General features: G+C 66.6%; 744 protein-coding genes, 1 tRNA gene, 22 pseudogenes and 1 riboswitch (2 of these 768 cut by a window edge). Of the genes and pseudogenes, 434 read left to right on the top strand and 333 right to left on the bottom strand.

What is annotated here, in order from left to right; genetic code table 11:
* Positions 1 to 157 carry the 3' portion of a hypothetical protein gene (locus OG405_RS15030; protein ID WP_327147124.1) on the top strand. The gene continues 344 nt to the left of window position 1, outside the view, so only the last 157 of its 501 coding nucleotides appear in the window; its start codon lies beyond the left edge, outside the window; it ends in the stop codon at positions 155 to 157.
* 126 nt (positions 158 to 283) lie between these two features.
* Here OG405_RS15030 and OG405_RS15025 read toward each other — a convergent pair.
* From OG405_RS15025 to OG405_RS15000, 6 genes are all read right to left on the bottom strand, one after another.
* Positions 284 to 1,446 (bottom strand): IS3 family transposase gene (locus tag OG405_RS15025; protein ID WP_442790558.1). Its coding sequence is split into 2 segments (ribosomal slippage): positions 284 to 1,173 and positions 1,173 to 1,446, totalling 1,164 coding nucleotides; the frame shifts between segments, so codons are not numbered across the junction.
* Between the two features lie 235 nt (positions 1,447 to 1,681).
* Positions 1,682 to 2,359, bottom strand: a complete 678-nt coding sequence (locus tag OG405_RS15020) for a pentapeptide repeat-containing protein (RefSeq protein WP_327147123.1) — start codon at positions 2,357 to 2,359, stop codon at positions 1,682 to 1,684.
* Positions 2,360 to 2,361: 2 nt separating this feature from the next.
* Complete coding sequence (locus OG405_RS15015) at positions 2,362 to 2,775, bottom strand: hypothetical protein (protein ID WP_327147122.1); 414 nt, start codon at positions 2,773 to 2,775, stop codon at positions 2,362 to 2,364.
* Positions 2,776 to 3,793: 1,018 nt separating this feature from the next.
* Complete coding sequence (locus OG405_RS15010) at positions 3,794 to 4,117, bottom strand: hypothetical protein (protein ID WP_327147121.1); 324 nt, start codon at positions 4,115 to 4,117, stop codon at positions 3,794 to 3,796.
* Positions 4,118 to 4,267: 150 nt separating this feature from the next.
* Positions 4,268 to 4,924: a CoA transferase subunit B gene (locus OG405_RS15005; protein ID WP_327147120.1), complete on the bottom strand. Its 657-nt coding sequence runs from the start codon at positions 4,922 to 4,924 to the stop codon at positions 4,268 to 4,270.
* On the bottom strand, positions 4,921 to 5,667 hold the full coding sequence (locus OG405_RS15000) for a CoA transferase subunit A (protein ID WP_327152344.1): 747 nt from the start codon (positions 5,665 to 5,667) through the stop codon (positions 4,921 to 4,923). The genes OG405_RS15005 and OG405_RS15000 overlap by 4 nt, the downstream gene beginning before the upstream one ends.
* A gap of 122 nt (positions 5,668 to 5,789) precedes the next feature.
* On the opposite strand from OG405_RS15000, the pseudogene OG405_RS14995 reads away from it, so the two are divergent.
* The 5 genes and pseudogenes from OG405_RS14995 to OG405_RS14975 all read left to right on the top strand — a co-directional run.
* Positions 5,790 to 6,275: pseudogene (locus OG405_RS14995) on the top strand (dioxygenase family protein); the annotation flags it as partial.
* Between the two features lie 93 nt (positions 6,276 to 6,368).
* On the top strand, positions 6,369 to 6,491 hold the full coding sequence (locus tag OG405_RS14990; RefSeq protein WP_327152627.1) for a hypothetical protein: 123 nt from the start codon (positions 6,369 to 6,371) through the stop codon (positions 6,489 to 6,491).
* A 46-nt stretch (positions 6,492 to 6,537) separates the two neighbouring features.
* Positions 6,538 to 7,770 (top strand): bifunctional 3-oxoadipate enol-lactonase/4-carboxymuconolactone decarboxylase PcaDC, encoded by a 1,233-nt coding sequence (gene pcaDC, locus OG405_RS14985; RefSeq protein ID WP_327147119.1) that lies wholly within the window; start codon positions 6,538 to 6,540, stop codon positions 7,768 to 7,770.
* Entirely contained in the window at positions 7,767 to 8,546 is a 780-nt protein-coding gene (locus tag OG405_RS14980) for an IclR family transcriptional regulator domain-containing protein (protein ID WP_327147118.1), read from the top strand. The genes pcaDC and OG405_RS14980 overlap by 4 nt, the downstream gene beginning before the upstream one ends.
* Positions 8,547 to 8,566: 20 nt before the next feature.
* Positions 8,567 to 9,799 carry an acetyl-CoA C-acetyltransferase gene (locus OG405_RS14975; protein ID WP_327147117.1) on the top strand — a complete coding sequence of 411 codons (1,233 nt, stop codon included), beginning with the start codon at positions 8,567 to 8,569 and terminating at the stop codon, positions 9,797 to 9,799.
* 176 nt (positions 9,800 to 9,975) lie between these two features.
* Here OG405_RS14975 and catC read toward each other — a convergent pair whose 3' ends face one another.
* Genes catC through catA form a run of 3 tightly spaced genes read right to left on the bottom strand, consistent with a single transcriptional unit; the run spans position 9,976 to position 12,278 of the window.
* Positions 9,976 to 10,266, bottom strand: a complete 291-nt coding sequence (gene catC, locus OG405_RS14970) for a muconolactone Delta-isomerase (protein WP_327147116.1) — start codon at positions 10,264 to 10,266, stop codon at positions 9,976 to 9,978.
* A gap of 11 nt (positions 10,267 to 10,277) precedes the next feature.
* On the bottom strand, positions 10,278 to 11,399 hold the full coding sequence (locus tag OG405_RS14965; RefSeq protein ID WP_327147115.1) for a muconate/chloromuconate family cycloisomerase: 1,122 nt from the start codon (positions 11,397 to 11,399) through the stop codon (positions 10,278 to 10,280).
* Positions 11,400 to 11,429: 30 nt separating this feature from the next.
* A complete protein-coding gene (catA, locus tag OG405_RS14960; RefSeq protein ID WP_327147114.1) occupies positions 11,430 to 12,278 on the bottom strand; it encodes a catechol 1,2-dioxygenase in 849 nt (282 codons plus the stop codon).
* Positions 12,279 to 12,404: 126 nt separating this feature from the next.
* Here catA and OG405_RS14955 point away from each other — a divergent pair, with 126 nt between their 5' ends.
* Positions 12,405 to 13,175, top strand: coding sequence for an IclR family transcriptional regulator domain-containing protein (locus tag OG405_RS14955; protein WP_327147113.1), 771 nt, complete (start codon positions 12,405 to 12,407; stop codon positions 13,173 to 13,175).
* A gap of 6 nt (positions 13,176 to 13,181) precedes the next feature.
* Here the strand turns inward: OG405_RS14955 and OG405_RS14950 are convergent, their stop codons facing one another.
* The 6 genes from OG405_RS14950 to OG405_RS14925 form a co-directional block, all read right to left on the bottom strand.
* A complete protein-coding gene (locus OG405_RS14950) occupies positions 13,182 to 13,802 on the bottom strand; it encodes a response regulator transcription factor (RefSeq protein WP_327147112.1) in 621 nt (206 codons plus the stop codon).
* A 152-nt stretch (positions 13,803 to 13,954) separates the two neighbouring features.
* On the bottom strand, positions 13,955 to 14,512 hold the full coding sequence (locus tag OG405_RS14945) for a nuclear transport factor 2 family protein (protein ID WP_327147111.1): 558 nt from the start codon (positions 14,510 to 14,512) through the stop codon (positions 13,955 to 13,957).
* Positions 14,509 to 15,795, bottom strand: coding sequence for an amidase (locus tag OG405_RS14940; protein ID WP_327147110.1), 1,287 nt, complete (start codon positions 15,793 to 15,795; stop codon positions 14,509 to 14,511). The genes OG405_RS14945 and OG405_RS14940 overlap by 4 nt, the downstream gene beginning before the upstream one ends.
* Positions 15,792 to 16,061 (bottom strand): hypothetical protein, encoded by a 270-nt coding sequence (locus OG405_RS14935; RefSeq protein ID WP_327147109.1) that lies wholly within the window; start codon positions 16,059 to 16,061, stop codon positions 15,792 to 15,794. The genes OG405_RS14940 and OG405_RS14935 overlap by 4 nt, the downstream gene beginning before the upstream one ends.
* On the bottom strand, positions 16,037 to 16,594 hold the full coding sequence (locus OG405_RS14930; protein WP_327147108.1) for a flavin reductase: 558 nt from the start codon (positions 16,592 to 16,594) through the stop codon (positions 16,037 to 16,039). Before OG405_RS14930 ends, OG405_RS14935 begins: the two co-directional genes overlap by 25 nt.
* 66 nt (positions 16,595 to 16,660) lie before the next feature.
* Entirely contained in the window at positions 16,661 to 18,154 is a 1,494-nt protein-coding gene (locus tag OG405_RS14925) for a PAS domain-containing sensor histidine kinase (protein ID WP_327147107.1), read from the bottom strand.
* Positions 18,155 to 18,324: 170 nt separating this feature from the next.
* Between OG405_RS14925 and OG405_RS14920 the strand changes: the two genes are divergently transcribed.
* From OG405_RS14920 to OG405_RS14885, 8 genes are all read left to right on the top strand, one after another.
* Entirely contained in the window at positions 18,325 to 19,485 is a 1,161-nt protein-coding gene (locus OG405_RS14920; RefSeq protein WP_327147105.1) for an acyl-CoA dehydrogenase family protein, read from the top strand.
* A 31-nt stretch (positions 19,486 to 19,516) separates the two neighbouring features.
* The gene (locus OG405_RS14915; RefSeq protein WP_327147104.1) at positions 19,517 to 19,882 is read left to right on the top strand and encodes a hypothetical protein; all 366 of its coding nucleotides are present in this window, start codon (positions 19,517 to 19,519) and stop codon (positions 19,880 to 19,882) included.
* 20 nt (positions 19,883 to 19,902) lie between these two features.
* Complete coding sequence (locus tag OG405_RS14910) at positions 19,903 to 21,195, top strand: aromatic ring-hydroxylating oxygenase subunit alpha (protein WP_327147103.1); 1,293 nt, start codon at positions 19,903 to 19,905, stop codon at positions 21,193 to 21,195.
* Positions 21,188 to 21,700: an aromatic-ring-hydroxylating dioxygenase subunit beta gene (locus OG405_RS14905; RefSeq protein WP_327147102.1), complete on the top strand. Its 513-nt coding sequence runs from the start codon at positions 21,188 to 21,190 to the stop codon at positions 21,698 to 21,700. Before OG405_RS14910 ends, OG405_RS14905 begins: the two co-directional genes overlap by 8 nt.
* Positions 21,697 to 22,437 (top strand): SDR family NAD(P)-dependent oxidoreductase, encoded by a 741-nt coding sequence (locus tag OG405_RS14900; RefSeq protein ID WP_327147101.1) that lies wholly within the window; start codon positions 21,697 to 21,699, stop codon positions 22,435 to 22,437. Before OG405_RS14905 ends, OG405_RS14900 begins: the two co-directional genes overlap by 4 nt.
* A 9-nt stretch (positions 22,438 to 22,446) precedes the next feature.
* Positions 22,447 to 23,403: a PDR/VanB family oxidoreductase gene (locus tag OG405_RS14895; protein ID WP_327147100.1), complete on the top strand. Its 957-nt coding sequence runs from the start codon at positions 22,447 to 22,449 to the stop codon at positions 23,401 to 23,403.
* A gap of 115 nt (positions 23,404 to 23,518) precedes the next feature.
* Positions 23,519 to 23,818: a DUF485 domain-containing protein gene (locus tag OG405_RS14890; protein WP_327147099.1), complete on the top strand. Its 300-nt coding sequence runs from the start codon at positions 23,519 to 23,521 to the stop codon at positions 23,816 to 23,818.
* Positions 23,815 to 25,362 (top strand): solute symporter family protein, encoded by a 1,548-nt coding sequence (locus OG405_RS14885; RefSeq protein ID WP_327147098.1) that lies wholly within the window; start codon positions 23,815 to 23,817, stop codon positions 25,360 to 25,362. Before OG405_RS14890 ends, OG405_RS14885 begins: the two co-directional genes overlap by 4 nt.
* A 67-nt stretch (positions 25,363 to 25,429) precedes the next feature.
* Here the strand turns inward: OG405_RS14885 and OG405_RS14880 are convergent, their stop codons facing one another.
* Genes OG405_RS14880 through OG405_RS14870 form a run of 3 tightly spaced genes read right to left on the bottom strand, consistent with a single transcriptional unit; the run spans position 25,430 to position 28,996 of the window.
* Entirely contained in the window at positions 25,430 to 26,845 is a 1,416-nt protein-coding gene (locus OG405_RS14880) for an MFS transporter (protein WP_327147097.1), read from the bottom strand.
* A 13-nt stretch (positions 26,846 to 26,858) separates the two neighbouring features.
* A complete protein-coding gene (locus tag OG405_RS14875) occupies positions 26,859 to 27,899 on the bottom strand; it encodes a 3-hydroxybutyryl-CoA dehydrogenase (protein WP_327147096.1) in 1,041 nt (346 codons plus the stop codon).
* Complete coding sequence (locus OG405_RS14870) at positions 27,896 to 28,996, bottom strand: NAD/NADP-dependent octopine/nopaline dehydrogenase family protein (protein WP_327147095.1); 1,101 nt, start codon at positions 28,994 to 28,996, stop codon at positions 27,896 to 27,898. Before OG405_RS14870 ends, OG405_RS14875 begins: the two co-directional genes overlap by 4 nt.
* Positions 28,997 to 29,132: 136 nt before the next feature.
* On the opposite strand from OG405_RS14870, the gene OG405_RS14865 reads away from it, so the two are divergent.
* The 3 genes from OG405_RS14865 (at position 29,133) to OG405_RS14855 (ending at position 31,226) form a co-directional block, all read left to right on the top strand.
* Positions 29,133 to 30,146: an Lrp/AsnC family transcriptional regulator gene (locus OG405_RS14865; RefSeq protein ID WP_327147094.1), complete on the top strand. Its 1,014-nt coding sequence runs from the start codon at positions 29,133 to 29,135 to the stop codon at positions 30,144 to 30,146.
* Positions 30,147 to 30,554: 408 nt separating this feature from the next.
* Positions 30,555 to 30,848 carry a carboxymuconolactone decarboxylase family protein gene (locus tag OG405_RS14860; RefSeq protein WP_327147093.1) on the top strand — a complete coding sequence of 98 codons (294 nt, stop codon included), beginning with the start codon at positions 30,555 to 30,557 and terminating at the stop codon, positions 30,846 to 30,848.
* Between the two features lie 30 nt (positions 30,849 to 30,878).
* Entirely contained in the window at positions 30,879 to 31,226 is a 348-nt protein-coding gene (locus OG405_RS14855; protein ID WP_327147092.1) for a sigma factor-like helix-turn-helix DNA-binding protein, read from the top strand.
* Between the two features lie 53 nt (positions 31,227 to 31,279).
* On the opposite strand, the gene OG405_RS14850 is transcribed toward OG405_RS14855, so the two are convergent.
* On the bottom strand, positions 31,280 to 31,894 hold the full coding sequence (locus tag OG405_RS14850) for a GNAT family N-acetyltransferase (protein WP_327147091.1): 615 nt from the start codon (positions 31,892 to 31,894) through the stop codon (positions 31,280 to 31,282).
* 554 nt (positions 31,895 to 32,448) lie between these two features.
* Between OG405_RS14850 and OG405_RS14845 the strand changes: the two are divergent.
* Positions 32,449 to 33,618 (top strand): annotated as a pseudogene (locus OG405_RS14845) (IS3 family transposase).
* 166 nt (positions 33,619 to 33,784) lie between these two features.
* Here OG405_RS14845 and OG405_RS29240 read toward each other — a convergent pair.
* On the bottom strand, positions 33,785 to 33,988 hold the full coding sequence (locus OG405_RS29240; RefSeq protein ID WP_442790557.1) for a DUF6301 family protein: 204 nt from the start codon (positions 33,986 to 33,988) through the stop codon (positions 33,785 to 33,787).
* 35 nt (positions 33,989 to 34,023) lie between these two features.
* Here OG405_RS29240 and OG405_RS29235 point away from each other — a divergent pair, with 35 nt between their 5' ends.
* The gene (locus OG405_RS29235; protein ID WP_442790556.1) at positions 34,024 to 34,503 is read left to right on the top strand and encodes a TY-Chap domain-containing protein; all 480 of its coding nucleotides are present in this window, start codon (positions 34,024 to 34,026) and stop codon (positions 34,501 to 34,503) included.
* A gap of 122 nt (positions 34,504 to 34,625) precedes the next feature.
* Complete coding sequence (locus OG405_RS14840) at positions 34,626 to 35,321, top strand: hypothetical protein (RefSeq protein ID WP_327147090.1); 696 nt, start codon at positions 34,626 to 34,628, stop codon at positions 35,319 to 35,321.
* A 148-nt stretch (positions 35,322 to 35,469) separates the two neighbouring features.
* On the opposite strand, the gene OG405_RS14835 is transcribed toward OG405_RS14840, so the two are convergent.
* Together OG405_RS14835 and OG405_RS14830 are read right to left on the bottom strand one after the other, a co-directional pair.
* On the bottom strand, positions 35,470 to 36,429 hold the full coding sequence (locus OG405_RS14835) for a nucleoside hydrolase (protein WP_327147089.1): 960 nt from the start codon (positions 36,427 to 36,429) through the stop codon (positions 35,470 to 35,472).
* The gene (locus OG405_RS14830; RefSeq protein ID WP_327147088.1) at positions 36,426 to 37,268 is read right to left on the bottom strand and encodes a hypothetical protein; all 843 of its coding nucleotides are present in this window, start codon (positions 37,266 to 37,268) and stop codon (positions 36,426 to 36,428) included. Before OG405_RS14830 ends, OG405_RS14835 begins: the two co-directional genes overlap by 4 nt.
* A gap of 677 nt (positions 37,269 to 37,945) precedes the next feature.
* Between OG405_RS14830 and OG405_RS14825 the strand changes: the two genes are divergently transcribed.
* The 7 genes from OG405_RS14825 (at position 37,946) to OG405_RS14795 (ending at position 88,365) form a co-directional block, all read left to right on the top strand.
* Complete coding sequence (locus OG405_RS14825; RefSeq protein ID WP_327147087.1) at positions 37,946 to 39,454, top strand: hypothetical protein; 1,509 nt, start codon at positions 37,946 to 37,948, stop codon at positions 39,452 to 39,454.
* Between the two features lie 15 nt (positions 39,455 to 39,469).
* Complete coding sequence (locus tag OG405_RS14820) at positions 39,470 to 39,739, top strand: hypothetical protein (protein ID WP_327147086.1); 270 nt, start codon at positions 39,470 to 39,472, stop codon at positions 39,737 to 39,739.
* Between the two features lie 4 nt (positions 39,740 to 39,743).
* The gene (locus OG405_RS14815; protein ID WP_327147085.1) at positions 39,744 to 40,265 is read left to right on the top strand and encodes a YbaB/EbfC family nucleoid-associated protein; all 522 of its coding nucleotides are present in this window, start codon (positions 39,744 to 39,746) and stop codon (positions 40,263 to 40,265) included.
* 101 nt (positions 40,266 to 40,366) lie between these two features.
* Positions 40,367 to 85,483 (top strand): GNAT family N-acetyltransferase, encoded by a 45,117-nt coding sequence (locus tag OG405_RS14810; protein WP_327147084.1) that lies wholly within the window; start codon positions 40,367 to 40,369, stop codon positions 85,481 to 85,483.
* Positions 85,484 to 85,700: 217 nt separating this feature from the next.
* Complete coding sequence (locus OG405_RS14805; protein ID WP_327147083.1) at positions 85,701 to 86,255, top strand: hypothetical protein; 555 nt, start codon at positions 85,701 to 85,703, stop codon at positions 86,253 to 86,255.
* 32 nt (positions 86,256 to 86,287) lie between these two features.
* Positions 86,288 to 87,097 (top strand): aldo/keto reductase, encoded by an 810-nt coding sequence (locus OG405_RS14800; protein WP_327147082.1) that lies wholly within the window; start codon positions 86,288 to 86,290, stop codon positions 87,095 to 87,097.
* Positions 87,098 to 87,501: 404 nt separating this feature from the next.
* The gene (locus OG405_RS14795; RefSeq protein ID WP_327147081.1) at positions 87,502 to 88,365 is read left to right on the top strand and encodes an aminotransferase class IV family protein; all 864 of its coding nucleotides are present in this window, start codon (positions 87,502 to 87,504) and stop codon (positions 88,363 to 88,365) included.
* Here OG405_RS14795 and OG405_RS14790 read toward each other — a convergent pair.
* Entirely contained in the window at positions 88,335 to 89,246 is a 912-nt protein-coding gene (locus OG405_RS14790) for a LysR family transcriptional regulator (protein WP_327147080.1), read from the bottom strand. The two genes, OG405_RS14795 and OG405_RS14790, sit on opposite strands and share 31 nt — an antisense overlap.
* Before the next feature lie 200 nt (positions 89,247 to 89,446).
* Here OG405_RS14790 and OG405_RS14785 point away from each other — a divergent pair, with 200 nt between their 5' ends.
* From OG405_RS14785 to OG405_RS14710, 16 genes are all read left to right on the top strand, one after another.
* Positions 89,447 to 90,241 (top strand): hypothetical protein, encoded by a 795-nt coding sequence (locus OG405_RS14785; protein ID WP_327147079.1) that lies wholly within the window; start codon positions 89,447 to 89,449, stop codon positions 90,239 to 90,241.
* Between the two features lie 119 nt (positions 90,242 to 90,360).
* The gene (locus OG405_RS14780; protein ID WP_327152343.1) at positions 90,361 to 90,552 is read left to right on the top strand and encodes a transposase; all 192 of its coding nucleotides are present in this window, start codon (positions 90,361 to 90,363) and stop codon (positions 90,550 to 90,552) included.
* 213 nt (positions 90,553 to 90,765) lie between these two features.
* Positions 90,766 to 91,002, top strand: coding sequence for a hypothetical protein (locus OG405_RS14775; RefSeq protein ID WP_327147078.1), 237 nt, complete (start codon positions 90,766 to 90,768; stop codon positions 91,000 to 91,002).
* Positions 91,003 to 91,689: 687 nt separating this feature from the next.
* Positions 91,690 to 92,829, top strand: coding sequence for a glutathione-independent formaldehyde dehydrogenase (locus tag OG405_RS14770; protein ID WP_327147077.1), 1,140 nt, complete (start codon positions 91,690 to 91,692; stop codon positions 92,827 to 92,829).
* Positions 92,830 to 92,857: 28 nt separating this feature from the next.
* A complete protein-coding gene (locus OG405_RS14765; RefSeq protein ID WP_327147076.1) occupies positions 92,858 to 93,151 on the top strand; it encodes a hypothetical protein in 294 nt (97 codons plus the stop codon).
* Complete coding sequence (locus tag OG405_RS14760) at positions 93,148 to 93,561, top strand: GlcG/HbpS family heme-binding protein (RefSeq protein WP_327147075.1); 414 nt, start codon at positions 93,148 to 93,150, stop codon at positions 93,559 to 93,561. The genes OG405_RS14765 and OG405_RS14760 overlap by 4 nt, the downstream gene beginning before the upstream one ends.
* Positions 93,562 to 94,815: 1,254 nt before the next feature.
* Positions 94,816 to 94,989: a hypothetical protein gene (locus OG405_RS14755; protein ID WP_327147074.1), complete on the top strand. Its 174-nt coding sequence runs from the start codon at positions 94,816 to 94,818 to the stop codon at positions 94,987 to 94,989.
* A 3-nt stretch (positions 94,990 to 94,992) separates the two neighbouring features.
* Complete coding sequence (gene dnaK / locus OG405_RS14750; RefSeq protein WP_327147073.1) at positions 94,993 to 96,873, top strand: molecular chaperone DnaK; 1,881 nt, start codon at positions 94,993 to 94,995, stop codon at positions 96,871 to 96,873.
* Between the two features lie 8 nt (positions 96,874 to 96,881).
* Positions 96,882 to 97,406 carry a nucleotide exchange factor GrpE gene (locus OG405_RS14745; RefSeq protein WP_327147072.1) on the top strand — a complete coding sequence of 175 codons (525 nt, stop codon included), beginning with the start codon at positions 96,882 to 96,884 and terminating at the stop codon, positions 97,404 to 97,406.
* Between the two features lie 6 nt (positions 97,407 to 97,412).
* Complete coding sequence (locus OG405_RS14740; RefSeq protein WP_327147071.1) at positions 97,413 to 98,333, top strand: J domain-containing protein; 921 nt, start codon at positions 97,413 to 97,415, stop codon at positions 98,331 to 98,333.
* A complete protein-coding gene (locus tag OG405_RS14735; protein ID WP_327147070.1) occupies positions 98,330 to 98,659 on the top strand; it encodes a chaperone modulator CbpM in 330 nt (109 codons plus the stop codon). Before OG405_RS14740 ends, OG405_RS14735 begins: the two co-directional genes overlap by 4 nt.
* Entirely contained in the window at positions 98,641 to 101,274 is a 2,634-nt protein-coding gene (gene clpB, locus OG405_RS14730; protein ID WP_327147069.1) for an ATP-dependent chaperone ClpB, read from the top strand. The genes OG405_RS14735 and clpB overlap by 19 nt, the downstream gene beginning before the upstream one ends.
* Before the next feature lie 14 nt (positions 101,275 to 101,288).
* Positions 101,289 to 101,741 (top strand): thioredoxin, encoded by a 453-nt coding sequence (gene trxA, locus OG405_RS14725; RefSeq protein ID WP_327147068.1) that lies wholly within the window; start codon positions 101,289 to 101,291, stop codon positions 101,739 to 101,741.
* A complete protein-coding gene (locus tag OG405_RS14720; RefSeq protein ID WP_327147067.1) occupies positions 101,738 to 102,004 on the top strand; it encodes a UBP-type zinc finger domain-containing protein in 267 nt (88 codons plus the stop codon). Before trxA ends, OG405_RS14720 begins: the two co-directional genes overlap by 4 nt.
* The gene (locus tag OG405_RS14715; RefSeq protein WP_327147066.1) at positions 101,982 to 103,709 is read left to right on the top strand and encodes an FAD-dependent oxidoreductase; all 1,728 of its coding nucleotides are present in this window, start codon (positions 101,982 to 101,984) and stop codon (positions 103,707 to 103,709) included. The genes OG405_RS14720 and OG405_RS14715 overlap by 23 nt, the downstream gene beginning before the upstream one ends.
* Positions 103,710 to 103,722: 13 nt before the next feature.
* Entirely contained in the window at positions 103,723 to 104,163 is a 441-nt protein-coding gene (locus tag OG405_RS14710; protein WP_327152342.1) for a DUF1931 family protein, read from the top strand.
* Between the two features lie 590 nt (positions 104,164 to 104,753).
* On the opposite strand, the gene OG405_RS14705 is transcribed toward OG405_RS14710, so the two are convergent.
* The 5 genes and pseudogenes from OG405_RS14705 to OG405_RS14685 all read right to left on the bottom strand — a co-directional run bounded on the left by OG405_RS14705 (position 104,754) and on the right by OG405_RS14685 (position 110,369).
* Positions 104,754 to 105,446 (bottom strand): hypothetical protein, encoded by a 693-nt coding sequence (locus tag OG405_RS14705; RefSeq protein ID WP_327147065.1) that lies wholly within the window; start codon positions 105,444 to 105,446, stop codon positions 104,754 to 104,756.
* A gap of 375 nt (positions 105,447 to 105,821) precedes the next feature.
* Positions 105,822 to 106,003 (bottom strand): annotated as a pseudogene (locus tag OG405_RS14700) (winged helix-turn-helix domain-containing protein); the annotation flags it as partial.
* Positions 106,004 to 106,066: 63 nt separating this feature from the next.
* Positions 106,067 to 106,972 (bottom strand): formylglycine-generating enzyme family protein, encoded by a 906-nt coding sequence (locus OG405_RS14695; protein WP_327152341.1) that lies wholly within the window; start codon positions 106,970 to 106,972, stop codon positions 106,067 to 106,069.
* A gap of 29 nt (positions 106,973 to 107,001) precedes the next feature.
* A complete protein-coding gene (locus tag OG405_RS14690; RefSeq protein ID WP_327152340.1) occupies positions 107,002 to 109,353 on the bottom strand; it encodes an arylsulfatase in 2,352 nt (783 codons plus the stop codon).
* Positions 109,354 to 109,739: 386 nt separating this feature from the next.
* Entirely contained in the window at positions 109,740 to 110,369 is a 630-nt protein-coding gene (locus OG405_RS14685; protein WP_327147064.1) for a lipocalin family protein, read from the bottom strand.
* A gap of 343 nt (positions 110,370 to 110,712) precedes the next feature.
* On the opposite strand from OG405_RS14685, the gene OG405_RS14680 reads away from it, so the two are divergent.
* From OG405_RS14680 to OG405_RS14670, 3 genes are read left to right on the top strand one after another with little or no spacing between them, the layout of a single operon-like run.
* Complete coding sequence (locus OG405_RS14680; RefSeq protein WP_327147063.1) at positions 110,713 to 111,306, top strand: hypothetical protein; 594 nt, start codon at positions 110,713 to 110,715, stop codon at positions 111,304 to 111,306.
* Complete coding sequence (locus OG405_RS14675; RefSeq protein WP_327147062.1) at positions 111,299 to 112,243, top strand: ABC transporter ATP-binding protein; 945 nt, start codon at positions 111,299 to 111,301, stop codon at positions 112,241 to 112,243. The genes OG405_RS14680 and OG405_RS14675 overlap by 8 nt, the downstream gene beginning before the upstream one ends.
* Before the next feature lie 5 nt (positions 112,244 to 112,248).
* Positions 112,249 to 113,043 (top strand): ABC transporter permease, encoded by a 795-nt coding sequence (locus tag OG405_RS14670; RefSeq protein WP_327147061.1) that lies wholly within the window; start codon positions 112,249 to 112,251, stop codon positions 113,041 to 113,043.
* 37 nt (positions 113,044 to 113,080) lie between these two features.
* Here OG405_RS14670 and OG405_RS14665 read toward each other — a convergent pair whose 3' ends face one another.
* Entirely contained in the window at positions 113,081 to 113,461 is a 381-nt protein-coding gene (locus OG405_RS14665) for a sporulation protein (RefSeq protein WP_327147060.1), read from the bottom strand.
* Between the two features lie 29 nt (positions 113,462 to 113,490).
* Positions 113,491 to 114,420, bottom strand: coding sequence for a universal stress protein (locus OG405_RS14660; RefSeq protein WP_327147059.1), 930 nt, complete (start codon positions 114,418 to 114,420; stop codon positions 113,491 to 113,493).
* Positions 114,421 to 114,767: 347 nt separating this feature from the next.
* Between OG405_RS14660 and OG405_RS14655 the strand changes: the two genes are divergently transcribed.
* From OG405_RS14655 to OG405_RS14625, 7 genes are read left to right on the top strand one after another with little or no spacing between them, the layout of a single operon-like run.
* Complete coding sequence (locus OG405_RS14655; protein ID WP_327147058.1) at positions 114,768 to 115,895, top strand: 4Fe-4S dicluster domain-containing protein; 1,128 nt, start codon at positions 114,768 to 114,770, stop codon at positions 115,893 to 115,895.
* Positions 115,882 to 116,391 (top strand): Crp/Fnr family transcriptional regulator, encoded by a 510-nt coding sequence (locus OG405_RS14650; protein ID WP_327147057.1) that lies wholly within the window; start codon positions 115,882 to 115,884, stop codon positions 116,389 to 116,391. The genes OG405_RS14655 and OG405_RS14650 overlap by 14 nt, the downstream gene beginning before the upstream one ends.
* The gene (locus OG405_RS14645; RefSeq protein WP_327147056.1) at positions 116,388 to 117,242 is read left to right on the top strand and encodes an FAD/NAD(P)-binding protein; all 855 of its coding nucleotides are present in this window, start codon (positions 116,388 to 116,390) and stop codon (positions 117,240 to 117,242) included. The genes OG405_RS14650 and OG405_RS14645 overlap by 4 nt, the downstream gene beginning before the upstream one ends.
* Complete coding sequence (locus tag OG405_RS14640; protein WP_327147055.1) at positions 117,239 to 118,009, top strand: oxidoreductase; 771 nt, start codon at positions 117,239 to 117,241, stop codon at positions 118,007 to 118,009. Before OG405_RS14645 ends, OG405_RS14640 begins: the two co-directional genes overlap by 4 nt.
* The gene (locus OG405_RS14635) at positions 117,996 to 119,288 is read left to right on the top strand and encodes a Ni/Fe hydrogenase subunit alpha (protein WP_327147054.1); all 1,293 of its coding nucleotides are present in this window, start codon (positions 117,996 to 117,998) and stop codon (positions 119,286 to 119,288) included. Before OG405_RS14640 ends, OG405_RS14635 begins: the two co-directional genes overlap by 14 nt.
* On the top strand, positions 119,285 to 119,845 hold the full coding sequence (locus OG405_RS14630; RefSeq protein ID WP_327147053.1) for a hydrogenase maturation protease: 561 nt from the start codon (positions 119,285 to 119,287) through the stop codon (positions 119,843 to 119,845). The genes OG405_RS14635 and OG405_RS14630 overlap by 4 nt, the downstream gene beginning before the upstream one ends.
* 34 nt (positions 119,846 to 119,879) lie before the next feature.
* Positions 119,880 to 120,026, top strand: coding sequence for a hypothetical protein (locus OG405_RS14625; protein WP_327147052.1), 147 nt, complete (start codon positions 119,880 to 119,882; stop codon positions 120,024 to 120,026).
* 34 nt (positions 120,027 to 120,060) lie between these two features.
* Here the strand turns inward: OG405_RS14625 and OG405_RS14620 are convergent, their stop codons facing one another.
* Together OG405_RS14620 and nhaA are read right to left on the bottom strand one after the other, a co-directional pair.
* Positions 120,061 to 120,924, bottom strand: coding sequence for an alpha/beta fold hydrolase (locus OG405_RS14620; RefSeq protein WP_327147051.1), 864 nt, complete (start codon positions 120,922 to 120,924; stop codon positions 120,061 to 120,063).
* Between the two features lie 53 nt (positions 120,925 to 120,977).
* Entirely contained in the window at positions 120,978 to 122,282 is a 1,305-nt protein-coding gene (gene nhaA / locus OG405_RS14615) for a Na+/H+ antiporter NhaA (protein WP_327147050.1), read from the bottom strand.
* Between the two features lie 479 nt (positions 122,283 to 122,761).
* On the opposite strand from nhaA, the gene OG405_RS14610 reads away from it, so the two are divergent.
* The 3 genes from OG405_RS14610 (at position 122,762) to OG405_RS14600 (ending at position 125,712) form a co-directional block, all read left to right on the top strand.
* Entirely contained in the window at positions 122,762 to 123,358 is a 597-nt protein-coding gene (locus tag OG405_RS14610) for an Rv1733c family protein (RefSeq protein WP_327147049.1), read from the top strand.
* A 652-nt stretch (positions 123,359 to 124,010) separates the two neighbouring features.
* Entirely contained in the window at positions 124,011 to 124,907 is an 897-nt protein-coding gene (locus tag OG405_RS14605; RefSeq protein WP_327152179.1) for a hypothetical protein, read from the top strand.
* Positions 124,908 to 125,142: 235 nt separating this feature from the next.
* Complete coding sequence (locus OG405_RS14600; protein WP_327152178.1) at positions 125,143 to 125,712, top strand: CBS domain-containing protein; 570 nt, start codon at positions 125,143 to 125,145, stop codon at positions 125,710 to 125,712.
* A 68-nt stretch (positions 125,713 to 125,780) separates the two neighbouring features.
* Here the strand turns inward: OG405_RS14600 and OG405_RS14595 are convergent, their stop codons facing one another.
* The gene (locus OG405_RS14595) at positions 125,781 to 128,363 is read right to left on the bottom strand and encodes a cation-translocating P-type ATPase (protein ID WP_327152177.1); all 2,583 of its coding nucleotides are present in this window, start codon (positions 128,361 to 128,363) and stop codon (positions 125,781 to 125,783) included.
* 419 nt (positions 128,364 to 128,782) lie between these two features.
* Between OG405_RS14595 and OG405_RS14590 the strand changes: the two genes are divergently transcribed.
* Positions 128,783 to 129,772, top strand: a complete 990-nt coding sequence (locus tag OG405_RS14590; RefSeq protein WP_327152176.1) for an Acg family FMN-binding oxidoreductase — start codon at positions 128,783 to 128,785, stop codon at positions 129,770 to 129,772.
* Here OG405_RS14590 and OG405_RS14585 read toward each other — a convergent pair.
* The 6 genes from OG405_RS14585 to OG405_RS14560 all read right to left on the bottom strand — a co-directional run bounded on the left by OG405_RS14585 (position 129,665) and on the right by OG405_RS14560 (position 137,600).
* Complete coding sequence (locus OG405_RS14585; protein ID WP_327152175.1) at positions 129,665 to 132,496, bottom strand: cation-translocating P-type ATPase; 2,832 nt, start codon at positions 132,494 to 132,496, stop codon at positions 129,665 to 129,667. The genes OG405_RS14590 and OG405_RS14585 overlap by 108 nt on opposite strands.
* A 9-nt stretch (positions 132,497 to 132,505) precedes the next feature.
* The gene (locus OG405_RS14580) at positions 132,506 to 132,715 is read right to left on the bottom strand and encodes a hypothetical protein (RefSeq protein ID WP_327152174.1); all 210 of its coding nucleotides are present in this window, start codon (positions 132,713 to 132,715) and stop codon (positions 132,506 to 132,508) included.
* Positions 132,712 to 133,803 carry an Acg family FMN-binding oxidoreductase gene (locus OG405_RS14575; protein ID WP_327152173.1) on the bottom strand — a complete coding sequence of 364 codons (1,092 nt, stop codon included), beginning with the start codon at positions 133,801 to 133,803 and terminating at the stop codon, positions 132,712 to 132,714. Before OG405_RS14575 ends, OG405_RS14580 begins: the two co-directional genes overlap by 4 nt.
* 175 nt (positions 133,804 to 133,978) lie before the next feature.
* The gene (locus OG405_RS14570; RefSeq protein WP_327152172.1) at positions 133,979 to 135,727 is read right to left on the bottom strand and encodes a GAF domain-containing sensor histidine kinase; all 1,749 of its coding nucleotides are present in this window, start codon (positions 135,725 to 135,727) and stop codon (positions 133,979 to 133,981) included.
* 67 nt (positions 135,728 to 135,794) lie between these two features.
* On the bottom strand, positions 135,795 to 136,442 hold the full coding sequence (locus OG405_RS14565) for a response regulator transcription factor (RefSeq protein WP_327152171.1): 648 nt from the start codon (positions 136,440 to 136,442) through the stop codon (positions 135,795 to 135,797).
* A gap of 216 nt (positions 136,443 to 136,658) precedes the next feature.
* On the bottom strand, positions 136,659 to 137,600 hold the full coding sequence (locus tag OG405_RS14560; protein WP_327152170.1) for a GyrI-like domain-containing protein: 942 nt from the start codon (positions 137,598 to 137,600) through the stop codon (positions 136,659 to 136,661).
* A 200-nt stretch (positions 137,601 to 137,800) separates the two neighbouring features.
* Between OG405_RS14560 and OG405_RS14555 the strand changes: the two genes are divergently transcribed.
* Together OG405_RS14555 and OG405_RS14550 are read left to right on the top strand one after the other, a co-directional pair.
* A complete protein-coding gene (locus OG405_RS14555; RefSeq protein WP_327152169.1) occupies positions 137,801 to 138,364 on the top strand; it encodes a pyridoxamine 5'-phosphate oxidase family protein in 564 nt (187 codons plus the stop codon).
* Between the two features lie 26 nt (positions 138,365 to 138,390).
* Complete coding sequence (locus OG405_RS14550; protein ID WP_327152339.1) at positions 138,391 to 139,392, top strand: zinc-binding alcohol dehydrogenase family protein; 1,002 nt, start codon at positions 138,391 to 138,393, stop codon at positions 139,390 to 139,392.
* Positions 139,393 to 139,478: 86 nt separating this feature from the next.
* Here OG405_RS14550 and OG405_RS14545 read toward each other — a convergent pair whose 3' ends face one another.
* On the bottom strand, positions 139,479 to 140,348 hold the full coding sequence (locus OG405_RS14545; RefSeq protein WP_327152168.1) for a universal stress protein: 870 nt from the start codon (positions 140,346 to 140,348) through the stop codon (positions 139,479 to 139,481).
* A 337-nt stretch (positions 140,349 to 140,685) separates the two neighbouring features.
* On the opposite strand from OG405_RS14545, the gene otsB reads away from it, so the two are divergent.
* Positions 140,686 to 144,693 carry a trehalose-phosphatase gene (gene otsB / locus OG405_RS14540; protein WP_327152167.1) on the top strand — a complete coding sequence of 1,336 codons (4,008 nt, stop codon included), beginning with the start codon at positions 140,686 to 140,688 and terminating at the stop codon, positions 144,691 to 144,693.
* Between the two features lie 32 nt (positions 144,694 to 144,725).
* Here otsB and OG405_RS14535 read toward each other — a convergent pair whose 3' ends face one another.
* A complete protein-coding gene (locus OG405_RS14535) occupies positions 144,726 to 144,983 on the bottom strand; it encodes a DUF1918 domain-containing protein (RefSeq protein WP_327152166.1) in 258 nt (85 codons plus the stop codon).
* Positions 144,984 to 145,376: 393 nt separating this feature from the next.
* On the opposite strand from OG405_RS14535, the gene OG405_RS14530 reads away from it, so the two are divergent.
* Positions 145,377 to 145,799, top strand: a complete 423-nt coding sequence (locus tag OG405_RS14530) for an Hsp20/alpha crystallin family protein (RefSeq protein WP_327152165.1) — start codon at positions 145,377 to 145,379, stop codon at positions 145,797 to 145,799.
* 45 nt (positions 145,800 to 145,844) lie between these two features.
* Here the strand turns inward: OG405_RS14530 and OG405_RS14525 are convergent, their stop codons facing one another.
* Positions 145,845 to 146,093, bottom strand: a complete 249-nt coding sequence (locus OG405_RS14525; RefSeq protein ID WP_327152164.1) for a hypothetical protein — start codon at positions 146,091 to 146,093, stop codon at positions 145,845 to 145,847.
* 188 nt (positions 146,094 to 146,281) lie between these two features.
* On the opposite strand from OG405_RS14525, the gene OG405_RS14520 reads away from it, so the two are divergent.
* Positions 146,282 to 146,752 (top strand): winged helix-turn-helix transcriptional regulator, encoded by a 471-nt coding sequence (locus OG405_RS14520; protein ID WP_327152338.1) that lies wholly within the window; start codon positions 146,282 to 146,284, stop codon positions 146,750 to 146,752.
* Here the strand turns inward: OG405_RS14520 and OG405_RS14515 are convergent.
* Complete coding sequence (locus OG405_RS14515) at positions 146,734 to 148,788, bottom strand: erythromycin esterase family protein (protein ID WP_327152163.1); 2,055 nt, start codon at positions 148,786 to 148,788, stop codon at positions 146,734 to 146,736. The two genes, OG405_RS14520 and OG405_RS14515, sit on opposite strands and share 19 nt — an antisense overlap.
* A gap of 169 nt (positions 148,789 to 148,957) precedes the next feature.
* Entirely contained in the window at positions 148,958 to 149,629 is a 672-nt protein-coding gene (locus tag OG405_RS14510) for a DUF2267 domain-containing protein (RefSeq protein ID WP_327152162.1), read from the bottom strand.
* A 222-nt stretch (positions 149,630 to 149,851) separates the two neighbouring features.
* On the opposite strand from OG405_RS14510, the gene OG405_RS14505 reads away from it, so the two are divergent.
* Positions 149,852 to 150,403 (top strand): flavodoxin domain-containing protein, encoded by a 552-nt coding sequence (locus tag OG405_RS14505; RefSeq protein ID WP_327152161.1) that lies wholly within the window; start codon positions 149,852 to 149,854, stop codon positions 150,401 to 150,403.
* A 22-nt stretch (positions 150,404 to 150,425) separates the two neighbouring features.
* On the opposite strand, the gene OG405_RS14500 is transcribed toward OG405_RS14505, so the two are convergent.
* From OG405_RS14500 to OG405_RS14465, 8 genes are all read right to left on the bottom strand, one after another.
* Positions 150,426 to 150,683, bottom strand: coding sequence for a hypothetical protein (locus OG405_RS14500; RefSeq protein ID WP_327152160.1), 258 nt, complete (start codon positions 150,681 to 150,683; stop codon positions 150,426 to 150,428).
* The gene (locus OG405_RS14495; protein WP_327152159.1) at positions 150,680 to 152,248 is read right to left on the bottom strand and encodes a dihydrolipoamide acetyltransferase family protein; all 1,569 of its coding nucleotides are present in this window, start codon (positions 152,246 to 152,248) and stop codon (positions 150,680 to 150,682) included. Before OG405_RS14495 ends, OG405_RS14500 begins: the two co-directional genes overlap by 4 nt.
* A gap of 1 nt (position 152,249) precedes the next feature.
* Entirely contained in the window at positions 152,250 to 153,221 is a 972-nt protein-coding gene (locus OG405_RS14490; RefSeq protein ID WP_327152158.1) for an alpha-ketoacid dehydrogenase subunit beta, read from the bottom strand.
* On the bottom strand, positions 153,218 to 154,216 hold the full coding sequence (gene pdhA / locus OG405_RS14485) for a pyruvate dehydrogenase (acetyl-transferring) E1 component subunit alpha (RefSeq protein ID WP_442790756.1): 999 nt from the start codon (positions 154,214 to 154,216) through the stop codon (positions 153,218 to 153,220). Before pdhA ends, OG405_RS14490 begins: the two co-directional genes overlap by 4 nt.
* A gap of 2 nt (positions 154,217 to 154,218) precedes the next feature.
* Positions 154,219 to 156,009, bottom strand: coding sequence for an acetate--CoA ligase (gene acsA / locus OG405_RS14480; protein WP_327152156.1), 1,791 nt, complete (start codon positions 156,007 to 156,009; stop codon positions 154,219 to 154,221).
* Positions 156,006 to 157,079: a CBS domain-containing protein gene (locus OG405_RS14475; RefSeq protein ID WP_327152155.1), complete on the bottom strand. Its 1,074-nt coding sequence runs from the start codon at positions 157,077 to 157,079 to the stop codon at positions 156,006 to 156,008. The genes acsA and OG405_RS14475 overlap by 4 nt, the downstream gene beginning before the upstream one ends.
* A 13-nt stretch (positions 157,080 to 157,092) precedes the next feature.
* A complete protein-coding gene (locus OG405_RS14470; protein ID WP_327152154.1) occupies positions 157,093 to 157,782 on the bottom strand; it encodes a hypothetical protein in 690 nt (229 codons plus the stop codon).
* A gap of 110 nt (positions 157,783 to 157,892) precedes the next feature.
* The gene (locus tag OG405_RS14465) at positions 157,893 to 158,846 is read right to left on the bottom strand and encodes a 1-phosphofructokinase family hexose kinase (protein ID WP_327152153.1); all 954 of its coding nucleotides are present in this window, start codon (positions 158,844 to 158,846) and stop codon (positions 157,893 to 157,895) included.
* Between the two features lie 511 nt (positions 158,847 to 159,357).
* On the opposite strand from OG405_RS14465, the gene OG405_RS14460 reads away from it, so the two are divergent.
* Genes OG405_RS14460 through OG405_RS14450 form a run of 3 tightly spaced genes read left to right on the top strand, consistent with a single transcriptional unit; the run spans position 159,358 to position 163,660 of the window.
* On the top strand, positions 159,358 to 159,831 hold the full coding sequence (locus OG405_RS14460; RefSeq protein WP_327152152.1) for a DUF2267 domain-containing protein: 474 nt from the start codon (positions 159,358 to 159,360) through the stop codon (positions 159,829 to 159,831).
* The gene (gene ppsA / locus OG405_RS14455) at positions 159,831 to 162,131 is read left to right on the top strand and encodes a phosphoenolpyruvate synthase (RefSeq protein ID WP_327152337.1); all 2,301 of its coding nucleotides are present in this window, start codon (positions 159,831 to 159,833) and stop codon (positions 162,129 to 162,131) included. The genes OG405_RS14460 and ppsA overlap by 1 nt, the downstream gene beginning before the upstream one ends.
* Positions 162,128 to 163,660 carry a bifunctional aminoglycoside phosphotransferase/ATP-binding protein gene (locus OG405_RS14450; RefSeq protein ID WP_327152151.1) on the top strand — a complete coding sequence of 511 codons (1,533 nt, stop codon included), beginning with the start codon at positions 162,128 to 162,130 and terminating at the stop codon, positions 163,658 to 163,660. Before ppsA ends, OG405_RS14450 begins: the two co-directional genes overlap by 4 nt.
* 13 nt (positions 163,661 to 163,673) lie before the next feature.
* Here the strand turns inward: OG405_RS14450 and OG405_RS14445 are convergent, their stop codons facing one another.
* Complete coding sequence (locus tag OG405_RS14445) at positions 163,674 to 164,126, bottom strand: CBS domain-containing protein (protein ID WP_327152150.1); 453 nt, start codon at positions 164,124 to 164,126, stop codon at positions 163,674 to 163,676.
* 330 nt (positions 164,127 to 164,456) lie between these two features.
* Between OG405_RS14445 and OG405_RS14440 the strand changes: the two genes are divergently transcribed.
* The 5 genes from OG405_RS14440 to OG405_RS14420 all read left to right on the top strand — a co-directional run bounded on the left by OG405_RS14440 (position 164,457) and on the right by OG405_RS14420 (position 168,802).
* Positions 164,457 to 164,993 (top strand): flavodoxin family protein, encoded by a 537-nt coding sequence (locus tag OG405_RS14440; protein WP_327152149.1) that lies wholly within the window; start codon positions 164,457 to 164,459, stop codon positions 164,991 to 164,993.
* Between the two features lie 137 nt (positions 164,994 to 165,130).
* On the top strand, positions 165,131 to 165,880 hold the full coding sequence (locus OG405_RS14435; RefSeq protein WP_327152148.1) for an SDR family NAD(P)-dependent oxidoreductase: 750 nt from the start codon (positions 165,131 to 165,133) through the stop codon (positions 165,878 to 165,880).
* 69 nt (positions 165,881 to 165,949) lie between these two features.
* Positions 165,950 to 166,927: an Acg family FMN-binding oxidoreductase gene (locus OG405_RS14430; protein ID WP_327152147.1), complete on the top strand. Its 978-nt coding sequence runs from the start codon at positions 165,950 to 165,952 to the stop codon at positions 166,925 to 166,927.
* A gap of 59 nt (positions 166,928 to 166,986) precedes the next feature.
* Complete coding sequence (locus tag OG405_RS14425; RefSeq protein WP_327152146.1) at positions 166,987 to 167,874, top strand: universal stress protein; 888 nt, start codon at positions 166,987 to 166,989, stop codon at positions 167,872 to 167,874.
* A gap of 16 nt (positions 167,875 to 167,890) precedes the next feature.
* Positions 167,891 to 168,802, top strand: coding sequence for a universal stress protein (locus OG405_RS14420; RefSeq protein ID WP_327152145.1), 912 nt, complete (start codon positions 167,891 to 167,893; stop codon positions 168,800 to 168,802).
* Positions 168,803 to 168,841: 39 nt separating this feature from the next.
* Here the strand turns inward: OG405_RS14420 and OG405_RS14415 are convergent, their stop codons facing one another.
* Entirely contained in the window at positions 168,842 to 169,768 is a 927-nt protein-coding gene (locus OG405_RS14415) for a universal stress protein (protein ID WP_327152144.1), read from the bottom strand.
* Between the two features lie 264 nt (positions 169,769 to 170,032).
* On the opposite strand from OG405_RS14415, the gene OG405_RS14410 reads away from it, so the two are divergent.
* Both OG405_RS14410 and OG405_RS14405 read left to right on the top strand, forming a co-directional pair.
* Entirely contained in the window at positions 170,033 to 171,415 is a 1,383-nt protein-coding gene (locus OG405_RS14410) for a wax ester/triacylglycerol synthase domain-containing protein (RefSeq protein ID WP_327152143.1), read from the top strand.
* A gap of 90 nt (positions 171,416 to 171,505) precedes the next feature.
* The gene (locus OG405_RS14405; RefSeq protein WP_327152142.1) at positions 171,506 to 172,873 is read left to right on the top strand and encodes a wax ester/triacylglycerol synthase family O-acyltransferase; all 1,368 of its coding nucleotides are present in this window, start codon (positions 171,506 to 171,508) and stop codon (positions 172,871 to 172,873) included.
* Between the two features lie 5 nt (positions 172,874 to 172,878).
* Here the strand turns inward: OG405_RS14405 and OG405_RS14400 are convergent, their stop codons facing one another.
* The gene (locus OG405_RS14400; protein WP_327152141.1) at positions 172,879 to 173,487 is read right to left on the bottom strand and encodes a mycothiol-dependent nitroreductase Rv2466c family protein; all 609 of its coding nucleotides are present in this window, start codon (positions 173,485 to 173,487) and stop codon (positions 172,879 to 172,881) included.
* 143 nt (positions 173,488 to 173,630) lie between these two features.
* Here OG405_RS14400 and OG405_RS14395 point away from each other — a divergent pair, with 143 nt between their 5' ends.
* The 4 genes from OG405_RS14395 to OG405_RS14380 all read left to right on the top strand — a co-directional run bounded on the left by OG405_RS14395 (position 173,631) and on the right by OG405_RS14380 (position 177,017).
* Complete coding sequence (locus OG405_RS14395) at positions 173,631 to 175,820, top strand: MMPL family transporter (protein WP_442790716.1); 2,190 nt, start codon at positions 173,631 to 173,633, stop codon at positions 175,818 to 175,820.
* A 176-nt stretch (positions 175,821 to 175,996) separates the two neighbouring features.
* Entirely contained in the window at positions 175,997 to 176,263 is a 267-nt protein-coding gene (locus OG405_RS14390; protein ID WP_327152140.1) for a metal-sensitive transcriptional regulator, read from the top strand.
* Between the two features lie 36 nt (positions 176,264 to 176,299).
* A complete protein-coding gene (locus OG405_RS14385) occupies positions 176,300 to 176,551 on the top strand; it encodes a YgaP family membrane protein (protein ID WP_327152139.1) in 252 nt (83 codons plus the stop codon).
* A gap of 43 nt (positions 176,552 to 176,594) precedes the next feature.
* Positions 176,595 to 177,017, top strand: a complete 423-nt coding sequence (locus OG405_RS14380) for a DUF302 domain-containing protein (RefSeq protein WP_327152138.1) — start codon at positions 176,595 to 176,597, stop codon at positions 177,015 to 177,017.
* Between the two features lie 208 nt (positions 177,018 to 177,225).
* Here the strand turns inward: OG405_RS14380 and OG405_RS14375 are convergent, their stop codons facing one another.
* Together OG405_RS14375 and OG405_RS14370 are read right to left on the bottom strand one after the other, a co-directional pair.
* Positions 177,226 to 177,738, bottom strand: a complete 513-nt coding sequence (locus tag OG405_RS14375) for a DoxX family protein (RefSeq protein ID WP_327152137.1) — start codon at positions 177,736 to 177,738, stop codon at positions 177,226 to 177,228.
* A gap of 36 nt (positions 177,739 to 177,774) precedes the next feature.
* A complete protein-coding gene (locus OG405_RS14370; RefSeq protein ID WP_327152335.1) occupies positions 177,775 to 179,049 on the bottom strand; it encodes an APC family permease in 1,275 nt (424 codons plus the stop codon).
* A 215-nt stretch (positions 179,050 to 179,264) separates the two neighbouring features.
* On the opposite strand from OG405_RS14370, the gene OG405_RS14365 reads away from it, so the two are divergent.
* The 8 genes and pseudogenes from OG405_RS14365 (at position 179,265) to OG405_RS14335 (ending at position 184,403) form a co-directional block, all read left to right on the top strand.
* Complete coding sequence (locus tag OG405_RS14365; protein ID WP_327152136.1) at positions 179,265 to 180,053, top strand: arsenate reductase/protein-tyrosine-phosphatase family protein; 789 nt, start codon at positions 179,265 to 179,267, stop codon at positions 180,051 to 180,053.
* Positions 180,034 to 180,240, top strand: a complete 207-nt coding sequence (locus OG405_RS14360) for a VOC family protein (protein WP_327152135.1) — start codon at positions 180,034 to 180,036, stop codon at positions 180,238 to 180,240. The genes OG405_RS14365 and OG405_RS14360 overlap by 20 nt, the downstream gene beginning before the upstream one ends.
* Positions 180,241 to 180,313: 73 nt before the next feature.
* Positions 180,314 to 180,442: pseudogene (locus OG405_RS29230) on the top strand (IS256 family transposase); the annotation flags it as partial.
* Positions 180,443 to 180,568: 126 nt separating this feature from the next.
* A complete protein-coding gene (locus tag OG405_RS14350; RefSeq protein WP_327152134.1) occupies positions 180,569 to 182,092 on the top strand; it encodes a HEAT repeat domain-containing protein in 1,524 nt (507 codons plus the stop codon).
* 156 nt (positions 182,093 to 182,248) lie between these two features.
* Positions 182,249 to 182,509 carry a hypothetical protein gene (locus tag OG405_RS14345; RefSeq protein WP_327152133.1) on the top strand — a complete coding sequence of 87 codons (261 nt, stop codon included), beginning with the start codon at positions 182,249 to 182,251 and terminating at the stop codon, positions 182,507 to 182,509.
* On the top strand, positions 182,485 to 183,279 hold the full coding sequence (locus OG405_RS14340) for a hypothetical protein (protein ID WP_327152132.1): 795 nt from the start codon (positions 182,485 to 182,487) through the stop codon (positions 183,277 to 183,279). The genes OG405_RS14345 and OG405_RS14340 overlap by 25 nt, the downstream gene beginning before the upstream one ends.
* Complete coding sequence (locus tag OG405_RS29225) at positions 183,216 to 183,410, top strand: PfkB family carbohydrate kinase (RefSeq protein WP_442790715.1); 195 nt, start codon at positions 183,216 to 183,218, stop codon at positions 183,408 to 183,410. Before OG405_RS14340 ends, OG405_RS29225 begins: the two co-directional genes overlap by 64 nt.
* A 480-nt stretch (positions 183,411 to 183,890) precedes the next feature.
* A complete protein-coding gene (locus OG405_RS14335; RefSeq protein ID WP_327152131.1) occupies positions 183,891 to 184,403 on the top strand; it encodes an Imm21 family immunity protein in 513 nt (170 codons plus the stop codon).
* Positions 184,404 to 184,647: 244 nt separating this feature from the next.
* Here the strand turns inward: OG405_RS14335 and OG405_RS14330 are convergent, their stop codons facing one another.
* Positions 184,648 to 185,547, bottom strand: a complete 900-nt coding sequence (locus OG405_RS14330) for a LysR family transcriptional regulator (protein ID WP_327152130.1) — start codon at positions 185,545 to 185,547, stop codon at positions 184,648 to 184,650.
* Between the two features lie 102 nt (positions 185,548 to 185,649).
* Between OG405_RS14330 and OG405_RS14325 the strand changes: the two genes are divergently transcribed.
* The 4 genes from OG405_RS14325 (at position 185,650) to OG405_RS14310 (ending at position 188,237) form a co-directional block, all read left to right on the top strand.
* Positions 185,650 to 186,717, top strand: a complete 1,068-nt coding sequence (locus OG405_RS14325) for a YeiH family protein (RefSeq protein ID WP_442790714.1) — start codon at positions 185,650 to 185,652, stop codon at positions 186,715 to 186,717.
* 271 nt (positions 186,718 to 186,988) lie between these two features.
* Positions 186,989 to 187,420, top strand: a complete 432-nt coding sequence (locus OG405_RS14320) for a DUF7144 family membrane protein (protein WP_327152129.1) — start codon at positions 186,989 to 186,991, stop codon at positions 187,418 to 187,420.
* Between the two features lie 109 nt (positions 187,421 to 187,529).
* Positions 187,530 to 187,805 (top strand): three-helix bundle dimerization domain-containing protein, encoded by a 276-nt coding sequence (locus OG405_RS14315; protein WP_327152128.1) that lies wholly within the window; start codon positions 187,530 to 187,532, stop codon positions 187,803 to 187,805.
* Between the two features lie 141 nt (positions 187,806 to 187,946).
* Positions 187,947 to 188,237 (top strand): hypothetical protein, encoded by a 291-nt coding sequence (locus OG405_RS14310; protein WP_327152127.1) that lies wholly within the window; start codon positions 187,947 to 187,949, stop codon positions 188,235 to 188,237.
* Between the two features lie 139 nt (positions 188,238 to 188,376).
* On the opposite strand, the gene OG405_RS14305 is transcribed toward OG405_RS14310, so the two are convergent.
* Positions 188,377 to 189,678 carry an amidase gene (locus OG405_RS14305; protein ID WP_327152126.1) on the bottom strand — a complete coding sequence of 434 codons (1,302 nt, stop codon included), beginning with the start codon at positions 189,676 to 189,678 and terminating at the stop codon, positions 188,377 to 188,379.
* A gap of 235 nt (positions 189,679 to 189,913) precedes the next feature.
* On the opposite strand from OG405_RS14305, the gene OG405_RS14300 reads away from it, so the two are divergent.
* The 3 genes from OG405_RS14300 (at position 189,914) to OG405_RS14290 (ending at position 191,948) form a co-directional block, all read left to right on the top strand.
* Positions 189,914 to 190,381 (top strand): NUDIX domain-containing protein, encoded by a 468-nt coding sequence (locus OG405_RS14300; protein ID WP_327152125.1) that lies wholly within the window; start codon positions 189,914 to 189,916, stop codon positions 190,379 to 190,381.
* Between the two features lie 53 nt (positions 190,382 to 190,434).
* A complete protein-coding gene (locus OG405_RS14295; RefSeq protein WP_327152124.1) occupies positions 190,435 to 190,752 on the top strand; it encodes a DUF222 domain-containing protein in 318 nt (105 codons plus the stop codon).
* Positions 190,753 to 191,141: 389 nt separating this feature from the next.
* A complete protein-coding gene (locus tag OG405_RS14290; protein ID WP_327152123.1) occupies positions 191,142 to 191,948 on the top strand; it encodes a DUF3048 domain-containing protein in 807 nt (268 codons plus the stop codon).
* 150 nt (positions 191,949 to 192,098) lie between these two features.
* On the opposite strand, the gene OG405_RS14285 is transcribed toward OG405_RS14290, so the two are convergent.
* Complete coding sequence (locus OG405_RS14285; protein ID WP_327152122.1) at positions 192,099 to 192,578, bottom strand: pyridoxamine 5'-phosphate oxidase family protein; 480 nt, start codon at positions 192,576 to 192,578, stop codon at positions 192,099 to 192,101.
* Positions 192,579 to 192,871: 293 nt separating this feature from the next.
* Here OG405_RS14285 and OG405_RS14280 point away from each other — a divergent pair, with 293 nt between their 5' ends.
* Positions 192,872 to 193,336: a winged helix-turn-helix transcriptional regulator gene (locus tag OG405_RS14280; RefSeq protein ID WP_442790713.1), complete on the top strand. Its 465-nt coding sequence runs from the start codon at positions 192,872 to 192,874 to the stop codon at positions 193,334 to 193,336.
* On the opposite strand, the gene OG405_RS14275 is transcribed toward OG405_RS14280, so the two are convergent.
* The gene (locus OG405_RS14275; RefSeq protein WP_327152121.1) at positions 193,311 to 193,856 is read right to left on the bottom strand and encodes a hypothetical protein; all 546 of its coding nucleotides are present in this window, start codon (positions 193,854 to 193,856) and stop codon (positions 193,311 to 193,313) included. The genes OG405_RS14280 and OG405_RS14275 overlap by 26 nt on opposite strands.
* Positions 193,857 to 194,270: 414 nt before the next feature.
* On the opposite strand from OG405_RS14275, the gene OG405_RS14270 reads away from it, so the two are divergent.
* Entirely contained in the window at positions 194,271 to 195,044 is a 774-nt protein-coding gene (locus tag OG405_RS14270; protein ID WP_327152120.1) for an SDR family NAD(P)-dependent oxidoreductase, read from the top strand.
* A gap of 55 nt (positions 195,045 to 195,099) precedes the next feature.
* Here OG405_RS14270 and OG405_RS14265 read toward each other — a convergent pair whose 3' ends face one another.
* Positions 195,100 to 196,479, bottom strand: coding sequence for a flavin monoamine oxidase family protein (locus tag OG405_RS14265; RefSeq protein ID WP_327152119.1), 1,380 nt, complete (start codon positions 196,477 to 196,479; stop codon positions 195,100 to 195,102).
* Between the two features lie 63 nt (positions 196,480 to 196,542).
* On the opposite strand from OG405_RS14265, the gene OG405_RS14260 reads away from it, so the two are divergent.
* From OG405_RS14260 to OG405_RS14210, 11 genes are all read left to right on the top strand, one after another.
* Complete coding sequence (locus OG405_RS14260; protein WP_327152118.1) at positions 196,543 to 197,145, top strand: TetR/AcrR family transcriptional regulator; 603 nt, start codon at positions 196,543 to 196,545, stop codon at positions 197,143 to 197,145.
* A gap of 1,153 nt (positions 197,146 to 198,298) precedes the next feature.
* Complete coding sequence (locus tag OG405_RS14255; protein ID WP_327152117.1) at positions 198,299 to 199,492, top strand: amidohydrolase family protein; 1,194 nt, start codon at positions 198,299 to 198,301, stop codon at positions 199,490 to 199,492.
* Positions 199,493 to 199,624: 132 nt separating this feature from the next.
* Positions 199,625 to 200,362 (top strand): hypothetical protein, encoded by a 738-nt coding sequence (locus OG405_RS14250; protein ID WP_327152116.1) that lies wholly within the window; start codon positions 199,625 to 199,627, stop codon positions 200,360 to 200,362.
* A 112-nt stretch (positions 200,363 to 200,474) separates the two neighbouring features.
* A complete protein-coding gene (locus OG405_RS14245) occupies positions 200,475 to 200,888 on the top strand; it encodes a nuclear transport factor 2 family protein (protein ID WP_327152115.1) in 414 nt (137 codons plus the stop codon).
* 154 nt (positions 200,889 to 201,042) lie between these two features.
* Positions 201,043 to 201,894 carry an ABC transporter ATP-binding protein gene (locus OG405_RS14240; protein ID WP_327152114.1) on the top strand — a complete coding sequence of 284 codons (852 nt, stop codon included), beginning with the start codon at positions 201,043 to 201,045 and terminating at the stop codon, positions 201,892 to 201,894.
* Entirely contained in the window at positions 201,881 to 202,759 is an 879-nt protein-coding gene (locus OG405_RS14235; RefSeq protein WP_327152113.1) for an ABC transporter permease, read from the top strand. The genes OG405_RS14240 and OG405_RS14235 overlap by 14 nt, the downstream gene beginning before the upstream one ends.
* Positions 202,760 to 202,798: 39 nt before the next feature.
* The gene (locus OG405_RS14230) at positions 202,799 to 203,953 is read left to right on the top strand and encodes an ABC transporter substrate-binding protein (protein ID WP_327152112.1); all 1,155 of its coding nucleotides are present in this window, start codon (positions 202,799 to 202,801) and stop codon (positions 203,951 to 203,953) included.
* A gap of 147 nt (positions 203,954 to 204,100) precedes the next feature.
* Positions 204,101 to 206,119 carry an acetate--CoA ligase family protein gene (locus OG405_RS14225; RefSeq protein WP_327152111.1) on the top strand — a complete coding sequence of 673 codons (2,019 nt, stop codon included), beginning with the start codon at positions 204,101 to 204,103 and terminating at the stop codon, positions 206,117 to 206,119.
* Entirely contained in the window at positions 206,116 to 207,282 is a 1,167-nt protein-coding gene (locus OG405_RS14220; protein WP_327152110.1) for a thiolase C-terminal domain-containing protein, read from the top strand. Before OG405_RS14225 ends, OG405_RS14220 begins: the two co-directional genes overlap by 4 nt.
* Positions 207,207 to 207,713, top strand: a complete 507-nt coding sequence (locus OG405_RS14215; RefSeq protein WP_442790712.1) for a Zn-ribbon domain-containing OB-fold protein — start codon at positions 207,207 to 207,209, stop codon at positions 207,711 to 207,713. Before OG405_RS14220 ends, OG405_RS14215 begins: the two co-directional genes overlap by 76 nt.
* Before the next feature lie 151 nt (positions 207,714 to 207,864).
* Entirely contained in the window at positions 207,865 to 208,401 is a 537-nt protein-coding gene (locus tag OG405_RS14210; RefSeq protein ID WP_327152108.1) for a TetR family transcriptional regulator, read from the top strand.
* Between the two features lie 70 nt (positions 208,402 to 208,471).
* On the opposite strand, the gene OG405_RS14205 is transcribed toward OG405_RS14210, so the two are convergent.
* Positions 208,472 to 208,930 (bottom strand): winged helix-turn-helix domain-containing protein, encoded by a 459-nt coding sequence (locus OG405_RS14205; protein WP_327152107.1) that lies wholly within the window; start codon positions 208,928 to 208,930, stop codon positions 208,472 to 208,474.
* Positions 208,927 to 209,955, bottom strand: a complete 1,029-nt coding sequence (locus OG405_RS14200; protein WP_327152106.1) for a serine hydrolase — start codon at positions 209,953 to 209,955, stop codon at positions 208,927 to 208,929. Before OG405_RS14200 ends, OG405_RS14205 begins: the two co-directional genes overlap by 4 nt.
* Before the next feature lie 476 nt (positions 209,956 to 210,431).
* On the opposite strand from OG405_RS14200, the gene OG405_RS14195 reads away from it, so the two are divergent.
* Complete coding sequence (locus OG405_RS14195; RefSeq protein ID WP_327152105.1) at positions 210,432 to 212,054, top strand: outer membrane protein assembly factor BamB family protein; 1,623 nt, start codon at positions 210,432 to 210,434, stop codon at positions 212,052 to 212,054.
* 110 nt (positions 212,055 to 212,164) lie between these two features.
* On the opposite strand, the gene OG405_RS14190 is transcribed toward OG405_RS14195, so the two are convergent.
* Genes OG405_RS14190 through OG405_RS14180 form a run of 3 tightly spaced genes read right to left on the bottom strand, consistent with a single transcriptional unit; the run spans position 212,165 to position 213,148 of the window.
* Complete coding sequence (locus tag OG405_RS14190; protein ID WP_327152104.1) at positions 212,165 to 212,485, bottom strand: DUF1048 domain-containing protein; 321 nt, start codon at positions 212,483 to 212,485, stop codon at positions 212,165 to 212,167.
* 1 nt (position 212,486) lies between these two features.
* Positions 212,487 to 212,843 (bottom strand): DUF1048 domain-containing protein, encoded by a 357-nt coding sequence (locus tag OG405_RS14185; protein WP_327152103.1) that lies wholly within the window; start codon positions 212,841 to 212,843, stop codon positions 212,487 to 212,489.
* Positions 212,840 to 213,148, bottom strand: a complete 309-nt coding sequence (locus OG405_RS14180; protein WP_327152102.1) for a PadR family transcriptional regulator — start codon at positions 213,146 to 213,148, stop codon at positions 212,840 to 212,842. The genes OG405_RS14185 and OG405_RS14180 overlap by 4 nt, the downstream gene beginning before the upstream one ends.
* Positions 213,149 to 213,452: 304 nt before the next feature.
* Here OG405_RS14180 and OG405_RS14175 point away from each other — a divergent pair, with 304 nt between their 5' ends.
* Positions 213,453 to 214,376: a cytochrome P450 gene (locus OG405_RS14175; protein WP_327152101.1), complete on the top strand. Its 924-nt coding sequence runs from the start codon at positions 213,453 to 213,455 to the stop codon at positions 214,374 to 214,376.
* A 179-nt stretch (positions 214,377 to 214,555) separates the two neighbouring features.
* Here the strand turns inward: OG405_RS14175 and OG405_RS14170 are convergent, their stop codons facing one another.
* Entirely contained in the window at positions 214,556 to 214,759 is a 204-nt protein-coding gene (locus OG405_RS14170; RefSeq protein WP_327152100.1) for a hypothetical protein, read from the bottom strand.
* 254 nt (positions 214,760 to 215,013) lie between these two features.
* Here OG405_RS14170 and OG405_RS14165 point away from each other — a divergent pair.
* Positions 215,014 to 216,361, top strand: a pseudogene (locus tag OG405_RS14165) (KUP/HAK/KT family potassium transporter); the annotation flags it as partial.
* 175 nt (positions 216,362 to 216,536) lie between these two features.
* Entirely contained in the window at positions 216,537 to 217,427 is an 891-nt protein-coding gene (locus tag OG405_RS14160) for a class I SAM-dependent methyltransferase (RefSeq protein ID WP_327152099.1), read from the top strand.
* 103 nt (positions 217,428 to 217,530) lie between these two features.
* Here the strand turns inward: OG405_RS14160 and OG405_RS14155 are convergent, their stop codons facing one another.
* Complete coding sequence (locus OG405_RS14155; RefSeq protein WP_327152098.1) at positions 217,531 to 218,394, bottom strand: LysR family transcriptional regulator; 864 nt, start codon at positions 218,392 to 218,394, stop codon at positions 217,531 to 217,533.
* Positions 218,395 to 218,518: 124 nt separating this feature from the next.
* On the opposite strand from OG405_RS14155, the gene OG405_RS14150 reads away from it, so the two are divergent.
* From OG405_RS14150 to OG405_RS14135, 4 genes are read left to right on the top strand one after another with little or no spacing between them, the layout of a single operon-like run.
* A complete protein-coding gene (locus OG405_RS14150; protein WP_327152097.1) occupies positions 218,519 to 219,946 on the top strand; it encodes a Na+/H+ antiporter NhaC family protein in 1,428 nt (475 codons plus the stop codon).
* 11 nt (positions 219,947 to 219,957) lie between these two features.
* Positions 219,958 to 221,535 carry an N-acyl-D-amino-acid deacylase family protein gene (locus OG405_RS14145; RefSeq protein ID WP_327152096.1) on the top strand — a complete coding sequence of 526 codons (1,578 nt, stop codon included), beginning with the start codon at positions 219,958 to 219,960 and terminating at the stop codon, positions 221,533 to 221,535.
* Positions 221,536 to 221,539: 4 nt separating this feature from the next.
* Entirely contained in the window at positions 221,540 to 222,925 is a 1,386-nt protein-coding gene (locus OG405_RS14140) for an FAD-binding oxidoreductase (protein WP_327152095.1), read from the top strand.
* A 25-nt stretch (positions 222,926 to 222,950) separates the two neighbouring features.
* Positions 222,951 to 223,412 (top strand): RidA family protein, encoded by a 462-nt coding sequence (locus OG405_RS14135; RefSeq protein WP_327152094.1) that lies wholly within the window; start codon positions 222,951 to 222,953, stop codon positions 223,410 to 223,412.
* An 88-nt stretch (positions 223,413 to 223,500) separates the two neighbouring features.
* Here OG405_RS14135 and OG405_RS14130 read toward each other — a convergent pair whose 3' ends face one another.
* Positions 223,501 to 223,908 carry a hypothetical protein gene (locus OG405_RS14130; RefSeq protein WP_327152093.1) on the bottom strand — a complete coding sequence of 136 codons (408 nt, stop codon included), beginning with the start codon at positions 223,906 to 223,908 and terminating at the stop codon, positions 223,501 to 223,503.
* A 3-nt stretch (positions 223,909 to 223,911) separates the two neighbouring features.
* Positions 223,912 to 224,565: a hypothetical protein gene (locus tag OG405_RS14125; protein ID WP_327152092.1), complete on the bottom strand. Its 654-nt coding sequence runs from the start codon at positions 224,563 to 224,565 to the stop codon at positions 223,912 to 223,914.
* Positions 224,566 to 224,958: 393 nt separating this feature from the next.
* Between OG405_RS14125 and OG405_RS14120 the strand changes: the two genes are divergently transcribed.
* The 4 genes from OG405_RS14120 (at position 224,959) to ctaD (ending at position 228,883) form a co-directional block, all read left to right on the top strand.
* Positions 224,959 to 225,315, top strand: a complete 357-nt coding sequence (locus OG405_RS14120) for an RlpA-like double-psi beta-barrel domain-containing protein (RefSeq protein ID WP_327152091.1) — start codon at positions 224,959 to 224,961, stop codon at positions 225,313 to 225,315.
* A gap of 222 nt (positions 225,316 to 225,537) precedes the next feature.
* Positions 225,538 to 225,846 (top strand): DUF6802 family protein, encoded by a 309-nt coding sequence (locus OG405_RS14115; RefSeq protein ID WP_327152090.1) that lies wholly within the window; start codon positions 225,538 to 225,540, stop codon positions 225,844 to 225,846.
* A 255-nt stretch (positions 225,847 to 226,101) separates the two neighbouring features.
* Entirely contained in the window at positions 226,102 to 226,905 is an 804-nt protein-coding gene (locus tag OG405_RS14110; RefSeq protein ID WP_327152089.1) for a HEAT repeat domain-containing protein, read from the top strand.
* A 208-nt stretch (positions 226,906 to 227,113) separates the two neighbouring features.
* Entirely contained in the window at positions 227,114 to 228,883 is a 1,770-nt protein-coding gene (gene ctaD, locus OG405_RS14105; RefSeq protein ID WP_327152088.1) for an aa3-type cytochrome oxidase subunit I, read from the top strand.
* A gap of 221 nt (positions 228,884 to 229,104) precedes the next feature.
* Here ctaD and OG405_RS14100 read toward each other — a convergent pair whose 3' ends face one another.
* The 4 genes from OG405_RS14100 to OG405_RS14085 all read right to left on the bottom strand — a co-directional run bounded on the left by OG405_RS14100 (position 229,105) and on the right by OG405_RS14085 (position 243,723).
* Positions 229,105 to 239,955, bottom strand: coding sequence for a non-ribosomal peptide synthetase (locus OG405_RS14100; RefSeq protein ID WP_327152087.1), 10,851 nt, complete (start codon positions 239,953 to 239,955; stop codon positions 229,105 to 229,107).
* Between the two features lie 247 nt (positions 239,956 to 240,202).
* On the bottom strand, positions 240,203 to 241,330 hold the full coding sequence (locus OG405_RS14095) for a serine hydrolase domain-containing protein (RefSeq protein ID WP_327152086.1): 1,128 nt from the start codon (positions 241,328 to 241,330) through the stop codon (positions 240,203 to 240,205).
* A 142-nt stretch (positions 241,331 to 241,472) separates the two neighbouring features.
* Entirely contained in the window at positions 241,473 to 241,919 is a 447-nt protein-coding gene (locus OG405_RS14090; RefSeq protein WP_327152085.1) for a nitroreductase family deazaflavin-dependent oxidoreductase, read from the bottom strand.
* Between the two features lie 292 nt (positions 241,920 to 242,211).
* The gene (locus OG405_RS14085; protein ID WP_327152084.1) at positions 242,212 to 243,723 is read right to left on the bottom strand and encodes an alpha/beta hydrolase; all 1,512 of its coding nucleotides are present in this window, start codon (positions 243,721 to 243,723) and stop codon (positions 242,212 to 242,214) included.
* Positions 243,724 to 243,893: 170 nt separating this feature from the next.
* On the opposite strand from OG405_RS14085, the gene OG405_RS14080 reads away from it, so the two are divergent.
* The gene (locus tag OG405_RS14080; RefSeq protein ID WP_327152083.1) at positions 243,894 to 244,100 is read left to right on the top strand and encodes a hypothetical protein; all 207 of its coding nucleotides are present in this window, start codon (positions 243,894 to 243,896) and stop codon (positions 244,098 to 244,100) included.
* A gap of 89 nt (positions 244,101 to 244,189) precedes the next feature.
* Here OG405_RS14080 and OG405_RS14075 read toward each other — a convergent pair whose 3' ends face one another.
* The 4 genes from OG405_RS14075 to OG405_RS14060 all read right to left on the bottom strand — a co-directional run bounded on the left by OG405_RS14075 (position 244,190) and on the right by OG405_RS14060 (position 246,059).
* Positions 244,190 to 244,858, bottom strand: coding sequence for a cysteine hydrolase family protein (locus tag OG405_RS14075; protein ID WP_327152082.1), 669 nt, complete (start codon positions 244,856 to 244,858; stop codon positions 244,190 to 244,192).
* Between the two features lie 163 nt (positions 244,859 to 245,021).
* On the bottom strand, positions 245,022 to 245,231 hold the full coding sequence (locus OG405_RS14070; RefSeq protein WP_327152081.1) for a hypothetical protein: 210 nt from the start codon (positions 245,229 to 245,231) through the stop codon (positions 245,022 to 245,024).
* Between the two features lie 64 nt (positions 245,232 to 245,295).
* Entirely contained in the window at positions 245,296 to 245,511 is a 216-nt protein-coding gene (locus OG405_RS14065) for a hypothetical protein (protein ID WP_327152080.1), read from the bottom strand.
* A gap of 125 nt (positions 245,512 to 245,636) precedes the next feature.
* Positions 245,637 to 246,059: an Hsp20/alpha crystallin family protein gene (locus tag OG405_RS14060; protein ID WP_327152332.1), complete on the bottom strand. Its 423-nt coding sequence runs from the start codon at positions 246,057 to 246,059 to the stop codon at positions 245,637 to 245,639.
* Between the two features lie 128 nt (positions 246,060 to 246,187).
* On the opposite strand from OG405_RS14060, the gene OG405_RS14055 reads away from it, so the two are divergent.
* On the top strand, positions 246,188 to 246,547 hold the full coding sequence (locus OG405_RS14055) for a MerR family transcriptional regulator (RefSeq protein ID WP_327152079.1): 360 nt from the start codon (positions 246,188 to 246,190) through the stop codon (positions 246,545 to 246,547).
* 196 nt (positions 246,548 to 246,743) lie between these two features.
* Here OG405_RS14055 and OG405_RS14050 read toward each other — a convergent pair whose 3' ends face one another.
* The 3 genes from OG405_RS14050 to OG405_RS14040 all read right to left on the bottom strand — a co-directional run bounded on the left by OG405_RS14050 (position 246,744) and on the right by OG405_RS14040 (position 248,342).
* Positions 246,744 to 246,899: a hypothetical protein gene (locus OG405_RS14050; protein WP_327152078.1), complete on the bottom strand. Its 156-nt coding sequence runs from the start codon at positions 246,897 to 246,899 to the stop codon at positions 246,744 to 246,746.
* A 163-nt stretch (positions 246,900 to 247,062) separates the two neighbouring features.
* Positions 247,063 to 247,710 carry an enoyl-CoA hydratase-related protein gene (locus OG405_RS14045; protein ID WP_327152077.1) on the bottom strand — a complete coding sequence of 216 codons (648 nt, stop codon included), beginning with the start codon at positions 247,708 to 247,710 and terminating at the stop codon, positions 247,063 to 247,065.
* Between the two features lie 11 nt (positions 247,711 to 247,721).
* The gene (locus tag OG405_RS14040) at positions 247,722 to 248,342 is read right to left on the bottom strand and encodes a TetR/AcrR family transcriptional regulator (protein WP_327152076.1); all 621 of its coding nucleotides are present in this window, start codon (positions 248,340 to 248,342) and stop codon (positions 247,722 to 247,724) included.
* Between the two features lie 104 nt (positions 248,343 to 248,446).
* Here OG405_RS14040 and OG405_RS14035 point away from each other — a divergent pair, with 104 nt between their 5' ends.
* The 3 genes and pseudogenes from OG405_RS14035 to OG405_RS14030 all read left to right on the top strand — a co-directional run bounded on the left by OG405_RS14035 (position 248,447) and on the right by OG405_RS14030 (position 250,587).
* Complete coding sequence (locus tag OG405_RS14035; protein WP_327152075.1) at positions 248,447 to 250,033, top strand: FAD-dependent monooxygenase; 1,587 nt, start codon at positions 248,447 to 248,449, stop codon at positions 250,031 to 250,033.
* A pseudogene (locus OG405_RS29220) lies at positions 250,030 to 250,131 on the top strand (TetR/AcrR family transcriptional regulator); the annotation flags it as partial. The gene OG405_RS14035 and the pseudogene OG405_RS29220, both read left to right, overlap by 4 nt.
* Before the next feature lie 12 nt (positions 250,132 to 250,143).
* Entirely contained in the window at positions 250,144 to 250,587 is a 444-nt protein-coding gene (locus tag OG405_RS14030; RefSeq protein WP_327152074.1) for a TetR/AcrR family transcriptional regulator, read from the top strand.
* A gap of 115 nt (positions 250,588 to 250,702) precedes the next feature.
* Here OG405_RS14030 and OG405_RS14025 read toward each other — a convergent pair whose 3' ends face one another.
* The 3 genes from OG405_RS14025 to OG405_RS14015 all read right to left on the bottom strand — a co-directional run bounded on the left by OG405_RS14025 (position 250,703) and on the right by OG405_RS14015 (position 253,457).
* Positions 250,703 to 251,557, bottom strand: coding sequence for a SigB/SigF/SigG family RNA polymerase sigma factor (locus OG405_RS14025; protein WP_327152073.1), 855 nt, complete (start codon positions 251,555 to 251,557; stop codon positions 250,703 to 250,705).
* 223 nt (positions 251,558 to 251,780) lie between these two features.
* Positions 251,781 to 251,930, bottom strand: coding sequence for a hypothetical protein (locus tag OG405_RS14020; RefSeq protein ID WP_327152072.1), 150 nt, complete (start codon positions 251,928 to 251,930; stop codon positions 251,781 to 251,783).
* Positions 251,931 to 252,659: 729 nt separating this feature from the next.
* Positions 252,660 to 253,457 (bottom strand): 2-keto-4-pentenoate hydratase, encoded by a 798-nt coding sequence (locus OG405_RS14015; RefSeq protein ID WP_327152071.1) that lies wholly within the window; start codon positions 253,455 to 253,457, stop codon positions 252,660 to 252,662.
* 181 nt (positions 253,458 to 253,638) lie between these two features.
* Between OG405_RS14015 and OG405_RS14010 the strand changes: the two genes are divergently transcribed.
* The 14 genes from OG405_RS14010 (at position 253,639) to OG405_RS13945 (ending at position 264,386) form a co-directional block, all read left to right on the top strand.
* Positions 253,639 to 254,604: an ABC transporter substrate-binding protein gene (locus OG405_RS14010; RefSeq protein ID WP_327152070.1), complete on the top strand. Its 966-nt coding sequence runs from the start codon at positions 253,639 to 253,641 to the stop codon at positions 254,602 to 254,604.
* Positions 254,605 to 254,666: 62 nt separating this feature from the next.
* A complete protein-coding gene (locus OG405_RS14005; RefSeq protein WP_327152069.1) occupies positions 254,667 to 255,551 on the top strand; it encodes an ABC transporter permease in 885 nt (294 codons plus the stop codon).
* Positions 255,548 to 256,339: an ABC transporter permease gene (locus tag OG405_RS14000; protein ID WP_327152068.1), complete on the top strand. Its 792-nt coding sequence runs from the start codon at positions 255,548 to 255,550 to the stop codon at positions 256,337 to 256,339. The genes OG405_RS14005 and OG405_RS14000 overlap by 4 nt, the downstream gene beginning before the upstream one ends.
* 2 nt (positions 256,340 to 256,341) lie before the next feature.
* Complete coding sequence (locus tag OG405_RS13995; protein WP_327152067.1) at positions 256,342 to 257,178, top strand: ABC transporter ATP-binding protein; 837 nt, start codon at positions 256,342 to 256,344, stop codon at positions 257,176 to 257,178.
* Positions 257,179 to 257,183: 5 nt separating this feature from the next.
* Positions 257,184 to 258,038, top strand: coding sequence for a creatininase family protein (locus OG405_RS13990; protein ID WP_327152066.1), 855 nt, complete (start codon positions 257,184 to 257,186; stop codon positions 258,036 to 258,038).
* A gap of 75 nt (positions 258,039 to 258,113) precedes the next feature.
* Positions 258,114 to 258,959 (top strand): hypothetical protein, encoded by an 846-nt coding sequence (locus tag OG405_RS13985; RefSeq protein WP_327152065.1) that lies wholly within the window; start codon positions 258,114 to 258,116, stop codon positions 258,957 to 258,959.
* A gap of 30 nt (positions 258,960 to 258,989) precedes the next feature.
* Positions 258,990 to 259,319 carry a hypothetical protein gene (locus OG405_RS13980; RefSeq protein WP_327152064.1) on the top strand — a complete coding sequence of 110 codons (330 nt, stop codon included), beginning with the start codon at positions 258,990 to 258,992 and terminating at the stop codon, positions 259,317 to 259,319.
* Entirely contained in the window at positions 259,279 to 260,400 is a 1,122-nt protein-coding gene (locus tag OG405_RS13975; RefSeq protein WP_327152063.1) for an amidohydrolase family protein, read from the top strand. The genes OG405_RS13980 and OG405_RS13975 overlap by 41 nt, the downstream gene beginning before the upstream one ends.
* Positions 260,397 to 261,104, top strand: a complete 708-nt coding sequence (locus OG405_RS13970; protein ID WP_327152062.1) for a FadR/GntR family transcriptional regulator — start codon at positions 260,397 to 260,399, stop codon at positions 261,102 to 261,104. Before OG405_RS13975 ends, OG405_RS13970 begins: the two co-directional genes overlap by 4 nt.
* A 5-nt stretch (positions 261,105 to 261,109) precedes the next feature.
* Positions 261,110 to 261,712 carry a cysteine hydrolase family protein gene (locus OG405_RS13965; protein ID WP_327152061.1) on the top strand — a complete coding sequence of 201 codons (603 nt, stop codon included), beginning with the start codon at positions 261,110 to 261,112 and terminating at the stop codon, positions 261,710 to 261,712.
* On the top strand, positions 261,712 to 261,903 hold the full coding sequence (locus tag OG405_RS13960; protein ID WP_327152060.1) for a tautomerase family protein: 192 nt from the start codon (positions 261,712 to 261,714) through the stop codon (positions 261,901 to 261,903). Before OG405_RS13965 ends, OG405_RS13960 begins: the two co-directional genes overlap by 1 nt.
* On the top strand, positions 261,900 to 263,339 hold the full coding sequence (locus OG405_RS13955) for an aldehyde dehydrogenase (RefSeq protein WP_327152059.1): 1,440 nt from the start codon (positions 261,900 to 261,902) through the stop codon (positions 263,337 to 263,339). Before OG405_RS13960 ends, OG405_RS13955 begins: the two co-directional genes overlap by 4 nt.
* Before the next feature lie 327 nt (positions 263,340 to 263,666).
* Positions 263,667 to 263,807, top strand: a complete 141-nt coding sequence (locus OG405_RS13950) for a hypothetical protein (protein WP_327152058.1) — start codon at positions 263,667 to 263,669, stop codon at positions 263,805 to 263,807.
* 102 nt (positions 263,808 to 263,909) lie between these two features.
* Positions 263,910 to 264,386 (top strand): DUF4254 domain-containing protein, encoded by a 477-nt coding sequence (locus OG405_RS13945; RefSeq protein ID WP_327152057.1) that lies wholly within the window; start codon positions 263,910 to 263,912, stop codon positions 264,384 to 264,386.
* 945 nt (positions 264,387 to 265,331) lie between these two features.
* Here OG405_RS13945 and OG405_RS13940 read toward each other — a convergent pair.
* The 6 genes from OG405_RS13940 to OG405_RS13915 form a co-directional block, all read right to left on the bottom strand.
* A protein-coding gene (locus tag OG405_RS13940; RefSeq protein ID WP_327152331.1) for an IS3 family transposase occupies positions 265,332 to 266,449 on the bottom strand; the annotation gives its coding sequence in 2 pieces (ribosomal slippage) (positions 265,332 to 266,248 and positions 266,248 to 266,449; 1,119 coding nt in all).
* 240 nt (positions 266,450 to 266,689) lie between these two features.
* On the bottom strand, positions 266,690 to 267,604 hold the full coding sequence (locus OG405_RS13935; RefSeq protein WP_327152056.1) for an ISL3 family transposase: 915 nt from the start codon (positions 267,602 to 267,604) through the stop codon (positions 266,690 to 266,692).
* Between the two features lie 345 nt (positions 267,605 to 267,949).
* Positions 267,950 to 268,444 (bottom strand): SMI1/KNR4 family protein, encoded by a 495-nt coding sequence (locus OG405_RS13930; protein ID WP_327152055.1) that lies wholly within the window; start codon positions 268,442 to 268,444, stop codon positions 267,950 to 267,952.
* A gap of 145 nt (positions 268,445 to 268,589) precedes the next feature.
* A complete protein-coding gene (locus tag OG405_RS13925; protein WP_327152054.1) occupies positions 268,590 to 269,930 on the bottom strand; it encodes an MFS transporter in 1,341 nt (446 codons plus the stop codon).
* Positions 269,931 to 270,929: 999 nt separating this feature from the next.
* Positions 270,930 to 271,547, bottom strand: coding sequence for a hypothetical protein (locus OG405_RS13920; protein ID WP_327152053.1), 618 nt, complete (start codon positions 271,545 to 271,547; stop codon positions 270,930 to 270,932).
* 278 nt (positions 271,548 to 271,825) lie between these two features.
* Positions 271,826 to 272,320 carry an HAD domain-containing protein gene (locus tag OG405_RS13915; RefSeq protein ID WP_327152052.1) on the bottom strand — a complete coding sequence of 165 codons (495 nt, stop codon included), beginning with the start codon at positions 272,318 to 272,320 and terminating at the stop codon, positions 271,826 to 271,828.
* 308 nt (positions 272,321 to 272,628) lie between these two features.
* On the opposite strand from OG405_RS13915, the gene OG405_RS13910 reads away from it, so the two are divergent.
* Genes OG405_RS13910 through OG405_RS13890 form a run of 5 tightly spaced genes read left to right on the top strand, consistent with a single transcriptional unit; the run spans position 272,629 to position 278,830 of the window.
* Entirely contained in the window at positions 272,629 to 273,858 is a 1,230-nt protein-coding gene (locus tag OG405_RS13910; protein ID WP_327152051.1) for an ABC transporter substrate-binding protein, read from the top strand.
* Positions 273,859 to 273,866: 8 nt separating this feature from the next.
* Positions 273,867 to 274,742, top strand: a complete 876-nt coding sequence (locus OG405_RS13905) for a branched-chain amino acid ABC transporter permease (RefSeq protein WP_327152050.1) — start codon at positions 273,867 to 273,869, stop codon at positions 274,740 to 274,742.
* Positions 274,735 to 276,501: a branched-chain amino acid ABC transporter ATP-binding protein/permease gene (locus OG405_RS13900; protein ID WP_327152049.1), complete on the top strand. Its 1,767-nt coding sequence runs from the start codon at positions 274,735 to 274,737 to the stop codon at positions 276,499 to 276,501. Before OG405_RS13905 ends, OG405_RS13900 begins: the two co-directional genes overlap by 8 nt.
* Complete coding sequence (locus OG405_RS13895; RefSeq protein WP_327152048.1) at positions 276,498 to 277,232, top strand: ABC transporter ATP-binding protein; 735 nt, start codon at positions 276,498 to 276,500, stop codon at positions 277,230 to 277,232. Before OG405_RS13900 ends, OG405_RS13895 begins: the two co-directional genes overlap by 4 nt.
* Positions 277,229 to 278,830: an AMP-binding protein gene (locus OG405_RS13890; RefSeq protein ID WP_327152047.1), complete on the top strand. Its 1,602-nt coding sequence runs from the start codon at positions 277,229 to 277,231 to the stop codon at positions 278,828 to 278,830. The genes OG405_RS13895 and OG405_RS13890 overlap by 4 nt, the downstream gene beginning before the upstream one ends.
* On the opposite strand, the gene OG405_RS13885 is transcribed toward OG405_RS13890, so the two are convergent.
* On the bottom strand, positions 278,831 to 279,448 hold the full coding sequence (locus OG405_RS13885) for a TetR/AcrR family transcriptional regulator (RefSeq protein WP_327152046.1): 618 nt from the start codon (positions 279,446 to 279,448) through the stop codon (positions 278,831 to 278,833).
* Between the two features lie 91 nt (positions 279,449 to 279,539).
* Here OG405_RS13885 and OG405_RS13880 point away from each other — a divergent pair, with 91 nt between their 5' ends.
* The 10 genes from OG405_RS13880 to OG405_RS13835 all read left to right on the top strand — a co-directional run bounded on the left by OG405_RS13880 (position 279,540) and on the right by OG405_RS13835 (position 290,671).
* A complete protein-coding gene (locus OG405_RS13880) occupies positions 279,540 to 280,505 on the top strand; it encodes an amidohydrolase family protein (protein ID WP_327152045.1) in 966 nt (321 codons plus the stop codon).
* Positions 280,502 to 281,221 (top strand): SDR family NAD(P)-dependent oxidoreductase, encoded by a 720-nt coding sequence (locus OG405_RS13875; RefSeq protein ID WP_327152044.1) that lies wholly within the window; start codon positions 280,502 to 280,504, stop codon positions 281,219 to 281,221. Before OG405_RS13880 ends, OG405_RS13875 begins: the two co-directional genes overlap by 4 nt.
* On the top strand, positions 281,218 to 282,039 hold the full coding sequence (locus OG405_RS13870; RefSeq protein ID WP_327152043.1) for an enoyl-CoA hydratase/isomerase family protein: 822 nt from the start codon (positions 281,218 to 281,220) through the stop codon (positions 282,037 to 282,039). The genes OG405_RS13875 and OG405_RS13870 overlap by 4 nt, the downstream gene beginning before the upstream one ends.
* Positions 282,040 to 282,052: 13 nt before the next feature.
* Positions 282,053 to 282,811, top strand: a complete 759-nt coding sequence (locus tag OG405_RS13865; RefSeq protein WP_327152042.1) for an SDR family NAD(P)-dependent oxidoreductase — start codon at positions 282,053 to 282,055, stop codon at positions 282,809 to 282,811.
* Complete coding sequence (locus tag OG405_RS13860) at positions 282,808 to 284,487, top strand: CocE/NonD family hydrolase (RefSeq protein WP_327152041.1); 1,680 nt, start codon at positions 282,808 to 282,810, stop codon at positions 284,485 to 284,487. The genes OG405_RS13865 and OG405_RS13860 overlap by 4 nt, the downstream gene beginning before the upstream one ends.
* The gene (locus OG405_RS13855) at positions 284,484 to 285,290 is read left to right on the top strand and encodes an enoyl-CoA hydratase/isomerase family protein (protein ID WP_327152040.1); all 807 of its coding nucleotides are present in this window, start codon (positions 284,484 to 284,486) and stop codon (positions 285,288 to 285,290) included. The genes OG405_RS13860 and OG405_RS13855 overlap by 4 nt, the downstream gene beginning before the upstream one ends.
* A gap of 1 nt (position 285,291) precedes the next feature.
* The gene (locus OG405_RS13850; protein WP_327152039.1) at positions 285,292 to 286,044 is read left to right on the top strand and encodes an SDR family oxidoreductase; all 753 of its coding nucleotides are present in this window, start codon (positions 285,292 to 285,294) and stop codon (positions 286,042 to 286,044) included.
* A 933-nt stretch (positions 286,045 to 286,977) separates the two neighbouring features.
* A complete protein-coding gene (locus OG405_RS13845; protein ID WP_327152038.1) occupies positions 286,978 to 288,096 on the top strand; it encodes a sugar ABC transporter substrate-binding protein in 1,119 nt (372 codons plus the stop codon).
* Positions 288,093 to 289,619 (top strand): sugar ABC transporter ATP-binding protein, encoded by a 1,527-nt coding sequence (locus OG405_RS13840; protein ID WP_327152037.1) that lies wholly within the window; start codon positions 288,093 to 288,095, stop codon positions 289,617 to 289,619. Before OG405_RS13845 ends, OG405_RS13840 begins: the two co-directional genes overlap by 4 nt.
* Positions 289,616 to 290,671: an ABC transporter permease gene (locus OG405_RS13835; RefSeq protein ID WP_327152036.1), complete on the top strand. Its 1,056-nt coding sequence runs from the start codon at positions 289,616 to 289,618 to the stop codon at positions 290,669 to 290,671. Before OG405_RS13840 ends, OG405_RS13835 begins: the two co-directional genes overlap by 4 nt.
* 115 nt (positions 290,672 to 290,786) lie before the next feature.
* Here OG405_RS13835 and OG405_RS13830 read toward each other — a convergent pair whose 3' ends face one another.
* Both OG405_RS13830 and OG405_RS13825 read right to left on the bottom strand, forming a co-directional pair.
* Positions 290,787 to 291,959, bottom strand: a complete 1,173-nt coding sequence (locus OG405_RS13830; RefSeq protein ID WP_327152035.1) for an MFS transporter — start codon at positions 291,957 to 291,959, stop codon at positions 290,787 to 290,789.
* A gap of 284 nt (positions 291,960 to 292,243) precedes the next feature.
* Entirely contained in the window at positions 292,244 to 293,062 is an 819-nt protein-coding gene (locus tag OG405_RS13825; protein ID WP_327152034.1) for an enoyl-CoA hydratase/isomerase family protein, read from the bottom strand.
* 485 nt (positions 293,063 to 293,547) lie between these two features.
* On the opposite strand from OG405_RS13825, the gene OG405_RS13820 reads away from it, so the two are divergent.
* The 5 genes and pseudogenes from OG405_RS13820 to OG405_RS13800 all read left to right on the top strand — a co-directional run bounded on the left by OG405_RS13820 (position 293,548) and on the right by OG405_RS13800 (position 296,366).
* Positions 293,548 to 294,210 carry an alpha/beta fold hydrolase gene (locus OG405_RS13820; protein WP_327152033.1) on the top strand — a complete coding sequence of 221 codons (663 nt, stop codon included), beginning with the start codon at positions 293,548 to 293,550 and terminating at the stop codon, positions 294,208 to 294,210.
* Positions 294,211 to 294,583: 373 nt separating this feature from the next.
* Positions 294,584 to 294,774 (top strand): annotated as a pseudogene (locus OG405_RS13815) (DUF3703 domain-containing protein); the annotation flags it as partial.
* A 317-nt stretch (positions 294,775 to 295,091) separates the two neighbouring features.
* Positions 295,092 to 295,361 (top strand): hypothetical protein, encoded by a 270-nt coding sequence (locus OG405_RS13810; protein ID WP_327152032.1) that lies wholly within the window; start codon positions 295,092 to 295,094, stop codon positions 295,359 to 295,361.
* Positions 295,358 to 295,549 (top strand): hypothetical protein, encoded by a 192-nt coding sequence (locus OG405_RS13805; protein ID WP_327152031.1) that lies wholly within the window; start codon positions 295,358 to 295,360, stop codon positions 295,547 to 295,549. The genes OG405_RS13810 and OG405_RS13805 overlap by 4 nt, the downstream gene beginning before the upstream one ends.
* 193 nt (positions 295,550 to 295,742) lie before the next feature.
* Positions 295,743 to 296,366 carry a TetR/AcrR family transcriptional regulator gene (locus OG405_RS13800; RefSeq protein ID WP_327152030.1) on the top strand — a complete coding sequence of 208 codons (624 nt, stop codon included), beginning with the start codon at positions 295,743 to 295,745 and terminating at the stop codon, positions 296,364 to 296,366.
* 101 nt (positions 296,367 to 296,467) lie between these two features.
* On the opposite strand, the gene OG405_RS13795 is transcribed toward OG405_RS13800, so the two are convergent.
* Positions 296,468 to 297,196, bottom strand: a complete 729-nt coding sequence (locus OG405_RS13795; protein WP_327152029.1) for a hypothetical protein — start codon at positions 297,194 to 297,196, stop codon at positions 296,468 to 296,470.
* Positions 297,197 to 297,528: 332 nt separating this feature from the next.
* Entirely contained in the window at positions 297,529 to 298,290 is a 762-nt protein-coding gene (locus OG405_RS13790) for a crotonase/enoyl-CoA hydratase family protein (protein WP_327152028.1), read from the bottom strand.
* Between the two features lie 543 nt (positions 298,291 to 298,833).
* On the opposite strand from OG405_RS13790, the gene fabG reads away from it, so the two are divergent.
* Positions 298,834 to 299,592 (top strand): 3-oxoacyl-ACP reductase FabG, encoded by a 759-nt coding sequence (gene fabG, locus OG405_RS13785; protein ID WP_327152027.1) that lies wholly within the window; start codon positions 298,834 to 298,836, stop codon positions 299,590 to 299,592.
* The gene (locus OG405_RS13780) at positions 299,592 to 300,053 is read left to right on the top strand and encodes a MaoC family dehydratase (protein ID WP_327152330.1); all 462 of its coding nucleotides are present in this window, start codon (positions 299,592 to 299,594) and stop codon (positions 300,051 to 300,053) included. Before fabG ends, OG405_RS13780 begins: the two co-directional genes overlap by 1 nt.
* A 124-nt stretch (positions 300,054 to 300,177) precedes the next feature.
* Here the strand turns inward: OG405_RS13780 and OG405_RS13775 are convergent, their stop codons facing one another.
* The 4 genes from OG405_RS13775 to OG405_RS13760 are packed head-to-tail and all read right to left on the bottom strand — an operon-like array spanning position 300,178 to position 304,041.
* A complete protein-coding gene (locus OG405_RS13775; RefSeq protein WP_327152026.1) occupies positions 300,178 to 301,254 on the bottom strand; it encodes an acyl-CoA dehydrogenase family protein in 1,077 nt (358 codons plus the stop codon).
* A complete protein-coding gene (locus OG405_RS13770; protein ID WP_327152025.1) occupies positions 301,251 to 302,402 on the bottom strand; it encodes an acyl-CoA dehydrogenase family protein in 1,152 nt (383 codons plus the stop codon). Before OG405_RS13770 ends, OG405_RS13775 begins: the two co-directional genes overlap by 4 nt.
* A gap of 23 nt (positions 302,403 to 302,425) precedes the next feature.
* Positions 302,426 to 303,241, bottom strand: coding sequence for an enoyl-CoA hydratase/isomerase family protein (locus OG405_RS13765; protein WP_327152024.1), 816 nt, complete (start codon positions 303,239 to 303,241; stop codon positions 302,426 to 302,428).
* A 17-nt stretch (positions 303,242 to 303,258) separates the two neighbouring features.
* A complete protein-coding gene (locus tag OG405_RS13760) occupies positions 303,259 to 304,041 on the bottom strand; it encodes an enoyl-CoA hydratase/isomerase family protein (RefSeq protein ID WP_327152023.1) in 783 nt (260 codons plus the stop codon).
* Between the two features lie 565 nt (positions 304,042 to 304,606).
* Between OG405_RS13760 and OG405_RS13755 the strand changes: the two genes are divergently transcribed.
* A complete protein-coding gene (locus tag OG405_RS13755) occupies positions 304,607 to 305,413 on the top strand; it encodes an aminoglycoside 3'-phosphotransferase (RefSeq protein ID WP_327152022.1) in 807 nt (268 codons plus the stop codon).
* Positions 305,414 to 305,536: 123 nt separating this feature from the next.
* On the opposite strand, the gene OG405_RS13750 is transcribed toward OG405_RS13755, so the two are convergent.
* A complete protein-coding gene (locus OG405_RS13750; RefSeq protein WP_327152021.1) occupies positions 305,537 to 306,172 on the bottom strand; it encodes a nitroreductase family protein in 636 nt (211 codons plus the stop codon).
* A gap of 268 nt (positions 306,173 to 306,440) precedes the next feature.
* On the opposite strand from OG405_RS13750, the gene OG405_RS13745 reads away from it, so the two are divergent.
* The 12 genes from OG405_RS13745 to OG405_RS13690 all read left to right on the top strand — a co-directional run bounded on the left by OG405_RS13745 (position 306,441) and on the right by OG405_RS13690 (position 322,081).
* Positions 306,441 to 307,637, top strand: a complete 1,197-nt coding sequence (locus OG405_RS13745) for an acetyl-CoA C-acyltransferase (protein ID WP_327152020.1) — start codon at positions 306,441 to 306,443, stop codon at positions 307,635 to 307,637.
* 103 nt (positions 307,638 to 307,740) lie between these two features.
* A complete protein-coding gene (locus tag OG405_RS13740) occupies positions 307,741 to 308,889 on the top strand; it encodes an acyl-CoA dehydrogenase family protein (protein ID WP_327152019.1) in 1,149 nt (382 codons plus the stop codon).
* Positions 308,890 to 309,095: 206 nt separating this feature from the next.
* Positions 309,096 to 310,292: a CaiB/BaiF CoA transferase family protein gene (locus OG405_RS13735; protein WP_327152018.1), complete on the top strand. Its 1,197-nt coding sequence runs from the start codon at positions 309,096 to 309,098 to the stop codon at positions 310,290 to 310,292.
* 8 nt (positions 310,293 to 310,300) lie between these two features.
* A complete protein-coding gene (locus OG405_RS13730) occupies positions 310,301 to 310,804 on the top strand; it encodes a MaoC family dehydratase (protein ID WP_327152017.1) in 504 nt (167 codons plus the stop codon).
* Entirely contained in the window at positions 310,801 to 311,259 is a 459-nt protein-coding gene (locus OG405_RS13725; protein ID WP_327152016.1) for an acyl dehydratase, read from the top strand. The genes OG405_RS13730 and OG405_RS13725 overlap by 4 nt, the downstream gene beginning before the upstream one ends.
* A gap of 22 nt (positions 311,260 to 311,281) precedes the next feature.
* Entirely contained in the window at positions 311,282 to 313,099 is a 1,818-nt protein-coding gene (locus OG405_RS13720; protein WP_327152015.1) for an acyclic terpene utilization AtuA family protein, read from the top strand.
* An 8-nt stretch (positions 313,100 to 313,107) separates the two neighbouring features.
* Complete coding sequence (locus tag OG405_RS13715; RefSeq protein ID WP_327152014.1) at positions 313,108 to 313,428, top strand: DUF7508 domain-containing protein; 321 nt, start codon at positions 313,108 to 313,110, stop codon at positions 313,426 to 313,428.
* Between the two features lie 10 nt (positions 313,429 to 313,438).
* Positions 313,439 to 314,623 (top strand): acyl-CoA dehydrogenase family protein, encoded by a 1,185-nt coding sequence (locus OG405_RS13710; RefSeq protein WP_327152013.1) that lies wholly within the window; start codon positions 313,439 to 313,441, stop codon positions 314,621 to 314,623.
* A 13-nt stretch (positions 314,624 to 314,636) separates the two neighbouring features.
* Positions 314,637 to 316,247 (top strand): amidase, encoded by a 1,611-nt coding sequence (locus OG405_RS13705; RefSeq protein ID WP_327152012.1) that lies wholly within the window; start codon positions 314,637 to 314,639, stop codon positions 316,245 to 316,247.
* A gap of 17 nt (positions 316,248 to 316,264) precedes the next feature.
* Entirely contained in the window at positions 316,265 to 317,269 is a 1,005-nt protein-coding gene (locus tag OG405_RS13700; protein WP_327152011.1) for a cyclase family protein, read from the top strand.
* A gap of 87 nt (positions 317,270 to 317,356) precedes the next feature.
* A complete protein-coding gene (locus tag OG405_RS13695; RefSeq protein WP_327152010.1) occupies positions 317,357 to 318,502 on the top strand; it encodes a thiolase family protein in 1,146 nt (381 codons plus the stop codon).
* A 273-nt stretch (positions 318,503 to 318,775) separates the two neighbouring features.
* Positions 318,776 to 322,081, top strand: coding sequence for a protein kinase domain-containing protein (locus OG405_RS13690; protein ID WP_327152009.1), 3,306 nt, complete (start codon positions 318,776 to 318,778; stop codon positions 322,079 to 322,081).
* Positions 322,082 to 322,100: 19 nt separating this feature from the next.
* Here OG405_RS13690 and OG405_RS13685 read toward each other — a convergent pair whose 3' ends face one another.
* Both OG405_RS13685 and OG405_RS13680 read right to left on the bottom strand, forming a co-directional pair.
* Entirely contained in the window at positions 322,101 to 322,556 is a 456-nt protein-coding gene (locus OG405_RS13685) for a Zn-ribbon domain-containing OB-fold protein (protein ID WP_327152008.1), read from the bottom strand.
* Positions 322,557 to 322,652: 96 nt separating this feature from the next.
* Complete coding sequence (locus OG405_RS13680) at positions 322,653 to 323,882, bottom strand: MFS transporter (RefSeq protein WP_327152007.1); 1,230 nt, start codon at positions 323,880 to 323,882, stop codon at positions 322,653 to 322,655.
* Between the two features lie 71 nt (positions 323,883 to 323,953).
* Between OG405_RS13680 and OG405_RS13675 the strand changes: the two genes are divergently transcribed.
* Positions 323,954 to 324,538, top strand: a complete 585-nt coding sequence (locus OG405_RS13675) for a TetR/AcrR family transcriptional regulator (RefSeq protein WP_327152006.1) — start codon at positions 323,954 to 323,956, stop codon at positions 324,536 to 324,538.
* A gap of 141 nt (positions 324,539 to 324,679) precedes the next feature.
* Here OG405_RS13675 and OG405_RS13670 read toward each other — a convergent pair whose 3' ends face one another.
* Complete coding sequence (locus tag OG405_RS13670) at positions 324,680 to 325,615, bottom strand: LysR family transcriptional regulator (RefSeq protein ID WP_327152005.1); 936 nt, start codon at positions 325,613 to 325,615, stop codon at positions 324,680 to 324,682.
* A gap of 60 nt (positions 325,616 to 325,675) precedes the next feature.
* On the opposite strand from OG405_RS13670, the gene OG405_RS13665 reads away from it, so the two are divergent.
* The 5 genes from OG405_RS13665 to OG405_RS13645 all read left to right on the top strand — a co-directional run bounded on the left by OG405_RS13665 (position 325,676) and on the right by OG405_RS13645 (position 329,161).
* On the top strand, positions 325,676 to 326,086 hold the full coding sequence (locus OG405_RS13665) for a DUF5997 family protein (RefSeq protein WP_327152004.1): 411 nt from the start codon (positions 325,676 to 325,678) through the stop codon (positions 326,084 to 326,086).
* A gap of 151 nt (positions 326,087 to 326,237) precedes the next feature.
* The gene (locus OG405_RS13660) at positions 326,238 to 326,723 is read left to right on the top strand and encodes a hypothetical protein (RefSeq protein ID WP_327152003.1); all 486 of its coding nucleotides are present in this window, start codon (positions 326,238 to 326,240) and stop codon (positions 326,721 to 326,723) included.
* A 135-nt stretch (positions 326,724 to 326,858) separates the two neighbouring features.
* A complete protein-coding gene (locus OG405_RS13655) occupies positions 326,859 to 328,097 on the top strand; it encodes an MFS transporter (protein ID WP_327152002.1) in 1,239 nt (412 codons plus the stop codon).
* Positions 328,094 to 328,480 carry an ArsR/SmtB family transcription factor gene (locus OG405_RS13650; RefSeq protein ID WP_327152001.1) on the top strand — a complete coding sequence of 129 codons (387 nt, stop codon included), beginning with the start codon at positions 328,094 to 328,096 and terminating at the stop codon, positions 328,478 to 328,480. Before OG405_RS13655 ends, OG405_RS13650 begins: the two co-directional genes overlap by 4 nt.
* Before the next feature lie 141 nt (positions 328,481 to 328,621).
* Positions 328,622 to 329,161 carry a hypothetical protein gene (locus OG405_RS13645; protein WP_327152000.1) on the top strand — a complete coding sequence of 180 codons (540 nt, stop codon included), beginning with the start codon at positions 328,622 to 328,624 and terminating at the stop codon, positions 329,159 to 329,161.
* A 126-nt stretch (positions 329,162 to 329,287) separates the two neighbouring features.
* Here OG405_RS13645 and OG405_RS13640 read toward each other — a convergent pair whose 3' ends face one another.
* A complete protein-coding gene (locus OG405_RS13640) occupies positions 329,288 to 330,241 on the bottom strand; it encodes a phosphotransferase (RefSeq protein WP_327151999.1) in 954 nt (317 codons plus the stop codon).
* 34 nt (positions 330,242 to 330,275) lie between these two features.
* Positions 330,276 to 331,016: a class I SAM-dependent methyltransferase gene (locus tag OG405_RS13635; protein ID WP_327151998.1), complete on the bottom strand. Its 741-nt coding sequence runs from the start codon at positions 331,014 to 331,016 to the stop codon at positions 330,276 to 330,278.
* Between the two features lie 327 nt (positions 331,017 to 331,343).
* Between OG405_RS13635 and OG405_RS13630 the strand changes: the two genes are divergently transcribed.
* A complete protein-coding gene (locus tag OG405_RS13630; RefSeq protein WP_327151997.1) occupies positions 331,344 to 332,003 on the top strand; it encodes an LLM class flavin-dependent oxidoreductase in 660 nt (219 codons plus the stop codon).
* Here the strand turns inward: OG405_RS13630 and OG405_RS13625 are convergent.
* Positions 331,966 to 332,619: pseudogene (locus tag OG405_RS13625) on the bottom strand (hypothetical protein). The gene OG405_RS13630 and the pseudogene OG405_RS13625 sit on opposite strands and share 38 nt — an antisense overlap.
* Before the next feature lie 528 nt (positions 332,620 to 333,147).
* Between OG405_RS13625 and OG405_RS13620 the strand changes: the two are divergent.
* Positions 333,148 to 334,245 (top strand): lipase family protein, encoded by a 1,098-nt coding sequence (locus OG405_RS13620; protein WP_327151996.1) that lies wholly within the window; start codon positions 333,148 to 333,150, stop codon positions 334,243 to 334,245.
* 404 nt (positions 334,246 to 334,649) lie between these two features.
* Positions 334,650 to 335,768 (top strand): alkane 1-monooxygenase, encoded by a 1,119-nt coding sequence (locus tag OG405_RS13615; protein WP_327151995.1) that lies wholly within the window; start codon positions 334,650 to 334,652, stop codon positions 335,766 to 335,768.
* A gap of 35 nt (positions 335,769 to 335,803) precedes the next feature.
* Here the strand turns inward: OG405_RS13615 and OG405_RS13610 are convergent, their stop codons facing one another.
* The 4 genes from OG405_RS13610 to OG405_RS13595 all read right to left on the bottom strand — a co-directional run bounded on the left by OG405_RS13610 (position 335,804) and on the right by OG405_RS13595 (position 340,379).
* Positions 335,804 to 337,087, bottom strand: coding sequence for a cyclopropane-fatty-acyl-phospholipid synthase family protein (locus tag OG405_RS13610; RefSeq protein ID WP_327151994.1), 1,284 nt, complete (start codon positions 337,085 to 337,087; stop codon positions 335,804 to 335,806).
* A gap of 72 nt (positions 337,088 to 337,159) precedes the next feature.
* Positions 337,160 to 338,032, bottom strand: a complete 873-nt coding sequence (locus tag OG405_RS13605; RefSeq protein WP_327151993.1) for a sugar phosphate isomerase/epimerase family protein — start codon at positions 338,030 to 338,032, stop codon at positions 337,160 to 337,162.
* Positions 338,029 to 339,219, bottom strand: a complete 1,191-nt coding sequence (locus tag OG405_RS13600) for a dihydrodipicolinate synthase family protein (RefSeq protein ID WP_327151992.1) — start codon at positions 339,217 to 339,219, stop codon at positions 338,029 to 338,031. The genes OG405_RS13605 and OG405_RS13600 overlap by 4 nt, the downstream gene beginning before the upstream one ends.
* Entirely contained in the window at positions 339,216 to 340,379 is a 1,164-nt protein-coding gene (locus tag OG405_RS13595) for a Gfo/Idh/MocA family protein (RefSeq protein WP_327151991.1), read from the bottom strand. Before OG405_RS13595 ends, OG405_RS13600 begins: the two co-directional genes overlap by 4 nt.
* 175 nt (positions 340,380 to 340,554) lie before the next feature.
* On the opposite strand from OG405_RS13595, the gene OG405_RS13590 reads away from it, so the two are divergent.
* The 5 genes from OG405_RS13590 to OG405_RS13570 all read left to right on the top strand — a co-directional run bounded on the left by OG405_RS13590 (position 340,555) and on the right by OG405_RS13570 (position 345,658).
* Positions 340,555 to 341,595 (top strand): LacI family DNA-binding transcriptional regulator, encoded by a 1,041-nt coding sequence (locus OG405_RS13590; RefSeq protein ID WP_327151990.1) that lies wholly within the window; start codon positions 340,555 to 340,557, stop codon positions 341,593 to 341,595.
* 221 nt (positions 341,596 to 341,816) lie between these two features.
* Positions 341,817 to 342,593 carry an ABC transporter permease gene (locus tag OG405_RS13585; protein WP_327151989.1) on the top strand — a complete coding sequence of 259 codons (777 nt, stop codon included), beginning with the start codon at positions 341,817 to 341,819 and terminating at the stop codon, positions 342,591 to 342,593.
* Between the two features lie 44 nt (positions 342,594 to 342,637).
* Entirely contained in the window at positions 342,638 to 343,678 is a 1,041-nt protein-coding gene (locus OG405_RS13580; protein WP_327151988.1) for an ABC transporter substrate-binding protein, read from the top strand.
* A gap of 17 nt (positions 343,679 to 343,695) precedes the next feature.
* Entirely contained in the window at positions 343,696 to 344,499 is an 804-nt protein-coding gene (locus OG405_RS13575) for an ABC transporter ATP-binding protein (protein ID WP_327151987.1), read from the top strand.
* Positions 344,500 to 344,539: 40 nt separating this feature from the next.
* Positions 344,540 to 345,658 carry a glycerate kinase gene (locus OG405_RS13570; protein ID WP_327151986.1) on the top strand — a complete coding sequence of 373 codons (1,119 nt, stop codon included), beginning with the start codon at positions 344,540 to 344,542 and terminating at the stop codon, positions 345,656 to 345,658.
* A gap of 55 nt (positions 345,659 to 345,713) precedes the next feature.
* Here the strand turns inward: OG405_RS13570 and OG405_RS13565 are convergent, their stop codons facing one another.
* Together OG405_RS13565 and OG405_RS13560 are read right to left on the bottom strand one after the other, a co-directional pair.
* On the bottom strand, positions 345,714 to 346,184 hold the full coding sequence (locus OG405_RS13565; RefSeq protein ID WP_327151985.1) for a hypothetical protein: 471 nt from the start codon (positions 346,182 to 346,184) through the stop codon (positions 345,714 to 345,716).
* Between the two features lie 67 nt (positions 346,185 to 346,251).
* Positions 346,252 to 346,824, bottom strand: coding sequence for a winged helix-turn-helix transcriptional regulator (locus OG405_RS13560; RefSeq protein WP_327151984.1), 573 nt, complete (start codon positions 346,822 to 346,824; stop codon positions 346,252 to 346,254).
* Between the two features lie 93 nt (positions 346,825 to 346,917).
* Between OG405_RS13560 and OG405_RS13555 the strand changes: the two genes are divergently transcribed.
* Both OG405_RS13555 and OG405_RS13550 read left to right on the top strand, forming a co-directional pair.
* Positions 346,918 to 348,129, top strand: a complete 1,212-nt coding sequence (locus OG405_RS13555) for a pyridoxal phosphate-dependent aminotransferase (RefSeq protein ID WP_327151983.1) — start codon at positions 346,918 to 346,920, stop codon at positions 348,127 to 348,129.
* A gap of 162 nt (positions 348,130 to 348,291) precedes the next feature.
* On the top strand, positions 348,292 to 349,203 hold the full coding sequence (locus OG405_RS13550) for an NAD(P)-dependent oxidoreductase (protein ID WP_327151982.1): 912 nt from the start codon (positions 348,292 to 348,294) through the stop codon (positions 349,201 to 349,203).
* A gap of 568 nt (positions 349,204 to 349,771) precedes the next feature.
* Here the strand turns inward: OG405_RS13550 and OG405_RS13545 are convergent.
* The gene (locus OG405_RS13545) at positions 349,772 to 350,620 is read right to left on the bottom strand and encodes a TetR family transcriptional regulator (protein ID WP_327151981.1); all 849 of its coding nucleotides are present in this window, start codon (positions 350,618 to 350,620) and stop codon (positions 349,772 to 349,774) included.
* Between the two features lie 117 nt (positions 350,621 to 350,737).
* Between OG405_RS13545 and OG405_RS13540 the strand changes: the two genes are divergently transcribed.
* Entirely contained in the window at positions 350,738 to 351,775 is a 1,038-nt protein-coding gene (locus OG405_RS13540) for a phosphotransferase family protein (protein WP_327151980.1), read from the top strand.
* A 54-nt stretch (positions 351,776 to 351,829) separates the two neighbouring features.
* On the opposite strand, the gene OG405_RS13535 is transcribed toward OG405_RS13540, so the two are convergent.
* The gene (locus OG405_RS13535; protein ID WP_327151979.1) at positions 351,830 to 352,408 is read right to left on the bottom strand and encodes a TetR/AcrR family transcriptional regulator; all 579 of its coding nucleotides are present in this window, start codon (positions 352,406 to 352,408) and stop codon (positions 351,830 to 351,832) included.
* A 99-nt stretch (positions 352,409 to 352,507) separates the two neighbouring features.
* Between OG405_RS13535 and OG405_RS13530 the strand changes: the two genes are divergently transcribed.
* Complete coding sequence (locus OG405_RS13530) at positions 352,508 to 353,647, top strand: acyl-CoA dehydrogenase family protein (RefSeq protein ID WP_327151978.1); 1,140 nt, start codon at positions 352,508 to 352,510, stop codon at positions 353,645 to 353,647.
* A gap of 290 nt (positions 353,648 to 353,937) precedes the next feature.
* On the opposite strand, the gene tcuA is transcribed toward OG405_RS13530, so the two are convergent.
* Positions 353,938 to 355,416 carry an FAD-dependent tricarballylate dehydrogenase TcuA gene (gene tcuA, locus OG405_RS13525; protein ID WP_327151977.1) on the bottom strand — a complete coding sequence of 493 codons (1,479 nt, stop codon included), beginning with the start codon at positions 355,414 to 355,416 and terminating at the stop codon, positions 353,938 to 353,940.
* Between the two features lie 245 nt (positions 355,417 to 355,661).
* On the opposite strand from tcuA, the gene OG405_RS13520 reads away from it, so the two are divergent.
* From OG405_RS13520 to OG405_RS13495, 6 genes are all read left to right on the top strand, one after another.
* Entirely contained in the window at positions 355,662 to 357,002 is a 1,341-nt protein-coding gene (locus OG405_RS13520) for an MFS transporter (RefSeq protein ID WP_327151976.1), read from the top strand.
* Entirely contained in the window at positions 356,999 to 358,330 is a 1,332-nt protein-coding gene (locus OG405_RS13515) for an MmgE/PrpD family protein (RefSeq protein WP_327151975.1), read from the top strand. Before OG405_RS13520 ends, OG405_RS13515 begins: the two co-directional genes overlap by 4 nt.
* 4 nt (positions 358,331 to 358,334) lie before the next feature.
* Complete coding sequence (locus OG405_RS13510) at positions 358,335 to 359,312, top strand: asparaginase (RefSeq protein ID WP_327151974.1); 978 nt, start codon at positions 358,335 to 358,337, stop codon at positions 359,310 to 359,312.
* Positions 359,309 to 360,199 (top strand): polysaccharide deacetylase family protein, encoded by an 891-nt coding sequence (locus OG405_RS13505; RefSeq protein ID WP_327151973.1) that lies wholly within the window; start codon positions 359,309 to 359,311, stop codon positions 360,197 to 360,199. Before OG405_RS13510 ends, OG405_RS13505 begins: the two co-directional genes overlap by 4 nt.
* A gap of 191 nt (positions 360,200 to 360,390) precedes the next feature.
* A complete protein-coding gene (locus OG405_RS13500) occupies positions 360,391 to 361,026 on the top strand; it encodes a GntR family transcriptional regulator (RefSeq protein WP_327151972.1) in 636 nt (211 codons plus the stop codon).
* Between the two features lie 26 nt (positions 361,027 to 361,052).
* Entirely contained in the window at positions 361,053 to 361,808 is a 756-nt protein-coding gene (locus OG405_RS13495; protein ID WP_327151971.1) for a MerR family transcriptional regulator, read from the top strand.
* A 672-nt stretch (positions 361,809 to 362,480) separates the two neighbouring features.
* On the opposite strand, the gene OG405_RS13490 is transcribed toward OG405_RS13495, so the two are convergent.
* The 4 genes from OG405_RS13490 to OG405_RS13475 form a co-directional block, all read right to left on the bottom strand.
* A complete protein-coding gene (locus OG405_RS13490; protein WP_327151970.1) occupies positions 362,481 to 363,701 on the bottom strand; it encodes a cytochrome P450 in 1,221 nt (406 codons plus the stop codon).
* Positions 363,698 to 365,461, bottom strand: a complete 1,764-nt coding sequence (locus OG405_RS13485; RefSeq protein WP_327151969.1) for a non-ribosomal peptide synthetase — start codon at positions 365,459 to 365,461, stop codon at positions 363,698 to 363,700. The genes OG405_RS13490 and OG405_RS13485 overlap by 4 nt, the downstream gene beginning before the upstream one ends.
* Before the next feature lie 84 nt (positions 365,462 to 365,545).
* Positions 365,546 to 366,352, bottom strand: a complete 807-nt coding sequence (locus OG405_RS13480) for an alpha/beta fold hydrolase (RefSeq protein WP_442790711.1) — start codon at positions 366,350 to 366,352, stop codon at positions 365,546 to 365,548.
* A 193-nt stretch (positions 366,353 to 366,545) separates the two neighbouring features.
* Entirely contained in the window at positions 366,546 to 368,006 is a 1,461-nt protein-coding gene (locus OG405_RS13475; protein ID WP_327151968.1) for a DHA2 family efflux MFS transporter permease subunit, read from the bottom strand.
* A 420-nt stretch (positions 368,007 to 368,426) separates the two neighbouring features.
* Here OG405_RS13475 and OG405_RS13470 point away from each other — a divergent pair, with 420 nt between their 5' ends.
* Positions 368,427 to 368,972 (top strand): DUF2510 domain-containing protein, encoded by a 546-nt coding sequence (locus tag OG405_RS13470; protein ID WP_327151967.1) that lies wholly within the window; start codon positions 368,427 to 368,429, stop codon positions 368,970 to 368,972.
* Between the two features lie 48 nt (positions 368,973 to 369,020).
* Here the strand turns inward: OG405_RS13470 and OG405_RS13465 are convergent, their stop codons facing one another.
* Together OG405_RS13465 and OG405_RS13460 are read right to left on the bottom strand one after the other, a co-directional pair.
* Positions 369,021 to 369,656 carry a hypothetical protein gene (locus OG405_RS13465; RefSeq protein ID WP_327151966.1) on the bottom strand — a complete coding sequence of 212 codons (636 nt, stop codon included), beginning with the start codon at positions 369,654 to 369,656 and terminating at the stop codon, positions 369,021 to 369,023.
* Complete coding sequence (locus OG405_RS13460) at positions 369,653 to 370,048, bottom strand: hypothetical protein (RefSeq protein WP_327151965.1); 396 nt, start codon at positions 370,046 to 370,048, stop codon at positions 369,653 to 369,655. Before OG405_RS13460 ends, OG405_RS13465 begins: the two co-directional genes overlap by 4 nt.
* Positions 370,049 to 370,120: 72 nt before the next feature.
* Here OG405_RS13460 and OG405_RS13455 point away from each other — a divergent pair, with 72 nt between their 5' ends.
* Both OG405_RS13455 and OG405_RS13450 read left to right on the top strand, forming a co-directional pair.
* Positions 370,121 to 371,317, top strand: a complete 1,197-nt coding sequence (locus tag OG405_RS13455; RefSeq protein WP_327151964.1) for a PEP/pyruvate-binding domain-containing protein — start codon at positions 370,121 to 370,123, stop codon at positions 371,315 to 371,317.
* A gap of 69 nt (positions 371,318 to 371,386) precedes the next feature.
* Positions 371,387 to 371,998: a histidine phosphatase family protein gene (locus OG405_RS13450; RefSeq protein WP_327151963.1), complete on the top strand. Its 612-nt coding sequence runs from the start codon at positions 371,387 to 371,389 to the stop codon at positions 371,996 to 371,998.
* Positions 371,999 to 372,099: 101 nt separating this feature from the next.
* Here the strand turns inward: OG405_RS13450 and OG405_RS13445 are convergent, their stop codons facing one another.
* The gene (locus OG405_RS13445; protein ID WP_327151962.1) at positions 372,100 to 372,495 is read right to left on the bottom strand and encodes a hypothetical protein; all 396 of its coding nucleotides are present in this window, start codon (positions 372,493 to 372,495) and stop codon (positions 372,100 to 372,102) included.
* Positions 372,496 to 372,592: 97 nt separating this feature from the next.
* Here OG405_RS13445 and OG405_RS13440 point away from each other — a divergent pair, with 97 nt between their 5' ends.
* Complete coding sequence (locus tag OG405_RS13440; protein ID WP_327151961.1) at positions 372,593 to 372,802, top strand: hypothetical protein; 210 nt, start codon at positions 372,593 to 372,595, stop codon at positions 372,800 to 372,802.
* Positions 372,803 to 372,881: 79 nt separating this feature from the next.
* Complete coding sequence (locus tag OG405_RS13435) at positions 372,882 to 373,232, top strand: hypothetical protein (protein ID WP_327151960.1); 351 nt, start codon at positions 372,882 to 372,884, stop codon at positions 373,230 to 373,232.
* Between the two features lie 17 nt (positions 373,233 to 373,249).
* Here the strand turns inward: OG405_RS13435 and OG405_RS13430 are convergent, their stop codons facing one another.
* Both OG405_RS13430 and OG405_RS13425 read right to left on the bottom strand, forming a co-directional pair.
* Complete coding sequence (locus OG405_RS13430) at positions 373,250 to 374,164, bottom strand: IS982 family transposase (RefSeq protein WP_327151959.1); 915 nt, start codon at positions 374,162 to 374,164, stop codon at positions 373,250 to 373,252.
* Positions 374,165 to 374,258: 94 nt separating this feature from the next.
* Positions 374,259 to 374,540, bottom strand: a complete 282-nt coding sequence (locus OG405_RS13425) for a hypothetical protein (RefSeq protein WP_327151958.1) — start codon at positions 374,538 to 374,540, stop codon at positions 374,259 to 374,261.
* Between the two features lie 222 nt (positions 374,541 to 374,762).
* Here OG405_RS13425 and OG405_RS13420 point away from each other — a divergent pair, with 222 nt between their 5' ends.
* Positions 374,763 to 375,146, top strand: coding sequence for an Imm32 family immunity protein (locus OG405_RS13420; RefSeq protein ID WP_327151957.1), 384 nt, complete (start codon positions 374,763 to 374,765; stop codon positions 375,144 to 375,146).
* Positions 375,147 to 375,174: 28 nt separating this feature from the next.
* On the opposite strand, the pseudogene OG405_RS13415 reads toward OG405_RS13420, so the two are convergent.
* Positions 375,175 to 375,441, bottom strand: a pseudogene (locus OG405_RS13415) (IS982 family transposase); the annotation flags it as partial.
* Positions 375,442 to 375,483: 42 nt separating this feature from the next.
* Positions 375,484 to 376,533 carry a LacI family DNA-binding transcriptional regulator gene (locus OG405_RS13410; RefSeq protein ID WP_327151956.1) on the bottom strand — a complete coding sequence of 350 codons (1,050 nt, stop codon included), beginning with the start codon at positions 376,531 to 376,533 and terminating at the stop codon, positions 375,484 to 375,486.
* A gap of 209 nt (positions 376,534 to 376,742) precedes the next feature.
* Between OG405_RS13410 and OG405_RS13405 the strand changes: the two genes are divergently transcribed.
* The 6 genes from OG405_RS13405 to OG405_RS13380 are packed head-to-tail and all read left to right on the top strand — an operon-like array spanning position 376,743 to position 383,480.
* Entirely contained in the window at positions 376,743 to 377,957 is a 1,215-nt protein-coding gene (locus OG405_RS13405; protein ID WP_327151955.1) for a CaiB/BaiF CoA transferase family protein, read from the top strand.
* Positions 377,958 to 377,982: 25 nt separating this feature from the next.
* Positions 377,983 to 379,332, top strand: a complete 1,350-nt coding sequence (locus tag OG405_RS13400; RefSeq protein ID WP_327151954.1) for an MFS transporter — start codon at positions 377,983 to 377,985, stop codon at positions 379,330 to 379,332.
* A complete protein-coding gene (locus tag OG405_RS13395; RefSeq protein ID WP_327151953.1) occupies positions 379,329 to 379,799 on the top strand; it encodes a MaoC family dehydratase in 471 nt (156 codons plus the stop codon). The genes OG405_RS13400 and OG405_RS13395 overlap by 4 nt, the downstream gene beginning before the upstream one ends.
* Positions 379,796 to 381,184 (top strand): aldehyde dehydrogenase (NADP(+)), encoded by a 1,389-nt coding sequence (locus OG405_RS13390; protein WP_327151952.1) that lies wholly within the window; start codon positions 379,796 to 379,798, stop codon positions 381,182 to 381,184. Before OG405_RS13395 ends, OG405_RS13390 begins: the two co-directional genes overlap by 4 nt.
* On the top strand, positions 381,181 to 382,308 hold the full coding sequence (locus tag OG405_RS13385; RefSeq protein WP_327151951.1) for an extracellular solute-binding protein: 1,128 nt from the start codon (positions 381,181 to 381,183) through the stop codon (positions 382,306 to 382,308). Before OG405_RS13390 ends, OG405_RS13385 begins: the two co-directional genes overlap by 4 nt.
* Complete coding sequence (locus OG405_RS13380) at positions 382,305 to 383,480, top strand: fumarylacetoacetate hydrolase family protein (RefSeq protein ID WP_327151950.1); 1,176 nt, start codon at positions 382,305 to 382,307, stop codon at positions 383,478 to 383,480. The genes OG405_RS13385 and OG405_RS13380 overlap by 4 nt, the downstream gene beginning before the upstream one ends.
* 28 nt (positions 383,481 to 383,508) lie before the next feature.
* On the opposite strand, the gene OG405_RS13375 is transcribed toward OG405_RS13380, so the two are convergent.
* Both OG405_RS13375 and OG405_RS13370 read right to left on the bottom strand, forming a co-directional pair.
* Positions 383,509 to 384,270 carry a GTP pyrophosphokinase gene (locus tag OG405_RS13375; protein ID WP_442790710.1) on the bottom strand — a complete coding sequence of 254 codons (762 nt, stop codon included), beginning with the start codon at positions 384,268 to 384,270 and terminating at the stop codon, positions 383,509 to 383,511.
* 111 nt (positions 384,271 to 384,381) lie between these two features.
* On the bottom strand, positions 384,382 to 385,407 hold the full coding sequence (locus OG405_RS13370; RefSeq protein WP_327151949.1) for an AraC family transcriptional regulator: 1,026 nt from the start codon (positions 385,405 to 385,407) through the stop codon (positions 384,382 to 384,384).
* Between the two features lie 307 nt (positions 385,408 to 385,714).
* Between OG405_RS13370 and OG405_RS13365 the strand changes: the two genes are divergently transcribed.
* From OG405_RS13365 to OG405_RS13345, 5 genes are all read left to right on the top strand, one after another.
* Positions 385,715 to 386,689, top strand: a complete 975-nt coding sequence (locus OG405_RS13365) for a quinone oxidoreductase family protein (protein ID WP_327152327.1) — start codon at positions 385,715 to 385,717, stop codon at positions 386,687 to 386,689.
* A gap of 48 nt (positions 386,690 to 386,737) precedes the next feature.
* Positions 386,738 to 387,628 (top strand): TauD/TfdA dioxygenase family protein, encoded by an 891-nt coding sequence (locus OG405_RS13360; RefSeq protein ID WP_327151948.1) that lies wholly within the window; start codon positions 386,738 to 386,740, stop codon positions 387,626 to 387,628.
* Positions 387,629 to 387,668: 40 nt separating this feature from the next.
* Positions 387,669 to 388,721 (top strand): 3-keto-5-aminohexanoate cleavage protein, encoded by a 1,053-nt coding sequence (locus OG405_RS13355; protein WP_327151947.1) that lies wholly within the window; start codon positions 387,669 to 387,671, stop codon positions 388,719 to 388,721.
* A gap of 121 nt (positions 388,722 to 388,842) precedes the next feature.
* Positions 388,843 to 390,186 (top strand): MFS transporter, encoded by a 1,344-nt coding sequence (locus OG405_RS13350; protein ID WP_327151946.1) that lies wholly within the window; start codon positions 388,843 to 388,845, stop codon positions 390,184 to 390,186.
* A 22-nt stretch (positions 390,187 to 390,208) separates the two neighbouring features.
* Positions 390,209 to 390,805, top strand: coding sequence for an RBBP9/YdeN family alpha/beta hydrolase (locus OG405_RS13345; RefSeq protein WP_327151945.1), 597 nt, complete (start codon positions 390,209 to 390,211; stop codon positions 390,803 to 390,805).
* A gap of 326 nt (positions 390,806 to 391,131) precedes the next feature.
* Here the strand turns inward: OG405_RS13345 and OG405_RS13340 are convergent, their stop codons facing one another.
* The 4 genes from OG405_RS13340 to OG405_RS13325 all read right to left on the bottom strand — a co-directional run bounded on the left by OG405_RS13340 (position 391,132) and on the right by OG405_RS13325 (position 394,734).
* Positions 391,132 to 391,881: an amino acid ABC transporter ATP-binding protein gene (locus OG405_RS13340; protein ID WP_327152326.1), complete on the bottom strand. Its 750-nt coding sequence runs from the start codon at positions 391,879 to 391,881 to the stop codon at positions 391,132 to 391,134.
* Positions 391,882 to 391,907: 26 nt separating this feature from the next.
* On the bottom strand, positions 391,908 to 392,648 hold the full coding sequence (locus tag OG405_RS13335) for an amino acid ABC transporter permease (RefSeq protein WP_327151944.1): 741 nt from the start codon (positions 392,646 to 392,648) through the stop codon (positions 391,908 to 391,910).
* Between the two features lie 27 nt (positions 392,649 to 392,675).
* A complete protein-coding gene (locus OG405_RS13330) occupies positions 392,676 to 393,533 on the bottom strand; it encodes an ABC transporter substrate-binding protein (protein WP_327151943.1) in 858 nt (285 codons plus the stop codon).
* A 154-nt stretch (positions 393,534 to 393,687) separates the two neighbouring features.
* Complete coding sequence (locus OG405_RS13325) at positions 393,688 to 394,734, bottom strand: LacI family DNA-binding transcriptional regulator (RefSeq protein ID WP_327151942.1); 1,047 nt, start codon at positions 394,732 to 394,734, stop codon at positions 393,688 to 393,690.
* Between the two features lie 134 nt (positions 394,735 to 394,868).
* Here OG405_RS13325 and OG405_RS13320 point away from each other — a divergent pair, with 134 nt between their 5' ends.
* The 5 genes from OG405_RS13320 (at position 394,869) to OG405_RS13300 (ending at position 399,919) form a co-directional block, all read left to right on the top strand.
* Positions 394,869 to 395,876 (top strand): dihydrodipicolinate synthase family protein, encoded by a 1,008-nt coding sequence (locus tag OG405_RS13320; RefSeq protein ID WP_327151941.1) that lies wholly within the window; start codon positions 394,869 to 394,871, stop codon positions 395,874 to 395,876.
* Entirely contained in the window at positions 395,866 to 397,014 is a 1,149-nt protein-coding gene (locus tag OG405_RS13315; protein WP_327151940.1) for an NAD(P)/FAD-dependent oxidoreductase, read from the top strand. Before OG405_RS13320 ends, OG405_RS13315 begins: the two co-directional genes overlap by 11 nt.
* A 12-nt stretch (positions 397,015 to 397,026) precedes the next feature.
* Complete coding sequence (locus tag OG405_RS13310; protein ID WP_327151939.1) at positions 397,027 to 397,413, top strand: allophanate hydrolase-related protein; 387 nt, start codon at positions 397,027 to 397,029, stop codon at positions 397,411 to 397,413.
* Positions 397,410 to 398,798 carry a dihydropyrimidinase gene (gene hydA / locus OG405_RS13305; RefSeq protein ID WP_327151938.1) on the top strand — a complete coding sequence of 463 codons (1,389 nt, stop codon included), beginning with the start codon at positions 397,410 to 397,412 and terminating at the stop codon, positions 398,796 to 398,798. Before OG405_RS13310 ends, hydA begins: the two co-directional genes overlap by 4 nt.
* Before the next feature lie 158 nt (positions 398,799 to 398,956).
* On the top strand, positions 398,957 to 399,919 hold the full coding sequence (locus OG405_RS13300; protein ID WP_327151937.1) for a hypothetical protein: 963 nt from the start codon (positions 398,957 to 398,959) through the stop codon (positions 399,917 to 399,919).
* Positions 399,920 to 400,075: 156 nt separating this feature from the next.
* On the opposite strand, the gene OG405_RS13295 is transcribed toward OG405_RS13300, so the two are convergent.
* On the bottom strand, positions 400,076 to 400,675 hold the full coding sequence (locus OG405_RS13295) for a hypothetical protein (protein WP_327151936.1): 600 nt from the start codon (positions 400,673 to 400,675) through the stop codon (positions 400,076 to 400,078).
* 217 nt (positions 400,676 to 400,892) lie between these two features.
* Positions 400,893 to 401,357 carry a GNAT family N-acetyltransferase gene (locus OG405_RS13290; protein ID WP_327151935.1) on the bottom strand — a complete coding sequence of 155 codons (465 nt, stop codon included), beginning with the start codon at positions 401,355 to 401,357 and terminating at the stop codon, positions 400,893 to 400,895.
* A 187-nt stretch (positions 401,358 to 401,544) separates the two neighbouring features.
* On the opposite strand from OG405_RS13290, the gene OG405_RS13285 reads away from it, so the two are divergent.
* Entirely contained in the window at positions 401,545 to 402,264 is a 720-nt protein-coding gene (locus OG405_RS13285; RefSeq protein WP_327151934.1) for an SDR family NAD(P)-dependent oxidoreductase, read from the top strand.
* Positions 402,265 to 402,344: 80 nt separating this feature from the next.
* On the top strand, positions 402,345 to 402,749 hold the full coding sequence (locus OG405_RS13280) for a hypothetical protein (RefSeq protein ID WP_327151933.1): 405 nt from the start codon (positions 402,345 to 402,347) through the stop codon (positions 402,747 to 402,749).
* A 60-nt stretch (positions 402,750 to 402,809) separates the two neighbouring features.
* Here the strand turns inward: OG405_RS13280 and OG405_RS13275 are convergent, their stop codons facing one another.
* From OG405_RS13275 to OG405_RS13265, 3 genes are all read right to left on the bottom strand, one after another.
* Positions 402,810 to 404,171 (bottom strand): diacylglycerol/lipid kinase family protein, encoded by a 1,362-nt coding sequence (locus OG405_RS13275; RefSeq protein ID WP_327152325.1) that lies wholly within the window; start codon positions 404,169 to 404,171, stop codon positions 402,810 to 402,812.
* Between the two features lie 88 nt (positions 404,172 to 404,259).
* The gene (locus OG405_RS13270; protein WP_327151932.1) at positions 404,260 to 404,586 is read right to left on the bottom strand and encodes an amphi-Trp domain-containing protein; all 327 of its coding nucleotides are present in this window, start codon (positions 404,584 to 404,586) and stop codon (positions 404,260 to 404,262) included.
* 73 nt (positions 404,587 to 404,659) lie between these two features.
* A complete protein-coding gene (locus tag OG405_RS13265) occupies positions 404,660 to 405,040 on the bottom strand; it encodes an SHOCT domain-containing protein (protein ID WP_327151931.1) in 381 nt (126 codons plus the stop codon).
* A gap of 499 nt (positions 405,041 to 405,539) precedes the next feature.
* Between OG405_RS13265 and OG405_RS13260 the strand changes: the two genes are divergently transcribed.
* Positions 405,540 to 407,537: a neutral/alkaline ceramidase gene (locus OG405_RS13260; RefSeq protein ID WP_327151930.1), complete on the top strand. Its 1,998-nt coding sequence runs from the start codon at positions 405,540 to 405,542 to the stop codon at positions 407,535 to 407,537.
* A gap of 205 nt (positions 407,538 to 407,742) precedes the next feature.
* Here the strand turns inward: OG405_RS13260 and OG405_RS13255 are convergent, their stop codons facing one another.
* Entirely contained in the window at positions 407,743 to 409,326 is a 1,584-nt protein-coding gene (locus OG405_RS13255) for an alpha/beta fold hydrolase (protein ID WP_327151929.1), read from the bottom strand.
* 306 nt (positions 409,327 to 409,632) lie between these two features.
* Here OG405_RS13255 and OG405_RS13250 point away from each other — a divergent pair.
* The 4 genes and pseudogenes from OG405_RS13250 to OG405_RS13230 all read left to right on the top strand — a co-directional run bounded on the left by OG405_RS13250 (position 409,633) and on the right by OG405_RS13230 (position 411,115).
* Positions 409,633 to 409,706 (top strand) — tRNA-Pro (locus OG405_RS13250).
* A gap of 370 nt (positions 409,707 to 410,076) precedes the next feature.
* Positions 410,077 to 410,250: pseudogene (locus tag OG405_RS13245) on the top strand (transposase); the annotation flags it as partial.
* Between the two features lie 70 nt (positions 410,251 to 410,320).
* Entirely contained in the window at positions 410,321 to 410,563 is a 243-nt protein-coding gene (locus tag OG405_RS13240) for a hypothetical protein (protein WP_327152635.1), read from the top strand.
* Positions 410,564 to 410,770: 207 nt separating this feature from the next.
* Positions 410,771 to 411,115: a type II toxin-antitoxin system HicB family antitoxin gene (locus tag OG405_RS13230; protein ID WP_327151928.1), complete on the top strand. Its 345-nt coding sequence runs from the start codon at positions 410,771 to 410,773 to the stop codon at positions 411,113 to 411,115.
* A 107-nt stretch (positions 411,116 to 411,222) separates the two neighbouring features.
* On the opposite strand, the pseudogene OG405_RS13225 reads toward OG405_RS13230, so the two are convergent.
* Positions 411,223 to 412,514, bottom strand: a pseudogene (locus OG405_RS13225) (IS1380 family transposase).
* Positions 412,515 to 412,952: 438 nt separating this feature from the next.
* Between OG405_RS13225 and OG405_RS13220 the strand changes: the two are divergent.
* Positions 412,953 to 413,783 carry a hypothetical protein gene (locus OG405_RS13220; protein WP_327151927.1) on the top strand — a complete coding sequence of 277 codons (831 nt, stop codon included), beginning with the start codon at positions 412,953 to 412,955 and terminating at the stop codon, positions 413,781 to 413,783.
* A 173-nt stretch (positions 413,784 to 413,956) separates the two neighbouring features.
* Here OG405_RS13220 and OG405_RS13215 read toward each other — a convergent pair whose 3' ends face one another.
* On the bottom strand, positions 413,957 to 414,694 hold the full coding sequence (locus OG405_RS13215) for a hypothetical protein (protein ID WP_327151926.1): 738 nt from the start codon (positions 414,692 to 414,694) through the stop codon (positions 413,957 to 413,959).
* Between the two features lie 148 nt (positions 414,695 to 414,842).
* On the opposite strand from OG405_RS13215, the gene OG405_RS29215 reads away from it, so the two are divergent.
* The 5 genes from OG405_RS29215 (at position 414,843) to OG405_RS13190 (ending at position 417,683) form a co-directional block, all read left to right on the top strand.
* On the top strand, positions 414,843 to 415,820 hold the full coding sequence (locus OG405_RS29215) for a barstar family protein (RefSeq protein WP_442790709.1): 978 nt from the start codon (positions 414,843 to 414,845) through the stop codon (positions 415,818 to 415,820).
* Entirely contained in the window at positions 415,811 to 416,254 is a 444-nt protein-coding gene (locus OG405_RS13205; RefSeq protein ID WP_327151925.1) for a hypothetical protein, read from the top strand. Before OG405_RS29215 ends, OG405_RS13205 begins: the two co-directional genes overlap by 10 nt.
* Positions 416,255 to 416,521: 267 nt before the next feature.
* Positions 416,522 to 416,770: a microaggregate-binding protein 1 gene (gene mbp1, locus OG405_RS13200; protein WP_327151924.1), complete on the top strand. Its 249-nt coding sequence runs from the start codon at positions 416,522 to 416,524 to the stop codon at positions 416,768 to 416,770.
* 296 nt (positions 416,771 to 417,066) lie between these two features.
* Positions 417,067 to 417,222, top strand: a complete 156-nt coding sequence (locus OG405_RS13195; protein ID WP_327151923.1) for a DUF6131 family protein — start codon at positions 417,067 to 417,069, stop codon at positions 417,220 to 417,222.
* A 98-nt stretch (positions 417,223 to 417,320) separates the two neighbouring features.
* Positions 417,321 to 417,683, top strand: a complete 363-nt coding sequence (locus OG405_RS13190) for a hypothetical protein (RefSeq protein ID WP_327151922.1) — start codon at positions 417,321 to 417,323, stop codon at positions 417,681 to 417,683.
* 78 nt (positions 417,684 to 417,761) lie between these two features.
* On the opposite strand, the gene OG405_RS13185 is transcribed toward OG405_RS13190, so the two are convergent.
* Entirely contained in the window at positions 417,762 to 418,238 is a 477-nt protein-coding gene (locus OG405_RS13185) for a DUF6194 family protein (protein WP_327151921.1), read from the bottom strand.
* Between the two features lie 81 nt (positions 418,239 to 418,319).
* Between OG405_RS13185 and OG405_RS13180 the strand changes: the two genes are divergently transcribed.
* Positions 418,320 to 419,012: a MerR family transcriptional regulator gene (locus OG405_RS13180; RefSeq protein ID WP_327151920.1), complete on the top strand. Its 693-nt coding sequence runs from the start codon at positions 418,320 to 418,322 to the stop codon at positions 419,010 to 419,012.
* Between the two features lie 472 nt (positions 419,013 to 419,484).
* On the opposite strand, the gene OG405_RS13175 is transcribed toward OG405_RS13180, so the two are convergent.
* Positions 419,485 to 420,063, bottom strand: coding sequence for a CGNR zinc finger domain-containing protein (locus OG405_RS13175; RefSeq protein ID WP_327151919.1), 579 nt, complete (start codon positions 420,061 to 420,063; stop codon positions 419,485 to 419,487).
* Positions 420,064 to 420,150: 87 nt separating this feature from the next.
* Here OG405_RS13175 and OG405_RS13170 point away from each other — a divergent pair, with 87 nt between their 5' ends.
* The 3 genes from OG405_RS13170 to OG405_RS13160 all read left to right on the top strand — a co-directional run bounded on the left by OG405_RS13170 (position 420,151) and on the right by OG405_RS13160 (position 422,515).
* Positions 420,151 to 421,026 carry an alpha/beta fold hydrolase gene (locus tag OG405_RS13170; protein WP_327151918.1) on the top strand — a complete coding sequence of 292 codons (876 nt, stop codon included), beginning with the start codon at positions 420,151 to 420,153 and terminating at the stop codon, positions 421,024 to 421,026.
* A 94-nt stretch (positions 421,027 to 421,120) separates the two neighbouring features.
* Positions 421,121 to 421,789: a hypothetical protein gene (locus OG405_RS13165; RefSeq protein ID WP_327151917.1), complete on the top strand. Its 669-nt coding sequence runs from the start codon at positions 421,121 to 421,123 to the stop codon at positions 421,787 to 421,789.
* 102 nt (positions 421,790 to 421,891) lie between these two features.
* On the top strand, positions 421,892 to 422,515 hold the full coding sequence (locus OG405_RS13160; protein ID WP_327151916.1) for a TetR family transcriptional regulator: 624 nt from the start codon (positions 421,892 to 421,894) through the stop codon (positions 422,513 to 422,515).
* An 11-nt stretch (positions 422,516 to 422,526) separates the two neighbouring features.
* Here OG405_RS13160 and OG405_RS13155 read toward each other — a convergent pair whose 3' ends face one another.
* Positions 422,527 to 424,191, bottom strand: a complete 1,665-nt coding sequence (locus tag OG405_RS13155) for a class I adenylate-forming enzyme family protein (protein WP_327151915.1) — start codon at positions 424,189 to 424,191, stop codon at positions 422,527 to 422,529.
* A 228-nt stretch (positions 424,192 to 424,419) separates the two neighbouring features.
* Here OG405_RS13155 and OG405_RS13150 point away from each other — a divergent pair, with 228 nt between their 5' ends.
* From OG405_RS13150 to OG405_RS13140, 3 genes are all read left to right on the top strand, one after another.
* On the top strand, positions 424,420 to 425,268 hold the full coding sequence (locus OG405_RS13150) for an IclR family transcriptional regulator (RefSeq protein ID WP_327151914.1): 849 nt from the start codon (positions 424,420 to 424,422) through the stop codon (positions 425,266 to 425,268).
* A gap of 124 nt (positions 425,269 to 425,392) precedes the next feature.
* A complete protein-coding gene (locus tag OG405_RS13145) occupies positions 425,393 to 426,571 on the top strand; it encodes a hydroxylase (protein ID WP_327151913.1) in 1,179 nt (392 codons plus the stop codon).
* Positions 426,572 to 426,648: 77 nt separating this feature from the next.
* Positions 426,649 to 426,852 (top strand): hypothetical protein, encoded by a 204-nt coding sequence (locus OG405_RS13140; protein WP_327151912.1) that lies wholly within the window; start codon positions 426,649 to 426,651, stop codon positions 426,850 to 426,852.
* Between the two features lie 143 nt (positions 426,853 to 426,995).
* Here the strand turns inward: OG405_RS13140 and OG405_RS13135 are convergent, their stop codons facing one another.
* Positions 426,996 to 427,820: a helix-turn-helix domain-containing protein gene (locus tag OG405_RS13135; RefSeq protein ID WP_327151911.1), complete on the bottom strand. Its 825-nt coding sequence runs from the start codon at positions 427,818 to 427,820 to the stop codon at positions 426,996 to 426,998.
* Positions 427,821 to 427,898: 78 nt separating this feature from the next.
* On the opposite strand from OG405_RS13135, the gene OG405_RS13130 reads away from it, so the two are divergent.
* Together OG405_RS13130 and OG405_RS13125 are read left to right on the top strand one after the other, a co-directional pair.
* On the top strand, positions 427,899 to 428,717 hold the full coding sequence (locus OG405_RS13130) for an alpha/beta fold hydrolase (RefSeq protein ID WP_327151910.1): 819 nt from the start codon (positions 427,899 to 427,901) through the stop codon (positions 428,715 to 428,717).
* 59 nt (positions 428,718 to 428,776) lie between these two features.
* Complete coding sequence (locus OG405_RS13125) at positions 428,777 to 429,373, top strand: HD domain-containing protein (RefSeq protein ID WP_327151909.1); 597 nt, start codon at positions 428,777 to 428,779, stop codon at positions 429,371 to 429,373.
* A 105-nt stretch (positions 429,374 to 429,478) separates the two neighbouring features.
* On the opposite strand, the gene OG405_RS13120 is transcribed toward OG405_RS13125, so the two are convergent.
* Positions 429,479 to 430,255: a hypothetical protein gene (locus OG405_RS13120; protein ID WP_327151908.1), complete on the bottom strand. Its 777-nt coding sequence runs from the start codon at positions 430,253 to 430,255 to the stop codon at positions 429,479 to 429,481.
* Between the two features lie 262 nt (positions 430,256 to 430,517).
* Between OG405_RS13120 and OG405_RS13115 the strand changes: the two genes are divergently transcribed.
* Positions 430,518 to 431,006: a transposase gene (locus tag OG405_RS13115; protein ID WP_327151907.1), complete on the top strand. Its 489-nt coding sequence runs from the start codon at positions 430,518 to 430,520 to the stop codon at positions 431,004 to 431,006.
* Between the two features lie 238 nt (positions 431,007 to 431,244).
* On the opposite strand, the gene OG405_RS29210 is transcribed toward OG405_RS13115, so the two are convergent.
* On the bottom strand, positions 431,245 to 431,649 hold the full coding sequence (locus OG405_RS29210) for a transposase (RefSeq protein ID WP_442790755.1): 405 nt from the start codon (positions 431,647 to 431,649) through the stop codon (positions 431,245 to 431,247).
* 95 nt (positions 431,650 to 431,744) lie between these two features.
* On the opposite strand from OG405_RS29210, the gene OG405_RS13105 reads away from it, so the two are divergent.
* From OG405_RS13105 to OG405_RS13075, 7 genes and pseudogenes are all read left to right on the top strand, one after another.
* Complete coding sequence (locus OG405_RS13105) at positions 431,745 to 432,365, top strand: integrase core domain-containing protein (RefSeq protein WP_442790708.1); 621 nt, start codon at positions 431,745 to 431,747, stop codon at positions 432,363 to 432,365.
* Between the two features lie 247 nt (positions 432,366 to 432,612).
* Complete coding sequence (locus OG405_RS13100) at positions 432,613 to 432,765, top strand: hypothetical protein (RefSeq protein WP_327151906.1); 153 nt, start codon at positions 432,613 to 432,615, stop codon at positions 432,763 to 432,765.
* 188 nt (positions 432,766 to 432,953) lie between these two features.
* Positions 432,954 to 434,033, top strand: a complete 1,080-nt coding sequence (locus OG405_RS13095) for a hypothetical protein (protein ID WP_327151905.1) — start codon at positions 432,954 to 432,956, stop codon at positions 434,031 to 434,033.
* Positions 434,034 to 434,346: 313 nt separating this feature from the next.
* Entirely contained in the window at positions 434,347 to 435,801 is a 1,455-nt protein-coding gene (locus OG405_RS13090; RefSeq protein WP_327151904.1) for an FxsB family cyclophane-forming radical SAM/SPASM peptide maturase, read from the top strand.
* 46 nt (positions 435,802 to 435,847) lie between these two features.
* The gene (locus OG405_RS13085; RefSeq protein WP_327151903.1) at positions 435,848 to 437,086 is read left to right on the top strand and encodes an MFS transporter; all 1,239 of its coding nucleotides are present in this window, start codon (positions 435,848 to 435,850) and stop codon (positions 437,084 to 437,086) included.
* 406 nt (positions 437,087 to 437,492) lie between these two features.
* Positions 437,493 to 438,300, top strand: a pseudogene (locus tag OG405_RS13080) (IS5 family transposase).
* 15 nt (positions 438,301 to 438,315) lie between these two features.
* Positions 438,316 to 438,444: a hypothetical protein gene (locus OG405_RS13075; protein ID WP_442790707.1), complete on the top strand. Its 129-nt coding sequence runs from the start codon at positions 438,316 to 438,318 to the stop codon at positions 438,442 to 438,444.
* 106 nt (positions 438,445 to 438,550) lie between these two features.
* Here OG405_RS13075 and OG405_RS13070 read toward each other — a convergent pair whose 3' ends face one another.
* On the bottom strand, positions 438,551 to 439,372 hold the full coding sequence (locus OG405_RS13070) for an RNA polymerase sigma factor SigF (protein WP_327151902.1): 822 nt from the start codon (positions 439,370 to 439,372) through the stop codon (positions 438,551 to 438,553).
* 335 nt (positions 439,373 to 439,707) lie between these two features.
* Here OG405_RS13070 and OG405_RS13065 point away from each other — a divergent pair, with 335 nt between their 5' ends.
* Complete coding sequence (locus OG405_RS13065; protein ID WP_327151901.1) at positions 439,708 to 440,655, top strand: helix-turn-helix transcriptional regulator; 948 nt, start codon at positions 439,708 to 439,710, stop codon at positions 440,653 to 440,655.
* A gap of 370 nt (positions 440,656 to 441,025) precedes the next feature.
* Entirely contained in the window at positions 441,026 to 441,379 is a 354-nt protein-coding gene (locus tag OG405_RS13060) for a UBP-type zinc finger domain-containing protein (protein ID WP_327152324.1), read from the top strand.
* A gap of 83 nt (positions 441,380 to 441,462) precedes the next feature.
* Here OG405_RS13060 and OG405_RS13055 read toward each other — a convergent pair whose 3' ends face one another.
* Positions 441,463 to 442,425 (bottom strand): ADP-ribosylglycohydrolase family protein, encoded by a 963-nt coding sequence (locus tag OG405_RS13055; RefSeq protein WP_327151900.1) that lies wholly within the window; start codon positions 442,423 to 442,425, stop codon positions 441,463 to 441,465.
* Between the two features lie 63 nt (positions 442,426 to 442,488).
* Between OG405_RS13055 and OG405_RS13050 the strand changes: the two genes are divergently transcribed.
* Both OG405_RS13050 and OG405_RS13045 read left to right on the top strand, forming a co-directional pair.
* On the top strand, positions 442,489 to 442,863 hold the full coding sequence (locus OG405_RS13050; protein ID WP_327151899.1) for a WDGH domain-containing protein: 375 nt from the start codon (positions 442,489 to 442,491) through the stop codon (positions 442,861 to 442,863).
* 383 nt (positions 442,864 to 443,246) lie between these two features.
* The gene (locus tag OG405_RS13045; RefSeq protein WP_327151898.1) at positions 443,247 to 443,573 is read left to right on the top strand and encodes a histone-like nucleoid-structuring protein Lsr2; all 327 of its coding nucleotides are present in this window, start codon (positions 443,247 to 443,249) and stop codon (positions 443,571 to 443,573) included.
* 42 nt (positions 443,574 to 443,615) lie between these two features.
* On the opposite strand, the gene OG405_RS13040 is transcribed toward OG405_RS13045, so the two are convergent.
* The gene (locus OG405_RS13040) at positions 443,616 to 444,272 is read right to left on the bottom strand and encodes a hypothetical protein (protein WP_327151897.1); all 657 of its coding nucleotides are present in this window, start codon (positions 444,270 to 444,272) and stop codon (positions 443,616 to 443,618) included.
* A 17-nt stretch (positions 444,273 to 444,289) separates the two neighbouring features.
* On the opposite strand from OG405_RS13040, the gene OG405_RS13035 reads away from it, so the two are divergent.
* Positions 444,290 to 444,523 (top strand): hypothetical protein, encoded by a 234-nt coding sequence (locus OG405_RS13035; protein ID WP_442790706.1) that lies wholly within the window; start codon positions 444,290 to 444,292, stop codon positions 444,521 to 444,523.
* Between the two features lie 87 nt (positions 444,524 to 444,610).
* Here OG405_RS13035 and OG405_RS13030 read toward each other — a convergent pair whose 3' ends face one another.
* From OG405_RS13030 to OG405_RS12985, 10 genes are all read right to left on the bottom strand, one after another.
* Entirely contained in the window at positions 444,611 to 445,054 is a 444-nt protein-coding gene (locus OG405_RS13030; protein WP_327151895.1) for a MarR family winged helix-turn-helix transcriptional regulator, read from the bottom strand.
* Positions 445,055 to 445,543: 489 nt separating this feature from the next.
* Complete coding sequence (locus tag OG405_RS13025; RefSeq protein WP_327151894.1) at positions 445,544 to 446,212, bottom strand: hypothetical protein; 669 nt, start codon at positions 446,210 to 446,212, stop codon at positions 445,544 to 445,546.
* 200 nt (positions 446,213 to 446,412) lie between these two features.
* Positions 446,413 to 447,264, bottom strand: a complete 852-nt coding sequence (locus OG405_RS13020) for a mycofactocin-coupled SDR family oxidoreductase (RefSeq protein WP_327151893.1) — start codon at positions 447,262 to 447,264, stop codon at positions 446,413 to 446,415.
* On the bottom strand, positions 447,257 to 448,888 hold the full coding sequence (locus OG405_RS13015; RefSeq protein WP_327151892.1) for a class I adenylate-forming enzyme family protein: 1,632 nt from the start codon (positions 448,886 to 448,888) through the stop codon (positions 447,257 to 447,259). The genes OG405_RS13020 and OG405_RS13015 overlap by 8 nt, the downstream gene beginning before the upstream one ends.
* A complete protein-coding gene (locus tag OG405_RS13010; protein ID WP_327151891.1) occupies positions 448,888 to 449,589 on the bottom strand; it encodes an ATP-binding cassette domain-containing protein in 702 nt (233 codons plus the stop codon). Before OG405_RS13010 ends, OG405_RS13015 begins: the two co-directional genes overlap by 1 nt.
* Positions 449,590 to 449,653: 64 nt before the next feature.
* Positions 449,654 to 450,445, bottom strand: a complete 792-nt coding sequence (locus OG405_RS13005; RefSeq protein ID WP_327151890.1) for an ABC transporter ATP-binding protein — start codon at positions 450,443 to 450,445, stop codon at positions 449,654 to 449,656.
* A gap of 5 nt (positions 450,446 to 450,450) precedes the next feature.
* On the bottom strand, positions 450,451 to 451,443 hold the full coding sequence (locus OG405_RS13000) for a branched-chain amino acid ABC transporter permease (protein ID WP_327151889.1): 993 nt from the start codon (positions 451,441 to 451,443) through the stop codon (positions 450,451 to 450,453).
* The gene (locus OG405_RS12995; protein ID WP_327151888.1) at positions 451,443 to 452,318 is read right to left on the bottom strand and encodes a branched-chain amino acid ABC transporter permease; all 876 of its coding nucleotides are present in this window, start codon (positions 452,316 to 452,318) and stop codon (positions 451,443 to 451,445) included. The genes OG405_RS13000 and OG405_RS12995 overlap by 1 nt, the downstream gene beginning before the upstream one ends.
* Entirely contained in the window at positions 452,315 to 453,517 is a 1,203-nt protein-coding gene (locus OG405_RS12990) for an ABC transporter substrate-binding protein (protein ID WP_327151887.1), read from the bottom strand. Before OG405_RS12990 ends, OG405_RS12995 begins: the two co-directional genes overlap by 4 nt.
* 138 nt (positions 453,518 to 453,655) lie before the next feature.
* A complete protein-coding gene (locus tag OG405_RS12985; protein ID WP_327151886.1) occupies positions 453,656 to 454,339 on the bottom strand; it encodes a TetR/AcrR family transcriptional regulator in 684 nt (227 codons plus the stop codon).
* A gap of 295 nt (positions 454,340 to 454,634) precedes the next feature.
* Between OG405_RS12985 and OG405_RS12980 the strand changes: the two genes are divergently transcribed.
* The gene (locus OG405_RS12980; protein WP_327151885.1) at positions 454,635 to 455,939 is read left to right on the top strand and encodes a cytochrome P450; all 1,305 of its coding nucleotides are present in this window, start codon (positions 454,635 to 454,637) and stop codon (positions 455,937 to 455,939) included.
* A gap of 323 nt (positions 455,940 to 456,262) precedes the next feature.
* On the opposite strand, the gene OG405_RS12975 is transcribed toward OG405_RS12980, so the two are convergent.
* The 3 genes from OG405_RS12975 to mbp1 (OG405_RS12965) all read right to left on the bottom strand — a co-directional run bounded on the left by OG405_RS12975 (position 456,263) and on the right by mbp1 (OG405_RS12965) (position 458,585).
* Positions 456,263 to 457,336: a transglycosylase SLT domain-containing protein gene (locus OG405_RS12975; protein WP_327151884.1), complete on the bottom strand. Its 1,074-nt coding sequence runs from the start codon at positions 457,334 to 457,336 to the stop codon at positions 456,263 to 456,265.
* Between the two features lie 140 nt (positions 457,337 to 457,476).
* Positions 457,477 to 458,169, bottom strand: coding sequence for a PhzF family phenazine biosynthesis protein (locus tag OG405_RS12970; protein ID WP_327151883.1), 693 nt, complete (start codon positions 458,167 to 458,169; stop codon positions 457,477 to 457,479).
* A gap of 173 nt (positions 458,170 to 458,342) precedes the next feature.
* The gene (mbp1, locus tag OG405_RS12965) at positions 458,343 to 458,585 is read right to left on the bottom strand and encodes a microaggregate-binding protein 1 (protein WP_327151882.1); all 243 of its coding nucleotides are present in this window, start codon (positions 458,583 to 458,585) and stop codon (positions 458,343 to 458,345) included.
* 152 nt (positions 458,586 to 458,737) lie between these two features.
* Between mbp1 (OG405_RS12965) and OG405_RS12960 the strand changes: the two genes are divergently transcribed.
* Complete coding sequence (locus OG405_RS12960) at positions 458,738 to 459,433, top strand: DUF3159 domain-containing protein (RefSeq protein WP_327151881.1); 696 nt, start codon at positions 458,738 to 458,740, stop codon at positions 459,431 to 459,433.
* Positions 459,434 to 459,468: 35 nt separating this feature from the next.
* Here OG405_RS12960 and OG405_RS12955 read toward each other — a convergent pair whose 3' ends face one another.
* A complete protein-coding gene (locus tag OG405_RS12955; RefSeq protein ID WP_327151880.1) occupies positions 459,469 to 460,482 on the bottom strand; it encodes a HEAT repeat domain-containing protein in 1,014 nt (337 codons plus the stop codon).
* Positions 460,476 to 461,159: a HEAT repeat domain-containing protein gene (locus OG405_RS12950; protein WP_442790754.1), complete on the bottom strand. Its 684-nt coding sequence runs from the start codon at positions 461,157 to 461,159 to the stop codon at positions 460,476 to 460,478. The genes OG405_RS12955 and OG405_RS12950 overlap by 7 nt, the downstream gene beginning before the upstream one ends.
* A gap of 242 nt (positions 461,160 to 461,401) precedes the next feature.
* On the opposite strand from OG405_RS12950, the gene OG405_RS12945 reads away from it, so the two are divergent.
* Complete coding sequence (locus OG405_RS12945) at positions 461,402 to 462,217, top strand: SAM-dependent methyltransferase (protein WP_327151878.1); 816 nt, start codon at positions 461,402 to 461,404, stop codon at positions 462,215 to 462,217.
* A gap of 27 nt (positions 462,218 to 462,244) precedes the next feature.
* Here OG405_RS12945 and OG405_RS12940 read toward each other — a convergent pair whose 3' ends face one another.
* The 5 genes from OG405_RS12940 to OG405_RS12920 all read right to left on the bottom strand — a co-directional run bounded on the left by OG405_RS12940 (position 462,245) and on the right by OG405_RS12920 (position 467,671).
* Positions 462,245 to 463,891: a DUF4153 domain-containing protein gene (locus tag OG405_RS12940; protein ID WP_327151877.1), complete on the bottom strand. Its 1,647-nt coding sequence runs from the start codon at positions 463,889 to 463,891 to the stop codon at positions 462,245 to 462,247.
* Positions 463,892 to 463,960: 69 nt separating this feature from the next.
* The gene (locus tag OG405_RS12935; protein WP_327151876.1) at positions 463,961 to 465,061 is read right to left on the bottom strand and encodes a HAMP domain-containing sensor histidine kinase; all 1,101 of its coding nucleotides are present in this window, start codon (positions 465,059 to 465,061) and stop codon (positions 463,961 to 463,963) included.
* The gene (locus tag OG405_RS12930; RefSeq protein ID WP_327151875.1) at positions 465,058 to 465,762 is read right to left on the bottom strand and encodes a response regulator transcription factor; all 705 of its coding nucleotides are present in this window, start codon (positions 465,760 to 465,762) and stop codon (positions 465,058 to 465,060) included. Before OG405_RS12930 ends, OG405_RS12935 begins: the two co-directional genes overlap by 4 nt.
* A 15-nt stretch (positions 465,763 to 465,777) precedes the next feature.
* Entirely contained in the window at positions 465,778 to 466,779 is a 1,002-nt protein-coding gene (locus tag OG405_RS12925) for a YihY/virulence factor BrkB family protein (protein WP_327151874.1), read from the bottom strand.
* Between the two features lie 85 nt (positions 466,780 to 466,864).
* Positions 466,865 to 467,671, bottom strand: coding sequence for an SDR family NAD(P)-dependent oxidoreductase (locus OG405_RS12920; RefSeq protein WP_327151873.1), 807 nt, complete (start codon positions 467,669 to 467,671; stop codon positions 466,865 to 466,867).
* A 150-nt stretch (positions 467,672 to 467,821) separates the two neighbouring features.
* Between OG405_RS12920 and OG405_RS12915 the strand changes: the two genes are divergently transcribed.
* Positions 467,822 to 468,325 (top strand): thioesterase family protein, encoded by a 504-nt coding sequence (locus OG405_RS12915; RefSeq protein WP_327151872.1) that lies wholly within the window; start codon positions 467,822 to 467,824, stop codon positions 468,323 to 468,325.
* A gap of 22 nt (positions 468,326 to 468,347) precedes the next feature.
* Here the strand turns inward: OG405_RS12915 and OG405_RS12910 are convergent, their stop codons facing one another.
* Both OG405_RS12910 and OG405_RS12905 read right to left on the bottom strand, forming a co-directional pair.
* Positions 468,348 to 469,643 (bottom strand): PP2C family protein-serine/threonine phosphatase, encoded by a 1,296-nt coding sequence (locus tag OG405_RS12910; protein WP_442790705.1) that lies wholly within the window; start codon positions 469,641 to 469,643, stop codon positions 468,348 to 468,350.
* Positions 469,644 to 469,654: 11 nt separating this feature from the next.
* Positions 469,655 to 470,467, bottom strand: coding sequence for an alpha/beta fold hydrolase (locus tag OG405_RS12905; protein WP_327151871.1), 813 nt, complete (start codon positions 470,465 to 470,467; stop codon positions 469,655 to 469,657).
* A gap of 1,087 nt (positions 470,468 to 471,554) precedes the next feature.
* Between OG405_RS12905 and OG405_RS12900 the strand changes: the two genes are divergently transcribed.
* Entirely contained in the window at positions 471,555 to 473,396 is a 1,842-nt protein-coding gene (locus OG405_RS12900; protein WP_327151870.1) for a hypothetical protein, read from the top strand.
* Here the strand turns inward: OG405_RS12900 and OG405_RS12895 are convergent.
* Entirely contained in the window at positions 473,366 to 474,745 is a 1,380-nt protein-coding gene (locus tag OG405_RS12895) for an NtaA/DmoA family FMN-dependent monooxygenase (protein ID WP_327151869.1), read from the bottom strand. The genes OG405_RS12900 and OG405_RS12895 overlap by 31 nt on opposite strands.
* Positions 474,746 to 474,756: 11 nt before the next feature.
* A complete protein-coding gene (locus OG405_RS12890; RefSeq protein ID WP_327151868.1) occupies positions 474,757 to 475,968 on the bottom strand; it encodes an LLM class flavin-dependent oxidoreductase in 1,212 nt (403 codons plus the stop codon).
* Between the two features lie 424 nt (positions 475,969 to 476,392).
* Here OG405_RS12890 and OG405_RS12885 point away from each other — a divergent pair, with 424 nt between their 5' ends.
* Positions 476,393 to 477,097 (top strand): DUF1275 family protein, encoded by a 705-nt coding sequence (locus OG405_RS12885; protein ID WP_327151867.1) that lies wholly within the window; start codon positions 476,393 to 476,395, stop codon positions 477,095 to 477,097.
* Positions 477,098 to 477,994: 897 nt separating this feature from the next.
* Here the strand turns inward: OG405_RS12885 and OG405_RS12880 are convergent.
* Positions 477,995 to 478,270, bottom strand: coding sequence for a helix-turn-helix domain-containing protein (locus OG405_RS12880; RefSeq protein WP_327151866.1), 276 nt, complete (start codon positions 478,268 to 478,270; stop codon positions 477,995 to 477,997).
* A gap of 260 nt (positions 478,271 to 478,530) precedes the next feature.
* Here OG405_RS12880 and OG405_RS12875 point away from each other — a divergent pair, with 260 nt between their 5' ends.
* The 3 genes from OG405_RS12875 (at position 478,531) to OG405_RS12865 (ending at position 480,267) form a co-directional block, all read left to right on the top strand.
* Positions 478,531 to 479,334, top strand: coding sequence for a peptidoglycan recognition protein family protein (locus tag OG405_RS12875; RefSeq protein ID WP_327151865.1), 804 nt, complete (start codon positions 478,531 to 478,533; stop codon positions 479,332 to 479,334).
* A 40-nt stretch (positions 479,335 to 479,374) separates the two neighbouring features.
* Entirely contained in the window at positions 479,375 to 479,731 is a 357-nt protein-coding gene (locus OG405_RS12870; protein WP_327151864.1) for a hypothetical protein, read from the top strand.
* 170 nt (positions 479,732 to 479,901) lie between these two features.
* Positions 479,902 to 480,267 (top strand): HPF/RaiA family ribosome-associated protein, encoded by a 366-nt coding sequence (locus OG405_RS12865; protein ID WP_327151863.1) that lies wholly within the window; start codon positions 479,902 to 479,904, stop codon positions 480,265 to 480,267.
* A 59-nt stretch (positions 480,268 to 480,326) separates the two neighbouring features.
* Here OG405_RS12865 and OG405_RS12860 read toward each other — a convergent pair whose 3' ends face one another.
* Both OG405_RS12860 and OG405_RS12855 read right to left on the bottom strand, forming a co-directional pair.
* Entirely contained in the window at positions 480,327 to 481,520 is a 1,194-nt protein-coding gene (locus OG405_RS12860; RefSeq protein WP_327152322.1) for an MFS transporter, read from the bottom strand.
* 77 nt (positions 481,521 to 481,597) lie between these two features.
* Positions 481,598 to 482,212, bottom strand: a complete 615-nt coding sequence (locus OG405_RS12855; protein ID WP_327151862.1) for a TetR/AcrR family transcriptional regulator — start codon at positions 482,210 to 482,212, stop codon at positions 481,598 to 481,600.
* 115 nt (positions 482,213 to 482,327) lie between these two features.
* Here OG405_RS12855 and car point away from each other — a divergent pair, with 115 nt between their 5' ends.
* Together car and mug are read left to right on the top strand one after the other, a co-directional pair.
* Positions 482,328 to 485,834, top strand: a complete 3,507-nt coding sequence (car, locus tag OG405_RS12850; RefSeq protein ID WP_327151861.1) for a carboxylic acid reductase — start codon at positions 482,328 to 482,330, stop codon at positions 485,832 to 485,834.
* A 95-nt stretch (positions 485,835 to 485,929) separates the two neighbouring features.
* On the top strand, positions 485,930 to 486,520 hold the full coding sequence (mug, locus tag OG405_RS12845; RefSeq protein WP_327151860.1) for a G/U mismatch-specific DNA glycosylase: 591 nt from the start codon (positions 485,930 to 485,932) through the stop codon (positions 486,518 to 486,520).
* A gap of 30 nt (positions 486,521 to 486,550) precedes the next feature.
* Here the strand turns inward: mug and OG405_RS12840 are convergent, their stop codons facing one another.
* The 3 genes from OG405_RS12840 to OG405_RS12830 all read right to left on the bottom strand — a co-directional run bounded on the left by OG405_RS12840 (position 486,551) and on the right by OG405_RS12830 (position 489,045).
* A complete protein-coding gene (locus OG405_RS12840) occupies positions 486,551 to 486,814 on the bottom strand; it encodes a MoaD/ThiS family protein (protein ID WP_327151859.1) in 264 nt (87 codons plus the stop codon).
* Between the two features lie 13 nt (positions 486,815 to 486,827).
* Positions 486,828 to 487,925, bottom strand: a complete 1,098-nt coding sequence (locus OG405_RS12835; RefSeq protein WP_327151858.1) for a WD40/YVTN/BNR-like repeat-containing protein — start codon at positions 487,923 to 487,925, stop codon at positions 486,828 to 486,830.
* A gap of 121 nt (positions 487,926 to 488,046) precedes the next feature.
* Complete coding sequence (locus OG405_RS12830; protein WP_327151857.1) at positions 488,047 to 489,045, bottom strand: LysR family transcriptional regulator; 999 nt, start codon at positions 489,043 to 489,045, stop codon at positions 488,047 to 488,049.
* A 366-nt stretch (positions 489,046 to 489,411) separates the two neighbouring features.
* On the opposite strand from OG405_RS12830, the gene OG405_RS12825 reads away from it, so the two are divergent.
* Positions 489,412 to 490,554 (top strand): Glu/Leu/Phe/Val dehydrogenase dimerization domain-containing protein, encoded by a 1,143-nt coding sequence (locus OG405_RS12825; RefSeq protein ID WP_327152321.1) that lies wholly within the window; start codon positions 489,412 to 489,414, stop codon positions 490,552 to 490,554.
* Between the two features lie 144 nt (positions 490,555 to 490,698).
* Here OG405_RS12825 and OG405_RS12820 read toward each other — a convergent pair whose 3' ends face one another.
* The 4 genes from OG405_RS12820 to OG405_RS12805 all read right to left on the bottom strand — a co-directional run bounded on the left by OG405_RS12820 (position 490,699) and on the right by OG405_RS12805 (position 494,583).
* Entirely contained in the window at positions 490,699 to 491,736 is a 1,038-nt protein-coding gene (locus tag OG405_RS12820; RefSeq protein ID WP_327151856.1) for a hemolysin family protein, read from the bottom strand.
* Positions 491,729 to 493,153 (bottom strand): hemolysin family protein, encoded by a 1,425-nt coding sequence (locus tag OG405_RS12815; RefSeq protein WP_327151855.1) that lies wholly within the window; start codon positions 493,151 to 493,153, stop codon positions 491,729 to 491,731. Before OG405_RS12815 ends, OG405_RS12820 begins: the two co-directional genes overlap by 8 nt.
* A 149-nt stretch (positions 493,154 to 493,302) precedes the next feature.
* Positions 493,303 to 493,992, bottom strand: coding sequence for a TerD family protein (locus OG405_RS12810; protein WP_327151854.1), 690 nt, complete (start codon positions 493,990 to 493,992; stop codon positions 493,303 to 493,305).
* Positions 493,993 to 494,007: 15 nt separating this feature from the next.
* Positions 494,008 to 494,583: a TerD family protein gene (locus OG405_RS12805; protein WP_327151853.1), complete on the bottom strand. Its 576-nt coding sequence runs from the start codon at positions 494,581 to 494,583 to the stop codon at positions 494,008 to 494,010.
* Between the two features lie 299 nt (positions 494,584 to 494,882).
* On the opposite strand from OG405_RS12805, the gene OG405_RS12800 reads away from it, so the two are divergent.
* Positions 494,883 to 495,281 (top strand): helix-turn-helix domain-containing protein, encoded by a 399-nt coding sequence (locus OG405_RS12800; RefSeq protein ID WP_327151852.1) that lies wholly within the window; start codon positions 494,883 to 494,885, stop codon positions 495,279 to 495,281.
* 374 nt (positions 495,282 to 495,655) lie between these two features.
* Here the strand turns inward: OG405_RS12800 and OG405_RS12795 are convergent, their stop codons facing one another.
* Positions 495,656 to 496,033, bottom strand: coding sequence for an MmcQ/YjbR family DNA-binding protein (locus OG405_RS12795; protein WP_327152320.1), 378 nt, complete (start codon positions 496,031 to 496,033; stop codon positions 495,656 to 495,658).
* Positions 496,034 to 496,508: 475 nt separating this feature from the next.
* Between OG405_RS12795 and OG405_RS12790 the strand changes: the two genes are divergently transcribed.
* Positions 496,509 to 497,036, top strand: coding sequence for a ferredoxin (locus OG405_RS12790; protein WP_327151851.1), 528 nt, complete (start codon positions 496,509 to 496,511; stop codon positions 497,034 to 497,036).
* 152 nt (positions 497,037 to 497,188) lie between these two features.
* Here the strand turns inward: OG405_RS12790 and OG405_RS12785 are convergent, their stop codons facing one another.
* The 3 genes from OG405_RS12785 to OG405_RS12775 form a co-directional block, all read right to left on the bottom strand.
* Positions 497,189 to 498,064, bottom strand: coding sequence for a sulfurtransferase (locus tag OG405_RS12785; RefSeq protein ID WP_327151850.1), 876 nt, complete (start codon positions 498,062 to 498,064; stop codon positions 497,189 to 497,191).
* Positions 498,065 to 498,433: 369 nt separating this feature from the next.
* On the bottom strand, positions 498,434 to 499,393 hold the full coding sequence (locus tag OG405_RS12780) for an endonuclease/exonuclease/phosphatase family protein (RefSeq protein ID WP_327151849.1): 960 nt from the start codon (positions 499,391 to 499,393) through the stop codon (positions 498,434 to 498,436).
* 96 nt (positions 499,394 to 499,489) lie between these two features.
* Entirely contained in the window at positions 499,490 to 500,083 is a 594-nt protein-coding gene (locus tag OG405_RS12775) for a TetR/AcrR family transcriptional regulator (RefSeq protein ID WP_327151848.1), read from the bottom strand.
* Between the two features lie 56 nt (positions 500,084 to 500,139).
* Here OG405_RS12775 and OG405_RS29205 point away from each other — a divergent pair, with 56 nt between their 5' ends.
* The 6 genes from OG405_RS29205 to OG405_RS12750 all read left to right on the top strand — a co-directional run bounded on the left by OG405_RS29205 (position 500,140) and on the right by OG405_RS12750 (position 504,498).
* A complete protein-coding gene (locus OG405_RS29205) occupies positions 500,140 to 500,226 on the top strand; it encodes a putative leader peptide (RefSeq protein WP_442790753.1) in 87 nt (28 codons plus the stop codon).
* A 100-nt stretch (positions 500,227 to 500,326) separates the two neighbouring features.
* On the top strand, positions 500,327 to 500,848 hold the full coding sequence (locus tag OG405_RS12770; protein ID WP_327151847.1) for a DUF4242 domain-containing protein: 522 nt from the start codon (positions 500,327 to 500,329) through the stop codon (positions 500,846 to 500,848).
* On the top strand, positions 500,845 to 501,882 hold the full coding sequence (locus OG405_RS12765) for an acyl-CoA dehydrogenase family protein (protein WP_327151846.1): 1,038 nt from the start codon (positions 500,845 to 500,847) through the stop codon (positions 501,880 to 501,882). The genes OG405_RS12770 and OG405_RS12765 overlap by 4 nt, the downstream gene beginning before the upstream one ends.
* On the top strand, positions 501,858 to 502,589 hold the full coding sequence (locus OG405_RS12760; protein WP_327151845.1) for an ABC transporter ATP-binding protein: 732 nt from the start codon (positions 501,858 to 501,860) through the stop codon (positions 502,587 to 502,589). Before OG405_RS12765 ends, OG405_RS12760 begins: the two co-directional genes overlap by 25 nt.
* The gene (locus tag OG405_RS12755; RefSeq protein WP_327151844.1) at positions 502,586 to 503,740 is read left to right on the top strand and encodes an ABC transporter substrate-binding protein; all 1,155 of its coding nucleotides are present in this window, start codon (positions 502,586 to 502,588) and stop codon (positions 503,738 to 503,740) included. Before OG405_RS12760 ends, OG405_RS12755 begins: the two co-directional genes overlap by 4 nt.
* Positions 503,737 to 504,498 carry an ABC transporter permease gene (locus tag OG405_RS12750; protein WP_327151843.1) on the top strand — a complete coding sequence of 254 codons (762 nt, stop codon included), beginning with the start codon at positions 503,737 to 503,739 and terminating at the stop codon, positions 504,496 to 504,498. The genes OG405_RS12755 and OG405_RS12750 overlap by 4 nt, the downstream gene beginning before the upstream one ends.
* Before the next feature lie 28 nt (positions 504,499 to 504,526).
* On the opposite strand, the gene OG405_RS12745 is transcribed toward OG405_RS12750, so the two are convergent.
* Positions 504,527 to 505,120: a TetR family transcriptional regulator gene (locus OG405_RS12745; RefSeq protein WP_327151842.1), complete on the bottom strand. Its 594-nt coding sequence runs from the start codon at positions 505,118 to 505,120 to the stop codon at positions 504,527 to 504,529.
* A gap of 97 nt (positions 505,121 to 505,217) precedes the next feature.
* On the opposite strand from OG405_RS12745, the gene OG405_RS12740 reads away from it, so the two are divergent.
* Positions 505,218 to 506,219, top strand: a complete 1,002-nt coding sequence (locus OG405_RS12740) for an SDR family NAD(P)-dependent oxidoreductase (RefSeq protein ID WP_327151841.1) — start codon at positions 505,218 to 505,220, stop codon at positions 506,217 to 506,219.
* A 111-nt stretch (positions 506,220 to 506,330) separates the two neighbouring features.
* Here the strand turns inward: OG405_RS12740 and OG405_RS12735 are convergent, their stop codons facing one another.
* The gene (locus tag OG405_RS12735; protein ID WP_327151840.1) at positions 506,331 to 506,942 is read right to left on the bottom strand and encodes a TetR/AcrR family transcriptional regulator; all 612 of its coding nucleotides are present in this window, start codon (positions 506,940 to 506,942) and stop codon (positions 506,331 to 506,333) included.
* A gap of 100 nt (positions 506,943 to 507,042) precedes the next feature.
* Between OG405_RS12735 and OG405_RS12730 the strand changes: the two genes are divergently transcribed.
* The 11 genes from OG405_RS12730 (at position 507,043) to OG405_RS12680 (ending at position 513,938) form a co-directional block, all read left to right on the top strand.
* On the top strand, positions 507,043 to 508,422 hold the full coding sequence (locus OG405_RS12730; RefSeq protein WP_327151839.1) for a cytochrome P450: 1,380 nt from the start codon (positions 507,043 to 507,045) through the stop codon (positions 508,420 to 508,422).
* Between the two features lie 326 nt (positions 508,423 to 508,748).
* Positions 508,749 to 509,234 carry a hypothetical protein gene (locus tag OG405_RS12725; RefSeq protein WP_327151838.1) on the top strand — a complete coding sequence of 162 codons (486 nt, stop codon included), beginning with the start codon at positions 508,749 to 508,751 and terminating at the stop codon, positions 509,232 to 509,234.
* Positions 509,235 to 509,239: 5 nt separating this feature from the next.
* Positions 509,240 to 510,442, top strand: a complete 1,203-nt coding sequence (locus tag OG405_RS12720; protein ID WP_327151837.1) for an SRPBCC family protein — start codon at positions 509,240 to 509,242, stop codon at positions 510,440 to 510,442.
* Positions 510,439 to 510,840: a gas vesicle protein GvpJ gene (gene gvpJ, locus OG405_RS12715; protein ID WP_327151836.1), complete on the top strand. Its 402-nt coding sequence runs from the start codon at positions 510,439 to 510,441 to the stop codon at positions 510,838 to 510,840. The genes OG405_RS12720 and gvpJ overlap by 4 nt, the downstream gene beginning before the upstream one ends.
* Positions 510,840 to 511,631 (top strand): GvpL/GvpF family gas vesicle protein, encoded by a 792-nt coding sequence (locus tag OG405_RS12710; RefSeq protein WP_327151835.1) that lies wholly within the window; start codon positions 510,840 to 510,842, stop codon positions 511,629 to 511,631. Before gvpJ ends, OG405_RS12710 begins: the two co-directional genes overlap by 1 nt.
* Positions 511,632 to 511,635: 4 nt before the next feature.
* Positions 511,636 to 511,893 (top strand): gas vesicle protein GvpG, encoded by a 258-nt coding sequence (locus tag OG405_RS12705; protein ID WP_327151834.1) that lies wholly within the window; start codon positions 511,636 to 511,638, stop codon positions 511,891 to 511,893.
* A gap of 6 nt (positions 511,894 to 511,899) precedes the next feature.
* The gene (gvpO, locus tag OG405_RS12700; RefSeq protein ID WP_327151833.1) at positions 511,900 to 512,235 is read left to right on the top strand and encodes a gas vesicle protein GvpO; all 336 of its coding nucleotides are present in this window, start codon (positions 511,900 to 511,902) and stop codon (positions 512,233 to 512,235) included.
* Positions 512,232 to 512,666 carry a gas vesicle protein gene (locus OG405_RS12695; RefSeq protein WP_327151832.1) on the top strand — a complete coding sequence of 145 codons (435 nt, stop codon included), beginning with the start codon at positions 512,232 to 512,234 and terminating at the stop codon, positions 512,664 to 512,666. Before gvpO ends, OG405_RS12695 begins: the two co-directional genes overlap by 4 nt.
* Positions 512,663 to 513,451: a GvpL/GvpF family gas vesicle protein gene (locus OG405_RS12690; RefSeq protein ID WP_327151831.1), complete on the top strand. Its 789-nt coding sequence runs from the start codon at positions 512,663 to 512,665 to the stop codon at positions 513,449 to 513,451. The genes OG405_RS12695 and OG405_RS12690 overlap by 4 nt, the downstream gene beginning before the upstream one ends.
* The gene (locus OG405_RS12685; protein WP_327151830.1) at positions 513,448 to 513,639 is read left to right on the top strand and encodes a gas vesicle protein; all 192 of its coding nucleotides are present in this window, start codon (positions 513,448 to 513,450) and stop codon (positions 513,637 to 513,639) included. Before OG405_RS12690 ends, OG405_RS12685 begins: the two co-directional genes overlap by 4 nt.
* Positions 513,636 to 513,938: a gas vesicle protein K gene (locus tag OG405_RS12680; protein WP_327151829.1), complete on the top strand. Its 303-nt coding sequence runs from the start codon at positions 513,636 to 513,638 to the stop codon at positions 513,936 to 513,938. The genes OG405_RS12685 and OG405_RS12680 overlap by 4 nt, the downstream gene beginning before the upstream one ends.
* A gap of 41 nt (positions 513,939 to 513,979) precedes the next feature.
* Here the strand turns inward: OG405_RS12680 and OG405_RS12675 are convergent, their stop codons facing one another.
* Together OG405_RS12675 and OG405_RS12670 are read right to left on the bottom strand one after the other, a co-directional pair.
* The gene (locus tag OG405_RS12675) at positions 513,980 to 514,825 is read right to left on the bottom strand and encodes an aldo/keto reductase (RefSeq protein WP_327152319.1); all 846 of its coding nucleotides are present in this window, start codon (positions 514,823 to 514,825) and stop codon (positions 513,980 to 513,982) included.
* A 322-nt stretch (positions 514,826 to 515,147) separates the two neighbouring features.
* The gene (locus OG405_RS12670) at positions 515,148 to 515,513 is read right to left on the bottom strand and encodes a DUF2255 family protein (protein ID WP_327151828.1); all 366 of its coding nucleotides are present in this window, start codon (positions 515,511 to 515,513) and stop codon (positions 515,148 to 515,150) included.
* Between the two features lie 1,043 nt (positions 515,514 to 516,556).
* Here OG405_RS12670 and OG405_RS12665 point away from each other — a divergent pair.
* Positions 516,557 to 516,703: pseudogene (locus OG405_RS12665) on the top strand (MmyB family transcriptional regulator); the annotation flags it as partial.
* Between the two features lie 37 nt (positions 516,704 to 516,740).
* Here the strand turns inward: OG405_RS12665 and OG405_RS12660 are convergent.
* Positions 516,741 to 517,373: a hypothetical protein gene (locus tag OG405_RS12660; RefSeq protein ID WP_327151827.1), complete on the bottom strand. Its 633-nt coding sequence runs from the start codon at positions 517,371 to 517,373 to the stop codon at positions 516,741 to 516,743.
* Between the two features lie 255 nt (positions 517,374 to 517,628).
* On the opposite strand from OG405_RS12660, the gene OG405_RS12655 reads away from it, so the two are divergent.
* The 5 genes from OG405_RS12655 (at position 517,629) to OG405_RS12635 (ending at position 522,737) form a co-directional block, all read left to right on the top strand.
* Positions 517,629 to 518,339: a TenA family protein gene (locus OG405_RS12655; RefSeq protein ID WP_327151826.1), complete on the top strand. Its 711-nt coding sequence runs from the start codon at positions 517,629 to 517,631 to the stop codon at positions 518,337 to 518,339.
* A complete protein-coding gene (locus OG405_RS12650) occupies positions 518,336 to 519,358 on the top strand; it encodes an ABC transporter substrate-binding protein (RefSeq protein ID WP_327151825.1) in 1,023 nt (340 codons plus the stop codon). Before OG405_RS12655 ends, OG405_RS12650 begins: the two co-directional genes overlap by 4 nt.
* Complete coding sequence (locus OG405_RS12645) at positions 519,336 to 520,175, top strand: ABC transporter permease (protein ID WP_327151824.1); 840 nt, start codon at positions 519,336 to 519,338, stop codon at positions 520,173 to 520,175. The genes OG405_RS12650 and OG405_RS12645 overlap by 23 nt, the downstream gene beginning before the upstream one ends.
* Positions 520,168 to 520,977 carry an ABC transporter ATP-binding protein gene (locus tag OG405_RS12640; RefSeq protein WP_327151823.1) on the top strand — a complete coding sequence of 270 codons (810 nt, stop codon included), beginning with the start codon at positions 520,168 to 520,170 and terminating at the stop codon, positions 520,975 to 520,977. Before OG405_RS12645 ends, OG405_RS12640 begins: the two co-directional genes overlap by 8 nt.
* A gap of 206 nt (positions 520,978 to 521,183) precedes the next feature.
* Positions 521,184 to 522,737 carry an AMP-binding protein gene (locus OG405_RS12635; protein WP_327151822.1) on the top strand — a complete coding sequence of 518 codons (1,554 nt, stop codon included), beginning with the start codon at positions 521,184 to 521,186 and terminating at the stop codon, positions 522,735 to 522,737.
* Positions 522,738 to 522,794: 57 nt separating this feature from the next.
* Here OG405_RS12635 and OG405_RS12630 read toward each other — a convergent pair whose 3' ends face one another.
* The 6 genes from OG405_RS12630 to OG405_RS12605 all read right to left on the bottom strand — a co-directional run bounded on the left by OG405_RS12630 (position 522,795) and on the right by OG405_RS12605 (position 528,904).
* Complete coding sequence (locus tag OG405_RS12630; protein ID WP_327151821.1) at positions 522,795 to 523,157, bottom strand: cupin domain-containing protein; 363 nt, start codon at positions 523,155 to 523,157, stop codon at positions 522,795 to 522,797.
* A 239-nt stretch (positions 523,158 to 523,396) separates the two neighbouring features.
* Positions 523,397 to 524,644 carry an FAD-dependent oxidoreductase gene (locus tag OG405_RS12625; protein ID WP_327151820.1) on the bottom strand — a complete coding sequence of 416 codons (1,248 nt, stop codon included), beginning with the start codon at positions 524,642 to 524,644 and terminating at the stop codon, positions 523,397 to 523,399.
* A gap of 12 nt (positions 524,645 to 524,656) precedes the next feature.
* Positions 524,657 to 525,283 carry a maleylpyruvate isomerase family mycothiol-dependent enzyme gene (locus tag OG405_RS12620; protein ID WP_327151819.1) on the bottom strand — a complete coding sequence of 209 codons (627 nt, stop codon included), beginning with the start codon at positions 525,281 to 525,283 and terminating at the stop codon, positions 524,657 to 524,659.
* The gene (locus OG405_RS12615) at positions 525,280 to 526,110 is read right to left on the bottom strand and encodes a fumarylacetoacetate hydrolase family protein (RefSeq protein WP_327151818.1); all 831 of its coding nucleotides are present in this window, start codon (positions 526,108 to 526,110) and stop codon (positions 525,280 to 525,282) included. The genes OG405_RS12620 and OG405_RS12615 overlap by 4 nt, the downstream gene beginning before the upstream one ends.
* Positions 526,107 to 527,264 (bottom strand): cupin domain-containing protein, encoded by a 1,158-nt coding sequence (locus OG405_RS12610; protein WP_327151817.1) that lies wholly within the window; start codon positions 527,262 to 527,264, stop codon positions 526,107 to 526,109. Before OG405_RS12610 ends, OG405_RS12615 begins: the two co-directional genes overlap by 4 nt.
* 239 nt (positions 527,265 to 527,503) lie before the next feature.
* Positions 527,504 to 528,904, bottom strand: coding sequence for an alpha/beta hydrolase-fold protein (locus tag OG405_RS12605; RefSeq protein ID WP_327151816.1), 1,401 nt, complete (start codon positions 528,902 to 528,904; stop codon positions 527,504 to 527,506).
* 216 nt (positions 528,905 to 529,120) lie between these two features.
* Between OG405_RS12605 and OG405_RS12600 the strand changes: the two genes are divergently transcribed.
* Together OG405_RS12600 and OG405_RS12595 are read left to right on the top strand one after the other, a co-directional pair.
* Positions 529,121 to 529,765 carry an ABC transporter ATP-binding protein gene (locus OG405_RS12600; RefSeq protein WP_327151815.1) on the top strand — a complete coding sequence of 215 codons (645 nt, stop codon included), beginning with the start codon at positions 529,121 to 529,123 and terminating at the stop codon, positions 529,763 to 529,765.
* The gene (locus OG405_RS12595; protein WP_327151814.1) at positions 529,762 to 530,610 is read left to right on the top strand and encodes an ABC transporter permease; all 849 of its coding nucleotides are present in this window, start codon (positions 529,762 to 529,764) and stop codon (positions 530,608 to 530,610) included. Before OG405_RS12600 ends, OG405_RS12595 begins: the two co-directional genes overlap by 4 nt.
* Before the next feature lie 56 nt (positions 530,611 to 530,666).
* Here the strand turns inward: OG405_RS12595 and OG405_RS12590 are convergent, their stop codons facing one another.
* Positions 530,667 to 532,676, bottom strand: coding sequence for a polyprenyl synthetase family protein (locus OG405_RS12590; RefSeq protein ID WP_327151813.1), 2,010 nt, complete (start codon positions 532,674 to 532,676; stop codon positions 530,667 to 530,669).
* Between the two features lie 535 nt (positions 532,677 to 533,211).
* Positions 533,212 to 534,171: an alpha/beta hydrolase gene (locus OG405_RS12585; protein ID WP_442790752.1), complete on the bottom strand. Its 960-nt coding sequence runs from the start codon at positions 534,169 to 534,171 to the stop codon at positions 533,212 to 533,214.
* A 238-nt stretch (positions 534,172 to 534,409) separates the two neighbouring features.
* Between OG405_RS12585 and OG405_RS12580 the strand changes: the two genes are divergently transcribed.
* Positions 534,410 to 534,979 (top strand): TetR/AcrR family transcriptional regulator, encoded by a 570-nt coding sequence (locus OG405_RS12580; RefSeq protein WP_327151811.1) that lies wholly within the window; start codon positions 534,410 to 534,412, stop codon positions 534,977 to 534,979.
* Complete coding sequence (locus tag OG405_RS12575; RefSeq protein WP_327151810.1) at positions 534,976 to 535,521, top strand: hypothetical protein; 546 nt, start codon at positions 534,976 to 534,978, stop codon at positions 535,519 to 535,521. The genes OG405_RS12580 and OG405_RS12575 overlap by 4 nt, the downstream gene beginning before the upstream one ends.
* On the opposite strand, the gene OG405_RS12570 is transcribed toward OG405_RS12575, so the two are convergent.
* The 3 genes from OG405_RS12570 to OG405_RS12560 form a co-directional block, all read right to left on the bottom strand.
* Positions 535,507 to 536,013: a hypothetical protein gene (locus tag OG405_RS12570; protein ID WP_327151809.1), complete on the bottom strand. Its 507-nt coding sequence runs from the start codon at positions 536,011 to 536,013 to the stop codon at positions 535,507 to 535,509. The two genes, OG405_RS12575 and OG405_RS12570, sit on opposite strands and share 15 nt — an antisense overlap.
* On the bottom strand, positions 536,013 to 536,486 hold the full coding sequence (locus OG405_RS12565; RefSeq protein WP_327151808.1) for a GreA/GreB family elongation factor: 474 nt from the start codon (positions 536,484 to 536,486) through the stop codon (positions 536,013 to 536,015). The genes OG405_RS12570 and OG405_RS12565 overlap by 1 nt, the downstream gene beginning before the upstream one ends.
* Positions 536,487 to 536,820: 334 nt before the next feature.
* Positions 536,821 to 538,356, bottom strand: a complete 1,536-nt coding sequence (locus tag OG405_RS12560; protein WP_327151807.1) for a PucR family transcriptional regulator — start codon at positions 538,354 to 538,356, stop codon at positions 536,821 to 536,823.
* A 243-nt stretch (positions 538,357 to 538,599) separates the two neighbouring features.
* On the opposite strand from OG405_RS12560, the gene OG405_RS12555 reads away from it, so the two are divergent.
* From OG405_RS12555 to OG405_RS12540, 4 genes are read left to right on the top strand one after another with little or no spacing between them, the layout of a single operon-like run.
* On the top strand, positions 538,600 to 539,556 hold the full coding sequence (locus OG405_RS12555) for an ABC transporter ATP-binding protein (RefSeq protein WP_327152318.1): 957 nt from the start codon (positions 538,600 to 538,602) through the stop codon (positions 539,554 to 539,556).
* Positions 539,553 to 540,362 (top strand): ABC transporter permease, encoded by an 810-nt coding sequence (locus OG405_RS12550; protein ID WP_327151806.1) that lies wholly within the window; start codon positions 539,553 to 539,555, stop codon positions 540,360 to 540,362. Before OG405_RS12555 ends, OG405_RS12550 begins: the two co-directional genes overlap by 4 nt.
* Complete coding sequence (locus OG405_RS12545) at positions 540,359 to 541,501, top strand: sensor histidine kinase (protein ID WP_327151805.1); 1,143 nt, start codon at positions 540,359 to 540,361, stop codon at positions 541,499 to 541,501. The genes OG405_RS12550 and OG405_RS12545 overlap by 4 nt, the downstream gene beginning before the upstream one ends.
* A complete protein-coding gene (locus OG405_RS12540) occupies positions 541,498 to 542,118 on the top strand; it encodes a response regulator transcription factor (RefSeq protein WP_327151804.1) in 621 nt (206 codons plus the stop codon). Before OG405_RS12545 ends, OG405_RS12540 begins: the two co-directional genes overlap by 4 nt.
* Here the strand turns inward: OG405_RS12540 and OG405_RS12535 are convergent.
* On the bottom strand, positions 542,090 to 543,088 hold the full coding sequence (locus OG405_RS12535; RefSeq protein ID WP_327151803.1) for an NAD(P)H-dependent flavin oxidoreductase: 999 nt from the start codon (positions 543,086 to 543,088) through the stop codon (positions 542,090 to 542,092). The genes OG405_RS12540 and OG405_RS12535 overlap by 29 nt on opposite strands.
* A 51-nt stretch (positions 543,089 to 543,139) precedes the next feature.
* The gene (locus OG405_RS12530; RefSeq protein ID WP_327151802.1) at positions 543,140 to 543,889 is read right to left on the bottom strand and encodes a class I SAM-dependent methyltransferase; all 750 of its coding nucleotides are present in this window, start codon (positions 543,887 to 543,889) and stop codon (positions 543,140 to 543,142) included.
* A 94-nt stretch (positions 543,890 to 543,983) separates the two neighbouring features.
* On the opposite strand from OG405_RS12530, the gene OG405_RS12525 reads away from it, so the two are divergent.
* The 4 genes from OG405_RS12525 to crcB all read left to right on the top strand — a co-directional run bounded on the left by OG405_RS12525 (position 543,984) and on the right by crcB (position 546,311).
* On the top strand, positions 543,984 to 544,649 hold the full coding sequence (locus OG405_RS12525; RefSeq protein WP_327151801.1) for a hypothetical protein: 666 nt from the start codon (positions 543,984 to 543,986) through the stop codon (positions 544,647 to 544,649).
* 254 nt (positions 544,650 to 544,903) lie between these two features.
* A complete protein-coding gene (locus OG405_RS12520; RefSeq protein ID WP_327151800.1) occupies positions 544,904 to 545,413 on the top strand; it encodes a nuclear transport factor 2 family protein in 510 nt (169 codons plus the stop codon).
* 47 nt (positions 545,414 to 545,460) lie between these two features.
* Positions 545,461 to 545,952, top strand: a complete 492-nt coding sequence (locus tag OG405_RS12515) for a fluoride efflux transporter FluC (protein WP_327151799.1) — start codon at positions 545,461 to 545,463, stop codon at positions 545,950 to 545,952.
* A complete protein-coding gene (gene crcB, locus OG405_RS12510; RefSeq protein ID WP_327151798.1) occupies positions 545,949 to 546,311 on the top strand; it encodes a fluoride efflux transporter CrcB in 363 nt (120 codons plus the stop codon). The genes OG405_RS12515 and crcB overlap by 4 nt, the downstream gene beginning before the upstream one ends.
* Before the next feature lie 153 nt (positions 546,312 to 546,464).
* Here the strand turns inward: crcB and OG405_RS12505 are convergent, their stop codons facing one another.
* Positions 546,465 to 547,550, bottom strand: coding sequence for an NAD(P)H-dependent amine dehydrogenase family protein (locus OG405_RS12505; protein ID WP_327151797.1), 1,086 nt, complete (start codon positions 547,548 to 547,550; stop codon positions 546,465 to 546,467).
* Entirely contained in the window at positions 547,547 to 548,578 is a 1,032-nt protein-coding gene (locus tag OG405_RS12500) for a Rieske 2Fe-2S domain-containing protein (protein ID WP_327151796.1), read from the bottom strand. Before OG405_RS12500 ends, OG405_RS12505 begins: the two co-directional genes overlap by 4 nt.
* Before the next feature lie 229 nt (positions 548,579 to 548,807).
* Here OG405_RS12500 and OG405_RS12495 point away from each other — a divergent pair, with 229 nt between their 5' ends.
* A complete protein-coding gene (locus tag OG405_RS12495) occupies positions 548,808 to 549,407 on the top strand; it encodes a TetR/AcrR family transcriptional regulator (protein WP_442790751.1) in 600 nt (199 codons plus the stop codon).
* Positions 549,408 to 549,431: 24 nt separating this feature from the next.
* Here OG405_RS12495 and OG405_RS12490 read toward each other — a convergent pair.
* Positions 549,432 to 549,734: pseudogene (locus OG405_RS12490) on the bottom strand (heat-shock protein HtpX); the annotation flags it as partial.
* A 203-nt stretch (positions 549,735 to 549,937) separates the two neighbouring features.
* Here OG405_RS12490 and OG405_RS12485 point away from each other — a divergent pair.
* Together OG405_RS12485 and OG405_RS12480 are read left to right on the top strand one after the other, a co-directional pair.
* Entirely contained in the window at positions 549,938 to 550,780 is an 843-nt protein-coding gene (locus tag OG405_RS12485) for a metalloregulator ArsR/SmtB family transcription factor (protein WP_327151794.1), read from the top strand.
* Positions 550,777 to 551,376 (top strand): dihydrofolate reductase family protein, encoded by a 600-nt coding sequence (locus OG405_RS12480; RefSeq protein ID WP_327151793.1) that lies wholly within the window; start codon positions 550,777 to 550,779, stop codon positions 551,374 to 551,376. The genes OG405_RS12485 and OG405_RS12480 overlap by 4 nt, the downstream gene beginning before the upstream one ends.
* Here the strand turns inward: OG405_RS12480 and OG405_RS12475 are convergent.
* The 11 genes from OG405_RS12475 to OG405_RS29200 form a co-directional block, all read right to left on the bottom strand.
* Positions 551,358 to 552,251, bottom strand: a complete 894-nt coding sequence (locus tag OG405_RS12475) for a MerR family transcriptional regulator (protein WP_327151792.1) — start codon at positions 552,249 to 552,251, stop codon at positions 551,358 to 551,360. The genes OG405_RS12480 and OG405_RS12475 overlap by 19 nt on opposite strands.
* Before the next feature lie 102 nt (positions 552,252 to 552,353).
* Entirely contained in the window at positions 552,354 to 552,851 is a 498-nt protein-coding gene (locus tag OG405_RS12470) for a DUF6764 family protein (protein WP_327151791.1), read from the bottom strand.
* A gap of 149 nt (positions 552,852 to 553,000) precedes the next feature.
* Entirely contained in the window at positions 553,001 to 553,225 is a 225-nt protein-coding gene (locus tag OG405_RS12465) for a hypothetical protein (RefSeq protein WP_327151790.1), read from the bottom strand.
* Positions 553,226 to 553,495: 270 nt separating this feature from the next.
* Positions 553,496 to 553,987, bottom strand: a complete 492-nt coding sequence (locus tag OG405_RS12460; RefSeq protein ID WP_327151789.1) for a YybH family protein — start codon at positions 553,985 to 553,987, stop codon at positions 553,496 to 553,498.
* Positions 553,988 to 554,197: 210 nt separating this feature from the next.
* Positions 554,198 to 554,524, bottom strand: coding sequence for a hypothetical protein (locus tag OG405_RS12455; protein WP_327151788.1), 327 nt, complete (start codon positions 554,522 to 554,524; stop codon positions 554,198 to 554,200).
* A gap of 325 nt (positions 554,525 to 554,849) precedes the next feature.
* Complete coding sequence (locus OG405_RS12450; protein WP_327151787.1) at positions 554,850 to 555,596, bottom strand: sterol desaturase family protein; 747 nt, start codon at positions 555,594 to 555,596, stop codon at positions 554,850 to 554,852.
* Positions 555,593 to 556,318, bottom strand: coding sequence for a FadR/GntR family transcriptional regulator (locus OG405_RS12445; protein WP_327151786.1), 726 nt, complete (start codon positions 556,316 to 556,318; stop codon positions 555,593 to 555,595). Before OG405_RS12445 ends, OG405_RS12450 begins: the two co-directional genes overlap by 4 nt.
* Before the next feature lie 114 nt (positions 556,319 to 556,432).
* Positions 556,433 to 556,906: a hypothetical protein gene (locus OG405_RS12440; RefSeq protein WP_327151785.1), complete on the bottom strand. Its 474-nt coding sequence runs from the start codon at positions 556,904 to 556,906 to the stop codon at positions 556,433 to 556,435.
* Positions 556,879 to 557,496 carry an LLM class flavin-dependent oxidoreductase gene (locus OG405_RS12435; protein ID WP_327151784.1) on the bottom strand — a complete coding sequence of 206 codons (618 nt, stop codon included), beginning with the start codon at positions 557,494 to 557,496 and terminating at the stop codon, positions 556,879 to 556,881. Before OG405_RS12435 ends, OG405_RS12440 begins: the two co-directional genes overlap by 28 nt.
* A gap of 4 nt (positions 557,497 to 557,500) precedes the next feature.
* A complete protein-coding gene (locus OG405_RS12430) occupies positions 557,501 to 558,322 on the bottom strand; it encodes a DUF1684 domain-containing protein (protein WP_327151783.1) in 822 nt (273 codons plus the stop codon).
* A 351-nt stretch (positions 558,323 to 558,673) separates the two neighbouring features.
* On the bottom strand, positions 558,674 to 558,853 hold the full coding sequence (locus OG405_RS29200; protein ID WP_442790704.1) for a hypothetical protein: 180 nt from the start codon (positions 558,851 to 558,853) through the stop codon (positions 558,674 to 558,676).
* 829 nt (positions 558,854 to 559,682) lie between these two features.
* On the opposite strand from OG405_RS29200, the gene OG405_RS12420 reads away from it, so the two are divergent.
* The 5 genes from OG405_RS12420 (at position 559,683) to katG (ending at position 565,516) form a co-directional block, all read left to right on the top strand.
* Positions 559,683 to 560,501, top strand: a complete 819-nt coding sequence (locus OG405_RS12420; RefSeq protein ID WP_327151782.1) for a DUF1206 domain-containing protein — start codon at positions 559,683 to 559,685, stop codon at positions 560,499 to 560,501.
* A 159-nt stretch (positions 560,502 to 560,660) separates the two neighbouring features.
* Entirely contained in the window at positions 560,661 to 562,112 is a 1,452-nt protein-coding gene (locus OG405_RS12415; protein ID WP_327151781.1) for an MFS transporter, read from the top strand.
* Between the two features lie 266 nt (positions 562,113 to 562,378).
* Positions 562,379 to 562,741: a cold shock domain-containing protein gene (locus OG405_RS29195; protein ID WP_442790703.1), complete on the top strand. Its 363-nt coding sequence runs from the start codon at positions 562,379 to 562,381 to the stop codon at positions 562,739 to 562,741.
* A 103-nt stretch (positions 562,742 to 562,844) separates the two neighbouring features.
* Positions 562,845 to 563,249 (top strand): Fur family transcriptional regulator, encoded by a 405-nt coding sequence (locus tag OG405_RS12405; RefSeq protein WP_327152316.1) that lies wholly within the window; start codon positions 562,845 to 562,847, stop codon positions 563,247 to 563,249.
* A 35-nt stretch (positions 563,250 to 563,284) separates the two neighbouring features.
* Positions 563,285 to 565,516 carry a catalase/peroxidase HPI gene (gene katG, locus OG405_RS12400; protein WP_327151780.1) on the top strand — a complete coding sequence of 744 codons (2,232 nt, stop codon included), beginning with the start codon at positions 563,285 to 563,287 and terminating at the stop codon, positions 565,514 to 565,516.
* A gap of 241 nt (positions 565,517 to 565,757) precedes the next feature.
* Here the strand turns inward: katG and OG405_RS12395 are convergent, their stop codons facing one another.
* The gene (locus OG405_RS12395; RefSeq protein WP_327151779.1) at positions 565,758 to 569,024 is read right to left on the bottom strand and encodes a protein kinase domain-containing protein; all 3,267 of its coding nucleotides are present in this window, start codon (positions 569,022 to 569,024) and stop codon (positions 565,758 to 565,760) included.
* Between the two features lie 136 nt (positions 569,025 to 569,160).
* Entirely contained in the window at positions 569,161 to 569,574 is a 414-nt protein-coding gene (locus OG405_RS12390; protein WP_327151778.1) for a Zn-ribbon domain-containing OB-fold protein, read from the bottom strand.
* A gap of 260 nt (positions 569,575 to 569,834) precedes the next feature.
* Between OG405_RS12390 and OG405_RS12385 the strand changes: the two genes are divergently transcribed.
* Positions 569,835 to 570,062: a hypothetical protein gene (locus OG405_RS12385; RefSeq protein ID WP_327151777.1), complete on the top strand. Its 228-nt coding sequence runs from the start codon at positions 569,835 to 569,837 to the stop codon at positions 570,060 to 570,062.
* A 746-nt stretch (positions 570,063 to 570,808) separates the two neighbouring features.
* Here the strand turns inward: OG405_RS12385 and OG405_RS12380 are convergent.
* Positions 570,809 to 571,579, bottom strand: a complete 771-nt coding sequence (locus OG405_RS12380) for an IclR family transcriptional regulator (protein ID WP_442790702.1) — start codon at positions 571,577 to 571,579, stop codon at positions 570,809 to 570,811.
* Positions 571,580 to 571,646: 67 nt separating this feature from the next.
* On the opposite strand from OG405_RS12380, the gene OG405_RS12375 reads away from it, so the two are divergent.
* The 5 genes from OG405_RS12375 (at position 571,647) to OG405_RS12355 (ending at position 577,035) form a co-directional block, all read left to right on the top strand.
* Positions 571,647 to 572,702, top strand: a complete 1,056-nt coding sequence (locus tag OG405_RS12375; protein WP_327151776.1) for a 2-dehydro-3-deoxygalactonokinase — start codon at positions 571,647 to 571,649, stop codon at positions 572,700 to 572,702.
* Positions 572,690 to 573,313, top strand: coding sequence for a 2-dehydro-3-deoxy-6-phosphogalactonate aldolase (locus tag OG405_RS12370; RefSeq protein ID WP_327151775.1), 624 nt, complete (start codon positions 572,690 to 572,692; stop codon positions 573,311 to 573,313). The genes OG405_RS12375 and OG405_RS12370 overlap by 13 nt, the downstream gene beginning before the upstream one ends.
* 48 nt (positions 573,314 to 573,361) lie before the next feature.
* A complete protein-coding gene (gene dgoD / locus OG405_RS12365; protein ID WP_327151774.1) occupies positions 573,362 to 574,510 on the top strand; it encodes a galactonate dehydratase in 1,149 nt (382 codons plus the stop codon).
* A 1-nt stretch (position 574,511) separates the two neighbouring features.
* Positions 574,512 to 575,852 carry an MFS transporter gene (locus tag OG405_RS12360; protein WP_327151773.1) on the top strand — a complete coding sequence of 447 codons (1,341 nt, stop codon included), beginning with the start codon at positions 574,512 to 574,514 and terminating at the stop codon, positions 575,850 to 575,852.
* Positions 575,853 to 575,946: 94 nt separating this feature from the next.
* Complete coding sequence (locus OG405_RS12355; RefSeq protein WP_327151772.1) at positions 575,947 to 577,035, top strand: methyltransferase; 1,089 nt, start codon at positions 575,947 to 575,949, stop codon at positions 577,033 to 577,035.
* Positions 577,036 to 577,060: 25 nt separating this feature from the next.
* Here the strand turns inward: OG405_RS12355 and OG405_RS12350 are convergent, their stop codons facing one another.
* Complete coding sequence (locus OG405_RS12350; protein ID WP_327151771.1) at positions 577,061 to 577,570, bottom strand: CGNR zinc finger domain-containing protein; 510 nt, start codon at positions 577,568 to 577,570, stop codon at positions 577,061 to 577,063.
* A gap of 26 nt (positions 577,571 to 577,596) precedes the next feature.
* On the opposite strand from OG405_RS12350, the gene OG405_RS12345 reads away from it, so the two are divergent.
* The 3 genes from OG405_RS12345 (at position 577,597) to OG405_RS12335 (ending at position 579,456) form a co-directional block, all read left to right on the top strand.
* Positions 577,597 to 577,761, top strand: coding sequence for a hypothetical protein (locus OG405_RS12345; RefSeq protein WP_327151770.1), 165 nt, complete (start codon positions 577,597 to 577,599; stop codon positions 577,759 to 577,761).
* An 85-nt stretch (positions 577,762 to 577,846) separates the two neighbouring features.
* Positions 577,847 to 578,491: an endonuclease gene (locus tag OG405_RS12340; RefSeq protein WP_327151769.1), complete on the top strand. Its 645-nt coding sequence runs from the start codon at positions 577,847 to 577,849 to the stop codon at positions 578,489 to 578,491.
* Positions 578,492 to 578,715: 224 nt separating this feature from the next.
* Complete coding sequence (locus OG405_RS12335; protein ID WP_327151768.1) at positions 578,716 to 579,456, top strand: SCO6745 family protein; 741 nt, start codon at positions 578,716 to 578,718, stop codon at positions 579,454 to 579,456.
* Between the two features lie 355 nt (positions 579,457 to 579,811).
* Here OG405_RS12335 and OG405_RS12330 read toward each other — a convergent pair whose 3' ends face one another.
* From OG405_RS12330 to OG405_RS12320, 3 genes are all read right to left on the bottom strand, one after another.
* Positions 579,812 to 580,441: a glyoxalase gene (locus OG405_RS12330; protein ID WP_327151767.1), complete on the bottom strand. Its 630-nt coding sequence runs from the start codon at positions 580,439 to 580,441 to the stop codon at positions 579,812 to 579,814.
* Between the two features lie 99 nt (positions 580,442 to 580,540).
* Complete coding sequence (locus OG405_RS12325; RefSeq protein WP_327151766.1) at positions 580,541 to 581,053, bottom strand: OsmC family protein; 513 nt, start codon at positions 581,051 to 581,053, stop codon at positions 580,541 to 580,543.
* 219 nt (positions 581,054 to 581,272) lie between these two features.
* Positions 581,273 to 586,741, bottom strand: a complete 5,469-nt coding sequence (locus OG405_RS12320) for an ATP-binding protein (RefSeq protein ID WP_327151765.1) — start codon at positions 586,739 to 586,741, stop codon at positions 581,273 to 581,275.
* 553 nt (positions 586,742 to 587,294) lie between these two features.
* Between OG405_RS12320 and OG405_RS12315 the strand changes: the two genes are divergently transcribed.
* The 19 genes from OG405_RS12315 (at position 587,295) to OG405_RS12230 (ending at position 603,637) form a co-directional block, all read left to right on the top strand.
* The gene (locus OG405_RS12315; protein WP_327152314.1) at positions 587,295 to 587,663 is read left to right on the top strand and encodes a hydrogenase maturation nickel metallochaperone HypA/HybF; all 369 of its coding nucleotides are present in this window, start codon (positions 587,295 to 587,297) and stop codon (positions 587,661 to 587,663) included.
* Positions 587,627 to 588,493, top strand: coding sequence for a hydrogenase nickel incorporation protein HypB (gene hypB, locus OG405_RS12310; RefSeq protein WP_327151764.1), 867 nt, complete (start codon positions 587,627 to 587,629; stop codon positions 588,491 to 588,493). The genes OG405_RS12315 and hypB overlap by 37 nt, the downstream gene beginning before the upstream one ends.
* A gap of 81 nt (positions 588,494 to 588,574) precedes the next feature.
* Positions 588,575 to 589,630, top strand: a complete 1,056-nt coding sequence (locus OG405_RS12305; protein ID WP_327151763.1) for a hydrogenase expression protein HypE — start codon at positions 588,575 to 588,577, stop codon at positions 589,628 to 589,630.
* 12 nt (positions 589,631 to 589,642) lie between these two features.
* Complete coding sequence (locus tag OG405_RS12300) at positions 589,643 to 591,439, top strand: nickel-dependent hydrogenase large subunit (protein WP_327151762.1); 1,797 nt, start codon at positions 589,643 to 589,645, stop codon at positions 591,437 to 591,439.
* 33 nt (positions 591,440 to 591,472) lie between these two features.
* Positions 591,473 to 592,387 carry a NifU family protein gene (locus tag OG405_RS12295; protein WP_327151761.1) on the top strand — a complete coding sequence of 305 codons (915 nt, stop codon included), beginning with the start codon at positions 591,473 to 591,475 and terminating at the stop codon, positions 592,385 to 592,387.
* A complete protein-coding gene (locus OG405_RS12290; protein WP_327151760.1) occupies positions 592,384 to 593,013 on the top strand; it encodes a DUF5947 family protein in 630 nt (209 codons plus the stop codon). Before OG405_RS12295 ends, OG405_RS12290 begins: the two co-directional genes overlap by 4 nt.
* Positions 593,010 to 593,657 carry a DUF6084 family protein gene (locus OG405_RS12285; protein ID WP_327151759.1) on the top strand — a complete coding sequence of 216 codons (648 nt, stop codon included), beginning with the start codon at positions 593,010 to 593,012 and terminating at the stop codon, positions 593,655 to 593,657. The genes OG405_RS12290 and OG405_RS12285 overlap by 4 nt, the downstream gene beginning before the upstream one ends.
* Positions 593,654 to 594,982 carry a hypothetical protein gene (locus OG405_RS12280; RefSeq protein WP_327151758.1) on the top strand — a complete coding sequence of 443 codons (1,329 nt, stop codon included), beginning with the start codon at positions 593,654 to 593,656 and terminating at the stop codon, positions 594,980 to 594,982. Before OG405_RS12285 ends, OG405_RS12280 begins: the two co-directional genes overlap by 4 nt.
* Before the next feature lie 13 nt (positions 594,983 to 594,995).
* Entirely contained in the window at positions 594,996 to 595,115 is a 120-nt protein-coding gene (locus tag OG405_RS29190) for a DUF6893 family small protein (protein ID WP_442790701.1), read from the top strand.
* A 19-nt stretch (positions 595,116 to 595,134) separates the two neighbouring features.
* The gene (locus OG405_RS12275) at positions 595,135 to 595,455 is read left to right on the top strand and encodes a hypothetical protein (RefSeq protein ID WP_327151757.1); all 321 of its coding nucleotides are present in this window, start codon (positions 595,135 to 595,137) and stop codon (positions 595,453 to 595,455) included.
* Between the two features lie 13 nt (positions 595,456 to 595,468).
* Positions 595,469 to 595,933: a hydrogenase maturation protease gene (locus OG405_RS12270; RefSeq protein WP_327151756.1), complete on the top strand. Its 465-nt coding sequence runs from the start codon at positions 595,469 to 595,471 to the stop codon at positions 595,931 to 595,933.
* A 2-nt stretch (positions 595,934 to 595,935) separates the two neighbouring features.
* Complete coding sequence (locus OG405_RS12265; RefSeq protein ID WP_327152313.1) at positions 595,936 to 596,178, top strand: HypC/HybG/HupF family hydrogenase formation chaperone; 243 nt, start codon at positions 595,936 to 595,938, stop codon at positions 596,176 to 596,178.
* On the top strand, positions 596,175 to 598,445 hold the full coding sequence (hypF, locus tag OG405_RS12260) for a carbamoyltransferase HypF (RefSeq protein WP_327151755.1): 2,271 nt from the start codon (positions 596,175 to 596,177) through the stop codon (positions 598,443 to 598,445). The genes OG405_RS12265 and hypF overlap by 4 nt, the downstream gene beginning before the upstream one ends.
* A gap of 19 nt (positions 598,446 to 598,464) precedes the next feature.
* A complete protein-coding gene (locus OG405_RS12255; RefSeq protein ID WP_327151754.1) occupies positions 598,465 to 598,788 on the top strand; it encodes a HypC/HybG/HupF family hydrogenase formation chaperone in 324 nt (107 codons plus the stop codon).
* Positions 598,785 to 599,897 carry a hydrogenase formation protein HypD gene (hypD, locus tag OG405_RS12250; protein WP_327151753.1) on the top strand — a complete coding sequence of 371 codons (1,113 nt, stop codon included), beginning with the start codon at positions 598,785 to 598,787 and terminating at the stop codon, positions 599,895 to 599,897. The genes OG405_RS12255 and hypD overlap by 4 nt, the downstream gene beginning before the upstream one ends.
* 10 nt (positions 599,898 to 599,907) lie before the next feature.
* Positions 599,908 to 600,972, top strand: coding sequence for a hydrogenase expression/formation protein HypE (hypE, locus tag OG405_RS12245; RefSeq protein WP_327151752.1), 1,065 nt, complete (start codon positions 599,908 to 599,910; stop codon positions 600,970 to 600,972).
* Positions 600,973 to 601,078: 106 nt separating this feature from the next.
* Positions 601,079 to 602,140, top strand: coding sequence for a HoxN/HupN/NixA family nickel/cobalt transporter (locus tag OG405_RS12240; RefSeq protein WP_327152312.1), 1,062 nt, complete (start codon positions 601,079 to 601,081; stop codon positions 602,138 to 602,140).
* A gap of 32 nt (positions 602,141 to 602,172) precedes the next feature.
* Positions 602,173 to 602,880: a DUF6390 family protein gene (locus OG405_RS12235; RefSeq protein ID WP_327152311.1), complete on the top strand. Its 708-nt coding sequence runs from the start codon at positions 602,173 to 602,175 to the stop codon at positions 602,878 to 602,880.
* Between the two features lie 88 nt (positions 602,881 to 602,968).
* Entirely contained in the window at positions 602,969 to 603,637 is a 669-nt protein-coding gene (locus tag OG405_RS12230; RefSeq protein WP_327151751.1) for a TetR/AcrR family transcriptional regulator, read from the top strand.
* A gap of 232 nt (positions 603,638 to 603,869) precedes the next feature.
* Here OG405_RS12230 and OG405_RS12225 read toward each other — a convergent pair whose 3' ends face one another.
* On the bottom strand, positions 603,870 to 604,961 hold the full coding sequence (locus tag OG405_RS12225; RefSeq protein ID WP_327151750.1) for an acyl-CoA thioesterase: 1,092 nt from the start codon (positions 604,959 to 604,961) through the stop codon (positions 603,870 to 603,872).
* A 218-nt stretch (positions 604,962 to 605,179) separates the two neighbouring features.
* Between OG405_RS12225 and OG405_RS12220 the strand changes: the two genes are divergently transcribed.
* Positions 605,180 to 605,353, top strand: a complete 174-nt coding sequence (locus OG405_RS12220) for a CsbD family protein (RefSeq protein ID WP_327151749.1) — start codon at positions 605,180 to 605,182, stop codon at positions 605,351 to 605,353.
* Positions 605,354 to 605,449: 96 nt separating this feature from the next.
* Here OG405_RS12220 and yczE (OG405_RS12215) read toward each other — a convergent pair whose 3' ends face one another.
* Entirely contained in the window at positions 605,450 to 606,115 is a 666-nt protein-coding gene (yczE, locus tag OG405_RS12215; protein ID WP_327151748.1) for a membrane protein YczE, read from the bottom strand.
* 448 nt (positions 606,116 to 606,563) lie between these two features.
* Here yczE (OG405_RS12215) and OG405_RS12210 point away from each other — a divergent pair, with 448 nt between their 5' ends.
* From OG405_RS12210 to OG405_RS12200, 3 genes are read left to right on the top strand one after another with little or no spacing between them, the layout of a single operon-like run.
* Positions 606,564 to 631,022: a non-ribosomal peptide synthetase gene (locus OG405_RS12210; protein WP_327151747.1), complete on the top strand. Its 24,459-nt coding sequence runs from the start codon at positions 606,564 to 606,566 to the stop codon at positions 631,020 to 631,022.
* On the top strand, positions 631,016 to 631,798 hold the full coding sequence (locus OG405_RS12205) for an FkbM family methyltransferase (RefSeq protein WP_327151746.1): 783 nt from the start codon (positions 631,016 to 631,018) through the stop codon (positions 631,796 to 631,798). Before OG405_RS12210 ends, OG405_RS12205 begins: the two co-directional genes overlap by 7 nt.
* 60 nt (positions 631,799 to 631,858) lie before the next feature.
* The gene (locus OG405_RS12200) at positions 631,859 to 632,074 is read left to right on the top strand and encodes an MbtH family protein (protein WP_327151745.1); all 216 of its coding nucleotides are present in this window, start codon (positions 631,859 to 631,861) and stop codon (positions 632,072 to 632,074) included.
* Positions 632,075 to 632,199: 125 nt separating this feature from the next.
* Here OG405_RS12200 and OG405_RS12195 read toward each other — a convergent pair whose 3' ends face one another.
* The 6 genes from OG405_RS12195 to OG405_RS12170 form a co-directional block, all read right to left on the bottom strand.
* Complete coding sequence (locus OG405_RS12195; RefSeq protein WP_442790700.1) at positions 632,200 to 633,378, bottom strand: lipase family protein; 1,179 nt, start codon at positions 633,376 to 633,378, stop codon at positions 632,200 to 632,202.
* Between the two features lie 209 nt (positions 633,379 to 633,587).
* Positions 633,588 to 635,432 (bottom strand): arabinosyltransferase C-terminal domain-containing protein, encoded by a 1,845-nt coding sequence (locus OG405_RS12190; protein ID WP_327151743.1) that lies wholly within the window; start codon positions 635,430 to 635,432, stop codon positions 633,588 to 633,590.
* A gap of 179 nt (positions 635,433 to 635,611) precedes the next feature.
* A complete protein-coding gene (locus OG405_RS12185; protein WP_327151742.1) occupies positions 635,612 to 636,556 on the bottom strand; it encodes an RNA polymerase sigma-70 factor in 945 nt (314 codons plus the stop codon).
* Positions 636,557 to 636,663: 107 nt separating this feature from the next.
* Positions 636,664 to 637,857 carry an NAD(P)/FAD-dependent oxidoreductase gene (locus OG405_RS12180; RefSeq protein ID WP_327151741.1) on the bottom strand — a complete coding sequence of 398 codons (1,194 nt, stop codon included), beginning with the start codon at positions 637,855 to 637,857 and terminating at the stop codon, positions 636,664 to 636,666.
* Between the two features lie 167 nt (positions 637,858 to 638,024).
* The gene (gene helR, locus OG405_RS12175; protein ID WP_327151740.1) at positions 638,025 to 640,229 is read right to left on the bottom strand and encodes an RNA polymerase recycling motor ATPase HelR; all 2,205 of its coding nucleotides are present in this window, start codon (positions 640,227 to 640,229) and stop codon (positions 638,025 to 638,027) included.
* Positions 640,230 to 640,389: 160 nt separating this feature from the next.
* Complete coding sequence (locus OG405_RS12170) at positions 640,390 to 641,241, bottom strand: helix-turn-helix transcriptional regulator (RefSeq protein ID WP_327151739.1); 852 nt, start codon at positions 641,239 to 641,241, stop codon at positions 640,390 to 640,392.
* A gap of 100 nt (positions 641,242 to 641,341) precedes the next feature.
* Here OG405_RS12170 and OG405_RS12165 point away from each other — a divergent pair, with 100 nt between their 5' ends.
* The gene (locus OG405_RS12165) at positions 641,342 to 641,893 is read left to right on the top strand and encodes a YceI family protein (protein ID WP_327151738.1); all 552 of its coding nucleotides are present in this window, start codon (positions 641,342 to 641,344) and stop codon (positions 641,891 to 641,893) included.
* 72 nt (positions 641,894 to 641,965) lie between these two features.
* Here OG405_RS12165 and OG405_RS12160 read toward each other — a convergent pair whose 3' ends face one another.
* The gene (locus tag OG405_RS12160; protein WP_327151737.1) at positions 641,966 to 642,565 is read right to left on the bottom strand and encodes a chloramphenicol phosphotransferase CPT family protein; all 600 of its coding nucleotides are present in this window, start codon (positions 642,563 to 642,565) and stop codon (positions 641,966 to 641,968) included.
* Between the two features lie 256 nt (positions 642,566 to 642,821).
* Positions 642,822 to 643,004 (bottom strand): hypothetical protein, encoded by a 183-nt coding sequence (locus OG405_RS12155; protein ID WP_327151736.1) that lies wholly within the window; start codon positions 643,002 to 643,004, stop codon positions 642,822 to 642,824.
* Positions 643,005 to 643,205: 201 nt separating this feature from the next.
* On the opposite strand from OG405_RS12155, the gene ilvD reads away from it, so the two are divergent.
* A complete protein-coding gene (ilvD, locus tag OG405_RS12150) occupies positions 643,206 to 644,885 on the top strand; it encodes a dihydroxy-acid dehydratase (protein ID WP_327152310.1) in 1,680 nt (559 codons plus the stop codon).
* Positions 644,886 to 645,030: 145 nt separating this feature from the next.
* Here the strand turns inward: ilvD and OG405_RS12145 are convergent, their stop codons facing one another.
* Entirely contained in the window at positions 645,031 to 646,281 is a 1,251-nt protein-coding gene (locus OG405_RS12145; RefSeq protein WP_327151735.1) for a hypothetical protein, read from the bottom strand.
* A complete protein-coding gene (locus OG405_RS12140) occupies positions 646,265 to 647,623 on the bottom strand; it encodes an L-serine ammonia-lyase (protein ID WP_327151734.1) in 1,359 nt (452 codons plus the stop codon). The genes OG405_RS12145 and OG405_RS12140 overlap by 17 nt, the downstream gene beginning before the upstream one ends.
* 92 nt (positions 647,624 to 647,715) lie before the next feature.
* Between OG405_RS12140 and OG405_RS12135 the strand changes: the two genes are divergently transcribed.
* From OG405_RS12135 to OG405_RS12120, 4 genes are read left to right on the top strand one after another with little or no spacing between them, the layout of a single operon-like run.
* A complete protein-coding gene (locus tag OG405_RS12135) occupies positions 647,716 to 648,738 on the top strand; it encodes an NAD-dependent epimerase/dehydratase family protein (protein ID WP_327151733.1) in 1,023 nt (340 codons plus the stop codon).
* Positions 648,738 to 649,805: a dihydrodipicolinate synthase family protein gene (locus OG405_RS12130; RefSeq protein ID WP_327151732.1), complete on the top strand. Its 1,068-nt coding sequence runs from the start codon at positions 648,738 to 648,740 to the stop codon at positions 649,803 to 649,805. The genes OG405_RS12135 and OG405_RS12130 overlap by 1 nt, the downstream gene beginning before the upstream one ends.
* Positions 649,802 to 651,127 (top strand): MFS transporter, encoded by a 1,326-nt coding sequence (locus tag OG405_RS12125; RefSeq protein WP_327151731.1) that lies wholly within the window; start codon positions 649,802 to 649,804, stop codon positions 651,125 to 651,127. The genes OG405_RS12130 and OG405_RS12125 overlap by 4 nt, the downstream gene beginning before the upstream one ends.
* 10 nt (positions 651,128 to 651,137) lie before the next feature.
* On the top strand, positions 651,138 to 652,040 hold the full coding sequence (locus OG405_RS12120) for a hypothetical protein (protein ID WP_327151730.1): 903 nt from the start codon (positions 651,138 to 651,140) through the stop codon (positions 652,038 to 652,040).
* On the opposite strand, the gene OG405_RS12115 is transcribed toward OG405_RS12120, so the two are convergent.
* Positions 652,016 to 652,927: a dihydrodipicolinate synthase family protein gene (locus OG405_RS12115; RefSeq protein WP_327151729.1), complete on the bottom strand. Its 912-nt coding sequence runs from the start codon at positions 652,925 to 652,927 to the stop codon at positions 652,016 to 652,018. The genes OG405_RS12120 and OG405_RS12115 overlap by 25 nt on opposite strands.
* A gap of 122 nt (positions 652,928 to 653,049) precedes the next feature.
* Between OG405_RS12115 and OG405_RS12110 the strand changes: the two genes are divergently transcribed.
* Positions 653,050 to 653,421 (top strand): hypothetical protein, encoded by a 372-nt coding sequence (locus OG405_RS12110; protein WP_327151728.1) that lies wholly within the window; start codon positions 653,050 to 653,052, stop codon positions 653,419 to 653,421.
* Between the two features lie 90 nt (positions 653,422 to 653,511).
* Here the strand turns inward: OG405_RS12110 and OG405_RS12105 are convergent, their stop codons facing one another.
* Positions 653,512 to 654,627 carry a fatty acid desaturase family protein gene (locus OG405_RS12105; protein ID WP_327151727.1) on the bottom strand — a complete coding sequence of 372 codons (1,116 nt, stop codon included), beginning with the start codon at positions 654,625 to 654,627 and terminating at the stop codon, positions 653,512 to 653,514.
* Between the two features lie 279 nt (positions 654,628 to 654,906).
* Between OG405_RS12105 and OG405_RS12100 the strand changes: the two genes are divergently transcribed.
* Complete coding sequence (locus OG405_RS12100) at positions 654,907 to 655,206, top strand: hypothetical protein (protein WP_327151726.1); 300 nt, start codon at positions 654,907 to 654,909, stop codon at positions 655,204 to 655,206.
* A gap of 61 nt (positions 655,207 to 655,267) precedes the next feature.
* The gene (locus OG405_RS12095; protein ID WP_327151725.1) at positions 655,268 to 656,149 is read left to right on the top strand and encodes an LLM class flavin-dependent oxidoreductase; all 882 of its coding nucleotides are present in this window, start codon (positions 655,268 to 655,270) and stop codon (positions 656,147 to 656,149) included.
* 10 nt (positions 656,150 to 656,159) lie between these two features.
* Here OG405_RS12095 and OG405_RS12090 read toward each other — a convergent pair whose 3' ends face one another.
* A complete protein-coding gene (locus OG405_RS12090) occupies positions 656,160 to 656,510 on the bottom strand; it encodes a cupin domain-containing protein (protein ID WP_327151724.1) in 351 nt (116 codons plus the stop codon).
* Between OG405_RS12090 and OG405_RS12085 the strand changes: the two genes are divergently transcribed.
* Both OG405_RS12085 and OG405_RS12080 read left to right on the top strand, forming a co-directional pair.
* A complete protein-coding gene (locus OG405_RS12085; protein ID WP_327151723.1) occupies positions 656,509 to 656,631 on the top strand; it encodes a hypothetical protein in 123 nt (40 codons plus the stop codon). The genes OG405_RS12090 and OG405_RS12085 overlap by 2 nt on opposite strands.
* Positions 656,632 to 656,954: 323 nt before the next feature.
* Entirely contained in the window at positions 656,955 to 657,875 is a 921-nt protein-coding gene (locus tag OG405_RS12080) for a DUF5995 family protein (RefSeq protein WP_327151722.1), read from the top strand.
* Between the two features lie 58 nt (positions 657,876 to 657,933).
* On the opposite strand, the gene OG405_RS12075 is transcribed toward OG405_RS12080, so the two are convergent.
* Positions 657,934 to 658,425, bottom strand: a complete 492-nt coding sequence (locus OG405_RS12075) for a beta-class carbonic anhydrase (protein ID WP_327151721.1) — start codon at positions 658,423 to 658,425, stop codon at positions 657,934 to 657,936.
* Between the two features lie 525 nt (positions 658,426 to 658,950).
* Positions 658,951 to 659,835: an LLM class flavin-dependent oxidoreductase gene (locus tag OG405_RS12070; RefSeq protein ID WP_327151720.1), complete on the bottom strand. Its 885-nt coding sequence runs from the start codon at positions 659,833 to 659,835 to the stop codon at positions 658,951 to 658,953.
* Positions 659,836 to 660,192: 357 nt separating this feature from the next.
* Here OG405_RS12070 and OG405_RS12065 point away from each other — a divergent pair, with 357 nt between their 5' ends.
* The 3 genes from OG405_RS12065 (at position 660,193) to OG405_RS12055 (ending at position 663,520) form a co-directional block, all read left to right on the top strand.
* The gene (locus tag OG405_RS12065; RefSeq protein ID WP_442790750.1) at positions 660,193 to 661,416 is read left to right on the top strand and encodes a PP2C family protein-serine/threonine phosphatase; all 1,224 of its coding nucleotides are present in this window, start codon (positions 660,193 to 660,195) and stop codon (positions 661,414 to 661,416) included.
* Between the two features lie 68 nt (positions 661,417 to 661,484).
* The gene (locus tag OG405_RS12060) at positions 661,485 to 663,080 is read left to right on the top strand and encodes a sensor histidine kinase (protein ID WP_442790749.1); all 1,596 of its coding nucleotides are present in this window, start codon (positions 661,485 to 661,487) and stop codon (positions 663,078 to 663,080) included.
* Positions 663,077 to 663,520, top strand: a complete 444-nt coding sequence (locus tag OG405_RS12055) for a response regulator (RefSeq protein ID WP_327151717.1) — start codon at positions 663,077 to 663,079, stop codon at positions 663,518 to 663,520. The genes OG405_RS12060 and OG405_RS12055 overlap by 4 nt, the downstream gene beginning before the upstream one ends.
* An 18-nt stretch (positions 663,521 to 663,538) precedes the next feature.
* On the opposite strand, the gene OG405_RS12050 is transcribed toward OG405_RS12055, so the two are convergent.
* Positions 663,539 to 663,907 (bottom strand): STAS domain-containing protein, encoded by a 369-nt coding sequence (locus OG405_RS12050; protein ID WP_327151716.1) that lies wholly within the window; start codon positions 663,905 to 663,907, stop codon positions 663,539 to 663,541.
* 388 nt (positions 663,908 to 664,295) lie between these two features.
* Here OG405_RS12050 and OG405_RS12045 point away from each other — a divergent pair, with 388 nt between their 5' ends.
* On the top strand, positions 664,296 to 664,715 hold the full coding sequence (locus OG405_RS12045; protein WP_327151715.1) for an ATP-binding protein: 420 nt from the start codon (positions 664,296 to 664,298) through the stop codon (positions 664,713 to 664,715).
* Between the two features lie 38 nt (positions 664,716 to 664,753).
* Here the strand turns inward: OG405_RS12045 and OG405_RS12040 are convergent, their stop codons facing one another.
* A complete protein-coding gene (locus OG405_RS12040) occupies positions 664,754 to 665,824 on the bottom strand; it encodes a class I SAM-dependent methyltransferase (RefSeq protein WP_327151714.1) in 1,071 nt (356 codons plus the stop codon).
* Positions 665,825 to 666,025: 201 nt separating this feature from the next.
* On the opposite strand from OG405_RS12040, the gene OG405_RS12035 reads away from it, so the two are divergent.
* Positions 666,026 to 666,553 (top strand): AAA family ATPase, encoded by a 528-nt coding sequence (locus tag OG405_RS12035; protein ID WP_327151713.1) that lies wholly within the window; start codon positions 666,026 to 666,028, stop codon positions 666,551 to 666,553.
* Between the two features lie 14 nt (positions 666,554 to 666,567).
* Here the strand turns inward: OG405_RS12035 and OG405_RS12030 are convergent, their stop codons facing one another.
* From OG405_RS12030 to OG405_RS12020, 3 genes are read right to left on the bottom strand one after another with little or no spacing between them, the layout of a single operon-like run.
* A complete protein-coding gene (locus OG405_RS12030; protein ID WP_327151712.1) occupies positions 666,568 to 667,230 on the bottom strand; it encodes a methionine ABC transporter permease in 663 nt (220 codons plus the stop codon).
* 10 nt (positions 667,231 to 667,240) lie between these two features.
* Positions 667,241 to 668,269 (bottom strand): methionine ABC transporter ATP-binding protein, encoded by a 1,029-nt coding sequence (locus OG405_RS12025; RefSeq protein WP_327151711.1) that lies wholly within the window; start codon positions 668,267 to 668,269, stop codon positions 667,241 to 667,243.
* Positions 668,266 to 669,138 (bottom strand): MetQ/NlpA family ABC transporter substrate-binding protein, encoded by an 873-nt coding sequence (locus tag OG405_RS12020; protein WP_442790699.1) that lies wholly within the window; start codon positions 669,136 to 669,138, stop codon positions 668,266 to 668,268. The genes OG405_RS12025 and OG405_RS12020 overlap by 4 nt, the downstream gene beginning before the upstream one ends.
* Positions 669,139 to 669,280: 142 nt before the next feature.
* Between OG405_RS12020 and OG405_RS12015 the strand changes: the two genes are divergently transcribed.
* The 5 genes from OG405_RS12015 (at position 669,281) to OG405_RS11995 (ending at position 673,113) form a co-directional block, all read left to right on the top strand.
* A complete protein-coding gene (locus OG405_RS12015; protein WP_327151710.1) occupies positions 669,281 to 670,153 on the top strand; it encodes a MetQ/NlpA family ABC transporter substrate-binding protein in 873 nt (290 codons plus the stop codon).
* Between the two features lie 245 nt (positions 670,154 to 670,398).
* Positions 670,399 to 671,541: a lipase family protein gene (locus tag OG405_RS12010; RefSeq protein WP_327151709.1), complete on the top strand. Its 1,143-nt coding sequence runs from the start codon at positions 670,399 to 670,401 to the stop codon at positions 671,539 to 671,541.
* A 44-nt stretch (positions 671,542 to 671,585) separates the two neighbouring features.
* Positions 671,586 to 672,089 (top strand): hypothetical protein, encoded by a 504-nt coding sequence (locus OG405_RS12005; RefSeq protein WP_327151708.1) that lies wholly within the window; start codon positions 671,586 to 671,588, stop codon positions 672,087 to 672,089.
* 49 nt (positions 672,090 to 672,138) lie between these two features.
* Positions 672,139 to 672,294, top strand: coding sequence for a DUF6131 family protein (locus tag OG405_RS12000; protein ID WP_189094088.1), 156 nt, complete (start codon positions 672,139 to 672,141; stop codon positions 672,292 to 672,294).
* A 321-nt stretch (positions 672,295 to 672,615) separates the two neighbouring features.
* Positions 672,616 to 673,113 (top strand): hypothetical protein, encoded by a 498-nt coding sequence (locus OG405_RS11995; RefSeq protein WP_327151707.1) that lies wholly within the window; start codon positions 672,616 to 672,618, stop codon positions 673,111 to 673,113.
* Here the strand turns inward: OG405_RS11995 and OG405_RS11990 are convergent.
* From OG405_RS11990 to OG405_RS11950, 9 genes are all read right to left on the bottom strand, one after another.
* Complete coding sequence (locus OG405_RS11990; RefSeq protein WP_327151706.1) at positions 673,004 to 673,783, bottom strand: MHYT domain-containing protein; 780 nt, start codon at positions 673,781 to 673,783, stop codon at positions 673,004 to 673,006. The genes OG405_RS11995 and OG405_RS11990 overlap by 110 nt on opposite strands.
* 395 nt (positions 673,784 to 674,178) lie before the next feature.
* On the bottom strand, positions 674,179 to 674,373 hold the full coding sequence (locus OG405_RS11985; protein WP_327151705.1) for a hypothetical protein: 195 nt from the start codon (positions 674,371 to 674,373) through the stop codon (positions 674,179 to 674,181).
* Positions 674,374 to 674,629: 256 nt separating this feature from the next.
* Positions 674,630 to 675,370, bottom strand: a complete 741-nt coding sequence (locus OG405_RS11980; protein WP_327151704.1) for an SDR family oxidoreductase — start codon at positions 675,368 to 675,370, stop codon at positions 674,630 to 674,632.
* Positions 675,371 to 675,758: 388 nt separating this feature from the next.
* Positions 675,759 to 676,682, bottom strand: coding sequence for a hypothetical protein (locus OG405_RS11975; RefSeq protein ID WP_327151703.1), 924 nt, complete (start codon positions 676,680 to 676,682; stop codon positions 675,759 to 675,761).
* A gap of 607 nt (positions 676,683 to 677,289) precedes the next feature.
* Entirely contained in the window at positions 677,290 to 677,928 is a 639-nt protein-coding gene (locus OG405_RS11970) for a class I SAM-dependent methyltransferase (RefSeq protein WP_327151702.1), read from the bottom strand.
* Positions 677,929 to 677,986: 58 nt separating this feature from the next.
* The gene (locus tag OG405_RS11965; protein ID WP_327151701.1) at positions 677,987 to 678,703 is read right to left on the bottom strand and encodes an MBL fold metallo-hydrolase; all 717 of its coding nucleotides are present in this window, start codon (positions 678,701 to 678,703) and stop codon (positions 677,987 to 677,989) included.
* A 207-nt stretch (positions 678,704 to 678,910) separates the two neighbouring features.
* Positions 678,911 to 679,501 carry an LppU family putative lipoprotein gene (gene lppU / locus OG405_RS11960; protein ID WP_327151700.1) on the bottom strand — a complete coding sequence of 197 codons (591 nt, stop codon included), beginning with the start codon at positions 679,499 to 679,501 and terminating at the stop codon, positions 678,911 to 678,913.
* A gap of 531 nt (positions 679,502 to 680,032) precedes the next feature.
* Positions 680,033 to 680,740, bottom strand: a complete 708-nt coding sequence (locus OG405_RS11955) for an SGNH/GDSL hydrolase family protein (RefSeq protein WP_327151699.1) — start codon at positions 680,738 to 680,740, stop codon at positions 680,033 to 680,035.
* Complete coding sequence (locus OG405_RS11950) at positions 680,737 to 682,137, bottom strand: MFS transporter (protein ID WP_327151698.1); 1,401 nt, start codon at positions 682,135 to 682,137, stop codon at positions 680,737 to 680,739. Before OG405_RS11950 ends, OG405_RS11955 begins: the two co-directional genes overlap by 4 nt.
* A gap of 90 nt (positions 682,138 to 682,227) precedes the next feature.
* On the opposite strand from OG405_RS11950, the gene OG405_RS11945 reads away from it, so the two are divergent.
* The gene (locus OG405_RS11945) at positions 682,228 to 682,836 is read left to right on the top strand and encodes a TetR/AcrR family transcriptional regulator (RefSeq protein WP_442790698.1); all 609 of its coding nucleotides are present in this window, start codon (positions 682,228 to 682,230) and stop codon (positions 682,834 to 682,836) included.
* 33 nt (positions 682,837 to 682,869) lie between these two features.
* On the opposite strand, the gene OG405_RS11940 is transcribed toward OG405_RS11945, so the two are convergent.
* From OG405_RS11940 to OG405_RS11930, 3 genes are read right to left on the bottom strand one after another with little or no spacing between them, the layout of a single operon-like run.
* The gene (locus OG405_RS11940) at positions 682,870 to 684,015 is read right to left on the bottom strand and encodes an NAD(P)-binding domain-containing protein (protein ID WP_327151696.1); all 1,146 of its coding nucleotides are present in this window, start codon (positions 684,013 to 684,015) and stop codon (positions 682,870 to 682,872) included.
* Positions 684,012 to 685,661 carry an ATP-binding protein gene (locus OG405_RS11935; RefSeq protein WP_327151695.1) on the bottom strand — a complete coding sequence of 550 codons (1,650 nt, stop codon included), beginning with the start codon at positions 685,659 to 685,661 and terminating at the stop codon, positions 684,012 to 684,014. The genes OG405_RS11940 and OG405_RS11935 overlap by 4 nt, the downstream gene beginning before the upstream one ends.
* Complete coding sequence (locus OG405_RS11930) at positions 685,654 to 686,328, bottom strand: response regulator transcription factor (protein ID WP_327151694.1); 675 nt, start codon at positions 686,326 to 686,328, stop codon at positions 685,654 to 685,656. The genes OG405_RS11935 and OG405_RS11930 overlap by 8 nt, the downstream gene beginning before the upstream one ends.
* Before the next feature lie 120 nt (positions 686,329 to 686,448).
* Here OG405_RS11930 and OG405_RS11925 point away from each other — a divergent pair, with 120 nt between their 5' ends.
* Positions 686,449 to 686,826, top strand: coding sequence for a PepSY domain-containing protein (locus OG405_RS11925; RefSeq protein WP_327151693.1), 378 nt, complete (start codon positions 686,449 to 686,451; stop codon positions 686,824 to 686,826).
* A 188-nt stretch (positions 686,827 to 687,014) separates the two neighbouring features.
* Positions 687,015 to 687,716 carry a dienelactone hydrolase family protein gene (locus tag OG405_RS11920; protein ID WP_327151692.1) on the top strand — a complete coding sequence of 234 codons (702 nt, stop codon included), beginning with the start codon at positions 687,015 to 687,017 and terminating at the stop codon, positions 687,714 to 687,716.
* 435 nt (positions 687,717 to 688,151) lie between these two features.
* Here OG405_RS11920 and OG405_RS11915 read toward each other — a convergent pair whose 3' ends face one another.
* The 3 genes from OG405_RS11915 to OG405_RS11905 form a co-directional block, all read right to left on the bottom strand.
* Positions 688,152 to 688,319 (bottom strand): hypothetical protein, encoded by a 168-nt coding sequence (locus tag OG405_RS11915; protein WP_327151691.1) that lies wholly within the window; start codon positions 688,317 to 688,319, stop codon positions 688,152 to 688,154.
* A 396-nt stretch (positions 688,320 to 688,715) separates the two neighbouring features.
* Positions 688,716 to 691,325 carry an MFS transporter gene (locus OG405_RS11910; RefSeq protein WP_327151690.1) on the bottom strand — a complete coding sequence of 870 codons (2,610 nt, stop codon included), beginning with the start codon at positions 691,323 to 691,325 and terminating at the stop codon, positions 688,716 to 688,718.
* The gene (locus OG405_RS11905; protein ID WP_327151689.1) at positions 691,318 to 691,809 is read right to left on the bottom strand and encodes a MarR family winged helix-turn-helix transcriptional regulator; all 492 of its coding nucleotides are present in this window, start codon (positions 691,807 to 691,809) and stop codon (positions 691,318 to 691,320) included. Before OG405_RS11905 ends, OG405_RS11910 begins: the two co-directional genes overlap by 8 nt.
* Positions 691,810 to 692,020: 211 nt before the next feature.
* Here OG405_RS11905 and OG405_RS11900 point away from each other — a divergent pair, with 211 nt between their 5' ends.
* The 3 genes from OG405_RS11900 to OG405_RS11890 all read left to right on the top strand — a co-directional run bounded on the left by OG405_RS11900 (position 692,021) and on the right by OG405_RS11890 (position 694,964).
* Entirely contained in the window at positions 692,021 to 692,671 is a 651-nt protein-coding gene (locus tag OG405_RS11900; protein WP_327152308.1) for a nitroreductase family protein, read from the top strand.
* A gap of 233 nt (positions 692,672 to 692,904) precedes the next feature.
* Positions 692,905 to 693,729 (top strand): NADPH-dependent oxidoreductase, encoded by an 825-nt coding sequence (locus OG405_RS11895; RefSeq protein ID WP_327151688.1) that lies wholly within the window; start codon positions 692,905 to 692,907, stop codon positions 693,727 to 693,729.
* Between the two features lie 203 nt (positions 693,730 to 693,932).
* Entirely contained in the window at positions 693,933 to 694,964 is a 1,032-nt protein-coding gene (locus OG405_RS11890) for an aldo/keto reductase (protein ID WP_327151687.1), read from the top strand.
* An 11-nt stretch (positions 694,965 to 694,975) separates the two neighbouring features.
* Here the strand turns inward: OG405_RS11890 and OG405_RS11885 are convergent, their stop codons facing one another.
* Positions 694,976 to 696,028, bottom strand: coding sequence for an LLM class flavin-dependent oxidoreductase (locus tag OG405_RS11885; protein ID WP_327151686.1), 1,053 nt, complete (start codon positions 696,026 to 696,028; stop codon positions 694,976 to 694,978).
* A 735-nt stretch (positions 696,029 to 696,763) separates the two neighbouring features.
* A riboswitch (SAM riboswitch) is annotated at positions 696,764 to 696,877 on the top strand.
* 44 nt (positions 696,878 to 696,921) lie between these two features.
* On the opposite strand from OG405_RS11885, the gene OG405_RS11880 reads away from it, so the two are divergent.
* The gene (locus tag OG405_RS11880; RefSeq protein WP_327151685.1) at positions 696,922 to 698,235 is read left to right on the top strand and encodes an aminotransferase class V-fold PLP-dependent enzyme; all 1,314 of its coding nucleotides are present in this window, start codon (positions 696,922 to 696,924) and stop codon (positions 698,233 to 698,235) included.
* Between the two features lie 162 nt (positions 698,236 to 698,397).
* Positions 698,398 to 698,589 (top strand): sterol carrier protein domain-containing protein, encoded by a 192-nt coding sequence (locus tag OG405_RS11875; RefSeq protein ID WP_327151684.1) that lies wholly within the window; start codon positions 698,398 to 698,400, stop codon positions 698,587 to 698,589.
* Here OG405_RS11875 and OG405_RS11870 read toward each other — a convergent pair.
* Positions 698,570 to 699,457, bottom strand: a complete 888-nt coding sequence (locus OG405_RS11870) for a polysaccharide deacetylase family protein (RefSeq protein WP_327151683.1) — start codon at positions 699,455 to 699,457, stop codon at positions 698,570 to 698,572. The genes OG405_RS11875 and OG405_RS11870 overlap by 20 nt on opposite strands.
* Before the next feature lie 61 nt (positions 699,458 to 699,518).
* Here OG405_RS11870 and OG405_RS11865 point away from each other — a divergent pair, with 61 nt between their 5' ends.
* The 3 genes from OG405_RS11865 to OG405_RS11855 all read left to right on the top strand — a co-directional run bounded on the left by OG405_RS11865 (position 699,519) and on the right by OG405_RS11855 (position 701,443).
* Complete coding sequence (locus tag OG405_RS11865) at positions 699,519 to 699,893, top strand: MerR family transcriptional regulator (RefSeq protein WP_327151682.1); 375 nt, start codon at positions 699,519 to 699,521, stop codon at positions 699,891 to 699,893.
* Between the two features lie 144 nt (positions 699,894 to 700,037).
* On the top strand, positions 700,038 to 700,751 hold the full coding sequence (gene yczE, locus OG405_RS11860; RefSeq protein WP_327151681.1) for a membrane protein YczE: 714 nt from the start codon (positions 700,038 to 700,040) through the stop codon (positions 700,749 to 700,751).
* A 119-nt stretch (positions 700,752 to 700,870) separates the two neighbouring features.
* Positions 700,871 to 701,443, top strand: coding sequence for a YdcF family protein (locus OG405_RS11855; protein WP_327151680.1), 573 nt, complete (start codon positions 700,871 to 700,873; stop codon positions 701,441 to 701,443).
* Between the two features lie 169 nt (positions 701,444 to 701,612).
* Here the strand turns inward: OG405_RS11855 and OG405_RS11850 are convergent.
* From OG405_RS11850 to OG405_RS11835, 4 genes and pseudogenes are all read right to left on the bottom strand, one after another.
* Positions 701,613 to 701,774: pseudogene (locus OG405_RS11850) on the bottom strand (nuclear transport factor 2 family protein); the annotation flags it as partial.
* Positions 701,775 to 701,845: 71 nt separating this feature from the next.
* Positions 701,846 to 702,859 (bottom strand): hypothetical protein, encoded by a 1,014-nt coding sequence (locus tag OG405_RS11845; RefSeq protein WP_327151679.1) that lies wholly within the window; start codon positions 702,857 to 702,859, stop codon positions 701,846 to 701,848.
* A 304-nt stretch (positions 702,860 to 703,163) separates the two neighbouring features.
* The gene (locus OG405_RS11840) at positions 703,164 to 703,706 is read right to left on the bottom strand and encodes a hypothetical protein (RefSeq protein WP_327151678.1); all 543 of its coding nucleotides are present in this window, start codon (positions 703,704 to 703,706) and stop codon (positions 703,164 to 703,166) included.
* Between the two features lie 193 nt (positions 703,707 to 703,899).
* Positions 703,900 to 704,061, bottom strand: coding sequence for a hypothetical protein (locus tag OG405_RS11835; protein WP_327151677.1), 162 nt, complete (start codon positions 704,059 to 704,061; stop codon positions 703,900 to 703,902).
* A gap of 269 nt (positions 704,062 to 704,330) precedes the next feature.
* On the opposite strand from OG405_RS11835, the gene OG405_RS11830 reads away from it, so the two are divergent.
* Genes OG405_RS11830 through OG405_RS11815 form a run of 4 tightly spaced genes read left to right on the top strand, consistent with a single transcriptional unit; the run spans position 704,331 to position 706,365 of the window.
* Positions 704,331 to 704,723, top strand: coding sequence for a hypothetical protein (locus OG405_RS11830; protein ID WP_327151676.1), 393 nt, complete (start codon positions 704,331 to 704,333; stop codon positions 704,721 to 704,723).
* Positions 704,713 to 705,501, top strand: coding sequence for a hypothetical protein (locus OG405_RS11825; RefSeq protein WP_327151675.1), 789 nt, complete (start codon positions 704,713 to 704,715; stop codon positions 705,499 to 705,501). Before OG405_RS11830 ends, OG405_RS11825 begins: the two co-directional genes overlap by 11 nt.
* Positions 705,498 to 705,968: a roadblock/LC7 domain-containing protein gene (locus OG405_RS11820; RefSeq protein WP_327151674.1), complete on the top strand. Its 471-nt coding sequence runs from the start codon at positions 705,498 to 705,500 to the stop codon at positions 705,966 to 705,968. The genes OG405_RS11825 and OG405_RS11820 overlap by 4 nt, the downstream gene beginning before the upstream one ends.
* A 25-nt stretch (positions 705,969 to 705,993) precedes the next feature.
* Entirely contained in the window at positions 705,994 to 706,365 is a 372-nt protein-coding gene (locus tag OG405_RS11815; RefSeq protein WP_327151673.1) for a hypothetical protein, read from the top strand.
* Positions 706,366 to 706,390: 25 nt separating this feature from the next.
* Here the strand turns inward: OG405_RS11815 and fadD11 are convergent, their stop codons facing one another.
* From fadD11 to OG405_RS11785, 6 genes are all read right to left on the bottom strand, one after another.
* Entirely contained in the window at positions 706,391 to 708,217 is a 1,827-nt protein-coding gene (gene fadD11, locus OG405_RS11810) for a fatty acid--CoA ligase FadD11 (RefSeq protein WP_327151672.1), read from the bottom strand.
* Between the two features lie 103 nt (positions 708,218 to 708,320).
* Positions 708,321 to 709,199, bottom strand: coding sequence for a short-chain dehydrogenase/reductase (locus OG405_RS11805; protein ID WP_327151671.1), 879 nt, complete (start codon positions 709,197 to 709,199; stop codon positions 708,321 to 708,323).
* On the bottom strand, positions 709,196 to 710,662 hold the full coding sequence (locus OG405_RS11800) for a flavin-containing monooxygenase (protein WP_327151670.1): 1,467 nt from the start codon (positions 710,660 to 710,662) through the stop codon (positions 709,196 to 709,198). Before OG405_RS11800 ends, OG405_RS11805 begins: the two co-directional genes overlap by 4 nt.
* Complete coding sequence (locus OG405_RS11795) at positions 710,659 to 711,165, bottom strand: SRPBCC family protein (protein ID WP_327151669.1); 507 nt, start codon at positions 711,163 to 711,165, stop codon at positions 710,659 to 710,661. The genes OG405_RS11800 and OG405_RS11795 overlap by 4 nt, the downstream gene beginning before the upstream one ends.
* A gap of 21 nt (positions 711,166 to 711,186) precedes the next feature.
* The gene (locus OG405_RS11790) at positions 711,187 to 712,218 is read right to left on the bottom strand and encodes a PDR/VanB family oxidoreductase (protein ID WP_442790697.1); all 1,032 of its coding nucleotides are present in this window, start codon (positions 712,216 to 712,218) and stop codon (positions 711,187 to 711,189) included.
* Positions 712,215 to 713,096, bottom strand: coding sequence for a metal-dependent hydrolase (locus OG405_RS11785; RefSeq protein ID WP_327151668.1), 882 nt, complete (start codon positions 713,094 to 713,096; stop codon positions 712,215 to 712,217). Before OG405_RS11785 ends, OG405_RS11790 begins: the two co-directional genes overlap by 4 nt.
* 97 nt (positions 713,097 to 713,193) lie before the next feature.
* On the opposite strand from OG405_RS11785, the gene OG405_RS11780 reads away from it, so the two are divergent.
* The 3 genes and pseudogenes from OG405_RS11780 to OG405_RS11775 all read left to right on the top strand — a co-directional run bounded on the left by OG405_RS11780 (position 713,194) and on the right by OG405_RS11775 (position 714,825).
* Positions 713,194 to 713,805, top strand: a complete 612-nt coding sequence (locus OG405_RS11780; RefSeq protein ID WP_327151667.1) for a TetR/AcrR family transcriptional regulator — start codon at positions 713,194 to 713,196, stop codon at positions 713,803 to 713,805.
* A gap of 317 nt (positions 713,806 to 714,122) precedes the next feature.
* Positions 714,123 to 714,197, top strand: a pseudogene (locus OG405_RS29185) (hypothetical protein); the annotation flags it as partial.
* Positions 714,198 to 714,243: 46 nt separating this feature from the next.
* The gene (locus OG405_RS11775; protein WP_327151666.1) at positions 714,244 to 714,825 is read left to right on the top strand and encodes an ABC transporter ATP-binding protein; all 582 of its coding nucleotides are present in this window, start codon (positions 714,244 to 714,246) and stop codon (positions 714,823 to 714,825) included.
* A 129-nt stretch (positions 714,826 to 714,954) separates the two neighbouring features.
* Here the strand turns inward: OG405_RS11775 and OG405_RS11770 are convergent, their stop codons facing one another.
* The gene (locus OG405_RS11770; RefSeq protein WP_327151665.1) at positions 714,955 to 715,692 is read right to left on the bottom strand and encodes a 3-oxoacyl-ACP reductase family protein; all 738 of its coding nucleotides are present in this window, start codon (positions 715,690 to 715,692) and stop codon (positions 714,955 to 714,957) included.
* Positions 715,693 to 715,747: 55 nt separating this feature from the next.
* Here OG405_RS11770 and OG405_RS11765 point away from each other — a divergent pair, with 55 nt between their 5' ends.
* On the top strand, positions 715,748 to 716,401 hold the full coding sequence (locus tag OG405_RS11765) for a TetR/AcrR family transcriptional regulator (RefSeq protein ID WP_327151664.1): 654 nt from the start codon (positions 715,748 to 715,750) through the stop codon (positions 716,399 to 716,401).
* Positions 716,402 to 716,850: 449 nt separating this feature from the next.
* Here OG405_RS11765 and OG405_RS11755 read toward each other — a convergent pair whose 3' ends face one another.
* Positions 716,851 to 717,390: a hypothetical protein gene (locus OG405_RS11755; RefSeq protein ID WP_327151663.1), complete on the bottom strand. Its 540-nt coding sequence runs from the start codon at positions 717,388 to 717,390 to the stop codon at positions 716,851 to 716,853.
* A gap of 492 nt (positions 717,391 to 717,882) precedes the next feature.
* On the opposite strand from OG405_RS11755, the gene OG405_RS11750 reads away from it, so the two are divergent.
* The 3 genes from OG405_RS11750 to OG405_RS11740 all read left to right on the top strand — a co-directional run bounded on the left by OG405_RS11750 (position 717,883) and on the right by OG405_RS11740 (position 719,124).
* Positions 717,883 to 718,446 carry a gluconokinase gene (locus tag OG405_RS11750; protein WP_327151662.1) on the top strand — a complete coding sequence of 188 codons (564 nt, stop codon included), beginning with the start codon at positions 717,883 to 717,885 and terminating at the stop codon, positions 718,444 to 718,446.
* A 123-nt stretch (positions 718,447 to 718,569) separates the two neighbouring features.
* Positions 718,570 to 718,860 (top strand): hypothetical protein, encoded by a 291-nt coding sequence (locus OG405_RS11745; protein WP_327151661.1) that lies wholly within the window; start codon positions 718,570 to 718,572, stop codon positions 718,858 to 718,860.
* A gap of 9 nt (positions 718,861 to 718,869) precedes the next feature.
* Complete coding sequence (locus OG405_RS11740) at positions 718,870 to 719,124, top strand: hypothetical protein (RefSeq protein WP_327151660.1); 255 nt, start codon at positions 718,870 to 718,872, stop codon at positions 719,122 to 719,124.
* An 85-nt stretch (positions 719,125 to 719,209) separates the two neighbouring features.
* Here OG405_RS11740 and OG405_RS11735 read toward each other — a convergent pair whose 3' ends face one another.
* Positions 719,210 to 720,397, bottom strand: coding sequence for a lipase family protein (locus tag OG405_RS11735; RefSeq protein ID WP_442790696.1), 1,188 nt, complete (start codon positions 720,395 to 720,397; stop codon positions 719,210 to 719,212).
* A 955-nt stretch (positions 720,398 to 721,352) separates the two neighbouring features.
* Here OG405_RS11735 and OG405_RS11730 point away from each other — a divergent pair.
* From OG405_RS11730 to OG405_RS11715, 4 genes are all read left to right on the top strand, one after another.
* Positions 721,353 to 721,676, top strand: coding sequence for a hypothetical protein (locus OG405_RS11730; RefSeq protein ID WP_327151659.1), 324 nt, complete (start codon positions 721,353 to 721,355; stop codon positions 721,674 to 721,676).
* A 185-nt stretch (positions 721,677 to 721,861) separates the two neighbouring features.
* On the top strand, positions 721,862 to 723,394 hold the full coding sequence (locus OG405_RS11725; protein WP_327151658.1) for a hypothetical protein: 1,533 nt from the start codon (positions 721,862 to 721,864) through the stop codon (positions 723,392 to 723,394).
* A gap of 62 nt (positions 723,395 to 723,456) precedes the next feature.
* The gene (locus tag OG405_RS11720) at positions 723,457 to 723,978 is read left to right on the top strand and encodes a YbaB/EbfC family nucleoid-associated protein (protein WP_327151657.1); all 522 of its coding nucleotides are present in this window, start codon (positions 723,457 to 723,459) and stop codon (positions 723,976 to 723,978) included.
* A gap of 102 nt (positions 723,979 to 724,080) precedes the next feature.
* Complete coding sequence (locus OG405_RS11715; protein ID WP_327151656.1) at positions 724,081 to 824,616, top strand: LuxR C-terminal-related transcriptional regulator; 100,536 nt, start codon at positions 724,081 to 724,083, stop codon at positions 824,614 to 824,616.
* A gap of 972 nt (positions 824,617 to 825,588) precedes the next feature.
* On the opposite strand, the gene OG405_RS11710 is transcribed toward OG405_RS11715, so the two are convergent.
* On the bottom strand, positions 825,589 to 826,371 hold the full coding sequence (locus OG405_RS11710) for an ESX secretion-associated protein EspG (RefSeq protein WP_327151655.1): 783 nt from the start codon (positions 826,369 to 826,371) through the stop codon (positions 825,589 to 825,591).
* Positions 826,368 to 828,416, bottom strand: a complete 2,049-nt coding sequence (locus OG405_RS11705) for a hypothetical protein (RefSeq protein WP_327151654.1) — start codon at positions 828,414 to 828,416, stop codon at positions 826,368 to 826,370. The genes OG405_RS11710 and OG405_RS11705 overlap by 4 nt, the downstream gene beginning before the upstream one ends.
* Before the next feature lie 268 nt (positions 828,417 to 828,684).
* Between OG405_RS11705 and OG405_RS11700 the strand changes: the two genes are divergently transcribed.
* From OG405_RS11700 to OG405_RS11660, 9 genes are all read left to right on the top strand, one after another.
* Positions 828,685 to 828,999, top strand: coding sequence for a hypothetical protein (locus OG405_RS11700; protein WP_327151653.1), 315 nt, complete (start codon positions 828,685 to 828,687; stop codon positions 828,997 to 828,999).
* Positions 828,996 to 829,322 (top strand): YbaB/EbfC family nucleoid-associated protein, encoded by a 327-nt coding sequence (locus tag OG405_RS11695; RefSeq protein ID WP_327151652.1) that lies wholly within the window; start codon positions 828,996 to 828,998, stop codon positions 829,320 to 829,322. Before OG405_RS11700 ends, OG405_RS11695 begins: the two co-directional genes overlap by 4 nt.
* A 182-nt stretch (positions 829,323 to 829,504) precedes the next feature.
* The gene (locus OG405_RS11690; protein WP_442790748.1) at positions 829,505 to 829,762 is read left to right on the top strand and encodes a hypothetical protein; all 258 of its coding nucleotides are present in this window, start codon (positions 829,505 to 829,507) and stop codon (positions 829,760 to 829,762) included.
* Positions 829,759 to 831,021 carry a hypothetical protein gene (locus OG405_RS11685; RefSeq protein ID WP_327151650.1) on the top strand — a complete coding sequence of 421 codons (1,263 nt, stop codon included), beginning with the start codon at positions 829,759 to 829,761 and terminating at the stop codon, positions 831,019 to 831,021. Before OG405_RS11690 ends, OG405_RS11685 begins: the two co-directional genes overlap by 4 nt.
* A gap of 12 nt (positions 831,022 to 831,033) precedes the next feature.
* The gene (locus tag OG405_RS11680) at positions 831,034 to 831,330 is read left to right on the top strand and encodes a PE family protein (RefSeq protein ID WP_327151649.1); all 297 of its coding nucleotides are present in this window, start codon (positions 831,034 to 831,036) and stop codon (positions 831,328 to 831,330) included.
* A 16-nt stretch (positions 831,331 to 831,346) separates the two neighbouring features.
* Positions 831,347 to 832,303, top strand: coding sequence for a PPE domain-containing protein (locus OG405_RS11675; protein ID WP_327151648.1), 957 nt, complete (start codon positions 831,347 to 831,349; stop codon positions 832,301 to 832,303).
* 25 nt (positions 832,304 to 832,328) lie between these two features.
* Positions 832,329 to 833,117: an ESX secretion-associated protein EspG gene (locus tag OG405_RS11670; RefSeq protein ID WP_327151647.1), complete on the top strand. Its 789-nt coding sequence runs from the start codon at positions 832,329 to 832,331 to the stop codon at positions 833,115 to 833,117.
* 85 nt (positions 833,118 to 833,202) lie between these two features.
* Positions 833,203 to 833,502, top strand: a complete 300-nt coding sequence (locus OG405_RS11665) for a WXG100 family type VII secretion target (RefSeq protein ID WP_327151646.1) — start codon at positions 833,203 to 833,205, stop codon at positions 833,500 to 833,502.
* Positions 833,503 to 833,527: 25 nt separating this feature from the next.
* Positions 833,528 to 833,848: a hypothetical protein gene (locus OG405_RS11660; protein ID WP_327151645.1), complete on the top strand. Its 321-nt coding sequence runs from the start codon at positions 833,528 to 833,530 to the stop codon at positions 833,846 to 833,848.
* A gap of 88 nt (positions 833,849 to 833,936) precedes the next feature.
* On the opposite strand, the gene OG405_RS11655 is transcribed toward OG405_RS11660, so the two are convergent.
* Positions 833,937 to 835,427 (bottom strand): flavin-containing monooxygenase, encoded by a 1,491-nt coding sequence (locus OG405_RS11655; RefSeq protein WP_327151644.1) that lies wholly within the window; start codon positions 835,425 to 835,427, stop codon positions 833,937 to 833,939.
* Positions 835,428 to 835,467: 40 nt separating this feature from the next.
* On the opposite strand from OG405_RS11655, the gene OG405_RS11650 reads away from it, so the two are divergent.
* Positions 835,468 to 836,133, top strand: a complete 666-nt coding sequence (locus tag OG405_RS11650; protein ID WP_327151643.1) for a TetR/AcrR family transcriptional regulator — start codon at positions 835,468 to 835,470, stop codon at positions 836,131 to 836,133.
* A gap of 73 nt (positions 836,134 to 836,206) precedes the next feature.
* Entirely contained in the window at positions 836,207 to 837,460 is a 1,254-nt protein-coding gene (locus tag OG405_RS11645) for an alpha/beta hydrolase (protein ID WP_327151642.1), read from the top strand.
* Here OG405_RS11645 and OG405_RS11640 read toward each other — a convergent pair.
* On the bottom strand, positions 837,423 to 837,995 hold the full coding sequence (locus OG405_RS11640) for a TetR/AcrR family transcriptional regulator (RefSeq protein ID WP_327151641.1): 573 nt from the start codon (positions 837,993 to 837,995) through the stop codon (positions 837,423 to 837,425). The two genes, OG405_RS11645 and OG405_RS11640, sit on opposite strands and share 38 nt — an antisense overlap.
* 96 nt (positions 837,996 to 838,091) lie before the next feature.
* Between OG405_RS11640 and OG405_RS11635 the strand changes: the two genes are divergently transcribed.
* Complete coding sequence (locus OG405_RS11635) at positions 838,092 to 839,237, top strand: FAD-dependent oxidoreductase (protein WP_327151640.1); 1,146 nt, start codon at positions 838,092 to 838,094, stop codon at positions 839,235 to 839,237.
* Between the two features lie 73 nt (positions 839,238 to 839,310).
* Here OG405_RS11635 and OG405_RS11630 read toward each other — a convergent pair whose 3' ends face one another.
* Entirely contained in the window at positions 839,311 to 840,747 is a 1,437-nt protein-coding gene (locus OG405_RS11630; protein WP_327151639.1) for an ATP-binding protein, read from the bottom strand.
* 11 nt (positions 840,748 to 840,758) lie between these two features.
* Positions 840,759 to 842,426: an FAD-dependent oxidoreductase gene (locus OG405_RS11625; protein ID WP_327151638.1), complete on the bottom strand. Its 1,668-nt coding sequence runs from the start codon at positions 842,424 to 842,426 to the stop codon at positions 840,759 to 840,761.
* 411 nt (positions 842,427 to 842,837) lie between these two features.
* Here OG405_RS11625 and OG405_RS11620 point away from each other — a divergent pair, with 411 nt between their 5' ends.
* The gene (locus OG405_RS11620; protein ID WP_327151637.1) at positions 842,838 to 843,653 is read left to right on the top strand and encodes a PRC and DUF2382 domain-containing protein; all 816 of its coding nucleotides are present in this window, start codon (positions 842,838 to 842,840) and stop codon (positions 843,651 to 843,653) included.
* Between the two features lie 112 nt (positions 843,654 to 843,765).
* On the opposite strand, the gene OG405_RS11615 is transcribed toward OG405_RS11620, so the two are convergent.
* Entirely contained in the window at positions 843,766 to 848,394 is a 4,629-nt protein-coding gene (locus OG405_RS11615) for a cation-translocating P-type ATPase (protein WP_327151636.1), read from the bottom strand.
* Between the two features lie 289 nt (positions 848,395 to 848,683).
* Here OG405_RS11615 and OG405_RS11610 point away from each other — a divergent pair, with 289 nt between their 5' ends.
* Complete coding sequence (locus OG405_RS11610) at positions 848,684 to 850,207, top strand: SDR family oxidoreductase (RefSeq protein ID WP_327151635.1); 1,524 nt, start codon at positions 848,684 to 848,686, stop codon at positions 850,205 to 850,207.
* An 84-nt stretch (positions 850,208 to 850,291) separates the two neighbouring features.
* Positions 850,292 to 851,362 (top strand): DNA glycosylase AlkZ-like family protein, encoded by a 1,071-nt coding sequence (locus tag OG405_RS11605; RefSeq protein WP_327151634.1) that lies wholly within the window; start codon positions 850,292 to 850,294, stop codon positions 851,360 to 851,362.
* A 62-nt stretch (positions 851,363 to 851,424) separates the two neighbouring features.
* Here OG405_RS11605 and OG405_RS11600 read toward each other — a convergent pair whose 3' ends face one another.
* Positions 851,425 to 852,162: a sulfite exporter TauE/SafE family protein gene (locus OG405_RS11600; RefSeq protein ID WP_327151633.1), complete on the bottom strand. Its 738-nt coding sequence runs from the start codon at positions 852,160 to 852,162 to the stop codon at positions 851,425 to 851,427.
* 319 nt (positions 852,163 to 852,481) lie between these two features.
* Between OG405_RS11600 and OG405_RS11595 the strand changes: the two genes are divergently transcribed.
* Positions 852,482 to 852,940 (top strand): MaoC family dehydratase, encoded by a 459-nt coding sequence (locus OG405_RS11595; protein WP_327151632.1) that lies wholly within the window; start codon positions 852,482 to 852,484, stop codon positions 852,938 to 852,940.
* A gap of 17 nt (positions 852,941 to 852,957) precedes the next feature.
* Here the strand turns inward: OG405_RS11595 and OG405_RS11590 are convergent, their stop codons facing one another.
* The 4 genes from OG405_RS11590 to OG405_RS11575 form a co-directional block, all read right to left on the bottom strand.
* Entirely contained in the window at positions 852,958 to 853,266 is a 309-nt protein-coding gene (locus OG405_RS11590) for a hypothetical protein (RefSeq protein WP_442790695.1), read from the bottom strand.
* A gap of 54 nt (positions 853,267 to 853,320) precedes the next feature.
* Positions 853,321 to 854,142, bottom strand: coding sequence for a mycofactocin-coupled SDR family oxidoreductase (locus tag OG405_RS11585; RefSeq protein WP_327151631.1), 822 nt, complete (start codon positions 854,140 to 854,142; stop codon positions 853,321 to 853,323).
* Positions 854,143 to 854,258: 116 nt separating this feature from the next.
* Positions 854,259 to 854,972, bottom strand: a complete 714-nt coding sequence (locus tag OG405_RS11580; protein WP_327151630.1) for a 3'(2'),5'-bisphosphate nucleotidase CysQ — start codon at positions 854,970 to 854,972, stop codon at positions 854,259 to 854,261.
* Positions 854,973 to 855,088: 116 nt separating this feature from the next.
* Entirely contained in the window at positions 855,089 to 855,235 is a 147-nt protein-coding gene (locus OG405_RS11575) for a hypothetical protein (protein WP_063916227.1), read from the bottom strand.
* 523 nt (positions 855,236 to 855,758) lie between these two features.
* On the opposite strand from OG405_RS11575, the gene OG405_RS11570 reads away from it, so the two are divergent.
* Positions 855,759 to 856,580 carry an SAM-dependent methyltransferase gene (locus tag OG405_RS11570; RefSeq protein WP_327151629.1) on the top strand — a complete coding sequence of 274 codons (822 nt, stop codon included), beginning with the start codon at positions 855,759 to 855,761 and terminating at the stop codon, positions 856,578 to 856,580.
* Positions 856,581 to 856,783: 203 nt separating this feature from the next.
* Here OG405_RS11570 and OG405_RS11565 read toward each other — a convergent pair whose 3' ends face one another.
* From OG405_RS11565 to OG405_RS11555, 3 genes and pseudogenes are all read right to left on the bottom strand, one after another.
* Positions 856,784 to 857,665 carry an acyl-CoA thioesterase gene (locus OG405_RS11565; protein WP_327151628.1) on the bottom strand — a complete coding sequence of 294 codons (882 nt, stop codon included), beginning with the start codon at positions 857,663 to 857,665 and terminating at the stop codon, positions 856,784 to 856,786.
* Between the two features lie 159 nt (positions 857,666 to 857,824).
* A pseudogene (locus OG405_RS11560) lies at positions 857,825 to 858,184 on the bottom strand (SDR family oxidoreductase); the annotation flags it as partial.
* A gap of 43 nt (positions 858,185 to 858,227) precedes the next feature.
* Complete coding sequence (locus OG405_RS11555; protein ID WP_327151627.1) at positions 858,228 to 859,454, bottom strand: oxygenase MpaB family protein; 1,227 nt, start codon at positions 859,452 to 859,454, stop codon at positions 858,228 to 858,230.
* A gap of 234 nt (positions 859,455 to 859,688) precedes the next feature.
* Here OG405_RS11555 and OG405_RS11550 point away from each other — a divergent pair, with 234 nt between their 5' ends.
* From OG405_RS11550 to OG405_RS11540, 3 genes are all read left to right on the top strand, one after another.
* Positions 859,689 to 860,342, top strand: coding sequence for a TetR/AcrR family transcriptional regulator (locus OG405_RS11550; protein ID WP_327151626.1), 654 nt, complete (start codon positions 859,689 to 859,691; stop codon positions 860,340 to 860,342).
* Between the two features lie 123 nt (positions 860,343 to 860,465).
* A complete protein-coding gene (locus OG405_RS11545) occupies positions 860,466 to 860,984 on the top strand; it encodes an SRPBCC family protein (RefSeq protein ID WP_327151625.1) in 519 nt (172 codons plus the stop codon).
* Positions 860,985 to 861,279: 295 nt separating this feature from the next.
* Complete coding sequence (locus tag OG405_RS11540) at positions 861,280 to 863,505, top strand: acyl-CoA dehydrogenase (protein ID WP_442790694.1); 2,226 nt, start codon at positions 861,280 to 861,282, stop codon at positions 863,503 to 863,505.
* Between the two features lie 69 nt (positions 863,506 to 863,574).
* On the opposite strand, the pseudogene OG405_RS29180 reads toward OG405_RS11540, so the two are convergent.
* A pseudogene (locus tag OG405_RS29180) lies at positions 863,575 to 863,697 on the bottom strand (DUF6980 family protein); the annotation flags it as partial.
* Between the two features lie 228 nt (positions 863,698 to 863,925).
* Positions 863,926 to 866,187, bottom strand: a pseudogene (locus OG405_RS11535) (glycoside hydrolase family 3 C-terminal domain-containing protein).
* Positions 866,188 to 866,416: 229 nt separating this feature from the next.
* Here OG405_RS11535 and OG405_RS11530 point away from each other — a divergent pair.
* The 3 genes from OG405_RS11530 (at position 866,417) to OG405_RS11520 (ending at position 868,798) form a co-directional block, all read left to right on the top strand.
* Positions 866,417 to 867,412 carry a transglycosylase SLT domain-containing protein gene (locus OG405_RS11530; protein ID WP_327151623.1) on the top strand — a complete coding sequence of 332 codons (996 nt, stop codon included), beginning with the start codon at positions 866,417 to 866,419 and terminating at the stop codon, positions 867,410 to 867,412.
* A gap of 374 nt (positions 867,413 to 867,786) precedes the next feature.
* Positions 867,787 to 868,209, top strand: a complete 423-nt coding sequence (locus OG405_RS11525) for a hypothetical protein (protein ID WP_327151622.1) — start codon at positions 867,787 to 867,789, stop codon at positions 868,207 to 868,209.
* Between the two features lie 256 nt (positions 868,210 to 868,465).
* The gene (locus OG405_RS11520) at positions 868,466 to 868,798 is read left to right on the top strand and encodes a hypothetical protein (RefSeq protein ID WP_327151621.1); all 333 of its coding nucleotides are present in this window, start codon (positions 868,466 to 868,468) and stop codon (positions 868,796 to 868,798) included.
* Between the two features lie 659 nt (positions 868,799 to 869,457).
* Here OG405_RS11520 and OG405_RS11515 read toward each other — a convergent pair.
* Positions 869,458 to 869,841, bottom strand: coding sequence for a DUF2784 domain-containing protein (locus OG405_RS11515; RefSeq protein WP_327151620.1), 384 nt, complete (start codon positions 869,839 to 869,841; stop codon positions 869,458 to 869,460).
* A 40-nt stretch (positions 869,842 to 869,881) separates the two neighbouring features.
* A complete protein-coding gene (locus OG405_RS11510; protein ID WP_327151619.1) occupies positions 869,882 to 871,312 on the bottom strand; it encodes an SDR family NAD(P)-dependent oxidoreductase in 1,431 nt (476 codons plus the stop codon).
* Between the two features lie 227 nt (positions 871,313 to 871,539).
* On the opposite strand from OG405_RS11510, the gene OG405_RS11505 reads away from it, so the two are divergent.
* Positions 871,540 to 872,685 carry an acyl-CoA dehydrogenase family protein gene (locus OG405_RS11505; protein ID WP_327151618.1) on the top strand — a complete coding sequence of 382 codons (1,146 nt, stop codon included), beginning with the start codon at positions 871,540 to 871,542 and terminating at the stop codon, positions 872,683 to 872,685.
* Positions 872,686 to 872,758: 73 nt separating this feature from the next.
* A complete protein-coding gene (locus tag OG405_RS11500) occupies positions 872,759 to 873,376 on the top strand; it encodes a TetR/AcrR family transcriptional regulator (RefSeq protein WP_327152305.1) in 618 nt (205 codons plus the stop codon).
* A 34-nt stretch (positions 873,377 to 873,410) separates the two neighbouring features.
* Here the strand turns inward: OG405_RS11500 and ligD are convergent, their stop codons facing one another.
* The 6 genes from ligD to OG405_RS11470 form a co-directional block, all read right to left on the bottom strand.
* The gene (gene ligD, locus OG405_RS11495) at positions 873,411 to 874,421 is read right to left on the bottom strand and encodes a non-homologous end-joining DNA ligase (RefSeq protein ID WP_327151617.1); all 1,011 of its coding nucleotides are present in this window, start codon (positions 874,419 to 874,421) and stop codon (positions 873,411 to 873,413) included.
* The gene (locus OG405_RS11490) at positions 874,418 to 875,503 is read right to left on the bottom strand and encodes an ATP-dependent DNA ligase (RefSeq protein WP_327151616.1); all 1,086 of its coding nucleotides are present in this window, start codon (positions 875,501 to 875,503) and stop codon (positions 874,418 to 874,420) included. The genes ligD and OG405_RS11490 overlap by 4 nt, the downstream gene beginning before the upstream one ends.
* A gap of 104 nt (positions 875,504 to 875,607) precedes the next feature.
* Positions 875,608 to 875,988: a cold-shock protein gene (locus tag OG405_RS11485; RefSeq protein ID WP_327151615.1), complete on the bottom strand. Its 381-nt coding sequence runs from the start codon at positions 875,986 to 875,988 to the stop codon at positions 875,608 to 875,610.
* A 29-nt stretch (positions 875,989 to 876,017) separates the two neighbouring features.
* The gene (locus tag OG405_RS11480; protein WP_327151614.1) at positions 876,018 to 877,124 is read right to left on the bottom strand and encodes an SPFH domain-containing protein; all 1,107 of its coding nucleotides are present in this window, start codon (positions 877,122 to 877,124) and stop codon (positions 876,018 to 876,020) included.
* Between the two features lie 23 nt (positions 877,125 to 877,147).
* The gene (locus OG405_RS11475; RefSeq protein ID WP_327151613.1) at positions 877,148 to 877,375 is read right to left on the bottom strand and encodes an NfeD family protein; all 228 of its coding nucleotides are present in this window, start codon (positions 877,373 to 877,375) and stop codon (positions 877,148 to 877,150) included.
* Positions 877,376 to 877,427: 52 nt separating this feature from the next.
* Complete coding sequence (locus OG405_RS11470; RefSeq protein ID WP_327151612.1) at positions 877,428 to 878,051, bottom strand: TetR/AcrR family transcriptional regulator; 624 nt, start codon at positions 878,049 to 878,051, stop codon at positions 877,428 to 877,430.
* Between the two features lie 219 nt (positions 878,052 to 878,270).
* Between OG405_RS11470 and OG405_RS11465 the strand changes: the two genes are divergently transcribed.
* On the top strand, positions 878,271 to 878,939 hold the full coding sequence (locus OG405_RS11465; RefSeq protein WP_327151611.1) for a phosphatase PAP2 family protein: 669 nt from the start codon (positions 878,271 to 878,273) through the stop codon (positions 878,937 to 878,939).
* A gap of 99 nt (positions 878,940 to 879,038) precedes the next feature.
* On the opposite strand, the gene OG405_RS11460 is transcribed toward OG405_RS11465, so the two are convergent.
* Genes OG405_RS11460 through OG405_RS11445 form a run of 4 tightly spaced genes read right to left on the bottom strand, consistent with a single transcriptional unit; the run spans position 879,039 to position 884,417 of the window.
* Positions 879,039 to 880,358, bottom strand: coding sequence for a pyridoxal-phosphate dependent enzyme (locus OG405_RS11460; RefSeq protein ID WP_327151610.1), 1,320 nt, complete (start codon positions 880,356 to 880,358; stop codon positions 879,039 to 879,041).
* Positions 880,355 to 881,854, bottom strand: coding sequence for a decarboxylase (locus tag OG405_RS11455; protein ID WP_327151609.1), 1,500 nt, complete (start codon positions 881,852 to 881,854; stop codon positions 880,355 to 880,357). The genes OG405_RS11460 and OG405_RS11455 overlap by 4 nt, the downstream gene beginning before the upstream one ends.
* A complete protein-coding gene (locus tag OG405_RS11450) occupies positions 881,851 to 883,128 on the bottom strand; it encodes a heavy-metal-associated domain-containing protein (RefSeq protein ID WP_327151608.1) in 1,278 nt (425 codons plus the stop codon). Before OG405_RS11450 ends, OG405_RS11455 begins: the two co-directional genes overlap by 4 nt.
* Positions 883,125 to 884,417, bottom strand: coding sequence for an aminotransferase class V-fold PLP-dependent enzyme (locus OG405_RS11445; RefSeq protein ID WP_327151607.1), 1,293 nt, complete (start codon positions 884,415 to 884,417; stop codon positions 883,125 to 883,127). Before OG405_RS11445 ends, OG405_RS11450 begins: the two co-directional genes overlap by 4 nt.
* A 158-nt stretch (positions 884,418 to 884,575) precedes the next feature.
* Here OG405_RS11445 and OG405_RS11440 point away from each other — a divergent pair, with 158 nt between their 5' ends.
* Entirely contained in the window at positions 884,576 to 884,995 is a 420-nt protein-coding gene (locus tag OG405_RS11440) for a pyridoxamine 5'-phosphate oxidase family protein (protein ID WP_327151606.1), read from the top strand.
* 4 nt (positions 884,996 to 884,999) lie between these two features.
* Here OG405_RS11440 and OG405_RS11435 read toward each other — a convergent pair whose 3' ends face one another.
* From OG405_RS11435 to OG405_RS11425, 3 genes are all read right to left on the bottom strand, one after another.
* Positions 885,000 to 885,434, bottom strand: a complete 435-nt coding sequence (locus OG405_RS11435; protein WP_327151605.1) for a CBS domain-containing protein — start codon at positions 885,432 to 885,434, stop codon at positions 885,000 to 885,002.
* Between the two features lie 122 nt (positions 885,435 to 885,556).
* Entirely contained in the window at positions 885,557 to 885,811 is a 255-nt protein-coding gene (locus tag OG405_RS11430; RefSeq protein WP_327151603.1) for a hypothetical protein, read from the bottom strand.
* A 357-nt stretch (positions 885,812 to 886,168) separates the two neighbouring features.
* Positions 886,169 to 886,423, bottom strand: a complete 255-nt coding sequence (locus OG405_RS11425) for a hypothetical protein (RefSeq protein WP_327151602.1) — start codon at positions 886,421 to 886,423, stop codon at positions 886,169 to 886,171.
* A 210-nt stretch (positions 886,424 to 886,633) separates the two neighbouring features.
* Between OG405_RS11425 and OG405_RS11420 the strand changes: the two genes are divergently transcribed.
* Both OG405_RS11420 and OG405_RS11415 read left to right on the top strand, forming a co-directional pair.
* Entirely contained in the window at positions 886,634 to 886,852 is a 219-nt protein-coding gene (locus tag OG405_RS11420) for a DUF397 domain-containing protein (protein ID WP_327151601.1), read from the top strand.
* An 82-nt stretch (positions 886,853 to 886,934) separates the two neighbouring features.
* The gene (locus OG405_RS11415) at positions 886,935 to 887,822 is read left to right on the top strand and encodes a helix-turn-helix domain-containing protein (RefSeq protein ID WP_327151600.1); all 888 of its coding nucleotides are present in this window, start codon (positions 886,935 to 886,937) and stop codon (positions 887,820 to 887,822) included.
* A 73-nt stretch (positions 887,823 to 887,895) separates the two neighbouring features.
* On the opposite strand, the gene OG405_RS11410 is transcribed toward OG405_RS11415, so the two are convergent.
* From OG405_RS11410 to OG405_RS11395, 4 genes are all read right to left on the bottom strand, one after another.
* Positions 887,896 to 888,261, bottom strand: a complete 366-nt coding sequence (locus tag OG405_RS11410; protein WP_327151599.1) for a hypothetical protein — start codon at positions 888,259 to 888,261, stop codon at positions 887,896 to 887,898.
* A gap of 121 nt (positions 888,262 to 888,382) precedes the next feature.
* Positions 888,383 to 889,042 carry an SDR family oxidoreductase gene (locus OG405_RS11405; protein WP_327151598.1) on the bottom strand — a complete coding sequence of 220 codons (660 nt, stop codon included), beginning with the start codon at positions 889,040 to 889,042 and terminating at the stop codon, positions 888,383 to 888,385.
* Between the two features lie 16 nt (positions 889,043 to 889,058).
* Positions 889,059 to 889,565, bottom strand: coding sequence for a DUF2599 domain-containing protein (locus OG405_RS11400; protein ID WP_327151597.1), 507 nt, complete (start codon positions 889,563 to 889,565; stop codon positions 889,059 to 889,061).
* Between the two features lie 112 nt (positions 889,566 to 889,677).
* Entirely contained in the window at positions 889,678 to 889,971 is a 294-nt protein-coding gene (locus OG405_RS11395) for a hypothetical protein (RefSeq protein WP_327151596.1), read from the bottom strand.
* Positions 889,972 to 890,326: 355 nt separating this feature from the next.
* Here OG405_RS11395 and OG405_RS11390 point away from each other — a divergent pair, with 355 nt between their 5' ends.
* The 3 genes from OG405_RS11390 to OG405_RS11380 all read left to right on the top strand — a co-directional run bounded on the left by OG405_RS11390 (position 890,327) and on the right by OG405_RS11380 (position 893,491).
* Positions 890,327 to 891,202, top strand: a complete 876-nt coding sequence (locus tag OG405_RS11390) for a helix-turn-helix domain-containing protein (RefSeq protein ID WP_327152304.1) — start codon at positions 890,327 to 890,329, stop codon at positions 891,200 to 891,202.
* A gap of 192 nt (positions 891,203 to 891,394) precedes the next feature.
* Positions 891,395 to 892,417: a transcriptional regulator gene (locus OG405_RS11385; protein WP_327151595.1), complete on the top strand. Its 1,023-nt coding sequence runs from the start codon at positions 891,395 to 891,397 to the stop codon at positions 892,415 to 892,417.
* Between the two features lie 39 nt (positions 892,418 to 892,456).
* Positions 892,457 to 893,491, top strand: a complete 1,035-nt coding sequence (locus OG405_RS11380; protein ID WP_327151594.1) for an alpha/beta hydrolase — start codon at positions 892,457 to 892,459, stop codon at positions 893,489 to 893,491.
* Positions 893,492 to 893,576: 85 nt separating this feature from the next.
* On the opposite strand, the gene OG405_RS29175 is transcribed toward OG405_RS11380, so the two are convergent.
* Positions 893,577 to 893,720, bottom strand: a complete 144-nt coding sequence (locus OG405_RS29175) for a hypothetical protein (protein ID WP_442790693.1) — start codon at positions 893,718 to 893,720, stop codon at positions 893,577 to 893,579.
* Positions 893,717 to 894,280 carry a CGNR zinc finger domain-containing protein gene (locus OG405_RS11375; protein WP_327151593.1) on the bottom strand — a complete coding sequence of 188 codons (564 nt, stop codon included), beginning with the start codon at positions 894,278 to 894,280 and terminating at the stop codon, positions 893,717 to 893,719. Before OG405_RS11375 ends, OG405_RS29175 begins: the two co-directional genes overlap by 4 nt.
* A 102-nt stretch (positions 894,281 to 894,382) precedes the next feature.
* On the opposite strand from OG405_RS11375, the gene OG405_RS11370 reads away from it, so the two are divergent.
* Positions 894,383 to 895,570, top strand: a complete 1,188-nt coding sequence (locus OG405_RS11370) for an epoxide hydrolase family protein (protein WP_327151592.1) — start codon at positions 894,383 to 894,385, stop codon at positions 895,568 to 895,570.
* A 121-nt stretch (positions 895,571 to 895,691) separates the two neighbouring features.
* Here the strand turns inward: OG405_RS11370 and OG405_RS11365 are convergent, their stop codons facing one another.
* Complete coding sequence (locus tag OG405_RS11365) at positions 895,692 to 897,278, bottom strand: GMC family oxidoreductase (protein ID WP_327151591.1); 1,587 nt, start codon at positions 897,276 to 897,278, stop codon at positions 895,692 to 895,694.
* 218 nt (positions 897,279 to 897,496) lie between these two features.
* Here OG405_RS11365 and OG405_RS11360 point away from each other — a divergent pair, with 218 nt between their 5' ends.
* A complete protein-coding gene (locus OG405_RS11360; protein WP_327151590.1) occupies positions 897,497 to 898,138 on the top strand; it encodes a hypothetical protein in 642 nt (213 codons plus the stop codon).
* An 11-nt stretch (positions 898,139 to 898,149) separates the two neighbouring features.
* Here the strand turns inward: OG405_RS11360 and OG405_RS11355 are convergent, their stop codons facing one another.
* Positions 898,150 to 898,731 carry a TetR/AcrR family transcriptional regulator gene (locus OG405_RS11355; RefSeq protein WP_327151589.1) on the bottom strand — a complete coding sequence of 194 codons (582 nt, stop codon included), beginning with the start codon at positions 898,729 to 898,731 and terminating at the stop codon, positions 898,150 to 898,152.
* Positions 898,732 to 898,821: 90 nt separating this feature from the next.
* Between OG405_RS11355 and OG405_RS11350 the strand changes: the two genes are divergently transcribed.
* The gene (locus OG405_RS11350) at positions 898,822 to 899,655 is read left to right on the top strand and encodes an acyl-CoA thioesterase (protein ID WP_327151588.1); all 834 of its coding nucleotides are present in this window, start codon (positions 898,822 to 898,824) and stop codon (positions 899,653 to 899,655) included.
* Between the two features lie 9 nt (positions 899,656 to 899,664).
* Here the strand turns inward: OG405_RS11350 and OG405_RS11345 are convergent, their stop codons facing one another.
* Complete coding sequence (locus OG405_RS11345; protein WP_327151587.1) at positions 899,665 to 901,383, bottom strand: GMC family oxidoreductase; 1,719 nt, start codon at positions 901,381 to 901,383, stop codon at positions 899,665 to 899,667.
* Between the two features lie 116 nt (positions 901,384 to 901,499).
* Here OG405_RS11345 and OG405_RS11340 point away from each other — a divergent pair, with 116 nt between their 5' ends.
* Positions 901,500 to 902,195 (top strand): TetR/AcrR family transcriptional regulator, encoded by a 696-nt coding sequence (locus OG405_RS11340; RefSeq protein WP_327151586.1) that lies wholly within the window; start codon positions 901,500 to 901,502, stop codon positions 902,193 to 902,195.
* A gap of 20 nt (positions 902,196 to 902,215) precedes the next feature.
* Here OG405_RS11340 and OG405_RS11335 read toward each other — a convergent pair whose 3' ends face one another.
* The 3 genes from OG405_RS11335 to OG405_RS11330 all read right to left on the bottom strand — a co-directional run bounded on the left by OG405_RS11335 (position 902,216) and on the right by OG405_RS11330 (position 905,087).
* Positions 902,216 to 903,418 (bottom strand): AI-2E family transporter, encoded by a 1,203-nt coding sequence (locus tag OG405_RS11335; protein ID WP_327151585.1) that lies wholly within the window; start codon positions 903,416 to 903,418, stop codon positions 902,216 to 902,218.
* A 58-nt stretch (positions 903,419 to 903,476) separates the two neighbouring features.
* Positions 903,477 to 903,554: an FAD-linked oxidase C-terminal domain-containing protein gene (locus tag OG405_RS29170; protein WP_442790747.1), complete on the bottom strand. Its 78-nt coding sequence runs from the start codon at positions 903,552 to 903,554 to the stop codon at positions 903,477 to 903,479.
* A gap of 207 nt (positions 903,555 to 903,761) precedes the next feature.
* A complete protein-coding gene (locus tag OG405_RS11330; RefSeq protein ID WP_327151584.1) occupies positions 903,762 to 905,087 on the bottom strand; it encodes a family 1 glycosylhydrolase in 1,326 nt (441 codons plus the stop codon).
* Positions 905,088 to 905,857: 770 nt separating this feature from the next.
* Here OG405_RS11330 and OG405_RS11325 point away from each other — a divergent pair.
* Positions 905,858 to 906,415, top strand: a complete 558-nt coding sequence (locus tag OG405_RS11325; protein ID WP_327151583.1) for a hypothetical protein — start codon at positions 905,858 to 905,860, stop codon at positions 906,413 to 906,415.
* A 217-nt stretch (positions 906,416 to 906,632) separates the two neighbouring features.
* On the opposite strand, the gene OG405_RS11320 is transcribed toward OG405_RS11325, so the two are convergent.
* The 4 genes from OG405_RS11320 to OG405_RS11305 form a co-directional block, all read right to left on the bottom strand.
* Complete coding sequence (locus OG405_RS11320; protein ID WP_327151582.1) at positions 906,633 to 907,019, bottom strand: hypothetical protein; 387 nt, start codon at positions 907,017 to 907,019, stop codon at positions 906,633 to 906,635.
* Complete coding sequence (locus OG405_RS11315; protein WP_327151581.1) at positions 907,016 to 907,414, bottom strand: MmyB family transcriptional regulator; 399 nt, start codon at positions 907,412 to 907,414, stop codon at positions 907,016 to 907,018. Before OG405_RS11315 ends, OG405_RS11320 begins: the two co-directional genes overlap by 4 nt.
* Positions 907,411 to 907,638 (bottom strand): helix-turn-helix domain-containing protein, encoded by a 228-nt coding sequence (locus OG405_RS11310; protein WP_327151580.1) that lies wholly within the window; start codon positions 907,636 to 907,638, stop codon positions 907,411 to 907,413. Before OG405_RS11310 ends, OG405_RS11315 begins: the two co-directional genes overlap by 4 nt.
* 213 nt (positions 907,639 to 907,851) lie before the next feature.
* Positions 907,852 to 908,223 (bottom strand): MerR family transcriptional regulator, encoded by a 372-nt coding sequence (locus OG405_RS11305; RefSeq protein WP_327151579.1) that lies wholly within the window; start codon positions 908,221 to 908,223, stop codon positions 907,852 to 907,854.
* 39 nt (positions 908,224 to 908,262) lie between these two features.
* On the opposite strand from OG405_RS11305, the gene OG405_RS11300 reads away from it, so the two are divergent.
* Positions 908,263 to 909,543, top strand: coding sequence for an MFS transporter (locus tag OG405_RS11300; RefSeq protein ID WP_327151578.1), 1,281 nt, complete (start codon positions 908,263 to 908,265; stop codon positions 909,541 to 909,543).
* Positions 909,544 to 910,088: 545 nt separating this feature from the next.
* Here OG405_RS11300 and OG405_RS11295 read toward each other — a convergent pair.
* The 3 genes and pseudogenes from OG405_RS11295 to OG405_RS11285 form a co-directional block, all read right to left on the bottom strand.
* Positions 910,089 to 910,873, bottom strand: a pseudogene (locus OG405_RS11295) (DUF4158 domain-containing protein); the annotation flags it as partial.
* 704 nt (positions 910,874 to 911,577) lie between these two features.
* Positions 911,578 to 911,712, bottom strand: a pseudogene (locus tag OG405_RS29165) (DUF4158 domain-containing protein); the annotation flags it as partial.
* A gap of 129 nt (positions 911,713 to 911,841) precedes the next feature.
* Positions 911,842 to 912,288, bottom strand: coding sequence for a MarR family winged helix-turn-helix transcriptional regulator (locus tag OG405_RS11285; protein WP_327151576.1), 447 nt, complete (start codon positions 912,286 to 912,288; stop codon positions 911,842 to 911,844).
* Between the two features lie 60 nt (positions 912,289 to 912,348).
* On the opposite strand from OG405_RS11285, the gene OG405_RS11280 reads away from it, so the two are divergent.
* A complete protein-coding gene (locus OG405_RS11280; protein ID WP_327151575.1) occupies positions 912,349 to 913,017 on the top strand; it encodes an FMN-dependent NADH-azoreductase in 669 nt (222 codons plus the stop codon).
* Between the two features lie 79 nt (positions 913,018 to 913,096).
* The gene (locus OG405_RS11275) at positions 913,097 to 913,432 is read left to right on the top strand and encodes an SDR family NAD(P)-dependent oxidoreductase (RefSeq protein WP_327151574.1); all 336 of its coding nucleotides are present in this window, start codon (positions 913,097 to 913,099) and stop codon (positions 913,430 to 913,432) included.
* A gap of 543 nt (positions 913,433 to 913,975) precedes the next feature.
* Here OG405_RS11275 and OG405_RS11270 read toward each other — a convergent pair.
* The gene (locus OG405_RS11270; RefSeq protein WP_327151573.1) at positions 913,976 to 915,046 is read right to left on the bottom strand and encodes an SDR family NAD(P)-dependent oxidoreductase; all 1,071 of its coding nucleotides are present in this window, start codon (positions 915,044 to 915,046) and stop codon (positions 913,976 to 913,978) included.
* Here OG405_RS11270 and OG405_RS11265 point away from each other — a divergent pair.
* The 3 genes from OG405_RS11265 to OG405_RS11255 all read left to right on the top strand — a co-directional run bounded on the left by OG405_RS11265 (position 914,936) and on the right by OG405_RS11255 (position 917,861).
* A complete protein-coding gene (locus tag OG405_RS11265; RefSeq protein WP_327151572.1) occupies positions 914,936 to 916,000 on the top strand; it encodes an IS630 family transposase in 1,065 nt (354 codons plus the stop codon). The genes OG405_RS11270 and OG405_RS11265 overlap by 111 nt on opposite strands.
* Before the next feature lie 90 nt (positions 916,001 to 916,090).
* Positions 916,091 to 916,948, top strand: a complete 858-nt coding sequence (gene vph, locus OG405_RS11260; RefSeq protein WP_327151571.1) for a viomycin phosphotransferase — start codon at positions 916,091 to 916,093, stop codon at positions 916,946 to 916,948.
* A 196-nt stretch (positions 916,949 to 917,144) separates the two neighbouring features.
* Positions 917,145 to 917,861, top strand: a complete 717-nt coding sequence (locus OG405_RS11255) for a hypothetical protein (RefSeq protein WP_327151570.1) — start codon at positions 917,145 to 917,147, stop codon at positions 917,859 to 917,861.
* A 1,265-nt stretch (positions 917,862 to 919,126) separates the two neighbouring features.
* On the opposite strand, the gene OG405_RS11250 is transcribed toward OG405_RS11255, so the two are convergent.
* Positions 919,127 to 920,137: a tyrosine-type recombinase/integrase gene (locus OG405_RS11250; protein WP_327151569.1), complete on the bottom strand. Its 1,011-nt coding sequence runs from the start codon at positions 920,135 to 920,137 to the stop codon at positions 919,127 to 919,129.
* Between the two features lie 340 nt (positions 920,138 to 920,477).
* Here OG405_RS11250 and OG405_RS11245 point away from each other — a divergent pair, with 340 nt between their 5' ends.
* The gene (locus OG405_RS11245) at positions 920,478 to 921,122 is read left to right on the top strand and encodes a class I SAM-dependent DNA methyltransferase (protein ID WP_327151568.1); all 645 of its coding nucleotides are present in this window, start codon (positions 920,478 to 920,480) and stop codon (positions 921,120 to 921,122) included.
* Between the two features lie 280 nt (positions 921,123 to 921,402).
* Here OG405_RS11245 and OG405_RS11240 read toward each other — a convergent pair.
* A pseudogene (locus OG405_RS11240) lies at positions 921,403 to 922,746 on the bottom strand (Tn3 family transposase) (it continues 1,674 nt past the right edge of the window).

Raw genomic sequence — 922,746 nt, 5'->3', positions numbered from 1 at the left:
ACCCTCGTTCAGTGAAATCGAGACCAGCGATGGAAAGGTACGGTCCGCAGGCAAAGCACGCGTTGATGCGACCCGCCAATCGTCCGGGCGTAAGAAGTACGAGGCCTCGTCCATTGCGGCCGGGGCACGGCGTCAGGCCAAGAAGGATGGCCGGTAGCCCCGACGGTGACAACGGACATGCCGGGATCGACGTCCAGGCCCGCGCACGGAGGGCATCACGCGACGACAATCCTCACCGGATGACGCATGACCTGCCCCATGTTTTGGGTTCCAGTCTCGGTGGCTAACTGGCAGCGGTGATGGGTGTCTTCTCGGAGAGTAGCTCGAACTCGATCGGGGTGTGGTAGCCCAGGGCCGAGTGGCGGCGTTGGCGGTTATAGAAGATTTCGATGTAGTCGAAAATCGCGTTCGCGAGTTCGATGCGGGTCTTCCACTTCTTGCGGTCGAGTAGTTCGATCTGCATCGAGGACCAGAACGATTCGATCATGGCGTTGTCGAGTCCGTCGCCGACGGTCCCAAATGACGGCAGCAGTCCGGCCGATCGGATCTTCTCGCCGAAAACCCACGAGGTGAACTGACTTCCGTGGTCGGCATGGACGATCCCGCCCGGTGCGGGCCGGCGGTTCCGGATCGCCATGTCCAGGGCATTGACCACGAGAGTCGAGTCTTGGCGGGAGTCGATGGACCAGCCCACGATCCGGCGGCTGAAAGCGTCCAGGACTGCGGCGCAGTAGACCCGGCCTTCCCTCGTGCGGTGCACGGTGATGTCGGTAACCCACAACTCGTTCGGCTTCAGCCTGCGGAATTTGCGGTTCACCAGATCGTCTGCAGTGACCACGCCGCGCAGGCTCTTGACCCGCGCTGAGGCCGGTAACCCGCGGATGCCAGCCAACGTCATGAGGACCGATACCGTGCGGGGGCAGACCTTGATGCCCATCGCCATTGTCAGTTCGGCGTGGATCCTGCGGTAGCCGTAGGTGCCGCGGGACGCGACGTGGACCTCACGGATCAGCCCGGTCAACCATTGGCGCCGTAATTGTGTCGGCGGGGTCGGGCGCCGTTTGGCCTTGTAGTAGTTCTGCCGGGCCACCCCCAGCACTCGACAGCATCGGTCTACCGGTGCCCCGGAGGCGACGAGGCTGTCGATCACCGGGTAGAACCGTCTTTTGGGCCGGAAGTGTCCTCCCCGAGGAACTTCGCGGCGTGGCGGATGATCGCCAGCTCGGTTTCGAGTTCTCGTATCCGGCGGCGAGCAGCACGCAATTCCGCCGACTCCGCTGATGGTTTGCCCGGACGCAGTCCGTGGTCGATGTCGTCCTGGCGCAACCATTTCGACAAAGTGACCGGATGGATGCCCAGTTCGACTGCGGTCTGCTTAGCGGGTTTGCCTGCCCGGACCAAAGCGATCGCTCGGGTCCGGAACTCGGTGGGATAAGCGTGTGGCACGCGGATCAGCCTTTCGGTAAGGCTGCCAGTTAGCAACCCGAGCTGGAACCCAACCGGTGGGGCAGGTCAGGTCCGGGTGGCGCGTGCGATCGGAGCCATCGCCGGTGTTTCTGCCGGGTGTGCTCTTCGCGGAGATGGATTCAAGTGAGCGTATCGGCGATGAGTTCCCCGGCCCGGGGCCGGTGGTTGATCCGTGGGATCCCGCACGGGTCGATATGTTGCGGCACGATCCAACCTATCGAGGATCACCGCCAGGATGGACTCGGACGTTCGTGGCTCCGTTGGAGTGGAACCATTCCTGCAGTTCGAGCCCGTCCAGCACTATCGGCGCGCCCTCGCCTATATCTACGGGGCCTATGACCAGGCCTTCGGCTTCCTCGACGTGAGCGCCGTGGATCCGTGCGCGGGACAGCCTGGTGCGTTCGAATGTGCAACCGCTGAAGTTCGCTCTGCGAAGGTCTGCCCCTGAAAACGTGACTCGCTGTAGCCGGGCTCCGTGGAAATCCGCGCCCGCCAATTCGGCGACCGAAAAGTCGGCGCGCTGCAGGTCCGCACCGCGGAAAACTGCCTGCTGGGCATGGCAGCCGCGTCCTTGGACCTTGCGGAGGTCTGCGCGACTGAGGTCCGCCCGGCTGATGTCGGCGGCTGTCAGCCATGCTGTATACAGGTCGGATCCGACCAGTTTCACATCGGTCAGGATCGCTTCGCTGAGTTCCGCCCCGAGTAGATCCAGGCCGGACAGGTCCGCTCCGGTGAAATCGAGCCCGGATCCACTGAGCAGTGTCGATGGGTTGCTCTCGGTCGCGGGGTCGGCAGGCAGGGCTGAGAGATAGTCGGCCAGGGCTCGGTGAGCTATTGGGTTCACGGGCCAGTTGCGGACCTCTGCAACGGTGCGGCCGTTTGTGGTCGCCATTTCTACCAGAGCACCTTTCCTTGCCATTCGGGATGGCTTTCCACAAGCTGCCTGAGATGAGCTTTCCGGGACTCGGTCATGCCACTTTGGTCGACCATTACACCTTCTCCGTCCGCAAGCGAGTCCTCGATCATTTCGACAAACTCCTCGTCGGTTTGCGGATTGGGTATCGGCTTACCCGCGACATAGGCCGGCCGATAATCGGGAATGACATCCGGCGAGCTCTTGACATCCCAGTGCAGGCCCGTCTCCTTGTCGACGAACTCGCCGGTGTCCTCTCCGTTGGGACCTGGTTGTGCTCGCTCGAGCGGCCCGACTCTACCCGCATTCTCATTGGTCAAGCCAACCTCTGCCTCGCGCCTCGACTGTGGACTGACCTTCCCGTTCTTCGCCGGATCCTGCGCAAGTTCCTCCACACGTGTCGCATATTCGGGACACTTTTTCTCAGCATTTCTGCCCTGGCAACCGTGTCTTTGCACAGGTATTTACACCACCGCCACCATCACCGGAACCGCCTTCGCTGTCGCGCAATCGCCGGTGAAATCCCACCCACTGGCCACCGATGCCCCGATCATCGCGGCCTTCGCAGGGCCCGGCGCGGCGCGAGCAGGAGATCTGAGCCGGGTCGTTTCCGGTGAGTCGGGATGAGCTACGAGATCAGGATGTGTCGGTCGCTGGAACGCGAAATACTTTCTCAGATCAGACCGGAGGGGACGTTCTGCGTTCTCGATCGGGTTACCGTCGCCGCCCTGTGGTTTCCTTGATGACCGTGGGGGCGTCAGCACGCGGGCCTATCCCCACCTCATCGGCTCTTGAGAAGATGGGGACGGGCGACGGGCGCCAGGGACTGCCGGTTTCGTCCGGGGGAGGGGCCGCCCCTACCTATCCGAGTTCCCGTTGCACCTTCCGTCGGCTCTGTACTCGACTCTGGCCCGAAATCAGTTGTACCGATCCGCAACGTTCGGTGGCTCGCTGACGATTGGATTGGCATGCAACCAGATTCGGTAGTGGCGGCGGTGGCTTCTGGGGCCGGGTTCGGGCGGCACTGAACCGGCTGTTTCCCGATCGCCTCGTGACACCGACCGTCGTCGCCACGTGCGCGTTCACTGCGCCCGGCTCCGCGCACGCCGGCACGATCCGGCACCGCAGCGCATACGCCTGCATCGAGGTCGCCGCCCGCGCACCCCGCACCAACTCCCGACGCTGCGCCTCGGTCACCACCAATTCCGGACCCGACCTCGGGCGCCCAGTCCTTGCCAGCGCCGAATCCTACAATTAGCCAACGTATTCAGGCGCGGAACACTGGAGACGGTGGCACCGACCTCACGAGGTAGCGCAGCCGACTATCGTATGCGGCGCAACGAAACTCGGATCACAGTTGCCGCCGATTCAGGCTCCGACCAGCGCACGTGGGATCTCGTGAATGGGCGAGAGTCAACTGTCCGGATCACGCTCGATCGGGTCCGGCCGGTCACCCCGCAGACCAAACCGTACAGCGGCGAGTTGTCGAGGCTGTCTTGGTGTCCAGGCCTCACACCACAGATCTTTCGGCGAGGTCGCACCGCAGGTCTGCAGCGCTGCGATGGTGGCGTCTGCCGCCGATTTCCCTGTCTCGGGTTCGGGGAGGAAGGCGCGGGTTCGCACTTCTCCGTCCTCAACGCTGTACATCTCACTGGCTGTCGCACCGAACAATCCGTGCACGATGGTGCCTGGCTGGTCGTAGATGCCAATAGCCCAACCGATTTCGGCGATGTCCACGTCCAGTCGAAACTCGCCGCCGCACACGCGACAGCGACCGCGCCAGCCAGGTCCATCGGAGAAGCATCGATCACACCGGGAACATAGCAACGGCGATGGGCAACCTGCCGGCTCTCTAGGTCGGTGAGCGCACGGCGCGGCACGCTGTCCTCAGCCGACACGTTCCAGCAATTCGGGTGCGACCCCGATATCGGCGCCGGTGGCGGCGCGCACCTCCGCGATACTCACCCCGGGGGCGGTCTCCGCCAGGACGAGCCCGGTCTCGGTGACATCCAGGACCGCCATATCGGTGATGATCCGATTCACGCAGCCCATCCCGGTCAGCGGCAGGGTGCACTCCGTGACGATTTTCGGCTCCCCCGCCCGGGAGACATGGTCCATCATGACGATCACCCGGCGGGCTCCGTGCACCAGATCCATGGCGCCGCCCATCCCCTTGACCATCTTCCCGGGGATCATCCAGTTGGCCAGATCGCCCCGGGCGCTCACCTGCATCGCCCCCAGGACAGCGACGTCGACCTGCCCGCCGCGGATCATGCCGAACGACTGCGCGGAATCGAAGAACGAAGCGCCGGGCAGCACGGTGATGGTTTCTTTTCCGGCGTTGATCAGCTCGGGGTCCAGTTCGTCCTCGGTGGGATACGGGCCGACGCCGAGGACGCCGTTCTCCGAATGCAGGACGACGGTGATGTCGTCGGGCAGATAGTTGGGCACCAGGGTGGGCATACCGATCCCGAGGTTGACGTACTGGCCGTCGGTGAGTTCGGCGGCGACTCGGGCCGCCATCTGTTCGCGGGTCAGTGTCATGCGCGGAGCGTCCTGTTCTCGATTCCTACCTCGACCTTGCCGACGTGCAGCACCCGCTGGACCTGGATCCCGGGGGTATGCACTTCGTCCGGATCCAGCTCGCCCGGTTCCACCAGATGCTCCACCTGGGCGATCGTGATCCGTCCCGCCGCCGCGGCGGGCGGGTTGAAGTTGCGGGCGCTGGCGCGATAGACGAGGTTGCCGTGCCGATCGCCTTTCCAGGCGTGGACCAGCGCATAGTCGGTCACGATGCCGCGCTCCATGACGTAGGTGACGCCGTCGAACTCCCGCGTCTCCTTCGGTGGGCTCGCCACGGCGATCCCCCCGGCGCCGGCGTAGCGCAGCGGTAGACCGCCCTCGGCCACCTGGGTGCCGACTCCGGCGGGAGTGAAGAACGCCGGAATGCCGGCACCTCCGGCGCGCATCCGTTCGGCGAGGGTGCCCTGCGGGGTCAGTTCCACCTCGAGTTCACCGGAGAGATACTGGCGGGCGAATTCCTCGTTCGCGCCGACGTAGGAGCTTACGGTGCGGCGGATACGGTGCGCCGCGAGCAGGACACCCAGGCCGAACCCGTTGGTGCCGCAGTTGTTGCTGACGACTTCCAGATCGCCGGCACCTTGGTCGAGTAATGCGTTGATCAGCACTTCGGGTATGCCGACCAGCCCGAACCCTCCGACTGCGAGCGACGCGCCGTCGGGGATATCGGCGACCGCTTCGGCGGCTGTGGCAATGACTTTGTCCATCACGCGGTCCACTGTAACCGCCAATGTACGTATTGTGAACCTATGTCCGCACTGCGAACAACTTTACCTGTCAGGCTTGTATCGAGCCACCCGGCGTCCTATGCTGTTCGCATACCGAAACAATGTCCACATTACGAACACGGATCGTGTGTATGCTCCAGCTGCCACCGCGCTACCGCGGTATCGACAAGGGCGAGGAAGCTCCTCTCGACTTCGCCGATTACCGCACCACCGCACTCCGCCACCCCCGACAGCCGCTGGTCCTGCTGCCGCAGCGCCTCGGCGAGCTCACCGGGCCGGTCCTCGGCGAAGACCGGATCACCGCGGCCGGCGCCGATCTCACGTTGGCCCGCGGCGGCGAAGCGATCGGGCAGCGGATCGTCGTGCACGGGCGGGTCCTCGACAGTGACAGCACACCGGTACCGAACACGCTGGTCGAGATCTGGCAGGCCAATGCCGCCGGTCGCTACCGGCGCCAGGGCGCGACCCGATGTTCTTCCAGAATCCGATCTACAACTCGGTGCCCGACGGCGCCCGCCAGCGCATGGTCAGCGTGTTCGACTACACCTGTTACTCGCGGAGCGCGTCACCGCGGCATTGTCCGAGCACACCGACCGGGCCCGCGAGATCGTCACCACCACCACGGACCCTCCGGCGCTGGCCACCGACCCCACCACATCGGCTACCTCGGAGCGGAACGGGTGCGCGAGTTACTCGATCCCGCAAGCTATCTGGGGCACGCGGCCGACCTCGTGACCCGAGCCCTGGCGCAGCGCGGCGACGAGCACCAGCCGGGCACGTCCGCGGCCGACGGGCCATCGTGACCGGTGCCGCCACACAGACTTTTCCAGATCGATCGGAGCAGGTGAGATGAGCGCAGACACCGTGGATTCGACGACCATCGTCGAACTCTCCTACCAGGCCTCCGGCACCGCGAACGGCGCACCCGCTGTCGTCCTGCTCGGATCGCTCGGTTCCGACAGATCGATGTGGGCCCCGCAGGTGGCCGCACTGGCCGGCGACCACGAGGTCGTCACCGTCGATCTGCGCGGCCACGGCGAGTCTCCCGCACCCCCCGGCGATTACACCGTCGCCGGACTCGCGGCCGATGTGCTCGCCCTGTTGGATGGGCTCGGGCACGATGCCGTGCACCTGGTCGGATTATCGCTGGGCGGCGCGGTCGCTCAGCATGTCGCGGCCTATACGCCGTCCCGAGTCCGCACGCTGACCCTGCTGTGCACCGCCGCGAAGTTCGGCAGCCCCCAGAGCTGGCTGGACCGGGCCGCCACCGTGCGCGCCGAGGGCACCACCGCCATCGCCGACGCCGTGGTCGACCGCTGGTTCACCGCCGGACTGGCCGAACGCGACCCCGGACTCATCGCCCACAGCCGTGCGATGGTCACGGCCACACCGGACGACGGCTACGCCGCCTGCTGCACCGCGCTCGCGCATTGGGACGGCCGGCCCGATCTCGCCCGTATCACCGCCCCCACACTGGTGATCGCCGGCGCCCAGGATCCGGCGACCACGCCCGGCGATATGCGCAGCCTCGCTGATGGAATCGCGAACTCCGTTCTGCACGTGCTCGATCCGGCCGCGCATCTGGCCAGCGTCGAACAGGCGGGCCCGGTCTCGTCGCTGATCACCGCGCACCTCGCGGGCAAGGGCGAGCGCACCGCGGCGTTCGAGCAGGGGATGCGCGTGCGCCGGGCGGTCCTCGGCGACGCGCACGTCGACCGGGCGGTCGCCGGCACCACCGCGTTCACCGAGCCGTTCCAGGATTTCATCACCCGCACCGCATGGGGCGATATCTGGAGCCGGCCCGGCCTGGACCGGCACGCCCGGCGGCTGCTCACTCTGGCCGTGCTCACCGCGGTCGGCAATACCCACGAACTCGATATACACATCCGCGCGGCCCTGCGGGCCGGCGTCGACCCGGACGAACTCGCGGAGGTCTTCCTGCACACTGCGGTCTACGCGGGTGTACCGAACAGTAACCTCGCTTTCGGGCTCGGCAAAGCGGCGATCGCCGAAGGCGTCGGATCCCGCCCGGCCGACGACACCGCGGCCGGCCCCACCGACGAGGAACCACAACGACCATGACCGATCCTTCACCGGATTACGTGCAATCACTGGGTCGCGGCCTAGCCGTGATCCGCGCCTTCGACGCCGACCATCCCCGGCGAACCCTCAGCGATGTCGCCAAAGCCACCGAACTGACCCGCGCGACCGCGCGCCGTTTCCTGCTGACCCTGATGGAACTCGGTTATGTCCGCACCGACGGCTCGCTGTTCTGGCTCACACCCCGTGTCCTGGAACTCGGCTACAGCTATCTGTCCAGCCTGAGCCTGCCCGAGGTCGCGGGCCCGCACCTGGAAACATTGGCCACCCGGGTGCACGAATCGACGTCGGTGTCCATCCTCGACGGTGCGGATATCGTCTATGTCGCCCGTGTCCCGGTCAGTCGGATCATGACCGTATCGATCACCATCGGTACCCGCTTCCCCGCATTCGGCACCTCGATGGGCCGTGTCCTGTTGGCCGGGCTATCCGAATCGGCGTTCGAGAAGTACCTGGCCGAGGTCACCCTGTCTCCGCTCACCGACCGCACCGTCCTCACCACCGAGCAGCTCCGCGAACAAGTACGCAGGACCCGCGACAACGGGTACTGCCTCGTGGATCAGGAACTCGAGGAGGGGCTGCGGTCGATCGCCGCGCCGATCCGCGACCACACCGGGACAGTGTGCGCCGCGGTGAACATCTCCACCCACGCCGCCCGATACACCGCGGACAGCGTCAGCGTCGACCTGTTACCCCCTTTGCTGACCACCGCCGCAGCCATCGGAAACGACCTCGCGCGCGTCCACAACCGCGCCTGATACCGCACGAAGGAATCACCATGCCCGACGCCGTCATCTGCGAACCCCTGCGCACACCGGTGGGCCGCTTCGGCGGAGCACTCGCGGATATCGCGCCGGAAACCCTGGCCGCGACCCTGATCATCGAACTACTCGACCGCACCGGCCTGTCCGCCGAGCAGATCGACGACGTCATCCTCGGCCAGGCCTCTCCCAACGGAGAGGCCCCGGCCATCGGCCGTGTCGCCGCCCTCGACGCCGGCCTGGGTGTCGAGGTACCCGGGATGCAGGTCGACCGACGCTGCGGATCGGGGCTGCAGGCCGTCCTTCAGGCCTGCATGCAGGTCGTCACCGGCGCCAGTGATCTGGTATTGGCGGGCGGTGTGGAATCCATGAGCCGGGCCGAGTTCTACGCCACCGGGATGCGCTGGGGTGTCGAGGGCGAGGGCATCGCCTTGAACGACCGTCTCGCCCGGGCTCGGGTCAGTGCCGGCGGTAAGAACTTCCCCGTACCGGGCGGCATGATCGAAACCGCCGAGAACCTGCGCGCCGAGTACTCCATCAGCCGCGCCGACCAGGACGCCCTCGCGGTGCAGTCGCATCGGCGCGCGGTCGCCGCACAGCTGTCCGGCCGGTTCGCCGAGGAGATCGTCGGAGTCGCCGTGCCGCAGCGCAGAGCCGACCCGATCGTGGTCGACACCGACGAACACCCCCGCGCCGACACCACCGTGGAGGCACTCGGGCGCCTGCGCCCGATCCGCGGGAACGTCGATTCCGAGGCCACCGTCACCGCCGGCAACGCCAGCGGCCAGAATGACGGCGCCGCGCTCTGCGTTGTCACCACGCCCGAAAGAGCCCGTGCCCTCGGTCTGCGGCCGTTGGCCCGTCTCGCGTCCTGGGCGGTCGCCGGAGTGCCCCCGCGCACCATGGGCATCGGACCGGTCCCGGCGAGCGAAAAAGCGCTGGCACGTATAGGTCTGACACTCGACGATATGTCGGTCGTCGAACTCAACGAGGCCTTCGCCGCCCAGACCCTGGCCGTCCTACGTGAGTGGAAGCTCGAACCCGATGACGAGCGCCTCAACCCCAACGGCTCCGGAATTTCACTGGGACATCCCGTCGGCGCCACCGGGGCGCGTATCCTTGCGACCCTGCTTCGGGAACTGGACCGCCGCGAGGGCCGCTACGGTCTGGAGACCATGTGCATCGGCGGTGGACAGGGACTCGCCGCCGTTTTCGAACGCTTCCCCACGACCGGTGGCCGCCGTTGTTAACCGGGCAAGAGGTCCACTTCGTCATTCGCGACTGGTCCAACCGTCCCGAGCCCGGCCCGCGCCCCGGCGACATGCACAGTGGCATCCCGGTGCCCGCCGGTGCCGACCGGCTCGGCGGGGTGAACCCGAGCCACCCCGCCGGCCACGAGCCGTCGCAATCGGTACGGGGCCGGTGGTCAGGCCGCCGGTTCGATCGCGGAGGGGTGGGTGGTGAGCGGCATGATATCGATCGTCATGTAGGGGAAAAGCGGGAGGTTCCACAGGATTTCGTGGAGTTCGTCGGGGGAGTCGACGGCGAAGACGCTGATGTTGCTGTACTGGCCGACGATGCGCCAGATATGCACCCACTTCCCGGCCCGCTGGAGCTCTTGTGAGTACTTCTTCTCGCGGGTGACGATGTCGGTGCGGACAGCCTCGTCGAGGTCGCGGGGGATATCGACGTCCATCCGGACGTGGTAGAGGTTCATACGTTCCGTTCCTAGGTCCGGGTCCACCGTTTGACGGCGTCCATGTTCAGTTCCACCCCGAGCCCGGGGCCGGACGGCAGGTGGACCTGCCCGTCGCTGTAGTGCAGCGGTTGCTGTAGCAGTTCCTCGCTGAACAGCAGCGGTCCGAAGAGTTCGGTGCCGAAATCGATTCCGGGTTCGGCGCAGGCGAAATGGATGGAGGCGGCGGTGCCGATCGGGCCCTCGATCGACGTGGCCCCGTGGCAGGCAAGGCCCGCGGCGCGGGCGACGGCGACGACCTCGCGGCTGCGGCGCAGGCCGCCGCATTTGGTGGTTTTGACCGCGATCACGTCGGCGGCGCCGCGGCGGGCGACCTCCAGGGCGTCGTGCGGGGTGTGCACGCTTTCGTCGGCCATCACCGGGATCGGCAGCAGCGCGTTCAGTTCCGCCAGTACTTCCAGTTGCTCACCGGGGGTGGGCTGTTCGATCAGCTGGATACCGCCGTCGGCCAGCCAGGGTAGATAACGCAGGGCGGTGAGCCGGTCCCAGCGTGCGTTGACGTCTACCCGAACTCCGGCCTGTCCGGAGAGGGCCTCGGTCACCCGCAGCACGCGGTCGGTATCGGTGGCCGGGTCGAGTGCGCCCATTTTGAGTTTGAAGCTGAAGTGCCGGCGGTTCTCGATCTTGTCCTGGGCTTCGGCGATGATCTCCTCGACCGGCGCCGACCCCAGCGCCCAGGTGACGTCCACGCTGGAGCGGAATGCCCCGCCCAGCAGCGTGTGTACCGGGACGTCGAGGCAGCGGGCCCAAGCGTCGTGCAGGGCGACGTCGACGGCGGCCTTGGCGAAGCGGGCCGCGGCCACGACCCGCTCGATATCGGCCATGATGCCGGTGATCTCGTCGACCCGGCGACCCAGCAGCACCGGGACCATGTACCGCTCGACGATGGCCTGCATGGTCTCGACCGATTCACCGCCCCACCAGGGGCCGCCGGGGACCACGCCCTCGCCGTAGCCGGTGACGCCACCGCTGGTGGTGATCCCGACCAGCAGGAGGGGCTGGGCGTCCATCGAGGTGGTGGCGAATTTGTGTGGGCGCACCAGCGGCACATCCAGGATGCTGGTCTCGACCGAGACGATCGACAGGTCTGACATCGAAACTCTTTCTCGCGGCGGCGAAATGATTCAGGCGGGGTCCAGCGCGAAGTCGTAGGTGACGCGGTTGACGCCGTCGTCGCCGGTAACCGGGTCGAGAATCAGTTCCGGTTTGGTGGCAGACGCGACATCGCTGTCGATCCATTCGCCGCCGCGGAAATAGAGCTGGGTGGTCACCGGTTCCCGGCCGGGGGCCGAGACGATGAGGTGCAGATGCGCCGGCCGCCACGGGTGGCCGTTCTGCGCGGTGATGAACGCGCCGGTGGGGCCGTCGGTCGGGATTCGGTAGGGCGCCGGCTGGATGGTGCGGATCGAATACCGGCCCTCGGTGTCGGCGATGATGATTCCGCGCAGGTTCCATTCCGGCAGGTGGGGGGCGAACTGCGAGTAGAAGCCCTCGGCGTCGGCGTGCCACAGTTCGATCTTCGCGCCGCCGAGGCCGTTGCCGTCGAGATCGGTGATCTGGCCGGAGAAGACCAACGGTGTCTGCTCGCGGTCCTCGGTGCGCATCGGCAACTCGCATTCGGCCGGCAGTTCCGGTGCGTCCGGGACGTAGTAGGGCCCCTCGATACTGCCCTTGGTGCCTTTGCGGCTGCTCGCCAGCACTTCCTCTACCGCGTGTTCGATGAAGACGTCGAGGAACAGCGGCCATTCGCCGCCCTCGCCCACGTCGATCAGCCACTGCTTGAACACGCGGTACTCGGGATAGGTGACACCGTGCTCGAGGATCACGGCGTGCAGCGCGCTCAGCGCGTCGCGGGCGATGGCCGCCAGGCGCTCCGGGGAGGTATCGGATGTGGCCCGCTCGCCTTTGAACTTGTCGGTGGCGGCGGTACCCGAGCCGAGCGCGGTGGGGGAAACGGATTCGGTGGTGGTCATATCGAACTCCTCGGAGGAACCGGGGGAAGAGTGCAGTACGCTATGCGTACTGACTTGACGCAATGCGTACCGATTACTGTGCGCGTGGTCACTTGGTTTGTCAAGAAGGGAACGGGATCGGGTCGTATGAGCGAGAACGAGCGCGATTACATCCAGAGCATCGAGCGGGGTTTCGCCGTGCTGACCGCGTTCGACAGCGACCGGCCGAATCCCACACTGGCCGAGCTCGCACACGCCACCGGGCTGGCCAAACCGGTGGTCCGCCGTATCCTGCTGACCCTGCAGCGGCTCGGTTACGTGGCCGGCTCCGGTCCGCGCTGGACGCTCACGCCCCGCGTACTGAGCATCGGGCAGCACTACTCGGCGACCCACGCGCTGCTCGAACAAGCCATGCCACATCTGCTCGCGGTGGCCGACGAGCTGCATGAATCCGCCTCGCTCGGCGTCCTCGACGGCGCTGAGGTGGTGTATGCCGCGCGGGTACCGGTGCGCCGGATCATGAGCATCAATGTCTCGGTCGGCACCCGCGTACCGGCCTATGCGACCTCCATGGGCCGTGCGCTGCTGGCGTGGGCGCCACCGGCGACGCTCGACGAGGTGATCGCCCGCACCGAGTTCCGCCCGCTGACCACCACGACGATCACCGACGCCGGACAGCTCGAGCGCGAACTCGCTCTCGTCCGGGAGAAAGGCTATGCGCTCACCTCCGAAGAGCTGGAGAAAGGACTGATTTCGATCGCCGTTCCGGTGCGGGACCAGTCCGGCGGGGTGGTCGCGGTGATCGCCTGCTCTACGTCCACCGGCCGGACGACGGCCGAGGATTTCGAGCGCACCGCGGGTCCCTGTGTGTCCGCGGCGGCCGGTGAACTCAGCCGCAGTCTCGGGTGGACGCCCTGACCCGGATCAGACCGTGACCCGGTAGGCGAGGATGTCGCGGACCAGCGTGCCCAGGCTCTCGGCGCCGGTTTTCGCCTTTATCCGGGCCCGGTGCACATCGACGGTTTTGACGCTGGTCCCGAGCCGGCTGGCGATCTGCTGGCTGGACCTACCCTCGATGACCAGGTGCAGCACTTCCCGTTCGCGTGGGGTGAGACCGGCCAGCCGTCGCTGGACCCGCAGGCGTTCGGCGCGCTCCGCGAAGGCCCGGCCGGCGGCCAGTAGCTGCTCCTGCACCACCTCGAGCATGCGCTGCGGCTCGTAGGGTTTCTCCAGGAAATCGACTGCCCCGGCGCGTAAGGCACGCACCGACATCGGAATGTCCCCGTGTGCGGAGCAGAAGATAACTGGCGCGGGGTAGTCGCGCCGGTTGAGTTCCTCCTGCAACTGGAATCCGCTCAAACCGGGCATCCGGACATCGACGATGACGACACCGGCCTCGTCCAAATCGGCCTCCTCGAGGAAGGAGGCCGCCGTGGCGTAGGTCAGCGCGTCGATCCCGACGCTCTGCAGCAGGAACGCCAGGGATTGGCGCAGGTCCTCGTCGTCGTCGACGATATGGACGACGGGGGAGGGCCTATCATTCATGCCCTGTCCATGAGGCATGGGCGGGGGCCCCGCGTGGTAACGCTTGGCTGACGCCTCCGGGCCGGACCCGCTCATGCCTGTCGATTCTACTGGGGCGCAGGTCGGCGGTGCGCTTGCGTAATCGCCGGGCGCATACCTGGTTGGCAACTGGATCACGGCTTCATCAGTACCGAACCGGCCGGGAAACTGTCCGCGAAGGCGTGCGGCAGCGGGGCGACGAAGACGTTCTCGGTGCGCGTGCGGGTGATCTTCCAGGAGCCGTCCACCCGGCGGAAAGTATTGTTGAGCCGGCTCGAACGCAGAAGTCCGGTGCCGTCGGAATACAGCCACGGTTGCATGTGGATCCATTGCCCGGCAGCCGAATCGCCGTCCACTTGAATCTGTTCGGCGGTGAGGTAGTGCGCGTTGAGCACCAGGACGGGATCGCGGTCCGGATCCCAGAATTTCTCGAAATGGGCGCGGATGGCGTCGCGCCCGGCGAGTCGGCCGAACTGGCCGTCGTAGTACTCGCCGACGCCCTCCCAGACCGCGTCCTCGGCGTAGAGCTCGATGATGAGGTCGATCCGGTGCGCATCATCGGTGACCCCGAACTCGGGGCAGGGGGTATCGCACAGGAACATGTAGCGGGCCTGCACCCGCCGTATCTCGGCCTCGCCCTCCAGGGTCTCGATCCGGCGGGTCAACCGCTCGATGGTTTCGCTCTCGGTCATGACGTCCTCCCGTCGACGATGGGGGTGGTGCGGGCCTGGATCCACGAAGCTGTCCGGAGCAGCGCCGCCTCCGACTGCGGTGGGCCGATCACCTGGACGCCGAGTGGCAGGCCCTGCGGTGTGCGCAGGCCGGGGACGGTGACCACGGGCAAACCGAGTGCTTGCCAGGCGCGGCTGAGGACGGGATCGCCGGTGGCGGCCAGACCGGCTGGCGCGGGGCCGGGAGCTGCGGGTCCGATCACGGCGTCGTAACCGGCGAACAGATCCAGCACCTCGCGCCGGGTGCGGGCGACGATCTCGCAGGCTTGGTCGTAGTCGCGGCGGTCGGTGGCGGCACCGGTGCGCAGCAGTTCGGCCAGCGGTGCGCTCAACGCGTCGGCGTGCGCGAGTTCGGTGGCGCGGGTGCGCGCGGCCTCATAGGCCATGACCACCCGGTGCGCGGCGGTGGTATCGGCGACGGCCTGTTCGGCAGCGAAATCGGTGACGGTGGCGCCGTCCGCGCGCAACCGTTCTCGCAGCGCCGCGATCGCGTCGGCCATGACGGGCTGCACAGCGTCCAGCGGTGCCGCAGCCCAGAACGCCACCCGGGGCGGCCGCGAGGAGGTGGCCGACGAGTCGGGCACCCCGCGCAGCGCCGCCCAGGCGCACGCCAGGTCGCGGACCTGCGCGGCGTAGTAGCCGTGGCTGTCGAGGCTGTGCGCAAGCCCGGTCACACCGGTCGTGGGCAGGAGGTCCCGTGTCATGACCAAGGCCGCGACCCCGCAGTAGGCGGCGGGGCGGGTTACCGAGGCCGCGGTCTGCGAACCGAGTGCCAGCGGCACCTGACCCGCGGCGACCGCGGCGGCCGATCCGCTCGACGAACCACCGGGTGTATGGTCCGGCGCGGCCGGGTTGCGGGTGGGACCCGGAGCGAAATACGCGAATTCGGTAGTGACCGTTTTGCCGGCGGGAAGAGCCCCCGCGGCCCGCCACAGCCGGACTATCTCCGCATCCTGAGCTACCGGTTCGCTGTCCCCGCGCAGCGCCGAACCGCACCGGGTGGGGTATCCGGCGACATCGATGATGTCTTTCACACCGAGCGGAACTCCGCCCAACGGTCCACTCGGCGTAGGGAACTCGGGCCGTGGGCCACGGGTGACCCAGGCGGCGAGGGTGTCCTCGGTAGCGGTGATCCGGGCGGCCGAGCGTTCCCATGCTGCCGCGGAGTCGGTGCGCCCGGCGGCGATGTCGTCGACCAGATCGCGTAAAGACCATGGGGCAGAAAAAGATTCGGAGAAGGTCATGATTCCACCCACATCGCATCGGCCGTCCAGTAGTCCATGCCCGCGGCGCTCACCGCGTGCCGCCACTCGGAGGTGCGGCGCAGGCCGGGTTCCGCCACCGCGGTGATCCGGTCGGCGGCGTCCGGGCCGTCTTCTGGGACCTGCCAGTGCACCCAGTTGAGTTCGCGCCCCTCGGCGTCGTGCAAGAACAGGTCGACGTGGCGCCAGCCGTAGCCGTGGGTGTCGCGGTAACACATCAGCGTCATACGGTGGTTCGCGTCGTCCATCCGGTGTTCTCCTGCTCGGGGTGCGATCGATGGTCGAGGCCGATGCTGTGGAAGCGCCGCTGGAAATAGACGAGCGCGCCGGTGTTCTCGCGGACATCGACGCGCTCCACACTCACCAGGAAGATCGAGTGCGAACCCTGGACGTGATCGCTGATGATCCGGCCGACGACCCGTGCCGCCGCGGTCTTCAACATCGGGATGTCCTCGGTATCGTGGTCCCACACCGGCCATTCGAATCGTTCGGCCATGGGAACCCCGGTGGCACCGGCGAAATGCCCGGCCAATTCCTCATCGGAAGAACTCAGAATGTTTACGCAGAGCCGCTGATTCCGGCGGAAGATCGCGTGGGTGTAGCTGGACTGGTTGACGCACACGATCATCGTGGGCGGTGCGTCGGTCACCGAGCACACCGCACTGACCGTGATGCCCGCGCGACCACTCGGTCCGTTGGTGGTGACAACGTTGACTGCCGCCGAAAGATTCGACATCGCAGCCCGGAAGTCACGCTGCTCGCCGGTCAATTGCTTGGTCATGCCATCGACGCTACGAGTGATCTACGCCTCGAGGTATCGAGATTTCCTTCGGGTGCGCTGAAGGTTTTACTTATTCGCGCCGGGCCTGGGCAGCACGAAACCGAATACGGATCCGCCGCCGTCCGCGGGCCGGCACCAGATGCTTCCGTGCTGGCGGGTGATGATCCGATAACTCAAGGCCAGCCCGATTCCACTGCCGTGGGATTTCGAGGTGAACGACTCCAGGAACGGATCCTGGGGCACGCCGCGGCCGTGATCGCGGACGGTGAAACATCCCTCCCCGTTTCGAGCCGCGGTGCTGAGCACGATACGCCGGGAATCGGGCGGGCACTGTGCCATTTCGTCGATGGCGTTGGCGCACAGATTGACGATGACCTGCCCGGTGAGCACCCGCTCGCACCGTATTTCGACCGGATCGGCGGAGAGCTCCAACTCGACAAGTACCCCGTTCTGCTCCGCGCGTAACCGCACGAAGTACAGGCATTCGGCGACGATCTCGTTCAGGTCGGCTACTTGGTCGACCTGCTCCAGATGGCCGACGAACGCACGCAAGGTGGAGACGATGGTCGCGGCTCGGTCGATCTGTTTGCGAGCCGCGTCCAGCCCGAACGCGACGCGGTGGTCGAGGCCCGCACCGGCGGGCAGATGTGAACGGATTCCCGCGATGTAGTTACCGGCGGCCGCCAGCGGCTGGCCCAGTTCATGGGCGATCGCCATCGCCATATCGCCCATGGCGTTGTAGCGGGCCAGATAGTTCTCGCGCCGGAGTTCGAGCCCGCGTTTCTCCTCGTCGCGGACCCGCTCGGAAACGTCGTGCACGAGCATGAGATAAGCGGGCACCCCGGCTTCGTCCAGTCGTTCCAGGCTGCCGTCCAGCCAGGACGTGGACCCGTCGGGCCGGTCGATCTCGAGCCGCACCGAGGCGACCGGTTCGGCGTCGGCGGCCACCACTGCCCATTCGGTGCGCCGCCCGTCGCGGTGCAGATGCGCATACCGGCTGAGCCGCGGCCCGGCCGGCAGTTCGACGGCCGGGTCCAGCCCGAGGCGGGTGAGTGCGGTATCGGTGGCGAAGCGGATCTCGCCGGCCTCGTCCAGGACGAACGCCATGGTGGACGTGTGCCGGGCCAGAGCGTCCACATAGGTGGTGGTCAGCCGCAGCGCGCGTTCGGTGCGTTGCTCGCGTTCGATATCGCGGAATTGCACCATCACCGCGGGGCCCTGCGCGAGTTCGAGCCGGGTGGCCACCGCGTCGGTCGGGATGATCCGCCCCGATTTGGACCGGTAGTGCCATTCGATCCGCCTGGTGCCGTGCTCGACGGCGTCCTGGAGCCAGGCGCGCCCGATCACGCGGTCGTACTGCTGGGCGGAACTACTCATATCGTGGGCCTTCAACGGCCGAATCTCGGCGAGATCGAAACCGAGCATCGCGCACGCCGCCGGGTTCGCCCAGAGAATGTTCTTGGTCGCGGCGTCGTGCACCAGTACGCACACCTCGGTGGCATTCATCATGGTGACGAAATCCGAGACGACCAGTTCGGGAGCTCGCGGATCGACGGACATCGCGCCAGCGTAGCTTTTCCGAACTGTCGGTCCGCGATCGTCGCGGGGGCCGCTGAAGGTTTTCCTTACAGAGGTGGTGGTTCACACTCGCTCGGGCGCGGGCATTACCGATGTTCGTGTGATCGCGATCTCCTTACCGTCGAAGAACAGCCCATCGACGACAGGAGCAGGTGATCGTGACCACCTCGCAAGCAACGGTCCGGTCCGCGACCGGCGCGGCGAACCTCGACGATATCCTCGCCGAGCTCGCCGTGCGGCGACAGGAGTTCGGCGAGCAGAAATACGTGCCGCGGGATTTCGTCGCGCGGCTCAAAGAAGCCGGCGTCTATCGGGCCGCGACACCGCGCCGCTTCGGCGGTGAACCACTGGCGCCCGCCGAGTTCCTGCGCATCGTCGAACGCATCTCCGTCGTGGACGGCTCCACCGGCTGGGTGGCCAGCTTCGGCTCGGCACTGGTCTATCTCGCGGCGCTGCCGCTGGACACCCAGGCCGCCCTGTACGCGGACAGCCCCGACGTGGTGTTCGCCGGCGGGCTGTTCCCCATCCAGCCGGCCCCCGAGGCCGAGGGCGGCTTCCGGATCGACGGCCGGTGGAAATTCGCCAGCGGATGCATGGGCGCCGATGTGCTCGGCGTCGGCATACCCGGCGACGCGAGCACCGACGGCAAGCCGCGCACCGCGATACTGCGGCCCGAGCAGGTGGAGATCGTCCAGGACTGGGACGTGATCGGCATGCTCGGCACCGGCTCGTTCGATCTGGTAGTGCGAGATGTGGTGGTACCGCGGGAGTGGACTTTCATTCGCGGCGGCGAACCGACCGTGGACGAGCCGCTGTACCGGTATCCGGCCATCGCCTATGCCGCCCAGGTGCTGGCAGTGGTCGGCGCCGGAGTGGCCCGGGCAGCCCTCGACTACGCCGTCGAGATCGGGGCCGGCCGGGCGGGGATCACCGGTGCGCCCAAGCTCGCCGACCGCCCCTACTACCGGACCGCAGTCGCCCAGGCCGAAGCCGATCTGCGCTCCGCTCGCGCCTACTTCTACGAGATCACCGAAGAGGTGTGGGAGACGGTGCTGCGCGGTGATCCGGCCACCGCCGAGCAGAACGCCCACCTGCGGCTCGCGGCGAATCATATCGCCGCCACTGCCGCTTCGGTGGTGAACCGGCTCGTCGAGATCTCCGGTACCGCCGCCATCTTCCACGGCCACCCCCTCCAGCAGTGGGCCGGCGATGCGCTGGTCCCGCAGCAGCACGCCTTTCTGGGACCGGGCATGGTCGACGCCGCCGGCGCCGTCCTGATGGGGCAGCCCCCCACCGTGCCCGGATTCCGCTGACCGACAGCCATTTTCGACGACAGGAACTCCCGTGACCGACAGTCCGCTGCGCGTTCTCTTCTGTATCGGCATCAACCAGAACTTCTTCGACCTCCCCGAGGGCGGTGTCACCACCGGCGACGTGTGGACCGCCTTCGTCGCCCTGATGGACGGCATCAAAGCCCTCGACGGTATCGACTTCATCGGCGATATCGACGACGACTCCACCATGGTCGGGCCGTCCGACAGCTGGCCGTGGACCTGCTATCTGCTCGCCGACGCCGACAGCCACGACACCGTCAAGGCCGCCTGCAACCTGGTCCGCACCATACCGGTCGGCACGAGCGACTGGAAGCTCTGGAAGTTCGTGAAGATCGAAGCCCGGATCGGGCGCGCGCTCACCCCACGCCAGTACTGACCAACCCGCCAGGAGGCATCATGACCGCGGACAGCGCAGCGCTCCCGCACCGGGCACCCGCCGATCTGGTCCGCGAGGACCGGGTGGCGGCCCGGATGTACACCGACCCGGAGATCTTCGAGCAGGAAATCACCAGGATCTTCGAGAGCACGTGGATCTGGGTCGCCCACGAATCCGAACTTCCGACACCCGGCAGTTTCAAATCCACTCATGTGGGCCGCCAGCCGGTGATCGTGACCCGCAATCGCAAAGGACAGCTCAATACCCTGCTCAATCGCTGTCGGCATCGCGGCGCCAGCATCTGCGAGCAGAAGCAGGGCGTCGCCAACGGCTTCACCTGCCCCTATCACGCCTGGTCCTACAGCTTGGACGGCCAGCTGCGCGGGATCCCGTATCCCGACGGCTACGAGGGGGTGATGGAGAAGGGTGATCTGTCGCTGAAGAAACTGCGCACGGAATCCTACGGCGGCATGGTGTTCGCCACCTTCAACGCCGATATCGAACCGCTCGCGGACTTCCTGGGCGATGCGAAGCTCTGGATCGACCGGTTCATGAAACAGGGCGGCGGCTATCCGATCAAGGTGTTGGGCACCCACCGGTTCTCTTTCCACGGAAACTGGAAGATCCAGCTGGAGAACACCACCGACGGCTACCACTTCCCGATCGTGCACCGCTCCTGGATGGCCTCGGTCGACGCCGAAACCGCCGACATGATGTCGTTCATGACCGACCCGGCGGCGGTCACCCACGACCTCGGCAACGGGCACAGCGTCATGCAGATGGTGCCCGAACACGCCGATCTGGACGCCGACGACGGCAACGAACCGTTGCAGGCCCGCTTCGACGACCTGATCGCCGAGCTGAAGGCCACCGGCCTCGACGACGCCGCCGTCCGGAAACTGGTGCGCGCCATGCACGGCACCGGATTCAACCTCAACCTGTTCCCGAACGTGTCCATGTCCGCGGCCTTCTTCCGCGTCCTGCGCCCGATCTCGGCCGACGAGACCACGATCGAGCATGTGGCCATCGGCCCCGATGGTCCCGCCGAGATCGTGAATCCGGTCAACCGGGCCCGGCTGCGGGTGCACGAACACTTCCAGGGCCCCTTCGGCTTCGGCACCCCTGACGATGCCGAGGGCTGGGACCGGGTACAGCGCGGCGCCCGGGCCGACCCCGATATGCCGATCCTGGTCAACCGCGGCCTCGCCCGCGAGAAGCCGAGCCCCGAGGGCTGGCCCACCTCCCATGTCACCGACGAGACCGGAATGCGCGCCGCGTATCAGCAGTGGAAGCAGATGATGAGCGATGACTGACACTCGCACCGCGCCGGCGGTGTTCACCGACAGCCGGGTCGCGCGGGCGATCGAGCTGATCTGGCGCGAAGCCGAACTGCTCGACGGCAAGGACTATCACGCCTGGCAGGAGCTCTACACCGCTGACGCCCACTACGTGGTACCGATCGATCGCGGCACCGACGATTTCGACGACAGCCTGAACATGATCTACGACGACGCCCGCATGCGCGGCATGCGCGTCGTGCGGATGACCGAGGGTTATGCCATCGCCGCCGTCGACTCCGCCGTCACCACCCGCACCGTCTCCCGCTTCGTCCCGGCGAACGTCACCGACGACGAGGTACAGCTGCGGGCCGCCCAGATCCTCATCGCCTACAAACGGGGCCGCCACGATATCTGGGCAGGCGACGTCGAGTACCGCATCCGGCTCGGTGCGACGCCGGCCGACGACCGGATCACTCTCAAGGTGATCCGGCTGGTCGACAGCGAAGACGCGGTGCCCGCCGCGGGATTCCTGCTGTGACCGCGCCGGTAGCCGTGGTGACCGGCGGCGCGGGCGGTCTCGGCGCGCATATCGTCCGCCGGCTGCACGCCGGTGGGCATACCGTCGCGATCGCCGACCTGGACGGAACCGCCGCCGCCGCGCTGGCCGCCGAACTCGACGGCGCGGTCGGCGCACGAGGCTACGCCGCCGATGTCGCGGACAAGGGCTCGCTGGAGAAGCTGCTCGCCACCGTGGTCGCGGACTTCGGCGGAGTGCAAGTGCTGGTGAACAATGCCGCGCGCACCCAGGCCCGGCCGCTGCTGGAGATCACCCCCGACGAACTCGACAGCGTGATGGCCGTCGGGTTCCGTGGCACGTTCCAGGCCTGCCAGCTGTTCGGCACGCATATGGCCGCCCAGGGGTACGGCCGGATCGTGAATATGGCCTCGCTCGCCGGGCAGAACGGCGGCACCGCCACCGGCGGGCACTATGCCTCCGCCAAGGGGGCGGTCATCTCACTGACCAAGGTGTTCGCCCGCGAGCTGGCCGCCTCCGGGGTCACGGTGAACGCCGTATCGCCCGGCCCGCAGGATTCGCCGGTGGTGCACGACATCGTCGGCGCGGACAACCTCGAAACTTTCGCCCGATCCATTCCCGTCGGGCGTCTCGGCGATCCGGCCTTCATCGCCGAGATGGTCGCCCTGCTCGCGTCACCGGCCGCCGCGTCGGTCACCGGGGCATGCTGGGACGCCAACGGCGGTCTCTACATGCGTTAGGAGCTCCCCGTGGCCGATATCAAAGTGATCGTCGCCGAAATCGTTGCGGAAACAGCGGATATCCGCTCGCTGCGCCTGGTACAGGAGAACGGTGCGCCCCTGGGCCCCTATCGTGCCGGCGCGCATATCGATGTCACCGGACCGACCGGCATACTCCGGCAGTATTCGCTGTGCGGACCGCCCGCGGAGGCCGCATCGCTGACGATCGCGGTGAAACGGGAGCCGGAATCTCGTGGCGGCTCGGCGGCGCTGCACGAGCTGGGTGAAGGCGACATCATCGAGATCGGGGAACCGCGCAATATTCTCACCGTCGCACCGGACGCCGACCGACATGTGCTGATCGCCGCCGGTATCGGCGTCACCCCGCTGCTGAGCATGGCCTACGAATTGCATTCCGCCGGTGCGGAGTTCACGCTGGCCTATTTCACCCGCAGCCGGGCCGAAACCGCCTTCCTCGACTTTCTGGAAAACCGCGCAGAGTTCTGTGACCGGGTGCAGCTGCACATCGGGTGCACCCGCAACGAACAGCGCACCGCGCTGGCAGGGGTGGCCGCCGGCCTGACCGGTGGAAGCGCGGTATACACCTGCGGGCCCGCCGGGTTCATGGACACGGTCGCCGAGTTCGTGACACCGGTGGTCGGCGACGGCAATATCCACATCGAACATTTCGAGGCGGCCGAGGTCGACACGTCCGGAGATACCGCTTTCACCGTCGAGCTGGATACCGGTGAGAGTTTCGAAATCCCCGCGAACCGGTCGATCCTTTCGGTACTCGAAGAAAACGGTATCGATGTCTTCAAATCCTGTGAGGAAGGAATCTGTGGTTCCTGCGTTTCGAACGTCCTCGAAGGTGAGCCGGAGCATCGCGACAACTGCCTGTCCGCCGCGGACAAGGCCGCCGGTGACCAGATGGCGCTCTGCGTCTCTCGGGCGAAAACCCGTAAACTGCTGATCGAATTGATCTGACGCGCTCGGCCGGAATAAAGGTATTCCGTATTCGTACGGGGAATTCTTCCGATGTTCCACCTCACATCGCCGCCTTTAGCGTGTAGTAAATCACACAGCCGAAAGACGATGCCCAATGGAACATTCTCACTCCGATCCCGCCGCGCCCGAAGGGAATTCCGGTCTCGAAAAGCTTGCCCGGGAACGCGCCCGTCTGGTGTTCCGGCTCAGCGCGGTGGTCCTTCTCCTGTTCTTCCCACTGCCCATCCTGGGCGGATTCACCTCCCTCCTGGACACGGTGGTGGCCGGCGGCGTGACCGTCGCCTGGCTCTATGCCTTCTTCCAGTTCGCCGTGGCCATCGTGGTGGCCCGCTACTACATGGCTCGGGCCGCTGAGCTCGAGGCCCGCGTCGCACAGGAAGGCGCCCGCACATGAACCTCGTCTCCGCCTCGCTGTTCGCGGCCCTGGTCGCGGTGACCCTGCTGATCACCGCCTGGGCCGCCAGGCAGAACAAATCCGCCGCCGACCACTATGTCGCCGGGGGCGCGCTCACCGGCCGGCAGAACGGTGTCGCCATCGCCGGAGATTTCATCTCCGCCGCATCGTTCCTCGGTGTCACCGGAGCCATCGCGCTCACCGGGTTCAACGGCTTCTACCTTGCTGTATTCGTCCCCATCGCGTTCGTGCTGGCGCTGCTGCTCATCGCCGAACCGCTGCGTAATCTCGGCCGCTTCACTCTGGCCGATGTGCTGGCCACCCGATTCCCGGGTAAGGACGTCCGCTCGCTGATGGCGGTCAGCACTGTCGTGATCAGCGTGGTCTACCTGGTTTCCCAGCTGGTGGGCGCGGCGCTGCTGGTCTCGTTGTTGTTCGACCTAGACTACGCGGTCGCGGTGCTGATCATCGGCGCGCTCACCACCGCCTACACCCTGGTCGGCGGCATGCTGGCGACCAGCTGGATCCAGATCATCAAGACCGGTCTGCTGCTCGTCTGTGCGGTGGTGCTGTTCGTCCTCGTGCTGCTGCGTTTCGACTTCAACCCGTTCGGTCCGTTCAGTACCGCGCTCGCCGAGTTCGGTCAGCAGTTCGTCGCCCCGCAGCGCTCCGGTGACGCGGCGTCGTTCGACCAGTTGTCGCAGACTGTCGGGCTGGTGCTCGGCGTCCTCGGCCTGCCGCATGTGATGATCCGGTTCCTCACCGTGCCGAACGCGCAGCAGGCCCGCACGTCGGCCTACACCTCCATCTGGATCTTCTTCGGTTTCTACCTGATGATCCCGGTACTCGGTTACGGCGCCGCCGTGCTCGTCGGCCCCGACGAGATCACCGCGGAGAACAAGGGCGGCAACCTCGCCGTCGCGCAGCTCGCCGAAACCCTGGGCGGCGGGGTACTGCTCGCCTTCGTAGCGGCGGTCGCGTTCGTGACCATTCTGGCCGCGCTGTCGGGGCTGGTCATCGCGACCTCCGGCGCCATCGCGCACGACCTGTACGGCCAGGTGCTGCGCAACGGGAAGGTATCGCCCACCGCTCAGCATCGCGCGGCCCGGATCGCCACGGTCGCCACCTGCCTGGTCGGTGTCGGGATCGCCTTCGCCGCGCAACGGCAGAATGTGGCGTTCCTCGCCTCGCTCGGTATGTCCATCGCTGCCTGCGCCAACCTGCCGGCGCTGCTGCTGACGCTGTACTGGCGCCGGATGACCGCTCGCGCGGTGATCTCCGGCATCGTGACCGGCCTGGTCCTGTCCGTCGCGGTGATCCTGCTCAGCCCCGCTGTGCAGGGCGCGGATTCGCTCCTGCCGTTCTCCAACCCGGCGCTGGCGGTGGCGCCGGTCTCCTTCCTGGTCTCCATCCTGGTGGCGCTTGCCGGTGCCCCGAGGGGCGACGAGGCCGCGGCGGCCGCCACCGTGTTCCGCTCGCTACGCATCCGCGCCCTGACCGGTCGTACGACGGAACCGCCTGCGGTAGAGCGTATTCCGGTCTGAGGGTGTTGCGTCGATGCCGGCCACTTCGCGATGAGGGGTGGCCGGCATCGACGTGAGGGTTGCGTGTTCACTTACTGAATTGCTCCAGTGGTGCCGCGTCGGCGGGCAGCCCGCCGAGGCCACCTCGGTCACCTTTGCCCGCGTACCCGCTGAGCCGCATCCGCAACGATTTCCCGACCGCCAGCGGAGCGGTCTCCTTGCCTTTCAGCAGCGCGACCAGGCTGACCAGCATGAGCGCCGCGGCGTAGAAGCCGACCGGCACTACACTGCCGGTACCGCTGACGATCCGGTTCGCGACCATCGGCGCGATACCGCCGCCGACCACCGCTCCCATCTGGTACCCGATACCTACGCCGCTGTACCGCTGGGCCACCGGGAATTGCTCGGCGAACATGGTGAACATCGGCCCGTACACGAACCCGGTCAAGGTGAAGCCGATACAGATCACCGTGATACAAGCCAGGAACGAGCCGTGGGCGGTCACCCAGAACAGCACCGGAGCGAAGAGCGTGGCCGAAGCCATTCCGAAGCCGATCACCGGTTTACGGCCCAGCCTGTCGGACAGATGGCTGCCGAGTACCACCGTCGCGGCATGGCAGGCGAGGGCGAGGGTGATTCCCCAGACCACGTGCGAACGCGAGAAGCCCCGGCCCGGGTCGGGTTCGGTCAGGAAGGACAACATGAAGGTGAACAGCAGGAATGCGTAGCAGTTCTGGCCGATGTTGATGCCGGCGGCGCGGAGCAGTCCGCGCCAATCCTGCCGCACTACCGCCAGGCCACGGGAGGCCGGCGGCTCCGTGCCGGAACTCGCGTCGGCGAAGTCCGGGGTCTCGGCGATCCGCATCCGCGTCCAGATACCGATGACCAGAACGACGCCGCCCACCAGGAACGGAATGCGCCAGCCCCATGCGATCACCTGTTCCATCGGGAGCAGGAGCACCAGCGCGAAGGCGGTATTGGCCAGGATCGCGCCGACCGGCGACCCGAGCGTGACGAAGCATCCGTAGAGCCCGCGGCGCGACGGCGGTGCATGCTCGGCCGCCAGCAGAACTGCGCCGCCGATCTCACCGCCGCGCGAGATTCCGTGCAGCATCCGGAGGAAGATGAGTATCAACGGGGCAGCGAGACCGATCGCCCGGGAATCGGGCACCAGACCCATGATCAACGTGGCCGAGCCCATCAAGATGAAGGCCGTGGTGAGCGCTGTGCGCCGGCCGAACCGGTCCCCGTAGTGCCCGAAGATCACCGCGCCCACCGGCGCCATGACGAACCCGATCGCGAAGGTGGCGAAACCGAGGAAGGTGCCGAACCAGGGGTCGTCGGTGTTGAAATACACCTTGTTGAACACCAGTGCCGTGGCGGTGCCGTAAATCGCGAAGTCGTAGAACTCGAGGATGGTGCCGACCCCGGAGGCGACCGCCAATTTCATCGGGCGCTCGCGCGTAGTAGTGGAATCGAGCTCGGGTGTATCGAGAGCTGTCACAGCCTTCTCCTCATCAGTTCTGTGACCCGCGGGCTGGGCGTGTCGATTGAGCTCCCGCGGCCGCCCGGACTGCGTCCCGCGGGAGATCGTTGTATCTGTGTAGTTGTCCTGTTGCTTCGAGGACCTGCGCGAAGGCCGCAATGCGTTGTGCCTGGTAGCTGGCCGACGCTGCGGGCTCGACGTCGTAGAAGCCGGCCCCGCCGTTGTTGCCGCGGCGTCCGGATACCATCTTCTGCTCGATCAGAGGCGCGGGCCCGAAGCGCTCGCCGAGTTCGTCGCGCAGATAGTTGGAGGCGTGGAACAGAGTGTCGCATCCGCCCCAGTCGATGAACTCGAGCAGGCCGAGCACGGCGAATCGTGATCCGAATCCGATCCGGACAGCACGGTCGATTTCCGTGGCGCTGGCTACGCCCTCCTCGACCATTCGGGCGGCTTCGTTCATCACGAGTGCCTGCAGTCGCGGCACGATGTAGCCCGGCGACGCGGCACAGACCACCGGTGTCTTGCCGACCGCCGACAACAGGTCGCAGGTCGCCTCGACCGCCGCCGGTGTTGTCTCGGAACTGGGGCTCACCTCGACCAACGGCATCAGATCGGCGGGGTTCAGCCAGTGGGCGTTGAGCAGCCGCTCCGGACGCGCGACAAATTCAGCGAGGCGACTCACCAGGAAACTCGAGGTGGTCGAAGCGATGGGCGTATCCCCACCGACTGCCGACTCGATCCACGACAGGGTCGCTCGCTTGATATCGAGTATCTCCGGCACCGCCTCGAAGACGAGGCCGGTATCCGCCATGGCCGCGGTCGCGCCCGCCCGGCTCACCACCCGGACCCGGTCGAACACCCCCGGAAGGTCGGATTGGGCCAACAGCCCGAGGCGGACTTTCTGCTCCAGCGACGTCCGGATCGCGGCGCGGGCCGCCGCCAGATACGCATCGGCCTCATTGCCGCGTTCGCGCAGATCGACGACGGTCACGTCGACCTTCCCGAAAGCGAGGGCGGCCGCTATGCCCTGGCCCATGCGGCCCGCGCCGACCACCGCGACGGCCGCCGTCACAGCGAGAACCCTTCGCGAAGAACCTGTTTCATTCCTTCGCGGTCCAGCTCGCCGAGTCCCAGTGCGGCCAGCGTCCGGCCGCCGCTGCCCGGTGACCGGCCGGTGATCGCGCCCGCGATCGCGAGGAGGCCGCTCGCCACCGGTGTCGGTACCCCGGCCCAGTGGCCGACCGAGGTCAGCAGCGCGAGTCCGATCTCGACATCCTCGGTCATGTACCGGTGGGTGTGCAGGTCGATGTTCTCGCGCCAGTCGCCGCTGTCGGTGAGCTTCTCGTGCGCGGCGTTGCCGTACATCCATTCCTCGCCGTCCGGTGTGTAGTGGTCCGCGAGGGGGAAATGCGGCGCGCTGTACCCGAGCGCAGTGCGGAGGGCGATGCGCTCGGCATCCAGCGCGGTGGTGACCCGGCGGATGGCATCCTGGGTGCCTTCGTTGTGGATGTCCCAGGCCGCGAAGTGCTCCAGCGGGCCGGCGTTCATCAGGATCAGCGGTGGGTGGATGATCGGACCCGCATTCATCAACGCCCCGCTCAGCGCGTCCTCGACCGGCTCGACCGGATAGATCTTCGCCAGCACTGCCAGCGCTCGCTCGCTGTCGTGTGCGGGGAAAACTCCAGTGGGCAGCCGGGTGGCGTAGCCGCTCACCACGACGCGGCTGTCGCCGTGCTTGCGCGCGAGGTAGGGAAGGGTCCCGGTCTCGGCGAAGGCAACCTTGGCAGGATTACCGGCGGCGGCCGCCGCCCGCGCGAAGATCACCGAACCGAAGCTGCCCGGCGGCAGGTACACCACCTGCCCGTCGGTCAGGTGCGGCGCTATTCGTTCGGCGAGGTCGGGGTGGGAGAAAGCAGGGATCGGCACGATGATGACCTCCGCGCCGGAAACAGCACGACCGAGATCGGCTTCGACGGTGATCCCGCGCTCGGTACCGATCGGCAGCACATGATGCCCGCGGTGGTCCTCGACCCGAATCTCTCCCGCATCGAGCAGCGGTGCGAAAGCACTGTGATCACGCCGCCACCAGCTGACGTCGTGTCCTTTTCCGCTCATATCGGCCGCTGCCGCATACGAGCCGTGTCCACCGCCGACAACCGTGATCTTCATTTCCGATAACCTCCTCGATCGCCGGCCGTTTACGAAGCCGCCGATATGTGAAATCGAACGTTAAAGATGCGGCCGCCGACTTTTCGCGGCATGTTGAGAAACGAAGATCGAAGGCCACCTGGTGAAGGATTGTCACGTGCCAGACGACGTTGATTTACGGATCGTTCACGCATTGCAGTCGGCGCCGCGTGCTCCGTGGGGTGCCGTCGGCGATGTCGCGGGCGTCAGTGCGCCGACAGCCGCACGGCGCTGGGAACGGTTGGTGAACAGCGGTCTGGCCTGGATCGTCACCTATCCGGGCCCGGCATATCTCAACACGCGCTGCGCGGCCTTCGTGGAGGTCGAGGTGGCCGAACGCGGGCCGGATCTGATGCGCGAGCTCTCCCGGGACGGCGCGGTCGCGACCATCCAGCGCACCGCCGGGGACGGGGATCTGCTCCTCACCGTCATGACCTCCGATCTCGACACCCTCGGTGATTGGGTGCAGCAACTGGCGGGGTCCCCCATGGTCGCCCGCACTCGCACTCGCGTGGTGATGCAGGTGTTCGGGGAGAGCGAACGCTGGCGGGTACGAGCTCTCGACGTGGGCGAGGAGTCGACATTGTCCCGGTACCGTCCGCCCCCGCGTCCACTGGTCCATCAGCCGGACGCAGTGGATCTGGCGTTGATCGCCGCACTCGCGGCCGACGGCCGCCGGTCGGCGGTCGAACTCGCCGAGGTCGGCGGGATCAGCGCACCGGCCGTCCGGCGCCGGCTGACCTACCTCGTCGCTGAGCGAATCCTCTCCATTCGCTGCGAGGTAGCACACGTACTCGGGGGATGGCCGGTGACCGCCAATATCTGGGCCCGTGCCACCCCACGCACGCTCAGCGCGCTCGTCGCCGCACTGGATTCGTTCCCCCAGATACGCGTGTGCTGTGAGGTGACGGGGACCGCGAACGTGATGATGACGGTGTGGTTGCGGCGGATCAGCGAGTTGTCGCGCCTGGAGCACGACCTCGAATCGCAGGTGTCCGGCCTCGTGATCGCGGACCGCAGCATCACACTCGAGACACCCAAACGGCTGGGCTCGCTACTCGACCGGGCGGGCCGCTGCACCGGTTTCTATCCGCTGGAGCTGTTGACCACCCGCCACGGCGCAGCAGCATGACACCGGACACACGCCGGCCGCCGCCGGCGCTGCGCCTCGGGAACCGGTACGGCGTGACACGTCGGCGGGAGCGACGTTGTCAGGAAACGCTCGGCAGCAACGCCGGCGAGCGGAGGGCTGATTCTGGACGGCGCTCACCTCATCCACCCGGATATCGTGCCGCCCTCACCTCACAGGCACCACCGAAAGTGGGCCAGAGCCCTTGAAAATCCACAGTCCCTACCCGTACTCGGGACTGGCGGTGTCCACGGAGTTGGGCAGCGGTTCCGGCCGAGCTCGATGCTGGTGATCTTGATTCGCCATAACCGTCGAGTGATCTGGGCAACATTGCGTCGAAAGTGTCACGCCGGGTATCGCCGTCTCCGTCTTCTCGGTATCACCACGGTATCTGGAGAAGGGATCGTGATCGTGCAGGAGCGAATGTTGATGGAGAAGGTCGCGCCGCAGGCGTATCGGAAGATAGTCGAGTTGAGCCTGTACTCCCAGGCCAATGTGGATTCCCAGCTGCTCGAGCTGATCCAACTACGGGCTTCGCTCGTCAACGGTTGTGCGTTCTGCATCGACATGCACAGCCGCGATGCGATCAAGGCCGGCGAATCCGTTCAGAGGCTGCTGGCATTGGCGGCGTGGACCGAATCGCCGTTCTTCTCACGGGAAGAGCGGGCAGCGCTCGCGGTGACCGACGCGGTGCTCGACGCGTGAGATACCCTGTCTCTGGCCACGCTGCGGCTCATGGAACAGCTGACCACACCCGAACGAGCGGTGTTCGTTCTGCGTGAAGCTTTCGAGCTGCCATATAAGGAGATCGGCGAGATACTCGGACTGACCGACGCCTACGCGCGGCAGTTGCACCGGCGCGGTGCTGCTCACCTGGCCGCCGCACGTGACCGCTTCACCGCTGCCCCGGCTATGCACCGCGAGATCGTGGAACGGTTCCTGGTCGCGGCCCGCACCGGCGATCGGGACGCCCTGGAGTGCCTACTCGCCCACGATGTGACTCTGTGGGGCGATGGCGGCGGGAAGGTGCGCGCCGCGCTACGGCCGGTGTCCGGCGTCGGCAGGGTCGGCGCCGGCAAGTGACACTCGCCCGACGATTGCGACCTGGCCGCCCATTTCGCACCAGCTGATTCGCGCTACGAGCACTCGATCTTTCCAAGTACATCGTTGCGCATCGCCCACGTCCGGGGCCCACCATCCGGAAGATCGACGCTGCCGACCACCTCGAACCCGAATTGCCGATAGAAGCCGAGGTTCGATTCCGATGAGGTTTCCAAGTAGACAGGGACGCCCTCCGAGCGGGCAGCGTCCAGGCCAGGTTCGAGAACAGCACGCCCAAGGCCCCGGCCCTGTACATCCGGATCCACACCAACCGTAGCTAGAAACCAGACCGGCTCTGTCGGTCGAAGCGGTGCGATCAGCTCGTCGGCCTGCGCTGTGGCGGCAGCCCGATCGCCGTGTAACTCGTTCACACGCGCGGCGATCCGCCCGAACGCATCGTCCACACCCGTTGAGGAAGGCGTGGTCCACACCGCCACAGCCGAAGCGTCATCCGCCACCCAAACCCGGCCACACCGCATCCCGATGTCAGTGAGGTACAGCCGCTGCAGTTGCCTCACCCGATCCTGGTGATCACGGGAATCGACGGTGTACCGCGTAAACGGATAGTCAGAGAATGCCTTCGCCAAAGTCTCGGATGCCGCATCGATATCGGAGTCAACCGCGGGACGGATTAGTGGGCTGTGTTTCACATGCGTGGACTGTACCCAGCAACCACCATTTCAGCCAAGCCATTTATGGCCGGCCGTTCAACTCACTTACAGACCGGATGCGTCGGGAAACTGCTCCGACCTTTCGGTCTCGGTGGCTGTTCGCGAGTCCAGGCTCGGGGTCAACTCAGTTCGGGTGCGCGGAATCGGTTTCGGGGATCAGTGCTATCCGTCTGGTCCTCGGTGTGGAGCCGGCGTACGGCTCGGCGATGAGAGGCGAAGTATCGGCTGCTCTGGTGAACAGCGAGAGCGGACACGGCTCAACACCTGTGACCGAAAGTGACTTCAGGATTGCGATAGCTCTCGGCCACGAACTCGCCGGTGATCGCGATAGTTCGCCCTGCCGCAACGACCTCCAACAACTCGCCTATGGTGCGGACCGATGGACCATAGCGGACGGGAGTCCCGCTGGGGCGCGGGTCACAGGCCCACCAGTGCACCCATGCTGGATCGGCGTCGTCCTCGGTGTGAAGTGACCAGTTCATTCCGGACAGTGACCCCTCGTAGGGTGGCTACTGAAAGTGAGGGAGCAGTTCGTGGGGCAGCATCGCAGGAAGTACTCGCCTGTGTACAAGGACGAGGCCGTGAGAATGGTGATCGAGTCACCGGAGCGGTCGATCGCGGAGGTCGCCCGCGATTTGGGTATCAACTCCGGGACCTTGACGAATTGGGTCGCGGCGCATCGTAAGAAGAATCCGGTCGCGGAGGATCCATTGACGATGCCGGAGCGGGCGCGGCTGCGGGAGTTGGAGCGCGAGAATCGGGAACTGCGAATGAAGGCGGAGTTCCTGGAAAAGGCGGCCTTCTTCGCGAGCCGGCAGCAGTGAAGTTCGCCTTCATCGCTGAGCTCGACGCGGGGAAGGCCTATTCTGTGGCGTTCATGTGCCGGAATCTGGATGTGTCGCGGTCTGGTTTTTACGAATGGAAATCGCGGTCGGTGTCCGAATCCGGGAATCGGCGAGAGGATTTGAAGTCGATGATCCGGGCGGTGTTCGACGATAGCTTCGGCACCTACGGGTATCGGCGTGTCCACGCTGTGCTCACCGGCTCCGGTCATGTGGTCGACGACGACACCGTGCGCAAGCTGATGCGTCAGATGAGCTTGTGGCCGGTCCGGCCGAGACCGTGGCGGCCGGTCACCACCGACGCCGACGTCGATCATCGGATTCCCGATTTGGTGGGCCGGGACTTCACTGCGGCGGGGCCGGGACAGAAATTCGTCTCCGACATCACCTACATTTCCACGGGCGAGGGCTGGCTGTATCTGGCGGCCGTTATCGACTGCGGCACGAAAATGGTGGCCGGTTGGTCGATGGCCGACCACTACCGAACCTCGCTGATCGAGGATGCTCTCGATATGGCGGCCATCCGAATACCGATAATCGAGGATGCGATATTTCATTCCGACCGCGGCTCGAAACTACACCAGTTATGATTTCGGGAAGAAGCCGGCGGGGATGGGCATGAGGCAATCGGTGGGTCGCACCGGTGTGTGTTGGGATAATGCGATGGCGGAATCGTTCTTCGGAGCTCTGAAGAACGATTGGTTGAATAATGTTTCGTTCACAGCCCGCGCCGATGCCCGCCGCGCCGTTGTGAAATATATTGAGACGTTTTATAATCGGCGACGTATCCACTCAGGACTCGGATACAAGACGCCGCTGCAGGTTCACGTCGAGTTCTTGAATCAGCAGATAGCGGCATGAAATAGGCCTACGGGATCACTGTCCGGAAGCCGCCGGGCTCCTCAATATCGCCCGGAAAGCGACTGGTTGGTTCGCCGATCGCTTCTGTGACCGCGACGGTGTACCGGGCGAAGATGTCGCGGATACGGCCGCGACCGGCACCGTTCTGATCGATAGAATCGCACCCCTATCTCGTCCGCAGCATTATCGTGCCCCAGACCTTTCCACTCGTCATGCCCAACCCTGAGTCGAACATGACCCACGACGGATCGCTCATTTCAATTCGCCACCCGAACGTCTCCGCCAGCGCGGGAAAATCCGCGACCTGCCACGACCACTTCAGTGAACGGAGTCGCTCGGCCAGGTCAACAACATCTGCATCGCTGAACACCCGCTATTCGGTCATTACGCCATCCTATCGGTCCGATGCGGGACCCCGCTGCAGCCGTGTTCCACGTATCCTCAGAGCTACAGGGACGACACTGCACGCGTCACACATACGATACGGTTGCTTGCGACACCGGACGGGGAAGCAGCGAAGAGGGGGAGCATGACCACGTGGTCGGACTTCGCCGAAGGGTTAGCCGAAACTCTCGCGACACTTCCCTCCGGTGCGGTCGTTATCATCGCCGAGCCGGGACCACTTCGGACCGCGCGCGGTTTGCCCAGTTCTGCTGGTACGGCAAGGGGATTCATGCCGAAATCGCCGGAGGCCAGCAACTGGCTCAACCGAGCATTGACAGGACTCGCATCATCACAGACGCCGGTTGGCGGAGCCCCGGACCTGACGGTGACGAGAACTGGTGGACCACTGCCCTGGCCCGCGACCTCAGGCGATTACCGGCCCCTGGCTTCGATGATCGTGACCGCGTTACGCGATGCCCTCGGTATAGCGAAACCCGATGACCTCGAGTACCATGCATTGAACGAAAATTACGGAAACGCCCCCATTGAACTCCCCCTTCTCGGAATTCCATGCAACGCAGGCAGTTAGAATTCTTCAGTCGATACAGGGTCGAGGTGTCGTCATGACCGATCTTCACATATTCGATTACCTCGGTGGCCCTCCCTTGCCTCCGGTGTCGGAGCAGGATCGCGATAACGCCCGACGCAGCCCCGGCGCCTGGTTCTACTACCTGGACCCCGCAGTCTCCAAGGACGGCCCGATCCGCCCGGAGAACGTGATGTCCGGACGGAAGGCCGACGAGACGGGGAATGTCACCGATGAAATTTGGGTGAACGCCGATTTCGTGCCCAGACCCGAGACGGCCGGAATGCAGTTCGCCAACGCATTCGAGTTGATCTTCTGGCGGACGCTCGAGGGATACTGCCCTGCCGCGCACTTTGTAGATGGGCTGTCTACAGCCGAGCTGATAACCATCTCCACTCCTGACCAGCCCGATAAGGTTCCACTTCATTTCGAAAACGACGGTGAGCGGGTTCTCCGGGCATATACGTCGGCACAATTCCTGCCGAAGGATGTCAACCCGTGGCTCCGCGTACTGATCTCCGGAAAGTACATTCTGGAGGAGATCTGTTCTGTAGAGAACTCGATTATCCATTTCAATCCGGACGGCGGTCCGAGCTTCGGTCTTACCGGGGCTCTCGTCGCCTCGTTGTGGAAAGAGCACAAGGTTTTCGAGGCGCAACGCCGCACAGCAACAGAGAACGGACATCCGCCCGTAGAGCATAGGGAGCCGGGACGGCCACAATGGATGCCGTAGTGATGATCTAGGGCGGCTCCTGGGCACATTTTGCACACACAGCAAGGCAGCGATCATGCGCCTGCGATCTGATCTGAGCTACGGCTGATGCCGATACCCCCAGATCACGACCACGGTGGTGTTCGAGCGGCGAGGTGACTGAACCTCGTTACTGACGCCCCTGCTGAGCTCGTGGATCGAGTTGACCAATCCGTGGAGTGCGGTGGTATCTGACCACGCCGTATCGTTCGATCTCTGCTAGTTGGTGGGTAAACCAGTGTCCGAGTGCCACGTAGTTGACATGGTGAGCCAATGTGACCGGTTGCCCACCGGTGTGCATGCGGCCGACACTGTCCAGCTCAATGTTCGCTGGCTCTGTCTCGATGAAGTCGGCGCCTAACGCCACTGCCAGCGTCATGGGGCCGTGTTGGTCGCTGTAAGGGCCGAACTGGGCGAACCATTGATCCATCTGGCTGCGCAGGAGTACCGATATGGGATTGGTCGACCGCGCCAAGATCCTGTATCCGGTCGTGTCCACGGTCTCGGTGTTCAAGATGAACACGGCAACGGTGGACGTGACGATCGTCAGTTGAATACCCGAGGAAATTACGGTGTGAGCAGCTGATATGTCGAGTGCGATATTGCGTTCGGCCAAGGTCGGGGAGACGTGGGTTCCACCACAAGCCTGTGTGACGGCCAACCGGGGACCGACCTCGGGGTTCGTCGAGAGCAGGTCGGCGAGATTGGACATAGGTCCCAGCCCGACCCAGGACACCTGGCCGTTGTGGCGGGACAGTACAGACTCGACTGCGGCGCTGACGCCGCCGTTCTCGATGATCGTCTCCGCGGGTATCGAATCGCCGGCGGTCCAGATGGTTTCCCCGCCGAGTTCGCGCCCGGCGACGACTCGAACATCGGTGCGGCCGAGGAGATCGAGCAGGTGTCGCGCCAGCCGTGCTCGTCGGCCGGCGCTCTCGTCACTGGTAAGGACCAGAGAAAGGTTGGGTTGAGCGGCCGCGATCGCGACGGTGATCGCGCTGTCGGGTGCGGTCCCGATAGCCGCGTCGAGGATCAACGGTGCAGACGCCCACAGAGTTTCGCTGTCCGAACTGGTCGTGCGGCCGGTCATAGTTCGCGCCCCAGGCTCTGGGGGCCACGGCCCTGTCCCCGTGCCAAGGAGTTTCGTCGTCGGCGCTCGTTCATTTCGCGTTCTCTCAATTCGCGCTCCCGCTCTCTGGCCTGCCACTGTCGGTACTGTTCCGAGTTTGTGTACCGCTCCTGGAACGACGGCGGGCACTCCCGGTTGTCCTTACCGAGGGTGTCGAGTACCTGGGCGGGCGTACCTCCGCGTTCCACCTCATTGAGTACCTGCGCCAACGCGCGCTCGTCCGAGCTCCATCGGATGATTCGTCCATCCTCGTCGGCACGGAACACGACCTCGGGCCTACCGTTTCGATCTGTCTCCACAGCGAGACTGTTCTCGACTTGCCGATCGAGCGCTTGCCGCGCTCTTTCCACCGTGCTCGGGTCGACACCGCGTTCGATCATCCGCTTGACGGTGTCACGTATCTGCTGTATTTCGTCACGTGTGCGCTGATTGCCCTCAGGGCCGTTCGGATCGGCGGTCAGGGATCGCTCTTCGAACATCTCGATCGCTCGTGTCATGTCTCGCGCTTGCTCCAGCATCTTACGGCCGAGCTCAGCCGCCTTTTCAGGACTGTCCGCGACTACCCGTGTGATTTCGCTTCGGCTGCTCTGATTCAGAATCTTGTCGATGTCCTGCGGGCGCTTGCCGGCCTCGGCTGCCTGCGCGATCAGGGCGAGGGCTCGTTCAGGAGACTGCCTGGGAACCAACATCGGTTCACGTCCGTCTCGCTCTAATATGGCCATCGCCTCTCGCTTGCCGTTCTGCTCGATGTTGAGCGGCAGATCGCGCGTGGGACTCCCGCCACGCTTGATACACGTCACGGTCGAAGCCCGCGCGCACGTACTCGACGACGCTCTGCTGCAGGCCACGATCGGTGATCTCGGTGCTTCGCTGGGGAACGAGCAATCCACTCGCCGGGTCCAACGTACCGCTGACTGGCCGGGTACCGGTTGACCGCTCGCACGCTGCAGGCGCTGGAGTGTCTGGGCACCCTGCTCTGCGGCTGTGCCGTGTTCGGATTGCTGTTGGTCTGGCGGCGACCGTGGACACGGCCGGCGGAACGAGCCCCGAGGTCGAGACAGGATTTTGCCTCACCTGGCTTGAGTCGGTGTTCTCGCTCGCCGCGCCGCGGTGACGTTGCCCGGTGCTTCCCACCCATGGAACACCGGACCGGGATGCGTCGTGAAAACATGGCAGAGTACTGAAAGATAGGGGGCGACCGAAGGTCCGGCGAATCAGCGCGGAATCACCGTGTACACCTCGGTCGCACACGCGAGTGTGTTGACACAACCCACGGAAAGGTAAGTAATCGTCATGCCGAACAACATCGATGTCGACTCCGGTCGTCGGCGAGATGGAATCGGTCTGGCGAGGAAAACCGCAGTGCACAGCCTCCCGGGCACCGATCCTGCCGGTGTGCCCTGGATGCGGGCGTACAGAGTGGGAATCTGTGCCACCGTATCCGGGCAAGCATGATGACGATCGACGGAAGCGGACCGTGAGCGACCAGAACAAGGAGAGCCCCGGCGGCGCCGAAGACGGCGATAAGGCGCCGGACGTCGGTTTCAGCCTGCCGTCGGACGGCGCCGCCGAGCCGAGCGGACCCTCCGAAGATGTTGCCGCAGAAAGCCGAGACCGTGCTCTGGCACGGCAGATCGCCGACGCCCTCGGTGCTGTCGGCCCGCCTGGATGGCGCCAGTTGGACGCGGTGTTCGTACTGACTACGACGACCGGGGTCGCCGAAGTCGTATATACCGACTCTGAGCGGTCCATGCGGGCCGAGCCGCCCTCGCCGGTGCTGGAGCAGGCGCGTGCCCACCGGGCGCTGGTCGCGGAGTCGGACGGGGAGCCGTACTGGCGGTTGCTGGTGCGATTGAGCTCCGAGGGTGAGTTCGAGGTCGATTACGACTTCGGTGACGAGCCGTTCCCGGAAGGGCAGCTGTTCGACCCGGAGGCATACCGCGCCGATCTAGAGGAGTACCCGCGCGAGACGCTGCCGGTATGGCTGGCGGCCTACATCGGCCACGGCCATCGGCAAACGCGGTCACCACAGGACGCCGCCATCGCGTCCCGAGCGGATAAGTCCGCGAAGGTGTGGCCGGTGCTGGCAGAGAACGAGTTCCCGGACTTTCCGGAGATGTGGGCGCGGTGGTCCTGCATCTCGGCAGCGTTCGTCGCCGCCCGATCCGACTGGGGTCCGCGGGTATTGCCGTCGATGGGTTGGTTCGAGAGCTCGCGTCGTGGTGGGGCCACGTTGTATTCGCTGCCGAACGACCGGGCTGTGCTGTCCGGTGGCATCTGGGAGGCGCCGAACCTGCACGCCACCTATAATGATGGCGCCAATATGCCGAAGTTCTTTGCGGGCGCGCCCGACTGGGTCGCCACCCCGGTGCTGAATCCGCGCGCCGCGACCGGATTGATGTCCTTCGCCTACTGGTGGGAGGGTGGCCGCTGGTATCGGGGCGATTCTCCCGCGGCCGAGCAATGCGCGACCGCCGTACCCGGGGTGTGGACCGCGAACACCACGGTCGGGATCGTCGCCGGTCTGGCCGGGCAGCCGCCGAACGCCGAACAACGTTCCGCCGCGGCATCACTGATATCGGCGGCCGAGGTAGGTGTGGTCACCCGGGAAACTCTGGTGAACCTGTTCGGCGATGATGGCCGGTTCGATATCGATGGTGCGATGTACCAGCTGGCACTGGCCGGTGTGGTGGCGTCGCTGCCGGAGCCGATGCTCGAGGAAGAGGCGATCTTCCGAGTTCGCGGCTATATCGAGGGGCGCGGCCTGGACACCACGGGGTATCCGTTGGATCAGCTCGTCGGCGATCGGTTCAGCTGCGGCTGGATGGTCTACGTGCCGGTACCGAGCGGAGAGATCTCGATCGGTCGAGCCATTTTCTACATCGCCGATGACGGAGTGCTGGAGCATTCTTCGTCGTCGACCGCGCCTACCACGTTTGTGAAGGAATTCGAGCAGCGCTTCCAGAACCGACAGGGAGCGCAGTAGTGATGAGAATGCTCGATGGACCGGGAAAGGCGTGATGCAACAATGCCTGAAAACGTCGAGGTAGATTTCGGTGGCTTGACTACCGCGGCCGATATTCTCAACGAACTCAGCGGCAATTTCGAGAGTATCTCCAGTCGCGCCGCCGAGATCATGGGGCATAACATCGACGCCCTATCGGAGTCGTTCAGCGCATACACCGAAGGGGTCGGCGGTAGGACCGGCGCCAAGACAGCATTGAGCGGGACCGAGCAAGCGTCCGGCGAGACTATCCGGCGATCGGTCTGAAACCATGTCTGCGCAGTATTCCGACGCAACCGCGTCGGCAATGGAGAGCTTTCAACGGCAGATGCAACTGGTCGCGCAGTTGCAACAACAGCGCGCCAGACTAACGGCGACCGAATCGTCGCGAGACAAGAAGGTCACGGTCACCGTGAACGCCAACAGCGTGGTGATCAAGACCGTATTCACCGACGATATTACCGAGCTGAGCTACGACGAGATCGCACTGGCAGTGACCGAGGCCGCGCAGAAGGCAGCCGAGGAAGTCGCCCGCCGAGCTCACGAACTGGCACAGCCACTGCTGGCCGATCGCGCCGATCGACCGAAGCTGTCCGACGTTATCGAAGGTCTACCCGAATTCCGGATCCCGGAAGAGCCCGAGATACTCACTGCCGCACAAGGTTCGGGCGAACGCTCGGAGTTCGATGCAGCGGCCGAAGAAACGGCGATGACCTTCACCGACGTCAAAGACCACGATCACGGCCGGGATTTCAGAGGCCGGACTCCCGGGGTCACCGAATTCAGTTGGTGACCTTGCGATGGCGTGCCATATCCGGTGAGCAATCGTTGAATGGGAGTAGCCCGGCTCGGCGGCGCCCCGGTGCTACCGCATGGAAGCGGTGGTGAACTGACGTGGCCATTCCGTTTCCGCCTGCCGAATTGGCCTGGTTACTGGGCTGGGTCGCCGGTTCGGAGATTCCGATCGGCAACGAGGATTTCGCCGATGCGATAAAGACGGGGTTCGAGGATCTGCAAAAGCAGATCGAAGAAGAAGAACTGCCGAAGATCGACGATGCCATCCGCCAGATCAAGAGCTCCTATCCGGAGGGTGCCGGCGGCGAGAAGATCATCAAGGGCTTGGAAGAGCTTCGGTCGCAAGCCAGCGATGCGACGAAGAGCTATCGCGATCTGGCGTCCGGCATCCACGATTTCGGTGGTCGGGTCGTCTCGGCCAAAGTAAGCGGCATTATCAGTCTGTCCTGGCTGGCGTCCGAACTCGCTTGGGCTGTGGTGATGGGGCCGGTCGGTCCGACCATCCAGGCCGCGGCGATTTCTTACACTCAGATGGTTTTCCGGCTCATCGGTAACTCGGTGTCCGCGGCGATCCAACGTGCACTGGCCAGGTTTGTCGCCAACTCCGTGGTAGTCATGCACACTGCCAGGGCCGTCACCGAGATTCTCCAGGAAGCTTTCGTCGAGGTCTTCCAGAGCATTATCGAGAAAGTCACCGTAGAAACGGTGATGGTCTCGAAGGGCTATCAAGCAGGATTCAAATGGCACGAGTTCTGGCCGACCATATGGATTTCCGCGTTCGCGGGCGGGTTCGGCGGTGGCGCCGGATATGGAACGCAGCATGTGATGCAGAGAGTTCCGTTGCGTCCCGACCGGTGGGGTGGGCTGACGCGTGGTGGGGTCGTAGGTTCCGTTGCCGGTACGGCGGGCGCGCTAGGAGCATGGTGGGCCACCGGTATGAGTTCGGGGAATTGGGAGCTGGACCCGCGCTCGCTCACCGGTGGTGTGATCGGTGGCATCGGACCGAGCATGTACTACGGCTGGCACGGTGGCGGGGACTTCTCCGGTACGCCACTGAGCCGCGAAAAATTCATGATGATCGGCGCCGGGGCACCGGACATCGGCGACGGTACCGCGCCACCTCCGGCTGTCCCACCGAACAACGGTGCGGGTCAGGCTCCTTCGGCTGGCGACCCAGCGCCGGTTCCAGGGGCGGGGCCCGCTGACGGATCGGCGAGCGCTGGTGCGGATACGAATGCCGGCGCCGACAGCACAGACGCCCAGGGCGATCCGAGTGCACCGGTCGGCGGAAGTGAAGCGAACGCTTCGGGCGATCACGCGGACGCGAACGACTCAGGGAGCCCGGATACAGATGAAACTCCTGTCTCCGACAGTGCAGATCCCGACACACAAGTTCAGGATTCGGACACCGCGTCAGGATCTGGACCCGATGGTGGGGCGCCGGGTGGCAGATCGGGCGGCGATGCCGCCGGGAACACTGCTTCCGGGCCCACCGATAGTTCGCATAGGGCAGGACCTGCGGACGCGGTAGGCGCAGTAGGCATAACATCCGCCGACTCCAGCGGAGTGGGCACGGTTTCGGATGGCGACGCCGAGGGCCCGCATGCGATACGTGCCGAAACGAGCGACGCCCCTGCATCGCCGGACGCCGAGGGGACGCCGGCACCCGGCCCTGCGGCGGTAGCCGGATCTGCTCCCGCCGCAGGCGGGAGTGCATCAGCTTCGCCTACGTCCGGCGCGAGTACGTCCTCGGCGGCACCGGGCCGGCGCTCCAGTGAAGCGCGAGGCCCGGCTTCATCGCCGGCCCAAGCATCGTCGGACCCGGAAGCGTCGGGGCAGCAAGGGGATCCGCTCTCTCAGAGCACCGCCGGCTCCACTGGCGCGGGAGCGGCCACAAACGCCCCGGGCACGACTCCTTCAGAAAGGTTTCGGGCGCCGCTCTTCGCAGCGGATGAGGGTGCCGAAATAGGATTGCCGGGCCGTAGGAGTTCAGCAAGCGCAGCTGGCGAATCTGCTGATTCCGCTGGTTCTGATTCCGCTGGTTCGGATGGATCCGATTCAGGAGGTTCCGCCGAATCCGACACCGAGCCCGCGCAGCCGTCGTCCGCGAAAGACGATGGCCATGATTCGGTGCAGCCGGCGGCCAACGACTCGACCGGGAACACCGGTCCGGGCGCGGCTGGTCCTGTTGTTCCGGATACGGCACCTGGATCTGCTGCCGCCGCAGGCGGGAGTGCGTCGGCTTCGCCTACGTCCGACGTGAGTTCGTCTGTTGATGCGGACGCGGCTGTTGTTGGTGATGCGGACGCGGCTGTTGTTGGTGATGCGGACGCGGCTGTTGTTGGTGATGCGGACGCGGCTGTTGTTGGTGATGCGGACGCGGCTGTTGTTGGTGATGCGGACGCGGCTGTTGTTGGTGATGCGGACGCGGCTGTTGTTGGTGATGCGGACGCGGCTGTTGTTGGTGATGCGGACGCGGCTGTTGTTGGTGATGCGGACGCGGCTGTTGTTGGTGATGCGGATACGGCTGTTCCTGATGATGCGGACGCGCCCGCGGCCCCACCGGGTGATACGGACCCCACCGCGAACTTGACCGGACAGGGTGCTCCGCGGCTGATCGCCGTGGCTATCACTCGTCATCCCAATGCGGGATTCCAGCCGATGGGGCCTGTGGGGGAGGGCGGAATATCCTCGACGGACTTCCAGAACCATATTGCCGGCAAGTTGATGGAATCTGGTAGCAACCGGGGAGTAACCCCGCGGCAGGAATCGTTGCGGCTGCGGTTGATGGCTCTCGAGGAGTACGGGCGCACGGGCGATATCGGCGACCGGGTGGTGAACGATGCCCAGAGGCGGAGCAGGGGGCGCAATAGGCGGGTGGAACAGGCTCGCCGCCGGTTGGTCGGACGGCAGAACCAGCTGCTGGTAGAGGTTCGGGACACGGATAACGCGGTCCAGGATCTGCAGTCGCGGCAGCGGGATGCGGATTCGGAGTTGCGGCAGCGGGATGCGGACGCCGAGCTGCAAGCGCGGAGGCAAGAGCAGTTACAGGAACAGTTACAGGCGCAGGAACAGTTGCAGGCGCAGTTGCGGGAGCAGTTGCTGCAGCAGAATCCGCATCCGGAGTTGCGGCAGCGGGCTGTGGACGCCGAGTTGCAGGCGGCGCACTTGCGGGAGCAGTTGCAAGCGGCGGAGCAAGCGGCGGGGCAGGCGCGGTTGCAGGCGCAGTCGCTGGTGCAATTGCGGGAGCAGTTGCAGGTGCGGATCGACGAGCTACAGAATCAGCAGCAACGGCTCGCCGGCGAGCTACAGAATCTGCAGCGACGGATCACCCGATTGGACGAGGTGCCGCAGCGGCGGTTGCGCGCCGAGCGGGAGGCAGCCGAAAATCGGCGGCAAGGGCTACAGCAGGTAGCCGAGTCCGAGCGGGAACGGTTGCGCACACTGGCCGCCGCCCGTAAGCGGGAAGCCAAGACTGACTGGAAAGAGGTACCTGACCACGCCAAGCTGCCCGAACAGGTCGAAGATCTCGGCAAGTCCGGCTCTTTGATCGTGATCTACGAACTGACGACGAAGAACGCCGCCGGTGATCCCCTCGGCCACCCGGTCTTGTTGTATATGGACAACGGCGTCGTGATGATCGACGACCCGACCAAGGGGCCGCCCAGAGCCTTCGATCCAGACACTGGACCTGCCGATCTGAAACGAATCTGGACAACGGGGATTCGCCACGACGGTTCGCTGGTGAGTCCGCTGGTCTCCGGATCAGGAGGGGAAGAAGAACTCACGGAGGAGGAGTGGCAAGCAGCCGTCAACTTCTTCCAAGAGGAGCGGGCACGCCGTGCCGACCAGCTGCTCGAGGCCGGGTTGGCCGGCCTGCAAGCGTGGCAGCGCAATACACTCGATGAATTTGCCGACGCGGCGGATACCGGCCGGATCATCCCTTCGGATCTGGATGCGCTGCGCGATCCCGCGCGATATGACGACACCCTGGGCCGGCTGTCCGGGGCGGCAGTCGACACCGACACCGAAGTAGCGGAGCTGGAGCGGATTCTCGCGGCCCGCGATCAGCTGCGGGTGGTGGTGCCGCGCTATCACGAGCTCAATAGGGCATTGGGAACGTTCGGCGAACGCCAGGCCCGACTCGAAGCCGACCGTGCCCGACTCGAAGCCGAAGCTGACCGCGCTCAACTCGAAGCCGACCGTGCCCGGAGTGAAGCCGATCGTGCCCGGAGTGAAGCCGATCGTGCTCAGCTCGAAGCTGATCGTGCTCGACTGGAAGCCGAAGCGGATCGTGCCCGGAGTGAAGCCGATCGTGTTCAACTAGAAGCCGACCGTGCTCGACTCGCGGCTGGTGTTGCCCAGAACCGTTATGCACCAACGGATGTAGCGCAACAGCTGCGGATGATGCAGGTGGACGCGCATACCGAAGCGGTGTCCCGATGGATGGGCTCGCTGCAGGACGTAGAGGTTTTCGCCGCGAAGGTCCCGCAGGCCCAGCTTTCCCAGCTGTTGACAGGTGACTTCGAAACGGAGTTGACCCGGCTGCGCGCGGACGACGTGGACGCGAAAACGTTGCAACAGCTGGACGCGGTCACCCAGCGCTATCAGATTCTGGCCGAGCAGGCCCGCGCGGCCGAAGAGCAACTATCGCGGGTTCCGGATCCGAGCATGGTGTCCACACCGGATCGGCTGTCCACACCGGATCGGCAGTCCACACCGGATCGGCAGACCACACCGGATCGGCAGACCACACCGGATCGGCAGACCGCGCAGAAACGCGCCGAAGCACAGCAGCGGTTGTCCGAGAAGGCGATTCAGTTGACCGGTCAGCTGGACACCGCACGTCAAGAGATGGATGCCGCGGCTGCCGCGCTGGGTATCGATGACGCGGCCCGCCTGGCACTGTCGACGCCGGAGTTCGACACCGAACTGAGCCGATACCAGGACTCGTCGCACGAGTGGCAGGTGTTGTCGGCGAATGCGCACTTCTACCACGAGCTGTCAGCCGTGGTGAACCAGTGCAGTGTCCTGCTCGCCCAGGTCGAGAACAGCGACCAGTATTCGCCCCACTGGCTGGCTGGGGCCACGTGGCATGCCACCTTGGCCACGACCTACGTGACCGCGACGCGGGAGGCACGCGACGCGACTCTGACCCGGTTGCCCGACTCCTCCGAGATGGCCCAGATCATCAGTGACGTGTTCGACTGGGCCGACTCGCTGGAGTCCAGCTGGACCCGACTCGGCCGGAGCGCTCTGGATCTGGAGTCGGTGGCCGGGGTGAGCGACCGGGGCCCCGCGCAGGACGCCAACCAAGACGCGATGGCCGCCGACGTTATCGTCGTAGACGGGCGTCCGGTCCGTATCGGCATCGTGTTCAGTGGGGTGCCCGACTCCATCGACGGCCACCGAGCAGCCCAGGTGGCGGCCGTGGCGGCCCGAGCGAACCTGCGCAACGCGCTGCGGCAACATGAACCGGGGGCGCCACTCACCGAAGCGGACCGGGCCCGCATGGTGCGCGAGGCCATCGACGCGGCACAGACGGCGGTCATGGAACTGACCGACCAGGAGTACGCCGATGACCGGGATCGGGCGCAACGGGCCGTCGATGCGGGCGCTGATTTTGTCGCTATGCCGCCGCAGGCAGCCGGCGCGGTAGTACTGGTCGACCCTGGCCGCGCCGAGGAGGACGGAAATTACACCGCGGGCTGGGTCGGTGATGGTCGGGTCGATGTGCTCGATTTGACCGACCCGGATACTTCGCGGACGGTGACTTTCGACCACTCGCCCATCGGAGATCGCATGTCCGACGCCGCGGGCGAGGCCGGGCATGTGGTCGCGGGGAGCGAAGCCGAGGCGGCGGCGGATCTCGGTCGCCCGGGACGGAAGCTCGATCACGCACTCGGCTTCGGCGCGGGAACCCCCGGCGGGCCGCCGGCCGAAGTGGGCCGTTACATCACCACCGGCGCGGTCTCCGGTACCCAGATCCTGCTGGCCCGCACCGCCGGTATGGGCGATGTCGACCAGCAAGTAACCACGCGCGCAAGAGCTTTCGCCGGAAATCCGGGCAACTTGGGTGCCGCGCTCGCCGATTTGGCCGATGATGCACGTGCTGCCGGAGCCTCGGGCAGCGTCACCGGTGTCGCGCTGACGTCCACGACGACCGCACCCGGTCGGCCGGAGGTGTCGGAGCCTGTGTCGGAGCCTGAGTCGGGGGTGTCGGAGCCCGAGTCCGGGATGCTTGAGCCCGAACCCGTGGTGCCGGAGCCCGCGGTTCTCGATTCGGCGCAACTGCAAGCGGGCATGGAGGCCCTGGCCGCTTATCATGCTGCCCGCCGATCCATGGTGGAGGCCATGGACGAACTGCATGCGGCACGTGCACGGGACGAGGAGAGCTACCAGGACGGGCGGGTGGAGCGCCCCGAATACGATCGACCGGGCCCAGAGGAGCTGCGGCTAGACAGGTCGGCAGGTGCCGCCATTTCCGCCTTGCAGGCAGTGAAGTGGAAGTTCGGAGCTTTCGTCGATCTGCTGGGTGCGAATATGCCGGAGGGGCTTTCGGCAGATCAGCGGCAGCGACTGCTCGACTTCGGCGCAGCCGTAGCGCGCTGGTATTCCGTGGACCACGATGCGCGGGCAGCGCACCGGGACATCGGGATGGACGAGGCAACGAATCGGCGCCACGACGAGGCCACCCGGCAGGTCCACCACGCGGCGCAGCGGCTCGGCACTGATTCGGCGCTGCGCCAGGTTGCCGAGGTATACGGTGGATGGGGTCGGGTCTCTCTACCCGAAAACAACACGGCTCCTGCCGATTCCACCGATCCGGCGGCCGATTCCGATACCGTATCGGCACCGATCAGCCTGCCTGAGCGACCCGACGGAATCCCCGTCAGATCGGGCTGGGATTACGAGGCCCTGGTCGACGAATACTTCTTGGCCCGCGACGATCTGCGCCAGCTGTCCGCGCAAGCGTGGGCCAACGCGGACCGCCTCGCGGAACCAGGCCATTTCAGCGATGAGATGCAGCGCCTTATCGATGCTGGTATCGCTCCAGACCTACAACTCCGGTTGGAGATCGCGGCGCGTCATTTCCACGCGTTCGTAGGACAACTGCCCGGACTGCGGCAGTGGCTGGAGACAGTCGGCGACCAGGGTCTGAACCAGTGGACCGACAATGACGCGGATTACATCGCCGAGCTGGCGAATTGGTCGAAGGCATTGCGCGGGTTGCGGACGGTGTCCTACGCCGATGTCGACCGGTCATTGGCCGAGGATCGTGCCAGTGAGTTGGCGCGGCTATCGGTACAGCCTCGCTTGTCCGGTGCCGAAGATCCTGTCCCGGGCAACCCGGATATTGCTAGCGCGGTGCGCCGCTATGCCGACGCGTCGCGTGCCGTCGATCAGAGTGTCCGGCAGCTAGGCGACTCTCGGCCCCCTCTGGGAAGCCCGGAGATCCCGTCCGAGTTGCAGCACGGGTACCGAAGTCTGGTTGCGGAGCGGGAGAACGCGCGGGAAGCGTTGCGCGGGTGGATCGGCGGATTCTCGGTCACCCTCGAAGATCTGGTGGGCGGGTATCACCTCAGCGAGCTCGCCGCGTTGCGCGAGCAGGCGGATGAGGCCTCGGCCGACCAGGATATGTTGCGCCGGCGGCTTGCCGAGGCTTCCGACCAGGACGAGCTGGACCGGCTCGCGGCCGGATTGTCCGAGAGCGAGGAACTGTCGCGCAGGATCGGCCTGCTGATCCGGAACACGCGGCGATTCCATGATGCCGACCAAAGAATAAAGGCACTCGAACACCGCATCCGAACCCATGGTGGCGGGAGGGATTCGCTCGACGTTGCGCCCCGGCCGACGCTGTTCCCGGATGAGGGGTTCACCGAACGGCAGCGTGCGCAAGCGTTGCGACGGTGGCGGACCATCCGGGCGATGTCGCCTGCCGATATCGGGCTCATGTGGATGTGGACCGGCCACGATACGCAGCGGGCGCTGATCCAGGCGCTTCCCGACTTGGTCGCCGCCGCCGAAGGTCTCCCGAACGAGGTCCGGGACGAGGCGATGCGGTTGGCGTTGCAGCGTGGCCGGGCAAGGCTGGCGCAGCAGTCCGAGGCAGACCAGGGCCTCCTGGCGGCGCTGGATCTCCAGACGAACCTGGTGGCGGCGGCCGAGCGGTGGGCCGCGCAGGTGCCGGGGCATCCGGCAGTGCACCTGGTCGGCCCGACCGCGACAATGATCGTGATCGGCGATCTGGATGCCGCGGCGGAAGTCCGGTTCCATGCGGTGGACGGCAACGGCCCGGATTCGGAGTCGACGTTGATGCGGGCTACGGCGGCCGCTGTCGACGGTGTGGCGGCGGCCACGCGGCCCGCGGCCGCGGTGGTGTGGCTCGGGCAAGACGCGCGCGCCCTGGCCCGCGATGTCACCGCAATGTTGGACAACCGTGCGGCCAGGGAACTTTCGATACCGGATGTGGTGTTGGTCGGGCACGACGACATCGCCTCGCAGAATCGACTCGCCGATGGCGCCCTACCGGCCGATCCGGATCTGGTCTCGCGCGCGCGGGACGACGAGGCGTTGGCGGCGTATCGGGGCGGAATCGAAGTCGATATGTCTGATCCGGGGGTCGTGCGGTGGGAGCCCTCCCATCGGCTGGAAGGCGTAGCGAACAACTGCTTCCCGCAAGCGGTTCAGTTCGCACTGGCGCGGGTACTGGCCGGGTTGGAGCAGAATCCGGATGCCGACCCCGAGCTGATCGCCGACTTGCGCGACCGGTTGTCGATGGTGGAACTGTTCGAGGTGCCCTCGACCGGGGTAACGGGCGAGATCGGCGCGTTGCTGATGGGTGCGGATTGGGATTCGGAGGGTTTCGCGGATTTCGATGCGCTGGCAGCCGCGGTGCCCGATGCGGGGGTGATGGTGGCGCTCGACGGCTTCCAGCGCCGGGGCGTGGTCGGTGCCCATGCGGTGGCGCTCTATCGGGAGAACGGCCAGATCATGGTGCGCGATGGTGATAAACCGGCGGACACCTTCGCTCGCTGGCGTCAAGGTTTGTCCGGTGTGGTCGGGTGGCACGGCATCACCATCAACGCCGACGGGACACCGGCGCTTCCGCTCGGTGCCAACGGTCGGACCCGGGGATCGGCGAGTTTCGCGTTCCCGCCCCCGGCCGGGCAACAGCGGCTGCAGCAGGGTTCGCGGATCCCGCTCGACTCGGCCGGTGGGCACCAAAGTACCGAGTTCGGGACGGAACTGACTCGGCTATTGCACGAGAACCGGACTCGGACGCCTGGTCTGGTCGCCCTGGTCCACGCGCAGCTTCGCCGGATAGACCTCACCATGGGTGAGGCAGGGTCGGACCCGAGTGCAGTGCTGCGCCCGGATACCTCGGAACGGGTCGACTGGGACACTCAGCTCGCCGCGGCGCGAGAGCGATTGGCGGATCTGCTCGACATATCGCCGGCCGTATTGGCCGACGATGTGTTGGTCACCCAAGAACTGGCGGATCTGCGGGACCGGACCGGCAAATCCGCGGAACTCGTAGCGGCGGAACAAGACTTCCGCCGCCGGCACGAGACCACGGGGCTGCTGCGTCTCATCGACCGGATCCAGGCGCGGGCCGGCCATCTCGTGGAACTGCAGCGGCAGTGGCGGGCGGCCGCCGACCAGGCACTCGTCGGCCGCAGCACCGAGACCTATCGCCGGTTGGCCGACCGCGCGGCCCGGCTCGAGGAATTGGCCGGTGATCGGCAACGGCTGGACCGTGACGCGAAGGTGTGGGGGCCACACCTGAGCCGGGCAACGCAGCGCCGGATGCGCGGCGCCTACGAGAACACCGGCATGCTGTTGCGTGTCCTGCTGGATTCCGACACCTCCCCGCTGCAGCTTTCCCGCGCGGAACTGGTGGAACTCACGCAGATTCCGACCGAGCTCGCCGGCCGTGCAGAACTCGATTCCGGTGAAGAGATCGTGCTCGAACGTGCGCGGCTGGCAACGCAATTTCTGAATCTGCGCGACCAGCTCGAATGGGATCGGGAACTCGACGGGGATGTCACCACCGCGCGGGTGCTCGACGAACTGTTGGACAGCGGCCTGGCCGCGGCAGTGCGTGCTGACACGCGGATTCCGGTCGCGCGTCGTGGCGAGGTGGGTCCGGAGCTCGTGCGGGCTCGCCGCGCCGCCGCGGCGAGCCGGCTGCGATACCGGCAGAACCAGATTGCGCAGAACGGAAGCCAGGACTTCGCTTCGGTGGGGCTCGCGCAGTTGGAGGCCTTGCGGGCCGAACGTCCGCTGCTGGCCCGCCCGGTCGAGGCGCTGCTGCGGGATCTGGGGCTGAGTATGCCGACAGAGGCCGCGCTGCGCGGTGACGGTTTCCGGGAAGTGCTGCGGCAGGTGCGCGAAGCCGTGGCCTACCGGCACCCTGGACCGGACGGTGTGGAGCGGCCGAGCGAACAAGATCTGCGGCAGCTGGCGGCGCTTCGCGAGCACGATTCGGCCGTTCGAGAGCTCGAGCAGTTCCTCGCCGCGGGTGCGCGAATCGGCCGGATCGAAGCGTTGTCCGCCGCGCTCCACCGCGCTAGGACCGATAGGGACAGCGCGTCGGTGCGGTTCGCGGATCTGCTACGGGCGGTGGCCTCCGATACCGCGAGCGAACTCGCGGAGCTCATCGGTCCGGATCCGGACTGGGAGAACGCGTCGTGGCGGCGCGACCTGCGATCCCGCGGGGAAGCCCTGCGTCTTGCTCGGCCGGACCCGGAACGGCTGCGAGTGTCTCGTGTTCTGCTCGACCTCGCCGACGCCGCCGATGCTCGCGCGGACAGCGCGCGACAGCTCGCCACCTTGGAGCGGCGCGCTCTCCAAATCGACAGTGCGGCAGGGCAACTGCGCCGGGCGGAGAACGAACTCGCTTCGCGGCACGCCGGTGAGCCCGCGGCCGCCGGTGCCCGCCGCCGGGAATTGTCCGTGCGGATAGCGGAGCTCGACAAGGCACTGACCGACACTCTGGACCGGGTGGGCGCCGATATCGAAGCGCATCAGCTCACCGGCCCGATCGGTAGCCGCCCGGTAACCGGTCCGATCGAAGGATCGCGCACCGGTATACCCGGGGTGCCGCGCCGACTCACCGACCCGCCGGCCGCCGAGGGCTCGGCGCCACCGCAGCGCCCGACCCCTTCACGAGTTCTGCATCTACGCGGCGATACTCCGAAAATTTCTGCGGCGGTGAATATGTGGTTCGGAGAGAAGGTCCTCGGCCTGCCGGTGCGCGGACCATCGTTGCAGGACAGCAAACTTCAGCTGCACGGTTTGAGCCCGAAGGCCGCGGCGCTGGCCGCCGACGCGAAATGGATGCCGGGCGGATTCGACTCGCTCGACGAGATGTACGTGATCGCCGAAGGCGGCGGTGTGGTGTTCGGGGCCGTCGACCGCGGCGATGTCGGTGCGCACATGTTCGTGATGTACCAGGGCAGTGACGGCGCGGTGCGGGTGCACGAATTCGACGGTGACCAGGTGCTCGATACGCGGTTCGACGTATGGGATCAACCCGTTGGGCCGCTGTACGGCATCGTCTTCGACAAGAATGGTCGACCGCTGCACAAACTGCAGCCGGGCGAACAGCCGCCGGACCGGCCCGGTGCCGACCATCCGCGCCGCAACCTGGGTGCGCGTTTCGACCGTGGGCCGGACGAGGAGCCGCCCCCACAACCTGAGGAGCCGAACGCGGCGGATGCCACACCGGCGTTGGGCGCGGACTTGACGCGACTGCGCGCCGCCGCCGGTGCCGGTCATCGGCAGTTGCGGGGGCATCTCGCGTCGTTGTTCGCGGAGCAGGTGGATGACGCTGCGCTCCTGCGGGAGGGAGAGCCGTCCGTCGAGCTGCAGTACTGGATCGACTGGCGCGACGAAGCGGCCCGGATGCTGAACGCGTCGATCGACGCGGCGCCGTTGAGCGACGAACAGCGAGCGGATCTGCGCCTGCCCTCGGATCTGCGCGACGACGTCTCGGTGTTACAAGCGTTGGCGAACCTGGGCGAGTGGGGCGACAAACCCCTCGATGTGCAGGATGCCGAAGGGAACTTCCGCTGGATGCACGATGCGGTGAGCCGAGTCGAGGTCGCCCGCAGACTTGTCGCCTGGGAACCGCGGATCGAGGCATTGGACACTGCGTTGCAGGTCGCCTATGCCCGGCGCGGGCACGAGGAGATTTCCGAGCAGGAGTACATCACACTGGCTGCCGAGGCGGTGCGCCTGAACGACCTGGCACGGACTCTGGCGCAGGAGCAGCAGTCCGTCGGTGTGCCCACATCGCTTCTCGGCCGGCCGTTCGATCCTGGCCATCACGGCCTGGCCGCCGACGATGTGCAGACGGTGGTGGGAAAGCGGACCCGCACCGAACTGACGCAGCGGCGTGTGCAGGCCGAGGACACATTGCTCACGCTGCTCGGCGTGGAAGCGGCACCGACCGTCGCCGAGCTCGAGCGGATACTCGCCGATACCGAGACGTTGCCCGACGAGGTGCGAGAAGCAGCATCGAAATACGCCGAACTGCTGACACTTACCGATGCCCTCGCCGAGACCGAGCGTCGGATCAGTGCCGCGCGCGCCGCCGCCGACCTCTTCGACGCGGCACTGGATCAGGCAGTCGATCCCGGTGTGATGGTGGACCCCGCTGTGGCGCAGGGCGAGAACTTGGACCGGTTCGCCGCGGACATCACGCTGCGACGAGCATCTATCGCGCTGTCGGCTGCGGAGACAGCGCGCGAGCTCGCCAGGGAATCACACGGCCTTGTGTCGCTGACCCCAGACGGTGAGACCAGGGACCTCCAGGCCGCCTCGGCCGCTGCGAGAGTGCAACTCGCCGTCGCGGCGAATATCCCGGTCCGCGCGGTGACCCCGGATCGCGTGCGAGACATCGTGCGTGAGACGCCGCTGGGGCCCGTGCTGGTGGCCGCAAAGACCTACCAGCTGCTGGGAGCGCTGATCCACGAACAGGCTCAGGTGCAGCAGCTGTCGGCCTGGTCGACCGGATTGGAGGTGCTGTCCTCCGCTCGCCGGCACGTATACGCACAGCAGCAGGCCGCCGCCGACCTGTACACGGTGGCGCGCGGCGTCTATCAGCGGAGCTTCCCCGACTCTCCGGACATTGGGCTGCTCCAGACAGATCCCGAGAGGTACCACGACTCCAACGTTTTGCAGGATCTGACGGTTCGGCGTATCGCACTGGACCGGGAAGGAAAGAACGACGCCGAATCGGTGCGTCACCGCCGGGTTCTCGACCAACTTCGAACAGCCGCCGAGGCATACCGGCACTGGGCGCTGCAGTTCCTGGAGTTGGACGGGCAGCTGCGCGAGATCGACTCCGTCGTGGACCAGTACACAGCCGTCTCGGCGCGAGTCGGTGACATCGCGGATACCGTGATCGCACGGGTCGAGGAACTCGGCGGGTCCGCGGCCGAACTCGGTGCCGTGTCGCGGTGGCCGGAGCAGGTCCGGCGGCTGAGTGATCGTGCCATCATCGAGGCCTTCGAGCGACCGGACGAGATCGACGGGCTCGAACGCAAAAAGCGCGAACTGGTGATGCTTGCCAACGAGATCGCCAGGCTCGACCCGGAAATCCGCGAACTAGAAGGCGAGCTGGACCAGGCACTGCGTCCCGGGACCATCGATGATGTGCTCACCGCGGTCGCTCGGGGAACCGGACCGGGATTGTCGCCCTACGAGCGCCCCGGCAACTACCGGTTGCGTGCCGGTGACGAGGACCTCGAGGTCGACACCGCGGCGCGGGCGCCGTCCGCGAATCCGCCGGAGTCGTCCGAGCCGCCGTCTGTCGACCCGGATGTCGCTCAGGAGCCGGAAAACTCGGCCGCACCGCGCGCGGATCCGACGAACGCGCCGACCGACGGAATAAGGGAGGTGCCTCCGGCCACACCTACCCCGGCAGGCTTCGGGGACGGGCCGTCGGCGTCCGAAGCGGTTGCCCCCGACACCCCAGCACCGCAACGTCCGTCCTACGACAGTGCACTCGATGGTGCACTCGATGGTGTGTCGAACGCGGTGAACCGGTTGGTGGCCTTCCGGCAGCGCCGCGGCAAGCTGCCGGAGAACTGGCCGACACTGGCCGAAATCACCGATCCGGGCCTGGCCGGTGTCCGAGAGGATGTTGTCGCCGAAGCTGTCGACGCCGACTGGCAGGCATTCGGCTCACTGGACGAACTCGTCGACCACTTCGAGCGTCCTTCGGCCGACGACCGCGTGGCCGCCGAAGCGCGCGCCGAGGGTAATCCCGGCGGGCTGCTCGGCGCTATTGCGTTCCGCCGAGGGGGCCGCACCGGCGTATCTGTCTTCGAGATCGAATACAACGGTGACCAGTTGGTCGGCCACGAATGGGTCGACGGGGAAGAAAAAAAGGTCATCCTCGATGTGCGGCGTTGGCTGCAGGAGCGCAAGGAACTGGGCATCTTGCGTGTCCACGCCATCGTCGTCGACGAGGCCGGCGACGCCGCCGTCCCGTTCGTGAAAGACGATCGGCTGGCTGCTGCCGACGACCAGCCGGACTTCGCACTGTCCGGGCTGCCGCAGGACGGTGATCCCTCGAATTCTGTCGAACGTGATCGGGAGAACCGGGAAGCGTTGCATCAGCAGCGCAATCGGTTGGCCACGACATCCGGTTCGTCGCGTGCCCGGGAACTGACGGCGGTGGACGACCTGTTGATGCAGGTCGACCACACCACCGCCCGGCGGGGGCTTGGGCAGGCCCGGCTGCTGGAGTACAACCGGCACGGTCGAGACGGCGACCGGGGCCGGGTTCTGTTCCGCTACGGCGACCCGATGACCGCGGACACCGTACTCGCCATCGTCGTCGACACCGCTGTCGATGTCGACGAGCTGACGCGGTACCCGGATGAGATTGCTGCCCGAATCGCCGAATTGTCCGAAAGCGGTTCGGTGGCCGCGTACGTGCTCTACCGCCACGACGACGACACTGCCGCCCACGGGCGGGCCCCGTACGACACCGATCTGGACACCGCCGACGCCACCGTACTGCTCCGAGAGCTGACCCAGATGCACGGAGCGCGCCGAGCGGACCGGAAGCCGCAGATCGAACTAGTCGGTTGGGAAGAAGGTTGGGGAGACGGTGCCGTCGTGGCCCGAACCCTGCGGGATCAGCTGGCCGTAGCCGGGATCGACCCCGAAACCCACGCACTCGATTCGAGCAAACCGATCACCATAGCGCCCCTGCAGCACTCCAGTTCCCAGCTGAATCGAGCCCAGGAGTTGGCTCTGGAACTGCAGTACAACGACGATCCGGACGCGGTACTGGAGTGGCTGGAGGAATCGCTCGACCCTGCCGATCTACAACTGCTCATCGAGACGAAACCCGAACTTCTGGTAGAGCACCAGAGCGTGCCAGGGTTCCACCGCAATGCTGCCATGCACGCCTTGCTGCGCATGCGGCGCGAAGACTCACGGGTGCAGGGGGATACCGCGAAAGTACGGCGGTTGGACGCCTTTGCCGCCGATCTGATTCGCGCGCAGCAGACTCTCGAGTCACTCGATGAGTTCGCGGACGACGATCTCGGCGGACCGCAGATCCAACTACTCGCGCTGCCGCTGCAGCAGGTATCGGACGCTCGATCGTTCGCGGTGATCGACGGTGGCCTGGACTCCGAATCGATCACTGTGTTCGTCACCGCCGGCCCCTCGACGCCGGACACATTGCGCATCGGGCTACGCCGAGCGCACGAAAACGTCGCCGACGGTATGGCCACTCGGCGGGATCAGGGGATGTACCTACCGCATACCGCGGCGGTGTGGCAGGGCACCGATATCGCCCGGCTGATAAGCGATCTCACCACCCTCGCCCGGTCTTACCCGGACGCTCGAATCGATTTCGTGGTCGACGGCCCGGACAGCGCCGCTCTGGTGGATGCCGTAGTGGCCGACGAACGGATGGCCGAATATCGGGAGCAGCTCACCTCCGAGGCCACCGGCACTGTCGATGTGCGCCTCCGGCCGCCGCCGCTGTCACCGGCCCTGGCTGAGCTGGAAGCCCAGCTCGGCCCGCTGGAAGTTCCGGATAGAACAGGTGCGCAGGACAACTCGGGAGAGCCGGCCGCCGTGCGCGCCCAGGCGGAACTGGACTCCGCTGCCGAGCCACGGCAGGCGCTGCCCCGGTTGCCCGAGGATCCGGAGGCGGTGCGAGCACGCGCCGACCGGGTATGGCAGGTGCTGTTCGACGGGCACAACGAGATCGACAGCGATACTTTCTACCTCGGCTGGGACCGGCTCGACCTGAACAACCGATGGCTGCTGGTGGAAGGCGCGCCGGAGAGGCTCGCCGAGCAACCAGGGGCCCCGGCTCGGTGGCGCAACCGCGCCAACCGGATGCTGCTGGCCCGAGAACTGGCCGGGCTGCAGGCGAAACAGGACCGGGAGGGCTGCACCGAAGCCGAGGAGAAGCAGCTGGCGCAACTGCGTGCCCGTCGGCTGGAATTGGAAGAAGCCGAACGGATCGCCGCCACCCTGCCTGGACATCCGCCGGTACACGTCCTTTCGCTCGGATTGCTCGGGGAACCCGAAACCCGCCGGATGGCATTGTCGTTCGGCGATATCGACACCACCCGCCATATCAACGTCCAGGTGGCGGGCCGGATGAACACCGACTCGGCTGCTGCGAGTGCCGAAGCGGTATCGGCTGGGATGCGTTCAGCTGCCGAATATTTCGTTCCCCGAGGCAACCAGGCTGTACTCTTCTACCTCGGTGCCGTCCAGCTCGATTTCGTATCCGGAGAGCTTTTGGCCAACGATCTGGCCAGCGCGATCCAGGCCCAACGCCACTTCCGGAAGAAGCACGGGCTCGCGATAGCGGGTGTCGACGTGGTCGCCCAGCCGGGCACCGAATCCCGGGATATCGTCGACTCCGCGCTCGGCTTCTGGGATTCCACCAGTACCCCCGACCTCGACGGTCTGGGCCGGGTCGATACGCCCGATATCGACCCGCGCGATCTGTCGCTGCTGCAACACCGCTTGGAAGAGGGGCCGGCCAAATCCACCACCTACGTGGTCCGCTCCCAGCGTGAAACGTGGCCGGAGCTGAACCTGCCCGAGATACCCGACGCCGGACTCGACGGCTGGTCGGCCGACGAACTAGCCGCGCTGCTGCAGGCGGGCTGGCACCCAGAACCTTTCACCAACGGGGTGATCGACGGTCTCACGGCACATGACCGTATCGCGGTGACGCTACGCGATATGTGGACTGCCACGCGGGACAGCGATCCGGAAGGGGTACGCGGCCGAGGCCCCGCCGCCGTGGTGGTCGACGAATACACGCCTTTCGACTCGGGCAATCCGGACAAGGTCGGCGCGCACGCTTACGAGATGTATGTCGACGCCGATGGCATTGTGCGAGTTCGCGACTGGGTCCGACACGAGTCGAACCTCGACTCGATCCAGCGCCCCACCGCTACCGAGATCGACCGCCCCTACACCTTCGGCACCCGAAAGGACGGGATCGACGAGACCTTCGTCCTCTTCCGTCACAGTGACGGCACCGCGGCGGTCGCCTACGACCCAGCCACCGCCGTCCCCGGCGCCAAGCCGCTCACTCGGATCGGGCGCCGACCCGCCGACCCACCAGCGCAGCCTGCCCGCCCCGAGAGTCAAGAAGACCAGCTTCCGTGGGTCGGTGATGGAGCGGTCTCAGCCGGGCAGATGTCCACTCCGCCGTCTGGGGAATCCGGCGGGAAGGCCGCGGTTCCGGAAGAGTTTCAGCCAGTTTACGAAGGGTTGCTGTCGGAACGGGCCGAGGCGGCCGCGGAGCTGGAGGCGGTCGCTGCGAGGTCGGATGCCGACCTGGAGGTTTTGAAGTCGGGTGAGTTCGCGGCGGAGCTGGACGACTCTCGGCGGCGTTTGCAGGAGCAGGGTGCGGTCGACGTCGACCGCACCGATACGGACCTGCGGGCGGCGACACTTCGCTACCGCGAGGTCGCTGCGATGGTTGCTCGGTTCGAAGAATTCGGTGCGGTGTCGAGTGCCGCGACTCCGTGGCGCTACCGTCTTTTGCTGGAATATGCGGGGGCGGTGAAGATTCGGCAGTCCGCGCTGCCGGAATTGCGGGATGCTGCTATCGCGGTGGGTGCTGATCTGAAGGTGTTGCGGTCGTCGGCGGCGCGGGCCGAGACCGAGATAGACGGTGTGGGCTCGGGGGTTTCCGATTCAGTGGTCGCGAGGCTGCGGCGTGCGGTGGGGGACTATTTCCGTTGGGCGGATGTGGAATCGGCTATTGCCACGCACGAGGCCACCGTGGAAAGTCGCCGTGCTTCCTCCGAGCATCCCGATGTTTCCGCAAGATTGCAGAGTATTCGGAGCTTGTCGGTAGACAAGGGACATGTGACTGTGGCCTTCGCCTGGGGTGAAGAGGGGGCGGTAGAAGCGGTCGCGACGGCGTTGGGGGACCGGCTTCGGGATTTGGGCTGGAGTGATGCCGACCAGATCGCGGGAGCGGTGGAGGTGGTGCGTACTGCCGCACACGACACCCTGCGTTTCGTCACGGCCTTCCCTGAGTCGGCGCAGGTGGCACAGTTCGAAGACCCGGACTGGCTCGCCGCAGAACGCTGGACTCGGCGCCTCGGAAAGCCTCTCGAATCAATGGCTTTTCGCGACATGGTGCAATCTCCAGCTGTGCAACTGGAGGTGCGATTGTCGGTTGATGCCGATGTTCCATCGCTGGATGTATCCGTCGAATGCGATCAATACCGTCCCCGAGCGGAGTCGATGGACAAACCACGGGCCGAGCGCATGGAACAGTGTGTTCCAAGGCATAGTGCCGACGCGGTAGGTGCTGACGTTTACCGGTCGCTGAAGGCTGCCACCAGCGCGGGGGTGGAGGCGCACGGGGAGGTATGGGCGCGTTTCGAAGCGTCGCATGTAGTGGACTCCCCGGCTCGAGGCTCGGTCGACAGCCAGGCGGTCGAGTCGCTCGACCAAGAGCAACGGGATTTCGCTGCCAAGAAAAAAGAGGTCGACAAACTGTACGTCGATCACCACGTCCGGATTTACGGATGGGAAGACCGAGATGTCCCCTTGGACGGCTTGGAGTCCGCCATTCGCATTTTGCGTGATCTGTTCGCGGAATACGGTGGCAGGTACGACCTTCGTGAAGTGCGTTTCGTCCCTCAGCACGAAAGGAAGGCCCCAGAATGGTCAACAGCCTCGACGGGTCGTTTCGGGTCTGATCCAGCCCGGAAAAGATCATACTCGGTCATCGAATTCAATCGCCAGGCCTTGACCGACCCGGTCTGGGCAATGAACTTTTTGAAGGGAAGACATTCGAACTCCTGGTGGAGCTGGTCGCCGGGGAACCTGGTCTCTCATGGCCTACGCCACGAATTCGTCCATGTAGTGGACCGATATCACCGAATCACTTCGTCCTTCCGCTATCGCACAGGGGTGGACGAGGCCTTCGGTGTTCTTCGCAGTCGCCGGTTGACCGGTGGCCGGTTCATGTGGTGGAAATACGGACTCGACCTCTGGAAACGGAAACTTCGTCCACTCTATGCCTTCGTCGACAAAGACCCGAGGAAAGGCTGGAAGGACAGCGAAGCGCTGCCAGAAGGTAGCGTCGGCGGAGCGCTGGACCCGTCGCTGCCGTTGACCGCTCCAGAGCGGCTGTTGTATGCCTTGTCGCATCGACTCGACGGCGCAGAGTTCGCGAGAACGATGGCGGACTGGACCCATGCACATCGAGTCAATCGGGCTCAGGTGCGTGCTGCTCTCGGGGTTCGGGGTGTGCTGGCTCGGTGGGTCGAGAATCTGCGTGGTTCTGCGCCTGTTGCCGAGGGCGAGGGCGAGTATCGGCGTCCGGCTGTGCCGTGGCCGCATCAGGACAATCAGTGTGGGCCTCTTACGTTGCGGGACATCGGTGATGTGACGGGCAGGCCGGGTCTCGATGGGTTCACTGCGGGTCTCGAGGGGATGCTGGTCAGTCGTATCGAAGAGGTGATGGGCGGGCGTAAGCAAGCGTTCACCGATATCGGTGGGGCTGCCTCTCGGTTGTTGGAAGAGGGTGCGCGGCGCGACGCGGAGGACCCGGGTAGTGGTCGGGATATGGGTTTGTTGGTGTTCGACCCGACCCACAGTGGGCACGATGGTGGGCACGGGGATATCGGTCATACGTTCTGGTTGGTTCGCAGGGTGGATGCGGATGGAAGAGTGCGGGTCGAGGTGCGCGACTCGGGTAAGGGGGTGTTCCGGCCGAATTTTGTGCCGTCGCGGGAATCGTTCGGGCAGCAGGTGTTCGGTATTTTCCTCGACAGCGATGGCGGGCGGGTGGAGGTCGCGGACGCGGATGGTGTGGTGCGGATCAGTCGCCGTGACTTCCGTGTCGGTGTGTCGGATCCGGGTGCAGGGGTTCCGTGGACGGGTGATGGGGCGATCTCGCCGGGACAGGTGACTGCCGCGTTGTCCGGGGAATCCGTTGAGCAGGCCGTGGTTCCGGCGGAGTATCAGCCGGTTTACGAAGAGTTGCTTTCGGAACGGGCCGAGCTGGCGGCTGAGTTGGCGGCGGTGGCGGCGAGGTCGGATGCCGACCTGGAGGTTTTGAAGTCGGGTGAGTTCGCGGCGGAGCTGGACGACTCTCGGCGGCGTTTGCAGGAGCAGGGTGTGGTCGACGTCGACCGCAACGATACGGATTTGCGGGCGGCGACTTTTCGGTATCGCGAGGTCGCTGGCATGGTTGCTCGGTTCGAGGAGCTGGGTGTGGTGTCGAGTGCTGCGACTCCGTGGCGTCATCTTCTTTTGCTGGAATACGCGGAGGCGGTGAAGCGTCGGCAGTCCGTGCCGCCGGAGTTGCGGGATTCCCCTATTGCGGTGGGTGCCGATCTGGAGTCACTGCAGTCGAACCCGAACACCTGGACCGAGATGGACAGGGTGAGGAGATGGATTTCCGAGCAGATCGATGCGCACGAGGCTGTGGTGAGAAGCCGTGTTTCCACGGTGGATCCCGATGAATCCAGCGCTGTGCAGGAGTTCCGGAGTTTGTCGGCGGATCAGCGGCACGTGACCGTGTCGTTCACTGCGGGTGAAGGGCCGGTGGTGGAAGCGGTCGCGAAGGAGTTGGGGGAAAGGCTGCGGGAGTGGGGTTGGAGTGACGAGGGCCAGATCGAGGCAGCGATGAAGGTGGTGCGTAGCGCCGCACTCGATGTGCTGCGTTTCGTGGCGAACTGCCCTGAAACCGCGCAAGTGGAGCAGTGGTTTGAACATACAGCCTGGCGCGACTCGACTTGCATGGGTGGTCGTCCAGGAAGCCCGTCTGAAGACATCACCCTTCGCGACTTGACACGATCTCCAATGGTCCGATTGGAGGTGCAACTTTGGGAGGATGCCGATGTTCGGTCGCTGGATGTATCCATCGAATGCGATCAATACCGTCCACTGGGGCCGGTGGACCACAAACTATTCAATAGCTGGTTGCCGCGTTTCTCACTGCACAGTGCTGCCGCGGTAGGTGCGGAGGTCTACCGGTCGCTGAAGGCCGCGACCAGATCGGAGGTGGCATCGCACGGGGAAGTATCGGCGCATTTCGAAGAGTCGCGTGTGGCGAACACCCCGGCGCGAGGTCCGGTAGAAAGCCAAGCGGTCGAGTCGATCGACCAGGAGCAGCGGGATTTCGCTGCCAAACAACGCCACGTCGAGAAACTGTATGTCGATCACCATGTCCGGATGTATGGATGGGAGGGCAAGGATGTCCGCCTGGACAGCTTGGTTTCTGCTATCAATACTCTGCGTGACCTGATTGCGGAATTCCGTGGCAGGCACAACCTTCGTGAAGTGCATTTCGTTCGTGAAATTCATTTCAACGAAACTGACAAACTTAGCACTGGCAGAGAAGGCTTCAAAAGCTATGCGGAGAGGAGAGGCTGGGGGACGGTTTTCGTCGGGAGTGGAACAAATTTCTACGCGACTATCGAAATCGATCGGCGGGTGGTGACCGATCCGAAGTTGTTCGCGAAAGAACGACGGCGGCTTCAAGCGAGTTCCTACTGGGCATGGTCGGCGGGGGATTTGGTCTCCCATTTCCTTCGACACGAATTCATTCATTTGGTGGACCTATACCACGGGATAAATCACCCCGACTCGAGCATGTTGTCGGAGCTGAAAGCGGCCTTCTATTACTATTACAGCCACGGGCTATTTGCGGGGAAGTCGCTCCTCGACTGGTTGCGGGGGATTCCCCGCTATGCCTTCGACGATCCCGGGGACCCGAAAAGTTACGATGCCGACCCGGCAACGGGGCTTCGACAAACGGAAGCGTTGGCGGAGGGCGGTGTGGCCGGAGCGCTGGATCCGTCGTTGCCATTGACCGATCCGAATCGGTTGGTGTATATGCAGTCGCATCGACTCGACATCGCGGCGTACGCGCGAACTTTTGCGGACCGGGAGCTATGGCTCCGAGCCAGCCGGGATCGGGTGATGGAGAGCCGAAATGTGCTGCTTCGGTGGTTCGGTAATCTGCGTGGTCTCGCGCCTTTCGTCGCCGATGCAGTCGGGAAATATCGGCGCCCGAAGACGCCGTGGCCGCATCAGTACAATCAGTGCGCGCCTCTGACACTGCGGGATTTCGGTGCTATGACGGGCAGGGCGGGTCTCGACGGATTCACTGCCGGGCTGAGTGGTACGTCGAGCCGTTTCATCGAGAATATATTCGGCGGGCCCAAGCAGGAGTTCACGGATATCGATCAGGCCGTCGACCTGTTGCTGGAGGAAGGGGCACGGCGCGACGCCCTGTTGGAGGCAGAGGGTGTGCGGATCGACCCGGAGAACCCGGACCCGCGCAGTGGTCGGGACATGGTGCTCATGGTGCTCGAGCCGACGCTTCCGGGCAGTGGGCGTGGAGCCCTCGGCCACATGTACGCGCTGGTCCGCAGGGTGGATAAGGACGGGACAGTACGGGTCGAGAAGCGCGATTGGGGTAAGGGGGTATTCCGGCCGCATTTCGTGCCGTCGCGGGAATCGTCCGGGCAGAAGGTGTTCGGGGGCTTCTTCGACAACGCTGGAAATCGGGTAGAAGTCGCGGACGCGGATGGTGTGGTGCGGACCAGTCGCCGTGACTTCCGTGTCGGGGTGTCGGATCTGGGTGCAGGGGTTCCGTGGACGGGTGATGGTGCCCGCCCGGACGACGAGGCGATGCGCCTGGCAAGGGCGACGCGCACGCAGCATATCCTGCGGACGGAACGAAAACGGTGGCGGACCGAATTCGATAGAGCTGCCGAACACCTCGGTTTGCCACCGGATTCGCCAGTGGCCGTGGTGTTGCATGGGCTGGAGTTGGCGGGGGACGACCGCCGGCTTGCCGCGGTCGAGGAGTACGGCCGCGCGGATGAGGCATTACGAACGCTGACCGAGGCGAACGGCCGGCTCTCCACTGCGCTGCTGGATCGAGCCGAATGGCTGGCCGGGATCGCGGAGAGCGCGGCAGCGGTCGGTATCGATATACCGGTCACCGTGCAGACGATGCCGCAGATCCAGGAACGCGCGGCCGAATTACTGCACGCCATGGAGGACAGCGAGCGCGCGGGTACCGCGGAGGAGTTGGACGACGCCCGCTCGACCCGGGAGACACGACAGCGGTTGTTGCGCGAGCTGCGCGCCAGCGGGTGGGTGACGCAGCCCGCGGCAATCCGGTTGCGTGCGGCCGCGCAGGATGTGGAACTGGTGCTGGGCGCACCCGGCATACCGTCGCACAGGCTCTCCGATGAGAGCTTCTGGGAGATCGCTGACGGCGTGGGGGCGCTGCAGACCCTGGTCGATCTGTACGGGGAGGACGCGGTCGATGCTGTCGCGGTCCCGATCACCGAGCTGTCCGATACCGAGTTGCAGGCCCGCGCGCGCGGCCGGTTATTGTTCGAACCGGGGCTGAAGGCCTTGGCCGATCAACTGGGCGTCGGCGAATCGGCGCTGGTGGTCGAGAAGCAGTCGAACGGTGCTGTCGCACGCTACGTGCTGACCAACCGCCAGGGAACGGTCGTCAAGATCGTTCGTCATCTCGGGGAGGTGGCCGCGCTCGGCATCGTCGCCGACGCGCCCTCACCCTCGCGCGGCGGCCGGGCCGATTCCACCCGCGTCTATGCCGTGCGCTACAACTCGGCCGGTCGGCCGGTGGATCCGATCGAGGCGCGGGTCCGCGAGAACCACAACATGACCGGCACCGACCAGGTGCCCCCCGGCCGCAGCGGTTTCGAGGCGAGTATCGACGGCGGTGAGCAGCTTGCACCGCACTCGACGAGCGACCCGCAGGAATACCGGTTCCAACAGTTCCTCGCCCTCGATATCGCTACGCGGGAACAGCAGGATGCGCATGCCGAGATACTGGCAATCGCCGCGCAGCTCGATCTGGCCCCGAACCAGTTGCACCCGTCTCGATGGCGGCAAACTTATCGGGAACTGCTGCGTACCAACGCGGATTCGATGGACCTGCAGCTTGCCGGACTGATCGACGGACTCGACGTCGCCGTGCGGCGCTGGCATCGACTTACCGACGAGCTGCGCGATTTGCGCGCCATGAACAGCCGGCGTCTTCAGGACGTGCTGGCTCTCCGCCGCCGCCGAGCCGAATTCGGGGCCGTTGTCCGCCGATCCGGTGTCGATCCGGAAACAGTCCACAGAAATGTGCAGCGGCGGGAATGGCAGGCCGAGTGGATATCGCGGTGGGATTCCGTGGCACGGGCAGAGGCGGCGCTGAGATCTCAGGATCGGAAGCTGGCCAGGGCACTGGCGGCGCGGGCGGGCGCCGAGGCGAACGCACTGCCGGCATCCTCCGATGTTCTCGCCGCCCTCTTGGTGGCCGCCGGGTTCGCCGACGGAACGGTCGAGGGACTCGCTGCTGCTGCCGCAGTGGTCCGGGTCCCGGTCCGGGTTCCCGGCGATGTCGAGATCCCGGCGTTCGAGGTGGCCGCTGCGTTGGGTGCCCGGCCGCAGGAATTCCGCGACCACAAGGACGTGGCACGGGTGCTGCGCGGGCTGAAGTCCGGCGCGATGATGGTGGTGACCGACACCTATGCCGGGGACTCCGGTGTCGAGGAGACCCACACCTATGTGGTGGTCAATGTCGAGAACCACCTCATGGTGGTCGAGGGGAACGGCTCGCTCGTCTACGACTTCCCGCCGCGACGGCTATGGCCGGTGCGCACATCGACCGAAGCGATCGTTTTCGACGCCCGTGGGCACCAGGTCGACCCGCTCTCGGACACCGAACGGGCGCAGCTGGAAGAGCTGGCCGGGCGGGTCGCCGAACTGCATCGCACCCTGCGGGAGCGGGCCGAGTCGGTCGAAGCGGCGGCCTCGGCACTGGTGGTCGATCCGATCAGGCGACTGCGATCGGCGGCCCACATCGATGAGCTGATCGCCGAACTGCGCGAGGATCCAGCGAACCGGACACAGCAGCAGCGGGTCGACGAACTCGAGGTAGCCGCGCGGCACTACCTCGAGGTTGCCGAACAGCGCGATGCGCTCGTCGCCGAAGCCGAAGCCCTGCTCGCTCACGGCGACCGGTCGGAGACGCCAGGATCGGTCTCGGATGCCGAGCAGGAGCGACAGCAGCCGGAGGAGCGTCGGGATGCGCCGGCCACCGAACGCGGGCTGCCGTCGCGGGAAGTGACCGCACATCTGGACCAGGCCTGGCAGCAGTTGGTCGAAGCGCTCGGCGTGGACCCATCCCGCATTCCCACCCGGGAGTCGGCGGTGGCGGCCGTGCAACGGCTGGACGAGGAACTCGCTGTGCAGGGCGAGGACAGGTTGCCTGTGCTGGCCGAAGCGGCGCGACAGCCGGACTGGGCGGCTCGGCTGCTCGACTGGGTAGCGACCTACAGCACATATGCTGCCGACGCTCAGATATCGGCGGAGGCGGCCGGCACACATATCGAGGACTCGACATGGCAGAGCGTCGCGGACGCACAACGCGAGTCGGACTTGATAGACAGCCTCTACGACCTGATAGCTGTCGGTAGCGACGATAGCCTCGACCTGGGCGCGGACATCACCGGCGATCCGCTGCACCGACTCGGTGAGCTGGCCGGGGAACCGCGGTTCGTCGCCGTCGCGGAGGCTGCCCGAAATTTCGTCGCACTGCAACAGTTGTCCGACCTCACCGCGCCGGCCGATTTCATTCGTGATCGTGTACCGCCGGAGTTGGTTACCGAGGGTTTCGGTGATTGGGTGGAGGAACTGGCAGATCGTGGTGTCGGTATCGGAGAGGTCGCCGCTGATCTGGGTACGGTTCTGGAGTTCTTGCGTCGGGATCCGGTATGGGCGTTCGATCCTGAAGGTCGTGTGGAGATCTCGAGTCCGGAAGATGTTCTCCGAGCGATTTTGCAAGAGACAATGGGTTTGATCGAGGATCCCGATAGGCGTGGACCTGCTCAGCAGGAGATACCGCACGATGTTGTCGCGGCTTATCGTGCTCTGGTCGAGGTCGCCTATCTGCGGGTGGAGCTGAACAGTTCGGACCGGATGAAGGCCAGCCCCCGGGAAACTACTGCCGAGAACACCGACCCGACCCCGTCCTCGCCCGCCCCTTCCGACGAAGGCCACTCGGCACAGACACCCGCGGGTCACGAGCCCCCGTCCCGGGCTCCCGAACAGCTTCCTGCGGCAGCCACCCGATCCGAACTCAGCCGTAGTCGGCCGTCGCTGTCCGACGGTGGAGTCGTCCCGACCACAACCGACATAGATGGACTCGTGCCGGACGACTGGAAGAGCCTGAGACATCAACAGCGGGAACAGTTCCGGGGTCTCGGCACGGTCCACGCGGACGGCGGGGGCGCGGCTCGTTCCAGCAGCGACGGCCACGGTCACGCAGATGGTGCTCCTGACGCGATCGAGGGGCTCGACCCTGCGACGAACCCGGTGTACGCGGAAGTACTGAATCCCACGACGACCCCGGCTTTCGATCGGATGGAAGCAGAGCATTTCCTGCCCGTATTCGAATATGCGATGGGCGTGCAGCTGGACGCTATCAAAGCCATTGTCGCCGGTCCTGGCCCCTGGACCGTCGAGAACGCCTTGCGGCCGTTCATCGAATCGGGGCGGCCGCTGGATCAGGTGAAGCGGCTGTTCAGTCAGAAGGCCACGGTGGATCGGGACGCCGCCACCGCGCGACTGGAGCCCAGGATCGCCGAGCTGAAGGCGGCGCATACGAGCCGGGTTCTCACCGACCCTGGCCTGGCCGCGATCTTCGCCCACCTCCATGAACATTGCGGTGACCTGCCGTTGGACGAGCGAGGCCGTGCGTACCTGGAGCGGAAGTACCGGGCCTTCGCCCACGCGGGCGCCTACCTGGCCTCTGATCAGGACAGGCGCATCCTCGCCGCGATCAATGCCGACGTGGCGGATCGGCAGACCACATACAAGGACAATCAGGAGAACGCGCTCGAGGGTTTCTATTTCCGGGTGGACGATCCCGGGAAGCTGACAGGGCTGACTGCTGACCAGATCAACAGCGCCGGGGCGCGTGCCGGCGCCGCCGGGGGCTATGTCGCGCCCAAACCTGATCAGATCAGTTCGATCTGGCCTCCGTGGCAGCAGCTGAAGCATCCCGAAACGAGCCGGGAGCTCTACGAGATGACTGCGATGATGGCCGTCGTTGGTGAACAAGACAATTCGCTGAATGTGCTCGATCAGGTGCTGAAATTTGCTCGGCGTGCCCGGATGACCGGCTACGAGCACCACGCCGATTTGATTATGTCGGGCGGGATCTTCGATTCGGTGGACACCATCACCAAGATTCTCGCCGATATCGCATCGCCGGCTGCTCATGCCGTCAGGATCCAGCTTCCGATGCTCGCCGCGGCTATCGGAGAAGACGAGATCGAGCCGCACAACCGGCAGCGGGCCCTCGACACTTTGATCGAGCAAACGGTCGGAGTCGATATTCAGCGTATACGTGAGCATTTCGAGCTCGATCGAATACTCGTGGATGGCGTGTTCAGTGTCGCGAAAGACCTGTTCGGGCTGACCATCGAAGAAATGGGCGCAGGTAACAAACCGCCGGTCTGGCACGAGGACGTCCGGGTATTCGCGATCAAAGACAAACACGGCACCCCGCTCAACCATTTCTATTTCGATCCCTATGCGCGGGAGGGTAAGAACGGCGGTGCGTGGACCGATCTACTCCGGACCAAATACACCCCGGACGGGCAGCTTCCACTGATCGCTGTGCACATCAACGTCGAGAAGCCGCCGGACGGCAAGTCCACGTTGCTGTCTCCGTACGAGGTGGAAACCCTGTTCCACGAGTTCGGGCATGCCTTCCATTTTCTGTTGAGCGAAGGCACCTATGAGCCGGCCGATCGTCATGTGGTGTTGGGTTGGCTCGAGTTCGTGGCGAACGTGTTCGCGAAGCTTTGGAAGCACCCGGATGTACTGGCCCGGTATGCGATGCATCACGAGACCGGTGAACCGATGCCGCCGGGAGAACTGGCAAAGCTGGAGGAGTCGCAGAAGGCATACCGGGGCACCCCCACTGTCGTCAGGGCAATCGGTCCCGCAATCGATCTGGCATGGACTACGCTTACTCCCGAACAGGTCCCGAAGGTCGCCGTGGTCTCGAATGCCCCCGACGTCGTGAAACAGTTCGAGACCAATGCGCTCGCCGAATACGGCCTTTACTTCCGTGAGTTCGGTAATCCCTATCCTTCGCAATGGTTCCGACACCTGTTCGCCCAGTCGGGCGAGTTCGGTACCTACTTGGGCCAGTATTGGGCGTATCTGCTCAGCGACGTACTTGCACAGATAGTATTCGCGCGACATATCGACCCCTCCATCGCGCAGGACGGGATCTCCGCCGAGACCGGCGAGATCATCTTGGATCTGATCTTCCGTACGGAAGAGACCAACTTGGCAGCGGCGGTCCGCCGGCTGGTCGGAACGGATGTGTCGGTCGAGGCGTTTCTCATCGACCAACGTCTGCTCTGGGCGAATGCGATGGCCGCGCTCGGTGCGGAAGCGACCCCTGAATGGCTCACCACACCGGCCCTACGTCCGCCCGGCACCGACCTCACCGCATGGTGGAACTCCGCGCTGACCCCGAACGAGCGGGCAGCAATGATCCAGGCCTTCCCCAGCGAGGTGCTGGCAATGGATATCACCCACTCCCCGGAGACGGTGCGAGCCGCCACCGAGCGGCAGCAGACACTACTCGAATACGCACAGACGCAGGCGTCGAAGAGTCCCACCGATACCGAGTCGCTGCCTGCCGAGTCTGCTGCGCTCCGTATACCGCCGGAGTTGGTTACCGAGGGTTTCGATGATTGGGTGGAGGAACTGGCAGATCGTGGTGTCGGTATCGGAGAGGTCGCCGCTGATCTGGGTACGGTTCTGGAGTTCTTGCGTCGGGATCCGGTATGGGCGTTCGATCCTGAAGGTCGTGTGGAGATCTCGAGTCCGGAAGATGTTCTCCGAGCGATTTTGCAAGAGACAATGGGTTTGATCGAGGATCCCGACAGGCGTGGACCTGCTCAGCAGGAGATACCGCACGATGTTGTCGCGGCTTATCGTGCTCTGGTCGAGGTCGCCTATCTGCGGGTGGAGCTGAACAGTTCGGAGATGGCGGCGGCGTTCGAGTCGGCTCTCGTGTGCCGGAAGTTCGCGACTGTGACGGCGCGGGTGGCATCCGAGGGCGAGCGTGTCAGGACCATTCTGGCGAATGGCAGGTTCGAGACGCCCAATACCGCGCGTGCGGGTCAGATGATCGTGCGTAATCCCGGGGGGGAGGAAACCGTTATCACCCGGGAGAAGTTCGACACCCGGTATGAGTTGTTGGACGGTGACCGGTATCGGGCCAAAGGGATAGTGCGAGCCTTCCCCAATCCGACGGGGCGGTGGGTGGTTACGCGTGCGCCGTGGGGTGAGGACCAGTTCGGTGCTCCTGATGTCGTATTCGCCGCGATTTACGATCCAGAGACACGTTCTGTCGATGTCGGGGATGCCTACTTCATCGGTCATGTGGAGTTCGGGGAGACCTACCGGAAGCTGTGGCGAAGTATCTCACCGCGAGCGGGCGAGAACGAGCCGCCTGGGGCGGTCGTTTATCGTGCGGTCGACGCGGTTCGCGCTTCGCTCACGGGAACGGTGCTCGAGTCGCATGCTGAAGCGGCGGGGGAGATGGCCGAGGCTCTTCTCTCTACGGCTGAGGGCGCTGCGTCGGTGCGTACCACCTTCGGCGGGGAGGGGGATGGGTCGTGGGCGGTAGTCGAGGTTGTCGATCAGAGCCGGATCGCTCCGGGGCGGGATAAGCCGGAGGGTGAGACGGGTGTGGTGATTCCGACCGATACCGGCCGGGCTCTCGAGTTGTTGGATGAGAAGGCTCGTTCGTGGGGGTTGGAGCTTCGCCAGGACGGAACTCGGGTTCGGCGGTTCACTCTCGCGGCGGCTGGTGTGTCCGATGGGCCGTCGGAGGTCGAGGGGGAGCTGGTTCTGGATGTTTCGGCGGCGCGGGGCGCGGTCGCCGCCGCGGTGCGCCCTGTTCGTACTGCGCTTTACGACTTGCTTCGGGAGAAGGGCTGGTCGGAGGGCCAGGCAGATGATATTCGGCTGGCTGTGTCGGAGTTGTTCGGCAACATCGCCATATATGCGCCTGAGGGTGGCGGGCGGGTACGTGTGTGGCTTCGTGGCTCCGAATTGGTGGCGAAGATATCGGATAGTTCTCGCGGGGTGCCGACGTGGAAAATCCCTGAGGGCAGTGTTTCTGACGTCGGTGTCTCCGAGGAAGATGCCGCTGTTGGTTCGCCTTTGGCGGATTACGATCCTGCGGCGTCGCTCGAATTCAGTGATTCGATCGATTTGGATGCACTGCTGCTTGCCGATGCGGAGGCCGGGCCGGACGAGTTGGGTGCCGACCGGGTGGAGGGGACCCACGGTCGGGGCGGCGTGCTTTCCCTCGCGGGGGCGGATTCGGTCGGTTATCAGTTGTGGGTGTCAGGGGTCGGCAAGGACATCATCGTCACTTACCGAATGCTCGATACTGCCCAGAACGGGGTCGAGATCCTGCGTTCGTCCGATGCGATCGGTGCTACAGCGAGGGTCGAGCGACCGGCGTCTTCCGGCGAAGGCCACTCGGCACAAGCGAGCCACCAGCCGTCCATCGACATGGATGATGCAGGAAGGTCGGACGACCACGGCCCGCTCGGGCCGGGGGAGCAGCAGGCCGAACTTGCCCGGCCGGCCGACACCGCGGCGCAACTACATGATCTGCAAGGCGATCAGGCGTTGCCGCCACCGGCCGTCCTGGACATCGACCCGATCCGTCGGCAGATTCGGATCCTGCACGACAAGCGCGACGAGATCTACGGCCGTTTGGTGCCGAAAGATTCTTCTCTGCCTCTGGATTCGGCAATCGTGTCCGATTTGCGGCGAGAGGTCGACTCCGATTGGGTCGCGTTGGCCGAGGCGCTGGAAGCGGACCAGGCTACGCTCGCCGACTTGCCGCTCGATCTCTTCGGCGACCCGACTGAACTGGCCCTCGACGATCCGATGCGACCGTTGGTCGTACGGTTCCACGAGGCGGCCGAACGGCGCACCACGATCGCAGACCGGGCCGCTGACATTGCCCGGCTCACCGCGGTGGTAGCCGAGCTCGACCAAGCGATGCGAGTGCTCGACGACGAGGTGTCGCAGCGGTATCACAACAATCAGAATGCGCCACGCGGCACCTGGCTCGGGCCGCATATCAACCACATCCCAGCCGCTGATGGCGGCCCGGGAGTTCTGGTGGTCGTCGCCATGAGCGGCCGCCATGAACGGGCGCTGCGAGAGTTTGCCGCCGGAAGGCCCGATTTCGCCGATACTTCGCAGTACCAGATCGAAGCGATCACAGTCCGACCGATAGCTCAGGACCGAGTCGAGGCAACCCACCGGGTGCTGTCTCGAGAGCCGGACAATACTGAAATCGGTGCCCGACTGTTGGGTGCCTACCTCACCTACCGTCGCCGGAACCTGCTGGTCGGTCCAATCGGGTTCGATACCTGGCTGCGGCCACTGGGCGGCTTCGACTCCTCGACCACATTCGCGGAACTCACTACCCGGATCTCCGCTGATTCCGACGTCGACCCGCTCGGCGCGCGCGCGGTCATCCTCGAAATGACCACTGAGAAAGTCGAGGCTTTCCGGCACCGGCCGAGCGGAGACGCCCCGCCCGCCACGACGTCGAAGATGATCGAGGTCGGCGGTGTGCGGATCGAGGTTCGGATGGCCTCCGACGGCCGTGGTGGCTTCGTGATCGCCGAGCCCGAGAACCTTACAAACGATTCTGGTTCGCTGATTTCGGCGGCTTTCGCCGGTTCGGAAGCGCGCAGTGAGAAAAAGCTGGCGGCAAATATCGCCAAGGCCCTGAAAAAGGGCAAGGTCGGTCCATTGGCCGAAACCGCGATCGCGCAGGAAGACGACGACTGGCAGCGGCAATTCGAACGGGAACTCGCCGAAGCGGCGCGGCTGCTGCCGCAGGACTTCGCACCAGGGGAGGTGGACGAGGTTCGCCGCCGGGTCCAAGCTATGGAAACGGAATTCGCCGAACTCGGGCATTCCGAATGGCACGCCACCATCCTGGGGCGGCTCGACACATCCGATCAGCGGACCACCGTCCCTCTTGCGGGCCGTCGACAAGTTCCGGGCCTGGGATCCCGCCGCCCGGCGGCGCCGATGCGAGCGGCCGACCACGGACTCGACCCGGAGGCGCGTTCCCGGGTTCGGGACGGAACCACAGACGTCCCCGGCCCTGCCGAGATCTTCGACTGGCAGGCGCCCCCGGCCGAGCTCGGGCCCGGCGAAGACGAGTCGGCAGATGCGGCCGCGGATCGTGCGGTGGGTGGTCTGCCGGTGTTCGGGCCGGTTTCGCAGCGGGTCATGGAGTTCGGTGAACTCTACGCGCGAGACATGGCCATGGGACGAGCACTCGAGGACGTGCTCTATCGGGCTCGGCGTATGGGTGTCACGGTGGACCGCCGTGACCCGACATCGATGGAAACCGCGGTTCGAGAGCTACAGGCAAACGATGACAACTACACCGATCCGTCGCGGGGTATGTCGATGGGGTTGCTGGAGGCGTCCCTGCACTGGTATCGGGAGGTGTACGAAGAATCGGGGCGCTTTCATGCGCTGCACGGTGAACGAGTGCGGGCCGAGCTCGTGCTGGAATCTCTTCTATCCAGACTGACCGAGGATGCGGCGGCTCACAATTTCGATCCGGAGAACCTGCCGGAGAACCTGCCGAAGCGGATATACGATCTGTCCGATCGGATATCGGTAGAAGTAGAGAAGATTGCTCGTATCGGTCGCTCGCTGGATTGGCTGACGGACCGGTCGAAGGTATTGCCTGCCTTGGCGATGCGCGATTTCGAAGGGCCTGCGGCCGTGGCAACTGCCGCGGCGGTCACCGGAACCCCTTATATTCGACCGATCACTCATAATGTGAGTGGCAGTGGTGCGGCGGTTTTCGAGATCGCTGCGGCGCTCGGCGTGAAGCCGCAGGAGTTCCAAGGTCATGCCGATATGCTCGAGACTCTGGAATCCGTGTATGGCGATGCGGTGATGGTCGTTTGTGACGAGTCCGGAGACCACCGTAGAAGCTATGTATTGGTCAAAGATGAGGGCCGAATCCGTACGGTGGGCGTCCTCGGCGATTCCACCGCGAAGTTCGAAGCGCCGAATCGGGGCGATGTAGGAATAGTTCGCGGGTTCCTGTTCCGTGGCGGCTACGCAAAACACCAGTTGGCTGAAGAGTCCTTGCAGAAGCTGGATTACCTGGCCTCGCGCTATCGGGAGGCGGTGAGCGAGGAACAGGTGATTCGGGACGCGGTGAAGACTATGGTCGATGGCCTGAAACGGCATTCGGGGGACGAGATCGGTAGCCCGGAACAGGTCGAGGACTTGCTCGCGGAGTTGCGGGCCGGATCGGCCGGCGAGGTGGAATCGACACTGTCACAGTTGGCCGAGTTAAAATCGCTCGCCCAAGAGTACGCACGGGCGCATCAGGAGGTCGCGGCGATCGTGGCCGAGGCCGATGCGGTGATGGCCGCCGACGTTGGTCCGCTGCCCGTTCCGGCAGCCGACCCACTGTCCGAAGACCGGGATGAACCGACCGATCGTCGGCGGCGAGCGATGCAAGCCGATTTCACCGGTCCGATCGTGATGGATGTCGGAAACCCGACTTATCACGGGCACACTCGGATCGTCCTGACAGCGGGCACTCTGGACTGGCAGGCTGAAGAGCTGCTTGGTAATAAGATGTGCCACTATCTGGCAGCTGCGTTGCACAGCATGACCGGTTGGGAAACCGTGGTGTTCGAATACGCCGCCGATGAGGAATGGCACCAGACGCACGGCGCGATACGCATGCCGGACGGCCGGATCCTCGATGCCTTCGGAGTTGCGGATCTGGATGCAGTCGAGGCCAGATATCGCGCGAAGCACGTTTCGTTCCGGAGCCGAATCGTTGCGGGTGATCTCGTAGTCGGCGATGTGATTAGCGGCGGAGACCATCTGCGCGGAAACCCGTTCTGGTGGACGACCTTGCCTCCCTCGAATCTTGCTGTGGTCAGCCATTTTGCCCGACATCTGCTACGTGCCAACGGGTTTGCGGAAATCGCTGACGCTGCGCAGCGTGGTGAAGTGGCGGTGCCGGGTTCTCCGCACGATGTCGGGGAGTCCGGGGGGCGGAGCGCCGATTCTTCGCGGGACAGTGGCGAGGTCGGTCCGTGGCGGCGGGAGTTCCCAGACTTTCAGCGTCGAATGTTCGACTTCGCGCTGGACCGTGGTGACCGGCGTGTCCTGTCCGAGGCGCCCGCTATATCGGTGTGGCGCGCGGTAGAGGTGTTGCCGGTTCGGATGCGGGATGCCGCGCTGCTGCGGTTCGGAGCGGGTATGACGACCGCCGAAAGCGCTGCGCAGTTGGGCGTAACGCCCCTGCAAGCTGGAGAAATCCTGCGCACTACGGCGCGATCGGTAGCAGAGGCGGTGCGCGAGCAGCGACTTGCGGTCGACACCGACGATCGAGTTGGCCTTCCTTCTCTGCGAGCGGTGGCTCTTCGTGCCGGCGTCGTTCCCGATACGGTCTATCGGATCTTGAACGACCAACCCGGGGTTTCGGATCAAAGCCGGCAACGGGTCCAACAGGCGATAGTAGAGCTCGCGGACATACAACCGGAAGAGTGGGAGCCCCGGGTGTCACTGAAATCGGTGGCCGTGCTTCTGGGGGTCACTGTCACTGCTGTCGTTCGTGCTGTCGAGGGGCACCCGTGGAGCACCGATGAGATCAGGGCCAGAGTTCGGCAAGCTGTTCTGGAACTGGGCGGTGTGCCGCCGAAGACGCTCGCGGTACCGCGGAGTGTCGAGTCGACCGTCGAGTTCGGGAGGCGTGGAGAGGCGTCGGAAGTCGACGGCGGCATCGACGGCCATGAGGTGGATCTGGTCGATCATCTGACCACTGGTCGCAAGATCTGTGGTCCTTTGGTGCAGGGAGAGGTCAAGGACTTCCTGGGTGCGGCGGGGGCTGATATTCGACCCGCGGTCGACGGAAGAATCGACGTGGAGGGTATGGACGCCGCCGAGTTCGCGGAAGGTCTCGGAGCGGATTGGGCCGTCAACCGGTTCGGTAGCGGTTCTGTGGGGCTGGCCCTGGTGGTTCGTCATGTGTGGCTTCACGGTGGTGCAGTTGCGGGGGCGATGGAGTTCCCGGGCAAAGGCGCGCACGCGTTCGCGGTATTCAAGGTCACCGAGGATTACGTCGCCCGGCACCGTGAACTCGGTCTACGGGTTGGTGAGGTCGTAGTTTTCGATAATGCTTCGGGTGGCTTGATCCGCGGGGAAGGCGTCGACGTCTGGATTCGCGAGGCGGGTGAAGGTGTCGGTGGTGTGCACGGCATTGTTTTCGAGGCAGACGGTCGGCCGCGCGATCCGCTGGTTCCCGGTAGCGGGCCGCAGCCGGGTCGTGGGCCGGAGGGGAGCATCGGCGCTCGCCCCGACCGAACAGAAGACGGGAATGATCCGGTACCGGATTCTTCGGGTAGTCCGGCGCAGGGCCGCGACCGGAACAGTACGGACCCGTCGGCGGGCCGGGGTTCGGACCCGCCGTCGGCGTCTGCGCCTTCTCCAGGACCGCACGACCGGGCCGAAGTCATCGCCCGATCGGCGTCGGAGGGACGTATCCCCGGCCCAGTACGAGGGAAGATCGTGTCGTTCCTGGGCCGGTTGAGGCGCGGCAAGGCCGCGCCGCTGCCTGCGCCCGGGGTGGCTGGGGAGGGGTGGCGATCGCCCTCGTTCGCCACCGCGGATCCCACCGGCCAACGCCTACAGGAGTGGCTGGCCGAACTGGACCGACGAGCCGAAGCGACACCGATACTGTCCGGTTTGGGGAAAGTCTGGAATTTCCTCCGGTTCGACGAACAGTGGGCGATCGACCCGAATACGCAGTACCGGGCCATTCTGGTGCCCAGCAATCCCGATACCGGCACGGCGGCGTTCCTCGCGAACTGGCTGGCCGACCACCCTGATTACCAGGATTTGCCGATCGTCTTCTCGGGTTACCGCCCGCCGGGGTCGAATTCCGCACTGGAAGAGGCTGTCCTGTTCCAGCAGCACGCGCAGCGGCACGGCCTGTGGCACGACCCGAATATCTCCGACCGGATCATCGTCGATCGCGACGCCCGCAATACCCAGCAGAACGCCGAATTTTTCCAGGAGGCGCTCAGCGCGATCCCAGGCGCCGACGGCCGGTTGCCCGTGATCGTGATCGCGTCACCTCAGCACTCCCGCCGGGTGACGGCGACGATTCAGCGGCACGCGCCGGTGGTGGGTGCCATAGCCACAGTCTCGGTCGATGTATCCGCGGCCACCTATCTGCGGGACGGGCTGCGCCCCGACCCCGCCGTACCCACCCCGATCGATAACGTCCTCGTCGCGATACTGCTCGAAATCAGGGGGCTGGTGGAACTTTCCCGCAAGGGCGAAATCGCGGCACAACACGTCCCAGGTGCGGTGCTGTCGGAGTTCAACCTGCTCGGAGCGGCGTTCCCCGAAGTCTTTGCCCGCGATATCCGCTCCGTAGTGGAAGCCGCGCTCGGCCAGGGTGCTCCGGCTGACAAGGCCGTTGCCGCGATCCTCGCTCGGGCGCGCTCACGAGTATCCGAGCACCTGAAGGACGGCAAAACCGCAACCCTCGGCGCCATCCGAGTGGGCGTGATCGGCCATTGGGCCGCGGATTTCGGCACCGAGGTCGCGCGGAATCGGGGTCCATGGGCCGCGCCCCTCGCAATCACCACCGGACTTGACTGGGCTCGCGCGTTGGGCGCGCTCGACGAGACCGACCGCGCCCGCATCGGGGCAGCGGTGATCGCGCTGTATACCGGAAAGGGCAAATTCGGTGATCTGGCGGCCGAGGCAACTCGCGCGCTCCGGCGACTGGCACGCCATCTCACGGACTTCCAGCAGGCCGGCGCCGTCCCTGGGCGGACGGGCGAACCGAGCTCGTTCGTTCTCGACCTGGAAATTGCCGACGTGGCCGCGCAGCGGCAGGCGATGGAGGACGGGCGGACGACTTCGGTCGCCTTGGTCGAGGAATACCTACGTCGAATCGAGGCATTGGACAGGTCCGGACCTCGGCTCAACGCGATCTTGACGCTCAACCCGGACGCGTTGCGGGACGCCGCACGGTTGGACGCGGAGCGGCACGAGGGCCGCGTGCGCGGTCCGATGCACGGTGTATCGGTAGTTCTCAAAGACGTTTTCGATGTCGAGGGTTTGCCGACGACGGCAGGTGCACTGGCACTTCGCAATTCCTTTGCTGTTCGGGATGCGTTCCTGGTGACCCGGCTACGCGAGGCGGGGGTGGTGATCCTCGGAAAGACGAATCTGTCGGAATTCGGCAACTTCCTGACCGAGTGGCCACCGAACGGTTACAGCGCGCTCGGTGGACAGGTGGTGAATCCCTACGCTCCCCAGGTAGAGGCATCCGGCTCGAGCAGCGGATCGGCTGTCGCGGTTGCGGCGGGGCTCGCAGCGATCGCTGTGGGCGCCGAGACGCGCGGATCCATTATCGAACCGTCGGCGCACAACTCCGCCGTCGGTGTCAAGCCAACGTTCGGCTTGGTGAGCAGCACCGGTGTCCTTTCGTTTACGGCCGGTCAGGACACCCCGGGTCCTCTCGCGCGCACGGTCTCCGATGCGGCAGCCCTGCTGACGGTGATTGCCGGCGTGGACCCCGAAGATCCGGCGACCGAAGCCAGTGCCACCGTCACCGGCATCGACTATTCGGTTCTGCTGAACACGGAAGCCCTACGCGGCAAGCGCATAGGAGTTGTGATCACCGGGACCGAAGAAATCTATCGAGCGTCGTCGGCCACCGCTGCGCTCGCCCTGTTCGCCGAAGCCCAGACCGTGCTGCAGGCGCAGGGCGCAACCCTCGTGCCGGTCACTGTCATCAAGCCTGATGACGATGTCACTTTCCGGGAGGGATTAAATCTGCTACTGGAGAGATTTCTCGCCCGGCACCAGCCAGATGCGCCGATGCCGGTCACTCTCGTCAAATTGAAAGGCGACGTCACTTTCCGGTACGAATTCAATCTGCTACTGGCGAGATTTCTCGCCCGGCACCGGGAAGATGCGCCGATTCGGACACTCGACGAACTGATTCGGTTCAACACCGAGTACGCCGACGCAGGGCCGATCCCGCACGGCCAGAAACAGTTCACGAAGGCAGCGGCGATCGATCTGAGTGCCCCTGAGACATACGCGGAGTACGTGGCTCTGCGTGATCATCAGATGCCGACCTACCGGGCCGTGATCGACTCCACACTCATCGCTCACGACCTGGATGCTTTGCTGGCCCCCCAGCAAAATTCGGGTGCGTGGGCCCCGATAGCCGGGTATCCGGCGGTCACGGTGCCGATCGGATACGACCCCGACAACAATCATCCCTACGCTATGAGCCTGTTCGGAACCGCATTCTCGGAGTCTTCGCTGCTGGCGATGGCCTACGCCTACGAACAGGCGGCGCAGGTACGTCGCCCGCCCTCGAAATTCAACCCGGTACTTGCTGCCGCCGCTCGCACCAATAGACCGCCTGAGACGGCGGTCCGGGGCGGCGCGCTCGGCGGTTATCGGCTGACCATTACCGATTTCGAAACAACCGGCTGGACGAACGCCGCGATATCCGGAGCGACAGCCGTTGGAGCAGGGATATTCGAGCTCTCTACCGGAGTCGACTACCCTGAACCCGCCGTGGTCGAGAACTGCGCCATTCAACTCGACCGTATCTTCCGCGCGTTCGGCGGCGGCACCTCGCCCGCTCCTGATTATACCGACCCGGGCTGGGTCGCTGTGGACAACCGGATGCTCCTCGAAGCTACACTGGGCACCGAATTCCGACTGTATTCGATCCAGGGAGATGCCGCCGTCGCTGCCATCGTCGATGATGTCCGCACGCGAAGGGACGGTATCGATACCGCGGCCATTGCCGTTCAGAAGGGTGATAGGTCACACGTCTTCATAGTCACCAATATCGAGGGTGAAATTCTGGTCTTCGATACGCTGATCCCCGATTTCGACAAAGATGATCGTTCACCCGTCGAGGTGACGTTCGAAATAAATGGAAGAACTCAGTCCTTCAAGATTTCCGCCCCCGATCCCGATAATAAAATACCCCGGGTGCGCAGCTACGACGGAGATGAAGACGGCAAAAACAAGTGGGAATCCACATATCGAGATGTCGATAAGGTTTTCGTCGCCTATTTCATCGACAAGAACGGCACACCTCTAGCGCGCGACCATGGAAGTCGCGCCCGTGCGAATACGGAACACCCGGTCAATTTGCAAGGCCCGCCAGCCGAAGATGATGACGCACCGCGAGGTCCTCGGAACCCTCATCGCGCGAATACCGAAGCAGAAGCCGCCCAGCACAACGATCACATGTCGGAAGACGGGGCTGTCGGACAAAACGTAGGCAACGACCAGCCCTCGCATCCGGCGTTTACACCCGATTACCTATCGCGAGCGCCGCAACGGAGTCGGGAGGAGGCTAGCGAGGTTCGGATCGTTACGGGTTCGGCCGAAGACGCGCCGGGCGTCACGCGAGCGCACGTTCGGGCCTCCCAGCAGGCGCACTTCGGCCAGCGGGGCGCCGAGGAAAACTTGGAACGATATCTTCTGGAAGATTTCGGCCCACGGAAGCTCGGTCATTGGCGGGAGGTCCTGACGAGCGGCGATACCGGAATGTTCTTGGCCAGAACGGCCGATGGTGAAATCGCCGGATTCGCGCAGGCAGAACGACGTGCCGACGGCACAGGCTATCTCGGCGCACTGTATGTGAGTCCCGAATGGCACGGAACCGGTATCGGCGGCCGGTTGATGGCTCGGGTCCGCGACTACCTGGGCGAGGTCGATATCTATCTGAGCGTGATGGAGGGCACGGAAGCCGAGACGATGTACCGGGAGCGCTATGGGTTCGTCGACGTCGACGAGGCGGCGGCGACAGCCGATCCCTGGGACCGCGTTCCGCCGCCCCTCAGAGAGGCAGGGATCTTCGCACCGTTGACCGAACTCGTTCTCCGAGCACCGGACCCACCTGCGGCCCCACCACGTACGCGGCAGGGCGAGCGCCCGCACGCCGACAACATCACCGGCACCCCCGACGACCCCAGCGATCTCTCATCCGCGGACCCCGTCTCTCCTGAGGAAGATCCGCCCGCCGCCGCTTCGAGCGTCCACGAGACGGCCGCCCGACCCGGGCGTGGGGCAATGGCGCCGAGCCCAGCGGAAATCGCCGCCGTTCTGGACATCGACGAGAAGCAGGCACGAGATTCAGCCGACCCGACGGTTGCCGTTCAACCCAGCCGAGCGAATCCGTGGGTGGTCGAACGCTTCGGCACCGGGACATCGGCTTCGGCAGGTAGGGGCTCCGCCCCGGCACCGGTAGGCAGGTCGGCTCGGCAGGTACCGTCGACCGCGCTCGCCGGCGAAATCCTTACCGATATCGAGCGGGCATATGCGCAGGACGCGCTGCGCGGGCTGGGCCCGGAGACGACCGTAGCGGATCTGTTCGGTGCGGCTCAGGTCGGCACGGAGGGTGCCCACGGGGTCCGTGAGCAGGCGACCGCCATTGCCGAATGGTGGCATTCGCTGGATACGGAACGCTGTTCGGCACTGGTCCGGGTGCACAACGAGATCGGCAATCTCGCCGGTATCCCGGGTGCGGTGCGAGACGGAGCGAACCGGCAGCGGCTCCACCGCGACCTCGCCTCCTTCCTCGCTCGCAGCCCCGAACGGCTCGGGGGTGGGCAGTTGATCAACCCGGAATTCGGGCCCGGCGAGCCGGCGCAGCTACGCCGGATCCTCGACGCGCGTAAGGCACTCGCGCGCGCCGAACAGGTGGTGCAGGCGATGTACCCAGGTGTCGCACCACCACCGGTGCAGCTGCTGACCTACCGCGACGGCGAGATAGAGATCAGCATCGGCGATGTCGATACCGCGACCTCGATTTCTCGGCATGTACTGCCCCGCAGAGCTACGCCGTCCCTTGTCGACGACGTCGTCTTTGCCCGGAACCACTACGAGGCGACCGTCCGCCGGGAGCCCGGACTCGCTGTTGCCTCCGTGATTTCGCACCACCACCATGTGCCCGGAAGAGCGGCGATCGACGTTCAGGAGCACGGTAGGCGGCTCGCCGCGGGTATCGTCGGCTTCGATGCGTACCGCGAGTATGCCGCTTCGCGCACCGGTGGCGCTCCCACACCGGTGAACCATATTTTCGCCTACGGCACCGGTGCGGCCCTCGTCGGTGCCGCTGGCGCGCAGGGAAAGTTGAGCGGTGCGGTCACCACGGTGACACTGGCGGATCCGCGCGGTGATCTGGGGGTGGCCGTCGCGGCGGGGTATCGCGTCGAACAGGTGAACATCGTGGTCACGGAGTCACGGCGGGGTCGTTTGTCGCTCGGAAGCCTGAAGCGACTGGGGCGTCGCCGAGTAGGTCCGGAATTCGGGGGTCGGTGGATCAGCGTGGATCGCGGGTCGGAGTCCGGTAAGTCCGTTCTCGAACGGTATATGTCAGCCGATCCGGATAGCAGGACTCCTTCGTCCTCGTTGACTGTATTCGGCGATATTTCGGCGAACAACACTGTTCCCGAGTCCGATTCGGCCGAGCCTGCGAGCGCGCAGCGCACACCGACCAGCGATGGCGGCCTGCCCGAATCACGACCGGCGCTACCCGAATACTCCCCGCTCACCGATACCGAGCGCAGGCTCGCGCAAAGCGCCGTGAACAAGCTGAAAGACCAGTTGGGTCCGCTTGCCGAGGTCCTGTCGCTGGTACGCCCGCCCGATCGGGAGGATGTTGTCGGGTCGACCCGCCACCACACCCGGCGCAATGCGTCGTGGTGGCATTCCCTGACGCCCGAGGAGCGATCAGCGATCATACGGGCGCATCCGCAGGTGATCGGCAATACCGACGGCGTCCCGTACACCGACCGCGATGTGGCGAACCGGCAAGCGCTGGCGGAAGGCCTGGAAAAGCTGCTCGCCCGCCGCGACGAGAGACGGCGCGCCGGTAGCGATCTCACCCGCGGGGAAGCGCGGAAGCTGGAGAACCTGGAATCGGTACGCGACCATCTCGCGGCCATCGAACACTCCGCGAACGAGACGATCGGGTCTCCGGTGGTGCAGCTGCTGAACTTGAATCCGGTGAAGTTCGGTGGCCAGGGCGCCGTCTCGATCTCGATGGGGAACGCCGATACGGCGGAATTCGTGACCAGGCATATCGCCGGGTTCGACACCACCCTGAAATCGCTGGAGTACAAAGCGAAGTTCGGCCGTAACCAGTACGAAGTATCGCGCCGCTTGGGCCCCGATATCGAACAGGCGAGCATCGTCGACATCGGTTACCTCCACCCGACGCGCTATATCGACGCACCGAATCCGGTGTATGCCAGGGATGGCGGGGAGCTGGTTGCCCAATCCGTCGCGGGATACAACGCGACACGGGAGTTCCAAGCAACCCTGCCGGCCGGCGCGCCGACGCCGGGACTGATCACACTGGTCGGCCACAGTTATGGATCGACCACAGTCTGCGAAGCAGGGCGGGAAGGGCGGCTCGCGAGTGAGGTCGATCAGGTATTGCTGACCGGTTCACCGGGCAGCCCGATGAGCCACGCCGATGAGTTCGGCGCCGGCGTCGCGGTCTATGTCGGAGTTTCGAGCCGAGACCCCGTCGGGTGGTTGGGCGCGGATACGCCGGGCCGGACCGGCCGCATCTTCGGCACCGGTCTGGGGTCCGATCCAGCAAGCGAACGGTGGGCCGGCCCCACGCAGGGGGCCGATCCCACGGCAAGCGGCGCCGTGCGGTTCCGGGCCGAATTCTCCGCGGATTTCGGCAGTCGGTTCGATGTGCACCAGGGCTACTATTCGTTCGCCGACGTGCAGACACGGGAACCGACCGAATCGCTGCTCAATATCGGTCTGATCACCGTCGGTCGCGGCGCCGAAGTCACGCGCGCCGCCTGGCGCCCGGTGCGCGAACCGAGGCGATGGCAGCGGATGCTCGCCACACCGGCCGATCCGGAGCGGCGCCGGTCGAACCCGTCTCGGCCGTCCTATTGGGTACCCGATGTGGTGACCTCGGAGGATATCGCGGCCAGTTTTGCGCTGATCTCCGAGAGCGGACACACCGAGAAGAGAGTCACCGTCGGTGACGACGCCGTATCATCTCGTCCTCGGCATCTATACGCGGGGATACTGCCCGAGATCCCATCGCCGACAGCCGCGGAAGAAGCGCTGGTGCGCAGCGCATTCGGCAACGCGGACTCGCTGGGTTCGCCAGCAGACCTGACACACGGCGACTACAGCGACGACGAGGTCCGTGATCGTGCCGTGCAACGGGCCGAAGCGAATTTCGCGTGGTGGCATCGGCTGTCTACCGACCAGCAGGAAGCTGTGCTCCGGACAGTTCCCGAGTTGGGCAATGCCGACGGTATCCCCTTCGCGGTCCGAGATCGGGCCAACCGGTTCTCGATCGCCCGTGAACTAGCGGCCTTCCGCGCCGCCGTGCCCGCCGACATCGATCTCGAGCAATGGATGAACACACAGCTCGATCCCGGGGAACGGCTGTACCTGCACAACCTGGTCTATACCCACCACGCCCTGGGGAAAGCGGAGCTCAAAGCCCGGTCGATGGAACCCGAGGTACCGGCGCCACCCGTTCAGGTGATCGGCTATGACGCCAGGGCGTTCGGCGGGTCCGGACGCGCACTGGTCGGCTACGGCAATGCCGATACCGCCCAGACAACGCTGTGGCAGATTCCCGGAATCACCACCACGATGCAACGCCTGAACAGCCGGTTGAACTATTCGTGGAACCTCTACAGCGCGACGGCGCGACTGGACCCGAAACTGGGGATCCTGTCGATGGCATGGCTCGGCTACGACGCGCCCAGCGGTGCCTCGATGATGACGCGGACTGTCTCGCCGCGATCGGCGATCGAGGGCGGGCGACTGCTGGTCCGTGACCTGTGGGGCGGTTTCGAAGCGACTCGTCGACTCCAGAGCGAACTTCCCGGGGGATGTCCGGTACCGAAGAACCGGCTCTATGCTCACAGCTACGGTTCCACCACAGCGGCATACGCCGCGGACGGGGGGAGATTCGTCGATGCGACCGGGTCGGTGTCCGTGGTCCAGTCGGTGGTCGCCCTGGGGTCACCCGGCATGGGGCCACTGAAGCACGCGAGCGAATTCCGCGTCGCCGAGGTCTACGCGGCAGCACACCACCAGGATCCGGTGACCTTGCTCGGATCGGATATTCCGGGTCAGCTCGGGCGGGTCGCTGGGCGCGGCCAGGGCTTGGATCCGGCCGCGGAACCCTTCGGGGCAGAGCGGATCGAGGCGCAGTTCCCGGCTGCGCCGCGATTCGCAGACCCGCTGCGTACCCATCGCCAGTACTTCCAGGACATCGATCCCGTCGCCGGGATCACCACCGAGCCGCTGGGCCACTTCGCGCTGATCGGGGTAGGGCGCGGCGCCGAGGTTCCGCGCGCACCACATCGGCCGGCCGGCAACCCGACCTGGTGGCGACGCAATATCATCTCCGCTCCGAGGGACCCGGAGGCGAACCGCACCGCCGACCCGGAGGGTCCCGCCGCCTACCGTCGGCGGGTGCCCGCCGAACCGGCACCGGCGCGGGTCCGACCCCGGGCTTGATTCGGGCACCCGTTCCCGAGCTGCGGACGCAAGCAGAGGTGGCCCTGATCGTGCCGAGACGTTCGACCTTCCGGTCCGCGCTCCTCGTCGTCGAAGTGGGCCGGACATGGACTCCACGATGGGGTTCCATCATGACGAGCACGGGCGGGAATGGCGGGGCGTGCCATCGGAGGGCGCCGCAGCACCTCGGGGTCTGGAATCCCAGTTTCCTGTGCCGATGACGGGAAGTCCGTTGCGGTCTACCGGTGCCGAGAACGCCGACGATCAGAATCTGTGGCTGGAGGAATTCGAGAGCCCGGAAGTACTGGCGTGGAAGGAGGCGGAGCACGCGAAGACGATCGACGAGTTGGCATCCGGTGTGGAATTCGCCGATATGGAGCAGAGAATATTGGAGGTCGTAGATCAGGATAATGAACACTCTCCGCCGCACCGCAGCGGTGACTGGTTCTTCGAATTCCACTATGACAAAGAATATCCGTTGGGTGTGTGGCGGCGTATGCCGATCGCGGAGTACCGCAACGGTGGGTCGGAATGGGAGGTGCTTCTCGATTTGGGTGCGCTGGGGGAGGACGACAACGGTGCGCCGGCCACTCCGGGGTCTCCCGGTTTTCGGCCCACGAAGATCAAGTGGATCTGGGGGAGGTTCAGGGTGCAGGTGGAGCGGCCATCTGGGGATCATTCTGATCGCGGTTTCCCTGATCGTGCGTTGATCTCGTTGTCGATGGGCGGTGGCGATACGTATGTGGTCCATGAATTCGAAAGGGACTCGTGACGACTCTCAACCTCGACTTTGCTGGATCTCGCGTGCACCGTCTGGGCTTCGGTGCGATGCGGCTGGCCGCCGAACCGGATGACGCCCGCGCCGCTTCGATCGAGTTGCTGCGCAGGGCTGTCGAACTCGGTGTCACATTGATCGACACGGCGCATCTCTACGGTTGGGGCGCCAACGAGGAACTCATCGCCGAGGCCCTTCATCCCTACCCTGAGGGACTCCTGGTGGCGACCAAATTCGGCGTCGAGCGCCGCCGCGACCACCCTGACGGGGCGGTTTACAACGGAAGTGAACGTTTCCTGCGCCGTCAGGTCGACGATGCTCTGCGTCGGCTGCGGGTGGACCGGATCGCCCTCATGCAACTGCACCGCATCGACCCGGCCATTCCGCTCGCCGACCAGGTCGGGCTGCTGGGCGACCTGCGTGATGAGGGAAAGATCGGCCACATCGGCCTGTCGGAGGTTTCCGCCGCGCAGCTCGCCGAGGCACGGGAAACCGTGGATATCGTCAGTGTGCAGAACCGCTACAACATCCTCGACCGCGAATACGACCCGGTCGTCGATGCTTGCGAACAGGCCGGTATCGCTTTCCTGCCATGGCGGCCTGTGGTCGCCGGCGCTGCGGGCGCGACTGCCGTGATCGCTGCGGTCGCTCGCGAGCTCGACGCCACCGCCACCCAGGTCGTCCTCGCCTGGCTGCTGCGTCGGTCGGGCGTCATCGTGCCCATCCCGGGCACCGGCTCGCTCAGCCACCTCACCGAGAATCTCACGGCAGCCCGTTTGGAAATCACCGACCATCAGTACGAGCGTCTGGACTGTATCGCGGCATCGAAAGGCCAATGATCCGAATCACTCCTCAGGCTGCATAACCTCTGTCGCCGGATCGTGGGGACTGTGGGTTTGAGGTGTTTCCGGAGCAGCGAGAACGAGGAACAAGACGTGACGCGAATTCCTCTCGATCAAGACGACGAGGCGTACGGGATCGAGTCCTCAGCGTGCTTCATCTGTGAGATCGTCAGCGGCGATTCCGCCCATAACATGGAGCGGGTGGTTGCCGAGGACACCGAGAACATCGCATTCCTGAGCAGAAACCCACCCAGCGTTCAACGTCACAAAAGCGAGGATGCCTTTCACCATGTTTAACGAGGCTAAACCTCGGTTGCTGAAACCGTCATTGTTGCGCCCCGCGCGACACGGCATGGTGAATACCCACAGCCTCGTTCAGTCCCTGCCTCGGGAGGAAACTCATGTCCACCACAGCGATCTCGACAGCGCGTGGCGCGCAGCCGGGCGTCGGGCAAGCGACGCACTCCGCCTTCGTCGTACATCGCAACGGCAGTGTCGCGACCAGCGAAGATCTGGCTGCGCTCGCCTTCGCGGGACACGCGCACTTCACGGCGATGCAGGTCCGGGACGGCGGGGTCCGCGGGCTCGACTTGCACCTCGCGCGGCTGCGCCGTGCCTCCGCCGAGATGTTCGGCCGGGCCCTCGGCGACGACGAGGTGCGTGCGCACCTGCGGACGGCGATCCAGGCGGGTCCGGCCGAGATGTCACTGGTGGCCACCGTCTATTCGTCCGACGGTGAGTTCACTGCGGCATCGCCCGGAGCGCGGCTGCAGATGCTCGTACGCACCGCACCGGCATCGGCTGGGCCGCCCGGGCCTTTGGCGTTGAGCGCGGTCGAGCACGAGCGCTACCTTCCGCAGCTCAAGCATGTGGGCGAAGTCGCCAAGACACACTTATTGCGGCAGGCCGTGGCCGACGGCTTCGACGACGCCGCGTTTCTCGACCGGCAGGGCAGATTCAGCGAGGCGTCCATCTGGAATCTGGCGTTCTGGGATGGTAGCGCCGTGGTGTGGCCGCGGGCCGAGATGCTGGTCGGCACCACGATGGGCATCGTCCGCCGGCAACTGGCGGGCATCGGCGTCGCGCAGCGGGAGCGGATAGTCACGCCCGCCGACCTGCAGAATCTGGCCGGGGCGGTCGTGATGAACTCTTGGACACCCGGCATCGCGGTTCGGCGCATCGGCGCCACCGATATGCCCGAGGCGCCGGCGTTCCTGCGCGCGCTACACGATGCCTACGGTGCGGAGCCGCGGACCGCACCGTGAGCTGGAATATGTGACAGAAGAATCCGCACGAACTCGCGCACCGCCGGAGTGTCGCGGGCGGTGGACCACAGCGGCCCGTAATCGATGGGCGGCCCGTCGCGCAGTGGAACATAGGTGACATCGGGGTGGGTCTGGTAGTGGCGCACCCGGTCCGCGACGATGGTGACGCCCTTGCCTTCGCTGATGAACAGCAAGGCTTCGGCGTAGCTCATGGTGATCGCGAGATGTGTGAGCCGCGTCCCCTGCGGTGTGGTCAGCGGGTAGTGCAGTTCGCGGAAGGCGGGCGGCAAGCTGGAGAAGGTGAGCAGCGGAGTGTCCGCCAGATCGTCCAGCCCGGCCGATTCCAGCGTGGCCAGGCGGTGTTGCGCCGGGACCAGTAGCGCGGTCGGTTCGGAGAAGAGCACGGGTCCGGTGGTGATACCGGGGACATCGGTCGGCAGCTCGCTGAGCTGCACATCGACGTCCCCGCTCATGAGCAAGCCGTGTGAGTCCGCCAGTGACGTCTCCCTGATGTCGACTTCACAATGCGGATATTCGGTCTGGAAGGCGTCAGCGGCACGGATGGCCAGGCGGGCGGACCAGGGTCCGGAGAACGCGATTCCTAATCGGCCGCCGACCGCGCTGCCGGCCGCTGTCGCGTTGCGCACGGCCTGCTGGATCTGGTCGTAGCCGGGTTTCAGCTCGGCGTAGAAGCGCTGCCCGAACTCGGTCAGCACCACTCGGCGACTGGATCGCTCGAACAGCTCGGCGCCGAAGCGCCGTTCGAGCTTCTTGACCAGTTGGCTGACTCGGCCCGGAGACAGGTGCAGGCGTTCGGCCGTCCGAGCGAAGTGCAGTTCTTCAGCGAGTGTGAGGAACAGACGTATTTCACTCTGCTCCATTCGTCATCAGCACTTTCCCGCACGCTGCCATGCGAACACCACCCAAATCGTTCGTCAACGCCAGGCTAGCGCGCCGATTGCCGAACGTCACCGTCGCGGGTTTGTGTTGATCCGGTGTTCGACAGGTCGGGTAGACGATTGACCGACAGCGCCGCTCACTCACATCCGAGCCGTGGCCGCACTGCGACGAACCTCATGTTGTGGACGGAATCAATCCGGCCCTGTCCCCAGCGGAGGTGAGGCTGGAACGGCGGATCCGTGCCGCCTCGCGCGGCAGGACCCTGACCCCGCAGGAACGAGAGACCCTCGAACGAATCCGCCCTCCGCAGGAGTATCCGGTCACGCTGGCGATCGCCCCCTATGAGGGTTCCATAGCGATGCTGCCGGTCGCGCAGCTCTACGCGCGCGCCGTGCCCGATCTACACACCCCTGAAGGCGCAGACCTGCTCCAGGTCTTGTGGTGCCCCTTCGACCACTCGACGGGCATGCCCAAGACCGCGCTGTTCTGGCGGTCGGCCGCCACCGTCACCGACATCCTCGCCACGCCCCCCGAACCGCCCGCGGTGCAATTCGACGGCTACCTGCCCGCGTCGTGCCTGCTCAACCCGGAGCAAGTTACCGAATACCCCGACCGCAGGGACCTGAGCAAGGAACTCCGAGAGCAGATCGGAGACTGGAGCCTGTGGCAGGCAGCCGAGACGGGTGTGGACAGTGCCTACGAGATCGCCCCGGAGGAGTTCTACGCCAATGAGTTGGCCGTCGCTCCCGGCTGGAGAGTCGGCGGCTGGCCTGGCTGGGGCGCCATCGACCCCCACCCCCTGCTCTGCCCTACCTGCGGCAGCGACATGGATGCCCTACTGACCATCGCCACGTTCGAGGCCGACGACGGCAAAAGCTGGCTCCCACACGAGGAACCGGCGCATGAACCATCCATCGGCTTCAGCCACACTGAGGTCCAGATAGGAAGCGGCTATAACCATCAGGTCTACGTCTGAGGTGACCGGTTCATTCTGGACAGTGACCCCTCGTAGGGTGGCCACTGAAAGTGAGGGAGCAGTTCGTGGGGCAGCATCGCAGGAAGTACTCGCCTGAGTACAAGGACGAGGCCGTGAGAATGGTGATCGAGTCACCGGAGCGGTCGATCGCGGAGGTCGCCCGCGATTTGGGTATCAACTCCGGGACCTTGACGAATTGGGTCGCGGCGCATCGTAAGAAGAATATGCACCGCCTCGACCGGAAACCGCCGGTCGAGTACGAAGCCGATTACGATGCCAACTGCTCTCCGCAGCCCACTGGAGACAGATAACCCGGTGGGCACGAAACCCGGGGGCTTCAGAGCGGCGTTTGGCCGCGCGGTCTGATCTGCTTTGGTCGGGATCGTGGCCTTGGTCCGGAGTTGACTGCCGGTAGTGAGGAACCGCCACGTGAGCGGTGGTTCCGTGCGCGGGCGCCCACCACTTCTATGCTGACTCGGTTGATCGTGCACATCCCCATTTCCGCTGCTAGAAGGGTTACTACATTGACTCATAAGGTCGCGGCCGTCGCGGTGGCCGGCATTCTCGCCGCGTTCTTGTCCGCGGGCACGGCGTCCAGCCAACCGCAGGCCTCGTCCGAGCCACAGCAGCAGCAACAGCCGGGCGAGGACGGAGCCGAGAACGCGGGTGAGCCCGGAGGGAAAGCCGAAGGCGAAAAGGGCAGAGGCAGAGGCAAAGGCGGGAAGGGTAAAGGTAAAGGCGGGAAGGACGGAGGCGAATAGGGCGGGTACGGCTGTTGGCCCGCCGTCGAGGACTGCTGGACGCCGCACAAGTGATCCAGTTTCGAAATAGGTCTATCAAGTCGATGTTTCGGGTGTGGCAGGTCAGGTCAGCGTCGGCGAGGTCGAGAGTCAGCATGTTGCGCCAGTCGTCGACGAACACCGCGGAGGTCCCTTCGTAGCGCACGCCGATGAAGGGATTGGCGGAAAACATCGGCGCGACCCAGCGCAATGAGCCGTCGGTGCCGAGCCGGGCGAGCCAGCCGACGTTACCCATTCCGCTGCCGCCCCCGTCATCCGGCCCGAGCCGTCGGGCAGAGAGACATCGAAGTTCGGGTAGGCCTCGGTGACTCCGTCTTCCTCCACGGCGAGGGCCACATCCAGTGGCCCGCCGAGCCGGAACGAAGCCGCCCGAGCCCACAAATCAATGAAACCGATCCCACCTCTGGCGGTCGCGGAGCCGAAAGAGGAGACTCCAAGATGGAGCGAATGCGACGCCTGGAGTGCGCCCGCTGTTGGTCGCCCGTAACGCGAAACAGTGGGTCACTTTGGTGTCGGCTTCAGGTTCTATGCGCTGTCGCGTCGTCTGCCCCAGCAGACGGATTCATTCGGTCGGTCGCTCACGTGTAACCGCCTGTGGTGGCTTGGCCGGGCATCATCCGGAAACGCCGCATGACAGGGAGTGTCGAGATGAAAGCGCTTGTGTACGACGGGCCACGTGAGGTTCACGTGAAGGATGTGCCCGATGCGAGAATCGAGCAGCCGACCGATGTGCTGGTAAAGATCACCAGCACCAACATTTGCGGGTCGGATCTACACATGTACGAGGGCCGCACCGATCTGGAGCCCGGGATGGTCCTCGGCCACGAAAATTTGGGGATCGTCGCAGAGGTGGGCGACGCGGTGGTCAAGGTCAGCACCGGGGACCGGGTGTGTCTACCGTTCAACATCGGTTGCGGTTTCTGCCGCAACTGCGAGGAAGGACTGACCGCGTTCTGCCTGACAGTGCACCCGGATCCGAAGATGGCCGGTGCCGCGTTCGGTTTCGCCGGGATGGGGCCGTTCTGGGGCGGACAGGCGGAGTATCTGCGAGTGCCGTTCGGTGACTTCAATTGCCTGCGACTGCCCGAGGACGCCCAGGACAAGGAAGCCGACTATGTGATGCTTTCCGATATCTTCCCCACCGGTTGGCACTGCACCCGCCTGGCCGATATGCAGCCCGGGGATTCGATGGTGGTCTACGGGGCCGGGCCGGTCGGTCTGATGGCGGCGTACTCGGCGATGATCCAGGGCGCGAGTCAGGTGATGATCGTCGATCGTCGTCCCGACCGGTTGCGGCTCGCCGAGCAGATCGGGGTCACACCCATCGACGACTCCATCGGTGACCCGGTCGAGCAGGTCCTCGATATGACCGGCGGGCGCGGCGCCGATAAGGGTTGTGAGTGCGTCGGGTATCAGGCGCACGACCCGCAAGGTCACGAGGACGCCGCGATGACGATGAATCGGCTCGTCGACTCGGTGCGTTTCACCGGACATATCGGCGTGGTCGGTATTTTCCTGCCTCAGGACCGCAACGCCCCTGACGAACTCGAACGAGACGGCAAGATTGCCTTCGACATGGGGAAATTCTGGTTCAAGGGGCAGAAGGCCGGCACCGGGCAGGCCAATGTCAAGCATTACAACCGGCAGCTGCGTGACCTGATTCACCAGGGCCGGGCCACACCGTCCTGGATCATCTCCCATGAGCTCCCGCTGGCCGAGGCCGAGGTCGGCTACCAGCATTTCGATGCCCGCGACGACGGATGGACCAAAGTCGTACTGCATCCGTGAGGCGGCCCTGACCGAGAGGAGCACAACGATGACAACAGCACTGCACGGCACGCCGATCGCGGCACTGGTTACCGATCTGGTCGAACTCGGGCGACCCCCGGCCGCGGTGCGACAAACCGCTGGGTATACAGAGCTGCCGGCGCCGCAGCCCGGCAAAATCCGTACACCCGATAACGACCCGGGCAGCGCCGGGGCCGACGTCGTGAACGATGAGGTCGTGGTCGACGGCGACCTGATCTCGGGCCCGCCGCTCGACGACCTCCCCGCGTTGTGTCAGACCGTCGTCGAGCAGTTCGCGAAGACCGGGGCGGGTGCGTCATGACAGTGCACCAGGTGTCGGTGTCCCTCGACGATGCGCAGCGGGTGATTGCCGCCGGCCGGGCCAAAGCCGCCGAGATCGATTCACCGTCGAATATCGCGGTGGTCGATGCCGGCGGCAACCTCGTAGCCCATGTGCGGATGGACGGCGCCTGGATCGCCAGCATCGACATCTCGATAAACAAGGCATTCACCGCGCGAGCGCTGGACATCTCGACCGAAGACCTCGCGGCCGACGCGGGCCCGGGCGAGCAGTTCTACGGGATACACGCCTCCAACGGTGGGCGCATCATGATCTTCGCCGGTGGTGTCCCGCTGCGGCACAACGGCCAGGTAGTCGGGGCGGTCGGCGTCAGCGGCGGCACCGGGGAGCAGGACAAGGCCGTCGCAGAGGCGGCCGTGGCGGCGATGTGAGCAGTGAGCGTGAGCTGGTCGACAGGGCACCGTCGCGGATGTGTGCATCGAAGCGGTCGGAACGGAGGCGTGACACCCCTGGGAGCACTTCTGCGACCGGAGCTCGATGCGGCCGCGGAGTAGCAAATGGCTCCGCGACCACATGTGCCGCACCGGTCGACGGTAGATTCTGTATCGCCACCCTGATCTGCTCGTCCGGATCTGCGGGAACAGGACGCCTCAGTTCATACGGTGCAAGTAGCATCGGAGTCGACCGAGTCATTGGAAGCCGAACTCGCCACGCGGAACTACTGATTTCCAGCTGCCGCCTATCTCCGGCTACTCGAATTCTCTCGACTCGCGGATGAATTCACTGCTCGCAGTCACCGCGCTGGACTATGCCGTTGGTGTCGTGGTGAGATCGCCGGCGGATCGGCCGGAGGCGCCGGTGCACATCGGTGTAATTCGCTGAATTGCTTGTCATGCAGGGATACTCGGTGCCCGTGCGATCGGTTGCGATGCTGTGACTACAACCCGAGCGGCGCTGGTCTGAAACCGAAGTGGGTTTCCGATCCGGCACGGTTCACTATCGCCGGGGGCCTGACGCTCTACCTGAGGCTGAGGCAGCGGTATTCCGCACGGTTTCGGAGAATCTGTTATCAGGGCCGAATCGCCTTTTGCTTTCGACATATCGGAACCTTGTCACGCGACGCGTCGGCTGCGATAATTCCTTGCATCGGGAGTTCTACTCGCGGAAGCACCATGTAGCGGCTGATGCATCGAGCCCGTGGATGCGAGCCACTCGAGAGGCTGGCCTGGAGCCGCCGGTAGTGGAGTGTCGCCGTCTCCCGGTTTCGTCGTATGCCCACAGGCGGATGAAGAATTCTGGGCGGTTGGGCCGTGGACTCAACCCTGTTGACCGACGTCGAACCGGTACATGCGCGGTTCGGTGAACCTCGAGTCATCGACGCCGAGGGGGCGTGATGTCAGAGTCCAGTGCCGGGGCCGCCGCGGTAGGTCCGGGTCGACCGGCATGTCGGGTAGCGACGCGGATTGCTACGCCGACGCGGGAAGCGCCGTCTACTTCGCCGACCGGCCTTGCACAGTGAACGAACCGGCGATCGCCGGACGTGATGTCGACCGGTTGTCGGCCGGTTCGACGACGGCTGGGCAGCCCTGCGAGGTGCCGCCGCGGGCGCGCTGTTCGCTGTTTACTCGGCTGAGTCCCACCGCTGCTCGTGGGCTTGGGGGGCCGCCTACGGGCGCGCGTTCTCGGTGCTGTCGTTCGGCGCCCTGCTCGGCCCGCTCGCTGGTGCGCTGCAGGGCGGTCGGCGCGACTTCACCTCGATCCAGTCATTACAACCACGTCACCACGAGGCCCTGGCCGACGTCGACGCCGCGGACGAAGCCGTCGGCCTGCTCGCCGGCCGGACCGATCGAAGGGAATGAGTCATGGCAACTGCAGTAGGTATCGATCTGGGCACCACCAACTCGGTCATTGCGAGCTGGCAAGGCGGCGAGGCGGTGGTGATCTCCAATGTCGAGGGAGCACGGACGACGCCGTCGGTGGTGGCGTTCACCGAGAGCGGCGAGCGCTTGGTGGGTCAGCTCGCCCGGCGGCAGGCGATCTTGAATCCGAAGGGCACGATCTACTCGGCGAAACGCTTCATCGGACGTCATTTCGACGAGATCTCCGAGGAGGCCAAGGCGGTGAGTTTCGACGTCGTGCCGGGGGACAACGGTGAGGCGCGATTCGACGTGCGGGGTAAGAAATACGCGCCGGAGGAGATCAGTGCCCTGGTGCTGCGCAAGCTCGTCGACGACGCGAGCAAGTTCCTCGGTGAGAAGGTCAAGGAAGTGGTCATCACCGTTCCCGCCTATTTCAACGACGCGCAGCGCAATGCCACCAAGGACGCCGGCCGCATCGCCGGCCTCGAAGTTCTGCGGATCATCAATGAGCCGACCGCCGCGGCACTGGCGTACGGCATGGACAAGCAGACCCATGAGACCGTGCTGGTTTTCGACCTCGGTGGCGGCACGTTCGATGTGAGTCTGCTCGATGTCGGCGAGGGGGTGGTCGAGGTGCGTTCCACGGCCGGTGACTCCCACCTCGGCGGCGACGATTTCGATCGACGTCTGGTGGACTACCTCGCCGATGAATTCCAGAGTGCGGAGAATATCGATCTGCGCAAGGACCCGCAGGCGTTGCAGCGCCTGTTCGAGGCGGCGGAGAAGGCCAAGGTCGAGTTGTCCTCGGTGAGTCAGGCCCAGGTCAATCTGCCTTTCGTGACCGCTGACGCGAACGGTCCCAAGCATCTCACCACCACGATCATGCGTTCGAAGTTCGAGGATCTGACGGCTGATCTGGTGGAACGCTGCCTCGATCCGGTGAAGCAGGCGATGAGTGACGCGAAGGTCACCGCCAACGATATCGACGAGGTCATCCTGGTCGGTGGTTCGACACGTATTCCGGCGGTGCAGGCGCTGGTGCGCCGGCTCACCGGCGGCAAGGACCCCAATATGAGCGTCAACCCCGACGAGGTCGTGGCGCTCGGTGCCGCAGTTCAGGCGGGCGTGCTCAAAGGCGAGGTCTCCGATGTGCTGCTGCTCGATGTCACCCCGTTGTCCCTCGGGGTCGAAACCCAGGGCGGGGTGATGACGACGATCATCGAGCGCAACACGACGATCCCGGCCCGGCGCAGTGAAGTGTTCTCCACCGCGGAGGACAACCAGTCGGCAGTGGATGTCGTGGTGCTGCAGGGCGAACGCGAACGAGCCGCGGACAACCGGGTGCTGGGCCGGTTCCGGCTGGAAGACATCCGCCCCGCGCCCCGGGGGGAGGCCCAGGTCGAAGTCACTTTCGATATCGACGCCAACGGCATCCTCAATGTCACCGCTCGCGACAAGGACACCGGCAAGGAACAGAGCATCACGATCAGTGAGCAGGGCAATCTGGATCAGGGTGAGGTCGAGCGCATGCTGGCCGAGGCCGAACGGAACCGGAGTGAGGACGAGGCGCTACGGAAGGCGGTCGATGCGCGCAACGCCCTCGATTCGGTGGCCTATCAGGTGGAACGTCGACTGGCCGAACTCGGTGACAGTGCCCCACCGCACGACAGGGCACGCGCCGAGATGCTGATCGCCGACGCCAGGAAGGCTGTGAACGACGGTGCTTCACCGGCGGAGGTCGCGCCACTCACCTCGGAGTTGCAGCAGTTGCTGTACGGGCTCGCACCGGTCCAGGCAGGCGGTGACGGACATCGGGCCGGTAGTGGAGACACCGCGTCGTCGGCGGACGACGACGTGATCGACGCCGAATTCGATCGAAGCTGAGGCACGCGATGGAAAGGTCTGCAGATCGTTCGACAACCGAGCCGGCTACCGAGGGTACGGACCGGGATCAGGCCGAGACGCCGCCTGATCTTACCGGTACGGAGTCCGAGTCGGCTCAGCTCGAGGACCGCTGGCGCAGGGCCCTCGCGGATCTGGACAACCTGCGCAAACGCTACGCCAAGGATCTGGGCCGGGAACGCGCTGCGGAGGTGGCGAAGGTTTCCGCGGCGTGGCTGCCGGTCCTGGACAATCTGGAGCTCGCGCTGGCCCATTCCGGTAGCGATCCCCAGGCGGTCGTCGAGGGTGTGAAGGCGATCCGGGATCAGGCGGTGCAGGTGCTGTCACAGTTCGGTTTCGAGCGCCACGACGAGGTCGGTGTGCCGTTCTCCCCGGAACTGCACGAAGTGGTCGGTGTGGTGGACCGCCCCGACCTTGATTCCGGAACCGTCGTCGAGGTCGTGCGTCCGGGCTACGGCGAGGACGGGCGGCAGTTGCGTCCCGCCGCGGTGGTCGTCAGCCGACCCGAGGGGTGAGTAGCGATGGCGCGCGATTACTACGAAGTTCTCGGAGTCCCGCGTGGCGCCGGCGCCGACGAAATCCAGCAGGCGTACCGCAAGCTGGCTCGCAAGTATCACCCCGATGTGAACAAGGACCCCGCTGCGGAGGACACGTTCAAAGAGGTGAACGAGGCCTACCAGGTGTTGTCCGACCCGGACACCCGCACACGCTACGACCGATTCGGTGCCGACTTCCGGCGAGTGCCCGAGGACTACGACGAACGGGTCCGGGCAAGCGCCGGTGGATACGGTGGCGGGGGGTATGGCGGCGGGGGCGGAAGGGTGCACTTCGGTCGAGGTTTCGGTGGCCAGGGCCCCGTCGACTTCGAGGACCTCTTCGGACAGATGTTCTCCGGCGGTGGCGGGTATGGGCCGATTCCCGGAGCGGATCAGGAAGCAGAACTGGAACTGCCCCTGGAAGAGGCGTATCGAGGCGGAAAACGCACTCTCGGACTGGACGGACGACAGTACGACGTCGACATTCCGGCCGGTGTCCTGGACGGGCAGCGAATCCGGCTGGCCGGTCAGGGCGGCCGGGGTAGCGGTGATGCGCCGCCCGGGGATCTGTACCTCGTGGTGCGGATCAAGCCACATACCCGGTTCCGGGTGCAAGGCCGCGACATCTACGTCGACCTGCCCGTATCGCCCTGGGAGGCTGTCCTCGGCGCGACCGTCGTCGTGCCCACCCCGGGCGGCGAGGCGAAAGTCAAAGTGGTGCCGGGCTCGTCGACGGGTCGGAAGCTGCGGCTGCGCGGCGAAGGAATGCCCAATCCGCGGGGCGCCGCCGGCAACCTCTACGCCGAGATCAAAGTGATGGTGCCGTCGAAACCGACAGCACGCGAGCGGGACCTGTTCGAGCAGCTGGCCGCCGAATCGAACTTCGATCCGAGGAAAGTGAAATGAGCACTCCACTGCCGCGCGCCCGGTACGTCTTGGTTCGCCGTACCGGATTGTCGCCGGATGCCTTCGCCGAACGAACCGGGCTACACCCCGAACTGGCCCGAAAACTGGTCGCTCTCGGACTGCTCGACGCCCACCGCGATGCCGGCGGCGAGATGTCGTTCGAACCATCCGAAGTGGCCCACGCCGCCCGTATCCAGCGGCTGCGAACCGGTCTGGGCCTGAACTACTCGGCAATCGGGCTCGTGCTCGATCTGCTGGATCGAATCGAGGAACTCGAAGCCGCTTCCCGCAGAAGGAGGACGCCCCCATGGACACCGGCAGCTTGACCGAGAAGTCACGAGAAGCTCTGCAGGAAGCCCAGAATGTAGCGACCAGAATGGGTCACACCGAGGTCGACGGTGAGCACCTGCTGCTCGCATTGGTCGACCAGCAGCAAGGACTGGTACCCAGACTGCTCGAGCAGGCCGGCGCGGACGTCGATGCCCTGCGATCCGATCTGGAGCGTGAACTGTCGCGCAGACCGAAGGTCAGCGGACCCGGCGCGACGCCGGGCCAGGTGATGATCACCCAGCGCCTGGCCAAGCTGCTCGACGCCGCGGAACGGGAGTCGAAGCGACTCAAGGACTCCTATGTCTCGGTGGAACATCTCGTGATGGCCCTCTCCGAGGAAGGGTCGGCCAGTGCGGCCGGGCGGGTCCTCGCGAGTCACGGCGTCACGCGAGAATCGTTCCTCGCCGCCTTGACCGCAGTGCGTGGCAATCAACGCGTCACCTCGGCGACCCCGGAAGGTGCGTACGAGGCCTTGGAGAAGTACGGACGCGACCTCGTCTCCGAAGGACGGGCAGGCAAACTCGATCCGGTCATCGGCCGAGATGCCGAGATCCGCAGGGTGACGCAGATCCTGAGCCGGAAGACGAAGAACAATCCAGTACTGATCGGCGACCCCGGGGTCGGTAAGACCGCGATCGTCGAGGGCCTCGCCCAGCGGATCGTCCGCGGCGACGTGCCCGAGGGCCTGCGCGACAAGACGATCTTCTCGCTCGATATGGGTTCGCTGGTAGCCGGTGCGAAATACCGCGGCGAGTTCGAGGAACGACTGCAAGCGGTGCTGTCCGAGGTCAAGGCGGCCGAGGGCCGCATCCTGTTGTTCGTCGACGAATTGCATACCGTGGTGGGCGCGGGATCGGTCGGCGGTGAGGGGTCGCTCGACGCCGGCAATATGCTCAAACCGATGCTCGCCCGCGGTGAACTGCACATGATCGGTGCCACCACACTCGACGAGTATCGCAAGCACGTCGAATCCGACGCGGCCCTGGAGCGCCGCTTCCAGACCGTTCTGGTCGACGAACCCACCGTCGAGGACGCGGTCTCGATCCTGCGCGGTCTCCGGGAACGCCTGGAGGTGTTTCACGGCGTGAAGATCCAGGACGGCGCGCTGGTGGGCGCTGTAACCCTCTCGCACCGATACATCACCGACCGCTTCCTCCCGGACAAAGCGATCGACCTGGTGGATGAGGCCTGCGCGCGACTGCGCACCGAAATAGATTCGATGCCCGCCGAACTCGACGAACTGACCCGTAAAGTCACCCGCCTGGAAATCGAAGAGGCCGCGCTGTCCAAGGAATCGGACGCGGCCAGCAAGGCGCGCCTCGAAGAGCTGCGCAAAGAACTGGCCGACCTGAGAGCCGAAGCCGACGCCCGGCACGCGCAGTGGGAGGCGGAGCGGCAGGCGATCCGGCGGGTGCAGGAACTGCGCGGAGAGCTGGAACGACTGCGCCACGAAGCCGAGGAAGCGGAGCGCAACTACGACCTCAATCGGGCCGCCGAGCTGCGGTACGGCGAGATCACCGAGCTGGAACGCAGGCTCGAGGCGGCCGAGGAGCAACTGGCCACCCGACAAGGCGGGAATCCGTTGCTGCGCGAGGTTGTCACCGAAGACGAAATCGCAGAGATCGTGGCCGCATGGACGGGTATCCCCGTCGCCCGGTTACAGGAAGGCGAGCGGGAGAAGTTGCTCAAGCTCGACGAGATTCTGCACGAAAGGGTCGTCGGCCAGGACGAGGCGGTGCAACTGGTCGCAGACGCGGTGATCCGGGCGCGCTCCGGTATCCGCGACCCGCGCCGCCCGATCGGCTCGTTCATCTTCCTGGGTCCGACCGGCGTGGGAAAGACCGAGCTCGCAAAAACACTGGCCGGTGCCCTCTTCGACAGCGAAGACAATATGGTGCGCCTGGACATGAGCGAATATCAGGAGCGGCACACGGTGAGCAGGCTCATCGGCGCGCCCCCCGGGTACGTCGGATACGACGAGGGCGGCCAGCTCACCGAGGCGGTGCGCCGCAAGCCGTACTCGGTGGTGCTCTTCGACGAGATCGAGAAGGCCCACGCCGACGTCTTCAATACCCTGCTGCAGGTGCTCGATGACGGCCGGATCACCGATTCTCAGGGCAGGCAGGTCGATTTCCGCAACACCGTGATAATCATGACGTCCAATATCGGATCCCATCACCTCCTCGACGGCGTCACAGCCAACGGCGAGATCAAACCCGACGCACGCGAGCGGGTGCTGGGGGAACTGCGTGGTCACTTCCGTCCCGAGTTCCTCAACCGGGTCGACGATATCGTGTTGTTCACACCGCTCACCCTGCCCCAGATCGAGCACATTGTGGAGCTACAACTCATCGACCTTCGGAACAGGTTGGCACAGAGGCAAATTGACTTGGATATCACTGCGGAGGCACGCCGGCTCATCGCCGAACACGGTTTCGATCCGGTCTACGGCGCGCGGCCCCTGCGGCGATACATCGCCCACGAGGTCGAGACCAAGATAGGTCGCGCGCTGTTGCGTGGCGAGATCGAGCCGGGAGGCGCCATCCGTGTCACGGTGGACGGCGGTGAGCTCGCCGTCGCCTATACCGAACCCGCTGTCGCGGCGGCGTGAGAAGAGGTGCCGTCATGAGATCCGAAACGGTGAAATGTCCGAACTGCGGCAAGATGAACAAGGTCCCGGCAGCAGGAACAGGGACACCGCGCTGCGGGAACTGCCACGAGCCGCTGCCCTGGATCGCCTCGGCAGCAGATGACGACTTCGCGGAGATCGCCGAGACATCCTCGGTGCCTGTGCTCGTCGACCTCTGGGCGACCTGGTGCGGCCCGTGCCGCATGGTCAGCCCGGCGCTCGAACAGCTCGCCAGGGAACGCGCGGGTCAGATCAAGCTGGTGAAGACCGACGTGGATGCTGCGCCCGAGACCGCCGAACGGTTCACCGTCCGCGCCGTACCGACTCTGCTCGTGATGGACCGGGGCGAGGTCCTGGCACGTCAGGCGGGCGCCGCTCCGGTACCACAACTGCGCGCCTGGCTCGATCAGGCGCTCTCGGAAAAGGCAGGCAAGGAGACGAAGCCATGACTTCTGTACCTGTGGACCCACACGTGACCGCGATCCGGCCCGTCGTACCCCGTACTCCCCAGGGCTGCGAGGAATGTCTTCGCCTCGGCACCCCATGGGTACATCTGAGGTTGTGCCTGACGTGCGGACACGTCGGTTGCTGCGACTCCTCACCGGGCAAGCACGCGAGCGCGCACGCTCGCGTCATCGGTCATCCGATCGTCCAGTCGATGGAGCCGGGTGAAGATTGGCGCTGGTGTTATGTCGACCAGAACCTCGTCTGAGGACACCACTCCCGTCCGCGAAATCCCGCAGGTCGATGACGAGACTCCCGATGAGCTGGGAGCATTCCCGCGGCTGACGGACGACCAGGTCGCGACGCTCGAGGTCGGTGGTGCGCGTCGACCGGTTCGCGCCGGCGAGGTGCTGACCCGAGAGGGCGAGCCCAGCCAGGATTTCTTCGTGATCCTCTCGGGCAAGGTCGCGATCATCGACGAGGGCGACGGAGAAAGCGAACGCCGGATACTGCGGGTGCACGGTCCCGGACGATTCCTGGGCGAGCTCGGGCTGCTGGAAGGCCAGGTGGCGTTCTTCACCGCCGAGGCGATGGAGGACGGCGAGATACTCGTCGTCCCGGCCGAGCGGGTGCGTGAACTGGTGGCTCACGATCTCGTGCTCAGCGATCTGATCCTGCGCGCCTACCTGGTGCGCCGGCACCTACTGATCGGGCTCGGTTCGGGGTTCCGGATAATCGGCTCCTGCTATTCACCCGACACGCTGCGGCTTCGCGAGTTCGCCATGCGAAACCGATTGCCCCACAGGTGGATCGATGTGGAGCAGGACGAGAGGGCCGAGCAACTGCTGCGCAGCCTGGAAGTCGCTCCCGAGGACACACCGGTCGTGATCTGGCACGGCGAGAAGGTGCTGCGGAATCCGCCGAACGCCGAACTCGCCCGCGTCGTCGGGCTTCCGGTTCCGGACACGGTCCGGGACGCCACCCAGGACGTGTGCGACCTCGTCGTGGTCGGGGCGGGACCGGCCGGTCTGGCCGCTTCCGTGTACGGCGCTTCGGACGGATTGAACACGGTGACACTGGAGTCGGTCGCCGCGGGCGGGCAGGCCAGTACCTCCTCCCGGATCGAGAACTACCTCGGGTTCCCGGCCGGTATCTCCGGCGCCGAATTGGCGGAGCGGGCCGTGATCCAGGCCGGGAAGTTCGGCGCCCGGCTGCTGGTGTCAGCGGAGGTGACCGGTTTGGTGCCCGAGGACGGGCATCACGCCCTCCCGCTCGCGGACGGCGGTGTGGTTCGCGGCCGGGCCGTCGTGCTCGCCACCGGGGCGCGATACCGCAAGCTGACGGTCCCGGGGATCGAGGCGCTGGAGGGAACGAGCGTGTACTACGCCGCGACCCATCAGGAAGCGCGGATGTGCGGCACCGACCCGGTGGCCATCGTCGGCGGCGGAAACTCCGCCGGACAGGCCACCGTTTTTCTCGCGGACGGTGTCTCCCACGTTCACCTGCTCATCCGCAGCAGTGACCTCGGAAAGAGTATGTCCCGGTATCTGGTCGACCAGATCGAGCGCCATCCGCGGGTGACCGTGCACCGGAATACCGAGGTTCGTACGGTCCACGGGGAGAAGTACCTCGAAGAGATCATGGTCGAGAACAATCACACGGGGGAGCAGGACACCCTCCGGGTGCGCGCCCTGTTCGTCTTCATCGGGGCGATGCCCTACACCGGGTGGCTGGCCGACACGATCGCACTCGACGACCACGGTTTCGTCCTCACGGGCATGGACGCGGTCCACGTCCGTGAGGACGGCAACCGGCGGATCGGCGACCGGTCGCCGAGGACGCTCGAAACAAGCTTGCCCGGCCTGTTCGCCACAGGCGACGTCCGTAGCGGCTCCGTGAAGCGGGTCGCATCCGCTGTCGGCGAAGGCGCGATGGCGGTTCGCCAAATCCATGAATACTTCGACAGGAGCTGACGCCATGCCAGTAATGGGTACCGTGAAATTCCAGCAATTCTTCCGCGCAGCGGCCGGCCTGCACGTCGACCGAAACGATCTGAAGCGCTACACGGATTTCGTCGACGACAAGATCTACGACCTGATACTCATCGGCAAAGCGTCGGCAAAGGCAAATCTGAGGGACGTGATCGAACCGTGGGACCTGCCGATCACCAAGGGACTGCAGGAGAGCATCCACCGGTTCGAGAAATTGGACCAGGAGATCGAACTACAGTCCGTGCTCGATCAACTGACGGCCCGGCCGCCGTTGGACATGACCCTCTCCGAGGCGACCGAGCAGCGACTGCCGCGGATCGCCGGGGGCTTGAGCGTGGCACTCGCGCACACATTCGTCACGATCGAGCCGGACCGTAAGAACCCCGGGACCGCCGAATGGAACATCGCCTTCGACATCTTCCATCTCCTGCTCTGACCACCAGCCTGCCACGGCGCGTCCGGTGCCGACTGGCGAAGGCCGCTGTGTCCGATGAGCCGATGCCCTGGGCGCACCGACATGCGGCTTGCCTGTTAGAGCGTTGGGGCAGACCGGGAGCTACGCTTGGTTGACAACCAGGACTTTTCGGTGGTTGATCGCGTGGGCGCAATACACCGGCACCCACAGCCTTCAAGAAGTGCGCGGCCGAGACGAAGCCGTAGTCGGACACGTGCACCCAGTCCTCGGACATGAATTCTCGGATGCGGGTGGCATCGTTGGACACGATCGCCGCGATCCAGTTCTCCGCCAGCGTTCTGATCTCTTGCTCGGGCGAATCGTATGGGGTCTCGATCTGTGTCGTAGTCATGGCCGCAACGCTAACGACATCATTCGGGGCCCGGCTTGGACGAATGGGACCGAGCCTCCAGCGGCTCGAATGAACTTTCCTGTCCGGTCGGTTACCAGTTACCAGTTCCTGGCCGACGAAGCCGAGGTGGCCGGAGAACCGATGGCCGTCCCCAACGGTTGTCCGAGCAGAACTCGGCAAGGCGCGGCGCGTCTTGCCGAGTCCCGTAGGGATTTCGGTGTCACAGACCGTTCACCGAATTGTGGAACTGGATTGCGCTGGCGATGCCTACCGGTACACCGATGACGATCATGCCGGCGGCGGCACCGAGCGTGATGCCCACGGCGGCGCCGGCGATGCACAGGCCGATCGGCCCGGCGAAGAAGGTCGGCACCACCAGGGGTGCTCCGATGATTGCGCCGGCGACGCAACCGAGGGCTCCGCCGACCAGCGATCCGAGCAGGGTTCCGACCGAGGTCGCGAGTCCGAACTGAGTGGCTGCCGTGCTGAGCGCGGTATTGGGGTCGACACCCTCGATGTGCTCGATATCGACCGGCTGCAACATGGTGGCAGGACGTGCGTCGGCGGGATCGACACTCGGCGTGAAGGTCGCGGTGTTTCCGTCGATGCGTGCGGCGATGGGCCATTCACGGCCGTCTTTGAGATAGGTCAGGGGCATGCCCGCGACCATGCGGCCCTCGTTGTCGAGTACCTGGAACTGCGTGCCCTGAGTTGTGAGAGAACCCGCGTCGGTGCGAAGTACCACGGAGTTGTCGACAACATTCGCCGTGTAGTGGATTCCGGGCAGAATATCGGTCTGCACCGTAGTGCCCGAGGGCGGCGTGGGTACAGGTGCGGGTGCGGCGTATGCCGAACCGGCGGTCAGGCCCACGGTAGCTGCCACCAAAACCGACGCGGCGGTGAGGGATTTCATAATCATGTACTCGGTTACACACTTTCCTGTCACGCGGACCATCATTACGAAGTGAAAGGTCCGGAAACGTTACGCAAGCCCCGGATGAGGCCCGTAGAATTCGATCACGAAATTCCATGAGAATCCGTATGGGCGCCGTTAAATAACGCCGATCACCGTCAACAGAACGTCAGGGCGTTCCCCGGAGGTCGACCACTCGACGGTTCGCCTTCTCGGTGATCCGCTGGAGATCGTTGTTCCGTACATCGTCCCTACGGACTCGGCCGAGGTATCGCGGCTCCTCCCGTCCGGATTCTTCGAATCGGACGGCCGTCGACCCGTGGGCGTCACGACGACGCGAAGATCCACGTCCGGGTCTCCACACCGGCCGCGCAGATTGTCTTCGAGTTTGCGGCGCAACTGGGCCAGATATACGCGTAGATAATGAGTCTCTGCTGTGTAACCAGGCCCCAGATCTCACGGAGTATCTCCCGTTGACCGACCAGCTTTCCGCGATTCCGGGCGAGTATTTCGAGCATGCTCCACTCGGTCGGTGTGAGGTGGACCGTCTCACCGTTGGTGCGGTACGAGGTGTTGAGCAGGTGGTCGTGGCGACGCTGGAACAACGGTGATAGCGGGCATCACGGCTCTGTGTCGCGGAGGACGCAGCGGAAGCCGAGGTGGCAGGTGGCCGTGTCCTCGGTCTGTGGTTGCCGGGCGGCGGGCCGGTAGCGCAGGCAGTAGTTGGCTGCGCACAGATACGAGCCGCCCTTGACGACATGGTGCGGAAAGTGTTGCGCCGATGCGGATTCCGACGTATCGACGCGTGGGTTCAACGGGGCGCAGCAGGTCGGCGCCGGATGATGGGAGTGGAAGTAGTCGGCCGTCCATTCCCACACGTTGCCGGTCGTATCCGAGAGACCGTAGCCGTTGGGCGCGTAGATGCCGACTGCCGTTGTGCCGGGTACGCGCGCCTGCCCGCGGCCCGGGTGGAATTGCCAGGGGAAGGCGCCGACCCAGATATTGGCCATGCGCCGCCCGGTGGGTTCGAACTCATCACCCCAGACGAAGGTGGCCGAGTCCAGCCCGCCACGTGCCGCGTACTCCCATTCGGCCTCCGTCGGCAATTGTTTGCCGGCCCAGGCCGCGTACGCCGCGGCGTCGTCGTAGGCGACCTGGGTGACCGGGTGGCGGTCGAGTCCGTCGAGTGTGCTGCCCGGCCCGCGTGGGTGGCGCCAGTTCGCGCCGGGGACATACCGCCACCACAGTCGCCAGTTGTCCAGTGCCACCGGCCCTGCGGTGGGCCGGAAGACCAGTGCCCCGGGTGCCAGTTCCACCGGATCCGCGTCCGGGTAGTCCTCGACGGCGGGCGTGCGCTCGGCGACGGTGACGTATCCGGTTTGCTTCACGAAGCGTCGGAACGCCGCATTGGTCACCGGGTGCGGGTCGATGCGGAACGAGTCGATCCGCACCCGGTGCACGGGCCGTTCCTCGGGAAAGAAATCGTCCGAACCCATGGCGAATTCGCCGCCGGGTATCCGGACCATACCGCGGCGCGTGTCGGTGGGCTGTCGCTTCAATCGCGCGAAAATGCTGCCGCTGCCGCCATTTCCAGGTCCAGATAGGGTTTGCCGCTCACGTCCTCGATGACCTGATGCACGGTGCCGCCGGTGAACGGGAACGGTGACCGGTAGCGCGCGGAAACCGACTGACCGCTGTCACGGCCCACGCGGACTCCTTCTCCGACACCGGAGAACACGATGGGTTGTGTTCGCATATCGTCGAGTGAGCCGACCGGGTCCTCGTCGATGTAGAGGACGGCCTCACCGGTGGGGGTGAAGTTGTCGGACCGGGTTCCGTGCCGTTCGTACCGGATCCCGAGGACGTGATCTCCGAGCGGAACCGGGCGATCGGAAACGACGGCCTGTTCCTCCTCTCCGAGGAAGTTGTAGATGTAATGCAGATGACCGTCCTGGAGAAACAGTGTGTGCCCACCGAGCCGCCCACCGTGGGCGAACAGCACCCCCTCCGCGCCCGGGCTGGTGATGGCTGTCTCGGCGAGCAGCGCGAACGATCGGCCCTGGATCTCGAGCGCCGCACCCGGGCCGACTTCGGCAATTCCCGGATAGTAGACGGCACTGTCCCGTGACCTGGCGTATGTCGGGCGGTCGCGCATCATCGCGGAGACGATATCGAGATCGTAGAGCGGCATTCCGTTGTACTTCTCGGCCTCGGAGAACCACAGCGCCTTCATCTCCGCCAATTTCTCGGGATGAACCTCGGCCAGGTCGTGCATCTGGCTGCGGTCCTGCTCAAGATGGAACAGTTCCCAGCGGTCGGCGTCGAAATGTCCCCAGCCGGAAGGACATGCGGCATGAACGGTGTCGGCGAACCATCCGCGATGCCAGATACCGCGCGTGCCCAGCATCGAATAGAACTGGGTGTGCTTGCCGACGTCAGCTTTCGCGTCATCGAGCAACGCGCGGAAACCGACCCCCTCCAAGGGTTGCTGCGCCACATTCTTCACCGTATCCGGGGGCGTGATGCCGAGCAGTTCGTAGATGGTGGGGGTGATATCGCAGACGTTGATGTACTGATGTCGCACCTCACCCCGGGCCGCTATTCCGGCCGGCCACGACATGAGGCACGAGTCGGCGATCCCGCCTTCGTGTGAGGCGTACCGCTTGTACAACTTGTAGGGGGTGTTGAACGCCATCGCCCACCCGATGCTGTAGTGGTTGTAGGTGGTCGGCGAACCCAACTCGTCGAGCTTTGCCAAGCTGTCGTCGATCGTATCGATATAGCCGTTGAAGAATTTCATCTCGTTGACGGATCCGTTCGGACCGCCCTCGCCGCTGGCGCCGTTGTCCGAGAGAGCGACGATTATCGTATTGTCGAGTTGGCCGCTGTCCTCGAGGTAGTCGAGTAGCCGGCCGATCTGGGCATCGGTGTAGGACAGGTATCCCGCGAACACCTCTGCCTGCCTGCGGAACAGTCGCTTCTCGTCCTCCGACAGCGAATCCCACGCTCGTACCGTGTCCTGCGCCGGCCATGGCCTGCCGTCTGCGCTGGTCGCTGTCGAATAGGGGTTCATGGACGACAGTTCTGTGTTGTCCGGCACCAGACCCATGCGTTTTTGATTCGCCAGTACGATCTCGCGATATTTCTCGTATCCCATATCGAACCGGCCGCGATACTTGTCGGCCCATTCCTTCGCCACGTGGTGCGGCGCGTGACCGCATCCCGGGCACAGGTACATGAACCACGGTTTATCGGGCGCTATCACCTTGGCGTCGCGGACGAACTCGATCGACTTGTCGGCCAGATCCTTCGACAGGTGATATCCGTCCTCCGGTGTGTACGGCTGCGGGATCGGGTGATTGTCGTACACCAGATTCGGGTACCACTGATCGGCCTCGCCGCCGAGGAAGCCGTAGAAACGTTCGAATCCGCGCCCCAGCGGCCAATGTCGCTTCGACGCGGCCAGATTCTCCTCCTCCAGGGGCGTCATATGCCATTTGCCGACCGCGTATGTGTTCCATCCGCGCTCGGCGAGGACCTCCGAGCACAGTGCGGTGTCGTCCGGTATCCGGCCACACATGCTGGGGAACCCGTCGGTGAACTCTTCGATGGTTGCCATACCGACCGAAGTCGCATTCCGCCCGGTCAGTAGCGAGGCACGGCTGGGGGAGCACAGTGCGGTGGTATGAAATTGTGTGAACTGGACCCCGCGATCGGCGATGCGTTTCATATTCGGCATCTCGACCAGACCGCCGTAGCAGTCCCAGGTACCGATCCCGATATCGTCCCACACCAGATACAACACGTTCGGCGCACCTTGCGGTGCGGTCGGCTCCGCGAAAGGCGCCCAGTCGGCGACCGAATCACGGATATCGAGCGCTATATGTCCTTCGAAATCTTTGGCCATCATCCACCTCCACAAAGGAGAGCAGGTCGGTTCGCCGGTGATCTATCCTGCCGATCCAGGACCCACGCCGCATATCCCATGTACTTGACCGTCGGGTGCAGCCTCAACGCCTGAACGGAACTCCCAGCTGCGGCGACACCGCTGAGAGCCGACGACTGTTCGAGCCGACGTGCGGTGGCCGTGCTTCCTGCCGGACTCGGGGCCCGGACGGTTGCCGAGCTGCGCCTCCCGCACTCACGAAGGATACCGCCCGAGATGTGCTCAACGCCGATTCTCAGAATCGGGCCCGGAGAACTCCCTACTCCGTCGCGCGAGCTCACCGCTGACGGCCGGCGCGGTCGCGGCGCCGGACCGGATCGCGGCGCCGCGCTCGGATCACCGGCGACTCACATTGTGCAGAGGGGCCGTATATCGGTGGCGCCGCCCGGGGTGGGCGAGGTCAGCAGTAGGCAGGGATCGTACCCGCGGTCGGCCACGATCTGCCGGATCGCGCGCCAGCGTGCCGGATCGACGGCAGGTGAGCGCGACAACACGAATCCGGACAATCGAAATGGGTCCCCCACCACGGCCCAGGAGTAATCATCGGCCACAAAAGTCACGATGTAATTGGTGGGTCCGTCCAGTGAATTCTGCAACGGCACGTCCGGGAAGCTGACGTGCAGTTGTGCGCGGCTGACCGGATCGTTGACACGAGCATTTCCGACGATACGGTTCGTGGCACCGGTCCAGGTGGTGCACTGATTCTCGACACGAATGTTGCTCGCGTCGACAAGTTGGTAGTCGGCGGTGGTGTCGCGGGCGCATTCGAGGTTGTACGGCTGCGGCAAGGCGGCGACCTGGTTCCAAACACCGAGGTAACGCTGCACGTCCAAGGTTTCGATCGGCGCCAACGGCTGCCAGCCCCCGGGTGCCGCGGACCCGGTCGCCGCACTCGAACCCAGGGCCGCCGAGAACGCGGCGATCACCCCGACCGTTCTCCATAGAGCTCGTACGCCTACCCCGGCAGGTGATCTCATCGTGGCTCCTCGGTAGTCGATTCGGTTGACAGCCGCGAAAAGAGCTTCTGATCGTTCGAGAGACCCGAAGAAAGAACCTGCCGAATACTACCCGTCTGTTGTGCCCAGCAGAAGGCTTAATGGTGATCGGATACGCGGTGCGTAGTGTTCGGATCCACCGGCTCGAACTGCGGGCGGCGGAATCGGTGGCCTGTCCGCCCGCAGGCAACAGGCCGGTGAGGACTTTCGACTCTCCTGTTCCGCGGCGGCTTGCTGCATCGTGGAATAAGGCGGGTTCGTCGGCTCTCGGGTCCGCCGCCCGGCTCTGTGAACGGTAGCGAGTGCGTGAGAGGCGGCGAAGGCCATGCCACAGCCGAGGGTGTTGTCGCTGTCGGATGGCCGGTCCCGTTCCGGCGCGAACCGCGGTGTCGGGGCACGGGCACCGTTGCCGATCGGCCGGGCCTCCGCCTGTGTGTTCCGGGAGACCGTCGTCGACCGGCCTGCTGCGCTCGCGCCTTGCGTACTCATGGTGAGATTCCGGCTGCGGGCGGTGCACGGCCGCGGCCACGCCCTTTTCCGGCGTGAGAGCCTGCTCAACACCGTGCTGTTCGCCGGATTTCCGGGTCTGGTCTCCAAACTGTGGCTCGCTCACGATCAGCGCGGTGCGTACCGGGGTCTCTACGAATGGGACGGCGCTGCCGCGGCCGAGTCATACGTCCTCACCCTGTGGCGAGTACTGGCGCTCGTCAGCGTGCCCGGTTCGATCGACTATCGGGTGCTTCCCCGAATCCATCGCGCCGATCTGTTCGAGACCATCCATCCGGACGATCCTCATGCCCCGGGTGACCAGTGGTGGCGGGTGACCGGAGTCGTCCCGCCGGGTGGCCGCGTTCCCGGCGAGGAAGGACCGCCGGCGACGATCGAGCACCCGGCCGGTGACGGTGGGCGGGATGATTGAGCGGCGACCGGCGCAAGCCCCGGAACATCGGGCGGTTCACGGCGCGACAGATATTTCGATCGAGCTCACCGGGCTGACGAAGGCCTATCGACACGTGCTCGCACTGTCCGACGTGACGTTGCAGATACCCAGCGGGGTGGTCTTCGGCTATGTGGGGCCGAACGGTGCCGGTAAGACCACCACCATCCGCATCCTGGTGGGTCTGATGCGTCCGACCGGCGGTTGTGCCCGTATCCGCGGCGCCGATACGGTGCGTAACCGGGAAGCCGCGCAATGTCGTATCGGGTATCTGCCAGGGCAATTCGTCGCCTACCCGGATCTGACCGCGGGACAATATCTCGACTACCTCGCACATTTGCGCGGCGGTGTCGATCCGAGCGTACGCCGGGACATGATCGATCGGCTCGACCTGGATCCGGAGCATCGGATCGGCGCGATGTCGCACGGCAACCGGCAGAAGGTCGGTCTCGTGCAGGCGTTCATGTCCCGGCCCGACGTCCTGGTGCTGGACGAGCCGACCACCGGCCTCGATCCACTGGTGCAACGGGAGTTCCTCGCTATGGTGCGTGAGGCCCGCGACGCCGGACGCACGGTCTTCCTGTCCTCGCATGTGCTGTCGGAGGTGGAAGCGGTGGCCGATACGGTGGGCATGCTGCGAAAGGGGCGGCTGATCGAGGTCCGTTCCGTGGCCGAGCTCACCCGGCGGGCGGTGCGCCGCATCGACCTTTTGTTCGCCGCGGCGGTGCCGGACCCGGACGAGTTACTCCGGCTTCCCGGAGTTCGGCGGGTCGACCGGAGGGCGCAGCGGATACAGGTCGAAGTGCAGGGTTCGACCGCGGAACTGCTGAAAACAGTCGCCGGCTACGACGTCATCGACATCGTGAGCCGGGAACCGGATCTCGAGGAGATATTTCTCGGCTACTACGGACAGGACTGATCGTCGTGCTGCACACCGTGTATCTGAAATGCCTGCGCGATCAACGCCGCGGGCTCATCGGCTGGAGTGTGGGTATCGGTGTGCTCGTGCTGTTGGAATGTGCCCTTTGGCCGTCGATTTCGGGCATGTCGGGGATGCGGGAGTTCTTGGAGAACTATCCCGAACCGTTACGCGAGCTTTTCGACCTGGATGAATTCGGCACCGGCACCGGGTTCCTCAACGCGGAGCTGTTCAGCATGCTGCTGCCTATTCTTTTCCTGGTCTTCTCGATCGCCCGCGGTGCCAAAGCGATTGCCGGAGAGGAGGAGCAGGGCACATTGGAGGTGCTGCTGGTCACCCGGATGACGCCGGTGCGGCTCGTGCTCGAGCAGGCGGCGGTGCTCGCCACCGGTCTGCTCGCACTCGGTTCGGCGCTTTTCGGTGCGGTTGTGGCGTTCTCGGCGTTGTTCGGGCTCGATGTCTCGGTCGGGTCCGCGCTCACCGGTGCGGTGGCCATGGCGCTCATCGGTGTCGAATTCGGTTGGCTCGCCTTGGCGGTCGGCGCGGCGACCGGCAGGCGAGTTCTCGCCGTGGGTGTCACCTCGGTCGCCGCGGTGGGCGCGTACGTGCTGTATGTGGCGAGCAAACTGGTAGACGCCGTACGCCCCTGGGGAACACTCTCGCCGTTTCACCAAGCCATCGAAGGGGGTCCGCTGGGAGCCGGACTGCCCGCCGCATACGGGTGGTTGCTGCTGGCCGGGGCTCTTGCTCTGCTGGTGGGGTTGCCGATCTTCGATCGCCGGGATATCGCCGGAGTGTGACCCGGCGGGCCCGAGATCCTCACCGCGACGCCTTTTCTCATCGGTGCCGGAGTCCCCTGTGGTTCCGCGCCGCCGCGGCGTGATGGCGGTCGCGAGGCCCTGCGATGCGCAGCGCCGCAATCGTCATCGCGACCGCGACGACCCCGGCGACCGTCACCAGCTGGTTGACATCCACCGCCGGTTGCCACCGCACCCGGCCGTCGCTGACCACGTAGGCGCCGACCGGTTTGGCCCCGACACCGAAGCCGCCGCCGGAGCCCTCTTTGCCGGCGTCGTCGGTACCGGTGCCGCCGCCTCCCCCTCCGGATACCGCGGCGGCAGTGATCACGGTGACCCCGCCTCGTTCGACGGGGTCGGCGAATACTCGTCGAACAGTGATCGAGTCTTTTGCTGTGGTGAGTATGTCGTCGACCTTCATCGGTGCTCCCTGCTGTGTGTAGGACCTCTTCACCGGGCACCGTGCTCGGTGTGTGCGATCATGACGGGACAATGCGCGTGCTGGACGAGCGCGTTGCCGGTGGAACCGAGCAGCAGACCGCGGAATCCGCCTCTGCCGCGACTGCCGACAACCACGAGTTGCGCTACTTTCGACCACTCGAGGAGCTGATGCCTCGGGCCGGACAGGTATACCTTGCGAACGACGTCGACATCGGGGTATTTCTCGTCCCAACCGGCCAACTGCTCGGCCACGACAGCCTGGGCCGCAGCCGCCACATCGGGGTTCGAGATCGCGTTCGGATAGCCGAGGAGATGATCGAATCGCTGATCGCTCCAGGCATGGACGGCGATCAGCGGGGTTGCCCGCTCCGCCGCTTCGGCGAAGGCTGCCGCGACCGCGGCATCACCGGTGCGGCTCCCGTCGACACCGACCACCACCGGCAGGGCACTGTGGGACCCCTGATCCGTGGCGTTGCCCCGGACCACCACGACGCGGCCGCGCCCGTGCGCGGTGACGGCGAGCAGGGTGGAGCCGAGGTGGGCGAACGCCGAGCTCTGGCCGGATGCGCCGAGGACGACCAGATGCGCGGTGCCCGATCGCTGGATGAGCAGCCGGGAAGGATCGGCCTCGGAGACCTCGGTCCGGATGGGCAAACCGGGATCGACGGTCCTGGCGAGCGCGGCCGCGGCGGCCACGTAGTCGGCGCCGCGGCGACGGATGTTCTCGAGGACTCCGGGAACGGTCACATCGTAGAGACCGAGCGTGCTGGAGGCGGCCATGAGGTCGAGTCCGTGCACGATATGCAGCTCCCGGCGATGTCGGGTAGCGGCTTCCGCAGCCCAGAGCACCGCTCGGCCGGCGGCCTCCGACCCGTCGGTTCCCACCATGACGGCGGCCGATGCGAGCCGGCGCGGGTGATCCGTACGGTGAGCGGCCACAGCGGGAAATCCCTTCGGCGCAGCAGGTCGGTTGTTCGTAGGTTAGGTTCGCGGGCTCGCTGTCTCGCCTGTCGAAGGTCATCAATGCCGAGGTCCGAAGACAGTGGTCGGTGCGGCGTCCGGGGACAGATCCATCGCGGATCCGGCGTTACCGGAACGGGCTTGCCGAGTAGTTTCGGCGCCGCCGACCGGAGACATTCGACGCACGGTGCTGGACGCGGCGCGGCGACTTCGGTCCCTCGGTGCCGGCACGACCCATTGAGGACCTTCGCCCCTCGCGATGAGCTCGCCGCGGGGACAGACTCGGGAAGACAGGTGATCCGAATCGCCGAACGGAGGCTTCCACGATGCCCGAGAGCAGCGCGACCATGGATCGTGCCGGTCTCGATCGACTTGTCGATGTATTGCGCGGACACGGATACCGGGTGATCGGTCCGCAGGTTCGCGACAGCGCGATCGTGCTGGACGAGCTGGATTCGGGTGCGCAATTACCCGACGGCTGGGGTGTGGAGACTGCGCCGGGGCGTTACCGGCTCCATCGTCGCGAGGATCCGGCGGTCTTCGCCCACTCCGCCGGGCCCGGATCCTGGAAACAGTTTCTCCACCCGCCGCGACGCAAGATGCTGAGTGTCGGCCCCGACCTGACCGAGGAACCTGTCGAGGAAGCGTCGGATCGTTACGCCTTCCTCGGTGTCCGCGGCTGTGATCTGGCATCCATCGCTATTCTGCAACGGGTGCTCGGTGGCGGCGCACAGCCCGATACGGGGTTCGCGGGCCGATACAAAGACCTGTTCGTCGTGGCTGCCAATTGCACCGAGCCGGGCGGGGTGTGTTTCTGCGCCTCCATGGGCACCGGACCGGGGGTTACCGCAGGATATGACCTTGCGCTCACCGAGCGCGCCGACGGCGGAGAACACCGCTTCCTGGTGGAGGTCGGTAGCGAGGAGGGCGCGGAGGTCCTCGCGGAACTGAACGCCCGCCCCGCCGGCGAAGACGAAGTGTCGCAGGCCCGCGACGCGGTGTTCGCCGCGGCCGGCCGGATGGGCCGTGCCATGCCCGATGTCGATATCCCGCAGCTCGTCCGCGACTCACGGGAGTCGCCGCACTGGCAGGATGTCGCGAGCCGCTGCCTCACCTGCGGGAACTGCACCATGGTGTGTCCTACCTGCTTCTGTACGACCACCGAAGATGTCACCGACCTCACGGGCGAGCACGCGGAGCGCTGGGAGAAATGGTCGTCGTGCTTCGAACTGGATTTCTCCTATATGCACGGCGGGAGCGTGCGCCGGACGGGAGAGAGCCGCTACCGGCAATGGCTCAGTCACAAACTCGGGACCTGGCACGATCAGTTCGGCAGCTCGGGATGCGTCGGCTGCGGACGATGCATCGCCTGGTGCCCGGCCGAGATCGATCTGACCGCCGAGGTGGCCAGCCTCGCCGAACTGCACGAGGAAGCCGGCGATGCCGACCGCTGAGGATCTGTCCGGGTTCGCGAACCTCGAGACGCTCGACAGCGACGATCTCGGCAAGCTGGCTCGGGCCGGGCGCGAGGTCTCGTTTCCCGCCGCGTACCGGGTGATCCAGGAGGGGCAACGGGCGGACCGGTGCTGGCTGATCCGCAGCGGCCGGATCAGTTTGGACGCGCAAGTGAGTGGGCGCGACGACATCGTCGTGCAGACACTGGACGCCGGCGACCTCCTGGGCTGGTCGTGGCTGGTGCCTCCCTATCGCTGGCATTTCGGTGCGCTGACCACCGAACCGGTGGATGCCGTCGAATTCGACTCCGCCACACTGACCGGACTCTGCGAAGACGATCCGCGTTTCGGCCGGGATCTGATCCTGGCGCTGTTCGAGGCGCTACTCGCCCGGCTGCAGGCCACACGCGCGCGGCTGGCCGACCTGTATCGCGACCCCGCCGAGTTCCGGGTCTCCGCGCAGCTCCCCGGCACCGCCACTGCCGAGACGCCATGAGTGCCGATGTGCAGGCGCAGGCCGCCGCGGCGAGTGACACCATGCTCCCGTACCGGGTGGTGCGGCGGACAGCGCCGACCCACGACACCGTCACGCTGACGCTGGAACCCGTGCGCCGCGCTGCGGGCCGATTCCGGGCCGGGCAGTTCATGATGCTCTACAGCTTCGGCGTCGGCGAGATCGCGATCTCGATCAGCGGCGACCCGACCGGTCGCGGTGACGTACTCGAACACACGATCAGGAAGGTCGGCGCGGTCAGCGGGGCATTGAGCAGCACCGGTGTGGGCGGACTGGTCGGCGTGCGCGGGCCGTTCGGTACCGGATGGGACGTGGAATCGGCGGCCGGGGGAGACCTCGTGGTCGTCGGCGGGGGAGTCGGGCTCGCACCGTTGCGACCGTTGGTGCTCGCCGCATTGGCCGATCGCGGTAGCTACCGCCGTGTCGTGGTGATCACCGGAGCGCGCACGCCCGCTGATCTTCTGTTCGCGGGTGACCAGGAGAGCTGGGTGCGCGACGGTTCGGTCGAACTCCATCGGACCGTGGACCATCCGAGCCCGCAATGGCCGGGACGGGTCGGTTTCGTCACCGAGCCGTTGGCGCAGTTGCACCTCGACCCGGCCCGGACCACCGGGTTCCTGTGCGGGCCGGAGCCGATGATGCGTTTCTGTGCCCAGGCGCTGCTGCGCAAGAACGTGCCGGGCGACCGGATCCGGGTTTCGCTGGAGCGCACTATGGAATGCGGTGTCGCGCGGTGCGGACACTGCCAGCTGGGCCCGCTGCTGCTGTGCCGGGACGGCCCGATCGTCACCTATACCGTGGCCGAACCGTTGCTGGGGGTGCGAGAACTATGACGACGACTCCGACGCTCGCGGTCTGGAAGTTCACCTCCTGCGACGGCTGCCAGCTGACCTTGCTCGACTGCGAGGACGAACTCCTCGCGCTGGCCGGGCAGATCCGGATCGCGCATTTCACCGAAGCATCGAGCGCCGCGGAGCCGGGACCCTACGATGTTTCCTTGGTCGAGGGCTCGGTGACCACACCGGAGGAACTGCGCCGGATCACCGAGATCCGTGAGCAGTCGCGGATTCTCGTGGCGATCGGAGCGTGCGCGACGCACGGAGGTATCCAGGCGCTGCGCAATTTCGCCGATACCGCCGAGTTCACCTCGGCGGTCTACGCCAGCCCGGAGTACATCGACACCCTGGCGACATCGACCCCGATCTCCGACCATGTGCCGGTGGATTACGAGCTGCGCGGCTGCCCGATCGATCGCCGCCAGTTGCTCGATACTCTCTGCGCTTTCCTGGCCGGTCGCGCCCCCGATATCCCGAACACCAGCGTGTGCACCGAGTGCAAGCGCCGCGGCACCACGTGTGTGACCGTTGCCGAGGGTATTCCATGCCTGGGCCCGGTGACCCAGGCCGGGTGCGGGGCGCTGTGCCCGGCCTACCACCGCGGCTGCTTCGGTTGCTTCGGGCCGATGGCGGAGCCCAATATCCATGCGCTGCTGCCGATCCTCCGGGTCAACGGGATGTCGGTCGACGATGTCGACCGTGTGTTCGCGACCTACGCCGCGGCCGCACCCGAATTCGCGGAGCCGCGCCGTGACCAGCCGTAGCAGGTACCTGAAGGTCGAGTCGCTGGCTCGGGTGGAAGGTGAGGGCGCGCTGCGTATCGTCGTCGACCGGGGTGTAGTCGAGGCCGCCGAACTCCACATCTACGAACCACCGCGGTTCTTCGAAGCGCTGCTGCGCGGCCGGGCCTACACCGAGCCGCCCGATATCACCTCGCGGATCTGCGGGATCTGCCCGGTGGCCTATCAAGTGAGTGCGTGCAATGCGCTGGAGCAGGCGTGCGGGGTCGAGTTGGATCCGCCGCTGATCGATCTGCGGCGACTCCTGTACTGCGGCGAATGGATCGCGAGCCATTGCCTGCACATGTTCCTGCTGCACATACCCGACTTCCTCGGCTACCCGGACGCCGTAGCTCTCGCCCGAGCCGAACCCGGGCTGGTCGAGCAGGGGCTTTCCATGAAGAAAGCGGGCAATACGCTGCTCGAAGTGCTCGGGGGGCGGGCGATCCATCCGGTCAACGTCAAACTCGGCGGCTTCTACTCGGTCCCGGATCCGCGTGACCTCGCGCCGGTGGCCGAGCGACTACGCGCCGGCCTGGACGCTGCGGTGCGCACCGCCCGGCAGATCGCCCGCTTCGACTTCCCCGACGCCGAGCTCGACTGTGAACTGCTGGCCGCCGACCATCCCGAGCGCTATCCCATCGAGACCGGTGAAATTCATACGAGCAGCGGAATGCGCTTCCCCGCAGCTGAATTCACCCGGCATGTGGTCGAGCGGCAGGGCCGGCATTCCACCGCGCTGTACGCGACGCTCGACGGCCGGCGGTACGCGACCGGTCCACTGGCCAGATACACGCTGAACTTCCCGCAACTGTCGGCGACCGCCCGTCAGGTCGCGAACGAGATCGGGCTGGGCAGCGCCTGCCGCAATCCTTTCCGGAGCATTCTGGTGCGCTTGGTGGAGGTCGTCTACGCGATGGAAGAGGCGTTGACGCTCATCGCCGGCTACCGGCGACCCCTCCGCCCGGCGGTACCCGTGCGTTCGCGCGCCAGGACAGGTCACGGGGTGAGCGAGGCGCCACGCGGTCTGCTCTATCACCGCTACGACATCGGTGTGGACGGGCTCGTGAGTGCCGCCGAGATCATTCCGCCGACCTCGCAGAATCAGGCGGCGATGGAGGAGGATCTGCGGCGAGTAGTGGCCGCCAATCTCGACCTCTCCGACGCGACCCTGACCGCCCTCTGCGAGCGGACGATTCGCAACCACGATCCGTGCATCTCCTGTTCGGCGCACTTCCTGACGCTCGACATGGTCGGGCGATGACGAAATCGCGTGTGGTCGTCATCGGGATGGGCACCGGCTTGCGCCGCGACGACGGGATCGGCCCGGTGGTGGCATCACTTATCGCGCAATGGCGGATACCGGGGATATCAGTTGAGGTCTCGGAGGGCGAGCCCACCCGACTCATGGATCTGTGGACCGGCGCGGACCTGGCTGTCGTCGTCGACGCTGTGATCTGTGAACCGGCGAGCCCGGGCCGGGTGCTACGCATCGATACCGCCCGGCTTCGTCGTGCACCGGCAACGGCCGGTTCCCATTGCCTCGGCTTGGCCGAAACTGTCGCGCTGGGGGACGCCCTGGGACGCCGGCCCGGCAGGCTCGTGATCTTCGGTGTCGAAGCCGTGCGCCTCGACACCGGGGTCGGGCTCTCGCCCCCGGTAGCATCCGCGGTGCCGGTGGTGATCGAAGCGGTGCTGGCCGGTATCGCGCGGTGGGTCCCCCTCCGGGATACCTCGGGGCGTTTCCGCGACCCTTCGTTCTTCCTTGCCCGGATACCGCAATCGAGTGGGTTTCCGGTCGGGGCACCGGACAGGGCCTGAGCGAGCAGAAACGTGACCTGCCACCATAAGAGACGTGACCAGGCGCGGGGAGGGAATCGGGATCACCTTCGACGAGTGGGCGAACGCCGTACTCAACAACGGCCTCGCCCACTTCGGCAAGACCCGGCCGCGCGTCGATCTGGCCCCGCCCATCTGCTGGGCGCCGGCTGCCGGGCCGTGAGAGCTGCTGGGCATCCGGTGCATCGGGGCCTTTGTCAGATGCGCCCGGACAGCTCGTCGATGAGTTCTACGACCCCGGCCGGGTTGTCGTCGAGGGCCAAGTGCCCACAGTCCGGCAGTACGCGCAGCTCGGTGCCGAGTAGGTTTCGAACAGCGGGTTCGAGACGCCTGGGCGGCAGGAATATGTCATGCGAGCCGGTGGCGACAATGCAGGGCACCGACCGGCCACTGTTGAGCAGTGCGGAGGCCAGGGGTGCCGGTGCCAGCGTCGTTCGGCAGTAGCGGGCGACCAGGGTCATCCACTCGACCAGATGCGGTGTAACAGTTCGTGTCGGGCCCGTCATCAATCGCAAAAGGCGGTGTGTGCGCTCACGCGACGGAGAAGCGAGCCAGGCAAGGGTTACCGCGAGCAGGCGCGGCGGCACAGCCAGGCGAGCAAGTCCGGCCGGTGCTATCAGCACACGGCCGGCGACCCGCTGCGATGAACAGGTCAGAGCGATCGCGCCGCCCAGCGAATGCCCGATCAGTACGGCCGTGTCGGGCACGGTCTCCTCGAGCACCTCGTCGAGCCACCGCCCGTACCAGGTCATCCGGTCTCTGCGCGGCCGCTGTGGCGCGCTGAGACCGGGCTGGCCCGGAACATCCAAGGCGACGACTCGATGCCGTGTCGCCAGCTCCGACAGAAACGGCAGCGTTGCCGCGGTGTTCATGTTCGTTCCCGGGATAACCACGACAGTGGGCCCCGACCCGTGTGCATCCCCGAGAGCCACGACACGAGTGGGGCCGGCCGACGTCGCAATGGTCCGCCGCTGGTAGGCCGTGTCCCAGCCCTGTAATTGCTCGGTGCACCACAGGTGGATCACCTCACCGCTGGGTGTGTTGAGGTAAACCGATCCCATCCGCCGGCTTGCTTTTCCCGATGTGGGGTGAGTATCGAATTCTGACGGCATCGTCAGGCCCCTTGCTGGTAGATGTCGGGGATACCGTCGTTGTCGTCGTCCCGGGTTTCTTCTTCGGCGATGCGGCGGTAGACGCGGTTGCGTGCCCGTAGCACGATGGTGGCCAGCAGCGCGGCGGTCAGGGTGCCGACGAGGACCCCGATGCGGACATGGTCTTCCCACACCGGCTGCTCCGCGAACGCCAGTTCCCCGATCAGCAGCGAAACCGTGAATCCGATCCCGCCGAGCAACGCCACACCGGTGACATCGATCCAGCTCAGTTCGGAGTCCAGCTCGGCGCGGGTGAGTTTCGCGGTCAGGAAGGTCGTGAGCAGAATTCCGACTGCCTTACCGGCCACCAGGCCCACGACGATGCCGAGCGTGACCCGATCGGTGAGTGAATCGACCATTCCGCTGAGGCCGCCGATGGTGACCCCGGCCGCGAAGAACGCGAACACCGGCACCGCGACCCCGGCGGAGAAGGGGCGGATCCGGTGTTCGAACCACTCGGCCGACCCCGGGTCGTGCGCCGACGGATCACCGGCCCCGGAACGGGTGGTGAGAACGGGCACGGCGAAGCCCAGCAACACCCCCGCGACGGTGGCATGTACTCCGGATTGGTGCACCAGCCACCAGGTCGCCGCCGCCAGCGGTATCAACACCCACGGCGACCGGATCCGGCGCTGGACCGCGAAGGTGAAGGCAGCGAGGGGTAGCACAGCCAGTCCCAGGTAGGGCAGATGCAGCTCGTCGGTGTAGAAGATCGCGATCACCGTCACCGCGAGAAGATCGTCGACCACGGCGAGGGTGAGCAAGAAGGTGCGCAGCGCGGTGGGCAGATGAGAACTGACGACCGCGAGGACGGCCAGGGCGAAGGCGATATCGGTGGCGGTGGGGATCGCCCAGCCCTGCACGGCGTCGCCGTTGCCGAGGTTGAACGCGAGGAAGATCAGGGCCGGGCCGACCATCCCGCCGACTGCTGCCACCACCGGTAGTGCCGCACGGCGGGGGTCGCGCAGGTCCCCGGCGACGAATTCGCGTTTGAGTTCGAGGCCGACGACGAAGAAGAACACCGCGAGCAGGCCGTCGGCGGCCCACGTCTCCAGCGAGAGGTTCAGATGCAGGCCCGCCGGGCCCACCTGGAAATCGCGTAGTGCTTCGTAAGCGCTCGACCAGGGGGTGTTGGCCCAGATGAGCCCGACGGCCGCGGCGATGATCAGGAGCACGCCACCGGCGGTCTCGGTGCGCAGGATCGCGGTGATCCGCCGGGTCTCCGGCCAGGAACCTCGGGCGAAGAGTGGGGGCCGGGGTGAGTTCATCAGCGTGGGTCATCTTTCGTCGGCGTCGACCCCGGCCCGCAATCGGACCGGGTACGCCGACCAGACTTCCCGGCTCTCCTCCTGTAAAGATGCCGTAAAGACCGCTGGAAACGCAAACCGCGGGCCCGTGACTCCAGTGGACCGAACCACCCCTCCCTACGGCTCGGGGCGCTGCAGTTCCCGAGGCTCAACCTGCAGAAGGTCGGACTGGTGCAGGCGTTCCGCGGGCGCTGGGCAGACGCGAGCATCCTCGCTGCGGCTTCGGCAGTCATGGTCGCGTGCGGATTCCTGCGGTTCGATCAGCGAGATCTGCGCTCCTGACCGAAACGCCGATGCCCCCGACCGGAGGTCGCGGGGCCTCGGCGCGTGGTATCCGGCCGAGGTCATCGGCCCATCGGGGAAGTGACTTTCTTCTCTGACCCGCACCGCCTCGACACGCGAGACTCGATTCGTAGTCCGAGCCGGAAGAGGTGTTCGTGATGCCGGAACCCGCGCCGATGGCACCCATACAGTGGGCGGCACTCACTCGGATCTGGGCGCTGCGGCCGAGTAATCCGAGCATGTTGATGCGCCCGTGCGATCGCTTCGAAACCGTCCTCCGGATGGCCGCGGTGATCGCGGTGGCGCTGCTGGTTCCAGTCGCGGGAGCGCTGGGCACCACCTTTTACACCGATACAGCAGCGGCCGTGCGGATCGAACAGGCGACGAGATCCACCGTCGAGGCGGAGATCGTGAGTGAGCCCGTGACGACCGATGTGGATTCCGGGGAAGCGCGAGTTGCCTGGAAGAGCAACGGCCGCAGCGGCGAAGCGGAGGTGCCGGTGCCTGCCACGGCCCTGCCCGGTGACCGGACCACGGTCTGGATCGACGAGCACGGCACCCGGGCCGACCCACCCCGGAATCCCAATGTTGCGGCAACGACCGGTATCACCGCCGCGGTCACGGTTCTTCTGCTCGGAACTTCGGGTACCTGGTGCGCGGTGTGCGCGGTGTCGTGGCTGATGTCCCGGCGCAGGGACAAGCAGTGGGAGACGGAGTGGCGCGCCGCCACCGGCGTCGCCGAGAACTCACCCTGACATGCAGCGGGACTCATACCGAAGGGCGCCGGTGTTCCCGCTGATCGGCACCGGCTCCGGCACGAGGGGAGCAGATTCCGGCCGAAGTAGTAACTGCCACTACATATCACGCCTACTACCCGGTGGCGGTGGTCCACACGCTGTCCGCGCTGGACCCGGTATCGATCACCGAGCAGGTGGTGGTGGGTGTCGACGGCACCGAGAACAGCAGGACCGCAACAGCACTGGCCTTCGACGAAGCTGCCGGTAGGAAAGTGGATCTGGTCGCAGTGCAGGTCTGGACCGATAGCAGCGGTCTGGATATCTCGGTCGAGGGGCTGGGAGGTACCTGCCCGTGCGGTACCGACAGGGAGCCTGGGCAAGTACCCGGAACGCTGTCCCGACGTCCGGATGCGGCCGGTGGTGACGGTGGACAGGCCGGTGCGTTCTCTGCTGGACGAATCCGAGAATGCCCAGTTGCTGGTTGTGGGCGGCCACAGCCGCGGCGGATTCTCCGGCAGACATCGGGACCAAGGTCCCTCATGAGATGCGAGTCACCGCCGCGGTGCGGGTCCGTCCGGTCTCGTGAACGGTGACTTTGGTTTCTGTGCCGATCGGTGTTTCGGGCGAAGTATCGGGTACGGACCGTTTTCGCATCGACCTGGGACAGCACATGGCAACAATCGAGCAGCGCAGCAACCTTCCGGAGACCTCCGTTCAGAAGCCGCCGACGTGGACGCCACTGCTGTCGTCCACGGCCGGTGCGGCGTCTCGGGATCTGCGCCGGCGCTGGTTCGCTTCCACGACGGTCGGAGCTGCCGTCGCATGGGCGCTTCCGGTGGTGGTCTATTTGTTGGTGCCGGACCTATCGCAGTGGAAGCCGGCTGCTGTCCTGCTGCTCGCGGCAATGGGGGGCGGCGCCGGGCTGGCCGGCCTCCAGGCGTGCGTACTGCGCCGTCGGCTGGGGTCGTTCGTGGTCCGGGACTGGATTCTGGCCACGGCGGCGGCCGCTGTCCTCGAGTGGGCGGTGATTCTGCTGGCCATCGTCTTCGGGGCGCAGGTCGCGACATGGCCGGTCTTCACCCAGATCCCAGTAGTGGCCTCGGGGATGTTGGCGATGGCTTTCGCGCTCGGAATCGGCCAGTGGTTCGTACTTCGGCGTTGGTCGGATCAGGCGGTGCTCTGGATATGGGCGAATGCCGTGGCCTGGATCGTGGGGGCGGCGGTCTTCGTCGCCGTGGCCCAGCCGTTGATCGGCGGTGGGTCACCGGCCACCACGTTCGTCATCGTCGTAGTGGTCCTGGGAGCGCTCCTCCGAGGTGCGGTCATAGCCCCGGTCACCGGCACCTACCTCGTTCCTGTTCTCGCCCCCGAGCATCTTCGCCTGGCCGTCCGGTGCAGCGGTAGGTCGGCGACCCGAGAACCCACCCGTTCAGCGCTGCACACGCACGGATGCTCGACGGGGATCGCTCGGGCACCGGCACCGCTGGCGCGGGTGACCGCCGGCCTTCGGTCCTGGGCTCGACCGGCCGAAACCGGTGTCCGAGGCGACGGTGCGAAGCTCGTATGACCGATTCGGCAGCAGCATCGGAGTGTGCTCGGCCGCGGACTCGAGGGTCCTGCTCGCGCCCGCACTGGATGTTGTCGAGGAATGACTTTCGTCCCCACGAAACGGCATTTCTGCACTGGTGGCAGCGAGCGTCGGCGCCGAGCCTGGTAGGGAGCGACGACGCTCGAAATAGAGCGAATGTCATGGCGCCCGGCACGTTCGATTCGATACGCACAGGTACACGAGGTGATCAGGAATGCGTGCACGAGATATTCTCAGCCGCCCAGTGGTCACGGTCCGCCGTGATACCCCACTGTCGGAAGCCGTCGCGTTGCTGACCGGCCACGGATTCGCTGCCCTGCCCGTTGTCGACGACGGCGAACGGGTCGTGGGGATCCTGTCGGAGTCCGATGCGATGGCCGCTATCGAGTCCGGTCGCGAAGGCGGGGTGGTCGGGGTCGCCATGCGCACACCGGTGCAGGTGGTCGGCCCCACCGCTGAGGTGCCGGAAATCGTGAAGGTCATCCTCGACCACCATCGCCGGTCGCTGCCGGTGGTGGAGGCCGGAGTGCTGGTCGGCATCGTGTCCCGTCGGGATCTGCTGCGGGCGCTGGCACGCGACGAGCAGGCGATCGAATCACGGGTGTGTTCGCTGCTCGACGACTACTCCGGCAGCCACCGCCAATGGGATGTCGAGGTAACCGGCAATACGGTCACGATTCAGGGCATCTGCGCCGACGAGACCGAACAGCGCGTCCTGGCGGCTATGACGCGGACGATCGCGGGAGTCGAGGACGTGCAGATCGTGGACACCGCGGCACTCTAGTCTCAGTGCTCATCAGATCTCTCCACGGCACCCAGCGTGTCAGGTGTCGTCGACATTGCGGTTCTACCCTATGAAGTCGCCTCGACCGGGCGGTGCCGCGACGGATGCAGGAAGCGATCCAGTCGTACCGCGATATAGCCGAGAACGGAGACCGCGCACACTGTCAGCAGGTCGGGTAGCGCCAGTACCTCGGTACCGAGAATGTCGCGCAGGAACGGCACGTACAGGCCCGCCAGCTGCAGCAGCATCGCGCCGACGACAGCTACCAGCAACAGCGGATTGTCCAGTGAACGGGCCCTGGTGCGGGAACCCAGTGCCGCGCCGAGCTGGGTCATGCCCAGTGCCAGGAATGCCATACTCTGCCACGGCCGCCCGGTGGCCGCGGCCCATACGGCGATGCCGAGAGTCACCGCGGTGAGGACGACGGCGATGCGCAGGACGCGCTGCCACAGACCACCGCCCAGAATGCTTTCGGTGGGCGGGCGCGGCCGCCGGTTCATCGCGTCCGGTTCGGCGGGCTCCCCGCCCAGTGCCACGCCGGGCAGGCCGTGAGTGAGCAGGTTGATCCACAGGATCTGGGCGGGGAGCAGCGGGAGCCCGAGCCCGAAGAACGGGCCGACCAACATGACGGCGATCTCGGCCGCGCCACCGGACAAGCCATAGACGAGGAACCGGCGGATATTGTCGTAGACCCTGCGGCCTTCTTCTACCGCGACGACGACAGTATCGAGATTGTCGTCCGCGAGCACGAGGTCGGCGGCCTGGCGGGCGACCTCGGTGCCGCGCCCACCCATCGCTATCCCGATATCGGCCCGCTGCAGCGCGGGTCCGTCGTTGACTCCGTCTCCGGTCATGGCCACGACGTGCCCGGATCGCTGCAGAGCTTCGATGATGCTCAATTTCTGCCCCGGTGAGGTCCGAGCGAATACCGGGCTGGTGACCATATCCGGGTCGCCGACCTCGCTACGGCAGTCGATCACCGGTCCGTCGGGGCGGAGGATGCCGAGTCGGGTAGCGATCGCGCGCGCCGTGCCCGCGTGATCACCGGTGATGAGCACCGGACGGATGCCGGCCCTGTCGCACGCTGCGACGGTGGCCGCTGCCGCGATCCGTGGCGGGTCGTAGATCGCGATCAGGCCTAGCAGGCGCAGATGCTGTTCCATGTCTTCATCACCGGAGCGTGGCGGGGTCTCCCGATCGGCCTGCGCCACTGCCAGGACGCGGAAACCTTCCTGTGCCCACTGCTCTGCCTGCTCGGCTGCCTGCGCAAACAACGCCGGTTCGTCGTCGAGCACAGCAGTGGTGAGTATCGCCTCCGGCGCGCCCTTACAGACGATCCGGTACGTGCCATCGGCGTGCCGATGGGCTGTCGACATTCGCTTGCGGTCGCTGTCGAATGGACACTCGGCTACCCGTGGCAGCCGGGTCCGCAGGTCGTCGATATCGAGGTCGAGTTTCGTGGCGGCGGCGAGCAATGCGAGTTCGGTCGGATCGCCCAGGGCGGTCCACTCGGTGGTCTCGGCATCAGGGGGAGGAGACAGCCGAGCATCGTTGCACAGGGTGCCCGCAGCCAGAATTGCCGTGATCGCCGGCTGGTCTCCAGGCCGCAGCGGGCGGTCTGCCACGGTGACAACACCCGTCGGTGCGTAGCCGGTACCGGTGACGGAGGCCTCCACCTCTGGCGTCCATATACGGCGCGCCGCCATCCGTCCTTCGGTGAGGGTGCCGGTCTTGTCGGTCGCCAGAACTGTCACCGATCCCAGCGTCTCCACGGCGGGCAGATGCCGGACGAGTGCCCGCCGCAGCGCCATCCGCCGCGCACCGAGTGCCAGGCTGAGCGTGACGACGGCGGGCAGCGATTCGGGGACGGCCGCGACCGCGAGGCTGATCGCGGTCACCACCATCAACTCGACCGGTTGACCCCGGAACAGACCCAGGACGAGCACGACCGCACACAGGGCGACCACGACCCCGGCCAGTATCCGGCCGAAATCGGTCAGCCTGCGTTGTAGCGGCGTCGAGCCGTGACGCTGGTCCAGCAGGTAGGCGATCCGGCCGGTCGCGCTCGCTGCGCCGACTGCGGTGACCACGGCTCGGCCGCGTCCCCGCACCACGACGGTGCCCGCCGACAGGCCGGCTGCCGTGGTGGTGTTCTTGTCCACCGGGACCGATTCTCCCGTTACCGCCGACTCGTCGATCGCGAGTGCTTCCGACTCACAGGCGGCGGCGTCCGCCGCCAGGATGTCGCCTTCGCCGAGGACGAGAAGATCGCCGACGACCACGTCGGCGGCGGGTATTTCGCGTTGCGCGCCGTCGCGCACCACTCTGGCAGCGGGCGCGGTCAGTTCCGTGAGCGCCGAAATCGCGTGGTCGGCCCGGACCTCCTGGACGACGCCGACAAGCGTGTTGACGACCACCACCATCGAGATGACCGCCATATCCGCCCAGTCACCGGTCACGAGGGTCAATGCCGCGGCGATCAAGAGCACGATGATCAGTGGATCCCGCAATTGGGTCAGCACCCGCTGCCACAGCCGGGTGGGCGGCCGCTGAGGCAGCACATTCGGCCCATCGGTCGCCAATCGGCCGGCTGCCTGCGTAGTTGTCAATCCCTCGGCTTGCCGCGCCGGGTGGCTCTCACTCAGCACCACGTGTCGTCACCTCCCGCGTGCCCGCCGGTTTTCGCCGGTCGTCCCGGCTACTGCCCGGGATCCTCCAGAAGGTCGTCGGTCTTCTCGTGTGCTCGACCGGCCGGAACTCTGTCGGGTTTGCGGACCGATCAGGGTGGACGATGCATGAATCTGCCGGCCACTCGGCAGGCGGCGGAAGTCATGGTTCGAGTCTCGCCCGTTCCCGAGTGACCGAGCAGGGCCATGGGTCCCCGGACCGCGGGACCATCGACCCGACCGACTCGCGTTCGATGCCCTGAGAAGTTCGCCGGGTTCCTACCGAGAACGATCGCCCGATCGGTTGCGGTCGGCCCGATCCGGCGCTGCCGTGGGCTACCGGCATGTGGATCAGGGACCAAAGACTCCTGGCGGGCTGCCCAGGTCTGTATAGCGTCGTGACCATGACAGAAGGGCCCAATGATACGACGGTCGAACGGGCGGTTCGCCTCGCCGGGAGAGCTCCCTCGCTGCACAACAGCCAGCCCTGGCTGTGGCGATACGACGGCCGGGTATTGCGCCTGCACGCGGTGCCCGAACGCATGCTGTCGACGACAGATCCCAGCGGCCGGCAGATGCTGATCAGCTGCGGCGCCGCCCTGGCGCATCTACGGGCGGCGATGGCGGCGGCGGGGTGGCAGCTGTCGATCGCCCGCTTCCCCGATCCGAATGCGCGCAACCATCTGGTGGACATCACTTTCCATCGCTCGCCGATCGTCACCGAGGCAGAACTCGCCCGCGGTGAGGTGATCAACCGGCGCTACACCGACCGGAGGCCGTTCGGCGAGCCCGAAGGCTGGTCCGATTTCGAAACGGTGCTGAGATCCACTGTCGATCCCTATGACGCTGCTGTGGATGTGCTGCCCGAAGACAGTCGTGCCACATTGGCGCACGCCGCGCAGATGACAGCGGCACTACGCCGCTACGACTCGGGTTATCACGCCGAATTGCATTGGTGGACCGGACATGTGATCAGCGCAACGGGAGTTCCTCGAAGCGCGCTGGCGTCCTCCGGCGAACAGGGACGGGTCGGCGTCGGCCGGCAATTCCCGACCCGCGGGGCCGAATCCGAACCGGAGGAGGATGCCGAGATCGACCGCGCCGCCGTACTGGCCCTGTCCACCACCTCCGACAGCCACGACGAGGTGGTCCGCTGTGGTGAGGTGCTGTCGACGGTGCTGCTGGAATCGACGCTCGCCGGATACGCGACCTGTCCGCTCACTCATCTGACCGAGGTACCACGCAGCCGCGAGGTGGTCCGGGAACTGATCGGCGGCGAGCGCCGGTTACCGCAAGTCCTGGTCAGGATCGGTGCCCCACCACCGCAGGACCGCCCCGTGGAGCGGACTCCTCGGTTGCCTCTCCGCGATATCCTCGCCATGACAACCACCTGACCGACCAGCTCGGATGTGCTCAGCGTTCCGCGCTTTCTTACGTCGGCGCCGGTATCGCACGGCTTCGTCGACGCCCCAGACCACCACGGGGAACGGCAGTATCACGACGAGCATCCACGGCTCCAGCGCAGCGGTGCCGAATACGTTCTGCAGGGGCGGCGCATAGATGAGCGCGGCGGTGAAAACGATCTCGAACGCGCAGCCGATGAGCAGGAGGCGATTACCGGCCACACCGACAGAGCGCAATGACGCCCATTCGGTGCGGGCCGCGAAGGCGGTACCGAGCTGGCAGGCGACGATACCGGCGAAAGTCATCGTGGTCGCCTGGGTGTAGGCGTGGTTCAGGGGCGAATCGGGCCCCACCGGATCTCCCGGCCGCCAACCGGACTCGCACAATACGGCGAAGAATCCGCCGATCACCAGTACCGCGGAAACGACCCCGAGCAGCGCCCACGCACGCAGCAACAGCCGGCCGGTGATGACACCCTCCCGGCGTGGTCGCGGTGGTCGGCCCATCAGGCCCGGTTCGGCGGGTTCGCGCCCGAGCGCCAGCGCGGGCACGGTCTCGGTACCGAGATCGATGGCGAGAATCTGCAGAACCGTGAGCGGTAGTGGAATCAGGCCGCCCGAGAGCGCGAACAGCAGGAAGGGCACGACTTCGGGTACCGCGTGGGCGAAGATGTAGAGGACGAACTTCCGTACATTGTCGAAAACCCGGCGGCCTTCTTCGATTCCGGTGACGATCGTCGCGAAGTTGTCGTCGGTGAGGATGAGCGTGGCCGCTTCCCGGGCGACGTCGGTGCCGCCCCGGCCCATCGCCACCCCGATATCGGCGCGCCGCAGCGCGGGGGCGTCGTTGACACCGTCGCCGGTCATCGCGACGACCTCCCCGTTGTGCCGGAGGGCATCGGCGATGCGCAGTTTCATTTCCGGGGTGGCGCGGGCGAACACCACCTCGCCGGGTTCGGCGAGCAGGGCGTCGAGTTCCTCGTCGGACATTGTGTCGAGTTCGGTGCCGTCGACGATCCGGTCTGCCCCGAGGCCCACACGCCGCGCGATCTCGGCAGCCGTCCGGCCGTTGTCGCCGGTGATGACGTGGACCCGGACCCCGGCAGCGTGCACGGCCCGCACCGCGTCGAGTACCTCCGGGCGCGGCGGATCCAGCAGGCCCACGAGACCCACCAGGCGCAGGTCGGTCTCCACGTGCTCGGCGTCGGACGGACTGCCGGTGTCCCAGGGCCGCCAGGCCACTGCCAGTACCCGCAGTCCGCGTCCGGTGAGCTGGTCGACCTGCGCCTGGACCTGTTCCAGCGTCACGCCTGGCGGGAAGCGCGCACAGCGCGGCAGTACCGCCTCCGGTGCCCCTTTGACGTGAACTCTGGGTGTTTCGTCCACGGTGTCCACGGTGGACATCATTTTCCGGCTCGAATCGAACGCGTTGAGCGCGAGGCGGCCGGCGTCGCGCCGCGCCGGGGGTACCGGGTCGCCGTGGTCCGCGGCGTATCGCAGGAGCGCGATCTCCATGGGGTCGCCCCCGGCGTGTGCCCCGATCTCGGCGGTACTGCATCGGGCGACGATCTCGGCGGTCTCGGCCGGGCTGCCGGTGACCTCCGCGACCCGCATCGCATTCATGGTCAGCGTGCCGGTTTTATCGGTGCAGATGACCGTGGTGGAGCCGAGTGTCTCCACCGCGGACAGACGTTTGACGACCGCGCCGCGGCGCGCCATCGATCGGACCCCGGCCGCGAGCGCGAGCGTGATGGTCGGCAACAGCCCCTCCGGGACGTTCGCGACCAGGAGGCCGATGGCGAACAGGAATGCGGCGCTCAGGGAGAGACCTGCGAGCAGACCCAGCGGGAGGAAGGCGGCGCCGGCACCCACTGCTACGGCGGCGATGAGCCAGGCGACCCGCCGCACCTGATGTTCGAGTGGACTTTCCTCCTTGTGTACGTGCTGGGACAGTGCCGCGATGCGACCGAGTTCGGTGTGCACGCCGGTGTTGTGCACCAGCGCGCGGCCGGAGCCGTCGATGCAGGCGGTGCCGCTGAAGACCAGAGCCGGCGAATCCAGTGCACGATCGGCGTGGTCGGGCTGAGCGGGACTTCGATGCAGAACCTCGGATTCGCCGGTGAGCGCGGACATGTCCACATCGACGTTTCCAGCGATCAGGCGTGCGTCGGCGGGGATCCGTTCCCCTTCCTCGATGAGCAGCGCGTCGCCCCGGACCAGTGCCGCGACCGGAACTCGGACCCGCTGCCCGTCACGCAGGACTGCCACTTCATCGGGCAGGAAACCGCTCAGGGCACGGACCGCGTGTTCTGCCTGGTTCTCTTGCCAGAAGGCGAGCACCGCGTTGAGCACTATCACGACGAAGACGGCGGTCCCGAGTGCTGCGGCCCCGCTGGCGAAGGCGAGTGCCGTAGCTGCCCACAAGAGCAATGCGAGCGGATGGCTGAACTGTCGGCCCAGCGCCACCCATCGGGATTGCCCGCGGCGCACGGGCAATTCGTTGGGGCCGTAGACCTCGAGTCTGCGTGCGGCTTCCCGGGACGTGAGCCCGTCCGAGGTCGTGCGCAGATCACGTATCAGCGCGGTAATGGGTTCGCGCGGGTCGATGTCACGCGGATCGCCGGTCGAACCGGATCTCCGCGGTGGCCGGGTATGAGCCCCGGACACCACCCCGTCTTGTTCGGGAGGCGGCTTCGGTGCGTCGCGGTGGGCCACGCGCTCGACTCAGGTCGCGTGGGCGACGAGGACCGGGCAGTGGGCACGCTGCACGACGATATTGCTCGTGGACCCCGCGAGCAGGCAGTGGAACCCGGCACCGCACCTGGGTAGAGCGGCGGTTTCGCTCGCCCATCGCACGGCGAGAGCGGAGGCCTCGGAGCCGTCGACACCGACGACGATCGGGAGAGCCGGAGCGCGGTCTGCGGTACCGGTCATCGGCTCGGTTCCTTCGGCTCCGGTGCTCCCGCTGTAGGGGACCATGTAGACGGAACAGCCGGCCTTTCGCCACTGCCCGCGGCGGCGGTATCGGGGTCGATGGTGAGGAAATCGGATATCGGACGACGGGGAGTCTGCGAGTGCTGTTCGCGGTCCGGTGCCAGCCCGACCCGCACGATCACCTGTGCGATGCCGTGCCCGCCGGCCGCGTTCGAGGCGATACGCCGCGTGCTGGGCAGCTCGGTGATATGCGTCAACGGGCAGGTCGCCAGGCCCGCGGCCGTGCATTCGAGCAGGATCTCCGAGAGCGCCTCGCCGGTTCGTAGCCAGGCGAGGGCGGAGTCGTTTTCGGTGGCGAGTACCCAGAGCCGGGCGTGATCCTGTTGATCTCCTCGGCGCGCGGTGTGGCCGGACGGTGGGAACTCGCGACCGGCGGGCACCCGAGCGGCCTCGTCCGCCGAGACCAGCGCGGCGGCAGGGACCCCTTCGGGGATCTGTTCGTGACCGCTCCACCAATACAGTTCGGCGAGGTAGGGAATGTCATAGCGGCGTAGTGCCGCCACGTGTTCGGAGGCCGCGCTGAGTCGGCGCGCTGTGGCCGCGTCGAGGAGGTCGAGCATCACGTCGTATCGCTGGGAGAGCAGCCGGGCCGATCGGACCAGGCCGGTCAGATCGCCCGGCTCCCGCAGCGGCAGGCGGTCGGTCCGGCGCCGCTCGATGGTTTCGGGGCGGTTTCGCAGCACGGTGGGTGCGTCCGGTAACGGACGGAAGGTGAGCGTTGCCAGGAGTTCGGGCCGGGCGGGGTCGGGCAGGCGCACGGTCTCGGCCCGCCAGCCGACCGCGGCGAAGGCGGTCCGGGTGTGGTGCAACATCGTGCCGCAGCTGATCACCAGCTGTCTTCCGGCGGGGTCGGCAGTGCCGAGGCGGCGGTCGTCGTCGCGGTAGAGACTCAGGCGATGATCTCGGTATATCCACTGCCACGGCTGGGTGTTGTGCACCGAGGGGGCACGGGCCGCCACCCGCATGGCCGTGAGCAGGGTGGCCCGGTCGGGTTGTGCGGCCGAGGCAGGAAGGTCGAGGCCGGTCATAGTCTCAGTGTGTTTCCGCTCGCCGTGAGCGGCCAGAGTCCGTCGGACCGGATGGGGCACCGGAATTCCGGGCCTTCGGCCCTGTCCGGTCGGGTCCATCTGCCCTATGTGGTGTCGCTGCGGACAACAATGGATGGCGGTGAGAGGCGCGGCCGGTCTGCCGACTCCGGAGCTATCAGGGGAGGGGGGCACTCCAGTGCAGGACGGTTCCACCGGCCGGGTTGCCGGTGATCCGGCAGCTGCCGCCCGCTCGTTGCGCGCGGGCTGTCAGATTGGCCAGCCCGCTGCGCCGGTCGATCTCGGGCGTCAGGCCGATCCCGTCGTCGGTGACCTCGAGTGTGACCTCGTCGTTCACGCGCAACTCGACCGAAAGGGTGGTGGCGTGCGCATGCCGGACCACGTTGCTGACCGCCTCGCGTAGTGCGGCTTCCACATCGTCGGACAGGGGCGGCGTCAGCACCGTGAGGGGTCCGGCGAGTCGGATGGTGGTGCGCAGATCCGTTTCGGCGGTCAGCTCGGTGACGATGTTGTGCAGGTGCTTGCGGTAGTCGGTCGATGTCGCGGATGAAGTGCTGTGCAGATCGAAGATCGAGTGGCGGATCTCCTGCACGATGGATTGCAGGTCCTCGATCGTTTCGCCCAGCCGTGCTTTCACTTCCGGGCTGCGCGCGCGCTGCAGGGTGCCCTGGAGGCCCAGACCGACGGCGAAGAGCCGCTGAATGACGTGGTCGTGCAGATCGCGGGCGATCCGGTCGCGGTCGGCGACCACATCGAGTTCCCGCATCCGCTGCTGGGTCTCCGCGAGTTGCAGCGCCAGCGCGGCCTGGTTGGCGATCACGGACATCATTGCCTGGACCGCGGGGTCGAGGGGGTGGCCGTCGGCGGGCTGCACGGCGGTGAGGAGCCCGATGACCTCGTCACCGACCACGAGTGGAAGGACGAGTGCGGGCCCCCAACCGGTGTTCGTATCCGGTAGGAAGCTGTCGGGCAGGCGGTCGAGGGTGACCGTACGACCGTGCCGGAACACCTGGTCGGCTCGGGAGCTGTGCAGTGGGAGGCGTTGTTCGCGCAGATCATCGGCTCGCTCGCCCGCGGCAGCGGCGATGGACAGTTGACCGACATCCCGGCAGGGCAGGTCGGGATCTTCCGGGAGTGCCACGAAGGTGCAGGCGGCTCCGGTGAGCTTCAGGGCTCGTTCGGTGACGAGATCCAGTATTTCCTGGGGTGTGCCTCCCGCGAGTAGGTCGGTGGCGACGTCCCGGGTCGCTTCCAGCCAGCGGTGGCGTGCCTGCGAACGTTCGTAGAGCCGGGCGTTCTCGATGGCGATACCGGCGGCCGCGGCCAGCGCTTGCACCACGACCTCGTCGTCCTCGGTGAACTCCTGGGCGCCGATCTTCTCGGTGAGGTAGAGGTTGCCGAATACTTCGTCGCGGACCTTCACCGGTACCCCCAGGAAGCTGTGCATGGGGGGATGGTGCGCCGGGAAGCCGACTGAAGCGGGGTGGCCCGAAATATTGGGCAGGCGGATGGGCTTGGGGTCCTGGATCAGCAGTCCCAGCACACCGTGCCCGCGGGGGAGGTCGCCGATCAGAGCGCGGGTGTGATCGTCGATGCCTTCGTAGATGAACTGGGCCAACTGATCTTTCGCGCGGTCGGTTCCGTATACGCCGAGTGCGCCGTACCCGGCGTCCACCAGTTCGATGGCGGTGTGCACGATGGATCGCAATGTGTCGTCCAGATCGAGCCCCGCGGTGATGGACAGCATCGCTTCCATGAGGCGATCCATCCGGTCGCGGACATCGACGATCTGGGCAACTCGGTCCTGCACCTCGTCGAGTAGCTCACGAAGGCGCAGCTTGGATAGCGGTTCGGTGACCGCTGGCCGATCGCTGGTCGGGGAAACCCGCCGCTTCATGAACTGCATTCTTCCACCGTCTCCGGCCCCGGCCAATGCGCGAGCAGCATCAACTGGGCGGCAGGCGTGACCGGAGCTACACCTTTTTGTCGGGCAGGGTCATCTTCGACGCGATCACGGCGGCCTGGGTCCGGCGTTCGACCCCGAGTTTGGTCAGCAATCGTGATACGTAGTTCTTCACCGTTTTCTCCGCCAGGAACATCCGTCCGGCGATCTGCCGGTTGGTGAGACCCTCGCCGAGCAGCGCGAGCAGGGTGCGTTCCTGGTCGGTCAGGCCGGCCAGCGGTCCGGTGGCGGCTTCGGCTTCGGCTCGGAACTTCGCCATGAGTGTGGCCGCGGCGCGATTGTCCAGTAGCGATTTGCCGGCGCCGACCTGCCGGATGGCGTTGGTCAGGTCGAGGCTGGTGATGTCCTTGACGACGTAGCCGCTCGCCCCGGCCAGAATGGCGTCCAGCATGGCCTGCTCGTCGGTGAAAGAGGTCAGCATCAGGCAGCGCAGGCCTCGGCCGGCCGAGAGCAGTTCCCGGCACAGCTCGATACCGTTGCCGTCGGGCAGCCGCACATCGAGTACCGCGACATCGGGTCGCAGGGCGGGAATACGGGCCAGCGCCTGGGAGGCGTTCGCGGCCTCGCCGATGACTTCCATATCCGGTTCGGACTCGATCAGATCCGCCACTCCGCGGCGCACGATCTCGTGGTCGTCGACCAAGAACACCCTGATCATGGACCCACCTTCTCTCAGGTACAGGTCGTTACAGACTACGGAGTGGGCAAGCGGCTGTGCGGTGATAGAGGGCCTCGCTTTCCGGGACCAAAGACCTCTCGTCCGGCTTGGAGCTCCGGTGTGCCGTTCAGTGGCTCCGGAATCCGGTGGTGCCGCTGTAGCCGAGCGGTCGGGGGTCGCTCGACCCGGTCGGTCAGGAGGCGAACTGTTCGATGATCACCGGTCACCTCGCACTTGTGCTCGTCCCGGGGCTTGTGTCGTAGCACGCGCGGTAGCGCCCGGTACTTCATCGTCGGCCGCGCACTTGTCCGCGAGGGTTCGCAGCAGGGTTTCGAGTCGTTGCCTCATCTCGCGCCCCGTCGGTTCCAGTGCGCCGAGGTCGCCGCGTTTCAGGAGCAGGTCCGGGTCCGTCGTTTCGACGACGGTGAGCGCACCGTCTGCGCGCAGGCTTATGGAGCAGGGCAGCAGTGGTGCGATCGCACCGACAGCTTCCATCATTCGGAGGGCGAGGCCGGGGTGGTAGGCGTCGATGATCGAACAGCTCCCGAATTCGTTCCTCGATCGCCCGGCCATCGCCTTCGCGACGTCCAACTCGCCGATCACCTCGAAGCCCTGATAACGCAATATCTCGCGGGTTGTGTCGACAATGGTCGCGAACGGGCCGTGGACCCGGACAGCCAGGACGACCGGGGTGACCGGAACGCGGATCTCGGTGAGCAGCTCGGCGGGAGCAACAATCTCATCCGGTGCCACGTGGTAGATCTCGGTGGGCGGACCGGTGGCGTGGCGGCCGGAGTCCTGGATCCAGCGGTCGATCGCCTGGTAGGCCGCGGCGATGCCGGCGTAATCACCGTGGTGGCAGGTGTGTGCGAAGGACTGCTGTTCGCTGCGGTGGATGGTGAAGCCGAGGTCGGAGTCCCCGGCCGGCCCGGTGACCGGCAGCTCGAATTCGACACCGGTCGTACCGCCTCGGCGGAAGTCACCGTGGTAGGTCGTGCGTGGTGGGCCGACCGGTACGAGACGCAGGGTGCGGGCCAGTTCGTAGAGTTCGGCCATGCCGTTGCCGATATCGTCCCCGGCCCGGTCGGTTCGTACCCTCCGACGGATGGCGAGCACGGTATGCGGGCCGGATTCGTCGACGCTGACCTGGTAGCGCATGCTTCGCCTCCGTGACGCCGGGCCGAGGTGCGGCAGTCCGGGGGACCACGTGCCGGATCACCCGATGATCTCGACGCTACGAACCGTCACGCCGAATGCACAGTGCCACGCGACCATCGCGAAGAGGACCTTCGGCTTATTCCGGTGACGCCTCGCCGCGACCCGACCGAACTGCATTCTCGTCCACCTGGTGCGTTTGCGTGGCGGCCGCTCAGGTCAGGACCTCCTGCACTACGGAAAGGGAATACGACCCTGTCCTGAGTCACGGCTCGATGGTGCTATCTAGATATGGGCCCAGCGAGGAAGCGGTGACAGAGGTGCCAGGTTCGGAGAGGACCCCGGCCCACGGCGCGGGCACGCGGCTGACCGTGGGAATCGAGCGGGCGGAGGCTTTGCGATTGCTCGCGGCCGCCCCGTTCGGTCGGATCGTGTTCACTCACGACGCGCTACCCGCGGTGCGCCCGGTGAACCATTTGATCGGTGCGGACGGGTCGATCATTTTTTGTACTCGCCTGTCCGCCGGGCTCGTTCCGGCGTTGGGGCGATCGGTGATCGTCGCCTACCAAGCCGACGATATCGACCCGGTGCGAAGGACCGGATGGTCGGTGCTGGCCATCGGTCCGGCCCATGCCATCGCCGCCGGTGACCTGGCGGCAGAGTACGCGCGCCGGCTCGGCACCTGGGACGATCCGGCCGGGGCGGTGCTCGGCATGGAACCCACCCTCGTCTCCGGCACGAGAATGATCGAGGAGGTCGCGGTGTGAACCGTCCGCGGACAGTTCCCGCGGCCATGCGAGCTCGGCGGGTTGGCTCTGCGGGCAGTATCGACCGGAGTCCGCTCGGTGCGTGCCACGTGCCGGTTCCGGAGCCGGGGCCCGGTGAGCTGCTGGCCCGGGTACTGGCGTGCGGTGTGTGCCGGACCGACCTCCATGTGGTGGAGGGCGACCTACCGGTCCATCGCCGGCATGTCGTACCCGGCCACGAGATCGTCGCGGAAGTCGTCGATACCGACCACACGGATCACACCGGGTTCGCGGTGGGGGACCGCATCGGGATCCCGTGGCTGCGCCATACCTGCGGAATATGCGAGTTCTGCCGGCGCGGCGCGGAGAACCTGTGCCCCAGCTCGCGCTACACGGGCTGGGATGCCGACGGCGGCTACGCCGAATACGCTACCGTCCCAGCAGAGTTCGCGCTGTCCTTGCCGACCGGCTACGACGACCGCGAGGTGGCACCGCTGCTGTGTGCCGGGATCATCGGCTACCGAGCCCTCGGCCGGGCAGCACTGCCGGACGGGGGCGTGCTCGGCATCTACGGCTTCGGTGGCAGCGCCCATCTCACGGCCCAGGTCGCCCTCGCGCGGGGAGCCCGTGTCCACGTCATGACCAGGGGTGCCGCTGCGCGTGAACTGGCCTCGGCGCTCGGAGTCGCCTCTGTCCAGCGGGCCGCCGACCCGCCGCCGGAACAGCTGGATTCGGCGATCCTCTTCGCGCCGGTGGGTGAGTTGGTGCCCCCCGCGCTGGAGGCGCTCGGCGCTGGAGGCACACTGGCGCTCGCGGGGATTCACCTCACCGATATTCCCCCGCTCGACTACCAGCGCCACCTGTTCCGGGAACGGCAGCTCCGCAGTGTCACCTCCAATACCCGGGTCGATGCGCGTGAATTCATGGCCTTCGCACAAGAGCACCGGTTGCGGGTCACGACACATCCGTACTCGTTGGATCGAGCCGATCGAGCTCTGTCCGATCTGTCGCACGGACGTTTCGATGGGGCCGCGGTCCTGGTGCCCTGAACGGATCCGGGCGCCGCTCGGCGCCGACCGGGTCAGGGCAGACCGTCGTGGAGCCGCAACGGCCTGCCGCACTGACGAATTGCCCGTCAGATTCGCTGCCGGGCGATGATCAGCGGGACGGAAACGCTGTGGAGCACGGCTTGACCGGTCGAGCCGAGCGTCATCCCGGCGAAACCACCACGGCCGTGACTACCGACGACCACGAGTTGCGCACCGTCGGCCTCACGCAGCAGACGCCGCGCGGGCCGCTCCTCGGCAACGACGTGGGTGACGGGTACATCGGGATACCGCTCCCCGTAACCGGCTAGGCTTTCGGCCTGGACCGCGCGGGCTTGCTCCTGCATCTCGGAGCGGGAGACGTATCGGAAGAACTCCGACCACGTGGTGACCGCCACGAGAGCGACCCCGCGTCGGCAGGCCTCCTCGAAAGCGATCTCGACAGCCTCCGCACCGCGCGCAGAGCCGTCCACTCCGACGACCACGGGCAAGCCGGCGCGTTCGTCCTCGTGCTCAGCGTAAGTTTCCGGGATGACCGCGACCGGGCAGTGCGCATGCCGGGCCAGCGCCGTGCTGACCGATCCCAGAAGCCCCCGCCCCAGGGCGCCGTACCCGTGCGTTCCGACGACCACCATCCGGGCGTCGCGGGATCGCTCGATCAGTGTCGGCGCGGGCGCCGGATCGACGACGACTGTGCTGATCTCCACTTCGCCGGTGATTTCACGGGCGAGCTTCTCGCCGGCGGCGCAGACGGCCTCGCCGTCGGCCCGCATCGCTTGATTGTCGAAGGCCACGACACCGAGCCCCGGCCCGAAATCGATCGGTGCGCCGACGGCGTAGACCAGGTTCAACGGGGCGCCGTACCGGGCGGCTGCTCGTGCGGCCCAGCGCAGGGCTCCGAGAGAAACGGACGAACCGTCGATACCTGCTACGACGGCTGGTTCGGTGTGTGTGCTCACTGGCGCGAATTCCTCCCGCTCGCCGGCTCGAGAAGCCGCGACGCGTCCGCTCGCGGCTTCCGGGCCGTTCCGGCTGGTGCCGATGAGTGCGACGTTAGAAGGCCGGCGCGATCATGGATGCGGACCTTGGTCCCGGGTCCAGGAGTCCAAAGTCGTATTCCCGCCGGGCCGGACCGGCCGGAGCCGAAATACCGTCGGCAGGGACTTTCGGCACTCCCGCCGGCGCGGGCGGGTGCGGGACGATACGTGCGAACAGGTCTGCGGATGACCGCCCACGGCCTGCGGTGATCCCGCAGCGTTCAGCGCCGGGACATCGGACGGCGGAGGAGGAGGTCGAATGCTCCAGCACGGTCCGGAGGTGGACCCGGTGCCGGCGGCCCACGAGCCGGCGCCGCAGATCGACACCCGCCGATACGACGCGGTGATCTTCGATATGGACGGCGTGGTGACCGACAGTGCCTCGATACACGCTGCCGCCTGGACTGCGACATTCGACGGCTTTCTGGCGGCGAGACCGCCCGGCACCAGTGAGGATCGGTCGCCGTTCACCGAGGCGGACTACCTGAAATACGTGGACGGTAAACCCCGCTACTCCGGCGTCGAGGATTTTCTGGCTACCCGGCATATCCAGCTGCCGCGCGGCGATCCGGCCGATCCGGATTCGGCCGCGACCATCTGTGGATTGGGCAATCGGAAAGACGATCTCTTCCGGGAGATTCTCGCCCGCGACGGGGTGGCGGCATTCGATTCGACCGTCGCCTTGGTGCGCCGCCTCCGTTTCCAGGGAATACGTACGGGGGTGTTCTCGGCCAGCCGGCACTGCGCGCAGGTACTCGCGGCCGCCGGTATCGCTCGTCTCTTCGAGGTCCGGGTCGACGGGGTGGACGCGGCGGAGCTGGGACTGCCGGGTAAGCCCGATCCCGCGATGCTGTGTGAGGTGGTATCGCGCCTGGACGTCGCTCCGGCCCGGGCGGTGGTCGTCGAGGATGCCGAGGCGGGAGTGGCAGCCGGACGAGCCGGAGGTTTCGCGCTGGTCATCGGAATCGAGCGGACCGGTCGCGGCGGTCGGCTGGTGGCTGCGGGTGCCGACGCGGCCGTCGACGACGCGGTGCGGATAGGGGTACGGGGAGGTTTCCGCCGTATCGGGGAGGTGCCGGACGCGTTCGAGTTCTGGCCCCGGGTCACCGACCTGCTGGGCATCGAGAAGCCCGCTGTGCTCATGGATTTCGACGGAACCCTGGCCGAGATCGTCACCGACCCGGCTGTCGCCGAGATGGTGGAGGGCGTGGCGACCGCCCTCACGGAACTGGCCGAACGCTGCCCGGTCGCGGTGATCAGCGGCCGGGGTCTGGACGACCTCCGCGAACGAATGCCGGTACCCGGGGTCTGGCTCGCCGGTAGTCACGGGTTCGAATTGATGGCCCCCGACGGTACCCGGCATGTGCACGATGTGGTGCCCGGCGCCGAAACAGCCCTGGCCGATGCCGCCGAACTCCTGAGGTCGCGACTGCGTGACACCCCGGGTGTAATGGTCGAGCACAAGCGCTTCGCGGTCGCCGTGCACTTCCGCACCGCCGGCGCCGAGGCAGCCGAACAGGTGATGTCCACGGTGCGCGACACCGGGCGTGCCGCCGGCCTGCGGGTGAGCACCGGTCGCAAAGTCGTCGAGCTGCGGCCGGACGTCGACTGGGACAAAGGCGACGCGGTGCGCTGGATCCTGCGGCATCTCGATGGCGCCGCCCTTCCGGTATATCTCGGGGACGATGTGACCGACGAGGACGCCTTCGACGCGATCGAGCCGGTCGGGCTCGCCCTGGTCGTGCACGATGCGGAGAACACCGACAGGTATACCGCCGCCCGCTACTCGCTGGCCGGGCCACGCCGGGTCGGTAGCTTCCTGAACCGACTGGTGCATCTCGTGCGCGCCGCGCCGGCCGGCACCGAGGCGGAGACCTGGTCGCTGGTCTACGAGGGCTACGAGCCGGAGCGGGAGAAGCTCCGGGAAGCGTTGTGCACCCTGGGCAACGGCTACTTCGCCACCCGCGGCGCGGCGCCGGAATGCCGAGCAGGCGAATCGCACTATCCCGGAACCTACGTCGCCGGCCTCTACAACCGGCTCCGCGACCGGGTGGCGGGGCAGGAGATCGACAACGAGAGCCTGGTGAATGTGCCGAACTGGCTACCGGTCACCTTCCGGATATCCGACGGCGACTGGTTCGAACTCGACACCGCGGAACTGCTGGACTACCACCAGCGATTGGATATCCGCCGCGCCGAGCTGACCCGGCGGTTCCGGTTCCGCGACGACACCGGGCGGATCACCAGAGTGGAGCAGCGGCGTTTCGTCGCCGTACACCGGCCCCACCTGGCCGCACTCGTCACCACGATCACCGCCGAGAACTGGACCGGTGCGCTGTACCTCCGATCGACCGTGGACGGATCGGTGACCAACAGCCTCGTCGAGCGTTACCGCGAGCTGTCCGGCACCCATCTGGGTGCGGTGCGAACAACCCGCCTGTCCGGCAACTCGGCGCTCCTGGCGACACAGACCAACAATTCACTGGTACCGATAACCGTCGCGATCCGCAATATCCTGCGATCTGGCAGGGCCGCGGCGCCGGAGACCGTATGTGGGGAACGATCTATCGGCCACGAGTTCACCGTCGAAGCCCGCGAAGGTGATCCGGTCGTCCTGGAGAAAACGGTGGTGGTGCGCACAGGTCGTGATCACGCCTCGGCCGGCCCCGATGACGAGGCAGCACGAGGGCTGGAGACTGCGCAGGACTACGAAACCCTATTCGCCGGACACGCCGCTGCTTGGGATCGGATCTGGGGACGTATGCGCATCGACCTCGACGACCACGGCTCGGTCCGAACCCTGCGCCTGCATCTCCTCCATCTGCTCCAGACACTGTCGCCGAACACTGCCGACCTGGACGCCGGAGTGCCCGCGCGCGGCCTGCACGGTGAGGCCTATCGCGGCCATGTCTTCTGGGACGAGCTGTTCGTGCTGCCCGTCCTGACTCCACGATTTCCGGGGCTGACCCGGTCGCTGCTGCGTTACCGGTACCGGCGCCTACCCGAAGCCCGCCGGGCAGCCGCCGCGGCCGGGCTCGTCGGAGCGATGTTTCCCTGGCAGTCCGGAAGCGACGGGCGCGAGGAGAGCCAGCAGCTCCACCTCAATCCGCTGTCGGGCCGGTGGAATCCGGACCCGAGCCGGCGCGCGCATCACGTGGGTGCCGCCGTCGCCTACACCGTCTGGCAGTACTACCAGACGACCGGCGACCTGGAGTACCTCACCGAGCGCGGCGCCGAGCTGCTGGTGGAAACAGCCCGGTTCTGGGCGGCGCTGGCCGATTTCGATGCACGGCTCGATCGCTATGTACTCACCGGTGTGATCGGTCCGGACGAATTCCACGCCGGTTACCCGGACGCACCGGGAGCGGGCGTCGACAACAATGCCTACACCAATGTCATGGCAGCCTGGACGATCCACTGCGCACTCGAAGCGCTCGAGGTGATCGCACCCCGCGCTCGCGCCGAACTGCTCGAGCGCCTCGGGGTGGCTTCCGGGGAACTACCGCGTTGGCGCGAGGTCGCCCACCGGATGTACGTGCCCTTCCACGACGGTGTCATCAGTCAGTTCGAGGGCTACGACCGGCTACAGGAACTGGACTGGGACCACTACCGACGCCGTTACGGCGATATCCAGCGGCTGGACCGGATCCTGGACGCCGAGGGCGACGATATCTGCCGATACCGCGCGGGAAAACAAGCCGACGTGCTCATGCTGTTCTACCTGTTCTCGGCAGACGAACTGCGCGAACTGTTCGCGCGCCTCGGCTACGAGTTACCGGGGGAGATGATCCCCCGGACGATCGACTACTACCTGATCCGGACATCGCACGGTTCGACCTTGAGCGCCCTCGTGCATTCCTGGGTGCTCGCCCGCGCCAACCGGGAACGCGCCCTGGAATTCTTCGCGCGGGTGGTCGAATCCGATGTGGGCGATATCCAGGGTGGTACCACCAGCGAAGGAATCCACCTTGCCGCGATGGCGGGCAGCGTCGACCTGCTCCAGCGTTGCTTCACCGGGCTGGAGGTGCGCGGTGACCGGCTCATCTTCTGCCCCTACTGGCCGAAAACGCTGGGAACGCTGTCGTTTCCCATGCTGTATCGGGGCCATCGGCTGATGGTGCGAGTCGGCGGCAGGATGGTCGAGATCGGTTCCGAACCCGGCGACGCACCGCCGATCGATATCGTATGCCGGGGCCAGGCGGTACGCCTGTCGCCGGGGGACACCGTTCGCCTGGAGGATCGTCGGGCCCCGGCGACGGATGCGTAGCGAACACTCCCGGCCGGAACAGCTCGCTACCGTCAAGTGCGCGTCGTCCGGTAGTGCTTCGAGGAGAAATGGTTCGTGACGATCTCCTCCTCGGCGCGTAACTCCGCGCTCGTCACCACGCGGGCGTCGGGACCGGGAAACGTGAGTGCGCGGCTCCCGGTATCGGTCCAGTGCACGAGGTACGGCGGCGCGCCGTCGGTGCCGTGGACTTCTTCGATCAGTCCGCGGCGAACAGAGCCACCGAGTGCGCGTCCTTCGACGATCAGCCAATCCCCGACCTGGGCTCGCATCGCAACTCCGCCTCCTCCGGCTCGTTCCGGTCGCGCGGGGCACGCTTCTGCCGTCGCCTCCCGCGGATCGCGCGTGTCTTCGCGCGGGTTCCGTGGCCTTCCTCAAGGCTCTGGCTCCGCAGCCTTCCTCAAGGCTCGACCACGGAAGCGTGTTCCACGAGGTCCGATCGTCGTCACACCATAGGTACTTGGTCCTATTCGGCGTATAGGCGAAGAGCGATGTGGCTCGGCGAGCGGCGCACCGGTGCCGTCACCGACGAATGTCGGGGACTTCCGTCCTTCGGTGAGTGGCCGCCCGGCGGTGGATGCGGCGACGTCGGACCCTGGCCCGGACGCAGCGTGACACGGTGGAATCGGTAGGTCCATATATCCGGCGTCATCAAAGGAGACATCATGGGACTGCTCCCCGCTCACCGTGAGCCACTGCTTCCGGAACTGCACGATCTGTGGAACACATTCGCCCCGACCGGTCTCGGGCCGATGTTCAGCGGGCACCTGCTACGTGTCGAGGACTCGGTCGAAGACGGTCGATACACCGTTCGCACGGAGATTCCCGGCGTCGATCCGAAGAAGGATATCGACGTGAGCGTCCAGGGACGCCAGCTGGTGATCAAGGCCGAACGATCGGAAAAGAAAGCCGAGAACGGCCATTCCGAGTTCAGCTACGGTTCGTTCTACCGCACCGTCGCGCTGCCCCAGAACGCGGAAACGGACAAGATCGAAGCCGACTACGCTCAGGGCATCCTCACTGTCGGCGTCCCCCTGCGGGAACCGCAGGAGACCGCCAAGAAGATCGAGGTCACCACCGCCGACTGAGCAGAGGGCGCCGATGCGGACGCCGGTGCCCGGCTCGGGAGCCGCTCAGCGGGAGAACGTCACGTGGATCGTGCCACTCGATGCGACCTCGCTGTCGACCTTGTAGCCTTCCTCCAGCTCGCGCAGGTCGTCCCACAACCGGACGCCGAGGACACGCTCCCGAAAAGTCCTGGTTGCCGCGTAGGCCGCGACCAGGCGGTTCCAATCCTTGCCCATCGGATCGTCGGGCGTCTGATCGGTGGTGGTCGCGTACCCGTCCAGAGAGATGTTCAGATCGACCCGGACCTTGCCCATGCACTACTCCTTCAACTGGTTGTAAAATGCAATCACAAAAGTAAGTGGGGCCCCCTACCGCGTCAAGGAGAAGTTGTGGAACCGAGATCGGGATGTGCGATCAACGCCGCGGTCGAAGCGCTCGGTGATCACTGGTCGGTACTGGTGTTGCGGGATGTGATCTTCGGGGATCGTCGGTACTTCCGGGACTGCTGAACGGATCGATCGAGGGCATCGCCTCGAACATCCTCAGCGACCGGCTCAAGAAGCTCGTCGCCGCAGGCATTTTGACCAAGGACGATGCCGCGCGTGGTCAACGCGCCCGCTACAGCCTCACCGAAGCCGGCATCCAGACCCTGCCGATCATCTTCGCGCTCGGGAACTGGGGCCTCGACTGGCGAACGGGAACGCGCGAGTTGCGGGCCCGCCAGGAACTCATGCGCGCGGAAGGGATGCCGTTCATCGAAGACCTCATGCAGGACCTGCGCACCCGGCATCTCGATGCCGTGCCGGTCGGGAACGGGGCCCGGGTCCGCTCGAACGGCTTGCCGCAGCGTATGACGCGGTCACCGGCGTCACCGGCGACCAGGGGCTCCAACGTCCCGCCGGCACCCGCGGCGGAACGGGCCGAAGGTGAACAGCTACCAACGACGACAACAGCTCACAGGCCACTGGGGTAACTCTCCGGTACAGTGCCCCGGCCGCCCCGGCCGCCCCGGCCGCCCCGGCTGTCCGATGCCAGTGGCTGCAGCGCGGTCGTGGTGTCGATATGGATGAGGGCATCGAACTGCCGGGCCGTGCGAGCGTGGAAGTAGTGGCTCTGTCGCTCGGTGCCGGGGCTGTACACGACACCGATGGCGCGCTGTATCCGGGGCGTGTCGAGCACTCCGGCGGCTGTTCCGGCTGTATCGAGCCGGAGCAGGAACTCCGGCCTCCCGGTATCGCGCAACAGGCATTCGAGGCTGGACGGCAGCGGGTCACGAACGGTTTCACGCAGCGCGGGACCACCCCAGGCGCGGGCCGCGGTGACGGTGCCCGAGCTGGTACTGAAACCGATGGTCCGGCATCGGTCGCCGTGCCGTTCGCGGACCAATTGGCCGATAGTGACCTGGCCTTCGGCGCCCAGTTCGGTGGCGCGCGCGTCGCCGACATGGGAGTTGTGTGCCCACAACACGATGCGTGGTTCGCCGTGGATCCGAGCGTATTCTCCCGGTCGTGCCAGGTGGGTGGCCAGGGCCTCCAAGGTCTGTGCCATATGCCGGTCGCGGAGATTCCACGAGTGCACCCGCCCCGCGAACATCGCACGATAGTAGAGCTCGGCATTGCGGACCGACCAGGCGTTGCGCAGGGCATCGAATTGTTCGTCGTCACCCCGGCCGTGTGACATCGTGGCGGTGAGCAGTCCGCGCTGCAGTTCGACCAGTTGATCGACGACTTCTCTTTCGCAGGACTCGCCGGCGCCGAACGCCGCGGCGAAACCGTAGGCCTCGGCGTCGTCCCCGCTCACCTGGTCGAAGCACGAGTAGCGCGCCGCAGCCCGCCGTGCCGCGCGTGGGTCGACCTTCTCGAGGTAGCGCACCACTTCGCGCATCGAACGGTGCAGGCTGTACAGATCGAGTCCGTAGAACCCGGATTCGGAGACGCCGGCTTCGCGGCACAGGGCGTTGTGGGCATGCATCCATTCGACGAAGTCCCGGACGACTGTGTTGCGCCACATCCACGCCGGAAAGCGTTCGAAGCCGGCCAAAGCCTCGTCGGCATCGCGGTCGTTGCCGTGCCCCCGTACATATCGGTCGACCCGGTGGGCATCGGGCCAGTCGGCTTCGGCCGCCACCGCGGTGAACCCGCGCTGCTCGATGAGCCATTTGGTGATCTCCGCGCGCGCCGAGTAGAACTCGTGGGTACCGTGCGAGCTCTCTCCGATGAGCACGAACCGGGCATCGCCGACCAGATCATCGAGTACCTCCCAAGGCGGTACCCCGGCCGGGGCATCGATGGCCGCATCGCGCAGTACCGCCGCATCCGAAGCAGGGCGCCGGGGTGCGTCGCTCGTGGGGGCGGCCATCAATTCCGCGACTTCTTCGTCGGTGACCTGGGTGAAATCCCAATACGATTCGCCGACGGCCCGGAACGGTGAGGGCATGGTCGCACAGACCAATTCGTCGACCGCGGCGCCGAGTTCGCGGCAGGTGGATTCGGGTGCGGCGGCGACGGCGACGACGATCTGTTTCGGTTCCGCGTCGCGGATCGCCTCGACGGCGGCGAACATGCTCGCGCCGGTCGCGAGCCCGTCATCGACGAGGATCACTGTGCGGCCGGCCACCTCGAGCGGCCCCCGCCCGCTGCGGTAGGCCGCCTCACGCCGGGCCAGCTCCGCCGCCTCATCACGTGCTATTTCCCGAACCTGAGCTGCGGAGAGTCGCAGGGCGCGTACGACATCGTCGTTGAGCACGATACGACCGTCGGAGGCCAGCGCGCCGATGGCGAATTCCGGGTTGTCGGGCGCACCGAGTTTGCGCACGATCATCGCATCCATCGGCGCTCCCAGCGCGGCGGCGATCTCCCACGCGACCGGCAAACCACCCCGCGCCAAGCCCAGCACCACAACGTCGGGGTCGCCGCGATAATGCTCCAGCAACCGGGCCAGTGCCCGTCCCGCTTCGCGACGGTCCTGGAAGATGCCCGGCCGCGTTGCTCCCGTCTCCGGTGCCGACATGATGTTCTCCTCCCGCTTCATCGGGTGATGCGCTCGTCTCGCCGGTGGGCCTCGGCCGATTCCGCGCATGGTTGGGCCATCCGACCTGCTGGTGTGGTCTCACGGTCGGCTGCGCGCACGGCAGCCGGTCCCATCCGCCGGCCGGGCGACACTGTGGACTGCAGCATGCTCAGCCCACTTCCGTGGCGGGCTGATCGACCAGCCCCTCGGCCAACAGGATGCGGTGCGCCGACTGTGCCGCCGCGGCAACCCGTCGCTCGTCCGGGGGCAGTGCTGGCAGCTGCTCGAGTCCACGGGCCAACACCGCTACCGCCTCGCCAAGGACTCGGAGCTGCTGGGCGAGATCGTGGTTCCGGTCGGGTGCGTATCGCTGGGCATGCGCTCGAGGTGAGGCGTGCGCAGTCTCGTGGTCGCCGAGGAAATCACCCCACAGGGCGATGCCGAGGGGGCCGGGCAGCACCGCGAAGATCCGGGTCAGCTGGCCGGGCGCGAAGAGTCGCTCCAGTGCTCGGGTGATCTTCCCGGCGATCGGTACGACCTCGCCGCGCTCGATGCGCGCTTGTTCGGCGAATTGATCGATGAACGCGGCGACACTGTGCCGGACCGGCACTCTGGCGGGCACCCAGCCCTCGTACCACACGCCACGAAGAAGTTCGGGCAGTTGCGCGCTCAGATGGGCAGAGTTGGACACCCCGATCCGGTCGCGGACGGTATGCATCCACGCGCGCAGCGCACGGAAGGCGAATTGCCGGTCCTCGGTGTCCAGTTCGTCGGCGACAGCGTTGAGCCAGGCGTGTGCCGTGTGAACTCCTGCGGCAAGCGGATCATTACGGTGCGCCATGCGGTCGCCTCCTCGCGGCTCGTCCGAGAACACCGGTGGGGTGCATTTCCAGCCTCGATACCCGGCCCGCGCCCGTGCAGGGCCGGAAGTCGCCGAAGGCCGGGGCGATGGTCCTGACCACAGCCGATTGCCCGGATCTCGGGCCCCGGCGGGTCGATGGTCCCTGCGGCAGGGGCCTGTCGACTCTGCTGGATGCGTCCGGAACCGAGCGACACTCGAGTCATGACTCCGATCAGGAAGGTGGCGGTCATCTACGCCACGGAACAGGGATCCACCCGCGATATCGCCGAGTTCGTCGCCGCTGATCTGGCAGACCGTGGCGCCGAGGTGCAATTGAGTGAGGTCGGCCATGCACCTGGCCCCGCGGACTTCGACACCGTGATCCTCGGCAGCGCTATCCACAATATGGAATTCCTGCCTGCGGCCGTGGACTATATCGGCCGTAATCGCGCGGAGCTCGCCGCAACCGATGTCCGCCTTTTCGGTGTCGGGCTCGGCCCGGCGTTACGCGGCCCGGTCGGACGGCGCATCGGGCGGGTCGTCCCCAAGAAGATCGCAGCCCTGCGTGATGCGATACGCGCCCATGACTACCGTTCATTCGCCGGGATCTATGAGCGTCGTGGCGCATCCCGGAAGGCACGTACGCTCTACCGTCTCATGGGCGGTGGCCGCTACGGCGATCTACGGGACTGGTCCGCCATCCAAGGATGGGCCACCGGAATCGGTAACTCGCTGGGCCTGCCCGCGGCAAGCACACACGTTATCCATCCCTGATCTCGGGACGGCGGTGTGCTCGCTAACGGCTTTCGGTGAGGAACTGCGCACAGGATTCGATGGTCGACAGGCGTGGGTAATCGTCTTCGTCGATCCTTCGATGGCTGCCCGCAGCGAGCCGTTCGACGAAGGTGAGGAAGTCGATCGAGTCGAGTTCGAGCGTGCTGCGCAACGGCTGCGACTCTCCCAACTCGGCGAGCTCGGCTTCGGTGGCGAAGCCACTGAGCGAATGTCGGACAAGAGCGACCGCTTCCGCGCGGGAAGCCATTCCAGTGGTCATGGGCACAACTCCTCCGGATGCTGTAGGTGATCGGCGAGGCACCGTAGAAAACGAGCCCCTACGGCCCCGTCACTGGCCCGGTGGTCGGCGGACAGCGTGGCGGTGACCTGTGGGCGGACGCCCACCATTCCGGCGACCGCGCAAGGCTTTTCGGTGACGGCACCGAATCCGACTATCGCGACCTGCGGGACCGGGATCACGCCGAACACCGCATCCGCGCCCAGATCGCCCAGGCTGGTCGCGGTGATGGTGGCCTGTACGGTGTCGCGGGAGCGCAGTCGGCCGGCACGGGTCCGCGCTACCGCGTCGCGCACGGCCTGCATCATCGCGGTCGCGGACAGGTGATCGGCGTCGGAAATGGTCGGCACCAGGATGCCGCCCTCGCGCAGCGACACCACCATGCCCACGTGCACATCGGGTGCGGGGCGGAATTCTTCGTCGAGCCAGAAGCCGTTGAGTTCGGGTACCGCGCGCGCCGCCCGGGCCGCGGCGCACAGCAGCAGCGCCGACGACACGATGCGCTCCGTCACCGGTGCCTGCTCGTTGACTGTCCGCAACCTCCGCATCGCGGCGTCCATATCGACAGTGCTCGACAGATAGTAGTGGGGCACAGTGCGTTTGGACCGGGTCATCGCCGCCGCTATCATCTGGCGGGCAGTGGCGGGGGAGCGCCGGGGGGTTTCCGCGGTCACGTTGTCTCCCGGTACGTTCTGCGGTGGGGGTGGGCGGACACCGTCGGGTGCGGGTTGCCGCTCGGATACGTCGGTAGGGAGGTCTAGTGCGCGTACCGCGTCATCGGGGCCCGAGCCCTGCACACCGCTCAACTCGATATTTGCTGCGGTGGCCAGGCGACGGGCGTACCCCGACGCGCGGCCCGTATACGTCTTCGGTGTGCCCTGGACAGCTTTGTCGCTGGGGACTGTGCTCACCGTGGAGGCAGGATGAGCTGTTCTTCTCTCGGTTTCCGGGCTCGGTACATTCGAGCTTCCGGCGGATTTTATGCGGTTGATATCCGCGCGCACGACGCGGCCCGCGGGACCGGAGCCGTGGACGGTGTCGATATCTATTCCGGCTTCCTCGGCCAGTTTCCTGATCAGTGGAGTGGCATGTAGGTCGTGCCCGGGCTTCTCACCGGTCCCGCCACCGCCCGGCGGTGAGATCTCACGGCCACCGGATATCGCCTCAGCGGTGTGCGGCGGCAACGGGGCAGGGCCGGTGTGGTCGGCTGCCGGTGTGGTGGCTGCATCCCGGTGGCTATCTGCCGGGGTGTCTTCCGGCGCGGGTTCACCGTCCGTACGTTCGGCAGACGGCGGGGCGCCGACCGACCCTGCGGCGGGTTCGATGGTTGCCAATGGAGTTCCTACCGGAACCGTGGCCCCTTCCGGCACCAGAATCGCTGCGAGGATACCGTCATCGAAGCTCTCCACCTCGATCGCGGCCTTCGTGGTATCGACCTCGGCGACCACATCTCCGATATGCACGACCTGTCCGGGCCGCACATACCAGTGCAGCAGGGTGCCCTCGACCATATCGGCGCCCAGTGACGGCATTCTGAATTCGGTCATCTCAGCTCACCACCTCCTGCACTGCCACGACGACGGCTCCGGCCGAGGGCAGGGCCGCCTCTTCGAGCTGGCGGGCATAGGGGATCGGCACCTCGGCGGTGCACACCCGCCGGATCGGTGCGTCCAGGTCGTAGTAGGCGTGCTCCGCGGTGGCCGCGGCGATCTCGGCGGCGATCCCGACCCGGCCCCAGCCCTCGTCGACGGTCACCAGACGATGGGTACGGCTCACGGACTCCACGATCGTGGCCGTATCGAGCGGTCGCAGTGTGCGCAGATCGATCACCTCTGCGTCGACGCCGGTCTCGGCGAGTTGCTCGGCGGCCGCCAGCGCGGTGTGCAGGGTGCCCCCGTAGGCGACGACGGTGGCGTCGTTGCCCGGCCGGGCGACTTCGGCGGTATCGATATCGGTGACGGTATCCGGGCCGCGGGACTCGCCACTGCTGTTGTACAGCGCGATCGGTTCGAATATCACCACCGGGTCGGGATCCTGCAGGGCGGGCCACAGCATGCCCCGGGCGTCGGCCACGGTTGCCGCGGACAGTACGCGTAGGCCGGGCAGGTGAGCGTAGAAGGATTCGAGACTGTGCGAATGCTGCGCCGCGAGCTGGCGGCCGGCTCCGGTGGCCATCCGGATCACCAGCGGCACATCGAGTTGCCCGCCCGACATATGGCGCAGGGTGGCGGCGTTGTTGAGGATCTGGTCCAGGGCGAGCAGGCTGAAGTTGCCCGTCATGATCTCCACGATCGGGCGCCGGCCGGCGATCGCCGCCCCGATGCCCGCACCGACGAATGCCGATTCGCTCAACGGAGTATCCCGGATACGGCGCGGCCCGTAGTCGTCGAGAAGGCCGCGGCTGACGCCGAAGCACCCGCCGTAGGCGCCCACGTCCTCGCCCATCAGGAAGACCCGCTCATCGCGGTCCAGGGCTTCACGCAGCGCGTCTGTCAAGGCCTGCCGATAGGTGGTGGTCATTGCCGCTCCGCGTACACATGACGGGTCAGGTCGGCGACGGGTTCCAGTGGAGCGGCCTCGGCCTCGACGATGGCGGCGTCGATCTCGGCGTCGATCGCTGTTTCGATCTCGGCGTATCCGCGGTCGTCGATGATCTCGGCGTTCCGCAGTTGCCCGTACAGGCGTTCGATCGGATCGCGGGCCTTCCACTGCTCGATCTCGGCTTTGTCGCGGTAGCGGTCGGCGTCGTAGAGCGAATGAGCACGGAAGCGGTAGGTGCGGAATTCCAGGAAACAGGGCCCGCCACCGCCCCGGATCGACTGCACAGCGCGGCGTGCCGCCTCGGCGACCGCCTCGGCGTCCATACCGTCGACGGGCCACGATGCCATCCCGTAGCCTGCTGCGCGGAGCGCCAGATCGGTGGCGGCGTGTTCCCGGCGCAGTGCGGTGCCCATCGCGTATTGGTTGTTCTCGCAGGCGAAGAGCACCGGTAGGTGCCAGAGGGCGGCGAGGTTCGCGCACTCGTGGAACTCGCCTTCGGCGAACGCACCATCACCGAACAGGCATACGGTGATGTGGGGTGTATCGGTGAGCACATCGGCCAGCGCGAGACCGAGTGCCGGCGGCAGACCGCCGGCGACGATGGCGTTCCCGCCATAGAACCGCCGCTGGGCGTCGAACAAGTGCATGGAACCGCCGCGGCCGCCACTGCATCCGGTACTGCGCCCGAACATTTCCGCCATCAGGGCGGTCATCGGGATGCCGCGCGCGAGCGCGTGCCCGTGGTCGCGATAGGTCGAGACCACCGCGTCCTGCGCGTCGATCTCACTCAGGAGACCCGCCGCCACGGCCTCCTCGCCGATGTAGAGATGCAGGAATCCCCTGATCTTCTCGGTGCTGTAGAGCTGGATGCAGCGCTCTTCGAAACGCCGGATACGCATCATCTGACGCAGGAGTTCGATCCGGCGGCCGGGGTCGGTACGACCGGGGACCGCACCAGCCGGGGATTCGGTCATGGTCATGGCGGAGCCTCCAAAGTCGACACGTCACCTTCGGGCAATCCGAGTTCGCGGGCCCGCAACAGCCGCCGCATCACCTTGCCGCTGCGTGTGTGCGGGAGGCTTTCGACGAAGACGATCTCCTTGGCGGCGACCGCGCCCAGGGCGCGGCGGCCGAAGGCGAGCAACTCGTCGTGCAACTGCTCGGAGCCGCTATAGCCGGGGCGCAGCAGGACGAAAGCCTTGACGAGCTGCCCGGCGACCGGGTCCGGGGTGCCGATGACACCGGCCTCGGCGACGGCCGGGTGCGCCATCAGCGCGCTTTCCACTTCGAACGGTCCGACCAGGTGTCCGGCGGACTTGATGACATCGTCGGCGCGCCCGATGAACCAGTAGTAGCCGTCGGCGTCACGGCGAGCCAGGTCACCGGACAGATACCAGGGTCCGATGAAGGCTTTGTCGTAGCGCTGTGGCTGCTGCCAGTACTCGCGGAACATCGACGGCCAACCGGTATGCAGCGCCAATTCGCCGATCTCGCCGACGTCGGCGTGCTGAACGCCCCCGCGCGTCAGCGGCCGGCCGTCCGGACCGCGGCGCAGGATCGTGGCATGGATACCGGGCAAGGGCCGCCCCATGGAGCCCGGCCGGACCTGTTCGGCAGCGAAATTGGCGATCATGATGGCGCCGGTCTCGGTCTGCCACCAGTTGTCGTGCACGGGTTTGCCCAAGGCTCGTTCGCCCCACACCACGACTTCGGGGTTGAGTGGTTCACCGACACTGGCGATGAAACGCAGACGCGACAGATCGGTTCCCGGCGGCAGGTCGTGGCCGTGTCGCATCAGCATGCGCAGCGCGGTGGGGGAGGTGTACCAGACCGTGATGCCTTCGGCGGTCAGGATGTCGTACCAGCGTCGGATATCGAACTCGGCCTCGTCGCTGACCAGCGTGGCGCCCAGGCTCAGCGGCGCGATCACGCCATAGGACATACCGGTGACCCAGCCGGGATCGGCGGTGCACCAGAACATATCGCCGCCGCGCAGATCCAAGGCGTAGCGTGCGGTCACCCGATGCGCGAGCACCGCATTGTGCACATGCACCGCGCCTTTCGGTGTGCCGGTGGTGCCGCTGGTGAAATGCAGCAGCGCGGCATCCTCGGGCTCGGTGCGCACAATGGTGTACTCGGGCGAGGCCGCGGCCATGGCCGCACGGAGATCGACGAGGTGATCATCAGTGGCTCCGGCTGTCCCAATATCGGTGATGAGCACATGACGCAATGCGGGCAATCCGTCGCGGATCGGCGCGACCTTGCGCCGATAGTGGGCTCGGCTGGTGACGAGCACTTCTGCTCCGGCCAGAGCCATGCGCTGCCGAACCGGTTCCGGACCGAAAGCGGAGAACAACGGCGAGACGATACATCCGGCCTTCCAGGCACCGAGCGCGGCGATGTACAACTCGGGGCTGCGCCCGAGCAGAGTGCACACCCGGGCGCCGCGACCGACGCCGAGTTCTCGCAGCACACCGGCGAACCGATTACTCGATATCGCCAGATCCGAATAGGAGAAGGTGACCCGGCCGGTGGGGTCGCGCAGCCAGTGCAATGCCGGCGCCCCGGCAAGCGGCGTATCCAGATGGCGGTCGACCGCTTCGTGCGCGATGTTGAGGCCGCCGCCGGGCAGCATCGCCAGCTCCCGGGCCGCGCTGTCCCAATCGAAGTCCACCCGGGCACGACCGTAATCGGTCAGGTTCGCCTGCGCCCGCTGCGCGGCGGACTTCTCGATCGACCCCCAGCGAGTCGTCTCGTACTCCATCATCTGGGGGTCGTTCCGGTCCGCTGTGCGGCGTGCAGATCTGCCATCAGCTTCCCGCAGGCACCGCGCGGAAGCCGGCGGGCGATATCCGCTTCGGAAACGATCCCGACCGGGCGGTCGTGGGAGACGACCGGTACACGATGAAGCCCGTGTCCGCGCAGGGTTGCCACGACGTCGGCGACGTGGCGGTCGGCATCCACGGTGACCACATCGCCGGACGCGACGGTCCCGATTGCTGTCTGCTCCGCGTCCATACCGTCGGCCACGCAGCGCAGCACCAGATCGCGATCGGTGACGATACCGGTGACCGCGCCGGCGTCGTCGAGGACCAATAACGACCCGATATTCGCGGCGCGCATCCGTCGTGCGGCCGTGGCGACCGATTCCTGGGCAGTGAGGCTGTGCACGCCCGTATGCATCAGTGCGCGAGCGGTATCGGCGATGAGCAGATTGCGTACCTCGACGACACCGTCGACAGCCGCGACCAGCGCACCGACCAGACCGATCATGCTCGGCTCCGTCGTGCCCTTCAACGTGACGACACCGTCGTGTACCTCGGCCGAGGCCGCACTGGGCGGCAATTGCAACCCGCGGCGCAGCACTTTGTCCCGGATCGCCGCTGCCAGTTCGGCGTCCGGGCGCAGATACACACCCAGTACGTCTTTGCGGCTCACGATGCCGACCAGGCGCCCGCCGGAATCGATCACCGGAGCACAGTGCAGATCGTGCCGGGCGAGGGTGGCCGCCGCGGCCGACACACTGGTTTCGGACATGATCGTGACCACCGGTGCGCTCATCAACTGCCGTGCGGTGACCGCCTCGCTCTTGCGAGAGAACATCTTCCGCCACACCGCCGACCACACGGTGCCCGGGATCGGGCCACCGAGACGTGCCTGCCGGGCGAGGAGATCGGCTTCGGTCACCATGCCGACGCAATGCCGGTCGGTGTCGAGCACCGGTGCGCCGTTGATCCGATGGTGAGCGAGGGTCTGCACGACATCGTGAAAGGAGGTGTCCATGTCCACGCCGACGACGTCCTCGGTCATCACTTCGGCGACTGTCATATGTCTCATGGCCCGTCTCTTCTCACCGGCCGGCGGTCGCTACGGCAGCGACCGAGGAGCCATTTGCTGCGGCGGATCGCACCCGCTGGGCCAGGTTGTGGAACTGGCGTGCTTGCATGATGAGGTGAGCGGGCTCGCCGAAAAGCGTGTCGAACACCGCGGTGATCGCGCGCGGGGCGTCCCGGCCGACCGTACGGACCACCAATCGCGTCTTGTTGTCGGGTAGTTCGCGCAGGTGAAAGCCCCATACTCCGCGGGCGAAGGCACGCGGGTCGGGTTCCGCGGGGTCGAGCGGGCGACCATCGGGGAGGGCGAAGTCGCTTCGTAGGACCAGGGTCGACGGGTACTCGGCCGCGGCCACGGTGAAAAAGAAGCGGTCGTCGGCGGTCGCCGGGATCCGATCGCCGGTTCGCAGGTCCTGCCACTCTTCGACGACCTCGTTCGTGCTGGGACGGCCTGCGTTGTCCAACTGGTCCCAGCTGTACCAACCGGCACGGTCGGCGCCCATCTGAATCAGCCACGGCCAGACTGCTGCCGGGGGAGCGGGAAGAGTCGTCGCCATGGTCGAGCGCGAACGTGGTCGACCGACGAAGTGGTCGCCGGGATAGCTCGCCGAGATCTCTTCGTCGGTCGCGCCCCAGCGCAGCATGCGACGCCTCAGCAGAAGGGCCGCTCCGGTCGCAGTGACCGCGGTGGCAACGGACAGCAACATCGAGCGCATGGGAGCCTCTCGGGTCGAAATGGTTCGTCATCCCAGTCCACCGACACCGGGTCCGCGCCGGTGAGGGCCGATGGTCCCAGGTATCGGGTCCTTGGTCCCCACTACGCGTCCCGTGCCGCCGGTACCGAGGTCGCGGGGGGTCCGCCGAACAGCCGGGTGATGACATCAGGGTGGCCGGGGTTGGTTCCGGCGGTCACCAGGGTGGCCGAGGCCGCGGCGATACCCAGCTGCATTGTTTCGGTCCGGGACAGCCCCCGGGCGAATCCCACGGTCATGCCCGCGACCATCGCATCTCCGGCACCGACTGCGCTGGCGATCGAAACCGGTGTCGCGGGCAATGCCTCCCACCAGTCCGGCCCCACCGCCAGTGCCCCGTTGGCGCCCAGCGACACCACGACGAACTCGCTGACACCGGCGGCGATCAGTTCACGGGCTGCGGTCACCTGGCTGTCACGGTCGGGTAGTGGACGGGCGGCGTATTCGGCGAGTTCACGCGCGCTCGGTTTCATCAAGAACACGCCGTGGTGAACCCGCCGTAGGGCTTCGCCCGAGGTGTCGAGTACGAACCGGCACCCCAGCTGTGCGACTCGCTCGGCGAGCGTCCGATAGAAGTCGACCGGTACGCCGGGCGGCAGACTTCCGCTGGCCACCACATAGTGCGCGGAGCGTGCCGCGTGCACAGCGGCGTCGAGGCAGTCGTTCCACTCGGGATCGGTCAGGGTCGGCCCGGGCAGGACGAAGCGGAACTGCCGGCCGGAACTGTTCTCCGTAATCGCGAAGCTCTCTCGCGTCGATCCGCCGATCGGGACGACTCGTCGCGGTAGGCCCGCGTCCTCGAGCAATCCCTGCAGCACATCACCCGTGGGTCCACCGGCGGGTAGTACGGCCAGTACCGGCTCACCGAGAGCGAGAACGGTGCGCCCGACATTGATACCGCCGCCGCCCGGATCCATCCGCGGCTGTGCACACCGTATCTTCTCCGTCGACACCACCTGATCGGCGCGGGTGGACAGGTCGATCGTCGGATTCATCGTCACTGTGACAATGGGCGGCACAAGTGGCCTCCTGGAGAGTCGGGTCCAGCGTGTGGCACAAGCCGATTCCACGCCGCGCCCGGCCCACCCCGATAGAGGCGGCGGTCATCGATCACAACGACCCACGTCGACGCCGAAAGGGCCGAAAATCCCTCGACCCGCTCTCGGACACGGTTCCCGGCCCCGATCGCTGCTACGAGAAGCGGCATGTGTCAGCAGATACGGGCTCTACAGGCGCGGCGACTTCACCGCCGATCATCGACCACTGCGTCTCGATTCCGATTCCAGGCCCGGCCACCCGGCCCCGCCCAAGAGAGGTCCTAGGTCCCGGTGGCCCGGGCACGACGCCTCTGATCCGGTACACCACCCATCGACCACCCTGAACTCATGCAGTCGCAGACTCCCGCGCCCGTGTCCCTGTGCCTGATCGCGTGGGGAGCCACCTCGTCCCTCGTCGTGCCGATCGGAGCGCGACCGGATGGCTGCCGAATCACCTGGGCTGCAGTCGCCGCTCCAGCGGAGAGGACCACCCGTGTCGTACTCGCGTGATCCACTGGCACCGGCCGTACACACCGCGCACGAATGGTTGCGGGCGGTCACGAACGATCTGGGCACATACGACCGGGTTTTCGCGCACCGGGTGATGCGGGCATGGCTGCATACCGTACGCGACAGCGTCGGTGCCGGGACCGCGGCCCGGCTGGCCGCTCAACTGCCGGAATTGTTCCGCGGCGCCTTCTACGAGGGCTGGGTGCCCGCCGAGACGCCACGCCGACACACAGTGGACTCGTTTCTCGCGCAGTTCGCCACCGAAGCCGGTGTCTCCGACGATGAGGCAGCCGCCCTACTCGGCGCGGTCACCGAAGCCCTGAGCGAACTCTTCTCTGCGGGACAGCTGCATCGCCTGCTGGCGGAACTTCCCGCACCGCTGCGCCGACTGCTGACCGGCGATCTGCTGAGCGGCACCTTCACCGCAGCCGTTACCGACAACGAAGGGAGCCGATGATGGGTGCCTATGTCGCGGCGTTCGATCAACTACGCTTGGCCGACACCGACGAGGCCGGTGGTAAAGGCGCCAACCTCGGTGAACTGGTAGCCGCCCGTCTCCCGGTACCGCCGGGCTTCGTCGTACTGCGCTCCTGCTACGAACAGGTGATCGGACAGGGAGTGCACGGCGCCGAACTCTCCTCCTTGCACAGCGAAGCCCTACGAGCCGCCGAGGCCGTCGACCCCGACCGGGTGGATGTCCTGTGCCGGCGCATGCGTGAACTCGTCCACGCATGTGCCCTCGACTCCTCGTCCAGGTCCGCCCTTCTCGCGGCCTACCACACCCTCGGCAAGGATCCGCGGGTGGCTGTTCGGTCCTCAGCGGTCGGTGAGGACAGCGCCACGTCCTCGTTCGCCGGGATGAACCTCACCCGGACCAATGTGCGCGGAGAGCATCAGCTTGTCGAGGCGGTGTTCGACTGCTGGGCATCCCTTTTCACTCCGCGGGTCCTGACCTATCGCGCCCGCCGGGGTATGCACCAAACCCCGGCCATGGCTGTGGTGGTGCAGCAGATGGCAGCCGCCCGCCGGGCCGGGGTCGCGTTCACGGCGGACCCGGCCACCGGCCGCCGGGACCGGATCGTCATCGATGCGGCCCGCGGCCAGGGCGAGGTCGTGGTGTCCGGGACCACCCGTCCCGATACCTACATTCTCGACACCGCCGGCCCTCATCTACTCGAACATCGGCCCGGCCGACAGGATTTCGCCATTGTCGCCGGACCGGACGGAGACCGCCGTATCGAACTCGCCGACGACGACAAAGCGAAGCCAGCCCTGACCGAGCACGAAGCCATCGAGGTGGCCCAGCTCGCGATGGCGGTACAGCAGCACCACGACGGCCGACCCCAGGATGTCGAGTGGGTCTACGACGAGGATTCACTGTGGCTTGTGCAAGCCCGTCCCATCACCACTCTGCGCGAACCGCAACCTGCTTCCTCCCCCGACCTGTCGCCGGCAACGGTGCTCGTGCGCGGATTGGGCGCCGCGCCCGGCATCGCCGGTGGGACCGTGCGCGTACTGTCCTCCCCCGACCAGGGTGACGCCCTACAGCCGGGCGAGATCCTGGTCGCCCCGATGACCAACCCGGATTGGCTGCCGACCATCAACCGGGCAGCAGCCGTGGTCACCGACAGCGGTGGAATGACCTGTCACGCGGCGATCGTCGCCCGCGAACTGGGAGTACCTTGCGTGGTCGGGGCACGATCGGCCACCACCGCCCTCACCGACGGGGACACGGTCACCGTCGACGGCTCGGCGGGTGAGGTCCGCGCGGGCAGGCCCACCAGCACTCCCGTACTCACCGCGCCCGCAGACCAGGCCGCTGCCGTCCGCACGCCACTCACCCCGACGGCGACGAGACTGTATGTGAACATCGCTCTCCCCGAAGCCGCGCGGCGGGCGGCGGCCGCCGATACCGACGGCGTCGGATTGCTGCGTGCCGAGATACTGCTGACCCGGGCGCTGGACAATATGCACCCGCGCGAAGTGATCGCTCGTGGCGAGCAACGCGCGTTCGTCGACCGTATGGTCGGTGCCCTGACCGATATCACCACCGCGTTCGCTCCCCGCCCGGTGATCTACCGCGCAACCGATCTGCGCAGTAACGAATTCCGGGCGCTCGACGGTGGGGAACGCCACGAGCCGCTCGAACACAATCCGATGATCGGCTACCGCGGCTGTTATCGCTACACCCAGGATCCCGAGGTGTTCCAGTTGGAACTCACCGCACTGGCCGAGGTCCGGGAACGAACCCCCAACCTGCACTTGATGATCCCGTTCGTCCGGACCCGGTGGGAACTCGAAGCGTGCCTGGAACTGGTGGACGCCGGTCCGCTACGTCACCAGCGCGGAATGCACCGTTGGGTGATGGCCGAAGTCCCCTCGGTTCTCTACTGGTTACCCGAATACGTCGGCCTGGGCATCGACGGAGTCTCGATCGGCAGCAACGACCTCACCCAGCTGACCCTGGGAGTCGACCGCGACTCCGCCGAATGCGCCCCGCTGTTCGACGAATCCGATCCCGCTGTGCTGGAGGCCATCTCGAATATCGTGTCCGCGGCCCGCACCCTGGGGATCACCTCCTCGCTGTGTGGGCAGGCGCCGTCCAGTCACCCCGAATTCATCGAGCAACTGATCGGGATGGGGATCACGTCCGTATCGGTCACGCCCGACGCCGTCCCCGCCGCGCGCCGTGCGATCGATGCCGCCGAGCGACGGTTACTTCTCGACCACGCCCGCGCGGCCACCGGTCCGCGATGACCGTCGGGCGAACATACGTTCAGCTGCGCGAAACGCACACCGGTGTCGTGGTGCTGTGCGGGGACCGGGCCTACAAGGCCAAGAAACCGATCACGACCGATTTCCTCGACTTCGGCACCACGGAATTACGAGAGCAGGCCTGTGCACGTGAGGTCGAACTGAATCGGCGACTCGCTCCCGATATCTACCTGGGCGTCGCTCACCTCACCGACCCCACCGGTAGGCCGGACGAACCGGTGATCGTGATGCGCCGCCTACCCGAGGAAGCCCGGCTGTCCAACCGGCTCGAGGGCCGCCCGGATGGATCTCCCGACCTGTCGGGCCTGGTGGAATCACTGGTGGCATTCCACGCCACGGCCCGGCGTGGACCCGATATCGACCGCGCCGGCACCGTCGAGGCGCTGGGGGAGCGGTGGAACGACCTTGTGGCGAGCATGCGGCAACAGTGGGGCGATGTCCTCGACCCGGAGGTGCTCGACACGATCAGGACACTGGTGCAGCGGTACCTGTCCGGCCGGCGGCCGTTACTGGAGACCCGCATCGCCGCGGGACGGATCGTCGACGGCCACGGTGACCTCCTCGCCGAGGATATCTTCGAACTGTCCGACGGGTTCCGGATCCTCGACTGTCTGGATTTCGACGATCGGCTGCGCTACGTCGACTGCCTCGACGATATCGCGTTCCTCGCTATGGACCTGGAGTTCCTGGGCCACCCTGAACACGCGGAAAGCCTTGTGCGGGAATACCGTCGCCGATCCGGAGAAACCGCCCCCGAATCCCTGGTCGACCACTACATCGCCTACCGCGCGCTGGTCCGTGCGAAGGTCGACGCGATTCGTGCCCGGCAGGGCGATGCCACCGCGGGTGACCGCGCGCACCGGCATCTGCGGATCGCGGTAGGGCATCTGCGACGGTCAACGGTCCGGCTCGTCCTCGTCGGCGGTCTGCCCGGTTCCGGCAAATCCACACTGGCCACCGGACTGGCGGCGCGTACCGGGGCTGCGGTGCTGTCCAGCGACGTGCTACGCCGGGAGCTACGGTCCACCGGCGATATCGCCGGGGGAAGCGGCATCTACGATCGGGGCGCGTACTCCCTTGCGAACAGGGACCGCGTCTACACCGAGCTCTTGCGTCGGGCGCAAACGCTGCTCAGCGCGGGCATCTCGGTCGTTATCGACGCCAGCTGGCTCGATGCCGGGCGGCGAAAGCTCGCCGAGACAGCCGCATCGGCCGCGGGCGCACGAATCGGATCGATACGCTGTGTCTGTCCGGCCACCGTGGCGCTCAACCGGATCCGGCAACGCGGCAGCAGCCTCTCCGAGGCCACCCCGCAGATCGCCACCGCCTTGGCCGATACCGTAGACCCCTGGCCGGCCGCAGTGGATATCGACACCGACGCGCCTCGGGTGTTGTCGGTGTCGGCGGCCTGCCGGGTTTGGGATGATCTCGCCAGCGAGACCCGGACGGCAGTGCCGATGAGCGGGGCTGCGGTGCGGGCCACTACGGTCTTCCGCGATCCGAACCCATGAGCGGTGGCGACAGCTACGCCGTGGGTGCTTCGGCCCGGGCGGGCAGCTGAGGTTCGCATATCGCCTCGACGAACTCGCCGACCTCCTGCTCCGGCAGTTCCCGGGCCAGGTCGGCTTCGGTGATGATGCCCACCAGCCGACCGTGGTCGGTGACCGGGAGCCGGCGGATCTGGTAGCGCTCCATCAGTGCCAGAGCGTCGCCGATATCGGTGCCGGTCTCCACTGTGCGCAGCTCGTCCCCTTGGGCGTACTCACCAGCGGTGGCAGTAGCGGGGTTGTGTCCCAGCGCGACACAGTTCACGACGATGTCGCGATCGGTGACGATACCTACCGGGTTGCCTTCGCCATCGCAGATCGGCAGGGCGCCGATGCCGCGTTGACGCATCTGCTGCGCCGCGATGTCCAGCGTGTCACGGACCCCTATGTGGGCCACTTCTCCCTGCATCACAGCCTGCGCGGTCGTCATGGTTGCCTCCCTGATGTCACAGTTTCGGTGATGTGCCCATCCTCGCCGCCGGAATCGGGTGGCATCAGGGGACTAAGTACTCTGCGGCAGGTCTTCTGTCGTCGAAGCGAAACGGGTTGCTTCGTGCCGGCGCTGCGCCCCCGTACCGCCTACTCATCGGCGTGCTGCGCGATCTCCGAGGTGCTGCCTACCGCGTCGGCGGCGGGTTCGACGACCGAAGGTCACTCGACAATCCCTTCCTTCGGCACTGTCGGCGCGACGCCTCCATCATTAGCTTCGGAGACGCCATACCACATAGTCGCTGTTCACCGAGCGATGAGGAGATCCGACATGCGTGCACGCGTCGTCTATGAGTCCGTTTTCGGCAACACCGAGGCCGCGGCCACCGCCATCGCGCGGGGCCTGGGCGAATTCGCCGAGGTCGAATCGGTGGACGTGGCCGCCGCCGGGCCCACCTCGCACTCGCCGGTGGATCTGCTCGTGGTCGGCGGCCCCACACATGCCTTCGGATTGAGCCGTCGCCGAACGCGCCAGGAGGCGGCCGACCGATTCGGCGGCCCGGACGTCACGGGCGGCGCGACAGGTATCCGAGAATGGCTCGAGGCCGAACACCGGACCTCGACCGGTGCGCGAGCGGCGGCGTTCGGGACCAAGATGCAGCGCCCCGGCCACCTGCCGGGCTCCGCGGCCCGCGGTATCGGCAGACGGCTGCGCCGGGCAGGGTTCGAACTCGTCCGGCGCCCGATCGACTTCTACGTCGTAGGGATGACGGGACCCCTCGCCCCGGGCGAGTTCGACCGCGCCAGGTCATGGGCCGAGCACCTGGCGTCCGAGGAAGCCGATCGCCGCGCACAACAGTCTCGATAGCAGGCCGCTCGGACGTATCGGCGGTGCGGCGTCATCTGCTGCCGGAGGACACCAGGACAGGTGACTTTCGACCGTCTCGGCGGGCGGGGGAAAACGGGAGGCTGAGGACTGATGATCCGGCGACGAGAGGTGCAGAGATGAGTGCATTCACCGGCCGCAGCGCGCTCGTCACCGGCGGCGCCCGCGGTATCGGTGCCGCCATCGTCCGCGCCCTGGCCAAGGACAATATCGACGTCGTCATCGGCGACCTGCTCGAACCCGCCGGTACAGCACTCGCCGAGTCGGTGGGACCCCACGCGCTGTTCCAACGGCTCGACGTCACCGACGAAGCGGACTGGCGGCGGGTCCTAGACGAAGCCGAGGCCGCGTACGGGCCGCTGGCGATCCTGGTCAACAACGCCGGAATCCTCGATTTCGGTGATGTCGAAACGGAATCGCCGATGGCCTTCCGCCATGTCGTCGATGTGAACCTCTACGGCGCCTGGCTGGGTATGCACTACGCGGCTCCCCGGCTTCGCGCGGCGGGCGGCGGAGTCATCCTGAACATCTCGTCGACGGCCGGTTTGATGGGGTACGCGGGACTCGGCGCCTACGTCGCGAGCAAATGGGGTTTGCGCGGGCTGACCAAAGCCGCCGCGCTCGAACTCGGCCGGGCCGGTGTCCGGGTGTGCTCGGTCCACCCCGGCCCGATACACACTCCGATGACCGAGGTGATGGACGAATCGGTTGCCGCGGCCCAGCCGTTGCCGCGTTTCGGCGAACCGGAGGAGGTGGCGGCGATGGTCCGTTTCCTGATCACCGAAGCGACCTTCTCCACCGGTTCGGAATTCGTCCTGGACGGCGGCGCCACCGCGGGACAGGTCCTGAACCTTCCCGCCCCGTCGTGACCGAGGCGGTGCCGTCCGCATGACCGGAACTTCCGCAAGAAGCCGCCGATCCGAGAGCGAGGACCCATCATGGCCGGGATTCATCCGGACACCGAGGCCGTTCGTGCCGCCCTGGCGCTGGCCGTCCGGGCACCCTCGGTGCACAACACCCAACCGTGGCAGTGGCGGATCGGAGATCGAACCGTTCACCTGTATGCCGACGACAGCCGACGGCTGCCGCATACCGACCCCGATGGCCGTGACGAGATCCTCAGCTGCGGGGTGGCACTGCACCACTTCCGTGTCGCGGCCAAATCCATGGGGTGGCGAACCATCGTCCACCGGCTCCCGAACCCCGCAGACCCGGCGCACCTCGCGGCGATCGAATTCGCCCGCGCGACTCCGACCGCGGACGACGAAGAGCTGGCGCGCGCGATAAACCGCAGACATACCGACCGGCGCCGGGTTTCGGCCCGGGAGACCCCGGCCGATGATCTCGCCACGCTCGCGGCCGCGGCCACCGAGCAGGGTGCCGATGTCCGTGAGATCACCGCCGACGCGGACCGTCCGGTTCTTGTGGCGGCCTTCGCCCGGGCGGCCGAAACGCACCGGACCGACCCCGACTATCGCGCCGAACTCTCGATGTGGAGCGGCCATCACGCCGCACCGGACGGCGTACCCGCGCGCAACGCCGTACCCGTGGCCGCGGACCCGCTCACTCGCGAGTTCGCGGGCGCCACACTGCGCGAATCCGGTGTCCAGGAGATGACCGAGGGCGGCAGCCTCCTGTTGATCCATACCGACTCCGACGATCGGCTGTCCCGGCTCCGGGCCGGAGAAGCGGGCAGCGCAGTGCTGCTGACGGCCACGATGCTCGGCATGGCGACCTGCCCGATGACCGAACCCTTCGAGCTGCCCGATACCCGGGATATGGTGCGCGGCGGGGTGCTCGAGGACATCGGCTACCCGCAGCTGGTCGTCCGGATCGGGTCGGCGCCGGCGGGCGCGGACGATATCCCGGTCTCGCCGCGCCGCCCGCTCGACGAGGTGATCGGGCCCATGCGCTAGATCGCTCGTCGGTAGGTGAAGACCGGCTACGTGCCGCCGGACCAGGACGGAGCAACCCGATGGCAGAGGTCCAGGCCGAGAAAGCCGGCACACCCATCGTGGTGGGTGTCGACGGCTCACTACCGTCGCTGCGTGCCGCGGCATGGGCCGGGCTGGAAGCCCAGCTGCAGGGGCAAAGGCTGCACCTGCTCACTTCGTGTGCACTGCCGCCTCGTTCGGGGACCTCGGTGCCGGCCGAGGCGGAGATCGAGTGGTTGCGGGCGGACGGGGAGTGGGTGCTCGACGAAGCGGTGCGAGCAGCACGCGCGACGGCCGGCGGCTCGGTGTCGATCACGACAGAGCTGACCTTCGAACTGATCACCCCGACCCTGCTGGACCGCTCTGCGCGGGCGGCGATGCTGGCCGTCGGCAGACGCGGCCGCGGTGGGGTCGCCCCGACAGTCATCGGTTCGCTCAGCTCCGCGGTGACAGCGCACGCGCAGTGCTCGGTCGCAGTCATATCCGGGCAGTCCGGCACCGACCCGGTCTCCCGGCGCAAACCGGTAGCGGTCGGGGTCGACGGTAGCCCGCACAGCCTGGTCGCGCTGGAGACGGCTTTCGCCGAGGCGTCGCGTCGCGAGGTGGGGCTGGTGGCGGTGCACGCCTGGAGCGATACCAGCGGAATCGCACTTCCCGCCGATAGACGTCCCACCGACGAAGCTCTGCTCGGCCGGTGGATGGCCGGCCCCGCCCGGCGTTATCCCCGGGTGGAGGTCGAAAGGGTCGTCCGGACCGATGCGCCCGCGCGGACGTTGACCGCCGAATCGGCGTGGGCTCAGCTGCTGATTGTGGGTCGCCGCGGACGTGGCGGAGCTCCGGGCATCCTCTTGGGGGCGACCACAGTCGCGCTGCTGTACGCGGCGGAATGCCCGCTCATGGTCGTGCACGGTCGGCCGATGAGGAATTAGCAGGAAGGGAAAGCCGATGGCAGACCACGGATCCGGCCCGCGGGCACACTCCGAGCCGCTGATAGTCGCGGCCGCGGACGGTTCACCGAGCGCCTACCGAGCGGTTGCCTGGGCCGCTGTCGAAGCAGGTATGCATCACTGCGGGTTGCACCTCGTCAATTCGTGGACGATTCCGTCCGGCTTCGGACCCGAAGCGATCGCGACCGAGAACGATCTGCGCTGGATGCGTGAAGAGGGCGAGCGAATCCTCACCGAGGCGGTGCACGTGGCCCGGACAGCGACCCCGGGCGACGAACTCGCCGTGACCACCGAGGCGACCGATCTGCTCATCGTGCCCGCGCTCATCGCGCAGTCGTCCACGGCGCGGATGCTGGTGGTCGGCAGCCGTGGCCTGGGCGCCTTCCAACGCGGCTTGCTCGGGTCGGTGAGTACGGCGGTCACCCGTCACGCGCAGTGCCCGGTCGCGGTGATCCATGCCGACACGCCACTGGACGTGGTATCGGCCGGTCGGCCGGTTCTGGTGGGTGTCGACGGCACCGGCAACAGCGTCGCGGCGGTGGAACTCGCCTTCGACGAGGCGGCGCGCCGCGAAGTCGGGCTGACCGCGCTGCACGCCTGGAGCGATACCAGCGGACTCGATATCCCGGTCCGCAACTGGGACAGTGCCCGGGCATCGGCGGAAGCGGAGCTGGCCGAGAACCTCGCCGGTTATCGCGAGCGGTATCCGGACGTCCCTGTCCAGCGGATCGTGACCGCCGATCGGCCGGTCCGCTCGCTGCTCGACGCCTCGGACGACGCGCAACTGGTCGTCGTGGGCAGCCACGGGCGCGGCGGTTTCACGAGCATGCTGCTCGGATCGACGAGTAACGCGCTGCTGCACGCTGTGGATACTCCGATGATCATCGCCCGCGCGCGGGACGCCCGGTGAGCCGTGAGCGCGGGGCAATTCGTGGGCCGGCCGCAGCAATCAGCGGTGCTGTTCGGTATGGGCGACCATGACCGGGCAGTGCGCATGCTGGACGAGCGCATTGCCGGTGGATCCCAGGAACAGGCCGCGGAACCCGCCCCGGCCGCGGTTGCCGACCACCACCAGTTGCGCCAACCTCGACCACTCGATCAACTGGTGAACCGGCCCGGCGGGGTAGACCTTGCGGATGATCGGGACATCGGGGTACTTCTCCTGCCAACCGGCGAGCTGTTCGGACAGGAGGGCCTGTGCGGAGGCGGCCACCACCGGGTCCGTGATCGTATTCGGGTATCCGGCAAAGCGATCGAAGCGCTGATCGCACCAGGCGTGTACCGCCACGAGCCGGGTCCTGCGCTCGGCGGCCTCGTGGAAGGCGGCGGCGAGGGCGGCTTGGCTCCGGGCGCTGCCGTCTATGCCCACCACCACCGGGTATCCGCCGCCGGACCGGAGTTCGGCGCCACGATGCCGGACCACCGCCACGGTCCCTCGCCCGTGTGCGACGACAGCGAGCAGCGTGGAGCCGAGGTGGGCGAACGTCCCGCTGTCGCCGGCCGCGCCGAGGACGACCATATGCGCGTCGGCCGATCGCGCGATGAGCAGGCGCGCGGATTCTGCCTCGCAGACCTCGGTACGGATCCGGACGCCCGGAGCGACCGCCCTGGCCAGGCGCGCCGCCGAGGTGATGTACTCCTCCCCGCACCGGCGGATGTTGTCGATGACGCCGGGAGCCAGCACATCGTAGGAGCCCAGTGCGGCCGCGGCGGCCGTGAGATCGAGCCCGTGCACGATATGCAGGGTCCGGCCACGCTGGGCCGCGGTTTCCGCGGCCCAGTGCACCGCCCGGTGGGCGGCGGCGGAACCGTCGGTGCCCACCACGATGGCAGCGGAGGCCAGATTGTGTGGTCGGTCCGTGCGATGGGCGGCCATGTCGCGGGTCCCTTCGGCTCGACGCGGCGCAGTATTCGACGCGGCGCAGTATTCACAGGTTAGAAGCCCGTCCCCGCCCGGCACGCCTGTCGTTTGTCATGAACCCGGGGGCCGAAAGGTGATAGTCCGGACCATTCGATGGACGGCGTGGCGGTTTCCGACACCGCGGATCGGTGACCTTCGCCTCTGCCGGCGATCAGACCTCGAGGGAACAGTGAAGATGACGACGTTCTTACCGATCGCCCACGACGAAAGCAGCCGAGGATGGGTTCCGGTGCCTCCCATATGACCCAGTCGGACCTGTTCACCTGGAGCATGGAACAGGATCCCGTGCTCCGTTCGACCATCGTCTCGGTGCTCGTTCTCGACGCGGAACCGCGATGGGACACGGTGGTTCGGGTAGTGGATCGGGGGACCCGGGTGGTCCCGCGGTTCCGGCACATCCTGTCCACGGTGCCGTTGGGTCTCGCCCCGCCTCGCTGGGAACCGGACCCGAACTTCGATCTGTCCTGGCATCTTCGCCGCGCCGCGCTGCCGGGTGCGGCGGACCGGTCCGATGTGCTGGAGTTCGCCCGGAACGAGGTGATGACAGCCTTCGACCCCGCCCGCCCATTGTGGACATTGACCCTGTTGACCGGTTTGCCCGAAGGGCGCACGGCGGCAGTTCTCAAGGTCCACCACAGCTTGACCGACGGCGTCGGCGGTATGGAGATCGCCGGACAGATACTGGATATCACCCGAGAGGGGACAGAACGCGGACCGGTCCGCGGACGTAGCGGGTCCGTGGCCGGACAGGTCGCCGATACGCTGGCGTGGAACTGGTCGACGGGGTACGGACTGCTACGCGGCGGAGTGTCTGCGGTGGCGGCGCTCGGACGAGCGGCCTGGAATCCGGTCGCCGCCGCACGCGGTGGCGCGGCCCTCACGTCCTCGCTGGCGCGTCTGGCCCGTCCTGTGGTCACCACGATGTCGCCGGTGATGACCGAACGCAGCCTCGGACGGCGGTTGACGGTACTCGAGGTGCCGCTCCAACAGTTGACCGAATCCGCACTCACGGCCGGATGCACCGTCAACGATGCCTTCCTCACCGCACTGCTCCTGGGATTGCGTTCCTACCACACTCGATACGACGCGCCGATAGAGCAGCTGCGGGTGACGGTCCCGATCAGTATCCGTGCCGAGGACGATCCGATCGGCGGAAACCGGATCACCCTGGCCAGATTCGGTATTCCGGTCCACACCGACGATGTATTGGACCTGATGTGGGTGGTGCACGATCTCGTCGACCGCTGGCGCCGTGAACCCGCCATCCCACTGTCCAACGCGGTGGCGGCCGTATTCAACCGCCTGCCCAGCGGCGCGCTGGCGCAGATGCTGAAGCACATCGACTTCGTCGCCTCCGACGTACCGGGCTCACCGATCCCGCTCTACCTCGCGGGCGCCGAGGTCGAGAGCATCCACGCTTTCGGTCCGACCATCGGCACCGCCTTCAACGCCACACTGATCTCCTACCTCGGAACATGTTGTGTGGGAATCAATGCCGATACGGCGGCAGTGCCGGATATCCAGGAATTCACCGCGTGCCTCGACTCCGGCTTCCGTGCAGTGTCGGCGCTCGGTTCCGGCGCGGATACCGCTGCGAGGTGAGTGCGCCATGACCGGCCGGTCCGACATCTGCTTTACAGCCACCAGCGGTGTGCCGACCGTGCGGCAACTCCCCCATGACAGGAGTGCGTCATGACCGAGCTCCGTGCACTCGACACCGGTTTCATCGAATTGGAGGACGCCGATCGGCGGATCAGCCTCGGTATCGCGGTTGTCGCGATCCTCGACGGCCCGCCGCCCGCACGCGACGCTTTCACCGCGACCCTGGGACAGCGGCTCGGCGGGATGCCCCGGTTGAAGCAACGAGTACATCGCGCCCCATTCGATGTGACCGCCCCGCAATGGGAGGACGATCCCGCCTTCGACCTCGCTCACCATATTCGGTGGACAGCCCTGCCGAGACCCGGCGACGAGAAGACACTGTGGGAGTTGGTGGCCACCGAAATCGAAGAGCGTCTCGATCGCGACCACCCGTTGTGGCAATGCGTCCTGGTAGAGGGCCTGGCCGGGGATCGCTGGGCATTGGTCTTGAAAGCACACCACAGCCTGGTGGACGGAATCTCCGGAGTGGCAGTATTCGCCAACCTCTGCGATCCGCCGCCGTCGGCCGAGGGCAAGCGGGCACCTGCACGTCGTGCACCCCGGCCACCCAAACTCTCGGCCTTGCTGAAGCTACCGGTGTCGATGCCCGGGATCGCCTTCGGTACAGTGCGCCGCCTCGTTCCCATCGGCGCGGCCGTGGTGGAATCTGGGCCGGTGTCCTCGCTCAACGGGCCCATCGGGCACCGGCGTCGATACACCGCCGTACGGGTGTCGCTGCCCGTGGTCGCCGATATCGGCGCGAAGTACCGGGTCACCGTCAACGACGTGGTTCTCGCCGCGATCACCGCGGGCTACCGGGAGCTGTTACTGAGGCGCGGCGAGACACCGACCGCACGCGGACTGCGCATACTCGTGCCGGTGTCCATGCGGGCCGAGCACGCGAAATATGTCCTCGACAATCGGGTCTCGGCGGTGCTGCCGTACCTGCCGATCGACCGAACCGACGCGGTCGACCGCCTGCGCGCCGTCCATACGTCCATGCAGACCCAGAAATCCGGTGGTGCGGCGGGCGCTGAGCATACGGTTCTGGGGCTGGCGGGGTGGCTCCCGTTCGCCGCAGTGGCGTGGACTCTGCGACTCGCGACACGGTTTCCGCAGCGCGGTGTCGCCGCGGTGGCGACCAACGTTCCAGGACCACGGCACGAGCTCACACTCCAAGGCCATGAAGTGCTGGAATTGCTGCCCGCGGTGCCGATCGCTATGCGCCTGCGGACCGCGATCGCGATCCTCAGCTACCACGATCACCTGGTGTTCGGAATCACCGGTGATTACGATACGACCCCTGATATCGACGTGCTGGCGGACGGGATCCGAAGCGCCATAGGTGAACTCGCCGCCCGTGCCGCGTGTGGTCGCGATTCTTCCGGTCGGGCCGCGAAGGACGGGGAGAACGAGTAAGCGTCTCACCGGTCTTCGGTGGGGGAGAAGGACGGCGGTCCCTGGTAGGGGCGTTGCAGAGCGGCGAATTCCGGAACAGTGGCCGTGGTGACCAGGGCCTCGAGCAGCGCGCGGCCCCGATCTGGGTGCGGCGGGGCGGTGAGTACCGGTCCGGCGAACCCGCGCCCGTCGATCGAAATGATCGGGCTGCCGCCCGGGCCGCCGAGCGTGTCCTGACTCGCTCGGTGAACGCGAGCCACCGCGGGATCGTAGGCGGCGTCGTCGAGTGCGCCGGTCAACGCGGGGTCGAGGCCGGCGCAGGACAATGCGTTGATCGAGGCAGTTTCCGCCGGTCGGCCTTTCAGATGTAGTTGTGACCCGAATTCCCGGTAGAGCGTGGTGAAGACGGCCTCGTCGTACCGTTCGGCGGCCGCGGCGAATACTCTGCCCACCCGACGCGAGCGATCGATCATCGGCTGGTGGCCGGTATCTGCGTTGTTGCCTTCGTTCAGCACCGCCAGGCTCATCTGCCGCAGAGTGACCCGGTGGGCGTCGGCTGCGCTGTCGAGCAACCAGCTCGCGGTCACCCACGCGAACGGGCACACCGGGTCCAGATATAGATCGATCTCGGCCATCGTCGTTCCTCCTTCAGTGTGGCTCGTGCGACACCTCCATAAAGCGCGATGCGCGCGTAGCCCGATGACACCAATATACCCCCAGGGGTATAGTCGGCCGCAGGCAGATACCCCCCGGGGTATATGAATGGAGGAGTGTGCCGATGAGCGAAGAACCCGAGAACCGAGTAGGCGGCGCGTCGACCCGCGTTGCGACCGCGGTCGCTCCGGAACCCTCGCCCGCGCCGCTGGGTGGGCCGCTCGCGCGACTGGGTGCGACCATGGCCGGGCGCGCGCGCCTGGTCTTCGGGGTGTGGCTGGTAGTGCTGATCGCACTCGGCGCGGCAGCGCCGAGTGTGTTCAGCTCGCTCGCGGGCGCGGGCTGGCAGGCCGACGGGTCGGAGTCGGTGCGCGTGCGTGCAGTCGCCGAACAGCACTTCGGCGGGAACTCCTCGGCCGCCGTGCAGGTGGTCGTGCACTCCAGCACCGAGACCGTCGGCAGTCCGGCGATGACACAGGTGATCGGTGAGGTCACTCAGGTGTTCGCCGGGGACGACCGATTCGGGCCGGTGATCGCTCCGCAGCCGGGAACGACGATCAGTCCCGACGGCCACACCGGGATCCTCATCGCGGGCGCGAACGCATCCACCGACGACATGGTCCGAGCGGTCGACGACCACAAAGAGACTCTGACGGCGCTGTCGGGCGGGGGAGTGGAGGTCTATCCGACGGGCGCGTCCGCGCTCTGGAGTGATTTCAACAAAGCCAATCACGACGCGATGATCAAAGCCGAGTTGTTCTCCTGGCCGGTGACGCTCGCGATCATGGTGCTGGCATTCGGCTCCCTGGTCGCGGCGGGGCTGCCGCTGCTGCTGACCGTCGCCGGTCTGGTGGCCTCCGCCGGAGGGCTGGTGCTGCTGAACCAGATCACACCCATCTCGGTGTGGGCGATGAACTTCGCGATGATGTTCGCCCTCGCGCTCGGGATCGATTACGCCCTGTTCATCGTCGCGCGCTTCCGGGACGCGCTGACCAGAACAGCCGACACCCGGCGGGCGGTCGCCGAAACCATGGACACCGCCGGCAAGGCTGTTGTGCTGTCGGGCATCACGGTGCTGGTGAGTTTGTCGGCGGTGCTGCTCGTCCCGGCTCCGGCGGTGCGCACGATGGCTGTCGGCATCATGCTGGCCGTGGTGTTCGTACTCGCCGCCACTCTGACGCTGCTGCCCGCGACGCTGGGCGCGCTCGGCAGCAAGATCAACGCACGTGCGCTCCCGTATGCGAAACGGCAACAGCACCGGTCCCCGCGCTTCGCTCGATGGGGTGAGTTGCTGCACAACCACCCGTGGCCGTTCGCGGTCGCCGCGCTCGCCGTGCTGATCGGGCTGTCGATTCCGGTGCTGGGGTTGAAGGTCGCGATGCCCTCGATTCAGGTCGTGCCCGCGGACGCACCGGTGCGTCTGGGGTATGAACTCGTGCAACGCCAGTTGGGCCCCGGTGCTCCGGGAGCGCTGCAGATCGTCGCCCCGGCCGAAGACGCAGCCGAAGCCGGTCGTCTGGCCGCGGCCACCGACGGTGTCGCCATGGTCACCCCCGCCCAGTCCTCCGGCGACGGATCGGATCTGGTGATGCTGCGAGCCCTGCCCGAAGTCGACCCCTCCGACGAACGCATGGGTGCGATCCTCGACGACCTGCGGGAACGGTTACCCGACCAGGCGATCGTCGGCGGCGCCCCCGCCGAGAACCTGGATCTGCAGCAAGCGCTCGACGACTATCTACCGATCATCGTCGGCGTGATCCTCGTACTCGGTTTCGTGCTGCTGCTGGTCGCGCTGCAGGCTCCGCTCATCGCGGCGCTGGGCACCCTGGTCAGCCTGCTGTCGACCGCCGCCGCGTTCGGTGTGGCGAAACTGATCTTCCAGGACGGTCACGGCGCGAGCCTGCTCGGCTTCACCCCGCAGGGATTCCTCGACGGCTGGGGGCCGGTGTTCTTCTTCGCCATGATCTTCGCGATCGCCATGGATTACACGGTGTTCCTGCTGGCCACCGCCAAAGAACACTACGAGCGCACCGAGGACCCGAAGGCCGCCCACATCGACGGACTGGCGCATTCCGGGCGGGTGATCTTCGCGGCGGCCGCGGTCATGGTCGCGGTGTTCTTCACCTTCGCCCTGGCCCAGCCGCTGCCACCCAAGGAGATGGGCATCATCCTCGGCGTCGCGGTCCTGCTCGACGCGCTCGTGGTGCGGTTGGTCCTGCTACCGGTCATCCTGCGACTGACCGGCCGCGGTGCGTGGTGGTCGCCACGCTGGCTACGCAGAGTGCTGCCGAGCATCCGTTTCGCTCACCAATGACCAATGACCAATGACCAATGACCAATGACCAATGACCAATGACCAATGACCAATGACCAATGACCAATGACCAATGACCAATGACCAATGACCGATGCCCTGTGCCCCGACCTCGCGTTGACCAGATACCCTGGGGGGTATTATGAGGTGGGGGACGTGAAGAGGAGAAACGCACCATGATCGGCGACGAGAACACCATCGCTCCCGTACTCAACCGGCTGCGCCGCGCCCACGGTCAACTTGCGGGTGTCATCGCGATGATCGAGGCCGGGCGCGACTGCAAAGACGTGGTCACCCAGCTCGCGGCCGTATCCCGCGCGCTGGACCGAGCCGGCTTCAAGATCGTCGCCACCGGTTTGCGCGAATGCCTCGACCGCGAGGACGGGGATACCGACCCGATGACTGTCGACGAGCTGGAAAAACTGTTCCTCGCGTTGGCCTGACCCCAGCGTGTCCAGGAACAGTCAGCGGAAGGACGGATGAATATGCCGACCCTCGTACGCCACCGCGAATGGACCATCGACCGCCTGGTTCCGTTGCTTGCCGGAATTCTGGTCCTGGTGAGTACCGGCATGGCCGCAGCGCTGTCACCGTGGTGGCTGGTCCTGGCCCTGCTAGTCGGAGCGAACCTGCTGCTCTACAGCGCGGTCGGCTGGTGCCCGGCGACGCTGATCATGGCACGTCTCGGTGTTCCCGCCGGTTCCTCCACCTGCACGAACCCGCGCACCTGAATGCACGCGGCCACAACCACCCACCGGAACAGGAGATGACCAGATGACCGACACCACGACCGGACTCGCGATTTCCACCACCCTGACCACCACCTTCGACGACGCCGTGCAACGCACGCGCGCGGCATTGTCCGAGCAAGGGTTCGGCATACTCACCGAGATAGATATGCGCGCCACGCTCGAGGCCAAGCTCGGCCATGAAATGGAGGACTACCTCATCCTCGGTGCCTGCAATCCACCGCTGGCCCACCGCGCTGTCGACATCGATCGCCAGATCGGGCTCCTGTTGCCTTGCAACGTTGTTGTTCGGCGTGATCCCGCAAAGAACACCGATGTACTGGTCGAAGCGATGAACCCCAACGTCATGGTTCAAGTCACCGGAGAATCCGCGCTGACACCTGTCGCCGAGGAAGCCTCGATGAAACTCCGGGCTGCCGTCGACTCTCTGCATGCAACCACGCATTGACAAGGCGTACCTTCCACAATCGGCGTTGGCCCCCAGCTGGCCGGCCGCAGGACGGAACCCGCGGGACTGTGGATTTATCGGCGTTTCCGGCCTGATTCGCCGACCGGATGGTCAGCGGATGCCTTCGCGGAGAAGAAGGCCGAGCAGCTGGCAGCGGCCGCGTTGGCCGAGGATCGGCGCGTCGTGCGTGAGCGCGCCCGTGAGGCGCTCACCGGGGAGTTTTCCGGCCGGATCGGTGCGGGGTCATCGTCGTAGCACCCTTCGCCAGGAGTGCGTCGAGTGACCAGGCGCCGGCACCGACGGTGAGCAAGAATGCGCTGCCGCACAGCTGCGCGAGGTCGGTGCGGGACTCGTGGACGAAATCCCACCACCCGGACTTCCCCGTGAACAGTGCCGCCTCACCCCACAGGATCGGCAGCTTCGTGATCAGCAGCGCACCGAGCATGTTCACGATCATCGGTACCGCCGCGGGCCGGGTGAACAGTCCCGCCAGAATCAAGACGCCGCAGACGATCTCGAGCACTCCGTCGAGGGGGCCGAAGAATTCCGGGGCCGGGATACCAGCTTTGTCGAATCGGCCGGCGCCGAGCCTTTCGGGGTAGAGGAATTTCTGGATGCCTTCGAAGAAGAACACCGCGCCCACGTAGAGACGGATCCAGATCACCGACGCCGGCGCTGTCGTCGCGGTGAGTCGAGTCGGCCAGGTGTGGTCACGGGTCATTCGGTACCCCTTCGGTCGGGCGAATCCTATTGTTGTTCAAGTGGTATCGCTGTCCGGCGGGCGGCGGCGCGCCGTGTAGATCAGTGCGCCCACGGCCACGACGGCGGCTCCGGCCAGAACCGACGGGCCGGGCAGGGTGAATGCGAGCACCAGAGACCCTGCCAGCCCGACCGCGGGAATGGCCCGTATCGGGCGGCCCTCGGCTGCGGTGAGGGTTGCGGCGGCGGCGTTGGCGATCGCGTAGTACACCAGGACTCCGAACGAGGCGAAGCCGATTGCGGACCTGATGTCGATGGTCGCCGCGGCGCCGGCGACGAGCACGCCGATGGCGAGTTCGGCGCGGTGTGGTACGGCGAACCGTGGATGTACGGCGGCCAGCGCGCGAGGAAGATGGCGGTCGCGGGCCATGGCGAGGGTGGTGCGTGAGACGCCGAGCAGCAACGCCAGCAGTGACCCCAGCGCAGCGAGCACGGCGCCCGCGCGCACCACCGGTTCCGCCCAGCCGGCCTCGGCTGCCCGGACAACCGACGACAGGGGTGCGCTGGCGGCGGCCAACTCCACCGGGCCCAGCACCGCCAGTGCGGCGATCGCGACCAGTGTGTACACAACCAGGGTGATCCCCAACGCCGAGGGGATCGCCCGGGGGATCGTGCGGGTGGGATCGCGCACCTCTTCGCCGAGGGTGGCGATGCGCGCGTATCCGGCAAAAGCGAAGAACAGCAGAACCGCTGCCTGCAGTACTCCACCTACCGAGAGATCGGCGCCGAAGCCGAGCCGGGTGGCCGCGCCCGCGCCGGAGGCGAACGCGGCGGCCATCACCGCGGTGAGCGTCGCGAGTACGAGGGCTACAATCACCCGTGTCACCGCCGCCGACTTCTGTACGCCCCGGTAGTTGATCGCGGTCACCGCCACCACCACAGCCGCGGCTACCGGGTGCGCCTGTTCGGGCCAGGCGTAGATCCCCACGGTCAGTGCCATTGCCGCACAGGAGGCGGTCTTGCCGACAATGAAGCTCCACCCGGCGAGATATCCCCAGAATTCGCCCAGCCGTTCGCGGCCGTATACATAGGTGCCGCCCGAGGCCGGGTAGCGTGCGGCCAGCCGCGCCGAGGAAGTCGCGTTGCAGTAGGCGATCAGAGCCGCGACGGCGAGCCCGAGCAGCAACCCCGACCCCGCCGCGCGGGCAGCCGGCGCCAGCGCCGCGAAAATGCCGGCCCCGATCATCGACCCCAGCCCGACCACTACGGCATCGGTGAGCCCCAGACTGCGCCGCAACTGCCGGGCGGCGGGATCCGGTCCACCGGTCGACATATTCTCCGACACCACAACTCCTATCGATGCTCGAGCCCGGGAGTAACCCGAGCTCATCGCTGCAGCCGGCCTGTGTGCCCCGCCTGTTCGGCGAGACTCCCGCCGTCGACGCGAGCCTTCGGTAGTTCCGCGACGAGAACCCGGAGCGGGCGGCGAAGCGAGATGGAAGCGCCGAACACCTATTACATCAAATTGGTTTGATGTAATCTAGAGGTATGGTGAGCGATCGGCTGCCCGTTCCGCTGCTGATGCGGATGGCTTCTCACCCACTACGGTGGGCGCTGATGACCGAACTGGCCGCAAGTGACCGCCGGGTGCGGGAACTGGTCGCCGCCGTCGGCGAGCCACAGAACCTGGTCTCCTACCATCTGCGGCTGTTGCGTTCGGCCGGCCTGGTCACCATGCGGCGCAGCAGTTTCGACGGCCGCGACAGCTACTACCACCTCGACCTCGGGCGCTGCGGCGCGGCGTGGGCCGAGTCCGCGGGCGCCCTACACCCGGCGCTGGCTCCGGCTGCGGCGACTCCCACCGACGTGACCGGTGCGGCGGTGTTGTTCCTGTGCAGCGGTAACAGTGCGCGCTCACCCATGGCCGAGGGGTTACTGCGCCACCGCAGCAACGGCCGGATCGAGGTGGCAAGCGCGGGTAGCCATCCCAAACCCGCGCTGCACCCGAACGCGGTGCGGGTTCTGCACGAGCGCTACGGCATCGACCTCAGCGGACACCACACCACGGCACTGCCGGCGGTGGCCGACCGCAGGTTCGACTACGTGATCACCCTGTGCGACAGGGTCCGGGAATACCCCCGCGATCACGGGCCTGCCACCACCGTGCACTGGAGTCTGCCCGACCCGGCGACCGCCGCGCCGGCCGACGACGCGGCGAGTTACCCCGAGTTCTGCCGTGTCGCAGAAGAAATCGACATCCGTAACCGATATCTGCTGCCCCTGCTCACGCCCACCACCGTCACCGGGAGCGCCACTCATGCCGAATACCGCAACTGAACTGGCCGGCGTCCGTTACCTCGTCGACAACGTCGCCGCGGCGATCGAGTTCTACACCACACACCTCGGCTTCACCGTCGCCCACGACTACAGCCCCGCGTTCGCCGATGTCACCCGCGGCCCGCTGCGGCCGCTGCCGGCGGGGAGCAGGGCGGCCGAGCACCTCGAGCCATGGCCGGCACTGTGATGAAGCCACACTCGAGGTTCCCCGGGGTCTCGAGGACTTCAAGCTCGATCAGCCCAACGAAGAAGGTAGAGCTGTGATGACGACACTTGATGTCGTGGCGAAGAAGAAAGCCGAGGCGTCGGCCGAGCTGCTGGCAGCGGTCGAGCTGGTCCGGATCGCCAAGAAACAGGGCATGTCCCTGACCGGCCCGGACGGGCTGCTGCACACCCGCTCATCCCGATTTCGGGTCCCGGTCCGGTGCATTCAGGCTCTGTCAGCAGACTGTGGCACGGTGGACGACGCGGTGTTCGACAACGAACCTGCGTGTTCGGAGGGTTACGGGTAGTTGATGACGATCGACGACTGGGTCGCGCAGCTGGGGGCAAGCGGGGGTGAGGCCCGTCAGGCGGCGGTGGACACGCTCGTCGCGGCCGGGCGTAGCGCGATACCGGCACTCTTGGGCGAATTGTGTACCACCGACTCGGAATCCATGGCCACGGTGTGCACTCAGGTGCTCGACCGGCTCGGCCCGCTCAGCTACGAGCCGGTGCTGAGCACGCTCAGCGGTATTCGCACGGAGGCTGGTTCGACCGAAGCCATGAGCCCCACCGAGTATCGCCTGTGCCGGTTGCTGGGTATAGCGCGCCTTCATCAGGCCGCCGTCTACGCCGAGGACAGTTTCAGTGCGGACTTCGCTGTGCGGAAACGGGTCGCCGACGACATCGGCTCCCGCGGCATCCCCGATTACGGTTTCGTGCTCGCGGTGCTGTTGGGCGACAGCGACGACAGAGTACGCGACGCGGCAGCGAAATCGTTCGCCGCTTTCGGCACGCAGCTGGTGCCGGTGCTGCAGCAGATCAGGCGTTCCTCCCTGCCTACGCGGCGGGCGGCGCTGGAGGTGCTGGCTACGATCGGCTGGGACGCCATCGATTCCAGTGACCTCATGCTGCTGTCCCGGTTCGTGAACACCGAGATCGCCCGGGCGCTGCCCAGTATCCCGTCCTGGACCTGTTGTCTGTGGTGGGCGCTGCCCACCGAGGATCAGACCGCCGTACTCGACGCGTTCGGACTCTCGGATCCGGTTCCGGCGACTGCGGCGATGGGGGCCGCGGTGGCTCGGGAGAATCGCGGTCTGCTGTATGCGTCCGCGCAATGCGATCGGGTCTACGTCAGTCCCGCTCTCGACGGTTGGACGTTGGTGTTCGGCGACCCGATATCGCATTATCCCCGTGATGAGAACCGTATTCGCGAAGCACGGGAGGATGATTACTTCACCTTCTTCTACGCTGACCGGTCCGAGGAGGACAGAGCGGGCTGGCTCGAGGAGCAGGCGCGGCCCTCGAGAGCAGAACGGTGTGTGGAGTTGAGCGCGCGATTCGGTGCCGCACACTGGTACAAGGAGGTCGATGCCTACGAGTGGGGTGGCTGGTGCATCGCCGAGAACGGTGAAATCAAACGACGAGCACACCAGGGTGATGGTGTCAGTGATCTGCAACTGAGTCCAGATCACGATCCGCATCCGTCGGAGCAGGGACTGCGTGCGGAGTCGGAGTCGGAGTGGTTGAGTGCGCACGGTTTCGCACCTGAGATGTGGGAGGAGCTCAGTAGTGAGATCTGGGAACGCATTTTCGGTGACCCCCGCATCGATCAGGACGCCGAGTGGGACGCGGCGTGGGCGAAGTTTCAGCAGCGCACAGGAATTCCCGACGAAATGACCGCGTCCCTTATCGCCGACAGGGCCTCGATCGGCCCACATGGACTGGGCCCGCACACGAGGGTCACAGGTCACGGCGTTATAGCGCTCACCGAACGCGGCCGGCAAGGCGGCGGACATCGCGGCGTTCTTCCCTTGCGACCCCCCACCGAGAAATGAAACCGCCCGCGATGGCCAACTGATGCTTCCCCTCGAGGGTGTGCGGCGAGTTCGGCGGCAACCGGGCCATGTTCGCCGCGGCAACAGCGTCGTTCGCCTCGGGTGTGACGCTGTTGACGGTCACCTGCCAGTCACCCGAACCAGCCGTTACGGTCCGTGCTCACAGTCGGCCTGGCGGCCGCCGTCGAATGTGCGGGCCTGATGGTGCTCGGGTTCGATCCCAGCAAGGCTCGGATCATTCGCCAAATGGTGAAGTTCCCAGAGACAGCGGCCGTGCCGGCGACCTTGCTCCGGCGCAACACCAGAACGGTTATCGTCACCACGCGGCGGATCGCGGAGGAGGCGGACCTTGAAGATGTCCACCATCCGGTCTCGGCTGAAGCGGGAAGTGAATGGATAATCAGCAGGTTCTCTTGAAATCGTCGCCGGTGGTGGCGGTCACCGGTATGGCGACCATCGATTACCTCTATGTGCTGGACAGTCATCCGGTCGAGGACAGCGAGAATCCGGTGCGGCAGCACGACGTTGTCGTCGGAGGTCCGGCGGGGAGGGGTGCGATCGCGGCCGCACGGCTCGGGAATGGCGGTGTGAAGCTGTATCTGCTGTGCGGTACCGGCGTGCACGCCGAGGTTCTGCGAACCGAACTGGGCCGGGAGCCGCTCGAGGCGACACTGTTCGAACGGAAACAGGTGAGCCAGCGATCTGCGGTGATCGTCACCGCGGACCGGGGTACCCGTTCGACGATATGGCTGCCGCAGCCCTATGCCGACGATGAGTTCCTGACGGAACTGCCGTCGGTGTTCGATGGTGCCGACGCCGCTCTGCTCGACTGCACCGATCCGGTGTTGAGCATGGCAGCCATCATCTCGTGCCGAGACCGCAACGTACCGATCGTCATCGACACCGGCGGATACAAGGAGTCGAGCGAGGCGTACCTGCGCGGAATCGACTACATCGTCTCGCCGCAGAAGTTCTTCGGGGAACGGACCCCGGGGGTTTCGCTGGAACACGCGATGGAGCAAGCGTTCGACGACCTCGGGCCGCGGGTTCTGGTGGCGACCCGAGGACAGCGAGGTGGAGTTTCCTGGACAAAACCGGTTGGCACAGGTACCGCGCCCACCCGGTGGAAACCAAGGACTCCTGCGGGGCGGGCGACACCTTCCATGGAGCCTTCGCATGGGCGGTAGCGGCCGGTGCCGATACGGCCGCGGCGCTGGATATCGCTTCGTGGTCCGCGGCGCGGAAGTGCGCGGTCTTCGGCAATGCGGGTATTCCGGACAGCATTCAACTGCAACAGTTCCTGGCCGACGAGGTGTAGGTGGTGGTTCGTATCGAATGCACCGGGCACGTTCGCATCACTGAGGAGACGGCAACTCTCGTCCGGTTAGGGCTCGCAGCCCGGGTTTCGGGGCACGGCGGCACGTTGGTGAGTGATCCGGTCGATCCGATACGGGCCGTGGCGGGTGCCCGCCGGGTCGACCCCGCCGCAGATGTAGTCGTCACGGCAGTGTTGATGGCCGATCAGCGCGCACAGCAGATCGCGATAGGTCGGAGTGGGCTCGGCGATTGTGAACTGCTTGATGTCGATCCACTGCCGTGAGGGATTGCCGCGTTCCTGACGACACGTTGCCTCCGTCGATCGCGCCTCACTCCAGAATGCCTCGGTCGATCGGCGACCTGCCGACCTCGGCGGCGATCAACGCCCCGCCGGAGCGGTGGTCGGCCGAAGCCCGAGGAACCGATAGTCGACAATTGTGAGCGCAACCGAGCAGACCGAACGAACAACGAGCGAGCCGTCATGCCATACACCTGGGTCCACTCCGCCGGAGGCCCGTTGCTCATCGCCCCTGAATCCGAACTCGGTCACTGGGCTGGGGTGGAGGATGCGGAGGATATGGACGGGGCGGTGGAGACGTGGGGCGATTACGGCCGCGCCTGCTCGGTGCGGAATTACATCGGCCTGGTCGCGGTCGGCTCCCAGCAGGCCCTGGTTCTCGGCGATCAACCCGCTCGCACGACATATCTCCCCGGTGAGCGGGTGTTCCTGCGTGGGGCGGCAGCCGGCTCCGACGAAGAACTCGTCGACGTGGTGCGGCGGGTACTGCGAGACATCACGTGGGATCCGGACGAAGACCTCGTCTGGGAAGTACGAGAACCCGTCATGCTTTTCGACTCGGCATGGGCGGGAGCAGAGATCGAGCCCGACAATCGGCTCCTCGTCGACCTGGATCCAGGGAGTTACCGAGTCCGGGCAACTTCTCTCCGGGACTCGGGCGACTGGATGATTCTTGTTCAGCTTCAGCAGGGTTGAAGCCATTTCGAAGTCACTGTCCTGATCGCCGCGGAGCCCGCTGCCTCACCCGCGAGCTGTGGCTTCCCGGGCCGGCGGCCAACCGTCCTCGTCGATGTCCATTCGGAAGTAGACCTTCAACTAGGTGGTGCCGGATTCCCAGGACCGGCAGGCTCTCCGTCCGAATATCGGTGTTCCTTGCTGACTTGTCGCGTTCTGATCCGACGACCGCACGGCTCTGCCGATGACGGCGCCCGCAAGATCCTCAAACACGCACTCGCCGTACAAGTCTGACGAGGTCGCCGGCGGGACCCTCCAGTTGCCGGGGCGGGCGCCACACGGCGCGGAGGGTGCGGTCGAGGTGGAGGCCTTCCACCTCGACGACCTTCAGATCCCCGGACTCCACCTGGGCCGAGACCGCGAGGGTGCTCAGCACTGCCGGCCCGACCCGGCCCAGCACACTGGTTCTGATGGCGGCACCGCTTCCGAGCTCGAGAAGCGGTGCCGCCCGGTCGTATTCGTGCAGTGCCAAGTCGAGTGTGGTCCGGGTACCGGATCCGGGCTCACGGACCACCAGCGGCGTCTGCGCGAGCTCGGCGATCGACAACGGGCGCCGGCGGCGCGTCCACCGATGGTGTGGGTCGACCACGACCACCAGCCGGTCGCGGGCGACCTCGACACTGTGCAGCGCCCGGGGCACGGTCGGGGACTCGACGAACCCGACATCGCAACTGCCGGCGGCGACGTCGTCGCACACCTGCATCGAATTGCGGACCTGAAGGTGGATCGTCACGTCCGGGTCGATGCGCCGGAACCGGCCCAGCCAGGCGGGCATCAGATGTTCGGCGACGGTCATACTCGCGCTCACGGTGAGCTCCGCGGCGCGCTTCTCCCGCATACCCGCCGCGACGTCGAGCAGCTGCCGGGCGTCGTCGAGAACCCGCCTGGACCAGTGCGCGATCACCGTGCCCTCCGGTGTCAGTGTCGAGCCGGTGGGCTTTCGCTGCAGCAGCGGTGTGCCGACCTGTGCTTCGAGCCGCTTTATCGCGCGGCTCGCGTTCGGCTGGGCGATTCCGGCGATTCTGCTTGCGGCACCGAGACTTCCGTGGTCGTCGACCCCGACGAGTAGTTCCAGAACGCCGAGCTCCGGCCATCGACTGAACATGCTCCGATTATATGCCCTACCGCTAATGCATATCAGATTGATATGTGGCCATGGCGGATTGCCGGCTACCGCGGGCGGGGCGTGCGCAGCAGAATTCTCGGTATGTCCAGTGATGTTCGCGCAGTCACCGATCCACCACAGCCGGTGCAGCCGGAGACCGACTACAGAACGGGCCGGCCGACCCGGACCCGGGGCGCGGGCATGGCGGCCGGGATCGTGATGTGCGGGATCGGCGCCGCGGCCGCGATGGGAATCGGGCACCTCGTACCGGCGATGAGCCCGCTGCTGACCGCCATCGTGCTCGGCGCCCTGCTGGCCAATCTCGTCACCGTGCCCGGCTGGATCCGGCCCGGTCTGGACTTCTCCTCCAAGCGGCTGCTGCGCGTCGGAGTGGCGCTGCTCGGACTGCGCCTGATGTTCAGTGACGTCATCGGCCTGGGATGGGGGGTGATCGCCGTCGTCGTGGCGATCGTCGTACTCGGCATCGTGGGCACGATGTACGCGGGCAAGCTGCTGGGACTGTCGTGGACGCAGCGCGTGCTCATCGCCTGCGGATTCTCGATCTGCGGGGCCGCGGCGGTCGCGGCCACCGGCGGAGTGGTCGACGCCGAGGAAGAGGAACTGCTCACCGCGGTCGCGCTGGTGGTCGTCTTCGGGACATTGATGATCCCGGCTGTCCCACTCCTGGCGAACGCGATGGGACTGTCCGAGCAGCAGGCGGGGATATGGGCGGGCGGCTCGATCCACGAGGTGGCGCAGGCAGTGGCGGCCGGTGGCATCATCGGCGGCGGTGCTCTCGCGGTGGCCACGGTGGTCAAACTGGCCCGCGTCCTGATGCTGGCTCCGGTGATGGCCTACCTCGGCGCCCGGCAGCGCCGCATGGCCGCGGGCAGCCGAACCGGTAGCGCGCAGCCACCGCTGATTCCGGTGTTCGTGCTCGGCTTCCTGGGCTGTGTCGCGCTGCGCTCGTCCGGGCTGCTGCCACAGAACGTGGTCGACCTGGCCGAGGAGGCGCAGACCGCACTGCTCACCGCGGCGATGTTCGCGCTGGGGATCGGCGTCCGCGTATCGCTACTGCGCTCGGTGGGATCGCGTCCGTTCGTCCTGGCGACCCTGTCCACCGTGTGGGTAGCGACCATCGCGCTGGCCGGTTCCCTTCTGGTGGCCTGATCGCGCCCGGTCCGCCGGACCGGCACCACCCCCCGGCGATACCGGAAACCTCGGCTACCGCGCCGACCCCGTGTCACCGGGCTTCCCCCTCAGCTGCGGCGAACTGGGTAAACTCGCGGTTCACCGGATATGCGGCCGCGAATCATCTGGTCCATCTCGGGCGCCGCGACGGACCGGTCGTGATCGACGCACCTCGAGATCGGGTACGCACCGAAGCCGCAGCCGCATCGAATTACCGGGATCCGATTATCCGAATCGGTAAGGGGTTGACATGACCTATCGCACGTCGCCTGCCAACAGGCCGATACCGGAGCCCGAGCCGTTCCAGGAGCAGAGCATCGCGGCGGGGATCTCGATCATTGCCGCGATCATGCTCCTCATCGTGGGAGTGGTCTCGGTGCTACAGGGGGTCGCCGCCCTGGTGAGCGATGATTTCTACGTCACCGATACCGACTACGTGTTCGCGTTCGACACGACCACATGGGGCTGGGTCCATCTCGTGCTGGGCGTCGTCGCGTTGATCTGTGCGAGCGGGTTGATGTTCGGCACCGTGTGGGGGCGGTACTCGGCGCTGGCCATCGCCGCGCTGGTGACCCTCGCGAATTTTCTGTCCCTGCCCTATTACCCCACCTGGTCCGTCGTGATCATCGCACTGAGTGTGGTGGTCATCTGGGCCGTCACCACCTGGGAACCGGAAACCTGAACCGCGGTGTGACGCCGAACGGCAGGGCGGTCCGTGTGCCGATAGCGTTGCCGGGTTGGGCCCAAATCGTGCCTTGACCGCAGTTCACGGCGGCGCCGAGGATTATCGGATGACCGGCGATGATGAATTGCTCCAGGTCGAACAGTTGATCGAACGATTGATCAGTCGGTACCCGTCAGTCCCGCCGTCCGAGGTGAAAGTCAGGGTGCGCACAATTCACAAGCGTTTCGCGGACAGCCGGATACGGGCATTCCTTCCGCTACTCGTCGAGAAGGCGGCTCGGCGGGAGATCGGCGCCGATATCGCGGATTCGGCCGTTGTCAGCACGGCTGCCCCCACCGAGCCGGCGAGACGCCGGGTGCGGCGGTGGAGCGTCCGGCGCTGATCCGGCGGATCCGCTCGATGCACTTTCGGCGCAGCTGTCCACCGGGTGAGCGAGGCACGCGCTGATCCCGCCCGCCGGGTCGGCCCTTCCGAGGACCCGAGAGAGGTTGGACGTGGGAAGGGCTGCTGCAATGAGCGATGAGTGAGCAAGCACGAGTGGGACGTGTTGACCAAGCCCGAGAAAGCCTTCATGGTCAATGCGTATGAGATCGACTGTCTGGCCGGTGTCTGGGGAGACCTCGACGAAGCCGACCAATCCCGGCCGGTCAGCGAGATCGCCGGAATCTTGCTCTCCTCATCGATCGCGGGTGGGTCGAGGTCCGTCGAATCGCACTGTGGACCTCCCCGTGCGGGACCAGGAAGGGGTCCTGCCCGACGTGCCGTCGAGCTGTTCGCTGCACTCGCGCAAGAGTCGGTCGCGGCGCTGCTCTGACGCGCGGGCGGTGAAGCACGGTTCGCCACCGGCGCCTACAGGTTCTGGTCTGCGCATGTCCGGGCGTTGCTGGTTGATCAGGAGAACAGTCCGTTACCGGATCTTCCGGCACGCGGTGTTGCGCAGATCGGTCTGCCGATCAGGCTCCACAGAACTGTGCGACATCGAGCAGGAACATATCGTCGTAGTGTGCGGCGACGAGTTGCACTCCGGCTAGGTTCTTGTGCGCACTGCTGTGCGGCGACACCGTCAACGCGGGATGCCCGGTGTGGTCGAATAGCGATGTCAGCCGCACCATGGCGGTGGTCGCGAAAGTGGGCGCGCCTCCGAGATCGATGACAGATTGCCCGGCCAGGGGTGTGTCGACGAGCAGCGTCGGCAACAACAAGAGGTCACAGCTCGTGAAGAGCTCGCTGATCGCGGCGGTCATCTCATCGCGCCGCCGCTGGGCCTCCAGATACTGCGCATTCGTGATTTCCTGCGCATTCCACAAGAATTCTTCCAGGCCGGGACCGTAACGATGCTCTGACCGGCCGAATCGACGACCGTGGAATTCACGCATCTCGGCCAAGAGGATGGTCTTGTGTATGTCGGCGAGGATGTCGAGGTCGGGAAGGTCGAACTCGACACGCGACATTCCGGCAGATATCAAGGTCGCGATCGATTCGTGGTAGCCCGACTCGGCATCGGGTCCATAAAAGTGCAGGTTGGATGGAACCCCGACGCGGAGATTGCGCGGCTCGAATGCCGTGCGCCGTTCCGGCGGTGTTCCGGGGAGCATTGAGTCGAAAGCAATGGCGCAGTCTCGCGCCGAGCGTGTGATCAGCCCGAGGTGGTCGAGAGAATGCGCGAGAGGAACCACGCCGTCCGTGGACAGGAGAGACCGCGTCGGTTTCAATCCGGTGACGCCGCAGCGGTAGGCCGGAATCCGGGTGCTGCCGCCGGTGTCTGTCGCGAGGTCGAAGAACGACATGCTACTTCGGACGGCGACCGCTGACCCGCAGCTCGACCCGCCAGCGGTCAGCCTGTCGTCATGAGGATTGACGGCGGGCCCGGTCGTGGTGAGCGCGAATTCGTCGAGAGAGGTTTTCCCGACGATGACGCAACCCGAACGGCGGAGCGCGGCGACTGCGGCGGCGTCGGCAGCTGCCAGGTTTCCCCGCAAGACCTCCGACCCGGCCTCCCACTGCATCCCTTCGACGGCAATGATGTCCTTGACGGATATGACGACCCCGTCGAGGGGGCCCAGGCTTTCGCCACGCCTGTACCGTAGCTCGGCGGCGGTCGATTCGACCGGCGAAACTTCACCGGGCGTCTCGGCAGCGGCGCGAACAATACGGCCCGGTACGTCGGCTCCGCCGTCGGTGTCACTGTTGTCGCGGTAATCGCCGCACGACCAGCAGGTTCGGGCCCGGTTGCCTTGGTCGACGGCTGGAACCATGCCAGTCTGTTCACCGCTGGCGTCTCGTTCGCGGGCGCTCTGCTCGTCTCGCTGTGCCGCCCTCGTCGGATACGGAAGGCGGAACTCGAGGCAACGGCCGTCGCGACAAGCTCATCGCAGCAATAGCCACATGCCCGGAGTCCGGCTGCGGTGGCACATGGAACCGTGCTCATGGCGCTGAAACGGCCCATGGCCTCGCGCTGATCGGGGGCTGCATTCCGGCATACTGCACGCCATGAAGTACAGCGCCGGAGTTCTGCTGTTTCGTCGTGAGCCGGAGGTCCGAGTGCTGCTGGGGCATATGGGCGGGCCGCTCTGGGCGCGTAAGGATTCGGGGGCGTGGTCGATCCCCAAGGGTGAGTACGATCCGGCGACCGAGGACGCCCGTGCCGCAGCGGGCCGCGAATTCGACGAGGAGTTGGGAATGCCGGTGCCCGACGGGGAGTGGATCGCGCTGGGTGAAGTGCGGTACGGCAGCGGGCGGAGCAAGAAACAGGTCACGGTGTGGGCGGTCGAGGGCGAGCTCGATCCGGCTCGGGTGGTGCCGGGGACATTCGAGATGGAGTGGCCGCCGCGGTCGGGGGAGTACCGTGCTTTCCCCGAGGTCGATCGGGTCGAATGGTTCGATCTGACCACTGCGCACGACAAGCTGGCCACCGGCCAGCGGCCATTGCTGTCCCGGCTTGCCGAGCAACTCCGCTGACAATCGTCGGCGGGTATCGAACATATGTTCTATTCTGGGGTAGGCTGGTTCGGGTGACCATACATTCGACAGCGCTGGCACCGAATGCTCCAGCGCCGGGATGGCCAGAACTGGCCGATGTCGACTTGCTGCGCACTCTCGTCGAAACCGAACGCCGCCGGAAGCGACTGGATGCTGCCATGCGCGCGGCAGTCGCCGAAGCCGAGCGGCGTGGCCTCGCCGCAGACACCGGCTATCGCGACACCGTGGAACTATTGGCTGATCTGCTGCGGATAAGTGCCCCTGAAGCGCGCCGGCGAATCGAGTACGCGGCTCCGCAGGCGCGCTCGCGTTCCAGAAAGGTGTGGAGGGCGCTGGCGGCAGCAAGTTGAGGCCGAGCCCGGGTGCCTGATCGGATTCTGCGCTTCCTCGCCGGTCTCGGCGTCGATTGTCGGAAGTCATGGTTATCAGCCCGTTCCGGGACGTCGTCCGCGAGATCACTCGATGCGGCCGGGCTTATCCCGGTCTGACCGCGGGCCAATCCACATCGCGCAGGGAAGCAAGCCGATGTGGTGATGTCGATGTGGTGACACTGGTCTTCGGCGCGACCGGGTAGCATTGGGTGCGTTAGAGGGTCCCCTTTATGCAACAGCGATGGTGGGTGTGGATTGCCGCGTTCCTGACCACACTGGGAATGTGTGCCGTATTCGCATGCAGTAACGGCCTCCGACCCGAGCGCGCTCCTCCCGGCTCGGCCACGCCCTCGCGGGTTGGGGTGCCTGTGCTCGTCGCGAAGATAGACAACAGTCCGCAGGCACGGCCGCCGGTAGGGCTCGGAGCCGCCGATGTGGTCTATGTCGAGCCGGTCGAGGGTGGTTTGAGCCGGTTGGCCGCGGTGTTCTCGACCGACAAACCCCCGGTGATCGGACCTGTCCGAAGTGTGCGGGAAACGGATCTGACGCTGTTGGACCAGTTCGGCAACCCGACGTTGGCATCCTCTGGTGCCGCACCCGAGCTGGTTGCCTCTGTCGATCGCTCGTCGCTCCAGAATGCCTCGGCCGATCGGCAACCTGCGGCGTACTACCGCGACTACGAGCGCGACGCTCCGCACGATCTGTTCGTCCGCTCGGATCAGTTGCCCGTAGGCGGCGGCTGGCCGTCGGCTTCGCAACTACCCTTCGGCCCTACGCCAGCCGGTGGCCTGCCCACGCAATATCAGGAAGCGCGGTATGAGGGCACGGTGATCGGTTTCGACTGGTCATCTCGCTACGACCGGTGGCTGGTGTCCATGGACGGTGCTGCCTACACCGTTGCCGATGCCGGACAGCTCATGGCGAGTACGGTCGTGCTGCAGAGTGTGCAGGTGGACGACTCGGCCGTCAGCGATATCGCGGGCAGCGTCTCACCACTGGCCAAGACGACCGGTAGCGGTGAGGCACTCGTACTTCGCGACGGTCAAGCGTTCCCGGCCGAGTGGTCCCGGCCCTCCCCACAGGCAGGCACAACCTATACAACCCCCACCGGTACAGCCATCCCCTTCGCGCCGGGGCAGGTATGGACAGTCCTGATTCCCGCGCAGCTCTGGTAACCGGGACCGCTCTGCCTCCACCTCCTACCGGATGTGCCGTCGAGGCTCATGTGGGGATCGGTTGGAAGCCATTCTCGTTCGAGCATTTCCACGGCATCCTCCTCCCGAGAAGGCGGTGAAGATCATGAGTCGCCCACTCATAGTGGCCGCTCAGGCGCGCCAGATCCTGCTCCGCAGGTCACGACCGCGGATGACTTGTACGCGCCACGGTGTCAACCGCAGGACGCGTAGCTTCGGATCATCTATCCCACTCCAGAACTGGCTGAGCGGGTATCCCGCCCCGGGGGGACTTGTCCGTTGATACAGATCCCACACGTGCCGCCGCGACGCCAGGTCGTCCGAAGGGACTCCCTCGGCGACAGCGTCGACGCTTGCCTGGTTCTGCTGCGGAGTCCAATAGGAGAACGTCGTGTGCGGATTTCGGGCCAGGTGCGCGTCTTTGACCGGTGTGGGAAAGGTCGCGAGCCAACCGGCCGGTTGTCCGTCGACCGTCTCCCAGACCGGAATCAGCACCCTGGCGCGGGGCCGGCCCTGCTTATCGACCGTGGTCATGGTGGCATAGACAATGTTGCCCACGTAGGTGTCGAACTCGTCTCGGATCTCGGCGAACGATTCCACCGTTGTCGTCATGAAATTTCTCCTTACGTTCAGCCCCGGGCGAGCGCTTCGGGCATGGATTCCGATGTTGGATTCGACGTGCGACGCAGCCCGATTCCGGCGGCAGCGTTCACTGCGGTCATCGCCGAGCCGCCGAGTGCGGAGCCGAACCGGGGGACCGCGACCACACCCACGCCGGCCCGGTCATCCCGGTGAGGACACCGGTGGGTTCGGATTCCGACATCGAACGACTCCTGACTCGGTTCCCGATAGTTGGGTCGGTTCTTTCTTGTAACCGGGAAAAGTCTGGGGCAGAATGCGGAATCATGGAAGAAGGCACTTCGATGTGCTCCGGGTACTCGGTGGATACCGGCTCCGACTTCGACGTTTCGCACTGGGACAGCAGAGCCGACTGCGAGGTCCGGCAGATCCTCGACCGCATCGCGGACAAATGGTCACTGCTCGTCATCGCGCTCCTCGACCAGCGGAGCCTTCGCTTCACCGAGCTCAAACGAACGATCGACGGCGTGAGCCAGCGCATGCTGACGCGGACACTGCGTCACCTCGAGCGCGATGGATTGGTCGAACGGACGGTCCACCCCACCGTCCCACCCCGGGTCGACTACGCGCTCACCCCGCTCGGAGCAAGCCTGCACTCGACCATCAAGGCATTGGTCACCTGGACCGAACACCATCAGAACGAGATCGCCACCGCCCGTACTTTTTATGACCGGCACGTAGCCGATGAAGAGCCGCCGGCCGCTGTCACCATGGCGCGCCCGTCCTCATGAGAAAGACCACGACCGAGACGAGAGCGAAGACCGACAACGACGTGCCCATCACAGGCCCGACCAATCGGCTCGTGGGCGCGTCGTCCGCGGTGAGCTTCGGCACGAGCGCCGCAAGGCATATGACCTGCACGAGACCGAGCGCGATCAGCGACCAGTCATCGAGCAGGAAGGCGAGTGGGATGAAGTGCAGCGCCACGACAACGGCGACCCACCACGAGACCCATCGATTCCGGCGCATTCGCCACAGAAAAAGGCAGCCGACGCCTGCGATCAGGATCTCGGCGAGCACGAGCAGGCCGAACCACGCGTACCGTCCCTCGAGTGCGGTTGCGTCACCCCAGCGACGGACAACGCCGTAGCCGAATAGTCCGGCCAGCGCGATGCCGAGGACCGATCCGACGCCGAGCCGCCACCGCCAGTCCCGCGGTGGATCTTCCTGGCCCCAGCCGAGCCACGCCATTGTCATGAGACCGAACCACGCGATGGTGAAGGCGTGATCGCGGGCGAACTCAGTGAGCACAGGGGCCTCTTCTCAAGGGTCGATTGTTCACCATCAGAGTGCCTCCCCGGCGTATCCGGTGTGAAGCGAGCCGATCCCGAATCGTGGTCCGATGAGCTCGTGTCCCGTGTTCGGCGGCAACGCTCCAGTGCGCATCACCCTGCTGGCGGCACTTTGCCCAGCCCGCGGTCGCGCTCACTGCCAGGTGTTCGGTGGCGGCGAACTGTTCTCGGCGCCAACCGGGAGTGCGCCTGAAGCGCTACACGCTCTCGTGCTGCGTGATGCGGTGCGGCACTGCCCGACGCAGGCCTTGTCGGTCATGGAACCCGATTACGACGACGCGAGGTGCGCTCTCGCGGGCGGCAAACGCCGATCCCGGATCGACTGTCGCACTGCTACAGTTAGCAAGCAAATGTTTGCTCGGCTGGAGGTGTGATGGCAGACGACTTCGCTGGGCGTTCCGGAGTCGCGCTGGTGGCCGGCGGCACCGGCGGAATCGGTGCCGCCGTGGTCAGGCTGCTGGCCCGGCGGGGAAGCGATATCGGTTTCACTTACCGCCATAACCGTTCGGGTGCCGAATTGCTGACCGAAGATGTCGCGCGACTGGGTCGCTCATGTCGGGCGTGGTCACTGGATCTGGCGGATCCTGATGAGGTGGCCGGGGTCGTCGCGCAGGTTGGGCAGCGATTCGGCGGTCTGCACACGGTGGTCTATGCCGCTGGTCCTCATGTTCCGATGCTCCATCTGAGCAAGGTGTCGCCCCAGCAGTACCGTGACCAGCTGATGGGTGATGCTGCGGCGTTCTTCAACCTTATGCATGCCACCCTGCCGCTGCTGCGCGAATCGCGCGGCGCTGTTGTCGCTGTGACGACCGCCGCGACCCGGCGGCACCCCGTCCGGGATGGGCTGTCTTCCGGGCCGAAGGGGGCGGTGGAGGCGGTGGCCCGAGGGCTGGCCGTGGAGGAGGGGCGTTACGGCGTACGCGTCAACTGTGTGGGGCCGGGAATGCTCACCGACGGAATGGCCCAACGGTTGATCGGGTCCGGCGAACTCGATGGGTCGGCGCTCGATATCGCCCGGGGCAATATTCCATTGCGCCGCTTCGGCGATGCGCAGGACATCGCCGAAGCGGTCGCCTTTCTCTCCTCGGATCGGGCGGACTTCATCTCGGGCCAGCGGCTGGACGTCGACGGCGGGTACACAGCCTGACCGGTAGCGGCGCCGCCACGAACCGGCCCGTGGGGTCAGATCCTCGACTCCTCGGTCATACGGAATCGCGTGTCGACGTGGTGGGAGCCAGGGTAAGGCCGATCTCCAGAGCGACACGGTGACCGGATTCGGCGGCGCCGTCGATGTAGCCCGCCCAGCGAGTGGCTGTTTCGGTGCCCGCCCAGTGCAACGGGCCGATCGCGGGTCGCAGTGCGTGCCCGAACCGGGTGAGGGTGCCGGGTGCGGTGAACGCACCGTAACAGCCGCGGCTGTATTCCTCTTCGGCCCAATCCTTCTCGATGTAGTCGATCGGCGTACGGGCACGCGGTCCGAAATAGCCGACGAGATCTTCGATCACCCGCGCGCGGCGGTCGGTGAGATCCAAGCGCGAGCCGACGTCGGCGTGGCGGCCCTCCAGAAAACCTACGATCACGCCGGGCGACCCATCGGGCGGGGTGTTGTCGAATACCGTCCCGAGCGGCCGCCGGTCGCTGATGGCCTGGCCGCTCAACCCGTCGGCTCGCCAGAACGGTTCGTCGTAGACGATGTTGACTTTGATGACACGGCCCATCGGCATCCGCTGGACGAGCTGGTCGCGGTCGCCCGGCAGGCCGGGGACGAAGCGGATGCGCGCGGCCAGCGGCGGCGGCACCGCGATCACCGCGCGACGCGCCCGCACCACGGCCCCGCCGGTACGGACACGCACCCGGGCATCGTCCCAGTCCACCTCGGTCACGGGACTGTTGAGAACCACCCGGTCACCGAGCTGCTCGGCCAGTGCCAGCGCGATCATCTGGGTGCCACCGACTACCCGGTCCTGCTGGGCACCGCCGGCGACGCCGATCATGGCATCGAGCCCGCCGCCGGCACCGAAATAGAAGCTCGCCCACAGCGCCGACATGTCCTCGGGTCCGGTGGAGAACACCGCCTCGGTGACCAGGCGGAAGAACGCTCGGCCTTTCGCGGTGTGGGTGGCACGGCGCAGCCAGGTGTCGAAGGTTTGCGAATCCAACACGTCGGCTCGCTCCGCCCGCCACGGTTCGGTCCGTGACACCTGCCGTCCGAGACGGTCCAATCGCAACTGTGTCTGGGCGATGTCGACCAGGGGCAGCGGGTTCACTGTGGGGATCCGGCCGGTGTACTCGGAACGAGACGAGCCGAGTTCGGCGATGTGGCGGCCGACGGTATGCGTCGGATGAGTCTCCAAGCCCAGTTCATTGATCAACGCCATCGCTTGGTGCTGCGTCGGGCCGACCCACTGGCCGCCGACCTCGATGGGCGCACCGCCGGGCAACTCGGCGTTGAGTAACCGCCCGCCCACCCGGTCCCGCGCTTCCAGCACCACCACGTCGTGGCCGGCGCGTACCAGGTCGCGCGCGGCCACCAGGCCGGCTACGCCCGCACCGACGATGACGACATCCACTGACTGGTTCATTTCGTCCTCCGGATTCATGCGCCGTGCATTTGGCATACACCATGTATGTGGTAAACGTACAGTATGGAGTCGCTGCGGGACAAGCACATCGAGGACACTCGCCGGGCGCTACTCGAGACCGCCGCCCGGCTGTTCGCCGAGCGGGAATATGTCGATCTCTCCGCCGAGGAGCTTGTGCGCACCGCCGGATTGACCCGAGGCGCGCTCTATCATCACTTCGACGGCAAGAAGGGGCTTTTCGAAGCGGTCGTCGACGAACTGGAAGACCGGGCAGCGCAACGCATCAGAGCCGCCATCGACACCGCGACGGACCCTTTCGAACGCGTCGACCGCAGTCTCGAGGCGTTCCTCGACGTCTGCGTGGAGCCCGACTACCGCCATATCGTGCTGCTGCAGGGCCCGATCGCACTGGGTTGGCGCCGATGGCGGGAAGTGGACCGGCGTCATCTCAGTAACCTGGTACTCGAGGGTGCGCGCAACCTGCTGGACACCGGCCTGATCCAGCCGCATCCGCCGGAACTGCTGGCCAGCGCCTTGTATGGCGCCCTGACCGAGATGTCACTGACCATCGCCGAATCCGACGACATCGAGAAGGGCCGGGCCGAGGCTGCCGCTGTGGCACGTGCGCTGCTGAGCGGTCTCACCGCCGACCGGCCACACGGATGACATTGCTGCTGTCGAGCCGCGACGGTTCTGCACCGCCTGCAGGAAGCGCTTCCCGCGAGAACCCTTCGCTGCGCATTTATTACTGTGCGCATTTCTGAGCCAGGTTGTTCGGATTCTGGGTCGTCGGTTTCGGGCCGGCGCCGGTCGGCTGGCAGGTTTCGAGCGTAGTACTCGGCCGGGCTCAGCTAGTCCGGCCGGGAATATAGGCGTGCGTTGTTGTACCGGCCGCGCCATTCCATCAGCGCGTAATCGATCTCGGATAGTGTCTTGAACGGGCGGTGTCGGCGTGCGACCTCGGTTGTGACCAACGCTGATCGATTCGGCGAGCGCGTTGTCATAAGCGTCTCCGACGGACCCGGCCTACGGTGAAATGCATTGCATAGCAATTGATTCGGTGACTTCGGCCGATGCATATCGGGGAAGCTGCATCGGAGTGATGTATCAGTCCGGGCTCAACCGGGCGTCCGTCGTGATTTCGCCGCCACATGGCTGTGTTGACCGCTTTGGATGCCAGCAGTGTCATTTCGACGGCGAGACATTACAGCCTATGATCGCGCGGGAATAGGAGCCCGAACATGGACGCCGAATATGCCCACCCGGTCCAGATCGACACATAGGTGAAATCGGCCACCCGCACCTGGTTCGGCGTGGTTGCGGTGAAATAGGTCGAAATCCCGCGCGGAAAAGCCGATACCAACTTCTGAATATCGGTAATCTGCTCGAGATCTCGGTTCTCTTTCCGCAGCCGAGCGAACTTTCGCGCCCGGCCGGCGACAAGCCGGACGAGGTCGGCGTACTCGGGTCGCGGGCCTTCGTCGAGGGCCTTCTCGGTCCACAGCCGCGACTCCCGTGATGCACATCGGCTATCGGGCCGATCACGCGCGTAGCGGCATGAGCGGAGTCGTACTCATCGAGCGAGAAGTTCGAGAGCCGGGCGCACGGCGTTCTCGCGAACCTCGGGCAGGTAACGCTGCGCCGTTATGGTGACCGTCTTCCCCACGCAGGAAGCGGCCCCGACCCGTGACGGTTCACCGAGCCGCTCACCTCGGATGCGGGGCTCACGGGAAAAGTGAGGCTGGACACACGGCTCGCTCTATGCCAAACTGCGATCTGACGAACAGTCAGATTTAAATCAGAGAGGCATAGCACTCATATGTCAGAGCTCCCGAAAATCATCAGCGTCGACGATCACATAGTCGAGCCCGCTCATTTATGGCAGACCTGGCTGCCGAAGAAGTATCGCGAGCACGGTCCCCGCGTAGAGCGTCGTGGAATCGGCGAAATCCGACATGTCGGAGGCGGGCGATATGAACAGACGTTCGATCCCGACGGGCCGATGGCGGACTGCTGGGTATTCGAAGATCTCGTATATATTCATAAACGTCATGTCGCGGGGGTCGGGTTCAGTCGCGAGGAAATGACGATGACACCGATGACGTACGACGAGATGCGCCCCGGGTGCTACGACCCGGCCGAGCGGACTAAAGACATGCTCGCGAACCATGTCGACGGATCGCTCTCATTCCCGACCTTTCCCCGGTTCTGCGGACAGACGTTCACCGAGAACTCGGATAGGGAGTTGGGGCTGGAATGCATCAAGGCATACAACAACTACATGGTCGAGGAATGGTGTGGTGACAGCAACGGGGTGCTGATCCCGCTGATCATCGTGCCGCTGTGGGATGCCGAACTGGCGGCCGCCGAAGTCCGGCGCAATGCCGAACGAGGCGTCCATGCTGTCTGCTTCAGCGAAATTCCGGCCCATCTGGGCTTGCCGAGCATCCACAGTGGTTTCTGGGACCCGTTCTTCCTGGCCTGCGAAGAGACGTCCACCACGATCAACATGCATATCGGGTCCTCGTCGAGGATGCCTGCGACCTCGGCGGACGCACCGGACGGAGTCGCTGCCACGCTCTCCTTCAACAACTCCATGACATCGCTGGCAGACTGGCTCTTCTCCGGAAAGCTAGTCCAGTTTCCCGACCTGAAAATTGCCTATTCCGAGGGCCAGATCGGATGGCTGCCGTATCTCCTCGAACGCGCAGATACCGTCTGGGAAGAGCACAGGGCATGGGTAGGACGGGACGGAATCACTCCGGAACCGCCGTCCGAGTATTTTCGGCGTAACGTGTTCGGCTGCTTCTTCAAGGATTACCACGGAATAGCCTCACGTGATGTTATCGGAATAGATAACATCACATTCGAGACCGACTACCCACATACAGATTCCACATGGCCCGAGTCGAAAGCTGTTGCCGAGAAGCATCTGCTCGGGTTGAGTGACGAAGAGAAATACAAGATACTTCGAGGCAATGCTATCCGAATGTTGAACCTGGACCGGGTCTGACAGGGTCGCGAACTCCTGCGTCCGAACCACTTCCCGTGCCGACGGTGCCGGCCGCCGTAACGATATTGCCATCCAGTTCGGAATCGAATGGGACCGCTCAGCCAGCGGGACGGTCGCATTTGGAAGGTCTAGATGAACGACAAAGTCTATATCCACGAGTACATCGATATAATCGGCCACAACCGAGACAAGTACATGTACCATATGACCGCCAATTTCAGCCCCATCGGGCAGGAAGAACGCAACCAGAGCTGCTACGGAGTCTGGGGTGTGGTGGGGAGTACTGGGTACTGGCCGCAAGTGGTGAATATTTGGGAAGAAGATGGGCTTTCCGGACTCGCCGCATCCTTTCGGCACGAGCTTCAAAATGAGACGCTGCAAGATCCCAAGCTTGCGAAATGGTGGGCCACCGCGGCGAAGTTTCGTTCGGGAGGTCGCGATCGTCTCCTGCTTCCCGCGCCTTGGAGCCCCACCTCCGCGGATCTCTGCGCTGCCGGAGTGACCGGCGATGTCTATGCCCAGGAGGAGGTGCACGTCGCCCCCGGAAGGGCAGGCGAATACCTGCTCAAAGTACGCGAGATCGCCGCACCGCTCTACGAGCGTTTCGGGTGGCGGCTCGTCGGAGCCTGGGAGACGTTGATGACCAACGACAGTGAGGCATTCCTGCTCTGGGCCATTCCATCGTGGACCGAGTGGGCCGAGCTGGAGAAAGCTCTGCGTACAGATCCCGCCCTCTCCGCATGGCGCGTGCAGAGCAACGAGCTGACCACTGCCTTCAACCGGTATCTCCTGGTCGATGCTCCGCTCTCTCCGTTCCGGACCGGCCGACAGCCGCGGCGAGAGGATCGCACCGAGCAATGGGTGGAGTGATCCAGGACGCGGGATCGGCGGCGGTGCCGCGTCTATCTCACTCACCGCGACTGCACCGATATCGAGTCGCCGGAGCGGCGCCACGAGGCTCAGCTGGAAGGACACACCGATCATGACGATTGCGCGGTCGGACTCGATGGCGGCGGAACTGGAGGTTCGCGACTTCCTCGGCCGTTGCGCCCTCTGTGCCGATGAGGGCCACGCTGAGGAGTACCGGAACTTCTACAGCGAGGATGTGGTCTGGGAGACCACCGGCACACGGCAAGTCGGCATCGCCGAGGTGGTCGCTGCCGCAGTCGAGCGGCGCAGGGCAGGCATCAGTGGACCGGGCTCACACACACGCCATGTGATCACCACGCTCACCGTGACCGTCGACGGGTCGAAGGCGCAAGCGCTCAGTTATGTGCAGTTCTACCGCGACGCTCACGCCACACCGATACTGGAGCTGATTATTCGGTACTCCGACAAGCTCTGCCGTGGCGACGGCGGCTGGAAAATCACCCACCGCCGCATCACCCCCGGATAAGTACCAGATGCCGAAATCCGGGATCTCCACGGCTATTGATTGGAGCGCTACGCCTTGCGCGGCCGAATCCCTGCCCACGAATCGGTCGCGGACCGCCAGGTGACACCGAGTTCCGTCGAACACGGCTTACCAATTCATGTTGAAGGTATAGAGAATGACAACGAACAGCTCGATCGCTTCAGGGGCCCGAGAACAGGACCGTACCACCGAAACGTCCAGTAGTTCCCATCCAAAGATTGTCGCGAATGGTGTCGAACGGTCTTTCGGGTCGGGCAACGGGAGTGTCCATGCGCTCGGTCCGATGGATATCAGTATCGAGGAGGGCGAGTTCGTTTGCATCGTCGGTCCCTCTGGCTGTGGTAAGTCCACCTTCCTGAGAATAGTGGCCGGCCTGCTGCCACCTTCCATGGGAAAAGTTGCAGTCGCAGCGAAGTCGGCCCACCCGGCATCGATGATCTTCCAGGACTACGGAATCTACCCGTGGAAGACAGTCGAGGCGAACGTTCGTTTCGGTCTCGACGTCCAAGGAGTACGTAAATCGGAAGGCCGTAGACGAGCACGTCTATGGCTGGAGAAAATGAGAATAGCCGAGTTCGCCGATGTCTATCCAGCTCAGCTTTCCGGCGGCATGCGCCAGCGGGTTTCGATCGCTCGTGCCCTCGCATCCGAACCGGAAATCCTGTTGATGGATGAGCCATTCGCCGCGCTGGATGCTCAACTTCGCACGATCTTGCAGGAAGAACTGCTCGAGCTGTGTCAAGCCGAGCGCCGCACCGTTCTCTTTGTCACACATAGCCTCGAGGAGGCGATCATCCTCGGTGACAGGGTGGTGGTGATGAGCGCACGACCGGGACGAATCCTGGCGGAGCGACGCTCTCCGTTCCCTCGTCCCCGGTCCGCCGCTGTCCGCGAGGCTCCAGAGTTCGCGGCATTCAAGGCAGAGCTGTGGGAGCTGCTCCGCGATGAGGTCGAAGCGGGGCAAAGCTCCGCTGGTGGGAGAAATTGAGATGTCGCAGATTTCCGAGAGCTCTACCGATCGAGTATTGGTGCGATTACCAGGCCGAGCGGAAATAAACTCGGCCGGCGCGATTCGGCGCCGGCGAGGCATCGATGCAACGCTGGCAATCGGCTTCCCGGTGCTGCTGCTCGCGCTATGGCAGTTGTCGAGCACTGTGGGCTGGATAGACAGTCGCCTCTACCCGGCGCCTACGGACATCATCCGAGACGGCTGGGAGCTCATCAAAGATGGAACGCTCTGGCCTGATATCAAGATAACGACCATGCGGGTCTTCTACGGATTTGTCATCGGTGCGTTCGTCGGCGTTGTTGTCGGTCTCGTCATGGGTTCGATCCGCTGGATTCGAAAGATGCTCGAATCGACACTGGATGCGCTGTATGTGGTACCGAAACTCGCTCTTCTCCCGATTCTGTTGAATATATTCGGACTGGGCGAGGGGCCGAAAATAGCCCTGGTTGCCACTACCGTGTTCTTCTTTGTCTGGATCTCCACCATGTCGGCTGTTATTTCGGTTCCCGAGGGCTACCGAGAGGCTGCGCAGTGCTTCGGCGCCAACCGGTGGGACATGTTTCGGCATGTGCTCATGCCCGCTTCGCTACCGCAAATCTTCGTCGCGATGCGAGTGGGCGCCGGGATAGCTTTCCTGGTGATAGTCGCCGCTGAATTCATTGTGGGAACGGACGGGCTCGGATATCTGATATTCAACTCTCGCGCACTGTTCCTCAACGGCCACATGTTCGTCGGCATCGTTGTCGTCGCCATCGGTGGCGTGATCTTCACCGAGATCGTCCGATTCATCGGTCGACGGTTGACGAAATGGGCTCCGCACGACGGCGCTGCCACGAACGCCTGACGGCGGATCTTGTCCCCCTATGAGAATGCTGAGGACAGCATGAGAAGAACACGTACGTCACTGGGGCTCATCTTCGCCGCAGTGCTCACATTGGCCGTCTCGGCCTGCGGGAGCGGTGATTCGGGTGCCTCCCGATCCGCGGGTCCGGTAACCCCGAGAGCCGCGGCGGGCCTTCCCGTCGCGGGCTGTGTGGGCGGCTGGACCGATCCCGCCGACCGCACACCGGACAGGGAACCCGCGCGGTGTGAGGCGAATTCTCCCCAACCGCAACCGCTACCGGGCAAAACCAAGCTGCTGGTGACTTCGTCGACACTGCAGAGTGAGTTCATGGCCAACGTTCGTCTCGCGATAGCGAACGGCGAGTTCGAAAAGGAGAACCTCGAGGTCGAACTCAAACAGGTCCCCGCGGCGGACAGTATCAATCTCTTGGCCTCGGGAAAGTCCGATATCTCCGTCGGGGCACCGGATTCGGCATTCTTCAACGGGTTGACAGCCGGAATCGACCTGCGGTGGGTCCTGGGAAATTACTTCTCCGCCGACGACTCGAAGGCAGGACTATGGATTCGAGACGTGGACGGGCGTCCGGGGAAGATATCCGACCTGAAAGGTAAGAACATCGGCGCGATCGTGGGCTCGGGTAGCGTTGCGATGTATCCGCTCACACACGGGTTCGCCGACGCGGGTGTTGATATCGACGATGTGAAATTCCAGTCTTTGCCTGCGGCCGACCTGGTCACGTCGTTGGAGAACGGAGCGATACCCGCAGCGTGGCTGAGCGACCCCTACTGGACCCGGATCAGCGGCCAGAACGGTTACACGTTTGCGATCGGACAGCCTCCTGCCGAGCCGTTCGGCGGGATTATCTTCGGACCGAACATGCTGAAAGAGAAGGGTGATGCGGGCGTCGCTTTCGTCAGGGCTCTCGTGCGGACGGTCAACACGTACCTGACCGGTGACTACAAGGCCGATCCGGCGATGGCGGCGAGGGTGGCCGAGGCGGTCGAACTGCCGCTGGAAATCATCAGACAAACTCCGTCGATGATATTCGACTGGGAGATCCGCGAAGGAACTTCCGACCGCCTGCAACAGAGTTTTCAGAAGACCGGTGTGTTCAAGGGAAGTCAGATCCTGCCGGAGTCCGAGGTCGTGGATCGTTCGTATTACGCAGAGGCAGTGGGGCAGCCCGCCAGTTGACCTGACCAGGGTTGTGGCATCATCAAGGAGTGCTATATGGCGAATACTGGGTCGACAACTGAGCCCACACACTCGGTGCTGGATTCGAATATCTCTTCTGCGGATCCATTGAATCTTCGGACTTTTTATCGGCCGCGGTCCATCGCGGTGGTAGGGGCCCATGACACGCGCGCGGGTCTGGCCAGCGTCACCAGCCGCGCGCTGGCACATGCCAACCGAATCGGTGCGGCTTTCTATCCGGTGAATCCGACCAAGGACAAAGTCTTCGACATTCCCTCTGCGGCAGATCTCGCCGCACTGCCGGGGCCGATCGATGTTGTCCTGGTTCTGGTACGAGATGCCGAGGCCGTGGTGAACTCCGCGAGAGACGCCGGGCTCGACGTGGGCTTCTTTCTGGTATTCGCGAACGGCTATTCGGAACTCGGTACAGATGAGGGTATCGAACGGGAGAGATCTCTGGTCAGGGCGGTGCACAGCGCCGGTGCCCGACTGATCGGACCCAATACCAATGCGAACGCGTGGGACCCGCTCGACGAGCTGCCGGGGCGGCGGATCGGGGTGATTTCACAGAGCGGCGCTCAGGGGCGACCGCTGACCCAGGCGCAGCAGCTCGGCGTCGCGTTGAGCTACTGGGCACCGACAGGAAATGAAGCCGACCTGGCTGCGGCGGACTTCGTCGAGTTCCTGGCGCAGGATCCCGATACCGCGGTCATCAGCGCCTACATCGAAGGGTTCACCTCGGGCAGGCGCTTACGAGAAGCTGCGGTGGCCGCGATCGAGAACGACACACCCATCGTTCTGGTGAAGGTCGGTCGCAGTGAGGTCGGCCGGGTGATGGCCCAGTCCCACACCGGGCATCTGGTCGGCACCGACGAAGTGTGGGACGTTTTCTTCGAGCAGTTCGGCATCGTGCGCGTCGATGATTTCGACGAACTCATCGAGATCGGTGCGGCGCTGGCCCGCTGTCCCATACCCACAGCGGATGGGGTCGTGGTGTGCAGCGTATCCGGCGGCTCGGCCGCGCATGTCGGTGATCTCGCCACGGTGGGCGGCTTGCCGCTTCCAGCGCTCAGTTCCGCGACGCAAACCCTGCTGCGCGAGGTGATTCCCGCGGAATTGAACATCTCGAACCCGGTGGACAATGGCGGTGTGGCCGTGCTTGCCGGCAGCGGGGTTCGCATCTTGGAGCTGTGTTTGCGTGACGACGCCATCGGTGTGATGCTGTGCCCCGTCCCCGCGCCGGGCGGCGGGCTCACCGAGGCCGTCGGCGCCAGCCTCGTCGAGTTCGCGCGAACCGCGAAGAAACCGATTCTGCCGATCTGGAATGGGGCATCTACCGACCATCCGGTGTATCGGGAGCTCTGGGCCGCTGGTCTGCCGGTCTTCCGGAATGTTCGTAATGCTGTCGGCGCAGCGCGGGCCTTGCTCGGGCACCCGGCACGAAACCCGGAGCTCCGCGAGGTTGTTCGGCTCGCGCGTGCGTTGCCCAGTCCGCCTCCCCGCGTCCGATCGACCACCCTGTTGGATGAGAGCCAGTCGACCCGCTGGTTGGAGGATCGTGGTTTCGAGTTCGCCGCTCATCGGACGGCCGACACTATCGCGGATGCCTGCGCGGCGGCGGACGAGATCGGTTATCCAGTTGTGTTGAAAGGCCGTGGCCACTCCCACAAGAGCGAGCACGGGTTCGTTCGAACGGGGCTCGACGGCCCCGAAGCCGTGAGTTCGGCCGCCGCGGAGATGCGATCACGTGGTGCCGAGGGTTTCCTGATCGCACAGCAGGTCTCGGAGGGGATCGAGCTCCTGGGCGGGATCAGCGTCGACCCAGTGCTCGGCCCGGTTGTCCTCATCGGCGCAGGCGGGGTCAACGCCGAAATGTATCGCGATGTTGCCCGCGCCGTTCTGCCCCTCACCCGTGCACGCGCGGAGAAAATGGTGGCAGGCCTGCGGATCTCTCCGCTGCTCGACGGCTGGCGTGGCGCGCAGCCTGCCGACAGGGCCGCGGTGGTCGATGCCGTGCTACGCCTCGCCGAGCTCGCAGCGACCGGCGAGGTCGCGGAACTGGATATCAATCCCTTGCTCGCGCGCGCCGATGGGGTCATCGGGCTGGACGCTCTGGTGCGGCTGACGACTCCGGCAGCCGACGTTCCCGAAACGCAGGCGCTATGACTCTGACCGCGCAGTGCGCAATCGTCGGAGTCGGACAGACGGTGTACACCCGAGGAACAGACAGATCGACGCTCGAGCTGCACTTGGAGGCGTGCCGGCGCGCGCTGGACGATGCCGGGCTGACGGTAGCCGACGTCGACGGAGTCATTCCCAGTTCGCTGGCTCAGGGCACGGTCGAGGACTTCATCGTCAACCTCGGTCTGCGGGACCTGGCGTTCAGCACCTCGGTCCAGCTCGGCGGCGCAAGCCTGATCGCCTCGGTGCAGAACGCCTGCATGGCGATCTCGACGGGCGTGGCCTCATGCGTCCTGATCCCGGCCGGTCGACGTGGATATTCCGGTGAACGGGTGTCGACCGGCAAGGCCGTCACCGCGGCCTCGATGGCGACCGTCCGCGAGTTCGAGTTTCCGCTCGGAAACATCGGCGCTGCACAATGGTTCGCGCAAGCGGCCCAGCGCCACATGCACGAGTTCGGCACAACCAGTGAACAACTCGGCCATGTGGCGGTGAACAGCCGCGCGAACGCCAACTTGAACGAGCGTGCGCTCATGTACGGCAAGCCCATGACGCTGGCCGATCACCAGAACTCGAGGATGATCACCTCACCGTTCCGCTTGTTCGACTGTTCATTGGAATCCGACGGGGCGGGAGCACTCGTGATCGTCAGTGCCGAGCGCGGCCGGGATCTTCGAAAACCGCCTGTCCTGATATCGGGAGTGGGTATATCCCATAGCGATTCGCCGACGTCGATCACGCAGAAGCCGCACGTCGCCGGTGTGCCCGCGATAGGGGTTGCTGCCCGCCGCGCACTGGGGATGGCGGGTATGCACGTGACGGATGCAGATTGTCTGATAATTCACGAGGGATTCACCTGGTATGTTATCGCCGCACTGGAGGCGCTCGGGGTGGTGGGCATGGGTGAAGGCGGACCCTATGTAGAGGAGGGCCATATCCGTCTGGACGGACGCACTCCCGTCAACCCCCATGGAGGTGCGCTCTCGGAGGCGCACGTATCGGGTATGAACCACATTATCGAGGGTGTCCGCCAACTCAGAGACGAAGTGGAGCCGGCCCGGCAAGTCGACGGATGCGAGAACATCCTGGTGGTGAACGAGGGCAACTTCTTCGACGGTGCCGTCCTGTCCTTGCGACGTGCGTCATGATGCCGCGTCCGGCGCCGGAGCCCACCTCTCTGACTCGCGGCTTCTGGGAGGCCGCGCGCCGTCACGAATTGGTGGTACAGCGATGTACCGCCTGCCGTGTGTATCGCCACTACCCTCGGGTGCTGTGCCCGGACTGTCACAGCGCGGATTGGCAATGGACCCCGGTCAGCGGGCGCGGCACGATCTTCACGTTCACCGTCACTCACCGGGCCTTCCATCCCGCTTGGGTCGATCGGGTGCCGTATGTCTGTGCCACCATCGAACTCGATGAGGGAGTTCGTATGGTCAGCGACCTGCCCGCCGAGGACACCGCACGCGCCGAAATCGGCATGCGTGTAGAGGTGTTCTTCGAGGAGCAGCCCGATGACGGTGCCACGCTACCGAGGTTCCGTTTATGTGAGAATCCACCCGCCTATGTCGTGCACGAGTAGTGCGGTCGATCGAAGGGAACATTTCAGTATGTCGCCGGACACTTCTGGCCCCGATACCCAACACGTCAAAGCCAGCGACGGTCGCGTACCTCGGGCTCGGGGCCTGGCGACGCGCACAAAGTTGCTGGATTCGACGTCCGCATTACTTCAGGTGCACAGGTACCACGAGATCACGGTGGCGGATATCGCCACCGAGGCACAGACGAGTACCGCGACCTTCTATCAGTACTTCCCGGATATAGCCTCGGCTGCACTGGAACTGGTGAGGCTCGTCATCGACGAGGGGGGACGTATGACAAAGATCGTCCGGGAGACCGACTGGAGTGGGCCGTCGGCGTATGCCTCCTCCGAGGCACTCGCGTCGGAATTCCTCTCGTTCTGGGCGGAGCACATGGCAGTACTCCGGGTGCTCGACATTTTCCTCGCTGAGGGTGATCGGCGCTTCTACGAATTGCGTCTCCGGTTTCTCAGCGAGGTCACCGACGAGATCACCCGTGCCGCCGGCAGGTGCCGTGCGCACAGCGGTGAAACGACCTCGGCGGAGCCGCGAGCCATCGGGGCAGTACTGGTGTCGATGCTCGCACACGTCGCGGCACATCAGAAGGGAATGCAGACCGAGGGCATCGCCACGACAGAAACACAGAAGGTCATGGCACAGATCATTCACCATGCGATCACGGGCAGGTGAGGACACCGAGACCGAGAGCAAGGTGCTGGAATTGTCAGCCACCACCGCCTGGCGACCGCGTGCGGCTTGATCAGCGGCCGAGAAGGTCGGCGATATCGGCCGCTGCGGTCATCAACACCAGTACCGGAACGACTTTCGGCGGCGGTATCTGATAGGTGGCGCGGCTGTGCTGTTCGATGATTCCGGCCGACGACAGCGCGCGCACATGGTGATACAGCTGCCCGGTGGAGGTGAGGCCGACGGCTTCGGCCATCTCGGTCCCGGTGCACGGGCCGTCGAGCAGTAACTGGACCAGCGCCAGCCGAACCGGATGTCCCAGCGCGGCCAGTACTTCCCCACGGGCAGTGGCGGATAGTTGGAGCACCGCTGCCGCGCTGTATCGGATGGTCCAGTTGACCTCGCCGGCGAAATCGACGTGACCGCGATATTCGATGGACCCGTGGGCGGCAGCGTCGCCGGGCCGCGGCTGCCCCTCCAGCGCCTCGATTCGGGCCTCCAACTCGGCGAGTTTCGCATCGACATCGGTCATAGCGAACACGTTAATCGGCGCAGCATCTCCGGTTCCATCATGGCGCGGATGAGCACTTCCTGTTCACTCAGAGTCTGCAGCGCGGTGAGCCATGTGGTCTCGGGCATGCGACGATCGAGCAGAACGGCGGTCGCGGCGGTACCGTCGGCGCGGCGTAGATAGAACGCATCGGCCAGCACGCCGGGAAACGAACCCCCCTTCAATCCCATCGCCACGTACCCGTCCGGCGCGGGAAGCCATTCCAGTTGTCCCCGTGCGATATCTGTCCCCGGCCCGAAGCTGCCGGTGGCGATCGAACGGTGCATCGATGCGAGCTGGTGTGCCGATGCGGTGGGTGTGGTGTCGGCCCACGACGCTTGAACGGGGTAAGGCGGCAACGGTCTCGACCGCATCATCTCTCGGTACACCGGGTCGGCGGCATAGCGGCGCGCTGCCGACCAGACGTCGACTGTCCCCGGCTCGAGCAAGCGGATCACATCGCCCAGCTTCGTCGAGGGTGAATAGTCGTCCCACCCACCCGCTTCGGCCGCCTCGGCCAGTGCTCGGTCGCCGAGGCGGTCGCGCAGGTAGTCGGGGACAGCGTTGTCGCTTTCGCGAATCATCGCGCTGACCATCTGGTCGAGAGTGACCGTATCGCCGGGCATCCGGGTTCGCGCCTGTTCGTGGGCCCCGCCGTCGGTGCCCGGCAGGTACCAGCGCTCCCATTCGGTGACGGGAACGCGTTCCTGCGGGTCGAGTGTTCCGGTCGCGACGGCCCGGGCATAGGCAGCGAGTGGGACGACCTTCATTGCCGACGCGATGGGTTGCTGGTCGTCGCCGCGCCGACCGGCAGTATGTCCTTTTCCGTCGTCGACGGCGATCGAGATATTGTCCGGCTCCGCGCTGATCCGGCCCAGCCATCCCTCGGCCGACGTGACCCCCGGGGCCGGGATCGGAGCGCACGGGTGGTCCCCGATCGCATCGCTGGTGCATCCCGCGAGCACAGGCAGCGCTGCCACGACGACCATGGTGAGCTTGCGCAACATCTCGATCTCCTGAAAGTCCGTAAATCCGTAAATCCGAATAAACAGAATGTACCCCTGGTGTCGCTGGATGTCGAGGTTCAGCAGAGCCGTGCGGGACCTGTCAGCGGCGAGATCTGCGATGGCCACGCCGATATGACGATCGGCTCTGTCTCCGGCTGCGGGCACCCTCGATATACCGCAGTAGGTGTCGCTTCCCGGTGTCCGCGATATCGATGTGCACTTCGCCGCCGGCCGAGGACGACCCGGCCGGTACCTCGACAAACGTCCACACATCAGCAAGCCCATACCTGACCGAGCCATCGTCCGGCGACGGTCGACCTGGCGCCGACTTCGGGAGAGTCCGGGGCCGGCGCAGATAACAATTCCGACAATTCGTCCTCGGCCTGAAAATCGCCGGCCTCAGGAGTGGGAAGATTCGATCACCGAGACGGAAAGACCTTGGCATGAAGAGACTTTGGCATGGAAATACTTTGGCAATGACCTTCGCGGCTTGGGCATTCGGACTGTGGAAGACAGCGTTTTTGCGGTTACCGATCCTTGTGGCCGCGGCTGTCCTGCTGGTGCCGAACGCCAGCGTCGTGAGCGCCGCGCCACCTGTCGGCACCGATGATGATTGGCCGATGTGGCAGTTCGACCTTGCCGGTTCCCGGCACAATCCACACGAGACCGCTCTCACGGCGGCCACAGTGTCCTCGTTGCAGCTGAAGTGGGCGTTCGCGTTCCCCGACTCGATCGCCGCTTCCAGCCAGCCGGCAGTCGTGGACGGAACCGTTTACGTCGGCGGCCGCAACGGGACGTTCTATGCGCTGGACGTGCATACCGGTGCGATCCGGTGGTCGTTCCGAGCCGAGACACCCCTCGGCGGAAACCTCCCGACGTACGGGCTGCGCAACGGGCCCGCGGTCGTCGATGGAACGGTTTACTTCGGCGACAACTCGGCCAGGATGTGGGCTCTCGATGCACAGACCGGTGCCCAGCGCTGGGTCCGTCAACTGGACAACCATCGTTACGCGATCATCACCGGTTCACCCCTCGTGTTCGACGGTCACGTCTATGTCGGTGTGTCCAGTCAAGAGCTGGGTACCGCCACCAGCGACCTGTACCCGTGTTGCACCTTCCGGGGAAGTGTTGTTGCACTCGACGCCGCGACCGGCAACGTGCGATGGCAGCACTACACGATTCCGCCACCGGAGCCGACCCCCAGTGGGTCGCCGCCATTTGCCCCCAGCGGTGCGCCGGTGTGGTCGTCACCCACGATCCACCCGGAGTCGCGCACGCTGTACTACACCGCGGGCAACCCCTACACCGGTCGTCCCGAGGGTGCGGAAGCGATCGGCGCGCTGGACATCGACACCGGAACCGCCCGGTGGGTCCGCCGGATGACTCCCGGGGAAGCCCCCTGGAACGGCCGCTGCACCTATCCGCCTCCGGGCGGCAACTGCCCCGAGCCCGGTCACGATTTCGACTTCGGTTCGCAGCCGAACATTTTCGAGATCGGTGACCGCTCGGTCGTCGGCGCGGGCCAGAAGAGCGGTGTCTACCATCTGCTCGACGCCGTCACCGGCGAGATCGTCTGGCAGACCAGGTTGAACACGCCGACACCGGTGCTGCCCATCCCGGGGTCGGAGTCACTGCAAGGTATCCAATGGGGTGCCAGCTACGACGGCCACCGCCTATATGTCGCCACTTATCAGGGCACGCCGGGCACACTTTTCGCGCTGCACCCGGCGACCGGCGAGGTCATCTGGAGCACGCCGAATCCCGCCCACGGTTGCCTGTTCGATCCACCGCCGATTCCGATGCTTCCGCTGTGCCAGCTCGCCATGCCGAACGCCGTCTCGTCGACACCCGGCCTGGTCTACGAGGGCAGTCTGGATGGCAAGATGCGCGTTTTCTCCGCCGAGACCGGCGCCGTCCTCTGGGAATACAACACGGCACGGCACTTTCACACCGTGAACGGGGTGCCGGGTGTCGGCGGCGGTATCAGCGGTCATGGCGCCGTCGTCGCGAACGGCATGCTGTTCACCAATTCCGGTTACGGCCGACAGATCACCACCGGTATGCCGGGTAATGTCCTGTTGGCCTTCGGTCTTCCCTGACCTGTTCGGATTGCGAGTTGTCGGAACAAAGCAGGACGAAGACTTCGAGGAGAGGGCAACCGAGGCGTTCGGCGTCATCGGCTATGGGCTGGCGCGGCTCAGCGGGCTGGTCAGCGGTTGCCGATTTCCTTGCTGACGGACTCGTGGTAGATGTCGGCATAGGTCGGTGAGTCCTTTATGAGGTCATCGCAGAAGGCTGCGATATCGTTGCCGATCAATTCTATGACCCCTTTACCGGTCGTTGCTCCTTCCTCGAAGAACTCGACAAGCCCCGACAGCAGGTTCCCGTCGGCGAGATCGACCGGGCCGACCTTGAACAAGTATTTCTGGATTTCCTCGTAGACGATCCGGTAATCGGGTGGGAGCGCCTCGACCCGTGCCTTGTGCGCCCGCCACTGCTTCTTGCCTTCGATGATTTCGCGAATTCCCATATCAGTCTCCCAGCCTGCTCAGTTTCTCGGCGACATTGCTGTTCAGCTGTTCGCGCCATCTGTCGCGATAGGTCTTGGCGCCTTCTTCGCCGGCGATCGCCGCGCAGAAGCCTTTGACGTCGGCGCCCAGCACTTCATCGACCCGCTGACCTTCCGACGCTGCTTCTTCGAGCAGCCCCAGTGCGCCGTCGAGGATCGGCATCAGGTTCCGACCCGTGCCACCCGAGCGAGCGAACAGGTGGGTCGTGATTTCCTCCCACGCCGCTCGATATTCGGCCGGAAGAGCACCGGCCCGGGCCTCGAAGGCCTTGTATTCCCTGGTGAGATCGCTTCCCGTGATTGTCTCCCAGAAGTTCATGTGTCACTTTCCCTGAGCTCGTTGATGCGTGCTGAAACGAATTCCCATTTCGCCCAGAACTTCGCGAGCTCTTCGCGTCCCGCGTCGTTTAGTGCGAAGAACTTGCGTGCCGGCCCGACTTCCGAGGGCCGCTTCGACACCGCGACCAGCTCGTTCTTCTCCAGTCGGAGAAGGATGGCGTAGACCGTGCCTTCGACGATGTCGGTGAAACCGAGTTCGTTCAGCCGACGCGTGATGGCGTATCCGTAGGTTTCCTCGGTGCCGATGATCTCGAGGACGCAGCCCTCGAGAGTTCCCTTCAACATCTCCGTCAAGTTGTCCGTAGCGGGCCCCTTCCTCGAAACGCGCTATTCAGTAATGCTGAGTAGTACTAGACTGTATCACAGAGTAGTGGTCACCCGGCGCTGCCGGGCTCTGCCCTTGCCCGGTCTCGATCCGGGAAGGGTCGAGCTTCCCTGTGTCGCGTGCGGCCGCGTCCGTTGCTGGCCCCGGGCCCAACCCGTCCTGGCCGACTCACGGTTCAGCTCACGTAAGGAGCTCCTGCTCCACCCGACCATCGACTACCCGGGCGTCGAAGTCCCTCCGGCACCGCCCGGTGAGTTCCTGCTCATGGACCAGCCGCAGCACGGGCGCTATCGGAAGCCGCTGGCGAGCAAGTTCACCGCTCGCCGGATGCGGCTGCTCACCGAACGCATCGAGCGGATCACCGTCGACCACCTCGACGCGATGGAGAAAGCCGGGCCACCAACGGATCTGGTGACCGCGTTCGCCAGGCCCATTCCCGCCGTCATGATCTGCGAACTGCTCGGAGTGCCCTACCAGGACCGGGGCTCCTTCCAGGAGAACGTGGAGTCGTTCATGAGCGGGGAAACCAGCGACGAGGACCTGATAGCGGCGGTAACCGCGACCTACGACTACCTGACGGCACTGGTTGCCGCCAAGCGCACACACCCCACCGACGACGTGCTCAGCGAGCTCACCGACACCGATCTCACCGATGACGAGCTACGGGGGATGGCTCTGGTGCTGCTGGCGGCCGGACTCGATACCACCGCGAACATGCTGGCCCTGGGCACATTCGCGCTTCTGCGTCATCCGGAACAGCTCGCCGCGCTGCGTGCCGATCCCGCTCTCACCGACCACGCGATAGAGGAGTTGCTGCGGTATCTGAGCGTCGCCAAGACGTTCATGAGAGCAGCGCTGGAAGATGTAGAGCTGGCCGGCCGGACGATCGAGGCCGGGCAGGTGGTCGTCGCATCGTTCCATACCGCCAACCGCGACCCCGAGCGCTTCACCGACCCCCACGCCCTTGACCTCCACAGACGAGTCGACGGGCATCTGGCCTTCGGCCACGGAGCTCACCTGTGCCTGGGAGCTCAGCTCGCCCGCGTCGAGATGCGCGTCGCGTTTCCAGCGCTGATCAACAGGTTTCCCACGCTGCGCCTGGCGGTCCCGGCCGAAGAGGTTGCCCTGCGCCCGGAGACAGCGGACATCTACGGGGTGAAGAGCCTTCCGATCACCTGGGACGTCTGACCTGTCGAACACAATAGCGAGACCGTTGCGGCGGAACATCACGACCAACCCGCTGCAGGTCGCCAGCGCGGTGGGGTAGCCCCAGACCTGTCAGCAGCGCATTGGCAGTGGGCAGAGGGCGGTTGTGCGGCGGGCACGCCACCGGGTCACCCCCGTCGCGGGGCGCGGGTGTCGGAGAGTCATGGGTGAAGCCATAGGTCCCAGCCCAGACACACCAGCGCTGCGGCGAATGCGCCCAGAGCCAGTGCTGCCGCGATCGCCCAGCCACCACCGGTCTCGCCGACACCGGCGACGAAGGCGATCACCGCGAACGCGAGGGTCAGTAGTGGTCCGCTGTAGCGGTACCTGGCCAGAAAAGGTCGTAACACCTGTCGTGGCGGCATGGCGATGCCTCCCAGAGTCCGAATGGATGATGTGTTCACTGTGCTCCCCGTTCGGCGCCAGGACGGGAATCCTTACGGAATCCGAACGCCGTGCAGGTGGTGGTGCGTGGCGCTGTCTGGCTGAATGAGGCCACCGCCGTATCCGCCGGGCCATGGGGACACCCGCCCGGCGTGCGTGCGGGGGATCGCCGGCGAAGGGCTTGCGGTTCACCAGGGCGATATTGCGCGTGCCCGGTCGAGGAGGAGCAGGACAGATGGTGACCGAGACACAGTCCGGTACGTCGGCGCACACCGCGGGTCGTGGCCACCTGCGTGCCGCGGTGGTGGTGGGTGCGCTGGGTGTGGTGTTCGGTGATATCGGCACCAGCCCGATCTATACCTTGCAGACGGTGTTCAATCCGGAGGATCCACAACCCGTACCGGTCAGCAGCGCCAACGTGTACGGGGTGGTGTCGCTGATCTTCTGGTCGGTGATGGTCATAGTCACTCTCACCTATATCTCGTTGGTGATGCGCGCCGACAACGATGGCGAAGGCGGGATCATGGCATTGATCACGCTGTTGCGGCGTCTCGGCGGAACGCGGGGACGTCGCGCAGCCGCCGTGCTGGCCGGCGTCGGAATATTCGGTGCTGGTGCTCCTGGCCACCGCCGCGACGGTGATCGCCTCCCAAGCGGTGATCACCGGCGCCTTCTCGGTGGCCTCCCGAACTGTGCAGCTGGGATATCTGCCGCGGCTGCGCATCGCGCACAGCTCCGAGTCGACGATCGGGCAGATCTACGTTCCCTGGATCAACCGGCTGCTCATGGTGTCGGTGTTGACGCTGGTCTTCGCTTTCCAGTCCTCGGCGGCACTGGCCTACGCCTTCGGTATGGCGGTCACCGCCACGATCACCATCACGACACTGCTGTTCTTCTACGTGGCCCACGCGAAATGGCGCACCCCGCTGTGGCTGGTGTTGCTCGGCGCGATCCCCCTGCCGGCCATCGACGTACTGTTCCTGGCGGCGAACCTGACCAAGCTGGCGCACGGTGCGTGGCTACCGCTGCTGATCGGGCTCACCGCGTTCACTGTGATGATCACCTGGGCTCGCGGCCGTGTCGTCGTCACCGCCGCACGGGCAAAGGCCGAGGGACCGCTGCGTGAGTTCGTCGATCGACTCCGAGACCGTGAACCACCGTTGACCAGGGTTCCTGGCACCGCTGTGTTTCTCAACAGCGGCAGCCGGACCACATCCCTGGCGATGCGCGCCGACGTCGAGCACAACCACGTCCTGCACGAACACGTCGTGATCCTGTCGCTGGACACTCTCCCGGTTCCCCGTGTCGCCGAACCCGACCGCGTCCGCATCGACGCGCTCGGCTACACCGAGGACGGCATTATCCACGTCACCGTCTATCACGGCTACATGGAAACCCCGCAGGTCCCCCACATCTTGCGTGGGCTGGATCCGGCCCACACCGAAGGACCGATCTCAGTGGACGGCGCCTCCTACTTCCCGTCCAAGATCGAACTGAAGAAAGGCGACGCGAACACGATGGCGGCCTGGCGTAAGCGACTGTTCATCGCCACTTCCTTCATCACCTCCGACGCCGCCGACTTCTCGATGAACTCACCGAGGAATAGCCGGCCGGTGGCCGACTCCACTCGCGATACCACCCGACATCCCCGCCGGCTGAGCCACGTCAGTGAATTCCCGTCGCCACCGCACCGGGTCGCCGGTTTGCACGGCGGGGAGCCCGATGGCCTGGTATGTGATCGTGAGTAGTTTCGTGAGTATGGACAATGAGGGACCCAGCCGGACCGCGCTCGCGGCTGCCTACGCCCGTGCCTATCATCAAATTGCCGACCGGCCAAAGATTCTTACCGATCCGCTGGCGGCACGTCTACTCGGTGCCACCGTGGATGAACTGACCGAATTGGGCCGGCCCGCAGAGGATCATCCCGGTAGCGGTGTCGGTCCGGGAATCCAGCGGCTGGCTGTCAGTGATCGGCCGCGCCGCCTGTTCTTTGCTGCTCGTGCCCGTTTCGCCGAGGATCGGGTGGCCGAAGCCGTCGCTGCCGACATGCGACAGGTCGTGATCCTCGGCGCGGGCCTGGATACCTTCGCCTACCGCAACCCGCATCCCGGCCTGCGGGTATTCGAGGTCGACCATCCCGCTACCCAAGCGTGGAAACGCCAACGTCTCGCCGCATCCGGTATCGACCAGCCGGAGCGGTTGACTTTCGTGCCGGTCGACTTCGAAATCGACACACTGGCAACACGATTGGATGCCGCCGGATTCAGCCGGACCGATCCGGCCGTATTCGTGTGGCTCGGTGTCGTCTTCTATCTGACCCCGGACGCCGCCCGCACTACCCTCGAATACATTGCCGGTCGATCCGGGCCGGTCGAGGTGATCTTCGACTACCTGCAGTCAGCAGACACCGACGAGGATCGCGCGCAGCTGCAGGTCCGCGCAAACCGCGCGGCAGCTGTCGGCGAACCCTGGTTCAGCTACTTCACTCCTGACGACATCGCCGCACAGTTACGCGCGCTCGGCTTCACCGACGTCGAAGACCAGTCCGCTGCGGACCTCATCGCTGAGTACCTCGATGGATCGGCGGAATTCGAGGACGAACCACCCCAGGCGCTGCGCCCGGTCCGCATATTACGAGCGAGCCGCTGAGTATTCCCGAACTCGATCATTGTTGAGGTCAAGCGTTCCACAGAAGAGGACCTGCTGTCCCTGCGCCTCCTGCGGCTGAGCAGCGATCGGGGGCCGCCTCTGCTCAGATCAAATCGAGGTAGTCTCGCAGAGCCGCGTTGGGGTTGTCGGGGCGATAGGCAATCCCAACGGTCAGATACTTCGGGGGCCCGTCGAGCTGGCAGAGATGGACGCCGGGAACGCGATAGGTGTTCGCGCGTCCGGCGGGCATGGGGGCGATCCCCACTCCCGCCCCCACAGCGTGCAGGACCTGTTCGTCGTCGGCTTCACTGCGCACCACGCGCGGTGCAGTGTCGGGCCACATCTGTTCGACGATGGAGTCGTACATGCCGGGTCCGTTGGAGCGCGGCCAGAACACGACCGGCTCGTCGACCAGTTGCTCCGGTCGAACCCGGTCCATGGTTGTGAACGGGTGGTTCGCCGGAACGGCCAGTAGTAGTTGTTCGCGGTCCATCACCTCGACGGTCATATCGGGTTCGTCGACGGGAGGCCGCACCACGGCGATATCCACCACACCCTCCCGCACCAACTCCAGATTCCGTTTCGTGAAGCCTCGATGTTCGTCGATCGCGACGTCGGGGAACCGCGTGCGGAACGCGTCGAGGGTGTCGGCGATGGCGCCGCCTGCCCAGGATCGGGTATGCGCGAATCGCAGTGTCGCGCTCCCGCCGGCGGCGGCCTGGATCCGCATCAGTGCCCTTTCCGCGGCAACGAGCAGGAAGCGCGCCTCACGAACGGCGACTACGCCCGCATCCGTGAGTCCGATCCGCGGTCCGTTCCGGTCGATCAACGTCACCCCTACCTCGCGTTCGAGCACTTTGATCTGCTGGCTCAGCGCGGACTGGGCGACATGCAGTGCCCCGGCGGCCCGCGTGAAGCTGGAGTGCTCAGCCACCGCGACGAGATAGCGGGCCCGCTGGAGATTCATCCAGCCATTATAAAGAAAAGTGATCAACGATCGAGAATCTGTCTTGGACGCGACGGTGAGGTCGGAGGAAGCTCTCGTTCGCGCACCGCTATCGCGGTGATGTGGCTGACAACGAGGACTCCCCATGGCATACGACACGAACACCGCAGTAGCGGCGAAGCCGCCCGCGGCGGCGCCACCGCGGACATCACCCGTCGCCACCGGCCTCGCGCTGGTGGGTCTGTTGCTGTCGATCGTCGTCGGCGTGGTTGTCGACGGCGCCACCATGTGGGGACTGCTGCCGATCGCCCTGTACGCGGTGCTGGCGCTGCTCGGTATGGACATCATGATCGCGACGGTCGTCGCGATCGCGTCGGCACTGCTGATCCTGATGCCGGCACCGACTGCGGCAGCCGCTCTCCTCGGGGAGTCGGTCGGCGACCAGATCACGATGATCGGCCTGATCATCATGTTGGGCGCCGGTCTCGCGGAGGTGTTGCGTGCCACCGGTGTGGCCACCCAGATCGTGCGCGCGGTGATGCGCGTCGCGGGGGACAGGAGTCGCACCGCGGTCGCCCTCGGCATGATGATGTCCTGCCTGATCCTGGTCGCCGCACTGGGCACACTCGCCGGCGCCCTCGCCATCGCCGTGCCGCTCCTGTTGCCGATCGCGGCCAAGATGGGGTTCACGCGCAGCGCGACCGCGTCGACCATCTTCATCGGCGGTTGCGCGGGTCTCGCGCTCGCACCGTTCGCAGGCTCCAACGTCGCGATCATGGACGCCGCCGAGGTCGGGTACCTGCAGTTCGTGCTCTACGGAGCCGGGCCGCTGGCGTTGCTGTCGCTGGTCCTGGGCCTGGTGATCGTGCCGTGGATGCAGCGTCGAACCGAGCACGAGGACGACTTCTACGACGAATCGGAACTCGAGTCGGAGACCGAGGTGGCCAACCCACATGTGTCCCGTGCGACGGCCGTGTTCGGCGTCGCACTGCTGGTGAGTGTCGTCTACGCGACCGTGACCTCGGCGGGCACTGCCTTCCCGCTGCTCGCGCTGCCGGTCCTGGCGATGGCTACCGGCCTGGCGGGTGGTTTGTCGCCGAGGCGGATCGCCGATCGGGTCTGTGCCGGTGCCGCGTCGCTGATCAGCATCTTCCTGCTGTTCTGGTTGCTCGCGGTGTTGTTCAACGCGGTGAATCTCATCGACCCGTTCACTGTCGTGCTCGACTCCTATGGCAGCGGCTTGCAGAACCTGGGACCGTTCCCCTTCGCGGTCGCGATCGCACTGCTGGGATGGGTGGGGGTGCCCGGCGCCACCGCCGCGCAGGTGGTCCTGCTCGACAACCTGTTCGGGGAGCTGGCGAGCACCGTCGGTGTCGGTGTGGGCACCTGGGTGATCGTGCTGCTGTTCGCGTCGAAGGCGGACACGTACGGACCGTTCCCGAACGCCAACCAGTTCGGTGCGCTCGGCCTCGCCAGGTCGACCAGCCTGAAGAACATGCTGATCACCGGGTGGTGCCTGCTGATACCGGCGACGGTCATGTACGTCGCGATCATGTACATCGAAACCCGTTAGGAGACAACATCTTGCGCTACGACATCGTCATCTCCGGAGGGTCGATAGTCGATGGGACCGGTGCGGCAGCTCGCCGCGCCGACGTGGCCGTCAGCGACGGTCGCATCGTGGATATCGGTGACGGGCCGTACCGCGCGGACACGGCGATCGATGCTACCGGCGCCGTGGTCGCACCGGGATTCATCGACCTGCACTCGCACGCCGACTTCACCCTTCCCGGCCATCCGGCCGCCGAGACCCAGCTCGTCCAGGGAGTGACGACGCTGATCACCGGGAACTGCGGTCACTCGCCTTTCCCGAATCGGCATCGTGGCGCGCCGCCCGGCGCCGGAGTCTTCGGGAAGGCCGAACTCACCTGGGATTGGACCGATGCGCGGGAGTTCGGCGCGGCGGTCACGGCGTGCGCACCGGCGGTGAACGTGGGCCTGCAAATCGGACACAATGCCCTCCGGAACACCGTCATCGGCGAGCACGACCGCCCTCCGACGACGGATGAGCTGGCGACGATGTGCGATATCGTCCGGGACGCGGCCACCGCCCCCGGGGTGGTCGGGTTCTCGACGGGTTTGATCTACATTCCCGGACTGTTCGCGGCGACGGATGAGTTGCGCACCCTCGTTCGTGTCGCGGCCGAGGCCGGGCTGTTGTACTCGACACACGTGCGTAACGAGGCATCCGAGTTGATCGCCGCGGTGACGGAAGCCATCGCCGTCGCGGAGTCCGCCGGTGCGCGCGTGGAGGTTTCGCATCTGAAGGCGATGGGCCCGGCGAACTGGGGGTCGGTCCGGACAGCACTCGACCTGATCGACTCGGCGCGGGCGCGGGGTGTCGACGTCACCGCCGACGTGTACCCGTACACGGCGTCGAGCACGGATCTGTCGTCGCGCCTCGCGAAGTGGGCCGTCGACGGAGGCCGGGAGGCCCTCCTCGCGCGGCTCGCGGTACCGGAGCAGCGGCGGAAGATCGCGGCCGAGCTGCGGAGCCGGTTCGGCCGCGACATCGACCCGGACGGCGTGGTGATCGTCGACCTCCCGGCCGGCGACTTCCAGCAGTACGTGGGCATGTCGATCTCGGCGATCGGCGCCGAACGCGGCACCGATGCCGCCGAGGCCGCTCTCGACATCCTGGCCGCACACCATGGTTCGGTGCCCATCGTGAACCATGCGATGAAGGAAGCGGATGTGCGGACGGTCCTGGAGCATCCGTGGGTGTCGGTGGCCAGTGACGGCTGGGTGCTCACCGCCACCGGCCCGGGGTGTCCGCACCCGCGTAGTTTCGGCACCTTCGCCCGCGTTCTGGGGCGGTACGTGCGGGAAGAGAAGGTATTGCCGCTCGAGGAGGCCGTCCGGAAGATGACGACGCTGCCCGCGGCACGAATCGACGTCGCCGACCGCGGAACGCTGGCCCCCGGCTACGCGGCCGACGTGGTGGTGTTCGATCCGGGCGAGGTCGAGGACACGTCGACGTTCGAAAATCCCTGGCAGTTGGCGCGCGGTGTCCGGTCGGTGCTGGTCAACGGTGTGGTCGCGGTGGCGGACGGCACGGCCACCGGCGCCCGCGCGGGACAGCTGGTCAGTAGAAGGAAGTAGGAGAATGACAGTGGAAACCCGGTCGTTCACAGACGAGTTGACCGAAATCGTGGGTGCTGCTCATGTATTGACCGAGCAGGAGCTGATCTCGGGTTTCGTCACGGACTGGACCCGCCGCTGGACCGGGCACACCGCCGCCGTCGTGCGGCCGGCGGACACCGACCAGGTGGCCGCGGTACTCGCGGCGTGTCACCGCGCGGGGGTGGCGGTCGTTCCGCAGGGCGGTAACACCGGCCTCGTCGGCGGTTCCGTCCCGATGCACGGCGAGATCGTGCTCAGCACGGTGCGGCTCGACCGGATCGACCGGGTCGATCCGGTGGGCCGGACGATCGACGCGGGCGCGGGTGTCACCGTCGCGGAGGCACAGCGCGCCGCCCGCCACCACGGACTCGACTTCGGCATCGACCTGGCGTCGCGCGATTCGGCGACGATGGGCGGCATCGTCTCCACCAATGCCGGCGGCATCCGGATGATCAAGAACGGCAATACACGAGCGCAGCTTCTCGGCGTCGAGGCCGTCCTCGCGGACGGCACCATCTTCGCCCGGTGGAAAGAACTCACCAAGGACAATGTCGGCTACGATCTGCCCGGTCTGCTCGCCGGCGCCGAAGGCACCCTCGCGGTGATCACCCGCGTCCGCATGAAGCTGGTGGTCCCCCCGCGAGCCACCAAGGTCGCACTTGTCGGCGTGGAATCAGTGGGGGGCGCACTGGGGTTCGTGGACACGCTGCAGCGGTCCGGTCTGACCCTCGAGGCCGCCGAGCTGATGACGAGGTCGGGAATCGACCTGGTCAGGAAATACAAATCGCTCCGGGCGCCGTTCGCGGCGGACACCCCGTTCGCATTGCTGGTCGAGGTGTCGGGTCAGGCGGACGCACAGCAGTTGCTGCTCGACGCGCTGACAGCAGGCGAGTCGGTGATCGTCGACGCGTCGATCGAGGACGGTCCGGCGCACCGACTCTGGAACTACCGGGAGAGCCACACCGAGGCGGTCAGCGCGGTCTCGACGACGCCGCCGGTCAAACTCGATATCTCCACGCCGCTGCGCGAGATCGAAAGCTTCCTCGCGGAGCTGACGGTCCGGGTGCGCGACGCCTTCCCCGGAGTGCGGGCGATCTGCTTCGGGCATATCGGTGACGGCAACATCCATGTGAATCTCCTCGATGTCGCGGACGATCAGCGTGAAGCTGTGACCGATACGGTGCTACGCCTCGTCGCCCGACACGACGGCAGCATCAGCGCCGAGCACGGGGTCGGACGTGCGAAGGCCCCGTGGATCGGACTCGGCCGCACCCCGGTGGATCTCCAGCTGATGCGTTCCATCCGATCCGCCCTCGACCCCGCCGGAATCCTGAATCCCGCAATCCTTCCCTCGAACCCGCAGCCCTGACGAACGCGAAAGGCCTCTCGACCACATGACGACCACCACCTGGACCGAACGCCTGCGCGAGCTCGGCATCGCCCTGCCGACCGTGGCCACACCGGCCGCCGCATACCTGCCCGCGGTGCGCACCGGAAACCTCGTGTACACCTCCGGACAGCTTCCGCTGATCGACGGGGTCTGCACCACCGTCGGCAAACTGGGTGACACCGTCACCGTCGATCAGGGAGCGGACGCCGCCCGGCTCTGCACGCTGAACGGTTTGGCCGCCGTCCACGACCTCGTCGGCCTCGACACCGTCGTCCGTGTTGTCAAGGTAGTCGGATTCGTCTCCTCCGCAGCGGGTTTCATTCAGCAGCCGCAGGTGATCGATGGCTCGTCGAAGTTCCTCGGCGAGGTATTCGGCGAGGCGGGCAGGCATGCGCGGTCGGCCGTCGGCCTGGCCGAGCTGCCGCGCGGTTCCGCAGTGGAGGTCGAGTTCGTGTTCGAGGTGTGACCGCGGCCGTACTGCCCCCGCCGACCGATGTGATGCCAGGGGAACTGATCCGCGCAGGCGTGCCCGCCGCCGAGCAGTGGCGAGAGGGTCAGTGTTCGAAGTCGTCTTCAGTACTGACGTGCGGATTCGGTTCTGATCGGAGAGGATCTCGAACAGGCCGGTCGCGCGCAGGCTCTGTCCTGGTCTCGAACAATGTGGCGAGCAGCACCAGGGTCGTCGCGATCACGATGTGCGCGGTGAACATCACGAGCATGGGGAGGGCGAAGCCCTCGTTGGTGAGAATGCCGTGGTCTCCTACACAGTAGAGGGTGTAGTTGGTGTAGGTGCCGTCGGAGTCGTGGAAGGTATCGGAGACGACCATGGGTTCGGTGGCCGGGGATGAACAAAAAAGGGGCGCGGTGAGTTTCGCTTCGCCGGGCCAGATGGCGACGGGCACGACGATGCTGAAGGCACCGGCGAGGATGCCGGTCGAGAGGATTGTCACCACACGGGGCATCGGCTATACCTGCTGGGCTCGGAGGAAGGCGCCGGTGCGGTCGAATTCGGCGACCACTTCCGAGCGGGCGGAGGCCACGTTGGCGACGATGCGGATATCGCGGCCGAAGCGGCTCACCACGAGGGCGGTGACCTGACCGTCGGGGATTTCGCTGTGTATGCGGGCGGTGTCGACTATGTCTTCGATACGCGAGAGACCGGGCACCTCGCTTATCGTGAAGTTCTCGCCGTCCAGGTCGTCGAAGGAGGAAACCCGCACAGGGCGTGGAGCGCTCAGGTCGCCGAGAGTGAAGGAGTAGTCGTCCAGCACGCGGGGCCGACCGGGCGGCCGGACGCGCAGACGGACAGTGGGTTCGCGGGCGGTGAAATCGCTACCGGCGAGGAAGTCGGTCACCTGGGCGGGCTGGTCGTTCAATACGAGCCGGAACTGGGTGGAGTTCGGTGCCGTGAGGAGGATGACGTTCACCTCCGGGTCTCCGGCACCGATGCGCTGGGCCAGTGCGGCGATCGCGGCCTGCGGCAGGGCGCTCACCAATCCGCCGCCCCGGGTACGAATCCGGTCCTCGAAATCCGCGCGGTCCACCGCGCCGATACATCCGCTGGTACTGCCGAGCACGGTCAGGCACAGCAGGACGCGGAACCATTTGCCACGGTGCATGTCCTGAAGGCTATGCGTTGCAAACCGATTCCGCTGGGTCGCTCCTCGAACGAATTCACTCGTCGGTGTGCTGTCCTGCCGACTGATACGTCACAGGGTATGGAGCAGTTTCTGGTTGAGCAGCGGCAACTTGCAGTCCATTCCAAGGCTGGCGATGTGGCCGAGCCTAGGGCGTGTCCGGCCGTCACTGTGCTCGAGCATGTGGTCGAATCTCGCAGTAGGTATGCGGTCGGAGCTGCCGGAAAGGGTTGAATCCGGCGTTCGGCGCGTCCCCACCGAGAGAGTCCAGGTCCGGTTCCGCTGGTGTCGAGGCGGTGCCGATATCTCCGGGCCGACTGAGGTTGTGCGATCCGGGCCTGTCACATTGTGAGCATCCGAATGAAGGATCAGGCGATGAAGAGAATCATCATCACGTTTGCTGCGGGAGCCGCAATGCTCCTGGTCGGCATTGGTACCGGCACCGCCGTCGATATGAGGGGCACAGCGTTCTTTTCCGAATTCGGGTTGGAAGAATGTGGCGACCTCGCCGGCGACGACGACATGGCAGTCAGGCTGAGTTCTATTGTCTTCACCCGTTCCATGTGCGGGAAACATATCCTCGTCACCGGCCGTGCTGGATCGGTCGAAGTGAAGGTCGTCGGTGTTTGCCCGGGCTGTAACTCCAACGATATCGAACTGACCCCAGCTGCGTTCCAGAAAATTGGCTCCTTGGATACGGGGACGATGCCGGTCGGGTGGAAATTCGTTTAACGGTTCATGCCGCGCAGATGAGGGCGGCATTGTCGCGGTCACCGCCGACCCAGCGCTCGTGAGGCCGTCCACGCCGCCGAGGGGCAGCTCGGGGTCACCGGACGAACCCCTTTGTGCCCCATACCACCAGCATGCCCGGGAACGGGACTGCGCTGTACGATCGTGGATGGAAAGAGGGACCGGAATATTCCCGCGGTCGACCAGTGGAGCTCAGGAGAATCCATGCCTACATCAGGAGAGTTCCCCGGTATCGGTATGCCGGGTTTCGAGGCGTCTTCGTCGCCGGACGGCCTGGGTCCGGTGGAAATGGAATCACCCACCCAGGACCTCGTCGTCGACGGCATCCTCGACACCTTCGTCACCACCGGTCCCGATTCGATGAGTGTCTGGACCGATACCGACCTCGACGGCTACGCCGACCGGCTGAGCGTGGTGGAGAACGACGGCGACTACGCGGCTTGGGAATACCACCGCAATCCGGACGGGACGAGCGAGTGGCGGCAGACAGATCAGGGGAAAGTGGGGGAGTGATCGGGGCGCCGGCCGCGAGGAGCGGGATGGAACCGATGCCCGAGCCGGCGCCGCGAATCGGGTAGGACGAACACTGCCGGGCCGATCGGGGTCACCGGGGAGGGGCGGGGATTCGGAGGGGCAGCTCTTCTCAACAGGGGTGGGAGCTCCCGCGGGAGGAGCTTGACGCGCCCTGGGCCGGCGCTGGCTCGCAGGAAGGTCAGGGTCATATCGATCCCTTCGATTTCCCCGGCCCCAGCCTTGTACCGTTGGGCCGTGAACCCAGCTGATGCGCGATGCCTCAAAGATGGCGATCTCGAGACCCGCGAGGAAAACCTGCGGCTCCTGCTCATGCGGGCGGCCGAGGGCGATACGCCTGCCAAAGAAGCATTGTGTGCGCTCGTCCGCGACTATCCCGGTTACCACCGATCGCTCTACAGCCGGGCCTTGAACCGGGCGGCGGTCTTCGGCGACGCCACACTGAAGGCACCTCTACTCGCTGCGCTGGCCGATACTCGGTACAACTGCCAGGCTTGGGCCGCGATGGGCTGCGCGGCACTCGGCATCCGAGATGCGGTTCCCGGCCTGGTTGCGATGCTGGACCACCCACAGGAGATGGCTCGAGAGCAAGCGGTGATCGCGCTGGGCGCCCTCGGCGACGAATCGGTCGTCCCGGCCCTCACACCCGTCTTGCGGGACTCGATCGCAGGAATGCGTGAGCGTGGCGCCGAAGCTCTCGCCATGATCGGCGGCGATGCGGCCCTGGCTGCGCTGTGGGACGAATTCGAGAACCGGCGGTACTACCGGATCGGCTATATCGCGAGCGCGCTGGCCAAATTCGCCCCGGACGTCATCCCCAGGCTGTGCGAGGCGGCCGACAGCGACGACCCGGACCGACGGTATTGGGCGGCTGTCGCGCTCGGTTCGACCGGCGACGATCGTGCCGTGCCGACGCTGGAACGGCTGATGGCCCACGACCGGGGGACAACAGTCTTCGACGGCATGGTGAGCGTCGCCGCGAAGAAGGGCCTGCGCACGCTACGACGGATCCAAGCCGCGATCGCAGCCCGCGAATCCTGAAATCCAGCTGTCGAACCGCCCCGACCGCCACAGCCGATAGCGTCGCGGTCGGCCGGTCGGCCGCGCGGGCGCGGCTTTTTCTGTGGCGGCGGTGTCGTTGCCCGGTTTTTCCCGGGCTTTCGGGCAGGGTTTAGCCGGATGCGACGTGGGCAGCGTCGCGGGAACACGCGTTCGAAGGCACACAGGTGGACCGGACGAAGGAGAGCTCGTGGCAGTGACACCGTCTCGACCCGCAGAGCTCACCGCCACTCGCCCGTTCCCGGCGCGAATCGGGCCGAAGGGTTCGGCCATCCGCAAGCTGGTGACCACGACCGACCCGAAACTGCTGGGCATCATGTACCTGGCCTCGGCGACCGCGTTCTTCCTGATCGGCGGGTTGATGGCGCTGCTGATCCGCGGGGAACTGGCCCGTCCGGGACTGCAGTTCTTGTCGCCGGAACAGTACAACCAGCTGTTCACCATGCACGGCACGATCATGCTGCTGTTCTATGCCACACCGGTGGTATTCGGTTTCGCCAACGCGGTACTGCCCCTGCAGATCGGAGCGCCGGATGTGGCGTTTCCCCGGCTCAACGCCCTGAGCTACTGGCTGTATCTGTTCGGGGCCACCATGGCGACCGCCGGATTCGTCACGCCGGGCGGCGCCGCGGACTTCGGCTGGACCGCGTATTCGCCGCTTACCGATATCGTGCACTCGCCGGGCGTCGGCGGTGACCTGTGGATCATGGGCCTGGCCGTCTCCGGTCTGGGCACCATTCTCGGTGCGGTCAACATGCTCACCACGGTGGTGTGTCTGCGCGCGCCGGGTATGACCATGTTCCGGATGCCGATCTTCACCTGGAATATCGTGGTGACCAGCATTCTGGTGCTGTTGGCGTTCCCGATCCTGACCGCGGCCCTCATGGCGCTGGCCTACGACCGGCATCTGGGCGGCCACATCTACGATCCCGGCATCGGCGGTGTCCTGCTGTGGCAGCATCTGTTCTGGTTCTTCGGCCATCCGGAGGTCTACATCATCGCGTTGCCGTTCTTCGGCATCGTCTCCGAGATCTTCCCGGTGTTCAGCCGCAAACCCCTCTTCGGCTACACAGCGCTCGTCTTCGCGACCATTGCCATCGGTGGCCTCTCGATGGCGGTATGGGCCCACCACATGTATGCCACCGGCGCGGTCCTGCTGCCGTTCTTCTCTTTCATGACCTTCCTGATCGCCATCCCGACCGGCGTCAAATTCTTCAACTGGATCGGCACCATGTGGAAGGGGCAACTCACCTTCGAAACTCCGATGCTGTTCTCGGTGGGTTTCCTCGTCACATTTCTGTTCGGTGGTCTGTCCGGTGTCATCCTGGCCAGCCCGCCGCTGGACTGGCACGTACACGACAGCTACTTCGTGGTGGCGCACTTCCACTACGTGCTCTTCGGCACCATCGTGTTCGCCACATTCGCCGGTATCTACTTCTGGTTCCCGAAGATGACCGGCCGGCTCATGGACGAACGCCTCGGACGGCTCCACTTCTGGACCACATTCCTCGGCTTCCACACCACCTTCCTGGTACAGCACTGGCTCGGCGACGAAGGCATGCCCCGTCGTTACGCCGACTACCAAGCCGCAGACGGCTTCACCGCCCTACACACCGTCTCCACCATCGGCTCGTTCGTACTCGGCGTCTCGATGATCACTTTCGTGTGGAACGTCTTCAAGAGCTACCGCTACGGCGAGGTGGTCACGGTGGACGACCCGTGGGGTTACGGCAACTCCCTGGAATGGGCCACCAGCTGCCCACCACCGCGGCACAACTTCTACGAACTGCCCAAGATCCGCTCCGAACGTCCCGCATTCGAGCTGCACTACCCGCATATGGCCGATCGCATCCGCTCCGAATCCCACGTCGGCCGCCCCAGTGGATCCGGTGCCGGTGCGGAACTGTCCCAGCCCCCCAGCTCGACCATCGGTACTGCCTCCGACGAACCCGGCCACTGACACCAGCTTCCGAAACACTCCCACCGGGTAGAACACCCCACGTGACTTCCGAGCCTGCGGGGCGCGATTGTGCTGCGCCGGAAGCACCCGAGATGTACGACTTGATCTCGAATGGGCCGATAGGCCGCCGTCAGGATCGGGCTCACGTGCGGCGGTTAAATGCTTCGAGAGGTACTGGACGGGCCTCGCCTCCTGCCTGTTCCTGCCCACTCGCATCGGCCCTACCCTGCACCGGGTCGATCCGCGATGTTCTCGGCGAGGACCTCCTCGAAATGGGTGGCCACCCGGTCTGCCAGGCCGGGATCGATGACATCGGTGGCGTACTCCACCGACCCGAACAACGCCGCGGTCCGGCCGTCGTCGCCTTTCTGCTCCGACAGGATCAGGGAGAGGTCGAAATCCGCCGGGGCCACGACGGTGACCGGCTCCCATTCCGCGGCTATCTCGGATCCGCGCAGGTCGGCAGCCGGGATGTTCTGGAACGCCAGGCGAACACGGAGACGATCGCGGATGCCGAGGGTGTCGGCCAGGAACTCGTACGGAATATCCTGGTGGTCCAGGGCCGTAACCCGAATACGCCCGAGATCATCCACCAGTTTCGGGAAATCCGGATTCTCGGATAGATCGCAGCGCAGGACGAGGAAGTTGGTGAATCGGCCGACTGCGACTTCGAGCCCCGTCTCGGTCCGTCCAGCGGTCGGGGCGCAGACGGCGAGATCGTCTCCGAAGCCGAATTCGCGGAGGGTCAGCGCGAAGGCAGCGTGGAGCACGGTGAAAGCGCTCGTCGTATGGTGTTCCGCGAAACCACGCAGGGCCCGGTAGCGGGCCGGGTCGATATAGATATGGCGCACCCCGGCCATCGGCTGTGGTGCCTCGGGCCGTCGGTCGAGCAGCGAGGGTGGTGGCGGGAGTTCGGCCAGCCGCTCCTTCCAGAAAGCCCACTGCCGGTCGATACCGCCGGTGCGGCCGAGCTCGGAGACAAGGGTGTGTTGCCAGGTCGCATGCTCGGCGTACTGGATCGGCAAGGGTTCCCAGTCCGGCTTCGTCCCGGCGGTACGGGCCGCGAGCGCGCCGGCGAAATCGTGGACCAGTGGCGCGATCGACCACCCGTCGGCCGCGATATGGTGCAGGACGATAACCAGCCGGTCCCTTTCCGCCGGACTCCGGATCAGGCGTACCCGAAGCGGCAATTCGCTACGCAGGTCGAACGGGTGCTCCGGAACAGCGTCGATGTAGGCCGCGGTCCCAGTGCCGGTCACTACGGCGAAATCCGTCGAACCCGGCGGAAGGATGCGCTGATAGCCCGGGAAGACTGTGCGCAGGACCTCATGGCGTGTGGTCAGGTCGGCCAAGGCAGCCGAGATATCGTCCGGATTCGCCGGGTGGGCGAATCCGAGGGCGAACGCATAGGCGCGCCCGGGCCCGGTTTCGCGGCGTTCGCGTTCGTTGAGCTCGACGAGCCGCTGTTGCGGGTACGACAGCGCCACGATCTCGGGACGGGCTGTGTCGAGCCGGGCCGGCAATTCGATCGGACGCGCCGACAGCGCGGCGAGCGCTGCCACCGTGCGGGTTTCGAATACATCCTGAACGCTGACCTCGGTGCCGAGATCGGTGCGCACCCGGTTGCGCAGCCGTACGGCGCGGACGGAATCGCCGCCCATCCGGAAGAAATCGTCGTCGATACCCACGGCGGGCAGGTCCAGCACCTCGGCGAATACGGCAGCCATTGCTTTCTCCCGTTCGGTACGCGGCGGCCGGCCGGTCGACCCGGTATCGAAATCCGGTTCCGGTAGTGCGTGCACGTCGAGTTTTCCGTTGACCGTGGTCGGCCAGGTATCGACCACGGTGATCGCCGCGGGAATCATATGGTCCGGAAACTTTTGCGCCAGTTGCTGCCGGAGATCTGTTGCCGGAGCTGGGCCGGCAGCGCGCACATAGGCCAGCAACCGGTCGTCGCGGATGATTACGCGGGCGTCGCCGACACCGTCGCACGTGGCCAGCACTGCCTCGATCTCACCGGTCTCGACCCGGAAACCGCGCAACTGTATCTGCTGGTCACCGCGGCCCATATGATCGAGCGCGCCGCTGCGCCACCGGCCGAGATCACCGGATCGGTACATCCGGGCACCGGGCGGGCCGGCAGGGTCGGCCACGAACCGTGTCGCGGTGAGGTCGGGGCGGCCGAGATAGCCCCGAGCGACCTGCGCACCGCTCACATAGATCTCCCCGGGGCTGCCCACCGGCGCGGGCCGCATCCGGGAATCCAGAACGTAGGTCGCGAGACCGGGTAGCGCACGGCCGACCGTGCTGCCCGGTGCCTGCCGCTGAGCGGATATCCGGTCCAGCGGCTGGACGGTGACATGCACTGTGGTCTCGGTGATTCCGTACATGTTCACCAGCCGCGGCCGGGAATCTCCGTACCGGTCGTACCATTCGTTCAGCCGCGTCGTATCCAGTGCCTCCCCGCCGAATACGAGATAGCGCAGCGAGTGCGAGGACTCCGCTCCCATCCGGTGGCCGGCGTCGGCCAGTCCGTAGAACGCCGTCGGGGTCTGTGACAGCACAGTCACCCGCTCCCGGATGAGCAATTCCCACAGTTCGTCCGGGGACCGGGAAGTCGTGTGGTCGACGATCACCGCGGTGGCGCCGGTGACCAGCGCGCCCCATAGTTCCCATACCGCGAAATCGAAGGCGAACGAATGGAAGACCGTCCACACGTCGGAGCTGTCGATCTCGAGGCCGGGCAGGGCGGCGGCGAACAGAGCGACCACGTTGCGATGGGTTACCGCAACACCTTTCGGGGTGCCGGTGGATCCGGAGGTGAAGATGACATAGGCCAGATCGTCGGCTCGGGCGGCGACGGTACGCCCGGGAGGTATGGCGGGCGGGACCGCCCGGGCCGGCTCCGCGGAGTCGACCAGCAGCACCGTCCGGTCGCCGACCGGCAGTTCGGGCAGGAGGTCGGTGCTGGTGAGTACGAGCACCGGAGCTGCTTGCGCGAGAACGGATTCCGTTCGCCGGCTCGGCCAGCGCGGGTCGATCGGAAGATATCCCGCGCCCGACCGCAGGACGGCCAGTAGCGCGACCGGAAGCCGAGTAGTGCGCTCGAGTGCCACCGCCACCAGGGCTCCCGGGCCGGCGCCGGACCGGATCAACCGCTCCACAATCGGATCCGCGCACCGGGACAGTTCGGCATAGGTCAATGTGGTGCTGCCGTCGGTGACGGCGCGCCGCCCGGGATGGGCAGCCACGCACGCATCCACGAGATCGACCAGAGTGGCCGCCCCGGCCTCGATGCCCCCATACCGCCGGACCTCCGAGAGGTCGGTGCGCTCGGCGGCGAGGATTTCGGTTCGCTCTTCGTCGAGGAGTAGATCGATATCGCCGACCGGGCGATCGGGTTCTTCGACCACCGCCGACAGGATTCGCACCAGCCGCGCAGCCGTGCGCCGCACGGTGGACTCGTCGAACAGGTCGGCGTCGTAGCTGATCCGTCCGTCGAGTCCGCCGGTGGGAGTACCGTCGACGACGGTGATCGTCAGGTCGAACATCGGGGTGTGGGCCGTTAGGACCGGTACCGAGACTTCGAGTCCCGGCAGTTCGACCTCGACCGAAGGCAGGTTCTGGTAGGCCAGAGCCACCCGGAACAGCGGTGTTCGCTGGTGCGGGTGACTTGTACGCACCGCGTCCGCGACCGTATCGAACGGTAGGTCCGCGTGTGCCATGGCCGCCAGGTCGGCACGGCGGCGGTGGTCGAGCAGGGTGCTGAACCCTTCGGCCGGATCGATACGGGTGCGCAGGACCACGGTGTTGACGAACATCCCCACGAGGTCTTCGAGGGCGGCGTCACCGCGTCCGGCGACCGGCACGCCGACAGCCACATCGGTAGCCCCCGACATCCTGCTCAACAGCAGGGCCACGGCAGCGTGCACCACCATGAACAGGGTTACGCCGCTGCCACGAGCCATCGACCGCAGCCGGACGGCGGTATTCGAGTCGAGACAGAATTCGACCGACCCGGCGGGCGCGGACGATACGGCGGGGCGGCCGCGGTCGGTGGGAAATCCGGTCTGCTCCGGCAACCCGGCCAATTCCTTGCGCCAGTACGCGAGTTGGGTAGCCGCGAGCGAGCCGAGGTCGTCGGCATCGCCCAGCAGCTGCCGATGCCACAACGTGTAGTCCGCGTATTGCACCGGTAGCGAATCCCAGGCGGGCTGCACGCCGTGTGCCCGGGATGTGTACGCCGTCATCAGGTCGCGTGCCAGCGGACCCGTCGACCACCCGTCGACGGCGATATGGTGGGCGACCACGAGGAGGATGTAGTCGCCCCCCGGACCGTCGTGATCGGTGCGCTGGAACAGGAGAACACGGACCGGCACCTCCGCCGTGACATCGAAACCGGCCACGGTGGCCTCACGGATGCGCGCCGTCTGCTCGGCCTCACCGGCAACGGGGATCAGCCGTAGCGCAGTGGCGGCGATCGCATCCGGCAGCACGTGCTGGACGGGCCCGTCCCGGTCTTCGGGGTAGCTGGTGCGCAAGGTTTCGTGGCGGTTCACGACATCGGAGACGGCTGCCCGCAAGGCCGTGATATCCAGGGCGCCCGTCAGACGGATCGCGAGGGGAATGTTGTAGGCCGCAGAGTCGAGAGCGGACTGGTTGAGCAGCCACATCCGTTGCTGCGCCGGTGCCGGCGGGATGCGCGCGGGGCGCGGGCCGGCCGTCAGCGCTTTGTGTCCGGCGCCCGCGAACTCGCCGGCGCGGACCGCCAACTCGGCCACCGTCGATGCGTCGAACAGCGTCCGCACCGGCACTCTGGTGTGCAAGGCTGCGCCGAGGCGGGCGGCGACCCGGACTGCCAGCAGTGAATTGCCCCCGAGATCGAAGAAATCGTCATCGGCACCCACCTGCTCGACGCCCAGGAGGTCGGCGAAGAGCTCGGCGACGATCGATTCGACTCCCTGCGCCGGGGGCCGGAATTCGCGCCGCGACCAGGTGAGGGCCGGTAGCGCGGTCCGATCGAATTTGCCGTTCGGGGTCATCGGCACCTCGTCCAGCACCATGATCGCGTCGGGCTTCATCTGCGAAGGCAGTATGCCGGCCGCCGCCCGGGCCACTTCTTCGGTATCGATACTGTGCCCCGGCGCCGCGACGAGATAGGACACGAGCATGGTTCGGCCGGCCAGCTCTCTCCCGAGAGTGCGGGCGAAACCGACAGCGGGGTGCCCGGCCAGCACCGAATCGATCTCGCCGAGTTCGACGCGGACGCCGCGGATCTTGACCTGGAAGTCCGAGCGGCCCAGATAGTCGAGCTCCCAGCGCACCGAGGCGACGGCGGCGTTCCCGGCGCGCCGGCCGGGCTCGGCGTACCAGCGAACGATATCCCCGGTGCGATACATGCGCGAACCTGCGGGACCCCACGGGTCGGCGACGAATCGGCCGGCAGTCGCGCCCGGCCGGTGGTGGTAGCCGCGGGCCAGACCCGCGCCGGTCAGATACAGCTCACCGGCCACCCCCGGCGGAACCGGCCGCAGACGCTCGTCGAGTACCCGCGCCGAAGTCCCCGGCACCGGGGCACCGATCGTGATGTGCGCGTGCGGCGCCGATTTCGTGAGTGTGGCGACGATGGTGGTCTCGGTGGGGCCGTACGCGTTGATGTATGTGCGCCCGGGTGCCCATTCGGCCAACAGTTGCGGAGTGGTCACATCGCCACCGGCCGTGACCACCTCCAGCGTGGCCGAGCCGGACGGGTCCATGGTGCTCAGCACCGCCGGGGTGGTGAACGTATGTGTCACTTTCTCGGCACGGACGAGTCCGGTCAATTCCGGGCCACCGAGTATCTCGGCGGGGACGACCACCAGGGTCGCGCCGGTCGCGGCCGCGCACATCCATTCCAGCACCGACGGGTCGAAGCTCGGCGAACAGATGTGCAGGAGCCGATGCCCCGGCCGGAGGCCGCACACTTCCGTCGCGGTATCGACCAGTGAGCGCAGACCGGAATGGGTGACCGATACGCCTTTGGGCAGACCGGTCGAACCGGAGGTGTAGATCATATAGGCCGGATGTCGTATGTCGAGTGGGGCCGCCCGGTCGGCGTCGGTGACCGGCGCCGCCGACTGTGCCTCGATCCGCGCGCCGAATACCGGGTCGTCCAATCGCAGCCAGTCCACCTCGGCGGGTAGTCGATCCGCGAACTCGCTGTCGGTCAGCCCCACGACGGCACCTGAGTCGGTGACCATATGCCGTATCCGGGCTTCCGGATACGACGGGTCGATCGGCACGTGCGCACCACCGGACTTCGCCACGGCCCAGAATGCGGTGACCATCGCCGCGGACCGAGGGAACGCCAGCGCGACCACCCGCTCCGGGCCCACACCCCGCTCGATGAGAACCCGCGCCAGCCGTGAGGAGCGTTCGTCCAATTCCCGGTATGTGGTCGAACGGCCTCGGTAGCGGATCGCGATCTGCTCCGGGTGCGGGGCCACACCGTGGGCCAGCATTTCCGGCAGCAGTCCGAACGCCGGGACGGGTCCGTTCGGTGCCCGGGTGAGGAAGTCCTGCTCGGCGGAGTCGAGCAGGGGCAGATCACCCACCGGTGTCCACGGCGCGGCCGCGATCGAGGTGAGCAGTCGGCGGAACCGCTGCGCGAATACCTCGACGGTCGCCGGATCGAACAGATCGCGAGCGAAGGAGAATTCCGCGGACAGGCTTCCGTCCTGCTCCGCCGGCCGGCCGATGGTCAGCATGAGATCGACCTTCGCGAGTCCGGCGTCGATGTCGAGCGCCGCCACACGTAGTCCGGGCAACTCGAATTCGGGCCGCGGCAGGTTCTCGAACGCCAACGCCACCTGGAACAACGGATGCCGCGCCGTCGACCGGCGTGGGTTCAGCAACTCCACCAGCCGCTCGAAAGGTACGTCGGCATGGGAGAAGGCGTCCAGGTCGGTTGTCTTGGTCGCGGCCAGCAGATCACTGAACGGTGCGGCGCTCGTCACCCGGGACCGCAGGACAAGGGTGTTGACGAACATGCCGATCACATCGTCGAGTTCGGCCGCGCCACGGCCCGCGATCGGCGTGCCGACGGCGATATCGGTGCTCCCCGACAGGCGTGCCAGGAATACCGCGAATGCCGCGTGCACGACCATGAACACCGTTGCGCCGTTGTCCCGGGCCAGCGCGCCGAGTGCCCGGGCCGAATCCGCATCGATCGAGAACCGCACCGACCCGCCCGCGAACGAGCGGACCGCCGGGCGCGACCGGTCGGCCGGCAGGTTCAGTTCGTCGGGTAGTCCGGCCAACGCGGTCCGCCAGTAGCCGATCTGCCGGGAGAAGAGACTGTCCGGATCGTCCTCCGCACCCAGCACCGCACGGTGCCACAGCGCGTAGTCGGCGTACTGCACCGGCAGCGGCGCCCGGACCGGTACGCGACCGGCGGACCGGGCCTCGTACGCCGCCATCATGTCCCGGATCAACGGAGCGATCGACCAACCGTCGGCGCTGATGTGGTGCACTACGAACACCAGCACATATTCGGGCAGATCCCGCTCGGCCTCGGTACACCGCAACAGGATCGCGCGTACGGGCGCCGCGACGGTCACATCGAAGCCCGCTGATATCTCGGCGATGATGCGCGGACGGAGTTCCGCCTCGGTCACCGGGATCGGTGTGAGGTCCGCGTGCCCCTGCTCGGTCGGGACGATCTGCTGGTACGCGACGCCGTCGCGCTCCGGATAGACCGTTCGCAGCGATTCGTGCCGGTCGATCACATCGGCCATCGCCTGCCGGAGGACCGTCGGATCGAGGTGTCCGGACAGACTCACGACGGCCGCGATATTGTCCACGGCCGAATCGGTGTCGAGCCGGTTGAGAAACCACATCCGCTGCTGTGCGGGCGACAGCGGAAGATGTTCCGGAAGCGGGCGGTGCACCGGGACCGAACGGCTACCGGTGCCGTCCTGCTGCGGTGCTCGTGATGCCCGGCGGGCGATACCCGCGACCGTCCGAGCTTCGAACACATCCCGTGCGGTGATTCGCCACCCCAGTTCCTGGGCCCGCGACACCACTTGGAACGAGGCGATGCTGTCACCGCCGAGCTCGAAGAAGTCGTCGTCGGCGCCGACCCGCGGCGCGGTGAGCAGTTCCGTATAGATCCGCGCGATCGCCACCTCGGCGTCGGTAGCGGGGATGCGGAATTCGCGCGGAACAATCTCAGCTGCGGGCAAGGCCAGGCGATCCACCTTGCCGTTCGAGGTCGAAGGTAGGTCGTCCAGGACGACCACGGCCGCCGGCACCATATAGGCGGGCAGTGTCGCGCGCATAGCGTCCGACAGTTCGGCCGGCTCGATCCGGGCCCCCGCGGCCGCGACCACGTAGGCAACCAACCGGTCGCCCACTTCCGATGGTGCTACCACCGCGACCGCTTGACCGACCGACCGGTGTCTCAGCAAGGCCGTTTCGATCTCGCCGAGTTCGATACGCTGACCGCGCAGTTTGACCTGGAAGTCGGTCCGGCCCAGGTGGTCCAGCACCCCGCGGGGGCCGATCTCGCGCCAGCGCGCCAGATCGCCCGTGCGATACATCCGGAGGCCGGTGGCGAACGGATCGGCCACGAATCGGTCCGCGGTCAGCCCCGGTTGCGCGGCATAGCCGCGGGCAAGCTGGACACCGGACAGATACAGCTCGCCCACCACACCCGGCGGTACCGGCCGGAGCCGCGAGTCCAGCACGTAGACCCGGGTGTTCCACTCCGGCACACCGATGGGTACACCCTTGTCCCCGGACGCGGTGACGGGCCAGGAGGTCACCGATACGGCGGCCTCGGTCGGACCGTACAGATTGTGTACTGCCGCGCCGGAGATCGCGGAGATCGCCATCACGGTTTCCGTCGGCAGCGTTTCGCCGATCGCGAAGATATGTCGCAGCGTGGGGACGGTGCCCGCAGGTGTGTGCGCCGCGAACGCCGCCAGCATCGATGGTACGAAATCGATTACTGTGACTCCCTGCGCCGCAATGGTCTCTGCGAGATATCCGGGATCGCGATGGCCGTCCGGTTCGGCGACCACAAGGGTGGCGCCGACCTGTAACGGCAGGAAATGGCCCCATATCGAGACGTCGAAGGTGGCCGCCGTCTTCTGGAGATAGACGTCGTCGGCAGTTATCCGATATTCGTCCTGCATCCAGCGGATCTGGTTGTGGATCGCGTCATGGGGCACCGCCACCCCTTTGGGGCGCCCTGTCGATCCCGAGGTGAAGATGACATATGCCGTATTGCCCGGATGTACCGGGTGTCGTAGTTCGCTCGGGTGCACCGGGGTGCTGTCGAACTCGTCCGTGCCGACGGTATCGATGCGCAGGACAGGCACCCTTTCGGGCAGCGGGTCGATCTCGCCGGCCGTGGTGAGGACGCGGACCGGCCGCACAGTATCCAGCACGTGATCGATGCGCTCACGCGGTTGCCCGAGATCCAGCGGCACGAACGCACCGCCGGCGGTGAGGATTGCGTAGAGGGCAACGACAGTTTGCGGCGACCGCCGAGCCGATACGGCGACAACGCACTCCGGCCCCACCCCCTCGGCGATCAGTAACCTGGCCAATCGGTTGACCCGGGCATCGAACTCCCTGTAAGTCCAGGAGACACCCGCACCGGCCACCGCGACCCGGTCCGGATGCGCGGCCGCGGCGCGGATGAACCCTGTATGCAGTAGCTCCGGCGCCAGCACACGTTCGGTGGCATTCCACTCGGTCAGCAATCGGTACCGTTCACCGGCGTCGAGAACGTCCACGTCTTCCACCGATCGATCCGGGGAACTGGATATCACCCGTCGCAAGTACGAAATGAACCGTGAATGATGCTCGTGTGCTTGGGCCACAGAATATCGGCTCGAATTGAATTCGAAATTTATTCGGTAGCGGAGTCCGTTGCCCGATGGGTGGATATTGACCGCCAGATCGTCGACCATGCCCGCCGCCAGAGTATGCGCCCGTCCTGTAGCGGAACCCAGCTGGATATCCCCGAAGAACGGCATGATGTTGATGCGCGGTCCCATCTCCCCGATGGTGTTCTGTGCGGCGGATCCGGCATGACGCCGAATCTCGGCGTACGGGTAATGTTGATGCCGCACGGCGCCGATGACGGCCGATCGGACCGAGCGAACCAGATCGGCAACGGTCATATCCGCATCGACGGCGATCCGCAGCGGCACGACATTGGACACTGTGCCGGCCGCCCGGCGAAGCAGAGCGGTGGTCCGGGCCGCGACCGTGAGGTTGACCAGCACATCACGGTGATCGGTGAGCCGGGCCGAATACGCCACGAACGTCGCTGTGACGAGGTCGGTGTCGGTACAGTTCAACCGCTGCGCTGCTGCTGCGATCAGAGCGCTGTCCGGCTCCGACAGTTCACCGCGGACTGTGTACCCGATCGCGGAGGGTGGGCCTTGACGGTCGGAAAGCCCGGGCCCCGGGCTGTATCCGGCAATCCGCTCGGCCCAGTATGCCCGATCCGCAACCGCTCGTGCGCTCGCCCGGTAGGTCGCTTCGACCTCCATCAATTTCGATAGTCCGGTGGCGCACAGCGGTTCCGGCTCCTGCCCGGAAGTGAGCGCCGAGTAGTGTTGCCCGATCCGCTCGATCAGTTTGATAGCGCCGTAACCGTCCAGAATGATGTGGTGGGCCCGCAAGTACCAGAACCAGCGTTCATCGGCGAGCCGGATCAGCGCTGTTCGAATCAATCTGTCGCGCAACAGGTCCACCGGATTCGCGATATCGGTGCGCATCCACTCGTACGCCGCCGCCTCCGGATCGCCGGCTCCCCGCGTATCGACCCGATGCAGTACCGAATCCAGTGTGGGGTCCACTATTTGAGACGGGCCGACGGCACTGTCCGCGATTCGCACATACCCCGATTCCAGTTCCCGCCCCGCGGCGATACCGGCCGTGCGCAACATGTCCGGATCGATATCGGCGCGGATATCCACGTACATAGCGATATTGACCGGAGTATCCGGATGGAGTTGTTGGAGCTGCCACATCGCCGATTGTGCCGACGACAGCCGAAACCAGCCCCTACCCATCACATCACCAAGAATCTCCCCGACCCCTGTTGACCACTCCCGGCCATCCTACGGCGAATGTGGAACACTGCTTCCCGTCATTGGGATGTGTTCACCCGGTGCGTAGCAGTCATTCAGCGAGCGAGGCGTTCAGAATGCCGGTCACGGGATCCTCGACGGTGAAGCCGCCCGCCGGGCAGAACGCCCGCACCTCGATAGTCGGCGTCTGTCGTCGGCGGCAGTATGAGTTCGAGATCGGCGCGCGATATCAGTCGCACAGGGCGTGGGTGAGCCGGCTGCGGACATCGGAGCCGGTGGGTGTTCCGGTATAGGCGAGGGTGACCGCCCGTCCGGTCGAGGTGGCGCCACTGAGCGCGGAGAAGCCGAAGATTCCACCGTTGTGCCCCACGAATTGTGTTCCGCACGGTAGCTGCGTGTATCCGAGACCGAGTCCGTAGAACATGCCGTCACCGTTACCCATGTCTACGCCGTCCAGCATCTGTCGCAGCTGGGGTCGCGGCACCACCTGCCCGGCCGACAGCGCGGTGTAGAAACGGTTCAGATCGCCGCCGGTGCTGACGAGCGCACCCGCACTCCACAGCAGTGACGGTTCGATGCGTGTGACGTCGGTGATGGCGCCGTCGATGGTCCGATATCCGATCGGATGTGGTTCGCGCAGAACGGTGTCACCGGTAGCCGGTAGGTAGGTCCCGGACAGGTGCAGCGGCGCGAGAATACGGTCGCGGAGCTCATCGCTGTAGCGGTGGCCCGTCACCACCTCGATCAGCCGGCCGGCGACCAGGTAGTTGGTGTTGGTGTACTTGAACTGTGCGCCGGGAGCGAACTGCGCGGGATTGCCCAACGCCTTCGCGATTTCCTCATCCGGGCTGAACGTGCGACCGTCGCGCGCCGCCCGATATTCCTCCCCTCCTGGGGAACCGGTCAGCTCGGGCAGCCCGCTCCGGTGACCCAGGATCTGACGGATGGTGATGGCTTGCCCGTCCGCGTCGGCGCCGGTGATCCGGCCTGGCAGATAGCTGTCGATGGAACGGTCGAGATCCACTTTGTGTTCGGCCACCAGTTGCAGCACGACCGCGGCGGTGAAGGTTTTCGTGATGCTACCGACGCGGACATGCTGCGGACGGTCGGTTGGGATCGGGGCCCGGGCGCTGGTATCGGCGACCCCTGAGGTCAACACGGTGTCGGTGTCGCCCTCGGAGAGGGTGGCAAGGGCCCCGACAGCACCTGAACCGACCGCTGAATCGAGTTCTGCCTGCACACTGTTCACGCGTGCGGGCGACACTGGAGGTTCAATGGGGTCGTTTCCGGCCGTGCTGCAGGCGGTGAGGAATACCGCGGCGATACAGATCGAGGCGGCGGCGACTCGTATACGCATGAATTGACGGTAGGAATCTGCGATCCATGGGCGCACCGGACTGCAGTACGGCATCGGCACGGCACCGTAGTAGTACGACGGGAGATGTCGGGGCGAGGGAGTCGAGGATCGTCACCGCCGGGCCGGGTTGTGCCGCGTTCGGTCAGGCGTCGTCGATTCGGAAGAGCACACACCGGCCGGCCAGCGCGGCGAACTCGTCCGGATCGTCGCTGGACACCACCCCGGACTTGATCATGACCGGCACGCCCGTGGGCACCAGCCGCGGAAACTCCCGCAGCACCGGTTCGCTTTCGCTCGCCGGGATCTCCACCAGCCGCACTGTGCGCCGACGCCGTCCGAGCTTCAACTCCGCGGTGTCCGTGGCTTGTACGTTCTTCACCCAGTCCGCACCGGGAATGCCGCCGAGAACATACTCCACGCCGCCGTATTCGAACGGCGTCACCGGAGTCGTCCGGGGTTTACCCGATTTCCGGCCGGGCACGGTGAGCAGCGCCATCGGCAGCGACACGCCTATCCGGCTGACCGCTACCATCGCCCGGTTGATCGGTTTGAGCCAGCGGGGGATTCGGACGCCGTTCTCGTTTGCCACGTGTACTCCTGGGGAATTCGGGGTCGACGGCCCTCGCCGAGATGAGCGGCCCAGGGTCGAGATCATACTGCGGTGCGGTCGCACACAGATTGATGGATCGGTCTCCGGGGGTGTGGATGCCGAGCTCACCCTACCGAGCGATCCCCGGAACGCGACTCACCGAACCGGCGCTCATGATCGAAGCGATCCCGGCTCAACGGGACAGGCCAACCGAACGCTCGGCGGCGATCCGGCTCGGCCGGCCGCGGCGAGGAGTGATGCCGTCGATGTGGCGGCAAACGGCGCGCTTCGGTCAGTCCGGGAAATAGCTGGACTCGGGTCGGCAGGTGACATCGGTGGCGGGGAGGGTGCCGGTACTCAAGTAGGTGTTGACGATGTCGTTCAAGCAGGGGCTCAGGCCGTTGCGAAAGGTGCCGTGGATCCGGGTATCGGCCAAAGTGACCAATCGTGATTCGGTCAGAGCCCGGTGCATCGCAACGCCTTCCGAATAGGCGGTGCGGGTGTCACCGGTTGCCTGCAGGATCAGCGCCGGCGTGGAGTTGCGCACTTCGGTGGGAGGCTCGACCGGGTCCGGCCAGAAGGCACAGGCGGTGATGTTGTTGGCGAATGCGCCGAACACCGGCTGCGTGGCCCGGACACGTTCGATGTTGTGGTAGTACCAGGCGGGATCTCGAGGTGCCGCTTTATCGCCGCACAGGACAGCGGCCATACCCGGGGTCTCCACCGGAACGGCACCGGTGATCTTCGCCTTCAGCCCTTGCGTATCGATGGGCAGCCCGGACACTCCGTCGGCAACGATGCGTACGACCTCGGCGAGGTCGGCGTTCAGCTTCGGGTTCGACAGGAACGCCAGCAGCATCAGTGGCAGGACGTGTTCATCCACGAGGTCGCCGTCCGCGTAGATCTGGTGAGCTGCGGCGCGGCGGATCAGATCCTCGACGAATGCACGGACCCGCGGCCCGGTGCTGCCGAAGTGATAGTCGGCATCGTGGCGGGCGGCCCAGTTCGCCCAGTCGTCCAGCCCGGCCTCGTTGGTGGCGCCCATGTCCTGGTAGACCCCGATCCAGTAGCGATCCGGATCGATCGCGCTGTCCAGCACGATCCGGTCACTGTGCCGAGGGAACATCTGCGTATACACCGTTCCCAGGTAGGTACCGTAGGAGCTGCCGTAATAGTTGAGCGCGGGTTCGCCGAATATGCCTCGGATGACGTCCATATCCCGGGCTGTGTTGCGAGTGGTGATGTAGCGGGCCTTCTCGGGGTCGGATGCCAGACATGAGGCCGCCAAGGCGGCAGCCAGGGTGGCATCCCGCGCGTAACCGAAAACATCGAAGCCCGCCGAGAACAACATGGTGGGTAGCGGAAGCCCACAGTTCACCCGGTCCGATCGACCGATTCCCCGTGGATCCATACCGATCAGGTCATAGCGGGCACGCACTTCCGGTGTGAAGGGTTGCCGGGCGCCGGCCATCAGACTCAGACCCGGACCGCCGGGGCCGCCGGGATTGGACAGCATGATCCCGCGCCGCCGGGCCGGGTCCGTAGCCGGGATACGTGAAATCATGACCGTCAGCGTCCGGTAGTCCGGACGGCTGTAGTCGAGCGGCACGAGGACACCTGCGCACTGCGCCCCTGAACCGTCCAGAACCGGATCGTCGCACGGCTTCCAGTCCAACTGCTGGTGATAGAACCGCGCCAATCCACCGCCGACGTCATCGACCGGATCGGCGCTCACCGGCCTCGCGGGAAGTACGAACGCCAGTGCGATCACCAGCGCAAGCCACCTGGCCCACCGTGTCGGCATCAAATCTCGCGGCCCTCTCTGTCGAATATCCTGACTCCGCCGGCACTGACTTTTCCGAGGGCTCCGGCCCATTCGCCGATAACGACCAGCCTCTCGCACACACCCGAACAAGGCCGCCTACCGGTATTCGATGGGATACGGCGGCTGCGGCTCCGGAAAACCATGCCCTCATGGGAAGAGCTTCCGATTCACCTCTGCGACCCTATCGTTCCGGGGCTCACTCGCATGCTCTCCGGGAGGAACGCCGCGCCGATTCCGATCACGATGCTCGACACCACTGGGCCATCGTCGGCGGGACCGTCGCCGCCGGACCCGTCGTTCGCGGGGCGCTCGCTGCCGCCGCGACCGCGATCACCGGCCGGCTACCGGCCAACTAGAACACCGGGTGCGTGTGGATCGCCGTTCTTATGCCCAGTTCTGGCCGCACGGCACGGTCGCATTCTGCGCGGCGGGCCGGGGTGAGTAATCAGTTCGGGGCATATAGGGGGTCGACCCAGTATTGCGGGCTGCGGCCGTAGTGCGGTGTCGTATACGCTCGATCCCACGTCGCGCCGGTGGCGATGAGTTCACGCCACGGTGCGACTTCGACATACATGACCCGCATCGAATTCAGCGATCCCGTATGCAGGTCCGGTCCGTCGGTGGTGACCGCGTCCTCGGCGACAGCGACTGCGAAGTTCCGTTCCAGGGCGGCGCGGACCGTGGCTTCCACGCAGACGTTGGTCTGGAACCCGCATACGATCAGGCGGTCCGCGCCGAGGGTGCGCAGGATCGGCTCGAGCTCGGTGTAGGCGAAGAAGCTGTGCCGGGTCTTGTCGAGCACCAATTCGCCCGGCTCGGGTGCGACGGCATCCATGATCTGCGATCGCCACAACTTCTCCGCCTCGGACACCACCGGCAGCCGGTCCGCACGACCGGCGCGGTGCCGAGCCGACCTCGGCGTCGGCACGGCGGGCGAGACCTGACGCGAGTAGATCACCGGAACCCCCTGCGAGCGCGCCTCGGCGATCAACGACCGGCACTCGGCCACTACGTCATCCCGCCTCCACAGCGGCGGCCAACCGTAGGCGGCGCGGGCATCCTGCCTCAGATACGAGTTCTGCATGTCCACGACGAGCAACACCAATGACCCCACGAGCGACCCCTTCGTGATCCGAAACCTGCGCTACCCCAACGCATGATGCGTCCGAATTACCAGTATGGCCGGGCCACCGAGCCGTCGCCCCACGTTTGGCGAACGCACCCGGCACCACGACAGGATGAACTCACCGACCAGTTGAGTCTGCGGTTGCGTGCGGTCAGCAGCGCAGCAGGGCCAGGACCACGGTGAGCGCGGCGGTGAGGAACGCTGCCAGGTAGATCGCGGACATGATCGAGGTCGTCAGTAGTGCGACGCCGCCGCCGGCGACGGTCACGATCAGCCCGGACAGCCATGCGGTTCCTGTTTCGGGCCGCGGGTTCGGTTTCCGGCTCTCTTTTCGGTTCGGGCGCTCACGGTTCTGGTTCATGGCGTCCTCCATCTGAAACCCGGGCGGGGTTCGGGGCCTGTCGGGGTCGCGGATCTCGCCGGATTCAGGCGGCGCGGAGGGGGCGTGGTAGGGGTGCGCCGTCCATGACCTCGGTCCACCAGTGGTGCAGCGGGCTGGGGTCGGGCCAGTGCACATCGGCAGCGGCGTCGTCGACCGCACGGCTTCCGGCAGGGTCTGGAATGCGGCGCCGGGCGGCTGCGGATCGGGGGCCGGCCGGCCCGGCGCGATCGAGGCCGGTGCCGGTCGCTGGCATGGTCATGGCATCGTTCCTCTCGAATCTATGTTCTGCGGAACCATTTCCCGGGAAGCTCGGGTGGGCCCGGAAGACCGTGCTGACCGGGCCCACTCACGGCCGGGCTCCTGTTGTGGCGCCGACCCGGACGATCAGGCGCTGATGGCCTGACGCTCGTGGTCGTGGCGCGCGACCTCGATCTTGCGAGGCTTGGCCTTCTCCGATACCGGGATCACCAATCTCAGCACCCCGTCGCGGTAGTCGGCGCGGATCGCGTCGGTATCGAGGTTCTCACCCAGGAAAAGTTGACGGCTGAACACCCCGCGAGTGCGCTCGGCGGCCAGCATCGACCGGCCCGAATTCAATTCCGGCCGCGATGCCCGCACTGTCACCACATTGCGTTCGACATCCAGATCCAGGGAGTCCGGGTCGATGCCGGGCAGATCCAGCTCGACGAAGAAGTCGTCGCCCTCGCGCCAGGCGTCCATCGGCATCGCCGCCGGACGTGCGGGCGTGCCGAAAACTTGCTGGGTCAGACGGTCCAGATCGCGGAAGGGATCGGTGCGCATCAACATGGTCGCCACCTCCAGTTCACTCCTTTGCTCTCGATGAGAAACCAGATAATCTCTGGCTGCTGACACAGATAATATTTAGCACTCGATAGAGGAGAGTGCAAGTATCATTTGCAGATAATGTCGAAAGGATGGTGAAGAGGGTGACGGGTGCGGATCGCCGGGGCGGTAACCTGCCCGGGGCCGGGCAGGGCGTGTACGCGATATCGGTGGCCGCGGAATTGGCGGGCGTCGGAGTCCAGACGCTACGGCTCTACGAGCAATACGGGCTGGTCACCCCGGCACGCAGTTCAGGCGGCACCCGCCGCTACAGCCATGACGATCTGGCACGGCTACACCGGATCACCGAACTGACCGGGCAGGGCATCCCCCTCACCGCGATCGGGCGCATCCTGGAACTCGAAGACGCCAACACCACGCTCCGCGATGCCAACGCCGCCCTCACCACCGAACGTGACCGGCTCCGCGACCACGGGTCGTCACAACGCTGACATCCGGTGTCGCTCGCGACCGGGCAGCCGTCACGGGGCGCCGGCAATGAGGTTTCGTCCTCGTCGGCCGCCCCGGAGCGGACGAGCCGACATCGCGGTCTGATCTCGTGAGGTTTCCGATAACAGCAGGATCGAGAACCGGCTGCCCACCCGCCGGGATCACTCATCCCCACCGCGGCCAACCCCAGTCCTGGCCCTATACCAACGGGAGCAGGATCAGCACGACCGCAGCTGCGGACAATACCGCGCCGGCGATATCGAGCCGGGCTCGAGCCGGAGCCATGGATTCCGGCAGCACCCGAACTCCCAGCACCAGGCAACGGGGATGTTGATCCAGAAGATCGTCCGCCAACCCAGCCTCGTTGTCGAGCACCACCGCGACGGACGCCTGGTCACTCCTGCGCCGGCTATCGCGCCTGAGTGACGAGTCGGACGTCGAAGAGCAAGTGCTGCAGCTCGTTCCGGAGTGTGAAGTCGGCGCTGCCCGCCTTCGGTGATGAACGATCCGGTATCGGTCAGTGGAGGGCTGAGGTGACGGAGCTGTACATGGTGTTCTTGATAGCGGCGAGCGTTGCGGGGTTCTTGCCGAGGATGGGGGTGAGCCGATCGATCGCTGTGGTGAGGACCTCGGCGTCGGTGGCGGTGGCGTCGACGAGACCGGCGTCCAGCGCGTCTGGGCCGCGGAAGCGGTGGCCGGTGGTCATGGCGGTCACGGCCGCCCGGGAGCTGAGTTTGGCCTGGATGAGGGCGGCCATGCCGGGGGTGAAGGGGATGTCGATGTCGACCTCGGGGAAGCAGTAGTAGCCGCGGTCTTCGCGCATCACGCGGTAGTCGTGGGCGATGGCCAGCATCGCGCCCGCACCGAAAGCGTGGCCGTTGACCGCGGCGATGGTGGGCAGCGGAAACGTCAGGATGCGGGCGAACAGTTCCTGGACGCGGCCGACATACCACTCGGCGCGGTCGCCGTTTGTGAGGAGCCAGTCCAGATCCAGGCCGTTGGAGTAGAACTTTCCGCCGCCGGTGGTGATCAGGCCTTGGGCGTCGCGCTCGACGGTGTCGAGGTGAGCGTTGACCGTGTCGAGCCAGTCAGGGGAAAAGCGGTTCTCGTCGTCGCCGAGGTTCAGCACGGCAATCTTGTCCTGGTAGCGCAGATTCGCGGTCATGGTGTTGCCTTTCACTTCGTTGCAGTGGAGTCGGGGAGCGGTACGGCCAGTACCGCGCGGACCGCGGCCGCAAGGCGTTGGCGCACGGCGGGTTCGGGGCTTCGGCGGCCTCGCAGTAGTAGTGCGGTGGGCACTTCCACCACGCAATCGCGGATGACGGCGACGGCTTCGCGATCCGCGCGGTCGAAGACACTGCGCGACAGGTTCACGAGCAGCTCGGTCAGGGCCTGATCCAGCCGGCGTAGTTCCTCGGCGATGTCGTCGGGAAGCACGCTGGAACCGAGGAGCTCCCCGCGGGGCACGGTCAGCAGGAAACGCCCGGAGACCGGTTGGCGGACCAGGAATTCGGCGGGGGCGTCGGCAGCGGCCACGACCGCCTCGACGGCATCGTAATGCGCCAGTGCGCGGTCGACCGCCTCACGTTGCAGAGTCAGAAATCGTTGCGCGGCGCGCAGCCAGACTCGCCCCATCAGTCCGGCCCGGGAGCCGAAGGCGTGATAAATCGCTCCGTTGGACACCGAGGTGGCCTCCGCGAGTGCGCGGACAGTGACCGCGGCAGGCCCGGCGTCGACCGCCAACTGTTCGGCCGCATCCATGAGCGGATCCAGGGCGTGTACACGAGGGCGGGGCATGATCGGAGCGTAACAGAGCACGCGCTCTGTAATTATTCGGCTGTCTGCTCGGTATAGCATTTCCCCAGATCAACGGGGAGCTCTGGACTGCGGGCGCGAATCGTATGTACCATTTGGTACATGACAATTTCTCGTATTGCCGCGAGGGGCGGCGCCCGGGTGGATGCACGATGAGCGTTCTCGTTGTGGGAGCTGGTCCGACAGGGTTGGTGACGGCACTGGTTCTGGCCGCCAATGGTGTGTCGTGCCGCGTGCTCGAACGGCACCCGCAACCGACCGGCGGCTCCAGAGCCCTCGGACTGCAAGCTCGGTCGATGGAAATGCTTGCCGAGTTGGGTCTTGCCGAAGAGATAGAGCGCGTGGCCTACCGCCTCGGCGGGGCCTCCATCATGCGTGGCGACGCCGAACTCTCGCGTTTGACGTGGGTTCCTCCGCGGAGTCGGTATCCCTACACCTATGTTCTTCCGCAACCCGGGCTCGAGGACATCCTGCGCACGCGGCTACACGCAGTCGGGGTGGAAATCGAGTACGGCGCGGAAGTGCGTACGGTCGTCCAGGACGGCGATCGTGTCGGCGTACAAATCGCCGATGGGCGTGACCTCGAAGCCCGGTGGCTGGTGGGCGCCGACGGAGCTCGCAGCAATGTCCGCGAGTCTCTCGGGATCTCGTTCGCGGGTGGCGCGACGGGTGAAACCTACTATCTCGGCGATATCGTTCTGGAATCGGCGATGTCGTTCCGGGACAGCGCGATGTGGCTCGGTCCCGCCGGCCCGCTCATGCTGATGCGCCTCCCCGGCGCAGGTGGACTCTGGCGGGTCTTCGTGGACATGAGTGATCGAGCGCGGTGCGAAGAACTGCCCGAGCCGAGCCTGGTGGAGCTACAGGAACTTCTCGACGAACGCGGCGCGAGCGGTATGCGGATCACGCAGGTCCAGTGGACGTCGATATTCCGCACCCGGGTGTGTCTGGCCGATGAGTATCGTCGTGGCAGCGCGTTCCTGGCGGGCGACGCCGCCCACATTTTCCCGCCGTTCGGGGGCCAGGGGATGAATCTCGGGATTCAGGACGCGGTCAACCTGGCGTGGCGGCTGGCGCAGGTGGAATCGGGTGCTTCGGTCGATCTGCTCGACGAATACGAAACCGAGCGGCGGCCGGTGGCCGCGTCGACCATCCGCGACGTGGAGAGCCGACGGCGAATGTATGCGCTTCGCAATCCGCTCGCTCGATCACTGCGGGACAGTGTGCTCCGGCTCGGGGCCCGCATCCCCGGGGCGGCCCGGCAAGCGAGTCTGCAGAACTCGCAACTCGCGATCGGATATCGCGGCGGGTCGCGGTGGCCGCTGTCGCGCCGCCCGGCAATCGGTGACCGCGCCCCTGACGCGGCTCTCGCCGAAGGAACGGTGCACGACCGCTTGGGCGTCGACCATTTCACGCTGTTGCACTTCCGCCCCGGCCACCGGGTGGACGCGTCGAACGAGTCCGTCGATACGATCGGTTCGACCGAGCAGATGGCCGTGGTGCCGATCGATCACGAAACGGACCCGGCAGGTGAGGCGTGCGACCGGTACACAATGCGCAAAGGAGGGTTCGTTTTGATCCGTCCCGACGGCCACGTGGCCTATCGCGGTGGCGAAGCCGCTGAAGTCCGTCGCGCCCTCGCGCGATTCTCCGGTGGCGATCGATCGGCATGAACAACGCGCGTGAGGCTCTCCTCGAACGTGCGGTCGGGTGGTTCACCGAGCACGGCGTGGGTGACACGAGTTTGCGGACCGTAGCTGATGGCATCGGAACCAGTCATCGAATGTTGCACTATCACTTCGGTTCTCGTGAGGGGCTTCTCACAGCTGTTGTCACGGCGACATGGGGGCAGCAGTACCGTGCTCTGGCGGAACTACTCGAATCGCCCACGGACCCCTATACCGCGGCCTATGCTCTCTGGGATCGAATGGCCGATCAGGCCGCGCAGTTGGGGCCACTGTTCTTCGAGGTTGCCGCCGCCGCGATGCAGGGCAAGTCATGGGCTGCGCCCCTGGGGCAATGGGTCATGGAATGGAAGAGCACTCTGGAAACGCTCTTCGTCCGGGTCGGCAGCAGCCCGGACCAAGCAGCGTTATCGGCGCAGATGACACTGGCGATGGCGCGTGGACTGCTGTTCGAGCTCGCGATCACCGAAGGGGAGGGTCGTGGCGCGGCGGACACAGCGATCCGTAGCTTCCTCGAGTCGACCCGCGCGGCCGGTGGCTGAAGCCGGCAGCAGCTCTCCAGCGACACGGCCCTGCTGGCGAAGTATCCGATGGGAGTTTCCGTTCGATGGTCTGACGCTGATCGGTGGCGATCCGGTCGCCTCGTCGTGGCTCGGGTCAGGCGGCTTGTCCGGTGGCCGGTTCGTCGAGGGCCTGCTCCCGCAGCGTCGTCAGGATGCGGGCGAGGGCGCGAGAGACCTGCATTTGGGAGCAGCCGATCGTTGCGGCGATCTCTTGCTGGGTTCGATTGTCGTAGTACCGCAGGATCAGTATGCGGCGGTCGCCTCGGGGGAGTTGCGCGAGTAGTGGACGCACCGCCGCCGCGTCCTCGAGGAGGATGTAGCAGGGGTCGATGCTGCCGAGCCGGTCGGCATACGTGAGCGTATGGTCGCCGCTGTCGTTGTCGGTGCCCGGAGTGGCGTCGAGGGAGTCGGAGGTGTAGCCCTTGGACGCGATCAGTGCCTGGGTGATCTCCTCGACCTCGGTGTCGAGTGCGATGGCGAGGTCGCGGGCGGTGAGGGTGCGGCCCAGTTCCTGCATCAGCAGGGGCGTGATGACGGTGATCCGGCCACGGAGTTCCTTCAGCCGGCGTGGGACGCGGATCGCCCAGCTCTGGTCGCGGAAATAGCGGCGTACTTCTCCCATGACGGTGGGCACGGCGAAGGAGACGAACTTGGTGCCGGCCGCAGGATCGAATCGGTCGACGGCGTGCACGACGCCCATGCGCGCGGTTTGTTGTAGGTCGTCGAAATCGATGCCGCGGCCTGCATAGCGGCGAGCTATATGGTCGGCCAGTGGCAGGCAACGTCCGATGATCTCGTCGCGCAGTCCGGCGTGGTGAGGGTCGGCGGGGTCGAGAGCGGCGAGTTCGCCGAGCGAGGGTTCGATTCCGTCGTAGGGGTCGCGGCCGCGGTTGGCGCGGCGGGCGGACGGCGACGGCGCCGGTTCGGTGCTGCTGGAGTGTGCTGTCACGGGGAGCTCCTCACGTGCAGATGATCGAATCTCGGCGCATCTCTGCCCGTCCTACCGGCATGCGAGCGATCTCGCCGCTCTCGTGACAGCAGGAAAACAGTGACCCTGGATGCGGCCGATGGTGAATTCCAGTGCAGATCGGGGACGTGTAGTGCCGCCCGGCCTGGTCGCGCCGGCCTGGTCGTGGGCGGAGTTGGGACTGCGCTCGAGCCGGGCAGCGGGGTTATGCGGCTGCGGTCGGGTGGGAGCGCATGACCTCGTCCCACCAGTCGGCCAGCGGGCTGGGTTCGGGCCAGCGAACTACCGGTGGATTCGCACCTGCCGAGGCAGTGGCGGTGTGGCCACGAACGGTATCGGGATTGCTGTGTATCACGTTGTTCTCCTTAAACCTGCCGGGCGTCACTGGCCGGGTTGCGGCACATCGAGGGATCGGCGTGGCCTTCCGCGCCGGCTTCCCACAGCACCGTCCCCATGGGCAGGACGGCGATGCCGCCGCTGATGAGGGATACCGAGCAGGAATCCGGCGACGAGGAGGACGGCTCCGAAGATGATCATGAACAAAAAACCTGATCTCTGACATTTGTGACTGTCATGGGTGGATACGGTGCGGATTGCGCGCGGTGGCCGACGTCGGTTGTGTCGCGCTGGTGGGCGGGCAGCGATACGGGCGCTATCGCGCCCGGCCCGTCGGCAGCGGGTCCGGATCGGCCGATCCTGCGGCCTGGACGTCGGCTGTCCTTGAAGCCTTCTCGCCCTGGTGTCCACCCAAGTAGACTCCCCTGGAGGCCTGATGTCAACGTTGTAGATCTACGCTTCTTCGCGACGGATTCGTTCGAAGGGATGAGGCCGTCCACCCGTAGCCGGCCCCACCAGCGCCCGAGCTTGATCTTGCCGATTGCTTCGGCACGGAGCACGAAGGCGCTTGCTCATGCGCACCATCGACCAGTTCACCGACCGGATCGGGTACTCACCGACTGCGTCCGGACCGCCCGGCCTCGACCCCGCCACCTCGGCGCCGGTGCCGGGTCATGGGAACAGGCTTCGCCATATCGCGGCAGGATTCGCATGGACCGCGATACGGCGGTGCGCCCGATCCGTCATCTCATCGTCCTGCGGCCCCGGACGTACCGGGCCTGAGGTAGAGGGTCACGCTACCCAGATCCTGTACTTCGACCTTCACATTCCCCGCCGCTGCGATGGAGGTGGCGGCTGTTGCCGCGCCGGCGAGGATCACCGCACCACGATGTAGTTCGAACCCGTACCGTCGGGCGATCGGCGCCAATTCGCGGAGCGCGTTCCACGGGTTTCCCAATATCGCCGATGTAGAGCCGTGTTCGGCCGGCCTGCCGTCGAGGCTCAGGACGACGTCCAGGTTCGCGACCTCGGTGGTAGCGGTCGCCGGTTGCCACTGACCGATGACGAACCGGCACGCCGAGGTGTTGTCGGCCACCACATCGGGAAGGCTGAAGGTGAAGTTCCGATAGCGCGAATCGATGATCTCGAGGGCGGGAGCCACTGCGTCCACCGCATGGACGATGTCGTCGTCCGGGCCGTCGAAGTCCACCGCGCGGCCGAGTCTGAAGGCCACCTCCGGTTCTGCCCGCGGATGCACCAGCCCGTCGAGGGAGAGCGTCCCGCCCGCGGGGATCCGCATATCGTCGACGAGCCAGCCCACGATCACCTCGTCGACTCCCATCTGCGCCATCTTCGCGCGGCTGGTGAATCCGAGTTTCGGACCCAGGTAGCGGGCTCCCTGTGCGCGGCGGCGGTCGAGCAGTGTGCGTTGAACGGTGTACGCATCGTCCAGGGTGAGATCGTCACCGAACTGGTCCACTGCCGCACCTGTTCGCTGCGCTTCGGCCAGCGTGTCGGAGATGCGGGAGAGATCTGGCGATTGCATGGGGCTCCTTGGATGCGGGTCCGCTCGAACTCGTGGAGGAGGGGGCGAACCGTGAAACGTCTCTGCGCCGGCTGGGCTCTGGAAATCATCGATTTCACAGGTATTTTTCGGAAACCGTTGCCCGAGCAGATTGACTGTGATTGATTATAGTCAATTGAAATCGGCACCGACAAGGAGACCCATGCCGAACTTTCCGAAACGTACAAGGGCCTTTGCCGTTGCCGTGAGCTTGTTCGCGACCATCTCGCTCGTCGGTTGCAGTACGAGCGGTTCCGACCAGGACGATTCCGGGGTCAGGCTCGGCATCATCCCGATCATCGATGTGGCCCCGGTGAAGCTTGGTATCGACCGCGGCGTGTTCGCCGACAAAGGTCTCGAGGTGACCACTCAGGATGCGCAGGGCGGCGCCGCGATCGTCCCGGGTGTCATGAGCGGTGACTTCGACTTCGGTTATTCCAACATCGCGAGCCTGCTGGTCGCCCGAGATCAGGGCCTGCCGCTGAAACTGATCGCCATCGGCGCCCGCGCCTCCGACGATGTTCTCGACGACGGATCGGGCCAGCTGATGGTCTCCGATCCGGCGATCCGGACTGTGCAAGACCTGAAGGGTAAGACCATTGCCATCAACACGCTGAAGGGGATCAGCGAGGTCGCAGTCCGTGCGGGTCTCGAGAAGGGCGGCGTAGACCCCGGCGAGGTCACGATGGTCGAACTCCCCATTCCCAATATGGTTGCCGCCCTGGAATCCGGGCGGGTCGCCGGGGCGCTCGTCGGGGAACCGTTCATCACGATCGCCGAGAACGCGGGCGCGCGACCGCTACCGGTGAGTTATCCGGCCATGGGTGCGGGCATCCCGTTCGCGGGCTGGTTCACCTCCGAGAAAATGCTGACCGAGCGTCCGGACGTGGTCGCACGCTTCACCACCGCGCTCGAGGAATCGTTCCAATACGCCGATGCCCACCCCGACGAGGTGCGCCGATCACTGAACACCTATCTGAAGCTCGATCCGAAGGTGGCGGAGAGTGTTCGGCTTCCGGTCTGGGGTCCGGCGATCGATCGGGACGAACTCGGTGGCCTGGTGACACTCACCGTCGACGCGGGCCTGATCGGCAATGGAGACGCACTCGACGGCTTGATCGAGAACTGATGAGTCCCGACCGAGCGTCGACCGCCGATGGGCCGGTACCCGGGGCGAAGAACGAGGTAACAGTGCGAGCTACACACTCCGAACCGATCACCGCCTTCGATTCGCCGGGGCGCGACTCCGAGACCGACGCGGCACAACGCCGTCCTGTCGCCGCCGACCGGGGGCCAGGTATCCGAAACCTACCGGATTCCGTGTTCGGCGTCGGCGGGGTCCTCGCGTTCGCGGCATTGCTGGAGCTGCTGCCGCGGATGGGTGTGCTACCCCGCGCGTACTTCCCGCCACTGAGCGAGATGCTTGCGGCGTTGATCGGCTTGCTGGGTCGGTCGTCGTTCTGGACGGCCCTGTTCGACACCGTGCGCGGCTGGGGGATCGGGCTGGCGATCGCGGTGGCGGCGGGGATCATCATCGGGTTCCTCATCTCGACCTCCGCACAGCTGATCCGGATCACGGCGTCGACGATCGAATTCCTGCGTCCGATACCGTCCGTGGCGCTCATTCCGCTGGCAGTCCTGTTGTTCGGCACGGATATTCGCAGCACGCTACTGCTGGTGGTGTACGCATCGTTCTGGCCGATTCTGATCCAGGTGCTCCACGGCGTGCAGGACATCAATCCGGTGGCAAGGGATACGACTGCGTCGTACGGGTTCTCGCGATGGGCGGTGTTCCGGTACCTGATCTGGCCGACAGCGCTGCCGTATCTGATGACCGGCGTGCGGCTGTCCGCCTCGGTCGCGCTGGTTCTCACCATCTCGGCCGAGCTGATCATCGGCAGTCCGGGATTGGGCACCGAGATCGCGCGATCCCAATCGAGCAACGCGACGGCCGACGTGTACGCCACGGTGATCGTGACCGGAGTACTCGGAATCGTCGTCAATATCCTCGTTCGCTCGATCGAACGACGGGTGTTGAGCTGGCACGCGTCGATGCGAAAGGACGTGTCGGCATGACAACTGCTGTCGCGGTATCGAAGAAGACACTTTATGTGATCGGCCTACCGGTCGTTCTGATCGCATTGTGGTGGGCCTGCACTGCGAACTCGAGCAGCTACTATTTTCCCTCGCTGGGCAAGATTGCCGAAACGTTCGGAAGTACGTGGCTGACCACTGACCGGTTGACGAACGACGTGCTGCCGAGCATGGCGCGATTGGCTGCCGGCTACGCCCTTTGTGTGGCCCTGGGTACCGGGCTCGGAATGTTCCTCGGGCTGCACCGCCGCGCGCGTGCCACCGCCGAACCGGTCCTGGAGTTCTTCCGGGCGATTCCGCCGCCGGTATTGATCCCGGTGCTGATGATCGTCGCGGGTATCGGTGACGGGATGAAAGTCCTGGTCATCGTGCTCGGGGCGGTGTGGCCCGTCCTGCTCAACACTGTCGAGGGTGTCCGGGCGGTCGACGAGGTGCTCTCCGATACCTCGCGGTCGTACGGCATCACCGGTATCGCTCGCATTCGGTACCTCGTCCTGCCCGGTGCGAGCCCGCAGATCATCGCCGGCATGCGTCAGGCTCTGTCCATCTCGATCATCCTCATGGTGATCAGCGAAATGTTCGCCAGTTCCAGTGGGCTCGGTTTCACCGTGGTCCAGTTCCAGCGCGGGTTCGCCATTCCGCAGATGTGGAGCGGAATCATCGTTCTCGGCCTGCTCGGCTTCCTGCTGTCGCTCGCGTTCGGGGTCTTCGAACGCCGTGCCCTCGGCTGGTACCACGGCCTGCTCCAATCACAACCAGGAGAGAAATGATCATGACTCGAACACATTCCGTCGAGACCGCGCCCGAGACCACGTCCGCCATGCTCGACGTGCGCGGGGTGCAGAAGATCTACTCCGGCCACGGCCGTCGCGTGGAAGCAGTGCGTGATCTGACTTTTCGGATCGGCCAGGGTGAACTGGCCTGCATCGTCGGCCCCTCCGGTGCCGGCAAGACAACCCTGCTCAAATGTATCGCCGGCCTGCTCGCCCCCACATCCGGTGAAGTGCGGCTCGGCGCCGGTAAGGTCGTCGGTCCACCGCGCGATATGGCGATCGTTTTTCAGGAGTACGGCAGAAGCCTGTTCCCGTGGATGACCGTCGAAGAGAACATCGAACTGCCGCTCAAACAGAAGAAGGTACCGAAGGCCCGGCGGACGGAGCTGGTCGAGAAATCGTTGAGCGCAGTCGGTCTGCAGGACGCTTCTCGAGCTCATCCCTGGCAGCTGTCGGGCGGTATGCAACAGCGCGTCGCGATCGCCCGGGCCGTCGCCTACGAGCCGTCGGTGCTTCTCATGGACGAACCGTTCGCGGCCGTCGACGCTCAGACCAGGTCGGAGCTCGAGGATCTCACCCGCTCGCTGTGGAAACGACTGGGCATGACCGTTCTGTTCGTCACCCACGATATCGACGAAGCGGTGTACCTGGGCCAGCGCGTGCTGGTGCTGTCGTCATCGCCGACGGTGGTGATGGACGATATCGCGATCGACCTGCCCGACGATCGTGACCAGCTGCAGACGCGTGCACTGTCCCGCTTCGCGGAATTGCGCGCGCACGTCTACCAGCGGATTCAGGATGCCAAGACCTTCCACGATTCCCGGACCGGGAGCTGAACTCGATGGATATCTTCGGCGAATCCATGGCGGAGATGACCTGGTACGAGGTCGCGGCCGCGGCCGCGGCGGGCGCGGTGCTGCTCTGGCCCATCGGAGTGATCGAACAGCACGGCCCGCACCTACCCACCGGAACCGATGTCTATATCCCTACGGATCGAGCCCGCCGGGTCAAGGCCGCCCTCGCCGAGCGCGGCGTCGATGCTCTTGTCGTTCCGCCCTACTACTGGGGCGTCAACGTGGTTTCGGGCTCGTTCCCCGCGTCGTACAGCATTCGGCCGAGCCTGATGCGGGAGGTGCTCGCCGACCTCTTCGTCGGTATGTCGAACGACGGTTTCGGCCACATCTTCTGTTTCTCCGGGCACGGCGACGCACTGCACAACAGGACCCTCTACGAGGGCATCCGGGCGGGTTCGCAGCGAGCATCGGCCGATATCAGCTTCGTTGTCGACGCGGCACTCGCCCAGCGTCTCGAACTCCGTGTGGACGACCCCTTGCTGACCGTCCACGGTGATCTCGCGCCGGAACTCCCGGCGACGGCGCCGCGGGTGCGGACCACGCCTGAAGGACACCCGTTCGTCGACGTACACGCCGGTCGGTGGGAGACCTCGATGATGATGAGTTCGTATCCGGAGCTGGTACGCGAGGACGCACGCAGGGATCTGCGACCCACCGACCACGGGCCCGAGGAGCTGGCCGTATGGCGGCGCGGGTACGACGATGCCCGTCGAATCACCCCTCACGGATATTTCGGCGACCCGGCGGGCGCGACCGCCGACGAAGGCGTGCGCACCCGGGCCGCCTCGGCCGGAGCCGCCGCCGACGCGATCTGCCGTCGCCTCGACGCGCAGCTCACCTGAATATCGTCCCGACAGTCCTGACCAGGTGCCCGCGCGCGCGGGACCGACACGTACACAAACGAACTCGGAGGTATCATGGCGACGATCAGTCTCGCGGTGGCGGCGAGTCACACGCCGGGCTTGACAGGGTGGTTCGACAAGGCACCCGAATCCGATAGAGACACAGTCCAGCGGGCCTACGATGCCATCCACGACGAGGTGGCCGCCGCGGACCTCGATGCGCTGCTGATCATCGGCAACGACCACGTGGCCAACACCAGGGTGAGCGAGCCGTGGGACTTCTCGTTCGGCCTCACCGATCGGCACCCGGGACCGGACGAGTGGTTCAAACCATGGCTCCGCGTGGCGGATTACGATCTGCGCGGTGCCCCGGAAATAGCGAAGACGTTGTTCGAGTCCGTTCGTGAGTGTGGGCCCAACGTGCGCGGGGTTCGCGAGAATCTCCGATTCGACGACAACGTCTCGGTACCGGTCACCATGGCCGGGTTGACCTCACTCGATGTACCGATCATCCCGATCCTGCAGAACTGCACGGTGCCACCGGTTCCGGACGAGCGCGTCTGCTACGACTTCGGGAAAGCTCTGGGCCGAGCCATCGTCGAGGACCTCCCGGCCGACGCACGTATCGGTCTACTCGGCTCCGGTGGTCTGAGCCACGAGCCCGGCGGGCCCCGCTATCTCGAGATCGACGAGAAGTTCGACCGCTGGTACATGGATCTGCTGGTCCAGGGCGACCACGATCGGATTCTCGCCGAAGCGACGTTCGAGCGGATGGAGGAGGCCGGCTCGGGAGGTACAGCGGAGCTGCTCTCCTGGACGGTCGTCATGGGAGCCATCGGGCCCCGTCCGTGCACAGACCTCGGTTATGTCGCGGTCGACCAGTGGAGATGCGGTGTCGGTGCGGTGCGGTGGGACGTGTGAATTCGGTATCGAAAGGAAGGATCTGAGACCATGCCGTTGGATCGGTTCAATCCACTGTTGAAAACAAACGATCTCGTACAGGATCTCAAGTGGGACCTCGAGTTCCGGGCACGTTTCGAGTCGGACGAGAACGATGTCCTCGACGAATACCCGCTGTCCGACGCCGAGCGGCAGGCCATCAGAGATCGCGATTTCCGCGGACTGCACGAAATGGGTCTGCACCCGTACCTGCTCTCCCAGCTCGCGCGCCTGATCTACGGCACCGGTGAGAAAGCCGGTACCTCCGGCGCGGCGACGGCCCTGATCCGCTCGTTGCTGGGTGACGACTACGACGCGTATATGGCCGAGCGAAGTGGCTAGAGCGACGGTGCCGACCGGCGCACTTCCCACCCCCGTCATCGATATCCACAGTCATGCCATGCCCCTACCACTGCTCGAATGGTTGGCGGCCGGTGGACTGGCGGACTTGTCCGATAGGGCAACGGGGTCGGTGTCGATAGATCCGGCGGTATGCGGATTGAACCGCGGTGCGGCGATCCCTTTTCCGCCCGAGCAGTTCGACGTCGAAGCACGGATTCGTTCGATGGACGCCGCGGGCGTATCGATTCACGCGGTGTCGGCCCCGCCGTTCCTGTTCGCGTCCGAATCCACCGACGACGCACTGACATTGGAGGTGGTTCGGAAATCAAACGATGCGCTGGCGGAATTCGTCGGGCAGGCTCCGGACAGGTTGGTGGGTATGGCCACCCTTCCGGTCGGTCTGACCGAAGCGAGTGACGAGCTGCGCCGCTGCGTGGACGAACTCGGATTCGCGGGGGCGACCATCGGAACCTACGGTGGCAGCGCGGAACTGGATGCCCCGGTCAACGAACCACTGTGGGACGAGCTGTCGAAACGGCAGATTCTGGTTCTGGTGCACCCCAGCCGGGTCTCGGACCGGACCCGTCTCGCCGACTATCACCTCGTCCAGCTGCTGGGCTACCCGGTCGAAACCGGTCTGGCGGTCTCGCGTCTGGTGTTCGGCGGTGTTCTCGATCGCTATGACCTCCGGCTGTGCCTCGCGCACGGCGGTGGGTGCCTGCCCGGCATCACTCCCCGGTTGGATCTGGGCTGGGAGCGCAAGTCGTCCGCGCGAAAGGTGGATCGGCCGCCGTCGGACTATCTGCGTAAGTTGATGTACGACACGGCGGTGTTCGACGATGACGTGCTCGCACGCCTGATCGGCAGAGTCGGCGTATCGAACGTCCTGATGGGCAGCGATTTCCCCTTCGATCTCGCGGACCGATCGCCGCTGCAATCGGTTCGGGGGCTCGACCTCACAGACGAGGAGAAGCAGCTGATTCTGGGTGGGAATGCCGTCCGGTACCTGTCGGGGCATACGCGAGCCGGATCGGCGTCGGCGGGTACCGCATCCACGGCAGAACAGAGGGGCGCACTATGAGCAAACGTGAACTGGCAACCCGATCCTCGTCCTCCCGGGCGGACGACGTGGCCCGCGACATCGAGCAGATGATTCGCAACGAGGGGCTCGTCAACGGTCATCGGCTCGGGACCAAGGAGAGTCTGCGCGACCGGTACGACGTGGCGGTCGCGACCTTCAACGAAGCGATCAGACTGTTGAGTGCGCGAAAGATGATCACCATCCGCCCGGGCGTAGGTGGCGGGGTTTTCGTTGCCTCGCCACCACCGCTGGTTCGTCTCGGGCAGAAAATGCTCGAATTGAGTGGGGACTCTGTCTCGGTGACCGACTGCCTCATCGTGCGCGAAGGACTCGAACCACTCATCACTCAGGACGCCACTCGTTTTCGGAATGCTGTCGATATCGAGGAGTTGCGGTCGTTGGCCGAAGTGATGTTCACCCCCGATCTGAGTGCCGAGGCCTATCTCCGGGCCAACTGGGCGTTGCACAAGCGCATAGCCGGGGTCACCACCAACGAGATTCTCAAGCACACGTACCTGTCGCTGCTGGAGTTCGTCGAAAGTCGGCTGGAAGGCGTTGTGGCGCCGGATCCTTCGATGGATATCGGAGTAGGCGCCAAGGTGCATCGCGAACTGGTGGAAGCCATCGCCAGTGGTGACGCCGGCAGAGCAGCGAAGGCGCTCGAAGCGCACGCTGCGCTCACCACCAACGCCGACCGAGGATGAGCGCCGTGGCTCCGAACTCCGGTCGCCCCGCCGAGGCGGTGGTCGTCATCGATATGCAGAACGACTACTGCCACTCGAACGGTGTATTCGCCGGGGCCGGTTTGGTCATCGACGATCTACCGGGCTTGGTCGGCCGCATCAACACGCTGGTCGGGTCGGCTCGCTCGGCCGGCGTTCCGGTCATCTGGGTACGGATGGAGTGGGCCGATGATGCCGCTGTCGGAATCCTGGCCCAGCGCAGTCCTTTCCTGCGGGACTCCGGATTGCGAGCCGGCACGTGGGGCAGCGACTTGGTATCGGAACTCGACGTTCGGCCGGAGGACGCCGTCGTCGTCAAGCCGAGGTTCAGCGCGTTCTATCGGACGGAACTCGATGAGGCGCTTGCCGGCGTCACCCGAATAACGGTCGCGGGTGTGCGCACCGACTTCTGTGTCGAATCGACCGTCCGAGACGCCTTCTTCCGCGACTTCGAGGTCGTCGTGGCACGCGATGCCGTCGCCGGTTACTTCCCCGAACTGCACGAGAACAGTCTGCGCGTGATGGGCACCGTATTCGCCCGCATCGACTCCGTGGACACCATTGTGACGTCCTTCGAGGCGGTGCGCTGATGCCGTTCGTCGAAGTGACACTAGTGGAAGGGCGCAGTCCGCAGACCCTGCGCGACCTGATCTCCGCACTCACCCATGCCACCGCCGACACCACCGGCGCCCCACTGGCCAGTATTCGTGTCGTCGTCCGAGAGGTCCCCAGTACTCATTGGGCCGCCGGAGACGTCACCATTCAGGAACGAGAGAGATGACCATGGAACTGATTCCTCACTTCATCGACGGAAAAGAGATCGAGTCGAAGGACGACGGCCGCTTCGACAATGTCGATCCGTGGACTCGCGAGGTGCGAACGCAGGTCGCGCTCGGCGGAGCCGAAGAGGCCGCGCTCGCTGTCAGCGCGGCTCGCGACGCCTTCGATTCCGGTGCGTGGCCGCGAATGGGTTTCACCGAGCGCGGCCGGATTCTGCACCGTCTCGCCGACCTCATGGACCAGCACACCTACGAGTTGGCGATGGCCGATACGCAGGACATGGGCAAACCCATCAGTGACAGTTCGTCGAAAGATGTGCCGCGCTCGGCACTGAACTTCCGATTCTTCGCCGACCACGCCCGGATGTCGGCGGCGGAGACTCTGCCGATGGACTCCGGTCACCACGCCTACACGCGGTTCGAATCGGCCGGCGTAGTCGCCGCGATCGCGCCGTGGAACTTCCCGCTGATGCTCGAGACATGGAAAATCGCGCCGGCGCTGGCGTGGGGAAACACCGTCGTGCTCAAACCCGCCGAGGACACCCCCAGTTCGGCAACCATCCTGGCTCGACTCGCGCTCGAAGCCGGTATGCCCCCGGGCGTGCTGAACGTGGTCCACGGTTTCGGCCCTGATTCGGTGGGCGAGGCGCTCACCACGGACGCCCGGGTCGACCGGATCACTTTCACCGGAGAATCGACGACGGGCCGCGTCATCGGGCGGGCTGCCGCGGGCAACCTCACGCCGGTGAGTCTCGAACTGGGCGGAAAAGGTGCGAATATCGTGTTCGCCGACGCGGATCTCGAGTCCGCGGTGCAGTGGTCGATCAAGGCCATCTTCAACAACGCGGGACAGGTCTGTCTCGCCGGCAGCCGTCTGTTCGTGGAACGCGGTATCTACGACGAATTCCTGCGCCGTTTCTGCGAAGCCGCCGACGCGCTGATCATCGGCGACCCGAAAGACCCCTCGACACAGCTCGGCCCGTTGGCTACCGAGGAGCACTACACCAAAGTCCGATCGTTCGTAGACGGGGTGGAAGCCGACGGCGGCACGACGATGATCGGTGGCCTCGGTGAGGGCTGGGTGGTGCGCCCGACCGTCGTCACCGATGCTCCCGCTACCGCCCGTGTCTGCCGGGAGGAGATCTTCGGCCCGGTAGTCGTCGTGACTCCGTTCGACTCCGAGGCAGAGGCCGTCGACCGCGCGAACGACACGCCGTTCGGCCTGAACGCGATGGTGTTCACCCAGAATCTGTCCCGGGCTCATCGGGTCTCGTCGCTGCTGCGCGCCGGCACCGTATGGGTGAACTGCTTCTTCGTCCGCGATCTCCGGGCGCCGTTCGGGGGGTTCGGAGACTCGGGTGTCGGTCGCGAAGGCGGCAATTTCAGTCGTGAATTCTTCACCGAGCCCAAGGCTGTGGTGATGGAAATCGACAGCTGACCCGACCGGTAGCTCGAAGTGACCGACCACAGGAGCTGAGCGCCGTGGGACCCGGAGCCCGCGGCCCCCGACGCCGTTCCGCGGTCTCTACGGCGGGGCCGGACTACGCGCTGGCTCTTCTGTGGTTGACGTCACATCTCTGGTGGGTTATCTTTCATTACAAGGCGTAATGTAATGAAAGGCACGGTCCGTGCACGGCGATATGGATTTCTTCAGTGGCGCAGCGGCGCCGCAGAGAGGAACGAGTGCGCAATGAGCAGGCGACCCCGCTCGAGGCGGCAAAGTGGTGAACGCGCCCATCCCACCGGCGCGACGACAGTACTGACCATGCACGACCTGCAAATTGTCAGCCGCGTGCTCGGGTTCCGAAGCGCCGAAGATCTGGTCGGCAGCGAGCTGTGGCTCGGCACATCCGACAACCGGCTGTCCAAGGCGGGTCCTTCCACTCCATCGACCGACTCGACCTGAGCCATTGCTATCAGCGATCGAAGGCTGTCCGGGCGGACGTGAGGGTCGAGAAAGCGATCACAACGACCGCCGGCACCTCCCTACACCACGGTGGTGAATCCGATGCGTGCGATCATCTGTTCTACGCTACCCACCAGCTCGGTGGACCGGGCGGGCTGCGCGTTACCGACCGGCGAGGCGCTGCTGTCGGCGATCCGAGGTCATCACGTCGGATCTCACCCGCTGGCTCGGGTCGCCTGTGAACTCGGACAGCTTCATCATCCGGGTATAGAGAATTCGACCCGCGCGAAACGACACCTTCGCGACGTCTTGGCCAGGCAAGCCGATCAGTGGGTGGCCGAGCACGCGCCGCCACCGCATCCTGCCGCCACCCTGCACACGGAGTCGATCGGCGCGGTGATCGATCGAATCGCCGGCCAGCAGGTCCGCGCATATCACCTGCTGATGACCACGAAACCGTCCGACCCCATCGTGCACGAAGAGTGGTACCGGCTCGCTCAGCTGATCGACGACTACACCGACCTGGCCGCCGCGGTGACGCACCGGGCGCGACGTCTGCCGAGCACGCCGATCTCGTAGGGGAGCGAGTACCCCGATCCGCTGCACTGCGGATCGGACCGCGTAGAGGTGGTTCGCGGGTTGCGGAACTTGGAGTTGCTCGCACCGGGTGACACTGTTCGCGCCGATCTCGACAAGTTCGGCAGCGTCGAAGTCGCCCTGAGCCGAGATGTGCTCGTTCTACTCGGCCTCGACAGCAATGGCGACTGCTCTTTCGAACTTCTCGGACGACTCGGACAGGACAGCCACAGGCCCGAGCACGTGCATTACCAGGAAGTTCTCGAGGCCCTGGCACAACAATCGGTTCCCTGGTCGACGGATCCCGCACTGACCTTCCCCGGTCAACAAGCCATCAGGTCTGCCTGCGGCGTCTCACTCACTTTCACCGACGATCACCCCGAGTGGGTGACACACGACTCGTGTCCCGAGTGTGTGCTCGACCCGCCACCTGGACTGCTGCACTCCATATATGCCAGTACCCCCAACTTGAAGGGCGGATCAGAGACCCGAACCGGCGACGACGGAAGATAGCTCGGCGGGAGTCCGCGCTCACCCGGGCGCGATCATGATCGCCGATCGCCAGGTGATCGATGCGCGAATCTTCGATGAACGCGGCCGCTACCTCATGTGATTGACGCGTCCCTCGATGGGACCGGAGTTCCGGCGGACGGTCGAGCTGGCGGTGACCGCGTTCAGGTCAGACTCCAGTCCGTTGGCGAAGGAGGTCAGGCCGGGCAGGTCATCGGTGCGGACGGTGGCGATCCATCCGGGTAGGTGTTGGCCCTGCAACGTGGTGAGCATTTCCCCGAAGGCACGGACATGCCCGGCAGCGGCTCGAAGCTCGGGACACCGCTCCAGCACGGCTTTCAGGCGTGGCCGATCGTCCTCGCTGAGTGTGTCGGGGTGGCGGGTGAGCCACCCGGTGAGGGGCCCGGCAGATTCCGGACAGCGGCCTGAAGGGCTATTTCATGCTGCCGTCTGCCGATTCAGGTAATCGGCGTGCACCTGCAGTGGCGCCTTGTAGCCGAGTCCCGAGTGAAGACGTTTGCGATTGTAGAAGGTCTCGATGTATTCCACAACTGCGCGCCGTGCCTGATCCCGTGTTTCGAATGTCATTCGATGTAGCCATTCGTTCTTCAGGGTGCCGAAGAACGATTCGGCCATGCTGTTGTCCCAGCATACTCCCGTGCGGCCGACAGATTGCCGCATGTTCATCTGTCGCAGTTTCTTTCCGAAATCGTAGCTGGTGTAATTCGAGCCGCGGTCGCTGTGGAGTATCGCCCGCGGTCGAATATCGATTCGGGTAGCGGTCATATCGAGTGCGTCGGCGATCAACGGAGTGCGGTAATGGTCGGACATCGACCAGCCGGCCACCATTTTCGTGTAGCAGTCGAGCACGGTCGCCAAATACAGCCATCCCTGTTTCGTCCGGATATAGGTGATATCGGAGACGAACTTCTCACCCGGCGCCGTGGCGGTGAAATCACGGGCCACGAGGTCGGGGATCCGGTGGTCGATATCAGCGTCGGTGGTGACCGGCCGCCATGGTTTCGGCTGGCACGGCACCAGATCCAGCTCCCGCATCAGCTTGCGGACGGTGTCATCGTCGACCTGGTGGCCCGAGGAGATCAGCACCGCGTGGACTCGCCGATGCCCGTAGGTGCCGTGGGAGTCGTCGAAGATCGCGGTGATCATCAGTTTCAGTTCTTCACGCCATTTCTCGTTCTCCGAGGCCGGTCGGGTACACCATTCGTAATAGCCCGATCTGGACACACTCAGGTTCCTGCACATGAAGGCAACAGAGTAGGCCTTCTCCGCGTCCAGTTCTGCGATGAATTCGTATTTCACTGCTGCCGGCTCGCGAAGAAGGCCGCCGCTTTTTCCAGGAACTCGGCCTTCATCCGGAGCTCACGGTTCTCCCGCTCCAACTCACGCAGCCGCGCTCGCTCCGAAATCGCGAGCGGTTCTTCCTCGTCCGGGTGCTTCTTCCGGTAGGCCGCCACCCAATTGGTGAGCGTCCCGGAATTGATTCCCAGATCCCGTGCGACCGCCGCGATCGAACGACCGTCACTTTCCAGGACCATTTTCACGGCCTCGTCCTTGTACTCTGGTGAGTACTTTTCCGCTGCTGAGCCACGACCTATTTTCCCTCATATTTCCGTCACTGCCCTATCAGGGGTCACTGTCTGGAGAGGGCCGGGCACCTCACGGTGACCTGCCGGACGGTCGGTGGCGATGGGGCGATGGGGTCCGGTTTGGTGCGGCGTTGCTCCAGGTAGACGCGCACCAGTCCATAGCTGCCGGGATAGCCGAGTTCGGTGATCTCACGGTGGAGCTGTACATCGACCAACTCCTGCCAGGTCGCGGCGTGTGCGTAGCGCTGCACTGTGCGCTGGCCCCAGCCCGCGAGCGATACCGCGGATGCTGTGTCCCTGCGCGAGCAGATCGTGCACCTTCGCGTGGTGTCGCTGAGCACGCTGCGCGAACCGCCCGACAGGCTCCTCGTTCCGAGGTCGCGGTGTCAGCCCGTTGGCCGACTGGGACTCGGTGGCGCGAAGGCAGTCGCGGTGGCGAGCCACGCAACGCTCGACGGCCTTGCCCAGGTTCTGCCAGAGGTGGAACCTGTCCGCGACCTGCATTGCGTCGGGTGCTCCCAGGCGGGCTCCCTCGGCGTAGGACCCGGAGCGGTCTCGGCATATCACCTCCACCCCAGGATGTGCCGCCAGCCAATTCGCCAAGGTCTGAGCGTCGCGGCCCGGCAACAACTCCAGTGGCGCACCGGTCTCGCAGTCGATCAGCACGGTGCCGTAGTTCTGACCGCGCAGCAACGCGAAGTCGTCTACCCCCAACACCCGTGGTATTTCCGCCGAGGGATCCGGCAATGCGGCGAGCAGCCGCAGCAGAGTAGACCGGCTCGCCGACGCATGCAGCGTGGTAGCCAGCCGCGCACCGGCGCGGCCTGCCAGCGCGACCGCGATACCCTCCAACATCGCCCGCAGCAGCGGCGTTCGCCGCCCGTGCCGCACCGTCACCCCCTCGACCTGCTCCACGAAAGTCTGCACCCCACAAGACGGTTGATCACAGAACCAGCGCCGCACCCGCAGACGGACCACCAACCGCCGGCCGCCCACCGGCGCGTCGGCCAGGCGGCGCTCGTACCGGCTGTGCACCCTGGTCGCGTCGCACCCGCAGCGCACGCAGGCCACAGCCGCTGTCAGGGCGGATGCCCGGATACACACGCGGTCAGCCTCTGCAACTTCCTCGATGGCCACCCCAGCCAGGTGCGGCAGCAGCAACCGCACACCATGATCAACACACAGCCAGACATGATCGCAGGACTCAGCCACCCGCCCACTCAGGCCATGCCCATCAAAGTAGGTCAGATCCGAAAAGCGACGTCACTTCGAAGATTTCCCCTGGGCGCCGCCGGAATGCCTTTCCACCTGTGCGAATTATTCGCCCGGACGACAGAGAGTTGTCCCAGCGGTAGGGCTCTGGCCCGGGGTGTGCCAGGTAGTGTGGCAGAGCGAAGCCGAGTTTGTCATTGAAGTTGGCCCAAGTCTGCGGTCGTCAATTTGGCCGGATCACTGGTCGCCGAAGTCTGCTTCGCGGACCAGGCCGTTGACAAACGTTGCGAAGTCAGGTGCGAGCGTAGTGATTCGATATCCGACTTCGGAATCGATGTGGACCACGCTTGGCTCTCCGCTGCTGCGGTAGTCGAGTGCGATCATGTCGTGACCGGCCGAGGGGCAATCCGCGAAGTAGATCCCGATATCGGGATATCCCCACTCCTGAAGCCAGAATCGACTTCCGGTTTCGCCGCACAAACTGAAGGTGGCGGTGCTGCCGATGGCGGCTACTGAAGTCACTGCAATGTGGTCGGCTGCCCAAGTTGTCGGTTCGACAGCGGGATGAGCCGAACGCGCCAGATAGCCACCATTGTGTGTTCGGGCCAGTGCGATGTAGGCGGGTGGGAGTCGCAGACCCAGTTCGGCCTCGACCGACCGGACCAGGTCGTCGTCGGGGGGTGCCTCGAAGGGCGGGTAGTCAGGGCTGAACAGTCCGGACAATTCGATCACGTGCGGACCATATCGGATCCACGTAGCGCGAGGTCATGCAGGTCGCCCATTTCGTCCTGGTGGCCGCCGACGAAGGATGGTGACGTCGGAGATTCTATATTCGAAGTCTTGGAATGTCTTCGCCACCAGCCCGACCCCGAGCGCTTTACGGATGTGCTGATTTCGAGATGGACGCATTAGAACGGTCCGCACGGCAGCCCATCATGAGAATTCCCGACAGTACAGTACCGCCGGCACCGACGATCAGGCCGACCAGCGTGATATCGACTCCGGCCGACAGCATGCTTGTCACGAGGATTCCTGCTGCTACCGCGCCGATCTGGCCGAGGCTGTTCACGAATGCAGTCCCCGTTGCCCGGGTCCTGGTATCGAACGAATCGGCTATGAAGTACAACAGTGCGCTGTAGGCCCCGACTTGGAAGAACAGCCCGACGCTCATGCATGCCAGGACCACGCCGGTACTGTGCGCAAGCATTGTCATCGCGGCGAATGATGCGCCTGCGAGAATCCAGGCGATCGCGATCAGGTTGCGTCGACTCCAGCGGTCGCCGATCCAGCCGTGGAAAAGGTAACCTGCGAATCCGACCAGGTTCGACAGAATGAGTATTATAAGTGCATTGTCGAACGTTACGCCCTTGCTTTCGGTTAGGAAGGTTGTTCCCAGTATGCTGAAGACAAGGGTTCCGAACCAGTTGAAGAAGAAAGCGAGAGATAAGAACAGTGTGTTCTTGAGTCTTCCCTCGGTTACCACCTCGATCAGCGGAATTCGATCGGCTTTGATCTGGATATTGTACTTTTCGGCGAGTTCGTATGCTTCCGCGCTGTGGCCTGATCGGGTTAGTTTGCGAATTCGATCCTGAATCTGAAACTGAGGTGTCTCTTTCATTCTCACGCGCATGAGAATCAGTAGGATTGCAGGAAAAGTTGCTATGAGGAAGCTGCCTCGCCAGCCGACGACAGGCAAGAACACGGCGACCAGCGCAGCCGAGAGAAGAACACCGACCGGCCAGCCGCCCTGGACAATGCTGTACAGAAAGCCACGGTTGCGCCGGATGCGACGATCTTCTGTGACATCATATATTTCGTTCAGGTATGTTGCGTTGATTGCTTGCTCGCTGTAGCCGAGCCCAGCGATGCTACGCACTCCGATCAGATAAGCCGGATTGAATGTGAACGCGGTGGCGGCCGACGCGACAACGGTGCCGGCCAGCGTCAGCATCATCCCACGTCGGCGACCGATTCGATCGACCACCACGCCCAAGGCGACCGCGACCAGGAAGGTTCCCACCGAGACCCATGTGTTTATCGCGGTACTCCACGCAGGACTCCAGTCGAATTCTTTCGCAATCTCGGGAAGCAGTGTCCCGAACAGGACGAAGTCGTAGACTGCGAACACCCATGCGAAAAATGCTACAACTGTGGCAAATCGCGCATCTCTGGATGTAATTATGTTCGGCTTCCAAGGGCTGGTCGACGTCGTTGTCATTATGCTTCCCTGTGATATTCGTGCCTGTTGAATCCAGCCTCGCAGTCGCCCCGGGCTCGGTTCGCCGTCTTGGGGACAGCTGTCACTGGGGCCCGTAGCGTGGAGATTCTTGGAATTCATTCGTCGTTATCGGTCAACGACTGCCAACTGTCCGTGTGCGCCGGTCACTGCGAGCGCCGCCGGTACCTTTCGGCCTGCATCGGCGGCCGCGGGTAGTCGCCGGAGTCAGGCCGCCGGTCATATTCCCTGCCGGCCGAGATGGTGCCGCGGAATCCTGAGCCTAGGTGAACACTGATCGACTCCTCTCGTCGACGATCTCGGAGCGACCGATCGTCAACCAGAGTTGCTTGGGCCCTCGCTAGCGGGCTGAATGGATACTGTCGAACATTAAGCGTCGGTGTTGATACTGTCAACTGCTGTCCAGTGGTCTTTGCTGCCCTCGGCGGTCGGTGAGAGGACTGCCTGTCGCCGGGCTCGCGCACGCTCCCGTTGGGGCCGAGTGGTTGGGTGGCAATCTCGCATGCGTGAGCAGCAGAAATCAAACGGTTCGGCCGCTTCAGGGGTGGGGCGCGGCCAGGGCTCATCGTGCAATGCGGTGGGGCCCCTCGCGATCGGGCCCGTCCTCATATGGGTGTGTGCCAAGGATTCAGTAGACGGCAGTGAAATGTTAATACACAATAGCAATTGTCGAACATCTATGAGACCTGCTTGCGTCGACAACTCAGCGCCCAGACAATCGCCGGCTGATACCGAGACGAGCCCGACCGCACCAACCAGGGCGCGGACGCGGGGCTGCGGATCGCAGCAGGATCTGCCCGGCCTCAGCCTTTACGACTCGATCATTCTCGGCTGCCCGGTCTGGACGCTGGTGTTCCCATGATCATTCGGTCCGTCCTCGACCGGACCGCGCTGCTCGCCGCTGTCGCCCCGCCCCCTCGACATCGCTGGCGACGGTGAGTTGGCCGTGGAGAACAACCGCCGCCGTTCACTGGCCCGTGATCACGGCCGGCCGGTGGCGAACGCCTGTACGGCGCCGAGGAACTCCGGACCGCCCATGATGTACCCGCCTACGGTTCCACCGACCAGCACACCCACGGGGATGCTGATTCCCCAGATCAGGAACAGGCACGCCCCGAGCATGCCGCCAACGATGGCACCGCCGACGACGCCGGGCAGGTTCTTGTTGATCTGCTCCGCGAGCCGGTCGTATGAGCTGATGTCCGTCAGTTGCGCATTACCTTCTGCCATCGGGGTCGGTGTCAGTGTCAGGGTGTGGCCGTCCGCGCCGATGTTCTGCGCGATCGCGATCGCACGTCCGTCGACGGTGTACCGCTGCGGCACTTCGGTCACCACCGCTCCGTCTGCGGTCTCGAGCACTACCGCGCCGTTCTCCGTGATCTCGAACCTGCCGTTCTCGACGGTGGTGGCAATGGTCCGGTGGACCGGCGATACGGTGATCTGGTAGTCGATCCCTTGTTCCACACCGGAAGTCGTGCTCCCCGCAGGCACTGCGATCGGCTGCGGTGGGACGGCCGGCTCTGCATGGGCGGTTGCCGCGGTGATACCGACGGCCGAGATGGTCATGAAAACGGCAGCAGTCGTCTTCTCGAGCTTCATTCTTCGAACCCCTCCACTCAGCCGCCCCTGATGGGCGGACCGAGTCAGACCTTAGGCGGTGTCGACTCCGATGGTGTGTATCCACACAGTTCGAAGGGCGTGAGCCCAGTCAGGCCCTCCATGTCGCCGCGCGGACGCCGATCCCTCGAGGTGTTCTTCGATCTGAATCATCAACTCGCCGTGTGTATTCACGTTCGGGGTGGAGTGAATTGTGCTCGGTCGAGTACTCCGGCCGCGACACCGAGAACGCCGTCGTGTGAGTCGTGGTCCCTGTGTATTCAGCTGAACGATCTCCTCGTCAGCCATTGATGGAGGACGGCGAAGTCCTCGTCGCCGAGTCCTCGGGGCGCCTCGATGTGTCTGAGCAACGCGCGGTTCGGGTGATGGGTGGCGACCCAGCTGCGGTCGGCGTCGGTGATTTCGTCGTCGACCCAGGCGAAAGGGCGCCCGGCGGCGAAGGTTATCAGGGTGCGGGTCTTCCAGCACAGTCCGAACCATCGGTCCTCGTGCTCGTGCTCGATGGAAGGCGATGGCCAATGCACGACAGGCAGTTGTGGCAGCCCGAGCCGGGGCGCGATCTCGGCATTCGCTTCGTCCTCCCAGGTCGTCGCCCACACCAGCTCGCACGGCAGCATCGAGAGCTGTCGCCCTACTCGGGGGCTGAGACCTGAGAATCGCGAACCGGATGCGCCCGTGCGCGGTCGACGCCCGGGATGCTCACCGAACGGTAGTAGTGGCCCATCCACGTCGAGGAACAACAGCGAGGGGAGCATGTCGGCGATCATGCCGCACGGCCGGCTCGCCCTCGACCCGGACTTCCGGTCCCGAAGCACCCGGCGCGCATGATGGCGCGGCGCGTGCTCAGATCCCGCTGCCGGTCGGCCAGCGGCAATCGGCGGTCGGATAGGTAGGCCCGCGGCCTCGTTTCGAGGCGAATCATCAACGCTTCAGCGGTTTCTCCGGATTCCGCTCGGATGCGGCGCCGGTCGCGGGTCGTTCCGACCGTCCGGGCCTGAACCAGGGAGGTGTTGACTATGGCCCACATCACGTATACAAACGTTCATATATCTGAGGAGGTCTTATGTCGGAGGTCATCAACGCCCCTTTTTCGCGTCGGGCGGCTCTCGCCGGCTTCGGTACGCTGGCCGCGGCCGGCGCGCTCGCTCTCGCTGGATGTGGGCGCGGGGCGGGGGCCACGGGACAGGTGAGTGTGGGATGGATCGAACCGAAGACGGGGCGCCTCGCCGCCGCGTACAAGCCGATCTATGTGGGTGGGCGGTTGGCGCTGGATGACATCGCCGCCGCCGGCGGGATGCTCGGTGAGATGATGAGGGTCACCGAGGTCGACGACAAGGGGAGTCCCGCGACCCAATCGGCTATCGCACGGCGGGTGGTCGGTGCCGAGCCCAGCTTCGTCGTCGGTCCGACAGGGAGTTCGCAGGTACTCGCATCGGCGAGCTCGCTGGCGCGGGAGCGTTTCATCCAGTCGGGATGGGGTGGCAGCGCGAACCTGGGTAACGGAAAAGAGTTTCCGTACTTCTATCAGCTGGTCTACAACACCACGCAGCAAGCCGAGGCCGCGGTGCGGTTCCTGCGTGAGACCCGCGGCGCGAAACGGATCGGTCTGATCGTGGAGAACTCCGAATTCGGGGAATCGATCAGGACAGCCGCCATCGACTACCTCGCCTCCGAGTACTCGACCACTCCGGTGGCGGTGGAGACCTTCGAAGTCGACGCCAACGATATGACCCCCTTCGTCCGCAAGCTGGAAGCCGCGAAGGTCGACGGGTTGGGGCTGTTCACCGGTCAGCCGCAGGCGACCGTCCTGATTCTGCGGGCCATGCGGTCGAGCGGGTTCGCCCCGACGATCGTGTCCCACGACCTGAACTACGTCGACGCCCTGTCGGAGTTCCGGGGTGAATTGCTGGACAACTTCTTCGGAACGACATATCGGGGGTTGACCTACACCGCCACCGAGACCCCGCCCGAGCGCGTGACCGCCCTCGTGCGGCGCATCTCGGCGCACCCCGACACCGCGGGGCTCGGCTATTCCGCCATCACGAGTCCGTACTTCGATTACCTCATGCTGATGGCCGATCTCGTCGCGCAGGAGAAGACCGCTGATCCGCAGGTGCTGAAGAAGGCGCTCGATGGCGTCGCGGGCTACCAGGGAGTGCGATCGAAGATCAGTTTCACCGAAGACAACCACACCGGCATCGCCGACGAGGAGATCACGATCGGCTCGCTGACCTCGGCGCTGGAACCGGAGTCGCTCGGCGGCGTACTGCGACGCCGGGCCGACGGGGTGTGAGGGCTGCTGTGCTGACCGACATCGTTGTGCCGGGGCTGACCTTCGGCAGTATCTACGCGCTCATCGCGATGAGCTTCAACGTCTCCTACCGGCCCACCAACGTGGTCAACTTCGCGCAGGGCGAGCTGGTGATGGTCGGGGCGATGGTGGTCGCGGCGACCTCGCTCGGCGGGTTGCCGTGGGCGCTGGCGGCTCTGGCCGTCATAGTCCTCGTCGGGGGGATATCGCTGGTCGAGGAAAGGATCGCGGTCACCCCGGTGCTGCGCCGGTCGAGTCACGCGACCGGCTGGGTCATCACGACGCTGGCCTTCTCCCTGATCATCGGCGAGGTGGCGGGCAAGCTGTGGACCGACCAGCCGCGGGCAGTCGAACCGCCCGCGCCGCTGTCGCTGGACCGAGTCGAGCTGGCGGGAGTGGGCTTCAACTCGTATCAGGCGGCGGTGGTCGTCGCGGCGGTCCTCGTGATGCTGGTGCTGCAACGGATCGACAGGACACCGCTCGGGTGCGCGATGCGGGCGGTGGCCGCCGATCGCGACGGCGCCCGCTTGCGGGGCGTCGATCCCTCCTCGCTGACCCGGCAATCGTTCTTCATCAGCGGCGCGCTCGCCGGATTGGCCGGACTCCTGGCAGCCCCTCTGCTGTTGGCTTCCCTCGGCATGGGACTGGCACTGCTCATCAAGGGTTTCGCCACGCTGGCCGTCGGCGGCATCGGTTCGAACAAGGGAGCGCTGCTCGCGGGCTGGACCCTCGGCCTGGTGGAGGCCATCGGCACCAACTATGTCAGTCCCGGCCTCCAGAACGTGGTGCTGTTCGGCTTCATGCTCGCGTTCCTGCTCATCCGCCCGAGCGGAGTCCTGGGACAGAAGGTGATGCGCCATGTCTGAGCGTCCCGCGACCCGGCTCGCGCTCCTCGGCGCGGGGGTGATGGTGCTCTTCGCGCTGCCGCTGGTCAACGCCGATCCCTCGTTCGTCTACCTCGCGGCCATGGTCGGAATTCTCGCGCTCGTCGCGATGGGGTTGAACGTGACGATGGGTTATACCGGCCAGGTCTCGCTGGGCCACGGTGCGCTGGTGGCCGTGGGGGCGTACACCGCGGCGATTCTGATGACCGGCCCGGGCTGGTCGTTCTGGTTCGCGGCCGTGGCCGCCACGGTGACCGGCACGCTGGCCGGAATCGTCATGGCGCTGCCCGCATTGCGACTGTCGTCGTGGTACATCGCGCTGATCACTCTCGGCTTCGCGATGGTCGCTCGCGCCCTGATCGTGGAATTCGAGGGGCTCACCGGCGGGTTCGCCGGCATCGTAGGTATCCCGCGGCCGAGCATCGCCGGGCTGGAGCTCGGCGATCGTGGGGTCTACTGGCTGGTGATCGTGGTCGACCTGGTCGTGCTGGCCCTGGTGGCGAGCACGGCCCGCTCGCGGATCGGCCGGTCCATGATGGTGGTGCGGGATTCGCCGGAGCTGGCGCGCGCTGTCGGTGTCGACGCCATCGTGGTCAAACTGGCCGCGTTCGCGGTGGGCGGTGCCGCGGCGGGTCTGGCCGGGGCCCTGCTCGCCGCCAACAACGGCATGGTCTCGCCCGACGATTTCACCCTCGACTTCTCCATCTTCTTCCTGATCGTGGTCATCATCGGCGGTGCGGGCCGATTGTGGGGCCCTGTCGTCGGCACCCTGGTGTTCTTCGCCGTGCCGGAGCTGCTGACCTCGCTCGATCAGTGGCGCGGGCTCATCTATGGTGTCTGTCTGCTGCTGCTGATGGTGTTCGCACCGCACGGCATCATCGGCGCCGTGGCGACGTGGCGCGACCGCCGCATCCGTCGCCCGGATGTCACGGCGGAGGAGCCATCGGTCGCTCGGGCCGAGCATCGATCGTCCGGTTCGCCTGCGGCACTGTCGATCTCGGAGGTGTCGAAGTCCTTCGGTGGTGTCCGGGCGCTCGACGGCGTCAGTATCGAGGTGGCTCCGGGGCAGGTCCACGCCATCGTCGGGCCCAATGGGTCGGGCAAGACGACACTGCTCAACATCGTCAGTCGCATGCTGGTCCCGGATTCGGGGCAGGTGCGGCTCGACGAGACCGACCTGTTGTCGACCCGGGCCGAACGCCTGGCCGCCGCCGGTGTCGCACGGGTGTTCCAGACGCCCAAACTGCTCCCGGACGCCTCCGTTTCCGACAATGTGGTACTCGGCGGTTACGCGCGCCGCACGGCGTCGGTGCTCGGGGTCGTCCTGCGGACACCTCGCGGCCGTCGGGAGGAACGGGAAGTCCGCGAGCACGCGCAAGAGGTACTGGCCGAGCTCGGGCTGGCATCGTCGGCATCGTCGCAGGCCGACCAGCTGCCGCACGGTCGGCAGCGGCTGCTGGAGATGTGCCGGGCGCTCGTCGCGCGTCCCCGCTTGCTGATTCTGGACGAGCCGGCCGCGGGACTGGCTCCGCATGAGCTCAGCGCGCTGGAACAACTGATCGGCTCGATTCGCGACGGCGGGACGACAGTGCTGCTGGTCGAGCACCATATCGAGCTCGTGGCGCGGGTCGCCGACACCGTGACAGTGCTGGACCGCGGCCGATTGGTCGTAACAGCGACACCTGCCGAGGCGCTGGCGGACCGCCGGGTGGTCGAGGCCTATCTAGGAGTGAGCTCGTGAGTGGTGATGTTGTTCTCGCGGCGGAGAACCTGCACGCGGGATACGGTCCGGTTCCGGTGGTCCATGCTGTCGACCTGGCCGTGTCGAGCGGAGAGATCCTGGCGATCGTCGGAGCCAACGGCGCAGGCAAGACCACCCTGCTCAGCGCCCTGTCGGGATTGCTTCCACCGGCCGAGGGACGACTGATCGTGGACGGCGTGCCGGTGCGCAAAGTCAGCCCGGGCCGGCTCATCGAGCTGGGGGTGGCGCTGGTCCCCGAGGGGCGGCGATTGTTCAACGGGCTCACCGTGGACGAGCACCTGCGCATGGGCCTGTGGAAACAGCGGCTCGGTCGCCGCGCCGCCGCCGAGCGTCGGGACCGGGTCGTGGAGCTCTTTCCGATCCTGGACGAACGGCGCAGTTCGCCGGCCGAGGTGCTCAGCGGAGGGGAGCAGCAGATGCTGGCCATCGGGCTGGCGCTGATGCGCGCGCCTCGGCTGCTGATGCTCGACGAGCCGTCGATCGGACTCGCACCGGTCATCATCGACCGGGTCTTCGATGTGTTGGCATCGTTGTGCGCGGAGGGCCAGGCCATCATCATCGTCGAGCAGCGGGTGCAGAAGGTGTTGGCGCGGGCCGACCGGGCGGCAGTCCTGCAGAACGGCCGGGTGGTCGTCACCGGTCCGGCCGCGTCGCTGATGGAAGATCCGCGACTTCAGGCAGCGTATCTGGGTACAAAGGAAGTGCGATGACAAGTGAGTTGCGACCGGTGGACGAGTGCGTCCTGCCGACCGTGCTGCGGCGGCGGGCCGCCGAGCACCCCGACCGGGTCTTCGTGGTCTTCGAGGACGGCGTCGAGTGGACGTACGCGCGGATGCTCCGCGAGGCGGAGCAGGTGGCCGCCGGACTGCGGACGCTCGGCGTCGCGCAGGGGGCACGAGTGGTGTCGTGGCTGCCGAACGGCCCGGACGCGCTTCGGGTCTGGTTCGGTGTCAACCTGGTCGGCGCGGTCCTCGTTCCGCTCAACACCGCCTATCGCGGTGGGTTGCTCGAACATGCTTTCCGGCTCTCCGGCGCCGAGGTCGCGATCGTGCATCCCGACTTGGCGCCGCGGTTGCGCGACATCGAGCTGCACGAGGTGCGCGATATCGTGGTGGTCGGTTCCGATGATCCCGGTCCGCTCGCGGCCACCGTGCACGGTGGCGAGATCTTCGCGGGCGGCCCCGTGGATCTGCCCCCGGTGGACCTCGCGCCGTGGGACACCTACGCGATCATTCTGACCTCGGGCACAACCGGTCCGTCGAAAGGGGTGATCTGCACCTACGCCCAGCTCAGTGCCTGTGCGGAGGCTGCTTTCGAGGACAATTTCGGGGCCGGCGACCGCTACCTGGTGACGCTGCCGCTGTTCCACGCGGGCGGCACCATCGGGGTGAATGCGGCGGTGGTGCTGGGCGGCAGCATCAGCCTGACCACCGCGTTCCGAACATCGGACTTCTGGGATCTGGTGCGGGCCACCGGGTCCACCCACGTCACGTTGCTGGGTGTGATGGCCACCTTCCTCAGCAAGCAGCCGCACTCGTCCACCGATACCGAGCATCCGTTGCGGCGAGTCTTCATGATCCCGCTGTCCGACGACGCGGCCGAATTCGCGCGGCGCTTCAATGTCGATCTCGTCGCGATGTTCAATATGACGGAGGTGTCGATCCCGATCATCTCCGAGCCCAATCCCGCTGTCGTCGGTACCTCGGGAAGGGTGCGTCCGGGTGTAGAGGCCCGGTTGGTCGACGAGTACGACCGCGAGGTCGCCGACGGGACCGTCGGGGAGCTGATCGTTCGGGCCGATCGTCCGTGGACCATCGCGAACGGCTATCTCGGCAGACCCGAGGCCACCGCGGCGGCCTGGCGCAACGGGTGGTTCCATACCGGCGATGCGTTCCGGCGAGTCGACGGCGACTACTTCTTCGTCGACCGACTCGGCGACACCATCCGACGGCGTGGTGAGAACATCTCCTCCTTCGAGGTGGAGAGCGAGATCCTCGCCCATCCCGATGTGCAGGAGGTCGCGGTGGTAGCGACGCCGAGTCCGGACGGAGAGGACGAGGTGCTCGCGGTGGTGGCACCTGTCGACGGCCGCCACATCGACGTCGTGGAGTTGCTGGAGTTCGTCCGTCCGCGCATGGCGCACTTCATGGTGCCGAGGTACGTCCGGGTGCTGGCCGATCTGCCCAAGACGCCCACCAGCAAGATCCAGAAGCATCTGCTGCGGGCCCAGGGCGTCACCGAGGACACGATGGACCGCGAGGATCTCGGCGTTGTCGTCAAGCGCGGCAGGATCGGTGCGCGGGAGTAGTCAGCGTTGTGACGCCCCGACCAGGAGAATGACGATCTCGGTGTGCTGTCGAGCCAGTTCGGCGGAGTCGAGCCGTCCCTCGGATCGGAACCACTGCCCGGCGTTCATGCACAGATCGAGGATCGACTTGGCCGCGATGTCGACGTCGATGCCTCGGTCCGGAAAGGTGAAGGCGCCGGTCTCGACGCCCCGGCGCAGGCACTTCTCGAAGATCTCCCGGATCTCGCGCTGGCGCTGGAGGATCACCGCGGCCCGATTCGCGGGCAGGTGTCGCCACTCGCGCTGACTGACCATCCCCTCGATCTGGCGCTCGGTGTGGAAAGTGGAGATGGCCGCCACGATGGCCGGCAGTTGTTCGGCCGGGTCGTCGCCCGCGGCCGCGAGGCCCTCGTGCAGTGCGGTGAGGGTGTCGTCGTGTGATCGCTCGAGGATGGCGAACAGCACGTCTTCCTTCGAGGAGTAGTGGTTGTACAGCGACCCGGCCGTGACCTCGCACGCCGTCATGATCCGCCGTACCGAGGTAGCGGGGTAGCCGTCGCTGAAGAAGAGTTCGGCGGCTACGTCGAGGATGCGCTTGGCGGTGTCGGTCGTGCGGGCATCGCTGCGGGGTGCTGTCACAGCCCCGAGATTACCAGTAATATGAACAAACATTTGTTGACGTACTTTGCCGATCGCTGGTAAACAAACGTTCATAGATGTTGGAGGTCGAGTGAAACAGCAGTCTGTGATCGACATGTGCGATGTCGTTTTCGACGAGCAGGGCTGGCGGGCGTACCTCTACGCCCTGTTCGGGAGCGCGCCGCGCTACCTCGAGGCGTTCGCCGGTCGATTCGGCCGGCTGACCGGCCGGTCGGCCGCGAGCGTCATCGACTCGTTCGCCGCCGATCCGGACGGCACCGTGTGCCGGCTGGCCGAACAGCTCGGGTCGACGAATCCGGACGCGCACGTGGCGCGGCTCGCCGCCGACGGTATCCGGGCGCAGGTCGTGCACGGCGGTCCGTGGCCGACCGCGCGCGGCACCGTCAACGATCTGGTCGCCGCGCAGGTGGCCGCCCACCCCGAACGACTCATCGGCTGGGCCGGGGTGAGCATCGAGAACCCGGAACCGGCAGTGGCCGAAGCGACGCGAGCTCTCGGAGAGCTGGGGATGACCGGGCTTTCGATCATCCCGTTCCTGGACGGGGTCGATGTCGCCGACCCGATCCACGATCCGCTGTGGCGGCTGTGCGTGGAACGCGATGTGCCGGTCTGGATCCACAGCGGCCAGAACTTTCGCACCGACGTCCCCGCGGGGATCTCCGCCCCCGCGGTGATCGACCGGATCGCCGGGCGACACCCCGACCTGCGCATCGTTCTCGGCCACGGTGGCTGGCCCTGGGTACTCGAGGCCGTCGCGCTGCTGCAACGCCATCCCCGCGTGTACCTCGAATTCTCCTCACACGACCCGGCGACGATGGCGGCCCCCGGCTCGGGCTGGGAACCACTGTTCCTGCACGGCGCCCGCTCGATCCGGCGCCAGGTCATGTTCGGTTCCACCAGTTGGACGCACGGCAGGTCGGTGCGCGAGATCGCCGAGCGAGCTGTTCGGCTGCCCATCGACGACGATGTGCGTCACGACTGGTTGTACGGCAACGCCGAGCGGATGCTCCGACTCGACGCGGAGGTGGCGCGATGACCGGACTACTCGATGGCCGCCGGATTCTGGTGACCGGCGCACTCGGCGGAATCGGCGCGGCGTTGATCCGCTCGATCGAGGCCGAGGGTGGCGAAGTGGTCGGTATCGATCGCCCCGAGGTCGTGGCGCGCGATGGCGCGCACACAGTGCACGGCGTCGATCTGACGGCCGAGGGCGCGACGACCCGCGTCCACGACCTCTGTCGTGCGCTGGGCGGGATCGACGGGTTGGTCAACAATGCCGGGATCGAGCATCGGGCAGCCCTGAGCGAGCACACCGACGACGACTGGTCGCGCGTCATGGCCGTCAACCTCGACGTACCGTTTCGGCTGAGCCGCGACCTCGCCGACCTGCTCGCCGCCGGTTCCGACGCGACGATCGTCAACATCTGCTCGATCGCGGTCACCGGCTTCGCCGGTCAGGTGGCCTACGACGCGAGCAAAGGCGGTTTGCAGACGCTGACCCGATCGCTCGCGGTGGAGCTCGGACCCCGGGGCATTCGCGCCAACGCGATCTGCCCCGGATTCATCGACACCCCGATGCTCGATACCGGAGACCTGCGCGGCCTCGCTGCGAAGGTGGCTCGCGGACTACCACTCCGACGGCTCGGAACACCCGACGATATCGGGCACGCCGTGGTGTGGTTGCTCAGTGACCGGTCCCGCTACATCACCGGACAGTCGCTCTACGTCGACGGAGGCATGATCCGCTCATGAACGCGCAGAACCATTCCGGCCCGCATCATTCCACCCTGCGGGTCACACTGCCCGGCCCCGGCATCGTCTGGATCACTCTGAACCGCCCGCACCGGCTCAATGCCATCGATCGGCAGCTCGGCACCGAACTGTGCGCCGAGCTCGAGTCGCGGTTCGCCGATCGAGCGACCCGGGTCGTCGTGCTCACCGGCGAAGGGCGCGCGTTCTGTGCCGGTGACGATCTCGGTGCGGTCGAGGAACACCTGCGCGGTGACCGCACCCACTCGCCGGTGCTCGGCGACACCGCCGATCCGATCTATCTGCGCATCATCGAGATGATGGTGACGGCCCGGGTGCCGGTGATCACCTCGATCAACGGCTTCGCCGCCGGTGCGGGCGCCGAGATCGCCTGTGCCGGTGATCTTCGCATCGCCGCGAGCACGGCGCGTATCGGCAGCGGGCTGCTCCGGGTCGCCCAAGCGGGCAGCGTCGCTGTGCTGGCTCGGCTGGTCGGCCCGGCGCGGGCCACCGAGATATACCTCTCCGGCGAGCTACTGGACGCGGCCGCCGCCGAACGGGCCGGAATCTTCAGCAGCGTGGTGCCGCCGGCCGAATTGGTGGCGGTCACGCTGGCCCAGGCCGAGCGGCTGGCGCGGTCGGCGACGGCCGCGATCGGACTGTTCAAGGAACTGCGCGAGCGCTGCGTCGGTCAACCGATCGAAATGGCGCTGCGACTACAGAACTCGGTACATATCCGCAACAACGTGGAAGTGGCCGACGCCTACGAGGGCGCGATGGCCTTCCTGGAAAAACGTGACCCGCGCTTCGTGGGTAGATAAGGGGCGCAACACCATGGATATCTTCGGTTCCTTCGACGGGCACGTCGCCGTCATCACCGGGGCGGCCAGCGGCATCGGTGCCGCATCGATGGACTTGTTCCGCCGGGCCGGTGCGACAGTTGTCGGCCTGGACCTGCATGCCGGGCCGGACATCCTCGCCTGCGATGTCTCGGACTCGGCAGCCGTGGACGCCGCGCTGACCGAGGTGGTGCGCCGTCACGGTCGCCTCGACATCGTGCACGGCAACGCGGGCATCAATGTCCCCGGGCGCGCGCATTCGCTCTCGGACCAGGACTACCGCAGGGTGATGGGTGTGTGCTGTGATGCCAACTTCTACCTCGTCCGGTCCGGGGTCGGCCACATGCGCAGTACCGGTGGGGTTTTCGTGTTCACCACCTCGATGTGTGGGGTCGGCGCGACCCCGAGGTCTCCGGTGTACAACATGGCCAAGCACGCGCTGATCGGCCTGACCCGATCCGTGGCGGTGGACTACGGTTCCCAGGGCATTCGCGCGGTGGCGCTGGTCACCGGCCCCACCCACACCGCGATGGTCGACGATCTGTGGCCCGAGGGCGTACTCCGGCAGACTCTGGTCGACTCCACCTCGGTCGGGCGGTTGAGTACTCCCGAGGAGCAGGCGCGGGTCGCGGTGTTCGCCGCACTGCCCGGCTCGGCCTACCTGACCGGCGGTGTGCTGACCGTCGACGGTGGCGCCACCGCGGGGTGGAACGAGATGGCCGCCCGGATGCTGACCCTCACCTCGCCGGTATGAACCCCGACGCGACCTGGCACAGTGACGTCGAGAGCCCGATGCGCGACGGCGTCGTGTTGCGCGGTGATCTCTGGCGCTCGGCCCGGCCCGCGCCCGTGGTGATCTTCCGGACCCCCTACGGCCGGCGCAAGATCAGCTCCGATGTCCTCAAACCCATGGACTGCGTGGAATTCGGCTTCGCGGCCTTCGTCCAGGACACCCGGGGTCGGTTCGGGTCCGAGGGCGAGTGGAAGCCGATCATGTGGGACCAGGAGGCCCTCGACACCCACGACACGGTCGAGTGGGCGGCGGCCCAGCCCTGGTGTGACGGCACGGTGATCCTGGCGGGCACGTCCTACGGCGGGATCCTGTCCATGCTGGGCGCGGCGACTCGGCCACCGCATCTGGCCGGTGTGGCCGCCGCGATGGTGACGACAGGCAGTCGTGATCGGGTGGAGCTGAGTGGTGCGCTGCGGCTGGACCACCTGTTCGGCTGGATGATCTTCATGGCGGCGGACTGGCTCGCCCGCAACCCCGAGCACGCCGACGCCGACAATGCCGCCCTGCTCGGGTCGCTGCTGGCCGACCCCGTCACGGCGATGCGCTCACTGCCGCTCACCGCGAACCCCCTGGCCCGCCTCCGCGGGTTTCCGCTCGATGTCGAGCAGCTGCTCTCGGGGTCGGAAGGCGCTCTCCCGGAGTGGGAACCCGACGCGATAAAGGTGCCGGTGTTCGTGAGTACCGGCTGGTACGACGTCTACGCATCCTCGACCATCGACACTTTCACCGCGGGAGCGGCGGCGAATCCCGAGATTCCGCACCGGCTGGTGGTCGGACCCTGGGCGCACACCGGTCCACTCCAGCACATCCAGGGCGAGGTGAACTTCGGCGTGGCGGCTTCGGCAACGGCGGTCGGCCTGCCCGGCCGACAGCTCGACTTCTTCCGGCGCTGTGCGGAGAGCGCACCGGTGCGGCCGGCGCGGCAGGTCGACTACTTCTTGATGGGCGCGGACCAGTGGATGTCGGCGGATCAGTGGCCGCCGAGCGGGGTGGTGTCGCGGCCGTTCCGGTTGGTGAGCGGGGCGTCGGCAGGCGTGCCCGGCGGACTGGTTTCCGGCCGGGCACCGGTGGGCGAGGACGGCACCGACACTTTTGTCTACGATCCGCTGTCGCCCGTGCCGAGCCGCGGTGGCCGGCTCCTGCACCTCGGCCGACTCGCGCCGGGGCCGATCGACCTCAGCCGGCAGTGCCCGCGTGCCGACACACTGCACTACCTGTCCGCGCCCTTGGCAGAGCCTGTCGATGTGGTAGGCGCGGTGTCGATGACGCTGCGAGTGAGCCTGGACCGTCCCGATACCGACCTCTTCGTCAGACTGGTCGACCGATATCCCGATGGCCGGATGCTTCCCGTCGCCGACGGCATCACCCGGGTGCGGTTCCGCGACGATCTGACCACGCCGCAACCGCTGGCGCCGGGTGAGATCGCCACCATCGCCATCGATATGGGCTACACCGCCCAGCGGTTCGACATCGGGCATCGCATCGGCGTGCTCGTGACGAGCAGCAACTTTCCCCACGTCGACCGCAACCTGAACGGCGCGCCGGCCGACGCCGACCCGCCACCGGTCACGGTGCGCATCCACGCCGCGGGCTCCTCGCTCACGCTCGACACTCTCCCCAGCGAAAGGACCCGATGATGCCGGTCTGGACCGAACGACGCGAGGCCGCGGTGGCCGTACTCTCGTACCGAAACCCACCGCGCAACTTCCTCACCTTCGCCGCGCTCGCCGAGCTGGGCGAGATTCTGCGACGAATCGCCGAGGACGACACGATCTCGGTCGTGGTGCTGCGCAGTGACGTCCCCGGCTACTTCGTCGCGCACGCCGACCTGGACGAGCTCGCTCGACTCGCCGCCGGGCCCGTCCCGCAGGCGCGCTCCTGGTACACCACGATGCGCCTCGTCGAGACCATGCCGCAGCCGGTGATCGCCGCGATCGGCGGGCAGGCTTGGGGCGGCGGGGTCGAACTCTCGTTGGCCTGCGCACTGCGCTGGGCGAGCGACTCGGCGCACTTCGCGTTGATCGAGACGGCCTTGGGCATCATCCCGGGCTCGGGCGGAACACAGCGACTGATTCGGCTCATCGGCCGCGGCGACGCTACCGAACTGGTGTTGAGTGGCGAAGTCGTCGAGGCGCACCGCGCACACCAGATCGGATTGGTCGGCCGGGTTTTCGCGAGCGAGAGCTTCGACGAGGACGTCCTGTCCGCCGCCACGGCGATGGCTCGGAAACCGCGGGCCGCGCTCGCGGCGGCGAAGCGGGTGCTGAGTGAGGGCGCGCAGCTCGGTGTCGCCGACGCTTTTCGTCTCGAGGGAACAGCCTTCGCGGAACTGCTCGCGACGCCCGAATCCGGTGCGTTGCAGGAGCGCGCGAGACACGCCTACTCCGTCGCCGCCGACGACGAGCCGGTGCGATTCGACACCGGTCGGGTGGTGAGCTGACATGCGCGGCGTCGCTGTCGTCACCGGCGCGAGCCGCGGGGTGGGCCGCGCGATCGCCCTCGATCTCGCCGAACTCGGCTATGACATCGCCGTGGGCTACCACTCCCGATCCGGCGACGCCGCCGAGGTGGTGCGAGCGATCGAGCAGCTGGGCAGGTCGGCGCGTGCGCTGCAGGTCGATACGCGCGAACCCGACTCGTGCCGTGCCTTGGTCGGCCGGGCGCGTGAGCTGGGGCCGATTCGCGCAGTCGTCTCCAACGCGACCGGATTCGCGGACTCCTCGCCCGCCTCGACCTCGGCCGTAGGCACCTCGATCGCCACCTACACCGAGATGTTCACCGCCCGCGTCGGTGCCGTGCTCAGCTTGGTCGAAGCCGCTGGCGACGACCTGCACGACGGCGGCCGAATCGTCGCCCTCGCCAGCACCGGTACCCGGCGCCACGTCCCGGGGTACGCGCCCATCGCGGTATCGATGGCAGCGGCGGAAGCCCTCATCCGCTACCTGGCCGCCGAACTGGGCCGCGCGGGAGTCACGGCCAACATCGCCAGCGGCGGCGTCATCGATACCGAAGCGCTGTCGGCCATCTCGGCGAATCCGGAGCGTCTGAAGACGATCGTCGCGAAAGCGACACCTCTCGGTCGAGTAGGCCAGGCCCGCGATCTCGCCGGCCTCGTCAAATTCCTGTGCGGCGACGACGGGGGATGGGTGAACGGTCAGACCCTGATCGCCGACGGCGGCAATCTCATCGCATAACCCGGCCGGACCTCTGTCGCGGTGTTCACGACCGCGTGAACACCGCCCGTTCCGCCGTCGACGCGGTCCCGCCACCCTGCGGTCTTGCTGTGCCGCGATTCGCCAACTCGCTGAACGACGGTCGGCTCGATGTCGAGTCCAGGGGACAAGCTGGTGGCAATCCGGAGCCGCGGCAGGTTTGCGACGGGCGATGGCCGGGTGATCCTCCAGCCGATGCCTGTGCGAGCCGAATACAGTATGCCTTCCAATGCGGTTCGGTCACGGGTCCGGTGGCGGCGCGGATTGCGAAAGTATTTCTCCCACAACGGAATCAATGAATTCGGCGTGGATCAAAGCTCTCGACCGCCACCGAATCTCCGATGCGGGGATTGTCGAATACTCTGTCGCGCAGTGCGAGATGGCCTCGAACTGCATATTCGTCCGACGAATTCTCCGGTGATTGCCGATCGAGCCACATGTCGGCTGCCGGGCGCAGGTCGAATCATCGAATTCTGGTCTTATGATTCGACAGAATGTTCCAGATCCGCCATTCCACTGTTTCCTGATGCGGAATTGTGCGGATGAGACCGCCGGAGTGGATGGTCGGCTCAACCGGTGTGTTTCCATCTGCCCGCATGTTTTGTCCTGACCTGGATCGGGCCCGGGCGACCGGTGCCCATTGTGTGATGGCTGCGGTCGCACCGTGTCGAGAATGAATGCGTCCCGTTCGAGGACCCTGGACAGAGTTACAACCTACTGAGTAGAATGTAATGCACCGCTCGACCGCTCCGCAACCCGCGAGAGGCCGGCGAGCGTTCGGCCTGAATGCCGCTCAGCTATTGGTTTTGCAGTCGCGAACACCTTGAAGCGGGTCGGTTGTGAATATGCCGTTCCCATCCGAGCCTGTGTCGCTCACCGATCACAAGAAAGTCCGCAATGCCGAATAAATTCAGCATGCCTGTTGCTATGGGCGTATGTGCCGCGCTCTGCCTGACTCTGGTCGCCTGCGGTAGCGGTGCCGGGAGTGATCAGGCCGCCCCGGTGGTTTCCGCGGAAGCGGCGAAAGTCGCATTGGACCAGGCGGAAGCGATGTACACGAAGTACACCCAGCCGCTGCCGGCGGCTACAGTTCCGGAGCTGCCGTCGGCTCCGCCCCAGAACAAGCGGTTCACGATCATCACCTGCCCGCTTCCGGTCTGCACTGTCTTCGCTGACGGTGCCGCTGCCGCGGCGCGCAAATTGAACTGGGACGTGACAACCCTGCAGACGGACAATACTCCGGAGAGCTACATCAAGCTGATCGATCAGGTCGCGGAGAACCCGCCGGATGCACTGACCTACATCCCGATCATGCCGGACTCCGCGATCCGGCCGCAGCTGGCCAAGCTGCAGGCCGCCGGTACGAAGATCAGCGAAGCCGCCCCGCTCGGGGACGTGCTGTCGGACAACGGCCCGGTCCAGGCCGTCGCCATGGGGCACAAGGCCATCAGTCTGAGTGGAACGCTGATGGGCAGTGCGATCGTGGCCGATGCCAAGGGCGCAGCAGAGTCGGTGTTCGTCTGGGACCCGTCGTTCAGCGACGGCTGGGGGCCCATCAAGGATGCCTTCGAGCAGACGGTCGAGGGGGCGGGCGGCTCTGTCGGCGTCCTGCAGGTTTCCAACGCGAACGTCGGTAAGACAATCGCTTCTCAGATCGTCAGCTACCTGCAATCCCACCCGCGCACCGAGTACGTGGCGCTTCCGGTCGTGGACTACATTCCCGGTCTCACCGCGGCATTGCAGGCCGCCGGGATCAGCGACCGAGTCAAGGTCATCAGCCGCGCCGCCAACTCGGCGGCCCTCGCGGAGATCAAAGCCGGAACCCAGTGGGCCACGGTCGCCGTGGAGCTCGCCGCAAGTGGTTACCGCGTCGTCGACCAGGTGGTGCGGCTGATCATGGGTGTTCCGCTCGGCGGGCGTGCCGATGATGCCGGATGGCAGCGGATCTTCGTCGCGAACAATGTTGGGGACACCACCGACCCGGAAGCGCCGAACTACGCACAGGCCTACTACACCGCGTGGCGGGTGGGATGAATACGACCACCGTATTGAGTATCGGCTCGCTGTCGAAGACGTTTCCGGCGCAGAAGGCGCTCGACAACGTCGACCTGGAGATCCAGCGCGGCGAGGTGCATTGCCTGCTCGGGCAGAACGGCTCCGGGAAATCGACGCTGATCAAGATCCTTGCCGGCTATCACGCTCCTGATCCCGGCTCGTCGGCCACCGTGAACGGCGCTGCTGTCACGTTGGGCAGCACAAAAGCGAGCGCCCGGTCGATCGCCTTCATTCACCAGGACCTGGGGCTGGTGGCCGAACTCGACGCCGTGGACAATTTGGCGCTGGGCGGTCGCTATCAGGGTCGTTGGTGGTTGTCCGGACAGCGGGAGCGCCGGGCCGCGGCACGGTTGTTGTCCGAATTCGAGGTGGACCTCGACCCTGGCAGGCCGGTGGCCGACGCGACGCCGGGGCAACAGACGATGATCGCGATCGTCCGGGCGATGTCGGTGTCCGGCGGAACTCCGGCGCTGCTGGTGTTGGACGAACCCACCGCGTCGTTGCCGCAGCATCAGGTCGAGCAGCTGTTCGCTCTCGTGCGGAGGCTGCGGTCACGGGGAACGGCCGTTCTCTACGTGACCCATCGCCTCCGGGAAGTGTTCCAGATCGGTGATCGAGTGACCGTACTGCGAGACGGTCGGCGGATCACCACCCGCCCGGTGAAGGACATCGACACCGAGGGACTGGTCGAACTGATCATCGGTCGGCGGCCGACCGAGTTCACCCAGGGTTCCCCGTCGCCGTCGTCGGAGGTACTCCTCACCGCGACCGGGGTCTCCGGGGAGGATGTCGCCGACTTCTCACTCGAAGTGCACGCGGGTGAGATCGTCGGCGTCACCGGCCTGATCGGCTCCGGATACGACCAGGCGCTCGGGTTGACCTTCGGCGGTCGGCGGCGCAGCCGAGGCGAAGTCCGGCTCGCGGGTCGGATCGTGCCGGCCGACAAACCCGAACTTTCGATCAGCGCCGGTATGGCTTACGCCCCCGCTGATCGAAAGAGGCTCGCGACGATTCCCGAATGGACAGTGCGGGAGAACGTCACACTTCCCCGTCTGCCCTCTTGGGGTCCGGCTCGCTGGCTCGGGTCCCGACTGGAACGACGCGTGGTCCGGCCGTGGATCGAACGTCTCGACGTGATGCCGGCTGATCCCGACCGACCGCTGGCGCTACTGAGCGGCGGTAACCAGCAGAAGCTGGTGCTGGCGCGTTGGTTACGTGTCGATGCCCGAGTCATTCTCCTGGATGAGCCCACCAGTGGAGTGGATGCCGGTGCCAAGGCTTCGATCTACGAGGCGTTGTCGGGCCTGGCGGCCGAGGGCCGGGCAGTAGTGCTCTCGTCCTCCGACGCGGAGGAGCTGTGCGCCGTGTGCGACCGGGTCTTGATCATGCGTGGCGGTGCTGTTCAGAGTGTGCTCACCAAGGAGCAGCTGTCGGTCGAGCACATCGTGGGCGAGACCATCCGAGACTTTGCCGATGACGCCCAAAGGAATGAGCACTCATGACCATCGACTCCGAACACGAGATCACCAGCACCCCGCCCAGAGCGACCGGGCGCCACAGCCGTGGTGACACAAGGTCGCCATCGCGCCGGACACTGCGGCAGATCATCGGTGCACCGGTTACCCGGTACAGCGGATTGCTGCTGTTGGCGATCTTCGTCGCCTTCTTCTCGATCCAACTGCCTTCGGTGTTCCCGACCCTGGCGACGTTCAACAGCATCGTCGGCGACCAGTCGGTCACGATGATTCTCGCGCTGGGCGTGCTGGTGACTTTCGCTGTCGGTCAATTCGATCTATCGGCAGCCCAGAACCTGGGTATGTGTGCTGTGCTCTGTAGCTCACTGATGGTTCATCAGAATATGAGCCCTGTCCTGGCGGTGCTGTTGACCCTGGTGGCCGGGGTTCTGGTCGGACTGGTCAACGCGGTTTTCGTGGCGGTCATCGGTATCAACAGTCTCATCGCGACGCTGGGTATGAGCTCGGTGTTGTTGGCGATCACCGAACTCGTCTCGAATTTCCAGTTCATCGGGCCGGTGCCGGACGGCTTTCGAAGTGTCGCGAACCACCAGGTCCTCGGCATCCCCCTCATCGCCCTGTACGCGCTCGTCCTCGCCGTGCTGGTGTGGTACGTCCTCGAACACACGCCCATCGGACGTCGCGCCTACGCGGTGGGGGCGAATCCGGACGCATCCCGGCTGGCCGGTGTCCGTGCCGGCCGATACGTGTTCGGGGCATTCGTGGTGACGGGTGCATTCGCCGCGGTCGCCGGAGTGCTCGTCACCGCGAAGATCGGGAACGTGGCCCCTACTCTCGGCCCCGCTTACATGCTGCCGTGCTTCGCCGCCTGTTTCCTCGGCACGACCCAGGTCAAAGTGGGTCGATTCAACGTCGCGGGCGCGGTTATCGCGCTGTTGCTGCTGGCAACCGGTGTCAAGGGCCTGCAACTGATGGGCAGCCAGCTGTGGGTCACAGACCTTTTCAACGGTCTCGCGCTGCTCGTTGCCGTGAGCGCTGCGGTGCTGAGCAGCAAGCGCAGTCCTCGGGCGAAGCGGTAACGGGAGACTCTGCGGGCATCCGGTCTCGGCACGGGGCGACATCACGGTGTCGCCGACTTCCCTGGCGCGGCTGAACCGCCGGTGCGGGTGGGTTCCGCACCGGCGGTCGGGCTGTCTACTTGCGGGCCGGTGTTCTACGGGCGGGTTCGCTCGCGTTGGACAGCAGTACCAGCGCGAGAACGGTGCAGGCGACCGCGAGCGGTGGCAGTGCGCCCGAACCCCACGTGGTCAGGGCGAGACCGCCGAGCAGACCGCCGAGGGAGACACCCAGATAGGTGCCGGAGGTGTTGAGCGCCAGCGCCTGTGGGGCGAGGGGGCCGGACAGGGTGGCGAGCCGGGCTTGGATCGCGGGTGAGTTCCAGAAGGCGGCCGCACCCCACACGGCGAGGACAGGCAGCACGGCCGTCATCGGGACCGGGCGCATGCCCCACAGCAGCCACAGGATGGCCATGGACCCGGCGATGGCGCTCATACCGATCAGCAGGGCACGGTCCGGGCCGTGCCGGTCGGTCATCGTGCCGCCGGCCCACATGCCGAGGGTGCCCGCGATACCGGCCAGTCCGAAGGAGAGGGCGCGGGCGTCCACAGCCGCTCCGGCGACATCGGTGAGGAACGGCGCGAGGTAGGTGAGCATCATCATCGAGCCGGTCATCAGCGACATGTTGGCCAGCAGACCGAAGGTCACCGGTCGTCGTCCCAGGCTGCGTAGCTGGGCCCGCCAGTCGGGCGCGGGACCGCCGAATATCCCGCGCGGCAGCGTGATCAGCAGACCGGCGAGGGCGAGCAGGCCGCACACCGCCATGGTGGCGAATACCGCGCGCCAGCCGAACATGCCACCGATCCAGGTGCCGATCGGCACACCGACCGCGATGGACCCGGTGACGCCCAGCGCCACCACCGCGACATAGCGGCCGACCTTCGCGGCGGGCGCCCGCTGGACCGCGGTGGCGAACAGCGCCGGGGTCGCGACCGCGGCGGCTGCCGCTGCGGCGACGCGCAGGATCAACAGCACGGTGAACGACGATGTACCCGCCGCGGCCGCATTGGCAGCGACGAACGCGCACAGGTTCGCCACCAGCAGCAGGCGTCGAGGCGCGCGGGCCGCGACGACGGCGGCGATCGGCGCCACCAGGGCGACGGTGACGGCGAACACGGTGATGAGCTGACCGGCGGCGGCTTGGCTCACGCCGAGATCGCGGGCGATCTCGGGCAGGACACCGGCGATCACATAGTCGTCGGTATAGAACACGAACGAGGCGGCGAACAGCGCCGCCAACCACTTGGGCATAGGGGTACTCCCACTGAGTGCGAAGCGGACGGCACATCCGAGAAAGGGGATGGCCGCGCGGACGACAGCGGGTCCGGCCGGTGGACTTCAGAGCAGCAAGAATTACCGCGCCGTCAGGGCGCGGTGTCGCTGGCTCGGGGCAGCCACCGGGGGACCGGTGGCCAGAGTCTGTCCGCCTCTGTCGCAGTGGTCACGAATCACACCCTACCGCGAAGACATTCGACGTGAGCCGGGCATTCAGGGGTATCCCTCGGGCTTCCGTGGGAGGAGGCGCATCTCGGTTGTTACAAGGACTTTTCGGCCTGGGGAGTGGAGTCGGCCCGGCGGGTGGCCTTGGCGGTGAATTCGGCGACGCGGGTCTTGATGTCCTCGGTGCCGAAGGATTCGTATTCCGCGGCGAGAGCGAAGTTGAGGACGGTGTTCGCCGAGTCGAGTAGGTGCATGTTGAGTGCGCGCTTGGTGTCGCGTGTGGACTGAGCCGGTAGCGTGGCGAAGCGGTGCGCGATGGCTTTGGCGGTGTCGAGCACCTCGTCGGCGGGCACGACGCGGTTGCAGAGTCCCAGCCGTGCGGCGTCGGCTGCGGGCAAGCGGTCGCCGAGCAGGATGAACTCCTTGGCGGTGAGCATGCTGGTGAGCCAGGGCCAAGTGACGGCACCTCCGTCGCCGGCTACCAGGCCGATGGCCACATGTGGATCACTCATGAACGTATCCTCGGCCATCACCACGAAGTCCGACATGGTTGCCAGACTGCAGCCCAACCCCACCGCGGGGCCGTTGACTGCTGCCACCACCGGCAATTCACACGACAGCATCGCGCGGGCCAGCCGCTCGCCTTCGCGGATATCTCGCCGCCGCGCCGCCAGGTCGTTGTGGTTACGGATGAAGTTCGGCACGTGGCCGCCGGCGCTGAACGCCCGGCCGGCTCCGGTCAGGACTACGGCCCGCGCGTCCTCGTCGTCCACCAGCAACTCCCACACGCGCCGCATCGCCGTATGTAACCCGTCATCGAAGGAGTTGAGATCCTCGGGCCGGTTCATTGTCACAATCCGCAACGGCCCGTCCGCCTCCACCAGCAAACCGGGCCCCAAGCTCGAGTAGTCCATACCAAGTCTCCTTCGGACGCGAACGCCGCCCGGTCGACACCGACCGGCAGCACGAAACGAATACGGGACCCATACTGTCAACCTACCGAGTAGTATGTCAATGAAACAGGTCTCCCGCCGTTGCGGGCGGCGATTTCCGGTACTCGGCTCGGGAGACGGGTTTCGACCATCCCGGTGCAGGCGAGGAGATCGTCACAGATGCGTTGGGAGACAGGCCCACAACGTCTTCGCGTGATGGACCCCAGCTACGCCGAATTCTCTTGGGTTGTGCGCGGATGCAGACGAGGATGAGTGATATGGAAGTGACTGTCGAAGATCCGATGCGGATCGGAGTCACCGTGTTGCGGGACGGGCGCGACTTGGCTTGGGCGGAGTGGGGACCGGCGGACGGCAGACCGGTTCTGTTCTGCCCCGGAGCATGATGGGGGCGGTGGCTGGGATTCGGCTCCGACGTGCTGTCCGAGTTGGGTGTGAGGCTGGTGTCGGTGGAACGGCCCGGTCTCGGTAGTTCCACATGGGTACCCGGGCGCACGCTTCTCGACTGGGCCGAGGACGTCCGCCAACTCGACCTCGCGGAGCTCGCGACCGTAGGGTTCTCGCAAGGCGCGCCGTTCGCTCTCGCCTGCGCTGCGCGCGGGCTTACTTCGGCGGTAGCGATCGTGTCGGGAGGCGACGAGCTCGCTCATCCGGAATCGGCCCTGCCCCCCGATGTGCGACAACTGGTCGATTCGGTAGCCGCCGACCCTGCCGGGGCCGAGGTCGAATTCGCAAGCTTCGGAAATGCCGAGACATTGTGGCGGCTGAGCATCGATGGCAGTCCCGAGGTGGACCGTGAGATCTACCTGCAACCGCAGTTCGCGAAGGCTTTCCGTCGTGCGCTGGAGGCGGGCTTCGCTCAGGGCTCGGCCGGCTATGCGCACGACACGGTTCTGCACTTCGCGCGCTGGCCCTTCCGGGTCGAGGATCTGACCAGCCGCGTGCATCTGTGGTACGGCGGCCTGGACGGCAACCCGACCCACTCTCCGGACCACGGTGCCACCCTTGCTGCTCGAATCCCGAACGTCGTCCGGCATTATCTGCCTGACGCCGGCGGTGCGTTGCTATGGACCAACGCACGTGAAATCCTGGCCGAGCTCCTCGCGCGATAGACAGCTCCACCCGAGGACCGCCCAACTCCGGCGAGGGCCGGCGGGTGTTGTCCGGGGCGGCTCTCGTACCGCTCTTGCCTTCGTCGGCTGTCGAGCGATCAGAACGCCGGAATCGCGCACTCCGAATTCCGGTCGGCAGTCTTCACACTGTGTCCGATGCGGTCGGCGTCCAGGGGAAGCTCGATGGGCGCGGCGGTACGAGCCGCGCCAACTCGACCAGTTCTCGATCGCTGTCGGTCAATGCTCGCGCACCGCTTGTCATCTGCGGAGCTTCCCACGGCGCGGTATTGCAACTTAACCTATTTCGGGTTCGATTGTTTCGCGGCGGTACGCGTCAGGACGGGTGCCTTTTCGATGCGGCGCGCTCAGCCCCATGCTCTCGCTCGCGCTGTGGCTACGCGACCGCAGGGAGGCTTTCGGTCAGGTTGTGCGAATCATTGTCGCCGGCCCGGGCTCCCTCACCGGCCGCTACCCGGAAGGCAACACCGGTCGCGCCGCCGCGGGCTGATGAACCCGATGCCCATCCCGTCGGATTTGCGAAAAGTGCTCGGCCGGGCCGTCTGAATCCGGCCGATGGGGCGATCGTCCTACGGGAGGTAATGGGACATGCCCGGAGGCCGGACGGGAGAAACAGGTATGCCCTCGGGGCATTCGACCCGTGTTTACGGTGTGCGCTCCCGGGAGGCTGGCAGGGCATTGCATCCGCCCACTCTGAACAGCATCCAGGTTCCGTACCCGGCCGCTCCGCGGGTCTCGCGGGAACGGTCGTTGGCCGCGATCGCCGGTGCGCGGGTCGCGATCGTGTGGTGGCTGTTCGCTGACGGTGTGTGTCCGCATCCGTCGCCGACCGGCTCGTACCCTATCTATCGACAAGGATGACGATGAACGATCGAGACATCACTGTGGACCCGGCCGGATTCGACGCGGCAATGGAAGCGCTGATAATGGACGATCCGTATCCGAACAGTTCGTTCGGGGACAGCCCCGCGCATTGGCTACGGCGAGCCCTGTACGCGTACGAATGGGCGAAGCGCAGCTACCCGGACGCGGGCCAGGATATGTTTTCTCGTTCCGCCCTGGGGCCGGGAAGGGCTCGGGAGGCAGTCCTGCGTTACGAGGCTGGGCAATGCGAATTGGGGGAACGCCGGTGACCACGCGCAACTGCGCGGGTTGCGGTGCCCGCATCGAGACCTCGGGTAAGCGTGGAAAGGGCATGCGCTGCTGGTGCGAGGCGGACGCGCCCGACCTGACCAGCGAGGATTGGCAAGCGATCGGACCGTGGCTCGACCCGCACGGCTGGGCCGGAGGTCGACCGATGCCGGAGATGGGTGGCGCATGAGTGGCAAGGATTCGATGTCTCTGTTCGGAGGAACGCCCTCGTGACCCGGTAGGGCTCGACATGGTAGAGATGTTCGGTCGCTCCCTCGGCCATGCGCATGCGACATGGGCGATTGCGGTGCGACCCGAATCCCGCGATGTTACATCCGCCTGAGTAGGATGTAGGGGTGACGCGAGGATTTGGCAACGGCCGGATGAGCAAACTGGATCCCAAGAAGCAAGCGAGTGCCAGGGAGATCTTGGACGCCGCGGCGAAGGCATTCTCGGAGCGTGGGTACGCGGCAACCTCGATCGACGATGTGGCGGATTTGCTCGGGGCCACCAAGGGGCGCATCTACCACTATTTTCGGACAAAAGGCGATTTATTCGTCGGGATCCATCATCAAGCGCTGGAGTGGGCGTTGGAGGCAGTGGGGCCCGTAGCCGAGCGGGATGATATCGGTCCGAGAGATAAGCTGCATGCGATGGTGCAGCAGCACGCGATGCACCTCATGAACAGACACACTTACATGGGTCCGGCGCAACATCAGATCGAGATGGGCCTGGCCAGCGAAGGCCGTCACAAAGAGGAGGCGATCGCGCAGATCCGCGCGATGCGACGGCAGTTCGAGGAATATTATGTGGAGGTGATCAAGGACGGTATCGCGGCCGGTGTGTTTCGCGACGCCGACGCGAACATTCTCGTGAAGGCTGTCCTGGGAACGGTGAATTGGATGCACGTCTGGTTCCAGGCGGATGGGCCGCGGGACTCGGCGGCTGAGCGGGAGCGGATTGCCGCGGAAATTGCCGAGTATTCTGTTCGGGGAGTAATCGCTTGAATTATCATGTCGGTGCGCACCGACCCTGTTGCCGTTTGAACAGCAGGCGGAATGTAGTGGCGGGCGCCCGGAAACACCGGACGCCGCGCCCTGAATACCATCTATGAGGTGGCCGGCGGAGCAGGCGTGTTGACGGTGTTGTAGAACTGAATGGCCGCGGCTATGGCTGCCGGCACACCGATGGCGATCATGCCGACCATTCCCCCGATGGGGCCGGTGACTGCTGCTGTAGCAATGCAGCCGCCGAGGAAACCTGGAATAGCCAGCAGGCCGACGGTCGGCACTCCGGCCGCAGTGCCGATGGCTGCTCCCCCCGCGACACAGCCGATTCCGGCGCCGATCGCCGTGCCGATCAACGTGCCGAGCGCGACGCCCAGTGAAAGCTGCATGAAGGCGTTCGTGATCGCTCCGTTGAGTAAGGCATCGGAGGCCGCATCGATATCCTTCAGTACCGGTTCCGTGGTAGTGGGCCGCGCGTCGGCCGGATCGGTACTCGGCGTCAAGGTCGCCGTCCGGCCGTCGACCTTCGCGGCGATCGGCCAGTCTTTTCCATCTCGCTGGTACGTGAGCGGAATGCCGCCGACGATATTGCCCGCTGGATCGAGCACCTGGAATTGGCTGCCCAGCACGGTCAGTGACCCCAGGTCGGTGGTGAGTACCACTGATCGGTCCACAACGCTGGCCGTGTAGTTGAGGCCCGGAGCGATGGAAGTGGTCAATACTGAATTGTCATCCGGGCTAACTGGATTCGCGTTCGCGGCGCCACCGGTCAGCGCAAGGGTTACGGTCGCCGCGATTGCTACGATCGCGGTCGTGCCTGTCTTCCTCATTGAAGTTCCTCATTCGCAGATATTTATGTCTGATGCAGGGCCCGAAATCGCCTGTTGGTACTTCTCTTCACGTGATGGCCAGGGCTGATCTGCTGAGTACGCAGACGACCGCCAGGGGGTATCGGTCATGTCGAATGCGTCGGCGGAGAATGATGTCGCATTGTCGGTACGTTCGGCCGGATGGGTCGGGGGGACCTCGAGGTGCCGGAGATTCCTTCTCGAATGCACGGCGCCGGTCGATCGGTTCGCTGCACCGGCTGTGTCCGAAGTCGGACTCGCCGCGGTATGTGAGTGGATCGCTGATCACGGGCGAGGATTGCCTGTGGACCCGGTTATTCCCCGGTCCAGACCGGGGCTCGCTTCTCGCTGAACGCCCGGGCACCTTCCATGGCATCGGCGGAGCTCAGGACAGGTTCTACCAAGGCCTGCTGGGCAGCGAACGCATCTGCGCTGGTGTAGTCGACTGCCATCGATACGATCTGCTTGCTCGTGCGTATGGCGAGCGGTCCATTGGCGGCCAGTTTCGCCGCTAACTCTCGTGCCCCGGCGAGTGCGAGCCCGGACTCGGTGAGGACATTGACCATCCCATGTGCGTGGGCCGTTTCGGCGGTCAGTGGATCACCGGTCAGCGCGAGTTGCATGGCCAGCTGGTACGGAAGCACCTTCGGCAGCCGGAGCAGGCCTCCGGCGCCGGCAACCAGGCCACGTTTTACCTCTGGCAAGCCGAATTTCGCGTCCCGGGCAGCGACTATGAGATCAGCACTCAACGCGAGTTCGAAGCCGCCGGCGAGTGCCCATCCCTCGACCGCGGCAATCAACGGTTTGGCAGGCGGACTCTCGGTCAGGCCACCGAAACCTCGTCCCGGAATTATGGGAATTTCACCGCGCGTGAAGGCTTTTAGGTCCAGGCCGGCGCAGAATGTTCCACCCGCGCCGGTGAGGATTGCCACGCTGAGGTCTTTTCGTTTTTCGAACTCATCGATTGCGGCGGCGATGCCGTTGGCTACATCGAGGTTCACGGCGTTGCGCTCTTTCGGGCGGTCGATCGTGATCACGGCGATCTTGTCCGCACACTCGAGGAATACGCTGCTCATCAGACTGCTCCACAGGTGATAATTGTTTCGTCGTATCGGATAAATCTCGGAAGCCCGATCGGGCGGCATCCGAATTCAAGATTCCATGGTCAGCTCTCGGCGGAGAAGACCGCTGAGGCCGGAGCCGAGTGAAGTGAGAAACCCGCATCTCGAGGCTCGTGACCTCACGGATCCTTACTGGGGTCCAAGAGTGGTCGAGGACACAGTACAAACTACTCAGTAGGTTCCATATTCGTCAAGGTGTCGGACTATCGGGTGCTCGAGTTCGTTCGGCGTATCGACGCCTGTTGCCTGGCAACCTACTAGGTAGTATGTTCCCTTCGGGAGGTCGATTCATGCGCTTCGCCCTATCGGAGGATCAGCTGCTCCAGCGGACACACGGTGGACTGGAGGCAGCTGCTCTCGCGGTGGTCGGTCCGCGATGCGTTTTCAGGCGGCGGCACGCATCGCGCCACGGAGGGTTTGCCGAATCCAGCACAACATTCTCCCCACGCACGTACCGGGACCGACTCGAGCATCCCGGGCACAACCGAAAGGACTTCAATGACAGGGACCCAACGGACGGCTATCGTGACCGGCGCGGCCCGCGGCATCGGCGCCGCCATTGCCCTACGCCTGGCCCGGGACGGTTTCGCGGTTGGCATCGTAGATCTCCACGCCGACCAGTGCGCCCAGACGGTGGCGGCCATCGAGGAGATCGGCGGTCGTGCTGTCGCAGCCGGGGCCGATGTCAGCCGGCCCGATCAAGCCGCCGACGCGGTCGAGCACATCAACGACCAGCTCGGTGGTGCCCTCGTGCTGATCAACAACGCCGGTGTCACGCGCGACAATCTGCTGTTCAAGATGACCGACGACGATTGGGACAGTGTCATGGAGGTCCATCTGCGCGGATCTTTCCTGATGGCCCGCGCCGCTCAGCGCTGCATGGTCGACGCCGGCTGGGGCCGGATTGTCAATATCTCCAGTACCTCTGCTCTCGGCAGCCGGGGCCAGGTCAACTACTCTGCCGCCAAAGCGGGCCTACAGGGCTTCACCAAGTCCCTCTCGGTCGAGTTGGGCAAGTTCGGTATCACTGCCAACGCTGTCGCTCCGGGATTCGTCGTCACCGATATGACCCGTGCTTCTGCGGAAAGGATCGGGATTTCTTTCGAGGAACAGGTCGAGAAGGCAGTGGCACGCCTCGCAGTCGGTCGGCCGGGGCGGCCGGAAGACGTTGCCAACGCGGTGTCCTACTTCGTCAGCGACGAAGCGGAATTCGTCTCCGGGCAGGTGCTCTACGTCGCCGGCGGACCCCGCGGATGATGCGGGTATTCGAAAGTGTCGACGATCTTCTCGCGGCGCGCGGCGAGGAGGTCGGATCCAGTGACTGGCTGACCGTAACTCAGGAGCAGATCGATCGGTTCGCCGATGCGACTTTCGATCATCAGTGGATCCATGTGGACCCGGTGCGTGCGGCCGAGGGCCCGTTCGGGACGCCGATCGCGCACGGGTACCTTACCCTGAGCCTGCTACCTCATCTAATGGCGCAGATCTCCCGTATCGAGAATGCCGAAATGCGAATCAACTACGGCTTGAACAAGGTTCGTTTCCCGCGGCCTGTCCCCGTGGGATCCCGCGTTCGGGCGAGCTCGACGATTCTCGACGTCGACGTGCGGGAGCAGCACGTACAAGTGGTTACGCAGGTCACCGTCGAAATAGAAGGAGAAAGCAAGCCGGCATGCGTGGCCGAGACGGTGGCTCGCATCGTACTGGGGCGCCGATAGGTTCAGCGCTAGAAGTGATCCCGATCTGGAGTGGCGTCCGGCCGGAAATCGAATCCGAACAGCGTCGGGCGGGCTACCAGCCCGCCCGACGCTCAGTTTTTCTATCCGCTCTGACCCGCAGCTGTCAGCGCCTCGCCGAATGAGATCGCTTTCCGACGAGCAGCGGCCACAAGCCATGGGATCCTGCGGATACTGCGCGGCGGCCCAACTCGGTCGACCAATAGTTCTCGTTGCCCGCCTCATCCCGCCAGGCCCACAACCGGGTGGTGCTGTAGTGCAGTGGATGCTCATCAGTGAATCCGATGGCCCCATGGACCTGATGTGCCAGCGAACTCACCAGGCCGGCTACCTGGCCCGCGACGGCCTTCGCCGCAGCGACAGCCACGTCCGGATCGTCCTCGGTGTCGAGAGCGAGTGCCGCTGCCTCGACTGCGACCTTGGCCAGGAGTACTTCACCGGCCATGGCGGCGAGATGCTGTTGAACGGCCTGAAACCCCGCGATCGGCCTGCCGAACTGTTCGCGCTCGCCCGCGTAGGTGACAGCGAGTTCCAGGGCGCGGCGGGCAGCGCCGGCGATATGCGCCGCGCGGGCGAGCGCGGCGCGGGTGCGAAATCCCCGATCCGAGATCCCGGACTCCACAGTGACATCGTGTACCCGGACGAGCGGGACGGAGGTGGCGATCGATATATCGTCGCGTGGCTCACCGGCGAGGTTGGTTCCTTCGCGAACACGGAAGTCGTCGCGGTGCAACAAGACCACTCGGCCGGCGCCGAGTACGACAACGTGGTCGACGCAGCGAGCCCAGGGGACCCGCGCGACTGTTCCGTGCACGGACAGATTGTCGTCTTTGCGCTCGAGTCGCAGATCAGAACCGGCGAGGCAGGCGGTCATCGGACCGGATGGCAGCACCGCGCCGCAGTCGGCGAGGAGCCAACCGGCCAGCAACGCGGTTTCGGCCAACGGCACACCGACCGAGTGCTGACCCAGTACTTCCAGCACGGCCACGGCGGTAGAGATGTCGCCGCCGCTACCGCCGTGTTCTTCGGCGACCGATATGGCGGTCACGCCGATCTGTTCCAAAGCCGCCCACAGCCGGGGGTTCCAACCACCGGTCGAAGATGCGGACACCGAGTCGGTACCACCGTGTTTCGCGCACGCCTCACCGACGGCAGCCTCGAGTTCCGCGATGATGTCGTTCACCGCACTCCCAATTGCCTGGCGACGACACCTCGGAGGATTTCGTTGGTACCGCCTCGGAGTGTGAAGCCGGGGCTGTGCAGTATTGATTCGGCCAGCATTCGGGGGATCTCCTGGTCCGAGCCCGAGTCGGGCTCTAGTTCGGTGAGCAGTCGAACGGTGTCGATGACCACGGTCTCGAAACGGGTCCCGAGGTCCTTCACCGTCGCGGCTTCCGCGGCCGGTGCCGCGCCGACCTCTAGTCGACCGGCCACCGCCAACGACATCTGGCGCAAGGCCCAGATCCGGGCGACCACAGCACCGAACCGGGCCATATCGATTCGGCTGCTGTTCTCGGCCAGGTAATCCGTTGCGGCGGCCAGTAAGGGAAAGGTCGACAGGATCCGCTCGGGGCCGCTGCGTTCCATGGCCAGTTCGCTGGTGACCTGCTTCCACCCGGAACCGGGTTCGCCGAGCACGCGCGTATCGGGGACGAAAACGTCGTCCAGGACGACCTCGTTGAAATGGTGTTCGCCGGTGAGTAGACGGATCGGGCGTATCTGCACATTCGGGTCGGGCAGCTCGATGATGAACTGCGTCAAGCCGGCGTGCCGGTCGCTCGAGCGGGGTTCGGTGCGGGCGAGCACAACCATGGCCTGCGCGAGGTGGGCGCCGCTGGTCCACACCTTCGTCCCGCTGACACGCCAACCGCCATCGATTCGGCGGCCGCTGGTACGAACCGACGCCAGATCCGAGCCGGTGTCGGGCTCGCTCATTCCCGCGGCGAAGTAGTACTGCCCCTGGGCGATCAGGGGGAGAAAGGCCTCTTTTTGTTCAGCGGAACCGAACCTCAGCAATCCGGGCCCGGTTTGCCTGTCGGCGATCCAGTGTGCGGCCACCGGTGCGCCGGCGGCGAGTAGCTCCTCGGTGACCACGAACCGAGCCAGGGCGCCCTTTCCCGATCCGCCGTACTTCGTGGGGAAAGTCATGCCGACCCAGCCGCTTTCACCCAACCTACGACTGAATGCCGGGTCCCAGCCGCCGAGCCATTGATCGCAACGTGGCGTGATCCGGCCCATGGCGATCTCTTCTGCCAGGAACGTACGCACGTTCCCGCGCAGGTCTTCGTGCTCCGGTGGAAGTGCCACGGGGTTCAGATTCCACAGATCCATCAGTCGCGCCTCACTATTCGGACTCAACGCACCGCCCACCGGCCGGTATAGACCGGTGCTTCGGACTTGTTCAGGAATGCGCGGTACGCGGCCGGGACGTCCGCCGTCGCCAGATTCACCGCCTGCGCGCGCGCCTCGTTGTCGAGGGCCTCGCGCAAGGTCTGACCGGCGCCCTGATTCAGCAACGCCTTCGATTGAGCGACCGCGATCGGCGGGAGCGCCGCGAGCCGCTCGGCCAACTCCGCGGTGAAACTCCCGAGGGCATCGGCCGACCGCACCCAGGTCACCAGCCCCAGCTCCTGGGCTTGCTCGGCGCTGATCATCTCGGCGAGCAAGGCAAGTCGCTTGGCTTGCTGTAGCCCGATGAGTCGGGGCAGCAGCCAAGATCCCCCGAAGTCCAGCGACAGGCCACGCTTGGTGAAAATCTGCGAGAACCTGGCCGATTCCGCCGCCACGACGAAGTCACAGGCGAGCGCGAGGTTCATACCGGCACCTACCGCGACGCCTTCGACTTTCGCGATCACTGGTTTCGGGAGTTCGTTCAAGGCCAGTGCCACGTGGGTGATCCGGCGCATCCGTACGTTGGGGTGCTCGTCGCGAGCGCCGCTACCGATATCGGCTCCGGCGCAGAAGTTTCCGAGGGCCCCGGTCACGATGACGGCCCGGACCGTGTCGTCTTCGGCCAGGTTCTCCACCGCGTTCTGCAACGAGCGCCAGCCCTGCTGGTCCATCGCGTTCTTGCGGCTGGGCCGGTTGAGGATCACCGTCGCTGTCGTACCGCTGCGGGTTACGAGTACCGCGTCGGTCACGTCGGTAGCCGCTATCGGTTCTGCTGTCATTTCGAGTTCTCTCTGGATCAGCGTCCCCGGAACACCGGTGGACGGCGATCACGGAACGCCGCCATCGCTTCGGCGGAATCGTGGGTGCTGTGGACGACGCCCATATGTGAGGAGATGAGGTCGAGGGCCGTGCGGACATCGGCACGCGCCGACTGGTGGGCTGCGCGTTTGATCATCTGCACATTGATGGGAGGTTGTGCCGCGATTCGCCGCGCGAAGCCCTGCCAGGCCTCGCGGAAATCCTCATCGGCGTAGATGTGGTCGGTGATACCTATGCGGGCGGCTTCTTCGGCGTCGATGAAGTCGCCGGTCCACATCAGTTCGAGTGCTTTGGCCATTCCGACCAGTCGTGGAAGGTAGTAGCAGCCGCCGTCTCCGGGCACGAGTCCGACCCGGATGTAGCCCTGGGACAGTCGCGCCGACCCGGCGACCAGACGGATATCGCACATCAATGCCATGTCCATGCCCGCGCCCACGGCTGCTCCGTTCACAGCGGCGATCACCGGTTTGTCGAGGTCCTCGAGGGCGTAGGCCACTCGGTGGATGCGATCGTGGAGCAGTGATTTGAGGTCGTAGGGATCTTTGATCTTCGCGTTGAACTCCTCGAGGTCGACGCCGGAGCAGAATGCGTCACCTGCGCCGGTGACGACGACGACCCGAACGTCGGGGTCGGTTCGTGCCGATCGCAGTACCTCGGCCCATTGATCGACCATCGCGAAGGTGAATGCGTTCTTCATGTGTGGACGGTTCAGCACGATGGTGCCGATTCCGTCTTCGACAGAATATTCCAGGTCCGCCATTCGACTGTTCCTACCGCGAAGTCGTGTGGATGAGACCGCCGAGGCGGAGGGTCATCTCGGCCGGTGCCGACTGCGCTCGATTGCCTGGTTCCGGGGCCGCAAGCGCTGCTCCTGTGCCGTTCGCGAGTGCGGGAGTCGATCCTGCTACCTGCATTTCAGGGTCCTTTCGTGCTCGAGCGCGCCAGGGCGAGACGCCGATCCGGCCATGTGCCCAGGCGACGGGGTAACACCATGGGCCGACAGAGCAGCCGGGCGTCGGTCGACTCGGTGAGTGGCCCGGCCATACCCGCAAGACTGTGGCCGATGAATCCACCGGGGAATCGGTCGCCGCTGCATCGTGTTCATCGATGAGAGTCCGCACGTTGCGGACCGTGCCCATGTTCACCACCTGTGGTGAAGAGGCCCTCGATATCAATGCAACCTACCGAGTAGAATGTATCGTATCCAGCTTCTGATCTGCAACCCCGAGGGGTCGGGGAGCGCTGCCTCGCTCTTGCTCGGGCGGCGGGCGCGAACTGCGGTATCTCATTTGTCTTCGATGCGGAGTAGGGGGGACGATCATGCGATGAGTCGTCCTGTTATTGCTGAGATCCCGCTCGGTCCCGTGGACATACCCGAGGTGGTCGCGGTGCTCGGCGGTGCCGATGCGGTGACCCCGGTGTGGCGCAACGAGCTGGGGGGTCTGACGTTTCGTCTCGAAGGCGAAGTGGTCAGGTATGTGAAGTGGGTCGCTGCGGGCACACCGGAGATCGACCTGCGCGAGGAAGCGGAGCGGCTGGCTTGGGCGCGGCGGTGGGTGACTGTTCCCGAGGTTATCGAGCACGGTGCCGATGAGCGGGGTGCGTGGCTGGTTACGGCGGAAGTCGCCGGACGTTCTGCGGTAGAACCCCGGTGGATCGCGGAACCGGCGACAGCGACGGCCGCGATCGGGGCAGGGCTGCGTCGGCTGCACGACCGCCTACCTGTGGACCGATGCCCGTTCGACTGGAGCGTCGAAACTCGGCTTGTCCGCGCCGATGAGCGTATCGCCGAGAGGGAGGGGCCGGCCGACCGGTCGCCCGAGTACCGGCATCTGGACGCAGTGGAAGCCCGTGCGCGCATCGGTGATCCGCCGGCGGTCGACCGGCTCGTCGTCTGCCACGGGGATGCGTGTGTTCCCAATACGCTGGTGCACGACGACGGCAGTTTCGCCGCGCACGTGGACCTCGGCTCGCTGGGGGTGGGCGACCGATGGGCCGATCTCGCGGTCGCGGCATGGAGTACGGAGTGGAACTATGGGCCCGGGTACGACGGGATCCTGTACGAGGCGTACGGGGTCGTCCCGGACCTCGAGCGTATCGATTACTACCGCCTGCTGTGGGACATGACCTGAGCATTCTTGCTCTGGTCACCGGCATCGACCCCGCTTTATCGGAGTGCCGGCGGACCCCCGGCAGTCCCGCCGGGAACGAAGCGGCGAGCGATCTGCCGGCCGGAGGGCGGTCGGGCGAATTGCTCAGTCTGCGTCCGACCAGTGGTTCCATCGGGTGATCGTCTCGATGGGAGGGCGTTCGGCGGGCTTGAACTGGTCGCCGATGGTGTACGCGACAGGGATCAACGCGATGGGCGTCATGGTGCGGGGCAACTGCAGAATATCCGCGTACTGCCGTTCGACTTCGGTCTCGAAGGGGGTCGTCAGTACCGAACCCAGGCCGCGAGACCGTAGTGCGAGTTGCAGATTCCAGATCGCTGGAAAGATCGAGCCGTAGAACGCGGCCGGATGTGTGACGGGGGGTCCCTCGGGTCGGCCGGCGACGCAGGGGACGATCAATACGGGAACCCGCGGCAATACCGTGGCCAGGTAACGGGCGCTGTCGTATACGCGCTTGGTCTGTGGGTTGTTCAGTCGTGGATACCGCCGCTCGATTACAGGCAGCGTCCGGCGTGTGTACAGGTCGGCAACTTTCGCGCGCACATCGGGCTCATCCAAGACCAGCCACCGCCATGACTGCTGGTTGCCGGCCGTTGGAGCTTGTACTGCGAGGCGAAGGCATTCGAGAACGACTTCTCGTTCGACAGGCCGCTCGAGATCGAGCCGACGCCGTACCGCCCGGGTCGTGGATAGAAGCTGGTCGGTGATCGAGATATCCATTGAGTCTTCTCTCGGCGGTGTCGGTGTTGCGCGGCCATGCGGGGCGGTGACGCGCGGTTCCGGTAGTGCTCGGCTCCGGTCGGTGCCATCGCTCGCGTCTGCATCGCCCACAGGCGAATCCCACACCCCCCGCGTCCCACATGCAAGCCGCCTGCCGACTCCGCGGCAACCAGGGCGCCGCCGAGAGCTGCCGAAAAACGGGTGACAACCTACCGGGTAGTATGTAATATTGTGCGGGCTCGGGGCACGACGGGAGAAATGGATTCACATGCGCGAAGTCGTCATCGTCGACGCAGTTCGATCGCCTATCGGCAGGCGGAACGGCGGGCTTTCTCGGATGCACTCGAACGAGTTGCTCGGCGATGTCCTCGTCGGGCTTCTCGAGCGGAGCAACCTCACGGGTGAAGAGGTCGACCATGTCGTGGGAGGGTGCGTCCTACAGTTGGGCATGCAGGCCGCGAACGTCACGCGTAACGCATGGCTCAGCGCGGGGCTCCCGCTGGAAGTGCCGGCAGCGACGGTCAACGCCCAGTGCGGTTCCTCGCAGGAGGCCCTGTTGATGGCCCACGCCCAGATTGCAGGTGGGCTCGCCGATATCGCGATCGCCTGTGGTGTCGAGGTGATGAGCCGCATTCCGCTGGGCAGTAACGCGCCACCCGACGGGCCGTACGGCAACCCCCGTGGTGGTAGATACGCGAGCGTCCACGAACCTACGATTCAATTCGAGGGGGCCGACCGGATCGCCGAACGCTGGAACCTCGGCCGCGACGAACTCGATCGGTTCGCGAAGACCTCTCAGGATCGAGCCGCGCGCGCATGGGACCAAAATCGGTTCGGGACTCAGATCGTGCCTGTCGAGGCCCCGGCGGTCGACGACCGCGGCGCGACCGTCGGATTCGAAACGCTCATCCGCGATGAGGGTATCCGGCCGACGACCATCGAGGGTCTGGCCGGGCTGCGTTCCATCCAGTCGGCTCGGGTTCCGGCCGGTCGGCACACCGCGGGCAATTCGTCGCAGGTCTCGGATGGGGCGAGCGCGGTGCTGTTGATGAGCCGCGAGAAGGCGGATGAGCTGGGCCTCCCGGTGCGGGCGCGGATCGTCGATTCGGTCCTTGTCGGCTCCGACCCGGTCTTGATGCTGACAGGTCCGATACCGGCGACCGCGAAGATTCTGGACTGGACGGGCCTTGCGCTGGCCGATCTCGACATCGTCGAGATCAACGAGGCGTTCGCGTCCGTGGTTTGCGCATGGGTCAAGGAGTTCGGCGCCGATACGGATCGGGTGAACGTCAACGGAGGCGCGATCGCGTTGGGGCATCCGGTGGGCGCTACCGGCACGATCTTGATCACCAAGGCGCTGTACGAACTCGAGCGTAGCGGCGGTCGCTACGGGCTGATCACGATGTGCTGTGGGGGCGGGCTGGGAACAGCCACGATCATCGAACGCCTCCGGCCGGAAGTCTGATATCGAAAGCCTCATGTGGACGGATGACGCCTTCGCGGATGTGTTCGGTGAACTCGAGTCCGGCGAGGTGTTCACGCCCACCCTCGAGCGAAGGTGAAAAGTTATGACCCGCAATGTAGTTCGGCCATGGATCACTGGTGAAGCGGTAGATCTGTTCGAGATGGCAAAGAAATTCTTCGATCGTGAAATCCCTGCCAATCGGGAAAAGTGGGAGAAGCAGCACCACGTCGACCGATCCTTCTGGGACAAATGCGGCGAACTCGGTCTGCTGTGCGCCGACATCCCTACCGCCTACGGCGGGGGCGGCGGAAGCTTTCTTCATCAGGCGGCAATCCAGGAAGCGTACGCCCGTCTCGGCGACCGATCCTGGGGCAATACGATTCACAGCGGTGTCGTTGCCGACTACATATATACGCACGGTACAGAGGATCAGCGGCGACGCTGGCTGCCGAGGATGGCCACCGGCGAACTCGTCGGCGCGCTGGCGATGACCGAGCCCTCTGCGGGAACCGATCTCAAGGCGATCCGCACCAGGGCTGTGCGTACGGGTCGCGGGTGGCGCATCGATGGGAGCAAGATCTTCATCACCAACGGTGGCAGCGCCGACCTGGTCATCGTCGCATGCTCCACCGACCCGTCGAAGGGTGCCAAGGGGATCTCCCTCATCGTCGTGGAGACGAAGAACGCTCCCGGTTTCACCCGCGGTAGCGTCCTCGAGAAGCTCGGTCAACACGGAGCGGATACGACCGAACTCTACTTCGACGATGTCGTCGTACCGGAGGAGAATCTGCTCGGTGCGGAGGGTGCCGGATTCGCGATGATGATGGGCAAACTTCCACAGGAACGCCTGATGATCGGTATTACCGCGGTGAATGCCACCGAGCTGGCTGTTGCTGTCACTACTGACTACGTGAAACAGCGAAATGCTTTCGGCGGCCCGCTGATGGATAAACAACATATCCGCTTCGAGCTGGCCGAGTGTGCGACGCTCGCGAAAGTCGCGCGTGTTTTCCTGAACGATTGCATGCAAACGCATTTGGCGACCGGGCTCGACCTGCCGACCTCGTCGATGTGCAAGCTCTGGCTCACGGAGATCCAGTGTCAGGTGGTCGACAGGTGTCTTCAGCTGCACGGTGGCTACGGATATATGACCGAGTTCATGATCGCTCGGCTGTACGCCGATGCCCGGGCTCAGCGGATCTACGGCGGCACGAACGAGATTCAAAAAGAGCTGATCGCGCGGTCGCTGTGATGGAGCGGGAAAGAAAGCATACCAGCCGGTCTTGACGCTACATCCTACGTAGTAGTATGTTGTGATTCCAGCTACGGTAGGAACTTTTCGTCGACTATCCTGGTCGCCAATAATCTGCCGGTCGTAATCGGTTTCTTCGGTCGAAGAAAAACAGAATCGCGATGATCTCCGCGCTCATCGCATTGTCCTCGAAGGCGGGCTACTCAATGACAATACGGCGGGCTCTCGACGACATTGTCGTGCTGGATCTCAGTCAGGTGTACAACGGTCCCTACTGCACCATGTTGCTGGCTCAGCTCGGCGCGGAGGTCATCAAGATCGAACCGTTCGGCGGTGAGCCTGTACGGTGGCGGGTCGTCGGTGAACAGCAGACTGCCGCGTTCGATCTGCTGAACGGCGGAAAGAAGAGCTTGCGGCTGAATCTCAAGCATCCGCACGGTCGCCGCATCTTCCTGCAACTGGTCGAGCTCGCGGATGTGGTCGTCGAGAATTTCAGCCCCGGGACCCTGCAGCGGCTCTCTCTCGGCTACGACGTCCTGGCCCAGACCAACGAACGAATCATCCTCGCATCCGGGCGAGGGTACGGCGCGGGTACTCCCCAGGCCGAGCAGCGCGCGATGGATCTGACGATTCAGGCCGTGACCGGAGTCATGGCGACCACGGGTCAGCCCGACCAGCCGCCGACCAAAGCCGGTCCCGCGGTCGCGGACTTCTTCGGCGGTACCCACCTGATGGGAGCGATCGTCGCGGCGTTGTATCAGCGCACAGTGTCCGGTCGAGGCCAGCACGTCGAGGTTGCGATGCAGGACGCTGTCGTCCCATCGCTGACTTCGAGCATCGCCGGCTATCTCGACAGCGGCGGGAGCCTTCCCGAGCGAACCGGAAACAAGCACAGTGGATTGGCGGTGAGCCCCTACAACGTCTATCCAGCAGCGGACGGCTGGGTGGCGATCTTGTGCATGACCGACACGCACTGGAAATCGCTCTGCCGGCTGATGGAGCGGGGGGATCTCGCCGAAGACCCTGCGTTCGCGTCGCCGCCCGCCCGGGTGGCGCAGATGGACGAACTCGATGCGATCGTCGCCGGTTGGACCGCGAAAGTCGCCCGGGGAGATCTGGTCCATCGGTTGCAGAGCGCGGCTGTGCCCTGTGCGGAGGTACTCGGCTTGTCCGACGTGATGTCGGGGCCGCTCGTCGGTCCCGACGGGATGATCAGGCCGGTTCGTGATTCAGCCGGGCGGGAGTCCTACGTGTTCGGTAGTCCGTTGCGTCTCACTGCGTCGGCGTCTGTGCCGGCTACCGGCGCGCCCGGCCTCGGCGCCCACACCGAGGAGGTCTTGCGAGAGCAACTGGGTATGGACACCGCCGAAGTTTCGCAGTTGCGTGATGAGAACGTCGTTTAGGAGAAACCATGCCTGTCGATGAGGCACTGCTGGAGTCGATCCGCACCAGTATCGGTATCGAAATCAGCCACTCGATCGGGCCGATCACAGCTCTGATGATCCGGCGATACGCGCGGGCGATCGGTGAGACGAACCCGCTGTACTACGACACCGAATACGCGCGCAGCCGCGGGCACGCGGACATCGTGGCACCACCGAATCTGGTCACTGCGGTGAGCCGCTGGGACGAAGGCCCCGCTGAGCAGGATCTTCGTGAAGACGGCGTCCCGAAGGAAGTGCAACTGGAAGGTCTCCCCACCAGCGGCGTGCGGGTGATGGGCGGGGGTGAAGATATGGAATTCCACGTACCCATCACCGCCGGAACCACGATTGTCGAGCGATCGACGATGATCAGCGCCGAACTGCTCGAGGGGAGAAAAGGGCAATTCATCGTCGTCAGCTACCGGCACGAGTTCATAGATGAAGCCGGAAAGAAATTGCTGACATCGACACGAAAGGTCCTGCTCCGATGAAGAGCCCGATCTCTTTCACCCATCACGCTCCACGATTCGACGCGGTCCGTATCGGTGACCGACTGCCGGAAATTCGCCATACGCCGACGCGGATGCAATTGTTCAGGTACAGCGCAGTGACCTGGAATACCCATCGGATTCATTTCGACCCCGACTACGCCGTAGTCGAAGGGTACCCGGATGTTCTCGTGCAGTCGCATCTCCACGGTGCCTTCCTGGTGGGTTTGTGCACCGAATGGATGGGCGCTGGTGGCCATTTGGCGAGGCTCGCGGTCACCGTGCGGCGCTACGCGGTCCCTGGCGACACCCTCATCTGTAGTGGTGTGATCGCAGGTCTCGAACGACTCGATGGAGACAAGGGCGTCGTTCATCTCGACCTCAGAGAGACTCGGGAATCCGACGACGCGGTGTGTGCAGTAGCGACCGCCTCTGTCGCACTACCGCTGCAATCATGAAGGATTATACGAAAAGGTGAAAATGTCGGATTCTCGCGAAATCCTCCGAATCGGTAACTGTTCGGGATATTATGGCGATCGTTTCTCCGCTGCTCGGGAGATGGTCGAGGGCGGCCCCCTGGATGTTCTGACCGGGGATTACCTCGCCGAACTCACGATGCTGATTCTGTGGAAGAGTCGGCTGCGCGATTCGACCGGTGGCTACGCGACGACCTTTCTCCGGCAGATGGAGCACATCCTCGGGACCTGCCTGGATCGCAATATCAAGGTCGTCACAAATGCCGGTGGGCTCAACCCCGGCGGACTCGCGCTCGAGCTGGGCCGGTTGGCCGAGAGACTCGGCCTCGGACCCAGCATCGCGCACATCGAAGGCGACGACCTCCTCGCTCGGATCCCGAGTCTGCAGCAGCAGGGTCACAGCTTCCGCCACCTCGGCTCGGGGAAGAGCCTCGACGAGGAGGGTGTCGAGCCGGTCACCGCGAATGCCTACCTTGGCGCCTGGGGGATAGCCGAAGCGCTCCGGGCGGGCGCCGATATCGTCGTGTGCCCCAGGGTGACCGATGCATCGCTGGTGGTCGGTCCCGCGGCCTGGGCATTCGACTGGAAGCTCGACGACTGGGATCAGCTCGCCGGTGCTGTCGTAGCGGGGCACATCCTCGAATGCGGGCCGCAGGCGACGGGCGGCAACTTCTCTTTCTTCACAGAGCTGCCGAACACCACACGCCTGGGTTACCCGCTGGCAGAAATCGAAGCCGACGGCTCCTGTGTGATCACCAAACACCCCGGCACAGGTGGTGCGGTGACAGTCGAGACCGTGACCGCGCAGATCCTCTACGAAATCGCCGCGCCAGAGTACCTCAACCCTGACGTCGTCGCCCGATTCGAGACCATCCAGCTGGCCGACGACGGCCCCGACCGAGTGAAGGTCAGCGGAGTGCGCGGTCTTCCCGCACCCGATACCGCCAAGGTCTGCCTCAACTACCACGGTGGCTACCGCAACAGCGCCACGTTCATCCTCACCGGGCTCGATATCGAAGCCAAGGCCGACTTCGCCGTCCGCTCTCTCGACGATGCCTTCGGCGGGCTGAACAGTTGCGCCGAGACCGACATCCGGCTGTTGCGCACCGACACTCCGAACGCATCCGATAATTTCGACGCGGAGGCCCGACTGCGAGTGACAGTGAAAGACCCCGACAAAGAGAAAGTGGGACGCCGCTTCTTCAACGCCGTCGCAGAATTCGGTCTCGGGACATACCCCGGTATGTATGTCGAGCGGGCCGAACGCTCGGCCAGCGCCTTCGGCATCTACTGGCCGGCTCTGGTACCGGTCGATGTACTGGATCCCCGAGTCGTATTCCAGGATGGGGAGAGCCTGGCGGTACCGCGTCCGCCCAGCCAGAAGTACGAGGCCCCCGGCAGGGACGCACCGTCCACCTATCGGGTGGGCGAGCATCATGAAATGGTTGCCGTCCCGCTGGGCCGAATCGTCGGAGCGCGATCCGGAGACAAGGGGGGAGACGCCAATATCGGCTTCTGGGCACGGACGGACGAAGCTTACGACTGGATGCGGAGCTATCTCGACGTAGCGCGCCTGCACAGCCTGCTACCCGAGGCCGACGAGTTGGACATCGAGCGATACGAACTCCCCAACATCCGGGCCGTCAACTTCGTGGTCCACGGTCTGCTCGATGAAGGAGTCGCCGCGACAACACGGCCGGATCCACAGGCCAAGGGGTTGGCCGAGTACGTGCGTTCACGCCGCGTGGACATTCCACGGTCTCTCCTCCCGAACACCTACTCGTCCGTCGACGACCATTCCGAAAAGGCGGCAGCACAATGAGTATTTTCATGAGCAAGGCATGGACGCCGCTCACCGGAGAGAACCTCGCGGAGGTGCCCGCGTCGGTCGGTGTGTTCGAGGTATCGGACGGAAACGAAACGATCGCGATCGACTTTGCGGGTGGACGGAGCCTGTTCGGCTTGCGGGGTTCGCTCGAGGAATGGCTCGGCAAGCAGGCCGGATTGTCGTTCCGGTACGAGCGGACCAACGCCTACCTTTCCCGCTATCGCGAACTGGTCCAGGTGTTCACGAACGAATTCGGCTCGCCTCCTCGGAATCTGGTGGGCACGGACGCACCGACCGGACGTATCCGGCCGAATCAGCACTGAAGGAGAAATCATGGGCTTTACCATCACCGACGTCCAACGCGACCTGCTCGAGAACGTGAGGCGGTTCGTCCGCACCGAGATCTTGCCGCTGGAGCTGGAACTCGACCCCGACGAGAGCGAACTGAGTGCTTCGGCACTGGCACCCCTGGTCGCGAAGACGAAACAGATGGGCCTGTACAACCTCGAAGCGCCGGAGGAACTCGGCGGCGCCGGCGCGGACACCGTGACCCGCACGCTGCTGGCCATGGAGATGGCGCAGCATCGCGCGGGCTTGTACTCACCGTGCTACGCCGCATTCGGCCAACAGGATATGGCGCAGCTGTACGAGGCGACCGACGAGCAGAAGGAACGGTATCTGTACCCGATCCTGCGCGGCGAGAAGAAGTCGTTCTTCGCGCTCACCGAAGCGTCCGGCGGCAGCGACCCCGCTCGGTCGATCCAAACCCGAGCCAAGCGCGACGGCTCGGGCTGGATCATCAACGGCAGCAAGGTATTCATCAGCGGCGCGGACAACGCCGATTTCGGTCTGGTCTTCGCCCGCACCGGCGATCCGGGATCCGGGCGCGACGGCATCACCTGCTTCATCGTCGATTCCGATACCCCCGGGTTCTCTGTTCGGCGAGTGATCCACACACTGCGGTCCGGCCACTACCCGACCGAGCTGACGTTCGAGGACATGCGAGTACCGGCCGAGGCGGTGCTCGGTGAAGTCGGCGGAGGCTTCGCACTGGCGAGCGAGCGTCTCACCAAGAATCGGATCCCGTACGCGGCCGGCTGCGTGGGTGTCGCGATGGCAGCGCACCGCATGGCGGTCGAGTACGTGGGTACCCGTTCGGTCTTCGGCGCGAAACTCTCCGAACACGAGGGGATCCAGTGGATGCTCGTCGAGAACGAGATCGATCTTCGATCCGCGGCCTTCATGGTGCTCGACGCTGCCGAACGCGCTGACAGCGGGCAGTCGTTCCGCACCGAAGTGGCCACTGCCAAGATAGTTGCGACCGAGGCGGCGGGCCGAGTGGTCGACCGTGCCATCCAGATTCACGGCGGGTACGGGGTGACGAAGGATCTGCCCCTCGAGCGTTGGTATCGCGAACTCCGGATCCGTCGGATCGGAGAGGGCACCACCGAAACCCAGAAGATGATCATCAGCCGTGATCTCCTTCGCGGCCGTTACAAGGGCTTGCTCGACCGATGATGCCAGGTACGCGATGACACCGGATGAACAGCGTGTACGGGCGCTATTGGATCTCGTCGGCTTGATAACGGATGCCGGTGAATTGGCATCCCTCGCAGCCGACTACCCCCTGCTGCGGGATCAGGTCGATCAGATGCACCGCACGGTGACCGACGGCGTACCGCGCGATACATCTATACCGAAGACGTACCCCGCAGGGGCGTCCGAGGTGCCGTGCCCACCGGGTACCGCGACCACGATCGAGGCGGCTGCCGCATCGCTGCGCGATGGAACGATCTCGGCATCGGAACTGCTGACGGCCGTATTCGCGCGCATCGATCTCCGTAACGAGGTGCTGGGGGCATACGTCCGCACCTTTCGGGAGACGGCGTTCGAGGCCGCGGAGCGGGCGGATCGGGAGCTGGCCGCGGGCCTGGACCGCGGCCCGCTGCACGGGATTCCGCTCAACGTAAAAGACGTCATCGCGACGGTCGAAGGCCCTACCCTGGCGAATAGCCTCGTCCCGCCACCGCACTGGCAGGGCGACCGCGACGCGACGGTCGTGGCACGGCTGAGGAAGGCCGGAGCGATCGTCATCGGTAAGACGACGACCAACGAGTTCGCTCTCGGGCCGAACGACCCTGCCAAGGGTTTTCCGATGCCGCGCAACGCGTGGTCGACCGATCGTTACGCCGGGGGGTCGAGTTCCGGCCTGGCCGTCGCCGTCGCGTCCGGCATGGCTCTCGGGGGAGTAGGTACGGACACGTCGGGTTCCCTCCGGCACCCTGCCGCGCTGAACGGCGTAACGGGTCTCAAAGTGAGCTCCGGGCGCGTGTCGAAGAGCGGAGTCGTACCGCTCTCCGGGTCGCTGGATACAGTCGGTCCCCTCGCGAGGTCCGCGCGGGACTGCGCCCTGCTGCTGCAGGCGATGGCCGGCTACGACCCGAGCGACCCTGAGTCGAGTCGGCAGCCGGTGCCGCAGTATCTGGACGCGATGGACGGTACTGTGCGGGATCTGCGGATCGGCTGGCCCAAGGACTATTTCTTCAGTGAGGGAAACGTCTCCGACCCGGTCCGGCTCGGGGTGATCGCTGCGATCTCCGGCTTGCGAGAGGCCGGCGCGACCGTCAGGGAGGTATCCCTACCCAGCGCCGACCTGGCGAAACTTGCGAGCACGCTCGTGCTTCTCAGCGAGGGGTTGGCCTATCACCGGGACAGTTTGGTCGCTCGGTGGGCCGACTACGGGATATACCTGAGGGGGCTGCTCGCTCGTGGCGCTCTCTTCACCGCCGCGGACTATGTCCAGGCCAAGAAGATCGCGACGGTGTTCCGGCGCGAGGTGTTCGAGGCAATGCGGGACTGCGACGTGCTGATCTTGCCGACCATGCCGACCGGGGCGCGGCTACTCGACGAAACCGACCCCACGATGATGGATCGCTGGTCGAGTGCATCGTTCATGTCGCAATGGAGCCTCATCGGACTCCCGTCGTGCGCCGTTCCGGTCGGACTCGACCGGGCCGGCATGCCCGTCTCGATGCAGATCATCGGCCGGGCGTTCGATGAGAGCACGGTCCTACGCGTCGCCGATGCCTATCAGCGAACAACGAGCTTCCACCTGGCGGTTCCGGCCGAGCAGGACGGTTGAGCGACTTTCGAAAAACATTGCCGCAGCCCGATAGGGCGACGGCAACTCGTCCAGCAGTGTCGAACAAAGGAGTTTATGACATGGCTGAAAACCCTATTTCCGGCGGCGGTCGTGAAGTGGCCACGAGTCCTTACGGGCCCGATGACCAGATCGGCAGGCTCAATCTGATGACTCCGGAATCCCGGGCTGCCGTTGTCAGCAATATCGATGCCACTCAGATGTTCGATCTGTCCGTGGATTACTTCATCGGTATGCCGTCGTGGCAGATGATCGGTGACCCGCCGTATCAGATCTGGATGACGCACACGCCACACGGCAATACCATCGAGGGCCTGCCGACCATTTCGCGAGAGATGACGGAGTACATCAGTTACTCCGGCGACGCGATGATGATGTACACGCACACCGGCACCCACATCGACACCCTCAACCACTACGGCTACAACGGGCGTATCTACAACAATTTCACCGAACAGGAGCATTTGGGCAGCCGGCATTGGGGAGTCTCGGGGGCCGACAAGATGCCGCCTATCGTGGCCCGCGGAATTCTGCTCGACTTCGCCGGCCTGCGTGGCGTCGACATGCTTCCGGATGGTTACGGGATCTCGCCCGATGATGTCGAGGAATGTCTGGCCGGCGCGGGCCTGGAGGTGCGGCCCGGTGACGTCGTTCTGGTCAGAACGGGCCGGATGCGGGAGTGGCCGGACGCCGTGAAATGGGGTGACAACCCGCCCGGGCTGACCCTCCCGGCGGCGGTCCACCTCGCCGAGAAGGGGGCGATGATCGTCGGCTCCGACACGATGTGTGTCGAGCAGGGGCCGTCGAGCGATCCGGACAACTACACGCCGGTTCACACCTATCTTCTCGCGGAGGCGGGTGCGCCCCTGATCGAGGTGCTCAACCTGGAAGAGCTCGCCGCGGCGAAGATCTATGAGTTCGGGTTCTTCGCCGCCTGCCTGCGACTACGTGGAGCGACAGGATCGCCATTGCGTCCGTGGGTGTTTCCGTATCGGAAAGCGTGAGCTCGGTGCGGGCCGTCGCCGCGACACAGATCGAAACAAAGGGTCGAACACAAGAGTCGACCGACCGAGCACATTGAAGGAGATGTTATGCGAGACGCTGTGATCGTGGCGGCCGTCCGGTCCCCCATCGGTAAACGCGGGGGAGTGCTCTCAAAAGTGCACTCTGCGGATTTGTCCGCGCGGGTGCTCGCGGCACTCGCCGAGCGCGCGTCACTGGATCCCGCGGTGGTCGATGACGTGATCTGGGGCTGTGTCAGCCAGGTCGGTGAACAGACATTCGATATCGCACGCACCTCGCTGTTGTCGGCGGGCTGGCCGGAGTCGGTGCCGGGCACAACGGTCGACCGCCAGTGCGGCTCGTCGCAGCAGGCGATCCACTTCGCGGCCGCGGGAGTCATCGCCGGCCACTACGACGTGGCCGTCGCCGGGGGAGTCGAGTCGATGTCGCGAATCCCGATGGGCTCGGCTGCCGGCACCCAGTCCCCGCTCGGCGACCTGTATGCGAAGCGATATGGGAACACCATGCCGAATCAGGGCCTCGGGGCAGAGCAGATCGCCCGCGAGTGGTCGCTCGATCGCGGTCGACTCGACGCCTACTCGGAGCGGTCTCACCATCGCGCCGCGGCAGCCGTGGCCGACGGGGCCTTCGACTCCCAGATCGCCGAGATCGAGACGCCGGACGGTGTGGTGCGTGCTGATGAAGGGGTGCGACCGGATTGCTCGGCCGAGACACTGGCGGGGCTGCGCACCCCGTTCCTCGAGGGCGGTGTCGTGAGCGCCGGCAACAGCTCCCAGATCAGCGACGGTGCAGCTGCGCTGCTGGTTACGACTTCCGAAGTCGCGAAAAAGTATGGTTGGAGTCCGCTCGTGCGGATTCATACAGCCGTGGTGGTCGGGAGCGAGCCGAACATCATGCTCACGGGTCCGATACCCGCGACTGCCAAGGCGCTGACAAGGGCGAACCTGGGAATCGGCGATATCGGTGCGTTCGAGGTGAACGAAGCGTTCGCCTCGGTGACCCTTGCTTGGCAGAGCGAGTACGGGGCACCGGAGGAAGCACTCAATCCACTCGGTGGCGCGATCGCCCTGGGACATCCGCTCGGAGGATCGGGCGCACGCATCGGCACAACCTTGATTCATCACATGAAGGATCGCGGAATCCGCTATGGACTCCAGACGATGTGTGAAGGTGGCGGACAGGCCAACGCGACCATATTCGAGCTCGTCGAATAAGGAGGCGCGGTCGATGCCGGTCATGATCGGATACCACTCGATCATGACCGGGCATCGGGTACTGAAGACGGCCGTGTCGCGGTGAGAGTGGCTCGTCGCACCTGCTCGACGTGACGACCTGCGAGAACGAGGGAAATCGGCAATCGGTTCGGACAGCCGGATTTGTGCGGGTGATATCCTGAATTCGGTCGTTGATGCCGAGTAACGAAGCATCGCGGGGATCTGTCCGAGCGATCACCGCTATCCCGGGGCGATGCAATCGCAGGTGAGAGAATGGTCGACAAGGACCCGTTCGATACACAGCGTGACGGAGGGCCCGACCTGTCGGCGGAACTGCGCGACGCGGGGTTCGAGAACGCAGAGGTGATCGGGCGGGGCGGGTTCGCCGTAGTTTATCGCTGTACTCAGGTCGGTTTGGACCGCACGGTAGCGGTGAAAACGCTGTCGGAGGAGTTCGATCGCGACAATCGGGCGAGATTTCTCCGGGAACAGCGTGCGATGGGCAGGCTCACCGGGCATCCGAATATCGTGGGGGTACTGCAGACCGGGCAGACGGCGTCCGGGTTTCCCTACCTGGTGATGCAATATCACGCGCAGGGATCCCTCGACGCCCGGATCCGCAGAGACGGCCCCCTCTCGGTCGAGGAGGTGCTGCGGATAGGGGTGAAGTTGGCGGCGGCGCTCGAGACCGCGCACCAGGCCGGAATCGTGCATCGTGACGTCAAGCCGGCGAACACACTGTTCACCGATTATGGCGAGCCGGCGTTGACGGACTTCGGCATCGCGCATTTCGCCGGCGGTTTCCGAACCGCTACCGGGACTGTGACGGGATCTCCCGCATTCGTCGCCCCCGAGGTATTGAGTGGTGACCCACCCACCCCAGCCGCAGATGTGTACGGCCTCGGCGCCACGCTCTTCTGTGCGCTGACCGGGCACGCTGCCTTCGAGCGCCGCAGCGGTGAACAGGTGGTGGCTCAATTCCTCCGGGTCACCTCGCAGCCGGTTCCGGATCTGCGGGAGAGCGGTATCCCGGACGACGTCTGCGCGGTCGTCGAGACGACGATGTCGCGTGACCCGCGAGCGCGACCTTCAGCGGAAACACTGGAAGACGAGCTCCGGCGGATTCAGCGCAGCCACAACCTGCCCGTCGACAGGATCATGGTGCGGACCGGAGGAGAAAGTGAAAGACAGTCCGTGACGCCCGCTGCTCGGGTCGCCGCCGGGGCCGAGAGCGAACCGAAGGTTACGTCGAGCAGGGGGAACCTCTCGATAGAAATGACGAACTTCGTGGGACGCCGTACGGAATTGTCCGAGGTCCGGAGCGCACTGAAGACGACTCGCCTCGTGACGTTGACAGGCGTCGGCGGGGTCGGCAAGACACGGCTCGCACTCCGCGCCGCGGCAACGATGCAGCGAGTGTTTCCTGACGGGGTATGGCTGGTCGAGCTCGGCGAACTGCGCGATCCGGCATTGGTGGCCGACCTTGTCGCCGCCACACTCGAGGTGCGTGATCGCCAGTCCGCCAGACCGCTCTACGAGGTGCTCAACGAGTTTCTGGCCCCGCGCAAGATACTGCTGGTGATCGACAACTGTGAGCAGGTAGTCGCAGCGGTGGCCGACCTGGCGCATGATCTCTTGCCGAAGTGCCCTGACCTGCGCATCCTCGCCACCAGCCGCGAACCGATCGGCATTGCCGGCGAATCGGTACTCAGAGTCCCCCCGCTCACAACTCCTGAACCGGACCACACACCGTCCTTGCGGAACGCCTCCCGGTTCGATGCGGTAACCCTGTTCACCGCGCGCGCCGCCCTGGCTCTGCCGGGCTTCGAACTCACCGCGGAAACCAACGGGATCGTCAGCCAGATCTGCGCTCGGTTGGACGGACTGCCGTTGGCTATCGAATTGGCGGCGGCACGACTGCGTACGCTCTCACTCGAGCAGATTCTGCAACGCCTCACCGACCGGTACGCCCTGCTGAGCCGCGGCAGCCGAAGCGCTCCGACACGGCAGCAAACGTTGCGGTGGAGCATCGGCTGGAGCTATGACCTGTGTACCCCTGCCGAGCAAGAGCTGTGGGGTCGTCTGACGGTATTCGCCGGTAGTTTCGAACTCGATGCCGCCGAGGAAGTGTGCGGCGGCGACGGTGTACAGCAAGACGTTCTCGATGCCGTATCCGCCCTGGTGGACAAGTCGATTCTGATTCGTGAGGACGCGCACGGTGCGGTCCGATTCCGGATGCTCGATACAGTGCGGGATTTCGGGCGAGAAAAATTCGAGTCCGCCGGACTGTATGCGAATTTCCGGAGACGACATCGGGACTGGTATCTCCAGTTGGCGCTGGACAGTTCTCGTGAGTGGATCAGTCCTGGCCAGCCCGAATGGGTGGCACGGCTGGGACGGGAATTACCGAATCTGCGCGGCGCGCTGGAGTTCAGCCTGTCCGAGCAGGACGGTGTCGCGCTCCGAATAGCTGCCGCCCTGAACCCTTTCTGGATCTCCCGAGGTCTGTTCTGTGAGGGACGACGATGGCTCGACCGCTCGCTGGCTCAGCCGCGGCATCAGTCGGTTACGGAGCAGGCCAGAGCGCTTCACGCCGTTATCGAGCTGGCCCTGCTGCAGGGCGACTCGGTGGCGGCAGCCCCACGAGTTCAGGAGGCGCGCGCCCTCGACGCGCCGCGGAGCGCGCCGGCGGCTTATGCCTTCGTCGCCGCGGCCGAAGGGTTCGACGCATTCGTCAGCGGTGATCTCGACCATGCACGGACACGTCTGGAAGAAGCTGTCGAGTCGTTCGACGACCATATCGAACTGACGCTGCAGATCGATGTGTTCGGGCTTCTCGGATGGACCCACAACTCGATGGGTCGAAACGACATCGCTGTCACCTATCACGAAAAAGCGCTGGACATTACCGAATCGCACGGCGAATCGATATATCGGTCGTATGCGCTGTGGTCTATGGGAGTAACCCTTTGGTGCTTGGGTGATAGTGATCGAGCGGTGCGCCTTCTCGAAGACGCGCTCCGGCTGACCCAACTGGCGGGCCCTCCCATCATGACAGCGACATGCCTCCAGGCACTGGCCTGGATAGTCGCCGAACAGCACAAACCACGGCGTGCTGCGGTCATGGCCGGAGCGGCCGACGCAGTCAGCGACGCGTTGAGTCGCCCTCTCGTATTCCCCAATCTGTCTGTGTATGCGGAACAGTTCGAGCACAGCGCCCGTCGCCAGCTCGGTAATCGATCATTCGAGGCCGCGTATCGAGAGGGCCGGGCGATGGATGTGAACAACGCGATCGCCTTCGCTCTCGGCGAGCGGGTCGATGCCAAGTTCTCCTCCGCACACGCCTCGACGGATCTGACCAAACGCGAACGCCAGGTTGCCGAGCTGATCGCCGAGGGTTTGACCAATCGGGCCATCGCGGCCCGGCTGGTGCTTTCGCAGCGGACCGTGGGCGGGCACGTCGAACACGTGCTCGCGAAGCTGGGCTTTACCTCGCGGGCACAGATCGCGGCCTGGATCGTGGAGCAGAACCAACCACAGCGCGGGCAACCGCCCACTGCGGGACCACCCGGCAATTGAGCACGGCCGCTTCGGCTGGTCAGGTGAAGACGTGTTCATCCTCTGGCTGGTCATCGGCACCACTGCCGGTTTCGTCGGGATCGGCGTTGACCGAGAAAACCGGAAATCTGTCATCGCGGGGGCGGGGCTGGAAGCGCACCCGGACCGGGCTGCTCCCCGTCGGCGGGACGCGGCCCTCGATCGAGGTATAGACCCACGGCCCTTCGTCGAGTTCGACGATTGCGATGGTCAACGGCCTCGTCGTGCCGCGTCCGCTGATCACGGCGCGGTCCACCACCCGCCACGACTGGATCGAACCGGTGCCGGCGGACGGCACCCATTCGAGGCTGCTGCACGCGCACGACGAGCAGTCGACGGTCAGCGGCGCGAACAGCTTGTCGCATCGTGCGCACCGGCGGATCATCAACCTGTCTTTCACGGTCGGCGAGGCATCGCAGGCCGTGCTGCCTGTTTCGTCCGTATCGGATGGATTCATGGAGACCTCCGCTCGGTGTGTCGGTAGATTTCTCCAGGGTGTGCGGTCCGGGGCCGCTACGCGACGGTCCAATGACCCTCGGGGTACCTGTTTTCGCTACGTGCGGCGAAGCCCGCCACCTCCATCTGACTGCTCGGCTGGTCCTGCAATACGGCTCCGCATGGCCGGCAGCATGATCGCGAGCGCTAGTAACGCCAGACCGGCGGCGGCGGCCGGGACGAGCCCCAGACCGACCGAGTAGGCTCCGCCTCCGACCAGACCTCCGAGTGCCGCGCCGATGTAGACGGAACTGCTGTGCACGGCCATCGCTTGGGACGCCGCTTCGGTGCCTGTGCGGGCGAGCATCATGGATTGGATGCTCGGGGGTACTGCCCATGCGGCTGCCGACCAGATGGTGAGTAGCACGGCGGTCAGCATCACGGGGATCGGCCTGACGATCCAGAGCACCGCAAAGGCCACCATTGCGGCACAGAACACCAGGCTCACGAGGGCGAAGACCAGGCCAGGGGCGTACTTGTCGATCAGGCGACCTGATGCCCGAGTGCCGAGCAGACCGCCGATTCCACAACACACCAGCAGCGCGGCCAGCACCATGGGCGACACACCGGAGAGTCCGGAGAGGAAAGGGGCGATGTAGGTCTGAAAGGCGAGGTTGCCCGCGACGGCCAGTGCCGTGACGACCAGGATCGCCGTGACAGCGCCGTTGAGCAGCGGTCGGACCATGTCGGCAAGCGTTTTGCGCTCGTCGATTGTGTGCGCTTCCTCCTGCGGAAGGGTGCGCGCCAGCAAAAGGAGTGCGGCGATGCCGAGGAAGCCGGCGAATACGAATGTGGCCCGCCAGTCGAGGATGGCTCCGATCCACGTCCCGGCCGGGACACCGAGTAGCACCGCCCCGGTCAGTCCGGTCATCACGGTGGCCAGGTAACGGCCCTGGTGCTGCGGCGGGGCCTCGGCGCTTGCCGCGGCCAGAGCGGTGGGGAGAACCAGGGCGGCGGCCAGAGCGGCGACAACGCGTAGCACCAGGAGAGCGTCGTAGCTGTCGACCAGCAGGACTGCGAAGTTCGCGGCGCCGAAGACGGTGAGCGTTCCGCACAGTGCGCGCCGTCGTGGGATGCGGAGTGGCAGAAGCGCCCATATCGGGGCTGCGAGCGCGTAGGTCAGTGAATACACCGTGACCAGTTGACCGGTGGTGGCCTCGGGCAGCTGGACCGTTTCCGAGATCGCGGGCAGAACGCCGATGATGATGTAGTCGTCTGTTTGCACTGCGAACGCCGCAAGGGCCAAGGAGAGCAGCCAGGCTGGTTGGGATGTGGGCGAGAACCTCATGCCGTAAGGGTAACGTTTGTTTCCTTTATTATGCTGAGCGTATTCCCCGATAGGACGAGGAGGTAGGAGCAGTGCCCAGACCGGCCAGCCCCCAACGCCGACGCGAGGTGACCGATGCTGTCATCGAGCAGCTTGCTGCCACCGGAATCGGGAACTTCTCCCTGCGGACGCTGGCCGAGGGGATGGGCCAGAGCACCCGCGTACTGACCCACCATTTCGCCGACAAAACCACTCTCATCACGGCCGTACTCATCCGGCTCGACGAACGGCAGCACCAGGCGCTTCGGACGACACCCGGCTGGGACGACCCCGCCGTCGAGGTCGGTTCTCTCGTCCGGTCGGCCTGGGAGCGGAACTTCTGCTCGGAAGAGCTGGCCATGACCCGGCTCATCCGGGAGATCGAGGGACTCGCCGCCGCCGGCCGCCTACCGCTGCCCGCGCCGGGATTCATCAGAGGGCGAGCCGAGTTCGTCGCGTCTTGCCTGGTCCGCCGCGGTCTACCCGGAAGCAGGGCACTCGCCCTGGCGACCCTTCTCAACAGTGCCTTCTCGAGTCTCCAAAGCGACTACCTCATCACCGGAGACAAGCAACGGGTAGAGGTCGCGCTTCACGAGCTGTGCGTATGGATCGACGGCTGCGTGCGACAGGTGATCTGAGGCCACCGAACCGACCGTGCCACCGTCGGCGGCGCATCGACCTGCTCTGCATCGACCTGCTCTGCATCGACACCGACATCCACCGAGAGGATGACGGCACAGATCACCGATAGAACTATCGCCGGCGACTCGGCGAGCGTGCTAGCGTTTGCGGCCCCGTGCCGGTTTCTTCCTGGAGGGGGTGGGCTGCCTCGCGGGACGCGGCCGTTTCCCTGAGGCGTGCGGCTTCCGCGGTTCTGGTTCGGTGCCCTTTCCGGCGGGGGATCGGGAGCTGTGTTCCGAGCGGCCGCGCACTACGCCGATGAACTCCTCGACCGAGTCGGTGTTCTGGGCCGGCGGCCAGGCCAGGGCGATTTCGGTGTCGTCCGTGTCGGTCACCGTGCGGTACACGAGGTCGCGCCGGTGGTGCAGGCGGGCGATCGAATGGGGCACGATGGCCACGCCGATTCCGGCGGCGACGAGTTCTATGGCGTCTTTCACGGCGTCGATATCGGCGGTGTCCTGCAGGCGCTCTTCCGCGAGATCGGCCATGCCGACCTCGTCGTACAGTGAAATCTCATGGTCCTTGGGTGCCACAACGACGGGCAACTCCCGGTAGAGCGGGATCGCGTTCATGTCGTCGCGGTCGATCGGCAAACGGACGAAGCACATGTCGACCCGGCCCTCGCGCAGCGCCGACTCCTGGTCGGCCTGGGCAACAGCGACCAGCTCGAGCGGGGTATCCGGGAACCGCCGGCCCCAGATACGCTCCCACTTGGCGACGGTGACGCCCGGCACGAACCCGACCCGCAGCGTGGCAGGGGCGGCGACCGCTGTGGTGCCTGCGTCGTTTTCGGTACGCGCGATGACGTCGTGCGCCTCCCGCAGCAACTCTTTTCCCGCGTCGGTCAGCTGGGTCGGCTGTGCCCCCGGCACGAACAGTTTCGTGCCGAGCTCGGTCTCCAAGTCGATGACCGTATGGCTGAGCTTCTGACGGGAGATGTGCAATGCCCGCGCGGCGCGTGCGAAGTGCAGTTCCTCCGCGACTGCGGCGAACCAGCGCAGGCGCTGCACATCGATCGAGGGAAACCGGCTCATACCGGCAAGCGTATGGCACCGCGGCGTCCGGGCCGCTCGGCGGCCCGATACGCTGTTCCGGTGAGCCTGGACAAGAAACCGCAGATGATGAAGCCGCTGACCGCGGCGAACAAGCTCGGCATCCATCTTCCGGCGGCTCCCGAAGAGTTCCGGAACAACCCGATTTCCCGATCCGAGTTGGATGAGCTCCGGACGAACCCGCCGCAGTGGCTCACCGAGCTGCGCCGCACCGGACCGTTCCCGCGCGACATCGTGGCCCGCAAGCTGGGTGTCTCCAACAGCGGCCTCACCCGAGCAGGAGTCTCCGACTCGCTCACCGCCGACGAGATCGCCGCTTTCCTCGCGGATCCGCCGGAGTGGCTTGTCCGCGAACGCGAAAGCTATGCCGACGTGCGCGCTGAGGGCGAACGGGCCCTTGCCAAGGAGGCCGAACGCCGGGCAGCGACCAACCGGTCGGCGAAGGGCCGCTAGAGGTTGTCCCCGAGGCCGGGTGTGGTCGGGCCGCGCAGTGGTTCGCAGCTCTGTACGGGATCATCAACAGCGTCTTGTCCGGGCGTTACAGTGATTTCACCAACGCAACGACTGTTGTAACGGTGGCTGTCGGTGACCCGACAAGCCGGGCATGACTTTCAATCGCAAACTGCTGCAACAACTTTTGACCCGCGCCGGTGTCATCGCAGCGGTGACCGCCGCTGGGGTGGTCGGGCTCGCGGCACCGTCTACGGCCATTCCGCATGATCCGGGCTTTGCGTTCTTGCCGACCTTGACGCGCCTGATTCCGACCGACTGCTCCGCGATCATCGATGCGGTCACCGTGCGACAGGAGAAGGCCGGCACGTTCGGTGTGCGGGTGAAGGTCACCCAGACCGGGGAGGCCTGCTCGGACTGGAAGGTCGCTGTGCGCTTCAAGAACTTGGACAGCGGGTATGCCGACGGGCAGCAGCACCGCGTGGTGAACGGTGTCGTCCAAGACACGGTGGACGGCGTGATCGTCGGTTTCGGTACGGCGCCGGGTGTCGGCCGGGTGGAGGCTCGGATCGTCGCGCTGGACGCGCAGGACAGGGAGATGGAGCAGATTTCGGGGACTGCGACGTTCACACTGAGCTGAGCGCGGGCCCTGCCGGCAATCCTTCGACCACGAACCGATCCGCTCGAGATGCCCCCTTTGAACTATACGTGCGCAAGTGTGCACATATAGGATACCGTGGGTGGGGCGATTCGGTTCGAGGCGAAGGTGCGTGGAATGCTGGAAGTGTTGGGCCACCAGATGTTCCGGCGATTGTTCACCGCGCAAGTGGTCGCACTGGCCGGGACCGGGTTGCTGACCGTCGCGCTGGGATTGCTGGCCTACGACCGGGCCGGCGCCGAAGCCGGGGCAGTGCTGGGCACCGCGCTGGCGATCAAGATGGTCGCCTACGTCGCGGTGGCGCCGGTTGTCGCCGCGGTCACCGATCGGCTGCCGCGCCGCGCGGTGCTGGTCACCGCCGATATCGTGCGCGCCGCGGTCGCCCTCGGCCTGCCGCTGGTGGATCAGGTGTGGCAGATCTATGTGCTGATCTTCGTATTGCAGGCCGCCTCGGCGACGTTCACACCCGCTTTCCAGTCGATCATCCCCTCGGTGCTGCCCGCCGAGCGCGACTACAGCCGAGCGCTGTCACTGTCGCGGCTGGCCTACGACCTGGAAGCGGTGCTGTCGCCGCTGCTGGCCGCCGTGGCACTGACCGTGATGGGGTACCACTGGTTGTTCCTGGGCACCGTCGCGGGATTCTTCGCCTCCGCGCTGCTCGTCGTGACCACGGCGCTGCCACTCCTCCCGGCGCCGGATCGATCCGTGCCGCTGACGGCTCGTATTGTGGCCGGAGCTCGCGTGATGGGATCGCGGCCGGTGCTGCGCGGGCTGCTGGCGCTGAACCTCGTGGTCGCCGCCGGAACCGGGCTGGTGCTTGTCAACACCGTCGTCTACGTCCGAGACCTTCTCGGCGGCTCCGATACGGGTGTCGCTATCGCCCTGAGCTGCTTCGGCGGCGGGTCGATGCTGGTCGCCCTGGCAATGCCGCGGCTGCTCACCACCGCATCCGACCGCACGGTGATGTTCACCGGTGCCGCCGTCGTACCTGCCGCGCTGGCCGTGGCGACGGTGCTGCTCGCTGTCGAACCGGGCCCCACGGTCAGCTGGTTCGTTCTGGCCCTTGCCTGGCTCACCCTCGGCGCCGCGACCTCCCTGATCAACACCCCCACCGCGCGGCTGCTGCGTTACCGATCCGACGAGCGGGAGCGGGCAGCGGTGTTCACCGCCCAGTTCTCCCTGTCCCACGCCTGCTTCCTGCTCACCTACCCGATCGCCGGGTGGGTCGGCGTCCAGGCCGGTCACGCGATTGCCGCAGCCGTGTCGACCGTTGTGGCTACACTCGCAGCCATCACCGCTGCCCGCCTGTGGCCCGCCGACGAGCAGGTCGCACCCATCCCGGTGGCGGTCGGATGAAAGTGGTGACCCTGATGGCCGAGCGTGCCGACGAGCCTGCGCCCCCCGAGGCCAGTCTCACCCACCCGGTGTCTCCGGACCCCGCGCGCCTCGCCGCCGCCACGGGCGTGTTCCAGATGCTGGCCGACCCGACCCGGTTGCACCTGCTGTGGCTACTCACTCATGGTGAAGCCGACGTCACCGCCCTCGTCGAAGCGTGCGGCGCCTCCCGGACCGCGGTCAGCCAGCACCTGGCCAAACTTCGCTTCATCGGCTTGGTCGACACTCGCAAAGAAGGCCGCCGCGTCGTCTACCGGCTCCACGGTGGACACCTCACTCGCGTGATCCAGGAAGGTCTCAACCACGCCGACCACCTCATCACCGGCGAACCACCACACGAATAACCAGCCTGGAGACTTCGTGGACGAGCCGCGGACGACAGGGTTCATTGGTAGTGTTGCCGTGCCCAATACCGATGCGGCCGTGCGATTCTCGGGAGACCCGACCGCGTCTGTCTTCGTCTCGAATCCGCTCGAGGAGTAGTTGTGAAGAAAAAAATTGTGGCGCTCGTCGCCGCCGCGCTCGCGGTGTCGGGTGCGACATCGGCGCCTGCCGTTGCCGAGCCCGCGGGCCCGGTCGTGCCGAACGCTACGCCGAACGCCGGGTTCCCGCAGGAGTTCAGCTTCATGCAGCGGAGCGACCCGGACCATCCCGCCTGTGTCTACTACAACGAAGTTGCCGCAGGTCGCGGGGACGCCGTCGACGGCTCTACCTGTCGCTCCGATGAATCGCACATCTTCACCAGACTCCTGACCGACGAGAGCTACCTGCGTTTGGAACTCACCGATCATTTCGGGAAATGCCTTATCGGCGACACGTCCACCAACCCGGGCGTGGTGATTGTCGGCTCTTGTGACGACCCCCGGGCCGATTGGATCGCCGGCGGCACCACTGAGCCGCCCCAATGGGCATTCGCTCCACGCTCCAACCACCAGTTGTATCTGCGTGACAATGGCATAGCGTTGGTGCTGCAGAACACCGAAGCCCCGCTCACTACCCCGGGGTACTTCTGGAATCTGATCTGACCTCTACCGATCCACACCACGTCGTTCGGTAATCCCGCACCGCGAAACAGCCTGCCATCCAGGGCATATCGACACAGCGGCCGTGGCCGCTACCGCTCAGGAGATCGTGCGGCGGTGGGTGGTCGATCAGGGCTGCGGATATGCCGGCGGCGAGGGCATCGTCTGCCAGTGGTCGAGGGCGGGCTGGAGGTACTCCATCAGCTCGGGCAGTTGCGGGGCCAGCGTCAGGGTGGCGACGACTCGTAGCATGCCCACAGCGTTGACGAAGCCCAGGACATCCTCGTCCAGCGATCTTGTTCCGTTGCGTTGCGCGCCGCGATTGTAGGCGGATTCGTGCTCCGGTCCGAGACCGGCGAGGTCCCACTCGACGGGCCCCAGCGTGACCAGTTCGAAGTCGGCATAGAGGTCCCCGTCCACCCCGGCGAATATGTTCGCCGGTGGCGAGTCGCCGTGGATGGGCTGAAGGCCGATACCCGGGAACCGAGCCTCGAAAGCCGTTTGTGAGCGCACGAAGGGCTCCAGGATCTGCCACTCGCGGCGAGCGCGGTCCAGCTCGGCCGCACCGATCAGGGTGGGGTGCCGGTCGAGGCCGGCGAGGCTTTCCGCGATGAACTGCGGCTCGGCCGCGGACAGAAATTTCAGGTGGCCCGGGTAGGTACGCAGTGCCACGTGCAGGTCGGCGACGCTTTCGGCGTTCGCCACATAGTCGGGTGCCTCGGTTCGATCTTCCGGGACGAACGACCAGAAAGTCATCGAGAAACCGTCCCGCTGAACGGGCTCCAGCGGCACGAGCGGGCTGGGCGCGATCACCGGGATTCCCCGGCCGGCGAGCCAATGCGTCACATCCAGCTCGTCCTGCTGGCGGCGCGCGAGGGCGACCGTGTCGTCACGGTTCGGCACGACGGTGGGGATCCGGGCCACGACCGGCGAGGGCGTCAGATGGACGACGACGGAGAAGACGTCGTGCAACACCAGGGGGTCGGTGACGGTCAGGCCGAGCTCGCGCCCCGCCGCGACGGCTGCGTCGACGGCGGCGGAGGTACGGCCGGCGCGCTGTTGCGGTGTCAGGAAGGTGGTCATGGCTCCATCGTTGCAGCGCCCGGGACCGTGCCTACTATCTGATCGCGACCACCATTGCGTCGCTGATCGAACGCCACGCCACCCCGGCCTCCAAGAACCCGGCTTCTCTCAGCCGCAGGCAGTGCCAGGCGACCGGGTGCTCCACACCCCCGGTGTGCCGGTCGAAGATCGCACGGCTGCCCGCGTGTTCCTCGGTCAGGCCCGGGTCGAAAGCCACCTTCGCCCACCACTGCTCCCAATCCAGCGCACCCATCGCGCGGGCGCGATCCTGGTGTGCGCTCTGCATGGCCTCGTCGATCGCGTTGAGCATCGGGGTTTCCGGATCGGGCATGTGATCGGCGTTGACGAACACTCCGCCCGGCCGGACCACCTTCGCGAGGTCGGCGTACAGGCGAGCCAATGGTTCGGTTTTCATCCAATGCGTCGACGTCGCGGTCAGGACGGCGTCGAACGGCTCGACCGGCAGGCATTCCGTCCAGCCCGACTCGGCCAGATCGGCCGTCGCGAAGGTGACGCGCGAATCTCCCTCGAACGATCCCCGGGCGATCGCCAGCATCGTCGGGTCGATATCGACCGCGACCGATCTCGCTCCCGGTAGACGGTCGAACAGGTGCCGGCTTATCGTGCCTGTTCCGCAGGCCAGATCGAGAATATGTGGTGTCGGCCCCACCGCGGCCGCTACCAGTTCCGCCATCACGCGGAACCGTTCCTCGCGTTCGGGGAGATAGAACTCCTGCTGCTGATCCCAACTACGCTGCCACAACTCCCAGTTCACAACGCCTCCGTTTCCAGAATCAACCTGAAGGTCTGCCGAACAGCGATCTGCATACCGTGCGGGTGGGGCTGTCGCGCTGTGGCTGCCTCGATCACGGCGGTCGTGCGCGTTACACCACCCGGCGCGAGATCGAACTGGTTCTCGGCAGGGGAGGCTACACACGTTCGGGTCGAACGACTGCCGGAAAGCGTGCCGTTTTCGGCATCGTGTCGATAAAGATCCGACCGACACCGGACGACTCAGCGGCCGCTCCCAGCCACGGTCGCCCCCGACGATGCCCGCCGTTAAAGTGGGGCCGACCACAGACCGCGGCGACCGGGAGAGGACATGCGGTACGGATTCATCTCGCATGTCGTCGGTGACGGTGATTCTGCCGATGTCCTGCGGGACAACATCGACCTCGCCGGGTACGCGGAGGACCTGGGTTTCGATTCCTTCTGGGTCGCGCAGCATCATTTCGGAGCGCAACGCGGGCACTGTCCGTCGCCGCTGGTCCTGCTGGCTGCGATAGCACAGCGAACCGCACGGATCCGCCTGGGTACCGCCGTGGTCGTCGGATCCCTGGAGGATCCGATCCGGTTGGCCGAAGACGCCGCGATGGTCGATTCGCTGAGCTTCGGTCGGCTCGAACTCGGCCTCGGAGCGGGCGCGGACGAGGCGACTTCACGGTTGTTCGGCCGCGACCACGACCAGCGGCACCAGCGGTTCACCGAGACCGTGCATCGACTACGCGAGTTGTTCTCGGCCGGTAGCGACCTGGTCCCGGGCACCCCCGAACTGGCGCACCGACTGTGGATCGGTACCGCCTCCGGTCCGGGATTCGCGCTCGCCGCCGAACTCGACCTCGGGGTGCTCACCGGAAGGACCTCGTCGCCGCGGGGACCCCGCGACGAGATCGCGGCCGGACGGGTCGCCGCGTACCGGGCGGCACAGCTCGCGTCCGCGACGGTCAGTCCGGGGGGATCCGTTGCGGTCGATCCGCAGTGAGGATGTACACGCTGATCACCATCACCCAGGCGGGAAAGACCAACGTCACCCAGAGCCTGAAACTCACGACCACCAGCAGGGTGAGTGACAGCAGGTAGGTGGCGGCAGCCAGCCACCGTGGCATCAGTCCGGTGCGCAGCCAGATAGTCCCCAGGGAGATCATGAACACCCCGGCCATGCGAACCCCGTAGACGTTGTTCACATGCAACATCACCTCACGTCCGAACAAGACGAGGTCGTTATCCGGAACATCGGAGAGCCGGGACACGGCGAGGAGCCCGCCGGCGACTGCCGTCGACACGGACGTCATGGCGAGAAACAGCAGCCCACTACCCAGGAAGACGGTCGAGAAGAATCGGTCTTCGAGATCCCCGAGCCGATCGCGGATGACACCGATGAACCACAGGAATGCGATGCCCGCGAAGGGCGTGAGGATCAGGGCTGCCGTGATCTGCGTCTGGTGGCGTACCTATGGGGCAGCGGCCTCGCCGGGCAGCGCACTACGCAGCAGCACGATGCTGGAGGCGAACAGGACACCGAAGACGACACCGGCGACCGCCGCGGCTCGTGGGGTCCGTAGCGGGTGGAACTCGGTCTCGCTCCGTGCGCCTGCCATGAGATCAGTCTTCGCCGAGGTCGAGCTCGAGGGCAACAGGCCCACCGCGGCCACAACGAACAGGACGCCGCGATCGGTGCCTACATCCACTGGCAAAACCGACACCCGGTCCTTCTGCCCGGAATATTCTGTCCGCCGTCGGCGACACGAGGTCGCATAGGCACGTGGTTTTTCGTTCGACCATAGATACTCGCAGTATTCGATCTGAATCTATTGAGTCGAAGCGTCACGGTTTCCTGCTCACGGTCCGATCAGCTGACATATCGCGTCTGCGGCGATTGAGTCTCTTCGGCTCGGTAGCTGCCCTGGATGGACCACATCGCATGAAGGGTTGATATGAAGAGCGAAAAACGTACCTGGGTCGCAGTGTTGACTGGGACTCTCATAGCCGTCGGTGGTGGGGCGATCGCCGCACCACCCGCCTGGACGCAACCGACGTCGCAGTCACCAGGAGTCGGGGGCGAGGTTCTCCGTGCCGAAGTGTCGCAGCTGGCGTTGTCGGCCCCGGGGCTACCCGGGATCGTACCGGTGGGGTCGACACGCCTCACCTACGCCAGCACCGATACCCATGATGCACCGACTACGGTGGTGGGAACATATCTGGAGCCGCTCCAGCCGTGGACCGGCCCGGGTGAACGCCCGCTGGTGGCGTATGCGGGTGGCACACAGGGGCAAGGCGCCGAATGCGCGCCCTCGGCGATGCTGTCGCAGGTGATCCGATACCAGCCTCCGGCCGATGTGGTCTTCGAATACGACGTCATCGCGATCTATCAACTGCTGTCCCGCGGCATGGCAGTGGTGATGACCGACTATCACGACCTCGGCACACCGGGAATTCACAATTTCCTCAACCGCAAAACGCAAGGCTATGCGGTGCTGGACTCCGCGCGTGCCGCCTTGCGGCTGCCCGGCACCGGCCTCGGTCCGGAGTCGCCGGTCGTACTCTACGGCTACTCCCAAGGCGGCATGGCCTCCGCTGCCGCGGCCGAACTGCAACCGAAGTATGCCCCCGAGCTGAACGTGCGCGGCGCCTACGTGGGCGGGCCCCCGGTGAGCCCGCAGGACTTCATCGCGCGCAGCGACGGCCGCCCCGGCGTCGCACCGGCCATCGCCTGGATTCTCAACGGCATCGCCGCCGACTATCCCGACACCCGTCCGGCGCTCGACGCTGCGCTCAACGACACCGGTAAGGCGATCATGCGCGATTCGATAGGCAAATGCGGCGGCGGCCTCTCCAGCACTTTCGCGCAACCTCAGAACACGTCCCAATGGACCACCAGCGGACAGCCGCTCGCGGTCGTGATCGATGGCTCGCCGGAACTGAAGAAGGCACTCGACGAGCAGCGGCTCGGCGGGTCCGCCCCCTCGGTGCCGGTACGGATCTACTCGGCCAGGAACGATGACGGCCCTGCTCCGTACCCGGCTGTGCACGGTATGGCCTCGAGTTGGTGCAGTGGTGGCGCGGCCGTTCAGCTGGATTCGGACGCCTCGGTGCCCGCCATATCCGCCGGATTTCTGGGCACCCACGATGTGGCCTTCTTCCCGTCACTGTCGACCTCCCAGCAGTGGGTGACCGATCGCCTTGCCGACGTGCCGGCCCCCGTGAACTGCGCGGCCCTGCCTTAGTCTGCGAAGGTATGACGGTGACCCAGTACCCCGATCGGACAGCAGAGGCTGCTGCCACTATCGCGCATCATCAGCTGATCGCATGCGCGTGACTCCATCCCATGCCCGGCCACGGTCGGTCCACGGGCCGATTCGGCCCGGACCGACCGGGCCGAGCGAACCGAGATGCCAGGGCGCGAAGTATCGGAAGCCGCTCCGATCCGTCAGAGCTACCGGCAGCGCCGATATCCTGAATTCCGCCGCGAATCGCAAATTCACCGACGCGCCGATAACGCGCGCTCAGCCACGAACCCGTATGAAACGTGTGGTAGGAACCGCGGCCCCGGTGCGAGAGAATTCGGCGATACCCGTTTTCACCGGCCATACCCGATCGAGTTTGTCGGTTGGATGAACGAGACACACATATGACAATCCTCAGACACGCGAATGTCCGCGATCCCAAACGTTATCTCTGGATTCTGAGCACCGTGGCGCCGGGTTGTGCGCTCTTGCCTGCCCAGCTGGTGAGCTCTACGGGACTGGCGCTGTTCTGGTGGATCGGTCCGATCCTCGTGTTGGTGGTGATCCCGACACTCGACGTAATCGTGGGCAGTGACGGAACCAGCCCGCGAGACGAAGACTATGAAGCGTTGTCCAACGATCGTTATTATCGCTGGTGCACATTCCTTTTCCTGCCCATTCAGTTGATCGGCCTGGCCATCGCGGGATACATGTGGTCCGGCCACGAACTGCAGCTCGTCGACAAACTCGGGCTGACCGCAACGCTGGGAATTGTTTCCGGTATCGGTATCAATGCGGCCCACGAACTCGGTCATCGGGCCGAACATCTCGAACGCCGGCTGGCGAGAATCGCGCTGGCGCAATCCGGTTACGGTCATTTTTTCATCGAGCACAACCGTGGCCATCACGTCCGCGTCGCCACTCCCGAGGACCCGGCAAGCTCCCGCTTCGGCGAGTCGTTGTGGGCGTTCATACCGCGCAGTGTGAGAGGCGGCTTCCGCTCGGCGCTCACGCTGGAAAGGGAACTTCTGTCCCGTAAGGGAAGAAAGTGGTTCAGCCGGGACAACCATCTGTTGCAGGCATGGTCGATGAGCGTCGTCTTGTTCGGTTCGATGATTATCGTCTTCGGTCCCGTCGTCATCCCATTCCTGGCACTGCAGGCCGTGATCGGCATCGGATTGCTCGAGACCGTGAACTACATCGAGCACTACGGTTTGCTACGAGCGCGCCGAGCCGACGGCCGATACGAGCGGTGCTCACCACGCCACAGCTGGAACAGCGACCGTCTGGTCACCAATATCTTCCTTCTCCACCTCCAGCGCCACAGCGACCACCACGCCAACCCCGGCCGCCGCTACCAGACTCTGCGCAGCTCCCAAGAGGCTCCACAGCTGCCGTTCGGTTACGCCACCATGATCCTGATCGCCGCCGTCCCGCCGCTGTGGCGCGCGGTAATGGATCACCGGGTCCTCGCCCACTACGGCGGCGACATCACGCTCGTCAACAGCAAACCTCGAAGGTGACCGCACGGAAACAACGGTGCGCCGATCCGCACGGTCTATCCCCAGGCACGCCGTGTCGCGGGCATATCGGCGTTCCCCGTTCTTTCCGGTACCACGCCGAGTGCCTGGTGGATGCCGAGTCCGCCGTCCTCGAAGCCCAGCGCGGACGCCGCCATATAAAGCCGCCAAATTCGTGCTCGTCCTTCGCCGACGAGTGAAACGGCCTGTTCCCAAGCGCTTTCCAGATTCGCGACCCAATTGCGAAGGGTGAGCGCGTAATGCTCGCGCAGGGCCTCGACATCACGAACTTCGAAACCGGCGCGTTCCATGGCCAGTACGACCTCACCCACATCGACGAGTTCGCCGTCCGGGAAGACATAGCGCCCGACGAAGGAACGATTCTGCATGATGGAGCCGCCCGGCGAGGAGATGGCGTGGTTGAGCAGCCGTCCGCGCGGGCGCAGCAGTGCGCGCAGGGTGTCGAAGTACTGGGCGGCGCGCTCGGAGCCGACGTGTTCGAACATACCGATCGAGGAGATGGCGTCGAACTCTTCGCCGCGCAGGTCCCGATAGTCGGCGAGCCTGATCTCGACACTGCCCGACAGGCCCGCGTCTGCGACTCGCCGGCGGGCGAGCTCTACCTGAGCACTGCTGATAGTGACGCCGACGACCTGCGCCCCATAGGTCGACGCCGCGTGCATCGCCATGGATCCCCAGCCGCATCCCACGTCGAGCAGGCGCGCGGCCTTCTGCTCGGCCAAGCCCAATTTGCGGCAGACCAGGTCGTGCTTCGCGCGCTGGGCCTCCTCCAATGAGCCGCCGTCGTCCGGCACGAACCGCGCGCAGGAGTAGGTCATGCTCGGTCCGAGCACCAGCCGGTAGAAGTCGTTGCCGACGTCGTAGTGATGACTGATCGCCGCCGCGTCGCGACGTTTGGTGTGCAACGGCCCGCGCTGCGGTCGCGCCTCCTCCGGGGGGCGCTGCGGACGGCGACCGAGCGCTCCGAGTTGCCGCGCCGCGGCGATGGCCTGCCAGGCCGCCCCGAGACCGAGGCGGGTGTCGTTCGTCGCGGTCGACTGCAGTGCTCGAAGCATCGTGAAGATATCGCCGTCGAGATCCACTGTGCCGGAGACGAACGCACGCGCCAGGCCGAGTTCCCCGGGCGCCCAGACCAGGTGGCGCAGCGCATCCTCGGATCGCACGCGCATGGTGCCGGAGCTTTCACGGTGGGGTCGGATCGTGCTGCCGTCCCAGAATTCGAACCCCAGCGCAGGGCGCGGGCCCAAGGTGGCACGCAGCAGAGGTTCGAACACGGTCGCGATCGTGGCCTTGTTACCCATCGGACCACTATGGCCCGCGTCGCGCTGCGGGTGTCGCAACGACGCGGGCCATCCTGGCCTGGGGTGCCCGGTTCAGTCCACCAGGGACGGCAGGACCAGATCTCGGTAGCGCTGCTTCATCGTCTCGAGCACTTCCCGGCCGTCGCCGGCCCAGACCGCGGCATTGAAGATCTCGACCTCGACGTCACCGCGGTAACCGGCGGTACGAACCCACCGGCCGATGGTCGCGAAGTCGATGACGCCGTCGCCCATCATGCCGCGCGACAGCAGCGGATCGGCGGTCATCGGGTTCAGCCAGTCACATACCTGATACGAGCTGATCCGCCCGGATGCACCGGCCTGTGCGATCTGTTCTTCCAGGGACGGATCCCACCAGATATGGAAGGTGTCGACCACGACACCCACGGTCTCCGCCGGGTACGGCTGCGCCATCGACAGCGCCTGTGCCAGTGTGGAGATCACCGCGCGGTCGGCACAGAACATCGGATGCAACGGCTCCAGGGCGAGCCGGACACCGCGCTCGGCCGCATACGGGGCCAGCACTGCGAGCCGCTCGTCCACCCGCTCCCGCGCGGCGACGAGGTCCCGGTCCGGTATACCGCCCACCACCATCACCAGTTCCCGGGTGGCCAGTGTCGCCGCGTCGTCGATGGCACGGCGGTTGTCGTCGAGTGCCGCCTGCCCGTCGCCCGGTTCGGTCAGGAAGCCGCCGCGGCAGAGACTGGAGACGCGCAGCCCCGCATCGGCGACGATCTTCGCCGCGGTGGCGGCACCGATCTCGTCGACCCGATCGCGCCACAGTCCGATCGCGCCGAGCCCCGCACGGGCAGCGCCGTCCACCGCCTCGGCGAGGGTCCACCGCTTCGTCGTCGCCGTATTCAGCGACAGCGACCGGTACGGATCGGCCGGATCGAATGGCGCTTGCTGTGCAGCAACCGATGTCATGATGCCGATCCGTTCAGTTCGAGGTAGATCCGCATGCGGTGCGCGGCCAGTTCCGGGTCCGACAGCATTCCGGCTTTGTCCGCGAGCCGGAACAGTTCGGCCAGATGAGGTACGGATCGGCCCGTGGACAGCCCGGCCACCATCGAGAAGCCCGGCTGCTTACCGTTGAGCCACGACAAGAACGCGATACCCGTCTTGTAGTAATACGTCGGTGCGGCGAATATGTGACGTCCGAGTGCCTGTGTGGAGCTGAGTATTTCCGACGCTCGCGCCGCATTGCCGTTGTCGAGTTCCTGTAGTGCGGTGGACGCGGCCGGATAGATCGCCGCGAAGATACCCAGCAGTGCATCCGAATGCCCCTGCTCATCACCGATGATCAGCTCGGGATAGTTGAAATCGTCGCCCGTGTACAGCCGTACCCCATCGGGTAGCGCGCGTCGCAGTGCGATCTCGTGTGCTGCGTCGAGCAGTGAGACCTTGACTCCGTCGATCTTCGATCTGTTGTTCTCGATGAGGTCGCGGAACGTCTCGGTGGCCGTATCGATATCGGTGCTGCCCCAATATCCGTGCAGCGCCGGATCGAACATGGCTCCGAGCCAGTGCAGGATCACCGGCCGATCCACACCGGCCAGCAATTTCTCGTAGACGTACAGGTAGTCGGCGGCCGACCGGGCGACCTGTACGAGTACCCGTGAGGCCATCAAGATCACCTGTGCTCCGGCGTCGGTCACCACGTCGATCTGCTCGCGATACGCCTCGACGATCCTGTCGAGTCCGGCCGTTCCGGAGAGGAGTCCGGCGGGGTCGAGCTGATCGGTTCCTGCTCCGCAGGCGAGCCTGCCACCGACCGATGCCGCCTCTGCGCCGGATCGCCGGATCAGTTCCGCGCTGGCTTGCCAGTCGAGGCCCATTCCGCGCTGTGCGGTGTCCATGGCATCGGCGACACCGAGCCCGTAGGACCACAATTCGCGCCGGTAGGCCAGCGTCGCGTCCCAGTCGACAGCTGCGGGCGCACCCGGCGTGTTGTCCGCCGTCGCACGCGGAACGACATGCGCGGCAGCGAAGGCCACGCGCGAGGTGATCGGTCGCGCCGGCCGCGTCCACGCACCCGGCCCGCCGAGAACGTACGGTTCGAACCGGCCGTCGATGGGCAGCACGACCGACACACCGGTGGACGTCGTCGTCATAGCGTGACCTCCGGAATCTCGATCCGACGGCCTTCGGCGGAGCTGCGCAGTCCCAGTTCGGCCAGCTGCACACCGCGTGCGGCGGAGAGCAGCCCGTAGCGGTGCGGCCGTTCGTTCACCACGTCGGTGAGGAACTCCTCCCACTGCAATTTGAATCCGTTGTCCAGATCGGTGTTCGCGGGCACTTCCAACCATTGGTCACGGAACGGCTCGGTGACCGGGAGATCCGGATTCCAGACCGGTTTGGGCGTATGCGAGCGATGCTGCGCAACACACTTGCGCAGGCCGGCGACGGCAGAGCCGTGCGTTCCGTCGATCTGGAACTCGACGAGTTCGTCGCGGTACACGCGCACCGCCCACGACGAGTTGATCTGTGCGACTACGCCGTTCTCCATCTCGAAGATCCCGTAGGCGGCATCGTCGGCGGTGGCCGGATACGGCTTCCCCTGTTCGTCCCATCGAGTGGGGATATGGGTTGTCGCTTTCGCGGTCACTGCCTCGACCTTGCCGAGCAGGCCCTCGAGCACGTAGTTCCAGTGACAGAACATATCGACGACGATGCCGCCGCCGTCCTCGGCCCGGTAGTTCCAGCTGGGCCGCTGGGCGGGTTGGCCGTCGCCCTCGAAGACCCAGTATCCGAATTCGCCGCGCAGCGAAAGGATCCGGCCGAAGAAGCCCTCGTCGACGAGCCTGCGCAACTTCACCAGGCCGGGCAGGTAGAGCTTGTCGTGAACGACTCCCGCGGTGACGCCGGCGTCGGCGGCCACGCGCGCGAGCTCGACTGCCTCGACCAGCGTTTCGGCGGTCGGCTTCTCGGTGAAGATGTGTTTACCCGCCTTCATCGCCGCGGCGAGCGCTTCGGCGCGGCGCGAGGTGACCTGGGCGTCGAAGTAGATATCGATGGACGGATCCGCGATGACGGCGGCGGCGTCGGTGCTCCATTCGGCGATGCCGTGTTGTTCGGCGAGTTCGGCGAGTGCGCCGGCATTGCGGCCGACCAGGATGGGCTCCACCGGAACGCGGGTGCCGTCCGCGAGCAGCAGCCCACCGCCGTCGCGGATCGGCAGGATCGATCGCATCAGATGCTGGCGGTAGCCCATGCGACCCGTGACGCCGTTCATGGCGATGCGGAGCGTGCGTGGGGGAGTGGAATCGGGCATTGGTATGTGCCTCTTCTGATTTGCGTGGCAGACGACCGCAGAATGGGTCGTGGACGGTGCGGTTGGACCCGCACGCGGCGAGTGGACAAGGCAGCGTCGGAATGCGCTTTCCAAGCTATGCTAGTCGCGAAGTCCGGTCAACCCCGCGCGTATCGATGGAACGAGGAACGAGGCCATGGCGGCTGTGAGATTGCAAGACGTCGCAACCCGGGCGGGCGTCTCCCAGGCGACCGCCTCCCGCGTGCTCAACGGCTCGGCACGGGTTCCCGGCGAAGGCGTCGCCGATCGGGTTCGCGCCGCCGCCGCCGAATTGGGGTATGTGGCAAACGCCCAGGCCCAGGCCCTCGCACGGTCGTCGACCGGACTCATCGGGCTCGTCGTGCACGATATTGCCGACCCCTACTTCTCCTCGATCGTGCAGGGTGTCCAGGCGGCGGCGCGCAGGGCGGGGAAGCTCGTCCTGCTGGCCAGTACGCAACGCGATTTCGATATCGAACGCGAATCCGTGAGCACCTTCATCTCGCACCGCGCCGATGCCATCATCCTGGCGGGTTCGCGCCAGAGCGGGGATCTCGACCGCGATCTCGAGAAGGAATGCGCGCGGTATCTGGACAACAGCGGCAAGGTGGTCGTGATAGGGCAGCCGCTGACCTTCGGTGCCGCCGTGGAGCCCGAAAATCATTCGGCGTCAGCGGAATTGGCGTATGCCTTGCTCGCGCAGGGGCACCGGGATTTCGCCGTCATCGGCGGACCGGGCAATATCAGGACCGCTGTCGACCGGCGCAACGGCTTCGTCGAAGCCCTCGCGACCCGAGGCGTGACGCCGCTCGTGGAGATCGCGGGGGACTTCTCCCGTGACGGTGGATTCAGCGCCGCTCGTCGCCTCTCTGCCGCGTTGGATCTGCGTCCCGGGCAGGTCGGCAATGTCGCGCCCTGCGTATTCGCTGTGAGCGATGTGATGGCGATCGGGGCTATCGCGGCGTGGCGTGCGCGCGGCCTCGCGGTCCCCGACGATGTCTGTGTCGCCGGGTTCGACGATATCCCGACGCTGCGTGACCATGTACCCGGCCTGTCGACGGTGGCGCTGTCGCTGGTCGATATCGGCGAACGCGCCGTCGCGCTCGCGCTCGACGACTCCGCGACGGCCGCGCATGTCCACGAATTCGTGCCCGGCCGCGTGATCCTGCGCGAAAGTAGCGTTTTGCGGCAGGTCTGACCTGCGAGAATTCGAAACCCTTGACACTGTGGGTCCGGTCACACTAGCCTCGGTCCCAGCTTCGGAAAGCGCATTCCCAGCGGGTGCAGTGCGAACCCCGCTCACTACTAGCTTTAGGACCCCAGATGGCGGTAGTCACGTCCGTCGAGGCCAGTTCCTCCGCACCGAAGGCGACGCAACCCGTCAGCACTCGGCGCCGGAAGCTCCCATCCCCATCCACTATGTGGTCGACCATTTGGCGGCCGCTCGCCCTGGTAGCGGTGCTCGTCGCCGCATGGTGGGCCGTCACCGAGTTCGAATTCGTCGAGCCCTACATTCTGCCGTCGCCGGCGGATACTTGGCGCACCGCCGCTGACAACTCGACATACCTGCTCCAGAACACCTGGGTGACGACCTACGAAACGGTGGTCGGCTTCGTTATCGCCGCGCTGATCGGCGAAGCCGTCGCGCTGGTGATGATCTACTCGCGCGGTATCGAGCGAACGATGTATCCGCTCATCCTCTTCGCGCAGGTCATCCCCAAAATCGCGATCGCACCGCTGTTCATCGTATGGCTCGGGTTCGGCACCAGTCCCAAGATCCTCGTCGCCGTACTGATGGCCTTCTTCCCGATCGTCATCTCCGGTATGGCCGGGCTGCGCTCGGTGGATCCCGAGATACTCGAGCTCACCTCCACGATGGGCGCGAGCAATTGGAAGACCTTCGTGAAGGTACGTTTTCCGGCCTCACTGCCCCAGTTGATGTCCGGCCTCAAAATCGCCGCCACCCTCGCGGTCACCGGCGCCGTCGTCGGCGAATTCGTCGGCGCGAACGAGGGCCTCGGCTACGTGATTCTGCAAGCCAACGGCAATATCGACACAGCGATGCTGTTCGCCGCCCTGATCATCATGTCCATGCTGGGCATCATCCTGTTCGCGATCATCGAGATCGCCGAGCAGTTCCTCATTCCATGGCACGCCTCCCGTCGCTCCACGGCTTCGGCCGTCGGCGCGGCATGAGCATGTCGGACAAACCGTCTTCGCGCCACAGCTGGAGAACTCGCATGAAATTCGGAATTCGCACACTCACGACGATCGGCGCCGCCGCGGTGGCCTCGGTCCTGGTACTGACCGGCTGCGGGGGCGGCGGCAACGACGCGAAGGATCCCGGCGCCGACGGAAAGACCACCCCGGTGTCGCTGATGCTCAACTGGTACCCCTACGGCGAGCACGCCCCGTTCTATTACGGGGTGCAAGAGGGCATTTTCGCCGAGCACGGCATCGATCTGAAGATCTCGGCCGGCCAGGGCTCGACCAAAACCGCGCAGGCCACCGGTTCGAAGCAGACCGACTTCGGCTGGGCCGATACTCCGGCCGTCCTCAGCAATATCGATAAGGGCGTCAAGATCAAGAGCGTCGGCGTCTACCTCCAGACCACCCCGTCGGCAGTGCAGGTATTCGCCGATTCGAATATCCGGACGCCGGCCGATCTGGCGGGTAAGACCATTGCCGTCTCCGCGGGTGACGCACCGACCACGACCTTCCCGGTCTATCTCGACAAGGCAGGCGTTCCGGCCGACCAGGTGACCCAGCAGAGCCTCGACTCGGCGGGCAAGATGTCGGCGATGCTCTCGGGGCGCGTCGACGGGCTGATCGGATTCGCACACGACCAGGGCCCCACGATCGCGAACAAGAGCGGTAAAGAGGTCCGCTACCTGCGGTATTCGGACCAGGGCCTGAACTTCTTCAGTAACGGGCTGATCGCGAATGAGGCCACCATCGAGTCCTCGCCCGAGCTGGTACAGGCCATGGTGGATGCGACGAGCGAAGCCTTCGCCGCCGCGGTCGCGAATCCGGAGGCAGCGGTCGCCGCGATGGAAGGTAAGGATCCACAGTTGCCGCCGCAGCAGGTATTGCTCCAGCAGTGGCAGCAGACTATCCCGCTGCTCAGCACGCCGGAGACCGCCGGTAATGCGCCGGGAACCAATTCCGAAGCGAATTGGCGCGCCACCGTCGATGTCCTCAGCAGCGCGAAGCTCCTCGACAAGGCCGAGAACCCGGCCAAGTACTGGGCCGCTGAGTTCACACCCACCACCAAGCCGTGACCGGAGCAGGTGACGATATGAGCACATCCACCACCACCATCGCTCGCACCGATACCGCGGTCGCGGTAACCGACCTGAACGTCCGGTTCTCGTCCAAACGCGGCGAGGTCACGGCACTGCACGACGTCGACTTGCAGGTCCGTCGAGGCGAATTCGTTTCGATCGTCGGCCCGTCCGGCTGCGGCAAATCGACACTGCTGAAAGTCGTCGCCGGCCTCACCGATCCGAGCGGGGGCGATGTCGAACTCGGCGGCGCTCCCGTGCGCGGGCCGCAGCGCAATATCGGCTACGTATTCCAGCGCGCCGCACTGCTGGAATGGCGGACCGTACGCAAGAACATCCTGCTCCAGGCCGAGATGCGCGGCATGAACAAACGGACGGCCGCGGCCGAATGCGCCCGTCTCATCGAGATGACCGGACTCGGCGGATTCGAGGATGCGCTGCCGCACGAACTCTCCGGCGGTATGCAGCAACGGGTTTCACTGTGCCGGGCCCTGCTGCACGAACCGGAAGTACTGCTGATGGACGAACCGTTCGGCGCACTCGACGCGCTGACCAGGGAACGGATGAATGTCGAGCTGCATCGGATCTGGCGGGAAACGGGCACAACCGTGCTGCTGGTCACCCATTCGGTGGCCGAGGCCGTATATCTCGCCAACCGGGTCGTCGTGATGAGCCCGCGGCCGGGCAGGATCATCGAAATGCTCGACGTCGACCTGCCCGCGCACCGGAACTACGCCACGACGATGGAGACGCCGGAATTCATCAGGGTCGCCAACCGGGTCCGGGATCTGCTCGGTTCGGTGGCGCAAGCGGACTGATATTCGATCCCCGCCGACTCACTGACAGGAAGCCGACCGCGTGAGGGTTCTGGTTGCCCCGGACAAGTTCAAAGGGAGTCTCGCCGCGTCCGAGGTGGCCGACCGGCTGGCGGCGGGCTTGGCGGAGGCGGGAGCCGACAGCTACAGAATGCCGCTGGCCGACGGCGGGGATGGAAGCGTCGATGCCGCGGTCGCGGCCGGTTTCGTTCCGCATCCGGTAACGGTGGCCGGGGCGGCGGGAACTCCGAGATACGGGCGGATCGCCGTCGGCGCCGGTACCGCTGTGGTCGAGGTCGCGAATACCTGCGGCCTGGCCACCCTGCCGAGCGGCCGCACCCTGCCGCTGGATGCGAGCAGCCTCGGTATGGGACAAGCCATCGCGCAAGCGTTGCGCTGTCGGCCGCACCGATTGGTCCTCGCACTCGGTGGCAGCGCCAGCACCGACGGCGGGATGGGACTGCTCGCCGCGCTGGGTTTCACCTTCGCCGACGCGAGGGGAAGGCGATTGCGAGCATGCGGACGGAGTCTGGGCCGAGTCCACACTGTCGACTCATCGCGGGCGGCGAGACCGGCCGGGGTCGAGATCGTGGTCGCAGGCGATGTCACCAATCCCTTGCTCGGACCGGACGGCGCGGCGGCGGTGTACGGCCCACAGAAGGGGGCCACCGACGCCGAGGTGCGGTTCCTCGACGCCGGCCTGCGCAACCTCGTCCGCGCCTTCGCCCGCAGCGGCTACCCGGACGCGCAGGCCTTCGCGGCCACAGCCGGAGCGGGCAGCGCGGGCGGGATCGGCTTCGCCGCGTTACTGCTCGGCGGCGAGATCGTGTCAGGTGCCGATTACTTTCTCGACCTGTTCGAATACGATCGGCACCTGCCCGGTTACGACTTGGTGGTCACCGGGGAGGGAAGTATCGACGAGCAGACAGCGCACGGCAAACTGCCTGCGGTTCTGGCTCGCCGCTCCCACCCCGTCCCGGTCGTCGCCGTCGCCGGGCGGAACACGCTGTCCCCGGACCGATGGGGACTCGCGGGATTCACCGACATCCATTCCCTCGGCGACTACACCGACAGAGATACCGCCGGTGATCCTGAACTGACCCGGCAGCTGCTGACCCGGATCGGCCGGCGGATCGGCCGCACCGCCCTCGTGGCGCGATGAATACGCCCGGCGCCACCCGGGTGGCTTCCGGCCGCGACTTGCCGGGCCCACTTTCTCAGTGCAGGATGCCGTAGGTGGCGGCGATGGTGAATCCGTGGTCGAGGATGTCGCACGTGACCGTCCCCTGGAAGCCGACGCCGCAGGTGGCGTATCCCAACGAGACTTTGTGCCCCTCCGGTAGAACCTTCGCTTCGCCGGAATAGGTGAATATCGGCGTATCGGAGGCTACGTAGTGGGCAGGTTCGTTGCCGGAAACGCGTACTCCGTTCGTCCCTGCCGGAGCGTCGATCGGCACGGCATCGCATCCCGACAGCCCGTCGAGGTAGATCGCGCAGTGGCGCCCATCCGGGGTTCGGAAGAAAACCGTCGCGTCGTGATCCGGAGTCCGGACCAGGTACTCGGCGTTGTCGACCGACGTCCATTCGTCGAGATCGTCAGCCGTTGCGGGTCCGGCGGCCAGCGCTACAGCGCCGGGAGCGAGTAGTGCGATCGCCGGGATCGCGAACAGTCGAGCACGGTTGAGCACGGTAAGACCTCCAGGATCGGTTGACGAGTGACTCGATGGATCGGTATTCGTGGGTTGCCATGGGCGGTCAGGTGGTGACGGTATCGGCCAAGGTGCGGTTGCCTCGCGCTACGTCGATCGCGCCGGAGAGATCGAGGTGGAGTTCGAGGTCCGGTTCGGCCGCGGGGCCGTCGTGATGGCTGACGCCCGTTTCGGTCACCACGTAGTAGAGGGTGCTCTCACCGATATGGACGGTGACCGTCCCCGTCTCGACCAGGTCTGCGACCGCGCGGCCCAGCGGCAGGGCGAACCAGTGCGCGCGGACAGCATCGGTGTCGCCGCGCTCGCCGAGTAGTGGTGTGCCCCAGGCCGACAGTGCGTCGAGCACGGGCCGCAGGCCGACGCCCACCGCGGTGAGTTCGTAGACCGTGGTCGTCGCCCGTGGGCCGACGCGGCGGCGCGTGAGTACGCCCTCGCGCTCGAGATCTTTGAGCCGGGCCGCCAGCACATCGGTGCTGATGCCGGGCAAGTCGGCGAACAGATCGCTGTAGCGGCGCGGACCCGATGACAGTTCGCGGACCACGAGCAGATTCCACCGGTCTCCCACGACGTCCAGTGCGCGGCTGACGGCACAGAAGTGACCGTAGGTTCGGCGGGACATGCCCTCACTCTAGCTCAGAGCTTGGAAATTCCAAGGGCATACTTGGAACTTCCAAGTAGAGTAGGCGGCAGCCGTGCCGAGAAGAGGATGTTGATGCAGGTCAAGCAGTCGAGCAAGTTGTCGGGCGTGTCCTACGAGATCCGCGGCCCGGTCGCCGAACACGCCGCGCGACTGGAGGTCGAGGGGCATCATGTGGTGAAGCTGAATACCGGCAATCCGCTGTTGTTCGGGTTCGAGGCGCCATCGGAAATCCTGCAGGACATCGTCCGTACGTTGCCGGCATCCAGTGGCTACTCCTCCTCCAAGGGGTTGCTCTCGGCGCGGCGCGCCGTCGTGCAGTACTACCAGGACCTGGGCATGGACGATGTCGATGTCGAGGAGGTGTTCCTCGGCAACGGCGTATCGGAACTGATCATGATGGCGATGACGGCGCTGCTGGAGAACGGCGACGAGGTACTCGTCCCCGCGCCGGACTTTCCGCTGTGGACCGCGGCGACCACGCTCAACGGCGGCCGGGCCGTGCACTACCAGTGCGACGAGTCCTCCGACTGGTACCCCGATGCGGCCGATATCGCGGCGAAGGTCACCGACCGCACTCGCGCGATCGTGATCATCAACCCGAACAACCCCACCGGCGCGGTCTATCCGCCGCATGTCCTGCGTGAGATTTTGGAGATCGCACGTCGTCACAATCTCGTGGTGTTCTCCGACGAGATCTACGACAAGATCCACTACGACGACCTCACTCACACCGCGACCGCCCCACTCGCTCCGGACCTGTTGTGCCTGACCTTCTCCGGATTGTCGAAGTCCTATCGATGTGCCGGGTTCCGGGGAGGATGGCTGGTGGTGTCGGGTCCGACGCACCACGCAAAGAGCTATCTGGAGGGTCTGACCATGCTCGCGGGCCTGCGTCTCTGCGCGAACGTACCCGCACAGCAGGCGATTCAGGCCGCTCTCGGCGGTCATCAGAGCATCTACGACCTCACACTGCCCGGTGGCCGGCTACGTGAACAACGCGACCGCGCCTGGGAAGCGCTCAATACCATCCCCGGCGTGTCCTGTGTAAAGCCCAAGGGTGCGATCTACGCCTTCCCGAAGATCGACCTCGATATCTATCCGATCCACGACGATGAACGATTCGTCCTGGATCTCCTCCTCCAGGAGAAGCTGCACATTGTGCAGGGCACCGGCTTCAACTGGCCCCGCCCCGACCACTTCCGCATCGTGACCCTCCCGCACGCCGACGATCTCGAGGCGATCATCGAACGTATCGGCCGCTTCTTGGCGACCTACCGCCAGTGATGTCGGGGCGGTTCCGCCATCGCGTGTGGCAGGGACTACTCCCGGCCGCCGCCGACGCACGCCGATGCCGGTTCGTCGAGCCGCGGCCCTGTGCGTGTGTGTCGGCCACCACACGGATTCGAGTTGACTCTCACACCGATGTGAGACTTTAACGTACCTTGTATGACACTCGAGCACGCGACCAACCAGCACGACAACCGGGTCACCCTCGTGGGCCTCGGGCCCATGGGCCTGGCGCTGGCAGAAGCATTGTTGAAGCAGGGGCATTCCCTCACCGTCTGGAACCGTACACCCGGCAAAGCCGACGAGCTGGTCGCAAAGGGCGCCGGCCGCGCGCAGACCGTTTCCGAGGCGGTCGCCGCGAGCCCGATCACAATCGTGTGCCTGAACGACTACGAGACCATGTACCGGGTCGTCGACCCCGCTACCGCCGAGCTCGAAGGCCGCGTCCTTGTCAACCTCAGCTCCGGGACGCCGACCGAGGCGCACGCAGCCCTCGCATGGTCCGCCGAACACGGCATCGACTATCTCGACGGTGCCATCATGGTGCCGCCGCCGCTGGTGGGCGAACCCGACGCGGTATTTCTGTACAGCGGTGAGCAGAGCGTCTTCGATCGGCACCGCACGACATTGGCGAGCTTGGGGGACCCGCGCTATCTCGGGGCTGATACCGGCCTGGCGGTGCTCTACAACACCGCTCTACTCGAGATGATGTACGCGACCATCAACGGCTGGCTACACGCGACCGCCCTGCTCGATTCCGCGAATGTGTCGGCCCAGAAGTTCGCCGAGTTGGCGTTCGGCTGGTTCATGCCCGCCGTGGTGGACTACGCGTCACTGGCCGAGCAGGCGCCAGACCTGGACGCCGCCAACTACCCCGGCGCTTTGGGCACGCTGGAGATGAATCTGAATGCACTGGAACACATCACCCGCACCAGCGAGGAGCAGGGCGTCCACTCCGGCCAGCCGCGGCTGATGAAAGAGATAGCCGAACACGCCATCGCCGAGGGATACGGCGGACAGAACTATTTCGCCATCTATGAGCTGTTCAAGCAGGCAAAGCCGCGTTCGTGACCGCGGCTGCGGCTGGTTCGAGGGCGCCGGCCTCGGTCACGAGTGCCATCGGGATTCATCACGAAGACCGACCGCCGATCGTCGGCGAACGCGATCTTCGCCGGACGCGATGGCTGGTGAGACTCCGAACCGCAGCTGATGGCCGGTCCCGGCACCGCGAGGGTGATAGCGACGGCGCGCAGCACCCGGCTCCTCGTCGTGCGTATGTGGCCGATGAGCAGCCCGGCCCGGTCGATGAGGACGACCCAGCAGGTGGGGATGAAGGTAGGAACTCTCGACATATCGAGGATCGTTCCGGGACCGCGCCCCGGACGCGTTACCGGTGCTGGGTATCTCCCGAGCCCGATGGCGAACGTGCAGCCGGCGCGGGCACACCGAAGCGCGACATGGTGCGAGGCCGGGTTCGTGGAGCGGTGACGGGTGTGGTGCCGTTACCGGTGATCCGAACAGTGGAACGCGCCGGAGTTCGCTCTTCGCGATGGGGGATGTTCGTACCCGGACATGAACACCTACTGAACAAGGCCGATCAATCGATCGTTATGGACCATATCCCTGCTGGGCGGAACCCTCAACGGGGGACGCGGACGAGATCGCGGGCGAAGTCGATGTACTGCCGGGCGACCGCCTCGGGGGTGAGCCCCCCGGTAGGTGACCACCACTGCGGCAGGGACGTGCACAGCGTCACCACCGCGCGGGCGGCTTCCCGGGGCAGTGGTGTCTGCATCGCGCCGCGCCGGCATCCCTCGCTGATCTCGTCTTCGACCATATGTTGCACGTTCCGCCTGGCCGCCACGATCCGGGCGCGGTGCGGCTCCTCCAGGCTGCGCATCTCGCTCGCGCCGATGAACCCCAGCTCTCGGCGGTGCGCATGGTAGAGGGCCAGGCATTCGACCAGCCTCTCCAGGCGTTCGACCGGCCCGTCGCCCTCCGCGCGAGCCGCGCGGCAACGTTCCTGGAGGTCGTCCATGGTCATGTCCAGGAGTGCGACCAGCAGATGCTGTTTGGTCGGCCAGTGGTGGTAGACGCCCGCGACCGACAGGCCCGCCCGGTCGGCGATATCGCGGATCGACGACCCGTGGTAGCCGACCTCGACGAAGGCGTTCAGTGCTCCCGCGACCGGCGGAGCGAGGCTCAACGGCGGGAAGTCCCGCCACTGCCCATCGGTCGCGACCGGTGCCGGAGTGGCGGTACGGAGGCTCGCGAGATCGGTCTCGAACAGTGCGGCGGCAGTGGCGAGCCGATCATCGCTGATCCGCGCGTGTCCGTTCTCGATCGCGCTCCAGGTGCCGATGCTGACGCCGATTTCGGGGACGGCTTCCCGGATCGTGAGGCCTTTGCGCTGTCTGGCCGCGCGAAGTCGCCGGCCGAGGGCTTCGCGAGCGTCGGCTTCGTCGTGCGCGTTCTGCTGTCCGGCCACTCCGTACTCCTTTCGCGGTGGGATGAGCGTAGTCGCCGTTGACATCGCCGCGGCCCATGGGCTAGCTTCCAGTTTTGTTCAAACCTACCGTTCGATCGCTCGGTTCAGGAGATGGTCATGTCGGATACTGCTCCACCGGGGATCTCGGTGCCGCTGCTCGAAGAGTTTCTGCGCACCGAGGTGCCCGGTTTGCTGAGTGGTCCGCTGCGGGTCGAATTGCTCGCCGGCGGCCGGTCCAATCTGACCTATCTGCTCACGGACGGAACCGGTCGCTGGGTGCTGCGCCGTCCACCACTCGGGCACGTACTCGCCACCGCCCACGATATGACCCGTGAGTACCGGGTGTTGCGGGCACTGCATCCGACCGATGTCCCGGTCCCGAAGCCACTGGTGATCGCCGGAGCGGAGATCATCGGTGCGCCCTTCTACGTCATGGAGTTCGCGTCAGGGGTAGTGCTCCGTGAACGTGCGCAACTCGACGCGTTCGGCGCCGCGTCCGAGCAACTCGCCGCCGGGCTGGTCGCGACGCTGGGCCGCTTGCATCAGCTCGCCCCCGAGTCTGTGGGCTTGGGCGACCTGGGGCGACCGGCCGGGTATCTCGCACGCCAACTGCGCCGCTGGGCTGCTCAGCTGGCCGCGTCGCACAGCCGTGATCTGCCGGATCTCACGAGTCTGGGGGAGCGGCTGGGTCGCATTCTGCCCGCCGGGCAGGCGCCGGGGATCGTGCACGGTGACTATCGCCTCGACAATGTGGTGGTCGATCCGGCCGACGGCCGGGTGGTCGGAGTCCTGGACTGGGAAATGGCCACGATCGGTGACCCGCTGACCGATCTCGCCTCGATGGTCGTCTGGTGGGACGGCATCCGCGGGCTGGACAGCCCGGTCGCCGCGGTCCCCGGTGATGTCCCCGGGTACCCCACCGGCGGCACCCTGGTCCGGACGTATGCCGAGGAAACCGGCCGCGACCTGTCCGAATTCGACTGGTATCTGGGTTTCGCCTATTACAAGATCGCGGCGATCTTCGAGGGCATCCACTACCGCGCACAGCAGGGGCTGACCGTGGGAGACGGCTTCGATCGTCTCGGCGCGATGGTGCCTGCCCTGGTCGAACGCGGTCACGCCGCCATCACCGAATTCGCCACGGCGCCACGGTGATGCGGTAGCGGGCTGGTCCGCCCGTCGTCGAGCGGCTGATTGCCGGAGTGCTGCTCAGGCACTGATTCCGTGCGTCAGGACAGCGGCGAGCTCGCGGTAGGCCTCGCCGTCGTCGAGGCCGGTACTCGCGCGCAGGCCGCCCTGCTGGATGCGCACCATCATGGTGGCCGCGAGGTCGGCGGCGAATGCCGCGTGCACGCCGCGGAATTCGCCGGTCGACACGCCCTCGTCGATCAGTTCCTGGACGCGCCGGGCAGCGATGCGGGTGTTGCGGTCGTAGACCGCGCGCGCGGGAGCGAATGCATCCAGGTCGGTCATGAACCGGATCGAGGCCACCGACAGTGCCTCACCGACCGCGGTGAGGTAGGCGGCGATGCGCTCCCGCGGTCCGGTGGTGGCGGCGACATTCGCCTCGACCGCTTCGGTCGCGTGTTTGAAGAAATGCACGGTCGCCGCGGTGACCAGCTGTTCCTTGCTGTCGGCGAGGGTGTAGAGGGTGGACTTCGAGCATTTGAGACGGGCCGCGATGGCGTCGAGGGTCAGGTGTGCGAAACCCTCGGTGCGGAACAGTTCGACAAGTTCGTCGAACAGTTTCGTACGGCGGGCCGTCGCGAAGGCCGAACGTTGCTCCATGCTCGACGACAGTACTGCAATCGCTCTTGCAGTACTGTTACGCCAGCAGTACTGTAGTTGTCGATCCAGTACCGTCACCCGTATCAGGAGGAGAATCCTGTGGCTGTCGATCGACTCCTGCCCACCGACGAGGCGCGGGATCTCATCCAGCTCACTCGCGATATCGCCGACAAGGTGCTGGCGCCGATCGTGGACGAGCACGAGAAGGCGGAGAGCTACCCCGACGGCGTGTTCGCCACGCTGGGGGAAGCCGGGCTGCTGAGCCTGCCGTATCCGGTGGAATGGGGTGGCGGGGGACAGCCCTACGAGGTGTACCTGCAGGTACTCGAGGAACTCGCCGCCCGCTGGGCCGCCGTGGCGGTCGCGGTGAGTGTGCACAGCCTGGCGTGCCACCCACTGCTGGCATACGGCACCGATGAGCAGAAGCAGCGGTGGCTGCCGGAGATGTTGAGCGGCGACACAATCGGTGCGTACAGCCTGTCGGAACCGCAGGCCGGGTCCGATGCCGCAGCGCTCGCGTGCAAGGCCACCGCCGACGCCGGCGGATACCGGATCGACGGCGCCAAGGCGTGGATCACCCACGGCGGCATCGCCGACTTCTACAACCTCTTCGCCCGTACCGGGGAAGGCTCCGGTGGTATCTCCTGCTTCCTCGTGCCCGGTGACATCGCCGGGCTGAGTTTCGGCAAACCGGAAGAGAAGATGGGCCTGCACGCGGTGCCGACCACGTCCGCGCACTACGACAACGCCTATGTCCCCGCCGAACGTCGTATCGGCGCCGAGGGGCAGGGGCTGCAGATCGCCTTCAGCGCACTGGATTCCGGCCGTCTCGGGATAGCCGCTGTCGCGGTCGGTCTGGCGCAGGCCGCGCTCGACGAGGCCGTCGCCTACGCCCGGGAACGAACAGCGTTCGGCCGGAAGATCATCGACCATCAGGGTCTCGGGTTCCTGCTCGCCGATATGGCTGCCGCGGTGGATTCCGCCCGCGCGACCTATCTCGACGCCGCGCGACGGCGGGATGCGGGGCTGCCGTACTCGCGTAACGCCTCGGTCGCCAAACTCGTCGCCACGGACGCGGCGATGAAGGTCACCACCGACGCCGTCCAGGTCCTCGGCGGTTACGGCTACACCCGCGACTTCCGCGTCGAACGCTATATGCGCGAAGCCAAGATCACCCAGATCTTCGAGGGCACCAACCAGATCCAGCGCCTGGTCATCAGCCGCCACCTCGCCCGCTGAAACGCCGCCGGCCGACCGGACGGGCCCGCGTGACGGCTGATGAACAACGGCGTCCCCGCCGAGCTGACCGATATCGACTCGGTGAAGTGTGGCTCATCGGTGAGGACTCCCGTACCGATGCCGTAGCGGGCCCGCCGTAGTGCGCTACGGCGGGCCCGCCCGAACAGATCGAGTCGGCCGTCATCGTTCTGTGCGAGCGGCCGGTCACCGCGCGCTCCGGGTCGTTTCCGCCGGGCCGACAGGTCGAATCGATCTGCGACGGTGAATCCGTGGGCTTCGACGGCCTGTCTCTATCGGGACGCAACGGCGGCGTGTCGGCCCGCGATCCGTCCGAACACCGATCCGTTGGTGAGTCCCGATCCACCTGGGTAATTGAAGTAGAAGATCCCACCGACGATCTCACCGGCGGCGAACAGACCCGGAATCGGAACCTGGTTGCTGTCGATGACCTGCGCGTCGGTGTTGATGCGCAGACCGCCGAATGTGAAGGTGATACCGCAGGTCACCTGGTATGCCTCGAACGGGCCCTGATCCAGCGTGTTGGCCCAGTTCGTCTTGCCGACGGCGAGGCCGTTCGTGCCGCGGCCGTCCTTGCGGTTGGGGTCGAACGGTGTGTTCGTGTCGACTGCCGCGTTATAGGCCCGGACCTCGTCGAGGAAGCCTTGGGGGTCGACGCCTTCGAGCTTCGTCGCGAGAGCCTCCAGCGTCGGCGCGGTCACCTTGGTGACCTGGCGGATCCGGTACTCGTCCCGCAACAGGGGAGTCACCTTCTGGTCGAAGATCTGCCACGCCATCTGTCCCGGCTGCTCGAGGATCTGGCGACCGTACTTGGCGTAGGTGTAATTCCGGAAGTCGGCGCCTTCGTCGAGGAACCGGCGACCCTGCGCGTTGACCATGATGCCGAAGGGGTAGCTGTGCTTCTGGAAGTTGTCGCCCACGGCGAGATCGCCGAACTCCGGGGCGTTGCGCTCCCAGCCGACGGCGTGGCACCCCGACCAGTTGCCGGTCGGGCTCGCACCGATCTCCATCGCCATCCGGTGACCGTCACCGGTGTTGTACATCGTGCCGCGGACCTTCGCCAGATCCCAGGACCGGCCGAGGTAGCGGGTTCGCCATTCGGCGTTGGCCTGGAACCCGCCGGAGGCGAGAACGACGGCGTCCGCTCGTTCTTCGCGGGTTTTCCCGGCGTGCTTGACCACGACACCGGTCACGCCCGTGTCATCGGTCAGCAGGGCGGTCACGTGGGAGTCGTATTCGATCTCGACGCCTTCGCGTTCCGCGCACTTGGCCAGGTAGTCCACCAAGCCCGGCCCACCGCCGTTGACTTCGACGGTCAGCCCGCCCCAGAACTTGAACCGCCCTTCGACCTTGAATGCCTGGCGCCCGTAGATCGGTAGGAACCGCACGCCCTTCTCCCGCATCCAGAGCAGGGTCGGGTAGCTGTTCTCCACCAGGAGGCTCGACAGCTCGGGATCGGTCCGGTATTCGCTCACCCGTGCCAGATCATCGAGGAAGTCTCCGGTGGAATAGGACCCGAAATCGGTGATGGCGACCTCGTCGTCGGTCAGGTCGGGCATCAGTCGGCGAAGGTCGTCCACGCCGTCGTAGGTCACCCGCATCGCCCCGGCGGTGAAGGCGGTGTTGCCACCGCGCAGTTTCCGGCCCGCGCGCTCGAGAACCAGCACCTCGGCCCCCTGTTCGCGGGCCGACAGCGCCGCGCAGAGCGCGGCGTTCCCGGCCCCGACGACGATCACACGTTTCTCGTTCATCTTTTTCGCGATTCCTTCCATATCTACCTCGGCGTCGTCATCAATGTATACCAAGGTGTACAAGCTGTGCATATCTGTTGACAGCTTGTATACATCTGGATACCTTGTGCGCTGTGGAGTTCCACACCTGGCTCTCAGATCAGCCGACCGGTCGGCTCGACCGGGGATCGGTCCGATGCGGCCAGGGGCGAACGCGGAACGGCGTGAGCCGTCGTGCCACAGTCACATCTGAAGGAGAGCACCACATGATCAACGCAGAGCCACCGCGGGGGACGGGCACATTGCCGAGCGCAGCGGCCGCGCCCCCCACGATGCGGGAAGCATCCAAGGTGGCACGGGCCGCGTTCATCGGCACCACTATCGAGTGGTTCGACTTCTACCTCTACGCCAGCGCCGCCACACTGGTATTTCCGGAGAAGTTCTTCCCCGGTCTGGGGCCCGCCGGTGGAGCGCTCGCCTCGTTCGCCACTCTTACCGTGGCATTCGTCGCGCGGCCGGTCGGTGGTGTCGTCTTCGCGCATTACGGCGATCGTGTCGGCCGCAAGGCGACCCTGGTCGCGTCGCTGCTCCTGATGGGTATCAGTACCTGTCTGGTGGGTCTCATTCCCACCTACGAGACGATCGGCGCACTGGCACCCATCGCACTGGTGCTGCTGCGGTTCGTGCAGGGCGCCGCCGTCGGCGGCGAATGGGGTGGTGCCGTACTGATGGCGACCGAGTTCGCGCCACCGAGCTCGCGGGCTCGACTCTCCAGCTGGCCGCAGCAGGGCGTGACCGCCGGCCTGATCCTGTCCACGGCTGTTCTGTTGCTCGTCACCACGACCATTCCGAGTGAGGCCTATCTCGCCTGGGGCTGGCGGATCCCGTTCATCGGAAGCCTCCTGCTGATCGTGGTGGGCCTGGTCATGCGCTTGAAGGTCCGCGAGTCACCGGTGTTCGCGGCCGCCCGGCAAGCCGCGCAGGAGGAGTCGAACGGTCAGCTGCCCATTCTGGAGGTGTTCCGTCGCTACACCCGGAAGACGGTACTGGCGTCGGTTGCCTACATCGCCGTGAGCACGACGTTCTATGTCGCATTCGTGTACCTGCTCTCGCACGCGACCAGTGACCTCGGGATCAGCAAGACCGCGGCACTGACAGCGATCCTGGTGGCGGCGTGTTTCTACTCTGTCGGGATCATGCTGTCGGCGTGGATCGCGGACGCGCGGGGCCGGCGGCCGGCGTTGCTCATCGGCTTGATCGGCGCGCTGGTGACAAGCGTTCCCATGCTCCTGCTGGTGCAGACGGGTGAGCCGATCCTGTTCGCGGCGGGCCTGTCGATGTTCTCCCTGCTGGTCGGAATGAGTTACGCACCGATCGGCGTGTACTTCGCGGAGCTCTTCCCCACGGCGATTCGATACTCCGGTATGACCGCGACGAATCAGGTGGGGTCTCTGCTCGGTGCGGCGATCGCACCCTTCGTCGCGGCCGCGCTCTACCAGGCGTTCGGTATGGTCGCTGTGGGGATCTACTTGATTGTGGTGACTGCTGTGAGTGCTGTAGCCGTGGCAATTCTCGGGGAGACCCGGGGCACGGAGATCGAGCGATGACCGCCGCGGATACGCTCGGCCGCGCATGCGACACGGTGAGCGCGCTCGACCTGGATCGGGTGCCACCCGAATCGATCGAGAAATCCGCGCGGATCATCGCCGATTGCATCGCGGTCTCCACGGCCGGCTACCGGACCGCGCCGATGTCGGCGCTCGTCGCGGCCGATACGGAGAACGGTCTGGTCACCGGAGGTGCACAGCGGAATCCATCCCATCGGTCCACCGTGTGGGGCGGCGGGCATGCTCCGGCTCACCATGCGGCGTTCCTCAACGCGACAGCCGGCAGTTTCCTCGAACTCGACGAAGGAATGCGACCGACAGGTCACCCGGGCATGCAGGTCGTCCCCGCGGCGATCGCCGTCGCGGAGGACGTCCACGCGTCCGGCGCCGACCTCTTGCGCGCGGTGATCGCCGGCTACGAACTCAGTGCCAGGCTGTTCCGCGCTGTACGGCTTCGTCGGATCGCCCATCCGCACGGCCATGTCGGTGCTCTCGGCGCGGCGCTGGCGGTCTCGATGCTGCGCGGCACGGATATCCGAGCGGCTACGGCGATCGCGTCGACGCTGCCGCTGGCCTCCACCTGGCAGGCCTGCTACGACGGAGCGACCGCACGCAACGCGTACATGGGGCACGCGGCAGCAGTCGGTGTGCGGTCCAGTGATCTGGCGCGCGCAGGCTTCACCGGTTCCTTCGCGTCCTTCGTGGTCTCGCTCGGCGACCTGCTCGGCGAAGGTCTCGACGAAGCGCCACTGATCGACGGCCTGAAGTACGACGCACTGGCGATCGACGCGGGTTATTTCAAGGTGCACAGTGCCTGCGCGCTGACACACACCGCGATCGATGCCGCACTCGAGATCGTCGAGTCGGGGCCGCTCGCCCCGGATACGATCGCGCGGGTGCGGGTCGAAACCGTCGCGGCCGTGCGCAAGGTCGACGTTCGAGAGGCGCCGAACGACCTGTCCTGCCGCTTCTCCATTTCGTACGCGGTCGCGGCGGCTCTGGCCACCGGCACGAGCGGCCCGGAGGCATTCCGATTCAGCCCGGATATCGCCGCCCTCGCCCGCCGGGTCGAGGTTCATGTGGATCCACAGCTCGAAGCGCGGTGGCCGGCGTCGTCGCCGGCCCGGGTCCGCGTCGAATCGGACGGCCGGATTCTCGAGTCCTTGGTCGAGAACCCCACCGGTCACCCTCCGCGTACCCTGTCCCGGGACCGGCATTTCGAGAAGTTCGCCGCCGCGATCTCGGATCCGGGCCGTGCGCGGGACGGGTGGACGCGGATCATGGATCTGCGGCGCCTCCCCGACGTCGATTCGCTGTTGGCATGGTGATCCTATGACCGAGCAGCTGCTGACCGTCCTGGGCACGGGCGGCACGATCTCTACGCGCCCCGGCGCCGACGGTGCCATCCCGCGGATGACCGCGAACGAGCTGGCGAGCTCACTCGGCGTCGAGCGTGTTCGCTCGCGAGACGTCTTCACACGATCATCGCGCGAAATCGGTCCGGCGCAAGCATGGACTCTGGCGGTCGCGATCGAGGACGAAATCCGTGGTGGCGCTACCGGGGTCATCGTGACCCACGGGACGGACACGATCGAAGAGACCGCGTACGCGCTCGCGCTGCTGGTCGACACTCGCATTCCCGTCGTCCTCACCGGAGCCATGCGCGCACCGCACCTGCCCGGCGCCGACGGACCCGCGAACCTGCGGGCCGCGGCGTGTACGGCGTCGTGCGCGGCGATGGCGGCGTACGGGCCGTTAGTCGTGATGCACGACGAGATCCATCTCGCACCGCTGGTCACCAAAAGCCACGGTGTGAGCGTCGCCGCGTTCACCTCGCCGGCGGCGGGACCGGTCGGGCGCATCGTCGAGAACGAGCCGCTGCTGCTCCTCGGCCCGCCGGTTCACGCCTCCCTGCTGGCACGGCGAGCCGCGCCCACCGCGCGCGTCGAAGTCGTGAGTGTGTGTGGCGGGGACGACGGACTCGCCGTAGAGAGCGCGGCACAGCGGTCCGATGGAATCGTGCTCGCTGCCACCGGCGCCGGGCATGTGTCGGCAGCCGCGGCGGCCGCCGCCAAGAGTGCGGTCGCCGCTGGTATCCCGGTCGTGTTCACGAGCAGATGCGCGGACGGACTGACCCTTGCCGAGACTTACGGTGGTCCCGGTTCGGAAACAGAGCTGCTGCGCGCGGGTCTGGTCCGAAGCAGGTTCCTGAGCCCCGCCAAAGCACGGCTCCGTCTGCTCTTCGGGCTGTCCGCGGGACTCGCCCCCGACGAACTCTTCCCCTCCGAAGAGAAGGGAACCTCCCAGTGACCTCGAGAGATTTCATCGGCTACGGTGCCCACCCGCCGGACTTCACGTGGCCGAACGGGTCTCGTGTCGCGGTGAACGTGGTGCTGAACTACGAGGAGGGCGGCGAGCGGAACGTGCTCGACGGCGACGAGGCCCGCGAGACCCTCCTCGAAGCCCACTACTCCGTGCCCGAGGGCGACCGCGAGCTGTTCGCCGAGTCGACCTTCGAGTACGGCAGCAGGGTCGGGGTCTGGCGGGTGCTCGACGCGCTCGACGACGCAGAGGTGACGCCTACGGTCTTCGCCACCGCGCGAGCCCTGGAACGTAATCCGGCAGTGACCGAAGCATTCCGGGCGCGCGGATGCGATATCGTCGGCCACGGCTATCGCTGGATCCCGCACGCGCACCTATCCGTCGAGGAGCAGCGTCGCGATATCGATCTCGCTGTGCAGACCATCCACCGGCTCACCGGAAAACCGGTCAACGGTTGGTTCACCCGACCACCGAACACCATCCACACACGTTCCCTTCTCGCGGCCGCCGGAGTGACCTACGACGCGGGCTCGGTCAGCGATGACCTGCCCTACTACGAGGATGTCGACGGGAAGCCGTTCCTCGTCGTCCCCTACTCGCTGGACGTGAACGACACCAAGTTCTACAAAGGGCAGTTCTTCACCGGGCGCGACTTCGCCGAATACGCGATCGACGGGCTCGGCGCAGCACTCGGCGGCCGCCGCCCGACCCTCTACTCCATCGGCCTGCACTCCCGGATCATCGGGCGTCCCGCCCGGCTGGCCGGTCTGCACCGAGTGCTCGACTACCTTGTTTCGCGCGACGACATCTGGATCGCGGGTCGGGATGACATCGCGTCCTTCTGGCGTGCCACCTTCCCTCCGGCAGCGGACTGACTCTCCCACCGGCCGCCGTGCGCATCCCACGGGCCCTGATCCGGGGAAGGGGGCGAGGAGTTCGCAGAATTGTCCGGCGTCGATTCCCGGGAGGGCCGCCGCCGATCCGGATCTTGTCCGGACGGCGGGGCGGTCGTGTACCCCCGGAGCGGCCGGGACGGCTAGCGTACCCTCGAACCGAAGGAGGACTGATGAGTACGCCCGTATACGAGCGACTTCGAGGCGCCATCCTCGACGGTACGTTGGCGCCCGGCCAGACGGTCTCCGAGAATCAACTCGCGAGCGAGTACGGCGCCTCGCGTACCCCGGTGCGCGAGGCGTTGCACCGCTTGGAAGCCGAGATGCTCGTCGAACGAATCGGCCGAACCGTCCGGGTGCGTACCACGAGCCCGGAAGAGATCCTCGACATCTACGAAGTGCGCATCACCCTCGAAGGCGCGGCCGCGCGAGGCGCCGCCCGGCGCGCGACCGAGCTCGATCGCGCGCGTTTGCGTGCGGCGAGCGCGGCCATGCGGGCGGCCGGCGACGATCCGGGCGAGCGCGCGGCGACGAACCGGGTATTCCACGAGACGCTCTGGCACGCAAGCCACAGCCCTACCCTGGTGGACCTGCTGGGACGGCTGAACGTCCACCTCATCCGCTACCCGAACACCACCCTCGAAGATGATGAACGCTGGCGCACGGTACTCGTCGAGCACGACGCCATGATCGAGGCCATCGAGAGCCGGGACGCCGCGCGTGCGCAGTCGCTCGCCGAATCCCATATGACCGGTGCCCGGGAAGTCCGGCTCGAGATGATGACGCAGCGGTCGCCGCAACAGGTGTGAACGTCGGTGGAAGTGAGATCGAACGGATGGACCAGCCCGGAACCGAGCGTGTATGGAAGGTCGGTGAACTCGCGGCCGAAGCCGGACTGACGGTGCGGACGCTGCATCATTACGACCGTATCGGGTTGGTACACCCGGCGGAGCGGACCGGCGCCGGCCACCGGCTCTACACCGCGAGCGATGTCCAGCGCCTGTACCAGGTGCTGGCCCTGCGTCAGCTGGGCCTGGGACTGGACCGGATCACAGACCTGCTCGAGGGCACCGTGGCGATGGCACAGGTGCTTTCTGCTCATCGCGACTATCTGGCCGCGCAACTGGTCGCGACCCAGGACCTGCACGCCTTGGTCGCGGCGCTGGCCGCCACGGCGGAGAGCAGACCGGACGCATCCGCGGATCGCTTCCTGGAATTGATCAGGAGGACCGTCATGGTCGACGACACCATGAAAGAGTATTTCACCGAAGAACAGCTGACGCAGCTCGCGCAGCGTCGGGAGAACCTCGGTGAACAGCGCATTCGGCAAGCTGAAGCGGAATGGGCCGAGCTCATTCCCGAGGTCGACGCGGCCATCGCAGCGGGAACGGACCCGGTCTCACCCGAGGCGCAGAAATTGGCGGCGCAGTGGATGGAGCTCCTGGAAGGGTTCCATGGCGGTGACGCAGGCCTGCGCGACAGCATGTACCAGATGCAGGCCGGCGAGGCCGACCGGCCCGAAAGCGAGTTCTGCGGACCCTCACCCGCCCAGATCGAGTTCATCACGACCGCGAACGAGGCCCGCCGATAGCGGCTCCGCCGGGCGCCGGAGTATCGGTTGAGACGCGGGAAAGACCGAGGGCCGGAGAAAACAGGTATGTCCCGGGCCATCCGACCGAGGTGTGGCGACGGGGTCGCGTAGATCCTGGATGTCGATCACGGAGGCCAGGACATCGAGGTTTGGCTATGCACCAGTATCGACGATCGCGATCATCGAACTCGGTGAGGGTCCCTGGGTGTACACAACCTCGAGGGGGCGGGTCCGCGCTCCTCGGACCGGTCCAGCCGATCCTCGCACAGAACAGTCCCCGGTAGTCTCATCGATAACCTGAACCTCAGTCGTCGCTGATAGCTCCGGTCTTCGACTGGCTTGCCGGGGGCCTGGCCGGATCTCCGAGAAGTGCCACCGCCGTCAGCGGACGTCTCCGCCCAACGCGCCACACTCTTCGTCGTTCCGGTATATCTCCAGTCTCCTCCGGTTCAGGTATCAGTCAAGGCCTGAACCGCAGGTTGGAACTATCTACCGCGACGGCGGGGCCGCACCCGGCTTCCCGCCGACCGGGTTACCGGCTCCTCCGAGCCGCCGGTCGAGCGCCATCGCCGGGTCAGCCGACCAACGGCCGGACCTCCTCGCCGAGCAGTGCCACCGGTCAACGGGATACCGCGTCTCGATGGACCTGATGTTCCCTCGGGCGAGAACGCGCTATCCGAATGCGACCGGCAGGGTGGCGTACCCGTGCAGGAAATTCGAATACAACGGTCGCGGGGTGCCTCTCGAAACGACGGTCTGCGCCGTGCGGCGCAGTTCATCGAGCACGACGGCGATCTCCAAACGGGCCAGCGGCGCGCCGATACAGAAATGCGGGCCGTAGCCGAAGGCCAGATGCGGGTTGGGCCGGCGATCGAAGTGGACCGTATAGGGATCGGCGAACCGCTGCTCGTCCCGATTGGCAGAGGTGTTCCACATTGTGACGATGTCTCCCGCCGTGATGCGCACATCGTCGATATCGACGTCGGCAGTCGCGATCCGGCCGAAATGCATGGTGGGGGCGAAGCACCGGATGATCTCCTCGACGGCTGTGCCGAGGTCGTCGACCGTGCCGAATCGTCGCCACAGCGCCGGATCTCCCGCGAACGCGTGTACCGCGTTGATCATGGTCAGCCGACTCGTCTCATCACCGCCCAGAATGATGCTGTAGCAGTTGGTGACGATCTGATCGTCGGTCAGCGGCGCATCCTCGAACTCCGCGCCGATCAAGCGGGCGATCAGCCCTTCGGCCGGACGTTGTCGCTGGGCTTGTACCTGGTCGAGCAGGCAGAGCAGGATCTCCTGACGCGCGGCCACCGCTGAGACGGCGGACTGTTCGGCGTCGTCGGAGCTGAGCGCCTGTTTGGTCGAGGAGACCAGCAGATCGTGTTCACTGTCCGGAATGCCCAGCAGATCGCAGATGGTCCAGATGGGAATACGGGAGGCGATCTCCTCCGCGAAGTCGAATTCACCCGAACCCACTCGCCCGGCCAGCAACCGCGCGGTGCGTTCACGAATTCGAGTTGTCAGTGAATACACCGCTTCCCGGGTGAGCGCCGGGGTCATCAGCCGACGGAGCCTGTCGTGCCGCGGTGGGTCGGTCACCGCCAGCATTCTTCCCGCGGCATTGTCGCGGCCGGCGAGCAGGGTGAGCAGGACATTGCCGCGCTGCGAGGTGAACCGTTTGCTGTCGCGATAGATCCGCACGGCCGGGTCGTGGGCGCACACGACCCAGAACCCGGGATGGGCGGAGGAACCCTCGTGCCAGAAGATCGGCGTTCGCTGCCGGCGGTCACGCCAGAATTCGGCTGTATCTGCCCGCATATGCGTTGCCGGCGCGGTGAGATCCCAGGACCGCGTATCGTCCAGGCCCGCCGACGGGAATGTCGTGGTCATCTGCCGCTCACCGGGTCCGGGTCGGGAATCGCCAGCAGCGGGGCCAGCTGTGCGGGCGACGGTGCGTCGAGCAGCATCCGCATCGTCATCTCCACGCCGAGCGTCTGGCGGATGCTACGGGTGAGCCTCGCCGCTTCCATGGATTCGCCGCCGAGATCGAAGAAGCTGTCAGCCGGATGGCATTCGGGGAGGGCCAGGATCTCTGCGAAGAGCTCACACAACACCCGTTCCGCCGGGGTCGCGGGCTCCGCCGCCGGGTGAGTCGAACCCGGGGGAGGAATCAGCTCCGCCACGGCGGCGAAATCGGTCTTCCCATGCGGCGTACGTGGCATTTCGGCGATGATTTCCACCCGGTCCGGCATGAGGTAGCCGGGCAGGTGTTCGACGAGAAATCCACGAACATCGCCCGCGCCGATCCCGTCGTCGACCACGACACAACAGATGAGCTGGGTATCGGTCGCGACGACAGCGGACTGACGTACACCGCGCAGGCGCAGTGCGGTGGTTTCGATATCGGCCGGCTCGATGCGGCGGCCGCGCAATTTGATACGCCGGTCCATACGCCCGAGGAATTCGAGCTGGCCGTCGGGTAGTTGCCGGACCAGATCGCCGGAGCGGTAGAACCTGTCTCCGGTCACCGGATCCTCGATGAACGCTTCGGCGGTTTCCCTCGGCATTCCGAGGTACCCGCCTGCCACTCCGAGTCCGCCGATCCACAATTCCCCCGCCGTACCGGGCTCCGCCGGTGCACCGTCCTCGCCGACGATCCGCAACGTGGTTCCTGCGATAGCGCGCCCGATCGCGAGCGGCTGCGCGGGTCCACCCAGCGGATCGCTGATGGTGGCACATACGGTGGTCTCGGTCGGTCCATAAGAATTGACGAGGCGGTGCCGGACCGTCCATTCGTCGACAACCGCCGGATTCGCCGCTTCGCCGGCGATGATGAGGCTCAGCCCCTCGGGCATCCGATGCTCGGGAATCGCCGCGAGTACGGACGGAACCATGATGGCATGGGTGATCCGCTGCGCGACGATCGTTTCGGCGATGGCCGTGCCATCGGTCAGTTGATCGTGCCCGGCGAAGACGGCTGTCGCCCCCGCGCCGAGCGCCGAGGTGATCTCCGCGATCGAGGCGTCGAACGATGCGGGGGCGAATTGCAGCATGCGGGAGCCGGGCTGTAGTTGCAGAGCCTCGGCGGTGGCATCGGCCATGGCGAGAATGCCACGATGCGGCACCGTCACGCCTTTCGGCGTCCCCGAGGAACCGGAGGTGAAGATGACATAGGCGAGACTGTCCGGGCCGACGACCGGATATGCCGGGCGGTTCGGCACCGCGGCTCCGGGTGACGGAATGGTGACTGCGACGATATCGTCGGGCAAATCGGGTTTCGCGGCCTCGGGGTCCAGCAACGCCACCCGGATGGGGCAGACCGTGAGGATATCCGCTGTGCGTTCTCGTGGCTGGTCCGCCGCCAGCGGTACATATACCGCACCGAGACGCCAAATGGCGAGCATCGCCGCGGTCGAATGGGGGGTTCGCCGTGGTGGCGCCACCACCGCGATCGAATCCGATTCGGCGACGCCGATTTCGGTCAGTTCCAGACATATCCGGTCGATCCAGAGATCGAGTTGTCCGTACGTTGATGTCGATCGGCTATCTTTCAGCGCGATTTCGTCCGCGATACCGGGTATTCGTTCTTCCAACCGTTGCAACCAGGCCCGATTCGGCGGTTGTAGCGGCACCTGATCAGGCGTTTGCACGACGGTGACTGTAATTGAGCTGATCGACCGGCGTATTGTGTGATCACCAACAATGGGAATATTCCGATGTTGCCGATCCGGCTTTCATCGGTCCGGCAGGAAGTCGATGAGCACCTGATTGACCTCTTCTGGCCGCTCGAGGTAGCCCAGATGGCCACATTCGTGTATTTCGACATAGCGGGCTCGGGGAATCGCCGCCGCAACTTCACGGCAATACAGTGGTGGTGCGAGTTGATCGTCGGAGAAGCCGATGATCAAGCAGGGCCGGGTGATTCGCGCATAGTCGGCAAGACGATCGGCGGAGTGGTCGATGCCGAGTTGCGCCCGGACGCCGGGCGTCATCGGTGCGGACGCCGCGAATTCGAATGTGTCGAGCCATTGCCGGGCCTGCGCGGGGTCTTCCAATGTGCGCGGTGACAGATGCAGGGCCGCCTCGACGGCCGCGCTGTACCGGGCCGGGAGCTGTATACCTTCGTCGTGCAGCGCGGCCCGACCCGCGTTGCAGGCGAGCAGCATCGGATGCGGTCGGCCCGCCGTCGCCAGCATCACCGCATGATCGACGAGGTCCGGACGGGCGAGAGCCAGCTCCTGCGTCACCAGCGCGCCCAGTGAGGTGCCCACGACGTGTGCGGGTGTGCCCAGGTATTCGATCAACGCCGCGGAATCGGCCACCAGATCATCGAGCGTGATCTTGTCGGAACTCTGCTCGGTCGCGGCGATTCCTCGATTGTCGAACGTCACGACCCGGAATCCGGCGCTCACCAGAGCGGGTACCTGGTAGGTCCGCCAGACGCGGCCCGGATTACCGCGGCCCATGATCAGCAATACCAGCGGGCCGGTACCGGCCTCCTGATAATTCAACTGGATACCGTTGATCAGTGCTGTCGACATCGTGCTCAGATTTCCGCCCGGTCCATACCTCGACCCGCCGCCGAGCCGTTCACGCAGAAATTAGCAGTGGATGCACCGCCGGGCCGCACCGCACCCCCAGTCGTGGGAGTAGGCGTCGCAGTCGGCGAGTTCGGCCGGTGCCCTCGCCCGTCGGCCCGTCCTGATGCGCCCGGCTGTCCGGTCGGGCAGGTGATCACCGGCCGCCTGTTCGTCGACCCGGCAGTAGCAGTGCGGGGACCAGGGCGAGTGCGATCATGACCGGGGCGATGAGGTAGGTCCGCTGAAAGGCTTCCGCCAAGAACGGAGTCAGCGCGGCCCGCTGTGCCGGGTCCATGGCGTGCACGGCTTGTAAGCTGCCGTCCGCCGGCAGCAACGCGGCCAGGGTGACCGACGTCGCCGCTGTGCCCATGGCGAGCGCGGTGGTGCTGATCATGTTCAGTACCGTGGATCCTGCGGGTTGCTGTTCCCGGTTCAGTGGCCGGGTCGCGGTCGTCAGCACCGGCATCATCGTGCCGCCTCCGCCCGCGCCCATCAGGAGCATGGTGGCACCGAGCGCCCAGTACGGCGCGTCCGCATCGAGTTGGATCACGAACAGCACGAAACCGGTGAGTGCCAACGCGATCGATCCCGGCAGGTAGCGACCGGGCGGGATCCGGTCGATCAGCCTGCCCGCCACCTGCATCGTGGCGCCCGATGCCAGCGCGAACGGAATACCCAGCGCGCCGGCGACCAGCGCCGATTCGCCACGCACCACCTGGAAGTACAGGGGCAGCAGCAACATCGAGCCGAAGTAGCCACTCGCGAACAGCGCCAGCAGCGCGGCCGATGTACCTGTCGTCCGGTTGCCGAGCACCCGCAGATCCAGCAGCGGCACCGAAATGGTCAGCGAGCGGCGCACGAACGCGGCAACGAGCCCGGCACCCACCGAAATCGGTATCCACACCGCTGGTGTCGCGAAACCGGCGTGTTCACCCGCCGCGGTCACTCCGTAGATCAGCAGCGCCAGTCCCGGCGACATCAGCAGTAGGCCGACCACATCCAGAACACGTGGCGGTTCCGGCGTGTCGCCGGGCAGTCCCTTCGCCGCCAGCAACAGAACAAGTACACCGAGCGGCAGATTGATGAAGAACATCCACCGCCAGGACACCGTGTCGATGAGGTAGCCGCCGATCACCGGACCCAACAGCGGTCCGACGAGGACGGCCAGTCCCAGCGTGCTCATCGATCGGCCCAGTCTTTCCGGTCCGGCGGCGCGCAGCAGGATCGTCATCGCCACCGGCATCAACAACCCGCCGCTCGCCCCCTGCACCACGCGGAACGCGATCAGCGATTGGATATTCCAGGCCAGCCCCGCCAGCACCGACCCGATCGCGAACGCGGTGACCGCGGTCAGATACAGGCGCTTGGCGCCGAATCGACCGATCAGCCAGGCCGAGGCCGGTACCACTGCGCCGAGCGCCAGCGAATACCCGGTGGCTACCCACTGGATCGTGCTCAGACCCGCGTGGAACTGTACGGAAAGTTTGTTGATCGCGACATTCACGATGGTCTGATCGAGCGTCGCCATAATCGCTCCGACCACGAGAACGAGCGCGACGGTCATCGGGTTGCGGGCGTCGGCGGGTGGCGCAGGCGTCGTCTCGGTGGTGATCATGGCCCTTGCTTTCGGTGCGGGTGGGGCGGCGAACCGGTATCGCCGGGTCGGCGGACCCATGCGGACAGCCTGCAACCTCAATCAATATTGAGGTCAATGGGTTGTGAGAATGGCGATACTCGCCGGGAACGCGCCCGGGTGTCCGTGGCGAGCACCGTCGGTGACCTCGGAACCGCCCCGAGCCGGGGCTCGCATCCGCGATGGTCCACGGCCCTGAGAGCGACGTCGGTCCGGCTTCCCGGTGAAACGCGAAAGGCGCATCCGGCGATCATGTTCAGGATCGTCGGAAACGCCTTTGCGCATCGTCGCAATCAGTCAGGGATATCGGTGGAAAACCAACAGCAGTTCGAGAAAATGGCTCGGCGAAGACGAACGAACCGGAACGTACTGATCGTTGCCGGGGCTGTCCTCGTCGTATTCGTGGTGTTTGCCGCCGTCGCCAACTTTGTCGGCGACGACGACACCGCAGCCGGGGAAGCGTCGCCGGTTCAGGCCACCACCGTGGTCGCCTCGGTGCCGGTGCCGGTGCCGGTGCCGGTGCCGGTGTCGGTGGTGCCGCCGCCCGCCGAGGTGAGCAGCGGCCCGGCGGCGCCACCGGAGACCTCCACGGTCGCACCGCCGCCCGCAGTCGCGCAGGCCTACTCCGATCCGCGGTGCGCCCCGGCGAGCCCCGAGGTCGTCGCCTTGGTCGCCGACGGCCTCACCACGGACGGGCACGAGCTCGCCAACGGCACGGTGATCAACGAGAACGGTACGACGTATTTCGGCGCGACCACGCTCGATGCCGTCGGCGATATGGACGCCCGGTCGGACGTGTGGATCGTGCGTGACGGTGCGGTGTACTCGTCGACGGGCGGCGCTCGGAACGGGACGAGCTTCCCGCGGGCGAGTGAGGTACTCGGGATCTCGCCGGGCGACCCGATCGTCACCGCCGTGGATACGTGCGTGGTCGACCGCACCGGCTGATCATCCGGAGAGGGTGAAATTTCGTGGGGCGGTCGGTGAGATGTCCGGTCAGATCTCGGTGCGGCGGTCGATGCCGAGTGTCGCGACAAGGTCCTCGTGGAGTTCGAACCAGACTCGATGGCAGGAGTCGACGTCGGTGCGATCCACCCAGCCGTGGTCTCCGCCTCCCACTCGCCGCAGCGCCGCATCGAATCGCTTTTCGTAGCCGCTGAGTCGCGCGAGGATCGCACCCATCCGATCCGCGAGTGGATGCAGGGCGCTGCCGATGGCAGCGAGCTCATCGAGGATCCGCGTATCCCAGGCCGTATCGGAGTGGTCGTTCTGGTAGAGGGCATTGTCGGGTGTCGGACGGAGTTGCCAGTCGGTGCAGGCTCGTTGGAGACGAGCGTTCAGCGGGAGGAAGTCGCGGTAGAGGCCGCGAATCCGATCTGCCTTTCCGATGGCGGCGAGTTCCTCGTGGAGTTGCTGTTCGTTTCGAATCCGCCCTGATTCGGTGAGCGACCACCCGTGAAGGTCGGCGAACGCCGCGCGCTGAATCCATCCGTAGGCCTGCGCGTCGAGCAGGATCTCTTCTGTTTCGGCCGGGTCGAGGCGGAAGCGATACGCGATCACCGGAGTGTCGGCGAACCCCAGAATCCGGACAGCGTGGAGGACGAGCAGATCCGGGGAGGAATCACGTGTCATGAGCTGGATCCGTGGCGGGAGGTCAGCCGGTCGTAGTGCTGCTGGCACGCCTGGGGCGAGTTGAATCCCATGGCTTCCGCGATCTGTGCCCAGGTCAGGCCGGCGCTGCGCGCGGTGAACAGTAGTCCGGCTTCCAGGCCGTCGAGCTCGGCACGAGCAGCGGGAAGCAGTGTCAGGGCACTGGCGATCTCGTCGCGGGAAAGGTCCATGGACCGCCAGAGCGTGTAATGCGCGAGATCGACTGCCGAGGGTGGTGCGGGTGCGGGTCGCCAGGGTCGTGCGGCCAGTTCGCTCGCACCGATCGTCAGGAGGTGCGTGGTCGCATCGTGTTCTCGCTTCGCGTCCGCGTGATCGTGGCTCGCCGGGTTCGGCGCATCGTGCTTGCCTTCCATACCCCGATCCTGCAGAATCAACAGAATGTTGTCAACATTCTGTTGAGGGGCGTGGTGGATATAGATCAGCGAGTGATACATCGGCTGAGCGACGCCGTCCCCGGGACCTGCGGTGGCAAAGCCGGCACGCTCGGGGCCCTGCTCCGCGCGGGTCTGCTCGTGCCGGACGGTTTCGCGATCACGTCCGACGCGTATCGAGCAGCCCTCGGAAACTCCGCCGCGAAAGTTGCCGATGGCTTGCGCGACGCAATTGCCGAGGGGCTGGCGAGACTCGGTGATCCCCCGGTCGCGGTCCGTTCGTCGGCGGACAACGAAGACACGCCCGGGGCCTCCGCCGCGGGACAGTACGAGAGCATCCTCGCCGTGCAGGGCGCGGGCCCGGTCATCAACGCGGTGAAAACGTGTTGGGCTTCGCTGCGGTCGCAGCGCGCGATCGACTATCGAGCCGCCGCGGCGGCGGAAGGACAAGGATCCGAACCCGCGGTGATGGCGGTCCTGGTCCAGAGCCTCGTCGACGCCGAGGTCTCCGGGGTCATGTTCACCCCGGACGGCCGGCAGGGCAGCACCGAGATCGAGGCGTCCTGGGGGCTCGGACTCGCCGTGGTCGGCGGTACCGTCACCCCCGACACCTACCGAGTCGACGCCGCCGAGGCTGTCACGAAGGTCATCTCGGACAAGCGGATCCGTATCGATCGCGACGGAACGGGGCTGGTCACACGCCAGGTCTCGAACACCGATCGGGCCACCGCGACGATCGATGACGAGACCGCGGTGCGAATCGCTCGGCTCGGTAGAAGGATCGCCTCCCTTCTCGGCGGCCCGCAGGACATCGAATGGGCGATCGCGGACGATCGGATCTGGATCCTCCAGGCCCGGCCCATCACAGCCGCGCTCCCACCACCTCCACCGGAACTCGATGCGCGAATCGCGTCCCCGATGTCCCCGACGTCCCTGACGGGCACAGCGGGCAGTCAAGGGACCGTGACGGGTACTGCCCGGATCGTGCGCGGCCCCGGCGACTTCACCCGGGTACTGCCCGGAGATATCCTGGTCTGCCCCTACACCGATCCGGCGTGGACGCCTCTGTTGCGCATTGTGAAGGGCGTTGTGACCGAAACCGGGGGTCTGCTCTCCCACGCCGCGATCGTCGCCCGTGAAATGCGCATTCCCGCGGTGCTCGGTGTCACCGGTGTCACCGATCTGATTCGCGACGACACCGCCGTCACCATCGACGGATCAGCGGGAACCGTGATCGTCCGCCGAATCTGACCCCCATCGAACCACCGGTCGAAAGGAAACGGGACCCGAGCCGATCGGGCTCCCGTCTCGGCGAGGCATATGGCAATCCGATATCTCTACATCACCCGACACGGCCACGCCGACCCCTTCGGCCGGCTCACCGACACCGGCCGCGAACAAGCACGCCTGCTCGGCGAACGTCTCGCGCACATCCCGCTCGACGCGGTCCGGCATTCGCCACTGCCCCGGGCAGCGGACAGCGCTCGCGAGATCGCACAGCACCTTCCGCCCCACATACCGGTCGCCGAAGCGGCGGAACTAGTCGACCACATCCCTTATGTACCTGCCCCGAACGAGACGCCGGCGTCTTGGATACCGTTCTTCGACGGTTACGACACCGAGGAAGCCGAATCCGGACACCGAATCGCGCAGTGCCTGCTCGCCGCCTTCGCGTCCACACCCGATCCCGCTGAGCGCGAGGGGGATATTCATGAACTCCTCATCACTCACGCGTATCCGATCGCCTGGCTCGTCAGAGACGCTCTCGACGCGCCGCCCGCCCGATGGCTCGGCCTCGACAGCGCGAACGCCGCCCTCACCGTTATCGAGTACCGCCCCGGCCTCCCGCCGGGCATCGTGATGTTCAACGATATGAGCCACCTGCCCCGCAGTCTGCAATGGACCGGCTTCCGGGAATCCATTCGCCCTTGAGCGGCCTCTCGAAACCCGTAACAGCAGACAGCCCGGGATCTCTGCCGGCGAGTCCGGGCCCGGGCGAAGTCGGCGGACCGGCCGCCGGACGGGCGTCGGTGTCACGGTCGACCGGGATCGTATTCCCATGCGTTGTCCGGTAGTCCCGGCCGGGTCGGGGTCTGGGTGATCCGCACGCCGGTCACGATTCCGACTTGTCCCAGCGTGGTCGGCATCAGGCAATCCCGGCTCGGTCGCCCGGCCGGATCGCCTGCCCACCCGGTGACAGACTTGTCGTACGGGCCGAACGGCGGGCCGCCCGCCAGGTTCATTCCGAAGCAATCGACTTCCAGGATGTAGGTGCCATCGCCGTCGCAATGAGCCGAAGCGCCGGTCGCCCATTGGTTCAGCACACAATTCCGCGGCTCCGCGACAGCCGAGCCGGATGTGATCGTGACTATCGTCGCGGCACCCGTGACGAGAACCGATATCGCGGCAATCTTCCCGAATACTCTCATTTTCACACCCTCCGATCTCTGTTCGTCATCCGATGAACGGGTAGCCGATCAAGATAGCCGGAAACAGTCGCGTTCGGGCGCAGTAGCGCGACCGATCGTGCGGTTCGCCCGATTCCACGTCGACGCCGTCTCGATCTTCCAGCCCTATCAGGCACAGGTGATCCAGGCCCTGGGCGCCGATGCCATCGAACTCAGTGGTGACGAACTCGGTACCTGGGCGAAGACTCGAGGGTCCATCGACGCCGCGACTCGGCTGCCCGACTACACGAACTTGCTGGACGATCGGTTCCTGCCGCCAGCGGAGTAGGCCCGCGCCGGGTCGCTGTCTGCGGTCACCGTCTTCGATGGGGGTGCGGCCAGGGCCTGTCCGGCAATAGGCTCGCTGGGTGCCCCTTGTGGAAGTGACCCATGCGCCCTCTGTCTCCGAAGACACGCTCCGCGAACTCGCCTCGGTTCTACCGCATCTCGTGTCACTGGCCGTGGAATGCCCGGAGGAACCGTACGACGGTGCTCTGCAGCCGGGCGACGTCGAGATCCGCTTCCGTCGCCTCGGCCCGTTCGATCGCTGCGGTCTGCCGATCGTGATCGAGGTGCGTTCCAAATGGTTCGAGAGCCGGGCCGCCGACCGCCAGGACCGCGTAGACGGGCTGCACGAGGAGATCAGCAAGGCGACCGGTCTCACCGATTTCGGTATCTACCTGTCCCTCCCGATCGCCGCGTGGTCGCAGAACGACTAGATGAGTAATTCCCGGGGTCAGTGGTCGTAGGCGGTCAGGGATCGGTGGGTGGATGAGCCGATCTTGTCGTTGTGCCAGATAGCGGCGGTGAGGGCGAGGAGGCGTTGTAGGACGCGGACTGCGACCCCGGCTATGGTGCGTCCGCCGTGTCGTTCGAGGTCGAGCTGTCCTTTCAAGGTCTGGTTGATCGATTCGACGATCTGACGCAGCGGTTTGAACAGCTGCGCGCCGGGCCGCTCGGGTTCACCCTTGCGGGCAGGCCGCAGCAGATGCAGTCCGGCCTGGGCGATGCGGGTTTCGAAGCCGGCGCCGAAGTAGTTCTTGTCGGCGATCAGGGTCTGGGTCGGCCGGTCAGCGACCAGGTGTGGGTCGGCTTCGAAGATGCCGATCAGGGTTTCGCGTTCATCGGCTTTCGCACCGGCCAGCGCGAACCCGATTGGCAGCCCGCCGAGGGTGGCGACCAGGTGCAGCCGCAAGCCCCAGAAGTAGCGCGAATGTGAGGCGCAGTACCCGTAGTCGGCCCAGCCGGCCAGATCGGAGCGTCGAACGGTTTCCTTCGATCGTCCGCATTCGACCGGGGTCGAGTCGATGACCCATACATCGTCGGTCCACAAGGTCGTGTCAACCGCCAACGCCCGAATCACATGGCTGATCAGGTCGGCCGCATCGCGCAGCCGCCTGTTGTATCCGGACTGCTGAGGCAGGTACCGAAACAGATGCCCCAGGTGCTTGCGGGCGTGCCGGAGCCAGCGGGCCTCGGAGGTGAATCCGAGCAGGGCCTGCATTACCGACAAGGTAACCAGTTCGGCGTCGGTCAGCCGCGGCACGAACCCGACCGCGGGACGCCACGGAGCCATATCGGGCGCAGCTTTCAACAAGTCGTCGGTTTTGACATACAGTGCGGTGGCGAGGGTGTCGATCTCGTTGTTCACACCTCGATTTTCGACACCCTCGCTTCATATTCGAAGCTGCGGTGCACACCGAGATCCTTTACCCGGCAGTAGAATTCCCAATAGTCACATTCATTCAACGGGTCGTCGGCTCGTCGGGGACCAACCCACCGTTCACAGCCCGCGCCCAGAGCCTGTGATGCCATTCGTTGGCATCAGTCGAAGGCCGAGTCACGAACACCGGATCGGGGCCTGTCTCGATCAGATGCAGCAACGTCCAGGCCACGCCGTAGCAGTCATCCGGTCCGAAGCAGGCAGCGAGCGCCGCTGCCTCATCCGCGGTCACCGGCGCCGTTATCGCCTCGAGCTGCACGACGCGCGCATCAATCTCGGCCTCATCGGCATCCCAGTCCGGCAAGGCGCCCTCAGCAACGAAAGCTCGTACCTCAGGTCTCATCGAGCAATCTTCCCCCAGATTCCGAGTCGCAACTCCACGATGTGACCATCACCCCTGGGAATTACTCATCTAGACGAGTAGTTCCGATGTGCCCGGTCACCTCTGGTCGGCCCCCGGGGGTGAGCGCAGGGCCGATGGCCTGCAACGGCATCATGAAGGTCCGTCCCTGAAGGAGTGCCGCCCGTGCGACTGGCTTTCGATCCCGTGTTCGGCGAAGTGGATCTCACCGCTTCAGCGGAGGAACTGGCCGGCCTGGCAAGGGCAGTGGCCGAGGGCTACGGGTTCATCGGCTCCACGTCACCACTGGGTGGTGGCACCTTGGCAGGGGTCGGCGTCAGGAAGGCTTCCGGCCCCGTTCGGATCGAACTGGACGCCTCACGGCAGGTTCTGGTGATCAGCGGCGCACCCGGTGCCAGAGCGATCCTCGCGGCCAACCTCCAGAGCATGGCCACCGCCGAGGACGGTGGTCACCTCCACATCGACTACTTCCCTGGACACCCCTACCTCGTCGAAGGGTCTCTGCCGATCGTGGTCAACAGCCCTCACGGAGGGATGCCGACCCGATGACCGGCGGCAGGGCCCGCGGCGACCAGTCATCGTAAGCGACCAGCGAGCGGGTGACCGGTGCACCGATCCCTGTTGTTGTGCCAGATCCCGGCCGCCATCGCCAGAACACGCTGGGCAACCCGGACAGCGACGCCCTCGACGGCCCGCCCGCTGTGTTTTCCAGGTCGAGCTGCCCTTTCAGGGTGTCGTCGACGGACTCGACGAGCTGGCGGACATTCTCGAGCATCGGCTCGCCGTACCGCTGCTTCTCCCGCTCGAGTGAGTGCCGCAACAGTTCGATGCCAAGTTCGGCGAGGGCGAAACTTCGAACTACTCGACTAGGTTCCGTCCTGCGGATTCAAGCACTTTCGCGAGTGACGATCCGGTATCCCACATCCACGGTGGCCGATTCGATCGAAGTCCCGGCCAGCCGGGCCAGCAGCAGATCCGCGGCCTTGGTGCCGATGGCGTCGATATCCACGCTCACCGTGGTCAGCGCCGGGTTGATATGGCGGGACATCTCGAAATCACCGAAACCGGTGATGGCCAGCTGTTCCGGGACGGCGATACCGCGGCGTACGGCGGCGAGCACGGCGGCGACGGCCAGCACGTCGGTGGCGAACAGGATGGCGGTCGCTTCGGGGAAGCGTTCCAGTGCGGTGTCGAGCAGGGCGACACCGGTGTCCATGGAGATATCGCGGCCGGGCAGATCGACGATGCGGACCGGTTCGCCGGGTAGCAGTTCGCCGACGGCGCCGGTGAATCCGTCGCGGCGCCGGATCGCGCGGGCGTCGCCGGAACCGAGGGTGCCGGCGAAGACCAGCTTCCGATGGCCGCGGGATACGAGATGGCGGACCAGATCACCCGTGGCCGATTCGTTGGAGAAACCGACGAGGGTGTCCAGCGGGTCGTCGATCCAGTCCCAGGTTTCGACTACGGGTGCGCCGTAGGTGCGCAGCAGTCGCAGCGTATCGGGGGTGTGCAGCGTGCCGACGATGAAGAATCCGTCGGGACGGCGCTGGATGAAGCCGCGCACCAGGTCTTCTTCGCGTTCCGGGTGGTAGTCGGTGTAGCCGACGATCAGCTGGTATCCGGCGGGGTTCAGCCGAGCGGCGGCGGCGCGCAGGGTGTCGGAGAAGATCGAGGTGGAGATGACCGGCAGGATCGCGGCGATGGTGCGGCTGCGATTGGAGGCCAGACTGCTCGCGGCCATGTTCGGCAGGTACCCGGTGTCGGCGATGGCGCGTTCGACCCGTCGCCGGGTCTGCTCCGATACCTGATCCGGGAAGCTCAGCGCCCGCGAGACGGTCTGCGCGGAAACGCCCGCCGCGCGGCCGACGTCCTGCATGGTGACCGATTTCGTGGACGACTTGGCGCGTACGCGCCGCCGCCGTTCCACTCCGGCCACGCCACCTCCCGAAAACCCTGCTCCTGCTGTGTGCGGAGCATACCCGGCCGAACGCGCTGGGCCCGGCACGGTGCGTTCGCCGCACTGTAGCCAGCGCGTTCCCGGCTAGCCGGCGACCTATTGCATTACCGCTAACGTTACCGCTAACATTCGTGGCGCAGAACACTATGGGACTACTCGTACAGTGGTCCGGGACAGGGAGTAGCAGGATGAATGTGCTGGACGGTATCCGGGTTCTGGATCTGTCGATCGCGATGGCCGGACCGTTCGCCGCTCAGAAACTGGCTGATCTCGGCGCCGATGTGATCAAGGTCGAGCCGGTGGGCGGTGAATGGCAGCGGCACGTATCGGCGGGCGGCGCCCGCGGCAACGAGGTGAACGCGTCGTTCCTCTCGCTCAACCGCAATAAACGTTCGCTATCGATGAACCTCAAGGATCAGAACGGTCGCGAACTGCTCTACGAGCTGGTGCGCACCGCGGACGTATTCCTGCAGAACTACCGGCCTGGCGTGGCGGGGCGGCTCGGCGTGGACTACGAGACCCTCCGCGCGATCAAACCGGATCTGGTCTACGTCTCGATGTCGGGCTATGGAACAACCGGCCCGTATGCCGACCGGCCCGGCCAGGACGTCCTGGTGCAGGCGATGAGCGGTGGCCTGGCGAGTGCGCAGCGCCACGGCGAACCGCTGCGCCCGGCGCCGTTCTTCCTGGCGGACGCCATTACCGCCTACTCGGCGTTCGAAGGGGCGATGGCCGCCCTGTTCCATCGGGAACGCACCGGCGAGGGCCAGCTCGTGGAGGTGAATATGCTCGATTCGATCATCGCCGCGCAGATGCAGGAGATCAGCGTCGCGACAGTCGGCGGAGTCCGGCAGGAACCGACCGATCAGATCCACGCGCACTCCTACATCCGCGCACCTTACGGTGTGTTCCCCACCTCCGATGGTCAGCTCGCACTCTCCTTCGCCGAGATGGACGCCCTGGCGGAAGTGTTCGGTGACGACCGTTTCCTGCGGTACGACGCCGAGCGCGACGGTTTCACCCATCGCGACGAGATCTCCGCGCTCGTCACCGAGAACCTCGCGCGCAACACCACCGGACACTGGCTGGACGCGCTCGGCGCCGCGGGCGTATGGGTCGGCCCGGTCTACGACTACACCCAGCTACGCGCGGACCCGCAGGTCCGGCACAACCAGTCCTTCGTCGAATACGACCACCCCACCGAGGGCACCGTGGTGACCCCCGGTTTCGCGTTCCGGCTGAGCAACCAGACCCAGAAGGTCTATCGGCCGGCGCCGCGCAACGGCGAGCACACCGAGGAAGTCCTGGCGGAACTCGGCGTGAACACCGACCGGATCGAGGAACTCGAATCCGGCGGCACCGTCCACCGTTACCGGTCTCCGGCCGTCTCCCGGATCTCCTGACCACGAATCCCCGAAAGATCTCTCCATGACTACAACCGCCCCACCGGTTCAGCAGGCACGCCGCGCGGCAGCGGCCTCCGCGGTCGGCAGCCTCGTCGAGTGGTACGACTTCGCGCTCTACGGCGCGGCCGCGGCCCTCGTCTTCAACAGTTACTTCTTCGTCGACGCCAGCCCCACCACCGGACTGCTGGCCTCCTTCGCCACCTTCGCGGTGGGGTACTTCGCACGTCCCTTCGGTGGCGTCGTGTTCGGGCATCTCGGCGACAAGATCGGGCGCAAACCGGTCATGATCGTGACGCTCGGCATCATGGGCGTCTCGACCGCGCTCATCGGCCTGCTACCCAGCTATCACACGATCGGGATGGCCGCGCCGATCCTGCTGGTTCTGCTCCGGATCGTCCAGGGCCTCGGTGCCGGCGCGGAGTACGCCGGTGCTGTCGTGCTGTCGTCGGAAGCGGCGCCGCGAGGCCATCGCGGCTTCTACGCTTCGTGGTCGGGGGCAGGTGTCTGGCTGGGATCAGCGCTGGGGCTGGGCACCTTCCAGATCGTGCTCTGGCTGACCGGGGACGATTTCGACAAGTGGGGATGGCGCCTGCCGTTCCTGCTCAGCCTGGTCATGCTGGTGATCAGCCTCTACATCCGGCGGCGAGTGACCGAGACCGAGAGCTTCGAACAGGCGAAGACCGAGGAGACGAAGATCCCGCTGCTGGAATTGTTCCGGACGGCGAAGGGGCGATTGGCGCTGAGCCTCGGATCGAATTTCATGCTCTCGGGATTCTCCTACATCCCGCAGGTCTGGGCGCTGAGCTACCTGACCAACGATATCGGTCTGGCGGCCATGGCCGGGCTCGGTATCAATGCTGTGGTCCTGGTGGCGGGCGCGGCGTTCATGCCGCTCTTCGGCAGACTCGGTGACCGTTTCGGCCGCCGCAGGCTGTTCCTGTTCGGCTCAGGTTTCGGAATCGTCTGGGCTTTCCCGATGTTCGCCCTCATCGACACCCGCGTACCCGCCTTGATCATCCTCGCGTTGGTGGTCTGCTTCGTCGGCGCGGTGGCCACCTGCTACGCGGCCCAGGCCGCGTTCCTGGCCGAGATGTTCCCGCCGGCCATGCGGTACTCCGGTGTCGCCTTCGCTCGCGAGGTCAGCGGCGCACTGCTCGGTGGCACCACGCCGTTGATCGCCACCGCGATGTTCGCCGGTTTCGGGCATTGGTGGCCGATCGCGGTGTGGATGGTGGTCATGGCGACCGTCGCCTTCGTCTCGGTCCATCTGTCCGCGCGCTACCGCAGCGATGCCGATCAGAGCAGCGACGACCACTTCAACCATGTGATCGACCGCCCGAGCGACGCGGTCCCGGCAGGAGGAATCCGATGACGGGAGCGCCCGAATTCCACGACCGCTGGTTCGAGGACTACACGCTCGGTGAAACCGCGGCCGGCGGGACCAGGATCATCGAGGCAGCCGATATCGCCTGGTTCGCCCACCTCACCGGCGATCACCACCCGGCCCATACCGATCCCGTATTCGCCGAACCCAGGTTCGGCAGCGTGATCGCCCACGGCGTGCTCACTTTCGGTGTGGTCGTCGGCCTCACCGTCGAATACAACGGCCGCGCCGTCGCCTACGGCTACGACCGGATCCGATTCCCCCGGCCGGTCCGGCCCGGCGACACCATCCACGCGACCTCCGAGGTCGTCGATCTCGCCGAACACCGCAACCCGCGTATCGGGCTGGTCACCAAGCAGTACACCGGGACAGATCAGCACGGCGACACCGTGCTCTCCTGCAAACACGTGCTCGCCGTCGACCGCACACCGCAACCCGAGGAGCCGAATCAGTGACCGACCCCGCCGATATCGAAACCGTTCTCGCCGCCGCGCATCTCGCTCGCCGGCCCGCCCGGCGCGCGGCGGCGACCACCCGCGCGGCGTGGCTGCGCGCGCTCGCCGCGGGGCTCGACACCGCCGCCGATGAGCTGGTCGAGATCGCGCACCGGGAGACCGCACTTCCGCTACCGCGATTGCGTAACGAACTGGTGCGCACCACCTTTCAAGCTCGGATGTTCGCCGATCGGCTGGATCAGGGCACTCTGTTCGAGACCCGGATCGACCCCGCCGACCCGGCCTGGCCGATGGGCGCGCGCCCGGATATCCGGCGCACTCAGGTAGCGATCGGGCCGGTTCTGGTCTTCGCGGCCAGTAATTTCCCGTTCGCCTTCTCCGTCGCCGGCGGTGACAGCGTGAGCGCGCTGGCGGCGGGCTGCCCGGTGGTGGTGAAGGCACACGAAGGGCACCCGGAACTGTCCCGCGCCACCGCGCGGATCGTCACCGAACACCTGCGTGCGGCGGGTGCACCGGACGGCCTTTTCGGCCTGCTCGAAGGCCGGGACGCCGGTGTGACCGCCGTGCGCGACCGGCGTATCCGCGCGGTCGGGTTCACCGGTTCGGAGGCAGGTGGGCGCGCGCTGTTCGATCTGGCGGTATCCCGGCCGGACCCGATCCCGTTCTACGGCGAACTCGGCAGCACCAACCCGGTGCTGGTGACCGAAGCCGGATGGGAGCACCGCGCGGACGAGATCGTCACCGGGTTCACCGAGTCCGGCACGCTGGGATCGGGACAGTTCTGCACCCAACCGGGCGTGGTGCTGGTCCCGGACCTGGCCGGCTTTCTGGACCGGCTCACCCTGCCCGCGGTCGGTCCCATGCTGAACCAGCGCATCGCAGACGGTTACGGGCACGCGCTGGAGTCGGTGGCCGGACATCCGGATGTCGAGGTCGCCATGACCGGTCCGGCGTCCCCGGACGCGCCCAGCGCACGCATCCTGACCAGTACGGCGCGCGCCGTACTGGTCGACCCGGCCATCGTGAACACCGAGATCTTCGGGCCCGCTTCGGTTCTGGTGGAGTACGACGATCCCGGGCAGGCGCTGGACGTGCTGGAACTGATCGAGGGCACCCTCACCGCGACCGTGCAGGGCGCGACGGAATCCGACGATCAGGCCACCGACGCCGTCGACGTACTCGCCGAGCGCGCGGGCCGGATCATCTGGAACCAATGGCCCACCGGGGTCACGGTGAGCGATGCCCAGCAGCACGGCGGACCCTGGCCCGCCACCACCGCGCCCGTCTCGACCTCGGTCGGTACCGCGGCCGCGTTGCGGTTCGCCCGCCCGGTCGCCTACCAGAATCTGCCCATCGCAACGCTTCCCGAGGAGTTGCGCGGATGACGGTGTGGACAGGTCTCACCTGGGATCATCCGCGCGGCTATCAGGCTCTGCGGGCGGCCACCGCGCACCCGGACGCCCCGGCCTGCGATATCCGCTGGGATATCCAGCCGCTCGAGGGGTTCGAATCGGCGCCCATCGCGGAGACCGCGCGACATTACGACCTGGTGGTTCTCGACCACCCGCATATCGGTGAGGCGATCGAGACCGGGGCATTACAGCCGCTGGACGATATCTTCACCGCCGCCGAACTCGCCACCTGGCGAGCCGAGACAGTCGGGCCGTCACTGCGGTCCTATGAGATGGCCGGACGGCTCTGGGCGGTGCCGCTGGACGCCGCGACCCAGGTATCCGTGCGCGGGGACACCGGCATACCGGTCCCGCAAACCTGGGCGCAGGCCGTCGAACTGTCCGGTGAGGTCGCGGCCGCCGTGCCCACCTCCGGACCGCACCTGTTCCTCACCCTGTGCGGTATCGCGGTGGCCGACGGTGCGTCTCCCGGCGACGACGACATCTTCCTCGGTGAAGCGGAATTCGGCGCTGCTGTCGAAATGCTCCGGCATTTCGTCCCGGACCGGCCCGGCGACGGCAACGACAACCCGATCGCCCTGCTGGAACGGATGAGCGCGGCGGACGGACCACAGTACTGCCCGCATGTCTACGGCTATGTGAACTACACCCGCCGGCCGCGCCCGCTGCTGTTCGGGGACGCCCCGCGCGGGCGGGCCGGGCGGCGCGGTTCCGTACTGGGCGGCACCGGTATCGCGTTCAGCGGCCGCGGCACCCCGGACGCCGCACTGCTCGACCATGTGCGCTGGCTCATGTCCGCCGCCGCCCAGCGCCGGTTCGTCACCGCCGAAGAAGGACAGCCGGGTGTGCGCTCCGCCTGGGAAGACGACACCGTCAACGCCGCCAGCCACGATTTCTACCGAGCGACCCGGGCCACCATCGAGGACGCCTGGATCCGGCCCCGGCACGCGGGTGCCATCGCCTTCCAGAACGCGGGAGCCGCAGCGGTGCGAGCCTGCCTTTTCGACCACCACGACATCCGCCGGCTCACCCGCGAGGTGAACGAGAGCTTCGAGATCAGCCTCCGGCCGGCCACGACCGCGAGGACCATATCGTGAGTATCCCCTGGCCACCGACCGCCGAGACCCTGCTCCCGGCCGACCACGACCGCGCCGTTCTGGTCGGACGGGTGATGGGCGCACACGGCCCGAGCGTGGTCACGGTGCGCGACAACCGCCTGATCGATATCACCGCGCGGGTCGCCACCGTGCGGGATCTGGCCGAGTACGACGACCCCGCCGCCTTCGTTCGCGGTTGTGCGGGCCCGGACCTCGGGCCGGTCGCGGAGGTGATCGCGCACACTCCACCGGAATTCCGGCGGCCCGAGATCCCCCGGCTGCTCAGTCCGATCGACCTGCAACCGGTCAAGGCGGCGGGCGTCACTTTCGTGGTCTCCCTGATGGAACGCGTCATCGAGGAACGCTGCCGCGGCGACGCCTCGCTGGCCGACCGGGTGCGTGAACAGATCACCGAACACGTCGGCACCGATCTGTCCGCACTGGAACCGGGTTCGGCCGAGACCGACCGGCTCAAGGAGCTATTGGTCGCCGAGGGCTGGTGGAGCCAGTACCTCGAGGTCGGGCTCGGCCCCGATGCCGAGATCTTCACCAAATGCGCGCCGATGGCCAGTGTCGGGACCGCCGCCGATATCGGTGTGCACCCTCGTTCCACCTGGAACAACCCGGAACCCGAAGTGGTGCTGTTGATCTCGTCGGCCGGCCGGGCCGTCGGCGCCTGCCTCGGCAACGATGTCAACCTGCGTGATTTCGAGGGTCGCTCGGCGCTGCTGCTCACCGCCGCCAAGGACAACAACGCCTCCGCGGCCGTCGGCCCGTTCATCCGGCTGTTCGACGCCGCCTTCGATCTCGACACCGTCCGCAAACTGACCGTGACGCTGCGGATCCGTGGCGTCGACGCTTTCACGCTGCATGCCGAATCGTCCATGGCCGAGATCAGCCGCGACCCGGAGGAACTCATCCGCCAGCTCATGGGACTGCACCACCAATATCCCGACGGCGTGGCGCTGTTCCTCGGTACCATGTTCGCCCCGGTCCAGGACCGAGCCGAACCGGGACTGGGATTCACCCACCGGCTCGACGATCTGGTCGCCATCGAGACACCTACCCTGGGCGGCTTGATCAACCGGGTGCGGACCAGCGACATCTGCGAGCCGTGGCGGTTCGGCACCGCCGACTTGTTCCGGAGCCTCTCCGCCCGGGGGATGCTGTAGGGCAGGTTCGGGCGTCTGTAGGGAAATTTCAGGCGCGGGTGTCTCGGGCGAGTTCCCAGAGAAATCCGAGGGTCTCGTCGTCGATATCGGTCTGTGGTTCGCGGCTTCTGCCGGCCGCCCCGTGTATTTCGGTGTGCAACTGCTCCATCCTGTGGTCGAGCTCCGCGGCCGTCGCGGCGGCGCTCGCCAGGTCGTCGATGAGACGCTGGGGTACGTGCCTGTCGTATTTGTAGAAGATCTTGTGTTCGAGGGTCGCCCAGAAGTCCATTGCGACGGTTCGTACCTGGAGTTCGACGGTGACATTCACCGGCCCGGTGGACAGGAATACAGGGATCTCGAGGATAGCGTGCAGGCTCTTGTAGCCGTTCGGCTTCGGGTGGGCGATGTAGTCCTTGACGGCGAGGACGCGGACGTCGTCCTGCGCGGTGAGCGCCTCGAGCACCTGGTACGTGTCGGTGATGAAGCTACAGGTGATCCGTACGCCCGCTATATCGGTGATGTGCTCACGGAAAGCGGGTAGCTCGGGGCGAATATTCTTTCGTATCGCCTTCTGCAGAATGCTCGTCGGTGACTTCACTCGGGAGGTGACGTGTTCGATGGGGTTGTAGTGGTGCAGATGCCGGAATTCCTCACGCAGAATCGTGACTTTCGTGAGCAGTTCTTTCACAGCGAACTCGTATTCCATGACGAAGCGGGTCATATCCTCCCGCATGCGGATCATGAAAGCGATACGCGCTTCGTCGCCCGACCCGTGCCGGTCATGACCTCGCCTGTCCTCTTCTGTCGCCATCTCGACCTTTCGATGTCCTTCCGTTCCCAGTAGGGGATATCGGGCACAGCCAGGCCTGTCCGCACCGACCACGGTACGCGGCCGGATCGCACGCGCCGCCCAGCGACCTCGCTACGAGGGCGGAGCGGTCGACGTCGCATGGGTCCTGCGCCATCGGCTGGGGCTGCAGCCGTAGTGGTTGCGGAACCAGCGGGTGAAATTGCTGTGCGAGGAGAAGGCGAGCATCTCGGCAATCTCGGTGAAGGCGTATCGACGGTTCGTCACCAGGCGATCTGCCAAATCGGCGCGCACGTCGTCGAGGATCGAACTGAAGGTCTCGCCCTCCTGCGCGAGGTGTCGGTGTACGGTCCGCCGTTCGATGCCCAGGCTGCGCGCGACCTGTTCGGCCGAACACCGTCCCGTCGGTAGCAGCGTCTCGATGAGATCGCGGACGCGACCTGCGGTGGTCGGCTCCTGCACAGGTTCTGCCGTTCCCAGGAACTGCTGGGTATATGACCGGAGCAGCGGGTCGGATAAGGCGTTGGTCGCGTCGAGATCGGTTGTATAGACGACGATTCCGTTGAATTCGCGGTCGAATCCGATATTGCCACCGAAGATCCGATGGTGGGTGTCGAGATTCCCGGGAGCGGAATGGGTGAAATCGACTTCGAGTGGACACCAGCCACTTCCGAGGAAATCGCGCAGCAGCGAGTGCAGGACTCCGACCCCGAGTTCGACGGCTTGGCGGGTCTCACCCGGCTCGCCGAGATCGATTGTCAAGGCGATCGTGCCGACGCCGTTGCGCTCGGTCAAGTGCGTGTGCAATGCCTCGTTGTACATATTCTCGTGCCGGGCGAGTATTTTCAGCGCACTGCGTACATCGGGTTCCTCGCGGATGGCGAGGCTGAGGGGGCCGAGGCTGGATATCCGGCGCAGTTCGGCCAGTCTGAGTCCGAAATCTTCGTGGCCGGACTCACCGGCGGCGCGTTCCAGCAGGTCGGCGACCGCTACTGCGGGGACCCAACGGTCCGGCAGATTGAGGCCGGCCGGGTCCAGTCCGGCCGCTCGCACGAGACGGGCGGGATCGAGCCCGAAGGATTGGCCGAGCGTGACGAAATTGTTCAAGGCGGCATAGCGCGCCAGCGGCTTTCTTCCCATCGCCTGTCCCTAAATGAATAGTTTCCTGTCCCGTCAGGATAAGCATTCATTCGAATTTTCACCTAACGTGGGTCACGTCACAGCGAGTTCGCGAAGACCGGAAGGACGGCGACATGGCTGCGGAACGCACTCGGCCCGCCCTTTCCGCAGGGGCTCGTATTCGGTAGTCCGTACGCCGTCGCATCCGTGCGGCGAACATCCGACACGGCATCAGGTGTCCCCATCGGCCGCCCTACCCGCCGGATCGTCCGATGTCGCGGCGCGATCGTGCGCACAGGGTGCGGTCATGAGGAAGAGGAGAGTTGTCGTGGCCGGAGCGGTTCGAATGTACGAGACCGGTGGACCCGAAGTGCTCCGCTGGGAGGAGCTCGAGGTCGGGCAGCCCGGGCCGGGCGAGGTTCGGATCCGGCACGAGGCAGTGGGGCTGAATTTCGCGGACACCTACTTTCGCAGCGGGCTGTATCCGGCCCGGTTGCCGGCGGGAATGGGTGTCGAGGCCGCAGGCGTGATCGAAGCGCTCGGTGCTGGTGTTACCGAGTTCACGGTGGGTGACCGCGTCACCTATACCGGGAGCTCACTCGGCGCGTACAGCACGGAAAGAGTTCTGCCCGCACAGCACCTGATCGGTCTGCCGGCTGACATCCCCTTCGAAACCGCCGCGGCGATGACGATGCGCGGACTGACCACCGCGTACCTACTGCGGCGTATCCATCCGCTCGAGCCCGGCGCCACGGTCCTGCTACACGCCGCCGCGGGCGGTGTCGGCCTGATCTTCACCCAGTGGGCGAAAGTGCTGGGCATCAACGTTATCGGGACGGTCTCGAGCGAGGAGAAGGCAGAGGTCGCGCGGGCGCACGGTTGCGATCATGTCGTGATCTACACCAGGGAGGACGTCGCGCCCCGGGTCCGTGAGATAACCGGTGGAGCGGGCGTGCCGGTGGTGTTCGACAGCATCGGCAAGACCACCTACCGGGCTTCCTTGAATTCCCTGGCCAGGCGTGGGCTGCTCGTATGTTTCGGTACGGCCTCGGGGCCGGTGCCGCCGATCGACGCGATGGAACTGGCCGTTCAGGGGTCGCTGTTCGTCACTCGGCCGGCTCTCGCCGACTACATCGCCGACCCCGCCGAACGAGCCGAGCTGGCCGGCGAATTGTTCGGCCACGTCGCCGCGGGGCGGATCCGAGTCGAGGTCAACCAGCGTTACGACCTTGCCGACGCTGCCGGTGCGCACCGCGACCTCGAGACCGGACGCAGCATCGGCTCCTCTGTTTTCACACTCTGACCGGGCGCGGAGCACCGGTTACCGGATCACAACGTACGGAGGACAAGCATGACAACATTTGCCGGACCCCGACAGCTCACCGGTCGGCGGCTCAGCGTGCTGCCGTTGACCCGGTCGATCGGCGCCGAGCTTTCCGATATCGACCTGGCCGAGGTCGCACGCGACGACGAGCTGTTCGACGAGATGCGGGCACTACTGCTCGAATACAAGGTGCTGTTCGCCCGGGACCAGGACATCAGCCGGTCCGAGCACATCGCTCTCGCACGGCGATTCGGCGACCTGGAGGATCATCCGGTCGCGGGCAGCGATCCCGACCACCCGGGCCTGGTCCGCATCTACAAGGATCTCGACAGCCCGCCGGAACATTACGAGAACGCCTATCACTGCGACGCCACCTGGCGGGAGAGCCCACCGATGGGATGCGTGCTCCGTTGCGTGGAGACCCCGTCCGTCGGCGGCGACACGATCTGGGTGGATATGGCCGAGGCCTACCGCCGACTGCCGGAGGAGGTGAAGGCGCGGATCCGGGGCTTGACCGCGCGGCACAGTATCGAGGCGAGTTTCGGTGCGGCGATGCAGTTGGAGGAGCGGCACGCTCTGCGCGAACGTTTCCCGGATGCCGAACATCCGGTGGTGCGAACCCACCCGGAGACCGGCGAGAAGATCCTGTTCGTGAACTCGTTCGCCACCCATCTGACGAATTTCCATACGCCCGAGAATGTTCGATTCGGCGCCGATTACGCCCCTGGCGCCGCCGAGCTACTGCACTACCTCATGCGCCAGGCGAGCATTCCCGAATACCAGGTGCGGTGGCGGTGGACGGCGAACAGTTTCGCGATCTGGGACAACCGCTCGACGCAGCACTACGCCGTCCAGGATTACTGGCCCGCTGTCCGCAAGATGGAGCGCGCCGGGATCGTCGGCGACCGCCCGTACTGACACCGATCACCTGTCATTCGAATCTCATCGGAGGAATTCCATGTATTTTCACGACGACGCTCTGTTCCCGGAGAACCAGGAAAAGCTGGTGATCACCGTGGCGCCCTACGGCCCGGAATGGGAGCCCGGCGATTTCCGCGAAGACCTCCCGCTCACCATGGACGAACATGTCCAGCAGGCCGTCGACTGCTACGACGCGGGCGCCACCGTGCTGCACATCCATGTCCGTGAACTGGACGGTAAAGGGTCCAAGCGCCTGTCGAAGTTCAACGAGCTCCTCGGCCGGCTGCGCGACGCGGTGCCGGATATGATCCTGCAGGTCGGTGGTTCGATCTCGTTCGCACCGGAGGGTTCCGGGGCCGAGGCCGTGTGGCTGTCCGACGATGCGCGGCATCTGCTCGCCGAGCTGGATCCGAAACCGGATCAGGTGACCATCGCGATCAACACCAATCAGATGAACATCATCGAATTGATGACCGACGACGATATCGCCGGTACGTCCTTCACCCGCCCCGAGGTCTACGAGGCGTACCGGGAGATGCACGTTCCCGCCGGCCCCGGCTGGGTTGCGGAGCATCTGAAAAGGCTGCAGGCCAAGGGAATCCAGCCCCATTTCCAACTCGCCAACATCGCGCAGTTCGAAACCGTCGAGCGGTTGATCCGCCGTGGCGTATACACCGGACCGCTCATGTTGACCTGGGTGGGGATCGGTGGTGGTTTCGATGGGCCGAATCCCTACAACATGATGGAGTTCATCCGCCGGGTTCCCGACGGCGCGGTGCTCACGCTGGAAACCCTCATGCGCAGCGTCCTGCCGGTCAACACGATGGCCATCGCCATGGGACTGCACGCCCGCTGCGGGAACGAGGACACCCTCTGGGGCCGCAAGGGGCAGAAGATGACCTCGGTCCAGCAGGTCGAGCAACTGGTGCGAATCGCCGGGGAACTGGGCCGTGAGGTCGCTACCGGCAAGGAAGCCCGCGAGATCTACCAGCTCGGCGAACGCTACAGCGGCGCCGACGAGACCCTGGCCAAGATCGGATTCGCGCCCAACCGGAAGCCGGGCCAGATCGGATTCACCCACCACGCCTGACCGTCCGCCGCGCGGACGCCCGACGATCACCGCGGGCACGGACCGAGGGGTCCGTGCCCGTTCCTTTCCAACCCCGGTGGGGCTCTCTTCTTCTGCCTCCGCCGGATCCGTAGGAGCACCGATGGAGTTGCACACTACCGCCGCCGGAACGGCGGATCACGACACCGCTGTCCCGGCCCGGGCGATCACCGGCTCACCACCGAGCCGCCGCAGTATCTATCCATGGGTGGTGTTCGCGCTGGCATTCGGACTGCTGCTGGCCGACTATATGTCCAGGCAGGTCCTCAGTGCGATCTTTCCGTTCCTGAAAACCGAATGGATGCTGTCGGACTCGCAGCTCGCGTCACTCACCAGCGTCGTCGCCCTCATGGTCGGGCTACTCACGCTGCCGCTGTCGATAGTGGCGGACCGTTGGGGCAGGACCCGCAGCCTGGTGCTCATGGCCGTGCTGTGGAGTGCGGCAACACTGCTGTGCGCGGTCGCCGCGAGCTACGAGCAGATGCTGGGCGCACGATTCCTGGTCGGGGTGGGGGAGGCCGCCTACGGCAGCGTCGGTATCGCCGTGGTGCTCAGTGTGTTCGCGCCGCGTGTGCACGCCGCTCTCGGCGGTGCTTTCATGGCCGGTGGATCTTTCGGATCCGTGCTCGGCGTCGCGCTCGGTGGGGTGATCGCGGTACAGCTCGGCTGGCGCTGGTCGTTCGCCACCATGGCGGTATTCGGGTTGATTCTCGCGGTGCTGTTCCGAGCCGTGGTGACCGAAGCGAAACTGGCCCGCTATGCCACGGATCCGGTGGCCGTCGCCCCATCCGCCGTGGACACGGTCCGGGCGCCGGTATCCACGCTGTTCACCAATCCAGCGGTGCTGTGCGCGTACCTCGGCAGCGGTCTGCAGATATTCACCGCAGCGGTGCTGCTGTCGTGGACGCCGAGCTTCTTCAACCGTCAGTACGACCTCCCACCGGACAAGGCCGGACTCGTCGCGTCGATAGTCGTCCTGTTCGTCGGTGCGGGCATGGTCGGCTGCGGCTACATCACCGATCGGGTCAGCCGCGCCGATATGTCGCGTAAATGGACCACGGCGGTCGTGTTCTGCCTGATCTCACTGGTTTGCCTGACCATCGGATTCGGCCTCGGTACCGGGCCCGCGCAGTTGATCCTGATCGGTATCGGAGCCTTCTTCTCCGGTGGATCCTCGGGCCCGACCGCCGCCATGGTCGCCAACCTGACGCACCCGTCGGTGCGGGCGTCGGCTTTCGGCACCCTCACCCTGGCGAACAGCCTGCTCGGACTCGCGCTCGGACCCTTCGTCGTGGGCGTGCTGGCCGACCATATCGGGCTGACCGACGCTCTGCGCCTGGCCCCACTGCCGTACCTGCTCGCCATCGCCGCCTTCATCGTCGGTAAACGCGTCTATCCAGCCGGGCTTCGCCGGCTCACCGCGCTCGACCCGGCCATCGCTCGATAACACCTGAGAGGAAACGAATTTCATGGATGGCACCGCCGACCCGACAGTCGTGATCGTCCCAGGACTCCGCGACCACGTGGCCGACCATTGGCAGACTCTGCTGGCAGAGCGCCTTCCGCAGGTGCGGACGGTACCGCCGCTCGAACACGACAAGCTCTCGCTGAGCACACGGATCGCCGCACTGGATGCGGTGCTCGACGAAGTCACCGGCCCGGTGTACCTCGTTGCGCACAGCGCCGGCGTGATGATCACCGTGCATTGGGCGCGGTCCGCGACCCGTCCGGTGCGCGCGGCGCTGCTCGCCACCCCGCCGGACCTCGAATCCGCACTGCCCGCCGGGTACCCGGCATCGGCGGAACTCGACGCCGGCGGCTGGCTGCCGATCCCACGGCGCCGGTTGCCGTTTCCCAGCGTGGTGGCCGCCTCCACGAACGATCCGCTGGCCTCGTATCGGCGGGTTTCCGGGATGGCGGAGGCATGGGGCGCACGTCTCGTCGATATCGGCGAAGTCGGGCATCTCAACCCGGCCTCCGGGTACGGGTCGTGGCCGCACGGCGAGCGGCTGCTCGACCAATTGATGGACACCTGGGTACCGATGGCGGGGGAGGCTACGCGGTGAGCAAGGTGGTCACTTCGGAAGCGGTCAGCAGACGTGTGAGAAGCGGCTCGTCCGTCACGGAGTCCGAGCTGATCGACTGGTGCCGCGAGCGACAGGTGCTGTCCCTTCGACCGCACGCGACCTCGCCCGGCATCTGCAAGGCGCGCTGCTCACCGCCGCTATGTTCGCCCTCGGTAGCGGTGTCCGGTTCCGCATCCTCGCCCGGATCGGCGCACGTCCGCTCGTGCCGGCCGCTGCCCGGCCCTGTGGGTGAGCGCGCTCGCCCTCGTCGGCGCGTCGGCGGCCACCTGACTTCAGCAGCGGTCTGGCACGACCGGGCGCCGGAGTCAGAGGACCTGGCGCAGGAACTGCCGGGTTCTGGGGTTCTGCGGGTTGCCGAAGAACTGATCCGGCTCCGCGTCCTCGATGATTTTTCCCTCGCTCATGAAGACGATGCGATCGGCCGCGGCCTTGGCGAAGCCCATTTCGTGACTGACCACGACCATGGTCATTCCCTCGTCGCGCAGGCGGACCATCACGTCGAGGACCTCTTTGACCATTTCCGGGTCGAGCGCGGAAGTGGGCTCGTCGAACAGCATGACCTTCGGTTTCATGGCGAGGGCGCGGGCGATGGCTACCCGTTGTTGTTGCCCACCCGACAACTGCGCGGGGTAGTTGTCGGCCTTGTCTCCCAGGCCGACCATTTCGAGCAGTTCCCGGGCTTGTCGGCGAGCGAGGTCCTTCGTGACTCCCAGGACATGCCGCGGCCCCGATGCGACATTGTCCAGGGCGGTCATCATGGGGAAAAGATTGAAGCTCTGGAACACCATGCCGGTGTGATGACGCTGTTTCGCGAGTCGAGTTTCGGACAGGGGGCGCCGACGATCGTCGTCGGCGAATCCGATCATTTCACCGCAGACGCGTACCGTGCCGGAATCGATCGTCTCGAGGCAGTTCAGAGTCCGCAGCAATGTGCTCTTCCCGCTGCCGGAGGGCCCCAATAAGAGGACCACTTCTCCGGTGCCCACCGTGAAGTCGATTCCGTCGAGCACGACCAGGTCGCTGTACGACTTCGTCATGTTCCGGACTTCTACCATCATCGGAGCTTTCTCCGCGATATCGGTCATCGGTTCACCGCCTCTGCCTCCAGTGCACTCTCGTCCGGAATCTTCGATTCCCCGGTGCTCTTGTGTCTGTAATTGCGGTCGTAGCCTCGTCCGGCGCGGGCTTCGAGCATCTGCTGGATCAATCCCCACAGGGTGGTCAGCACCAGGAAGTACAGCGCGGCCGCGCACAGGCCTTCGAGTACTCGGAAATTGACCTGGACCAGGAACTGCGTTCGCCGGAGAAGTTCCTGCACCGAGATCACCGAGACCAGCGTCGTAGTTTTCAGGAGGCCGTTGAAGCTGTTTCCGAGCGGCGGAATCATCACCCGGAGCGCCTGGGGGAGCACGACGACCCGGAACACCTTCATCGGAGACATTCCGAGCGCCCGCGCGGCTTCGGTCTGACCGGCGGGGACGGACATGATTCCCGAACGCACGATCTCGGAGAGGTAGGCGGCCTCGTTGAGTACCAGCCCGAGTAGCGCGGCCTCGATGACACCGAGTTTGATTCCGACCTGCGGCAGGCCGGTGTAGATGATCACGAGCTGGACCAGCAGCGGGGTGCCGCGCATCAACCAGACGTAGAAACCGGATATCGCGCGCAGCGGCAGCAGTCGCGACGATCGTGCCGCGGCGACCACCACCGCGAGAATCAGCCCGAGGATCATGCTCACGACCGTGAGCCATATCGTGACCCACGCGCCTTCGAGTAATTGCCGACTCGTCAGGATGGAGAAGAACGCGTCCCAAGACCACATGGGGATGCCTTTCGATAGAGCTGCGGATCAGCTGGTCAGCGGGCCCGTGGCCACGGCGATATCGCCTTCGTAGCCGGTGACGCCGTACTGGCCGAACAGATCCGGGAGGTAGCCGTCGTTCCGCATCTCGGCGAGAACCCGCGCGACCTCGGCCGCCGCCTTACTGCCCTTGGCGAAGCCCATGGCCAAGGGCGCTTCGTTGATACCGCCGACCGCCGTCTCGAAGCGGCCGTCCTTCTGATAGAAGGACGTGACCGACTCCACGATCGACGTGCCGTCGATCTGGCCGGCGGACAATGCTTGGTAGGCGTCGGCGTTCGTCTTGAAAGTCTGGACATTCAGCGCAGGTTTGCCTTCGGCGGCGAATTGCGCGGCGAGCGCGGTCAGGGTGTCGAACTCGTAACCGGGTGCTTCGACGCCGATCGTCTTGCCTGCCAGATCCTCGACTCGGGAGATCGATTCCGGATTGCCCGCGGGAACCGAGATGGACACCGCCTGCACTTCGTAGGGGACGAGATCGATCGTCTCCGCACGTGCCGGTGTGTAGAACATCCCGGTATCGATCATGTCCCACCGGCCGCTCTGAACGCCCGGAATCTGCGCGTCGAACTCGATGTTGACGAACTTCGGGGCGAGGCACAGGCGCTGGGCGATCTCCTTACCGAGGTCGACCCGCATACCGATGACCTCGCCGTCGGCGTCGACGTATTGCATGGGCGGCAGGGTCGCGTTGGTCGCCATGGTCAGCGCGCCCTCCTGCGCGAGGTCGGCCGCGCCGAGCGTCGGTGAACAATCCGTCGGGGCGGCGACCTCCTCCGATGAACCGCATCCGGTGACGGCGGCGGCAACGACGAACGCTGCCGCGAATCCGATGATCTTGCGCATTGGCGAGCCTTTCGAGATGAACTGCACCGCAACCGAGTTGCGGGGGAAGTCGAAATCGATCCGTCTGATCCGTGGGATCGATTGCATAAAGAGTGACAAAACACGTGGGCACCGTCAATGTGGTTAACCCATCCGGCATCGAAGTCATCAACTGTTAACGAGCCGGCGGATCGGTCGACGAGTTCGTGTGGTCCCCGTCATGGGCACGGCAGGAGGCACGTTCGATCAGGCGCGCACCGATCCGATAGGTCCGGCCGTCCGGTCCGGCGGCCTCGTTGATCTGCTGGAAGAGGAGATCCATCGCGACGTTCGCCAGCTGAGCGGCACCGTTGTCCACGACCGTGATCGCCGGCTGCCACATCGCCAGCCACGGCATGTCCTCATGGCAGACCAGGGACAATTCATCGGGTAGCGAAACGCCGCGCCCGGAGAGGGTGGGCAGGATGCCGAACACCGCCTCGTGGTTGGCCGCGTACAGCGCGGTCATCGGCGCGGCCCCGTCCAGCAGGGAGTTCACCGCCTCCGCGCCGAACTCGGTGGTGAAGGGCCCTTTGCGCACGAGGTCGTGGTCGATGTCGATCCCGGCATCGGCGAGTGCGAGCCGATACCCCTCGAATCGCTCCCGGCCCGAGGTCGCGTCGGCGGTGCCGCCGATATAGCCGATACGGCGGTGTCCCAGCGCCAGCAGATGCGCGGTCGCGTCCCGGGCTCCGTCGAGATCGTCGGCGAGCACGGTGGACGCTTTGCTGCCCTGCACCGACCTGATGAGGTTGACCACCGCCCGACCCTGCGACAACAACGCGTTCGACGCGCTCGCGCTGCGGCCGCTGCCGATCACGATCGTGCCGTCGACCCCGTGCTCGCCGAGCATCGCCAGCACGTCGTTCTCCCGGCCCGGGTCCGCGTCGGTGATACACAGAATGACCTGGAAACCGCTGGTCGAAGCTCTTTTCTGGACCACCTCCGCGACGGTGTGGAATGTCGCGTTGAGCAGATTGTTCATCACCAGCCCGATCAGGTGCGATCTGTTCGACCGCAGCGCGCTCGCGGCGCGGTTCGGTCGATAGCCGAGCGTGCGGGCGGCCTGTTCCACCGCGGCCCGGGTCTCGGCCGAGATCAGGCTGGAACCGCTCAACGCACGTGATGCGGTACTGCGCGATACGCCCGCAGCCACCGCCACATCGATCAAAGTGACCGCCATCGAACCCTCTTGTCTCCATTCCGTATCCGGACTTCCGCTATTCGACACCGCCGGCGTTACGAGCACGTTTCCGGCTTGACGGCGGTGGTCATCTGGCGGCAGTCTATGCAATCGATCCCATCATGGTCGGCAAAATGACCATCTCCGGTGGAATTTCGTTCGAAAGGCAGCACCATATGAATCGCGATGACGTCTCGTGGTCCGGATACTGGCCCGCGGCCCCCACCCCGTTCACAGCGGCGGGCTCTCTCGACGCGGAGGCGCTCGGGTCGCTGATGAATCTGTACGCGGACATGGGGGTGGACGGCGTACTCGTCAACGGCAGTACCGGTGAATGGTTCAGCCAGACCGACGACGAACGCCGAACAGTCACCGAAGTGGCGGTCGACGCAGTCGCCGGTCGATTCCCCGTCGTCGTGGGAATCAGCGCCTACACCGCCCGGCAATCGTCGGCATTGGCGGTGCACGCGTCCTCGGCCGGTGCCGACGGCGTCCTCGCCACACCGCCTCCCTACGTCCACACCTCACCCGAGGAGACACTGCGGTTCTTCGAGACCGTCTCCTCGGCGACGTCTTTGCCGTTCATGGTCTACAACTGGCCGCGCGGAGTGTCCGTCGATATCGGCACCAGCCCGGGGCTGTTCTCTAGCCTGGCCGATCTCGACAACGTCGTCGCGATCAAGGACAGCACCGGCAACTGGCTGTCGATGCTCGACACTGTGGAAGCGGTGGCGGGCCGGGTCCGGGTGTTCGGCAGCTTTCTGCACCGGCGCGGCCTCGCCACCCTGCTCGAACTGGGTGGTGACGGCAATATCGACGGCGGCGGTGTCGGCGCTCCGTTCGCCGTGCCGTTCTACCGTGCGGTGGCAGCCGGCGACGCCGTATCCGCTCGCACCTGGGCCGACAGGTACCGCGCGTTGTCCGGGAGGCTGATAGCCGGCGACTACAGCGGCGTGTTCGCCTCACCCATTCCGCAGTTGAAAGCCGTGATGAACCTGCTGGGTCAGCCGGGCGGCGCGGTGCGCGAACCGCTGCTGCCGGTCACCGACGAGACGACTCTGGCAGCGCTTCAGGACATCATCGACGAATCCGGTATCGCCGAAGCGTCGGCGCAGACTCTGGGAGCCGGCAGTGCGCACTGAGGTCGACGCGCTCGTCGTCGGCGCCGGAATAGTCGGCGCCGCTACCGCATTGGCGCTCACCCGGGCAGGATCTCGGGTGGCGGTACTGGACCGTGGGATTCCGAACTCGGCCGGTTCGGGCACCACTGCGGGAAATCTGCACATTCAGACCATTCACGCTCGCCGGCCCGGCCAAGGTGTCGCGGTCGATGTCGAACATCTGCTTCCTCTGCAGAAGGCGACCAGTGGACTGTGGGACGTGCTCGCCGGATCCGTGCCCGATCTCGGTCTCGTCCGCTGTGGCGGATTCATGGTCGCCGAGACCGAGGACCAGGTACGCCGGCTGCGTACGAAGCACGAGTGGGAACGAGCCGCCGGGATTCCGACCGAGGTCCTGACCGGGGACGAGGCGCGTCGTGCGCTGCCGCTGCTGGGCCCGGCGATCGAAGGTGCCACCTGGTGTGCGTGGGACGGCTTCGCCGAACCCGATATGGCGGGGCCGGCGCTACTGCGGCGAGCGGAAGCCGAAGGCGCGGTGGTGCACCCGAACACCCCCGTCACGACATTGCGCCGAGCGCGCGACAGCTGGCAGGCCGGCACACCTGGCGGGACCTGGCACACTCCGGTCGTGATCGACGCCGCCGGTCCGTGGATGGCCGATATCGCGGCACTGGCCGGAGTGCGGCTCCACCTGACACCGACGGCTCTGCAGATGCATTCCCTCGCTGCCGCCCCCAGCACTCTCGAAGTACTGGTACAGCATGTCGGCGAGGGCATGTCGATCAAACAGGACCGTCGCGACCGTCTCGTTCTCGGCGGCGGCTGGCCCGCCGGACCGTTCCACGCCACCGATCCCGCCCCGATCCTGGAGAGCAGCACTTCCGGCAACCTCGCCCAGGTGGCGCGACTGCTCCCGGACCTGGCCGGTGGGCGACTGCTCGAGGCGTGGACCGGACCCGTCGTCACCACACCCGACGAAATGCCGGTCATCGGTGAACTCGACGGCGCACCCGGGATCTTTGTCGCGGGTGGCACGTACTCGTTCACCTTCGCGCCACTGTGGGCGGAGTTGCTCACGGCACTGGTACTGGGGAAAGAACCCGGGCTCGACGTGTCCGCCTTCTCGCCCTCCCGGCTCACCCAACTTCCGACGCGGTAAAGGATCTTTCTCATGGCTCTGGTCACGATGTTCGTCAACGGGCAGGCGATGTCCGGCGGAACGCTCAACGACGCATTGAACGACGCGAAGTTCCTCGGGCGGGTCCGAACCGCCGCCAAGTACCGGTTCTATTCCGTCCGTGACGAATTTCCGGGTCTGCATCCCGTCGCCGCGGGCGGCTTGGTGATACCGGGCGAACTGTACGAGGTCGAGTACGACGTGCTGCGCGAGCAACTGCTTCCCCGCGAACCGGCCGAACTCGAACTCGGTGTCATCGAACTGGCGAACGGCAGCGGATCGCTGTCCATGCGGATGCGCGCGGACGCACTCGGCGCACCCGGTGTCACCGATATCAGTGACCGGGGTGGATGGCTGGCATATCTGGAGGAAAAGCGATGAAGGTCGTGCGCGGCGGCACTGTCGTGGAATCGAATTGGTCCGCACCGGCCGATCTCGTGATCGACGGCGACAAGGTGCTGGCGGTAGTCGCCCCCGGTACGCCGGTCGACGAGTCGGCGGAGATCATCGACGCCACCGGAAAACTCGTCCTGCCCGGTGGGGTGGATCCGCACTGCCACGTAGGTTTCACCTCGGGCGAATTCACCTCGCTGGATTCCTATCTCGAATGCACCACCGCCGCGGTCTTCGGTGGCACCACCACGATCATCGACTTCGCCATCCCGCGCCCGGGGCAGCGGCCGCTCGACGCCGCGGTGGAGCAACGCGCCAAAGCGGCAGCGGGATTGTGCGACTCGGCTCTGCACGCCTGTGTCGTGGACTGGGACGAGACCACGGCGCAGCAATTGGCGACCATGGCCGATGCCGGTATTCGCACGGTGAAGATGTTCACCACCTACGCCGGCGAGACGATGGCGAACGAACACACCATCTTGAACACCATGCGGGCCACTCGCGATCTCGGCGGGATGGTCATCATCCACTGCGAATCCGACGCGATCGTCGCCGATGCGCAGAACTGCGCGGCGGCGACAGCAGATATCGACGCCTCCCATATGTCGAGCACGCGGCCCGAACTGGCCGAGACCGCATCCGTCGCGGCGATCCTGGCCATCGCGGAATCACAGGGCGCCCCGGTCTATTTCGTCCATCAATCGAGTCCGGCCGCGGTCGAACTGGTGGTCGACGCCCGTAAACGTGGACTGGTCGCCTTCACCGAGGCGGTCGCGCACCATCTCACCCTCGACGCCACCGAATACGCCGGGCCGGAACCCGAACGGTTCGTCTGCTGTCCGCCGCTGCGTGCGACCGACACCGTCGAAGGGCTCGGCCGTCAGCTGTTCACCGGGAACATCACCACCATCGGATCCGACCACTGCTGCTATGACACCGCGCAGAAGCGATCGCACCGGCACGACGTGCGGCATATGCCCAACGGGCTACCCGGTGTCGAAACACGGCTCCCGGTCATCTTCTCCCACTACGTCGACGGTATGGGATTGTCGCCCAGCAGGTTCGTCGAGCTGACCGCGACGAATCCCGCTCGCACCAATGGTCTCTACCCGCGGAAAGGCTCCCTGATGCCGGGAGCGGACGCGGATATCGCGATCTGGGACCCGGCACGCGAATGGACGGTCACCACCGGCGAACTGCATATGGCCACCGATTACACCCCGTACGAGGGCCGACGTCTCCGGGGCAAGCCGGTCACCGTCCTGGTGGGCGGGGTCGTTGTGGTCGACGACGGTCAGCTCGTAGATGCGACACCGCGTGGCCGGCATCTACCGGCCGCGGCTCTGGACTTCAGCGGTGCCTTCCATATGTGAATCACCCGGCGCTCGTTACTGCGACACTCCGCCACTGGTCGATGGTCGACCCGATCGATCCGAAACAAGCAGTGCGCGGCCGCTCTACGGTTGGACGACTCGTGCGTTGCGGCGCGTCTGCGGCGCATCGTATCGCGCAGACCGCAGAATCGCTGGTCATGGCGATCAATGTGGGGCGCAGATCCGCACTCGGCCTGCTGGCGGGGCTGCCGTTGCTGGGCATCGGGACGGCGTTGCCGGGCATCGGGACGGCACGAGGGCAGTCGGCGCTACCCGGAGTCGGTGTCGATCCGCACCGGGTGCCCTCGCGATACACGATGACAGGGTTCCGTGCCGACAGTGACACGACTTTGGTGGTGTACGAGTCGGTGGACGGGACGCGGTTCACGCCGGTGGCCGAGCGTGCCTACACGCCGCCGACGGGGCTGGTTCGTGACCCCAGCGTGCTGTTGCACACCGACGGTTGGTATTACCTCACTTACACCATGGCCGCCGACGCGACCTCGATCGGTGCGGCACGCAGCCGGGATCGGATCAGTTGGACGGCGATGGCGGCTGTGCCGATGCTGGTGCCCGGCCGCTTGGAGGGTGCGTGGGCGCCGGAATGGTATACCGATGTGGCGGGGCGGGTCGGGATTATCGTGTCGCTGACCTGGGGTCATGGTTTCACCCCGCATATGGTGGTACCGCGCGGAACGGAGTTTTCCGCATGGACACCGCCGATACCGCTGCTAGGTTTGAGTCCCGGCGGTCCGGGTTCGCTGGGCTATATCGATACGGCGTTGGTGCGGCTGGGCGGGCGGGTGTGGGCGTTCGTGAAGAACGAGGACACGAAGCTGATCGAGCTGGCGGTGGCCGATAATCCGTTGGGGCCGTACAGCTTTGTGGCGAAAGGGGATTGGGCGGGCTGGGGTGGCCCGCGGGAGGGGCAGTCGGTGGTGACATTGCCCGACGGCGGCCATCGCATCTATCTCGACGCCTATACCGAGGGCCGCTATCTCTACAGCGACAGCTACGACGGGTTCCGGACCTGGTCGGCGCCGACCGAGCTTGCCGGGCTTTCGGGCACGATCCGGCACGGCACGGTCCTCACCGAATTCGGTTCGCCGACAATTCCTTGACGGGCGCAGTGCCGGCACACCGCGCGACGGTCCGGTGGTGTCTGCTCCGCGACGACCAACCGCCGCGCCGACCGGTGCCGGCGCGGCGGCGGAGACACCGGTCGGCCACGGTGCCTGGAGCTGGGTGGTGGTGCCGGGCATCGACACACCCCGACGTCAGCAGCGCAAGTACCGGTGTCCGGTCGTAAGACGGACCGGCCGCGTCGGCTGGTCGCCGAATGGGATCGCGACCGTCCAGGCGGCGTCACCATCGGGTGGCGATCCGGGGAGGTGTGTAGTGAAGTCCGCGTACCGCAGGGACAGGCCGAGTCGGACTCGATAGAAGCGCTCGGCGGCAGCGGGGTCACGGGATTCATGGACGATCCGACCCGGTATCCGGGGTCCCCGCGGGTGCGTCCATCCGGCGAACGCTCCTGGTTGCCAGAGCGAGACGGCCGCTCCGAATGGATCGATGACGGTAGCGAGGATTCCTTGATCGGCAACCGGCGTGGGAGCGATCAGGCTGGTGGCGCCGTCGGCGACAGCGAGGCCGTGTGCCGCCGCCGCATCCCCGACCGCGAGGTAATAGCTGATGTGGGGTGGAGTTCCGGGCGGATAGAGAGGACTGTCGAGATTGCTGAGCCCGGCCACCCAGTGGTTGTCGGCTCGCGCTTTGATCGCGCCCCGCCAGTCGCCCGGATCTACCAGACATTCCCAGCCGAACTCGTCGGCGAACACTCGAGCGGCCGCATCGACGTCCGCGGCCTTGCAGTCCATCCAGCAGAATTCCCCGAGAGGCCGCGAGCCTGAGGGAAGTGGGCGGATCACAGCAATTCCTCTCGTCGGGTTACCGGTCTCCCGACCAGTGGAGATAGAAGGCTATCGCGACCCGGCCGCCGGCGGTTCCCGCGGCGTTCCGTGATCTCATCGAGCGGTGGATGTCGACGTCAGTTCGGATCAGGGCTGTCTGTATCGACGAATTCCGACCTGAATGTCAGGAGATCGCTTTCCGATAGACCTGCCGGGAACCACCTTCCGGGCCGGGCGCCGCCGCCTCGGCGGGTACGAAGCCCAGGCTCTCGTAGAAGGCTCGTGCGCCGCTTGCGGTGGCGCCCGGATGGTCGATTCCGAAGGTCACTACCTCGATGATTCCGGGTACCTGCGTAAACCTGCGTGTCGCGTGAGTCATGAGCGCTGAGCCGACATTGTTTCCGCGCTGCTGTTCGGCGACGACGAGCCAGTGGATGCGGTATGTCGGGGCCTTCACACCGAACATCACGGCGCCGAGGATCTCCGTGTTCGGAGCGACTGCGATCAGCGCTGCTGACCGGAGGATGTGCTGGTTCACCGAGCGCTGGAATCCGGGGTCGTCGACCATGGGGCCGAACCACAGCTCGACCTGGGCTGCCAAGCCGAGAATGGAAGGGAGGTCCTGCTCTCGTGCTGGTCTGATGTCCATCCGAACAGTCTGACAGGGGTGGCGGCCGCCGGGACTTCTCAGACCTTTTCGAGGACAAGGCCTTTCGCCGGCACTGAAACTGCACGACATCCGCTTCGCCCGGACATCGGGTTACCGGGGGTGGTATCGCCGGTCCCAGGCCCAGCCGACTCTGGAGCCGCAGTGCGATCGGCGCGAAGCTGCACTCATGACGACAGAGACGGTCGCCCTGGTGACGGGAGCGAACAAGGGACTCGGACGTGAGACGGTGCGCCGACTGGCCCGACAGGGCTGGGAGGTGTTTCTCGCTGCCCGCGACAGCGCGCGTGGCGCCGCAGCGGTGGACGAGCTGGCCGGAGAAGGCGTGCGGGCCCGCTTCGTCGCGCTCGATGTGACATCGGACGAATCGGTGGCGGCGGCGGCCGCCGCGGTGGGGGCCGCGGTGGGTCGCGTGGACGTGCTGATAAATAACGCCGCCACCGGCGGGCCTCGCACACATCCGGCCGTAACGGGAGTCGACGAGGTGCGTGAGGTGTTCGAAACCAACGTCTTCGGCCCCATCCGTGTCATCCATGGTTTTCTGCCGCTGCTGCGTGCGTCCGGCCATCCGCGCATCGTCATGGTTTCCAGCGGTATGGGCTCGATCCCGACCGTCACCGACCCGCGCTGGAAGGAATACCTGCAACCCATGCTCGGCTACCCGGCAACCAAAGCGGCGTTGAACATGCTCACCACCATGTACGCCCTCGCCCTGAGCGATATCCGGATCAATGCGGTCGACCCCGGTTACACGGCCACCGACCTCAACGGTCACACCGGTGTCCAGACCGTCGCGGAGGGGACCGACGCCATCGTCGAACTGGCGTCCATCGGTCCCGGCGGACCCACCGGCGCGTTCTTCGACAGGAATGGAACAGTCCCGTGGTGAGGGCAGCACTCACGGCCGTCACCCTGCTGATAGTAGGGTCGGCGCTGGTCATATCCGTGGTGAGACCGGAGGATCGTCCGATGGAACAAACGAATCCGAGTGAGCTGACCGTCCTGTCGATCGGACTGCATCCCGGTGCAATCGACTACAGCCGGTACCCATCCCTCGACGAAGCCACCCTCACCGCGCGCATCGCGGCGGGAGAAGCCGCGCTCCGCGAAGCCGGATTCGATATCGTGTCCTGCCAGGTGCCCGCGGATCCCGATGCGGCCGAGACGGCGTTACGCCGCTGCGCCTCGGACGGATCGTTCCGGGTCGCCATGATCGGTGCGGGCGTACGCATGGCGGCCGAGCACACCCTGCTGTTCGAACGGCTCGTCAATGTGGTTACCGACATCGCACCCGGAATACGCCTGTGTTTCAACACATCGCCGGAGAACACTATCGAAGCGCTTCGACGCTGGGTACAGCCCGACGAAGGGTGAGGGTCGGCGGACGTGCCCACCGGCCCCTGCGCGGGCCGCACGGTGCCGGAGAGTTCCGGCTCATGATCCCGGCCGTCGACCGGTCGGGTGCGGCCGCTGTGAAAAAGCCAGTCGCCGGAGCCGCGCCCAGTCCATCGGTCGTTTGAACGGGCGCACGCCGGGACGGTCGCGGGGGACACGCACTCGGAGTGCGCCGGCGGTGATTGTGCATCGGATCGGCGTGGGAAGTACCAGGGCCTCACCGTCGACACCGACCGGAATCTCGGGCTCATCGGCCTCGATCAGGACTTCACCGCCGGTGTGTCGAGTGAGGCCGCGCTGGTGTGCGCGACGTAGGAGGCCGACTGCCTGTCGTGCGCTGCCCACCTTGATCGTCACCATACCGAGTGTCCCGCGATCCAACCGGGCCCGGCGGCCCAGACCCGCCAGGTCATGGGTTTCGTACGGCCCGTTGCTCACCAGTACCGCCTGCGGATCCTCGATCGTGGACCCGCCCTGGTGCGCGACCAGTCGGGCGCCGCGGTGACCGCCGAGCATATCGGGGAGCAGCTGCAGGATCGTGGCGGTCTTGTCCTCCCGGTATGCCGGGCTCTGCACCATCTGGGCGTAGACGCCGAACGACGCGTTGTTGACGAAGGCGCGGCCATCGATATCACCGAGATCGACGCGGAGTTCCGTGCCGTCCGCGAGTGCGTCCAGGCAGGTCGATGGATCGGAGAGATCCAATCCGAGATCGGACGCGAAGTGGTTGCGGGTACCGGCACTGATCACCAGGAACGGCAGATCGTTCGCTGCGGCGATACCCGCGACGAGGGCCTGCGTACCGTCGCCGCCTGCCACGCCGAGCAGATCGGCGCCCCGTGCCACCGCATTCCGTGCCAGTGCCGCGATATCGGCCGCGCCCGCTCCTTCGAGCAGGGCTACCTCGGCGCCGAGTGCTTCGGCTCGTTTCTGCAGATCGAATTTCCCCACCTTGCCGCCACCCGAGCGCGGGTTCATGACCAGGAAGGGCCGCCGCGGCGGTGGCGCCGGACGCTCGGGCATCACCGTATCGGCTCGAGCCTCGCCGAGCGCCGCCCGAGCGCAGGCCTGGGCGAGCATCGCCAGTAATGACGCCAGTACCACCGCCCACAACAGATGCGCGCGAATGAGGAGGGTGATCACGGAGATCGGCGTCAGCACCAGGATGCCCAACGATATCCACCGCAGAGGGCCCCGGCTCGTCAGGAACCAGAACGAGGCCGCGGCTCCCACCGCGAGAGCACCGACAGTCAGAATCAGCAGTGTCAGAGTGTGCAGCCCCGCGAAGATCAGCAGTACGGCCGCCGAACCGAACGCGGCGAGGAATGCCGCTCGGGCCAGCACGCGCGGCCGGCCACCGGCGGGACCCGCGGTCTCACCGGGCTCGTGATGAGGCCGCATTCCGGGTACCCCGCCGGAGTCCGACTTCACCCGGGCCAGAGCACCGGCCGGAACCGGGGTGGACCATAGCCGCCGGACGGTATGCCGATCATTTCGCCGCGCTCTTACGCGCGCGAGCACGACGTGGGGCCCGGGCTCGGGCGGCGCTCTCCGATTCCGCGGCGGCTTCGGCTTTCGGTTCGCCGGACGAATCATCGCGCCAGCTGATCTCGATCTCCACCTCGATCTCATCGCCGTCGACTTCTATCTCGAACTCCCAGCGAACCTGATCGGCGACGACAATCGAGAGGGAATCGCCCTCCGTGCCGAGTTCGGTCTCCGCACCGCCGGCCAGCGCATGTCCGAGGGCGATGAGCCGCTCCGAGGCTTCTTTCCGGGAGAGTTCGGACTTTCTCTTCAGCTCCAACTTGGGCACGACCACTCCTTGACTCGGGGCAGTGCGCTCCGCCCGGCAGACTCGGGGCAGTGCGCTCCACACGCGGCGACTGTCAGCCGAGAGCTTTCGCTTTGAGGGTTTCGAACTCTGCCCGGTTGATGGTGCCCGCGTCGAGCAACGATTGCGCATCAGCGATCTGTTCGGTAGCGGACTTCCCGGCCACCTGCCGGATGTAGTCGTCCGTCGCCTGCCTGGCATTGTTGTGCGCTTCGATCTGCCGCTGTGCCATACCGCGGCCTCTGGCGATGAGGTAGACGAAGGCCGTGATGTAGGGCACCACGATCAAGAAGATGATCCACAGTGTCTTGACGATCCCGGACATCTCCCGGTCACGGAACAGATCCGCGATGACATGGAACAGGATGATCAGATAGGCGACGAACGCGAATACGACGAGCGTGTACCACAGTAGTTCCCAAATAGTATCCAACATGGTCGACCACCCTTCGAATGCCGCAATCCAGCCCGTGGACCGCGTAGCTGTCGAGCAGATCGAATGCCGCGCTCACCCGGCAAGGCCTGCGCGCCCGAAGTCTAGGATTCTCGCGGCGGTCCGGTCTCACCCGCAGCGGGTGAGATCGCATCCATCGTCGCCGCGCCGACGATGGATGGGCAACTGCCGGGACCGGCGACGAAACTGTCCGGTCTCATCCCCTCCCGGTGGGAACCGCGCCGGTGCCGGCACCGCGTGGCAGCTACTCTCCGAGAAGAGACCGATCACCACTGTCGGTCAGCTACTCCGACCGGAGTCCGAAGGGGCGAGCAGCGCACACTCGCACGTCATCGCGTAAGAGCCCCTCCGATGACAGGCCGAACAAGCGAAACTGTAGGCGACGCAAAAGAATACCGTCTTCGTCCTTGCTAGTTTGTCGGTGTAAAGAATCAGGACCCGCTGTCGCGGGCCGGTTCCAACAGGACGGAAGAAGAGGTCGATGCCGGAAACGAACTACTCGCCCGACCGCCATTTGGTCGGGCGGGCCATTGCCGACATCACCGGAGAACCGGCCGAGGTCGGCATGCTCGGTTACGGCAAGGCCGGTCAGAAGACCACCGGAATACACCTGCGGTTGCGCGCCCGCGCTTTCGTCTTCGCGGACCCGCTCACCGATCGGCGGGTGCTGCTGATCGTCAACGACCTGCCGCTGATCTTTTCCAGCATCACCCAGGAGGTGCTGCGCCGCCTGGCTCAGCGCTTCGGCGACACCTACACCGAGTCCAACGTGATGCTCACCGCAACCCACACCCACTGCGGGCCCGGCGGTTATTCGCACCACCGGTTGTACAACAGCTCGATCGGATTCCGCCCCAAAACCTTCGCGGCGATCGTCGACGGCATAGTCGAGGCGGCCGAGCGGGCCCACGAGGATCTCGCACCCGCCACCCTGCGCCTGATCCACGGCGAGCTGCGCGAGGCCAGCGTCAATCGCTCGCGCACGGCATTCGACCGAAATCCGGAGGAGGACAAGGCGTTTTTTCCCGACGCCATCGACCCACAGACCACCCTGCTGCGCATCGATCGCGAGGGCGAACCGGTCGGCGCCATCAACTGGTTCGCCACGCACGGCACGTCGATGACCAACCGGAACACGCTGATCAGCGGCGACAACAAGGGGTACGCGGCCTATCACTGGGAACGCGTGGTCGAGGGCGTGGACTATCTGGCGGACCCGGATCCCGACTTCGTCGCGGCCTTCGCGCAGACCAACGCCGGTGATATGTCGCCCAACCTGGACGGCAAGCCCGGCCACGGCCCCACCGACGACGAGTTCGAGAACACCCGGATCCTCGGCCTGCGCCAATACGAGGCCGCGGCGAAACTCGCCGCCGGGTACATGCCTCGAATGGCCGGCAGCATCGATTGCCGATTCGTCCACGTCGATCTGTCCGCGGTGACCGTGTCACCAGAGTTCACGGGAGACGAGCGGGAGCGCCGCACCGGCCGGCCTGCTGCGGGTGCGGCTGCTTTTGCCGGCGCGGGGTACGACGGGCCCACCCACTGGAAGACCTTCCGTGAAGGGCGGAACCCGGGCTGGGATCTGCTGTCGAGGTTGGCGTACCGGTTCGCGCCCGCACTGCGGGATGTGCAGGCGCCCAAAGCGATCGTCGCCCCGGGCGGACTGCTCAATCGTTTCGGGTCATATGTGCAAGAGATCGTTCCGGTACAGCTTTTCCAGATCGGCGAGCTGTTTCTGCTCGGTATTCCGGGCGAAGTGACGATCACCGCCGGCCTGCGGTTGCGGCGCACGGTGGCGGCTGTTCTCGGTGTCGAGGTGGCCAACGTCCTGGTCGCTGGATACAGCAACGCCTATATCCATTACGTCACAACTCCTGAGGAGTACCTCGCACAACATTACGAGGGTGCGAGCACTCTGTTCGGCCGTTGGGAGTTGCCGGCCCTGCAGCAGATCGCGGCGCAGCTCGCGACCGCGATGCAGGACGGCGCCGCAGTGCCGTCCGGTACCACCGCACCCGATCTGTCGGAGCTGCAGCGACCTGCAGAAACAACACCGACGCCGGACTTTCCGCCGGTGGGACACGATTTCGGCGACGTGCTCACCGAGCCGGCGTCCGCGTATCGCGCCGGGGAGCGGGTATCCGTCGAATTCGCCGGCGCGCACCCCAACCACGATCTACATCGCGGCAGCACCTATCTCATGGTGCAGCGACGCGACGAGGAGCGTTGGCGAACGATCGCCGGTGACGGGGACTGGACGACCACTTTCAGCTGGTCGCCCGGCCCCGCCTCGAGCTCGCGAGTCACCATCGGCTGGCACAGTCCCGCCGACGCGACACCCGGCAGCTACCGGATCCGGTACTTCGGCGACGCTGTGCAGCTCGGCGGCGACCGCGTCCCCATCAGCGGCACCTCACCCGAGTTCCGGATCCACGGTGAGGATCACGGCGCTCCAGGCCTTCCTGAAATGGAGTGAGAGGTATCGGTCGAAACCGTGCGACGTGCGACGCGGACGGGGCGTCGCCGGTACGGCTCGTCACCTGGAACAGCCAGCACCCGGCGATGCGCCGCGCGGATCACCGACCGGCCCGGACGGAGCAGCGCTGAGCGTTATCGGCGACCCGTACTCGCCCTCGGCGCCCGTCGTTCGCGACCGGCGTGACAGGTCGCCGTTCCAGGCTTCACGCCGGTGGATCGAAGGGGGACCCGTCTCTCGTGCAGCCGGTGTTCTCCGGTGGCAGCAGGCCCGTGAAAAGGTACTCCCGTTTGATCCGCTCGGTGCAGGTGCTCGGCACGTACATGCTGCTGTGGCCGATACCCTCGGTCACCACAACCCGCGCGGCGGCCAGTTGCGCGGCCCCGGCCTCGGCCCCCGCCAGTGGGGTGGCCGGATCGAATCTGGTGTTGAGCACCAGGATCGGTGCGGCGGTGCGCCGATTCCACGGGCCCATATAACGGTCGGCGTCGTGACCCTGCCAGAACGCGCAGGCGGTACTGCTGAAAACCGCGATCCGCCCGAAATACGGCACCCGCTGATCCTCCGATACCGCTGCGCGACTGTAGACGCCGACATCGGTCGGGACGATACTGTCGCTGCACTGGATCGCGTGGTACGCCTCGGTTCGGTTGCCGACATAGGCCTGGCTGACCGGCTGCAAGCCGGGAACGGCGGTGGCCGCCTCGAACAACGTCTGCAACAACTCCGCGAGATCCGGGAAGGTGGACGGCTGCGAAAGACCGGCTGCCGCATTGACTATGTCCGAATATGTCCATACCCGGCCGTCCGCGCCGATCGGGGCCAGCCGAGCACGCTCGGCGAGAGCTGTCCATTTGAGCCGGGGATCACCCGCGGAGAACGCGCAGTTCGGACCGGCCTCCGAACACTGTCGCAGAAAAGCGTCGAACGCCGCGGCGATGCCGTCGGCCACATTCTGCCGGGTGTCCAGCGGAAGAGCGGTGCCCTGCCCCGCATGGCCCGAGACATTGCCCTCGAAGTCCAGTGAACCGTCGAACACCATGGCCCGCACCCGACCGGGGAACATGTTCGCATAACTGGCGCCGAGCTGTGTGCCGTAGGAAATGCCGTGATAGGTGAGTTCCGGGTCGCCGACAGCGCGACGCAACAGGTCGAGATCGCGCGCGGTGTCGCCGGTGGAAGAGTGGTTGAGGATCGGTCCCGCCTGCCGTGCGCAGCGGTCGGCGAACTGCGCGGACCAGTCGTAGAACGGCGCCTCCTCGTCCGCGGTGGTGGGCATCGGGGGCATGGAGGTGAGGAACGCCGACTGCTCGTCCTCGGTCGGAAAACACCGCACTGCGGTGCTGCGGCCGACTGCCCGGGTGTCCCACGAGACCACATCGAATCGCGACCGCAGTTCGTCGGAGAACAACCACGGCCACCGTGCGCGCTCCCGCAGCCGGTCGACCCCGGAAGCGCCGGGCCCGCCGAAGTTCACGAACAACGTCCCGATACGCCGGCCCGGATCAGTGGCAGGCAATTTGATCACCGCCAGCTCGATCGAGTCACCTCGCGGCCGGTTGTAGTCGAGTGGCACCTTCGCCGCCGCGCACTGGAACCCGTCCTGGCAGTCGGACCACTGCAGCACCGGGGTCTCCGCGGATTCGGCAAGACGATCGATATAAGGGTCGGCGCCGCCCTCAGCGAGGGCTACGGGACCGGGCAAGGCGATGACACCGATACCGACCGCGAGTGCGAGAACTGCCCGCCGGATCCGATGAAAACCGCTGGCCCCGAACCTCAGATCCATTCCAGAGCCCTTCGTGTGCACACTTCTATGAACCGAACGATCCTGTCACACTCACCAATTCGATATCCGGTGCGGCCCGACCATCGTGTGAGTGGTGGCCGATCGGCATCCGGCCACGGGGCGACCCGGCCGCGATTCGCGTCGGTCTCCCGGGCGGCCTCGCGGGGACGCCCCGACGGCCGGCCTCACCGCCGCCCCGTATATCCCGAAGCGCGCGATATCCCGAAGCGCGCGCCGTGACCAGCCGATTTCCACCTTCGAACCCCTCTGAGGTAGTCTCATCGAGCGCCTGAATACGAGGCGCAACGGGCTGTGGCGCAGTTTGGTAGCGCACTTGACTGGGGGTCAAGTGGTCGCAGGTTCAAATCCTGTCAGCCCGACAGAAAGATACAGGTCAGGGCGTTACGGACAGTATAGCCGTAGCGCCCTGACCGTCATTTCCCAAACTTTCCCCAAACATTGCGCGCGGGGTCTCCAACCTAACCGCTCCAACCCTCGTACCCATCCAGGATAGCCCGGTGATCGCCCGCGACCTGCGGCTTGTCGTAATAATACCGGTCAACCACCCGATCATACGTGTGTCCGGCCTGACCGCGAGCATCCCCGCCTGCCTCACGGATCGCCGTTAGGCCGTGTTTCAGAAGTGATGTGAGCTGGTGGCGCCGCTGTGCGGAGCCACCAGCGTGGTAATTCAAAGGCTTTGTCGGCGTTGGTGTGTTGGTGACCCGAGAATGGCGATGTCTCCAATAGGTGGTTTGGCGACCAAGAAAAACCGGAGATACCGGAGACCTCGTGACCAAGGTAGCGGTGCCGGGGCGGGCGGATCTGACTGACGCGCAGTGGGCACGTCTGCCACCGTTGCTGCCTCGTGGCAAGAAGGCGGGCCGTCCGCCGAAACGAACGAAACGACAGCTCATCGACGGGATCCGGTGGCGTACCCGGTGCGGAACGCCGTGGCGGGACGTAAGCGAATGCTACGGGCACGTGGCAGACGGTGTACGGGTTGTTCCGCCGCTGGCAGCGTGCCGGGGTGTGGGCATTTATCCTCCCGCAGTTCACCGCCGTGCTCGACGGCATCGCGGTGCCGCGCCTGGGGCCTGGCCGACCGCGGACTCGCCCGGACGAGGTCCGGGCAGATAAGGCCTACAGTTCTGCCGCGAACCGTTCTCACCTGCGTAAACGCGGGATCAAGGCGACCATTCCGATCAAGAAGGACCACGCGGCCAATGGGAAGTAGAGAGGCTCGGCTGGTGGCCGTCCGCCCATGTTCGACGCCGAGGACTACACGCTGCGGCACGCTGTCGAATGCGGTACACCATGGCCCGGCGACCACGCGTCAACATTCAAAAAGGTGACGGCGGGAAAGCCAAGCCATACCAGGTGAGGCAAGTGCTCACCGCGATAGACAAGCTCGAAAAGATGGAACCGGAGGAGGGTGCCTGACATGTCCGCTCACAAACTGCCAGACTCCGCACACTACGCCTACCGAGTGCTTTGGTCGGCGGAAGACGATGAGTTCGTAGCCCTTTGCGCCGAGTTCCCGTCCCTGTCCTGGCTCGCCTCAACCCAGTTCGAAGCGCTCGAAGGGCTCCGCATGCTGGTCGCAGACACCCTGAAAGACCTTGAGTTTCACGGCGAGGTGATCCCCGAACCGCTCTCCGAGCGGAACTACAGCGGCAAGTTCCTGGTCCGCACATCTCCGGATCTGCATGCGCGCCTTGCACGCGAGGCGGCCGAGCAGAAGGTGTCGCTTAACCAGCTGGCGAACCAGAGGCTTGCCGCAAGCTAGCCTCGATCTTTCGTGAGGGTGGGAGTTGGCCCGAACAGCGGGTGGGCTGCCGGGTTCCACGAGCCCGGAGGGTGTCTTCTTGATTCGCAGGGACGGGTTGATACTGGTCAGGGAGCTGCGAGGCGGGTGAAAGCGGTGAGCGCGAGACCGGTCCACGGGTGGTGAGCCGCCAGGCGCAGCTGGACCCGGCGGGCGTGACGGGCCAGGCGCGTCGGGATCGAGAACAGTCGCAGTCGTAGTGTTCTCGGTTCCCATCGGCGTGCGTCATGGTCGGCGAAGGCCAGTGTCTGTGTCCAGGCGGTCAGGTCCATGGCGAGTGCGACGATCGCTGTCCAGATGCGGTTGGCGTTGTAGTTGTGGAACGGGAGGTTGCGCAGGCCGGTGTCCTTCGCGGCGCGGGTTCGGTCCTCGCAGCGGGCGCGGCGGCGGTGCCGCAACTCCAGCTCCGGCAACCGCGTTGTCGTGGTGTTGGTGACGAATGCGGTCAGCCGGAGACCGTCGTGGTCGGTGAACCGCAACTGCGCACCAGGGTGCGGTCGTTCCTTGCGCACCACAAGCCGCATCCCGGGCGGCCAACCCGACAGATTCAGCAGGCCGGTGACCTCGGCAACCCATGCGCTGGGCCGGACCTTCCCGTCGGCGTCGCAGGCGGGGATCCAGTCGCCGCCGGTGAGGCCGTCGAGGGCAGCCACGATGTCGTCGGTGAGGACGAACCCGATCGAATAATGGGCTCTGCGACGGTGGCAGTAGTCGAGGAATTCGTGGGTGCCGCCACCGCAATCGGCGCGGACCAGCAGTTTGGGCCCGACTCGCCACCGGTTGACCTGCGGTATCTGCGCCAGAGCATCAGCCAGTTGTTGTTTGTGGTCATGGGCGGTGTTCGAATCGGCGTTACCGGGGCGCAGCATCACCGCGGCCGGTTCCCCGGTCCCGGCTTCGCCGTGGTCGATGAACGCCCACAACGGGTGGAAACCGAAACCGCGTTTGAACGTCGGTGCCGCGTGTTGTTTCTCTGAGTGCGCCTCGGTCGAAGTGGCATCGAGATCGATCATCAACGGCGCCGCCGCGTCGACCCCGTAATCAGGGGCAGCCGTTCCGCCGATTCCCACTAGGACACCGTCGGATCCGAGGCCACCGCGCCGATCACACCGGGCTCGGCCCGCAGCAACGCCAGATCCGAGACACAATCCCCACCGAGCGCGAGCATCACCGCCGGATCACCCACGATCTTGCCCGGATCGTGCACCGCACGCCACTGCGACAACCTCTCGGACAACTCCCTGCTCAGCCCGGTCTTCTCCATCGTCGGCAGCAGCAATCCCGCCCCGGCCTGCGACACGACCGGCGTCCCGTCGTCCTCGATTTTCAGCGACGTATACCACGACATAGACTCGCCCAGCGAAAATGTGCTCCTGAAACTGCGCGATTCGACCTTGGACAAGCCGGATTATTGCAGTTCAAAGCACGGTTTCGCCAATTCCGGCACCTTGCAACGGAATTGGGCATGGGGGTATTAGGTTAGGGCCTGAAACCGTACATGCCACTTGAGGCGGGCTGTTGGGCGGCTCGGGGCGTCGAGGGGGGTCCTCGACTACTTGGGGGTGTTGAATTCCCGAAGGCGGGAACCGGGTTGGTTGTCATGCCATGATCGAGTACATGACAACTCGAAAGGCTCATGGCCGGTAACCGCCATCTCACGCTCCACGCAACACTTCCGGAGCGCTACGCACGATTCGAAGTACTTGCCTCGTCGATCGACTACCGCGGCCGACTGGTGGTTCTACTCGTCGATCCGGCCGGCGGCGGGCCGTCGGCGCAGCAGCATCGGCGTCGTCCCATGCGGCCCTACGACGCACTCGCTGTTGTCTGCGACCGCGCTGATGCTCACGAGATTCCGTTGCGTGGGCTGGATCAACTGTTCGACGAGATCGACACCTTCGGCGACGGGGTCATCGTGGGTGCCGCACGGGTTCCTCCAGCACATACCGACAACGACTCGTATCTGGATCCGGTGCCCGCGGAAGAGCTGACGTTGACCCTCAACGTGAAGCTCTTCGATGGCGACGGAAACCAGGTCGGGGCTTTCTATGCGGGTGACGGCATCGAACAACTGCTGACCGACCCCGACGGGCGGATCTGGATCAGCTACTTCGACGAAGCCGGCTACTGGTCGCACAATCCGGACGGCACGCGCTCCTATCGCTTCCTGGTCGGCCTGGCTCGCTGGGACAACCCCCTGGCCACCCCCTGGCTCGCACCCGACCACACCGGCGACCGTGTTGTATGGTGCGACTGTTATGCAGTTAACGTGGGTCGAACCAACGTCTATGCCTGCCCCTATACCGACTTCCCGTTGGTGGAGCTCGATGCGAGCGGGGTCCTATCGATTACACCGAATCCGGTCACTCGATGCTACGGCCTGGCGGTGTCGGGATCCACGCTCGCATTCCTGGATCAGCACCGGCATGGCGACACGATCGAGTGGCAGATCCGTCGAGCTTGTCGACGGGACGCGGTGATCACCGAAACCGACAGACAGACGCTGGTCCTGCCCGGTGGCCGGCCACCGAGGTGCTGGGCTCGGGGGAAGATCGGGCGGGACGCAACACTGTGGCTCTATGAGGATGGCAACCCTCGACAGTGGTACCGCTATGAGATCGATTGCTGAGATGCGCTGGTGCGCGGTCAACCTGTCGAACAGGAACAAACGCACCGGGACCGCCGCGATCAACCGGTAGTTCTCGCCGATGCGCGGGGCGGCGACATTGCCTCGGCCGACCGTACTCCTCGGGGATCTTCAACCCGAAGATGCTCAGATCATTCAGGTAGCGCGGGAGGGCTTCAGAAATCGGGGACGGAACTGGACCACGCTGCCTTCTCGACAGCGGCGGCGGGTATGAACTCGTGGTCGCCTTCGGTGCAGGTGGCGCGACCGAACAGAAATGTGAGTTGCCGGGCGATCACGCGCTGTCGCCCGGCGCCGGCGGTCCGGTAGAGACGGTCACCGAGACCGGTCAGCTGGTCGGGATCTGCCGCAGCCACCGGTCGCTTGGTAACGGTGTCGAGGGGGAAACCGCTTGTGCAGGTGAAGAAACCGGGACCGTCGAGGTGGAGGGTCATCGCTGCCCAGCAGATCGGGCATTCGATCTCGAATTGTTCTTCGAGCAGCTCTGCCAGCCTCAGCGACCACGCTGTCGCGTCCTCGAAGGCCAGCATCGCTTGGACCCGATAGAGGAAGGTGTCCGGCTCGTGATCCTCTTCGGGGCTGCTTTCCGCTAGTTCGGACAGCACCTCGGTGCGTAAGGCAGCGATGTCGTCGACGTATCGTTCGCGGATCTCTGCAGTATAGGGATCGGCTGCCGCGAGCAGTGCCCCCGCGAGCGAAACAGCTTCGAAGCGATCGTGCGAGGTACCGGCGCCGGCGATGGCAGCGAGTTCGGGCAGGGCCGCGCACGCCACGCTGCTGTCGTATTGGTGGTAGAGCTCGTTCCACAACTCCGTCCATACCGTCGTATCCGTTCCGCTGGTGGACAGCTCGGCCAACAAAGCGACGGTTTCCGGATCGAGACCATGCGACATCGACTTATCGAACCATCCCAGCGCTCCCGCCTGTGCGGCCGGCCGACGCTATCGCGGCATACGGACTGCTATCGGGATATATGGTGAATCGGTCGATGATTCCTGCCCCGGTGCGTTGGGCAGGGCCCCGGACGATGGGCGAACACTGATGGGAGCATTCGGCGTGCACGCGGTACCGACGGTGAGATACCGGCTGATCGGCGACGACGACGATGAACTCTGGGGTTACACACGCGATGCGGCGGGTTTGTTCGCGCCGGGTTCGTCCGAGCCGGAGGCCAAGGGATCGCGGCGGGTCGAACTCCTCGGATGCGCACCACAGGGAAACCTGCGCCGCGGTGTCGAGCACCTGGGTACGCGGCGCGCAGCTGTCGGCAACGCCTGTTTCGACTTTCTGGATTCAGCCGGGCAGTGCATGGCCCGCTACTTCGTCAATGAAGTCACCGTCGAACAGGTAGAACCGAGCCCGGCCGATCCGGAACTATCCGATGTCACGGTGAGTTTGGTCTGCGACGAGCTCTCGCCCGAGGCGGAGTGGCCCTGGGGACTGTTCCGCTCCGGTCGCCCCACTCCGAACGGAATGTGGCGGCCGCTCGGTCCGGCAGCTCGGCGGGCATGGCTGTCGGTGGCCCTGCACCGTCGTGCGTACCGACCTCGGCCGGACGACCCACCGGGCAAACGCTACGAGCTCGACGGCCGATACATCGTCGACGAGGACAGCTTCTACTGCGCGATCGGCGAAGCGGTGAACGGTCCGGGCGGATACTTCGGCTGGAACCTCGACGCACTGGACGACTGCATGCGCGGCCGGTTCGGCGCAACACCACCTTTACCCTCGTCTGGACCGCATCCGATACGGCCAGGACATCCCTCGGCGGAGCGGAGTGTCCGGGAGCAGGAGCGTTCTTCGAGGACATCGCGGAGATCTGCGCTCAGCGGCAGGTCGACCTCATACTCCGTTGAAGGCCCGGCCTCCCCGTGTCGGAGCAGAATACGGTCCTCAGCGAGAGCTGCGGCGCGGCGTCACCCGGCAGGCGTAGCGCTCGGGCGGAGAATGACGGGCTCATCGACCTTCTTCCGGCCTGTTCGGTCTCGAGAAGCGCTGTTGGAGAATGATTGTCGATAACGCTGCGTACCTGGGCATTACGTATATGGCTCGGATCGCCGGGAGCGCAGCCGACACCCGGTCGCGGTCATCTTCCTCGTGCACGAGCAGAAGACGCCACGCTCAGGGGGCTTCCTATCCGCCGCCCCGCCAGAGCGGGCTACCGGGCGGCGACCTATCCGCTGCTGTCCGACGTCGGGCAGCTGAGATCGGAGAACCTTCTGGTCGTCGGTGAGCATCAGCTCATCCAGGAGGCATTCACCACGGGATCGGGCAAGTACTACATCGGTTACGGCGTGTGGCGATGCCTCACCCACGGTCGGCGAAAGCAGCCACAATTGACGCTGCGGATGGACAACACCAGTCAGGTGGCGCCGCTACCGGTCGACATCAGCGGAGCGACTCTGTCGAGGTGGAGATACTGGCGTCAATCCCAGCCTCGACCGGTGACGTGATCACGATGCACCCCGATTCGTAGTCGACCGCGGGAGCAGCCGGTCCGGGTCGAGGGCACCATGGACGATGCCACTACGCGGGCTCTGTCGGACAGGTTGTCGGGCGTGGCATCCGTGGCCGTCGGAGAGGAGCGGTTAGGAGCTGACCCCTCGATCGGCGATCCCGCCCGGTATGCGATATCGAGCCGACCGGGGCTCGGATTGGATCCGCGGCTGCTGGGTAGTCGGCTGAAGTCCACCACAACCGATAGGTCGGAGGTAATTATCGTGGCCGAAAAGCAGAGTGGTCCTCGCGAAGGCCTGGAGGGCCTTGCCGAAGGAGTGAAGGGCAAGGCCAAGGAAATCGGGGGCGTTGTTTCGGGCAACGACGATCTGCGTGATGAAGGTATCGCTCAGCAGGACAAGGGGGAGGCGCAGCGAGAGGTCGCGCAGAAGGAGGCCGAGGCCGAGAAGGCGCGCGCGGAAGCCGATGTGGACGAAGCGCGGCAGCGTTCGCACCAGGGCCGGGACCAGTAGCTTTCTCCCCGCAACAAATCGTTATCCCGGGAAAGATAAAATGCCTGTCTTGCCGACCGGCGGCGCAGCCGCACGACATTGACTTTGCCAGGAGCCAGGCGTGTACTGGAAATCTGCAAGGTCGAGCTCGTTACAACTGGTGATGGGTGTAGTGGGCATTATGGGCAGCGCCGATGCCGTGGCCGACTATGGCGCGGTACTCGGCCGGTCGGGACCGTATCGCTGTGGGCACGGACCGTAGGGATTGACCGGGATCTCAGGTCCCGTGATTCCCACTGAAGAATTCAGGTTTTCTCATGATCATCCTCGGAATTATCTTGCTCGTCGTCGGATTCATATTCGATATCCAGATTCTGTGGGTTATCGGAATCGTCCTTCTCGTTATCGGGTTGGTGCTGTTCGCATTGGGGTCGATGGGCCGCGCGGTCGGCGGGCGCCGCCACTACTACTGACCCCGCCGGGCGCACGTGGCGTAACCGCGGCTGTCATCGGCCGATGGCAGCCGTCGATCGACGCCGTCGACGAATAAACACCGAGATGAGGAGAAGAAATGGCAACCAGCACAATTGTCGCGATTATTGTGGTCGCGGTTGTCGTTGTCCTGATCATTGCCGCCCTGATCTGGATTACGACGAAAAAGACCCGGGAGCACCGACGCATCGAGGCGGAGCGAATTCGCGACGAGGCCGCCGGACGCGCACACCGGGTGGGGCAGCGTGAAGCGCTCGCCGAGGAGACCGCGGCCGAGGCCCGGGCGGCAGCGGCCGAAGCCGATGCGAAGAAAGCCCGGGCGGCGGGCTTGCAGCAACAGGCAGCCGCACATCGCAGTGCGGCGGCGACGTCTCGCGACGAGCTGAATCACGAGTTCGAGCGCGCCGACGAAATCGATCCGGACGGGAAGAGCCCGGGTTAGGGCACTCCCGGCCGCCGGTGCCTGCGCGTGCGCGGGCACCGGCGCATCCCTTATAGGCTGCCGCGCCGGCGGCCGGTTCTACCCCGCATGATCGTGGGCGGCGCGTCGCTGTGCGCGGGAGCGTGCGCGGTCGTGCGCGATCCGCAGAAGCTCCCGGAGCGGCTCCTCGGTCCGTAGGCCCGGTTCCACCACGGCCAGCCAGCCGGCTTTTCCGTATACGGGATGAGCGATCACGGTATCGGTCACGCTCGGATCCGTATCCGCGGGTTCCGGATCGCGCGGCGCGCGTCCGGTCCAGGTGGTGAACAACTCCGTACCGGCGTGGATGTTCACGCGGAAGGCGCCCGGCCGGTCGAGCCGGGATCGTTCGTCGTCCGGGTAGTCCTTGACAACGACCGTGGCGAAGGGCTGGCCGGCCGGGATCTCGCCGTCCGGGGCGTAGTAGAAGAACTTGTCACCCCACGCCAGTTCGGGGGTGCCGTCGCCGGGGCCGGGTTGCAGGGTCAGCACATTGTCGAGGGCGCCGAGGAATTCCGTGATCTCGTCGATGTTCATGACTTCAAGCGTTACATTGAAGTGCTTGTGGAGACTTATGGCGAGTACTGGCAGGATCCAAGGGCAAAAAGTCGCAACCGGGTGGAGTTGCGGACCGCTGATATCGCCCGCCGCACCGGCTACTCGGTACAGCAAGTGCGCAATCTCGAGCGCGACGGCGTTCTCCCTCCCGTGCCTCGTACGCCCAGCGGTTACCGCGTCTACGGCGACGCTCACGTGTGGTCGGTGCGCGCCTACCGGGCGCTGGCGGCGGGCACCGGCCCGGTGGCGGCCAAGCGGATTCTGCGCGAGGCGCGGGAGCAGGGCCCCACCCGGTTGTTCGTGTTGTTGAATCGTGCGCACGCCCGGCTGGACCGGGAACGCCGGGATGTCGAGTACGCGCGGGACGCGGCTCGGGCCATCGCCGACGAGCCCGTCGGCGATATCCGTCCGGCGGATGCCATGAGCATCTCCGAACTGGCCCGTGCCCTCGGGGTCCGGGCCTCGACCCTGCGGCACTGGGACGCGGCGGGATTGGTCGTGCCGCATCGTGCCGGGCGATCGGCCCGCCGGTACACCCCCGGTGATGTGCGGATCGCGCGGCTGGTTCATCAACTCCGCCTCGCCGGATACGGTATCGAGTCGTTACGGGAGCTGATCCCGTGGCTGCGTGACGCCGGAGGATGGGACGGGATCGCGCGAGCTCTGGCAGAACGGGACGCCGGTATCGATACCCGCTGCGCGGCCTTGTTCGAGGCTGCTGCCGCGCTGCACATGCTGCTGCGGACGCAGTAGCGCGGCCGGGTTCGCACTGCTGGATGCGGTGGCCGGCGGGCGCTGGTGACCTTCGGCAACAGTGAGGGGATCCCCGATTGCCGCTGAGTACACACGGCGTTACCGAGCGGCGCACAGCATATTGCCAGGTTCACCGGGCAAGGTGGACACCGAAGCGATACGAGGAGGTTCCCAATGATGGTCTTTGCGACGGCTGCCGCCGGTTTCGCGGTGCTCATTTCCATGGTGATATCGAGCCATATGGCCGCTGCGGCACCACGCACCCTCGTGCGGGTGCGCAACCGGTGACCTGAGAGTTCGGCGATTCACCGGTAGGCGTGGAGCCGCTGTCCACATACCGCGTGACCACGGTCACGCCGCCGATCCCAGCATTGTGCTGGAGGGCGAAATTCGCGTACGCGATATCGCCTGTCCGAGGGCGGGCGGTCTGGGCCTTCGCCGGCACGGGCGCGCGTGTGTGGACGATATGAACTCAGCCTGTGGCAGTTCCAGGGTTCGATGCCTTTTTGTGGCGGTCGTAGTAGCGCGCCACCCGGACGCGGTTGCCGCAGCGTTGCGCTGAGCACCAGCGCCGGCGGGGATGGGCGGGGAGGAACAGGAGGACGCAGTCCTGTGCCTCGCACTGTTTGAGACGGGTGATCGACGGATCGGCGAGCAGTTCCGCAGCCGATTCGGCCAGGGCGGCGGCCAGCCGGGCACCGGCGGATCCGGGGCGCCGGGCGTCGGCTGTGAGTGTGTTGCCCGTCCATTCCAGATGTCGGATGGCGGGCGCCGCGGATTGGGCATTGTTCAATCCGCGGAGCGCGGCCGCGGGTGGGCGCCGGTCGTGCAGCAGCGCCTCGAATACGGCTGTGAGGTGTGTGCGGATCCGGCGGACCTGGTCGAGATCGTCGGCGGTCGGGTGGGCCGGACCTCGTTCGGGTAACCGGTCGGCCTGACTTCGCAGCCACTCGGCGAGCTGATCGGGGGTGCTCAGTAGATCGTCGTCGGCTGGGCGGGTGTTGACCAGGTCCAGGGCCAGTGGCTCGCCGATCAGCGGGGCCTCACTCATGAGGCTAATGCTACATGAGTCATTTGACGTATTAGTTGGAGTCTGATCAACTAATGCATCTTCGTCGCAAGAAAGGGTGTTACCGCCATGGGTCTGCCCGTTGTTCACCACGATCGCGTCGACATCGACGGCGTGGAGGTCTTCTATCGCGAGTCCGTGCCGGTTCGCGCAGGCGCGCCGACCCTGCTGCTGTTGCACGGCTTCCCCTCCGGATCCCACCAGTTCCGGCGGTTGACCGATGCCCTCGGCGATCGTTACCGTCTCATCGCGCCCGATTACCCTGGCTTCGGAAATACGACGGCCCCAGCGGATTTCCGGTACTCGTTCGACCGGCTGGCCGATATCGTCGAAGGGTTCGTCGGGCAGCTCGGGCTGCGTCGATTCGCCATGTACCTCTTCGACTTCGGCGCCCCGATCGGCTTCCGGATCGCCGAGCGTCATCCCGAATGGATCACCGGCCTGGTCGTGCAGAACGGAAATGCCTATGAAGCGGGACTTTCCGACGGAGCGCGGGAGTTCACCGCGCTGCGCCCGGAAGACGAGGGCGCCGAAGAGACGATCCGCGGGCTGCTGACTCTCGACGGCACTCGCGGCCAGTACGAGACCGGTGTCGCCGACACCACGGTGCTGTCGCCCGAATCCTGGTTACTGGACCAGTATTTCCTCGAGCTGCCGGGGCGCCGGGCCGCACAGATCGCGCTGGCCTTCGACTACAAAACCAATATTCTGCGTTACCCCGCCTGGCAGGCCTGGTTGCGTGAGCACACTCCGCCCACCTTGCTCGCCTGGGGCGCGAATGATCCCTTCTTCCCCGCGCCCGGCGCGCACGCCTACCTGGCCGACCTCCCGGATGCCGAACTGCACCTGTTCGATACCGGGCACTTCGTTCTGGAAACCCATCTCGCCGAGGTCGCGCCACTCATCGCCGGCTTTCTCGACCGACTGCCGAGCTCGATGCCCTGACCGCGATCACCTTTCCACTCGGCGCGCCGACCGGGTAACCGCCCGTACTGCCGCGGTCACGGAGTGCGATGATTCCGGGAGGGAGGAGGATTCGATGGCTTCGACAGATCCACGGGAACCGCGAACACGGGTCTCGATCGGTGAATGGGTGGCACGGGGACTCGCGGTGGTGCTGCTGGTACCGGTGCGATTGCTCTGGGAAGCGGTGAGGTGGTGCGGCCGGGCGGTCGTCGCTGCGTGCGTCTACATTCTGGAACGGCTGCTGGCACCGGTAGCGCGGTTCCTCTGGTGTCGGTTGGTTCGGCCGCTGTGGCTGTTTGTGAAGGACTGGCTGCTGAGGCCGCTGCGGCACGCCGTCGAACAGTGGCTGTGGCAGCGGTTGCTGCGCCCGGTTCTCGTCCTGCTGTGGCGCTGGATCCTGCGGCCGGTGCTCGGCGCGATCGCCGTAACGGTCGAGTGGCTGTGGCGGTGCTTCGTGGAATGGCCGCTGCACCAGGTATGGCGGTGGGTGCTGCGGCCCTGCGGGAAGGTTCTCGCGTCGATCGCCGCCTACGGTTGGCGCGGGGCGACCGCCGTGGTGCGGATACTGGTCGTGATTCCGTGTGCCTTCGTTTATCGGACCGTGCTGCGTCCGGTCCTGCGCATACTCGGAACATGCTGGGATTTCGTCGTCGTACGCCCGATCGCATTCGTCCACCGGCGGGTACTGGTCCCGATGAACCGGGTCGCAGCGGATCTGCTGAACACGGTGTTCGGCCGCTGAGCCGGGGCGCCCGATCTCACTCACTGGACAGGTTCCGGCGGTCGGTCCGGGCGGCTGGCAGCATCGAGGCGGTTGTTCGTGGTGGGAGGAGGAAAGGAGAGCATGCCGAGAATCGCCGACGCGCGCGACGCCGCGGCACCGAGTTCCACCGAGCAGCACGCGCGGGTGGTACGGATACTCGGTGCCGCCGCGACATTGGCCACCGAGAAGGAACTCGAACGAGTCCAGATGCACGAGGTGGCGAAGCTGGCGGGTGTAGCGGTGGCCACGCTCTACCGCTACTTCCCGTCCAAAACTCATCTCTTCGTCGCGGTGATGCTCGATCAGATCGACCGTATGAGCGCGAGATACGCCCGGCGCGCACAACCGGAACAGGCCGCCAAGGACGCGGTGCACGACACGTTGCTCCTGGTGGTGCGTGGTCTGCTCCGGCGCCCGCTACTGGCTGCGGCGATGATCCAGTCCAACAGCACGGCCCGGGCGTCCGCGGTGCCCGATACCGCTCGGGTGGATCGTAATTTCCGGCAACTGCTGTACGACGCCGCCGGAATCGAGCAGGTGACCGAGCGGGACGCCGGGCTGCTGCGGGTGCTGATCCATGTGGTCTTCGGCATCATCCAGTCGTGCCTCAACGGGCGCATCACCGTCGCCGACGCGGAAACGGATCTACGTGTGTCGTGTGATCTGCTGCTCGTCGAATGGCCGGAGTCGTTCGCCGCGGTCTGACCCGGTACTCGTCAGGCGGTCAGACCCCGCCGGATCACTTTGCCCGTCGCGTTGCGCGGCAGGGATTCCGTGGTGATCCGCCAACGCACCGGCACCTTGAAATACGAAAGCCGCGCGGCGGCGTACTCGTGCAGGTGCCGTTCCTCGACCGCCGCGCCCGGCCGTGTCACGACGATGGCCGCCACCTCCTGACCCAGATCCTCGTGCGGGACACCGATGACCGCGCATTCGTCGATATCGGGATGTTCGTCGAGACATTGCTCGATCTCGGTGGGAGAGATGTTCTCACCCCCACGCAGGATCAGATCCGAGCGGCGGCCGGTCAACCGCAACCGCCCGTCCTCCAGCACACCGGAATCGCCGGTGCGCAGCCAGCGGTCCGTCGAGATCGCGGCGGCGGTCGCCGCCTCGTCCTCCCAGTATCCGAGCATGACGAACGGACTCCGCACACAGACTTCGCCCTCGGTGCCATCCGGTACCCGCTCGCCGGAGGGGTCACGGATCTCCAGGGATACGGTCGGGATGGGCCGGCCGAGGGTGCCCGGATGCTGTTCGAGATCGGCGGTGGTGGCCACCGCGACAGCGGTACTGCACTCGGTGAGACCGTAGCTGTCGACCAGCGCGTTCGCGGCGAACGGGAAACGCTGCCGCAGCCGGTCTTTGAATGCGATGGACGACGGTGCCGAGGCGAGGGCGAATCCGGTCAGCGACGAGAGATCGTGTTTGTCGGTGTCACCGTGGTCGAGCAGTCGCGCCGCCATGGTCGGTACCGCGCCCCAGTTCGTGACCCGCTCCCGTTCGATCAGCCCCAGCACGGCGTCCACGTCGAAAGCGCCCTGGTGCATCACCACTGTGCCACCGGTCGCGAGCCGCGGGATGACCAGATTGTGCAGGCTCGCTATATGGAACAGCGGTGAGGTCAACAGGTAGCGCAGCGAACTCGGTTCGGTATCGGCCCAGGTGCGCCCGGTGAATGTGGCGGCCAGCGCGTCGGAGAAGCGATGGTAGTCGACGACGGCCAGCAGGTTTCGCTGGGAATGCACCGCGCCCTTGGGGCGCCCACTGGTTCCGCTGGTGTAGAGAATGACCGACGGGTCGTCCTCGGCGACGTCGGCCCGGGGGAGTGGGGCGCCGGTGTGGGCGGTGATGAGCCGTGGCACGTCCTCTTCGACAGTGAGGACGGTGACCCCCGAGGTGTCCACATCGGCCAGCAGTGCCGCACGTTCGGCGTCGACCACCAGTACCTTCGGCCGGCAGTGCCGCAGTCCGTACTCGATCTCGCGCGGCACCCACCAGCTGTTGAGCCCGACGCTGACGGCACCGAGGCATTGCGCCGCCCAGAACGCCGTCACCCATTCGGGACAATTGGCCGCCAGGATCGCCACCCGGTCGCCCTTGCCCACCGCGCAATCCGCACGTAGCGCGGTGGCGAGCGCGGCGACGGCGTCCAGATGCTGCTCGTACGACACGCGGCGGTCGCGGGTCACCAGGTAGTCGCGGCCCCTCCACGTCTGCGAGGCGGCCACCAGGTCGCCGACCGTACGATCGCGATGGCGCATCACCGGCAGGGTGATGCCGAGCACCTCTTCCGGGACTGTTTCGAACCGGCCCCCCGGGCCGGTCAGCCGCGTGATGACTTGGTTGAGGCGCTGCTGGGCGTCTGCCGGTGTCGTCATGATGGCGACCCTCTCGTTCACGGTGCGAATTTGCTGGCAACTTCTCACGGTGCGGGTCGGAGGTCGGCGGGCGTTGCCACTCAGCGAGACCGTCCCCCTCTGGCAGATCGCGTTCGCGGTAACTCGCCGTTTCTGCTCCACGGGGGCCCACGGGTGTTAGTGTGATGCGAGAATCAATTTCAGTTTTTGCCTATGAAAGGCTTCTGAACAGCTCATTTGGAGAGTTCGATGACCATCATTGATTCGCGGCCCGGTGCCACCGAAGAGGTCCGGAAGCCGGAGCTGCCGCCGTCCATGGTCGAGCGGATGACGCGGATTCTCGATGCGTTCGACGGTCGCGCGGCACGGTTGTCGCTCGAAGAGGTGGCCTGTCGCGCGCAACTTCCCCGCTCCACCGTCTATCGCATCCTGCATCAACTGACTCAGTCGAGCTGGGTCGAGCACACATCCCTCGGCTACGCGCTCGGCCGGCGCGCGCTCGGCCTGGGCGGTAGCGATGGGCACGATCGGATCCGGGCCGTCGCGGCGCCGCTCCTGCACGACCTGCATCTGCGGACGGGCCTGGTGGTGCACCTGACAGTGCGCGACGGGGGCGAAAGCCTGTATCTCGACAAAGTGGGCGGGCGGTTCGCCGCGCATCTGCCCTCCCGGGTGGGCGGTCGAGCCCCGGCCTACGCCACCGCGGGCGGAAAGGCGATCCTGGCGTATCTGGAGCCGGAGTCGGTCGATCGTCTCTACGACCGGGCGCTACGGCGCCGCACCGGAAACACGATCGGCGAACTCGCGACGCTGCACCGAGAACTCGGCCGGATCCGGCTGCGCGGCGGACTCGCCTTCGACGACGGTGAATCCGTGCCCGGGGTGGCGTGCGCCGGTGCGGCGGTGCGCGGGCCCAACGGTCCGGTCGCCGCGGTCTCGGTGTGCGGCGACGCGCGCACGGCGCAGCTCGATCGCGTCGCACCACTGGTCGCGAACCTGTCCCGTGAGGTTTCGCGCAGCCTGTACCCCGAACCGCCCGATCGACCGGCGGAAGACCGGCGCGATGCCCGGCGACTCGAGGTTCTCGGTACCGGCTGAGCGGACGGTGAAGACGAACCGGCGCAGCTTCTGGATCGTCACGAGCGGGATGCGGACGCGAGCACGCGGTGGTAGCCGACCACTGCGGTGCCGGTCGCGAAGATTCGAACGGAAAGTAGGAGCCATGGGTCAGGTACTGGACCGGATCGAGCAGTACGCGCAGGAGATCCGAGCCGCGGGAGCCGAGGGCGACGAGCTCATGCGCTTGTCCGACACTTCGGCACGACGACTACGGGAATCCGGTGCCGTGCGAATGCTCCAGCCGAAGACACACGGCGGACTCGAATGTCATCCACGCGAGTTCGCGGAGACCACGATGGCGATCGCCGCGATGGACGGGGCGGCGGGCTGGGTCACCGGGATCGTCGGTGTCCACCCGTGGGAGCTCGCCTTCGCCGATCCTCGCGTGCAGGAGGAGATCTGGGGTGCCGATCAGGACACCTGGGTCGCCTCGCCCTACGCGCCGATGGGAGTGGCGACCCCCGTGGACGGCGGCTACCTGCTCAACGGCCGATGGTCGTTCTCCTCGGGCACCGACCACTGTCAGTGGGCTTTCCTCGGCGCGCTTGTGGGCGATTCCGGCGGGAAACCGGTGATGCCACCGAATTCTCTGCATGTGATCCTGCCGCGGTCGGACTACGAGATCGTCGCGGACTCGTGGGACGTGATCGGACTGCGTGGTACCGGTTCCAAGGATCTGATCGTCGAGAACGCTTTCGTTCCCGAGTATCGGACGCTGTCGGCGGCGGAGGTGATGGACGGTACTGCCGTGCAGCGGGCGGGCCGCACCGAAACCCTCTACCGGATGCCGTTCTCCTGCATGTTCCCCCTCGGCATCACCTCCGCGGTGATCGGTATCGCCGAAGGAGCGCTGGCCTGCCATATCGCGGCGCAGCGGGAGCGTGTCGCGGTGACCGGGGTCCCGATCAAGGACGACCCGTACGTCCTCTTCTCGATCGGTGAGGCGGCCGCCGAGATCGCCGCTTCGCGGGCCGCGCTGCTCGAGAACGTGGATCGGTTCTGGGACAGTACGGAAAAGGGCCGGGAAGTGAGTTTCGAGGAACGCGCGATCGGCCGGCGCACCCAGACCGCGGCGGCATGGCGGGCGGTTCGCGCGGTCGACGAGATCTTCGCCAGGGCAGGTGGCGGCGCGCTGCACTATCGCTTTCCCATGCAGCGGTTCTTCCGCGACGCGCACGCCGGCCTGGCGCACGCGATCCACGTACCCGGTTCGATTTTCCACGCCTCGGCGCTGACACAGCTGGGCGGTGAGCCGCGAGGTATCCACCGCTCGATGATCTGAGCGGGTCCGCTGATGGGCCGGTGAGAGCCGGTGGCATCGCGGCGGATACGACGGGGGCAGGGTGCGAGAATCGCCCGATGGATGACTACACCACTCATAAGCAGCGCGCCGAGGCACTACTCAGTGGCCTTACCGCCGGGGAGACGGTCAGCGGAGCGGAGCGGCGCAATGTGATCGCGCAGGCACAGGCACATGCTGCCCTCGCGCACGCGGAAGCGCAGCGCGAGACCGCGGCGGCCATTCGTGCGCTCGGGGCGTTGCCGGCACGAAGCGAAGTCTGAACGAAGCGGACGGGCCCGCGACGGGAACGCGACTCCGGTGCGACCCGGCGGGACAGCAGGCCGGCCCAGCGTGACCGGCCGTGCTCACCCCGGTCCGCACGCTCCCGGCGGGCGGGCCGTAGATGGTCGTTCGACCGCGGGGATCAGGACGGCGCCCAGGCGCGTTCGTCGATCGCCAGCCACGGTGCCCTCGCGACGACGGTCGGGGTCATATCGGTAATCGCCTTGGTTCTGCGGTGGAGATGGGATTGGTCGACGTAGCCGGCCTCGGCGGCGACATCCGCCGGCGAGCGTCCCACCGCCAGAAGATGGGCGGCACGGTCGAAGCGGACCAGTTCGGACGCATGCTTGGGCGAGACCCCGACATGGGTCCGGAAACGCGACCAGAGTCGCTGGCGGGTCCAGCCCGTCTCTGCGGCGAGGGTTTCGACGCGGACCAGGCCGCTGGTGTGGACGGTCCGGCCCCAGGCGTACGCGATCTCGGGTGCGACACCGAATTCGCGCGGTACCCGGCTTCGGAGGAACGCGGTCGCGAGTGCGAACCGGTCGTCCCACGACGGCATCGAACGGAGTCGCTCGGTCAAGATGTCAGTGCCGCTGCCCCACAGTTCCGGTAGCGGTGTCACGGTGCCGCCGATGATGCCGCTGTCTCGGAGCATCGCTGCGGCGACAACCGGGGACAGCCGGATCTGCAGGACGTCGCCGGTCCCCGCGCCGGTGATGCGCAAGGTGCCGGCCCGGAGGCCGACGATCGCGTTTCCGGTGACCGGGCGCCCGAGCACGTCGTAGACGACTCCGTTCTCGCTGAGATCGAGCAGGACCGTGACGGAAGGATGCGGGATCATCGTGATATCGACGGGGGCGACGTCGTGGTACCGGAAACCCGCCATCTGGACTCCCGGAGCCGGGGGGCGGGCCGGGACGGTCACGTCGACCCGGCTCCAGTCCCATCTGCCCGTCGCGGTCATGCGTTCCAGACTAGCCGGTTCGGGATACCGTGACATTCGTCCAATACGGCGTCGTCGGCCCGCGGCGAAGCTGTCGGCATGAGCGAATCGAGTCCCGCCCGGTCCCGCGAGGATACGACTGTCCACGGATTGCACGTCGTCCTCGACGGGAACCCGGCGGCACCGCCCCTGCTACTCGTCCACGGCTCGGGCGCCACCGGTTCGACGTGGGAGCCGGTGGTGCCGGCGCTCGCCGCCGAGTATCGGGTGATCACGATCGATCTTCCGGGCTGCGGCCGGTCCGAGCCGGCGTCGACGTACGCCGTTCCCCAGCAGGCGGAGCGGGTGGCGACGGTGCTGGACGAGTTCGGCGTCCAGAATGCGACGGTGGTCGGTCACTCCAGCGGAGGGTACGTCGCCACTGCCCTCGTGGAACGGCGTCCGGACCTGGTCGGCGAACTGGTCCTGGTCAGTACGGGGCCCAGTCTCGCAGCCCTACTCCCCGAGCCGGCGATCATGCGGGTGGTCGCCTCGCCGCTCTTCGGTCCGCTCGTGTGGGCGCTCCGTACCGAGTCGATGATCCGCCGCGGACTGGCAGCGACCGCGGCGGCCCCGATCACGGTGCCCGATGGGGCTGCGGCCGACTTGCGAAGGACGTCTTATCGAGCTTTCCGCGCGATTCTCGCCGCCAACAGTGATTACATCGCCGCGCGGACTGTGCCCCAGCGCCTCGTCGACGCCGGAAAGCCCGTCCGGGTGATCTTCGGAGATTCCGACCCTCGTTGGGACCCGGCATCGGCGGGCCAGTACGAGGCGGTGCCGGGTGCCGAGCTGGAATACCTTCGCGGAGTCGGGCATATCGCGATGCTCGAGGACAGCGACGCCCTCGCCCGCTCGATCCTCGGCCGCGCACTCTAGGACGGTCCGGACGTCCTGATCCGAGGAGTATCCGGCCTTCCTCGGCTACCCTGTGCCGGGTGACTTCCGTTCTGCTGCGCCGGGCCCTGGCCGATCCGGATTCTGCGATATCGAGGTCGTTGCCGGAGCAGGTGGAAGTTCTCCTGGAAAGCCTTGATACCCCGCCGAGATTGGGTGCTCACCTTCGCGCGGTCCACGATGTGGCTCGGCAATTGGCCGACTGGGTCGCACAACATCACCCAGGTGTGCGGTTCGACCGGCCGGCGATGCTGTTCGGTGCGGCAACGCATGACATCGGAAAGATCATCCATCCGGATGAGCTGTCGGGACCGGGCTCGGCCCACGAGCAAGCCGGGTACGAGCTGCTCCTGTCGCGGGGCTTCGATGAGGGGTCGGCTCGATTCGCACGCACCCACGGATCCTGGACAACCGTCGATATCGGAGTGGATGACCTGCTCGTCGCTCTCGCCGACAAGATCTGGAAGGCGAAGCGGGTTCCCGCGCTCGAGCAGTCGGTGGTGCAGCTACTCGTTGCTGCCGGCGGCCGAGAGCCGTGGCAGGTGTTCATGGCACTCGACGACGAGCTCGATCGGATCGCCGCAGACGCCGACCGCAGACTCGCTTTTCAAGCGCGCTATCCGGTCGTCGCTGAGTGAGCGTCCGGGAAATCTCGTCATCTGTGACCGGTGGTGAGTTGTCGGCGGGTTCATCTCTCGAACAGAGCCAGCCATACGGACCGCGCGTCGTTGAGCGGCGTGTGGTCACGGTTGTGGGAATTCACCGGTGCAGAGATAGCGCTCCCACTCAGGGGTGGTGAAGGTGCAGTTTCCGGAGTTGACTGTGCCGGTGAAAATCGCGGCGGTCGCTTGAACCGCTTGCCACAGCGCGTCGTCCGCTGCGGTCCGCTGGAAATTGACTCGCCAGCCCTCCGCTTCGGCGCTGGCGTGGAAGCAGAAGACGCCGTGCTCGGTGTCCGCCACGAGTTCGCTCAGTTCCAGGAACCAGCCCGCGTAGTCCCGGGGCGAACCCGCGGGGCCACCCAATGTTCGCCAGACGACCGAGTTGCCGATTCGTTCTTCCGCTTGGTCGCGCCAAAATTCGGCAGGCGGCAGTTCTCCTTCCGTCGTGGTGAGGGTGAAATTCACGCCACTCGTCCACGGTGGAACCATATGATATTCGGCGGGAAGTCGCTCCACGTCGATCTCGGTGCACTCGATTCGCACGAGACCGGGGAAGTCGATTTCGAGGAATAGCCCTTCGTTGGTTCCGCCCCCATCGACCTCTTCAACGATGTGGTCCGGCGACCACGCCGGGATCGAGTTGTACCGCATCACATTCCGAGCGATCACCAAGTACGGCTCCACGACCTCTGCGGAGCCAGGCGTCCAACCGGACCTGAAGTGCTCCTCCAATCGCAGGGTGATGCAGCCGAGGGACCGGAGTTCGCTCGTATCGATCAGCGGGGCGGGTGAGTCCTCGAACCACCCCCGCTGCTCCAGCCACTGCTCCAGCGCGGCGGCCGTGTCGATTCTGGTCACCGCCTCATCATGGCAGCCGTGTTCCAGCCAAACCAGTTGTTATTTGCGAACATTCCCCGCATCGTCTTTGGGAGAGGTAGCGAAATTCGGGGCTTTGGCCGGCGGTGAGTTGTCGGCGAATTCGGCCGCGCTGGGTTCGGTGGTGCCGGTTCGGTGGACGTGGTTGCAGGTGAATGATGTCGGACTGGCGTGGTGTGGCCGGAACATGAAGAACTTTAGGTAGATCAGCGGTTGTCGAGCCCATGTTCTGCCAGGAGTTCGTGTGTCAGTATCGCTGAGTTGTCTGTGTTCGTCATGCCCGGCCCACAGAGAGTCGCCGGGGCCGTGTTCGGCGTATCCGTCCTCGTGCAGCGACGAGCAATGGGAGCTGCTCGAACCGCTGCTGCCCGCGCCGGGCAACACCGCAGGCAAGGGTGGGCGCGGTGAGAAACATCCCCGCCGTCTGGTGCTGGACGCGATCTTCTACCTGGTGCGCGGTGGTATCGCTTGGCGGGCGCTGCCCACCGACTTCCCGCCCCCGACGACGGTCTATGACATCTTCTCTCGATGGACCAAAGCCGTTGTTCGGCAACGTATTACCGATGTATTGCGTGACCGGATCCGGGTGCGCGCAGGCCGCGGGGCCACCCCGACGGCGGCGCCGGCCCTTCGCCGAGGTGCGGCCAAGCGCCAGGCAGCGACTCAGCGCTGTGACCAACCGTCGCCGGAACCCGCGTTCCGGCACTGGGTCTGCGGGGTGCTGCAAGGCTGAAAAGGCTTCTCGCCGACGCCGAGCTGGAGAAAGACGCGTTGCGGGAGATTTCCAAGGGAAAATTTTAGACCCGGCCACCAAGCGCCGCACCCGGAATCCTCGTCGCCGCTGTTGAGATTCTCGCCAGACCGTGCGTTCAGTCGCTGGCCCGTGAGGGGTGATAGCGGAGATGTTCTCCTTACCCATACTGGCTACCGCACCCCCATCGAGTACGAACTATTCTCCGAGAAAACACCCTTTACCGCTGCCAGGCGATGACCGGTGACCCAACGAGTGCGACGACAGGGTGAGCCGCGCACGGAGTACCCCGACTCATCCGGAAACTGCCGGTATGCCGTTGAGCCGCCCCCAGTAGCTGAGTCCATCTGGTATTAGAGTCCCGTTCGGCTTGATAGAGGCCAGGAGAGGACACTGATCCACATGGCAGGACGCAAACGGCACTCCGCCGAGGACATCGTGCGGAAACTGCGCCGTGATTCTGCTCACGGAGCTCTTTGAGCTCCTTCGCGGCGTCGGTGTCGAGGCCGCCGTACTGGCGTCGCCAGTTGTAGAGGGTGGCCGCGGAGATCCCGAGGTCGGCGGCGATCTCCTCACCGGTCTTCCCAGCAGCGGTGAGTTCGTCGGCCGCGAACCGCTGCGACATGCCCATGACCGTCATGAGCTTGTCCACGGCTGCCCGTCGCGGCGACTCCGGCCGACCCGGACGCCGCGTTGCGGGCCTGGCTGCGGTCCTACGCGGTGAAACACCAGGGTCACGGGTTCCGCCGAGCGTGGGCCGCGCCGCGGTTCGACGAGGGCAGCGGTGTGAACATCAAGAAGGTCCACCGGCTGTGGCGGGAGGAAGGGCTGCAGGTCCGCGAGCATCACCCGCGCAAACGCGCCGGGGTGTCGTCGGTACCGCCGGTCGAGGCCGACGCACCGAAGGTGTTGTGGGCGTTGGACTTCCAATTCGACTCGGCTGTCGATGGTATCCGTTGCGCTGCAACAGTTCTGCGCCGACAGGTCGGGATGTACTACATACCGCCTGGTACTCCGTGGAACAACGGGTTCATCGAATCGTTCAACCGGCGACTACGGACCGAGTGCTTGAACCGCAACCACTGGACCAGCCTGCTCGAGGCCAGAGTGGTGATCGGCGACTTCAAAAACGACCACAATGCCCGGAACCGGCATCCCGCGCTGGGGTACCGGACACCGGCGGAGTACGCAGCCGGCTGCGCCCACACCCACCACCCGGTGGCGTGCGGGGTCAACCGAACACGGAACGACATCACCTGGCTCTGGTCCCGGGTGGACTCGTTATCGGGGACTGCTCACGCACTGCTCCAGCATCGGGAGGGCCCAAAGCTTTCGAGGTAGATGGCTGGCGGCGACCACCGCCAGCACAAGCATTGAGAAGGACTGCGCCGCAATCGGTTTCTCAGCGTTGGGAGGCGGCCAAAGGTGCTTCTATGCCGGTCGCGATATGGTTCCACTGCCGGGATGTCATCAATTCCCCAGTTGAATCCGATTCTCTCTGTGTACCGATAACCGCGGATAAGCGGCCGGTGAATGTGTGCTGCGCGGTTCCGGGAATCCGGAACAGCTCTCGAAAGGTAGATACGTCATGGGCAATCTCGCCGAACTCGGGAACCGTAACTCGGAGGCATTGATGGGTGCCGCCGGCCCTGCCCTGCGCGAGGCATTGCAGCGACACCTGAACGACGCGCGTGCCGAGCAGCGCAGCCACTTGCACTCCTTCATCGCGCCCTCCGAGTAGTCCGGGCACAGCGCACGATCCGTGGACGTGCCGACGCGCCGAGCCGTCCACGGGTTCGGCGGATCGAATGCTTGGACGCGCATCGCAACGAGAGGATCAGAACCGATGGACCATTATCCTGGCGAATTCCCCCACGGCAGGGAGCAACAGCGCACGCAGGCGTGGGATTGCGCCCGAGGGATTGAACGATGAATCCTCCCAATGGCCTTGCCAACGGCAATACTCGGGCCTCGAGACTTGCCGCCTATTCCGATCTGTGTAGCGATGCCGGTCCGATCCATGCACGAGTAGCGGCCAACCTCGGCGTAAAGCTGCTGGCCGACGAACCGCTTCCATTCCATCAGGTCGCTTCGCCTTGCTTGCTGCGGGTGCTGATCTCGCTCGAATCTCCGGAGATTCCGTTCTTGAACGATCCGAGAGAACTGGCGGCGGGGCGGCGATCACCACAATGGGAGTTCCTTTGTGAACAGGTGGAGAACTGGGATGGCTTGTCTACTCGCCAGCAGCTGCGGGTGGTGAAGGTCCTTGCAAAGCTGGCATTCTGGGAGATGATCGTTGCCCTCGTCGCGCCCGGCAATCACGATGCCTCGGAGTACGAGACGCGAGCACTGGCCTCCAGACGGGACGCCGCGCTTCTGCAGCTCGATCCTGGCGATCGTGATGCCGCCACGGGAGTGCACGACTTCACTGCTCGTACTGCGCTGGACGAGCACTTACCGGGCACTGTGCGCCTCGGAGCAGCAGTCAACCTGGTCGTCCACCATGCGCTCTCGGGTGGGCAGCTCGCCGACGTCGAGCGCTGGGCGGCAGTCGCGGAGCCGCTGCTCGGGTCCATTCCGGTCGAGGGTGAGGGTTTGCTGCTACACAGCTGCTACTGGCGAGGGGTCAGCTTCGTGCCGTATCTCAAGGGCGATCACGACAGTGTCAGGTGGATGCTGGACATGGCCGAAGAGGCCGCGGTCCAAGCCTGTGACGAGGAGTGCAACCCAAATTCGCTGCCTGCTCTGGAGAATCTACATCCGCTGCTGGAGACGCGTGGCCGTGCGGCTCGGGACGCTGGTGATCTGGAGTCGGCTGAGCATTATTATCGCCGCTTCGTCGATCACGATCCGCTCGATCCGAAGGGATGTGTCCGCCTGGCGGACTTCCTTTTCGGCACTGGGCGAAAGCGTGAGGCGCGAAACGAATACCTGCGCGCGGTCGAACTCGGCGTGCCCATGACAACTTACGCAACGGCACGGGCAGCCCTATGTCTCGCCCCGGAATAGTCCGGTGGGGCCACTGACATCCCACTCTCCATGAGAAACAGATAAGCACACGATACCGTCGAGAGTGGTTGTTACGGACGCATTCTCAACGCTGGGGAACGCGGGCAGACATCGGTCGCGTTACGATTGGCCCGCCGGGATGTCCTCTGATATCCCGGTTGAAGTCCCAGTTTCCCGTGCACCGATAACCGCGGATGAACGGCCGGTGAATCTGTGCTGCGCGGTTCCGGGAATCAGGAACAGCTCTCGAAAGGTAGATACGTCATGGGTAATCTCGCCGAACTCGCGAACCGTAACTCGGAGGCATTGATGGGTGCCGCCGGACCCGCCCTGCGTGAGGCACTGCAGCGACACCTTAACGAAGCGCGTGCCGGAAAGCGGAGCAACTTCAGCTCCTTCCTCGCCCCCGCCGAGTAGTCCGGACAAGTGCGTGACCCGTGGACGTGCCGACGCGCGGAGCCGTCCACGGGTTCGCCGCACCGAGTGCCAGCGGTCGCGCATCACAACGAGAGGATCAGAACTGATGGAGCAACAGCCTTGTGAATTGCCTTGGCATGGTTGGTCATCGGAATTCTCCGCACTACAGCGTGACGGGTGGCGGCCGTTGCCGTTCTACGAGTTCGTGGTCAAGATCCACGGCCGCTGCAACCTGGCCTGTGACTACTGCTACATGTACGAGATGGCGGATCAGAGTTGGCGGTCCAAGCCGAAGGCGATGAGTCGGCAGATCTTCCTCGGCGCCTGCCAGAAGATCAAGGAACACGCGGTCCACTTCGGACTGCCGGTGCTCGACCTCGTTTTCCACGGCGGGGAGCCACTGCTGGTCGGGCCAAGCGATCTGGAGTACTTCGCACGGACCGCCCGGGAGATCCTGGATCCGGTTGTTGAGGTGCGCCTGGGAATTCAGACGAACGGGGTCTTGATCAACGACGACGTACTGCGCATCTGCGACCAGTGGAACGTCAAGATCGGTGTCAGCCTCGACGGCGGAGAACCGGAGCACGACCGGCATCGGCTCGATCGTGCCGGCCGCGGTAGCTATGCCCGTGTCGTTGCCGGACTGGAGCAGCTGATGCCTCCGCACCGGCGGCATCTGTTCTCAGGACTGCTGTGCACCGTCGACGTGAGGAACGACCCCGTGCAGACCTACGAGGCAATGCTTCCCTTTGCGCCGCCGGCAGTTGATTTCCTTCTTCCCCACGGCAATTGGACGACGCCACCACCGGGTCGCATACCGGACTCCGCCGAGACGCCGTATGCCGACTGGCTGATCACGGTTTTCGACCGATGGTATGGCGCACCGGTACGGGAAACCAGTGTGCGGTTGTTCGGTGACATCATCGAGCTACTGCTGGGCGGCCAGGCGGGTTCGGAATCCGTCGGACTGTCGCCGATCCGCACGGCCACCATCGAACCCGATGGCTCGCTCGAACAGGTCGACCAACTGAAGTCGGTGTTCGACGGTGCCGCGCGAATTCCGGTTCGGGGCAGCGGCAACATGTTCGATGTGGCGCTGTCGGATCCGTCGATCGTGGCCCGTCAGATCGGCGCCGCCGCGCTGAGCGATACCTGTCTCGCGTGCCCGATCCACACCGTCTGCGGCGGTGGGCATTACGTGCATCGCTATCGGGAGGGCGCCGGCTTCCGCAACCGGTCCGTGTACTGCGCGGACTTGACCAAGCTCATCACACACATCGAATCGCGGGTGCGCGCCGATTTCGAAGCGGCACTGGCGATCAGTGGCACGGAAAGCCACACGCCCGCCTGACACCACCTGCCTCGGCCAGCTCTCCGGACCTCACAGGAGCTCGACCATGACTGACCCCGGACTGCGCGGCAATCGGAACTTCGCCTTGCTGTGGTCGGGAAATGCGGTGTCGCTGATCGGATTTCACTGCACCCGCATCGCCACGCCGTTGCTCGCCTTGGCGCTCACCCATTCCCCCACCATCGCCGGTTGGGCCGGATTCGCGCTCAGCGCACCGAATCTGATCTTCCAGGCCGCCGCCGGTGTGGTGGCGGACCACTACGACCGGATCCGCGTACTCCGGATCTGCCAGCTGGTCGGGCTCCTCTCGGCATGCGTGGTGACGGCGGCGGTCGTCGCCGATCCACAGGGGCTCGCGCTGATGATCATCGTCGCCGCGTTCCTCGAGGGCACCGTGTACGTCTTCATCGAAATCTGCGAGGTCGGTGCGGTGCGTGATGTCGTGCCCGAATCTCAACGTAAGGCAGCTTTTTCGTTCCTCGAGTCCGAACAGCCGATCGCGTTGCTCATCGGGCGCGCCGCGGGCGGCGCGATCTACGGGCTGGCGCGCTGGCTGCCGTTCGCCGTCAACGCCGCCTCCTATCTGTACTGTCTGGTCGCCCTATCGCTGATCCGCCGCGAGCAGCCTGCGACGCCGGTGGCGCCCCGGGCGCGGCCGAGCATACGCGATATTGCTGCGGGCGTACGCGTCGTATGGAATGAACCGCTACTGCGTCTGTCGACAACGGTCGCCGCACTGTCGAACATGATCATTCAGATCGTGCTTTTGCTGATCCTGTTCGAACTGACTTATGACGGACGTCCGGCTTGGATCGCGGGCGTCGTGCTCGCCGCCGCAGGCGTCGGCGGAATCCTCGGCGCTGTGGTGGCAGCCCGGATCACCACCCGTTTCCCTGCCGCACTGATCTATCGCACCGGGTTGTGTGTGTGGACGGTGCTGCTCATCCCGATCGCAGTGAGCGACAACGCCTTCGTACTCGCACTATGCTCGGGCGGCATCGGCGGCATCGGCGTGGCGTGCAGTGTGGCGTTGACGATCTATCAAGTCGAAGTCATCCCTGAGCAAGTATTCGGCCGCGCCGTCGCGGCGATGGGACTGATGACCAACGGTGCGGCGGCATTGGGCTCGCTCGCCGCCGGCTATTTGCTGTCACTGTTGGGACCTGGTCCAACGGGGTGGATTTCGCTTGCGCTGATGTGTTTACTGGCCGGCATCGTGAACGTGAGTCGGTCTGCGCGTCCGACCGCGCTCCGTTCGGCGAGTTACGGCGCGCCGCTGGAGTGAGCTGTCGTGCGGGCTCGGCGTCCTGCGTGAACATGCGCAGGGTAACGGTTTTCACCGCCCGCGCGGCCTGCCCGGAGGCGAGGATCTCGCACGCCTTCTCGGCGCCGACCTTGTCCAGGATCCTGTTCCATGCGAGCGCGGCGTCGTGATCGATGAACGACTCGGAGGTTTGGATGGTCTTTCCGGTTCGGGGGTTCACGACGCGAAAGAGGATTCGCGGGTAGGACGACCCGCCCTCGTGGGTCTCGACTCGAACGCTCGACATGCGAAACGGCTCCATTCGAGAGCCTGATCAACCGCCGAAGTCCCCCGACGTGAGGTCAGTTTATTGATGGCTTTTGTCGATGACGATCTACTACAGGGTGTCTTACGTGGGTGTAATTCGTTGTCCGGCATGATGTGATCCGTGGTCGACAGGTTTGCTGAGAGACTGGTCCCGGATGCGTTGTGGGACATTGTGAAACCGTTGCTGCCGGAGTTCACGCCCAGACCGCAGGGTGGTGGGACCGCTCCGGTGGACGAGAGGGCGGTGTTCACGGCGGTGGTGTTCGTGTTGACCAGCGGATGCGCGTGGCGGCACCTGCCGCCGTCGTTCGGGGTGAGCGTGCGACCGCGCATCGACGGTTCATGGTGTGGGCCGATGCCGGGGTGTTCGATGCGTTGCATCGGGAGATACTGGACCGGCTCGGAGCCGCCGGCGAGCTCGACTGGAGTGCGGCGAACCTGGATGCAGCGTCGATACGGAAGAAAAAGGGGGATCTCTGACCGGTCGCAGTCCGGTCGATCGCGGGAAGAAGGGATCGAAACTCCATGTCGTCTCCGATGCGAACGGGATCCCGCTGGTCACTGGTGTTTCCGCCGGGAATGCTCACGACTCGGTGATGCTGCAATCGATGGTCGCCTCGATTCCGCGGGTCCGGTCGGTGCGTGGCCCGCGCCGTGGCAAACCCGCCAAGCTGCGTGCGGGCAAGGGGTACGACTACGACGTCCATCGCCGCTGGCTGCGCGCTCGCGGGATAGTGCCTCGTATCGCCCGTCGTGGGATCGAGGATCCCCTGAGGCTGGGCCGTCATCGGTGGAAGATCGAGCGCACGATCGCGTGGTTGACCGGATATCGGCGGTTGACGATCCGCTACGAACGCCACGGCCGTCTCTTCGCAGCATTTCTCCAACTCGCCGCCGCGCTCACCTGCTACAAGAAACTCTCCACATAAGACACCCTCTTAGTCGTGGAACGAACCTTCGCCTGGATCAGCAAACACCGCCGCTGTGTCCGCGACTACGAAACCCGCCCCGACCACCACGAAGCCATGGTTTACATCGCCACCATCATGACCATGTCACGCCGACTCGCCTGAGCATGACCGAAGTTCCCGGACGCTCACTGAGGATTGTGGCGAATCGTCACTCGATCCCGCGCGACCTTCCCGGCGAGCGGCGTGCTGGGCGCCGGATTCGGGTGGGTCAATCACGCAGAGCACGTTCGCGCAGGGTGGCCAGTGTCCGGGTCAGGATGCGGGAGATCTGCATCTGCGACACGTTCAATTCCGCGGCGATCTGGGCTTGGGTCCGGTTCTCGAAGAACCGCATATGCAGCACCCGCTGGTCCCGCGCGGGCAGATCCTGCAGCAGGGGTGCGATGGTGAGCGCGTTCTCGGTGAGCTCGTAGGAGGGATCCTCGTCGCCGAGGGTGTCGGTGTTCTTCGTTGATACCCCGCTGCTGTCGTTCTGCTCGGCCGAGGCGTCCAGTGAATCGGTGCGGTAGGCATTCCCGGCCAGCAGGGCCTGGGTGACCTCGTTCAGATCGAGATTCATCTCCACGGCGATATCGAGGGCGGTCGGCGTCCGGCCGAGCTGCTGACTGAGGCGTTCGATGGTGGGCCCGAGGGCGACCTGGGTTTCCTTGACCCGCCGCGGGACGCGGACCGCCCAGGTGTGATCCCGGAAATGGCGGCGGACCTCGCCCATGATCGTGGGAACGGCGAAGGCCACGAAGCTCGATCCCCGGGTGGCGTCGAATCGGTCGACGGCCAGCACGAGCCCGAGCGAGGCGATCTGGTGTAGATCCTCGTAGTTCTCGCCGCGGCCGGTGAACCGGCGGGCGATGTGATCGGCCAGCGGCAGGCATCGGCGCATGATCACCTCCCGCAACCCCGGACGCCGAGGGTCGGCGGCGTCCATTGTCGCGAGCTGTTCCAACAGCGGTTCGATCCCGTCGTAGCTGTCGGTCCCGCGGTTGGCGCGGTGTGCGGTGGTGGGGGCGTCGTATGCGGCCACAGTCGTCATCGAGAACCTCGCTTTCCGTTACCTCCGCGCGAAATGTGCCGCGGGAGGGCGACGATCCCGGGCTACCGCGTTCGGGTGGGGGCAATCAGGACGGGCGGGTCTTCTTCGTTATGTGAACGCTTTTCGGGGGAAGAGCTTCGTTATCCGGACTGTGAGTAGGGGCGCATCGGGTCCGTGCCGGGGTCGAGTCTGCGGTGGTCGCGGTGTGGGGCGGGCCATTGCGTTCGCCGCCCCGGTTGATCCGGACGAGCGCACATGGTGTCGTAGAAGAGAATGGCCGCCGTTCCACATTTCTGAGGTTCGGCGGTGGGTTGGATCGACCGGAGAGGCTGGTCATGCGGAGTCTGGTGTTCGACAGTGAGGATCTGGGCGCGACCGAGGAATTCCTCAACGATGCCTACACCCACATGGAGATCGGCAACGACAGCCCCCGCAGCGTGCGCACCCGCATCCGCCGGGACATGCTCGGCCCCGTCAGCCTGGATCGGCTCGACCTGGGATTCGATATGGCCTACGACGCCGACCCGTTGAACAAGGTTTGCCTGGTCACCGTGCACTCCGGTGCGGTCGAGGAGAACTACCACAACACGGGACAGAACGTCTTCACCCCCGGCGATTCCGGTCTGCTCACCCCGCACGACCTGCCGTTTTCCGGGGTGGTTCGCTCCTCGCGCTACGACATCACGATGTTCGAACCGGAGCTGCTGGACCGTCTCGCGGCCACGAACGGCTCGACGCGACCCGTCCGTATCAGCGGGCGCCGGCCGGTGAGCCCCACCGCGAATCGACAGCTCACCGCGGTGATCACTCATCTGCAACGCGTCGCCACCGACCCGGCGACCGTCGGCAGCCCACTGCTGGCGGCCACCGGCGCCGATTACCTGGCCGCGACCGTTCTCGCGACCATGCCCACCACGGCGGTGACCGAGCCCGCCGCCACCGACCGCCGCGACGCCCACCCGGAAACGGTGCGTCGTGCCGTCGCCTACCTGGAGTCCCACCTGCACGAGGATGTGACGATCACCGAGGTCGCGGCCGCGGCATTCGTGACGCCCCGGGCATTGCAGCTGGCGTTCCGCCGTCACCTCGGCACCACGCCGTTGCGGTATCGGCGGCGGTTGCGCCTGGCCGGCGCCCACGAGGATCTGCGGGCCGCGCGGGCCGGGGACGGACAGACCGTCGCCACCATCGCCTACCGGTGGGGGTTCACCCACCCGGGCCGTTTCGCCATCGCCTACCGCAACCACTACGGGCGCCCACCGTCGGAGGTTCTGCATGCCTGACCGTGGGCTCGCCTATCCGCCATACCTACCTCCTCCTTCCGCATAGGCCCTTCTCCTTCCGCATCGGCCCTTCTCCTTCCGCATCGGCATCGACAGTCGCCTACCCGGAGTCGTAACCGGTGAAACGGGACGCGGCGACGGAGATGCCGGGTAAGCGGATGAGTGTGGCCGTCGCCGGCTGCTCGTATCCGGCGATGCGGGACACGACCTCGCATGATTCGCCTGCGCGGGGCCGATCGGCCCCGCGGACGCGGTAGGGTCACCGATCGTGGCCGGTACGGCTCGGAAAGCTCGCTGTCGGCCCCGCGCTACCCGCGTCATCACGCGGTCCGCGTTGTCACCGGTTCGTCGCGAGTCGCGGAGGTAGATGATGTCTCAGGCCATCGAAGGCATCGACCCGGCCGTGCCGCCCAGCGGCCCGGGATGTGTCGAGTGTGAAGCGGCGCGGGGCTGGTGGGTGCATCTGCGGCGCTGTGCGCAGTGCGGGCATATCGGATGCTGCGATTCGTCCCCCGCCCAGCACGCTACTGCCCATTTCGCCGCGACCGGGCACCCGTTCGTCCAGAGCTTCGAACCGGGGGAGGACTGGTTCTGGGATTACCGGTCCGGTGAGATGTTCGGTGCGGGACCGGAACTCGCTCCGCCCCGGGATCATCCGCGCACCCAGACCGTGCCGGGGCCGCAGGACCGGGTTCCGGCGGATTGGCAGGACCACATCCACTGACCCGCCGGTCCGGTCGGTCCCGAACCGCTTCCCGGACATGTGGGTACAAGGGTCGTCGACAGACCGAGACGGTCGCCCCTCCCTCACGACGGGCCGGCCAGTCGGCGGCGTACGCGGGCGAACCTGCTGGGCCGAGGTGGCCGGCGGTCCGGGTCGAACCAGCCGGGTAACGGTTCCCGAGCGGCCAGCCACCACTGCGGCACCCCGGTTCCGGGGCGGTCACCGGTGTGGGCGGCGACGATTCCGCCGACGATGGCCCCGGTGGTGTCGATATCGCCGTCCGCTTCGATACAGGTGGCGACGGCGGCCGGATAATCGCCCAGGTGTGTCGCCGCTGCCCATATCGTGAACGGGACAGTGTCCTGTGCGGTGACCCGGGAGCCGTTACCGAGCTCATTCGCGGCCTCCTGTGTGGAGGCGCCGAGTAGTGACCGCGCCCGGCGGATCAGCCCACGCGTCTCACTGTCGCCGAGATGGCCGAGTACGGAATCGACGAATTCCGCGGGGCCGGGCCGGTTTCCGGCCAGGCGAGCGCGGGCGGCCCCGGCGGCGGCGAGCGCCACCGCCACTGCACCGGCGACCCCTTCAGGATGCATATGCGTGACCTCCGCCGACCTGGCCGCCTCGGCGGCGGCCCTTCCGGGATCGCCCGCGTAGAAGGCGCCCAACGGTGCGACCCGCATGGCCGCACCGTTGCCGCGGGATCCCTGGTTCTCGAACAGCGCTCCCGCCACGTCCCGCCAGTGCGCACCGGCGCCGATCCGGCGCAGCACCCCGACGGTGTTGAATCCGTAGTCGCGGTGCGGCTGGAACCGGCGCGCGAAAGCGGCGGCCAGCCGGTCCTGATCGATCGAGCCGTTGCGCAGGAGTTCCGCGACTACGCTGCAGGCCATTTCGGTGTCGTCGGTCCACGCCCACGGCCGCTCGGTGGGCAGCTCACCTGCCCGGAGTTGCGTGAGGGACCGTCGCATGACCGGGAACTGCTGCCCCAGCGCGTCCCCCACCGAAAGTCCGGCCAGCGAATCGAGCATCGAATCGATATGCATCGCGTCGAATCGTAGCCGGACCGGGTATCCGTCCGAATATCACAGTGATCACCGGGAGGCGGCGTGTACTTCGAGACCGACCAGAACATCAGCGACGGTGTCCACACATTCGCCGAGCTGTACCGCTACCGGATGTTGTACAACGCGCTCGTGTTCAACGAATGGGCAGGTGGCGGCCGGTACGACGTCCACAAGAGCATCCGGCACAGCGACGGCGAACTCTGCTTCGGCGGTGGCTGGTTCGTCGTGTACGCGACTCTGCCGACGGGCCAGATCGCGAACCACTACCGGATTCGGCACTGGGGCCTGTTCCGGATACCCGAACGGCAGGTGCCGGTGGTGTGGGACGGGCATACCGCGCACGAGGCGGCCGACCGGATGTTCCGTTTCCTGAAGGCGCAGGCCCGCCCGGACATCGGTGGCCGGCCCACAGCTTGATCGGCGATATCGGCCGGCGAGCCGCTGCCGACTCGTCCGAGCCCGGCGGGGCCGTCACGATGCCGACACCGGGAGGTCGAGTCGCGACGGAGCCGCCGCGGCATGCGAGATCGATCGCCCGGCTGTGGCGGATATCCGCCGAGGTGGTGGCCATCGCGACCGGTGGTGGGGAACACCGCCGGAAACGACGGCGTCGACATGTTCCCGGTCCGGCCGGGCACCCGCGCCCGTGCACGGCCGGGGGCATCGGTTGTCGGACGAGAGTCCAAGTGCCTCTTTCTCATTGGTTTCTCAGCGTTTCTGAGGCGTTATTGAGGGGTGGGGCCAGTACGGTGTCGCGTGCCGGGTCGGCCGGTGGTGTTAGTGAGTGAAGGGACGTGGGTGTGGCGCGCAGAGTAGTTGTCACGATGGTCGATGATCTGGACGGCGAATCCGCTGCGGCGGAGACGGTGCCGTTCGGCGTCGACGGATTGCTGTACGAAATCGACCTCTCCGAGGTGAACGCGCGGGAATTCCGCGCTGCCCTGGACAAATGGATACCGTTCGCGCGCAGAGTCGGCAGGACGCGCCGCGTGAAGGGGCAGACACCGGACCGGCCGCAATCGGCGAAAATGGTGCGGGAGTGGGCCCGGCGCAACGGGCACGAGGTCCCCGACCGCGGCCGTATCCCCGGTGCCGTGCTGGACGCCTATCAGCGCGCCGCAGGCTAGCACTCGGGCGATCCGCGTGCGGCCGGCCGTTCCCGGCGGCGATCAGTTCGCCGGGTCGGGCGGTGCGTGTACGGCGATCTCGCCACTGAGAGTATGACCGCCGTTGAGCCGCAAGCGATCCCCGCTCCAGAATCGGCCCGGGTCGTACCAGTCGGGGCTTCGGGTGTCCGGTAGCAGCCCCATGGCCTGGTAGGTGGCCGCCACGATCTCCGCGCAATAGGCGTTCTCCACCTCCCGGGCAGCAGGCGGGCGGGAGCGGCGGCGCGGCAGGCGGACCCGCCCCCGGAACCAGCGTCCGGCCAGTGCCGCCGTCGACGGGAAAGGTGTGCCGTCGAGCCGCGCGACCGTGCGCAGCATGCCGTCCTCCATCTCCCGGGTGGCGGGCGGCTCCAGCTGCCGTAGCCAGGCCTGCTGGCCGTACCGGTTCGCCCAGACCATCACCGCGTCGCGCAGATTGTGCAACTGGGCGCCCCGGTGTGCGCTGCCCGACCACATATCCGGTAGCGACCGACCGAGTTCCGCGTGCCAGATCAGCGCGGGGAGATCGTCGATCACCACCGACATGCCCACGTGGTTGACCGGACTGTTGGTCGTCATCCGGATCATCCGGTCGGCCGTGGAATGCCCACGGAACAACCAGATATCGCCTGTCCTGGTGATCTCGACAGCCCGGTCGAGATCGAGATCCGCACCCGCCATGGAAGTAGCCTATGCGCATGAGGTGGTGGAAGGTATTGGGTTTGGCGGGAGCTGCCGGTGTGGTGGCCACGGGTGTGGTGGTGGTGCGCGCCGAACGCCGCCGTCGCGCCTACACTCCGGACGAGGTCCGGGAGCAGTTGCAGGCCCGTTTCGCGCAGGCGGTGGCCGCAGAGGAGGCCGTCGAACTCGCGGAGCCGGAATCGCGATTCGCTCGGGTGCGTGCCCGGATGCGACGGTTGTTGCGCCGCTGATCCCGGTCGCGGTCGATCGCATGCAGTTTCGGCAGCCCGCCGTCTGGGCGGATGCTGAGACGACGAGCGCATCTGAGGTCGGTCGTCTTATTCGACCCGGTAGCGGCTGTCGATGTTTCCTGTGAGGGTCATCAGGAGACCGGGGAGTTCGGAAGCGGTGTTTTCGTCGAGGCCGGCGACGGTCTCATCGGCGAGTCGACGCCAGACCACTCCGAGCTTTCCCACCAGGGTCCGGCCGTCATCGGTCAACTCGACCAGGGTCGCGCGCTTGTCCATAGGCGATGGACCCCGTCGGACCAGGCCCTTGGCCTCGAGTTTCCGGATCATCACGGTTACGCTCGGCGGTTCGCAACCCAGTGCGTTGCTCAGCTGTGCCTGAATCGTCGCTCCGGAGTGCGAGAGTTGCAGAAGCAATGCCTCCTGGCCGGTGCTGAGTCCGAGCGGAGCCAAGAGTTCGGCAGCGCGGGCGCGATGACGCAGGCTCAGGAGCCGGATCGCTTGGTTGAGTGCTTGCGCATCGGCGTCGTCCATCGGTCGATTCAATCCTCACGTGCTCTGTCCCGGTTCGCGACCCCGCCAAGCCTCAAGAGATACGTCGACGACGTCTATGAGGTACGGAAAGTTCTTCGGGCCCGGCCCTGCCTATGGTCGTGGCGGCCTGCGGAGGTCGCAACTACCTGGTGTCGACGACGTGCTCAGCGCGTTCCACCTCACGCAGCAGTACGTCGGACTGAGGCCGCTTCCCAGTTTCAGCGAGCACAACGTGGTTCGGCAGCCGGACCCGCACGGCGCTGCACGTCGTCTACGCGAGCACCTTCGCGTTCATGTTTCGGGCGAACTGGAGCGAGCATCCGCATAGGTCACCCGTCGTCGCGGTGCTTCCGCTGGGCAGCGCATCCGCATGCAGTAGCACTCGACCAGCTCGAGATCCAAGTGAGCCGTTGCAGTGTCAGCCGCACCTCGCTCGACCCGGCGAAGCCGACCGCGAGACCCGGCGGATAGTTGCTCGGCCTCCTGAAGCTAGACGATGGCGGTGGACCTGATCCGCGCGAACGCGATGACCTCTTCGGCGAAGGGGGACGCCGTTCGGTGCGAGAAACAGGCCCGGAGCCGATCGATCGCCTCGTCGAGTTCGGGCCCGGGTCCGCGGTCGGCGAGCAGGACGACGATCGCCTCTCGCGTTCCGATCCGTTCGCCCGGTTGAGCCAGGAGTTCGTCGAGGTAGCGCTCGGGCTCGGCCAGCATGATCGCCCGGCGCGCGTAGGCGTGGACCCGCCGGGGCAGTTCGGCGCGGATGGCGTCGATATCGGCCTGCAGGGCGTGCCCGCTCGGTTGGCCGGGATCGACCCGCAGGGACCAGGGCCGGGTGAGCTGCTCCGGCAGACCGTGGTCGTCGATCAGATCCGGGCCGCTCGCCTTCTCGAGCGGTATCGGCGGCAGCCCGTGCTGTGCGTTGCGCCAGTTGCCGAATTCCCACCACGCCCTGGGAGTGGCATCGAGATGCAGGCCGAACTTCAGGACCTGCTGACCGTCGGCCCAGGTACGCGACACTCGGGTGCGCCCGACGGACGCGACGCCGTCCGGCTCGACTCGCACCCAGGGGGCCTCGGTGCCGTCGAAGCCGTACGGTTGTAGCAACTTCGCGGTTTCGCGCAGCAGTCGCCGCAGTGCCGGATCCGTTCTGACCATTCCGGCAGACTATCGATGCCACCCGACAACTCGGCCCGCGGTCAGCCCGTCAGCGCCCGGCGTCCCGCCGGACCGCCGTCGGGCGGCGGCCTGGCCGAACCTCGGTGAGATCGGCAGGCGGGAACGCGCCCTGTTTGCCGACGGTCTTGATCGCGTGCCCGATCCGGCGCAATTGACCGCGATCACGACTCGACCAGGTTTCACGGCATACGGGCAGTCGCGCCGAGCCCTACATCCAGCACCGATCCGGTGACATAACGTCCGGATTCACCGACCAGATGGCCGACCGCGTCGGCGATCGCCTCGGGTGGACACCATGGGATACGCATGGGGCTCATCCGCGCGTAGCGTTCCTCGACATCTTCTCGTGCCGGGTTCTCGAGATCGGGGGCGAACAACGAATACAGAGCCGGGTTGTGCAGCATCGGTGTATCCACATTGGTGGGGCACACGATATTCGCTGTCACCCCGCTTTCCGCGTATTCGAGTGCCACGGACTTGACGAGCCCGATCACGCCCCATTTCGACGCCGAATAATGGGCGAGGTTCGGGGTTCCCTGGCGTCCGCTCATCGACGAGATGGCGACGATCCGGCCCGACCCGGCGGGGAGCATATGGGGGAGGACCGCCCGGACGCAGTGGAAAGTTCCGGTCAGGTTCGTCGCGAGCATATCGGCCCACATGGCATCGGTGAGTTCGATGGTCGGCCCGAATCCGACGATGCCGGCGCAGGTGACGAGAATATCGATACATCCCGATTCCGCGGCGACATCATCGGCGAAGGATGTGACGGCGGCGGAGTCCCGGACGTCGAGTACGGACGAGTAGCACACTCCGGCGTCGTTCTCGATCAGCCGGGCCGTCTCGGTGAGATCGTCTCGCGTCGCCAGCGGGTAAGGGGCGGTATCGCCGGGCGCGCACAGATCGGCGAGCCGGACGGTGGCACCGCGCCGGGCGAGCATCCGCGCGACAGCGCGACCCTGTCCGCGCGCGGCACCCGTCACGATCGCGGTGCGGCCGCCGAGATCGCCGCCGGTCGTATCGTCAAACATCGGCCTCTCCTGTCTCGAGCTCGACCAATTGCTTGACCTGAGCTTTTGCTATCTTCCCGCCCGGAGCCAGGGGCATCCGGTCGAGCACGCGCAGGCGTTCGGGTAGGTACTCCCGGGTGATTCCCTGCCCGCGAAGCCACGCGTTCAGCTCCGTCAGTGTCAGCGGACCGGCTTCCGGGGCCAAGGTGACCGCCGCGCACAGCCGTTCGCCGAAGATCGGATCCGGCACCCCGACCGCCGCGACCATTTCCACCGACGGATGCTCCCGGACGAAATCCTCCACTTCGACTGCGGAGATGTTCTTACCGCCGCGGATGATCAGATCCGCCAGGCGGCCCACCACCCGCAGCCGATCGGTCGCGTCGACCTCCACGATATCGCCGAGCAGGATCCACCCGTCCTCGGTGAACAGTTCGGTATTCGCCGCGTCGTCGTTCCAGTAGCCGGGGGACATGAGCGGTCCACGCACCGCCGGTTGCCCGCGCCGGACACCCGGACCACCGTCACCCGTCCCGTCGTCGACGATCCGGACGTTCATCTCACCGATGAGATGGCCACCGGTGCCCAGCCGGGTCGGCTTGTCGTCGTCGACTGTGGTGGCGCTCGCCGCTCCGGTTTCGTTGGAACCGTAGAACTGCAGGACCAGCGCCCCCGTGGCCTCTTCGAAACGTTCGGCCTCGGCGTAGGGTACGGCCTCACCGCCGGTGAACATGACCCGCAGCGCCTCGGCACGTGCCGTCGCCCGGTCCGGGAGCTGCAGCATCATCCGGAACTGGGTGCTCACACAGGCGAGAATCGTCGCGTGGTGTTCGGCCATCAGATCGATGGCGACGGTGGGGTCGAACCGCGGCATCACCAATGCCGGGCGGCCCAGCAGCGCGGGCAGGAAATGCGAGGTCCACAGCCCGAAACCGAAGGGAGCGGGCACGAACGCGGCGACGACCTCCTGCGAGTGCATTGCGGCGTTACGGCAGGCGATCGCCGCGAAAGTGCTCCACCTCCGCTGCGTCTGCATCACCAGTTTCGGCCGGCCTGTCGTCCCGGATGTGCTGTTGAGCAGGCAGATATCGTCCACGGTGAATTCCGCCGACCCCGCGGGACGGCTGCGCACCGCGGGTTCGCCCTCGCCGGTGGTCACCGTGGCGACGCCGGTTCCGTCGACGAGCACCAGCCGGCCGGGAGTGGCATCGCGCGTGCGCAATTCGTCCAAGAGCTCCGTGACCGGACGGCCCCGGTTGTCGCTGGTGGTCACCAGCACGGTCGCACCGGACGCGGACATCAGATGAGCGAGTTCCGCCGGACCGGATCGCGCACCGACGGCGACGGCCAGCACACCGGCCCGGTAGGCGCCGACCAGCGCGGCATGGAACTCCACCGTATCGGGCAGGTACACCGCTGCCGCGGGGATGTCCCCGAGCGCGCGCAGTGCTGCGCAGATCCGGTCGGCGAGCTCGTCGTACCCGGCCCAGGTGGTGATCCCGGACGGGCTGATGTAGGCAGGATCGTCGGCGCGGGTAGCGGCCCGATGGCGGACCAGGTCGCTGACCGAGTAGCCGGTGAACGCCTCCGGGTCCGCCGTGAACTCGGGTGCGCCGGCGATATCGGCGAGGTGCGCTCGTGGCATCACAGGGCTTCCTCGAGCATCCCCATGGACGCTCGATAGGCGGTGTCGAGCTCGGCGGCGTCGCTCTTCGGCTCCGACAGCGAGCCGCGGATCATGACATACCCGCGGTCGACGATACGAGACACGCGGTGCAGTGCCGGTTCGGCGACGACCACGGTGATGCCCGAATCCGCCAGTTCGCGGACATGGTCGAGCAGTTCGCCGGATATCTTGGGTGAGAGTCCGGTGGTCATCTCGTCGAGCAACAATGCTCGCGGAAGGCCCAGCAGAGCCCGGGCCAGCAGCAACATCTGTTGTTCGCCACCGGAGAGAACGCCCGCGAGTTGCCGCGAACGGGTCGCCAGAATCGGGAATCGCTCGAAAGCCGGACCGAGAGCGTCGTTTCGGGCGCCGAGCAGGCGGGCGCCGATCTCGAGGTTCTCGCGTACCGTCAGGCGGGGGAACAGTTGCCGTCCCTGCGGGACGAACGCGATTCCGGCGCGGAGCCGCTTCTGGGCCGGAGCCTTGCCGAGTTCGGTGCCGTCGAGGGCCATCGCACCGGTTGCCGGTGTACTGCCGAACAGTGCGGAGAGCAGACTCGACTTTCCGGCACCGTTCGGCCCGACCAGCGCCGTGACTTCCCCGGCGCGGGCTTCGAGCGCCACATCCCGGACCGCGACGGCACCGCCGTACCGGACGGTGAGCCCCTGGGTGGTGATCATGGAGTCTCCTTCGAAGCGGGTGCGTGCGGTCCGCGGATGCTGGAGGGTTTACGTAGGTTTCGCGTCATCGGGCCTCCTCGGCGGGATCGGTGCCGAAGTACACGGAGCGCATCTCGGTGCTGCGCATACAGTCCTGCGGGCTGCCGGTGAAGGCCACCGCGCCGTCGGCGAGCAGCACCACCGAATCGGCGAGTTCGGCGATCAGGTCGACATTGTGATCGATCAGGACCACCGAACGTCCGGCATCGCGGACCTGACGGACAGCGCGGGAGATCGCCGCGATCCCTTCGGTATCCGAGCCGGCGAACGGCTCGTCCAGGAGCAGGACCCGGGGGTCGGCGGCCATGGCGCGGGCGATTTCGACAAGGCGCTGGGAGCCGAGGCCGAGACTGCCGGTGGGCACCCGCTCGGTGGTGACGCCGTACTCCCGGGCCACCTCCGCCGCTGTGTCCAGTACCGCCCGGGGTGTGCCGGCGAGACCGCGCAACAGCGCGCGCAGCGAGGCGCCGTAGGAACCGATCGACCGGCCGACGATACCGGGCACGATGTTCTCGACCGGCGTCAGTTCCAGTGCCAGTTGCGGGTGCTGGAAGGTGCGGGCGAGCCCCGCCCGGGCACGTACCGCGGGTCCGGGACGAAGGACGCGACCCTCCAGTTCGACCGCACCCGCGCTGGGGGATTGAGTGCCGACGATGCAGTCGACCAGTGTGGTCTTTCCGGCGCCGTTGGGGCCCACCAGGCCGAGGACACTGCCCGGGGGCAGCTCGAAACTCACATTGTCCACGGCGGTGACACCGCCGTAGTGTTTGGTCAGCCCCGTGACCGACAGCAGCGCCGGGGCAGCGATGGGGGACATCGTCGTCACCTCCTGTTCTGATTCCGGGATGAGGTGAACCGCTGGAGGATCCGGTGTACCCAGCCGATGGCGCCGCCGGGTGCGAGCAGGAGGATCACCAGCACCACCACGGCCAGCAGCAACTCACCCGAGCCCTGGTACCCGGGCATGTTCAGGGTGACACCGACAACGATCAACGCGCCGAGTGGAGCGCCCCACGCCGAGCCGCGGCCACCGATGATCGGCATGAAGATGGCGAGGAAGACCAGGTCCAGACCGAAGGTCTCCGGCGTCACCGCTTGGACGGACACGGTGAACAGAGCGCCGCCGGTGGAGGCGATCGCCGCGCCGACGGTGAGCGCCACCACGGTCAGGTGCGTCGGGGAGATGCCGGTGGACTGTACCGCCGGCGCGTTCTCCCGGGCGGCGGAAAGCGAGAGTCCCCAGGCCGATCGGCGTAGCCGGTCGATCATGACCGCGATCGCACAGACGAAACCGATGGCAGCCACCACCTGCGCGTAACGCGGCGGATCCCAGCCGAACAGCGACGGCACCGGAATACCGGAGATACCCGAGGCACCGCCGGTGATCGTGGTGGCGTCACCGAGCCAGTGCTCGAACGCGATGGCGAAGAGCAGAGTCACCGCGGCCAGGTAGAAACCCGATAGTTTCCTGGTCGCGATCGCGAGCACCAGGGCGACCGCGCCGGCGACGAGCATTCCGGCGAGCCAGCCCCACCACGGCGACAGGTTCTGCTTCACCGAAAGATAGGCCACCGCGTACGCGCCGATGGCGGCATAGGCGCTGTAGGCCATGGACAGTGAGCCCGCCAGTACGAAGGGCAGGTACATCCCCAAGGCCACCAATGCGTAGGTGGCGGCAAGGAAGACGAGGTCCTGGCGGTACAGGCTGGGGCCCATCCAGAGCAGCACCACGGCGACGACAGCGAGACATATTCCCAGCTCACCGAGCGCGGTTCGGGCCGCGGGCCTGGTGGTCGTGATCACGGCGGTGGTCATCACACACGCACCTTTCGCTGGAACAGGCCTTCGGGCCGGAAGGCGAAGAACACGAGGGCGACGAGGAATATCGCGACCGAGCTTCCGGTCGCGCCGAAGTAGAAGCTGCCGAACACCTGGACCCAGCCGAGCGCGAGCCCGCCGATCAGCGGCGCCCACGGTTTGCCGGTGCCGCCGACGACCAGGGCGAGGAATCCGGTCAGCGTCCAGGACAATCCGCTGGTGAACTGCGCGCCGGATTTGGCCGCGAAGACGATTCCCGCGATCCCGGCGACGGCCCCCGAGATACCGAACGCCCACAACCGGACCCGCGCGACGTTCACGCCGATCATGCGCGCGGCTTCGTGGTTGTCACCGACGGCCCGAAGCAGCTGACCCGTGCTGGTGGTCCGGAGCCAGACGACGGTGGCGAGGAGTACCACCACCGTGACCACGATGATGATGGCCGTCGTGCCCTGAACCGATACCGAGCTCACCCGGAAATCGGGCACCGGCACCAGGTTCGCGACCGAGACCGGGGTCCGGCCGAGGATCGTGCCCGCCAGCTGTTGGATGGCGAACAGTGTCGCGGTGACCGCGACCAGGGCGGGGAGTTCGGCACCTCCGGAACGCCGTTGCACCGGCCGGACCACGACGATCTCGGTCAGTAGTGATATCCCCACCGCCAGTGCGATTCCCAGTAGCGCGCCGAGCAGGATCGGCACCCCCCAGTGGGCGCCCGCGTACCCGGCGAGCAGAGCAGCGGCCATCGCGTACGGGCCCGCCGCGAAGTTGAAGAACGAGGCGCCCACCACGACCAGATAGATCGACAGGGCGACGAGGGCGAAGAAGCAGCCGATCTCGGCCGCGGCGAGCCACAACTGCGGATCACTCATCGACCGGCTCCTTTCGGGGTGCACTCCGGCTGGTACTGCGGCCAGGGGCCGGTGGGTACATTGCGCGCTCCGAACTCGATGAGCACCAGTCCGCAGGCCGAATCGGGGGCGATGTGATCGTCCGGCGCGAACGACAGCGTGAGCGGTGACTGGCCGAAACTCGCCGGCAGGCCACGGACCTGCTGCATCGCTTCGTTGAGGCGGTGCCGATCGGTATGGGTGCCCGCGAGTTCGATCGCCCGCGCGAGCAGCATCACCGAGTCGTAGGCTTGGGCGTCGTAGGCGGTCAGCGAGTAGTCGGGGCCTTTCACGGTGCGCAACCAGCTCTGCAGGGCCGCGGTGCGCGGATTGTCGTCGCTGAGACTGCCCATGTAGACGAGGCCGTCGAGGGAGCCGGGCGCGGCGAGTTTCCACGACTGGGGTTGATTGCCGATGGACGCCAGCGAGAACCGCTGGAGGCCGGGCGCCAATCTGTGCACGGTGTTCTGCGCGAGCAGTTCGAAATTCCCGCCGACGCTCGCGACCAGTACGACATCCGGATCGCTGTCGAGCAGCCGGCTGACCCCGGCGGTGAGATCGGCGGTGTCCACGGCGGCCTTCTGAGTGCCGACGACATCGACGCACTCGTTGAGCTTCGGCGAGAGCGTGGCGAGGATTCCGGCGATCGCCGGGCTGGAATCGGCTATCACGCCGAGCCGTTTCTTGCCCTGCGCCGCGAAGGCGCCGCAGTAGACGTCGGCGTATTGAGCCAGGGGATTGGGCACCATATACGCGAACTCGTTGCCCGGGGGACCGGCGACCGCGTCGGTCAGTGCGGTGGGTGCGATGGTGACGACCTCGGTGGATTGCGAGATCTGTTTGGCCTGAAGGGCCGATCCGCTACCGGTCGCGAGGATGACGGCGGCGGCGCCCTGGTCGACCAGTTTCCGGATGATCGAGGGGGTGTTCGTCGGACTGCTCTCGTCGTTCTCCACCACCAGCCGCACCGGTTTGCCGTCGATCCCGCCTTCGGCATTGAGCCGATCCACTGTGGCGCGGACCGTATCACCGGCGATCGTCGAATACGACGCTCCCGGACCGGTCGAATCTTCGTCCATACCGATGACGATGTAATCGTCCACCGGCTCGCGGACCTGGGCACATGCCGCCGGCATCAGAGCCGCGGCCAGTACCCAGGAAAGAACCCGGGCACGTCTCATGGGACCACCACCAATCAAGCGAACGCTTGGTTTCAACCAAGCGAATGCTCGATAGTGTGGCCTGCGCCACTGTGTCTGTCAATGGGTTGCCGCGACTCCGGCGCCGAGCTGCTGTGCGCCCGAGCGCCACGAATCCCGTTACGTCTCGTTGATCAGGGCATTCGACAGTTCTTCCAGCCGTCGCTCGATCCGGTCGAGCCGGTCGGCGATCGTCCGATCGGCGCTCCCCGGGCCTACGCCCCCGCGCAAGTCCGGCGCGGCGCCGCCGTCGACGAATGCCGCCACCACGGTGTCGGTCACCTCGTCCCGCCGCTCGGCGAGATGGTCCCGGTGGTAGCGGATCGACCACCACACGCTTTCGCGCAGCATTCGCGCGAACTCGACCGGATCCAGCCCGGCGCGTAGTTCACCACACGTACTCGCCCTGGTCGCGGCATCGATCCAGAAGGTGTGGGCCGCGCGGACCGCGTCCGCGATTTCCCCGGGCGCGCCGGGACCGTGATACGACTTCTCGTTCTGGTAGATCTCGGTCGCGTACGGGTGCGCCTCGGCGATCTCGATCGACGAATGGACCAGCGCGCGCAACTCTTCGCGCATCCCGTTGACATGGGGGAGCACCGATCGGTAGCGAGAGTTCAGATCGATCAGGAAATCGCTGAGTATGGCGAACGCGATCGCGTCCTTGGACGGAAAGTGGTGGTAGAGGCTGCCGGACAGCATGCCGACACCCTCGGCGATATCCCGGACACTGGTCCCCGCCACTCCGTTCTCGACGAAGAGTTGCGCGGCTACACTCTTGATCTGGTCTCGGCGGTTACCCACGTGCTAATGCATACCCTCGGCATCGACCGCTGTCGAGGAGTCGGGCACGCCCGTCCCTGTAACGACTCGGGGCGGGACGGCGACGACCACAGCGCGTCCCGGCTTGCGCCGGTGCGTCGTGCCGATTCTGTTCGGGCGCCGAGGGGTCGGCGCGGACGAACCGGTCGGCGATGTGCACGCTCCGAACGATGCTTCACCAGCCGCGGCGGACCGGAGATCCTTCCGGCAGGCTCCGCGGGACCTGTGATATCCGTGATGTCCGAAGGACATGACGGATCGACGATGGAGGGGCTCGATGAAACCGCAGTACGTGTATCGCTGGGTCAACAATCACGCGTTGATCCTCCTGTTCAAAAAAGCCGGGCTCCGGCGCGGTGATCTGTTCGCGCGGTTGAACTGCGGCGCTGAGGGAATCGAGAATCCGTACGCGCTGATCGAGGAGATGCGCGGCGACGGCGGGTTGCGGCGGACGCTTCCGGTGTGGACGGCCTTCGATCACGATTTGGTTCGGGACATTTTGCGCGACAACCGTTTCGGCGTCGGAATCCCGACCGTGTTCGGTACGCCGCCGCCCGTGCGACGGGCACTGGAACGCCGGCCCCTGCCGCCGAGCCCGGTGGACGCGCCGTCGATGCTGGTGATCGACCAGCCCGAGCACACTCGGATGCGTAAACCGGTCACCACCGCCTTCACCCCGCGCGCGGTCGCCCGGCTGCGCGACCGGATCGAGACCGTCACCGAAGAACTCCTCGCCGCGCTCCCCGACGACGGGCCCACCGATCTGGTGGCGCAATACGCCGCGCAGGTGCCCATCGCCATCATCTCCGAGATGCTCGGCTTTCCCGACACCGACCGTGAGATGTTCCTGCGCTGGGGCGATGACATCAGCCCGTTGCTGGACCTCGGAATCTCCTGGCGGACCCACCAGCGGGCGATGGAATCCTCCGAGCGGGTACACCGGTACCTCACCGAGCACATCGAACGCCTGCGCGTCGAACCGGGCGACGATGTCCTCAGTAGCCTGGTCACCGCGGGGGACCTCTCCACCCACGAACTGTGCGCGTCGGCGACGCTGCTGATGGCGGCGGGTTTCGAAACCACGGTCAACCTGATCGGCAAGGGTATCGTCTGGCTGCTCCGCCACCCCGACCAGCTGGACCGGCTGCGAGCCGAACCGGAACTCTGGCCGAACGCGGTGGAGGAGATCCTGCGAATCGACCCGCCGGTGCAATCCACCGCGCGCACCACGCGGACCGCGTTGGAGGTCGGCGGTGTCCGGCTGCGCGAGGGTTCGACCGTTGTGCTGTCACTGGCCGGCGCGAACCGCGACCCCGCCGTGTTCACCGACCCGTCCCGGTTCGACATCACCCGGGACAACGCCAAGAGCCACCTGTCCTTCAGCAGTGGAATCCACGTATGCCTGGGCGCGGGGTTGGCGCGGATGGAAGCCGCGCACGCGCTGCGCGGTCTGTTCGAGACGTTCCCGGATCTGCGGTTGACCGATCCGCCTGTGCGGCGGCCGCTGTTCACCCTGCACGGCTACGAACACCTTCCCGCGCATACGGGCCCGCGTGTCCGGAGCCATCAGCCCGCTGGTTGACCCACACCGGTGTCCTGTGCCCGGGGGTGGACTCGCTGAACGTGGGCAGCTCACCGATTTGCGTGGTCCGCGAAGCTCTGCCAGTCGATATGACGCAGGGTTCGTCTCCGGGTTCATGCGTCGTACGTGATGATCATGAAATCGTCGAGACCGACCTGCTTCTCGCCGCCGCGCGGTTCGAGATCGGTGAATTGTCGTAGCGATGTGAAAGTCGATACGCGGCCCGCGGTCAGAGCGTCGACGATCTATCCCATGCCGTGGTGTAATTCAGCCGCGTTTGTCGACGGGCTGAGCAAGCGGGCGTGCAGGTCGAAGCGACACGGTCAGTATCCGACGTATCCGGTATTGGCGTTGCTATCGGACAAGTTGACGATCCCGGGTACATTGCTCAGCGAACCGTACCGGTCTATGGCGTAGGCGGCGCCCGCGCAGATGTTGTCCACCGGATCCCAGATATCGTCGTGACCGGGCAGCTTGTGGGCATTGAAGGTCGGGTCGATCGTCTGCATCAGCCCCTTCGACGGTGTTCCTTTTTTCGCGTTGCTGTCCCACAGGTTGATCGCGTTCGGATTGTTGCTGGATTCCTTCTCGATCATCTTCGCGATGATGGCAGCGTCGGAGTCTTTGACGTCGTAGCCGTTCTGGCGGAGCACCTCGATCGCCTCAGCGATCCACTCCTTCACCTCACCGGGCGGGTCTACGGTCGGTACACCCGAGGTGCTGGTGACCGGGCCTCCGCCGTCACCAGCCGAAGCGTAAGCAGACGAGAATTCCGAAATGGTGTTCGACGAAGGCGCAAAATTGCCGTTTGTCCGATATGTGGGGGTATAGCTCGGCTCGTTGCCGGTGATCTTGCGTGCTGCGCCTGCCGCCTGGTCCGAGACTTCTTCTACCTCTTCGAACGTCGTTTTCAACGTTTCCCCGATCGCGGTGAACACGATGTCCTCCCACTCTTTGGGCAGTGTCTTCGTAACAACGCCTGTGTCCTCGTCGGTCGCTGTGATGACTGCCTCGCGAGCGGCGTCTATTTTCAGGTTGAGCTCGCCCACCGAGGTTTCGATGACATCGTAGGCAGCGTTGACCCTCGAGCTGACGTCGGAGGTTTCCACGAGTACGCCGTCGTCCTTGTCGCGGTAATCCGATTTGACCTTGTCGACCTCGGTCTTGTGCTTGTTGTATTTGTCGATCATCGTCCCCTGATCCTCGGGGTCGGTGATCCCCTGCTCGCGCAGCAGCTCGTACACATCGGGCACCTCGAACGGTTTCCCCGTCCCGAGTAATTCGACCTGGTCGTGGAGGACTCCCTCGGAGATGGCGAGCAGAGCTTTCAAATAGTCGGGCGCACAGGCCGGGAGCTCATGGAGATCGCCGATCCGCTTGGTCTCCTTGGGGCTCATTCGTGCCTCGCTCTCACCGGGGCAGACGACGTCGACACACGTCGATTATCTGATCTTCCCGAGTGTGGGAACGGATCTGTCCGTCCCTCAGGTGTTCCGCGATGGCCGGATTCGGTTCGAGGGGGTCGTTCGCATGTGGGTCAGAGCACGACGGGATGATCGGGAGCCACGCGCCCGCCCAGGTGGACCCAGCCGCCGGGGTCGTGCCGGGTGAACAGCTGTGAGCCCTGTCCCTGGATGATCTCGAGGTCGCGTTCGAGGCGCGCGGTGAGGGCCATGGCGCCGGCGCCGGTGGCCTCGTCCTCGGCGATGCCCATGGCGGGAGCGAACATCCGGGAACGTACCGTGCCGCGCGCCCGGTCGGTCCAGGCCCAGGCGTAATGCTGCCCGCTGTCGAAGTCGGCGGGGTGCAGCGTGCGGAGGAGTTCGAGGTCGTCGAATTCGTGGAAGGTGAAATCGGGTGCCCATTCGGCTCTGGCCCGTACCCAGGTGAGGCCGTCGGTCGCGGCTACGGCCACGGGACCGGCGGGGACCTCGATGGTTCGGACCGGGGTGCCCTGATCGGCGAGCCACCAGGCTGTTCCGACGGTGGGGTGGCCGGCGAAGGGGAGTTCGACGGCCGGTGTGTAGATGCGCATCCGGGCGATACCGCCCGCTGGGGGCTCGACGACGACCGTTTCGCTGTACCCGAGCCGCGCGGCCAGTGCTCGATGATCGATTCCCTCCACATCGCCTGCCCGGGCGATGCCGAGGGCGTTGCCCCACTGCCCGGCGGCGTCGGTGAAGACCCGCACAACCTCGACCTGCGTACCACCCTCCGCTTCAGCAGTCACGAGGCCGAGGCTACTCGGATGTGCCACTCGCCTCCGTGAGGCCGGGCCGCGGGCCCGACTGGGGCGCCGACGGTAGCCGCCCGGGCATCCGGCCGGAACGGCCACCGTCGGCCGGTTGTACCCGCCCACGTCATCGAGACGAGCGGAGCGGGACCGCTGTGCGGAGGACGGTGTTATCGACCCTGGTGTGAACGCTGCCGCAGTTCCTGCACGTCGGCTTCGGAGCGTGCCTTCTCGGCCTCGGCTTCCTTCTGCGCGACCTCACGCTGCGATTCGGCCTTGTCCTGCTGGGCGATACCTTCGTCCCGCAGGTCGTTGTTGCCGACCACGGTGCCCGCGACTTCCTTGGCTTTGCCCTTCACGCCCTCGACGGCGCCTTCCAGTCCTTCCCGGGGGCCAGTGCGATTCTCGGCCACGATATCTACCTCCGAAGGTCGGTTGTTCGGGTGGACACCGACCGCGTACCCCGCGTTCGCGACTTCAATCAGGCCTTCGCCACCGGCTTGAGTATGCCGTTGCGGCATCGTTTTTCATGGAGTGGAGCTCGAAAACCACATGGGAGGACGGGATGACCATGACGGAGCAGCGCTTCGACCGGACCGAGAGCGACGAGGCGATTCCGGCGCCGCCACCGGCCTCGCGGCCCGCTGCCGAGACTGCCGCCGGCGAGCAGAAGCCGACACTGCTCGACCAGATGGGCGGCCCGATGGGGTTCGTGTACTCGACCCTGCCGGTGGTGGTGTTCGTGGCGGCCGACGCGGTGTTGCCACTCTCGCCGACGATCGGGATCTCGCTCGCGGTCGGGGCGGCACTCACCGTGTTCCGGCTGGTGCGTGGGGAGCGGTTCTCCTCCGCGATCGGCGGGTTGCTGGGTATCGGAGTCGCCGTGGGCATCGTCGCGTGGACCGGGTCGGCGAAGGATTTCTTCGTGCTCGGGATCTGGATGGCCCTGGCGGGATTCGTCGTCACGTTCAGCTCGGTGCTGGCGCGGCGGCCGCTGACGGGTGTGGTCTGGAAACTCGTCCACGGCGGTGAGCGGGACTGGCGAGGCGACCCGATGACGCTACGCGCGCACGATATCGCCACCCTCGCCGTAGCGGCTGTGTTCGGCGCCCGGTTCGTCGTCAAGGAATGGCTGTACCTCGCCGACTCGACGACCTGGCTGGCGATCGCCAAGATCGCGATGGGAACACCGTTGACGGTGCTGGCCGCGCTCGTGGTGCTCTGGGCGTTCCGGCGGACCACCAAACGTCTGGCGATCTGACCCATTTCGCCCTGGCCGAGCGTGAGTGCGAATTCTCAGTCTTCCGCGCGTTCTTCGAGTACCCCGGCGAGCGCCGCGGCGATCAGGGAGACCGCCGGATCGGGGTCCGTGGCCAATCGACGCAGTTCCGCCAGCGCTATGGTGCCCGGCATCTCGGCCAGGGCCTGCGCCAGGCGTATCCGTACCGCGGGGTCGGCCGGATGCGCGGTGAGTTCACCGGCGAGTGCGTGCATGATCGGGGTCGCGAGCGTGGCGTCCACCGCCAGGCTGCCGAGGACCTCGGCGGCGTCCACGTCGTTCGCGCCTTCGACCACCATTCCGACGAGTACCGGAACCGCCGCGGTATCGCCACGCCCGCCGACGGCGAGGGCGGCATGCCGGCGCACCGCCGCGTCCGGGTTCTCGAGTGCTTCCGCCAGGACCGCATTCGCCTCGTCGCCGGATATCTCGGCGAGCGCCAGGACCGCGCGCTGCCGGATATCGCCGTTCGCCGAGGACAATCCGGCCGCCACTCGCGCGATACCGTCACCGCCCGCTCGCGCGAGGGCCCAGCGCAGGGCGCCGGCGACATTGGGATCGGATTCGGAGAGTACCGCTGCGGCCAGCATATCGGTGGACACCGGCATCTCCTCCGCGGAGGTCAGGACGGTTTGCTGGCGGCGCGCGGCGCTCGACGAGTTGAGCCCGTGCAGGAGCTCGACGATACGCAGCACATCCTGCCAGCCGGTCGGCGCGGAGTGCTCGACCGCCCGGAGCCGGTCGAGCAGCTCCTGCTCCCGCCGCAGCCGCTCCTCGGTCTGCCGGATGAGATCACCCACCAGCGCCGACGGGGTGAAGGCGGGATCCTGCAGGGCGCGGCCGACCTGTCGCAGCGACAACCCCAGCGACCGCAGGCTTTCCACGTGGAAGATCCGCCTGATGTCCTCGGTCGTGTACTGCCGGTAACCGCCCACGGTACGGCCGGTCGGCCGCACCAGCCCGAGGGAGTCGTAGTGCCGGAGCATCCGGGTACTCACCCCCGAGTGGCGCGCGACCTCACCGATCAGCACGCGGCGTCACCAGCGCGTTCCGGACCGAGCGCGACGATCCGTTTCGCCTCCTCGGCGCCCGGATCGAACGCGGCCTCCGGGTCGTGGAGCAGCCGTTCCGTAGCACGGGCATGCGCCCGCACCGCCGGATCGGCATCGGCCGCCGCGCTTCGCAGGACGGGTTCGATCACCTCGCCCAGCGCGACCAGGGCCCGGCTGAGGCTCAGTTGTACCGCGCGCTCACCGCGGCCGAGCCGGGTGGCCAGGTCCGCGGCCAGTCCGGCTTCCTGGCCTTCCGGGACGAGGACGACGGCGGCCCGCCACGCGCTCCGCGCGACCTCGTCGTCGGTGTCGTACAGCAACGAGCGGGTGATCGACGGCCATACTGCCTTGTCGCCGATCTTGGACAGTGTGTGCAACGCCTGGCTGCGCGCCTGCGCGCATTCCGATCGAAGTTCTTCGCGCAGCACGGGCACCGTGATCTCGGCCGGGAGCCGGGTCAACGCCCAGGTGAGCATGTCGCGCACGAAGAAGTCCGGCTCGATCGCGCACCGTGCCATGAGCGCGGTGATGAGGCCGGGGTCGGCGTTCGTGCCCGCTGCCAGAGCGGCCTGGAGCCGAACGGACGAGTTCGCGGCACCGAGCGCTTCGAGCAGGCGTGTTGTCGAGGAATCGGGTGATGTGTTGATGGGGACCACCTCCTGCACTCAGTGAAAACCTTGTCACAGTGTCAGGGTCAAATACGTGATGTGCGGTCGGCTCGCGCGGTGGTCACCGGCGGGGACCGGAGCCGTCGGCGAACCCGTCGGCGAACGGATCGGTGCGGCGGCGCAGGCGTCCGTACCTGCACCGTATCGATCTGCCGGATCATGTTGGGCGGCTTGACCGGATGGGGTATACCTGCGGTGTACCGATCTCGATGTCACAAGGAGAATTCGCCGTGCCCGACGGCCCTATCGAACTTCGCACCGATGTGGCGCACCCGGCCCGCATGTACGACTACTTTCTCGGCGGCAAGGATTCCTATGATGCCGACCGGGCCGCCGCGGAGCAGGCGCTACAGGATTTCCCGGCGGTCCGGCTGACCGCACGGACGAACCGTGAGTTCATGCGTCACGCCACGCGCTACCTCACCGAGCAGGGTGTCCGCCAGTTCCTCGATATCGGCACGGGCATCCCGACCGAGCCCAACCTGCACCAGGTCGCCCAGGGACTGGCGCCGGATTCGCGGGTGGTGTACGTGGACAACGACCCGATCGTGCTGGCGCACGCGCGGGCGCTACTGGTGAGTTCCGATCAGGGCCGTACCGCCTATATCCAGGCCGATGCCGGTGACCCCGAGGCCATTCTCGCCGCTCCGGAACTGCTGGCCACGCTGGATCTTTCGCAGCCCGTCGCGGTATCGCTCATGGCCCTGCTGCATTTCGTACCCGGCGATGTCTACGACATCGTGAACACCTTGATGGCGCCGTTGGCGCCGGGTTCCTATCTGGCGATGTCGCATGTCACGACGGAGTTCGACGACGGCCCCGACGATCCCGAAGGCATGGCTCGGTTGTTGCAGGTCTATGTGGACCGCGGGATTCCGGTGCGGCCGCGCACCCGCGCGGAGGTCGCGCGCTTTTTCGAACAGCTGGAACTGGTGGATCCCGGTGTCGAGGTGATCCACCGGTGGCGCAATGCCGGTATCGAGCATCCGAAGAGCCACGACAAGAAGGTATCGCTCTACGGCGCGGTGGGCCGGAAGACCGGATAGCCTCCACCGGATCCCGGCCCGCCACGGTCACCGGGCCCGCGCGCGGGCCAGGTTCCAGCTGTTCCACGTATCGCTGTCGAGTCGGTATTCGAGCTGGTCACGGAGATCGATGCGCAACGCGGCGGGCAGGCGATCGAGCGCGGGGACGATATCGGCCGACAGGCCGGCGAGGTAGTCGAGATCGATCTCCTCGCCGCGCTGCCAGCGGTCGATATTCTCCTGAGCGACCAGACCTTCGGGGTTCAGCGCGGACAGCGCCAGCAGAGCCGCCATGGCGGTCCCCACGGTGACCCGGGGTAGCCAGGCCAGTTCGAGGCGGAGTACGGCGACGATCACCAGGATGTACACGACACCGAGCCAGAGCTCACAGGTCCCGACCAGCAGGCGGAGGACGGTGAACCCGTACGCCTCCTGATAGGTCCACATCCGTCCGAGGGCGGAGGCGACCATCACCAGGGTGAGAACGCTCACGGCGCACAGCAGTCCACGCAACCACCGGCGGTCGGTCGCCGAATCCCGTGCGGCCCTGTGCAATACGAACAGGATGACGGCAAGCGTGAGCACAGTGACCGTCGACAGCTGCCAGAACCCGGTGCGCGCGTATTCGGCGTAGGTGAGGCCCGCGGTGCGCTGCACATAGCTGTCGCCACCGAACAGCGCCACCAATTGCGCGCCGACGAATACCGCGAATACCGCTACGAGCGCCCCGACCGGCAGGCCCCACTCCGACCGGGTCAGCGTCCGGGGCGGACTGCTCTTCCGTTCGCCGGCGCCGGTGGCGGCCCCGGCGAGCAGATAGACGGCGCTCAGACTTCCGATGCCCGCGATCAGGAATACGACGGCCCAGCGCGCCACGGTATCCCCGTCCATCCGTGGCATCAGCGCTTCGACCAGCGCGGCGAAAGTAGCATCGGCGCCGGCCAGCAGCGGTACGAACACCACCAGCAACCCCAGGGTGACGGCGACGGAGACACCGAGGCGCCGCCGGCGAACCCCGGAGCCGTTACGCAACTCTGTCTGCGCCGTGTAGACCCATGCGAGGGCGCCGAACGAAGCGAGCGGGACGGCCGCCGCGTCGCGGAACATCCCCCGGCCGGATCGCCGGCCCACCACCGCCAGCGATCCGGCTACCGCCGCCGCGGCGACACAGAGGACGAACAACCATCCGGCGGCTCGGAAGGTGCCGACCGACAGCAATGCCAGTGCCGCGAGCGCCCACCACAGCCGGTCCCGATCGACCGGCAGGGCGGACGCTTCCGGGTTCGAGGATCGGCCGGTCCGGCGACGGACCGCGATCACCGCGCCCGCCACGCCGGCTCCTGCCGCCAGCCAACCGATTCCGGGGCGATCGATGGGCACGGTCGCGGCCGCGACCAGTCCGGCTGTCGCCGCCGCGGTCAGCGCGCCCGCCGGGTAGGCCACCCGGTGTCGGCTGGGCGGCCGGGCGGGCGTCCGGATCCGGTTCTCCGCGGCCCCCGGACCATCGGGGACGCGCGGTCGCAGGCAGGGTCCGGGACTCTCGGCGGTCGCATCGGCTCCGGCGGAATCCGTCGTATCGGCTGCTCGCGCGGTATCCGCCGATTCCGCGGAGCTCGACGACACCGGTGTTTCCGCCGCCGGTTCGGTCGGTGGTGTTCTTTCGGCGGTGCCGTCCGGGGCGGATGATTCGGGCACAGCGGTCCTCCTGAGGGTGCGCGGTATCGCCCCGGAGCCGATCGGCGGCCGGGGTGGGGAAAGAGAAGGTCAGTGGGTGCGGGTCTCGGTGGCCGGCAGGGTCACGCGGATCCGTGAGCCGGGGTCGATGACCGCGATGCGACCGTGGTGCAGATCGATCACCCAGCGTGCGATGGCGAGACCGAGTCCGGTGCCGCCCCCGTCGGTGCTGCCGCCGCGGGTGAAACGATCGAAGATGCGCTCGCGTTCTGCGTGCGGGATACCTGGACCGTCGTCGTCGACATCGATGACGGCATCGCCGCCCACAGTTCGGGCGTGGAGGCGGACCTCACCGCCGGCCGGTCCGTGCCGGGCGGCGTTGTCCAGCAGATTCAGCAGAACCTGCTGCAGGCGGCCCCGGTCGGCGTACACGGTGGCAGTGCCGGGGTCGACCGTGCCGCGGAAGCGGATACCGCGGCCCAGACCCGCCGTTGTCACCTCGGCCTCGGCCACGACTTCCGCGAAAAGCGCGGTGATGCTCAGCTCTTCGCGTTCCAGGGGTACGGCGCCCGCTTCGATACTGGACAGGTCGAGGAGTTCGGCGACGAGACGGCCGAGCCGGTCGGTCTGGGCGAGCGCGGTTTCCAGTGTTTTCGGGTCGGGCTCGGAAACCCCGTCCACCAGGTTCTCCAGTACGGCGTGCAGCGCGGTGATCGGCGTGCGCAATTCATGGGAGACGTTGGCGATCAGGTCGCGGCGTTGCCGGTCGGCGGCGGCGAGGTCGGCGGCCATCCGGTTGAACGCCTCGGCCAGTTGCCCGACCTCGTCGCGCGAGGATGCGCGCACCCTGCTCGTGTAGTCGCCCTGCGCCATCCGCTGGGCCGCAGCGGTCATCTCACGTAACGGCATGGTGATGCCGTGTGCCAAGAATTGGGAGGACACCAGCGCGATCACCATGGCGGCCAGTGTGGTCATCGGCGGCAGCCAGCCGATCCGCAGCCGGAACCAGCCGAAGGCGAGCCCGCCCGCGAAGGTCATGAGCACGGCCAGCTTGAGTTTGACGGAACGAATCCGGTCCAGCGGACGCGGTAGCACCGCCGCCAGCCGATCCGCTGCCCGGCGAGCTCCGCGCACGAGCCCGGGCCCGTCGCGGTGGCCGGCCGCCGTGCGTGCGGCGATACCCTCACTCATCGAGCCTCCAGGGCATAACCCACCCCGTGGACGGTCCGGATCAGATCGGCGCCGAGTTTTCGGCGCAGCGCCTTGATATGGCTGTCGACCGCGCGGGTGCCCGCGGCATCGGCCCAGTCCCACACCTCCTCGAGGAGGCGTTCACGGGCGAGGACCGCCCGCGGCCGGCGGGCCAGCCGCGCGAGCAGGTCGAATTCCAGCGGCGTGAGCTGGGCCTCGGTACCGCCACGCCAGACGCGGCGCTGGTCGGCGTCGATACGCAGATCGCCGACCACGGTGATCATCGTGCCGTTGTGTGCCCCGGCGCGTTCGACCCGGCGCAGCAGGGCGTGCACCCGCGCGGTGAGGACCCGCAGCGAGAACGGTTTGGTCAGGTAGTCGTCGGCACCGACACCGAGCCCGACGAGCTGATCGGTTTCGTCGGTGCGGGCCGTGAGCATCAGCACGGGCACCGAACGTTCGGCCTGGATTCGCCGGCACACCTCCAGCCCGTCGTAGCCGGGCAGCATGACATCGAGTACGACGAGATCGGGATCGAACGTGGTCACCGCCGCAACTGCGGCGGGCCCGTCGTGGGCCGTGTCGACCGTGAACCCTTCGGCGCGCAGCCGTGCGGCCACCGATTCGGCGATGGTGGGCTCATCGTCCACGACCAGGATCCGCCGCGCCGTCGCTCCCCCTGCCGGTGCGTTCTCTTCCATGCTCGGGGAGCCTAGTCATCGCGTGTGGAGAGAACGGGCGCCAGTTGTGGAGATTTCGTGTGCTACCGGTGCGGTGCGCTCGGGCCGTCGACCCGGGACCGCGCTCGCCGCTGTTCGGTGAGCCTCCGGCCCACCTTCGTTCGCTACGGGCGGTGCGGGCCGGCGAGCCCGCTGGGCATCGACCACGGCTCCCAGCAGGACCGCGAAGTTGGTGACCCACAACCAGATGAGGAAAACGACCGCAGCGGCCAGTGACCCGTAAACCTTGTTGAAGGAGTCGAAATGCGAGGCATAGAACGACAGGCCCGCGGAACCGGCGAGCCATAGAATCACCGCCATCGAACTCCCCGCCGACGGCCAGCGGAACCGTTGCCCGGTCACATTCGGCGCCACCCGGTAGAGCAGCGACAGCGCGAAACTCACCACCAGGGCCAGCACGAACCATTCGAGGATCGCCCAGGCGCCGTGGACGAAGGGCAGGCCCGCGAAGAGGCCACCGAATCGCCCGGCCATCCCGTTGGTCACCACGAAGCCGATGCCGGTGGAGACCAGCATCAGGATCAGCAGTGCGCTGAACGACAACTGCAGAAGTATCGTTCTGGGTCTGGACCGGCTCTCGACGACGCCGTAGAGCGCGTTGGCGGCCCGGATGAACGCCCCGATATAGCCGGAGGCGGTCCACAATCCGGAAACCAGCCCGGCGATCGCGATGGGTGCCGACCAGGCCCGGACCTGCTGCAGGTGCCGTACCGAATCGGCGAGCAGGGTCCCACTGCCTTCCGGGCCCAGATGCCCTGCCGCGCCGGCCAGCGCACCGGTCGGCTCCGGCCCGGCCAGGCCGAGTACGGCGACGGTGAGCAGTAGGGCCGGAAACAGCGACAACATGCTGTAGTACGTCAGGGCTGCGGCCCAGTCGGACAGCTGGTCCGACCACGCCGCCCGCAGTGTGCGCACCGCGACCCGAGCCTCGGCGCGTCGCAGCACTCGTGCGCGCAACCTGCGAAAACGCCGTTTCACCCGGTAACACCTCCGGTTCTGTCGGCTACCCGCGTGGTGCGCGGCGCAAACGCGACCATCCCGATGGCCGGGCGTCGGGTGTGATTCACATATGCGAACCGCCGTCGACGCGGACCTCGGTTCCGGTGACGAAATAGGCATCCGATGAGCCGAGCATCGACACGACAGCAGCGACCGCGTCGGGCCCGGCGAACGGTGCGCCGCCCGGCAGGGGCAGGGCCGGTGCGGCCTTGGCGAACAGAGCGATATCCGCGTCGGCGGGCAACCCGGGGCCGATGCTCTGCCCGGATGCGCCGCTGCCGTCGGTCATCCCGGACGAAATGGATCCCGGTTGCACGGCATTGAACCGGATACCCTGCTTGCCGAACTCCATTGCCAGCGCGTGGGTCATCGCCTGGATACCGCCCTTGGAAGCGGCGTAGGCCGACATGTACGGATGCGCGAACGCCGCGGAGGTCGAGCTGAAATTCACCACCGCCGGGTCGTTTCCGGCCCGCAACGCCGCGATGGATTCGCGGGTGACCAGGAACGTGCCGACGAGGTTGATGCGCAGGATCTGCTCGAACTCCTGAACCGAGGTCTCCTCGAAATGGGCTGAGCGAAGGATTCCGGCGGCATTGACGAGGGTGTCGAGGCCACCGAGCAGCCGGACGGCGTCCGCGACTCCGGATCGGACGGAATCCTCATCGGAGATATCCATGATCGAGGTGGTCAGTCGTGCCCGGTCGGTGCCGGACCCGGCGAGGGTGTCCGCCAACCCGGTCTCGCTGATGTCCACGGCTGCCACCCGGCCGCCTTCTCGCAGTATGCGCAGCGTGGTGGCCTGGCCGATACCGGATCCGGCACCGGTGATGAGGACACGGCGGCCGTCGTAGCGCTGGGGATCGGTCATCGAGTGGGCTCCTGTCGGAAGTCGGAGGGCGAGGCATCGGCGCGCTGCCCGACTCCCGAGGATGCGGGTCGCAGTGGAGGAGCGACCGCACGATTCCGCTGAGTGGACGTTTCGGTCCGGTACCGGTATCCGCGCTCCGAGAATCACGGCATGATCGATGAACTCCCCACCGCGAACGAGGTAGTGGCGCTGCCCGAGACGATTCTCGGCACGGTCACCGCCGAGACACTCGCCGGCGGCGACCATATGAACATTCTGCAGTACCTGAAGTGGGGTTCCGCGGGTGCCGATGCGCTCGTGCGTGCGGTCGGGATCGACGACAGCTACCGCGCTGAGCGGCACATGGGGGTGTTCACCGCCGAGCACCACCTGGCGTATTACAGCGAGCTGCGCGAAGGCGACCGGTTCGCGGTGGGCGGCCGGATCCTCGAGCGGAGCACGAAAGCCGTCCACATGATGATGTTCCTGGCCGATACCGCGCGTGGGCGGCTCGCCAACACGTTGGAAATCCTGCTGGTCCATGTGGACCTGCGGCACCGTCGAGCAGTCGAGTTGCCCGCCGATATCGCTGCCGCGCTGGACGAGCACATCGGGTGTTCGCGCGCGCTGCCGTGGTCGGTTCCCGTCTGCGGTGCCATCCGAATCCGGCGGTGAGGAGCCCGGCGTCGGCTGGACATCACAGGGTGCGCGGCGGTGGTGGCCGAGTCGCTCGGTCGGCGCGATGGTCGCGGAACCGATCCGGCTCCGGCAGATGCAGGGCCAGCAGCGCGGTGTCGTCGGTGACACCGGAGCCGAGGGCATCGAGCAGTCCGGTGACCGAGTCGACGGTCCGGGTGGCCGATGCCGGGGCCAGGTCGCGAGCGAACGCCAGGAACGCCGACTCCCCGTAGAACCCCTCGGCGACGCGAGCTTCGGTGAGGCCGTCGGTGTACAGCAGGAGCGTGTCACCGGAGTCGAGGGTGAAGGTCACCGTGGCGACGGCGGCGTCCGGGAATACGCCGACCAGTTGCCCGCCGGGAGTGTGCAGGTAGTCGGCGGTGCCGTCGGCGCGCAGCAGCATGGCGAGCGGATGCCCACCCGAGGCCAAGGTGACCGTGGCGCGGCCGTCGGCGGAGCCTTCGTCGAAGGTGAACCGGCCGTAGAGCACGGTGCAGAAGCGGGGGTGCCCCCGGCGGTGGTCGCGCACCATGGTGGTGTTGAGGTGCTTCAGGACCGCGGCGGGGTCCGGGTCGTACACGGCGGCGGCGCGCAACGTGTATCGGACGAGAGAAGTGATCGTGGCCGCGACAGCGCCTTTGCCGCAGACGTCACCGAGAAAGAAACCCCAGGTTCCGGCCGAGATGGGAAACAGGTCGTAGAAGTCGCCGCCGACCTCGTCGGGGGAGGCGGCATGGTAGTGCGCGGCGACGTCGGCCCCCGGAACCGGTTCGAGCGCGGAGGGCAGCAGCGTGCGTTGCAGGGTCGCGTTCAACCGCTGGAGGCGTTCGCGTTCCCGGTCGGCCTCCCGGCGTGCGCGTAACAGCTCCGTCTCGTAGGCGCGGCGTTCCCGGGCATCGAACACGGTGGTACGGATCAGCAGCGGCTGTCCGTCCGCGCCGGTCTTCACCGTGGAGGTCACCAGGACCGGCAACCGGGAGCCGTCGACCGCGCGGAGTTCGAGCGCGATACCGCTGATCTTCCCCTGCATTCGCAGCAGTGGTGCGAAATGCGTTTCGTGGTACAGGCGACCGCCGACTGTCAGGAGATCGCTGAAGTGGCGGCGGCCGACCAGGTCTTCGCGCCGGTAACCGAGCCAGTGCAACAACGTCGTGTTGACCTTGGCGATCCGCCCGTCGAGCAAGGTGGACAGATAGCCGCAGGGGGCGTTCTCGTACAGGTCCTCGACGTCGTCCTCCAACAGGGCGGTGAACTCCGCGCGGTGCTCGGGATCATCCGGCTCGAGCTCGGAACGCTCCGGGTCCGGACCGTCCACGCGGCACATCATCATGGTAGGTCGGCCACGAAGTCGGCGATCGCGGCGGCAGTCTCCTCCGGAGCGGCCAGCTGCGGGCAGTGCCCGGTCGCGGCCAGGGTCACCAGCCGGCTACCGGGAATGCGGGAACGAACGAACTCGCCGACTTCGCGTGGCGCGATCGCGTCATTGGAACACTGTGCGACCAGCGTCGGGACCTGCACAGCCGAAAGATCGTCGCGGTTGTCGGACAGGAAGGTCACCCGCGCGAAGACCCGGGCGATCTCCGGATCGGTGCGGCAGAACGTGGCCTCCAGCTCCCGCGCCAGCTCAGGCTGCTGCGGATTGCCCATGATCACCGGTGCCATGGCCCCCGACCAGCCCAGATAGTTGGCATCCAGTGATTCGAGCAGCTCGTCGATATCGCCGGCACTGAAACCACCTCGGTACCCCGTCGCCGGGTCGTCGATGAATCGGGGACTCGGCGCCAGCAGTACCAGGCCACGGAAGAGCTCCGGCTCCGCGGCGGCGGCCAGCACGCCCATCATCGCTGCTACCGAGTGGCCGACCAGGACCACCGGACCCGGGCCGACCGTGCGGCATACCTGCCGGAGGTCCTCGGCGTAACCCTCCATGGTCGAATACCGGTCCGGGTCCCACGCCGCGAGGTCCGAACCTCCCGAGCCCACGTGATCGAACAGGACGACACCGAACTGTTCCGCCAGCAGTGGCGTCACCAGGCGCCACAGCCCCTGATCGCAGCCGAACCCATGCGCGAGCACCACTACGGGTGCGCCGGCGCGACCGGTCACCACCACGCGATTCCTGTTGAGCACATCGACCACGGACCCATCTTCGCAGAAGGACCGGCACCGGACCGTGCACGCCGGCATCCACCGACGTGGTCGATCCGGACGACCTCGCGGAAGAACTGCTTCGGCAATTGATATCGACGCCGTTTCGCGGTTCTGCCGAAGGATTATCCGGTTGCCGGTAGTTTCGAATAACTATCGTGTGTTGTTCGCCCAATGAGCGAAGCCGGTCATGATTCCGATTCCGCGGCAATATCGGAATACCGACGATCCGAATATGTACCGCAAGGGTTGATCGTCACAGTTCGATGATCGTTTTGCGGACGAGCGGAAGAATTGAATTTCGAACGGGTTCGGCCGGTAGTTCTGCTATCCGGTTCGTTACTCCGCGAGAAGAATTCCAACGATTCCGGCACATGGGCCGCCGGGAGCTCGGGCGCCACCGTACACGGCCGTCGGGAGGCGGTCTCCGAATCGGGAAACGACTGTTGCCCGGGCCGGCCCCTCGTGTCGAATGGTCGTGGCCACCGAAAGGCGCGGCCGTGCGATATAGAAGAGTTAGATCAATCAGCGCTGCCGGATTCGAGAGAATGGTTCCTGACTATATTGATCCGGGGTGCTAATCTGCAAAAGCGGGGCTTCCGTAGAAAGGGGAGTCCCACCCGAACGAGAGCCCTGTCGGTACCGGAGTTCGGGGATTCGTCGATCGCATCCTGTGGTTCCGAGGGCTCGGTCGTTTTGCGGTTTTTCCGGAAAGCAATCCGAATATCGAAATCGGAGGAAGAGGGAAACATCATGAGTGCGATAATCGGTCTCGGCTCCGCAGCTGCGGGGGCTACCGTCAGTGTGCTGTGGGCGTTGGGCGCCCTGATCTTCTGAGAGCGGGTGGCCGGTATCGCCCGGAAGGCAGGTCCACCGCTCACATGTCCGTCCCCCCCACCGCCGGTCCCATGACGCCGGGGCCGGCCCGGGATCTTCCCAGCCGGGAGAGTCGTGATGGTTCGCGCGTCGAACCGCGACGTTACAAACTTGTTCCATGTCAGTGTGCGTCATACCGTTGATGCGGGCCGAACCGGTACACGGTGCGGCCCGCCTGCTGTGACGGTATCCGGGGACGCCGGTGAGCCAGAGCCCGAAGGTGGACGCGGCCGAATTACGCGCATTGGTATCGACACTGGAAACGCTGATCGCCGAGGCCTCCCGGGTCACCGGGGAGCTGAAGGCCGTCCTGGCCACCGCCGAGCAGATCGAGGCCCGCAGCGTCGTCGCCTCGACCACCGACCGGACCGGTGCCGCTGCCCGCGGCACATCGGACCAGGATCGCGGTGGCAACGGCGAACAGACACTGGGCGGATCGCAGGTCGTGCGCAGACCGGCTGCGAGCCCGTGGGCGCGGAAACGGGCGAACGCGGCCGCGCCGGGGCGGTCCGGAGCGTCCGAGATACCTGCCGCCGCGCTTCCTTCCTCCACGAAGGGAGTCGATGTCCGGCGCACAGCGGTCCGGCGCACAGCGCCGCCCCCGGCCTCGGTGCCCGGGTCAGCGCCGTCGGTCGCCGCGGCGGCACCTGAGCGCGATGCCGCCGCGGCGGTGCCACCCGTGGTCGCGGCACTGCCCGATTCGCCGTCGTTCGAGATCGTGGGCGCGGCGGGTGGGGCGCTGTACGGAACCGCCCCGATCGATCCGTTACCCGGACCGCTGCCGCGAATGACCGCCGAGCCGGCCGCTCCGTCGCGTGAGACCCGGCCCGCGCCGAAGTTATTCGGGACCGACGCGGCGCCGTGGACCGCCGATGGCGACGGACCGGCCGAATCCACGCCGTCGGAGCGCAGCGTTCCGCTGCCCGAGTCCCTGTTCGCCGCAGTGGCGCACTTCGCGACCACGGCACCGCCGGATCGGAGTCGGCGCCGAGCCGAGGACCGCGCGAATACGACCGCACCACCGGTCGATACCCCCGGCTCGGTGCGAGGACCCGCCGACCGGTCGGCGGGGCCGGCATTGTCCGGGCAGGGCGGCCGGATCCCCGGTGCGTCGCCCGAGACGGCATCGGTCGCCGCGCAGTACGAAACGGCCCGGCCGCCCAGCCCGGTGCCGCCGTTCGGCGAATCCCCGGCGGAACTATCGCTGCCGGTGGAAATGGGTGTGTCGCCGGGACCCGATACCGCCGGGCCGCGGATCTCGGCGGGTCCGCCCGGAGTCGAACCGGCACCGCGGTCGCCGGCGCCGCTGCAGCTGGTAGGCGAACCGCACACCGCAGAATCGTCCGAAGTGCCGGAAATGCCGGCCGCCCGGCCGGATCCGGTGCCGACCCCCGAATTGCCGACCGTGTTACCGATGGCCCGGCGGGCCGGGGATTCCGAGGCGATCCGTCTCGTACGGGATATGGCCCGCAGGCACGGCCTGGAAAATCGCGGCTTCGAGACGGCCGAGCTCGATACCGGTATCGTCCGCGAGATCGAGGCCGCCCTGGACGACCTGCTCGGGAAGTACACCGTCCCGCTCTACGGCATCGAAGTGGCCGAACAACGCGAGGACACGATTCGCCGCGAGCGCAAGAAGGCCCCCGGTCCGGGGCCGGTCGACGCTCTGCAGGTGTGGATCACGCTGGAGCGGGCGGAGTTGACCGGCCCCGGTGCCACCGGGGCCGGTCAGACCAGAAGACTCTTCCGCCGGGCCGGTAGCGCCGACCGTCCGGTGTACGCGGCGGTGGCCCGTGCTTTCGCCGCCGCTCTCGACGAGGCGGGCGGCTACCGCGCACGGCAGGATGCCTGGCGAATCCTGATGGCCGGCTCACTGAGCGGAGGCCCGGATATCGCGGGCGGCCTCTTGGACCCTCGCCGGGCGCTGATCGAAGGTTTCACCGACTTCGAGTTGCGGGGGAAACGCGCGGGCGAGCCGGCGATCACGCTGCACGGGGCCCTGCTCAAGATGGCTCAGGCCAAACCCGAGGAGACCTCGGCCTGATCTGCGCGCGAGTAGGCATTCCGCAGTCCGAGATTGTCGCGCAGGGTACTTCCGGTGTACTCGGCCCGCAGTATCCCACGGTCCTGCAACAGCGGAACGACCTTGTCGACGAATTCGTCCAGCCCCCACGGCACGAGATGGGATCCGAGGATGAAACCGTCCGAGCCGTTGTCCTGGACGAATGTATCGATCTGTTCGGCGACCCGGGCCGGGGTTCCGACCAGCGGGCCACGTTCGAACTGATCGATCACGACTTCACGCAGCGTGAGTTTCTTCGCTTCGGCTACTTCGCGCAGGCGCCGTACGGTGGCGAAGCGGTCCTGGTGCAGGAACGCGCGACCCTGAATGATCGGCGCGGCATCGGGATCGGGATCGATATCGGGTACCGGGCCCTCCGGATCGTAACCGGACAGGTCGCGATTCCAGATCTGCTCGAGCAGGATCAGCGCGGTCTGCCCGGTGACCTGTTCGTTGCGGACGGTGTGGTACTTCTCCAGCGCCTCGGCCTCGGTGTCACCGAGGACGAAACTCGCCGAGGGCAGAATCTTGATATCTTCGGCCGCCCGGCCCGCGGCCACCGCGCGCGCCTTGATATCGCGGTAGAACTCCGCGGCCTCCGGCAGACCGCCGTAGGGGGAGAAGATCGCATCGGCGTTGGCGGCTGCGAAATCGCGGCCCTGCGGCGAGACGCCGGCCTGCAGAATCACCGGTCTGCCCTGCGGGCTGCGCGGTACCGTGAACCGACCGGAGATATCGAATTGCGCGCCGTGGAAGGCGAAGGCGCCGGCTTCCGGGCGGGCGAGGAACCGGCCCGACTCCTTGTCCGCCACCAGATCGTCGGCTTCCCACGAATCCCACAGCGCGCGTACCGCGTTCAATGTCTCCTCGGCGCGCACATACCGGTGGGCCGGGTCGAGGAATCCGCCGCGCCGGAAGTTTCCGCCGGTGAACGCGTCGAAGGAGGTCACCACATTCCAGGCGGCACGCCCGCCGGAGAGGTGATCGAGACTGGCGAACCGGCGGGCGAGCTCGTAGGGCTCGTTGAAGGTCGCGTTGATCGTGCCCGCCAGGCCGAGATTTTCGGTGACCGCGGCCAACGAGGCCAGCACTGTGAAGGTGTCGGGACGGCCGATGATGTCCTGATCGAAGATCTCGCCCGCGCGTTCGCGGAGCGCGAGTCCCTCGGCGAGGAAGAAGAAATCGAATCTGCCCCGCTCTGCCGTGCGGGCGGTGTGTTCGAAACTGCCGAAATCGATCTGGCTACCGGCATCCGGATGCCACCATGCGGTGTGGTGGTTGACGCCGCCGAGATAGGCGCCGAGGATGACCTGCTTACGGGGAGTGCTCATGGTGGCCTCGCTCAGGCAGTCGCGTAACGGTTGGGGACAGTGGTGGGGAGTCCGAGCAGCGCGCGCAGGGAGCCGTCCGGGTAGGCGGTACGGAAGACACCACGGTGCTGCAAGATGGGAACGAGGTCGTCGGCGATGGCGGTCAGGTCATCGATCGCTACCCCGGGCCGTAAGCGGAAGCCGTCTATTCCCTGCCCGCTCCAGTCGATGAGCAGATCGGCGAGTTCGTCGGCGCTTCCCGCGAAAACGAGGGCATCGGAAAAATATTCGACTCCGGCCGCATCGTCGAGGCGTGCCAGGCGCTGCGGTCCGGTCGCCGCGGCGGTATCGAGGAACACCTCGAGGTCGGCGTAGACACGCAGGCGTTCACCCACGCGCCCGACCTGCGCCGCCGCCTCGGCCACCTGGCCGAGTATCGCGGCGAGGCTGCCTTCGCCGGTCGGGGTGATGAATACCAGATCCGCGCTGCGCGCCGCGAATTCGTAGATCAACGGCGCATGCGCGAGCGCGGTCACCACCGGCTGGCCCTGCGGAGGCCGCGGCGTGATCGATGGTCCGCGGACGCTGAAATAGCGTCCCTCGAAATCGATGCGGTGCAGTTTGGCGCGATCGATGAAACGCCGGGTGGCCACATCGCGGATCTCGGCGTCGTCCTCCCAGCTGTCCCATAGTCGCCGGACCACTTCCACGGCGTCGGCGGCTTCGTCGAACCGGTCGTGCACAAAGCCCGGGAAGGTGCCGGTGGTCCGGACCTCCGCCAGTTCGGCGGTGGTGAGTTCGCGTAGCGGGCGGCGCCCGAAATGGGCGGCTTCCTCCGCAGTGCCCGAGACTCTGACCTGCCAGCCCGCCCGGCCGCGTGAGGTGTGGTCGAGCGTGGCGATCGATGTGGAGACGTGGAAAGGCTCGGTATGGGTCGTGGTAACGGTCGGCACGAGCCCGATGTGCCGGGTCACCGGCGCGAGCCGGGCGGCGATCAGCTGGGCGTCGATCCTGGCCCGGACGCGGTCGAGGGCACCGTCGGCCGGTGCGTGACGGTCCCCGGGGACCGCGAGACTGTCGTCGACGGTCAGGAAGTCGAGCAGGCCGCGCTGGGCTGTCACGGCCAGATCGGTCCAGTATCGGGGGCTGAAGAGTTCGGCCGGGCGGGAATTCGGCTCCCGCCACGCGGCTGGATGCCGGCCCGCGCCGTCGAGCGCTACGCCGAGATGTATTTTCGGTGCCATCGTCTCCCGTTTCCTGTGCGTACGCGAGTGGTGTAGAGGTCAACGCGTAGTTCGCGCGAGCGGGGCCGCCGGGCCGCGGGTTCGCGGCGCCGGCCCGAATCCGAGGCGATCGGCGCGGTACCGGTGACGGGGCCGATAACAGGTGGCCGGGCGATTTCCGGCCTCGTCCGCGGCGGTATGTGCCGCCGGTGACCCTGGATCTGTCAACGATTGGGATCAGGTCGAGCCCGGCGAAATACGGCCGCCGACCGTCGCTCCCGGAAGCACCGGATTCGGCCCGAAACCGACACCACGTATCGGCCGTGGTCGGCCGGGAATCGAGGTATGAGCGCTACCGTGGCACGCGGTGACCTCCCGAGTGCTCGCCGGTGATTCACCGGATGATCGGCCGGAGTGATTACTACCGACCGGAAGGATCCGGCTCGTGCCGAAACCGGATGTGTCTCGCAGGACGGCATTGTTCGACGCCGATGCGCGGTTGTCGTGGGTGCTCGCCGCGCTCGCCGGACTCATCGGCGCGGCGGCGTTCACGCACACCGCGGGCTATTTCGTCACATTCATGACAGGTAACACCGAGCGCGCGGTGCTGGGGTATTTCCGGGACGAGCCCGATATGGCGGCAGCAGCCCTGGGATTGATCGCCGCGTTCGTGGCCGGGGTCGTCGTCGCCTCGTGGTGCCGCCGCCGCTACTGGGCCAGGCATCCGCACGGTCCGACCCTGCTGACCACCGTCTGTCTGGCGATCGCGGCGGGAACGGATCTGTTCCTGTATAGGGCGAACCCGAGCGATATCGACTTCGTTCCCATCCTTTTCGTCGCATTCGGCGTCGGGGCCCTCAACACCTCGTTCCTCGCGAACGACGAAGTATCGGTCCCGCTCAGCTACGTGACAGGCACCCTGGTCAAGCTGGGGCAGGGGATCGAACGTCATGCCAGCGGCGGTGATTACGCGGACTGGATCGGTTACTTCCTCCTGTATTCGAGTTTCGTACTCGGCGCACTGGCGGGCGGTCTGCTGAGCCTGCTCGTCGCGGGCTGGGCGATGCTCATCACGGCTACCGCCGTCTGTCTCGTCGTAACCGGCTACACCTATCTGCACCTGGATCGGCACGGACCGCTTCCAGAATGACCTCGGCGGGCCGGTAGATTTCGCCCGTTGGTTCTCTGCTGACCCGGGGTCGCCGTGGTCGTGCTGGGATGCGTTTCGGTCGGATGTGCCTTCTCGAGTGGGGCCGGCGGGGCTGCCGGCGCGCCGGTCCGGATTCCACTGCTCGGCGTTCGTGGCAGCTCTCGGAATCGGCCGGTAGCCCGCTTTCGGCAGTGCGACCATCGAGTCCTTTACCGTCCGTTGCCGACCGGGTACCGCACCGCAGGGGATTCCGATCGCCCAGCTGTGCGCCGATGACAGCCGGTGCTACACCTTGGTCGACGACGAGTGGCGACCGGGCCGGGCTCGTGTAGTAGTACGCCACGTCGGGCGTGCGATGCCGAAAAGGGGTGCCGAGCGGGTGGTTTGCGGGTTTCGGGGTCCTGGTCGGCGAAACGTGTTGGTCCTCCGATCCTTCCGGACCTAGGCGGCGAGCGGGAAAATAATTACACTCGGCCTCAGGCTCTGGCTACGAGCCTGAGGCAGGGGTCGGGTAGCTGGAAGGTGTCGGTATGGATATCGAGATTGTTCCGGGAGTACGGGGTTCGCACGATCGGGTCGGCCCTCGGCGCGGCAGACGAGCCCAGTGCGGCGTCGGCTCGGCGCTCCGGCGGAGCTCGGCGCTGATCCGATAGGCGAATTCGCCCATTGCACCGCGTCGGCCTCACAAGAGAGTGTCGAGTTGGAACTGTCGGGCTCCGCGGGGGTGCGGGAAACCTCGCGAGCGTGGATCGGTCAGAACTGGAAACGCTCATGGGCAACGAAGCTCCGGACCGCCCTACTGCGACGATGGCGGACTATCTGGACGATGATCTCAGCACGCGGACCGTGTCGGCGTTCGTCGTCGAGGCCCGCCGGCGGGGTGTCGATCCGTCCCCTTTACTGGATACCGATTTCTTTTTCCGCGGCACCGACTAGTTCGCTCGGTCGGATACCGAACGCCCGGCAGATCTTGTACATCTGTGCCATCGTCATCGCCCGTTCGCCGCGCTCGAGCCGGAGGATGGTCTTCTTGTTGTAGCCGGTCTTCTCTGCCAGAGCCTCCTGGCTCCAGCCGCGCCGCGCCCGCATCGCGCGTACTTCGGCCCCCAGTGCCGCGTCCAGGCGTGCCTCTTCGGTGGTCGCTTCCTCCGACTCCGCGGGCGTCGCATTCATGTCGTTCATTCTGGGATCGGGCAGGTTCTGAATCAAGTGCCCGATAGTTTCGCGTCGGCCGACTTCCTATCTCGTGAACGATGACCGAACTGGGTTCCAAGGGGACCAAAAGGGGTTGTAAAGAGACCGAAAAGGGACTACGGTGAGTAGAGCGGTTGACTATCACCGCAGTTCACGCCCCAAGGCGCCGGTTGTGTTCGCACGGCAAGCGCGGCCGGTGCCCCGGGCGCCGATTCCCGGTACGGGAACAGGAGGGTCCGATGGGCTGGAGCGGAGACCCGGTATGGCTGGCCGATGTGCTGCGCGGCGCAGGCCTGACGGTGATCGAGCACGACGGCTGGCGCGAGCGCGGGCACGGCGACTTTCTCGATATTCGTGGTGTGCTGTGTCATCACACGGCCGGAGGTGGTCCGAACGACTGGCGAATAGTGCAGGACGGCCGGCCCGGACTGCCGGGTCCGCTGGCGCAGCTGGTTCTGGAGAAGGACGGCACCTACCGGGTGATCGCCGTCGGTGTCTGCTGGCACGCCGGGCGCGGCAGCTGGCCCGGCTGGCCCACCGACAACGCGAACTATCACACCATCGGTATCGAAGCCGTCTCGCGGGGGACACCGCCGTGGGACTGGACTCCCGTACAGCTCGATGCGTACAAGCGTGGCTGTGCCGCCCTGCTCCGGCGGATCGGTCGCGGCGCAGGCGATTGTGTCGCGCACCGGGAGTACTCGAGCGAAGGAAAAATCGATCCGGCGGGCATTGATATGAACGCCTTCCGCCGGGACGTACAGGCAATCCTCGACGGAAGAGGTGACGAGATGGCGTTTCTGGAAGAGAAGATCACCAATTATCAGGGTGATCAGGTCACGGTCGGGACATTGCTGCACTATCTGGACAAACACGTCGGGCTGGCCCTGGACCAGCTTTCCGGTACGGGGACCGCCCGCGGGGCGAACTTCCCCGGCTGGGATTTCCTGGGCGACCGTACGACCGCTGAAGCCCTCGGCGTCATCGGCGCGGCCCTGAAGATCCCCGGTTTCCGCGACCCCGCTACCGACGAGCGCGCCTGAGGAAGGGTACGCCGGACTTGCCGCTGTAAAGGAGGGCAGCATGATCAGCGAAGTGGCATCTGTCCTCGGCGGCCTGGTCACCGGCGTCGGCGGGGTATGCGCGGCCGGGATCTTCAACAGGCGTAAGCGCCGTGCCGATGCCGTCGCGGTACTGACCCGGGCGGCCGCCCAGATGGTCGAACCGCTGTCGCGGCAGCTAGCGGCGATGACCGCCGAACTGGAGGCGCACCGTCGAATGGTCGCCGACGCGGAACGACGCTGCCGGCTCGCCGCCCCCCAGCACGCCAGCTGGGACATTGTGGTCCGGTCGTCGCTGCTGAATCTGGGAGTCGATGTGCCGCCTCCGCCACCGCTCGAACCGGAAGAGATTCCGATGACCGGTTCTGCGCCGGGGTGAAGGCCGGGAATGCGCCGCAACGCCGCGAATTCATTGTCCCGATAATTGATCGGCTATTGCTATAACACTTCCGTCGGGATCGAATAGCCCGAGGCGTTGCCGGAACAGCGCCACCGGACACAATCCGCCTTCGTCGGTAACAGTTCGCCACCTACCGGAATGGATCGCACATGCAGATTCAGATCAACACCGACAGCAATATCGACAGCGGCGAAAAACTGATCCGCCAGGTCGAGGAGGAGATCGCTTCGACGCTCGCGCGCTTCAGCGAGCAGATCATCAGCGTCGAAGCCCACCTGAGTGACCAGAACGCGGGCAAGGGCGGCCCGAGCGACAAGCGATGCGTATTGCAGGCCCGCCCAGCCGGTCAACAGCCAGTCGCGGTGAGCCACGACGCCGCCACGATCAGCGACGCCTGCCGTGGCGCGGCCGAGAGTATGGCGCATCTGCTGGCCAGTCGCTTCGGCCGGCTGCACGAGACAAAGGGTGGCGACTCCATCAGGCACCCGCACAAGAACCACCCGCACGGCGATTGAGTCCGATACCCGGGACCGCGGGTCGTCACGGGTGCTGACCGCGGCCTCGGTCGTCGTGGTCAGTGGTGCGCGGGCGTTGGATCGGTCGGATCGGCGGTGCTGCGGTCCAGCACGATGACGAGGACGAGCGCGGCGACCACCGGGAGGCACGCGAGGAGCACGATTGTGCTGGTGGAAGCGCCGAGTGCGATGAGCGCGCCACCGACGATCGGACCCAGTACCGATCCCAGCCGTCCCATCGAGGACGCCCACCCGACCCCGGTGGCCGCGGCCCGGTCGGGATACAGCGAGACAGCGACCGCCGCCTGCCCGATCATGCCCGCCTGCAGGCCCAGGCCGACCCCACCGAACACGATGAGCAGCAGGACCTTGTCCGCGCCGAGGAAACCGGAAACGGTCAGGAAGACGATGGCCGCGACAGTGGTCGCCGCCAGCACCGAGGTCATCCGGAAGCGCAGCGCGCCCACCATGAGCAGTCCGGCCCCGATCATGCTGCCGACGCCCAGCGCGGCCGAACCCAGCGGGGCCAGCCCGGTACTGAAGCCGTAACTGGTGAGTAGTGTCGGCAGCCACGACGAGAAGATGTAGTACACCGAGAAGATGAGGAAGGAGAAACCCCAGAGCAGTACGGTGCGGGTTCGTACCCCCGGATCGAAGAGCCGGGCCACGGAGGCGCCGTGTTGGGCGGCGGTGGGTTCGACCGCACCGAGGACAGTGCGTTCATCCGGCAACCCCAGCCACAGCAGCGGGAACAGGACGGCCGAGGCCAGCCCGCCGGCGATGAACACCGACTGCCATCCGTAGGCGCCGACGAGCCGGCTGCCGAGAAGACCGGCGAGCAGCGCGCCGAGGGAGATGCCCATCGTCACGAACACCGCGATGGACTGCCGCAACCGTGGCGGATTGAGGACGGTCGCATGGGCGACGGCCGCGGGCATCACCGCACCGAGACCGAGCCCGGTGGCGAAGCGCAGCACGGTCAGCTCCCAGAGGGAGGGCGCCGCCGCGGTCAACAGCGAGCCGCCGGTGAACAGGAGAACAGCGGCGAGGATGACGCGTTTGCTCCCGAACCGGGCGACCAGCCGGCCGACCGCGATATATCCCAGTGCCACGCCGAGGCTGGTGAGCGAAAGCGCCGGGGTGAAATGTGATGCGGACACTCCCCATTCCTCGGCGAGCGCGGGTATCGAGAGACCCAGGGCGATGGTGTCGTAGCCGTCGAGTACGACAGCGACGAACGTCAGGGCGAGCACGACCCGGTCGGGGCGGGTGGCGGTGCTCCCGGAGAGGTCTGTGGTGGGTCGGCCCCCGGCGGCGTCCTCGGGGCCGTTCACGAGTTGTCGAGCAGTCGATACAGCGTCGCGGTGATGGCGGCGGTGGCTATTTCGGCCGCGAACTCCGGCGTGCCCTCGGCATCGAGCAGTACCGCCTGGGTGAACAACGGGCTCAGGTGGGCGGCGACCGTCCGGCGCAACTGCTCCGGTGGGGTGCCGGAACCGCCCGCCGCCGCCCATACGGTGCCGGTGACGGCGGTGAACAGCTGATGTAGCGCGGCGAGATTCTCGTCGTGGGCTGCGGCGAGGCCGGGCGGCAGCCGGCGGGTTCGCAGATGCCGGATGGTCCGGCCCGCCTCGGCGGTCCGGTGGTGCACCTGTCGCACCAGTTCGGTCAGCCACTGCTGCCAGTCGGTGCCGTCGTAGTGGGGGAGGGAGTCGGAGAAGTCGGCGAAACCGGCCGCCATGGCTACCTGGATGAGGTTCTCGCGGGTGGCGAAATGGCGGAACACGGTGCGGCGGCCGACTCCGGCAAGGGCCGCGATCTCGTCGACGGTGACATCCAGGCCGTGCTCGTGCATCGCGCGTCGCGCGGCGTCGACGATCGCGTCGGTCGTGGCCCGCGTCCGCCTCGATGGGACTGAACTGTGCCGTTCAGCGGTACCGGTCACTTTCTCCACTCTCCTCTTGACGCGCCACAGCTCCGCTCCGACACTTGACAGTGTCATATGACACTCGAGAGTGCCACCTGCGAGTTTCGAATTACGAGTTTCGAAGGTGAGTCCGATGTCGACTGAAACGCGGGAATCCAGGCTCGAGCATCGCATCGCGGCGTTGTACCGCACCGACCCGCAGTTCGCCGCTGCCCGCCCCGACCCGTCGGTCACCGCGCGGGCGGAGAAACCCGGACTGCGACCGTTCGAGGTCGCGCAGATCGTGGTGGACGGTTATGCGCGGCGTCCCGCAGTCGGGCAGCGCGCAGTCGAGTTCGTCACCGACCCGGGGACCGGTCGTACCACGGCGGAACTGCGGCCCCACTTCGAGACCGTCACCTATCGCGAGGCCTGGGACCGGGCCGGCGCGATCGCGGCGGCACTCGCCGGTGACCCCGTGCGACCCGGTGACCGCGTCTGTGTCCTGGGGTTCGCCAGTGTCGACTACACCCTCGTCGACATGGCGCTGACGCGGCTGGCCGCGGTGGCCGTGCCGTTACAGGCCGGCGCTACCGCCGCGCAGTTGCGGCCGGTCGTCGCCGAAACCCGGCCCACCGTGATCGCGTCGAGTATCGATCACCTCTCGGATGCCGTCGAGCTGGTGCGGACCGGCCGCTCGGCGCGGCTCATCGTGTTCGACTACCACCCGCGGGCCGACGACCAGCGCGCGACCTTCGAATCTGCCGTGGCGCAACTGGCCGGTTCGGTGCCGGTGGAGCACCTGGCCGATGTCAACGCCCGCGGTGCCGCACTGCCATCGGTACACCCGCCGCCGACCGATGAACCGGACTCGCCGGCGCTGCTCATCTACACCTCCGGCAGTACCGGAGCACCCAAAGGCGCCGTGATCACCGAACGGCTGGTCGCCGACCAATGGCGGGCCTCGACCAGCGAGCGGTGGGGTCAGCGTGGCACCGAACCGGCCATCGCGCTCGGTTTCATGCCGATGAGCCACATCATGGGGCGCGCGATCCTCTACACCGCGCTGGCCCGCGGGGGGACCGTCTTCTTCGCCGCCAGAAGTGATCTGTCGACGCTGCTCGATGATCTGGCCTCGGTCCGGCCCACCCAGCTGGCCTTCGTGCCCCGGATCTGGGAGATGCTGTTCCAGCGGTTCCGCGGCGTGGTCCAACGCCGTGCCGCCGGTACAGCGGATGCGGCAGGGGTCGAGGAAGCGGTGACGGCCGAACTCCGCCGTGACCTGCTGGGCGGTCGGTACCTGGCCGCCACCACGGGCTCGGCGCCGATCTCGCCCGAGCTGAGGGCGTGGGTCGAATCCTTCCTCGATCTGCACCTCGTCGACGGCTACGGGTCCACCGAGGCCGGAAGTATCGCCGTCGACGGCAGGCTGCGCCGGCCACCGGTGATCGACTACCGGCTGGACGACGTCCGGGACCTCGGTTACTTCCACACCGACCGGCCGTACCCGAGAGGCGAACTGCTGATTCGATCCGAGGCACTGATCCCGGGCTACTACGAGCGCCCGGATGCGACGGCCGAAGTGTTCGACGCCGACGGGTGGTACCACACCGGCGATATCTTCGCCGAGGTCGGTCCCGATCAACTCGTGTACCTCGATCGGCGCAGTTTCGTCCTGAAGCTGTCCCAGGGCGAATTCGTGACGGTGTCGACAGTGGAGGCGGCTTTCGCCGAGAGCCCGTTGGTCCGCCAGATCTACGTCTACGGCAACAGCACCCGGTCCTATCCGCTGGCGGTGGTGGTACCGATCGAGGGCGCGGCGGAACGAACCGGTGGCGACATCGACGCATTGAAACCGCTGATCGCCGATTCGCTGCACGAGGTCGCGAAATCGGCCGGTCTGCAGTCCTACGAGATCCCGCGTGACTTCCTCGTCGAGACGCGGCCGTTCACCCCGGAGAACGGTCTGCTCACCGGGATCCGCAAATTCGCCCGGCCGAATCTGAAGCAGCGCTACGGCGCCCGTCTGGAGCAGCTGTACGCCGAACTGGCCGAAGCCGAGGCCGGCGAGTTGCGCGCGCTGCGCCGCGACGGACACCGCCGCCCGGTGCTGGCGACTGTTGTCCGCGCGGCGGGCGCGCTACTCGGCGCGACGACGGGCGGTATGCGTCCGGACGCGCGTTTCACCGATCTGGGCGGAGATTCGTTGTCGGCGCTGACCTTCGCGCAGCTGTTGCGGGAGATCTTCGATATCGAGGTGCCGGTGGGTTTCATCATCGGCCCGGCCACCGATCTGCGAGCTCTCGCCGGCTACATCGACGACCAGAACGGCGGCGTCCAGCGACCGACCTTCGCCGAGGTGCACGGTGCCGAGGCCACCGCGGTGCACGCCGGTGATCTGACGCTCGGAAAGTTCCTCGACCCTGCCACGCTCGCGGCCGCGCCGGATCTTCCGGAGCCGAGGGAGCGGGTGCGGACCGTCCTACTGACCGGCGCGACCGGTTTCCTGGGCCGACACCTGGTGCTGGAATGGCTGCAACGGCTGACGCGCACCGGCGGCACGCTGATCTGCCCGGTGCGGGCGCCGGACGATGCGGCGGCACGGGCGCGGCTGGACGCGATCTTCGACACCGATCCGGAACTGGCCGCCCGCTATCGGGAATCGGCAACCGGCCACCTCGAGGTAGTCGCCGGCGACAAGAGCGCGGCCGAGCTCGGGCTGGACCACGCCACCTGGGCGCGGCTGGCGGATACAGTCGATCTGATCGTGGATCCGGCCGCCCTGGTCAATCATGTCCTGCCCTACCGCGAACTGTTCGGTCCCAATGTCGTGGGCACTGCCGAGCTGATCCGCCTCGCGCTGACGACTAGGCAGAAGCCCTATACCTACATCTCGACGATCGGTGTGAGTGATCAGATCGACCGGTCCGTGTTCACGGAGGACTCCGATATCCGGGTGATCAGCCCGGGCCGTTCGGTCGACCGCGGCTACGCCAACGGGTACTCGAACAGCAAATGGGCGGGTGAGGTGCTGCTCAGAGAGGTCGGCGATCTCTGCGGTCTGCCGGTCGCGGTGTTCCGCTGCGATATGATCCTGGCCGATACCGGGTACGCGGGTCAGCTGAATCTCCCCGATATGTTCACCCGGTTGGTGCTGAGCCTGGAAGCCACCGGTACGGCGCCCGGCTCCTTCTACGAACTCGATGCCGACGGCCGCCGGCAACCGGCCCATTACGACGGGCTCCCGGTCGGTTTCATCGCCGAGGCAGTGGCCGCGCTCGGTGCGCGGGTGGGGAGCGGGTTCCGGACCTACCACGTGATGAACCCTTACGACGACGGTATCTCGCTGGACACCTATGTCGATTGGTTGATCGAGGCCGGCCACCCCATCGAACGGATACCCGGCTACGGCAGGTGGTTGCAGCGATTCGAGACCGCTGTACGTGCGCTGCCGGAGCGGCAGCGCCGGTACTCGCTGCTGCCGCTGCTGGACAACTACCGGAAACCGCAGCAGGTGGTGCACGGCTCCATCGCGCCGACCGACCGCTTCCGGGCGGCGGTGCGGGCGGCGGAAATCGGTACAGCCAAGGATATTCCGCATGTGACGCCGGAGATCATCGTCAAGTACGCGGCCGACCTCGAGCTGCTGGGACTGCTGTGATGGGCGGGCGTGATCGTTGGATAACGTACTCAGCGCCGAGGGGGTCCGGGTCCGGGTCGAGAACACGGCTGTCCGGCCACTGGCAGACTGGGCGGATGGGCCGATCCGCTGCATACCGTCCCACCCCCGCGGACCTGGCGGCCGCGGGTGGGAAGACCATTGCCGATGTGCTGGCACCGGATCTGCGTGTGCTGTTCTGCGGGATCAACCCGGGACTGTGGTCCGGGGCGACCGGGCACCATTTCGCCCGGCCCGGAAACCGTTTCTGGCCCGCACTGTTCCGATCGGGGTTCACGCCGCGACTGTTCCGGCCGGACGAGCAGGACGATCTACTCGGGTTGGGACTGGGCATCACGAACGTGGTGCCCCGTACGACCGCGAAAGCGGACGAGCTGACCGCGGCGGAGTTGCGCGACGGCGGACGAGCTCTCGCCGAACGGGTGGCCCGGCACCGGCCGCGGATCCTCGCGGTCCTCGGCCTGGGCGCCTACCGGACCGCGTTCGGCCGACCACGCACGACCGTCGGGCGCCAACCGGATTCGTTCGATGCCACGGAGGTATGGGTACTGCCGAACCCCAGCGGCCTCAACGCCCATTACACCCTGGACGCGTTGGCCACCGAGTTCCGCGGTCTCCGTGTGGCGGCGGACAGCGTTCCGGAGGACCGGCGGCGATCCGGCGGGTAGCACCGCGGTGCTACTTCGGGTTCGGCCGAATCACCCACCGGCGACCGAGGGGATGATCATGACCTCCGTACCGGCCCCGAGCGGTGTGTCAGAGCCCCGCAACATCCGGCATTCGTCGCCGTCGACATAGAAGTTGACGTAGCGGCGTAATGCTCCGCTCTCGTCGCGAAGGCGGCGTTCGAGCGCGGGTGACCGCTCGCGGAGAACGTCGAGCACCTCGCTCAGGGTCGCGCCGTCGACATCGAGTTCCCGCTCGCCACCGACATAGGTCCGCAGCGCGGACGGCAGACGCACGCAGGCCACGGTGTTATCCGATGACCCGGGCGCGCACGCACAGCACATCCGGCAGTTTGTCGGCAACCAGCTGCCAGTGCTCGCCCTCGTCGGCGCTGCAGTAGACCTCACCGTTGCGGGTGCCGAAGTAGATTCCGGTCGGGTCGGCATCGTCGGAACACATGGCGTCGCGCATGACGGCCGCCCAGAACGGCGTCCGCGGGAGCCCCTGGGTCTGCGCCGACCAGCTTTCACCGGCATCGGTACTGCGGTAGACCGCGCATTCGGCATCGGGTGGAAAGCGGAACCGCTCCATATCCGCGACCAGCGGGAAGGTGTAGATCACGCCGGGGCGGCGCGGGTGCGCGACGATGGGGAAACCGAAGTTGGACGCCGGCAGCCCACCGTCGATGGACTGCCAGCTCGCGCCGTCGTCGACGGTGCGGAACACACCACCGTGGTTCTGCAGATACATCGTGCTCGGGGTACCCGCGTCCATGGCGACCTTGTGCACGCACTGTCCCCACTCCGGCAGTTCGCCGGGCATGAAATCGGCGGTGACTCCCTTGTTCGTCGGCTTCCAGGACGCTCCGCCGTCGGTGGTCTGATAGACCCCGCCGGTGGATATGGCCACGGCGATCCGCTGCGTATCCGCCGGGTGCGGGATGACCGTGTGCAGTGCGAGCCCGCCGCCGCCCGGCGTCCATTCGGTCCGGTGCGGATGTTCCCACAGCCCCCTGACCAGTTCGAATGTCCGCCCGCCGTCGGAGGAGCGGAACAGGGCCGACGGCTCGGCACCCGCGTACACCACATCCGGTTCGGCCGCGGTCGCGGGCGCGATCTGCCAGACACCCTGTAACGCCGCCTCGGTATCCGCGGGGAATGCCAGCGGAGCGTCGTCCGGCTCGCTCCACGTTTCGCCGAGATCATCGCTGGTGACCATGGTCGGGCCGAAATGGCTGTCCAGTACTCCGGCCAGGACCCGCGGCCGCGGCCGGCGGGTATCGATCGCCAATGCCTTCACATCGGCCACTGCGAACCCAGGTCGACTCACCTCCCAGCTCGACCGGCCGTCTCTGCTACGCGCCAGGAACAGACCTTTACGGGTCCCGATTCCGAGTAGAACATCCATCGCCGACCTCCAGGTAGTCACCGCCACGCCGACGCGTGCGAGCGTACTCCGCGACCACGAGCGGAGATGCCCGAACGTGCCGGGCGCGTCGATTCGGGTGCTTGCGGTGGGTGCGCGGCGATCAGCCGATACGGGGGCCCTTGGTTGCCGGATCGAATATTTCGGCCTGGGGCGGAACAGGTTCCGCGCCGGCCACGGCCGTCGGTGTGGTATCGGCGCCCAGGCCTTTCTCGGCCGCCGTGGTCCGGATCGCGTCGACGACGAGCAGCAACGCCGCCCGCCGCGCCGTGTTGGTGCGGTAGGCCAGCGAGACGGTCCGGGTGAGCACGTCGCCGAGTGCGACGATATCCACTCCGGGTGGCCGGAGCGCCAAGCCCAGGTCGGAGACGAGCGTGACGCCGAGGCCGGACGCCACCATCGCCATCGCGGTCGCCTGCTCCTCGACCTCGTGGTCGATCCGCGGTCCTATTCCTACCGATTGGAACGCCAGCCGGGCGGCATGCCCGAAATGCGAGCGCGCGGGCGCGAGTATCCATGGATGTTCGGCCAGTTCGGCCAGGGTGACAATGGGCGTCGGGACCGCCCCGGGCGGGACGGCGGCATAGATTCGTTCGACGGCGATGACCGCGCGTTCCAGACCGCTGTCCCAGGTCATCTGGTAGTTCGAGTAGTCGAGAACGAAGGATAGGTCGAGTGCCCCGTCGCGGACCGCCGCGGCGGTCGCCTCCGGCGCGAGTTCCCGCGTGCGCACCGAGATACCGGGGTGGGTGCGTGCGAGTGTGGTCAACGCATCCGGTAGCAGGCCGGACGCCACTGAGGCCCAGACACCGGCGGTGACGGTGGCGGACATTGTTTCCCCGGCGTCCTCGAGCGCCTGGGTCGCGCGCTCGACCGAGGCGAGTATCTCCTCGGCATGCTCGGCGAGCAGCACTCCGAGATCGGTGAGTTGTAGCCGGCGCCCCCGTCGCTCGAAAAGCCGGGTGCCGACATCGCGTTCCAGTTGCGCGAGCTGCTGGGACACCGCCGAGGCGGTGTAGTGCAGCGCGGTCGCGGTTGCCGTGACCGTGCCGCGTCGATGCAGCTCACGCAACATTCGTAGCCGGGCCAGCGACAGATCCATGTCAATGAGCCTAGGCGTTCGGTGTCGTCACGGCCGAGTGTTGTGCAGGAACGCTGAACACTGCCGTCAACGAACCGTTAATAGACGCGCGGTCGGGTACGAATGCAGGCTGGTTGGACCGGGATCGAGCCATCGGCCGGGGACGACGTGGTCCGAACAGGGGATCACGCGACTCGGCGTTTCTCCTTGGGTGATGGTGTGTCCGGCACGAACACGAAGAGGAGGTGGTTCGCCATGACGATGATGCAGGAACCGGCCGGAGGCGCCGCACAAGTTACCGCGCAAGCTGTTCCGGTCGCACCGGCTGTTCCGGCCGCACCGGCGGCAGTGACGCTCACCCCCGCGCTCCGTCGTTCCGAGCCGTATATGCGCCTGCAGTGGACGGACTCGATCACGGGCGCGGTCGGATATCTTGTCGTCCACACACTGCGCGGCGGTCTCGCCACCGGCGGCACCCGGATGCGGTCCGGCTGCACGGTGACCGAGGTCGAGGATCTGGCTCGCGGTATGGCCAACAAGACCGCGACCTTCGACCTGCCGATCGGAGGCGCCAAGGGCGGGATCGATTTCGACCCCAAGGATCCGCGCGCCGTCGAGGTGCTGGAACGGTTCTGCGAGGCCATGCGCCCCTGGATCGACTCGCACTGGGTAACTGCCGAGGACCTGGGGGTGCCGCAGCATCTGATCGACGAGGTCTTCGAGAAGCTCGGCCTGGGTCAGAGCTATCACGCCGCGATCCGGCGCGCCGACGATCCGGCCGCGACGCTGGAGCGGGTCCGTCGCGGGCTGGACGCGGCGGTCGAGGGTGGTTTCTTGCTCGGTGACGTGATCGGCGGTTACGGGGTCGCCCACGCCTGCCTGGCTGCCGCGGTCTGGTGGGGTCAGGTCCCCGCCGCGACCACCGTCGCGATCCAGGGCGTCGGCACCATGGGCGGGGCTGCCGCCTACTACCTGTACGAGGCCGGGATGAAGGTCACCACTGTGGCAGATGCCGCCGGTACCCTGCACTGCGCCGAGGGTCTCGACATTCCCGTGCTGCTGGATCTGCGCGACGGTTTCGGCGAGATCGACCGTTCCCGGCTGCCCGCCGGCATCGAGCAGTTGCCGCGCGCCGCGATCATGTCCGCCGAGGTGGATATCCTGGTCCCGGCGGCGATCTCCTACGCGATCACACCCGACAACTCGTTCGATGTCCGCGCCCGGATCATCGTCGAGGCCGCGAACGCCGCCACCACACCGGAAGCCGAGACGATGCTCGCCGCGCGCGGCATCCCGGTACTGCCGGACTTCGTCGCGAACGCCGGGGCGGTGGCCTGGGCGTGGTGGCTGCTGCTCGGAGAAGTGGATGACACCCCACAGAACTCGTTCGATCGCCTGCGCACCATCATGCACGGCAAAGTCGCGCTGCTCCTCGCCGCCTGGGCCGATCAAGCGATCACCCCGCGTGAATCCGGGCACCGCTGGGCCGACGAACCGGCACCGCTGATGGGCGCGGTCGTCATACCGTGATGCGTGGACACAATCGCCGAGTACCCGCACCCGGTCGCCGGAAACCCCTGGCGGCCAGGTGCGTGCCGGTCGCCTGATCTCGATCGTCCGCCGGGCCGGGCACTGGGAGTCGCCATATCTTGTCGAGATGCTCGGTGCGAGTACTCAGTCGAGCGTGGTCATCGCCTGCCCGGTGGCGGGCCGGGGCAGGAGGCGCTGGAGAACATCGGTGATGGTGATCAGTCCGATGGGTGTGGTGTCGCCGGGGGCACTGACCACGGCGAGGTGGCTGCGGGTTTCCCGCATCGTGCGTAGTGCTTCGTACACCTTGGTCGTGGTCTCCAGGGTCAGTACCGGCCGCATGAGCCGCCGCGCGGTGATGCCCGGTTCGCCCTGGAGGCTGTCGCGTACGTGCAGGAAGCCGTCGATCCGCTCGCCGTCGCGGACGAGCAGGCGCAGGTGCCCGGTCTCGCGTGAAATCGCCTGGATCGCTCGGGGTCCGGCGTCCGGGGCGACGGCGCCGGGGCGGGAATCCGCACGGACGATATCGGCGACGGTGAGCTGTTCGAGTTCGAGGGCGCTGATGAGGTTGCCGTGATACCGCTCGTCGAGGGTGCCCATGGTCGCGGAGTGTTCGACGAGATGGCGCAGTGTGGCGGGATCCTGTCCGGATTCGACCTCACCGGCCGGCGTGACCCCCACCGCGCGCAGGCACCGGTCGGCGGCGCTGTTGAGTGCGGTGAGCAGCGGCCGGGTGAACCACATGAACGCGCGCATGGGAATGGCCAGGATCGTGGCCGATTTTTCCGGATGTGCGATCGCCCAGGATTTGGGTGCCATCTCACCGACGACGAGATGCAGGAATGTCACCACGATCAGCGCGAGGACGAATCCGAGGACGTCGGCGGCCCAGAGCGGGGCACCGAGATTTTCGAACAGCGGTGTGAGCCAGTGGTGCACGGCGGGTTTGGTGACCGCGCCCAGCGCGAGGGTGCATACCGTGATTCCGAGTTGGGAGCCGGCCAGCAGCACCGACAGTTCCGAAGAGCTGCGTAGTGCCGCGCGGGCGGCGCTACTGGTTTCGGCGGCGTCCTCGAGCCGGTGCCGGCGGGCGGCGATGAGTGCGAACTCGACCGCGACGAAGAAGGCGCTGGCGGCGATCAAGCCGATCGTGATCGCCGCGACGACCCAGGGGTTACTCATCACCGCTGTCCTCCATGCCGCTGTCTTCGGTGCCGCTGTCTTCTGTGCCGCACTCTTCCGTGCTGCGGTCTTCCGGCGCGGTCCGGACCGTGACGAACACCGACGAGGGAACATGTTTGTCGACCCGCCGGACCTCGGCGAGCAGGGTGCGTGCGGGCCGCGCCGGATCGTCGAGGTATTCGGCGATGTCGGTTCGCAAGGCGATGCGGACGCGGTCACCGGCCTCGGGAAGTCCGCCGAACGCGCTGATGACCAGTCCGGCGAGGGTTTCGTGATCGCCGCTTGGCAGGGTGATCCCGAGGCAGCGTTCGGCCTCGTCCAGATGGACGGCCCCGGCCATCAGCCAGCCGTCGCCCTCGGCGACGATATCCGCGGCGACGCCCGGGTCGTGCTCGTCGGCGATCTCACCGACGAGTTCCTCGGCGATATCCTCGACCGTCACGATGCCCGCGAAACCACCGTATTCGTCGACGACCAGTGCCATCTCCTCACGGTCGGCGCCGAGCCGGTCCACCACTTCGGGTAGCGGCAGGGATTCCGGCACCAGGACCGCGGGCCGCAGCCGGGTGGCGGCGGTGCCGGTGGGGCGGCCGTCGATCAGGTCGTGGAGGTGGATCACTCCGCGCAGATCGTCGCTGGATTCACCGACGACCGGATAGCGCGTATGGCCTGTCCGCATCCGGGCGAGTACCTCGTGCACAGGGTCGTCGATATGGACGGTGTCGACCCGCGCGCGCGGGACCATGGCATGCTCGGCGGTACTGGTCGGGAAGTCGAGGATACGGTCGAGCAGTGTGGACAATTCGGCGGGCAGTTCCCCGGAATCACGGGACGCCGCGACGATATGTTCGAGGTCGCGAGGTGTGGCCGAATGCTCGACATCGTGCACCGGTTCGATACGCAGCACGCGTAGCAACACATTCGACGATCGGTCGAACAATCGGATCAACCACCCGAAGAATTTCAGATACGCCGTCGTCGACGCGGCCAGTCGCCGGGCCACCGGTTCGGGGCGGGCGATGGCCAGGTTCTTCGGCACCAGTTCCCCGAACAACATCTGCACCAGGGTGGAAAACGCGATCGCCAGTACCGCGCCGGTGGCCGCCCCGGCCGCAGTGGGCACCCCGGCTCCGCCCAGCAGCTCGCCGAGCCCGCGGCCGATGAGCGGTTCGGCGACATATCCGACGAGCAGCCCGGTGACCGTGATGCCGAGCTGCGCGCCGGAAAGCATGAACGAGGTCCGGCGAGTGACTCGCAGTGCCCGGGCGGCCGCCTTGTCGCCGCCGGTAGCCCGTGCTTTCAGCCTGGATCGGTCCACGGCCATGAAGGCGAATTCCTGGGCGACGAAATACCCGGTGAACGCCGTGATGAGTACGACGATGCCGATGCCTGCGAGGATGTTGAGGACGGTCAGCACGGTCGCACCCCGGCCGGTAATCGGGGAGGGCGGTCGTCAGTGGTCGAGCCGGGCTGTCGATGTTTTCGTTTGCGCGATGCGCGTTTCATGAGCTCTCTCTGCGGGGGAGCGGTAAGGGTCCATCGGTCGGCCGCGTGGTGGCCGTCGCGCTACTTGCGGCCCGCCGCCCAGCGCATATTCCACTGGTAGGCGCGATCGAGATCGGCTTGGCTACCGCTGATGTATTCGACCTCGCGTTGCACGGTCAGGCCACCATCGGCAGCGGTCAGCAACGCGACCGCGCAGATACGGGCCCCATCGACAGCCGAATCCAACCGCACCTCGACCTGCGGCCCGGATGTCGGGAACATGGTGACCACGCCGTCCACCGCCGCCCAGTTCGGCGCGCCCTCGTAGATCATCGCGAAGATCAGGATCCGGCGGAACGCCGCAGGATCGGCGAGATTGATGTGCAGGTTCTCGCCACCGGACACCGCGCCGGTGCGATCGTCGCGGTCCAGGGCGATGTACGGAGGCTTGTGCGCGTCGCCGTAGCTCCGGCCCAGCGCCTGGATGACACCCGTGGAGCCGTCCGCCAGTTCGTAGAGACAGCCCAGGTCCAGATCGACTCCGCCGCCGACGCCGAGCAGTTTGGCGAAGAATCCGGTCTTCTTCTGCGCGGGCTGTGGGTTCGTCCAGTTCAGGTTCACCCGCATCACACCCTGGCGCTCACCTCTCTTGGCGAGGTCGACCCGGCGCTCGGTCTTGGTCAAGGTCAACTTGGCCGGGCCGGCCGCAGAGCCACCGCTCGTGCGCGGCGGCCCCGACGGCCCGGATTTCTTCGTGTAGTCGATTCCCATCGTCTGTTTCCCGGGTCAGACGTTCACGCCGTAGTCACGGGCGATCCCGGCCAGCCCGGAGGCGTACCCCTGACCGATGGCGCGGAATTTCCATTCCGGGCCGTTGCGGTACAGCTCGCCGAACACCATCGCGGTCTCGGTCGAGGCATCCTCGCTCAGGTCGTAGCGGGCCAATTCCGTGCCGTTCGCGCGGTCCACCACGCGGATGAACGCATTGCGTACCTGGCCGAACGACTGCTGCCGGGCGTCGGCGTCATGGATCGAGACGGGAAAGAAGATATTGGTGATCGTCGGTGGCGTGGCGGCGAGGTCGACATGGATCACCTCGTCGTCGCCTTCACCTTCGCCGGTGAGGTTGTCGCCGGTGTGCTCGATGCTGCCTTCGGGGGAACGCAGATTGTTGTAGAACACGAAATGCTGGTCGGAGACCACTTTCTGTTCCGGACCGGTCGCGATGGCACTGGCATCGAGATCGAAATCCGAGCCCGTCGTCGATCGCACGTCCCATCCCAGCCCGACCGCCACCGCGGTCAGGTTCGGTGCCTGCTTGGACAACGAGACATTGCCGCCCTTGGCGAGACTGACACTCATTCCGGGTTCTCCTGATTCTCGAGGGTTCATCGATTGTCCGGCCTCGCTCATCCGGCGACCCGGCGGCGACACAGGCGGTATCGCCCGACCGTACTCGGGAACCGGCCGGCCACACCATGCGTGCGCGAATGTTGCCCGAATCGTATTCCGGCCGAAGCGGATCAGCACGCGCAGGCGATTCGGCCCCCCGGCCGTCCCGTGCCGGTGGCGCTGTGAGTTTGCCGAGTCGCGCGTGCGGACATAGATCCGACACTAGCACGCACCACTGTATGGTTGTCGGTGGCGGAAGGAGGTGACCCGTGCCCGCGTCCCTGCTCAGAATCGGCGAGTTCGCCGCCCGCGCCGAGGTCAGCCCGCGCACGATCGACTATTACACCGGCCTCGGCCTGCTCACTCCCGCCGAACGGACCAGCGGCAACTACCGGCTCTATGACATCGCGGATATCGTCCGTGTCCAGCTCATCCGCCGGTTGGAGGCACAGGGGGTGCCCCTGGAGGAGATCGCCACCGCGCTGGCCGCCGGACCGGGCGATATCGGCCGAGTGCTCGAGAGTATCGACGACGATCTGAAACTGCTGCACTCCGCGGCGGAGACCGCGCCCGCCGAAATCCACGGCCTGCTGACGGTGATCAGCGCCCGCATCCACTCCTTGATCACCGTTGCCCTGCAACTGCCGCCCGATATCCCGATCCTGTGAACCGTGCCGCTGCGCTACGTGGGTGGTCCGCAGGCGTGTGGGGCGGTCGGTCGTGGTCGCCGTGCCGGGTGCCCGCACAGGCACCCGGCACCACTGTCGTGTGGGCCTGTCGCACGCTTCGCCTCACCCTGAATCCAACGGTGCCGCAACAGGTCCGGTGATCCATACGATCCGGCGGTAACCGCCGAACGCGCAGAGATTCCGAGGGTCGGGTGGCAATTCTGAATTCGAGACACGGGTGCCGGGCCGGACTGGCACCGGCCGCGGCGGGAGCGCTGCAACAGCAGATCGCGCCGCCCTGGCGGATCGGCTCTTCGGCCGCACCGTGGCCGGACTGAGCCCCCGGAAGCTCGGCCGAGAGAGTCCGGGTCACCTCACCCGCAGGCCGGATCCTGCTCGTCCAGCCGGGACACCAGTGTCTTCGGCGCCACGGTGCGGTAGGCGTCGGTGACGATCTCGCCGATTTCCGCCCAGTCGACCGGTACGTCCAGATAGACACCGAGCCAGCCGCGATGGCCGACATAGGGCGGGCGGAAGAATCGGCCGGGTTCGGCGGAGACCATGGCTTCCTGGGCGCCGGGCGGTGCCGCACACCAGAATCCCAGCCGATCGTCGTGATGGTGATCGGCGAACATGACGAAGGTCTTCTTTCCCCGGATGAACCAGGTCGGTTCGCCGTGACTGAGTCGTTCGGTGGTCTCGGGCAGTGCGGTGCACAGCTCGCGCAACCGGGTCAGGGGCGTCTCGGCCATGGCCGTCACCCTAACGCGGTCAACCGGTGTCGCGAGTTGCCGGACCAGCCGCGCACCGCGGGCCCGATTCCGATGCGCCGCCCAGATCGCGGCACCGCCGACCGTCAGTGCGGTCAGATCCGCCACCTGCACATCAGGGTCGGCGGCACGCGCCTGTTTCGCGTTGTGCAGTAGGCGTTCCAATGTTTCACCGAAGCGAAGTGCCGCGGTCGCGAGTACGGCGTGCGGGCAGCTCTGATCGGCGGTGAGGGCATCGCATATCTGCGATCGCCGAGGTCAGGAAGCGGTGGCGCGACGGTCACCGCTGGCACGCCGATATCGAAGCGCTGCGGGTGATCCACCCGGGTCTGCGTACATTCGGCGACTGGCTCGCCGAATCCGGGGCCGGTGTCCTGGGTGACCACCTGACCGGGGCCGGGCGGGCGGACTAGGTCCTGTCCGGCGAATCCTCTCAGTTCTTGGCTACCCTTCCGCTGTGGAGCTCTACTTCGATCCGGTACCACTGCTGGGTGACACGCACGAGTCGTTCCGCGGGCAATGGGTGGATCGGAAGTGGCTCAACGTGCCCGGACCGTTCTACGGGGCCGATACCGACAACTGCGCTACCGGGCGACTCCACGCGCCGGGGCTGGTGCTCTATGAAGGCGAGTACTACACCGAGTACGTCTACCGTCAGCCCCGAACGACGGAAGAACTCCGGCAGCTGGTCGACGCTGCTGAGGCGGAGGTCTTCTCCGGCTACGGCTGTAACGGTGACGAGTACTGGACACCGGTAGCGGTCCGGGAATGGTGGCGCGACCGAGGCCGGATCCGCGAGTACCTGGCGGACCGGCGTGAGGCATGGGTGGCCGACGACGAGAAGTCGGGACAGGGTATGGCTGCTGCCGCTCGCGACTACGCCGCCTATCTCGACGGTGAGCTGGCCGCGCACTTGCGGATCTATCTCTTCTGGCTCGACGAGCGGCGCTCTCCGACACTGACGGATCGGCTGCCGGAGCTCTAGCCGCGCCCGTGAGGTGCCAGCTGGAAAGCCGGAGGCGGATCGCCGCGACAGCGACAGTGCCGTCTGAGATCCTTCGGCTCCGCCGGCAACCCCTTGTCCGGGAAGCAACCGATCGAGAAGGACCTGGGCGAATTGTCGCCCGGCCCAGGGGCTCAGGCGTCGGTCGCCGACGGTTCGCCGACCTCGACCGGATTGGACGCGTCCCCGCTCCACTGCGACCACGAACCGGGGAACAGGCTCGCCTCGCGCCCGGCCGCGGTCAGCGCGGCGACGGCGATCGCCGCCGTCACCCCGGAGCCACAGTAGACGGCCAGCGGCTCCGGTGAACTCGGGTCCGATCCCGGGTATCGGGCGAGGACCTCTTCGTCCGGCCGGAATCGGCCCGATTCGTCGAGCAGGGCCGTGGCGGGGACGTTGACGGCACCCGGAATGTGTCCGGCTACGGGATCGACCGGTTCGTCCTCGCCCCGGTACCGCTCCGGTGCGCGAACGTCGACGAGAGTGCCGTCGGCGACGATATCGGCCAGCTCCTCGGCGGTCACGACGCCGCGCGCCCCGGAGTAGAGGTCGGGCCGGGTGACAGTGACATCGCCGGGAGTCGGGGTCGTATCCCCGCTGTCGAGGCGGCCGCCCGACTCCCGCCACGCTGCGAGGCCGCCGTCGAGAATTCGCACATCGCGCAGCCCGGCGGCGGTGAGCACCCACCACGCGCGCGATGAACCCGCGCGATTCCAGTCGTCGTAGATCACCACCGGTACGCCGTCGCGCACACCCCAGGACCGCAGATCTCGTTGCAGTGCCGCGCCGTCGGGCAGCGGGTGGCGGCCGCGGCCGGTCACCGAGTGGTCGGACAATGCGCGGTCGAGGTCGACGTAGACGGCGCCGGGCAGGTGACCGGCACGGTAGTCCTCCCGGCCGTCGGGACGGTCCAACCGCCAGCGCACATCGAGCAGCGTCACGGGTGCGCCGGAGGCGAGTGCGTCCGCCAGTTCGCCGGCGGTGGTGAACACCTCAGCGCGAGTAGTCATCGAACAGCCTCCACCTCTGCGGGCCCGCCGTCCCGAGTTCGCACCCCGCGGGGCGGTCGGCGCCGATGGGCCGACGACGGCACAGCCGGATGGTAGCAGCGCCTGCGGGGTCGTCAGCCGGGAAGATGCCGCGGTCGCCCGGCCGTGGAGTTCGCCGGGGCTGTGGGTTTCGAATCTGCGAGATGCGAATTCTGGACTGCACTTCCGGGGGTATCTAGAGTACCGACTCGGTAGAAATCCAACCGTTCGGTTCTCTGAGTGATCGGTCCGGGAATTGCTGTGGTCACTGTCGATGTCCTGGACCGGGCGCTGCGAGTCATGATGTGGTCCAAGGGATCACCTGCGGGAAGCGAGGCAGCCGCGCGGTCGCTACTGCTCGTCGGTGGGGAGGCGGATCCGGGCCACCAGAGCTCGGTGGTCCGCGCCGGGCACCTCGATCGTCTCCACTGCCTCCGCATGCCCCCCGGCGACGAGGATGTGATCGATTCCGACCAGCGGCGGCCACCTCTTGTCGGTCGGGTAGGTGACCAGATGCCCCGCGCCCGCCTGTACCGCGGCGTCGCCGAAACGTCCGGAGAGCAGCGCGCGGAACTGCGCGTGATCGTAGGTCGCGTTGAAATCGCCCCCGACGATCACCGGACGGTCCGCGGGGGACCGCTCGAGGATCTCGCCCAGCCGCAACAGCTCGTCGGCCCATACCCGCGTTCCGTACACCGGTGGCACGGGATGGAAAGCGTAGACGGTGACCGGTCCGATATCCGGGACGGTTGCCGTCGCGGAGAGCTGGTTCAGCACGTATCCGTCGTATTCGACGGTTTCCGACAGTGGATAGCTGCTCCAGATCCCGGTACCGGCCGCGGTCCGGCCGGGGGACAGATACCGGTGGGGCAGTATCGCGTCGAGTCCGGCCCGGCCGAGTGCCTCGATCGCGGCGGGAGTGAGTTCGTCGACGGTCAGCAGATCGACCCGCCGTCCTCGTATCTCGTCCACCAGTGCCCGTGGATCGGCGCCGTCGAAGAGGAGATTGGCCTGCATCACCGTCACCGCGCGCCCGTCGTCCGCGGCGTGGGACCGATACAGCGGCAGCTGCGTCCATACCCCGGCCGCGGCGACGAGCAGCGCCAGCCCGGCACCACTCCACCGCCGACCGGCGGCGAAGGCGGCGGCGCCGACGAGCGCGCAACCCATCAGGTATGGCGCACCGGATGCCGCGAGGACCAGCAACCGCGCGGACGAATGGCTGAAGTGCAGCCCGATCCCGGCGGCGCCGGCGAAGGTCGCGGACCAGGCGAGCACATCGGCACCGATCCGGACCGGTTTCGAATTCACATCCGCAAGCCAAGCACACAGGTCGAACCGGGGGGCGGCCACGGTAGGACGTCCCGCTCTGTCACTGGCAGGGGCATGCTGGTGTGGGCAGTGTGGTCAGTCGGCGCGGAGGAGGTCGGCGGCAAGGGATCGGCCCAGGCGCAGTGGTTCCACCGTGTGCTCGAGTTTGGAGCCGGCCAGGGCGCCGTCGTAGATCAGCTGGATTCGGCGGGCGAGTCCAGCGGCATCGGGGGCGCGGCGGGCTCGCAGCAGTTCGATGAGGGTGTCGAGCATCCAGCGGCGGTGGGCGACTACGGGCGCGAGGGCCTCGTCCGGGAATTCGGTTGCGGCATTGGCGTATTGGCAGCCTCGGAAACCGCGGTCCGGGGCGGACGCGAGCGCGAGGTCGAAGAAGGTGAGGATCCGGTCGGCTGGATCGGTTATCTCGGCAGTGGCTTCGTTCCAGCGGGCGCGATCGCGACGGTCCAGATGTTCGAGATAGGCGATGACCAGTGCGTCCTTGGAGCCGTAGCTGGAATACAGACTGGCACGTGCCACCCCGGATTCGGCCAGGACCCGATCGATGCCGATCGCGCGGATACCGTGCCGGGCGAACAGGGTGGTCGCGGTATCGAGCAGGCGCTGCGCCGGCGCCGGTTTGCCGCGCCGTTCGGCGGATGCCGGTGCCGCGGACTCCGTTGTTGTGGCCACGTGTCCACCATAACCATTTCCCGATATAGACAGATCGTTCTATCTACCGATAGGCTGTGTCCGTGACCCGCAGCAACCTGACCCGCCGCCTGCACGTGGACCTCGTGCGCGTGGCCAACGCTGCCTGTCGTCACCGGCGCTGATCACGCTCCGCGTACCGCGTAGCGATCCGTTCGCGTATTCACCGGCCGCCGTCGCGGCCGCGCACTCTCACAGATTCCACCCCTTGGAAGGCGGCTGCCCATGTCCCTGTATCTGTACGAACTCGTGCCCACCGGCCCTGCGGCCCGCACCATCGAGGAATTCGGCGCGCGGGCCGAGAAGGAAGGTGGAGTGCTGATCGAAGCCCAGGTCACCGCCGGTGCCGCCCGGATCTTCGCGATCGCCGAATTCGCGGGTTGTCGGGCTCCCGCGCTTCCGGCACCGGAGCTGCTCGCCGAGGCCGTCGACGGTCCGCACGAAGTCCGCCTGGTCGGCGCCGATCTGGCCGCGATAAAGGCCGCGCGGCCGGGCGCCGGATATCTCGTCGAATGGGATATCCCGGCCGAGATCGATATGAACACCTACCTGGCCAGGAAAAAGGCGAATGCCCCCAAATACGCCGACGTACCCGAGGTGAGCTTCCTGCGCACCTACGTCCGCGAGGACACGGCCAAATGCCTGTGCTTCTACGACGCGCCCGACGAAGCCGCGGTGCGCCGCGCCCGCGACGCGGTGAACACGCCGGTGGACCGGCTGCACGAACTGGCAGATCCGCGGATATGACCGCCACCGTCACCTCCGCCGCCGGGCGGACAGTCGCCGAATTCGTCCGCACTCGTGCCGCCGACCTCGATACGGGCCACACCGACACTCGTACCGATATCGCCGAGATCGGCGGGCGCGGCCTGCTCGACGCCGGGCTCGGTGGTTCCGATATCCGCGAAATCGCCGGTGTCATCGAAGAGGTCGCGGCCGAGAGTCTCGCGGCCGCGTTCTCACTGTGGGCTCAGCGGATGGCACTCGAATATGTCCGGCGCGCGACCGGTTCGGTGCGCGAGCGGTATCTGGACGAACTGGCCTCCGGTCGGCAGATCGGTGTCACCGCGATGGCGGCGGCGCTCAAACACCTGGCGGGCCTGGGCGAACTGCCCCTGCGCGCCGACGATGTGAACGGCGATCGGGTCTCCGGACCGATCGCCTGGGCCTCCAATGTCTTCCCGGATTCGCTGATCGTGTTCCCGTTCCGGGGCTCGGACGGAAGCGGCCGGGTCGGGGTGGTGCGTGCCGATGCCGACGGTGTGGGGATCCGGTCGGCGCCGGAGCTGCTGGCGCTGGGTGCGACGGCCTCGACCGCTTTGGCCTTCGACCGGGTCGAGGTGCGCGAAGACCAGTTGGTCACCACCGATCTTCCCGCTTTCTGCGCGACCATCCGCCCGGTGTTCCTGCTGTTGCAGACGGCGTTCTGCGCCGGTGCCGCCGGGACTGCGGTCCGTGCGGCGGGGGACCGGCTGGACGGACTCGGCGCCCAGTTCCGGGGCGAGCACCGGGCTCTCGCCGGACGGTACTCGGCGGTGCGGCGGCGTCTGCGCGAATACACCGCCGACGCGCATGCGACGCCGCCCGCCGAGCTCATCCGCCTGCGCCTCGACGCGGCGTGTACCGCCGTCGACGCGAGCCGCTTGGAATCCACGCTGCGCGGCGGCGCGGGCTACGCACTGCACTGCGATACCAATCGGCGGTTCCGGGAAGCCGCCTTCCTCCCTGTCCAATCCCCCTCGGAAGGCCAATTGCGGTGGGAACTGTCGCAGTACGACTAGCCGGTGCTCGCAAAACCTATCCGGGCCGGCACGACCCGGTGCTCGACGACGTCGATCTACGGATCGGCACCGGTGAGCTGCTCGTGGTGCTCGGTGCCAGCGGTAGCGGTAAATCGACGCTGTTGCGCGTGGTCGCCGGCCTGGACCGGCTCGACGAGGGCGAGATCAGCTGGGCCGCGGGGGAGGCCGAGAACCCGGCTACGGGGATGGTCTTCCAGCAGCCGCTGCTCATGCCCTGGCTCACCGTCCGGGACAACGTCCGGTTCGGTGGCCGGTTCGCCCGACACCGGAGCGGATTCGACCCGGACCATGTGGACGGACTGCTCGGCCGTTTCGGCCTGGCCGGGCTCGCCGACCGGCGGCCCGATCAGCTCTCCGGCGGGCAGGCGCAACGGGTCGCGGTGATCCGGGCGGTGGCGGTGCGGCCGCGACTGCTGCTGCTGGACGAACCGTTCAGCGCGCTCGACCCGGCGGTCCGCGCCGACCTCCAGGACTGGCTGGCCGATCTGGTCCGGGAGATCGGCTGCACCACGGTGCTGGTCACTCACGATATCGACGAAGCCCTCCGGCTCGCCGACCGGATCGTACTCATCGGGGCGGGCGCGACGGTGCGCGAAGAGTTCCGCGAGCTCGGTGCTGCGGACGAACGGGACCGGTTGCGGCAGCGGATCATCGACCGCTACCGGGATTCGGCGGTGACGTCGTGAGCGCCCCGTCGATATCGCGGCGGGGATTGCTCTGCGGGTGTGCCGGACTCGTCGCGGCGGGCGGTCTCGCCGGCCTGGCCGACCTGGGCCGGGCGGCGGCGCAGCGGCGCGATACCGGCGGTGAGCGACTCCGGGTCGGCTATCTGCCGATCACCGATGCCGCACCGCTGCTCGTCGCCGACCGCGGCGCCGCGGCCGCGGATCTCGCCGAACCGGTGTTGTTCCGCAGCTGGGCGGCGCTGGCCGAAGCGTTCCTCACCCGGCAGGTCGATATCGTGCACCTGCTGATGCCGATGGCGGTCCAGCTGCGGTTCGGTCTCGGCGCACCGGCGCGGGTGCTGGGGTGGAACCACACCAACGGTTCCGCGCTGACGGTCGCGTCCGGGATCACCGAACTCGGGCAGCTGGCCGGAACCCAGGTCGCCATCCCGTTCTGGTGGTCCATCCACAACATCGTGATCCAGCAGTTGCTGCGCGCGAACGGTTTACGCCCGGTGATCCGTGGCGCGGCCTCACGTTCGGCGGGGACGGTGGAACTGGTCGTGATGAGCCCGTCGGATATGGTCCCGGCGCTGGCCAACGGTTCGATCAGCGCCTTCACCGTGGCCGACCCGTTCAACGCCGTCGCTGAACTCCGCGGTGTCGGCCGAATCCACCGGTTCCTCGGCGACCTGTGGCGTGATCACGCCTGCTGCGCGCTGGTCGTGCACCAAGAGCTGCTGGACCGGCGTCCCGCGGCCGCGCAGGCGGTCGCCGACGCGGTCGTCGCGGCGCAGCTGCGCATCGGTGCCGACCGTCCGGCTGCCGCGAAACAACTCGCGGGCGCCTACCTGCCACAGCCCTTGCCCGCCATCACCAAGGCTCTCACCTATCCCGATACGCTCCCGGTCCGCCACCCGGATTGGCAGCCGCAGCGGATCGGATTCCAGCCCTTCCCCTTCCCGAGTTTCACCACCGCGCTGGTGGCAGCCATGCACGACACCGTTGTCGACGGCGATACCCGCTTCCTCGCCGCCCTGGACCCGGACCGGGTACACGACGCACTCGTCGACGACCGTTTCGTTCGTGCCGCGCTCGCCCACGCGGGCGGTCCGGCCGCCTTCGGCCTGCCCGACCGGCTCACCCGCATCGAGGAGATCGACCCATCGTGAACACCGTCGACACCCGGCCCCGGACCGCCTCCTGGTTGCCCCGTCTCGCCGCGGTCGCCGCCGCCCTGCTGTTGTGGTGGATACTCACCGATCTGCTTGCCGGACCCGATTCGCTGCTGCGCGAATTCGGCCCACAGCATGTCCCCGCTGCGGTCGGGGAACTGTTCGACCGCGGGGTGCTGCTCCCGGATATCGCGGTCAGTATGTGGCGCCTGCTGGTGGGGTTGCTGATCGCGGTCACCGTCGGTATCCCGCTGGGGCTGCTGCTCGGACTGCACGCCGCCACCGAACAGGCGGTGGCACCGGTGGTGCAGTTCCTACGGATGATTTCGCCGCTGTCCTGGGCGCCGATCGCGGTGGCGCTGTTCGGTATCGGGAACCAGCCGGTGATCTTCCTGGTCGCGGCCGCATCGGTGTGGCCGATCGTGCTGAACACGGCGGCGGGGGTCCGGGCGATAGATCCCGGGCTGCTGCTGGTCGCGCGCTCGTTCGGGGCCTCCCGGCGAGAACAGCTCGCGGCGGTGATCCTGCCCGCGATCCGTGCGCAGGTGCAGACGGGCATTCGGATCGGTTTGGGGATCGCCTGGGTGGTTCTCGTCCCGGCGGAGATGCTCGGCGTGCGCTCGGGTCTCGGCTACCAGATCCTCAATGCGCGCGACCAGCTCGCCTATGACCAGGTGATGGCGGTGATCGTGGTGATCGGTGTCATCGGATACGCCCTGGACACACTGTCCCGGGTAGCCCTCGACCGCCGCTGATCGTCGCGCAAGTCCCGGCCCGGCGGCGTCACTCGCCGAAACCGGCTCCGGCGCGGCGGATCGCGGCGCGCATCGCGGTCGCGCGCTCGGCGGGTGTGGTGGAGACGGCGGCGGCGACCGCTGCCCCCAGGCACGCGCCGAGATGGGTGGCCAGCACCGGCCGCAGCTCCGGGCCGGGGAACCGTTCCCGGAGGGATCCGAGCAGTTCGGTGTGCGCGGATTGCAGTCGCAGCATGAGGGATCCGGGGATGCCGCGCGCACCGCGCACGACATCGGCGCGGACGTCGGCGAGTTCGTCGGAGCGGTCGGTCGCTGTATCGAAGGCATCGACCAGCGCGAGTGCCGCGGCCTGGACCGAATCCCACGGAGTGGCCCCGGGGTCCAGCCCGTCGAGGGTGTCGACCGCGGATCGGATATGTGCTTCCAAGTGGTGGAAGAGGACATCCTCCTTGGCCGGGAAGTAGAGGAAGAAGGTCCGTCTCGAGACACCGGCCGCGGTCGCGATATCGGTCGCCGAGGTCGCCGTGAAACCGCGGTCGAGGAACAGATCCGTGGCGGCGCGAATGATGGCCGCGCGGGTCTCCGCGCGCTTCCGGTCCCGCAGCCCTGTCGTCTCGCCCATCCGAGCAGACTAACCCCTTGTCCGAGAAATGTGCACTAGTGCATAATTGCACCAGTGCACATTGCCGGTCAGGGCCGGCACCGATGAAGGAGAAGCGATGAGCGAGCTGACTGGCCGGACCGTACTGGTAACCGGCGCGGGACGCGGGATCGGACGAGCCGAGGCGCTGTACCTGGCCGAAGCGGGCGCCAATGTCGTGGTCAACGACCCCGGGGTGGGTATCGACGGATCGGGCGGCGACGAGTCGGTGGCGGCCGCTGTCGTAGCGGAGATCCGTGTGCGCGGCGGCAACGCGGTGGCCGATACCGGAAGTGTGTCCGACTGGGCCGCCGCCGAAGCCATGATCGCCCGCGCCGTGAACGAATTCGGTGATCTGCACGCTGTGGTGAACAATGCGGCGATCGAAGCCAACCGGCCGCTGGATCGGCTCACCGAGCAAGAATTCGACGAGGTGGTCGGAGTGAAGCTGAAGGGAACCTTCGCCGTCAGCCGGCACGCGGCGGCCTACTGGCGCGATCGGTTCGCCGCCGGTGACCGCATCGACCGGTCGCTGGTCAACACGTCATCGGGTTCCGGCCTGCTCAATCCGCTGCCCACCCAGACGAACTACGCCGCCGCCAATGCCGGGGTCGCGGCGATGACCACGGTGCATGCTCTGGAGTTGCGGCGGCTCGGCGTCCGGGTCAACTGTGTCAGTCCGTCCATGGTGCGCACCCGGCTCACCGAATCGGTGCCGACAATGGACGAGGTGCCGCAGGGGGATGCGTTCGATCCGAAGGGCCCGGTGACCCTGGCACCGGTGGTGGCCTACCTCGTCGCGGCCGACTGCCCGCTGACCGGCCAAGTGCTCTCGGTGCGGGGTGGTTCGGTCGCGGTGAACCACGGATGGCATCGCGGCGAGCAGATCGAAAAGGACGCGCTGTGGACGATCCCGGAACTGGCGTCGGCGCTGGCGGCGCTACCACTGGAGGATCCGTTCGAACGCTTGTCGGCGGCGCTGGGTGGTGCCCTCGGCACCACGGGCCGTGCTCAGCTCGAGGCACTCGTCGCCGCGCAACTCGACGGCGCGCAACTCGACGGCGCGGTCCCGGCCGGATAATTCCGGCCGAGCTGCCGTAACGCACCGCGCGCCGGGGCTCCGGTGCGATCGATCAGCGGCCCGCCGCTGCCCGACCCCGGTGTCGCGGGCCGACCCCGGTGTCGCGGGCTGTCAGCGGTAGAGGCCGACCAGGGCGCGCGACGCCGCATCGACGATCTCGTCCGCGGAGGCGCGCAGGGTGCCGTCCAGCCAGGCGGTGACGAGTTCGGCCATACCGCCCACGAACAGCAGGCCCGCGGTCTCGTCGGCGTTCTCGCTGCGGTCCCGGGGGCCGAAGAATTCGCGGGCCTCCAGCGCGGACCGATGGGCCAGGTGGCGGAGCAGTTCGGTCCGTCGTTGCCGCAGTTTCGGTACCGCGACCGACTCCACGATGGCGACCCGCCCCTTGCGCGGGTCGTCTACGAGCAGTCGGACGAATGCATGGATCGACGCCCGGGCCCGCGCGGCCGGGTCCTGACCGGCGTCCTCGGCGGCCCGCCGGCTGGTCTCCTCGATCTCTACCGCGATTCCGCTCATGACGGCCTCGAGCAGTGCGTCCAGTCCGGAGAAGCTCTCGTAGAAATAGCGTTCGCTCAGCCCCGCCGCGGCGCAGACGGCGGTCATCGTGGTCCGCGATTCCGGATTCGCCCAGACCGTGAGCCCCGCCTCGAGGAGTCGCGCGCGGCGTTCGGCAGCGCGTTCGGCCGCGCTCACGCCCCGGTAGACCCCTGATTGCACGGCCACGTTCTCAGCATGCCACAGGGATCCGCGAGTCAAGGTTGACAGGATGTACTTCCTGAATCAGTCTTGACGTGATCACTGCCACATGAGCACGAGGTGAGCCATGAAGGCCGAGGCCTTGGAACCACGCCGAGAAGCCGCTGCGACCGGGTCGGCGACACCGCGGCCCATCCCGGTCCAGCACCGCGACGACCGGGGACTGCCCCTGCTCGGGCAGGTCCTGGAATACGCCCGAGATCCCGTCGCGCTCTCCCGCGGCCGCTGGGAGCGCTACGGCCCGGTCGCGCCGTTCCGCGCGCTCGGCAAGAACGCGGTGATGCTGCTCGGTCCCGACGCCTGTGGCGCGGCACTGCAGAACAGGGACAAAGCATTCGCCAACGAACCTGCGTGGTCCGAGCTCGTCGGCCCGTTCTTCCGGCGCGGCCTCATGCTCATCGACTTCGAGGAGCATCTGACGCACCGGCGGATCATGCAGGAGGCATTCACCCGAACCCGGCTCGAGGCCTACACTCAGCGATTGCACCCGGCCGTCGAACAGGGTGTCGCGAGCTGGGAAGCGGGTACCGAATTCCCGTCGTACTGGAAGCTCAAGCAGCTCACGCTCGATATCGCCGCCGATCTGTTCATGGGCGGCGTACAGGACACCGGGCAAGCCGAGATGGACCGGATCAACAAGGCGTTCATCGCCTGTGTCCAGGCCGCCGCCGGTATCGTCCGGATCAACGCGCCGTTCACCCGGTGGGGCCGGGCCTATCGCGGCCGCAAGGTGCTGGAGGAATTCCTCCGCCATTATCTGCCTGCCAAACGTGCCGAGCAGACCGACGATATCTTCTCGGTGCTCTGCCACGTCGAGAACGAGAACGGCGAACGGTTCAGCGACGACGACGTGGTCGACCACATGATCTTCCTGATGATGGCGGCCCACGACACCTCGACCATCACCACCTCCACGATCCTGCAGTACCTCGGCCAGCATCCGGACTGGCAGCAACGCTGCCGCGCCGAGGCGCTCGCCCTCGGGCCGGCGCCGTCGATGGCCGAGGTGGAGGGACTGGAGTCGATCGATCTGGTGATGCGCGAGGCGCTGCGTCTGCGCGCCCCCGTTCCCGTGCTCGTCCGGTACGCGGTGAAAGACACAGTCGTGGAGGGCGTTCGGATCCCCGCCGGGACCGATGTGATCGTGGGTATCCAGTTCACCCATCTGATGGAGGACTACTGGACCGATCCGATGTGCTTCGACCCCGCGCGGTTCGGCGCCGACCGCCGTGAGGACAAATCGCATCGCTTCGCCTGGGAGCCGTTCGGGGGCGGCGTGCACAAATGCATCGGCATGTATTTCGGGGGTCTGGAGGTCAAGTCGATCATGCATCGGCTGTTGCGCGAATACCACTGGACCGTGGACCCCGGTTACGTGCCGCCGATGGACTATCACTCGCTTCCGTTTCCCAAAGACGGACTGCCCATCACCTTGATCAGGAACTGAGCGGCGAGGCTTCTCCGGCGGCGGCCTCGGCCCGGAACCGCCACGGAATTTCACCGATATCGAGAAGCGCCGAATATTCACACGCCACACCTATCGACCCCATGGGGTAGCCAGGAATACGCTGGAGTTCGTCCACCATAATGTGATCTATCCCATTTCTCGGGGTCTCTGGTCTCCACCGCTCCCGTCTCGATGCGCAGCGGTGTTCGAGGCGAGTCAGGAGTGAGCATGCAAGGCGGAGCAAGAATTGCGATAGGGGTGGGAGTCGGATATCTGCTGGTCGTACCCGCAAAATGCGCTGGGCATTGGGACTGGCGGGGGCGGCGATGTCGAAGCGATCCACCGGGGTCGCCGGGGAACTGCTCGATCGCGGGACTTCGGCGCTCGGAGGCACGGAGCTGACCAAGATCACCGAAACGGTCCGGGGCGAGTTGTTGGGTGCGGTGCGGTCGGCGGCCGTAACCGCGGCCAGTAACCGCGTCGATGCGCTGAACGAGCGATTGCAGCTGCCCGCGGTCTCCGAGGAAGTGGGTCGCGGTCGGAAGGCCGACGTCGAGGACGAGGACGAAGCCCGGTCGAGTGCGGAACCCGAGGCAGCCGACGAAGACCTCGACGAACCCCCGGACGAGCGCGATGCCGAGCCGGCGCCGCGGCCGCGTGCCCGCCGGACCGGTCCGGCGAAAACGAGCCGGGCCGGTTCCCGGACGTCGGCCCGGTCGTCGGGTACGGCGGAGAAATCGTCGACCGCCACGCGCCGGCGTCGTACCCGCGCGGAGACCGACGAGGCGCCCGTACGGCGCACGAGGAGATGACAGCGATGGCGAAGACGCTGCGCGATACCGCCTCGGGAGTCGGAAAGACGGCCACCGGCACCGCGAGAGGGGCTACCCGCGCGGCGTCGTCGGCCGGTGCGGCTGCCCGAGGGACCGCAACGGAGGCGACCCCCGGCGACCTGCTCCGGCAATCGGTGCAGAACCTCGCCGGAACCCTGGCCGAACGCGCGGTATCCGGGCTTTCGGGCCGGGTGACCGGGGCGGCCGGTCGGTTGAACGAGTATGCCGGCGGCGACGGGGGGAATTTGCTCGCGGCCGTGACGGGTGCCGAAAAGCTCTCCGAAGGCGCCTCGCCGATGCGGGCGGTGATGAGCGCGGGTATGAGCAAACTGGGGAAGTCGGTGAAGGACACGGTGACATCGGCCAAGGATTCGCTCACCGGCGGTGGCGGCAAGGGTTCCAAGGCGAAGAAACCCAAACTGACCAATATCGTCGAACATCTCGACGTGGGCGCTCCCGTCGACCTCGTCTACGACCAGTGGACCCAGTTCGCGGATTTCCCGAAGTTCATGAAGAAGGTCGAACAGGTCGAGCAGGTCTCCGATGAGAAGGTCTCCTTTACCGGCCACGTGTTCTGGTCGCGGCGGACCTGGGAATCCACGATCCTCGAACAGGTGCCGTTCGAGCGGATCATCTGGCGCTCGAAAGGCGCCAAAGGTTATATCGACGGGGCGGTCACATTTCATGAGATCGGCCCGAATTTCACCCGGATCCTCGTGGTGCTCGAATATCACCCCAACGGTTTCTTCGAGAAGACCGCCAATCTCTGGCGGGCGGCCGGTCGTCGATGTCGTCTGGAACTCAAGGCCTTCGAACGCCATGTCATGACCGAAGCTCTGCTGAATCCGGACGATATCGTCGGCTGGCACGGGGAGATCCGCGACGGCGAGGTCGTCGAGGACGACGAATCCGCGCGACGCGCGGAGCAGGAGAGTGCCGAGGACGACGCCGAGGACGACGGGGCGGAGGGCGAAGAGCCAGTCGAAGACGAAGAAGACGAAGACGCGGACGAAGACGAGGAGGCCGAGTCCGACGGCGCGGCCGAGTCCGAGGCGGGCGAAGAGGACGCGGGCGAAGAGGACGAGGAGGACGAACGCCGCGAATCCGCATCCTCACGTCGTTCGGTCGCCGGGCGTCGCGCCGCGGCATCGCGCCGGACCCGGGAAAGGCGAGGAGCGCGAGCATGACCATCGAACCCGCCGGTGGCGGAACCGGAACTGTGTCCCGCCCGGATTCCTCCGGCCTGGCCGAGGTCGTCGACACCATCCTGGACAAAGGACTGGTGGTCGACGCGTTCGTCCGGGTGTCGCTCGTCGGAATCGAATTGCTGACCATCGACGCCCGGGTCGTGGTGGCCAGCGTCGACACATATCTGCGTTTCGCCGAGGCCACCGACCGGGTCGAGATCTCCAATAGCGAACCCAAGGGCCTCACCGATCTGGTCGGCGATGTCACCGAGAGCGCCGCCGAACACAAGACGAAAGGCGCCATCGAAGCGGCGGGTAAGAAGGTTCAGGACTTCCTCGGTGACGTGGACGACACACGGCGGACCTCCGGGCGGTCCACCCGGCGAGGGGAGGACTGATGTCCGACGCTTCGACAGCACAGGCGAGCGAACGCGAACAGCGCACCGCAGTGTACGTCTACGGCATCGTGACCGACGATATCGAGCCCGCACCGCACGCCCGCGGAATCGGCGATCCACCGACCGCGATCTCGGTCGTGCGGCACGGCGAGATCGCGGCACTGATCAGCGAAATTCCGCTCGATCGCCCGCTGGGCACCCCCGACGATCTCACCGCCCACGCACAGTTGCTGGACGGGACGGCCGCCGTCGCCCCGGTCCTGCCGTTGCGCTTCGGTGGAGTGGTGACCGATACCGAGGCAGTGGAGAACGAGCTGCTCGCCCCCAACCACGACGAATTCCGCAGCGCGCTGGCCGAACTCGAAGGGCACGCCCAGTTCGTCATCCGAGGGCGTTACGTCGAGGCCACGATTCTGCGGGAGATCCTGGACGAGAACGCCGACGCGGCCCGGTTGCGAGCGGAGATCCACGACAAACCGGAGGATGCCACCCGGGACGCACGTATCGCGCTCGGCGAGACCGTGAACCGGGCGATCGAAGCCAAGCGCGCCGAGGACACCCGCCGGGTTGTCAGCGCGCTCCGCGAACTCGATCCCACCGTGCGGGAGCGGGATCCCGCCCATGAAGACGATGCCTTCCACCTCGCTGTGCTGCTCGACCTGTCCCGGCAGGAGGCGCTGATGGGAGTGCTGACCGAACTCGGCGAGGAATGGGAGGGCCGGGTCCGGCTGGATCTGCTGGGCCCCATGGCGTCCTACGACTTCGTCACCGCACACCAACCCTCGGGGTGAGGATATGGGCCTGTTGTCGTCGATCGTCACATTGCCGCTGGCCCCGGTCCGCGGCGTGGTCTGGCTGGGTGAAGTGATCCAGGACCAGGTCGAGCAGCAACTGCACAGTCCGGCCGCCGTCCGCCGCGAGATCGAGGAGATCGAGGCGGAGGCCGCGGCCGGTCGGCTCTCCGACGCGGAGCGTGACCGGGCGCTGCGGGAGGCCCTCTCCCGGCTCAGCCGTCCGCCCGGTGGTATCCCACCGGCCGACGAGGAGGAGTGAGTCACCATGGCCCGCAGGTCGACCACGGAGGACGGTGCGGATGTCGATCCCGATCCGGGTCGGCAACCACCGCTCACCGTCATGGAGTCCGCGACAGCGGCGATCGAACACCTGATGGAACTGACCTCGAAATCGGTGGAGGGCGTCACGTCGATGGAGCCGCTGGAGGACGGGCGGCTGGTGGAGATCGAGGTACTCGAGGACCGCCGCATCCCCTCGTCCACCGATATGCTGGCGCTCTACGAGGTGGAGATCGATGTCGACGGAAATCTGCTGGCCTACCGCAGAATTGCCCGCTACGCCCGTGGTAGCACCGAGATCGGCGGACGGGGTAGGCGATGACCGTCGTCGGCGGCGGCGGATCCTACGAGCCGCAACCCTACGGTGGCGGGCACCAGTCCACGAACCTCGCCGATATTCTCGAGCGGGTCCTCGACAAGGGTCTGGTGATCGCGGGCGATATCCAGGTGAATCTTCTCGATATCGAACTGCTCACGATCAAACTTCGCCTGGTCGTCGCCTCCCTGGAGACCGCCAAGGCGGTGGGCATCGATTGGTGGGAGACCGATCCCTGGCTCAACAGCAAGGCCCGGACCCTCGAACGTCAGGACCATGATCTCGAACTCGAGAACCGCGAACTACGGGATCGGATAGCAGAACTGGAGGCCGGGCGGGGCCGTCGCGAAGTGGCCGGGGGCCGTCGCGAAATCGTCGACGGTCGTCGCGAAACCGTCGAGAGCCGCGGCGAACCCGACGAGAGTGCGCCACCGTGACCGGCGAAACCGGAGTCTGGTTGTACGCGGTGACGGCGGCCGCGGATGCCGCGCCCGGGTTCGACGGGCTAGCCGGGGTGGCCGGTGAACCGGTCCGGATCGTCACCGTGGAGCCGCTCGCCGCGCTCGTCGGATCGGTACCGCTCGACGTGTTCGGGGCGCAGCCGATGAGCCGGAATCTGGAAGATCTGGACTGGCTGGCCGCTACGGCCCGGGCACACGACGCGGTGGTATCCGCCGCGGTGCGCCGCGCCCCCTCGGCGCCGCTGCGGCTGGCGACCGTGTTCCTCGACGACGAGCGGGTACGCGAACTGCTGCGTGATCGGCAGGAGGACCTGGCGGCGGCGCTGGTCCTGGTCAGCGGCCGCACCGAGTGGGGCGTGAAGGTCTACGGCGACCGCGCCGCGCTGAGCGGAGCAATCGCCGAGGCCAGGGCCGAACCCGCCGGGAAGGGTACGGGCGCGGCATATCTGGCTCGCCGCCGCGCGCAGCTGTCCGCCCAGGAGACCGTCGAACACGACGCGGCCCAGCGCGCGGAGATCATCCACACGCGGTTGAGTCGCCGCGCCGCGGCCGGTCGACGGCAGCCGACGACCGATCCCGCGCTGAGCGGGCGCACCGATTGGATGGTGCTCAACGGAACCTATCTGGTGGACGACGACCGCGCCGACGATTTCGCCGCCGCCGTGGACGCTCTCGGTGCCGAATACCCCGGTATCCGCCTCGAACTCACCGGGCCGTGGCCGCCGTATTCGTTCGCGGGCGTGGAACGTGAGCCGCCGTGAACAGCGTCGACAGCGAGCGCCGGATCGCCCTCGTCGACCTCTTGGATCGAGTACTGGCAGGCGGGGTCGTCGTCTCCGGGGATATCAAGCTCGCCATCGCCGACGTCGACCTCGTCCAGATCTCGCTGCGCGCCCTGATCTCTTCGGTCAGCACGCTGTACGGACCCGCACCGGAGTCACCCCGATGACCGAATTCGACGGGCTGTCACCGCGTATCGACACCGACCCGGAATCGGTCGAACGCGGACTGGTCACGCTCGTCCTCACCCTGGTGGAACTACTGCGCCAACTGATGGAACGCCAGGCACTGCGCCGGGTCGACGCCGGCGACCTCAGCGATGACCAGGTCGAACGTATCGGCACCACGCTGATGCTGCTGGAACAGCGGATGGACGAACTCCGCGAGCATTTCGGCCTCACCCCCGAAGACCTCAATATCGACCTCGGACCTCTCGGACCGCTGCTCCCCGAGAACCCACCGAGGTGATGATCGAAACCCGATCCACCTCCCAGCGCGTAATCGATTGTTCAGGGCTCGGGGATTTCGACCCCGAAGTTCTCGAGGGTGATGTCGGCGGGTTCCGGGCCGCCACGGACGCCGGTATCGAGGGCATCGATGGCGTCGAGTTGCGCGGTGGTGAGGTCGAAGTCGAATATGTCGAAGTTCTCGGCGATCCGGGCCGGCCGCACCGATTTCGGGATCGCCTGGCGACCCTGTTGCAGATGCCAGCGCAGCATCACCTGGGCGGGTGATTTGCTGTGTCCGGCCGCGATCTCACCGATCACCGGGTCTTCCAAAGTGGAGCCGTGTGACCCGTCGCGATAGAAGGTGATGCCGCCGATCGGTGACCACGCCTGGTTGAGGATGCCGTGTGCGGAGTCGACGGCGAGCAGTTCGGACTGCCGGAAGTACGGGTGTACCTCGATCTGGTTCACCGCCGGGACGACCTCCGTCTCGGCGAGCAGGCGGGTCAAGTGATCGGGCATGAAGTTGGAGACACCGATCGCGCGGACCCGGCCGTCGGCATGGAGTTTCTCCAGCGCTTTGTACGCCTGGACGGTCTTCGGGAAGTCGGTGGGCAGCGCCTGGTGCAGGATCAGTAGGTCGATCTGCTCGACACCGAGTTTTCCGGCACTCTTGTCGAAACCGTGCATGGTGCGGTCGTAGCCGAAATCGGTGATCCAGATCTTGGTTTCGAGGAAGATATCGTCGCGGGCGAGTCCGGAGCGGTGGACAGCGGTACCGACCTCCCGTTCGTTGCCGTACACCGCCGCGGTGTCGATATGGCGGTAGCCGGTCGCCAAGGCCGATTCCACTGCGGAGATCGTTTCGTCGGGCGGGGTCTGGTAGACGCCGAACCCCAGGACGGGCATCTCGACACCGTTGTTCAGAGTGAAGGTCTGCACGGTTGTGCTCCTTTCGGATCGGAGGAGTCGCCGGTCGTAGCTCCTCGGGTATCGATCGTGCTCACGGAGTGACGAGAACTTCGAGGGCTTTGCGTTCGTTCCTCGCCCGGTAGCCGTCCGGGACGCCGGCGAGATCGGTGGTGCGGTCGAAGACACGGCCGACACCCAGCCGACCCGCTTCCGCGGACGAACGGGAGTGTCTGCTGAACCGGGTAATGACAGAACCTCCCACATCATCGGGTGTTGCGGCCCGGCGCCGAGGCACGCGCCGCCCTGTCACGGCGATCGGTCAGCGTGGTTCGACTCGGAGGGTGGTCGCCCGTGCCGCGGGGCTCGTGATGGAGTCGACAGCTGAACCTGTGCCGTATTTGTCGTGGTAACCGCGGTCTATCGCATCATCGTGCGTATCGTCGGGAATGAATATCGCCTCGGCGCGGACCGCGCCGGTATCGATGACGCCGAACCCGGTTCGCCGCACCCCGCGGTACCAGCCGCCCGCGTCGCCGCGGACCGAGCGCATATACAGGCTGCCGTTCACGACCACGTGCCAGACGACGCGCGGAGTGCTCAACCTCCCGTCGGACCGTTGCGCTGCCACTCGGAGTTCGCCCTCGCGGTCGATTGTGGCGAGGTCGTCTGCGTTCCATTCGGACATATCCGCTCCTCGGTCTTCGTAGGTGTAGGTCGGATCGCTCACCGGGTGGAAAACCGGTCGATGCGGCGAGGCGCCGCATCGAGTGTTCGAAGTGCCGGGCGGTCCGGGATCTTCGCTTCGATCGTCGCGCGTCGCCCAGGAACGGAGAGGTGGCACGGTTCGGTTTCTCAGCCTCCCGGCAGGTCGGCGGACGCACAAGCACCTCCCGTTCTTCCCGCGAGTCCCGGCGCGGGCCGCCCGCTCGGTTTTCGGACGGGATGCCGGCCGGACGAGCGCCACGGGCGGCCACGAGGGCTTCCAGCAGCAGGACCGCACCCAGTGCCGGTCGTTCCGGGTAACGCCAGCACCTCCCGGACAGGGTGGGCCCGTCGTACCGTCGCGCCGCGACGAGGTGGCGATGCTCGCGGGGGTGAGATGTCGGTTACACATTCCTCGAATACCCGAACACAGGAAGGAGACGACGATGTCACCTCTCTCTTTACCGGCGGCCCCATGATTCGGCGCGGCGAGAGCGCGGATCGCGATTGATCGGTCAGGCAGTCGGGGAACCGCTACCCCCGGTCCGCGGCCCCCGCGGCCCCCGCGGCCCCCGGGGACACCGGGTCCGGCGCGGACGGAAGTCTCCAGATCGGTCTTCGAACACATTGCTGCCATTAAGTCGGTATCGGCATCCTGAAATGCCGATTACCGCGTCCTCTACGGCTGCTGGCCGCACCGTAGCTTCGAAAAGTTATGCCCGGCGCTCGCCGTGACAGCGGTAACCACCGTTACGCCGATCAGACCTGACGGCCCATGTCAGTGCAGCGCAGAGGCCGCCGAACATGCTGCCTCCAGCCAGCAAGATTCCCACCCCGACAATGGCGGTAGCGAGCGCAGGAGTGCCGAAGCCGAAGTACACGGCGAATGGACTCGACAGTATTGCGCCGATGAAGCCCCCGATCAAGGCCACGACGAGGACGGGTCGGTCTTTCATGAATCCGACTTCAGCCTTCGAGCAGTCATTCACTCCGTCCAAGACACCATCCTGCGCGGTGAGGCGGGCTAATCCCTACGACAGCGGGCTCACCGCCTTGGTCGGCGAGTTGTCCACGCGCAGCGAGGATTTCCGCCGGATGTGGGCTTCGCACGATGTCCGGCTGCATCGGACGGGCACCAAGGTGTTCCACCATCCGGCGGTCGGGAGACTGGAGCCGGGAACCTTGATCGCCGAACATGTCTGCTCTGTGGTCAGCAGGTCACGTGCACATCGGCGGCCGAGTCGAACGACACGTGTACATGGTCGTAATGGTTCTCGGTGGGGCTTCCGCGATCTTCCATATACGTCCAGCCGCTGCCGTCGTTGTACCGCTGCTGCCAGATCACATAGGACACACCGAACCGTTCTTTGTTGGCCAGTACGAAGTCGGCGATCGCGTCGCCCCGTGCGGGATCCGACATCATGAAGTCGAGTGCCAGCCCGGCGCCGTGATCACCGTCGTACCGGCCGTCGGCGCCACCGATATCGCCGACCTGGAACGTCTCGGCGATCAAGTTGCCCACCTGTGCCACCTGCGGTTGCGCCCCGGAGAGTTCCGTCGAGCACGGTATCGCCGGTGGTGCGTGCCGTTTCGCGTACCTGGCGGGCTCCTGCGGTCGATCGACCGCGGCTACCGGTACGGGAGCTCCGGATTCCGGACCGGGGGCCTTGCCGATACCGGCGGCCGGTACAGCAGTCACGTCGACCGCCGCGGCGGCGGGTTGAGCGGCCGGGCCCGGCCGGGCCGTCACCGACAGTGCGATCACCGCCGTCGCCGCGATCGCGCTTCCGGCCAGCGGAGCGATCTTCTTGGCGCGAGCCGGTTTGCGGTGTTGACCTGGCATGATGGTGACCACTCGTAACGCTCGGAGACAAGATCACCGTCAGATTACGAAAAGGTCGCGGCAAAGTCACGATGGCTGGCGCACTTAGGTCAAGCACCGAGGCAGGGCGTCGGGAGGCGTCGCGCCGGTACCTGCTTCCCACGGCCGGCCGTAACACTGCTATGGTCGGATGCGTTCTGACACGGGGTGCTCCGCGAACGCGGGGCTGAGAACATACCCGAGAACCTGTCCAGGTAATGCTGACGAAGGAATGTCTTGGCTTCACGCGCGTACACCACCGAATCCGGCAAATTCACCGAGCACCTCTGGGATCGGACCGAAGATCTGCGCGGCGCCATCGATGAGCTCGAATTCCTGCGGCGGCTCGGCGACGGCACCCTGCCGCTCGATGTATTCCGCACCTATGTGGAGCAGGATTCGCTGTATCTCGCCGGTTACTCGAAGGTGCTGGCCCTGCTCGCGGCGAAATCGCCCGACGCTCCGGCCGCACAGTTCTGGGCGGGCTCCGCCGCTACGGCGGTGGCTGTCGAGGCGGAACTCCACAACGACCTGCTCAGCGACAGTCGGCTGCCGGAACGGGTAGGCGAGCCCGAGCCTTCGGCGGCCTGCCTGGGATATGTCTCCTATCTGATCGCGACCGCCGCGACCGATTCGTACGCGGTGGGCGCGGCGGCCGCGCTGCCGTGTTTCTGGATCTACGCCGAGGTCGGGCGCGACCTGGCCGCGAGCGCTGCCGAGGTACTCGCCGCCGACCCCCGGCATCCCTACGCACAATGGGTGTCCACCTACGGCGCCGCGGAGTTCCAGGAATCCGCGGCCACGGCCCGAGCGTTCGTCGAGGCCGCGGCCGAGGTCGCGAGCGACCGGGATCGTGAGGCGATGACGACCGCCTTCACCGTCGCCACCCGGTACGAGCTGATGTTCTGGGACACCGCCCTGCACCCGCAGCCCTGGCCCGCCCCGTGAGCGGCCGCCTGCGCCGCGCTCTCGCCGTAGCGGTCGCGGCTGTCGCCGCGCTGTCCGCGCTCACGGCCTGCACCAGCGGACCCGGTGCCGGTGCGACCATCCGTTTCGCGCTGGACTGGACGCCGAACACCAACCATTCGGGGCTGTTCGTCGCACAGCAGCGTGGCTACTTCGCCGAGGCGGGTCTGGACGTGCAGATCCTGCCGTACAACAACACCGCCGTCGATACCGTCATCGACGCCGGGAACGCCGAATTCGGCGTCAGCACCCATAATTCGTCGACCTTCGCCCGGTCCTCGGGTGCGCACATCCTGTCCGTGCTCGCACCGTTGCAGCACTGGGCGACGGGAATCGGGGTGAAAGCCGACCGCACCGATATCACCCGCCCGAAGGACCTGGACGACAAGACCTACGCCGGTTTCGGTGACCCCGGTGAGGTGGAGGCACTTCAGCAGGTGATCCGCAACGACGGTGGCCGGGGTGAATTCACGACGGTCACCCTGGGCACTTCGGCCTACGAGGCCGTCTACTCGGGTAAAGCCGACTTCACCGTCTCCTACCTCGGCTGGGAAGGTATCGAGGCCGAACACCACGGCACGCCGATGCGGTACTTCCGATACACCGACTTCGGCTTTCCGGACGCGTACGCCATCGTGATCGACGCCAACCAGGATTGGCTGGCCGCCGACCCCGACCGGGCCCGAAAATTCGTGCAGGCGTTGCAACGCGGGTATCAGTTCGCCGCCGACAATCCGGATGCCGCGGCGCGGGACCTCATCGACGCCAATCCCGGCGCGTTCAACGACGAGGGCCTGGTGTTCGAGAGTCAGCGCATGCTGGCCGAGCAGTTCATGAAAGGCCCCGACGGCCGGGTCGGCGCCCAGACCCGGGAGAAGTGGGCCGCGAACTCCGGTTTTCTGTACGAGAAGGGTCTGCTCACCGGTCCCGACGGCACCCCGCTGACCGAGGAACCCGACTGGTCGAGCTATTTCACCGATGACTACCTCGCCGCCCCCTAGCACTTCCGAACGCGAGGCGGCGCCGGCCGCCGCCGGTACCGGTCCGACGTTCGGAATCGGTTGGGCGATACCGTCTGTCGTGACCGTGGCTGTCCTTGTCGCACTGTGGCAGATCTATGTCGAGGTCAGCGGGGTCCGCCCCCAACTCCTGCCGTCTCCCGCGCGGGTCGTGCAGCAGGGGTGGGCACACCGCGACGAAATCGCGACCCAGGCCGCCGCCACCCTGCAGGTGACTGTGGCCGGTTTCGCGGTTTCGCTGAGCCTGGCCTGGCTGCTGGCTGTGGTGGTCGACTTCTCGCCCTGGCTGCGCCGCGCGTTCGTGCCACTGTTCGTCGCCTCCCAGACACTGCCGATCATCGCGATAGCGCCGTTGATGATCATCTGGTTCGGATTCGGCCTGCTCCCGAAAGTCCTCGTCGTCGCACTCGTCACCTTCTTCCCGATGGCGATCGGGCTGATCGAGGGGTTCGCCGCGGCCGACCGGGAGGCCGGCGCACTGCTGCGCAGCATGGGCGCAACACGTGTCCAGGTGTTCCGCTATGTGCGATTGCCGTCCGCGGTGCCGCGTTTCTTCACAGCCCTACGGATCGGCATCACCTACGCGGTCGTCGGCGCGGTATTCGCCGAGTACGTCGGCGCCAGTGCGGGCCTCGGCATCTATATGAGCCTGCAGAAGAACTCCTTCCGCACCGACCTGGTGCTGGCAGCCGTATTCGTGACCGCGCTCATCAGTATCGCGCTGTACCTGCTGACCTTCGCGATCGAACGCATCGTCGCACCGTGGTCGCGCGCGGAGAGCAGGAGCCGGCGTGACTGACGCCCGCGGCAATCGGATCGTCATCGACGCCCTCACCAAATCGTTTCCGCAGCCGGGAAAGCGACGCCCCGGCCGGCAGGTCCTCGGCGGGGTGTCGTTCACCGCGCAGCCGGGTGAGTTCGTCTCCGTCATCGGCCCGAGCGGCTGCGGCAAGAGCACCGTCTTCAATATGCTGGCCGGCCTGGAGGCCCCCGATTCGGGCAGTATCCATTTCGGCAGCACCGACGGTGAGCCCACCGCGGCGCACTGCGCCTATATGCCGCAGAAGGATCTGCTCTTCCCGTGGCGTACGGTCCTCGACAACACCATCTTGGGCCTGCAGGTGCACGGCGTCCCGAAGCCGGAGGCCCGGCGCCGGGCCCGGGAACTGTTCCCCGTTTTCGGTCTGTCCGGTTTCGAGGACGCCCGCCCGTCCCAGCTCTCCGGCGGTATGCGGCAGCGGGCGGCGATGTTGCGGACCGTGGTGCAGGAGCGTGAACTGCTGTTGCTCGACGAACCTTTCGGTGCACTCGACTCGCTGACTCGCACCGAGATGCAGGCGTGGCTACAGGATGTCTGGCAGCGGTACCGGTGGATGGTGCTGATGATCACCCACGACATCCGTGAGGCGGTATACCTGTCGGACCGGGTGATCGTGCTCTCGGCGCGCCCGGCCACCGTGCGCCGCGAGGTGCGCGTCGACCTCCCGCGGCCGCGGGAGCTGTCGATGATCACGACACCCGAGTTCGTCGCCTTGGAACAGGAACTTCTCGACGTGCTCCACGACGAAGCACGCCACGCCCTGGCTCAGCGGGACCGCTGAGGTCCCGCGCCGGGCCGGTCGCCCCGCCTCGGCGCTCCGCCCGTGCGAGCCGCGATCTCGGCAGCAGAACCAGCGCATTCGGGAATGTGTCCGGTCCGCCGTAAGAATTCCGGCCCGCGGCGGCCGATTCAGGGAGACAATCGTCGGACCACCGGGAAGGTCCGCAGATCTGTCTCCTGGGCGCACGCAAGATCCGTAGGAGGGCCATGTTCGTCCCGCTCACCGTCCCCGATTTCCTCGACCGCGCTGAAACCGTGTACGGCGACCGGATCGGTGTCGTCGACGAACCTACCCAGCCGGCCCGGCCTCAGGGCTCGCTGACCTACTCCCAGGTCGCCGATCTCGCCCGCAGGCAGGCGGCCCGGCTCGACGAACTCGGCATCGGCACCGGTGAACGGGTCGCTATCGTCAGCCACAATGCGAGCCGGTTGCTGACCTCGTTCTTCGGGGTGAGCGGGTGGGGCCGGGTACTGGTCCCGATCAATTTCCGGCTGCGCCCCGACGAGGTGCGGTTCATCGTCGAGGATTCCGGCGCCCGTGTCCTGTACGTGGATCCGGAACTCGCGGAATCGCTCGGCGAGATCGAATGCGAGCACACATTCGTACTGGGTTCCGACGACGACCTCTACGCCGCCCCGGGCGCACTGCCGCGGCCGTGGGAGCCGGACGAATCCGCCACCGCCACCATCAACTACACCTCCGGCACCACCGCCCGCCCGAAAGGCGTCCAGATCACCCATCGCAATATCTGGGTCAACGCGGCCACCTTCGGACTACACGCCACCATCAGCGACCGCGACGTCTACCTGCACACCCTCCCGATGTTCCACGCGAACGGCTGGGGTATGCCCTTCGCGATGACCGGCGTCGGCGCCCAGCACATCGTCTTGCGCAAAATCGACGGCGCCGAGATCCTGCGCCGGGTGCGCGATCACGGAGTCACGGTGATGTGCGCGGCGCCCGCGGTCGCGGCCGCGGTCCTCGAGGCCGCCCAGACATGGGAAGGGAAGATCCCCGGCCGCGGCCGGGTGCGGATCATCATGGCCGGCGCGCCGCCGCCGACGCAGACCGTCGCCCGAGTCGAACAGGAACTCGGCTGGGAGTTCATCCAGATCTACGGTCTGACCGAGACCTCGCCGCTGCTGACTGTCAACCGTTCGCGCGCGGAATGGGACGATCTCGACCCTGAGGTCAGGGCAGCGAAACTGACCCGCGCCGGCGCCCCGGCCCTGGGCGTCCGCCTGCGGGTCGAAGAGACCGAGGAGGGTGCGGGGGAGGTGCTGGCTCGGTCCAACGTGGTGATGGAGGGCTACTGGGACAGGCCCGCGGAGAGCGCGGAAGCACTGTCCGGGGGATGGTTCCACACCGGCGACGGCGGCATCATCGATGACGGCGGTTACCTGACCATCGCCGATCGCAAGAAGGACGTGATCATCACCGGCGGTGAGAACGTCTCCTCGATCGAAGTCGAGGACTGCCTGTTCTCCCATCCCGCTGTGGCCGAGGTGGCCGTGATCGCGGTGCCGAGTGAGAAATGGGGCGAGACGATAAAAGCGCTGGTCGTGCTGAGTCCGGACGCCGAAGCGGACAATGCGACCGAATCGGAGTTGATCGCCTGGTGCAAAGAGCGGCTGGCCGGCTACAAGGCGCCGACCTCGGTGGAATTCCGTCACGAGCTGGCCCGGACCGCGACCGGCAAGCTGCAGAAGTTCAAACTGCGCGCACCGTACTGGGGTGGTCGCGGACGCCAGGTGAATTGATCTCAGCTGGGCCCGGGTGGAGCTCGAAGGCGGCAGAGTAGGCGTCGACCTCGGCTCTCACCGCTTGGCGTAGTCGGCGACTCCCTGCCAGTCGATCATGACGCAGGCCTCGTCGCCGACTGTCCAGGCGTCGTGCCCGGGCGGAACGATCATGAAATCACCGGGGCCGTAGTCCTGTTTCTCGCCGTCGTCCATGACCACTGCCAGGTGTCCGGAGACGCAGTAGCCCATATGGGGCGCCTGGCAGCTGTCGGTCCCGGCGATCGGCTTGACATGTTCCGACCACCGCCAACCGGGTTCGAACACCGCCCGTCCCACCGGGCCGGCGTCGAGCTCGACCAGATCGAGTTTGCCCTTGCCCTCTTCGAACGGGCGGGTTTCCTCGGGCGAATCAAAATTCTTGCGTACCAAACCGGACATGACCGTTCTCCTCGGTGCAACTGTCCCCGTTCCAGATGGGCCCTCCTCGGGCGCCTCGTTGCGACCGAATGCGGGTGAGCAGCCGATTGCAATTCCTGTCCTTGCGCGGCATCCACTACCCACCTGCGGCATTTTCGATACCGGCATGCCCCAAGCAATCAACTGTGACGAGCACCACATTACTGCGCTGGGCGTGGTTGCGGCAAGGTAGCCGAGGTGCCGCACGCCGGAGCGGCCGCCTACCCGTCCGTCATCCGATCGGCCGAGGCGAGGGGGATCGACTCGAACATCGCGGGTTCGTCCTCGGGGAACAGCGCCGTCGGTCCGTAAACCCAGTCGGTGAACGAATAGTCGCCGACTGAGCGCTTCCGCAGCAGCGCATTACGTTGTGCGCGCCGGATGCCGTCCAGATGCCACAGTTCACCCCACACCCGAGCCGTGAGAACCACCCGGCGACAGTGTTGCGGCCGGACCGCCTCGTAGGCTGCGAGCGCACCCGTCCAGTCGACGACACCGTCCGCGGTCCGCAGCCGTCGCACATGTTCGGCGAGCACCCACCCGTCCTCGATCGCCATGATCGCGCCCTGCGCCATGTACTGCAACGGTGGATGGGCGGCATCGCCGAGCAGGGCGACCCGCCCGTCGACCCAGGTGTCGATCGGGTCGCGGTCGTACATCCGCCACCATTTGTCCCGCCACATATGCGGCAGGCGCTGCTGGACGAAATCGCAGGTCTGGGAGAAAGCCGTATCGAGTTCGTCCGGGGTGCCCCAGTCGTCGAGACCGGCGCGCGCCTTGGGCGATTCGAACACGGCGACCTGGTTGAGCAGATCGCCACCGCGCAATCCGTAGTGAACGAAATGACAACGCGGACCGACGTATACGACCACTTCGGAAAGGTCGACCGGCCGGTCCACCTCAGCGATCGGTACGGTTCCGCGGTAAGCCACATATGCCGACGAAACCGGCTGGTCGTCGACGAAGAGCTTGCGGGCGACGGAATGCAGCCCATCCGCCGCGATCACGATATTCGCCTCGTGATCCGCGCCGGCCTGCGTTGTCGCGGTGGCCTTCCCGGTGTCCTGCGCATACGACACCACTCGCTGCTCGGTGAGCAGCTCGACCTCGGCGTCCCGGCACGCATCCAGGAACAGCGCGTGCAGATCACTGCGATGGATGACCAGATACGGGAACCCGTACTCGAGTTCGAGATCGCGCAGGTCGAGCGAGGTCAGTTCACTCCCGTCGACCGCGTCCCGCATCACCATTCGATCGGGCACGACACCGCGGGCCTTCGCCTCGTCGAGGAGACCGTAGTCGTTCAGGATGCGGGTGCAGTTCGGGGCGAGCTGGATACCCGCGCCCACCTCACCGAACTGCTTCGCCTGCTCCAGGACCCGCACCCGCAGCCCGAGGCGGGACAGTGCGAAAGCGGTACTCAGTCCGCCGATTCCGCCGCCCACGATAACGACGTCAGGGGTGCTCACGTGGCAACTCCTCTACAGCCAGGGGCCGAGGTCGGGGACTTCGGCGAGAGAATGGGGACGACCGGCGAGATAGGCGGCGACCTCGGGCAGCGGACCGTCGAGGCTCCCGTCGAGACCGCGTTTGTCCCGGATATCGGCGATCAGCCTGGCGAGGAAATCGTCCGGAAGGTCCGCGAAGGTAGTACCCGTGCCGAGGTCGACCGCATGGACACACACCTCGCGCGCCCGCAGCCACGGGATCTCCGTGGCCGGGACGGTCCGGCCCTGAGCGGTGACGACTTCGGTGCGCCACTGCTCGCCGGTCAGGGCGTCCAGAGCGACGCCCAGCTTGTGCACCGACATGTTGAGCCACGCCACCAGTTCGGTATGCCGGAGCTTCGCGCCGGATTCGATATCGGCAACGCGCTGGTCCGCCGAGGAATACATCGGCGTCCGCTCACCCGTCCGGGCCCAGTACACGAGGTTGCCGAGCGCGTCCGCGTTGGCGGCCACATGCGCCACCAGGTGTTTTCGCGTCCAACCCGGCAAGATGCTCGCCTGTGACATCTCCTGCTCGCCGAGCACCGCCACCTGCGTGACGAACAGCCCCGTTCCGTGCTCGACCCACTTCAGCACGTCCCCGTGCGTACGCGCGGTCACGACGCCTGCACGACCTTGTTCGTGCACGCCCCGAGCCCGGCGATCCGCGTCACCACCGTCTCACCGCCGACCAGGTACACCTTCGGGTCCCGGGCATGGCCGACCCCCGCCGGTGTCCCGGTGGCGATCATATCGCCCGGATTCAGCCGGATAACCGTCGAAACGTACTGCACCAGACGTACCGGATCGAACAGCAGTGTCCCGGTGTCGTCGTGCTGCATGACCGCACCGTCGACCAGTGTCTCCACCTCGAGCGCCGGCCGGACCCCGCCGACCTCGTCGGGGGTCACGACATAGGGACCGACCGGCGTGGAGGAATCCCAGATCTTGCCCTGCGTCCACTCGATGGTCCGGAACTGCCAGTCCCGCACCGACACATCGTTCATCACCGTGAAGCCCGCGATAGCGTCGGCGGCCTCCGCCTCGTCGGCCCGGCGCACCGGCTTGCCGACCACGACCACCAGCTCGACCTCCCAGTCCAGGGCATCGGTCTCAGCGGGTTTCACGATCGGATCGTTCGCGCCGATGAGGCTGTCGGCGAACTTCGGGAAAAGCGTCGGGTAGCTGGGGAGTTCGCGTCCCATCTCCTTGATGTGGTCGGTGTAGTTGTGGCCGACACAGATCACCTTCGACGGGTTCGGCACGACAGGAGCGAAGTCGGCGCCCGCGGCCGGCCAGGTCACGCCGGACGCGTTCGCGGCGACGGTGGCCCACTCGTCCTGGGCGAACAGCGCACCGAGGTCGTCGCAGCCGAGGTCGACCAGGGTGTCACCGTCGAGACGGACCGCGCGAGTGCCGCCGTCGACGCGGAGAGTGGCGAGTTTCATCGGATGGTCTCCTGACGGTTGAGCTGCAATGCCTCGAACACGGGCGCGTCCGAGAAGCGGAAGAGGTCGAGCGCGCCGGAATCGGAGTCGGTCGCACCGGCTTCCGATCTGGCGGAAAAGGGTTCCCACGACGGAACGACGAACAGATCGCCCCGGGTGACCGACCAGGACTCACCGCCCACGGTCACCGTGCCGGAACCGTCGAACACCTGGTAGACCGACGACCCGGTCTCGCGGGCCGGAGTGGTCTCGGTGCCGCGGGCGATCCGGTGGAACTCCGCGCGGATGGTCGGCAGTACATCGGTGCCGTTGTGCGGGTTCGAGAACCGCACCGCCGCGTGCCCGGGTTCGACGGTGCCGCCGTACCCCTCCTGCTCCAGCAGCAACTGATCATTGAGCGCGGCGTCGGTGTGCTCCCACTTGTAGGCCAGCAGCGGCGACCCCGGCGCGACCTCGCCCACCGACAGCGGCCGCAGACCCGGATGACCCCACAGCCGCTCGGACCGCGACCGATCCGGCGTGGTCCGCTCGGCCGTACTGATCTCCTCCCGTCCGAACTGGAAGAACTGCGATTCCACGACGTACTGGAATGGGATGTCCAGCCCGTCGATCCAGGCCATCGGCTCCGAGGTCGCGTTGTGGTGCGCGTGCCAGTTCCAGCCGGCCTGCGGCAGGAAGTCGCCGCGGCGCATCGGGACGGCGTCGCCGTTCGGCACATCGCCGGTGCCGCCGACCACGGTCCACACACCTGAGCCCTCGACCACGAAACGGAAGGCGTGCTGGGTGTGGCGATGCTCCGGGGCATCTTCGCCGGGCATCAGATACTGGATTGCGGCCCACAACGTCGGCGTCGCGAACGGCCGCCCCGCGAGCGCGGGATTCGCCAGCGCGATCGCCCGCCGCTCACCCCCGCGACCGACCGGCACGATATCCCCAGCCTGAGCGGCCAGTCGCAGCAGATTCTTCCACCGCCACAGATGCGGCACCGCCCGCGAGCGCGGATGCGCCGGCATCAGATCACCGATCTCGGTCCACAGCGGAACCAGCAACTCCTGTTCGAAGCCGCGGTACAGCTCTTCGAGGGCGGGAGTGACCTCCGGCTGGTTCGGCGCCGTAACCGCCTGCAGGCGGACGGGGGTGTCAGTGGTGCTCATATAGCCTACAGTGGCGCCTGCCGAGCCAGCAGAACATGTAATTCTGGAGAGCAGAACGAGTCGTATGGGCAACACGGAACCGAAGATGTCCCGGCGTACGCCGGGACCGGCGCGGATAATGCGCTACGGGCTGCGGTGACGGTGCAGTTGGAGGGTGGTTCGACGCTGCCGCATCTGCAACGGCTGGTCGACCCGGTGGGGGAGTCGGCGAACCTGACGGCCCGCACCGGGGACATTGTTCATGCAGCCCCCGGCATCGCGCTCGAGGATGACACGAGAGCCGCCGGTCGCAGCCGAGCGATGATGCCGTCGAGGTCGAGGGCGAACATATCGGGCCGGAAGACGTGCCCGCCTGGTGCCTCATGCCATTCATGCGGGATGCCGGCGTCGCTGAGGCGTGCGCGGAACTCTCGCTGGCCGCCGAGTACTTGGTTCTCGTTGACGCTGTCGAACCAGTTGACCGGATCCGGACTGGTGCCGGCGACCAGGAAGATCCGCTTGTTCCGGTAGCTGCCGATACGCTCGATCGGGTTGTCGGCGCTGACCCTGGTCTGGTTCCAGAACGGCGCGCCGTAGACCGTGCCGCCGCCCAATTCCACGGCCGCCGAGGACAGGTTCGCCCAATGGACGACCAGGCCGAAGTCGCGACGCAGACTCGCCGGACCGGAGTGGCTGCTGACCGAGGCGAAGTGGCTGTGGTACTTGGCCGTGTACTTCAGTGCACCGAAGCCACCCATCGAAAACCCGGCGACCGCGCGGCCGTCGTACTCGGCGTAGGTTCGGAAGTTCGCGTCGATCCAGGGGAGCAGCTGGGCGATGTGGAATGTCTCCCAGTTCCGGGGGCCGACGAACGAGCTGACCGGATTGGAGTACCAGCCCGCGCGCCCGCCGTCGGGCATCACGACGATGATCGGCTTTCCTGCGGTCAGGTCCCGGATACCCCGAAAGTCGAACGAGCGGAAGTCCTCGTCGCCGCCATGGAGCAGGTAGAGGACGGGATAGGTGCTCCCGCTGGTGCGGTAGTCGTCGGGAAGTAGGACGTTGACCCCGGGATTCCAGCCGATCGCACCGGTCTGGAACCGGTAGTACCACATGCGGGGGTCGTCCTCGTTGCGGTCCACGATCGACAGTCCGAATCCGTCACTGCGCCCCGCGAATACGGCCAGCACGATTCCGGCGCCGATATCGTCGGAATCGGTGACGCCGGTGACGCCGGTGACGCCGGTGACGCCATTGACGGTGGCGATCAGCGGGGAAAACGAGGAGTCACCATAGAAGCGTGACGCCAAGTCCGGCAGCGTGTCCCCCGCGAGGGTCTTGTATCTCGTGAGATCGGGAATGATCAGCTCTTGCCCCGCATCGATGTCGTCGGGGTGGGTGATTCCGCTGGCAGTGGCGATCAGCGGGGCGAACGAGGTGTCACCGTGGAAGCGTGATGCCAAGTCCGGCAGCGTGTCCCCGACGACGGCGGTGTATCTCGTGAAGTCGGGAATGATCAGATGTTGCCCGACAGCGATGTCGTCGGGGTCGGTGATTCCGCTGGCAGTGGCGATCAGTCGACCCGGTCCTGCGTCACCGTAGAAGCGTAACGCCAAGTCCGGCAGGGTTTCCCCGGCAACAACGGTGTGTGTCCTGACCATCCCGCTCACCCCATCGATAGCAGATTGCTCTAGTGTCCAACGTCGGGAATTCGTTGTCCAGTACTCCGCGACCTCGTCACCGGTAATCGCGACCACCACGACTGTCGCCATACATTGCCGACAGGAGGGGGCTGCGGTGCCTCGGGGAAGCGTAGGTGTGCGCGAATAAGACGTCGCGGCAGAGGGTTTCGTCGCTAGTTGGTAGCATGCGAACCGATGTCGGTCCACTGCATCGGCGGCAGACAAGGGGCGATGATGGAAGTGGAGAACGTCCACCACTCGTACGGCAGGCGGTCGGTCCTGCGTGGCGTGGACATCACATTGCCCGCGGGGACGCTGGTGGGCATCGTCGGTGAGAACGGGGTGGGGAAGTCGACGCTGTTGAAGATCCTGTCCGGAGCGCTGCGCCCGGACCGGGGGACCATCCGGCACCGTGGGCGGTTCGGTTACTGCCCGCAGCAGGTGGTTCTGAACGACGCCTTCACGGTCCGTCAGCACCTGGACTTCTTCGCCGCGGCCTATTCCGTCCCGGATCTGCGCCGGGCCGAGGAGACCATGGAGATCCTCCGGTTCACCGAGTACGCCGGTGAGCCGGTCGCGACCTTGAGCGGCGGCACCCGGCAGAAGCTCAACCTGACATTGGCGGTGATGCACGACCCCCAGGTTCTGCTGCTCGACGAGCCCTATCAGGGTTTCGACTGGGAGACGTATCTCCGTTTCTGGGATCTGGTCACCGAGTTCCGCGACACCGGCCGATCGGTGCTGATCGTCTCGCATCTCGCCCACGACACCGACCGACTGGATCAGGTGTGGCGGCTGCACGAGGGGGTCCTACGAAACAGACAGGAGAGGGCTGGATGAGCAACGGTGTTCGACTGTTCCTGATCGCCACCCGCTTCGGCCTCGTCGAGCACGCACGTAACCGGTTCGCCATGCTGTTGGTGGCCGTCTTCGTCCCCGTACTGATCACTCTGGCCCGGGTGGCCGTCACCGATATCGAGGTGCCGTTCCGGCTTCGGGACAGCGGTCTCGTGCTGCGCGCCAACGGGAATGAGCTCGCGCAGCTCAGTGCCGCCTTGATGGTGGTCTCACTGATCATCGGGTTCATGATGTTCGCGGCGACCTTCACCAGTGGCGCATTCGACCGGCGACTGTCGATGGCGGGGTATCCCCGGGTCGCGTTGGGTTCGGCGAAGATCGCCTGTTTGGTGGTGGCCTCGGTGGTGGTCTGTGCCTACGCCACCGCGATCATCTGTTGCTATTGGTCGCCTCGGCAGCCGGTGCTGCTCGCCGCGGCGTTGTTCGGCGCGGCGATGACCTATGGCGCGCTGGGTGTCGCCCTCGGCGCGCTACTGCGCCGCGAGGTGGAGGGCATGTTCGCCATCGCGATGATCAGCTGCGTCGATATGGCCGTGCAGAACCCTATCGCCAGCGCCGGCGCGGACAGCGATCTCGTGCGCTGGCTGCCCTCCTACGGGGCGATGCAGGCTTCGACCGCGGCCGGTTTCTCCGATGGCACGCCGCTGGCGGGCTTCGCCGTGCAACTGGCCTGGTTGGGCGCGAGCGCTCTCGTCGGATTGGTCGCCTTCCATCTGCGCACCCGCTCGTCTCTTCTGTCCCTGCCCCGGATCGGATTCGCCGGACCCCGCGCCCTCGGGTCTCGTCTCCCGGGAGCGGCGAAGTCCGGGCAGCCGGCGAAGCCCTGAGGTCGCGTCCCGCCCGATCATCAGGGTGGATCGGGCGGGACTGCCGGCCGTGGGCGCTACAGTGCGGTAGGAGCTGGTTCCGCTGCCCGGTGGTAGACCTCGCGGCGCAAACGTTCCAGGTCCGGCGCGGTGGACGCGGAGGTCGGTTCGTACCGATCGCTCTCACGTCCCCAGAGCGCCACATTCGTGATGTTCGCGTACATCTGCGCGTAGTCCTTCCGCCTGCCCGGCAGACCGGGAAGCACGCGGATGAGCCCGGGGATGTAGCGGATCACCGCCTCGAGCTGGGCGCGGTGCTCCGCCACCTGACGCTGCACCTGCTCGACGGCTTCGCTGCGGGTGACCCCGGTTTCGTGCCGTACCGCCCGCACCAAGTTGTAGGGGACCTGATCTGCCTCGTCCTGATCCAACCCCACCAGGTCGTTCTCCACGAAAGTCACCCAGAAGGCGAGTTCTTCGAAGCGGCGGATCACCGGGTGGTTGCGCAGTTTCGACGGCAGTTCCCCGTCCTCGTACACCTCGATGCAGGCGAGGGCGATCTCGATTCCACTGGTCGCGATCCGCAGCGGCAGGTAGTCGGCCGTGCCCGGGATGTAGCCGTCGATGCGATGACGCGCTTCGCGTTCGGCCGCTTCGAACCAGTTCTCGAGGCCGTCGAGGAACCGCTCCTGCCAGCGGGGGGTCCGGCCCTCACGTAGCCGCGGCCACAGACTCGCCCAGGCCGTGGGGATCGCGCCGGGCAGTGCGGGGTCCTGCGGGTCCCGGCGCACCATCGCCACCATGCCGCGTCTCAGCGCCGTGACGGCCGCCGGGTCCGTCAGCTGCGGATCCTCGAAAAGGTCGTCCAGGATGAGGGTCAGTACGGCCATACCGTAGGTCGTCTGTTCGCGTGCCGGGTTCGCGGCCGGGGTCAAGGTGTGCGCCGGGAGCTGGATCGCTCCGGTCCACCGGTGGTAGTCGGCCTCGGCGGGGGTGAGGGCGAGTCCGGTGTCCAACAGCCAGTTCCGCAACCATTGCGCGATATGTGGCGGGAGCCCGGCGCCACGAGCTCGGGGTGGCTGCGGTGACCGCGAGGCCGCCGCCGGACCCGGTGTTCGCCGGTCGAGAATGGTCCGGGCATAGGCCATCATGGCGTGGCGGACACGTGGGTCGACGGGCACAGCGGCAAGCCGACCGGCAGCCCGGTCCATGAATTCGTCTGCTGTCGTTCGGGCTTCGTCCACGGCGCCGGAGGCGATGACGAGCTCATGGGCATGCGCGGCTTGCGCCCGCGTCATAGCCCGGCGGAGCAGTCGCACGAGGTTCCCGTCGCGGGCGGCTGCGCGGATCACCGGAAGTGTGTAGATCCCCTCGGGCAGATCCGCGTTGACGGGTTTGCCCATCTCCTCGGCGGTCGAGGTCAGATCGAGGATGTCGTCGTGCAGTTGGTAGGCCATTCCGAAATGCCTGCCGAAAAGGGCCAGCGCCTCTTCGGTGTCCTCGTCACGGCCCGCCTGCATCGCGCCCACCCGGCAGGCCAGCGACAATACCGCCGCCGTCTTACCATCGATCGCGTCCAGGTAGGACTGTTCGCTGCGGGACGTGACGTACAGGTCGGCGGCCTCGATCACCATGCCCGCGCACATCTGCTCACCCGCGATCGCCCCCGCGAGAACTTCCCGCCGGCCGAGTTCGGCCAGCATGCGCACGCTCGTGAGCATCATGGAGTCCCCGCCCAGTACCGCCATATGCGAACCCCACACCACGTTGGCGCTGGGGCGGCCGCGGCGCTCGTACGCGTGATCGACGACGTCGTCGTGGTAGAGCGAGCCCAGATGCAGCAATTCGACAGCGGCGGCGGCGCGCACCACCCGGTCGTCGGCCGGGGTCGCGGGATCGGTGAGCAGGTAGTACGACAACAGGGTCAGCGTAGGACGAACCAAACGGCGAGAGGTGCCCGGTCCTTCGTCGGTGAGGGCGGTGAGCTCGGGCCTGCCCTCCAGCCGAACGGGTCCTAGAACGTCTCGGACACGGTCCAGATCCGTCTGTAGATGTGGGAAGACAGCCGAATCGATTCCACGTGGCATGAGGGCACTCCTGACTGGTTACATTGGTCATCGGCAACACCATTGATCAGTGGAATTCGACACCAACTTCGCTCGGAAGATGTTGGTATCGGCAAAGTTCGATGTCCGACGCTTTCCGCGGGGCTACCGCCGGTAGGCCGCGCCCGGGTGGTCGGCGGTCGGCCACGGGCCCCGTCATCTCCCAGCTTCTGCCGCAGGGCGCCGTTTTCGGTGGGCTCCGGAACCCGCCCGCGCTGCCGCGGCCCCGGCACCGAGAAAGAGGTTTCGAGCCGGCAGTCGTTGCGTCGGTGACCGCCACATGCGCCGATACGGCATCGGTCAGCCGGACCCGCACGGTCGGTCCATAGAGGACGACCATCGCGGGGCCGGAAGCGACCAGCGGCACGAACAAACGGAAACGCTCGCACCGTCGCGAGGCAGCCATAACGACATCACCGCGGCAATGCGATGGCCTTCACGCCACGGTCACTTCGATATTCGATACTCCCCGAGGCTTCTCCGGCGCGGTGGTGGCGGCGCCCATCGGCACATTCCCTCAGTGGGCGCCGAGCGCGTCCAGGATCATCGGGCGGGCGGTGGCCAGGGCCTGACCCCAGTAGGGCCAGGTGTGGGTGCCGTTGACGATATCGACACGGGCCGGGATACCCAGTGCTGCGACGCGATCGCCGAACATTCGAGCGGCTACCGCGGCCGTCGCCTCCAGGCCCATGGCGTTCACTGTGTTGCCGGCCCCGTACGGCAGGTCGGGCGCCCCGGGTGTGCCGTTGCCGGCCGAGACATACATCGGTAGTCCGCGCAGTAGTTCGGCCTGCACCGTAGGGTCGTTGCGGCTCCAGGCGGGGTCACCGACCGGGCCCCACATATCGTCCACGTTGAATCGGCCCTCGTCCCACAGGGCGGCGCGGACCGCCTCGTTCCAGAGCGGGAAAGTCGGGTTCAGGAATCCGGAGAACGATCCGGCGAACCTGAACTGGTCGCGGTGGTGCGCGGCCAGCGTCAGAGCTGCCCCGCCTCCCATGGACGCACCGACGATGGCTTTGTCGGTTCGGGAGACCCCGTATCCCGCCAGGAAGTCCGGCAGCTCCTCGGTGAGGAAGGTTTCCCATCTGTACGCGGAGGCCTGGTCGTTGGTGCTGCTGGGCCGGTACCAGTCGGTGTAGAAACTGGAGTTCCCACCGACCGGGAACACCAGTGTGACGTTGTCGTCGGCGAACCGCTGCAGTACGTCGGTATCGCTGGTCCACTGACTGTGATCGTGCGGGGCACGGAGGCCGTCGAGTACATAGAGCGCCGAACTGCCGCCGCGCGCCGCCCACTGCACCTGGATCTTGATCGGACCCATGTGGGACGGCACAACGAGCTCTTCGTACCCACCGGCGGGGGCTCGCAGGATAGGAGCGCCGATCGGCGCCGCACTGACCACCGCCCCGCCCGCCCCGGTCGTCAGCAGCATCGACGCAACAACCGCGGCGACTCTACGCAGCCGCCTCCGCATACCCCGCCGACCCGCTGCGCGCACTCTTTTCTCCTTGATGGTCTCGTATGTGGTCGGTGAGCACGCTACCGAGGCGACCCGGATTCGACTGGACGCCGCACGGGTATCGGCTGAGTTTTTCGCTCCCGGGAGGACCGGTCGATGACGTCGGCCGCGGCCACGTCTGCCGGCGGCGCGCCGCAGCGGAGGTAGCGGCGGTGCCATTGCACATGACTGACTGGTCAGTCATAATAAGTCCATGCCGAAGAGAATAGATCGAGACAACCGGCGCACCGAGATCATCGAGGCGGCGGTGCGGGTATTCGCCAGGAAAGGTTTCGCCGCTTCCCGGATCGAAGATGTCGCCACCGAGGCCGGAGTGGCAAAAGGCAGTGTCTACCTCGCAGTTCAGAGCAGAGAAGAACTGCTGACAGCAGCGTTCGATCAATATCGTGTCCGGGCGGAGCGAGAGCTCGAGACGCGGGGGACCGGGCCGGCGCTGGATCGGCTCGCCGCACTGATCCGGGCGACTGTCGCTGTGCTGGCGGCGCACCCGGATCACGCGCGTGTACTGATCGACGTGTGGTCGGCACGTACGCCGATAGATATGGGAACGGTATACGAGAAGAACCGCGCGGCGATCGGGGATCTGTTACGCGAAGCCGAGAACGAAGGGACGCTGCGGGCCGGTATCGGCGAGGGACATGCGGCGGTGATCGTCGGAGCGATCGAGGGCTGTCTGGTGCAATGGCTGGCCGACGACCGTGTGCGGCTCGCCGACCTGGCCGAGCCCATTGTGCAGGTCTGCGTGGAGGGTATTCGGCGATGACGATCACCGACCGATTGATCGCTCCGGACGCGACCGGGGAAGAGATCGCGCTCGGCTATACGGCCGCGGTGCTGGGTGCGCTGACGGCCGGCCTTCTGGCCTGGGACGCGAGTCTGTCGCCGGTGGTGACGGTCGTGGTCGCTCTGGTGGGTTTCGATCTGTTCGGCGGCGCGGTGGTGAATGCGACCGCATCGGCGAAACAGTGGTATCACCGGTCCGGGCGGAGCTCCCGTCATCACCTCGGCTTCGTGGCCGCCCATATCCAGCCGTTCGTCCTCGCGCTGATGGTGCCCGGATTCGGCTGGTGGACGGCGTCGGCGATCTACGCCATCGTGTTCCTGGCAGCTGTGGCTGTCGTCCTGTCGCCACGCCGGATACGCACGCCCGTGGCCTTCGCCGGTGCCGTTTTCGGTGTCGCGGTCACGTCGGTGCTACTCGAGGTGCCCGGGTTCCTGCTGTGGTTCGGGCCTGTGCTCTTGATCAAACTGCTGCTTGCCCATCTTCTGCCGCAGCCGGATCCGCTCGTTCTACCACAGCGGTGAATATGCGCCGGGCCGGACGCCGGGCACCAGTACGGTCGTGTGCCAGCGGTCCTCCTCCCACAGCTGTTCCGGAAGGACCGGATGCGGCCGGTGTTCGATGGGGGCGGCGAGGGCGATCACCAGAGTGGTGCGTTCGACCATGCGGCGCCGCCTCCATGTCATCGGGCCGGAGATCTCCAGCACTCCCGGGCCGGGACCCATCGTGGTGGGAATATTCACCGCCAGCGGCTCCTCTTTCCACGTGGCGGGCCGACCGCAGTCCCGAGCGAGATACGTGCGCGGAGCGCCCTGGGTGCCGAACGAGAGTGCGGCGAGTGCCCGGCCGCGATCGGGGAGGCCGAACAGATCCCAGAAGCCTCCCGAGAGCCATGAGTGGATCGGTAGTGCGATCGTCCGGTCGTCCCGGACGATCGTCGGCGAGTCGATGTGCACCAGGGTGATCTCACTCGTGGACGCGTGCTTCCGCGGGCTCGACCGTTCGCCCGTGGTCATCAGGCGTCGGGGTGAACGCCGGCGACGGCACGGCCGTAAGGGACGGCCTCGAGCAGAGTTACCCGGATTTCGGTGCCGTTGGGTATGCGGTACATACGCTGTTCGCCGCGGTGTGCCCCGGTGAGCGCGCCGCCCAGGGGTGAGTCCGGCGAGTAGACCTCGAGATCGCCGTGTTCGGCGTCGCGGCTCCCGAGAAGGAAGGTCTCGGCATCGCCGGTGCCGTCGTAACGGACAGTGAGTACCATGCCGGGCTCGGCGATCCCGTCGTCCGGCGGGTCCTGTCCGAATACGGCGTTGCTCAACAGGTCACGGATATGTGCGATACGAGCCAGGCGCTGGTGCCGGGCGGTGATCGGGTCGCCGGGGTAGCTGTCGGTGTCGCCGGTCGTGTCGACGGCGAGGAGTCCGGCCAGCTCGATCGCGAGCTGATCGTGGGCTTGTGGGGTCAGCCAGATGGGTGGGCTGGTGGTCATATCGGTCCTACGGGTTCGATCGAAAGGCGGTTCTGCCGTCGGGGTGGCGGAGAAAGGAAAGGCCGTTCCGCGACAGAACTCCGTGGAGCCGGGTACATACGAACCACCGGCTCCACGGATGGGGAAATAGTCGAGGGCTCAGCCGGGTATCGGGTTCCCCACCCGATACCGTGCTGCTCGTTCGTGGTCGAGCCGACTCGCTACGTGCGTCGTGCTCACCTCCGCTATCGAACGATGTGCTGTCCCAGTCATCATGACGTGGCCGAAGCCCGTGCGCATGTCCGCTCGGGACAGTTGTGACCCTGCCCGTTGTTCAGTTACTACAACGGCCGAGTTATTCGTCCTCGAAGGCGGCGAGATCGATTGTCATTGCCAGTCGACTACGGGCATCCTCGAGTTCGAGCACGGTGACCTCACGCATCTTCCGCAACCTGTTGCGCACAGTATTCGGATGGACCCCCAGCCGGGTGGCGGCATCGACCGGATCGCCCTGGGCATCGAGCCATGCGCGCAGGGTCGCCACGAAGTCCGTCGCGTGCTCGCGGTCGTACCCGCGCAATTCCGCGACCGGTCCGCGCGCCGGAATGCGGCCGGCCCGGGCCGCGGTGCGCAACCGTTGCAGCAGGATCTCGCCCCAGGACTCGTCGTACGCCGGGGCGGGGGTGTCCGGGGCCGCCTGCTCGTGCAGGGCCAGACATTCGTCTGCCTCCTGACGGGATGCGGGCAGATCGGGTGCCGTGGCCGGTCCGCCGATACCGGCCGAGACTGTCACCCGGCCCGGTAGTGCGGCGCGCAGGGTCGCCACCCATTCCCGTGCCGGCTGAACCCGTTCGCCGGGCAGGATCGTGTAGACGGTGTTGTCCGACAGGGTGCTGCGGCCCGGCCGCGACCAGCCGAAACCGAAGGTGGCCTGTTCGAAGGCGAGCAGTAGCCCGGCGTGCCGTTCCGCCGCGACCTGGGCGCGGACCGCCACGACCCGCAACGGTGCCGGCGCCAATCCGAGCCGGCCGACCACCGTCGCGGCATCCGGGCTGCCCTCCAACAGCCGGATCACCAGCTCCGACTCCACCTGGCGTTCCAGGTCCGCGCTCGCCCGCGACCGCAGCAGGTGCAGGGCCACCGTGCGCGCGCCGTCGGCGAGTGCTGTCCGGCGCGCGCTGGGCAACGGCGCCGCGCAGGCCACCCATACCGAACCCAGCAGTTCCCTGCCCACGCGCACCGCGATCACCATCCGACCGCCGAACGCGCGCTCGGCGTCGGGTCGCACGAACAGGGGTTCGTCCGAACTCTCCAGATGCGCGTGAACGCCCCGGGATTCGAAGAATTCGCTCAGAGCATCGGATTGTTGCCGTCGGAGCACCGTTTCCGACAGGTCGCGATCGGCTCCGCGCTGCGACGTGGAGTGGGCCATCACCCGCGAAAGGGGATCTTCGATGGTGACGGCTCCGTCGACGGCGACCGCCAGGCTGTCCGCCAAGGCGAAAAGATCGGTCGGGCCCCGGCCCGACGCCGTCTCCCGACCTTCCAGGACCAGTCCGTAAACGACTCCGACGAGCTGACTCCACGACACCGCGGGATCGACCACCAGGACCGCGACTCCGGCTTCCGGTCCGGTCGCGGCCAGTTCTCGCGTGGTGTCGGCGTCTCCGCGCACGAGCACGGCGACCGCTTTCGCAACCCGCGCCCCGGCCACCGCCTCGTCCACGGAACCGGCACCCACGGCCAGGAAGATATCGCCGGTCGCTTCCTCGGAACCGGTCGCGTCGAACATCGCGACGCTGCGGATCACAGTCGCCCGCGATACCGGGCAGCAGCGCAACCGCACGCCGTACCCGCCCAGCACGTTCACGAGATGGTCCAACCGCACCATGAACGACTCCTGCTCACCTTGGTCGAGCCACCGTAACCGACACACGGGGTGGCTTCGATACGGCCGGGTCGGTGCCGGCCGATCGACCCGACGGCGACGGGCAGATGAGGTATCGGAGATGACAAATGTCATCCCCCGGGCATGAACGATCCACCGGGATCCGATGACTGCGCTTACTACCCGGCAACGCGGCGAGCCGCGATGGTAGAAGCCATGAGCAGCACGAACTCCGATCTACAACAGATGCGTGGACAGCCGCGCGAAAACGTGGTCGTCGGACGCGGTATGCGTCGGACCTACGGTCAGGGGAAGAACGCGTTCGAGGCCGTGAAGGGTGTCGATCTCGCAGTCGCCGAGGGCGAGGTCTTCGCACTGCTGGGCACCAACGGCGCCGGCAAGACCTCGACCCTGGACATGCTCGAAGGCCTCGCCGAACCGTCTTCGGGTTCGGTGGAGATCTTCGGCCTCGACCCACGCCGCCACCGGGCTCAGGTTCGTGCCCAGGTCGGCATCATGCTGCAGTCCGGTGGCCTGCCCGCCGAACTGACCGTCGGGGAAACGCTCGAGATGTGGCGGGGCACCTGTAGCAACCCCACCACCACCGCCACGGTTCTGGCTCAAGTGGATCTGGGCCATCGGGTGGATGTTCGGGTCGGTGCGCTGTCCGGAGGTGAGCAGCGCCGGGTCGACCTGGCCTGCGCGCTGCTGGGGCAGCCCCGGTTGCTGTTCCTCGACGAGCCGACGACCGGACTCGACCCGGAGAGTCGTCGCGGGACGTGGCGGCTGCTGTCGGATCTGAAGGATGCCGGGGTGACCATGGTGCTCACCACGCACTACCTCGACGAGGCCGAGGCGCTGGCCGACCGGATCGCGATCATGCACCGGGGTGAGGTCGCGCGGGCCGGCACCTTGCGTGAGATTGTCGACGGGCATCCGGCGCGGATCGTATTCGATCACCCGGGGCTGCCGTTACCGGACCTGTCCGCCGTCTCGATCGAGGCGCGCGCCCGGGTCACCGTCACCACCCACGACCTGCAGGGTGATCTGTCGGCACTGCTCGGGTGGGCGAACGAACACGAGATTCGGCTGGGTGGACTGGAGGCCCGCGCGGCCTCGTTGGAATCGGTTTTCCTCGATATCGCGACCGACCCCGCCGCCGCGCCGGCGACCGACCCCGAGCTGATCGGAGCCATTCGATGACCACGACCACGCCCGCTGCCGCAGGTTTCCGCCGCCGTCCGCTCGCCGCGCTCACCAAGGCCGAGTATCTGCAGTTCCGGCGGAACAAGACGCTCGTCTATGTCGCCACGGTGTTCCCGATCAGCATTCCGGTGGCCTTGTTCTTCTTCGCGCGCCGGGGTGATGCCCCCGCCGCGGATATCGCGGTGCTGACATTCGAGATGCTTGCGCTGGTCACCCTGCTTTTCGTGCAGTACTACTCGGTGCTGTCGATGGTCACCACGCGCCGCGGTGAAGGTGTACTCAAGCGCCTGCGCACCGGGGAGGCCGCCGACTGGCAGATCCAGGCCGCCCCTGCCGTTCCCGGTGCGTTGGTGACCCTGGCGTGCACGGTCGTCGTCGCCGTATTCGTCTACGGCATGGGCGCACCTGCCCCGGTGAATCCGGTGGCGCTGCTGCTGGCCCTGGTCGGCGGCATCGTCTTGTTCTCGGTGCTGGCCCTCGCGACCAGTGCGGTGACCAAGAACGCCGAGGCCGCGCAGATCACTTCGTTGCCGGTGATGACGATCGCGATGCTCGGCCTGGCCTCCATTCGCGGTTTCCTGCCCGATCGGATCACCGACCTGGCCGACTGGACGCCCTTCGCCGCGATTTCCGACCTCGTGTCTCTCGGTGTGGCAGGCAAAACGGCCGCCGCCTCCGATACGGCACTCGATTTCGCCGGTACCTTCGCCGAACTCGGGCGCCCGTTTGCGACACTGGCGATATGGACCGTCCTGGCGTTCGCGCTGACCCGCCGGAGTTTCCGCTGGGACGACCGCGGGTGAGCCGGTGGACCTCCTGGTGGCACGAGCTGTCTGCTGCCGCGAAGTTCCGGCTCTACACGGGGGCTACTTTCCAGTTCGCGCTCGCTGTGGTGATCGTCGTCATGGCGATCACCGTCCGTTCGCCGTGGGCCGCGACCGGGGTCGTGCTCGCGGGTATCGCCGCGGTGCTCGCGGTGGAGGTCCGCGCCGATTTCGCGGTGACCTCACTGCTGGCGTCCCGGCGCTGGGTGCAGGTCGTGGCCGTCGCGACGCTGGTAGGGGTGTGGATCGCGTGTGCTGTCGCCGCGGGACTGTCCGGCGACGCGACGACGGACGCCCGCATGCGGTTGACCGGCATCTATGTGGTGATGCTGATCGTGTTCTCGGTCGTCTCGCTGATCGAGTACAAATGGTGGATCCTGCTCGCGCTCAGCCTCGTAACCGGGCTGGCTTTCGGAACGTCGCCCGCGACGGTGTTGGGCGGCGTGCTGTTGACCTTCGTCGCCGGCGCCCTGGTCGTCGCGACTACGCTGCTCACCCTCTGGGGCATCCGGATGGTCGACGAGCTGGAACACGCGAAGGTGGTCGAAGCCGAATTACAGGTGGCCGAGGAGCGGCTGCGTTTCGCCCGGGACCTGCACGATGTGGTGGGACGCGGATTCTCGGCGATCGCGGTGAAAAGCGAACTGGCCACGGCACTGTCACGTTCCGGTGCTTCCGATCGCGCCGCCGCGGAGATGGACGAGGTCCGATCGCTGGCCGTCGAATCCATGGGGCAGATGCGCGAACTGGTCCGCGGCTATCGCGGAATAGATCTGACCAGTGAAGTGGCCGGGGCTCGGTCGCTACTGGCGGCGGTGGACTGCCGGCTCGCGGTGGAAGGCGATCCGGCCGCGGTCCCCGCGCGGTTCCATGAGGTCGCCGCCTGGGTCGTGCGCGAGGGCACGACCAATATCGTCGAACATTCCGCGGCGACCGCGGCGACTCTCGCGCTCGGTGCCGCGGGCATGTCGTTGCGCAACAACCGTCCCCGGGGGACTCCGGGACAGCAGTCGGGTCTACGCGGCCTCGCGGAGCGGCTCGCGGCAGTCGGTGCGAGCCTCGAGGTCCTTTCCTCGCCCGATCGATTCGGGCTCGAAATCCGCTGGGAGAAGAGTTGATACCGGTCCTGCTCGCCGACGACGAAACGCTCATCCGTGCGGCGCTGGCGACGATGCTCGGCCTCGAAGACGATATCGAGGTCGTCGGCCACGTCGGCTCCGGGGAGGAACTCGTCGCCACCTGGCAGCGGCGTGGGGCAGCCGGTGAGCCGGTCGCGGTGGCCGTCATCGATCTGCAGATGCCCGGGATCGACGGTATCGAGACCGCCGCGCAATTGCTGCGGCTCACCCCCGGTGCGGGCACCCTCATCGTCACCAGTCACGGGCGGCCCGGCTATTTGAAACGGGCGCTCGCCGCAGGTGTCCGCGGATTCCTGCCGAAGACCACCTCGGCGGCGACGCTGGCCGAGGTGATTCGCACCGTGCACCGCGGCGGCCGGTACGTCGACCCGGAACTGGCCGCGGAGGCCATCAGCGCCGGTGACACGGTACTCACCGCCCGCGAGGCCGACGTCCTGGAATACGCGGTCGACGGCTCGTCGGTCGAGGACATCGCCAGACGTGCTCACTTGTCACCGGGCACCACGCGCAACTATCTGTCCTCGGCGATGGCGAAACTCGGTGTGTCCAACCGATACGAGGCGGCGCTCAAAGCCCGGGAGAAGGGCTGGATCTAGTCGCGTCGCTCCCGGTGGGCTGCCGCTGCCGCAACAAGGACTCGGCTTCGCGGAACAACTCGGCGACGACCGCACCGGCCGGACGTGCCCGGGTGAGGGCCCCGACACCCGCACCCGCGTCGACAGGGGCCAGGCGAGGATCGTCGGTGGCGACGGCCGCCGCCACCTCGTCGCGGGCTTTGTCGTCCCGGGACAATTGCTCTTCTCTTCCAGCCCAGCGAAGGGTGGTCTCGTTGCTCAGCACCCGGGCCGGATAGCGGTCCGGCCAGGGCAATCGCTGTCCCAGATCGAAGACACGGGTGACGACGGTATCGGTGGCCCGTGCCCGCAACAGTGCTTCGCGCGCCGGTTCCGGGGTGAGTGCCTCCGGGCAGACCGACAGGCAGGTGCCCAGCCAGGCACCGGATGCGCCTGCAGCGAGTACGGCGGCCAGACCGCGGGCGGTGGCGATTCCGCCCGCGGCGAGTACCGGGACCGTCACTGCTTCGAGAACCGCGTCCAGCACCGCGAGGGTGCCCAGCCGGGGATCGCCGTGACCTCCGCCCTCGCTGCCCCGGGCAACCAGGACGTCCACCCCGGCTGCGGCCGCCCGCCTCGCGTGGTCCGCGTCGTAGACCTGGGTGACGGCCGATACGCCCGCGGCATGCACGCGGTCGACCCAGGACCAGTCCTCGGTGAACCCGACCGAGACCAGTGCGGGACGCGCGGCCAGGGCGGTGTCCAGCAGTGCGGGTTCGCGCTCGACGACCCAGGCCACCGTGCCGATCCCGAACATGGTGGGTTTCGGGTCCAGTTGTGTGAGTTCGTGTTCCAGCGCCGAGACCGATCCCGAACTGCCCATGCCGATCATTCCCAGCCCCCCGGCCGCGGATACGGCGGCCGCGAGGCGCCCACCGGCCACCCCGCCCATCGGGGCGTTCACGATCGGCACCGACAACCCCATCCGGTCCGACCAAGGCGTTCCCGCCACCTGCGGCCTCCTTCGCTGTCCGGGCGCGAGCCGCGCCACCGCCGGCCGACTTTACGGGACAGCATCGATCAGATGCCGGGTGGAATACGCGACCAACGGACAGCCGTCGCGCATCCCGCGGTCGAGGTCGAGTAGGACATCGCGGTATCGGTCGACGGAGAAATCCGGCACCCACCAGACGCATTTGCGCAGGATCCACACGACAGCGCCGATATCGAAGAACTCCATCCGGCAGCGCGCGGTCCGCAGATCCACCACGGTCAGTCCGGCGGCTTCGGCAGCCGCGGCTTCACCAGCTGGGTCGCGCCGCATCCGCTGCTCGGGGAGCGGGCCGAGGAAGTGTTCGATGAGCGCGAAAGCCGAGCCCGGACCGACATGCTGGGCGAAATAGTGCCCGCCGCCGGCGAGGACACGGTGGATCTCCGGCCAATCGGGCCGCACCGGATGCCGGGCCGTCACGAGGTCGAAACTGCGGTCGGGAAAGGGGAGCGAGTCACCGGGCGCGGTCTGCACGATCTCGGCGCCGCGTTTACTCAGCCTGCGCCGGGCACGTGCGGCATTCGGTGGCCAGGACTCTGTCGCGTGCATGGATGGCGGCAGCACGGAGGCCTCGGCCAGGACCTCGCCACCGCCGGTATCGATATCGAGGGCCGAACGTGCCGCGGCCAGTCGTTGCGCGAGCAGCCGGGCATAACCCCAGGGCGGTCGCTCCTCGGTGGCCCGTCCGTCGAGCCAACCGAAGCCCCAGCCGCTGGTATCGGCGGCCTCGGCTTCGCTCACCAGTTCATCGAAGGATCGCACCCAGCGATGGTTGCAGACACGCCGGAACTGGGTAAAGCGCTTTCGGCCGGATGTGCCGGAGGTTCCGCTCGCTCGCGCCGGATCGGGGAGCGTTTTGAATACACAGTTCTCGCGTCCGGAACTCGTCTGCTCGGCTACTGTCGACCGGGCATCCGGGGTGGGCGTCGCCACCGCACCGGACGCCGCACGCGGGCGGATATCCGATGCCGGGCACGACCCGCTGTTCAGGGAATTCGACTCGGGAAAGGACCGCATGTCTCGTACCCGTTGGACCATTCTGATCGCCGCATTGATCGCACCGTCGGCGCTGGGTTCCGCGATGGGTACCGCGACCGCGGCACCCATGGTGACCCCGCTGCCCATTCCGGTGGTGTCCGGACCGGAGCTCGGACCGGGTGCGGTTCCCGGCGGACTTCTTCAAGCGATTTCCGTGGTCGGGACGACCGGCGAGCAGCCGGGTACCGTCACCTTCGCAGTACCGGCGCCGGCCCCGTACCACTACCAGTACAGCTACCGCTGGATCACCGTGCACTGGCAGAACCTGAGCAGCGGCGCCGCCGGAACTGTCGATCTGCGGCATTGGAACGACGGCGCCATCCCGAGCGGCGAACAATATGCCGCGAGTCTGCCGACCAGTGCACCGGTGGCGACCGGCCCCGGGCCGGTGCTGGTGACGGTGACCCACAACCGTGCGCAGTATCAGGCGCCGCCCCAGTCCAACGCGGTGATCCCCGGGGCGGGCATCGTCTCGGCGGTCTGAACCGGCCCGGACGATCAGTCGGCCGCGATTCGTCCAGGTACCCGTCGCATCGACCGGCGCTTCGTTGCCGAGCATCGGGGAGCGGGTCCGGGGCTCTCCTCACCCAGTACGAGGTCGAACGGCACCGCCCGCTGCGGTGCCGTCGGGCGAACCGGGCACTGAATGTCCGGACGCGATGTGATGTGATGCGGTACGAGCCGGTTCGGCCGGGCCGGCCGTCGATCGGATACCCGGCCGCCGAACGAGGAGGCCGAATGTCCGGATCACCGTCACCCGAGTCCGAATTGGCCCAGCGCATCACCCTGCTGGAGACGGTCGAGGCGATCAAAGCGCTCAAGCACCGGTACTTCCGCGCCTGCGATGCCAAGGATCCCGCGCGATTCCGGGAGTGTTTCGTCGCCGAGGGTTCGGTGCTCGATTACGGTGAACTGGGTGTTTCGGACGCGGACGGAATGGCGGCGGTGTTCGAATCCATCGCCCTGCGGCAGGTCGACGGTAAACACGCGGTGCTCGATATGCACCACGGTCTGCACCCCGATATCACCGTGCACGCCGACGGCACCGCCTCCGGGCGGTGGACGCTGCAGTTCCGTCAGGTGAATCTGCTCAACGATACCGATTCGCTGTCCACCGGCGAATACGAAGACAGCTACGTCGTCGAGGACGGCCGGTGGAAGATCGCGGTCTCCCGGTTCCGGCGGATCTGGTCGATCACTCGCACCGTCGATGAGACATGCCGGGTCGGGCAGTACGGGGCGCGGTGACGAACTCGGCCCCTCGCCCTCGGGCGGCTGTGGAGTAGGAGACCTTTGTGCCCGATGACCCGCCACCGGTCCACGGACCGCCACTGCCCGTGGATCCCGATATCGATCTGGGGTATGCGCCCCAGCGTGCCGAACTCGCCGGCTCCCACGGCGCGATCCTCGCCGTGATCGCGATCGGTGGCGCGCTGGGCGCACTGGCCCGGTATGGACTGATCCGGTCCCTGCCCACGCCACCGGGAGGCTTTCCGTGGATGGTTCTGCTCATCAATGTCATTGGTAGTTTCCTGCTCGGTGCGCTGATGGTCGTGATCACCGAGCAGCGATCGGCCCATCCGCTGCTGCGCCCGTTCCTCGGGGTCGGAGTCCTGGGTGGTTTCACCACCTTCTCGACCTACGCCGACGATATTCGCGCCCTGCTCGACACCGGCGCTGTTCTCATCGGCGCCGCCTATCTGGCATCGACCCTTTTCGCGGCAGTGGCGGCGTGCGCGCTCGGCGTCGGCCTCGCCAGGCGCCTCGGCGGGGGAGCAGCGCGATGAATGTACTGCTGGTGATCGCCGGGGCCGCGGTCGGCGCGCCACTGCGCTACCTGCTGGACCGGGCCGTACAAGCGCGGCACACCAGCCGGTTTCCGTGGGGCACCTTCGTGGTCAATGTCTCCGGATGCCTCGTTCTGGGAGCTCTCACCGGCGCGGGACTATCCGCCGTGTGGACGATTCTCGCGGGCACCGGGTTCTGCGGCGCCTTCACCACCTACAGCACCTTCTCCTACGAAACGGTGCGGCTGACCGAACAGCACGCCTACCGGCACGCGATCGGCTACGCAGCCGCCAGTATCGCCGCGGGGCTGGTCGCGGCGATACTCGGCTACGCCGCCACACACGCGCTCTTCGGCTGAATTCACGCCGGCGCGGGTTCGGCGGCCTGCGGCGTCGGCGTCCGACCGGCCGCCCGGGTTCGCGGACCCGGCCCGGTTCGGGGCACCCACCCGCCGGTCAGGCACCGGCATGTCCGCCGGTCGGGAAAGGATGGGACTCAGCAGATACGCCCTTCAGATATCGAAGCGACCGGCGAAGGCCCGCAGCGGCAGGTCGGCGCTGGTGATGATGCCGGGGCGGGCCGCGACCACGGACCTGATCGAGTTGAGCGCGGGTAAACCGGTGACGGTCATTCCGATCGAGGCGAAGTTCTCGGGGTTCGACAGGTCGAAACCCTTGCGCGGGAAGATCATATGTTTGCTGTAGATACTCGGGTCGCCGGTGATCTGGGTGATGTAGCAGCCCTGGATGTTCCAGGCGGGGTCGGTACGCGGGGTCATCTGCCATTCGAGGTGGGATTCCACCCGCGGGACCCCGTCGACCATGCCCTGATATTTGATGTAGTTGGCGCCGAGTGAGCCCTTGGGCAGGACGTACCAGCCCAGATCGACATCCTCGGTGCAGGCGCCGAGTTCGTAGTGGAAGGCGACCTCGTCCAGTTCGAGATCGAAGGCATCGGCCATCAGGTACACCGAATCGGCGAAGACCGCGGTGTGCTTGTGCAGCGAATCGGGAATGGTCGGGTCGTCGACCGGGCGGCCGTAGCCCACGGCCTTCCAGGTATCGACCGAATGGTGACAGGACACGTCGACCGATTCGGTGACGGTGATGTTCTCGATCCGCGCGACATCCGCGGTGTGCACGATGCCGAGGATCTGGGCCAGGCCCGGATTCATCCCGGTGCCGTAGAACGTCGAATCGCCTCGCTCACAAGCGGTTTGGATGATCTCGCTGACCTTACGTCCCGACGGGTGCGGGTGGTTGCTGTCACGATGGAACCCGGTGATCCAGTCCGCGGTGGTCACCACGTTTATCCCGGCTTCGAGCACCTTCTCGTAGAGGTCTTCATCAGGGAAGACGCCGTGAAAGGTGAGGACATCCGGCCGTGCGTCGAGGATCTGTTCGACCGTGCCGGTGGCCGTGACACCGACCGGCTCGATACCGGTGATCTCGCCGGCATCCCGGCCGATCTTATCCGGGGTGTAGCAGTGCAGTCCGACGAGTTCGAGATCGGGATGGTCGCGGATCCGCCCGACCATCTCGGTTCCGAGATTGCCGGTGGCGACCTGGAAAACCCGGATCTTGCCGGAAGCGCTCATGGTGTGGGCCTTTCTGTCTTCGTGGCGTCGGGGTAGAACTGTCGCGCCCATTCGCGCAGCGCCCGGAACCCCTCGAACTCCTTGCGCGACAATGCCGGCGGGTCGGAATAGCGTTGATGGGACCAGATATGGATATCGGCCTCGAACTGTTCGATCACGAAACCGGCCATGGCCTTGCCGTAGGTACCGATCTCCGGGCTGTCGTCACCTGGCTTCCGTCCGATCCACACGGTGAAGCGGACGTCGGAGGTGGACTCGTCGACCGGTGTCACCGCGGGCATGGTGCGGTTGTCGATCATGCCCCAGCTCTTGGTGATCGAGCAGCCCAATCCGGCGTTGATCGATTCGACCCCGCTGTCGACCTGGTCTTCGACCGAGCTGTTGACCTGGTCTTCGACCACGCCGTCGTCGAAGGCGATGGTGAAATCGACGTAGGAGACGGGACCGGAGAAGTCGTGGCGGGTGAACTCCGGGATGAACGGGGTCTTGTGCACATACTTGAAATGCGCGAAGTCGACACCGTTCTCCATCACGTATTGCGGATGCAGTTCCAGTCCCGGCCGGTACAGCGTTGCGGCGGGAACCGGCGGGTAGTAGTGCTCGGCGTTGCGTCCGTCACCGAACGCCTCGAAGATGTCCGGTACTTCGAAATGGGGTGGCCGACCCTCGATGTCGTACCAGACCCACACGCCCTCGTTACGTTCGACCACCGGGTAGCTGCGGATGCGGCGGCCCTTGTTCGGATAGCTCTCGTACGGGATACAGACATTGCGCCCCTCCCGATTCCACTCCCAGCCGTGGAACGGGCAGACGAGGTTCTCGCCCTCCACATGGCCGCCGTAGCCCAGATGCGCGCCCAGATGCTCGCAGTAGGCGTCGAAAACGGCGACCCGGCCGGACGCCGATCGCCAGGCCACCATCTCGCGGCCGAAGTACTTCATCCGGTGCACCGCGCCGACGGTGATCTCACCGCACCAGGCCACCTGGAACCAGCCTGTCGGCTCCATCGGCAGTGGTGGTTTCGCCATCGCGATCCTCCTGGCTTTCGAGGGCTGTCGCGGGCGCGGCTACGGCACCGAGACGCCTCGGGATATGACGTCGGTCACCCGGCGCTCCTGAGAATAGAACCCTCTGTGAAAGAATACAAGAGAGCTATATGAAACTGGATTACCCTGGTCAGGGCAGGTAAAGTGGGATCTCGTGACTGAGGTGGGCGGGCGACGCGCGAACAGGCGTGGGATCCAATCCCGGGAGAGCATGCTCGAGGCGGCGATCGCCTCGCTGGCCACCGGTGATCCCGCGGCGGTGTCGGGAAACCGGATCGCCCGCGATATCGGCGCCACCTGGGGAGTGATCAAATACCAGTTCGGCGATATCGACGGCCTGTGGGCCGCGGTCCTGCGGCATACCGCCGATAAACGCGGCGATCTGCCCGCCGGAATCAACCCGGACGGCACCCTGCACGAACGGGTGTCCGCAATGATCGGCACCATGGCGGGTGGGCTGCGCAGGCCGGAATCGCTGGCCATCGAAACCCTGCGTGCCGCCCTGCCGCGCGAACACGCCGAACTGGAACGCGACTATCCGCGCACCGCCGCGGAGCTCGCCTCGTGGAAACCGAACTGGGACAAGGCCTGCCAGCGCGCGTTCGTCGATATGGGGCTGGATCCGGTCAAGGTGCGGCAGGTGGCCGCCCTCATCCCGGCGGCGATGCGCGGTATCACCTCCGAGCGCACCCTGGGCACCTACGGAGACCTCGACGACGCGCTCGAAGCGCTGATCGGCGGCATAGTGGCCTACCTGGAAACTCCGGGACAGACGGCCCGGGGATCGGGCCCGCCCAGGCCCGGCACATAGTCGGGCCGGGTCTGAGGCCGGGCGTCAGGGGTTGGCCACAGCCAGCTCGGTGATCGGAGCTCGGACTCGGACTCGGTCGCGGATCTGGTCGCGGATCGGGCGCACCGCCTCGACTCCTTGTCCGCCCGGGTCCGGCAGGTCCCGTCCGCGGTAGTTGATGCCGGGGAACACCGGGCAGGTGTCCCCGCACCCCATGGTGATCACCACATCCGAGGATCGCACCGCCTCAGGAGTGAGGAATTTCGGCGACTGGTCGGTGATGCCTCGCGCTGTTCCGGTGCCCGCAGTACGACTTCGTATGGCCGGCAGAGCCGGCCATGACCCGGCTCATCCGGGAGATCGAGGGACTCGCCGCCGCTGCCTGCGCCGGGATTCATCAGAGGGCGAGCCGAGTTCGTCGCGTCTTGCCTGGTCCGCCGTGGTCTACCCGGAAGCAGGGCACTCGCCCTGGCGACCCTTCTCAACAGTGCCTTCTCGAGAATAGAAAATATTCCTTGACTTGAATATTCACTTCAGTGAATACTTAGGCAATGGATCGGATCGCATCAGCATTGGGAGACGGGGCGCGCTGGCGGCTCGTCGAACTCTTGGCCGAACATCCCCGTTCGGTGGGCGAACTCGCCGAGCTGACCGGGTTGCGGCAACCGCAGACGACCAAACACCTGCGAACCCTCGCCGAGGCCGGCCTGGTCACCGTCTTCCCGTTGGGGCAACGTCGCGTCTACGCGATCGAGACACGGCCATTGGAAGAGTTCGCTCGTGCACTGTCGGCTCTGGCCGAGTCTGCCGATGCGCACGTCGGCGAGCGGGATGTGATCGCGCGCTACCGGGCCGCCATCGAAGCCGAAACCGCGGCGGCGGAACATAATGGGTGGGCCGACGGACGCCGGTTCTCCTTCGCCCGTGTCCTTGCCGCGCCCCCGGAGATCATCTGGCGGTACTGGGTCGATCCACACCTGCTCGGGACCTGGTGGGCGCCACCCTCGATGATGATCACCGACTGTGTCCTGGAACCGTGGCCGCAGGGGCGCGTCGTCCTCGACTACCGCGATGCCGAAGGGCGGCGGTACCACTCCGAAGGCCGGGTCGCTGTGGCGCACGAGGCCGAACGACTCGAATTCGGCCTGTCGGTGCTGGGCGAGGCAGGGGCTGTCCTGTTCACCGGTCGCTACGACCTCGTCCTGGTCGCAACCGGAGAAGGTACAGAGCTGCGGCTCGGGCTCACCATCACCGATACCGATACCGAAGCCGTGCCTTTCATCGCCGGAACGGACACCGGCTGGCAACAGGTATTGGACGAACTCGCCGACGCAGTCGGCGAACACCGGCACGCCCGCGCAACGTACGACAACGAAAAGGATGCACAGAGATGACCGACTCCACTGGACGTACCGTGACCGCGAATATCTGTCTCACCCTCGACGGGCGCTACAGCGGACCTGGCGGGCCCGGCGATATGGGCGCGATCGTCCCGTACGCGGCGACCGAGGTGGCCCGCCGTCACCTGAGCCGCATCTGGGAAGGAGCGACCACGGCGCTGCTCGGCCGCCGCAACGCGGAGGGGTTCCTCGGCTACTGGCCGTCGGTCGCCACCGACGAGGCCGCCGACCTGCGCGACCGCGGCTATGCGAAATGGCTGGTCGATGTCGAGAAGGTCGTTCTGTCCTCCACATTGACCGAGGCGCCCTGGGCTCGCACCCGCATCGTCGATGCTCCGGCCGTCGACGTCGTGCGAGAACTGAAGGCCACCGGCGTCGGCGATATTCTCGTCAACAGTAGTTCGAGTGTCATCAAGCCGCTCCTGCACGCGGATCTGCTCGACCGGCTGTATCTCATGATCACTCCCGAGATCGCGGGTGGCGGCCGGCGTCTGTTCGACGACGGCCTTCCCGCGTCGAAATGGTTTCCGACGCATCAGGATGCCGGTGAGCGGGGCGAGTTGGCCCTGGTCTACGACCGTGTGCGGTAGGGGCCGCGCGGGAACGTGCGCCCCCGGAGCCGATCGATCAGTTGGAGGGCGTCGTCGAGGGAGGCGACCCGCAGCGCCCCGGCGGGTGCGGTGTGCACCGCCCACCCGGGCCCGGCCAGCAGGAGCCGTGCCGGGGCCCGGCTACCGGCCTGAACCGGCTCCGGAGGTGCGGTCCGTGCCGTCTGGGACCACAGCACCACCACCGGAGTGCGGGGCTGTCTGGCGACCGCGTCGGCGAGGGCGCCGCTCGGTACCGAGGCGCCGAGAAGTACAGCGGGTATTCCGGTCTCGGCGAGGGTGGCCCGCAGTACCTCCAGTGGAAGTACATGACCCTCGCCGCCGGTGCAGGCCAGTAACACCGGAGTGGCTCCGGCCGGGGCGCGGACGGGTGGCACCGTGCGGTGCAGGGCGATGGTGATGGCCCCGGACAGCGTGTGCTCCACGTCGACGAGGCCGTGCCCACGGCGCTGCCGCGCGACCAGGTCGGTGAAAGCCGGTCGGCACAGGCTGTTCCAGGTGGTCACGACGCCGAAGTGGGCGATATGGGTGGCGACGATGTCCAGCAGTTCGGTGGCGTCGAGGCGATCCGCGGCGGCCGGCAATGGTTCGATATTCCCCGGAGTGGGTCGCTCGGCGGCCGCGGCGCGCGCCGCTTTCGCCGCATTGCGTGGCCCGACACCGGCCCGGATCAGGTCGACCATGCGTCGCAGTACCACCACATCACCGGCGGTGTAGTGGCGGTGTTCGCCGGGCCGACGTGAGCCGGGACCCAAACCGTAGCGCTGGTTCCAGCTGCGCAGTGTCGCGACCGGGACACCGAGGGATCCGGCCACCGCACCGACTGTCAGTTCGACCTCCGCGCCGGATTCGACCACTGTTCACGCCTCTTTCGCGACCCGCGCGACCCGGCGGCCGGTCCGCGGGAAACGCGTCTCGTCACGGACGCCGTGCCGCCGAAATCCGCCCATGGCCGGTGATCAACCCATCGAGAGACATCCCTGCCAGGTCTGGAAGTCCCCCGCGAAGGCGGGGCCGCCGGTACAGGTGGGTGCGGACGTCCCGGTGACGTCGACGGACGCGCCGGGTCCGGCGATACCGATGGACAGCCCCGGGCGCTCGCCCAGGGCGGAAGCCCGGGCGTCCGGGCCCAGCGCGATCGCGGCCGGCCCGGAGAGGAATTGCGAGGTGGATGTCGCGGTACCGCCGTTCTGGGCGATCGCCAGCGACAGGCTGGTCGGCGCGGCGTCGGCATCGGCGGTCCCGTCGAATCCGTACGCGGCGGCCGCGCCACCGGCATCGCTGGTAGCCGAACAGTTCGCGCCGGCGGCACCGGTCTGGACCACGGCGGCTCCCGGTGCCGGGCACATGGCGGGTGGCGCGGCCGTCGCGGTCGGACCGGCGAGCACGATCCAGGCGGATGCCGCGCCCATTCCGGCGAGCAATCCCAGTGAACGCGCAGCAGTGAAGTGGAACATGACGGTCTCCTCGTTCTCGATTCGGTTGCCGGTCGCCCCGCTTCCCGGTGCGATCGGTCGAGCTGAAATATCCGTCAGTAGCTATTCACACTACGCGCCAAACGATGCAAAGGCGATGCATCCAACAACGGTTGACCGGTCGGCTTCGTTCAGGCCCCGCCGTCGGCGCCCCGGTGGTGAGCCCGGGTCGAATTCGCATGCCGCCAGGACGCCGCGACCGCGCCGAGTAGAGCTGTGAGAAGGATCAGCGCCATGAAGACCTGCCCGTGCACACCGAGCACGAAAAAAGTCCGATCGGCGAACTCGGGATCATAGGTCGCGGTATCGGGGAACAGCAGCGCACCGGCCATCCCGAGCCACGGGGTGGCCCCCACCGCCGCAGCGCACAGTGTCCGGCCACGTCTTCCTGTCCTGCTGGATCCGGCTATACGGCCTGCTGTGCATGGAAGTCCTGCACCAGCTCGACTTCGCCTACTCCGACCTCGAACCCGTCTACGAAGAATGCCTGGACGACCTCACCGGCATCCTCGGCCTGGTGCCACCGACCGGCTGAGCAAGCTACCCGCGCCCGGCCCTCGTTCGGGCCCAGGGTCAACGGACGATCCCGGAATGGGCCGGTAACGCAACCGAGGAACCTTCCGCTGTCACTCGGTCGAGGAGTCGACCGGGCGGGGGCGCCGGCCAGTGGGTCGGCCTTCGGCCGATCCGGCGACGTTGGTGTTGTGCACCGAGCAGACCCACCATGACCCGTTGCGCTCGAGCAGGACCCAGGTGCCTCGGTTGGCGATGGAGAACTCTGCGGTGTGCAGTGTTTGCTCGACATTGACGACCGCGTGTTCAGGTGTCAGGAGACGCAGGGCGAGTAGCTCGAAGTGGGCTCGCGCATCCGGGCTGTCGCCGAGGACTTTTCGATGGTAACTGTGCATCTCGTCCCAGCCCCGGAAGATCGCTCCCGCCGGCGTGATGAAGACGACGTCTTCGGTGAACGGCTGGTCGAAGGCCGCTGCGTCCTTGGCCTCCAACGCCGATTCCAGTGTCCGGAAAAGGGCTTGGATCTCGACAGTCGTGGCCGTGTCAGCGTCGGAGATCCCCGCCGTGGGCCGGGCGATGGACGGGGCGTGCTCATGAGAACTCACTCGTCGCACGCTACGCCGCCACCTTCTCACCTCGGCCGTCCGGATGGCCCGGGCAGGTGCCGGAACCCTCTCCGGCGGGACACGGCATCGAACCCGGCGGCACGGCCTTTCGCCATCAGCATCCGGGAGTTCGCCGCACTGCGCCGGGCATTGGCCGAGGTTTCCGAAAAACAGAAATGATCTGGTTCCGGGTTGTAGCCCGAGCCGGCGTCAGGCTTTCATGGAGTCGTCGATGACCTCGGCGCCGAGGCATGTGTTCGGATCGAGGCGCAGATCCTCGGGATCGATGCCGACGAGCCTGCGCCAGCGGTTCGCGAAATTCGATATTCCCCAACTGTCCAACCGGGTGTAGGCCTCGGTCAGATCGGACCGGCACAGCAGACCCGCCCGCCGGGCCTCGGCGACCGATTCGATATACGCGGTCTCGGCCGACATCAGCTCGTCGACCACGCGCGCCTGCTCATCGAGCAAGCTTTCGACGCGGCAGGCGACGTCGTGCGGCGCCGTGCTCGTGTCCTGACCGGGAATTCGTTGCATACGCCATCCTCGGAACTGCTCGGTGGAACCTGCGGAAGGGCCGGCTGCCCGGCGGGTGCACATCGAACCCCGCACCACCCGAACGCCGTGAAGCTCGTGGTCTCACTAGTACCCTGTGTCCGCGGCGGTCTCACCACCGGTACCCGTCGACGGTGATCTCGGCGAGATTCCCCGGGTGGATTCCTACTGCTTTCGGGCCGGATCGTTTCCGGGTTCTACTCGCCCGAGTTCGGTCCAGCCCGCCCAACCGCGGGTCTTCAGCAGCTCGATCAGCCTGCGTGCGGCCCCCGCCGCGCCGCAACCGACCGGGGCCGCCGGCCGAGAATTATGCGGCCTGCGGTGTGTGCAGGGCCTTCGCGGTGGGGGAGTTCGGAATCTGCGCGGGATCGGGGTAGGTGCCCAGGATCCTGTCCGCGGTGCCGGCGGTGGTGACGGCGAACCAGTAGTGCTCGTTCTTGAAATGGTGGAGGCGGTGGTTGCGGCGCACCGCGCGCAGGATCGCACTGTGCGGCTGATAGTCGGTGTGCACGAGTAGATGGGTCCATTCGTACACCAGTCCCAGGGCGCCCACGGTGGCCAGGAAGGTCAGGCCCAGTCCCGGCCGCGCGAAGGCCAGGAATGCGATGGCGAGCAGGGCGGGTAGTAGCCACAGGAACGTCTGCCACGGGATGAAGACGAGTTGCCGGATTCGCGGATCGGCATGGTGCTCACGGTGTTTACGCGCGAGCAGCGAGTCGATCCGCCATCGGCCGAGGGTGCGTGGCCGCCAGTGCAGGACACAGACATGAATGACCCACTCCGTGAACGGGAAAGCGGCCACCATGAGTACCGGTACCAGGGCGTCGGTGAGCTGCCAGTCGCCCACCGGAATCCGTGCCGTCACGGCGGCGATCAGGAGCACGGTGATCACCCAGGCGGAGGGGGCGTGGAGGAACGACCGGAAGACGTCGGCGAGTGTCTCCTGTTTGCGGCGGGCGGCTTTCGCCTCCTCGGCGGCCAGACGCTCCTGGGCGAGCTGGTCGATCTCGGAAGAACGGGTGCGTCGCGCCCGCAGTGGATGCGAGAGGTTCATGGCGTGGTCTGTTCCAATCGGTGCAGGAAGGTGTCGAATTCCGCGGTGGCCAGAGACAGCAGCGATTCGGCCGTGGCGCGGGCCGAATCGGCGTCGCCCGCAGTAACAGCCTCGGCGAGAGCGCGGTAGCGGTCGGACTGCCCCACCTCGGTGTCCATGACTGCGGTCAGAGCCGCCATGGCGGGTTCGTAGACCGTGCGCAGCTGGTTGAACAACAGGCGGTAGACAATCGAATCGGCTGCGTCGACTAGGTGATCCCAGAAGGCGAGGGCCGCGTGCTGGCGTGCCAGTGGATCCTGCGCAGCGGCCAGGGTGTCCACCGCGGTGACCAGTTCGGCCCGGGCATCCGGGCCGTCGCGCCGCGCGGCGAGCCCGGCGACTTCGCGCCCCAGTGATGCCCTGGTCTCCAGGATGCTGCGCACCACGGAGTGGTCGAGCCGACCTCCGCGCAGGATCAACCGGGGCAGGAGTTCCAGGCCGCCGGAGCGGCGCGGATCGCGGACCGTGGTGCTGCCGCCCTGCCGGATTTCCACCAGACCGGCGCGCGCGAGCCGCTGTACCGCCTCGCGAACGGTGGGCCGGGAGACGCCCAGCGCCTCGGCCAGCTGTCGTTCGGCCGGCAGGGTCGAGCCGGGGGCGAGTTCGCCGGTGAGGACGTCGTCGACGAGCTGGTCGAAGATCTCGTCCGGAACCGACCGGCGGGCAATCCGCTTCAGTGCCATGTACCGGACAGTAGACCGCCTATTGGTAAGAGGTCAAGTGGTCGGACCAGTTCTGATTCGGCGAGAGCTCGTGGTCGTGCGACCGGCGGGTACGGGGTCAGGCGGATCGAACCGTCACCGGTCCGGTGGGCGGCTGCTCGCAGGCTGCCGACCCAGCGCCGGTGCGATCAGCTCAACGGTGTCGTGCAGGATCTGCTCGTAATCCTCGCGATGGAATTCGTAGGGCAGTTCCAGCCGCAGCTCCGTGATCCCGGCGAGGACCGGATCGGTGCGCAGCCGATCGATGATCTGCTCTGCGGGGCCGACCAGATCCGGGGAGAACAGGACCCGCCGGTCGCCCTGCGGGGCGAGAGTCCGCTCGTATCGCCCGGCCGCGTACCGGCGGTGGCGCTCCCGGGTGGTGCGGTCGGCGCTGTCGAACGGCACGATCACCTGGCCCACCGCGACCCGGGCTGGACGGGACGGGACGATTCGGCGCCGGTACTCGTCGATCAGGGCACGCTGCTCGGTGCCGAAATCGTCGCTGTGCTCACCGAACACGATATTGCCGGTGAGCAGGTTCAATCCGTTCTCGCCCGCCCAGCGCACCGACCGGGTGCTCCCACCGCCGTACCAGAGCCGGTCGACCAGGCCGGGATCGTGCGGTTGCAACCGCGGCCGTTGTGTATTGCCGGGTGACTGGATGACCATGTCCGGGTCGCCCAGATAATCGCCGCGCAAGTTGGCGATGAGCCGCTCGATCCGCCCGTAGGAGAGCGCTCGATCCGCCCGTAGGAGAGGTCGTAGCCACGCCAGTCGCCGTCGAAGACGAGATCCCCGATCAGCTCGGCATGCGGGGGAATTCCAGCGCTGAAGCCGGGTTGCAGGCGCCCCCCGGACAGAACGTCGGCCATCGACAGATCCTCGGCCAGCCGGAACGGACTCTCGTAACCGATCGGGATCACCGCGGTGCCCAGCTGGATACGGCTGGTCCGCTGACCGGCGGCGGCCAGGAACACCGCCGCCGACCCTACCCCGTGCTCGAGATGGCGCTGCCGGATCCAGGCACCGTCGAAACCGAGCCGTTCACCGAACTCGAACAGGCGGAGAGTGTCCTCGAGTCCGGCCGCAGGATCGTCGTCGGGATAGTTGCCCGGAGTGAGGAACGACAGATTCTCGATCGGTGATGTGGCGCTCATCGGGTCAACGCCGCTCGTAGGGAATCTGTTCGCCCGCCTCGACCGCGATCGGCAGCCGGTTCTCGGCCGGTGGCAGCGGACAGGTGGCCAGATCGGTGTACGCGCACGGCAGGTTGACGGCTTGGTTGAAATCCAGGGTCACGGTACCGTCGGCCGCCGGCGGCGGTAGTTGGAGCACGCGGTTGGCGGCATAGGTGGTGACTCCGGATGTCGCGTCGGTGAACAGCAACGTCAGCGCACCCGGCGCTTTCCCGGGAAAAGCAGTCAGTGCTGATGCCTGCCCGTTCAGCTCGAATTCGACCCGGCCCGGTGCGGCGTAGACGTGCTCGAGACCCTCCACGGCCGCACCCACCGTGGTCGGCCGGGGTTCGGCGAAGGCGGTGTAGCTTCCCACGACCACCCACTTCGGATCCGGAGCGTAGGCGGGGGTGCCGTGGAAACCGGTGCGCAACGGGTTGTCCGGGTGGCGCGGCCGGACGATATGGTGTCCGCCCCGCTTGGCGACCTCGACGACGGCCTCACCCCATACCGCCTCGACTCCACCGCGTTCGGGGATGATCCCGAATCGGTAGGTGCCGCGCGCGGACGTCCCGTCGATCACCAGTTCTTCGCCGTCGTCGAGGACCACAATGACACCGCCGGGCCCGGTGGACCAGGCGCCGGGCGCGTCGGGGAAGCGCTGCGGCGTCGTGGTGAGCCAGTGCAGCGCGGTCACCGCCAGGAATCCGTGCGGATCGGCCAGGCGCGCCTGCTGCTGCCCGTGCCAGTTCTGCCAGTCGATGGCGAAGGCGTCGTTCTCGGTCGCTTCGGCCGCCTGTGTTGTCATGTGGTGCTCCTCCGAGGTCTCTCGGTCGCCGGACCGGTCGCCGATCTCGATCCAAGCGCGTGTATCCGCAACCGGACAGGATTGCGATCATCCGGAACGCAAAAGGCCACCGCTGGAATCGCGACGCTCGCGCACTGCCCGAGGGGCTGTGGCCGCCGTGTCGGCTGCGGTGTGCCGGGTACCCGGGATGTGATTACGAGTTCAGCGTCCGGGGATCTCGCCGGTATCGGCCCAACGGATATCGTGGCCGGCGCCGAGCAGTGCGGCCGCGACCGTATCCACGTCGACGACAAAGGCGGGGTGGGCTTTCCGGGCTGGCCGGAAGTTCTCCTCCGGACCGATACCGGCGGACTACGGCGCGGCGAGCCGGTCCGGGAACTCAGCGCGATCGTAGAGCTCGGTTTCGGTCAGGCCGTCGATGTCGTCCACGATGAGATCGCGAAGGTAGACGCCGGAGGTCCTACTTCGCTGGGCGAACGGTTCGTGTAGATAGTCGTCGCCGCGCGCACCGATGAACCCGCGCTGGGTCACCACGGTGATCCCGAGACGCCGGAGTGCGCCGAGGGATTCGACCGGAACGACGGCACCGTGCTCGATTCGGTCGCCGAAAAATGCCCCCGCATCGGGCCGGTCGTGCGCCGACGTCCGTGAGATCGGGCGGGCCGGTATCGGGTAGCCGCGACCTGAGCCAGGCGTCCGCGCGCCAGAGTCGCCCGGTGGCACGGCCCGCGGCATCGCGTTCGATACCCGGTTCGTCCGCGACGCGGCTGTCGGTGATCGCCGCGATCCGGTCGGTGTGCCGCCGGGCGATCGTCGCTCCGGACCCGAGTGGTATCAGTGCCGGACCGTCGGGGAATCCGGTGAGTGCGGGTATCCACTCTCAGCTCAGTCGAGCACCCGAACCGCTGTCGCACCCGAACCGCTGTCGCACCCGAACCGCTGTCGCACCCGAACCGCTGTCGCGCCCGAACCGCTGTCGCACGCGGGGTGCTCACTCCGGAGGTGTCGGGCACGGCGCCGATGTTACTCCCGGCCGATAATCATGCGCATAGATCTCGACGAGCCGCTGAACACGCATAATCAGTTTCAATCAGCTGAGTCGCGGTGGGCGATTCGGCTGCGGTGACCTCGGACTGAGGGCAGGACACCGGTGGCGCTGTTGCGCCACCGGTCGGAAGCTTGCGTACCGTTTCACCGCTCTGTCCCCGGGTATCTGCTGAACGTTACGTTCACTCGAGGAGGCCTGGCAGCGAATAGATCAGTGCGAGAAGTGGTTTCGGTTCGACGCTGAACCGGAGCGGGTTCTTCGCGCCTGGTCGGCGCTGCCCGTTCGCGCGCCTCCGCTACGAAAAGAGGCCAGATGATCGAGATTTCCACATCCGGGCCGAAATCCGCGGTGAACCGAGTCACCCGTAGTCGCGTATTCGAGCGGTTCGCCCGTGCCGGTTTCGTGATGGCGGGGATCGTGCACCTGCTGATCGGCTACCTCGCGCTGCGGATCGCCTTCGGCGGCGGGGGCACCACCGACCAGTCCGGTGCCATGGCCGAGCTGGCCGCCAAACCCGGCGGTGTCCCCGCTCTCGTCGTCGGTATCGCCGCCTTCGTCTTCATGGCGTTGTGGCGTCTCACCGAGGCGGTCCTGGGTTCGCGTACCGGTGGTCGCGACGAGGATCGTAAATCCGAGCTGTTCCAGCGCGGCAAGGCCTTCGCCGTAGCCGTGGTCTACTTCGGCTATGCGATCACCGCGTTCAGTTTCGTGCGCGGCAGCGGTAAATCCAGCGGCGGCCAGAACGCGGGATTGTCGGCGCGTCTCATGGAGAGCACCGGCGGCAAGATCGTGCTCGTCGTCGCGGGTCTGGTGATCGTCGCCGTGGGCGGATATCACATCTACAAGGGTGTCACCCGAAAATTCCTCGAGAAGCTGCACACCGACAACGGTCTCGTACGCAAACTGGGCACGGTCGGATACCTCAGCAAAGGTTCGGCCATCGCGGGGGCCGGCGTGCTCGTGATCGTGGCCGTGAACCAATCCGACCCCGGTAAGGCCAGCGGTCTGGACGCCGCGCTGAAAACCCTGGGTGCGCAGCCGTTCGGTCCCGTTCTCCTGGTAGTGGCAGGGCTCGGGATAGCCGCCTACGGGCTCTACGATCTGGCCTGCGCCCGCTACGCGAAGATGTGATCCGGAGGCCGCGAGCGCTACGCCCGCCGATCGTCCCGTTGTCTGCCGCGTGTAGTCCGAACTGCGCGAGGCAGGCGGGATCCGATCGGCGGGCGGGCTCCGCATCCGGACGCGTGTGTCGCCGAGTTCCGGCCCCTGCGGATCCGTATCTTCGGTGAGGTGAGTCCCATCGAGCTGCCCCGCCTCGGGTCGGCTGCCGGCCGCTGGATCGTGCTGGCCACCGTGCTCGGCTCCTCGGTGGCGTCCCTCGACGCCACCGTCGTCAATATCGCACTGCCCCGTATCGGCGCCGCATTGGATACCGATGTGGCGGGGCTGCAGTGGACGCTCAACGGCTACACCCTCACGCTCGCGTCGTTCATCCTCCTCGGCGGTTCTTTCGGTGACCGGTTCGGCAGGCGCAAAGTGTTCGTCGCCGGCGCCGTGGGATTCGCGGCCGCCTCGCTGCTGTGTGGTGCGGCGGTGAATATCGAGATGCTGGTGGCGGCGCGAGTGCTCCAGGGTGTGGCCGGTGCCATGCTGACCCCGGGCAGCCTCGCACTGATCTCCGCGTCCATCGACCACCGCGATCAAGGCGCGGCGATCGGGCTGTGGTCGGGGTTCAGCGGAGTAGCCGGTGCGCTCGGACCGTTCCTCGGTGGCTGGTTGATCGAGGTAGCGGGCTGGCGGTCCATCTTCTTCATCAATGTGCCGCTGGTGATCGTCGTCGTACTGGTCGCGCTGCGGCATGTGCCGGAGAGCCGAGATCCCGATGCCGCCGACCGTATCGACCTGCCGGGCGCGCTGGTGATCGCGGCCGCGCTCGGGGCGCTCACGCTCGGGCTGATCGATGAAGTGCCGTTGCTGGCGGGCGTGGGTGTGCTTCTGCTGGCAGTGTTCGTCCGGATCGAGGTGCGCAGCGATCATCCGCTGGTCCCGCCGTCACTGTTCGCCTCCCGGGTGTTCACCGTCGCCAACCTGGTCACCCTCGCGGTGTACGCCGCGCTCGGCGGCGTGTTCTTCCTGCTGGTACTGGAACTGCAACTGGTCGCCGGGTATTCACCGCTGCTCGCGGGGCTGGCCACCCTTCCGGTGACGCTGTTGATGCTGGCCCTCTCGGCCCCCTCCGGCCGGTGGGCACAGCGGCACGGCCCTCGGCTGCCCATGACATTCGGCCCGGTCCTCGCCGCGGCCGGGCTGATGCTGCTGCTGCGGGTCGGACCCGGCGCGTCCTATCCGGTCGATGTACTGCCCGGCGTGGTCGTCTTCGGTCTCGGTTTATCGGTACTGGTCGCCCCACTCACCGGGGCGGTGCTCGGCGCGGTATCGCCGAGCGAAGCGGGAATCGCCTCCGGCGTCAACAATGCGGTCGCCCGGACAGCGCAACTACTCGCGGTGGCGGCGCTACCAGGGCTGGCCGGAATCTCCGGTGCACTCGACGACCCGGCGGTATTCGACTCCGGTTTCACCGTCGCCATGTGGATCTGTGCGGGCCTGCTGCTGACCGGCGCGCTACTGGCGGCGGTGTTGTTGCGGCCGTCGCGGCGGGTGCCCGAGCCGGACCGGGTGGACTGCCTGCCGCAATGCGGTGTCGGCGGGCCCGCGGTCGCTCCTTCGCGCGCCCTGCGGTGATAGTCGCCAGGGGAATTCATGTCCGCGGAGGAATGATCCGGTCGATCCAGGGTAGACCGGCGTTATGCATTCGACCCGCCCCCTTGTGCCGGCCCCGGTGATTCGCTGGAATTGGATGTCCAGCGCCACCTGGTAGCCGGGCGGGTGGTGTCGTATCAGGTCGTTCACGGTCGCCCGGTGACTATCGGTCGAATCGCCGTGCCGAACTCCGTCGCCCGTTCCGGGCTCCGATCTTCCGCCGATTCACAGTCCGACAGACTCACGATTTGGAGAAGTACCTGCTCATGGGCACTATCGAAGTACCGACAGTATCGGCAGTATCGGCAGTATCGGCAAGGGTCACGTCGGTCGCGGCGCCGGTATCCTCGCCGCTCGACGGCGGGCCCGTTACGGATCGTCCGGTCACCACCGGTGTAGCGGCGCGCGGGCGCGGCCGGGTGATCTGGTACGACGCCCAGAAAGGTTTCGGCTATATCGAACCCGAGGACGATATAGCACCGGTCTTCGTGGACTATCGCGCTATCGAAGCCGACGGTTACCGGGTGCTGTTCGCCGACCAGAGCGTCGAATTCTCGACGGTCAGGCGCGCCGGTGGCGCGGAAGCCGTCGCAGTGCGACCCTGCCTCTGAATGCTGTGATGAGCGCCGCCGGGCGGCGCACTGCTGAATGCTTGACTCATTCCAGAAAAGAGACGAGACTTTCGTTGTGCATGCGGCCGTGGATTTCCAGCAGATGCTGCGGGGAGTTCCGCTGCGCGTGACAGCCCCGCGCGTGGCGGTGCTCAGCGCGGTGCACGACCACCCGCATGCCGACACCGATTCGATCATCCGCGCCGTGCGGTCGCGCCTGTCGGCGGTCTCGCACCAGGCGGTGTACGACTCGTTGCACACGCTCACCGCGGCCGGACTGATCCGTTGTATCCAACCCTCCGGCCTGGTGGCCCGTTACGAGTCGCGGGTCGGTGACAATCACCATCACGTCGTTTGCCGGAACTGCGGCTCCATCGCCGATGTCGACTGCGCCGTCGGTGAGGCCCCGTGTTCGACAGCCTCCGACGACCACGGCTATTCGATCGACGAAGCCGAGGTCATCTATTGGGGCCTGTGCCCCGAATGCGCGGCAGCGCAGCGCACCTGATCGCAGCTCCGACCACTTATTCAGGAAGGAAAGCCGTGACCTCCGATAGTCGTCCACCCGCTCCTGACACCGGAACTCGCAGCGCCAGCGAGAGCGAGAACCCGGCGATCCCGTCGCCGACTCCCCGTACCGATCACCGGCCGCGCACCAATTCCGACTGGTGGCCGGAGCAGATCGATGTATCGGTGCTGCGTGCACATTCGTCCAAAGCCAATCCGCTGGGGGACGATTTCGATTACGCCGCGGAGTTCGCGAAACTCGATGTCGAGGCGCTGAAGGCCGATGTCGCGGCGGTACTGACCGATTCGCAGGACTGGTGGCCCGCCGATTACGGAAACTACGGTGGCCTGTTCATCCGGATGAGCTGGCACGCGGCCGGCACCTACCGCATCGCCGACGGCCGCGGCGGCGGCGGTCAGGGCGCGCAGCGCTTCGCGCCGCTCAACAGCTGGCCCGACAACGCCAACCTCGACAAGGCGCGGCGGCTACTGTGGCCGGTCAAGCAGAAGTACGGGAACAGTATCTCCTGGGCCGATCTGCTGGTGTTCGCCGGCAATGTCGCGCTCGACTCCATGGGGTTCCAGACGTTCGGCTTCGGTTTCGGGCGGCCCGATATCTGGGAACCGGAAGAGGTCTACTGGGGTCCCGAGGACACCTGGCTCGGCGACGAGCGTTACAGCGGTGAGCGGGATCTGGCGAACCCGCTGGCCAATGTCCAGATGGGTCTCATCTATGTGAATCCCGAAGGGCCCAACGGCCGACCCGATCCGGTCGCCGCCGCCCGCGATATCCGGGAAACGTTCGGCCGGATGGCCATGAACGACGAGGAGACCGCCGCGCTGATCGTCGGTGGCCACAGCTTCGGTAAGACCCACGGTGCCGGTGATGCCGACCTGGTGGCCGCCGAGCCCGAGGCCGCCCCGATCGAACAGCAGGGCCTGGGCTGGAAGAGCAGCTACGGCACCGGCAAGGGCAAGGACGCGATCACCAGCGGTCTGGAGGTCGTCTGGACCGCTACGCCGACCCAGTGGAGCAACGGTTTCCTGCAGAATCTGTACGGCTACGAATGGGAGCTCACCAAGAGCCCGGCGGGTGCTCACCAGTGGAAGCCGAAGGACGGCGCGGGCGAGGGCACCATCCCGGATCCGTTCGACGGGCCCGCGCGTACACCCACCATGCTGACCACGGATCTGGCGTTGCGAGAAGATCCGATCTACCGGGAGATCACCAGCCGCTGGCTGGAACATCCAGAGGAACTGTCCGAGGCGTTCGCCAAGGCGTGGTACAAACTGCTGCACCGCGATATGGGACCGCTCAGCCGCTACCTCGGCCCGTGGGTTCCCGAACCGCAGCTGTGGCAGGACCCGGTTCCGGCGGTCGACCACGAACTGATCGGCGAACAGGACATCGCGGATCTCAAACGCAAGGTTCTCGAATCCGGTCTGTCGGTACCACAATTGGTGAAGACCGCCTGGTCCTCGGCGGCGAGCTTCCGCAGCACCGATAAGCGCGGTGGCGCCAACGGCGCCAGGATCCGGCTCGAACCCCAGAAGAACTGGGAGGTCAACGAACCGTCCGAGCTGGCGAAGGTGCTGCCCGTCCTCGAACAGATCCAGCGGGATTTCAACGGTTCGGCTTCGGGTGGGAAGAAGATCTCGTTGGCCGATGTGATCGTCCTCGCCGGGTCGGCGGCGGTCGAGAAGGCAGCCGGTGACGCGGGTCACGATGTCACCGTGCCGTTCCGGCCCGGTCGCACCGACGCGACCCAGGAGAACACCGACGTGGAATCTTTCGCGGTGCTCGAACCGCGTGCCGATGGGTTCCGCAATTATGTGCGGCCCGGTGAGAAGGCTCCGCTCGAGCGGTTGCTGCTGGAGCGGGCTTACCTGCTCGATGTCACGCCTCCGGAACTGGCCGTGCTGGTCGGCGGCCTGCGAGCACTCGGCGCGAATCACGGTGGTACGAAACACGGTGTCCTCACCGACCGGCCGGGCGTTCTGACGACCGACTTCTTCGTCAACCTGCTCGATCAGAACACCGAGTGGAAGGCCTCGGAGTCGGCGGAAAACGTCTACGAGGGCAGTGATCGGCGGACCGGTGCGACCAAGTGGACGGCCACCGCCAACGACCTGGTATTCGGTTCGCATTCGGTACTGCGGGCCGTGGCCGAGGTCTATGCCCAGCGAGATGCCGGTGCCAGGTTCGTCGACGATTTCGTCGCCGCGTGGGTCAAGGTCGCCGACAACGATCGGTACGACCTGGCCTGATCGGTGCAGCCGATACTCCGGGCCGTCCCACGGGCGGCCCGGAGTGGTCCGCGAACATCCGGGCGGAACACCGGGGCGGTGATCTCGGTTGCCCACCCTGGGCGGCAACGAGATCGTGATCGATCTGCACGGGCACATATAGGTCCGATCCCGGGGGTGTCTGGTATCCGTGCCGGTGAACCGCGGGCCCGGTACAGGCCTGTGATCATGTCGTACACCGGATACGCGGGCAGAAGCGATTTCAGCGCTGCGAATTCTCGACGACCCAGGCCGCGATCTGGGTGCGCGAGGTGAACCCGAGCTTGGTCAGGATGTTCTCCACATGGCCCTGGGAGGTGCGCTGGGAGATCACCAGTTTGGTCGCGATCTGTTTGTTGCTGAGCCCGCGCGCGACAAGATCCGCCACCTGACGCTCACGTTTGGTCAGTTTCAGCGCCCGGTCGGCGGCTACGCCGGACGCTCCGTCGGCCGATTCCCCTAGTGCGTAGGCGACAGCGGCGTCCATGCCCATGGTGCGGCCCCGCTGGTGAGCGGCCTCGTACCGCCGCTCACCCAGAGCCGCCCGGGCGTCGCGTTCGGATTCGTCGTGGAAGCCCGCCATATTGTGGAAGACGGTCATCACCCGGGCGCCGGCCGGCCAGAGCCCCTGCGCGGCACCCATGAGAACCGCGGCGCGTTCGGCGTCCGCGCGCATATCGACAATCCAGGCCAGGCTCTCGAGGCAGAACATATTGATCACCGTGCTGTTCAGCCCGCTGTTGACCCGCAATGCCTCCTCCATCAGCTGCCGCGCCCGCGTGCGGTCGCCGTCCCGCCAGGCCGCGACCGCCACGCCCCGCAGGGCCGCCGCGCGGTGCAGGACTTCGCGGCGGGGCTCGGTGATCGCGAGCACCTCGCGGTAGTACTCACTGGCCCGGTCGGTATCGCCGCTCAGTTCATGCGCCCAGCCGAGCAACGTGAGCGCGCTCAGCCGCAGCTGACCCGCCGGGGCCGGTCCGGTGAGATCCACCACGCGTTCGAAATGGGCTGGTGCGGTACCGGATTCGCCACGTGACAGGACGAGAAGCCCTTCGAGATAGGCGATCTGGGCCCGGCTCGCCGGCACCGCATCCGGTCCGGCGAGGTCGCGCGCTTCGGCCAGCGCGGTGGCCGAAGCGGAGAATTCGCCGTGCGTCGCGGCCAATTTCCCGGCCGCACAGAGCGCTTCGATCCGGTGCGGCACCGAATGCCATCCGGGTCGGGCGAGCACGCGCTCCAGCCACGACCTCCCCTCGCCGTACAGGCCCCGGAAATTCCAGAATTCGTAGAGCCCGGCAGCGGTCCGTACACCGGCGTCGGCGGCGGTCTCGGTGTCCTCGGTCAAGCAGTATTCGAGCGCGTCGCGCAGGTTGGGCTGTTCGCGGGCGAGGCGGGCGATCCACGCCGCCTGTTCCTCGCCGATCCAGCCGACCGCCGCGTCCGCGCACAGCCGCTCGTACCATTCGTGGTGCCGTCGGCGCAGCTCCCCGGCTCGGCCGGCCGCCCGTAACGCCTGGCGGCCGTAGTCCCGCAGTGTCTCCAGCATCCGGAAACGCACGACGGTGCCGGATTCCTCGCGGATCAGAATGGACTTGTCCACCAGCGACGACAGTACGTCCAGCACACTGTGCGGGCCGGGATCGACAACGCAGACCCCCTCGGCCGCGTCGAGCTCGCAGCTCCCGGCGAACACCGAGAGCTGGGCCCACAGCTGCTGTTCTGCCGGACTGCACAGGTCGTAGCTCCAATCCATGCACAGGCGCAGTGTCCGCTGGCGCGTCGGGGCGGTGCGGCTGGACCGGGTCAGCACCGGATTGCGGATATCGAGCCGCTCCAGGATCTGCTGCGGTGTCATGGTCCGCAGACGCGCGGCGGCCAGTTCGATGGCCAGCGGCAACCCGTCCAGCCGGGCACAGATCTGGGCCACTGCCCCCTTGTTGTCCTCGTCGAGCTCGAATCCCGGTACCGCCGCGGCCGCGCGCTCGGCGAACAGGGTCACCGCGTCGAATCGGGGCAACCCGAGCAAGGTGGGTTCTCGGCTCGGGTCGGGAACAGCCAGCGGTGCGACCCGGAGCGCCGTCTCTCCGGCAATATTCAGCGGTTCGCGGCTGGTGGCCAGGATGCGTAATCCTCGGCACCCCTGCAACAGGACCTCATCCAGTTCGGCGACGGCGTCGACCAGTTGCTCACAGTTGTCCAGCACCAGCAAGGTCTCGCGCGGACACAGATGCTCCACCAGCACATCGATCAGCGGCCGGCCCGTTTCATCGCGTACCCCGACTGCCTCGGCCACCACGTCGACGAGGATCGTGCGCTCGGAAACATCGGTGAGGTCGGCCAGCCACACCCCATCCGCGAAATCCCGAGTCACCTGTGCGGCGACCCGAAGCGCCAGCCGCGTCTTTCCCACACCCCCGGTACCGGTCAAGGTCACCAGGCGGGAAGTCGCCAGCAAGTTCTTCACCTCGGCCACCTCGGTGCGCCGGTTCACCATGCTCGTGAGTTCCAACGGAAGATTTCCCGTATCGCCGGGCCGGATAGGTTTGCGCTGCGCCGGTATCCGGGGCTTGTCCTCGCGTTCTTCGCGGGCGGCGCGTTCCTGTAGCGCTATGCCGTCCACCGGGTACCCGTGCCGCTCCTGCATCTGCCCGATGATCTCCGCGAGAGTGGCCGCCGACGGTCGCTCACGGCTGTCCCGGTTCATCGCCGACTCCACCAGATCGCTGATATCGGCGGCCACTCCACTTTCGCGCAGGTCCGGCAACGGCTGGGTGGTGATCCGCAAGAACTGGGTCACCATCTTCTCGCCGCTGCGCCGCTCGAAGGCCGCGTGGCCGGTGAGTGCGCAGAACATGGTGGCCCCCAGCCCATAGATATCGGCGCCGGGAGTCGGGGGTTCGCCCTCGAGCACTTCGGGCGCGGTGAACGCCGGTGACCCGGTCGCAGTGCCGGCCGCGGTCCGGAAACCGCCCGCGATATGCGCGATCCCGAAATCGGTCAGCGCGGGTTCGCCGTAATCGGTGAGCAGGATATTGCCCGGTTTCACATCCCGGTGCACTACTCCGAGCCGGTGTGCGCTCTCCAGCGCCCCCGCGATCTTCGCGCCGATCTGCAGTACATCCTCGGCGGAGAGTGGGCCGTGGTGCCGGATCCAGGCGTCGAGCGAGCCCAGCGGATAGAACGGGGTCACCAGATAGGGCCGCCCCCGGGCAGTGATGCCCTCCTCCAGGACGGTGACGATATTCGGATGCCCGGTCAACCGGCCCATCGCGCGTTGTTCCCGCGCGAAGCGGGCCCGATTGTCCTCATCGGATTCGGCGGTGAGCAGCTTCACCGCGACCGTCCGGTCCAGCGGTTCCTGGGTGCACCGGTAGACCACCCCGAAACCGCCTCGGCCGACCTCTGCCGCGTTCTCGAAACCTGCGGCGTCGAGTTCGGTCGCGACGGTCATCATCGACTCGCGGCGTGTACGTACCGGGTCGCCGCTCATCGGGCGAAGTCGACCCATCTGATAAGGCTGTGAGAACCGGGTGACATGCGCATCCCTCTCGCCACCTCAACTGTATCGCCGGGATACTCCGGCGGCGAGATGGACCGGGAGCGGGTGCGCCGACCCGGCCGGGCGGTCACTCTGCGGCGAGGGCCTGCCCGGCATTGATCACGAAAACCGGGAAGCGGCCCCCGCGCGGGGGAGCCTGGAATCGCACCCGGACGGGCCGGCACCCCGACCGCGGCGGCTCCCCGTCGATCGTCGTGTACACCCACGGGCCCTCGTCGAGTTCTACGATCGCGATCATCGATTCCACCGCGTCGGCGTCGGGGTCCGGCGCCCACGTCACCGTCCGCCAGCACACGATGGACCCGCTGCCGGCCGCGGGGACCTGTTCGAAATCGTCGCCCCGGCATGCCGAGCATCGGGTGACCGGCGGGGCGAAGAGCCTGCTACAGCTCCCGCACCGACGGATCATCAGCGCCCCCTCGGTGCACTCCGCGTACATATCGCTGGAGATTCGGATGTCTTCGGGATTCCACTCGCGCATTACTGCCCTCGATGTGATGGTGCGGACTGGTTCGATTCCAGGGTTCTGCACTGGCCGCCCGGGCGCGCCGGTCGAACGGCCCGGGATATACCTGCTTTCGAAGGATGCCTGGTCGGGGCGGTATCGATCCGGCGATCGACCGGCCGACGGGAGTGACCTGGGTCATAGACGCGATGTCGGGGGAGTGCCGCGTATCGGCGGAGGGGCTGCACGCGTGAAGCGCCCGGGCAGGCAGGGCGGGTGGCTACCCGGCCGATGCGTTGCCCTTCGTCCTCGGGTTCGTCGCCGCCGGTACGCTCACCCATCCCGGCCCGGATTGTGTGGCGCCCGAATATCGTGCCGGGGAATTCATCTACGAGGAGGCCGGTGCTCGCAATACTCATATCGGACGCAATCTCGGTACCGAGCCGGTGATCTTCTACGTGATCTATGTGCCGTCGGCGGGCGATCCGTTGTTCCGGGACGCCCTCGATCCCGGCTGTACATGATCGAATTCGGTAGCCGGTCCGTGTGATATCGCGAATCGAATTATATCGACGTTCGACGATGTAATTCTCTATCGGCCGTCCGGTGGAATCGCTGTCCCGTCGCCGGATTCGGCGTTGCGGGAGGCAAGGAACGACAACAGCCCGCCGGGCGCAGTCCGGCGGGCTGTTGTCACAGGATTCCCTGTTCATGCGGTGTGCACGTTATTCGGCAGAGAAGCTGGTCAAGTCGGCGAAGCCGCTGAAGATGCTGCCGAAAGCGCTCAGAATATCGCCTAGGCTACCGAGATCAACCGAACCCATGGTAAAGCTCCTGTCCATATCCGTTGCTTCGACGATGCCGTTTGCGTCGCCGCACACCTTGGTACCGGTGTTATTCGAACGTTATCGGTATCGAGGGTTAAATCAAATTGAACTGTGACCTATCCTACATTATTCGACGGGGTAGGTAACGAATTACATCGATGTGGGTCTCGGTGGGTTCAAGATCATTGATTTCGGGGAAGGTCGGAATAATTCATATTTCGAACAAGGCTCGCGAACAAATGCATTTCGCACAGGTGATAACCGCATGCCTTGCGGCGCTTTTCTTTCCGGCACCGGGCATCACTCGGCTGCGGGGTCGTACTGCCTTCCAGAAGACGCGAGATGCTCGATGCGATCCCGGACAATCCGGGTCGCGCTGATGATCGCGGCCTCCGAGGCCGGCCTGTGGGTGCTGCTCGGTGCGAGCGGGTATCGCGGCAGCGTCAGACCGTCTGGTAGCCGAGCGACGACGAGATCCGTCCCGCAGCCCGGCGTACCACCGGGACCAGGCCGCGCATCCGCTCGTGCGGCATGTACGGGGTGGTCGCCGAGACGCTGACCGCCCCCACGATGGTGCGCGAGGCGTCGCGGATCGGCGCGGCGACACATCGGATGCCGGGTTCGTTGTCCTCCAGGTCCATGGCCGCCCCAGCCCGGGCGTAGGCCTGCATCCGGTTGAGAAAGTCCTCCAGGTCGCCGGGTCGGGCTCCGGCCGGGCTCCGGGCGTCGTCAGCGGCGTGCTGGTCGGCCCAGCGGTCGGCGGCGTCGAGCAGTAACGCCTTGCCGACGCCCGCGCGGGTCAATGGCATCCGGTACCCGATCCGTGAGCGCATCTCCGCACCCCGCGAGCCGGGGAGTTTATCCAGGTAGAGCACCGAACCGCCGTCCTCGACGGCCAAGTGGACCGTATCGAGGACGGTGGCCGACAGTTCCTCGAGTACGGGGCGAGCGACCAGTGGTAACGGATTGCCGTGCAGCGCCTTGAAGCCGAGTTCGATCAGCGCCGGTCCGAGGGTGTAGCCCCGGTTGTCGTGGCGCAGGAATCCCTGTGTCACCAGCAATTGTGCGAGACGGTGAGTGCTGCTGCGGCCCAGGCCGGTGTGTTCGACGATCTCGCGTAACCCGTGCGCGCCGTCGCCGACCGCGCGGATTACCGCGAGGCCGCGAGCGAGGGTCTGAGTGCCGGGCGGGATGGTCTGCGAAGGATCGGTCACCGGGCCAGAGTCCCATAAATAGGGACCATATTGGAAATAACGGGACCCGCTGTTCATAGTGACCGTCATGACTCCGGACCGACCAGGGCTCTCGACGCCGCGCCTCATCGGGCTCGACTGGGGTACGACCGCCATGCGTTGCTGGCTGCTCGGTGACAACGGCCGGATCTTGGATGCCCGGCGGCTCGCCGGTGGATTGCTCGATATGGCCACCGGAATCGACGCCGCCGATCCCGCGGCGCGGGCGCGCGCCTACGAAGCGACCTTCCTGGACGTCTGCGGCCCCTGGCTGCGCGCCGTACCGGGGCTCCCGGCACTGGCCTGCGGCATGGTGGGTAGTGCGCAGGGCTGGCGTGAAGCCGGTTACCTCGACGTTCCGGCGCGTCTGGACATCACCGGACCCGACCTGACCCGGGTCCCGCTGGCCGGTGGCACCGTACATCTCGTCCCCGGGCTGCGGGTCCCGTCCGATCCGTGCCACGATATCGCCGGAGACGTTCTGCGGGGCGAGGAAACCCAGGTCATCGGTGCGCTCGAATCCCTCGACCGGCCCGATGCCGAGCACGTCCTGGTGCTGCCGGGCACCCACACCAAGTGGATCCGGATCGCCGACCGCAAGGTACTGTCCTTCACCACGGCCATGACCGGTGAGCTGTACGCACTCGTCACCCAGCACGGCCTGCTGAGTCATACCGGGATGACCCCGCGTCGCGACGACGCCGCTTTCGCCCGCGGCCTGACGGCCGGATTCTCGGCCCGGGATATCGGTCTGGCCGCCACTCTGTTCGGTGCGCGGGCGCTGGTTCTCGACGGCCTGCTCGAACCGGCCGCGCTGGCGGATTACCTATCCGGTGTCGTGATCGCCGACGAGGCGCGACATCTGTTACCGCGGCACGCCGGCACGCAGCGAATCACCCTGTGCGGCAACGGTGATCTGTGCCGTCGATACGCCGCTGCCCTGCGGATGCGCGGGGTGGGTACGGAGGTGGTCGGCGAAGACGCCGCCGCGGCGGGGCTGTGGTCGGTCGCGGTCGCGGCCGGGCTGGTCGGGGTGGATGGGAACACGTGCTGGCCGGACAGCGGGAAACGAACACCAGCGAGGAGAGATTCATGGTCGGCGTAGCGGAGGCGCCCCGGTCCGGGCTGATCGCCATTCTGCGCGGTATCACCCCGGACGAAGTCGTCGCTGTGGGTTCGGCACTGGTCGAGGAGGGATTCCACGCGATCGAAGTGCCCTTGAACTCGCCGGACCCGTATCGGTCCATCGAATTGCTGGCGTCCGCCTTCGGAAGAGTCTGCCCGGTCGGCGCAGGTACCGTCCTGTATCCGGCGGACGTGGAGCGGGCCTGTTCGGCGGGCGCTCAGATCATCGTTTCGCCGAATACCGACGTCGAGGTGATCACGGCGACCCGGGCACTCGGTATGCGTTCGTACCCCGGCGTTGCCACCCCGACCGAGGCATTCGGCGCCGTTCGGGCCGGGGCCCGCAGCCTCAAACTCTTCCCATCCGGCATCCTGGGCATATCCGGGATGCGGGCGCTCGATGCCGTCCTGCCCGGTGATGTGGAACTGATCCCGGTCGGTGGCGTGGACAGGTCCAACCTCGCTGATTGGCGCGCGGCCGGCGCCGGTGGAGCCGGTATCGGCACCAGCGTGTACCGGCCGGGCGACACCATCGGCGAGGTACGCGTCAAGGCCCGCCGACTGTCCGATATCTGGGCGTCCACCCCGTAGCACCCGCTCGTCACCGGACAACGCTGTCCGCTGTACAGGAGGAAATCAATGAAGATCGCGTCGATCGAGACGTTCGCGCTGCCGCCGCGCTGGCTGTTCGTGCGTATCGAAACCGATGACGGCGTCGTCGGCTGGGGCGAACCCGTGCTGGAGGGGCGCGCCGCGTCTGTCGCCGCGACGGTCGAGGAGCTGTCGGACTATCTGATCGGGCAGGATCCGGGCCGGATCGAGGATCTGTGGACGGTGCTCTACCGGGGCGGCTTCTATCGCGGCGGTGGTATCCATATGAGCGCCTTGGCGGGCATCGATCAGGCGTTGTGGGATATCAAGGGCAAGGCCCTCGGTGTCCCTGTACACGAATTGCTCGGTGGCCGGGTGCGTGATCGCATCAAGGTCTACTCCTGGATCGGCGGTGACCGACCGGATGAGACGGCGAAGGCCGCCCGGGACGCGGTCGATCGGGGCTTCACCGCCGTGAAGATGAACGGCACCGAGGAACTGCAGTACCTCGATGCCTGGGACAAAATCGACCGTTGCGTGGCGAATGTCGCCGCGGTTCGCGCCGCCGTCGGGCCGAATATCGGTATCGGGGTCGACTTCCACGGCCGGGTGCACAAGCCGATGATGAAAGTGCTGCTGCGCGAACTGGAACCGTACCGGCTGATGTTCGTCGAGGAGCCGGTGCTGTCCGAACATGTCGACAGTGTGGTGGATGTGTTGCGACAGTCGCCGATTCCGATCGCATTGGGGGAGCGGTTGTTCTCTCGCTGGGATTTCAAATCGGTGATCGCCTCGGGCGCGGTCGATGTCATCCAGCCCGACCCGTCGCACTGTGGCGGTATCACCGAAGCGCGCAAGATCGCACATATGGCCGAGGCCTACGATGTGGCGCTCGCACTGCACTGTCCGCTCGGGCCGGTCGCGCTGGCATCGTGTCTGCAGATCGACGCGGGTTGTTACAACGCGACGATCCAGGAGCAGAGCCTGGGGATCCACTACAACACCACCAACGAGTTGCTCGACTACCTGGTGGATCCGGCGGTGTTCACCTACGCCGAAGGGCAGGTGCAGATCCCGAGGGGACCCGGTCTCGGAATCGAGATCAACGAGGAATACGTGACGGAACGGGCCGCTGTCGGGCACAGGTGGCGAAACCCGATCTGGCGTCACAGTGACGGATCGTTCGCGGAGTGGTGACATGAAAACAGTGCTCGAAAAACGCCCCGCCGTTCCCGGTACGCTGACCGCGAAGGCCAGTAAGGCACGCATCCTCATCGCTGTCATGCTGTTCCTGACCGTGGTCATCAACTACATGGACCGCGCGAACCTCTCCATCGCGGTGCCCGCCATCGCCGATGAGATGGATCTGTCCTCGGCGCAGCAGGGCCTACTGCTGTCGGCGTTCGGCTGGACCTATGCGGCGCTACAGATTCCGGGTGGCTGGTTCGTCGACCGCGTGCCGCCCCGGGTGCTCTATCCCGCCTGCCTGCTGTTGTGGTCGCTGGCGACCGTATTCATGGGCGTCATCGGCGGTTTCGTCGCGCTCATCGCACTCCGGTTGCTGGTCGGCGTATTCGAGGCTCCGGCCTATCCGATCAACAACCGCGTCGCGACGGCCTGGTTCCCGGAACGCGAACGCGCCTCGGTCATCGGGTTCTACACCTCGGGGCAGTTCATCGGCCTCGCTCTGCTGACTCCGGTGCTGTCCTGGCTGCAATCGGTGCTGAGCTGGCACTGGGTGTTCATCTTCACCGGTGGTGTCGGAGTGGTGTGGGCTCTCGTCTGGTACCTCGTCTATCGCGAGCCGCGCGAATCGCGGGCCAACGAGGCGGAGATCGCGCATATCCGTGAGGGCGGCGGTCTGGTCGATCTGACCGCTGCGCGACGCGAGCGCACCCGGGTGACCTGGAGTGATGTCGCCACTGTGCTGGGGCGACGGAAACTGTGGGGCGTGTACCTGGGGCAGTTCTGCCTCACCTCCACGCTGTGGTTCTTCCTCACCTGGTTCCCGACCTATCTGGTGAAATACCGCGATATGGACTACCTCGAGTCCGGCTTCCTCGCCTCGCTGCCGTTCATCGCGGCGGTGATCGGTGTGCTCTTCTCCGGCGTCTTCTCCGATTTCCTGCTGCGCCGCGGCGTTTCACTCGGTATCGCCCGCAAGGGGCCGATCATCGCGGGTCTGCTGCTGAGCACGACGCTGATCGGAGCGAACTTCACCGATTCGACCGCACTGGTGATCGTGTTCCTCTCCGTAGCGTTCTTCGGCAACGGTTTGGCCTCCATCACCTGGTCGCTGGTGTCGGCGCTGGCCCCGGAACGGCTTATCGGCATGACCGGTGGAATGTTCAATTTCATCGGCAATCTCTCCGGTATCGCCACCCCGATCGTGATCGGTTTCCTGGTCACCGATGCGAGTTTCGCGCCCGCGTTCGTCTATATGACCGTCGTGACGGTTCTGGGCATCGCCTCGTACGTGTTGCTGGTCGGGCGGGTCGAGCGGGTCCGGGAATCGCGAATTACCCAGTCGGCGGAGTAGCGGTCGGGCCGACACGGTCGCCGCATTTGTCCGGGACCGTCCGCGGGAGGTCGTAGTCTCAGCGGATACAACCGGTCCACGATATGGAGTCGCGATGATCTCCGATCGAAGGAAGATACCGCCGCGGGCCGTCGTTCGCGCGGTGGAGCGAGTCCGCGACGGGCTGGCCGGGATGCATCGGCGGTTGGTGCCCGGCCATTTCGCATTGCTCGAGCTGGTCGTCGCGGGGTGGCTTTCCCAGGCGATCCACGCGGCCGCTGCCCTGGATATCGCGGGCGCTCTGGCCGACGGGCCTCGCGAGGGCACCGATCTCGCCCGAGCGGTCGGCGCGGATCCCGATGCCCTGCACAGGCTGCTGCGGCTGCTGATCGCCCACGGTATCTTCGCCCGGCGCCGCGACGGTCGCTACACGCTCACCCCGATGGCTCGGGCACTACGGCGCGACGCGCCCGTGCCGCTGCGGGACGCGGTGCTGTTCTACGGCTGCGCGGTCCACCGCGACCACTGGACCCATCTGGTGGACGCGGTTCGCGCCGGGGCGCCGGCCGTTCCCGCACGGGCGTTCTTCGACCTCGTTCGCACCGACCGCGAACTCGGCGAGATGTTCCACCGCGCGATGTCCGATATCGAAGGGCTCGGGCAGGCCGCGGTTCTCACCGCTCACGATTTCACCCCCTACCGGTCGATCGTCGATATCGGCGGAGGTCGCGGGGCGCTGCTGTCCGAGATACTGCGCCGCGTGCCGGACTGCACGGGGATCCTGTTCGATCTGCCCGAGGTGGCGGCCGACGCCCCGGGGTGGCTGTCGGAGCCGGGGACCGCCGGGCGGTGCACGGCCGTCGGGGGCTCGTTCTTCGACACCGTTCCCGCCGGCGCGGACGCCTACCTGCTCAAACATGTCCTGCACGACTGGCCGGCCGAACAGGCCGCGCAGATCTTGCGCACGATACGCGCGGCGATGCCATCGACAGCCCGGCTGCTGGTGATCGAACTCGTTCTCCCGGAACAGGATCGCCCGCACCCGGGCAACTTCATCGATCTCGAGATGCTGGTGAACACCGGTGGACGGGAGCGAACCGAATCCGAATACCGTGCCCTGCTATCCGATTCGGGGTTCACCCTGCTCTCCTGTACGCCCACGATGTCGCCGGAGAACGTGCTCGAGGCCGTGCCCACACCGTGACGACTATGGTTCCGCGGTGGTGCGATCACACAGCACCGCGTGCCGTCCTGGCTCGGTGCCTGGCCACATTCACCCGATTGGCGCACCGCTCGGAGCAGAAGCGACGCCGTCCGTTACGAGAGGTATCGACGAAGACGAGTGGGCAGTCCGCCCGCCGGCACTGCCCGATCCGGCCGGGCGCCGCACAGAAGAGCTCGGCGAGCCCGGCGGCCGTATAAGCCTTGACTCGTTCGTCGATCGGCGCGTCCTCGGCGGCATAGTGTAGGTGCGGTGCGCGACCGCCGTGGGTAGATATGTAGGGGCGGCTCGTGGTCTCGGCCAGGAGCGCATTGATCGGCTCGACGCCGGGCTCGCGGAACGTGGCCTCGAGCCGGGTGGTCCAGCGGCGCAGTTCGGCCGTCTGCCGCGGGTTGATCGTGTCGATCGGTTCGTATCCGGCGTCGGTGAGCAGTGCGGTCAGATCCTGGTCCGGGACCGCGTTGACCAGCCGGGCCGCGAGTTCGGCTGCCAGTCCGCCGTAAGGGTTGAAATGCACAGAACCATTACAGCAGACTTCGGGGCATGACCATCACCTGTTCCGCGTGCTCCTGGCTCGACCCCGTTCTGATCTCCGAGCACGGGGCGGTCCGCTACTGGCGCTGTGTCTGCGGACAGTGGCTGGTGAGCGAGGCGGATGCGGTAACGGCGTCGCCCGGCGGTAGCGATCTCGCAGCGGTCCGCGGCTGAATGCCCGGCGCGTTGTCTGCACGGCGGGCCGGAGGTGTGAACCAGGCCGGGAAAGGGTACGCGCGGGAGCAGGAGAGGAGGATCGATGAGCCATCGAGATGTTGTGCGCGCACTGCTCGAACGGGCGGGCACCACCTACGCTGCCGAAGCCGGAATAACACTCGACGACAAACCGGCCCCGCTGTTCCAGCTTCTGATGCTGACCGATCTGCTCAGCGCCCGGATCTCCGCCGATATCGCAATCGCCGCGACGGCAGAGTTGATGGACAGTGGCTACCGCACCGCGCGGAAGGTCGCGGACGCCGACTGGCAGGAACTGGTCGACGCGCTCGGCCGCGGGCACTACCGCCGCTACGACGAGAGCGCGGCGTCCCAGCTGGGGGCCGCTGCCACCACCACGCTCGATAGATACAACGGTGACCTGCGTGAACTCGCCGAAGAAGCCGACCATGACCCAGGGCGGGCCGCCGAGCTGATTCAGCAGTTCAAAGGTATCGGTCCGACAGGCGGCGATATCTTCCTGCGCGAGGTGCAGGACGTGTGGACCTGGGTGCGTCCCTATTTCGACGAACGCGCGCTGCGCGGTGCGGACAAAGTGGGCCTGCCCGCCGACCGGAGAGAACTCGCCCGCCTGGCGCCCCGGGACAGAGCCGCTGAATTCGCCGCGGCCCTGGTCCGGATCGGCATCGACGACGACGCTGCCGACGAAGTGCGTTCAGCGGCTCACTGACCATGTGCGGTGCGGGCGCTTTCCCGACCGGCGGAGATCGGCGAACTGGCCGATCGCGCGCGACGCTTGCGTACGCCGTGCCGTGCGGATGCGAAGTCCCGAACATCGCCCCGGGGAGGGTTCGCGTCGCCGTACATTCGGCCGGGCGTCGTTCGACGACGGTTCCATACGGCGTAAGAAGCGGATACGGTGGATCGGATATCGGGACGGCGGAAGGAACGAAGATGTCGGTGGGCGCCACGGTGAACGCGCATATCCAGCAACTCGGCGGTGGGTTCATGTTCTCCCGGGAAGCGCGGCAATACGCGGCCGAAACGGGCGTGGACGAGTTCTTCGGACCGTACACCCGTGGGCGCGGCGGCGTCCTGGGTGATGTGGACGCCGGTGTGGTCACTGCGGCGTTCGGCTTCTTCCCGGAGAATTCGATACGCACGGCGTGGGAATCCGTGCCGATGCCCGCCGTCGAAGCCGCTCATCGGTACGCGCTTGCCTGTCAGGACTTCGGCAGGCGGAAACTGAGGTCTCTCGAGGAAGCTTCGCGCCTCGCCGAATTGCTGGAAGTCGTGGTCGCCGCGGCGGATCCCGCCGGGCTCCCTTTGTTCGCGGGCTGGCGAGCCGTTCCGCTGCCCGGTGACGCTCCCGGCCGCGTCTCACAACTCACCCACGTGCTGCGCGAACTCCGCGGCGGACTCCATCTCATCGCGGTGCGGGCCGCAGGCATCACCCCGCTGCAGGCGGTCCTGATCTCCGGCTCCCCGCTCAACGATGGCCCAGGCCAGGCCCGCTGGTACGGCTGGCCCGAACCCTTCGAGGAGATCACCGACGATATCCGCGGGGCCTGGGAGCGCGCGGAATCGATCACCGACGACCTCATCGCCCCCGCCTTCGGTGCCCTCGGCGAACGTGCGGGCGCCGAGCTGGTCCGGCTCGTCGCCGCCGCGCATTCGGCGACCTTCGCGCGCTGAAATCGGCTCCGCCGACCGGCGGTCGGTAGCCCGCAGTCCCGGTCACCGGACAGTCGACGGGCCCGAATGCGGCCCTCGGTGCGCCACTTCCGGGCGACGGTACGTGCGGGAGCGCAGTCGAAGGCCGACACGTGGCGGAGGCAGCCCGGCGTGCCGAGTGCGGCGGTCGCCGACTGTGCCGGGCAGCGAAAACCGAAGGTGCCCAGAGGTGTAGTTCTGCTGATCACCGGTTCCGGTCGTGTTCTTCGTCCGGCAGCGTCCGGCACATGTAGCCCCGGCCGACTGACCCCCACTGTCGGACACTTTGCCCTGCTCGGATCTCCCGGCTTGTTCGCGGCGTCGACCGCTTCCGCCATCAGTTCGCCGTGGGTTCCCAGGAGAACCCGTCGGGATCGGTGAACGGACCTGCGTCGCTGCCGATGACGATGCGGTGCGAACCGCTGCCTTCGGGGGCGATGCCGGCGTCCTTCGCGGCGGCGCGGCGCCCGTAGAGTGCGAGCCCCACGGTTGAGTCGGGGGTCGCGAATTCGACATACTTACTGCCGAAGCTCTTCGCCACGGTCAGGCCGTGTTCTACATAGAACTGCTTGCTCGCCTTGACGTTGTCCACGCCGAGCAGCAGAACGACCTGGTCGATCTCGCGGGTGACCGGACCGGTGTTCTTCTTGTTGGAGGTGGTGACCTTCCAGATCGCTCCGTCCGGTGCCGTGACAACGGCGCCGTAACCCCAGAAGCTCTTCTCGGCCGGTTTCGATATCGTGAAGCCGACGTCGAGCGCGGTGGCGACGAGACTGTCGACGGTGCTCGGCTGGGACACCACGAGGGAAACGACGAAGCCGCGGAAGCCGCTCGTGGGTTCCTGGTTCGCGCGGAAACTCAACTGGTCACCCAGGCCGAAAGCGGCGGCGTAGGTGGTCCGGGCCGCCTCGGGGTCGGATACCTCGAGGCGGACGGTGAGGGCGGTGGTGGATGTCGTCGTCTTCATACCGGCAACGCTAATTCCGGGCCGGTGCGTGGTGCTTCTCGATTCCTGATCGGTTTCGGTGGAGTTCGGGCTCGGCCGACCACGTCGGCCGCGAGCGCCTCAGGTCGTCTCCAGGACGGTGTGCACCGGTGTCGCTCCGGTGGTCAGGTCCAGCACGGGGCAGTGAGCATCGACCGCGGCCTGGAGTTCGGCATAGCGGTCGGTGGTCTCAGGTCCGGAGATGCGCACCCGGACCCGCACAGCCTGGAACCCGGCACGCACTCCGTCGTCGAGGCCGAAGAAACCACGGACGTCCAGATCGCCTTCGGCTTCGACGGAAAGTTCGTCGACCACGACGCCCAGACGCTGCGCCCAGAACCGATAGGTGACGATCTGGCAGGAGATCAGCGCGCCGAGGTAGACCTCGACCGGGTTGGCGGCGGTATCGTCGCCGCCGAGAGCCGGTGGCTCGTCCACCCGGATATGGTGCGCTCTCGCAGTGATCGTGCTGCCCACCGCGCCCTGTGGGGTGCCCGCGGCACGGAACACCGCGGTGGCATTCGCGGGGTCCTGCCGTACCGCCTTCGCGGTGGCATCGGTGATGTCGTTGAGTGCTGTGGTCCCGGTCGTCATGGCCGCGACGCTAGGTCCGTGCAGCGGACCCGTCGAGGATTGTGCTCGCGCTGAAGCCAATCGGCACTGCGACGCAGGCCACCATCCGGCGACGCGGCGTCGCATATCCGCACTCTGCCACCGCTCGGTGGTCCGGTCGCTGGTGGCGCGGATCCCCGGGCGCCCGTGCGATGACGGGCGCCCGGATCTCAGCTGGATCTCATCGAGGTCGGCTATCGATCAGACCGACAGCCGTGCCTCGATGGCCTCGACGATGCGCGGACGCAGTTCGGCGGCGCGGATGACCGCGTCGACCGAACCGACCTCGACAGCGCGGTGGATATTGTGTACGCGGTCGAACTCCGCGGCGACCTCACCGAGCTTCTCGGTGCGGACCGAGGACCGGAGCTCGTCGAGTTCCGCGGTGAGGGTCGCGCGATCGGTGCCGGAGGCGTTGGCGGCGCGCGCCTCAAGGTCGCGGACCCGCGGATCGGCCGCGGTGCGTTTGTCGACCTCACCGGCGAACACCACCGCGGCGGCGGGCGCGCCACCGAGAACCGAGGCGAACGAGCCCTCCAGCGCGAGCACGGTCATATTCGGGTTCAGCGTCTTGGAGAACACCACGAACGCGCCACCGTGGTACCGCGAGATCACGGTGAACACGATGGGGCCCTGGAAGTTCACGATCGCGCGACCGATCTCGGCGCCGTACTCCAACTGGAGTTTGCGCATCGACTCCGGCGAACCGTCGAAGCCCGAAAGGTTCGCCAGCACCACCAGCGGCCGGTTACCGCTGGCCGCGTTGATCGCCCGTGCGGCCTTCTTCGACGACCGCGGGAACAAGGTGCCCGCCGTGTAGGTGTCCGGGCCGTCGGTGGCCGGGAAACCGCGCCGCGGCACGCCCTGCGACTCGATACCCAGCAGGCATACCGGGATTCCGCCCAGATGCACATCCTGGACCACCGAGGTCTCGGCGTCGGCCATCCCGGCCCACCGTTCCAGGACCTCGTGATCCTGGTCGGCCACGGCCCGCATGACCGTGCGGATATCGAACGGCTTCTTGCGGTCCGGGTTGGCGGTGGCGGAGAAGATCTCGCCGACCGTGGTGAAATCGCTGTCCGCCATGATGTGCGGGTAGTCGGAGATATCGCGATCCACCGGGTCGGTCGTCTGCGCCCGGCGCGGCCCCTGCTCACCGGGAACGACATAGGTGTGGTCGTAGTGCGACATCAGCACGGCCCGGGCGGCGTGCAGGTTCGGCGCCCAGTACTGCGCCTGCCCGTTGGGGCCCATCACCCGGTCGTAGCCGCCGATACCGAAGTTGTCCTCGGCCGATACACCGCCGGAGAAGTCCAGCGCCTGCTTACCGGTGAGCACCATGGCCGAATCGGGGGTCATGACCAGGATGCCCTTGGTGTGCATGAGCATCGTGGCTTCGGCGTTCCAGTAGGGCTGGGCGCCGACATTGATACCCGCGACCACGATATTGATCTCGCCGCCGTCCTGGGTGAATTCGACGATGCGCTTGAGCGCCGCCGCCACCCAGTCCATGTTCTCGGTGCCGGAGGTCATCGAGATCCGGGCACCGGAGGACAGCGCGTACCACTCCAGCGGAACCTGCAGCTTCTCGGCGAGATCCAGGGCGGCGATCACCCGGCGGCACTCCGGTTCCGACAGCGCGCCCAGCGATTTCGTCGGGTCACCGAGCAGAACCACCCGGGTGACACCTTCGGGATGCCGTTCGGTCAGGGTGGTGACCACCCCGGCGACCATGGCCGCGGTGTTGCGGCCCTTGGGCCGGTCGACCGGTACCAGTGTGTGATCGGCATCGAGGTCGTATTCGGCGAATTCGCCGAGCAGACCGGTCAACTCGTAGGGGTACACCGTGTTGCGGCTGCTGGCCCGCAGCACTTTCTGCCGGTAGGCATCCAGCGGCTCGACCGGATCGTCGGACCGTTCGCCCACGATCACCTCGGCGCCGCCGGTGGCATCGAAGGTGATCCGCAGCGCCAGCTTGACCAGATCACCGGTCCGGGCGTCACGTTGACGCGCGATCAGCAGGATCTCTTCCAGCCCCGCGCCCGCGGTCGTGGGCCGCACCCGTTCGACGATGGTCTCCAGCTCGGCGCGGGTGATATCGATCGGCGGCCAGACGTACATCACGATGCGGTTGGTTTGCAGCCGCTTGGAGGACGGGCGTCCGGCCTGGGCGCGGCGGATCGAATCGAGGCAGGTGGCGATGGTGCTCTCGGCCGTCGGCAGAGTCACCAGGCGACCGTCGTGGTCGCGCAAGGCGGTCAGGTCCCGGACCTGGGCGAACGCGACGAGTCGCTCATCGGCCGGATTCTCCTTGGCGACACACCGGAACAGGTACACCTCCTCGTTGTCCGAGGACGGCAGCTGGGTGAGGTCGAATTTGTGGAGCCGCTTCATCTGCATCCGCTGCGCGATGTAGGGGTGCAGGCCGCGGATGAGACGTTCCTCGTCGAGACCGGTGGAGGAGGGCCGGAAGGTGAAGTGGTGGTGCATGACCGCGTTGGCGCTGCCCGCGACGGTGGCGGTGATCCGGTGCACCTGGTTGGAGACCGGATGCGCGTTGAGCACCTCCTGCAGCCCTGCCGCCATGGCGTCGAAGTCCTCGGGCTGATTCTCCCAGGACACGTAGATATCGGCCTCGATGGACGCGGAACCGGTCGACAGTTCGGCCAGTCCGCCCACCAGGTGAGGCAGGGAGTCGAAGCTCACGGCGGCCGATACGAGGCTCACGCCCTTGCGTTCGGCGACGACGAAGGTGTAGTCGCCGGCTTTCCGGGTGCGGACATCGGTGAGGTCCTTGTTGCCGTAGTAGCGGCGGGTCAGTACCTCGAGCATGACGGTGTTGTCCGCGGAGCCACGCGAAAGTCGCTGGCCCAGCAGACGCACGAGTGGTTCGGTGGCACTCACCATTTCGGCGATGCGGTCGATCCGGTCGGCGGAATCCGGATGTGCGTCGAGATAGCTGAGGTGTTTGCGCGCGTCGGTGTAGGCGCGAGCCCGGTTGCGGCGCAGCACCGGCTGGCCGTACCAGGCGAACACCAGGCCGCGAGTGAGGTCCGCGATCACCGGGAACCGCACCTGGGTGGCGGCGACGAGGCGCTCCAGCGCGAGACCGACGGGTTCACGCAGCACCCGGTCCGGAACCGGCTCGTTCAACCATTCGCGCAGCAGCGCCGAGATGACCTCGACGACATCGGCGGGTCGCTGCTGCGCCAGGAAGATCCGGAAAACCGCGGCCTCGAGGTCAGGAGTGCGTTCCAGATCGGTGACGCCGTAGTGACCGAGTGCCTGGGCGAGCTTCGCACGGTAGGACTCCGGCAGCCCCGCCCGCTCGACGTCGAGGCTCTGCAGGTAGGTGTGGAAGTACTCGCGGGCACTGTGGACATGGCCCGGAGTGGGATCGTCGTCCGACGACCGATTGTGGCTCAGTTCGGCCAGGTCGGCGAAGACCTGCACCAGTTCGAGTTCTTCGGCCAGTGGCCGGCGGCTGTCGGCGACAGCGGCGCGGCGGGCCGTGAGGTAGTCGTCGAGCACCCGGCGGTCGTCGTGCGGGTCGACATCGAAGCCCAGTAGCAGGCTGCGCAGATCCTGCTGGCCGCGGTTCAACCGCTGGTGCGACTGCGGCCGGTCGGGTTCCGCGGGCAGTTCCAGCTCGACCGATGCGGTCTCGGTGGCGGCCTCGGCCTCGTCGCCTTCCTCGGCGAGCGGCTCCAGCCGCAGCAGCGGTGCGCCGGTTTCCACCTGGGTGCCTACCGAGACAGCGCATTCCTTGAGCCGGGCTCGGAACGGTGCGCGTAGCACCGTTTCCATCTTCATGCTCTCCAGCACCAGCACCGGCGCGCCGGCCTCGACCTCGGCGCCGACCTCGAGCGGGGTGGCCACTACCAGCGCGGGAGCGGGGGAACGGACCACGCCGCCCTCGTCCCGGCTGATCCGGTGCGTCACACCGTCGACGTCGACGAGGTGCACGGGTCCGTGGGTGCCGGTGATCAGGCGGTATCGGACGCCGTTGACCACGAGCTGGCCGGTGTGCTGGTCGAAGCGTTCGAGATCGACGTCGGCGGTGCGGATATCGGCACCGGCTTCGATCCCGACCCGGAAACGGTGCGCGCCGATCCGGGCGACCCGCACCCGGTAGCTCGCGCCGCGCAGTTTGAGGTCGAGCGGGCGTCCGCTGTCGTGCTGCACCTGGGGACGGCCACCGGAGGCGGTGGACAGCAGCCGGTGTTGCTCGACCCGCTCTTCCTCCTCGTAGGCGTCGATACCGGCGGCGGCCAGCGCGATGGCGGAATGCCGGTGGGAGATGAGGCGGCCCTCACCGCGTACCCGGTCGATCCAGCCGGTGTCGGCGCTGCCGTCGATCACCTCGGGCTGATCCAGCAGGTCGAGGACGAAGCTCTTGTTGGTCACACCGCCCTCGATGATCACCCGGGTCGCGGTGACCGCGCGGCGCAACCGGCCCAGCGCCTCGTCGCGGTCGCGGCCGTAGGCGATGATCTTGGCGATCATCGAATCGAAATCGGCGGGAATGGTGTCGCCCTCGCTGACACCGGTATCCACCCGGATGCCCGGTCCGGCCGGCAGGTCCAGATGCGCGATCCGGCCGGGAGACGGTGCGAAATCGCGGTCGGGGTCCTCGGCATTGAGCCGGGCTTCGATCGCGTGCCCGCGTTCGGCCGGGGGTTCGCCCTCGAGTCGGCCGCCCGAAGCCACGTGCAGCTGGGCGCGCACCAGGTCGAAACCGGTGGTGATCTCGGTGATCGGATGCTCGACCTGGAGCCGGGTGTTGACCTCCAGGAAGGCGAACAGTTCGTCGCCGGGGTGGTACAGGAATTCGACGGTCGCCGCGCCGCGGTAACCGACCGCGACCGCCAGCCGTTCGGCCGAGGCCTTGAGTTCGGCCGCCTGATCGGGCCGCAGGACCGGCGATGCCGATTCCTCGATGACCTTCTGGTTGCGCCGCTGCACCGAGCAGTCGCGCACACCCAGCGCCCAGGCGGTGCCCTGACCGTCCGCGATCACCTGGACCTCGACGTGGCGGGCGCCGGTGACCAGCCGCTCCAGGAAGACGATGCCGCTACCGAAGGCGCGCGCCGCCTCCTGGCTGGTGCGCTCGTAGGCGTCGACGAGTTCGGCCTCGTTGTTGATCACCCGGATACCGCGGCCGCCGCCGCCCGCGGTCGCCTTCAGCATCAGCGGGTAGCCGATCTCGGTCGCGGCGGCCACCGCGGCATCCATGGTTTCGACCGCGCCGCGACTCCACGGTGCGACCGGTACGCCCACGTCTTCGGCGATCAGCTTCGCGCCGATCTTGTCGCCGAGTTTGCGCATGGCGTCGGGGCTGGGCCCGATGAAGGTGACGCCGATCTGCTCGCACAGTTCCGCGAAGGCGGGATCCTCGGCCACGAAACCCCAGCCGACCCAGGCGGCGTCGGCGCCGGTGGACACCAGCGCGCGTTCGAGGGCCTTCAGGTCCAGATACGGGCGGGCCGAGGCCGGGCCGAGGTCGTAGGCGATATCGGCTTCGCGGACGAAGGTCGCGGTCCGGTCGACATCGGTGTGCAACGCGATGGTCTGGATCGGCTGACCGGTTTCGGCAGCCAGGTCCCGGACAGCGTGGACAAGGCGCATCGCCGCCTCTCCCCGGTTCACGATGGCGATACGACTGAACACTATCCCTGGCTCCTTCGTCGGTTGGGCACTGTCACGGGTGAGCCGTTTTCGGCTCGGCTCTGCGTAGTGTGCACCCGCGAGACCACTATGTGCACAGCGTGCGGGTGCTACTCGCCCGTATTTTCGGTGGGCGGGACCATCGGCCGGGTCGGAAGCGACCGATGGATCCGGAGAACACTTACCCGAAAGAGATGTCGCAATCCACCGACACGGCGCTACAGTCGCTGATCCATCGTTTGATCCATCGCCTGATCGAACGCCGGCGGGCGGGGAGCGACCCGGTCCGACGTGCGGCGTCAGTGCAGAAGGGTGCCCGGCTGCCGGCGGCTTCGCGGACCGCAGCGGCGAGTGTGTTCTCGTCGTCGTCGATCCGAAAACGGAGATGCCGACGGCGCCGACCAGCCGTCGGCGACACGACCGCGCAATTGTGTTCGCCGAGCTTCGGGACGGTCTCGACGCCGGAGGCGAGTGATGTTCCCGAGACGATCGGACCGGTCCGCGGCGGGGCCTCCGGGAGTAGCATCCAGATATCCCTCGACGAGTCGAGAGCGTGATGCACGAACTCGCGATTGCCCAGAGTGTCATCGACGCCGTGTGTGACCACGCGGCGGGGCGGGCGGTGTATCGCGTGACCGTGGAGGTGGGTGTGCTGACCGCGGTCGTGCCCGATGCCCTGCGCTTCGCTTTCGAGATCGCCGCCGAGGGCACCGTCGCGGACGGCGCGGCTCTGGATATCCGGTGCGTACCAGGTGCGGTGCATTGCCGCGGCTGCGGTGCGGACTTCACCGTCACCGATCTGCTCCTGCTCTGTCCGTGCGGAAGTGCGGATGTGGAGGTAGGGGCGGGCCGGGAACTACGGATCCGGTCGATGGAAGTGAGCCGAGAATGTGCGCAACCTGCGGATGTGGAAACGACACGGTAGGGGTGATCGCGGTCGGGCACGACGGGCCTGCCGATCCCGGGCACGAACACGGTCGGGACGGGCCGCCGCACTCCCACAGCTCCGAGCATGGACACGGCGGCGAGCATGCCCACGGTGGCGAGATCGCTCACAGCCATCCACCGGTGACCGAGACCGTATCGCTCGAGCAGAAGGTGCTCGCGCGCAACGATCATCTCGCTCAGCACAACCGGGAGTGGCTGCGCGAACGCGGCATCGTGGCACTGAATATGACCAGTTCTCCGGGAGCGGGCAAGACCACGCTGCTGGAGCGGACCGTTCGCGCGCTGCCCGATATCCCGATCGCGGTGATCGAGGGCGATCAGGAAACCGTGCGGGACGCCGAGCGAATCGCTGCGACCGGAGCCCGGGCGGTGCAGGTCAACACCGGAGCCGGTTGCCATCTGGACGCCGAGATGACACGACGGGCGCTGCACGCGCTGGATCCCGGTCCCGGCACGCTGCTGTTCATCGAGAACGTCGGCAATCTCGTCTGTCCGGCACTTTTCGATCTCGGTGAGGCTCGGAAGGTGGTGATGATCTCGGTGACCGAGGGGACGGACAAACCCCTGAAGTACCCGCATATGTTCGCCGCGGCCGGTCTGGTGCTGGTGAACAAGATCGATCTGCTGCCGTACGTCGACTTCGATCTCGCCGCGTGCACCGCGTACGCGCATACTGTGAACCCGGGCGTAGAGATCCTCCCGGTCTCGGTCACCGCAGGTGAGGGACTCGAGCGTTGGTACCAATGGCTCGCGGACCAGCGGCGGGAGGCCACCACGAGCCTTGAGGGTGTGGGTCACCCCGTCTAGACTGTTGTGATCAGAGTCACAATCCGTGGTCAATGAGCCGGAACGGCCAGTCCCCGCTTCGACTCCGGAAGGTGGCAGCGTATGCCAACTCAGGAAGCGGTCCGAGCCGAAGAGACCTTGATCCACGTGCTCTGGATCAATGCCGGTCTCAGTTGCGACGGCGATTCGGTGGCGTTGACCGCCGCCACCCAGCCCAGTGTCGAGGAAATCGCCCTCGGCGCCCTCCCCGGTCTCCCGCAAGTCGCGGTGCACTGGCCGCTCATCGACTTCGAGTGCGGCCCCAACGGGGGTGCAGACGATTTCCTCGAATGGTTCTTCCGCGCAGACCGGGGCGAACTCGACCCGTTCGTGCTGGTCGTGGAGGGATCGATACCCAACGAGCAATTGCACGAGGAAGGCTACTGGTGCGGATTCGGCAACGATCCCGCCACCGGCCAGCCCCTGACGACCAGCGAATGGCTGGATCGTCTCGCCCCGAAAGCCACGGCTGTCGTGGCGGTCGGTACCTGCGCGACCTACGGCGGTATCCACGCCATGGCGGGTAACCCGACCGGCGCCATGGGCGTGCCCGACTATCTCGGCTGGGATTGGAAGAGCAAGGCCGATATTCCCATAGTCTGCGTACCGGGCTGTCCCATCCATCCGGACAATCTGTCGGAGACGCTCACCTATCTGCTCTATATGGCCACCGGCCAGGCGCCGATGATCCCGCTCGACGAGGCGTTGCGCCCCAAGTGGCTGTTCGGTGCGACCGTGCACGAGGGTTGCGACCGTGCCGGCTACTACGAAGAGGGCGACTTCGCCACCGAGTACGGCTCACCGAAATGCATCGTGAAACTGGGATGCTGGGGCCCGGTGGTCAAATGCAATGTGCCGAAACGGGGCTGGATCAACGGTGTGGGCGGCTGCCCGAATGTGGGCGGTATCTGTATCGGTTGCACCATGCCCGGCTTCCCCGACAAATTCATGCCGTTCATGGACGAGCCGCCCGGCGGGAAGTTATCATCCGCCGCCTCGGGCATCTATGGATCGGTGGTCCGCAGCCTCCGTCACATAACCGGTCGTACCGTCGACAAAGAGCCACGTTGGCGGCACAGGGGCGAAAAGCTCGAGACCGGCGCGACCCGAACCTGGTAGGAGGGTCCGGCGATGACTCAGATCATTCCCGAGCCGTCACATCGGACGATCGAACCGGACAGCCTCGTCGAGATGGCGTGGGATCCGATTACTCGCATCGTCGGCAGTCTCGGTATCTATACCAAGATCGACTTCGACAACAACGAAGTCGTGGAGTGCCACAGCACTTCGTCCATCTTCCGCGGCTACTCCGTGTTCATGCGCGGTAAGGACCCGCGCGACGCCCATTTCATCACCAGCCGTATCTGCGGTATCTGCGGCGACAACCACGCGACCTGCTCCTGCTACTGCCAGAACATGGCCTACGGTGTGCAGCCGCCACACCTGGGCGAATGGATCGTCAATCTCGGTGAGGCGGCGGAGTACATGTTCGACCACAACATCTTCCAGGAGAACCTGGTCGGTGTGGACTTCTGCGAGAAGATGGTCGCCGAGACCAATCCCGGGGTGCTCGCGGTGGCCGAGCGGACCGAGGCACCGCACGCGCAGGCGCACGGCTATCGCACGATCGCCGACATCATGCGCGCACTCAACCCGTTCACCGGTGAGTTCTACCGGGAGGCCCTGCAGGTCAGCCGGTACACGCGCGAGATGTTCTGCCTGATGGAAGGCAGGCATGTACACCCGTCGACGCTGTACCCCGGCGGCCCGGGCACGGTGGCGACCGTGCAGCTGATGACCGATTACATGACCAGGCTGATGCGCTACGTCGAGTTCATGAAGAAGGTCGTGCCGATGCACGACGATCTGTTCGACTTCTTCTACGACGCGATACCCGGTTACGACAAGGTGGGCCTGCGGCGCACGCTGCTGGGCTGCTGGGGTTCGTTCCAGGACCCCGAGTTCTGCAACTTCTCCTATAAAGACATGGAGGACTGGGGTCGCAAGATGTTCGTCACGCCCGGCGTGGTGGTGGACGGCAAGCTGGTCACCACCTCCCTGGTCGACATCAATCTGGGCCTGCGCATCCTGCTCGGCAGTTCCTACTACGAGGACTGGACCGACCAGGAGACATTCGTGGCCACCGATCCGCTGGGCAATCCGGTGGACCGGCGCCACCCCTGGAACCAGCACACCAATCCGAAGCCGCAGAAACGCGACCTGGACGACAAGTACAGCTGGGTCATGTCACCGCGTTGGTTCGACGGCAGCGAGCACCTCGCCCTGGACACCGGCGGCGGTCCGCTGGCACGGCTGTGGTCGACGGCGCTGGCCGAACTGGTCGATATCGGATACGTGAAAGCGACCGGCCACAGCGTGCAGATCAACCTGCCCAAGACCGCGCTCGCGGGCCCGGTCACGCTGGAGTGGACGATCCCCGCGTACGGGAGCAACACCATCGAACGCGACCGTGCGCGGACGTACTTCCAGGCGTACGCGGCCGCCTGCGCGCTGCATTTCGCGGAGAAGGCGCTCGCGGAGATCCGGGCCGGCCACACCAAGACCTGGGAATCGTTCGAGGTTCCCGAAGAGGGGATCGGTTGCGGGTTCACCGAGGCCGTACGCGGTGTGCTGTCACATCACATGGTGATCCGGGACGGGAAGATCGCGAATTACCACCCTTATCCGCCCACCCCGTGGAACGCCAGTCCGCGGGACAGCTACGGCACACCGGGCCCGTACGAGGACGCGGTGCAGGGGCAGCCGATCTTCGAGGAGAACGACCGCGAGCATTTCAAGGGCATCGACATCATGCGCACAGTGCGCAGTTTCGACCCCTGTCTGCCCTGCGGTGTGCACATGTACCTCGGTAAGGGGCAGAGCCTGCAGAAACTGCATTCACCGACACAGGCGCTCACACCGGAGTAAGTCCCGTATCGGTACCGGCGACGGGAGGGTGACGTGGACGCGTCCCCGCAGGAAAAGGACGGCACAGCACCTGACGAGCAACGCTGGCGTGCGGCGGGCGACCGGATCGAGACGCTGCTGGAGGCGAGTTCGGCGGGCGGTGTGACGGCACGCGAGCGCGCCGAGCAGTTGGTGCGCGAAGTGGTCGATCTGTACGGCGCGGGATTGGCTCGCGTGGTCGAACTGCTGGACGCGGGCACACTCGAACGACTGGCCCGCGATGATCTGGTCGCGAGCCTGCTGCTGGTCCACGGGCTGCATCCGCACGATGTGGAGGCCAGAGTGCGGGCCGCGCTCGACAGTGTGCGGCCCTACCTCGGTTCACACGGCGGCGACGTCGCCCTGCTCGGCATCGTCGACGGGGTGGTCCGCCTGGAACTGACCGGCAGTTGCCGCAGCTGCCCCTCCTCGTCGGTGACCCTGGAGCTGGCCGTGGAAGACGCGGTGCGTTCCGCGGCCCCGGAGATCGAGGCTGTCGAAGCCGTTGCCGCGCAACCGGAACCGGCTGCGCCGATCTCCGCCGATTCGCTGTTCTCGCGGGTGCGGTCGAACGATCGTGCGCCGGGCAGCTGGGTGGCGGTCCCCGAACTCGCCGAACTCGTTCCCGGTGAGGTGGGCGGTTTCACCGTTTCCGGGCTCACCGTGCTGGCCTGCCGGGTGGGTGAGCAACTCTTCGCCTATCGGGACCACTGCCCGGTCTGTGCGCGTTCGCTGGCGGGCGCCGCGCTGCACCGGCGGGCCGGATTCCCGGTCGGTGACGCGGTACTGCGCTGCCCGACGTGTCGCGCGCATTTCGATATCGTCCGGGCGGGTGCGCGGATCGACGGCGACGGTCACCTCGAACCGCTCCCGGTCCTGCTGCGTTCCGGTGAACCGTCGGTGGCTGTGCCGGTGGGGGTGCCCGGGTGAACACACCGTTGCGAGTGCTGCGGCGGATCACCGCCGAGCGCCCGCCCGCGCGGCGGGCGGGTGAACGCTGTGAGATGTGCGCCGATCCCATCGCCGGCGAGCACCAGCACGTCGTGAATATCGAGGGCCGGCAGCTGATGTGTGTCTGCCGCGGCTGTTATCTGCTGTTCGTGGATCGGGAGGCGACTCTGCGTTATCGGGCGGTCCCGTCGCGCTATCTCGCTTTCCCCGGGTTCACGATCGGACCGGCGGAGTGGGACGCCTTGGAGATACCGGTGGGCCTCGTCTTCCTCTTCCGCAACTCCGCGTCCGGCCGGACAGTGGCCTTCTATCCGGGCCCCGCGGGTGCGACCGAATCGGAACTCCCACTGGCGCAGTGGAATACGATCGTAGAGCGACATCCGGAGCTGGACGTGCTCGCGACCGATGTCGAGGCCCTGCTGATCCGCGTTCCCAAGGACGACACCGCCGCGGCGAGCTGTCTGCTGCTACCGATCGACGCGTGCTACGAGTTCGTCGGCCGGATGCGGCTGCTGTGGCGTGGTTTCGACGGCGGACAAGATGTGCGGGACTATCTGGACGAGTTCTTCGCGGCGGTCTCGGCCCGGGCACGGGATGCGGTATGAGTCCCGTGCATTCGACGACGTTCGCGGTCCTCGAGATCGGGCCGCAACCCTATTCGGTAGCGCCGATCCTGTCCGCCCGGGTCGGTATCGCCTCGCTCGCGGACGAACCCGTGCACGCCATCGCCCTGCGCGCGCAGGTACGGATCCAGCCGTCCCGCCGCCGCTACTCCGACGAAGAGGGCGCCGGGCTGACCGACCTGTTCGGTGCGCGTGATCGCTGGCGGGACACCCAACGATCCTTCCTCTGGATGCACTGCGCCACCATGGTTCCCGGTTTCTCCGGCGGCGCCGAGGTGGATATGCCGATGCCGTGTACCTACGACTTCGAAGTGACCGGATCGAAATACCTGCACGCGCTGCGCGACGGTGCGGTGCCGTTGCTCTTCCTGTTCAGCGGGACGGTTTTCATCAAAGGCAGCGGTGGCTTCGCGATCCAGCAGATTCCCTGGGATCGCGAGGACACGTTCGATATGCCGGTCTCGGTCTGGCGGGATCTGATGGCCGCGCACTTCCCGAACACCGGCTGGGTCCGTTTGCACCGGGACACCCTCGACGCGCTGGCCGCCTACAAATCCGGGTACGGGCTGCTCGGGTTCGACGATGCGGTGACCCGGCTACTGGCAGGTAGCGAGGAGTCGCCGTGAACGCGGCTCCGCTCGCTCGGGCGCGCGCCGTCGCCGACGCGGTGCTCTACGAGGGCTATCTGCTCTACCCCTATCGGGCGAACGCGCGTAAGAACATGTCGCGCTGGCAGTTCGGCGTCCTGGGACCTCCGTCGGCGGCCACAGACGGGTTCGGCGAGGAGCCCTCGCTATCGGCCGGCTTCCTGCTCGATCCGGGGACGTACCCGGTACTGACGTGGACTGTCCGGTTCCTCCAGCTCCAGCACCGGCAGGTGGTCGACAGCGACGGCCGCCCGCGCGCCGAACTTTCCACTGGTGCGCGATCGTGGCTGTCCTGGGACGAGGCCGTCCCACAGGAGCTCGTGGTGGGGCCGGTGGCAGCGGAGTCCCTCGTTCGACCGGTGAAGGTGCCCGGTGGCGTGGATACCGAGGAGATCGAAGACGCCGCGGGACAGGTGGTCGGGCAACTGGTGCGAACCCGGCAGGCGCTCACGGGCGAGTTCGAGCTCGCCGCCGAGCGCGACGGCCGGTTCCTGCGGCTCACGGCGGAGGTCCGCAATACCGGCCCACCCGCGACCGGCCCCCGGGATGCCATCGCCCGCTCGCTGATCGGTGCGCACATCCTCGGACAGCTCACGGGCGGACAGTTCGTATCCTCGCTGGATCCACCGGCCGAGGCCGGGCCGGCCGTCGAGCACTGCGATCGACACCGGTGCTTTCCGGTGCTCGCGGGCCCGCCGGGCGACCACAGCCTGGTCCTGGTCTCGCCGATCATCCTCTACGACCATCCCGAGATCGCCGAGCAGAGCGAAGGCGATCTGTTCGATGCCACCGAGATCGACGAGATCCTGACCCTGCGGGTGATGACGATGACCGACGAGGAGAAGGCGCAGGCGCGTGCGACCGACCCGCGTGCGGCCGAGATCGTAGACCGCTGCGACGCGGCATCGCCGGAAGCGATGCGGCAGTTGCACGGTGTGCTGCGCGAGCCGGGATCCGACCCGCCTCGACCGATACCCGAGGTACCGGACGGGTTCGACTGGTGGGACCCGGTGGCCGACAGCGCCGTCCGTCCGGATTCCGACGCGGTTCCCGTGGCGGGCGTACTGGTGCGCCGGGGTAGCCGGGTCCGCCTGCACCCGTCCCGCCGGGCCGACGCCCAGGATCTGTTCGTCGACGGCGCGGCAGCTCGTGTCGTCTCGGTACACCAGGACGTGGACGGGGAATCGCACGTCGGTGTCGTACTGGACGACGATCCGGCAGCCGAACTGCACGAATGGTTCGGCCGATACCTCTATTTCGCGCCCGACGAACTGGAACCGATCGACAACGGTTCCGAGAAGTGAAAGGAAGCTCGTGATGCAGACGGTGGGAGTGATCGCGACAGCGGTGGCGGCGGTACTGGCGGCCGCCGGTGTCTATCTCGGCGTCCGGTCGGTACCGGACCTCCGGAGATATCTGAGGATCCGGCATATGTAGTGGCGGATCGAAAGGAGACATGATGCAGGACCCCGGAGAAGAACCTCAGGAGGCACGCGGCGAGCCGGGCTCGCGTGATACCGGCGCGGATACCGCGGCGGCCGGAGCGACCGACCGCGAGGCGGGCGATCTCGGTCACGAGGAGACGACCTCCGTGCCCGGCGAAGCCGCCGAGCGGGAGGCCGAGTTCACCTCGGAACCGGCCCCCGGCAGCGAACCACCCGTTCCGCCCTACGACGACCGTAAAGCCACCGCGAACGACGCGGACGAGACGGCGACCGGGCAGGTGGACGACAAGAGAGTCGGCGGGGCGACAGCGCCGACCGAAGGGGAGGGGTGAGTCGACGGATACCGTGCTGATCGCCGGGATCGGCAATATCTTCCTCGGCGACGACGGCTTCGGGCCCGAGGTGGTGCGGCGGTTGCCGGACCTCCCCGCCCCCGGTGTGCGCGTGACGGACTACGGCATCCGCGGGATGCACCTGGCCTACGACCTGCTCGACGGCTGGGACGCGCTGATTCTGATCGACGCGGTACCCGATCGCGGCATACCCGGACGGGTGGAGGTGCTGCGGGCCGAGACCGGCGACGCCACCACCGGAGCACTCGACGCGCACGCGATGGACCCGGCCGCGGTTTTCGCCGGTGTCCGCGCGCTGGGTGGCACGGTACCCCCGACCGTGATCGTCGGATGCCAGGTCGAGTCGGTGGACGAGCGGATCGGCCTGTCCGCTCCGGTCGCGGACGCGGTGGACGCGGCCGCGCAAGCGGTGCGCCGGGTGGTCGCCGAACTGCTGCGACCTCGTCAGGAGGTATGACCATGTGTCTAGGTATTCCCGGCCGGGTCGTCGAGATACCCGACGGATACCACCGTCAGATCGCGCTGGTGGATGTATCCGGTGAGAAGCGCCAGGTGAACATCGGCCTGCTCGAAGACGATCCGGCGCAGCCGGGGGAGTGGGTGATCATCCATATGGGATTCGTGGTCGAGAAGACCGACGAGGCGGGCGCGGCCGAGGCGATGGCCGGGCTGCGCCTGCTCGGGAGCGGTGAGCAGCCGTGACCGCCGACCGGTCGCGACGACGGTTCGTGGTGCGCGGCGTAGTTCAGGGCGTGGGCTTCCGGCCGTTCGTCTACACCACCGCCGCGGAACTGGCGCTGAGCGGCCGGGTGTCCAACGACAGCTGTGGCGTCGTCATCGAAACCGAGGGGAGAACCGTCGATCTCGCGGAATTCGAGACGCGCCTGCGGTGCTCCCCGCCGCCGCTGGCCGTGATCGAATCGATCGAGCGGACCGAGATCGCGGTCCGCGGGGGAACCGGATTCCATATCGCCGATACGACCGGCGGCACCGGCCGCACCCTCGCCTCACCGGATATTGCCCTCTGCCCCGCGTGCGCCGCCGAACTGCGCGACCCCGCCGACCGCCGCTACCGGCACCCGTTCGTCAACTGCACCGACTGCGGCCCCCGATTCACCATCATCGCGGCTCTGCCCTACGACCGGGCGAATACCTCGATGGCCGACTTTCCCATGTGCGAGCGGTGCGCTCGCGAATACCGTGATCCCGCCGACCGCCGTTTCCATGCCCAGCCCATCGCCTGCCCCGACTGCGGTCCGAGCCTGTTCTACACCGGGCCGGGTGGGGGTGAGCCACTGGCCGCTGCCCGTGAACTGCTGCGGTCGGGGGGAATCCTCGCGGTCAAGGGGATCGGCGGATACCACCTGGCCTGCGATGCGGCGAACGAGACCGCGGTGGCCGAGCTGCGCCACCGGAAACGCCGCGGGGGCAAACCTTTCGCCGTGATGGTGCCCGATCTCGCGACGGCCCGCCGGATCACCGTCGTCGACGACGCGGCCGCCGCGCTGCTGACCGGGCCGCAGCGTCCCATCGTCCTGCTGCCACGCGGTGAGCGGCGGGTGGCAACCTCTGTCGCGCCGGACAATCCGGATCTGGGTGTGCTCGTGGCCTACACCCCGCTGCACACGCTGCTGTTCGGCCTCCCCGGCGACCCGGCCGGGCCCGATGTCCTGGTGATGACCTCCGGTAACCGCAGCAGCGAACCGATCTGCTACGACGATATGGACGCCGGGGAACGGCTGGCCGGGCTGGCCGACGGGTGGTTGTGGCACAACCGCAGGATCCTGGTGCCCTGCGACGATTCGGTGGTACGCGTGGTCGACGGCGCCGAATCGCCGGTGCGCCGTTCGCGTGGATACGCACCGCTGCCGCTCGCACTCCCGGTACCCGTCGCGCCGACGCTGGCGGTGGGTGCCGATCTGAAGACCGTCTGCGCGGTCGCCGACGGCCGGTACGCCTGGCTGAGTCAACACATCGGCGATATGGACGATCTGGCGACCCTGCGGGCCTTCGATGCCACCGAACGACACCTCCGGGAGCTCACCGGCGTGCATCCCGTTCAGCTCGCCGCGGATACGCACCCGGGCTACCGCTCCACCGAATGGGCACGCCGCAACGCGAACGACCGCCCGGTGCACACCGTGCAGCACCACCACGCGCATATCGCCGCCGTGATGGGGGAGCACGGGCTCGGCGCGGACGAGACGGTGCTGGGATTCGCCTTCGACGGCACCGGGTTCGGTCCCGACGGAGCCGTCTGGGGCGGTGAGATCCTCGCCGCCGGATACAAGGGTTACCGGCGATTGGCTCATCTGAAGTATGTGCCGCTCGCCGGTGGCGACGTGAGCGTGCGCCGGCCGTATCGAATGGCGTTGGCGCATCTCTGGGCGGCGGGGATCGACTGGTCGCCCGCGATCGCCCCGGTCCGCGCCTGCCCGGCCGCCGAACGCGCGGTACTCGCCCATCAATTCGAGACCGGGCTCGGTTGTGTCCCGACGTCGAGCATGGGCCGATTGTTCGACGCGGTGGCGTCGCTGGCCGGGGTCCGGCACACCGTGGACTACGAGGCGCAGGCGGCCATCCAACTCGAAGGCATCTCCCGGCGTGGCGAGACAGGCGGCGCCGAGTATCGATTCGCGGTCGATTCCGGCAGTGATCCGGCGTCGATCGATCCTGGCCCGGTGCTCGCGGCGGTGGTCGCCGATGCCGCGCGCGGGGTATCGGCCGCGGTGATCGGTGCCCGTTTCCACGCCGCTCTCGCGCGGCTGGTGCTGGACTCGGCGCTGGCCCGGACCGGGCCGGCCACGACCGTCGCCCTCTCGGGCGGTGTGTTCCAGAACGCGCTGCTGTTGTCGGCCACCCGGCGGTTGCTACGGGAACACGGTTTCACCGTGCTCACCCATCACCGGCTGCCGCCCAACGACGGCGGCCTGGCGTTCGGACAGGTGCTCGCGGTGGCCGCGGGCTGAGCGGAGAAGGAGGACGATCATGTGCCTGGCAGTTCCCGGAAAGGTGCTCAGCCTCGAGGAGCGTGACGGCACCCTGATGTCGGTCGTCGATTTCGGCGGCGTGCACAAGGACGTATGCCTGCAGTACATCCCGGATGCCTCGATCGGCGACTACGTCGTCGTGCACGTCGGATTCGCCATCAACCGGCTGGACGAGGAATCGGCACTGCGGACCCTGGCCGAGTTCGAGCACCTCGGCGTGCTGAACGAGGAGTTCGCCGATGGTTTCGCCGTCGCGGCCGCGCAGGCCGGCGAGGACAACCCGGAGGCGCCGCGGCGGCGCGACCCCGAGGAGGAACCGTGAAATATCTGGACGAATTCAGTGACCCGCAACTGGCGAAGAAACTTCTAGACCGGATCCGCGCCACCACCGACCGTCGGTGGGCGATCATGGAAGTATGTGGTGGGCAGACACATTCGATCATCCGACACGGGATCGACCAATTGCTCCCCGATCAGATCGAGATGATCCACGGTCCGGGCTGCCCGGTGTGTGTCACCCCGCTGGAGGTCATCGACAAGGCGCTCGAGATCGCCGCGCGACCCGGGGTCATCTTCTGCTCGTTCGGCGATATGTTGCGGGTTCCGGGCAGCGAGAAGGATCTCTTCCACGTCAAGAGCGAGGGCGGGGACGTTCGCGTGGTCTACTCGCCACTGGACGCACTGGAACTGGCCAGGGCCAACCCGGACCGGCAGGTGGTCTTCTTCGGGATCGGTTTCGAGACCACCGCCCCCGCCAACGCGATGACGGTGTACCAAGCCCAGCGGCTCGGTATCGAGAACTTCTCGCTGCTGGTATCGCATGTCCTGGTGCCCCCGGCGATCGCCGCCATCATGGAATCACCGCTGTGCCGGGTGCAGGCATTTCTGCTGGCCGGGCATGTCTGCACGGTCATGGGCACCCAGGAATATCCCCCGCTGGCTCAGCGTTACCGAGTTCCCATGGTGGTCACCGGTTTCGAACCGCTGGACATCCTCGAGGGCATCCGCCGCACGGTGGCACAGCTCGAGGCGGGCCGGCACGAGATGGAGAACGCCTATCCGCGCGCGGTATCGGATGCCGGGAATCCCGCCGCCAAGGCGATGCTGGACGATGTCTTCGAGGTCACCGACCGCGCCTGGCGCGGTATCGGGATGATACCGGGCAGCGGGTGGCGGCTCTCCGAACGCTACCGCGACTACGACGCCGAGCACCGGTTCTCGGTCGGCGAACTACATGCGGCCGAATCGGCGGTCTGCCGCTCCGGCGAAGTGTTGCAGGGGCTGATCAAACCGAACGAATGCGCCGCGTTCGGCACCCAGTGCACCCCGCGCAATCCGCTGGGCGCCACCATGGTGTCCTCGGAGGGCGCGTGCGCCGCCTACTACCTGTACCGCCGCCTGGACCAGCCCGCGGAGGTGGCCCATGCGTGAGGATCTGAGTATGCCCACAGCACCGGCCATCGACGTGGACGGCTGGGTCTGCCCCATGCCGTTGCGTGATGCGCCGAATATCGTGATGGGCCACGGCGGCGGTGGTGCCATGTCGGGCGAACTGATCGAGCACCTGTTCCTGCCCGCCTTCGGGGCGGCCGCGGACGCCGGAATGGGGGATTCCGCGGTGCTCGAAGTGGGCGGCACCCGACTCGCCTTCTCCACCGACTCCTTTGTTGTGAAACCGTTGGTTTTCCCGGGCGGTTCGATCGGTGAGCTGGCGGTGAACGGCACCGTGAACGATCTCGCGATGGCCGGTGCGCGCCCCCTGGTGCTGTCCACCGCGTTCATTCTCGAGGAGGGGACCGCCCTGTCCGAGATCGCCCATGTGGCCGAGGCGCTCGGCACCGCCGCGTCGGCAGCCGGGGTCTCGCTGGTGACCGGCGATACCAAGGTCGTCGATGCCGGGCACGGTGACGGGATCTTCATCAACACCGCCGGTATCGGTGTGCTGGCCGAGGGGGTCGATATCCGGCCCGAGCGGGCGGCACCCGGCGATATCGTCATTGTGAGCGGCGATATAGGCGTGCACGGGATCGCGGTGATGAGTTGCCGGGAAGGATTGCAATTCGGGACGACCGTCCTCAGCGATACCGCCCCGCTGGGCGGACTGGTGTCGGTGATGCTGGAAACCGGTGCGGATGTGCACGTGTTGCGCGATCCGACGCGCGGTGGGGTGGCCGCGACCCTGAACGAGATCGCCCGATCCGCCGGGATCGGCATCGCGCTGGACGAGACAGCGCTACCGGTACCTGCCGCGGTACGCGATGCCTGCGGGCTGCTCGGCCTGGACCCGATGTATGTGGCCAACGAGGGCAAATTGGTCGCGTTCGTACCGTCGGCGGACGCGGAACGGGTACTGCAGGTGATGCGCGCGCATCCGCTCGGGGCGCGGGCGGCGGTGATCGGCACCTGTGTCGAGGAGCACCCGGGAATGGTGGTGGCGCGCACCGCGCTCGGCGGCACCCGGGTGGTCGATCTGCCCGCCGGAGAGCAGTTGCCGCGGATCTGTTGACGCGGATCTGTTTACGCGGCGGGTCCGGTCGGACCGCCGCCCGGAAGGAACGAGGTATCCGACGGTGCGGATATCGGCGGCGGCTCTACGGCGGGGATGGTCGGAGCTGGACCAGGCGCAGCGGCGCAGCGTCACCGGGATGAGTTTCACGATCGTGGCGCTGCACGTGCTCGGTTTCGCGACGCTGCTGATGCTGGTGGTGCCCGGCGGCTATCTCGTGGACGGCGCCGTCTTCGGCACCGGGCTCGGGATCACGGCCTACACCCTGGGCATGCGGCACGCGTTCGACGCCGACCATATCGCCGCCATCGACAACACGACCCGAAAACTGGTCGCCGAGAACAAGCGGCCGCTCTCGGTAGGGTTCTGGTTCTCCCTCGGGCACTCGACCATCGTCTTCGCCCTGGTGGCATTACTGGCGGCCGGCGTCAAAGCGCTCGCGGTCAATCTGCGGGACGACAATTCGCGATTGCAGCAGTGGACCGGCGTTTTCGGCACCGGCGTATCGGGCACCTTCCTCATCCTGATCGGATTGCTGAACCTGGTATCGCTGATCGGGATCTGGCGAGTGTTCCGCGGGATGCGCGGCGGCCGGTACGACGAAGCCGAACTCGAACGCCGGCTCGACGATCGCGGCGCGCTCAACCGGGTGTTCGGGCCGCTGATGCGGGCGGTACGCGAACCCTGGCAGATGTACCCGGTCGGGTTGCTGTTCGGATTGGGCTTCGACACCGTGACCGAGGTGGGTCTGCTGGTCATCGCCGGCGGCGCGGCGGCCACCGATCTGCCCTGGTACGCGATTCTCGTCCTGCCCGTGCTGTTCTCGGCAGGGATGTCGCTGTTCGACGCGCTGGACGGGACCTTCATGAACTACGCCTACGGCTGGGCGTTCGCGGGGCCGGTGCGCAAGATCTACTACAACTTCGTGGTCACCGGTCTGTCGGTCGCGGTGGCTCTGCTGATCGGGGCGCAGGAGATCATCTCGATCATGACCGAGAAACTGGACCTCACCTCGGGTCCGCTCGCCTGGATCGGATCGCTCGATCTGGGCGCGATGGGGTTCATCATCGTCGGCCTCTTCGTGCTGACCTGGGCCGGCGCTGTCGCGGTCTGGCGTTTCGCCGATGTCGAACAACGGTGGCGGCGCGGATTGCCGGTGGAACCGTGAGCGCGAACGCGGTCACCACCCGGGGAACCGAGATGTTCGCCCGGTTCGCCTACGCACCCCACCGGCTCGGCTATTGCGGCCCCGCCGAGACGTCCGACCTGCGTGCGGAGTCCGGCGAGCGGGTGCGGGCCGCAGCACGTCATTTCACCGGAGCCTGGCCCTATCTCCAGGTGATGTCGCGGATGACCGGGATCGCCGATCCGCTCGATCATCGGCTCGTCGAGTCGTACTGGCTGGGTGGGGGAGTCGGGGCGGAGCTGGATCCGTCCGCCTTCGTCACGGAGCTGCTGACCGTGATCGGCCCGGCCACCGGGAATTATTGGAAGTACCTCACCCAGGATGCGCTGGCGGGCGAGGCGGCGGCCGATCACTGCTTCCACGTATTCGGCATCTACCCGTGGACCCGTCTGCTCGGTCGTGGCGGGGACCAGCCGATTCGGGTGCTCGACAGCTGCCGGATCAGCTGGGGCACAGTCACGGCCAGGCGCGGCAACGAACTGACCGTGCTGCGCCGCCGGCTGCGCTTCGCCGGAAGCCGGTTGTTCCTGGGGTCGCCCGAGTCGGTGCCGGTACGCGTATGGGAAGGCGGATTCTCCGCCGTGCCCGAGGCGGCTCCGGGACAGCTGGTCGCACTGCACTGGGACAGTTTGTGCGGACCGTTGACCCTGCCCCAGACACGTTCGCTGGCCGTGGCGACCGCTCGGCAACTGCGGGTCACCAACCGGCGGCTCGCGCGTTGACCGACCGGCGCGGCCAGGCGTTCGGTAGTTGCGCGGGGCTCGGTGGCGACTGCCCACTTCTATGTAACAAAATTTGTATATTGGTTACATGGCGAACAGCGGTGACAGTGTCGACGAAGCGATCATGGATGCCGCGTTGGCGAGGATCCTGCAGGTCGGGATCAGGCGCGCCGGCCTCGAGGATATCGCGCGGCGGGCCGGGATCAACCGGATCACCATCCATCGTCGCTTCGCCGGGAAGGACAACCTCGTCGAGGCGGTGCTGGAGCGGGAGACCCAGCGCATGCTGGCCGAGGTCACCGCGATCGCCGCCACCGCTACGAGCGTGGAAACCCAGATCGAGGAGACGATGCTGCATGTGCTGTTGCAGACCCGGATCCACCGCCTGGTCACCCAACTGTTGCGAGTCGCACCGGAGGAAGCGCTCGGTTTCTACACCGTGCAGGGCCAACGATTGGTCGCCATCGGTATCGACTACATCGTCGATATGCTCACCCACGCCCAGTCCGCCGGTCTGGTCGACCGCTACGATCCGCGGCCCGTGGCCGAACTCGTAGCCCGGCTCGCGCATTCACTCATGCTCACGCCCGGGGTCGGCGGTGTCGATTTCACCGACCCCGACGCCGCGCGCGCCTTCGTACGTACCACGATCGTCCCGCTGCTGAAGCACGGTATCGCCCAGCCGGTTTCCGGCGGCGCCGGTGGAACGACCTACGGATCGGAAGGGGCCCCTGGTACTGCCGCGGCACCCGCGTGAGTCTGTGCTGGATAACTATCTGTAGGTGGGTCGGACGCCGGTGACGCCGGCCTGGATTGTCGCAACGTGCAGCGGGTTCAGGCCGAGTTCTGGTTCGAGTACGGCATCCACGATGATGTTCGCAGGCGGGGCAGCCACTTCACCGAGTCCGGCTGTCGCACGCCGGCGGCGAGAGCGCCCACTCACCCGAATGCCGTGGCAGTGCTGGGCCCGGGGAATCGTCCGTTCCGGCTCAGCCCGGAATCGGGATGCGAAAATGGCTGGGCTCGGCATCGGCGGGCAGATCGGCCGCGGTGGCGAACGGTTCGGCCTCTGCGCGCAGATCGACCAGGTGGCGAGCGTGGGCGGCCAGCGAGCGGTCCTCGTCGGAGACCGGTGTCCACTGCTCGATCGGGCGAGCTTTCCCGTTGGCGTCCACCGCTACCACCACCGCCAGACCGTGGGCGGCGAGTGCGGGCTCGTCGGAGTGCGGATCGGTCGACGTCACGTGCACACTGATGTGCATACTGCGCGGACCGGTATGGATCAGCCGTGCGGTGGCCTCCACGATATGACCGATGACGATCGGCCGGTAGAAGCGGATCCCGCCGAAGTAGGAGGTGATCACATGCTGCCCGGCCCAATCGGCACCGCAGACGTAGGCGGCCTCGTCGATCCATCCCATCGTGCGGCCGCCGTGGACCTTGCCGCCCCAGTTGATATCCGACGGTGCCGCGAGGAAGCGCAGTGTCGCGCTCGGCGCGGTGCCGTCCGCGGTGTAGCGCTGCGCGGCCATCGCCTCCTCGATTCGCTTCCGGACCGAGACGCGCGCCCTGGCCTGCCGGTGACGGTGCAGTTCGAGGATCGTGGACGGTTCCCACTGCGGTACCGCGACGGTCCGGCGTTCGTCGTCGACAGCGACGAAGATGGTCAGGCACTGGGCCATCTGGACCGGCTTCTGCCGGGTCGGGTCGGTGGAATAGACGCTGACCAGGATATGCATGCTCGTACGTCCGGTATGGACGAGCTTCGCGTGCAGTTCGACCAGTTCACCGACAGCGATCGGCCGATCGAGGTGGATATTGCCCACGTAGGCGGTGACGCAGTAACACCCGCTCCACTGGGCCGCCGCGGCGTAGGCGACCTTATCGATCCATTCGAGGAGTTTGCCGCCGTCCACCGCGCCCGCGATCCCCGAATCGGCGGGTTTGACGAGGAAACGATGGATCGCCTCGGGCCGTCTGCCGGACGCGGCCGGGGTCGGGAGGGGGTCGATGGTTGTGGCGTTCACGGCCTGCCGATCTGCTCGGGTGGACGGATGTACGGTTCCCGACTCCGTTGTCATCGGAGGAGCGTAGGCATACGCGACGCTACGGGCGAGTAGTCCGCCGCCACGGCTGGAGAACCCGCCCACAACCGCTCGACTGTGCACTCACCCGGCGGTCCCGTGGTGGGCTCCAGGAATGGTTTCCGGTGAGCTGTTTGAAACCGCGTCCGCTGGCTATTCGCCCCCACGACCGGCCGGACAACAGGCCGGGCGCACCCGAAGAGAAGGGTCAGGCGATGAGTGCTACGGACAAGTTCAACAACAAGGCCGAAGATCTCGCCGGTCAGGCCAAGGAAAAGCTCGGGGAGGCCACCGGCGACGAGGACAAGAAGAACGAGGGCAAGGCCGACCAGGTCAAGTCCAACCTCAAGGACGCGGGGGAGAAGGTCAAGGACGCCTTCCGCGACTGAGGCGGTACACGAGTGGGCGACGCCGGGCTCCGGCGTCGCCCACTCGGCGTTATGGCAGTGCCGGCCGGCGTGCCGGATAGCGAGCCGGTGTTCCGGTCACACGTTCGACCGGACCGGCCCGTCGTCGTGTCCGATCCGGCCCGGTACCTCGGCGGCCGTCTCCGTCTCCGGCGCGGTGTCGAATCCGGGTAGCCGTCCCGCGACCAGCGGAACCATGAGCTGGATGAGCGGCCCGATGGCGACGGCGTAGATCACGGTCCCGATGCCGACACTGCCGCCCAGGAGCCAGCCGGTCGTCAGCACCGATAGCTCGAGGGCGGTCCGCACCAGCCGGATGGACCACCCGGTCCGCCGGACCAGACCGGTCATCAGTCCGTCGCGCGGGCCCGGTCCGAGTCCTGCGCCTATGTAGAGCACGCTGGCCAGCGCGTTCAGTACGACCGCGAGCACCATCGCGCTCAGCCGGACGGGTATCGACTCCCACTCCGGGATTATCGACAAACCGACGTCGACGGATACGGCGACGAGGACCACATTGCTCACGGTGCCCACTCCGGGCCACTGGCGCAGCGGAATCCAGGCCAGTAGCACCACCACACCGGTCAATGCGGTCACCGTGCCGAAGCTCATCGGCACCTGCCGGGTGACCCCTTGGTGGAAAACATCCCACGGGTCCAAACCCACTGCGGCACGGATCATCATGGCCATCGAGAAGCCGTACAGCCAGAGACCGGCGAACAGGGCGGTGAGACGTCTGATCATACAGCGAGGATCCCGGTCACTGGACCTCTCGTACAGAGCCACCTTTAGGTCACTGGACTGATTCGAGAGGCCGTGCCCGGTGGTCGCTGTACCGTGCGACGGCCGGTCCATCGACGTCCGTTGCCCGGATGGGGCGGTGGATCGCGCGGTGACGGACGTAGGACCCGGGAGTGTTTTCCGCTGTGGCCGAGGCCGAACCGCGCTCCGCGATATACGCCGGGGCGCGTCTGTGAGCGAAACGCCGTATCCGGTTGCGGGCGACGCGACCGATATGCATAAACTGTGCGACGCACGGTCTTATAGCTGTTTGCTCTTAAAGGTGTTCCGTGGCAGGGGCGTGAACACCACTTCGACGTAGACGAAGTCGTACACAGGCAATTTCGAGCATCTGCAGGGGGCGCCTTCTGCTGTGCTCCGGTGCCTCCGAGTCCGAGCGAGAGGTTAGAGCATGAATCTGAGGTCAGCCACTGCTGTCGACCACGATCTGGATCTCATACCGTTGTCGAGGGCGCAGTACAGCATGTGGCTGGCCGATAATCTGCCCGGCAGGCCGAACGTCAATATCGCGCACTACGTCGAGATCGAGGGCGAGATCGACGTCGATCTGCTCACCGAGGCGGTGAACATCGCCGGTCGGGAGACCGAATCGCTCGTCGTGCGGGTCGTCGAATTCGACGGCCGTCCCTACCAATTCGTGGATCGCAGCATCGTCTACGCCGACGAGGTGCTGGATCTGTCCGACGCCGAGGATCCGTACGAAGCGGGCATGGGGTGGATGCGCCGGGATTGCAGCACCCGGGCCGTCGATCTCGGCCGTGACCGGCTGGCGGTCGCCAAACTCATTCGCATCGGTGAGAACCGGTACCTGTGGTATGCGCGCGCACACCATCTCATCATCGACGGGTACGGCGCCTTCAACGTCATGGGCCGGATCATCGAGCACTACAACGCGATTCTCGAGGGTAGACAGCCGCCGCCACTGGTGGCGGCGGATCTGCGCGATATCGCCGAGGCCGATCGCGTGTACCACGAGAGCGCCCGTTTCGAGTCCGACCGGGCGTACTGGCGCGAGAAAGTCGCCGACCTGCCGAGTCCGGTGAGTCTGTCGGGACGGGCCGCGCGCTGGAGCGAAAGCGATCACGCGGCCGGCCGTCAGCTCCCGGACCGGCTCTCCGAAATGCTCGACCGATTCGCCGCGGACCTGCACGCTTCTCCCGCGCAAGTGGTCGTCGCCGCGTTCTCCGCTTTCCTGGCCCGGATGACCGGATCCGACGATGTGGTGCTGTCGATGCCGGTGAGCGGCCGGGTGACCCGGCGTCTGCGGCACGCCGCCGCCATGTTGGCGAATATGGTGCCCATCCGCTTCGCGGTAACTCCGCAGACAACGGTTGCGGAATTGATCGGAGCCTCGGTCACCGAGCTCGTTTCCGCGATCCGGCACCAGCTCTATCGGTTCGAAGATCTGCGGCGTGACGCGAATATCGCGGAAACGGCGTCGAATTCGTTCGGCCCGGTCGTGAACATCCTTTTCTTCGATACCGAGATCCGCCTCGGATCCGCATTCGGCCGCTATCGCGCCCTCACTTCGGGCGCCCTGGACGATATGCAGCTGAACCTCTACCGCCCCGGCGCCGACGGGCCCCTGCTGCTCGAATTGCACGGCAATACGAACCTGTACAGCCAGGAAGAACTCGAACTGCACACCACGCGGTTCGTCGAATTCCTGCGCCGGTTGCTGGAATCGCCGCTGGACACTCGTGTGGTCGAGATCCCGCTGGTCGATACCGCCGAAGAGCGCCGCATCGTCGGAGAACTCGCGGGCCGGGACGGGGTGGTGGCCGACACCACGCTCGTCGACCTGCTGGCCCGCGGGACTGTGGCGAACCCCGACGCGGTCGCGGTCACCGATGGCTCGGCCGCCCTGACCTACCGAGAACTGGACCGACGATCCAACCGGCTCGCCCGTTCACTCATCGCACGCGGGGCCGGACCGGAATCGCTGGTGGCCGTGGCGATGCCGCGGGAAGCGGATCTGATCGTCGCCACTCTCGCTGTGCTGAAATCGGGCGCCGGGTACCTGCCGCTGGATATAGCGCACCCCGCCGACCGGCTCGAATACGTGCTCACCGACGCCGACCCGGTACTCGTCGTGACGAACCGCACGCTGCGTGAGGGGCTTCCGGGCGACCCCGATCGAATCGTCGCCTTCGACGATCTTGTCGCTGCGGAGGCCGACGGTGCGCCGATCACCGATTCCGAACGTTCCCGGCCGCTGCGGCCGGAGAACACCGCCTATGTCATCTACACCTCGGGGTCGACCGGCCGTCCGAAGGGTGTGCCGATCGGTCACCGCGCCGTGGCGTCGTATCTGATCAACGCCTGCGCCGAGATCGGAATCCGGTCCGACGATGTGTGGACCCTCTTCCACTCCTTCGCCTTCGACTATTCGGTGTGGGAGATCTTCGGTCCGCTGGTCTCCGGAGGACGAATCGTCATCGTGGATATCGCCACCACGCGGTCACCCGACGATGTCGTGCGCTTGGTGGCGCGCGAGAAGGTGACCGTCTTCAACCAGACTCCCTCGGCCTTTCAGCAGTTCGCGGCAGCGCGGGTTCGATACGCGGCCGGCGGTGAACCAGAGGGCGCACCGGCGTTGCGGACGGTGATCTTGTCCGGGGAACGCCTCGATCCGGCAGGCCTGGCCACCTGGTACGAGCACGAGCCACGAGTTCCCGTACTGGCCAACAGTTACGGGATCACCGAGACCACGGTGTTCGTGACCTATCTGCCGCTGACCCCGCAGATCGCGGTTCCGGGCGCGGCGAGTGCGATCGGAACGGCGTTGCCGGGCCTGCGTACCTACGTGCTGGACGGGCGCCTGCGACCGACACCACTGGGAGCCTGGGGTGAGATCTATGTCTCGGGGGCGCAGCTCTCCCGTGGATATCTCGGCCGTCCCGCACTGAGCGCGGCCCGCTTCGTCGCCGATCCGTTCGGGGCGCCGGGCACGCGGCTGTACCGCAGTGGTGATGTCGCGCGCTGGAACCACCGGGGCGAACTGGAGTATCGCGGGCGAGCCGACCAGCAGGTCCAGTTGCGCGGATTCCGGATCGAACTCGACGAGATCCGTAACGCGCTGCTGACCGACGCCACGGTGTCGACAGCGGTCGTCGTCGTGCATCGGCCCGATACCGAAGCCGCCCGGTTGGTCGCCTATGTGGTGCCGGCTGGGGACACGGTCTGTGCCGGTGAGTCCCTGCGCGCCCAGGTGGCCGCGCAGCTGCCGGAATACATGGTGCCGGCGAGTATCGTCGTCCTGCCCGAACTGCCGCTGACCGTCAACGGCAAGATCGACTACCGATCGCTGCCCGAACCGGTGTTCGATTCGGCCGCCGCGTATGTCGCGCCGAGCACGGTGGTCGAGGAGATGATCGCCGATGTCTTCGCCGAGGTGCTCGGTGTCGAGCGGGTGGGGATACTCGATCATTTCTTCGATCTGGGCGGCAACTCACTCACCGCGACCAGCGCCGCGGTGCGGATCGGTGAACTGACCCGCTCCGATGTGTCGGTGCGCGACCTGTTCGGCAAGCCCACCGTCGCCGAACTGGCGGCGCTGATCGCGGTCGAGCACCGTCCGGGCCGCCCCGTCCTGCGGGCTCGGACCCGGGTGGAAGAGCACATACCGCTGGCGCCCGCGCAGAATCGTATGTGGTTGATCAACCAGGTCGATCCGGCTTCGGCGGCGTACAACATTCCGCTGGTGGTGGAGCTGTCCGGATGCCTCGACGTGGTGGCCCTGCGGTCCGCGCTGATCGATGTGCTGGATCGGCACGAGGCGCTGCGCACGGTGTTCCCGGCCGTCGAGGGATCCGGTGTCCAGGTCGTGCTGCCGGCCGAGAATGTGGTCGCCGGTCTCGATCTGATCCCCGAGACCGCCGACGCCGACGATATCGAGTATCGGATCGGGGAACTGGCGGCGCAGGGCTTCGATGTGACCGTGCGTCCGCCGCTACGCAGTGCACTGCTGGCATCCGCGGATCGGCGCCACCACGTCCTGGCCGTCATTCTGCACCATATCTGCTGCGACGGATCGTCCTTGCGCCCGCTGGCGCGTGATCTCGCCGCCGCCTACGAGGCCAGGGTTCAGGGCAAGACTCCGGACTGGCAGCCGTTGCGTGTGCAGTACGCCGATTACAGTGTCTGGCACCACGATCTGCTCGGTGCCGAAACCGACCGCGAATCGTTCTCGGCACGTCAGTTGAGCTATTGGACACAGCGATTGGCGGGTAAGCCGCCGATATTGGAACTGCCCGCCGATCGGGCCCGCCCGGCCCAACGGTCTATCCGCGGTGATCGTGCCGAGACCGTGATTCCGGCCGAGATCTTCGGTGGGATCGAGGCACTGGCCCGGGCGCACAACGCCACCACCTTCATGGTGGTGCACGCTGCGCTGGCCATACTGCTCGCCCGGCTCTCGGGCTCCCACGACATCACCATCGGCACCGCGGTGGCCGGCCGTGGTGAACACGCGCTGGAAGATCTCGTCGGAATGTTCGTCAACACGGTGCCGTTGCGTACCGACATCCGCCCGGCGGAATCGTTCGCCGAATTCCTGGCGCGGGTCCGCGATATCGATGTGGACGGCTTCGCCAACAGCGACCTCCCCTACGAGCGGATCGTGGACGAAGTCGAACCGCAGCGGTCGAGCGCGCATCCGCCGTTGTGCCAGGTGTACCTGGCCTTCGAGAACATGGACCGCCCCAGCCTGGAACTACCCGGACTCACGGTCGAGATCCTGGACCCGGGTGCGCAGCCGGCGAAGGTCGACCTCATCGTCACGGTCGCGGAGAACACCTCCGGCGACGGCGACGTCGCCCTCCGTGTCGACTATGCGACCGATCTCTTCGACCGGGGCACGATCGAGGAACTCGCCGCCCGATTGAACCGGGTGCTCGAGGCGGTCCTGGCGGATCCACACGCACGGGTGGGTGGCGTGGATGTCCTATCGGTGGCCGAACGAGCCGGTCTCGTACCGGCGTCGGGGGCCCCGGCCGAGACACCGCGGATCCTGGCCGATGTGCTGTCGGCGCCGGATAGTGCTGCGGTGGCTGTGGTCTCGGGAGGCCGGACGGTCACATACGGGGAACTGGACGCGTGGTCGAATCGGATTGCGCGAGATCTGATAGCGCGCGGGGTGGGCCCGGGTGATCATGTCGCACTGGTTACGGGGCGGTCGATCGAGTTCGTGGTGGGAATCTGGGCGGTTGCCAGAGCCGGTGCGGCCTTCGTTCCGGTGGATCCCCGGAATCCGGCCGGGCGGGTCGCGCTGATGCTCGGTGATGCCGCCCCACGGGTCGCGGTGACGGTCGCCGCGTCGCGAGAACTGGTGCCGGGATCGATTCCGCTGCTGGTACTCGACGATCCGGAAACCGCGGCCGCGATCGGGGCCCGGTCGGCGGCGCCGGTGACCGACGGCGACCGGCTCCGGCCGGCGCGGTATCGGGATACCGCGTACGTGCTGTACACATCCGGGTCGACCGGTACGCCCAAGGGCGTCGCGGTGACCCACGAGGGACTGGCGAACTTCGCCGCCGAACAGCGGGACCGTTACCGGGTGGAGCCCTCGTCGCGGGTACTGCAGCTGGCAGCCCCGGGGTTCGACGCCGTCGTACTGGAACTGCTGATGGCGCATGCGAACGGCGCCGCCCTGGTCGTCTCGCCGCCGGACGTGTTCGCAGGTGCCGAACTGGCGGAGCTGATCCGGACGCAGCGGGTCTCGCACGCGTTCGTGACGCCGACCGTGCTGTCCACCATGTCTCCGTCCGATCTGCCGGCACTGCGCGTGCTGGTGGCCGGCGGCGAGGCGGTGCCCGCGGAAACGGTGGCGCTGTGGGCGCCGGGCCGCGAACTGTTCAACGGATACGGACCGACCGAGACCACGATCATGGTCGCGATCAGCGATCCGCTGTCGGTGGGCGACCGGGTCACGATCGGCGGGCCGATCCGCGGTATCGAGGCCGTGGTCCTGGATTCGCGACTGCGGCCGGTTCCGGTCGGGGTGGCGGGGCAGCTCTTCATTTCCGGTGTGCAGCTGGCTCGCGGCTATCTGGACCGGCCGGCGGCGACGGCGACCGCGTTCGTGGCCGCACCCCACGGTGGGCCCGGGACCCGGATGTACCGGACCGGTGATCTGGCGCGCTGGACACCCGACGGGACTCTGGAATATATCGGCCGTACCGATTTCCAGGTCAAGATCCGTGGTCAGCGGATCGAGCTCGGTGAGATCGAAGCCGTGCTCGCCGCGCATCCCGGGGTGGCGGTAGCGCATGTGGTGGGCGTGGCCGGCGCTCATGGTGCGCGGCTCGCCGCGTACGTGGTGCCCGCGGAGCGCGGTATCGAGACGACGGAGCTGCTGGCGCACGCCGCGCAGCGATTGCCGGCGCATATGGTTCCGGAATCGGTACTGGTGCTCGATACGCTGCCGCTGTCGCCGGTGGGCAAGATCGACCGTGCCGCGCTGCCCGAACCGGTGTTCGGTGCGGCCTCCACCGAATTCGTCCCCCCGCGCGATGCCGTCGAACAGACCGTCGCCGACGTCTGCGCCTCGGTACTGGGTGTCGAGCGGGTGGGCGCTTTCGACAGCTTCTTCGACCTGGGCGGGAACTCACTGTCGGCCACCCGTGTCGCCGGGCAGTTGAGCGCCGCGTTCGGAGACGATATCGCGCTGCGCACGATCTTCGACGCACCGACCGTCGCCGCTCTGGCCGATCGGCTGCGAGCGAGCGGGCCCGGCGAACGGCAACCTCTGATACCGCAGCGCCGCCCCGAACGGATCCCGCTGTCGCCGGCCCAGGCGCGGATGTGGTTCCTCAACCAGTTCGATACGACCTCACCGCTGTACAACATTCCGCTGGTGATGCATCTGTCGGGTGCTCTCGACGTGGCGGCCATGCAGGCCACGATCGGCGATGTCCTCGACCGGCACGAATCGTTGCGCACGCGGTACCCGGACAGCGACAGCGGACCGCACCAGGTGATCGTGCCCGTCGCCGGCACCGGCGCGCCGCTCGAGCCGATACCCGTGGCGGCCGCCGAGATCGAGGCCCGTATCGCCGCGGAGACCGCGACCGGGTTCGATGTCACCCGCGAAGTCCCGTTCCGGATCACCCTGCTGCGCACCGCACCCGATGAGCACACCCTGGTCCTGGTCGTCCACCACATCAGCTTCGACGGTTCCTCGCTCGCCCCGCTCGCCGCGGACCTGATGACCGCCTACCGAGCCCGGTCCCGGAACCAGGAACCGCAGTGGTCGCCGCTGCCGGTCCAGTACGCCGACTACACGCTGTGGCAACGGAAACTGCTCGGTACCGAGGACGATCCGCACAGTCCGACGGTCGCGCAGACCGAGTACTGGCGCGCGGCGCTCGCCGATCTGCCCGAGGTGCTCGACCTGCCCACCGATCGGTCCCGCCCGGCGCAGCAGAGTTTCCGCGGCGCGACGGTATCGACCACGCTGCCCGCCGATCTGCATCGCGAGGTCGTGGCACTGGCCCGCCGGCACGACACGACTGTGTTCATGGTGATGCACGCCGTGTACGCCGCGCTGCTCGCCCGGCTGTCCGGGACCGGGGATATCGCCGTCGGCACTCCCATCGCGGGCCGTGGCGAACCCGGGCTCGACGGCCTCGTCGGAATGTTCGTCAACACGCTGGTACTGCGGACCCGGGTCGTGCCCGGTTCGTCGTTCGCCGATATCCTCGAGCAGGTCCGCGCGACCGATCTCGGGGCCTTCGAGAACGCCGATATCCCCTTCGAGCGACTCGTCGAGGTGCTCAATCCGCCCCGCTCGACGGCACACGCGCCCCTGACACAGGTGGGGTTCTCGTTCCAGAACATCGAGATCCCGGCCGTGCAGTTCGACGGCTTGACCGTGACGACCCGGATGATCGATCCCAGTGTCGCCAAATACGATGTGCACCTGAATCTCGTGGACACGCTGTCCTCCGACGGTGGCTCCGGCGGTATCGCGGTCGAATTCGGGTACGCCACCGATTTGTTCGACGAATCGTCGATACGTTCGATCTTCGACCGGTATCAGCTGTTGCTCCGCGCGGTGGTCTCCGATCCCAGCGGGCCGATCGGCGATATCGATCTGCTGACCGAGACCGAGCGCCGGGTGCTGGCCGAGCGGTCGCACGGAGTGACCGCGCTCGCACCTGCCGCCACCCTCGCGGACTTGTTCGCCGCACAGGCGCTGGCCACCCCGCGCAACACCGCCGTCGTCGACGCGGAAACCGGTGCCCGGCTCGACTACCGGGAATTCGGTGTTCGAGTGAACCGGCTGGCCCGCGCCCTCCTCGGGCGCGGTGCCGGCCCGGGGACCGTGGTCGGCGTCGCGATGTACCGCTCTGTCGATCTGCTGACCACCCTGTACGCGATCCACGCCGCCGGCGCCGCGTATCTGCCCCTGGATCCGGAGCATCCGGTCGAACGGCTCCGCTCGGTGCTGACCACCGCCCGGCCGATCGCCGTGCTCACCCGGTCCGGGGACAAGGTCGACCTGCCCGGCGGTATGCCGGTGTGGTCCGTCACGGAACTGCTCGCCCAGCAGCTGGATTCGGCTCCCGTCACCGATGCCGACCGGAGCCGGCCGCTGGATCCCCTTGACCTGGCCTACGTCATCTACACCTCCGGCTCGACCGGCGTGCCCAAAGGCGTGGCCGTTGCCCACCAGGCGGTGGTGAACCAGGTTCGCTGGATGCGGGAGCACTACGGACTCGACGATTCCGATGTGATGATCTGGCGCACGCCGGTGACCTTCGACCTCTCGGTGTGGGAATTGTTCTCCGCGGCGGTATGTGGGGCGGCGCTGGTGGTCGCCGGCGCCGACGCGCATCGCGACACGTCGGCACTGGCTCGCACGATGGCCGAACATCGGGTCACTACGGTCGATTTCGTTCCGTCGCTGCTCGCCGCCTTCCTGGACAGCGTCGCCGGGCAGGAGCTCCCGGACCTGCGCCGCGTCCTGTGCATCGGTGAGGCACTGCCGGCGGATACCGTCCGGCGGTTCGCCGAATTCAGTGCGGCGCGGATCGACAATCTGTACGGGCCGACCGAGGCCGCGGTGAGTGTGACCTCCCAGCGCGTGGGGAAGGTGACCGGCACCGCCGTGCCGATCGGCGTGCCCGAGTCGAATGTCGTGGTCCGCGTGCTGGATGCCCGGCTGCATCCGGTGCCCGACGGTGTCACCGGTGAGCTGTACCTCGGTGGTGTGCAGCTGGCACGCGGGTATCACGAGCGTCCGGGGCTGACCTCGGCCACTTTCGTCGCCGATCCGCTGGGTAGCGGCGGCGCCCGGCTGTACCGCACCGGCGATCTCGTGCGCTGGGACGCCACCGGCAGCCTGCGCTATGTGGGTCGTGCCGATACCCAGGTCAAACTGCGCGGACTGCGAATCGAGCTCGGCGATGTCGAGGCCGCGTTGGTGGCGCAGGACGCGGTGGCGGCCGCGGTGGCGCAGGTGCGCACCGATCACGGTGAGCAGCGTCTGGTAGCCCATGTGGTCGCGGCACCGACCTGGGACAGCCGCGAGATCCGCGCTGCCCTGCTGGAACGGCTGCCCGCGTATATGGTCCCGTCCGCGGTGATGCGGGTCGATGCGATCCCGCTCACCGCCAACGGCAAGGTCGACTATCGCGCGTTGCCGGCGCCGGACCCGGGCATGCGCCTGGCCGAATACCGGGAACCGCGCGGCCTGGTGGAGCAGACGGTGGCGAACGTCTTCGGTGAACTGCTCGAACTGCCGGAGATCGGCGCACAGGACGACTTCTTCGAACTGGGCGGAAACTCGCTGCTCGCAGCGCGCGCACTGAGCCGTATCGGTGACATCCTCGATGTCGCCGTGGCGGTGCGGGTGATCTTCGAGGCGCCCACGGTCGCCGACCTCGCCGAACGCATCACCCGGCTGCGCGCGGTTCCGAGTCTCCCGGCTCCCACGCCGCGTCCCCGCCCCGATCGGTTGCCGCTCTCCTTGGCGCAGTCCCGGATGTGGTTCCTCAACCAGTTCGATCCGGCCACTGCCGGATATATCGTTCCGCTGGCCATCCGGCTCGACGGGGTGCTCGACCTCGGTGCGCTCACCGCGGCCGTCGCCGATGTGGTGGAGCGCCACGAGAGCCTGCGCACCGTGTACCCGGCCGTGGACGGGATCCCGGCTCAGGTCGTCCTCCCCGCCGAGGAGGTCACCTCGCGTGGGGATCTCGTACCCGAACCGATCGCCGAGGGCGAACTCGGGCGCCGGTTGCCGGAATTCTTCGGCCGCGGATTCGATGTCGCGAAGGGCGTACCCCTGCGGGTCGGCCTCTTCCAGCTCTCCGAGGAGTCCTGGGTTCTCGCGCTGGCCGCGCACCACATCAGTTGCGACGGCTTCTCGGTGGTTCCGCTGGCCGCCGACCTGGTGACCGCCTACCGGGCACGTTCCCTGGGGAGCCGGCCGGAGTGGGAGCCGCTGCCGGTGCAGTTCGCCGATTTCGCGCTCTGGCAGCGCGAAGTGCTCGGCACGCCGGACGACCCGCAATCGCGTGCTGCCCTAGATATCGATTACTGGCGTATCCGGCTCGCGGGCGTCCCGGAACTGCTGGAATTGCCGACCGACCGGCCGCGGCCGCTGCGGCGGACCGATTGCGGTGCATCCGTGCAGATCACCGTTCCCGCCGAGGTCCACCAGCGGGTGCAGACGCTGGCCCGCCGCGCCGGGGCGACCACATTCATGGTGGCGCACACGGCGCTGGCGGTACTGCTGTCCCGGCTTTCGGGCAGTGACGACATCACCATCGGTGTGCCGCATGCCGGTCGTGGGCACCGGTCGCTCGACGATCTCGTCGGCATGTTCGTCAACACCCTGGTGATGCGGACCCGGATCGCCGGGGACCAGACCTTCCGCGAGCTACTGGACCAGGTCCGGCGTGCCGATATCGAGGCCTTCGACCACGCAGGCGTTCCGTTCGAGCAGTTGGTGGAAGCCCTGAACCCGGTGCGCTCGACCGCACATACGCCGCTGTTCCAGGTGATGCTCGCCTACCAGAACATGGACCGGGCCCGGGTCGAACTCCCGGAACTCGCCGTGCAGAACATCGACCCCGGCGACGACGCCGCCATCTACGACCTGCTGTTGATGATGTCGGAGGGGTACGGCGACCATAACGAGCCGGTCGGGATGACGCTGCGCCTCACCTATGCCACCGATCTGTTCGACGAGGACACCGTCCAGCGGTTCGCCACGCAGTTCGTGCGCGTACTCGATACCGCCGCGAACGATGTCGATCCGGTCGTCGCGGATATCGAACTTCTCGACAGCGCGGACCGGTCGGTGGTCCTGGACCGGTGGAACGCGACCGGCGCCCCCGTGGTCACCGGCCGAACACTGGTCGATGTCTTCGACGACCAGGTCGCGCGTACCCCGGCCGCACCCGCACTGCGCGGTCCCGACGGTGACGTGCTCACCTACCGGGATTTCGACCGCCGCGTCAATCGGCTCGCCCGATGGCTGGCGGCTCGTGGCGCCGGACCGGAAACCGTGGTGGCCGTGGCTGTCCGGCGCTCCACCGATCTGGTCGTCGCGCTGTACGCGGTGATCAAGGCCGGTGCGGCGTTCCTGCCGATCGATCCGGACCATCCGAGTGCCCGGATCACCCGCGTTCTGGACGCGGCCCGTCCGGTGCTGGTACTCAGCACGACCGCGGATGCCGGGCAGTTGCCGGCGGAATGCGAGCCCGAGCGGATCGACCGGGCCGACCTCAGCGGTCACAACGACGCCCCGGTCACCGACGCGGACCGGAACGCGCCGTTGCGGCCGGACAACGCGGCGTACGTACTGTTCACCTCCGGTTCCACCGGTATCCCCAAGGGCGTCGCGCTCACTCATACCGCGACGGTCGCCCAGTTGGCCTGGGCGCAGCGGCAGTGGCCGCACGACGGGTCCGATGTGGTCCTGCACAAAACACCCATCACCTTCGATATCGCGGTGTGGGAACTGTTCTGGCCGCTGCAGACCGGGGCTCGGATCGTGCTCGCCGCACCGGACGGTCACCGAGACCCCGCATACCTGGCGAAACTTGTCGCTGAGCACCGGATCACCACGGTGCATTTCGTACCGTCGATGCTCGATGTCCTGCTCGACACCGCCGAGAGTCCGATGCCCTCCGTCCGGCGGGTGTTCGCCGCCGGTGAGGCGCTGGCACAGCGCACCGCCGATCGGGCCGCGCAGGTATTCGGCAGCGCCGAGGTCGTGAACTGGTACGGGCCGGCCGAAGCCGAGGTTGTCACCGCGCACCGGTGCCTGCCCGGGGAAAGTGCCCGGGCGACCGTGCCGATCGGCCGGCCGGTCGCCGGTATGCGGGTCTACGTGCTGGACTCCCGACTGCGACCCGTGCCGCTGGGCGTGGTCGGCGAACTGTACGTGTCGGGCGTCCAGACCGCTCGCGGTTACCACGGGCGTCCCGATCTCACCTGCGCCGCGTTCCTGCCGCATCCGTTCGGTGCACCGGGGGAGCGGCTGTACCGGACCGGCGATCTGGTCCGCTGGACGAGGTCCGGCGATCTGGAGTTCGCCGGCCGGGGCGATTTCCAGGTCAAGGTCCGCGGCCAGCGGGTCGAGCCCGGCGATATCGAGGCCGCGTTGCGCGACCTGCCGGAAGTCGCCCGGGCGGTCGTCGTCGCGACGACCGAACGGATCGCCGGTTACGTGACACTCGCGCCCGGCGCAGTGGCCACCGGCCGTGAGCTCCGCGACCGGATCGCCCGGACGCTGCCGGGCTATCTGGTACCGGCGGCTGTGCAGGTGCTCGAAGCGATCCCGCTCACCGCCAACGGCAAACTCGATCGTTCGGCACTGCCACGGCCCGTGTTCGAGGAGGGTGCGCAGTTCGTGGCCCCGCGTACCGAGCGGGAAACGGTACTGGCCGGGATCGTCGCCGATCTCACGGGATCCGACCGGGTCAGCGTGACCGCCGACCTGTTCGAGGTCGGCGTCAACTCGCTGTCGGCGGCCCGGATCGCGGCCCGTGCCGAAACCGCGCTGGGTATCGAGGTCGGTATCCGGGATATCTTCGACGAGCCGACGATCGCCGGACTGGCCGAACGGCTCGCCGACCGGAACCGCGCTGTGGTCCTGCCGCCCACGGCCCGCGCGCGCCCGGCGACTGTCCCCCTGGCGGCCGCCCAGCGCCGGATGTGGTTCCTCAATCAGTACGACACCGACTCGGCCGCGTACAACATCTGTTTCGCGGCCCGGCTGACCGGTCCGCTGGATATCGATGCGTTGCGCGCGGCATTCCTGGACGTGACGGTCCGGCACGAACCGTTGCGGACCGTGTATCCGACGGTCGACGGTGAACCGTGCCAGGTCGTCCGGGACGTCCCGGCCGACCCGTCGGAGCTGCTGCCCGCCGTCGAACAGGTGGGCAGCGAAGCCGACCTGGCCGACCTCATCCGGCGCGTGGCCGAGACCGGCTTCGACGTGGCGGAATCGGTCCCCGTCCGGGCCCGGCTGTACCGCACCGGAACCGGTGAGCACGCGCTGGTTCTGGTGGTGCACCACATCGCGGCCGACGGTGCCTCGGTGCCCGCTCTGGCCCGGGATGTGTTCACCGCTTACGGCGCACGGGTGCAGCAGCGGGAACCGCAGTGGCAACCGCTGGCGGTGCAGTACGGCGACTACGCGCTCTGGCAGCAGGAGCGGCTCGGCGCGGAGGATGATCCCGAGTCGCTGATATCCCGGCAGATCGCCTACTGGAAAGACGTTCTCGGCGACGCACCGGAACTACTGGACCTGCCCACCGACCGCCCGCGCCCGGCCGTCGTCACCACGGCCGGTGGCAGCGTGCGGTTCGGGATCCCACCCCAGCTGCACGACGCCGTCGTCCGGTTGGCGCACGAGGAAGGTGTGACAGTCTTCGTCGTCCTGCACACGGCGCTGGCGATCCTGCTCGCCCGCACCGCGCACACCGACGATGTCTCGGTGGGCACCCCGGTCGCCGGTCGAGGCCATGAGGCGTTCGACGATCTGGTCGGAATGTTCGTCAACACCGTCGTGTTGCGCACCCGGGTCCGCGAGGATCGATCCTTCCGCGAGCTGCTGGCCGAGGTGCGCGGCGTCGATATCGCCGCGCTCGGCCACGCCGATGTCGCCTACGAACGGCTCGTCGACGCGCTCGATCGCCCCCGGTCGACCGCCTACACACCGCTGTACCAGGTGATGTTCGGATTGCAGAACACCCGGTCGGCGCGCTTCGAACTTCCGGGTGTGGGCGTGGAACTGCTCGACCCCGGGATCGCGCAGGCCAAGACCGATCTCACCGTTCTGCTGAACGAGCAGACCGAGGGCGATCGCAATGTGGGCATCGATGGTGAGATCCTCTACGCCATAGATCTGTTCGGCCCGGGGACCGCGCAGGCGCTGGCCGAGCGGTTCGTGCGGATTCTCGAGACGGTCACCGCCGATCCGGCCGGCGTTGTCGGCAGTATCGATCTGCTCACGCCGGAGGAGGCCGGGCAGCTGGTGCCGGCCACCGGTGACAATGCCGAAACTCCCTGTCTGCTGCCGGATCTGCTGGCGGCCGCGGTCACGGCGCACCCTGCGGAAGTCGCGCTGATCGGTGAGAACGCAACCTTGACCTACGCCGAACTCGATCGGCGATCGGAGATGCTGGCCGGATATCTGCTGTCCCGAGGCGCGGGCCCCGGTACGTATATCGCGCTGGCAATTCCGCGGTCGGTGGAATACCAGATCGCGATGTGGGCGATCACGAAGACCGGTGCCACCTTCGTCCCGGTGGATCTGCGATACCCGCGGGAGCGGATGACCCATATGGTCACCGACTCCGGGGCGGCCTTCGGTCTCACGGTCGGGGCCGCACTCACGGCGCTGCCCGGCGATATCGAATGGACGGTGCTCGACGATCCGGAGACCGTCGCCGAGATCGGGACGCAGCCCGGTCTTTTCGATACCGCTGCGGTCCGGCGCCGCACCCGGGTCGAGGATGCGGCCTACGTGATCTACACCTCCGGCTCCACCGGGACGCCGAAAGGTGTGGTGGTCACCCACGAGGGACTGGCGAATTTCGCCGCCGCGCAGCGGGTCCACTATCGCGTGGACCGGACCGCGCGGGTGCTGCACGTGGCAGCACCGGCCTTCGACGCAGTACTGCTCGAGGCATTGATGGCCTGTGCTGCGGGAGCGTCTCTGGTGATATCGCCGGCGGATGTCTTCGGTGGTGCGGAACTGGCCCAGCTGATCCGGATTCATCAGGTCTCGCACGCCTTCCTGACGCCGAGTGTGCTGGCGACCGTATCGCCCGCTGATCTCGAATCGGTCCGCGTACTCGCAGTGGGCGGAGAGATGGTGCCGGCCGAACTCGTCGCCGCATGGGCGCCCGGGCGGCAGTTGCACAATATCTACGGCCCGACCGAGACGACGATCGTCATCACCATGAGCGCGCCGGTGCGGTCCGGCGGGCCGATCGATATCGGTGGCCCGATCCGCGGCGCGCAGGCCGTCGTACTGGACGCCGGGTTGCGGCCCGTATCGGTCGGCGTGGCAGGTGAGCTGTATCTGGCAGGCGGTGCCCTGGCCCGGGGATATCTGAACCGTCCGGCACTGACCGCGGGTGCGTTCGTGGCGAATCCGTACGGCGGTCCGGGATCGCGGATGTACCGGACCGGCGATATCGTGCGCTGGACCGTCGGGCACACCCTGGAGTACGTCGGCCGCAGCGATTTCCAGATCAAGATCCGCGGGCAGCGCATAGAACTCGGCGAAATCGATGCCGCGCTGGTCGCCCAGTCCGGCGTCGCCTCCGCCGTCACGGTCAGCCGTCCCGGTCCCGACGGCCGGGCGCTGCTCGTTGCCTACCTCGTCGGCGATCCCGGTGCGGAGGTCGAGCCGGCCACTGTGCTGAATCGGCTCGCGGGTGTACTGCCGGCTCATATGCTGCCCGCGACGATCACCGTGCTGGATCGGATGCCACTCGCGTCGACAGGCAAGGTGGATCGCAAAGCTCTGCCGGAACCCGTGTTCGAGGTGCGGGAGACCGACGCTGTCGCGCCGGTCGGCGATCTGGAGCGCACGATCGCCGCGGCGTTCGCGGATGTGCTCGGGGTGCCGACGGTGGGGGCGACCACCTCGTTCTTCGCTCTGGGCGGCGATTCCATCATGTCGATCCAGCTGGCTGCCCGGCTGAAGGCCGCGGGCGTGGTCGTCCGCGCCCGCAATATCTTCGAACGCCGGACCGTGCGGGCTTTGGCTCAGGTCGCCGAGGCCGCGGCCCAGCTGACACTCGCCGAACTGCCGGGTGGTGGTATCGGCGATATCCCGAGCACACCGATCGTCACCTGGTTCGGGGAACGGCTCGGCGCGGCCGGGAGATTCGCCCAGTCGATGCTCGTGCGGCTGCCCGGCGACGCCGATATCGCGGATGTCACCGCGACGGTGCAGGCCCTGCTCGACCAGCACGATATGTTGCGGTCCCAGCTGCACGGCCGGTGTCTGCGGGTACTGCCGGTGGGCGCGGTCGGCGCGACGGATTCGATTCTCGTGCGAACTTTCCGGGCGGACGAGGCACCGGGCGGCACCGGGTTCACCGCCGTGGCCGAAGCAGCGCTGGCCGCGGCCGCGGACCGCCTCGATCCGGCCGCGGGCCGGATGATGCAGATCGTCTGCCTGCTGCCGGCCGCGGGAGTCGAAGCGGAGGGCCGTGCCCTCATCGTGATCCACCACCTGGCTGTCGACGGCGTTTCATGGCGCATCCTGCTCCCCGATCTCGCGACCGCCTGGCAGCAGATCGCCGTGGGAAGCGGTCCGGAACTGCCCGCTCAGGGCACCTCCATGCGCCGGTGGGCGCATGCCCTGACCGCTGCCGCCGGCGATCGTGGTGATGAATTCGAGCTGTGGCAGCGAATGAGTGAAGCCGTGGACCCGCTGCTGGGCCGGGCACCACTGGACCCGTCGCTCGACACCCAGGCGACGGTCCGGCACCTCACGGTGTCCCTGCCGACCGAGGTGACGTCGGTCCTGCTGGACGTTGTGCCCGAAGCCGCCCGCGGGAACACCGACGACGCGCTGCTCGCGGGGCTCACAATCGCCCTGGTTCGCTGGCGGGGGCGGCGCGGTATCGCCCCTTCGAGCGCGCGGATCCTGTTGGAGGGCCACGGCCGGGAAGAGCAACTCGCCCCGGGCGCGGATCTCTCCCGTACCGTCGGCTGGTTCACCAGCGCCTACCCGGTAGCGCTCGACCCGGCCGGTCTCGATACCGGGGATATGCGCGCGGTGGTGAAATCGGTCAAGGACCAGTTGCGGGCCATCCCCGACAAGGGTATCGGTTACGGTCTGCTCCGCTATCTCGATCCTGCTACCGGGGAACGGCTCGCGGCCGCACCGGAACCGCAGATCAGTTTCAACAATCTCGGCAGGGCCGGCGTCGATATCGCCGCGCTGTCGGGCCTGGCGTGGGTTCCGACCGGCGAGGAGTTCGACCAGCGGGCAGCGTTCGATCCGGATATGCCTGCGGCGGCGGTGATCACGATCGATGTGAACACCACCGATACCCCGGCGGGACCCGTGCTCTCGGCGCATATCGGCTACGCCTCGCGATTGCTCGATCGCGCGGAGGTCGAAGAACTCGCCGGCGACTGGGTCGATGCCGTGCGCGAGATCGCCGCGGCGGCGCGGGCCGACCACGACTGGGGTCTCTCACCCACCGACGTCCCGCTCGTCGCGGTCACCCAGTCCGATCTCGATACCTTCGCCACCCGCTACGGCCCGCTCACCGATGTGTGGTCGCTGGCACCGCTGCAGGCGGGTCTGCTGTTCCACGCCGAGTTCGCCGCGGGTGAACTGGATGTCTACACCGCGCAATCGGTACTTACCCTGGCCGGTACGGTGGACGAGAACCGGCTCGAGCGAGCCGCGCGTGCGCTGCTCGAACGGCATCCAAACCTTCGGGCGGCCTTCACCCGGGCGGCCGACGGTGTTGCCGCGCAGGTAGTTCCCGCCGCGACGGCGTCGCGTTGGTACCGGGCCGAGACCGGCGGGGATATCGCCGAACTGGATCGGTTGATCGAAGCCGAACGGGCGGTGGTATTCGATCCCGCCGATCCGCCGCTGCTGCGTTTCCTCGCGGTCCGGGTGGGACCGCGAGATTTCCGGCTCGTATTGACGGCACACCATCTTCTGCTCGACGGTTGGTCGCTGCCGCTGTTGTCCCGGGAACTGATCGGGTTGTACGCGGTGGGCGATCGCACCGACCTGCTGCCGGCCGCGCCGTCCTATCGCGACTATCTGGAGTGGCTCGACGGCCGTGACCACGACGCCGGGGTGCGGGTATGGCGGGAGGCCCTGGAGGAATCCACCGAGCCCACGCTGATCAGCGATGCACACTCCGCGACGGTGGCCGACATCCCGATCGATCTGCCCATCGTGATCGAGCACGCCACCACCGAGCGACTGACCGAGTTCGCCCGCGACCGGGCGGTCACCATGGCCACGATCGTCCAGTTCGCCTGGGCGGTGGTATTGGGCAATCTGCTGGGCACCGAACGAGTGGCTTTCGGCAGCACAGTCTCCGGCCGGCCTGCCGATCTGGCGGGTGTGGAATCGATGATCGGGCTGTTCATCAATACGATTCCGGTGGCCGTCGACGTCACGCGGAGCCTGACCGTCACCGATGCGCTGGATCGGCTGCAGGCGGACAACACCCGGCTGCTGGATCACCATTACCTCGAGCTGTCCGAGATCATGGCGGCAGCGCACACTCCGCAGCTGTTCGACACCCTGGTGGTCTTCGAGTCCTACCCGGTCGACAGCAGCGGTCTCGGCGAGACCGATATCGACGGTATGCGGGTGGTCTCGGCCGAGGGCCGCGACGCCGCGCACTACCCGCTGCTGGTGCAAGCGCACCAGACCGATGAACTGCACATCCGCGTGCGTTACCAGCGAGCTCGTGTGGACGACCACACGGCAGCGGGTCTCGCGTCCCGCCTCGCCATCGTGCTGCGCGCAATCGCCACCGACCCGCACCTACCGCTCGGCGCGCTCGATCTGCTCACGGCCGACGAGCGCACGGAGCTGGTGCAGGCCTCGGGGGGTCTCGCCGAGGCGCCGCGCCCGATGTCGGATCTGCTCGCGGCCGGCGCGGCGGTCGATCCCGCTGCCGCCGCGCTGATCGCGGACGGGCGCGCCCTGTCCTACCGGGAACTGGACGCCTGTTCCGACCGGCTGGCGCGGAAGTTGATCGACTGGGGTGTCGGCCCGGGCGACAACGTGGCGCTGGCGCTGCCGCGGTCCCTCGAATTCGTGATCGGCCTGTGGGCGGTGACCAGAACAGGCGCCGCGATCGTGCCGGTCGATACCCGTAACCCCGCCGACCGGATCGCGCTCATGGTCGAACATGCCTGTATCCGGGTCGCGCTCACGAGCGGATCCGTGCGGGGCCTGTTGCCGGACTCGGTACGGACGATGGAGCTCGACGACCCGGCGGTGCGCGAATCCATCGACGCGTATCCGGCGGGGCCGATTCCGGACACGCACCGGGTGCGCGCCCCCCATATCCGGGATACCGCGTACGTGCTTTACACCTCGGGTTCCACCGGTGTGCCCAAGGGCGTGGCGGTAGCGCACGAGGGATTGGCGAATTTCGCCGCCGAACAGCGGAGACGCTTCGATGTCGACAGCGGGTCGCGGGTACTGCAGGGTTCGGCACCCGGATTCGACGTCCTGATCCTCGAAGTACTGCTGGCGCACAGCAACGGCGCGACGCTGGTGCTGCCGCCACCAGAGGTGTTCGGGGGCCCCGAACTGGCGGAACTGATCCGGACGCAACGGGTGACGCACGCGTTCCTCACACCCAGTGTGCTGGCGACTTTGTCACCGCAGGGCCTGGATTCACTGCGCGTGCTGGTGGCCGGCGGGGAAGCGGTGACACCGGAAACGGTCGCCGTCTGGGCGCCGGGGCGGCGCCTGCTGAACGGTTACGGTCCCACCGAGGCCACCATCCTGGCCTGTATGAGCGGCCCGCTGGAGCCCGGCGTCCCGGTGACGATCGGCGAACCACTGCGCGGGGTCCAGGCGCTCGTCCTGGACCCGTGGCTGCGACCCGTCCCCCCCGGCGTGGTCGGGGAGTTGTATCTCGCGGGTGTACAACTGGCCCGCGGATACCTGAGCCGGCCCGTCACCACGGCGGCCGCGTTCGTGGCGAACCCGTTCGGCGCGGCCGGATCACGGATGTACCGCACCGGTGATCTCGTGCGCTGGACACCCGATCGCACCCTGGACTATCTCGGGCGGCGGGATTTCCAGGTAAAGATCCGCGGGCAGCGCATCGAACTCGGGGAGATCGAAGCCGTGATCGCCGGCTGCCCTGGTGTCGATCACGCGGTGGTCGTCCTGCGGGCCGACGAACAGGGCCGCAAAAGGCTCGCCGGGTATCTGGCCGGTGACGTGACGGTGGACCTCGGTGCCGTGCAGACGGCGGTCCGTGCGCAACTGCCCGCGCATATGGTGCCCGAAGCCTTCACACTGCTTCCCGAACTGCCGCTCACCACGAGCGGAAAGCTCGACCGCCTGGCTCTGCCGGCGCCCGAGTTCGGCTCACGTCGCGATTGGGTGGCTCCGCGCACCGATGCCGAACAGTGTGTGGCGGAGATCTTCGAACGCGTTCTCGATATCGAGAAGGTGGGCGCGACGGACGGCTTCTTCGATCTCGGCGGAAATTCACTGTCGGCCACCCGGGTGGCAGCGCAATTGAGCGCCGCGACCGGTGTCCGGGTCGGTGTCCGGGAACTGTTCGAGGCACAGACGGTGGCCGATCTCGCCGCGAACCTGGCGGGTCTCGGCCGTGAACAGCGGGCGCCGCTGGCCGCGCGTACCCGTCCCGCACGGGTGCCCCTGTCCCCGGCTCAGCAGCGGATGTGGTTCCTCAACCAGTTCGACACCTCGGTAGGTGCCTACAACATCCCGATGGTCATCAGGCTGCGGGGCGAACTCGATACCGACGCCCTGCGCCGGGCCTGTGCACTGGTCGTGCAACGGCACGAATCACTGCGTACCAAGTTCCCGACGGCCGAGGGCACCCCACACCAGGTGGTGGTCCCCGCGGAAGAGGTCGTACCGGATCTGATCCCGGTCCGGGTCGCGGAACAGCAGCTGATGCAGCGGGCTTTCGCGACGGTCACCGCCGGGTTCGACGTGACGCAGGCACCGCCCTTGCGTGTCGAGCTCTTCGAACTAGGGGACCGCGATCACGTACTGATGATCACCGTGCATCACATCTGTGCGGACGGGCAGTCGATGCTGCCACTGGCCCGTGATGTGATGATGGCGTACGAGGCGAGCAGGCAGGGAGCCGATCCACTGTGGTCCGCGCTGCCGGTCCAGTACGCCGATTACGCGCTGTGGCAGCACGAGATACTAGGTGACGAACGCGATCCCGAGTCGCTGGTGTCGCGGCAACTGCGGTTCTGGAAGCAGGCCCTGGGCGGACTGCCCGAGCTGCTCGAGTTGCCGACCGATCTGCCCCGCCCGCCGGTGGCCTCGCTGCGCGGAGGTGCTGTCGAATTCGAGATCTCCGCCGATCTGCACGCGCGCATCGAGGCGACCGCCCGTGCGGCGAACGCGACGGTCTTCATGGTGCTGCACACCGCATTGTCGGTGCTGCTCGCCCGGCAGTCCGGTGTCGGCGATATCGCGATCGGCACCCCGGTCGCCGGTCGTGGGGCGCGTGAACTCGATGATCTGGTCGGTATGTTCGTCAATACGCTGGTGCTGCGGACCCGGGTCTCGCCGCGGCAGCCCTTCGCCGATCTGCTCGCCGACACCAGGGAAAACGATCTGGCGGCTCTGGCGCACGCGGACGTTCCGTTCGAACAGGTCGTGGAAGCGCTGAACCCGCCCCGCTCGACAGCGCATCTCCCGCTGTATCAGGTGACACTCGACGTCCAGAACCTCAGCGGTGCGGCGGTCCGGTTGTCCGATCTCACCGTCGAACCGGTCGAGAACGGTTTCGAACAGGCGCAGGCCGATCTGAATGTGAAGCTCTCGCAACGATTCGACGAGGCGGGCCACCCCGGCGGCTTCGTGGGCCGGCTGACCTTCGCGACGGATCTGTTCGTCGAAGAGACGATGAACCGGTTCGCCCGGGCCTATGTGCGGATTCTCGAGGAGGTGACGGCGGATCCCGAGGTCGTCGTCGGTGATATCGAGCTCGTCGACGCCGGTCAGCGGCGCGCGCTGCTCGACGCGGCCGGATCCGACGGCGCCGGAGTGGCCGATACGACTCTGGTCCGGCTGTTCGCCGAACAGGTCGCGGCCCGGCCCGAGTCGATCGCGGTGACCGACGGCCATTCGGCGCTGACCTACGCGGAACTGGATCGGCGCGCCGCCCGGATCGCCGCTCGGCTGACCGAGCACGGTGCCGGACCGGAATCGCTGGTCGCCGTAGCGCTTTCCCGCTCGGTCGATCTGGTGGTGGCCCTGCTCGCTGTGGTTCGTTCCGGTGCCGGCTATCTGCCGTTGGATGTGGCCTATCCGGAGCAGCGGTTGCGGTTCGTGCTCGACGACGCCCGTCCGGTGGCCGTACTGGCGTCGGCGCAGACAGTATCGGCGGTGCCCGAGTTCGCGGCTCCGGTCGTCTTGCTGGATGAGGCCGCGGCGGGCAGCCCCGTGGCACCGGATCCGGTGCTGCCCGACGCCCGCCCGGACAATACGGCTTACGTGATCTACACCTCGGGCTCCACGGGCCGCCCGAAAGGCGTGACGGTCAGCCACCGCGAGGCGTGCACCCTGTTCACCAATATTCGCGGGCGTTTCGATCTCGGTCCTGCCGATGTGTGGACCATGTTCCACTCCTACGCCTTCGATTTCGCGGTGTGGGAGATGTGGGGTGCGCTGCTGACCGGTGGACGGCTGGTGGTGGTCGACTATGAGGTGTCCAGGTCGCCGGAGGCGTTCGTCGACCTCGTCGTCGGCGAGGGCGTGACGGTTCTGAGCCAGACACCGTCGGCGTTCTACGGGTTCGCCGAGGCCGAGAGGGAGCGCCGGAACTCCGGGCGCGGCGGCGCCGGACTCGCGCTGCGGTATGTCGTATTCGGCGGCGAGGCGCTGGATCCCGCCCGGCTGTCCGGCTGGTTCGCCGCCCACGAACCCGGCGCGCCGCGCTTGATCAACATGTACGGGATCACCGAGACCACCGTGCACGTGACATTCGGCGAGACGACCGGATCGATGGCGGCGGGGATCGGTACACCACTGCCGGGTATGCGGGTCTACGTACTCGACGACCGGATGCGCCCGGTCCCGATCGGAGTGGCCGGGGAGATCTACGTCGCCGGTGGCCAGCTCTCCCGGGGCTACCTGGGCGCACCCGGTGCGACGGCGGGCCGGTTCGTGGCGAACCCCTTCGGCCCGGCCGGGGACCGGCTCTACCGGTCGGGCGATCTCGGCAGTTGGCAGCATTCGGATCGGGGTCTGGAACTGCGCTATCTCGGTCGCGCCGACGCCCAGGTCCAGCTGCGCGGGTACCGGATCGAACTGGGCGAGGTCGAATCGGCCTTGCTTCGCCATCCCGCCGTGGTGCGAGCGGCTGCGGCAGTGCATCGGCACGAGCAGGGGGTCGCTCAGCTGATCGGTTATGTGGTCGGTGTCGACGGACAGCAGATCGATCCGGTCGCGGTCCGCGCGGCGGCCGCGGAGGTACTGACGAGCTATATGGTGCCCGCCACGGTCACCGTGCTGCCGGATCTGCCGTTGACGGTCAACGGCAAACTCGATCGCAAAGCCCTTCCCGCACCGGATTTCGAAATCGCCACGAGCGAATTCGTCGCCCCGCGGACCGGGACGGAAACGGCGATCAGCGAGGTGTACGCGCAGATCCTGGGTGTCGCGCGGGTCGGGATCTCCGACGGTTTCTTCGATCTGGGCGGAAACTCGCTGCTGGCGACCATGGTGGTACGCGAACTGAAGACACGCGGTGTCACGATCGCCCTGCCGTGGATGTTCGACGATGCCACCCCGGCGGCGCTGGCCCGGCGAGCCGATGAGGCCGACGACGGATCCGGTCTGCAGGTGGTATTGCCGCTGCGGACGGGCGGTTCGAAGCCGCCACTGTTCTGCGTGCATCCCGCGGGCGGGTTGGCGTGGTTCTACGGCGGTCTCGTCGAGCACGTGCACGAGGATCGGCCGATCTATGGTCTGCAGGACCCGCACGTGGTTGCCGGTGCGGACCCGGCGGAATCGGTTGATCAGCTGGCCAAACGCTACGCGGCCGAGATCCGCCGGGTACAGCCGGACGGTCCGTATCACCTGCTCGGCTGGTCGCTGGGCGGCCAGATCGCGCACGCCGTCGCGGTTCGGCTCCGGCGCTCCGGCGCCGAGGTCGCACTGCTGGCGCTGTTGGACAGTGCCGTGGATCTGTCCGGTGACCCCACCACCACAGCGGCGGTGCCGGATCGACTGCCGGGACAGTTGATGGCGGATCTGCTCGGCGGCTGGCGCGAACTGTTCGATCTCGGCGACGAGGTGAACGTCGATACTCACGAACAAGCCTGGGCGGTGATCCGGGAACAGGTGCTCGGGACCGCGATGTTCAGCGCCGAGCAGGTGGATCGGGTGATGACGAGTTTCGAGACCGCCGCCACGATCGCCGACCGGTACCGGCCGGAGGTCTTCGACGGTGATCTGCACTTCTTCACCGCCGGAAAGGACCACGCCGATCACGACGCACTGGCGGGCTCGTGGCGGGGTTATGTGACCGGCGAGATCCACAACCAGGTGGTCGATGTCCGGCACCTGGAGCTGAGCCACCCGGAAGCACTGGCCGTTGTCGGTGCGGTAATAGAAAGGGCCGTGCAGGAATGCTGAACACACACCAGACGCTCAAGCTCGACGACGGCAGGGTGGTCGACTGCCCGAGCCCCGCCGAGGCGAGATTTCTCTGGGGTGAGATCACCTCGGCGACGGGTTTCTACCGGCAGGCCGCCGCCGGGCTGCGGCCCGGGGACATCGTCCTCGATATCGGGGCGAACATCGGGCTCAGCGCGATACTCTTCGCCGATATCTGCCCCGGTGCCCGGGTGATCGCGGCCGAACCGGTTCCGGCGACTTTCCGGTGCCTGGAACGTAATCTGGCCGCCTACGTCCCGCACGCGGTACCGGTCCGCACCGCGGTCGGGGCCGAGCCGGGCATTCTTCCGCTCACCTGGTACCCGCAGGCGCCGGCGAATTCCGGGCTGTACGCCGATCGCGCGGAGGACGACGAGGCCACCCGGATTTTTCTGCGCAACAGCGGGTTGGACGACGAGGCGATCGCGCTCATCACGGCCGGTCTGCATCAGGGCGAGCAGATCGATGTCGAGGTGACCACGGTGTCGGCGATCCTGGCTGCGCACGGGCCGGGGGCCGAGATCGGCTTGCTCAAGGTCGATGTCGAGCGGGCGGAACTGGATGTGCTGCGCGGTATCGCCGAAAAGGACTGGCCCCGGATCCGCACAGTAGTCGCGGAGGTACACGACACCGACGGCGGCCTGGCGAAGTTCCGGGAACTACTCGGCACCTACGGGTTGTCCGCGCGGATACGCCAGGACCCGAGTCTGCGGGGCACCGACCTGCACGAGGTGTACGCCGTCCGCACCGGGTGAATCCGATGACCGGGCGCGCCGGCGCGCCCGGTACGACAACGACGATCTGTGAGAGGTGACATGAGCGCGAATCCGTTCGATGACGAGGACGGCCGTTTCTTCGTACTGGCCAACGATGAGGACCAGCACTCTCTGTGGCCGGCTTTCGCCGAGGTACCGCACGGGTGGCGGATCGTCTTCGGTGACAGCAGCCGGGCCGACTGCGTCGACTATGTCGAGCGGAACTGGACCGATATGCGGCCCAGCGGTCTGCGGGATGCGGTAGCGGCCGAGTAGGTCATCCCGATCCGGTTCGCGGGCTGTGCGCTACGTCCGTTCACCGCGCTCTGCTGCGGAACGCGGTTCGCCGCCGATTCCTCCGTCGGATCAGCTGGAACCGCGTCCCGCTCGGTAGTGGGATCTCAGCAGTTGGACGGCGCGGGGTCACCACGGAAGCGGCCTTCGAGCCACATGAGTACGGCGGGCACACCGAGTACCGCGGCGGACAGATGTTCCGGCGATATCGTCAGGTCCGCCTGCACGGGAACGTCGGCTGCGCAATACCGCTGGTTCGTGCGGACGATGGAATCCACCGGAATGAGCGGATCACTGGCCGAATGCCATTCGAAAATGGGCATATCGGGTATTCCGTCGAACAATTCGAGGCTGTTCTCCTCGAGCACCGCTCGCGCCTCGGGATCGGTCACCATCGACATATTGCCCGCGAATTCGGCCACACTGTGTCCGGCTCCGGCGGCCAGGATCTCGTTGGTACATCCGTTCGCCACGGTGTTGCGGGTCAGCAACCCGCGGGTGTTCATCGATTCGCTGATGGGAAAGCGGTCGGGGTATTCGCGTTCGAGCCCGATACCGGCCGCCATGATCAGACCGAATGCCGGATGTGGGTTCGTATTGACCGCCTCGATCATGCGCACCAGATTCATCGGCACGCCCCCGGCCGCCGCACCCGCGATATCGAGTTCGGGAGCGTACTGCGGCGCGAGCGCGGCGGCCCAGGCCGTGGCCATGCCGCCGCCGGAGTAACCGGCCATGGCGACCCGGCTGGTCCGCAGTCCGAGATCGGCCGCTCGGACCGCCCGGATACCGTCCAGGGTGATCTGCCCGCCCAGCCGTGCCGCGCCGTAGGCGAAGGTCGGGCCGAGGTGATCGGGCAGCGCCACACTCCAGCCGCGGGCCAGGACCGCGTTCAACGCGGCAGCCTCGCGGACCTGCAAGGTGGGGTCAGGGGTGTAGAGCACCCGGGAGACCGCGCACCGGCTGCCGAGCCCGTTGATGATGTGCTGGTAGGACAGCAACGGCCCGTCGGGCACCCGCCACCGCGGGGTGAGCACCGTCGAGGTCGCCGCGATCGGATCCCCCGTCGAATCGGTCGAGCGGAATTTCACCAGGGTCACGGTGGTCCCGGGGAATATCGGCAGCCCCGGCATCACCCGGGTCTCCAGCACCTCCCCGGGTGATTTCCCGGCGATATCCGCGGGCGCGGAATAGAAAGGATCGGGATCGGGTAGCGGGTAGCTGGGTAGAGCCACGGCTGGGCCCGCCCCGATCACGGATACCACGGCCACTATGCCGGGGAGCACGGCCCCGAGGGCGCGTACGAATAGATTTCGATCAGTTCTCGGAATCTGCACGCGACAAGTATCACGGACTCTCGCGCGATTTGGTGAACACGCGCGTTCCAGTCACGTTGTGTCGCGTCTTCTTCCGGTTCATCGCCGTATCCACGCTGGTCCGGATCTCGCCCGGGACCGTGAAACCGCCGGGTCCCGAGGGACCCGGCGAGCCGCGGCTACCAGGCGACGTTGATATGGCCGGGACTCCACAGACTGGAATGTTTCTCCTGAGCGACAGTGGGCGCTGCCGGTCGTGCCGAGCTGTCGATTGGGGTCAGCCGTTGCAACTGACCCCAATCGTGGCTCCAGTCGTCCCGCAGATAGGTGGCCAGGGTCTGTGAGCGGAGCAACTGGCGGCTCCAGCCCAGCGGTCCGCCACCGTCGTGGCGTTGCCAGAGGTTGGTGGTGTTCGCGGCCGGGCGGTCGGGCAGGATGCGCCAGCCGGGCACCTGGGCGATACCGTCCTTGTGGTCGAACGGCCGCTGGCACGGGAACTGCAGGCCCACTGCCCAATCGAGCAGGACCGGCTGGTCGGAGCCGATCAAGTCGTTGATCGTGCGAGTCTGCGGAATCCGCGGCGGGGTCAACGCGATCCACTGCTCGGGATCGAGGGTTTTGTCCTTCGCGACGATGCGGACCACATCGGCGTCGTCGGGGATCTCGCCCAGCGGTACGCGCAGGTTCCGCCATGACGGGGTCGGGCCGATATCGATGGGCATGACCTGTCCGAGCGACCGCGCGCTCGACGCCGAGTCCGCGACGCCGTATTCGATATCCACGGGCTGGCCCGGCATCACCTCGCCGTCTTGGGTGATCGCCCGGAATCGCCCTGCGGCGGTGACGGCCATGATCCCCTCGCGGTGCCCCGAATCGGGCAACCGGTACCAGCCGGTGGTCAGTTCGGCCGCTTCCCGCTGGCCGGCGGTACCGAGGACCGGTGTGTTGTCCGACAGACCGAAAGGTAGCGGCGCGCCCCCGGTTTGCGTCACCGAGGTGCCGTCGGAGGTGTCCTTCAGTGCGTCGGCGATGCTGTTGTCGTCCTCGGAGCGGGAGTCGTCGGAGGTGACGTCGGCGACCCCGCCCGGGACGAAGCCGGTGGTGTCCGCGGCGAAATTATCCGCCGCGTCACCGGTCAGCGGCGCGAGCATCGAGGCATTCGGGTCGGCTTCGACCAGGACGTCGTTCGCCAGTCCGCACGGTTGCCCCAGTACCGCATCCATATTGGATCGAGCCAGCGAGAACGCCGGATATTGAGTGGCCGCGGCGGTGGCGAAGGAACCCACCTGGAAGATTACGATCACCGCCGCCGCCACGGTGAGCGGCGGAATCTTCACCAGCCGCCAGGCATATTGCGAAACCCGATGCGGTGTGCCCGGTTCCGGCGCTCGTAGGTGCCACCATCCGGCGATCGCCAGGCACAGAACGGCGACGGTCAGGAAGATCTCGCTCATCCCGATTCCGCCGATCGCCGGCGCCGAATCCCACCACGGGATGCCGTGGCCGGAGGCATAGAACCATTTGTTGACGCCGGTGAAGATCTGCGCCATCGCCACCGCCACGATGGCGGCGAACAGCGCGCGATACCGCGGGGCGCGCATCACTTTCGGGCCTACCGCGACCGCCGTGACCACGGTGACCGCACCGGCCAGCCCGGCGAAGACACCGTTGTGCTGGGTGAATTTGGTGGGCACCGTCGCCATCAGCAGCATCGCCCCGAAGGTGATGCCCAGCAGGCGTTTCGCCGGGCCCGAGGTGACGAACGGGATACGCCCGCCCTTGCGTAGCAGCACGAAGGCGCACACCAGCAGCCCGAGCCACATGGCGACGACACCGAAACGGCGCCCGATCGATCCGTCGGCGGTAGGAGTGAACAGGCGCTGATAGGCCTGATAGTCGTCGAACCAGGGCACCGAGGGGCCGACCGCGTTGTGCACCCGGGTCATTTCGAACATGGCCGAGAGCGGTTGGACACCGAAGGCGAACACCAGCACCAGGGTGCCGGCCGCGGCCAGCGGGGCCACCAGGGCGCCGTAGGTGGAGAGGCGCGCGAACCACAGTGCGCTGGGCCCGTACCGTCGAGGCGCGGTATCCAGCGCGCGGGAGGAATCGGGCGAGGGATTCTCAGCCCGCGCTCAGGCCGTGAATTTCCCGTAGCCGTGTGAACTGCGATGATGGCCGGGCCGCATTTCTCGACCGTTGTTCACCGGAGCGACAGCGGAGTCGCGGACTCGACCCGGCCGAGCTTCTCCGGGTTCCGGACGAAATACAGTCCGGAGATCCGCGCGTCCGCCATGTGGAACGCCAGCACGCCTTCGATCACACCGTCCAGGTGCACGACGAGCGCGGGGTTACCGTTGACGAGGATGGGCTGTGCGGTGACGGTGGCCTCGGTCCGGTCGGTACCGCCGACGATGAAACGGCTGACCTTGTCGGCGCCGACGATCGGCCGGCGCGCGGCCTGTTTGATACCGCCGCCATCGCTGACCAGCACCACATCAGGTGCGAGGATATCGAGCAGACCACGGGTGTCACCGGTTTCGAGGGCACGCTGAAACGATTCGACAGCGGCCCGGGCCCGGTCCGGGGAGACTGTCTCGCGTGGACGGCGGGCCGCCACATGCTGCCGCGCGCGGTGGGCGATCTGACGCACCGCCGCAGTGGTCTTCCCGAGACCCGCGGCGATCTCCTCGTAATCGATATCGAAGGCCTCACGCAGTACGAAGACGGCCCGTTCGGTCGGTGTGAGGGTTTCGAGGACGAACATCAGCGCCACCGAGACGCTCTCGGCGAGTTCGACATCCAGAGCCACATCCGGCGCGGTGAGCAGCGGTTCGGGCAGCCATGGGCCGACGTAGGACTCCCGGCGCCGTTTCAGGGAGCGCATCCGGTTCAGCGCCTGCCGGGTGGTGATCCGGACGAGGTAGGCGCGGCCGTCGGCCACACCGTCCATATCGACCTCCACCCACCGCAGCCAGGTCTCCTGCAGGACATCCTCGGCGTCGGCCGCGGATCCGAGCATTTCGTAGGCCACGGTGAAGAGCAGGTTGCGATGGGTGAGGAACGTCTCGGTCGCGGGATCGGCCACGGTGGCCCCTTCCTTCGCGGCCGCCGTCGATCGCCCGCGGCCTTCCGGGCGTGTGTCCACAGTAGGGTCCTCTCTTTCGCCGGCGGCCCCGGCTCGGCCGTCCAGCACTGTCCACCGGCGCCGGACCTCGCGGCAGCGCTCGGTCGCGGGGCCCGGCCGGGGCGCGGTCAGCGGATCTGGCCGGTGGTCAGCCGTGCCGCACCGCGACGCTGTTCCAGGACCTGCCGCCGTCCGTCGTCCTTCGCCCAGGTGTTGGTACCGGGTCGACGCGCTTCGGCCGCCAATTGCTTCACGGTGTGAGCGCAGACGAACTCCTTGAGCAGCGCGCCGGGGCGGCCACCGATATGGAATCCCCGTGCTGTGTCGTCCTTGTGGGCGAACTGGAAGATGCCGCCGCCGCGCCCCAGACTTATGCACTGGCCCGCGAATCCCAGATCGACAGGTGCCGGTAGTTCACCCGCGATACGCCGCAGAACCGTATCGGCGGCGTGTGCGCCCAGCGGTCCGGCGGCTTGGCAACTCATCCGGAACGGCAGATCCGAAGGTGCCGCCGAATCCCCGGCGGCCACGATGTGGTTGTCGTCGACGCTGGTCAAGGTCTCGTCGGTGCGTAGCCTGCCCAGCTCGTCGGTGCTGAGTCCGCTGCGGCGGGCCAGGTCCGGCACTCCGAATCCGGCGGTCCAGATGGTGACCGTGCTCGCCAGTTCGTAGCCGCCACTGAGCCGCACGCTGCCCTCGGTCACTGCGGTGACCGTCGCCTCGGCACCTTCGAGGACCGTCACGCCGAGCCGGTCCAGTCGTCCGGCCACCGAGCGCCGCCCCCGGGGATGCAGGTACGGGCCGAGAATACGACCGCAGACCAGGGTTACCCGGCGGCCTTGTTCCGCCAGTTCGGCCGCTGTCTCGATGCCGGTCGGACCGGACCCGACAACCGTGACCGGGCCGGTGGGCGCGGCGTCCAGTACGGACCGCAGCCGCTGTGCCTCCTCCAGCGTGGCGATCGGGTGGGCGAATTCGGCCGCGCCGGGGACTGTCGGGTCGGCGCTGTCGCTGCCCACGGCGTAGATCAGATGGTCGTAGCCGACCGGCTTTCCGCTCGCTGTCAGCACGCGCCGTTCGGCGACGTCGATTCGCGTCACCGTATCGACGACCAGCCGCACACGCTCACCCAGGACAGTGCGGTAATCGACGACGGCGTCGTCGGACCCGCCCACCAGCTGGTGCAGCCGGATCCGCTCGACGAACGTGGAGCGGGGATTGATCAGGGTTACTTTCAGGTCCTTGCGCTGGGTGAGGCGATCGGCCGCCATCACACCGGCGTATCCGCCGCCGACCACTACGACCTCGGTGTTCTCGGTCATGTTCTTCTCCTCGTCTCGGGGTTCGCACAAGGGACACCGGGGGGCCGACCGTTGTGACATCGAGTGAGGTGGATCACGCTGCTGCCCGCCGGGAAGAAGAATCGCGGGGCGGAGGAATGGGGGGACAGCTCAACAAACAGCAGGACCGGGACGGGCGTATCCGATGGTCACCGCGCGATCTGCCGATCACCGGCCGGAACCGGTGTTCCTGGGTCGGTGAGTCCGCTCAGCGCCGCAGGTAGCGGTTGCCGGTGCAGGACGCCGAGCCGCTGGGTGGCGCGGGTGAGCGCGACGTACAGTTCGGCCGCACCGCGCGGGCCGTCGGCGAGAATCCGCTCCGGTTCCACGACCAGGACGGCGTCGAACTCCAAACCCTTGGTCTCCGACGCCGCTATCGCGCCCGGGATATCCGGTGGACCGATTACGACGCTGGTTCCTTCGCGGCCGGCTTCCGCACTCACGAAGTTCGCTACGGCTGTGGCCAGTTCGTCATCGGTGATCTGCCTGGACCACGGCCGCACACCGCAGGCGCGAACCGATTCCGGTGGCTCGACGCCGGGTGCGAACTCGGCCAGCACCGCGGCCGCGACGGTCATGATCTCCGCAGGGGTGCGGTAGTTCACCGTCAGCGACCGATACACCCAGCGGCCCGGGACGTACGGCTCCAGCATCGAACCCCACGACCGCGCACCGGCCGCCGACCGCCGTTGCGCGAGATCGCCTACGACGGTGAAGGACCGGCCCGGGCAGCGTCGCATCAGTACCCGCCAGTCCATCTCGGACAATTCCTGCGCCTCGTCGACCACCACGTGCCGGTAGGTCCAGTTCCGGTCGGCGGCGGCACGTTCCGCGAGTTCACGGGTATCGCGTTCGACGAAACGATCGGCCAGATCCTCGGCGTACAGCAGATCCTGGGCGAACAGATGATCCTCGTCGTCCATCATGTCGGCCCGGTCGACCATGATGTCCAGGACGCCTGCCGCGTACTCGGCTTCGGCCCGGCGTTCGCGTTCTGCGGCCTGTTCGCCCGAATCGCCGCCACCCAACAGATCCACCAGTTCGTCGAGCAGCGGCACATCCGAGACGGTCCAGGCCGCACCGTCGGCGCGTAAGAGGGTCCGGTCGGCGCCCGCGGCGGCCAGGCGATCGGTGGAGGTATACAGCGTCGCCAGCAAGTTCTCCGGGGTCAGCACCGGCCAGAGCAGGTCCAGCGCGCGGGTGAACTCGGCGCTCTCCGCCAGTTCGGCGATCAGATCCTTGCGCAGGTCCTCCCAGGCGTCCTTGTCCGCGCGCGTGATCCAGCCCCGGCCGATCCGGGCGATGGCTCGTTCGGTGAGGACGTAGGTGACGATCTCGCGGAACACCGCGCGGGCCTCGTTGTGCGGGAGCCCGCTCCCGCGCGCCTCCTCCCGGGCCCATTCGGCGGTCTCGGCATCGATCCGCACGGTGACATCCGCGAGTTCGATCGGCAGCGGCTGCTCCGGCAAACGCTGCCGGTCCCTGATCGCCGCCGCCAGAATCTCCAGGATCCGCAGTGAACCTTTGATACGCGCCGCCGCCGGAGCATCCTCGGCCGTCACGCGCACACCGGGGACGAAATCGCCGGCGGTCATGAAGACCACGTCGGATTCGCCGAGCGAGGGCAGCACCCGGCCGATATGGTTCAGGAACGCCGGGTTGGGCCCGACCACGAGCACACCGTGGCGTTCGATCCGCTCCCGCCGGGCGTACAGCAGATACGCCACCCGATGCAGCGCCACCACGGTCTTCCCGGTGCCCGGGCCACCCTCGATCACCAGCACTCCGGGGTGATCCAGCCGGATGATCTCGTCCTGTTCGGCCTGGATCGTGGCGACGATATCGCGCATCCCCTCGCCCCGCGGTGCGGCGACAGCCGCGAGCAGAGCCGCATCACCGCGTTCCGCACCACCGGGCCGTCCCAGCACTTCATCGGTGAACTCGACGACCCGGCGCCCACGGGAGTGGAACTGCCGGCGGCGCCGCATTTTCTCCGGGTTGGCGGCGGTCGCGGTATAGAACGCCCGCGACGCAGGTGCTCGCCAATCGAGCAACATCGGTTCGTATTCATTCTTCTCGTCGAACAGACCGATACGCCCGATATAGGAGACCTCGGCCGATTCCGAGTCCAACCGGCCGAAACACAGCTTGTTGTCCGCCACATCCAGCCGTTTCACCTCTCCGGCCAGTGCCCGGACCTCGGCGTCACGCTCCAGGAGTGTCGTGCCGTTTCCGCGCAACGCGGCGTGGTACTTCTCCTTCGCCAGCGCACGTTCGGCGTCGAGCCGCGTATAGAGCCCGTCCACGTAGTTCTGTTCGGACCGCAGCTCGTCTTCGTACCCCTGTTCCGACATATGCCCTCACTTCGTTCGACGATCGCTGCCCGTGCGCCGCACCCGGCCGCACTTCCCGGTATCGCGCTCGACGATTCTGCGGCATGACCGGGGCCTTGCCGCAAGGCCCCGGGTCCGCTATATATTGATCATGGAACGGGCTGGAACAGCCCGCACGCGGTCACTGACCAGCGGCTCGTGGCGGCACCAGCCGTAGCGCCTGAGCGGATTCCGGGGCTCGGGCGACGAGCCAGACCACCACGCTCTGCTCGCTGCCGCTCTCCAGGCTCTCGAACGGTACGTCGACCGCGCCCAGGTCCGGATGGCCGAAGCGCAGCGTTGCGGTGACCGGGTGCCCGGGCCCCTGAGGGCGCCAGCGGGTCGCGAACTCGGGAGTCCTGTGCAAGGTGTCGATCGTCTCCCGTAGGCCGGCGTCGCCGGGCCAGCGCAGGCTCGCGCGGCGCAGTGTCTCGGCGAAGGTATCGGCGGCCTCGGACCAGTTGCGCAGTACTTTCCGTGCCATCGGATGCTGGTAGACGTAGCGGGCCAGATTCACCTCGTCCCGGTTGTCCAGGAGACCGAGCGGTGTGACGAAATCCTCCCAGGCCGCGTTCCAGCCCAGTACGTTCAGCCGCCTGCCCAGGACGAATGCCGAGGTGGGGGCGAGTGCCCGCAGCACTGCCTCGATAGTCTCGGGGACCTGTTCGGACTCGCCGGCCGGCTCCGGACAGCTGGCCTCCTGGCATCTGGCGTCGTGGGTGCTGGTCAGCGCGAGCCAGCCGAAGGTGCTGCGCTCCCGTTCGTCGAGCAGCAACGCTGTGGCGAGCGCTTCCACCACCGCGATCGAGGGATTGGTATCGCGGCCCTGTTCGAGCCGGGCCAGGTAATCGGCACTGACACCCGCGCGCACCGCGACTTCCTCCCGCCGCAGCCCTGGAGTACGGCGGCGGCCGCCGGCGGGCAGACCGATATCGCCGGGTCGGAGTTCGGCGCGGCGTCTGACCAGGAACTCCGCGAATGCGTTACGGGCCATATCACTATCGTGCCCTGTCCCGGCCCGCGCAGCCGCGCCTTGTCAGGTCCAGGATAAAGGGGGTCTGGTAAACGGTCCCCGACACCGCGATGGTCGATGCATGACTACACCAGCGGAAACCACCAGCTCCTCCACCGTCCTGCGCGCCGGCGACTGGGCGCTCGACACCGCGCATTCCTCGGTCGCGTTCACTGTCCGGCATCTCGGCATCGCCAAGGTGCGCGGCGGATTCAGCCGCTTCGAGACGGAGTTCGTCGTGGACGAATCGGGCGCGGCGACCATCGGTGCGACTGTTCACCTCGATTCGTTCGACACCGGCAATCCCGACCGTGACGCACATGTCCGCACCGCCGATTTCCTCGATGTCACCAACCGTCCGACGCTGACCTTCCGCGCCCTCGAACCGGTCCGCGTCGCCGATTCGTTCACAGTGGCCGGGGAAGCCACCCTGGGCGGGGTCACCCGGCCGGTCGTTCTGGATGCCGAGTGGGGTGGAATCGGCGATTTCGGTCCCAGTGGCGAACGCCACGCCGGATTCTCGGCGACCGGCACCATCAAGCGCACCGATTTCGGCGTCGGGGGCCTGTTGCCCGGGATGTTGAGCGACGCCGTCAAGATCGAGCTGGAGATCCAGCTCATCGAGCCCGGATAGGCCGGCGCGGTAGCGAACCTGACCACCGGTCCGGGCGCAGTACGCGCCCGGCCCGTTCGGGTGAGCCCATGCTCAGCACACCGTCGGTTCGCGTCGCAATACGGCTCGGGCCAGTTCGGCGGGAGTGCCTGTGGTCGTATCGACAACGGTCGCGTAGGGGAGCCCGTGGTCGTGCACCGCATGTAGATGGCCACGCGCCAGACCGATCGGGTGCCCGCGAGCTCGTTCCCGCTGCTCGGCGACGGGCAGCGGACAGGTGACGCGGACGAGCTGAACCTCCAGACCGGTCAGCGCATCCAGCCACATCGGTAGCAGGTCCGGGGTCAGCAACATCTCGTCGACCACCAGATGATCGCCCCCGCGGGCGAATGCCGCGGCCGCGGCACACGCCGATCGCAGCATCCGCTCTCCGGCCGGACCGTAACGGATCACCACCAGCGGATGCCCGTCGGCGTCATGGCCGGTCCGGTCGTACCAGAACCCGTCGCGGCTGAGCGGACCGTCGCGCCCGCCGCCCCAGTTCGGGGGGACCAGGCCGAAGAGCGTATCGATTCCCCAATAGACGAACGGGATATCGCTCTCGTCCTGGACGGCCCGGGCCAAGGTGGTCTTCCCGGCGCTCGATGTGCCGTTGAGAAAGATGACCCGGCACGGGGGCGCGGTGTTCTGCATACGTCCACGTTATCCAGTGGTTCATCGAGGTCTGTCGGATCGAGCGGATCCCGCGGCCGGTCGCGGAAGCCCTCCGGGAACGATGGTCCGGCCGGTGCCGATCACATGCCGCGGGCGAATCGGCTGTTCTGCCCGGCCAGCGAACGATCCGGGAGGACTGTATCGGCCAGGGCGGCCATCCGGCCCAGGAGGGGGCCGACGTGCGGGGGACGGTCGGTGAGGGTGCGGCGGACGATCTGCGCGCCCTGCTCGGGCGTCAGGGCAGCTGTGTCGCGGTACCGCGCACGATCATCGGGGTGCGCACCAGCAGCATGTACACCGAGCTGAAACGCACTTCGTCAGTGAGTGTTTCGGCGTGCTCACTGGTGGTGAGCGAATCCGGTGCCGCTTTCGAGGCGACATAGGCGCCGTAACCCGGGCCGCCGAACAGGTTCGCCACCGACAGGATATTGACGATGTGTCCCGCCTGTCGCGGATCTCCGCAGGCCACCTGCGCCAACTCCGTTTCCCGCCGAGTTCCCGCCGAGTCGCACGCGGGTGTATCGGCGGAGTCGTAGGCGGGCGCCGGGCGTGGTCCGGTCGCGTTCCGGAGCGGTTGGAGGATGATGGCCCCGTGGCTTCCGAATCGAATGTTCCCGATATGAAACCCCGCAGTCGCGATGTCACCGACGGGCTGGAGAAAACGGCTGCGCGCGGAATGCTGCGCGCAGTCGGCATGGGCGACGACGACTGGGGAAAGGCCCAGATCGGAGTGGCCTCCTCATGGAACGAGATCACCCCGTGCAATCTGTCGCTCGATCGGCTGGCCGGGGCGTGCAAGGACGGGGTGTTCGCAGCCGGTGGGTTCCCGATGCAGTTCGGCACCATCTCGGTCTCCGACGGTATCTCGATGGGGCACGAGGGGATGCACTTCTCGCTGGTCTCGCGTGAGGTGATCGCCGACAGCGTGGAGACGGTGATGCAGGCCGAACGGCTGGATGGATCGGTGCTGCTGGCCGGCTGCGACAAATCCCTGCCCGGGATGCTGATGGCGGCGGCCCGGCTGAACTTGGCGAGTGTGTTCCTCTACGCCGGGTCGATCCTGCCGGGTATCGCGAAACTGTCCGACGGCAGCGAACGTGAGGTGACCATCATCGACGCATTCGAGGCGGTGGGCGCCTGTTCGCGCGGTCTCATGAGCCGGGCTGACGTGGACGCGATAGAGCGGGCCATCTGCCCGGGTGAGGGCGCGTGCGGCGGAATGTACACCGCCAATACGATGGCGAGCGCGGCTGAAGCGCTGGGGATGTCGTTGCCCGGTAGTGCGGCACCGCCCGCCACGGATCGTCGCCGCGACGGATACGCGCGGCGCAGCGGCCAGGCCGTGGTCGAACTGATCCGGCGGGGGATCACCACCTCCGATATCCTCACCCTCGAGTCGTTCGAGAACGCGATCGCCGTGGTGATGGCCTTCGGCGGATCCACCAACGCCGTCCTGCACCTGCTCGCCATCGCGCACGAGGCCGGAGTGGCCCTGAGCTTGGACGATTTCGCCCGGGTCGGCCGGCGGGTCCCGCATCTGGCCGATGTGAAACCGTTCGGCCGGCATGTGATGACCGATATCGACCGGGTGGGTGGTGTCCCGGTGCTGATGAAAGCGTTGCTGGACGCCGGACTGCTACACGGTGACTGTCTCACCGTCACCGGCCGGACGGTCGCCGAGAACCTGGCCGATATCGCGCCGCCGGACCCGGACGGCAAGGTCGTCCGCGCCCTGTCCGCGCCGATTCACCCGACCGGCGGTATCACCATCCTGCACGGTTCGCTCGCACCCGGTGGTGCCGTGGTCAAATCCGCCGGTTTCGACTCCGATGTCTTCGAGGGGACCGCACGGGTCTTCGACCGTGAACGGGCCGCGATGGACGCCCTCGAGGACGGGACGATATCGCCGGGCGATGTGGTGGTCATCCGCTACGAAGGGCCCAAGGGAGGTCCGGGTATGCGGGAGATGCTGGCCATCACGGCGGCGATCAAGGGAGCCGGGCTCGGCAAGGATGTGCTGCTGCTGACCGACGGACGGTTCTCCGGGGGAACGACCGGGCTGTGCGTCGGGCATGTGGCCCCGGAAGCGGTCGACGCGGGGCCGATCGCGTTCGTCCGGGACGGTGACAGGATCCGTCTCGACGTCGGCTCGGGAACCCTCGACCTGCTGGTCGATCCGGTCGAACTCGCCCACCGGAGTGAAGGCTGGGAACCGCTGCCGTCCCGATACACCCGCGGGGTGCTCGCGAAGTACTCGCGGCTGGTGGGGTCGGCTTCCTATGGCGCCGTATGCGATTGAGGCCGTAGATAATTCGGCGGCGGCCGGGGACCGGTCGCCGCCGGCGGGAGTAGGCCCGGCACGGAGAGGGTTGGCCCTGCACGGCCCGACCGCCCTGCCTGTCAGTGCTGGGGCGCGTTCCGCCCGGATCTCCGATGCGCGCCCCTCACGACTCCAGTCGTACGGCGTAACGCACCGCCGGCCGTCCGGCGCCGCTCCCGACAGTGCCGACCGGCTGTGCCAGACCCGACCGTTCGAGCTGCTTCAATGTCCTTCGCGCCGAACGCGGCTCGATTCCCAGCGCGGCGGCGATATCCGCGGCGGTGACCTCGCCGCCGGGGTGGGCGGCGACCGCAGCCTCGAGCTTGAGCAGCGTCGTCCGGGACAGCCCGGCCCGGCGGGCCGCCACATGCAGGCTCAGCGGCTCCTCGGTCCGGGTGGGGTCGGGCTCGGTTTCGGTGATCACGAAATCGCGTCCGGAGCCCACCGAAACGATCGCCGTGAAAGGTCCGGCCGTCCGGCATCGTTCGACGGCTCGCCGCGCCAGCGCCTCGGCGTCGGCCGCCGACCGGCCGACACCGAGCCCGATCCGTACCCAGTTGTGCCGTTGCGAGAGTTGTTCGAGCAGCGGCATTACGGTCCAGTCACAGGTGTGCTGGGCCAGCACACCGCGAGTGGTGACCAGGACATAACTCGCCGGGCCGACCGGGAACAGACTTCCGGCCAGTGCGCGGATATCGCCGGTCAGCCGGTCGTCCGGTTCGGGTAGTTCGATCATGCCGAGGACGACCTGCGCGTCGGAGGAGATCCGGCCCGCGAGTTCCATCGTCACCGTTTCGAGAGCGGTACGCACGGAAGCGACCGCGGGAGCGAGGCGAATCGTGTAGATGTCTTCGCGGATCAGCTCGTACACCGATCGGACACAGGTGATGGCGACCGCGCCCGGCTGAGTACGGGCGTGGTCGCGGTGGAACTGCGCGTAGCGCCGCACGTCGGTGCCCCTGCGGTATTCGGCGGTAGTGATATCGGTGGTGGCGATCCCGACATGGGACAGGCTCTCGACCACCAGCGGGCGGGCCAGCGTATCGATGGAGATGCACGCCGGATCGTGCCCAGCCGACATGAGTTCCACCAGTGCCCCGTAGAGGGTCGCTCCGGTGTAGTCGATGTAGGCGGCGGGTTCGGTGAGTACCCCGGCGGCCTGGGCCAGCGTGTAGGGGATGACACCGGTGAACAGCAGGGCGTCCACGTCCGGGCGGGCCGATATCACCTCCACCGCCTGCGCTTCGTTGCGATAGATCAGCGGTACCACGAGGTGATCGGTGAATTCCAGTGCGGCAACGCGTTTGACCAGGGAGACCAGATCCGACGGTCCGACCACACCGATCCGGTAGGTGTGCTCAGCATTCGACGACATTGACGGCGAGGCCCCCCATCGATGTTTCCTTGTACTTGGACTGCATGTCCGCTCCAGTTTCACGCATTGTCTGGATGACAGTGTCCAGGCTGACCCGATGTGTGCCGTCACCGGCCAGGGCGATCCGAGCGGCATTGATGGCCTGTACGGCCGCGACGGCATTGCGTTCGATACACGGAATCTGCACGAACCCGCCGACCGGGTCGCAGGTGAGCCCCAAATTGTGTTCCATCGCGATCTCGGCGGCGTTCTCGACCTGGGCGGGTGTTCCGCCGAGAACCTCGCACAGCGCACCGGCTGCCATCGAGCACGCCGATCCGACCTCACCCTGGCACCCCACTTCGGCGCCGGAGATCGAGGCATTGCCCTTGTACAGTGCGCCGATCGCGGCGGCGGTGAGCAGGAACCGCCGGATCCCGGCAGCGTCGGCACCCGGGACGAAACGCTGGTAGTAGTGCAGTACCGCGGGGATTATGCCGGCGGCGCCGTTGGTGGGAGCGGTGACGACCCGGCCTCCGGCAGCGTTCTCCTCGTTGACGGCAATGGCGTAGGCGTTGACCCAGTCCAGCCGGTGCAGCGGATCGGCACCGGCGTCGGTCGACGCGAGGCGGCGGTGCAGGTCCGGGGCGCGCCGGCGGACGGCCATCGGACCGGGCAGTCGGCCGTCGGTGTGCAGGCCCGCGGCTACGCATTCGCGCATGACCGACCAGATGCGATCCAGTCCCGCGGCGATATCGGTTCCCGGCCGCAGTGATCGTTCGTTGGCCAGCACGAGATCGCTGACGGGCAGACCGGTTTCGGCCGCCAGGGCGAACAGTTCGGCACCGGACCGGAACGGGTGGGGCACGACGATATCCGCCGGGTGCGGGGGCGCCGCGGTGGCTTCGGTGACGAATCCGCCCCCGATCGAGAAATAGGTCCGCGCGATCTGTGAGCCGTCGGTGACGTCGGCGGTGATCGTCATGGCATTGGGGTGCCCGGGATGCCGGATGGCTCCGTCCAATACCAGGTCGTCGCCGGTGAACCGGATCGAATGTCCGCCGGGCAGGTCGAGTCGCCCGGTCGCGGTGACCGTCGCGTGTAGCCGGGCCGGCCGGTGGGGATCGACGGTTTCCGGATCGTCGCCGTGGAGGCCGGCGAGCACTGCGATATCCGATCCGTGTCCACGGCCGGTCGCGCCGAGCGAACCGCACAGCAGGACACGGATCCGGCGAACCCGCCCGAGACCGCCGGTCGTCCCGAGTTCGGATACGAACAGCCGCGCGGCCCGCATGGGGCCCACGGTGTGCGAACTCGACGGCCCGATACCGATCGAGAACAGGTCGAACACGCTCACGGTCACGGTCCGGTGGCTCCTTCCTATTGCGCTTTGCTCACTACTCGCTCATTATTACGGTCCTGACCGAAATAGTACAGCCGAAGAAGGGCCGATAGATGTTCGCGGATGAGAAGGAGCTCGAGTGGGAGCTCGCCCGGCCGGGGCCGGAACTTGTCGCCGAAGCCGCTACCTGGGAGAACGATCTGATCGTCCTGGGTGCGGGCGGGAAGATCGGGTCCGGGGTGGCCACAATGGCCCGTCGCGCCCTGGACGAGGCAGGACGAAAGGCGGTGCGGGTGCTGGCCGCGTCGCGCTGGACCGATGAGGGGTCCAGGGCGCGTCTCGAAACGATGGGCGTGGATACGGTCATGACCGATTTATCCGATCCGGCCGCCGTCGAAGCACTTCCGGAGGCGGGCAACGTGGTCTTCCTGGTCGGCGCGAAATTCGGTACGGCCACCCATACCGACGAGGCCTGGATGACCAACACCGTCCTACCCGCCTATGTCGCGCGGCGCTACGCGCAGTCCCGGATCACCGCCCTGTCGACCGGCAATGTGTACCCGCTGACCTCCCCGATGACGGGGGGCCCGGTGGAGACCGACGAAACCGGACCCGTCGGCGAATACGCCATCACGTGTCGCGGCCGGGAGCAGGTCTTCACCCACGGTGCCCGCACCCGTGGCACCCGCGTCGCGCTGGTACGGCTCAACTACGCGTGCGAACCGCGCTACGGGGTGGTCGCCGATATCGCCCGCCGCGTGCACGCCGGAGAGCCCGTCGACCTGTCGATCGGGGCTGTGAACGTGGTATGGCAGCGCTACACCAACGAAGTCGTCCTGCGGACCCTCGGTCACGCCGACACCGCCCCCTTCCTGCTCAATCTGACCGGTCCGGAAACCGCCTCGGTGCGCACCATCGCCACCCGGCTGGGCGAAGAACTCGGCGTCGCACCGGTCTTCGCCGGGGTGGAAGGTGAGACGAGCCTGCTCAGCAATGCCGCGAAATGTCACACCCTGTTCGGCTACCCCGACCGGACCCTGGGTGAACTGATCCGGATGCAGGCCGACTGGATCGGCGCGGGCGGACAGCTGTGGAACAAGCCCACCAAATTCGAGCGACGCGACGGGAAGTTCTGATGCGTCGGCAGATGTCCGAGGCCGAGCAGGCGCTGCTGCACCGGGGCACCGTGATCCCGGCCCACCCACTGGCTCTCGACCACACACGTAGCCTCGACGAACGCCGCCAGCGCGCGCTGACCCGTTACTACGTCGACGCGGGCGCCGGCGGCCTCGCGGTCGGTGTGCATACCACGCAGTTCGAGATCCGCCGTCCCGAGATCGGTCTGCTGCGACCTGTTCTCGAACTCGCGGCGGAGGAAATCGACGCGCGAGTCGGCGATCGGCCGTTCCTGCGCATCGCCGGCGTAGCCGGGCCCACGGAGCAGGCGGTGAGCGAGGCGGAACTGGCCCGGGAACTCGGGTACAGCGCCGTGCTCGTCTCACCCGGCGGCCTCGCTGACCGGGACCTCGACCACCTCCTCGACCGTTCCGCCGCGATCGGCGAGGTACTGCCCGTAATCGGGTTCTATCTGCAGGAAGCGGTCGGTGGCCGTTATCTGCCGCGCGAGTACTGGCGGCGGCTGGCCGACCAGGAATCCACCGTCGCGGTGAAGGCGGCGCCGTTCGATCGGTACCGGACGCTCGAACTGGTCCAGGGCATCGTCGACTCCGAGCGTGGCGGCGAGATAGCGCTCTACACCGGAAACGACGACAACATCGTCGCCGATCTGCTGACCCGATACGATCTGCCCGGCCCGGACGGGCCGGTGACCCGGCGGTTCGTCGGTGGGCTGCTCGGTCACTGGGCAGTGTGGACGCGGGCCGCGGTAGAGCTGCACGCACTCGTCGTCGAGGCGTGGGCGGGCGACGAGCGGGCGCGGACGCGCGCACTGTCGCTGGCGGCGGCGGTCACCGATGCTAATGCCGCGGTGTTCGATGTGCGCAACAACTTCGCCGGGGTGATCGCGGGGGTGCACGAAGTGCTCCGGCGCCAGGGCCTGCTCGCGGGCACCTGGTGCCTCGACCCCGACGAGGGTCTCTCCGACGGTCAGGCCGCCGAACTCACCCGAATCTCCGCCGCGTACGAATGGTTGCGCGCCGAGGACGGCTTCATTGCCGCCGGATCAGAAGGATGGATGTCATGAGATCGACCGCAGCCGAGGCGCCCGAGTTACCGAGCGCCCAGCAGGAGAGTCGAGCGAAGAAGGCGGTGTTCGGGGCCTGGCTCGGCTTCTACGTCGACCTCTTCGATATCTATCTGCCGGTGATCGTGCTAGCACCGGCCTCGGTGTACTTCCAGGCCACCGGGGTTTCGGCCGGTACCGTCGCCCTCATCAACGGGTCGGTGTTCGCCGCTACCCTGATCGGCAGGCCACTGGGCGCGATGCTGTTCGGGCATCTGGCCGACAAGTTCGGGCGGCGCCGGATCACCGTCATCTCGGTGACCGGTTTCGGCGTGACGACCATGGCGATCGGTTTGCTGCCCGGCTACCAGCAGATCGGCATTCTCGCCGTGATCCTGCTGATCGCGCTGCGCTTCATCGACGGTGTGTTCCTCGGCGGCGAATACACATCCGCCACCCCGACCGCACTGGAACAGAGTGCGAAGGAGCGCCGCGGTCTCAACGGCGCGATCATCTCCACCGGCTTCCCGCTGGCGTACTGCTCGATCGCGCTGATCACACTCGGCCTTTTGCAGATCATGCCGGCGCAGGGTATCGACTCTGCCTACGTGCAGTGGGGCTGGCGTATCCCGTTCTTCGTGGGCGCGGTGCTATCGGTCGGTTTCGCGATCTGGTACGGGCGCAATGTCGAGGACAGCGAGGAATGGCAGCAGTCGGAGAAGGTGAAGACCCCGCTGCTGGAACTGTTCAAGGGCCGGTCCGGCCGCGACTTCCTGCAGGTTTTCGTGCTGACGACCGGCCTCTGGTTCACCAGCTACATGCTCACCACCGTCCTGCCCGGCCTGATGAAGAGCGAAGCGGAACTCAGCCCCAATGCCACCACCTCGGCGCTGGTGATCGCGAACGCGATCGTGGTGGCGGTCTATATGGGCAGTGGTCTGTTGTCGCAGAGGGTCGGCCGGCGGCCGATGCTCATCGTCGGCGGGCTGCTGTGCATGTTCGTGGCGCCCGTGCCGTATACGCTCATCGCGTCCGGGAACGTACGGTCCTTCGGTACCGTCCTCGCCCTGCTGATCTCGGTCACGGTGCTCATCAGCGTTCCGTGGGGATGTTTGACCACCTATCTGACAGAGCGGTTCACCCTCGGCGTCCGGGCTTCGGGCTACGGGCTCGGCTATTCGCTGGGAATGGTGATCCCCGCGTTCTACGCCTATATCCAGAGCGGGCTGTCGTCCTTCATGCCGTTGCCGTACACGGCGGTGGTCCTGCTGTGCTTCGGTGGACTGCTGACCGTCGTGGGCGCAGTGCTCAGTCCGGAGACGCGAGACGTCGATATGAAGTGAAGGAGATCGCATGCGCATCGGTTTCGCCGGCGTGGCCCATTCACACCCCTTCAGCGATGCCCGTAACGCGCGGACGCTCGGAGTGGCGGAGCTGGCCGTCTGGGATCCCGACGACCACTCCCGGCGCGCGGACTTCGTCCAGGCGTGGCAGGCGATCACGCACCCGAGCCTGGCCGCACTACTGGACTGGGAACCGGATGTGGTGATCGTGACGCCCCGCCCGCAGCGGGTCGCCGCGGTGGTGTCGGCGGTACTCGACCGCGGTGTCGCGTGCTTTCTCAACAAGGTTCCGGCTGCCGATGCCGCCGGGCTGGCCGCGCTGGACGCAGCCGTCGGCGACCGGTACGGCCGCTTCCTGACCTGCTCGGTTCTCAGGTTCGCACCCGGGATCAGGGCACTGGCCGCGGAACTCGCCGGTGCCGAACCCATCGCCGCGCATCTCTCGGTGCGGCACGGTATCGACGCGTTCACCACGGCCGCCCGCCGCTGGCAGGATGATCCGGCCGACGGCGGCGGCACCGCGGTATCGATGGGACTGCACGCATGGGAAATGCTCGATACTGTCCTGGGCCGGGAGGCCACTCCGCTGGGTGGGGTGACCTCCCGGATCGCGGGCAGCGCCACGATTTCGGAGAATGTGGTCGCGCTGCACGCCGTCGCGGGCGGGGGAGTGCCGGTGAGCGTGGATATCGTCGGAGCGGGTATCGGGGAGTGCTATGAGGTGGCAGTTCACATCGAGTCCGGCATCCGCCGGGTATCGCTGGAGCAGCCCGGCGAGCTCGGCTACCTCGACTGCCTGCGCGCGGTCCTCGCGATGGCCGAGGGCGCGCCGACACCGGTACCGTGGCCTCGGAGCCGGGCCGTGGTGCGGACCACGCTGGCGGCAGCTCAGCTGGTGCGAACCGGCGACTGATCGGCCGTGACCGATCGGTGGACCGCCAGCACCCGAGCCTGCTCGTCGTCCGGGAGTGCGGGCGCGTAGGGATCGGTCAGCAGTTCGGTGGGTAACAATCCCTCGGCCCCGGCGATCCAGGCCATCCGTTGCACATACCCGTCCATCGGCTCCCGGAAAGTCGTGGCCGCGAGCGCGTCGAGCCGCCTGGTCGCCTCCAGGAACGCGGGCAGGTCGTTTCCGGTGAACGTATCGAGTACCGCGCGCGTCACACCCACCGCGGCCGCGGCGACCCCGACGAGCGCGGCCTCCGCACCCCAGGTGAGCGAGGCGCCGAACATACGGTCCTCGCCGGTGACGGCGAGTTTGCCGTGCTCGCGGACCAGGGCGATCCGGTCCTGGCAGGCGATCGCGTCGGAGAGCAGGGCGAGCTTGACTGCCGCCACCGCCGGATGCCCGACGACAGCGGCGAACGCCTCGTCCGAATACGGCGCGGTGTAGAGGTCGAAACCGACCAACGGAAGCCCGCCCGCTTCCCACAGCAGGTCGAGATGGCGCCGCACCGATCCGGCGTCACCCGGCACCGGGAACACCAGGACCGCTTCGGCGCCGGCCTCCGCCGCCGGCCGGACTTCGTCGGCGTTCGCAATCCCGGCGACGGTCGCGGCCCCCACGCGGCGCGCCACACCGATCAGTTCCGCGCGCACCCGGGCGGACAGGTGCGGACCGCGGCCGGTGTGGGCGGCGATGGCCAGCCCGTCGGCTCCGCCCTCGACGAGCGCGCGGAAATAGCTCTCCGCGAATTCGGGCCGCGCCCGGCCCGCCGAATCGAAGGGTGTGGCGGGAGCGGCGTACAGGCGACCACGTGCGGCAGCGGCCCAGTCGCGTGCTTTCCCGAACCACTCCATGCCGCCAACCCTATCCATCCCGTCCGATCATCCCGAAGAGGAGTGATGACTGTTTCGATTCCCGATCCGATCCTGTTGCGTCGCGACCTGCACCGCAACCCGGAGGTCGGTCTCGACTTGCCGTGGACCCAGGCGCGCATCCTGCGCGCGCTGGGACGGCCCGCGCGTTCACCGCGCAGGATTCGGCCCGGCTGCGGACGCTGGTCGCCCGGGTGGCCGACGGGGTGGCCGCGACCCACGGCGTCGAGGCGACGGCCGAACTGGCCGAGGTCGCGATCCCGACCGTCAGCGCGGATGCCGAGGCCGATTTCGTGCTTCTCGGCGCTTGTCCGCCCGACCGCGATCCCGCGACCGCGCCGTCGAACCACTCACCGTTCGCTGTCTTCGACGATGCCGTGATCGAACGGGGGATCCGTTTCGAAACCGAGTGGGCGATCGCCCGCCTGGACGCGCTCGCCAACTGCCCGCCCGGCGGTCGATCCGCCGGTGGATAACCGAAGGATCAGCGGCCGCCGGAGCGGAGTTGCCCTGGCGAGCGCACACCCGGCACCGGGTTCGCCGGCACACCGTTCAGGGTGCGGCTGTTACTCGGCTCGCGCGGGTCCCGCGGCCCGGCCGACGGCGTGCAGATGTCCCAGCGACTGAGCGTAGGAGTCGATCAGGCCCGCCTCGCAGTAGGGCACGTCGATTTCCGCGCAGTACGCGGCGACCATCGGCTGGGCGCGCCGCAGATTGGGCCGGGGCATCGACGGGAAAAGATGATGTTCGATCTGATAGTTGAGGCCGCCGAACGCCGTATCGACGACCATCCCGCCCCGGACATTGCGTGAGGTGAGGACCTGGCGGCGCAGGTAGTCCGTGGTGTCACCGGCCGGAAGCACTGCCATACCTTTGTGGTTGGGTGCGAACGTGGTTCCCATATAGAGCCCGAACAGCCCCTGCTGCACCGCGATGAAGACGACTGCCTGCACCGGCGGGAGCACCAGGAAGACGATGGCCAGATAACCGGCGGCGTGTACGAGCAGCAGTGTGGCCTCGAGCCCACGCCGGGGAATATCGCGCCGCGCGATCGCCCGAGCGCTCGAGAAGTGCAGGCTGGCGCCCTCGAGGAGCAGCATCGGGAAGAAGAGCCACCCCTGGTAGCGGAAGATCAGCCGGCGCAGACCGCGACCCGCGCGGGCCCGGACGCTCGAATGCGCCAGCACCCCCATGATGTCGGGGTCGGCGTCCTCGGTATTCGGATGTGCGTGATGCCGGTTGTGGTTGCTGGTCCACCAGCCGATGCTCACCCCGATGGCGAGGTTCCCGAAGAGCGCCCCGATCAGGAAGTCGGCTCGCCTGCTGCCCGCGATCTGCCGATGTCCGGCATCGTGGCCGAGGAAGGCGCACTGGGCGAAGAGCGCGGCAAGGACGGTTGCGGTGGCGAGCTGCCACCACGAGTCGCCGATCAGCACGAACGCGGTCCATGCGGCCACCAGTGCCAGCAGCAGGGTCCCGCCCTTCCAGACGTAGTACCACGGGCGCCGATCCAGCAGACCCGCATCGCGTACCCGCCGCAGCAGGACCGCGTAGTCGCTGTGGCGTGCGGGACGCGCCGGGGTCGCGGGAGGTTCGGGGACCTCTACTCGGTCGACAGGAACATCATGTGTGGCGGCGTTTGCCGTCATTTCGTCACCGATCTGTGCACAGGTGTCGTTCACCGGTCGACGGTCCGTTGCCAGGTGGCCCCACCGTCCTTGCCGACTTTCGCCTCACCCTACCTTCGGCGCGTGTGCCCGGTCCCTCGGCAGGGTGCGATTCGCCGGGGTAGCTGCCGCGTCGGCGAGGGGTGGGGTCGATCAGGCTCGGGTACGCCCGCCGGCGGCCGGTAGCCGGGGCGGCCTGTCCCTGGTGTCGCCGACTTTCTTCCGACAGCACCCACCGAGATCCTTTGCGGGGTAGCCTCTTCAGTGGTAGAGCGAATCTCTCGGGGAGGTACCGTGCTGTTCCTTTCGGCTGTGGCGGCTGCTCTTGCCGGCCTCATCCTGACCGATATCTTCGGATTCATAGTGGGCGGCTGGTTCTTCGGGATCGCCGTGCTGCTGGCTGTCGTGTTCACCGTGCGCAGGTTCCAACGGAGCCGGGCTCCGCTGCGTGCCTCGCGCCGGTCGGCCGGTGCGGCCGGTGCGGCCGGTGCGGGCGCTGGTGGCTGGTACGTCGGCAGCGGGGGCGGTGGTAGCGAGAGCAGCGGCGGAGACAGTGGTTGCGGGGGTGGCGGCGGCTGCGGTGGCGGTGGCTGAGCGTTTCGGAGAACTAGAACGCGTTCTTGCGAAAGGGCGGCGGGTGCCCGATGCTGGGGCGATGGATATCGGGATCGCGCTACCCACTATGTGCCGGGGCTATGACCGGGCGGCCACCGTCGATTGGTGTCGGCTGGCCGAACAGGGGCAGGTCTCCAGTATCTCGTGCGGTGAGCGGATGGCGTTCCACAATCCCGAGATGTGGACAACTCTCGCCGCTGCCGCCGCAGTCACCGAGCGAGTGCGGATCATCGCGAACCTGTCGGTATTGCCGGCGCACCCGGTGGCGCTGGTCGCGAAGCAGGCGGCAACCATCGATGTGCTGTCCGCGGGGCGGTTCACCCTCGGGGTCGGAGTGGGGGGACGGGGCGACGATTACCGCAGTCTCGCATCGGGATTCGAGCGTCGGCACGATCGGCTGGATCGCGCGGTGGGCGAACTGCGCGCGCTGTGGGCCGGTGAGCCCGCGGTGGACGGTGGAGATCCGGTCGGGCCCCCCTGTGTCCAGGCCGGCGGGCCACCTGTGCTCGCCGGTGCTCTCGGACCGAAATCGCTCGCGCGCGCCGCACGATGGGCCGATGGGGTCGTCGCGTTCAGTGTGGGTGGGGTGCCGGCCGAGATCGAATGGTCCGCCGAGGCAGCCCGCCGTGCCTGGTCCGATGCGGGGCGGGCGGCGCCGCGCCTGGTGAGCGGATGCTTCTACGCTCTCGGGGGCCCGGAGTCCGAGAACGTCCTGCGGGATTTCACCGCCGAATACCTGGGGTTCCTCGGTGGCGAGGCGGCCGCGGGTGCGGCCGCCTCGATGAAAACCTACGACGCTGCGGCACTGCACCGCACCCTGGACGCCGCCGAGGCCGCCGGCCTCGACGAGTTCATCCTGGTGCCGAGCGCGGTGGAACTCGGCGTGCTGGAGGACACGTTGGAGCTGATCGGTTCTCGCTGACGGGGCCGGATCAGCCCTCGGGATAGAAGAGGAACAGCGTACATCCGGTTTCGCTCTGCGGAATATGCCAGGAGCCGGCCGGCGCGTGGATGAACGTCCCGGCCGGATAATCGCGGACGCCGTCACCGAATGTTCCGGATACCACGAAGATCTCCTCCGGTCCGGGCCGGTGGACATCGATACCCTCCCATCGGCTGCCCGGATCCATTTCCAGGAGGTACGCCGACGCGCCGTTCGCGCCGGACCAGAGCGAGCGCAACCGGATTCCGGGGAACAGGTCGCGCGCAGGTGTGTCGGCCACAGCCGACCATACGTAACCGGGCATGTCCGGGCCGTGCTCGGGATTCGGGGTAGGTGCCATGCACTCAGCCTGCCGGGCCGGCGCCGGTCCCACCAGTGTCAAGAAAGTCATTCTGCGCCAGTTCGTGCCGGCGTCGATCACCGACCACACCGCCGGTGAGTCCATCGCCGCGCTGCTGTAGTGGAGTATCGCCCACCTCGACCGATCGGTCACCCTGTCCGATCTGGCCGCACGGTCGAGAGTATCCCCCGGACCCTGGCTCGCCGATTCGAGGGACAACTCGGCACCACTCCGGCGGCATACCGGCGCGCCTTCCGCGGCTGAGCCGTCCCGCGCCGCCGACCGGCCGGTTCCACGGGCGGAAGAGCGGGGGCCGGGCCGCGGCTGGGCTAGGCTGGGGCCGCGCCGGGCAGGGGCGGCTCGCGCGAATACCGCTGCTCCGGCTTCATCGCGGGAAAGTCCCACAGCCCGGTCGTCCTTCGTCGAGTGAAAGCGAAAGCAGGTATGGCCAGCGAGCGTCCCGTGTGGTCGAGATACCTACTCATCGTCCTCGCGACGGGTTTGCTGATCGCCGCATCCGCTCTGGTCGCTCCGGTGCGAGCAGCGGCGTCGGATCTGGATACCGCCTGCGGGTCACCGTTGTCGGCCGCGGAACTGGCCGAGATCGTCGAGCTGTCCGATACGTCGTCGATGGACGACGACAATGCCGGGTCGTCGCTGGACCGGCTCGAGCGTGCGGTCGAACAGCACCGGCGGATCACCGAGATCCTGGTGGCACATCGGGATCGGCGTGGGCTGCTGGCACTGGGGCTCGATGCCGTCGAGCAGGCGGCGGTGATGCCGCTGCAACGCGATCCGGCCGCTTTCGACGACCCTGAGTGGGCGCACCGGATCAGCCTGGATCTACTGCTGCGGTTCCTGCGTAATGTGCACGCGGAGTTCACCGGTGCGCCCACGGAACCGCAGTGGAACCATTATTTCCGGTTGGCGCATCGCTGTGAGCTGTCCGCCGGCCGAGTGGCGATGGCCGGATACAACGCCCACCTCAGTGTCGACCTGTCCAATGCTGTCGCCGCGACCCACGCCACTCCCGCCAACGCGCGAGATCATTTCCGGATCGTCGATGCGATCGCGACTCACGGTTCGGTCATCGTCGACCTGACGAACGAAATCTACGGCGGTGATCTCGGGCCACTGTGGCGGTTCTACTTCTTCGGTGAAGGGCTCGATGCCGTGCTCGGTGCGGGGGTGGCCACCGGCCCACTGCTGCGGCTGGCCGATCTGGGTGCCAATGTGGTGATCTTCGGTAACGGTCTGGCTCTACAAGATCCGGTGGCGGAACCGGCGGTGCGCGCGGAGATGGATGTGCTGTGGCGCAGTGCCGACGCCGCCTTCGAGGTACTCGCGGCGTACGGCGCACTCTGAACGACCGTGCCGCGGCCACCGGAGGGTGAACGCGGCACGGCCGGAGCGGCGAATTCGATCAGGCCGTGACTTCCGCGAGCCGTCCGGTCGCGACGTCGAATACGAAACCGCGCAGCGACGAGGTCTTGGTGACGAAGGGGCTGGCCTCGATCCGCCGGAGAGACTGCCGCACGTCCTCGTCCAGGTCGGGGAACGCCTCGGCCGACCAGGTGGGTTTGATACCCGTCTCGTCCTGGATGCCGCGTTTGAAATCGTCGTCGGTGAAGGTGAGCATCCCGCAATCGGTGTGGTGGATCAGGATGATCTCGGTGGTGCCCAGCAGTCGCTGGCTGATCGCCAGCGAGCGGATCTCGTCATCGGTCACGACGCCCCCCGCATTGCGGATGACGTGGGCTTCACCCTCTTGCAGGCCGAGGATCCGGTATACATCGAGCCGGGCGTCCATGCAGGCGACCACCGCGACATGCTTGCTGGGCGGTAAGGGCAGCGGGCCACTGAACTGCTCCGCGTAGCGGGCGTTGTTGGCCAGATAGTCATCGGTCACTGTCATAAGTACCGACCTCCGTTCGTCGACGTCTCGATATGCGAATGTCCGCATTCACATTCTCGAGCGGTTGTTCGCGATCACGACCGATAGAACCGGGCAGAATCGAACCCTGGCGTGTCGCGAACTGCGTGCGGCGCGCCGAGCGCGGTGAGGCCCCCACCGTACGTGGCCACCGGCTCCGGGTCCGCCAACCGCGCCGCGTGGCCGGTCCTGACGGGTGCGGGTGGCGGACGCCGGGGGAGGCTCGCGATCTCGTCGCGGCCGGGGAGTGCGCTACGCCACGCCCGAGCTCGCGGCACGCTTCCCGGCGAAATCGCACTCGCGGCATCGGATCGAGCCCGCGGTCCGAACGAGAGCGCGGCCGATGCAGGTCTTCCGGCCGTCTTCCCCGGTGCTCCGGCGTCGCGGGATGCCCGTGGCCGGCGCCGGGATCAGTGCGTCGCCGACCGTTGGCTTCCGCCGAATCGATCACTGCGGCGTGCTCGCGCCATCGCGCCCGAAAGTGGTCGTGAGACAGCCGGTGAGCGGCTACCTGGCTACCGCGTGCAGACCGAGCCGTTCACTGCCGAGTACCTCCGCGAGCAACGGGATCTGGTCCGGATCGTCCGAACACGGCAACAGGATCAGGTCGTCGGCACCCGCGTCGGCGATTCGGTCCGTCTCGTCGCACAGATGGGCCACATCGGTCAACAGATCGGGCCGGACCTGCGGGTACAGTTCCGGGCCGTAATAGTTCTGCGCGTAGGACTCCGCGGTGCCGACCGCATCGGCGCCGAGCTGGAAATAGCGGACGGCCAGCACGCGGGGGCGGCCGGGGCGCGCGCTCCGGGCCCACTCGGTATTGACGATATCGAGACCGGTGCGCAAGAGGTCGACACTGAACGCCGGCGCAACCCAGCCGTCGGCGAGCGTGGCGGCCCGCACGATACCGGCGGGCACCATCCCCGCGAGCAGCACCTGCGGACGGCCCGGTGGCAGCGCCGGAACCGGACCGGCCGCACCGGCGAGTTCCCCGCGCCACGCTCGCTGCAACTGCGCCAGGGCGCTTTCGAACCGGGCACCGCGGGTGGTCATGGCCATCTCGCTGACCGCGTAGTCGTCGGGCCAGGCGCCCATCCCGAGACCTGCGGTGAACCGGCCACCGGAGAGCCGGTCCAGTGAGGCGATCTGCCCGGCCACCACGAACGGGTTCCCGCGGTAGCCGATGTTCAGTACGGTGCTGACCAGTTCGGTGGTGCTGGTGTGCGCCGCGGCGACCGCCAGCGTCACGAGTGGGTCGAGGCTGTCGTAAACGAGCCGGTCGGTGGCGCCCAATGTGGCGAACCCGGCACGTTCGCCGTGCTCGGCCCATATCCCTATCGTTTCGGGGGTCGCCCCCGGGATGGCGGAGGGCAGGCCGATTCCGATCCGCACCGTTGTCTCCTTCGAAGATCTGAACATTCGTAACACACGGGGCCGCAATCGATCTCGGGTGCGACCGGCGTGCATACGCTAACACGTGCGGGACGCGCCGGCGGGGGATCGAGCTGCGCTTCGTCGGCTGCCGGGGAGCGGGATCAGGACAGGACGTCCGGTTACTGCGGCGAGCAGCCCTGTCCACCTCTCGCTAACCACGGTGATCCGCCATCCGTTACGATCAGGTTTGCCTCTCGGTCCAGCAACCGGCCGCTGAGTCAGAGTACGTGCGCTGTGTCGCCGTTGTTCCCTGTGTGATCGGAGGCCGGGTGTCGGTGACTGGTGGCGAGCTCGTCGGTGACCGTGCGCGGTGACCTGACAAATACCGATTTCGGTCCGGCCGATGATGCGGGCTGGTTCGAACGGGAACCCTTTGTTCTGCTGGTCGAGGACGACCCCGGGGACGCGTTGCTCGTCGAGGAACTGGTTGCCGACGCCGAACGTGGTATGCGTCTGAAATGGGTGCGAACCCTGGCCGAGGCAGGTGATCGCCTCTCTGTCGAGGTACCCGATTGCGTCCTGCTCGATCTGCGGCTACCCGACGCCCAGGGGCTGGAAGCGGTTGCCCGCATCCGCGAGTACAACGATCATGTCGCCGTGGTGGTGATGACGGGGCTCGACGAGGAGAGCACGGGGCTGGCGGCCCTGGCCTCCGGCGCCCAGGACTATCTGGTGAAGGGCCGGGTCGAGCCGGAACTGTTCGCCCGCGCCGTGCGCTACGCCATCCAGCGCAAACAGGCCGAACGCACCAGCGCGGCGCTGCAGGCCAGCCAGATGCGGGCCCAGGAGAACTCGCGCCTGGAGCGCGGTCTGCTGCCGACTCCGCTGCTCGGCGCCGACCGCGCGGTGGATGTGGTGGCGCGGTACCGGCCGGGCCGAGCCCATTCACTGCTCGGCGGTGATTTCTACGATGTCGTCCAAGGTCCCGACGGGATTGTGCACGCCATCATCGGTGATGTCTCCGGGCACGGTCCCGATGCGGCCGCGACCGGTGTCGCGTTGCGATTGGCCTGGCGCACACTCGTTCTCACCGGGGTGACCGGATCCCGGCAACTGCGGCTGCTGGAGCAGGTGCTGCTGGCCGAGCGAACCGACCGGCAGACCTTCGCCACCGCGACCAGCCTGCTGCTCGACCCGTTCACGCAGCGAGTACTGGTGCGCCGCGCGGGGCATCCGGGCATGCTGCACCATCGCGACGGCGAACTGTGCTGGCTCGAGGTCCCCGGCGGCGCAGCGCTCGGGTTCATGCCCGGCCGGGCCGAGTGGCCGACCGCCGAGGTCGATCTGGCTTCTGGTGCCGGTCTCATGTTGTTCACCGACGGTCTCTTCGAGGGCCGGGTGGGCAGTAACGGGGACCGGCTCGGGGAAGCCGGTCTGCTGGCCGTCGCGAAGGCGGTTCCGTCGGCGCGCCCCGAGGTGTTCGTCGATGATCTGATCGGCCGGGTCGAGGAACTGGCCGCCGCGGCCGGTGGACTGGACGACGACCTGGCCATTCTCTATATGTGCTGGAACGACGGGCGAAAGGGCGAACTTCCGTGACCGACGCCGATTCCCGAGTGGTCGGCCGGTTGACCGCGCAAGCGTGGTTCCAGCTGGTCTTCGGTTTGATGATCTCGGTGGTCCTGATCGGCGCTGTGGCGGGCGCGCAGGTCATCGCCAATACCAACGAAGTCACCGACCGATTGGTCCAGCAGACGCTGCCCGCGTCCGCGGAGGCGTACCGGCTGCAGAGCGCGCTGATCAACCAGGAGACCGGGCTGCGTGGCTATGCGATCTCCGCCGACCCGCAGTTCCTCGAGCCGTATATCGAAGGTATGCGGGAGCAGGATCGCGCGGTCGTTCAGCTGCGCCGACTGCTGTCGGACCGGCCCGAACTGACCGCCGACCTGGATGTGATCGAGCGCGGTGCCCAGCAGTGGCGTACCGAGTACGCCGGCCCGCTCGCCGCGAGCACATCGCCGGAGAAGGCGCGCGCATTGGCGGCGTCGACAGCGGTGCGCGCCAAAGGGGTCTTCGACGAGTTGCGCGGGTCCTTCACGGCGCAGAACGACGGCCTGGCGGCTGCGGTGGCCGAGGACAGTCGTGCGCTGGCCCATGCCCGCACCATCCGCGATGTGGTGTTGCTCGGGATGGTCATCGTCTTCCTGCTGACCGGCCTTGTGCTGACCGTCCTGTTGCGCAGGCTCGTCGTGCGCCCGCTGGCCGGGCTCACCGAATCGTCGCTTCGGGTGGCGAACGGCGAGTTCGACCGCCATATCGACGGTCGCGGTCCCGCCGATATCGTCCAGGTCGCCGAGGCCGTGGAGGATATGCGCACCCGTATCGTCGCCGAGCTCGCGTCCTCACGGACGCAGGGCGCACAGCTGCGGCAGCAGAAGGCGGAGCTGGATCTGCAGGCCGATGAACTGCGCCGCTCCAACGCCGAACTCGAGCAGTTCGCCTATGTCGCCTCCCACGATCTGCAAGAGCCGCTGCGCAAGGTCGCGTCGTTCTGCCAATTGCTGGAGAAGCGCTACGGCTCCCAGCTCGACGAGCGAGGTAAGCAGTACATCGATTTCGCCGTCGACGGTGCCAAACGGATGCAGGTGCTGATCAACGATCTGCTCACCTTCTCCCGGGTGGGGCGGGTCAGCGAGGGTGCGCAGCCGGTTCGGCTGGGCGAACCGCTGGACAAGGCGCTGGCCAATCTGTCGACCGTCCTCGAGGAGACCGAGGCCGTGGTCGAGCGGCCGGAAGAACTCCCCGAAATCATGGGTGAGCCCACGCTGCTGGCCATGCTGTGGCAGAACCTCATCAGTAATGCGGTGAAATTCCGGCGTCCCGACCACCCGCCGGTCGTCCGCGTCGAGGTGGGGGACTTCGCCGCCGATCCGGCGCTGCGCCTGTTCTCGGTGACCGATAACGGTATCGGCATCGCACCCGAATTCGCGGAGAAGGTCTTCGTGATCTTCCAGCGGCTGCACGCACGCGACGAGTACAGCGGCACCGGTATCGGCCTGGCAGTCTGCAAGAAGATCGTCGAGTACCACGGCGGTACCATCTGGCTCGACACCGAGAACACGGAGGGGACCCGGTTCTGTTTCACCCTCCCGATGGCCGAGCCCGCGAGCGAGCTCGAGGCCGCCGTGGACACGGCCGGATCCGCGACCACGGCCCCGCCCTCGACTACCACCGAACGGCTCCCCGAAGGAGAAAACGCATGACCGTACCCGGCCGGCCGATCGATATCCTCCTCGTCGAGGACGATCCGGGCGACGAGCTGATGACCAGGGAGGCGTTCGAGGACAACAAGATCGGGAACACCCTGCACGTCGCCCACGACGGGCAGGAAGCACTGGACTTCCTGTACCGCACCGGCCCCTACACCGACGCCCCGCGGCCCGATCTCATCCTGCTCGACCTCAATCTGCCGAAGTACGACGGACGGCAGGTACTGGAGAAGATCAAGGCCGATCCGGACCTGTCGCATATCCCGGTGGTCGTGCTGACCACCTCCGCTGCCGAGGAGGACATCCTGCGCAGCTACAAATTGCACGCCAACGCCTACGTCACCAAACCGGTCGACCTCGACCAGTTCGTGGCGGCGATCAAGCAGATCGACGATTTCTTCGTCCAGGTCGTCCGGCTGCCCCGCGCTCGATAGCCGCGGGGCCCGGGCGGCTCAGGGCGCCACGGAGCCGGTGCCCGCGGCGAGCGCGGCCTCCAAGGACTCGTGCATCGACAGCAACTTGTCGAGACCGGTCAGTTCGATGGGGCGCCGGACGGCATCGGAAACAACCACACGCAACCCGGTCCCGGGCGCGGCGGCCTCGGAGATCACCAGCAGGACGCTCAACCCGGCCGACCCGAGAAAACCGACCTCCGACATATCCACGATCAGTGCGTCTCCGCCGCGCTGGACTTCTTCGAGCGCGGTCTGCAATTGAGGCGCCGAGGCCATATCCACCTCACCCTGCACCGTGACGATCGCGGTCCCGCTCTCCGTCCGCACCGCTACGTCGAGCAGACGGGGCGTGCCCTCGCCACTCATCGCGGATCCTTCGGCTCGCAATTCGCCACATTCCACCTCTGCAGTATCGAGGCCCCGCCGCGCGCGTAACGCGACCGGGGCCGGCACCGATCTCCGCAGAGAATCTACCCGATCGAGAAATCGTAGTCACCGGCACGGATCCGCCCGCCGCAGGTTCGTAATCTGCGCCACGTTTGAGCCGGGCCGAGCCCGATCACCGGGGGTGATCCGGATCGGACACGGATCCGGTCCCGCCGTCCGGAGCGGGTGCGACGCTCGGTCGAATGTCCCGGAAACGAATGGGTATGGCTAGTAGTGAGCACATAGTCCGAATGGACAGGAAGCCGAACGCCGCGGACTCGGTACCGCCTACGCCGTCCGTCCGGCGAGACCTACAGGAGGCGATCAGGTGACGACGACCCACCCAGCCGGGCTGGACTGTCCGCCGACCCGATGGGAATTGCAGTTTCCGGCGAAAGCCGACCAGTTGGCCGAGGTCAGGCACAGCACACAGGAATGGCTGGCGCATTGCCCGCTCGACGAGTACCGGGCCTACGACGTACTCCTCGCCGTGGGGGAGGCGTGCGCCAACGCGATCGAGCACGGTCACCGGGGTGACGGTGGCACGATCCGTTTGTGGTTCGTACGTGAGGCCGGCTGCCTGCGGATCACCGTTGCCGATCACGGTCGCTGGAAGGATCCCGATCCCGGCCCGGATCAGGTCCGCGGGCGTGGAATGGCCATGATCCGGGCCTTGATCCCGGAGGTGGAGGTAACCATCACCGCCGGTGGCACGACGGTAGAGATGCGGATTCCACTGTCGTGGTGACCGCACCCGGCCGACGACCCGGAACCGAGTTGGTCCACTCAGCCGAGACGGTAGAAACGCCAGAAGCCGAAGTCTGCGATCGGTAGGACCTCGACCGAGGTGAAGCCCGCCGCGAACGCATAGTCCCGCAGGGTCTGCTGCCGCATCACGGTGCCGGTGCCGGCGCTGGGCGGACTCGACATCCCATCCGGCAGGCAGACGAACAGACTGAAGCCGTACATCAGCCGTTCCAGCTCGTCGCCGTCGGGCGTGAACTCCTCGGCCACCGCCTCATCCATCACCACCAGCGGGGCGCCGGGTGCCAGCGCGCGTCGAACGGCCGCCAATACCTCGACCGGGCGAGGCATATCGTGCACGCACTCGAACGCGAACGCGATATCGTAACTGCCCTCCGGCAGCTGCGCCGCGTCGGCGAGCGTGAACTCGCAGCGCTGTGCGACGCCTGTGGTGACAGCGTTGCGGAGCGCCATCCGTACCGACGGCGCATCGATATCGACGCCGTGCACCCGCGCCTCCGGGTATGCGCGCGCGAGCGCGATCGCCGACCATCCGGCGCCGCAGCCGATATCGAGGATCCGGGTGCCGGACCCACGCAACAGGGCGTCCAGTGCGGGCACGCCCGCAAGGGCATCGGCGAGGCGATGTTCGTACCAGGGGCGGTTACCGTCGGCTTGCCCCTCACGCGCATCGTCGCCCAACTCGTCCCAGCTCACACCGCCTCCGGTGCGGTAGGCGTCGAGCAACCGGGGGAGGGCCGGGCCCGTCGCGCCGAACAACCGCGCGAACGGGGCCAGATAGTTGAGGCTGTGCTCATCGGTGAGCACCTCGGCCATCCCGTCCGGCAAGGCGAACATCCGATCTTCGGCGGAACCGTCGCGGTGTACGGCGAGCAGGCCGGTGACAGCCTGTTGCTCCAGCCATTCCCGGGCATAACGGGGGTGGGTGGCGGTGCGCTCGGCCAGTTGCGCGGCAGTCGCCGGCCCCTCGTGCGCCAGGCTGCGATACCAGCCGAGGCGATCACCGACGAAGATCGACAGCAGATCGACAGTGCCGAGCGCAGCGTGGAGAACCCGCTCGGCCGCCGCTGCGGTGTCACTGTCCACGTCCATACGGCAACTATCTCCCGAGGGCTGCGCACTGCCGGAGAACCACGGGTTCCGCGCTACGGCGTGTCGCCCGTCGGCCGGCGATCGGGAGGATGATCCCTTCACGAGAACGCCGCGGTGAGGCGGAACGAGGCCTGTCGATCGATGTGCTCTGCAGGAGAATCCGCGGCGCGTAGCCGATTGCCGCTCTGCCATCATGGAGGGATGTCGGGTTCTGTCTATCTGATCACCGGGATCCAGGCCGCGGGTAAGTCCACGGTCGCCCAGGCGTTGGCCGAACGGTTACCGCGCTCGGCGCATGTTCGCGGTGACGCGTTCCGCAGCTTCGTGGTGAACGGGCGGGCGGAAATGAGTGCGGAGCCCACTGCGGCCGCGGTAGAGCAGCTGCGGCTACGTCATCAGCTGTCCGCGGCGGCCGCCGACGGATACGCCCGCGCCGGTTTCACGGCGGTTCTGCAGGATGTGGTGCTCGGTGAACACCTCCCGTGGACCGTCGAGCAGATCCGGACCGACCCGCTGTACGTGATCGTCTTGGCGCCGCGGCCCGAGGCGGTGGCCGCGCGCGAAGCCGGGCGGAAGAAGAACGCCTACGGCACATTCACGGTCGCCGCGCTGGACACCGTGCTGCGTGAGGGGACACCGCGGGTGGGGACATGGCTCGACACATCGGATCTCACCGTGGACGAGACCGTCGAGGCGATTCTGAGTGGCGCCCGGCCGGTTCGCCCCTGAACAACAGGTCGGGGTCAGCGGCGCAACACCTTGCGCGCTGTCCAGTTGCCCAGGAACTGGATGCCCTGCACACCGGCGATGATGAGCAGGGTGGCCACCAGCGTGACTTCCCAATCGAACCGCTGATACCCGTACACCAGGGCGAAATCACCGAGGCCGCCGCCGCCGACCGTGCCTGCCATAGCGGACATGTCCACGATGGCGATGATGATGAAGGTGTACCCGAGGATCAGCGGGCCCAGCGCTTCGGGCACGAGCAGCGTCAGGATGATCCGGAGCGGCCCCGCGCCCATCGCACGCGCCGCCTCGATCACACCGGGGTCGACCGTGACCAGATTCTGTTCGACGATGCGGGCGATCCCGAAAGAGGCGGCCACGATCATGACGAAGGCCGCCGCGTCGGTGCCGATGGTCGTGCCCACCACTTCGAGTGTGATCGGGCCGAGCGCGGCCAGCAGGATGATGAACGGGATCGGGCGCACGATATTGACCAGCACATTGAGCAGCCAGTTGATCGGGCTGTTGGCCAGCAGCCCGCCTTTGCGGGTGGTGTAGAGCGCGGTACCGAGGAACAGCCCGATGACCCCGCCCACCACGAAGGTGAGCAATACGAGATAGATGGTGGTGCCGACGGCCTCGGTGAGAATCGGCCGCAGCTTGTCCCAATCGGTATGCATGTGGTCCTCGTCACCGTCGGTCGAGTTGTGCGATCACCTTCTCGACGGCGTCATCCGGGCCGTCGAGCGCGAGGGTGATACTGCCGAAAGTCTTGTCCTGCAGGGTGCTCACTCCGCCGTACACCACCTCGAAGCCCACCCCGGCGTGGGCGGCGGTGGTGAGCGCGGCTCCGACACCCCGTGCATCATCTATATCGACGGTCACCAGCCGACCTCGGTGCAGGTCGTCGAGACGGCGCAGTTCCTCGGGCGCGGGCCGATTGTGCAGCACGGTATCGACGAACGACCGGGTCGGAACCGCTTGTGGCGCGGCGAATACGTCGAAAGTGTTCGCCAACTCCACGATCCGGCCCTCGGCCAGTACCGCGACCCGATCGGCCACCGTCCGGATGACATCCATCTCATGGGTGATCACCACGATGGTCACGCCCAGTTCGGTGTTGATCTTGCGGAGCAGACGCAGCACCTCACCGGTGGTTTCCGGGTCCAGCGCCGAGGTGGCCTCGTCCGCGAGCAGCAGCGATGGCGAGGTGGCCAGTGCCCGTGCGATCCCGACCCGCTGTTTCTGTCCGCCCGACAACTGATCCGGGTAACTGCGCGCCTTATCGGACAGCCCGACGAACTCCAGCAACTCGGCCAGCCGTTCTTTGCGCTTCGCGCGCGGCCAGCCCGCCACTTTCAGCGGGTACTCGATATTTCCGGCCGCGGTGCGCGAACGGAAGAGATTGAACTGCTGGAAAACCATGCCGATCTCGCGTCGTATCCGGCGCACCTGGGCCTCGGAGACGCCGGTGATGGGCGTACCCGAGATCTCTATGGTGCCGCTGGTCGGTTTCTCCAGGGCGTTGATGAGCCGGACCAAAGTACTCTTCCCCGCGCCGGAGTAGCCGATCACGCCGAAGATCTCGCCCTTTTCGATCCGTAGATCGATATCGGACAGCGCCTTCTCTTCGCTTTTTCCTGTTCGGAACACCTTGGTCACCGAACGGAATTCGACTGCGGGACTCGCGGCGTCCGGTCCGGCCGGTGCGCCTGTCACTGTCCGTCGCGGATCGTCTGCTGCACCCGGTGCAGAATGGGTTCGAGATCGGGCCCGGTGCGCCGGACCTCCACCGAAGTGCCCTCGGACGATTCGGCGACCGCCTGCTGGACCTCGGGATCGTGCCAGATCTCCACCAGTCGCTGATAGGTCGGGTCGGCCTTGTCCTCGGCGCGGGCGACGAAAGCGTTGATGTACGGTTCGGCGCCCGGGCTGGACGGATCGTCCTTGAACAGCGCTGACCGGGGGTCGATACCGGACCGTTCCAGGAAGGTGTTGTTGATGATGGAGCCGTCGACCGATGCCACCGACAGCGCGGTCTGCGCCGCGTCGACGGGGGTGACCTTCACCTTGGACGCGCCCCGATCGATATCGGCTGGAGAGGGGGCGAGGGTGTCGGAGGTGAGTTCAACCAGGCCGGCTGCCTTCAAGACGAACAGTGCCCGCGCCTGGTTCGAAGGATCGTTGGGAATCGCGATCTCACCGCCGGCGGGGATATCGGCCAGTGATCTGTGCTTTTTCGAATACAGCCCGAGCGGGACGATCTGAGTCGCGCCGATGGGGGTCAGATCGGCATTGTTGGCGACATTGTATTCGCCGAGGAATTGCAGGTGCTGGAACAGGTTGACATCGATCTGCCCCTGCGAGAGGGCGATATTGGGCTGTGAGTAGTCGGAGTAGTTCGTGATCTGCAGTGGGATGCCCGCGTCCTGGGCCTTCTGCTCGAACACGTCCCACGCACGATCGCTCTCGGTGGTACCGATCCGCACCACATCACCGGAGGCGGAGTCACCACCGCCACAGCCGGTGAGGGCGAGCGCCGCAGCGACTGCCAATGCTGGGATCACCAGTAACCGAGGGAATTTCAACGCCTGCTCCCGAATGATCGTGATCGTGTGGACTCGATGATCCAAGCGGCGGGGGCACCGGGACGGCAACGGTTGGGATTTGCCTGAACGAAATTCTGGCCCGACCGGTGGGCGACCGCCTACTTTGCGCACAATGCGAGGTATGCGTCGTTTCGCCGTTGTTCCGGTCCTGCTCGCGCTGGCCGCACTCCTACCGGCCTGCGGCCAGAGCCGCGACCCGGATGTGGTGCGGATCGGAGTGAACGATCTGGCACTACCGCATTGGGAGGTGTACAGGGAGAAAGCAGCCGAACGCGGGATCACCGTGGAATTGGTGAACTTCTCCGATTACAACCAGCCGAACCCGGCCCTGTCGCAGGGCCGGATCGATCTCAACAAGTTCCAGCATGTGCGCTATCTCGCGAACTACAACGTGGCCGACAACGACGATCTGACCCCGATCGGCGCGACCGAGATCTTCCCGCTGACCCTCTATTCGAAGAAGTACGGGTCGGTGGCCGATATCCCGCCCGGCGGCGAGATCACCCTGAGCAACAATCCGGCCAACCAGGTGCGGCCGTTACTGGGGCTGGCCGCCGCCGGGCTGATCGTCCTGAAAGGCGGCCCGAGCTGGGATTCGCGCATCGAGGACGTGGATATCGCCGCGTCGCGGGTCCGGCTCACCCCGATCGATCCCCCGCTGACCGCGCAATCCCTCGACAGTGTGGCCGCCGCCTTCGTGGACGATACGTTCGCCGTTCCGGCCGGCCTCACCGCCGACGATGTCATCTACACCGACGATCCGCAGCGTCCGGAACTTACCCAGTACATCAACATCTTCGCTGCCCGCGCCGAGGACAAGGACGACCGCACACTGCTGGCGCTGGCCGACCTCTACCACGACCCAGCCGTGGAAGCAGCGATCCGGGCCGAATCCGGATATGACGGAATCTTCAAGGACAACGACCCGGCGGAACTGCGGACCACCCTGGCGGAACTGGAAGCTACCTTCCGCGGCCGTTCCGGCCCGCGCTGACCTCCTGCGCGCTGCCCGTCGAGGTCACCGCCAGGGCCGGTCGCCGACCGCACCGTGTATCAGCATCGCGTATCAGCACCGTGCTCCGAGGTTTTCCGCCCGGCCGCCCTGATATCCGCATCGCCGTACCTCCCCGTTTTCCAGTGGTCGATCGGTATGCCGGGTGGCCGGTCGCCCGTCCGACTGTAAGACTGTCTGCGCAGCGCCGGGGTCGTGCCGGTGTCCCAGCCGGCGAGAGGAACACCATGGGGAGACTACATAGCGCCGCGGCCACCGCGCTGTTCGCGGCGGCGGCGATCTCCGGGCTGCCCGGCGGACACGCGGTCGCGGACCCGGGGCCCGGCGTCGTCGAATCCGTGGAACCAGTAGCCGCCCCGGCCGTACTGCCGGGGTCGGCCGCCTCGGAGCGGATGCTCTACACGAGCACCACGGTGGGCGGCCGGCCCACCGTCGCCAGTGCGGCCGTGTACTTCCCGCCCGGCGTGCCCCCGGCCGACGGCTGGCCGATCATCGCCTGGGCGCACGGCACGGTCGGGCTCGGCGATTCCTGCGCCTACAGTGTGGCCGGCCCGGGGGCCGTCGAACGGGACTGGGCGTACCTGGGGAAATGGCTGGCGCAGGGCTACGCCATCGTCGCCGCCGACTATGCCGGGCTGGGGACACCCGGCGAGCATCCGTACCTCAACGGAGTAGTGGAGGCGCACAACGTCGTCGACGCGGTGCGTGCCGCGTCCGGGCACTACCCGGCGCTGTCGAACAAATGGGTCGTGGTCGGGCAGTCACAGGGTGGGGGAGCGGCGGTGACCACCGCCCGGTACGCCACCGAGTTCGGCGGGCCCGACCTCGACTACCGGGGCGCCGTCGCCACCGGTGTCCCCGCATACATCGAGAACATCCTCGCTCTGATGGGACCGGGTGTGCCGCCGGTGAAACTGGGCGCGCACACAACGGGGTACGCCCTGTACCTGCTCAACGGTCTGCGCACCACCTATCCCGAACTGAACATCGAATCCCTGCTGACCGATTCCGGCCGGTACTGGCTGGAACGCGCACGCACCGAATGCCTGTCGCCGCTCGGCGACGAACTGGTGGCAGGTGGTGTGGTGATCGGTGGCCTCTTCACTCGTCCGTTGTCGGATATCCCGGACCTGCACGGGCTGCTCGAGCGTTACCTGGGTCTGCCGGAAACCGGCTACGCCGAACCGCTGTTCCTCGGGCAGGGGTTGCGCGATACCGATGTGATCACGCCGGAGACGTTGCGGTTCGCGGGGGTGCTGACGGCGAACCGCCAGCCGGTGACATTGAAGGTGTACCCCACCGATCACGACGGAGCGGTCAACGATTCGCTTCCCGATTCGGTGCCGTTCGTGCGCGACCTGTTCGCCTGAGCTCGATTCGGGCCGGGTCGGTACCGGCCGTCCGGTGAATCCGCGTGGCGGACATCGGCTTCGCAGCGTTTGATATCGCAACGACCGGGAATAGCGGGAGCACAGTGTCCCTCTACCCCACGGGAATTGCCATGATCGTTGTTCTTGGGCTCGTGATCGCCGTTGCGGCGGTTGCCGCCGGCGTTGCCGGCGTCGCGGCCAATACCAGTGATGTCAATCGGCTGACCAGTGACTTCTCCGTCTTCGACTATCACTTCGCCGGAACCACCGGTGAATTATTCCTCATCGGTATCACCGTCGGTGTGGTCGGTGGGCTGGGCGTAGGTCTAGTCTCGGCCGGCGTGTGGCGGTCCACCCGCAGGGGTGTGGCCACGCGGCGTGAACTCCGGGAGTCGCGCAAGGAGATCGCCGCGGTTCAGCGAGATCTCGCCAAGGCCGAGGATCCGGCGAAGAAGACCGCGCCGGCATCCGCCGGGTCGGATGCTCGGGCCTGGTCTATCAGCAAGTTGCTGCGTAAGCCGGACAAAGGTGCGGCAGCGGCAAAGTAATTCCGGGGTACTCCCCGGACGTCCAATCCCGAATCAGAAAGTCAGTGTCATGATCGTTCTCGGACTCGTCCTGCTCATCGTCGGTTACCTGCTCGGTATCGGCGTTCTCACCACCATCGGTCTCGTGCTGCTCGTCGTCGGTGCGGTCCTGGCCATCGCCGGTTCGGTGGGCCGCCCGGTCGCCGGTCGGCGTCACTATTACTGACCTCGTTCCCTGACGACCGCTGACGGCCACGGCGGTGCGGGTGACCTCGCGGATCACCGGCACCGCCGTGGCCGTTCCTATCGCGGGCAAACGCGTTCGGCCGGATTCAGCCACGCTCGGTGCGCAGGCCGTCCAGCGCCGAGATCAGGCGGCGGTTCGCCGGTTCCGGGCCCGCGGCGTCGCCCAGGAGCGACAGCCCCCAGATCAGATGTACGACATCGTCGTCGGTGACCGCCCGACGCAGTACCCCGGCTTCGGGAACTCGCCGGACAGGGTATCGAAGCGACGACCTACGCCGTCGACGTCACCGACCGGAACGCGTTGCGGGCGGTGCTCGCGGAGATCGATACCGCGGAGATCGAACTCGTCTACTACGGAACCGGTTCCAGTCGCCCGCCGACACCCATCGCCGATGTGGACTCGGCGTCCGTCGAAGCGGCGTTCTCCTGGGTACTGCCCGCGGTGGACGTCGTGGCGGCCGTGCTGCCCGCTATGCGCGCCCGGGGGCGTGGCGGGCGGTTGTTCGCCGGCGGGACCTCCAGCGTGCGCCCGATGCCCGCTCTGGGTCAGCTCGCTCTGGCGTCCGCCGCGCTACGCAACTACGCGATCACCCTGCACGCGGCGCTCACCGGCGAGGGACTGTACGCGGGAACCCTCACCATCGGCGGCGTCGTCGAACGCGGCGATATCCATGCCCGGCGAAGCGTGATCAGCGTGCCGGTCGCCGTTCCCGCTCCGGAGTGCTCGGAACGGCCGGGGTGGTGGGTGCGTGCGGATTCGTCAGCGCCATGCTCACGCCGATCAGCAGGACCACTGTGACGACGCTGATGCCGCCCAGTAGCGGACCCAGCACCTGTAGCGGCTCGGCTCCTGTGGGAGGCGCGGCGTCGGGAACGGAATGTGCGTGCATGGCCGACATTCCGGTGTAGTGCATCGTGGCCACCGCGGCGGCCATGATCAACGCCGCGCCCAGGGTGGAAAGCAGCCCCCAGGATCGCATGCTGAACCAGAGTGTGGCGGTGGCCGCGACGGTGGCGATCACCAGCGAGAGGGCCACGCGGGCGGGGTCGTACTCGATATGGGCGTCCGTGCGCATCGCGTACATGCCGGTGAAGTGCATCGCGCCGATGCCCAGCCCGGTGATCGCGCCACCGGTCAGCAGTGCGGGAATTCCGGAGCCCGGCGCGGTCACCAGAAAAAGCCCGATGCCGACCACACCGATTGCGATGGCAGCGCTCAGCAGGGTGAGCGGCACGTCGAAGCGGATCTGTGCGCCGTCGATGGAAAAACCCAGCATCGCAACGAAATGCATGACCCAGATGCCGGTACCGCCCACGGTGACGGCACCCAGGATCAGCCAGACCGCTCGGCGCCGGCCATAGCGTGCCTGTTTGGTGCACTGTAATCCGATGGCGCAACCGGTGGCCGAGAGGAAGTAGGCGAGGGCGGGCGTTAACCAGCCGAACGCGAAGTGTTCGAGGTGAAGCATGTCCATCCAACGTTCGGCCGGGAAACCCGGAGTTTCATTGTCGGGCTAGACAGTACGACGAGTACCTCGCCACGGTGTGCTGATCATTTGCTTAAAACTCTGTGGTTTCAATCACATTGAGTACGCCGTGTTTTCGGATCCGCAACATTGCATTGTCTATGTTGCGGAACGGGTGCCGCCCCCCGGGGGTGCTCCGAGGTGAATCCGAAGGCTGGAATAGCCGCTGTCCCCGGACTCTTGGAGAATGCCCACTGTGGATCGTGTCGAATCACCTGTCGTGAAACGGCGGTGACTCGAATTGTGGGCCTGCGCGTCCCGGCTTTTCTGTCCGCTCGATAACTGATCCATAACTGGTCCATAACTTCTAGGCGGCAGTTCCCCGATCGGTGATTGGTTCACGCGCCGGGGCGGTGCGGCACCAGTTCCGAGGCGGGCGTGACCCGGTTGTCGAACGCGGTCCACAGCGATCCGTCCGTCAGCCGCCGCAGGACGAACCGGTATTTCCCATAGCTCGCCCGCGAAACCGCTGCCAAGCGAGTCCTCCCCACCACCTGATAGGGGTCTCCATCGATACGGACCGTCGGGTTCATGATCTGTAATCCCCTTTCTCCGTCATCAGCTACCTCCGCCACTGTCACAAGCAGGTGCTGAAGGGAGCCTGAAGCGGCCTGAAAGCGGCTTCAGGAAGCGGGGATCCATGCGTGGGCACCGGAAGAGCCCGGGGACTTTCGCGGTCGGCCGGACACGTGGTAGTCGCGGCCGGGCCCGGCCGCGACTCGTGGGCCGGCCGGGCCCGTGCTCGAATATCGCTTTCCCGGCGCGGATGCCCCGGCCGGCAGGACCCGGTCAGCGAGTCGTCTCGAGCCGGTCTCGGTAGTGGGTGGGGGCGAGGTGTGCCTCCGGCCCTGCGAGGAGTTCGTCACCGGTGATCGCCGCGAACATCCCGGCGGTCTCGTCGGTGACCACGACCCGGTCGTCGTGCCGGGCTATCAGGGTCATCCGGCCGATCTCGTCCAGCGGGAGGACATCGGGACCGGCGACATTGCGGACCCCCTGCAGTGGGGCGCCCACCGCAACACCGACCACCGCGTCCACGACATCCGCGGCCGCCATCGGCTGCAGGCGGGTCGCGGGCAGCCGGACTGTGGAGTCATCGGATGACCAGGACATCACCGCGTCCATGAACTCGAAGAACTGGGTGGCGCGGACGATGGAATACGGCGTGGGGCCCTGACGGAGCAACTCCTCCTGCAGTGTTTTGGCGCGGTAGTAGTCCAGCTGCGGCACCTTGTCCACCCCGACGATCGAGAGCACCACCTGGTGTTTCACTCCGGCCCGGTCACCGGCGGCGATCAGGTTGTCCATGGAGGTACGGAAGAAGTCCAGCGAGGCCTCGTCGAAAGTGGGCGAGTTGGCCAGGTTCACCACTACGTCGGCACCCTCTACCGCCTCGTCGATGCCCTCTCCGGTGATCAGGTCGACGCCGGTGGAGGGTGCGGCGGGTACCGGGTCGTGACCGGCCGCTCTCAGTTTCGCGACAACCTGCGAACCGATCCGGCCGGTGCCGCCGATGACTGTCAGCTTCATGTTGCTCACCTTTCACCGCCTGCCGTGGGCAGTGCGGGGTTCAGAGAGTCCGATGTGCACTGAATCGCGGATGCTGTCCACTGCGGCGGTCCGAGGTCGCCAAGGGGTATCGATCGGCCGCGGGGACCGGGTGATCATTCGTGCTGCTGTTCCAGCATTGCACTCGTGGATCGCGGGGCTGGGTTCGGCTACCGGAATAGATGATTTCGAGACCTGCGGCCATCCGGGTTTCGACGCCCGGGGCCACGGCGTGGCGAGCCGAAAGCAGTCTGCCACCGGCGTGATGTTCGGTTCGGTCGCCCGCAATGGTGCCGGACAGCGGCCGATGCGCGGCCGCCGTGGCGGCGCCGCGGGTGCGCGCCAGCCTTCGGCGTCCGCCCGATCCGGATCAGGTGGTGAGCTGTGTATCGGCCGCCACGCGGGTGATCGACAGATCCCGATGCGCTATCCCGGGACCGTGCTCGTGCACGGGGCGCACCGCTTCGATCACGTTCGCACAGGTCAGGTGGTCGGCGGGATGGAGTCCGTCGGTGAACCGGAACCGGACGTTGGCCGTACCCTTCGCGGTGTCGGTGGTCGTGACGAGCTGATATCGCAGTGGCGCCCGGTCCGCGGTGGCGGTGGTCCAGATCGATCGGTAGCTCAACCCGGGCCCGAGGTCACGGTCGACGATGACCTTCTGGACCGTTCCGGAACCGTTGGTGACCACTGCGACCGTGCGGCTCGGCGTCGCGGCCGTACCCGCCGCACTGTGGAACACCGCGTCGTCGAGGACCCGTAATCCCGCCGCGTAGTAGCCGTCGACTGCGGCGGCGCCGGCGGTGGCGGTTTCGGGCCCGGTGGTTCCGATACCGATATCGTGCCGGGTGCCCCACGGATATACCCCGGTCTCGGGGAAATCGAGTTCCTCGACCAGCTGCACGCGCCGGATACCCCGGGTCACCTCGGTCAGCGAGCGGATCAGCCGCGCCGGGATGGTGGCTTGGAAGGCTCCGGTGGCGTGGAAGGTGGAACAACCGGTCCGGCAGGCCTGCAGCAGCTCCACCGGTGGTACGAGCCCGTCCAGCGGTGCCGTCGATATGACGTCGTGGCCGTCCCGTAGCAGCCGGGGCAGAACGTCACCGGGTGTGCCCGCGGCGATCTCGGCGAACGTCGGTACATAGACGACGCATGCCGTCCCCGTCGGCGGGGATTTCGTAGCTTCCGTCCGCGTGGATACCTCGAGGTCTGCGCGTGCCCGGATCCGGTCTGCGATCCGGTCGGCGAAAGGGCCGGCGCCGAGCACCGCGACCGCGAGCGTGGGTGAACTCATGACGACTCCAGAAGGTAGTGAGAACGCAAGTCCGGCATGACCACGCCGGGGGGCGCGGCACACAGCTCGGTAATCACGCCGAGCATCGCGGCGACCGAGCTATCGGTGACGGCCGACCAATCTGCGCTATAGGCTGCGGCGTCCATTTCGTTACGCATCTCGATGGTGCCGGGGCTGCCGTCGGGGTGATCACCTGTCCGCCGGCCGGGCTGCTCGGATGATCCGGTCCCAGATGGGCATTGCCCAGTCACACATGCCGGCAGTCCTCGTTGGTCTCGAAGAGATGGGGCCCGGTCCCGTAAAAGGGTGTGGGCCACGTTGCCGAGTACGGCATCGAAGTAGAAATGTTGCATCAGACCTATCGTTTGGTCGGAATCCACTGTGGGTAGCGGCCTTCCGAATCCGAAGCTTTCCACCTCACCCCACCTATCGTCGGGCGCGGCCGACAGGTCGCCGACCTCGAGGAACCGTACTTTCCTCGTCGGCGCCCTGCATCAGTGCCGGTGTGGTCGGCGTATGGAAGTCGGGTGATTCGCGGGCCGTGTGCAGGGCGTGCGCGATCAGCGAGCGACGGTGTAAGAGGTATCCGGTTCTGCTCAGCAGACTGTCACCGATCGGCATGCGCGGGTGAGAACACCGCGACCAGGAATTCCGAGCCCTCCGTGAACGGTCGCAGATCCCAGGTGGACAGCAGGAGATCCACGGTGAGTCCCTGTTCGTCGGCGTCGGCGCGGAACTGCGCGAAATCGTAGCCGCGGCCGGCGCCGAACCCGGTGACAACCCTGCCCTCCGGTGCGAGATGGCGTGCGAATCCGGCCAGCACTGCCGGCCGGGTGGGCGGCGCCAGGAATGTCATCACATTGCCGGCGCAGACGATCACATCGAAATCCGCGGCGACGCCGCGGGCCGGCAGATCCAGTTCGGCGAGATCACCGACCAGCCAGGTCGGGCCGGGGTAGTCGGCTTCGGCGGCGGCGATCAGGACCGGGTCGATATCGACGCCGACGACCGAATGACCGGCGTTGTGCAGGTGCCCGCCGAGCCGTCCGGGCCCGCAGCCCGCATCGAGTACACGACCGCGCCGGCCCAGCATCGCATCGATCAGCCGTGCCTCGCCGAAGATGTCGTGTCCCTCGGCCGCCAATGTTCGGAACCGCTGCACGTACCAGTCGGATTGGGCGGGGTCGGCCGCTGTCAGTTCCTCCCATCGGCTCGGTGTGCGAGCCGGCCGGTCGTGTCCGCTCATCCAGTTTCTCCTCGCTCGGTCACCGGGTATGTGACACCCTGTCGAACCCTACGGGCCGTCAGGCGGCCATCCGGTTCTCGTAGACCGTTGCGAGGTCGTGCAGGGCCGCGGCCCCGTCGCCGGTGAAACTCGAGCCGTGCATCACGGCAAGTGTGGTCGGCCGCAATTCGGCCAGCCGGTGCAACGTCGCCGGAACGGCCGGTCCCAGCGATGTCGCGTGGAAGGCGTCCTCGGCGACCTCGGCCGGGCCGACCAGATCGGCGCCGGTCATCGCGGGACCGTTCCCGAGTTGGGTCATCAGATCGCCGCAGAACAGCACACCGGTGGCCTCCTCGTACAGGACCCGTGCCTCCCAGTTGTGCGGTGCGTGCGGGGTGTCGAGATGCTGGATGCGGCGGTCACCCAGATCGATGATCTCGCCGTCGGCAAGTTGCAACGGGAGCCGATCGGCCAGATCGTTCAGCGAGACCTCACAGCCCACGACACCGTGCGCCACCTGTGCGCGTGGCGCCGCGTTCAGGAACAGATTCATCGCACCGCTCTCGTCGGCCTCCACATGACCGAAGGTGATCCAGCGGAGGTCCTCGACGGGCCTGATCCGCGCTACGGCGGCGGAAACGGAGGGAAACAGCGCCCGCATCCCGGTATGGAACAGCAAGGGTTCCGCTGCGTCGACGAAGAACTGATTGAAGGTGAAACCGGTCGGGCCGAGCTCGGGTACGAAGGTGGAGAATCGGTAGATACCGGCGGCTATCTCGTCTGTTCGGATATCCATCACAGCAGTCCTGGTAGCGGCTATCCCCCCGCCATACGTGGACATTGCGCGTATTCGAGTACCGAATTCAGTGTAACTCCGCTGGTCAGCGGCAAACAGTGCCGCCGTTATCGGCCCGGGGCCGAATTTCCGGGCCCGAGCAGCCCGGAGCGCGCGTGGCCTCACACCCCGAGGTGAGGCCACGCCTGCCGGTAACCGGACGTGCCGCTACACCTCGGCGACGCAGGTGACGAGTTGCCTCTCGTCGTAGGTGTAGTAGCTGGTGGCCGCGTCGGGGCACCCGGATTCGTCGGTGGTACCGGTCAGGATCTTCAGCACGTGAACGGTATCGGGCTTACCCGGCGTGCACGGGCTGTGGGTGGGGCTGTCGCTGCCCGACGGAACGGTCATGCACTGGCCCTCGATCCAGTCGATATCGAGGCACAGGGCGCCCTGTTCCTCGCCGCCCAGCGTCACGTAGTACGTCTGGTCGACATCGGAGGCACAGCCGTCCTGGGTAGGTGCTTTGGCGACCACCTTGTAGTTCGAATTCGCCGAACCGCACGGTGCGTGGTCGATCTCCGCGTCCATCATCGTCCCAGACAGCGCGACACAGTCGCCGATGGCGGCATCGAAGTCGACGTCGCCGCCGTCGTCTGCGCCGTTCTGTCCGGGAACCGTGACTGCCGGCGAAGCCGGGGAACCCTGGGCCGAGTCTTCCCCGCCGGTACACCCGGACAGGGTCAGCACGGCACAGCTCAGCACGACGAGGCCTGCCATGACACCGGGGATCCGGAACGCGGGCGAACGTCTGGACATGGGAACTCCTTCATGGAAATACGTGATGGTGAACAGTGATCGGGCAGTGCGCGGTTCGGGAGGAATACCGGGAATGTGACGACTCCGGGCCAACACGCTGTGGTGGGATCTGTCCGGGGTGAGGACAGGTGAGCGCCGCCGGAATCGCGATCCTCGCCCGGTATTTGCCCGGACATCGCTACCCGTCTCTCCTGCGACCGGTGACGGCCAGGGAAGAGTCGACTTCTCGATGACGCACCGCCGATGCGGAGTGGTGCGGGTAGATGTCCGGCAGATCGCGGCCGAGCCAGGGCGGCAACGAAATCCATTGAGCCGGCGGTGCTCACCTCGGTGGAACAGCCACCTGTGAATGCTCGCGTGAGCTTATGGGTCGACCCCCCGACCCGCAGTGATCGCGGGGATTGTTACCCCTGCCCCGGATCCCCACCGCGCCCGTGACCTACGGCCGAAGCTTCCCACGTCGGTACCTTCTCCTCCTCGCTCATGCCCGGCGCAGATCTTAACCGCTTCCGCCGACAAAGTGGATCCTGTTCAGAGTCGCGCCGGTCCGACTTGCGGGGCGGTTGCCGAGATCCGCTGGGCCAGAGCTCGGATCATCTCCGTCGCGACCACCGCGTGCCCACTGGTCGTGAAATGGATGAGGTCGGCGCTCATGAGGTCCGGACGTAGCCGCAATGGATGCTCCCAGAGGTCCACCAGCAGCGCGTCGTGTCGGGCGGCCTGCGCGCGGACGATCTCGTTGAGTTCGGCCATCCGGGGGCGCATGGGCCGCATCGGCGCCATTCTGGCGGTTTCCCAGACATCGGCGACCGTGAATACGCACAACTGGGCGCCGGTGGCGGCGAGCGCGGAGAACGCGGTATCGAGATTGGCCCGCAACCGATCCGGGTCGCCGCCGGGATGGAACAGATCGTTTCCGCCGCAGCTCACGTGCACGAGGTCGGGCCGGAAATCCAGTACCCGTGATAGTTGTTCGTCGAGCATCTGATCGGAGGTGGCGCCGATCCTGCCGGTGTTCAGGTAGGCCATACCGGGATTCACCGCGGTGAGCACCTCGGCGACGCGTTCGGCCCAGCCGATATCGCGGTAGCCCGCCGATGCGTCGCCAACCCCCTGCGCAATGGAATCGCCGAGCACCGCGTAGCGCCGCCACGGCGCGCCGTGCAGTAGCGCACGGGCATTGTCCGAGGTGATCAGCATCGGATCGTCGGATTCGGTGTGGAGGTGGCGGTGGATCATATCGACTCCTGTCGGGACGGGACCGCGATCAGGCAGGCCGCGACGGCGGCGAAGCCCGCGCAGAGCAGGAACAGAAAGTGGAAACCGGCTCGGGGGTCTTCGGGGTGCGCCGCGAGTACCGCGGCGAGCGCGGCGATTCCGAGCGCGCCGCCCAATTGCCGGGCGGTCAGGTTCATGCCGGTACCCGCTGCGAACCGGTGCGGCGGTAACGCGCTCGCGGCGGTGGTGCCCAGGACGGTCACCGCGATCCCGATACCGCCGCCGCCCAGCACCCCGGCCGGTATCCATGCAGACCACAGTGCCGGCGTGGGGCCGAACGCATCAGTGCTCATCCAGACGAGGGTGGCGATGAACATCAGGACACCGAGCACCCCGGCCCAGCGCCGGGTACCCGGCGCCGTGATGCGACCGGTGAGTGTCGCGGTCACCATGGAGGCCACCGCGCCCACGCTCAACGCCGCGGCCGAGCCGAGTACCGAATAGCCCCACAGTGTGTCGAGGAACATCGGACCGGCCAGCAGCCAGGCGAACATGGCGGCACCGAAAGCGAAGGAGGCGGCATTGGCCAGCGCGAACGTCCGGTTCCGCCAGAGATCGACGGCGAGGGCTGGATTCGGATGGCGGAACGAACGGCGGAGGGCGGCGAGGGTCAGAGCGGCGCCGAATCCGAGGAGTGCGAGGGTGCCGGGCGCGGTCCAGCCCCAGCGCTGACCCTCGGTGACTCCGGCGACGAGCCCGGCCAATCCTAGTGTGATCATGATCGTCCCGACCGGGTCCGGCAGGGCGCCCCGGGTACCCACGGTGTCCGATACCAATATGCGAAATGCCATACCGGCCAGCGCAAGTGCGATCGGCACATTGATCACGAAGACCGAACGCCAGCCGAAGGCTTCGACCAGCGCACCACCGACCGCCGGCCCTACGACCGCAGCGAGACCACCGGCCGCGGACCAGGCCGCGATGGCGCCGCCGATCCGTTCGCGCGGCGTGACGCTGAGCAACGCGCCGAGGGCGGAAGGCACCATCAGCGCGGCCGTCGCACCCTGTGCCACGCGTCCGGCGACGAGCCAGCCGGCGTTCGGTGCGAGCCCGCACAGCAGCGAGGTAAATGCGAAACCGATCAGGGCGGCGAGGAAAAGTGTGCGCCGTCCCACTGTGTCGGCGACCCGGCCGCCGGGAGTGAGCAGCGCGGCGAAAGCAACGGCGTATCCGCTGACCACCCAGGTCAGGGTGGTGGTCGAGGTGCCGGGGTGGTCGCGGATGAGGGAGGGGAAGGCGATATTGACGACCGACAGGTCGAGGAAAGCGAGAAAGGCCGCGCCGGCGGCGACGACGAGTGCGCCGGTGGCGTTTCCGGTGGATTGCGGGCCGCCGGTCCGCACTTGTATTTCGGTCATGGAAGTCCTGAGGCTGGAGGAATAAAACGCACGAACGTTCGTATAGAAAATACGACCGATCGTTCGTATTGACAAGAGGGAAGTGTCAGAATGGTCCGTATGGCAGAGGTGAGTGCGGATCAACGGCTGGTGAAAGGCGCCCGATCGCGGGCCGCGATTGCCCGGCACGCCGCAGATGTGGCATCGGTCGACGGACTCGCGGGTGTCAGCCTGGGCCGGCTGGCGACTGATCTGGGCATCAGCAAGAGCGGAATCGCCACACTGTTCAAAACGAAGGAAGCGCTCCAGCTGGCGGCGATCCGGGCGGGGCGTGAGGTGTTCGTCGAGCAGATCATCACGCCCGCACTGGCGGTACCGCGAGGTCTGCCCAGGCTGCGCACCCTGGTCGAACGCTGGCTGGGCTATATCACCGACCCGGTATTCCCGGGCGGCTGTTTCCGCGCCGCAGTACTCGCCGAATTCGACAGTAGACCGGGTCCGGTTCGTGACGCGGTCGCCGTGGATCACGAGGACTGGATGCAGTTCCTGGCGGCGGAGATCCGCAAGGCTCAGGAAACCGGTGATCTGCCCGGGCGGAGTGTGGAGGCCCTGGCTTTCGAGATCGATGCGATCGTCAGCGCCGCCAACACGGCGCGCCAACTGGGTGACGATGCACGGGTCGTGACCGCCCGCCGGATTCTGGACGACCTACTGAACTGAACAGGGTGAACCGTCCGCCCTCGCCGCACCGGATCAGTCGCCCGGCTCGACGGTTCGGTTCAGGCCCAGGTAGCCGGTGAGTTCCGCCGCGGCCGCCCGACCGGCCCGGTTCGCGCCCACCGTACTGGCAGACGGTCCGTAGCCGATCAGATGGATTCGAGGATCCACCGCCACCTGGGTGGCGAGCCCGCCGGTCATGGCGATTCCGCCGCCCGGTCCGCGCAGCCGCAGCGGGGCCAGGTGATCCAGAGCGCTGCGGAATCCGGTCGCCCACAGGATCACCTGCGCGGCCCGGAAGCTCCCGTCGGCCCACCGCACGCCCTCGGGCTCGATCTGGTCGAACATCGGCCGGCGCTGTAATACGCCGCGGTCACGGGCCGCCCGGAGCCGTTCGTCGAGCGGGAGGCCGGTCACCGAGACCACCGAGCCCGGCGGGAGCCCCCGGCGCACTCTGTCCTCGACGATCGCCACCGCCCGCCGGCCCGCGTCCGCATCGAACGCGTTGTCCCGGAACGCCGGTTCGGACCGCGTCACCCAGGTGGTGGAGGTGACGCGCGATATCTCGTCGAGCAACTGGACCGCGGAGATCCCACCCCCGACCACGACCACGTGCTGCCCGGCGAACTCGTCCGGGCTGCGGTAGTCGCGGGTGTGCAGTTGCCGGCCGGCGAAGGTTTCGGCGCCACGGTAATACGGGACGAAGGGATGTTCCCAGGTCCCGGTTCCATTGATCAGACCGCGTACCAGGATGGTCCCCGCCCGGTCGGTTTCGACGTGCAGCAGCCCGTCGCGTTCCCTCCGGTCGCATACCACCCGAACACTCACGGGCCTGCGTACCGCCAGCTCGAAATGTTCTTCGTAGCGCTGGTAGTAGCGGGGCACCGCGGTCGCTGCCGGGACGTCGACGCCGGCCGAACCCGGGTCGGTGGCCCGCGAGTTCTCGGTGAAGGCCATGCCGGGCAGGTCGTGGACCCGGTTCACCGTGCTCAGGGTCAGCGACGGCCAGCGGAACTGCCAGGCGCCACCGGGGCCCGGAGCATGGTCGACGATGAGGAAATCCCGCCCGGGGACAAGTCCACGCCGGCGCAGGTGATAGCCGGCCGAAAGCCCGGACTGTCCCGCACCGATCACCAGTATCGGGAAATTTGCTACTACCTCCTCGGCCGCCTCCTGCATCATGATCGCCGATGCTGATCGGACGATCGAGGCGTGAGCGGAAGCCGCACCACGAATCGAGCGCCGCCGGAATCCGCGGGCTCGACCCGGATCGAGCCACCGTGGCGCCCGACCACATCGCGAACGATTGCCAGCCCGAGGCCCGCACCGCCTTCGTCCCGGCTACGGGCATCGTCGAGGCGTACGAAACGCTGGAAGATCCGCTCCCGGTCGGTTTCGGGGACGCCGGGGCCGTCGTCGGCGACAGCGAGGACAGCGTGTTCGCCACGGTGTTCCAATGTCACTCGCACCGTCTTCGTGGCGTGCCGCTGCGCATTGTCGACGAGATTACCCAGGACCCGGGCCATCTGGGTGCGGCTGCCGGTGATCACGAGCGGTCCGCCGAGGAGTTCGGAGGCGACCGGTATCCGGTCGCCGACCCGGTGGATCAGCTCCTCCTGGACCAGCGTCTCGAGATCGACCCGGTCCGATCGCGGTTGCTCGCCCGCGTCGAGCCGGGCCAGCAGCAGCAGATCTGCCGCGAGATGTTCCAGGCGGACGGTATCGCCCAGCAACCCGTCCAGCTCGAGTAGACCCGGATACGCCTGCGAAACCTCGAGCTGGGTACGCAAACTGGCGATGGGGCTGCGCAGTTCGTGCGCGGCATCGGCGATGAACCGGCGCTGCCGTTCCGAGGACTGCTCCAGTGCGGCGAGGGTGTCGTTGGTGGTGGCGGCCAACCGGGCGATCTCATCGCGGGCGGCGGGTTCGGGGACCCGTCGCGACAGGTCTCCGTGCATGATCTCGGCGAGTTCGGACCGGATGGACTCGACCGGCCGTAACGCCCACCGTGTCACCAGCCAGGTCACCCCGGCGACAACGGCGAGCAGCAACGGCAGGCCGATCAGCATGGCGCGCCGCGCATCGGCGACCGCACTGTCGGCGGTATCCAGCGACGCACCCGCGTAAACGGTGACCGCTCGGCCGTCTGTAGTCGTGCTCGCCAGGGCGGCGATCCGATAACTGCTCGGCTCGGTATCGCCCACTGTCAACTGCGACTGCCCGAAAACAGGTTCGGTGGTCGACAGCGTCTCACCGGTCCGGCCGGTATCTGCCCTGTCGGCACCGATCGCCCGGTCGGTTCCGGGACCTGCGGCGATATTTCCGGAACCCGGTGATCCGTCCTGTTCGTCCTCGTCCGCGTCGTCTTCGTCGCTCTCGCCCGCATCGTCGCTCTCGCCCGCATCGTCGCTCTCGCCCTCTTCGGTCGCGTCGGCCGAGTCGTCCTCAGTGTCCTGCCCGTCCTTCTCCGGGGAGTCGTCACCCGCGGTGGAGCCCGGTCCGAAATCGGCCATCGGACCCTGGCCCCGCAGTTCGTCATCGGCGGCGAGAATCTGCCCGTCGGCCGAAACGACCTGTACCGGTTCGTCCTCGGGGTCCGGCAGGCGCAGTTGGGACAGCGGTGTACCCGCCTCCACCTGGCCGGCGATATCGCGAACGGTCTGTCCTGCCTGCAGATCCGCGCTGTCGACCAGGTTGCCGCGCAACGCCGCGAGCACGATCAGCCCGGTCGCGGTCAGGGCGATGGCCACCACCACAGTGGCCGCGGTCGTGGTGCGTGCCCGGACCGAGCTCCACCACATGTTCCGGCTACGCGTTCGTTCAGCCACGGGCGGCCAGCCGATATCCCGCCCCGCGCACTGTCAGAATGGTCCGGCAGCCGAAGGGCGTATCGATCTTGCGCCGCAGCGTACTGATGTAGACCTCGACGATATTCGGGTCGCCGTCGTACGCGAAGTCCCAGACATGCTGCAGGATATCGGCTTTGGAGACGACCTCGCCGGCGCGCAGGGCCAGTTGCTCCAGTACTGCGAACTCCTTGGCTGTGAGCGAGACGTCTCGATCGCCGCGTCGGCAGCTGTGCGTGGCGGGGTCGACGACCAGATCGCCGATACGCAACACCTGCACGCCGCCACGGGTGCGCCGGCGCAGCAGGGCCCGAATCCGCGCCACCAGAACCACATACGAGAACGGCTTGCTGAGGTAGTCGTCGGCGCCGGTGTCCAGGCCTTCGGCCTCGTCGTATTCGCCGTCCTTGGCGGTGAGCATCAGAACCGGGGTTTCGTGGCCGGCGGCGCGCAGGCTCGCACATACCCGGTAGCCGTTCATTCCGGGCAGCATGATGTCGAGAATGATCAGGTCGTAGTCGGTGCTGGTCGCCCGGTGCAGTCCCTCGGCGCCGTCGTGTACGACATCGACCGCGAACCCTTCCGCGGACAAGCCTTTGGCCAGGGCCGAGGCGAGGCGTTTCTCATCCTCCACGATCAGCAGACGCATCCCACCAGACTGTCAGATACTTGCTGAAATCTTCTTCAGGTGGCTTCAGGTCACCTTCAGCATCGTCTTGCCACAGTGGTCACCATATTCGGGACGAACACCCACCCAGGAGGTTTCACCATGGCAAGCGTCATTCGACACGCGGCCGCCGGTCTGCGCTGGATTCTCATCGGCGTCGTGGTCGCGGCCGTGGTAGCCGGCGCCGGTGTCAGCGTCGCAACTGTCACGCTCGGGCACACCCCACACACCGGCAACGTCTCGCTGGATCAGCCGGTCACCGAGTGGTCACTCGTCGCCGATCCGGGAATCGATCGGCAGCAGGCCATGGATGCCGCCGTGGCGGCGGTGCCCGACAGTCGTGCGGTCTCCGCCGAATTCGAGACCGAACACCGCATCCCCGTGTGGGAGGTGGAGGTCGTAACCTCGGCCGGCGTGGAATACGAGGTGACTGTGGACGCGAAGACCGGCGAGGTCATCGGCACGGTCGACCACGACTGACCGAGCCGTCCACCGAGCGTGTCGCCGGCTGCCGCCCCCTGGTGGCAGTCGGTGGCGTCGTGTCCGCGAGCGGTAACGATCGACCGCCGAGTGGTGGCCGCGGCAGAACAGGTGGTCGTGCCGGATCCGGCACTAGACTCACGTTCGCTGTTGTCTGCGAGTTCCGGATCGAACAGAGGTTGCCGCTGATGACGATGATCGAGATTTCCGCGCCCGACGGCGATATCGACGCCGTATGGGAGACACCAGGGGGTGACGGACCGTGGCCTGGGGTGGTGCTGCTCCACGATGCGGTCGGCCTGACTGCCGATCTGCGCCGCAATGCCCGCATGCTGGCCGATAACGGTTATCTGGTGATCGCACCGGATCTGTTCTCCCGCGGCCCCCGGTGTGTGCCCGGAGTTTTCCGCGAGCTGCTGTTCACCGGTGAGGGAAGAACGGTGCGCGATATTCTCGGCGCGCTCCGGCGGGTGCGCGACGATTCTTCGTGCACCGGCCGCGTCGCCGTGGCCGGTTTCTGTATGGGGGGCGGTTTCGCGTTGCTGACCGCGCCACGCGGTTTCGACGCCGCCGCCCCGTTCTATCCGACGGGCCGCGGTAACTACGCGGACATGTTGCGCGGCAGCTGCCCGATCGTCGCCAGCTACGGCCGGCTGGATCCGATCAATATCGGCCGCGCGCACCGACTGGAACAGGTGCTCGACGATTTCGGTGTGGCACACGATGTCAAGACCTATTCCGGGGTCACTCATGGGTTCGCCAACCGCCTACCGGTCGAACCCGTGCTGCGGGTGACCGGTCTCGGCTACGCCGCAGCGGCCTCCGATGATGCCTGGGGCCGAGTTTTCGCGTTCTTCGACGCACACCTGAAAACCCCGTCGCCGCACTAGCTGTCGCCACCGTCGAAGACACCGGGGCGGGGTGTGAACGCGATTTCTGTTCCCGGCGAAGGGAAGTGTCTCATCGATACATCAAGCCGTTGAATATCGTACCGTTCAACAACGGCAAAGTTGCCTCACCGGCGGCCGGCGTCGTGCACGGACGGGCGATCCAACGGAAGGGGGTTCGAGATGTTCGGAAATTTCTTCACTTACATGATGATGATGATGGTTATGATGATGATGTTCTGAGCGCCCCCGGGCCGCGGAAACGGATGAGCAGGCCACGCGTCACAGCGACCTGCTCATCCCGGCGCACGCTCCTCGACGAGCAACGTGCGCTCTTCCGGTTGGCTCGAGATCGGTACAAACATGTCGATCACCCGGCCGGGCCGGGCGCACTCTCGTATCGGGTAGGACCGTCGGAGGCGATCCGGGGTCGCGGATCTAGATGCAGACTTCGGCGCTGCCGAGCGGCACGCAGATCCCGATCACGACCGAGCCCTCGATCGGGGTGGCGGACGGTCCCGTCGCCGAGGCGATAGGAGCCGCGACGGCGCCCAAGGACAGAGCGATCGCGGTCGCGGCGAAGATCTTGGTGATTCTGGTTGGCATCTCAGATCCTTCGGTCGGGTGAAACCAGGGACATCATTCGCACAGCAGCCTCAGTTTTCGCCGGTCGCCCGGCGGATACCAGACAAGAAACCATTAATTTCCGGCGGTGAGATCACGGTGTGGTCACCGAAGGCCCCGTCGGCGGTCGCCCCGAGGTCGCGGCCGGCCCACAAGGAGCGTGGACCGAACGATATGTGTCACCGGATCGCCCCGGATGTGTCCGGCCCGCATCGGATCGTCCGGCCGGGAGAGAAGGGCACGCGCCGGGCTTGGCGGAGAAGGGCGACAAGCCCGGCGCGGTTTCTCTTCTCGCCCATCGGGCAGCGCTCGACGGCGCTGCGATGCCGGGAAAGCTACCGCGGGAAGTTCGTTTCCGGACACTCCGCCGCAGCTCGATTACACCTCTTCGCCGGTTCCGTATCCGAGTTCGACGTCGTAGTCGACCTCTTCACCGGAAATGCTGATCTGCCCGGTGACCGGCGGATAGCCGCGGGCCACGACCGTGTACTGCCCTTCCGGCAGATCGGGCACGGTGTAGCGGCCTTCCTCATCGGTACGTGCCGTGGCGGTGACATCGCCGGTGGCGTCCAGGACGGTGATCTGGATATCGGCCACGACCCGGCCGCCGTCCGCTCGGGCCGATCCGGTCAGCACGGCCATCGGGGCGAGCTCGATATCGTGACGCATCCGTCCACTGTCCGGCACGGTCAGTGCCGTCGCGATCGGGCGCATATGCTCTGCCACTGCCACCAGGGTGTAGGTCCCGGGGACCACGCCGTGGCACAGGTAGGCACCGTCTTCGGCCGATGCGGCCGATGCGACCACCTCGCCGTACCGGTCCGTGACCGTGACCGTCGCGCCGGCCAGCGGCGCGCCCCCACGGGCGGATCGGACGGTGCCCGACAGCTCGCCCAGCCCCGAGAGCGTCAGATCCATCCGCTGGGCTTGTGCGGTGGGCGCGACATTGACCGCGGTCGGCCGGTGCCCCGGCGCCGAGACGATGAGCACGTAGCTGCCCGGCCCGGGCGCGCTGATCGTGTAGCCGCCGTCGGTGGCTCCGGCGGCCCGGGCGACCTGGTGCCCGCGCTGGTCGATAAGCGTCAGCGCCGCGCCCGGAACGGGATGTCGGTCCTCGCGGGTGATGCGGCCGCGGAACGACCCCTCCTCGTCGCCTGTTCCGGCGAATCCGGACACCGGCAGCGCGGTCCGGTCGGTCACCGCCGTGCCGTACACGCCGTGACCGTTCTGCCCGGCGGGCGCCTGCGCGGTGAGTGCCCCGACGGGAATCGGCGCCGGCTCGGTCCGCGGGTCATCGGTGTGCTCGGCCGCCGATGCGTGATGTCGGCCCACAGGCTCCGGGGCCGCCGGGGTGCTCTCCAGGTCGGCGAGATCGTCGGGCACGCGGTCCTGCGGCTCCATATCTGTGGCGGTCGCGGGATCGGTGGCGGTCGCGGGATCGACGGGCTTCTCGATATCGATGGTGCGCCGCAGCGGGCGGTTCGGGAGCAGGGCGGTCGCGATGAGCGCCACGACGGTGGTGACCGCCGCGATCAGGAAGATCCGCCCGGTGGCATCGCCGTAGGCGAACCGCACGATCTCGGCGATCGGCGCGGGTAGCGATTCGAGATCGAGATTGCCACTGCCGGACGAGGTGGTGTGGATCCCGACTTCGGTGAATCGTGCGGTGGACAGTTCGGTGACGCGGGTCGCCAGGACCGAACCCAGGACGGAGACGCCGATGGCGCCGCCGAAGGTGCGGAAGAAGGCGACACTGCTGGACGCGGCGCCGATGTTCTGGACGCTCACCGTGTTCTGGACCGCCAGGACCAGGTTCTGCATCATCATGCCGACGCCCGCGCCGGTCACGGTGATGAAGCAGCCGATCAGCCAGATGTTGGTGGCGTGGTCGACGGTGGACAGCAGGCTGAAGCCGATCACCAGCAGGGCAGCGCCGGCGACCACGAAGCTCTTCCACTTGCCGAACCGGGTGATGAGCTGACCCGAGACCACCGAGGCCACGAGCATTCCGGCCACCATCGGGGACGACAGCAGCCCGGCGGCGGTCGGGGAGTAGCCGCGGGCGGTCTGCAGGTACTGCCCGAGGAAGGTGGTGGCGCCGAACATGCCCACGCCCACTGCAATCGAAGCGATGATGGCCAGCGCTGTGGTGCGTTCGGTGATGATCGCGAGCGGGATGACCGGATCCTTCACCTGCGATTCGACGAAGACCGTCAACGCCAGCAGCAGTACGCCGCCGCCCACATAGAGCGCCGATTCGGTGGACCACCACTCGTAGTAGCCGGATTTCCCGGCGAACGAGACCCAGATCAGTAGGACGGACACGCCCGCCGTGAGCAGGGTGGCGCCGAGCCAATCGATGCGCACGCCCTTCTTGCGGGTGGTGGGCAGCCGGAGCGTGCGCTGCAGGAGAAGCAGGGCGATCACCGCCAGCGGGATGCAGATGAAGAAGCACCAGCGCCAGCCCAGCGCACTGTCCACGATGACGCCGCCGAGGATCGGGCCACCGGTCATCGAGACCGCCATGACCGCACCCATATAGCCGGAATACCGGCCCCGTTCCCGGGGCGGGATGATACTGCCGATGATCGCGACGACCAGCGCCGTCAGGCCGCCCATGCCGACGCCCTGCAGTGCGCGCGCCGCCAGGAGCAGTTCGACATTGTGCGCGAAACCGGCGATCACCGAGCCGACGACGAAGATCACGATGCCCAGCTGCACCAGCGTCTTCTTGTTGAACAGGTCGGCCAGTTTGCCCCAGATGGGCGTCGAGGCTGCATTGGTGAGCAGTGCGGTGGTGATGACCCAGGCATAGGCGGTCTGCGAGGCGTGCAGTTCGCCGATGATCGTGGGTAGGGCATTGGCGACGATGGTCGTGCTGAGCAGTGCGGTGAACAGCGCCGCCAGCAGACCGGTCATCGCTTCGAGGATTTCGCGATGGCTCATGGCGAGCGGATCGTGAGGGGCGGGCGCCTCGGTGTCAGACATCGGCTCTCTCTTTCGAAACCTGCGGGTTCTCGTCCGCCGTGCCACAGCGGTCCCGGGAGTTGAGGGAATTCCGGAGGCGGCGTACCACCTGGTACGCCTGCTCCACGTCGTCCTCGGTCCAGTCGCCGAGGGTTTCCTGCAGGTGCTGGGTATGGAATGCCCGTACGCGGTGCAGTAGATCCTGGCCTTCGGGGGTGAGTTGGACCAGGCTGGCGCGGCCGTCGCTGGGATCGGCCTCGCGGCTGATGTATCCGGCGGCGGCCAGCTCGGTGATGTGCCGGCTCATCGCCGACGGCGTGATGTGGAGATCGGCCGCGAGGCCCACCTGTCGGCAGGGGCCCGCCGTCTCGAGGGTGGACAGGACGCCGAGCCCACCGGGGAGGAGCTGGCCCGCGTCGGAGTGGGCCAGGGTGCTCCGGAGGGCGCGGCTGATCAGGAACAATTCGCCGAGGAGGTTCTGTGTGGTATCCGATGAGACTGGCACGATGACTCCAAGCGGTTATTAGTTCCGTTCGCTAACTAAAAGTAGATCAGTTGCTTGCGGTAATCAACTATCGCAAATCCGGCATAACGACCGTGTCGGCGCGGAGCCGGGCGAGGCTCTTCCTCGAGGGCTTGCTCGATTAGCCTCGAGGTGGATCCGAATACCCGAACCGGGTGCAGTGCCCGGTCCGATCGAAAGGGCAATCGTGCCGATAGAGCTGGACCTGTCGACCGACGAACTGCTGTCCACCACTCGGGCGGTGCGCAAACGACTCGACCTCGAGCGCGAGGTCCCGCTCGAGGTCGTGCGGGAGTGTATCGAGCTGGCGGTCCAGGCACCGAGCGGTTCCAATCGGCAGGGCTGGCACTGGGTCGTGGTCACCGACACCGAGCAGAAACGCGGGCTGGGGGAGTTGTACCGGAAGGCATTCGAGCGCTACGCGGCCTCGAAGTACTTCCCCGGGAACCAGGCCGGCTCGGACTCGGCCGCGGATGCTGCCCGGCAGCGTATCGCGAGTTCGGCGACGTATCTGGCGGAGAAGATGGGCGAGGTACCTACTCTGCTGGTGCCCTGTATCGAGGGCCGGGTGGACGAGGCACCCAGTGCGCAGAGCGCATCCCACTGGTCCTCGCTGTTCCCCGCGGTGTGGAGCTTCTGCCTGGCTGCCCGTTCCCGTGGGCTCGGCACGGCGTGGACCACCCTGCATCTGGGGTACGAGCGCGAAGCGGCCGATATTCTGGGAATCCCGTACGAGACCGTGTCCCAGGGTGCGTTGCTCCCGGTCGCCTACACGAAGGGCACCGACTTCAAACCCGCCGTCCGCACGGATCTGGACCGGATCGTGCACGTCGGCGGCTGGTAGGCGGCCGTTCCCGCTGTGCGCCCGTGCCGCGCTGTAAGCGGCTCGGGTGCACCAGGTTTCGCCGACTTCGTCACCCGGCTCCGGAGCGTGCGCCGGTGGAACCCCGGCCGCCGTGGATTCCGAGGAGCTGTCCGGAGCCTGAGCAGCAGGCGCGGTGCGCGGCGGGCCGCGGGTTTCGGCTCGAGGTGCGGCCAACCGCTGACCACGGCCACCGGTGCGGCGACGATGACACCATGACCCAGCCCGCACCGTCGCCGGACCAGGTGGTGGCGCAGCGCTACCGCGATTCCGCTCCGACGGCCCCGGCCGAATGGAATCCGGTGCTGCAGGTACTGCACGAGCACCGATCGGTTCGCCGCTACCTGCCCGATCCGCTGCCCGACGGCGTCCTGGAGTTGCTGGTCTCGGCGGCCCAGTCCGCGCCCACCTCCTCCAACCTCCAGGCGTGGAGTGTGGTCGCGGTCCGCGACCCGCAGCGCAAGGCCCGGCTGGCGGCGCTGGCCGGGGATCAGGAACAGATCCGGCAGGCACCGCTGCTGCTGGTGTGGACCGCCGATCTGGCCCGGTTGCGCGGTCTGGCGGCCGAGCGAGGCGCGCCGCTGGACGGGGCCGACTATCTGGAGTCCAGCTATGTCGCGTTCCTGGATGCCGCGCTGGCCGCGCAGAACGCGGTGGTCGCGGCGGAATCGCTGGGTCTGGGCACCGTCTATATCGGCGCGATCCGGAACAACCCGGAACAGGTGGCAGCCGAACTGGCGCTGCCCTCGGGCGTGTTCGCGGTGGTCGGTCTGGTGGTCGGCCGACCCGATCCGGCAGAGGATGCCCGGGTCAAACCGCGTCTGCCGCAGGCCGCCGTGCTGCACGAGGAGACCTACCGGCCCGCGCGGCCCGGCCAGCTCGACGATTACGAACAGCGCATCGCACAGTTCTACGCCGAACAGGACCTTGCGCACTCGTGGACCGACCGGGTGCCGGCCCGGCTGGCGTCGGCAAAATCGCTGAAGGGCCGGGACCGGCTCCGTGAATCACTGGCGGCCCAGGGCTTCCCGCTGCGCTGACACCGGTCGGCGGTGCGATGCTCGCGCCCGGCGCCGGGGCCCGACCGGGTTTGCGCACCGGCCGGGTACTGCCGGCGCGTGCCGATGAGGGCGCGCGCCCGCGTGTCGCCGTGTCGCTGGATCTCGTGGACGAATCGCCGGAGGTTTCGATCAGCGTGAGCCGACCCATCGATACGCGGCTTTGTTGATGGTCAACTGTCCGGATGAGTTACGGCCCCTTCGACCTGACCTATACCGCCGCCGCGGATCGCTACGAGAACGTCCCGTACCGGCGTAGTGGCGACTCCGGACTCGACCTGCCCGCATTCTCCTTCGGATTGTGGCAGAAGTTCGGCACCGACTACCCATTCGAAACACAGCGCGAGATCATTCTGCACGCTTTCGATCTGGGTATCACCCACTTCGACAACGCCGACCGGTACGGCCCGCCGCACCGGGCCGCGCAGAAGAACTTCGGCCGGGTGCTCGCCAAGGATCTGGCGCCCTATCGGGACGAGATCGTTCTCGCGACCAAGGCCGGGAATCCGATCGGGCCGAGCCCCTACCTCAAGGGAGGGTCGCGAAAATCCCTGCTCACCTCGCTCGAGCACAGCCTGCGTGATCTCGGCACCGATTACGTCGATATCTTCTACCATCACAGCCCCGACCCCGGGACGCCGCTGGAGGAGACGGTGGGCGCCCTGGCCGCCGCGGTGCAGCAGGGCAAGGCACTCTACGTCGGCATCTCCAACTATCTGCCCGACCGCACTCATGAGTCGGCTGAGCTTTTGCGTGCCGCGGGCGTGCCGCTGCTCATCCACCAGACCCGGTATTCCATCTATGACCGGCGACCCGAGCAGAACGGCCTGCTGGACACCGCCCGGCAGGACGGCTTCGGCACCATCGTCTACTCGCCGCTGGCGCAGGGACTGCTGACCGATAAGTACCTCGAGCGCATCCCGGCAGAAGCCCGTGCGGCCAACAGCACATTCCTGTCACCCGACGTGATCGACGAGACCTACCGCCGGCGCACCGCCGAACTCGACAAGATAGCCGCCGCCCGCGGCCAGTCGCTGGCCCAGCTGGCGTTGCAGTGGGTGCTGCGGCGTCCCGAGGTCACCTCGGCGCTCATCGGCGCGAGCAGCACCGCACAGCTCGATCACAATATCGCCGCACTGCAGTTCCCCGACCTCACCGAGGACGAGCTCGCCCTCATCGACGAGCACGGCATCCACGGGACCGGCCTGAATCTCTGATCCGGTGGGGCTCAGCCGCGTAGCAGCGGCAGCAGCTGGGCCCCCTGCCGCCGGATCTCCGGTAGATAGGGGGTATCGGACAGCACGAAATGGGTGATACCCAGGTCTTGGTATCGGCGCAGTGCTTTCGCGACGTCCTCCGCGGACCCGACCAGCCAGGTGGTGCCCGCGCCCCCGCCGCCGACGGTGCCCGGGGTGGTGTAGAGGTTGTCGTCGAGCACCTCGCCCCGCGCGGCGAGATCGAGTAGCCGCTGCTGCCCGACCGCCGCCCGGCGGCGAGCCCCTGGGTCGTGCTCCTTCGCCATGTCGGCGACCTTCGCCTCCGCCTCGGCCCATGCCTGTTCGGTGGTATCGCGCACGAATGTGGTGATGCGCAGTCCGAATTCCAGTGGCGCCAGCGTACGACCGAGATCGTCGCTCAACGCACGCAGCCGTTCGATGCGCTCGCGCACGCCGGCCAGCGGCTCACCCCAGAACAACTGCACATCGGCTTCGGTCGCGGCCACCCGTTCGGCGGCCGCCGACGCGCCACCGAAGTAGAGCTTCGGATGCGGTCGGGCCTCGCTTACCTCGATCCGCGGCGTAACGGTGGATCCGGTCACCTGATAGTGGTCACCCCGGTAGGTGACGTCCTCCTCGGTCCACAGCCGGCGGACCAGCTGGAGGAACTCCCGGGTGCGGCCGTACCGGTCGGACTGATCCTCCTCCGCCGCGCCGTAGGCCGCGAGATCGTCCTTGCCGGAGACGATATTGATCCGCAGGCGCCCACCGGTCAGATGGTCCAGGCTCGCCGCGGCGGAGGCGAAATGAGCGGGTTGCCAGTAGCCGGGCCGGATCGCCACCAGCGGTTCGAAGGTCGTGGTCCGGGCTGCCAGCGCGGTGGCGACGGTGAACGTATCCGGCCGGCCCCAGCCGGTACCGATCAACGCGCCCCGCCAGCCGTGCTCTTCGAGTGCTTTTGCCTGGACGGTCAGGGTTTCGAGGCTGTTGTGGTCGGCGGTGACGGCATCACCGCGATGTCCGGAGGTCACTTGATTCGGGATGTACCAGAGGTATTCGGCCATCGGGGCGGCTCCTGTTCGATTGCTCGTGTTCGGTCAGCCGACCGGTAACGGCTCGGCAGCGTGAATCGCTGCCGGACCGCGGAGCGGCGCCGAAATCGGCCGCGATATCAGGATCGAGACTCGACACCACATTCCGGATAACGCGCCCGCCGGGAATACGGTCGAGGCCGGACAGTCGGCGGACGAGTTCGTAGGAGCTCGAAGCAGTGATCACGAGGCCGATATCGGAACACCACGGCGAGACGACCGGAATGGGCCGGCTCCACGACTTCCGAGTAATGATCGTACGAAGCGAAGCGATCCCGGTCCGCACCTGGTGCGAGCCATGAATTCCCGTGGTGACCCGTGCCGTTCACGCCGACATCGACGAAGGGTCCGCGAGAAGGCATGGGTCTCCGTTCGGGGCCGGATGAACCGGGAGGGCGTGTACCGGGTCGGCTGGGTTCGGTCATACGGACAGAACGATGCGCCGGATTCGTTTCCCGGGCTACGGACCGGATCACGATGATTCGAAACTCATAGTCGCCGGGAGGGATTGAAGCCGAGCTCGACCGCGGGTCCGGAAAATCTTGCCGATCCCGACGGGCAGGTAATTCACCGGACCGGACACAGCCTTGCCCCTGCCGCCTGCCGGAATCGGTCGAAGGAGAGCCGTTCTACGGCTCCTGAGCGGTTTCGCCCGGACAGAATGGGTTCGAGTTGACAAGCCGGGAGGCGTCTGACAACCTCGCACCAGGTCATGAGTGCCAGCGTGTAGCCCCGGCTTGCTGGCCGGCAACCCTCCTCCGCGGTGGGGTGCCCCGGGTGACGACCTGGCCGACGCTCGAACGAGCGTGGCAAGCGCGGACTCCGCTCGCTCATGTTCCGGAGTCCCTCCATGAAGGGATTACGCGATGACCGCTGTACTCGACCCCACTTGCGCCCTCGCCCGGGTATCCGGTGCCGATCTGCGAGTCCCGCTCGTGCAGGGCGGTACCCGCGACTACGCCAATTTCGACTATGCGGCCAGCGCTCCGGCGCTCGCGCAGGTGGCCGACCGGGTGACAGAGCTGCTGCCGTACTACGCGAGTGTGCATCGGGGCGCCGGCTATCCGTCGCGGATCTCGACCCGGTGCTACGAGGCGGCCCGGGAAACCGTGCGCGATTTCCTGCGCTGTGCCGGTGACCAGGAGGTGGTGTTCACCCGTAACACCACCGACGCGCTGAATCTGCTGGCCGCGTGTGTGCCGGGCGATACCGTGGTGCTCGATATCGAGCACCACGCGAACTTCCTGCCCTGGGCCCGCCGCGGCCGCCGGGTGGTGCCCGTCGCGGACACGGTGACCGGGACGATCGACCGGATCGACACCGAGCTGCGCGCGAAACCCGCTGCCCTGCTCGCGGTGACGGGCGCGTCCAACGTCACCGGTGAGGTGCTACCACTGACCGAACTGACCGCGCTCGCGCATCATCACGGGGCACGGATCGTGGTGGATGCCGCGCAACTGGCACCGCATCGAAGTATCGACCTGTGCGCCACGGGCATCGACTACGTGGTCTTCTCCGGCCATAAGTTGTACGCACCCTTCGGTGCCGGAGTACTGGCCGGTCGCCGTGACTGGCTCGACGCCGCACCGCCCTACCTGGCCGGAGGTGGTGCGGTGACCGAGGTGACCACGGAGAGCGCCGCATGGGCGGATGCTCCGCACCGGCACGAGGCCGGTTCTCCGAACGTGCTGGGCGCCGCGGCGCTGGCAGCGGCGTGTGAAGTACTCACCGAACTCGCCGCGTCCGCCGAGGAGCACGAGCGTGCGCTCACCGACCGGTTGCGCGGCGGACTGGAGGGCATCGCCGGTGTCCGATGCCTGCGGATCTGGGCCGACAGCCCCGATTGCGTGGGAATCGTGGCCTTCACCGTCGACGGTTTCGAGGCGGGACGGGTCGCGGCCTATCTGTCCGCGGAACACGCGATCGGGGTGCGCGACGGTCGCTTCTGCGCTCATCCGCTGCTGGCCCGGTTCGGGATCTATGCCGCGTTGCGCGCGAGTATCGGCCTCGGCGCCACCGCCGCCGATATCGATCGGCTCCTCGATGCGGTGCGGTCCCTGGTCGCCCACGGTCCACAGTGGAATTACGCCCGTTCGGACGGACAGTGGGATCCGGTGCCGGAGACCCGCCCGGGCCTGGCCGCGGAAGCGGCGCGGGGAGCGGCACCGTGCACGACATAGCGCCTCGCCCGATATGGCAGAGTTTCGGACAGCGGCGGCATCGTGCGGGGCGGTCGTGCCCGGTCGGGAAGTCCGCCGCGAGTCCGACCCACCACGGGGGTGAGCCGATATAGATGTACCGGCCGCGACGACCACCGGCGCGCGTACCGGCCGGGCCCGCCGATGGTCGTCGCGGTTACCGATCCGATCCTCACCGCCGATACCGCCGGACTGGCGGCGGCCTACCTCGGCGGTACCCGCTGGCGGCATCTGGCGCTCGCGGGCCGCGTCACCGAGCATCGACCCGGTGCCGCGGCCGCTGCGGACGTGTTGTTCGAGGTGGACGAGCACCCGTTCAGCGGGACGTACTTCTGACCCCGTCGTCGGTCCGGGTGGCCGCGTAGTGCGCCGCGATCTCGTCACTGGTGGTGACCCACACCCCGGGATGCTCGACGATGAGGGCGAGTGCTTCGTCGAGATACCGGGCCCGGAACGCCTGCCCGGTGACGAAGGGATGCAGCGCCAGGGCCAGCACGCGGCCACCCGCCTCGGAGTCCGCCCACAGCTGGTCGAGCTGGTCCCGAACGATCTGGACGAAGTCGGGACCGGTGAGCCCGGTACCGAGGAACAGAGTGTTGTCGTTCAACTCCACCGAGTAGGGGACGCTGAAGAGGCCCGGAACGGCCAGCGGATAGGGCTGATCGTCGTTGGTCCAGTCCAGGACGTAGTCGACGCCCAGTTCCCGCAGCAACTCGGGGGTCCGGAAGCTCTCGGACAGGGCCGGACCCATCCAGCCCCGCGGGCGCTTTCCGGTGCCGCGCTCGATGGTGGTGAGCACCTCCTCGAGGTAGGCGCGCTCGTCCTCGGCCGGGATCTCGGCTTGCAGGACGGAATTGTTCCGGCCGTGGGCCAGCCAGGCCCAGTCACGCTGACGGCCCGCCTCGATGATGCGCGGATAGCGTTCCACTACATCGGAATTGAGCAGCGCACTGGCCCGGATGCCGTGCCGGTCCAGCGACTCGAGGATCCGCCAGAATCCCACCCGGGGCCCGTAATCGCGCCAGCCGTAGTTGAGCGGATCCGGGACCTGCCCCGCCGTGCCGCCGAAGATGCTGGTCGACGGCCGGTCGACCTGATAGTGCTCGATATTGAGACCCACATAGAACGCCACCCGGGCGCCGTCCGGCCACCGGATCGGTTCGCGGTCGACGATGGCGCTGTATTCGAAGAGTTCGTTGTCCATTCGGCCATCGTCTAAGCTTCACATAGATGTGAAGGTCAAATCCGCTCATGAGGTCGGTGGGATGAGAATCGGCGAACTGTCAGAACGTACCGGCGCCTCGCGCCGGCTTCTGCGCTACTACGAGGAGCAAGGCCTGATCGTCGCCGAGCGGTGTGCGAACGGGTACCGCGACTACGACGAACGGTTCGTCGATCGTATCCTGCAGATCCGGGGTCTGCTCGATGCCGGGTTGCCGACTCGGATCATCAAACAGATCCTGCCGTGCCTGGACAAGCCGCGCACCATCTACTTCCCGGACGCCACACCCGAGATGCTGGCGACGCTGGAAGGCGAACGCGACCGGATGAACGAGCGGATCCACTGCCTCGAGCGCAACCGCAATGCCATCTCCGAATATCTGTGCGCCGTACGTGAATACGGTGCCAACGGCAGCTGATACCTCTCGTGGTGGCCAGCGCCCGGCCCGGGAGGTCCAGTCCCTCGTAGCCGGCTGTTTCGGCCCGAGCGGTTCCCGGGCAAGATCATATGTTCGGGTGTCGCCGCGGGTCGCGCGGATACCGAGCCACCGGCAGGGAGAACGATGACCGCTACGCGTCGAGCCGATATCGCCGGCCACTCCGTCACGCGCCGAATGTACGCCATCGAACAGTTGCGTGCGGAGAAGAAGGTCCGGCGGCTGACGCAACTCCTGCTCGGGCTGGCCGGGTACGGCGTATCGATCACGCTGCTCGTCGAATCGTCGCTCGGTGCCTCCAGCTGGAACATCCTCGCCGAAGGAGTGGCGCTGCATTCCGGCCTGACGTTCGGCCGGGCCACCAACATCATCGCCGTCGTCGTCCTGCTGTTCTGGATCCCCCTGCGCGAACTTCCGGGTCTGGGGACCGTGCTGAACGTCGTACTGGTCGGCACCGCCGCGGACCTGGCGGCGGTGGCGCTCCCCACTCCGACGACGCTGCCGCAGCAGCTGCTCTGCTACGGCGTGGGGCTGGTCATGCTGACGTGGTTCGACGCTGTGTATCTGGGCGCCCGATTCGGGCCGGGACCGCGCGACGGTCTGATGACGGGTGCGGTACGCGTCACCGGTAGACCGATCTGGATGGTACGCACCGGTATCGAGGTGGTCGTCCTGACGATCGGCTGGATACTGGGCGGCACGGTCGGACTGGGGACGGTGCTGATCGCGGTGGTGATGGGCCCGTTCGTGCAGCTGTTCCTGCGGGTCACGACCGTTCGCCTCGCGGGTGACCGGCAGGTGGAGGACACCGGCGACGTCCCGGCACCGAAGATCAGCTGAGCGGGGTCGTCGCGCTGGTGCCCCGGCGGTAGCGGGACGGGAGTGCGGCACTGTTCTGTCCGAGCCTGTTACAGATCGGTTCGCACGGGCGCCGGAGTGGCCGGTACGCTGCCGTGCTCATGCGGATATTGCGGATATCGGCCGTCGTCGCTGTGGCGGCACTCGCCTGGGGAGAGTGGGCGAACTGGCGGTCCTCGCACCGGCTCGTCGGATCGGCGCCCGGACCGAGCGAGGTGATCGTGGTACTCGGTTGCCGCAATCGGGCCGCGCGGGCCAATGCGCTCAACCGATGGCGGGTGCGTGCCGGGCTGCGATCCCACGATCCCCGGCTGGACAGCCGGATGGTCTTCTGCGGAGGCGCGGTCGGCGGGGCGACGGCCGAAGCCGAACTGATGGCGGCCTATGCGCGGGCGCGTGGGTATTCCGGGTCGCTGGCCGTCGAAACCGCGTCGCGGACCACCTGGGAGAACATTCACAACGCGATCCCGCTGATCGAAGGCGCCGATCGGATCAAGATCGTATCCAATCCACTGCACGCGGAGAAGGCGCGCGGTTACCTGGTTCGCATGCGCCCCGATCTCGCCGCCCGTCTGGTGCGCGGTGCCGAATATCGCTTCGGTGAGTGGACGATCGTCAAGCCGATGTTCGCGGTGATCGGATACCGCAACCGCGCCGCGGCGCCGCTCCGGTAGCGGTGGATCCGGGAGTGGCGCCACCGAACCCTGCGCGATCCCTGCGGTGATCTCGCGGATTTCACGCCCGGCCCGGCGCCAGGTCGTGATCGGAAGGGCTGGGTGAGTCTTTTCGGCGGCCGGGGCGCCACCGAGTGATCGCGACACCTCAGGCACAGCGCCCGCCTACGAGCGCCATGAAGTCGTGCTCGGCGCCGCAATTCCAGCCGTAGGTGGCGTCCTCGGTGTAGAACTCCGCCGGCGGCCGCCAGTCACCGGCCGGTTCGCACTCGTCGTTGGCCTGCAGCCACCAGCGGGTCATCTCGTCGAGTTCGGCCCGGGGAAATGACATGCTCATCTGCTCCGATCTGTGCCGCTCCGACATGGGTCCAGCCCTTCGACCTCGCCAGAACACCCCGACTGTCACGCGTCCACCCGGCCGGTGCCCGTGGCCTTGCGAAGTCGCCACACCCGGGTCACGGACCAGGCGACGACGACCAGGAATACCGCCAGCCCCCACCAGACGTGTGCCTTGGTGACATTGAGGCCGAGGCCCGCTGCTCCGGCTGTCCGGCCGCCGTCGTGCCCGGTGACCACGGCGGCGCAGACCACCGCGATGAATCCGAGGACGAAAAGCCCCGCGACAGAGCGGAACGCCATCGTCGCCCGAGTTCGTTGCCGGCTCGGTGGCAGGCGGCCGAGCCGGTAGCCGACGAGCACAGCAATGGGGAGCTGCATCAACCACACCAGCGTGCGGAACCATCCCTCATACCAGACGTTGGTGCCGTAGAGCAGCGTATGCCAGACGCTCAGGGCGTAGACGACAATGATCGAAGCGTGCAGAGCCCGCCAGACGGCGGGGCGCAGCCAGCGGCGGGAATAAAAGGCCAGGCCCAGCGGTATGGCCAGATAGAGCGCCAGCAACCCGACGAAAATGGCGACTCTACCCGTCCCACTGGGATAGGCCGAGGGGACAAAGGCGTCGACGAATGCGCGCCACACCGATTCGGTGGTCCCCGTGGTAGCGGAGTAGTCCCGGACGAATTCGGCGAACAGCCAGGCGGCATGGACGAACATCAACCCGATGGTCGTCAAACTCGTGGCGCGATGCCATTTCTCGATACTGTGCTGCGGGACCGGTAACCACCTCGGGTTGCGACTGCTGCGCAGCAAACCGAGAACGACAGTGATCCATGCCCAGAGCAGCCCCGTCCAGCCGAAGGCCTGGCACATCCAGTACATCCAGTACCGTCCGGGGTCTGCCAAATCGGGCATAACGGCAATGGTCGGCGAGGTACCGTCGGCGACGCGGTAATAAAGCCATCCGAACACCGTGAAGGTGACAAGCAGGGCGATGGTGGCGTCGATGCGAGCGGTGCGCAGATCCGCGCGAAGTTCGCGCGTATCGAATTTCGTGCGTGTTCTGACAGTAGTCATCGATGACTTTGTTCCTCGGGTCGAACCCCGGGCGTTCGACAAAGGCCCGGGACCGGTGAGTCGCAAGCGGGCTCGGCTCACCGTATGGGCGAAGGCGTCACAGCCACCTCGGTGGACGTACGCGATGACGGCACGATGCGGTCCCGGACAACGCGGGAAGCGCGCGTTCGTGCGCGGACGGCCACCCATCACAATTCCCGACCGGGAAACGGCAGGTTCACGCCGCGCAGAGCGGCCGCATCGAATCACTGATCACGATCCAAAGGCCGGTTGCCCCGGAGACAGATTCAGCGAAAGGTAAGACCTATCCGCACCTCGGTGGCGCTCGCGTTCCGCCATATGCTGTCCGCAAGCCACGAGCACGGGCACCGGTCCAGGAGTAGGCCGGGACCAGGACCCACGGTCTGGTTGCTTCCCCACGGCGCGGCATCAACCAGCCGGCCAGGCGTTCGACGACGAACCCGAAAGCCGCCTGCACCGACCGCTCGGCGCTCAGCAGTAACACGGCGGCCGCCAGAGCAGCCGCGAGATGACCGGCCGACATGGCAGGTGACGGCAACAACCCAGCCCCCGCACTGTGGCCGTGCCCCACGGTCAGCACGATATGCCCGAGCGTCTGGCCCGCGATGAGGAGACCGGCCACCGTCCCCGCGCGGGGCTCACGCACATGCCGGTCTGTCACTACCACACCGGGCAGCACGCAGGCGGCGGCCAGCGACAACAGCATGCTCGCCGACAGGTCCACCGGACCACCACCGAGACCGTGCCCAGCCAGGCCGGCTGCGCCGGAGAACAACCCGATGAACGCGCCACGCAGCCGAGCGAGCAGCCGGAGACGCGCATTCACGACATGACCATACCGCTGCGAAAACCGGTCGTAGCGGCTGGTGTCGTGGGCTGGCAACTGCCGCCCTGAACAGGCGGCGGTACAGCAGGAGTGGCGGCGGGAACGGGCAGATGCACCACGTCGTCGCCGCCTGGAGCCGCTGTGTTCCAGAGTTCCTCCGCTGGTGGGCCACTGAGGGAATCCCCGGCGGGCGTCACCAGTACCACCGATCCGAGGCCAACCGGCCCAGCGCCAGCGCTCCCGGCGAGAAATCCGCTGCGGCGGTGCGGATCAAGACGAACGCCGACGCCCACAGCGCGACGGTGACGGCGGCGGCGAGTAACGCTCGTCCTCGTCCGGGAGACAGGTCGGTCATATACCGGACATAGTCATCCCGCGGGCGGAGGATCCAGATGGTTTCCAGTTGCGTGCGCAAAATTGAGAAAACAGTGCTGCCGCCCTCGGGTCGATGCGTAGACTTCCAACTGCCTTGCGATACTGCGTATCTCGTGCGTAACGCGCTTCGGGTTCCAGCCGAGGCGAGCCGAGTACGCGAGTGAGTCATGCGTTCAGTCGGCAGCGAACGCCATCTGTGTGTAATGTTTCCAGGAATCTGAAACACGCATGAAACAGGGCAGGGGCGCAGTGAGCGGAATCGATGGATGTCTGGAACGGATCATGGACATCCCCGGTGCGCGCAGCGTGACATTGGTGGACGGGGCGAGTGGTCTGGCGGTGGCCGGGGCGGGGCGGCACGAGCTGGTCGATCAGCACGAGGACGCGGCGACGACCACCGATGTGGTGCGCGCGGTACTCGGCTGTCCGGCGCTGACCACCGGTGACGCCGGTGACGATGTGAACGAGATAATCGTCTGCGGACCGGGGGGATACCACCTGCTCAACCTGGTGGACGGTGATTTCGACGGGCGCTTGTTCGTCCACGTCCTGTTCGACGAGGACTCCGGCAATCTCGCGATGGCCCGGTTCCGGTTGCGCGATATTCTCGCGGATCTGGCCGAGGACGGTCATGCGCGTTGAGCTCGCGGACGAATTGCAGCGGCTCGAAGACGAAGGGCGGACCGGCGTCCTGCATGTAGGGGACGGGGAGTTCCATCTCGCCGACGGGACGATCGCCTCGGCGACTTGTTCCCGCACCACCGGGCTCGACCGGTTGGTGGTCGAGGCCGGAGTGGCCAGCGCCGAGGACTGGCAGCGGGCGGGTACGGGTGATCCGGGGCCGATGCTCGGACGGCCGCTACTGGAAACCCTGGCGCTGCTCTCGGTTTTCGACGCGGCCTATTTTCTGCTGGCCACACCGGTGGTTCCGGAGTTCCGGCCGGCGCCCGCGCACTGGCTCTCGGCGGTCTGCCATATCCGGCCGCGGGCGCTGGTTCGTGAATGCGCGCGCCGCGGGGACCCGAGGTCGGGACCGTGGCCCGCGGAACTGGTCGACCGGGCCGCGGTGGTCCCGGTGCGCCGCGTCCGGCGGCGCCGGGTGGTGCTCACCGGCGGTCAGGCCGAGATACTGGCCGCCGCCGACAACCGGCGCAGTGTCACCGGAATCGCCCGCGACCTGGGCCGCACAGCGTACGGCTGTTTGGAGGCGGTACGGGACCTCACGGTGGCCGGACTGATCGAACCACCAGTGGGCGCACCGGCTTCCGAGCTCGAGCCGCCGGACGCCGGGCCCGTGGCGGATCCGCCGTTGCGGCGCCGGATCCGGCACGCCACACCGGTCCCCGAGGGGGACGAATGGGAACCGGTGGACCACGAACTGCTCACCCGCCTTCGCGCGGCTCTGGAGGACCTCGCGTGACGGCGCGCAAGAATCTGCTCGGTGAATTGATGGGAAGGCTTACCAAGGTGCCGATGTCCGTACCCGAACCGAACGCCGTGGTGACGGCGGAACTTCGGGCGCTGCGGGAACGCGTGCCCCGGTTGATCGGGGCGCTGGTGGCGTCCAGCGACGGCCTGCTGGTGACCCACGACCTACCCGCGCAGATCGAACCGACCGGCATGGCCGCGCTGGCGGCGGCGCAGCTGTCGCTATCGCACCGGCTTGCCGAAACCGCGCACGGCGGGGGTTTCCACGAGGTCGTGGTGGACGGGAGCGGTGGGCATGTGGTGATCTACGCGGCCGGTTGGGCATCGCTGACCGTGCTCGCGGCCCCCGAAGTGAATATCGGCCGCCTGCACCTGGAGTCCCGTCCGGTGGCACGCCGGATCGCCGAACATCTCTCCGCCGTGGCGAGGGAGCCCGGAAGCAACGGAAGAAATCAGTAATCAGTAATTCTCGAGAGGAACGACATTGTCCGATATGGATTTGGCACTCAAGGACATGATGTCGATCGACGGCGCCCTCGGGGCTGCCGTCGTCGACTACAACAGCGGTATGGCACTGGGGATGCTCGGTAGCTCGAAGGCGCTGGACCTGAACGTGGCGGCGGCCGGAAACACCGAGGTGGTGCGAGCGAAGCTGCGGACCATCGAACAGTTGGGTCTGCAGGAGGACATCGAGGACGTCCTCATCTCGCTCAGCAGCCAGTATCACCTCATCCGGCCTATGACAGGGCGCAAATCGAGGGGGCTGTTCCTGTATCTCGCGCTCGACCGCGCGCGGGCGAACCTGGCATTGGCCCGGCACCGGCTGCGCGGGATCGAGGAGGAGCTCGAGGTCTGAGCCGGGCTCGCGCCGCGCTTCGGTATCAGGTTGCGGGGACGGGGCGGGATTCGCCGGCGGGTTCGTGGATATCGGCTGCCGGGGGTTCGCGATAGAGGTCGGCGATCCGGGACGCGTACTTCTCGCCGACGACTTTTCGCTTGAGTTTCATGGTGAGCGTGACCTCGTCGCCGCCGGCTTCCCAGAAAGCCGGGAGGACGAGAAAGCGTTTGACCTGCTCCACCCGGGACAACCGCGCGTTGCCGGCGGCCACTCCGGCCCGGATCGCGGTGATCACCGACGGTTCGGCGGCCAGGGCGGCGGCCGAATCGTCGGTCAGTCCGTGCTGTTTCGCGTAGGGGCCGGCGGTTTCGGCGTCGAGGACGATCAACGCGGTGTTGTAGGGACGGCCGTCGCCGATCACCGACATGGCCCCGATCAGCGGGGTGGCGGCTTTGATCGTGTTCTCGATATGCGTCGGTGACATATTCTTGCCGGAGGCATTGATGATGATTTCCTTCTTGCGGTCGACGACCCTGAGGTAGCCCTCGTCGTCGACCGTGACGATATCGCCGGTGTGCAGCCAGCCGTCGGTATCGATGGCCTCGCCGGTCTTCTCCGGCTGACCGCGGTAGCTCTTCATCACCAGCGGACCCCGCACGAGCAGTTCACCGTCGGGCGCGTTGCGGTATTCCATACCGGGCAGCAGCTTTCCGACGGTGCCCAGCCGCACCTCGTCCGGTGGGCTGACACTGCAGATGCACGACAGTTCGGACATACCCCAGATCTCGGTGATCGGGACGCCGAGTCCGGCGAAGAATCCCAGGGTCGCCGGTGGGATAGGGGCGGCGCCCGACAACGCCCAGCGCATCCGGTCGAAACCCAGTGCCGCCCGCAGGCTCCGCAGGACCAGTTCGTCGGCCCGCTGCCATTCGGCGGCGAGATCGGCCGGTAGCGGTGTCCCGGTCAACTCGTGTTCTCCGCGTGCCGCCGCCACCGACAGAGCCCATCGCAGGGCCGCACGCCGGTCGTGGTCGGGTTCGGCGGCGACCTTGTATTCGATGGCGGCGCGCAACTTCTCCCAGACGCGTGGCACCGCGCCCCACAGGGTCGGTCGCAGATCCGCCAGCGCCGGTGCGATCAGTTTCGGATCGGATACGCAGGTCACCTGGACACCGAGCACTTCCTGTACGTACAGGGCGGTGAGCCGGTCGGCGATATGGGCGCTGGGCATGAACGAGGTGATGGTGTCACCGAATTCGATGCCCAGTACATCGGCGATCCCGTAGACCTGGAACAGCAGGTTGGCGTGCGTGGTCTCCACACCCTTGGGACTACCGGTGGTACCGGAGGTGTAGATCAAGGTGGCCACATCCTCGCCGCGTACCGCGCGCCAGGCGGCGTCGAAATCGAAATCGGCGCGGCCCGCGGCGACCACATCGGCGACCGAGAGGGTTCCCGCCACGGTGTCGTCGAGACAGACGATGTGATCGAGTACGACTCCGCAGGACCGCAACCGCGCGACGTACTGCGGTTCACAGATGACCACCCGGGCCCCGGCATTTCCGAGCACATGGTTCAGCTGGTCGGCGGGCAAGGTGTTGTAGACCGAGAACGAGGTCGCGCCGAGATGCTGCGCGGCCACCTCGAGCGGGTAGAACTCGACCCGGTTGCCCATCATCAGTGCGACGGTGTCGCCGCGGCGTACGCCCAATCCAGCCAGACCGGCGGCGAATTCGCGGACCTGTGCGGCGTATTCGGACCAAGTCAGTGTGTGCGTGTCACCGGGCGTGCGCAGCGCGATCGCGGCGGGGTCGAGGGCGGCGATGTGCTGGAACGCGGCGGGCAGCGTATCGAAGCGAGTGGTGCTCACAGTGAGCCTTTCCGGATCGGACCCGCGGCGGCGGTATCGAGGACCGAGGAACAATACGAAGCCCGCGGGAGACGGTGAACCGTTGCGCGCGTCGGTGAGTGGATCATCGGCGCCGCTCGATCGCGCGAACCAGTTCGTGCACCGTCGAATCGGCGGCGAGTCGCCGATCCAGCACGATGTTGATCGCGCCGCGCAACAACGCGTAGGGCTGCCAGCCGCTCGGAGCGATGGTCCGCGCCGCCCGGCGCCCGATCCCGTCGGCGATGGTTCGTGCGGCGTGTTCGGCGCTGATGCGCACGTTCAACGGCCACGGCAGCAGATCGTTGATCCTGCGCCCCAGATCGTCGGCGTCGAGCACATCGTGGGTCATCGAGGTCTCCACGACACCGAAATAGGCGATCCCGGCGGTGGCGCCGGAGCCGCCTAACTCCACCCGCAGTGCCCGGCCCAGCTGTTCGACCGCGGCCTTGCTGACCATATAGGGCGATCCACCCATACCCGGTGCGAACGCCGCGCAGGACGAGACGAGGACGACGTGACCCCGGGACTCTACGATATGGTCCAGCGCCGGATGGACGGTATTGAACACCCCGGTCAGATTGACGCTCATGACACGGTCGAAATCGGCCGGATCCATCGTCCGGATCGTCGCGGGAACCGGGGTGACCCCGGCATTGGCCACCACCACATCCAAGTGGCCGAACCGCTCGACGACCTCTGCGATCACCTCGTCCATCCGGGCGCGGTCGGCGACATCTCCGCCGACTCCGTATGCGCCCGAACCCAGCACCCGGGCGGTGCGCTGGGCGGCCGCCTCGTCGATATCGACCACGACGACCTGGGCGCCGCGCCGGTGCAGGAGAGTGACGAGCTCGAGTCCGATTCCCTGCCCGGCGCCGGTGACCAGTGCCGTCTTGCCCTTCACGTCGTAGGTGGCGGAGGGGAAGATCCAGCCCAGCGGGTCGGGTAATGCCGGTTTCATCGGGTCACCTCGTAGGAATCGGCATCGAATTGCCTGGTGCGGCGGCGGTATTCGAAACTCCAGTTGGGGTAGAGACCCGCATTGCCACCGTCGGGAGTGGTGTAGTAGCTCTGGCAGCCGCCCGTCAGCCAGACCGTATCGGCGCTGCGCCGAGTCATCTCGTCGACGAACGCATCCTGGGTCGCCTGTCGCACTTCCACTCGCCGGTCACCGCGACTGCGCAGGGTCCGCAGGGCGTCGACGATATAGCTGATCTGCGATTCGAGCATGTAGATGGCCGATTGATTGCCCGCGGCGCCGAACGGGCCGAGGGTGCAGAAGAAGTTCGGGAACCCCGCCATCGCGGCACCCAGGTAGGTCTGCGGCCGGTGGTGGTAGTGGTCGGCGATCGACAGATCGTCGAGGCCGATGATCCGTTCGAAGGCGGACGGGATGGTGGTGAACCCGGTGCCGTAGATGATGGTGTCGACGGGTATCTCGACACCGGCGCGGGTGAGGACGGAGCGGGCCCGCACCTCGGCGATCCCGTCGGTGATCACCTCGACGTTGTCTTTGTCCAGCGCGGGCAGGTAGGCGTCGGAGAAGATCGCGCGTTTACAGCCGATGATGTAGTCGGGGGTGGCCTTACGACGCAGGTGGGGATCGCGGATCTGGCGCCGCAGCTGCAACCGGCCGAGTATCTCGTACGGGTGACGGAAACGGTTGTCGACGAAACCGACCAGGCCGAATCCCTCGATCAGGGTGTACCAGGTGCCACGGATCGCTTTCTGTGCCAGCGGTAACCGCCGCAGCAGGGTGCGTTCGAGGCTCAGAGTGGGGCGGTCCATCCGCGGCACGATCCACGGCGCGGACCGCTGGAACACTGTCAGCGCGGCTACCTGCGGCTGGATCTCGGGGACGAATTGCACCGCGGAGGCACCGGTCCCGACGACCGCGACCCGCTCTCCGGTCAGATCGTGGTCGTGGTCCCAGTGCAGTGAATGGAACGCGGTGCCCTCGAAAGTGTCGAGTCCCGGGAGGTCGGGGTACTTGGCCTCGGCGAAGATTCCGGCGGCCGAGATGAAGAAATCGGCAGTCAGCGACCCGCGCGAGGTCGCGATCCGCCATACCCGTCGGTCCTCGTCCCAACGAGCTTCGGTGAGTTCGGTGCCCAGCCGGATATGGCGCAAGACATCGTATTCGGTGGCGACGCGGCGCAGATACTCCAGGATCTCGCGCTGTTTGCCGTACGTACGCGACCAATCCGGGTTCGGCGCGAACGAATAGCTGTAGAGCTGGGACGGAACATCGCAGGCGCAGCCGGGATAGGTATTGGCCTGCCAGGTGCCGCCGAGATCGTCGGCGCGCTCGAGGACGACCAGATCGTCGAAACCGGCTTGGCGCAACTTGATCGCCAGTCCGATGCCGCCGAAACCGGCGCCGAGAACGACGATGCTGTGATGTTCGGATGCGGTGGCGCTCATCGTGTCCCCACTGTCTGGGTACGGACCCGGCGGCTCGTGCCACCCGCGATGGTCTTGGTGACAAATCGGTTGATCGGGCCGGCCGCCGCCAGCGGAAGTCGCAGCGCCGCGGTGCCCTCGAGTGCGAAGGTCCAGATGATCCGGGCGCCGGTGCCGAGCGGGAGCAGTGTGATGTCCTCGGCGAACCGTTTGAGTCCGGGGACCGACGCGGCGTCCACGGTGAAGGTCATCCGTGAACCCTCGTCCCAGCGGTAGAAGCGTTCCTCGAGCCGGAGGAGGCCGCCTAGCGTGACGTCACGGGTGGTGCCGATACCGAACGGCCGCGGCGAGGTCCAGGTCGCCGCCGTGATCACCGGCGACCAGGACACCAGCGCGTCCGGCGCGACCAGGGTGTCCCAGACCTGAGGCACCGACGCCGGGATATCGACGATATGGGTGTAGCGGTGGGGAGCGGTGTCGAGGAAGGCGTCGTCGGAGGGAGAGAGAGGGAAGCGTGCGCTCATGGGGCTGAGAGCCTTTCGCAATCAGAGATCGAGTACCAGCGGGCCGCCGGCCGACCGGGAGACACAGGTGAGCATGTGACCGGCGCGTTCGCCGTCGCTCAAAAGACGGTCGCGATGATCGACCGAACCGGCCGAGACGCCGGCCTTGCAGGTACCGCAGAATCCTTGGCGGCAGGAGTAGACGACATCCGGCTGCACCCGGCGGATGGCCTCGAGAGTAGTTTCGGCGGCCCCGACACGGACGTGACGCCCGGACCGGGCGAGTGTGAGATCGAACGCGTGCCCGTCGCGGACCGGTGCTGCGGAGAAGCGTTCGGTGTGCAGCGATCCGGTCGGGTTCAGTGCGAACAGGCACCGCTGGGCTGCTTCCAGAACCGGAGGCGGCCCGCATACGTACACCGACGCACCGGGTGCCGCGGTGGCCAGCAGCGCCGGGATATCAGGTGGGCCGGCTTCGTCGTCGGGACGGATATCGGAGCCGCTGGGAAGTTCGCGCAGGAAAGGCATAGTTTCGCGGGACCGGCCGAGATACACCAGACGCCCGCGGCTCCCGGCCGCATGCGCCATCGGCAGGATCGGGGTGATTCCGATTCCGGCGGCGACGAAGAGGTACGACGGCGCGGAATCGACGAAGGTGAAGGCATTGCGCGGGCCGCGGATCCGCAGGGCGGCGTCGGGCCGCAGTTCGTGCACCTCGACGGATCCACCACCACCGTCCGCGATCCGGCGGGCCGCGATGCGGTAGTGGTAGCGGTCGGCGGGGTCGCCGCACAGTGAGTACTGGCGTTGTCGGCCGGACGGCAGGAAGACATCGATATGGGAACCGGGCCGCCACGACGGTAGCTGCCGGCCGTCGGGCCGGGTCAGGGTCAGCGAGACCACATCCTGCGCCTCGGCGGTGATCTCGCCGACGACCACGTCGAGATCGAATCCACTGCGGCGCAGTGGATTCGGCGGAGACAGTGCGGGATTGGTGAAGACCTTCTTGTACGCGTCCACCGCGAGGCCGAGCATGCGCAGGCCGGGCGTAACGGTGCGGCGTGCGGTGGTCATGATCGCGCCGCGGGGGAGTGCGCCAGATATCGCAGCGCGTTGTCCATCGACCCCAGCTGCGAGGGGTGGAAGCTCGGCCGCAGATAGCGCGGCAACTCGGTGAAGAAGGTGGTGAAGCTGGGGATTACCCCGCGCAGGGTGGCGCTGACGAATTGCTGTCCCCAGAACCGCCCTTTTGCCGGGCTGGGATCTTTGCGGTAGAGGTACGCGGTGGAGACCACGAACAGTGGTAGCAGCAGTCCGCCGGCGAGCAGGCCGGTGCGTACCCGCCGCGCGTAACCACCGTCCATATGCATATACGCGTCGAAGACCACGCTGCGGTGCTCGACCTCCTCGGCGCCGTGCCACCGCACCAGGTCGAGCATGGTCGGGTGCATGCCCAGCTCTTCGAGGACTTCCGATTCGAGGAGCCACTCACCGATGACGGCGGTGAAGTGTTCCATGCCCGCGAACAGCCCGAGCCGTTCCTTGAGCCATTCCTCTTCGGCGCGACCGGTCAGTCCGTGTTCGCCCAGGACCCGGTCGACGAGCCAGCCGATCTTCTCGACGTAGGAGTCGACGTCGAGCCCGATCGACTGCAGATGTTTGCGGGCGCCCTCGTGGCTGCTGGCGTGCATCGACTCCTGGCCGATGAACCCGGTCACCTCTTCGCGCAGGCGCTCGTCGTCGATCGCGGGTAACGCTTCGGCCAGGCACGCGGCCATGGCGCGTTCGCCTTCCGGTAGTACCAGGTGCATCACATTGGTCACATGGGTTGCGAGCACCTCTCCGGGGATGTAATGCATGGGGACCGTCGAGAAATCGAAGTTCACATCGCGTGCGTGGATCGCGTGGGCTTCGTCCCGGTAGGTGCGCGTCGTGCCACTGTCGTCGGACATACCCAAACCGTACAATGCAACATTATCCCTTGCAATGTTGTCGCAACAAAATCTTTGAGATTGTTGCACAAATGCTGATCGCTGCTAGCGTGGACCTGTGTCCGCCCCTACTTCTACCTCGCAAGACCGGTCCACCGTCGACGGAATCGAGGCTCGCATCCTCGACGCGGCCCGGACGCAGTTCGAGCTGTTCGGCGTGAAGAAGACGACCATCGGTGACGTCGCCAAACAAGCCGACGTCGATCGCGGCACAATCTATCGGCGCATCGGATCCCGCGACGATCTCGTCCGTGCGGTGAGCGCGCGTGAGGTAGGTCGACTGCTCGCCGAACTCGAGGGTATCCCTTCGCGGCATACGGATATCGACGCCATCGTCGCCGACATCTTCGTCACGGTGATCACCCGCTGGCGCAACCACGGGTTGATCAACCGGGTGCTGGCCCTCGAGCCGGGCCGGTTGCTGCCCCAGGTCACCACCGAAGGTGGGGCCTTCTTCACCGCGGCCGTCGCCACGACCACCGCCATCCTGGCCGAGGCGATGCGGCAACGGGGGCTACCCGCCATACCCGACCTCACGCCCCGGGTCGAGATCGCCAGTCGGGTGGTCCACTCGCTGATACTGCAACCCGTGGGCACGCTGAACCTCGAATCCGAGGCGCAGCTCACCGGCTTCGCGCGGTCTTATATCGTGCCACTGATACTCGGCTGAAGCCGCTGCGCTCGGGCTTGCCCCAGCGCTTGTGGCCTGCGGCTACATGTACTGGTCGAACGGTACCCATCCCGCGGGCCGGCGCTTACCCGAGGCCGGCCGCGACCGGGGCTTCGACGCCGGTTGCCTGACCGAACTGGCCCGACTCGCGGAGTCCGCGAAGGTCGCCGAAGAGCACTACGACGAGTATCTGCCGTGGCTGAAATCCGAACTCGGCACCATCGAACCGAAGGCAGTCGAACTCGCGCTGCGGCAGGAAGACGATATCTACCTTCGAAGTACGCGGTCTGGGCAAGGAATTCCCGACCGATCCGCCGGTGCGGGCGCTCGACGGAATCGACCTGTCCATCGGCGAGGGCGAATTCGTCGTCCTGCTCGGTCCCAGCGGATGTGGGAAGAGTGCCCTGCTCGACATCCTGTCGGGGCTACAGGACCGAGGTGCTGTTCGAAGGCGCACCGGTCGCCGGGGCGAACCGGCGCGTCGGCGTGGTGTTCCAGGACGCCTCGCTGTATCCGTGGCGGACCGTGGCTCGCAATGTGGAGATCGGGCTGGAGTTCCGCGGTGTTCCCCGGGCCGAACGGCGCGCGGCCGCCGCGGAATACCTGGCCCAGGTCTGGCTGGCGGGATTCGAACGCAAGTATCCACATCAGCTCTCCGGCGGAATGCGGCAGCGGGCCGGAATCGCGCGGACCCTGGCCACCGAACCGGCGGTCCTGCTGATGGACGAACCGTTCGGCGCCGTCGACCACCTCACCCGGATCCAGTTGCAGCGGGATCTGCTGGCGCTGTGGGAGAGTCGGCGCCGGACGGTCGTTTTCGTCACCCATGATGTGGGGGAGGCGGTGTACCTGGCCGACCGGGTCATCCTGCTGTCACCGCGGCCGGGCCGGGTGTATCGGGAGTTCTCGATCGATGTCCCCCGGCCGCGCCGTAAGGGGGATATCGAACTGCTCGCGTTGGAGAGCGAGATCTATCGGGCACTCGGCCGGATAGAGGAACAGGTGGACGCCGGATTGTGAAGGCGGTCCGGTGTCCCGAAGCCCGCTCCCGGTGGTTCGCCCGGCACGAGTGGCGATCATCGGTCCGGTCGAGCGAATTCGGCCGGGCGGCGGCTCGGGCCCGGAACGATTTCCTGCCTCCATCGAGGCCTATGCGTTGGCTCCGCCGTCCACGGTGAGCGTGCTACCGGTTACGAAGTTTCCGCCCTCGCCGGCGAGATAGGCGACTGCGGAGGCGATCTCGGTCGCCGTCGCGTATCGGCCGAGGGCGGTGGCCGCGCGCTGAGCGTCGGCGGGCGGGCTGTCGGCGGGATTCATCTCGGTATCGGTCGAACCCGGTTGCACTACGTTCACCGTGACTCCGCGTGGGCCCAGATCGCGAGCCAGGCCCTTGGTGAAGCCGATCAGCGCCGCCTTGCTCATCGAGTAGAGGCTCAGCCCCGGCTGAGTCGCCCGTTCGGCGAGGTTGCTACCGATACTGATGATCCGCCCGCCCTCGCCCAGATGCGGGCTCGCGGCGCGCGCTGCGGCGAACGGGGCGCGGACGTGCAGATTCATGGTCTCGTCGAACTGCTCCATGGTGAGCTCGTCGATGGTGCCGTAGGGAAAGATGCCCGCGTTGTTCACCAGGATGTCCAGCCGCCCGAATTCGGCCACTGTCCGGTCCACCGCGGCGGGGACGGCCTCCTGGTCCGCGGCCGGAGCGTGCACGGCGACCGCGCGCCGGCCGGTCTCGCGGATTCGGGAGACCACCTCTTCGGCTCGTTCTGCCGAGGCGTTGTAGGTCAGCGCGATATCCGCACCGTCGGCGGCGAGCCGCTCCGCTATCGCGGCCCCGATACCCCGGCTTCCGCCCGTAATCAGCGCAACTTTTCCTTCGATACCCATTCCATCTCCTATTATTTGTGCAGCGAACGTTGCATAAATAGGTACCGTGGATAGCATGGGGATGTCAACAGCGCAGAGTGGAGGTGTGATGCCGGGACCGGGCCGCCCGCGTGGCTTCGATCGGGACGCCGCGTTGCGCGCCGCCATGTACCTGTTCTGGGAGCACGGGTACGAGGGCGTGTCGATCAGCGATCTCACCGCGGCGATGGGTATCGGTCCACGCAGCCTCTACACCGCGTTCGGTTCGAAGGAGGAGCTGTTCCGCGAATCCGTCGCACTCTACGGAAACGCGACACCGCGGCCGATGGACCGGCAGCCCACCGCCAGGGGAGCAGTCGAGGCGATGCTGCGCGAACGGGTGGAGGCCAACCTCGATCCGGAAACGCCGCTCGGATGCATGGTGGTACTCGCGGCGACCAACGTCACCCCGGACAACGCACACGTCCGGGAACTGCTGACGGAGTTGCGGGCCGCCGATCGCGCGGACCTGCTCGCCCGGCTCGAACGCGGTATCGCCGACGGCGATCTGGCGGCCGGTGCCGACCTCGAAGCCGTCGCCTCGTTCTATCTCACCGTCCTGCACGGTCTGGCGATCCGCATCCGCGACGGGTGCTCGCGCGCGGACGCGCAGCGGGTCGTCGACAATGCGATGCATGCCTGGGACAGTGTCGCCGCTCCCGATCCGGCGCGATCTATCGTGGACCGGTGAGTATCGGTGACCGGCCACAGCGCGAGATCTGCGGCGCGCGGAGTTGCGTGAGTTCCTGCGTAGCCGGCGTGAAAACCTGACCCCTGCCGCGGTGGGGCTGCCCGAAGCAGGTCGCCGGACGCCCGGGTTGCGGCGGGAAGAGGTCGCGGTGCCGACCGGGCTCAATCCGCCGCAACGGCAGGCCGCCCCCCGGGTCCCGGTCTCGCGCTCAACTCCTCGTGGTCCACGAGAACTACTTCGAGATCGGCCGCCCGGGCGGCGTCGGCTTCAGCAGCGCAATGATCGTCCGCGGCCCGGGGCGCAGCACATCGGTGGGAACCAGCATGATCACCGCGGAATTGTGTCTGATTTCCGAGCGGAGCACGAAGGGATTACCGGGTGCCGGCGCCGGCCGGCGTCTCGCGACCTCGACCGCCCCTCGGCTGCGCTCCGGCCCGGCCGCGCTGGGCCTATCGGCTCGCGTACACGACGAGGAGATCGCGCATGGCGCGGATTTCCCGATTGGCTTCGTTCAATGCTGTACGCAGCCGGTGGTTCTCGTCCAGCAGGTCGTCGATTCCGTGGACGGAATCGACGGCGGCTTCCGCGGGCCGGACCCGAACCAATTCTGCCGTTGGTTCAGCGGTGGTCTCCGGCGCCGGCTCGGTGGGCTCGGCGACCAGGGTGTCGGTGACGGAACCGTCCACCGCGTCACCGAGGGTGATCGCCTCGGTGATTTCCGGTGTGGGAGCGGAATTACCGGACGCTTTGCCTGCGGCGCGGACGCGACGCCGGGGCTTCGGGGGTTCCGTCGCGTCGTCGGCGGGCGGGATGGTTTCGGGGAGCCCGGCGGCCCGTACCCAATTGGCGAGCGTATTCGTGGCGGGGAGGCCGCCTTCGCCTTCCGAGACCTGGGTGCACGCCGCGTTGAGCGACTTACCCTGGGTGATGAGTTTCTTCACCCGATTGACAAGTTTGGTCTGTTCTCTTTTCGCGTAACGCACTGCCATTCGATTTCCTCCTGAATTCCGGGCGTACGCCCGGAATTGAACCATTGTCCAGACGCTCTGTCCTGGTCGGGTCCGGTAGGCGGGGCTCGGAATTCGGCAATCGCACCGGACCGATGAGACGAATAGTCCGGTGTGTCAATGGGTTCCGGCTTTTCGAGATATCGCCGAGGTAGAGCTCCCGGAGTGGCAGGCCGGTTGCCGACTGCGGCCCGACCGGAACCGGGGCACGAAGGAAACGAGCTCAACCGCGTAACTGGGGCGGAAGCGGCGGTCGGTGCCGGAGGCCGGATCCGGCGGAGCTGTGGACGCGGTGGCGCGATGAGCATTCGGCTGGTGAACCTCGGTGATACCGGCGACCCGCCCGGTTGCTTGTCTGCCCGGCCGGGCAGCACCACGGACGTGGCGAGTACTGTTCGCCCGGTCGCGTGACCCGCGGCCACCGCAGGTGTCTCCGGTGTGGTCGCGCCGGCCCGCCGAGATCGACAGGAGTCGATGAGAGTCGTGGGAACGGCGGATATCGAGGCGCGTTCCGGCATCCCGAGCGTCGTGGTGATGGGTGTGTCGGGTACCGGTAAGACCACCACGGCCCGGCTGCTTGCCCGGCGTCTCGGGGTGCCCTTCGCCGACGCCGACGATCTGCACTCCCGGGCCGATATCACCAAGATGACCTCGGGCGTCCCACTTGACGACGGAGACCGGGAGCCGTGGCTTGCCGCGGTCGGCGACTGGCTGCGGGCTCGCGTCGGCGAGGGCACCGGTGGTGTCATAGCCTGTTCGGCGCTCAAACGCCGCTACCGCGACCTGCTGCGCGACCGAGCGCCGAGCACCTACTTCCTGTTGCTGACCGCGGATCGCGATGAGCTGCTGGAGCGGATCTCGGGCCGGGAGCAGCATTTCATGCCGGCCGCACTGCTGGATTCCCAGCTGGCCGCCCTCGAACCGCTGCAACCGGGGGAACTAGGAGTCGCGCTGCACGGCAGCCGCGACGCCGACCACGCGGTGGATTCGGCGTTGCGGTCGCTGCGGGACAGCGCCGCTACGCACCGCCGCGAATGATCGATACCGTTCCGGCCGTGACAGTCGCCGCTCGCGCGGCCATAATGGCTACGGACCGGTTCGACCGCGAATTCCACCCGTACCGAGCGACGGCGCTTTCGAGGATCATTCCAGGGAGGACCGATGGTTCAGGTTGTTCCATTGAACTGGGTTGGCTCATTCTGTAATTTCGGGGGTCCGCTGGCACCGGGGGAGACGGACCGCTGGTGGGCAGCCGGCGGCGAATGGGGCCGGGAGAACCGGCTCTACCTCTTCTCCGCTTTCTGCGACAACGGCAGCGAGATAGCCGTCCGGAACATTGCCCATTATCGGGGCGGACACGACGAGACGCATTTCGAAATACACAACAGTGGTGCGGGAGAACCCGTCTACTACTACTTCTATATAGCCTGGTCCGATCCGATAACCGTATGAGGGGGCCCCGTGCGCGTGCAGATCGAATACGACCAGGACGGCCGGATCACGGCGATATCGGGCGTGGTCAGCGTCGAACACCCCGACGGTGATCTGGGCCGCTCGGCTCGATTCGTTCGGCCGGGGCATTTCATTCTCGACCTGGACACCGAAGTGATGGCCGATACGACGGATATGGCGGGGTTGCGCCGGCTCGCGACGGAGTACTCGATCGCCGGTCATCCCGACCATCCACGACTGGTGGGGCGTGACGCGGACGAATGAACCAGGTGGGGCAGGTCCCGGGTACCGCCGCGGCCCGCCCGGTGAACTCACCGAACGGGCCGCGCGTTACCGGTAGCGTCGCTGCTCAGCAGTCGCGGGCCATCGGTTCACCGCGGAACCTGGCTTCCACGAAATTCCAGGCATCGGCGAAACCCGCCGCTGCGGCGGTCATATGTTCGGCGATGTCGTACGTGGTGAGTTTCACCGGTGCACCCGCACGGCAGGTGCGATCGGCGAATTCCGCGATACCGCCGTACGGCGTGAGAGTGTCGTAACGACCGTGCCACAGGTAGGTCGGTACGGTCGGCGCACCGTCGAAGTGACGCAGGCTGTTCTCCCGCAGGACCTGACGGGCCTCGGGGCTGTCCATCAGGCTCTTGGATGCGGCCATCTGCTCAGCGCTGCGGAAAGCGCCGTGGAAGAGCAGGAACCGCCGGCACGCGTCATGGGTGAACTCCCGGAACCACAGACCGTTCTCGTTGAGCTGATCCGAGATCGGCAATCGGTCCGGATACTCCCGCTCCAAGCCCATGGCCGCGGCGAAGGCGAGGCCGAAACCCGGGTGCGGTGCGAAACCGAGCCCCAGTGCCATCTCCTCCAGATCCGCCGGAATACCGCCCGCGGCGACCCCGGCGATCTTCAGTTCGGGCGCATAGGTGGGATGCAGCGCCGCAGCCCAGCCGGTGGCCAGACCGCCTCCGGAGTAGCCGGCCAGGGCGACGGGGGAGTCCGCGAGGCCGAGTTCGGCGATCCGCTGCACGGCGCGGACACTGTCGAGGGTGACCATGCCGCTCAGCCGGCCGGCGGCATAGGCGACGTTCGGACCGAGGTAGTCGGGTACCGAGACGGCCCAGCCGCGCCCGATCGGCAGCATCGCCCCGACCGCGTCCTGTAGTTCGCCGTTGAACAGCGATCGCGACGGATTGCACCGGGTGCCGAGCGAGTTGATGAGTGCCTGATAGGAGACCAGCGGCGGACTTTTCACACCGGCGGGCATCAGCACCGTGGTCATACCCATGATCGGTTCATCGAGCGAATTGGTCGACCGGAAGGCTACCTGCCAGCCTTCGGTGCCCACGTACACGCCGGTATCGATCTTTCGGGTGCGCACCACATCGCCGGGGCGTAGTGCGGCGAGGTCGGGGGGTGCGGTGTAGAAGGGGTCCGGATCCGGTTGCGGATAGAGCGGTTCGGCGGTGGCGCCGCCGCCGAGGACTCCGACCGATAGGAGGGTCAGCAGCAGGACCAGGAGGCGGGTGGAAACTCTGGACACATTCTTCTTTCGGACAGCAGGAATCGACGGGCGCGGCCCGGCATTTGTGATGCTGTGGCGGCCGCCGCCGTGTGGGGTGCGCGGTGGTGATAGTGAACGGCTCCGGTCATTACCACACAGGTGAACCACGGCGACTCCCGCCCGGGGGCGGATCATCGCTCGAACGAACTGTCTGCGTTGGCTTGTGACCGCGACGGAGTTCAGCTCGACGAGCAACCTTACGACGCGCGCGCGCGGCCGGGGTGATCTTGGTGGAAGGGACCGGAGATTCTGCCCGAATTCATAATGATCGACCGGTACCGCTGGAGCGATCACAGCCCGTGGATCCTTGATTCTCCTCGTATGTCATGAGTGGGTGTCGGGCCGTGAACGGCAGGACACGCCCGGGGATGGAAGGAGAAACGTGACCCTGCGCGGCATGCGGAGCGATGGGTTTTCGGACTGGTACGTGTCGCGTAAGACGCTCAGGAAGGATGCCGCCTCGGGCAGGTCCGTCGAACCGATGCGGTGCAATGCTGTACCGGGTGTCGGAGAATTCATGGCCACCGCGCTGGAGAGGTTCGTAAGGCAGCGGGAGTAACGGTTTCGTCCCGCTGTGGACGCCTGGAGCGTCGAGCTGCCGGCGGACAATACCCTTGGTGGTCCCGGTGCGTCGCCGTTACGGGCCGCACCACAGCAGACCCGTCCCCGAACGCAGAGTTCCGATCGAGGCCTCGCTGTCGGCCACGACGGTGGAGGAAGGCGTCGTCGTCGAAGCCAGGTGCGGTCGACGGTGGACCGGAGGCAGAACGCCGGGGTTGGGACTGCCGATGCTCCGGCAGTGGACGGCTGTTCGAATGGACGCTACGTTCGGTCACGAGTCGTCGGCCCCGAATTCCCAGAGATGGGAACAAAGGGGTGTGATGTCGTGAAAAAATCGCACCGAGCAAGCCACCGGGAAAGATGAGGATCCACTGTGTCGAGGAATTTCGAGGCCGATCCCGACGGTCTCCGCCACGCGGCCGATCTACTGGCCGAACTCCGCGATAATTTCGCCGACATTTCCGCAAAGGCGACCAAGACGATGGGTCATATGGCCAAGGCCTGTGGTGACGACAATTTCGGTCACGAGTTCATGGACGGGAAGGACGGCTTCCGTGCCAAGTGCAAGGCGGCCCTCTCGAATGTCGACGTGCTATCGGAATCGTTCGACCAGTACGCCGGTGGTAGCCGCGACGGGGCCGCGGCTATCGACGAAGCCGAAAAGGTTTCCGGCGAGAATATTCGGCGAGTGGTCTGACCTCTCGTGAGTACAAGTCACTCGGTCGCGACAGCATCGGCAGGGGAGACGTTCCGGCTGTTCGGGGAGGCTTACCGGCACTCCGCTCCGGCATCTCGGGGGCTTCCCGCTCTTGGGAGAGGTCGGCGCGCGGGGTTGTGCAAGTATAGCCGGGTAGACGTGATGACGATCGGCGGAAGCGGACTGTGAGCGACCAGAAAAACGGAAACCCGGACGACGCCAACGAGAAGGACGAGGCGCCCGATGTAGGTTTCAGTCTCCCGGATGCTCCGGACGCCGCCGATGGTACCGCCGAACCCGAACGTGCGGCCGAGCCGACCGAGGAGATCGCTGCCGACAGTCGGGATCGGGTGCTGGCGCGGCAGCTCGCCGACGCGCTCGGGAAAGCCGGCCCCGCCGGCTGGCTGCAGTTGGACGCGGTGTTCGTGCTGACTACGACCACCGGGGTCGCCGAGGTCGTTTATTCCGACGGTGAGCGTTCGATGCGGACCGAACCGGCTGCGGCGGTGCTGGAACAGGCGCGAGAGCATCGGGCGCTGGTCGCGGAGCTGGATGGTGAGCCGTGGTGGCGCCTGCTGGTGCGTTTGAGCTCCGCCGGCGAGTTCGAGGTCGACTACGACTTCGGTGACGAGCCGTTCCCGGAAGGGCAGCTGTTCGATCCGGAGGCCTATCGCGCCGACCTGACGGAATACCCCCGTGAAACTCTGCCGGTGTGGCTGGCGGCCTACATCGGTCACGGCAACCGTCAGACGCGGACGCCGCAGGAGGCCGCGGTCGCAGCCCGGGCGGACAAGGCCGCGAAGGTGTGGCCGATATTGGCGGAGAACGAGTTCCCGGATTTCCCGGAAATGTGGGCGCGGTGGGCGTGCATCTCGGCGGCATTCGTGGCGGCTCGCTCCGACTGGGGGCCCCGGGTGTTGCCGTCGATGGGCTGGTTCGAGAGTTCGCGGCGCGGCGGCGCCACGCTGTACTCGCTGCCGAACGGCCGGGCGGTGCTGTCCGGCGGTGTGTGGGAGTCCCCGAATCTGGACGCTGCCTACAACGACGGCGCCTCGATGCCCAAGTTCTTCGCGGGTGCCCCGGATTGGGTTGCCAACCCGGTGCTGAACCCGCGAGCGGCGACCGGATTGATGTCGTTCACCTACTGGTGGGAGGGCGGTCGCTGGTACCGGGGTGAGTCCCCGACGGCAGAGGAATGCGCCACGGCAGTGCCCGGGGTGTGGACCGCGAACACCGTGGTGGGCATCGTCGCGGGTCTGGCTGCCCAGCCGCCGAGCGCAGAACAGCGTTCCGCTGCAGCAGCTCTGGTGTCTGCGGCCGAGGTCGGTGTGGTTACCAGGGAGACTGTGGTAAACCTCTTCGCCGAAGGCCGGTTCGATGTCGACGGTGCGATGTACCAGTTGGCATTGGCCGGTGTTGTCGCGTCGCTGCCACAACAGATGCCGGAGGAGGAAGCCATCTTCCGGGTGCGCGCCTATATCGACGGCCGTGGTCTGGACACCACCGGATATCCGTTGGACCAGCTCGCCGCCGACCGGTTCAGCTGCGGTTGGATGGTGTACGTGCCGGTGCCGCGAGGCGAGATCGCGATCGGCCGGGCCATCTTCTACATCGCCGACGACGGCGTGCTGGAGCATTCGTCCTCGTCGATCGCCCCGACGACCTTCGTGAAGAGTTTCGAGCAGCGCTTCCAGGAACGGCAAGGGGCGCAGGCGTGACATCGCTGTTGAACGGGACCGGGCATCCGTCCGGCCATGGCATCCGGTGGACGGTCTGATCCATGTCGTCCCAATACTCCGACGCGGCCGCGTCGGCGCTGGAGAGTTTCCAAAAGCAGATGAAACTGGTCGCGCAGCTGCAACAGCAGCGTGCCCGGTTGACCGCCACCGCATCGGTGCGGGACAAGAAGGTCACCGTTACCGTGAACGCCAACAGCGCGGTCATCGAGACTGTGTTCGCCGATGATATCGACGAATTGAGCTACGACGAGATCGCCGCCGCGGTCACCGAAGCCGCACAGAAGGCAGCTGAAGAGGTCACCCGCCGAGCCCACGAGTTGGCTGAACCCTTGATGGCCGCGCGGGCCGATCGGCCCAAACTATCGGATGTCCTCGAGGGCATACCCGAATTCCAGATGCCGCCGGAGCCGGAAGTATCAACTGCCGCACCTGGTTCGGTCGAGCGTTCGGCCATCGAAACAGCGGCCGAGGAGGCGGCGATGACGTTCTCCGACGTCGAATATGTCGACCACCGTCGCGATTCCCCCGGCCGGGCACCCGAGGTCTCCGATTCCAGTTGGTGACCTTGCGATGTCGTGTCGTGATCGGTGAAGAGTCGTCGAACCGGGAAAACCCCGGTTCGACGACGCCCGGGTCGCATCACTCAGCAGCGGTTGTGAGCTGACGTGGCCATCCCGTTTCCTCCGGCCGAATTGGCATGGACGCTCGGTTGGGTAGCCGGTGCGGAGATCCCGGTCGGCAATGAAGATTTCGCCGATGTGATGAAGGCGGGATTCGAAGGTCTGCAGAAGCAGATCGCGGAACAAGAGCTGCCGAAGATCGACGATGCCATCCGCCAGATCCAGGATTCCTATCCGGCTGGCTCCGGCGGTGAGCTGATCATCGATGGGCTGAAAGATCTCCGGAAGCAGGCCGCGAGCGCGGCAAAGACCTACGGCGGCCTGGCGGACGGGATCCACGGCTTCGGAGGCGAAGTTGTCGCGGCCAAACTGAACGGCATCATTAGTTTGTCCTGGCTGGCCGGTGAATTGGCCTGGGCTGTGGTGATGGGGCCGTTCGGTCCCGGAATCGAACTCGCAGCGATTTCCTATACGCGACTGCAGTTCCAGATCATCGCCGAGCGGCTGAGCTCGGCGATCGCTTGGCTGCTGCGAAAGGTGATCGCCAACGCCGGGGTGGTCAGATTCACTGCGAGGGTCATCTACGAGATGATCCAGGAAGCCCTCGTCGAGATCTTCCAGGGCACCACCCAGGAAGCCGGGGTGCAGGCGGCTCTGCAGAAGATGGACTACCAAGAGGGCTGGAACACTGATGCTCTCGTCCGAAATGCCGTGATCTCCGGTTTTGCCGGGCTCAGCGGAGGCGGCACCGGGGCCGTGGGGCACCACATGGCGCGTCGGTTGCCCTGGCGACCCGACCGCTGGGGCGGGCTGAGCCGTGGTGCGATCGTCGGAGCGACCGCCGGCGTAGCGGGTGCGCTCGGGGCCTGGCTTGCCAACGGAGGGATCTACGGGGACTGGACCCTGGATCCGCGCTCGATTACCGGTGGGGTATTCGGCGGTATCGGGCCGAGTATGTACTACGGCTGGCACGGTGGCACGGACTACTCCGGTAAAGCGCTGAGGCGTGAAGACTTCTTCATGATCGGGGGCGACGGCACCGCGTCGCCTTCGGGTGGCCCGGTTCCCGAGGGTGCCGCGTCGCCTTCGGGTGGTCCGGTTCCCGAGGGTGCCGCGTTGCCTTCGGGTGGTCCGGTTCCCGAGGGTGCCGCGTTGCCTTCGGGTGGCCCGGTTCCCGACGGCGCCGCATCACCTTCGGGTTCCGATGGCTCCGGACAGACTGCTTCGGACGGCAGGACGAGTAGCGGCGACGGTGCTGCCACCACCGATGTAGAAGGCCAGACGAACGCCCAGGGCGCCGCCGACGGCGAACCTTCGGGCGTCGGAGACCCCGCAGCGGCAACACAGCAGGCGGCCGATGGATCGGATTCCGGAAGCGCCGAGGCGACGGCACGCGGATCGGACACAACCACTCAGGACGGAGATACGGCTGCCGATTCCGGCTCTGCCCGTCCATCTTCCGGCGCTGCCGTGCCCGGTGCGCCCGTGGTGGTGGTGGACACGACAGACGCGACGACCGCTGAATTCGGCGGCACAGTGGCAGGGGCGGACGGCGCGGTCAGCTCGGTTTCCACCGGCGACAGTACGACAGGGGGTTCCGCCGCTTCGACCGATGCCGATGGGGAGACAGCATCCAGCGCTTCCCCGAGCGTATCCGCTGTCACGGCACCGGGTTCAGGCGCTGCCGCAGCTGCGGGCAGTCCGGCGTCGGGCACGCCCGGTTCGGTGCGTGGCGCGAGTTCGCCCACTGGGGCGTCGACACCGGGCCCGGCCTCCAGCGCATCCCGCCCCCGGAGCACGGCTGGGTCGACGAGTTCGGAAACGCCGGCCCAGGTATCGCCGGAACAGTCCGACGACTCGACCACCACGACCAGGCCCAGCACTCCCGTCGCCGGGGTGGCCACCCCGCAGCCGGGTGCAGTGCCTGGGGATGGTCAGATACAGGCAGCCGTTACCGATCCGTCAGCGGACAACGTCGCGTCCACCGGACACTCCGACCCGGCTGCGGTGACCCGCGCAAATCAGGATAATGCGGTTCGTTCGTCTGATCAGGTGAATCCGGACAGCCGGAACCCGGACGACTCGGCCGTCGGCGACTCCGACCCGAATGCCGCGAGTCGGGCTACTCGGGCCGACACGAGCACCGATCCGGCTGCGGTGAACCCGGCGAATCGCGGTAGTACGACCGCGATCGATCCGACCACCGGCGAACCGGATACGGATACCTCCGATAGTGCTGAGCCGGAGGGAGTTCCGGACACCAGGGATACCACCGATACGGACGACGACGAGAACTCGGACGATTCGACCGCAACCCAGGATGACGACACGGCCGCCGACCCCGAGGCGGACGACACCGGAGCACCCGCGCCGCAGAATGATCCGGACCCCACCGCGGATATGACCGACCAGTCTGCGCCGCAGACGGTAGCCACGGTCATTCGCCGCCATCCCAACGCGGGTATACAGCCGATGGGGCATGTGGGATTGGGCGGGATCTCCTCGACGGACTTCCAGAACCACATGGGTGGAAAGCTGGTGGAGTCGGGCAGTGATCGGGGCACCACGCCGCGACAGGAAGCGATGCGGTTGCGGCAGCGGGCCAACTCGGAGCACGGGCGCTATGCCGGCATGGCCGAGAATCTGCTGAGCGTGGTCAGCAGGCGGGTCAAGAAACGGCTCAAGCGGACGGAGAAGACTCGCCGCCGGTTGCTTCAACAGCAGCGGGCGATACAGCAGGACATGGATGCGGCGATCCGGGAACTGCGTTCGGCGCCGCCGGCTGTGCAGCGGGCCTTGGAGAAGCAGTTGCGGATTGTGCAGCAGGAGTTGCAGTCGCAGTTGCGGATTGTGCAGCAGGAGTTGCGGGCGCAGCTACAGGAGGTGGAATCGGAGCGTGCAGAGCTGCGCCGGGATCCGGAGCCCGATCCTGATGTCGTGCAGGCACTGGATCGACGCGAGCAGCAGCTGCACGAGGAAACGCAAGCGCGTGAGCAGCAGTTGCGAGCGGACGCGGCGCGGCTCGAGCGGCAACTGCACGAAGCGGCCGTAGAGCGCCGACGGGTGAACTTGCAGCGGCGACTCACCCGATTGGACGAGGTCCCGCAGCAACGGTTGCGCGCGGAACGAGAGGCAGCGCAGCGGCAGGCGCAGGAACTGTATGGGAGAGCCGAGACCGCGCGGGACCAGTTGCAGGCGTTGGCGGCAGCGCGTAGGCAGCTGTCCAAGAGCGATTGGAAGGCGGTGCCGGAACACGCTGTGCTCAACGAGCAGGTCGAGGAGCTCGGCGACAACGGCACCTTGATCGTGGTCTACGCCTCCACCGAGCGGAACGCGGACGGAGTGGGACTCGGCCACTCGGTGACGCTGTATGTCGACAACGGCGTGGTGATGATCGATGATCCACGTGAGGGGCCGCCGAGAGCCTTCGACCCGGATAATGTCCCCGCCGACACGAAGCGGATCTGGGGTATGGGGATCCGTGGCGACGGTACGTTGACGTCGCTGGCTGCCGGGGCCGGGGCCGGCAATGATCCCACCGAGGAAGAGCGCGAAGCCGCCGCGAAATTCTTCCGGGACGAGCAGGCCCGGCGGGCTCAGCAGCTGCTGGATCAGGGGTTGGATCAGTTGCGCACGCAGCAGCGCACAGTAATCGACGACTTCACCGACGCGGTGCAGACCGGCCGGATCACTCCCGCGGACCTCGACGCGCTCCGCGATCCGGCGCGGTTCGCTGAGGCGCTGAACCAGCTGGCCGGGGTCACAGTAGCCGACGATGCGCCGGTGGCGGAACTGGAGCTGATCCTCGCCGCCCGCGAGCGGCTGCGGTTGATCGTGCCGCGATACCACGAACTCAGCCGGGCGTTCGACACCTTCGCCGAACTGTATTCGCTCCCGCCTTCGACACGACAGGTCCGGGCAATGCAGTTGTATGCGCATGCGAACGCGCTCGCGCTGTGGGCGGGGTCGCACAGCGACGTGGAGATTTTCGCGGACAAGATTGCGCAGGCGCAGCTGTCGGAGCTGCTGTCGGACGACTTCGAGACGGAGTTGACCCGGCTACGCGACGAAGAGGTCGACCCAGCGCGGCTCCAATGGTTGGAAGCCGTCGTCCGGCGCCATCACGTGCTGGCCGAGCAGGCCCGAACGGCCGCGCAGGGTCTGTCCTCGAACCCGGATCCGAGCGGGCAGTTCCCGTCGGGCCCGGATGCCACTCAGCACGGCGCGAACGCACCTCGGCCCTCGACCGACGGTCGATCGATGCCAGATTCGGGGGCCGCGCAGAACGCTGCACGACCTGCCGACGGCCGCTCCGCGCGGGATCGGGAGACCACGCAGCGGCGCGCCACCACACAGCGGCAGCTGACCTCGACCGTCACCCAGCTGAGCACCCAGCTGGACATCGCACGTCAGGAGGTAGAAGCCGCGGCTGCAGCGCTGCAGGTCGACGAAGTGACCAGGCGGGCGCTGTACTTGCCGGGGTTCGACACCGAACTGAACCGCCTGCAGGATTCGTCGCGCGAATGGCAGTTGCTGTCGTCGGACGTGCACTACTACCACGAGCTGGCCGCGGTGATCGACCAGTGTGCCGTTCTGGTCACTCAGGTTCGTGACGGCGACCAGCAGTCGGCGCGGTGGTTGCACGATGCCGGCTGGCATGCCACCTTGGCGACGACCGCGGTGACGGCGATGCGCGAGGCACGCGATGCGACGCTGGCCGGAGTCTCCGATCCCACGACGCCTCGAGTGTCCGGCGCCGAGATGTCTCAAATCATCAGCGATGTGTTCGAGTGGACCGACTCGCTGCAGGCCAACTGGGCACGACTGGGCCGGATGACTCTCGACCGGGACTCCGTTGCGGGAGTGAGTGATCGGGGGATACGGCGGGATGCCATCCAGGATGCGATGGCCGCCGATGTCATTGTCGTGGACGGGCGAGCGTTCCGAATCGCCATCGCTTCGGGCGGGACTCCGGGTTCGATCGACGGCCACCGTGCTGCCAGTGCGGCGGCGTCGGCGGCCCGGGAAAGTCTGCGAAACGCGTTGGAGCAGCACCGAGAATTCGGTGTCCCGGTCACCGAGGAAGACCGGACTCGGATGGTGCGCGAGGCAATCGACGCGGCGCAGACTGCAGTTCTGGAGTTGACCGACCAGGAATACGCCGCGGACCGCGATCGGGCGCAGCGGGCGATCGACGCGGGTGCCTTGCTGGTCGTTATGCCGCCGCAGGCTTCTTTCGCGGTGGTTGTGCTCGACCCCGGTCACGCGGGCGAGACCGGTGGCTACACGGCGGGATGGGTAGGCGATGCCCGGGTCGATGTGCTCGACTCGGCCGACCCGGATGCGGCGCGAACGGTGACCTTCGACCACTCACCGGTCGGGAATATCCTGGCCGATGTCGCGGGCGACGCGGGCCATGTGATCGCGGGCAGCGAAGTGGACGCGGACGTGGCTCTCGGTCGCGCCGGTCGGCGACTCGAGCACGCACTCGGTTTCGGCGCGCAGAACGAGCAGGGTGAGGGCATACGCGGCGGCCCGCCGGCGGACACCGGTCGCTACCTCACCTCCGGCGCGGTCTCCGCTACCCATATCTTGTTGGCGCGTACCGCCGGTCTGCGGGAGACCCCACCGTCCACGCTCGCCCGGGCTTTCGCCGATAATCCGGGGAACGTGTCTGCCGCACTGGCCGACGTGGCCGATGACGCCCGCGCCGCCGGGGCGACGGGCAGCCTCACCGGTGTCGCGGCGCTGTGCACGACGGCCGCGCCGGAACCCGTGACGCCACAGCCCACAGGGGATCTCGATACGGCGCAGCTGGAGGCGGGGCTGACCGACCTGGTCGCCTATCACGCTGCGCGCCAGGCCATGGCCGAGGTGGCAGGCCGACTGCGGGCGGCCCGTGACGAGGACGAGGCCAGGCGCCAGGACGGGCTGGACGAGGAACCGGAGGCCGACCCCGCCCCGGATACGAGCACCGATCCCGACGACACCGCCCACGACCCGGCGTCGCCGACCGGGGTGGACCCGGATTCGCCGGCTGTGCAGGCAGTCAGGGCCGAGGCGGAACAGCTTCTCGCGGAGGAGCAACAGCGCAACGAGGCGTTGCTCGAGCAGCAGAAGGAGCGGGTCCGAGAGGCGGCCGAGAAGGAACAGGCCGCGCGCGCGAAGCTGACAGAACAGGAAGCGGCGGCCGAGGAAGCGCAGCGACAACATCGTGACGCCCTGCGGGACCAGCGGGCCGAGAAGAAACGCGCGGCGACGCAGGCCCGGCAGGAGCTGGCCGGCGACCGGGCCGCATATGACGTGGCCGTCGCCGAGCACGATGCCGTGCTGACGACGGTGGCCGCCGAATCGGTGGCGATCGCGGATGCTGCGGGCGTCTTGCGGATGGAGGCGTTCGAGGCCGGGTTGTTCCCCGACCGGGCCGCGGTTTTCCGGGCGGTCGGTCGAGAACGGGTGCGCGCGTCCCTGAACGCGGCTCGTGCGATCGGGGCAATTCGTGAGGTGGGAAGTACGCGTGATGGCGGTCCCGCGGTGGAAGGCGTCGCGGCGAACAGGCTGATCGATGCGATGCTGGACGGTTCCACACAGGAACGGGTGCTGGCGATGACCGAGTGGATTCGCCGGGGCGACGATCGTCATCGGGTGGCGCGGGAAACGCAGGTGGCAGGATATCTGCTGTTGAAACACGGTCCGGTCGATATGAAGACCGGTGAGGGCAAGACCATCGTGATGGTCATGAAGCTGGTCTCCGACGCGATCGAGCACGGCGTCGCGCATGCGTGGACGAGTAGTGATCTGCTGGCGGGGGAGCTGGTCGAGGAGTTGGTGAATTTCCTGACGCGTCCGGACTCGGATCTGAAAACCGATACGCTCCGGATGGATCAGGACAATGCGCTTCCGGACGTGGTGGAGGGCCGCAACCGGATCGTTGTGGGCACGAAAGAGGATTATCTGTTCCGCGCGTTGAAGACCGCGGACGCGATGATCAACGAGATCGGGTCCAGTGGCGCCTCGGACGCCGACGTGCAGGCGCTGCGTCAGTGGATGAATACGGAACCGTCCATCGATGAGATCAAGGCACGGCTCGATGCGGCCGCGGCAGAACACGGTGTGGACACTCGGTACGAGCCGTTCGCCGCCGGGATACTCACCATCGACGAACTCGACACCATATTCGACGGAAGGTCCCAGTGTGTGCTGTCGCCGGGGGCCGCGAAGGATGCGACCACGGAGGAGCGTGCCGAGCTACAGCGGATCTGGGAGCGGTTGACGATCGCGGAACGTGAATACGGTTTGACAGCAGCTGATTTCGGCAAGCCCGACAACACCCGGGGGATGTGGTCGGCGCAGCTGACCCCGACCGCGCTGGCCAAGCTCAACCAGGTTCCGGGAGACCCGGTGACTGTCGAGGACGCGGCATATTTCGGCCATGCGGCGAACGCTCGGTGGGGAGTGGAGCGAGGCACTCACTACATCAAGCGCAAGGAGCCCGGCAGCTCCGATGGCGCAGAGAAGATCGGCATTCTCGCCTCCGAAACCAACGACAAGCCGATGTGGGATCGGGAAAAGTCGACCGAGGTGCAGTGGCAGGGGGTCGGTCAGTTCGTCGACCTCAAGGAGGGCGTAGCGGTCCGGGCCAACCAAGAGCACTCCCTGCAGATGTCGGACAGGCAGCTGATCGGGACCGAATTGCTCTTCCGGCCCTCCGGTACGTCGGGGACATTGAAGGGGGCAGAGGGCCAGGAGGACAAAGGGGTTGAGGGCGCGCTCTACGACGAATACGGTGTCGGGCCGGTGGCGGAGCTCCCCACGTTCTACAAGTCGAATCGATTCATACTCGACCCCATTGTCGCGCGGGATGCGCAAGCGAAACTCGAGAGTATGGCTCGTGACATTCTCGCGGATGCGAGGATCGTCGACGGAGTACAGACGGGGCGTCCGCAGTGGGTGGTCTGTATGGACAACGGCGATATCCGGGGTGACGCGGCTGCTGGAAAGAAAGGGCTGCTCGACTGGATCGATATAGTCGGGAAAGAGATTCACGGCGACGACTTCCAGTTGGACTTCGACGTTGTGGACGCGGACTTCTATGCCGAACACGGTGGCAGCAACTCGAACGCGGAGGCGCTGGTCATCGAGAAGATCAAGCAATTCGGCGCGCCGGGCACCATCTACATCACCAACAAGGACGGCAGTCGCGGCGCCGACCCGACACCCACCAAGGAATCACTCGAGCTCGAGGGTGTGGAGATCGACGGTGTAAAGATCGGCGGGGTGGATGTCAAGGTCAGCGGTGGACCGGCGTATTCGCAGCGGGTGAACGACCAGGTCGACGGCCGGAGCGCGCGCAGCGGGTCCGGCGCCGACCGGGAAACGGGCGGTACCCCCGGCACGGCCGTCCACTACATCTCGCCCGAGGATTTCTGGGGCCGGGTATCCGATCACGGTGTCGTGACCCAGGTCGTCCAATACCAGAATGCGGTCGAAGCGAAGGTCGCCGCCCAGAACAAATACAACGACGAAGGTTCCCAGGAAAGCGCCGAAACGCTCGCGCAGGCCGAGAGGGAGCTGGAGGAAGCCGAAGCGACGCTGCGGGACGTGGCCGTTCCGGCGATGAAAGCTGCGGTCGAGGAAGATCTGCTGGCCTCCCGGAGCGGAATCACCTACTCGGCGAATGCTCCACCGGCCGCCGACACCGGCAACGTTCGCCGATGGAGCACCGGCCAGCCGGCGCAGCCACCACCTGAAGAAGAGGACGAGAGCGAAACACACCCCGACGGTGTCCAGGCCCCGCCGGACGGTCCCCGCAACATCGTCGTTCCGGACGACGACGCGGGCGCTCGCCCGCCGGCAACGCCCAGCGCGAGCCCCGACGACAGGGCTGTGGCTCCTCGGCCTGCGAACGACGAGGCAGGGCCTGCGGAGCGGCGGGTGCGTGCGGCGGCCCAGTCGGCGGTCGACCGTTATCGGGAAGCCGAGCAGCGGGTCGGCGCTTTCATCGATCTGCTGGGCGCACATATGCCGCAGGGACTTTCGCCGGATCAGCGACAGCGGTTGCTGGACTACGGCGCCGTGGTGGCCCAGTGGCATGCCGCGAACGACGAGCTATCGGCCGCGGACCCGTCCGCCGAGGTGGACGAGACGACGACCCGGCGTTACGACGAGGCCACCCGCCAGGTGCATACGGCTGTGCAGGGGCTGGCCACCGATGCCGCGTTGCGCCCGGTCACCGAGTTGGACGGCGGGTGGGGCCCGGTCGCCTTGCCCGAAGTCAGCACCGTTGTCGACGATTCCATTGCTCCGGTCGACCATTTCGACACCGGGCGCCGTCAAGAGGAAGCGCTGGATCGCGTTCGGCGCGCGGAGCAGCAGATCGCGGATCTGGGGCTGGAACGTCCGCTCGGCGACCGCGACCGGCGGGTGGAAATGCTGCGCCAGGACGGGGGATCCGCCGGCCCGCCGATCCCGATCGGCCTGCGGGCCGGGCACCGGGCGCTGGCCACCGAACATGAGCGCGCATCCCACTCCCTGCGGCAGGTGGTCGGGATGCTTCCCGTCGGCATCGTCACGCAGTTGTCCGTTTCCGTCGTCGCGCTGACCGGTGATGATCACGCGGCCGCGCGTGGCCGAATATCCCAATTCCTGGTCGACCAGAACGAGCTGGCCGAAACCCTGGCCGAGCAGGGGCAGGAGCTGCCCGCTGCGGACCGCGAGCGCAATGCCCTGTTGGAGCGGGTGCTCACCGCCGCTCGGTGGTATCACCTGGCCGCCGACCGGGTTCGCGCATTGGAACAGCGCATCGAAGCACATCGCGGCGGCGTGGACTCGGTGCATGCCCAACCGCGTCGAGTGCTGCCCGAGCACGACCCCGGGTACAGCCAGCAGCAGCACAACCGTGCGGCGGCCCGGATGCGGAGCATCCGGAAGTGGGCACGCTCGGCGCTCGATTACGCCCTCGCGTGGAAATGGACCGACCCGAACACCGAACGGACCGACTCGGACAACCGGCAGACGCTGATCCGAGCGTTGCCGGAAGTAGTTGCTGTCACCGAAGGTTTCCCGCGCACCGCCCGGGACGAGGCGATGCGACTGATGTTGCGCCGCAGCCGGGAAAAACTGTCGAAGTCGGGCACCCTCACCGCGGCACAGCAGAACCAGCTGGCGCTGGTGAACTCCCGGGTGGACCTGCTGGCCGCCGCCGAGCGGTGGGCCGCCCAGGTGCCGGGGCATCCGGATGTGCAGATGATCGGTACCACCGGCTCGCTGCTGGTGATCGGCGACCCGGATACCGCGCACGACATCAGTTTCCATGCGGTGGACCGGGATCTACCCTCGCCGGAGGAGGCGTTGCAGCGGGCCACGGCCGCAGCGATCGGTGACGTCGCGGCATCCGAGCGGCCGACGGCGGCGGTAGTGTGGTTCGGCCCGGAGTCCGCGGCGGGCGGTGACCGGCGGCCAGGTGCGGCGTTGGCGCAGACTGTCGCGGACATGCTGGACACCCGGGCCGCAGAAGGGCGGCCGGTGTCCGCCGTGCGTCTGGTCGAGCACCACGGTGTGGAGTCCGCCACTGTGGATTCGTCGCGCTCCGCGGCCTCGGGCCTGGTGTTGACCGCCCACGACCATGAGGCGCTGGCGGGCCGGAGTGAGCGGGTCGTTGTCGAGTACCCGGGGGAAGGCATTCTGGCCTGGCTGCCCTCGCATCGACTGGAAGGCATTGCCAACGACTGCTTCCGGCATGCTGCGCGGATCGCACTGGAACGCGCCCTGAAAGCTCGACTGCGGGACTCGCGCGTGGATCCCGAAACCGACTCGGTGGTCGCCGATCTGCGTCACCGGTTGGCGATGGTGGAGCTGTTCGGTGTGGCCGCGAACGGCATCGGCGGTGAGCTGGCCGCGTTGGTGGTGGGTGCGGACTGGAACAAGAAGCCGTTCGCGGACTTCGACGAGCTCGAACGCGCCGTGCCCGAGCAGGGTGCGATCCTCGTGGAGGTGGCATTCGAGGGTTTCCAGCGTCCGGACGTGGTGGGTGCGCATGCGGTGGCGATCTACCGGGATGAGGACGGTCAGGTCGTGGTGCACGACGGGAACCTGAAGCCCGTCTCGTTCGACGTCTGGTCACGGGGCCTGGTCGGTGTGGTCGGTGTGCACGGCATTGTCTTCGATGACGATGGGACCGCGGCGGTGCCACTCGTGAACGGGCGGTCCCGCGGCCAGCGGGGCAAGGCGTTCGCCATAGCGAATATGGGTGCGGCGAACATGCCTCGCGCGCCCGGTGGCACCGTCCTGCAGGAGCCGATCGGTGGACTCCGAGCGGATTCGGCCCCGCTGTCGAGTGGCGGCCTCGGCCCGGAACTGGCCCGCCTCTTGCACGAGACCGACACCGGAGTGCCGGGCTTGGCCCTCACTGTCCGATTGCGGTTGGATGCTCGGCGGGCGGACCTCACCGCACGTGGGACGTGGGTGGAGCCGCATCAGGTGCTGTTGCCGGATTCGTCGGCGCGGGCGGACTGGGACACCCACCTCATGGCGGCGCGCAGGCAGTTGGCCGACTTGCTCGCGGTGTCGCCCACGGTATTGGCCGATGATGCGCTGCTCGCTCAGGAACTGGCAGATCTGCGCGACCGGACCGGCAAGTCCGCGCAACTCGCCGCGGCCGAGTGGGAATTCCGCTGGCGGTACGAGACCACCCGGCTACTGCATCGGATCGACTCGATCCAGAAGCGCGCCGACGCGATCGCCGACCTGCAGCAGCGGCTGGACGCCGCCCGAGAGCAGGTCCGCAACGGCGGCGACAGCGAGAGATATCGCCGGTTGACCGCGCAGGCGGCGCGGCTCGACGAGCTGGCCGGCGAACGGGAACGGCTGGATACCGAGCCGACAGCATCGCGAATGCACCTGAGCCGCGCGGCGCAGCAGCGGATGCAGACGCAGCTGGGCAGCGCCTACGAGAACACCGGCATGTTGCTGCGTGCTCTACTGGACACCGACACCCCGCCGACGCGGATGCCGCGCGCGGAACTGGCGGAACTCACCCAGCTTCCGGCCGAACTCGCCGGGCGCGAACCGAACAACCCTGTCGAAGAGGTCGTGGTCGAACGCGCCCGGCTGGCCGGGGAGTTTTTGGAGCTGCGTGATCAACTCGAATGGGACCGGGAACTCGACGGGCACGCCGCCACCGCCCGGATGCTGGACGAACTGCTCGACAGCGGCCTGGCCGAGGCGGTGCGCGACGAGTCTCGGACTCCGCGCGCGCTGCGCGGCGAGGTGGGTCCCGAGCTGGTCCGCGCGCGCCGCGCGGCCGCCGCGAGCCAGCTGTGGTACAGGCAGATCCGGATCGCGGCGTCCGGAAATCAGGACTTCGCCGCACCGGGGCCAGAACAGTTGGCGGCGCTGCGGGCCGAACGTCCGAGGCTTGCCGCGCCGGTCGAGACGCTGCTGCGGGGCCTGGGTCTGGGCATGCCGACCGAAGCTCAACTGAGCGGCGGTTTCGAGGCGTTGTTGCGGCAGGTGGACCGAGCAGCCGCCGACCGACGGAACGGACCGGACGAGCAAGCCGGGCCGAGCGAGGTACAGCGCCGGCTCGGGGCGCTGCGCGACCACGACCGGGCGATTCGCGAACTCGGGCAGTTCCTGGCCGCTGGTGAGCGAATCGGCCGAATCGAAGCGGTGTCCGCCGCACTGCGTGCCACCCGCGCCGAAAACGCGGCCGCCACAGTACTATTCGCGGATCTCTTGCGGGACGCCGCATCCGATCCGTCACGTGAACTGGCCGGCATCCTCGGCTCGAAGCGGGACTGGGCGAGTGAGCTGTGGCGTCGCGAACTCCGCTCGCACGGGGAACTCCTGGGTATATCCCAGCCGGATCCGGAACGACTGCGCGTTTCCAGTGCGCTGCTCCAGCTGGCCGACGCGGCCGACGCACGCGCACACTGGGCGCAGCGGACCGCCACCTTGCAGTGGCACACGCGGCAACTCGATTCCGCGGCAGGGCAACTGCGCCGGGCCGGGGACGAACTCGCCGCCCTGTCCGGGCGTCACCCTGGAGACCGGGCCACCGTTATCGCTCGCCGCCGCGAATTGACTGCGCAGACAGCGGAACTGGACACGGCACTGACCGACGCTTTGTCGCGGGCCGGGACCGATATCGAACGACACGAACTCATCGACGACTCCGTCGGCGGCCGCCCGGTCACCGGTCCGATCGACGGAGTGGGCACCTCACCTGCTGTTCCACAGCTACCCGCCGTTCCACAGCTGCCGGCAGGCCCGCTGCCGCTCGCCGGTCTGTCGCAGGCCGACGGCTCGGCGCTGCCGCAGCGCCCGACTGCGCCACAGGTGCTGCACCTACTCGGCGATACACCGCAATTGTGTGCGGGGGTCGGATTGTGGTTCGGCGAGAAAGTTCTGGGCCTGCCGGTACGCGCGCCGTCGTTGCAGGACCGCAAACTTCAACTGGACGGTATGAGCCCGCGGGCGGTATCGCTGGCCACGGGTGCGAAGTGGCTGCCGGGCGGTTTCGCCTCGCTCGATGAGATGTATGTGATCGCCGAAAGCGGCGGTGCGGTGTTCGGGGCAGTCGACTTCGGTGATGTCGGCGCGCACCTGTTCGTGGTGTACCGGGGTGATGACGGGGTAGTACGGGTGCACGAGTTCCTGGGTAACCAGGTGCGCGATGTGCCGTTCGACGAATGGGACAAACCCGAAGGCCCGCTCTACGGCATCGTCTTCGACGAAGACGGCCGACCGCTGCACGAACTGCAGCCTGGCGAGGAGCCACCGGACCACCCCGGTACGGATCATCCGCGACGTAACCTGGGCGCGCGCTTCGACCGTGGTCCGGATATGCCGTCCTACATAGCGCCACGTGATGTACTGCCGGTGACGCCGCCGGATACCGGATCGCTGCCCGATGGTTCGCGCAACTCCTCGTTGGACGAGGTGAACCGCTCCGCCCTGGCCCAGGAACGGGAGCGACTGCGGAATCTGCCGGTCGCCGAGCGCACCGAGGAGACCGCGGCGCAACTGGCGGAGCTGGACCTCTGGGTGGACCGGCTGACCGTCGCCGAACGATGGGCCACTCAGCTGCCCGGGCATCCGCCGGTCCACTTGCTGTCGATCGGTCTGCCGGGTGAATCGGCGCCCACCGTACTCACCGTCGGCGATGTGCACGCGACACAGGAATTGTTCGTGCACGTCACGACCGTTTCCGATCGACAGTCGGTGACGGAGATCAACAGCGGCGCCGTCGATACGGATCTCGTCCGGTTGATGGACGGTTTCGAGATGCCGACAAGTCCGATTGCCGCGATGTGGTGGGTCGAATCAGACGGCGCCCCCCGCGCCGGAGACCCGGAAGCCATGGGCGTCCAGTTGGCGGATGACGTGGCCGGCATGGTGCTGGAAGGCCGCGACAGCACAGTGGGCCCGCTCCGGTTGTGGTTCGTGACGAACGAGAACGGCAACGGTTCCGAACTCGTCGACACAGCGAGCAGTGCGCAGTCGCTGGCGGATCGTTTTCCTTGGTCGATGACGGTCGCCGATTTCGGCGCCGATGCCACCCGGATCCCGCTCGCGGCCGGAAGTGCCGAGGCCGTGGTGCGCGCTGCGTTGCGTTGGGCCGGGTTCGCGGATATCCGGAACATGCTGCTACCCCCGGAGATCGGCCGGGACGCGACGCGCGAGCGGACCGCGGCCGGCCTTCGGGCTTGGCGGCAATGGCCGCCCTATGCGCGACAGGCGTTGCTGGCGCGGTACCCGCATGTGCTGGCCGCGGCGCCTGGGCTACCGGTGCAGGTCCGCGCGGCCGCCCGCCACGAGGTGCTGCGCCGGGTGGCTACCGACGACGGCCAGGGAATGATGTGGCTCGACGCCGAGGTCGCCGCCGATTCGTCGGCGCCGGACGAGGTGTTGAGTCGGCGTGGCGCCGACGCCGATGAGGTATTCACCGGTTTCGGTGCGGTAGGGGCGGCGTGGTACCGGGTCACCGTGGCTGGACTGCAGAGCAGCGCGACCGGCCTGTCGGTCGCGCTGACCGTCGGCCTCGAGGGAGGGCGAACGACGCGGGTCACGGTCGAATTGGACCGGGTCGACGGCCGGCTCGTTGCCCGCAGGCAGGTCGATCCGGGTTCGAACACCGAGGAGTTCGGGCCGGTGTTGCGGCAGTTGCACGACCGGCTCACCACCTGGTTGGGCCGCTCGGAGGGCGTGTGGGCCGCCGATAGCGCGTCGGAACCGGCACAGGACGCACCGCAACACCCGACCCGGCAGGAATTCGGTTCGCCACCGCTGTTCGAGGCGACGGTCCGCGCCGCGGACGCGTTGGCCGGGGATCTTCAGTTCGTACTGCGTGATCGGCTGGCCGCGCAGTTGCGGGGCTGGTCGCAGCAGTCGGCTGCCGAGGCATTGTCCGAGCTCAACCGCGCGTTCACCGATATGCGTCTCACCGGTGGCGGCGATATCCGGATCGAATTGCGGGCGGCCGAGGGTCGGCTGCGGGTCACGCTGTCGGACAGCAGCGATCACCTCGTCGCTGCTCCGGCGCCTGAAACATTCGGCCGGGACAAGTGGTACCGCTCCGGGGTGGAGCGTGCGGGCGATGCGGGCCGGGTCGTCTGGTTCGAGCTCGTTCCCGGATCGGAGCCGGTCGTGGCGCCGGCGCGGGATGACCTGAGCAGTGCCGACACCGAGAGCGCGGATACGTCGCGCGGCGGGATCGACCTTCGCGAACCGTGGAATCCGCTGGTGGAATCAGCCGCTGTCCAGCTCGACGCCGGACGGCGGGTCGTGGCCGAAGCGCTCGCGTCGCACTTGCGGGAGTTGGCACCGGATCACACCGTGTGGCAGGTCATGGCGCTGTTGCGGGAACTCGGCCGCAGCTCCGGCGACCTGTACGACGTTGCCTATCTGTACCCGGAACTCGTGGTGAATCTGCGGGGCGCGCCGCTCTCGGCGCGGCACCTGGCCGTCGTGCAGCAGTTCGCCGCTCGGTTGCGGGAGGCTCGGGCGTCCGGTGTCGATACGGCGCAGGCCCAGACCTCAGACGCGTTGCGACGGCTGGTGCGGTCTGTCGCCGGGCTGCCTGGTTCGCCGGAGGTGGCGGTCTTGGCGGACGATGGTTCGGTGGTCGCCGTCGGTGACCTCGGCTCGCGCACTCGCCTCGAGATCCATCTGTCGGCAGGTGAGGAGAACGGGATCTCCCCTGAAAAGGGGATGCAGTTGACCGTGCGGCAGCACCACGAGAACTGGCTGGCGCTGTCGAATGGATCGCGAGAACCGCAACTGCTGTCGTTGTTGTGCGTGGGCGCCGACGTCCAGCAGGTGGTCGACGCCGCCACCCGGGTTTTCGAAGCACAGATGCTGAAGGCCGTCGAGACCGGTGGCGATCTGCCGCTGCCAGTTGTGCACACGTGGTCCGTCGGCGATTCTGCGCAGTCCCAGTTCGACCATCGGCTGGCTGAGCAGGCCGTTGTCGCCGCCCACAACCGCACGGTGGCAGCGGTGGAACTGCACACGTGGCTCGCCGAAATCGACGAGGATGCCGACGGAAATTCCGATCTGGACCTGGCTGGGCTGTTGCGGCCGGGCGCGGAGCTGTTTCCGGGATCGGAACGTGCGAAGCTTGCCGAGCGTTACGGTCGCGCGCGGGACACGATGGCAGCGCTGATCGCCCGCGACCAGCTCGGCGCAAACGCCACCGCGGCAGCTCTGGCAGAGGAGACGCGGCGCTGGTCGGTGGTGTTGACCGACCCGCTGTTCGTCGGCCAGACGCTGGATGGGCCGGCGTCGGATCCGGACCGGCTGCTGCTGGATTCGGAGTGGGCGTCGGCGCACAACGAGCTGCTGCGCTACCACGGGGTGGTTGCTCTGCTCGCGGAGATCGACCGCAACGATACCCAGATCCGGTTGCTGGCCGAGGTGAACCGAGGTGTGCGGGCCGCCAGGGACCGGTTCGATGACGGCCGTGATACTGCCGACGAACTGGATCGACTCGCGGAGCAGACGGTGGAGCTGGCCGATCTGGCCGAGAAACTCGACGACGCCGAAGGAGAGTCGGGCGAGCTGGACGACACCGAACGCGATCTCGTCCGTGCGCACGGATTGGACCCGGATTCGCCGACCCAACTCGTGGGTGCCCTGGCCAGGTTGGCACAGGGACTGGACCAGGCCCGTGTGGAGCAGATCTTCTACGGTGGGCCGGAGCGCGACGAGCAGGTGCGGGTCCTCGAAGAACTGCTGACCATCGCCGAACGGGAAGCCGAGCGCACGACCCGAGTGCATCTGCTGCGCAACGTGTTCGACAGCCGACTGGCCGATCTGGCCCGGCAAGCCAGGCGTCGTCCGCCCGTCGAGCCAGGTATCGAATTGGGTGTCGAGCTGATCCAGCTTCGCGCCGAAGCCGAGAGACTGGCAGCGCGTGAGTGGCAGCAGCCGTCGTGGAAACCGGGGATGGAGTGGTTCGACCTGGGGCCGCAAGGTTTGCCGCCATGGCATAACCGTCGGGCGGCGCTCGCCGCGCAGCTCGCCGGATGGCTGGAAGCCGACGAGGATTCGCTGAGCCCGCAGCACTTGACACTGACGAGCTCCCGATTGGTGGCGCAGCTCCAACAGCGTGGGTACAGCGCAAAAGACGTCCAGCTGGTCAGGCAACTGCGCATTCTCGACCTGTTCATCGCGCACGTCGAGGTGACCGAGGCCGCGAGCGCCCGGACCGCGAGGATCGGGACGCTGGCGAATCGGCTGGTCGAGGCGCGCGACCAGGTGCTGATCGCCAAACGGAAATTCACAGACGCGCGGGCACATCTGGTCCGTGCCTACCGTGGTGACGCCGAATACCTGAGTTGGGGATCGGCAACGCTCGTGCAGGATCTGCGGGCCAGACTCGACGTAGCGGTCGAGTCGAACCAGGGCGTGCGGTGGCGGCAGCTTCTGCTCCGGCAGATGATCACAGCGGTCGAAGACCACGGCCGCATGCGGGAACAGTTTCACCGGACAGCCGACGACGCGCGGCAGCTGGAGGAGCTTGCCGCGCAACGTATGGCTGCGATGGGTGCGGGTGATACCGCCACCGCTGCCGGATTCGATCGCCGGATCGATGCCGAGCTCGAGCAGGCCACCGCCGCGCCCCTCGAACTGGTCGACCGCCGGATACAACCGGCACCTGCCCCCACGGACGGAATCAGGGAGATTCCCTCCGTGGCGCCGGAGCCCGATTCGCGGCCGAGATCGGCGACAGGAGACGGCGCCGACGCGTGGATCGGGCCGTTCGACGAGTTGAGCGAAGCACAACGGGCGAACGTGTCGGGTGTCCCCAAGATCTGTGCCCTCGACGCGATGTGGTTCATCAGTGAGGTTCTCGGCGTCGAGATCGCGGATCTGCCGTCGATGTTCGACAGTGCGATCTGGGCCGACGGCATGATGCCCGCCGATATCGCGAAGATTCTGCACTCGAAGTGGAAAACCGACGGATTCGCGGATCTCGGGGAAATGCGCGAGCAGGCCGCGAGCGGCAAGATCGTCATGGGCACGGTCACTTATGGAGTTGCCGGTGCGCACATGTTCGTGCTCAACCGCCGTGAAGACGGCACGGTGTGGGTGCACGAACGCAAGGGCCACGAGGTGGTCGACGTGCGGTTCACCGAATGGGAGAAGCCGAGCGGGCAGTTGCACGGCATCGTTCTGGGTTCCGGCGGGGAACGGCTGAATCCGCTGGGCGAGGGGGAGTCGCCCGGCCGCGCCGGACCCGATATGCCGGGCGTCGCGGTGTCCGGCGATCTGGAGTCGGACGATTCGCAGACCCGTCGGCTGCAGATCGAGGAGAAACTGCACCAGGCAAGGTTGTGGGGTGTCGGCGACCTGACCTATGACGGGGTAACCCGGGTCGACGTCGCCCAGGTACGTGAGACAGCGCGGTACGCGCGGGAGTTCTGGGACTACTTCGCGACCGCCGCGACACGCGCCGACATCGCGTCCGAATATCCGGAGGTCTTCGATACCACCGAGGTGCGGCCCAGCGGCCCGCAGAACGGCAACCGGCGGCGACTGGACGACGAGTACGCCGAACTGTATTCCCGCCGCTACCGCCACGACGCCACGGAGCACGCGCGGCTGCTGGAGTTGGAGACCATCCGGGCCGCGCTGACGGAGGTCGACGGCCGGGCCGCGGCCATGGGCATGCCCGTGCATCTGGTGTCCTACCCGGCGGCCGGAGACGTAGCCAAGGCGCTGGTCGTCGAGATCGGCGACCGCAAGGTCGCCGCGGGACATCAGGTGTGGTTCGTTCCGCAGGATGCGGCGAATTACAGCGATCTGTACGAGCGTGTCGACGATTTCACCGACCTCGCCGAGGCCGAAAATGTGCCCGGCCGGTCCACCTCGATCATCGGGGTGCTGCGCTACGGCGGCGCCGCGGGTGTGGATGTCGTGGCCGGTACGGCGGCGGTCGCCGAGGGGATGCTGCACCGCATCATCACCTCCCGGGTTCTGCACGAACAGCGAGCGCCGTACCAGTCGCCCCCGACCGTCGAAATCGCGCACCGCGGCGACGGGTCCTCGGTGTGGGCAGCTGTGGCCGACCGGCTGCGCGCCGCGGCCATCGACACCGCCCCCCTGGCGCAGGTCCGGCAGTGGGTTCGGGCACTGCCCGGTGTTCCGGATCTGGATGTGCGCTCCACCGAACCCGAGGTGGTCGCCGCTATCGGGGACCCGCGCACCGCCGACCACGTGGTGATTTTGCTCAGCGCGCAGCACGATGCCGAGTCACTGCGCACCGGCTTGCGTGACGCGGTCGGGCGATATGCGGCCGAACACCGGACCCACCCGGACGAGACGACCGCGGTGCTGGTGGTGCAGGGCCGTGATCGGAGCCGAGTGGCCGGCGTGCTCGCCGATCTGGCCGAGCAGCGGGACGCGGCGGGCCGGATCAGGTTGCTCGGCGAGCGGGCCCTACTGAAATCGGTGACGGACGATAAACGGTTGACTCGGCATCGCGATGCGTTCACCAGCGAGCCGGGCAAAGTACGTCAGTTCGCCGCCACGATTCGCGATTCAGCACGGAAACTATTGCCGGGTAACATCTTCCGCCGTGCCGCGCAACCGGTCACCGAGTCGGTCACGCTGGGGTCCTCCCTGGATCTGGTGCGCCGCGTCGACAGTGATGCCCGACGGGTGCGGCGCATCGAGATGTTGGAATCGATGCTGTACCAGGGGCGGGCGCGGGTCGAGCTGACCGTGCTCCCCGCTGCGGAGTATCAGCAGCTCGCCGACCAGATGGATCGGCTGGACTTCGCGGCCGAGCAGGTCAACAGCGCGTTGCTGAATGTGCAGCAACTCGACGGCGCACAGGCCGACCCCGCCTACGGTATGGCGGTCGAGCAACTGCGTTGGACCACCGCGCGCTTGGACGGAAGGCTGGAGCGGGCGCTGCTGACCGCTGGACAGCTGGGGTTGCGCGCCGGCCCGCAGCAGTCCTCGACCGTGCGGCGCGATGGCGCGCTCACTCGATTGATGAAAACGGTCGCGCGACAGCACCGCGATCTGTCCATTCAGTCCCGCGAGCGCGAACAGCCCCCCGGTGATCCGACAGAACTCGCCCGCGAGCGACGGCTTCTGGCCGACTCGCTGGCATTGCGGATCGGTGTCGAGGTCGATCAGCTGACGCCGATCCGTGTCGCGCAGCTGACCGAGCTGCAGGAGAAACAAGGTGAAGATCTCGGTCTCGCCCAGAAGATCCGGACGTTGGACGCTCGGCTCGCCGCTTCAGCGCAGTTCTCGACAGCAATAAGTCAGTTCGACGGCATCGGTCGGCTCCAGGCTGCGCAACGCCAGGCTCAGGCGCATGTGGCGGAGGCGGACGACCAACTCGAACGGCAGCGCAGCGAATACCGGAAACGCGCTGAGTACGACGATTTCCCGCTTCCGGCCGGTACCTTGACGTCGGCGCAGGTGGCCGATGTTCACAACGCGGTGCGCGAGTACAACACCCGCAGAGTCCTGAACTATGCCTACACCCCACAGCTCGATGCGCTGCGGCAGCTGCTCCGGACCGCCCAGCACCGGGAGAAGTGGATATCCGAGGCGGCGGCGTTGCAACAGCTGGCCGGACAGCTGGACATCCTGGCCGGTGAACGGTTGCGGGTCCAATCTGCCCTGGATTCGGCCGAACGGGTGATCACCAGCTCGCCGCTCACCCATGAGCTGGGCACGTTCTCATGGCTCACACAGCGAGAAGGGCGTACCGACCTCTTGCGGGCGCTGGAACTCGACCCGGCCAACGACACACTGCGGCTGGAGTCGGGCGACCTGCTGGAGAGGTCGATCACCGTCGACGCGGCGGCCGCGCAACTGGCTCGTGTAGACGAAGCCATGGCGGAGGGGTTCGGGGATTCGCTGTCCGCCCTGCGCACCGCAGAACGCCCCGCGGATACGTTCGCTCACGAGCCTCCGGATACCGCTGCCCGGAACCATCTGCGCGGCGAGGGAACGAACAGCGGCACGGCCCGGTTCACGTGCCTGTTGGACGCCACCGACGCCGCCAGTACGAAAGTCGGCAAGCCGCTGTTGACGGTGGGGCAACGGCGCCGGTCGCTTTCCGGCTTGCCCGGAACGGACGCCCGGGTCGCACCGGTGATCGTCGGTTCCGACTGGGAGAAGGGCGGGTTCGCCTCCTTCGCGGCGCTGCACGATCGGGTGGCCGGCACCGGGGACGTGATGGTCGCGGTGCTCGGCTACCGCGGTTTCGACAATCCGAACGAGGTCGGCTCGCACGCGGTGACCGTGTATCGGGACGGCGACACCGTGATGGTGATCGACAACGGTGTGGCGACCGATTTCTGGACGTGGCGGTCTCGCCAGCACGGCGTGGACAGCCTGGCGGGTATGGCGCTGAAAGCCGATGGGACGGCCGCCCGCCCGCTCGGCCCGGACGGCAGATCGCAGGCGGTCGCGGGCCTGGACTTCAAGAACGTTCGCATCGGCGCCGGTCCGGCCGAGCTGCCCGGGTATGTTCCGCCGCGACCGGGATTGCCGGTCATCGATCCGCGTTACACCGGCGCCGACCTGGACGCGGCACGGTCTGCGTGGCAGGGGCTGGTTCGGCGGGCCGATGATGCCGTCGCCGCCGCCGAGGCCGGCGGCCGCTTCGCCAGGGTCGATCCCGCCGAGCGCGAACACGCGCGCCGCAGGTTGCGTTGGCAGCAGATCGAATTGCGTTGGGGGCTTGCGGATTTCGTGGACAAGCAGGCCGCGATCCTGCACACCATGGCCGATGAGATGATCGGTTGGGATCTGCCGCTGCGGTTGCGCGACGAGGTGAACCGGATGCGGCTGGTGCGCGAGCGCGACCTGCTGCGCGCCGCGGACCCCACCGTGGCGAACGCGGCCCGGCTGGCGGAACTGAACACCTGGGCCGATCGGCTGACCGTGGCCGAACGCTGGGCCGCGAGGCTGTCTGCGGAATTGCCGGTGCGGCTGCTGGCGTTCCCGCTGCCGGGCGAGCCGGGGAGCCCGGTGCTGACCGTCGGTGAGGTGCGCCGGGCACGGAAGCTGTTCGTGCACGTCGCCGAGGGACCGGTACTGCCGCGGCCGGCCGACGTCGACGATCTCACGGGCACAGATCCTGATCTGGCTCGGATCATGACCGAACTGACACCGGACTACCGCCAGCGGTTCGCTGCGGCCGTGTTGACCTACCCGAGCGATGACAGCACCCTGCATCAGCAGCTCACCGAATTCGTCGTGACCCGTGACGGATTCGCGGAACCGGTGGATCGCATCGAGCTGTCGGCGGTCGGGGCGCGGGCTTCGGAGATCGCGGCCGATACTTTCCAGATGTCGGGACCCGACCGGCAGGTGCTGTCGGTTCCGCTCTCGGTCGCCTACGAGATGCCGGAGTACCACCGGGCAGACGAAGACCGCGCTGCGCTGGTTTTCACTGCCCTGGATTGGGTCGGGTTGCGCAGTGTCCGGGACATGCTGGTGTCACCGGCCGCCGACCTCGACGAGGTGCGCCGCCGCGCGGCGGCCAACGATCGGCTCTGGCGCACCTGGCCGCAAGATGTGAAGCTGGCGCTACTGGCGCTGCATCCGGACATCCTCGCCGACGCTCCCGGGCTGCCCGCGCCAGTACGCAGCGCGGCCGGGCGGTCGCCGGAGCTGCTGGCTGACCAAGCCGGTCGGACGGACCGAGACGCAATGTGGGGCGCTCGGCATCGGGAAATCGGGACCGTGTTGCGCTCCGCGGAAGCAAGCGGAATCGCGCTGCAGCGACTGTCGCATCGTGTGCAGGGTGACACCCAGGAAGTGACCGTGGCGTTCGGAGCCCCGGACACTGCGAAGCGGATGCATTGGGTGGTCGTCGACGACGTCGAGCTCAATTCCGGTATGGACGCGGCGATTCGGGCGTTCCACGAAGTCGACGACGGCGACACCGCGCTGGTCGCCCTGGTGCGGGCCCACGGACGCAACCCGGTCGCCACGGCCGAGGACCTGGCCGCCACCGGCGCGGCTCAGCTGGAACGCCTGATCACGGAGCGCACGGCCATGCGCCGTGCCCAGGACCCGTACGGCCGCCGTCCGGAGAACCACGTCGGCTACGTCACGGCTGCGCCCGTGGGTACGTGGGGCGACCCGCTTGCCCGGGTCCGTTGGGACACGATGTTCGACGATATCGACACGGTGACCTTCCCTGGCTCACGCGACTCCTGGTACGGGAACCCGGAGCGGAAACTGCGGGCCGAAATCAACGCTGAACGTGACCTGCGGGAGGGCCACATCGGCGATATCGACGAGCTGTTGCGCACGGCCGGTCATCCGGCCGAGATGGCCGATCTGGCGCCCGATCGCGTGCTGAACACTGTCCGGGAGGTGGTGCGCGGGGGAGACCTGGATGCGCGGATCGTCGACACCCTGTTCGCCCGGGCGATACGGGTGGTGATCGCAGACGAGGCAGTACGCCGATATACGCGGTATATCACCGATGCTCGCGATCCCCGGCACTGGACGGCCGCCGATTCGGAGGCGACCGCGGAGCTGATCGCGGCTCAGGCGCGCAGGTTGCATCAGCGGCAGTCGGTTATCGGGTCGATCGAAACCCTGGCCGGCGAGATAGTTCGGGCCGACCCGAACCCCGCCACCCGCGATGAGTTGCGCCGGGCGCTGGACCTGCCGTTGATTCCGGACCGCCTGGACACCGACAGGCGCGCGGCCGGCCCGATCGAGCTGCTCACCACCCTGGCGCGGTATGCGGACGGGGAGCCGCACCAGGCCCGGGTCGCCGACCTGCTCACCCGGATTCCGGAATTGGTGATCGCCGACGCCGAAGTCCGGCACTTCGCCCGTCGAGCGCAGGCCCCGGGTGTCGACACTTTGCTCAACCAGATGAGTGCCATTCCGCTGGAATCGGCTCGGACCCGCAAGGATCTCGCCGATCACGGACTACGCCCCGGCGACGTCGATTCGAGTACAGCGCGCGCCGAGCGACGGCTGCGCGCGCAACTGCACAGAGACGTGGCCACCGCCCTGGGGGATGTGCCGCAGTCACAGTTGACCGCGAATTACCTGCAGCAGGAGCAGGAACGGCTACGCACCACCCCGAACGCCGCGCCGGCCGCGGATCTGATCCGCCGCTATCTGCGGCAGCGGGACCGGACTGCGGCGATCGACCGCCATCTGCAGACCGAGCGGCGCATCCGGGTGCTGCGGGAGCAGGCGGACCGGATGCACACGCTGGTGCGGCAGCGCGATGAGGCGCCCGCCGGGGCGCGGGCGCGGATCGACGACCGGATCCGGGCTCTACTCACCGAGATCACCGACCGGTTCGAACCGGTCGCCCCCGAGACACACGAGCCGCAGCGCCCCCTACACGACGGTGTGCCCAACTGTGTTCCGACTGCGTCGAACCGGCTCGTGGCTTTCCGGAGCCGTCGCGGAAAGCTCCCGGAGAGCTGGCCGCGGATGGCAAGGATCACCGAGCCCGGCCTGGCCGGGGTGCGGGAACTGGAAACCGCGGCGGCGGTCGACGCCGACTGGCAGGAATTCGGCTCGCTGGACGAGCTCGTCGAACACGTCAGGACCGCCCGTGGCGCGGCACTCGGCGCCCTGGTGTTCCGTGACGGCGGTCACGCGGGCGGGCATGTCTTCGAAATCGAATACGAGGGCGACCGTCTGATCGTCCACGAGTGGGTCGACGGCAAGGAAGAGATATTCGCCGGCGATCGCGCCGTCCGGCGGTGGCTGGAAGAGCGCAAAGAACTGGGGATCCTGCGCGTACACGGCATCGTCGTCGACGAGAACGGCGACGCCGCCGTGCCGTTCGTGAAAGACGACCGGCTCGCCGTCGCCGACGACCTGCCGAACACCCTGCTCGCCGGACTGCCGCAGGATGGCGACCCGTCGAATTCGATCGCACGGGATCGGCAGAACCGGGAGGCGTTGCAGCAGCAGCGCAACCAGTTCGCTGGCCGAGTGGATTCGGCCCGTGGCCGGGAACTCGCGGCAGTGGAACAGCGGTTGTCGCAGGTCGATTACACTGCCGCGCGCCGCAGGCTCGGAGAGGTCCGGCTGCTGGAATACAACCGGAGCGGTGTCGACGGCGACCGCGGCCGTGCGCTTTTCCTGTACGGGAACCCGGCGACCGCGGGCACCGTGCTCGGCATCGTCACCGATACCGACATCGACCTCGACGAAGTGGGAAGTGCACCGGGCGTCGTCGCCACGATGATCGCGGAGGCGTCCGAGGGCGGTTCGGTAGCGGCGTACGTGATGTACCGCTACGACGGCGACAGCGACGCCCACGGACGAGCCGCCTACGACACCGATCTGACCACCGTCGATGCGACCGTGTTGGTCCAGGAGCTGGAACGAACACACGCAGGACGCCCGACCAACCGCAAGCCGCGGATCGAACTCGTCGGCCGGGGCGACGGTTCCGTCGTGGTGGAGATCGCGCGGGAGCAGATGGTGGCCGCGGGGATCGACGCCGCTTCGCGATCGATCGAGGTCGCTGACAGCCCGCTGACCTTCCCGCTGCCGGAGACGCGCAATCAGTCCGAACTGGCCCGGGCCGAGGAACTGGCCGAGCAGCTGTGGGCCCGGGGCATGCAGTTCGAAGACCCGGAAACAACGCTGGATTGGTTGTACAGCGACCTCGAAGGCGGCGAGCTGGAGCTGCTCGGCGAGACGCACCCCGAACTATTGGCCGACCGCGGCGGTATGGGACGCATCGAACTCTCCGCCGTGTGGCGAGCCCTGCTACGGGCGCGGCGCGCAGACCTCAGCGGACCCGGCGATACCGCGGAAGCGAGACGTTTGGACGCTTTCGCATCAGTCCTCGACCGCGCCTGGCGGGCCACTGCGTCATTCGGCGTGTTCGAGGCCGAGGACTCCCGTGGATTCGTCGACGACGATTTCGGTGTGTTCGAGGACGGCATCTTCGGTATGTCGGAGAACCGCGCCTTCCGCGCCCCGGAAGTCAGGCCGTTGGCGCTGCCGTTGGATCAGGGGCGCGAGAGCCGATCGTTCGTATTGCTCGACGGTGGCGAGGACACCGGATCGATCACCGTTTTCGTCACCCACGGACCGTCGACCCCGGATACCTTGCGCGCCGCGCTGCACCGTGCACACCAGAACGTCGCCGAGGACGCCGCCACCCGGCAAGAGGACGGGACATACAACCAGCCGCATACCGCGGTCGTGTGGCAGGGCACCGATGCCGCCCGGCTGGCTCGGGACCTGGCCACCCTGGTCGACGGCTACCTCGACGCACGGATCACTTTCGTCGTCGACGGATCCGACGGTGCCGAATTGGTGCACGGCGCTCTGGCCGACGAGCGGATAACCGAGCACAGCGGGAAGTTCGAATCCGACGACGCCGGCACGGTCGAAGTGCGGCGCAGCCCGCCGCCGCTGCCCCCGGCCGAAGAGGCGTTCCTGGCCGACCTGTGGGAGTCGGATGATTCAGCGGAACAGGCCGCCCTGCAGGCCCGGCGGGACCTGGTTCTCGAGGTCGAACCACGGCCGGAGTTGCCCCGGCTGCCCGAGGATCCGGAGACGGTACGAGAGCGCGCGAAGCAGCTGTGGGAAGCGCTGTTCGGCGGCAACGGTGTGGTCGATCGCGAAATTTTCCTGGCGAAATGGGACCAGCTCGATTGGGACAACCGGCGACTGCTGGTGGCAGGTGTGCCGGAGGATCTGGCCGACCAGCCGGGAGCCCCCACCCGGTGGCGTGATCGGGCCAACCGGATGCTGTTGGCTCGGGAACTCAGCAGCTTGGCGGCGAAGCGGGAATCGGCGAGTCTCAGCGAGGCCGAGGCCGCGCAGCTGAAACTGTTGCATGCCCGGCGGGACGACTTGGCAGCAGCCGCGCGGATCGCCACGACCCTGCCCGGGCATCCGCACGTTTACGTCCTGTCGCTGGGTCTGGCCGGCGAAGACGGAACCCGGCGGATGGCGCTGTCGTTCGATGACATCGATACGACCCGCCGTGTCCATGTGCGGGTGGCAGGCCGGCTGCGTCAGGGCGCGACATCGGCGGCGATGGAGTCGGCTGCCATGTGTTTCGTGCCGCAGGGTAACCAGGCTGTACTCGTCTACCTCGGCGCCGACAACCTCGACTTCATCGCGGGGGAGCTGCTGACCGCCGATCTCGTCGACAGGGTTCGAGTGCAACGCCATTGGCGGCAGAAGCACGGAATCCCGATGTCGAGCTTCGAAGTGGTCGCGCAGCTGGGCACCGAAACCACCGACATCGTCCAAGCCGCGCTCGGTTTCTGGATGAAGCAGGACACGCGCGGTGCGTCTTCGCAATGGGACGCTACCGGCTCGACCGACCCCGATGGCCTGGTCCCCGAGCCGGGTGAGCTGGATATCTCGACGCACGAGCTGCCACTGCTGCACCATCGCCTGGAGGGCGGCCCGGCCAACTGCACCACTCACATCATCAACTCTCAGCGCGCAGCTTTTCCGGGGCTGGAACTGCCCGAGCCGGAAGACGCGGGCATGGCCGGCCGCACTGCCGGTCAACTCACCGATTCGCTGCGCGCGGGCTGGCACCCCGAATCCTTCGTCAACGAGGTGATCGACGGGCTCACCGCCGACGATCGGATCGCTGCCGTGCTGCGCGGTATGGGTCCGGGCGCCACCGCCGTGGTCGTCGACGAATACGACCACTTCGACCGGGAGAACCCGAACAAAGTCGGCTCGCATGCCTCCGAGTGGTACGTCGACGCTGCCGGCGCGGTGCGAGTTCGCAACTGGGTCGAGCACGACGCGCCGGACCGGGACGCCACCGAGATCGACCTCCCCTACATCGTCGGCCGCCCCAAGGAAGGCGTCCTGGAAACCTTCGTCATCTTCCGCAATGGCGACGGCACCCCGGCACAGGAACCGGCCACCACCCCCGGCGCCCGGCCGCGCACCCGGATCGGGCGTCGAAATAGCGGCCTCCTGGCTCAGCTTCAGCTCGCCAGACTCGGACACCCGGCCGCATTCGCGAAACTTCGAGAGATACTCGGCCGGGAGGTGCTTCGGCAGGTGTTGGGCTCGCTGCCCGACGATCGACGCTGGCTGGCGTTGGCTCAGCAGGTCAACCGTGCGGCATTCGATATTGCCGACCAGCGGCGTTGGCCTGTCCCTGCGGGGAACGAAGTGCGGGAATGGATTCAGGATATCGCCGAGGATGTCCTGGCACAGAAGATCGAAAACCTGCGAGTGGCCTTCCGGCAGGAGCTGGGAACTCGGGGAATCGCCGAATCGGCTGCCGAGTATCGAACAGTGGCGCAGCTGGGCGTGGCCGGATTGCGCGCCGGGCTCGCGGAACTCGATACCGCTCAGCAAGAAGTCTTGTCGCGATGGCTAGCGGATCCAGAAGGGCTGGAGGACGTGGTTTACGTGCGTCCAGTCGAGCCGGGCGGCCATCTTGCCGAATTGCGGTTCCTGGACGGGGAGTCGATCGAGGACGCCGCCCGCGCGATCGGTGCATCTACCGGCCGCCGCGTCGTCGAATCGGCGCGGGGTCCGGCGCTGGATTTGACCGGGCAGCCTGATGCCGAGGATGTGCGTGCGGTCGCGCGTGCGGCATTCGTCGGCGAGGTGGATTCCCGGCCGGTGGCGCGGTGGGCCTGGCACGTCGCGCGTGCGGAATTCGTAGCGGCCGTGGCGGCGCTGCCCGATAGTGATCGCAATGGAGATCGTTATCAGGAGGCTATCGACTACTTGACTGGCGAGGGTCCGTCTGTCCTCGATGAGGTCGCCGACTATTGGGTCGGGCTTACCGCGGATCTGCTGGTGGCGAGGTTGTCCGGGATCGATCCTGTTGCTGTCGCCGACGCGTTGGCGGCGTTGCATTCTGCTCGGCAGGTAAAACCGGTGCGGCTGGCGGAGGTGGTGCGGCGTGCTGTTCCCGAGGGGCCGCGGCGGGATTTCGCTGTGTTGCGGTTCGTGGAGGGGTCGGCACTGATAGATGCGGCTCGCGCGCTTCCTGTTGATCTGGACCACGCCGTCAAATTGGAGCGGGGTTTGGCGCTGGATCTGGTCGGGCGGCTTCCTGCTGTGGGTGTGCGTCCCGCCGTGCCCCCGGTCGATCCGGCTGTTCTCGAGGCGTTGGCGCTTCTCCGTGCTGCACGGGAGGTGGTACCCGAGGAGCTGGCGATGGCGGTTGCGGAGGTGACTCGTGATCTTCCCGAGGAGCAACAGAATCTCGCGGTGTTGCGGTTCCTGGAGGGCGGCCTGCTCGAGGCTACGGCCCGCGCGCTCGGCGTCAGCTATTACCGCGTCCGCAAACTCGAGCAGGACATGGCGCTGGATCTGGTCGGGCGGCTTCCTCCTGTGGATGTGCGTGCGGTCGCGCGGGCGGCGTTCGACAGCGAGGTGGATCCGCGGCCGGTGGTGATCCTGGCACGGCATTACGCGCGCGCGGATGTGGAAGCGGCTATACGGGCTCTGCCCGACGGCGCGGCGAAAGTCGTGGCCGAAATGCGGTTCGGCGCGAAGAAGACCGTGCTCGAAATCGCACAGGAACTCGTTCGATCCGAGCGTCAGACCGAGACGCTGGAGCGGCAGGTCGCGCGAGACATTGTGCGAACGCTCGCGGGTATCACTGATCCGTCCGAGAAATCCGACGCCGCGGGATCAGACGAGAGTCCGCCGACGTCCTCGGCCCGGAAGCTGCTGGGTAAGGACGCGGCAGCTTTTGTGCGGCAATCCCGGAACGATAACGCTTGGGAGCTGGCAGTCGGCCTTCGTCGGCTGGCGGACCGCAGCATCGCTTTCCGGAAGTCTGTCGACCAGATCCTGTGGCGGCCGGATCTGTCGACCGCGCAAGCGGCAGCTGAATTGAGTGTGAGCGAGCAGGAATTCAGGCGTAATACGGGTCGCGGGCTCGACTTCCTGATCAAATTCCTGACCACCGATACGCCCCGGGGCAAGAGTCTCGCCTTGGTCGAGGACTCTCAGGAGCACTACCCCGACGAGCTGGGACAAGCTCTGCTGGAACTGAAACAACGCGACTTCGACCAGTGGCAGAGCGTCGACCTCAAGCTGCGGCGCAGCAGCCTCACGGCTGATGGGGATCTGGGCGCGGAATTGGGGATCGGGCGCGAATTCGTCGGGCGACTGAACAATGGTTTGAACAATCTCGTCGAGATTCTTGCCGAGAAGCTGGTCGATGTCGAGCACGACTTGCCGCATGCGGCGGGATTGGAAGCCGATGAAGACGGTTCCGCGGCTACGGGACCGGACTCCCAGGTGCCCGGTCTGCCCGACAAACTGGTCGAGGCGCTTCGATTGGCCGAGTCGCAGCGTGACCGGTTGACAGGTGAGGTGAATGCCGCCGAGCTGGCGGAGTTGCGGGTCGAGCGTCAGCAGGTGGCGCAGATGTATGCCGAATTGCTGAGCGCCGGTGAGCGGAGGGTGACAGCGGCGGAGTTGACTCCGGAGGCGGTCGGGGTCGGTGGCTCCTTCCACTTTTCCCAGGAGGATATTCCGCCACGGGCGATCAGGTTCGGTCGGCAGTTGCAGCGCCTCGACGCGACGTTGCAGGATGGGGCGGAGTTCTTGGAGTTGGACGCCCGGGTGCGTGGCTTGGCGGCCTTGGATTCCGGGTTGCGCGAGGCGTCGGTGCACCGGGATGAGCGCTACGGCCGGTTGCGGATGGTGGCGGACAGTCTCGCTGCTGAGGCGGAGGAGGTGAGCCGGCTCTACCGGCAGGTGTCTGCGTCGCTGGTGGAACTCGATGTGCTTGTCTCTCGCCACCGAGTGTCTGTGAACATGAACCGTTTGGGCGATCTGCGTGAGGAGCGTGGGAATTCTTCCGGCGCACGCCGCGCCGCCCTCGACGTAGTGCTCGAAGCCGCGGAGCAGCTCGCGGGTCTCATCGCGCAGCGAGATCGTGCCGAAGCCGAGGTATTCGCCGCTTTCGCGGAACTGCCTACGGTGGTGGCGCAATCGGAGAGGCAAGCTCCCGCTACTTCGGGCGCGGAATCGGGAATCGGGCGGGCTCGACGCGGCAGAACACCGAACCGGGGAGTGCCGCTGGTTCCGTGGCCCGGTGATGGGTCGGCTAGTGCGGTGCCGATGCACACGCCGCCGCCCATGGAGTCCGGCGGCAAGAGCATGGTTCCGGAAGCATTCCACCTGGCATACGACGGCGTGTCGGCCGAACGGGATGCAGCGGCTGCGGAGCTGGCCCACGCGGCAGCCGAGGCAGAGGCCGATCTGGCGGCACTGAAATCGGATCGGTTCGAACAAGAGCTGGAAACCTGCCGGCAGGTGTCGGGATATGAGATGGCCGACGGCCTGCGGTGGGCGACACTTCGCTACCGTGAGACCGCTTCCATGGTCGCTCGGCTCGAGCAACTCGGTGCGGTATCGCCCACCGCGGACCCGAGACTGTATGAACTGTTGTCGGAGCACGGTTTCAGGGTGATGCGATGGTATTCGGCCTTGCGAATTTGGCAGGAGCACGAGGCTGCGGGGGGGACCGTCACGGGTATGGACGGGTCGGAGAGGCGGATTTCCCGAGAGCGCTTGGACAGCATGTCCAATGTGGTGGACCGTTTGCAGGCGGTCCTTCGGATCGAGGAAGTCATTGTCGCGCATACGGCGGCGGCGGTGGAAAGCCGAGTGTCCACCAGAGACCTCCGCAACTCGCGCGCCGTGCAGACGATGCGGAACCTGTCGCCGGACCGGCGAGAAGTAACCGCGACCTTCGGGCGGGGCGACGAGCGGATAATGGAAGAGGCCGCTTCGGTGCTGGGGGACAGGCTGCGGGAATTGGGCTGGGGTGACGCAGACCAGATCGAGGCTGCTGTGGAGGTGGTGCGCAACGCCGGCTCGGATTTGCTCGGATTCATGGCGCATTTCCCCGAGCCGGCAGATATTCTCCCGGATACGAAATCGGATGGGACCCTTCATTTCTACCGAGTTACTCGCCCCGGGAAGCGCAGCGAAGCCCTGACCGTTCAGGACATGGTGGAGCCGCCGGAAGCGCGATTGACGGTGCGGATATCGAATGATTCCGATATTCGAGCGCTTCATGTATCTGTCGAATGCCATCAATACCGCCCATTGGGGCCCGTACGACATGAGGAAACCGCGAGGCGTCTGGCGGGCATCGCGCAACACAGTCGTGCGGCGGTGGGTGCGGAGGTCTTCGAGTCGCTGAAGGCCGCAACTCGAGCGGGAGTGGAACAGAACGGGGAGGTCTGGGCCTCCTTCGAGGAGCCGCGTGCAGCGAACGAGGCGGTTCGAGATCTGATCGCCGGGCCGCCGACCGAGTCGACCGACCCGAAAGTATTGCATTTCGCGGCCAAGCGACGGGTGGTCGAGAAACTGTACGACGATCATCACATCCGGTTGATCGGATGGGAAGCCCCCGACGTCCGGCTGGATTCGCTGGTGTCCGCCGATCGCACGTTGCGCGACCTGGTCGCAGAATATGGTGGCAAGAAAAACCTCCGAGAAGTGCGATTCGTAGACCAGAGTGAATTGATCGGTTTCGACTCGAAAGTGTCTACAGCGCGTGCATATTCCTGTGGGACTGTCTTCGGCGGAAAGTACAGGAACAACTATTCGGGAATCCTGATCGACCGCCGAGCCGTGTGCGACCCGAATTGGTCCGCCAAGCTGCTGAAGGACAGTCAGTCGACGAAATGGTGGGGCCGGCGGCCGGGGGATCTGGTCTCTTATCTCCTCCATCACGAGTTCGTCCATGTGGTGGATTTCTATGACCGGATCACCGAGCTGGACCACACAATGGGAACCAAGCTGAAGGCGGCGTTCGAGGTCTATCGAAAGCTCGGGTTTATGTGGCCGAATAACCGATTCATCGACTGGTCCGGGCTGCTACCGCTTTATGTCTACCACGATGGCGACCCGGCGGACGGGGCGAACGCGTGGAAGGAAATGGAGGTGCTGGCGGAGGGCAGCGTAGCGGGGTCGTCGGACACGTCGTTGCCCTTGACCGATCCGGCGCGGGTGACGCACGTCTTGTCTCATGGACTCGACGAAGTGGAGTTCGCGAACACCATGGCGGACTGGGCGGATGCGCACGAGATCAACTGGGCGCGGATGCGCGATGCCGGCGCGAACCGAGGTCTTCTGCATCGGTTGTTCGCCAAGGTGCGCGGTCCGGTCCCCGCCACCGAGGGCGAGAGGGAGTATCTGCGCCCGGTTGGGCGGTGGCCGCACGAGGACAACCAGTGCGGACCACTGACGATGGAGGACATCGGCAGCGTGACGGGCAGGGACGGCCTGGGCGAGTTCACCGCCGGGCTCGGGGGGATGCTCGTCAGTCGCATCGAAAAGGTGATGGGTGGGCACAAGCAGGCTTTCACGAATATCGATGAAGCCGTCACCCGGTTGCTGGCAGAGGGCGCGCGGCGCGACGAGGAGAACCCGGGTAGCGGCCGGGATATGGGTCTTTTGGTGTTCGACCCGACTCATGAGCACCGAGGTGGCAGCGACGGGGAGCTCGGCCACACGTACTGGCTGGTCCGCAGGGCGGACGCGTCCGGGAGGGTGCGGGTCGAGTTGCGCGACCCGGGTAAGGGAGTGTTCAAGCCCAATTTCGTGCCGTCACGGGAATCGGCCGAGCGTCCGGTGTTCGGGATGTTCCTCGACAGCGACGGCACGCGAGTGGTGATCGCCGCCGACGATGGCGTGGTACGGACCAGCCGCCGCGACTTCCGGGTGGGAGCTTCCGATCCTGACCGGTCGACAAGTGGCGACGGCGCCGACCAGGACGGCGCCGCCGACCCGGCCATGGACGAGTTGGTGGGCGACGTCGCTGCGTCTCCCACCGGATCGGACCTCTCCCGCCGAGACCAGGTGCTGCCGCCTGCCTACATCGAGCCGCGATCTGCATTGCCGCCTGTCTCGGATCTGGGCGAACGCTGGCAGGAGGCACCGGCGGCCTGGGCACAATTCCGGCAGTCGGTGGACGACGAGGTGGCGGCCCGCGTCGCCGGGATGTCTCAGCTGGATGCGTTCAGTGCGGGGCAACAGGCGTCCTCGGCGCTGATGAAAGAGCACTGGCAGGAACTGGACGGCGATACTCGGCAGCTGATCCTGGCACACCTGACCGATCCCGCGGCCCAGGTCCTGGCCGAAGCCATGGGGGAACCGCTCCCGACGGCCGAACTCCTGCCGGAATCGATAGCGGACGAGCTGAACAGGCTCCGACTTCGACAAATGCGGGATGAACTGTCCGGGGCGGAGCCCACCTCCGAGAACACGCGGCAACTGGCCGAAGTCGACCGGTGGATCAACCATCTGCTCGTCGCGCAGCGGTGGGCAACCCACCAGCACGGCCACCCTCCGGTGCGGCTGTTGCGGCTGGACCTGGGTGCGATCCGGCGCGTGGTGATCGAAGTCGGAGCCGAGGCGCGCTCCGCGGTGATGCCGACGGTGCATGTCGTGCACAGTGCATTCGACAACGCGTTGAATCCCGCGTTCGGCGCGGTGATGCACGACGTTTCGCAAGGCACGCCCGAGCAGCTCACCATGGCCGTCCTGTGGTTCGGGCAGGACGCCCCGGAGCTGACGAAGTATGTCGCGGATCTGACGGCGGCACGGGGTTCGCTCGAGCTGTCGTCCTCGGATGTCACCTTGTTCGGATACGGAATGGAGTCACGGGAGCTGATGTCCCGGTCGCACGTCGGGCAACTGGCTCATCAGTGGAGTCTGGCAGGTTCGGGAATGCCCGTGGATACGGATGTGGCGCCGGCAGCCGGTGACCCGGACACGATCGTTCGGGACGCGCTGCTCTGGTTCGGGATGGTCGGCCTCGACGACCTGCTGCTTGCCGAGGACGCTTCGCTCGACGAGGCAGCGCGGGTGGCCGCGAAGAATGCGGCGGCATGGCATGGATGGCCACGCTACGTGCGGAAATTGTTGATGGAGCGGCACCCGGACGTGCTGGGCGCGGCCGTCGGATTGCCCGCTGTGGTGCGCCACCGGGGCAACCTTGTGGCAGTGCGAGCCGAGCTCGATGAGCTTGTCCGGATCGCCGAGTCGGCACGGATCGACCCCGAGGCGAACAGGGGCCTCGACGCCGCGCAGCATCAGCGGCGCGCCGAACTCGAAACAGTCCTGGGCACGCTGTCGACGACTCGGCAGCAGCTGTCGAAGCGCAGCATCGACCCGAACCGCGTTTTGTTGCTCTCCCATCGCCGCATGCCGGACGGTGCGTTGGAGATGACCCTCGGCTTGGGGAACCCGAGCAAAGCGGACCAGGTGCACCGGCTGGAAAACGACACCGCGGCCGACCCTTCCGAGGTACTGTCGGCGGCCGTCCTGCGGTACGCGGAGCTGGACCGTTCGGCGGCGGATGCTCCGGTGGTGGTCACGGTGATCCGGGTGCCGGGTGCGGCGACGGTGGCCGAGGCGGCCGAGGATCGGTTCGAGTCGGCCGGGAAACGGCTGGCGCTCCAGGTCGTGGCGGACAGCAGTGCACGGCGGGAGCTTCATCCGTATGGCATGCGACCGGAAAACCACCTGATCGGGGTGGCGCTGGGCGAACAGACCGTGCGCAGTGCGAAGGCGAACCTCGCCGCGCTGGACGAGATCGACTCGGCCGTCGCGTCCACCGGATACGCCTGGTTCCCGGACCCGGGGCGCGAAATCGCGCACGCGCGCGACGAGATCGGCGCCGGTTACCGTCGGGTCCGGGCCGAGATCGACCGACTGGTAGCCGATCTGCGGCTCTACGGAGTACCGGTCCGGTTGCCCCCCGGGGCCCTCGACTCAGATCAGATCGACCAGTCCCTGCGGGAACTGGCGGCCGGAATCACCGGCAACGGGTATGCGGCCGCCTTCGCCGAGCTCCATCGACTCGCCGCTCGGATGAAGACCGTGGATGCCATCCGCGGGCGCCTCGATCTGCATCTGTTGAGTGGGCGGGACTCGGTCTTCTGGGCGCGGCTCGACGATCAGCAGATGATCGGGGAATACGCGGGTGCGATTGCCCGGCGGCAACTGCTGACTGTGCGAATCGCCGAATTCGTGCAGAGGTCGATAGCGGACGCCGGCACCGACGGTGTCTCGGACACAGTAATCGAGGCGTTGGAACTGTCGAGTGATCTGCCGGGCATGGATGCGCAGCGGGCGCGTGCCTGGGCCACGACACTCTCGGCCCTGGCGCTGACACAGCGTGACCGGGAACGGGCCCTCGAACTCGCTGGTTTCGCCGCGGAACTGGCGATCGCCGATGCGGAAATCGCCCACCTCCGGTCGCGGACCCGGGTCGACGCCCTCGAAACGCTGGCAACTGCTGTGCCCGAGAGTTATTCGCTTCGCGCCGCCGCGCGAACGGTGATCGACGGGTTGCTCCGCGCACTCGAGCTGCCCGCGACGACCGATCTGGGACCGGCAGGATTGCGCAGGTTGCACGCGCGGCGTGCCGAGGCGAAGGAGCACCTGTCCGAGCGGCTGGGAGTGCCGTCCTCGGAAATGACTCCGGCCCGGATCTCGCGGGAGATCGCTCGTATCTCGGGTGAAGACGCTGCGCTGCGCGCAGCTCTGTCGCGCGCGGCAGACCTCTACCTCGCGGTGCGCAACCTGATCAAGGCAGTCCAGCGGCACGATGGAGCCGACCGGAAACTGCGGTGGCTGTTGGAACGGGCCAATCTGCTCGCGGGCCTGTACGAAGGCGCTGATCGCGCCACTGCCGTCGAATCCGACAACGAGATGGCCGGTTTCGCCGCCGGCATGGGCTTCGATATGCGGAGCTGGGCCGAGGAGCAGCTGCACCACGCGCTGGCCGAGATCACCGAGGGGTACCAGTCCCCGGCGGCCCCGACCCCACCGACTGTGGTCGGGACGGAAGCCCGCCCCGAGATCGATACAGCCACCACCGCATACGACTTCGAGTACAACCATCCGCCGGAGCGGTTGTGTGGGCCGAAGGTGCAAGCTGTGATCGTCGCCGGTGCCGGTGTGCACGCCGCTGAAATGGATCCGGCATTGGTCGATGATCCGATGATCGCCATCAACGGTCTGGCCGGGGCGGTGTTCGCGCGGGGCTTGGACGCGAACTGGGATTCGGCGGTGTCGGTCCCGGGGCGGGCCGGAGCGGCCGATTTGGTGCGGCAGGTGGACACGCCCGGCAACGACATCGGGATGATCGCGGCGGCGCTGGATGTCACCGGCCAGGGGTTCGCGCACGCGGTCGCGGTGGTGCGGGTGACCAAGGCACTGGAAGCCCGGTTCCCGCAGTTACGCGGCCGGGTCGGTGAAGTCGCTGTGTTCGACGACGGCTACGACCGGACCGCTGCCGGGTGGATCGTCGGCGACGCGGTATGGCAGTGGGCGGATCGAGCCGGGGCCGGTGTGCACAAGGTGCATCGGCTGGTGTTCCGTGACAACGGTGTGCCGCATGAGCGATTGCGCGGTGCGGATCCATCACCGCAGCTGGGTCCCGAAAATCCGCTGGGAATACGGATGGATCCGCCTGTTCGTCACCGACTCCCCTTGGAAATGGCGCGGCAGCTGGCTGCGATATCCCACGGTCTGTGGAGCTTGGACGCGGAACTGTCCGATACCGCGGTGACGTACGCGCTGTCGGTCGAGCTGTTGGATCTCGACGAAAAGCTGCCGGTAGCGGCGCATGCCGCACAACTGGGCGACCCCGACGCGATCACGGGCCGGAAGGAGCGGCGCGCTGCCGAGGCGGTGCTCCGCTACCACCAGTTGCGGCAGGCGCAGGCGTGGTCGGCGGTGGTGAGCTCCGAGCTCACCACCACGTTGGTGGATCGGGCGTACTGGTCGAACGCATTGTCGAATGCCGCGTCTTCGCTCGGATTCGAGCTTCGCGAGGGCGATTCGCCGATGGATCGGGTCGAGTCGCACATTCGGCAATGGGACGCCGCGCGACGGCGGGCGGCAGCCACAGTTCTGGCCGAATTCGCCGCGGCAGCCGGATCGCTGCGGACCGCCGAGGAACGGGTGCGCGATCTCACTAGGGTGCTGGCGGAGGGCTTGGCCGAATCGGACGTTCCCCCCCTCGAGGACGGCGATGTCATCGACGGAGCACATCTGGTACCTGCGTTGCGCACGATCACGGACCTGTACGGGCCGGACGCAGTGGAAACCAGCGAGAACGCCGACGCGGACACTCCTGCGGCCCGGCTGCAAGCCCGCATCCGGGGCCGGTTGTTGCGGTTCTCCGGCCGCGAGGAGCTGGTCGGCCGGTTGAGCACCCTGGGTCGGGGCGCTTCGATTCTGGTGATGGAGCGCGACGACGCCGGCACTCGGTGCTATATGCTCACCAACCGCGACGACACCATCGTCAAAATCGATTCCGACGATGTTGGGGTCGTGAACGTGCCCGCGACGCGGTCGGCATATCAGACGGCTACGTTCGCAGTCCTACTGCGGGCCGACGGCACGCCCGTACACCCGCTGGACCCCGACTGGTACAGCCCGCCGCATCCCGATCACGCCGCGTCGCGGCGTCGCTACGACCAGGTCGACCGGTTGACCGGGACCGTTGTCGAACGCGGAAGTGCCTGGCGTACAGCGCTGAATCTGGCGTCCTCGCTACAGCTGCGGCTGGATCCGCAACACCGGAACCACATCCCGGGCGAGCTGGCGGAGATCGCGGCTGGCCCCGACCGGGATCGAGCGGGCGCGGCCGACGAACTGATGCTGGTATTGCGCCGTTACGACCGGATCGATGTGGAACTCACCGGTTTGCTCGACCTGGAACATCGACGCTGGCAAAAGGTTTTCGATCTCCATACGGCGCAGGCCCGATACCGCGCGGCGGATGCGGTTCCGAACCCCACCGAATCGCAAGAGGCCGAGCTCGGCCGGCATCTCGTCACTGTCACGCAGGCCGCGGCCGATGTCGAGCGACTCGATCGGGCATTGGAGTCCGCATTGGATGCGCGCGAGCCGGTGCCCGATCCGGCCGGGCCTGACGTGAGAATTGGGGCGTGTGCACCGGACGCGGTCATGGCGGCAGCGACCATCACCGGGAATCCGGACTTCCGGCTATTGGATCGCGAGACCACACCGGAGGGCACCAAGCTTTTCACGGTGAGTGCTGCTCTCGGCGGGAAATTGGAGCACTTCCCCGATGTGGAGGCGATGGCTCAGGGCGTGCCGGCGGATGGCATAGCCCTGGTGTCGGTGAGCTACCGCGCCGATCGGCCGGAAGAGTTGCAAGGGCACGCGTATCTGGTGAAATCCCATCAGGGCCGGCTGGTGGTAGTCGACAACAACGGCATTGTCCTGCACGATTTCTCGCCCGAAGGCCACGGAGATGTTGTCTCGGTGTACGCGATCGTGATGGATGTCGCGGGGGTGCCACGCCGCCAGTTGTCCAGGCGTGAACGGGCTCGCTTGTTCGAGCTCGCCGACGAATACCACCGGCTGAAAGGGCAAGTACCGGAAGCCGATGGCGGGCAGGCTCATCAGGAGTGGCTGGCACAGCTGATTGCTGAGGCCGATACGCTGTGCTATTGGGCCGAAAGCTCCGATCGGCAAGCTTCCGGGGTCGCCGAGATTCCGGTGCCCGGGCAAGGCGATCCCGCGCCGACCGACGATCAGTCATCGGAACTCCCGGTATGGCCGGTGGACGAGGGATATCTCCGGATCGGTGTCGAGGTGTCCTCGCGGTTGCGTACGGTGGCGCGGGTCCAGCGGGATGCCGACCAGCGGCGTATCGAACTGGTACAGCGGTACCGGGACGCGGTGCGCGGACTGGGGCTCGACGCGAACGTGCCGGTCGCCGGGCATGTCGCCGAGCTGGGCGCCCCGGCGGCTGCCGCCGATGAACAGCGGCGCGGGCATATCGAGGCGGTGCACCGCTATTACGAGCTGCAGCAGGCGTACGCGCCGCTGGACGCGGCGAGCGCCGACCTCACTGCGGCTCTTGTGGATCGTGCGCACTGGGCGAGTGTGGCGGAGAGGGGAATGCGGGATCTCGGCATCGATACCGCTGACGCCGGTTCACTGCGCGAGCAGCTCGCGGTAGGTACACAGAAGTGGAATGCGGCGCGGCAGGAGGCGAGCGCAGCCGATCTGGCCCAGCTCACCGCGGACATCGACGCACTGCGAGAAGCCGATGAACGGGTACGCCGGGCCGGGGCGGCATTGGACGAGGGGCTGGCCGGACTGGCCGAGTCGTCGCGCGCTGTCGGCGAGAGTGATGTCGATGCGGTGATCGCGGACGTGGTGCGCACTGTCGCGGACTTGTACGGTCCCGGCGCGATATTGCCCGCCGACGTCCCGGCACTCGAGACCGACCCGGATGCCCGGTTGCAGGCCCGTGTCCGCGGCCGAGTGGTGCAGATGCTGGGACACGCCGATCTGGTGAATCGGTTGACGAAGATGGGGCCGGGTTCCTCGATCGTCGTGGTCGAGAGTGGTTCGGACTTCGCCGATCGCTATACCCTGACCAACCGTGCGGGCACCATCGTGAAGGTGGCCCGTGATTCGGGGATCGCCGAAGAGTTCGTTCCCCGATCCCTCAGGGTGGAAGAGGTATTCGGCATCGTCCTGCGCGCGGACGGTAGTTTGCCGCATCCGGTCGATTCCGAGTGGTACATCCCGCCGCAGTCCTGGCCCATCGGCATCCGGCGCGCTCCTGGGCAGGTCAGAAGGCTTCACATCGCGAACGTCGAACATGGACGCGAGTGGCGGCATGCGCTGGATCTGGCGGCCCTGCTGGAGTTGGATCCGCCACGGTTGCGGAAAGAGAACCGAAAACACCTCATCGGTGAACTGAAGATGCTCGCCGATGGGGCGGAGCCGAAATCGTCATCGGCTCGAGAGCTCGTCCAGGTGCTGGGGCACCACCAACAGGTCGCCGACGAACTCGCCGGGTTGCGGGCGCTGGAGCGGGAATGGTGGCAGGCGGCGTTGGTGCACCATGTTCTGCGGGCCCGGACGCAGGCTGCCGAAGTGGCTCTGGTTCGCGGGGAGCAGACGGAGGCTGGGTTGCGTCGGCTGAGAGCGGCTGCCGAGCAGGCCCGTGCGGACGTCGAACGCCTCTACCAGGATCTGGAAGTAGCGTTGGCGGCACGTGAAACCATGCCCGATCCAGCGCGCCTGTCCGGCGACGGCTGCGGCCCCTTTTCGGTCATGGCGTTGGCGACGCTGACCGGTGATCCGGGCATCGACCTTATGGAATCCGATTTGGTCGACGGCACATCCAGGCTCGAGTTGTGGGCGGCGCTGGGTGCAGACGTGACCCGTGTCGAGGATTACGACGAGCTGATCGGAATTGTGCCTGCCGGAGGCTTTGCCATTGTCAGCGAAAACCATGCGGACGGAGGGGGACACACATTCACGGTGGCCTCTGTGGCCGGCCATCTGCTGGTAATCGACGACAACGGCATCAAACTGCACGACTTCCCGCCTGTACCGAAGGGTGAGCTCGTCTCGCTCGACGTCGACGTTGTCGACGCAGCGGGCATGCCGCTACAACCGCTGTCCGCCCATGGCCGCGCTCGTCTCCGCGACCTGGCACGACAATTGGGCGAGCTGAGAGAACAGACACCGGGGCTGTTTCGCTCGCGGACCGCCGCCGCGAGTGCCGCGGCGGACGAGCGGCAGATCCTCACCGAAACACAAGCGGTGATCGCGGCAGAGCGGTCTGCGCAGAACTCTGCCGAGCCGGCGCAACGGGCGGTCGCCGATCCGGTGACCCCAAAGGTACTGGAGCGCGTGCGCAACCTGCTCAGCGGGGAATTCGACGATGTGCCCGGCCCGATCGACCAGGAACCGTCCGCCGCCGACCGGGCGGAATACGATGGACCCGATCCGGGCGATGCCAGAGTCGCTGCTTTCTTGGGGGCAGCCACTGCTGTCACCGCCGACATTCGCGGCCGGACGAGCGCGATAGCCACGGCACTACTGCGCGATATCCGGGGCTCGTCGGCCCGATCGGCGACGGCCGACGGCGTGGACACGCTGCTCATCACCGACGGCGCCGGCCACGTCGTGCTAGAGGTGTCGCTGCGTACCGACACCGGTGAGTTCCGCATCCGGCTGCGCACCATCGAGGGCGACCTGCAGCGGAAACGCAACGCGAGCCAGTTGATCGACCTGATCTGGAACTGGACGGATCACAAGACACGCGATCACGCGATTGCTTACATGTTCGATCGGACCGCTGCCCTGATGGACGAGGGTTACGGCAGCGGCGAGATGGATGCCGTGGTGACGGGCGCCGCGGGCTATCGGAGGATGACGCTCGTCGCACGCGTCGAGCGCGGTGACTCCGCCGAGTTCTTCTACGACGAAGCGACGGGGTCGTCGACCCGGGACCCGGAGCCCGTGCCGGACAGCACCGCGAGCTCACCGTTGTCGCCTGCGCAGGACACGACGGTCCCGGACACGGTGATCAGTTCCGCGTTGCTCAATGCGGACCCGGACGATCCCCTCTTGTACCGGAGCGACCTCGACGTCGAGGCCGTCGAGGTGGCGGCGCGGGCCGGGGACCAGGCGGCGATGCGGTCGCTGCGCGGGCAGTTCGAGGCGCGTGCGGCCGTGGCGGGGGTGGCGCCCGGGGTGGTCGCCGCGTGGCTGGCCGGCGGACAGGTGGACGCGCAGGTCGCGACACAACTGAGCGCCGCCGCTCGGGACATCGGATACGACCTGCCGCAGCTACCGCTGTGGCGCGCGGTCGCGGTGGATGCCGAGGTGCCGGTGCGAACGGTCCTTTGCGTGCTCAAGGGCATCCCGCTGCCCGCGGAGACGGCGCGGCGGGTGCAGGAGGCCGCGCAGCAGCACGGATTGGGGTTGCCGCAGACCCCGGTGGTGGATCCGCACGCGCAGACCGACTCTTACCCGATGGCGACGGCGCAGGAAGTGGCTGCCGCGGCCGGAGTTACGGCCGAGACGGTGCGAGAGGTGGTGTCCCGGGCCGAGCCGGTGCGCGACCCGTCGCACCGTCGCGCGCTGGCCGCGGCCCTGCAACTGGGCTACTACCACCTGCCCGCCGGTATGCGCACCGCACGCGGGCAGGTGGAAGCCGTCGCCGCGGCGGCGGGGGTGGACGAGGCCACTGTCGCCCGGGTGCTCGACGGGCAGCTCTCGGTCGAAACCGGCGCCGGAGCTCGGGTTTTCGACGCGATCCAGGACCTGGTCGATCGGAGCGCGCCGCCGAACGAGGGGCTCGGCGTCATCGCCATGATCACTGGGCCGACGCGGTTCCACCTGCAATCCACGCCCGTTACCCCCGCCGGCCGTCCGCCCGCCGTGGTCGGCGACGGCGACACCGCGGCACCGGAGACCGAACTCACCGACGAGGCGGTGCGAGCGGTGTTGGCGGAGCTGCCCGAGGACAGCCGGATGCGGCAGCTGGCACAAGACGCCGGAGTGGACCCGGTGGCGGTCGTCCATTTGCTGGCCGACCGCGGCAGCAGGGTCGACGAGGACGTTGCGGCACGTGTCCGGGAGGTCGCGCAGAGCCGCAGCCGGATGCCGGGCCCGCGGACTCAAGCCGCGGTGGCGTGGGTGGCGGGCTGCTCTCCGGGCCGGGTCAGCAACGTGCGCAACGGAGACCGTGTAAGGCCGGAGCTGGAACGTAATATCCGAGCCGCGGCCCGGCTGGTCGGCTACACCCTGGTCGAACAGCCACCGTCGACGGTCGATCGCCGTCGCATGCTGCCCGGATTCGGCACCGTGATGACCGCTATCGCCATGCTGCCCTTGGCTTTGCTGGCACAGAAGGCCGACGGCAACAGCGGAAACCGCGGACCCACCCCGGACGGTGTCGGCGATGGTAGCGCCCGCCGCCGGACCACTCGGCCGTCCGCCATACCGAGGCAAGCATTGCCGTCCGATCCGGATATCTCCGCCGACGAGTCGGCCGGGACCATCCCGCGCCAGGGATCGCGACCGGATTCCTCGGTCGTCGAACCGGGCGCCGTGGATCCGGTGATCGCTGAACCGATCACCTTCGATGACGGCACTGCGGAACCTCCGCCCACACCGGACGACCCGGTGGCCGGCACTGTGACGCTGCCGTCCGACTCCAAGGCCAACGAGGTCGCCGCCCTGGCCGGAGTGTCGTGGCAGGCGGTCTTCGACCTGCTCGCCGGCAACGAGCTGGACCCCGGCCGAGAGGCGGCGATCCGCCGCGCGGCCGAAGAGCGCGGCTACACAGTGCCGTCGCCGAAGAACGGGTCGGCGGTGGCCTGGCTGGCGGGCGCCGACGACCCGGCGGTCAGCTTGGTGAAGAACGGCAAGATCGTGCGGCTGGGGGAGCAGCAGTGGCAGATCTACGTAGCGGCTCGCTTGGTGGGCTTCCCGCTGCCGCAACTGCCGTTGTGGACCTCGATCGCCGCTACCGCCGATGTCCCGGTCCGGATCGTGGTCGCCGCGGTCGACGGCTATCCGGTGGCGCCGGAAATGCTGTCCCGGGTCCAGGACGCCGCGCAGCGGCACGGCTTGTCACTGCCGCAGGCCATGGTCGCCTGGTCCGCGACGACCGAATTCAGGGTGACGGCCGAGCATATGCTGGCTGCCACCGGATCACCCGATACGACCCAGGTCGCCGCGGTGCTCGGCAAGCCGATCGTGGGTGACAGCCAGCGCGAACTGATGATCCTTTCCGCTGCGGTCCAATTGGGCTGGGCGGGAATGCCGGAGGCGCTGCAAGCGCTGCTGGACGCACCGGAGACTGTCGCCGTCGCAGCCGCGATGAGCGTCGACACCGTCGAGCGGGTGCTCGACGGGCGCATGTCGACTCGCTCCATGGCCGGGGCGAAAGTGCTCGACGTGATCAGGCGGAAGGCCTATCCGGGCCGCGCCACCCGCAGTGGATTCGGTGTCGTGCTCGGCCTGCCGCCGTCGATCCCCGGCCGAGGCCGGGGTGTTGCCGGCTCGATACCAGTGTTGCCGGACGTTGTCGGCAATGGTGACACGGCAGCCGAACCTGATGTGGCCGAGCAAACGCGTCGCGTCCTGTTGACCACGGCGCAGGGCGGAGACCGGGAATCGTTGCGCCGATTCCGCGCCCGGCACGACACAGCGGTGCTGTCGTGGCTGGAAGCGGAGGTGGACGACAAGGATCTGGCGGGTCGGCTCCGGGAGCGGGTGTTCGACCGGGTCGTGGCCGGCGCGCTGCCGCACGGGGAGAGCGTCAGCGCCTGGCTGGGCAACCAGATCGGCCAGGTGGTGGCCGAGCACAAGCGGTGGCAGACGTTCACCGAGCGGACCTGGGCGGCGTTCGTCCGTCGTGCTCCGCGCTCCGAGATCCAGCTCGCGAGCACGCCGGAGGTGCCGTTCGAGCCCACCACGGCGCGGCTGCCGGGTGGTCCGCTGGCCGGTGTCGCACCGGAAATACTGCGGACCGCGCTGGCGCAACTGCCCCCGGCGCAGCGCTGGATTCTGCGGCAGCGGTTCGAACACGGGCGGGAACTGGGCGCGATCGCCGCCGCCGCGAAGCATCCGGTGCGGCAGCTGACGATCCTGGAGCGGCGGGCCACCCAGGCATTCGTCGCCGAGGTCCGGATACTGTCGGATCCGTACGCGCTGATGCGGGATGCCGGCCGGGTGGAACTCGTCGGTGCCGGTAGCGAACAAGCGATGCCCGGCTTCACCGGAGTCGATTCGCACCCCGAACAGGTGGCCCGCCGAATCGCTGACCGACTCCACGAGGACTTCCGGGAGTCGTGCCGCGAATCCGAGAACCGACTCACCCCGCAGTTGCGGATGCCGGACGGCACACAGGTCTCGGGCGTCGGCCCGGGCAGCGGGCAGATCGATATCGCGAACATGTCGTTCGCGGAGCTGCCGCACTATTGGCAGCAGGAGTATCTGCGCCCGGCCCGGACGGCGTTGCGGGTGGCGTTGGAAGCGCATACCGCGGGCATGGACCTGTCCGCGCCGTTGGCGATCGAATCCGTTGCCACCCGGATACAGGAATCCTGGGTGCACGACGAGGTCTTCGCGTCGCGGCGCAGCCCCGAACCCCGCCGCACCGACACCACTGCTGAACCTGCGGACATGCGCCCGTTCGAAGGGTTGACCGTCGGCGAGGATCTACCGGCAGCCGAACGTGCGAAGAGTCTGGCCGTTGCCGAGCTCGCCGCCGAAGAGATCGCGCGCCCCCGAATACTGGACAATGCCGCCTGGCGACAGCACCGCGAGCAGGTGCTCGACGGAGTTGCCGCGCTGATGCACTGGAACGGCTGGATCGACAAGGAGAGCACGCCGGCCGCCGTGGCATTGATAGAGAAGGCGGTGGACGCGGTCTTCGTCCACACTCCACGGGCGCGGGTGACGGTTCGGCCGCAGGTGCAGGGAACCCCGGGGGGTCGGGAGGTGCGGGTCGATGTCGGCGTCACCGGGGCCCAGTTGTCCGATGAGTCGATGGCGGCGGCCACCAGGGAATTGGCGCAGACAGCGCAACGATGGCAGCTGAATTCCAGCGCCGACGGTGACACCTTCCGGTTCGAGTTCTTCGAGCGGCCCGCCGCTGGCCGGACCGCGCCGCACAACGAGCGCGCTCAACTTCTCGTCGGGGTCGGCCCCGACGTGCGGGAAGCCGACGTCGCGAAGGTTCGGGCTTGGCTGGTCGAGCTGTTGGAAAAGCACAGGTGGCCGGAAGACAAGATCGAGGACGCCCGTCGCGCCCTGTCCGAATGGGGCGGCAATGCGTTGAACCACACCGACGGACCTGTATTGATCCGGGCCACCGTCATCGGCATACCGGGGAACGTCCGGTGGCCCGGTCGTGTGCTGGTCGAAGCCCTCGACGCCAGCACGAAGTTCCCGCCACTGATGCCGGCCGGGACGAAACCGCCGGAGCAGAGCCAACTCGCCGCGTTGGCCGAGGATGCCGGCTCCGACGAGATCATGGAAAATTTCCTGGCCAGCTTCGGTCTGGATGAGGACACGGACCTCGAAGGCGATAGCCTCCTGGCCGGTATCGATCTCTCGCCGGTAGCCGGCGATCTCGCGGAGGAGAGCGCGGACTCGAATTCGGCCGGCGTGGCGGAAAGCGGCGAGAACCGAAAGTTCGAGCGGAACCGGGGCCGGCTCGTCGTCCGCGAAACGGTGGACCGGCTGGGTGGATATCCGCTCGCCCCGGGCGAAAACGCTCCGTACCGCAAGGTGATCTGGTTCAGCGTCTTCCGACCGGGCGTCCCGGATCACGACGTACCGCTCGGCCCGGCGGAACCCGATATCCACGGCACCCGTGCGCTACTGGCCGGGATCACCGATATCGACGCCGACACCCGCGCCGCAGCAGTGGCTGCGACCGACGCGGTGCTGGATGCCGGCTTCGGTGCGCTGCACCTTGCCGACGAAGTACGCACCGAACGCGACGACGCCGGGCACATCGTGCACCGGGTGGACCTGTCCACCAGCACCGACGTGGCAGAGACGAGCGTGCGGCTGGTGGCATCCGAACCGCCGGTGGTGGAGGTCTCCACTCGGCTCAGAGCCCGTCTGCCGGAGCGTGTCACCGCGCTCGAGCAGTCGATCCGTCGACTGACCCGGAACTGGGTGACTCCACCGCAGGCGGCCGAAGCCGCGATGGAGAAGGTCGCTCGGTACCTTCTCACCACGGCCACCGAGACCGCCGGGCAAGCCCACGTCACGATATCGGGGGAGCCCGGCCACCGGACCTTGACCGTGTGGGTCAGAACGGGTCTGAACTTCGTCGGGTTGACAATGACCGAGGCCGACGGAGACGTTACCGACTCCGACCCGGCCACGGCGCCATCAGAACTGGACCGGCTCGAGGCCGAGGCGTCGGTCCGCAACATCCGGTTCGGCGCGGATTTCGCGGAACTGCTGGCTGCGCCGGTGCCGTCGGCGTCGGACGATGCGGTGCGACCCGGCCCGGTAGGTGAGCACGCCAAGGTTTGCGGTCACGAAGTGCAGCTGCAGTTCGCGCAGCTGCTCGGCCGATCCCGGATCGACCCGGCGCCGCTGACGGCTCGGCTCGAGCTGGACGGTATGACCGACGGAACCTATGCCGACGGCTTGGCCGCCGGCTGGCGTAGGCGACCGTTCGGCCGGGGCGTCGCCGGGTTGGCCGCGGCACTGACCGCGGTGCGCGAAGGCGGCCGGGGCGCGATCGCGGGCGTGATCGACCACGGTGCGATCGGTGCGCACGCCTTCGCCGTCATGCGGGTCAACCAGGCGTTGGCCGACGCCTACCCACAGCTGCGGGTAGGCGAAGTGGTGGTGTTCGACAACGCCGACCCGGAAGCCCTCCGCAACGGCGGCTGGATCATCGGCGGCGAGGCGATCGCCGCCTGGATGCACCGGGCGGCCGCCGGTACGAACCCTGCGATCAGGGGTATCGAATTCGACGAGAAGCTGGACCCGGTCGTTGCGCTGGAAGAACGCCCGACGATCGGTCTGGCCGGCCTGATCGGCGCGCCGCCGGAAACGCTGCGCCTGGCAGAGCTGACTCGAAGGCAGCGGGCTGCCGCAGTGGAGCTCGACAGGCTACGGCGCGGTTATCGGCACGCTGTGCAGATTCTCGGGTCGGGTGACGTGCCGGTGGACGAGGTGCTGCGGCGGCTGGCAGCCGAGCCGGACCTGATCCCCGACGACGATCAGCGGTCTGTCGTGACCGATCAGATCCGGCGCTACGGCTACGCGGTCGACGCTCGTCACCGGTTGGACGTGGTGAGCGCTCGATACACCACCGCGTTGGTGGCGCGGGCAGCGCAGGCCGCCGTAGCGCGGAGGCTGGCAGCGCAAGTGGGTGTCGCGGTGCCCGATACCGACCGGCGCATCCGGCGGCTGGCCGCGCGGGCGGGCCGGTCCGAACGCAACGGCCAGCCAGGCGCGACGCAGCTGCGGGAACTCGCCGCCGTCGCGACCCGACTGCGCGAGTCCGATACACAGGCCCGCAGGCTGGAGAAAGAACTGGCTGCCGGATTGAAGGATCCCGGCGTGCTCCCCACTGACCTCGACATCGACGACGCGTCGCGTGGTGTGGGTGTCAGGGACGGCGCAACGGCTTTGCAGTCGATCGTCGACATCTACGGCTACGCGGCGGCGGATGTCATCGAGCGCCGGGTCCGGGGTGCCCTGTCCGATACGGTGCTGCAAACGCAGTCCCGTGGCAGGCTCCTGCGCGTGCCCGGGCCGAACACCCTGGCCGAGATGTTGCTCGGGTCGGGCTCGAAAGCGTCGGCGCTGGTGGTCGAGGTGCAACCCGATGGCCTGACCGTCCGCTATGTCGTGACCAACAAGGACGGGACGCTGGTCAAGGTCGCGCGCGATCTCGGGGAGGTCTCCGAATTCGAGACCGAAACCGACTACCGTTCACCCAGTTACAGCGCGAAATTCGACAGCACTCGGATGTATGCCGTCCTCTACGATTCGGTCGGCGAACCGGTGCACCCGAACGACGGCGCGCATCCGGTGCTTCCGCAATCCGAAAGCCTGCCGGATTGGGGCGGACGGTTCGCCCACACCCAGTGGCTGTATCTCATATCGGTCGATCGCGGACAACTGCTCGCGGAAGCTGAGGCCGCCGCGGCAGACATCGGTCGCCAGTTGGATCTGTTCGATCCGGCAGTGCGCGCATCCACGCTGCGCGAGCTCGAGTCGACCGCTTCGTCCGATACCGTCGGCCCGCGATACGCACTGCGGACCGCGCTGCACAACCACCAGCGGCTGACCGAAGAGCTCGACCGATTGCATCAACTGAACGCCCAGCGGTTGCAGGAGTCGCTGACCCACCACCGTCTCCGGTCCGACTTCCTGCTCCGGGCTGCCGAACTCGATCTCGACCCGGCGAGCGTGCACCGCCGAACTGCCGGTTTGGCAGAGTTCCTCCTGCTGCGGGGCGGGCACGGTCTCGATGCGGACAGTGCGCGACGCGCCGCTGCCGAGTTCGTGCAGCTCGACATCGCGATGTCGGAGGCGGAAGCCCGTGTGGTGCAGTTGGACCGGGAGATCTTCGACGCCGTGCAATACCGGGCAGAAACCGCCCCGCGCTCGTTGCCCAGCTTCTGCATGCCCGCCGCGGTCATGGTAGCCAAGGCGCTGACCGGTAATCCAGACATCCGCTTGCTGGAACGGGCCGGCGGTGCCACAACCGGTATCGAGTTGGCAGCGGCCTTGGCCGCAGAACAGTGGAGTTTTCCCGACCACACAGCCGTCGCGCAAATGCTGACCGACCTCGGGCCGGGCGCCCTGATGGTGGTCTCCGATTCCTATCCGGAGCAAGCAGGTCTTCCGGACGGTCACACCTACGTGGTCACCAACAACGACGGCCGCATCGTGGTCATCGACTGGAACGGTGTTGTCGTCCATGATTTCCCGCCGCAACAGCAGTCGAAGGTGCTGTTCACGCTGGCGACAGTCTTCGATGCCACGGGGCAGGCTCGTGATCCGATGCCCGAGGCGAAGCGGGAGATCCTCGAGACTTTCGTGCCGAGGTTCGAGGAAAAGCGTGCGGTGCACCAGAGCTTGATGCGCCGGATCGAATCGCTGCTCGCCGGTCTCGTCGTCGTTCCGGGTTACCGCTACACGACCGCTGCTGGGGCGGCCGATCTGCTCGCGCAACTGCGCGCTGCGCCGGAGAACCGGGACAGTCGACCGCTGATCGACCAGGTGCAGGAGCTGGTGCGCGGGAATCTCGACGTAGTCCGGGAGCTGGACGAGTTGGGTGTGGAGCTTACTGAGGCGGTGACGGCTTTCGGTATCGCACGGGACCAGGACGCCGGCGCCCGGGCAGTCGCCGATGACCTGCCCGTATCGGCGGAGGTGCTGGTGCGCCGGGTGCTGGAACGGGCCGGGCTGGCGTATGTCTCGGACATGGTGGCCGGCCGAGACCTGGACCACGCTCGGGCGCAGGCGTTGGTCAACCGGCAACTCTGGTCGGATTCCAGCGTGGACGAGAAGCGGGCGCTGCGGATACTGCATCCGGATGTCATCGGTGAGGCGGAGGGCATTCCGTGGCAGGTGCGCGATGAGGTGAACCGGGCGGAGTTGGCGCGGCTGCGGGAGTGGGCCGGTACGAAGGACCGATTCGACCTGCACTACGAGATCTATCTCGCGTTGTTGCGTGCCGAGCAGCGGGCCGCTCAGCTGGGCGCACATCCGGCTGTATCGCTGTTGCGGTTCCCGCGTTCCACGGATTCCGACAGGGGGCGGACGGTGCTCGGATTCGGGGCGGAACACGCCGCCGATCTGATCGTCGAGGTGCCGAGAACTGCTGCGAATCACATGGGTGCGGTATCCAGCGCCGGGATCGAAGCGTTGAGGTTCTTCAGCGACGAGCGCGCAAGCGAATCGCCGAAGACTGTGCTCTCGGTGGTACGCATCGACTCCGGCAGTGTCGCCCGAGGCACTGCCGACCTGGTCCGAGCCGACGGCGAGGACCTGGCCCGGCGGGTCGTGGCCATGAATGCGGTGTGGCATGTGGAGAACGCTGCCGCCGACGCGTCCGCACGCCGGGCGGCGGATACGCGGCGGGTCGAGCTGATCGGCAGTCCCGAAGTGCTGGCGGCCGCGGCGGCCGATGATCGCTTGGCCGGGGAAGTCCAGCGCATCGTGCCCGACCAGATGGAAACAGAAGCGTTCGATCCTGTTGCGCAGCGAGCGTTGTTCGATGCGCCTTCCTCGATCGACGCGGCCGCGCGAGCGTTGGCCGAAGACGACGAATCGCTGATCGGGAATCCGGCCCTCACACCGCGTGATATCGCCCGGCAGTGGGCGCAATGGGATGAGGAAAGGCGCACGGCGTTCACCACCACCTGGCCGGAAATGGTCGCGGCGGTGGACGGCATCGTCGGGTCCCACCGTGCGGCAGCGGTGCTGCGCGCGCTGGAATTCGAGCTGGGTGATCTGCGGTTGCAGCGCGAACTGGCCGACCCCGACCTGCCCGACCAGCGCGACGGCCGGTTAGCGCGCCTGGAAGCGTTCGTGGCCACCATGGCCCGTGCCCGATACTGGGCGCAGCCGGGCGGCGATCTGCAGCCGCTGGCACTGCCGTTGGGAGACCCGGATTCGGCGGACCGGGCGTCGGTGGCGTTCGGCGACACCGGTTCGGCCATGAAGATCACGGTTTTCGTATCTGCGGAGGAACCGACACCGGCGGCGCTGCAGGTGGGGATGGACGGGGCCCGCAGCTACCATGTGGCCCACAGCTACCTGGACTCGGCCCATGCGGTGGTCACCTGGCACGGTACGGACCCGCAGCGGTTGGCTACGGACCTGGCAAGTCTGGCAGAGGCCCGTGCGCAGAATGCGCCGACTGCGGGGTTGCCGGAGATCCGAGTCGTTGCTGTCGGCGATGCGGATGTGTTCGTGCGCCGGGTACTGGCCGATGAGGTACCGGCCGATTACGGGATCCGATACGAGGGGCAGCCGCCGGCTGGGTTGCCGGATATCGCTGCGGTCGAGGGAAATTCGGTGTCCCCGCATACCGCAGCCCCTATCGCACCCGTCGTGCCCGCACTGTCCGAACCGATCGAGACGCTGAACCGGCTGCGCCGGGATTTCGCGGCGGAATATTATCGGAAGGCCGAGCAGTTGGTCTCTCGGATCGCCGGGGAAGGCGCGAGCTACCTCCCCGAGGGTCTGAACCCGGCACAGCTTCTGGAACCGGACTCGGTCGAGCGGATGGAGTGGGACGCCCGGGCCGAGGAGGCCGAACAGGAGCTGTTCAGCCGACTGGATGAGGGCCGCCGCGACGACAGGGAAGAAGACGAGTGGTTCGGCCAATCGGATTGGGACGCCCTGGTCGCTGCCGCCGAAGAGGGGCGGTTCCCGACTCCCGATATGGGCGGTTCGGGAAATACGGTCGATGATGCGCAGTGGCTCGCCGACCTGATCGACTCGGACGATCCGGAGGTCGCCGCGGCGGCGCGGCGGCGCTACTTCTTCGTGCGCGGCCAGCAGGAGATCGACGCGGTCGTAGCTTCCCGAGATCCTCTCCTGTGGAGCGATCGGCTCGAAGATCTGTTGCACCAGCGGGATATCCAGCAGGAACACGGGCCGGCCTCGATCGGTGACCTCGCCGGATTGGTCGAGCAGATCGGCTTGCTCGACCAGGTTGCTCGTTCATTGTGGGAGTTGCGCGACGGCTCCTGGCCGGCCGACGATGCGGAACTCGACCGGGAGGCGCAGATCCTCTTCCGCCGCCAGCAGCTCGAGGGCATGTTGTATGTGGTGGTCAACAAGGTCGGCCAGCAAACGCCCGTTTCGGTCGGATCCGGCCCGGCTCTGTCCTGGGCCCACCACGAAAGCCGCCTGCACGGCGTCGAAAGACTGGTCACCCTGCGTCGCCGGGTCGCCGCGCAGCAGGTAACGCTCGAGCGGCAATACAGGCTACTGAGCCTCGAACACCGCACCCGGTTCCCCGAAGACAACGACCAGCAGCTGGGCGAGCTGGAAGTATTGCGTGCCCTGCATGCCGATACCGAGCCGGGTGGTCCCGGCCGGACCGGTTTCGACCCGGCTCGGCGGCATCGGGGGCTGGGGCGCCTGTTGGAACTCGCCGAAACCCACCGGGCACTGGACGATCTCGCCGACCGGCTGACCCTGCGCGCCGACGCGCTGGAATCGACGGCCGAACTGCGGTTGCAGGCTCAGCGGACTGTGGCGACCCGCGCCGGGAAACTGCGCCTCGCGGCCGGCTTGGACCGGCCGCCGAACGACGTGGACGGCGCTGCGGCAGTGCTCGCCCGATTGCGTGGTCAACAGGAGTCGGTGGGCCAGGAACTGCTGGAACAACTCGGCCCCGACGGGGCAGAGCTCGGCCTCTCCGAGGAGAGCCTGAGCGCCGACCGGGTGCAGGAGCTGATGCACCGAGGGAAACTGCCACAACGCGCTGAGTTCTCGGCGGATCTGTATGTCTGGTTGCGTGGATCGATCGTGGCCGCCGCGGCATTCCATGCCGGTGTGGTCGAAGTCGACCGGCTGGACCGGGAACTGGCCGCTCAGCTGGCCGACGTAGCAACCGTATCCGTCGACCCTCTCGCCGATCCGGCGGTCCGCGACGTCGCCGACTACGAACGCCCGATTTCCGGGGCGCAGTCCCTGGCGGGCGCCACGCCGAAGATCTGCGCCCCGCTGGTGCAGGGTGTTATTCATGCGGTGGTAGACGACGCCGTTGCCGCCCGGATGCGCCCGGCGTCGGTCGACAACGCGACAATCCGCGCCCGGGGCATGTCGGACCTGGCTTTCGCCGCTGGATTGGATGCGGATTTCCGCACCGAACCGATCGGGGTAGGCGCGGCTGGTTTGGCTGCGGCGGTGGCGGAAGTCCGTGGCGGTAACCATGCGGTGGCGGGTGTGATCAACCGTGGCCGGTTCGGCGATCATGCGTTTGCCCTGGTCAGAGTGACGGAGAAGCTGCTCGTCGAGAGCCCGGAGCTGACCGACCGGGTCGAGATCGGCAAGCTGGTACTGCACGACGACGGCTACCCGGGTGCGTTCGAAGGTCGTTGGATCATCGGCGACGCAGACATCGATGCGTGGGCGGTGGCCGCGGGCGCCGATATGGGCGATGTGGACGTGATCGTGTTCGCCGGCCCGCGCGACCCGGAGATCCCGCTGCACGGCCGCCGGCCGCTCGGGTTGGCGGAGCGTCGCTTGATCGGCGTCCGCCCGGACGACGAATTCCCGGACTCCGCGGAGCGACGCAGCCCACAAGCGTGGGAGCTGGCAAGAAGCATATGCGGCTGGCTCATGGTCGATCCTCGGTTGCTCACCCAGGATCGACTGCGACAGGTGATCGATGTCGTCGGGGCGCAGTTGCGGCAATTCGATCGGCAGGACTGGAGCAATCTCGTCGCAATAGGGCGGCCGGACCGCCTGGCGGGGTGGGTCGCTCGCCGTATCCAGCACGAATACCGGATGACCGTCGAGCTGTCCGCGGGAGAAGCTCGAACTGCTGCGACCGAGGCGTCGGACCGGGAACTCGCGGCGATCCTGGGGCGCGCCGAACTGCACCCGGTATCAGTCGATGACCGCGACGGTGACTTTTCGGCCGAGCTGCTGGACTTCGAGCGGCGGACATCGCGGTCCAGTGGATTCCAGATGTTCCTGGACACGGCACAGCAGTTCCTGGGCTTGGACCTGTCCGGATTCCAGCCGCCGGCCGGCGAGGGCTCGACCGTTGTGGAGGAAGCGGCCCCTGACGTGGGTCGTGCGACCCGGGTCACCGAACGAGACATCGCGTTGGTGGCCGGTGTGGATCAGAACACGGTCGCCGAGGTGCTGCGGAACAAGCCGGTCGAGCTCGACAGGCACAGTAGGTGGCGCGTACGGCTGGTCGCCGAACGGCTCGGATACACCGCGGTCGCGGAAGTCGCCGGCATCCGTCGTCCGGAGCAGGAAGCCGACGGTGATCCCGGCGCCGCCGCCGTCATGCCGGTGGTGTCGAACTCCACCTTCGCGGCGTTGTCTCCGCAGGCCCGACATGCCGTCGGCCTGGCCGAAATAAACGAGGACGCACTACGTTTCGCCGGTGCCGAAAACGCACGGCGGTACGCAGACACCCTCCGGGGTCCAGCGTTCGCCTCGCTCGACGCCGAGCAGAAGCGTCAGCTCATATCGGCCTGGGACGGCGGCAACACCGATTCCTTCAACGGATTCTCCGTTCCCAACGCGGTGCTCGCCACCTCGGTGGATCAGCGACCGCCCGGCGACCCTGCATTGCCACTGATCAACACGGTCGACGCCCTCGTCGCGGCACAGCCGCTCGAGCAGGACCTGATCCTGGTGCTGCAACTGCGTGCGGGCGACGACCTCGATCCCGCGCAGCCCTGGACGATGCGTGGTGCCCACCTACACCAGGTCGGCTACACCACCGGCGAGATGATGGAAGCCGCCGGGGACCGGTTGCGGGACACAGACCTGCTGTTCTTGCGGGTGCCCGCGGGCACTCATGTGCTGTGGCATCCCGAACGCAAACAGTTCGTGCTGCAACGCAACCTCGACATCACCGTGACCCGCGTGAGTCACGACGGCGACCGGTTCGTCGGCTACGGGGTCGCCGCCCCGCTGCCGGTCGAACCGGTCGACGAGACCGTGCCGGACTCCGGGCCCGGGTCACCCTACGATGTCCTGCCCCCCAGGTCCGAAGTCGATTCGCTGGCGCGGCATCTGAGCAATGCCGAGGGCAAAGACTGTGCGACTCAAGTGGAGCTGGCAGCCGAGATCCGATTGGGCGCCCACGCCACCAAGATCGAACCGGTGTTCGTCGAGCCGGGTATGGATGGTCAGACCGATGAGGAGTACGCGACCGCGCTGCGTGCCGGGTGGAACGAACGGGCCTACGGATACGGTGCCGCAGGTCTGAAAACAGCGGTGAACCTGGTGCGCATCCATCATGCGAGCATGGTTGCCGGGCTGGTCGAAGTTCTCCAGCCGGTCACCGAAGCCGGGATTACAACAGTCCGTCAGGTCGGCCACCACGCCATCGGGATCATGAGAGTCACCGATGTCCTGGCGGCCGCCTACCCGGTGTTGCGCGACCAGGTAGGCGAGCTGGCGGTGTTGGACACCGCTGACCCGCAGGCCGTACATACCTGGATCGTCGGCGACGAAGCGGTAGACGCGTGGGTGCAACGCGCCGGAGCCGGTGCGGGCCGCGTGGACGGCATCGAATTCGATGCCGACGAAGAACCGGTCGTGCAGTTCAGTCGACGTACCTCCCGGCTGTTCCCCGCAGGGGAAGAACACTCGATCAGTGGACGAGCGAACCCGGGCGACGGAGATACGGGCGTTCCGCACCACACCGCACCGAGGGGGCAAGCTGATCCCGCGCCCGGCGCGAAGGAGGGGTATCCGCCCGAGGACCCCGGGCTGCCTGCTCGGCCATCGGCAGCGCCGGTAGCGGACCACCGCGCGGACGCGCCCTGGGCCGCCCCGGCTGCCGTGGCCGGCGTCGGCGCGGGGCCGTCCTCGGGGCATCGGACCGAACTCGTGGTGCATGCGGAAGGCGGTGCGCGTGGTCGGGATCAAGCGACCGCGCGTGCGTGGGATTGGATGGCCGGAAAGCTGCCGGATTGGCCCTCGGCGCGGGTCGACGACGCGGGTCTGGTGCTTGTCGATTTGCTCGGGCATGTACTGGGGCGAGGCCGCCCGGCTCTGCTGGCGGTGGACGTAGCGGGTGCGCGGCACGACCGGGTGTTGCGAGTGACGGTGCAGGACGTCGACGGTGGGCCGCTGCCCGAGGGCGTGTTCGACGACCCAGTGGTGACGGCGTCCGGTGTCGGCCTGGTGCCCGACCATGCGGAGCGGGCGGTCTGGTTCGAGGTCCGGGAGCTGCCCGAGCTCCCGCCGCAGCTCGGCGCGGCGATCGCGCAGGTGCCCCATGTGCGGTTGTCGACCCCGAGCGGGGAGCCGGCGATCGCGGTGGAAGGTCGCGCGATTCTTCCGATGGTCGAGGCCCTCGCCCCGTTCGATCACCTCGGTCGTCCCGTCAGGGTGGCAGTGGACACTCTCGGGTGGAGTGTGCGCTACCACGGGCGTGTGAACGGAACACGTCTGCGCGACGGTCAAACCGATATCGAGGCTGCGTCTCACCGATTCCGGTCCGACGACACGGTCGTGGAACTGAATATCTATCCGCTTTCGGATCGGGACTTCCGGGGCGGGATACGGCGGTTGGGGTTGGCCGGGAAGACCGACCTCGTTATTCCGGTAGACGAATTCATCGCTGCGGTCGCCGAAGCGCGACAAGAGCGGCGAGCAACCGCCGCTGTCTCCGAATCGGTTGCCGGTGTGGTGCCGAGTGACCCGAACAGCGAGGCGCACCAGCGTCCCGACGGAGACTCGGTCAGCGACCTGAACGACACCGACGCCGACCGGATGCCGAGCGGTTCCGAATCGGATCGGTCGAGCACAGCGGAGACCGACTGGCGCGGTCGGCTGGAACTCGATGTGACCCGGTCGCAGAAACTGGATGCGCTCACCGACGTGGTGCGCACAGTTTTCGCGGGGCGCGCCGTAGACGCGATCATCGATAGATTTGTGGCGCGACCCCAGCAGACCCTCGACGCTTGGCGTGCGGTGGTGACACCGGAGGCCGGTCTCGAATCGCTCAGCGCCGCGGCACAGAGTTTCATCACTGCTGACGAGAATGTCCGCCGGGCCGATATCCGCGGCGCGCGGAATATGGGGGAGGCGGCGGATCGGGAAGCTGCTCGGATCAAGCGCGCCCGCCTCCTCCAGGAATCCGAGCCACGTCCCGATCTGCCGCTGAAGGACGGCCAGTGCGCGCCGCTGGCCGGGCAGGCGGCCAACGACTACTACCGCGATGCGCGCGGCGGCCGGCGAGCTGTGGCGATGCCGCAGGTCACCGTCGACGAGGAAGGCACTCCGGGCGCCGCGCTGTCCTGGCTGACCGGCGGTCACGCCGACCACATCACGAACCCGGCCACCGGGCGTTATCTGTACGGCGTCGCCGGCCACGAGGCCGTCGCGAACAGGCTGCTGGGAGTCGAGCCCGGACAGACGCTCACCGAGGAAGAACTCGAGGAGCAACGCAGGGCAAACCACGGCCGCGGCATGCTGTTGGTCGACACCTATCTCGCCGAGGGCGGACCCGAGCCACGCGCGCACGCCTATTTCGTGGTCAACCACCACGGCGAACTTCTGAGGTTGGACCGCAGCGGCAACCTGATGGGTGCGTTCGTCCCCGTTCACGCCGCGGGTCTGGTGGACTTCAGCCACGGCATCGAACTCGATCCCGCCGGTAATGCCGTCCGGCCGCTCGAAACGACCCTGACAGAGCCGCAGACCCCGCCCCCCGCACAGCCGGGCGAGCGCCGGCGTATCGGGGACATCACCGGCCCACCCGCCGAAGAGCCCGAGGCCGCGCAACCCGACGACCGCTCGAAATCCTTCCTGCGATGGATCCGCGCCAAGACTCGGCCCCGCCTCAAGTCCCTCGTGCTACAGGCCACCGGAGCCACCGGGGCCGCCGTCTTGGGCAATGCCTGGATGAGCGGTGCTCAGCTGACCATGATCGGACTGGGTGCGGCAAGCATGGTCGGTGTGATGGCGGCTGTGGCCCACGCGGGCACCGTCATCGGAAAATTGGTATCCGGGCCGATCGCGGACAGGCTCAAGAACCGTGAAACGCTGCAAATGTTGTCAGCCGGTGGCTTAGCGACCATGCTCGGCGGTGGCGGCTTGATCGCGTCCGGTGCGGACGGCGCCGCGCTGGCCCTCGTCGGTGGGGTCGGCATCATGTCGGTCATCGACGCCATCTCCGGAACTGTCGGCAGAAAGTACGGCGAATGGTTGGCCGGCCCGGAAGAAGGGGCCGTCGCCCGGAAGTATCAAAACACGCAGCGCGCGCTGGCCAGCGCACTCGGCAGAACCCTGGGCCCCATACTCCAGCCGATCTCCGATGCGCTGCTGTTCGTGACCGCCGGAGGCGCCCATCTGGTGAATTCGCTGGTGCTGCGCTTCCTTCCCTCCGCGCCGAAACCGGAAGCGGGCGAGAAACCCAGTTTCTTCGCCGGAGCCCGTCTGCTGGTGCAGAACGGATTCACGCACGGATTCCTTTGGCTGAGCCTCCCGGCGGTCTTCGCGAATACGGCAGCCACCGTGCATATGGTGAACATAGTCGCAACCAACGAGAGTTATTCGTTTCTCACGAAGGCGCTACTCTTGGCAGCGATCAGTACCGGAATCGTGGCGACGAATCTGGTGCCGGATGAATTGATCGCCCGCGCCAATGTCAAATGGACCTATCCGGCCTCGTTGGCGGCGCTGGGAGGTCTCTCGCTCGTATATGCGGGCGTTACGGACGCGTTGGCTTTCTGGGCGGCTTCGGCTGCCACCGGTATGGCCCAATCGGTCCAGAACACGAAATTCGGCGACGAGGTCGCCCGCGTAGTTCCCTCGAAATACACCGGTAGCGCGTGGTCGACGATCGATATCATCAGCGCTGTAGGCGGGATAGCAGGTGGATTGACCGTCGGCTCCATGCTATCCGAGGGCGCTTCCTTTACGGGCTGGATGAACGCGAGCATATTCGGCGCGACATCGCTCGCCGCGTCGATACTCGGTTATGTCACGCGTGATCGGAAAAATGGGCCACCGTCGGCCGGCGACGGATCGACCGAGCGCCCCGCGCCCTTCGAGCCGTTCCGGTTGCCGCCGCACCTGGCCGCCCTGCACCGCGACCGGCGTAGCGAAGCTCTGCTGCTCCGGAACGGCCTCGAAGACAATATCGAGTTGTATCGCAGCCACTACGGACTGGACACGACCGTGGCGGTGGGTGATCTCATCACGGATCTGCTGCTCCCCGGGTCACCGACGTGGCACTTCTGGTTCACCGAGCTCTCCGAGGCACGCGCCGCACTGGCCGCGAGGTACGGCATCCCGCTGGAAGACCTGATGGAGAACGACGCGGTCGAGGAAGAACTCGCGGATCGGCGAGAAGCGCACGACGAGGTCGCGCAGAGATTCGAGCGGCTGCACGAGATCATGCGATCGGTCGAGGAGGCCCGCGATCTGCAGGAGCGCGCCGATGAGATCGGTGCGTCGGCCGCGGCACTGCGCGGTCTTCGGGCGCGGTTCGAGCAGGGTGTGGGGTCCGCCGACGATATTCGCCGGCTGACCGCACAGGCTGCTCGAACCGATGCGGTCGCCGCACAGATCCGGCAGTTGGAGAACTTCCGGATGCAGATCGGCCAGCCGATCGACCTCGCCGCGAGTGCCGAACGCGCCGCGCGACTGCGGCAACTGCGCGAACAGTTGCACTCCGAACTGGCGGCGCTGGCGCTCGACCCGGTCGGTGTGGTCAAGGACGCGGTGGGCGTCACGGTGGGTCCCGAATTGCTGCGCGCTCGTGCCGAAGCGCTGGCGGCCCGTGGCTCGGCCAAGACGGAATTCGCCGATCTCAGTGCCGAATTGGATGAGCCGGTCGACCTGTCGGACCTGCGGGCCGAACGCGCCCGGCTGCACGAGGCGCGGGCACTGAAGGCGGCTGAGCTGGCCGTGATGCTCGACGGCGTATCGCCGCAACAGCTGACACCGAGCCGTATCGCGGCGACGCCGATGGCTTTGCTGGACCGGAACGCCGCGGCACGGAATGAGTCGTTGCTGCGGCTACAGGGCCTCGATGCGCTCCTGGTTGTGCTGGACGACTTCGTTGCTTCGGACGATCTTGTGCACCGGATCGACGCCGCCGAATCCGGGATTGCGCAGATCGCCTCCCGGCGCGGTGTGGCGTCGGCCCGCTACACCGAAGCGCATGACGCCCATCGGAGACGATTCGGCGACACAGATATTCCGTCGGTCCCGGACTACGCGCTGGCTGCTGTGCGCGCTTCGCTCGCGGCCGCGGAGACGGCTGTGACGCAGATGCCCGGGTGGCGCGCGCCTACCGTGACAGCTGCCACGATCGACGACTGGATGGCCCAGAATCTGCCCGAGGCGAGCAGCAGGCTCGAGCCCGCCGAATGGATCCTGGGTTTGGGCACGTTGCACCGGTATCTGAGCTTGGTCGAGCTGAGCCGTGCCGCAGTGGAATACCATGACAAGGACTTGCGCAGCTACCAGGCGGCGGCTCAGGCGCAACGACTCGATACCATGATGGCGCGCCGGCGCGAGATCACTGTTCTGCGCGCTCCGGTCGACGCCGAATTCGCGCGGCTGGCCACTGCGTTCGGGGTGGCATCCGACGAATCCGCCCGCCCGAGGGCATTGCGCCGCGCGCAGGAACGGGCCCGCAGAGAGCTGGAACAGCTGGTCCGGGATTCGGATTCGGCGGCCCTGCGCAATGAGTTGGTCGAAGGCAGACTGCCCTTGCACCGGGTGTCCGCGCTCCGGGAGATGTTGCTGCCACAGCACGCACCGTTGCGCTCGGCGGCCACGAAGATGATCGGTCTCGGCGAGCTGGCCGAAATAGCCACCCGTCGCAACGAACTGGCCGCAATGTCGGCCCAGCAAGAACGCAACCTGGAAGACGGTCTGGCCGAGCTGGCCGGGCAGACGTCGGGGTTGGTGGCCATCGAAGGTGTTTCGCTGGGTTCGACCGACTTCCTGCTGTCCGATTCCGACCGCCGGGAACCGCCGGGCAACTGTCTGCCGGTAGCAGGGCGGGCGGCGATGACCGCGGCGGGCGTGCCGATTCCGCCGGGGCTGGCGGGTTTTGTCGCGGGCCCCGACGGGGTCTCCGCCCATGACGCGGCGAAACTGCTGCGCGCGGACTGGCATCCGGGCGGCTTCGACTCGTTCGACGATATCCGCGCACACCTGATCGCCAACGGCGGCGCCGTGGTCGCGGTCATGGCCTTCGACGGCTTCCGGAACATGAACGTCGGTGCCCACGCGGTAGCGTTCACCCTCGACGGCGACCGGGTCGTCGTCGAAGAAGACGGCCGCAAAGTCGACTACGCGGACTGGGTTCGCCCGGACAATGTGGCAGGCATCTTCGGCTTGGTCTTCAATGCGGACGGCACTGCCGCTCGTCCGCTCGCCGACGGTGAAGAACCGTCGGCGATGGCCGGTGTCGATTTCGCGGACACCAATATCGGCGCGCGACCGCAGCCGTCCGATGACGCGGAGTCGAGTGCTCCGTTCTCCGAGTCCGTCGAAGAACAGCTCCGGAACTCACGCTGGGATCTGGACGAGTTACTTCGGGTACTCGGCCTGCCCAGCTCCGGCGTAGTTGCTACCTGGGCAGAGAAGCGCTGGAACCTCTCCATCGCCCAACAGGAAGCGGAGGTAGCGGCTGACCGGGCCGCATTGGCGAACGAAATGGGAGTAGCGCCTGCGGAGTTGGAAGAGGTGACTCTTCTGCTCCGGCTGGAGCACTATCGGATACAGCGCTCTCGTCGCGCCGACATTCTCGGCCGAGAAGAAGCTCTGGTCCGGTTGCCGGAAACACTGCGGCGTTACCGGGATGCGATGGCGGCAGCCGTGCGGCACAACGATGCACTCACCACGCGCGCGTGTGCCCCGGTCGTTTCGGAGATTCTGCGGAGTCGACCGGATGGTGAGCGTCTCGACGGCTACGACATCATCCGGTTCCCGGACCGGAAGATGGTAGTGGTCGCGGTCGCGGGCGAGCATCAACGGGCATTGGACCAGTTGCAGGCGCAGTGGCGGGGAGTCGAAACCGAACTCGACTCGGCGGCGGCCCGGATCGAGAATGTCTACCGGGTCGAGTACCGGACGGTGCGCGTCCCCGCAGAGCGGATCGACCTCACCGACCCGTCTCCCGCGCCTCGGCATGTCGATGATCTCGGTGTTCTCGTGCAGTGGGAATCGGAGGCACGGAGGGGTTGGAACGACGAGAAACGTGCCGTCGGACGTTATTGGCCAGAGTTCAGCAACGACATCGACGCCCAGGAGCGCCTCGGGAAGTATCACGCGGAGGTAGCCCGCGACTGGACGTTGCTGGCCGAGCAACTGCGTGTCGATCCGGCGGATCTTTTCGAAATCCCGCTGGACATGCTGGGCAATCGCCTCGGACGATTCCACCCTTTCTTCGATCTCGGCAGGCAACTCGAGGACTTCGGCAGGCGCCGCGCCGAGTTGATCCAACGCAATGAACGACTCGCCCGGATGTCCGCGTGCTATTCCCAGCAGCTCGAATTTCTTGCCGAGTTGGACGACGTGGCTTCGCGCCGGGGGGTGGAGGAGCTTCTTCCGGACTACCCCGGGGGGCGACGGGTGAGCGACCATGTCATCCATGTACCCGGCGACGGGCCCGGACGGGATCAGTTGATCGTGGTTGCGGTGCGCGGCCGATACTCCGAGGCACTGACCGCGCTGGTCGCCGACAAGCCGGAATTCGGGCCGGCGATCACGCCCGACGGGTCACGGCACTATCGCATCACCGAGGTGGCGGCGAAGGTGAATTCGGTCGGCTCGGTGAAGGTTGTCGTCCCGAAAGCACCGGTGAAATTCCGCAACCCCAGTCAGCGCGAACTCGAAGGTGCGCTACTGCATGCTTATCTCACCAAATGCTCGAACGGGCTGGGCAGGGCCGTCGGATTGGCCGAATGGCTGAAACCTGTGGTCCGTTTCGGATCGCGCCTGCCCCGTCTGAGCCCTTTCTATAACTTGCCGGCCAAATCCCCCGAGGATAGAATTCAGCGGGGGAAACCGCTCGACGAGAACTCCTCCCCAGCGTTGAAGCTGGGGTACCGATTGGCTGAAACGAATACCGAGATCGAGCCGTTCGGGTCGGAAGAAGTCGTGCGTGATCTGGCCACCGGCGCACACACCAGAGTTGAATTCACCTTCGATACTGCTCACCAGTACGTGAAATATGTGGGAATCGAGGTCGCCGGCATCCGGGTCACCCTGTACATGGTCAAGGACGGGGAAGGCTATCGGATTGCCTCTCCCGTCGCGCGCGGCACATCGGACGATCCGAGTCTTGTCGTGGCCAAGCATTTCTACGGGTGGCGTGCCAAGAAGACCAAAAAGCTGGGGCGCAAGGTCGCCACGGCATTGAAGAAGGGCGCCGTGCCAGGCCGCGACGGCACTGCGCAACCGGTTCCCGTGATCGAGCCCGGGACGAAAGCGCTGACCGCGGCCGACGAAGCGCTGATCGGAGCCGAGCTGAACAGCTCTTTCCGTTACGGTTGGGAATCCTGGCAACTCGATCCGGAGACGCCACCGGGCCACGTGCGTGGCAGTGTAGGAAAGCGGATCGAAACCGCCTTCGTCCGCGCGGACGATATCCGTGCCGATATCACCTTCTGGTGTGGTGATATCGGGATCGACGTTGCCGGAATGGATCGGGCGGAGATCGATCAGGCGTTGCAAGCGGCGACCCCCTCGGTAGAAGAAGACCTGTCCCGGCACGCTGCGATCGCACATCGGGTGCGCGTCATGCTCGAGCACCTCGAGGCGGCGCAACAGCGCTGTGCGGATATTCTCGAGCAGGCGGCGGTGGTGGCCGCCCGCGACATCCTGGTGGGCGAAAACGCGATCTTGTTCGACGAAGGTGCCGGCTTCGTCGCGGCAGCGGGTGAGCGACGGTCTCGGATCATCTTCACCTCACCTGTCCCCGCTCTGCCAGGGCGTCCGGATCGGGTGGCGCAGCTGCACCCTGCCGAGTTGCGTTATTCGGGGGTGGATCTCGACAACGTCGAAATCAGTTACCGGCACATTCGGGTCGACCGCGACGGCCTCATCACGCAGCGTCCCTTCGAACCGGATTACACGGCTTCCCCCGAGCACGCCGAGCCGTACCGGTATCCGGACTCTCATAAGGTGGACGCGGTCGCGGACGAGCGGTCGTTCGCCGCGGAGGTTGCCGACACCGTCGTGCTCGGTCAGGACCGCCGTCCTTCTTCGTTCGGGATAGTGGCACGGTCACTCCCCGACGGAGCTCACCCGACACTGGTCGAGGTTGCCGATCCGGGCCAGGTCGACGAAGCGGAGGCCGACGCTGTCCTCGCCGCGGCATTCGAGGTACAACCGTCGGAGTTCCTTCGTGGGTCGGAGCGGAGCTACTACCGGCGCGACCACCGGGGCACCCCGGAGACCGAAATCGCGAACCCGGAAACGTGGAATGCGTACTTCCATTCGTCGAGCGGTCAGCGACTCGGCATGTTCGAAGCCGTGGTCGCTACCCCCGCGCACTCTCCGGCCTGGCAGATCAGCGACACAGGGGAGGTGATCGGGACCGATCACCGTGACACCGAGCCAGCCTCGCCCACGGCCGGCCCGCAGCTGTCCGGGCATTTCGTGCACCGCGCTGCGGACGGTACCGCGACGTGGCTCGACCACAGTGTTCCGCGTTCGCGAATTCAGCTGATCCGGCAACGGGTCATCGAGGCGGAACCGGTTTTCCGTCTCCTCCTGCTCGACCGGAAGTACCATCTCGTTCTGAGTCGGTTGGATGAGCTGGAGCGGCATGCGCCTGGTGACGGTCCCGAGGGTGGCGAGCGGCCGAAGCCGGACCCCACACCACCCGCCCGCGGCGGTGGGGGGCTGTCGGGCCCCCCAGGCGGCGTAGCGTTCGAAGGGTCTTCGGAATTTACAGGATCCGATCCCGCTGGTGGGCGGCGACCTCGAGGGCTCGATCCCTTCGTGGTGTATGCCGATACCCCGGGTATCCCGGAGGTGAGCGCGTTCCGCAGCAGCGGGGCGGCTGGCGAGAGCAATGCCGGCGCGGCAGGGAGCGTCGGCGGCCATAAGGGCACAAACCCATCCGCAAGCGCGGAGCCATCGCACGGTGCCCGGGGTGATCAGAGTGGATTGCCGGAGTTCGAGCCGGTTCCGAAGCGGGTCGTGGAGTTCAGTGAGCTCTACGGGCGAGATATGGACACAGCCCAGCATCTCGACTACGTGCTGGAGCTGGCCGGGCAGCTCGGCATCACGGTGAGCAGCCGTGACCCGGCGTCTATGGAATCCGAACTGCGGGAACTGCGGGCAGACGAGTCGAGCTACACCGATCCGTCGTGGAGCTGGACAATTCCGATGCTCGAGGAGTCGATGCAGCGGTACCGGCAGGTGCACGAAGACGCGGGCCGCTTGCACGCCCTGCACGGCGAACGACTACGGGCCGAGCTGTTGCTGGAATCCCAGCGAGACCAGCTGAACAGCATCGCGGCAGACCACGGAGTCGATCCGGGCAACATTCCGGAGAACCCACCCGAGGCGGTAGCCGATCTGGTCGCACAGGGGGCGGCGGTTGTGCAGCGGATCGCACGCATCGGTGGCTCGCTTGCCCGGGTGATGTCCCGGGTGCGTCCGTTGCCCGCGATGACGATCAGCGATTTCTCAGGTCCGGCGGCGGTGGCGACCGCCGCAGCGATCACCGGAAACCCCGAAATTCGCCCGCTGGCCCGAAATGTGAGCGGCAGCGGTGCAGCGCTTTTCGAAATCGCCGCGGCGCTCGGCGCGCAGCCACAGGAATTTTCTGATCACGCCGACATGATGAGGGCTCTGGAGTCGGCGGGTTCCGAGGCGATGGTGGTCGTCTGCGACGAGTCCGGGGCCAGCCGCGTGGTCGTCGACAACCGTGGTCGGATTCGCGAGGTAGGCGTTCTCGGCGAGTACATCGCGGATTTCGAATCGTCGGATCGAGACGCCGCAGTAGCGGTTCGTGGCTTCGTATTCGAGGGGGACGGATCCAGAGCCAACCCGTTGACCGCTGCGGCGCGGGCAGTACTCGATTCCCTGGTGCCACGGTATCGGGAGGCGGTGCGACAAGAGCAGGACATCCTGCGCAGGATGAACACGCAGGCCGATGGTCTTCAGCGGCGTTCGATGTCCGAGGTCGAGTCGAGACCACCACAGGTGGCCGAGCTGGAATCGCTCGCCCGGCACTACGCGCAAGCGCGCTCGCAGGTAGCGGAGATCGTGGCTGAGGCCGACACGGTGATCGCGACCGGCGGTGTCGCGCCGGTCGCTCCGGAACCCGATTCGACCTCCGACGACCGGAACATCCCGACGCATTGGCAGCGTCATATGGTACGAGCCGATTTCACGGGCAAATCGGTATTCGAATTCGGCGACCCGACCCACAACGGGCACTCTCGGCTCGTACTCACCGCGGCTACCGTCGACTGGCAGGCCGAAGAGATGCTGGGCCGTTCCCGCTGCCACTATCTGGCCGGTGCCCTGCACAGCATGACCGGTTGGGAAACCGTGGTTTTCGATGTGCTGATCAATGATGAATGGCTGCCGACACACAGCGCTATTCGTATGCCGGACGGCCGGATCCTCGATATCTTCGGGGCTTCCGATCTGGATTCGGTGGAGGCCAGATGTGCCATCGGCGGCCGGGTCCGGAGCCGGATCGTGGCTGGTGACCTCGTTCCCGGCGACGTGATGAGCGGCATCGACCACCTGCGCGGAAACCCGTTCTGGTGGGCCGCGTATTCACCGCAGTTGGCGGTGGCGGTGAGTCATTTCGCCCGGCATCTGTTGCGTACCAACGGCTTCGCGGAGATCGCCGATGCTGTTTTGCGTGGCGAGGAGCCGGCGTGGGATTCTTCGCATAAAGCCGTCGCCTCTGCGGAACAGAGTGCCGAACCCTCCCGGGACAGCGCCGAGGCCGGTCCGTGGCGGCGCGAATTCCCGGACTTCCAGCGGCGGATGTTCGAGTTCGCCCTGGATCGCGGTGACCGGCGCGTACTGACCGAGGCGGGGGCTCTGCCGATTCGGCATGCCGTGGAGGCGTTGCCGGTTCGGATGCGAGATGCGGCACGGTTGCGATTCGGAACGGGATCGACGACCGCCGAGACTGCCGAGCAGCTGGGCACGACCCCCCGGCAAGCCTCGGAAATCCTGCGGACCACCGCGCGGGTTGTCGCCGACGCGGTGCGCGAGCAGCAACTCGCCACCGATACCGACGATCGTCGGGGTTTTCCGTCCGTGCGAGCGGTCGCCGAACATGCCGGGGTGGATCCCGATACCGTGAATGGGATCGTGCACAACCGATCCGGAGTCTCGGAGCACGACCGGCAACGAGTTCGGCATGCGATCGACGAGTTGTCGGCAGGCGCTCAGCAGTCCGAGCAGTCCGAGACTTTGTCACTGGAGACGGTGGCTCTGTCTCTGGGGGTCAGTGTCACGGCTGTGGCCCGTGCCGTCGACGGGCATCCGTGGTCCACCGATGAGGTCAAGGTCAGAGTCCGGCGCATCGTTCTGGAACTGGGCGGGGTGCCGCCGGAAACCCTCTCGGTACAACTGAATCCCGAAACCGCGGCCGAGTTCGGCAGGCGCGCGACTGCCCCGGTGGCCGACGGTGTAGCCGCCGAGGGGTGGGCGGATCTGGTCGATCATCTGCACACCGAACGTAAGATCTGCGGCCCACTCGTACAGAGCCAGGTCAAGGACTTCCTCGGGGCAGCGGGAGCCGACATCCGGTCCGCCGACGATCCGCGCATCGGCGAGGCGGGCATGGACGGCGCCGAGTTCGCGGCGGGCCTCCGCGGGAATTGGGCCGCTGCGCAGTTCGGGATCGGATCCGAGGGACTGGCCCGTGCGGTTCGCCATGTCTGGCTCCACGGCGGCGCGGTGGCGGGAGCCATGGAATTCCCGGGCAAGGGCGCGCACGCGTTCGCGGTGTTCAAGGTCACCGAGGATTATGCCGGTCGGCATCCCGAACTCTTCTTGCGTGTCGGTGAGGTCGTGGTGTTCGACAACGCGATGGGTGGCTTGATCCGTGGCGAGGACGTGGATGTCTGGATACGCAAAGCGGGTGAAGGCGTCGGCGCGGTGCACGGCATCATCTTCGGCGTCGACGGTCGGCCGTCGGATCCACTGGGTCCCGATGGCATCCCGAAATCGGGCCGGGGCCCGCAGGGGCCGATCGGTGCCCGGCCCATCGAGCCGGAGGACGAGTCGTCATCGCGGGCCGACCGGAGTGAGACCCACCCGGGCCAGGCGGTGCGGCCCGCCGGCCGAACCGAAATCGGTGGGTGGTCGGCATCTCGGTTCGGTCAGCGGGCCGCGGAGTTGGCCGACCGTCTCGACCTTATCCCCGGTGTGTACAGCGAGTGGACCGAGGAGCAGTGGCGCGAGGCTCTGGCGATACAGGCGGATATGGTTGCCGCCGACCGGGCCGGGTTGGCGGCGGAGTTGGATCAGGCCGGGCCGGTACTCCGGTTGGGCCACGGGCGCGCCCTGGATGCGCGCCGGGCCGATATCGCGGGACGCGAAGAAGCGCTGGCTCAGCTGCCTCGGGTGCTGGAGCAGTATCGCGAGGCGGTGGCGGCTGTGGTGTGGCACAACGAAACCGTCGATACACAGGTATGCGGACCGGTCGTCGAGGAGGTGCTTCGGCAGCGACCGGGCGGAGAGCAGCTGGAAGGTCATGATATCGTCCGGTTCCCGGACGCGACGTTGGTCGTGGTAGCTGTCGACGGCGGGCATCAGCGTGCTTTGGACAGGTTGCTGTCGCAGTGGCGTGAATTCGAGCTCGCGCTGGGGGAGGCGCCGCCTCGGTTAGAAGACCGGTTCCGGGTCGAGCGGGTGACGGTGCCCGTCCCGCAAGGGCGGATCGCGATTCCGCAGGCTCTGGGTCCTGCGAGCCGGGCCGTGGGTGCTCCTACCAGCGTGGCCCCAGACCTGCGTGCCGCGGATCTCGCGGATCTCGATCAGCGGGTCCGAGATGCGGTAGTCGAATGTGCCGCATTGGCGGACAGTCTGGGTATCTCGCGTGAGGGCTGGCCCGACACGGCCGCGGCGCAGCTCGCCGGTCTCCACTCGGCAGTCATGGTGGAGTGGACCGCGTTGGCCGAGCGGCTGCGGGTGACCCCGGCCGACCTCGTCGACGCCGTCCTGGACGATCCGGAGCGGCCGGACTGGGCGTACCGGGTGCCGCTGCTCGAGCAGGCTCAGGCACGCCGGACGGAACTGCTCAGCCGCGACGACGGCATCGCCCGGCTGTCCCAGCTGTTCGACGGGTATTACCGCGCGGTCGCCGCGCTCGACCACGAGGCGGCGCGGCGGCGGATCGACGCGGAGGTGGCGGCGCGTCCCGGTGGCGTCCGGCGGACCGATCATGTGATCCACATCCCGGACCCGAACGGTGGTCGCGGGCAGTTGGTCGTGCTGGCGCTGCCGGGCAGACATGATGCGGCGCTGACCGACCTGGCCTACTCCCACCCGGAATTCGAGGACGTGCTGTCGCCGCGGCACGAGTACCGGATCACGCGGGCGTCGTTGACCGTGCGTCCGGACGGCTCGGTGGAGGTGCTGGACAGCACCTGGGCTGTGGACGTCGCGACGAGGCCGGGCCCGAATCAGCTCGAGATCGTCTCCGCGCTCTTGGACGCGTATCTGATGTATCGCGACAAGCGGTGGGTGAAGGTGAGCTTTGCGGAGTGGCTGAAGCCGCTCGGTCGGCTCGATCACCGTGTGCTCGGTGGAGTCCTGCGGAGGAATTCCGATCAGGTGTCCCTGGATGAAAGAACTTCGCCGGTATTGCGCGCCGGCCGCGCGCTGGTCGACTCCAGGGAGGCCGTCGACCCCTTCGGCCCATTGGAGGTCGCGCGCAAACTGGCCGCCGGGGAGATCGCCCGGCCCGACATCGCACAGTCGGAACTGCCGGACCCGACCCCCACCGCGTTTGCGGAAATCAAGGTCGGGGGACTGCGCACGACGCTGCCGATGATCCAGGACGAACAGGGCTGGCGACTGCTCGGTGTTCCACCGGACCAGGGCCCCGCGCATGTGCTCGGCAAGAGGTTCTCGGCCACCCGGGCGGACAGTCCGAAGGAATTGGCGCGGCAACTGGCCGACGCGCTGAAACAACCCCCACGAGTTGTGGGCCCGAGCCAGTTCGTGATCGTCGCAGCGCTGTTGGACGCGTACCTGACGCATCGCAGCACCGGGTTGGTGACGGTGGAGTGGGACGAGTGGCTCGAGCCGCTCGGGAACATGGGGCGTCGCCTCGTCGATTCCGGGGTGGACGTCGATCCCTACGGCCCGTTGGAAGTCGCCCGGCGATTGGCTTCGCACGAGACCGACCTCGAGATCGCAGAGCAGCCGGGCCCGGCCGCCGACCAGACCCTCACGATCACCGTCGCAGACGTGCGCATACCTTTCCCGATAGCGCGGGACGCACAAGGACTGTGGCGGCTGGCCGGTGTGGGGGCCGGCGGCGGGCCGGTACAGGTTCTGGTGAAGTGGTTCTCGCACGTTCGGGCGGACAGCGAGAGCGGACTGATGCAGCAGGTGTCGGCGCTGAAAGACCCGAGGGAGGCACCCCCCCAGCCTGTCGTCGACGAGGAGTGGGAGCACAAGTTCGAGCGGGAGATGGCCACCGGAGACGGCTGGCTGAGCTGGCGGCCGGATCCGGCGACTTCGCCGGGCGAGGTCCGCGCCACCGTGCGCACCAAGATCGAGAGTGCTGCTCGCCTGGAGTCCGAGATCCGCTCGGATATCGCCGAGTTGTGCCGCGAGCTCGAGCTGGAGATCGCCGATACCGACCCGGAAACGGTCGAACAGGCGCGGCGTCGACGGGTACTGGATGCGGGGGCCACGGCTGATTCCGACACATTCTTCGAGGCGTTCGGCCATAACGGTGTTCTCGTAGCGGCAGTGGAGCGACTCGAGGCGGCTCGTGGGTATCTGGCGCGGGTGTGCGAGGCGGCAACAGTGTTGGCCGCGCGCGACGTACTCGCCGCCGAACACGCGGCCCCGATAGGCGAAGGGGTGGGAGTGGTCGTCCGCCCGGGCGCCCGGCCGCGAGTCGTCGTCGCCGCGCCCGCTGCGGAGCTGTCGAGGGTGTTGGAGGATGCGGGCTTGTCGCCCGAGGCTTTGGCAGCGCAAGGCATAAGTGTCGACTATCGGGAGGTTCGGGTCGACCGCCACGGAGGTGAGCAGGTCACCGAGCGGCTGGTCGATTCGGACCGTCAGCGCACCGACGAGGTCTCCTACCGCGACTTCTACACCGACCGCGCGGTGCGGGCGTGGATGGAAGGTCTCGCCGATGTGCGGCCATTCGGCCGAGTGGTCGCGGATGCCATCGCGTCCGGCGACCTTCGCCGCGAATCGCTGTTACTCGACGGTTGGCTGGCGACACAGCAGGTCGAATTCGCCGATGGGACTTTGCTGGCTCACACCCGAGTCGACGATCCGCGCCAGGTCGAGGTGGCGAAGGCGGCAGCGTTGCTCGCCGCGGCATGCGACGTGGAACCTGGACAGTTACAAGCGGATCCGGACTCCCTCGGCTTCTACCAGCTGTTCCATCCAGGAACGGCGGAACGCGAACTGCGTGACCTCCACCTCGGTCGGTGGCGTGCCCACTACGACTCCACGGCCGGGAAACGGCTCGGTCTGCTCGAGGCTCTGCTGGATCTCCCCCGCCGTTCCCCCGCCTGGTTCGTCGGCGAGGATCAGACACTGATCGGCGTCGGCCATCACCTCGCCTTCACCGGAAACCTGACATCGGGCCCGGCGGCGACCGATACGCCGACGCCCGCATTGTCCGAGCATTACGTCCGGCGTAACGAGGACGGCACCGAAACCTGGCTCGACCACGCCATCCCGCGGTCGCACATCCGAGCGATCCGGCAGCGCATCAGCGAGGTCGAACCGGAACTGCGCCGGCTGGGCTTGCCGGAATACCACGCGGTCCTGAATCGGCTGGCCCAGCTCGAACGGCATGCGCCAAGCGACGGCGACGACGGCGACGGCGACGGCGACGGCGGTAGCCTGCCGCCGGGTGACGGGCCGCGGGGGCCGGTTGCCGGTGCGCCGGATGCTGTCGAAGGAGCCGAGGCGCTCGACGCCGTCGCACGGTCACAGCCGGGCGACGCGCGAGCCGCGGCGGCTCTGCGGGCAGCGGGTCTGAAGCAACCAGCCGACATGCTGCACGCCCCGGTCGTAGGCGAATTCTATGGGGGCCGGGCGTCTGTTCTGGGTACTCAGAACGCTTCGCGGTGGAAGCTGCTGGACCCACCGACGCGGGATCTGCTCGGCGATCGGTATCCCCGAGTGGTAGGAGAGGCCGACGGGGTCCCTCCCGAATTCCGGGACAAGCTCAATCGCGCTCATATGAACGACCTGGTGGCTGCGGTAGTGGCCGAAGCGGATCTGCGGGGTGCCGGGCTGGGCAGGCGGCGGCGGTGGCGGGGCCGAGAAAAGGTGCCGGTGCACCTGCTGTCCTTCGGGTCGTCCGCACCGATATCGGCAGGCGCTCCGGTAGGCCGGTCGCAGGTGACCGTTTCCTTCGGCCACGCGCAGTCCGCCCCTTTGGTGATCTGGTACATACCGGATACCGCGGTCAGCCGGGGCGCGATGATCTCGAATATCGCCGAGGCCGTGGGCCTCTACGCGCGATACCGTGATGCCGACAAAAAGGTGGCCGTGGTCGCGGTGCTGCGCCACGACGCGCATCCCGCCGCCGCGAGCCGGTCGTTCGACGCACTCCTGGCCGAGAGCATCGCTCTCACCCAGCGAGTGTTCGGCGCGGTCCGCACCGAGAACGGCGAGCGGTCCCTCTACGCCCGGGGCGACGGCAACCACGTGGCGCGGGAGATGGTTCGATACATCGCCCCCCTGAAAATGTACGGGCTCGATATCGGGTGGGCCCGGCCGGTGCTCGTGCCTGCCGACCCGTCGACCGAAGATCGCAGCGACGACATCGAAATGGGCCGCAGTACCCTGAGGACCAGCGACTGGCGGTCGGTGGAACCTCGGTCTCGCAGTGCGATGCTCGCATCGGTCCCGGAAGAGCTCGGGAACTCCGACCGGGTCACCGCGGAAGGCCGCGACGCCGCCAACCGCCGGTTGCTGGCCGACGAACGCCGAGATCGCCGGGAAGCCGGAGCGGCGCTCGCCGGCGAGCTGGCCCTGCTCGACGACCAGATATCGATGCTGGCCGAGGCCGAGCGGTTGACCGACGGCCTGCCCGGTTGGCGACCGGTGCTGCAAGTGGTGTCACTGGATCTGCCGAAATACGGCGGTCAGGGCAAGCCGTTCCTGTCGTTCGGCAATATCGATCTGGCGAAAACGGTCACCGTGCATGTGCGAACCGGCCCGATCACCGCGGACGCTATGGGCGCCGGGGTGCGTTTTCTCGCCGAGCACTACCGGGTCGCGTTCACCGGCGAAGCCCACGCCTCGGTGCTGGTGCACGCCGCCGGCGCGGATCAGTTGGTGCGTGATCTGGAATGGCTGTACCGTCTGCGCACCATGCGTTCGGTGAGCCCGGGCATGCCGGACAAACTCGCGTACCTGCCCACCGTCACCCTGGTCGGCTACGACAGCGACAGCACGAACTTGGCGGCGCAGGCGTACAACGACCCGGAGATGGACCAGTACCGCGACTGGCTGACAATGCCCGTCGACGAGGTTCCGGCACCCCGTTCGCACACTCCAGAGAATCGCGGAGGAGCGCCTACCGGAGACGGCGTCGTCGGGTACTTGCAGCCGAATGCTGTTGGAGGACAGGAGCACAAAGAGTTCGGTCCGGGTCGCGGACGAGAGGACCGCGTGGGCGGTGTCGATGATGTGCTCGCCGAGCTCGGTGGACCGCGGGGGCCGCGGGCGCCGCGTGATCGGCGGCGTGATCCGGCGGTGTTCCATGCCCTCGACGACGAACTCGACCAGAACGCGCGGGCCGTGCCGACCGGCGAACTCCGCGGGGCCGGAGCCCCGGGCGCCGTTGCACAGCCGGGTGGCAACCCACGGCTGGTGCAGCTGACCCGGGCACAGCATGCGGCGGATGTCGCGTATGAGCGGTTGCAGCAGCGGCGCCGCGACGTGGTCACCGAGCTCGACTGGGATCCGGCCGCACCGACCGCGGAGTTGCTGGCCGGTGAGCACGAGAACACCGAGCTGCTCGCAGAGCTGCGCGAGATCGAGGAGAAAGAGAAACGGTTCGAGCACCTGCGGGTGCTGGGTCGCCGCCACTTGTTCGCGGTACTCGATGATGCGCGGCACCGGCCCGTGAGGGAAGCGGTTGACAGTGCGCAGCCGGTGGCCGACCTCGATCGGCAGCTCGAGAACCATCTGGCGCTGTTGGAGATCGACCCCGATGATGCGGTGCGGGGGCCGTACGGGGATGCGGTGGCGGCGGTGCAGACACTGGCCGCGCTGCTCGGCGACGAGGTGATCCGGCGCCCGTCCGCCGCCGACTTCGGTGCGGTGGCCGGCGATCTGTCCGAGGCCACCGGTGGCCGGCTGCTGCGGTATCCGGGCCAGGAATACCTGGTTCAGGATCTACTGTCCCGGGAACCGGGCGCCGTCGCGTTGGTCGTGGAGTCGTCCGGATCTTCGGTGAGCCGATACGTGCTGCTCAACTACGACGAACAGCATGCAACCCAGAGACCTCCCCGAATGTATCGGCAGTACGGCCCGATCATGATGATCGACCTGGACAGCGGTGTGGTGCGGGAATTCACACCGGACACCGACACCGGCCGGACCGTAGAGGCGGTCTTCTTCGACGCCGACAAGACTCCGGTGCATCCGTTGGACGGCGAATGGCAGACCATCCCGCAATACCAGGCGACCGGGGCGGACCGGCGGCGAGACGATGCGGTCCGGATCTACGCCGCCGTCCGAGAGCAGATGCGGCGCGGCGGTCGTCTCGATGACGTCCTGGTGAATCTGCAAGGGTGGGCTGCGGGCCGACTACGGGCGCTGGTGAACCACTTCGGCGCCACTGTGGATTTCCGGGAACTGGCGGTGGAACTCGGGTTGGATCCGGAAACCCTCAGCCTGCAGCAATTGACGCAGATGCAGGCCATGAGCTCGGGTGGGCTGCGGCGCGACGAGCTGCTGCCGATGGACCGGCTGTTCGGACTGGCCGAGCAGGTCCTGGAATGCGAGTATGCCTTGCAGCGCCCCGAGGAGAGAGTGGCCGAGCTACTCGCGCAGTTGCCGCCGGCGGCGATCACCCCCGAGGACCGGGCCGATTTCCGTGGCTCGGCCGTGGCGATGGCGGCTGCGGCCTTGAACCGGAACCGGAACATCAGGCCGCTGCGCGGCGATATGGCCCTGGCGGGCGGCACTGCCGGTTACGCGTTGGCGGCGGCGTTCGGGATCCGCCCCTGGCGCTTCCCCGGACAGCACGCGGAGATATCCGAGGTACTGACCTCGTCGGGGTGGGACGCCACCGTGGTGGTGCTGGATCAGGAGGGCAACGCCTATGCGGTGACCAATCGGAAAGGCCGACTGCTCGTCGTCGACCCCGCAGGCGCCGAATTCTTCGAATTCACAACGGAATCCCTGGACCTGGCCGGCCCGGTCGACGGTTTCGTCTTCCGCGCGGACGGTTACGGCGAGCATCTGCTGGCCGACGACACGCGAGACGCACTCGAAGAAGCGATCGCCGCGCGCGACGATCTGCAGCGGGTCCTCCGCGACACCGGGCGTGAGCGGGACAGGCTCGCGGCGTCGTTGTCGGTGACCGATCCCGGTCGCAGCCTCGGTAGTTCCGCGGACATCGATCGGACGGTGGCCCGGCTGGCCCAGGAGGCCGCCGACCCGGACACTGTCGCTGAGCTGGCATCGGCCGCCCGCGACCATCTCAGTGCACTGGACGCGATCCAGGTCATAGCGCATCGGGCCGACGATCTGGTGTACGGCGTGGACCGGACCGCGCCGCGGCCGTACGCGCAGGCCGAATCGTCCGGTGAACCGGGTATTCCCGACCAGGCCCGGACCGAGCTCTCGGAGCTGGAGCGCGAGCGCAGTGAGCTGCTGCGAGACTTGGGGATGCGCGGCTGGGCTCGTGGCAGGTACCCGCAAGTGCTGCGAATTCAGGGCTGGAACAGGCGCGACACGGTTCCGCAGGTGCCAGTGCGTGAGGCGATCGCCACGATGCTCCAGCGGCTGGAGGCGCGACAGCTGGGCTTGGCGCGCCAAATGGGCGTCCCCATCGAGAAATTGAATTCCGCCACGATCTTCGAGGACAACGCATACCGGCGTCGCGACATTCGGGCCGAGGTCCGCGAGCTGACCGCACAGCTGGCCCGGTTGCGGCAGGTACTGGATCGGCATGCCGAGCTGGCGGCTCAGCTCGAGGTGCCCGTGCCGGAACCCGTGGTCCCGATGCACTGGCATGGCGCCTGGGACGGGGTGGAGGACACCCCGCTGCACCTCGGCCTGCTCGAAGGGCGAATCGATGCGCTGACCAGCGAGATGTCCCGATTGGCCGGAGAATTCGGGACCGACATGGACCTGGTTCCGGATGCGCCGGAGTTCGCCGCGCTGCGCCGGAACACGGAGACCGCCTGGGTGGAGCTGGCCGCGCGGCTCGGGGTGGATCCGGCGGACTCGGCCGATCTCGATGTGCGCGCCATTGCCGACCAGCCCGTTCTCGGCGGCACCCCGGTGGCGCGGCGGCTGAAGGAGCTGGCCGAGCAACACGGCACCCTCCGCAGGCAGATGCGGCTGCTCGAGGTGGCCGCCGAACTACATCACGCTCGGTCGCTGCTGAAAACCGATGCCGCCCGGCGCGCGATCGCCGATGAAGCCCTGTTCGCCCAGGTTTGTGCGTTTGCGAGGGTGGACCCCGCTCGGGCGGAGCGCCTCAGCGACTATGTCGTGCGTCTGCCGGGCATCGAATCGGAGCCGCCCGCGTTGGTGGTGTTCACAACCGATTTCCGGGCGGACAGCGCACTGGGCGGGCTGGTCGAACAACTCCCGAAACTTGCGAGCCTGTTCGGTCCGAACCCGCCGTATCGGGTGTTCCACGCCCGTCTGCAGGTGAAACCGGACAGACTGGGTGAGGACTCCACTGTCGTCCTCCGCGATTCCTTCCTCCAGCGGGTCGAGCCGCTGCGCCGAGAATCGAATGTGAATATCGGTGTCCCGCCACTGGGCATTGCCGAACCCGAGGTGGCCCAGCAGCCGCGGCCGGTGGAAGAAACCCGTGGTGAACCGGCCTGGAAGGTATGGGAACCCGCCGCGGGCCCACGCACTTGGCCGCCCGCGATCGCCACCCGGCTGCATCTGCCCGAGGCGCGCCGCGCCGCGGAGATCCTCGCTGCCCGTGATGTGCTGGCCGCCGAAAACGTGTTCCCGCTCCGCGAAGGCGTCGGAATGGTCATGGAGAACGGGCGGGTTCGGCTGGTCGTCGCGGCCCCGGCGGCGGAACTGACATGGGTGCTGCGCGGCGCCATCAGCGCGAGCCACAGCGAACTGGCGGCAAGCGGCATCGACGTGACCTACCACCAGGTTTCCGTCGACGAAAACGGCCAGGTGCACACCGATCGGGTTCGGCAGCCCGAACCGGGCGGCGATTTCCGCCACTCCCGGTACTACAACGCCATGGGGGCCGCGGAGCAGGGCTTCCAGCATATGGGCGTCCAGCAGTGGAACGCCGCGGTCGCGGCACGGTTGTCCACACGCGGCGCGCAGCGCGCGGCTCCGGAAGCGGCCGTCGCGACCGCCGACAGCACCACTGAATGGCAGCCGTCGCGGTTCTGGTCGGATCATGAGCGCAACCAGTGTGCGGTGCTGGTATTACGAGAGCTGGCCGCGGCCGGAATCGATGTCGAACTGCTGGAGAACATCGGGCTGGCAGGCGTCGATCCGAAAGTTTTCCAGAAAGCACTGCGCGCCGCGCTGATTCCCATCCCGAGGGATCCGGACAAGCCGAGTGATCCACACCTGGCGATCAAGAAACAGCTGTTGGCCTTGGGCGACGGTGCCCAGGCGGTCATCGTCGACGAGTACCTCGAGCAGTTCCATCAGCGGGTAGGTGACCGAATTGTCGGGGCGCACGCGTTCCGTCTGGTGAATGTCGGCGGCGAGATCATGGTTTTCGATCCGGGCCGGGACCAGTACAGTCCCTACCCGACAATGCCGGACGTCACAGTGGTTCGCGCCTGGGCCACCGTAATCGACCCGGACGGCAAGCGGCTCAACCCGCTACCACGTTTCAAGGTCCGCTGGGGCGCGGGTTCGCTGCCCGATGTCGATATCGGAATGTTCCCAGCCGAGCTGGGCGAGGGGAATCCGTATTCGCCGGAGTTCGCCGATGGGCGGCTGGGCCGGGAGTTGATCGCGCTGCGCCGCACCGCCGAGGCCCGGCGCGAACAGCTGCACGCGGCGCTGTTGAAGGTGTTCGACAAGGACGATCTGAGGTCCGGCTCGGATGTCCGTGAAGAATTGGCCAGGCTGCACGATCGGGCGCGGCTGGCGCTGGACGCGCTGCGAGCAATGCCACCGGAACTGGTGAACGATGAGCAGCGGAGGTCCTACACCGATCAGTTCGACGCGCTGGACGCGGTCGTGACGATGTTCGCCGAAGCCGATCGCGACACCGGCCGGATCAGGGCTATCGACACGCTGGAAGTCGCGCTGTTCGAGGCGTATACCCGGTCCTGGCGCGGTGGCGCCGAGGCGCAAGTCTTCCGGAGGGTGGCCACGGCGGCGGCCGCGCTGAATCAGACAGTGCGGCGCCTCGGCGAGGTGGAATCGATGGTGCCCCAGCCTCCGCCTACGCCGGGCGCCGCGGTCGATGTCGATCTTGCCGCGCTCGGCTGGAATCCGGACGAGATCGCCACCGCCAAGCAGACATTGCAGAATCGGTTCGCGGCCGAGCAGATCATGTTGGGCGGATACCTGCCGGACGTGGAGCTGGAGACACTGACCGGGGAAGAGCTCGCCGAGGTGTTGGCCGCTGAGCCTGATCCCGGGCGCGCCCGGGATCTCCACCATCTCGTGCAGACGGTAAAGCGACTGCGCGAGCAGACCCGGTTCTTCGACGAGCTGGACGAACACCACACCGAGCTCCGTGAACTGCGCAGCGCGGTGGACGACGGGCTGATGGCCGCGGCGCTGGACTGGCCAGTGTCCGATCCGCCGAGCGATATCGCCATCGGACTGGACGCCATGCTGATCGGCTTCCGGACCGAAGTCGAAGTCTGGCAGCAGACCTGCCGCCGGAATATCACCGAGCGCGATTACGATCCGGATGCGAGCGACTTGCTGCAGCAACTGGATACCGACCGTAGCGGACTGATCGGACGTCTCGAGCAGCTGCGTAGCGAATCCGCGCGCGATATGACGCCGAGCTGGGTCGCGGCCACTGTCGCGCCGCTGGAACCCGGAGTGAACGGCACCGAGGAAATCGATCTCCTCTGGAAGATCAATCGAATCGATCTGGCTGCGGCGTATTGCCTAGAGTTCTACGAGACCGAGCTGCGGGTCGGACAACTGGAGCTGTTCGAGGAGCTACTGCGTGCGGCTCACGAGCGGCACCGCGAAGCTGTCCGGGAGGTCACTGCGCTGGAGCGCGGTCGCCAGGACGACTCCACCAGCGCGCGGTTGCCGCAGGCGCGTCTACAGCGAGACCGGGCCCGCGCGCGCCTGGACACTTTGCTCGGGCTGCGCGGCGAGCTCGACGATCTGGTCGCCGACCGTCGGCTGATCGACGATCTGGTCATCGAGATCGATAAGCTGTTCTACGAACAAGCTGTGCAGACCGGGGCCGACCTCGAACGGCTGCGCGCAGCCGATGAATACCAGCAGTTGCGTGCCGCGCTCACCCAGGTCGAACGGCAGTTGGACCACGCACTGACGCAGGTGACGATGCTCGGCGCCGGGCCCGCGATGACAGAGCCGACCGAGGTCCGCCCGGATTTCGCCGCCGGCGGACTGATCGGTGCTGTTGCCGGGCATAGCACAGACTGGGGCGACCTCAGTAGCAGAGCGGTGTGGACCGAGGCCGGGGCAGGCTTCGGGGCGGCAGCCCAGGATGAGGCGGGGGAAATTCCCCCTAAGCCGGGGCCGCTGGAACCGTACGGGTGGATGTCCGACGAGCAATGGCGGCAGCGTGTTCTCGAACGTCGCGGTCAGTCGGCTACCGATGCGCCCGAGCAGCGCGAGCTGACGCAGGGCTCAGCGGGACTCGACTCCGACAGCGCCGCGCCGTCGTCCGCGCTGCTCGGCGATACGGATCCCCGGGATCACAGGCCCGGGTGGCGGTATGTGATGGTGCCGTTGAGTGCCCGTGGCACCATGCTGCGCGAGCTGGCCGCGCCCGATTCTCGTATTGCCCGGTCGACGCCTGAGGATATGTTCGTTCGGGATCCCGATCGGGTCGGTACTCGTCGTGAATACGACCCCGATGAGAACCGGTATATGTCCCATACCCCGGCTCTCATCGATGAAGAACATCCGCCGGAGCATGCCGGGCTGCTCATCGCGATCCCACCCGAGAATGTGTTTTTTGCGTGGTCTGCCGAGGGGTCTGATACCGGCGACAGTCTGATGGCGGATGAGCGTCGGATGGGTAAGCCGGTCGATCTGAACACCACGTTCGGCCCCGGGGTGCAAGTGATCGGGGTGGTGATTCCGCAGACCCTGACCGAGAGTGAATCGACGGCGCCGGTAAGTGCCTGGGATTCCCAATGGTTGAGCCGCTTCGCCGCCGAGCGGGACCTGCCTGTTATCGAGATCCCGGTGACGGATAGGGAACGTCTGAGAGTTGAATCAGGGGCCGCCGGGTGGCGGGTGATGATTCCGATCGACAGTCAGGGCGAAGGCGGAATATATCCGCTGTCCGGTATCGGAGCTTTCCGGTCTGTCGAAACGGAATTTGCTCATGGTTTGTTGATATCTCCCCGTCAGCTCGCCGAAGCGCTGGAGGGATTGAAAACGGCCGGAGTGAGCGACGAGGAACTCCGTGCGATTGTCGCCGACTACGAGTCGTTCATGGACCAGCACGAAAAGCCACGGGTGATGCTGCGAGCGTCGAACACCGACCCCGACAGCTATGAGGTGCTCGGCGTGATGCTGGTTCGGGGATGGTCGAACCACAGATACGGCCGTTACGAGGAACGCACCGTGATCACCGCCGATGGCGGATACACCGGGCGTCTTCATGCTGATCGGTGGGGTGAGGTGGTGGATGCGCTCGCCCCGGAGGAGACGTTCGAGCTCATAAAAGAAGCCGAACGGCACTATCCGCATCTGGCCGACCAGCTCGACGCTCTCTACCAGCAGGTGCGGACACCGAATGCCGAGCAATGGGCGCACGAGCAGCGTATGCGGGGCCGCATAGCCGAGCCCGTCATGGAGGTAGCCGACAGGTGGGCTGATCGGCCCATCGACTGGGCAGTTGCCCAAGCCAACGCTTCACGGGCCACAGCCATGGGCTGGGCGCAAGCCCTCGCGCCGGTCATGAACCTGGGCGAACCGGTGACAGTCGTCAGTGAACAGGGAACCTCCACAGTTCCGGCGCGCTCCGCATGGTCGCCACCCGAACCTGCGCGCGACCACAGCGCTGTCGGCTCCACACCCGAAGCCCTCCCGATGCTCGCGCAGGGCAGCGTCGCGGACTCCACCGGACCGGCCCACTCAGCCGACGACGAGACGCCGGCCGGTACGCCATCGGATCTCCACGGTGCGCAGCGGGAAACGTCGCCTGCCGCGAATGACCGGGTCGGCCCGCCCGCGGACAACCTGCTCGCCCGCTCCGCCCGGACGGAGCCGGCCGACGCAGTGCTCGGCGGGGGCGGAATTCCCGCGAACTCCGCCTTCGGCCCGGATCACGGGCTGCGCGACCAGGCCGGCCGGTCGGTCGAGGAACTCGGCGAACCCGAGCGGGCCGACCGACTGGCCGGGGAAACCCGGTCCGCCGCCGGTATGAGCAAGAGGGGCGCGTCCCATGACCGCAACGAGGACGCGATGGTGGTCGTGGAGTTCACCCGCGGCCGGAAGCGGGTCGTGGTCGCGGCGGTATTCGACGGGGTGGGCGGGGCGCCGGACGGTCATCGCGCAGCGCAGGAAGCGGCCGCCGAACTCGGCGCGTATCTGAAAGACAAGTGGCCGCGGTTCGGGAGCAGGCGCACCCGGGAGGAAGTGCTGCAGCATGCGCTGCACCATGCCCAGTTGCAGGTGCGGGCGCTGGGGGACCGGCCCGAGTACGCCGGCGAGACGACCGGCCCCCAGTGCACGGCCGCGGTCGTGGTCGCCGAGTGGGATCGGTTCACCATCGGGTGGGTCGGAGACAGTCGAGTGGGTTGGGCGTCCGCCGACGGCCGGCATGCGATGTGGTGGACCGAGGACCATTCGGCCATTCGGATGTTCGCGAAGGAGAGAGGGATCACCGAGCGCGAGGTGCTCGAACAGGACCCGCGACTGGAGATCTACCGGCACACCCTCGACGCTGCCCTCGGTGGGGAGGGTCGAATACCGGCGGGGCCGGATGAGGACATCATGCCGGGCGAGTACATCAAAACCGTGCTGGTGTCGGATGACATCGACGCGCCGGTGACCGCCGAGGACGGCACGATCACGGTGCCGCGCGGTGGTGTCGCGTTGACGGTCACCGACGGTGCGGTGAAAACGATGCCCGGCGCCGGAGCGCTCGGCGCGGCTGTCGGCCGTCACCCCGGTGACCCGAGCGCGATCGTAGCCGCGGTGGTCGACGGGGCCGACCGTGCCGGTGAAAGCGACGACATCACCGCCGTCGCCGTGCAGCATCGGACAGACGGTGCCGCGGCCCCGCGGACAGCTGCCGCGGCGGCGACGCCGAGCCCGCGCAGGTGGTGGTCGCGCAGGTCCGGCCATGGGTCTCCTATCGCTCAGGACGGTAGTGCCACGCGCCCCGCGGGCGACGATGCCGATCGTGTAGCGACGGAGGGTCGGGCCGGTGTTTCCCCGGACGACAATCCGTGGCGGGCGTTGCTGCTGGAGCGGCAGCCGGTGAGCTGGGATCAGCTCGTCCAGGACAGGCAGATCCTGCTGCTGGGTGAGAGCCACACCAACCGGTCCGCGGCCGAGTATCTCACTCAGCAGGCACAGCACCTACGCCGCGCAGGAGTGACACATTATGGGATCGAGGCTCCGCACCACCCTGCCTTCGATGCGCTGAACGCCGGAATTCCCACAGACCTGACAAATATTCGATGTGGCCCGGGCTGGATAGGGTACCAAGAAACCGTCAGTGCAATGGCAGCGGCCGGAATAAAGATCGTTGCCTTCGACGTGACAAATCCTACTTCGCGATCGGGATCTTCGCTTCGCGATATTCGAGAGTCACACATGGCGAAGACGATCGCTCGATCTCTCCACGGTGTTCGGGACGCCAAGATGGCCCTACTCGTCGGTCGACTTCATATCGACACCGATCAGGATCGTTGGACCAGAAGCACTGGCACATTTGCCCCACCATTGAATTCTCGCCTTCGATCACTCGGATTTGCAACAAGGTCGGTTTCCATTCAGGGTGGAGAAGATTCGGTAGGTTTCGATGGTCTCGGGAGGGCCGCCGCTGCCTTCGGCGTGGCAGGTGAGACGTTCATGGTCGACGTCGAGCGACTCGAAGGGACCGGCGAACGCGCCGGATCATGGGCAGCCGACTTCTTCGTACATCTGCGCCAGGGGCAAGAAGATTTCGAGTCCACCGTCACCGGTCACGATCCGGGTGGGGCGCCGCGGCGAGAGCCGGGTTCATCGCCTGATGACCGGGTCGGGCCAGGGCTGTCCACAGCCGATCTCGCTCAGCAGGACGATCGCCGGACATCGGGCGAATCTGCAGACGAATCCGTCGAAACCGTCGACCGGTTGCGTTTGACGGGACTATCCCATCGCGATATCGACTCGTTGTCGAACGCAATCGACCGATTTCGCTTCATGCTGCGCGACTGGGAAAATTCCGATCAAGCCAGGTCTGCAGTTCGCTTGCTCCGGTCGCTTGTGGTGACGGGCCCGGAATTCCGTTCGGAAAATAATAGCGTCGATGCGGGGACGGCCGGTTCTGTCGGGGAACGGCTGCTGCGAGTCGAAGTTATCTACCCCGCCATCGTTCCGGAAATGGTCACGGCGATCATGGACAGCGAATTTCGTCTTCTGGTGCACCGTTACGGGCACGAGGTGACCGACGATGGACGTGCGATCACCTGGTTCGAATTCGATGAGTCGGGACCCGACTTCAGTCCGGCCGGCCTGGCCATCGTGCACGGCCCCCCGGTCTTACCACACCTTGCCGGCAGCCGAGATGCCGATCCCGACTTGTCCAGTGCGCACCACAACGCTCGAACACCCGAGATACTCGGCAATCCGATGCTCGGCCATGCCTCCGGGGACCTGCCGCCGAGTGTGGGCAGGGCTGTCGCTGCGGCCGCGCGGCACGTCGACGAAGTAGTCGCCGCTGCGCTGAGCCCGGCTGCTGAGCTGGGAGTCGACACTGCGAATCTCACCCTCGCCGAGATCACCCGAGCGGTAGCCGATGTGCTGAGCAGGCACGAGCGGCAGCACGAAGCCGTCCTGCGCGGGCTCGTCATCGACGACGCCGCATCGCGTGCACTGCTCGACGCGGAGTTGATACCCGCGTTGGCCGCCAGATTCCAGATGGCCGCCGAACGGATCGATGCAGCACGTCTGTACGAGAAAAACGTCCGCGAAGCGTCGGCCGTGCTCGTCGCCCGCGTGCTTCTTCCCACCGAGCAGGCAGAGCCCATCGCCGAGGGCGTCGTCTCGGTATCGGGTGATTCGCCACGCCTCGTGGTCGTCTCGCCGCTGCTCGACCAGGAGGGTCTGCTGGATGCGGTGGCGCCGGGGCTGCGTAGTTGGGCCGAGCAAGTCGGTGTGCCGATCGAGTACCGGTGTGTGCGGATCGATGACTCGGGGAAGTACACGGTCGCGCGAGTGTCCGGCGTGCACACCGAGTTCGAGCCCGGCATTCGTTATTACACCGACCGCGAGAGCGCCTCGTGGATGAACGAACTCGTCGACGAACGGACCTTCGCGGAGAAGGTGTCCGAAGCCAGAGCCTCGGGCGCGCGTTCGCGGAAGTCCCTCGCGACCACCGGCCACGTCAATGGATCCGAGAGTGTCGAGCTGGTCATCTACAACAACGACTACCGAGTGATCGAGAAGAGGGTTCGCAATGTTGAGCAGCGGGACGGTGAGGTCCTGGGGGCAGCTGTCCTCAGGGCCGTAGGTGTCGACGCTCCGGCGGTGCTGACTCTGGACCAGCTGGATGATTTCGACGAAGACGTCGATTTCGACGAGCTCGTTCTCCTCGTGGAATATGTGCCGGGAACCGACGCGAGCGCGCTGGGACAGAAAAACGTCTGGCGGCGTTATTTCGATACGCCGAGCGGTCGACGTGTCGGTAAGGGCGACTTCCTCATTGAGGCAGTCGACCGCTATGTGGACGTGAACTGGCGAATCGGCCTGCACCGCGACGATGTGCGTCCCATCGACAACAGCGTGCTGTTCAGGAGCAGGTCGAATCGTGACGGGTTCAACCGACGCTTCGTATCGAAAGACTACGAAGCGCTTCGGCACGACATATCCCGAGCCGAGCTGGTTGCGGACCGCAGACGAATCATGGAACTGCATCCGGAATTCGTGCGATCGAATCGGCGGGACTGGTTCCAGACCGTCCTGGATAATCTGACTCTGCTGGAGCAGTACGCGGACAGTGTCGAGTTATCGAGGACGGTCGGGCTGAAAGAGGTCCTGGAAATACTCGAACGGCATGGCGACGGCCTGGTGGAAAAGCTCGGTCTTGACGGCCGTGCGAGACCGCTGGCGTGGCGCCTCCGACTTGCCGAAAAGGAAGAGAGGGCGGTAGGTCACGACGACCAGACCGACATCAGGGCTCTCATCGGTGTAGTCAAGCTGCACTTGCACGCTCAGATGCTCCTTGTGCAGCCAGAAGATCTGGGGAGTTCTCCCGAGATGATCGATCGTTACCTCGAGATGCTGTCCCTGCGGCTTGCCGATCTGGATGAATCGTTGCAACCCCGGACTTTCGGTGAGACCCATGCACAGTGGATCGATCGAGTCGACCGTCAGCTCCAGCGGGTGCTGGACGCAAGGGTGCGGGTGCAAGCGCCCGGTCATCGAGGACCACGGCACCGGCGGTTCCTGAACTGGCTGTTGCCGAAGGCGGGTAGATCCGGTGTTCGGACTGCTCAACTCGGCGGTGCTGCCGCGGCTGCGCAGAGACGCTTCGGCGACCCACAGGCTGTGGTGGAGTCGTCGGCGCTGCAGTCGGCTCCGGTCGACGGCGACGCCCCCTACTCAGCGCCGGCCAAGGCGGCCGGGCCGGAGACACAGGACGAGGTCGGGCTGTCCGAGGCGCGCCGGACTGCGCAATCGCGGGTGCGGCACGGCGGAACCGGTCACCGCAATGATTGTGTGTCGGTGGCGTTCGGCCGATTGGTGGATTTGCGGCAGTGCGCTGATCTCGTGGACCTGCCGAAGTTGTTCCCGATAGGGATGTCGGGGGTGTCGGGAAGGCAGATTGTCGATGCACTGTTCGGCTATCGTCCGCCGGGTTTCGCGAACCGGGCCGGGGTAGCACATACGGTGCTCGCGGGTGGACCGAACGCCACCGCGGTGATGTTCGAGGAGTACGACGGCACCGGTATGGGCCATGCTGTCGTGCTGGTGAACCGGGGTGGCCGGGTCGTGGTGCTGGACAGTGACAGTGACGAGGAGGTGGCGTTCGACGAGTGGAGCCGGCGCGCGGAGCCGACCGGTGTGTGGGCGGTGGTTGTCGCCGACGGTCGAATGACGACCGAGGTGGGAGACGCTGCGCTGCGACGATTGCCGCTGGACGCGGCATTCGGACGTAACCCGGGCCCGGGGCGGGCGGACGACGACTCTTCGGGCGATCCGCGCAGATCGGCGCGTGAGACCGAGGCGAAGCCATTCCGGTCCGACGCGTCGGCGACCGGCGCGGCCGGAGCCCCCGTTTCCCTCGAACAGCTGCGGGAACAATTCGGGGCGACGGTGGCGGCGCGGGTGGCCGTTGTCGGGAACCCGAAGGTCGCCGCGGACCTGGCGGCGGCGGTGTTCCGCCGCGCTGAAGCCCGCATCGAGATGCTCGGCGAGGTACGGGATGTCGGCCGGTGGCTCGTGTCGCTCGCCGATGATGTGTTGTCGGAGCAGGCAAAGTTCGTGCGGCATGTGCGTTTCCGGCGAGCGGTCGAGGCCGCGGCGCAGGGGGCGCAGCGGTCGGCATTGGCCGGGGCGAGTGATCAGGACTTTCGAGATGCTGTGGCTGCGCTCCCCGATGGCAAGCGTCGGATGCTCATGCTGCTGTTCATGGGGGACGGGATGTCGGTCGGTGAAGTAGCCGGCGTTACTGGTCTCGACGCGAGAATTATCGCGAATATGGTGCCGGATGTTCTGCGCCAGTTGGCAGTCGCGCTAGGACTGACATTCGACGCGAACCAGTCCGAGGACGATGCGGATGAGTTTCCGCTGGGTGGGGAAGCGCTGGGGGAACTGCTCGCGGGTGGTGGTGTGAATCTTTCGATGTTCGAGGGATCGCTCGCATCGACGATCGCTGTGCTTCAGGAGGCGCGTGATCAGCGTCTGGACGAGTTGCGCCGATTTGTCGAGCGGGAGTCTCCGGTGCACCGGGATACTTTTGTCCGTTGGTTCCTCGGCAATAGTTCGCTCGCTATCGCCGAGGATCTCGGTGTCGAGCACAGAGCGGTCAAAGCGCGTCTTGCCAGGACTCTCCGCCGCCTGGTCGAACAGCTCGCTGATGCCGCGCAGCGCGATTCCGATGTCGGTACGGAGTCGCGACGAGAACAGCCCGCCGAACCTGCGATGTCCCAGGAGTTGCGGGAACAGTCCGAGCTGGAACCGTCTGCCGTTGACGGGTCGCGGTCGTCGGTGTCGGAGGGGAGCCGCCCGGCGTCGGAATCGTCGAGTAACAAGTTGTCCGAGCGTGAGGCAGAGGCGCTTCGCCTGGTCGGGAATGGTGAGACGGACCAGGCGATCGCGGCGGCGCTGGGGATTTCCGAGGCTGAGGCAACTGTCGTGGTGCGGGATATCGTCGACAAGCTCGGTGCCGGCCATCGGGCTGTGTTGGCGGATGTTGCGCGTTACAGCCGTATCTCGGAGACCGAAGACGATTTTTCACTGCTTCAGCAGCGGCTGGCATTGGTGACGATCAACCTTTCGTTTTCGGGGATCGAGAAGTCCGCTTGTGCGAAATTGGCGTTGACGCAGGTGAGCGAATCGGATCTGCGAGATCTTCTCCGCGAATTGGAACGTCTTCAGCCACTACTCATGGCCAAAATCATGAACGGTGTGCGAGATGTCCGAGTTCTGTACTCCGGCGAGCGCGCCGCGATCGGTTCAGCAGTCAGCGACTTAATCCTCCTGGTCCGTTCGCAGCAGCCGCCGAATACCGGCTGGCTGAGCGAGGGAGAGGTCGCAGCGCTGTGCTTGGTCGCCGAGGGTCTCTCCAATAAAGAGATCGCCCGTGCGCTGGGACGGTCGGTGGACGCCGTGAAGACGCGCCTGATGAGCGTCAGCACCAAGCTCGGTGTCGGCAGTAGAGCGGGAATAGTGGTGGCGGCGATACGGGCAGGCGCGATCCCACTCCACAGTGTCGAACTCGTCGGCGACCGACTCTCGGCAGAGCCGGTAGATCAGGGGAGCGACGCGAGTAGTGAGTCTTCGCCGATTCAGGCAGCCGAGCCGCGTCTGCGCGGGTCTCGCCCTGACGATGACGGCCCGGCCATGGTCGACCACGGCGGCCTGAGCGACCTCGAGGTCGCAGAGTTGTGCTCGGTCGCCGAGGGGAGGACGAACCCGGAGATCGCCGAGGAGTTGGGCCTGCCGGTCACAACTGTGAAGGGGCACTTGGCCCGCATCGGCACAAAGCTCGGTGTCGCCGACCGAGCTGGAATGGTGGTGGCGGCGATTCGTGCGGGCAAGATTCCACTCCACGGTGGCGGACGCGATGGCAGTCGATCTTCGGAAGCGTCGGCGGGTCGGGGCAGTGCTGCGAATAGTGAGGCAGCCGAGCCGCATCCGCGCGGGTCTCGCGTCGGCCAAGACCGGCCGACCATTATCGACCCCGCAACCAACCCGGTGCGCGAGTACGCACTGACCGAGCGTGAGATCGATGTGCTCATCCTCATCGCGGGAGGCCGGACGCGCGACGAGATCGCGGCGGAATTGGGTCTGGCCGTGTCGACGGTGCGACACGCTCATACGCGGATCGTGAAGAAACTCGATATTCGCGCTCCGAGGGGCATCAGGAATCGGGAGTTTTTGGTAGTGGAGGCAAGACGCCTGGGAATTATCGGTAGCCCCGACCCCGAAACTACTGGCTCGACCAGTCGCCGCCGCGCGATCGAGCACGGACCGCGGAGCGACGTGGCAGGTGTCGACGAAGTGCCTGCCGAGTTCGGCGGGCCGCGTGGTCCGCGGCGTGACCCGGCGGTGTTCTTGGCCAGCGACGAAAATCTCGACCCGAGCGCGCGTGCGTTCGATGAAAGCCAGCGTGGTGATGGGTCCACGGTGTCCGGTGCATTACCAGCCGGCGTGGACGACAGAAGCCAGCAGGCGCTATCGGCCGACGAGAGCGCGTCCGCAACCGACCGAGACAGGGCTGGCCGCCGCGAAGCCCACGAGACCGGCGGGCGAGAGGCGGCGGAGCAGAGCACGACACCGCAAAGCCCGGTATTCGCCGAGGTGCGTGCGCAATTCTTGCTGAAGATCTTCTCCATGGTGTTGGCCGAAGTGAGCGATCGGCGGCTGGCGCAGGAGATAACGCGTGACGTATTCGCGTATGCCGGTCCGCGCCTCGGGGCTATCGCCGAAGGGCCTGGTCTCGCCGATGGTTTGCGTGAGATCGCTCGCCGCTTCATGTTCGAGCGGATGCGGACCAATATTCTGGCCACAGCGCGTGCGGCAACGGGAGCCGGATCAGCGGAGGCGTACCAGGTGCTGGCGGGGGCGGAGATCGCACTGGTCGAGCGGGGCCTGGCGCAGCTGCGCCCCGGCTGGCGCCAATGGCTGATCATACGATTCAGGCAGGAGAAGTCGCGGACCGAGGCTGCTGTGGCGAGACGCTTGGGGGGTATGTCTGCGGACATGATCGAGGAGCTGGAGCGCTCCGCGATCCGTGGGTTGGCCGAACTTGTCGCGGCTGAACTCGGTGTCGGCTTCCCGTCCGCTGATCCCGAGGTCTTCCGTGTCGGTGTGGATGTGCTTCCGTCCGTGGGTTCGCCGGAGTACGCCGAGTTGCTGTCGGCGGTGGAGGACCGGGTCCATCCGAGGGTCCGGGATGCAATGGCGGGTGAACTCGAAGCGTTGCTGGGTGCTGTCGATCGCCTTCGCTCATCTGCCCAATCGCAGTTTTGTGCGCTGCATTACTTCCAGGGCTTGTCTTTGGAAGAGACGGCAATCGCGATGGGCAACAGCAGTGAGGCTTGGGTCAAGGGGTTGCGCGACCGTGCTGTAGAGGGGTTGGTCGGGCAACTTCTTGCCGGGGTCGTCCGACGCGCCGACCTGGACTTGCGTGAGCGTTATGAGACGGAGGTGCTCGCACGGGCGGAAGCTGTGGCCTACCAGCTGGTCGAGCAGAATATCGTCGAACTCGACGGATTGCAGCAGGATCGGTTGGTTCGCGATGCCACCGCTGAAGTGCTGGCGCGGGCTGGTTCCGCGCTCGAATCGGGTGAGGCGGTCGAGGTCGGCCCGCGTTTGAATGCTGTTGTCGCCCAAGTGACCCGGCGTCATGCGGAATCGGCGCGGTTGCGAGGCCGGGTATGGCTGGCGTTGCCCGAAGATTTGCGTATCGGGACCGAGGGCCGGGCGCTGGCAGAGATGGACAGACGGGAGTTGAGGCAGCGGCTGGACACGCTTCTGCCCAGCGAACGCAAGTGCATCATGCTGCGGTTCGGGCAGGCGGAGCAATGGTCGGTCGAAGAGACAGCGCGGGCTATGGAGCTCGGCGCCGTCGCGTTCCGGGCCTTCGAGCTCTATGTCCTGCGCAAGTTGGCCGGTATGCCCGCCGTCGGCTCCAGCGCATCGGTGGACGCGACAGGGGTAGTGCGGTCAGCCGCCGCGATGGCTCTCGTTACGGCTGCCCGGGGCGAGAATCGGCGACTCGACATGTTGCGCGAAGCCATCGGCCGGCTCGACAACCGCGATGAGCAACTCTGTCTCCAATTGCGGTTGGTTCAAGAAATGTCGTCGGCCCGGACGGCAGCCGAGATGGGTGGCGGCCGCACCGAGGGCGACATCAATGCGCTCGAGCGGCAAGGGGCCCGGAACCTCCTTGACCTCCTTCCGGTCGAAGCGGATGAGGCATCCGCCGTGGTCGAGGTTGCTCGATGGCTTTACCCCGCCGAGTTGGCGGCGGCGATCACGCGCCTCGAGGGCGCCGAGCAGCGGGAGAATGCCGAGAAGCAGTTCTTGGCAGGTATGTCGGTGGAGGCGGTGGCGGTGTCGGTGGGCAAGACCAAGAAAACGGTTCTTCTTGCGCAGCGACAATCGGCAGTCGAGTTGGCGCGCTCTTTTCCCGTTTTCGACGTGGCGGCCGCGGCCGAGGCGGCGGTGGTGGGCGATGTCGATCCGGTCGCGGTGGCTCGGGTAGCTCGGCGGTACGAGCGCGCAACATTGGAACTGGCGGTCAGTCGGCTCGACCACGACACGGCTCGGCAGGTCGCCGAGATGACGCTGTTGCAAGATATGCCAAATGCTGATGTGGCTGTTGCAATGCGCAAATCCAAGTCGGCGATCTCGAATATGCTCCGCCGCGCCGCGCTCGACCTTGTGGAACCGTTGTCCGGAGCCGAGATACCAGCCTTCACCGACGCGTTGGCGATCGCCGACGTGGCTCGATGGCTGTATCCCGTCGAGCTGGCTGAAGCGATCAGTCGAATCGGGAACGCTGCGCAGCGGGCGGTTGCCGAGCGGCGTTTCTCGGCGGGTATGCCATTCGCGGCGACGGTAGAGTCGATGGGTGAGTCCGCGAGGGCGGTCTACGAATGGCAGCGGCACGCGGCGGTACGCGTGGTCCGCGCATTTCCATTTTTCGACGTGCGTGCGGCTGCCGCGGCAGCGGTGGCAGGCGACATCGAGCCGTTGGCGGCCGCCCGGGTAGCCGGGTGGTATGACGCCCCGGCGTTGAGTCACGCTATCGCTGGGCTCAACAGCGCCATGGTGCGGGAATCCGCCGAGAAGCGGTTGCTGGAGGGAATATCGATCCTCCACACGGCGCGTGAGACCGGCAAGACTGTGCCGCATATCCACCGACTGCTGGGGCGTGCCACGTCCGACATCGTCATCGCACTGGCCAGTGCTGAAATTCCCACCGTCACCGAAGCGTTGGCAGTCGTCGAGGTAGCTCGATTCCTCTATCCCGCCGAGTTTGCAGCGGCGATCAGGCGGCTGGAAGCCCCGTTGGAGCGGGCGGTCGCCGAGCGGCATTTCGTGGCAGGGTCGCCGCTCGAGGTGACGGCGGCAGCGGTAGACCAGTCGGAACGGACGGTCTATCAGCTGTCTGTGTGGGCTGCCCGCCAGTTGGTCGCTTCGTTCCCTGTCATCGATGTGCGGGCCGCTGCAGTTGCCGCGGTAGCAGGGGATGTGGACGCGCAAGCCGTGGTGCGGGTCGCTCGGCGGTATTGCCGTCTCGCGTTGGTGCAGGCTATCGACGGGCTCGACGATGCCGCGCTCCGGGCGTGCGCCGAGGAGCACTTCCTGGCGGAAGGGCTCCTTCCTGTGATGGGGCCGCAGGCCGCGATGAGCGAAACGGCGGCCTTCACGGTGAGGGAGGATACCGCGCGTCTCCTGGTCGCGGCACTATCTCTTGCCGAGCTGGACAATCCGGTGTTCCACGTGGGTGTGGATGTGCTTCCGGCGGTAGGTTCGCCGGAGTATGCGGCGTTGTTGTCGGCGGTGGAGGGTCGGGTGCCGCCCAGGGTTCGGGAGGTGATGGGGGGTGATCTCGCGGCGTTGCTGCGTGTGATCGATGGCCTTTCGGAGCCCGATCAGCGGCAGGTGTGTGATCTGTTGTTCTTCCAGGGACTGTCGGTGGAAGAGGCGGCAGCCGCGATGGGCTCCAGCACCCCGGAGGAGATAACGCGACTGCGCGACAATGCGGCGAAGAATTTGTTCCGGCATCTTCCTGCAGAAATCGGTGAGAACCCGCAGCGGGAGCAACACCGCGAGATCGCCCACCACCGTCACCCGAACGCCCAGGGCTCGGACAGGACCGGTGGCGACGAGGCGCCGGCCATGGGCCGCTCCGAGGCGTTGACAGAGGCCGAGGCGGACGACACTGCGCCGTCCAGCCGCGCTGATGCCTCGGCCGCAGATGCCGCCTATGTGCGACCGCACGACTCGACCGGAGCCCGCCAGGCGGGGCACGCGACCGCTCAGTGCGGGCGCCTGGTCCTGGACCTGCTGGACTGGTTGGATCCGGCTTCGATACCCGCGGCCGGAGAGATCGGGTTGCGGGGGATGCTCCTACGCGACGTCGTACGCATCGCGGGCGCTGACCTCGGGTTGGTGCGCCGGTTCGCCGTGGAATCGGGGCGGCCGTATCAGGGGGTCGCCGATGCCTTCGCGGTTCTGCCTGAATCGCAGCGGGAAGGTGCGTCGATCCTGGTGTTCACGGGTACCGACCGGGACGGCGGCGAGGGTGCCCTGGGACATGTGTTCCGGTTGGTCTGCCGCGACGGTGTAGTGCAGGTGGAAGACCCGGGCCTCGGGGTGTCCGGGCCTTTCGGTGCGATGACAGGCCCGGGTGTGATCGATCCGAGCGGCGTCTGGGCAGTCGGGTTCGACCGGTTCGGGAATTCGATCGAGTTGCCCGGAACGAAACCGGCACTCGACGAACTCGATTTGGCGGTGGGGTTGTCCGCGGATACACACGGTGATCTGGTCGAGTCGGTACGGCAGGAGGCCGACCCCGACAGGGTGTCTCTGCCCTCATCGGTGAAGACCCGGTTCGTGTCGAGACTGGACGGGGGCGGTAGTGGCCATTTCTTCCCGGAGATTCTGACGACCCTGATCCAGAACCGGGGGGTCGATCTGGTCGGTCAGGCGCTCGCGAGATCACACGAAGGGAAGCACGAGGTCGAATTCGAGAAGTTGCCGTTGCCGGATCCTTGGACTTCTTCGCTCGATGAATACGTCGAGTCCTATGTGCCCTATGAAGCCAGAGCGTTCGCCCAGGAGGCGATGGACGCCGCGGCCCTCGAACAACGTGGCTACCGTGTCGAGAAACCGGAGGTGTACGCGGTATTCGGCCGGGCATACGACCATGCTGTCGACTGGATGCGCAGGATCCGGCCGGACGCGCACGCGTCGGAACTGAAGGACGCCGGGTACCGCGCCGGGGTCGCGGCGATCGAGAACTTCTTGACAGCAAGCGCCGCCGCCGATACCTGGGGGTACCTGCAGTACGCCGAAGAAGGCTGGTTCGCTACCCGTGAGTCCGGTCTGGCGCCGAACCTGCACACCCCGACCACCGCCGAGCAGGCCAGGGAAATCCGGCGGCAGGTACTGGCGAAAAACGCGGCGTACCGAGACGTCGCCGTGCTCGACCGAACGATCGCCCGCGAACAGGAACAGCTACGCCTCGCGCTGCTGGAGCCGAGTTCGCCCGCGGGTGACCGGCGCCGGGCACATGCCACGCTGCAGTTGCGGGATCTGATCGCCTGGCGTGCGGCCACGGTGCGGGAGGCGGCCGAACACCGCACGGACCTCGAGAAGACAGTGGTGCGGGATGTTCTGCACGCCACATTGCGGCAACAGCAGGGCAGGATGCTGACCGATCATGTTGCCCTGGTCGCAGACGGAAAGCCGTACCTGTTCGTGGTCGCCGAGGAAACCGGGCACGCCGAATTGCGCGCCGCGGCGCTGGAGCTGCATCCCGAGTTCGCGGGCCTGAACTCGGTATTCATGTCTGCTTCCAGCGATGCGAACGGCGCTGTCCAGTTGGCGGTGGTCGAGGAACCTCGCCCACGAGTCGAGCCGACACTGCCCCCCGAACTCGACCGGCTGGACCTGGCTGAACAGACTTCGGCACGGCGCGTGCGCCGGGCTCGGCAGATGCTGGGCGAAACCGTGATCGGGCGCTGGGCACGGCGGGCGCTGCGCGAAAACGGTGTCGAAGTGTTGCTGGTAGCGCATGCCGACGACCGGCTGTATCCGGCCCGCAAGATCCTGGTGCTCGATGCGGGTGGTTCCGATGCCGAGCTGGCCGCGCGTATGGCTGCCGCTGCTGCGCATATTCACGAGCAGCTGAAGCGAACCCACAGTACTCCGGCCGCCGAGCTGATGGGGACCGAGCGCGACCGATATGTCGCCGCACGCCTGGCGGAGGAAGCCCTGGCACAGGCGGCGCGCGCCGAAGCCATGCGCCAGCTGCGTGCGGCGGACCACGACACCGACCCGCCCGATGCAGTGGAGCTCGCCTATATGGCAGCCCACCGCCGAGCGGTCGCCGCGGGTGGTCCCGGAGCGGAGTCCTCGGCGCAGGGCTGGTCCGCCGGAATCGCCGCTGTGCGAACTTTGTTGGATCGCGTCGGTCCGCGCCTCGCGGGAGGTACATATGCCGATTTCTACGGTTGGGTTTGGGACGACGCACGGGGCCACGACCGTGCTCCGGTGACTGTCGCCCGTGGCCGTGACGGCGTTCCGCCGTCCGCGCCGGAGTTCACGCTGCCACTGGCAGCAAACGTCATCGAGGGCCGATTGGCGGCAGTGGTCGACGAACGCGATGCGGCGCGGGCACAGCGATCGCGAATCCGATCCGAATTGTCGGGGTCCGGGGTTACCGATGACCGACTGGCGCGGCTCGGCCCGACCTCTGTCGAGCTGGAACAGCTCCACCGGTCGAAGCACTCATGGACTCGGTCCACCGCCGAAATGGTCGATGAACACCACCGTTGGGGTGCACGCGCGCGGCAGCTCGATGCCGTCATCGGCGCCTATGAGGAAGCCAGCCGCCAGCGAGCCGCCCGAGATCTCATCGCCTACGAGCACGGTTTCGATCCGCAGCAGCTGCAACCGGATTCCCCGTCTCTGGAGAAATTGATCTGGGAGCGGGATGCCGCCACCCTCGAACTGGCGAAATTTCTCGATATCGCTCCGGGACAGGTGACCGCCGACCAGATGTACAACCTGCTCGGCCGAGCGCAACAACAACAGCGGATGCCGCTGCCGCCCGACGATCCTGGCCGGTTCCTGTTCGCCGACCGCGTGGTGGCGATGTGCGAACGCTTCCTCGCTGTCGAGCCCGTAGTTCGCGCCGTCGAGGTGCTGGCGTACCGAGAAGCCGCGGCGCGCCGGCTCGATGAGCTCGCGCATCCGGTCGGACTCGACACCGCCACGGCGATCCGGGACATAATCGGGCGGCTGCCCGGTCTCGATCCCGACAGCCGGGTCGCGGTGGACGCCGTGCTCGGCGAAGTTCTGACGCGCACCGGCGCCCAGCTCTGGCCGGTGGAGACCCTGCCGTCGGGGTACCGCGTCCAGGTCCGCGATCATGATGGCAGCCGGCTACTGGATATGGAGATCGCCGACGGCGAGGTTACGGTCCACACGCATCTTCATCGCGCCCGGCCGGAGCGTGTCCTGCTGGCGCAAACGCTGGTTCCACAACTTATGACGGGGTGGGATGAACGCCGGGTGACCCGTGCGTTCGTGGCCGTCGTCGAGCGGTTCGGCGGTTCGGGCCGGAACGCCGCGATCGGCGCTGGGGGTGTGGTCACGCTGCAACTCAGCGGTGAACGAGGCGGGCGACAGCTCGATATCGCCGCGCGGGTGGACGGTGGCGACAACATCGCGTTGTACTTCGACGAGGACGACGACGATCGGTCCGGTCGCAGGAAAGATGATGTTTCCGGTCTGTTGCCCGGCACCAGCGGTTCGTGGCAGCCCGTGCGAATGGGCGACCGCGACACCACCACCGCTGTGCCGACAGCCCACTCGGCCCGCGGCTCCGGCGCCACCTTGCTCCCGCGCGCAGAGACCGGCCGGCCTTCGGTGCCATACGCTGGATCCGCACCGCCGCATACCGCCCGCGGCACCGGCCCGTCGCTCGACGTCGCGCCCGCCCCGCCCCGCTCTGCTGCCGACGTGAGTACCCGCGATCCCCTTTTCCCGCTGGATGTGGGCGACGGAGTGGGCGAGCATGTGCCGATCACGGCCGGTGACACGGCCGACGGGCCGCGCAACTGTGCGCCGGGTGTGGTGCGATTCGTAGCGGAGTTCGTGCGCCGGGTGGCCGGCCGCGAACTCGGTACGCTCGCCGACGACGCACTGGCCCGGGCCCAGGGCGTGACCAAGCCCGACTTCGCGGACGCGTTGGGTGCGGTCTGGACACGCGATGCGGCAGTATTCGGCTCGCTGGACGAGGCCGTCGACCACGTCCGCCGCACGCGCGGGGCGGTCGCCGGGGTGATGCGACTCGGGGAACAAGGGGACCACGCATTCGGGGTGGCGATCGACGAGCAGGACCGGCTCGTGGTGTTCGAAATGGTCGACGGGGCGGAGACGACCTGGGTGGGCGAGGCCGAAACCCAGGTATGGTTGCAGGATCGTGCGCCGTTGGCCGTGACCGAAGTCCTCGCTTTCCCCTTCGACCGCGACGGTGGGTCGGTGCGCCCGGGGCAGGGTGCGGGAGCAGGTCTGGCGGCGGCGCAACCCGACACCGAGGGATACATCACCGGACTGCCGTGGGGTAAGCGCAGATTATCGAGTTTCCGGGATGCCGCTGTATCCGGTTCGACACCGATCCCGGACATCCCTATCGCGGACACCGACCACGCTCCGCCCGGCCGTGACGCGGACGATTTCGATGCGGATATGGCCGAGTATTGGGCGCAGACGGATGCCGCGATCGACGAACTGATCGCGATCAACCCCCAGGCCTACTGGTACCTGAAGGACTTTCCCAGACGTCCCGAATCGGGCGAGCCGTTCGGCGCCGACTGGGTCAGTGCTCGGGGGAAGTGGTCCGACGCTCTGTTCAAGCGGTATGTCGAGAAGCTGCGCGAAATGAACATCCCGGACGGAGACTTTCGCAAGGTGCGCCGGGGCCAGCTGGGCTCGGTGATCTCCGCACTGCTCTCGTTGACTGTCGAGAAGGTTCGTGAGACGGATTTCGCGGAAGAGTTCACGGACAAGGACTTCCTCGAGCTGAACCGGGTCCTGAAGCGTGCGCCCGTTTACGCGACGCTCGCCTTGCTGGCGGTGACCGGCTTGTCGATCGATCAGTTGATACGCAATGGCAAGATCAGCTGGCGGTCCCTGTTCATCAAACAGCGGAAGATCACCAGCGACGGTAAGACCATCACCGTCTGGAAGCTGCGCACGTTGCCAGAAGATGTGCCACAGAAATCCAGCACTCCGGATATCAAGAGTCGGGCCACCAGAGGGGGGACCTTTCTGCGTGACACCTCGCTGGACGAGTTGCCGCAGTTGGTGTCGATCTTGTTCGGCAAGATGCAGTACTACTCGGGCAGGCCGCTGCTGGACGACGACCACGACAGAATGCGCAATGTACTCACCGACGCGGAGTACGCGATCTGGACCCAGTTCCTGAAGGACGACCTGTGGTCGGCCTTGCACTTCCCCGGTTGCCGAGGGCTCGAGCCGCAGAGCCCCGAGTATTTGCGGGCGCGGTACCTGGCTGCCTTCATCTGGTCGAGACTGGGCAGTCGAGCGGCCGAGGAATACATGATGAAAGTCGTCGACCGCTACTTGGCCAGCGTTGTCGTGCGGGAGACTCCGGGCCTGGTCCTCGGCACCGGCGAGGACATCGTTGATGGACTCTTCGGCCTTCTTCCCGGCGAATCCGCGACGAGAGTGCGCGATGTAGCGCGGCCGGTCTTCGGGGGAGCGTCCGGCTGGCTGGGGCGTTTGATCCGCGGCACGGCAGGTCATGCGGCGGACTTCGTTTATAAGGTGCCCCGGCGAGAGCCCGGTACCGGCCCGGGTCGGCAGGGCACGAATGAACAGCGCCCTACAGCCGAGGGTGATGGGCAAGAGGCTGCTGAGTACACCTGACCTGCAGGATCTGGATACTCGGGTGCGGTGGCAGGAACCGTACGGTGACGCGCCCGGTATGTTCCACTACCGCCGTTCCCGGACGAAGCCGATTTCCACCGGTATTCCCTGTGGCAGAAGGCTCGGCATGCGCTCGAAATCGGTAGTGACACTCCGCTGTTCACGAACCACGACGAGGCGGCCGGATATGTCCGGCAGCGGGTCGATTCACCGGAAGAGGCGGCTGCTCGCGAACGAGTGGTCGAAGCGCATCTCTGAGTCGCGGAGGGAGGCGACCGCACGCTGGGGTGAATAGGAAAGCGAACAGTTCGTGGAGCGCGGTCGTGAATTACTTTATGCGGCGACCCGACATATCATCCCTGGCACTGGCTTTGCTTCCCTTGCTTGGTCGTATATGACCGCCGGCCTGTCGCGCATGCGCAAGCGGGTGGTGTCTTTGGACGCTGTGAACGATTCCGGAAGGAGCCTGCACGACATCGTCGGTGACCCAGGGCCGGCCGACCCTGACACCGATCCCGGCTTCGACGACGAGAAGTTCATAGAGACCATCCGAGGAGCGCTGTCGGACCTGCCCGATCGGGACGTTGCGATGGAGGTGGTGATGCTGCGCCTTGTGGAAGGTATGCCGCGGGACGAAGTGGCAGAACTTCTTGATATGGAGTCCACGCCGGAAGAGGTCGATCGATTGGCTGCTGCTGCGGCTACTCGATTGCGCGCGGCCTTCGACTCGACGAATCGACCGGACTTCTCGGTTTCCGGCCAGGACGAGACGGCAGAAGCCGATAGCACGAATCCTGTTGTGCCCGATCGCCGGTCAGGAGAAGAGGGCGCAACGGAGGACGGCATGAGGCGCGTGACCACGGAGATCTCGCCGGTAGTCGGATCCGGACCAAACCTGCGCGGGCCGAATCGGAGAACGACGTGCGAATGGCGATCATGCCCCGGCGGCACAGCTGCGCGTAGCCGGTCTGGTCAGCGCCGCTGGTCCCGGATCGCCGATATGACCTCCGCGATGCCGCTGTTCAACTGTGCGGTGAGTTGTTTCGTTTCCACGGGCAGAGCAGTCGGCGCAGGTCCGAGGGTGATCGCGTAACGGCCGTCGTTGTCGAGATCCCGCCAGTGTATTCGGATCCGGACCACTCCGCGGGGGCCGAACCGGGAAATGCCCTGGCTGATAGTGATCATGCCCTGGCCGCTGGTCGGTGCGTCGAGGAATCCGGCGGTTCGCTGTTCGACAGTGTCGTCGAAGGAGTCGTGGACGACCGAACGCCCGTAGGTGTAGTCCACATCGGGATCGCCGGAGCGGCGCGCGAGCACGGTTTCGCCGCGCGTACCCGCGGCGACCTCGGGCAGTTCGGCCGTGAGTGCGGCGGCCAGGTCCAGCGGTGAGTATTCGGTGACGATATAGCCGCCGCTGTGCCACGCCGTTTCGCCCGGCAGTTGTTTCAGCAGGTATCCGTCGTTGCCACGGCGGACCCCGAGAAGCCGGATCTGACTGTCGGGGTCCTCGTGGTCCCGACCCCAACCGTGCATCTCGATGCGGATATCGGGCCGCGCGACGATATCCAACACCCGGTCGAAACCCGGGTCGAGGGTACTGCGCAACTGTTCCCGGATCGCCCGCTTCTCCCGCTGGTGGTCGTAATACAGCGGGGTGCGGCTGGTGAACACGAACGGCGCGGGCAGGATATCGGCCTGCGCACTCTCCCAGGCCACAAAGAATTCGAGGTCGGTGAATTTCCAGGTGCGGGTCATTTTTCGACGACAGCCCTGGTCACGGTGCGCGCCTCACCGAGCGCGTCCTCCAGATGCTCTTTGGAATTGAGGTAGGTGGGACGTTTGTGGTCCTTCTCCTGCTGCCCCTGGTTACCGCCCGCGCCCGCGCCCGGCGTGCCGGGGGTTCCGCCCATCGGCATCCCGCCGGCGGGCATGCTCATCCGGGCGGCCGACGAAGCCGCCGGACCCGCGAGGCTGGCTCGGGGGAACAGGCGCGAGGCTTCCGTCTCGGCTCGCACCAGGGGGGCTGCCGGGCTCGAACCGCCCGCGCCCCCGCCCACACCGCCCGCTCGGGCGCCGCCGAGTCCGCTCGGTGTACCGGAACGGGCGGGGTCGCCGAGGCCGGGCATATTCGGCATGGAGCGCATGGCGGCGTCCTGCGCCGCGGCTCGAGCCGCCTCCTGTGCCGCGGACTGTAAACCGCTCAGACCCTGTTGTCCCAGACCGACCGCTTCACCGAGCCCGTTGGCCCCGGCCCCGGCCGGGTTGATGAGCGACGGGTCGGTTCCGGAGTCGACCTGGGAGGGGTCGAGACCGCTGATTTTGTAGTCGACGGGCGTCGGCGCCGGGCGTGATGTGGCATACGGGTCGTTCCCGCTCGTGCCATTACCGGCGCCGGTATATGCGGGACCCGCGCCGCCCGTGAGGCCGGGGCCCGCGCCGCCCGTGAGGCCGGGGCCTGCGCCGCCGGTGTAGCCGGGTCCGGTTCCGCCGGTGTAGCCGGGGCCCGTCCCGCCGCCCTGGCCGGTTTTTTCGTCATCTTTGCCGGGTTTACTGTCGCCTGGCTTCTTCGCCGAGGTGGCGGGCAGTTCATTCAACGCCGGAATGTACTGGGATGAAGTTTGAACACCCTGAACATAGTTGTTTTCCATGTTCTGCCGGTAGATCGCGAGGGCCCTGGCGTTCTGGGCGTCGTTCGCCGCATCGCTCTCTGTGACCTCGGTGCTTCCGCCACCGCCGAGCAAATCGGTCGCATGACCGTCTACAGAAACTGGCTTCGGTGGGTGCTCCTCGGTAGGCATGCCTTTGTGGGTATTGGCCAGCCACTTCGAGGCGTAATTCAGATTGGACCCGAACGACTTCATCCGGGAGGTGAGGTCGTCGGCCTTCGTGTGGTAGTTCTTCACCGCGCCGATCGCGGCGTCGGCCCCTTCGCCTTTCCAGAGGGTTTCGGGCATCTTCGTCAGCTTCTCGGCGAATTGGCCGACGGCGTCGTCCATTTCGCCGGCCATCCAGTCCCACATCTTCCCGGCGTGGTGTACCGGTTTGATCGCCTTCTCCGTAGATTTACCGAGCTTGTAAAGCTCGTTCCACAATGCCATCCCGGGGTTCTCTGGATTCGGCCCGGTCTCCAGTTGCGCCTGCCACAACGACTCCGGCTGGGTCTGGTTCGAGCCCAAGTTGTCGAACATCCGGTCGGGGTAGCTGGCCGGGCGGACGAGATCCTGGGGCTTGACCTCGTCGAGGCCGACGGATCGCAATTCCTTGGTATCCAGTGTGTTGGTGAAATCCCGCACGCCGCCGGGGGTGACCTCTCCATCATCATCCTGATGGCCGGTCTTCGGCCCCTTCCAGTCCTTCCCGAGCTGCGGCGCCTTCGTGGAGAAGTCTTTCGCGCCGTCCGCAGGTCTGACTTTGACGCCGTCCAAGCTGTTCTTCATGGCTTCGCGGGTCTGCTTATCGAATCCCCACGCCGAATCGAGTTCGGTATCGATGTACTTCTTACCGGCTTCTTTGAACGTGTGCAGCATTTCGGTGAGTACCGACTTGTGGCTGCCCAGTACTGTGTTCAGGCCCTGGAGAGTGTTGTTGAATTGAGTAGCCAGCAGTCCACCGGAGGGCAGATAGCTCAGCTCCTTGAGTGTGTCCATTCCGGCGATGGTCTTCTCGAGGCCCAGGACCCTACTGATGGCCTCGACACATTCCTCGGCGGCTGTCTGTGCCGCGATAGGCTCGAATACGATATCGCCGGCCGCCACCTGCTTCGCGACGTCCTTCCACGGATTGTTGTCCGTGGCCGGCACGATCGGGCCGATGCGCTGGACCGGCCTTCCACCGTCCGGTTCGTCTAGCATCCTCGCCTCCGACTATGTCTCCGCGGCAACCAGAAGACATCGATCGCACCCATGTGTAGCTCCCGACGCTTCCTCACCCAACCGGAATATCCTGGCATGGACCGGAGCCGATCGCTCTGGTTCTCTTCCCGCCAGTGGCAGGGCTGACGGCGAGAAGTGAGAAGCGGTGCGATGGCCGCCGTAGAGTTCCGCGCAAACAACGAGTGGACGGGGTGCTATGACAACAGCTGCGTCGAGAAGCGGCTCGATCTCGGTGGAGACCACCGAGCAGGGGCTGCCGATCAGAATCGGGATCGAGCCGGACCAGTTGCGCCGGACACCGGCTGATCTGGCCGGGGAAATCCTGCGCCTGTGCAAACAGGCCGCCAACAGGGCGGGCCTGGCACGCCGAGCCGAACTGGAGGCGGCCGGATTGAGCAGTGAGATGCTCGCGCTGACCGGTCTGCCGAAGCCGGAGGACGTCGCGCGCGACGAGTACATCGAGGAATCCGAGCACGGTTACGAACCGCAGAGTTGGCTGAGGTCCATATGAGCGAGGCGATGGACGCGCTGGAGGCGCGGGTGTACCGGCAGCTGAACATGATGCGTGACCTGGGAGACCGGCTCACCGGGATACGGGTCCGGGAGACCTCGCCCGACGGTGCCGTCACCGCCGAGGTGGACGGCAACGGGGCACTGGTGGATCTGGTTCTCTCGACGGAGATCTCGAAATTGTCGCCCGCCGAGTTCGAGTCGGTGGTCGTCGCCACGGCCGGCCGGGCCGCGCATCTCGCGATCGTCCGGCGCGGCGAACTGGTGCAGGCATTCAACACCGAACTCGCGGAGTCGATGCCGGGCGGCGAGTCCGGCTACTGAGCGCCGAGATCCCGCAGGTCACAACAGTCTTCCCACCGGAGGTAAGTTCCCGACTGTCGACAGTCATCGTGTTGGGTAGTTTTGCTGAGCGAATGTTCACCTCCTGGCCGTTAGGGGTCCTGATGACTGATCTTGCAGCGGAATCCCATATCGTTCGTGGATACGGCGACGCGTCCGCATCCATGGCGGTGGAGACGGCGACGGTCGGGGCCACGAACCAGGCAGCGCTCATCGCGGCCGCGGTCCCGGTATTCGGCCTGATCGGTCAAGATTTCCTGGCGGCTTTCGCATACGCACAGGCCAACAACCTGATGTCGGTCAACGAACTGGCCGCCGTGCACGCCGCGACCGCGTTGACCTCATGGGAGGGCGCTACCGCCTACGAACTGACCGAAGAGGCCGCAGTCACCGAGTTCGGAGCCATCGGCAGACTGGCATGACCGGACCGATCGACCAAACAGTGCTGGATCTACTGCGCAAGAGCGCGGCCGGCCCCGCGTTGGACCGGCCGGTCGACGCTGTTCTCGCGGATATGGGGTTGGGTCCGCTGCCGCAACTGCCCGCGCAGATCTCCATGCCGGAACTCCCACCGCTTCCGGCGCTGGACCTTTCGCTGCTGACGAAGCCGATCACCGATCTGGCCAGTAGTTTCGGCACCGGGCAATTCGGCGCGGATGCGGGTCCTGATCCGTCGCAGGTGTTCTCGCAGATCTCGTCTGTCCTACAGACCTCGATGCAACTGGGCTTGTCCGCAGTGCAGGTCGCGATGACATTGTGGCAGGGGATGGCCGCGACAGAGGCATCGAACAAGGCGGCCGAAGCGCAGCGTGACGGCGCGGCGATCGCCGGCCAGAGCGCCGGCACCGCGGCCGGTACTGCGACGGCGACGACGTCGGTCTTCACCGGAGCCACCCTGATGGCGGCGATCGTGGCCAAATACATGGCTTCCGTCGCGGCTGCGACTCCGTTCCTGACGACGGGCGCCGGACAGGTTTTCCTGCTGGCGGCCACCACGGAAACCCTGGCCGAGGCGACCGCGGTGACCGTGAAGACCCGTACTGAACTGAGCGCGGAGAGCGCGAAGATGATGGCTACCGGTGAGAAGGTTCCGGTCACCAACGCGCCCAAGAACGTAGATCCGATGCAGGTCGTCTCGCAGTTGATGCAGATCCTGCCGACCCTGGCGGGCGCGGTCTCGTCCGGCGCTCAATCGGTCGCCCGGTTGCAGGAGACATTGCATCCGGCGAAGTCGATCGCGGAACACGACCGCGCCGACTCCGCGATCCGGTCCGGCGGCCACGGGTCCCCCGGAGGCGCCGTCGTGGGCGGGGGCGCGTTGGGCGTCGCGGGAACACCGGCACCACCGCTTACGCCCTATTCCGGAACGAAAGCCGCCGCCGGCAGCTTGGGCGGCAGCGCCGGGACTTCCGGAACTGCACCGTCCTCCGCGGCGAACGGCAGTACGACGCGCAATTCCGGGAGCGCGATGCCGATGGGCGGAGGCATGGCCGGCGCCGGACTGGCCCGCGGCGGTGAATCCTCGACGACCGACGGCGCGCGCGCCGATCTGATCAACGCGGACCACGGCAACGAGGTAGTAGGCGCTATCGAAGGAGTGTCGCTGCCGGTCATCGGCACGGCCGAGCGTGTGTCCGAACCGGTGAGCGGCGATTCACCGGACAAGGCACTGACCCTCTGACAGGAGATCGGCATGGAATTCGATCCGCCCGAGGTCCGGCGGGCCGGCACCGAGCTGGACGCCTTAGCGGCCCGGCTCGAGGACACACTGCGCGTGAACCTGCCCGCGCTGGCTGTCGAACCGGCCGGCGTAGACGAAGTATCGGTGCGCGCGGCGGACACCCTCCGGGGAGTCGCTTCCTCGTACGACGACGCCGCCACTCGCGGAGTCCACGAGATCCGGAAACTGGCCGCTGCCTTGCGTTGGCAGACCGATCAGCTGGTCCAGATGGACGAGGACAACGCCGGCGGCTTCGGGGTAGCGACCTAGCGGTGGAGCGAGAGAGATGATCGAACCACCGGTTCCCGGATTCACCGGCGTGATCTGGGAGGCACGCCCCGCGGAGAAGCTCGCGCACGATCTGGGCACCGGGCCCGGAGGTCGGCCCATGACCGAGGCCGGTGCGGCGTGGTCGGAACTGGCCGCGGCATTCGGCACGGCAGTTGTCGAGTACGACCGGATCATGGCCCGGATGCGAGATTCGTGGCGTTCCACCGAGAGTGGACCCGCGATCGACCGTTTCGCCACATTGCGGCACTGGCTGGTGGACGCCGCCGCGGCCGCGGGCCGTAACGCATCGCTGGCCGGAGGGCAGGCCGTCGCGTACGAAGTGGCCAGGCTGGCGATGCCGCATATGGCGGAGATCGCCGCACTGACAGCGGCGATACAGAGTCTCGAGCAGATAGGGGCGGCGCTGGGCGCACCGCTGGTCGCGGCGGTGGCCGAGGTCGACACCGAGCAGAATCTCGCCAAGGCGAACGCGGCCCGGGTCATGCAAGGTTATGAATCGGCGTCCGCGTCGCTGGCACTGCCGTGGGAACAGGTGCATCCGCCGGAAATCGTGTCCGACGCGGCATTGGAAGCCGAGCGGAGCGCGGCGCCGCCGGCTCCGGGAACGCCCAAGGGTATGCCGGTGATGACTTCCGGCGTAAGTTTCGGTGTCCCCCGAATGCCTCGGCCCCTCACTCGATATCAGCCCAGGGCTCTCGCCCCGGTATCGGCGGCTGCACCGGAGACAGCTCCGGTGCAGTCCTCACCCGCCGCACAGTCGGATTCGGGGCGGATGGCGCCGGGCGGTATGGCTCCGTCGGCGGGCGCCGCAGGTGGCGATCGCGCCGTGCGGGCCGGAATCGGGGACTCCGACGCCGCCGAGGTGATGGAGATCGACGCCGGGATCCAGGTGGCTCCAGCGGTGCTGGGCGCCGCCGAGCCACCCCAGTACGCCGTTCCGGGGTCGTCGTGACCCGGCCCTTTGTCGAGGGGGCGATATGACGACGTTGACCAATGACGGCCTGCTCGCCGTGAGCGGGTTGCTGGGGGTGCAGACCTTGCCGCTGGTTCTCGGGGCAGGGCCGCAACAGGATTCGGCGGCTGCCTGGGCAGCCGCGCAGAGCGAGGCGCTGGCCGGGCTGCGGACTTCGGGCCTGGTGGACAGCTACGACGAAGTCGATGCCGATCTCGCCGCGGCCCTGCACGTTCTGTCGCAACCGGACCGCGAACTCGTGGCACGGATCCACACCGAGGCGGGCGTCCGGCGTGCCTGCTTGGCGCGCCGTGGTGACGTGCATGCGCTGGCCACCAGAGTCGGTGATGTCTTCGACGTGCGAACAGTCTGGGCCGATGCGGACGGAACCGCTTTGACGAGTCCGCTGCTGGAGGTGCTCGGCACGTGCCCACCTGCGGCGACAACGAGTTTCAGCGCTCCTTCGGCGGCTCTGCGGGAGCGTCTCGACGGCGCCACCGACTCCAGCGGTTACACCCAGGCCTTGTACGAGCTGGGTGTCGAGGAGCGTACGGCGATCGAGTTCGGTCTCGCCTTGTCCACCTGCACCGCCTATTCCGAGATCGTCGCCTACGCCCACGGTGAGGGCACCACCCATCGGTCGGCGGGAGCGGTAGTGGTGTACGACACCGGGCGCGGTCGCCTGGTCGCCAGCCCCGGAACCGCACCGGATCAACAGATCTGGTCGACCTTCACTCCCGGTTCCGATCATCGGATCGCCCAAGCGGTGTCCGCCCTCGTCCACTCGCTGCCGGTAGGAGGGTGGATGTCCTAGGTAAGGCACCGTCGCGGCCCCGTGCGCCGGCGAGCTGTGTTCCACGACGACATCGGTCGTCACAGATTCCAGAAAGGTTCGAGAGATGCAGGATATCAATTTCGAGGAGTTCGGCGCGCAGGGCGTCGCCGATGATATGGGCGATGCGGTAAGCGCATTGCGTACCACGATCAACCGGGTGATCGAGACGGTGGCTGCCGCCAAGGGCGGCTGGCAGGGTGACGCCTCGGATGCGTGTGGTAAGGCCGCTGCTGCGTTCGAGGACGAAGCGGATCGGGTGAAGGCCATTTTGCAGGAGATCACGGACATGGTCGGTGACGGCAACAAGGGCTACAAGGCGATGGAAGCCGATAACCAAGACTTTTTCACCACGCTGAACGCCTGACAGAACGCAACGAAAGGATCTCGAAATGCCGAAGTACAATGCCAAAGTTTTGGAAGAGCTGATCTCGGATCTGTCCGGTCTCCGGGCGGATCTGCGGACGCAGGCGGGGAATCTGCAGACCGCGGCAGCGAATCTGTCGGCCGCATGGGAGGGGAACGATGGGTTCGAAGGTTTCCGGGGTGCGAAGTCGCGTTTCGACGTGGAGTTCGGTACCGAGGACACCGGCGATATGACGGTCGATGACACCACTATCGGCACGTTGAACGGGCTCGGTCGGGCAGTCGAGGCGGCATGGCAGAACGCCAAGGGCACCGATTCGAAGATCGGTGCCTCCTTCGGCGGCTGAACCGGTTGTCGGACGCCCCCGGCCCGTACTGGCTGTCACGTACGGGCCGGGGTAATCGGGTATCGCTGTGGCGGTCGGTCTCTCCGGCTCAACCGGCCCGGCCGTACGAGTAGTCCTCCAAGGGGAAGCGCAGCGCCTCCCGGTGGGCGTTGACCGTGCTGGTGGGGCGCAGCAGCGCGGCCTCGCCGTGCTGGTTGAAGTAGTAGCTGCGGGCCGTCGCGCAGTCGCCGCCGTAGAACACCGAGGAGCCGAGTTTGCCGGTCACCCGGTCCAGGAATTCGGCGTTCGCCTGTTCGCTCACCTCGAAGGTGGTTTCACCGCGCCGGGCCAGTTCGCCGAACAACCGACCCATATGCTTCATCTGCGCTTCGATGGTGGTGAAGTAGGACAGGCCGCTGTAGGAGTAGGGGCTGTTCAGGCTGAGGAAATTGGGGAATTTCGGCACGGTGATGCCCTCGTAGGCCTGGAACCGGTTGTCCCGCCAGAATTTCCCGAGATCCACACCGTCGCGGCCGATGATCTCGATGGCAGGGAAGTTCACATCCCACAGGTTGAAGCCGGTGGCCAGGATGAGCGTATCGATCTCGGCCTTCGTTCCCGCCGCGGTGACGATTCCGTCCGGTTCGATGCGTTCGATCCCGCTGGTCTCGAGCTGAACATGCGGCTGGTTGAAAGTCGCGAAATAGCGGTTGGAGAAGGTGGGACGTTTGCAGCCGAAATCGTAATCGGGGGTGAGCTGTTCGCGGGTGTGTTCATCGCGGACCTGAGTGCGCAGATGCGCCTTGGCCAGCAGGGCGGCCGCCTTGTTCAGCGGTTTGGCCTGTTTGTAGTGCAGGACGCCGATCACCATGAGTGCTTCCAAGGCGGTGGTGTTGGCCAGTCGGGCGGCCTTCTGGGCGGCCGGAACCCGGGCGAACAGCCGCTGGACAGCGGGTGGGATGGGCATATCGACCTTGGGGACCACCCAGATCGGAGTGCGCTGGAATACGGTGAGCTCCCGGGCCCGCGCGGCGACCTCCGGTACCAGTTGGACGCTGGTGGCGCCGGTACCGATGATCGCGACGCGGCGGTCGGTGAGGTCGTAGGTATCATCCCAGGCCGTGGTGTGGATGATCTTGCCGGCGAAGGTGTCGATACCGGGGAACGGCGGAGTGTAGGGCTGGGAGAGGAATCCGGTCGCGGTGAGCAGGTATCGTGCGGATACCGTCTCACCACCGGCGATCGTGACCACCCAGTACTCGTGTTCGGCGTCCCAGCGTGCGCTGTCGACGGAGGTGTTGAAGCGCATCCGCTCGCGCAGACCGTACTTGTCGGCGACGTGCTCGGCGTACTTCTTGAGTTCCGCGCCCGGGGCGAACAGGCGCGACCAGTTCGGGTTGGGTTCGAAGGAATAGGAGTAGGTCACCGAGGCGATATCGACGGCCAGACCGGGATAGCGGTTGACATGCCAGGTGCCGCCGAGGTCGGATTCGCGTTCGAGGATCACGTAATTGTGCAGGCCGAGGCGGTCGAGCTGGATGCCCGCGCCCATACCACCGAATCCCGCACCGACCACGACCGCGTCGTATCGAGGTGCCACGCCGAACCTCCCACTGCTCTGCTGAACCACTCATCACAGAATGACACATCATTCCGCTTGTGATGACAGTATCATCGGTGGCGTGACGAAGCCATCGACGCGGGCCGAACGCCGGAAGGCGGAGCTACGCCAGGAGATTATCGATACCGCTTTCGTCTGTTTCGCGGAGACGGGTTACCACGCGACCGGGATCGCCGATATCGCGACCGAGCTCGGGATCGGGCACGGCACCTTCTACCGCTATTTCAGCAACAAACGCGACATCATCGACCACGTGATCGACGATCTGGCCGCCCGGATCATCGACGCCCTGGGAACGGACAACGCTCCCGACGCGGCGACCACGCTGGACCAGTACCGGGCGCAGATCGACCGCATCGGTGTCGCGCTCACCCGGATCCTCGTCGAGGACCGGCGCGTGGCGCAACTGCTGCTGTTCCACGCGACCGGTATCGACGACGAACTCACCCAGCGGCTCTACGGCCTGCTGGACACCGCGGACACCTTGACCGCTGGATATCTGGAACACGGTGTCGAATTGGGTTATCTGCGCGCCGACCTCGACACGCGCAACACCGCCCGCGCGGTGACCGGAATGCTGCTCGCCGGGGTGGTCCACGGGTTGCGCGATCCGGATGAGGAAGCCATCGCGGCGTTGAATCGAGCGATCCGGCGACTGCTGGTGGACGGGGTCCGCAAGGACTGATCGCCGGGCGGTGCGGTAATTCTCACCGCCGCGTACGCCGGGGCGCGGCGTCGCGTGCATTTACAGTGGAGGCATGTCGCCGGTTGACGAATGGCATCCGTCCACCGTCGCTGACTGGAGTGACGAATGTCGCCGGGCCAGGTTGCGCGAAACGCGCCCCGGCCACGGATGGAAGACGTTGCGCCGCACCAGACTGGCGTTGATTCGGGTAGCCGCACTGCTGATGATCATCCTGGTCGCGTTCGCGCAGTACTGGGACCACGATGTCGAGCCGGAGCGCGATCGCCTCGCGCTGACCGAGCCGGCGCTACTACCGATCGCCGAACCGGCCCACCCGGATAAACGGGACAGCGCTGTGGTCGATCTGGTGGGTCTGGGCAATCTCAACGCCAGTGATACGGCCGCGTCGCTACCCGCGCTGCGGGAGATGGGCGCGGTCTGGGCGGTCCGGTACGACAATCGCGGTATCGATACCGAGGTCATCGCGGACCTGATCGTTCGTGCCGCGATGATGTCCGGCGTGCGCAATATCGTGCTGACCGGGCACAGTATGGGCGGTGTTATCGCCCTCGAGGTCGCCCAGCACATCCATATCGGCAGTGACCGCAGATTGGTGGGTGTCCTACTGGACTGCACGCCGCTGGACCTCGATTCGGTACGCCCCGAGAGTCGTGGTCTGGGTGAGGATATGGTGCGCTGGATGGGCTGGCTGCCCGGCGCTCGGGAGAGCCGTGGATTGCGCACCGCGGTCGAGACCTATGCGCGTCGCGACAGTTTTGTCGATCGCAGCGGCGTACCGGGTATCCGGTTCGGCGATTTGCGGACCGCCGTGGGACAGGTGCTGCGCGACAAGATCTTCAACGCCGATGCTGCCGGCAACGGTCTGATCGAGGCGCAGTTCCTGGCGATCGTCGCCGGGGGTGCCACCGACAATCTGCGCGCGGTCTCGAGGCCCGCGCACGGGAAACCGCGGCCGGCGATCGTCTTCATCCGGCCGCACAACGCGAGCCGGGACCGGGTCGTGGATGTCGCGCACACCCAGCGGGAGTTGATCGACAAAGTCGGTGGCATCGACGGCAACCTGCTCGTGGTGAAGCCCAGGGGTACCGGTCACGCGAATCCGCGGCAACGGCCGTCGGAGTACAACAAGGTGATCGCTCAGCAGGTGCTGCCGTTCGTGGAGCGATACCGGGCTCGGATCAGCAGCATCGCCGCGGCCGTGCCGGTCCGGTACGGCACGGGTGACGGGCGGTCCGCGCCGCCCCCGCCCTCCGATCGCCCGCCGGAGGTCACCCCGCCGCCGCGACCTCCGGTACCGGGCCGGTGAGATAGCGCTGGATCGTCGGACCCAGCCAGGCGATCACCTCCTGGCCGGTCATCGCCGCCAGCGGGGGAAAGGCCAGGATGAAGCGGCACAGCGCCATGCCCAGGATCTGGGATGCCGCCAAACCGGCGCGTAGCGGCCCTTCGTGGGGGTCGTCGCCGGTTTTCGCGACCACTGGTGCGAGCTGGGCGGCGAAGATCGAGCGCATCTTGTCGGCCACCGCCGCGTTGGTCACGCCGGCGCGCAGGAGGATCAACAGTGATTCGTCGCGTTCCCAGCGGTCGAGGAAATGCGCCACCAGGGCGGGGCCGATCCGATCGCGGGGTACCGCGGTGAGATCCGGCAGTCGCAGATCGAATTCGGTCGCCGCCGCGAACAGGCGTTCCTTGTTGCCGTAGTACCGCATCACCATGGCCGGGTCGATAGCGGCGTCCGCGGCGATCGACCGGATCGTCGCCCGGTCGTACCCGTCGGCCGCGAAGCGCTCACGCGCCGCCGCGAGGATGACAGCTTTCGTTTCTGCCGAGGACCTTCTCATGTCAACGATTGTAGGCCAACATCTGTTGACAATCGCTGACGGCCTGACATAACCTCGATGCCAACAAGTGTTGACCTCCTGAGAGCAGGTAGAACGATGACTACCGAAATCGCAGATGTCCTGATCGTCGGTGCGGGCCCGGTCGGTCTCACCGCCGCCGTAGCGCTGACCCAGCTCGGCCACGACGTCGTGATCGTCGACGGCCGGGCCGAGGGGGCGAACACCTCCCGTGCCGCAGTCGTACACCCGCACACCCTCGAGTTGCTCGAGCCCTACGGCGTGACCACACCGCTCGTCGGCCGCGGTCTGCACACCCCCGACTTCACGATCCGCGACCGGGATCAGGTCCTGATCGCGGTCCCGTTCGACAAGCTGCCCACCGCTTACCCGTACGCGCTGATGATCTCGCAGGCAGATACCGAGAAATTCATTCTGGAACGGCTGACCGAACTGGGCGTACCGGTGCGTCGGCCCGCCGAGGTGATCACGGTCGTCCAGGACGCCGAGATCGTCACCGCGACTCTCGCCGACGGTGAGCAGATCCGTGCTCGCTACCTGATCGGGGCCGACGGCCTGCACAGCACGGTGCGTGAACAGGCCGGAATCGGCTTCAGCGGCGGCAGTTACGCCGAATCGTTCAGCCTGGCCGACGTTCGCGTTTCCGGTGGGGTTCCGAAAGACGAGGTCATCCTGTACTTCTCGCCGGCCGGCCTGGTCGTCGTCGCACCGCTGCCCGACGGGGTGTACCGGATCGTGGCCACCGTGGACGAGGCGCCACACGAACCCGATATCGCGTTCCTCCAGCGGCTGCTCGACGAACGTGGACCGAAAGCACAGCCGGCCGTGGTAGAGGAAGTTGTGTGGGGTTCGCGGTTCCGCGTGCACCACCGGGTCGCCGACAGCTTCCGGGACCGCCGGATACTGCTGGCGGGAGATGCCGCCCACGTACACTCGCCGGCCGGTGGCCAGGGGATGAACCTCGGCATCGAGGACGCGGTCACCGCCGCGACGACGCTGTCGCGGGTACTGCGGGGTGAACCACAGACACTGCTCGACGAGCATGCGGCGGCCCGGCGTCGCACCACCGAATCCGTGCTCTCGATCGCCGGCCGGCTCACCTCGCTGGCGACCATGCCGGCCACGGTACGTCCGCTGCGCAATATCGCTATGCGCCTGGCGGGTAGGACGGCGCTGGTACGCGACAAACTCGCGTGGCGGCTTTCCGGCCTCGACCGGCGCTGATCCGAGTATCGGCGATCGTTCCGTACGCTCATGCTGGCGATTTTCGCCGCGAACCGGATCGCCGCGCAGCCGATCATCTACCGGGCTCGTCCTCGGGGCGGGTGAGCGGGAGCCACACCGTGAAACGGGTATCGCCCGGCCGGGAGTCGACCCGGATATCCCCGCCGTGCTTGTCGACGACGATGCGGAACGAGATGTCCAGACCCAGACCGGTGCCCTCACCGACGGGTTTGGTGGTGAAGAACGGCTCGAAGACACGGCTCCGCACCTCGGCCGGGATCCCGGGACCGGTATCGCCGATCACCACCACCGCGCAGTCGTTCTCCAGCCGGGTGCTCAAGGTCAGGGTCCCGCTGCCGGCCATCGCGTACACCGCGTTGTCGATCAGATTCGTCCACACCTGATTGAGTTCGGCGGCGTAGCAGGGGACCTGGGGCAGCGTGCGGTCGTAGTCCTTCACCACCTCGATCGAGTCACCGATCTTGCGGCTGAGCATCACCAGCGTGCTGTCGATCAGTTCGTGCAGGTCCACCACCTGGAACGGAGCCCGGTCCATTTGGGAGTACTGTTTGGCCGCATCCACCAGCGTCGAGATACGGGTGGTGGAATCGGCGATCTCGTTCATCAGCAGTTCGGTTTCGATGGTGTAGTTCAACCACCGGAACGCCCCCTCGAGAACCTGTGGCGGACAGCCCTCGAGCGTGGCCGCCACGCGTTCGAGCCACGCGGTGTCGAAACCGGCCTGTACGTAGTTCGGCGCGAGTTCCCATCCGTCGCGAACAGCGTGGTCCTCGAGCCATTCCCCGAGCAGATCCTCCCGGTCGGCGGCCTCGAGCGGCGACAGTTCCGGCGCCTTGGCGACCTGGGCGGCCGCCTCCTCCTGCAACCGCACCAGCGTCTCCAGGACCGCGGTGTCGAATTTGCCCTGTGCCATCATGGCCAGCTTGTGCCGCATCCCGGCGATCCGGTCGCGCAGACCCGAGGTGGCCCGGACCGCGGCCGCGGCCGGGTTGTTCAGTTCGTGGGTCAGGCCTGCCGACAGCGACCCGAGCGCGAGCAGCCGTTCCCGCTGGGCAATGCGGGCGTTGGTGTTCCGATTGCCGAAGAACGCGCCCTCGAGCAGATGCACGGCCATCGGAAACCAGCTGTGCATCATCCGGGAGAAGATCTGCGCGTCCACGACGAAGAACCGGGACGGCTGCGTCACGTACAGCGAGGAGCTGTAGTGGGTTTCGGCCCGCTCGCCCAGGTACGCCGTCCACGCACCGGCGTAGGAACCGCGATGGCCGGTATGCACCATCTCGATCTCCCGGCCGCCGGACAGTTTGGTGAGCCGCACCTCGCCGTCGATCAGGACGTAGAAGCAGGTCGCCGGATCGCCCTCGTGGTAAACCGGACCCGGTTCGATGGTTTCGACGCGGCCGTCGGCGCACAGCCAGTCCAGCTGCTCGTCGTCGAGCTTCTCGAACAGGAACAGCGAGCGCAGTTCGCCGGGATCACAGATGCTCATCGTCGGCCTCTCTATGCCAGGTAGCGGTGCACGAGCATGACGGCCATGGCGCCCTCCCCGACGGCCGAGGCCACCCGCTTGGCGGATTCGGCGTGGATGTCACCGGCCACGAAAACCCCCGGCACGCTGGTTTCCAGATGATGCGGTGGCCGTGACAGTTCCCAGCCGGCCGGCCGGTTGCCGTCGATCAGCAGATCCGGCCCCGCCAGGACGTATCCCGCGGTGTCACGGTTCACCACACCGTCGAGCCAGTCGGTCTGCGGGGCGGCGCCGATGAAGAGGAACAGCCGCTCGGTGTGCGCCTTCTCCTCGGCACCGGTCCGGTTGTCGCGCAGGACCAGCGTGTGCAGATGATCCTCGCCGTCCACCGCGACGACCTCGGTCTCGGTATGCACCCGGATATTGGAGACCTGGGCGATCTGCTGGATCAGATAGTGCGACATCGACTTCTCCAGGGCGTCGCCGCGTACCACCAGATGAACCGTGCGCGCGTTACGGGACAGGAACATCGCCGCCTGGCCGGCCGAGTTCGCGCCGCCGACGATGTAGACATCGTGACCGGCGCATTCGGCTGCCTCGGTCATGGCCGAGCCGTAGTAGACCCCGCGCCCGGTGTACTCGTCGACGCCGGTGGCGGGATGGCGCCGATAGTCCACGCCTGTCGCGATGATGACCGTATGGGCGGACAACGCACCGCCGTCGGCGAACCGTACGGTGCGGGCCGAACCGTTCATCTCCAGTCCCACGACCTCCCGGGTGGTGATGACCTCCGCCCCGAATTTGGCGGCCTGACGACGCGCCCGGTCGGCGAGCTGGGCACCGGAGAGGCCGTCCGGGAATCCCAGATAGTTCTCGATCCGCGAGCTCTGGCCGGCCTGCCCACCGGTGGCCGTGCGCTCGACCAGTACGGTCCGCAAACCCTCGGAAGCCCCGTAGACTGCGGCGCCCAGCCCGGCCGGGCCGCCCCCGACCACGATGAGATCGTAGAAATCGCCGGACGGTTCGGTGCTCAGACCTACGCTTTCGGCCAGCTCGCTGTCGCTCGGCTGTACGAGTGCCTGCCCGCCCTCGGTGATCACCACCGGGCAGCGGCGCGGATCGGCACCGGCAGCCTCGAGTAGGCGGGCGCCCTCGGGTTCGTCGGCCAGGAACCAGCGATAGGGCAGTTGGTTACGGGCCAGGAACTCTCTGACCTGGGACGACCGGGGCGACCATCGGTTACCGATGACCTTGGTCCCGTGCACCGGCCGGTGCTCGCTGCCGCGCCAGGCGTCGAGCAGGCCGTCCAGCACCGGATAGAGCTTCTCCTCCGGTGGATCCCACGGTTTGAGCAGGTAGTGATCCAGATCGACGACATTGATCGCATCGATGGCGGCATCGGTATCCGCGTAGGCGGTGAGCAGTACGCGTCGGGCGTAGGGATCGAGATCCATCGCCTGCTCGAGAAACTCGATACCGTCCATTCCCGGCATCCGGAAATCCGCGATGAGCACCGCGACCGGCCGGCCGCGCAATTTCAGCTCGCGCAGCGCCTCGAGCGCCTGTGGGCCGGATTCTGCGCGCAGGATCCGGTAGTCGGCCCCGTAGCGGCGCCGCAGGTCGCGGACCACCGCCCGGGATACACCCGGATCGTCATCGACGCTGAGAATGGCCGGTTTGCCGGTAGCGGGGGAGCTCACCTGACGAGTATGCCGCGCCTGCGTGTCGCCGGCGCACGGGCGACACCGGAGTCGGTGCGAGTGTGCGAGGAGAGAACGAGGGCGTTGGTCCGGCTCCGGCGGCGGTAGCTGGGCAATTTCGCGATATTCCCCGGCGCGCCTGTTTGACCTATCCCTCCACGGGTATTTGCCCATATGTAGCTGTCGGGTTGTTCCGTGCGGATAGCCGGACCCGCTACCAGGTAGGTGCAGCGCGCCGCGCCCGACCGATCCGTAGAACCGGGAGCGACGAGCACGCCGAGCGGCAACGTTGTCGGTCGAGGTCTGCTCCGCACCCGGCCATGGGCCGGAAACCGGCCGGGCCGGCCTCGCTCGCGACCGCGCAACTCGGTTCGCCGGCCACGTATCGGACGAGAATCGAGGAAGAATGCCATGGCTCAACATGTGGAAGACCTGATCGGCGACGCAGTCTACGACCTGGGCGGCGCCAAGATCGGGAAGGTCAAACGGGTCTACGTCGACAACGCGTCCGGCGCACCGACGTGGGCATCGGTCAGCACGGGTCTGTTCAGCGAAGACTCTCTCGTGCCGCTCGCCGGCGCCCAGTTGCGGCAGGATCCCGCCGAACTGCAGGTGCGGGTACACAAGGAAGCGGTGAAAACGGCGCCACACCTGGCGCACGACGGCCTGATCACCCAGGATTCCGAGAACGACCTGTTCATCCACTACGGGGTCGATCCCAACCGGGCCGGTTGGGAGGACTACGGCCGGCACGCCGGAACCGCCACCGGCGAGGAAGCCCGCGCCGCGGGCACAGCGGGGGTCACCGGAACAGCGGCCCCCAAGCCCACCACCCCCGATATGCCGGCGAGTCGCCGGCCCGATTTCCTCGTGCGGTCGGAGGAGCGGCTCAACATCGGCACCCGGCAGGAGGTCTCCGGGCGCGCGCGGCTGCACAAGTACGTGGTCAGCGAAGAACAGACCGTCACCGTGCCGACCAGCCATGAGGAAGTACATATCGAGCGCGAGCCGATCACCGATATCTCGGCGCTGCCCGCCGACTTCGGCGAGCAGGAACAGGAGGTCACGTTGCACCAGGACCGGGTGATCGTCGACAAGGAGATGGTTCCGGTCGAACGGGTCCGGCTGGTGATCGATCAGGTGGAGGAGGAGCAGTCGATCACCGAAACGGTCCGCAAGGAGCGGATCGAGATCGAAGGGATGGACCGCGACGACAAGCTCCGCTGAGTAGCGGCGCATCCGCGCGTGAGGTCATCGCCGGTGGTCCGGGCTCGGCTCGGTCCACCGGCGATCGCCTATCGGAAACGACCGGCCCGGTTCGTACCGCTCTCCGGGAACCTCAGGCGTACTGCGGTATTTCCGGGCGATCGGGCGAAACGTCCGGTTCGGCCTGCGCGGTATCCGCCGCGGCTTGCTCGTCCTGCTCGACCCTGGGCAGCAGTCGTGGCAGCACCGTCGCACCCGCGGTCGCGGCCAGCGCCGAACAATTCGCGATCGTCCAGCCGACCGGACCCAACGGCGTGCAGCCGAAATACGTTCCCAGCCCGGGTGTCATGACCACGACGCCGAGTACCGCGCCACTGGCGGCGGTGGTGAGCCAGACCAGCGGGCTGCGGTATCCCGCGACCAGGGTCTGGCCGAGTTGGGTGCCGATCAACGCCACCAAACCGATGGTGTCGGCCCGGCGCCGGGTCCCGGTGTAGCGGCCGGCCATCCAGGCCACGGATGCCCCGGTGGCTGTGGCGACCCCGCGAATCCCGATAGTGCGCAACAGATCGGCGCCCAGGCGGGCCGGCGGGATATCGGCGAGCTGACGGGCACGCTGCTCGACCCACTGCTGATCATCGGCCGGATCGGGGCTCTCCTGATCACCGGCCAGTGCCAGCGCCAATGCGGGGAACATATCGGTCAGCAGGTTCACCAGCAAGAACTGGCGGGTTCCCAGTGGAGCGCGTCCGCCGACCGCCGTGCCGAAGAGAGTGAACGCCACCTCGCCCGCATTACCCCCCACCAGCACGGCCACCGCGTCGGCGACCCGCTGCCACATGCTGCGGCCCTCGACCAGCGCGTGCAGCAGTGCTCGCGGATCCGGTTCGGTGAGCACCAGATCGGCGGCGTTGCGTGCGGCGGCCGAGCCGTGTGCCGCGATCCCGATCCCGATATCCGCGGTGCGGATCGCGGCGGCGTCGTTGCTACCGTCGCCGGTCATCCCCACCACGTGCCCTGTTCGCCGAAGTGCGGCCACGATGCGCACCTTCTGCTCAGGGTCGACCCGGGCGAAAACATTACTGCGTTCGATGAGTTCGGTCTGTGCGGTGTCGTCGAGTTCGTCCAGATCGGCGCCGGTGGTGACGGCACCGACAGTGATGCCCAGCCGCCGGGCCACGGCGGCCGCCGTAACCGGATGGTCACCGGTGATCATCCGGACCCCGACTCCGTTGTCTTCCAGCGCACGGACCAGATAGGGCGTCTGCGGCCGGGGAGTATCGGCGATCCCCAGAAATCCGAGCAGGGTCAGCCCCGCCACGACATCTTCGACATCGTCGGGTGGACCGGACAGGTCGCGCCGGGCCACCACCAGCACGCGCAGACCCTGCTCCGCGAGTTCGTGGACCATGGCATCGGCCCGTTCGCGCTGCCGGTCGGTGAAGGACCGATCGGTCTTGCCGGACGACCCGCCGCGGATCCGCGTGCACCTGGGCAATACGACCTCGGGCGCGCCCTTGACCATCAGACGTAGCTTGTGCGCGGTGCGGCCGAACGTCGCCGCGTAACCCCGATTGGATTCGAACGGTATCTCGTCGATCGGGTCCCACCGATGCGCCTCGGCACCCAGGATCTCGGCGGCCGCGTCGAGAACGGCCCGGTCTGTGGCATGCAGGACCGGGCCGTTGCCCGGATCGGGGCAAGCGCGCGCCGCGGCCCGCAGAAGCTGCCGGGCGGTGTCGTCCGAGCTGCCGGGTTCCCACTGCTCGTCCAGATCGGCGAGCGCGGTCAACCGCAGTCGGCCCTCGGTGAGCGTGCCGGTCTTGTCGAAACACAGCGTGTCGACCCGGCCCAGGGCCTCGACCGCGCGATTGGCGCGGACCAGCACGCCGTAGCGGGACAGGCGGCGTGCCGCCGCGAGCTGCGCCACCGTGGCGACCAGCGGCAGGCCCTCGGGTACCGCGGCGACCGCGACACCCACCCCGTCGGCGATCGCGGCCCGCAATGTCCGGCCGCGCAGCCCACCGAGGGCGGTCACGATCGCACCACCGGTCAGGGTGAGCGGAAGGGCGCGATCGGTCAGTGCCCGCAACTGAGCCTGCACTCCGCCCTTCTCCGGCGGCACCGCGCCCGCTGTCGCCCGGCCGGCCTGAGTGTCGGCACCGACCGCGACGACCACGGCCACCGCCGACCCGCTCACCACCGTCGTGCCTTCGAACACCAGGCAGGCGCGATCGCCGAGGGCCGCGCCCGGAGTGGCCGCGACCTGTTTGGGTACCGTCACCGACTCACCGGTGAGCCCGGACTCGTCCATCTCCAGATCCTCGGCGCGCAACAGGCGGGCGTCCGCGGGCACCACCTCGCCGGCGCAGATGGTGAGAACATCCCCGACCTGCAGGCTGTCGGCGGGAAGCGTGGTGGCGGCAGGGTCCTCGGTATCGACGGCGGCGCGGTCGATCACGTGCCCGGACAGCCGTTCCCCCTCGAGGAGGTCGGACAGTTCGTTCTCGGCGGCCTGCCGCTGGCGAGCGGAGATCATCGCGTTGACGGTGAGCACAGACGACAGCAGAACCGCGTCGGAGGGCGAGCCGAGAATCGCTGTCGCCGCGGCTCCGACACCCAGGATCGGAGTCAGCGGATCAGCCAGCTCCCGGCGCATATGTCCCAGGAAATCGCTCAGCGACGACACTCGGACTGCCACCGCGCCGCGCGCGCCGGGTTCATCGGTCACCCGATCCGGCGGCGGTACCGGTTCGGGCAGCCGGGTCAGGACCTCGTCCGGCTCCAGCGCGTGCCAGGGCAGCAGGGGCGCGTGCCCGGTCGACCGTTGGGTCCGGACAGCGCGCGCACCCGCCACGGCACCGTTGAAAAGGCCGGCGAAGTTCGCGGCGATCATCGGCGCGGTCCGCGAACGCGCCGCTGGTGCGACCGCGAGCAGCAGTCCGGTGAGGCTGCACGCCGACAGAGCGAGGGTCCGGCCGCGTTCACTGACCTGCCGGGCGGGCCCCACCACGCCGAACGCGCGCTGCACCTGGCCGAGGTCCCGGCACAACAGATCGGCCGACCAGGGCACGTGGATCCCGCCGCCCTCGGAACCGATGATCCCCACGGCCACGTCGGCGCGGTCGAGCGCCTTGTGCGCGCGGGTGGCGAGGACCGCGACCACATGCCCCTGTTCCTGGAGCCGATGGACGTGCGCGCTGAGCGAGCCGCGCGCGGAGACGAATTCGTCGGCGAGACTGCGTAATTCGCTCGCATCTCGATGTCCGGCCAAGACTACCCGCAGCCCTGCTCGCCGTGCCGTGCCGAGCACATCGTGGGCACGGGGATCGAGTTCCCGGCCCACCAGCACACGGCCGAGGATCCGGTCACCGTCACGTAATTCGCGCCAGACCGGACGGGCGGTGGCGCCCCGGTCCGGTGCGCCCGAGTTCGGGTGCACGAGCCGCATCGAGCGGTCGTCCCCCGATACCGCCTCATCGGCGGAATCCCAGAGCAGTCGTTGTGCGGTACTCCAGATCCGAGCGGCCGGTGGTCCGTCTTCGGAGGCTTCCACCTCGAGCACCACACGTCCGGATGTGGCCAGGGCGTCGCCGTCGATCACCAGTGCGGTCAGCCGATCCAGCCGCCGCCATGCCGCGGGATGCAGGGTGAGTACGCCCGCGCCGGCCAACGCGGTCGATACGGTCGCGGAGAACACCTCCCGGCCGGCTCGCGCGGCCTTCGGGGCCCCGAGCATCAACGCGTCCGGAACGTCACCGGCACGGCCCAGCCCGGCCAGGGTCGCCGCACCCGCCAGCGACGCGGCCGCCATCTCGTCGGCGACCCGCTCAACCGGCCCGCGTGGCAGGTCGGCGGGCCGGGTATAGGACGGTAGCGGCCGGGCGACCCCGAAATGCTCGGCATCGACGATATCGGTCTCCCATTCACGCCATTGCGCGCGCCGGGCCAGGGCTTCGGTGAGTGCGAATCCGCGTTGGACGGCATCGGCCAGCAGATTCGTCACCCCGCCGGTCGCGCCTTCCCCCAAAGCCGCGCCCGCGGCATTGGCGATGGCCAGTACGAGGTCGGTGCGCGCGCCACCCAGCCGTTCCTCCAGATGTGTGCGCAGCCGGGGCTGGGCGTCGGTGAACGCCGCCACGGCCCGGACACTGTGCATCACCCCACGCAGCGGCGGTACCGTGCCCGCGGTGGAGACCACGATGGCGCAGAGATCGCCGGCCACTTCGATCGCCGCCGCCAGCACCGGTTCCCGGTCCGCCGGGAATTCGGTGGCGCGGCTCCACCCGGTATCGGCGACGTCGGATTCCTGTTCGACCTCCTCGACCGCCGCCAACAGTTTCTCCAGATCCGCACCGCTGGAGAGCGCGGTGACGACCCGGCCGGTGACCGCGTTGACCCGCCACCATTCCACGCCGCGTAGACGGCCGAGATGCTGGTCGAGTGAACGGGTCACTGCCGAACCCTGGCCGTTGTCCAGCCCGCGTACCTCGATGGTCGCTCGATCCTCGGTCACCGTGATCCGCCGCTGGGCGCGACGATCGCGCGGATCGATCAATGCGGTGAGATCGTCGCGCAGGCTGGTCGAGTGGTCCGAATTCAGGGTCGACAGACCCGCTGCGACGGTGGTGGCCACCTTCTCCGCGGCCCGCCATGGCGCCTCGACCACCTGGATTCCGGTGCCGACGACGCGGTCAGCGCCGGTGCGCACCAGCGCTGTCACGGCGGTGGCAGGGGCGGTCAGCGAACGGGGAGACAGCATGCTTCGCACAGAGGAGGCCATAGCGGGGCGCCTACCCCTCATCCGCCCCGGCAAACGCCGCCGACGGGTGTTCGGGCCGCTCGGGGCCGCCGATCACACAGGGAGGTATCGACTGCGCGACGGTGTGCGGATCGGCGGTGTCGGAATATCCGGGCTGCGTGCGCGAGGCTAGCCTGCAGGTGTGTGATGACAGGATCCATCTGCTCGCGGGCACAGTGCAGGGCCCGGCGGCCCCGCCGAGCGCCTCGCTGCACCTACGACCGTGCGCAAACCTCGACGGAGGAGTCTCATGCGTTGTGTGGTGTTCGGAGCCACCGGGTACCTCGGTGGGCGTCTGGTGCCCGAACTTCTGCGGGCCGGTCACACCGTCCGGGTGATGGCACGGACGCCGGGCAAGCTGACCGACACGCCGTGGCGCGACCGGGTGGACATAGTGCGCGGCGATGTGACGGTCGCCGGCGACGTCCGGGCAGCGCTGCAGGACCAGGAGGTCCTGTATTACCTGGTGCATTCGCTGACCCGTTCGGATTTCGACACCGTGGACCGGGACGCGGCGACCATCGTCGCCCGCGAGGCCGCGGCGGCCGGGCTCGGCCGGATCGTCTATCTGGGGGGTATCGCCCCCGCGGGGCAGGAGCTGTCGAGGCATCTGTCCTCGCGCGCAGAGGTCGGCCGAATCCTGCTCGGCGGCACTGTTCCCGCCCTGGTGTTCCAGGCGGCGGTGGTGATCGGCTCGGGGTCGGCGAGTTTCGAGATGCTGCGCTACCTCACCGAACGATTGCCCGCGATGGTGACCCCGCGCTGGGTGCGTTCCCGGATCCAGCCGATCGCCGTACGCGATGTGCTGTACTACCTGACCCGCGCCGCGGAACTTCCGGCCACGGTCCACGGAGCCTTCGATATCGGGGGACCCGACGTTCTCACCTATGAGCAGATGATGCGGGTGTACGCGGAGGTGGCCGGTTTGCCCCGGCGGGTGATCGTCCCGGTCCCGGTGCTGACCCCGTGGCTGTCGGCGCAGTGGGTGAATCTGGTGACCCCGGTGCCGCGGGCGATCGCGGTCCCCCTGATGGAATCGCTGGTCAACGACGTTGTATGCGGTGAGCACGAGATCGCCCTGCATATCCCCGACCCCGAAGAGGGACTCACCGGGGTTCGCCGCGCCGTGGAACTGGCACTGACCCGGATCCGGGATCTGGACGTGCCGACCCGATGGTCGGATGCCGGGCCCGCCCCTTCCGAGCCGTTGCCCACCGACCCGGAATGGTCGGGCGGATCTCTGTACCAGGATCTGCGGGAACGGCCGACCACCGCCGACCCGGCCGCTCTGTGGACCGTGATCGAAGCGATCGGCGGGGAGAACGGCTGGTACTCGTTCCCGCTGGCGTGGTCGCTGCGTGGCTGGCTGGACCGGCTCGCCGGCGGTGCCGGGTTGCGCCGCGGCCGCCGGGATCCGCACCGGCTCCACGAGGGTGAGGCCTTGGATTGGTGGCGGGTGGAGCGGATCGACCGGCCCACCCTGCTGCGGCTACGCGCGGAGATGCGGGTCCCGGGACGAGCCTGGCTCGAATTGGAGGCAAGACCCGGGAACGGCGACGCCGCCGCGATCTACCGGCAGCGCGCCGTATTCGAACCGCACGGACTGGCCGGACATCTCTACTGGAAGTCGATCGTGCCGTTCCACGCGCTGATATTCGGCGGGATGAGCCGGAATATCACCGGGGCCGCGGAGACGGCAGACGGCGGCCGGTCCGGTCCCACCCGCACCGGTCCGTTCGGGCGGCTACACCTGCCGGGCCGGAAACCTCGCTGAATTCTGCCTGATCACAGCCGATTCCGGGTCGGTTCACCCGAACACCGGTGCGAGATGTCGGAGGCGGCCGTTACCCTCGCCGCTATGTCGCTGGCATGGTTGCGTTCCAACGCCGTCGCCTGGGCACTGCCACGCAGCCCGGGTTCCCTCGCCGACGCCCTGGCCGAGCTGGAGTTCGTCCAGGCCGATCCCATCCGCTCGCCCGCCCGGGCGCAGGATCTCATCCTGCGGCACCGGGTCCGCGGCTACCGGGCGGGTGATCTCGACCGCGGTTACCGCGCTCTCGGTGTCGACGAGGATCTCCTCTACGCCTACGGCTATACCGTGAGCCGGTTGCGCCCGTATCTGCATCCGCGCCACCACCCCCGCGGTACCGACGGTGAGTTCCCGCACGACGCGCGGTCGGAGCAGGTGCTGGATTTCGTGCGCGAACGCGGCATCGTCCATTCCCGCGAGCTGCAGGCGTATTTCGGTCATCGCGGCGTGGTCAACGCCTGGGGCGGCACCTCCTCGGCGACCACCGTCGCACTGGAGGAGCTGCACAGGTACGGATTGCTGCGGGTCGCCGACCGGGTCTCCGGTATCAGACGATACGAGATAGCGGACCTCCCGGAAATCGTGCTCGACCCCGACGAACGCAGGCGCGCCCTGGCACTGCGGGTGGCCCGGATCCTCGCCCCCGCGACGGAATCGACGCTCGCCTCTACCGTCAACCGTGTCATCCGGTCCATCGGCGGGGCGACCGGCTCCGCGACGATTCGCGAGTTGGTCGCCACCGGCGAACTGTCCGCCGACACCGTCGACGGGGTCCGTTACCTCTGGCCGGCCGACCTGGTCCCCGCCGACCGCCCACCGCAGGCCCGGGTCCGGTTCCTGGCGCCGTTCGACCCCCTGGTCTGGGACCGTAAACGCTTCGGGCTGCTCTGGGGCTGGGACTACCGATTCGAGGCCTACACCCCGGTCGCCCAGCGGGTCCGCGGCTACTACGCGATGCCCATGCTGTGGCGTGACCGCGTGATCGGCTGGGCCAACTGCGCGGGACCGGGCAGCGCGGTCGAGGTGGGTTATGTGGACGGCGCGCCGAAGGGCCGCGCCTTCACCATCGCGCTCGACGCGGAAATCCAACGATTGCAGACGTTCCTGAGCCCGGGGTAGCCGCCGGAGTGTGCGGTCGTACTCGCCCCTGCGGCGTGAAGCGGTTCCCGCCCGTCGACCGGTCAGCTGATCGCCAGATATCCGGCGAGCCCGAAGCCACAGAGCGCGACTCCGATACGCATAGCGGTCGGCGGCAGACGTGCCACGAGCGGTGGCCCGTACCATCCGCCGACGAACGCGCCGAGGCCCATGGCCACCGCGGCGATCCAGTCCACCGGCCCGAACACGGCGAATCCGACCGCCGCGACGAAATTGGCGACCCCGGTCAGCACGCTCTTGAGGACACTGGCCCGCCAGATCGTCTCCGAGGTGCATACGAGAATCAGTGCCAGGAACATCACGCCGACCCCGGCGCCGAAGTAGCCGCCGTACAGCGCGACCACGGCGGTGGCCAGCGGGTACAGCCGGGGGAAGCTCCTGCCTCCGGCGAGTTCGCGCAATTTGGGCTGTAACAGCAGGCTCGCCGAGGCCGCGGCGATCAGGAAGGGAACGACGGCGACGAAGACTTCCGCCGAGGTGGTGAGGAGCAGTGCTGCGCCGCCGAGCCCACCGACCGCGGCACAAGCGGCGTGTACGAGCAGCGACCGGGAATCGTCGTTGATCGCCGTGCCCGCCTTCGCGGTGGACCCGATTCCGACCGCCACCATGGCGACGGTATTGGTCACATTGGCCGCGACCGGGGGTAGTCCGGCGGCGAGCAGGGCCGGATACGAGATCAGCGACGCGATGCCGGTGACGTAACCGACGAGTCCGGCGAAGAACCCGGCGACCGTGACCAGGCAGAAGGTGAGCACGGTCAATGTCGGATCTCCTGCGGAACGGGGCCGGTGAACTGGGCCGCCGGGATGGGTTGGACGGCGAGCGGCGCGCGGGGGCGTCGAACCGTCTCGGCGTCGTTGCCGAATCGTGCCGGTGACGATCCGCCGCAGCTTAACGGCTGTACGGATCACTCGATCTAGGGGCGTGCGCCGAGTGCGAGGTCGGCTCGCTCTCCGTTGCTATTTGCGACGAATCCGATAAATGTCTCATCAACGCTTGAACTCGGAACCGAAGTGCGGAATACCTAGTAGGGAGCAGGCGATGTCGCGAGGGCGCGCCACGGACCGAAGGAGACACACTGTGCGCACATTCACCGGCAAGGGCGAGGTTCTCGGCGCGGTGGGGGAGACCCTGGGTACGAGCGACTGGGTGGAGGTCACCCAGCGGATGGTCGATCAATTCGCCGAGGCCACCGGAGACCATCAGTGGATCCATGTCGACCCGGAGCGTGCGAAGCGGGAGAGCCCGTTCGGGGGGCCCATCGCGCACGGCTACCTGACGCTGTCGCTGCTGCCGATGCTCGGTTCGCAGATCTTCGGTTTCGACAACGCCAAACTGGGAATCAACTACGGCTCCAACAAGGTTCGGTTTCCGAGTCCGGTACCGGTCGGTGCGAAGGTGCGGTCGACCGCGGTGCTGGCCGAGGCCACCGAAGTGGCCGGTGGGGCCCTGCAACTGGCCGTGGCGCACACCGTCGAGATCGACGGCGGGTCGAAACCCGCGCTCATCGCAGAGGTGGTGAGCCGGGTCGTGTTCTGACCCGGCTCCGGGTGACGTCAGCGGTCCGCGTCGGTGAAGCGGATGACTCCGCGGATGTTGCGGCCCTCGAGCATATCGGCGATTCCCTCGTCGATCTGCTCGAGGGAGTACTCGCGGGTGACCATATCGCCGAGCCCGAGATCGCCCAGTTTGTAGAGTGCGAGGACCTCCGGGATGAGCAGCTGCGGGTTACCGCCACCGAACAGGGTGCCGCACAGACTCTTCTGCTGAAATGTCAGTGCCGACAGGTTCATCCGCGGATTGGTCTCGGCGGCATCGCCGGTGGCGGCGAGTACGCAACTGCCGCGACCTGCGCCTGCGATCACGGCAGCGCCGCCCGCGCTGCCGCACCCGGGGCGGTATGCCGGGATCGTGCGGGTTCAGTACTGCGCGGCGCCCAGGTCGACCGAGATACTGCTCGCGGTGACGAATCGCGATTCGTCGCTCGCCAGCCAGCACACCGCGTCGGAGATATCCTCCGGCTGCGCGATCCCCTCCGGCAGCAGCGGGGTGTTCATCCGGCCGAGCAGCTCGTTGGTCTCCGCGGCCCGGGTGAGCGCGCCGACCATATCGCCGGACCCCATCGGAGTGGCGACCGGACCGGGCGCGACGCTGTTGACCCGGATCGAGTGTTTACCCAGCTCGGCGGCCAGCGCCCGGGCCATCCCGGTGACGGCGTGCTTACTGGCGGTGTAGTGGACCATGAACGGCTGCATCGCCACGCCCGACGCAGAACTGATCAGGATGATCGAACCGCCGCGCCCACCCTCGATGATCTGGTGCGCACCGGCGGTGACGGTGTTCCAAGTACCGGTCACATTGGTATCGAGGACGGCCCGGAACGACTCCTCGGTGATGGCATCCCACGGCTCGGGAACACAGATTCCGGCATTGGCGACGATGATGTCGAGACGGCCGAACGCGGCGACGCCTTCGTCGACGGCAGCGTGCACAGCGTGCCGATCGCGGGTATCGGCCGCGGTGGCGACGATCTTGCGCCCGGTCTCCTCGACCAGGCGGACGGTCTCGTCGAGATCGGCGGGGGTGGCGGCGTCATAGGGGACCGCGGGAGGCAACGGTCCGCACAGATCCACCGCGATGATATCCGCACCCTCCGCTGCCAGTCGTACCGCGTGGGCCCGCCCCTGACCCCGCGCCGCGCCGGTGACGAAAGCTACTCTGCCGGATAGTCGACCGCTCACTTGCCATTCTCCTGTCGTTGCGGACACATCCGACCATTGTGTGCCGATCCGGGCCGGGTGCGCACGGCCCGGTGTCACGCTTGTAGAGGGCCGGCCGGGCGCAGCGTCCGTGGGCACTACTCCGACAGTGCCTTCAGCGCGATCTCGGCCAGTTCCGGCCGACAGATGAGCAGGTCGGGGAGATAAGGATCGGGCCGGTTGTAGACCAGCGGACTGCCGTCGAGTCGGGAGACGTGCAATCCGGCGGCGGCCGCGACCGCGACCGGTGCGCAGGAATCCCATTCGTACTGTCCACCCGAATGGGCGTAGATATCGGCGATTCCCCGGACCACCGCCATGGCCTTGGCGCCCGCCGAACCCATGGGGACCTCGGTCGCCCCGAGGCGGGCCACCAGGCGCCGGACCTCGAACGAGGGTCGGCTGCGCGACAGCGCCACCCGCACGGTGCCGGGCAGTGGCGGCGCGGGGAGGGTCGGGGGCTGTCCGGTGTGCAGCACCAGACTCTGGGCGGGGAGCGCGACCGCCCCCGCGACGGGTATACCGTCCACCGCGAGTGCGACATGAACCGCCCAGTCCTCGCGTGCCGGTTCCCCGTATTCCCGGGTTCCGTCGAGCGGGTCGACGATCCATACCCGCGATCGCCGGACGCGGTCGCCGTCGTCGGGTGATTCCTCCGAGAGCACCGCGTCCGCCGGGCGTTCCCGCGCGAGTCGTTCGAGCAGGAAATTGTCGGATCTCCGGTCACCGACCGCGCCGCCGAGGTCCCGGATGCCGAGCAGCAGTTCGCCGGCTTCGCCGGCCAGTGTCGCGGCGAGTGTGTGGTCGTCCATGTGGATCCTTCCCGGCGAGCGATGCCGCCCCGATCCATATACCACGATGCGCTCGGTGCGCGGCCGGGCTATGAACGGCCCGGAGTCACCGGCCCGTGCCGGGCCGGTGCGGCGGGTCAATAGGCGATGAAAAGGATCTCGTCGCGGCTGTAATCGTGCCCCGGATGGTTCTCGGTGAGATGTTTGCGCACGATGTCGACCAGTTCGTCCTCGTTCGCCCCGGTGAGATGTTCGCCGCACGGGCAGTTGAGCCTGGTTTTCATCGGTATTCCTCTCTTCGCGTGGAACGATCGGGAACAGCGTACGTCCCCGGGCACCGACGCGACGGCTGTCGGGGGCACCGGCCGCCCGGCCCCGGATGCTGCTGCGCGGCCCACCAGGGAGGAGGCCGGTGTCGCGGAATTCTGTTCCCATCACGGCGGGGGCGATATCGCGCGGTACGCCGCAGTGGCCGAATGCGTGATGCGGACCGGTCACGGGGCGCTCCTCCCCGGTCGTTTGTACGCCGGTTCATGATGGCCGTCGCCGCACCCGGACTCGAGCGAATTTTCTCGCTCGCCGCGAGCGAAACTTATCGTTTCGAGATCTTTGTCGACGAATCTGTTCCCGGAGCGATGAATTCGCCGCACTGTGGTCGTCATATGTGTCGAGCCTCACCTGTCGATGCCGTGCCGTGCCGCACCACAACCGGATAGAGAGAAACCGATGCCAGACACGCCGTTCCGTCCATCGGCCGTAGGCCGTTCACCAGCCGGAGTCGATACCTCCCGGGCCAGTATCGCCCGTGTGCACGACGCCAGCCTGGGTGGGAAAGACAACTTCGAAGTGGACCGCCGAGCGCTCGAGGCGGTCCTGGAGGTCGCGCCCGGGATGTCGGAGGTCTCGCGGCGCAACCGGGCCTGGTCGCGCCGGGTGGTCCGGTATCTGGCGGGAATCGTCGGGGTGGATCAGTTCCTCGACGCGGGGGCCGGGCTGCCTGCCACGGGCAACACCCACGAGATCGCCCAGCTGGTGAACCCGTGGGCGCGGGTGATGTATCTGGACAACGATCCGATGTGTGTCGCGCACGGCCGGGTACTGCTGGAGACGAACGAGGACACCCTGTACCTCCAGGGTGACCTGACCGATCCCGGGATTCTGGCGGAGGATTCGGCGGTGTGGCGGTATCTGGACCGTGGGCGTCCGGTCGCGGTGATTCTCGGTTCGGTGCTGCATCACATCGAGAACGCGGCGAATCCGGCGGAGATCGTCGCGCGATGTGTGCGGGCTCTGAGCCCGGGATCGTTCGTGGCGATCACGCACTACTGGGATCCGGGTGACGATTCGGCCGAGCACGCGCTGGCCCGGGAAGTGGAACGGCGCTTCCTGGAAAACGGCCTGGGGACCGGCTGGTTCCGGAGGCGGGCCGAGATCGTCTCATACTTCGGTGAACTCGAGTTGGTCGAACCGGGCGTGGTGCCGGTCGACGAGTGGTGGCCGTCCGGCCCGGCGCGGTCGCCGGATACCCGCGAAGAAAGGCTGATCCTGGGGGGCGTCGGGCGCAAGGGCGAGCCTCGCGCGACGAAAGCGGCAGCGGAGCTGTCCGGATCGCCTACAACGATGTGGTGATGACCCTCGCCCGCCCGGCTATTCACCGGTGCCACTGGCCGTTCCCGGCGGGGCCGGGAACCCCGAATCCGGTCGCCGGTTGTGGGCTGCCGCTGAAGGGGCGACCGGAGTGGAACTCGCACTCGGACCGCGGAGCCCGCGGAATGCGCCGGTGGCCGGGGCGGCACCGGCGGCCGGCGAGATCGCCTAGCGGTTTGCGGGCTTCAGTGAGGCGTTCGGGGCCTGATCAGCCCCTCCTGCATCGTGGTCGCGCAGAGCCGGCCCGAGCAGTCCAGTATCTCACCGTGCGCAAGCCCGCGGGCGCCACCCGCCCAGCGCCCGTACTGGTCGTGCAGGAACCATTCGTCGACCCGGATCGGGGCGTGGAACCAGATCGAATGGTTGACGGTCGCTACCTGTAGCTCCCGGTCCTGCAGAGCTTCTCCGTGTGGACCGGTGGTAGCGGAGAGCAGCAGCAGGTCGCTCAGATACATCAGGCATGCGGCCTGCTCGAGGCCCGCGTCGGGTACCGGTTGCCGCGTACGCAACCACACCCGCTGCCGCGGGGCGGCGGCAGCCCCGCGCATGGCATACGCGCGGGCCGGCGGATCGGGGAACCGGGCGTCGACTCCCAGGGCGTCGAGGAAGGTGGTGGTCCACCGTAGCGCTTCCGGTTGTTCGGCGAAGACCTCCGCGAGATCGGGTACCTCGTCGGGGCCGGGGGTATCGAGTTCGGCGACCTGATGGGCGAGGCCGTCCTCGGGGCTGTGGAAGGAGGCGAGCATCGTGAAGATCACTCGGCCGCTCTGGATCGCCTCGACCCGCCGGGTCGAGAACGAGCCGCCGTCACGTACCGGCTCCACCGCGAATTCGGTGGGAACGGTGGTGTCACCCGGCAGCAGGAAATAGGTCTGGGCGGAATGGATGGGCCGATCCTCGGGCGCGGTGAGTCCGGCCGCCAGAACCGCCTGACCGGCGACCTCCCCGCCATAGCTACGGTGCGTGGGCCCGTCGTGGGCGCGGCCGCGGAAGCGATACTTCCCGACGCGTTCGAGGGTGAGCCGATCGGCCACCGATTCGGTGGGGCGAACGCTTTCCAGGGTCATGACCACCTCCGTGACGCGCGATGCGGACCGGTGCCGCAGCATCGTGAGACGTCGGATCCCATTATGATGCGCTCCCACCGAACGCCCCGACCCCGGCCCCCGGACGGCCACGGGGCGTCGCCGGCCATGGGTCGGACCGCGCCCCGAAGTCGCTCCGATTCATTTGGGCGCGAAGCGCATTCCCGCGTCCAGGCGCAGGCATTGGCCGTTGAGCATGCGGTTCTCGACGATGGCGGCGGCGAGTTTCGCGTATCCTTCCGGCCGGCCCATCCGTTTGGGGAAGGCATTGCCCGCGACCAGCGGGGCGACCATTTCCTCGGGCACCCCGGCGAGGATGCCGGTGTCGAACAGCGACGGCGCGATGGCCAGCACCCGGACGCCGACGGAACCGAGGTCGCGGGCCATGGTCAGTGCCATACCGGCGATACCGGCTTTCGCGGCGGTGTAGGCGACCTGCCCGATCTGGCCCTCGAAGGCCGCGATGGAGGCGGTGTTGACGATGACCCCGCGTTCGCCGTCGGCGTTCGGTTCGCCCTGGCGGGGTACGCCCGGATTGCGCGGATCAGGCCGTGGCCGGGATATTTTGCGCGGAAAGACCGACTGTCGCGGGCCCGGACCCGACCAGCATTCGTTTGAAGGCTTGCTGCTCGCGCATTCCGCGCTCTTCGGCGCGTTCCCGAGCGGCCGGGCTGATCCGGGTGGCGACGCTCCGGACCACATTGACCGGCATCCGGAGCAGCGGGTACCACGGCGGCATGTACGGCCAGAGTCCGAGTTCGCGCATCGCGCCAGGGCCCAGATACATGGTGGCGATCGAAAGATGCTGCGCGCGGGCGATTCTGCCGCGCAGCCATGGCAGGTTGGGATAGTTCCAGGTGAGCGGATCGTCGGCCATCGGCAGTGCGAGCCGGCGGGTGGTCTCGTCCGGGTTGGTGATGGCGGTCATGCAGTGGTACAGGATGCGCACACTGTCCCGGAATCCGGTGGGCAGCCATTCGTCGGTCACGCCCATCAGCCAGCCCACATAACGCGCGAGATGAGCGGCGGCCTCCCGGTCGGCGCCGGAGGGGAGGATTCCTATCGCCATACCGCCGACGAACGGGGCGATGAGTGCGCCGACCAGTGTCGCCGCCATATCCGTCTGATTGATGGGCAGCCCCCAGGCGTCGCCGTCCCAATCCGGCATGGCGCTCACGTGGCGTCGCACCAGCGAATGGACGAACCGCACATGCAGGGTGGATCGATAGCCGGGACCGAGTTTGTCCATCCCGTTCTGAACATCCAGCGCCCACTGCATGGTTTCGGCGAACCGCTGGGCGGGCCCTTTCTCGAGAGCTCCGGTGCGCAGCAGTGTCTTGTTGAATCCGGAGGCGAGGTAGCCGCCGAGGAAGGACACATCACGGGCCAGGTACAGCCCGTCGAATCCGCCCCGGCGCAGTACCTTTTCGCCGCGACGCAGAGTCTGCTCGTCCAGCCACGCCGGCGGCGTCTCCACGGCGGTGAAGAACTCGAGAAGCGGAGCGGGAGCGTCGGGTACCGAGTCGATCCCGGACTGCAGGGCCTGTTCGAACAGCGGCCGGGTGGTATTCATCCCGGTCGTGATCATCCAGTCGACCAGCGAATCCATCGGTTCGTCCCCGGTCAGCAGGGAGGTGCCCATGGCGTCCCACTGGTCGGCATCGGGAGCGCCGATTCCCATCAGTAGAGCGAAGGGCCGCAGCCCGGGAACTCTGACCGGAGCGGCGGGGTGACGGGTGGGAATCGCGGTACCCGTGTTCTCGAAACCCATGAAACAAATGTATTGACTGCGTTACATTGTGTCAATCATGGGGTTCACGAGGTCCGGGAGAAGTGGCTGGACGATTCCCGTCGTTACCCGGTACTCGCCGGCGATTGAACCCGCACGGACTGGTCGGCCACGATGGAGAGCGCCGCGCAGAGTGCCGAACTCGCGGTGGCCGTACTGCTGGAGCGAGCCGACACCGCCGGGGGCCCGACCGGGCCCTCTCTATAATTTCACCGTATGGTCCGCAGCTACGACGAAGTCGACGAACGGATCCTCGACGCCACCCTGGGGCGGATCCTGCAAGTCGGTATCCGGCGCAGCAGCCTCGACGATATCGCCCGCCGGGCCGGGGTGACCCGGGTGACGATCTATCGCCGGTTCTCGGGCAAAGACGATCTGATCGAAGCGGCTCTTCTACGCGAGATCGGCCGGGTGCTCGGCGAGGCCACCACGATCGCCACCACCACCTCGGGTGTCGATGCGCAGATCGAGGAGACAGTGCTCTACATCCTGCGGCTGACCCGGTCCCATCCGCTGGTCACTCAATTGCTCGCGGTGGCACCGGAGGAAGCGCTCGGTTTCTATACGGTGCGCGGCGAGGAGATGGTGTCGCAGGGAATCGAGTGCATCACGGCAGTCCTGGAAACCGGTCAGGAGCAAGGGGTGCTGCAACGTTATGAGGCGCGGCCGGTGGCGGAAATGATCGCCCGGATGGCGCATTCGCTGCTGCTGACACCGGCCGCCGGGGTGGATTTCGGTGATGAGGCCGCCGCGCGCGCGTTCATCCGGACGGCGATTGTGCCGCTGATGAAGTACGGATTCGGGCCGGGGCGGGGTGGGGCGTCGCTCGGAACGACTTCCGGCAACGGCCGTGTGGGTACCGGTTCCTGACAGATCGGCCCCGGGTGGTGAGGGCCCCGAGTCGTGCCGGGCCGCGGGGCTGTGATGTCCGCCGGGCCGCGGGACCGGTCATGCCTAGGATCGACGACAAGCGGCCCGACAAGGAGCACAACCGTGGTGAGAATTTCCCGGACCACCCAGGTGTCCGACGATATTGTGGTGGACATCGACCCGGAGGCCGCCTACGACGCGGTCACCGATCTGACGCAGATGGGCCGGTGGAGTCCGGAGAACACCGGGGCCGTCGTCCCGGAACCGGGCCGGCCCGCGTATCCCGGCATGGAGTTCGTGGGCGCCAATCGGCGCGGTCCCATGCGCTGGCACACCGGGTGCACGGTGGTGGTGGCCGAGCGGCCGAATCGTTTTGTTTTCGAGGTCCGCCGCTGGGGTGTGTGGAAACCGTTGCTGCCGGTGGCCGTCGCTACGTGGGAGTACCGCTTCGAAGAGGTGCCCGCGGGTACACGTATCACCGAGACATGGTTCGACGATCGCGCCGGGTGGCCGGATACGCCCGCGCTGTGGTTCGACCGGATCGCCACCGGCAAGCGGGGCTTCGCCGAATTCCAGAAGAGCAATATTCGGCGGACCCTGGAGCGGATGAAGGTCGAACTCGAGGCGGAGCGGGGGGTCTGAACCCGCCACGCGGAAAGCGCCACGGGCTGCCGCCGAGTGCTCGACGGTGCTGCTCCCGGGCAACGCGGCGGCCTGTAATCCGTCGATGACTATCGCGGCAGTGGTCGAGCGTGCGCTGGTCAACCTGGTCGCGCAGGATGTGGGGACGGTCATCTGAGCGCGTCGCCTCGCTCGAGCGGTCGGGCGGGATGAGCGTGGTACCGGAGCGGTCGAATCCCCCGGGCGTGGGTGAAACGTGTTCTAATCTATGGTTCCTGTACTGCCTCGGGAACCAGACCGAACCCCTTCGACCGGAATGAGAACCGTGCCTGTTGCGCTGACCGCCGACCAGGTGGCACTGGCCGAAACCGTGACCGGATTCGCCGGCCGTCGGGCCGGCCGGGAGTACACCCGCAAGAACGCCGAGCGCCTGAAAGAGGGTGTGCGGCCGGAATTCTGGCCCGAACTCGTGGCCCTCGGTCTCGCGGGCGTGCACCTACCCGAGGATGTCGGGGGCCAGGGGGGAACACTGGACGAACTGGCGGTGGTGATCGCCGAATCCGGGCGGGCGTTGCTTCCGGGTCCGCTACTGCCCACCGTGGTGGCGAGTACGGTCCTCGCGGGGGCGGCGGGCACCGAGTCCGTCGACGCCCTGCTGCGGAAATTCGCCGCGGGAACGACCGGTGCGGTGATCCCGCCGGAACATGCGATCACAGTGGACGGGCCCGCCGGCGACGACCCGCGGCTCACCGGCGAGACCGGTCTCGTGCTCGGCGCGGCCTCGGCCGAACTGTTCGTGGTGGCCGCGGCGGACGGCGCGGACACCCGGTGGTTCGTCGTCGATCGCGCTGCCGCCGGCATCGAGGTCGAGGTGAAGGACGGAGCCGACCTCGGCCGTGATATCGGCGTGGTGCGGTTCACGTCGGTATCCGGTGGGGTACCGGTGGCGCTCGATACCGAACGGTCCGCTGCGGTGGCCGTGGCGCTTTCGGCGGTCGAGGCCGCCGGGGTGATCCGCTGGTGTTCGGAAACCGCGACCGGCTATGTCAAATCGCGCACCCAGTTCGGCCGGCCCATCGGCGCTTTCCAAGCGGTGCAGCACCGTACCGCGCAACTGCTGATCACCGGCGAACTCGCCGCGGCGGCGGCCTGGGACGCGATCCGCGGTCTGGACGACGACGCGCGGCAGCGCACCCACGCGGTCGCGGGTGCGGCTCTGACGTCGCTCGGGAGAGCGGTACACGCGGCAGTGGAATGTCTGGGCCTGCACGGCGCCATCGGGTTCACCTGGGAACACGATCTCCACCTCTACTGGCGGCGGGCCATCTCGCTGGCCGCGCTCACCGGACCGGTGCAGTCGTGGGAACTGCGGCTCGGCGCGGCGGCCCTGCACGGCCCGCGCGACTTCGCCGTACCGCTGCCGGAAGAGGATTCGTCCTTCCGGGAGTGGGTTTCGGAGATCCTCGACCGGGCCGCCGACCTGGACAACCAGGGGCCCTCGAAGATCGGCGATACCGATTCGGTCAATCCCGGCCCACGCCGGACTCTGCTGGCGGACAGCGGTCTGGTATCGCCGCCGATGGCGAAGCCCTACGGTATCGAGGCCGGACCGCTCGAACAGTTGATCCTGCGGGACGAGTACGACCGCCACGGAATCGCCCAGCCCTCCATGGGAATCGGGCAGTGGGTGGTGCCGATCGTGCTGCACCGCGGTACGCCCGCACAACTCGCCAGGCTGGCGGCCCCCGCGCTGCGCGGTGAAGAGATCTGGTGCCAGCTGTTCAGCGAACCGGAAGCCGGGTCCGATGTCGCCTCGCTGAGCTTGCGGGCCGTCCGGGTCGACGGTGGCTGGGAGCTGAACGGGCAGAAGATCTGGACCACCCTCGCGCATCGCTCCGATTGGGGGCTACTGCTGGGCCGTACCGATCCCGATGCCGGACGGCACCAGGGACTCACCATGTTCCTGGTCGATATGCACGGTAGCGGTGTGACGGTCCGGCCGATCACCCAGGCCAGCGGCGACGCCGAGTTCAACGAGGTCTTCTTCGACAACGCCTTCGTTCCCGACTCGATGATCCTGGGCGAACCGGGTCAGGGCTGGACGCTGACCTTGGAAACACTGGCGCAGGAGCGGCTGTTCATCGGCGGTGTCCGGGATCCCGGACACAACAAACGGATCAAGGAGATCATCGAGCGCGAAGAGTACGCGGGCGGCCGGGACGACGCGGTCCGGGCCCTCGGCCGCATCAGTGCCCGCGGCGCGGCCATTTCGGCGATGAATCTGCGCGAGACGATCCGGCGCCTGGACGGTCAGCCGGTGGGCCCGGCCACCAGCATCGCCAAGGCGGCGGCCTCCATGCTGCACACCGACGCTGCGGCCGAGGCCCTCAACCTCATCGGGTCGGCCGGCGCGCTGGGCGAAGCCGTCTCCGAACCGGTGCACCACGAACTCGATATCCCGACGTGGATCATCGGTGGTGGAACCCTGGAGATCCAGCTCAACACCATCGCGACCCTGGTACTCGGACTACCGCGGAAGTAGGTGGGCACTCGCCGGGCGGGACCGCCCGTCCGGGGCGGTCTCCGAAGCAGCGACCGGCCAGGGCGTGTCTCAGAGGTTGTTCGAGGGGGCTGTTCGTTCGTGACTCCTGGCGCTGAAGCCGATCACCGCGTCCGGGCAGTCGAAGGGGTCGTCGTGCCGGTCGCAGCCCACGTTCATGTGGCTGGTCATAGCCGCACAGCAGTGATCGGCACCATCAGCAGAAGTAGATCATGGCCTGTGATGATCGCCGGGTGGTAGGTGGAGATCCGAGGGACGCGCAGTGGGTGGCTGGAGGCACTGCTGCCGAAGGGCGAGAAGCCCGGCCGTCGATCGTGATCACGGCTGGGCAGCGGGGTGATCCCCTCGCGGTCCGCTACGAGGTGGTGAAACCGTCCATGGACAGCCCGTGGCCTCCGCGCCTCAGTCGTTCGCACGGCGCAGCAGATCGTCGAGCTCCTCGGCGGTCATCAGACCGCCCAGATTCAGCGCGATCCGGCCGATCGGGATCGAGCCGATCATCCGCGCCATATCGACTCCCAGGTCGGCTCCGGCCGAACTACCCTGTTCGCCGATCAGCGGCTGTAGTTTCGCGCCGAGTTCGGCCCCCGCGACCGGATTCGCCATGACGTCGGAGAACGGTGATTCCCGGGTGAGGGGCACCTGTACCGCGTCGCCGGCGATTCGCACGGTCGTGTGTACCGGCAGGTCACGACTGGACCCGCCGATATGGACGGTGTACTCGCCGCCTTCGACGACCCAGCGGCCGGCGGGCTCGTTCCAGCGGGCGAATTCGTGCCGGGGTATCCGGACGGTTACCTCCTGCGCGACACCGGGTTCCAGTTCCACAGTCGTGAACCCGCCGAGCTCCCGGGGTGGGCGCAGGACCGACGAAGTCTCCAGACCCGTATAGACCTGGACGACCTCACGACCGGTGCGCCCGCCGCTGTTGGTCACTCGCACGGTGACCGTTACACCCTCGGTATCGGCGATCGCGCTCGGGTCGGCATAGTCGAAGGTCGTATAGGTGAGCCCGTGCCCGAACGGGAAGCTCACCTCGAGCTCGCGCCGGTCGTACCACCGGTACCCGACGAAGATGCCCTCTCCGTACCGGACATGTCCCTGTTCGCCCGGGAAATTCTCGTAGGCGGGTACATCGGCGAGTCGGACCGGTACCGTCTCGGTCAACCGGCCCGATGGGGCTGTGACGCCGAACAGCAGATCAGCGATCGCGCCGCCGGCCGCCTGACCCAGCAGTGCGGCGTCCAGGATCGCGCCCGCGGCCTCGACGATCGGCGCCAGCCGGAGCACCCCACCGTGCGCCAGGACGACAACCACCCGGGACTGGACCGCGCGTACAGCCTGCATCAGTTCCACCTGATCGGCGGGCAGCTCGATATGGTCGCGGTCGAAACCCTCCGATTCCTGCGCGGCCGCCAGCCCCAGGAACAGGACCGCGATATCGGCTCGCGCGGCCGCTTCGACGGCGTCGTCCCGCAATTTCGTGGCGGCGGAATCGGACCGGGTATCGAAACCTCAAGCGTGGGTGACCGTGGTGGATCCGGCGCGTGCGCGGATCTCGTCGAGTGCGATATCGACCCGGGTCGCGGCGACATGCGAGGAACCGCCGCCCTGATAGCGGGGTTCGGTCGCGAATTCGCCGATCACCGCGATATGCCCGCCGGCAGTCAACGGCAGGATCTCGTCGTCGTTCTTGAGCAGGACCGCGCACCGGGCTGCCACCGCGCGGGCGAGGGCGTGATGCTTCGCGGCATCCCAGGTCGTTTCCCGATCGGCACCCTCGGTGGCGCGAACGGCGAGCGCGGCGAGCCGCCGCGCGGAGGATTCCAGGGCCTGGGGGTCGAGCGATCCGTCGGCGACGGCGGCCGCGACGCGTAGGTCACCCGCCTCGTCGGCGCCGGGCATTGTCAGATCCAGTCCGGCGGCCACCGCGGCGACTCGGTCGTCGACAGCGCCCCAGTCGCTCACCACCACCCCGTCGAAACCCCATTCCGCGCGCAGGACCTCGGTGAGCAGCCAGTGGTTCTGGGCCGCGTACACGCCGTTGATCTTGTTGTACGAGCACATCACGGTCCAGGGTGCGGCCTCCCGGACCACGTGCTCGAACGCGTGCAGATAGATCTCCCGCAGCGGCCGCGGATCGATATCGGAACTCGAGGTCATCCGTTCGTGTTCGGTGTTGTTCGCCGCGAAATGTTTCAGCGACGCTCCCACCCCCTGCTCCTGGAGTCCGCGCACCCAGCCGGTCGCGAGTGCGGCCGTGAGTCGGGGATCTTCGGAGTAGTACTCGAAATTCCGGCCACAGCGTGGATCCCGCTTGATGTTGATCCCCGGCCCCAGCACGATGTGCACACCCGCCGCGCGCGCCTCCCGCCCGATCGCCGCCCCCACCTGGAAGGCGAGTTCGGGATCCCAGCTCTGCCCCAGGCCCACCGCGGGCGGGAAACAAGTGGCCGGAATACTCGGGCCGATACCCAGCGCGTCGCCACCCCGTTCCGGATCCTGGTACCGGAGGCCGTGCGGGCCGTCGGAGAGGGTGATGGACGGGATATCGCCGATCGGCTCGGTCGACCAGAAGTCGTGGCCACTGCCCAGCTGGGCTCGCTGCTGGACAGAGAGCTGAGCGACCAGGTGGTCCGGGGCGGAAGCGATCGGGTCCGGCACAGGGTTCCTCCTGACGGTTCGGTTTCGGTGTCGAACCTAGTCGGTGGAAGCGGGGCGGCGGTGGACACGACGAGAGTCGCGCGGGATACGGCGGCGTGCCGGAGAGGTTTCTCATCGGTCGTGGCGATGTGCGCCGAAGGGCGTTCTCACCAGCGGGAGGACTCGGCTGCGGCATCGAATGGAACTCTATTGGATACATCGTGGTGTATTGGGTGAAAGAAGGTGGGCGATGGCCGTCGGGAAGGACTGGACGCTCCGGCGCCCCCTGAACGCTCCCCTTCTGAACCCGTATGTGGACTACGCCGAAAAGGTTCTCAAAGAACTACAGAACAGTCTCGGCGATCGCGGCGCGAACACACTCACAGCCGAACAACTCGCGAAAAACGCGGGGGAGCTGCCCGGCGACGGCGATCTGGCGGAGAAGTTCCAGCTGAAGGATCAGCAGATCGCGGCCTACAAGGAGGATTGGAACACACTCGACAACCAGATCGCCGCGCTGGCCGCGCTGGCCGCCGACGACGCCAACGGTGCGTCCGGGACATTCGAGGACTTGCGGGATGCGGTCATCGATATCGTCGACAGCGTTCCGGACAATCCCACCACCCGCCAGCAGTTGGACGCTGTCGTGGCGATTGATATCACGGTCGGCGCCACGATCGGCAAGCTGCAGTCCACGCACAACGAGCTGGAGAACAAGTCCTTGCAAGTGCCGCAGGACTCGTCCGGTAGCAAGAGCGGTGGCGTTCCTGCCAGTTCGTTGCTGGGCGGCAGTAATTCTCCCTCGTCTTCCGCTTCCTCCGATAGTGACGACGACAGTCCAGGCGAGGAGGTCACCGGCACCTCCGGCCGACCCACGAAGATGCCCACCGGTGATCTGGCAGAGTGGATCGATCAGGCAATCGAGGTGCTGCGCGAGAACGGGTACGACGTCAAGGACTCCGACGCCGCGATCATCGCGACCATGATCGAGAAGGAATCCAGCGGTAATCCCAACGCCATCAACCTATGGGACAGCAACGCGGAAGCGGGGACTCCGTCGAAGGGGCTCATGCAGACGATCGACCCGACCTTCGACGCGCACGCCCTGCCCGGGCACGGCGATATCTGGAATCCGGTCGACAATATCTGCGCAGGTGCCGCCTACGCGATCGACCGATACGGTTCGCTGAGCGATGTGCCCGGCATCGTCAATATGTCCCAGGGGGCCGGCTACGTCGGGTACTGACCGAATCTGAAGAGATCGAAAAAGATTCGGATGTGGGCAGCGAAATCCGGACCGGGTGTTAACACCACCTCGTCGTGGGGGAATTAGAGTTCGGACGCGGCGCCACTCGGTGACGCGCAGGAGAGCAAGGAATACAGGACTTCAGTATGGGTCACCCGCAACAGCCCAGTCCGTACCAGCATCAACCCGGTCAACCGTACCCGGGACAGCCCGGGCCGGGACAGCCGCCGTACCCGGGGCAGTACGGTCAGCCGTACCCGCCCGGACCGCCGAGGTACGGCGCCGCCGGTGGTTATGGTGCTCCTCCTCGTTCCGGCGGTAACGGGGGAAAGGTCGCGCTCATCATCGGCGGCGTCGCCGTTGTCTTGATCGCTGTGGGTGTAGGTGGGTTCTTCCTGTTGAGTGGTGGCGGCGGCTCGATCGTGGGGGGTGCGTACGACGATCCGCGCGACGCCGCTCAGGCATGGGTCGATCAGGATTACGAACCCGAGGATCTGGTCTGCTCGGCGGATATGGACGAGTTGTCGAAATACGAGCAGCAGAACCCGACCAAGCCGACCGGCGTGCCGGATACCGACCTTCCGGAGGCGAAGACCACCCTGAAGAGTGTCGACGTCGCTTCGGGTAGCAGCGAGGGGACGTTCACCATCGAGACAACGATGGAGATCATGGGTCGCGAAACCACCTCGACGACGACCTACGACCTGGTGGAAGAGGATGGCGGTTGGAAGGTGTGCGGCATCCTCGACCCCGATATCGAAATAGATGATTCGGGCTTCGGCCTCGGTGGGCGCTAGCTCGCGGATTCGGTTCGATGATCATGCGGCGATTTCGGCGAGGCGTGGCCTGCGGCGCGCCTCGCCGAGATCATCTGCCGATGTTCGATCGGTACGAGGGCTGGGGCAGCGGACGTCACTCGGCTCACTCGGTAGGTCTGTGCCTATCGCGTAATCGAGCGGCTTTTCCGCTGATTCGAGCCACGCCATTCGATATCGGATCAATTCCTGTGGTATCGGGCCGGTTCCGACTCGGTGCACTCCCTACACTGTCCGCATGGCTGTTCGACGGCTGCTCGCCGCCCTCCTGCTCGTTTCCGCCGCATCGCTCGGCGTTTCCGCCTGCACGGCAACAGGACCGGGGGCGCGCAGTGAGTGCGAGGTCAGCGGCTGCACCGTAACCTTCGATCGCGGGGTGCAGGCGAAGATCAGCGTACTGGGGGTGGATACCGAACTCACCGCGGTGGAGGGCAATACCGTCACCTTGACGGTGGCGGGCCGGCCGGTCACTGTGCCGGTCGGTGAGACCGGGTCGGCCGAGGGCCTCGACTTGACGGTTCAGGAGATCGCCCAGGACAAGGTCGTGGTGCGGCTCGCGACCGGTCTCTGAGCGTTCGCAGCCTGACGGCCTGTTGTCGCCGCTGTTCAATGGTGCTCGGGGATCGCCTTCTCCGCCCACTGTCCGCAGCACCAACGGTGGCTGTTTCCAGGTTGGCCGATCGGCTCGCTGTCGATGCCGCACGCACTGCAGAGACCATCCGATCAGTCGAATGCAGCTGCCGCAGCCGATGGACAGCCCGGAACACCACAGTCCTCGTCTGGGTCGACATCCGAGTTGGACAGATCGTGCTCGAATTCGTAGTGGAAGCACACGTAATGCATCCCTTCGAACACATCATAGTTGTCCCGGCCCACCCGAACGGGCCGACTACAGCGTCGGCAGATCGGGTCACTGTCGATGTCGGGCATATGAAGATCATGGCAAATGGTGCGTTCCGGGTCGTTGCCGACTTCGCCGCGATCAGCTCGGGGCCCAGCCGATGCCGGATCGACGCGATTCCGCCGGCCTCCCGATTCCGGTCAGCTGCGGCGACGAATGCCGGTACCGAGCCGGCGGCCGGCCCCTGAACCGGGAGGGTGGCGGCCAGGTACTGTCCTGGGTCGGGCCAGTCGATCGGGGGCCGGCTCGCCGACGCCTCCCCCGTCTTCGTAATCACGGACCAGCCGCGCGCCGACGTCATCGCACCGTCACCGGCCGGGACGCTGGGGTCAACCGGCGATCCGCGCGGTCGGGCCCTGCGGATGCCGGGCACGCCACCACAGACCCGCCCATGACACCAGTACACAGGCAGCCACCAGCACCTGTACTCCGGTGAGCATGTTCTCGGGATAGATCACCCCGGTCAGGTAGTGGTCGATAAAACCTTCCGGCGGCAGGCCCGCCACTCCGGCGCGCTGCCGAGCCCAGTTCTCCGCATAGGTGAGCGGGCAGTCGTAGCCGACCAGGATCGTACCGAATCCCCAGGCGACTGCTGCCGCGTGCGCCCAGACGGTGCGCGGGAAGCGCCAAGCCAGGAAGCCACCCGCCACCACATAGCCGATGAACAGCAGATGCAGGATGGCGATCAGATCCGCGGCCAGCCGATACCACACCCTTCCAGGGTATGTCCTCGGATGAACTACGGCACCGAATTCACCACGGGGACGGCCGATAGTCCTTCAGGAAGCAGCCGTAGAGGTCTTCGCCCGCTTCACCGCGAACGATCGGGTCGTAGACCCGCGCCGCACCGTCGACCAGGTCCAGCGGTGCGTGGAATCCCTCGTCGGCGAGCCGGACCTTGGTGTAGTGCGGGCGCTCGTCGGTGATCCAGCCGGTGTCCACGGCGGTCATGAGAATGTTGTCACTGCCGTACATCTCGTTCGCGCTGGTGCGGGTGAGCATGTTCAGCGCCGCCTTGGCCATATTGGTGTGCGGGTGTCCCGGTCCCTTGTAGCCGCGGGAGAACTGCCCTTCCATCGCCGAAACGTTCACCACGTACTTCCGGCGCGCGGCTGCCGCGGCCAGCGTGGGACGCAGCCGGGAGACCAGGATGAACGGCGCGACCGAATTGCACAGTTGGACTTCCAGCAGTTCGGTCGGGTCGACCTCGCCCACGGTGTGTACCCAGCTGTTGGTGTGGGCGAGGTCGGGGACCAGGCCGCCGGCATCGATCGCGACTCCGCGCGCGATCCGTTCGGGGGTCGCCGACCCCGCCACCAGCGCCAGTTCGGCCACCTCCGCACCGGAAAGGGTCGGTGTGAGCGAGGCGGTGAGTGCGGTGGGATGAGCGCGGGTCGTCTGGCCGAAGGTCACCTTCTCCGGCAACTGCCCGGCTGGGAGCGGGCCGTCCTCGGCGCCGGCCAGGGCACTGTAGGCGCCGGGGGAGCGGCGTACGGTCTGCGCGGCATTGTTGATGAGGATGTCCAGCGGACCCTGCGCCGCGACGTCATCGGCCAGCGCCACGACCTGGGCGGGATCACGCAGGTCGATCCCGACGATGCGGAGCCGGTGCAACCAGTCGGCGCTGTCGGGCTGGGCGGCGAACCTTCGGATCGCATCGTTGGGGAACCGGGTGGTGATGGTCGTATGCGCACCATCACGCAGTAGCCGTAGCGCGATGTACATGCCGATCTTGGCGCGCCCGCCGGTGAGCAGCGCGCGTCGGCCGGACAGATCGGTGCGCGCGTCGCGCCGCTGATGGCTGGTGGCCGCACAGTCCGGGCACAGCTGGTGGTAGAAGGCATCGACCCGGGTGTACTTCTCTTTGCAGATATAGCAGCCGCGTGGCCGCAGCAGTGTCCCGGCGGATCCACCGGCGGAGGTGGAACTGATCGGGATTCCCGCGGTCTCGTCGTCGATCCGGTTGGGTGAACCGGTGGCCGTAGCGGCCACTACCGCGCGGTCGGCGTCGAGGACCGCCTGCCGGGCGGAGATGCGGCGCTGTCGTTTGAGTTCCTTGAACATCCGGCCGACAGCGCGCTGCACGGTGGTCGAATCCGGATGGCCGGGGTCCAGCTGTCCTGCCTGGTCGAGAACGCGCAAACATGTGGCTAGATCGGTCGGGTCGATACTGGGCTCGGCCATCGGTACGGGAAATTTCCTTCGGGAGCTGGGAAAGCGTGGCCACCATTGTGGCAAAACCCGCAGCCGCGACATCAGCCGGGCCGCTGGGACCGCTGTTGCGGACTCCGCTTCTCAGACATGGCGAGGTTCTGCTTCGTTGACATAGCGCCAATAGTGCGGAAAAGTCGTTGCCGGACGATCCGGCGCATCGGCGCCGGCCCGGGTGATCACGAACAGAGGACGCGGATATGGCACGCCCCGCATGGAGCGACGACGAGGTCGAGGCGGTTCGGGAACTCGCGCGCAACTACTTCGAGAAGGAAGTGGTACCGCACGAGGAGAAGTTCGTCGAACAGGGTCATCCGGACAAGGCGCTCTACCGGCGTGCCGGTGAACTCGGCCTGCTCTGCCCCGCGGTCTCCGAGGAGTACGGCGGCGGAGGCGGCACCTTCGCCCATGAGGCCGCGATCATCGAAGAGCAGGTACGTGCCGGTGACGGTGCCCTCGGTATCCCGGTCCACAGTTCGATCATCGCGCCGTACCTGGCCGAATTCGGTTCCGATGAGCTGAAGAAGCGAATTCTGCCCGAGGCGAGCAGCGGTGAGATGGTGTTGTCCATCGGAATGACCGAGCCCGGCACCGGGTCGGATCTGCAGGCGATCAAGACCCGCGCGGTGCGCGAGGGCGACGAGTACGTGATCACCGGCTCGAAGATCTTCATCTCCAACGGTTGGCTCTGCGACGGCATCATCATCGCCGCGAAGACCGACCCGGAGCAGGGGGCGGCCGGGGTCTCGCTGATCTTCGCCGAGGTCGACGACAACACCCCTGGTTTCACCCGCGGCCGGATCCTGTCCAAGATCGGCGGGAAGGGTCAGGACACCGCCGAACTGTTCTTCGACGGACTGCGGGTGCCCGTCACGAACCTGCTGGGCGGCGCCGAGGGCCAGGGCTTCTACCAGATGATGCAACTACTGGCCCAGGAGCGTCTGGTCACCGCCATCATGGCGGTGACGATGATGGAACGCGCGGTCGAGCTGACCGTCGAGTACACCAAGGGCCGCGAAGCCTTCGGTAAACCGCTCTTCGCCATGCAGAACACGAAGTTCGAACTGGCCGAATGCGCGACCATCGCCCGGACCAATCGCGTATTCCTCGACGACTGCATCACCCGCCACCTGCGCGGGGAACTCGACATCCAATCGGCCGCCATGTCGAAGTACTGGTCTACTGATCAGCTCGGTATCGTCGTGGACCGCTGCCTGCAACTGTTCGGCGGCTACGGTTATATGACCGAGTATCCGATCTCCCAGCTGTACACGGGTGCCCGGGTGCTTCGCATCCTCGCCGGCAGCAACGAGGTGATGAAGGATCTCATCGCTCGTGGGCTCTGACCTCGAACCCCAGCCCGCGGCCACGACCGAGGTCCCCTCAGCTCCCGGTGCGTTCGAGCACGGGGACGACGGACTGACCGAGCTGCCCCGGCGACGCCGGCTCGAACCGGACGAGCGCCGGGCCCAGATCTTGGCCCAGGCGATCGAAATGTTCGGTGAGCGGCCGTACGCTGCGGTGTCCACGGCCGAACTGGCACAACGCGCCGGAGTCGCCCGCGGCCTGATCAACCACTATTTCGGCAATAAACGCGACCTCTACCTCGCGGTGGTCCGCCGGATGGTCACCTTGCCGCGCGCCGACCAACTCGCGGTGCCCACCGGCAGCACCCGGGAACGGGTCGAGGCCAGTGTGCGCTGGCTGCTCGACACCATCTCCGAACACGGCAGCACCTGGGTGAAGGTGACCAGTCACGAGGGCGTCGGGGACGACCCGGAGGTGCAGCAGATCCTGGACGCGGCCGACGACGCCGCCGCGCAGCGACTGCTGGTCATGATCGGCCTGGCCGACGGCGAGGCATCGGAAGAACCTCGCCGGGCGATGGTCCGCGCCTACGGCGGTCTGGTGAAGGTCGCCGGCCGGGAATGGCTGACCCGCGGCACGATGACCCGGGAACAGGTGCACGCGCTGCTGGTCGACATGCTGAGCACCCTGGTCACCGAATCGCTACCCCGGGTGCACTGCCGGAACTGAGCCGCCGGATCTGGGGTCCCGCCGGGCGGGGCGTTCAGCCGTCCGTAGCGGGTTTGCGGGCGCGGCTGGGCTGCACCCGCGGTGGTTCGTTGGGCATCTTCGGGTACTGCGGCGGCCACGGCGCGTCCATGAGTCCGGATGTGAGATCGCGTTCGGACATCCGCAGCAGCGGTTCGATGCTCTGTGGTGGACGGGCCTCCCAGGGGTCACCGTATTCGGCGAGGCGGGCGGGCACCGTCCTGATCGTGAGTTCCTCGGGGACAACGGAATCCAGCTCATCCCAGGGCACCGGTGTAGACACCTGCGCGCCGACCTTCGGACGCACACACCAAGCACCGAAAACGGTCTTGTGCGGAGCGTTCTGGTTGTAGTCGACGAAAACCCGGCTGCCGCGCTCCTCTTTCCACCAGTGCGCGGTGATGTCGTCCGGATACCGGCGTTCCAGTTCGCGGGCCAGTGCCACGGCCGCGGCGCGGACCTCGTATCCGTCCCAGCGGGGCTCGAGCGCGATATAGAGATGCAGGCCGCGCGATCCGGAGGTCTTGACCCACGTTTCGATACCGAGTTCGGCGCATAGTTCCCGGGTTCGTATCGCGGCGGTGCGCAGCTCGTCGAAACCGATGCCCGGCGAAGGATCGAGGTCGATCCGCAACTGATCGGCGATCCGCAGATCGGGCACCGTATTGGGCCAGACGTGGAATCCGAGACAGCCCTGATTCACGGCCCACAGCACATGGGCCAGATCGTGTGCCACCAGTGCATCACTGGTCGTCCCGTTGGGAGTGGAGACCTCCACCGTGTGCAACCAGTCCGGAGCGGATTTCGGCACCCGCTTCTGGAACCACGATTTGCCCGACGCGCCGTCGGGGTAGCGCTCCAGCAGCAGCGGCCGCCCACCGTTGACCCGGAAGAACGGCTCGGCGACGCTCTCGTAGTAGCGCACCAGGTCGAGTTTGGTCTCACCGCGCCGAGAGAAATACACCTTCGACGGGTTGCTGATGGTGAGCACCCGGCCGGCGGCTTCGATTTCCATGGTTTCGCTCATTTCGCCACCGAGGCACCGAAGATCTCGTGCAGTTCGGCGGGCGCGGCTTCATCCAGCTGGGCGTAGGTGCACGATTCGGGCGTGCGGTCGGCACGGAACCGGACCAGCCGTCCGCCGTGCCGGAAGCGCCCGGATTGTAGATGCTCGTACCGCACCTCAGCGACCAGTTCCGCCCGCAGCGGTTCCCAGGAAAGGTCCTTGCCGCCGCTCCAGCGGCTCACCCCGCCGGGCATGGAGCCTCCCGATTCGGCCTGCGCCGCGGCATCGGCCCATTCCCGCCACGGATGGTTCGTCAGCGCGTTCTCTCGGAGGGGAGCGAGTTCGCCGACCAGCTCGGCGCGCCGCGCGGCGGTGAAACTGCTCGCCACCCCCACATGGTGCAATCGGCCCTCGTCGTCGAAGAGCCCCAGCAGTAGGGAACCGACCCCCTGCCCGTCCTTGTGCCAGCGGAAACCCGCCACCACACAGTCGGCTGTCCGCTCGTGCTTGACCTTGAGCATCACCCGCTTGTTCTGCTGATACGGCTGGTCGTCGGCCTTGACCATCACACCGTCGAAACCGGCGCCCTCGAACCGGGTGAACCAATCCCGGGCCACCGCCGGATCGCCGGTGAGTGGGGTGAGATGCACTCGGCCGGGTTCGGTGTCCAGGATGGTTTCGAGCAGCCGCCGGCGTTCGCGAAACGGTGCGCCGGTCAGATCCCGGTCACCGAGCGCCAGCAGGTCGAAAGCCACGAAACTCGCCGGAGTCTCCGCGGCGAGCTTGGCCACTCGTGATGCCGCCGGGTGCAGGCGTTGCTGTAGGACGTCGAAATCGAGCCCGTGCTCGGTGACCAGCACGATCTCTCCGTCCACGACACACCGGTCCGGCAGCGCGGCGCGCAGCAGTGCGGCGACCTCGGGGAAATACCGGGTGAGCGGCCGATCGTTGCGGGAACCCAGTTCCACCGAGTCACCGTCGCGGAATACCACGCAGCGGAATCCGTCCCATTTGGGCTCATAACTCAGACCCGGGCCCGGCGGAATATCGGGCGCGGATTTGGCCAGCATGGGCCGGACAGGCGGCATCACCGGTAGATCCACACGATCCTCCTCGGGTCGACTCACCCGTATCGACGCCGTGGCCGGCACCGAATCATCGCCCCCGATGATAGGAGTTCGAACCGACAGATCGCCGGATCCGGCCGTCAGCCGTCGATCCAGCCCTGTTCGACCGCGAAATCGGTGAGCCGCTGCCGGATGGTGACGATCTCCCCGGCCGTCAGCGCCGGGGAGGCGTCGAGAAGTAGTTCGGTGACCAGCCGCGTGTGTTCGTCGGCCGTCAACCGGGTACCGTCCGCCACCGGTTCGGACCGGACAGGTTGGCCGCGTGGCGACCGGAGGTTGATCGCCTTCGGGCCACGATCGCCCTCGGCGACATCGAATTCGAACACCCGTCCCTGCCGGAGTTCGTCCTCGCCCAGGCCGATATCGTTGACGTGTACGAACACGTCGGGTCCACCGTCCTCGGGGCGGATGAAACCGAATCCCCGCGATCCGTCGAACGACACCAATTTCCCGCTGGCCACTACACCGCTCCTCGCCACAGTCCTGCCGGTCACTCTATATCCGGTTTTTCCTGATCGGTGGTCGAAAGCGCTTTTTGCAGCGAGTTGAATACGGTCAACCCCTGCCCGACCATGCCGTTGAGCAGTTCGCCGACCCCGTCCGGCCCGTTCAGGACTGTCAGATTGGCGTTGGAAAGTCCGCGCGCGGCCTGTTCCACGATGAGCGGCAACTGTTCGATGAGCATCTGGTCGAGTGCGATGCGGTTGTTGGAGGCTGCTGCCTCGGCCTGGATCCTGGTGCGATTGGCCTCGGCCTCAGCGAGGATCCGCACCCGCTCGGCTTCGGCCTGCGCCGGTTTGACAACTTCGGCCTGCAACTGCTGCTCACGCAGTTCGGCCTCTTTTCGGGCCTGGGCGGCCTGCGCGCCGAGCACCTCCTGCTGGGCGAGGGCGGCGGCAAGCGGTCCGGCCGCGGCGGCTTCGGCTTGGGCCTTGTCGATATCGCGCTGATAGCCGGCCTTGAGGATCGACGTCTCCCGCGAGTACTCGGCCTGTTTACGCAGCGATTCCTGTTCGGCCTCGGCCGAACGCTGTGCGGCCTGCGATTTCGCGATATGTGCGTCCCGGTGCACGGCCGCGTTGTGCGGTGCGGCCAGTGCGGAGATATAGCCCAGATCGCCGTCGTCGATGGACTGGATCTGGAACGAGTCGACCCACAGGCCGATATTGCTCATCTCCACCTTGGACGCGACCAGAACCTCGTCGGCGAGCCGCTGACGCTCCCGGATGATCTCCTCCACCGTCATCGAGCCGATGATGGACCGCAGATGACCGGAGAAGATCCGCCCGGTCAGCACCGACATCTCCTGTTCCTGTTCGGAGAGGAAACGCTGGGCCGCGTTCACGATGGAGGCGCTGTCGTTGGCGACCTTGAACGCGATGACCGCCCGCACCTGCAGGATGATGGCCTGTTTGGTCACACAGCGTTCGGTGATCTCGGCCTCGAACATCGCCAGCGACAGGTAGCGGACCTTGCGGAAGAACGGCATCACCCACGTGCCGCGTCCGATGATCACCCGGAACGGGGTGGCGTCGCGACTCTTGGCACCGCTGACCAGCATCGCCTCATCGGGATCGGGCACGTGATAACCCAGCACGTAAAACTCCTCGCGTCGTGTTGCTACGGTGCCGGGTCCGGCGTGAGGGGTATCCAGGGCACCACTTCGGCGATACGACCGGAATCGACAGCGATGACCAGCACGGTGCTCCCGGCCGGGATCGTTTCGGCGGCTCGCGCGATGTACCCTTCGGTTCCCCCACGGACGGCCACCAGGACCTCACCCAGCGTCCCGGGGCCTCGGATCGGCGAGATCAGCTTACCGGTCGATCCGATAACTTCGTCGTGCAATTTCTCCCCGATCTTCTTGCCCGGCCGTTGTATCCGGGAACCGGGCCCGAGACTAGCGATACAGTCCGCGGTACGCCCCCAGCATGGCGACGAGATGTTCGATGATCTCCGCGCGGGTGGCGCGTAGTGAACCGTTGAGCCAGGCCGAGAACATCCCCGCGTTCCCACTCGCCATGGTGACCGAAGCGAGCCGCCGCCGGACCGGATCGTCGATCCGATAGAAGAGGTGATCCTGGATGAGCCGAGTGAAGGCGGGCATCACCGCGATGGTGGTCTGTCCGAGACCGGTGCTGGAATACGGCTCCACCAGGAACAACCGCGATTTGCGGGGGTCCTCGAGCACTTTGTCCACCAGCGCTTCGGAAAGCGCCCGGTCACGCGAGGCATCGTCGGCGACGGCGAACGCGGTCATCGGATCGAGGAAATCGTCGGCGATCTGCCGGTAGAGCACATCGAGCAGTTCGTCGCGGCTGGCAAAACTCTCGTAGAAGTACCGATCGGTGAGGTTGGCCCGGCGGCACACCGCCCGCATGGTGACTCCGGCGGCGCCGGATTCACCGATCAGATCGAGCGCGGCCTCGAGCAGCGCGCTGCGTCGTGCCTGCTTTCGTTCGGAAAGCGTGGTGCCACCCCAGATCCGGGGTCCGCTGTCGTCCGATCGCTCATCTGAATGCACCCGTCCACAGTAGTGGGCGTGTGCCGCCGGTCGCGCCGGGTGGTCGCCGCATGGTTGGGGCGGGCCGCAGGTCAGGTGTGGGCGTCGGGGTCCGGCGGCCGGGCGACGAGAACCGCCCGGCCGGCAGTGCGGATAGCGGCGTCCGGACCTGCCCGGACCGCTCTCTCCACGCCGTGCCGCACGGACGCCGGTCGACAGCGTACGGCTAGGGTGAAATACGTGCTCGGGCTCGCAGTGGTGCTGTTCGCGGTATTCGCCGCGACGACCGGATACGTCGTCGTGGGCGATGCCACGGTCCATATCGACCGGCCTATGCACGACTGGGTGCTGACCTGGCGTACCGAAACGCTCACCACGGCGGCCACGGTGATCACCCATGTCGGCGGATCGGTGGTCATGTGGGCACTGGCGTTATCGGCCTGCGCGGTCCTGGCGAAGCGCGGAGCGAAGGCGGATCTACTACTGGTTGCCGGGGTGGGGGCGGCGTCGGCGATTCTGGTGCCGGTAGCGAAGCAATTGATCGGCCGACCCCGGCCACCGGTGGCCGACCACCTGGTAGAGGTGAGCAGTCCGGCATTCCCCTCGGGACACAGTGTCGGGTCGGCCGCGGTGGTCGGTGTCCTGGCCGCTCTGTTCTGCATGCGGACCACGCATCGGCTGGTGGGCATGATCGTCGCGGCCCTCGCCGCCACATTCGTCGTGCTGGTGGGACTTTCGCGGATATACCTCGGGGTGCACTGGCCCACGGATGTGCTCGCCGGCTGGACGCTGGGTGGGCTCCTGGTCGCGGTCGGGGTACTGATCCGGACCCGCGCGGAGGATGCGGGCCCGCCGACGGACAGCCCCGGTTCCGCCGTGGGATCCGGCACGGAGGCAACCGTCGAGTAGGCGCCCCGCAGTGAACGGAGCGCCTGTCCCGACCATCTCCCGGCTGCTCGTCGAGGTCGGTTCGGTGAGCCCGGACCGATGCCCGCGATCGCCGGTCGGTCAGTTCTCGCGTTCCAGCTCCAGACCGGCCGCCCGCCAGCCCGCGATACCACCGTCCAAGCTGTAGGCGGTATGCCCGGTCCGCCGTGCGGTCGCGGCGAACTGCCGGGAGATATCGCCGGTGGGGCAGGTGAAGACCACCGGGCGGTCCCGGGAGAACGGTGTGCCGTGGGTGAACAGGTCGGTGAGTCGATCGTCGGGGATATTGAGCGCACCCGGAATATGGGCGACCCGATAGGCCATCGCACCGCGCGTGTCGACGATCACCGGATGTGCGGTGCGCACCAGGTCGGCCAATTCGGCGGGATTCAGTGAGGGCGCGGCAGCGATCTCGGCGGAGTCCGGCGGGCGGGGACCGGTCTCGCGGCCGAACAGTTCGGGTCGGCGCTGCTCGATATAGGAGAGATACGGTTCGAGCCGGTCACACACGATGATCACCCCGACCGCGGGAGCCCCCGTGCGACCGGGCCGGGCGAGCACCGCACGTGCGGCGGCGTAGGCGGCACCGCTGGTGGGCCCGGCGAGGACGCCGTACCCGGTGGCGAGTTCGAGCGTGGCCTCGATCGCGGTTCCGGATCCGATCGCGACGATCTCGTCGTAGAAATCGGGCCGGAACAGGCCCACTTCCCACATTTCCCGTTCCGATCGGATACCGGGAATGAAATCTTCCCGTTCGGATACCACCGCCACCGTCCGCAGATCCGGGTGGAATTTGCGTAGATAGCTGCCCGCGCCGCGACTCGAACCGGTGGTGCCCAGACCACCGAAAAGGTAGTCGATCCGCTCGATTCCGGCAGCGGTGAGGTCTTCGTGGATCTCGTATCCGGTGCCGTCGTGATGGGCGGCGATGTTCTTCTCGCTGGTGTACTGGGACAGATGCCGGAATCTGCCGGGTTCGGCGGCCATGGCCGCGTCGATCGCCGAGTACACATCGTTCGGGGTGGTGGGGTCCGGGCATTCGGACAGCCCGGGCAGTTCGACGATGTCGGTGCCGAGCAACCGGAGCAGGTCGCGCACCTCGCCGACCTTGATCCGATTGGTCATGGCCCGCAGTCCGAGGCCGTGGATCGCGCCCAGAATCCGCAGCGCTTTGGCAGTGTTGCCGCTGGACGCCTCGATCAACGTCCGGTGCTGTGTCCGCAGGGTTTCGAGTTCGTCGCGCAGCATCGCCCATGCGACGCGGTCCTTGACCGAACCGAACGGGTTGTGCGATTCGAGTTTGGCGTAGAGGTCCACACCGTCGAGCCCGTGGACCGCGGGGTCCAGGTGGAGGAGGGGAGTGTCACCGATCAGGTCGGTGATGTGCTGGTAGATCGTCACGAAACCTCGGGAGATGTCGAGTCGGTGGTGGGGGAGGATGGCCGGTAGTCCGTGTCGGATACGGCCAGGAATCTCCCGTCGCGACGGACCACCGCCACTTTCGCCGCAGGTGGGTGCATGGCCGCGGCGGCCGCCGACAGATCCATGTGGTATCCCGCAGTATTCGGGAACACGATCAGGTCTCCCGGCCGGGGCAGCCACGGTAACCAGACCATATGTGTGGTGACGAGATCTCTCTCGAGGCAGAGTCGGCCGGCCAGGAAGACGCCGACCGGGTTCCCGGCAGGTGCCTTCCTGTCGCCCGGCAGCAGCAGCGGGTCGGCCATCACCTCCTGATCGGCCGGGGTCACCGCGTCGCGGCTGATATCGACATGGACGAGCACACTGCCGTCGGAAGATTCCTTCGTGAATTCCACCCGCGCCACAGTGATTCCGGCGTGATCGGCGAGGGCCTTCCCCGGTTCCAGCCAGATATCGAGCAGGTTGTCCTCGGCCACGCGGGCGATACTGCGGCCGCCGTGGCGCTCGAGCGGGGCACGCAGGAATTCGGTCAGCATTTCGGCGGCGGGCACGGTGTTGGAGTACTTGTGGAATACCGGTGTCCCGCGCAGCGTTCCCCCCTCGACGTGATAGCCGAAGGTGTTGTTACCCCAGCTCATCGCCGCACCCTCACCGATGAGGGACGCACGCAACCGATGCACGTAGTCGTCGAACCGGTCACCGTCGGCGGTGAACACCTGGCGCAGCCCGCCGCCGATGTTCAGCACTGTCGGCGTGAGGCCGGCGGCGTAGGCCTGTTCGAGCAGTGCGAAACAGGCATCGGCGGCACGTACCCGCTCGCCGCTGTCGCCGGTGTCGAGATGGAACGCTGTGCCGTGGAACAGGAGCCGATCCCGGTGCTGGGCCAGCAAAGCGAAGGCGTGCTCCATCCGATGCGCCGGAATTCCGAAGCGGCTCACCTGAGAACCGGTGAAGCCGCTGATACGGAGTAGCACGGGAACCGGGTGAGCAGGATCGGCAAGGTCGGCGAGTGTCTGCAACTCCCATTCGTTGTCGACGTTCACCGTGACCCCGGAACCCACCAGAACCCGAAGGAACGCCTCGCCTTTCGGTCCCGTCACCTCGATCCGACCGGGGGTGAATCCGGCGGCCAGCGCCGAATCCAGTTCACCGGGTGAGGCGACGTCCACGCCGATCCCGTGTGCTGCGGCCGTGCGGACCAGGGACCGGGACCGGTTCACCTTGTGCGCGTAGCAGATCCGATATCCGGTCCGGGCGGCGTCGAGTGCCGCGGCCAGCCGACCGATATTGCCCGCGAAAACCTGCGGGAAGAGGAGGTTCGCCGGGGTCCCGAACCGGTGCAGCACCTCGTCGAACGCGGTCCGGTCGGCGAGGAAGGACTCGACGAGCGGATCCCAGCGCGCCGGTAGCGAAGGCGGGTCGGCGTGCACGGCAGGCGTGGACCGGTCGACGCGCAGCGGGCGGCGTAGGGTCATCCGCGGCTGCCCCGGCGTATCGGGTCCGGTCGTTCGCCCACCGGGTTGTATCCACCGTCGCGCAGCGCTTCGAAGGCGCGATCCCGGTTCCGTGGGCTGCGGAACTCGGCCACGACCCGCTTGCTGTCGAGGTCGATATCCATGACCCGGATATCCATCGATTCCAGGACTCCGCCGATTGTGCGTACGCAGTGTTTGCAGGTCATATCGGGGACATAGAAGGTCTGGTCCTCCGCGGCCGCCGGGCCGGTGCCCGACGCGGGCCGGGCCGCGACGGCGACCGGTTCGCAGCGTTCCGCGATATCGGTGAAGGTCTCGACCAAGCGGTCCACTACTCCCGACAACAGCGTGGAGTTCGTGGTGCCGTCGCGGTGGGTGACCGCGGCGAGGCAGATCGGGTGCTCGCCCGCGGGTAACAGCGCGTATTGGCGGGAGATGAGGTCCAGGTCGTCGTGATAGCGGGCGATCGCCTCGGGCACGCTCAGCCCTTCTCCGGTGGTCGCTCGATCCATGACCCGGTGCGCGTCGGCGACGGTCGCTTCCTTCATCGCCCGCAGTGTCGCCACCGACTGCGACGAATACCGCACCGTCCCGTCCGGTTCGGTGCGCAACGTCACCGGGATCATCCCGCGCCGATATGTGGAGGCCTGGAGCTCCCAGAACCATCGGGTGGCGACCGCGGTGAATATTCCGGAATCGCGTAATCCACAAGCGAATTCGCCGGCGGTCCGGTACTCGGTCTGCTGGGCGATCAGCGCATGCTGGGCGAGTGCCCGGCCCGCGGATTCCACCCCGACCCGGAAGATATCGATAGGCTCGTGATCAGTGGTGGTACCGGCCAGCACCGCGTGCGCCGTGAGGTCGAGCCGGGATATCCGATCGGCCAGGTCCTGGTCCTCGTCGATGGATCGCCAGAGCGTGAGCACCGCCTCCCGGGCGGCAACAGGTACGAGCGGCCCCAGCGCATCCGCCCGGTAGAACCCGGTATTGGGGATCCCGGCGCTGTCGACCCAGGTCATCCGGTGGGTGGCAGAGGTGACTTCGTCGGCCGGGCAGGGCCTCATGAACCGTTCCAGGTAGAGCCGCTGCGAGAAGGTCAGGTGACTGTCCGGTTCGGCACGCAACTCGGTCGCGGTGTATTCGACTCTGCCCACCGGCCCCGGGCGCCGGGCGGCGAACAGATCCGCCGGGGCGAGCTCGGCCAGGATCCGGGCGGCGGCCCGCCGGTCGTAGTGGGTTGTGGCTTCGGTGGATGCGCTGATCTCTGGGGTCATTGCAGCTCCTCGGCGAGAGTTCGGACGCGGGCTACGAAGCGGTCGATATCGTCGAGTCCGGTGTAGATATGGGTGCTGACCCGCACCGATGCGGGTTCGCCACCGGCCTCGGGCACGCAGTGGGCGCCGGTCCGGACGAGGAAGCCGTATTCGGCGAGGACGAATCCGAGATCCGCCGCGGAAATCCCGGCCAGGGTGAACGAGACGATGCCGTATCCGTCGTCGTCGGGCCCGTGGGCGGGCCCCGGCAGGAAACTCACGCCGGACACTGCCCGCAACCCGCGGATCAACCGCCCGGTCAGTGTCCGGTTGTGCGCCGCGATTGCGGACATTCCGTAGGAATCGAGCACCTCGAGGGCCGCGCCCATGGAGAGTATCCCCGGGATATTCGGAGTGCCGCCCTCGAGCAGACCCGGCATGATGCCCCCGGTGAAACCGGTGGCGGTGAGGGTCGCGTCAGTGGTTCCGCCGGGGAGGAACGGGCGCAGTGCGGGATGGGTCCGACGGTGGCAGTACAGGATTCCGGTGCCCGGCGCCGCGAACATCTTGTGCGCCGCGAAGGCCGCGAAATCGGCGCCGAGCGCCACCACGTCCATCGGGATATGGCCGCCGCTCTGGCTGCAGTCGAAACAGAGCAGCACCTGTTCGGGCATCCGATCGCGTAGTTCGGCCAGGGTCGTGAGGGCGCCGTACACATGGTGCAGGTGGGTCACGGTGAGCAGCCGGGTGCGGGGGCTCAGTTTCCCGGCGATATCGGTGGTATCCGCCTGTCCGTCCGGGGTGACCGCATAGGGCACGAGTTCGATTCTGCGGCCGAAACCCGCGAGGGTGTCCCGGAGCAGGAACCAGGGTGCGATATTGGCCGCGTGGTCGCGAGGACTGTAGAGGATCTCGTCCCCGTCCCGCAGAGCGGTCAGTCCCCAGGACAGCGCGACGGCATTGAGCGCGGCGGTGGCGCCGCCGGTGAACACGATCTCGTCGACGTGGGCGGCGCCGAGGAACTGCGCGGTGTGGGCCCGGACGGCGGCTATGCGCTGGGTGAGCGTTGTCGACCAGGGGTAGGTGCCGCGCGCCGCGTTGGCGGTGGCGACGGCGTGATAGTCCCGGACCGTATCGATCACAGCTCGGGGTTTCTGCGTGGTGGCGGCACTGTCCAGATAGGTTTCCGCGCTTTCGGCCAGTGCCGGAAAATAAGTACGGATGTCGGCCGGCAGCAGGGCGGGCACCGGGGCTGCCGACACCTCAGGAACGAGCACCGGATACTCCGGACGGCGCAGGGGTGATCCCATGTGATCGCTCCTTCCGCCGATCTGCCCGGACTGCGAACAACGATACTCATTGTCGGAAAGTTCGCCCAGTGCAGTTGGTGCGCAGACAGTTTCGCCCACGACGGCGACCCGGCGGCAAGGTGCTGGGAGATGTCGGTGGCCGGCGCTATGGTTCCGATATGCCACTCACCCCGGATGAAAGACAGTCGTTTCTGGCCGAACCGCATGTCGGCGCATTTTCGGTCTCGGCGGGTCCGCGGCGGGGCCCGCTCACCGTACCCATCTGGTATCAGTACGAGCCGGGCGGTGACCTGTGGGTGCTGACCGGGGCGGAATCGGAGAAGATGCGCCGAATTCGGGAGGCGGGGCGGTTCAGCTTGATGGCCGAGCGGGTGGCACCGACCGTTCGCTATGTGAGCGTCGAGGGCCCGGTGACCAGGGTCGAGCCGATGAGCGACGAGCAGCACCGGGGTATGGCGTCGCGCTATCTACCGCCCGAGCAGGTGGAGGACTATCTGTCCTTCGCTGAGGCCGAGTTCGGTGAGCAAGTTGTGGTGTACATGCATCCACAGCGCTGGTTGTCCGCCGACCTCGGCTGAGTGGTCAGTAACCACCCTGTAGATATTCGACGAGTTGCTCGCGCTCGGTTTTGAGCTCGGAGATGGCGCTTTTGACCACGTCACCGATGCTCACGATGCCGACCAGCTCGCTGTCGGCGACCACCGGCAGATGTCGTATCCGATGATCGGTCATGATCCTGCGGAGCCCTTCGATATGGTCGTCGGGGGCGCAGGTCCGGACTTCGGTGGACATGATCCGGGATACCGGCCAATCCAGTAGCGCGGTGCCGTGCCGGTGCAGGGCGCGGACGATATCTCGTTCGGAGACGATTCCGGCGATCCGGCTGCCGTCGGGCGACACGACCACGGCTCCGACGTTGTGTTCGGCCAGTAGCGCCAGGAGCGCGCGGATATCGAGATCCGGACGCGCGGTCGTTACGGCGCTGCCCTTGTTACGCAGTATCTCAGCAATTCGCATGGTCACCATCCACATCAGGCGCGGGATTCCAGAATCCCGCGCCTGGTGCTCGAAAGCCAGCACGAATCGGCATCGGCCGATCCTGCTCGGCGCTACACCGTAGCCGTGCTTCTCTCGGGAACCTATTCGTCGTCGAGTCCTGCGGAGAGATAGGCGGCGGCAGCCAGCCACTGGCGGCACTGCGGCCCGTGCACATCGTGGATATGCAGGATCTCGCGCGCTTGCCGGTACGTGAGTACCGGCGGCTCGGCATTGCAGTCGGTGCCGGCTTCCGGCGCCCCGTAGTGGCGAATCGGTTCCGGATGATGCCCGAGTGAATGAGTACCGCCGGTGCTGCCGACGACACTCCGATGGGGACTTCGGAATGGTTGGATCATTCGGTGGCCCCTCACATGCGACGTTGCGGGGCGACACCTCCGGCCGGCGAATCAGCCGGAGAAAATGCTGCGTATCGCCCCTCCTGTGCGCCTGAGTCTAAGCCGATGTCGCTTGCAAATGCAAGTACATCTGCAAACAACAGACGAAATTGCAGTTGCGGTTCGGCCGGACGATTTCGTGGTGACCGACGCTGTGGCGCTACATCTTCCGGTATCTGCGCGACCGCTGCCGTGCACGCGGGGCTCTCGACAGCGATCAGTGCTTGCGGCCCACGCCGCCGTAGGCGGAGAGCGGCCGGAGGGCATTGTCATCGGAGCTATCCGGGCGCCACCGATCGATCGGCACCACTCCCGGTTTCATCGTTCCAAACCGTCGAACGCGGCACGGATCTCCGGCGGGGGCCGGAAGATGCAGGGCACACCCCCGGCGCCGGTGTAGTGGCGGCACAGCGTCACATATGCCTCGCTGTCGTCGGTGCCGTCCCGGGGTGTCAGGTAGCTCCCGGGTGAGGTGGCCTCCACGGCGGTGTGCACGATGCGCCGCACGGCTGGTGAAACGGATGTCCCCTGCGACAGTACAAGACTCGCGGCAGCCGGCGGGGTGGTCGGCACAGCTCGTTCCGTGCACCTCACTCTCCGCGCATCGGTGAATCGGCGGCCCGGCGGGGTTTCGCGGGGCTCCGGGGCTCGTGGGCGCGGTTCGGCGAACTTCGTGCTATCGTCCTGATGTCGGTGCAGATGCAAGAACACCTGCGTTTGCATCTGTAAGGACCGACGGTATGCGACAGTGGCGTCAGCGACCATGAGCAAGGAGTGGGTCCTATGTCGGAAGTAAGGAACCAGGTGATCGGAGCCTGGCGGAAGAGCACTTTCAGCAACCCGAGCGGGAACTGTGTCGAGTTCGCCGAGGCGGCCAACAACTTGGTGGCCATGCGCAATTCGCGATTCCCCGCCGGCGGCGTGCTCTTCTATACGCGCCCGGAGATCGAAGCTTTTCTGCAGGGCGCCAAAGCCGGAGAGTTCGACGATCTGGCGGGCTGAGAGGTAACATGAGCCGTCGGCGTGGTGCGCCAGATCCGATGAGTGGCGCACCGTGGGTTAACCCGAAAGCGGAGACGACTCCATGATCGCAGAGCCCGAGAACCGTGGTGGCGCGCAATCCGTCGAGGCGGAGCGTGGCCCCACGGTTCTACGCATCGCTCTGGGCGGCCAGTTGCGAAAACTGCGCGAGAGCAAGAAGATCACCCGAGAGGCCGCGGGCGATGCCATCCGTGGCTCCCACGCGAAGATCAGTCGGCTCGAGCTGGGCCGGACGAGTTTCAAAGAGCGGGATATCCGGGACCTGCTGACGCTGTACGGCGTCGACGATCCCGGAGAGCGAGAGAGTTTCCTCGAGCTCGCGCGCAAGGCGAACGAACCGGGCTGGTGGCACCGCTACGGCGATCTGCTACCACCCTGGTTCGGCCAATATCTGGGGCTGGAGCAGGCGGCCAGCAAGATTCGTACGTATGAATCGCATCTGGTTCCGGGTCTGTTGCAGACGCCGGATTACGCCCGAGCTGTTGTGACGCTGGGCTACGAGGATTCCGATACCGATCGCCGGGTGGCATTCCGCCAGCGTCGGCAGGAAATATTGCATCGCACCGACCCGCCGGTGATCTGGGCGGTGCTCGACGAAGCGGCACTCCATCGACCGGTCGGTGGCCGGGATGTGCACCGGGCGCAGATGGAACATCTGCTGGATCTGACCCGGTTGCCGAATGTAACGATCCAGGTGGTCCCGTTCTCCGCCGGTGAACATGCCGCTGCGGGAAGCTCTTTCACGATTCTCCGGTTCGCCGAGACGGACCTGCCCGATATCGTCTATCTCGAACAGCTGACCAGCGCGCTGTATCTGGATCGACGCGAGGATCTTGCGCTGTATCTGTCGGTGATGGACCGGTTGAGTGTGCAGGCGGCACCGCCGGAGGAGTCACGCAGGATCATCGCGGACTATACGAAAGGCCTGTGAGCGCAGCGGCGAAAGCCGCGACAAAATATCGTCTCGGCGCCGAACCGCCGAGACGATATTTGTGTGAAGAGCTTCAGGCCCGAATGAAAGTCGACGCGACGCGCCAGAAGGCATCCGGCTGCAACAGACGGAAATCCCAATCGTCTGCCAGTGCATGAGCGGTGGTGACGATCTGATCGATATCGAAATCGTCACGCGTTGCCGCGCCGGTGGATTCTATTGCGTCGATGACGAATTCGACCGCGGTTTCGCGGGTCGAATCGCCGAGTGGGCGGCCGCTGCGGACGCCGAATGCAGTCATATCAATACCGTTCGCCGGCTTGCCGATCGGGGCGGGATCGATTCTTGCTGAACTCGTTCCGAATCGAGTCGGATCCAAAGGGCTCTCCCGCAGCTGCGGCAGTAAACCTCTGGCGAATGTTGTCGTCGGCTCACTCACGCGGCCTCCCCTTGTTTTCCCCTGTATAGCGGTGTGGGAAGAGTCTAGGTCGGCGGTGCTTTCAAATGCAAGTACATCTGCACGATCGATTCTTTGTGTCGGAACGGTTTTCGGTGCCGAATCAGGGGGCCAGTGCGGCGACCGCCGCCTCGATCGGAGTGCTGCCGCCTACCAGATCGAGGGTCAGACCGGCGGTATGGCTCGCATCGAGCAGTTCGGCGAGGACCGCGGCCACATCGGCACGCGGGATATCTCCCCGGTCGAGCCGCTGCGCCGCCAGGGTGACCGATCCGGTTCCGGGGGAATCGAGCAACCGGCCCGGGCGCAGGATGGTCCAGTCCAGGTCACGGCCCCGCAGATCGTCCTCGGCCTGGGTTTTCGCCTCGATATAAGCCGCCCACACTTCGTCGGTTCCGGCAGCGGGTGCCACCCCCGCACCCATCGCCGAAATCTGCAGGAACCGGCGAGTACCCACACGTTCGGCGGCCTCGGCCAGCAGAACCGACCCGTCGCGGTCCACCGTGTACTTACGGGCCACCCCGCTGCCCGGTCCGGCGCCGGCGGCGAATACCACCGCATCGGCCCCCTGGACGGTCGCGGCCAGATCGGTTACCACGGCCTGCTCGAGATCCAACACCACGGATTCGGCACCGGTGGCATACACCTCGGGTGCGTGCGCGGAGTTACGGATCAGGGCGATGACGCTGTGGCCCCGTCCGGTGAGCAGTTCGGCGAGCAGCAGGGCGATCTTGCCGTGTCCACCGGCGATGACGATGCGCATGAGGGTCCTCTCGTGGTCAGCGTTCGGGTCCGCCGGGATTGCAGGCGGCATCGACGGTCGCGTCGTAACCCACCGACGGCCGCCAGGGTTCCAGATTCCAGGTCGGTTTGTCCGCAGCGATGAGGCGCGCCCACTCCCAGTGGCAGCGGAACTGATCCCACATCCCCGGAACGTCCGCGCCCGGATCGGCGGTGCGGATCTCTTGCCACGCGCGGAGATCGGATCCGGGAAAAGTGGTATCGCGACCGGCCCGCGTCGGGTGGACCATCAAACGCGGGCCGTCGGCGTTCTCCGTCCATTCCACATAGTCGATCAGCGCCAGGCCGGCATAAGGGTCGACCGTCGGGGTGGGACGCGGGGTGCGGTGCGTCACGGGTCCGGCAACCGCAGTGGTGATCGCTGTGGTCGTGGTGGCGGGCGGACTATCGGAACGGGTCTCGGAGTTCGAGCCCGCGCATCCGGTGGCGACAGCCGAGGCTATCGCGAGTACACCGGCCGCGCGGGCCGCGGGTTCGATCGGCATACGCGCTCCTGCGGTCGGAGCCGGCCCGCCCATCGCGCCGGCTGCCTCCGAGCCTAGAGGGTCGGCCCGCTCCGGTGCGGTTTCGCCGAGGAGTGCGGCGCGCTCATCTCACTCAGCGCCACAGGCTGTGGCAGGGTAGCCTGCGCAAGTCGGGCCTTATCTTGCTGTCCACGGTTACCGTGAGGCCCGCGTGCACTGCGGCGGAGGTGAATTCCCAGGCTTCGGAATTGGTGGCCGCGTACTCCAGGACGAGAGCGTTGCCTGCGGCGGGACCGTCGAAGTAGACGGTGACCCGGCGGGTGAGATCGTCGCGGGCGGTGTCGTCGCGTCCGGCAGTGGCCGGTGTCGTGGCGTCCAAGATCCGCGTCTCCTTCCGGGCGTCCGCAACGGCGCCGTCGAATCCCACAGTAGGTTCGCACCATTGCTGAGAACATGTTCCGGCAGTGGGTCTGGGGAATTCACAGGACGTCGTGGAGCGGTGTGTGGGTGGTTCACCACGGCCCGGGAGAACGGTCGTCGCGCCGGTGCCGTCGTTGTACATGGTGCGGGCAACGGATCCGCACGGCGGGCGCACCGGAATGCCTTATCCTCGCGAATGTCGTTCACGCCACGGGTGTTTCGTTTGGTCTCCGGCACCGCTCCCATGCGAAAATCGAATAATGGGTGCTTCTGGGATGCGATCGGCGTTGGAGACGGAGTCCTCGTCCGTACCGGGATCCACGGCGCGAAACGCGGCCGACGGTGGACCGACGGTGCTGCGGATGGTGCTCGGCGGTCGGCTGCGGCGGCTGCGGGAAGCCAGCGGATTGTCACGGGAACAGGCCGGCGACCACATCCGCGGTTCGGATTCGAAGATCAGCCGGCTCGAGCTCGGACGAACCAGTATCCGGGAGCGTGATCTGGTGGACCTGCTCGGACTGTACGGCGTCACCGATTCCGAGGAACTCGATGCCTTCCAGGAACTGGCCCGGCAGGCCAATACGTCCGGATGGTGGCATCGGGACAACGACTGGCTGCCGAAATGGTTCGATATGTACCTGGGCCTCGAGCAGGCCGCGCAGGTGATCCGCTGCTATGAACCGCGTACTGTGCCGGAGCTACTACAGACCCCGGAGTACGCCCGTGCCCTACTGGCACTGGCCCATCCCGGGGAACCCGAGGACGCGATCGAACGGCGAGTGGCGTTGCGGATGCGCCGCCAGCACATCCTGGACCGGGCGCACCCCCCGCATCTGTGGCTGATCGTGGAGGAGGCCGCTCTCACCCGCCGAATCGGTGGTTCGCGGATCTGGGGCGCGCAGATGGACCAGTTGCTGGCCGCGGCCCGGCAACCGCACATCACAGTGCAGCTGCTGGCCGACCATGTAGGTGGCCCCGCGCTGACCGACGGTGCGTTCACCTACCTCCGATTCGCCGAGGCGGATCTGCCCGATATCGTCTACCTCCAACAGCTCACCGGCGCTCTCTATCTGGATAAACAGGCAGATCTCGACGCTTACCGCGCGGTCGCCAACCAGCTCTCGGTGCACGCGGCACCGCCGGAGTACACCCCGGGCCTGTTGACGGCGCTGCGGCGGCGGCAGCCGCGCATCCTGGATCAGCCCGCACGCCGGGAACAGAGCCGGACCGGTCACTGACCCCCTCTGCCGACCGCTGAGCTTTCGCCCGGCCGTCGTCTCCGCCGGAATCAGCCGGGTATTGCGTGCCCGACCGGCAACTCGTTACCGTCTTGTGATCGAACCCAAACCGCGGCACGGTCACTGATGAACTGTCCGGACAAACGGTAGATCGTCTCGATCGGCCGCGAGAGAGGTTACTGTCCGGTAGTTATGGTGGGCAGTAGAGCCGATTCCGGGATAACGGACCTGGAAACCGAACTTGTGGCGCATCTGCGGCGCCGCGATCGTTTCACGGGGACCACAGATGTGGTCACGACGGTTCGGCACTGCCTCGCCGATATCGCGGAAGATCTCGCCCCCGAACTCGCGGCCCCCGCCGCCGCTCCACCGGCTGTGGTGGCCGCGGCGGTGCGCTGGGCGCGTGAGGGGGTGGCGCTGGAAACGGTGCTCACCGCTTGTCACGGATGCGCGCGGGACGCACTCGAATTCCTCGTCGAGCGAATCGCCGACGCGGCCTTGCGGGCGGAAGCGATGGTCGACGGCGCTCGGCTGCTGGTGCGGGTGGTTGAGGTCGTGACCACGGCCGCCGCGGCGGCCTACCTGGACGAACACCGTGTTGTCGCGCGGGAACACCAGACATCCGCGCAGACGATGGTGGCCGCGTTGTTGAGCGGGCACGGTGTGGCCACCCTGGCGAAACATGCCGGTATCCGAGTGGCGCCCGCGTATCAGGTTGTGGCACTGGCTATCCCGCCGCACGCGGAAGAGCAGGCGGGCGGCTTCGAGGCAGTCTCGGCGGCGCGCCGGAAACTGCGCCGGGTGCAGGCGGCGCTGGGCACCCCGCTGGGATCGCGGTCACTGTCGCTGCTGCGTACCGACGGCGGCACGGTGCTGATACCGCTGGAATCCCCGCAGTCCGTCCTGGGTGGCCGAACGGCCCCCGGCGTGATGAGCGCGGAGGTGCTGCAACTGGTCGCCGAGGCGGCGGAGGTACGGCCCACGGCGACCGTTGTCTCCGGGACCACCGCGGCGGTGCCGGAACTGGCCGGCCGCGCCCACGATGTGCTGGACCGGCTGCGTACCAGCGGCCAACCGCCCGGGCTGTACAGCATGACCGAAGACGCGACCGCCGAGCACGACGGTGCGGTGGCCGACACGAGGCAGGTGCACCGGCTACCACGCCCCGCCGGAACGGGTCGGCGGTCCCGGCCGGGTAAACCGGGGGCGGCGTGAGGCAGGGGCCGGTGTGTGAGCGTTACTGCGAGGTATGAGATGAGATCACCTGTTCCGGTCTTGGCAGTCCTTGCGGTGGTGAGCGCGGTCGCCGGTACGTTGGCCCCGGCTGCCGCGGCTCCGGCCTCGCCTCCGGTGGCACCGGAGGCCCCCGCCGCGAGTGAGTCGCAGTCGGTCGCACAATTGCTGCGCGTTCAGGTGCTCGACGACCGGCGGATCCGGTTACATATCCGTTCGGTCGCCATGGGGCGCGAGATAGCGATCGATACGCTGGTCGGTTCCGGTCCGGCGCCCCGGCCCACGCTGTACCTGCTCGACGGCGTGGACGGCGGTCCGACTTCGGGGTGGCTGACCCATACCGGAGCCGCGGAGTTCTTCGCCGAAAAACCGGTCGATGTGGTCCTGACGACCGGTGGTACGGCGAGTATGTACGCCGATTGGATCCGGGTGGACGCCGCGCTCGGGCTGAATCGCTGGGAAACCTTCCTCACCGAGGAACTGCCACCCATCGTCGAGAAGTATCTGGGCTCCAACCGCACCCGCGCCATCGCCGGTGTGTCCATGGGTGCGCAGGCGGCGATGATGCTGGCCCAGCGGCATCAGGGCTTCTACAACGGTGTGGCCGGGATGAGCGGTTGCTATTCCACCTCCGATCAGCTCGGCCGCGCGGTGACGACCATGACTGTCGCCTCGCGTGGCGGTAATCCGGAGAACCTGTTCGGTCCACCCGCTTCGCCGGAATGGCTCGCGCACGACAGCATGCTGGGGGCGGACAAATTGCGGGGCACCCGGATCTACGTCTCGGTGGCCGACGGGACTCCGAGCGATGCGGCGCTGATGTCCATCGGTGACAGCCCGGAGATCCTGGCGGTTCTGCTGGGTGGCGGATCGCTGCTGGAATCGGGGGCCCGGTTGTGTACGGAGAGATTCGCCGGCCGCCTCACGGAACTGGGTATCCCCGCCGTCGTGGATTACCTGCCCGAAGGAATGCATTCCTGGCCGGATTTCGAAGTGCAATTGCACCGTAGCTGGCCGACGCTGAGCGCTGCCCTGGGAATTCCACAGGATTCCTGAATTTCGCACGCCCGGCCCGGGAATCGCGGCCGGACGCACAATTTCGATGGCCGTCACCGGTATACCGGCGGCCGAGATGGTCCTGCTAGGTCCTCAGGACGGCGTCCCGGGCGCCGAGCGCGCGTACGATTGGTGCGCTGTCACGGGCATTCTGCAGGGTGGTCGCGGCGGTATTCTCCTGGTGCACCCGCTGTGGTGGGATACCCCTGTGGATGAGCCGATCGGTCATCGCGGCGGCCTCGATCTGGCATTGAAGCGTGCCTTCTTCTGGCGATTCCCGCACGTGTTCATGTCACACCATTTGCGGGTGCGACTCTGACTGGTGTCGAAGAAGGCGGCTCGGCAGGTCGGCGATGCGCACAAGGCCAATTTTCCGTCTCGTTCACCTGCGATGATGCTGATCGCGTCGGCTGCGATCACGCTCAGGGCATCTTCTATGCAGGAATCCGAGCTGAGTCGCCATCGACGATTGCCCTCAGGCGTCAGGACAGCCGCCGCCCGACCCCGAATGCTGCGGTCATTGATGACTTGGACAGCAGGCGCGGGGAGAGCGTCTCGGGTCGCTGTGGCTGTCGCGGCGACGTGAATTGATTCCCTCAGTTCCCGAGCGAGTTCGAGCTGGGCGGTGGTGCAGGAGTCCACGGCCAGGCCGCTCACGGCCAGCCAGTCGACGAGTCGCTGCGGCGTGGGAATGCGCTCCACAGCGTCGCCATGACGCTCCGACAGAGTCCCCGTGAAGCTGGTCGCAAGCACGCTACCGAGGCGAAAGTCGGGGAACTCGGCACGCATGGAACCACCTTAGCAGGTTGCCGACGGGCATCTGGACGTGTTAGAACCGTCTAAGCCGGTTCGCGATCAGTTGTCGCCGGCTCCCGATGGCCAGGAGGTCTCATGCCCCGCCCGACAAGCGACGTGCAACCATTCGAAGCCCACGCCACCGACGCCGACCTGGATGATCTGCGCGCGCGATTAGCCGCGGCGCGGCTACCGGAGGCCGAGACGGTCTATCGCGCCGCACCCGACCCGCGCCGATGGGAACAGGGCGTTCCTCTCGCCGATCTCGTCGATGTCGTGAACTACTGGCGCACCGGGTACAACTGGCGGTCGTTCGAAGAGCACCTCAACCGAATCGGCCAGTTCCGCACGACCATCGATGATCTGGGAATCCACTTCCTGCACCGCCGATCCGGGCGCGCAGATGCCACGCCTCTGATCTTGACGCACGGCTGGCCGGACAGCATTGTTCGGTTCATCGATGTAGTAGACGAGCTGGCAGATCCGAAAGAGGCCGACGCGCCGGCGTTCCACGTCGTGGTCCCGTCGCTACCGGGCTTCGGTTACAGCGACAAGCCGGCCACCACCGGGTGGGGAACGGAAAAGATCGCGGCCGCATGGGTGGAACTGATGGGAAGGCTCGGCTACAACAAGTTCGTCGCCCACGGCGGCGACTGGGGAGGCAATATCACCACCGTCCTCGGCGGCAGGTTCCCGACGCACGTTCTCGGAATCCACACAACTTTCGCGGCGGCACCGCCCGGGCTGACAATCGACGGGCTGACAGCGGTCGAGCGCGAATGGATCGAGGAGAGCCGCGATTTCTGGGGTGGATCGCCGACGCGTCACCGCGCGGCGTACGCGAAGCAGCAGGCGACCCGACCGCAGACCATCGGCTATTCGCTCGTCGACTCACCGGTCGGGCTTCTCGCCTGGATCCTCGACAAGTTCGCGGAGTGGACAGATACCGAAGACAGCCCGTTCGAGACGATTTCCAGAGACCGCGTTCTGGACGACGTCACCCTGTACTGGCTGACGCGGACCGGCGCATCGGCGGCCCGCATCTACTACGAAAGCCACAACTCGCTGGACCCCGAACTCCGGGTCGACGTCCCGTCGGCACTCACTATGTATCCCCGCGACGTCGAGAAGTGTCCACGTCCCTGGGCGCAGGAGCGGTACCGGCAGATCGTCCGGTGGAGGTCGCCCGAAACCGGGGGACATTTCCCGTCGCTGGAGGTCCCCGAGTATTTCGTCGAGGACCTGCGAGAAGGACTCGCGGCGGTGCTGGCCGCCGATCGGTGAACGCGGTGGGGTGCCGGGGTTCGGAATCCGTCCGAGGTGCAGCCCGGTGAGCGTCTTCCGGTCCGGCGGCCGGCGGATCCGGTTGTCACCGGCTCGCAGCGCGTGCGAGCCGGTGGTGCATTCATCCGCGGGTGAGGAAATCGGCGGCCTTGGCTCCGATGAACACACTCGGCGCGTGTGTATGCCCACGCACCAGGACCGGCATGATCGACGCGTCGGCGACCCGTAACCCCTGGACACCGCGGACCCGGAGTTCTGGATCCACCACGCTGTCCTCGTCCGACCCCATCCGGCAGGTACCGGCCGGATGGTAGAGGGTGTGGGCGTAACCGTTGAGCGCCAGCGCCCGGGTCGTCGCCGCGGCTCCGTCGCCGGGTGCGTCCGGCGGGTAGCAGAGGGGGCCGAGGATCTCCTTCATTGCCGCGGTCTCGGCGATATCCGCGCAGTGCTGCAAACCGGTCATCAACGCCGCCCGGTCGATCCCTTGCTCGTCGGAGAGGTACTTCGGATCTATCACCGGTTTGGCCAGCGGATCCTTCGAGGTCAGGGTGATCGTGCCGCGACTGTGTGGGCGCAGCAGGACGGTCGCCAGGATGACGCCGTGTGCGGTCGGGTCGATCAAACCCTCGTGGTAGAAGGGTGCGGGCGCGTAGACCAGCTCGAGGTCGGGGTGTTCGAGCTCGGGCCGGCTGCGGACGAAACCGTATGCTTCACCGACATTCGAGGTGAGCATGCCGCGGTGGCGCAGCAGATAATTGACCAGCTGGGCCGGCTTCTCGGCGTCGAACAGCGAATCGGCGCTCACCCCGTATCCGAGCCCGGTGACGAGATGATCCTGCAGATTGGCGCCGACCTCGGGCGCGTGATGGCGCACCTCGATCCCGTGCCTCTCGAGTTCCGCGCGGTCACCGATCCCGGACAGCATGAGAAGTTGCGGGCTGTTGATCGCGCCGCCGCAGAGTACGACCTCCTTACGGGCCGTCACCTTCTCGGTCCGCCCGCCCCGCGAGTACTCGACACCGACGGCGCGGTCACCGTCGAACAGCACCCGGGTGACAGTGGCCTCTGGGAACACCTGAAAGTTGCGCCGTTTCAGCGCGGGGCGCAGATAGGCGTCGGCGGTGCTCCAGCGTCGGCCTTTGTACTGGTTGACCAACGTCTGGCTGAACCCCTGCGGCTCGGGCAGATTGGGTTCCTCCACCGTGAAACCGCGTTCGGTCACCGCCCGGAGATAGGCCGCCGTCGAGGGCCGCGGGCTGCGCTGACGCGAGATGTGCAGGGGCCCGCCGGTGCCGTGGTCGGGGCTGGTGGCACCCTCGACGTCCTCGATCGCACGGAACTGCTCGACAGCCTTGTCGAAACCCCATTCCGGGCCGGCGGCGGCGGACCACTCCTCGTAGTCGGCGCGGAAACCGCGCACCCACATCTGCGCGTTGAGCGAGGACGACCCGCCGAAGGTCTTCCCGCGCGGCCAGTAGATCTGCCGGTTGTCGAGCTGCGGTTGCGGTTCGGTGAGGTAGTCCCAGTCGTAGGCGGTGCGGAAGAGCTTGGAGAACGCGGCCGGTATATGGATGAATTTGTCCTTGTCGGCCGGGCCTGCCTCGAGCAGGATCACCGAGCGGCCGGGATCCGAACTGAGCCGGTCCCCGAGCAGGGCTCCGGCCGATCCCGACCCGACGATCACATAGTCCGCACTGACTTCTGTCACCTTCGCACCTTTCGATCTCGTGTACCGCCAACATACGAGAGCGGGAGCTGACGTGGGGGATCTTCGCCTCGGCGTCCCGAATCCGAGATCTGCCGGATCCTGGCGTGGTAGGAGATCATGGCAGGTATCGGAGGGGCCGGTTTCGCGCTCGCTTACCGGAGCGGAGCGAAAACCCGGTTCGTGGGTGACATCTCGCGCTACCGGGGTATAACCGGCGCATGAGTTACCCGGTGGATTTCGGGGTGTTGCAGGCAGGTTCGATCATCGCGATCATCCTCGGCGTGGCCCTGCTGGTTTCGGCGTTGATCGCATTTCGTAAGAGGGGGCCGCGAGCACTGATCGCCCGTGGTGCCGGTGGCGCCCTACTGTTGGCCGCCGCGGCATCGGTGCTGTGGGTCGCGACGCTCGTCCAGACCTACCTGGGTTTGACGGGGGAGGTGCGGGCGGCGCATGTGGTGGTGGCGCCGGTATCGGGTTCGGAGCATCAACTCGAGGTGGAGTTGACGCTGTTCGACGAGGACGGCGGTACCACCGAGCGCACAACGCATCGGGTCGAGGGCGATATGTGGGTCTTGCAGGCGCAACTGGTAGAGCTCGAGCCCTGGGTGAACGCGCTCGGGTTCCATTCCGGGTACAAGGTGTCGCGGCTGTACGGGCAGCGGCTCGACGGCGTGGCCACCGCGCAGAACCATATCTTCCTCAACGGCGGAGATCGCGACTTCTTCGAGGATATGAGCGAAGACCGCTGGTTCACCTCGCCGTTCGTGCGCTCGGCATACGGGAATGCCGTGATCGCGACGCCCGGTGAATACGACGTGTTCATCTCGCGGGACGCGATCAAGACCCGGGCGGTGGAGTGACCACCTTCGGATCACGCTTCTTCGACCGCGATCCGGCAGATCTCGCTCAGCTCGTCGACGACCGTATCGAGTGCGGCCGGTCCGCGTTCGGTCCGAGCGACGATCAGGGCGCCTTCCAGCGAGCTGATCACCAGTAGGGCGATGGACCGGGCCCGTTCCGGACGCGCCCCGTCCTCCACGAGTTTCGCGGCGACGAGTTCGCGGAGACTGTCGAATGCCGATCCGGCCGCCGCGACGGCGCCGGGTTCGTTGCCCAGTGCCGCGGCGGCGATCGGGCAGCCGAGCGCATAGTCGTTCTCGTCCAGCCCGCGGGCCAGCATATCGGCGAGCACCCGCAGTGCCGCCGACGATCGGGGAGCGCCGAGCGCTCGGGTGACCCCGGCGGTGATCCGGCTGCTCGCCGCCTCGGTTGCCTCGGTGATCAGCTGGGCGCGGCCGCCGGGGAAGTGGTGATACACCGAGCCGCGTGGCGCGCCGCTGGCCTGGAGTACATCGGTGAACGAGACGGCCGCGACGCCGCGGCGCCGGATGAGCGAGATCGCACTGTTGATCATGGCCGCCCGGGGCCCGTCGGGATCCTTCGGTCGTGGCATAGCTGCTCCCTCTTGCCTGCGATTACTATGTATGTTGTCATACTTATGATTACTTCGCCGCCGGAAACGGCCGAATCTCCAGGAGGATCTGTGACCGGGATCGATGCGTCGACGCATCCCTTCGATACGGCGATCGCCGTGCAGTACACCGAGGCGCACCAGTTGGCCGGTCACACCTGCCCCGATTACGCGAATATGGTCGGTCCGTTCGGGGGAGTCACCGCGGCAGCGCTGTTGCGGGCGGTGGAACGGCATCCCGAACGACTGGGCGACCCGCTGTCGCTCACCGTCAATTACGCGGGACCGATCGCCGACGGGCCCTTCGAGATCACGGCGCGCCCGGTCCGCACCAACCGCACGAATCAGCACTGGCTACTCGAACTCACCCAGGACGGCGCGGTCGCCACCACGGCGACCGCCGTATTCGGGATCCGTCGCGACACCTGGTCGGATCTGGAACTCACCATGCCGTCGGTGCCGGGGCCCGGCGAAGCCGTTCCGCAGATCTTCCCGGATTTCATCGCCTGGGGCCACAATTACGAGCTGCGGTTCGTTGCCGGGGCCGTGCCCGATATCGAGCCCACCACCGAGATTCCGGAGAACCCGGATTCGGTGAGCACGCTGTGGTTGCGCGACAGTCCGGCCCGGCCGATCGACTTCGCCTCGCTCACGGCCATGTCGGACGCGTTCTACCCGCGAGTGTTCCTGCGGCGCGGGCGTTATCTCCCGGCCGGCACCATCTCGCTCACCGTGTACTTCCATGCCACGGCGGAGGAACTGGCCGACCAGGGTACGGAGTACTTGCTGGGCCGGGCCCGCGCGAACCGCTTCGGGCACGGACACTTCGACCAGAATGCTCAGCTGTGGGGTCGCGACGGCACGCTGCTGGCGACCAGTCACCAGCTGGTCTACTTCAAGGGCTGAAGTCCGGGCTCAGCCGGCCGCCGGATCGTTCACTGCCACAATCGGCAAACGCAGCGCACCCGGCGCCGAGTCGGGGACCACCGGGGATTTCGGCACCACCGGCGCGATCCGGCGGTACGGTGCGTCCGGCGCGGGCCGGGGATCTTGTTCGCCCTTGTTCGGCCAGTACGCGGCTGCGCGTTCGGCTTGCGCGGTGATGGTCAGCGACGGATTCACGCCGAGATTGGCCGATACCGCGGCCCCGTCCACCACACTCAGCGTGGGATAGCCGAATACCCGGTGGTACGCGTCGATCACCCCGGAGTCGCGATCGGCGCCGATCGCGGCACCGCCGAGGAAATGTGCGGTGAGCGGGATATTGAACACCTCACCCCAGGTTCCGCCCGCGGTCCCGCCGATCTGCTCGGCGACCCGGCGGGTGGCCTCGTTGCCCGCCGGGATCCAGGTCGGATTGGGTTCGCCGTGACCCTGCTTGCTGGTGAGCTTGCGGCCGAAGAGTCCGCGGGTCGTGTAGGTGGTGATGGAGTTGTCGAGATGCTGCATCACCAGCGAGATGATGGTGCGCTCACTCCAATTGCGAACGCTGAGGAAACTGAGCATCAGCAGCGGATGGCGCAGCGCGGTCCCGAGGAACCGCAGCCAGCGCGGGATCCGGCCGCCGCCGTCGACCATCAGGGTCTGGAGCAACCCCATCGCGTTGGAACCCCGGCCGTAGCGCACCGGTTCGATATGGGTGTCGGGGGTCGGGTGGATCGATGAGGTGATCGCGACGCCCCGGGTGAAATCCTGGCCGGGCGCGAGCTTCTTGGTGGCAGCGCCGACGATCGATTCGGAGTTGGTGCGGGTGAGCAGGCCGAGACGGTCGGACAGCTCCGGCAGTACCCGGCGATCCCGCATCTCGTGCAGCAGCCGCTGGGTGCCGAGGGTTCCGGCCGCCACCACGACCTGGCGGGCGGTGTAGGTGGTGCGCTGTTTGCGTACCCAGGCGCCGGTCTTCTGCGCCGAAACCACCCAGCTGCCGTCCGCTCGCGGCCGCAGTTCGGTCACCGTCGTCATCGGTACCACCTGCGCCCCGGCCTGTTCGGCGAGATACAGATAGTTCTTGACGAGAGTGTTCTTCGCCCCGAATTTGCATCCGACCATGCAGTCGCCACATTCCAGGCATCCGGTGCGAGCCGGTCCGACGCCACCGAAATACGGATCGTCCACCGTTTCACCGGGTTCGCCGAAGAACACTCCCACCGGTGTCCGTACGAAAGTCTCGCCGACGCCCATATCGTCGGCGACCTGTTTGAAGACTTCGTCCGCCGGTGTCATATGCGGGTTCTGTACTACGCCGAGCATTCGTTTCGCCTGCTCGTAGTAGGGCGTGAGTTCGCCACGCCAGTCGGTGATGTCGCGCCACTGCGGGTCCTGGAAGAACGGCTCCGGCGGAACGTAGAGCGTGTTGGCGTAATTGAGTGATCCGCCGCCGACTCCGGCGCCGCCGAGGATGAGCACATTGCGCAGCGGGTGGATGCGCTGGATGCCGTAGCAGCCGAGTTTCGGTGCCCACAGGAACTTGCGCAGTTCCCAGCTGGTTTTCGGCAGTTCGTCGTCGGCGTAGCGGCGGCCGGCTTCGAGGACGCCGACGCGGTAACCCTTCTCGACCAGTCGTAGGGCGGTGACACTGCCACCGAACCCGGAGCCGACGATGAGGACATCGAAATCCGTGGCCGCCTCGGACATGGGGCTTCTCCTTGGTTCGGATGGTCAGCAGTGACGTGCGGTAACATTAACATAGCTGGACGGGAGCAACGCTCACTATTGTTGACAGTGCTCTCGTAATTGGTCAGGCTGAAGGAATGACCACACCCCGCGCCCGCGCCCGGGCCCAGACCATGACCGATATCAAGCGGATCGCGCGTGAACATCTTGCCACCGACGGCGCCGCCGCCCTGTCGTTACGCGCGGTGGCCCGCGACCTGGGTGTGGTCTCCTCGGCGGTCTACCGTTACGTCCGCAGCCGTGACGAACTGCTGACCCTGCTGGTGATCGACGGCTACGACGCACTGGGCGATGCCGTCGAGGCCGCCCTCGCCACCGCACCCGACGACCCGATCGAACAATTCCGGGTCACCGCCCGTACCGTCCGTACCTGGGCGCTCGCCGAACCCGCCTGGTACGGCCTGCTGTTCGGTACCCCGGTACCCGGATACGCGGCTCCGGCCGATCGCACGGTCACTCCGGGTACCCGGGTGATCGCGACACTGATGGGGCTCTTCGATGCAGCCCACCGACGCGGACTACTCGCGCCACCGGCAGGTGGTCAGCCGGCTCCCGCCGGACCGCTGGCCGGCGATTTCGTTCGGATCCGAGCCGATTTCGAGCTGGACGTGCCGGACTGGTTGCTCGCGCGCGGCCTCACCGTCTGGTGCACGCTGTTCGGGGCTGTGAGCTTCGATGTCTTCGATATGTACGGAGCCGACACTTTCACCGACCGCGCGCAGGTCTTCGAAACCCATATCGCCGCGCTCGAAAACCTACTCGGCGTACCGTGACCAGCCCGTCAGGAACGGGCCTACTGCCCTGGTTCCGCAGCTTTCTCCGTGTCCACTTCGGACGGGGTGGGGTCCGTCGCCTTTTCCCCGGACGGATCGGGTTCCCCCACCGCCACGTCGATCTGTTCGCTGATATAGCGGACCACCACCGCGGCTACGGCCACCACCGGGACCGCCAGGAACGCTCCGGTGATGCCGTACAGGGTGGCGCCGCCGGTGACCGCGAGCAGGACCACCACCGCGTGCAGCTTCATGGTGCGGCTCTGCAGTACCGGTTGCAGCACATTGCCCTCGAGCTGCTGGACCGCGATGATGATCACGAGCACGATCAGGGCCGTGGTGAACCCGTTGCCCACCAGTGCGACGAGCACCGCCAGCGCGCCGGCGACGAAAGCCCCGACCATGGGAATGAACCCGCCCAGGAACGTCAGTGCCGTGAGTACCCCCCACAGTGGTACTCCGAGCAATACCAGCCCGAGGCCGATGAAGAACGCGTCGATGAAGCTGACCAGCGCCTGGGTGCGGATGAACCCGCCGAGCACATCCCACACCCGCACCAGCACTTCCTCGAAGTGCCGGCCACTGCGCCCACCGGTGAACTTGTGCATCCAAGGAACGAATCGGGGCCCGTCCTTGACGAAGAAGAAGGAGATCACCAGCACCAGGAATATCGTGACCAGCACCGAGGTTGCGGTACTGACCCCGGTGAACACCCCGGAGGCGATCTGCTCGGCACTGGACTGCACCCGCGACACCACCGCGTCGACCGCCGAGTTCAGTTGTTCGTCCCGGATGTTCAGCGGCGGGCCCTGTAACCAGTCCTGGACGGTATTGATACCCGTCGTGGCCTTGTCGGAGAGTTCGGGCACCTGATCCACCACCGAGGGCACGATCAGAGCGATACCGCCCGCGAGCACGCCGATGAACCCGACCACCGTGAGCGCGGCCGCCGCGGCCGGTGGTAACCCGGCTTTCACCAGCAGACGGGTCGGCGGCCAGAGCACCGTGGAGACCACGATCGCGAGGAGCACCGGCAGCAGCACCACCCACAACCGGGCGGCCAGGAACCCGAGAACCCAGGCCCCGGCCGCGATCGCGATCACGCATACCGCCCATTTCGCCAACCACAGCACTCCGGAGCCGAAGACCTCCCCGCGATCGGGCGCCCGGGTGGCGCCGGCGGAGCGAGTGCTGTCTGCGCGGATTTCCTTCTCCCCGTTCACCCGGCCAGTCTTGCACGTCCGGCTCGCCCCGGCACCGCACCGGACCGGGCCGAACAGGTCACAACGCCACGCCGGGATTCAGGATCCCGCGCGGGTCGAACGCGCGCCGCAGCTCACGCTGGGCCGATGCGTTCACCGGGTCGAGTCGTGGGGCTCGGCGATACTGGGTGCGACAGGCATCCTGCTCGCGATCTGGATCGATTCGCCGTACGGAATCCTGGTCGGTGTCGCACCAGCGGCGATGAGCCTGTGCTCACCGGGGCCGCGAAGCCCGGTCCTACCGCGGGCGACGCCCGTCGAGGTCGGCTGAACGGACTCTCCGATCAGGTCATCGTGTTGCGGATCAACGCGGCACGATGACCTGATCGATGCAGCTGGTCAGCCCGTCGACGATCGAGCAGGCCGCAGGCCCTCGGGTCGGCCGGTAATCACTCGGAACTCCGCCACCGCCGGTGATCGCGGTATAGGCCGCCACCGCGTCGGTGGGACGACGGGTGAGCGCGGGATCGCTCAGGACATCGACGGTATAGAGCCCGAATCGCGGTGTATAGGAACCCCATTCGTAGTTATCGGTGAGACTCCAGTAGTTGTAGCCCATCACATTCATCCCGTCGGCCGCCGCGCGCTGCAGCCAATACACGGTATCGCGCAGGAGGTCGGCGCGGGTGTAGCCATCGGCGCGCGGTTTCCCGTTCTCGGTGGGCATACCGTTCTCGACAATATAAAGAGGTGTGCCCGGGAACCGCTTCGCGTAGTGGTCGAGCGCGTAGTAGATACCTTCTGCCTGCAACGACAGCGTCCACAGCTTGCTCGGGTCGGGTAGCTGAGCGAGCACACCGGCGGGGGAGAACCCGTAGTAGTAGTCGATCCCGATGAAGTCGAGCTTCGCGCCGACCCGCGCGAGGAACGCCCCGTTCACCGCGTCCTCGGCCGCGGGGATGTAGGCGACGTTGCTGCTGACCATCGCACCCGGCCGGACCCGGTGGATATGGTCGTAGACCGCGTTGTGTGCAGCAGCCATCCGATCCTGCATCGCGGGTATATCGGTCACTCCGATTCCGCCGTGGCGCACTTCGTTCATCAGATAGGCCGCGGGCTCGTTGAAGGTGATCCACAGCGGATCGTGCCGGGCGTATCGATCGACCACCTTCCGGGCGTTGGCAAGCCAGTCGTCGACCATTCCGGCGCGCCGCCAGCCACCCAGATCTGCCTGCCAGCCCGGGTACACCCAGTGGTCCAGGGTCAGCATCGGGCGCATACCCGCGGCGCGGATAGTCTCGATGACCCGGTCGTAGAACCCGAACCCCTCCTCGTCCCAGTCATCCGGCCGCGGCTGCACCCGTGCCCATTCGATTCCGATCCGGTAGGAGCGGACCCCGAGACGCTCGGCCAGCGCGATATCGGATCGGTAGCGGGAGTAGAAGTCGACGGAATCGCGATAGGGGTCCTCGGTTTTCCCCGCCGCGATATAGCGGGTCCAGTTGCTGTCCGGCGCACGGCCTTCGGACTGGAAGCCCGAGGATGCGACACCCCACAAGAAGTCGGGTCCGAGCGGAGCGATCTCGACCGGGGGAGCGGGGCGGGCGGCGGCGCGGCCCGCCCCGAGTGCGACAGCACCGGCTGCTACCGCGCTGGTGGTCAGAAATCGGCGGCGGTTCACCGGGCTCATCGGATTGTCTCCTGTTCGCTGTCGGTCCTCGCGGCGCTCGCACCAGACTAGCGGCGCGACACCGGAATCGCGCCGAAGCGTCCGCATCTCCCGGCGGCCACCGTGGCCCGGATGCCGGGGTAGTGGCCCTTGATCGGTAGGGTTTGCGCGGCGCGGCATCGGTCTCATTCCGCGAGAAACGACCGGCTCGGAAGGGTCTCTCGGCGAGCGGACCAGTCCGCGAACATCGCCCCGACCATCCTCTTAAAACAAGCGGTTATCTAGATATGCGCATCAAACTATGTATAGTCATCGGAATGTCACCACCAAACGGACAACCTCGAAGGAGACACTCGACGCAAACCCGAAATTCGGACTGGGAGAAAGATATGGGTGAGTTGGATCCGAACAGCGGAACTCGGACACGGGGACCCAGTCGATGACCGATCGCCGGCCGAGTGCGTACTGATGAACCTCGTAGGCTGGGGGCCCGGTAGTAATCGCGCGAAAAACAACGAAGTTGCTTTGACCAGCAGCGATGTCAGTTCGATGTGCCGAGACGGCAGCAGCTGAGCATCAGGTCCGAGGCGGGATGGCGCCGCTGCGGCAGTATCCCACCCGGATCGGCTCACCCATGCTCAGGATTGTGTCGGATAGCGGAGGTTGAGTTGAACGGAACAGGTTCCGGAACACCTCTACGGAACACCATCGACCTGGGCTGATGCGAGTGGGTCCGGGTCGTGCCGCGATTGGGAGGATTCGCCGGGCAGCCCGTGCCGCACACTCGGCGCATGCCCCCGGAACGTTTCTTCGACAATCGCCACATGCTGGTGGACTTCGAGGACGACATGCTGGTGCAGTGCCCGCAGTGCAACAAGACCGCACATGTGACACCGCCGCCCGAGCCCGCCGGTCGCCCATATCGACAGTTTCTCGCGCATCGGCTGACGTGCGGCCATTGTGGGCTGGCGCGGACCGAACCCAGCCGCGGCTACTACTTCATGGTCGGTGCGGGCTCGACCGCGACCGATCCGTATTTCGCGCTTCCACTGTATCTGCGAGCCGAGACCCGTCACGGGTGGCTATGGGCCTACAACTTCGAACATCTTGCTCTGATCAGGCGTTATGTCCAAGCATCCCTGCGCGAACACGCACCGTGGGACGACGGCGGGATCAGACACACAGTGGTTGAGCGACTGCCGAAATGGATCAAGTCGGCCAAGCGCCGAACCGAGATCCTTCGGCAGATAGACCGGCTGCACCGCGCAGCGATCGACGACGCTGCTCTCGCGAGAGCTTCAAAGCAGCCGAGCCAAGCAACAACTACCATGCACCGCAGCCCGAAATAATTATCACCGCTGGTCAAGGCAACTTCGTTGTTTTCGCGCGATTACTACCGGAACCCCTGGGTGCTAAAAGAGTTCGACCGCGATTCCGGTGACTTCCGACAGCGCCACAACGCTGGAAGGGCTCGCCGACAGTACCGTGAGAGGGCTGGTGATGCGGGATTACCTCGGGGACACCGAGCTGTTCGATCTTCTGGGGGGCGCCGCCGGACAACTATCGTTATTCGGTGGGCGGTTGGGAGCGCCGGTCGACAACGCGAAGTTGTTCCGGGGGTGGCCAGGCAGTGATCGGGCCGTCACCCCAGGAACACGCTTCCAAGCTGGAGAGGTACCCGCCGCTGACGAAAAGGAGTATCTCGCCGGGGCTGTCGTCCTCGGGACCGATGATGTCGGCTTCCGCGATGATCGGGTGTCGTGGAGGGTCGACCCGGACCGGGGTGAGTTCGGTCGTGTCCAGCTCGAAGTTCACACTCACGCAACCACAGCCACATCGGGACTGAATCCGGGCGTGGGGAATTTGCGCTCGCACCGCGGCGTACAGCTGGTCGTCGGGACGTAGCAGGGTCTCCAGCGTGGTGACCACGTCCGACGGTAGGGGTTCACTCATATACAGACTCTCGCAGCGCCGACCGGCGTGCTGGTGTCGGTCGGATCGGAAAGGATTCGTAGGGCGGCTTCGGAGGGTGAGCCCGGTTCGGCGTTGAACACCGCCACACGCTGTCCCTCGTCGTTCGGCAGGGTCATGAACTCGGTCATGAGTGCCATGGTGCCCACGATGGGATGGTGATGGGTATGAACGGTACCGCCGCAGTCTCCCACCGTGTGGGCGGCCCATAGTTTCGCGAATTCGGGGCTCCCGAGGGTCAGTTCGCCGACGAGGTTGCTCAGAGCCGGCGCGCCGGGGTGCTGTCCGGCAATCAATCGCAGGTCGGCGACGGTGGACCGGGCCTTGCGGGGCCAGTCGTCATAGAGCTCAGTTGTATGAGGGTCGAGGAACATCATGCGGCCGATGTTGGGGCGGTCGCTGGGCCGGTTCGGCGCGTCGAAGTCGAGGTGGCCGGCGAGTACAGGTGAGCACGTTCGGCTTCGTCCAGCCGCAAGACGCGGGCGACGGCGTCGAGAACGGCGTCCGAGGCTTTGGGGCTCTGTCCCTGTTCGAGGCGGGTGTAGTAGCCGGCGCTCACCCCGCCGAGCTGGGCGAGCTCCTCTCGGCGCAGGCCCGGCACCCTGCGTCGTCCCCCGTACACGGGGATCCCGGCATCGTCCGGCTGTGTCGTGCCCGCCTCAACGCATTTAGGTGAACGTGAACCGGCAGCTACGGCCGGGAACAACGGTTACCGGGCCTGCGGGAGGGGTCGTCCTTCACTGTCATGCGCTGGTTCACGGTGGAGAAGTGTGGGCGCATGTCGTTGTGACGCCAGTAATCTCCGTATGTTCTGTTACGAGGCTCGGATCTCGTGGCTCACAGCCTCGAGGTAGCCGTTGATGGCTCGGTGGTTCTTCGTGAGGCATTCGATCTTCTCTGCCATTCGGTCGCGTTCGCGTTCGAGTGTCGCGATCATCTCTGGGGTGACGTACGGCAGGTGTATCGCCCGTGAACTGTTCAGGCAGGGCAGGATCTGCTTGATGATCCGGGTGGGCAGTCCGACATCGAGCAGGCCCCGGACTTGCAGCACCCGGTCGACGACGTAGTCCTCGTAATCCCGGTACCCGTTCGGGAGCCGTTCGGAATGGATCAGGTCCTGTTCCTCGTAGTAGCGGAGCAGACGCACCGGCGTATCCGTGCGCTGCGAGAGCTCACCGATCTTCATCACTACACCCCTCGCGTCCGGGCCGCGATACAGCCGAACTTGACCCTCACATTAATGTCAGACATCGATGATAAGGATATGACACGAACAGACACCTCACCACCACCTTCTCCGGCTGACACCCGGTTCCCATTCGCGGGCCTGCTGGCCCTGGCTGCCACAGGGTTCATCACCCTCCTGACGGAGACCATGCCCGCCGGGATGCTGCCACAGATGAGTCGCGACCTGGGAGTGAGTGAGGCCGCTGCGGGGCAGAGCATCACCATCTTCGCGATCGGGGCAATTCTCGGAGCAGTTCCGCTCACAAGAGCCACGATCGGCTGGCAGCGCAAGCACCTGCTGCTGTTCGCGATCTCAGGGTTCGCTGTCGCCAACACGGTCACAGCACTTTCCGACAACTTCTCCTTCACACTCGCGGCCCGATTCCTCGGCGGGATCGTCGGCGGCCTGCTCTGGGCGCTTCTGGCGGGGTACGCGAGGCGGATGGTTCCCCCGCACCAACGCGGCAAGGCTATGGCCATCGCGATGGCCGGCGGGACCGTTGCGCTCTCCGTCGGAGTTCCTGCGGCAGCGTTCCTGGCGAAAGTCGTCGAGTGGCGATTCGCTTTCGGGATCATCACAGTGGCGACACTCGCGCTGATCGTGTGGGTCATCGCAGCCGTTCCGAACTTCCCCGGCCAGCACGCAGACGCCCGGCTCCCGCTGGCCAGCACGTTCCGCCTGCCGGGCGTCGCTCCGATCCTCGTCGTGACGTTGACGTTCGTGTTCGCACACAACATCCTCTTCACCTACATTGCGCCATTCCTCGCCCCGCTCGGCATGACGGGCGAGGTCGATTCGGTACTACTCACCTTCGGTCTGGTCTCGCTGCTGAGCATCTGGATCACCGGCGTCCTCATCGATCGGCACCTGCGCACGCTCATGATCCTGGCCTGCGCGCTCCTGGCCGCGGCTGCCTTTGCTCTGAGCGTATTCTCTGGCATCCCGGCTCTCGTGTATGCCAGCGCGGCACTGTGGGGACTCGCATTCGGCGGTACCTCAACTCTGCTGCAGACCGCGATCGCTGATGCCGCAGGTACTGCGGGCGACGTAGCACAAGCACTCCTCACAACGTGCTGGAACATCGGGATCGCCGCGGGCGGGATCATCGGCGGCATCGCCCTCAGCGCGCTGGGAACCCCCTCCTTGAGCTGGATCACCCTCGCGCTCGTGATCCCGACCCTCGCGATCGTCATCGGCGCACGTCGACACGGGTTTCCCGGCCGTGCACTCAAACACGACACGACGCCTGAACCGGCTCGTTCGACTACAACTGCGTGAAGAGCTCACGCTCCTTGCCTGGTGGACTTCCTGTCACAGTGCCGCCTGGGTGCAAGGTTACCGACAGGACAGACATCGTCTTCGACGCTGTTCCTGCCTCCGCACCGGTGAGATGAACCGCGAGAAGAAGCCGAACACGGCAGAGTAATGTTTGCGTCCCCACGGGTGTTCTGCCGGCTGGTGAGCGCTGAAGCGATGTCCTTGAACGGTCAGGTCAACGACCCGAAATTCGATGCCGAATTCCCTCGATCCGCGCAACGATGGACCGCACTCGGCGCAGAGGCCACACCCCGTGAAGCCTTCCGCGCGGTGTTGACCGAACTGCTTCCCCTCGATGAGCGGCGCCGCGAGGAAAGCATCGTGCTCGGCGACTTCGCCTGGGCAGCGATCGGCGGCCAAGGCATCACCGCCGAGGAAACCTTCGCCGCGCCAAGAGCTTTGGTCACCATCGTCGCTGACCAACTCCGGCGAGCTCAGCCCCACAGCTTGCCAGTACCGCGCAATCCCGAACGCGACGCGAGCTGGACCCGGTTGCCGAGCACGCGGCGGCGGCCCATCGTGGCCAGGAACCGCCGCCGCTCGGCGGGCAGCACCGACATATCCAGCTCATCCGCACTCAATCGCCGCAGGAACCCCAGCTTCTCGACCTCGGCTTTCACCGCCGACGCCGAGGCTTCCACCGGCCCGGTCGAGAGCCACTTCAACCGGGAGGTTCCGATCGAGGGTCGGTGACCAGCAGCGCATCCAATTCGGCGCACCGCTCGGCTGTCAGCTGGTGCGCCAGCCGATCGTAGGTCTGCTCCTGGGCCTGCGGGCGGGCGTGAGCAACACGCTCCACGACTGTCACCGGGTCCGGCCGGATCACAAGCGCCGAGATCAGATACTCACACACCAGCCGGAACAGCAGTGTTGGCGGATCATGCGCCCGCGCCCGCGCCAGCAACAACTCGTCGAGCTCCTTCAGCTCTATCGTCCCGGCCGACCGCCAGCTCAGATACTGCGCCACCAGGCGCACGTGCTCGGTTCTGGTCTTGGCTCGCTTGCCATACGAACGAAGCTCTGCCGCATCGACATTCAACTTTTCATCCAACCGAACCACCGCCACGGAAGGCGCTGAGGTCAACCTGTCGGGCACAAAGCCGAGCCGCGGCAACGTGCACAGCACGAGAGCAAGTCCCAGCCGGTCCGCCGGTCCACGACCGCGGCCGGGGTCGACGAACGCCACGTCAGCAGGGGTGAGCGCTAAGAACCGAAACAATTCGTCGCGACTGATCTCCGGGAACCCTCGCAGACGCTCCAGTTCCTCATCCGCGAACACCCGTGTCGCCACGAACCCCAGCCTCCAGCACGCCGACCAACCTCATCGGTCGCTAGGCCAACCACCAAACATCGTGCGCCGCAGGCCAACCGCAAACTCACCCACCAGGAGCTATGCCATATCCGCCCGATTTTCGGCGAATACTGCGGCGACCCCCAAGGGCTCAGTTGAGAAGTCCGGCACTTCGACCAACTGTCGGTTCGCGCGCTCGACAGGATCGACCACACTGCGCAGGTTCGCGATGGCTCAAGGGGGAGCCGGGCCTCGATAGAGCACCGTCTCGACCCCCACAGATCCGACCTCGGGGGAGACGAGGCGCGACGCTACACACTATCGGCTTCCGCCACTGCGGTACCTGATGGCGGAGCGAGAACTCTATGGAGGCCCGGCGGGTGGTGGGGTAGGGGTGTGAGTAGTTGAGGTACGGGAAATCCCGGTGAGAACGATCTTGCTGGGGTCCGCCTACCTCGTTCGGGCTGCGGCGGAGAAGCGACTGTGGGCGCAGTTCACCGCGCGGGTCGGGCCTGGAACGGCGTTGGCGCTGGTGCGCCTGCTGGAGAGCCCGGACGACGCCAAACATCAGATCAGCGAGTTGGAGCGTTTGCGCAAGGGCGTGTTCCGGCCGTCGTGGAAAGGGACGGTCAAGGCCCTGCGCCGATTGGAGGGCATTCAGGCGGTCGGGATCTGCCCAGTGGACATGGGCACGGTGCCGCCGGGGCAAAGCCCAATCGGGTATCAGCTCGCCGCCGAGCAGCGATCAGCTTGCGGTCCTCGTCGTCCAGATAGCAGTAGCGCTCCAGATCCTCCCGAGACAACGCCCGGAACCGGCCATAGCCGTCCTTGTCGATCACTGCGACATGAAATCACCCACAGCACAACACCGCTCACCGAGCCAGCTACCTACCACCGGATCGCCCCTACCCCCGGCTACCGGCCGTTGCGGGTCCGCGACACCCTGTTCTAACCACCTGGTCCGGCAATCACAGTTCACCGATCCTTCGCAGCAGACTCACAAGTTGGCGGCGTTCGGCCCCGTTGAGCCCGTTGGTGACCACGGTTTCGGCGTCGCGCCACGCGACCCGCACCGGCTCGACCGCCTGGTGTCCCTGCGCGGACAGACGCAGTCGAATCACCCGCCGGTCGGAGTCGTCGTGGGTCCGCTTCACGAAGCCGGAACGCTCCATGCGGCTGATGGTCTTGGCGATCGTGGGCTGCTCGATACCCATGCGCTCCACCAGCTCTGCCTGCGTCGATCCTGGGTTCTCGTGGAGGTCGACCACGATGAGCTCTTGGCCGGGGTGCAGCCCGAGCCGGGCGAGCCGCTGCGTCAGATCGGCCCGGTGTGCGCGCGCGGCGAGAGCGAGAGCGTAGCCAATGGGGCCGACGTCGCGAGCGGTGTCGCGGCCTGATCGAGAAGGCAGTTCCATAGTCGGCTATTGTACAGTCGGCTATTATATGGCCGGCTATGTAATTCGAACGGAGACACCGTGGCGCATCTGCTGCACATTGATACCAGTCCCAGAAGGAAATCCTTCTCCCGCGAAGTCTCGGCAGTGTTCGCCGCCGAGTGGCGCACCGGACATCCCGGCGGTGACTACACCTACCGGGATCTGGGTGCCGATCCCGTGCCGCCGGTCGACGAGGCTCGCACCGAGATCGCGATCCAGGCATCCGCAACAGGGATCCGGAAGCTGGCCGACATGTCCAGTGCGGTGCGATCCCCAGCACAGGAGAGAAGTTGGGCGGTGAGCCGGCCGCTGATCGAGGAACTGCTGGCGGCCGATGTGCTGCTGGTTGCGAGCCCGATGTACAACTTCTCACTCCCCTCGACGCTCAAGGCGTGGATCGACCAGATCTCCTTTCCCTGGCTGCCGCTGGCCGGGCGGACTGCCGTCGTGGTCACCGCCAGGGGCGGCTCGTACGCGCCGGGAACACCACGTGCAGCCCACGACTACCAGGAGCCCTACCTGCGGGCCTATTTCGAGACACTCGGGCTCGCGGATCTGCATTTCATCCATACGGAACTGACCAACGCACTGCACGTCCCGTTCCTGGCCGAGTTCAAGGACGCTCACCAGGCATCACGAGCCGCCGCGTTGAAAGCCGCCACTGCACTCGCCACCTCGATCGGCCGACGGCTGCAACCGTCGAGCTGAGCAACTACTCCTGCAACAACCTCCAAGCGGGCGCGCGCAAGCCTGCAACAACGGGAATCGGAGAAACATGGATACGGGAATGAAGGGGCGTGTGGTTCTGGTGACCGGAGCCTCCAAAGGCATCGGCGCTGCGACGGCTCGCGCATTCGGGGCCGAGCAAGCCCGGCTGGCGATCACTTACAACACCGACCGCGCGGGCGCGGAGACGACGGCCTCGTCGGTCGAGGCAGCCGGCGGAGAGGCGATGGTTGTCCCGTTGCGGCTCGCCGATGCCGCAACCGCGGCGGTGGGAGCGGTCACCGAGCGCTGGGGCGATATCGACGTCCTCGTCGCCAACGCGGTCGACTGGGGTGGCGAGGCAGGTCGAGCTTTGAGAGTGCCAGCGGCCGGACCACTGATGAGACCTCGACACTGACCACCCCCACATCCGAGCCGGATAAACCGGGTCAGAGCAGTTCACGGCTATATTCGACCAAAACTTCGTCAGTGCTACCGGGACCCCTTCCTGCACCCCAACTACTCACACCCGGGGTAGGGGAGCCCGGATCCCGTACCTCACTCGACTGTCCCGGTTCGGCAAGAGTGGTTCGTCACCGAGTACCGAGCGACCGAGCTCCCACAATCAGCAGCCATTGCTCAAAATTTAAAGATGGATACAACGATATGCGCATCAAAACATGAATGTGATGATTCCATCCAACCTCCCGATCGCATCCAGAGTCACTATCAAAAACCACAGATAACCAGGGAGGAGCATAGCGAGTTCGACCTCCATCGGCCGATGGAGGTCGAACTCGCACCAGGCGCAGTTGCGCGCGGGCTCGCTGCGGATTTTGTGATAGAGGCATCGGAGCGCGACCAGCCGCTCCAAGGTAGTGATGCCGGGCAGCAGTGCACCCTTCGCGGTTTCACCCGCCCGGTTCCGTGTAGACAACGGTCGGCTGCTCCAGGGCTCGGCTCACGACGCATCGGCCGCCATATCCGCGATACGCGCCACGATATCCGGATAGCGTTTAGTGTGTGCGCCGCCGTTGAGGTCGACGGCTGCGCCGGTCATCCAGTCGGCTGCGGGAGAGGTCAGAAATCCGATCGTCTGCGCGATGTCCGCGGGTGTTCCGGCGCGTCCGAGTGGCGTGTTCTCGACGTACTCCTCGACGAGGCCCGGGACGAGCGTCGCGCCGTGGGTGAGCGGTGTGTGCACGAATCCGGGATTGACCGCGTTGACTCGGATGCCGCGGGGTGCAAGTTCCATAGCGGCGACCTCGGTGAGCATGAGCACCCCGGCTTTGGCCGAGCAGTACGCTCCCATCGCGACTCCGGGCTGGCGGCCGTTGAGGGAGGCGACGAGCACTACTGATCCGCTGTCGCGCAGGCTGCGTGCGGCTTCTTTCACCGCGAGGAACGCGCCGGTGAGGCATACATCGACGGTGGCTTTCCAGTCGTCAAGGGACAAGTCGGCGAGGGTGCCGGGCCGGGATATTCCGGCGCAGTCGACGACGGTGTCGACGGGGCCGTGCTGCGCGGTGACGGTGTCGAAGAGGGCGCGCATGCTGTTCTCGTCGGTGACCTGTACGCAGTGGCCGCTCGCGGGTCGGCCGAGTTCGGTAGCACGGGTCTGCGCGGCGTCGCCGTCGAGGTCGGCGATGATGACGATGTCGCCCAGCCGATTCCGGAGGCGCCGCCGATGATGACCGATAAGGCATGATTTGTGCTCATAAATGTTGCCTCCGTTGCGCTCGGTTGCCGGGTTCCGCCCAGCCGATACCAACCGCGCCCACGGACAAGTCTCCGCACAGGTGTCTAGTGCCTCGTCCAGATAGGTTGCGGCTGTAATCCGGGTGTCGGTTTGATCGTCTGGCCGCCGACGGTGATGCTGCCGGTGGAGGTGGTTTCGTTGGCCCGGAAACCGGAAGTATTCGTGCGGGAGGTGACCCCGGACGAGGGGCGTCGCTTGCAGAAGATCACCAAGACGAGCAAGCAACCGATCAGGACCCGCCGCGCGATCGTGGTGATGGCCTCGGCGCAGCATCAACCGGTCCCGGCGATAGCACGGTTGATGCAGGTCTCGGAAGCATATGTGCGGCAAGTGATCCACGACTTCAACGAACGGGGGTTCGACGCATTGGACCCAAAATGGAGCGGGGGCAGGCCGCCGAAGGTGGATCGGGCGACGCGTGAACGCATCGCCTGCATCGCCCGGTGCTGCCCCCGCGACCTCGGTCGGCCGTTCTCGACGTGGAGCCTGACGAAACTGCGGGACATGCTGGTCACCAGCAAGATCGCTGACATCAGCCGTGAGACACTGCGCACGATCTTGCGCGAGCAGGGCGTGTCGTGGCAGGCCACCAAAACCTGGAAGGCCGGCTCCGACCCCCACTTCACCGCCAAGATGAACCGGATCCTCGATCTCTACGATCACCCGCCCGCCGACGGGCGAGTGATCTGTGTCGACGAGTTCGGGCCATTGAACCTGCAACCCCGGCCGGGCCGCGGCTGGTTTCCCGCCCGCAAACCCAGACGGTTGCGTGCGACCTACCATCGCGACCACGGGGTGCGGCACCTGCTCGGTGCGTTGGACCTGGCCACCGGTCGTATTCACTACCGGATCCGGGACCGGAAACGATGGATCGAGTTCCTGGCATTCCTGAAGACCCTGCGGGCTCGTTGGCCCGGCGAGAAGCTCTACGTCATCGCTGACAACTTCTCCCCGCACAAACGGGCCGAGGTTCGGGACTGGGCCGCAGCGAACAATGTGGAACTGGTGTTCTTGCCGACGTATTCGTCCTGGTTGAACTGGATCGAATCGGAGTTCGCCGCGTTGCGGTACTTCGCTTTGAACGGCACCGACCACCGAAGCCACCACGAACAGGACGCCGCGATCGGTGCTTACATCCGCTGGCACAACCAGCGCGCCCGACCCAAACGAGAGTTCGCAGTCAACTCCACAATCCGGCGCCCGGATTACCTACCCAACGTTGCTTGACGAGGCACTAGCAGCCGGGGCGAGATTTGGCCAGCACGCAGGTCAGCTAGCGGAGATGAACAAAACGAGAGAGGGGTTTGTACCTTGGAGATGGCGCATCGACCGCATCGGGTCCTGTTGAGCCGGTTGCTGCCGGATGCCGAACCGGAGGAGTTCGATGTTCGCGAGGGGCAGTTCCATCTGGTGGTGATCGGCCCGAATCGGGTCGTGTGTCTACCTCGTACCGACGCCGCGGCAGCCCGGCTGCCGCGGCGAGCAGCCGTTCTACGTATTCTCGCTGGAATCGACCTCGGTTTCCGCACGCCGGACCCGCTGGAGGAAAGCGGCACAGACCGCGTCGACGAGCCGCCGTTCCTGGTGATGAGCCGTATTCCCGGAACACCGTTGACGGCTGATGTGCTCGAGGATCCGCAGATGGCCGATGTGGTCGCAGGCCAGTACGTGGGTCTGCTGGCCGGTCTGGCCAGAGCCGGCGCCGACGACAGTGCGCGCGCGGAACTGCCGGCTCCGGAAGACCGGTGGCGGCGGTTCGCGGTGGATGTCCGCGCCGAGCTTTTCGGGATGATGTCCGCTGGTGGGCGTCGGCGAGCCGAACGGGAACTCGGCGTACTCGAAGACCTTCCCCACCTCACTGCGGCGGTGGTGCATGGTGACCTCGGCCCCGAGAATGTCCTGTGGGAGAGCAGCGACGGGTTCCCGAGTCTGAGCGGGGTGGTCGACTGGGACGAGGTCACGCTCGGTGACCCTGCCGAAGATCTCGCGGCCATCGGTGCCGGCTACGGCGATTCCCTGTTGGGGCGCGTACTCACACTTGGGGGCTGGGACGATCGCGAAACGACCACCCGCATCGCCGCGATCCGCGGAACCTTCGCTCTGCAGCAGGCCCTCGCCGCCCACCGGGACGGTGATGGGGAGGAATTGGCGGACGGTCTGGCGGGCTATCGCTGAGCGGGCGGGCTCGATACTCCCTCCGGGTCATTCGAGCGCGACGGCCCCCACCTACAGGCGGGTCAGCTTCGAAGAGGATGGCCGGACAGCTTCGGAGTGTTTCCGCAGTTCGATGTTCATCGAACCATCGAGATCGATGGAAGGTTTCTGTAATGGGGTCCCGGTAGTAATCGCTTAGAATCCAACGATGTTCGAGATGTCGCCTGGTAGAGGGGTGATTCTGCGGTACGGGCTGCCGGGTGGGATGGCCATGAAGCTTCGTCTCACCGTCCACCGGGTCCAGTTCGGTACCAGGAACTACCGGATCATCCAACCGCGCCCCATTCCTGTTCACGCGACACTGCGCGATGCGCATGGCTGCTTCCACCTGCGTGTGGACCGGACAACGGCCTGGCAGTTCGCCGGCTTGTGGGAACTACTCGCCCGATCCCCACGCTCGATCCTGTATTTCCCTATTCGGCGCAATGCCATGGCTGACGACGCCGTGGATTGGCAGGCGAACCTGGCACCGTTGGATCTGGTTCTCGTGCACCACTCGTTGCAACTACGCCACTCGGTCTGGCCGCAGATCCGCCGTCACCTCGGTGCGGGTCGTGCGCAGACGGTGAACGTGTCCGACGAGGCCATACGGATCCGTGCCGAACAGGACTATCCGCAGCTTGGATACCGCGAGAACCTGGACCGCTTCGAGCACCGCGTGTACGCCGAGACGCTGTTCCTCACCGGTAGCGCGGCCATGTTCGGCAGCGTCGTCGGCGAGTTCTCCCATGTCGCTGATCACTCCTGCGACCACACCGAGCTGCCTCCCCTGCGGTACTGCGCGGAATTCGATCTCGTGGACAAGCCTCGGTGGCCTGTCGAGGTCACCGAATTGTTCATCGGTCACACCGAAAACTGGTCGGCATCCCAGTAATTCGTTGCCCACGACAATCACACTTCACACCGACAGCACGGCCCACCTACACCAGGCGAGGCAGGTCCAGGCCGGGTTCGTCCGGACTTGCGAAAATGAAACGGCACGCCGAGCCGGTCGGCGAGGGCGCAACCCAAGGATCTGGCTTCTTACGCTTCGGTCCATGGTCTGACGCCGCTGTTGAACAGTCGAAGGTCGGTGCCGTACCTGACCGGGGCGAGGCGATGTTCGACTTTCGGGCGTAAGGTCACGGCGACCGAGGCGCACTTCCACCAGAAGTATCTGCCCTATTTGCCGGCCGTCGCGGCCGCCGGCTGGTCTGGGTCCAGAGTGCGGGAGTGCCTCACTCGATGCTCCCAAGGCAGCCGCCAGATCACGGAAGAACGCATCCATCGCCGTTCCCGTCATGCAGTGCTGCTCTATGACCGAATAGCCGTTCAGGATCGCCTCCAGCTCCTGCAACGACTCGCCACGTGCCCACATCCCTGGCCGTGGCCGATCCGTGACAACAACCCTGGACATTCGGTGACAGATACCGGACCTGGACAGCGCGGGTCGAACTCTGGTCAGCCGTCACCTGGGACGAGATCAGACTTTGAGATTGCCATCAGCGCTCCGGACCGCTGATGAGCCCTTGACACCGACCACGCCAACACCCGAGCCAGAAACCGGATCAGAGCAGGTCGCGGCTATATCCGGCCGAAACTTCGTCAGTGCTACCGGGACCCCCTGTTGGTGGGCGGTGGTTTGATCACTGCGTTCCCCGCTCTGTTGGTTTGAGCGGGTTCCAGCCGGGCACCCGGCGCCGACGCACATCGCACAACTCCGATCGCGACACGCCACGATTATCAAATTCGAAACTGTGATGTCTGTCGATTTCCGATATAGGAATCCGCGGCCCATCAAGAGTATGCGGCGCTGGATCGGTTTCCGGCCGAACCGGGGATGAGGAGCGCCCGGGAGAGAAGTCACGGTGAGCGGACGGCTGAATTCTGCTGTTGAGCTGGTGATTTCATATCGGCGTGATTGATGCTGGTGCGCCCGGGTACGGGCGATTCGAATTCCTCAGGTGGCATCGGTGAACGCCTGAGGATTCGAATGCCGGCCGGGTTCTCGCGCAGCCAGTCCGACGTCGGATACGGGATGTATTCGCAGAGCAGCACGAGGCTTGACGGTGCGACGGCCAGTGCTTCGAGACGGGCGCGCACCGCACGGGGTTCCGGTAGTAACCGCCGAAAAACCAACGGATATGGCGTAGCTGCTGGTCAGCGTCCGCGTTCGGCTCCCGGGCCCAGGATCGAGGTCAGCTCGCGCATCGCCCGCGGGGACGGTTTGAAGTAGCGGCGCAGGTTCTCAGGTTTGCGGTGTCGGGACTTGGCCATCAGTTCCAGCAGGGCGGCTCCGGATTCTCCGAGGTGGGTCAGTCCGGAATGGCGCAGTTCGTGCAGGTCCCAGCCGGTTCCGGGTCCATCGACGGCGGTGGCGGCGTCGAGCAGGTCGCGGGCCTTGTCGTAGGACAGCCGAGCCAGGCCGGTGTCGGGGCAGACGTCGCGGTCGGCGAGGTACTTGCCGGGCCCCGGTCGGCGGTGGGTCACGAATACCGGTCCGCGGGTGCGGTCGCGGATCAGCCGGGGAAGCAGGCGGGCGGTGCCAGCGTCCCAGTACACGTTCTCGAGGACGTGTTCGTAGTGGGTGGCACCGCGGCGGCGTGTGCGGGGTTTGGCGCCCTTGGACTTCACCGCCGCGGTGCGGCCCGCGAGGTCGAGGTCTTCGACGTTGAGTCCGAGCAGTTCTTCTGCGCGGGCGCAGGTTTCATACAGCATCCGCCACAGCGTCTTCTCCCGCACGTGGATCTCACGGCGGGCGATGAGCCGGTCGATCGCGGTGCGCGAACGGACCGGGGTGTCGGAGTCCGGCGGGGTCGAGCGTGCGGCCGAGGCGGGAACCTTCGGTGCGGTCCAGCCCTGTTCGGCGCACCAGGAAAGCCATTTGCCGACGGCGGCGCGGCGTGCGTTCCAGGTGTTGACCGCCGCGTTGCCCCACAGTGTTTCCAGCGCGGCGCCGACTTCGGCGTCGGTGACCGAGTCCAGGGCGCGGCTGTGACCGATGAGCCCATCGAGGCCGCGGCCGTCGAGCTGGTCGACGGTCTTGACGATCGCGATGCCGTAGGCGCGCCGGGTGTTCGCCGATCCGATTGTGTCGAGGAACGCTTCGGCGGCCGAGCGCAGGGTGCGCGCCGGCGGGGCTGTGCGTAGCCGGGTCACCTTCGCGGCCATCGGATCCCTTCTCCAGGCTTGCCCTGGATAACGGGGCCACTTCGTGTACGCGGCGGAGCGGGGTCCGCCGCAGGTCGCGTGCCCCACTACCCCGGATAACAGGCCATTATCCGGGGTATCACTGCTATCGTTGCGCGGTCACGGCCAGACGCGTACCGCCGTTCGCCGCAGTCACTGATGCCCACGCCACCGTATGACAGAGTCGGCCAGAGTCTCTCGGGGCCGGCGCCATGAGCAATGCCGTCCTGCATACCGGTGCCTCCACCCGGCCGGGTGGAGGCACCTTCGTCGTTCCCGGCTAGCGCCGAGTCCGCCGCGATCATGGAATATCGTGCCGGTCATGACCACGGATGACTGGTTGGCCGACACCCGAACCTCTTATGACACGGTCGCGGTCAGCTATGCCGACCAAGTGCGCGGCGCCCTCGCCGGACACCAGTACCTTCGCGCGGCTCTGGCGTTGTTCGCCGACAGCGTGCGGACCGCTGGCGGCGGACCGGTCGCGGACGTCGGCTGCGGCCCCGGTGAAGTCACCGCCCACCTGCATGAGCTCGGTGTCGACGCCTTCGGTATCGACCTCTCCCCGGCGATGATCGACGTGGCCCGGCGCGACCACCCCGGCCTGCGGTTCGAGGTGGGCTCGATGACGGAGCTGAACCTGCCCGTCACTTCGGTGGCCGGCCTGCTCGCCTGGCAGTCGTTGATCCACATCCCAGACGACGAGGTGCCGACTGTATTCGGGCGCTTCCACCGAGCATTGCGTCCCGGCGGACCGTTGCAACTCTTGTTTCACGTCGGCGACGAGTCGCTGTTGAAGACGGACGGCTACGGCGGTCACCCGATGAAGGTCCATGTCCACCGCCGTCAGCCGGACCAGGTGGCGTCCTGGCTGCACGATGCCGGATTCGTGGTCGAGGCCCAGATGCTGCTCGACCCGAATGCGAAAGCTCAGCAAGCGATTCTTTTCGCACGCAGTAAGTCCTAACCTCTGCATATGTCGGGCTCGCCACTGGCCGGGTGTGGCGGGTGATCATCTGGCACTCCGGACGCCAGTGGGCGGGCATCACCGCCGACAAGCTGCGGATCGGAGTCGAGGGCGCCCCTACTCCTTCGGCTACATCGCCGGACCGCACTACCCGCGAGCCTGGGACCACGACTGGACCCAGGACGGACGATCCTGCGCGGACCTGATCCCGGACATGACGACCACCGAATGGCTCGACCGCGAGCACACGAACCGGGCCCTGGGGTAACGCCGGGACCGGTCAGAACAGGGTGTCGCGCACCCGCAGCGGCCGGTAGCCCGTCGGGCCGAGCGCGGCGAGTTCGGCGTCGATGTCGACTTCGATCGCGCCGAAGAAGTTGATGTTGGCGCTGTGCGCGGGGCTGATGTGGGCCAGGACCTCGTCGTCGATTCGCTGTCCGGCCCGGCGCATCTGCTCGACCGCGAGGCCGTAGTACTCGGTGGTCCAGGCGATCACGGCGTTGGTGGCCAGGGTCAGGCACCACGCTTGCTCGGTCTGGTCGGCGAGCTGGCGGGCCCGGATCATGCCCTCGTGCGCATAGAGCAGGTCGCGGCGCAGCGCGTGCAGGGATTCGCCCTTGTTGAGCTGGCGGGCGATCTTGCGCCGGTAGTCCGGCTCGGCGAGGTACTTGGCGGCGTAGATCGTGCGCCGCAGCGCCCCGTACTCCTTCAGGGCCGCTGCCAGGGTGTTCTGGCGACTCGACGCCGAGAGCTTGCCGACGAGCAGGGAGGCGGTGGCGTGCCCGAACTTCAGCGAACCGGCCAACCTGAGCAGATCGTCCCAGTGCCCGGCGATCAGATCCAGGTTGGCCTTGCGGGTCATCAACGGGCCCGCGTGCGGGAACCGGGCCTCGGCGCCCGCGCGCGGACCCGGCCGGTAGAGGGTGAGGCGGCCCAGGTCCCGGATCCGGGGCGAGAGCTGCATGCCGAGCAGGTCGAACAGGCCGAAGTTGACCAGGGTGACTCCGTGGGTGTCGGTGGCGTGCTCGGTGATCGGCAGATCGGTGGCGTTGCCCAGGATCTCGTCGAGCACGTAGTGAGCTTCGCGGCGGGTAGCGACGATGATCTTGGTGCCGTGGGTGGCGTGGGTGTCGGTGACGTGGGTGTAGGTCGACAGGCCCTCGTTCGCGAAGTAGCGGCTCATCGGCCGCGCGGTCGTGGACTTCCCGCGTGTCGGGAAGCGCTGCCCATCGCTCGACGACAGCGTCCCGGTGCCGAACACCGGAGTCAGCGGGAGCCGCTGGTGGTAGCCGATGATCACCAGGTTGGCCGCGCGCAGGGTCTCCTCGCGCATATACCCCATTCGTCGGTCCAGGACAGGATGTCGTAGGAGATGCCGCAGGCCTCGGCCATCCGGGTCAGCCCGAGGTTGGTCGAGTGCGCCAGCAGCACCGCGATCAGGTTGCGTTTCAGCTCCGGGCTGCGGGTGGCCTTGCCGCCCGCGTGGGTGAAGCAGTCCAGGTAGCCGGTGCGTTTGTCCAGCTCGATCAGCAGCGACACGATCGGCGCGAACGGCAGCATCTCGGTCAGCTCCGCCTTGAGTGCGACCGCCTCGGCCGGAACGTCCTCGGCGGTCAGTGGGGAA

The organism is Nocardia sp. NBC_01329, from assembly GCF_035956715.1.
Lineage (GTDB): Bacteria > Actinomycetota > Actinomycetes > Mycobacteriales > Mycobacteriaceae > Nocardia.
Note: the sequence above shows the minus strand (reverse complement) of the source record. Positions and strands in the feature narration are given on the sequence as shown.

What these genes read in the sequence shown, in the direction of transcription:
- OG405_RS13465 (WP_327151966.1), bottom strand. Translation starts at nt 369,656, where the DNA reads ATGACACGTGATTCCTCCCCGGATCTGCTCGTCCTCCACGCTGTCCGG.
- OG405_RS11745 (WP_327151661.1), top strand. Translation starts at nt 718,570, where the DNA reads ATGGTTCAGGTTGTTCCATTGAACTGGGTTGGCTCATTCTGTAATTTC.
- OG405_RS13005 (WP_327151890.1), bottom strand. Translation starts at nt 450,445, where the DNA reads ATGTCCCCCATCGCTGCCCCGGCGCTGCTGTCGGTCACGGGGCTGACC.
- OG405_RS14935 (WP_327147109.1), bottom strand. Translation starts at nt 16,061, where the DNA reads ATGGACGACGCGAACCACCGTATGACGCTGATGTGTTACCGCGACACC.
- OG405_RS13710 (WP_327152013.1), top strand. Translation starts at nt 313,439, where the DNA reads ATGGGCTTTACCATCACCGACGTCCAACGCGACCTGCTCGAGAACGTG.
- OG405_RS14085 (WP_327152084.1), bottom strand. Translation starts at nt 243,723, where the DNA reads ATGCCGACACGGTGGGCCAGGTGGCTTGCGCTGGTGATCGCACTGGCG.
- OG405_RS11305 (WP_327151579.1), bottom strand. Translation starts at nt 908,223, where the DNA reads ATGAAGATCGGTGAGCTCTCGCAGCGCACGGATACGCCGGTGCGTCTG.
- OG405_RS14525 (WP_327152164.1), bottom strand. Translation starts at nt 146,093, where the DNA reads ATGGGCAAGGTCCGGGTCGATCTGAACATCTCTCTGGACGGGTACGCG.
- OG405_RS14230 (WP_327152112.1), top strand. Translation starts at nt 202,799, where the DNA reads ATGAGAAGAACACGTACGTCACTGGGGCTCATCTTCGCCGCAGTGCTC.
- OG405_RS13020 (WP_327151893.1), bottom strand. Translation starts at nt 447,264, where the DNA reads ATGTTTGACGATACGACCGGCGGCGATCTCGGCGGCCGCACCGCGATC.
- OG405_RS12430 (WP_327151783.1), bottom strand. Translation starts at nt 558,322, where the DNA reads ATGACAACACAGGCGGCCGAAGCGACCGAGAACGACGCCTTCGCCATC.
- OG405_RS12300 (WP_327151762.1), top strand. Translation starts at nt 589,643, where the DNA reads ATGACTCAGATCATTCCCGAGCCGTCACATCGGACGATCGAACCGGAC.
- OG405_RS11620 (WP_327151637.1), top strand. Translation starts at nt 842,838, where the DNA reads ATGGCTCAACATGTGGAAGACCTGATCGGCGACGCAGTCTACGACCTG.
- OG405_RS11315 (WP_327151581.1), bottom strand. Translation starts at nt 907,414, where the DNA reads ATGATGTTCCTCGACCCTCATACAACTGAGCTCTATGACGACTGGCCC.
- OG405_RS14560 (WP_327152170.1), bottom strand. Translation starts at nt 137,600, where the DNA reads ATGCGCTACCAGGTCAGCGTCGACGAATCCGGCCCGCATACCGTGCTC.
- OG405_RS12560 (WP_327151807.1), bottom strand. Translation starts at nt 538,356, where the DNA reads ATGGTGCGGTTGGACCATCTCGTGAACGTGCTGGGCGGGTACGGCGTG.
- OG405_RS11915 (WP_327151691.1), bottom strand. Translation starts at nt 688,319, where the DNA reads ATGCCAACCAGAATCACCAAGATCTTCGCCGCGACCGCGATCGCTCTG.
- OG405_RS11285 (WP_327151576.1), bottom strand. Translation starts at nt 912,288, where the DNA reads ATGGAACTGCCTTCTCGATCAGGCCGCGACACCGCTCGCGACGTCGGC.
- OG405_RS15005 (WP_327147120.1), bottom strand. Translation starts at nt 4,924, where the DNA reads ATGACACTGACCCGCGAACAGATGGCGGCCCGAGTCGCCGCCGAACTC.
- OG405_RS12220 (WP_327151749.1), top strand. Translation starts at nt 605,180, where the DNA reads ATGAGTGCTACGGACAAGTTCAACAACAAGGCCGAAGATCTCGCCGGT.
- OG405_RS14770 (WP_327147077.1), top strand. Translation starts at nt 91,690, where the DNA reads ATGAAAGCGCTTGTGTACGACGGGCCACGTGAGGTTCACGTGAAGGAT.
- OG405_RS11700 (WP_327151653.1), top strand. Translation starts at nt 828,685, where the DNA reads ATGACAACAGCTGCGTCGAGAAGCGGCTCGATCTCGGTGGAGACCACC.
- OG405_RS12745 (WP_327151842.1), bottom strand. Translation starts at nt 505,120, where the DNA reads ATGGGCGAGACGACAGGGCTGCGGGACCGGAAGCGCGCGGAGACCCGC.
- OG405_RS11680 (WP_327151649.1), top strand. Translation starts at nt 831,034, where the DNA reads ATGGAATTCGATCCGCCCGAGGTCCGGCGGGCCGGCACCGAGCTGGAC.
- OG405_RS12335 (WP_327151768.1), top strand. Translation starts at nt 578,716, where the DNA reads ATGTCGGTGGGCGCCACGGTGAACGCGCATATCCAGCAACTCGGCGGT.
- OG405_RS12130 (WP_327151732.1), top strand. Translation starts at nt 648,738, where the DNA reads ATGCGTCGGCAGATGTCCGAGGCCGAGCAGGCGCTGCTGCACCGGGGC.
- OG405_RS13680 (WP_327152007.1), bottom strand. Translation starts at nt 323,882, where the DNA reads ATGAGGTTCTCGCCCACATCCCAACCAGCCTGGCTGCTCTCCTTGGCC.
- OG405_RS14260 (WP_327152118.1), top strand. Translation starts at nt 196,543, where the DNA reads ATGGAGTCGCTGCGGGACAAGCACATCGAGGACACTCGCCGGGCGCTA.
- OG405_RS14840 (WP_327147090.1), top strand. Translation starts at nt 34,626, where the DNA reads ATGACCGATCTTCACATATTCGATTACCTCGGTGGCCCTCCCTTGCCT.
- OG405_RS13650 (WP_327152001.1), top strand. Translation starts at nt 328,094, where the DNA reads ATGAAAGTGGTGACCCTGATGGCCGAGCGTGCCGACGAGCCTGCGCCC.
- OG405_RS11355 (WP_327151589.1), bottom strand. Translation starts at nt 898,731, where the DNA reads ATGCCACGACCGAAGGATCCCGACGGGCCCCGGGCGGCCATGATCAAC.
- OG405_RS14265 (WP_327152119.1), bottom strand. Translation starts at nt 196,479, where the DNA reads ATGAACCAGTCAGTGGATGTCGTCATCGTCGGTGCGGGCGTAGCCGGC.
- OG405_RS14130 (WP_327152093.1), bottom strand. Translation starts at nt 223,908, where the DNA reads ATGCCCCGTGTGGTGACAATCCTCTCGACCGGCATCCTCGCCGGTGCC.
- OG405_RS11520 (WP_327151621.1), top strand. Translation starts at nt 868,466, where the DNA reads ATGGCTGTTCGACGGCTGCTCGCCGCCCTCCTGCTCGTTTCCGCCGCA.
- OG405_RS14405 (WP_327152142.1), top strand. Translation starts at nt 171,506, where the DNA reads ATGACCGAGCTCCGTGCACTCGACACCGGTTTCATCGAATTGGAGGAC.
- OG405_RS13495 (WP_327151971.1), top strand. Translation starts at nt 361,053, where the DNA reads ATGGACCAGCCCGGAACCGAGCGTGTATGGAAGGTCGGTGAACTCGCG.
- OG405_RS14030 (WP_327152074.1), top strand. Translation starts at nt 250,144, where the DNA reads ATGTTGCACTATCACTTCGGTTCTCGTGAGGGGCTTCTCACAGCTGTT.
- OG405_RS29235 (WP_442790556.1), top strand. Translation starts at nt 34,024, where the DNA reads ATGCGGGACCCCGCTGCAGCCGTGTTCCACGTATCCTCAGAGCTACAG.
- OG405_RS11555 (WP_327151627.1), bottom strand. Translation starts at nt 859,454, where the DNA reads ATGGGTTTCGAGAACACGGGTACCGCGATTCCCACCCGTCACCCCGCC.
- OG405_RS11750 (WP_327151662.1), top strand. Translation starts at nt 717,883, where the DNA reads ATGAGAGTCGTGGGAACGGCGGATATCGAGGCGCGTTCCGGCATCCCG.
- OG405_RS11645 (WP_327151642.1), top strand. Translation starts at nt 836,207, where the DNA reads ATGTCGCCGGTTGACGAATGGCATCCGTCCACCGTCGCTGACTGGAGT.
- OG405_RS14180 (WP_327152102.1), bottom strand. Translation starts at nt 213,148, where the DNA reads ATGTTGAAGGGAACTCTCGAGGGCTGCGTCCTCGAGATCATCGGCACC.
- OG405_RS12615 (WP_327151818.1), bottom strand. Translation starts at nt 526,110, where the DNA reads ATGAAACTCGCCACTCTCCGCGTCGACGGCGGCACTCGCGCGGTCCGT.
- OG405_RS14375 (WP_327152137.1), bottom strand. Translation starts at nt 177,738, where the DNA reads ATGACCCGTGACCACACCTGGCCGACTCGACTCACCGCGACGACAGCG.
- OG405_RS13035 (WP_442790706.1), top strand. Translation starts at nt 444,290, where the DNA reads ATGAGGTGGTGGAAGGTATTGGGTTTGGCGGGAGCTGCCGGTGTGGTG.
- OG405_RS13370 (WP_327151949.1), bottom strand. Translation starts at nt 385,407, where the DNA reads ATGGGAAGAAAGCCGCTGGCGCGCTATGCCGCCTTGAACAATTTCGTC.
- OG405_RS12935 (WP_327151876.1), bottom strand. Translation starts at nt 465,061, where the DNA reads ATGAGTGAGGGTATCGCCGCACGCACGGCGGCCGGCCACCGCGACGGG.
- OG405_RS14240 (WP_327152114.1), top strand. Translation starts at nt 201,043, where the DNA reads ATGACAACGAACAGCTCGATCGCTTCAGGGGCCCGAGAACAGGACCGT.
- OG405_RS14590 (WP_327152176.1), top strand. Translation starts at nt 128,783, where the DNA reads ATGACAGAAGGGCCCAATGATACGACGGTCGAACGGGCGGTTCGCCTC.
- OG405_RS14305 (WP_327152126.1), bottom strand. Translation starts at nt 189,678, where the DNA reads ATGGTTCCAGCCGTCGACCAAGGCAACCGGGCCCGAACCTGCTGGTCG.
- OG405_RS11770 (WP_327151665.1), bottom strand. Translation starts at nt 715,692, where the DNA reads ATGGGTATCGAAGGAAAAGTTGCGCTGATTACGGGCGGAAGCCGGGGT.
- OG405_RS13445 (WP_327151962.1), bottom strand. Translation starts at nt 372,495, where the DNA reads ATGAGAGTATTCGGGAAGATTGCCGCGATATCGGTTCTCGTCACGGGT.
- OG405_RS14215 (WP_442790712.1), top strand. Translation starts at nt 207,207, where the DNA reads ATGCGAGAACATCCTGGTGGTGAACGAGGGCAACTTCTTCGACGGTGC.
- OG405_RS11430 (WP_327151603.1), bottom strand. Translation starts at nt 885,811, where the DNA reads ATGATCCAACCATTCCGAAGTCCCCATCGGAGTGTCGTCGGCAGCACC.
- OG405_RS13855 (WP_327152040.1), top strand. Translation starts at nt 284,484, where the DNA reads ATGATGCCGGTCTGGACCGAACGACGCGAGGCCGCGGTGGCCGTACTC.
- OG405_RS13190 (WP_327151922.1), top strand. Translation starts at nt 417,321, where the DNA reads ATGGCAACCAGCACAATTGTCGCGATTATTGTGGTCGCGGTTGTCGTT.
- OG405_RS12585 (WP_442790752.1), bottom strand. Translation starts at nt 534,171, where the DNA reads ATGCGGAGGCGGCTGCGTAGAGTCGCCGCGGTTGTTGCGTCGATGCTG.
- OG405_RS14010 (WP_327152070.1), top strand. Translation starts at nt 253,639, where the DNA reads ATGCCGAACTTTCCGAAACGTACAAGGGCCTTTGCCGTTGCCGTGAGC.
- OG405_RS14490 (WP_327152158.1), bottom strand. Translation starts at nt 153,221, where the DNA reads ATGACCACCACCTATCGGCAGGCCTTGACAGACGCGCTGCGTGAAGCC.
- OG405_RS14410 (WP_327152143.1), top strand. Translation starts at nt 170,033, where the DNA reads ATGGGTTCCGGTGCCTCCCATATGACCCAGTCGGACCTGTTCACCTGG.
- OG405_RS14070 (WP_327152081.1), bottom strand. Translation starts at nt 245,231, where the DNA reads ATGAACCAGAACCGTGAGCGCCCGAACCGAAAAGAGAGCCGGAAACCG.
- OG405_RS13375 (WP_442790710.1), bottom strand. Translation starts at nt 384,270, where the DNA reads ATGGCGACAGAAGAGGACAGGCGAGGTCATGACCGGCACGGGTCGGGC.
- OG405_RS11985 (WP_327151705.1), bottom strand. Translation starts at nt 674,373, where the DNA reads ATGAACCCGACGGTCCGTATCGATGGAGACCCCTATCAGGTGGTGGGG.
- OG405_RS12495 (WP_442790751.1), top strand. Translation starts at nt 548,808, where the DNA reads ATGCTCGAGGCGGCGATCGCCTCGCTGGCCACCGGTGATCCCGCGGCG.
- OG405_RS13590 (WP_327151990.1), top strand. Translation starts at nt 340,555, where the DNA reads ATGGCGGCTGTGAGATTGCAAGACGTCGCAACCCGGGCGGGCGTCTCC.
- OG405_RS13510 (WP_327151974.1), top strand. Translation starts at nt 358,335, where the DNA reads ATGACCGAGCAGCTGCTGACCGTCCTGGGCACGGGCGGCACGATCTCT.
- OG405_RS11690 (WP_442790748.1), top strand. Translation starts at nt 829,505, where the DNA reads ATGGCGGTGGAGACGGCGACGGTCGGGGCCACGAACCAGGCAGCGCTC.
- OG405_RS14495 (WP_327152159.1), bottom strand. Translation starts at nt 152,248, where the DNA reads ATGACCGAATTCAGAATGCCGTCACTGGGCGCCGATATGGTCGAGGGC.
- OG405_RS14530 (WP_327152165.1), top strand. Translation starts at nt 145,377, where the DNA reads ATGGGACTGCTCCCCGCTCACCGTGAGCCACTGCTTCCGGAACTGCAC.
- OG405_RS12390 (WP_327151778.1), bottom strand. Translation starts at nt 569,574, where the DNA reads ATGCGCGAGTGGAATCCCGAAGACATCCGAATCTCCAGCGATATGTAC.
- OG405_RS14420 (WP_327152145.1), top strand. Translation starts at nt 167,891, where the DNA reads ATGGCAGACCACGGATCCGGCCCGCGGGCACACTCCGAGCCGCTGATA.
- OG405_RS12725 (WP_327151838.1), top strand. Translation starts at nt 508,749, where the DNA reads ATGTCGAAGCGATCCACCGGGGTCGCCGGGGAACTGCTCGATCGCGGG.
- OG405_RS12325 (WP_327151766.1), bottom strand. Translation starts at nt 581,053, where the DNA reads ATGACGACCGGGACCACAGCACTCAACGACATCACCGATGCCACCGCG.
- OG405_RS14550 (WP_327152339.1), top strand. Translation starts at nt 138,391, where the DNA reads ATGCGAGCTCGGCGGGTTGGCTCTGCGGGCAGTATCGACCGGAGTCCG.
- catC (WP_327147116.1), bottom strand. Translation starts at nt 10,266, where the DNA reads ATGAACCTCTACCACGTCCGGATGGACGTCGATATCCCCCGCGACCTC.
- OG405_RS11540 (WP_442790694.1), top strand. Translation starts at nt 861,280, where the DNA reads ATGAGAACCGTGCCTGTTGCGCTGACCGCCGACCAGGTGGCACTGGCC.
- OG405_RS14135 (WP_327152094.1), top strand. Translation starts at nt 222,951, where the DNA reads ATGACGACCACCACCTGGACCGAACGCCTGCGCGAGCTCGGCATCGCC.
- OG405_RS13615 (WP_327151995.1), top strand. Translation starts at nt 334,650, where the DNA reads ATGACAATCCTCAGACACGCGAATGTCCGCGATCCCAAACGTTATCTC.
- OG405_RS12870 (WP_327151864.1), top strand. Translation starts at nt 479,375, where the DNA reads ATGATCAGCGAAGTGGCATCTGTCCTCGGCGGCCTGGTCACCGGCGTC.
- OG405_RS12075 (WP_327151721.1), bottom strand. Translation starts at nt 658,425, where the DNA reads ATGACAGTGACCGATGACTATCTGGCCAACAACGCCCGCTACGCGGAG.
- OG405_RS11785 (WP_327151668.1), bottom strand. Translation starts at nt 713,096, where the DNA reads ATGTCCGACGACAGTGGCACGACGCGCACCTACCGGGACGAAGCCCAC.
- OG405_RS13985 (WP_327152065.1), top strand. Translation starts at nt 258,114, where the DNA reads ATGGCGACGATCAGTCTCGCGGTGGCGGCGAGTCACACGCCGGGCTTG.
- OG405_RS13160 (WP_327151916.1), top strand. Translation starts at nt 421,892, where the DNA reads ATGCCGAGAATCGCCGACGCGCGCGACGCCGCGGCACCGAGTTCCACC.
- OG405_RS13480 (WP_442790711.1), bottom strand. Translation starts at nt 366,352, where the DNA reads ATGTCGACAGCACTGATCAACGGTATCCAGTTGAATTATCAGGAGGCC.
- OG405_RS29190 (WP_442790701.1), top strand. Translation starts at nt 594,996, where the DNA reads ATGCAGACGGTGGGAGTGATCGCGACAGCGGTGGCGGCGGTACTGGCG.
- OG405_RS13605 (WP_327151993.1), bottom strand. Translation starts at nt 338,032, where the DNA reads ATGACATCGGTTGCTGCACAGCAAGCGCCATTCGATCCGGCCGATCCG.
- OG405_RS11450 (WP_327151608.1), bottom strand. Translation starts at nt 883,128, where the DNA reads ATGACCCCAGAGATCAGCGCATCCACCGAAGCCACAACCCACTACGAC.
- OG405_RS12255 (WP_327151754.1), top strand. Translation starts at nt 598,465, where the DNA reads ATGTGCCTGGCAGTTCCCGGAAAGGTGCTCAGCCTCGAGGAGCGTGAC.
- OG405_RS14570 (WP_327152172.1), bottom strand. Translation starts at nt 135,727, where the DNA reads ATGCAGTTCATGAAGCGGCGGGTTTCCCCGACCAGCGATCGGCCAGCG.
- OG405_RS14640 (WP_327147055.1), top strand. Translation starts at nt 117,239, where the DNA reads ATGACGACGACTCCGACGCTCGCGGTCTGGAAGTTCACCTCCTGCGAC.
- OG405_RS11790 (WP_442790697.1), bottom strand. Translation starts at nt 712,218, where the DNA reads ATGACCACCGCACGCCGCACCGTTACGCCCGGCCTGCGCATGCTCGGC.
- OG405_RS14430 (WP_327152147.1), top strand. Translation starts at nt 165,950, where the DNA reads ATGGCCGGGATTCATCCGGACACCGAGGCCGTTCGTGCCGCCCTGGCG.
- OG405_RS14055 (WP_327152079.1), top strand. Translation starts at nt 246,188, where the DNA reads ATGGTGAAGAGGGTGACGGGTGCGGATCGCCGGGGCGGTAACCTGCCC.
- OG405_RS13695 (WP_327152010.1), top strand. Translation starts at nt 317,357, where the DNA reads ATGCGAGACGCTGTGATCGTGGCGGCCGTCCGGTCCCCCATCGGTAAA.
- OG405_RS13580 (WP_327151988.1), top strand. Translation starts at nt 342,638, where the DNA reads ATGAAATTCGGAATTCGCACACTCACGACGATCGGCGCCGCCGCGGTG.
- OG405_RS14065 (WP_327152080.1), bottom strand. Translation starts at nt 245,511, where the DNA reads ATGACCATGCCAGCGACCGGCACCGGCCTCGATCGCGCCGGGCCGGCC.
- OG405_RS12180 (WP_327151741.1), bottom strand. Translation starts at nt 637,857, where the DNA reads ATGACCGAGAACACCGAGGTCGTAGTGGTCGGCGGCGGATACGCCGGT.
- gvpO (WP_327151833.1), top strand. Translation starts at nt 511,900, where the DNA reads ATGGCCCGCAGGTCGACCACGGAGGACGGTGCGGATGTCGATCCCGAT.
- OG405_RS11445 (WP_327151607.1), bottom strand. Translation starts at nt 884,417, where the DNA reads ATGGGATCACCCCTGCGCCGTCCGGAGTATCCGGTGCTCGTTCCTGAG.
- OG405_RS12205 (WP_327151746.1), top strand. Translation starts at nt 631,016, where the DNA reads ATGCTGAACACACACCAGACGCTCAAGCTCGACGACGGCAGGGTGGTC.
- OG405_RS14535 (WP_327152166.1), bottom strand. Translation starts at nt 144,983, where the DNA reads ATGCGAGCCCAGGTCGGGGATTGGCTGATCGTCGAAGGACGCGCACTC.
- OG405_RS11640 (WP_327151641.1), bottom strand. Translation starts at nt 837,995, where the DNA reads ATGAGAAGGTCCTCGGCAGAAACGAAAGCTGTCATCCTCGCGGCGGCG.
- OG405_RS13260 (WP_327151930.1), top strand. Translation starts at nt 405,540, where the DNA reads ATGCCGGAAACGAACTACTCGCCCGACCGCCATTTGGTCGGGCGGGCC.
- OG405_RS14645 (WP_327147056.1), top strand. Translation starts at nt 116,388, where the DNA reads ATGAGTGCCGATGTGCAGGCGCAGGCCGCCGCGGCGAGTGACACCATG.
- OG405_RS14385 (WP_327152139.1), top strand. Translation starts at nt 176,300, where the DNA reads ATGAATATGCCGACCCTCGTACGCCACCGCGAATGGACCATCGACCGC.
- OG405_RS14095 (WP_327152086.1), bottom strand. Translation starts at nt 241,330, where the DNA reads ATGCGTATACGAGTCGCCGCCGCCTCGATCTGTATCGCCGCGGTATTC.
- OG405_RS14855 (WP_327147092.1), top strand. Translation starts at nt 30,879, where the DNA reads ATGGAACAGCTGACCACACCCGAACGAGCGGTGTTCGTTCTGCGTGAA.
- OG405_RS13175 (WP_327151919.1), bottom strand. Translation starts at nt 420,063, where the DNA reads ATGAGTGAGGCCCCGCTGATCGGCGAGCCACTGGCCCTGGACCTGGTC.
- OG405_RS14715 (WP_327147066.1), top strand. Translation starts at nt 101,982, where the DNA reads ATGTCGACCAGAACCTCGTCTGAGGACACCACTCCCGTCCGCGAAATC.
- OG405_RS12015 (WP_327151710.1), top strand. Translation starts at nt 669,281, where the DNA reads ATGCGTCGTTTCGCCGTTGTTCCGGTCCTGCTCGCGCTGGCCGCACTC.
- OG405_RS14965 (WP_327147115.1), bottom strand. Translation starts at nt 11,399, where the DNA reads ATGTCAGACCTGTCGATCGTCTCGGTCGAGACCAGCATCCTGGATGTG.
- OG405_RS13955 (WP_327152059.1), top strand. Translation starts at nt 261,900, where the DNA reads ATGACCATGGAACTGATTCCTCACTTCATCGACGGAAAAGAGATCGAG.
- OG405_RS13915 (WP_327152052.1), bottom strand. Translation starts at nt 272,320, where the DNA reads ATGCTCCCCTCGCTGTTGTTCCTCGACGTGGATGGGCCACTACTACCG.
- dgoD (WP_327151774.1), top strand. Translation starts at nt 573,362, where the DNA reads ATGAAGATCGCGTCGATCGAGACGTTCGCGCTGCCGCCGCGCTGGCTG.
- OG405_RS12170 (WP_327151739.1), bottom strand. Translation starts at nt 641,241, where the DNA reads ATGGCCCGTAACGCATTCGCGGAGTTCCTGGTCAGACGCCGCGCCGAA.
- ligD (WP_327151617.1), bottom strand. Translation starts at nt 874,421, where the DNA reads ATGAGCGAAACCATGGAAATCGAAGCCGCCGGCCGGGTGCTCACCATC.
- OG405_RS12035 (WP_327151713.1), top strand. Translation starts at nt 666,026, where the DNA reads ATGTCGGGTTCTGTCTATCTGATCACCGGGATCCAGGCCGCGGGTAAG.
- OG405_RS13095 (WP_327151905.1), top strand. Translation starts at nt 432,954, where the DNA reads ATGAATCCTCCCAATGGCCTTGCCAACGGCAATACTCGGGCCTCGAGA.
- OG405_RS14220 (WP_327152110.1), top strand. Translation starts at nt 206,116, where the DNA reads ATGACTCTGACCGCGCAGTGCGCAATCGTCGGAGTCGGACAGACGGTG.
- OG405_RS12160 (WP_327151737.1), bottom strand. Translation starts at nt 642,565, where the DNA reads ATGCAGAACACCGCGCCCCCGTGCCGGGTCATCTTTCTCAACGGCACA.
- OG405_RS12285 (WP_327151759.1), top strand. Translation starts at nt 593,010, where the DNA reads ATGAGTCCCGTGCATTCGACGACGTTCGCGGTCCTCGAGATCGGGCCG.
- OG405_RS12795 (WP_327152320.1), bottom strand. Translation starts at nt 496,033, where the DNA reads ATGGCCGAGACGCCCCTGACCCGGTTGCGCGAGCTGTGCACCGCACTG.
- OG405_RS14885 (WP_327147098.1), top strand. Translation starts at nt 23,815, where the DNA reads ATGAACCTCGTCTCCGCCTCGCTGTTCGCGGCCCTGGTCGCGGTGACC.
- OG405_RS13550 (WP_327151982.1), top strand. Translation starts at nt 348,292, where the DNA reads ATGACACTCGAGCACGCGACCAACCAGCACGACAACCGGGTCACCCTC.
- OG405_RS12315 (WP_327152314.1), top strand. Translation starts at nt 587,295, where the DNA reads ATGCACGAACTCGCGATTGCCCAGAGTGTCATCGACGCCGTGTGTGAC.
- OG405_RS14680 (WP_327147063.1), top strand. Translation starts at nt 110,713, where the DNA reads ATGCCACAGCCGAGGGTGTTGTCGCTGTCGGATGGCCGGTCCCGTTCC.
- ppsA (WP_327152337.1), top strand. Translation starts at nt 159,831, where the DNA reads ATGGGTGCCTATGTCGCGGCGTTCGATCAACTACGCTTGGCCGACACC.
- OG405_RS13560 (WP_327151984.1), bottom strand. Translation starts at nt 346,824, where the DNA reads ATGTCCCGCCGAACCTACGGTCACTTCTGTGCCGTCAGCCGCGCACTG.
- OG405_RS11270 (WP_327151573.1), bottom strand. Translation starts at nt 915,046, where the DNA reads ATGCTGCGCCGAGGCCATCACCACGATCGCGCGGCGGGTCCTGATCGG.
- catA (WP_327147114.1), bottom strand. Translation starts at nt 12,278, where the DNA reads ATGACCACCACCGAATCCGTTTCCCCCACCGCGCTCGGCTCGGGTACC.
- OG405_RS29215 (WP_442790709.1), top strand. Translation starts at nt 414,843, where the DNA reads ATGGGAGCATTCGGCGTGCACGCGGTACCGACGGTGAGATACCGGCTG.
- OG405_RS13285 (WP_327151934.1), top strand. Translation starts at nt 401,545, where the DNA reads ATGACGACAGAGACGGTCGCCCTGGTGACGGGAGCGAACAAGGGACTC.
- OG405_RS13670 (WP_327152005.1), bottom strand. Translation starts at nt 325,615, where the DNA reads ATGAGCCGGTTTCCCTCGATCGATGTGCAGCGCCTGCGCTGGTTCGCC.
- OG405_RS11950 (WP_327151698.1), bottom strand. Translation starts at nt 682,137, where the DNA reads ATGACCGAAATACAAGTGCGGACCGGCGGCCCGCAATCCACCGGAAAC.
- OG405_RS13460 (WP_327151965.1), bottom strand. Translation starts at nt 370,048, where the DNA reads ATGGAAGGCAAGCACGATGCGCCGAACCCGGCGAGCCACGATCACGCG.
- OG405_RS12990 (WP_327151887.1), bottom strand. Translation starts at nt 453,517, where the DNA reads ATGAGACGTGCCCGGGTTCTTTCCTGGGTACTGGCCGCGGCTCTGATG.
- OG405_RS11870 (WP_327151683.1), bottom strand. Translation starts at nt 699,457, where the DNA reads ATGGACAACGAACTCTTCGAATACAGCGCCATCGTCGACCGCGAACCG.
- OG405_RS14710 (WP_327152342.1), top strand. Translation starts at nt 103,723, where the DNA reads ATGGGTACCGTGAAATTCCAGCAATTCTTCCGCGCAGCGGCCGGCCTG.
- OG405_RS13010 (WP_327151891.1), bottom strand. Translation starts at nt 449,589, where the DNA reads ATGATCACCACCCAGGGGCTCACCGTCCGGTACGGCGGTGCCGTCGCG.
- OG405_RS14440 (WP_327152149.1), top strand. Translation starts at nt 164,457, where the DNA reads ATGCGTGCACGCGTCGTCTATGAGTCCGTTTTCGGCAACACCGAGGCC.
- OG405_RS12580 (WP_327151811.1), top strand. Translation starts at nt 534,410, where the DNA reads ATGCCGAAGAGAATAGATCGAGACAACCGGCGCACCGAGATCATCGAG.
- OG405_RS12395 (WP_327151779.1), bottom strand. Translation starts at nt 569,024, where the DNA reads ATGAGCGGCGACCCGGTACGTACACGCCGCGAGTCGATGATGACCGTC.
- OG405_RS14575 (WP_327152173.1), bottom strand. Translation starts at nt 133,803, where the DNA reads ATGACCGGCCTCGACCTTCCTGCCTCGGCCGCACAACCCGACCGGGCC.
- OG405_RS11340 (WP_327151586.1), top strand. Translation starts at nt 901,500, where the DNA reads ATGACCACACCCCGCGCCCGCGCCCGGGCCCAGACCATGACCGATATC.
- OG405_RS12770 (WP_327151847.1), top strand. Translation starts at nt 500,327, where the DNA reads ATGTCCCTGTATCTGTACGAACTCGTGCCCACCGGCCCTGCGGCCCGC.
- OG405_RS13910 (WP_327152051.1), top strand. Translation starts at nt 272,629, where the DNA reads ATGTCGGAGGTCATCAACGCCCCTTTTTCGCGTCGGGCGGCTCTCGCC.
- OG405_RS14905 (WP_327147102.1), top strand. Translation starts at nt 21,188, where the DNA reads ATGACTGACACTCGCACCGCGCCGGCGGTGTTCACCGACAGCCGGGTC.
- OG405_RS14745 (WP_327147072.1), top strand. Translation starts at nt 96,882, where the DNA reads ATGGAAAGGTCTGCAGATCGTTCGACAACCGAGCCGGCTACCGAGGGT.
- OG405_RS14930 (WP_327147108.1), bottom strand. Translation starts at nt 16,594, where the DNA reads ATGACCAAGCAATTGACCGGCGAGCAGCGTGACTTCCGGGCTGCGATG.
- OG405_RS11920 (WP_327151692.1), top strand. Translation starts at nt 687,015, where the DNA reads ATGACGATGATCGAGATTTCCGCGCCCGACGGCGATATCGACGCCGTA.
- OG405_RS12485 (WP_327151794.1), top strand. Translation starts at nt 549,938, where the DNA reads ATGGATCGGATCGCATCAGCATTGGGAGACGGGGCGCGCTGGCGGCTC.
- OG405_RS13950 (WP_327152058.1), top strand. Translation starts at nt 263,667, where the DNA reads ATGCACGACCTGCAAATTGTCAGCCGCGTGCTCGGGTTCCGAAGCGCC.
- hydA (WP_327151938.1), top strand. Translation starts at nt 397,410, where the DNA reads ATGAAGGTCGTGCGCGGCGGCACTGTCGTGGAATCGAATTGGTCCGCA.
- OG405_RS11580 (WP_327151630.1), bottom strand. Translation starts at nt 854,972, where the DNA reads ATGGACGACCACACACTCGCCGCGACACTGGCCGGCGAAGCCGGCGAA.
- OG405_RS14805 (WP_327147083.1), top strand. Translation starts at nt 85,701, where the DNA reads ATGACGGGAAGTCCGTTGCGGTCTACCGGTGCCGAGAACGCCGACGAT.
- OG405_RS13730 (WP_327152017.1), top strand. Translation starts at nt 310,301, where the DNA reads ATGCCTGTCGATGAGGCACTGCTGGAGTCGATCCGCACCAGTATCGGT.
- OG405_RS12060 (WP_442790749.1), top strand. Translation starts at nt 661,485, where the DNA reads ATGATCTCGGTGGTCCTGATCGGCGCTGTGGCGGGCGCGCAGGTCATC.
- hypE (WP_327151752.1), top strand. Translation starts at nt 599,908, where the DNA reads ATGCCCACAGCACCGGCCATCGACGTGGACGGCTGGGTCTGCCCCATG.
- OG405_RS12165 (WP_327151738.1), top strand. Translation starts at nt 641,342, where the DNA reads ATGACTACACCAGCGGAAACCACCAGCTCCTCCACCGTCCTGCGCGCC.
- OG405_RS12340 (WP_327151769.1), top strand. Translation starts at nt 577,847, where the DNA reads ATGAGCCATCGAGATGTTGTGCGCGCACTGCTCGAACGGGCGGGCACC.
- OG405_RS12480 (WP_327151793.1), top strand. Translation starts at nt 550,777, where the DNA reads ATGACCGACTCCACTGGACGTACCGTGACCGCGAATATCTGTCTCACC.
- tcuA (WP_327151977.1), bottom strand. Translation starts at nt 355,416, where the DNA reads ATGAACGAGAAACGTGTGATCGTCGTCGGGGCCGGGAACGCCGCGCTC.
- OG405_RS13890 (WP_327152047.1), top strand. Translation starts at nt 277,229, where the DNA reads ATGACAAGTGAGTTGCGACCGGTGGACGAGTGCGTCCTGCCGACCGTG.
- OG405_RS12915 (WP_327151872.1), top strand. Translation starts at nt 467,822, where the DNA reads ATGATCGATGAACTCCCCACCGCGAACGAGGTAGTGGCGCTGCCCGAG.
- OG405_RS11930 (WP_327151694.1), bottom strand. Translation starts at nt 686,328, where the DNA reads ATGCGTCTGCTGATCGTGGAGGATGAGAAACGCCTCGCCTCGGCCCTG.
- OG405_RS13980 (WP_327152064.1), top strand. Translation starts at nt 258,990, where the DNA reads ATGCCGTTGGATCGGTTCAATCCACTGTTGAAAACAAACGATCTCGTA.
- OG405_RS13725 (WP_327152016.1), top strand. Translation starts at nt 310,801, where the DNA reads ATGAAGAGCCCGATCTCTTTCACCCATCACGCTCCACGATTCGACGCG.
- OG405_RS12520 (WP_327151800.1), top strand. Translation starts at nt 544,904, where the DNA reads ATGTCCGGATCACCGTCACCCGAGTCCGAATTGGCCCAGCGCATCACC.
- OG405_RS14285 (WP_327152122.1), bottom strand. Translation starts at nt 192,578, where the DNA reads ATGACGACAACGGTGGAATCGTTCGCCGAGATCCGAGACGAGTTCGAC.
- OG405_RS13690 (WP_327152009.1), top strand. Translation starts at nt 318,776, where the DNA reads ATGGTCGACAAGGACCCGTTCGATACACAGCGTGACGGAGGGCCCGAC.
- OG405_RS13290 (WP_327151935.1), bottom strand. Translation starts at nt 401,357, where the DNA reads ATGGACATCAGACCAGCACGAGAGCAGGACCTCCCTTCCATTCTCGGC.
- OG405_RS12050 (WP_327151716.1), bottom strand. Translation starts at nt 663,907, where the DNA reads ATGAGTGGCGAGGGCACGCCCCGTCTGCTCGACGTAGCGGTGCGGACG.
- OG405_RS13990 (WP_327152066.1), top strand. Translation starts at nt 257,184, where the DNA reads ATGGATATCTTCGGCGAATCCATGGCGGAGATGACCTGGTACGAGGTC.
- OG405_RS13755 (WP_327152022.1), top strand. Translation starts at nt 304,607, where the DNA reads ATGAGTCGTCCTGTTATTGCTGAGATCCCGCTCGGTCCCGTGGACATA.
- OG405_RS13790 (WP_327152028.1), bottom strand. Translation starts at nt 298,290, where the DNA reads ATGAGCAGCGTATTCCTCGAGTGTGCGGACAAGATCGCCGTGATCACG.
- OG405_RS11345 (WP_327151587.1), bottom strand. Translation starts at nt 901,383, where the DNA reads ATGTCCGAGGCGGCCACGGATTTCGATGTCCTCATCGTCGGCTCCGGG.
- OG405_RS12590 (WP_327151813.1), bottom strand. Translation starts at nt 532,676, where the DNA reads ATGCCACGTGGAATCGATTCGGCTGTCTTCCCACATCTACAGACGGAT.
- OG405_RS11670 (WP_327151647.1), top strand. Translation starts at nt 832,329, where the DNA reads ATGACGACGTTGACCAATGACGGCCTGCTCGCCGTGAGCGGGTTGCTG.
- OG405_RS13215 (WP_327151926.1), bottom strand. Translation starts at nt 414,694, where the DNA reads ATGTCGCATGGTCTCGATCCGGAAACCGTCGCTTTGTTGGCCGAGCTG.
- OG405_RS13875 (WP_327152044.1), top strand. Translation starts at nt 280,502, where the DNA reads ATGACCGGACTACTCGATGGCCGCCGGATTCTGGTGACCGGCGCACTC.
- OG405_RS14445 (WP_327152150.1), bottom strand. Translation starts at nt 164,126, where the DNA reads ATGACGACCGCGCAGGCTGTGATGCAGGGAGAAGTGGCCCACATAGGG.
- OG405_RS11375 (WP_327151593.1), bottom strand. Translation starts at nt 894,280, where the DNA reads ATGCGTGCCGAGTTCCCCGACTTTCGCCTCGGTAGCGTGCTTGCGACC.
- OG405_RS11635 (WP_327151640.1), top strand. Translation starts at nt 838,092, where the DNA reads ATGACTACCGAAATCGCAGATGTCCTGATCGTCGGTGCGGGCCCGGTC.
- OG405_RS13345 (WP_327151945.1), top strand. Translation starts at nt 390,209, where the DNA reads ATGGATGGCACCGCCGACCCGACAGTCGTGATCGTCCCAGGACTCCGC.
- OG405_RS11320 (WP_327151582.1), bottom strand. Translation starts at nt 907,019, where the DNA reads ATGAGTGAACCCCTACCGTCGGACGTGGTCACCACGCTGGAGACCCTG.
- OG405_RS13070 (WP_327151902.1), bottom strand. Translation starts at nt 439,372, where the DNA reads ATGACGACTGTGGCCGCATACGACGCCCCCACCACCGCACACCGCGCC.
- OG405_RS14360 (WP_327152135.1), top strand. Translation starts at nt 180,034, where the DNA reads ATGCCGAATACCGCAACTGAACTGGCCGGCGTCCGTTACCTCGTCGAC.
- OG405_RS14665 (WP_327147060.1), bottom strand. Translation starts at nt 113,461, where the DNA reads ATGAAGGTCGACGACATACTCACCACAGCAAAAGACTCGATCACTGTT.
- OG405_RS11660 (WP_327151645.1), top strand. Translation starts at nt 833,528, where the DNA reads ATGCCGAAGTACAATGCCAAAGTTTTGGAAGAGCTGATCTCGGATCTG.
- OG405_RS12115 (WP_327151729.1), bottom strand. Translation starts at nt 652,927, where the DNA reads ATGGAGTGGTTCGGGAAAGCACGCGACTGGGCCGCTGCCGCACGTGGT.
- OG405_RS13630 (WP_327151997.1), top strand. Translation starts at nt 331,344, where the DNA reads ATGCGGTACGGATTCATCTCGCATGTCGTCGGTGACGGTGATTCTGCC.
- OG405_RS14415 (WP_327152144.1), bottom strand. Translation starts at nt 169,768, where the DNA reads ATGGCCGCCCATCGCACGGACCGACCACACAATCTGGCCTCCGCTGCC.
- OG405_RS13220 (WP_327151927.1), top strand. Translation starts at nt 412,953, where the DNA reads ATGCGGCCCTACGACGCACTCGCTGTTGTCTGCGACCGCGCTGATGCT.
- OG405_RS11505 (WP_327151618.1), top strand. Translation starts at nt 871,540, where the DNA reads ATGGCACGCCCCGCATGGAGCGACGACGAGGTCGAGGCGGTTCGGGAA.
- OG405_RS11975 (WP_327151703.1), bottom strand. Translation starts at nt 676,682, where the DNA reads ATGAGTTCACCCACGCTCGCGGTCGCGGTGCTCGGCGCCGGCCCTTTC.
- ilvD (WP_327152310.1), top strand. Translation starts at nt 643,206, where the DNA reads ATGAAACCCCGCAGTCGCGATGTCACCGACGGGCTGGAGAAAACGGCT.
- OG405_RS11755 (WP_327151663.1), bottom strand. Translation starts at nt 717,390, where the DNA reads ATGGCAGTGCGTTACGCGAAAAGAGAACAGACCAAACTTGTCAATCGG.
- OG405_RS13520 (WP_327151976.1), top strand. Translation starts at nt 355,662, where the DNA reads ATGATCAACGCAGAGCCACCGCGGGGGACGGGCACATTGCCGAGCGCA.
- nhaA (WP_327147050.1), bottom strand. Translation starts at nt 122,282, where the DNA reads ATGAACTCACCCCGGCCCCCACTCTTCGCCCGAGGTTCCTGGCCGGAG.
- OG405_RS14940 (WP_327147110.1), bottom strand. Translation starts at nt 15,795, where the DNA reads ATGACCTTCTCCGAATCTTTTTCTGCCCCATGGTCTTTACGCGATCTG.
- OG405_RS11510 (WP_327151619.1), bottom strand. Translation starts at nt 871,312, where the DNA reads ATGGCCGAGCCCAGTATCGACCCGACCGATCTAGCCACATGTTTGCGC.
- OG405_RS14720 (WP_327147067.1), top strand. Translation starts at nt 101,738, where the DNA reads ATGACTTCTGTACCTGTGGACCCACACGTGACCGCGATCCGGCCCGTC.
- OG405_RS12610 (WP_327151817.1), bottom strand. Translation starts at nt 527,264, where the DNA reads ATGAGCACCACTGACACCCCCGTCCGCCTGCAGGCGGTTACGGCGCCG.
- OG405_RS14890 (WP_327147099.1), top strand. Translation starts at nt 23,519, where the DNA reads ATGGAACATTCTCACTCCGATCCCGCCGCGCCCGAAGGGAATTCCGGT.
- OG405_RS14740 (WP_327147071.1), top strand. Translation starts at nt 97,413, where the DNA reads ATGGCGCGCGATTACTACGAAGTTCTCGGAGTCCCGCGTGGCGCCGGC.
- OG405_RS14245 (WP_327152115.1), top strand. Translation starts at nt 200,475, where the DNA reads ATGACGATTGCGCGGTCGGACTCGATGGCGGCGGAACTGGAGGTTCGC.
- OG405_RS29210 (WP_442790755.1), bottom strand. Translation starts at nt 431,649, where the DNA reads ATGTCGCAGCGGTTCGCGGCCGACGAACTCACCGCTGCTGGGAAGACC.
- OG405_RS14160 (WP_327152099.1), top strand. Translation starts at nt 216,537, where the DNA reads ATGGACAATGAGGGACCCAGCCGGACCGCGCTCGCGGCTGCCTACGCC.
- OG405_RS11405 (WP_327151598.1), bottom strand. Translation starts at nt 889,042, where the DNA reads ATGCGCATCGTCATCGCCGGTGGACACGGCAAGATCGCCCTGCTGCTC.
- OG405_RS12435 (WP_327151784.1), bottom strand. Translation starts at nt 557,496, where the DNA reads ATGAGCGCCACATCACCGATCGAGAATCTGTCGTTCCTCACTCCGGGC.
- OG405_RS12785 (WP_327151850.1), bottom strand. Translation starts at nt 498,064, where the DNA reads ATGACTACTCGCGCTGAGGTGTTCACCACCGCCGGCGAACTGGCGGAC.
- OG405_RS11565 (WP_327151628.1), bottom strand. Translation starts at nt 857,665, where the DNA reads ATGACCCTGGAAAGCGTTCGCCCCACCGAATCGGTGGCCGATCGGCTC.
- OG405_RS13135 (WP_327151911.1), bottom strand. Translation starts at nt 427,820, where the DNA reads ATGACCGCGACGGGCAGATGGGACTGGAGCCGGGTCGACGTGACCGTC.
- OG405_RS13735 (WP_327152018.1), top strand. Translation starts at nt 309,096, where the DNA reads ATGACAATACGGCGGGCTCTCGACGACATTGTCGTGCTGGATCTCAGT.
- OG405_RS13840 (WP_327152037.1), top strand. Translation starts at nt 288,093, where the DNA reads ATGAATACGACCACCGTATTGAGTATCGGCTCGCTGTCGAAGACGTTT.
- OG405_RS12330 (WP_327151767.1), bottom strand. Translation starts at nt 580,441, where the DNA reads ATGAAGACGACGACATCCACCACCGCCCTCACCGTCCGCCTCGAGGTA.
- OG405_RS12705 (WP_327151834.1), top strand. Translation starts at nt 511,636, where the DNA reads ATGGGCCTGTTGTCGTCGATCGTCACATTGCCGCTGGCCCCGGTCCGC.
- OG405_RS14695 (WP_327152341.1), bottom strand. Translation starts at nt 106,972, where the DNA reads ATGGTCCGGATACCCGGCGGCGAATTCGCCATGGGTTCGGACGATTTC.
- OG405_RS11845 (WP_327151679.1), bottom strand. Translation starts at nt 702,859, where the DNA reads ATGACTACTGTCAGAACACGCACGAAATTCGATACGCGCGAACTTCGC.
- OG405_RS12960 (WP_327151881.1), top strand. Translation starts at nt 458,738, where the DNA reads ATGACCATGACGGAGCAGCGCTTCGACCGGACCGAGAGCGACGAGGCG.
- OG405_RS14610 (WP_327147049.1), top strand. Translation starts at nt 122,762, where the DNA reads ATGCCGGAACCCGCGCCGATGGCACCCATACAGTGGGCGGCACTCACT.
- OG405_RS12645 (WP_327151824.1), top strand. Translation starts at nt 519,336, where the DNA reads ATGACTACCTCGCCGCCCCCTAGCACTTCCGAACGCGAGGCGGCGCCG.
- OG405_RS14510 (WP_327152162.1), bottom strand. Translation starts at nt 149,629, where the DNA reads ATGGCGCACCGTAATGATCCGCTTGCCGCAGGAGTTCACACGGCACAC.
- OG405_RS11245 (WP_327151568.1), top strand. Translation starts at nt 920,478, where the DNA reads ATGACCACGGATGACTGGTTGGCCGACACCCGAACCTCTTATGACACG.
- OG405_RS14320 (WP_327152129.1), top strand. Translation starts at nt 186,989, where the DNA reads ATGACCTATCGCACGTCGCCTGCCAACAGGCCGATACCGGAGCCCGAG.
- pcaDC (WP_327147119.1), top strand. Translation starts at nt 6,538, where the DNA reads ATGAGCGCAGACACCGTGGATTCGACGACCATCGTCGAACTCTCCTAC.
- OG405_RS12835 (WP_327151858.1), bottom strand. Translation starts at nt 487,925, where the DNA reads ATGGATGTTCTACTCGGAATCGGGACCCGTAAAGGTCTGTTCCTGGCG.
- OG405_RS13335 (WP_327151944.1), bottom strand. Translation starts at nt 392,648, where the DNA reads ATGTGGTCTTGGGACGCGTTCTTCTCCATCCTGACGAGTCGGCAATTA.
- OG405_RS12575 (WP_327151810.1), top strand. Translation starts at nt 534,976, where the DNA reads ATGACGATCACCGACCGATTGATCGCTCCGGACGCGACCGGGGAAGAG.
- OG405_RS12555 (WP_327152318.1), top strand. Translation starts at nt 538,600, where the DNA reads ATGCGTGGACAGCCGCGCGAAAACGTGGTCGTCGGACGCGGTATGCGT.
- OG405_RS11575 (WP_063916227.1), bottom strand. Translation starts at nt 855,235, where the DNA reads ATGAAAACCAGGCTCAACTGCCCGTGCGGCGAACATCTCACCGGGGCG.
- OG405_RS14060 (WP_327152332.1), bottom strand. Translation starts at nt 246,059, where the DNA reads ATGTTGATGCGCACCGATCCCTTCCGCGATCTGGACCGTCTGACCCAG.
- helR (WP_327151740.1), bottom strand. Translation starts at nt 640,229, where the DNA reads ATGTCGGAACAGGGGTACGAAGACGAGCTGCGGTCCGAACAGAACTAC.
- OG405_RS15000 (WP_327152344.1), bottom strand. Translation starts at nt 5,667, where the DNA reads ATGGACAAAGTCATTGCCACAGCCGCCGAAGCGGTCGCCGATATCCCC.
- OG405_RS11255 (WP_327151570.1), top strand. Translation starts at nt 917,145, where the DNA reads ATGTCGCCTGGTAGAGGGGTGATTCTGCGGTACGGGCTGCCGGGTGGG.
- OG405_RS11370 (WP_327151592.1), top strand. Translation starts at nt 894,383, where the DNA reads ATGCCCCGCCCGACAAGCGACGTGCAACCATTCGAAGCCCACGCCACC.
- OG405_RS11925 (WP_327151693.1), top strand. Translation starts at nt 686,449, where the DNA reads ATGGCAAGCGTCATTCGACACGCGGCCGCCGGTCTGCGCTGGATTCTC.
- OG405_RS12600 (WP_327151815.1), top strand. Translation starts at nt 529,121, where the DNA reads ATGTCGGTCCACTGCATCGGCGGCAGACAAGGGGCGATGATGGAAGTG.
- OG405_RS12095 (WP_327151725.1), top strand. Translation starts at nt 655,268, where the DNA reads ATGGATATCGGGATCGCGCTACCCACTATGTGCCGGGGCTATGACCGG.
- OG405_RS14790 (WP_327147080.1), bottom strand. Translation starts at nt 89,246, where the DNA reads ATGGAGCAGAGTGAAATACGTCTGTTCCTCACACTCGCTGAAGAACTG.
- OG405_RS12375 (WP_327151776.1), top strand. Translation starts at nt 571,647, where the DNA reads ATGACTCCGGACCGACCAGGGCTCTCGACGCCGCGCCTCATCGGGCTC.
- OG405_RS12805 (WP_327151853.1), bottom strand. Translation starts at nt 494,583, where the DNA reads ATGAGTGTCAGTCTCGCCAAGGGCGGCAATGTCTCGTTGTCCAAGCAG.
- OG405_RS11720 (WP_327151657.1), top strand. Translation starts at nt 723,457, where the DNA reads ATGTCGTCCCAATACTCCGACGCGGCCGCGTCGGCGCTGGAGAGTTTC.
- OG405_RS12355 (WP_327151772.1), top strand. Translation starts at nt 575,947, where the DNA reads ATGATCTCCGATCGAAGGAAGATACCGCCGCGGGCCGTCGTTCGCGCG.
- OG405_RS14380 (WP_327152138.1), top strand. Translation starts at nt 176,595, where the DNA reads ATGACCGACACCACGACCGGACTCGCGATTTCCACCACCCTGACCACC.
- OG405_RS11325 (WP_327151583.1), top strand. Translation starts at nt 905,858, where the DNA reads ATGCCCCCGGAACGTTTCTTCGACAATCGCCACATGCTGGTGGACTTC.
- OG405_RS14325 (WP_442790714.1), top strand. Translation starts at nt 185,650, where the DNA reads ATGTCCAGTGATGTTCGCGCAGTCACCGATCCACCACAGCCGGTGCAG.
- OG405_RS13765 (WP_327152024.1), bottom strand. Translation starts at nt 303,241, where the DNA reads ATGACAGCAGAACCGATAGCGGCTACCGACGTGACCGACGCGGTACTC.
- OG405_RS13610 (WP_327151994.1), bottom strand. Translation starts at nt 337,087, where the DNA reads ATGGGTAACAAGGCCACGATCGCGACCGTGTTCGAACCTCTGCTGCGT.
- OG405_RS12055 (WP_327151717.1), top strand. Translation starts at nt 663,077, where the DNA reads ATGACCGTACCCGGCCGGCCGATCGATATCCTCCTCGTCGAGGACGAT.
- OG405_RS12370 (WP_327151775.1), top strand. Translation starts at nt 572,690, where the DNA reads ATGGTCGGCGTAGCGGAGGCGCCCCGGTCCGGGCTGATCGCCATTCTG.
- OG405_RS12230 (WP_327151751.1), top strand. Translation starts at nt 602,969, where the DNA reads ATGGCGAACAGCGGTGACAGTGTCGACGAAGCGATCATGGATGCCGCG.
- OG405_RS14500 (WP_327152160.1), bottom strand. Translation starts at nt 150,683, where the DNA reads ATGACCACTGGAATGGCTTCCCGCGCGGAAGCGGTCGCTCTTGTCCGA.
- OG405_RS13795 (WP_327152029.1), bottom strand. Translation starts at nt 297,196, where the DNA reads ATGAGGAAGACAGGCACGACCGCGATCGTAGCAATCGCGGCGACCGTA.
- OG405_RS13585 (WP_327151989.1), top strand. Translation starts at nt 341,817, where the DNA reads ATGTGGTCGACCATTTGGCGGCCGCTCGCCCTGGTAGCGGTGCTCGTC.
- OG405_RS12090 (WP_327151724.1), bottom strand. Translation starts at nt 656,510, where the DNA reads ATGGCACCTACCCCGAATCCCGAGCACGGCCCGGACATGCCCGGTTAC.
- OG405_RS14185 (WP_327152103.1), bottom strand. Translation starts at nt 212,843, where the DNA reads ATGAACTTCTGGGAGACAATCACGGGAAGCGATCTCACCAGGGAATAC.
- OG405_RS11360 (WP_327151590.1), top strand. Translation starts at nt 897,497, where the DNA reads ATGAGTTACCCGGTGGATTTCGGGGTGTTGCAGGCAGGTTCGATCATC.
- OG405_RS14815 (WP_327147085.1), top strand. Translation starts at nt 39,744, where the DNA reads ATGTCTGCGCAGTATTCCGACGCAACCGCGTCGGCAATGGAGAGCTTT.
- OG405_RS13825 (WP_327152034.1), bottom strand. Translation starts at nt 293,062, where the DNA reads ATGGACTACTCGAGCTTGGGGCCCGGTTTGCTGGTGGAGGCGGACGGG.
- OG405_RS14630 (WP_327147053.1), top strand. Translation starts at nt 119,285, where the DNA reads ATGACGAAATCGCGTGTGGTCGTCATCGGGATGGGCACCGGCTTGCGC.
- OG405_RS14685 (WP_327147064.1), bottom strand. Translation starts at nt 110,369, where the DNA reads ATGAGATCACCTGCCGGGGTAGGCGTACGAGCTCTATGGAGAACGGTC.
- OG405_RS14945 (WP_327147111.1), bottom strand. Translation starts at nt 14,512, where the DNA reads ATGACCGAGAGCGAAACCATCGAGCGGTTGACCCGCCGGATCGAGACC.
- OG405_RS13595 (WP_327151991.1), bottom strand. Translation starts at nt 340,379, where the DNA reads ATGCCCGATTCCACTCCCCCACGCACGCTCCGCATCGCCATGAACGGC.
- OG405_RS11390 (WP_327152304.1), top strand. Translation starts at nt 890,327, where the DNA reads ATGGTGCTCGGCGGTCGGCTGCGGCGGCTGCGGGAAGCCAGCGGATTG.
- OG405_RS11550 (WP_327151626.1), top strand. Translation starts at nt 859,689, where the DNA reads ATGGTCCGCAGCTACGACGAAGTCGACGAACGGATCCTCGACGCCACC.
- OG405_RS12085 (WP_327151723.1), top strand. Translation starts at nt 656,509, where the DNA reads ATGCACTCAGCCTGCCGGGCCGGCGCCGGTCCCACCAGTGTCAAGAAA.
- OG405_RS12570 (WP_327151809.1), bottom strand. Translation starts at nt 536,013, where the DNA reads ATGACCACGGGCGAACGGTCGAGCCCGCGGAAGCACGCGTCCACGAGT.
- OG405_RS14170 (WP_327152100.1), bottom strand. Translation starts at nt 214,759, where the DNA reads ATGCCGCCACGACAGGTGTTACGACCTTTTCTGGCCAGGTACCGCTAC.
- OG405_RS12360 (WP_327151773.1), top strand. Translation starts at nt 574,512, where the DNA reads ATGAAAACAGTGCTCGAAAAACGCCCCGCCGTTCCCGGTACGCTGACC.
- OG405_RS12930 (WP_327151875.1), bottom strand. Translation starts at nt 465,762, where the DNA reads ATGGAAGAGAACGCACCGGCAGGGGGAGCGACGGCGCGGCGGATCCTG.
- OG405_RS11945 (WP_442790698.1), top strand. Translation starts at nt 682,228, where the DNA reads ATGGTCCGTATGGCAGAGGTGAGTGCGGATCAACGGCTGGTGAAAGGC.
- OG405_RS14045 (WP_327152077.1), bottom strand. Translation starts at nt 247,710, where the DNA reads ATGACCGCGAATCTGCGCTACCAGGACAAGATTGCCGTGCTGAACCTC.
- OG405_RS11695 (WP_327151652.1), top strand. Translation starts at nt 828,996, where the DNA reads ATGAGCGAGGCGATGGACGCGCTGGAGGCGCGGGTGTACCGGCAGCTG.
- OG405_RS13500 (WP_327151972.1), top strand. Translation starts at nt 360,391, where the DNA reads ATGAGTACGCCCGTATACGAGCGACTTCGAGGCGCCATCCTCGACGGT.
- OG405_RS11685 (WP_327151650.1), top strand. Translation starts at nt 829,759, where the DNA reads ATGACCGGACCGATCGACCAAACAGTGCTGGATCTACTGCGCAAGAGC.
- OG405_RS14390 (WP_327152140.1), top strand. Translation starts at nt 175,997, where the DNA reads ATGATCGGCGACGAGAACACCATCGCTCCCGTACTCAACCGGCTGCGC.
- OG405_RS13030 (WP_327151895.1), bottom strand. Translation starts at nt 445,054, where the DNA reads ATGGACGACGCCGATGCGCAAGCACTCAACCAAGCGATCCGGCTCCTG.
- OG405_RS14735 (WP_327147070.1), top strand. Translation starts at nt 98,330, where the DNA reads ATGAGCACTCCACTGCCGCGCGCCCGGTACGTCTTGGTTCGCCGTACC.
- OG405_RS13800 (WP_327152030.1), top strand. Translation starts at nt 295,743, where the DNA reads ATGAGCAAACTGGATCCCAAGAAGCAAGCGAGTGCCAGGGAGATCTTG.
- OG405_RS11650 (WP_327151643.1), top strand. Translation starts at nt 835,468, where the DNA reads ATGACACATCATTCCGCTTGTGATGACAGTATCATCGGTGGCGTGACG.
- OG405_RS12210 (WP_327151747.1), top strand. Translation starts at nt 606,564, where the DNA reads ATGAATCTGAGGTCAGCCACTGCTGTCGACCACGATCTGGATCTCATA.
- OG405_RS12605 (WP_327151816.1), bottom strand. Translation starts at nt 528,904, where the DNA reads ATGGTCAGGACACACACCGTTGTTGCCGGGGAAACCCTGCCGGACTTG.
- OG405_RS12080 (WP_327151722.1), top strand. Translation starts at nt 656,955, where the DNA reads ATGGCCAGCGAGCGTCCCGTGTGGTCGAGATACCTACTCATCGTCCTC.
- OG405_RS14190 (WP_327152104.1), bottom strand. Translation starts at nt 212,485, where the DNA reads ATGGGAATTCGCGAAATCATCGAAGGCAAGAAGCAGTGGCGGGCGCAC.
- OG405_RS14300 (WP_327152125.1), top strand. Translation starts at nt 189,914, where the DNA reads ATGAAGTACAGCGCCGGAGTTCTGCTGTTTCGTCGTGAGCCGGAGGTC.
- OG405_RS14470 (WP_327152154.1), bottom strand. Translation starts at nt 157,782, where the DNA reads ATGTTGCTGTCCGTTGCCACCGCGGTCACTGCGACCGGAGCGGCCCTT.
- OG405_RS14760 (WP_327147075.1), top strand. Translation starts at nt 93,148, where the DNA reads ATGACAGTGCACCAGGTGTCGGTGTCCCTCGACGATGCGCAGCGGGTG.
- OG405_RS13450 (WP_327151963.1), top strand. Translation starts at nt 371,387, where the DNA reads ATGGCAATCCGATATCTCTACATCACCCGACACGGCCACGCCGACCCC.
- OG405_RS13155 (WP_327151915.1), bottom strand. Translation starts at nt 424,191, where the DNA reads ATGACGACACCGGCAGACGCCCAGCAGCGCCTCAACCAAGTCATCACG.
- OG405_RS11940 (WP_327151696.1), bottom strand. Translation starts at nt 684,015, where the DNA reads ATGATGCAGGAGGCGGCCGAGGAGGTAGTAGCAAATTTCCCGATACTG.
- OG405_RS14120 (WP_327152091.1), top strand. Translation starts at nt 224,959, where the DNA reads ATGAAGAGAATCATCATCACGTTTGCTGCGGGAGCCGCAATGCTCCTG.
- OG405_RS13355 (WP_327151947.1), top strand. Translation starts at nt 387,669, where the DNA reads ATGTATTTTCACGACGACGCTCTGTTCCCGGAGAACCAGGAAAAGCTG.
- OG405_RS14350 (WP_327152134.1), top strand. Translation starts at nt 180,569, where the DNA reads ATGACGATCGACGACTGGGTCGCGCAGCTGGGGGCAAGCGGGGGTGAG.
- OG405_RS14580 (WP_327152174.1), bottom strand. Translation starts at nt 132,715, where the DNA reads ATGACCGGTACCGCAGACCGCGCTCCGGCTCTCCCGATCGTCGTCGGT.
- OG405_RS11250 (WP_327151569.1), bottom strand. Translation starts at nt 920,137, where the DNA reads ATGGCCGCGAAGGTGACCCGGCTACGCACAGCCCCGCCGGCGCGCACC.
- OG405_RS13925 (WP_327152054.1), bottom strand. Translation starts at nt 269,930, where the DNA reads ATGACAACGACGTCGACCAGCCCTTGGAAGCCGAACATAATTACATCC.
- yczE (WP_327151748.1), bottom strand. Translation starts at nt 606,115, where the DNA reads ATGATCAGACGTCTCACCGCCCTGTTCGCCGGTCTCTGGCTGTACGGC.
- crcB (WP_327151798.1), top strand. Translation starts at nt 545,949, where the DNA reads ATGAATGTACTGCTGGTGATCGCCGGGGCCGCGGTCGGCGCGCCACTG.
- acsA (WP_327152156.1), bottom strand. Translation starts at nt 156,009, where the DNA reads ATGATGGAGTACGAGACGACTCGCTGGGGGTCGATCGAGAAGTCCGCC.
- OG405_RS12875 (WP_327151865.1), top strand. Translation starts at nt 478,531, where the DNA reads ATGGGCTGGAGCGGAGACCCGGTATGGCTGGCCGATGTGCTGCGCGGC.
- OG405_RS13275 (WP_327152325.1), bottom strand. Translation starts at nt 404,171, where the DNA reads ATGCGGCCTCATCACGAGCCCGGTGAGACCGCGGGTCCCGCCGGTGGC.
- OG405_RS14280 (WP_442790713.1), top strand. Translation starts at nt 192,872, where the DNA reads ATGGAAGAAGGCACTTCGATGTGCTCCGGGTACTCGGTGGATACCGGC.
- OG405_RS13395 (WP_327151953.1), top strand. Translation starts at nt 379,329, where the DNA reads ATGACGGGAGCGCCCGAATTCCACGACCGCTGGTTCGAGGACTACACG.
- OG405_RS11385 (WP_327151595.1), top strand. Translation starts at nt 891,395, where the DNA reads ATGGTGGGCAGTAGAGCCGATTCCGGGATAACGGACCTGGAAACCGAA.
- OG405_RS11980 (WP_327151704.1), bottom strand. Translation starts at nt 675,370, where the DNA reads ATGAAGCTGACAGTCATCGGCGGCACCGGCCGGATCGGTTCGCAGGTT.
- OG405_RS14600 (WP_327152178.1), top strand. Translation starts at nt 125,143, where the DNA reads ATGCGTGCACGAGATATTCTCAGCCGCCCAGTGGTCACGGTCCGCCGT.
- OG405_RS14330 (WP_327152130.1), bottom strand. Translation starts at nt 185,547, where the DNA reads ATGTTCAGTCGATGGCCGGAGCTCGGCGTTCTGGAACTACTCGTCGGG.
- OG405_RS13475 (WP_327151968.1), bottom strand. Translation starts at nt 368,006, where the DNA reads ATGATCACCACCGAGACGACGCCTGCGCCACCCGCCGACGCCCGCAAC.
- OG405_RS12895 (WP_327151869.1), bottom strand. Translation starts at nt 474,745, where the DNA reads ATGAGCACTCCCCGTAAGCAGGTCATCCTCGGCGCCTATCTCGGCGGC.
- OG405_RS13000 (WP_327151889.1), bottom strand. Translation starts at nt 451,443, where the DNA reads ATGACCACCGCCGTGATCACGACCACCAGGCCCGCGGCCCGAACCGCG.
- OG405_RS14690 (WP_327152340.1), bottom strand. Translation starts at nt 109,353, where the DNA reads ATGGCCAAAGATTTCGAAGGACATATAGCGCTCGATATCCGTGATTCG.
- OG405_RS12125 (WP_327151731.1), top strand. Translation starts at nt 649,802, where the DNA reads ATGAGATCGACCGCAGCCGAGGCGCCCGAGTTACCGAGCGCCCAGCAG.
- OG405_RS11825 (WP_327151675.1), top strand. Translation starts at nt 704,713, where the DNA reads ATGCGCGTTGAGCTCGCGGACGAATTGCAGCGGCTCGAAGACGAAGGG.
- OG405_RS14100 (WP_327152087.1), bottom strand. Translation starts at nt 239,955, where the DNA reads ATGGGTAGGGGCTGGTTTCGGCTGTCGTCGGCACAATCGGCGATGTGG.
- OG405_RS13325 (WP_327151942.1), bottom strand. Translation starts at nt 394,734, where the DNA reads ATGGCGGTCACTTTGATCGATGTGGCGGTGGCTGCGGGCGTATCGCGC.
- OG405_RS13330 (WP_327151943.1), bottom strand. Translation starts at nt 393,533, where the DNA reads ATGCGCAAGATCATCGGATTCGCGGCAGCGTTCGTCGTTGCCGCCGCC.
- OG405_RS14765 (WP_327147076.1), top strand. Translation starts at nt 92,858, where the DNA reads ATGACAACAGCACTGCACGGCACGCCGATCGCGGCACTGGTTACCGAT.
- otsB (WP_327152167.1), top strand. Translation starts at nt 140,686, where the DNA reads ATGCTCCAGCACGGTCCGGAGGTGGACCCGGTGCCGGCGGCCCACGAG.
- OG405_RS12710 (WP_327151835.1), top strand. Translation starts at nt 510,840, where the DNA reads ATGTCCGACGCTTCGACAGCACAGGCGAGCGAACGCGAACAGCGCACC.
- trxA (WP_327147068.1), top strand. Translation starts at nt 101,289, where the DNA reads ATGAGATCCGAAACGGTGAAATGTCCGAACTGCGGCAAGATGAACAAG.
- car (WP_327151861.1), top strand. Translation starts at nt 482,328, where the DNA reads ATGTCGACTGAAACGCGGGAATCCAGGCTCGAGCATCGCATCGCGGCG.
- OG405_RS11455 (WP_327151609.1), bottom strand. Translation starts at nt 881,854, where the DNA reads ATGACCCTACGCCGCCCGCTGCGCGTCGACCGGTCCACGCCTGCCGTG.
- OG405_RS12670 (WP_327151828.1), bottom strand. Translation starts at nt 515,513, where the DNA reads ATGTCCGAATGGAACGCAGACGACCTCGCCACAATCGACCGCGAGGGC.
- OG405_RS12830 (WP_327151857.1), bottom strand. Translation starts at nt 489,045, where the DNA reads ATGGATCTGTCGCTGGCCCGGCTACGAATGTTGCGTGAGCTGCATCGA.
- OG405_RS13405 (WP_327151955.1), top strand. Translation starts at nt 376,743, where the DNA reads ATGAATGTGCTGGACGGTATCCGGGTTCTGGATCTGTCGATCGCGATG.
- OG405_RS14565 (WP_327152171.1), bottom strand. Translation starts at nt 136,442, where the DNA reads ATGATCAGGGTGTTCTTGGTCGACGACCACGAGATCGTGCGCCGCGGA.
- OG405_RS13705 (WP_327152012.1), top strand. Translation starts at nt 314,637, where the DNA reads ATGACACCGGATGAACAGCGTGTACGGGCGCTATTGGATCTCGTCGGC.
- pdhA (WP_442790756.1), bottom strand. Translation starts at nt 154,216, where the DNA reads ATGACCGAATCCCCGGCTGGTGCGGTCCCCGGTCGTACCGACCCCGGC.
- OG405_RS11880 (WP_327151685.1), top strand. Translation starts at nt 696,922, where the DNA reads ATGACCGCTGTACTCGACCCCACTTGCGCCCTCGCCCGGGTATCCGGT.
- OG405_RS11665 (WP_327151646.1), top strand. Translation starts at nt 833,203, where the DNA reads ATGCAGGATATCAATTTCGAGGAGTTCGGCGCGCAGGGCGTCGCCGAT.
- OG405_RS14205 (WP_327152107.1), bottom strand. Translation starts at nt 208,930, where the DNA reads ATGACCGATGTCGATGCGAAACTCGCCGAGTTGGAGGCCCGAATCGAG.
- OG405_RS13835 (WP_327152036.1), top strand. Translation starts at nt 289,616, where the DNA reads ATGACCATCGACTCCGAACACGAGATCACCAGCACCCCGCCCAGAGCG.
- OG405_RS12345 (WP_327151770.1), top strand. Translation starts at nt 577,597, where the DNA reads ATGACCATCACCTGTTCCGCGTGCTCCTGGCTCGACCCCGTTCTGATC.
- OG405_RS13780 (WP_327152330.1), top strand. Translation starts at nt 299,592, where the DNA reads ATGCGGGTATTCGAAAGTGTCGACGATCTTCTCGCGGCGCGCGGCGAG.
- OG405_RS11605 (WP_327151634.1), top strand. Translation starts at nt 850,292, where the DNA reads ATGTCGCTGGCATGGTTGCGTTCCAACGCCGTCGCCTGGGCACTGCCA.
- OG405_RS13295 (WP_327151936.1), bottom strand. Translation starts at nt 400,675, where the DNA reads ATGGACTGCAAGGCCGCGGACGTCGATGCGGCCGCTCGAGTGTTCGCC.
- OG405_RS13870 (WP_327152043.1), top strand. Translation starts at nt 281,218, where the DNA reads ATGAACGCGCAGAACCATTCCGGCCCGCATCATTCCACCCTGCGGGTC.
- OG405_RS14980 (WP_327147118.1), top strand. Translation starts at nt 7,767, where the DNA reads ATGACCGATCCTTCACCGGATTACGTGCAATCACTGGGTCGCGGCCTA.
- OG405_RS14340 (WP_327152132.1), top strand. Translation starts at nt 182,485, where the DNA reads ATGGATAATCAGCAGGTTCTCTTGAAATCGTCGCCGGTGGTGGCGGTC.
- OG405_RS11955 (WP_327151699.1), bottom strand. Translation starts at nt 680,740, where the DNA reads ATGATCCACCGCCACCTCCACACCGAATCCGACGATCCGATGCTGATC.
- OG405_RS13540 (WP_327151980.1), top strand. Translation starts at nt 350,738, where the DNA reads ATGTCGGATACTGCTCCACCGGGGATCTCGGTGCCGCTGCTCGAAGAG.
- OG405_RS14795 (WP_327147081.1), top strand. Translation starts at nt 87,502, where the DNA reads ATGTCCACCACAGCGATCTCGACAGCGCGTGGCGCGCAGCCGGGCGTC.
- OG405_RS14435 (WP_327152148.1), top strand. Translation starts at nt 165,131, where the DNA reads ATGAGTGCATTCACCGGCCGCAGCGCGCTCGTCACCGGCGGCGCCCGC.
- OG405_RS12420 (WP_327151782.1), top strand. Translation starts at nt 559,683, where the DNA reads ATGATCGAGATTTCCACATCCGGGCCGAAATCCGCGGTGAACCGAGTC.
- OG405_RS13600 (WP_327151992.1), bottom strand. Translation starts at nt 339,219, where the DNA reads ATGACGACGACGTCCACCGGTGTGTCGGTCGTGCTGCCCATCGACGGC.
- OG405_RS12225 (WP_327151750.1), bottom strand. Translation starts at nt 604,961, where the DNA reads ATGACAACGGAGTCGGGAACCGTACATCCGTCCACCCGAGCAGATCGG.
- OG405_RS13745 (WP_327152020.1), top strand. Translation starts at nt 306,441, where the DNA reads ATGCGCGAAGTCGTCATCGTCGACGCAGTTCGATCGCCTATCGGCAGG.
- OG405_RS13960 (WP_327152060.1), top strand. Translation starts at nt 261,712, where the DNA reads ATGCCGTTCGTCGAAGTGACACTAGTGGAAGGGCGCAGTCCGCAGACC.
- OG405_RS12120 (WP_327151730.1), top strand. Translation starts at nt 651,138, where the DNA reads ATGCGCATCGGTTTCGCCGGCGTGGCCCATTCACACCCCTTCAGCGAT.
- OG405_RS12010 (WP_327151709.1), top strand. Translation starts at nt 670,399, where the DNA reads ATGGGGAGACTACATAGCGCCGCGGCCACCGCGCTGTTCGCGGCGGCG.
- OG405_RS13850 (WP_327152039.1), top strand. Translation starts at nt 285,292, where the DNA reads ATGCGCGGCGTCGCTGTCGTCACCGGCGCGAGCCGCGGGGTGGGCCGC.
- OG405_RS13865 (WP_327152042.1), top strand. Translation starts at nt 282,053, where the DNA reads ATGGATATCTTCGGTTCCTTCGACGGGCACGTCGCCGTCATCACCGGG.
- OG405_RS12135 (WP_327151733.1), top strand. Translation starts at nt 647,716, where the DNA reads ATGTTCGCGGATGAGAAGGAGCTCGAGTGGGAGCTCGCCCGGCCGGGG.
- OG405_RS14910 (WP_327147103.1), top strand. Translation starts at nt 19,903, where the DNA reads ATGACCGCGGACAGCGCAGCGCTCCCGCACCGGGCACCCGCCGATCTG.
- OG405_RS14175 (WP_327152101.1), top strand. Translation starts at nt 213,453, where the DNA reads ATGGACCAGCCGCAGCACGGGCGCTATCGGAAGCCGCTGGCGAGCAAG.
- OG405_RS13320 (WP_327151941.1), top strand. Translation starts at nt 394,869, where the DNA reads ATGACCATCTCCGGTGGAATTTCGTTCGAAAGGCAGCACCATATGAAT.
- OG405_RS13945 (WP_327152057.1), top strand. Translation starts at nt 263,910, where the DNA reads ATGCGTGCGATCATCTGTTCTACGCTACCCACCAGCTCGGTGGACCGG.
- OG405_RS14925 (WP_327147107.1), bottom strand. Translation starts at nt 18,154, where the DNA reads ATGTCCGTCGATCCGCGAGCTCCCGAACTGGTCGTCTCGGATTTCGTC.
- OG405_RS13655 (WP_327152002.1), top strand. Translation starts at nt 326,859, where the DNA reads ATGCTGGAAGTGTTGGGCCACCAGATGTTCCGGCGATTGTTCACCGCG.
- OG405_RS13060 (WP_327152324.1), top strand. Translation starts at nt 441,026, where the DNA reads ATGTCTCAGGCCATCGAAGGCATCGACCCGGCCGTGCCGCCCAGCGGC.
- OG405_RS12635 (WP_327151822.1), top strand. Translation starts at nt 521,184, where the DNA reads ATGTTCGTCCCGCTCACCGTCCCCGATTTCCTCGACCGCGCTGAAACC.
- OG405_RS14675 (WP_327147062.1), top strand. Translation starts at nt 111,299, where the DNA reads ATGATTGAGCGGCGACCGGCGCAAGCCCCGGAACATCGGGCGGTTCAC.
- OG405_RS14450 (WP_327152151.1), top strand. Translation starts at nt 162,128, where the DNA reads ATGACCGTCGGGCGAACATACGTTCAGCTGCGCGAAACGCACACCGGT.
- OG405_RS11675 (WP_327151648.1), top strand. Translation starts at nt 831,347, where the DNA reads ATGATCGAACCACCGGTTCCCGGATTCACCGGCGTGATCTGGGAGGCA.
- OG405_RS12720 (WP_327151837.1), top strand. Translation starts at nt 509,240, where the DNA reads ATGGCGAAGACGCTGCGCGATACCGCCTCGGGAGTCGGAAAGACGGCC.
- OG405_RS13300 (WP_327151937.1), top strand. Translation starts at nt 398,957, where the DNA reads ATGGCGATCAATGTGGGGCGCAGATCCGCACTCGGCCTGCTGGCGGGG.
- OG405_RS13860 (WP_327152041.1), top strand. Translation starts at nt 282,808, where the DNA reads ATGAACCCCGACGCGACCTGGCACAGTGACGTCGAGAGCCCGATGCGC.
- OG405_RS14335 (WP_327152131.1), top strand. Translation starts at nt 183,891, where the DNA reads ATGCCATACACCTGGGTCCACTCCGCCGGAGGCCCGTTGCTCATCGCC.
- OG405_RS13720 (WP_327152015.1), top strand. Translation starts at nt 311,282, where the DNA reads ATGTCGGATTCTCGCGAAATCCTCCGAATCGGTAACTGTTCGGGATAT.
- OG405_RS13310 (WP_327151939.1), top strand. Translation starts at nt 397,027, where the DNA reads ATGGCTCTGGTCACGATGTTCGTCAACGGGCAGGCGATGTCCGGCGGA.
- OG405_RS12820 (WP_327151856.1), bottom strand. Translation starts at nt 491,736, where the DNA reads ATGAGTAACCCCTGGGTCGTCGCGGCGATCACGATCGGCTTGATCGCC.
- OG405_RS14835 (WP_327147089.1), bottom strand. Translation starts at nt 36,429, where the DNA reads ATGACCGGCCGCACGACCAGTTCGGACAGCGAAACTCTGTGGGCGTCT.
- OG405_RS12995 (WP_327151888.1), bottom strand. Translation starts at nt 452,318, where the DNA reads ATGAGTGATCCGCAGTTGTGGCTCGCCGCGGCCGAGATCGGCTGCTTC.
- OG405_RS14315 (WP_327152128.1), top strand. Translation starts at nt 187,530, where the DNA reads ATGACCGGCGATGATGAATTGCTCCAGGTCGAACAGTTGATCGAACGA.
- OG405_RS11890 (WP_327151687.1), top strand. Translation starts at nt 693,933, where the DNA reads ATGAGTTACGGCCCCTTCGACCTGACCTATACCGCCGCCGCGGATCGC.
- OG405_RS13385 (WP_327151951.1), top strand. Translation starts at nt 381,181, where the DNA reads ATGACGGTGTGGACAGGTCTCACCTGGGATCATCCGCGCGGCTATCAG.
- OG405_RS14605 (WP_327152179.1), top strand. Translation starts at nt 124,011, where the DNA reads ATGGCAACAATCGAGCAGCGCAGCAACCTTCCGGAGACCTCCGTTCAG.
- OG405_RS13055 (WP_327151900.1), bottom strand. Translation starts at nt 442,425, where the DNA reads ATGCATATCGATTCGATGCTCGATTCGCTGGCCGGACTTTCGGTGGGG.
- OG405_RS29175 (WP_442790693.1), bottom strand. Translation starts at nt 893,720, where the DNA reads ATGACCGATCGGCTCATCCACAGGGGTATCCCACCACAGCGGGTGCAC.
- OG405_RS14955 (WP_327147113.1), top strand. Translation starts at nt 12,405, where the DNA reads ATGAGCGAGAACGAGCGCGATTACATCCAGAGCATCGAGCGGGGTTTC.
- OG405_RS12145 (WP_327151735.1), bottom strand. Translation starts at nt 646,281, where the DNA reads ATGTCGTCGAATGCTGAGCACACCTACCGGATCGGTGTGGTCGGACCG.
- OG405_RS11610 (WP_327151635.1), top strand. Translation starts at nt 848,684, where the DNA reads ATGCGTTGTGTGGTGTTCGGAGCCACCGGGTACCTCGGTGGGCGTCTG.
- OG405_RS11275 (WP_327151574.1), top strand. Translation starts at nt 913,097, where the DNA reads ATGAAGGGGCGTGTGGTTCTGGTGACCGGAGCCTCCAAAGGCATCGGC.
- OG405_RS11440 (WP_327151606.1), top strand. Translation starts at nt 884,576, where the DNA reads ATGCCACTCACCCCGGATGAAAGACAGTCGTTTCTGGCCGAACCGCAT.
- OG405_RS13265 (WP_327151931.1), bottom strand. Translation starts at nt 405,040, where the DNA reads ATGTTGGATACTATTTGGGAACTACTGTGGTACACGCTCGTCGTATTC.
- OG405_RS14650 (WP_327147057.1), top strand. Translation starts at nt 115,882, where the DNA reads ATGCCGACCGCTGAGGATCTGTCCGGGTTCGCGAACCTCGAGACGCTC.
- OG405_RS12680 (WP_327151829.1), top strand. Translation starts at nt 513,636, where the DNA reads ATGACCGAATTCGACGGGCTGTCACCGCGTATCGACACCGACCCGGAA.
- OG405_RS14015 (WP_327152071.1), bottom strand. Translation starts at nt 253,457, where the DNA reads ATGCAATCGCCAGATCTCTCCCGCATCTCCGACACGCTGGCCGAAGCG.
- OG405_RS12730 (WP_327151839.1), top strand. Translation starts at nt 507,043, where the DNA reads ATGAAGGCCGAGGCCTTGGAACCACGCCGAGAAGCCGCTGCGACCGGG.
- OG405_RS14000 (WP_327152068.1), top strand. Translation starts at nt 255,548, where the DNA reads ATGACAACTGCTGTCGCGGTATCGAAGAAGACACTTTATGTGATCGGC.
- OG405_RS13995 (WP_327152067.1), top strand. Translation starts at nt 256,342, where the DNA reads ATGACTCGAACACATTCCGTCGAGACCGCGCCCGAGACCACGTCCGCC.
- OG405_RS14425 (WP_327152146.1), top strand. Translation starts at nt 166,987, where the DNA reads ATGGCAGAGGTCCAGGCCGAGAAAGCCGGCACACCCATCGTGGTGGGT.
- OG405_RS14820 (WP_327147086.1), top strand. Translation starts at nt 39,470, where the DNA reads ATGGACCGGGAAAGGCGTGATGCAACAATGCCTGAAAACGTCGAGGTA.
- OG405_RS13515 (WP_327151975.1), top strand. Translation starts at nt 356,999, where the DNA reads ATGACCGCCGCGGATACGCTCGGCCGCGCATGCGACACGGTGAGCGCG.
- OG405_RS14155 (WP_327152098.1), bottom strand. Translation starts at nt 218,394, where the DNA reads ATGAATCTCCAGCGGGCCCGCTATCTCGTCGCGGTGGCTGAGCACTCC.
- OG405_RS11400 (WP_327151597.1), bottom strand. Translation starts at nt 889,565, where the DNA reads ATGCCGATCGAACCCGCGGCCCGCGCGGCCGGTGTACTCGCGATAGCC.
- OG405_RS14515 (WP_327152163.1), bottom strand. Translation starts at nt 148,788, where the DNA reads ATGTCGGCACCGGAGACGGGAGCAACGCGGCCGGGCATCTTCCAGGAC.
- OG405_RS14255 (WP_327152117.1), top strand. Translation starts at nt 198,299, where the DNA reads ATGTCAGAGCTCCCGAAAATCATCAGCGTCGACGATCACATAGTCGAG.
- OG405_RS12030 (WP_327151712.1), bottom strand. Translation starts at nt 667,230, where the DNA reads ATGCATACCGATTGGGACAAGCTGCGGCCGATTCTCACCGAGGCCGTC.
- fabG (WP_327152027.1), top strand. Translation starts at nt 298,834, where the DNA reads ATGACAGGGACCCAACGGACGGCTATCGTGACCGGCGCGGCCCGCGGC.
- OG405_RS12470 (WP_327151791.1), bottom strand. Translation starts at nt 552,851, where the DNA reads ATGTTCCACTTCACTGCTGCGCGTTCACTGGGATTGCTCGCCGGAATG.
- OG405_RS14975 (WP_327147117.1), top strand. Translation starts at nt 8,567, where the DNA reads ATGCCCGACGCCGTCATCTGCGAACCCCTGCGCACACCGGTGGGCCGC.
- OG405_RS11855 (WP_327151680.1), top strand. Translation starts at nt 700,871, where the DNA reads ATGCGGATATTGCGGATATCGGCCGTCGTCGCTGTGGCGGCACTCGCC.
- gvpJ (WP_327151836.1), top strand. Translation starts at nt 510,439, where the DNA reads ATGACCATCGAACCCGCCGGTGGCGGAACCGGAACTGTGTCCCGCCCG.
- OG405_RS14950 (WP_327147112.1), bottom strand. Translation starts at nt 13,802, where the DNA reads ATGAATGATAGGCCCTCCCCCGTCGTCCATATCGTCGACGACGACGAG.
- OG405_RS12695 (WP_327151832.1), top strand. Translation starts at nt 512,232, where the DNA reads ATGACCGTCGTCGGCGGCGGCGGATCCTACGAGCCGCAACCCTACGGT.
- OG405_RS13490 (WP_327151970.1), bottom strand. Translation starts at nt 363,701, where the DNA reads ATGACCACGACATTCCCGTCGGCGGGCCTGGACGATACGCGGTCCTGG.
- OG405_RS12505 (WP_327151797.1), bottom strand. Translation starts at nt 547,550, where the DNA reads ATGAGCGCTTCCGGCAAGATCCGGGTTTTCCAGGTCGCCACCGGCAAT.
- OG405_RS13970 (WP_327152062.1), top strand. Translation starts at nt 260,397, where the DNA reads ATGAGCAAACGTGAACTGGCAACCCGATCCTCGTCCTCCCGGGCGGAC.
- OG405_RS11710 (WP_327151655.1), bottom strand. Translation starts at nt 826,371, where the DNA reads ATGACCCGCACCTGGAAATTCACCGACCTCGAATTCTTTGTGGCCTGG.
- OG405_RS13130 (WP_327151910.1), top strand. Translation starts at nt 427,899, where the DNA reads ATGAGCGAATCGAGTCCCGCCCGGTCCCGCGAGGATACGACTGTCCAC.
- OG405_RS14270 (WP_327152120.1), top strand. Translation starts at nt 194,271, where the DNA reads ATGGCAGACGACTTCGCTGGGCGTTCCGGAGTCGCGCTGGTGGCCGGC.
- OG405_RS13015 (WP_327151892.1), bottom strand. Translation starts at nt 448,888, where the DNA reads ATGCCACGAGCGCACCTCGCCGATATCGCCGGCGCACCCGAGTTCACG.
- OG405_RS13040 (WP_327151897.1), bottom strand. Translation starts at nt 444,272, where the DNA reads ATGGCGGGTGCGGATCTCGATCTCGACCGGGCTGTCGAGATCACCAGG.
- OG405_RS12740 (WP_327151841.1), top strand. Translation starts at nt 505,218, where the DNA reads ATGAGCGAGCTGACTGGCCGGACCGTACTGGTAACCGGCGCGGGACGC.
- OG405_RS13575 (WP_327151987.1), top strand. Translation starts at nt 343,696, where the DNA reads ATGAGCACATCCACCACCACCATCGCTCGCACCGATACCGCGGTCGCG.
- OG405_RS12275 (WP_327151757.1), top strand. Translation starts at nt 595,135, where the DNA reads ATGATGCAGGACCCCGGAGAAGAACCTCAGGAGGCACGCGGCGAGCCG.
- OG405_RS12405 (WP_327152316.1), top strand. Translation starts at nt 562,845, where the DNA reads ATGCTGCGGGGAGTTCCGCTGCGCGTGACAGCCCCGCGCGTGGCGGTG.
- OG405_RS12200 (WP_327151745.1), top strand. Translation starts at nt 631,859, where the DNA reads ATGAGCGCGAATCCGTTCGATGACGAGGACGGCCGTTTCTTCGTACTG.
- OG405_RS11970 (WP_327151702.1), bottom strand. Translation starts at nt 677,928, where the DNA reads ATGAGCGGACACGACCGGCCGGCTCGCACACCGAGCCGATGGGAGGAA.
- OG405_RS14365 (WP_327152136.1), top strand. Translation starts at nt 179,265, where the DNA reads ATGGTGAGCGATCGGCTGCCCGTTCCGCTGCTGATGCGGATGGCTTCT.
- OG405_RS12265 (WP_327152313.1), top strand. Translation starts at nt 595,936, where the DNA reads ATGTGTCTAGGTATTCCCGGCCGGGTCGTCGAGATACCCGACGGATAC.
- OG405_RS11615 (WP_327151636.1), bottom strand. Translation starts at nt 848,394, where the DNA reads ATGCTGTCTCCCCGTTCGCTGACCGCCCCTGCCACCGCCGTGACAGCG.
- OG405_RS14370 (WP_327152335.1), bottom strand. Translation starts at nt 179,049, where the DNA reads ATGTCGACCGGTGGACCGGATCCCGCCGCCCGGCAGTTGCGGCGCAGT.
- OG405_RS12305 (WP_327151763.1), top strand. Translation starts at nt 588,575, where the DNA reads ATGCCAACTCAGGAAGCGGTCCGAGCCGAAGAGACCTTGATCCACGTG.
- OG405_RS12920 (WP_327151873.1), bottom strand. Translation starts at nt 467,671, where the DNA reads ATGACCGATCCCCAGCGCTACGACGGCCGCCGTGTCCTCATCACCGGT.
- OG405_RS14035 (WP_327152075.1), top strand. Translation starts at nt 248,447, where the DNA reads ATGTACCATTTGGTACATGACAATTTCTCGTATTGCCGCGAGGGGCGG.
- OG405_RS14040 (WP_327152076.1), bottom strand. Translation starts at nt 248,342, where the DNA reads ATGCCCCGCCCTCGTGTACACGCCCTGGATCCGCTCATGGATGCGGCC.
- OG405_RS14115 (WP_327152090.1), top strand. Translation starts at nt 225,538, where the DNA reads ATGCCTACATCAGGAGAGTTCCCCGGTATCGGTATGCCGGGTTTCGAG.
- OG405_RS12660 (WP_327151827.1), bottom strand. Translation starts at nt 517,373, where the DNA reads ATGCCAGGTCAACACCGCAAACCGGCTCGCGCCAAGAAGATCGCTCCG.
- OG405_RS14250 (WP_327152116.1), top strand. Translation starts at nt 199,625, where the DNA reads ATGAACGACAAAGTCTATATCCACGAGTACATCGATATAATCGGCCAC.
- OG405_RS13770 (WP_327152025.1), bottom strand. Translation starts at nt 302,402, where the DNA reads ATGGATCTGTGGAATCTGAACCCCGTGGCACTTCCACCGGAGCACGAA.
- OG405_RS15020 (WP_327147123.1), bottom strand. Translation starts at nt 2,359, where the DNA reads ATGGCGACCACAAACGGCCGCACCGTTGCAGAGGTCCGCAACTGGCCC.
- OG405_RS14400 (WP_327152141.1), bottom strand. Translation starts at nt 173,487, where the DNA reads ATGGCCGAGATCGATCTATATCTGGACCCGGTGTGCCCGTTCGCGTGG.
- OG405_RS11835 (WP_327151677.1), bottom strand. Translation starts at nt 704,061, where the DNA reads ATGACCGACCTGTCTCCCGGACGAGGACGAGCGTTACTCGCCGCCGCC.
- OG405_RS13185 (WP_327151921.1), bottom strand. Translation starts at nt 418,238, where the DNA reads ATGAACATCGACGAGATCACGGAATTCCTCGGCGCCCTCGACAATGTG.
- OG405_RS11380 (WP_327151594.1), top strand. Translation starts at nt 892,457, where the DNA reads ATGAGATCACCTGTTCCGGTCTTGGCAGTCCTTGCGGTGGTGAGCGCG.
- OG405_RS13900 (WP_327152049.1), top strand. Translation starts at nt 274,735, where the DNA reads ATGTCTGAGCGTCCCGCGACCCGGCTCGCGCTCCTCGGCGCGGGGGTG.
- OG405_RS12040 (WP_327151714.1), bottom strand. Translation starts at nt 665,824, where the DNA reads ATGGACGTGGACAGTGACACCGCAGCGGCGGCCGAGCGGGTTCTCCAC.
- OG405_RS13535 (WP_327151979.1), bottom strand. Translation starts at nt 352,408, where the DNA reads ATGGAGCAACGTTCGGCCTTCGCGACGGCCCGCCGTACGAAACTGTTC.
- OG405_RS13400 (WP_327151954.1), top strand. Translation starts at nt 377,983, where the DNA reads ATGACTACAACCGCCCCACCGGTTCAGCAGGCACGCCGCGCGGCAGCG.
- OG405_RS14505 (WP_327152161.1), top strand. Translation starts at nt 149,852, where the DNA reads ATGACTCCGATCAGGAAGGTGGCGGTCATCTACGCCACGGAACAGGGA.
- OG405_RS13685 (WP_327152008.1), bottom strand. Translation starts at nt 322,556, where the DNA reads ATGAATCCATCCGATACGGACGAAACAGGCAGCACGGCCTGCGATGCC.
- OG405_RS13140 (WP_327151912.1), top strand. Translation starts at nt 426,649, where the DNA reads ATGGATGACTACACCACTCATAAGCAGCGCGCCGAGGCACTACTCAGT.
- OG405_RS12235 (WP_327152311.1), top strand. Translation starts at nt 602,173, where the DNA reads ATGTTCGCCCGGTTCGCCTACGCACCCCACCGGCTCGGCTATTGCGGC.
- OG405_RS11895 (WP_327151688.1), top strand. Translation starts at nt 692,905, where the DNA reads ATGACCCAGCCCGCACCGTCGCCGGACCAGGTGGTGGCGCAGCGCTAC.
- OG405_RS14395 (WP_442790716.1), top strand. Translation starts at nt 173,631, where the DNA reads ATGAGCGAAGAACCCGAGAACCGAGTAGGCGGCGCGTCGACCCGCGTT.
- OG405_RS13195 (WP_327151923.1), top strand. Translation starts at nt 417,067, where the DNA reads ATGATCATCCTCGGAATTATCTTGCTCGTCGTCGGATTCATATTCGAT.
- OG405_RS13360 (WP_327151948.1), top strand. Translation starts at nt 386,738, where the DNA reads ATGACAACATTTGCCGGACCCCGACAGCTCACCGGTCGGCGGCTCAGC.
- OG405_RS12825 (WP_327152321.1), top strand. Translation starts at nt 489,412, where the DNA reads ATGCGCCTGCAGTGGACGGACTCGATCACGGGCGCGGTCGGATATCTT.
- OG405_RS11795 (WP_327151669.1), bottom strand. Translation starts at nt 711,165, where the DNA reads ATGAGCGCACGCTTCCCTCTCTCTCCCTCCGACGACGCCTTCCTCGAC.
- OG405_RS13660 (WP_327152003.1), top strand. Translation starts at nt 326,238, where the DNA reads ATGACTTTCAATCGCAAACTGCTGCAACAACTTTTGACCCGCGCCGGT.
- OG405_RS13920 (WP_327152053.1), bottom strand. Translation starts at nt 271,547, where the DNA reads ATGAAGCTCGAGAAGACGACTGCTGCCGTTTTCATGACCATCTCGGCC.
- OG405_RS13165 (WP_327151917.1), top strand. Translation starts at nt 421,121, where the DNA reads ATGGCTTCGACAGATCCACGGGAACCGCGAACACGGGTCTCGATCGGT.
- OG405_RS13280 (WP_327151933.1), top strand. Translation starts at nt 402,345, where the DNA reads ATGGAACAAACGAATCCGAGTGAGCTGACCGTCCTGTCGATCGGACTG.
- OG405_RS13845 (WP_327152038.1), top strand. Translation starts at nt 286,978, where the DNA reads ATGCCTGTTGCTATGGGCGTATGTGCCGCGCTCTGCCTGACTCTGGTC.
- OG405_RS11415 (WP_327151600.1), top strand. Translation starts at nt 886,935, where the DNA reads ATGATCGCAGAGCCCGAGAACCGTGGTGGCGCGCAATCCGTCGAGGCG.
- OG405_RS14780 (WP_327152343.1), top strand. Translation starts at nt 90,361, where the DNA reads ATGGTGATCGAGTCACCGGAGCGGTCGATCGCGGAGGTCGCCCGCGAT.
- OG405_RS11965 (WP_327151701.1), bottom strand. Translation starts at nt 678,703, where the DNA reads ATGGATATCCGAACAGACGAGATAGCCGCCGGTATCTACCGATTCTCC.
- OG405_RS12890 (WP_327151868.1), bottom strand. Translation starts at nt 475,968, where the DNA reads ATGGCACCGAAAATACATCTCGGCGTAGCGCTCGACGGCGCGGGCCGG.
- OG405_RS11765 (WP_327151664.1), top strand. Translation starts at nt 715,748, where the DNA reads ATGGGGATGTCAACAGCGCAGAGTGGAGGTGTGATGCCGGGACCGGGC.
- OG405_RS12500 (WP_327151796.1), bottom strand. Translation starts at nt 548,578, where the DNA reads ATGGCGAAACCACCACTGCCGATGGAGCCGACAGGCTGGTTCCAGGTG.
- OG405_RS13760 (WP_327152023.1), bottom strand. Translation starts at nt 304,041, where the DNA reads ATGGCGGACCTGGAATATTCTGTCGAAGACGGAATCGGCACCATCGTG.
- OG405_RS11865 (WP_327151682.1), top strand. Translation starts at nt 699,519, where the DNA reads ATGAGAATCGGCGAACTGTCAGAACGTACCGGCGCCTCGCGCCGGCTT.
- OG405_RS13350 (WP_327151946.1), top strand. Translation starts at nt 388,843, where the DNA reads ATGGAGTTGCACACTACCGCCGCCGGAACGGCGGATCACGACACCGCT.
- OG405_RS13340 (WP_327152326.1), bottom strand. Translation starts at nt 391,881, where the DNA reads ATGGTAGAAGTCCGGAACATGACGAAGTCGTACAGCGACCTGGTCGTG.
- OG405_RS12975 (WP_327151884.1), bottom strand. Translation starts at nt 457,336, where the DNA reads ATGAGCCCCAAGGAGACCAAGCGGATCGGCGATCTCCATGAGCTCCCG.
- OG405_RS11530 (WP_327151623.1), top strand. Translation starts at nt 866,417, where the DNA reads ATGGCCGTCGGGAAGGACTGGACGCTCCGGCGCCCCCTGAACGCTCCC.
- OG405_RS13640 (WP_327151999.1), bottom strand. Translation starts at nt 330,241, where the DNA reads ATGACCACCTTCCTGACACCGCAACAGCGCGCCGGCCGTACCTCCGCC.
- OG405_RS13085 (WP_327151903.1), top strand. Translation starts at nt 435,848, where the DNA reads ATGACTGACCCCGGACTGCGCGGCAATCGGAACTTCGCCTTGCTGTGG.
- OG405_RS14200 (WP_327152106.1), bottom strand. Translation starts at nt 209,955, where the DNA reads ATGTTGCGCAAGCTCACCATGGTCGTCGTGGCAGCGCTGCCTGTGCTC.
- hypB (WP_327151764.1), top strand. Translation starts at nt 587,627, where the DNA reads ATGTGCGCAACCTGCGGATGTGGAAACGACACGGTAGGGGTGATCGCG.
- OG405_RS12565 (WP_327151808.1), bottom strand. Translation starts at nt 536,486, where the DNA reads ATGACCACCAGCCCACCCATCTGGCTGACCCCACAAGCCCACGATCAG.
- OG405_RS11800 (WP_327151670.1), bottom strand. Translation starts at nt 710,662, where the DNA reads ATGAGCGCCACCGCATCCGAACATCACAGCATCGTCGTTCTCGGCGCC.
- OG405_RS11885 (WP_327151686.1), bottom strand. Translation starts at nt 696,028, where the DNA reads ATGGCCGAATACCTCTGGTACATCCCGAATCAAGTGACCTCCGGACAT.
- OG405_RS12630 (WP_327151821.1), bottom strand. Translation starts at nt 523,157, where the DNA reads ATGTCCGGTTTGGTACGCAAGAATTTTGATTCGCCCGAGGAAACCCGC.
- OG405_RS14655 (WP_327147058.1), top strand. Translation starts at nt 114,768, where the DNA reads ATGCCCGAGAGCAGCGCGACCATGGATCGTGCCGGTCTCGATCGACTT.
- OG405_RS13750 (WP_327152021.1), bottom strand. Translation starts at nt 306,172, where the DNA reads ATGGATATCTCGATCACCGACCAGCTTCTATCCACGACCCGGGCGGTA.
- OG405_RS13100 (WP_327151906.1), top strand. Translation starts at nt 432,613, where the DNA reads ATGGGCAATCTCGCCGAACTCGGGAACCGTAACTCGGAGGCATTGATG.
- OG405_RS13810 (WP_327152032.1), top strand. Translation starts at nt 295,092, where the DNA reads ATGAACGATCGAGACATCACTGTGGACCCGGCCGGATTCGACGCGGCA.
- OG405_RS14475 (WP_327152155.1), bottom strand. Translation starts at nt 157,079, where the DNA reads ATGAGACATATGACAGTCGCCGAAGTGATGACCGAGGACGTCGTCGGC.
- OG405_RS13065 (WP_327151901.1), top strand. Translation starts at nt 439,708, where the DNA reads ATGCGGAGTCTGGTGTTCGACAGTGAGGATCTGGGCGCGACCGAGGAA.
- OG405_RS12455 (WP_327151788.1), bottom strand. Translation starts at nt 554,524, where the DNA reads ATGCAACGAATTCCCGGTCAGGACACGAGCACGGCGCCGCACGACGTC.
- clpB (WP_327147069.1), top strand. Translation starts at nt 98,641, where the DNA reads ATGGACACCGGCAGCTTGACCGAGAAGTCACGAGAAGCTCTGCAGGAA.
- OG405_RS12810 (WP_327151854.1), bottom strand. Translation starts at nt 493,992, where the DNA reads ATGGGAATCGACTACACGAAGAAATCCGGGCCGTCGGGGCCGCCGCGC.
- dnaK (WP_327147073.1), top strand. Translation starts at nt 94,993, where the DNA reads ATGGCAACTGCAGTAGGTATCGATCTGGGCACCACCAACTCGGTCATT.
- yczE (WP_327151681.1), top strand. Translation starts at nt 700,038, where the DNA reads ATGACCGCTACGCGTCGAGCCGATATCGCCGGCCACTCCGTCACGCGC.
- OG405_RS14195 (WP_327152105.1), top strand. Translation starts at nt 210,432, where the DNA reads ATGACCTTCGCGGCTTGGGCATTCGGACTGTGGAAGACAGCGTTTTTG.
- OG405_RS11330 (WP_327151584.1), bottom strand. Translation starts at nt 905,087, where the DNA reads ATGAGCCCGGTGAACCGCCGCCGATTTCTGACCACCAGCGCGGTAGCA.
- vph (WP_327151571.1), top strand. Translation starts at nt 916,091, where the DNA reads ATGGCGCATCGACCGCATCGGGTCCTGTTGAGCCGGTTGCTGCCGGAT.
- OG405_RS13555 (WP_327151983.1), top strand. Translation starts at nt 346,918, where the DNA reads ATGCAGGTCAAGCAGTCGAGCAAGTTGTCGGGCGTGTCCTACGAGATC.
- OG405_RS12550 (WP_327151806.1), top strand. Translation starts at nt 539,553, where the DNA reads ATGACCACGACCACGCCCGCTGCCGCAGGTTTCCGCCGCCGTCCGCTC.
- OG405_RS13145 (WP_327151913.1), top strand. Translation starts at nt 425,393, where the DNA reads ATGGGTCAGGTACTGGACCGGATCGAGCAGTACGCGCAGGAGATCCGA.
- OG405_RS14870 (WP_327147095.1), bottom strand. Translation starts at nt 28,996, where the DNA reads ATGAAGATCACGGTTGTCGGCGGTGGACACGGCTCGTATGCGGCAGCG.
- OG405_RS13830 (WP_327152035.1), bottom strand. Translation starts at nt 291,959, where the DNA reads ATGCCCAAGTGGTTGGCGGCGCTGTTCGCCGCCTCGTTCGTGTTCTAT.
- OG405_RS14125 (WP_327152092.1), bottom strand. Translation starts at nt 224,565, where the DNA reads ATGCACCGTGGCAAATGGTTCCGCGTCCTGCTGTGCCTGACCGTGCTC.
- OG405_RS14150 (WP_327152097.1), top strand. Translation starts at nt 218,519, where the DNA reads ATGGCATACGACACGAACACCGCAGTAGCGGCGAAGCCGCCCGCGGCG.
- OG405_RS11630 (WP_327151639.1), bottom strand. Translation starts at nt 840,747, where the DNA reads ATGAGCATCTGTGATCCCGGCGAACTGCGCTCGCTGTTCCTGTTCGAG.
- OG405_RS12865 (WP_327151863.1), top strand. Translation starts at nt 479,902, where the DNA reads ATGCAGATTCAGATCAACACCGACAGCAATATCGACAGCGGCGAAAAA.
- OG405_RS11435 (WP_327151605.1), bottom strand. Translation starts at nt 885,434, where the DNA reads ATGCGAATTGCTGAGATACTGCGTAACAAGGGCAGCGCCGTAACGACC.
- OG405_RS12880 (WP_327151866.1), bottom strand. Translation starts at nt 478,270, where the DNA reads ATGAATGCGACGCCCGCGGAGTCGGAGGAAGCGACCACCGAAGAGGCA.
- mug (WP_327151860.1), top strand. Translation starts at nt 485,930, where the DNA reads ATGGGCCGATCCGCTGCATACCGTCCCACCCCCGCGGACCTGGCGGCC.
- OG405_RS12450 (WP_327151787.1), bottom strand. Translation starts at nt 555,596, where the DNA reads ATGAACCTCTCGCATCCACTGCGGGCGCGACGCACCCGTTCTTCCGAG.
- OG405_RS13715 (WP_327152014.1), top strand. Translation starts at nt 313,108, where the DNA reads ATGAGCAAGGCATGGACGCCGCTCACCGGAGAGAACCTCGCGGAGGTG.
- OG405_RS12675 (WP_327152319.1), bottom strand. Translation starts at nt 514,825, where the DNA reads ATGCCCGTCCTGGGGTTCGGCGTCTACCAGACCCCGCCCGACGAAACG.
- OG405_RS12765 (WP_327151846.1), top strand. Translation starts at nt 500,845, where the DNA reads ATGACCGCCACCGTCACCTCCGCCGCCGGGCGGACAGTCGCCGAATTC.
- OG405_RS11805 (WP_327151671.1), bottom strand. Translation starts at nt 709,199, where the DNA reads ATGAAACCGGCATTACCCGACCCGCTGGGCTGGATCTTCCCCTCCGCC.
- OG405_RS13150 (WP_327151914.1), top strand. Translation starts at nt 424,420, where the DNA reads ATGACCATCATTGATTCGCGGCCCGGTGCCACCGAAGAGGTCCGGAAG.
- OG405_RS11875 (WP_327151684.1), top strand. Translation starts at nt 698,398, where the DNA reads ATGGTCGTCGCGGTTACCGATCCGATCCTCACCGCCGATACCGCCGGA.
- OG405_RS14620 (WP_327147051.1), bottom strand. Translation starts at nt 120,924, where the DNA reads ATGGGATCGGTTTACCTCAACACACCCAGCGGTGAGGTGATCCACCTG.
- OG405_RS14140 (WP_327152095.1), top strand. Translation starts at nt 221,540, where the DNA reads ATGACAGTGGAAACCCGGTCGTTCACAGACGAGTTGACCGAAATCGTG.
- OG405_RS11990 (WP_327151706.1), bottom strand. Translation starts at nt 673,783, where the DNA reads ATGCTTCACCTCGAACACTTCGCGTTCGGCTGGTTAACGCCCGCCCTC.
- OG405_RS12980 (WP_327151885.1), top strand. Translation starts at nt 454,635, where the DNA reads ATGAAACCGCAGTACGTGTATCGCTGGGTCAACAATCACGCGTTGATC.
- OG405_RS12595 (WP_327151814.1), top strand. Translation starts at nt 529,762, where the DNA reads ATGAGCAACGGTGTTCGACTGTTCCTGATCGCCACCCGCTTCGGCCTC.
- OG405_RS13740 (WP_327152019.1), top strand. Translation starts at nt 307,741, where the DNA reads ATGACCCGCAATGTAGTTCGGCCATGGATCACTGGTGAAGCGGTAGAT.
- OG405_RS12445 (WP_327151786.1), bottom strand. Translation starts at nt 556,318, where the DNA reads ATGGCACTGAAGCGGATTGCCCGCCGGTCGGTTCCGGACGAGATCTTC.
- lppU (WP_327151700.1), bottom strand. Translation starts at nt 679,501, where the DNA reads ATGTCCAGACGTTCGCCCGCGTTCCGGATCCCCGGTGTCATGGCAGGC.
- OG405_RS11420 (WP_327151601.1), top strand. Translation starts at nt 886,634, where the DNA reads ATGTCGGAAGTAAGGAACCAGGTGATCGGAGCCTGGCGGAAGAGCACT.
- OG405_RS13255 (WP_327151929.1), bottom strand. Translation starts at nt 409,326, where the DNA reads ATGGATCTGAGGTTCGGGGCCAGCGGTTTTCATCGGATCCGGCGGGCA.
- OG405_RS13170 (WP_327151918.1), top strand. Translation starts at nt 420,151, where the DNA reads ATGGGTCTGCCCGTTGTTCACCACGATCGCGTCGACATCGACGGCGTG.
- OG405_RS12000 (WP_189094088.1), top strand. Translation starts at nt 672,139, where the DNA reads ATGATCGTTCTCGGACTCGTCCTGCTCATCGTCGGTTACCTGCTCGGT.
- OG405_RS13025 (WP_327151894.1), bottom strand. Translation starts at nt 446,212, where the DNA reads ATGGTCAGAACGGATCCGGCACTGCGGCGACTGCTGCGCGAAACCGCG.
- OG405_RS11910 (WP_327151690.1), bottom strand. Translation starts at nt 691,325, where the DNA reads ATGTCTGACACCGAGGCGCCCGCCCCTCACGATCCGCTCGCCATGAGC.
- OG405_RS13230 (WP_327151928.1), top strand. Translation starts at nt 410,771, where the DNA reads ATGTCCGCTCACAAACTGCCAGACTCCGCACACTACGCCTACCGAGTG.
- OG405_RS14080 (WP_327152083.1), top strand. Translation starts at nt 243,894, where the DNA reads ATGGGAAGAGCTTCCGATTCACCTCTGCGACCCTATCGTTCCGGGGCT.
- OG405_RS14705 (WP_327147065.1), bottom strand. Translation starts at nt 105,446, where the DNA reads ATGAAATCCCTCACCGCCGCGTCGGTTTTGGTGGCAGCTACCGTGGGC.